Source organism: Streptococcus sp. oral taxon 061 (assembly GCF_013394695.1).
Taxonomy (GTDB): Bacteria; Bacillota; Bacilli; order Lactobacillales; family Streptococcaceae; genus Streptococcus.
The window spans coordinates 20,001-942,746 of the sequence record NZ_CP058258.1; the positions used below are offsets into that span (position 1 = coordinate 20,001).

Genomic DNA, 922,746 nt, shown 5'->3' on the forward strand with positions numbered 1-922,746 from the left:
TAATTTCATTTATTACGAACAATAATAATTAATTTATAAAAAATATTTAGATTATGCTAATTTTTTGTATTTTTAAAAATCAAAAGTTAAAGAATTCCCTAATCTTTTCTAGTGTTAATTCTTGATAAAATGGGGTTTTTTTCTTATAATAAATTGTAAGATATAATTGTGGGTGAGAGTCCCGCCACGTATATGAGAAAGGACGAGCCTTTTGGCTCAGACGAAATTTTATTATGACTTCAGTAGTTGTTGTAGGTACCCAATGGGGTGATGAAGGTAAAGGGAAAATTACAGATTTTCTTTCAGCTAATGCGGAAGTGATTGCTCGTTACCAAGGTGGTGACAATGCAGGTCACACAATTGTTATTGATGGAAAGAAATTTAAATTGCACTTGATCCCTTCAGGTATTTTCTTCCCAGAAAAAATTTCTGTAATTGGCAATGGGATGGTTGTAAACCCTAAATCTCTTGTGAAAGAATTGTCTTATCTGCATGAAGAAGGTGTTACAACAGATAATCTTCGAATTTCTGATCGTGCGCATGTTATCTTGCCTTATCACATTGAATTAGACCGTCTTCAAGAAGAAGCTAAGGGTGATAACAAGATTGGGACTACAATTAAAGGAATTGGTCCAGCCTATATGGACAAGGCAGCTCGTGTTGGAATCCGTATCGCAGATCTTTTGGATAAAGAGATTTTCCGTGAACGTTTAGAACGCAATCTTGCTGAGAAAAATCGTCAATTTGTAAAATTGTATGATAGCGAACCTATTTCATTTGATGATATTTTTGAAGAATATTATGAATATGGTCAACAAATCAAGCAATATGTAACAGATACTTCTGTTATCTTGAATGATGCACTTGATAATGGCAAACGTGTTCTCTTTGAAGGAGCTCAAGGCGTCATGTTAGATATTGACCAAGGTACTTATCCATTTGTTACTTCATCAAACCCTGTGGCTGGTGGTGTGACAATTGGTTCTGGAGTAGGTCCAAGCAAGATTGACAAGGTTGTAGGTGTTTGTAAGGCCTATACAAGTCGTGTAGGAGATGGTCCTTTCCCAACTGAGTTGTTTGATGAAGTGGGAGAACGCATTCGTGAAGTAGGTCATGAGTATGGAACAACTACTGGTCGTCCACGTCGTGTGGGCTGGTTTGACTCAGTTGTTATGCGTCATAGCCGTCGTGTTTCTGGTATCACAAATCTCTCTTTGAACTCTATCGATGTTTTGAGTGGCTTGGATACAGTAAAAATCTGTGTAGCTTATGATCTTGATGGTCAACGTATTGATTACTACCCAGCTAGTCTCGAACAATTGAAACGTTGCAAGCCAATCTATGAAGAATTGCCAGGTTGGCATGAAGATATTACTGGAGTACGTACTTTGGAAGATCTTCCTGAGAATGCACGTAACTATGTACGTCGTGTTAGCGAATTGGTGGGTGTGCGTATTTCAACATTCTCAGTAGGTCCTGGTCGTGAACAAACAAATATTTTAGAAAGTGTTTGGTCATAGGAGATTTTTTAAGATTTGTTTAAGACAGGTCGGATATACTATAGACAGTTACAAGAAGACCTCCTAACTTGTTGTAACAAATTTCCTAAACTTTTCTTTTTCATAATAATCTCCCTATAAAGTCACCGCATTCGGTGGCTTTTTTTGTCAGCTTTTAAGTCATATTTAGGTGGCTTCTTTACTTTTAAGACAAAGAAAAAAACAGTGAGACAGAAATCTTTAGACCAACTCTCGATTTGGTACACCCAGATCTGTGAGGTTTCAACATTTGGGTAAATTTGTTAAAGTTGTGAATTGAGAAAAGAAGTTTTGGTAAAAAAACTTTTTGAATTCTCAAATACCAACAAATCGTTCAATTTGCCATCACATCAAAGGCGCATAACTAAGAAAAAATGAGGTTGGGATTTCTGATCCCAGCCTCTTCAGTGAACTATTTTCTTGAGAATTTGTAAGTTAGACAAACTTGAATTTTTTCTGAATCAGCTTACTTGATTATCTGATTTATCACTTTGAAATTGCTTCATTTCGTGCATAAAAGCATCTGCTTTTAGTTTGCCTGTGATGATACTGACTCTGACTAGCTTATTTAGTTTTTTTTCATGTCCTTCTAAAAAAATAGGATTTCTAATTTTTATGCTTAACTTTACGCAATTAAAAGGACGCTTTATAATGGTTATTTGTTCGATATCTTGAAGTCCAAATTGATAATGTAATAGGCTGTGGCCTCTACTGCTATAGGTATAATACTGAACAATATTGTTTTTATAAATTTCTAATTTTACTCCATTTATGAAGAGATAATACCCCATAAACCATATAAGGAGGGGAGCATAAATCAGCGCTACTGCCATAACAATTTTGTCTGCAAAATCAGTATTGTAAGTCATCAGACGCTTTAGAATCCAGAGAATCATAACAGATATAGATATCATGGATGGTCCCCCTACTCTATTAAATGTATCTTTATATGGAAACATCAAGGTAAGTTTTGGTTCATCCTGTAAAAATTCTAATTGCATTAGTTACCCTTTCATCTTGTTTATTATTTAAATCTCAGGATAATCATCTCTTGGAGACTTATAGTTAAAAATCTTCCGACAGATCTGGACATTCTGTATCAGTTGTCTCCATTACTCTCAGTTCATGATTTCTAGTGTTTCTCTAAATTTTGCTACCATTATACTCTTTTTATAACATTATTTCTACAAACCAGAGATTGAATACTATCTAAAGTTGGTTTCTGCAAATATTATAGAGCTCTTTTTTTGTCTAGGAAAACATGCTATAATGATAGAATTGATAGCTAGGAAGAGAGAAGAGATGAATTACACGCTTGAAGAAAAAGAAGCTTTTATGAGAGAGGCCTTAAAAGAGGCAGAGATTGCTTTAGAGCATGATGAAATCCCGATTGGTTGTGTAATTGTCAAGGATGGAAAAGTCATTGGGAGAGGACACAATGCGCGAGAGGAGTTGCAACGGGCAGTCATGCATGCGGAAATTATGGCTATAGAGGATGCTAATTTGAGCGAAGAGAGTTGGCGTTTGCTCGATTGTACGCTTTTTGTGACCATTGAGCCTTGTGTTATGTGTAGTGGGGCAATTGGTCTCGCACGGATTCCAAACGTGGTCTACGGGGCTAAAAACCAGAAATTTGGCGCTGCTGGAAGTTTGTATGATATTTTGACGGATGAGCGGCTCAATCACCGTGTGGTTGTTGAAACAGGCATTTTAGAGAGTGATTGTGCAGGGATTATGCAGGACTTTTTCCGAAATCGACGTAAAAAATAATTTCTCTTTAAAAACAGAAGGGAATGTGGTATAATAACTAGTGGAGCAACAGTTCTGCGTGAAGCGGGTCAGGGGAGGAATCCAGCAGCCCTAAGCGAGTGTGAATTGTGTGCTCTTTTTTCGTGCTTTTTTCGAATAAATAAGATAAAATAGCCTAGAATAAAAGATTAAAAAGAGGAATAATATGAAAATTCGTGGTTTTGAATTAGTTTCTAGCTTTACAGATGAAAATTTGCTACCAAAGCGTGAGACAGCGCATGCAGCTGGGTACGACTTAAAGGTTGCGGTGCGTACGGTTCTCGCTCCAGGAGAGATTGTTCTCGTCCCAACGGGTGTTAAGGCTTATATGCAGCCGACTGAAGTGCTCTATCTCTATGACCGTTCATCAAATCCTCGTAAGAAGGGCTTGGTCTTGATCAACTCTGTTGGCGTTATTGATGGGGATTATTATGGAAATCCGGGAAATGAAGGCCATATCTTTGCTCAGATGAAAAATATTACCGATCAGGAAGTTGTTCTTGAAGTTGGAGAACGTGTAGTTCAGGCTGTCTTTGCTCCATTTTTAATTGCAGATGGAGATGAGGCAGACGGAGTTCGTACTGGTGGATTTGGATCGACTGGGCACTAAGATGAAGATTATTTTTGTACGTCACGGGGAGCCAGATTATCGTGTGTTAGAGGAGCATGCTTATTCCGGATTTGGAATGGATCTAGCTCCCTTATCTGAGAAGGGAAGGAAACAGGCTCAGGACCTTTGCCAAAATCCCTTGTTCCAATCAGCTGATCTGCTAGTAGCTTCTTCAGTGACACGAGCTTTAGAAACGGCTTCTTATCTTGCTAGTGCTATTGGATTTCCTTTGAGAGTGGAGCCATTATTGCATGAATGGCAAGTCTATGAAAGTGGCGTAGAGAATTTTGAAAAAGCTCGTACTCTATTTCTAGAAAATAATGGCTCCTTACCTCCTAATAGTCCTATTCAATATGAGACAGCTGAGGAAATGAGGTCTCGGTTTCTAAAATCTATGCGCAAGTATCGAGACTATCAGACAGTCGTTGTTGTCACTCATCGAATGCTCATGCGCCAGTTTGTGCCAAATGAGAAGATTGATTTTTGCCAAGTGATTGAGTGTGAGATAGAGATATAGAAAGAAGCACAATGAAATGAGTTATAAGGATTTTCAGGCTTTTAGCGCCGAGAATTGTCGAGGGTATAAGAAGATTTTTGAGATTAGTATTGGAGGGTTTCTTTACCTAGCATTTCTCCCTGATGCCTATCATAAAATTCTGTGTATTTCTTCAGACTACATGTCAATCATTGATAGCGAAAATGGGCAAGTAACACCGATAGACGGAGATTACGATGAGGTAGAGTTAGTAGCCATGTGTGAGGGATATGATTCACCTATCCCTATCGCTGGTCAATACGGTGGATATCTCCCTCTGGATAATGGCAAAGACATCAGAGTGACAATGGATAAAGACCAATCTGAAGATTATCCGATTTTAACCATTTATTGGGAAAAAGATAAGGAAGATAGAAGTCAAATCTATAAAGGTTATTTACCCTATATTTTTGGATTTAGCCCTGATGGTCAGTATTATGTCCATGCGGATGATGGCGGGCTTACTGTTTTGAAAAGAAATAGTCATTAATATAAAAATTAATAAGAGATTTTAAAATGAGAGGATTAGAATTATAGCAAAGAAAAAAGCGACATTTGTGTGTCAAAATTGTGAATATAATTCACCTAAGTATTTAGGACGTTGTCCAAACTGTGGAGCCTGGTCTTCTTTTGTAGAAGAAGTTGAGGTCGCAGAAGTCAAAAATGCGCGTGTCTCCTTGACAGGTGAGAAAACCAAGCCTATGAAATTGGCTGAAGTAACTTCTATTAATGTCAATCGAACTAAGACTGAGATGGAGGAGTTTAACCGAGTGCTTGGTGGAGGTGTGGTGCCAGGAAGTCTTGTCCTCATTGGTGGGGATCCAGGGATTGGGAAATCAACCCTTCTCTTACAAGTATCAACCCAGTTGTCTCAAGTAGGAACAGTTCTCTATGTCAGTGGGGAGGAGTCTGCTCAACAGATCAAACTTCGTGCAGAGCGCTTGGGGGATATTGATAGTGAGTTTTATCTCTATGCCGAGACCAATATGCAGAGCGTTCGTGCAGAAGTCGAACGTATCCAGCCGGATTTCCTTATCATCGATTCGATTCAGACCATTATGTCTCCTGAAATTTCAGGGGTACAAGGCTCGGTTTCCCAAGTACGTGAGGTGACAGCTGAACTCATGCAGCTGGCCAAGACTAATAACATTGCCATCTTTATCGTCGGTCATGTAACCAAGGAAGGAACCTTGGCTGGTCCTCGTATGCTGGAGCATATGGTAGATACCGTGCTTTACTTTGAAGGGGAACGCCACCATACCTTCCGTATCTTAAGAGCAGTCAAAAATCGTTTTGGCTCGACTAATGAGATTGGAATCTTTGAGATGCAGTCAGGTGGGCTAGTAGAGGTACTCAATCCAAGCGAGGTCTTTCTAGAAGAACGTTTGGATGGGGCAACTGGTTCGTCAATCGTTGTGACTATGGAAGGGACACGTCCGATTTTGGCGGAGGTGCAGGCCTTGGTGACACCGACTATGTTTGGGAATGCCAAGCGAACTACAACTGGTCTTGATTTCAATCGTGTTAGCTTGATTATGGCTGTTTTGGAGAAACGGGCAGGTTTGCTCCTCCAAAATCAGGATGCCTACCTCAAATCTGCAGGTGGCGTCAAATTGGATGAGCCTGCCATTGACCTTGCGGTAGCAGTTGCTATTGCATCAAGTTACAAGGATAAACCAACCAACCCTCAGGAATGTTTTGTGGGAGAGTTGGGCTTGACTGGAGAGATTCGGCGTGTGAATCGTATCGAACAACGAATCAACGAAGCTGCTAAGCTTGGATTTACAAAAATCTATGTACCAAAGAATTCTTTAACTGGAATCAAGCCACCTAAGGAAATTCAGGTGATTGGGGTGACGACTATTCAGGAAGTCTTGAAAAAGGTGTTCTCTTAATAGTTATGGTCAGTTTTAGATGACTAATTATTTTATTGCTAACAATTATTAAAACAAGGAGGAATTTCTGATGAAATTTTCTATGGACAGTCAAATGCAATTTCCTTTGGTAGAGTTGTCGCTCAACCAAGGAGAAACAGTCTTTATCCAGCGTGGAAGCATGGTCTACCATACACCCAATGTAAGTCTCAATACCCAGCTCAATGCTAGCGGATCTGGTTTGGGACGTTTTGTCAAAGCTGTAGGGCGTTCAATGGTTTCTGGTGAAAGTACCTTTATCACTCAAGCTGTTGCTGAGTCTGACAACGGGAATCTTGCTTTAGCACCAGATACTCCTGGTCAAGTGATTGCTCTTGAGATAGGTGAAAAGCAATATCGATTGAATGATGGAGCCTTTCTAGCTCTTGATGGTACAGCTTTCTATACAATGGAGCGCCAGTCTATTGGGAAAGCTCTGTTCGGAGGGCAAGGCGGTCTCTTTGTGATGACTACTCAAGGTCAAGGAACTCTTTTGGCCAATGCTTTTGGTTCGATTAAAAAAATTGAACTACAAAACCAAGAAGTAACGATTGATAATGCTCATGTGGTGGCTTGGAGCCAGTCTTTGGACTATGATATTCACCTAGAAAATGGTTTCTGGCAGTCTATTGGTACAGGCGAAGGAGTGGTGAATACCTTCCGAGGTAGCGGTGAGGTCTATGTACAAAGTCTCAATCTTCAAAGCTTTGCAGGCTCACTTAACAAGTATATCCAAAAAGGTTCATAATAATAAAAAAACTAGGACAGAAACCCAAGCTAGACGCTGGATGTCTCTGTCCCAGTTTTTTTATATGAAAGTTAACAGCTGACAAGACAAAGAAAAGATGGTAAGATAGGAGATAAATAATTTGGTGTTCAAATTATCTGGCAGACTAGAAAGTGAGTTGTCATGTCCTATTTTGAAAATTTTTTAAAAGCCAATCAAGCTTATGTAGAACTACATGGAGATTTGCATTTATCCATTAAACCTAAGACCAAGGTTGCAATCGTAACTTGTATGGATTCGCGTCTACACGTTGCGCCAGCTCTGGGGTTAGCTCTGGGAGATGCCCATATTTTACGGAATGCGGGTGGTCGAGTGACTGAGGATATGATTCGTTCACTTGTAATTTCTCAACAACAAATGGGGACAAGAGAAATTGTGGTTCTTCATCATACAGACTGCGGGGCTCAAACCTTCAATAACGAGGATTTTCAAGAGCACCTAAAATGTGAATTGGGAGTTGATGTATCTGGGCAGGACTTTTTACCGTTTCAAGACATCGATGAGAGTGTTCGAGAGGATATGAAATTGCTGCGAGAATGCCCCTTAATTCCAGATGATGTTATTATTTCAGGAGCTGTTTACGATGTGGATACAGGTAGTATGAGGGAGATATACTAACTTTCTAATTAAAAGTTTCTGGAGTAGCATGAAGTAGGATGAGAAGGTTGACAAGTTTCTCCTTTGATATCACTAATATAAGATAGCATAAGATAAGAGTATAAAAGTCTGCTCTTGTCTTATTTTTTATTGAAAAATCGAGAAAAAAGCGCTACAATGGTAGATGGAAAAATGTTGTGAAAAACACAAGTGATACATAAATACCGGAGGAAATCATGTCTTTTTCTGATTTAAAGCTGTTTGCCCTTTCTTCAAATAGAGAATTGGCAGAGCGTGTGGCGCAAGAGATTGGGATAGAGTTGGGAAAATCGACTGTTCGTCAATTTTCAGATGGAGAAATTCAAGTTAACATCGAAGAATCTATCCGTGGGAAACATGTCTTTATCTTACAATCAACTAGCTCACCTGTAAATGACAATCTACTAGAGATTTTGATTATGGTTGATGCTTTGAAACGTGCCAGTGCAGAATCCGTCAACGTTGTAATGCCTTACTATGGTTATGCGCGTCAGGATAGAAAGGCTAGAGCGCGTGAACCAATCACTGCAAAACTCGTGGCAAATATGCTTGAAGTAGCTGGAGTAGATCGTTTGTTGACAATTGATTTGCACGCTGCACAGATTCAAGGATTCTTTGATATTCCTGTTGATCACTTGATGGGTGCTCCTTTGATTGCGGATTACTTTGAGCGTCGTGGTATGGTTGGTTCTGACTATGTTGTTGTCAGTCCAGACCATGGTGGTGTCACTCGTGCTCGTAAATTAGCAGAATTCTTGAAAACTCCGATTGCGATTATTGATAAACGTCGTAGCGTAGACAAGATGAATACTAGTGAAGTGATGAACATCATTGGTAAGGTTGAAGGTAAAACTTGTATCTTGATTGACGATATGATTGATACAGCCGGAACCATTTGTCACGCGGCAGATGCACTTGCTGAAGCTGGAGCTGTTGAAGTTTACGCAAGCTGTACACACCCAGTTCTTTCAGGGCCAGCTATGGAGAACATCCAAAAATCAGCTATTAAAAAATTGGTTGTTTTGGATACTATCTACCTACCAGAGGAACGTTTGATTGATAAGATTGAGCAAATCTCTATCGCTCATCTTTTAGGCGATGCAATCATCCGTATCCACGAAAAACGTCCTCTTTCTCCATTGTTTAGTATTGAGAAGACTATTTAAATTTACAGTTGAGGAAATAAAAAAACGCTTATAAATTCAGAACCCTATCGCTCACAGAATTCTGTATTGTTCGGAGTTTAAATGTTTTTGTATCAATTGTTTCAAGAATATTATTTGATTTTTTAAATTAGAATGAATTTTACTTATTTTTTACCAGAAAAAAATAAATTTATTTTTAAAAAAGCTTGACAACTTAAATATATGTGATATAATCTGATTAGTGAGGTAATCCCTCATGAAATAAATTTTAAAAAAAAGAGGAGATAAAACAATGAAAAAAGTTTTATTATCATCAGTAGCAGCACTTGCTGTATTCGCATCAGCAGCGCCAGTATTTGCCGAAGACGGAGCATATGGACTTGGAGCAACTCGTTGGTCAAACGAATCAGGTGTTTGGGTTGACAACAACGATGTAGCAGCAACTCCTGACCAAATTAAAGAGTACAACGACAAAGACCTTGGTACTAAGTCTGAACAATGGACTCGCGACGCTAACAAACTTAAAAAAGGTGAACACCTTAAAGTTGACAAAGGTGACGCTGCTAAAGCTGCAGACCAAAAAGCTGCAGACCAAAAAGCTGCAGGTCAAAAAGCTCCAGCAGCTGCAGGTCAAAAAGCTCTTCCTAAAACAAGTGCAGTTAAATAATTCATTTGTTTAATGAAGTAACCAATCACTGAAACTTGGTTTCAGTGATTTTTTTGGTAAATAATGAGGGAGAAAATAATGAGTGAACATTCTAGGATAAAAAAATCACCCATTGGTAAAATAATAGCTTCCATTCTTACATTCGTTGTCATTGTTTTTGGTGGTTTCTTTGTTTATAATAGCTTCCTAGCTCCAAAACCAGATAAACAAAATAATGTTACTGATGTAAAAGTTACTCAGGAAGCTCCTAAGCAGACCTATACTGTTAGTGCAGAAGAAAAGGAATATCTCGCTAATAAATTTAAAGGCTTGCTCGCAACAAACTCTGAAACGGTTGGTTATGTATATATTCCTGGCACACAGTTAGATGAACCGGTCGTTCAAACAACGGATAACGCAACTTATCTAGATAAAACGTTTGAAGGTGTGCATCAACCTCTAATGGGAGCAGTCTTTATGGATGCTGATAACAAGAAGGATTTTAGTGATCGTTTAACATGGTTATTTGGTCACGCTAGAGGAAGTAAAGTACCTGACCATCGTATGTTTAAAGACGTAAATTACTTCAGTAGTCAAGATTATTTCGATAAACATCCTTATGTAGTCATTGAAACGCCGGAAAGAAAGTACTATTATGAAGCCATTGCAGTGGTTATAGTTCCAGAAACAACAGCGTTTTATCGTACTTCTTTTGAAGATGACGCGGATTTTGAAAAGCAATTGACAGCTATTTATGACGAGGCAAAAGTTAAGAAACCAAATGTTAAGGTGTCTCCAAAAGATAAATATATGGTTCTGTCAACTTGTCTTGAAGAAGATGATACGATTCGTACAAATATTTACCTTCGACAAATTCCTGATTCAGAGATGACTGACTTTGTCAAACAACATGGTGAAGAACTTCAGTATAAACCAACAAGATAATAAAATTAAAAAAACTATATGAATCCTCTTAAAATTAAATGAAATAGTTTAATTTTGGGAGGATTTTTTGATTTTGATTTTTATAGTAAATTTCTGCAAGCCTTTTCAAAATGTGCTATACTGATGAAAAGGAGGGTTTCTATGACTCAAGAATTTATCAATCCAAGTGATGGAGTGGTCCGTCAGTATCTAGCAACCAGTAAAACTCTAGCTGTAGTAGGCTTATCCGATCGTGAGGAAACCACTAGCAATCGAGTGACTAAAGAAATGCAGGATCGTGGCTATAAAATTATTCCAGTTAACCCTAAAGCTGCAGGTAGCGAGATTTTGGGAGAAAAGGCTTATGCCAGTCTAGCTGAAATTCCTTTCCCTGTAGATATCGTCAATGTATATCGTCGCAGTGAATTTTTACCTGATGTAGCACGAGACTTTCTCAAGGCGGATGCTAAGATTTTCTGGGCACAACTAGGACTTGAAAGTTTGGAAGCAGAAGAAATCTTGCGTGCTGGGGGATGCGATGACATCGTGATGAACCGTTGTATTAAGAGAGAACATACACGTTTAATTCTTGAACAATAAAAAGGTAGCTGATGGGCTACCTTTTATGTTGTACTCAATGAAAATCAAAGAGCAAACTAGGAAACTAGCCGCAGGCTGTACTTGAGTACGGCAAGACGACGTTGACGTGGTTTGAAGAGATTTTCGAAGAGTATTAGAAAATGCCGATGAGTGTTTGCATACCAAGACTAGTCAGGATGATGGCAATCCAGCAAAGGGCTCCAAGAAGAATGGATTTTCCACTGGATTTGATCATAGCAATGAGGTTGGTTTTGAGACCAATAGCACTCATAGCCATGATGATGAGGAATTTGGAGAGTTGTTTGAGAGGTGAAAAGAAGCTATTGCTGACACCGAAAGATGTGAGAAGAGTAGTTAGCAGAGAAGCTAGGATGAAGTAGAGAATGAAAACGGGGAAGATTTTTTTAAGCTTTACTCCTTGGTTGTTTCCTTGTTGACGGCTCTGCCAGTAGGAGAGGAAGAGAGTAATAGGGATAATAGCCAGGGTGCGTGTCAGTTTGACAATAGTAGCAGATTCGAGAGTATTGCTTTGGTAAAGACTATCCCAGGCGCTAGCTGTGGCTGTTACAGAGGATGTATCGTTGACTGCAGTACCCGCAAAGAGAGCAAAACCTTCGTTGGAAAGATGGAGCCAAGAACCTAGAGTTGGAAAGATAAGAGCTGCCAAGACATTGAAGAAAAAGATAACAGAAATGGCTTGGGCTACTTCTTTTTCCTTGGCGTGAATAACAGGAGCAGTCGCTGCAATGGCAGAACCGCCACAGATAGAAGAGCCTACCCCAACCAAAGTAGCTAGCTTTGTATCAAGGTTAAAAAAGCGTTGGAAAAAGAAAGCTATAATCAAAGCAATTGAAATAGTTGAGAGGATGACAGGAAGGGAAGATTTTCCAACTGCGAAAACTTGTGAGATATTGAGTCCAAACCCAAGCAAGATAACAGCATACTGAAGCAATTTTTTGGAGCTATAAGTCAAACCAGCATCCAGTTGTTTATAGGGAGTGAGAAAGGGGTAGAGAATCATTCCGATAAAAATGGCGAAAACAGGTGCTCCCACAACAGGCAGAAAGCCTCCTAAAACCCAAGAAATGATAGATATAATAAGACAGGCTAACAGTCCTGCCCAATTTTTTGATAGAAATGACATAAAAACCTCCGAAAATAAATACTCCTTATTATAATCTTATCTGTCAGAAAAGTAAAATAGAAAGTAGGAATAAGGTTGTAAATTAACGGAATTTTGCGGTCAGAGAGCTTTTGTAGTATAATAGATATATGTTCTTTGATCAAGGAGGATATATATGGATTTAACCAAACGCTTTAATAAACAATTAGATAAGATACAAGTTTCCTTGATTCGTCAATTTGACCAGGCTATTTCAGAGATTCCTGGTGTCTTGCGATTGACCTTGGGAGAACCAGATTTTACAACGCCAGATCATGTCAAGGAAGCTGCAAAGCGAGCCATTGACCAAGATCAATCCTACTATACAGGGATGAGCGGTTTGTTGACATTGCGTCAGGCGGCGAGTGATTTTGTAAAAGAGAAATATCAGCTAGATTATAATCCAGAGAATGAAATTTTGGTCACAATTGGTGCGACAGAGGCTCTATCAGCTACTCTGACAGCTATTTTGGAGGAAGGAGACAAGGTTCTCTTGCCAGCTCCTGCTTATCCTGGCTATGAGCCAATAGTTAATCTAGTTGGTGCAGAGATTGTCGAGATTGATACGACTGAGAATGGTTTTGTCTTAACTCCAGAAATGCTAGAAAAAGCGATTTTAGAGCAAGGTGACAAGCTCAAGGCAGTTATTCTCAACTATCCAGCTAACCCTACAGGAATTACTTATAGTCGCGAGCAATTAGAAGCCTTGGCAGCTGTTTTACGTAAGTATGAGATTTTCGTAGTCTGTGATGAAGTCTACTCAGAATTGACCTATACAGGGGGAAATCATGTATCTTTGGGGACTATGTTGAGAGATCAGGCAATTATCATTAACGGTCTTTCTAAATCCCATGCCATGACAGGTTGGCGTTTAGGTTTTATCTTTGCACCAGCAAACTTCACAGCTCAACTCATCAAGAGTCATCAGTATTTGGTAACTGCTGCAAACACCATGGCGCAACATGCTGCGGTGGAAGCATTGACAGCTGGTAAGAACGATGCAGAATCCATGAAGAAGGAATATATCCAACGTCGGGACTACATTATTGAGAAGATGACTAAGCTTGGGTTTGAAATCATCAAGCCGGACGGTGCTTTTTATATCTTTGCTAAGATTCCGGCAGGCTATAATCAAGATTCTTTTGCTTTTCTGAAGGATTTTGCCCAGAAGAAGGCTGTTGCTTTTATTCCTGGTGCTGCCTTTGGTCAGTATGGAGAGGGCTATGTTCGCCTATCTTATGCAGCTAGCATGGAAACCATCAGAGAAGCTATGAAACGACTTGAGGAGTACATGAGAGAAGCATGATTCAATCGATTACGAGTCAGGGTTTAGTACTTTACAACCGAAACTTTCGAGAGGATGATAAGCTTGTTAAAATCTTTACAGAACAGGCAGGCAAGCGCATGTTTTTTGTGAAGCATGCTGGTCAATCCAAACTAGCTCCGGTTATTCAGCCTTTAGTCTTGGCCCATTTTCTCCTAAAAGTCAATGACGATGGACTTAGTTATATAGAAGATTATCATGAGGTGAAGACTTTTCCGAAAATCAATAGTGACCTCTTTGTTATGGCTTATGCGACCTACGTTGCGGCCTTGGCAGATGCGAGTTTGCAGGATAATCAAGAAGATGCTCCCCTATTTGCTTTTTTGCAAAAGACTTTAGAGCTGATGGAAGAGGGTCTGGATTATCAAGTTTTGACCAATATTTTTGAAATTCAAATATTGACACGTTTCGGAATTAGCCTTAATTTTAACGAGTGCACTTTTTGTCATCGTGTGGGGCAAGCCTTTGACTTCTCCTTCAAATACGGGGGTTGTCTTTGTCCCGATCATTACCATGAAGATGAGAAACGATGTCATTTAAATCCCAATATTCCTTATCTGCTCAATCAATTTCAAGCCATTGATTTTGAGACCTTGGAGACTATCTCACTTAAGGCCGAAATCAAGCAGGACTTGCGCAAGTTTATGGACCAAATCTATGAGGAATATGTCGGCATTCATCTGAAATCAAAGAAATTTATTGATTCCCTAGCCGACTGGGGACAACTACTGAAAGAGGAAGACAAATGAAAAAAATCGCAGTTGATGCAATGGGTGGCGATTACGCACCACAAGCTATTGTAGAGGGAGTTAATCAAGCCCTTGCTGACTTTTCAGATATTGAAGTCCAACTTTATGGAGATGAAAGCAAAATCAAGCAATATCTAACAGCTACAGAGCGAGTTAGTATTATCCATACTGATGAAAAAATCGACTCAGAGGATGAGCCTACAAAAGCCATTCGCAAGAAGAAAAATTCCAGCATGGTATTGGCAGCTAAGGCTGTCAAAGATGGAGAGGCAGATGCAGTTCTTTCTGCAGGAAATACAGGTGCCTTGTTGGCAGCGGGATTCTTCATCGTTGGTCGTATCAAAAATATTGATCGACCTGGATTGATGTCAACATTGCCAACTATAGATGGAAAAGGCTTTGATATGCTTGACCTTGGTGCTAATGCAGAAAATACCGCCCATCACCTTCATCAATACGCTATCTTAGGTTCCTTCTATGCTAGAAATGTTCGTGGTATTGAAAAACCTCGTGTAGGTTTGCTTAATAACGGGACAGAGAGTAGCAAGGGAGATTCACTCCGCAAGGAAGCCTATGACCTATTAGCTGCTGACGAGAGTCTGAATTTCGTCGGAAATGTGGAAGCGCGTGATTTGATGGATGGTGTTGCTGATGTAGTCGTAACAGATGGTTTCACGGGAAACGCTGTGCTCAAAGCTATTGAAGGGACTGCTATGGGTATCATGGGCTTGCTCAAAAATGCTATTGTAGGTGGCGGTCTTAGAGCCAAGCTAGGTGCTTTCCTTCTTAAGGATAACCTCAGAGGTTTGAAAAAACAGCTCAACTATTCAGATGTTGGAGGTGCGGTCTTGTTTGGTGTTAAGGCGCCAGTAGTTAAGACTCATGGTTCAAGTGATGCCAAAGCTGTCTATAGCACAATACGCCAGATTCGTACCATGCTCGAGACAGATGTAGTTGCCCAAACTGCGCGTGAATTTTCAGAGGAATAAGGAGAATAATATGACAGCTCAACAAATTTTTGACCGTATCGTAACCATCATTCAAGAGCGTCAAGGAGAAGACTTTGTCGTAACCGAAAACTTGAGTTTAAAGGATGATTTGGATGCTGATTCAGTAGATTTGATGGAATTTATCCTAACCATTGAGGATGAATTTGGAATTGAGATCAGTGATGAAGAAATTGACAACCTCCAAAGTGTCGCAGACGTATTAGCCATCATTAAAAATAGAATATAAGAAAAAGCAACATGCTGGCCATGTTGCTTTTTTGATTGTGTGGAGTTTGAATGATTATGGTCTGGTTATCTAAATAGTCTGATTTGATTTTTTTCTAAACGTTTTAGAACGAAGAATACGTTTACGTTCGTAAAACATTTGATTTCTGCTTGTTTTTGTGTTAGAATGAGGCCAAGTAATACGAAAGGCGAACAAGAAAATGTCCAGTAAACTTATTTATACGGGAAAAGCTAAAGATATCTATACTACAGAAGACGAACATGTGATTAGGTCCGTTTATAAGGACCAGGCTACCATGCTGAATGGTGCTCGTAAAGAGACCATCGAAGGCAAAGGTGTGCTCAATAATCAGATTTCGTCTCTTATTTTTGAAAAATTGAATGCTGCGGGTGTGGCTACTCACTTTATCGAACGTATCTCTGATACCGAACAATTGAACAAGAAGGTTTCAATCATTCCTTTGGAGGTTGTGCTTCGTAACGTGACTGCGGGTTCTTTCTCAAAACGTTTCGGTGTTGAAGAAGGTTTGGACTTGAAAACTCCAATCGTTGAATTTTACTACAAAAATGATGAGTTGGATGATCCATTTATCAATGATGAGCATGTCAAGTTCTTGGATATTGCCAATGATGAGCAAATTGCTTATATCAAGGAAGAAACGCGTCGTATCAATGAATTGTTGAAAGATTGGTTTGCACAAATTGGTCTTCGTTTGATTGACTTCAAATTGGAATTTGGTTTTGATAAGGATGGCAAGATTATCTTGGCAGATGAATTTTCACCAGATAACTGCCGCCTTTGGGATGCTGAAGGGCACCATATGGACAAGGATGTTTTCCGTAGGGATTTGGGCAGTCTAACGGATGTTTATAAGGTTGTGTTAGAGAAGTTGCAAGACTTGAAATAAGTTGTTTGAAACGGGAAACCTTCGTCTTTCAAGTAAAAGGACTCAGGCTGAAAAGGTCTACTAGACCTTTTCACTCCGTCGTGATCTTGGTAGCTTGACAGATGTTTATGAAGTTGTATTGGAAAAATTGCAGGGCTTGAAGTAAAGTTCTGCTTGGTCGTCACTACAATCTTTAAGTAGAAATAGATAAAGGAACTAAAATGGATAAACGTATTTTCGTTGAGAAAAAAGCTGATTTTCGTGTCAAATCTGACTCTTTGGTAAAAGAATTACAGCATAATCTTCAGTTGAAAACTTTGAATGATCTTCGGATTGTTCAGGTTTATGATGTTTTTGGTTTGGCAGAGGACTTGTTTGCGCGTGCGGAAAAACATATCTTCTCTGAGCAGGTGACCGATACTGTTTTGGATGAAGCTACGGTTAAGGCTGATCTTGAGAAGTATGCTTTCTTTGCTATCGAAAGCTTGCCGGGTCAATTTGACCAACGTGCGGCATCTTCACAGGAAGCTTTGCTGTTGTTGGGTAGTTCAAATGATGTAACAGTGAACACAGCACAATTGTACTTGGTTAACAAGGATATTGATGCGAATGAGTTGGAAGCTGTCAAAAATTATCTCTTGAACCCAGTTGATTCTCGTTTCAAAGACATCACTGTTGGTATTGCCAAACAAGAATTTTCTGAGTCTGATAAGACCATTCCAAGCTTGGATTTCTTTGAAACTTATACGGCAGAAGATTTTGCACAGTATAAGGCTGAGCAAGGATTGGCAATGGAAGTGGATGACCTTCTCTTCATCCAAGATTACTTCAAATCTATTGGCCGTGTGCCAACTGAGACTGAGTTGAAGGTGTTGGATACTTACTGGTCTGACCACTGCCGTCACACAACTTTCGAGACTGAGTTGAAAAACATCGACTTCTCAGCTTCTAAATTCAAAAAACAATTGCAAGCAACTTATGACAAGTATATTGCCATGCGTGATGAGTTGGGACGTACAGAAAAACCTCAAACCTTGATGGACATGGCGACTATTTTTGGCCGTTATGAGCGTGCTAATGGTCGTTTGGATGACATGGAAGTGTCTGATGAAATCAATGCCTGCTCTGTTGAAATTGAAGTGGATGTCAATGGTGTCAAAGAACCATGGCTTCTTATGTTCAAGAATGAAACCCACAACCACCCAACTGAGATTGAACCATTTGGTGGAGCGGCTACTTGTATCGGTGGTGCCATTCGTGACCCATTGTCAGGTCGTTCATACGTTTACCAAGCTATGCGTATCTCAGGTGCTGGTGATATTACAACACCAATTGCTGAAACTCGTGCTGGTAAATTGCCACAACAAGTGATTTCTAAAACAGCGGCTCACGGTTATTCTTCATACGGTAACCAAATTGGTCTTGCAACAACTTACGTTCGTGAATACTTCCACCCAGGTTTCGTTGCTAAGCGTATGGAGCTAGGTGCAGTTGTCGGTGCGGCTCCTAAGGAAAATGTTGTCCGTGAGAAACCTGAAGCAGGTGATGTGATTATCTTGCTCGGTGGTAAGACTGGACGTGATGGTGTCGGTGGTGCGACAGGCTCTTCTAAAGTTCAAACGGTTGAATCTGTTGAAACAGCTGGTGCTGAGGTTCAAAAAGGGAATGCCATCGAAGAACGTAAGATTCAACGTCTTTTCCGTAATGGGGAAGTGACCCGTCTGATCAAGAAATCAAATGACTTTGGTGCTGGTGGTGTCTGTGTGGCTATCGGTGAATTGGCAGATGGTCTTGAAATTGATCTAGACAAAGTGCCATTGAAATACCAAGGCTTGAACGGTACAGAAATTGCTATCTCTGAATCTCAAGAGCGTATGGCCGTAGTGGTTCGTCCAGAAGATGTAGATGCTTTCGTTGCAGCATGTAATAAAGAAAATATTGATGCTGTTGTCGTTGCGACAGTGACTGAAAAACCAAATCTTGTCATGCACTGGAATGGTGAAACCATCGTTGATTTGGAACGTCGTTTCCTTGATACAAACGGTGTACGTGTGGTTGTAGATGCTAAGGTGGTTGACAAGGATGTCAAGCTTCCAGAAGAACGTCAAACATCTGCTGAAACACTTGAAGCGGATACTCTTGAAGTCTTGGCTGACCTGAACCATGCCAGTCAAAAAGGGTTACAAACCATCTTTGATAGTTCAGTTGGTCGTTCAACAGTCAATCACCCACTCGGTGGTCGCTACCAAATCACACCAACGGAAGCTTCTGTACAGAAATTGCCAGTCCAACATGGCGTGACAACAACTGCTTCTGTTATGGCGCAAGGATTCAACCCTTATGTAGCAGAATGGTCTCCATATCATGGCGCTGCCTATGCAGTAATCGAAGCAACAGCTCGTTTGGTTGCTACTGGTGCAAATTGGTCTAAGGCTCGTTTCTCTTATCAAGAATACTTCGAGCGTATGGATAAACAAGCAGAGCGTTTTGGTCAACCAGTAGCTGCTCTCCTTGGATCCATTGAAGCCCAGATTCAACTTGGTTTACCATCTATCGGTGGTAAAGACTCTATGTCTGGTACCTTTGAAGAATTGACAGTACCACCAACCTTGGTTGCTTTTGGTGTGACAACTGCAGATAGTCGTAAGGTTCTTTCTCCAGAATTTAAAGCTGCTGGTGAAAATATTTACTACATTCCTGGTCAAGCTTTGGCACAAGAAATTGACTTTGATCTTATTAAATCCAACTTCGCTCAATTTGAAGCTATCCAAGCAGAGCGTAAAGTCACATCTGCATCAGCTGTCAAATATGGTGGTGTGGTTGAAACTCTTGCCCTTGCAACATTTGGTAACCATATTGGTGCCACTGTAAGCCTTGAAAATCTTGAGACTGCCTTGACAGGTCAATTGGGTGGATTCGTCTTCACATCTCCTGAAGAGATTGCAGGTGTTGCCAAGATTGGACAAACCGCAGCTGACTTTACACTTACTGTCAACGGTGTAACGCTTGATGGGCACAAACTTGACAGTGCCTTCCAAGGTAAATTGGAAGAGGTTTACCCAACTGAATTTGTACAAGCTACTGAAATCGAAGAAGTACCTGCTGTGGCATCTGATACTGTGATCAAAGTTAAAGAAACAGTTGAGACACCAGTGGTTTACATCCCAGTATTCCCAGGTACTAACTCTGAGTACGATTCAGCTAAAGCCTTTGAAAAAGAAGGTGCAAAAGTCAACTTGGTACCATTTGTAACACTTAATGAAGAAGCAATTGTCAAGTCTGTTGACACCATGGTTGACAATATCGAAAAAGCTAACATTATCTTCTTTGCAGGTGGTTTCTCAGCAGCGGATGAACCAGATGGATCAGCTAAATTCATCGTGAACATCTTGCTCAATGAAAAAGTACATGCAGCCATTGATAGCTTCATCGAACGCGGTGGTTTGATCATCGGTATCTGTAACGGATTCCAAGCCCTTGTTAAATCAGGTCTTCTTCCATATGGTAACTTTGAAGATGCAAGTAGCACGAGTCCAACCCTCTTCTACAATGATGCCAACCAACACGTGGCCAAGATGGTGGAAACACGTATTGCCAACACGAACTCACCATGGCTTGCTGGAGTAAAAGTTGGTGACATCCATGCCATCCCAGTATCACACGGTGAAGGTAAGTTTGTCGTGACTGCTGAGGAATTTGCGGAACTTCGTGACAATGGTCAAATCTTTACCCAATACGTTGACTTTGATGGTAAACCAAGCATGGATTCTAAATACAATCCTAACGGATCTGTAAATGCGATCGAAGGTATCACAAGTAAGAACGGTCAAATTATTGGTAAGATGGGTCACTCAGAACGTTTCGAAGACGGTCTCTTCCAAAATATTCCAGGAAATAAAGACCAACACCTCTTTGCGTCAGCGGTTAAATACTTTACTGGAAAATAAAAGGTATACAAAATGACATACGAAGTAAAATCTCTTAATGAAGAATGTGGTGTTTTTGGTATCTGGGGCCACCCAGATGCTGCCAAATTAACCTATTTTGGCCTCCATAGTCTTCAGCACCGTGGTCAGGAGGGGGCAGGGATCCTCTCCAATGATCATGGACAATTGAAGCGTCATCGAGATATGGGGCTTTTATCAGAAGTCTTCAAAAATCCTGCTAATTTGGATAAATTGACAGGAACTGGAGCTATTGGACACGTGCGTTATGCGACTGCGGGAGAAGCTTCTGTAGACAATATCCAACCTTTCCTCTTCCGTTTTCACGATATGCAGTTTGGTTTGGCTCACAATGGGAATCTGACCAATGCAGAATCTCTCAAGCAAGAATTGGAACAAAGAGGGGCAATCTTCAGTTCAACCTCTGATTCAGAAATCTTGGCTCACTTGATTCGTCGTAGCCACAATCCAAACCTGATGGGCAAAATCAAGGAAGCACTCAGTCTTGTCAAAGGTGGTTTCGCTTATCTCTTGATGTTTGAAGATAAGTTAATTGCAGCGCTTGATCCAAATGGTTTCCGTCCTCTGTCAATCGGGAAAATGGCGAATGGAGCAGTTGTCGTTTCCTCTGAAACCTGTGCCTTTGAAGTCATTGGTGCTGAGTGGATTCGTGACGTGAAACCAGGCGAGATTGTCATTATTGATGATAATGGCATCCAGTATGACAGCTATACAAACGATACTCAGTTGGCAATCTGTTCCATGGAGTATATCTACTTTGCCCGTCCTGACTCGAATATCCATGGTGTCAATGTCCATACGGCTCGTAAGAGAATGGGAGCTCAATTGGCACGTGAGTTCAAGCATGAAGCCGATATCGTAGTTGGTGTTCCAAATTCCTCACTCAGCGCAGCGATGGGCTTTGCGGAAGAATCAGGGTTGCCAAATGAAATGGGTCTTATCAAGAACCAATATACGCAACGGACATTTATCCAACCAACTCAAGAATTGCGTGAGCAAGGGGTTCGAATGAAATTGTCTGCCGTTTCTGGTGTCGTGAAAGGCAAACGTGTGGTCATGATTGATGACTCGATTGTGCGAGGAACAACATCTCGTCGTATTGTCCAACTTTTGAAAGAAGCAGGAGCGTCAGAAGTACACGTTGCCATCGGTAGTCCTGCTCTTGCCTATCCATGTTTCTACGGGATTGATATCCAGACACGTCAGGAGTTGATTGCGGCCAATCATACCGTTGAGGAAACTTGCCAAATCATTGGTGCGGATAGCCTGACTTATCTTTCGATTGATGGCTTGATTGACTCTATTGGGATTGAAACAGATGCGCCAAATGGCGGTCTCTGTGTGGCTTACTTTGATGGGAAATATCCAACTCCTCTCTATGACTATGAAGAAGAATATCGTAGAAGTTTGGAAGAAAAAACGAGTTTTTACAAATAAAATTCCCCATTGAAGGAAAGGAAAAGGAATAAACAAATGACAAATAAAAATGCTTATGCGCAGTCTGGTGTGGACGTTGAAGCGGGTTATGAAGTTGTTGAACGTATCAAAAAACACGTGGCACGTACGGAGCGTGCAGGTGTTATGGGAGCTCTCGGTGGCTTCGGTGGTATGTTCGACCTTTCAAAAACAGGTGTCAAAGAGCCTGTTTTGATTTCAGGTACAGATGGTGTCGGTACTAAACTCATGCTTGCTATCAAGTACGACAAACACGATACCATCGGTCAAGACTGTGTGGCCATGTGTGTTAACGATATCATCGCTGCAGGTGCGGAGCCCCTTTACTTCCTTGACTATATCGCAACTGGTAAAAATGAACCAGCTAAATTAGAGCAAGTCGTTGCTGGTGTTGCAGAAGGTTGTGTGCAGGCTGGTGCAGCCCTTATCGGTGGCGAAACAGCTGAAATGCCTGGTATGTATGGTGAAGATGACTATGATTTGGCTGGGTTTGCTGTCGGTGTTGCAGAAAAATCTCAAATCATTGACGGTTCAAAAGTAGCTGAAGGGGATGTGATTCTTGGACTTGCTTCAAGCGGTATCCACTCAAATGGTTACTCACTTGTTCGTCGTGTCTTTGCAGATTACACAGGTGAGGAAGTTCTCCCAGAATTGGAAGGGAAGAAACTTAAAGACGTTCTTTTGGAACCAACTCGTATCTACGTCAAAGCAGCTTTGCCACTCATCAAAGAAGAATTGGTCAACGGAATTGCCCACATCACAGGTGGTGGTTTCATCGAAAATGTACCACGTATGTTCGCGGATGACTTGGCTGCTGAAATTGACGAAAGCAAAGTGCCAGTTCTTCCAATTTTCAAAGCTCTTGAAAAATATGGCCAAATCAAACACGAAGAAATGTTTGAAATCTTCAACATGGGAATTGGTCTCATGCTTGCGGTCAAACCAGAAAATGTGGAACGTGTCAAAGAACTTCTTGACGAACCTGTTTATGAAATTGGTCGGATTGTCAAGAAGACAGATGCAAGTGTGGTGATTAAATAATGACTAAAAGGCTTGCTGTTTTTGCCTCTGGTAACGGCTCAAACTTTCAGGTGATTGCAGAACAATTTCCAGTAGAATTTGTCTTTTCAGATCATCGGGATGCCTATGTACTTGAGCGTGCAGAGAATCTTGGGGTATTATCCTACGCTTTTGAACTCAAGGAGTTTGAAAACAAGGCAGACTATGAAGGAGCCATCGTCGAACTCTTGGATGAACACCAGATTGACCTCGTTTGTCTCGCAGGCTACATGAAAATCGTCGGGCCAGCCTTGTTAGCAGCTTATGAAGGTCGTATCATCAATATTCACCCGGCTTATCTCCCTGAATTTCCAGGTGCTCATGGCATTGAGGATGCTTGGAATGCAGGCGTTGCTGAGAGCGGTGTGACTATCCATTGGGTGGATTCTGGTGTTGATACTGGGAAGGTCATCAAACAAGTCCGAGTGCCCCGCCTTGAAGGGGATACCCTTGATACTTTCGAGACTCGCATCCATGAAGCGGAGTACAAGTTGTATCCAGAAGTGTTGGAACATTTGGGAGTGGAGAGGAAGAAATGATTATGGACCAATACTATATGGAGTTAAAGAATAAGTTATCTAACAGACCAATCCTACTGGATAATACAAATGATTTTCTTTTTGTTTTAGTAAATACAGTGAAAGCCATGATAGAAAATACTGATAAAAGTCAGCTTTCAGAGTTAGATAAAATTTTAGACGGTGTCACAAGTCAAGAATTAAAACTTGCCTATGATTTTTGTCAAGGGAAATTCGGTCAAGCAGGTTTTTCTTATCGTCGGCACCCGAATTATTTTTATTTGTCCAGTTTAATTGCGACTTTTCCAGAATTTGAGTTGTCTAAGGCAGACCGAGATTACCTCAAAGGAATCATAAATTTTGATAACTACCTTTTATATGAGTTAGATTAGTCTTTAATCACCTCAAAATCCTATTTATTCAAAAGGAGAAAAAATGACAAAACGAGCACTTATTTCAGTCTCAGACAAAGCGGGTATTGTTGAATTTGCCCAAGAACTAAAAAAACTCGGTTGGGACATCATCTCAACTGGTGGTACTAAAGTTGCCCTTGACAATGCTGGGGTGGAGACCATTGCTATCGATGATGTGACTGGTTTCCCGGAAATGATGGACGGTCGTGTGAAGACCCTCCACCCAAATATCCACGGAGGGCTTCTCGCTCGTCGTGACTTGGATAGCCACTTGGAAGCAGCTAAGGATAATAATATCGAACTTATCGACCTTGTTGTGGTAAACCTTTACCCATTCAAGGAAACGATTCTTAAACCAGACGTGACTTACGCTGATGCGGTTGAAAATATCGATATTGGTGGTCCGTCTATGCTTCGTTCAGCAGCTAAAAACCACGCTAGCGTAACAGTTGTGGTAGACCCTGCTGACTATGCTGTTGTTCTTGACGAATTATCAGCGAACGGCGAAACAAGCTACGAAACTCGCCAACGTTTGGCAGCGAAAGTATACCGTCACACAGCTTCATACGATGCCTTGATTGCAGAATACTTCACAGCTCAAGTGGGTGAAACAAAACCTGAAAAACTTACTTTGACTTACGACCTTAAGCAACCAATGCGTTACGGTGAAAACCCTCAACAAGACGCTGACTTCTACCAAAAAGCTTTACCAACGGATTATTCGATTGCATCAGCGAAACAACTTAACGGTAAAGAATTGTCCTTTAACAATATCCGTGATGCTGATGCCGCTATCCGTATCATCCGTGACTTCAAAGATCGTCCAACCGTGGTGGCTCTCAAACACATGAATCCATGTGGGATCGGTCAAGCTGATGATATCGAAACTGCTTGGGACTACGCTTATGAGTCTGATCCAGTGTCTATCTTTGGTGGTATTGTCGTTCTCAACCGTGAAGTAGATGCTGCGACAGCTAAAAAGATGCACGGCGTTTTCCTCGAAATCATCATTGCACCAAGCTACACAGACGAGGCGCTTGAAATTTTGACAACCAAGAAGAAAAACTTGCGCATCCTTGAGTTGCCGTTTGATGCTCAAGATGCTAGCGAAGTGGAAGCAGAATACACTGGTGTTGTTGGTGGTCTCCTCGTTCAAAACCAAGACGTTGTTAAAGAAAGTCCAGCTGACTGGCAAGTAGTGACCAAACGCCAACCAACTGAAACAGAAGCGACAGCTCTTGAGTTTGCTTGGAAAGCTATCAAGTACGTCAAATCAAATGGGATCATCGTGACCAACGACCACATGACACTTGGTGTTGGCCCAGGTCAAACCAATCGTGTGGCATCTGTCCGCATCGCTATTGACCAAGCTAAAGACCGTCTTGACGGTGCTGTTCTTGCTTCGGATGCCTTCTTCCCATTTGCGGATAACGTGGAAGAAATCGCCAAAGCAGGTATCAAGGCCATCATCCAGCCAGGGGGCTCTGTCCGTGACCAAGAATCCATCGAAGCGGCTGATAAATACGGCTTGACCATGGTCTTCACAGGCGTGAGACATTTTAGACATTAAGAAAATAAAAGGGAAGAAAACAGTTTCTTTCCTTTTTTTGCTTAAAAAGCGAAACGAAACAAGATTAAAACGAACGTTTATGGTATAATATTGGTAAATAATTCGCAAAAGAGGTTGTAAGATGAAGCTGTTAGTTGTCGGCTCAGGTGGTCGTGAACATGCCATTGCTAAGAAGTTGCTTGAGTCAAAAGACGTTGAAAAAGTCTTTGTAGCTCCTGGGAATGACGGGATGACTCTGGATGGTCTGGAATTGGTGGATATCTCTATTTCCGAACATTCTAAATTAATTGAGTTTGCAAAAGCCAACGATATTGCTTGGTCCTTCATTGGTCCAGATGACGCCCTTGCGGCTGGTATTGTGGATGATTTCAATGCGGAAGGTCTCAAAGCCTTTGGTCCGACAAGATTGGCAGCGGAGCTGGAATGGTCCAAGGATTTTGCTAAGGAAATCATGGTCAAATACGACGTTCCGACAGCAACCTATGGCACCTTTTCAGATTTCGAGGAAGCTAAGGCTTACATCGAAGAAAAAGGCGCTCCAATCGTCGTCAAGGCAGATGGGCTGGCTCTTGGGAAAGGTGTCGTCGTTGCGGAGACAGTCGAGCAAGCAGTTGAAGCCGCTCATGAGATGCTTTTGGACAATAAATTCGGTGATTCAGGCGCGCGCGTGGTTATTGAGGAATTCCTTGAAGGAGAAGAGTTCTCTCTCTTTGCCTTTGTCAATGGGGATAAGTTCTACATTATGCCAACGGCACAGGACCACAAACGTGCCTACGATGGCGACAAGGGCCCTAACACTGGTGGGATGGGTGCCTATGCGCCAGTTCCTCATTTGCCACAGAGCGTGGTTGACACAGCGGTTGACACCATTGTCAAGCCAGTCCTCGAAGGTATGATTAAAGAAGGTCGCCCTTATCTTGGTGTCCTTTACGCGGGGCTTATCCTGACAGCTGATGGCCCTAAAGTTATCGAGTTTAACGCTCGTTTCGGAGATCCTGAAACGCAAATCATCTTGCCTCGTTTGACATCTGATTTTGCACAAAATATTACTGATATTTTGGATGGCAAAGAGCCGACCATCACTTGGACGGACAAGGGTGTGACACTGGGTGTGGTTGTCGCATCAAACGGCTACCCACTCGCTTATGAGAAGGGTGTCAAGCTTCCAGCCAAGACAGAAGGCGACATCATCACTTACTATGCTGGTGCCAAATTCGCTGAAAATTGCCAAGACCTCCTCTCAAACGGCGGACGCGTCTACATGCTTGTCACAACAGCAGACACCGTCAAAGATGGCCAAAACATCATCTACAATGAACTCAACAAACAAAACACAGAAGGCCTCTTTTACCGAAAAGATATCGGTAGCAAGGCCATAAAAGATTAACAGATACTAACTTTGTCATGGCGAGCGAAAGCGAGCCAAACTAAGATAATGGTTGCCGTGGTGAAAAGACCAGAACAGCATCTGTTCTGGTCGGGGGAAACTTTGAGACCTTAGGCTCAAAGTTTAGGAATGAAACCGAAGGTTTGCTTCCGTCCCCACCACCTAAGACCATTATCAAAAAAGAAAAGGATATTATTAACTATGAAACCAGTAATTTCCATCATCATGGGCTCAAAGTCCGACTGGGCAACCATGCAAAAAGCCGCTGAAGTCCTCGACAACTTCGGTGTCGCTTACGAAAAGAAAGTTGTCTCTGCTCACCGGACACCAGACCTCATGTTCAAACATGCCGAAGAAGCACGCAGCCGTGGCATTAAGGTCATCATCGCAGGTGCGGGGGGCGCGGCTCACTTGCCAGGTATGGTAGCTGCTAAAACTACCCTTCCGGTCATTGGTGTGCCAGTCAAATCTCGTGCCCTTAGCGGGGTGGATTCTCTCTACTCTATCGTTCAGATGCCGGGAGGCGTACCTGTTGCGACAATGGCTATCGGTGAGGCTGGAGCGACTAACGCTGCCCTCTTTGCCCTCCGCCTCCTCTCAGTAGAAGACGAAACCATCGCGACTGCACTTGCTAATTTTGCTGAAGAACAAGGAAAAATTGCAGAGGAGTCTACAAATGAGCTCATCTAAAACAATCGGAATTATCGGTGGTGGTCAGCTGGGTCAGATGATGGCCATTTCTGCTATCTACATGGGGCACAAGGTTATCGCGCTGGATCCTGCGACGGATTGCCCGGCCTCTCGTGTGGCAGAAATCATCGTGGCCCCTTACAATGATGTAGACGCTCTTCGTCAGTTGGCGGACCGCTGTGATGTTCTCACTTATGAATTTGAAAATGTGGACGCCGATGGTCTTGATGCTGTTATCAATGATGGGCAACTCCCTCAAGGAACGGACTTGCTCCGCATTTCTCAAAATCGCATTTTTGAAAAGGACTTTCTCTCAAACAAGGCCAAAGTCACCGTTGCACCTTACAAGGTTGTGACCTCAAGTCAAGACTTGGCAGATATCGACCTATCGAAAAACTATGTCCTCAAGACGGCGACCGGTGGTTACGATGGCCATGGTCAGAAGGTCGTTCGTTCGGAAGCAGACTTGGAAGAAGCCTATGCACTAGCTGATTCAGCAGACTGTGTCTTGGAAGAATTTGTCAACTTTGACCTTGAGATTTCTGTCATCGTGTCAGGAAATGGCAAGGATGTGACGGTTTTCCCAGTTCAGGAAAATATCCACCGCAACAATATCCTGTCTAAAACCATTGTTCCAGCACGTATTTCAGCCAGTTTAGCAGAAAAAGCCAAAGCCATAGCAGTACGAATCGCTGAACAACTCAAGCTGTCTGGAACGCTTTGTGTAGAAATGTTTGCGACGGCTGATGATATCATTGTCAACGAAATTGCCCCACGTCCACATAACTCAGGACACTACTCGATTGAAGCCTGTGACTTCTCACAGTTTGATACCCATATTCTCGGTGTTCTAGGAGCACCATTGCCAGCTATCCACCTGCATGCCCCAGCAGTCATGCTCAATGTCCTCGGCCAGCACGTCGAGGCCGCTGAAAAATATGTCACAGAAAATCCAAGCGCTCACCTCCACTTATATGGTAAACTAGAAGCAAAGCACAACCGAAAAATGGGACATGTGACTTTGTTTAGTGATATGCCGGATAAGGTTGAGGAATTTGGGAAAGGGATTGATTTTTAAGTGAAAATAGCGATTCTAGGACTTGGAGTCATCGGGACCACTTATGCCTATGCCTTTCAAAAAGCAGGTCATCAAGTGGAACACGTACTGAGAGATAGTAAGAAAAACAATGCACCTAAGGAGTTGTCAGTTGATCTGCTAGATGGTCGTTATCATTCCAAAGGTGAGAACAAGCATGATACCTATGAGGTTCATGTGGCAGAAGCTGATTCGGAATATGATTTTATTTTTCTCAGTGTGCGTCATGGACTTGTCAAAGAAGCTGTGGAGACCTTGCGAAAAAACAATATCAAAGGCACCCTTGTTTTCTTCTGTAATTTCTGGGATACTCGAAAAGAGGTCCAAGAGTGGGCAGGGGATTACGACTATATTTTGGCCTTTCCGACAGCGGGTGGTCACATGCAGGAGAACCATTTGGATGGAGTCTTGTTTGATCATTTAATGCTAGAAGGTGAGCAAAAAGCACACATTTCTAACTATGCTGATCTGACGGCTTTACTAGTTTCTGCAGATTTGAAGTGGGAAGTGCCTCATGATATGGTCGAGTGGATTTGGATTCACATGGCGATTAACGCAGGTGTTACTTCGACAGCTGCGCGTTCGGGAAATCTGGAAAATCCAGAACAGCTGGCTTTGAACTTGATGAATAGTTCTTCGGAATTATCATTGGCCATCAAGGCCATTCGAGAGGCTTTGAAAGTCGTAGAAGCGCGTGGCGTGAATTTGAAGCTTTACAAAGCTGAACTCTTACCTTACAAAATTCCCGCTTGGATAGCCGGCAAAGCCATGAAAGTCATGTTTGCTAAAAATGAGCTGACCCGAAAAATCATGACCTTGCACAATGATAAACAGGACATTTTTTACTGCTGTCAAAGTGTTTATCAGACTGGTCAGGAGTTAGGTGTGAAAATGCCTATTCTGGAAGCAAATATGAAGGGAATTTCGATTTAGGAGGTCTTATGATTCAACTCATTGTCAACGCATTTGTTGAAAAAGAAAAGACGGGAGCAGTCGTCGAAGTCTTGTATGCTAGTAGCGATCACGAAAAAGTGAAAGCTAAGTATGAAGAGCTGACTGCTCAATATCCTGAAAACTATTTAGCTATCTATGATGTCCCGATGGATACGGATTTGAATACACTGGATCATTATCCGTCAGTGTGGATTGGGAAAGAAGAATTTGAATAAAGTGATTGCCAGTTGCTAACTGATGTGAAACATCAAAAGAAAGGAAAATTAAACATGATCGAACGTTACTCTCGCCCAGAAATGGCGAACATTTGGACTGAAGAAAATAAATACCGTGCTTGGCTTGAGGTGGAAATCTTGGCGGACGAAGCATGGGCTGAGTTGGGAGAAATCCCTAAGGAAGATGTGGCTTTAATTCGCGAAAAAGCGGACTTTGACATCGACCGTATTTTGGAAATTGAGCAGGAGACGCGCCACGATGTGGTTGCCTTTACACGTGCGGTTTCTGAGACGCTTGGTGAAGAGCGTAAGTGGGTTCACTATGGTTTGACTTCTACTGACGTGGTAGATACGGCCTATGGTTACCTCTACAAACAAGCCAACGACATCATCCGTCGTGACCTTGAAAATTTCACCAACATCATCGCTGACAAGGCGAAAGAACACAAGTTCACCATCATGATGGGTCGTACCCACGGTGTGCACGCTGAACCTACAACTTTTGGTCTAAAATTGGCGACTTGGTACAGCGAAATGAAAAGGAATATCGAGCGTTTCGAGCATGCGGCTGTTGGTTTGGAAGCTGGTAAGATTTCTGGTGCGGTTGGTAACTTTGCCAACATCCCACCATTCGTTGAAAAATACGTCTGCGACAAATTGGGTATCCGTGCTCAAGAAATCTCTACACAGGTCCTTCCTCGTGACCTTCACGCTGAGTACTTTGCAGTTCTTGCTAGCATCGCAACTTCCATCGAGCGTATGGCAACAGAGATTCGTGGACTTCAAAAATCTGAACAACGTGAAGTGGAAGAGTTCTTTGCGAAGGGTCAAAAAGGGTCTTCAGCAATGCCTCACAAACGTAACCCTATTGGTTCTGAAAACATGACAGGTCTTGCGCGTGTCATCCGTGGTCACATGGTGACAGCTTATGAAAACGTAGCCCTTTGGCACGAACGTGATATCTCTCACTCATCAGCTGAGCGTATTATCGCACCAGACACAACAATCTTGATTGACTACATGCTCAACCGTTTCGGAAACATCGTTAAGAACTTGACAGTCTTCCCAGAAAACATGATCCGCAACATGAACTCTACATTTGGTCTTATCTTCAGCCAACGTGCCATGCTTGCTTTGATTGAAAAAGGTATGACTCGTGAGCAAGCTTACGACCTTGTACAACCAAAGACTGCCCAATCATGGGATAACCAAGTAGACTTCAAACCACTTCTTGAAGCAGATCCAGAAGTAACTTCACGTCTCACTCAAGAAGAAATCGACGAGATCTTCAACCCAACATATTACACCAAACGGGTGGATGACATCTTCGAACGCATCGGTTTGGGTGACTAATTATAAAACAAAAAAGCGAGATTATATCTCGCTTTTTATTTGTGCTTAATCTTTTTTCTTGCTAAGTCCATATGCTGTGAGAGCAGCCATAAGACCTGTAGCAATCAACCATTCTGAACCTTGGCTTCCTGTCTCAGGAAGTTTATTTTCTTTTGCTACAGGAGCTGGTCCTTGAGGAAGTGCTTTGTTTTCCTTAGCAGGAACAGTTTCTGGAGCTGGTACATTTGGAATTTCTAATTTCGGTTTTTCTTCTGCAACAGGAGCTGGCACATTTGGAATCTCTAATTTTGGTTTTTCTTCTGCAATTGGAGCCGGTATATTTGGAATCTCTAGTGCTGGTTTTTCTTCCGCTACAGGAGCTAGTCCTTTTTCATCTCCCACATGCGTTACAGGAGTTCCGATTTCGATGATTTGAGCAACTGGTTCTTGAGCGACAACACTTGTAACCAATGTTTTAACTTCGCTTCCGTCAGCAGCAGTAGATACAGAATAGAAATGACTACGACGTCCCTTAACGCCTTCGGTTACTACACGAGTTTCTCCCTTAGGTAAGGAATCAGTTTCACGAGTGATAGTTGTAAACGGAATTTCTTCGTCCTCGATGACAACACGTGGTTTTGCATCTGCCACAGGAGCAACTCCTTCTTCGTCTCCGACATGAGTGACAGGAGTTCCAACTTCAACAACTTGGTTGACAGCTTCTTTTGTGACTTTTTCTTCAAGAACTGTTTCGGTTTCTTTACCATTTTCAGTAGTAACTGAGACGTAGATTGTACGTTCGCCTTTGGCACCTTCAGTGACAACTTTTTCTTGTCCTGCTGGAAGGTTAGGATTTTCCTTCTTGACAGTCTCAAATGGAATTTCTTCCGTTCTTGTGATAAGCTCTGGTCGATTTTCAACGTTGGCAGCAACTTCATTTTCGTCAAGACTTCCTGAGTGAGTTGCAGCTGGTTTGAGGCCAAGTCTTGCAGCTTTAAGGTTGGCTACAAGCGTATCCAACTCAGCTTGTTTATTACGGTTGAGATTGTAGTTCAGAGCATCTTTAGCAGCCTTGAGAGCATCGAGGCTTTCTGTGCTATATCCTTCTAAGTTTTCAGGGATTTTAGCAAGTTCCTCACGTAGAGCCTTGTAGTCAGCACGGAAGTAGTCTTTGTTGTGGTCTGCAAAGGCAGTCATGAGTTCAAAGATTTCTTCTTCCTTGTACTCAGCTTGAGGTTTGTCTGCCCAGATGGCTAGCATACTACCAGTTGTTGGAAGATTGACTTCCGGATACTTGGTTGAAGCTAGTTGCTTGAATGGTACTTTTTCAGTATTTTCAATTGCTTTTGATAGAGGGTAGGCTTCGTCATTTTTATGATTGCCTAGAACATAGTACCAGTCTCCGTTAGTGTTAAGGATTTTGTAACCCTTACTTGCTAGATATTGAGGAGATGCAAGGTTGTAACCCCACCAGCCTTTAGACCAGTAAGAGATGATGACATCTTTATCAAACTCAACATCGTCATTATCATCGTAGTAGAAGCCATCGTTAAAGGCCATTGGCTGTAAGCCTTTTTCTTTAGCCATAGCAGCTAGACTATTTGAGTACTCAGCAAATTTACCATAGAGGCCATACCACTTGAGGTAGTACCAACCTTGAGCATTGGTAGCATCATTGGCATACTCATCTGTACCATAGTTAAAGATCTTAGTCTTACCTGCAAAGAAGTCCATGTACTTGCCAATAAGGGCTTTTGTAAAGTTCATTGCTTCTTCGTTTTCAAGGTCCATGGTTGTTTTTGAAACTTTATCAAAATTAGCTTGAGGGTTTGCGATGCCTAATTTTTCCATAGCGACAAGCATAGCATCCATGTGACCTGGGCTGTTGATAGCAGGGATGAGCCCGAGACCCTTATCTTTAGCATACTGGATAAGTTCAGTAATTTCAGCTTGGCTCAGAGTAGTTCCATTTGGATCATCGTAGTAAGCTTTTGTTCCTTCAATGATGGCATTTTTTACATCGTCGCTTGCATAGGTCTTGCCGTTTGCGGTGATCGTCATGTCATCCAAAAGGAAGCGAAGTCCGTCATTTCCAAGGAGGAGATGAATGTCAGAGTAACCAAGTTCGCTAGCCTTATCTACGATACGTTTGAGTTGATCTAAAGTAAAGTATTTACGGCCAGCATCGATAGAAATGACTTTATCTTTAGCAACTTTTTCAACTTCACGTTTAGCTTCTTCTTCTTTTTGAGCTTCAGGAGTGAAGGTCAAGTTGCTAACGGCTTCTTGGAGTTTTGCAATTGCTTGGTCAATGCTATCTTGTTCAGCACGGCTAAGGTTGCTATCAAGAGAACGAATGGCTTTTTCAGCTTCTTTAACAGCTGTTACGCTTTCGGCTGTATAGCGACTAAGGTCTGTTGGAACTTCTTTAAGAGCTTGTTCAGCAGACTCGTAGTCGGCAGCGAAGTACTCAGCGTTAGAGTTTGCGAATTGACGCATAAGCTTGAATAGGCGAGATGGAGAGTAGCGTGCAGATGGAGTATCGGCCCAAGCAGCTACCATACCACCGATAATAGGAATATCCGCACCTTCAGTTTTTGGAACAGAAGTAATCGGTGTGCTCTTAATACCATTCAAACCTTGGTCCAGGTTATACCAACCTTGCCCGTCAGCATTACGTCCGAGAACATAGTACCAAGCATCATTAGTATTGAGGATTTGGTGTCCTTTTTCAGATAGAAGTTTAGATGAGGCAACATCGTAACCGCCCCAACCACCAGTCCACATAGACACGATAATGTCTTTATCAAAGGTACCGAAAGTAGTATCACTATTATAGTATATACCGTCGTTAAAGGCCATTGGTTTCAGACCATGAGATTTGACGATATGAGCTAGGTCATTAGCATAGGCGATAAATTTATCATAACCCTTATCTGGGAAGCCATCTTCTGGATACCATTTATAGGCTTGAAGCACACTCCAACCTTTGGCATCAGTAGCATCGTTAGCATACTCATCCAACCCGATATTGAAGATTTCAGACTTTCCAGCAAAGTAAGCAGCGTATTTATCAATCAAAGCTTTTGTAAAGGCAACTGCTTTTTCATTATCAAGGTCAACAGTACGTGCAGATTCTTTACCAAAGTAGTTGAAGTTAGGTTTTTCAATACCAAGTTCTTTCATGGCATTAAGGATAGCATCCATGTGACCTGGGCTATTGACTGTTGGGATAAGTCCAATTCCTTTATCCTTAGCATAACTAATCAAGTTAGTCATTTCACTTTCGGTTAAATGATTACCGTTTGGATCATTGTAGTAGGCATTTGTTCCATTTTCAATAGCACGTTTAACATCGTCGCTTGCGTATGTTTTGTCCCCTACAGTTAGAGACATATCATCAAGCATGAAGCGCAAGCCATCGTTTCCTACTAGGAGATGAAGATCAGTGTAACCATAGTGTTTGGCTTTATCGACGATTTCTTTCAGTTGTTCAGGAGAGAAGTATTTACGCCCTGCATCGATTGAAACGATTTTCTTTTTAGCCAGTTTTTCATTGACTTGAGCTGCTTTCTCTGTAGCGACTGCGGGTGCTTCGACCTTAGCAACTTCTTTGTTTTCTTCTTTTTCTTTTTCAGATTCTGTCTTTTTAGCTTCTTCAGTGATTTCTGCCTTAGCTGGAGCTACTTCTGTTGCAAGAGGCTCTTCGACGGCAGGTGCAGAAGCAACTTCAGCTTTTGGAGCTTCAGTAGTTGTTACTGGAGCGGCTGGAGACGCTTGAGCTACGTTTTCTGTTGTTGGAGTAGTCTCGAGCTTTTCTTCACTCGTTGGTGGAGTGACTTCTCCAGTAGTTTGGACAGCAGACTGATTCTCTGTTGTAGCAGGCACAACTCCGTCAGCAGCAACAGCTTGAGCCTGAAAGGCAAAGCCAATCAATACAGAAGCTGCCCCGATTGCATATTTACGAATAGAGAAGCGCTGTTTATTTTCTGGTTTCATTAAAAAACCTCCCTTTTGAATTTTTGATAGCGTTTTCACATACTAATCCTATTGTATGTTCTAACTAAAATAAAGTCAAGTTTTTGAGGAAATTACTATAAAAAATAGAATAATTTATAAATTAAGATATATTTTTCTAGTTTTGACTATTTTTTAGTAAAAAGGTTACTAATTATAGAATTACCTGAAATACTGTTCTCAAGAAAGGGAGCTAATGCTATAATGGGTATATAAAAAACCTGAGGCAACAGCCTCAGGTTTTTTAAAAATTAGTGATCACGGTCACAAGAGATGAATTTAATTTTGTAGAAATCAGAACGTTTATAAGTTTCGATGTATTCCAAAACTTGACCGGTTGCTTCAAGCTTAGTTGTCTTAGTTTGGAAGACAGTTGGAAATTTAGTGTCGATTCCTAAAATAGAAGCGGCATGTTCTGGAGTCGGAAATACAATTTCGTTAATTTCTTCAAAATGCTCGTCATTCATGTGAATGTGGTAGTCCAATTTGAAACGAGTATAGATAGAACTATAGTATTCAAGATTTGGATAGTTGGCATTGATGTATTGTTCAGGAATGTATGAACTATGATAGATATAAGTGATACCGTTTGTTTCACGAACACGTTCAATCTTGTAATAGAATTGATCGCCACGTAGGCCAAGTTTTTCTAAATATTTAAGATCGTTTCCGCGTTCGATAGAAAGAACAGTTACTTTATCATCTTTGGTTTCGAAGATTTCTACATCAGAAAATTCAACGAGTTTATGCTTGCGGGCACGAGCTACGAAAGTTCCTTTACCTTGTTGACGAACAATGTATCCGTCTTTAGCAAGGTCATTCAAGGCACGAACTACTGTGATTGAACTAACATCATACATGGAAATCAATTCTGCTTCAGTGTAGAACTTATCTCCACTAGCAAATTGACCAGAAATAATCTTATTTTTTAATTCATCTTTAATGTATTGATACTTTGGAATTGCCATAATTTCACCTCATTTTTTCCTTCTCCACATATGATTTTAACATAAAATCGGGGAAAATAGTAGAAAAGCACTTAAAAAAATTAAACTATCAGAATAAGAAATTAGAATACAAATAAATAATTCGTGTTTTGCTCCTTGTTTTAGTTAGTTATTCAGAATGCTGATTTTATGGGATTTGTGGAGATTTTTAGAAAAGATTCAGTAAAAAAATAGAAAAATTTTAAAGAAAATTTCAAAAACTATTGACATTATTCCCCGATTGGTTTATAGTTGATATAACAATAAATGAAAGCGCAAACTTTTCGCTTTTAGGGGAGGAAGAATGGCAAGATTTGAAATTAAAGATGATTTCTATCTGGATGGGAAACCATTCAAGATTTTGTCTGGGGCCATTCACTATTTTAGAGTTCCTGCGGAAGATTGGCATCATTCATTGTACAACCTCAAAGCATTAGGCTTCAATACAGTTGAGACTTACGTCGCTTGGAACATGCATGAACCTGTTGAAGGACACTTTAATTTTGAAGCTAATCTTGATTTAGAGAGATTTCTTCAAACTGCACAAGATTTGGGCTTATATGCAATTGTACGTCCTTCTCCATTTATCTGTGCAGAGTGGGAATTCGGTGGTTTACCCGCATGGCTCTTGACCAAGGAGATGAGAATTCGGTCATCTGACCCGGCTTTCATTGACATGGTTGGTCGCTACTATAATCAGTTGCTTCCGCGTCTAGTTCCGAGATTATTGGAAAACGGTGGGAACATTCTCATGATGCAAGTAGAAAATGAGTATGGTTCCTATGGCGAGGACAAGACCTACTTGAGGGGAATTCGACGTTTGATGGAAGAACGAGCAGTTACTTGTCCGCTTTTCACATCAGATGGACCATGGCGAGCAACTCTTAAGGCTGGAACCTTAATTGAGGATGATCTCTTTGTGACAGGGAACTTTGGTTCCAAGGCTACTTATAATTTCTCGCAGATGCAAGAATTCTTTGATGAGCACGGCAAGAAATGGCCACTCATGTGTATGGAATTCTGGGATGGCTGGTTCAATCGATGGAAAGAACCAATCATCAAGCGTGAACCTGAGGAATTAGCAGAAGCTGTCCACGAGGTTTTAGAGCAAGGCTCTATTAACCTTTACATGTTCCACGGTGGAACGAACTTTGGTTTTATGAATGGTTGTTCAGCTCGAGGAACCATTGATCTACCACAAGTAACATCTTATGATTATGACGCTCTTCTTGATGAATCTGGAAACCCAACTGCTAAATATTTTGCAGTGAAAGAAATGATGGCGACTTACTATCCTGAGTATCCGCAATCTGACCCGCTTTACAAAGAGAGTATGGAAGTTGAAAACATTCCACTGGTCGAGAAAGTTTCTCTTTTCGAAACCTTGGATAGCCTGACAAGTCCGATTGAAAGTCTCTACCCTAAGAAAATGGAAGAGCTGGGACAAGGTTACGGATATCTACTCTATCGTACGGAAGCAAGTTGGGATGCGGATGAAGAACGCATTCGAATCATTGACGGACGCGATAGAGCTCAACTCTTTATCGATGGTAAATGGGTGGCAACACAGTACCAAACAGAAATCGGTGAAGATATCTTTTATCAAGGTAAAAAGAAAACGCTCTCTAGATTTGACATCCTTATTGAAAATATGGGGCGTGTCAACTATGGACACAAATTCTTAGCAGATACACAGCGAAAAGGGATTCGCACAGGTGTTTGTAAAGATTTGCATTTCTTGCTCAACTGGGAACACTATCCACTTCCATTAGATAATCCTGAGAAGATTGATTTTTCTAAAGGATGGACAGAAGGGCAACCAGCCTTTTACGCCTTTGACTTTGAAGTTGAGACTCCAAAGGACACCTATTTAGATTGTTCTGAGTTTGGTAAAGGGATTGCCTTTGTCAATGGTCATCATCTAGGACGCTTCTGGAACGTTGGTCCGACCCTATCTCTTTATATTCCACATAGTTACCTCAAAGAGGGTGCCAACCGCATCATTATCTTTGAAACTGAAGGGGAGTACAAAGAGCACATACATTTAACTAGTAAACCTACATTTAAACACATAAAGGGGGAAAACTTATGACAATAGTAGGATGCCGTATCGATGGACGTTTAATCCACGGTCAAGTAGCCAATCTTTGGGCTGGGAAGCTAAATGTTTCTCGCATTATGGTTGTAGACGACGAAGTTGTTAACAACGATATTGAAAAGAGTGGTTTGAAACTTGCTACACCACCAGGTGTAAAACTTAGTATCTTGTCGGTTGAAAAAGCGGCAGCGAATCTTCTTGCTGGTAAATATGATAGCCAACGTCTCTTTATCGTGGCTCGTAAACCAGACCGTTTTCTTGGTTTGGTAGAAGCAGGTGTTCCGCTTGAAACTCTCAATGTCGGCAATATGTCGCAAACACCAGAAACACGTGCTATCACTCGTTCTATCAACGTAGTTGATAAAGACGTGGAAGATTTCCGCAAATTGGCGGAAAAAGGTGTTAAACTTACTGCTCAAATGGTTCCAAATGATCCAGTTTCAGACTTTTTGAGCTTATTAAAATAGGAAAAAATTTTTAGGAGGTCATTGTTATGATACAATGGTGGCAAATTTTACTTCTCACTTTGTACTCAGCTTATCAAATCTGTGATGAGTTGACGATCGTTTCTTCTGCAGGTTCGCCTGTATTCGCTGGTTTCATTACTGGTTTAGTCATGGGAGATTTGACAACTGGTTTGTTTATCGGTGGTAGCTTGCAGTTGTTCGTACTTGGGGTAGGTACCTTCGGTGGTGCTTCTCGTATCGACGCAACTTCTGGTGCGGTTCTTGCGACTGCTTTCTCAGTTTCACAAGGAATCGAAACAGACCTTGCGATCACTACAATCGCTGTACCAGTAGCAGCACTTTTGACTTACTTCGACGTACTTGGTCGTATGACTACAACATTCTTCGCTCACCGTATTGATGCTGCGATCGAACGCTTTGACTACAAAGGAATCGAACGTAACTATCTTCTTGGTGCAGTTCCTTGGGCTCTATCTCGTGCCCTTCCAGTATTCTTCGCCCTTGCTTTCGGTGGAGAATTCGTACAAGGTGTTGTAAACCTTGTTAAAGAATACCAATGGGTTGCAGACGGTTTGACTCTTGCAGGTCGTATGCTTCCAGGTCTTGGATTCGCTATCTTGCTTCGTTACCTTCCAGTTAAACGTAACCTTCACTACCTTGCTATGGGATTCGGTTTGACAGCTATGTTGACTGTACTTTACTCATACGTAACAGGTCTTGGTGGAGCAGTTGCTGGTATCATTGGCACTCTTCCTGCTGACGTTGCTGAAAAAATTGGCTTTGCTAACAACTTCAAAGGATTGTCTATGATCGGTATCTCTATCGTAGGTATCTTCCTTGCGGTTGTTCACTTCAAGAACAGCCAAAAAGTTGCTGTAGCAGCACCTTCTACACCATCAGAAAGTGGGGAAATTGAAGATGACGAATTCTAATTACAAATTAACAAAAGAAGATTTTAATCAAATTAACAAACGTAGCTTGTTCACTTTCCAATTGGGATGGAACTACGAACGTATGCAAGCATCAGGTTACCTTTACATGATCTTGCCACAATTGCGTAAAATGTATGGAGATGGAACTCCTGAGTTGAAAGAAATGATGAAAGTTCATACTCAATTCTTCAACACTTCACCATTCTTCCACACAATCATCGCTGGTTTTGACCTTGCCATGGAAGAAAAAGATGGCGTTGTCTCAAAAGACGCGGTTAACGGTATCAAGACAGGTTTGATGGGACCATTCGCTCCTCTTGGAGATACAATCTTTGGTTCACTTGTACCTGCTATCATGGGATCTATCGCTGCAACAATGGCTATCGCTGGTCAACCTTGGGGTATCTTCCTTTGGATCGCAGTTGCAGTAGCGTATGACATCTTCCGTTGGAAACAGTTGGAATTTGCATACAAAGAAGGGGTTAACCTTATCAACAACATGCAAAGTACTTTGACAGCTTTGATTGAAGCTGCATCTGTACTTGGTGTATTCATGATGGGTGCTCTTGTAGCAACAATGATCAACTTTGAAATTTCATACAAATTGCCAATCGGTGAAAAGATGATTGACTTCCAAGACATCTTGAACTCAATCTTCCCACGTTTGCTTCCAGCAATCTTCACTGCATTCATCTTCTGGTTGCTTGGTAAGAAAGGCATGAACTCTACAAAAGCTATCGGTATCATTATCGTGCTTGCCTTGGCTCTTTCTGCTCTTGGTAAATTTGCACTTGGAATGGGCGCATAATTTATGACTAAATCATTGATTTTAGTGAGCCACGGTCGTTTCTGTGAAGAACTTAAAGGTAGCACAGAAATGATTATGGGACCACAAGACAACATTCATGCGGTGGCTCTTCTTCCAGAAGATGGACCAGAAGAATTTACTGCTAAATTTGAAGCTGCTATTGAAGGATTGGATGATTTCCTAGTCTTTGCAGATCTTCTTGGTGGAACACCATGTAACGTGGTGAGCCGTCTGATTATGGAAGGTCGTGACATTGAACTTTATGCAGGAATGAACCTTCCAATGGTTATTGAATTTATCAATGCAAGCCTAACAGGCATTGATGCGGACTATAAGAGTCGTGCTTCAGAAAGCATTGTGAAAGTTAATGATTTATTGGCTAGCTTCGATGACGATGAAGATGAATAAGATGTCACAAACCATCTTATAAAAAATATACATGGGAATGGGAGCGACTCCCATTCCCATGTTTTCAATCATGAAACAATATTAGATTAGAGGTTTTCAATGCTAGATTATACAAAAGAAGATTTGCTTGAGTTGGGAGCAGAGATCACCACACGCGAAATTTACCAACAACCAGATGTTTGGAAGGAAGCTTTTGAATCCTATCAAGCCCGCCGTGATGAAATTGCCGCATTCTTGCAAGGGATTGCAGCTAAACATGACTACATCAAGGTTATCCTGACTGGTGCTGGAACTTCAGCTTATGTAGGCGACACCTTAGTTCCATACTTCAAGGAAGTCTATGACGAACGTAAATGGAATTTCAATGCTATTGCGACAACAGATATCGTTGCAAACCCACAAACTTATTTGAAAAAAGACGTGGCGACTGTTTTGGTATCATTTGCACGTAGTGGAAACTCACCTGAGAGTGTAGCAACAGTTGACTTGGCAAAAGCTTTAGTTGATGAGCTTTATCAAGTAACAATCACATGTGCGGCTGAAGGGGAATTGGCTCTTCAAGCACATGGAGATGATCGTAATCTATTGCTCTTGCAACCTGCAGCTTCAAATGACGCTGGATTTGCAATGACATCAAGCTTTACTTCTATGATGTTGACAGCACTTTTGGTCTTCGATCCAACTGAATTTGCTGTTAAAGCTGAACGTTTTGAAGTGCTTTCTAGTCTTGCTTGTAAAGTTCTTGACAATGTGGCAGATGTGAAAGAATTGGTTGACCTAGACTTTAATCGAGTAATTTACTTAGGTGCAGGTCCATTCTTCGGGCTTGCTCATGAGGCACAACTGAAAATTTTGGAATTGACTGCTGGTCAGGTTGCGACAATGTATGAAAGCCCAGTTGGCTTCCGTCATGGTCCAAAATCTCTTATCAATGAAGATACTGTAGTTTTAGTTTTTGGTACTACGACAGACTATACTCGTAAGTATGACTTAGACTTGGTTCGTGAAGTTGCAGGGGACCAAATCGCTCGTCGCGTTGTTCTCTTGAGTGATCAAGCCTTTGGTCTTGAAAACGTTAAGGAAGTAGCACTTGGCTGTGGTGGAGTTTTGAATGACGTTTACCGTGTATTCCCTTATATTGTTTATGGTCAATTATTTGCTCTCTTGACTTCACTTAAAGTTGGCAACAGACCTGATACACCATCACCTACAGGTACAGTAAACCGCGTCGTTCAAGGTGTCATTATTCACGAATTTAAATAATAAGGAGAGAAGGATGAAAGCATACACAGAACGTGTATTTGGGAAAGTGGATGACAAGGATGTTGTCGCTTATCGCTTTGAAACAGAAGCAGGCTACCAACTAGAAGTCATGACCTATGGTGCAACGATTCTACGCTATGTAACTCCTGATAAGGCTGGTAATTTTGCCAATGTTATCCTAGGCTTTGATGATTTTGACAGCTATGTAGGTAACAGTCCTAAACATGGAGCGAGTGTAGGACCAGTTGCAGGTCGTATCGCAGGTGCGACATTCGAATTGAATGGGAAAACCTATGAACTCGAAGTCAACAACGCTAGCAACTGTAACCACAGCGGTTCGACAGGTTGGGATTCTAGCTTGTTTGAATTGGTTGAAGTCAGCGACCATGGTTTGACTCTTTACACAGAAAGAACAGACGGTACAGGAGGTTTCCCTGGAAATCTTAATATCTGGATCAGCTACCACTTGGAAGAAAATGGTGCTTACGAAGTTAGCTATAAGGTGACGACGGACCAGGATACCTTGGTCAATCCGACCAACCATAGTTACTTTAACTTGTCTGGGGATTTCACTCAGACGGTTGATCGCCATGTTTTCCAACTGAATACAGAAGGTATTTACCCAATCGCTCCTGACGGTGTACCTGCAAAAACTCCAGATGCTAACCGAGATGTAGTCAAACATATCTACAATGGTGCCTTGTTGAAAGATATCTTTGCAGACGAAGATGAACAGATTCAACTCGTATCTGGATTGGACCATCCATTTGCTCTTCCTGCAGGACATGATAATGCTGGTTTCCTCTATGACCAAGCTTCAGGTCGCTTCCTGCTCTTCAAGACAGAAGCATCTTGCTTTGTAGTCTACACAGCTAACTTTGTGGATGAGAGTGTCATGATAGCTGGTCAACCAATGATTCAACATAATGGGATTGCTCTTGAGGCGCAAGCCTTACCAGATGCTATTCATAGTGATCTTAAAAATCAAGTTATCCTCAAAGCAGGTGAAACTTTTACCAGCAAAACTCGTTACGAAATCGTTGTTAAATAATAAAAATTCTCTGAAGTCATAGGATTTCAGAGAATTTTTTCTTATTCTTCATCTGGCGTGAGAATCATCGGAATGATGATTGGTTCACGTTCAGTGTTTTCGTAAAGGAATGGTCGAATGGCGTTTACGATAGCACCGTTGACTGATTGGACGCTAGCGTCCTTGTTTTTCAAAGCGATACGAATAGCATTGAAAAGGATGCGTTGGCTTTGACGGATCAAGTCGCCAGATTCGCGCATGTAGACGAAACCACGACTAAGGATATCTGGTCCAGAAATAATCATCTGAGACTCAAAGTCTACCGTTGCGACAGCAAGTACAACACCATCTTCGGATAGGTCTCGGCGGTCTTTTAGGACTGCAGCACCGATTTCACCAATCCGATTTCCATCGACGTAGATATCTTGAGCATTGAAATGACCAGCGATACGAGCAGAGTTTGCAGTAAGGGCAAGGACATCACCATTGCTCATGATAAAGATATTGTCCTTCTCAACTCCAGTATCTACGGCAAGTCCAGCGTGGACTTTTTGCATGCGATATTCACCGTGGACAGGCATGAAGTATTTTGGTTTGATGAGGCGGAGCATAAGTTTTTGTTCTTGCTGACCACCGTGTCCAGATGTATGGATGTTGTTAATCTTACCATGGATAACTTCAACACCAGCTTCAGAAATGATGTTAATCAGCTTGTTGACGCTAGTGGTGTTTCCTGGAATTGGGCTAGATGAGAAGATAACCGTGTCACCAGGCTGGAGTTGCACCTGACGGTGAGTTCCGTTAGCGATACGAGAGAGAGCAGCCATAGGTTCACCCTGGCTACCCGTACAGAGGATAAGAATCTCACCCGCAGGGTAATCTTTGATTTCATTTGGCTCGATGAAGGTTCCCTTAGGAGCTTTGATGTAGCCAAGCTCGATTCCGTTAACAATGGCTTTCTCCATAGAGCGTCCAAAGACAGCAATCTTACGCCCTGTTTTGACAGCAGCATCAGTCGCTTGTTGGAGACGGAAGATATTTGAGGCAAAGGATGCAAAGATGATACGTCCTTCGATACCTTGGATAATCTTCATGATAGACTGACCAACGACCTTTTCAGAGTTTGTAAAGGTTGGCACTTCAGCATTTGTCGAGTCTGAGAGTAAGCAAAGCACTCCGTCTTCACCTAGGGCTGCCATACGGTGCAAGTCTGCAGGTTCACCAACTGGTGTAAAGTCAAACTTGAAGTCACCCGTACAAACGATTTTCCCTTGAGGGGTGTGAATAACGATACCCAAAGGCTCTGGAATCGAGTGGGTTGTTCTAAAGAAGGTTGCCTTAAGATTTTTAAAGGTCAACTCAGTATTGTGGTTGATTTCGTGAAGTGTAGCGTTGCGCAAAAGTCCGTGCTCTTCGAGTTTTCCACGGATCAAAGCGAGAGCTAGTGGACCTGCATAGATAGGGATATTTGCTTGCTTGAGCAAGAACGGAATCCCACCAATATGGTCCTCGTGTCCGTGGGTAATCAAGAGAGCCTTGACGCGGTCGATATTTTCGACAATGTAAGAGTAATCAGGGATAACGTAGTCGATACCAAGAAGATCATCCTCGGGGAATTTAATCCCTGCATCAACGATGATGATTTCGTCTTGGTATTCGATTCCGTATGTATTTTTACCGATTTCTCCTAGACCACCAATGGCAAAAACGCCCACTTCTTCTGGTTTAAGAGTATAGGCCATATTAGAACTCCGTAATTTCGAATGCGCCAGTTTCTTTTTCGTAGTCTAGCAATTTGTCTGACAAGAGCTCGATATATTCAACGTTGAATTCTGGACGGTTTTTTTCAACAAGTTCACGGGCAATGATACGTCCCTCAAGTTCTGAGTTAGCATCAATGTCTAAGTAAAGTGAGCGTGTTGTTTCACGACGTGGGCTACGGTCTTTAGTTTCTTGATAAAAAACTTTGTAAATCATGTGTTTCCTTTCTGTTTTCAGGTCAGCTGTATTCAAAAAATTACCAGCTTGAAGCTGTTTGTTTCTATTTCATTTTCTGCCTGTATTGACCTTGATTCGTTACAATTATCTCAATTATAACATAAAAAGGGGAATTAGTAAAAGCAGGAAACATGAAAGTAAGGAGCTTGAAATGTGTTTCATTGTGCCCGATACAAGTATTTGAAGACTTTGGAATCAAGTGCTATAATAAAGTTAGAAAAGAGGTTTTTCCTTATGAAGGAGGGCAGGATATGTTTCAACTAGCTATTATCATTCGTCTTCTGGCCTTTGCGGTATTCGTTGCCTGTGTTTACGGAGGAAATGTTTTGTATACTCGGCTAGAGTATCGGAAAGCCAAACTCATTTGGAAGATTGGTTTCGTGACTCTGTATTCGTTTTTCCTTCTCCTGGTGACCTATGTGGTCTGGTTTGTGTTTTACTTTGGTTTGAATTCTTGAGTGCTTGTCCTGTCTATTTGGCAGGACAATTTTGTTTCAAAACAAAGAAAATTCCCATGTGTCAGCTTTTGTAGTATAATAGTAAGCAGACAAAAAGATAGGAATGTGTTATGAAAGTATTAGCTTTTGATACGTCCAGCAAGGCTCTTTCTCTAGCCATTTTAGAGGACAAGCAGCTTCTGGCCGAGACTATGATCAATATTAAGAAAAATCACAGCATTACCCTCATGCCTGTCATCGATTTTTTGATGGCCAGTCTAGATTTGACACCTAGAGATTTGGATCGAATCGTAGTAGCAGAGGGACCGGGTAGCTATACAGGTTTGCGAATTGCAGTAGCAACTGCTAAGACTTTGGCTCATACTCTAAACATTGAGTTAGTGGGGATGTCTAGCCTTTTAGCCCTGGTACCGAGCCGGCAGCAAGGTTTGGTTGTCCCTTTGATGGATGCGCGTCGCAACAATGTTTATGCAGGATTTTATGAAAATGCCCAACCAGTCTTTCCAGAAGCGCATCTATCTTTTGAAGAGGTGTTAGAAAAAGTCAAGGATGCTGAGCAGGTAACCTTTGTTGGAGAAGTTGGAGCCTTTGTGGATCAAATCCAAGAACAATTGCCACAAGCTAACTACCAAGAAACCATACCAAACGCAGCGAATCTAGCTCTTTGGGCCTGGGACAAGGAAGCAGACTCCTTGCACGACTTTGTGCCGAATTACCTCAAGCGTGTCGAAGCTGAGGAAAACTGGCTTAAGAATCATGCCGAGTCCGGCGAGTCTTACATTAAACGCCTATGGTAGGAATCAAACGAATCCAACAGCAACCTGACTTGGCTCAAGCTATCTATGCTGTTATGGTAGATGTTTACCCAGTCAGCCCTTGGACGCTGGAACAAATCCAAGCAGACCTGTCTCAAGACCAGACTTGGTATGCTCTAGCTTATGATGGGGCAGAAGTGATAGGTTTTCTAGCAATTCAGGAGAATCTTTTTGAAGCAGAAGTCCTGCAAATCGCTGTCAAGAAAGCCTATCAAGGACAGGGGGTAGCTTTAGCCTTGTTTGCAACATTGCCGACAGACAAGGAGATTTTCCTCGAAGTTAGAAAGTCAAATCACCGAGCGCAAGCATTTTACAAGAAAGAAAAAATGGCGGTCATCGCTGAGCGAAAAGCCTACTACCATGATCCAGTTGAGGATGCCATTATCATGAAGAGAGAAATAGATGAAGGATAGATATATTTTAGCATTTGAGACATCCTGTGATGAGACCAGTGTCGCCGTCCTGAAAAACGACGATGAGCTCTTGTCCAATGTCATTGCTAGTCAAATTGAGAGTCATAAACGTTTTGGTGGCGTGGTGCCAGAAGTGGCTAGCCGCCACCATGTTGAAGTCATTACAGCCTGTATCGAGGAGGCGTTAGCAGAAGCAGGAATTACTGAAAACGATGTGACAGCTGTGGCGGTTACCTACGGACCGGGCTTGGTTGGAGCTTTGCTAGTTGGCTTGTCAGCTGCCAAGGCTTTTGCTTGGGCTCATGGTCTTCCTCTGATTCCTGTGAATCACATGGCTGGTCACCTCATGGCGGCTCAAAGTGTGGAACCCTTGGAGTTTCCTTTGCTAGCCCTTCTAGTCAGTGGTGGACACACAGAGTTGGTCTATGTTTCTGAAGCTGGTGATTATAAGATTGTTGGGGAGACCCGTGATGATGCAGTTGGTGAAGCCTATGATAAGGTTGGACGTGTCATGGGCTTGACCTATCCAGCAGGTCGTGAGATTGACGAGTTGGCTCATCAAGGTCAGGATGTGTATGACTTCCCACGTGCTATGATTAAGGAAGACAATCTGGAGTTTTCATTCTCTGGTTTGAAGTCTGCCTTTATCAATCTTCACCACAATGCCGAGCAAAAGGGAGAAAGCTTGTCCAAGGAAGACCTATCTGCTTCCTTCCAAGCAGCTGTCATGGATATTCTCATGGCAAAAACCAAGAAGGCCTTGGAGAAATATCCTGTTAAAACCCTAGTCGTGGCTGGTGGTGTAGCAGCTAACAAAGGTCTTAGAGAACGCCTAGCAGCCGAAATTACCGATGTCAAAGTTATCATTCCGCCTCTGCGCCTCTGTGGAGACAATGCAGGTATGATTGCCTATGCCAGCATCAGCGAGTGGAACAAAGAAAACTTCGCAGGCCTGGACCTCAATGCCAAACCAAGTCTCGCCTTTGATACCATGGAATAAAGAGTCAGCTTGAGGCTGACTTTTTTGCTAAAATATTTTATAATATGTTAAAAAAGGAAAAGTTTTACGAATAGAATAGTAAGGGGAGTTTGGCCATGATTGAAAAAATGGAATTGGGAGAATTTTACAAGGAATTGCGTCTGGCGAGAAAACTCAAGCAGTCAGATGTTGCTTGTGATGGACTGACAGCATCCCAGCTATCCAAGTTTGAACTAGGGCACTTTTCGTCTTATGCTGTCCTTATTTCATAATTTCATAGTATAGGAGAAAATAAAATGAAAAAGATAATCTCACGCTACTACTTGTTTATAGCTATTCTACTTGTCATTGCTGACCAGTTCTTGATTCGTCTGGTTTTACACAGCGACCTTGCTGCAGGTCTATCTGACTTTGCCTATTATTTGTCAGATATGATGTTGAATTTTCTTGTGGTTTTGCTTGCTATTATTGTTATGGTTTGGTTAGGTAAATGGCAGAAAATCAGCAGCAGAAAATTTAAGGGTTCCTATCTTTTCTATTCCTTTTTAGCTCTTCTTGCTTTTGTTATTTGGAATTTCGTCACATTTTTTATTTTCCCACCTACTAAAAATGAAATTGCTTATCAACTGGATGTTCCTACTTTTACAGGAGCTACGGCATTTTTGATGTATTTTTTCTATCCTGTAATTGCAGGTCCCATTTTTGAAGAGATGATTTATCGTGGATTGGTGATGACTGCTCTGGAGAAAGGAAAGAAATGGGGACTGGATGTGCTTGGTTCGGCTGCTTTGTTTGGGATCTTGCATATTAGTAACCACGGTTGGGTTTTAACAGACTTTTTCTTCTATATGGGTGGCGGTCTCATATTTGCAGTCTTGTTTAGAGTGACAAAGTCCATTTATTGGCCTATTGGACTGCATATAGTTTACAACGGCATTGGCCAGACTCTCCCCTTGCTGTTTTAGAGTTTCTGCCAATCATAAAAACAAAAGAACTGACTAGCTAAGTATTATAAATAAGACTGGTTTTTCAGTCTTTTTTATTTTGGCTGTCTGTTACTAATTTTTGATCAATTCTTTGTTTCCTCAAAATTCAGAGAACAAATCTCAAAATGTAATCGAAAAATCCAAAGTTTGTCAGTCTGAGACTTTTTTTGTATAGTAGATATATGAAATTTACAAAAATAATCAGTGGTTTGCTTGCTCTTGGAGCTTTATTGCTTTGTATGTCAGCTTGCCAGCATATTCCAAAGACACAATTGATTCTATTTGAGTCACTGTCATTCAATATGCCCCTCAAATCTCTTGAAAAAGTGTTTGGAGAAGCTGATGAAGTGATAGAAGAAACGGAAACCGCCTATCGGGACACTTGGCATGCAAGGGATCCTTATTTCTATAAAACAGGGCGGCTTTTCTATCATTACGAAAATATTGCATTGAATGGTTATACAGGTCGAGCAGATTTCACATTTTCAAAATCACATCGCTTGGAAGAAGCGACAGTTCATATTCCTGTAGCTTCAAAAATGGAGCAACAAGTAGCGCTCTACAATTTATCCCAGACTATAAAAAAAGAAATTGAAGCTCTTCCGACTTTCAAATCCGTAACTACCGAGACAGTAGGATTATACGATGATGGCTATCGCTATAAAGTCAAATTGCAAGGCCAAAGGAGAGAGCTCTGGGTTGATGTCTACCCGATAGAAAATGAATATACTGAAAAAAATGAAGGCTATAAGTATAGAATTCGAATTGATCAATTTCTCATGTATCCATAATGAACCATACTGTTCAGGGGCTGATACTTGCTATTAGTTTCAAATTCCAGACTGTTTTCTCCTCTTTGAATGTGTTATAATAATTTTTGCTGTGACTGTCTGGAAAGTAGTTGATAAAGTAATGAATAGTGAGGAGGTTTATGAAAGAAAAAGGATTTTGGGAGGGTGTACAAGCAGCTGTGCCGACGGCTTTAGGTTATATCAGCATCGGTCTTGCTTGTGGGATTATCGGTTCTCCCTATGTAACACCTGTGGAAATGGGCTTGATGAGCCTCTTTGTCTATGCTGGGAGCGCCCAGTTTGCCATGATAGCCTTGATAGCAGTTCAAGCACCTGTGGCAGCCATTGCTATGACGGTCTTTTTGATTAATCTACGTCTCTTTTTGTTGAGTTTGCATGCTTCGACCTATTTCCGTCATACCAGTCTCTGGCATAATATCAGCATGTCTAGCCTTTTGACCGATGAAACCTATGGGGTCTTGATGGGAGAACGGGTTCATACGGATAAGGTCAACCCTATGTGGATGCATGGAAACAATCTCAATAGCTATATTTCTTGGTTTTTGGGAACAGTTGTCGGAACCGCTCTAGGTGGCCTTTTGCCAAATCCGGAAGTTTTTGGTCTAGATTTTGCCCTAGTGGGGATGTTTATCGGGATTTTCACTTCCCAGTTTCAGATTATGCAAAAACGGATTCCCTTACGGAAACTCTTCATCATTCTGGGAGTTGTTGCTGTTTCCTTTTTTGTGCTCTTGACAGTAGTGTCTCAGTCGCTAGCTGTCCTATTTGCGACCTTGTTGGGTTGTACCATGGGGGTGATTTTGGATGGTCAGTAAGTATATTTTAATGGCAATCGTCTTTTCTGGCTTGGTGACTTGGATTCCGAGAATGATTCCTTTTATCCTTGCCAAGTACAAGGGGTTGCCACCTATCGTAGAGCGCTTTTTGAAATTTCTCCCAGTCTCTGTTATCTTTGCCTTGATTCTTTCAAGTGTGGTGACAGGAAAAGCTGGAAGCTTCCCGCAGATAAAATGGCTAGACTTTCTAGCAGTCTTCCCAACAGCCTTTGTGGCCTTTCGTTACCGTAATCTGGTGGGGACGGTTCTCTTTGGAGTAGTCTTGATAGCAGTCCTACGTTTGGTCTTTTAATCAGCCATAAAGAAAACCTATCACAAATATAGAAATCATATAATGGCGCGATCTCATTTTTTCTGTTAAGATAAGAATGTATTTTATTTTGGAGGAATTATCATGAAAAAAATCGTTAAATATTCATCACTTGCTGCTCTAGGGCTTGTTGTCGCAGGTGTATTAGCAGCTTGCTCAGGTGGTGAGAAGAAAGATGCTGCAACTAGCGAAGCAACATCTGGTAAGAAAGAAATTATCGTTGCAACCAACGCTTCACCAAAACCATTTAACTATGAAGAAAATGGTGAGTTGACTGGTTACGAAATCGAAGTTGTTCGTGCTATCTTTAAAGACTCTGACAAATATGATGTCAAGTTTGAAAAGACAGAATGGTCAGGTATCTTTGCAGGTCTTGACGCAGATCGTTACCAAATGGCAGTTAACAACATCAGCTACACTAAAGAACGTGCAGAAAAATATCTTTATGCAGCACCAACTGCCCAAAACCCTAATGTCCTTGTAGTGAAGAAAGATGACAACAGCATCAAATCACTTGATGATATCGGTGGAAAATCTACTGAAGTCGTACAAGGAACAACATCAGCTAAACAGCTGGAAGAATACAACAAACAACACGCAGATAATCCAACTGTCCTTAACTATACAAAAGCTGATTTCCAACAAATCATGTCTCGCTTGAGTGACGGTCAATTTGACTACAAGATTTTTGATAAAATCGGTGTAGAAACAGTTATCAAAAACCAAGGTTTGGATAACTTGAAAGTCATCGAACTTCCAAGCGACCAACAACCTTACGTGTACCCACTTCTTGCAAAAGATCAAGATGAATTGAAATCATTTGTTGACAAACGCATCCAAGAACTATATAAAGACGGAACTCTTGAAAAATTATCTCAACAGTTCTTCGGTGGTTCTTACCTCCCAGCAGAAGCGGACATTAAATAAGCTTTTAAATCATCCATTCTCTCGTAGGTGGATGATTTTGTAACTTTTAGACATATAGTTTCAAACTATATGTCTGCCTATCTAATAACAATTTGCTAAATCAAATAAAGTATGAGATACTATTACGGTATTATTTTTAAAGGAGAAAGAATCATGAAAATCAAAAAATGGTTAAGCGTAGCAGCGATTGCTACAGTAGCAGGCCTTACACTTGCAGCTTGCGGAAATTCAGACAAGAAAGCGGACAATACAACTACAGTTAAAATTGCAACTGTTAACCGTAGCGGTTCAGAAGAAGCGCGTTGGGATAAAGTCCAAGAATTGGTTGAAAAAGACGGAATTAAATTGGAATTCACAGAGTTTACAGACTACTCACAACCAAACAAAGCAACTGCTGATGGTGAAGTAGACTTGAACGCTTTCCAACACTACAACTTCTTGAACAACTGGAACAAAGAAAACGGTAAAGACCTTGTAGCGATTGCAGATACTTATATCTCACCAATCCGCCTTTACTCAGGTAAAAACGGTGAAGAAAACAAGTATACTAAAGTGGAAGAAATCCCAAATAACGGTGAAATTGCAATTCCAAATGATGCTACTAACGAAAGCCGTGCCCTTTACCTTCTTCAATCAGCAGGTTTGATTAAATTGGATGTTTCAGGAACTGAACTTGCTACAATCGCAAACATCAAAGAAAATCCAAAGAACTTGAAAATCACTGAGTTGGACGCTAGCCAAACAGCTCGTTCATTGACTTCAGTTGATGCAGCTGTTGTAAACAACACTTTTGTTACAGAAGCAAAATTGGACTACAAGAAAGCACTCTTTAAAGAGCAAGCTGACGAAAACTCAAAACAATGGTACAACATCATCGTTGCGAAAAAAGATTGGGAATCATCACCTAAAGCTGATGCAATCAAGAAAATTATCGCAGCTTACCACACTGACGAAGTGAAAAAAGTCATCGAAGAAACTTCAGACGGCTTGGATCAACCAGTTTGGTAATAAAAACAGGGAGGTGGGAGAGATTTTTCCACCTCTTGCTTTTATATAGAGACTAAAGAAAAGGAACATCCACTTGTATTGATTCCAAAGGTACAAGTCCTAGTAGAAAGGTAGAGAGAAAATGGTTTTCCCTAGCCAAGAAGAACAAATTGAAAAGTTTGAAAAGGATCATGTAGCGCAGCATTACTTTGAAGTTTTGCGTACCTTGATTTCTAAAAAATCAGTCTTTGCCCAACAAGTTGGTCTGAAAGAGGTGGCTCGTTATCTAGGCGAAATCTTCAAGCGCGTAGGTGCAGAGGTCGAGATTGACGAGAGCTATACAGCACCTTTTGTCATGGCGCATTTCAAAAGTTCACGTCCAGATGCCAAGACTATCATTTTCTACAACCATTATGACACAGTACCAGCAGATGGTGATCAAGTTTGGACAGAGGATCCTTTTACACTCTCTGTGCGTGATGGCATTATGTATGGACGCGGGGTTGATGATGACAAGGGGCATATCACTGCTCGACTCAGTGCGCTGAGAAAATACATGCAAGATCACGATGATCTTCCAGTCAATATCAGCTTCATCATGGAAGGGGCAGAGGAATCTGCCTCTATGGACTTGGATAAATATTTAGAAAAACATGCGGACAAACTTCGTGGTGCAGATTTATTGGTCTGGGAACAAGGAACAAAGAATGCCTTGGAACAGTTAGAAATCTCTGGTGGGAACAAGGGGATTGTAACCTTTGATGCCAAGGTCAAGAGTGCCGATGTGGATATCCACTCTAGCTATGGAGGTGTTGTGGAGTCAGCGCCTTGGTATCTCATTCAAGCCTTGACCAGTTTGAGGGCTGCGGATGGGCGCATTTTAGTTGAAGGCTTGTACGAACATGTGCAGGAGCCTAATGAACGTGAGTTAGCCTTGATTGAAACCTATGCCCAACGCAATCCAGAGGAAATTAGTCAGATTTATGGCTTGGAATTGCCACTTTTACAAGAGGAACGTACAGCCTTTCTCAAACGGTTTTTCTTTGAACCAGCATTCAATATCGAAGGAATTCAGTCAGGCTATCAAGGCCAAGGGGTTAAAACGATTTTGCCAGCAGAGGCTAGTGCCAAGCTAGAAGTCCGTTTGGTTCCTGGCTTAGAACCCCATGATGTTTTGGAGAAAATCCGAAAACAACTAGACAAAAACGGTTTTGATAATGTAGAATTGTACTATACCTTGGGTGAGATGAGCTATCGAAGCGATATGAGTGCACCATCTATTCTCAATGTTATTGAGCTGGCCAAGAAATTCTATCCACAGGGCGTATCGGTCTTGCCAACAACGGCTGGGACAGGTCCTATGCATACGGTATTCGATGCCTTAGAAGTACCCATGGTTGCCTTTGGTCTAGGAAATGCTAATAGCCGAGACCATGGTGGAGATGAAAATGTGCGAATCGCCGATTATTACACCCATATTGAATTAGTAGAGGAGCTGATTAGAAGCTATGAGTAGAGATATTATCAAATTAGATCAGATCGATGTGACTTTTCACCAAAAGAAAAGAACCATCACAGCGGTCAAGGATGTGACCATTCACATCCAAGAAGGAGATATCTACGGAATTGTAGGATATTCTGGAGCAGGGAAATCAACCCTAGTTCGTGTTATTAACCTTTTGCAAAAACCATCTGCAGGTCGAATTACCATTGATGATGATGTGATCTTTGACAACAAGGTTACCTTAACTGCGGAGCAATTACGCCATAAACGTCAAGATATTGGGATGATTTTCCAACACTTTAACCTTATGAGCCAGAAAACAGCAGAGGAAAATGTAGCCTTTGCTCTCAAACACTCTGGACTCAGCAAGGAAGAAAAGAAGGCTAAAGTAGCTAAGTTGTTGGACTTGGTGGGCTTGGCTGACCGTGCCGAAAACTATCCTTCACAACTATCTGGAGGTCAAAAGCAACGTGTGGCTATTGCGCGTGCCTTGGCCAATGATCCAAAAATCTTGATTTCGGACGAGTCAACTTCAGCTCTGGATCCAAAGACAACGAAACAGATTTTGTCACTCTTGCAAGAATTGAACCGTAAACTAGGTTTGACCATTGTCCTGATTACACACGAGATGCAGATTGTCAAAGACATTGCTAACCGTGTAGCAGTCATGCAGGATGGTCGTCTGATTGAAGAGGGTAGCGTTCTTGAAATCTTCTCAGATCCTAAGCAACCATTGACCCAGGACTTTATCTCAACGGCGACAGGTATCGATGAAGCTATGGTCAAGATTGAGAAACAAGAAATCGTAGAGCACTTATCTGAAAACAGCATTTTGGTACAACTCAAGTATGCAGGCGCTTCTACAGATGAACCACTTCTGAATGAATTGTACAAGCACTACCAAGTAACAGCCAATATTCTTTATGGAAATATTGAAATTTTGGATGGCACTCCTGTTGGTGAACTTGTGGTTGTCTTGTCAGGGGAAAAAGAAGCCTTGGCAAGCGCTCAAGATGCCATCCGTCAGGCTGGTGTGCAACTAAAAGTATTGAAGGGAGGACAGTAAGATGGCAGAATTGATTAAAGCATACTTACCAAACGTCTACAAGATGGGTTGGTCTGGTCAAGCTGGCTGGGGAACAGCAATCTACTTGACCCTTTATATGACGGTTCTTTCCTTCATCATCGGAGGTTTCCTAGGGCTGGTTGCAGGGCTTTTCCTTGTCTTGACAGCTCCAGGTGGTGTCTTGGAAAATAAAGTTGTTTTCTGGATTTTGGACAAGATTACCTCTATCTTCCGTGCGGTGCCATTCATCATTCTCTTGGCTGTCTTGTCACCCTTCTCTCATCTAATCGTAGGGACAAGTATCGGGCCAAATGCGGCTATTGTACCCCTATCTTTTGCAGTCTTTGCCTTCTTTGCTCGTCAAGTACAGGTGGTATTAGCTGAGCTAGATGGTGGTGTCATCGAGGCAGCTCAAGCTAGTGGAGCTACTTTCTGGGACATCGTAGGTGTTTACCTATCAGAAGGTCTACCAGACTTGATCCGTGTGACAACTGTGACCTTGATCTCACTAGTCGGTGAAACAGCTATGGCGGGAGCGGTCGGAGCAGGTGGTATCGGTAACGTAGCTATCGCTTATGGATTTAACCGTTTCAATCATGATGTGACAGTCCTTGCGACGCTCATCATTATCCTGATTATCTTTACAATTCAGTTTTTGGGAGACTTCTTGACCAAGAAATTAAGTCATAAATAAAAAGAGCCATTCGGCTCTTTTTATTTATCTTTTATGTGTCAACTTCTTACTAAGTGCTTGTCCAATCAGGGCGCCAAGTAAAGCACCAATGAGGACACTTGCGATAAAAAGTAGGATATTACCGAGATTCGGTGAGACCATAATGCGGTCAATATAGTCCTGAGATTTCCCACGAGCTACTAGAGTTGCTATATAAGCTTGAGGGGTTATCCACATAAGTAGAATGGGACCGGTGGTGCCAAAAGCAAATACTAGGAAGGAAAGAAGGTTCTTGACCTTATCCTTGTAATGACCAAGATGGGCGATGCCATCCGCTGCAAGTCCACAGATGATTCCTGGGAGAAAGGCTCCAGCACCATGCTTGCTCCCGAGGAAAAAGAGAGAGATAACGAGCCCAATCGTTGTAATCGCTCCAAAGCGAGGCACTTTTTCTAAAAGAATCATATAGACGCTACCACCTACAAGAGCAGAAAAGGCAGGGGCATAAAACATATTTCCAGTGTGGTCGATAAGGTTTCCTAGTAGAACCCCCACTCCGATACAGAGAAAGTAGACAAGGGCAGCCACAAGAGTTGTCAAGATATTCTTTTTCATAAGTTCTCCTTCGTATATCTGATGGTTTTCATTGTATCATGCCTGGCTTAGATTGTAAATACTGGCCGATATTTGCTATTTGTCCGGAAACTAGATGAAAGAGGAATAGACTAAAGCTATTTCTTTACTCCTCTGACTGTCCCAATCCTTTCATTTATGGTAAAATAGGACTATTAAGTTATAAAGAGGATTCCCTATGAAATTACAAAAACCAAAAGGAACGCAGGATATTTTACCTGCTGAGTCTGCCAAGTGGCAGTACGTTGAAGGCTTTGCGCGTGAAATTTTCAAACGCTACAACTATGCAGAAGTGCGTACCCCTATTTTCGAGCATTATGAAGTCATCAGTCGTTCTGTTGGAGACACAACCGATATCGTAACCAAGGAAATGTATGATTTTTATGACAAGGGTGACCGCCATATCACTCTCCGTCCAGAAGGAACAGCTCCAGTCGTTCGTTCTTATGTGGAAAACAAACTCTTCGCACCAGAAGTGCAAAAACCAAGCAAGTTCTACTACATGGGGCCAATGTTCCGCTATGAGCGTCCACAAGCAGGTCGCTTGCGTCAATTCCACCAGATTGGTGTGGAGTGCTTTGGCTCTAGTAATCCAGCTACAGATGTGGAAACAATCGCTATGGCAGCCCACTTCTTGAAAGCAATCGGTGTTCAGGGTGTCAAACTGCATCTAAATACTCTTGGAAATCCTGAGAGTCGTGCGGCCTATCGTCAAGCCTTGATTGACTACTTGACACCGCTCAAAGATAGCTTGTCTAAGGATAGTCAACGTCGTTTGGAAGAAAACCCTCTCCGTGTCTTGGACTCTAAGGAAAAAGAAGACAAGGCAGCAGTGGAGAATGCACCATCTATCTTGGATTACCTCGATGAAGAAAGCCAAGCCCACTTTGATGCTGTGCGTCAGATGCTGGAAAATCTTGGAGTAGACTATATCATCGATACCAACATGGTGCGTGGTTTGGACTACTACAACCACACGATTTTTGAGTTTATCACTGAAATCGAGGGTAATGAATTAACAGTCTGCGCAGGTGGTCGCTATGATGGCTTGGTTGCTTACTTTGGTGGTCCTGAGACTGCTGGTTTTGGGTTTGGACTTGGTGTAGAACGTCTCCTTTTAGTTCTTGAAAAGCAAGGTGTAGCACTCCCAATCGAAAACGCCCTAGACGTTTATATTGCTGTTCTTGGTGAAGGAGCAAATATCAAGGCTTTAGAGTTGGTACAAGCTCTTCGTCAACAAGGCTTCAAAGCAGAGCGTGATTACCTTAACCGCAAACTCAAAGCACAGTTTAAGTCGGCTGATGTCTTTGGAGCTAAGACACTTATCACTCTAGGAGAGAGCGAAGTTGAAAGCGGTCAAGTGCAGGTCAAGAACAACCAAACTCGAGAAGAAGTAGAAGTTTCTCTTGAAGCTATTAGTAAAAATTTCTCAGAAGTATTTGAAAAATTAGGCTCTTAATAGTAAAGTAATGAACCAGGGTTTTATTCCTGGTTTTTATTTAATAAAAAATCCGACCATTGAAGACTATTTTTATATAAAAAGTTGGGAAAACTGGAATATTATTAAAAATAGCTTGTAAACGAATTCAAAAAATGCTATGATATATTTGATTAATTAAGAGGAGTCAACCATGAATTATTTTAAAAAGAACACGATGCGCGTGTTTGCATTTTTGGGTATAATCGTGTTATCTTTGACGGTACTGACAACAGTATTTGCAGCTGATGTTACAGACTATACCAATAAAACATCAATCACTGTTGATGGTCAACCATTGACATCTGACACTCAAATCGGAACAGGTAAAGTTTTGGAAGCAACCAATACCATTTCTTTCCCTGATACTCAACAAATTAAGGAAGGCGATATACTGGTACTTGACCTTCCTAAAGAATTGGGCTTGATTACTAAGCTAGAATTTCCAATTACTCATAGTAGTGGTGAAGTGATTGGGAATGCTGTGACAGATCCAAGCACTCAAAAAGTAACGATCACATTTACAGATTATTTCTCTAAGAATTACAAAGATAAGGTAATGTCTTTGAAATATTCTGTGCGTCCAAATGTAACGAACTTACCAGAATCTGGTAAATATACTTTCCAATTCGGGACAGAAAAATATACCCTCAATTACAATAAAACAGACGGTGAAGCTGGTGACTATGAAATGAAGTATGGTTACCAAGATTCAGAAAATCCTAATCGCATCAAGTGGCGTGTTGTTTTGAATGCTGTTCAAGATAAATTGAACAACATGGTCATTAAAGATGACTTTAGCGATAGTGGACAAGTCTTGGTGGAAAGCTCTTTCCGTGCGGTTCGTTATGCAACGCAACCAGAGAAGATTCCAAATGAAGCAGCACTTCTTAAACTGGAACCAATTGATAACTTTAGCAAAAAAGCTGAATTTACTCGAAATGCGGATGGTAAAATCACAGGGTTCACCATTAACTTTGGTGACAACTGGAACTGGGCAATGTACATTGAGTACACAACAGAATTAACTTCAGAACTTCCAAAAGGTACTCAAGTTGCCAATGTTTTGGAATGGTCAGCAAGTAACTTCCAAAAATCTCGTTCAGTCAGTGCATTGACCCGTTTAGAAACAGGTTCAGGTGAGGGTAGTGGAGATAAGACTACTACGACCACAACAACCACAACGACAACTTCTACAACTACAACGACAGAAGAACCAACGACAACTTCTACAACGACAACGACAGAAGAACCAACGACAACTTCTACAACGACAACGACAGAAGAACCAGCGACAACTTCTACAACGACAACGACAGAAGAACCAGCGACAACTTCTACAACTACAACGACAGAAGGTCCAGCGACAACTTCTACAACTACAACGACAGAAGAACCAACGACAACTTCTACAACGACAACGACAGAAGAACCAGCGACAACTTCTACAACGACAACGACAGAAGAACCAACGACAACTTCCACAACCACAACGACAGAAGAACCAACGACAACGACTACGACAACCTCAAAACCAGACGTTCCTGGGACAACTACTACGGAGGAGAAACCAAAACTTCCTCAAACTGGCGAATCTGTAGGAACTGGCTTGGTATTTGCCGGAATCGTCATCTTATCAGGCACAGTTGTATTGAAACGTAAATATTCTAATAAGTAATAGTTGAGTTTCTTTAGATAGGGGAGAGCATGGCTCTCTCCCTTTTTTAAAAAAGTAGATATTATGGAGTATTTAGATGAAACTATCAATTCTTATCACTCTTTTAAATGAAGAATTAGTTCTCGCTCAAACACATAAAGCCATCTCTGAGAAGTTAGAGAGTATGATTTTATCGGAAGAACTATCTGACTACGAAATTCTCTATGTGGATGACGGCAGTAGCGATAGCACACTAGAATTAATCGATGCTATTGCCAATGAAAACCCACGGGTCAAGTATATCAGCTTTAGTAGAAACTTTGGACGCGAGAGTGGAATTCTTGCTGGTTTTAAGTATGCGACTGGTGATGCAGTTATGGTGATGGATGGTGATTTGCAACATCCGCCCTACCTTATCCCTCTCTTTGTAGAAGCTTATAAAGAAGGATATGACATCGTCAGCGGTCAGAGAACTCGAGAAGGGGAGTCATTTGTAGGAAGCTTCTTTGCTCGTAGTTTTTATAAATTCTCGAACCATTCCATGGATGTCAAGTTAACAGACGGGAAATCTGAATTACGACTCCTCAGCAAGAGAGCTGTGGATGTGTTTGTTTCGCTGCCTGAGTACAACCGATTTAACAAAGGGCTTTATGAGTGGATCGGTTTTAAAGAGAAGGTTATCCCTTATAAAAACGAAGTGCGTATAGCAGGGAAAAGTAAATTCGGCTTTAAGAAGTCTATGAACTATGCTTTCCAGGGGATTATCTCATTTAATGATCGTCCTCTTAGGATTTGTATCCAATTTGGATTTGTCAGCATGGCTCTGTCTCTTCTCTACATTGTTTATGAATTTTGTAAGTTTATCTTCTCTTCCGACTATACGAGTGGCTATTTCACTACAATAGCAGCTATCATCTTGTTTAGCAGTGTTCAGCTGATCTTCATCGGTGTGCTTGGAGAGTATATCGGAAAGATTTATTACGAGGTGAAGCAACGTCCTCACTTTATCGTCGCGAAAAGCAATATTGACCATGCTGAAAAAGATAAGATTGGTTAAGAAGATATAGGAGAAAACAAACATGGATAAGTGGTTAACGCGTTGGCAAGAGTTAAAAGGGAAACACCCTAAAGCCTTGCTTTATACGATAAGTTCCTTACTACCGATGACCATCATGCTGGTTGTTTGGTTCTTCATGGGTAGCTATCCCTTTGGGAATAAAAGTCTGATGGCAGTTGACTTTGGTCAGCAGTATATCAGCTTTTTTGGCTTGCTTAAAAATGCTGTACTTACAGGCGATTTGAGTAGTCTGACTTATTCCTTTACCAAATCTCTCGGTGGAGATATGATAGGGGTTTTAGGCTATTACTTGATGAGTCCCTTTAATATTTTTTATATTATTGTTCCCTTCAAACATTATGGTTTGGCAGTCTTTCTGACCATTTGGCTCAGATACGGCGCAATCGGACTTTCTTTCTCTCATTTCCTGATTAAGCGCTATAAAGGTGCAGAATCACGTGTGTGGTTGGTGCCTTTATTTGCAACAGCCTATGCTCTTTCAGGCATGCTCGTTTCTTATCAGATGAACGTCATTTTCTATGATGCCATGATTATGCTACCGCTCGTTATCGTTTATCTGGAAGAGATCTTGGATGGAGGAAGACCCTATCGTTATGCCTTTATTTTAGGACTAACAGTCTTTCTGCAGTTCTATATGGGGTATATGATTTCGATTTTTATCGTCCTATACTCTTGTTATTATGTTTCACCACGCCTCTCTATCCAGGGAACTCTGAAGCAAAAGATGAAACACTTCTTGAGTCCTTTGGTAAAAACATTTGCCTTCTCTGTCATTGGGGTTGCTACGGCATCGGTGTTGATTGTGCCAGTTTTCTATAATCTCCTTGAGAGTAAGGGGCAAGTTGGAGATGCCATGAAGTTCTCCTTCGCCTTTCAGATCAATCCTGTGGATATCCTGTCTAAACTGGCTATCGGTGGTTTTGATACTGCCTCAGGCTGGTCAGCTGGACCTAATCTTCCAAATATCTACATAGGTGCTTTAGGATTTCTAGGTTTTATCCTCTACTTTACATCGAAGGATATAGCTAAGGAAAAACGTTGGGCTGCAGGAGCAGTCACCTTCGTCTTCTTCCTTTCCTTTGTCAATGAGTTTGTAAGTAAAATCTGGCATATGGGACAAAATCCAGCTGGATTCTTCTTCCGTTTCTCATGGTTATTCTCGTTCTTTATGCTCGTTTTAGCCTATCAGGTAGTTAAGGGACAAGTAGAAATTTCTCGCAGAGGGAAGCTGCTTTCAGCTGTGTTACTAGTTTTATCAGCAATTTATCTCTATACAAAGAAATTCACCTATCTTCCAAAAACACAGCCAGAAGCATTGACTCAATTTCTAACAAAGAATGTTATTGGATTTTGGATTTTACTATTAGCTATCACTGCAGCTTGCTCTTATCTCTATTGGAGTCGTTCTCGTAAAGATCCTAAAGTGAAAAAAATGGTGCTATTGATAGCTGGGGCTGTCGTCCTTCTTTTAGGCATTCTTCTCCAAACAGGTTATCTCTTATCTCAGGTTGTATTAACCTTGTTGGTTTACTTGGCGGTTATCTTCTTACTGCGCTCAAGAATGACAAGATTAGCCATTCTTGCCTTATCTACCCTAACAATCTTTGAGTTGGGTTACAACGCTTATCTATCTCAAGCAACCTTTGGGTATGCGGATGTAGATAAGTTTGTAGATGCAACGGTATCTGTAAAACAAGTGACAGATGATGTTCAGAAACAAGCAGACCAACCATTCTATCGAATCGCCTCCACCTTTGCCTATTCAAAAACAGTGCCATCGCTTGTTTCCTACCCAGGTTTAAGTACCTTTAGTTCTAGCTTAGAGCGTACGACCATGGATCAATTCGCCTACATGGGTGATCAAGGGATTAATGCGGCGACAGAGTATGAAAATGGGACCCTCTTAACAGATGCCCTATACGGTGTTCGCTACTATATGGATGTCAAGGATCTGGATCCTACAGAGAAAGAAGCTCATCCTGAGAGAATGTATTTCACTCGTTTTGCTAGCCGTTTTGATATGCACCGTTATTTCACGCGTAAGGTCTATGAAGATGAGCGCTATATTGTGTATGAAAATCCCAATTCGTTCCCATTAGCCTATGGAACAAATGATTTAGTAAGAAATATCAGCTTCGGTAAAAACAACGCTATTCAAAACCAAAATATCATTCTCAACTCTATGGAAGGTGCGAAAAAAGACGAAGAAAATTACCTCGATTATTTCAAGCCCCTAGCCTATGGAGATGTCGAAACAGAAAATCTTACTGAGGAAAATGTCGACAAAGAAAAAGGAACCGCAGTTTACAAGCGTGTAGATTCTTCTAAGGATGCAATTGTTCGCTACCGAATTACTCCTCGAACAGATTTAACTTATTACTTCTTCGTACCTGCAGGTCTAAATACAGAGAAAGATTACTCTGTCCTTCTGAACGGCAAGTGGTTCACTCATTCCAAGAGAAATACGCAACGTCAACTATGGCAAATCGCTGACAATGCAGAGAATCAAGAGTCTGTACTGGAGTTCCGCTTTAAAACAGACAAGGTTGACCTTTCAAACGCAGGAGTTTACCGCGCAGAAATCAGTCAAATTCAAAGTGCTTTAGAAAAAAGGAAGGCACAAGGTCTACAAGTTGAGAAATTCTCGAATACTCATATCGTCGGTTCAGTGAATATTACTGACGACAGTAAATATATGATGACTTCTATCCCTTATAGCGAGGGTTGGAAGGTGAAAGTAGATGGTAAGGATGTACCTGTGACAAAAGCATGGAACAGCTTTATTTCCTTCCCGATTACTTCTGGACAACACAAAGTAGAATTTGTCTTCTCACAAAAAGGAAGGGTTACAGGTGCTGTATTGACTCTCATCAGTCTAACAACGCTTTATATTGTCAGAAGAGATTACAAAAAGGATGATAAAAACCAGCTGAAAGAAAGTCAATACGCTCCATCAGCTGACTAAGCAATCTTTTATCAACTATAAAAAAATACGGTCAGGAATGGTATCCTGACCGTTTTCTTTTGCAAAATGACAAAAATATTAAACTTTTTGACAAATATACTTGTCAAAAATAAAAAGATGTGTTACAATGAAATCAAGATAAAGAACAAAGGAGAAAAAAGACATGCTAAAAAATCGTCTAAAAGAGCTTCGGGCTCGCGATGGCCTGAATCAAACCGAGCTGGCCAAACTAGCTGGCGTGTCCAGGCAAACCATCAGTTTGCTAGAACGGGATGAGTACACGCCATCCATCGTCATTGCCCTGAAGATTGCTCAGATATTCCATGAGCCAGTCGAGTCAGTCTTTCGCTTAGAGGAGGATGAGTGATGAACAAGTATAAAGTGATTTATTATCTATCTATAGTTGTGTTTATCGTAAATCTTTTGGCTATGATTGGAAGCCTATTTGGTTGGTTTACCATCGTAGAAGGCAAGTACCTCTTCTGGAATAATATAGTGCTACTATTAGTCTTTAGATGGGTAGAGAAAAAAATAAAGTTTAAAGAACTCGTAAAAGGAGAAAAGTTATGAAAGAGTTTTTAGCAGGTTTTCAAGTCGATACTGAGAACAAAGAACTTGCCGGTGTTTGTGCAGGTTTAGGAAACTATTTTAACATTCAAGCCAACATTGTTCGTTTGGTGACAGTCTTCTTGTTTCTCTCTTCGACGGAGATTGGGATTATAACCGTGACTCTCTATGCTTATCTAGCAGGTTGGCTTGGGAATGAGCCCTTGGGAGATGGAGCGAAGAAAGCAAGAAACCAAGCTATTCTCTTACTTGTTGTTTGTTTGCTTTTGGTGTCGCTTGGAGCAGAAGGTTTGACAGCTATTTTTGAATCGGGGAAATCCTTTGGTCAATGGTTGTCTGGCTTGTTTTAGAAAGAGGTTAAAATATGGAAAAGAATCACATAATTTTTGCACTGAAACTTTTTATTATAGGAGCTTTATTAGGAATACTTGCCGGAGCTCTTGGAGTTAAACCTTTAGGTATTAGTCAAGAGCAAGTAATCCCTGTCTTGTTCTCAATCTTTTTTGGTCTAGGGCTGATTACGGCAATCCTAACATTTTATTTCACTAGAAAAAGTCATCAGGCTTATCAGAATTATCAACGAGAAGAAGAGGATGAAGGAAATGAGCAAGACTACCTTGCTACGTATCGCTTCTTAGATTATGCTACAGTAGCTTGGAATGTTTCCCAAATTAGTATGCTATTCTGTATGCTTTTAGACTTAGGAAGATTCGGCATATCAGCAACATCCTTACTTTTGATAGTTGTAAGTATTTGGTCGGGTGTTTACTGCCTAAAAATCACTAGCAAGATTCGTAACTATAAACTTTCTGTTATGGCCACACCCAAGGAAGTTTTGGAATACCTGGACACTTATGATGAGGGAGAAAAACAGGCTGAGATGGAAGAAGCTTACTTGATCTTGTTCAAGGTCAATCAAATCCTCATTCCTGGCATCTATGTTGTCTTAGTAGTACTATCTGTAGTATTAGGACAAGTACAGTTGGTTGCTCTACTCGTAGCAGTTGTCATCCATTTGTACACGAATGTTGCACAGTTGCGCAAAACAAAACGTTATTTCAAATAGGAGAATATTATGAAAACACTTAAAAATATCGGCTGGTATAGTCTTACTTTCTTATCATTTATTATGATTTATAGTTTTATTCAGGGTGTAGGTGTGGCGGCGATGAAGTTGGGAGCACCTGACTACGTTTTTGTCCCGGTATATGTCTTATTGGCAGGAATTTTCACCTTTGTTACCTACAAGTGGTATAAGACAGGAACCGTTACGATTGAAAAAACAGCCCTCAACAAATACATCTGGTTGCCTGCCTTGGTATGGGCCCTTGTCATTGTTGCCCAATTCTTTTTGCCAAATGATCCATCAGTCAATCAACAGACGGCAGAACAATTGACTCATAATCAACCTCTCTTCGCTTTCTTCATGATAGTTGTCTTTGCGCCCCTGACAGAAGAGTTAACCTTTAGAGGTATGCTAGCTCGTTATGTCTTCCCTCAACAGGATAACATCAAGCAGACAGCTCTCTTTCTACTAGTAACAAGCATCATCTTTGCCCTCGTTCATTTCCCTGGAACTCCACAACAATTCCTAGTGTATGGTTCCCTCGGTTTGAGCTTGGGGTTGGCTTATATCAGCAAGGGTGGACTGGCTTACAGCATTGCTTTACATGCTTTAAATAATTTAATCGGATTTTTAATGATAATCATGCTATAATAGACTCAGGAGGAAGTCATGAAACGAGTGATATTATTAGCAGTGATTCAGGCAGTTGTTCTTTTCTTTATCATTGGAGTGCTTGCCTATGCTTTAAAAGGGGATTTCTTTTATAACTATTTAGCAGTAATCTTCGCACCAATCGCAGGTATTATGCGATTTGCGACGGCTTATGCAACGGAGATTGTTCTCCCTAAAAAGGCGGCAGAGATTGCGGAAAAGCGTAAAAAATAAAGAAAACCTAAATCCAGCGAATAACTTTGCTGGATTTTTTCATTTATAGCAGGATTCTTCTCAACTTTTCTGATGATTTTCATGAAGAGCCTGCGCTTTTATGGTAAAATAGTAACAGAATAAAAGAGGAGAGAAAACATGAAACGTAGTATGTATGCTGGTCGTGTTCGTGAGGAGCACATCGGACAAGAAATTACCTTGAAAGGATGGGTTGCCCGTCGTCGTGACCTTGGTGGTTTGATATTTATCGACCTTCGCGACCGTGAAGGAATCATGCAGTTGGTTATCAACCCAGAAAAAGTATCTGCAGAGGTGATGGCAACAGCTGAAAGCCTTCGTAGTGAATTTGTCATCGAGGTGACTGGTCAAGTTGCTGCACGTGAGCAAGCCAATGATAAGTTGGCGACTGGAGCAGTTGAGCTGAATGTAACAGCTCTTACTGTGCTTAACACAGCCAAAACAACACCATTCGAAATCAAGGATGGCATTGAAGCAAACGATGATACGCGTCTACGTTACCGTTACCTTGACCTTCGTCGTCCAGAAATGTTGGAAAACCTTAAACTTCGTGCCAAGGTAACTCATTCTATCCGTAACTACTTGGATGAGTTGGAATTTATCGACGTAGAAACACCATTCCTTTCTAAATCAACGCCAGAAGGGGCGCGTGACTATTTGGTACCATCTCGTGTTAATAAGGGCCATTTCTATGCCCTTCCTCAAAGTCCGCAGATTACAAAACAGTTGTTGATGAATGCTGGGTTTGATCGTTACTACCAAATTGTTAAATGTTTCCGTGACGAAGACTTGCGTGGTGACCGCCAACCAGAATTTACTCAGGTCGACTTGGAAACGTCATTCTTGACTGAGCAAGAAATTCAAGATATCACAGAAGGCTTGATTGCGCGCGTGATGAAGGAAACAAAAGGCATAGAAGTAACACTGCCATTCCCTCGAATGAAGTATGATGATGCTATGGCTCTTTATGGTTCTGACAAGCCTGATACTCGTTTTGAGATGTTGCTTCAAGACTTGACAGATCTTGTCAAAGGTGTTGATTTCAAAGTCTTCTCAGAAGCTCCTGCGGTTAAAGCCATTGTCGTCAAAGGAGCAGCAGACAACTACTCACGTAAAGACATTGACAAGATGACTGAAGTAGCCAAACAGTACGGTGCCAAAGGTCTTGCTTGGGTCAAGGTTGTTGACGGTGACTTAAACGGTCCAGTTGCGAAATTCTTGACTGGTATTCAAGGCGATTTAACAAGTGCGCTTGGTCTTGAAGATAAGGACTTAGTTCTCTTTGTAGCTGATACACTTGAAGTGGCCAATGCAACACTCGGTGCCCTTCGTGGACGTATTGCCAAAGAGCTTGGCTTGATTGATACTGACAAGTTCAACTTCCTCTGGGTTGTTGACTGGCCAATGTTTGAATGGTCTGAAGAAGAAGGTCGTTACATGAGTGCGCACCATCCATTTACTCTTCCTCAAGCAGATACTGCTCATGAACTAGAAGGTGATTTGGCTAAGGTTCGTGCCATTGCCTACGACATCGTCTTGAACGGTTATGAACTTGGTGGTGGTAGCCTTCGTATTAACCAAAAAGAACTCCAAGAACGCATGTTCAAGGCCCTTGGATTCTCAGCTGAAGAAGCCAATGACCAGTTTGGATTCCTTTTGGAAGCCATGGATTATGGATTCCCACCACACGGTGGCTTGGCTATCGGACTTGACCGCTTTGTAATGCTCTTAGCAGGCGAAGAAAATATCCGTGAAGTCATTGCCTTTCCTAAGAACAACAAAGCAACTGACCCAATGACCCAAGCACCATCAACAGTGGCTCTTAAACAATTAGAGGAACTCAATCTACAAGTAGAACAAGATGAAACAAACGAAACTAACTAAAAAGTGGTACCATTATCTGCGCCGTTTTGCTTATCGGGTGAAGATTTTACGTGTTTTGCAAAGTATCTCCCGAGAAAAATACGATGAAAAAATTTCAGCTTCTCTGGTATATGGTTTTCTATCAGCAGTAGCCGTCAATTTCTTCTTCCAACCAGGACACGTTTATTCAAGTGGAGCAACAGGTTTAGCTCAGATTATCTCAAGCCTTAGTAACTACTGGTTTAATTTCCATATTCCAATTTCTGTAGCTTTCTATTGTATCAATATACCACTCATGATTTTAGCTTGGCGCCAGATTGGGCATAAGTTCACGATATTTACCTTTATCACGGTATCCATGAGCTCGCTCTTTATCCAATTTGTGCCAGTGGTGGTCTTGACAGAGGATCCCATCATCAATGCTCTCTTTGGTGGGGTAGTCATGGGACTTGGTATCGGTTTTGCTTTACGCCATAACATTTCCAGTGGTGGAACGGATATTGTCAGTCTTACCATTCGTAAGAAGACAGGACGAAACGTCGGAAGCATCTCCTTCCTAGTGAACGGGACAATCATGCTGATTGCAGGCTTGACCTTTGGTTGGAAATATGCCCTTTATTCCATGATTACGATCTTTGTCTCAAGCCGTGTAACAGATGCAGTTTTCACCAAACAGAAACGCATGCAGGCCATGATCGTCACTAGCAATCCAGATGCAGTGATTGAGAAAATCCACAACAAATTGCACCGTGGGGCAACGATGATCCATGATGCTGAAGGAACTTATAACCATGAGCGTAAGGCAGTTTTAATTACGGTTATCACTCGTGCAGAGTTCAATGATTTTAAACAGATTATGAAACAAGTTGATCCGACAGCCTTTGTATCGGTCTCAGAGAATGTTCATATTCTTGGACGATTTGTCGAAGTTGAAAACTAGTTGTTCAGGTAAATAGAATACAAAAAAACCAACTCAAAATAGAGAGTTGGTTTTTTATTTTTCAACGATTTCGTGTGCAATCACCTGACGATAGCAGATTTGACGATTCTCTTTGACATCATTAATGATTTGCAGAATGGTTTCAAATGAAGTTCGGCCAAGAGCAAGGCTATTGATATCAACATAGGCAGCTAGATTCAATCTTGGATTCACCGAATCAAAGCTTAGAACAGGAACATCAAGCTGGTGTTCGTTGAGGTAGTTACAGACACCTTCAGCTAAGAGGCTATCTGTTGTAATAATAGCATCGGTCTGAGGGTCGTGTTTAAAGAGTTGTTTACTAAAGTTATAGCCCTTTTCTTCTAGAAACTCGTCTGCAAAGAAGGTACGTTGACTATCAAGAGGTAGATCGTGTTCTTGAAGTGCTTGCTCGTAACCTGTCAGACGATCCTGGGTAACGAAGAGCTTCTTGGTACCACCAATGAAAGCAATGCGACTGCATCCTTTTTTGATGAAATATTCGGTCGCATCAAATCCGGCTTGGATGTTATCATTATCAACAAGCGGAATAAAAGGAGAAAGTGATTTTCCAAGAATGAGGAAGGGGAATTGCTCATCGACAACTAGTTGCACCAAGGGATCATTTTCTTGAGCATACAAGAAGATAAGCCCATCCACACGCTTTCCGTAGACCATTTGTGAAATGGCGTTTAAACGCTCTTTCTCATCCTTACCAGTCGCAATCTGAATGGCATAGTGATTTTCCGAGGCAACCTGTGCAATCCCTCTAAGAACAGAAGGGAAGAAAGGGTTTTGGTAGAAAACGTCTGAGTCATCTGGAAGAACCAAACCAATGACTTGCGTATAACTGCTAACGAGACTTCGAGCATTTAGATTAGGATGATAATTGAGTTCTTTCATTGCTTTTCGAACTCGTTTTTTGGTTTCGTCACTAATGGTTGATTTGTTTTGAATAACACGGGTTACGGTTGAAGGTGAAACTCCTGCAGCCTTGGCCACGTCTTTAATCGTAACAGGCATAATAATCTCCTACTTTTGGTAGTCTGGATCACGATAATGAGTCTTATAAAAGATAGTGACCAGGTATAGAACAAATAAAATGTTTTGAACAGTAATCAAAGTTGCCATATTCTGTCCCAAAAGACCTAGAATCAAGGTAATTAAAGTTGGCAATCCTAAACAGTTCAAAATAAAATGATAGCACTCTTTATAGGTCTTAAATGAGAAGAGACGAGATTTTTTCGTAAAGTAGAGCAGAAGGCTAGCGCCTAAAGCTACAATGAAAAAATTAAGTCCAAAGAGGAAACTAGCACCTAAGACCAGGAAGAGGCTGATATAGACGCGGTTCTGTTGATACCAGTCTTTTGAAATAGCCTGAGTCAAGCTTTCCTTGCTTTGGAAACTATCAGTTGTGATAGCATGATAGCGAATGCTGGTTAGTTCTTTTCCTTGCTTACTGATGACGAGTTGCTCAGGTTCAAAATGAAGGAGCAATTCCTTAGGGAAGTTTGAACTAGAAGTATCTCCAATTTGAACAGAAGCTTGATGAGGAGTTAAACCCGTATAGCTTAGTTTACCATCTACAATCTTGGCGTTCTTAGCTAGATCCTGAACGACTCCGTCCGTCAATGGAGCATAGACATCATCGATGAACGTCTCTAAAGGATAGGTTTCCTGAGAACTGTTCTGGATAGCAATAGGCACCATGGATAAGCTAATCAAGAAAATACTGGTAAAAATCAGTTGAAACCAGTTTAGACCAAAACGATGAGAGAGGGGCTTACGAAATCCCCAAATACTATTAAAATAAGAAAACGGATATGGTAACATAAATCTCTTTCTATAGGCATTTTCTATACGAGTATTATATAGAGAAATGTTTTTTATTTCAAGCGGGGATAGTAGAATCCTTGATAAAAGTGAATGTTTGTTATGATTCATCCACTAACTAACAAGGAAATCTCAGCAAGCTCATGTTTCTCACCAGACAATCGATGTACAAGTTCAAAAATGAAAAAGGGTGGCGAGGGTATATTACCCCTTGTCGCCACCGCTTGTAAGTCCTGAAACGAAGTTCTTTTGCAAGAAGAAGAAAAGTGTACAGATTGGAAGAGCGATGAGGATGGCACCTGCTGAGAAGTAGGCAATCTTCAAGTTCTTCGCATTATTGACGAAGGTTTGTAGACCAACGGCAACTGTAAAGTATTCTTTTTCACGAAGCAAGAAACTAGAGAGGATATAGTCTCCAAAAGGTCCCATGAAAGCCCAGAGTGCTTGTACAGCCACCATTGGGCGAACAAGAGGGAGAACGATTTGCCAGAAGCGGCGGAAGTGTCCTGCACCATCTAGTTTTGCAGACTCATCAAGAGACATTGGCACGGTGTCAAAGTAACCTTTCATCAACCAAGCATTCATAGGGATACCACCACCGACGTAGAGGAAGATGAGGAACCAGCTATGGTTAAGGGCATTCAACATGAGGGCCATAACGAAGAAGGCAGTCAAAGCGGCCATTGTTGGCACCATTTGGATAATCAAGAAGAAGACCAAACTTTGCTTACGAGCCAAGAAGTTGTAACGGCTGTAGGCATAACCAGCAAGTACGATAATACTTGTCTGAACGACCATAGTGACCAAAGCGATGATCAAGGTATTAAGGTACCATGTGCCGTACAAGGTTTCTGTAAAGAGCCCTTTGAAGTTATCAAGACTAAAGTTGACATTGCCGTCGAGTTTAAAGGCCACAACGTTACCAGCCTTGAAGGCTGACATAATCGTGATTAAAAGTGGATAGATAATGACGATTGAAAGTCCAATCAAGTAGAGGTAAGTGAGGGTTTGAGTCAGTCTACGTTTGAGTTTGATTGAGTTATTCATCTTAGACGTCCTCCATATCAAATGCGTGTAGTTTCTTGAATGCAATCATAGAAATAGAGATGACAATGATTGAAATAATCAAGGTAACGGCAGCTGCCATAGAGTATTGAGGAGCTGTACCAGTTGTCAAACGGTAGATCCATGAGATCAAGATATCTGTTGAACCAGCTCCACCACCGACACTACCAGGACCACCACCATTGAAGAGGTACATGATAGAGAAGTTGTTAAAGTTGAAGGTGTATTGGCTGATCAAAGTAGGTGCCGCAACAGCCAAAATCATTGGGAAAGTAATGTTGCGGAATTTTTGCCAAGCGTTTGCACCATCGATATAAGCTGCTTCGTACAAGTCGTTTGGAATAGACTGTAGGATACCGAGAGTCAAGACATAGATATAAGGGAATCCAAGCCAACCTTGCATCATAATCAAGGCAACCTTAGTCCAAGTTGGGTTTGTCTTCCAAGGGATAAGTGCTCCATCTAGGAAAGGAAGAACCTTAGCAAAGAGAGGGATAACTTGAGTATTGATAGCTCCGACACTATCGTTGAACATGTTTGAGAATGTCAAGATAGTGATGAAGGCTGGAACAGCCCAAGGGAGAAGGAAGATAACACCAAAGATACGTTTTCCTTTGATGAATGGTTGGTTAGCAATAATAGCTGTAAAGATACCGAGTACGATTTGCAAAGTAGATGCAGATAAAGCCCAAATAATAGTCCAAGAAAGAACAGAACCGAAGGCTGAACGGAAGGTACTCAAGCTCCAGATGTTTGTGAAATTAGTCAATCCAACCCAATCCAACAATTTATTTGGTGGTAAATGTTGGAAATCATAGTTGGTAAAGGCAATCATCAAGGTTACAATAACTGGGAAGATGATAGCAAATGTCATGGCAACATAAGATGGGATGATGAGTAAGTATGGGAACCCATTTTCATAGATTCCTTTAATCATATCCTTCAATGTCAATGGGACAGGAATGCCATTATTAATACGTTTTGCAATAGTGTGAGCGTCTTTAATATTGAGAATATAAAAGGCTAGGTAAACAATTACAAAAATAGAGTGGAATGCACCACGAATCAACATGAAAAGAGAGTTGTCACGGCCAGGTTTTTCACCGAGCGTGATCAAGTTGCTCAATTCTGGTGCTGCAAGTACTATAAAATAGAGGACAAAAGCCACTGTTACAGCAAGGAAGATAAAACCTTTAGCTTTTTGTTTGTTGTAGATTTGTCCCAACCCAGGAATCAATGAAAGCAAGGCTGCTTTTTTTGGTTGTTGTTCCATGAGTGCTCCTTTCATAAGATACGAGCTCTGGGCTCGATGCTAATCAGCAAGTTTGTTGAAAACATTGTCAGTGTATCTAAAAATCAAGGGAGATGTTTAAATTATCTCCCTTGAATCAATCAATTAGTTACCAAATTTTTGTTGGATTGTTTCTTTGATCAATGTTACAGCATCATTAGCAGCTGTTTTAGCATCTTTCTTACCGCTTACAGCGTCAAAGAGCATTGTTTTAGCTGGGTCCCAAACTGTTGACATTTGAGAGATGTTTGGCATTGGTTGAGCGTTTTGGAACTGTTTGATAACAGCTGTAGTCAACTCATCGTTTTTACCTTCAGCGTAAGCGCGAGCTTCAGTATTAGCTGGGATTTCGTTAGTTGCATCGTAGAATGCTTTTTGTTGGTCAGTTGAAACAAGGAAGTCTACAAATTTTTGAGCCCCTTCAAGGTTCTTAGTGCTTGATGGGATGATCCAAGCTTTACCACCACCAAAGGCTGCGTAGTTTTTGCCGTTTGGAAGAGTTGGGATAGTTGCAACACCGTAGTTTACTTTAGCATCTTTGAATGCTTGAGCTTTCCAAGGACCATCGATGATAGCAGCTGTTTTACCTTCTTGGAATTGAGTTTGGATCAAGTTTCCAGCACCTTCAGTATCTTGCATACCTTTAGGCCATTTGTCGTACCAAGTCTTAGCGTATTCGATACCTGCGATAGCACCATCGTTAGCAAGACCGATATCTTTAGGATTTTTACCGTTGTCACCAAATACGTAAGCACCGTTACCTGCAAGAAGTCCGTATGCGTAGTAGAAGTTAGTCCAGTCAGCTAGGAAAGCAGTTGTTTTTCCGTCTTCACCAGCGAAAGCGTATTTGCTATCTTTAGCAAGGTTTTCTAAGTCAGCAAATGTTTTTGGAGCTTCTTTAATCAAATCTTTGTTGTAGTACATAACAAGTGATTCGATAACGGCTGGAGCACCGTAAACTTTTCCACCAACAGTTACAAGAGATTTAGTAGTATCGTCTGTTTTAGCACCGTCGCTCAAAGTTACTTCTGAAAGTTGTCCGTCAGTACCAAGGCTACCTACACGGTCGTATGGAGCCATCATAACATCAGGGGCTTTACCAGATTGGTTATCTAGTGAAAGGTTATCAAGCCCACCCATTTGGTCTCCTGTTTTGATGTTAACTTTTACACCAGCTTCTTTTTCGTAAGCTTTTGCAGCTGATTCAGCAAAGGCTTTGTATTGATCTTCAACGTAGAAAGTGATTTCTTGGCTTCCTGATGCAGAAGAATCAGCTGCTTTATCAGCAGTTTTGCTTCCGCAAGCTACCAAAAGCAAGCTAGCAAGAGTAGCAGTACCAAGTACAGCTGCGCTCTTCATGAATTTAGTTGACATAGTGTATTCCTCCTAAAGAATAACAAATTTTAATTTCGAGGAAACGCAAACGTTTTCCCTTATGACCCTAGTATAGCACAAACAGAAAACGGTTGCAAGCGTTTTTTATAAAAATTTTTAAAAAGCTTAAAGTTAAGAAAAACTGGAAACTGTCCCTATAATAGGAAGAAAAGATAAATAATTAAGGAAAAAATGTTCGGAAATGGATGAATGGAAACGATTGCGCAATTTTTTTGAAAAAAATATCAAGTTAAGAGAAGAGGATATAGTAAATTTCATTTTTAATTATATAAATAAATCAAAAAAAGTTTTCTAAAAACGCTTGCATTTCTTTTTGAAATGGGTTATACTTTAGTTAGCGCAAACGTTTGCGCAAAAATTGAAGTAATTAACAATATAAACACTTGAGGTGCTAATATGAAAAAACGTCAAAGCGGTGTGTTGATGCACATCTCATCACTTCCAGGAGCATACGGAATCGGATCATTTGGTCAAAGCGCCTATGATTTCGTTGACTTCTTGGTTCGCACTAAGCAACGCTACTGGCAAATCCTTCCTTTGGGAACAACTAGCTATGGAGATTCTCCATACCAATCATTCTCAGCTTTTGCTGGAAACACTCATTTTATCGATCTTGATATTTTGGTAGAGCAAGGATTGTTGGAAACAAGAGATCTTGAAGGTGTTGATTTTGGCAGCAATCCAACAGAAGTTGACTACGCTAAAATCTACTACGCACGTCGTCCACTTCTAGAGAAAGCTGTCAAACGTTTCCTTGAAGTCGGAGATGTCAAAGACTTCGAAAAATTTGCGCAAGAAAATCAATCATGGCTTGAACTATTTGCAGAGTATATGGCAATCAAAGAGTATTTTGACAACCTTGCTTGGACAGAATGGCCAGATGCAGATGCTCGTGCTCGCAAAGCTTCAACTCTTGAAAGTTACCGTGAGAAATTAGCTGACAAGCTTGTTTACCATCGCGTAACCCAATACCTTTTCTTCCAACAATGGTTGAAATTGAAAGCATACGCCAACGATAACCACATTGAAATCGTTGGAGACATGCCTATCTATGTGGCTGAGGACTCAAGCGATATGTGGGCTAATCCGCATCTCTTTAAAACAGATGAAAACGGAAAAGCGACTCACATTGCAGGATGCCCACCAGATGAGTTTTCTGCAGACGGTCAACTTTGGGGGAACCCAATCTATGACTGGGAAGCAATGGACAAAGATGGCTACAAATGGTGGATTGAACGCTTGCGTGAAAGCTTTAAAATCTACGATATCGTTCGTATCGACCACTTCCGTGGATTTGAGTCTTACTGGGAAATCCCTGCTGGTTCTAAAACAGCGGCACCTGGTAAATGGGTGAAAGGACCTGACTACAAACTCTTTGCAGCGGTTAAAGAAGAACTTGGTGACTTGAACATCATCGCAGAAGACCTTGGATTCATGACTGATGAAGTTATCGAGCTTCGTGAGCGTACTGGATTCCCAGGAATGAAAGTCCTTCAATTTGCCTTCAACCCAGAACATGAAAGTATCGACAGCCCACACTTGGCACCAGCAAACTCAGTTATGTATACAGGAACACACGATAACAACACTGTTCTTGGTTGGTACCGTGATGAGATTGACGATCCAACACGTGAGTACATGGCACGCTATACAAACCGCAAGGAATACGAAACAGTAGTACATGCTATGCTTCGTACAGCCTTTTCATCAGTAAGCTTTATGACTATCGCTACTATGCAAGATTTGCTAGAGTTGGATGGTTCAGCTCGTATGAACTTCCCATCTACTCTTGGTGGAAACTGGTCATGGCGTATGACAGAGGATCAATTGACTCCTGCTGTCGAAGAAACTTTGCTTGACTTGACTACAATTTATCGCCGAATTAATGAAAATTTGGTAGAATTAAAGAAATAAGACATTATCAGGAGACACAAAAAATGTTACCATTAAAAGAATTTGTACAAAATCGTTACAATAAATCTATCGCAGAATGTAGTAACGAAGAGCTTTACCTTGCTCTTCTTAACTACAGCAAACTTGCTAGTAGCCAAAAACCAGTCAACACTGGTAAGAAAAAAGTTTACTATATCTCAGCTGAGTTCTTGATTGGTAAACTCTTGTCAAACAACTTGATTAACCTTGGTCTTTATGACGAAGTTAAAAAAGAACTTGCTGATGCAGGTAAAGAGTTGATCGAAATCGAAGAAGTAGAATTGGAACCATCACTTGGTAATGGTGGTTTGGGACGTTTGGCAGCCTGCTTTATCGACTCAATCGCTACACTTGGTTTGAACGGTGACGGTGTTGGTTTGAACTACCACTTCGGTCTTTTCCAACAAGTTCTTAAAAACAACCAACAAGAAACAATTCCTAACGCTTGGTTGACTGACCAAAACTGGTTGGTTCGCTCAAGCCGTAGCTACCAAGTGCCATTTGCACACTTTACATTGACATCTACTCTTTACGATATCGATGTACCTGGTTACAAAACAGCTACTAAAAACCGTTTGCGTTTGTTTGACTTGGATTCAGTTGATTCTTCAATCATCAAAGATGGTATCAACTTTGACAAGACAGACATCGCTCGCAACTTGACTCTTTTCCTTTACCCAGACGATAGCGATAAACAAGGTGAATTGCTCCGTATCTTCCAACAATACTTCATGGTTTCAAACGGTGCACAATTGATCATTGATGAAGCAATCGAAAAAGGAAGCAACTTGCACGACCTTGCTGACTACGCAGTTGTACAAATCAACGATACTCACCCATCAATGGTAATCCCTGAATTGATTCGTCTTTTGACTGAACGTGGTATCGAACTTGATGAAGCAATCTCTATCGTTCGTAGCATGACTGCTTACACAAACCACACAATCCTTGCTGAAGCCCTTGAAAAATGGCCTCTTGAATTCTTGGAAGAAGTGGTTCCTCACTTGGTACCAATCATCAAAGAATTGGACCGCCGTGTTAAAGCAGAATACAAAGACCCAGCTGTTCAAATCATCGATGAGAATGATCGTGTACACATGGCGCACATGGATATTCACTACGGATACAGCGTAAACGGGGTTGCAGCTCTTCACACTGAAATCTTGAAGAACTCAGAGTTGAAAGCTTTCTACGACATCTACCCAGAAAAATTCAACAACAAAACAAACGGTATCACATTCCGTCGTTGGCTCATGCATGCTAACCCAAGCTTGTCTCACTACTTGGATGAGATTCTTGGACGCGAATGGCACCATGAAGCTTCTAAATTGGAAGACCTTCTTTCATACGAAGACAAGGCTGCTGTCAAAGAAAAATTGGAAAGCATCAAAGCTCACAACAAACGTAAATTGGCTCGTCACTTGAGAGAGCACCAAGGTGTGGAAATCAATACAAACTCTATCTTTGATATCCAAATCAAACGTCTTCACGAATACAAACGTCAACAAATGAACGCTTTGTATGTGATCCACAAATACTTGGACATCAAGGCTGGTAACATCCCTGCTCGTCCAATCACAGTATTCTTTGGTGGTAAAGCAGCTCCTGCCTACACTATCGCTCAAGACATCATCCACTTGATCCTTTGCTTGTCAGAAGTGATTGCAAACGACCCAGCAGTAGCTCCACACTTGCAAGTGGTTATGGTTGAAAACTACAACGTTACTGCAGCAAGCTTCTTGATCCCAGCATGTGACATCTCAGAACAAATATCATTGGCTTCTAAAGAAGCTTCAGGTACTGGTAACATGAAATTCATGTTGAACGGGGCTTTGACTCTTGGTACTATGGACGGGGCTAACGTGGAAATCGCTGAGTTGGTTGGCGACGAAAACATCTACATCTTCGGTGAAGATTCAGAAACTGTTATCGACCTTTACGCGAAATCAGGTTACAAATCAAGTGAATTCTACGCACGTGAAGCTATCAAACCATTGGTTGACTTCATCGTGAGTGACGCTGTTCTTGCAGTTGGTAAGAAAGAACGCTTGGAACGTCTTTACAACGAATTGATTAACAAAGACTGGTTCATGACTCTTCTTGACTTGGAAGACTACATCAAGGTTAAAGAGCAAATGCTTGCTGACTACGAAGACCGTGACGCATGGTTGGATAAAGTCATCGTCAACATTGCTAAAGCAGGATTCTTCTCATCTGACCGTACAATCGCTCAGTATAATGAAGATATCTGGCACTTGAACTAAGATTCTTTGTAACAGATTATAAAACAAAAACGCATCTTAAATAGATGCGTTTTTTTGTATTTAGACTAGTTTATAGTGCTTTCCCAACCAGAATCTCTGCTTCGATAGTAATCTCTGTCAGTTGATTCCAGTCAATCTTGCTTTGGTCAACGTGGAAGAGCAGGGGAGTCATGCTGAGTAAGGCTTGGCGTTGTTCTGCTGTAATGGGCTTGGTCAGGGAAGCGATTTGACTAGACTGGATGCTAAAATGTTCCTGGAAATGTTCTTTGATATCTTGGTTAGAATAATCTTTCTTTGTCAGTTGTTCCTGTACCATTTGGCGGATTTCCTTGAGATGGTTTTCAGTAGGAATAACCTTGATTAAGATGCCGTCCTTGGATAAGACACGATGAAATTCTCCATAGTTGGCAGGTGAAAAGATATCAAGCGAGATATCCATGCTGGAATCTTTTATAGGAAGGCGAGCTAGGTCACCGACAAACCAGTTGACTACCCAGTTGGGTTCACTCTTGGCAGCGATTTGGACTGAGTCTTTCGAGATATCAAAAGAATAGAAGGTCTTGTCAGGATGGGCTTCTTGGAGTTTACGAGAGTAGAAGCCTTCGCCACAGCCAATGTCCAAGATGGTTTTTGCGGATGGGTTAGTGGTTAGTATGCCCGAGATACCTTCTAAGATAGCCTGATAAAAGCCAGCTTCTAGGATTTGCTGGCGATTTTGAAAGTTTTCCTTGTCGTAGTTGGCGGATTGCTTGATTTGAGGAGCCAGATTGACATAGCCAAATTTTGCCAAGTCAAAAGAATGACGATTATCACACTTGAGACTGTTTTCTACCAAGGTTAGATTTTCTTGGCAGATAGGGCAGGCAAAGTCACTAGCAGAAGCAAAGCGCTGGAGTTTGGGTTTGAGGTTTGTATTCATAGTTTTAGTCTAGCAAAAAAAGAACTGGATGGCAAATGCATCCAGTTTGTTTTTTAGTATGTTAGAACAAAGTATTTCTTCTTACCACGGCGGATAACGGTGAGTTCGTCCTCTAACTTATCTGCGTCACTCAAGACATAGTCAAGGTCTTGGATGCGGTCGCCGTTGATATAGATAGCTCCATTTTGAACATCTTCACGGGCTTGACGTTTTGAGTTAACCACACCGGAAGATACGAGAAGTTCTACGATATTGTGGTTTTCGTCTGCTTGTACTTGGTAGTTTGGAACACCACGTAGTCCTTGTTTGAGTTCTTTGACAGAAAGGTTTTTGATATTTCCAGCAAAGAGTTGTTCAGTGATGTTAAGAGCTTCTTTATAAGCTTCTTCTCCGTGGACAAGTGTTACGACTTCACGAGCTAGGACTTTTTGAGCCAAACGTTCGTGTGGCGCCGCTTCAAATTGTTTGCGGATGTCTTCGATCTCGTCAAGTGACAAGAAAGTAAAGATTTTCAAGAAGCGAACAGCGTCAGCGTCCATGACATTCATCCAGAATTGGTACATTTCGTATGGAGAAGTCTTTTCAGGGTTGAGCCAAACAGCATTCCCTTCAGATTTACCAAATTTCTTACCAGTTGCGTCTGTGATGAGTGGGACAGTGATGACATGACCAGTCTTGTCAGCCTTCCGACGAAGCAATTCGGTACCAGCTGTCATATTTCCCCACTGGTCAGAACCACCGATTTGAAGGGTTACATTGTGCTCTTGATTAAGAACGAAGAAGTCATAACCTTGCATGATTTGGTAGGCAAACTCAGTGTAAGAAATCCCTGTTTCAATACGTTTCTTCACAGACTCCTTGCTCATCATGTAGTTGACAGTGAAGTATTTTCCGATATCTCGGAGGAAGTCAATGAAGCTGATGCTGCCAAACCAGTCGTAGTTGTTGACCATGACAGCTTTATTTTCACCATTTTCAAAGTCAAGAAAGCGAGAAAGTTGTCCTTGGATAGACTTGACCCAGCCATCCACTGTGTCTTTTGTTTGGAGACTACGCTCAGCATCTTTGAAGGACGGATCTCCAATGAGACCTGTAGCACCGCCAACGAGCGCATAAGGTTTGTGACCTGCTAACTGCAAACGACGACTTGTCAAGATTGCGACAAGGTGACCTAGGTGAAGGCTGTCAGCAGTTGGATCGTAGCCAGTATAATAAGAAACTTGACCTTCTTCTAGGGCTTTGCGCAAAGCTTCTTCATCAGTCGTTTGAAAAATCAAACCACGCTCTTTTAGCTCATCAAAAATGTGCATGTGTCTTTTCTCCTTTTTAAAATATTGTTTCTACCTATTTTACCACAAACTTGGCAAATAACCTAGTAAAATCGGGAAGAAAGTTGCTGCTTGGACTTTTTTGGAAACGAGTGAAATATGGTATAATAGCACTAGCATATTTTCAGAGAAATAGATAAAAATAGTTAAGAAAGGGGCTGAAAGATGTCTCATATTATTGAATTGCCAGAAGTCTTGGCCAACCAGATTGCAGCAGGAGAAGTGATCGAACGTCCTGCCAGCGTGGTTAAAGAATTGGTTGAAAATGCTATCGACGCTGGCTCAAGCCAGATTATCGTTGAGATTGAGGAAGCTGGTCTTAAGAAAATCCAAATTACCGATAATGGTCACGGGATTGCCCACGATGAAGTCGAGTTGGCTCTGCGTCGTCATGCGACCAGTAAGATTAAGAATCAAGCGGATCTCTTTCGGATTCGGACTCTTGGTTTTCGTGGTGAAGCTTTGCCTTCTATCGCATCTGTTAGTGTGCTGACTCTTTTGACAGCGGTGGATGGCGCAAGTCATGGGACCAAGTTAGTTGCTCGTGGGGGAGAAGTTGAAGAAATCATCCCTGCGACCAGTCCTGTTGGGACCAAGGTTTGTGTGGAGGATCTCTTTTTCAACACACCAGCTCGTCTCAAGTATATGAAGAGCCAGCAGGCAGAGTTATCTCATATCATCGATATCGTTAACCGTCTAGGCTTGGCCCACCCTGAGATTTCCTTTAACCTGATTAGCGATGGCAAGGAGATGACACGGACAGCTGGGACGGGTCAACTGCGCCAAGCCATTGCTGGAATCTATGGTCTGGCTAGTGCCAAAAAGATGGTTGAAATTGAGAATTCTGACCTAGACTTTGAAATTTCAGGTTTTGTCTCATTGCCTGAATTGACACGTGCTAATCGTAACTATATTAGTCTTTTTATCAATGGCCGTTATATCAAAAACTTCTTGCTCAATCGTGCTATTTTAGATGGTTATGGTAGCAAGCTCATGGTGGGGCGTTTTCCGCTAGCCGTTATTCACATTCAAATCGATCCTTATCTGGCAGATGTCAATGTGCATCCAACAAAGCAAGAGGTGCGGATTTCCAAGGAAAGAGAGCTGATGGCGCTGGTTTCCGAAGCTATCGCAAAGAGTCTCAAGGAACAGACCTTGATTCCAGATGCTTTGGAAAATCTTGCAAAATCTACCGTTCGCAATCGTGAAAAAGTTGAGCAAACGACTTTGCCACTGAGAGAAAATACGCTCTACTATGAAAAAACGGAACTCACTAGACCGACACAAGCTGAGGTGGCAGACCATCAGGTAAGCCTGACTGAAGAGAAGCAGGATTTGAACCTCTTTGCTAAGGAAGCCTTGGATCAGCTGACTAAACCAGCCAAACTGCATTTTGCAGAGAGAAAACCTGCTAGCTATGACCAACTGGACCATCCAGAGTTAGATCTAGCTAGTTTGGATAAGGCTTATGATAAGTTGGAGCGCGAAGAGTCTTCGAGCTTCCCAGAGTTGGAATTTTTCGGGCAAATGCACGGGACCTACCTCTTTGCCCAAGGTCGAGATGGACTCTACATCATAGACCAGCATGCAGCTCAGGAGCGGGTTAAGTACGAGGAGTACCGCGAGAGTATCGGCAATGTTGACCAGAGCCAACAGCAACTCCTTGTGCCCTATATCTTTGAATTTCCGGCGGATGATGTCCTTCGTCTCAAGGAAAGAATGCCTCTCTTAGAGGAAGTCGGCGTCTTTCTAGCAGAGTACGGGGAAAATCAATTCATCCTACGCGAACATCCTATTTGGATGGCAGAGGAGGAAATCGAGTCTGGAATCTATGAGATGTGTGATATGCTCCTTTTGACCAAGGAAGTTTCGATCAAGAAATACCGAGCAGAGTTGGCCATTATGATGTCCTGCAAACGCTCAATCAAAGCCAATCATCGTATCGATGACCACTCAGCCAGACAGCTTCTCTATCAGCTCTCTCAATGTGACAACCCATACAACTGTCCGCACGGACGTCCTGTTTTGGTCCATTTTACCAAGTCAGACATGGAAAAGATGTTCCGTCGCATTCAGGAAAATCATACCAGCCTACGAGAACTAGGCAAATACTAATACTCTTCGAAAATCTCTTTAAACTGCGTCAGCCTTACCTTGCCTAACTCAAGTTATGCCTAGGGTTAGCTTCCTAGTTTAGATTTGATTTTCATTGAGTATAAATTGAAGGGAAAATTATGTACGAATATCTAAAAGGTATCATTACCAAAATTACTGCTAAATACATCGTCCTAGAAGCAAACGGCATTGGCTACATCCTGCACGTGGCCAACCCCTATGCCTACTCAGGACAAGTCAATCAAGAAGCGCAAATCTATGTGCATCAAGTCGTTCGCGAAGATGCTCATCTCCTTTACGGTTTCCGTTCGGAAGACGAGAAAAAACTCTTTCTCAGTTTGATTTCTGTATCAGGCATTGGTCCTGTATCAGCTCTGGCTATTATCGCAGCGGATGACAATGCAGGACTTGTTCAAGCGATTGAGACTAAGAATATCACTTACTTGACTAAATTCCCTAAAATCGGAAAGAAAACAGCCCAACAGATGGTATTGGATCTAGAAGGTAAGGTGGTTGTGGCAGGTGATGATCTCCCTGCTAAGACTGCAGCTCCATCTAGCAGTGACAACCAAGAATTGGAAGAAGCTATGGAAGCCATGTTGGCACTGGGCTACAAGGCGACTGAGCTCAAGAAAATCAAGAAATTCTTTGAAGGAACTTCTGATACAGCTGAAAACTACATCAAATCTGCCCTTAAGATGTTGGTGAAATAGGAGATTTCTATGCCAAAACGCTGTGGCTGGGTTAAAATGAACAACCCTCTGTATGTAGCCTACCACGATGAGGAATGGGGGCGACCTCTCCATGACGACCAGGCCCTTTTTGAGTTGCTCTGTATGGAGACCTATCAGGCTGGTCTTTCTTGGGAAACGGTGCTCAATAAACGCCAAGCCTTCCGAAAAGCTTTTCATGGTTACCAAATTCAAGCGGTCGCAGAGATGTCGGATGAAGAATTGGAAGCTTTGATGGATAATCCAGCCATCATCCGCAATCGTGCCAAGATATTTGCGACGCGGGCCAACGCTCAGGCCTTTCTACAAGTTCAGGTAGAATTTGGTACCTTTGATACTTATCTTTGGTCTTTTGTAAATGGACAAACCATCGTCAATGATGTCCCGGACTACAGACAGGCGCCTGCCAAAACAGCTCTATCTGAGAAATTATCCAAAGATCTCAAAAAACGAGGCTTTAAGTTTACGGGTCCTGTTGCAGCTTTGTCATTTCTACAGGCTGCCGGTTTGGTTGATGACCATGAGAATGATTGTGAATGGAAGGGAAAGTGAAATGAAGTCTAATAAAAATAAGGGAGTTCTGATTTTTGGGCTCCTCTATACAATTCTTTTTGTGTTTGATGGTATACGAGTATTTGATTCTCCATTGCCTTCTTCTGCAGGGACTTATTTAGTCTATACCATCATGTTTGTGTATGGTTGCTTCTTATTTAAGTCACTATTGCTCCCAAAGTGGGAAGAGGTTAGAACTTCTAAAAGGAAATTTATCTTTGGGGTTTTAAAAGGCTGGGCCTTGCTTTTCATTTTAACCATTCTCTTTGGGCTCCTATCGGAAATGTTGAGACAGATGTTGGGATTAAGCGGACAGGGACTAAACGAGGCTAATATACAAACTGCCTTTAAAGAACAACCACTACTGATAGCGGTTTTTGCCTGTGTCATAGGCCCTTTAGTGGAAGAGCTCTTTTTCCGTCAAATTTTATTGAGATATTTAAGGAAAAGTCTGCCAACTTGGCTGAGTGTCTTTTTGGTCGGCCTTGCCTTTGCGCTTACTCATATGCACAGTTTGTCTTTATCAGAGTGGGTCGGTGCAGTCGGATACCTAGGTGGGGGTCTTGCTTTTTCTATTATTTATGTGAAAGAAAAGGAGAATATCTACTATCCCCTACTTGTTCACATGTTAGGCAATAGCCTAGCCTTGATCATTTTAGCTATCGGTAGTATGTGATGAAAATGCTAGTAACGATACTGAAAAAAGCTGAGAAATTCATCTCAGCTTTCTTTGTTATAGTCAAAGCGAATGACTTGATCCGTTGCGTCTACATACGCGTGGACTCCAAAGGGAACAATTGCTCTTGGTGTGGCATGACCAACGTTTAGATTATAGACAATCGGGGTATTGCTGTCAATGATATCCAATAGTGCCTCTTTATAGTCGTCATAGAAAGTTTCATCCATAGGTTTTCCGACCAAGAGTCCACTGATGACTTCAAATATCCCAGTTTCTTTTAAAGCCTGCAACATTTTTTTGAAATCATCAGGTTCAGGCTTTTCTTCACTTGTTTCTAGCAAGAGGATTTTTCCTTTCCAGTCGGATAAGTCAGGGAAGAGTCTGTACTTTTGGCAGAGTTCTGTACTGTCTACATATCGAGAGTTGTCAAAGATATCGTAGAGGGATTCGAGGCAACCACCGAGGATTTTTCCCTCGAACTGGGCAGTTCCTTGTAGCAAGTCAAAACCTGTATTTGCATGGCTGACACGAGGTATTCCCAAAGCTTTGGGACTGAAGTCAGTTCTTTCCTCATACCAAACGTCACTAGGTCGAATTTCCGAGATTCTTCCCGTCTCAATCAATTCTTTGAAGTAGTGGAGGCTGTATGGCAACATTTCTTTGTCTAACTCACAAATGTCTGCTAAAAAGGATTGACCATAAAAAGTCTTGATTCCTAGTTTATGCAACATGAGGTGGTTCATAGTTGTATCCGAGAAGCCAAGAAAAATTTTTTGTTTGATAACCTTTTGTAGTTGGTCATTTTCAAAAAGATAAGGCAATAAACGATAGGTATCGTCTCCACCGATGGCGCATAAGATCATGTCGATGCTTTCATCAGAAAATGCCTGCATCAAATCCTCCGCACGAGCTTCAGGATGTTCTTTGATAAAGTCTAAGCCTTTTAGCGAATGGGGTAAAAAGATAGGATTGAGTCCGAGGCCCTTGAGACGTTGGACACCCAAGTCCATTTCGTGTTTGACAAAGTCTTCTCCGATAATCCCACTAGATAAACTTATAATACCAATAGTAGAAGTCATATATTATCCTCCTAGAAAAAATTGATGCTATTGTATCACAAAAGATGAGGGAAAACAACAAGAATTAGAGTCAGAAGAAGGCTTTTAGATCAAGAAAGTAGTAAAAAAGCAACCGCTCGATGTGGTTGCTTTTTATAGTAGTTGCATTCTTATAGAGCAGTAAGGAAGGTCAGTCCGCCAAGGATAACCCCAGCCGAGTTTGGAATGATTAGAATCCAGTCTTTCTTAGGCTCTTTTGTCCATCCATAAATGACCCAGATTAAGCAAGAGACTGCTGCTGATAAAGGTTGGAATGGTTGAGCTTTATTTCCTTGTAAATTGGCAAAAATTTGGGGGATGTAGGCTATAAATACAATAATCCCGATAAAGGCACCAATTGAACCGACAATTTGATTAATTCTCTGTTTAGTCATATATATTTCTCCTTATTACTTTATTAGTATAACAGAAAAACAACTTGGATTCAAGGACAAAACCTCGGGATTCTAAGGAAAGACTTTACATTAGAACGTTTTTAGAAAATGTAGCTACTTTTCTTTGGAGAATAAAAAAAGCTTTGGAGCCATAATAAAAGTAGTCTGTCTGTAAAACACACTACTTTTATTGTTTATCTTAATATCTAGCAGGTCCAGCACTTGCGCTCTTGATGTTGAAACGTTTTTTGAGGTAGAAACGTAGGGCAAGGAGAGCTCCTCCGATAACCAATAAAACAAGAGGAGGTAAGCTGATATTGATGGCTTGTGGAAGGAAGTTACTCAAGAAGAGGATGAAGACCCAGGCAAACATGGTTGCTAGCATGACCAAAAGTGATTTCCAGAATGGTGGGCGTTGGCTACGGTCAGTATCTGGTCCGTAGTAGCGGTAGATGAAGTGATAGAGCAGGTAAAAGGCAACTCCACCAAAGGCCCCTACACTGATAAGTGTTACCAATCCGTAGGCTACGGGTTGGTTTGAGAAGAAGCTCATCAAGGCGCTAACCACTGCAAATAATCCTGTGATGAAAAGGGCTGAATCCAACATCATCAATTTTGGATCGTCATTTTCCTTTGGATGTTCTTTTTCGTATTGCTCTTTTTCACTAAAGCTGTGAGCCCAGTGAGTTGGTGCTCCGTAGATAGAACGAGCAGTCACTCCCTTTGGTTGCTCCTCAAGGATATGAGGAATCACTTCTTCAAGGATAGCCTTGATTTCAGCATCTGTCTTTCCGTCCTTGAGAAATTGTTGGGTTGCAATGTGGATAAATTCTTGGTTTTTCTTGGTTAATTCTTTTAAATCAATCTGTGACATAATAACTCCTGTTTAGAACCATTTTTTATGGATGAGGTAAAGAGTGAGAGAAACACTCATAGCGAAGGCGATAAAAACGATGAGCCAGAAAGCGTGCGGTTCTCCGTTTAAAGGAATTTCATTATCCTTAAAGTTCATTCCGTAAGCTGAGAAAATCATAGTCGGGATAGACATAACGATGGTCACGAGGGCCAAGGTTTTCATGATATTGTTCTGGTTGTTTGAAATGATAGAGGCAAAGGTCTCTGTCATAGAGTGAAGGACGTTTCCATAGATATCCGCCATCTCGATGGCCTGTTGCGTTTCAATCAAGGTATCTTCGAGTAAGTCTTCATCTTCAAGGTATTTCTTGATATTGCTAGTTGCGCTGGTCAATTTTTTAATCACGCGCTCGTTTGTCTTGAGAGAGGCCTTGAAGTAGACGATAGTCTTTTCCAACTCCATGAGTTCAATCAACTCTTCATTTCGAGTAGACTTGTGAAGTTGAGTTTCGATTTGCTCACTCTTACGTTCGATTGAACGGAGGGCAGTTAGGTAAATCTCCGCATTGCGATATAGTATCTGGAAGATAAAGCGAGAACGCATAAAGGTATAGAAATTCCGAAGTCTCCGATTGATAAAGACATCTAGAAGTGGGAGAGGCTCCAAACAAGTGGTAATGATAGCCTCCTCTGTGATGATAATCCCCAAGGGAATGGTCACATAGTAGGTTCGGTTATTTCTTTCCTCGGTAATGGGAACATCTACGATAATCAGAGTGTATTCATCTTCAATCGTGATACGAGACATTTCTTCGGCATCGAGTGGTGCACGGAGGTCAGCGATATCAATATCAAAAGCAGAAGCAATTTCCATCGATTCGCTCTGGGTAGGATTGACGAGATTGATCCAAGTGCCCGGCTGGAGCGTATCGATCTCTTTAAATTCAGTTGTTGTTGAGAGAAAGACTTGTTTCATATCTCCTATCCTTTCCTAATCTATTCTGTGTTTAAGTGATTTTTAGCACCGTACTATTATACTACAAAATCGGCTTTTTTGGTAATAGAATTTCACTTTTTTTGGTATAATGGAAAGCAACAATGGACTAGAAAGAAGTAACATGCAAGATAAGATTGTCATCCATGGGGCACGCGCCCATAATTTAAAAAATATTGACGTGGAAATTCCACGTGACAAGCTAGTTGTGGTGACGGGGCTGTCGGGTTCGGGCAAGTCCAGTCTTGCCTTTGATACCCTTTATGCAGAGGGGCAACGCCGCTATGTAGAGAGTTTGTCAGCCTATGCTCGTCAGTTTTTGGGCAATATGGAAAAACCAGATGTGGATTCTATCGATGGTCTCAGCCCTGCCATTTCTATTGACCAGAAAACGACTAGTAAAAACCCTCGCTCAACGGTTGGGACAACAACGGAAATCAACGACTATCTACGTCTCCTCTATGCTCGTGTAGGAACACCCTACTGTATCAATGGACATGGGGGTATCAAGGCTTCGTCTGTAGAGCAGATTGTCGACAAGGTCTTGGAATTGCCAGAGCGCCAGCGTCTGCAGATTTTGGCTCCTGTTATTCGTAAGAAAAAAGGGCAACATAAGACTCTGATTGAAAAGATTCAAAAGGATGGTTACGTCCGTGTCCGTGTCGATGGCCTTGTCTATGATGTGACCGAAGTTCCTGAACTTGAAAAGAATAAACAACATACCATCGATGTGGTGGTAGACCGTATTATCATTAAAGAAGGTATCCGTAGTCGTCTCTTTGATTCGATCGAAGCAGCCCTCCGTATCGCTGAAGGTTATGTAGTTATTGATACTATGGATGATTCGGAGTTACTCTTTTCAGAACACTACGCTTGTCCAGTTTGTGGCTTTACAGTTCCGGAACTAGAACCTCGTCTCTTCTCCTTCAATGCTCCGTTTGGTTCTTGTAGTGAGTGTGATGGTTTGGGGATCAAGCTAGAGGTTGATACGGACTTAGTCGTACCAGATGCTAGCAAGACCCTTCGTGAGGGAGCCTTAGCACCTTGGAACCCTATCTCTTCTAACTATTATCCAAATATGCTAGAACAAGCTATGACAGCCTTCGGAGTGGACATGGATACTCCTTTTGAAGCCTTGTCAGAGGAGGATAAGAATCTCATTTTCTATGGTTCAGATGGTAAAGAGTTCCATTTCCACTATGAAAATGAATTCGGCGGAGTTCGTGATATCGACATTCCTTTTGAAGGTGTTATAGGGAATATTAAGCGACGTTACCATGAAACCAATAGCGACTACACCCGCACACAGATGCGTCTTTATATGAATGAGCTAACTTGTGGCACTTGTCACGGTTATCGCCTCAATGATCAGGCCTTATCCGTTCGTGTAGGAGGAGAGGAAGGACCTAATATCGGAGAAATTTCAGACCTCTCCATCGCAGACCATTTGGAGGCTATTGATCAGTTGAGCCTATCAAAAAATGAAGCCATCATTGCTCGTCCGATTCTTAAGGAAATAAAGGACCGCTTGACCTTCCTCAATAATGTCGGTCTCAACTATCTGACCCTTTCTCGTTCGGCAGGAACCTTATCAGGTGGGGAGAGTCAACGTATTCGCTTGGCAACCCAGATTGGTTCCAATCTCTCAGGAGTCCTCTATATCTTAGATGAGCCGTCTATCGGTCTTCACCAAAGGGACAATGACCGTCTGATTGCCAGTCTGAAAAAGATGCGTGATTTGGGGAACACCTTGATCGTGGTAGAACACGATGAAGACACCATGCGAGAGGCTGATTATCTGATTGACGTTGGTCCTGGTGCAGGGGTCTTTGGTGGAGAGATTGTAGCAGCAGGAACGCCTAAGCAGGTGGCTCGCAACAGTAAATCCATTACAGGACAGTATCTATCAGGAAAACGTGCGATTCCAGTGCCGTCAGAACGCCGCGTTGGGAACGGTCGCTTTATCGAAGTGACAGGTGCGCGTGAAAACAACCTACAAAATATCACCGCTCGCTTCCCGCTAGGGAAATTCATTGCGGTGACAGGTGTCTCTGGCTCAGGGAAGTCGACACTTATTAACAGCATTCTCAAAAAAGCCATTGCTCAAAATCTCAATCGCAATTCAGACAAGCCTGGAAAGTTTAAGGCGATTACAGGAATTGAGCATATCGATCGTCTGATTGATATTGACCAGAGTCCTATTGGAAGAACACCAAGGTCCAATCCTGCAACCTATACAGGTGTCTTTGATGACATTCGAGACCTCTTCGCTCAGACAAATGAAGCCAAGATTCGTGGCTATAAGAAGGGTCGTTTTAGTTTTAATGTCAAGGGCGGTCGCTGTGAGGCCTGCTCAGGTGACGGGATTATCAAGATTGAGATGCACTTCTTGCCAGACGTATACGTAGCTTGTGAAGTCTGCCACGGAACCCGTTATAATAGTGAGACCCTAGAAGTTCACTACAAGGAAAAGAATATCTCGCAAGTCTTGGATATGACTGTCAACGATGCGGTGGAATTTTTCAAACACATTCCAAAAATTCAACGTAAACTCCAGACCATCAAGGATGTAGGTCTAGGTTATGTGACCTTGGGACAACCTGCCACAACTCTTTCTGGTGGAGAAGCGCAGCGTATGAAGCTGGCTAGTGAGCTCCATAAACGCTCGACCGGTAAATCCTTCTACATTCTAGATGAACCGACAACTGGTTTGCATACTGAGGATATCGCTCGTCTACTCACCGTTTTGTCCCGCTTTGTCGATGATGGAAATACAGTTCTTGTCATTGAGCACAATCTAGATGTGATCAAAACAGCAGACCATATTATCGACCTAGGACCAGAAGGTGGTGTTGGCGGTGGTACTATTATCGCAACAGGAACACCAGAGGAAGTAGCTGCCAATGAAGCTAGCTATACAGGACAGTATTTGAAAGGAAAGTTACATCATGAATAAACGTGTGCAAGCATTTTTAGATAAAATGCAAGAAAAAGAACTAGATGGGATCATTATCAATAACCTTAAAAATGTCTACTATTTGACAGGATTTTGGGGTTCAAATGGAACGGTCTTCATCAGTCGTGATCGTCAGGTCTTGGTGACAGATGCCCGCTATATTATCGCTGCCAAGCAAGAAGTTACTGGTTTTGAGATTTTTGCAGAGCGTGATGAGTTAGCTACTATCGTAAAGATTACAAAAGATATGGGCCTTTCTCGTATCGGATTTGAAGATGAGATTTCAGTTTCTTATTACCATCGCATGCAAACCGCTTTTGAAGGTTTAGAACTAGTTCCACAGACACAGTTTGTTGAAGCCCTTCGTATGATTAAGGATGAGACAGAAATTGCGACTATTCGTAAGGCTTGTTCCATCTCAGACCAAGCTTTCCACGATGCCCTTGACTTTATCAAGCCAGGTAAGACAGAAATTGAAATTGCCAACTTCCTCGACTTCCGTATGCGTGAATTAGGCGCTGCTGGTTTGTCTTTTGATACGATTCTAGCTAGTGGGATCAACTCTTCTAAACCCCATGCCCACCCAATGCACAAGCCAGTAGAACTAGGCGAAGCAATCACTATGGACTTTGGGTGTCTTTATGACCACTATGTCAGTGATATGACACGTACCATCTACCTAGGTCATGTCAGCGACGAACAAGCAGAAATTTACAATACTGTTTTGAAGGCTAACCAAGCTCTGATTGACCAAGCTAAGGCTGGCTTAGGTTTCCGTGATTTTGATAAAATCCCTCGTGATATTATTGTTGAAGCAGGCTATGGAGAATACTTTACTCACGGTATCGGGCACGGTATTGGACTTGATATCCACGAAGAACCTTACTTTAGCCAAACTTCCAAAGAAGTTATCAAAACTGGTATGGTCTTGACTGATGAACCTGGTATTTATATTGAAGGTAAATACGGGGTTCGTATCGAAGATGATATCTTGATTACAGATACAGGTTGTGAGTTATTAACCCTTGCTCCAAAAGAATTAATCGTAATCTAAGAAAAATGAGATAAATCGTTGACTTTTACTAGTTAAAGGTTTATACTGAAAGGCGAAAACGGTAGGTGAGGCTACCATAGGGATACGGATGACTACCGCAAAGCAGTGGAGACACTACTCGTTGGTCAACAGTCCTGGTCGCGAAGGTCAAGACTAAGCTCATTACATCGCCCTATGGAGTTAAAGCTTGAACGAAAACAGATAATCAGTTTTTTAGTCCTGCCATTTTATGGCAGGACTATCTGCTGTTTTAAAACAATGAAAGGAGAAAAACGATGCAAATTGACGATCATCCAGAACCGCACATACACAGCCAATCGCTGATTTGTGTCGTTCTGTCCCTATAAAGTGATTGGTCTCTGTGTATGATACTCTTCGAAAATCAAATTCAAACCACGTCAACGTCGCCTTGCCGTACTCAAGTACAGCCTGTGGCTAGTTTCCTAGTTTGCTCTTTGATTTCCATTGAGTATGAAATCACTATTCATACAGATAGGAGAAACCAATGAAAACTACAAAAGAAAGATTAGCAGCAGCTATTCAAACTCCATTTACAGAAAGCCTAGCTTTTTACCATACAAGTCTAAAAGGCTTAGACCAAGAACAAGTTGAAGAAAACCGTGACCTATATGGTGAAAACACCATCACTAAGGGTCAAGAGGATTCCATCTTTAAAAAGATTTATGAGTCCATTATCAATCCTTTCACAATTATTTTGCTGGTAATTGCCTTTATCTCTCTCGTTACAAACGTCTGGCTTGCAAAACCTGGTCAAGAAGATCCAACGACTTCTATCATTATCGTTGTCTTGGTTTTGATTTCAGGAGGTATCCGTTTTGTCCAAGAATTGCGGAGCGACAAGGCAACAACCAATCTTTCAAAAATGATTGTCAACACAGCAACTGTTATTCGTGATGGTCTTGAACAAGAGTTACCCATCGATGAGTTGGTTGTAGGAGATCTCGTGAAATTGAGTGCGGGAGATATGATTCCAGCAGATGTTATCTTGTTCGAATCCCGCGACTTTTTCGTTCAACAGTCAGGTTTGACTGGAGAAAGTGATGCAGTCGAAAAACTTGCTTTAAATAAAGCGACTAGCCAAAATGTAGATAGCCTTTTAGAAGAAGAATCTTTGGCATTCATGGGGACAAACGTTATCTCAGGAAGTGCTACAGCTATGGTTCTAGCAGTTGGGGATGACACCATGATGGGAGCTATTGAACAGACTCTCAACACCTACGATGAACCAACTTCTTTTGAACGTGAAATGAACAGCATTTCATGGCTCTTGATCCGTTTGATGCTTGTCATGGTTCCAATCGTGTTTCTCGCAAATGGTTTGACCGATGGAGACTGGCTAGAGGCTGGAGTATTTGCCTTGAGTGTTGGTGTCGGACTTACACCAGAAATGCTTCCGATGATTATTACAGCCAGCTTGGCCAAAGGTTCCATTATCATGGCCAAGGAAAAGGTAGTCATCAAAAAACTCAATGCTATCCAGGACTTAGGAGCAATCGATATCCTATGTACGGATAAAACTGGAACTCTTACGCAAGATGAGATTGTCTTAGAATACCCATTGGATATCCATGGCGATTTGGATATGGCAGTCTTAAGAAGAGCTTATCTAAATTCACATTTTCAAACAGGTTTGAAAAACTTGATGGACCGTGCCATCATCAGTAGAACTGAAAAAGAAGCCAAGGAACATGTTATCCTACAAAATCTAGACACTAGCTTCCAAAAAATCGACGAACTACCATTTGATTTTGAACGTAGACGCATGAGTGTTATCGTCAAAGATGATAGCAATGTTGTTAGTATGGTGACCAAAGGCGCTTTAGAAGAAATGTTGAACATTTCGACACATGTGGAATATCGTGGAGAAATAATCCCTATTACCGAAGATATTCGCCAAGAAGTACTGGCAGAAGTTGGTCAATTAAACCGTCAAGGCTTGCGTGTCTTAGGTGTTGGCTACAAATCAGGTCTACGTGAAGATTATGCCTATGCTGTGACTGATGAAAGTGATATGATCCTTACGGGTTATCTTGCCTTCTTGGATCCACCAAAACCATCTGCAGCACCAGCTATTCAAGCTTTGCTTGAACATGGTGTCAGAACAAAAATTTTAACTGGAGATAATGAAAAAGTAACCCAAGCCATCTGTGAAAAGGTTGGTTTGGATGTTGAGCAGATGCTTTTAGGAGCTGATATCGACCAAATGACAGACCAAAAATTGGCAGAAGCGGTTGAAAGTGTAACAGTCTTTGCCAAATTGTCTCCTGACCAAAAAGCTCGAATTATTCTACAATTGAAGAAAAATGGTCATGCCGTTGGTTATATGGGTGACGGTATTAATGATGCCCCGTCTATGAAGGTGGCAGATGTTGGAATTTCCGTTGATACAGCAGTAGATATCGCAAAGGAAACAGCTGATGTTATTTTGCTAGACAAGGATCTCATGGTTCTTGAAACAGGTATCGTTGAAGGCCGGAAGGTCTACGCCAACATGACCAAATATATTAAGATGACAGTTAGTTCAAACTTTGGGAATATCTTCTCACTATTGGTTGCAAGTATTTTCTTGCCATTTTTACCAATGGCTCCTGTTCATCTCATTGTCCTAAACCTAGTCTACGATTTATCTTGTGTGGCATTGCCGTTTGATAACGTGGATCAAGACTTCCTAAAACAACCCCATACATGGGAAGCAAAATCCATTACGCGATTTATGGTTTGGATGGGTCCAATCTCATCTATCTTTGACATTTTGACCTTTATTTTCCTCTACTTTATTATTGTTCCTTTGGTGACAGGCTATCATTATGTTCATGGGTCAGAATCTGCCCTTCAGTTTATTATCTTGTTCCAAACAGGATGGTTCATCGAATCTATGTGGTCTCAAACCATGGTTATCCATATGCTTCGTACGGCAAAAGTTCCTTTTGTACAAAGCAGACCAGCTTGGCTTGTAATCTTGACAACCTTGGTTGCCGCAATTTTCGTAACTAGTCTGCCTTATGGACCGCTAGTAAATATTCTTCGTTTAGCTCCATTAGGACTTCCTTATTTCTTGTTCCTAACCTGTATTATTTTCTTGTACATGTTTAGTGTCACAGTTATTAAGAAATTTTACATTAGGAAGTACAAAGAATGGTTATAGTTCGGTTTTTGTCAAGAAAAAAGTTAGAAAACTGGCGAAAAAGTTAAATTTTTTTTAAAATAGGTCGCAAGTCGGATGTTTTTTATGGTATAATAGAATAAACTGATAGTAACATGTAGCGAAAGGGGTAGGTACATGATCAAAATATATACAGTCTCAAGTTGTACTAGCTGTAAAAAAGCTAAAACCTGGCTCAATGCCCACCAGTTAAGTTATAAAGAACAAAACCTTGGAAAAGAAGGAATTTCGCGAGAAGAATTATTAGATATTCTAACAAAAACAGATAATGGAATTGCGAGCATTGTATCATCAAAGAATCGCTACGCTAAAGCTCTTGGAGTTGATATTGAAGATTTGAGTGTCAATGAAGTGCTTAATTTAATCATGGAAACACCACGCATCCTAAAAAGTCCAATTCTTGTTGACGAGAAACGTTTACAAGTTGGCTATAAAGAAGATGACATTCGTGCCTTCTTGCCACGCTCTGTCCGCAATGTAGAAAATGCAGAAGCACGTTTACGTGCAGCACTATAAAACATAAAGGCTGGGAGTGACTCCTAGCCTTATTTGATAGATAAATAAGGAAAAATAAATATGAAGAAGATAGTTATCGGTACAGTTGCGCTCCTATTTTTGCTAGCTGGCTGTGGACAGAAAAAAGAGTCTGCGGAACCTTCTAAAGATACAACGACAGAAGCTCTTCAATCAACTTTGCCAGTTCTAGAAAATGCCAATAACAATACAGTTGTAACCAAGACACTTGTCCTACCTGCTGACGAAAATGGGGTTCAACAAACCCAGACCATTACCTATAAGGGCAAACAGTTCTTGACCTTAACGATTCAGCAAAAACGACAAGTTTCAGAAGACCTCAAGAACTTTATTGCTGAGCATGGATTAGAGGAAGCAAAAAAGGCCTTGAAAGAAGGAGAAGACAAGGATGAATCGGTCCAAGAAGTACGTAAAATTCCTGGATTTAACCTTGAAACCAATCTTTTAAGTGAAACCGAGATTGAAACAAAAACAAGTTATGATTTTCAAGTTCTAGACGTTAAAAAGGCAAGCGAAAGCGAATATTTAAAAAATGTGGGATTAGAAAATCTACTAAAAAACGAACCAGAAGAATATATTGAAAATCGAGTTGCAAGTGGCGCGACTGTCCAGTAAGGAAGTCATAGAAAATCAGCAAAATCAGGCTGTGTCATTTGTAGAATGGCTGTGAATGTGCTATAATAGTACTATTCTAAGGAAAGAGGGTGTTAGAATGGGATTTACTGAAGAAACCGTACGTTTTAAATTGGATGATTCCAATAAAAAAGAAATTAGTGAAACATTGACAGAAGTCTATGCTTCATTGAATGAGAAGGGGTATAACCCTATTAACCAAATTGTGGGCTATGTTCTCAGTGGAGACCCAGCTTACGTTCCTCGTTACAATAACGCAAGAAATCAAATCCGTAAATACGAACGCGATGAGATTGTTGAAGAATTGGTCCGCTACTACCTTAAGGGACAAGGAGTCGATCTATAACCAATGAGAATTATGGGGTTGGACGTTGGTTCCAAAACAGTAGGAGTAGCGATTAGCGATCCGTTAGGGTTTACAGCACAAGGGCTCGAAATCATCCAAATCAATGAAGATCAAGGAGAGTTCGGCTTTGAACGACTCAAGGAATTGGTTGACACCTATAAGGTAGAGCGCTTTGTTGTTGGTTTACCTAAAAATATGAACAATACCAGTGGACCTCGGGTGGAAGCGAGTCAAGCCTATGGAGCAAAATTGGAAGAACTCTTTGGCTTGCCAGTGGAGTACCAGGATGAGCGCCTAACCACGGTTGCTGCTGAGCGCATGTTGATTGAGCAAGCAGATGTTAGTCGCAATAAGCGTAAAAAAGTTATTGATAAATTGGCAGCTCAGTTGATTTTGCAAAATTATTTAGATAGAAAATTTTAAGACAGAGGAGAAACTATGTCACACGATCACAACCACGATCACGAAGAACGTGAACTTATTACACTTGTAGATGAGCAAGGAAACGAAACTTTATTTGAAATCCTTTTGACTATTGACGGAAAAGAAGAATTTGGTAAAAACTATGTCCTTCTTGTACCAGTTAACGCAGAAGAAGATGAAAACGGTGAAGTTGAAATCCAAGCATACTCATTCATCGAAAATGAAGATGGAACTGAAGGTGAATTGCAACCAATCCCTGAAGATTCAGAAGATGAATGGAACATGATTGAAGAAGTCTTCAACAGCTTTATGGAGGAGTAAAAACGTCCAGTGGACGTTTTTAGCCTGACGCTAAAAATAAAAACCGTCAGTAAGTTCGGGGATGTTTTTAGCCCTGCGCTAGAAAATAGAAACGCAGGTAGTTTGGGAGACTGTATCAGCCCAGTTCCTTGAAATAAGAGAGAACTGGTAAGTCCAGTGGACGTTTTTAGCCTTAAGCTAAAAATAAAATTTAGCTAGTATCTAGCAAAATGAGTAAAAAGCGAAGAGAATCTTCGCTTTTTTGTTAAGGAGATAAGCATGATTGAAGTAGAAAAATGGCTTCATAGTCGGATTGGCTTGAATTTTAGATCAGGATTGGGACGGATGCAAAGAGCAGTAGATTTGCTGGGGAATCCTGAGCAAACCTATCCAATTATCCATGTGACAGGGACAAATGGCAAGGGGTCGACTATTGCTTTTATGAGAGAGCTTTTTGTTGCCCATGGGAAAGCGGTTGGCACCTTTACTTCGCCCCACATTGTCAGCATTCATGACCGTATCTGTATTAATGGTGAGCCTATATCGGATACAGATTTCATTCGTTTAGCCGATAAAGTTAAAGCAATGGAGCAAAGACTTTTAGAAACCCACGATCAGCTATCTTTTTTTGAGTTGCTGACCTTGATTGCTTTGCTTTATTTTAAAGAGCAAGAAGTAGATTTGGTCCTACTGGAAGTTGGGATAGGTGGACTTCTTGATACCACTAATGTGGTGACAGGAGAAATTGCAATCATCACATCAATCGGCCTCGATCACCAGGAGACCTTGGGCGATAGTTTAACAGCAATTGCAGAGCAGAAAGCAGGAATTTTTAAGCCTGGGAAATCAGCTGTGATTGCAAATTTAGCACCGGAAGCCCAACTCGTTTGTCAAAAAACTGCTACTAATTTGGATGTAAGTCTCTACCAAGCTAATAAAAATTTTTCTTTCCAAAATGGGAACTTCTCTTCTTCTCTAGCTGATTTTAACCACCTAATATTGGGATTAGAGGGAGCATATCAGGAGGAAAATGCAGCTCTTGCCTTGCAGGCTTTTCTACTATTTATGGTACAAAGAAACGAGAAAGTAGATCAAGAAGCAGTACATGCTGCCTTGCAAGCTACTAAATGGGCAGGAAGGCTAGAAGCTATCACTGAGCACATTTATCTAGATGGGGCTCACAATTTACCAGCTCTAGAGCGTTTGGTTGAGTTTATCCAAGAAAAAATCCAGCAAGGGTATCAGCCTCACATCCTATTTGGTGCCCTAAAGCGGAAAGATTATAGTGGGATGCTTACTTATTTAACAGAGCATTTACCTGATGTAGCTCTCTATGTTACGAGTTTTGACTATCAGGGTTCCTTGGAAGAGCAAGACTTTGGAGATTATACAAGCATTGCTTCATATCGAGATTTTATAGATAATTTTGAGAGTTCTGCAGGGGAGCAAGACTTGCTATTTGTGACAGGTTCTCTCTATTTTATATCTGAGGTTCGAGCTTATCTCATGGCCCTAGATTCATTTGATTGACCCTCCTGTCTTTATTTGTTATAGTAACGGTGTGGTAGCTCGGCAGGGTTATTCTGATTTTAAGCCACTAAAAGAAAGGAGACATTATGTCACTAAAAAAATTCACACTTTCTCTTGCTTCTTTGGCAAGTCTTAGTCTCTTAGTTGCATGTTCACCAAAAGATCAAGCAACTCTTTCAACTCAAGCAAGTACTAGTACGGAAGTAACGACTGCTCAGTCAGCAGAAACGACTGTTTCTAGTTCGACTGTTAGATCAGTAACCAACATTGATGGCACCTATAAAGGACAAGATGATGGAGATAGCATTACTCTCGTTGTTACTGGTAATACTGGAACATGGACGGAAGTAGAACCTGATGGTGATCAGGAAATTAAGAAGGTAACTTTTGAACCAGACAGTCAGAAAGTCATCATCGGAGATGACGTCAAGATTTATGTAGCTGAGGAGAATCAAATAATCATCGATGACATGGACCGTGTGGTTTCTGATCGTATTGTTTTAAAAAAATAGATATTTTTAAGGATTTGGATCTGGATAAAACAGATACAAATCTTTTTTAATTATTTTTTGTATGAAAAAAGTTCCATACTTTAAGGATCATTATTTTACCCAAAGTATAGAACTGATGAATTATAAGTTATACGTTAGAGGAATCGCTCTTGTAAAAAGTGAGCAACTCCATCTTCTTCATTAGTCAATGGTAATTGCTCGTCTGCGAAAGAAAGTAGAGCGGGATTAGCATTTTTCATGGCATATCCTCTACCTGCAAAGGAGAGCATTTCTTGGTCATTGTGTTCGTCACCAAAGGCAATCAGGTTCTGTCTGTCTATATTCATGACATTTAGAAGGTATTCAAGAGCAAATGCCTTGTGAACACCTTTTGGTGTACACTCGAGGATGTTCAAAGGGCCACCCCAAGTATTGATATTAAGCTGATGCTTGTAAAAGCTGGTCATCTCCTCAGCCAGTGCATATTTATCGTCTGCCCTGGTTTGTAATAAAATACAGTTTGGCCCCTTAGTCACTAAGTCAGACTTGAATTGATTTTCAGGGCGAAAGTTTTCAACACCAAACAATTTAGGGTCGGCAATTTCTTTGTCCGGGGTTGTAATGTAAAACTTTTTACGGTATTCACCTGCGATAAAGTCTGCCTCGATATCCTCTTTTCGTTTTACGATATCCAAGAGGTATTTTTTGTCCACTGTAAGGCATTTTTCATGTTTCCAAGCCTTACCAGGTAGGTGAGTGAGAGAACCGTTGAAGTTAATCATAGGAGTCTCAAGTTCAAGTTGGTCATAAAAATCTTTGGCCATACGATATGGGCGACCGGTTGCGATAACCACATGATGGCCTTTCTTAGAAATTTTTTTAATGGTTTCTTTTGTAAAGTCAGAGAGTTTGCTTTCTCCATTAAGTAAGGTGCCGTCTAAGTCCACGGCAATCATTTTTTTAGTCATAAAATCCTCCCGAATCTAGTTTCAGATAAGATGTTTCCTATTATATCAAAAAGCTGAAAGAAAAGCTGACTATAAGCAAAAATAATAAGAATAATATCCTCTAAGAATTTTTAAAAATAGGAAAAACAGCTTGAAAATGTGAATGATTGATGATATAATAGACATATTGTTCGTAAAATGACAAAGGAGATTAAAAATGGACAAACTATTTAAACTAAAAGAGCACGGGACAGACGTCCGTACAGAGGTTCTTGCTGGTTTAACAACTTTCTTTGCAATGAGTTATATTCTCTTTGTAAACCCTCAAATGCTTTCACAAACAGGAATGCCTGTTCAAGGTGTATTCTTGGCAACAATCATCGGTTCTGTTGTGGGAACTTTGATGATGGCTTTCTATGCTAACTTGCCATATGCACAAGCCCCAGGTATGGGACTAAACGCCTTCTTTACATTTACCGTCGTATTTGGGATGGGTTATAAATGGCAGGAAGCCCTTGGGATGGTCTTCATCTGTGGAGTTATTTCACTAATTATTACATTGACCAATGTTCGTAAAATGATCATTGAGTCTATTCCTACAACACTTCGCTCAGCAATTTCAGCTGGTATTGGTGTTTTCCTCGCTTACGTTGGTATTAAGAATGCTGGTCTTTTGAAATTCTCAATTGACCCAGGTACATATACTGTAGCAGGTGAAGGAGCAGATAAGGCTCAAGCGGCGATTACTGCGAATTCAGCAGCTGTTCCAGGATTGGTAGATTTCAATACTACAGCAGTTTTGGTAGCTCTTGCAGGCCTTGCTATTACTATCTTCTTTGTTGTTAAAGGTATCAAAGGTGGGATTATCCTTTCTATTTTAACAACGACTGTTCTTGCCATTGCGGTTGGTCTTGTTAATGTGTCAGGGATTGACTTCGCTAGCAACAATCTTTCATCAGCAGTTAACGACTTAGGTACTTTGTTTGGTGCTGCTCTTGGTTCAGAAGGTTTAGGATCTTTGATTTCAAATACTTCTCGTTTGCCAGAAACTTTGATGGCTATTCTTGCCTTCTCATTGACAGATATTTTTGATACTATCGGTACTCTTATTGGTACTGGTGAAAAAGTTGGTATCGTTGCGACAAGTGGTGAAAACCATGAGTCAGTTAAATTGGATAAAGCTCTTTACTCTGACTTGGTGGCAACATCAGTAGGTGCCATTGCAGGTACTTCAAACGTTACAACTTATGTTGAGTCAGCAGCAGGTATCGGTGCTGGAGGACGTACTGGATTGACAGCCTTAGTTGTTGCTATCTGTTTTGCCCTATCAAGCTTCTTTAGCCCACTTCTTGCCATTGTTCCTTCAGCTGCGACAGCACCAATTTTGATTATCGTCGGAATTATGATGCTCTCTAACTTGAAAAATATTCCTTGGGATGATATGTCAGAAGCAGTTCCTGCCTTCTTCACCTCTATCTTTATGGGATTCAGTTACTCAATCACTCAAGGGATTGCAGTTGGTTTCTTGACTTATACTTTGACAAAGGTTGTCAAAGGCCAAGTTAAAGATGTGCATGTCATGATTTGGATTTTGGATGCCTTGTTTATCTTGAACTATATCAGCATGGCTCTTAACTAATGATAAACACTAAAAAAAGAAGGAGGAATCTCCTCCTTTTTTATTACTAGAAATGTCGCAAAAGAAAACTTTTTGGTATAATATTTACATGTACACAAAAAATGAAGATGAACTCATTGCTCTTGGACAAGAGCTAGGCTCTTTACTAGAGGAAAATGATGTATTGATTTTGACCGGTGAATTAGGTGCTGGTAAAACAACGCTAACCAAAGGCCTGGCTAGAGGCCTAGGCATTCATCAAATGATTAAAAGTCCTACTTATACTATTGTTCGAGAATATGAAGGACGTCTACCCTTGTATCACTTGGATGTTTATCGTATCGAAGGAGATGCAGATTCTATCGACTTGGATGAATTTCTTTTTGGTTCAGGTGTAACGGTTATTGAGTGGGGACATCTATTGGGGGAAAATCTTCCATCAGATTATCTGGAGTTAGAAATCCTTAAAAGAGATGAGGGACGAGAAATCATCTTTCATGCTCATGGCCAAAGAGCGACAGAACTTTTGAAAGGATTGACGGATGGAGTATGATCTTTTAATCCGTGAAGCGGAAGCCCAGGATGCTTCAGCGGTCATTGCTCTCTTAGATCAAATTGGTCAAGAGTCCAGTTTTACCAGTCTGGATGAAAATGGGATTACAATGAGTGAGTCTGAAATGCAACATTTTTTGGATAAGCAGGCCCAGTCGGATAATCAAATTACCCTACTCGCTTTTTTGAATGATGAGTTAGTAGGAATCATCAATACAACAGCTGATCAACGTCCGCGAGTCCGTCATATTGGAGATGTCTTTTTAGGAATAAAAAAATCTTACTGGGGAAATGGTCTCGGTAGTATCTTGATGGAAGAAACTATTGAATGGGCCAAATCAAGCGGTAGTATTCGACGTTTACAATTGACAGTTCAAAAAAGAAATCTTGCTGCGGTGCATCTGTATGAAAAAATGGGTTTTAACATAGAAGGATTACAGGAACGTGGTGCTTGTATAGAAGGAGGAGAGTTTCTAGATGTTTACCTAATGGGTCAACTGATAGATGAATAAAAGTATGGCAAAAAAGATAATCGGAATGTTTTTAGGCTTTGTTCTTGTGACAGTACTTGGTGTGGGAGCTTATGCCTATACGATCTACCAACAGAGTACACAGACTTTGGCCAAAACCTATAAAAAAATCGGAGAAGAAACCAAGGTCATTGAAGCGACCGAACCTCTGACGATTTTGCTTATGGGAGTGGATACGGGGAATGTTGAGCGTACAGACCCATGGGAAGGTAATAGTGATTCAATGATCTTGGTGACAGTGAATCCTAAAACCAAGAAGACAGTCATGATGAGTTTGGAGCGTGATATTCTCACACAAATCAAGCAGCCGGATGGTAGTGTAACGGAGGCTAAACTCAATGCTGCCTATGCCAATGGTGGAGCAGAGTTGTCTATTTCAACGATTCAAAAAATGATGAATATCCATATTGACCGTTATGTGATGGTCAATATGCATGGACTTCAAAGAATGGTTGATGCAGTAGGTGGAATTACAGTGAACAACACTCTAGGTTTCCCAATCTCTATTCAAGACCAGGAGGCTTTTAATACGATTTCTATCGGTGTTGGTGAACAGAAGCTAAATGGTGAAGAAGCCCTTGTTTATTCACGTATGCGTTATCAGGATCCGGAAGGAGACTATGGTCGTCAAAAACGTCAGCGCGAAGTCATCCAAAAGATTGTTGAAAAAATTCTTAGTTTGAATAGTGTCAGCCACTACCAAGAAATTTTGAAGGCTCTTAGCGATAACATGCAGACAAATATCGAGATTACGACAACAACGATTCCTCAGTTGATGGGCTACCAAGATTCCTTTAAGAATATTGAGTCTCAGCAATTGCGTGGAGAGGATGCAATGATTGATGGGACATCTTACCAAATCGTGACATCTGAGCATATGTTAGAAATGCAAAATCTCTTACGTCGTTCATTGGGCAAACCAGAAGTTACCGAATTGGAGACAAATGTAGTCTTGTATGAAAATATTTATGGTCATTTGCCACAAACGGCTGGTTCCGTTGTAAATCAAGAGCAACAAATACAACCAGAACAATAAGAAATGAATACTAAAATCGTAGGAATTTTCCTGCGATTTTTTCAAAGAAATCCGAATAGATAGGTAGGAGGAAAAAATGAAAGCGGAAATCATAGCTGTTGGAACAGAGATTCTAACAGGTCAAATTGTCAATACCAATGCTCAGTTTTTATCTGAAAAGTTGGCTGAAATCGGTGTTGATGTCTACTTCCAAACGGCTGTAGGTGATAATGAGGCTCGTCTCTTATCCTTGTTGGAGATTGCTAAGAATCGTAGCAATCTGGTTATCCTAACAGGAGGATTGGGACCGACAGAGGATGATTTGACCAAACAAACCTTGGCCCATTTTCTAGGGCGTGATTTAACTTTTGATGCTCAAGCACAGGCTAAGCTAGATGAGTTTTTTGCTCATCGACCGGACTATGCCCGAACTCCAAATAATGAACGCCAAGCTCAAATCGTTGAGGGTTCGATCCCGCTACCTAATGAAACAGGACTAGCAGTCGGAGGCATGATTGAGGTAGCTGGCGTGACCTATGTCGTCCTACCAGGGCCGCCAAGTGAACTGAAACCCATGGTTTTAAATGAACTGTTGCCAAGATTGACAACTGGAGCTAAGTTGTACTCACGTGTGCTTCGTTTCTTTGGCATTGGGGAGAGCCAGCTAGTAACGATTCTATCGGATTTGATTGAAGAGCAGACAGATCCAACCTTGGCCCCTTATGCAAAAACGGGAGAAGTGACTCTGCGTTTGTCTACCAAGGCTACTAGTCAAGAAGAAGCAAGAAAATCTTTGGATCGTCTTGAGGTTCAAATTCTTGCCCGCCAGACTTTTGAAGGTGTTGCTTTAAAGGATATTTGCTATGGTTATGGTGAGGAAACGAGTCTAGCTAGTGTAGTTGTTGAGGAGTTGAAAAAGCAGCATAAAACCATAACGGCTGTGGAAAGTTTGACAGCAGGGCTTTTTCAAGCAACTCTTGCAGACTTTTCGGGAGTGTCAGCTATCTTCAAAGGTGGTTTTGTCACATATAGTCTAGAAGAAAAAGCTAAGATATTAGACATCCCTCGAGAAGAGTTGGAAGAACATGGAGTCGTGTCAGCGTATACAGCGGAAAAAATGGCAGAGCAATCACGGCTTAAAACCCAGTCGGACTTTGGAGTTAGCTTGACAGGTGTGGCTGGTCCGGATAGTCTAGAAGGGCATCCTGCAGGTACAGTTTTTATCGGTTTGTCTCAAGCATCAGGCACTGAAGTTGTTCAGGTCAATATAGCTGGAAGAAGTCGAGCAGATGTTCGTAAAATTGCAGTCATGCATGCTTTTAACTTAGTTCGCAAAGCTTTATTAAGTGACTGACTTTTGATATAATAGAAGAAGGTTCTTAGAATCATTAAAATATAGGAGAACAAAATGGCGAAAAAACCAACAAAAAAATTAGATGAAATTGGGAAAAAATTTGGAGCTGATCGTGAAAAAGCTTTGAATGATGCGCTTAAATTGATTGAAAAAGACTTCGGTAAGGGTTCAATCATGCGCTTGGGTGAACGCGCAGAGCAAAAAGTGCAAGTGATGAGTTCAGGTTCATTGGCACTTGATATTGCACTTGGTTCAGGTGGTTATCCAAAGGGACGTATCATTGAAATCTACGGTCCAGAATCATCAGGTAAGACAACAGTAGCCCTTCACGCTGTAGCACAAGCACAAAAAGAAGGCGGAATTGCAGCCTTTATCGATGCGGAACACGCGCTTGATCCAGCCTATGCAGCAGCTCTTGGTGTTAACATTGATGAATTGCTCTTGTCACAACCAGACTCAGGTGAGCAAGGTCTTGAAATTGCAGGAAAATTGATTGATTCAGGTGCGGTTGACCTTGTGGTTATCGACTCTGTTGCAGCTCTTGTACCTCGTGCAGAAATCGATGGAGATATCGGAGATAGCCACGTTGGTCTTCAAGCTCGTATGATGAGTCAGGCTATGCGTAAGCTCGGAGCTTCTATCAATAAAACAAAGACAATTGCTATTTTCATCAACCAATTGCGTGAAAAAGTAGGGGTTATGTTTGGTAATCCAGAAACAACTCCTGGTGGACGTGCCCTTAAATTCTATGCTTCTGTCCGTTTGGATGTTCGTGGAAGCACACAAATCAAGGGAACTGGTGACCAAAAAGACACTAACGTCGGTAAAGAAACTAAGATTAAAGTTGTGAAAAACAAGGTTGCTCCACCGTTCAAAGAAGCTCTTGTTGAAATCATGTACGGAGAAGGTATTTCTAGAACTGGTGAACTCTTGAAGATTGCTAGTGATTTGGATATCATTCAAAAAGCAGGTGCTTGGTACTCATACAAGGGTGAAAAAATTGGACAAGGATCTGAGAATGCGAAGAAATACTTGGCAGATCATCCAGAAATCTTTGATGAGATTGACCACCAAGTTCGTGTACAATATGGTTTGATTGAAGAGGAAGAAGGCTCTAAAGCAAGTTCAGCAGCAGAAACAAGTTCTAACCAAGAAGTGACTCTTGATTTAGGCGATGCTCTTGAAATCGAAATTGAAGAATAAAAAGAAAAAGTAGCAGAGAACTGCTACTTTTTTGTTTCGTGTTGACTAATGTTCGCTAAAACGTCGATGTTTGATACGAAAGTCGAAGTAATTCTCTTCTTGCAATTTTTGAAAGATGTTCCGATAGGCCTCTTCATCAAAGTGGTCGCCACGATAGAGAATTTCAAAACTCATTCCCTCGTATTCCAAGAAGGCGTTGGCAGTTTTAAAGCCATTTTGTAAGTAAAAGTCCATGCGGGATTTTCTTTGTTCGAGATTGTCACAGTCTTCGTCTAATCGCTCCACTTCAAGAATCATGGTACGCTGGTAAAAATCAATGAGTTTTTCAATGATTTCTCTCCCGTAGCCATGACTGCGGAGATGGGGCATAATGGCAAAAAAGCTGATGTAGAATGCTTTTTGGTTAGCGATAGCAAAAGCAAAGCCGACAAATTCTTCTTCGTTATAAAAGGCGAAAAAGTGGGCGTCATCTCTATCCTGGTAACTTAAAAATTCCTCCAAAGAGACGCGTTCTTCTTCAGGGAAGGCTTCCTTGTTTAATTGTTCCACTTTCTCAAGGTCTGGGAATACATCTGTAATTAACTGACTTGTTAAGCTCATACATACCCTCCTTTTCTGTCACGATTATACCAGATTGTTTACATATAGGCAACGCTTTCTTAAGGAAACTCCCTTGTTCCTCAACTTGAAAGCTGATATAATAGCCATATGAATAAAAAATCAACGGTGGACCTAATTCATGGTCCTATCCTTCCTTCACTGATTAGTTTTGCTTTACCGATTCTATTGTCCAACATCTTTCAGCAACTCTACAATACAGCTGATATTTTGATTGTTGGGCGTTTTTTAGGACAGAATTCCTTGGCGGCAGTCGGAGCTACGACAGCCATTTTTGATTTGATTATTGGATTTGCCCTTGGAGTTGGAAATGGGATGGGAGTTGTTATTGCCCGTCTTTACGGTGCTCGTAATTTTGCTAAGATTAAAGAAGCTGTTGCAGCAACTTGGATTTTGGGTGCCATCCTGAGTGGTCTTGTCATGCTGATGGGTTTCTTCGGCCTTTATCCGCTCTTACAATATCTCGAAACACCTGCAGAAATTCTCCCCCAATCTTATGAATATATTTCCATGATTGTTAGCTGTGTGGGAGTTAGCTTTGCTTACAATCTCTTTGCAGGATTACTACGATCGATTGGTGACAGCCTTGCAGCACTAGCTTTTCTTATCTTTTCAGCCATTATAAATGTCATTCTGGATTTATATTTTATTACACAATTGCAGTTGGGGGTTCAGTCTGCAGGTCTCGCAACCATCATCTCGCAAGGTTTGTCCGCTATTCTCTGTTATTTCTATATTCGCAAGAGTGTTCCAGAGCTTCTTCCAGGTCTCAAACATTTCAAATGGAATAAGGCTCTCTATGTTGACCTTTTGGAGCAAGGGTTAGCTATGGGCTTGATGGGTTCAATCGTCTCTATCGGAAGCGTCATTTTGCAATCCTCTGTCAATAGTTTTGGAGCAGTTATTATCAGCGCCCAAACGGCAGCACGTAGAATCATGGCCTTTGCCTTATTGCCGATGACGGCTATTTCAGCTTCCATGACAACTTTTATCTCTCAAAACTTTGGGGCAAAACGTCCCGAACGTATCGTCCAAGGACTTCGTATAGGGAGTTATTTGAGTATGTCTTGGGCAACCTTTGCCTGTGTTTTCCTATTTTTTGCAAGTCCTAGCCTAGTTTCTTTCCTGGCAAGTTCGACAGACGGCTACCTGATTGAAAACGGGACTTTATACCTGCGTATTAGTTCGGTGTTCTATCCATTTTTAAGCCTGTTATTGATCTATAGAAATAGCTTGCAGGGGTTAGGGCAAAAACTCTTGCCCCTCGTATCTAGCTTTATCGAGTTGTTTGGGAAAATTATTTTCGTGGCTTGGATCATCCCTTGGACAGGTTATACTGGAGTTATCCTATGTGAACCGCTACTCTGGGTTGTTATGACCGTTCAACTTTACTTCTCCCTCTCTCAACACCCTTGGATAAAAGAAGGTAAGAAAATCGTGGCAGTCGGTGGAAAATCTTAGCCTGGTTTACAAAAGAAAATCCATTTCCTCTAGTGAAAATCAGCTAGACTTGTGTTATAATAAGAAAGATTAAAATGTGAAAAAAGGAGATTCCTAATGGGACGTAAATGGGCCAATATCGTAGCCAAGAAAACGGCTAAAGATGGAGCTAACTCTAAAGTATATGCAAAATTTGGTGTAGAAATCTATGTAGCAGCTAAAAAAGGTGAACCAGATCCAGAATTAAACACTGCTTTGAAATTCGTTATCGATCGTGCTAAACAAGCGCAAGTGCCAAAACACGTCATTGATAAGGCTATCGATAAAGCGAAAGGAAATACAGACGAAACCTTTACAGAAGGGCGTTACGAAGGATTTGGGCCAAATGGTTCAATGTTGATCGTTGATACCTTGACTTCAAACGTTAACCGTACAGCTGCTAATGTCCGTGCTGCTTTTGGTAAAAACGGTGGAAACATGGGAGCTTCAGGTTCTGTATCTTACCTCTTTGACAACAAAGGTGTTATCGTCTTTGCTGGTGATGATGCTGATGCTATCTTTGAGCTTTTGCTTGAAGCAGATGTTGATGTAGACGATGTAGAAGCAGAAGAAGGAACAATCACTGTATACACAGCTCCAACTGACCTACACAAGGCTATCGTTGCTTTGCGTGAATCTGGTATTGAAGAATTCCAAGTAACTGAATTGGAAATGATTCCTCAATCAGAAGTTGAGTTGTCAGGTGAAGATTTGGAAACATTTGAAAAACTATACAGCGTTCTTGAAGACGACGAAGACGTACAAAAAATCTACACAAACGTAGATGGATTCTAATAAAAAAGCGAGCAGACTATTAAGTCTGTTCGCTTTTTAGTTATCTTAGACTCTTACTCCATCATCAGTTTGCTCTGTTCTGTCTAATCCTAGGGCAAATTTACGGATGAGAAGAAACTGACCATTTTCCTGTTTTACGAAAGTCAGTACAACGGTTTTAGTATTAGAACCGAGTGAGACATAGGAGATTTTTTTAATCTCATAGTCGCCTGAAGCGGATTCAATTTCAGAATCCGGCTGGCCATGCTTGCTGATAATATCTTTGTAGTTGGAACCACCTTTTCCTCTGTTTGCAGTATCACCTTCTATCAAAGCATCGAATTGTTCCTTGGTCCAAGTGAAGGAATCGGTATCTTCCGTATTTTCCTCATCATTATCCTCATCTGTGCTATTATCTGGTAGCGTTCCGAAATCGTCATCCTCTGTTAAAGAGGTTAAACTTCTGTATGGGTGACGAAAATTTCTAGCCAGGTCGGTAAAAACACCAGAAGGGAGTACTTGCGTTGTCAAAACAAGGAAAATGTATCCAATGCCTAGGGCGGTTCCAATAATCGCCAATATTTTACGGTTCTGGAGATTGAGGATGATACCAAAAACACCTAGACCTATTGCAATAATAGCAAAGAAAAAAGATAGTACGCTGATAATTGGCAACCAGGATCCGAGAAGTGCAAGGGTTCCCAAGATGATAGCAATGATTCCTAAGATTTTCTCTTCTTTTTGTTTCATTTGTGGCTTTCTCATTTCTAGTCAGGGTGGAATCTTATCCGTGTAAGATAGTGTTTATTATAGATAAAATGAGCCCTAATGTCAATTTTAAATAAAATAGTTCTCATAGGAACTTTTTTCTTGACATCCTATTTGAAAGTGATAAAATAGTTCTCATGAAAACCAATTGGTTCTCTAGAGAACTATTTATATGTAAAAAGGAGCAATCATGGATAAGCCAATGTTAGCTTTTAAACGTTTTGGTCATCAGGTTCACCTTATGGTGCAACAGGAAGCCAAGCGTTGTGGTATTGAATTTATGGGCGGACCGCAGGGCCAAGTTATACGATTTTTAGACTATCGTGAGGAGTCTGAACAGGCGGTGTTAATCAAGGATATTGAGCAGGAACTCAATATCACCAAGTCAGTCGCCAGCAATCTAGTGAAGCGTATGGTACAAAATGGTTTGGTGGAATTGGAAGTGAGTCCAAATGACAAGAGAGCCAAGTACGTTCGATTGACGGATAAATCACGCTCTCAGATGAAGCCAATCAAGTCTTTCTTTGATCGAATTGACCGTAGTCTACTTGATGGAATTTCTGAGGAAAAACTAGCTGTTTTTGAAGAAGTCATGGGTCTACTACAGGCTAATGTAGATAAAATGGGAGGTAAGAATGAAGAAACTCGCTAAACGTATCACAGGAAAAGAGTGGGGAATGATTCTCTTGACTGTCCTCTTTACCTGTTTCTCGGTCTATCTAGAGTTAGAAGTACCGACTTACATTTCAGAAATTACAGAACTACTTGGAACTCCAGGTACGCAGTTGGACGCACTTTGGTCACCAGCCATTAAGATGATAGGCTTGTCTCTACTTGCTTTTCTCTCATCCGTTACTGTTGGATTTTTTGCCGCTCGCGTTGCAGCGTCTTACACAACTCATTTACGAAGTGATATTTTTAATCGTGTTCTAGATTTCTCGCAGACAGAGATCAAACGTTTTTCAATCCCAAGTCTCTTGACTCGGACGACTAATGATATCACACAGGTTCAGATGCTTTTTACCATGGGACTCCAGGTGGTCACTCGTGGACCAATCATGGCTATCTGGGCCATTGGAAAAATCCTTGGCAAATCTGAATACTGGCTCTGGGCAGTAGTGGTTGCTGTTATCGTCAATGTTCTGATGACAACAGTTCTCATGACGCTAGCCTTTCCAAAACAATCTGTTATCCAGAAATTGACAGATAAACTCAATAGTATCACTCGTGAAAGTTTGACAGGGATTCGAGTGGTTCGTGCTTACAATGCTGAAGATTATCAAGATGAAAAATTCGAAGCAGCCAATGAGGAAGTCACTCGTCTCAATCTCTTTGTCAATCGATTGATGGCTATTATGAATCCTATTATGATGGCGATTTCGAGCGGTTTGAGTCTAGCCATTTACTGGATTGGTGCCTATATCATCAATGATGCTAGCCTGACAGACCGTCTACCACTCTTTAGTGATATGGTGGTCTTCATGTCTTATGCTATGCAGGTCGTGATGGGCTTCTTGCTTATGGGTGCTCTCTTTATCGTCCTTCCTCGTACCTTGGTTTCTGCAGGACGTATCAATCAAGTGCTAGACTTGCATTCTTCTATTGAAAATCCTAGTCAACCACAGACGGCAGATTCCTCTATTCAAGGTCAAGTAGAATTCCGTGATGTAACCTTCCGCTATTCTAAAAATTCAGAAGCAGTTGTGGAACATGTTAGCTTCAAGGCAGAAGCTGGTCAAACGGTCGCCTTTATCGGTTCAACTGGTTCTGGTAAATCTACGCTTGTGAACCTCTTGCCTCGTTTTTATGATGTATCTGATGGGGAAATCCTAGTAGACGGTGTCAATGTGCAGGATTATGATTTGGAAGATTTGCGGAATAAAGTCGGCTATATCCCACAAAAAGCAGTCCTTTTCTCTGGAGATGTCAAGGGCAATCTCGACTTTGGTAAGAGTCCAGAAACTCCGCTAAGCGAGACTGCTATGTGGCAAGCTCTGGAGTTGGCCCAGTCTAAAAGCTTCATCGAGGATAAGGAAGCAGGTCTAAATTCAGAAGTGGCTCAAGGTGGGACTAACTTCTCAGGAGGTCAAAGACAACGTTTGGCCATTGCGCGTGCCTTGGCTCGTAAGCCAGAAATTCTCATTTTTGACGATTCATTCTCGGCCTTGGACTACAAGACAGATCGTATCTTGCGCCAAGAATTAGCTGAAAAAACGCAATCTATGACTAAGTTAATCGTTGCCCAACGTATTTCAACAATTATGGATGCTGACTTGATCTTAGTATTGGATCAAGGTAAAGTCGTGGGACAAGGCACCCACAAGGAACTTCTTGCGACCAACGAAGTTTACCAAGAAATTGCCTATTCACAACTATCGAAGGAGGAATTGGAACATGGAAAATAAGAAGATGTCCTTTTGGAAACAATATAAACCTTTTCTAGCAGGTCTCCAACTTCCTCTACTAGTTGCGGTTGTGGCGGCTGTATGTTCAAGCATCATCACGGTTTATGGACCAACTAAGATTAAGGAAATCACCAACTTGATTTCAGATGGCTTGGCTACAGAAATCGATTTGGTAGCTGTGTCAAGTATCGCCAGCTTTTTAGCTATTTTGTATGTGCTTGGTGCCATTCTCAACTATACACAAGCCTATATTTTTTCAACGAGTATCCAACATTTTTCAAAACGCTTGCGGACGGCTATCGCTGAAAAGATTAATCGTTTGCCTCTTGCTTATTTTGACCGTCATTCTCAAGGGGACACTCTTTCACGTGTAACCAATGACGTTGATACAGCAGCACAGTCACTCAACCAAAGTCTAGGGACCGTTATCTCAGCTAGCTTCTTGCTAATCGCTGTTTTGATTACCATGTTTGGCATGAACTGGATTTTGGCATTGGTAACAGTTGTTTCAACCCTTGTAGGTTTTGCTGCGGTTTCAGTGATTATGGCTAAGTCACAGGGTTACTTTAAAGCCCAGCAAAACAACCTAGCAGCCGTAAACGGTTATGTAGAAGAAATGTACTCTGGCCACAATGTTGTGACCAGCTATAATGCTGTGGAACCAACTAAAGAAACATTCGCAGGATTGAATCAAAATCTACATGATAGTATCTGGAAATCTCAGTTTATTTCTGGCATCATGATGCCTGCTATGTTCTTTGTCGGAAACTTTAGTTATGTATTGGTTGTTATCGTCGGTGCTGCCTTGGCTCTTGAAGGCCATATCAGTATTGGGATTATCGTAGCCTTTATGGTTTATGTTCGTACCTTCTCTCAACCCTTATCACAGATTGCCCAAGGGATTACCAGCTTACAACAAGCCAGTGCAGCTATGACCCGTGTCTTTGAATTTCTAAGTGAAGCTGAGATGGAAGACGAATCTCATAAGGAAACACAATTGACTGATACGAAAGGTGAAGTAGTCTTTGATCAAGTTTCCTTTGGATACACACCTGAGCGAACCATCGTTCATGAATTTTCTGCGACAGCTCATGCAGGGCAAAAGATTGCCATTGTTGGACCAACCGGAGCTGGGAAGACGACCATTGTTAATCTCTTGATGAAGTTCTATGAGATTGATAAGGGAAGCATTCGCATTGATGGTGTGAATACCAAGAAGATGAAACGTTCAGAAGTGCACGATGCCTTTTCAATGGTTTTACAGGATACTTGGCTCTTTGAAGGAACCATTCGTGATAATCTCATCTACAACCAAACAGGGATTAGTGATGAACGAATGATTGAAGCAGCAAAAGCAGTCGGAATCCACCACTTTATCATGACTCTACCAGATGGCTACGATACTGTTTTAGATGATACAGTGACCTTGTCAGTCGGACAGAAACAGCTCTTAACCATTGCTCGTGCCCTTCTCAAAGATGCTCCGCTCTTGATTCTTGATGAAGCGACATCTTCAGTCGACACACGTACAGAGGAGTTGATTCAGAAAGCCATGGACCGTTTGATGGAGGGACGTACGTCCTTTGTCATTGCCCATCGCTTGTCAACTATCCGTAATGCTGATTTGATTCTTGTCATGAAAGATGGAAATATCATCGAGCAAGGCAATCATGAGGAGCTTATGGCTCAGGGTGGTTTCTATGCTGACCTCTACAATAGTCAATTTACAGAAGATGAAGTAGAAGAATAAACTAAAAGAAGGCTTGACGGCCTTCTTTTTCTACACTATACTAGAGTAGGAGAAGCTAACAGGCTTCTTGTGTAAAATCTAAAAATAACGAGAAAATATATGAAAAACTATCAAGAGTGGTATGACAAGAGGAAATCAAGTCTTCTTCGACATCCACAAGGATTACAATTGATGCGAGTCTTTAATCGCATGATGACAGTTCTGATGCCCTTGGCATACTTGACCTTACTGGGAACAAGTTTTATAAGTAAGGGATTGGGGAACGACCTTTATACTTATATCTTAGTGCCGGCTTCTGGCTTTGTCCTATTGACGCTTGTTCGTAAGTGGATCAATCAACCCCGTCCTTATGAAGCTTGGGAAATTATCCCGCTACTGGACAAGGACAGTTCTGGCAATTCAATGCCTAGTCGCCACGTCTTTTCAGCCACCATCATTTCCATGGCTTGTCTGCACACAAATCTGCCTGTGGGCTTGATTTTATTGGTATTATCAGCTCTTCTCGGTCTGGTGCGAGTTTTAGGGGGTGTTCATTATCCCAAGGATGTTTTAGTTGGCTACGCCTGTGGACTCCTCTGGGGAATTCTCTTCTTTATTTTGTAAAAAGCAAAGCAAGTGGGCTTGGGCTCGTAACCACTTACGGGTCAAAAGTGACCACTTGCTTTTTTGCCCTTGTAAAGTCTTCTGGCCTTTGGTATAGTAGATGCAGAAAGGAGATAGGATGAAGTTACGAATCGAGATTGATAGTGAATTAACTGAGACAGAGATTGTCATCAAGGCTGCAGCCCTGACAGATGAAATAGCTGATTTGCAAAGACTCTTGCAAGAAACCAAGGCTCCTAGGTTGATCTTTTATAAGGGGACGGGTGAGTACTACTTAGACTTGTCAGAAATTCTCTTTTTTGAGACAGAAGGTAGCAAGATTTACGCCCACACCCAGAAAGAAGCCTACGAGGTTCGGCTCAAGCTTTATGAGTTAGAGTCCATCCTGCCTCGCTATTTCAGTCGGGTATCCAAGTCGACCATTGCCAATCTTCGGCAGGTCTACTCGGTGGACAAGTCCTTCTCAGGGACAGGCACTATTTCCTTTTATCAGACCCACAAGGAGGTGCACGTGTCACGGCATTACCAATCCCTCCTAAAAGAAAATCTAAGAAACATGAGGTAAGAAGATGAAAAAGAAAGCATTTGGTATTGTGTTGCTAGTATTGGCAGCTTTAGTATTGTTACAGGGGAATTTTGGAATCCCTTCATTTGGAGGGCAGATTTGGCCCTTGATTGGTATTGGATTTTTTGCCTATCAATCAGTTGAGGCAATCCTTCGTCGCCACCTCACTTCAGCCTCTTTTACAGCCCTAGTGGCCCTATTGATTGCCAATCATTTTTATGACATTTTACCGATTCCCAATCAGTCACTGTTCTGGGCTGGAGTGCTAATCGTTCTCGGAGTTGGTTTGTTGACTAATTCTAACAAAACATGGAGCGGAAAGAAATGGTGGTATGACGGTGAAAAGACTATCCTTACAGAAAAGGAAGTAGCCTTTGGTAGTGGAACCTTTTACAAGCAGGACCAAGATTTGGTAGAAGACCAGTTTGAAGTTAGCTGTGGGAATGCCAAGATTTATTATGACAATGCAGAGATGTTAGGCGATAGTGCAACCTTGAAGGTAGAAGTCAATTTAGGGAATGCAGTTATCTATGTGCCCCAACACTGGAGAGTGGATCTGAAGGTGGAGACTTCTTGTGGAGTAGCCAAGGCAGATGCTCCGGTAGCTCCTACAAGTAAAACCTTGATTATCCGTGGAGAGGTAGCTTTTGGAAAATTAGAAGTTGTCTATGTTCATTAAAAAAGTCTTCCAATTCCCTTGCCAAAATGGAGAAAGTGTGATAACATAGTACGGTATGTGGTGCTAGCACATCCGCTATATTAGATCTAATAGGAGGAAAACACAATGGCTAAAGTATGTTACTTTACAGGTCGTAAGACTGTATCAGGAAACAACCGTTCACACGCGATGAACCAAACTAAACGTGCCGTAAAACCAAACCTTCAAAAAGTTACTGTTCTTATCGATGGTAAACCTAAAAAAGTTTGGGCTTCAGCTCGTGCTTTGAAATCAGGAAAAGTAGAACGAGTTTAATAAACATGAAAAGACCTACAGGGTCTTTTTCTTTTGCTCGAAAGCTGAAATCATTTGAAAAATCAAGCAAATATCCGATGATACATCATTCTGCTTTTACAGTTGGGCTGAAATATGATAAAATAGAGTATCAACTATTTGAGGTAAAAAAAATGACTGTAAAAATTAATACAAAAGATGGTCAAGTCGAACTGACAGATGATGTAATCGCTACTGTCGTAGGTGGTGCAGCAACTGAAATTTTTGGTGTAGTCGGTATGGCTAGTAAAAATGCCCTCAAAGATAATTTCCAAGCCCTTCTTGGTAAGGAAAATTATTCAAAAGGTGTAGTCGTTAAAGCAGCTGAAGACGGTAGCATTGCAGTTGATGTATATACTGTATTGAGCTACGGTACAAAAATCAGTGAAGTTTCAAAAAACATCCAAGAGCGCGTTCGCTTTAGTTTAGAGAACCAACTTGGAATCACTGCGCAAACTGTGAATGTCTACATTCAAAATATCAAAGTTGTAGGAGAATAATCGTGTCAAATATTACTACAAGCTTATTTCAAGAAATGGTACAGGCTGCTTCAACTCGTTTGAACAAGCAAGCCGAATATGTCAATTCATTGAACGTCTTCCCAGTTCCAGATGGAGATACAGGAACAAACATGGGGATGACTATCGAAAATGGTGCTAAGGAAGTCGCAGACAAACCAGCTTCAACAGTTGGTGAGGCTGCAAGTATCTTGGCTAAAGGTCTTTTGATGGGTGCGCGTGGAAACTCAGGAGTTATCACTTCTCAACTTTTCCGTGGATTCTCACAAGCTATCAAGGAAAAAGATGAACTTACAGGTCAAGATTTGGCCCTTGCCTTCCAATCTGGTGTAGAAGTAGCCTACAAGGCTGTTATGAAGCCAGTTGAAGGAACTATCTTGACTGTATCACGTGGAGCTGCCATCGGGGCTAAGAAAAAAGCAGAGCAAACAGATGACGCAGTTGAAGTTATGCGTGCGGCCTTAGAAGGAGCTAAAGCAGCTCTTGCTAAAACTCCTGAAATGCTTCCAGTCTTGAAGGAAGTTGGAGTTGTGGACTCAGGTGGTCAAGGTTTGGTCTTCATCTATGAAGGTTTCCTTTCAGCTCTTACTGGTGAATACAGCGCTTCTGAGGACTTTGTTGCTACTCCCGCAAACATGAGTGAAATGATCAATGCTGAACACCACAAGTCTGTAGCTGGACATGTGGCAACAGAAGACATTACTTTTGGTTACTGTACTGAAATCATGGTTGCCCTCAAACAAGGCCCAACTTATGCTAAAGACTTTGACTACGAAGAATTCCGTAACTACTTGAACAATCTTGGGGATTCTCTACTTGTTGTTAATGACGATGAAATCGTTAAAGTTCACGTCCATACAGAAGATCCAGGACTTGTCTTGCAAGAAGGTCTTAAATACGGTAGCTTGGTTAAGGTTAAAGTCGATAACATGCGTAACCAACACGAAGCGCAAGTAGAAAAAGAAGCAGCTCAAGTTAGCAAGCCAGCTGAAGAAAAAGAATATGCCCTTATCGCAGTAGTAGCTGGACAAGGCTTGGCAGACATCTTCCGTGCACAAGGTGTGGATTATGTCATCGAAGGTGGACAAACTATGAACCCTTCGACAGAAGACTTCGTCAAGGCTGTTGAGCAAGTTAATGCTCGCAATATCATCTTCTTGCCAAATAACAAAAATATCTTCATGGCAGCTCAATCAGCAACTGAAGTCTTAGAGCAACCAGCTGTTGTGGTAGAAGCTCGTACAATTCCTCAAGGATTGACTAGTCTTCTTGCCTTTGATCCAAGCAAATCAATCGAAGAAAATAAAGAACGCATGACTGCAGCTCTTGGCGATGTCATCAGCGGTAGTGTAACAACAGCCGTTCGTGATACAACTATCGATGGTTTGGAAATCCATGAAAATGATAATCTTGGTATGGTAGATGGTAAGATCCTCGTATCAAACCCTGACATGCACCAAACCTTGACTGAAACTTTGAAACATATGTTGGACGAAGACAGTGAAATCGTAACTTTCTATGTCGGAGAAGACGGAAGTGAAGAATTGGCAAATGAAATTGCTCAAGAAATCGCAGAAGAATTCGAAGATGTTGAAGTAGAAATTCACCAAGGTCAACAACCAGTTTACCCATATCTTTTCAGTGTGGAATAAAGATTAAATAATAGAAAAAAGAAAGTTGAGAAATCAACTTTCTTTTTTTGTGACATTTGTCATATTTCCTCATGACAGAAGCTTCTAGTGACACAACCTTCAAAGAATTATAATAGATGTATCAAATGGAGGAAGAAAAAATGAAACATAAAGTAATTGTCGCAATGAGTTTAGTAGCAGCAGGAGTCATGACTTATCTCATGTTTTCAGGATTGGACGAAGGCTTCTATCATTTTCCTTGGGAGTTATTTGCAGGATTTGGTATGATGTCTTGGTTGATTCGAGAAGGTTTGAAATTGATCTCAGATGTGAAAAAGGAGTTTGAAAAATGAAAAAAGCGATTCTCTATCTCTTTATTGCACTATCACTAGTGGTATGGTTGGTCGAAATGTTTACAGGGTGGTTTGACCAAGCCTTCCTTCACCAAGTCATTCGCGGTGCTTGGGGTCTAGGATTTATGATTTTTATCGCCTTTCCGATGGGGAAGGAGTGGCTGAAAGGAGAGTATCATGAACATGATTAAGGTAGAAGGCTTAAATAAGAACATCAAGGGCAAGGCTATTTTGAAGGATATTTCCTTTGAGGTAGCTGAAGGTGAATGTGTCGCCTTGATTGGGCCCAATGGTGCTGGAAAGACCACACTCTTAGATTGTTTACTTGGAGATAAGCTAGTTACCAGCGGTCAAGTATCCATTCAAGGCTTGCCAGTGACGAGCTCTAAGTTAGACTATATTAGAGGCTACCTCCCTCAAGAAAATGTCATCGTTCAGAAATTAAAGGTCAAAGAGTTGATTGCTTTCTTTCAAAGTATTTATCCAAATCCCTTGAACAACCAGGAGATCGATCAACTATTGCAGTTTGACAAGAAGCAAAAAGAACAATTGGCAGAAAAATTGTCAGGTGGGCAAAAGCGTCTCTTTTCATTTGTCTTGACCTTGATAGGCCGACCAAAGCTTGTCTTTTTAGATGAGCCAACTGCGGCCATGGATACCTCAACTCGTCAACGTTTTTGGGAAATTGTCCAAGACTTAAAAGCGCAGGGAGTCACCATTCTCTATTCGTCTCATTATATTGAGGAAGTAGAGCATACAGCAGACCGGATTTTGGTCTTAAATAAGGGAGAATTGATTCGTGATACGACACCACTAGCTATGCGCAGTGAAGAGATTGAAAAGCACTTTATCCTACCTCTGGCTTATAAGGAAGTCGTTGAGCAGTCAAACTTGATTGAAAACTGGTCACAAAAACAAGATGCCCTGCAAGTAGTCACACGCGAAGCGGATGCTTTTTGGCAACTGTTAGTCCAGGCAGGCTGTAGGATACAAGAAATTGAAGTCAATAACCGTAGCTTGCTAGATACAATCTTTGAAGAAACACAAAAGGGAGATGACTAAGATGAAACGATGGATCGCACTAAACAAGATAGAATTTCTATTGACCAAACGACAATTAGTCTATTATCTATTATCCGTAGGGATGCCGACGGCCTTCTATTTATTCTTTTCAGGCATGTACCAGGATACACCAGATGGGCCAGCTAATTTTATGCGCGACTACCTTATCTCTATGACGGCCTTTTCTATGATGTCGACAGCTATGTTTTCATTCCCAGCTGTTTTACATACCGATAAAATCAACAACTGGCAGAAAACATTACGCCATACTCCAGTAAATATGGTAGAATATTATCTATCAAAGATAACAAGTATGATGGTTGATTATTTGGTTTCAATCCTGGTTGTTTTCTCAGTTGGGCACTTGGTCAGAGGTGTGGATATGCCTTTAGGAAGCTGGATTGGGGCTGCGCTCTTGCTGATTGCGGGAAGTATAGCCTTTGTAGCGCTTGGTTTGATCCTGACACTCTTACCGTCTAGTCAGCTGATGTCTGTCGTGGGCAATCTTCTCTATCTAGGCTTGGCTGTTTTAGGCGGACTCTGGATGCCCATCACTTTATTTCCAGACTGGATGCAAGCAATCGGGAAGTGTCTACCAACCTATCAGTTGATGGAATTGCTCAAGACCTTCTTAAACGAGGGAGGCATCAATTTATCATCCACAGTTTATCTACTTGTTTTTTCAGCAGTTTTATTTGGTTTGACTATTTACCTTCAAGGTCATAAGGAGAATGCTTAATGCTTGAAAGACTGAAAAGCATACACTATATGTTTTGGGCCAGTTTGATTTTTATGGTTTTCCCTATCCTCTCTGCAGTAGTTGGGGAAATTCCTAGCTGGCATTTACTAGTTGATATTCTATTTGTGGTGGCTTACTTAGGCGTTTTGACAACCAAGAGTCAGCGATTATCCTGGCTCTTTTGGATTATCATGCTAGCCTATGTAGCTGGGAATACCGTCTTTATTTATGGCAACTATGTCTGGTTCTTCTTTTTCCTTGCCAATCTCTTGATTTATCATTTTAGAGTGCGTAGCTTACGTTCTCTTCATGTCTGGACTTTTCTCCTTGCTCAAGTTCTTGTTGTTGGACAACTCATGATGTTTCAGTCAGTCGAAACTGAGGCTGTAGCCTTTGAGCTTGGGATTCTTACTTTTGTCGATTTGATGACATTGGGTTTGGTTCGGATTCGCATTGTCGAGGATTTGAAAGAAGCCCAGGCCAAGCAAAATGCTCAGATAAATTTATTGCTTGCTGAAAATGAACGCAGTCGTATCGGTCAGGATTTGCATGATAGTCTGGGGCATACCTTTGCTATGCTGAGTGTCAAGACAGATTTAGCCTTGCAGTTATTTCAGATGCAGGCCTATCCACAGGTGGAGAAGGAATTAAAAGAAATTCACCAGATCAGCAAGGATTCTATGAATGAAGTACGAACCATCGTGGAAAATCTGAAATCACGGACTCTAGCATCAGAGCTTGAAACTGTCAAAAAGATGCTGGAGATTGCTGGAATTGAGGTTGAGGTTGACAATCAATTGGACAAGGCTAGCCTGACCCAGGATGTGGAGTCGACGGCTGCTATGATTTTGTTAGAACTGGCGACCAATATCATCAAACATTCCAGTGCTGAAAAAGCCTATCTAAAACTGGAACGTACAGATCAGGAATTGCTATTGACGGTCAGAGATGATGGGAAAGGTTTTGCAACTGTAAAAGGAAATGAACTCCATACAGTCCGAGATCGTGTTGCAGCCTTCTCAGGTCAAGTAGAGCTGGTCAGCTTGAAACATCCAACAGAGGTGCGCGTGCATCTGCCTTATAAGGAGAGAAAGTAGATGAAAGTATTAGTCGCAGAAGATCAAAGTATGCTTAGAGACGCCATGTGCCAGCTCTTAAGTTTTCAGCCAGATGTAGAGACTGTCTTGCAGGCGAAAAATGGAGCCGAGGCTATTGAGATTTTGGGGAAAGAAGCAGTAGATATTGCCATCCTTGACGTTGAAATGCCAGTCAAGACGGGACTCGAAGCTCTCGAGTGGATCAAACAAGAAGTACCTGAAACCAAGGTAGTTATCGTTACGACCTTTAAACGCCCAGGTTATTTTGAACGAGCGGTCAAAGCAGGAGTAGACGCCTATGTCTTGAAAGAGCGGAGCATCGCCGAGCTCATGCAAACCCTGCATACGGTGTTAGAGGGGCGCAAGGAGTATTCTCCAGAGCTGATGGAAGTCATGATGACTCATCCCAATCCCTTGACCGAGCAGGAAGTCGCTGTTTTGCATGGAGTTGCCCAAGGCCTCTCCAACCAAGAAATTGCTGACAAGCTCTACCTCTCAAACGGCACCGTCCGTAATTACATGACCAATATCCTCTCCAAACTAGGCGCCAGCAACCGAACCGAAGCAGCCAAAACTGCCGAAGAAGAAGGCTGGTTGTGAGGGGAGAGAAAGAAAAAATCTCTTAGAAATGAATCTAAGAGATTTTTTGTGTTATGTGACTCGCACCTAACGGAGCGAGACGGAGTGAAAGTCACATAAAGAAAAAGGCTGGGAAAGCCAACCTTTTCTATTTATTCAGCTAAGAGCACTTCTTTGATGGTTTGTTTTTGGAGTTTTCTGTTGGATAGATAAAAGAGGCTTTCATAAACCACAGCAAAACCGATCAAAGTCCAGAAGCAAGCATTCCCATCAAAGTGATGCTCAATCTTTTCAGGAACCGTATCTTTGATTATACCAATCAAGATTTCCATGATACCGTATTGATAAGCCGTCCCTAAAACAAATCCTAGATAAGCCCAAAAACGATAAGGAGCGAGAATATGACCTTGGCATTCACGATCGGTGTAGCCAAAAGCCTTCATAAGAGCCAAGGTTTCGCGACTTTCAGAGACCACAATCCCCAATGACAAAAAGAGTATCGAGAAAGAAAGGATCAAGCCAATCATGATCATCATGGTTTGGATGATATCATCTGTGTAATCCCTGAGGCCAAAGGACAATTGAACCATGGCCGCAAAACACATAGAGCCAAAGACTACAAAAAACAGTATAGATTTTCTCCCCCAAATCAGTGATGAGGACAGCTCTTTTAGGAAGGCCTTCTCTTTCTTAGGAGCCCTCTTTCTCCTTTGAGCCTTGATTGGTGTTGGAGATTTTTTCAATAAGCGAAGAGTCGGCGTTTGTAATTGTCTTCTAGCATAGCCAATCGCGAGAAGCATAAAAAATACCGTTGGCAGGATCACCAAAGCAAGCAAGAGCTGCCAATGAAAATGAATGGTGATTTCTGGCAGGATCCCCTTCTCATTACGAAAGTCATAAAAATGCTCCATTATAAGAAAAGAAGCTAAATAGCCAAGAAGCGCTCCAGCTCCAAAACTCAGTCCAAAGGCCCAAAATCGTTTAGCCAACTGGCCATTACTGTAGCCCAAGGCCTTTAAAATTCCTAATTGTTCCTTGTGGTCATCGACAAATTGTTTGATATAAAAACACATGAGAAGGACCGACGTCAAGGACAAGACGACCCCACTGACCATGGCCACCATCCAAGAAAGCGAAACCTGGGCATCATAGTAGGTCTGAATCATGGGATTGGTTTTCGAAATCTCTAATTGCTCGATGTCCAAGTAAAAATTTAAGAAGAGATTGGCCACAAAGACCGCACAAGCCCCAATGATGCTGACGACAACTAATTTTCGAATATCTTTTACTGAAAACATGGCTTACCATCCAATCTCATAAGCAGTCTGAGGCTGATCATTGGTCACAACTTCGGTAATCTTGCCACTATTGACTCGAATGATGGTTCTGGCCATATCCGCAATATTTTGGTTGTGCGTCACCATGATGAGGGTAAAGCCGAGCTTTTCCTTCAGTTTCCAGATATAGTCGAGAATCTTGCGCCCTGTTTCTTCATCGAGGGCTCCCGTCGGCTCATCTAAGAAAAGAATCTCTGGCTTTTTGGCCAAGGCCCGGGCAATAGAGACTCTCTGCTGTTCCCCACCCGACAATTCACTCGGATACTTGTCTAGCTTATCGCCAAGTCCCAAATCTTCTATGATCTGCAAAAAGTCATGATTGTTTGCCAGGTCTGCCCCCATCTTTACATTCTGTTTGACTGTCAGATTAGGCAATAAATAATACTGCTGGAAGATAAAGGCAATCTTCTCACGTCTAAAGGCTGTCAATTGAGCATCCGCGAGTTGTGATAAATCTTGCCCTTGAATGAGGATATGCCCCTCATCTACCTTTTCTAAGCCTGATAACACGTTTAAGAGAGTTGACTTTCCCGATCCAGAAGGGCCGAGGATAACCACATTATCCTGGTCTTGAATCTGCAAGTCAATCCCTTTTAAAACCTTGGTTTGGCCGTAACTTTTGTGAATATTTTCTAGTTGAATCATTTTTTTCCTACCATTTCTTTGATGAGCGACTGACAAACCTCTGTCATTAATCCAATTACTTCTTCCATGCTGAATTGATAAATACCAGAAGCAACCATAGAGGCCATCCCATGTGAGTAGATAAATAGATGCTGGTACAATCGACTAGCCTCCTCTACAGTCAAAGGATAGTCTGCGACAATCGAATCCAGAACCAATTGGTAACTATGATCCTTCATGGGAAGAAAATCTTGAAAGCGACGAATGGGATCTTTACTAGGATTTTGGAAAAGCAATTGAAAGAGTTGAGGCTCTTTTGAGGCGAAAAGTATATAAGCAACCCCGACAGATCGAAAAGGCTTCTCATCTTCTAAGGCCTTGCGAATATACTCCACCACGACCATTTCCGCAGCACCAATAACCTCTGCTTGTAACTCAGACATATTAGCAAATTGCCCAAAAATGACTCTCGGTGTGGCTCCTAGTTTCTCCGCTAATGCTCTAGCTGTCAAACTAGCCATTCCCTCTTCTCTCACCAATTGTAAAGCTATCCCAATCATAGCCTCTTTACTAAATTTAACCTTGGGTGGCATAAGACTCCTTTCGCGCAACATCTGTTGCGCAACACTTGTTGCATAAAAGGATACCATAAAAAAGAAATACTTGTCAAGAAAAAACTGTAAAACACAAAACAAAAAAACAGCGGACTTTTTATTTCTTTGCTATCCAGCCGATGGCATCGATTGGTGGGTTTTCGGTATCAATCCAGATGAATTCAATCTCGATTTCACCATTTTTAAACTTGGGCAATCGATTACTATTGATTTCTAGTTCGTTTAGTCGTTGACCTGTCAATACTTCTCGTTCCTTCAATTGGAAAAGTTAAAGGGAACTAATACAAATCTTCAAGACTTCTGTATTCTATAACTTCATTCTTTATGATACTCTTTTTAAATTCAAAATGATTCAATGGATTATCGATTAATACTAACTTTGAAATGTCATCTAGATTGGTAACCAAGGATAAAATAAAATCCGATTGAAACTCCTTGGTTTTTTCAAATTCTTTGGCAGTCAAACGCACACGCCCCTTAGATTTTTGCCACCAACCTTTTCGATTATGTCAAAATAAGGATCAAATAAATCCATTCTATTCTTTACAACACCAGTTGTTTCAGCAATTCCCCAAAAAACACGGCTCATCACCGTGTTTCTGTGTTTATTTCACCAACTTCTTCATCTCATCAATACGTGCGACGGTCGCGTCGTATTTGGCTTGGTAGTCGGCTTGTTTGTCGCGTTCTTTTTGGACGACTTCTGGTTTGGCATTGGCTACGAAGCGTTCGTTAGAGAGCTTCTTACCGACCATATCCAGTTCTTTTTGCCATTTAGCTAGTTCCTTATCGAGACGAGCCAATTCTTCTTCGACATTGAGGAGGTCTGCGAGTGGCAAGTAAATTTCTGCTCCTGTGATGACGCTTGACATAGCGAGTTCAGGTGCAGGGATGGTTGATGCAATTTCCAAGTGTTCTGGATTTGTGAAGCGTTTGATGTAGTTGACATTGCTGTTAAAGAAGGATTCCAAGTCGCTATCGCTTGTCTTAACAAGGATGGTGATTGGCTTGCTTGGTGCTACGTTTACTTCCGCACGCGCATTCCGAACGGCACGGATCAAGTCTTTGAGGCTTTCGACACCCGTGTGAGCTGCAAGGTCTTCAAAGGCTGGGTTAACAGTTGGGTATTCCGCTGTGACGATAGAGCCTTCTGAGATTTGTCCAAAGATTTCCTCTGTCACGAATGGCATGATTGGGTGAAGGAGACGAAGGATCTTGTCCAAAGTATAAAGGAGAACAGAACGTGTGATGACTTTCTCTCCTTCATTATCGCTATAAAGGACTTCCTTGGTCAACTCAACGTACCAGTCCGCAAATTCATCCCAAATGAAGTTGTAGAGGATGTGGCCAGCGACACCAAACTCAAACTTGTCAAAGTTTTCAGTGACTTTTCCGATCGTTTCATTGAGGTTGTGGAGAATCCAGCGGTCAGTAACGTTTCCAGCTTCCTTGTTAATAACTTTTTCCACATTGGCAGTTGCTTGCTCAAGGGTCAAGCCTTCATTGTTCATGAGGATGTAGCGAGAGATGTTCCAAATCTTGTTAATGAAGTTCCAAGAAGCATCCATTTTCTCATAAGAGAAGCGCACGTCTTGCCCTGGTGCAGAACCATTTGAAAGGAACCAACGGAGGGCATCGGCACCATATTTCTCGATAACATCCATTGGGTCAATCCCGTTACCGAGTGACTTAGACATCTTGCGTCCTTGCTCGTCGCGAATCAAACCGTGAATCAGGACGTTTTGGAATGGCTGACGACCAGTGAATTCCAAAGATTGGAAGATCATACGAGACACCCAGAAGAAGATGATATCGTAACCTGTTACCAAGGTTGACGTTGGGAAGTAACGTTTGAAGTCTTCTGAATCGACATCAGGCCAGCCCATAGTTGAGAATGGCCAAAGGGCAGAACTGAACCAAGTATCCAAGACGTCTTCGTCCTGAGTCCATCCGTCACCTTCTGGAGCTTCCTCACCAACGTACATTTCACCCTCAGCATTGTACCAAGCAGGGATTTGGTGACCCCACCAGAGCTGACGAGAGATTACCCAGTCATGGACATTTTCCATCCATTGGAGGAAGGTATCGTTGAAACGAGGGGGGTAGAATTCAACCTTATCATCTGTGTATTGGTTTGCAATGGCATTCTTAGCCAATTGGTCCATCTTGACAAACCATTGCGTAGACAAGCGTGGTTCAACCACGACACCTGTACGCTCTGAGTGACCAACACTGTGAACACGTTTTTCGATTTTAACAAGGGCACCGATTTCTTCCAACTTAGCAACGACTGCTTTACGAGCTTCAAAACGGTCCATGCCTGCAAATTCGAAGGCCAAGTCATTCATGGTTCCGTCGTCGTTCATGACGTTAACTTGTGGCAAGTTATGGCGTTGACCAACTAAGAAGTCGTTTGGATCGTGGGCAGGTGTGATTTTCACGACACCCGTACCAAACTCAGGATCTGCGTGTTCGTCCCCAACGATTGGGATGAGTTTATTAGCGATTGGAAGGACGACGTTTTTACCAATCAAGTCCTTGTAGCGTGGGTCTTCTGGATTGACCGCAACGGCAACGTCCCCAAACATAGTCTCAGGACGAGTTGTCGCAACTTCAAGGGCGCGTGAGCCGTCTTCCAGCATGTAGTTCATGTGGTAGAAGGCACCTTCCACGTCCTTGTGGATCACCTCGATATCAGAAAGGGCTGTGCGAGCTGCTGGGTCCCAGTTGATGATAAACTCACCACGATAGATCCAGCCTTTCTTGTATAGATCCACAAAGACCTTGCGCACGGCTTTTGACAAACCTTCATCAAGGGTGAAACGCTCACGAGAGTAGTCTACAGAGAGCCCCATCTTGCCCCACTGTTCCTTGATAGTAGTGGCATATTCATCTTTCCATTCCCAGACTTTCTCAAGGAATTTCTCACGACCGAGGTCGTAACGACTGATGCCCTCACCACGCAAGCGCTCCTCAACCTTAGCCTGAGTTGCAATCCCCGCGTGGTCCATACCAGGAAGCCAAAGCGTATCAAAGCCTTGCATACGTTTTTGACGGATGATGATATCCTGAAGAGTCGTATCCCAAGCGTGACCAAGGTGGAGTTTCCCAGTTACGTTTGGTGGTGGAATGACGATAGAATATGGCTTAGCCTTTTTATCGCCTGAAGGCTTGAAAACATCGGCATCAAGCCATTTTTGGTAACGACCAGCCTCAACCTCAGCTGGATTGTATTTAGGTGAAAGTTCTTTAGACATGTGTGTGTCCTTTCTAGTTATTTCTATTTTTAATGTTGACCTTGAGTTTCCCACTCACTCTTCAGCAAGCCATATATGAGACTGTCACAGCGGTTGCTCTGAGCATCTTTGCGGTCTCGGATGCGAGCTTCAAGGGTGAAACCAAGCTTCTCAGCGACTCGTTGACTTTGGACATTGTAGCCAAAGCAAGACAATTCTACCTTGTGAAGCCCCAATTCTTTAAAAGCTAAGTCAATCAAGGTACGCGCCGCTTCTGGTACATAACCTCGGCCCCAATAGTCGGGGTGCAAAGTATAGCCAATCTCCAGCACATCATCTTCGTGGCGATGGTTGAAATCAACAGAGCCGATGATTTTATCAGTCCCTTTGACCACAATTCCATAGCCTGCTGGGAGATTTTCCTTTTCATTACGATCGGGAAGGATATGCTCTAGGTAATAAATCTCATCTTTCAAGGTCTTGACAGGTGGAAAGCCTGCTGGGTAAGAAACTTCTGGGAGACTAGCGTAGGCATAAATATCCTCAGCATCCGCTACTGTACGGACTCGTAAGACCAGACGCTCCGTTTCGATTCGTTCAGGTAATGTTGCTCTTGTCATTCTTCTGCCTCGCTTTCTTGATAAAGCTCCCCATGGGATCGACTCGGTCGTCCAGATAACGATAAACGCGCTGGTGGCCGTCCCCCATAAAGTAAGTCGGCGCAAAGCGGTCATTTTTAAAATGTCCCTTGTCATCTAAGAGCTCTGGATCAGCTAGTCGCTCGAGAATTTTAGCAAAGATATGGCAGATGCCATCTTCCTCGATAATCCGTTCTACCTGGCAATCCAAAACGACTGGACAGGCCTCCAAAATCGGAGCCTGAGTTCGTTCAGAAATCTCGTAGTCAAGCCCTAGGTGTTTCAATTTCTCCCGATGGCTGATAAAGCCAGCCTGTTCCATCTCAAGCATGAGGTTTTCGTCAGGGATATTCACAGTGAACTGTTGATAATGCTTAATCTGGTCAGCCGCATTTTCCTCAGCACCAACCCCGATGACTAGCCAATCGCCAAGGCTATAAGAGGAACTGCAGGTCGTGATATTGTGCCCAAAGTTCTGGTCCTGATAGCCTAAAATGAAGATAGGAAAACCATAGTAGAGCTTACTTGTTTTAAAAGATTGTTTCATGACAACCTCCTTTGGCTAGGGGTGCAAAATAAAAATCGCCCCTGTCATCAATCTGACAGGGACGAATGTGTTTAATCCGCGGTACCACCCAATTTCGGGCAGATGCCCGCAACTCTCGTCTTTAAAACAAAAAGACATTTATATTTCATTTTTAAATTTCATCCATTAGCAACCAGTTTTGACACATTTGTGGATTTCTCAGCTCCGCCACTTTCTGTAAAATGTGGGACTCAAAACACCTCTAATGGCTATATTTTAACAAGTTTTTGACGGAAAAGCAAGGAACAAGAAAGATTACTTGAACTTAATGCCGTTTTCTTTTAATTTCTTGATAGTTGCTGGACCGATTCCTTTCAAGGCAAGGAGTTCTTTTTCTGTCCAGTTTTTGAAGTCAGCTGCAGATTTGATCCCTTCATCGTAGAAAGTTTTAGCGCGATCTACTGAAAGTCCACCTAGGTTGGCTGCGAATTCCTCTACAGAGCTTGTAACTTTTTGAGCTTGTTCTTTAGTTGCTTCTACAGTTTTTTCAACTTGCTTAGAAACAGCTTTTCCTGCTTCACTTGCTGCTTTTTCAGCGTGTTTCACAACTTTTTTTGTTTCTTCGACAACCTTGTTTACAGCGTTTGAAAGTGCGCCTGAGCGACGAAGATTGTTTCTTAATTGTTTTTTACGTTGTAGTTTTTTTGACATGATAAGATCCTTTCAATAAAAAACCCCTGTGACTGAACAAGGATAAATCTTTATGTTTTATTGTATCAACTTTCTTTGGGAAATGCAAGGCTTGTTAGTTGAGAAAGATAGGAGTCCTATGGGGAATTCCGCCTTAGAATAAGAGAATATGATAGAAGAAAAGCGAAAAATATGGTATAATGAAACGATAGATTTTTGAATAGGAATACAATCATGTTTGGATTTTTAAAAAAAGATAAAGTAACAGAAACACCAGCGATGGTACCAGCGCATATCGGAGTTATCATGGATGGCAATGGTCGTTGGGCTAAAAAACGAATGCAGCCACGTGTCTTTGGGCATAAGGCTGGGATGGATGCTCTGAGAACAGTAGCGATTGCTGCTAGTGATATGGGTGTCAAGGCTATGACAGTTTATGCCTTCTCGACTGAAAATTGGACACGTCCAGATCAGGAAGTCAAGTTTATCATGAACCTTCCGGTTGAATTTTATGATAAGTATGTTCCCGAATTGCACCAAAAGAACATGAAGATTCAAATGATTGGGGAGACTGATCGTTTGCCTAAAGAGACCTTTGATGTTTTGAAAAAAGCGGAAGAGTTGACCAAGTTAAATACAGGTTTGATTCTCAACTTTGCCCTTAATTATGGTGGACGAGCTGAGATTACACAGGCAGTCAAGTTGATTGCACAGGATGTTTTAGATGCTAAGATCAATCCCGGTGATATTACAGAAGAGTTGATTGGGGAATATCTCTTTACGGGACATTTGCCGAAAACTTTGCGCGATCCTGACTTAATCATCCGAACTAGTGGCGAGCTTCGTTTGAGTAATTTCTTGCCTTGGCAAGCAGCTTATAGTGAACTTTATTTCACAGATGTCTTGTGGCCTGACTTTGATGAGGAAGCCTTAAAGGAAGCTATTGCAGAGTTTAACCGCCGCAATCGTCGATTTGGAGGAGTATAGGAACATTATGAAAAAGGACTTAATAAAGAGGACCATATTTGCCGCTTTGGCCCTAGCTATCTTTATCCCACTCTTGATGGTTGGAGGGCTGTGGCTACAGATTGTGATGGGAATTTTAGCCATGCTTGGAGTTCGTGAGTTGCTCCAGATGAAAGGGTTAAACACCATGACCCCTGAGAGTTTGTTGACCTTGCTAGCAACTTTCGCACTGACAATCCCCCTAGAAAACTACTTGACATTTTTACCTGTAGATGGGAATGTTGTCGCATATGGTGTTGTGATTTTTATCATGTTAGGTTGCACTGTTTTTAGCAAGAATTACACCATTGAAGATGCTGTATACCCAATCGCCATGAGTTTCTATGTTGGTTTTGGATTCAACGCTTTAGTCGATGCTCGAATCGCTGGCTTGGATAAAGCGCTCTTGGCTCTCTGTATCGTGTGGGCAACAGATAGTGGTGCTTATCTCGTTGGAATGAATTTCGGCAAGAGAAGATTGGCTCCAAGAGTTTCTCCTAACAAATCAGTCGAAGGAGCTTTTGGTGGTATTATAGCTGCCATGCTTGTTACACTCATCTTTATGTTAGTGGATAGTACAGTTGCCCTTCCTTATGGTATTTACAAAATGACACTCTTTGCTATTTTCTTTAGTATTGCAGGTCAATTGGGTGACTTGATTGAAAGTGCTATGAAACGCCACTTTGGAGTCAAGGATTCAGGGGTCTTCATCCCTGGACATGGGGGGGTACTAGATCGCTTTGATTCTATGTTGGCCGTGTTCCCTATTATGCACCTATTCGGCTTATTTTAAGGAAAGGTGGACAGATATTAAATGTTAGGATTATTAACCTTTATCCTTGTTTTTGGAATTATCGTGGTGGTTCACGAGTTCGGACATTTCTACTTTGCTAAGAAGTCTGGAATTTTGGTTCGTGAATTTGCCATTGGTATGGGTCCGAAAATCTTTGCCCATATCGGGAAAGACGGGACTGCTTACACGATTCGTCTCCTACCGCTTGGTGGTTATGTCCGCATGGCAGGTTGGGGTGAAGATACCACAGAGATTAAGACAGGAACTCCTGTTAGTTTGACCTTAGCCGAAGATGGCAAGGTTAAGCGCATCAATCTTTCTGGTAAGAAGGTCGACCAAACGGCTCTTCCGATGCAAGTAACCCAGTTTGACTTTGAGGATAAACTCTTTATCACAGGTTTGGTCTTGGAAGAGGAAAAAACGTTCTCCGTAGACCATGATGCAACTATTGTGGAAGCTGATGGAACGGAAGTTCGTATCGCTCCGCTAGACGTTCAATATCAAAATGCAACTGTCTGGGGCAAATTGATTACCAACTTTGCAGGCCCCATGAATAACTTTATCCTAGGAGTTGTCGTCTTCTGGATTTTGATTTTCATGCAAGGTGGTGTTCGTGATACACAAAGTAATAACTTTAGTATCATCCCTGATAGCGCGATAGCAAAAGTCGGCCTTGAAAATACGGCCCAAATCACTAAAGTCGGTTCACACGAAATCAGTAACTGGCAAGATTTGATTCAGGCAGTGGAAGCAGAGACCAAGGATAAAACAGCACCTGTTTTAGATGTGACAGTCTCTGAAAATGGAACTGAAAAACAAGTCAGTGTGACACCTGAGGAAAGCCAAGGGCGTTATATTTTGGGTGTTCAACCGAGACTTAAATCGGATATCTGGTCTATGTTTGTAGGTGGATTCACATCTGCAGCTGACTCAGCTTTGCGCATTCTCAATGCCTTGAAAAACTTGATTTTCCAACCTGACTTGAATAAGTTAGGTGGACCTGTTGCAATCTTTAAGGCAAGTAGCGATGCTGCTAAAAATGGTCTTGAGAATGTTTTGTTCTTCTTGGCTATGATTTCTATCAATATCGGGATTTTCAACTTGATTCCTATCCCGGCACTTGATGGTGGGAAAATCGTGCTCAATATTATTGAAGCTATTCGCCGCAAACCACTGAAACAAGAAATTGAAACCTATGTTACTCTAGTTGGAGTTGTGATTATGGTTGTCTTGATGATCGCCGTTACATGGAACGACATCATGCGAACCTTCTTTTAAGAATTAGAGGAAAAATATGAAACAAAGTAAAATGCTAATCCCAACGCTTCGCGAAATGCCAAGCGATGCTCAAGTTATCAGCCACGCTCTTATGTTGCGTGCTGGTTATGTTCGTCAAGTATCAGCAGGAGTCTATTCTTACCTGCCACTTGCTAACCGTGTTATCGAAAAAGCTAAGAAGATCATGCGTCAAGAATTTGACAAGATTGGTGCTGTTGAGATGTTGGCTCCAGCCCTTCTCAGTGCTGACCTTTGGCGTGAATCTGGCCGTTATGATACTTACGGTGAAGACTTGTACAAATTGAAAAATCGTGAGAAATCAGACTTTATCTTGGGCCCGACTCACGAAGAAACCTTCACAGCGATTGTCCGTGATTCTGTCAAGTCTTACAAGCAATTGCCACTAAACTTGTACCAAATCCAGCCTAAATACCGTGATGAAAAACGTCCACGTAATGGACTTCTTCGTACGCGTGAATTCATCATGAAAGATGGTTATAGCTTCCACGCTAACTATGATAGCTTGGATGTAACCTATGATGAGTACAAGGCAGCCTATGAGCGTATCTTTACTCGTAGTGGCTTGGACTTCAAAGCCATCATCGGTGACGGTGGAGCAATGGGTGGTAAGGACAGCCAAGAATTTATGGCCATCACACCTGCTCGTACAGACCTTGACCGTTGGGTAGTGTTAGATAAATCTGTCGCATCATTTGATGAGATTCCTGTAGATGTACAGAAAGAAATCAAGGCAGAATTGCTCAAATGGATGGTTTCTGGTGAAGATACCATTGCCTATTCAAGTGAGTCAAGCTATGCAGCTAACTTGGAAATGGCAACTAACGCCTACAAACCAAGCAACCGTGTTGTGACTGAAAATGAAGTGACTCGCGTGGAAACACCAGGTGTTAAATCTATTGACGAAGTAGCAGCCTTTCTAAACGTTCCAGAAGAGCAAACTATCAAAACTCTCTTCTACATGGCAGATGGTGAGCTTGTCGCAGCCCTTCTAGTAGGAAATGACCAACTTAATGAAGTAAAATTGAAAAACCACTTGGGAGCGGATTTCTTTGACGTAGCCACTGAAGAAGAAGTCGCTGCTGTCATTCCAGCAGGATTCGGTTCTCTAGGACCAGTCGGTCTACCTGAAAATGTGAAAATCATTGCAGATCGTAAAGTTCAAGATCTTCGCAATGCTGTTGCTGGTGCCAACCAAGATGGCTACCACTTGACTGGTGTTAATCCAGGTCGTGATTTCACTGCTGAGTATGTAGATATCCGTGAAGTGCGTGAGGGCGAAATTTCACCAGATGGAAAAGGTGTTCTCAACTTTGCCCGTGGTATCGAAATTGGTCATATTTTCAAACTGGGAACTCGCTACTCAGCAAGTATGGGAGCAGATGTCTTGGATGAAAATGGTCGTGCGATCCCAATTATCATGGGATGCTACGGTATCGGTGTTAGTCGCCTCCTTTCAGCGATTATGGAGCAACACGCTCGCCTCTTTGTTAACAAAACTCCAAAAGGCGAATATCGTTACGCTTGGGGAATCAACTTCCCTAAAGAATTGGCGCCATTTGATGTGCACTTGATTCCGGTTAATGTCAAGGATGAAGACTCTCTTGCATTGACAGATCGTATCGAAGCAGCCTTGGTAAACAAAGGTTACGAAGTTTTGACGGATGACCGTAACGAACGTGTCGGTGTTAAATTCAGCGATAGCGACTTGATTGGTCTTCCAATCCGTATTACTGTTGGTAAAAAAGCAGCGGATGGTATCGTAGAAGTCAAGATTAAGGCGACAGGAGATACAATCGAAGTTCACGCAGATAACTTGCTTGAAACCCTTGAAATCCTAACAAATAAATAAAATCTATAATCAGAAGAAAAACAAGACAAAAATGTAACTAGTTTTTGCCTTGTTTTTTCTTTATAATGAGAGAAAGTAAACATTAAAAGCGTAAAAAGAGGTAGTACTATGCTAAAATTTCCAAAGGATTTTGTCTGGGGTTCCTCAACTTCTGGACCACAGACAGAAGGACGAGTACCTGGTGACGGCAAGGGAGATAATCTCTGGGATTATTGGTATCAAGTAGAGCCAAATCGCTACTACAATGGGATTGGCCCAGATAAGACATCGACCTTCTATGAAAACTGGGAAAAGGATATCGAACTATTGTTAGAAACTGGCCACACAGCCTTTCGAACTTCTATCCAGTGGTCACGTATTTTCCCACAGGGTCGTGGAGCAGTCAATCCTCAAGGTGTGGCTTTCTACCGTCAGGTCTTTGAGGCCATCAAGGCCAAGGGCATTCGTCTCTTAGTCAATCTTTATCACTTTGACCTGCCTTTCGCCCTTCAAGAAGATGGGGATGGTTGGGAAAATAAAGCAACTATTAAGGCCTATGAAGACTATGCTCGTTTCTGTTTTGAAACTTATGGAGACTTGGTTGACCAGTGGATTACCTTCAATGAGCCTATCGTTCCTGTAGAGTTTGGCTATTTCTATGATGCCCATTACCCTCATAAGGTAGATGCCAAAGCGGCAGTTAAGGTTGCCTATCATACCCAGCTAGCCAGCACTCTTGCAGTTAAGGCTTGTCATGAAGTCTTACCAGGCTCTAAGATTGGGATTGTCCTCAACTTGACACCAGCCTATCCACGTAGCCAACATCCTGCTGACGTGAAAGCTGCTCGTATTGCAGATCTCTTCCAGGCCCAATCTTTCCTAGATCCGTCTGTTTTAGGAACATATCCAGAAGAGTTAGTGGAAATTTTGTCTGAGCATGACTTGTTACCAGAATACACAACCGAAGAGTTGGAACTCATTCGTGAGAACACCGTTGACTTCCTAGGAGTCAACTACTATCAGCCTTTGCGTGTCATGGCGCCACGTTTTGCTAAGCATCCTGACAGCCCACTCTTGCCAGAGCATTTCTATGAACCTTACGTGATGCCAGGTCGCAAGATTAATCCACACCGCGGTTGGGAAATCTACGAGCAAGGAATTTATGACATTGCCCAAAACATCAAAGAAAACTATGGCAATATTGAGTGGATGCTGACTGAGAATGGGATGGGTGTTGAAGGTGAAGATAAATTCCGTGTGAATGGCATGATTCAGGACGACTATCGTATCGACTTTGTCAAAGGACATCTGCGTGAACTCCATCGTGCTATCGAAGACGGTGCCAACTGTAAAGGCTATTTGATCTGGACCTTTATTGATTGCTGGTCATGGCTCAATAGTTACAAAAATCGCTATGGTTTGGTCGAGCTAGACTTAGAAACACAAGAACGTCGCCTGAAAAAATCCGGCCACTGGTTCAAAGAGCTCAGTGACAACAATGGGTTTTAAGCAACTTTTTATATAGATTCAAAAAACCATTGGGAATCAATTCTTTACGAGTTTTTCCAATGGTTTTTCTTGTTTTATAATAATCCGATAAAAAGTAACAAAGCTGACAGAGCAATAAAGGCTAGGGTTGCTAGACCACGTTGGCCTGGGCTGTATATCTTTCTTTCGCCTCGAACTGGGAAGACGATAGCTAGTAATGCGCCACCGACAGCTCCACCTACGTGTCCAGCAAGGCTGATACCAGGCATTAAAACGCTACCTACTAGGTTGATGACTAAGAGGGAGAGGTAGGATTGCCCGAGCTGCTGGAGATAGGGATTGCGTGAAGCATAACGAAGAACGACAATAGAGGCGAACATCCCGTAGAGAGCAGTTGAAGCACCTGCAGTAATAGCATTGGGACTAAAAACTAGGACAAAGAGATTTCCCATCATACCCGAAAGAAGGTAGATAAAGAAAAACTGTTTGGAGCCAAAGATTTGTTCCATTTGCCGTCCCAAGAAGTAAAGGGAAAGCATATTAACGAGAAAATGCTGTAAGCCAATGTGGACAAAGGTTGCGGAGAATAAGCGCCAGATTTGTTCAGGCATGGCCTTGATAGCAGGGGGATACACAGCTCCGAATTTATACAAGGTGGCTGCGCTGGTATAGTTGAAACCACTGGTTAGAAACATGAGTACAAAAATCAGGGTTGTCACGAGTAGAAAGAAGCTCGTGACAGGATAACGACGATCAAAAATTTCTTTCATAGATGAGTACCTCCTCAACTGGAATATCGTGTGGATCAGGATGGAAGTCCTGAATCTGACAAGGATAAAGTGTACTGATAGTGTTGCCTGGGAAATGCTCCAAGTAGCGATCGTAATAGCCACCACCGTAGCCAATTCGATAACCAGAAGGATTGAAAGCTAAACCAGGAACATGGATCAAGTCAATCTGAGACGGCTCAAAGACAATAGTTTTCCCCTGTGGTTCAAGAAGTCCAAAAGAATTTCTTTCGAGTTTCTCTGGTTCATATAGAACAAAGTCCATTTTCCCATGTGGATAGGTTTTGGGAATGAGGATAGTCTTTCCATCTTTTTGAGCTTCTTCAATGAGTCTAGCTGTCTGAAATTCATGAGGAAAAGACAGGTAAGTGGCGATGGTTTTTGCTTCCTTGTAGAAGGAATGTAGAAGTAGTTGCTCAGTCAACCAAGCGCCCATGACTTCCTTTTCTTCTTTGGATAGAGATTTGAGTTCTTGCAAGACCTGCTTGCGTAAGGCTTTTTTCATTGTTTACTCCGCAGCTTTCTTGGCTAAAAAGCTTGATACAGCCTCAACACCGATAGCCAGAGCTTCTTCCTTAGGACTCATCTGTGGATGGTGAAGAGCATAAGGGCTGTCAATGCCAAGCCAGAACATGACACCAGGAACCTTAGAGAGAAGATAACCAAAGTCTTCTCCTGTCATGGCAGGTTCGATGTCGATTAGTTCAATGCCCTCTTTTTCATCAAAGAAAGTCATCAATTCCTGGGCTAATTTAGGGTTGTTTTCGACAGGTAGGTAACCTCCCTGCTTGAGTTCAACTTCCACATCCATATCAAAAGCAGCTGCGACACCTTCAGCGATGGCTTTGACACGTTTTTGTACCAATAGACTCATGCTATGTGTGAGAGCTCGAATGGTTCCATGTAAGAAGGCTGTATCAGCGATGACATTATTGGTTGTACCAGCTTGAAAAACACCGAAAGTGACGACAGCACCCTCGATAGGGTCGACATTACGACTGACAACCGACTGAACTTGAGTGACAAAATAGCTAGCTGCAACCAGAGCGTCGTTTGCTTGATGTGGAAAGGCAGCGTGACCGCCTTTACCCTTGAAACGAATCTTGACTTCGCAAGTTCCTGCAAAGAGTGTATGGGTATTGGTCGCAATTTGTCCAACTTTTAAGTCTGGACGGACATGGAGTCCATAGAATTGGTCAGGCAACCAGTCGCCAAAGGCATCGTCTTCATACATGAGCATGCCGCCGGCTTCGTTTTCCTCGGCAGGTTGGAAGAGAAAGAGGAGATTGTTTTTGGGTTGGTTTTCTAGAGCACGTTCGAGACTTCCAAGGGCAATGGTCATGTGAAAATCGTGTCCACAAGCATGCATGCGGTCTGGGTGTTGAGAGGCAAAAGGAAGGCCTGTTTGTTCAACGATTGGGAGTCCATCAATATCTGTTCGCCAACCAATGGTACGTTCTGGCTGACTTCCCTGCAAGTAAACTAAAATACCTGTCTGCCAGGTCCGAATCTGAACAAAATCCTTGCCAGCTGTTAATTTTTCAATGATGCTTAGTAAATAAGCTTGAGTCTTGAATTCTTCTAAACCAATCTCCGGAATTTGGTGAAGATCGCGTCGAGTTTGAATTAAATCTAACATATCTAATTTCCTTCTACTGATACGAATAAAGAGGCTGGAAACATTTCCGCCTCTGTTACTAATTACAAGGTGCGAAGCGCATCTTCTAGCGCTGTTTTTTGTTGGGTTTGGCTATCGATTTCTTTGATAACACGAGCTGGAACGCCTGCTACCACAACATTTTCTGGAACATCTTGAGTGACGATGGCACCTGCTGCAACAACAGCACCGCTACCGATTTGAACACCTTCGATAACCACAGCGTTAGCACCGATGAGGACATTGTCACCGACACGAACAGGCTCAGCGCTGGCTGGTTCGATAACACCTGCAAGAACAGCACCGGCACCGACGTGGCTATTTTTACCGACAATAGCACGTCCACCTAAAATAGCTCCCATATCAATCATAGTACCAGCTCCGATTTCTGCACCGATATTGATCACAGCTCCCATCATAATAACAGCGTTGTCGCCAATCTCAACCTGGTCACGGATGATAGCGCCTGGCTCGATACGAGCATTGATATCACGTTTATCAAGGAGAGGCACAGCAGAGTTGCGAGCGTCTTGTTCAACAACATAGTCCTTGTTTTCTGTTAGTCCATCAAGAAGTGGAGCGATATCTTTCCAGTCTCCAAAGAGAACATTCCCAAGCTTGATAACAGAGACAGGGATAGCTCCGGCAAGTTGTCCTTCAAAGGTCACTTTTATACTTGTCTTTTTCTCAGCATTTGCGATAAATTGGATAATTTCTTGGGCATTCATTTTTGTAGCAGTCATTGATGTCTCCTCACTCTTTGTAATGCTTACTATTCTACCAAAAAAGGCTTCAAAATTGAAGCCTTAAGTGTTAAAAGAAGATTCTTTCAGTTTGTCCTTTGATTCTTCGATGGATAAGAAGATCATGGGAATAATAATCAAAATCATAGCTAATAGCAAGTAGCCATCCAAGACCAGACCTAGAAATAGAACGCTTAGAATAGCAGAGGATAGAGGTTCGCTAGCACTGACGGCCGATACCACCAATGGGGATACCAGAGAGACAGCCTTCATGGATAGGAAAAAGGCAAAAGCTGTTCCCAAAAAGGCAATGGTCAAACAAATCAAGATGCTCACCCAATCCAGTTGAAAACTAATTCTATATACGGGGTAGAGAAAATTACTAAAGAGTCCAGCTAGCATCATTCCCCAGCCAACAGTTGGCACAAAACCGTATTTTCGAGCAAATGGTTGGGGTAAGATGACATTAAACATAACCCCTAGGGCACTGAGAAGTCCAGTTAGTAAGGCGATAGGAGTGATGGATAACTTAGAAAGATCGCCTTTGGTAGCCATCAAAAATACTCCAAGCATAGCAGTTAAAACATAGAAGCTTGCTTTTTTAGAAGCTTTTTTCTTGTAGATGATGCGGTTGTATATGAGAATGAAAACAGGACTGATAAATTGTAGGATAGTTGCCGTTGTTGCATTAGAGTACTCTACACAAAGATAGAAGAAATACTGAACGGAGAAGATTCCTAAGATGGCATAAGCCAGAAAAGGCAGGTAGTTTTTGCGCTTTCTCCAGATATCAAATAGCTGTGAGCGGAACTTAAAGCTAGAAAAGATAAGTACGAAACCACCTGCAAGACTTAGTCGCATAGAAGTGATCCAACCAGAGGAGACTGGATAATGCGTAAAGAAGAATTCTCCTAAAATGCCACAAATACCCCATATTAATCCAGATAGGAGGGAGTAAATGGTTCCCTTGAAAATATTTTTTTGATAGTAATTCATATAAAAGTCGAGTTAGGTGACATACTCTTGATAATAGGTATGTTAGCGTTGGGATCTATTCGAAGAAGAGCTGTTATTATTTTTATCTTTATCTTTATCCTTATCCTTATCCTTATCTTTGTCCTTGTCCTTGTCTTTATCTTTGTTGTCTTGTTTTATTAAATTTCCAACAATCGTATTCCAAGCTTTTTGGTAATCAGAGTCACTACCACCAATAGCAAATCGGTAGGTAGTAGTCGGAGCACCAGCTTGGTTAGCCCAGTAACTTGTTACCATTTCTCCAGTAACGTCAATCTCTTTGCCGTTGATAGTGACCTTACCAGGCTTCTGTCCAGTAGACTTAAGGACTTGAGAAGATGTTACACTTGAATCAAGGCTGAAACGCTCAGTTCCCCAAGCAGAAGGAGAAGCTTGTTGAATAGCGTTTACGAGGTGGGCCATATACTTAGCATTACGATAATATGCGCCTTTGGCTAACGGACTGTTATCATCATGACCAATCCAACCACCAAGAGTCAATCGAGGCGTTGAAAGCATGAGCCACATATCGCCCTCCTCGTTGGTTGTACCAGTTTTCCCAATCCAATCAGCACCTGCTAGACTGGAATTTATGCTATAAAGATCGCTTTGGAAACTTGTAGTTATCCGGGATGAAAGTACATCTCTTAGTAGACTTTGCATAATGGTTGCAGTAGCTTTTGAGTAGACTTGAACAGGTTCGTCTTTATGTTCATAGATAACTTCTCCACTGCTTTTTTCGATTTTTGAAATCATGTATTTTTTATGGTAAACACCATTGTTGGCCAAGGTTTGGTATCCGTTTGTATGTTGAGCTACAGTAACTTCAATTCCTCCTCCCATAGGAAGACTTTCAATACCGTATTCTGGGATTTCATATCCCATTTTTTCCATATAGGAGCGGACATCAACTCCTTTTTCACGAAGCATACGATAAGTCCAGTAGGCCGGGATATTCCAGGAATAATTGAGAGCTTCCTTTAGGTTTATCATAGCTGTTCCCGGACTGTTGACGTGCATGATCGGAGTTCCGTTGGCAAAGTTCGTTGGATAGTTTGATAGGATGCTAGCACTTCCCATCAAGCCTTGGTCAATAGCAATACCATAGGCTAAGATAGGTTTGGTGGTCGAAGCCGGAGATCGTTTTGTGTCAAAGGCGTGATTATTTTGATTGCTTTGGTAATCTCGTCCTCCTACAAATCCTATGATGGCTCCTGTTTTATTATCCATTAAGACATTTCCGACTTCAGGTTGACCACTACTATCATTTAGAAGGTAGCTATAGTTTGCCATTGCATTTTGCATTGCATTATGGATCGTTTTATCGATTGTAGTAGTGATACGGTAACCACCATTTTGAATTTCTTTTTCAGCCAATTCACGATAAGATTTCTGAATAGATTCATTCTTAAGCTCTTGTTCGGAAACGTTATCTTTTTTGACCAGATAATCATACATGACATTAGTCGCTTCATCAAGTGCAGTGAAGTAAAGATAACCCTTAGCTGTTAGGTTTACACTTTCTGCTGGCAAGAAGTCTTGCTTAATGTCATATGCTATATAGGTTTCGTAGTCTTCCTGACTGAGCACTCCAGTTCTATACATATTGTAAAGGACATCTTTGGAACGCTTGATTCCGAGTTCCATATCCTCTTCATTCTTCATCTCACCAGTCGCTTCATAAGGGGAGTAAGAGATAGGACTTTGTGGTAATCCTGCTATAAAGGCTGCCTGAGGGATTGTTAGCTGATTTGCATCAACCCCAAAAATACCTTTGGCTGCTTGTTGAGCCCCCGCAATATTTTGACCTTTATTGTTACGGCCAAATGGAGCGACGTTGAGATAGGTTGTCAAGATTTCATCCTTGCTCATTGCTCGCTCTAAAGCCAAGGCATCCACAATTTCACTAGCTTTACGAGCGAGTGTAGGGGCATCACCAACAACTTGTTGTTTGATGAGCTGTTGTGTCAGAGTAGATCCACCGCTCGAAGAACCAAGACCGATAAAGTTTCCTAGACTAGCACGAATAACAGCTTTAGGAACGACACCATTGTGTTCTGCAAAATGTTCATCCTCTGTTGCAACGATAGCCTGCTTGAGATTATCTGAAATAGCGTCCGACGCAACAGATGTTCGCAGAAGATCGCTCTCAATAGCACCGATCATGGATCCGTCAGCATAGTAAATCTCAGAGATGGATGAAATATCATTCACCTGTTTGATCAGATCCTCCGTCTGAGGAACGGTTACTTTGTCAAATAGAGAAACCGCATAACCGAAAACAACCCCAGTGCCCAAAAGTCCACCAAGAAAGGCGATGATAAAAAGGGTATTAAAGGTTGCCTTGATTCCCAATAAGATATTAGCAAAGATAGTCCAAATATTCGTTTTGGTTTGCTTTTTCTTTTTAGATTTTTTAGGACCACTTTTACCTAAATGTATATTTTTTAGTTTTGTTTTTAGGGACTGAAGGAAAGCCAGTCCTTTTTCTTTCATAGATAATAATTTATTCTTCATTTCTTTCCTCACTCCTTATTATTATACCATAAAAGCAATGATTGCAAGAAATTAGTCTTGGACGAGCTTTAGAGGGGGGTTAGGCAACAAAAAAACCAGGTAAATTCAACCTGGTTTTAAGGGTTTGTTATTCACCTGAAAGTTCTTTTCCAAGATCAATCAAGTAGTCTTTCAAGTGGTCTTTAACTTGAGGATGTTTGAGAGCGTATTCGATAGAAGTTTTCATAAATCCAAACTTATCTCCAACGTCATAACGTGAACCTTTAAATTCACGGGCGAATACACGTTGAGTTTTGTTGAGTGTATCGATAGCATCTGTTAGCTGGATTTCATTTCCGGCACCAGGTTTTTGATTTTCAAGAATACCGAAAATCTCAGGTGTGAGAAGGTAACGGCCGATGATGGCTAAATCACTTGGTGCGTCTTCAGGTGCTGGCTTTTCAACGAAGGTTTCAACACTGTAAAGTCCATCTTTTCCTTCGCCTTGAGGCGCGATAACACCGTAGGCAGAAACTTCTTCATGTGGGACAGGCATCACAGCGATAGTAGAAGCATGAGTTTGCTCATAGTCATTCATAAGTTGTTTGGTCAATGGAATAGCACTATCATCTGTGATATCCATGAGGTCATCTCCAAGCATGACCACAAAGGGTTCATTTCCAACGAAAGCTTTGGCTTGTAAAACGGCATCTCCGAGTCCACGTGGGTGTGTTTGACGGATGAAGTGAAGGCGCATACCAGTTGTTTCGTCAACTAGTTTCAAAAGATCGGTTTTTCCTTTTTCCTTAAGGTTGTACTCTAGTTCAAAGTTTGAATCAAAATGGTCTTCGATAGATCGTTTTGATTTCCCTGTTACTACAAGAATATCCTCAATTCCAGACTTAAGGGCTTCTTCAACGATGAATTGAATAGTTGGCTTATCCACGATTGGCAACATTTCTTTGGCCAAGGCTTTGGTTGCTGGTAGGAAACGAGTTCCAAGTCCCGCAGCAGGGATAACAGCTTTTCTAACTTTTTGCTTCATGAGCATCCTTTCTAACGGTGATTAAGACCACTCGTTCTCTGCCTTGAACTCATTATTCATGAGTTCAGAAACAGCATCTTTAATATTAACATTTTCATAAATAACCTGGTAGATAGCCTGAGTAATAGGCATATAGACTCCAAGTTCTTGCGCCAATTCATAAGCAGCTTTGGTTGTTGAAATTCCTTCGATGACCATTCCCATATTGGCTTCGATATCTGCCAAGGCTTCGCCACGCCCAAGAGCATCTCCAGCACGCCAGTTACGTGAGTGGACAGAAGTTCCTGTAACAATCAAATCACCGACACCTGAAAGTCCGCTATAAGTTAGTGGATTTGCTCCAAGTTTAACCCCCAGACGAGTGATTTCTGCAAGACCGCGCGTGATAATAGCAGCTTTAGCGTTGTCTCCAAATCCGAGTCCATGGAGGGCACCTGCACCAACAGCGATGATATTTTTAAGAGCACCAGCTGTTTCCACTCCGATCACATCTGTATTGGTATAAAGACGGAAGTAGTGGTTACTAAAGAGTGTCTGAACATACTGAGCTGTTTGTAAATCTTTAGAAGCAGCAGTGATTAAGGTGATATCGCGTACAATTGTTTCTTCTGCGTGACTAGGACCAGATACAACCACAATTTCACTGCGGAACTCTTGAGGGATTTCTTCTTCAAGAATGGTCGAAAGACGTTTGTGACTATTTGGCTCGAGACCTTTTGAAGCATGCATAATGACGACTTTATGGTCCAAAACAGCAGCTACTTGTTGAGCTACCAATCTTGTCACCTTAGTTGGAACTACGAACAAAACAGCGTCAACGCCTTTCAAGACTTCTGCTAAATCATGGTAGGCAACAATCTTTTCGTCTAAAACAGTATCCTTAAAATAGCGTTTGTTGGTATGTTGTGTATTGATTTCGTCAATTTGGTCAGGAATATTTCCCCAGATACGTACTTCATGTCCATTGTCATTTAAAACTTGTGACAGAGCAGTACCCCAAGAACCAGGCCCTAAAACAGCGATGGTTTGTTTGTTCATTTTCCCCTCCTTCTGAGAAAGCACTTTCCTATATTCTACCATAAAAAGCACTATCTTGCATCTATATTATTTATTAAGAATTAATTGAATGAAAGAGTATAAATAAAAAAACAGCCAATGAGTAATTTGGCTGTCTTTAGGAGAAAAACTAGAGGGTAATGCTATTGTTTTTAGAAATTTTCATAAATAGTAATAATGAAGTAACTGTTAAGACAGTGAGGATAGTTGACAAAGCAGCTGCCACACCATAATTTCCTCTGAGAACCTCTGTATAGATTGCTACGGTCATAGTTTTTGTTTTGGCATTATATAGCAGGATAGAAGTAGATAGTTCTGAAATCATTGTTACCCATGATAGAATAGCTCCAGAAATAATACCGGGTAACATCATTGGAACAGTGATGTTACTGAAAGTATTGAGACGGCTACTTCCTAAACTCTCAGCTGCTTCTTCAATACTAGGTGCTATTTGTTGTAAGCTAGCAACAGATGAGCGGATTGTATAAGGGAGTCTTCTTACAGATAAGGAGATAATCAAGATGAAAGCTGTTCCTGTAATCATAAGGAAGCCACTTCCGAAGATACCTGTATTGAATGAAGAGATAAAGGCAATACCGAGAACTGTTCCTGGTACGATATAAGGTACCATACTAAGGCTGTCAATTAAGTTTGTAAACAAATTTCGTTTTCTAACAGCTAGGTAGGAGATAAATGATGCAAATAAAACAACTAGAATCAAAGCAATCAAAGGAATGCGAATCGTATTAAAAATAGTAGCTCCCATGCGATTGAAGGCAATCTTGTAACTGTTTAGAGAATAGCCTTTGACAAATACCATACCTGATGTTTTTAAGAAAGAGGTATAAATCAAAAATAATTGAGGTAGAACAGAAAATAAGACAATTCCGTAAACTGTTGCATAAATTGCTGCCATTTTCCCTTTTGTAGTTTTTTTCGGCTCAATTGGATGGAGAGAATTCATGCTGAAACTATAGCGATTGGAAATATATTTTTGGATAAGAAAGATTGTTAAAGCAATGATAATCGCCATGATTGCTAAAGCAGATGCAAAAGCAGAATTTCCGCCAACCTCACTAATGAATTGATTATAAATTAAAACAGGGAAAGTTCGATATCCTTCACCAATTAACATAGGAGTTCCGAAGTCGGAGAATGCTCTCATAAATACGAGTAGGGCAGCGGCAAGTAAAGTTGGAACTAAAAGGGGCAAAATAACTGTTATCATACGTTTGAATCCAAATACCCCCATGCTTTCAGCGGCTTCAAGAAGAGAATGGTCAATTCTTTTCATGGCTCCAGCCACGTATAGAAAAACTAATGGGAATAGCTGGAGTGTAAACACAAGTACAATTCCTTTGAAGCCATAAATATCAATAGCTGGAAGATGAAGGGCATTTGTCAAAAATTTAGTGATGACACCATTTCGTCCCAACAAGAGAATCCAAGAGTATGCCCCTACGAAAGGAGCTGACATGGAAGCGATGATAATCAATATCTGTAAAAATTTCTTTCCTTTGAAGTCATATATAGAAAAGAGGTAAGCCAATAAGGTCCCTAAAACTAGGGAAGTTACAGTAGAAGTAATGGAGACGTTAAAACTGTTTACTAGTGTCTCAGAGTAATAGGATTTACTAAAGAAATCCTCAAAATTAGCTAGTGAGAATTGACCTTCATGTATGAGTGCTTGCTTGAGTACAATAATAATTGGATAAACAAGAAAAATAAGATAGGTAAGAAAGATGAAGAATGAGGAGGCTGTCCAAATATTTAGTTTTTTACCTTTCATAGCCAACTCCTGTAATAAGATTTTGAGAACCATCTGCAGAAAAGACATTTAACTTTTGAGTATTGATTCGTAGACGAATTCGATCCCCTTTTTGAAGATCTTCTTCAAAAGTTGATTCTTCGCTGACCTGTATTTTTGAAGAAAATGCAGTCTCTACAAAATATTCAGTGGTGAGTCCAAGATAAACACTATCGGAAATGATTCCTTCAATATCTCCAGATTCATCTTTGATAAACTCTTCGGGACGGATACTTACAAGAACAGCTTGTTCCTTAGCTTGATCAAGAGCTGGCATACGAAGAGAGTAGCCGTCTTCAAAGACGATGTACGCTCCATCAGCTTGCTTTTCTAAACGGGCAGGGATGATGTTTGTTCTACCAATAAAGGTTGCGACAAATTCGTTCTCTGGTTTGTGGTATAGCTCTTTTGGACGACCAATTTGTTGAATAACACCATCTTTCATAACCGCGATTTGGTCAGAAATAGCCATGGCTTCTTCTTGGTCGTGGGTCACATATACAGTTGTAATTCCCACTTCGTGTTGAATTTCTCGAATAACTTGGCGCATATCTAAGCGAAGTTTCGCATCCAGGTTACTAAGTGGCTCGTCCATGAGGAGAACACTTGGATTAACAGCTAAGGCACGTGCCAAGGCGACACGTTGTTGTTGTCCACCACTGAGTTTATCGGGCTTTCGATCTGCGTATTGATCAATTTGCATTAGTTCCAGATATTTATTAGTTTGTTGAACTAATTCATCTTTTGGAACCTTTTTTTGTTTAAGACCAAAAGCAACATTATCTCGAACAGTCAAATGTGGGAAAATAGCGTAGTTTTGGAAAACCATACCGATGTTGCGTTTGCTGGGTTCTATATTATTGATTTTAGTATCATCGAAGTAAAATTCTCCGCCTTCAATACTGTTGAAGCCTGCAATCATTCGAAGAAGAGTCGTTTTTCCACAACCTGAAGGTCCAAGAATGGTGAAAAGACTTCCTTTTGGGATCGTAACATTTAAATTCTCAATGACAGGAATGTCATGGTAGATTTTTTTTGCGTTAATAATTTTGATCTCACTCATAGTGAACCTCTTTTACTGTTTCGATTGAATATTAGTGAAAATATCATTGTACTTTTTAAGAATAGCTGATTTATTTTGGATGACGTAATCAGAATCTTCAGTGGCGATATTGATTTCGGTCATTGATTTCATATTTTTATTGGTTTTAGCATTTTTTCGAATGGGTCTAATGGTTGTTTCAGTTCCTAGTTTATCCTGAATGTCTTGAGAAAGAAGGAAATCGATAAATTTTTTAGCGTTTTCCATGTGTTTGGCATTTTTGATAATAGCTGCGTTACCAGGCAAAAAGACGGTTCCTTCTTTTGGATAAATGACTTTTACATCAACGCCATCGTTTAAGAGTTTCAATGCAGGATCTTCATAGGTGAGTCCGACAGCCATTTCTCCGTCAGCGACTGATTTGTAGACATTTGAAGAACTAGAAGCAATTTTCCCATCTACTAAGCTAAATAGATTTTTCACATATGTCCAAGCTTGCTCATTTTCATAGCCCCCCTGATCTACGAGCATGTTTGTTAATTGAGCAAAGGCGCTAGAAGAATTACTTGGATCAGCAGTTGCGATTTTTCCTTTTAATTTAGGATTGAGTAGATCATTGTAGCCTTCAATTTTAATATCTTTTGTAAGAGCTGAATTGGCAATGATGACACTGACATCAAGTGTATAAGGCGTGTAGAATCCAGTTTTATTTTGATATTCAGGGATTATCTGGTCGTTCTCTTGAGAAATATAAGGTTCAAAAAGATTTTCGTTAGAAGAGAAGAGGGCGTAGGAGCCTCCGAAAATGACATCGGCTACAGGGGATTCTTTTTCAGCCTCAGCTTTTTTGAACAATTCACCAGTGCTGGCTTGTACTAAGTCAACCTTAATACCATATTTTTCTTCGAAGGCTGGGATTGTTTCTTCGATAAGGTCTTCAGGGTTAGGCGAGTAGATAACCAAAGTGTTATCTGAATCTTTTTCAGAGCTAGTTTCCGCTTCTGTTGTTGAAGAACATCCTGATAAAGTAAGAAATATCCATCCACAAGAGAGAAAGAATAGTAGTTTTTTCATAAGAGTCTCCTTTTTTACGAACGTTTTTACTCTACGACTTGCTTAATGTTTATAATTTGCAGAGTTCTATAGGATATAATAAAAACCTTAAAGAAATCTAAAACGAGGAATATGAGTCAAAGGCGTTAGGGGAAAAAGATGGAAGAGATAAATAATCGATATAAGTTAATTTCAAGTGTTAGCTAATTTTTTATACTGCTAAATAAGCTGGATTTGCGATTCAGTCTTTCTTTCCATCCAAGCCCAAAAGAACATTTCTCGACTTTCAAATTCCCCCAAAAATGGTATAATAGTAACATCATAAAATTGGAGAAATAGCATGAGTTTTTACAATCATAAGGAAATTGAGCCTAAGTGGCAAAAATACTGGGCTGACAATCACACTTTTAAAACAGGAACAGATGCCTCAAAACCTAAGTTTTACGCATTGGACATGTTCCCTTACCCATCTGGAGCAGGTCTTCACGTAGGACACCCAGAAGGCTACACAGCAACTGATATCCTCAGCCGTTTCAAACGTGCCAAAGGTTACAATGTCCTTCACCCAATGGGATGGGATGCCTTTGGTTTGCCTGCTGAGCAATACGCTATGGATACTGGTAATGACCCAGCAGAATTCACAGCGGAAAACATTGCCAACTTCAAACGCCAAATCAATGCGCTTGGATTCTCTTACGACTGGGACCGTGAAGTCAATACTACAGATCCAAACTACTACAAGTGGACGCAATGGATTTTCACTAAGCTTTACGAAAATGGTTTGGCTTATGAAGCTGAAGTGCCAGTAAACTGGGTTGAAGAGTTGGGAACAGCTATCGCCAACGAAGAAGTACTTCCAGATGGAACATCTGAGCGTGGTGGCTATCCAGTTGTCCGCAAACCAATGCGCCAATGGATGCTTAAAATTACTGCCTATGCGGAGCGCTTGCTCAATGACTTGGATGATCTTGACTGGCCAGAGTCTATCAAAGATATGCAACGCAACTGGATTGGGAAATCAACTGGTGCCAATGTCACTTTCAAAGTAAAAGGGACTGACAAGGAATTCACTGTCTTTACGACACGTCCAGACACCCTCTTTGGTGCGACCTTCACTGTTTTGGCGCCTGAGCATGAACTAGTAGATGCCATCACAAGTCCTGAACAAGCTGAGGCTGTAGCGAACTACAAACACCAAGCTAGCTTGAAGTCAGACTTGGCTCGTACAGATCTTGCCAAGGAAAAAACAGGGGTTTGGACTGGAGCTTATGCTATTAACCCTGTTAATGGTAAGGAAATCCCAATCTGGATTGCGGATTACGTTTTGTCTAGCTATGGTACAGGTGCTGTTATGGCTGTACCTGCCCACGACCAACGTGACTGGGAATTTGCTAAACAATTCGGCCTTCCAATCGTAGAAGTCTTGGAAGGTGGAAACGTAGCAGAAGCTGCTTACACAGAGGATGGCCTTCACGTCAACTCTGACTTCTTGAACGGTCTCAACAAAGAAGAAGCGATTGCTAAAATCGTGTCTTGGCTAGAAGAAAAAGGCTTTGGTCAAGAGAAGGTGACTTACCGCCTTCGCGACTGGCTCTTTAGCCGTCAACGTTACTGGGGTGAACCAATCCCAATTATTCATTGGGAAGATGGAACTTCAACAGCTGTTCCAGAAAGTGAATTGCCACTTGTCTTGCCAGTAACCAAGGACATACGCCCTTCAGGTACTGGAGAAAGCCCATTGGCGAACTTGACAGACTGGCTTGAAGTGACTCGTGAAGATGGTGTTAAAGGTCGTCGTGAAACAAATACTATGCCACAATGGGCAGGTTCAAGCTGGTATTACCTCCGTTATATCGATCCACACAACACTGAGAAATTAGCCGATGAGGACCTCCTCAAACAATGGTTGCCAGTCGATATCTATGTGGGTGGTGCAGAACACGCTGTTCTCCACTTGCTTTACGCTCGTTTCTGGCACAAATTCCTCTATGACCTTGGTGTTGTACCGACTAAAGAGCCATTCCAAAAACTCTTTAACCAAGGAATGATCTTAGGAACAAGCTACCGTGACCACCGTGGTGCTCTTGTGGCAACTGACAAGGTTGAAAAACGTGATGGTTCCTTCTTCCATGTGGAAACAGGCGAAGAGTTGGAGCAAGCACCAGCCAAGATGTCTAAATCCCTCAAGAACGTGGTTAACCCAGACGATGTGGTGGAACAATACGGTGCGGATACCCTTCGTGTCTATGAAATGTTCATGGGACCACTAGATGCTTCTATCGCTTGGTCAGAAGAAGGTTTGGAAGGAAGCCGTAAATTCCTTGACCGTGTTTACCGTTTGATTACAAGTAAAGAAATCGTTGCGGAAAACAATGGCGCTCTTGACAAGGTTTATAACGAAACTGTTAAGGCTGTCACTGAGCAAATAGAGTCGATGAAATTCAACACAGCCATTGCTCAGCTCATGGTCTTTGTCAATGCGGCGAATAAGGAAGACAAACTCTATGTGGATTACGCCAAAGGCTTTATCCAATTGATTGCCCCATTTGCGCCTCACTTGGCAGAAGAACTCTGGCAAACAGTCGCAGCAACAGGTGAGTCTATCTCTTATGTAGCTTGGCCAACATGGGATGAAAGCAAATTGGTTGAAGACGAAATTGAAATCGTCGTCCAAATCAAAGGTAAAGTCCGTGCTAAACTCATGGTCGCTAAAGACCTATCACGAGAAGAATTGCAAGAAGTCGCTCTCGCTGACGAAAAAGTCAAAGCAGAGATCGATGGCAAGGAAATTGTGAAAGTGATTGCGGTACCGAATAAGCTCGTGAATATTGTCGTTAAATAACGAGTTTATTAGCCATATCTGCCACCTTCAATAGTCCACTGGACTATTGAAGCCAACCAAACTTGTAAATATTGTTGTGAAATAAATTTAAAAGTCCTTCAGAGCTAAGCTTTGGAGGATTTTTTAGGCTCAGCTTGACAACAAATAGTATTTTTGTTAATATCATTAACAAAAGAGGGGCGTTATGAATAAGAAAGAACTGCATAAGTTTAATAATCGTTTTAACAGCTTTGCTTTAGCTTTTGAACAGTTGAAAAAAGCTCAGCATAGGAACAGTATTGATAAATCAATCACTATTAATGAAGTCCATTTGATCGACCTGATAGGCCGCAATCAGCCTGTGAATCTAGTGAAATTATCTGAGTTACTTGAAGTATCTAGGAGTGCCATTACTCAGAGTGTTAGACGTTTAACCCAGAAAGACCTCGTTGCTTTTGAATTTGCATCGGATAATGAAAAGAATAAATATCTGATATTATCCCAAAAAGGGGTTGACGTTTTTAACATTCATAAAGAACAGCAAGAATATATAGAGACAGCCATTTTTTCAGTTTTAAATAACTATAGTGAAAAGGACCTTCAAATGATTATGAAATTGATGGATGATGTTGAAAAGGTATGGCAAGAATTACCGTGGTAAAAATCACGGTAATTTTAAAACTATATTGTTAATTATATTAACAAAAAGAGGAAGATATGAATATAAAAATTGAACTGATTTCAGAGTCTGATTTAGCAGACGAATCTTTTAATATTGTCATCGATGGCTTAAAACCAAGAGAAACATATCGAGTCGAAATGTTTCTATCCGATTATTATTGTATCAATGCTCCCATGCTATTAGCTCATGATGTCTTATGGAAATCAACAGCGACTTTTGTATCGGATATGAATGGTATTATTGATATTTCACAAACTCCATCTTGTTCTGGCTCTGATGAAGATATTGCAATAATGGGGTTATTCTTTAATGCCAAGCCCTTTACCAATAAGGAAAAGAAACTGTCAAACTCTCTTTCTAAAATTCCCTTATTAGATCATTTTTTTGTGGAAGTCAAAATTATGCAAGGAAGTACTGTCATTGCAGAGAGAACTTTCACAAGACATTACATGAGTTCGCAAATTAGTCATCAAGATATTTACGGGAAACATTTTCAAGGGAGACTCTTTTATGATCAAAAGGCAATAAAAGCACCAGCATTGATTATTGTGAGCGGTAGTGAAGGAAGGATTGAAAAGGCACAGAATATAGCTCAGCTTCTATCTTCTAGAGGTTATATTTGCCTAGCAGTTGCCTACTTTGGTTTAGAGGGGTTGCCAAAACATTTGGAACGTATTCCTTTAGAGTGCCTTGTGGAAGCAAAGGATTATCTACGTCAGCATCATCAAGTAGATAGTGAAAGAATTGGAATCTATGGACGGTCTAAGGGAGCAGAGTTAGTTTTAGCTGAGGAGAGCATTTTTAATGACGTTCAATGTTTGGTACTAAATTCACCCTCTGATGTGGTGTATGAAGGGATAAAAGGGAAATGGAACTCCCATACTTCTTCTTGGACGTATTTGCAAAGAGAACTTCCCTATCAAAAGTTTCGACTTAGAGATTATCTGTTTAGCAAACTTTTTAGAAAAAGCTTCCCTAAAGATCGTACTGCTAAGATAGATATTGGTCAAATGCATTCACCTATCTTATTGCTCGGAAGTACTGTTGATGAAATATGGGATGCCTCGTCAGCAATTGATGATATTGTCTCAGATTATAAAGGACACCACATTACATTTAAAAAATATCATGAAACAGGTCACATGTTGACAGTGGCTTATCAACCAAATCACCGTTATCGAAAAGATTGGCGTTTATTGATGAGAGAGAGTAAGGATTCTTGGCTAGCTACGATTCATTTTTTTGATAGGCATTTGAAGAAGAAATAAAAATAGATTATAAATATGCTATAATAGTTCCAACTAAGATAAAAACACAGTTCTGGTTGGTAGTCCAGACGTAGGCAAGCCTATCAGTAACCTTCCTCCTTGGTTGTCCATTCTTAGGGATAGATTTAAGGAGGTGCTGTCGTGGAAACAATTTCAATTGGATTGACAGTTTATTTTGAAGATGGATTTTGGCATGGTTTGTTCGAACAAGTGTATCGAGAAACTTATCAAGTTTGTCGTGTGACATTTGGTCAGGAGCCAAAAGATGATGAAATTCTAGAGATCTTACAGACTCAGTTTACTCAATTATCTTTTAGTCCAGAAGCTACAGTTAAGCAGCATGTAAAAATCAAGAATCCTAAACGATTACAGCGAGCTGTGAAGAAACAAGTAAAGCAGAAAGTTTCTTCCAAGTCGAAAGAATTATTGCAGTTGCAGTATGAGGAAAGGAAAAAGATTTCAAAACATCAATCTAGTGTCCAAAAACAATTGCTCAAACAAGAGAAATTCGAACGCAAACAGCAAAAACGTAGAGAGAAGCACAAGGGGCATTAACTCACTCGTTTCCATATTTGATCAATCCTCCATAAACTGGAGGATTTTTTGTAGATTACCTGTGAGATGTGATATACTATTCACATCTTTAAACTTATAAGAGTGAGACAAGGAGAAAACTATGCCTGTGAATGAATATGGTCAGATGATTGGTGAACCTGTAGACGACACACCTGGAGTTTTACCGTCACTTGTACGAATAGAAGGACAGTATACGATTATTGAAGCTCTATCAGTCGAAAAGCATGCGGAGGATTTATTGGCTGTTTATGGTCCAGATAGCCCTCGTGAAATGTGGACCTATCTCTTTCAACCACCAGTAGAAAATCTCGAAGAATTAATCGTAGCTTTGAAGCAGATGCTTGAGCGTAAGGATCGTTTCTATTATGCGATTATCGATAAAGCGACTGGAAAGGCACTGGGGACTTTTTCTCTCATGCGTATTGACCAAGCTAATCGCGTGATTGAAGTTGGTGCGGTGACCTTTTCTCCGGCTCTCAAGCACACAAGAATGGGGACAGAAGCCCAGTTTTTATTAGCCCGTTATGTCTTTGAAGAGCTTAACTATCGCCGCTATGAGTGGAAGTGCGATGCCCTCAATCTTCCATCTAGAAAAGCAGCAGAACGTTTGGGATTTGTCTATGAAGGAACCTTCCGCCAAGCTGTTATCTATAAAGGTCGCACCAGAGATACGGATTGGTTGTCCATGATTGATAAGGACTGGCCTCAAGTCAAAGCTTGCTTGGAAGCGTGGTTAAAATCTGAGAATTTTGATGAAGAAGGCCATCAGTTGAAATCTCTTAGAGATTGCTAGAAAGGTTTGCTATGATTAAGATTACAAAAGAAAGATCTGTTTCAATTGATGACGTTTTACATCTCTATCAGGCAGTTGGTTGGACAAACTATACCAATCAGCCCCAAATGTTGGCCCAGGCCTTGTCTCATTCGCTAGCGACTTATCTTGCCCGTGATGGTGAGAAAATCGTTGGTTTAGTGCGTCTGGTTGGAGACGGTTTTTCATCCGTTTTTGTCCAGGATTTGATTGTCTTGCCTACTTATCAGCGTCAAGGAATTGGTAGTAACTTGATGAAAGAAGTCTTAGCTGACTATAAGGGTGCCTACCAAGTACAACTAGCGACTGAACAGACTGAAAAAACATTGGGGTTTTACCGTTCTCTGGGGTTTGAAACCTTATCTACTTATGATTGTACAGGAATGATTTGGGTGGATCGAAAAAAATTAAAATAATTCTTTTATCTTAAGTTAACTTTAAGTTTACTCATGTATCATGTAATCATTAAGTAAAGACCTCCTAACTTTATTTAATAGAAATCCTAAACTTTTCTTTTTCATAATAATCTCCCTAAAGAAGCCACCAAATTCGGTGGCTTTTTTTTATGTTCACCTGTAGAAATTTTAAAATAAAATTGACCACATAATCATCCATTTCGACCACATAGCTCCAAAGTATATTTTTTCTTTTTCCTTTTTGTTAAACTGAGAGTGTGAAAAGGAGGAAAGAAATATGATTTTACAAGCAAAAGGTCTCACTAAGAACTATGGAGACCATATAGCAGTTAGAAATATAAATTTAGAGTTTAAAAAAGGGAGTTTTAATGCAATATTAGGACCTAACGGGGCTGGGAAATCGACAACGATTTCAATGTTAATCGGACTTAAACGAGCAACTAATGGTCAAATCATCTATGCGCCCAATACTAGGATTGGAGTTGTTTTTCAAGCAAGTGTATTGGATGAAAAGTTGACAGTCAAAGAAAACCTAACCATTCGAGCCCAGCAGTATAAGGGGATTAAAGGTGGTCGTGTGGAAGATTTAATCAATCAACTAGGGTTGACTGCTTTTCAGAAACAACTTTATGGAACTTTATCAGGAGGACAGAAACGTCGAGTTGATATTGCTCGGGCTCTCCTATCCAATCCCGATATTTTATTTCTAGATGAGCCTACGACTGGACTAGATATTCAGACCCGCAAATCCATTTGGGATTTATTGTATCGTCTACAAAGAGATGAAGGGATGACTATTATCTTAACGACTCATTATCTGGATGAAGCAGATGAGGCAGATCAACTTTATATTATAGATCATGGAAAGGTTATTGCCCAAGGTTCTGCTACTGAGATTAAAAGTGAGTACGCTTCCAATCTTTTAAAAATTTGTTTTAAAGACAAGCAAGTGGAGAAATTCTTACCTAAAAATATGCCTGTGGAAAAAGAAAATGAGTTTGAGTATAGTCTTTATCCCGAGAACCAATTGGAAGCTATTGATTATTTGACCCAAGTTCGTGAGAAGATTGCTGGCTTTGAATTTCGTCCAGGAACTATGGATGATGCCTTCATAGCCCTTACAGGAAGAGAGGTGCGCTAATGTTAGCCTTATTAAAACGTGATTTTTTGTTGTATTTTCGTAATCGTTCAGGAGTCTTTTTCTCATTACTGGGAGCTTTGATTTCCTTTCTACTCTATATCATTTTTTTGCAGAAAAATTTGATGGATGCCTGGTCCCAACTTCCTGATAATAAGAGCCTTTTAAATAACTGGCTGATGGGTGGAACTTTGGCTGTGACTGGGATTACAACCAGTTTTACAGCTTTGACCCAGATGGTACAAGACCGTGAAAATCAAGTGGATCAGGATCTCTTTTTGACAGACTTAGGGAGCTGGGGCTTGCAACTGTCTTATCTTATTAGTAGCCTTATCATTTCCTTTGTTATGCAAGCCTTTATGCTTATTGTTATGAGCCTTTATTTTCAAGAAATTCCAGCTATGAGTAAGCTATTTGAAATAAGTTTAATCATGCTACTAAGTAGTCTCCTTTCAACATTGGTAAATGCACTCTTGATTTACCATTTCCAGTCAGTAGATAGTCTGGGTAAATTGGCTACAATTGTAGGTACAGCTTCAGGATTTTTAGTAGGAACTTATGTACCAATGGGAATTCTTCCTAACTTCGCTCAAGTTCTCATGAAGTGCACACCGGCTACCTATCTTGCTTCTCTCTATAGACAGGTCTTAATGAAGGAGCAATTAGAAACTACATTTATGGGGAATAGTAGCTTATTAGAAGAGTTTCAAGAAAAATTAGGAATCCGGCTTAATTGGCAGAACCTTTTAACAAAGGAAGAAACATACTTAATAGTGGTGAGTATCTGCCTCCTAACTTTTCTGCTTTGGCTAGTAGTAGTTAAAATCTCTAGCAAAAAAATAAAATTTATAGGTTAAGTTAACTTTAAGTCTTCTACTGTATCATGTAGTTATTAAGTAAAGACCTCCTAACTTTATTTAATAGAAATCCTAAACTTTTCTTTTTCATAATAATCTCCCTAAAGAAGCCACCAAATTCGGTGGCTTTTTTGTTTGAAAAAAATTCTCCCTAGTGAGTCACTAAGGAGACATGTAGTTAGGATTCTTTTTTGAGTTGTTGGTTTCGATATTGTCTAGGAGTTAGTTGGAAGTGTTGTTTGAATTGTCGATTGAAATTTGAGAGGTTGGTAAAACCGACCTGGCTTGCTATTTCTTGAACACTTTGATTGGTCTGAACGAGCTTTTCGCAAGCTTTTTCCAGGCGCAATCGTATGAGATATTCCATACAACTTGTCCCGGTGTGTTGTTTGAAAATATTCATAAAGTGATTTTTGCTGTATCCAAATGTAGCAGCAAGCTGGTCAATTTGAATGGGTTCTGCATAGTGTCGCTCAAGATAACCTATCATTTCTTTTAATTTCTGGTATTTTTGATAGGTATCATCCGTATAGTGGCGATTGACATACCTGTACTTAAAGAGAAGATAGAGAAATTCATAGAGTTTTGCCTTTAAAAGGAGATCATAATAAATACTCTGCTCTTCAAGGATAGAAAAAAGAGATAAAAGACAATCGCGAATCAGTTCATAAGCATGATCATCTGACGAAATCCGAGGAGTGAGATAAAAATGCCCAGAGTATATAGGTTGAATATAGCGTTGGCTAAAGCTGTCAATTTGACTTCTACCTAGGAAATCGAGATGGATACGAAAAACTGTAGAAATTTGTTCTTGATTTTCAATAGGGTAGATAGCGTGAGGAGAAGTTGGCTGAATTAGAAAAATATCGCCTTCATGACTTTCAAAGCGCTCAGAGTTGATATAGAAGGTAGCAGGTCCTTTTTTGACATAGACAATCTCGAGTTCAGGATGCCAATGATAGATGGTATTAGAAGATTGCTTAGATAAGATTTGTTTTTCAAAATCATAGGGAAAATCAGATGGGTTATCTCGTAAAAGTCTTGACTGCTGAACCATGATAAAACCTCCCAATAAGCTATTTCTAGTTTTATTATACCAAAAAAAGGGCGGGGCAAAAAATCCCGACCCTACCTTAAATTAGTAATGAGTATTTGATGAGAAGTTTTTTCTCTAACCTTTCTTCTTCATGTAAAGGAGATTGAGAAGAAGCCCAACAACTGCGAGAGCGATAGCAACGTAGAATGCGGCACTGTAATTTCCATTGTTAGCTGCTGCCATTTGAACCGCAACTTTAGGTGCAAAAAATGCAGCTAAAGAATAACCTGTGAAGACGATACCGTAGTTGACTCCCTGATTAGCAGATCCGTAGTTCTCCATGACAATAGATGGGAAGACACCCATAACACCGCCGAAGCAGATGCCAAGACCGATGATTCCTAGAGTAAAGCCAAATTGACCAGGGACGATAGTTAAGGAGAAGAGCGCCAATACGATAACAGAATAGATAATCAATAAGGTCTTAGAACGACCAATTTTATCAGAGAGTGATCCCCAGATAAAGCGTCCGCTAGAGTTTGCGATTGAATAGAGAGAGACATAGAGAGCTGCTGTACCAGCAGAGAGTCCAAACATGGATTGACCAATTGGGGATGCTTGAGAGGCAATCATCAAACCAGAGAAGGCACCGACAAAGAACATGCTGATAATGATGTAAAATAGTGGACTTTGTAGCATTTCTTTCCAGTTTTTATTAGCAGGTCCTTGTTTAGTTTGTACGGGAGCTTTCCAACCTGCTGGTTGGTAGCCACTTGGTGCAGCCTTGATGAAGAAAATGGCAGCGATAATCACAACAATATAGATAAGTCCAATGGTTCGAAAAGCAAAGAAGGCATCTTGTTTTTGAATGAGACTACTTGCAACTGGTGACGCAATAACTGCGGCAAATCCCATACCTCCTGTTAGAATCCCAGAAGCTAAACCACGTTTATCTGGGAAGAGGCGAAGAGAATTTGAGAGGGCTCCTGAATAGGCAAATCCTTGACCAAGACCTGCCATCAAACCGTAGGTCAGATAGAGCATGGCTGGGGAACTTGCATAACCAGTTAGATAGAAGCCACTAGCAAATAGAAGGGCACCAAGTGCAATTGTCCATTTCACATATCCCTTGTCTACCAGGTAACCTCCAAGAATCATCGGAACCGGTCCGATAGCTGAGTTAATAGCAAATGCGAGCATAATCTCGGACATAGACCAACCTGTTGAGGAGCTTAAAGGTCCAGCAAAAACTGAAAAGGAATAGACAGCACCTGTACAGAGAAGAATAGCAGTTGACGCAGCTAGAACTTGCCAACGATTGAATGTCTCTTTCATAAGAAGACCCTCCTTTAACTTAATACATTTTTCACAAAGACTATAACATAGTTAAAAATGAGGGTCAATACTTTCTCGGAAAATATTGTTAATTTTTTCACTAAGTTATACTAAGATAAGATAAACTGATAGAATAACACAATGTTTTAGTGTCATGAATGTCGAAGATAATTTAAAGTAGTATAATGAAAGTGAATAAAACAAAAAAGGGGGTAGCAAGATGAAATTAGTTGCTATCGTTGGAACAAACTCTGACCGCTCAACCAATCGGAAACTTTTGAAATTTATGCAAAAGCATTTTTCAGATAAGGCCGATATTGAGGTGTTGGAAATCAAACACTTGCCAGCATTTAACGAACCTGAGGACAAGCTAGCGCCTGCCGAAGTTCAAGCTTTTTCAGAAAAAATCCTTGCTGCAGATGGTGTGATTATCTCAACACCTGAATATGACCATACGATACCAGCACCTTTGGCTTCAGCCTTGGAATGGATTGCCTATACTAGTCGCGCTTTGATTAACAAACCAACGATGATTGTCGGAGCTTCTCTTGGATTGCTTGGAACATCTAGAGCCCAAGCGCACTTGCGTCAGATTCTTGATGCGCCTGAGTTAAAAGCAAGAGTCATGCCAGGGACTGAATTTTTCCTAGGCCATTCTGAACAAGTATTGGACGATGACTATAATCTGAACAATCCTGAAAAAGTCGCAGAGTTGGAAGAACATTTTGCAGAATTCCAAAATTTTGTTGATATAACAAAGGCTTTGGTCAAACCAGAAGATACAAATCGTAAGAAATCTTTCATCTGGGAAGAATGGTTGAAAGCTTAAGCATCTCAAGAAAGGAGAACAATCCATGAAATTAGTAGCTATTGTTGGTACCAATGCCAAACAATCCTATAACCGTAGTTTGTTGCAATTTATGAAAAGACATTTTGCGTCAAAAGCCGACATTGAGATTTTAGAAATTACCGATGTACCGATGTTCAATGAAACCGATGATCAAACAGATACACCTGTTATTCAGAAGTTTAACAAAGCGATTTCGGAAGCTGATGGTGTCATCATCTCGACACCTGAACACAATCATACAATCCCATCAAGTTTAAATAGTTTGCTCGAATGGTTGTCTTTTAACATTCATCCACTAGATGGGAAGCCAACCATGATTGTCGGAGCTTCCTATGATGTTCAAGGTTCTTCGCGTGCCCAACTTCATCTTCGTCAGATTCTTGATGCACCTGGGGTAAATGCAACAGTTATGCCAGGAAGTGAATTTTTACTTGGTCGAGCTCATCGAGCATTCGATGCAAATGGAGATCTGATTAATGAGCGAACTGTTGATTTCTTAGATAGCTGTTTCTATCGTTTCCTTCGCTTTGTATCTGTTGCAAACCAACTAAATCTTCCTGAAGAAATTCGATTTGAACCAGGAACTTACCATGTTACAACTGAAGGTCATAATGGTAAATTACCGATGGATGTCACCGTTTCTGAAGACCGTATTGAAAAAATTGAAATCGATTCTTCTGGAGAATCTTCAGGAATTGCAGATGTTGTATTTACCCGTATTCCAGCGGAAATCATTGAGGGGCAAACCTTAAATGTTGATGCGGTGTCAGGAGCTTCTGTGACTTCAAATGGTGTCTTGGACGGAGTTGCGCGTGCGGTTAAACAAGCTGGTGCAAATCCAGATGTTTTACGTAAACGTTCAAAAGCTCCATCTGCTTTGGATAAAGAGGATAAAACTTATCAGGCAGATGTTGTCATCGTCGGAGGTGGAGGAGCTGGTTTAGCTGCAGCAGCTGCAGTCTTGCAAGCTGGTAAGAAGCCGATTGTTGTTGAGAAATTCCCAGCAATTGGAGGAAATACTGTTCGTGCAGGTGGCCCAATGAATGCGCCAGATCCAGCATGGCAAGGAACCTTCGCAGCTCATCCAGGTGAGGCACATACGCTTCAAGAATTGATTGCGACAGATGAATCAACGATTGACCCAGAATATTTAGAGGACTTTAGAGCCTTGAAGGTTGAGATTGAGCAGTATTTGCAGGATCCAAGCTATTTGTTTGACTCGACCTTACTTTACCGTATCCAAACCTATATTGGTGGAAAACGAAAAGATTTACAAGGGCATGAAATTCATGGCCAATATGATTTGGTTTCTGTATTGACTGAACGAGCCCTAGAGTCTGTTCGCTGGTTGGAAGATATCGGTGTTGAATTTGTTCGTAGTGAAGTCACAATGCCAGTTGGAGCCCTTTGGCGTCGTGGTCATAAGCCGGTTCAACCAATGGGTTATGCTTTTATCTCGGTTCTACAAAAATATGTTCTAGAAAATGGAGGCACGATTTTGACGGACTCTCCAGTCAAAGAATTGCTTGTAGAAGAAGGGGCTGTCAAGGGTGTCAGAGCAGAAGGCCGAAACGGTCAAACCATCATCGTTCATGCAGATGCCGTCGTTCTAGCTTCTGGAGGATTTGGTGCCAATACCAAGATGTTACAAAAATACAATACCTACTGGACTGAAATTGCGGATGATATTGCCACATCTAATACACCAGCCGTAACAGGGGATGGAATCGTCTTGGGTCAAAGTGTAGGTGCTGACCTAGTGGGTATGGGCTTTAGCCAAATGATGCCAGTATCCGATCCAGTGACAGGTGCTCTCTTCTCAGGACTTCAAGTTCCTCCAGCTAACTTTATCATGGTAAATACTGAAGGGAAGCGATTTGTGGATGAGTACGGTAGCCGAGATAAGTTATCTCAAGCAGCGATTGATAATGGAGGTTTGTTCTACTTGATCGCGGATGACCGCATCAAGGCAACAGCCTACAATACTAGCCAAGAAAAAATCGATGCCCAAGTCAAAGCAGGCACTCTCTACCGTGCAGATACGATAGAAGAATTGGCAGTTCAGATTGGTATGGATCCACAAGTTTTAGCGGATACAATCAAGAAGTACAACTCTTATGTTGATGCAGGATTTGACCCTGAATTTAACAAGGGTAGTTTCGATCTCAAGTGTGAGGTTGCACCGTTCTACGCAACACCAAGGAAACCCGCTGTTCACCATACAATGGGTGGACTCAAGATTGATACTTCAACACATGTTTTAAATGAAAAAGGTCAGATTATCCCTGGTTTGTATGCTGCTGGAGAAGTTGCAGGAGGACTTCATGCAGGTAACCGTCTAGGAGGAAATTCACTTACGGATATCTTTACGTTTGGACGTATTGCAGGTCAAACAGCTGTTCAAGAAAATTGTTAATAATGGATTTAAAATCTTAAGCTAATTTTAAGTATTGTCTTATATCATATAGTTATTAAGTAAAGACCTCCTAACTTTATTTAATAGAAATCCTAAACTTTTCTTTTTCATAATAATCTCCCTAAAGAAGCCACCAAATTCGGTGGCTTTTTTGTTTGTCTACTAGATTTTTGCTATAATAGGAACATGAGTAGAATTTTAGATAATGAAATCATGGGTGATGAGGAGTTGGTAGAGCGTACCCTCCGTCCCCAATATTTACGTGAATATATCGGTCAAGACAAGGTCAAGGATCAGCTTCAAATCTTTATCGAGGCGGCTAAAATGCGTGATGAAGCGCTGGACCATGTTCTTTTGTTTGGCCCTCCAGGTCTCGGGAAAACAACCATGGCTTTTGTTATTGCCAATGAACTGGGAGTCAATCTCAAACAAACGTCTGGTCCCGTTATCGAAAAAGCCGGTGATCTGGTAGCGATTTTGAATGACTTGGAGCCAGGAGATGTTCTTTTCATTGATGAGATTCATCGCTTGCCCATGTCGGTAGAAGAGGTGCTATATAGTGCCATGGAAGACTTCTACATTGACATCATGATTGGTGCGGGAGAAGCTAGCCGTAGTGTCCATCTAGACTTGCCACCTTTTACCTTGATTGGTGCGACGACACGAGCTGGGATGCTTTCAAATCCACTTCGTGCACGTTTTGGGATCACTGGTCACATGGAATACTATACCCATGATGACTTGACAGAGATTGTCGAGCGGACGGCAGATATTTTTGAGATGGAAATCACTCATGAAGCAGCTTTGGAGTTAGCTTTACGTAGCCGTGGGACTCCTCGTATCGCCAATCGTCTTCTCAAGCGCGTGCGCGACTTTGCGCAGATTATGGGCGATGGCTTGATTGATGATGTGATTACGGATAAGGCTTTGACTATGCTGGATGTAGACCATGAAGGTTTGGACTATGTGGACCAGAAAATTCTCCGCACCATGATTGAAATGTACGGTGGCGGTCCTGTCGGTCTAGGTACTCTTTCGGTTAATATCGCTGAAGAGCGTGAGACGGTAGAAGATATGTATGAACCTTACCTGATCCAGAAAGGCTTTATCATGCGAACTCGTTCAGGACGGGTCGCGACAGCCAAGGCTTATGAACATTTAGGGTATGAATATATTGAAAAATAAGGCTGAAATCGTAGAATCTTTTAGAGAAAATCCTGATATAATGGCTATTCTGACCATCATCCGTGACTTGGAGTTGAAAGATTCCTGGTTGGCGGCTGGATCGGTCCGAAATTTTATCTGGAATCTCTTGTCAGATAAGCCAGCCTTTGACCGTGAAACAGATGTGGACGTGATTTTCTTTGACCCAGATGTGAGTTACGAAGAAACGCTAGCTCTAGAAAACAAGTTGAGAGAGGACTTTCCTCAGTATCAATGGGAATTGAAAAATCAAGTCTATATGCATCAGCATAGTCCCCACACGCCTCCGTATAGAAATTCCTGCGATGCCATGAGTAAATATCCTGAACGTTGTACGGCAGTAGGACTTCGCTTGCATGCTGGCGCAACTTTAGAGCTCTTTGCGCCTTATGGTTTGGAGGATATTTTGAACTTTCAAGTTCGTCCAACTCCTCATTTTTTAGAAAATCAAGACCGAATGAAGCTCTATCAACAGCGTTTATCCAAGAAAAACTGGCGAGAAAAATGGAAAAATCTCACAATTAAAAATACTTAAGGAAACTTTAAGATAGGAGCTGTATACTTACCTCATAAGTTAAGAAGAACTTAACTTATACTCCTAAAACTTTTTCATAATAATCTCCCTATAAAAAAATTAAGTCGCCCAATCAGGCGGCTTTTTTTGTTCTTAGTTCAAGAAATTTCATGATATAATAGCCCTATGAGATTAGATAAATTTTTAGTTGCATGTGCAGTAGGAAGCCGGACGGAGGTCAAAAACTTTCTAAAGGCTGGGCGCGTGACGGTCAATGGCAAAAAGGAAAAATCTGCCAAACTGCAAATCAATGAAGACACGGACGAGATTTGTTTTGACGGGCAAAAGTTAGACTACGAGGAGTTTGTTTACTACATGATGAACAAGCCCCAGGGTGTTATTTCAGCAACTGAAGATCCCAAACACAAAACTGTACTGGATTTGTTGGATGACTTAGCTCGTTCAAAGGAAGTTTTCCCAGTAGGACGTTTGGATATCGATACGCATGGACTCTTGCTCTTGACCAATGATGGCCAGCTGGCTCATGCTCTTCTTTCACCAAAACGCCATGTGGATAAGACTTATCTGGCGCAAGTCAATGGAATCATGACGGATGAAGACATTGAGACATTTGCCAAGGGCATTCCGCTCAAGGACTTTACCTGCCAACCTGCCAAGCTGGAGCTTGTGTCTATGGATGCAGAAAAGAATCAAAGTCTGGTTCGTGTGACCATTGCAGAAGGGAAATTCCACCAGGTCAAACGCATGGTAGCCTATTGTGGCAAGGAAGTGGTAGACTTGCAACGTCTGACTATGGGAACTTTAACCTTGGATGAAAATCTGAAACCTGGGGAATGGCGTCGCCTAAGTAAGGAAGAACTAGAAGCTTTGCTTGAAAGTGTCAGCTAGTGATAGCAGCACCATGAAATATTAGGAAAATGCGAGGAAAATATCCTTGCCTTTTTCAGTTTTTGGTTGCTTCCTTTGTGAAAAGAGTTATAATAGACAGTAAGAAAAAAGGAGGATTTTATGAACGCGATTCAAGAATCATTTACAGATAAATTATTTGCCAACTATGAAGCAAATGTAAAGTACCAAGCTATCGAAAATGCTGCTAGCCACAATGGAATTTTTGCAGCCCTAGAGCGTCGCCAAAGCCATGTAGACAATACACCTGTTTTCTCGCTTGACTTGACTAAGGACAAGGTCACTAACCAGAAGGCTTCTGGTCGTTGCTGGATGTTTGCGGCTCTCAATACTTTCCGCCACAAACTCATCTCTCAATACAAACTTGAAAACTTTGAATTGTCACAAGCGCACACCTTCTTCTGGGACAAGTATGAAAAGTCTAACTGGTTCTTGGAGCAAGTGATTGCGACTGCAGATCAAGAATTGACTAGCCGCAAGGTTAGCTTCCTACTCCAAACTCCACAACAAGATGGCGGACAATGGGATATGGTAGTTTCTCTCTTTGAAAAATACGGTGTCGTACCTAAATCAGTGTATCCTGAATCTATCTCATCTAGCAGTAGCCGTGAGCTCAATGCAATCCTTAACAAATTGCTTCGTCAAGATGCTCAAATCTTGCGAGATCTATTAGCTTCAGGTGCGGATCAAGCGACTGTTCAGACTAAGAAAGAAGATCTCTTGCAAGAAATCTTTAACTTCCTTGCAATGTCACTAGGCCTCCCACCGCGTAAATTTGACTTTGCTTATCGTGATAAAGACAATAACTACCAAAGCGAAAAAGGCATCACTCCACAAGAGTTTTACAAGAAATATGTCGATCTTCCACTAGAAGACTACGTTTCTGTGATCAATGCTCCAACTGCTGATAAACCATACGGTAAATCATACACAGTTGAAATGTTGGGAAATGTCGTTGGTAGCCGTGCAGTTCGTTACATTAACGTACCGATGGAGCGCTTGAAAGAATTAGCGATTGCTCAAATGCAAACAGGTGAAACTGTTTGGTTTGGTTCAGATGTCGGTCAGCTCAGCAACCGTAAAGCAGGAATCCTTGCGACAGATGTTTATGACTTTGAATCAAGCATGGACATTAAACTCACTCAAGACAAGGCTGGACGTTTGGATTACAGCGAAAGCTTGATGACTCACGCCATGGTCTTGACAGGTGTTGATGTGGACGAAAACGGTAAATCAGTCAAGTGGAAAGTTGAAAACTCATGGGGAGACAAGGTTGGTACCGATGGTTACTTTGTTGCTTCAGATGCTTGGATGGACGAATACACTTACCAAATTGTTGTTCGTAAGGAATTACTAACAGCAGAAGAACGAGCTGCTTACGAAGCAGAACCAATCGTCCTTGCACCATGGGATCCAATGGGTGCCTTGGCAGAATAAATGAGATATAAAAAGAATGTTTCTATAATTTTTAGGGTTGGTGGAAATTTTCCACCAACCCTATTTTAGTGTATACAAAAAGGCCAACATCCATTATATTAAAAGCGCCTAAACCTAAAATAAAAGGATGATGACCATATGAACAATATACTAGAAGCTACACTACAAATCAAAGATAAAAACATTATTTGGGATGATAAAGTTCAAGAGAAGATATTTAAAAAGGGAAAATCTTTATTTTATTCAGCTACATATACGCATAAACCAGAATTTTGTACTGTTTGTGGGTGTGTTAGCCAAAATAACAATATCGTTAAAAACGGAACGAAAACTTCTCGTATCACTCTCTGTTCTGTTTCAGGCCTTCCGGCCTACTTAAATCTACGCAAGCAAAGATTTCTCTGTAGAGAATGTAGTTCTTCATTTACCGCAGATGCTAGTCGCATTGTAGAAAAACATTGTCATATTTCGAAACGATTAAAAAATGAAATTAAGGCAAAAATAAGTGAAACAGTATCTGAAATATATATCTCAAAAGAATCAAATGTTTCAGTTCATACTGTAAGACGTATCATAGATGATACAGCACGATTATTAACGATTAAACCATTACATGATTTCCCTGAACATTTGTGTTTTAATGAATTTAAATCCGTCAAAGCTTCCGATAGTAATATGAGCTTCATTATTTGTGATAGCACTACACACAAGCTGGTCGATGTTGTACGTGATAGAAAATCTTACAGTTTAAAACAATATTTTCATCGTTTTGAGACTAAGACAAGATTAAAGGTAAAAACTATCTCAATCGACATGTACTTACCGTACATTCAATTAATAAAAGAAATGTTTCCTAACGCTAAAATTATCATTGATCCTTTTCACATCGTACAAGCCTTAAATAGAGAATTAAATCGAACTCGGGTACGTGTCATGAATCAGCATCGTTATAAAAATCCTAAATTATATCGAAAGTTAAAACATTATTGGAAGTTAATTTTAAAGAACCCTAATGAACTTCAGAACTATAAATATAATCGTTATAAGCTTTTTGAAAGCTTCATAACAAGTAAAGGAATCGTAGATTATATCTTAGAAAACAATCCATCTCTAAAAAATGATTATGAGGTTGTACATTCACCTCGTGAATGTATACAGGATAGAGATTATATAGAATTCAAGGAAACGATTGAAGCAGCTACGCAATTAGACCTATCTCCTGGTTTAAAAAGAGTATTAAAGACTCTTATGACTTACTTGCCATATATTCAAAATACTTGTGAGTATCCAACTAGAACAAATGGCCCTATTGAAGGAATAAACAATAAAATAAAAGTGCTTAAAAGAAATGCCTACGGCTTTAGAAACTATTACTATTTTAGAAATAGGATTATTTTAATAACAAAAATGTTTGGCCCAAAACAAAAAGGAATTAAGCAACAATTAGTTGCTTAATCCCTTCCTAAATTTCTTCATCAACACTATTTGACAAAGAGCCCTTTTTTAGTGCTCAAAATAGCACTCAATTTTAAATGGATTTGGTGTTCAAAAAATATAATCAAATGCAACAAACTAATTTCATTTTTAATAGGCACAATTAATTTTAGAAGATAGTACGAAAAAATATTGACTGTTTTCTTTAGAATGTGTAAAATTTAGATAGATTATTTAAAGTGAGGTTTTTTTATCTTGTCTATATTAAAGAAGAAATTTAATAAGTTTAGTGTTCTATTGAATCTGGTATTAATAGCTATTATAGCTATTGGAGTGCTATTTTTCTTACCTAAGGAACATAAATCAGAAGTCAAATCGTCAATTAATATCGAAAGTATTGAAAAAGTGAATGAAGTTGTATTTTTGAATGCGGGAATTAATGAAATTATTTCTGAAACAAAAACAACTCAAGTTTTTGGGTTTGATGTGCCGTTCTCTAAAAAAGCAGCATTAGTAATTTTAAATTATAACGCTAAATTTGGAATTAAAAGTAGTGTAAAGGTTGAACAAATAAGCGAAAAAGAATATAAGGTTATTGTTCCAAAATTGGAAGTAATTGGTGTTGAACTTTCAAAAGATGATCCTTATGATTTATATGATAGTCATGGAGAGTTATTAAGTGGGACTACAGAAGATGTTGATACTGGGAAATTGGTCACAAACCAACTTTCTAGTGATAAACAAGCAGAGTATTTAGATAAATTTAAGAGTGAAATTAAAGAATCTGCAATCAATTATTATAAAACAATATTTTCTTCAATGGATTCTGAAGTAAAAGTAACTATAGAATTTACAGAATAATTTTTGAAATACAAAACCCTGACCATCTCTGGTCAGGGTTTTGTGTGGTTCTATAATTTTTAGGGTTGATGGAAATTTTCCACCAACCCTATTTTAGTGTATACAAAAAGGCCAACATCCATTATATTAAAAGCGCCTAAACCTAAAACAAAAGGATGATGACCATATGAACAATATACTAGAAGCTATACTACAAATCAAAGATGCACACAATGAAGGTGTTACATTCCATTTCTTAGAGAATATTAAAGAAGTATTGCGTGATGAGAGTGGGAAAGTAACTGGTGTAAAGGTTATTACAATGGAACTTGGTGAATCAGATGAAAGTGGAAGAAGATTAACGCATGAAGTGGCAGGTAGTGAACATATTATTCCATGTGATCTTGTCGTTGCAGCAATTGAACAAAAGTAGACTTTAGTGTTCTAGATGAAAGGTAAAAATTTGATTTTCGGTCAACATCAGAATACAATAGAAATAAATAATAACAGGTGATGCATATTTAGGTCCTCAATCTATCGCAACCGCAATTAAAGACGGGCGAGAAGTTGCGACAGAAGTACATGAATCGTTTAAAGAAAACATATAAATAACTTGTGGTGCCTTTCGTTTTTTACTGGGAAAATTAAGGAACTATAGTTATAAATACTTAAAGATATTAATATATTAACATGCGTATATTTATAGGAAGATTAAATAGAAATATTTGATATTAGCAAGAATATCTACATCTTATAACATATAGGTATTAATATATTCATAAAATATTAGGAGGAGAAATAATGAACAAGAAACTATTATCAGGCTTATGTGCAGCAATACTCTTATCAGGTTTAGTAGGCTGTGGACCTAAAGAACCAAAACAAGACACTACAACAAGTACATCTACAAACGAAACAAAGGAAACTGAAAAAAACACAACAACTACAACAAACAACTCTGAAGTAACTGAGAAGAACTTCAAAGACTTCCCAGAGACAGATGAAAAGTACTTCACATATGATGAATGGCAAGAAGGTTATGTTATCTATAGTTGTACTTCCGATGACAAGGTTGTTCGTGTACCAAAGGAAATCAAAGGTAAACCTGTTATCGCAATTGGAGAACGTGGTCTAGCAAACCTAAAGAACTGTGAGGCAATCGTTCTACCAGATACAGTACGTTATCTATCGAAAGCTGCATTTGCGATTGATGGTGCTCTAAAGTATGTATACTTAGGTAAGTCAATAGAAACAGTAGAAGATGATATCTTCAATGGATGTAGTTCTCTTGAAGAAGTAACTTTCCCAGAAGGCACAAAGAGTATTGGAACATTAGTATTCTGGGGCACAAAGTCAATTAAATCCATTACAATTCCAGCAAGTGTAACAGAAATTACAGACATATTCTATTTTGTAGATAACTGTAACCCAGATGTAGAAATTCATACACCTAAGGGATCAAAAGCAGAAGAAGTAGCTAAAACAATGGGACTTAAAGTAGTAAATGACTAAAGGGGAATAGTATGAACAAGAAACTACTATCAGGCTTAGGGACTGACCCCAAAAAGTGAGAATTTAATAAAAACACCCTAGGGCTACCGTCTTCGGTATTCAACCGGAGACAGGTAGTCCAATTTTTGTTGGATTCTTTTTTCATTAGGTTCTTCATCAACACTATTTGACAAAGAGCCAAAAGAATCAGGTGATAAACCTGATTCTTTTTTGTTTGTATATTCTCACCGAGATTACATGATACCGAAGTAACGAGCTGCGATACCAACTGCAAAGAGTGCAAGGATGATTGTGATTGGAGATACTTTTTTCTTAAGCAACCACATGCAAAGGAAAGTAAGGAGAAGTCCCATCAATCCTGGGATCAATGAGTTCAACTGACCTTGAAGCGTTTGTGGTTGAACGCTATCCAAACTCAAACCACTAAGTGCTTGACCAAGAATACCCTTCAATTCTCCACCTGTAACAGCGCCTTCTGGGAAGTTGATGTAAGCACCTTCTGCCAATTGTTTACCTGGAAGATTGACAGTGAAGTTGATAGAAACCCAACGTTGTACAAGAACGGCAAGGATGAACATACCAAGGATAGAAGCCCCTTTAGTGATGTCTTTCAAGATACCACCAGACATGTCTTTAGTGATTTCAGATCCAGCCTTGTAACCAAACTCTTGTGTGTACCATAGGAAAGACATACGAATTGCATTCCATCCAAAGAAGAAGAGAAGTGGACCAACGATGTTACCAGTTGCAGCAAGTGATGCACCAAGGGCACCAAGGATAGGACGTACTGTAAACCAGAAGACTGGGTCACCGATACCAGCAAGGGGTCCCATCATACCGATTTTAACACCTTGGATAGCAGCGTCATCGATTTCAGTACCGTTTGCACGTTCTTCTTCAAGTGCAAGAGTAACTCCCATGATTGGAGCAGCTACGTATGGGTGAGTGTTGAAGAACTCAAGGTGGCGCTCAAGAGCAGCGGCTTGGTCTTCTTTTTTAGTGTAAAGTTTCTTGATAGCTGGGATCAAAGAGTAAGCCCAACCCAAGTTTTGCATACGTTCGTAGTTCCATGAACCTTGAAGGAATTGTGAACGCCACCAAACTTTTTGGCGATCTGATTTTGATAATTGAATTTTTTCAGCCATGATTGTTCCCCTTTCTAGTAGTCTTCTAGGATATCACCGATTGGATCGTTAGAAGTTGCAGCTCCTCCGCCACCGTTTCCACCTTGTTTAGAAAGGTTGAGGTAGATGAAGGCAAGGGCAACACCGATGACACCAAGGGCAATCAAAGTCAATTGAGAGATTGCTGCAAGAGCAAAACCGATAGCGAAGAATGGCCATACTTCACGAGTAGCCATCATGTTGATAACCAAAGCGTAACCAACGGCAACGACCATGGCACCACCGACAGCCATACCACCTTTAAGCCATTCTGGCATAAGTTCCAATACTCCTTGAACTGCTTCAGTTGGCATTGCAAGCAAGAGTGCAGCTGGGATAGCAATACGTAGACCTTGAAGAGCAAGGGCAAAGTAGTGAGCGCGTTCAACAGCTGCAATGTTTCCTTCTTTAGCAGCAGCATCTGCAGTGTGAACCAAACCAACTGAGATTGTACGAACGATCATAGTCAAGAAAAGTCCAGCTACGGCAAGAGGGATTGCAGTTGCAGTTGCGACTGCGATACCTTCAGTAGTAAAGTTACCACCTTTGATCATGATAATTGCAGCAGCAACAGAAGCAAGAGCCGCGTCAGGAGCTACGGCAGCTCCGATGTTAGCCCAACCAAGGGCGATCATTTGAAGTGATCCACCAAGCATAACCCCTGCTTCGAGGTTACCAGTTACAAGACCGATAAGGGTACATGCTACGATTGGTTGATGGAATTGGAATTGGTCGAGGATACCTTCAAGACCTGCGAAGAAGGCAACAACTACAACCAAGATAGCAGAAATGATTGAAATATCTGACATGGTTTTATTCCTTTTCTATTTAATGTTAATTATTGAACGTTAGCTTTGCTAATCAAGTCAAACAAATCTTTTTTAGTGTCGTTTGGTACTTTACGTACGTCAAATTCAACACCAAGATCACGCATTTTTTCAAATGTAGCAACGTCGTCTTTGTCCATTGACAATACGTTGTTGATCATTGTTTTACCAGTTGAGTGAGCCATTGATCCAACGTTAAGAGTCTTAATTGGCACACCGCCTTCGATAGCACGAAGGGCGTCTTGAGGTGTTTCAAACAAGATAAGGGCGTGTGTGTTACCAAAACGAGGATCTTTTGCAACCTCAATCAATTTTTTGATTGGAACAACGTTAGCTTTCACTCCGTTAGGAGCAGCTTGTTTGATCAACTCTTTACGCAATTCGTCGTTTGCAACGTTATCTGAAGCAACGATGATACGGTCTGCTTTTGAATCTGGTGTCCAAGCAGTTGCAACTTGTCCGTGAAGAAGACGTGTGTCAAGACGAGCAAGATTGATTTTCAATTTACCGTCTCCGATAACTGTTCCTTCTGGGATAGCAGCTTGGGCTACAGGAGCAGCTGCAGCAGTTGCAACTTCCTCAGCTGGGTTTAGCTCTTCTGGAAGAGCCTTGATGCCATCTTTAGCTTCTTTAATGATGTTCGCAGCGACTTTATCCACTCCAGCATTCGCGTCCATAAGACGCTCTGTGTAGGCTTGGATCAACATCGGCAAGTTAAGTCCAGTGATGATGGCAAATTTACGCTCAGGATTTTCTCCCATTACGCGACTAGCTTGGTTAAATGGAGAACCACTCCAAAGGTCAGCCAAGACTAGAACCTCATCTTCTGCGTCAAATGCAGCCACAGCATTGTTGAATTTGGCGTATAAATCATCTGGACCTTCGTTTGGCATAAAGGTTACAACTTGAACCTTTTCTTGTTCACCAAAGATCATAGATCCTGACTGATGAATACCCGCGGCAAATTCACCGTGGCTCGCAATAATGATTCCGATACTCATTATTGTCATTCCTCCTTATAAAATGTTTGACTTGTAGTTTAAGAAAACTTTAAGACTCTTTAAGTATAAACCGTTTTCAGCAAAAAATCAACTACTTATAATAAATCCTAAGAATGTAAGGGGGAAGTTTGTTTTTGAAGATATTGATATATCGATACTTTTCGAGATTTCATAAAATCTTGCATGGGAAAATTAGTATAAAACTTCAAAGTAATTAACAATTTGTTGAAAGTCGTTTTTCGGTCAAGTTCTCATAGAGTTTTTTGGTATAATATAGAAAGCAATTGATGTTTCTAGTAAGAGAATTTAGAGTGAGAGGTATATATGTCCCCTTCTGTTCAGTTATTGAAAAAACGTTATTTAAAAAATATCAAAGAAAATCCAGAACTCTACATTGGTATTGAGTTGGAGTTTCCTATCGTACACACGAAAGGGAAATCCACAGATATTGAAGTCACCAAGGACTTGATGCGATTTTTAGTGGATGCTCTCAGCCTGGAAGTTGAAAAAGAGGACCAGGACGGAAATCCGATTCAACTTGTAGAACCAATGAGTCAGGATCGGATTCTATTTGAGGTTTCCTACACGACCTTGGAGTTTGCCTTTGGTAGAGCCCAGAAAATCCAAGAGGTCGAAGGACGATTTCAAGCTTATATGAAGGTCATTCAGGAAAGGCTAGGCGAAAAGGATCATGCTATTCAGGGTTGGGGGATTCATCCAAACTGGGATCAGAATGACAATCGACCGGTGGCTTATCCACGCTACCAGATGCTGATGGATTACCTACATATGGGAAGTCGCCAAGAGATAGTTAATTTGCATGACTTCCCACAATATGGAGCCTTTATCTGTGGGAGTCAAGTTCAGTTGGATGTATCGACTGCTAACTACCTACGTGTCATTAATGCTTTCACTCAGATTGAAGCAGCAAAAGCTTACTTATTTGCCAATTCTGAGTTTTCGGGAGCAGACTGGGATACTCAGATTTCACGAGATATTTTTTGGGAAGACTCTATGCATGGGATTTATCCAGAGAACGTTGGTGTCAATTCAAAACTCTTCAAAGATGAGGATGATTTCTTTGATTATCTAGACCACTCTGCGATTTTCACAGCAGAACGAGATGGAGAAACCTACTATTTTTCTCCGATTCGTGCTAGAGATTACCTAGCTACTGATGAGATTCATGCTTATACTTTAAATGGGAAAGAGACTCTGCTTGTCCCTCAAGAAAAGGATTTTCAAACGCACCGTAGTTATCAATTCCAAGACTTAACAACTCGAGGAACAGTCGAATTTCGGAGTGTTTGTACACAACCCCTAGACCGCACTTTTGCTTCGGCAGCCTTTCACTTGGGACTTTTGGTGAATTTAGACAAGCTTGAAGCTTACCTAGAAACAGCTCCTTTCTTTGAAAGTTTTGGTCGTGATTACAAGTCTTTGAGACGACAATTTTCTAAGAAGCAGCTCACAGACGAGGAAAAAGCTGGGATTGTACGTTTTTCCAAAGACTTGCTAGCGATAGCAGAGCAAGGTCTTGAGATGAGAGGTCAAAGTGAAATGACCTACTTAGAGCCTTTAAAAGAAGAAATGACTCTATAATTTTCTTATAAAGGGAGAATTTTCTGAAAAATCATGTTATAATGGATGAGACTATAGATAAAGGATAGAGATTTATGACATTAGTTTATCAATCAACGCGTGATGCGAAAAATACCGTAACAGCCAGTCAAGCAATTTTGCAAGGTTTGGCAACAGATGGAGGTTTATTTACTCCAGTTAGCTATCCAAAGGTAGATTTGGATTTTGATACATTGAAAGATGCTTCTTACCAAGAAGTGGCCAAGCTTGTCTTGTCAGCCTTCTTGGATGACTTTACAGCAGAGGAGTTGGACTACTGTATCAACAATGCCTATGACAGCAAGTTTGACACTCCAGCTATCGCTCCTCTTGTTAAACTCGATGGCCAATACAACTTGGAACTTTTCCACGGTTCAACTATTGCCTTTAAAGATATGGCCTTGTCCATCTTGCCATACTTTATGACGACAGCTGCTAAGAAACATGGCTTGGAAAACAAGATTGTCATCTTGACAGCAACATCTGGGGACACTGGGAAGGCTGCCATGGCTGGATTTGCAGATGTTCCAGGCACTGAAATCATCGTCTTTTATCCAAAAGACGGTGTCAGCAAGGTGCAAGAGTTGCAAATGACCACTCAAACTGGGGACAACACTCATGTTATCGCCATTGATGGAAACTTTGATGATGCTCAGACAAATGTGAAGCATATGTTCAACGATGTGGCCCTTCGCGAGAAATTGGCAGCAAACAAGCTCCAATTTTCATCAGCCAACTCTATGAATATTGGCCGTTTGGTACCACAAATTGTCTACTATGTTTATGCCTACGCTCAGCTTGTTAAAACTGGCGAGATTGTGGCTGGTGACAAGGTTAACTTTACCGTACCGACAGGAAACTTTGGAAATATCTTGGCTGCCTTTTACGCCAAACAAATCGGCCTACCAGTCGGCAAGCTAATCTGTGCTTCAAATGACAACAATGTCTTGACAGATTTCTTTAAAACTCGTGTTTATGACAAGAAGCGTGAATTTAAAGTGACCACTAGCCCATCTATGGATATCTTGGTGTCTTCAAACTTGGAGCGCTTGATTTTCCATCTTTTGGGAAATGATGCTGAAAAGACAGCGGAACTCATGAATGCCTTGAACACTCAAGGTCAGTATGAATTGACAGACTTTGATACAGAGATTTTGGACCTCTTTGCGGCAGAGTATGCAACAGAAGCAGAGACCGCAGCAGAAATTAAGCGTGTCTATGAGGCTGATTCTTACATTGAGGATCCTCATACAGCGGTTGCTTCAGCAGTTTATAAAAAATACCAAGCAGCGACTGGTGATGCGACCAAGACAGTGATTGCATCAACAGCTAGTCCTTACAAATTCCCAGTGGTTGCGGTGGAAGCTGTAACTGGACAATCAGGTCTTAGCGACTTTGAAGCCTTGGCTCAATTACATGAAATTTCAGGAGTAGCAGTGCCACCAGCAGTTGATGGCCTTGAAACAGCTCCAGTTCGTCACAAGACAACTGTTGCAGCAGCAGAGATGCAGACTGCAGTAGAATCTTATCTAGGACTTTAAAACAGAGGAAGTAAACTCGGTTGGGAAACTAACTGAGTTTCTTTTCATCAGGAGGAAGGATTGTTTAAGAAATATAAAGATATTCTCAACATAGCCCTGCCAGCCATGGGTGAAAATTTCTTGCAGATGCTCATGGGAATGGTGGATAGTTATCTGGTGGCCCATCTAGGTTTGATAGCCATTTCGGGTGTATCTGTAGCGAGCAATATTATCACCATTTACCAGGCAATTTTTATTGCTCTAGGAGCTGCGATTTCAAGCGTCATTTCAAAAAGTTTGGGGCAGAAGGACCAGTCTAGACTGGCCTACCATGTGACAGAAGCACTCAAAATCACCCTACTCTTGAGTTTATTTTTAGGAGCCTTGTCCATCTTTGCAGGACAAGAGATGATAGGTCTTTTGGGGACAGAAACGGCTGTAGCTGAGAGTGGTGGACTATACCTAGCTTTAGTTGGTGGGACAATTGTCCTCTTGGGCTTGATGACTAGTCTGGGTGCCTTGATTCGTGCTACCCATAATCCTCGTCTCCCCCTCTATGTGAGTCTCTTGTCCAATGCCTTGAATATTGTCTTTTCAAGTATGGCTATTTTTATCCTTGATATGGGCATTGCTGGTGTAGCTTGGGGAACCATTCTATCTCGTTTGGTCGGGGTTGTGATTTTGTGGTCACAATTAAAACTTCCATATACGAGGCCAAGGTTTGGACTGGATAAAGACTTGCTAAACTTGGCTTTACCTGCAGCGGGAGAGCGTCTCATGATGCGAGCTGGAGATGTTGTCATTATTGCCTTGGTTGTTTCCTTTGGGACAGAGGCAGTTGCGGGAAACGCGATTGGTGAAGTCTTGACTCAATTTAACTACATGCCTGCTTTTGGTGTCGCGACGGCAACAGTAATGCAGGTGGCACGAGCAGTAGGGGAGAATGATTGGGCAAGGGTGGACAAGCTCAGTAGGCAAACTTTTTGGCTATCCCTCTTTCTCATGTTGCCCTTGACGCTTAGTATCTATGCTCTCGGAACCCCACTAAGTTACCTCTACACCAGTGATCCTGTGGCTATTGAAGCCAGTGTTTTGGTGACGCTGTTCTCTCTACTAGGGACTCCAATGACGACGGGGACAGTCATTTATACAGCTATCTGGCAGGGTTTGGGAAATGCTCGCCTCCCCTTTTATGCAACAAGTATCGGGATGTGGTGTATCCGTATCGGAACAGGCTACCTGATGGGAATTGTTCTTGGTTGGGGCTTGCCTGGTATCTGGGCAGGGACGCTTTTGGATAATGGTTTCCGTTGGATGTTCCTACGCTATCGTTATCAAGTTTATATGACATCGAAAGGATAAGAAATGCAAGAAACAGCTTTTATTTGGGATTTGGATGGAACCTTACTGGATTCTTATGAAGCCATTTTAGCAGGAATTGAGGAAACCTATCGTCAGTTTTCTCTTCCTTATAATAAGAAAGAAGTTAGAGCTTTTATCTTGAAATATTCTGTCCAGGATTTATTGGAGCAAGTGGCAAAAGAGCGAGGACTAGATGTAGGGCTCCTCAATCAAGTTCGTGCTCAGAGCTTGGCTGAAAAAAATGCCCAAGTCGTCTTGATGCCAGGTGCACGTGAGGTTCTAGCTTGGGCAGATCAGCAAGGAATTCAGCAATTTGTCTATACTCATAAAGGAGACAATGCCTTTACCATTTTACGTGATCTAGGATTGGATTCTTATTTTACAGAAATTTTGACAAGCCAGAGCGGTTTTGCTCGTAAACCAAGTCCAGAAGCAGCTACCTACCTCATCGATAAATACCACTTGGATCCAGAACAGACCTATTATATAGGAGATAGAACTTTGGATATCGATTTTGCTCAAAACAGTGGCATCCAGAGTATCAATTTCCTTGCCTCTCCCGCAGCTTGTAATCAACAGATAGAGCATTTAGAAGATATTAGCTCGCTTTCTTTCTAGAGTTTTTTAGGAAGAATGTGTCAGCTTGATGACAAGAAACTAACAAACTATTTCAAGTAATTTGATTTGTTACAACGAATGTACAGTTCTGTTAAATAGCCCCAAAAGGGCTTTTTTAATTTTTTCTTTGTGTTATGATAGACAGGTACTACATTTGAAAAGGAGTTTGAATAGTATGAAGATAAGAATTATTTTAGCATCAACAGTAGCTTTATCACTTGCCCCTTCTTTGGCAGCTCAAGCAGAGGAAATTGCATGGTCGCCACGTACAGTAGAGCAAATTCAAAACGATGTTGCTAAAAGCGAAAATAAAACAAGTTATACAATTAAGTACGGAGATACCCTAAGTACAATTGCAGAAGCTTTGGGAGTAGACTTAAATGTCCTTGCTAACTTGAACAAGATCAGCAATATTGATTTGATTTTCCCTGAGACAGTTCTTACTACAACTGTTAACGAAGATGAAGAAGTAACAGAAGTTGAAGTATACACACCTCAAGAAAACAGTGGTGAAGGAACAACTGCGACAGCAGATTTGACAAACAACCAAGTCACTGTTGATGATCAAACTGTAAAAGTTGAAGATTTGACTCAACCAGTTGAAGAAACAGAGGTTGTAGCAGAAACAACAGATTCACAAGCTAGTGAGGATGCAACAACAGAAACTGCAACACCAGCAGAAGAAACAGTAGTAGATACTACTACAGAGGCTGCAGCAGAAACATCTGCCGTCGAAGAAACAGCAACTACTGTTGAGGAAACAACTACGATCGCTGAACCAACAACTACAGTTGCTGAACCAACTACAACTGTTGAAGAAACAACGACTACAGTTGAGGAGACAACTACAACAGAAGCTACTACTGAAGAAGTAACAGAAGCTCAGTCAGCTCCAGCAACTTATCAAGCTGAACCAAGTCAAGGTGCATCAGCAACTTATACAGCGCCAGCCGCTCCTGATTATGCAAGTATTGCAGCTTCAAAATCAGAAAATGCAGGTCTACAACCACAAACGGCTGCCTTTAAAGAAGAAGTAGCTAACTTGTTCGGTATCACATCATTTAGTGGTTACCGCCCAGGAGATAGTGGGGATCACGGAAAAGGTCTTGCTATTGACTTTATGGTTCCAGTAAGTTCAGCCCTAGGTGACCAAATTGCAGATTATGCTATCCAAAATATGGCTAGCCGTGGCATCAGTTACATCATCTGGAAACAACGTTTCTACGCACCATTTGATAGCAAATACGGACCAGCCTACACTTGGAATCCAATGCCAGATCGTGGAAGCGTTACAGAAAACCACTATGACCACGTACACGTATCGATGAACTAAGAATAATGAGAAGTTGGGAACTTGAGTTTCCGCTTCTTTTTTTGTTATGACACACTTTATAAGTGAAATAAAATTTAAAACACGATATAATGTAAGCGGATACAAAGCTACACTAACGATTTTAAGCATAGAGCGAAAGGATGATAAGAATGACAAACCGATTAAAACCCCCATTTGAGAAAACAAGAGATGATTTTGAACAGGAATTTTGTGGAGAAATTGTTGAGCTCTTGATTTTTACCCTCCAAAATGTAAATGGGGCTGCTTCTTTAAAAGATGGATGTCTAATGCCGTCCGTTCATTTTAAAGCTAGTGTCAATGTCGAAACTCAGGACTTTTCTGAACTTGAAGGACGTTTGGAATGGCTCCTGACTCCGGAAGAATTTAAAGAAAAGCATTGGGGCTTTAGTTTTGAACCCTACAAAATTCACCGCATTAAGTGTCAAAAACGTCCCTTCATGGAGTTAGAGCCTTATATGTCAGAAGTGGCGAACAATTGCTACCGCTTGCTGGAATACCTAGATGACCAATCTACGGATGCTAGGTTAGAGACCTTGATTGAAACCTACCAGAAACCTGTTATCATTCGAGACGCTATTGGGGAGTTCACCCTAAATAGAGCATATTCTTGGTTTGAAGGCTTCATCACCTATGAAGGCGGTAAGATTCATGCTATGTTTGATGCGGGTGCAGATGAAAGTCTTCCTCCAAGTTCTTTCGATGATTTAAAGAAATTTATGGGATCTTTCCAAGTTCAAGATGCTAAGATTAAAGACTATATCGTCAAAGAACTGTGGGAAACAGCTCAAGACTGGATTGATTCAGATGAAAATGATGTGGAGTTAACAGAAGAGTATTTTACCAACTCACTTTCCTTGAGTGAACTATCGATCAACGAAGATGGGGAATTGACTCTCTACTATGATGATAGCGAGGAAATTTTTGCAGGCCATGCTATCGAAGTTGTCATCGATAAAGAGGGAGAAATCCTTCGAGCAGATTTGGTAGGTTAGCGCTGGATTTTATCTAGGAATATAAAAAAATAGCCTTTTGGGATTGAAACCAAGAGGCTTTTTTCGGAGTGAGCAAAAGATTTGCATCGTCAATTTATTTGTAGTAGACTTGATAAGTCAATTATTGATAAATCAAATATTTACAAAAGGAGAAAATACTAAAAATGCATGAATTACTGTACCAGCTCCATTTAACAGATCAAACGATCACTCAACTTTTTGAAAAACAATTGGGAATTAGTTTGACCCGCTATCAAATCCTGCAGTTTTTACTACAAAAATCACCTTGTACACAAATTGCTGTTCAGGAGAAGTTACGGATTGACCAAGCAGCCTTGACCCGCCATTTTAAGATACTGGAGTCAGAAGGTTATGTCAGTCGTAAGCGTAATCCGATCAATCAGCGGGAAGTTTTAGTTGAATTAACCCAAGAAGCCAAGAATCAACTCTTGGTCAATCCGCCTAAACATCACTTGCGAGTGAAGGAACAGATGGAGAGCATTTTATCGACAACTGAGCAGAGAGAGCTGATAACTTTACTAACAAAACTAGTCTCAGGTTTAGAAAAAATAGAATTTTAAGGAGAAAACGATGTCAATCATTACTACTATCTTAGCAACTATCGTTGCCCTCGAGCATTTTTATATTTTTTATTTGGAAAGTATCGCAACCCAATCAGACGCAACCAGCCGTGTCTTTAATATGAACAAGGAAGAATTAGCACGACCATCTGTCACCTCACTGTTTAAAAACCAAGGAATTTATAATGCCTTGATTAGGGTGTTTCTTATTTACGGAATTTATTTCTCACATAGCTTAGAAATCGTAACAATCTTTGTTTTATTTGTCATAGGAGCAGCGACCTATGGTGCCTTAACTGCAGATAAAAAAATCATTCTCAAGCAAGGTGGTCCAGCAATCTTAACTCTTTTGAGCATCCTCTTATTAAAATAAAAATAACCAGCACTTTCTATGAAGGTGCTGGTTTTTAATAACTGATCTTAAACTTTTCTCCGCTTGATTTCAAGTAACCTTTGATAGAAGAAGATTTGGCTACTGTAGATATAAGGGAAGATAGAAATACTTGCAATTCCAAAGCTTATCCAGATAAGGAGATACCATGGAAGTAGCTGTAAATCAAGGACGAAGCGTTGAAACTTATAGCCTTTCATGAGAAAGCGGCTGGTATGTAGCACACGACTTGGTTTAGCAATCCCGATTGCAAGGGTGTCACATAAGAGCAGTTCAACTTGGGAATAGGCATAATATTGTGGCAGATAGAGAATAGTTCCTAAAATCATTACAAGGACACTACCAAAGAAGTAGAGCGCGAAAGTAAGTAGGAAGTGTTCGATATCTGGATTTGTCACGTCGACAGATGGGAATTCGGGATGAAGTTCCACAAATTTACGAGCCATAGCGCTGCTATAAAAGAGCAAGTAGACTCCAAAAAGATTAGGAATGCTCCATAAAAAGAGATAGAAACGCTTGAGCAATAGAGTTAGAAATGTCTGGGTAAAGAAGCGGTTGTCAAGCAAGGACAGGCTATCTTTAAAGGAAAGCTCTATCTCAGAAATTCTGTAAAGATTAATGGTAGTAAAGAGAGCACCAGCTAGGATAATGGAGCTTGTAAATCCAACGGCAATCGGAAAGAGAGCAGATTGGATTGTGATCCCTAGAAAACTCAAGAAGGACTGTTCAAGAATGCCCTCGTCGAGAAGGGATAAAGGTCTGATGAAGCTCGATAGAATCAAGAGAATACTTGGCAATAAAAAGACAAGCAGCAGACGTGGGTGTTCAGCTTGAAATTGTCTAGCCTGCTGGCGAACTTCTTTTAAATTAATTTTTGGGTACTTCATTCTTTCATTATACCATAGTTCGTGACAGTTCCTGTTTTTTTTGATAGAATCATACAGTATGCCCTTGGGCACAAAGTAAGAACTGGGACTGTCTTTCCCAGCTTCGGAGGTAAAAAATGTCAGATTCACCAATCAAATATCGATTGATTAAAAAAGAAAAACACACAGGAGCTCGTCTTGGGGAGATTATTACACCCCATGGAACTTTTCCAACGCCTATGTTTATGCCGGTCGGAACTCAAGCGACGGTAAAAACTCAGTCTCCTGAAGAATTGAAAGAGATGGGGTCGGGAATAATCCTGTCCAACACTTATCACTTGTGGCTTCGACCAGGTGACGAACTCATTGCCCGTGCTGGGGGGCTGCATAAGTTCATGAACTGGGATCAACCAATCTTAACAGATAGTGGTGGTTTCCAAGTGTATTCTCTAGCAGATAGCCGTAATATCACAGAAGAAGGGGTAACGTTTAAGAATTACCTCAATGGTTCTAAGATGTTCTTGTCACCAGAAAAGGCCATCTCTATCCAAAATAATTTAGGTTCAGACATCATGATGTCCTTTGATGAGTGCCCTCAATTTTATCAACCCTATGATTATGTAAAAAAATCAATCGAACGTACCAGTCGTTGGGCTGAACGTGGCTTGAAAGCTCACCGTCGTCCACATGACCAAGGTTTATTTGGGATTGTACAAGGGGCAGGATTTGAAGACCTTCGTCGTCAGTCAGCTCAAGACCTTGTCAGCATGGACTTCCCAGGCTACTCTATCGGTGGACTAGCCGTTGGAGAAACCCATGAGGAGATGAATGCAGTTTTGGACTTTACGACCCAACTTCTTCCTGAAAATAAACCTCGTTACTTGATGGGGGTAGGAGCGCCAGATAGCTTGATTGATGGGGTGATTCGTGGGGTAGATATGTTTGACTGTGTCTTGCCGACGCGTATCGCTCGTAATGGTACTTGTATGACTAGCCAAGGACGTTTGGTTGTCAAGAATGCCCAGTTTGCTGAGGACTTCACACCACTTGATCCAGAGTGTGATTGCTACACATGTAAGAACTACACCCGTGCCTATCTTCGTCACTTGCTCAAGGCTGATGAAACCTTTGGTATCCGCTTGACAAGTTACCATAACCTTTACTTCTTGCTCAACCTCATGAAGCAGGTTCGTCAGGCTATCATGGATGATAATCTTTTGGAATTCCGTGAGCATTTTGTTGAAAAATATGGCTATAACAAGTCTGGACGTAATTTCTAAATTTAACTTAATGTCAGCTAAAAATCCTAAGTTTTATCTTAGGATTTTTCTGTTTTTTTTGATAGAATAAAGGTATTATGGATTGAAAATTAGATGGCTTTTTTGCCAATCTAATGAATGGAGAATAAACTCGTATGCGTATTAAATGGTTTTCCTTAATTAGGATTACAGGTTTACTTTTGGTACTCTTGTACCATTTCTTTCAGACGCTTTTCCCAGGAGGTTTCTTTGGGGTTGACGTCTTCTTCACATTTTCAGGTTTTTTAATTACTTCACTATTATTAGAAGAATTTGGACAAAAAGGTAAGATTGATGTCCTAGGATTTTTTAGACGACGCTTCTATCGAATTTTTCCGCCAGTTGTTTTGATGGTCCTCGTTGTTATGCCTTTCACGTTTTTGGTTCGTCAGGATTATGTGGCAGGAATCGGCGGTCAAATTGCCGGTGTTCTTGGATTTATGACTAACTTCTATGAAATGTTGACAGGAGGAAGTTATGAATCTCAGTTTATCCCTCACCTCTTTGTTCACAACTGGAGCTTAGCTGTTGAAGTTCATTACTATATCTTGTGGGGCTTAGCAGTCTGGTTCTTGTCCAAACGAGCAAAAACAAGTGGACAACTACGAGGAATGATTTTCCTGCTTTCCTCAGCAACATTTATGATTAGCTTCCTTTCTATGTTTATTGGTAGCTTTATCGTTAGTTCCTACTCAACACTCTACTTCTCAACTTTGACTCATGTATTTCCGTTCTTCTTAGGTAGTGTGCTTGCTACCGTAATTGGGGTTCGTCATGCAACGCCACTTCTTAAACGTTTGAATAGAAGCTTGGATTTGAAGCAGACTTTGCTAGTCTTTGGGGCTGGTCTAGGAGTCTTGCTCTTATTGACTTTCTTTGTGAAATTCACTTATCTCTTTGCCTATTTACTTGGCTTCTTGTTAGCAAGTTTAGCTACACTTCTGATGATTGTTGCAGCACGACTTTTGCATGAGAAAACTCCGACAATCGAAGAACCAAAGATTATCGGTTTTTTAGCAGACACTAGCTATGCCGTCTATCTTTTCCACTGGCCGTTTTATATTATTTTCTCTCAATTGGTGGGAAATATACTAGCAGTGATTCTAACGATTATCTTCACTTATCTTTTCGCAACCCTTTCTTTCTATGTGATTGAACCTTTGATTGCAGGGAAGTCCAGCAAACTCTTGCGAATGGCAGAAGAAATTCCTCACATCAAGCCAATCTTTGCTGGTAGTGTTGGAGTTCTTAGTTTGATTACCTTGGTCGTGATACTGATAGCTCCACAAGTAGGTGCTTTTGAAACGGATTTGATGGTTACTGGTCTCAATCAAGCCCAAACTAATATTACTCGAACAAAAACTATGGCCGATCAAGCAGAAGCAAGTCGTTACAATATAGCTGACGGTGTATCCATCATCGGAGATTCTGTCACCTTGCGTGCTTCAGATGGACTGAAAGAAATCTTACCAGATGCTCAGATTGATGGTCAAGTCAGTCGAAATACCAAACAAGCAAATGCATTGATGCTGAATTACAGTCAGAATAAAGCCTTGCCTAAAATTGTAGTCATCGCGACTGGTGTTAATAATCCTGAAGATTATAAGGCTGATTTGGATCTACTGATAACAAATCTACCTAAGGGACATCAGCTTGTCCTTGTAACTCCATACGAGGGTGATACAACGCAGGAAACGCAACCTTACGTAGAACAGTATGCAAGCTATGCGCGTGAATTGGCACAAAAGTATCCATATATTGCACTTGCAGATTGGAATCAAGTCGCCAAAGATCATCCAGATATTTGGAAAGGGACAGACCGAGTTCACTTCGGTAGTGATACCACTAAGCAGGATGAAGGCGCTAAACTTTATGCAGAAACTATTAATAATGCCGTTAAAGCTCTGGCAGACAAACCTGTCAAATCAAAATAATCAATAAAAAGTAGAGATAGAATTGAACTGCACCCCAAAAGTTAGACAGGAAAAAATCTAACTTTTGGGGTGTTTTATTATGAAATTAACTTATGAAGATAAAGTTCGGATCTATGAACTCAAAAAGCAAGGAGAGAGCTTTAGAAAGCTTTCAAATCAATTTGGGATAAATATTTCTAATCTTCAGTACATGATTAAATTGATTGATCGTTATGGGATAAAAATCGTCAAAAAAGGAAAGAATTGTTACTATTCTCCTGAACTAAAACAAGAGATCATTGATAAAGTTCTTCTTGAAGGTCGTTCACAAATTAGGGTGTCTCTGGATTATGCTCTTCCAAGTAGTGGATTACTTTCGAATTGGCTGGCACAATACAAGAAAAACGGGTATACTATTGTTGAGAAAATAAGAGGGAGACCACCTAAAATGGGACGTAAGTCAAAGAAGAAACCTGAAGAGATGACAGAGTTAGAACGTCTTCAAGCAGAAAATGAATACCTGAGAGCGGAGAATGCTGTTCTAAAAAAGTTGAGAGAACTCCGATTGAGGGACGAAAAAGAGCAAGAAGAAAAACGGAAATTGTCCGAGGATTGGTAACAGAGTTTTCTTTAGAGATTCTTCTAAAGATTATTAAGCTTGCCCGTTCAACTTATTATTATCATTTAAAACAGCTCGATCAAAACGATAAAGATTATGATGTTAAAGTTGAAATTCAAGCTATTTTTACTGAGCATAAAGGGAATTACGGCTATCGTCGAATGACTCTTGAATTGAGGAATCGTGGTTTTGTAGTGAATCATAAGAAGGTGCAACGTCTAATGAAGGTCCTTGGTTTAAGTGCTCGAATTCGTCGTAAACGGAAGTATTCTTCATACCAAGGAGAGATTGGCAAGAAAGCAGACAATCTTATTCAACGTCAATTTGAAGCAACCAAACCAATGCAAAAGTGCTACACAGATGTGACAGAATTTACCATTCCAGCAAGCAGTCAAAAGCTTTATTTATCACCAGTTTTAGATGGCTTTAACAGCGAAATTATCTCCTACAATCTTTCTACTTCACCGAACTTAGTACAAATGAAAGCTATGCTAGAACAAGCCTTTACAGAGAACCATTACGAAAATACAATTCTCCATAGTGACCAAGGATGGCAATACCAACACGATTTCTATCATCATTTTTTAAAGAATAAGGGAATCCAACCATCTATGTCACGTAAGGGAAATAGCCCAGATAACGGTATGATGGAATCTTTCTTTGGCATTCTTAAGTCTGAAATGTTTTATGGTTATGAGAATACGTTTCAGTCACTTGAGCACTTGGAACAAGCTATTGTAGACTATATTGATTACTACAACAACAAACGAATTAAGGTAAAACTAAAAGGACTTAGTCCTGTACAATACAGAACTAAATCCTTTGGGTAAATTAATTGTCTAACTTTTTGGGGGCAGTACAAATCTCTACTTTTTTGCTTTAAACAGGATTGGGAAAAACTTGCCAAATTGTCAGAATTATGAGAAAATAGGAGCAGTCAAAAAATGGAGGGAATACAATGAGAGAAGACATCAAGATTAATGACCGTGCTCTAGCATTGGAAGACCAAATCATTGAAGTGCTCGAAAAAGTTTATGATACAGATGTAGAGCTAGATGTATACAACCTTGGATTGATTTATGAGATTCATTTAGATGAGGCTGGACTTTGTACGATTGTCATGACCTTCACTGATACTGCCTGTGATTGTGCAGAAAGTTTGCCGATTGAGATCGTAGTAGGTTTAAAACAAATTGATGGCATTGAAGATGTCAAGGTTGAAGTTACCTGGTCTCCGGCTTGGAAGATCACACGCATTAGTCGTTATGGACGCATAGCACTTGGACTGCCACCACGATAGTTATCTATTTTGAAATTACAAAAAAGCAAGCCATAAGGGCTTGCTTTTGATTTGCTTATTTTTTACCAGATTGTTCCATATTCCAGAAGTCTGTAACGGCACCACGTGATGCAGAAGATACGGTATGGGCATACTTACCGAGGACACCACGGCTATAGAGTGGTGGTAAGGTTGTTTCTGCCTTACGTTTTTTAAGTTCATCATCAGATACAGCCATGGAAATTTCTTTAGTATCTTGGTCAACAGTGACGATATCACCTGTACGGAGGTAGGCGATTGGTCCACCATCCTGTGCTTCAGGAGCGATATGTCCAACAACCAGACCATAAGTACCACCAGAGAAGCGTCCGTCTGTCAAGAGAGCAACCTTGTCTCCTTGACCTTTACCAACAATCATTGATGAAAGTGAGAGCATCTCAGGCATACCAGGACCACCCTTAGGACCAACAAAACGAACAACGACAACATCGCCATCAACGATTTCATCAGACAAGACAGCTTGGATAGCATCTTCTTCAGAATCAAATACCTTGGCTGGACCAACGTGACGACGAACTTTCACACCTGATACCTTGGCTACCGCACCGTCAGGAGCAAGATTACCGTTCAAGATGATAAGCGGACCATCTGCACGTTTAGGATTTTCAAGTGGCATAATGACTTTTTGCCCTGGTGTCAAATCTGCAAAGTCAGCTAAGTTTTCAGCAACAGTCTTACCAGTACATGTGATACGGTCTCCGTGAAGGAATCCATTTGCCAACAAGTACTTCATAACCGCTGGTACACCACCAACTTCGTAGAGGTCTTGGAAGACATACTGCCCAGAAGGTTTCAGGTCGGCCAAGTGAGGCACACGCTCTTGGATGGTATTGAAGTCCTCAAGTGACAAGTCAACATTAGCCGCATGGGCAATGGCGAGCAAGTGAAGAGTAGCATTTGTAGAACCACCGAGAGCCATAGTAACTGTAATGGCATCTTCAAAGGCTTCGCGAGTTAAGATATCAGATGGTTTGATCCCAAGTTCAAGCATTTTGACAACGGCGCGTCCAGCTGCTTCGATATCTTCTTTCTTATCAGCAGACTCTGCGGGGTGCGAAGAAGAGCCTGGCAAACTCATACCCAAAACTTCGATAGCAGTAGCCATGGTGTTGGCAGTATACATACCACCACAACCACCAGGGCCAGGGCAGGCATTACATTCGAGGCGTTTGACATCTTCAGCCGTCATATCACCGTGGTTCCATTTTCCGATTCCTTCAAATACAGAAACCAAGTCGATGTCTTTGCCATCTAGTTTTCCAGGGGCGATAGTACCACCGTAGGCGAAAATAGCTGGGATATTCATATTGGCAATGGCAATCATAGAACCAGGCATGTTCTTGTCGCAACCACCGATAGCTACAAAGGCATCTACGTTGTGGCCACCCATAGCAGCTTCGATAGAGTCCGCAATAATATCACGAGATGTCAAAGAGAAACGCATACCAGGCGTTCCCATAGCAATCCCATCAGCTACCGTAATGGTTCCAAATTGAACCGGCCAAGCACCAGCTGATTTGACACCTTCTTTTGCAAGCTTACCAAAGTCATGCAAGTGAATATTACATGGAGTGTTTTCTGCCCAGGTTGAAATGACCCCTACAATCGGTGTTTCAAAGTCTTTATCTGTCATCCCGGTTGCTCGCATCATGGCACGGTTTGGTGATTTAACCATGCTATCATAAATGCTGCTGCGGTGACGTTTATCTAATTCTGTCATTCAAGTCCCTCCTGTTTCAGTTTGTTCCATTATAGCACAATTTACGCATGAATAACAGAAGAAAATTCTTGAATTTTCAGACAATTCAATAATGAACTATAAAAAAATTAATCTTTTTTTGTCAAGTAACTTTACTTTACAAAAAAGTTTTGATATACTATTAAAGTTGATGAAAATCAAACCTAACTGAATTATATCTTAAAAGGAGAAAACAAAATGGCAGTACCTGCACGTCGCACTTCAAAAGCGAAGAAAAACAAACGTCGTACACACTACAAAGTAACAGCTCCATCTGTAAACTTTGACGAAACTACTGGAGATTACTCACGTTCTCACCGCGTATCACTTAAAGGATACTACAAAGGACGTAAGATCGCTAAAGCTGCATCAGCTGAATAATAGAAGGGAGATACCATGCGCGTAAATATTACACTTGAACACAAAGAATCTGGTGAACGCTTGTACCTTACTTCTAAAAACAAACGTAACACTCCAGACCGTCTTCAATTGAAGAAATACTCACCAAAACTTCGCAAACACGTTGTGTTTACAGAAGTGAAGTAAGCATTCAATACGAATCAATACATAAGAAAAACGCTCTAGTCCTATTGCCTGGAGCGTTTTTGTCTTGTTTTGAAATCACATATCAATTTTATCAACTTGTTATTTATTTGATCAATGTACATTTTGGCAGAAAAAAGAATACAGGACGAACAAATTCCTGTATTCTTAAAATAACTTAGAACAGATATGATAATGAAATGACTAATAAGATTATAGTGCAAATTATTTTTACGATTTTTACATGTTGTTTGAACAATTTATCAGAGAAAAGGCTCAATATAAGCACAACACAAAACAAAGTAGTTCTTAAAATAGAAATAGTCATGGCTAGTACTCCTTTCGTTATTTTATAAAGCCAATAATTGATTTGAATAGTAATTATTTAATCTGCAAAGATGTTGAACTTTTCTGAAACCCTCTTTGGTCATTAATCGGTATCTCTATCTATCTTTATTTTAGTACAAATATCATTATTAAACCAATAAATGTATTTATTTTTTACTGCTCCTATTTTTGAGAGCGCTTGAAATATGTTATAATAAAACTAGATTAATGTATAGGAGGCAAACCGTGGGAAATTTCATTGAGCTAGTCTTTCATCGTTTCTTTTTGGGGATGATTGCGACGGCTTATTTTTGGTTATTGACACTAGCAGGAGGAGTGGTCTTTGGTATAGCACCCGCTAGTGCAACTCTCATGAGTTTATATGCAGAACACGGTTATTCTTATCGTGCTTATCGTTTCAAGGAAGCATGGGCTTTATTTAAGAGCAATTTTGTAAAAAGCAATCTCAGTTTTTACACCTTTATAGGGATTGACTTCATCTTGATTTATGGCTTGTATCTGATGATTCAATTGCCAAACCAGACTATTATTCACTTGGCAGCAACCTTTCTAAATATCTTTTTAGTAGCCTTGGTATTTTTGGCCTATACGGTATCTTTAAAGTTGCAGGTTTACTTTGAATTATCCTATAAAAACACCCTAAAGCTTGCCTTTATCGGAATTTTTATGAGTTTATCAGCAGTGGCCAAGGTTCTATTTGGTAGCGTCTTGTTAGCCATTATTGGTTTCTATATGCCGGCCCTCATCGCTTTTGTAGGTATTGGGATGTGGCATTTCTTTATTAGTGATTTATTGGAGCCTGTTTATGAAAGTATTCATGAAAAATTGGCAACCAAATAAGACCAAACAGTTTCGCCTCCACTCACTCCTAAGAATTTATAGTCTGGTAATGATTATCATCATTTCCTGCTTTGCTCTCTTGATTTCTTATGCAGACTGGGATATGCGTGAAAGGGAAGCCAATCGTGTTGGCCAGCGTGTTCTCGCTCGAACAGTTGATGAGGTTGAATACTATTATCGAGAATCAACCCGCCTAGCTCAGGAATTGGTCGAGAATCAAGCCCGCATCGAAGGGATTTACAAATATTTTAGTCTCAGCACGCCGGATTATTTTTATTGGCAGTTAGAACGCAAGGCGTCGCCTTATATTTCTGTTTCCATTTATGAAAATATTGATGATATATACGTGCGAAACGATTTTGTAACGGGTGTGTCGATTGTTCTACAGGATTCAACAGATGTATTTGTTTCCAAAAGAGGAAACCGAGGTGGACAGAAGATTCCAGCTGATAGCTTTAAACCGGACGCCAATAGTTTCGCTGTTCCAGTGTCTGATCCCATATCGGACCAAGCTCTAGGGGTCATTTATATTTCCGTAGAACCAGAATTCCTCTATAAGGCGATTGACAATACTAGGGGAACAATTCCTGTAGCAGTAACTGTCATTGCACCATATGAAACAGATATGTTCTATATAGGGGCAAAAGGGACTAATGAATCTTGGTTAGTAGGAACAACAGCCCATGGTTATCAAGTTCGAGTAGCTGTACCAAAGGATTATGTTTGGAGTGGGACCTTAGCAAGTTCGACACTTATTTTAGGTTTGAGCGTCCTCTTTATCATCATTTTATATATGACCTTAAGAAGGACCTTTTCTGACTATCAAAGTCAGGTTGTGGACTTGGTGGATTCCATTCAAGCCATTACTAAGGGAGAGCAGACCAAGAGAATCGATACAGATAAAAAGGATCAGGAGTTGCTTCTAATTGCTGAGTCGACAAATGATATGTTGGATCGACTGGAAAGTAACATTCACGATATTTATCAGCTGGAACTCAATCAAAAAGATGCCAACATGCGAGCGCTACAAGCTCAGATTAATCCGCATTTCATGTATAATACTTTGGAATTTTTGCGGATGTATGCAGTTATGGAGAACCAAAATGAATTAGCAGATATCATCTATGAGTTCAGTAGTCTCCTGCGCAATAATATCTCTGACGAGCGAGAAACGACACTCAAACAAGAAGTGGAGTTTTGTCGGAAGTACAGTTATCTCTGTATGGTTCGCTATCCAAAATCCATTGCCTATGGATTTAAAATTGATCCTGAATTGGAAGAAATGCGTATTCCAAAGTTCACCCTCCAACCTTTAGTGGAAAATTATTTTGCCCATGGAGTTGATCATAAAAGAACAGATAATGTTATCAGTATCAAGGCTTTGAAACAAGATGGCTATGTCGAAATCTTGGTAACTGATAATGGCCGTGGAATGTCTGCTGAAAAACTAGCAGAAATCCAAGCTAAACTGTCTCAAAGAACCTTTGAACATACAGCAGATTATAGTAGGAAACGGCAGTCTATTGGGATTGTGAATATCCACGAACGTTTTGTGCTCTACTTTGGAGACCGCTATGATATTAGTGTTGAATCGGCTGAACAGGAAGGCGTTCACTATCGAATCACCATTCAGGACGAAGAGGAAGGATAAACATGTATAAAGTACTATTAGTTGACGATGAATACATGATTACAGAAGGACTCAAGCGTTTGATTCCTTTTGACAAGTGGGATATGGAAGTCGTTGCAACAGCCAATCATGCTGACGAGGCTTTGGACTATGTTCGAGAGCATCCTGTAGATGTCGTCATTTCTGATGTCAACATGCCCGACAAGACAGGTCTTGAAATGATTGGAGAGATGAAGGAACTCTTGCCAGATGCATATTATATCCTTCTCTCGGGTTATCAAGAATTTGACTATGTCAAAAAAGCTATGAATCTCAATGTTGTAGACTACCTTGTCAAACCAGTTGATAAGATCGAGCTGGAGCATTTACTTGAGAAAATCCTTGGTCAGCTTCGTGAGAAAGTGCATGAACCAGAAATGTTAAGTCAAAAATTAGATGAAGAAGCATTTAATGCGCATCTTTCTCAAAAAGAAAACTGGTGGATTGGTCTTTCAAAAGAAAAACAAGGGGATTTTGTTATTCCTTACTACGTTTTAGGTCAGGACTGGCAAATTGTGATTGCGGACCAGAAATTCGACGGTTTACTCGTTCTGCCTTTTGGGGCACCTTATCAGGCCAACTTTGAGAAATGGAAATTTAATGTAGAAAAAGCACTTTTCTATGGAACTGTAAACCTCGATCAGTCTGAAAGTCTCTTCTCATATTATGAACCCATCTATCGGGTGATTATCCAGGGAAATCTTCAGCAGATTATCGATGAGTTAAACCTACTCGAGAAGATTGTGCTAGAAAACACACCTAGAGTATCCATCACCAAGCAACTCTTTACTCAGTTTGTTATGGATGTCTTCCATCTCTTTGAGCATTTGAAAGCAGACGACATGACAGATATTGTCAAGAGAATTCATGCTATTACTAACTTTGAAGACTTAGTGGCTTATACAAAAGAAACCTTGACGTCCTTCTTTGGTCAATACCGCATGAATGAAAATGTCGTCAGTGTACTCGAAGTCATTGGTAGAGACTATAAAAAAGAGCTTTCTCTCAAGGATATCAGTAAGGATCTCTTTATCAATCCTGTTTACTTAGGTCAGTTAATCAAGAAGGAAACCAATTCAACTTTTGCAGAACTTCTCAATAAGCAACGGATTAAAGCAGCTCAGCAACTCTTACTATCTACAAATGATAGTATTGAGGACATTTGCTATACAGTTGGTTACAGTAATGTAGGCTATTTCTACAAGGTCTTTCGAAAACTATGTGGAAAGTCTCCTAAGGCCTACCGCAAGCAAATTGAGGTTACCCTCTAACTTTTGTCTTCCATCTTAAAATATGCTATAATAAATTCAAAAATATGAGGAGGTTGCTTTTATGAAAAAGAAACCAATCTATCTATGGGTTTTATTGGTGTTATCAGCGATTAGTTCATTCTTGGCAGTAGTTGGAATACTCACTCCAGTACCTAGTAAGGACGCCCTTCGTGCTAGCCAAGAAAATGTTGGAACACTTACTGCTCAACAAATAGAAGATGCTGTTAACTATGCCCACCAAGTGTCTGAGTCATCTCACTCTATTTTTAACACGATACTCATTATTCTATCTGCTATCCTAGTTGTAGTAGCCTTTGTTTTCTTAATTCGTAAGAACTTGCAGTTGGCAAACTACACTTATGTTGGATATGCCTTGCTAGCCATTGTTGGACTAGTCCATGACAATATGAATCTACAAGATGCTATGCAATTGATTAAAGATGACACCCTTCGTTTAGGAATGGAAGTCATGTCAAAAGTAACCACTATCATATTCATCGTCATCAATGTTATCTTTTTGGGAATCGTCTTTTATAAAATATGGCGTCAGCAAAAAGAACTAACAGAATCTCAAGAGGAAGAACTCGCCTAAGAGTTGACAAAGGATAACTATCAAGATACAATCTTGGTAGTTATTTTTTTGGATTCGAGAAAGAGGGAGGAAAAGATGAAAAAAATTTCCTTAGTTTATATCAGTCTGAGCGGGAACACGGAGAGTTTTGTGACACGTTTGAAAGCTTATTTGTTGGAGCAGTATGCGAATATTGATGTGGAAAAAATTCATATTAAAGACTTGGTCAAGGAAGGAGAAGACTTCTTTGAGATGACCAACCCATATGTAGCTTTTCTACCGACTTACCTAGAAGGTGGCAATGGCGTTGATAATGGAGATGTGGAAATCTTGACCACTCCAGTAGGTGACTTTATCGCATATGGTGATAATGCTAGCAAGTGTTTTGGTGTCGTAGGATCGGGTAACCGCAATTTCAATAACCAATACTGTTTGACCGCCAAGCAATATAGCCAGCGCTTTGGTTTTCCAGTCCTAGCTGACTTTGAGATGCGCGGAATGCTAGGAGATATCAAAAAGGTTGCAGGTATTATTGCAGAGCTTTATGAACTTGAATCCTTGTAAGAGGATAGAGTTGCTGGGCTAGATTTTTATCCCATGGATCATAGAATTATTTCAAAAGAGAACAGTTCAAATGAGTAAATTACAGAGATCATTTTTAAAGTATATAAAACGCAAACCAAGCTTCAAGGATATTATGCTATGCAGTGCTTTGTTGCTCTTGGCAATTAGTCTGATGATGTTTTCTGATAAAATTTTTGATGAAGATGCAGCACCATTTGGAACCATGGTATCCTTAGGGATTGTTATCCTGGTAGAAATCTTAGCTGTCAGAAATAAATAAAAAAGACTCGAGAAATGGTATCTCGAGTTTTTCTTATTTGCGAATTTCGTCAACGATTTCTTTTGAAATGGGAATTCCTAAACGGTAACCTTTGTTAATGTAGTCAATGACATCATTGATGTTTTCTATCGTTTGGATTTTCTCTTTGATAGTTGCACGAAAAGCTTGATCTTTCAATAGTTGGTTCTGAAGAAGTCTTTGAAGTTTCTCTTTTTCATATTTGTTGACAAGAAAGAGAAAAAGAAGACTGATAACAACTAGAATATAAGCATACTGGCTCATAAAAATTCTCCCTAAGTGATAAAGAAGTAGGTGGTAAGATAAAAGTAAAGTTTTTCACTTTTTGAGTGATGATACTGTAAAGCGCCTCTCTACTCGTTTTTGTTTAGATGAATGAGTAAGGCGTTTAGGCAAGTCGCCTTATTTACGACGTCGTGGCCCCTAAATCGATTATATTTATGTCCTAAAACTAGTGAGGCGTTTAGGCAAATCGCCCGATAGCGATTGCCGTCAAGAGACTAGGAACTTTAGTTTCAGTCTCTTGTAACGAATTACATCTTCTCTGGCGCCTCTACACCCAACAGACGAAGGGCTTCTTTAAGGACAACTGCTGTTGCATAGCTGAGAGCTAGGCGACTGTCACGTTCTGGGCTTTCATCTAAGATACGAGTGTGGGCATAGTATTTGTTAAAGGCTTGAGCTAAGCTGATTGCAAATTTAGCGATGATAGACGGCTCATAGTTATCAGCTGCACGTTTAATAATACGTGGGAAGTCTTGGATTAGCTTGATAATTTCCCAGCTTTCGGCATCGTTCAAACTATAGTTGGCACCTGCTTCAGGTTTGAAATCGGCTTTACGCAAGATTGATTGGATACGAGCGTAAGCGTATTGGACATAAGGACCAGTTTCCCCTTCAAAGGATACCATGGCTTCGAGGTCGAAGTCGTAGCCATTTGTACGGTCGGTTTTAAGGTCATAGAATTTAATGGCCCCAACTCCAACAGCATGAGCAACTTGGTCTTTGTTTTCAAGTTCAGGATTTTTTGCTTCGATCTGCGCTTTAGCACGGCTGATGGCTTCTGCGACAGTTGGCTCTAGCAAGATAACATTTCCTTTACGAGTAGAAAGTTTTTTCCCTTCCTTTGTTACTAATCCAAACGGAACATGGACAATGTCTTGGCTCCAATCATAGCCCATCTCTTGCAAGACAGCCTTGAGTTGTTTGAAGTGAGCAGATTGCTCTTGACCAACGACATAAATCGATTTAGCAAATTGATATTCGTTTTTACGGTAGAGGGCCGCAGCTAAGTCACGTGTGATGTAGAGTGTAGCACCGTCAGATTTCTTGATAAGAGCTGGGTGTTCAATTCCATATTTTTCAAGATTCACAACTTGAGCACCTTCTGATTCGACTAATAGTCCTTTTTCAGAAAGGATGTCTACAACTGCATCCATTTTATCATTGTAGAAAGCTTCTCCGTTATAGCTGTCGAATTCAACTTGTAATTCATCGTAAAGGCGGTTAAATTCTACCAAGCTTTCATCGCGGAACCATTGCCAAAGAGCAAGAGCTTCCTCATCGCCGTTTTCAAGTTTGCGGAACCATTCGCGTGCTTCTTCATCCAAACTTGGGTCGTTCTCAGCTTCAGCATTAATGCGGACATAGAGCTTAAGGAGTTCATCGATTGGATGAGCCTTAACTGCTTCTTCGTTACCCCATTTCTTGTAGGCAACAATCAACATTCCAAACTGTTTGCCCCAGTCTCCCAAGTGGTTGACCTTGACAGTTTTATAGCCGATTTTTTGGAAGATATGTGACAAGCTATCTCCGATAACTGTTGAACGAAGGTGACCGATTGAAAATGGTTTAGCAATATTAGGGCTAGACATGTCAATGACAACATTTTCTTGATTGCCAATCTCTTGGTCAGCGTAGTGCTCTTTTTCAGTAATAACGTTTTGTAGAACTTGACCAGAAATGGCAGCTTTATCAAGGAAGAAGTTTACGTAAGGACCTGTTGCTACAACCTTTTCAAAAGCTTGGCTATTGATCTTTTCAGCGATGTCAGCAGCAATCATTTGAGGAGCTTTACGTTCAACCTTTGCCAATGAGAAGGCAGGGAAGGCGACATCTCCCATATCTGAGTTTTTAGGTGTTTCTAGTAAATTTAAAATAGCCTCTTGATCCAGGCTATCAATGACGCTAGCCAACTCGCTAGCAATCAATTCTTTTGTATTCATTTAGGGCTCCTTTAGGGCTTTTCTACTATTTTAACACAATTTACTACATTTTTTTGGAAAGAAGAGAATTTTTTTGAAATATCCAGTTTTTTTGATATAATGTTCTTACTAAAAAAATGTAAAATGTTATAAATATGCACTCGAGAGGAACATATGAGAAAAAGAGAACGTCATCAGCTTATTAAGCGAATGATTACAGAAGAAAAATTAGGCACTCAAAAAGAAATCCAGGATCGATTGGAAGCTTGTAATGTCTTTGTGACACAGACGACCTTATCCCGTGATTTGCGAGAGCTTGGCTTAACCAAAGTTAAGAAAAACGATGTTGTTTACTATGTGCTAGCAAATGAGACAGAGAAGATTGATCTGGTCGAATTCCTTTCACATCACTTAGAGGGTGTTGCAAGAGCCGAATTCACCTTGGTTCTCCACACTAAACTTGGAGAAGCATCCGTTTTAGCCAATGTAGTAGATTCAAATAAAGATGAATGGATTTTAGGTACGGTTGCAGGAGCGAATACCTTGTTGGTCATCTGTAAAGATCAACATGCTGCTAAAGTGATGGAAGAACGCTTGCTAGAGCTAATGGAAGATAGATAAGGTCTTGAGAGCTTCTCTCAGGACTGTTTTTACAAGGAGAGAGTAAATGACTACTGAAAAATTATCACCTGGTATGCAACAGTATGTGGATATCAAAAAACAATATCCAGATGCTTTTTTGCTTTTTCGTATGGGTGATTTTTATGAGTTGTTTTATGAAGATGCAGTCAATGCTGCCCAGATACTAGAAATCTCACTAACCAGTCGTAATAAAAATGCTGAAAATCCTATTCCTATGGCTGGTGTTCCTTATCACTCTGCCCAACAGTATATAGATGTCCTCGTTGAGCGTGGCTACAAGGTTGCCATCGCTGAACAGATGGAAGACCCTAAACAGGCTGTGGGTGTCGTTAAGCGTGAGGTCGTCCAGGTCATTACACCAGGGACAGTGGTTGATAGTAGTAAGCCAGATAGTCAAAACAACTTTTTGGTAGCTATTGATCGTGATGGATCTCAATATGGTTTAGCCTATATGGACCTAGTGACAGGTGATTTCTATGTAACGGGATTATCAGATTTCTCTCTAGTCTGTGGTGAAATCCGTAACCTCAAGGCTAGAGAAGTGGTGATTGGTTATGACTTGCCTGAAGTAGAGGAGCAGATTCTCAGTCGTCAAATGAATCTAGTCCTTTCCTACGAACAGGAAATATATGAAGACGTTCACCTGTTGGATTCAAGATTGACAACTGTTGAAGGAGCAGCCAGTGGAAAACTTCTCCAGTATGTTCATCGGACGCAGATGAGAGAGTTGAATCACTTAAAACCTGTTATCCGTTATGAAATCAAAGATTTTTTGCAGATGGATTTTGCGACCAAGGCTAGTCTGGATTTGGTTGAAAATGCTCGCTCAGGTAAGAAACAAGGCAGCCTTTTCTGGTTGCTAGATGAGACTAAAACTGCAATGGGTATGCGACTCTTGCGTTCTTGGATCCAACGCCCTTTGATTGACAAGGACCGTATCCTTGAACGTCAGGAGGTTGTGCAAGTCTTTCTGGATTATTTCTTTGAGCGTAGTGATTTAACGGAAAGCCTCAAGGGAGTCTACGATATCGAGCGTTTGGCTAGTCGTGTTTCTTTTGGGAAAAGCAATCCCAAAGACCTCTTGCAACTAGCGACTACCTTGGGAAGTGTTCCAAGGATTCGCGCCATTTTAGAGGGAATGGAGCAACCAGCTCTAGCTTATCTGATTGAACAACTAGATGCTATTCCTGAGTTGGAAAATCTCATTAGTGCAGCTATTGCTCCGGAAGCTCCTCACGTGATTACAGAGGGTGGCATTATTCGGACTGGCTTTGACGAGACCTTGGACAAATACCGTCGTGTTCTCAGAGAGGGGACTAGTTGGATTGCTGAGATTGAAGCTAAGGAAAGAGAAAACTCTGGCATCAATACTCTCAAGATTGATTACAATAAAAAAGACGGTTACTATTTCCATGTGACCAATTCGCAGCTCGGCAATGTTCCAGCCCATTTTTTCCGCAAGGCTACTCTGAAAAACTCTGAGCGTTTTGGGACAGAGGAGTTAGCGCGTATCGAAGGTGAAATGCTAGAGGCGCGTGAGAAATCAGCAAATCTAGAGTACGAAATCTTTATGCGTATTCGTGAGGAAGTTGGCAAGTATATCCAACGCCTGCAGGCTCTAGCTCAAGGAATTGCGACTGTTGATGTCTTACAAGGCTTGGCAGTAGTTGCAGAAAAACAACACCTGATTCGACCAGAGTTTGGGCAAGAGTCTAGCATAGATATCCAAAAAGGTCGTCACGCTGTTGTTGAGAAAGTCATGGGAGCTCAGACCTATATCCCCAATAGTATCCAGATGGATGAAGATACTAGCATTCAACTAATTACAGGTCCGAACATGAGCGGGAAGTCAACCTACATGCGTCAACTAGCCATTACAGCGGTTATGGCTCAGATGGGTTCTTATGTCCCTGCAGAAAGTGCTCGACTGCCAATTTTTGATGCGATCTTCACTCGTATTGGTGCAGCTGATGACTTGGTTTCAGGCCAGTCCACCTTTATGGTAGAGATGATGGAAGCTAATAATGCTATTAGTCATGCGACCAGGAACTCTCTGATTCTCTTTGATGAACTTGGTCGGGGAACCGCAACTTATGATGGGATGGCTTTAGCCCAGTCTATCATCGAGTACATCCATGAGCATATTGGAGCCAAGACTCTCTTTGCGACCCACTACCATGAATTAACTAGTCTTGAGACTAGTCTTAAACATCTAGTAAATGTACACGTGGCTACGCTTGAGCAAAATGGTCAGGTTACCTTCCTTCATAAGATTGAACCAGGGCCAGCTGATAAATCATACGGTATTCACGTTGCTAAGATTGCAGGATTGCCAGCAGACTTGCTAAAAAGAGCGGATGCGATTCTAACTCAACTAGAGAGCCAAGGTCAGGAAAATCCAATTTCTATCAATCAAAGGAATGCTGTCAATGAGCAAATGTCTCTCTTTGATGAAAAAGAAGAAAGTCCTATCCTAGCAGAATTGGCTGAAGTAGATGTTTACAATATAACACCTATGCAAGCCATGAATCTCTTGTTAGAGCTGAAGCAAAAATTATAAGCAAAAACCCACTCCGTTTTGTGAGTGGGTTTTTAGGTATTATTTTTTATGAGCCAATAGTTGATTGATGTGTGCAACTTTTTTAGATTCTCTTTTGTAGAGAACAATCCAGATGATGAGGTAGACGATTGCAAACTCTGGGATGAGTTGAAGGATGAAAGTCCAGTGAAGCGGGAACCATCCTGCTAGGATTGCTAAAGGTACAAAACCTAGCAACATAAGGAAGAAGTGAGTGACAGTCGCACGAAGAAGGCTCCAATCTTGAGCGAATAGACGGCCACCAAAACTAAAGAGGACTCCAATCGCTGCCCAGATAAGCAGACAGTAAAGTAAGACGAGTGATCCATGCACCTGATGTTGGGTCATGAATTGACCAATCAAAGAGTTGTGGCTGAGAGGTGCGTAGTTACTTGGTGAGTGGATAAACGAAAAGATAATAGATAGGATGAGGCCGATGAGGATACCAGTTGTGGCATCGTGAAATACTTGTTTTTTCATAGTTCTAATTTCTCCTTAATAGCTTTGAGGTAACGGCGAGATGAGTAGGTGAAACTTTCGTTTTTAAGATAAATTTCAATCAAGCCGTTAGAGGTTAGTTTTAGATGACTGATAGCATCAATGTTGACAATTTCCGATTGGGAAATTTGGATAAAGGAAGCAGGTAAGATTTCAACTGCTTGGTAGAGACGAATGTCGAGAGCATAGATTCGACTGTCCGTTTCAGCCAAGACTTTACGATTCTCGATGTAAATCCGTTGAATCTTTTGAATTTCGATAAGAAAAACCTGATCTTGAAATTTTCCTTTAAGAGTTTCTTTTTGATCTAGCGATTGAACAAAGTCTTGAACTTTTTGAACTCTAGGGGACAAAGTTGGTGCTTCTATGATGATTTGTTCTTCAATATACTGCTGATCAATGTCGAGTTTGACTTTCATAATTTCTCCTTTATCTAGTTGTAATAGAGATCTCTTACTTACAAGTCTATTAAACACCATTTTTTTGACAATTACAAGAAGCTTTGTCTATGTGGTCGGTTGAAGAGTCTATCTGGTAGGTGACTGTTTTCAAAGAGATTTTAGAGTAAAGAAGTCAAAAAATAAGAAGAAATATATTGACAAAAATAGAAAAAAAGTGGTACAATGTTATACGGTACTTTTTACTTTTGGTCTCTCAAGAGTGTACAGGGACGTGCTGACAAATGTTGCAAAAGTACACACAGATGATAGCTGTCACCAAGTGTATCATCACCAAAAATAAAAAAACACAGGAGAATGTAGATGCCTACAATTAACCAATTGGTTCGCAAACCGCGTAAATCAAAAGTAGAAAAATCTAAATCACCAGCTTTGAACGTTGGTTACAACAGTCATAAAAAAGTTCAAACAAACGTTTCTTCACCACAAAAACGTGGTGTAGCAACTCGTGTTGGAACTATGACACCTAAAAAACCTAACTCTGCCCTTCGTAAATTTGCTCGTGTACGTTTGAGCAACCTTATCGAAGTTACTGCCTACATCCCAGGTATCGGACACAACTTGCAAGAGCACAGCGTGGTGCTTCTTCGCGGTGGACGTGTAAAAGACCTTCCAGGGGTACGTTACCATATCGTCCGTGGTGCACTTGATACTGCAGGTGTTAACGATCGTAAACAAGGCCGTTCTAAATACGGTACTAAACGTCCGAAAAAAGCATAAGGAAAGGGGATAAAGAGAAATGAGTCGTAAAAATAGAGCTCCAAAACGTGACGTATTGCCAGATCCGCTTTACAATTCACAACTAGTTACTCGTCTTATCAACCGCGTTATGCTTGACGGTAAACGTGGTACAGCTGCTTCAATCGTTTACGGTGCTTTTGAGCAAATCAAAGAAGCTACTGGCAACGATGCACTTGAAGTATTTGAAACAGCTATGGAAAACATCATGCCTGTACTTGAAGTACGTGCACGTCGTGTTGGTGGATCTAACTACCAAGTCCCAGTTGAAGTTCGTCCAGAACGTCGTACAACACTTGGACTTCGTTGGTTGGTAACAATCGCTCGCCTTCGTGGTGAACACACAATGCAAGACCGTCTTGCAAAAGAAATCTTGGATGCTGCTAACAACACTGGTGCAGCAGTTAAGAAACGTGAAGACACTCACCGTATGGCTGAAGCTAACCGTGCCTTCGCACACTTCCGTTGGTAAAATCATGATGCTAGGAACGGCAAGGATGCAAAGTGAAAATAGGAAACTGACGCAGTATTCGACGAATACAAGGAAGTTTATCTTTTTCACACAGCATCCCGTTCCGGCTCAAATCGGCTAACTAACTTTAGCCCGAGTTCAATTCAACTTCCCATCTCACAAGTTGAAACCAACTAAACAAGATAAACACTGAGAACGGGTAGGTCCTGCCTATCCGTTTTTATTAAATCGTGTTATAATAGAATAGAAATAAAAAATAATAGGAGAAACAAACCTCATGGCACGCGAATTTTCACTTGAAAAAACTCGTAATATCGGTATCATGGCTCACGTCGATGCTGGTAAAACAACTACAACTGAGCGTATCCTTTACTACACTGGTAAAATCCACAAAATCGGTGAAACTCACGAAGGTGCGTCACAAATGGACTGGATGGAGCAAGAGCAAGAACGTGGTATCACTATCACATCTGCTGCGACAACAGCTCAATGGAACAACCACCGTGTAAACATCATCGACACACCAGGACACGTGGACTTCACAATCGAAGTACAACGTTCTCTTCGTGTATTGGACGGTGCGGTTACAGTTCTTGACTCACAATCAGGTGTTGAGCCTCAAACTGAAACAGTTTGGCGTCAAGCAACTGAGTACGGAGTTCCACGTATCGTATTTGCCAACAAAATGGACAAAATCGGTGCTGACTTCCTTTACTCAGTAAGCACACTTCACGATCGTCTTCAAGCGAACGCACACCCAATTCAATTGCCAATCGGTTCTGAAGATGACTTCCGTGGTATCATCGACTTGATCAAGATGAAAGCTGAAATCTATACTAACGACCTTGGTACAGATATCCTTGAAGAAGATATTCCAGCTGAATACCTTGACCAAGCTCAAGAATACCGTGAAAAATTGGTTGAAGCAGTTGCTGAAACTGATGAAGAATTGATGATGAAATACCTTGAAGGTGAAGAAATCACTAACGAAGAATTGAAAGCTGGTATCCGTAAAGCAACCATCAACGTTGAATTCTTCCCAGTATTGTGTGGTTCTGCCTTCAAGAACAAAGGTGTTCAATTGATGCTTGATGCGGTTATCGACTACCTTCCAAGCCCACTTGACATCCCAGCGATCAAAGGTATCAACCCAGATACAGATGAAGAAGAAACTCGTCCTGCATCTGACGAAGAGCCATTTGCAGCTCTTGCCTTCAAGATCATGACTGACCCATTCGTAGGTCGTTTGACATTCTTCCGTGTGTACTCAGGTGTTCTTCAATCAGGTTCTTACGTATTGAACACTTCTAAAGGTAAACGTGAACGTATCGGACGTATCCTTCAAATGCACGCTAACAGCCGTCAAGAAATCGACACTGTTTACTCAGGTGATATCGCTGCTGCCGTTGGTTTGAAAGATACTACAACTGGTGACTCATTGACAGATGAAAAAGCGAAAATCATCCTTGAGTCAATCAACGTTCCAGAACCAGTTATCCAATTGATGGTTGAGCCAAAATCTAAAGCTGACCAAGACAAGATGGGTATTGCCCTTCAAAAATTGGCTGAAGAAGATCCAACATTCCGCGTTGAAACAAACGTTGAAACTGGTGAAACAGTTATCTCTGGTATGGGTGAGCTTCACCTTGACGTCCTTGTTGACCGTATGCGTCGTGAATTCAAAGTTGAAGCGAATGTAGGTGCTCCTCAAGTATCTTACCGTGAAACATTCCGCGCTTCTACTCAAGCACGTGGATTCTTCAAACGTCAGTCTGGTGGTAAAGGTCAATTCGGTGATGTATGGATTGAATTTACTCCAAATGAAGAAGGTAAAGGATTCGAATTCGAAAACGCAATCGTCGGTGGTGTGGTTCCTCGTGAATTTATCCCAGCGGTTGAAAAAGGTTTGGTAGAATCTATGGCTAACGGTGTTCTTGCTGGTTACCCAATGGTTGATGTTAAAGCTAAGCTTTACGATGGTTCATACCACGATGTCGACTCATCTGAAACTGCCTTCAAGATCGCTGCATCTCTTGCACTTAAAGAAGCTGCTAAGACTGCACAACCAGCTATCCTTGAGCCAATGATGCTTGTAACAATCACTGTTCCAGAAGAAAACCTTGGTGATGTTATGGGTCACGTAACTGCTCGTCGTGGACGTGTAGATGGTATGGAAGCACACGGTAACAGCCAAATCGTTCGTGCTTACGTTCCACTTGCTGAAATGTTCGGTTACGCAACAGTTCTTCGTTCTGCATCACAAGGACGTGGTACATTCATGATGGTATTCGACCACTACGAAGATGTGCCTAAGTCAGTACAAGAAGAAATCATTAAGAAAAACAAAGGTGAAGAATAATTCACCGTCACTTTAAAAGAAGTCACTTTGTGGCTTCTTTTTCTGTTTGGTAGAAATAGCTAAAATGGCCTCAAATATGGTAAAATAGAAGGAGTATATTGTGAGGAAAATGGATGTCAACCACTTTTGAAATTTTAATGAATCAGTTGGGAATCCCCGCTGAGATAAGAAATCATGAAGCCTTCTCCGAGGCAGAGATTGAACAAGTTATTGTACACAAACAAAGTAAAATTTGGGAGTTTCGTTTTGTATTTGAGAATATCCTCCCCTTTGAACTCTTTTTAGCGTTGAAGAAAGGGCTAAAAGAAGAATTTTCAAAAACAGGAAATCAAGCAACCTTTGAGATAAAAACTCGCCATCAAGACTTTACAAAAGAGCTTCTACAAGCCTACTATCAAGAGGCTTTTTCAGATGGACCTTGTGCTAGTCAAGGTTTTCGTTCCGTGTATCAGGGATTTCAGGTTCGAGTTGAAAATGATCAGCTGATTATTGAGGCTTCTGAAGCAGCAGATACAGAACATTTTAGAAAAAACCACCTACCAAATCTCAGTAAACAGCTGGAACTTTTTGGCTTTCCTAAATTCACTTGTGTTTTAGAGAAAAATGAAGATTTGACCAAGGAAGAACAGGACGCTTTTCATTCTGAAAATCAAATGATTGTTCAGGCTGCCAATGAAGAGACTCTTCGTGCTATGGAACAGTTGGAACAGATGGCACCGCCTCCTCCAGTTGAGGACAAACCTGTCTTTGATTTCCAAGCCAAGAAGGCAGCTGCCAAGCCAAAACTAGACAAGGCAGAAATTACTCCAATGATCGAGGTCAATACTGAGGAGAACCGTCTAGTCTTTGAAGGAGTTGTCTTTGATGTTGAGCAGAAGGTGACTCGGACAGGACGTGTTTTGATTAACTTCAAGATGACCGACTATACATCTAGCTTCTCCATGCAAAAATGGGTCAAAAATGAAGAAGAAGCTCAGAAGTTTGACATAATCAAGAAAAACTCTTGGCTTCGTGTTCGAGGAAATGTCGAGGTCAATAATTTTACACGAGATTTGACCATGAATGTTCAGGACGTGCAGGAAGTTGTTCACTATGAACGTAAGGACTTGATGCCAGAAGGTGAGCGTCGGGTTGAGTTCCATGCACATACCAATATGTCCACCATGGATGCTCTACCTGAAGTTGAAGAACTCGTTGCGAAAGCAGCCAAATGGGGACACAAGGCAGTAGCAATCACGGACCACGGTAATGTTCAATCCTTCCCTCATGGTTATAAGGCAGCCAAGAAAGCTGGTATTCAGCTCATTTATGGGATGGAAGCCAATATCGTAGAAGACCGTGTTCCTATCGTCTATAACGAAGTGGAGATGGATCTTTCTGAAGCGACCTATGTAGTCTTTGACGTGGAAACGACAGGACTTTCAGCTATCTATAATGACTTGATTCAGGTGGCGGCTTCTAAGATGTATAAGGGCAATATCGTAGCTGAATTTGATGAATTTATCAATCCTGGGCACCCCTTATCAGCCTTTACAACTGAATTGACAGGAATTACGGACGACCATGTAAAAAATGCAAAACCCTTGGTTCAAGTTCTGAAAGAGTTCCAAGAATTTTGTAAGGATACCGTTCTTGTAGCCCACAATGCGACCTTTGACGTTGGCTTTATGAATGCTAATTATGAACGTCATGGTCTTCCAAAAATCACTCAGCCTGTCATCGATACGCTAGAGTTCGCAAGAAATCTCTATCCTGAATACAAGCGCCACGGTCTAGGACCTTTGACCAAGCGTTTTGGAGTTGCCCTAGAACACCACCACATGGCCAACTATGATGCGGAAGCAACTGGCCGTCTGCTTTTTATCTTTATCAAGGAAGTGGCAGAAAAACATGGTGTGACAGATTTGGCACGATTAAACCTTGATTTAATCAGTCCGGACTCTTATAAAAAAGCTCGCGTCAAGCATGCGACTATCTATGTAAAAAATCAAGTAGGCTTGAAAAACATCTTTAAGCTGGTTTCTCTCTCAAATACCCAGTATTTTGAAGGAGTTCCAAGGATTCCACGTACAGTACTAGATGCCCATCGAGAAGGTTTAATCTTGGGATCGGCTTGTACGGAAGGAGAAGTCTTTGATGCAGTCGTATCACAGGGTGTAGATGCGGCGGTCGAAGTTGCTAAATACTATGACTTTATTGAGGTGATGCCTCCAGCTATCTATGCACCTCTGATTGCCAAAGAGCAGGTCAAGGACATGGAGGAGCTCCACACCATTATCAAGAGTTTGATAGAGGTTGGAGATCGTCTCGGCAAGCCGGTTCTTGCGACAGGAAATGTCCACTATCTCGAACCTGAGGATGAGATTTATCGTGAGATTATCGTACGAAGTCTAGGTCAGGGTGCCATGATTAACCGAACGATCGGCCATGGAGAAGCTGCCCAACCAGCTCCGCTACCCAAGGCGCATTTTAGAACAACCAATGAAATGTTGGATGAGTTTGCCTTTCTAGGAGAAGATTTGGCTCGTAAGATTGTCATTGAAAACACCAATGCCTTGGCAGAAATCTTTGAACCTGTGGAAGTTGTAAAGGGTGATTTGTACACACCTTTCATTGACAAAGCCGAAGAAACAGTTGCCGAGTTAACCTACAAAAAAGCCTTCGAAATCTATGGGAACCCACTCCCAGATATCGTTGATTTACGGATTGAAAAGGAATTGACTTCTATCTTGGGGAATGGATTTGCCGTTATTTATCTGGCTTCACAGATGCTAGTGCACCGTTCCAACGAACGAGGATATTTGGTTGGTTCACGTGGGTCTGTCGGTTCTAGTTTCGTTGCGACCATGATTGGGATTACCGAGGTTAATCCGCTATCTCCTCACTATGTCTGTGGTCAGTGTCAGTACAGTGAGTTTATCACAGATGGTTCTTACGGTTCAGGCTTTGATATGCCAGATAAAGACTGTCCAAACTGTGGCCACAAGCTCAGCAAAAATGGACAGGACATTCCTTTCGAGACTTTTCTTGGTTTTGACGGGGATAAGGTTCCCGATATCGATTTGAACTTCTCAGGGGAGGACCAGCCGAGTGCTCACTTGGATGTGCGTGATATCTTTGGTGAGGAGTATGCCTTCCGTGCAGGAACGGTTGGTACGGTGGCTGCTAAAACAGCCTATGGATTTGTCAAGGGTTACGAGCGTGACTATGGCAAGTTCTACCGTGAGGCTGAAGTAGAGCGCCTAGCCCAAGGAGCTGCGGGTGTTAAACGGACGACCGGTCAGCACCCAGGGGGAATCGTTGTTATTCCTAACTATATGGATGTCTATGACTTTACTCCAGTGCAATACCCTGCAGATGATGTAACTGCTGAATGGCAGACCACTCACTTTAACTTCCACGATATTGATGAGAACGTCCTCAAACTCGATGTTCTTGGTCATGATGATCCGACCATGATTCGAAAACTCCAGGACTTATCAGGCATTGATCCAAATGATATTCCAATGGATGATCCAGGTGTCATGGCTCTCTTCTCGGGTACAGATATCCTGGGAGTGACGCCTGAACAAATCGGGACTTCAACCGGTATGCTTGGTATTCCAGAGTTTGGGACCAATTTTGTTCGTGGAATGGTGGATGAAACCCATCCGACGACTTTTGCAGAGTTACTTCAGCTTTCTGGTCTGTCTCACGGTACCGATGTATGGTTGGGAAATGCCCAAGACTTGATCAAGGCTGGAATTGCGGACCTGTCAACCGTTATCGGATGTCGGGATGATATCATGGTTTACCTCATGCACGCTGGTCTAGATCCAAAGATGGCCTTTACTATCATGGAGCGTGTACGTAAGGGATTGTGGCTCAAAATCTCAGAAGAAGAGCGCAACGGTTATATCGAAGCCATGAAGGCCAACAATGTACCTGAGTGGTACATCGAATCTTGTGGGAAAATCAAGTATATGTTCCCTAAAGCCCATGCGGCAGCCTACGTTATGATGGCCCTTCGTGTGGCCTACTTCAAGGTTCACCATCCGATTTATTATTACTGTGCTTACTTCTCTATCCGTGCCAAGGCCTTTGATATCAAGACCATGGGTGCAGGTTTGGAAGCTATCAAACGCAAGATGCAAGAAATTGCTGAGAAGCGCAAGAACAATGAAGCTTCCAACGTAGAAATTGACCTCTATACAACGCTTGAAATCGTCAATGAGATGTGGGAACGTGGCTTCAAATTTGGGAAGTTGGACCTCTATCGCAGTGATGCGACCGAATTTATCATTGACGGAGATACCCTCATCCCACCATTTGTAGCTATGGATGGTCTAGGAGAGAACGTTGCCAAGCAATTGGTGCGAGCTCGTCAAGAAGGTGAATTCCTCTCTAAAACAGAACTTCGCAAGCGTGGTGGACTCTCATCAACCTTGGTTGAAAAGATGGATGAAATGGGTATTCTTGGCAATATGCCAGAGGACAACCAGTTGAGTTTGTTTGATGATTTGTTTTAATAGTTTGAAATGTCTTATGTAGGTTTGAGGTTAGTTAATGATGCTAAAGAAAAACAGAGCAACACCTTGGAAACCAGGGAAAGTTATTTCCATACGCTTGCGAAATGGCGTTTACGTATTAGCACAAATGGTGCGTGATCCCTATCTGGTATTTTTCAACCATTTTAACGAAGAAAATAACTGGAAGGGAGTGACCTTGAAAGAGGAGGATATCCTTTTTTGTAAAGCAGTTACTCGTCAGTTTCTACGCTATAGTTCTGTAGCGATTGTCAAAGAAGTGACCCCCCTTTTAGATTATGGACTACCCAAAGAATGGATCTATAGCCATATTGGAGGGCATCCTATTACTGTTTCGGTAAAGGGACGGGAGCGCCAAGTAGCTGGTTTTGGTCGACGCTGTTCTTTAGTTCTAGCGGATAAGGACAGTGGTCAACCGGAGGATAATCCACTTATGGGACTTTTCCAAGCTTATATCATACCAGATATCAAAGAACAAGATTGGGATCGGGTAGGTCAGGCTGAACTTATGTCTATTGAAGTATTTCCAACACTAAACGAACGTCTCTATCTTTGCTTTCTTTATGGAAAAAATATAAATCCAGAACAAGATATCTCTTTAGGAAAGCCCTTGCTTGATGACTATGAAACTTATGTAGATATCCTCACTAACAGCCCAGAGGCTCAACGTCTCTATCTAGGAGAGTACGAAGAATAAGAAAGGACATTTAATGAAACTAAGAATTTTCGCGGAAGACAAGCCAGCTGAGAAGGTGTTTGAGTATCAATTAGACCTTGCTGATCAGTCAATTCTTCTATCGACAGCGCTTTTGTCTGGTGCTATTGCTTTAGCAGGATTATTGTCTGCTTTGAAAGAAAAATAAAAATAGAAAAGAGAAACAACATGGTTTTACCAAATTTTAAAGAAAATCTAGAAAAATACGCTAAGCTTTTGGTTGCAAACGGTGTGAATGTACAACCTGGTCATACTTTGGCTCTCTCTATCGATGTGGAGCAACGCGAGTTGGCTCACTTAATCGTCAAAGAAGCTTATGCACTTGGTGCACATGAAGTTATCGTTCAATGGGCAGATGACTTTGTAAACCGTGAGAAATTCCTTCACGCGCCGATGGAGCGTTTGGACAATGTACCAGAATACAAGATTGCTGAGATGAACTACCTTCTTGAAAACAAAGCAAGTCGTCTCGGTGTCCGTTCTTCTGACCCAGGTGCCTTGAACGGAGTAGATGCAGAAAAACTTTCAGCTTCTGCTAAAGCTATGGGAATTGCTATGAAGCCAATGCGTATCGCAACTCAATCTAACAAGGTTAGCTGGACTGTAGCAGCTGCTGCTGGACTAGAGTGGGCTAAGAAAGTCTTTCCAAATGCTGCGAGTGACGAAGAAGCAGTGGACCTCCTTTGGGACCAAATCTTCAAAACTTGCCGTGTCTACGAAGAAGATCCAGTTAAGGCTTGGGAAGAGCATGCAGCTATCTTGAAGAGCAAGGCAGAAATGCTCAACAAAGAACAATTCTCAGCTCTTCACTACACAGCACCTGGAACTGATTTGACACTTGGCTTGCCTAAGAACCACGTTTGGGAATCAGCTGGAGCTATCAATGCTCAAGGCGAAGGTTTCTTGCCAAACATGCCAACAGAAGAAGTCTTTACAGCTCCTGACTTCCGTCGTGCAGATGGTTATGTTACTTCTACAAAACCACTTAGCTATAATGGAAATATCATCGAAGGTATTAAAGTAACCTTTGAAAATGGTCAAATCGTTGATATTACAGCTGAAAAAGGTGACCAGGTTATGAAGGACCTTGTCTTTAAGAATGCTGGTGCGCGTGCCTTGGGTGAATGTGCCTTGGTACCAGATCCAAGCCCAATTTCTCAGTCAGGTATTACCTTCTTTAATACTCTTTTTGATGAAAATGCTTCTAACCACTTGGCTATCGGTGCAGCCTATGCAACGAGCGTCGTTGGTGGGGCAGAGATGAGCGAAGAAGAGCTTGAAGCTGCAGGACTTAATCGTTCAGATGTTCACGTTGACTTTATGATTGGTTCTAACCAAATGGATATCGATGGTATCCGTGAGGATGGAACACGTGTACCACTCTTCCGCAATGGAGATTGGGCAATTTAAGGAGAAACTATGATTGGAAGTATGTTTGTCGGTCTTTTAATCGGACTATTAGCTGGAGCTATCACCAATCGTGGAGAACGTATGGGATGCTTCGGGAAAATGTTCCTCGGCTGGATTGGTGCCTTTCTAGGACAATTACTCTTTGGTTCTTGGGGACCAAGCCTAAGCGGTACAGCCATTATCCCATCAGTTCTCGGTGCCATGATTTTGCTAGCCATTTTCTGGGAAAGAGGAAGCTAAGTTTCGATTTGAAAGCTTATTTAACTATAAAGATAAAAAGAGGTTGGAACTGTTCCAACCTCTTTTAAGATTCACAGCGGATAATAGGACTTGCAGTGACTGGTTCTTTTTATATTGTCTCAAGTATGGTACAATAAAAGCATGAGAATTCAACAATTACACTATATTATCAAAATTGTAGAGACTGGTTCCATGAATGAGGCTGCCAAGCAACTCTTCATTACGCAACCTAGTCTGTCAAATGCAGTTCGTGACCTAGAAAATGAGATGGGGATTGAGATTTTTATCCGAAATCCTAAGGGAATCACCCTCACACGTGATGGGATGGAGTTTTTATCCTATGCCCGTCAGGTTGTCGAGCAAACTCAACTTCTAGAAGAACGTTATAAGAATCCGATCGCTCATCGTGAGCTTTTTAGTGTGTCTTCGCAGCACTATGCTTTTGTTGTCAACGCCTTTGTTTCCTTGCTTAAGAAGAGCGATATGGAAAAGTATGAGCTTTTTTTGCGTGAAACCAGAACCTGGGAAATCATCGATGACGTCAAGAACTTCCGCAGTGAAGTCGGAGTCCTCTTTTTAAATAGCTATAACCGGGATGTCCTTTCTAAGATGTTGGATGACAACCATCTAGTTGCCCACCATCTATTTACAGCACAACCTCATATCTTTGTTAGCAAGTCCAATCCACTTGCTAAGAGAGACAAGGTGCAGTTATCAGACCTGGAAGACTTCCCATACTTGAGCTATGACCAAGGGACCCATAATTCCTTCTACTTTTCAGAAGAGATCTTGTCACAGGAACACCACAAGAAATCCATCGTGGTTAGTGACCGTGCGACCTTGTTCAATCTCTTGATTGGTTTGGACGGTTATACCATCGCGACAGGTATCCTCAATAGTAATCTTAATGGGGACAATATCGTTTCGATTCCACTTGATATTGATGATCCGATTGAGTTGGTTTATATCCAGCATGAAAAGACAAGCTTGTCTAAGATGGGAGAACGCTTCATCGAGTACCTACTTGAAGAAGTTCGCTTTGACAGCTAATGAATTCTATTAGAAAAGAAAAGGAAAAATGACACCAATGAATACCAATGATTTTGATTTCCACTTGCCAGAGGAGTTGATTGCACAAACACCTCTGGAAAAGCGCGATGCCTCTAAACTCTTGATGGTCAATCGCCAGACTGGAGAATTTCAAGATCGCCATTTTCACTCTATTATTGAAATGCTAGAGCCAGGTGATGCCCTGGTTATGAATGACACCCGCGTTTTGCCAGCTCGACTTCATGGCCAAAAGGAAGAAACAGGGGGCCACGTTGAACTCTTGCTCTTGAAAAATACAGCAGGAGACGAGTGGGAAGTTTTGGCGAAACCAGCTAAACGTCTCAAGGTTGGTACCCGTGTTGTCTTTGGGGATGGTCGCCTAAGCGCAGTCGTGACCGAGGAATTAACCCATGGTGGCCGTATTGTTCTCTTTGAGTATGAGGGAATTTTCCTAGAAGTGCTTGAAAGCTTGGGAGAAATGCCTTTGCCTCCTTATATCCATGAAAAATTGGATGACCGTGAACGGTACCAGACAGTCTATGCCAAGGAGAGTGGATCAGCTGCGGCACCGACTGCAGGGCTACATTTCACCAAGGAATTACTAGAAGAAATCCAGCAAAAAGGCGTTCATCTAGTCTACCTGACCTTGCACGTTGGACTTGGGACCTTTAGACCTGTTTCAGTAGATAATCTGGATGAGCACGAGATGCACTCAGAGTTTTATCAATTGTCCGAGGAAGCCGCAGCGACTTTGCGACAGGTCAAGGAAAATGGTGGTCGTGTCATTGCGGTAGGGACAACTTCTATCCGTACGCTAGAGACCATCGGAAGCAAGTTTGATGGGCAAATCCAAGCAGATTCTGGCTGGACCAATATCTTTATCAAGCCAGGCTATGACTGGAAAGTTGTCGATGCTTTTTCTACTAATTTCCACTTGCCTAAGTCTACCTTGGTCATGCTTGTTTCTGCTTTTGCAGGACGTGAATTGGTCCTCGAAGCCTACCAGCATGCTATCGATGAAAAATACCGTTTCTTTAGCTTTGGCGATGCCATGTTTATCTACTAAAAAACGAGCAAATCAAAACTAGAAATAAAAGGGCTAATTCCTACTTGGATTAGCCTTTTTTTGATATCAGATAGCTATTGAATTAAAGCCGAATAAATGATACACTGAAGACTACGATATAGCCGTCAAATATATGCAAAATCTGACGAGCTACTTTTATCTGTATCTATTTCAAAGGAGATTTTTATGAAAAACAAAACATTGCGCTATACGAGCCTATCAGTCCTGACCTTGTTGGCTACCTTGACCTTGGCTGCCTGTGGTGGAAAGACTGACAAGAACACTTCAGCTTCAAACCAAAAGGAAACAACAAGCAAGGTGACTACAGAGTCCGCAAGTAAAACTGAAGCAGGTCAAAAAGAGGAGCAGAAGTCAGAAACAAATAGTGCGACAGAAGCTACAACCACTCAAGGAGAACAAACGGAAGATAAGCAAAAATCACAAGAGGCTTACGCTAAGTTTGCAGGGACTTGGGAAAACTACGCGGGAACAACTGCAACAGTCACAGCAGATGGGATTGTAACAATCCAAAGTGCAAATGGAACCTTTAAATACGAAATGGGTCAAGTAGAGGAAAAAGATGGCTACTACTCAACAGGTATTCATCTTGTCGGTGGTGGACAAGGGGCACGACTGATCTTTACCCCAGCTGGAGTCCAAAATGAAGTGACAGGTACAGACGGTAGCCAAGACGTCTTGTCTATCGGTCAATCTGTAAGCGACAAAGATAACCAATTTTACCGTAACTAAAAAGATCAATCAGAAGTAAGGGTGGTGAAATATCCTTGCTTTTTTAAAGTTTTCGATGTATAAATTTTTAAACATCCAAGTTTACAATACGTTTAAGTTGGATGATAAACCAGTCCATTTTAAAGCGTATGTAGTGAATCGCTAACAATACAAAAAGCCCTGATGTAGGGCTTTTTTCTTGCTAATATAAGAAATCGATTCCGTAGTTTTCTTTTAGATAGGTCGCCAACTCGGCTTTTTCTTCCTCTCTAAATCGACAGAGGCTAAGGGCGAGACGCAATTTCAGAACACTTGTATCGATGATGGCGTTTGACTTTGAAATATCTTCTAGCTGGGTCACTTCTCTCAAATCGAAGTCTAAATAGTAAGCCTTGCTGTTGACATGGTCAGGGTCACTGACATCCACTTCAACATACGATGCTCGCAACAATTCTTCTTTTGGGATAAAGATTTCTTTTGAGAAAAATAACCCAGGATAGACATAAATACCTTCAAAGGTGAATTCAAAGGAAAGCCTGCGACTAGTCAGTCTTTTGATGCCTGCAATCGCTGCATAGATAGCAGCGAAAAAGAGGATGGTTGGAACCACAGTAAGAAGACTAAGCTGAGAAAAGTCGATCAATCCATGCGCAAGAAAAAAGAAAAATTGAAAGAATACACCCGCCGCAAAGACTAGATAGCCGACACCGACAAGTTTTGAATAATAGATTTTCATAGAAACCTCCAGATATAGAATTGAACTCGCCACCGCTTTTTCAGTAGAAGGCGTATAAGTCGTGGAGAGTAAAATTTCTAGGTATTCCCATCATATCCTATGGAGCGAAGTTCTGTCAACCTTTTAGCAATCTTCCAACCTTAGTTATCTTATGAACTAGCATATGGAATGTGGTATACTAGGCTAAAGGCAATCCAAACTTTGAGAACTTATTTTCATGAATAGAAAGAGGTAAGTATGTTTTTTCTGAGACGACGTCGTGTCTTTATCGGCGAATGTGATGGACAGGCGGTCTATTATGACCAAAAGACAGGAGAGGCTTTAGCTGCTCCAAAGAGTAGGTTGCTCAATACTGAAAAAGCTGGTGACACGAATGCCTTTATTCCTGACTTGGTAATTCTCTTACTAGCAGGTGGGCCTGCAATTTCGGGCTTCTTTTCACTCAAGTTTGTTGGTGTCTACAACTGGTTCAGTCTAGCCTGTATTCTTCTCTTTTGGTTGATGCAGTTTTTCTCGTTAGTTGCTTTACTCGAACGAGCTCTCTATAAAAATGTTCGCAAAGCACAGCCGACGACAGAGAAAGTCTTTTATTATGCCGCATCTCATAATTTGCTTGTGAAAAACCAGTTTGATCCCAGACAACTGGGCACTCTAGCTTTTCGATTTGTCCGCTTTGCAGTAAATATAGTGTCCATCTATTATTTTTTGTATTTCTTGACTCTTCCTCTAAAATTTGGTCAACCAATTAATGAAGGCTATGGTTTGTGGTTTGCTGGCTTGTTATTCTTTGTAATTTTTCTTATGTATAACCAAAACAATCCAGTTCGTTTTGTGAAGATTATGAGATTATACAGTCAGGGAAAAGTACGATTTAAGGAAGAAGTGGCTAACTGAAAAACTATCTTTGGGGATAGCCCCTAAATACTTAGATAAACAAAAAAGCCTTAAAACCAAGGCTTTTTCCTGTTGTTTAGATGCCCCCTGCAGGCTCTTTGAAAGAAACTTAGAAAAATCTAAAATGAAATTATTTCAAAATGGGGTAAAAGCAAAATTTCCCTCCCTACTTTCTCAATTATTCCTAATTTTAGTTCCAAAAAGCTTCAATTCATAATCTAATTATAATATGGGTAATGGGTACTATCTTATTACATTCAGATTTTTGTTCTCTTCAAAGAGTTATGTAGGCTTTATGGTTTTAAATAGGTAAAAAGTTGAATTATAGTGAGTATTGTGTCACAATAGGTAATATATAAATAATTAATGGAATGGATATAATTCTTTCCTACCTTTACAAGAAGGATTGGTTGCACCTTTTTTATCTAGCAATTATGGTTAGCTTTCAAGTTTAGCTAGTTTTTAAAAGCTCTGATTTCGACTCAATAAAACAAATTTCAGAAGTGCAAAAGACAAGATGGTGACATTGCTACAGTCAGTCGCCATGTCTTGCTGGCACAGGCTGTTTGTGCCGTCAGCTATTTACCAGTCAATTTGATCAAAGGGCTTAATTATTATTTTTGAAAGGTCTTTTATGGAAAAAATTCTTTCTTTAGGTCTGACAGGTAAGAAATTACTTGTTCAGGGTTTCTTGTTTGTTCTGCTAGGTCTTATCTTGATGGTCACGGGAACTTGGTTGCCAGTGACGGTTATTCGACTGGTTCTGTTTTTAGCTTGGATAGCAACGGTCTTAGATTTAGTATTACGTATTTTCAAAAAAAGTCAGTCAACGGACACCTTGGGAGTTGCACTGGTTAAATTGTTAGTGATGGGATATTTGCTAGGCTCGAATCTTGCTACTGATGTGCCAATTTATATTTTGGCTCTTGTGATTGGAATTTATCAGATTTTTCATGCTAGTATCAACCTTGTCACCTATGTTCTCTACCGCAAAAACAAAATTCGACCTCGTTTTCGTTTCTTACTAGATGGTCTCGTACTAGTTTTTCTTGGTGGGACTAGTCTTTTGTCCTCTACGGGAAATTCTGTCTTTCAACTCTTTGTTTTAGGGGCTTATTTTTGCCTTTATGGTGTGTCCAATATCCGTGACGGTTTCTTATTTGAAAAGGAAATTGGGAAAAACCATCTCAAACGTCGTGTCAGAATGAGCTTACCTATTGCCCTAGCCGCTTTCATCCCTGCAAGTACTTTAGCAAAAATCAATAAATTCATGCAGGAAAATGCTGATGAGGAAGAAGATATCCATCTTGGAATAGTGAAGTCTGGTAAGACAGCAGAGCTAGAAATTTTTGTTCATACAGCTGAGACCTCCCTGTTTTCAGCTATTGGTCATGTGGATATCTGCTATCAGGGTCGTGTTATTTCTTATGGCAACTATGATCCGTCATCTGAGACCTTATTTGGTATGATAGGAGATGGTGTCTTATATTTTTGTGACCGCGATAAGTACATCGATCTATGTAAACGTGAGAGTCAAAAAACGCTTTTTGGTTACGGAATAGATTTGACACCGGAAATGGAAGAAGCGGTTCAGGAAAAATTAGCTGAATTAAAACAACTAACGATTCCTTGGGAGCCAAGCGCAGATAAAATTAAAACGGAAGATGGTAAGGAAGACTACACCTACGCTTATAAAATCAGACATGAGACGGATGGGGAACTTTATAAATTTATCAAATCTAAGTTTAAATCCTACTTTGTCTTGTCCACAAACTGTGTGCTCTTGGCTGATACCATAGTCGGTCAAGCTGGAACAGATATCCTCTCACCAAAAGGATTTATCGCACCAGGAACTTATCAAGCCTACCTTGACCGAGAGTTTGAAAAACCAAATAGTATAGTCGTATCTAAACATGTTTATTAAGGAGAATTTATGAAGTTAGTTAGAAAATACACCCCGTTAATACTTTTTATAGGGCTGGTTACTCTTGTAATTCTGAATGCATCAAGCTTTATATCAGGAGCAGTATCTCTCTTTGAAGTAACTTCTACCTTGATTTATGGTGCTGTTATTGCTTTTGTGCTCAATGTTCCCATGAAAAAAATTGAAGAATTCCTAGTTAAAATGAAGGTAAAGGCAGGGTTGCGTCGTCCGATTGCTATGGCGCTTGTTTTCCTATCTCTTATCTTAATCGTGATCTGTCTTTTGGTTTTGGTGCTTCCAACCCTTGCTCAGACTATTAGTCAGCTGGGAACAGTCCTTTCAACAGTCCTGACTCAACTTGGTAAACTACTAGATAGCTCGGAATTTGTAACCAAAGACACGCTGTCAACTATCGTATCAGGAATTCAGGGACAGTCTAGCTCTATTAGTCAAGCTTTGATAGCCTTCTTATCCGGTCTGACTAGTAATATAGGAAATATTTTTTCAAGTATGATGAATGCCTTTCTGATTATAGTCTTTACCTTTTCATTTTTATCCAGTAAGGAACATTTGGCAGCGATGACGAGCCGACTTCTGAAAGTCTTACTTTCAGAGAAGGTAGTGACAAAGTTGGCTTACATCGGACAAATAGGACTAGAAACTTATGATCAGTTTTTGATGAGTCAGCTAATTGAAGCAGTCATCATAGGAGTTATGGTAGCGGTTGGCTATAGCCTATTTGGACTACCCTATGGGGTAATGACAGGTATCTTTGCAGGAGTGCTGTCTTTCATTCCTTATGTTGGTCCTATGATTGCTTGTGTGCTAGGAGCGATTTTTATCTTTACAGTCAGTCCAAGTCAAGCTTTACTGTCTATCCTTCTTTATCAAATTATACAGCTGATTGAGGGAAACCTTATCTATCCCAAAGTTGTGGGTCAATCTATTGGCTTACCAGCCCTTTTCACGCTTGCGGCTGCTAGTATCGGAGGGAATCTTTTCGGACTACTTGGAATGATATTCTTTACCCCCGTATTTGCTGTTATCTATCGACTGGTTAAAGAATTTGTCGTCGCAAAGGAAAATCAGGTAGATTAAGAAAAACTAAATTTAATAAGATATACTGAGAAGAGAGTGAGAGATTCTCTTCTCTTTTATTTTTAAATACTTTGCTACAAAAAGCTATTGGACGTAAAAAAGCCTTGATTTCAAGGCTTTTTCCTGTTGATTTAGATGCCCCAACTGAGCTAAGGAGGCAACAAAAAAAGCTGAGAATATGATTTCCCAGCTTTTTTGAATGCGATAGAAATAGCAACTAGACTATTTACGAAAGGCCTCAATAATGTAGGTGAAGCCAGTAACTAAAAATGAAAAGGCAATGACATAAACGACAAAGACACCTGTAGCCACTGGATTGAACAGAATCACTAGACCTAGTAAAAATACAAGCAAGGCTACCCACGTGATATTGCTACCAATAATAGGGAAAATCAATCCTAGACGTTTGCCTTTAAAGAAAGCAATAATGGCTTCTACAATTAACCAAATTCCTACAATGGTCGGAATGACGACCGGCAGGGTCACAAAGCCATAAGCAACGAGGTAAAGAGCTAAGAGAAGACTAACAAACCCTTGGAAAAGATAAACAGGTGAGCGAAGCTCTTTTGGTGCAGAGAAATAGCCTAAAATAGCTGCTATAGAAGAAACCAGTAAATCAAATGCAATCCACCAGCTGTAAGCAACAAGATTAGCTACTGGGTTTGTAAATAGGAAAAGTCCTAAAAGGACAAAAACAACTCCTGCAAGGAATAGCAGTAAACGATTAGAAAATTTCATTTCAATCCCCCCTATATAGTATAGTCTGATAATAAAACTATTATATTTATTTTTATAGAAAATGTCAATAAAATAAATAAACAATTTGGAAGTTTCAGTCTGATTCATGAAAAGAAAATCAGTTTTTATCATTTTGAAAATAAAAAGAGAAGATAAAATTTGTCTTCTCTACATGAAAATATTGTATGGCATCAAAGCAAAAGTAACTGGCTTTACACTATTTGTTAAGATGTAATTTGATTCAAAAAGAAAAGATAGATTTAAAAGTGGGGCAAATCAGTTATAGACAAACAAAAAAGCCTTGTAAATCAAGGCTTTTCCTGTTGTATGTAGATGCCCCCTACAGGGCTCGAACCTGCGACCCATAGATTAAGAGTCTACTGCTCTACCAACTGAGCTAAGGAGGCAAATAAAAAGCTGTATTGGTGCCGAAACTTCACGGTTTGTATTGAACCCGCGCAACTAAGCAGGTGGGCAACTCGCTCTAACTGAAGCTGTTTCCGTGTGAGACGGCCTACATGCTGTTAGAAGTCTTTTGTTTCCCTAAAAATACAAAAAATAGTCGGTCAACACTTGAATGTGAAGTCGTACACCACAGCGTTTCTATGTTTATATGATACCACTTTTTCAAAAAAAATCAAGGGGGAAATGCAACTTTTTGAAAAGGATTTCACAAGTTTCGTAATTTATCAATGGTTTCCTTGCGTTGAGCCAGGGCCCGTTCGTATTTTCCACTATCTTCTGCAGAAAAGTAGCTATGGTCACGGATTTTTTCTGGTAGGTATTCTTGTTTGACCCAGTGACCAGGATAGTTATGAGGATAGAGGTAGTTTTGGGCGTTTCCGAGCTCCTTGCTTCCACTATAGTGACCATCTCTTAGGTGTCTTGGAATCGGCAGGTGCCCCGATGTTTTGAGGTCAGCCAGAGCCTTATCCATAGCCACATAGGCTGAGTTTGACTTGGGCGAGAGTGCCAGATCAATGACGACATTGGCAATGAGAATTCGAGCTTCTGGAAATCCAATCCTCTGTGCAGCATCCAAAGCAGTCACAGTATGGATCTGGGCATCGGGATTAGCCAAGCCAATATCCTCATAAGCAATCACAGTCAAACGACGTGCCAGGCTAGGTAGGTCACCAGCCTCTATCAGGCGAGCAGCATAGTGGAGACTAGCATCTACATCCGAACCTCGAATGGATTTCTGCAGAGCTGAGAGAACATCGTAGTGTCCGTCTCCATCCTTATCCATGGTGATGTAGCTTCTCTGCAGACTATTTTCCATGATATCGAGTGTAATATGGCGGATACCGTCATCATTTGCCGGAGTAGAAAGAACTGCCAAATCCAGCGAATTAAAGGCAGAACGAAGATCTCCATTGGTAGATGTTGCGATAAAATCAAGGGCATCATCATCTAACTCAACTGGGAAATCAAAACCTCGTTCAGGATCAGTCAGGGAGATTTGAATGGCTTCTTTGACATCTTGGTTAGACAAGGGTTCCAATTCAAAAATTTGAACCCGACTACGGATAGCTGGGGTGACAGAAAAGAAAGGATTTTCAGTAGTAGCCCCAATCATGATAACCAATCCACTTTCCAAGAGAGGAAGGAGAAAGTCTTGTTTGGTCTTGTCGAGACGATGAATCTCGTCTAGGAGTAGTACCAATCCACCTGAGAATTTGGCTTCTTCGGCGATTTCTTGGAGACGTTTTTTACTATCAACAGTGGCATTAAAGGTTCGAAAGGCATACTTGGTCGTTCCAGCGATGGCTGAAGCGATACTGGTTTTTCCGATGCCCGGAGGTCCATAGAGAATCATGGATGATAGACGGTTAGCCTCCACCATGCGACGGATGATTTTTCCTGGGCCGACCAGATGCTCCTGACCGATAACCTGGTCGATGGTTTTTGGGCGCATACGAAGTGCGAGATTGTCTGGCATAGCAGTCCTTTCTAACATGGATTTTCTGATGTATATGTGGTAATATGGTAGTATCTATTTTAGCATATTTCCGAGTATTCGGGGCGATTTAAGAGTCGTATAGAAAGAGGACAAAATGGCAACATACGGATTTTTAGATGTTTTACAAGAAGAGTTGGACAAGAACTTTCCTTTTGATTATGAGATTAGTTGGGATAAGCGCAATCATGCGGTTGAAGTGAGTTTTCTATTAGAGGCACAAAATCCTGCAGGGGTGGAGATGCTGGATGAGTACGGAGAGGTTTCGTCAGATGATATCCTTTTTGAAGAAGCAGTGCTTTTTTATAACCCTGCCAAGTCAACAGTTAATGCAGAAGACTATTTGACAGTCATCCCTTACCTGCCCAAAAAAGGTTTTTCTCGTGAATTCTTAGCTTATTTTGCACTATTTCTCAAAGATACTGCAGAGGTTGGACTAGATGCCCTCATGGACTTTTTGGAAGACCCAGAAGCAGAAGAATTTGTCATGGAATGGAACCAAGAAGTCTTTGAAGAAGGAAAAGTAGGCTTGGAAGAGGGAGAATTTTACCCTTATCCGAGATATTAGAAAAGATTCTAAGTGGACATTTTTAAATAATGAATTCAAGGAGAAGGGGGAGACTATGCTAGAAAAAGTCAAACAGTTTTTCAGGAGAAGGTCAGCTAAAACTGAGCCGTCAGTTGATATTCTTCCCCGCAATCGCTTTGCGGATCTAGATTTCGAGCGAGTATTGAAGTCAGGAACTCGTTGTTGTGTTGATGAAGATGGGCACTATGTTGAGGATGGTAAAATCACATTATTTGAATTTTCTATAGACTTTGCAGAATTTGAGTTCATAGGTGATTTCAAAATTGAGGAGGAGGATCAGTTTAAGCAACTATTAGCTCGTTTGAATAGTTTTGACAATGCCATTCAGTCCCATTTGGAAAGCGAGTTGCAACAACCTATCCCTCAGTTTGCCAAGAATCTCGGCTATACTCAGAAAAGGTGGGAGAAAACCTTTTACTTCCATCCTTGGATATTAAGTTTTGATGAAAATCCTCCTAATCTTCGCTATGTTGCAGATTATGTAAATGATGAGTTTACGGTTTATTTTGCTAAAAAACATGGCAGATGGCAGGCGTACTGGGATGCAGAGTGCCAAAAGGTGATTGAAGAAAGCTAGCTAGGGGTTTTCTATAGAGTAGTAGTTATGATAAGAAAAGGTCATCATGGAATTATTGGATAAACACTTGGATTTTACGGGCTGCAAAATTACTCTATTTTGTGGAGAAGAGTTGCTGACCATCTTGCGTGATGACAAGGAAAATATCCCTTGGCCCAATATGTGGGAGTTGCCAGGTGGAGGTCGTGAAGGGGACGAAAGCCCTTTTGAATGCGTAGCGCGTGAAGTTTATGAGGAACTGGGAATTCATTTAAATGAGGATTGTCTGCTCTGGAGCAAGGTCTATCCCAGCATGCTCTTTGAAGGTCGGCAGTCTGTCTTTATGGTCGGTCAGATAAGTCAGAATCAGTTTGACAAGATCAACTTTGGAGATGAAGGACAGGCTTACAAACTGATGAGCATTGAGGAATTTCCCAATTCTAAACAAGCAGTGCCTCAGTTACAGGGGAGATTGAGGGATTATTTGGAGGAAAGTTATTAGAGAGGGTAAAATTTAAAGATATGAATATTACTTATATAGTTGGAAATGGTTTGGACTTGCAATATGGTTTGAAAACAAGATATAAGGATTTTTATGAATTTCAAAATAAGGCTTACATAAGTAGGAAAGAGAACGAGGAAGAATATTCAAATTTAATTTATGAATCTCTATTCTCTGATAAAGAAAATAATTATGAAAATTGGTCAGATTTTGAATATTCAATAGGCCAATTAACAAAAGATCACGACTTCATCTCCTCAAGTATAGAAATGAAGGAGAAATTTATAGACGATTTTAGTGAGGTAGTCGACGATTTAAGAGAATATCTACGATTACAACAAGAGCAAAATCTTGAGGAAGGTATTGTAATTGACTTTGAAAGTACTCTAAATGATTTGAAAAATTCTCTCCCTGTATTAAATCAATCTACTATTGATAAAAAATTTAAAGAAAATCTATATCAACACGACATCGTGAATATATTAACCCTTAACTATACAAATGTGTTAGATAGATTATACGATAGATCTGGAAAATCTTTTGTAAACAAATTAAGAACTAGTGATTATAATTTTCATATTAAATCTCCGATTCATGCACATGGGACAGTAGATATCTGTACTGTTTTAGGAGTTAGCGATGAAACACAAATTTCAAATAGTTTTGAAGAAGAACAAAAAGAATCCCTCGTAAAAAACTTAGTTTTGAAGAACTATAGAGAAAATATGGATGTGAAAAATAGTGATATTATTAAAAACTCTGATATTATTATTCTTTATGGGGTTTCTTTGGGAGAGACTGATAAGTATATCTGGAGTCAGATTGCTGAAAGATCAATCAGCAGTTCTGTTCCTGTCATAATTTATCATTATGTGCCTAAGTTTGATCCCGGAAACCCCACTAAGGTGAAACGTTTATATAGAAAAGTAGAAGATAAATTCATACAGAATAGTGGTATTGATTTAGAGTTAGAGAAGAAATTAAGAGATAATCTTATTGTTGTTATTGGAAAGACTATTTTTAACCTGATGGAAAGGTAAGCACAATACAAAATGGAAACATGGCAAGAGTTAAAAGTAACAGTGAAACGTGAGGGGGAGGAATTAGTTTCCAATCTTTTGATTGAACTAGGTGCCCAAGGTGTTGCGATTGAAGACAGCATGGACTATGTGGGAAATGTGGACCGCTTCGGTGAAATTTTCCCAGAGGTCGAGCAACAAGAAGAAATTGTGGTGACCGCCTACTATCCTGATACGGTTGATGTAGCGACAGTGGAGACTGATTTGCAGGCTCGTCTGGCAGAATTGACCGACTTTATGGATCTGGGTGAGGTTAAGATTGGCACGACAGCCTTGGCTGAGGAAGACTGGGCTGACAACTGGAAGAAATACTATGAACCAGCTCGCATCACTCATGACTTGACTATCGTGCCGTCATGGACAGACTACGAGGCGACTGCTGGAGAAAAGATTATCAAACTAGATCCAGGGATGGCCTTTGGGACAGGAACTCACCCAACGACCAAGATGAGTCTTTTTGCCTTGGAGCAGGTTCTTCGCGGTGGGGAAACGGTGCTAGATGTAGGGACAGGTTCAGGCGTCCTTTCTATTGCTAGCTCGCTTCTGGGTGCCAAGGAAATCTTCGCCTATGACTTGGATGATGTGGCGGTTCGCGTCGCTCAGGAAAATATTGAGCTCAACCCGAGCATGGAAAACATCCATGTAGCCCCAGGAGATTTGCTTAAGGGTGTGGAGATTGAGGCAGATGTCATCGTTGCTAATATCTTGGCGGATATCCTCATTCATCTGACGGATGATGCCTATCGTTTGGTCAAGGACGAAGGTTACCTGATCATGAGTGGCATTATCAAGGACAAGTGGAATATGGTACGTGAATCAGCAGAAGCAGCTGGATTTTTCCTTGAAACCCACATGATTCAAGGGGAATGGAATGCCTGCGTCTTCAAGAAAACCAAAGATATCCCTGGTGTGATTGGAGGCTAACATGCAGCAGTATTTTGTAAAAGGCTTGCCTGTCTCGCCTGTCACCATTGAGGACAAAGAGACTAGCAAGCACATGTTTCAGGTCATGCGCCTGAAAGAAGACGATGAGGTGACTCTAGTCTTTGATGATGGGATTAAGCGCTTGGCGCGCGTGGTCAATGTAGAGGCACGTCAGTTGGAGCTGATTGAGGAATTAGTAGACAATGTGGAACTGCCAGTCCAAGTGACCATCGCATCAGGTTTTCCCAAGGGGGACAAGCTGGAGTTCATCACTCAAAAAGTGACAGAGCTCGGAGCTAGTCAAATCTGGGCCTTCCCTGCCGATTGGTCAGTTTCCAAATGGGATGGCAAGAAATTGGGCAAAAAGGTTGAGAAGTTAGAAAAAATCGCCCTCGGAGCAGCAGAACAAAGTAAGCGAAACCTTGTCCCAAGTATCACTCTTTTTGAAAAAAAGTCTGACTTTCTAGCCCAACTGGACCAGTTTGACCGCATTGTGGTAGCCTATGAAGAGTCAGCAAAAGAAGGAGAATCAGCTGCTCTTATCCAGGCTATTACTAGTCTTGAAAAAGGAGCTAAACTGCTCTTTATCTTTGGACCAGAAGGAGGTCTTTCACCTGCAGAAGTTGAAAGCTTCCAGGCTAAAGGAGCAGTCCTTGCAGGACTTGGGCCTCGTATTCTAAGAACAGAAACAGCACCACTTTATGCCTTGGGAGCAGTTAGTGTTATTCTAGAGTTAGTTAGAAAATGAATACTTGATAATTTTTCTATATTTCATTTCTAATTTTTAAAAAATTCATTAATAAAAATTTGGAAATATCTATAGGTAATTATGTTTAAATAACATTACTAATTAAATTTATAATTGGAGATTATTAGGAATTATGGAAGAAGTAAAAACTACAGGAATTTTTGAACAGAAATTTGACCTATGGAATAAAAAATTATTAGATTTATCAAGAAGAAATAGACTGTTAAATTATAAAGTTCGTAAAGCGGGAACATATAAACCAGACGGTGATATAGAAGAGTTATTTGATAAATTGGTAAATGGGAATGGTTTTGTTTTTAAAGATAGTAGTAATTCTCAAGAAGATGAATTTATCAGAAGTCGAAATAGGAAACTTGAATATATACGAAAACAAATTAAAGAAGCAGAAGACGAGCTTGGGTTTAATATAGGTTATGCAGCTTTCGGTATGCTAGAGTGGGGAGAGTCAAACTATTTTGATAAAAAACTAGAATCTCCTCTTGTTTTAGTTCCTATAAAGATTGTACGTGAAAACTTATCTTCTCCTATAGAGATTACCATTAAAAATGATGAAGATATTGTTGTTAATCCAGTAATAAGCAAAAAGCTTTTTGATGATTTTGGTGTAATTATTGATAGTTATTATGATTTTTCTCATATAAGAGATGCTTTAGACTATTTTAAACGACAAATTTCAGATTTCGATTGGACTATAAATGAAACTATTGTCATTGATACTTTCAATTTTCAAAATTTAGTTATTCAAAAAGATTTAGAAAGAAATAAAGATAATCTTCGTAATAATCCTTTTATAAAAGCAATATCAGGAGAACAAACTGATGAAGTTGATCAACTCTTTGAAGGTTATAACAAAGAGATTAATCTAAGAAAAGAACCTTCCATTAGTAGGTTACAGATACTGGATGCAGATTCAAGTCAACAAGAAGCAATTAGTAGGGCGAGGAGAGGAGACAGTTTTGTTCTTCAAGGACCACCAGGGACAGGGAAATCTCAAACAATAACAAATATTATTGCTGAACAACTAGGAATGGGAAGAAAGGTTCTATTTGTTTCAGAGAAGCAGGCGGCTTTAGATGTTGTATATAAGAAATTACAGCATCAAGGTCTATCAGATTTTGTACTTACTCTGCATAATACGAAACAAAAGAAGGGAGAAATAAGAAATCAGTTACAGAGTGCGTTATTACTTTCTGAAAAATCCTATAAATTTAAAGATGAAAATTTATACTTGTATTCAAGACTTGATGAAGAAGTGAGAGATTTAGACGATTACGTTGACATTTTACATGATGCTAATAATAAAACTCAATCAATTTATTATTTACAAGGCAAGCTATCATCAGTAATAACAGCAGATGATTTACTGTTTGAAGTAGATGAATCGATTCTGGATCTTAGCCATAATGAGATGGATCAGCTTTTGCAAATAATAACGAAATTTGCTAAGTCATATATCACGGATTCCACAAGATATAATAATAATTCATGGAAGAACTATGAAGGAGAGCTTTCGTTCACAAAAATTACAGAATTATCTACGTTATGTAAGGATATAATTGAATTAAGAAATCTTAGTTTAAATCTGAATCAGAGAATTTCTTGTATAGTTTCAAACTCATTTAATTCAACAGAAATGAGAGCGGGTTTTCATCTGTTGCAAAAATTAATGATTGAAAAGAATGGAAGTTTTTCATCAAGGTGGATTACATTAAATCTAGAAGATATAAGGTTAGATATTCTAGAATTAACAAAGTTATTAAATCAACAACAGAATTTGATAATATCTAAAAATGATAATGAAAATGAAATTCGAGAAATTTTTGACGAAGAATTCTTAAGAACAGAAAATATAGAACAACTTTTAAAGGTGTTTAAGTATGAGTATAATTCGCCCTTCAAGAGATTATTTTCAACAACTTACAAAGAAATTTTTAGAAAAAATAAATTATTAACTAAAGAATTAAAATTAGATTATGAACAATTAATTTATAACTTCGAAAAACTTTTAAAAATTAAATCAAGTGATATTGAATTGGATAGTTTGTATATCAAAATTAATGAAATTAAAAATAGAATTAATGAAAAATTAGGTAAATCATATAATTATACAGACGAGATGATTAATAACATTTTAAACGGAGTTTCATGGTTACTTGAAATTAAACAGGCTTTTTATAAAGATGATAAGTGGATTATAGCAGTTGAAGAACTACAGGAATTAATTGCCGGAGAAAAAGATGTTAATTGGTTAGAATTGGAAAAATTAGTTAGTTCATTTCTAGATAATGAGCATAGAATGGATGTTTCATTACAGGAGTTTTATAAATTATTTCCGTCAATCAACAGAAATATTGATGATATTATTTATTTTATACAAGATTTAGATTTTTCTAAACGAGATGAATTTTTTGCTTACAAAAAGATTAAAAACGAACTTTTGGATACATATAAATTATCAGATTTTATTTCAAAACTTGAAAGACAACCAATTTTATCACATTTGATTTATCCAATATTTTTAAAAAGATACTTAATGCTTGTTCTTGAAAAAAATCCTAATTATAAGAAAATTAGTCAGTTGTCCTCAAAAGAGATAGCTGAGCGTATTGAAAATTTTAAATCTCATGATAAATCTACTTTTTCAATGGCTAGAGATAGAATATTTAAGTATTTGGTGGATAGATTACCAAGTGTAAATGATAGTATTCGTATTTCTGGTGGTGAAATTGCAGTTTTAAAAAAAGAAATTGCTAAAAAAGTTAGATTGATGTCAACCAGAAAACTTATTCAAAGTTTACCAAATTTATTACCTAGGTTAAAGCCTTGTATTATGATGTCTCCATTGACCGTAAGTACCTACTTTTCTTCAATTGACAATTGGCAATTTGATTTAGTTATATTCGACGAAGCATCTCAAGTTAAGACAGAATATGCAGTTGCAGCTATAAGTAGAGGAAAACAAATTATTGTAGCTGGAGATAGTAAACAAATGCCGCCAACATCATTTTTTGATTCCTCTAACGACGAAGGAGATTTGAAGGATGACGAAATTGATATTGAAGATATGGAATCTATATTAGATGAACTTAGTGTAAAAATACCTGAAACATATTTAAATTGGCATTATCGTAGTAAAGATGAATCATTGATTGCTTTTTCTAATAAAAAATTTTATAACAATAGACTATATACATTTCCAACTGACAATTCTGATATTCATAGCAATGTTCAGTTTACATTTATACCAGACGGGGTATGGGAATCGAAATTTGGAAATTCTATTGAAGCAGATAAAGTTATTGAAGTAATCAAAAACATTGCAATAAATTGTCCAAATAAATCTGTAGGTGTAGTTGCCTTTGGAATGAGTCAAGCACGAGTTATAGAAGATAAGTTATTCAAATTTAGAGAGGAAAATCCAGAATTAGAAGCATTTTTTGATGAATCGAAGCATGAATCATTCTTTGTTAAGAACCTCGAGAATGTTCAAGGAGATGAAAGAGATATAGTTATTTTAAGTGTTGGATATGGTAAAAATCCAGATGGTAAACTTAGAATGAATTTTGGACCTTTGACAAAGTCTGGAGGAGAGCGAAGATTAAACGTTGCTGTATCTAGAGCTAGGGAAACTATGCATGTTATTTCTAGTATTAGAGGAGTAGATATTCCGATAGAAGAAACTACAAATGAAAATAGAATTATTTTTAGAGATTTTCTAGAATTTGCGGAGAAGGGGATCCCGGCCTTACTTGGCTATGAAGAGCATGAAGAACAAAAATCTCCAGAATTTGATTCCGATTTTGAAGAAAATGTATATAATTTTTTAGTGACTAAAGGGTATAAAGTTCACACACAAGTAGGAGCTTCAGGATATAGAATAGATATGGCTATTATACATCCTAATATACCTGGGAGATATGTATTAGCTATAGAATGTGATGGTGCAGCCTATCATTCTTCGAAAACTGCTCGGGATCGTGATCGTTTACGTCAGGAAATTTTAGAGTCTAAAGGTTGGAATTTTTATAGGATATGGTCAACTTCTTGGATTCACGATAATGTCAATGAGAAGAATAAGTTAGTAAATGCCATTGAAAAATTAATAGAAAATTATTCTATGTTGTCAGATGATGTTGTGATAGAAAATGAAGAAACAATACCTTCTAATCTCATAACTGTTACTGATTCTAAAGTTGGAAATAATCTTCCAAGATATAATGGAGATGTTTATGACTTTGAAGAAAATTTATATGAATTATCTAATATTATTATGTTAGTTGCATCTAGATTTGTTGGCTATAATGTAAAGGATTTGATGCGCTATATTAATAAAGAGGTATTTGGGAAACTTCGTCTTACTCAAGGCTATATAGATGTTTACAGTTCGGCCTTTAGATTACTAATAGCCCATGATAGAATTGTGATTAAAGGAGGAATAATAGAATCAGTTACAAGATAAGCATGGTGCTAATAACTATAATCCAGAAGGTATAGGAAGGTATAGTATTAAAGATTGTGTAGAAAGAGGAAGAGGAAGGTTATTTTAGAATGGTGCTTTTAGGATTGTTAATTATCATTATATTTGGCTTAGCTGTGGCTATTTTAAAAAATGCAGTTGAAGGTCGTGATGTTAGATTTGAACTTGCAGTAGAATTAGTATTGATAGTTATTTACTTCATTCTATATCTGATTGTATTTAATTAAGAATTCTAGGTTTAAATAGTATAAAGCCATCTTCGGATGGCTTTTTAATGTAGATAACCTGTCTGAAAGCTTGACTTTGTATCCTGGTATATTTTCCAAGCACTTTTCTTGAAACCCTTTCCTTCTTCTGATAGACTAATACATAGTTTGAAAAAAGGAGACTTAACATGAAAAAATTTGTTGCTGAATTAATCGGTACTTTTATGCTTGTGTTCATCGGAACAGGAGCTGTTGTTTTTGGAAATGGTGTTGAAGGACTTGGACACCTTGGAATTGCTCTTGCTTTTGGTTTAGCAATCGTAGTCGCAGCCTTCTCAATTGGAACTGTTTCAGGTGCTCACTTGAACCCAGCTGTTTCTATCGCTATGTTTGTTAACAAACGTTTGTCATCTTCAGAACTTGTAAACTACATCATTGGTCAAGTAGTTGGTGCTTTCCTTGCATCTGGAGCTGTATTCTTCCTCTTGGCAAATTCAGGTATGTCAACTGCAAGCCTTGGTGAAAATGCCTTGGCAAATGGAGTAACTGTATTTGGTGGTTTCTTGTTTGAAACAATCGCAACTTTCTTGTTTGTTTTGGTTATCATGACTGTGACTTCAGCAAGCAAAGGTAATGGCGCTATTGCTGGTTTGGTGATCGGTTTGTCATTGACTGCTTTGATTCTTGTTGGATTGAATATTACTGGCCTTTCAGTAAACCCAGCTCGTAGCTTGGCTCCTGCTGTATTGGTAGGTGGCGCAGCCCTTCAACAAGTTTGGATTTTCATCCTTGCACCAATCGTTGGTGGAGTTCTTGCAGCTCTTGTTGCTAAAAACTTCCTTGGAACTGAAGAATAATTGAAACTCAAAAAACCTACTCTTCATACAGGAGAGTAGGTTTTTTATATATTAAAATCCCCCACGATAAGAGGTGAGGGATTTTATAATTAACTCAATTCAGCAACGATTGCTTTGATTTGTTCTGCAGTGTGGACACCTGCAACTTGTTTGACAACTTGGCCATCTTTCTTGAAGAGTAGAGTAGGGATAGACATGATACCAAATGAACGAGCTGTATTTGGGTTTTCATCAACGTCCATTTTAACGATTTTCAAGACATCTTCTGAAAGTTCTTCAGATAATTTGTCCAAGATTGGACCTTGCATACGACATGGACCACACCAAGTTGCCCAGAAGTCTACCAAGACCAATCCGTCTTTTGTTTCTTGTTCAAATGTTGCATCTGTAATTGCTTTTGCCATAGTATTTCTCCTTTTTAGTTATATTGGCTTAAATCTTGTTTCATGAGATAGAAGAAAACATCTCCATAAGTCCCATGGTAGTCCAGAACATGGCCCTTGTAGGTTAGTTTTTGGACAGGGTAATAGTCTGCGACACCAATCAGGCAGGCATGTTGAGAACGTTCAAATTCTTCGTATGAATCGAAGGTCATTGTTCTCTCTTGCTTGCTGGCATCCAGATAAGTGATTTCAATCATAGGATTCTCCTTTGCTAAATCATGTCTTCATTTTACTCCTTGGAAAAAGAAATGTCAATAAAATTGATTGCGCACGCAAGTTTTTTTGAAAAATTTAGAACAACCAGTCTGCTTTTGTTTCAAGACTTTCTTCGACTGCTTTTTGTAGATAAGCAAGAGTCGTCTGGCCCTCACTAGTGAGGCAGATAAAACTGGCTCGCTTATCCTGGTCACAACATCTCCGACTCAGTAAAGCACAGTTTTTGGTTTCTAGGCGTGCCACCATCCGTGAGACAGCACTTGGGCTCAGATGGAGTTTGTCAGGCAGGTCGATCTGTCTCAAAGATTTTTCTTGAGCCTGATTTAAAAAGTGCAAGAGGTAGAATTCTTTGAGCGTTAGACTTTGTTCGCTTTGCTCAGCGATCGTTTGCTCTAAAATAGCTTCTAATTCTACTTGTCGGCGGTTGAAGTCAAACCACTTATCTAAGTAAGTCACATCAATCTCCTTTCCTATATAATAGTTGTAAATAGCTTTATAGATCTAAGATGCTTGCGCACGCAATTAGTATACAACTTTTTAGATGAGATAGCAAGAAGGATGTTTCTTGTGTATTTCCTTGAAATTTTCTGAAAAAGTAGTAAACTGGTATGCAGAAAGTCTATTTGTGGAGTAAACGATGAAGTTATATGTTCAGTTAATGATTCTCTTTGTCATTTCACTGATTGGTGAGGGAATCTCTATCTTTTTCCATTTGCCTATCCCTGGAAGCATTATTGGTTTGATTATTTTATTTTTAGCCTTGCAGTTCAAGTGGTTGCGGGTACGTCATGTCAACATGGTTGGGAATTTTCTCCTGGCTAATATGACTATTCTATTTTTGCCTCCTGCAGTTGGGATTATGGAGAAATTTGATGTGATTGCTCCCTATTTATTGCCCATTGTCTTGATTGTCTTTTTTGCAGCAGTTATCAATATTATCTTGATTGCGTTGGTCGTTCAGTTTATCAAAAAGCGTTATGAAGGTGATTACGAAGAAAGAGGTGCCAAATGAGCGAATTTGTATCCAATCCACTTTTTGGGATAGCCTTGTCTATCCTGGCCTATCTCGGGGGCATGATTATCTTTAGACGATATCCTCATCCTCTGACGACTCCCTTGCTGCTAGCAACCTTGTTTATCATCGCTTTTCTGAAATTGACTGGTATTTCTTACGCTGCCTATTATCAAGGTGGGGTTTATCTGAATAACTTGATTGTACCTTCGACAGTAGCACTCGGGATTCCTCTCTATAAAAGTTTTCACCTCATGAAGCACCATGTTAGAAGTATTTTACTTGGGAGTTTTTTAGCAGTCATTGTGAATACCATTTTTACAGCTTTAGTTGCAAAATTTTTCGGTATGGATTTCTTCTTGGCGATTTCGCTTTTCCCAAAGTCTGTAACGACGGCCATGGCAGTTGGAATTACGGATAAGCTACAAGGGATAGCGACAATCACTTTGGTAGTTGTGGTAGCAACTGGGATTTTGACCAGCGTTATTGGACCAACACTTTTAAAATGGCTAAAAATAGACGACCCAGTAGCTGTTGGTCTTGCTCTTGGAGGAACGGGTCACGCAGTTGGGACTGGGACAGCTTTTCGCTATGGAGCTGTTGCGGGGGCTATGGGTGGCCTGGCTATCGGTGTCACCGGTATTCTCTACGTATTTGTCAGTCCCATCGTAGCAGGTTTGATATTGAGCTAAAAAATAATAATGTTATATTTCTTTGTGTAAAAAGAAGCCCCTAGCTTTATTTGCTAGGGGATTCATTCATTATTGTAAGTTTACTTTGTTCTTTAAGATATAGTAGGTGCCGAGATAGAAGCCGACGCTAAGGATTAAGTCCTTGAAAATTTCAAAGGATAATACCCAATTGTAGTCGAAATCGATGCGAAGATTTAGAGTGATAAAACCAAGGACTATTTGGATAGCGATGTAGGCGACAACCGCAAGAGCTGTACGGTATTCATTAAAGAGTTGACCGATAGAGATAGAAAAGTAGATACAAAGGATACTTGCAAGAGTGTTAACGATATAGGAAATCAAGGCTAACCAGAAATCATCTTGATAATTTTTGAGAATAAACTCGGCAAAGTTGGATATTAAGACGTCTGGTTGAATCATGGATATGATGATGTAAAGACTAAAAAGAAAGACCAGTGTACTTGTCAAAGACCAAACAAAGGCTCCAAGGAGTTTAGAGGAAAGAATCTGGTGTTCAGATACTGGAAGGGTTAGTGTTAGATAGCCACGACGATCATATACGCTTCCTTTAAATCGTTGAATAATCAAGATCAAGGTTGAGATACCCAAAGTAATAACCAGACCCCCAAAAACCAGAGATAGAAAGACTAACATGACAACGCCCTTGTCTTGATAATAGGTGCTTGAGAGGGTACTGCCCTGAATTCCTATAATGACAGATAGGGATAGTACAGCAGCGTAGAGGGCTAAAAACCATTTGTTGACATTTTTAAATTCATAACGAACTAAATTCCAAAACATAAGAATCTCCTTTATCTAGGCTTTGAATTCGTGACGGAAGAGCTGGTCGATAGACTCTCCTGATTCGTAGCGAATATCATCCACATTTCCTTGACGGACAACTTTTCCATCCTTGAGGAAGACAATCTCATCCAATATTGGTTCGATGTCTGAAATCAAGTGAGTTGAAATCAAGACAGTCGAAGTTGGAGAGTAGTTGTTGATGATGGTGTTCAAGATATAGTCACGAGCTGCAGGATCGACTCCTCCGATAGGTTCGTCAAGGATGTATAGACGAGCATCACGACTCATGACAAGGATCAACTGAACTTTTTCTTTATTCCCTTTTGAGAGTTTCTTGAAACGGCTATTCTCATCGATACCAAGGTCACGAAGAAGACCTTGAGCACGTTCGAGATTGAAATCTTTATAGAAGGTCTTGAAAAAGGTAAGAGCTTCTTTGACTTTCATCTGTTCGTTGAGATAGGTCGTATCAGGTAGATAAGAAACGATAGCCTTAGTTGCTGGGCTTGGTTCCATATCGTTGATAAGAATGCGCCCACCATCAGGTTGTAACAAGCCATTGATTAGTTTAATCAAGGTTGTCTTTCCAGAACCGTTTGGGCCAAGGAGTCCAACAATCTTTCCGGCTGGGATTTCAAGGGAAACATTTTGAAGAGCAGGGCTTGCTCCATAGAATTTTGAAACATTTTCAAATGTTAACAAGGTCATAGTCTAAACTCCTTCAATATAATCTCTCAAAACAGTTGGTAGTTCTTCTTTTTCATAGCCAAATTCTACCATGCCTGTTACAAATTGCTGCAGTTGTTCTTCAGATAGTTGCTTACGGGATTGGAGGATTAGGTCCAAGTCCTCGGTGACAAAACGACCTGCAGTCCGCTTGGTGTATACGAAGCCTTCTCTTTCTAGATCTGATAGGGCACGTTGGATGGTATTAGGATTGACGCCAGCCTCGCTAGCCAGTTCTCTGACAGTTGGCAGTTGTTGGTTGGGTTCTAGTTTATGGGAAACGATTTGCAGTTTGATTTTATCCATTATCTGCAAATAAATGGGTTTGTTGTTATCAAATGTCCAGGACATCACAGTCTCCTTTCTACAATTTCTTTTTGTATCACTTAAATAATACAACTAAACAAAAAACTTGTCAAGCTAAAAGGAGAATTATTTTGGGAATTGCTTAAAAAATGATATAATGAAAAGAAAACGACAAGGAGGGGAAGGCATGCGTTGTCCAAAATGTGGCGCTACTAAATCAAGTGTTATCGATAGCCGTCAGGCTGAAGAAGGAAATACGATTAGAAGAAGACGTGAGTGTGAAGAATGTCAGCATCGTTTTACGACCTATGAACGTGTAGAAGAGAGAACGCTGGTTGTGGTCAAGAAGGATGGTACACGGGAGCAGTTCTCCAGAGATAAAATCTTTAACGGGATTATTCGTTCGGCTCAAAAACGTCCGGTGTCTAGTGATGAGATTGGCATGGTAGTCAATCGTATCGAACAAAAACTCCTCAGTCGCAATGATAATGAAATTCAGAGCGAAGATATTGGTTCGCTCGTCATGGAAGAGTTAGCTGAACTCGACGAAATCACATATGTTCGTTTCGCTAGTGTCTATCGTAGCTTTAAGGACGTGAGTGAGCTCGAAAATCTTCTCAAACAAATTACGCAATCTTCAAAGAAGAAAAAGGAAAAATAAATGAAGCCTAATGATCGTTTTTCTTTTCTAAAGAATAATCGGGTGTCGCAAGATCCCACAACTTTGGTGCAGTGCTACCTCCCGATTATCGGTCAGGATGCGCTGAGTCTTTACCTTTATACCTTAGCTTTTTGGGATGATGGACAAAAAGAACACCTGTTTGCAGCTATTCTCAACCATCTCAATTTTGGGATGGACAGGCTTTTAAAAGCCTTTAAAATCTTATCAGCCTTCAACCTGATTACCCTCTATCAAAAGGGTGACGTCTATGAACTTGCTATTCATCCAACGCTTTCTGGCTCAGATTTCTTGCGTCATACGGTTTATCGTACCTTATTGGAGAAAAAAATCGGTGAACCAGCAGTTTCTGATTTGCGCCAAGAGCAGGCAGATGGAGAGCCTTTGGCCGTTCCTTTGAGTCAGGCCTTTCCAGAGATAGAAGAATTGGCTAGTCATGATGAGACACCAGTAAAAGCTGATTTTAAAAATGATTTTGATTTGGAGCATTTTCGTCAGCTCATGGCGAGAGATAATCTCCGTTTCCAAGATGAACAGTCAGATGTCTTGGAGTTGTTTAAAATTGCTGATGAGAAAAAATGGACCTGGTTTGAGACTTATCAATTGGCCAAATCAACAGCAGTTTCACAAGTTGTTTCTGTCAAGCGCATGCGTGAAAAATTAGCGCAAAAACCAGTTTCGTCGGATTTTAGTCCTCAAGAAGCGACCATTATCCGAGAAGCTAAAAGTAAAACGGCCCTAGAATTTTTAGCGGGAATCAAACAAACCCGAAATGCTGGAATTATCCAAGCCGAACGCGATTTGCTAAAACAGATGGCAGACCTAGGCTTGCTTGATGAAGTTATCAATGTCGTTATACTATTGACCTTCAACAAGGTTGATTCGGCCAATCTCAATGAAAAATATGCCATGAAAGTGGCCAATGATTACTCTTATAACAAGATTCGTTCTGCTGAAGAGGCAGTACTTAGGATTCGAGAGAAAAATCAAAAAGGGCAGGCGCAGAAATCAGCTAAGACAGCTCCAGTGAAAAACAATGTCCCTAAATGGAGCAATCCAGAATATAGGAATGAGACAAGCGAAGAAACTCGTTTGGAATTAGAGCGTAAGAAAAAAGAAATGTTAGCCCGATTAGAAAAAGGAGGAGACTAGATGGAAAGTGTAGGAGACGTGCTAAAAGGTCAGCCGAGCCGTTTTCAGTATCAGGATTTAGTCCAGCAAATCGTGAAAGATCCTGACGTTGCGACTTTTATCCAGAAGAAATCCCTCAGTCAAGAGGAATTGAATCGTAGTATCTCTAAGTTCAACCAATATATCACCGAGCGTGATAAGTTCCTTCGCGGAGATACAGACTATGTGGCGCGAGGTTATAAGCCGATTCTTGTCATGAATCATGGATATGCAGATGTCGCTTATGAAGAGACTCCAGAACTAATCGCTGCAGAAAAAGAAGCTGCTATTAAAAACCGCCTAAGACTGATCAATCTACCAGCTAGTCTTAAAAAAGCTAGTTTAGCCCAAGTTGATTTGGATGATTTAGGACGTCTACCAGTCTTTGAAAAACTATTAGGTTTTGTTGAAGATTTTCCTAGCATACGAAAAGGTCTTTATCTTTATGGAGACTTTGGTGTAGGAAAGAGCTTTATGGTCGCTGCCCTAGCACATGACTTGTCAGAAAAACGTGGTGTTTCATCAACTCTTCTCCATTATCCGAGCTTTGTTATTGATGTCAAAAATGCTATTGGTGATGGAAATGTTAAGACTTTGGTGGATGAGATTAAGCAAGCTGAAGTTTTGATTTTGGATGATATTGGTGCTGAACAATCAACACCGTGGGTCCGTGATGAAATCTTGCAAGTGATTCTTCAGTATCGTATGCAGGAAGATTTACCGACCTTTTTCACTTCCAACTTCAATTTTGAAGATTTGGAAAAACATTTTGCAAAAGGCAAGAACGGAAATGATGAAACTTGGGAAGCTAGACGTGTCATGGAGCGTATCCGTTATTTAGCAGAGGAAACAAGATTAGAAGGAGAAAATCGTCGATGACAGAAACGATTAAATTAATGCAAAGCCACTCATCAGTGCGCAGATTTAAGGAGCAAGAGATTCCTCAAGAGGACTTGAATGAGATTTTAAAGGCTGCCCAAATGGCTTCAACTTGGAAAAATTTCCAATCTTATTCAGTGATTTTAGTAAGAAGTCAAGAGAAGAAAGATGCTCTGTATGAACTAGTTCCTCAGGAAGCTATTCGTCAATCAGCAGCATTCTTGCTCTTTGTTGGTGATTTAAACCGTGCAGAAAAAGGAGCTCGTCTCCATACAGATACTTTCCAACCACAAGGTGTGGAAGGTCTCTTGATTACATCTGTGGATGCTGCACTTGCTGGGCAAAATACCTTGCTGGCTGCAGAGAGTCTAGGTTACGGTGGGGTAATTATTGGATTGGTGCGTTACAAATCTGCTGAGTTAGCAGAATTGTTCAAGCTTCCTGACTATACTTATCCTGTTTTTGGGATTGCACTGGGTGTACCTAACCAAAAACATGACGTGAAACCAAGATTGCCACTCGAGCAAGTTGTTTTTGAGGAAGAATACCAAGAACAAACAGCTGAGGCTATTGAAGCTTATGACCGTGTGCAGACTGAATACGCAGGAGCGCGTGCGACTACCACTTGGAGTCAGCGTCTTGCGGAGCAATTCGGTCAGCCTGAACCAAGCTCGACTAGAGAAAATCTTGAACAAAAGAACTTATTGTAGAAAGTGAGAAAACATGGCCTTACCAACTGTTGCCATTGTAGGACGTCCCAATGTTGGGAAATCAACCCTGTTTAACCGTATTGCAGGGGAACGCATCTCAATCGTAGAAGATGTCGAAGGAGTAACACGAGACCGTATCTATGCTACTGGTGAGTGGCTCAACCGTTCTTTTAGTATGATTGATACTGGAGGGATTGACGATGTTGATGCTCCATTTATGGAACAAATCAAGCACCAGGCAGAGATTGCCATGGAAGAGGCAGACGTCATCGTCTTTGTCGTTTCTGGAAAAGAAGGAATCACAGATGCAGACGAATACGTAGCTCGTAAACTCTATAAGACTCATAAACCGGTCATCCTTGCAGTCAACAAGGTGGACAATCCAGAGATGCGAAATGATATCTATGATTTTTATGCACTAGGCTTGGGTGAACCACTGCCAATTTCATCTGTACACGGGATTGGTACAGGGGATGTATTGGACGCTATCGTCGAAAATCTCCCACACGAAGTCGAAGATGAAAATCCAGATGTCATTAAATTCAGCTTGATTGGTCGCCCAAATGTCGGAAAATCTAGCTTGATCAATGCCATTTTGGGAGAAGATCGCGTCATTGCCAGTCCCGTTGCTGGTACAACTCGTGATGCCATTGATACGCATTTTACAGATGCTGACGGCCAAGAATTTACCATGATTGATACAGCTGGTATGCGTAAGTCTGGTAAAGTCTATGAAAATACAGAGAAATACTCAGTTATGCGTGCCATGCGTGCTATTGACCGTTCAGATGTAGTTTTGATGGTGCTCAATGCCGAAGAAGGCATCCGTGAGTACGATAAGCGTATCGCAGGATTTGCCCACGAAGCTGGTAAAGGGATGATCATCGTAGTTAACAAGTGGGATACACTTGAAAAAGATAATCATACTATGAAAAACTGGGAAGAGGATATCCGTGAGCAGTTCCAATATCTGCCTTATGCACCGATTATCTTTGTTTCGGCTTTGACCAAGCAACGTCTTCACAAGTTGCCTGAAATGATCAAACAAATCAGCGAGAGTCAAAATACCCGTATCCCATCAGCAGTTTTGAATGATGTGATTATGGATGCTATTGCCATCAACCCGACACCGACAGACAAAGGGAAACGCCTCAAAATCTTCTATGCGACTCAAGTTGCAACCAAACCACCGACCTTTGTTATCTTTGTGAATGAAGAAGAACTTATGCACTTCTCTTACTTGCGTTTCTTGGAAAATCAAATCCGCAAGGCCTTTGTCTTTGAAGGAACACCAATCCATCTGATTGCAAGAAAACGGAAATAAGATGATAAAAAAGAGGGCATTTAGTCTTCTTTTTTTATCGATAAGTTCAAGATTGTAGAGCTACATTTGTCATCAAATTAACATCATTTTCCTGGTCCTTGTCACGGTTTTGTAATGGAAACGTACTTTCTTTGTAAGATTCAAAATGCTATAATGCTCTAAACAATTTTCCTTGCATAAGGAGGTTATTATGAAAAAAGATAGATTGTTAAAGAATCCATTCTTAGTGCGTCTACTTGGATTGCTGATGGCATTTTTCTTCCTATCAGCATTCACTGCACCTGAAAAACCAGACTACGGTATTTATGACCCAAATCATTATTTGACAGAGGAAGTAGTTACTCAGATTCGTGATTTGAATGAAGCCAATAGTCAAAAGGCAGAAAAGCTTCAAATAGGTGTCTATATCGTAGACAATCTGGAAGGAGAAAGCATTGAAACGGTAGCAAATGAAACCGCTAGGGCTTGGAAGATTGGCTATTCAGGCGATGATTTTGGAAGCCTCATTGTAGTAGCTGTCCAAGACCGTAAATCAAGAATTGAAACCAGTAATAACACCGCCATTAGGATAACAGATTATCAAACCAAGCAGATCTTGGCAGCCAGCCGTACAGATTTTAAAAATGGGGACTATAGTAAGGGAATTCTAGCGATTGCCAAAGGCTTGGACAATCAGTTTTATAGAGGAAGTGGAACATTTCCATCTGATGAATCCTCTGAAATCAAACGTTATTCTGATAGCATCAGTGGGAAAAAATCGAGTCGCAATAGTAGCTCGTCCAGTCGTCGTAAGAACAGTGCCCCTATGGACAATGTGTTCGGAGTCGGGATAATCATTTATTTCATTATCGTATTTATAGCCATTATTAGAGGCGGCGGAGGTGGCCGAGGAGGAGATTCCTCTGATGGAGGATGGTGGTTTAGTGACTCTTCCGACTCAGGTTCATCTTGGTCCGACTCAGGATCAGACTCCTCTAGTAGCTGGGACGGCGGAGGCTTCGATGGCGGAGGCTCATCCGATGATTGGTAATGTTCGTGTATAAATTAAGGAAATAAGTAGGTTTAGATATGAAAAATAAAGGAATTATTTATGTGTTGGGCATTTTGCTGGCTATTATCTTACTTGGCGGTTGCTCAGTAGTAGGCACTTATAACGATCTTGTCTCAGAACAAACCAAGGTCGAACAAGCACAGGCAGATGTAGCGACAGCCCTTCAACGTCGTTCAGACTTGATAGGAAATTTGGTAGAGTCTGTAAAGGGACAGATGAACCATGAGACAGAAGTCTTTACCCAAATCGCAGAAGCACGAGCAAAAATTGGCACCGGATCAGTGACTTCAAAAGAGAACCAAGAAGCTCAAGGAGAGTTGAGCTCGGCTATCTCACGTTTGATTTCGCTAACAGAAAACTATCCAGAATTGAAGAGCAATCAAAACGTTGAACAACTCATGACGGAGTTGGCTGGAAGTGAAAACCGTATCTTTGTAGCTCGCAAGGATTACAACAAAGTGGCAACAGAATACAATCAAAAATTAAGAAGCTTCCCAGCAGTTCTTTTCGCTAACATGATGAACTTTAAAGAGGCAGAAACCTTTAAAGAAAGCGAAGAAGCCAAGACAGCTCCAAAGGTTGATTTTAGCACTTCTACAACTAAAGAATAGGCTTGAAATTTCTAAAAGAAAATCAATGATTAGCAATAGTTTGAACATTTACAAAAAAAGGCTCTCAATGAGCTTTTTTAGCTTGTATAAACACGGATTCTTTCTTGAAAAAGCTGGGCAAATATGCTACAATAAAAAGAACATTCTAAAATATTCAGAATTTAAAGTAAGGAAAAAAATGGCAAATTTATTAAAAACAATCATCGAAAATGATAAAGGGGAACTCCGCCGCTTAGAAAAGATGGCTGATAAAGTCCTCAAATACGCAGATGAAATGGCTGCTTTGACAGACGAGCAGTTGCAAGCTAAGACAGAAGAATTTAAGCAACGTTATCAAAATGGTGAAACGCTTGATCAACTCTTGTACGAAGCCTTTGCGGTTGTACGTGAGGGAGCTAAGCGTGTTCTTGGACTCTTCCCATACAAGGTTCAGGTTATGGGTGGTATCGTTCTTCACCACGGTGACGTTCCAGAAATGCGTACAGGGGAAGGGAAAACCTTGACAGCGACAATGCCTGTTTACCTAAATGCTCTTTCAGGTAAAGGTGTACACGTAGTTACCGTCAACGAATACCTTACAGAACGTGACGCGACTGAGATGGGTGAGTTGTACTCATGGCTTGGTTTGTCAGTTGGGATTAACCTAGCTGCAAAATCTCCAATGGAGAAAAAAGAAGCTTATCTCTGTGACATTACGTATTCAACAAACTCAGAAATTGGTTTCGACTATCTTCGTGATAACATGGTGGTTCGTGCGGAGAACATGGTTCAACGCCCACTTAACTATGCCTTGGTCGATGAGGTTGACTCTATCTTGATCGACGAAGCTCGTACACCATTGATCGTTTCAGGAGCTAATGCAGTTGAAACAAGTCAACTCTACCACATGGCTGACCATTTTGTGAAGTCTTTGGATAAAGATGACTACATCATTGATATTCAGTCTAAGACAATCGGTTTGTCTGACTCAGGTATTGACAAGGCTGAAAGCTACTTCAAACTAGAAAACCTTTATGATATCGAAAATGTGGCTTTGACTCACTTTATCGACAACGCCCTTCGTGCCAACTACATCATGATTCTTGATATTGACTATGTGGTCAGCGAAGAACAAGAAATCTTGATTGTCGACCAATTTACAGGTCGTACCATGGAAGGTCGTCGTTACTCTGATGGTTTGCACCAAGCGATTGAAGCTAAAGAAGGTGTGCCAATCCAAGATGAAACCAAGACATCAGCATCGATTACCTACCAAAACCTTTTCCGTATGTATAAAAAATTGGCAGGTATGACTGGTACTGGTAAAACAGAAGAAGAAGAATTCCGCGAAATCTACAACATCCGTGTTATTCCAATTCCTACTAACCGTCCGATCCAACGTATCGACCATTCAGACCTTCTTTACGCTAGTCTCGATGCAAAATTCAAGGCTGTCGTTGAAGATGTTAAGGCGCGTTACCAAAAAGGTCAGCCTGTCTTGGTAGGTACTGTTGCCGTTGAAACCAGTGATTTTCTTTCTAAAAAATTGGTTGAAGCAGGCGTACCTCACGAAGTATTGAATGCTAAGAACCACTACAGAGAAGCGCAAATCATCATGAATGCTGGTCAACGTGGTGCTATCACTATCGCAACCAACATGGCCGGTCGTGGTACCGATATTAAGCTTGGTGAAGGTGTTCGTGAGCTTGGTGGACTTTGTGTTATCGGTACAGAGCGTCATGAGAGCCGTCGTATCGATAATCAGCTTCGTGGACGTTCAGGTCGTCAAGGTGACCCAGGTGAGTCACAATTCTACTTGTCGCTTGAAGATGATTTGATGAAACGTTTTGGTTCAGAACGTTTGAAAGGTGTCTTTGAACGTCTTAATATGTCTGACGAAGCCATCGAATCTCGTATGTTGACACGTCAGGTCGAAGCAGCGCAAAAACGTGTTGAAGGAAACAACTACGATACTCGTAAACAAGTCCTTCAATATGACGATGTCATGCGTGAACAACGTGAGATTATCTACGCGCAACGTTATGATGTCATCACTGCAGATCGTGACTTGGCTCCTGAGATTCATGCTATGATTCGTCGTACGATTGGACGTATTGTAGATGGCCATGCTCGTTCTAAACAAGATGAAAAACTCGAAGCAATCTTGAACTTTGCGAAGTACAATTTGCTTCCAGAAGATTCAATTTCACTTTCAGACCTAGAAGGTTTATCAGACCAAGCTATCAAGGATGAATTATACCAACGTGCATTGAAAGTCTACGATAGCCAAGTTGCTAAACTTCGTGACGAAGAAGCAGTGAAAGAATTCCAGAAAGTCTTGATTCTACGTGTTGTAGATAACAAGTGGACTGACCATATCGATGCCCTTGATCAGTTGAGAAATGCTGTTGGTCTTCGTGGTTATGCACAAAACAACCCTGTCGTGGAATATCAAGCGGAAGGCTTCCGTATGTTTAATGATATGATTGGTTCGATTGAGTTTGATGTGACTCGCTTGATGATGAAAGCACAAATTCATGAACAAGAACGACCACAAACCGAACATCATATTAGTACGACAGCAACTCGAAATATTGCTGCGCAACAAACAAGTCTTCCAGCTGATTTGGACCTCAGTCAAGTAAAACGTAATGACTTATGCCCATGTGGATCTGGTAAGAAATTTAAAAACTGTCACGGTAAACGACGTTAAGAATGACTAATTTTCAGGCGGATGCCTAGTGAAAAGTGAATTTTCGCTTGGCGTCCGTTTGCTTTATAAGGAGATGGATAATGGTATTTACAGCAAAAAGCCCTAAAATTAATATTGATGAAGTTCGTAGTTTATCTAAACTAGAAGGACAAGTACTTGCGAACAAACTCCAACGTGATCAAGAGCTTGAAGCAATTATTCGTGGGGAAGACCAACGCATCTTGTTAGTGATTGGTCCTTGCTCGTCTGACAATGAAGAGGCAGTTCTTGAGTATGCCAAGCGTTTGTCAAAACTTCAGGAAGAAGTCAAAGACCGCGTCTTTATGGTCATGCGCGTCTATACTGCTAAACCACGTACTAACGGTGACGGATATAAGGGCTTGATTCACCAACCAAATGCCAAAGAAGCACCTAGCCTCATCAATGGGATCAAGGCAGTTCGTCATTTGCACTACCGTGTTATTTCTGAAACAGGAATGACAACAGCAGATGAGATGTTGTACCCAGAGAACCTTCCTTTGGTAGATGATTTGATTTCTTACATGGCAGTTGGAGCCCGTTCGGTTGAAGACCAACAACACCGTTTTGTAGCTAGTGGAGCAGATTTTGCAACAGGTTTTAAAAATCCAACCTCTGGAAATCTCAATGTTATGTTCAACGGTATTTATGCGGCTCAAAACAAGCAGAGTTTCCTTTTCTTAGGGAAAGAAGTCGAAACTACTGGAAATCCTTTATCGCATGCTATTCTCCGTGGAGCTCTTAACGAGTACGGGAAAAACATTCCAAACTACTACTACGATAATTTGATGGATACTATTGCTCAGTATGAAAAGATGGGCCTTGAAAATCCATTCATTATTATTGATACCAACCATGATAACTCAGGTAAACAGTATATGGAGCAGATTCGTATCGTTCGTCAGACTCTGATTAACCGTGATTGGAATGAAAAGATTAAAAAATATGTCCGTGGTTTCATGGTTGAGTCTTATCTAGAAGACGGTCGTCAAAATGAACCAGAAGTCTTTGGAAAATCTATCACCGATCCATGTCTAGGATGGGAAAATACTGAAGCTCTTGTTCGCGAAATCTACCAAAGACTAGGAGACTAATATGGCATTTATCGAGAAAGGTCAAGAAATCGATATTGAAGCGATTAAGGCGGAAACACAGCTATCTGCAGAAGCATTGCAACATAAGGAAAGTCGTGACCAGGAACTAGCAGATATCATTTCAGGTAAGGATGATCGTATCCTTCTGGTCATTGGGCCTTGTTCGTCTGATAATGAAGAAGCAGTACTTGAGTATGCTCGTCGTTTGGCAGACTTGCAGAAAAAAGTGGCGGATAAGATTTTCATGGTTATGCGTGTATATACTGCAAAGCCACGTACCAATGGAGATGGCTACAAGGGCTTGGTTCATCAGCCAGATACTTCGAAGGCTCCAAGCTTGATTAATGGTTTGCAGGCTGTTCGTCAACTTCATTATCGAGTGATTACAGAAACCGGATTGACTACAGCAGATGAAATGCTGTATCCAGCCAATCTGGTCTTAGTTGATGACTTGGTGAGTTATCATGCAGTAGGTGCGCGTTCAGTAGAAGACCAAGAACACCGTTTTGTAGCTTCGGGAATTGACGCACCAGTAGGGATGAAAAACCCAACTTCTGGGAATCTATCTGTGATGTTTAATGCCGTTTATGCAGCACAAAACAAACAAACCTTTCTCTTTCATGGCCAAGAAGTTGAAACCTCAGGAAATCCCTTGGCTCACGTCATCCTTCGCGGTGCTTTGAATGAATACGGGAAAAATGAACCTAACTTCTACTACGAAACTCTTCTAGATGCTATTGGACGTTACGAGTCTATGGGGCTCGAAAATCCCTTTATCATGATTGATACCAACCATGATAATTCAGGGAAACAATATATGGAGCAAGTTCGAATTGTTCGTCAATCTTTGCTCAATCGTGACTGGAATGAAAAAATCAAGAAGACAGTTCGAGGCTTCATGATTGAATCCTACTTAGCAGATGGTCGCCAAAACCAGCCAGAAATCTTTGGACGTTCCATTACAGACCCATGTTTAGGATGGGAAAACACAGTTGCCTTGGTAGAAGAAATCTATACTACCTTAACAAAATAAGTGAAAAGGATGGAGTTGGGGGTATCTCAACTCCTTTTGATAAAAATGATAGTTGGACACGGAATTGATATTGAAGAATTAGCTTCCATACAAAATGCAGTTGAAAAAAGAAAAGGTTTTGCCCAGCGTGTCTTGACAGACAAGGAAATGGAGCGCTTTTCCAGTCTCAAAGGTCGCAGACAGGTCGAGTATTTGGCTGGTCGTTGGTCAGCTAAAGAGGCTTTCTCAAAGGCTATGGGAACGGGAATTGGGAAGTTGGGCTTTCAAGACTTGGAAATCTTGAACAATGAAAGAGGAGCTCCCTACTTCAGCAAATCCCCGTTTTCAGGAAAAGTTTGGCTATCAATCAGCCATACAGATCAGTTTGTGACAGCTAGTGTTATTTTGGAGGAGAATCATGAAAACTAGTCCACATAGACCAACTAAAGCCCTCATCGATCTGGGAGCTATCCGCTACAATATCCAACAAATGGGAGCGCACATTCCCAAAGATACCCTCAAATGGGCAGTTGTAAAAGCCAATGCCTACGGACACGGAGCGGTAGCTGTTGCAACAGCCATTCAGGATGATGTTGACGGCTTTTGCGTTTCGAATATTGATGAAGCCATCGAACTCCGTCAGGTAGGTATCGCTAAGAAGATTCTTATTTTGGGAGTATCTGAGGTTGAATCTCTTTCACTGGCTAAGGAGTATGCCATTACCTTAACAGTGGCAGGATTGGGATGGGTCCAGAAACTCATAGCTACAGAGCCAGACTTAGCTGGTTTAACCGTTCACCTTAAGATTGACTCAGGTATGGGACGAATTGGTTTTAGAAGTGCAAGCGAGGCCGCACAAGCTCAAACTTTACTCAAGGAACATGGAGCAAATGTTGAGGGAATCTTTACCCATTTTGCAACTGCAGATGAAGAGTCAGATAGCTACTTTAAACAACAGTTGGAATGTTTCAAGGGAATAATCGCAGGCTTGCAAGAAGTCCCTGAACTAGTCCATGCGAGTAACTCCGCAACTACTTTATGGCATGCGGAAACGATTTTCAATGCTGTTCGCATGGGGGACTCTATGTATGGTCTCAATCCAAGTGGACAAGTTTTAGAATTGCCTTATGAACTAAAACCAGCCCTGACTTTGGGAACAGCCATCGTTCATGTCAAAACAGTAGAGGCTGGAGCTTGTATGGGCTACGGAGCGACCTATCAGGCAGACAGTGAACAAGTTATTGCCACCTTGCCAATCGGTTATGCGGATGGTTGGACACGAGATATGCAGAATTTCTCAGTGCTGGTGGATGGACAATTGTGCCCCATTGTAGGGCGTGTATCCATGGACCAAATCACCATTCGCTTACCTAAGCTTTACCCATTGGGTACCAAGGTAACTTTAATTGGCTCAGACGGTGACAAGGAGATTACTGCAACAGATGTGGCAGTCTACCGAGGAACGATTAATTATGAGGTAGTTTGTCTCCTCAGTGATCGAGTTCCAAGAGAATATTATTAAGAAACAGAAGGAAAGGAGAGGAGCATGAATTTACATCAACCCTTGCATGTCTTGCCTGGTGTGGGACCAAAATCTGCAGAGAAATATACCAAACTAGGAATTGAAAACCTGCAAGACCTCTTGCTTTACTTTCCTTTCCGTTATGAAGATTTTAAGACCAAGCAGGTGCTAGAGCTAGAAGACGGTGAGAAGGCAGTCCTGTCTGGTCAGGTGGTGACGCCAGCTAGTGTTCAGTATTATGGTTTTAAGCGCAATCGCCTACGCTTTAGCCTCAAGCAGGGGGAGGTTGTGTTTGCCGTTAACTTCTTTAATCAACCCTACCTGGCTGATAAGATTGAGCTAGGAGCGACTCTAGCTGTCTTTGGCAAGTGGGATCGTGCTAAGGCTAGTCTAACAGGGATGAAGGTTTTAGCCCAAGTGGAGGACGACCTTCAACCAGTCTATCGTCTCGCACAAGGTATCAGTCAAGCAGGACTTGTTAAGGCCATCAAGACCGCCTTTGATCAAGGACTGGATCTCTTGATAGAGGAAAATCTCCCTCAGTCTTTGCTAGATAAATACAAACTCATGCCCCGAAGTCAGGCTGTGCGTGCCATGCATTTTCCTAAGGATTTGGCAGAATACAAGCAGGCTCTCCGTCGAATCAAGTTTGAGGAGCTCTTTTATTTCCAAATGCAATTACAGACCCTCAAGTCTGAAAATAAGGTTGATGGAAGTGGCCTGGTCTTGAATTGGTCCCAGGAAAAACTAACGGCAGTAAAAGAGAAGTTACCCTTTGCTCTGACCCAAGCCCAAGAAAAAAGCCTGCAAGAAATCCTAACAGATATGAAGTCGGACCACCACATGAATCGACTCTTACAAGGTGATGTAGGAAGCGGGAAGACAGTGGTTGCAGGTCTTGCCATGTATGCTGCTGTAACGGCTGGTTACCAGGCTGCCCTCATGGTTCCAACAGAGATTCTTGCAGAGCAGCATTTTGAAAGTCTAGAGAATCTCTTTCCTGATTTGAAATTAGCTCTCCTGACAGGTTCATTGAAAGCTGCAGAAAAACGCATGGTTTTGGAGACCATTGCCAAGGGCGGGGTAGATGTGATCATCGGTACCCATGCTCTTATACAAGACGGCGTGGACTATGCCCGACTCGGCTTGATTATCATCGACGAGCAACACCGTTTTGGAGTCGGGCAAAGGCGTATTTTACGTGAAAAAGGAGAAAATCCAGATGTCCTCATGATGACGGCAACTCCCATTCCACGAACCTTAGCCATCACAGCCTTTGGAGATATGGATGTTTCCATTATTGACCAGATGCCAGCTGGACGTAAACCGATTGTGACACGTTGGATTAAGCATGAGCAACTGCCACAGGTTTTGACTTGGATCGAGGGAGAAATTCAGAAAGGTTCTCAAGCCTATGTTATCTCTCCATTGATTGAGGAGTCTGAAGCTCTTGATCTGAAAAACGCTATTGCTTTGTCGGAGGAGTTAACAACTCATTTTGCTGGGAAAGCAAAAGTTGCGCTCTTGCATGGGAAGATGAAGAGTGATGAAAAAGACCAGATTATGCAGGATTTCAAAGAGAGAAAGACAGATATCCTGGTCTCTACAACGGTTATCGAGGTCGGGGTCAATGTTCCCAATGCGACAGTCATGATTATCATGGATGCTGACCGTTTCGGACTTAGTCAACTTCACCAGCTCAGAGGTCGTGTCGGTCGTGGGGACAAGCAGTCCTACGCAGTTCTAGTGGCCAATCCAAAAACTGATTCTGGGAAAGACCGCATGCGTATCATGACAGAAACGACCAACGGTTTTGTCCTTGCGGAGGAAGATTTGAAAATGCGAGGCTCTGGAGAAATCTTTGGGACCAAACAGTCGGGTCTACCAGAGTTTCATGTAGCTGATATCATCGAAGACTTCCCAATCCTTGAGGAAGCTAGAAAGGTAGCAAGCTATATCAGTTCTCTCCCTAACTGGCGAGAGGATCCAGAGTGGCACATGATTGCCTTACATCTAGAAAAGAAAGAATATCTGGATTAAGCATTTTCTAAGATAATATTAAGTTTGCTTTTAGGGTGAGTATCTATACTAGAGTCATCAAAAAGAAACGAGGACTCTCTCATGACAATTGAAGTAAATTACCAAAAGACATTTCAAAAGGAAATTCAACCTTCTCCTAAATACTAAGAAAAGAGCGAAATCGCTCTTTTTTATTTTTTTAAAACTACTTTCAGAGGGATTCTTGCAGGGGTCAGACATTAAATCCACTTTCCGTTTCCCTTTCTTTCTTGCATTGCTTTCCCATATGTGCTACAGTTATGATAACGGTTACAAAGTAAAGGAGGGTTTTATGAGAAATCCAGCATTAGTAGAAGAAATGAAAACATATAAAGGAAGAGATGAAGTTCCACAGGATTTTGATGCTTTTTGGGATGGTGAGATTGACAAGGTTTTGGTCTTGCCAGATTACCAACTAGAGGAACGTGATTTTCATATTCCAAATGTTAAGTGCTATGAGTTAACCTTTAAAGGTACACGTGATGGCCTTGTCTATGCGCGTGTGGTCTTACCAAAATCAGATAAGAAAGTACCAGTTATTTTCCACTTCCATGGCTATATGGGACGTTGTTGGGATTGGACAGATATGCTAGCCTTTACCGTCGCTGGTTATGGGGTTGTATCGATGGATGTTCGTGGGCAATCTGGTTACTCACAAGATGGCTTGCGTTCGCCTCTCGGAAATACAGTTAAGGGGCAAATCATCCGTGGTGCAGTAGAAGGAAAAGAGCAACTCTTCTATAAGGATGTTTATCTTGATATTTATCAATTGATTGAGATTGTAGCTAGTCTCCCGCAAGTAGATGAAGAGCAGTTGGCTAGTTACGGAGCTTCGCAAGGAGGAGCGCTGGCTTTAGTGGCTGCAGGGCTCAATCCACGTATCAAGCGAACAGTTGCCATCTATCCATTCTTGTCAGACTTTAGACGAGTGCTAGAAATTGGCAATACCAGCGAAGCCTATGATGAACTCTTCCGTTATTTTAAGTTTCATGATCCATTCCATGAAACAGAAGAGCAGATTATGGAAACACTTAGCTATATCGATGTGAAAAACCTTGCCCATCGCATTAAAGGTGAGGTGAGAATGATTACAGGGCTTGATGACGATGTCTGCTATCCAATCACCCAGTTTGCCATTTACAATCGTTTGACTTGTGAAAAGAGCTATCGTCTCATGCCAGAATATGCCCACGAAGCTATGAATGTCCATGTCAATGACCAGGTTTACAACTGGTTGTGTGGTAGTGAGATTCCCTTTGCCTATGTAGGTCATTAAAAAAAATGAAAAAGAGCCCTGCTAAAACAGGGCTTTCTTTGTTGAGGAGTAAAGAAAGTAGTTTCAAAAAGTTTGAAACATAGAAATATATCTGAAAGTAAATTCTATTATAGATTACTAAGGCTAAAACTTGGAATATTTATTATATAATAAGTGTAGTATCAATTTGAAAGGAGTAAAATTGTTGCTTGCTTTAAGATATAAAGTAGAAAAATGCAACAGAAATTCAGATGAAAAGAATGGGAAAAACCCATCAACAATACAGTTTCTTTCTTGCTCAAAGCCCTAGGGGCAAAAATTTTTAAGCAAAAAAGAAAGCGCTTTATTTTTGTGGAAAATGGAAGGAAATATATGACACAGAGAGATTTTGAACGGAAACAACGTTTTGGGATTAGAAAATTTACAGTAGGAGCTGCATCAGTAGTCATTGGAGCAGTTGTTTTTGGTGCTTCACCAGTTTTAGCTCAAGAAGCTCCAGCAACCAGTGGTGAAACAGCTGGACAAGCTTTGCCAGAATTGCCAAAAGAAGTAGAATCAGGAAATCTAGCAAATCTTGATAAGGAACTTGCTGATAAGTTGGCAAAAGCGACGGATAAAGGAACTGAAGTAAACCGTGAAGAGCTGAAAGCAAACCCAGGTTCTGAAAAACCAACAGAAACTGAAACTCCAGCAGAGACTCCAGCAGCAGAAACTGAGAATGAGGAAGTTGGTAGCGTCCCACGTGACTTCTACGCAAGAGAATTAGAAAATGCCAATGTTGTCGTTGAAAAAGAGGATGTTGAAACCAATCCTTCAAATGGTCAAATAGTTGACATGAAAGACGAGCTGGACAAGGTTAAAAAACTTCAGAATGCGACTATTCATATGGAGTTCAAACCAGATGCATCTGCACCAAATTTATACAGTCTTTTCTCAGTTTCTAGTGATACCAAAGTAGATGAATACTTCACCATGGCAATCCTTAATAACACTGCTATCGTTGAAGGTCGTGATGCCAATGGGAAACATTTCTATGGTGATTATAAAACTGCTCCTTTGAAGATTAAGCCAGGTGAGTGGAACTCTGTAACCTTTACAGTTGAAAGACCAAATGCAGACCAACCAAATGGTCAAGTTCGCGTCTATGTAAATGGTGTCTTGTCGCGAACAAGTCCTCAGTCTGGTCGTTTCATCCAAGACATGCCAGATGTCAATCGTATGCAAATTGGTACATTGAAACGTAAAGGCAAAAACCATTGGGGCGCTAATCTTAAGGTCCGTAATTTAACGATTTATGATCGTACCCTTTCTCCAGAAGAAGTGAAAAAACGTAGTCAGTTCTTTGAAAGAGGTGAATTGGAGAAGAAACTTCCTGAAGGTGCAAAAGTTACTGAAAAGTTAGATGTATTCGAAGGTGGTGTGAACCGCAAACCAAATAAAGATGGTATTGCAAGTTACCGTATTCCAGCCCTTCTTAAAACTGATAAAGGAACCTTGATTGCTGGAACGGATGAAAGACGCTTGCATCACTCTGACTGGGGTGATATTGGTATGGTTGTTCGTCGTAGTGATGACAATGGGAAGACATGGGGAGATAGAATTACCATCTCTAATCCTCGTGACAATGAGAAAGCTAAAAATCCAGAATGGCCATCACCAGTTAATATTGACATGGCTTTAGTCCAAGATCCGAAAACCAAGAGAATCTTCTCAATTTATGATATGTTCCTCGAAGGGAAGGCAGTATTCTCTCTACCAGGGAAAGCACCACAAGCCTATGAGCAAATCGGTGATAAGGTTTACCAAGTCTTGTACAAACAAGGTGATGCGGGACGTTATACTATCCGTGAAAATGGTGAAGTTTTTGACCCTGAAAATAGAAAAACAGAATACCGTGTTGTAGTTGATCCTAAACAACCAGCTTATAGCGATAAGGGTGATCTATACAAGGGTGAAGAACTAATTGGCAATGTCTATTTTGAATACAGTGACAAGAATATCTTTAGAGTTTCAAATACCAACTATCTCTGGATGTCTTATAGTGATGATGATGGGAAAACATGGTCTGCACCTAAAGATATTACATACGGTATTCGCAAGGACTGGATGCACTTCTTAGGTACTGGACCTGGTACAGGGATTGCCTTGCACTCAGGACCTCACAAAGGTCGTCTCGTTATCCCAGTCTATACTACAAATAACGTATCTTACTTGAGTGGTTCTCAGTCTTCACGTGTTATTTACTCAGATGACCATGGTGAAACTTGGCAAGCAGGTGAAGCAGTCAATGATAACCGTCCAGTAGGTAACCAAACAATTCACTCTTCAACTATGAATAATCCAGGTGCTCAAAATACTGAGTCAACTGTTGTTCAGTTGAATAATGGGGATCTCAAACTCTTCATGCGTGGATTAACAGGAGATTTGCAGGTTGCAACAAGTAAGGACGGTGGAGCAACTTGGGAAAAAGATGTAAAACGTTATGCGGATGTTAAGGACGTATACGTTCAAATGTCTGCTATTCATACTGTACAAGATGGTAAGGAATATATTATCCTCAGCAATGCAGGTGGGCCAGGACGTTACAATGGTTTGGTACACTTGGCGCGTGTGGAAGCTAATGGGGATCTGACTTGGCTTAAACATAATCCAATTCAAAGTGGTAAATTTGCCTATAACTCATTGCAAGATCTTGGGAATGGTGAATTTGGCTTACTTTATGAACACGCAGATGCCAATCAAAATGAATATACTTTGTCTTATAAGAAATTCAACTGGGATTTCTTGAGCAAGGATATGGTTGCACCAACTAAAGCAAAAGTAAAAAGTGCAGTAGATATGGGTAACAATATTGTTGCACTAGAATTTGATTCAGAAGTCTTGGTAAACCAAGCTCCTGTTCTTAAATTAGCGAATGGAAACCTAGCAACCTTCTTAACTCAGTACGATACAAAAACACTGCTATTTGTTGTCAAAAAAGAAGATATTGGCCAAGAAGTTACAGAATTAGCTGGTGGTGCAATTGAAAGTATGCATAATTTACCAGTTAGCCTTGAAGATGCAGGAATCCCTGGTGGAATTAATGGTAAAGAACCTGCCATTCATGAAGTTCCAGAGTTCACTGGAGGCGTCAATGGTGACGAAGTGGCAGTACATGAAGTTCCAGAATATAATCCAGTGGAGACCTCAAAAGGGGAACCGGCAGTACATGAAGTCCCAGAATTCGAAGGTGGCGTAAATGGCGAAGAAGCAGCTGTAACAGAGACACCTGAGTATACAGAAGCTATTGGAACAGTGGGGGACGAGCCAGCACCAATAGTAGAAATTCCGGAATCCACAGGAGGCGTAAATGGCGAAGAAGCAGCTGTAACAGAACTTCCTGAGTACACTGAAGCTATTGGAACAGTAGGTGACGAAGCAGCACCAACAGTGGAGGTTCCAGAATTCGAAGGTGGCGTGAATGGTGAGGAAGCGGCTGTAACAGAGGCACCTGAGTATACAGAAGCTATTGGAACAGCAGGTGAGGAAACAGCACCAACAATAGAGGTTCCGGAATCCACAGGAGGCGTGAATGGTGAGGAAGCGGCTGTAACAGAGGCACCTGAGTATACAGAAGCTATTGGAACAGTGGGCGACGATCCGGCACCAACAGTAGTAGTCCCAGAATTCGAAGGTGGTGTCAATGCAGTCGAAGCTGCAGTTCATGAGCTTCCAGAATTCACAGGCGGAGTAAACGCAGTTGAAGCGCTCAAGAATGAGCTTCCAGAATTTGCAGGTGGAGCAAATGCAGTTCAAGCCCTTAAGAATGAACTTCCAGAATTCACAGGCGGAGTAAATGCAGTCGAAGCAGCCAAAAACGAACTTCCGGAATATAAGGTTGAAGAAAAACCGCTTGTCACTTTAGTAGCACAGCAAGACAAGACATATCAAGCTCCAGCAGCTCAACCACAACAACCAACCCTCCCTGCAACAGGAAGTGAGGTTTCAACTCCTCTAGTATCTGTAGGAATGGTTGGAATACTCCTCGGTTTGTTTGGAATGGCTAAGAAAAAAGAAGATTAATGGCAACATTGAATCTAAAAAGTCTCTATAAAAGGGTTTAGACTTATATTAGAAGAGTCTGTAACGTTCATTCGTTACAGGCTCTTTATTTGCAGAAAGCGAAGATTCTAGTGGAAATAAGCGGATGGAAGGCGATTCAAATTCGGGTATTTTTCCCTGAAACTACTTTCAGGAGATTCTGTTTCATAAAATTGTTTTGAAACTTCAATCTATTCTAGTACAAGTTCTTGAAAGCGCTTTAAAAATGATATATAATAGGCTCATAAGAAAAAAGAAAAGGAGGAAAGTGGATGCCACAAATTAGCAAAGAAGCCTTGATTGAACAGATTAAAGATGGAATCATCGTTTCTTGTCAGGCACTTCCTCACGAACCGCTTTATACAGAAGCGGGAGGTGTAATGCCCTTGCTAGTCAAAGCGGCTGAGCAAGGTGGAGCAGTCGGTATCCGAGCAAATAGTGTTCGAGATATTAAGGAAATCAAAGAGGTCACAAATCTTCCGATTATCGGAATTATCAAACGTGATTATCCACCACAGGAACCATTCATCACAGCTACTATGAAAGAAGTTGATGAACTAGCAGCTTTAGATATTGAGGTGATTGCTCTTGATTGTACCAAGAGAGAACGCCATGATGGCTTGGAAATTCAAGAATTCATCCGTCAAATCAAAGAAAAATACCCAAATCAACTCTTGATGGCTGACACAAGTACCTTTGAAGAAGGGCTTACAGCAGTTGAAGCAGGAATTGACTTTGTTGGAACAACCTTGTCAGGCTACACATCTTATAGCCCGAAAGTGGATGGTCCAGACTTTGAATTGATTAAGAAACTTTGTGATGCAGGAGTAGACGTCATCGCAGAAGGTAAGATTCACACACCAGAACAGGCTAAGCAAATCCTCGGTTACGGAGTGCGAGGCATTGTAGTTGGTGGCGCTATTACTAGACCAAAAGAGATCACGGAACGATTTGTTGCGGGTCTCAAATAAGACAATTAAAACACGAGGAGAGTGGTTGATTAGTAAAACAAAATGTAAACGTATACAAAGTTGTCAATACTCATTATCCGTTTCGGATACGCTTATCATCATTTAGGAGAATACTAATGAAATTTAGAAAACTAGCTTGTACAGTACTTGCGGGTGCTGCTGTCCTATCTCTTGCTGCTTGTGGCAAATCAGACGCTAAAAAAGACGCTGCAAGTGATGCAGGAAAAACTGAAATCACTTGGTGGGCTTTCCCAGTCTTCACTCAAGAAAAATCTGGTGACGGTGTAGGAACTTATGAAAAATCTATCATCGAAGCTTTCGAAAAAGCAAACCCAGATATCAAAGTTAAACTAGAAACAATCGACTTCAAATCTGGTCCAGAAAAAATCACGACAGCTATTGAAGCTGGAACTGCTCCAGATGTACTTTTCGATGCACCAGGTCGTATCATTAATTACGGTAAAAATGGTAAATTAGCTGAGTTGAATGACCTCTTTACAGATGAATTTGTAAAAGATGTTAACAACGAAAACATCATTCAAGCAAGTAAAGCTGGCGATAAAGCATACATGTATCCAATCAGTTCTGCACCATTCTACATGGCTATGAACAAGAAAATGTTGGAAGATGCTGGTGTAGCTAACCTTGTTAAAGAAGGTTGGACAACAGATGATTTTGAAAAAGTCTTGAAAGCACTTAAAGACAAAGGATACACTCCAGGTTCATTGTTCAGTTCTGGTCAAGGGGGAGACCAAGGAACACGTGCCTTCATCGCTAACCTATACGGCGGTTCTGTAACAGACAAAGAAGTTACTAAATACACAACTGACGATCCTAAGTTCGTTAAAGGTCTTGAAAAAGCAACTAGCTGGATTAAAGATGGTTTGTTGAACAACGGTTCACAATTTGACGGTGGAGCAGACATCCAAAACTTTGCAAACGGTCAAACATCATACACAATTCTTTGGGCACCAGCTCAAAACGGTATCCAAGCTAAATTGTTGGAAGCAAGTAAAGTTGAAGTGGTAGAAGTTCCATTCCCATCTGATTCTGGCAAACCAGCTCTTGAATACCTTGTAAACGGATTTGCAGTATTTAACAACAAGGATGAAAAGAAAGTTGCTGCAGCTAAGAAATTCATCCAATTCATCGCAGATGATAAAGAGTGGGGTCCTAAAGACGTAGTTCGTACAGGTGCCTTCCCAGTTCGTACTTCATTTGGAAAACTTTACGACGACAAACGTATGGAAACAATCAGTGGTTGGACTCAATACTACTCTCCATACTACAACACAATCGACGGATTTGCTGAAATGAGAACTCTATGGTTCCCAATGTTGCAATCAGTGTCTAACGGTGACGAACAACCTGCTGCAGCTTTGAAGACATTCACTGAAAAAGCGAATGAAACAATCAAAAAAGCAGCTAAATAATAAGCCCTAAATAAAAAGTAAAATCACCCCCTTTTCCCTGTGCACATCTGTGTACGAAAAGGGGGAGTTTTGTTTAAAAAATGTAAGGAACTGACAGGTCAAAATTAAAATGAAGTTCTTACATAGGCTTTTCTTGGAAAAAATTTCATTTTGATTTTACATCAATGTCAGACAACAATCAAAAAAAACAAAAACTATTTGAAAGTGAGGTGCCGACTGTGAAAGTCAATAAAATTCGCATGAGAGAAACAATTGTTTCTTATGCTTTCTTAGCACCAGTATTAATCTTCTTTACCGTCTTTGTCCTAGCTCCAATGATCATGGGATTCATCACTAGTTTCTTTAACTACTCAATGACTAGCTTTGAGTTTGTAGGATTGGACAACTACATCCGCATGTTTAAAGACCCTGTCTTTACAAAATCTTTGATTAATACCGTAATCTTAGTTATCGGATCTGTACCAGTCGTTGTACTCTTCTCACTATTTGTGGCATCACAAACTTACCAACAAAATGCAGTTGCTAGATCCTTCTATCGTTTCGTATTCTTCCTTCCTGTTGTAACAGGTAGTGTTGCCGTAACGGTTGTATGGAAATGGATTTATGATCCTCTATCAGGTATTTTGAATTTCGTGCTTAAGTCAAGCCATATCATTAGCCAAAACATTTCTTGGTTGGGTGATAAAAACTGGGCTTTGATGGCGATTATGATTATTCTTTTGACAACATCAGTTGGTCAGCCAATCATCCTTTACATCGCTGCAATGGGTAATATTGATAACTCTCTTGTTGAAGCGGCGCGTGTCGACGGAGCAACTGAGTTACAAGTTTTCTGGAAGATTAAATGGCCAAGCCTCCTTCCAACAACTCTTTATATCGCAATCATTACAACAATCAACTCATTCCAGTGTTTCGCTTTGATTCAGCTTTTGACTTCAGGTGGTCCAAACTACTCAACAAGTACTCTCATGTACTACCTATACGAGAAAGCCTTCCAATTGACTGAGTATGGCTATGCCAATACTATTGGTGTATTCTTGGCAGTTATGATCGCAATTGTCAGCTTTGTTCAATTTAAAGTACTTGGAAACGACGTAGAATATTAATAGAAAGGAGACAGCTATGCAATCTACACAAAAGAAACCTTTAACAGCCTTCACTGTTATTTCAACCATCTTCTTGCTTTTATTGACTGTACTCTTTATCTTTCCATTCTACTGGATTTTGACAGGTGCATTCAAATCACAACCGGATACCATTATGATTCCACCACAATGGTTCCCTAAAGCTCCAACAATGGAGAACTTCCAACAATTGATGGTGCAAAACCCAGCCTTGCAATGGATGTGGAACTCAGTCTTCATTTCATTGGTAACTATGTTCTTGGTTTGTGCAACTTCATCCCTAGCAGGTTATGTATTGGCTAAGAAACGTTTCTACGGTCAACGCATTCTCTTTGCAATCTTCATCGCTGCCATGGCTCTTCCAAAACAAGTTGTCCTTGTGCCATTGGTACGTATCGTCAACTTCATGGGAATCCATGACACTCTTTGGGCGGTTATCTTGCCTTTGATCGGATGGCCATTTGGGGTCTTCCTCATGAAACAGTTCAGTGAAAACATTCCAACAGAATTGCTCGAATCTGCTAAAATCGATGGATGTGGTGAGATTCGTACTTTCTGGAGCGTAGCCTTCCCTATTGTGAAACCAGGATTTGCAGCTCTTGCAATCTTTACCTTCATCAATACATGGAATGACTACTTTATGCAGTTGGTTATGTTGACATCTCGTAACAACTTGACCATCTCACTTGGGGTTGCGACTATGCAGGCTGAGATGGCAACCAACTATGGTTTAATTATGGCAGGGGCTGCTCTTGCAGCTGTGCCAATCGTAACAGTCTTCCTTGTCTTCCAAAAATCCTTCACTCAAGGTATTACTATGGGAGCCGTTAAAGGTTAATACTCTGCGAAAATTGAATTCAAACCACGTCAGCGACTCCTTGCCGTAGATATTGGCACTGACTTCGTCAGTCTTATCTACAACCTCAAAACTGTGTTTTGAGCAGCCTGCGGATTGCTTCCTAGTTTGCTCTTCATTTTTAATCGAGAATAGGAAAATCTATTTATTGAAAACAATATAGTATTATAAGTGTCTACAAAATGGAGAGGAGTTGGTTACTTCAGGAAGTTTTGTTAGACACTTATAAACTTACTGGCTAGACATTTTGTGTCTGAAGATAACAATCAGGTAAAGGAAATTACTATGATTTTTGATGATTTAAAAAATATTAGCTTTTACAAGGGAATTCACCCAAATCTGGACAAGGCTATTGATTATCTCTATGAGCATCGTAAAGATACTTTTGAATTGGGTAAATACGACATTGATGGAGATAAGGTCTTCTTAGTTGTACAGGAAAATGTTCTCAACAAAGAAGAAAATGATCGCTTTGAGCATCATAAAAACTATGCAGACTTACATTTGTTAGTTGAAGGACATGAATATTCAAGTTACGGTTCTCGTGTTAAGGACGAGGCAGTAGCATTTGATGAAGCTAGTGATATTGGCTTTGTTCATTGTCACGAACAATACCCACTCTTGTTGGGATATCACAATTTCGCAGTTTTCTTTCCAGGAGAACCTCATCAGCCTAACGGTTATGCAGGTATGGAAGATAAAGTTCGCAAATATTTATTTAAAATTTTAATCGATTAGTCAGTTAGGAGGAGCAAACAATGGCACATAAAGGATCTGGATTGATAAAAGCGGCATTTGATACGGATAACTTTCTGATGCGTTTTTGTGAGAAAGTGTTAGATATCGTGACGGTTAACCTACTCTTTGTTGTGTCTTGTTTGCCTATTGTGACTATTGGAGTAGCTAAAATCAGTCTCTATCAGACAATCTTTGAAGTGAAACGCAGCCGTCGTATTCCTGTTTTCAAAATCTACATTAGAGCCTTTAAGCAAAATTTGAAATTAGGTTTTCAGTTAGGATTGCTGGAATTAGGAATCTTTTTGATCAGTGTGGTTGACTTATCACTATTTTGGAGTCAAACTGGAGTTGCCTTTCAACTCATTAAAGCTATTTGTTTGGGAATTCTGATATTTTTAACACTAGTTATGTTGGCTAGCTATCCAATTGCTGCACGCTATGAATTAACTTGGAAAGAAGTGCTCCAAAAGGGCTTACTTTTGGTCAGTTTTAACTTCGTTTGGTTCTTCTTGATGCTTGCGATTATTTTGTTAATCATTATGCTTCTCTATCTATCAGGCTTTACTCTAGTGCTTGGTGGTTCAGCATTTCTACTCTTTGGCTTTGGTCTACTTGCCTTTTGCCAAGCTGGATTAATGGAAAAATTGTTTGCTAAATATCAAGCAGATTGAAAACGATATGAAACTACTTTCAAACAAGAAAAGCTATGGGAGATGAATAGAAATTAAAATCTAAGTGGCTGAGATATATTGAAAGCGCTTTTTACAAGGTGTATACTAAAATAGTAAAAAATCATCTGCTCAGTGCAGAAAATAAGAAATCTTAGGAGAAATCTATGTCAGATTTAAAAAAATATGAAGGTGTCATTCCTGCCTTCTACGCATGTTATGATGATGCGGGTGAAGTAAGCCCAGAACGTACTCGTGCCTTGGTGCAATACTTTATTGATAAAGGTGTTCAAGGGCTTTATGTCAATGGTTCTTCAGGTGAATGTATCTACCAAAGCGTAGAAGACCGCAAATTGATCTTGGAAGAAGTGATGGCAGTTGCTAAAGGCAAGTTGACTATCATTGCTCACGTGGCATGTAACAATACTAAAGACAGTATCGAACTTGCTCGTCATGCAGAAAGCTTGGGAGTAGATGCTATTGCAACAATCCCACCAATTTACTTCCGCTTACCTGAATACTCAGTTGCAAAATACTGGAACGACATCAGTGCTGCTGCACCAAATACAGACTATGTCATCTATAACATTCCTCAATTGGCAGGTGTTGCTTTGACTCCAAGTCTTTACACAGAAATGTTGAAGAACCCACGTGTTATCGGTGTTAAAAACTCTTCAATGCCAGTTCAAGATATTCAAACATTTGTTAGCCTTGGCGGCGAAGATCATATCGTCTTTAATGGTCCAGATGAGCAGTTCCTAGGTGGTCGTCTCATGGGAGCAAAAGCTGGTATCGGTGGCACTTATGGTGCTATGCCAGAACTCTTCTTGAAACTCAACCAATTGATTGCAGATAAAGACCTAGAAACAGCGCGTGAATTGCAATACGCTATCAACGCTATTATCGGTAAATTAACTGCAGCTCATGGTAATATGTACTGTGTGATTAAAGAAGTCTTGAAAATCAATGAAGGGCTTAATATCGGATCAGTTCGTTCTCCACTTACACCAGTTACCGAAGAAGATCGTCCAGTTGTAGAAGCAGCTGCTCAATTGATTCGTGAAACTAAGGAGCGTTTCCTCTAATCAACAGGAGGCTTTATGACTAATTTCGTTGCAATTGATATTGGTGGAACTAATATCAAATACGGTTTAATTGACCAAGATGGACAACTTGTAGAGTCTAACGAAGTAGCGACTGAGGCTCATAAGGGTGGTCCCCACATCTTACAGAAAACAAAAGATATCGTAGCTAGCTATCTAGAAAAAGGACCAGTGTCAGGTGTAGCCATTTCCTCAGCGGGAATGGTTGATCCTGATAAGGGTGAAATTTTCTATGCTGGTCCACAGATTCCAAATTATGCTGGAACCCAATTTAAAAAGGAAATTGAAGAAAGCTTTAACATTCCTTGTGAAATTGAAAATGATGTTAACTGTGCAGGGCTTGCTGAAGCTGTCTCTGGTTCAGGAAAGGGTGCAAGTATTACCCTTTGCTTGACAATTGGGACTGGTATCGGTGGTTGCTTAATCATTGATGGCCAAGTTTTTCATGGCTTTAGTAATTCTGCCTGTGAGGTTGGTTATCTGCACATGCAGGATGGAGCTTTCCAGGATTTAGCGTCTACGACAGCTCTTGTTAAGTATGTTGCAGACGCACATGGAGATGAAGTGGAACAGTGGAACGGTCGTAGAATTTTCAAAGAAGCTACCGAAGGCAATAAACTCTGTATGGAGGGGATTGACCGTATGGTGGATTACCTTGGTAAGGGTCTCGCAAATATTTGTTATGTTGCCAATCCAGAAGTTGTCATCCTTGGTGGTGGCATTATGGGGCAAGAAGCAATTTTGAAACCAAAAATCCGTAAGGCTTTGAAAGATTCGCTTGTTCCAAGTTTGGCAGACAAGACTCGACTTGAATTTGCCCACCATCAGAATACTGCTGGTATGCTCGGAGCATATTATCATTTCAGAACCAAACAGTCCTAAATTGGCTTTGCCAATTTAGGTTTTTTTGGCAGGAAAAAAGTTAGGTAAAACTTTAATAAAACTTTGGAAGCCCTTGCATTTCTTGGAATAATATAGTATATTTATTATACTGAGAAATCTCGAAAAAGCGTTTGTAAAATCAAGTCATTTTTTTATTCAGAAAAAATGTAAGCGATTTCTAAAATGAATTTAAACAGAAGATAAGAGTGGGAGGAAGAAGAGTTTTAAAGTAGGTACTGAGAAATAAAATTGTCGCCAGAGAAACTGGGCTCTTGCAGTAGCTGACTGCTTTTGTTCATTAGGAGAATTTGATGAAACAGTATTTTTTTGAAAGAAGTCGTATATTTAGTATTCGTAAACTAACGGTTGGTGTAGCCTCTGTGGCAGTTGGACTGGCTTTTTTTGCATCTGGAAATGTTGCCGCTAACGAAGTTGTGACAGAGCCAAAACTGGAAGTAGAAGGTCAAGCAAAAGAAGTAATCGATGTTGATAAAGAAAAAGCGGAAGCAGTTAAGGAAACTAAAGAAGTAGTGAGTCCTGTTAAAGAAGAAGTTGCTAAACAAGCATCTCCTGCTACAGAAAAAGTAACAGAAGAGACTAAAACTACTGAAGAGGCTGGAGATTTACTTCCAGAAGAAATTCCTGACCGTGCTTATCCTGATACGCCAGTGAATAAAATTGATACTTCAGCTATTGTATCAGAAAAGGATAGCCCGAAAGTAGAAACTAAGAGTATTCTAAAAGCTGAAGAAGCAAGTGCAACTGGAGGAGAGAAAGAAAATAGAGCCATTATCAATGGTGGTCAGGATCTCAAACATATTGACTATGAAGGACAACCAGCTACATCTGCGACTATGGTTTATAGCATTTTTAGCTCTCCACTTGCAAATGGTGGGAAGCAGGATTATCTCAATTCTGGCTCTGGTATCTTTGTTGCACCAAATATTATCTTGACAGTAGCACACAACTTCTTAGTCAAGGATGCGGATACCAATGCGGGATCTATTCGTGGTGGTGATACTGCTAAATTCTACTACAATGTCGGTTCAAATAGTCCCAAGGTAAGATCTTTGCCAAACTCAGGAAAGACGGTTATTTTCAAGGAAAAGGATATCCATTTTTGGAATAAAGATAAGTTTGGTGAAGGTTACAAGAATGACCTAGCCTTGGTCGTAGCACCTGTTCCACTTCAAATCGCTAGTCCAAATAAGGCCGCAACCTTCACTCCTCTGGCAGAGCATCGGGAATACAAAGCTGGAGAACCTGTTAGTACCATTGGTTATCCTACAGATTCAAGCTCACCAGAATTGAAGGAGCCGATTGTTCCAGGACAGTTGTATAAGGCTGACGGTGTTGTTAAAGGTACTGAAAAATATGATGATAAGGGAACAGTAGGTGTTACCTATCGTTTGACTTCTGTATCAGGCCTTTCTGGTGGCGGTATTATCAACGGTGATGGCAAAGTCATCGGAATTCACCAACGTGGTACTGTTGACAATATGAACATTGCTGAAAAAGATCGTTTCGGAGGAGGTTTGGTCTTATCTCCAGAACAACTAGCTTGGGCTAAAGGCATCATTGAAAAATACGGTGTCAAAGAAGGCTGGTATCAAGGCGATAACGATAATCGCTATTACTTTGATTCAAAAGGACAATTACTCAGAAATACCACAGCTGTCATTGGTGGAAACAAGTATGCCTTTGACAATAGCGGTCTTGCTACCCTAGTTGAAGGCGTTGACTACGGCCGTGTAGTTATCGAACATGTGGACCAAAATGATAACCCAGTCAAAGAAAACGATACTTTTGTAGACAGGGCAGAAGTTGGTGCACAATTCAATTATAACTACAAATCGGAAATTGAAAAAACAGATTTCTACAAGAAGAATAAAGAAAAATATGAGATTGTTTCAATTGGTGATTCTCCAGTCAATAAACAATTGAAAGACGCTTGGAATGAGGATCATAGTGTTGTGAGCAAGGCTCCTGCAGGAACTCGTGTCATTAAAGTAGTCTATAAAGTTAACAAAGGTTCCTTTGAGGTTCACTATCGCCTGAAAGACTCTGATAAAGAGTTGACGACTGCAGATGTGGACAATAACGAAGGTAAAGAATACGATGTTTCCTTTGTTCATAAATTCCAATCTAAAGAAATTGCAGGTTATCGTGCAGTCAATGCAAGTCAAGAAGCAACTATCAAGCATAAAGGGGTGAATGAAGTTATTTTTGAATACGAAAAGATTGAAGATCCAAAACCAGCAACTCCTGTAACTCCAGTGGTTGATCCAAAAGATGAAGAAACAGAAATTGCTGCTTACGGTCCACTTCCAAGCAAGGCTCAATTGGACTACCATAAAGAAGAATTGGCTGCCTTCATCCACTATGGTATGAATACCTATACTAACTCTGAGTGGGGGAACGGTAGAGAAAATCCTCAAAACTTTAACCCGACGAACCTTGATACAGACCAGTGGATTAAGACATTGAAGGACGCTGGATTCAAACGAACAATTATGGTTGTTAAACACCATGACGGATTTGTAATCTATCCTTCTCAATATACAAAACATACCGTAGCTGCTAGTCCATGGAAAAATGGTAAGGGTGACCTTCTTGAAGAAATCTCAAAATCAGCAACTAAGTATGACATGAATATGGGTGTGTACCTATCACCATGGGATGCAAATAATCCAAACTATCACGTGAATACTGAAAAAGAGTACAACGAATACTACCTTAACCAACTCAAGGAAATCCTTGGCAATCCTAAATACGGGAATAATGGTAAATTCATCGAAGTATGGATGGACGGTGCGCGTGGTAGTGGAGCTCAAAAAGTAACCTATACCTTTGACAAGTGGTTCGAGTACATCAAGAAAGCTGAAGGGGATATCGCTATCTTCTCTGCTCAACCGACAAGCGTACGTTGGATTGGTAATGAACGTGGAATCGCTGGAGATCCAGTTTGGCATAAAGTCAAGAAAGCTAAAATCACCGACGATGTGAAGAATGATTATCTCAATCATGGGGATCCAGAAGGAGATATGTACTCAGTCGGTGAAGCAGACGTTTCTATCCGTTCAGGTTGGTTCTACCATGATAATCAACAACCAAAATCAATCAAAGATTTGATGGATATTTACTTCAAGTCTGTTGGTCGTGGAACGCCACTTCTACTCAATATTCCACCAAATAAAGAAGGTAGATTCGCAGATGCAGATGTCGCCCGCTTGAAAGAATTCCGAGCAACCCTGGATCAAATGTATGCGACAGACTTCGCTAAGGGTGCAACAGTTACTGCAAGCTCTACTCGTAAGAATCACTTGTATCAAGCAAGCCACCTAACAGATGGTAAGGATGATACGAGCTGGGCTCTAGCAAATGATGCTAAAACGGGTGAATTTACTGTCGATCTTGGTCAAAAGAGACGCTTTGACGTAGTCGAACTCAAAGAAGATATCGCTAAAGGTCAACGTATCTCTGGCTTCAAGGTTGAAGTTGAGCTCAATGGACATTGGGTACCATACGGTGAAGGCTCAACTGTTGGTTATCGTCGCCTTATCCAAGGTCAACCAGTAGAAGCACAAAAGATTCGTGTGACTATTACTGGTGCACAAGCGACTCCAATCTTGACAAACTTCTCTGTTTATAAGACACCAAGCAGTATCGAAAAAACAGATGGTTACCCTCTAGGTCTAGATTACCATTCAAATACAACAGCTGATAAAGAAAATACAACTTGGTATGACGAATCTGAAGGTATCCGCGGAACATCTATGTGGACAAACCAAAAAGATGCAAGTGTAACCTACCGCTTCACTGGAACAAAAGCATATGTAGTATCTACAGTGGATCCAAACCACGGTGAAATGTCAGTTTACGTGGATGGTCAAAAGGTTGCAGACGTGCAAACCAATAATGCAGCTCGTAAACGTAGCCAGATGGTTTATGAAACAGATGACTTGGCTCCAGGTGAACATACTATCAAACTCGTCAACAAGACTGGAAAAGCTATTGCGACTGAAGGTATCTACACGCTCAACAACGCCGGCAAGGGTATGTTTGAAATGAAAGAAACGACCTATGAAGTTCAAAAAGGCCAACCGGTTACTGTAACCATTAAGCGTGTTGGTGGTAGCAAAGGAGTAGCAACAGTTCACGTTGTAACAGAACCAGGAACAGGGGTTCATGGTAAAGTCTATAAGGACACAACAGCTGACCTAACCTTCCAAGATGGTGAAACTGAGAAAACAATCACGATTCCAACGATTGACTTTACAGAACAAGCTGATTCAATCTTTGACTTCAAAGTGAAAATGACTAGCGTTTCTGACAATGCCCTTCTTGGTTTTGCTTCAGAGGCTACGATTCGAGTGATGAAAGCTGAATTGCTCCTAAAAGACCAGAGAAGCTATGACGATCAGGCACCTCAGCTTGATTACAGTCCAGGTTGGAACCATGAAACCAATTCTTCAGGTAAATACCAAAGCACTGAGTCTTGGGCATCATTTGGTCGATTGAATGACGAGCAAAAGAAAAATGCTAGTGTAACAGCCTACTTCTACGGAACAGGTCTTGAGATTAAAGGACATGTGGATCCAGGACATGGTATCTACAGAGTAACGCTAGACGGTAGAAAAGTCGAGTATCAAGATGGTCTAGGGAATGCGTCTGAATACAACGGTAAGAAGTACTTCAGTGGTACAGCCACTACTCGTCAAGGTGGTCAGACTCTTGTTCGTTTGACTGGACTCGAAGAAGGTTGGCATGCTGTAACCTTGCAATTGGATCCAAAACGTAATGACACTACGAGAAATATTGGTATCCAAGTTGACCAGTTCATCACTCATGGTGAAGATAGTGCTCTTTATACCAAAGCAGAGTTAATCCAAGCAATGAAGAGCTGGAAGGATGAGTTGGTTAAGTTTGACCAGACAAGCTTGAAGAATACTCCAGAGGCACGTCAAGCCTTCAAGTCAAACTTGGATAAATTATCTGAGCAACTTTCAGCAAGTGATGCCAATGCACAAGAAGTTCTGAAAACAGCAACAGCTTTGCAAACGATCCTTGATAAGGAAGAAAATTATGGCACAGATGATACTCCAACACCAGAACAGCCAGAAGAACCAAACTATGACAAGGCTATGGCAAGTCTGACCGAAGCGATTGAAAGGAAAACAGCTGAGCTTGGCGATGATAAAGAAGCTAAGAAGAAACTTGTAGAACTTACAGAGCAAGCCTTGGCAGCCATCCAAGAAGCTAAGACTCAGGATGCGGTAGATAAGGCCTTGCAAGCAGCTTTGGCATCTATCAACAGTCTTCAGGCGACTCCGAAAGAGGAGCCGGCTCCAGAAGAACCAAAACAGCCAGAAGAACCAAACTATGACAAGGCTATGGCAAGTCTGACCGAAGCGATTGAAAGAAAAACAGCTGAGCTCGGTGATGACAAGGAAGCTAAGAAGAAGCTAGTTGCATTAACAGAGCAAGCCTTGGCAGCCATCCAAGAAGCGAAGACTCAGGATGCGGTAGATAAGGCCTTGCAAGCAGCTTTGGCATCTATCAATAGTCTTCAGGCGACTCCGAAAGAGGAGCCGGCTCCAGAAGAACCAAAACAGCCAGAAGAGCCAAACTATGACAAGGCTATGGCAAGTCTGACCGAAGCGATTGAAAGAAAGACAGCTGAGTTGGGTGATGACAAGGAAGCTAAGAAGAAGCTAGTCGCACTAACAGAGCAAGCCTTGGCAGCCATCCAAGAAGCCAAGACTCAGGATGCAGTAGATAAGGCCTTGCAAGTTGCTTTGGCATCTATCAATGAGCTTCAAGCGACTCCGAAAGAGGAACCAGCTCCAGAAGAGCCAAAACAGCCGGAGGAGCCAAGTAAGCCAGAAGAGTCTAAAGTTGACTACCATAAGGCAATTGCAGATTTGACTGAAGCTATCGAGAAAAAAGCAACAGAACTTGCCGATGATGTAGCTGCTCAGGAAAAACTCGTTGAACTTGGAGAACAAGCTCTTGCAACTATCCAAGAAGCTAAGACTCAAGATGCTGTTGAAAAAGCCTTGCAAGAAGCTTTGGCATCTATCAATGAGCTTCAAGCAACTCCAAAAGAGGAGCCAGCTCCAGAAAAACCAACACAACCAGAAGAGCCAGCAAAACCAGAAGAACCAACACAGCCAGAGGTACCAAGCAAACCAGAAGAGCCTAAGCTTGACTACGATAAAGCTATGGCAAGCTTGTCCGAAGCCATTAAAAGTAAAACAGCTGAGTTGGGTGATGACAAGGAAGCTAAGAAGAAACTAGTTGAACTAGCAGAACAAGCCTTAGCTGCTATTGAAGAAGCTAAGACTCAAGATGCTGTTGAAAAAGCCTTGCAAGACGCTTTGACATCTATCAATCAGCTTCAAGCGGCTCCGAAAGAGGAACCAAGCAAGCCGGAAGAACCTGCAAAACCAGAAGAACCAAGCAAACCAGAAGAGTCTAAGATTGACTACGATAAAGCTATGGCAAGTTTGTCCGAAGCTATTAAAAGTAAAACTGCTGAGTTGGGTGATAACAAGGAAGCTAAGAAAAAACTCGTTGAGCTAGCAGAACAAGCCTTAGCTGCTATTGAAGAAGCCAAAACTCAGGATGCAGTAGATAAGGCCTTGCAAGACGCTTTGGTATCCATCAATAAGCTTCAAGCAACTCCAAAAGAGGAACCAGCTCCAGAAGAGCCTGCAAGACCAGAGGAGCCAAGTAAGCCAGAAGAGCCTGCGAGACCAGAAGAACCAACACAGCCAGAAGAGGAAGTGAAACATTCAAATCTTCCAACTGAAGGTGTTAAAGAATTGAGTGTAACTCAACCAATCCTTGAAGTAACGACAGATCCGATTGCCTTCAACACTATTCGTCGTGAAAATTCTCTCTTAGCTAAAGGTAAGGAACAAGTCGTTTCTGAAGGAAAAGACGGACAAGTAACGACTTATGTAGAAGTTGACGGCAGCGATCGTAAGGTTGTTAAGGTTGAACGTGAGGAAGCTCAAGACCGCATCGTTGAAGTAGGTACTCAAGAAGGAACTGCTATGCCGACAGAAGGCGTTATGAATCTGGACTTTAACCTACCAAATCTAAAAGTAGAGAAAGAACCAATCGCCTTCAAGACTGTTCGCCGTGAGAATGCTGATTTAGCTAAAGGTAAGGAACAAGTTGTTTCTGAAGGAAAAGACGGACAAGTAACGACTTATGTAGAAGTCGATGGTGACAACCGTAAGGTTCTTAAAGTAGAACGTGAGGAAGCCCAAAATCGCATCGTCGAAGTTGGAACCAAGGAAGAAAGTCCATCAACTGATAGCACATTGAAGGTCTTGAAAGATTCTTCAACAAACTTGAAACTGATTGCTCGAGAAGGGGACCTCAATGGTGGTTCTGTTCTAGAGGTCGATAAGGTTGCTGACCAGGTCTTGGAAGGTCGCCGTTTCGATGCTTATCAAATTCAATTGAAGAATGAGAAAGGCGAACTTGTTCAATTGAAAGGTGCAGCCCTTGTTCAAGTTGCTGTGGCGTCTGATGTAGCCAATGTCTATGCTATGAATGCAAATCAAGAATTGCAGGAAGTGAAGTTTGAACAGAAAGGTTCAGCACTTGAATTTGTAGCTCCACACCTAGGTGTCTATGCGGTAGTCTACAAGGATGCAGCTCAACCAAGTGCACCAGCAAATGTAGAAACTCCTGCTCCACAACCTATGGGAGAAGATAAGCCTTTAGCAGAGGCTAAGGGCACTGTAGCAGATTCTACAAGCAAACAGTTACCAGCAACAGGAGAAGAAGTAAGTTCAGCTCTCTTGCCTGCCCTCACTCTTGTCTCAGGAATGATGCTATTCTTCTTCAAAAAAGATATGAAGGACTAGAATAGAGAACGCTAAAGGAAGTATCTTGAAACACTAAAAAAGGAGTCCCATTGTGGACTCCTTTTTGTGGGGAAAAATATTTTAAACAGAAAACCCTGAATGGTTTCCAATTTCAGGGTTTTCTATTTCTTGTGTTTCTGCGATAACCATTTAATCGATTATTTTCCCAGTAGCTATTAAAGATTTTTTCTTTACTTTCGCGATCAATTTCTAGGAAATAAGCATAGAGTAAATCAATGATAATCAGCATTGGAAGCTGAGCAGAGATTCGTTGGATATAAGAGGCCTGGCTTTGACTTGCGACTAATACTGTTTCTGTAAATGCTTGGGTATCCTTATTCGGTGCACTTGTAAATAGAACTGTCTTAGCTCCCATATCCTGGGCATCTAATAGGCTATCGATGATAGATGGTGTTGTTCCTGAGAGAGAAAAACCAAACACCAAACATTTTTCATCAATAATGCTAGTCGTCCAGGCAAAACCGTCTGGATCTGTTAAGGCTTCACAGACGACACCCAATCTCATAAAACGTAGCTTCATCTCACGTGCGACTAGACCAGAACTCCCAGTTCCGAAAAAATACACGCGTTCGGATTGGTCAATCATCTGAGCCACGCGTTCCAGCTGCTCATCGTCAATCAATCCTTGAGAAATTTCTCGCAGGTTTGCATAACTTCTAAGGACTCTCTGAGTCAAAGGATTCATATCCTGTTGAGGAGTAGAAAGAGTGTCTTTTTGTTGTTGGTATTTGAAGATGAACTCTCGATAGCCCTTAAAACCACACTTCTTGGCAAAACGAGTGAGCGCTGCCTGGGAAATATGAAGTTTTTGAGTAACTTGCTGAGAGGATAAGTCATCGTTTATGGTATCTGCCTGCAGAAAATAGCGAGCAATTTCTTGCTCTAAATCGGTCATTTCTTCAAAGTGAAGCTCAATGATTGTAGAAATATCTTGCTTATTCATGGGACTCCTTTGATAGCTATTTGCCAGAATTTATTTGATAAATCTAACAAATAAAATAGCGCTTACCTCCATTATATCATAGAAAATAATTTTTGGACCAAAAAGGGAAAGTCTTTTCTTTTTCCATAATTTTCTACCTAAATTATGGTACAATTAAGAGTGTGATTTTGATTAGAAATGAGATTGATGTGTATGAGAAAATTCAATAGCCACTCGATACCGATACGGCTTAATTTGTTATTTGCAATCGTCATTTTGCTTTTTTTAACAATTATTGGCCGTTTGCTTTATATGCAAGTTCTTCATAAGGATTTTTATGAAAATAAACTAGCTTCTGCTAGCCAAACTCGAGTAACCATGGGTTCCGCTCGTGGAGAAATTTATGATGCAACAGGAAAACCTTTAGTCCAAAACACCGTTAAACAAGTTGTTTCATTCACACGAAGTAACAAGATGACTGCGGCTGATTTGAAGGATATTTCTAAAAAATTGTTGACTTATGTCACAGTCACTTCTCCAGAGTTGACGGACCGACAAATGGCAGACTACTACTTGGCGGATGCCGAAGCTTATAAGAAAACAGTTGAAGCTCTTCCAAAAGATAAACGGTATGATTCAGATGGCAATCAACTTTCTGAATCTGAACTCTATAACAACGCTGCTAATAGTATTGCAGCTAATCAGATGGACTATTCCGAGGATGAAAAGAAGGCCATCTATCTCTTTAGCCAGCTCAATTCAGTTGGAAATTTTGCTACAGGAAATATTCAAACAGATCCTTTGAGTGATACACAGGTAGCTGTAATTGCTTCTGCTTCAAAGGAATTGCCAGGTATTTCTATCTCTACCTCATGGGATCGAAAGGTCTTAGAAACTTCTCTTTCATCTATTGTCGGAACTGTTTCTAGTGAAAAATCAGGTCTTCCAGCAGAAGAAGTAGACGCTTATTTGAAAAAAGGTTATTCGCTCAATGATCGCGTCGGGACTTCCTATCTTGAAAAACAATACGAAGAAGTCTTGCAAGGGAAACGGACCGTCAAGGAAATCCATTTGGACAAGCATGGAGACATGGAGAGCGTAGAGAATATAGAAGAAGGTAGCAAGGGAAAAAACATCAAATTAACCATTGATTTGGCCTTCCAAGATAGCGTAGACAGCCTCTTAAAGAGTTATTTTAATTCTGAACTTGCAAATGGTGGTGCTAAATACTCAGAAGGTGTTTATGCAGTAGCCCTTAATCCTAAGACAGGTGCTGTATTGGCAATGTCAGGAATTAAACACAATCTAGAAACAGGAGACTTGACACCAGACTCACTAGGAACAGTGACCAATGTTTTTGTACCAGGGTCTGTCGTTAAGGCGGCAACCATCAGTTCTGGTTGGGAAAATGGAGTCTTGTCAGGCAACCAAACCTTGACAGACCAACCAATCGTCTTCCAAGGTTCTGCCCCTATCAATTCCTGGTATACCCCTTATTACGGTTCCTTTCCGGTTACAGCCGTTGAGGCTCTAGAATATTCATCTAATGCCTACATGGTTCAAACTGCGCTAGGAATGATGGGTCAGACCTATCAACCAAATATGACAGTCAAAACCAACCAACTTGAGTCTGCCATGGGAAAACTACGCGCGACTTTTAGTGAGTATGGTTTGGGTGCTTCTACAGGTATTGACTTGCCCGAGGAATCAACAGGATTTATCCCTAAAGAATTTGATTTAGCTAATTATCTGTACAATGCATTTGGTCAGTTTGATAACTATACACCGATGCAGTTGGCTCAGTATGTGGCGACCATTGCTAATAATGGGGTTCGTCTAGCTCCACATATTGTCGAGGGAATATACGACAACAATGATAAGGGTGGCCTTGGGGAATTAATCCAAGCAATAGATACCAAGGAAATCAACAAGGTCAATATTTCTGAATCAGATATGGCAATCTTGCACCAAGGATTTTACCAAGTATCGCATGGAACTAGTCCCCTTACGACAGGACGGGCGTTTTCAGATGGCGCCACTGTTTCTATCAGTGGTAAGACCGGTACAGCTGAAAGCTATGTAGCTGGTGGTCAAGAAGCTAATAATACCAATGCCGTGGCCTATGCTCCAACAGAAAATCCTCAAATTGCAGTTGCAGTAGTCTTTCCTCATAATACCAATTTAACCAAAAATGTTGGGCCAGCAATTGCTCGCGACATTATCAATCTATACAACCAACACCATCCAATGAACTAGAAAGGAAGCCATGCTTTACCCAACACCTATAGCTAAGCTGATTGACAGTTATTCTAAACTTCCAGGTATCGGGATTAAGACAGCGACCCGACTGGCCTTTTATACCATTGGGATGCCGGATGACGATGTCAATGAATTTGCAAAAAATCTCCTTGCAGCCAAGCGAGAATTGACTTATTGCTCTATTTGTGGACGTTTGACAGACGAGGATCCTTGCTCTATCTGTACTGATCCTAGCCGAGATCAGTCAACGATTCTGGTCCTTGAGGATAGTCGCGATGTCGCTGCCATGGAAAATATCCAAGAGTACCACGGACTTTACCATGTCTTACACGGCTTGATTTCCCCTATGAATGGGATTAGCCCAGATGACATCAATCTCAAGAGTCTCATGACGCGCCTCATGGATAGCGAGGTTTCAGAGGTCATCGTAGCCACCAATGCAACTGCTGATGGTGAGGCGACTTCCATGTATATCTCTCGACTTCTCAAACCCGCAGGGATCAAGGTTACTCGTCTAGCGCGAGGTCTAGCAGTCGGAGCTGATATCGAATATGCGGACGAAGTAACGCTCTTAAGAGCTATCGAAAATCGTACAGAACTCTAGTCTGTAAGATTAATGATAGAAGCAATTAGCTAGTAGATAAGATTTTAAGAAACATAGAGACTGGATTTGTTTTTAATCTAGTCTCTTTTTTGCTATTCAAGTTTAAAAAAAGAGACAAATGTGATATACTAAAGAGCAAGTATTCTAGTAGAAATAGGACAATCATATGAAACAAACAATTATTTTATTATATGGTGGACGCAGTGCAGAACGTGAAGTGTCTGTATTGTCAGCTGAGAGTGTCATGCGTGCGGTCAACTATGATCGTTTCGCAGTCAAAACCTTCTTTATCAGCCAGTCCGGTGATTTCATCAAAACCCAAGAATTTACCCAAACTCCTGGACAAGATGAACGTCTCATGACCAATGAAACGATTGATTGGGACAAGAAAATTGCTCCAAGTGCCATCTACGAAGAAGGAGCGGTTGTTTTTCCAGTTCTTCATGGACCTATGGGGGAAGATGGTTCTGTTCAAGGTTTCTTAGAAGTCTTGAAAATGCCTTATGTCGGTTGTAACATCCTATCTTCAAGCCTTGCCATGGATAAAATCACAACTAAGCGTGTCTTGGAATCTGCTGGGATTGCCCAAGTCCCTTACGTAGCGATTGTTGAAGGGGATGACTTGACTTCTAAGATTGCAGAAGTTGAGGATAAATTAACCTACCCAGTCTTTACCAAACCATCCAATATGGGTTCTAGTGTCGGTATTTCTAAGTCTGAAAATAAAGAAGAACTCCATCAAGCTTTAGAGCTTGCCTTCAAGTACGATAGTCGTGTCTTGGTAGAGCAAGGAGTCAATGCACGTGAAATCGAGGTTGGTCTTTTAGGAAACTATGATGTCAAGAGCACGCTACCTGGTGAAGTTGTCAAGGATGTAGCTTTCTATGATTATGAAGCCAAATACATCGATAACAAGATTACGATGGATATTCCAGCCAAGATTAGTGATGATGTAGTAGCAGTCATGCGTAAAAATGCAGAAGCTGCCTTCCGTGCTATTGGTGGACTTGGTCTATCACGTTGTGACTTCTTCTACACAGATAAGGGAGAAGTTTTCCTAAACGAGCTCAACACCATGCCAGGATTCACCCAATGGTCTATGTATCCCTTGCTTTGGGACAATATGGGTCTTCCTTACCCAGAACTAATTGAGCGTTTGGTTGATCTTGCTAAGGAAAGCTTTAATAAGCGTGAAGCGCACCTATTGTAAAGACAGCTATAAGGGCGGGGCAAGACTCCCTGCCCCTTTTTAAAGGAGTAAACATGAAACTTACGATTCACGAAGTTGCGCGTGCCGTCGGTGCAAAAAATGATGTGACAAGCTATGCGGATAGCCCACTCGTCAAGGCTGAGTTTGATAGTCGCTTGATTGGATCTGGGGATTTATTTGTGCCACTAAAGGGGGCGCGTGATGGTCATGACTTTATCGAGACGGCTTTTGAAAATGGCGCAGCTTTAACCTTATCAGAGAAAGAAATAGCAGGCCATCCTTATATCTTGGTAGAAGATGTCCTAACTGCCTTTCAAGCACTTGCGGCCTATTACCTTCAAAAGACAGGAGTAGATGTCTTTGCTGTTACAGGTTCAAATGGGAAGACCACTACCAAGGATATGTTGGCCCATTTGCTTTCTACAAGCTACAAAACCTACAAAACGCAAGGGAACTACAATAACGAGATTGGCCTCCCTTATACGGCTCTTCATATGCCAGATGATACTGAAAAGTTGGTCTTGGAAATGGGACAGGATCACCTAGGAGATATCCACCTCTTGTCTGAATTAGCTCATCCAAAGACAGCTATTGTGACCTTGGTCGGAGAAGCTCATTTGGCCTTCTTTAAAGACCGTTCTGAAATTGCCAAAGGGAAATTGCAAATCGCTGATGGGATGGAAAAGGGTGCCTTGCTTTTAGCACCAGCTGATCCAATTGTTGAGGATTATCTACCTGCTGACCAAAAAGTGGTTCGTTTTGGCCCAGGTGCAGAACTCGAAATTACAGAATTGATTGAGCGTAAGGATAGCTTAACCTTCAAGGCTAATTTCTTGGAGCAAGCCCTTGATTTGCCAGTAACTGGTAAATACAATGCGACCAATGCCATGATTGCATCTTATGTAGCTCTTCAAGAAGGAGTGACTGAGGAGCAAATTGGTCAAGCCTTCCAAAATCTTGAATTGACCCGCAATCGTACCGAGTGGAAAAAAGCGGCCAACGGTGCGGATATCTTATCAGATGTCTATAATGCCAATCCAACGGCTATGAAGCTGATTTTAGAAACTTTCTCTACTATCCCAGCTAATGAAGGTGGGAAGAAAATAGCTGTCTTGGCTGATATGAAAGAGCTAGGGGATCAATCCGTTCAACTCCATAATCAAATGATTTTGAGCCTGTCACCTGATGTACTTGATACCGTTATTTTCTACGGTGAAGACATTGCGGAATTGGCCCAACTAGCCAGTCAAATGTTCCCCATCGGCCATGTTTACTACTTCAAGAAAACAGCTGAGGAAGACCAGTTTGAAGCCATGGTTAAGCAGGTCAAGGAAAGTCTTGGCGCACATGACCAGATTTTGCTTAAAGGTTCGAACTCTATGAATCTAGCCAAGCTAGTAGAAAGTTTAGAAAATGAGTGCAACTGATTTCGCCAAAGCTATTCAGAGAATGTTGGCCATTACTGATACTGGACTGACCTATACCAAGGATCCTTTTGACCGTGAACGTTATGAGGATTTACGGCAGATTTTATCAAGTGTCTTGCAGGATCAAACGGAGCTCGATCAAGAGGAATTGACTGCAATTTTAAAACCAACAGGTAGCTATGCAACTCCCTTGATGGATGTGCGTGCATGGATTGTTCAAAATCAGAAGATTTGCCTGGTTAGAGGACAAGGAGAGGATACTTGGGCATTACCTGGTGGCTTTGGCGAGGTAGGATATTCTCCCAAGGAAAATATCCGAAAAGAAGTTCAGGAAGAAACAGGATTTTCGGCAGAAGTAGGTTCTTTATTGGCGGTTTTTGATACCAACCGCTTTCAACTTCAGAACAAACAGTATGCCAAGTTCGTTTTTGACTGTCAGTTATTGGATGGACAATTTCAAGAAAATCAAGAAATTGCAGAACTTGAATTTTTTGATATCAAGAATCTCCCACCCCTATCTGAAAAACGAATAACCAAAGAACAAATGGAAATTCTATGGCAGGTCTATCAGGGTGAGCGGGAACAATATGTCGATTAGAAGCTTTGCTTTATATTAAGATCGACAGTTTCTTTTACACAAAATTATAAGAAATAAATGTAAGCTAGGCTCTATAGAGATGAGTAAGAGGCCTGCTTATATGAAAATGAGGAAAGTTACATGAATGTTTGGGATGCTTTATTTAGCACGCAGCCGACGGAGCCACCCCGATTTGATCTTCTTTGGTATGGAAGTCTATTTACTCTATTGGCATTGACTGTATTTCTTGCCTATCGCTATGGTGATAAAAAAGTTTGCCAACGATTTTTCCAGATTTTACAGGCTCTGCAGTTAATTCTGCTCTACGGTTGGTATTTGGTCAACCAGATGCCTCTAACAGAAAGTCTGCCCTTTTATCATTGCCGTTTAGCAATGTTTGTAGTGCTTTTGATTCCTGGTGTCTCTAGAGTCAAACAGTACTTTGCTGTGCTTGGGACCTTCGGGACTTTGGCGGCCTTTGTTTATCCAGTGCCAGATCCCTATCCCTTCCCCCACATCGCTATCCTGTCCTTTATTTTTGGACACCTAGCCCTCTTTGGAAATTCCTTGATTTATCTTTTGAAGGACTATGATGCTAGCTTATTGGACTTCAAACGAATCCTAATCATCACATCTTCGCTTAATGCGCTGATCTTTGTGGTTAATCTAATGACGGGTGGAGATTATGGCTTTTTGACAAAACCACCATTGGTTGGAGACCACGGTCCTTTGATCAATTATCTAGTCGTTACGCTATTCTTGACTTTCGCCATTTACATAGTCTCTAAAGCTTTTCAGACCATGCTTGAGGAGAAGGGGGAAAGAAGACTACGAATCTGGCAGAAATAAAAAAATATTTTCCCAACCGCTTGACTTTTATCTGAGAATTTTGATACAATAGTAGGCGGTATTGTTTACCCCATTTGTAAGGCCCCGGAACCTTTCAAATAACTTGCGGACCGGAACATCCGCCCTGTAAACAAAAACGACATTCATATAGGAGAAATCATGAACAAAACTACATTCATGGCTAAACCAGGCCAAGTAGAACGCAAATGGTACGTTGTTGACGCAACTGATGTACCTCTTGGACGCCTTTCAGCAGTTGTTGCTAGCGTACTTCGCGGAAAAAACAAACCAACATTCACACCACACACTGATACAGGTGACTTCGTAATCGTTATCAATGCTGAAAAAGTTAAATTGACTGGTAAAAAAGCAACTGATAAGATTTACTACACTCACTCAAACCACCCAGGTGGATTGAAATCAATCTCTGCTGGTGAACTTCGTTCTAAAAATGCAGTACGTTTGATCGAGAAATCAGTTAAAGGTATGCTTCCACACAATACTCTTGGCCGCGCTCAAGGTATGAAATTGAAAGTATTCGTTGGAGCTGAGCACACTCACGCTGCACAACAACCAGAAGTTCTTGATATTTCAGGACTTATCTAAGGAAAGGAACAATAAAGTATGTCACAAGCACAATATGCAGGTACTGGACGTCGTAAAAACGCTGTTGCACGCGTTCGCCTTGTTCCAGGAACTGGTAAAATCACTGTTAACAAAAAAGATGTTGAAGAGTACATCCCACACGCTGACCTTCGTCTTGTAATCAACCAACCATTCGCAGTTACTTCAACTGCAGGTTCATACGACGTTTTCGTTAACGTTGTAGGTGGTGGTTACGCTGGTCAAGCAGGAGCTATCCGTCACGGTATCGCTCGTGCCCTTCTTCAAGTAGACCCAGACTTCCGCGATTCATTGAAACGCGCAGGACTTCTTACACGTGACTCACGTAAAGTTGAGCGTAAGAAACCAGGTCTTAAGAAAGCTCGTAAAGCTAGCCAGTTCTCAAAACGTTAAGAACCAGCTACAATACAGCATTTACAACACTTCATGGTTCACACCATGGGGTGTTTTTTTACTGATTTTTAGCAAAATTCACACCACTTTTCACACCAAATTCACACCATTACTTTTTAAGATTGCGGTAGGCAATTTCACCAACTGCCATTGGAACAACATTTGAAGTATTGACATAGGTCTTAGTTGTAAAAGTGTCGCTATGCGTTAAAGCCTCTGAAATAGCTTCAAGTGATGTTCCTGCTTGTTTAGCTAAAGTTGCTCCGGTGTGGCGTAATTTGTGTGGTGTAGCATGTGCGAGTTCTGGATGGCGACGCTTAACAGATTTCATCTTGTTGTTAAGATAATCAGCATGGAGACAACTGTTTACATTCCCCTTTGTATCAATATATGTAAATACATACTGATCAGGAGTTTGGATAATATTGAATTTTGCCAGTTCAATTTTTTGTTGTTTTTTCCATTCCTGAAGTAAGTTAGTTAACTCACTAGGAATTCGAAAAGTTGTTTTCTTGTTTCCTTTGGTAGACTTTGTATTCTTGTATCTGTCTAAAGCTTGTACTAATTGAATTTCCTGTTCTCTTGTATTGATATGCTTCCATTGCAAAGCGTAACTCTCTGATTTTCTATCTCCCAAAAAGAAGGTAGTATAGAACAATACATAGTCTTTGAATAGAATTTTTTCAGCCTCTAGATCTTTTTCAAAAGCTGTAAACCATGCTTGGAGTTCTTCTTGAGATAGATATAAATCTTCATCTTTTTTAGATTCTTGTAGCTTGATTTTCTTAGTAGCTTTGATGCGGCTTATAGTTTTTGATAGGCGATTAGTTTCGATGTACTCTAATTCTTCTGCCCAGTCAAAGATAGAGTTAACGTAGCTCCTGATAACTTTGAAATTTGCATATTCTTCAGCCTTTTGAGTCAATAGATTTAGTACAACTTGCTTATTTTGATTAAGAAAGTCTATTGAATAATTCCCAAGTAAAGGTAAGATGTGTTTTCTAAAAGCAATTTCTGTTCCATCTATAGTTACTTGAGAAGGTGGTTTAGCAGTAGAAGTAGTCTGGCCTGCTTTGTAGGATTCCCACCAAACGTTTTTATAGAAGTCGGAAAAGAGTATAGAACCGCTATTCTCTAATGAAGCAGATCCGCCACTAAGAATTTTATCAATCTTATTTTGAAGTTCTCGTTCGTATCTTTTTGCTTCATTCCTTGATTTGAACCGTTTTTCAATCACTTTCTTATCAATACCTAGCGAAGATTTAACCTCCTCACGAATATAAACACGTAAGCGATAGGTTCCGTTTTTAGTTTTTTTAATAGACATAGTATTCTCCTTTTGAATTGAGCTAGAAAATACCATGGTTACATTATAACAAATGACCATAGAATTTCTACTGCTTTTGTAACCAGCGATTGATTTCTGTTTTGCTAAAGCGAACAGTTTTTTCCACTTTAATGCAAGGCAATCCACGCTTAATCCAGTTGTCTAAAGTATTGTTGGAAATATTCAAATATTCACAAGTTTGCTTTTTATTTAAAAATTGATTGGAATTTTCATTAATATCCAAAAATTTTTCCAGTTCTTTCTTAACAGTATCTGATAGTAGTAATTGAAATTGCCGAATCACTTCGTCTGGAATAAATAAATTCATGAATAGTACCGTTTATTTCTTTCTATTAGATTTAAATTTTATTAGTTTGGATTTTGTTTTTTAAGTCTTCAAGGGTTGAAGACTTAAAAAACAGGAAAACGTTGCTGTATTAATACTTTTTCATTTTTTTAATCAGAATTTATATTAAAAATGTAGATTTATATTAAAAATGTAGATTTATTTTCCAAAGTTTATTAAAAAAAGAATCCAGGAATGAACCTATATCTTTATCCTTGCTTTGAATAATTTCATTAAAAAATGTATCTTTTTTTTCATTTGTAAAACTAGGGATTTTAAAAGAAAGGAGTTCATTATTTTGATTATCCTTGCAGCAACCAAAATCAAGGATAGTAACAAGAGATAGAGTATTTAGCATAAAGCGAAAGAGATATAGTACTTGCCATGTAATCATAATAGAAAGATAATAACTCTCTTTCTTTATATCATTCTTTCTACTTCTTTTAATCAGATTTCTTTTAGTTCTTGCACAGTTTTTTGGCTTTATAAATTTAGATACATCAATAAATAAGAAAATAGATTCATCCAATGTTATTGGATATAAATAATTCATAGCATGATTTAGCTGAGTGTCAAAAAAAATTTTCATATATTCATCTTTACCTTTTTCTTCATACACTTCTTTTAACTTATTTTCAGTATCTCTTACTGAAGTTTGAACCAATATCTTAAAGTTGGACAATCCTTTCTCAATTACACTATATACAAATGAATAGAGCTGATCATTGTGTAGTTTATCTAAGTCAGTAGTCTGGAATTCACTTTTAATTTTTTTTTCATTCAGTGTCATTTCGTATCTATAGATGCGATATTTACGAGATGCGTTTAATTCAATCTGTTTATTATGTTCAGCTTTTGCTGTTTTATCGTAAAGGACATGCAACAAGTTTTCATTTTTTTTACTTGAAAGAATATGATGATCTTTAGAAGTTGAACATTTTGTATAAACTTTTTTATTTACTTGAGATGTATTAGATAAGCTCCTCAATAATAAATTTCTTGTTTGAAAATGAATAATCGCATCAGTAGCAAATGTAAATGCGATTTCCATTTCGTGAACCCTAATAATAGTTGGGATAATCCAAATACCAGTTTGCTGTTTGATTCCTGTTATAACGTTTATTAGTTTCTTTCGTATTGCTGAAATAGAGAGAGTTTCAAAATTTAGACCTCCATGATTCAGCTGGAGTAAGCAATAATTAACAGTATCTCCGCTTTCTTTTTTATAAATTTTTCCAATTTCAAGTTTTCCGAATTCCCTTGATTCGATAATTAAATCTTCTATCTGATTTGAATTGTGAGTAAATTTTTTAACTTCATGAGGATTCTTTTTTTTGAATTCTATCAGTTTTTCAATGTCAACAATTAGATTTTCACCTAAGTTAAAAACCATGCGATCAAACCCCCAGAAGGAATTCATAAAACTAAAACAAGATTGAATTTCTTTCTCATTTAAATGTTTCTGTTCAGTAGAAACTTTAGGCTGCCCTTTCATGATTTAACGTTTCCTTTCTACTATTATTTTTGATAGGAATTATGCTAGGAAGTATTAGAGGTTGAAAAAAAACAGTTAAATTATTTTAACCGCATTTGTAATTCAATTTACATATTCATTTTTTCGTGTATTAGAAGTATGCCATAAATCATCACAAAATCTTGTATTTTCTTAAAAAACAAATTAAAAAATGAAAAAAATTTTTAAAAATAAAAAAAACACTCAGTTTTGAGTGTTTTAAAAAACGCGTAGTGACAAGGTTTTGAAGAAAAAAGTAGGTTCTTACCTACAAAAAAAAATTTTTTTAAATTTTTTAGTTTTTGATGTTTTTTTATTTTTTATTTTTCATTTAGACTTAATATGTTGAGAAAAAGTTCAATAATTTCAGTACGATTTTTATTGAGTTGAATTTTTTCAATTAAAAGTTGAAGATTATCATCTGAAGTTTCGGAAAGTGGTCTAAAAAAATCAGAAGGATCTATATCCATGGCAGATAAAATTTTTAGTAGAGTATCGACAGATAAGTTTCTTCTATTGTTTTCAATTAGATTAATAAAAGGTAAGCTAAGATCACTTTTTTCGGCAAGCTCTTGCTGAGTTAGCTTTTTACTTAGTCGATATTCCCTGACCAATTCTCCAATCTTCATTTACAAATTCTCCTTTTAATTATTGTATATATTTTTTGTTAATATTTATATAAACAATAGTATTTGAAATATACGTTTTTATTTACAATAGTAAATAAAAATGATATAATGAGAGCGTTTGTAATATTATAAGAAGGGCTTGGATTTGGAGTGGAATACTTCAAATTTATGTGGGTAAAAATGAAATCAAGAAAAAGTAAAAATAATAAGAAAAAAATAACTCTTGCTCTAGCGGCAGGAGTTGCTTTAACAAGTTTTTCAACACTATCTGTAAAAGCAGATGAACAGGTTGATGTTAAACCGACAGACAATACAGTAGCTGAAGAAAAACATCTACAAAATTCGCCTACAACATCCATCACTCAAGTTGAGGGTGTTGAGGTTTCAAACGGAACTGCTCTTGTAACTAAGACTCCAACTCAAGAAGTTGTTGGACAAGCAAAAGAAATCAAAGACCAAGCTGACCAAGCTGTTGAAACTCAAACTCCTGTTGTTGAAAAGGCTAAAGAGCATGAAACTACAACTGGCGAGGCAGAAGCTAGTGCTAAACAAGCGTTTGAACAAGCTGAACAAAAGAAAAAGGCTGCAACTCCTGAAGCAATCGAAGGAACAAAAAATGCGATTGACGCTTCTAAGAAAGAAGTGACTACGCAAACAGAAAAGATTGATTCTTTGAAAGACCAAGAAAATCAAGTGCAAGGAAAGAAAAATGCACAAGAAACTGTTGTTAAAGATGCTACGGAAGCGACTGGCAAACAGGCTGAAAAGGTTGCTGGTGCAGAAAAGAAAGTTCAGAACGCTCAAAATGTTTTGAATGGAACTGGCGCTGACAAGGTTATCAAAGAAGAAAAGGATGCTAAGAAAGACCTAGAAGCTAAAAAAGCTATCGTGAAAGATGCGAAGAAAGCTCTTGGACAATCACAAGATGCGGATGCGAAAAAAGCTCGTAATTTAGACGATGCAAAAGAGCTTGAAGCAGGGCAAAAGAATACTTTTGACCAAGCGACTGATGTTCTTTCAAACGCAACTCAAGCTCACAATGAAGCTACATCTAAACGCAATGTTGCCAAACAAAACAAGGACAACGCCCAAGCTGTTTTGGATGGAACTGGCACAACAGCTATCCTAGATGAGCGTAAAAGTGCACAATCTGACTTAGCAACTAAAGAAGCTACTCTTAAAAATGTTACTAAAACTTTAGATGACGCTAAGAAGACTGATGCTAAAAAGGCAGAGGAAATTGCTGGGTTAGAAAAAGCGAAAACAGATGCCGAAAATCAAAGCGCTTCTACTGCGAAAACTCTTCAAGATGCGACTGATGAAGCAAATGAAACTTCTTCTAAACTTGATGTTGCTAAACAAAACAAGGATAATGCTCAAGCTGTTCTTGACGGAACTGGCACAAAAGCCATCTTTGATGAGCGTGATGATGCCGAGTCTGATTTAGCAACTAAAAAGTCAACGCTTGAAGATGCTACTACAAACTTGGAAAATGCTAAACGTGCAGATGCTAAACGTGCAGAAAAAATTGCTGGGGCAACAACTGCTTTGAATCAAGCTAATACTACCTTTGAACAAGCAGAAGGTGATTTGCTTGATGCTCAAACTGCCGCAAACCAAGCTTCTGACGAGTTGAAGAATAAGAAAAAAGCTGAAAAGACAGCTCAGGAAACTCTAAATACTTCTAAAGGAAAAGTAGCTGGAGTTACAAAAGAACGTAACGATGCCAAGTCTGACTTAGCAACCAAAGAAAATACTCTTACAAATGCTACTGCGAACTTGGAACATGCAAAAGGCAAAGATGCTCAAAAAGCAGAACAACTTCGTTTGTTGGATGAAGCTAAAACTCAAGTTGAAGATGAAGAAGCTAAAACTAAAAGAGCTGAAACAAAAGCTCAAGGTGGCGCAAACCTTGCTTCCACTAAACTTCAAGAAACTACCGCAGATGAAAAAAATGCAAAAGATAGTCTTGCTTCATCTGAGAACCGTTTGCCAAGTGTTACAGAAGAGCGTGACAATGCTAAAGCTGACTTAGCAACTAAGCAATCTAAAAAAGAGGATGCTGAACGCAAGTTAGAAGATGCGAAAAGAACAGATGCTCAAAAACGCTCTGACATCCAAGAACTACGAACTCTCAAAGGTGAACAAGAAGCTACTGTTCGTGAAACAACTCAAGAATTGCTTGATGCAACAACTGCTGCTGAAAATGCTGAAAATGCGAAGAAAGAAGCAGAAAAAGCCGTTGATACGCTTGAAAAACAAATCTCTGCTATCAAAAACTTGACCATTCCTCAATTGCCACAAAATGTCATTGTAGCATATAAGACTTACTTGAATGATGCTAGTGAAGCAAACAAACACGCTTTGAACAATGCTATCCAAGCATGGTACAAGGGTGGCAAGTATGATTTCGGAAAACCACAATTTGTTTGGAATCCAGAAACTAAGAAAAATGTCTTCACTGGTTGGGATAATAAAAACATTGTTCTTCCAATTGACGACACTCTAGTGGATTTGGATAACATCACTGACGAACAAATTAAAGCTTTGAGCCACTACTATGTGCTTATGGCAAACAACCTACAAGACCAAATCTGGGGAACACATAACTTTATCGTTACCAAAGAGTCTGTTCAAGGAATTAAAAACATTGCCAAGAATTACGCCAATGAAAATAAACCATACAACAGTGGACATAGTGATACAGCTCTGAACAACCACGGAGTAGAAGCTGTTAAGTTCAATGGCGAAGTAATGAATTACGCATGGATTTTAGCAACATCTCAAGACTTGGGTGGCGGAAATGTTAAGGAAACTCGCAAGGCTACTATGTCTCAACTCTATCGTGAGGTGTATGACTCAGTTATCGACTTTATGACCAATGACATCCATGCCAACTTTGGACACATGAAAGGAATGGTGGGACGTGTTAAGCCAACTATTCCAAGCGCAGTTGGTGGGAACATTAGTTACACTAAAGATAAAGTCGGACGTACACACTTCGTTCAATTTGCAGGAAAAAATGCTCGCATCATCATCGAACGAGACCCAGAAACAGGACGAAAAACAGAAACTTATGTGGATGAATACTACCAAAACGGTATCGCGAAACCACTCCCAACTCCATTTGACACCAGCAAAATGGAACAAGACTTGGCTCAAGCTAAGAAGACTAAAGTTTCTGCCATTGCGACTCACAACAATGCTCAAAATCGTTTGGCTTCTGCTAAAGATGCAGACGATACTGCAAAATCTAATCTTGCAACTACTACAACTCGTCTTAACACCTTGCTCAACACACAAGATTTGACACCTAATGCAGAACGTGTTCTTGATAAGGCTAAGTCAGAATTAAGCCAAGCTGAATTGCGTAATACAAACGCAAAAACTGCTTATGCAAATCTTACAAAAGAGATTAACAACAAACGTGCTACTTACAAAGAAGCAGAAAAAGCCTTGTCTAAAGCAAAAATCGCAAACAAGGTTGCGCAAGAAAGCCTTGAAAAAGCAACTACTGCACACGACAATGCGGTTAATAAGCTAAACAGCATTAAAGATGCTATCAAACGTACAAAAGCTATTAAAGACTTGACTCCTAATGCACAAGCTAAGTTTGATACTGCGCAAGCAGAACATCAAGCCGCTGAAAAACGACTTGCAAGAGCTGAAAAAGCCTTGACTGACCTTAACAACGAAATCAAGGCAAATAGCGAAGCTCTCGACACAGCTAAGTCAGAATTGCGCCAAGCCGAACAAACTAACAAGGATGCACAAGCTACTCTAAAAGAAGCAACTTCTGTTAAGAATAATGCTTCTAAAGCACTTGATAACGCAAAAGATGTTCTTTATAAAACAAATACGATTAAAGAGTTGACTCCTGAAGCTCAAACTGCATTTGACCAAGCACAACTAGCCTACAACACAGCTAAAACTCGTTTGGAAAATGCGGAAACAGCCGTCAACAACCTAAACGCTGACCTTGCAGTGAAACGCCAAGCTTTGGCAGATGCTATCGAAGCACTTAAAGATGCTGAGAAAGCTAACACTACTGCTCAAACTAAGAAAGCTAACGCAGAAAAAGCACACACTAAAGCAACAAGTACGCTTTCAAACATCCAAAACGCTCTTGCTTCACTCCTTGCGATTAAAGACTTAACTCCTGATGCAGAAGCTAAATTTGACCAAGCAACAGTAGAGTACAATGCTGCTCAAACTCGCTTGGAAAATGCGGAAACTGCCGTTAAGAACCTAAACGCAGGATTGCAAGAAAAACGTAAAGCTTTGGCAGATGCGGTTCAAACTTTGAAAGACGCTGAGACTCTTGCAAAATCTACACAAGCTGACCTTGAAGTTGCCGAGGCTACTTATCAAAAAGCTAATGATGAGCTTACAGCTACTCGCAAAGTGATTGCAGAGTTGGAAGCAACTAAGGACTTAACTCCTGATGCTCAAAAAGCTTATGACCAAGCTCTTGAAGCTGAAAAACTTGCAGAAAAACGCTTGGCAGATGCTAAAGTAGCTGTTGAGAACCTAACTGCTGATGTGAAGACTAAACAAGAAGCTTTGGAACAAGCGCAAGCTGAACTTGAACAAGAAGAGAAAGTTCTTGAAACACTCAAAGCAAAACAAGCCGAAGAGGAAAAAGTTCTAGCAACTATTCAAGCTCAACTAGATGACTTGAAAGCTCAAGAAAAAGCTGTTCGTGCAGAGATTACTAAAATCGAAGACAGCATCAAAGAGATGGAAAAACTCCTTGATAGCCTCATCCATGCTTCTGAAAACTACGAAGTCGCAAAAGATGAGTACGAAAAAGCTCTTGAGGCTCACCGCCTAGCTCTTCAAACTCTTGAAGCAGAACAAGCTAAACTTAACGTTCTCCTCCAAAACCAATTGGATGCCAAAGCTCAGTATGAGGCTGTTCTACTTGCATATCAGAAGGCGTATAATAAACCTCAAGAATCATTGAACCATAGACATGATTCTAAGGTATCAAATATAGAACATAAACTGGTAACAGATAAACTTAGAACTGCTCTAAGTAATCAAGCTTATATCTATGTTGGAAATAAACCTAAATATGGTGTCAATACGACTTTACCAAATACAGGTTCAAGTGAAAATATGTTGATGGTAGTTCTAGGAACTATACTTAGTGGAATTGGTTTAGCATTACCACTTAAGAGACGTGATTAACTAGAATATACTAAATTAGAGTTCTGTTAGAATAGTAAGTTATTTATAAGGGCAGAACGAATACAACATAAAATTTTTAGTATTTTAATTTCTATAAAAAGATTTAAAATTTTTATTCAATACATTTTAGTATTTTAGGAGGAAAAAATGATGAAAAAAATTATTGTGATAGTAGCTTCTGTACTTGTAGCACTTTTAGTGGCGGGTGGAACGTTCTTTTACCTAAATCAAAAATCTGATCCAGCAAGCCAGTTCGTTGGCTCATGGTATGATAAAGAGCATGATGTTATGATAGAATTTAAAAAAGATAACAGCCTTGAAGTGACTAATGATAAAGATGAAACTAAAGAAGGAACATGGAAAGTAGCTGGTAAATATATCAAATTTACTATCGATGGTGCATCTAGTGCAAAAGCAGAATTGCCTGAAGAAGGTGCTAAAGAAGTGAAAAAACTTGATTTTAAGTTTGATACAGCTAAAACATTACAAAGTAAGTTTCTTATAAAAGATGGGACATTTGAAAAGCAAAAATAACTAAATAGTATTAAAAAAAGGTAGTTCAAATTATGAACTGCACCCCAAAAGTTAGACAGGAAAAAATCTAACTTTTGGGGTGTTTTATTATGAAATTAACTTATGAAGATAAAGTTCGGATCTATGAACTCAAAAAGCAAGGAGAGAGCTTTAGAAAGCTTTCAAATCAATTTGGGATAAATATTTCTAATCTTCAGTACATGATTAAATTGATTGATCGTTATGGGATAAAAATCGTCAAAAAAGGAAAGAATTGTTACTATTCTCCTGAACTAAAACAAGAGATCATTGATAAAGTTCTTCTTGAAGGTCGTTCACAAATTAGGGTGTCTCTGGATTATGCTCTTCCAAGTAGTGGATTACTTTCGAATTGGCTGGCACAATACAAGAAAAACGGGTATACTATTGTTGAGAAAATAAGAGGGAGACCACCTAAAATGGGACGTAAGTCAAAGAAGAAACCTGAAGAGATGACAGAGTTAGAACGTCTTCAAGCAGAAAATGAATACCTGAGAGCGGAGAATGCTGTTCTAAAAAAGTTGAGAGAACTCCGATTGAGGGACGAAAAAGAGCAAGAAGAAAAACGGAAATTGTCCGAGGATTGGTAACAGAGTTTTCTTTAGAGATTCTTCTAAAGATTATTAAGCTTGCCCGTTCAACTTATTATTATCATTTAAAACAGCTCGATCAAAACGATAAAGATTATGATGTTAAAGTTGAAATTCAAGCTATTTTTACTGAGCATAAAGGGAATTACGGCTATCGTCGAATGACTCTTGAATTGAGGAATCGTGGTTTTGTAGTGAATCATAAGAAGGTGCAACGTCTAATGAAGGTCCTTGGTTTAAGTGCTCGAATTCGTCGTAAACGGAAGTATTCTTCATACCAAGGAGAGATTGGCAAGAAAGCAGACAATCTTATTCAACGTCAATTTGAAGCAACCAAACCAATGCAAAAGTGCTACACAGATGTGACAGAATTTACCATTCCAGCAAGCAGTCAAAAGCTTTATTTATCACCAGTTTTAGATGGCTTTAACAGCGAAATTATCTCCTACAATCTTTCTACTTCACCGAACTTAGTACAAATGAAAGCTATGCTAGAACAAGCCTTTACAGAGAACCATTACGAAAATACAATTCTCCATAGTGACCAAGGATGGCAATACCAACACGATTTCTATCATCATTTTTTAAAGAATAAGGGAATCCAACCATCTATGTCACGTAAGGGAAATAGCCCAGATAACGGTATGATGGAATCTTTCTTTGGCATTCTTAAGTCTGAAATGTTTTATGGTTATGAGAATACGTTTCAGTCACTTGAGCACTTGGAACAAGCTATTGTAGACTATATTGATTACTACAACAACAAACGAATTAAGGTAAAACTAAAAGGACTTAGTCCTGTACAATACAGAACTAAATCCTTTGGGTAAATTAATTGTCTAACTTTTTGGGGGCAGTACAATTATTGAACTACCTTTTTTATTTTAAGGAGAGATATACCATTATTTTTTAGAAGTGCTGATTAGTTTGCTTGTGCGATTAACTTATATGCATAAGACTTTTGAAACTCTTCTGGTCGATTGTGTCCGAGAGCCCGAGATACAATTAAACAAGCCTTTCGATCAAGGACAACGCCTTTTAATTCCCCTCGTAGATAAATTTTTTCCTTTTTATCCTTGATGTCTTTTGGGTCTCGTGCGACAAGAAGATAAAGGCGTTTTGCGTATTCAGCACGATATTTGTGAGGTTTTAAAGCAGATGGAACTTGAAATACACGCTTTTTACCAGCTAGCCTAAATTCTTCAACAAGCCTCTCTAATTCTTTTTTGTCTCGCGTAATAATCGGAACCCAACGATCTCGGGCTCCTTTTGATTTATGCTTTTTACCAATGATTTTAAGATAGTATCGACCATCTTCACGTTGATGTAGAGAATCACCTGTAATAGCTTTTAATTCATTTTTACGTAGCCCAGTGGCAGATACGATTGAGAACCAGCGATTATTTGTTTCTTCAGACATCCTGTCGTCATTAGACTTCAAACGATTATTCTTTTTGTCGGCTCGATATCGAATATCTGTTGCAACAAAAGCAGTAGAAGATACACCTAAGACTTTGGCTAATGCTGCTTTATAGGTTGACTGAGTTGGAGCAGAAAGCCCTAATTTCTTACAATGTTCTAAGTATTGATTTACTAAGTCAATCCATCCCTCAATATCGTTAGATTTTTCAAGAGCTTCTAGATCTTCGGCAGTAGTTATTGAGGCAACAAAGGAAGCGAATCTGCTCCAGGAACCAGCGTAATTGTGTAAGGTTCGGTCTGTATGGATTAAATGAATGTCCTCTCCCGTTTTTTTGGATTCATTTCGTTTGATACCCTTTCCTTTTTTAAAGCGCGTGACTAGATTAGTTAGTCCTTTTGATTGGACGAATTGTTTACGACCTTCGAAAGTAGTTAGAGAATCCATCTGTTCTTTCTTAGCTTTCTCTTTAGCTTTTCGTCGATCAGCACGACTACGTCTCTTATTTGCCATAGTTCTTTCCTTTCTATAGTAGATAATGTGCTTATAAAGAAGATCTTAAGAAAAATCTTAAGGTCTTTTTTATTCAAGTTGAAGTAGTGCAGTGACTTAAGCTTATATTCACTGATGTAGTATCTTCCCTTTGCTGAGGGCGCTTCTTAATTGATGGCTAAGAAGATAACCAAGTCATTTTACAACATGACAAGTTGACTCAATTCAAATAAGATGTAGAGTTCCATCCTACAGATAAAAATCTGTTGTTTTTTCTTGTTAGTCTTTTTCAGGTTTAAATGCTCTGAATTTAGCGACTGAGCTAAGCTAGTTTTTGTATTTGATTTTTAGACTTTTGTTATTTACTTTAGTTTTTATACTTTGATTTTTTACTTTGTTATGATCAAATAATTTTTTTAAACTGCTGTTGACATTACTTTTATTATCTATACATTTATTTTTTATTGGTAAATGAAATACAAAAATTGGTTCCTGTTATTTACTTTCATTCTTTACTTTGTTACGATCAAAAAATTTTTTTAAACTGCTATTGACATCTTTTTTATTATCTATACATTTATTTTTTATTAGTAAATGAAATACAAAACTGGTTCTTTCCTAACCCAGCTTAAACCTACTGTTTCCACGATAGCTACCTCCTTTCAAACATAAAAAACGTAGCTATATTAGTTACGTCTCTACTCAATCAATTATCTTGATATTATTAGTATGCCATAAATTTTAAAATAAAAAAATTAGGATAAGATTTTTTACGTTATTCACTTTTACCTAGTACTGTGTGTTTAGCGTGACTTACACATACGTTTCTGTCAACGCTAAACACACAGAAAAAATTAGAATTGCAAAAAAACTGAGGGATGAGCGGAAGAGGAAAAACTACAAAAAAATTTAATAAGCAAAACAACTTATTTATCATTTTTTCTTAATTATTTTTTTTTATTTTAAAATTTATGGCATACTTTAATTGTAAAAGCAAAGGGGATTAAATATGTATAAAACATATTCGTTTTTAAATACAGGCCTAGTATATGAACTTGGCCCTCCAGACATTGGTATCATTCAATTTATTTTTAAACTCAATAAACAACAAAAGGAGAATAAAATGAACGTTTATAAAGAGTATTTATCTAAAAAAATTTTAGAGACTGTAAATATCGAAATTGAAACAGGTGCGGATTTTGATGTCACTGTTAATTTTTGCCGTGATGAATATAATTTTTATCTAACTTTATCTCGTGAAGGAGAAGAACTAGAGTTTGATTTCATTGATGATAGGTTGAATTTGATTATTTATCACTGTTGCCATGATAAACTGTATTATAGTATTACAGAAATGAATGAGATTTTAAATTTCAAATATGCAATTGATATGTTAGTGGAGTTATTCGTAGCCAATAAATGGTATACGTTTGTACCAGATTTAACTACTCATAATCTCTGGGAATTGGTTGAACAGTACAAAACAGGTAAATTAAGAGATTATGAATAGGAAAAAATAACTTTTTGTTATCTCCCTATTAAAACTATTAAAAGGTACAGAAAAGCAGGCCCAAGCCTGCTCTGTTTTTTGATCTGTTTCTACCATATTTTATGATTTTTAAATAAGTAGAGGAAACACAACTGGGAATTAAATTGATGAGTTCAGTAAGCAAGTAAATTGCACCTGTTATAGGTGCTTTTTATTTTAATAATACTGCACTTCAATTCCATCCATAATATTTATTAAAGTGTTATCTCCAATGTTTAAAGAAATTAAATCATTGAATGACGATACCTGGTATTCCTTATCTCCAATCACCACTACAATATCATGAACAGAATTTGGTAAAATGGCACAATTTTGTCCTTTGTAGACAAAAGAGGCGTCCCAACCATTGTCATATAATGCTTGTAAATCATCTAATATCGCCATATAAATCTAAATCCTTTTCCGTAGTATTTTCTTTCAAGTAAGGCAGGCAAAAGTGCCTAGATTGTTCTAAGTGGTGATAATTTTGATTTCCTTGATAATGTTCTCAGGGTATGAGTGGTCACCTATAACGATTTCGTCAGCACCATCTAAATCATAGCCGTCAAACCAATCAACAGCCTTGCCAGTGATGGAGGTACCATCTTCTAAAACAAGGCGCACTTTTTTATCTACATATTCCCATAGTCTCAATGTGTTCCTCCTTTTCAATGTTTAGATTGTATAAACGCCTAGAATGTACTAAGCGCTATAGTTTACTAACTGTTTTGCCTTGTTGTAGTATGGCTCAAGGAACTTCCTACACAATTCTCTATTTTCTGTATCCTCTTCAACATAGAAATAATACATTGGTTCATCATTGATAAGATCAAAAAGGGGTTCATTCTCTGCTATCAATCCATCAGCAAAAGCCTCGTCTTCGCCTAATTTGGCAGTGAGTTCAAGAAAAAAGTCATAGTAATCATCAACATCACCATTTACACCTCTTTTTAGCATGTTTAAGACTTGTTGACTGTATTTCATAACACTAGACCTCTTTTCTTGAGTTCAGCCATGATATCCTCTTCATCTTCTTTTGAAAACATGGTAAACCTCAAATGTGATAGCTCTTCATCTGTCATCTCAGATAGGTTAAACTTTGGAGAACTCAACCCCATTGAGTCAATCTGAGAAAAAGCCTCTGATAAATTCATGTTAAACCTCTTTGATACTAAGAATTTCATCCTCAAAATACTCATAAAGAGTACCATCAACATCCAAGCCGATTGAGTCAATCTCCTCATCATTGTCATCTTTGTTACAGTATTCTTGGACAAAGCCTGAAATGGTTGAGCCGTCTTTAAGCACAAGTTTCACGTTTTGTCTTAAAAAGGTCCATAATTTCATAACTTGCCTCCATACGTTGGGACAATATGTGCCCCTGTCTTTCTATAATGTATCCTAAAGCTATCAGTTTCAAGTCTCCTATACCGTTCATTAGTTCCTCTGATGTGATTAGCTTGTTTTTGCTTATTGTTCAATCTTAATTTTACCACAACTCTTGTACCTTTGTTAAACCTTAGTATTTTTAAATACAAAGCCTTATACTAATCGTATACTTTTTTTACATAAGTATAAATCAATCTGCATTTTCTACAGCTGATAAGTGTTCCGTAGCCTTTTGCCTAATTAGGTATACAATTGTTCTTGATTTTCCTATCTCATCTACAATTTTATCAACTATAACATATTAGATTAAAACTTGTTACAGAAAAAATTGCTCACTGAGACGCAAACAATAGAATGAAATAAACATACTGGGATAAGTATTGTACTGATCCCAAAAGTTTGATTTTTTCTATCTAACCTTTGGGGTACAGCTCAGAATCTCAGTGTATTTTTGTAGTTATAGATATATAGAAAGCCTTTTCCTATATAGTATTTTGTGATACAATGAGATTTAATAGTAACGCTGTTAAACTAAATAATTGCGGAGTCTTAAAGGGGAAATTGTGATGTCTAGTGGAATCAAGTATAAAGAGGAGTTGTCTATAGAAGTAGACCTGATTAATCAACTTACAAGAGGCGAGAGTCAATGGGTCTATAGACCAGAATTAAATACAGAAGAACAACTATGGAATAATTTTTTTGAGAAGCTGGAAGCAAATAATGTTCGGTTTTTAAATGATGTACCTCTTACAAATTCAGAAAAAAATCAAATTAAAAATCAGCTCAATTTTATTAATTTTTACGAAGCAGCAAAGTGGATAGCTGGGGAAAATGGTATTGCTAAAGTTCAAGTTCAACGTGAGAACGCTAGCCTAGGAACAATTCGTTTAGAAGTTTTATGGAGGAATAATGTTGCAGGCGGAAAGTCTAGTTATGAAGTTGTTAATCAAATAATGACTGGAGGAGAAGACATACGTCATCGACGTGGAGACGTGACCCTGCTTATTAATGGTTTGCCTTTGATTCAAATCGAACTGAAAAGTCGTTCTCATGGCTTTATGCATGCCTTTCATCAAATTAAAAAATACGACCAAGAGGGACAATTTCGTGGAATTTTTTCAAGTTTACAAATGTTTGTAGTATCAAATATTACTGATACTCGTTATATTGCTGCAGCTAAAGCTAACAAGTTAAATGAGCGTTTTTTGACTAAGTGGGTAGATAGTGAAAATAGGCCCCAGCCTCAACTATTTGATTTTGCAGAAGCAGTATTATCAATTCCTAGAGCACATGAGATGGTGATGCAGTACTCTGTAATAGATGATGATAAAAAAGCTTTGATATTATTACGTCCTTATCAAGTACATGCTATAGAAGCGATTAGAGAAGCTAGTCGCCGGCAACAATCAGGGTATATCTGGCATACGACAGGTTCTGGGAAGACTTTGACATCTTATAAGGTTTCTAGAAACTTGCTCCAAATTCCATCGATTGAAAAGACTATTTTTGTTATCGACCGGACAGATTTGGATCAACAAACCACAAGCTCTTTCCAGTCATATGCTGAAAATGACATGATTGATATTGATGAAACAGATAACACATATGAATTGGTTAAACATCTAGCTTCTGATGAGCGTCGTGTAGTTGTAACAACTATTCAAAAACTAAATGCTATGATTCGTCAATTTGATGAAGGTCGTCACCAAAAAGTTTTCAACCGTATTAAACAATTAAAATTAGCATTTGTTGTAGATGAATGTCATCGAGCGGTAACACCAGAGCGTCAACGTTATTTACAAAATTTTTTCACGAATTCTCTTTGGTATGGCTTTACAGGCACACCTATTTTTTCAGAAAATAAACGAGAACAAAAAGGTGACTTAGCTCAGACGACCGAGGAGCAGTATGGCTCTTGCCTACATGAGTATACTGTAAAAGAAGCTATTCACGATCGTGCGGTTTTAGGATTTAATGTTGAATATCATACAACCATACCTGACTGGGCAGAGGAAGAGATTGACGATGAACTGTATGATGATGAACGTCACATGCTTGCAGTTTTGGATGCAATATTAAACCGTTCAAAAAGGAAATTAGGGTTTAAAAATGGTGTTGGAAAGACTTATGAAGCCATTTTAACTGTTAAAAGTATTTCTCGAGCTCAGGCTTATTATAATTTAATTAAGCAGGTTAAAAATGGTGAAAAATCACTAAATATTTCTGAAAGTATTAAAAAAATATTACCGGACTTTCCTAAGGTTGCAATAACCTATTCTTTAACAGAAAATGAAGTAGACTCCTATTCTAATCAAACAAATATGGCTATTAATTTACAAGATTACAATGAGATGTTTGGTACCCACTTTAATCTTGAAACTATTGCCTCTTATAATAGAGATCTAAATGACCGTCTAGCACGTAAGAAAGAACGATTTACATTTCGTGATGAACAATTGGACCTCGTTATTGTCGTAGATCGTTTGTTAACTGGTTTTGATGCACCTTGTTTATCTACTCTGTTCATGGACCGTCAGCCAATGAAACCACAGCATCTTATTCAGGCATTTTCGAGAACAAATAGGATTTTTGATGAAGAAAAAAAATATGGACAAATTGTTACATTTCAAACTCCTATCAAATTTAAAGAAAAAGTAGATGAAGCTTTAAGATTATACTCAAATGGAGGAGAAAGCAGTGTCTTGGCACCTGAATGGTCAGAGGAAAAAGCTAAATTTCTTGAAAAAGTTAATCAACTTCTGCTGATTGCTCCTAGTCCTGAACAAGTTCCAGATATTGATTCGTCGACAGATGCTGAATTAAAACGTTTTGCTAAAGCATTCCAAGAATTTGATAAGCTTTTCTCTTCAATACAAGTATATGCAGAGTATAATGAAGATGATATTCTTAAAGAAATTAGTTTGAGTATGGAAGATATTGAGAATTTTGCAGGTCAATACCAAAATGTCATCGAAGAACTTCGTAGACGTAGGAGAGAAGACCAGGAAGTTGAAGACGAAGAATTTCTAATTGATATAGAATATGAGCTCGAATCCATACGTACAGATGAGATAAACTATCAGTATATCCTTTCTCTTATTCAAGTTTTAATTGAAAATAAAGATAATACGCTAAGGAAACATGAAAAGAGTCTAGTAGATAAGTATATAGAGGATTTGGAAAAAACAAATCCTAAATTATCTAAAATTATTTCAGAACTTTGGGAAGATGTTCAGGCAGATATTGATAGTTATCAGGGTCAATCTATTGCACAAAAATTAGATGATATGATCCAACTTGCGATTAATAAGATTATTTGTCAAACAGCTGATTATTGGCAAATAGGGCGAGAGGAACTCAGATTTGTTGTTGAACATTACCGTATTGGTAGCGATAAACAAAGTGGAGAGAAAGCAATCACTGATTCTCAGAATTATGCAGCATATAGACTAATCCATGGGGAACGATCTCTACCAAAACTGAAGTATAAAAAAGCTCTTAAAGCGGACTATATGCGTATGATAACAGAAGAGATTTTGCCATTAAGAGGAAGATGATAATCTTTTGTGCAACTTATATGGAGGAAAGTTTCCGATTATTAAAATTGGAAGAATAGAAAATTAACATCAAGTACATAAAGTAAAAAGTAGAAGTAATTGAAACCACGAAAGGATTAAATATGAATAAAGTAGGTTTTTTGTTTGGAGCAGGAGCTGAAATTGCTTACGGTATGCCTACTGGAGGCAAATTTGCCTTAGACATTTTTCAAAAAAATACTACTAATGCTAAGGATATTTTTAAAAAAAATCGGGAAAGAATTAACAAAAGTTCTCAGTACGCAAGTAAATGGTTACCACAAGATTATGATTCTAAGAGGGTTGCTACATTTCGAGAGAGTATTTTTGAAAATATAATAAAAGATACTGTTGTAAATAATCGTAATTCCATCATAAATAGGATCAATAAATTAGATGACATTGCTCGTCCTTTAGTAGATTCTGTTTCTAAGTTTAAAGACACTTTATTAGAGGAATTAGAAATATCATATCAGGACATCAACATTAATCAGCAACTAAAATATAATAACTATTTCCAAGATGGAAATGATTTATTCAATAGTAAATATTTTGCGATATTATTAACATATTACAACCAATTTGAATTTGAAAAAGACATTGATAAAGAACTATTGGGTGATATTGTCAAGTCTATACTTCAAATACATATAGGCGCAATGAGTGAAAATTTATCGAGAAATATACAAGAGAATATATTTTCAACAGATGATTTGGAGTTAAGTATTTTTGATGATTTAGGAAATAATCTTTCAGTTAATTATCAATCTGCTGGTGTTAAAGGACTCGAACTTTTATATAGGAGTTCGACTAAAGAGGCTCATTATATTGTTAAGCTTGCTTTTAAAATTTTAGAACAAATTTATGCAGATATTTTGGATTATAAATCAGTAATTGATAGTAACTGGCATTATCTATATATCCCTAAAAATGAGTGGGGAAAGTTCTGTAAGATTAGTATCTTCCTGCATTCAGTACGAGAATATATTGAGGAGTGTGCTTCTGATTATAATGCGGAAAATATAGGATATTATGATGATTTAAACAGTCAAGAAAATTTTGAAATTAAAACTATAGCAACTTCAAATTATGTAAATACTTTGATCGGAGATAAATTACGTGGTAAAAACATTATATTTCTTAATGGTAGTGTTAATGACTTTTATGATCCGTATTTAAATATAATAATAAATAAAGCTGAATATGAGAATTATAAAAATTTTGCAGTTCCATTGATATTTACACAGAGTGGAACGAAGCCTATGACATCTATTGATATGTCTAAGAAATATGTGGAATATTATTCCGAATTACTACAGTCCGATTTTATTTGTTCAGTTGGCTTTGGATTTAACGAAGATGATGAGCATATAAATGGTATCATTAGGACAGCGATTGAGAGAGAACAAAAGCATCTGATTATTGTTGCTCCAGATAATGGTGAATCTATAAACATTCGAGAAGAAAAATTAGCAAGTAAATTAAAAGTAAGTAGTATAGATAAAATTCATTATGTTATTGTGGATAATGAAAGAAAAGTAAATAATGAAATCTTATGGACAGAATATATTGTATCAGATGAGTTATTAAATAAAATGGAGATTAGTTCACATGCTTAAATTACCAGATTACCGTTTTACAGGTTATACCGTTCCTTGGGAAGAAAAGAAATTGAGTGATGGGATCTCTAAAATTGGAGATGGTATTCATGGGACGCCAGTTTATTCTAAAGATGGAGATTATTATTTCATAAATGGAAATAATCTTGTCGATGGGAAAATTTTTTTGTTTCCAGAAACTAAAAAGGTTCAAAGTAACCAATTAACAGTGTCAGATACTAGTTTAAAAAAAAATACTATTTTGATGTCTATAAATGGAACAATAGGTAGTTTAGCGTGGTATAGAGATGAGAAAGTAATGTTGGGGAAAAGCGTAGCTTATTTAACAACCGAAGAATTTAATAGAAAATTTATATATAGCATTTTACAAACTCCCAAGATTGTGAAACATTTTAATAATAATTTAACTGGTACGACTATAAAAAATTTGGGTCTAAAGACTATTAGAGATACTGTCATTTCCCTCCCCTCCCTCCCCGAGCAAACTGCCATCGGTTCTTTCTTCCAAGATATTGACCAGCTCATTAACCTTCAACAGCGTAAGTTAGAGGTACTCAAAGAGCAGAAGAAAACCTACCTCAAACTCCTCTTCCCAGCCAAAGGACAAACCAAACCAGCCCTTCGCTTCGCAGGATTTGAAGATGACTGGAAGGAAGTGAAGTTGGGGGAAGTTGTTGCTTCTGAAAGAAAAGGAAAAGCAAAATCTGAGATGATTGGTAATAAGTCTGTTTATTTAGACACTATCTATCTGAATGGTGGAGAGCAAACAAGAGTTGATTGTGATTGTGATACATCCAAAGAGGATATTATCATTTTATGGGATGGTTCACAGGCTGGTGCTGTTTATTATGGTTTTGAAGGAGCTTTAGGTTCAACTTTGAAATCATATAAAATATTTGGTAGTGGAAGCTTTTATTATCAGCAAATGAAGGCTAGTCAATCACTAATATTTGAGAGATATAGAACACCCAATATACCTCATGTAATAAAAAGTTTTTTGGATGATTTTTATATTTTCACAACTTCTCTCCCTGAACAACAAGCTATCGGTTCTTTCTTCCAAGACCTAGACAAGGCTATTTCCAAGCAAGAGGAAAAAGTCAACCAGCTCAAAGAAAGCAAACAAACCCTACTCAGAAAAATGTTTATCTAAGATACCAAGACCGTTAAAAGCCCAGTAAAAATAGGAAACTGGCGCAGTCTTCGATGAAGGCCAGACAGTTTATCTTTTTTACCCAGCTTTTAGGTCGTGTTCAATCCATAAGATACCAAGACCTCAAAAAGCTACACTAAACGAATGAAAGTAGAAATTGATAGGAGACCCTATGTCACAAACAGATTTATCAAGACAGCTCTACCAATCCCTCTGGAATGCGGCAGATATCCTGCGTGGCCAGATGGAAGCCAATGAATACAAGTCCTACCTCTTGGGCTTGATTTTCTACAAGTACCTATCCGACAACATCCTCCAAGCCGTCTGTGACAACTTGGACGAGACCTTTGAGTCCTTCCAGCAAGCCCAGCTTCTCTATGAGGAAAACTTTGCGGATACAGATGTCCGTGAAGACCTCATCGAGGTCTTAAATGACGATCTGGGCTATGTGATTGAGCCTTCTCTGACCTTTACCAAGCTGGTTCAGTCTATCCACGAAGGCACCTTCCAGCTAGAATCTCTAGCTCAAAGTTTCCGTGATATCGAGCAGGCCAATGAGAAATTTGAAAATCTCTTCGAAGATATCGACCTCTATGCGAAAAAGCTAGGCAACACCCCACAAAAGCAAAACAAAACTATCTCTGAGGTCATGAAACAGCTCAACGACCTCAATGTCTCCAGTCATGCTGGTGATATCTTGGGCGATGCTTATGAATACTTGATTGGCCAGTTTGCCAGTGATTCTGGGAAAAAGGCTGGTGAGTTCTATACACCTCAAGCAGTCTCTCACCTCATGACTCAGATTGTCTTTGCAGGGCGTGAGCATCAAAAGGGCATATCAGTTTACGACCCGACCATGGGTTCTGGTTCTCTCTTGCTCAATGCCAAGCGCTATAGTAAGGAAGCTTCGACGATTTCATACTACGGTCAAGAGTTGATTACTTCGACCTTCAACCTTGCTCGCATGAATATGATGCTTCATGGGGTCGCGATTGAGAACTATCACCTCAGCAACCACGACACCCTAGACGAAGATTGGCCAACTACCGAGCCGACAGACTTTGATGGGGTTTTGATGAACCCACCCTATTCACTTAAGTGGTCAGCAGATAGCGGATTCCTGCAAGATCCTCGCTTTTCAAGTTATGGAGTTCTTGCACCTAAGTCCAAAGCAGATTTTGCCTTCCTTCTTCATGGTTTTTACCACCTCAAGCATAATGGAGTTATGGCCATCGTCCTCCCTCACGGAGTTCTCTTTCGAGGAGCAGCCGAGCAAAAGATTCGCCAGCATCTGCTAGAAGAAGGCGCTATTGATACAGTTATCGGCTTGCCAGCAAATATCTTCTACAACACCTCTATTCCGACAACCATTATTATCCTTAAAAAGAATCGCACCAATAAGGATGTCTTCTTTATCGATGCCTCAAAAGAGTTTGAAAAAGGGAAAAATCAAAACAATATGACCGAAGACCATATTGCCAAGATTTTGGAGACCTATCAAAAACGCGAGAATGTCGAGAAGTTCGCCCATCTAGCCAGCTTTGAAGAGATTGTCGAAAACGACTACAACCTTAACATTCCGCGCTATGTTGATACCTTTGAGGAAGAACTTGTTGTTCCCCTTGCCGACCTCGCAGACCAGCTCGCAGAGATTGATAAAGAGATTGGAGAGGTAGAAGCCAGACTCGCACACATGCGTAGCCAGCTAGTAGGCACAACACCAGAAGCCCAAGCAGAATTAAGCGCCTATCTTGAAAAATTGAAAGAGATTTAGATAGTAGGGAAAGAATGAAAACATCTCGTATAGATTGTACGAGGTGTTTTTTTGAAGACTTGATTTCACCTTACTAAGTTTCCGGAAAATATAAATTTTTCGGAAAGAAAATATATTATTCCTCAGTATCAATTTCTTCTTCATTCATAAAAGATTCAAAACTACCAATTGGTGCGAAGTCAATATTGATAGTAGTGTAATCACCTTTTCTCCTCCAAAGTCGAACAGAGTCGGTTCCTTTCTTTTGGAGCCATTCTCTTGTTACAACTTGTCTGTCTTTTAATCCGAGTACATCAACAAGTAACCATTGTCCAAGAGCAGACTGCCCATAATATTTCCCAGTCTTTGGGTCAATTTCAGTAGTACTACCAGATTGTAGACCTTTCATATTGCTTTGGGTAACCAAAGATGGAATCAGCTCTCCATTTGGTAGTTTAAGTTGGAATCTAACTTGGGGTTTTTCGTTTCTATTTCCTTGAAATATTTTTTGTTCTCTTTCAGCCTTAAAAATATCGGGACAAAAGAAATCAGGATATTTTTTATGAAATTCAATAGGGATTGGAATATAGATTTCATTGAGAGGTCTAAGTGTGACACTTCCTTTATTTTTAGGTGCAGCATTCCAAGAATTTAGACCTGATTTTTCTTCTACTTCTTTACTTCTGTATGAATAAAGAGGGAGATACACCTCAACAATATCATTATCATATTGGTTATCATACTTTCCAATAAAATTAAAATAAGATTGTATAAGGAAATCAAATGGGTCTTCAATGATGTTGACATCAAATTGGTTAAGAATAAGAGTGTCTTTTTTACCAGAGTCAAAGTGTTGCCAAATTTGTGAGTCACTGTATGTAAATTTATAATCTTTATGACCGTCAGACCATTGGAAAGCAGTAGAAGTTCGCATGAAATTTCTCAAGTTGTTAGTATCAACTAGAGGGTATTGCGTCTCTTGTATAACAAACTTTCCTGCATCACGAGTGATGTAATGATAAATATTATTTTTCTTAGAAAGCCCCAATCGATTGTAGTCTACTAGCATACGCTCATTTTTTATTTGGGATAATTTTAAAGCTAGTTCTTCATCAGATTTTTGGAAGAAGGGGTCAATATCTGATTTATATCTTTTTAGTTGCATTACCTTTTGATAAGATGGTTTGGAATTCATCCATGTTTTAAGTCCAATTCCTATACGTTCATCGCCAAAGACGGATAAAATATCGTGAGGAGTATTTCCGATATCAACATTCTCTGCCTTAAAAACTTTTGCATAAATTGTTTCTTGAAACTTAGAATCTAAATAAGGAATAGGATCACCGTGTTTCTGTCGGAATAGATTCGTTAAAGCACCATAGACTTGAAGAAACTTGATATATTCATCTCTTTCCTCTTTAGAATATCGCTCCCAGATTGACATAATAGTTCACCTCAATTGTTAATACTTATTTAAGTATAACAAAAGAAAGCTAGCTTAGCACTAGCTTTCCTGTTTTAAATTAAACAATACTGTAAAATTCTAACTTGCCACGTTTTTTGATTAGTCTAAAATAGTCTTCATCAGTTAAAGTCGCAAGTCCATCCTGATAGTTTTCAATGATATTTTCAGCTTCTTCATAACTCTGGGCAAAGTCTCTAACATAAGATTCCCCCTCAAACTGTCCATTCATCTCTGTATAAAGAATTGCAAACTTTCCTTCTCTATCAAACAGTGTTTTTCCATTTGAATCATTGAGAGCTTTTGCTATGTTTTCAGCAATACGTTTAATGACTGGAACAACAACACTATTCCCTGCCTGTTTATAAAGTTGAGCATTTGAAACTCCCTCTGGTAATTTGAAGTCTTTAGGATAGCCTTGGGCATTAAAAGTTTCTTTAGGAGTAAGTTTTCGTATTGTTCCACTGTTAGTAAGTATTAACGGCACGTTGTGTCCACCTGTACCCATGTTTGCTGTCAAAGTTGGAACGACTCCGTTTTTGTTTTCACGAACATACTGACGACGCCATTGATATACAGTGTCTTGACTAGTCATACTAGCTTTTAGCTCTGGATAAAATCGTTGTCTACCTTCTTCATAGTGATAGATGGAATCCTTATCCTCTGTAAAATCGATAATGTCTCGTAGTGTGGTTGTCAATTTTATTTCTTCTGGAAAACTAAAATTATCATAAGCTTCCTTATTATCAAAGCCAACAATATAAATTCTTTCTCGATTCTGAGGAATGTTACCGTAATCTTTACCGTTTAGAACTTTCCATTTAATGAAATAGTTATTTTCAGTAAGTGCTTCCCTAATAACTTTGAAAGTGTTTCCGTGGTCATGTCCGACCATGTTTTTTACATTTTCAATAAAAATTGCTTTTGGCTTTTGAGCTTCTATCATTCTCAAGAGTTCAAAGAATAGGTCTCCTCTGTCATCATCGAAACCTTTTCTATAACCTGCAATACTAAAGGCTTGACAAGGGAATCCCCCTACAATGACGTCAATATTCTCTCCAATTTCATTTGCAGGAATAGCGTGAATATCACGAGAATCTAAATGAACGTTTGGATAGTTCAATGTATAAGTCATTCTAGCGTATTTATCGAACTCATTTGCAAACACCACTCTGAACTCGTTGGTTTGTTCAAAACCTAACTCAATTCCACCAACACCGCTAAAAAAGGCAGCAATATTATACTTTTTTACAGTGGGCGAACTTACAGAATTTGACATGTTTACCCCTCCTCATATTAAGTTTGACTTTGTAATTATATCATTTTTTATATTAAAAAGCAGCATGTAGATATTCTTCTGAGAAAAATATAGTAAAATAGAATAAAATAAGTTATTTTTTATGGAGTGATTTTATGAAAATAGACAACTATAGCGATATTTCGAAGTTTGTAGAGGATAATTTAAATGATATTGATTCAAAAAAAATCTCTTTTTCTAAAAAATCACAGAAAGAGACTTTTACGAAATTGGGTAAGGATATACCTGACCACATCTATTCATTAACAGAGATAACGAAAGAAATTGACAAAGTTTTCGAAAAAATTTGGAAAGATCAAGAAACAGGTATCATAGAATTGCTTAGAAGGAATAAGTTAGACATTGAATTAACAATTAAAGAAATTCTTAAATGGGGTGTGGTTATTCCTGAAAATCGACTTAACAAAAAATTGTTAGAGGTGATTAAAACAGAGGAAATGATTGTTTTTGACTTTGAATCATTTAAAAAAGGTCAACAAGAGAAAACTATCGACAACATTGAAAAATTTGTAGAGAACAATATAGTATTATTTAATTTAGCATCAACTCTTTTTAGTAATGATAAAATACTCAATGCACTAAACAAACATCCAAACATAAACAAAGATAAAGAAAAAATCCATAATAAAACAGATATGGATGAATACCTTAATAACCGTTATACGAAACTCAGCAAATCCGATAAAGATAAGATTATAGATGAATACAAACAAAGTAATTTTGACATCAGTAAAACAGCAGAACAGATATCCAAACAGTATATTTTGAAAACAGGAGATGTTGAAGCCTATTTAAAAAAATATACTTTTGAATCTTTAGGTGAGAGCATACTAAAGGAAGATACTTTATCTGAACTTACTGAAAGTGTAGCTAGCTTATTTTTAGAGTATAATAAGGATGAGACTCAAAGTATAGTTGGCGATTTAAAGAAAATTATAAAGCGTTATGTACCTCTAATATTGTCAAATGGATTTCCTGTTAATTTAACAAATGTAAATAGTGGTGTGATGATTGCAAATGCGGGTGATTCAGCACAATTTCTATTTATTGCTAGAGCTATTTTGGCTGGATTCGATAGTTCAAATGTTGACGTTAGAAGTTCACGTTATGATTGTATTGTAAATTATAAAAACAAAATTTTTCGTGTACAGGTAAAAGGTATATCTGACAATTATGTAAGATATAAGGATAGGTCTAGAGGTGGCAGAGGTATCGACCACACGAATGAAAGAAATGTTGGCAGAAGAATAACAAGTGAGGACTGTGATATATATGCTGCCGTAGATAAGCTAACTGGAACTGTATTTCTAATTCCGATAGAGCATTTAGAGAATACAGAAAAGGATTCAGAGAACATTAGTGAATTGAAACAGTACCGTGAGAATTGGGAAATCTTTGAGGAACTATTCCAGAAGTAAGATACTTAGGAAGTTTAGACTTTGAGTTCACTTTTTGTTGGTTCAATAATGTCAGTATAAAATCTTTCAACGCTAGTAGAAAGATATCCTTGCGACGTTTTTGGTGTGTGATTAAAGAGCTCAACAAAAGATGGTAAAGCTAAAATATCAGCTGATTCAATATCAAACTGCTTATGCTTGCAAAAGTTAAACAATTCAGAACCAAAGGATTTAACTTTTTGCTGAAATTCTCCGTCAAAAATATTTTTAGTCAAACGAATCTCAAGGTTAGAAATAAAATCTTCTAAGTTATCGTAGAGTTCTTCGTAATTTATCATGATTTTTCTCCTTAAAGTCTATTTAGTTTTATTGTAACCATAGTTAATAGTGTTGTCAAAATATTACAGGTTTTAGCTAGTGTATGTTATAATGAGTCTAGAAAGTCTGAATGATGTGGTGGACCGGATCTATATAAATGTCAAGGATTTACCGTTTCAGTCCTTGGGAGCTTTAGCTAATATCCTGTCTGATGTTAAGAAGGGACTGATTCAAGACAGTCATATCTAGTCTTTCTTCCAGTCATTTTTCAAACAATATCAGTTGATAATCAGCTTAAATCAGATCTATCAGTTTGTCTATCTTTCTCTGATGGAGATCATGTCCTATCTTCACTTTGATTATTGGAAAAAACGGCTCGGTCAGGAGCTAGTATGAATAAGGAGAACAAATGAGACGTTTAAAAATGTTATGGCATATTATACAGGTTACGGGTTTTACTCGGTTTGCTCTGAGTTTTGTGACCTTTGTTTTTGGGTCAGGAGGCGTGCTTTTCCTAGTTGAACCTGCTATCACAAATTACGGAGACGGTCTTTGGTATGCTTTTGTGACTTCGACGACTGTCGGCTACGGGGATCTCCTAGCTGTGACCTTGATTGGAAGGATTACCAGTGTCTTCTTGACGATTTATGGGCTCATATTTTTTGGCTGTTTATCAGCTGTTATTATTAATTATTATACCGATTTAAATAAGGAAAGAGGAGAGGACAAATGACTGCCAATTATTCAACACGGGAATACCGTGAGAAATTATACGATGACCTTCATGTTCGATTGAGAGATACAGCGATTTTGATGTGTGCAATTTTTATTGCCTCTATCGGTCTAAATATGAATTCAACAGCTGTTATTATTGGAGCCATGTTAATTTCACCTCTCATGACACCGATTGTTGGACTGGGATTCGGTTTAGCTATTTTTGATACGCGTTTAATCAAGCAATCTCTAGAGGTTTTATTGACTCAAGTGTTGGTCAGTTTGCTTGTCTCGACTCTGTATTTCTCCCTTGTCTTATGCAAGTAGCGAGTTGATCGCACGAACCTCTCCAACCATTTGGGATGTTTTCATTGCTATTGCTGGTGGGATTGCTGGTGTGATCGGTTCAAGGAAAAAAGAAGCAAACAATATCGTGCCAGGAGTAGCCATTGCTACAGCTTTGATGCCGCCTATCTGTACTGCTGGCTATGGTTTAGCTAATGGGAATGTACGATTTTTATTGGGGGCTCTCTATCTTTTCTTGATCAACTGTGTCTTTATCATGCTAGCCAACATTGTTGGAACAAGAATTTTGATGAGAAAATCTCCTTTAACTTCATTTAAAGAGCTGAGCATTAAAATGAGAATTGGCTTGATTTCTTTGATTGTATTGTTGATTCTTCCAGCTAGCTATTCGGCAGTTACTCTGACAATAGAACAAGCGCGCAAAGAAGGGATCAAACAGTTTGTAGGAAAAGAGTTCGCCAATTATACGGTTATTAATCAAGTCTACAAGTCAAGTAACAATGAATTGGTCTTGACGGTTGTTGGAGATCCGATTTCAGAAGAAGAATTAGAAACACTCCACCAAAAACAAGCCTCTTACGGTATTCAATCTGTTCAATTGAAAGTGAATCAAGTTCAGAACTCGCCAACATTAGATAGTGAAGCGACCAAGGAATTTTATGAAAACATTGACAAGTATATTGATCAAAAACTCTCTGAAAAAGATTCACAAAACGATCTCGTAAAAGAAAATGAAGCAGACAAGGATTGAGGACAATGAACTGAATCGGTTTTTACGCCGTGTTTTTCTTGTATCTTCCTCTTTCTTACTTATAGCAGGTTGTTTTTGCTTGAATAAGAAATAAATTAGAAGTTCTATCATCTAAGAAAAATGATGAAAAAAATCATTTAACTAATGGTGTGAACGTTTAGTGTTTATCAGCTCCATTCTCTGTAATTTTGGGGGTAAAATCCACACCATTTAGATAAAATTAGTTGAATTTGATTGGAAAAACGCTTTTATAAAAGCGGAGAAAAGTCTTGATATTACGCTGTTTTTAGTCCAACTGAAATTCATACTTTCCAAACCAGGCTTGAAAAAGGCCCGTAAAGCATCACAATTTAGTAAACGTTAATTCGTTACTGGACAGCAGAATACAAACGAAAACACTTTGCATCTTGCAAGGTGTTTTTTTCTATGAGAACTGGCGGTGCGCAATTAGGATAGCTCTAGCGACTTTAGTCGCATAGAGATATGCTATGCACAGTTGCCTCAAGAAAACAATGCTTCTTGGTCCACCCTGTTAGACAAGCTTCAAAACCAAGGAATCCAACAGATTTCTCTTGTAGTTACAGATGGCTTTAAGGGGCTTGAGCAGATTATCAGTCAGGCTCACCCATTAGCTAAACAACAATGTTGCTTAATTCATATTAGTCGAAATCTAGCTAGTAAAGTGAAACGAGCAGATAGAGCGGTTATTCTGGGGCAATTTATAATGATTTATCGTGCTGAAAATTTAGAAATGGCAGGACAAGCTTTAGAGGACTTTCTCGCCGAATGGAAACCAAAGTATAGGAAAGTCATGGAAAGTCTGGAGAAGACGGATAATCTTTTAACTTTTTATCAGTTTCCCTACCAGATTTGGCACAGCATGTATTCGACAAACCTCATTGAGTCTCTTAACAAAGAAATCAAACATCAAACGAAAAAGAAGGTTCTTTTTCCTAATGAGGAGGCTCTGGAACGTTACTTAGTTACGTTGTTTGAAGATTATAATTTCAAGCAAAGTCAACGAATCCATAAAGGGTTTGGTCAATGTTCTGATACACTTGAAAGCTTATTTAATTAACACTCCGTAACTCTACTTAAGTGTTTACACATAATTATTTACAGTATCAAAAAATAAAGTATATTGTTTTCATCATAATATAATTAAATATCAGTATAGAGAATTTTATCTATATATCAGATATCAGCAATTGCTTTTGCTGTCATTTTTCGCTACAATAGTTACAAGGAGGAAATAAACATGTTAAAAGAAGTATTAAACGTCGCAAAAGTTGCGAAAAAATCATCTCTCTTCTTAGGAGGGGTAGCATTTGGGACGCTTGGCTTGAAAGTCTTAGCAAGTAAAGAAGCTAAGAAAGGCTATTCTAAGGCCTTGGCTAAAGCTTACAAATTGAAAGATGGACTGGATGCATCTGTTTCTGTTGTAAAACAACACGGTGATGATGTTTTACAAGACGCTAAATATTTATACGAACAGGAAAAGAAAGAAGAACAATTAGATAGCCTGACAGGTGAATAATATGTCTTTTAAAGTGCTACACAGAGGATATCAACATATCCGATTATCGTCCTCGTTTTCACTGACCTTGGATATTCAAGATTATCTTCGTTCCTTGGCTAAAGATGAAAAAGGGATCGACTCTATTCAGTTTTATATGGATCAGCAGCACTTTACTCTACGTATGAAAGAAGGCTTCTCTGTATTAGAAAATGCAGAGGCCTTTTTAAAAAAAATTGACAAGGGGAAAGTTTCGGACTTGATGACTCTTCCCATTCGTAGAGAAGAGAGTGCTTATTCAATTGTATCGGGTGCAGCGATTAAGCGTTTGCTGTTTCGAAGTTTTGTACCCTACCCTATTCGTTATATTTGGACTTGTTATCAGGCTTTGGGTTATGTCAAAGAAGCCTATCAAACTTTAGCGCGCAAGGAACTAACCATGGAGGTCTTGGACTGTTCGGCCATTTTGTTGTCCTTGTTTATGAACCAATCCAAGACAGCTAGCAACATCATGTTTATGCTTGATTTGGGTAATCATCTAGATCAGTGGTCTTTAAAAAAAACAGCAACAGATTTGGAACAAAGCCTTCTTGCTAAAGAAAGTGATGTTTTCTTAGTGCGGGGAGACATGGTCATCAGCATCAAGAGTTCTGATGTTCAAGTAGGTGATGTATTAGTTGTCTCCCAAGGGAATGAAATCTTGTTTGACGGCCAAGTGGTTTCAGGATTAGGCATGGTCAATGAGAGTTCCTTGACTGGAGAGAGCTTCCCTGTTGAAAAGAAAGAGGGAGATTCTGTATGTGCGAATACTGTTTTGGAAACAGGAGAGTTAAGAATTCGTGTGACTGATAATCAGATAAACAGTCGTATTTTGCAACTCATCAATCTGATGAAAAAATCTGAAGAGAGTAAGAAGACAAAACAACGTCATTTTATTAGGATGGCAGACAAGGTTGTAAAATATAACTTCTTAGGTGCTGGTTTGACTTATCTGTTAACAGGTTCGTTTTCAAAAGCCATTTCCTTTTTATTGGTGGATTTTTCATGTGCTCTAAAAATATCCACACCTGTAGCCTACCTTACGGCCATAAAGGAAGGTCTAAATCGAGAAATGGTTATTAAAGATGGTGATGTATTAGAAAAATATCTGGAAGTGGATACTTTCTTGTTTGATAAAACGGGTACCATCACGACGAGTTATCCTTTGGTTGAAAAGGTTCTTCCTTTCGGAGATTATACTGAGAAAGATATTTTAAGAATAAGTGCATGTTTGGAGGAACATATCTATCATCCTATTGCCAATGCAATTGTTAAACAAGCTGAAATTGAAGGCATTGAACACGAAGAAATGCATGGCAAGCTTCAGTATGTTGCAAGCAAAGGGATTAAATCGCAAATTGATGGTCAATCGGTTGTCATTGGAAATTATGTACTAATGCAAGACGAACAGGTAAGAATTAGTTCTGAGCAGCTGGCCTTGATTGAGCAATATAAGACTCATTACAATTTATTGTTTTTGGCTTATAAGAAAGAATTAATTGGGATGTTTTGTATCCACACTCCCTTGAGAAGCGAGGCGAAAGTTGCATTGAAAAAGCTAAAGCGCCAAGGGAAAAAACTGATTCTGGCAACTGGTGATACGTTGGCTAGAACAGAAGAGTTGGTTAAAGATCTGCCATTTGACAACGTTTATACTGATTTAAAACCAGATGGTAAGTTTCAGTTGGTTCAGGAATTACAGAAAGCTGGCCGAACTATTTTGATGGTTGGAGACGGGTTAAACGACTCTGCTGCCTTGACGCTTGCAGATATTGGGGTTGTGATGAATGAAAGTGCTGATATTTCTAAGCAGATGAGTGATATTTTATTATTAGATAATCGTTTAGATTTCTTCGAGGAATTGAATTCTTTATCTGAATCGTTGCAGAAATTAATTCAAAGAAATATTCAAGAAACAGTTGTAATAAATGGAAGTTTAATTGGATTTGGGTTGTTAAATTGGTTAAGCCCATCTAATCTTTCGATATTGCACAATCTGACTACTTTAAGAATCGTCCTTCGTAGTCTTTCTATTAAAAGTAGGTAAGAGACCGAGAAGCTGAGGTTATAAAAACTAAAAGGAGTTGTCTCATTTGAGAATAACGGCTCTTTGTCAACTGTAGTGGGTTGATGGAAAATTATACCCTGGAGAGGACCAAATTGGTTCTCTCCTTTTAAATATTGAAAAAACCATTGGCAGTGGACATACTTTAAGACTATATATTTCTGAAACTAGTTTCACAATACAAATATTGACATGCAATTATTAATTGGTGGATTTTAAGTTGACATCTACAAAGTTTAATGTTAAAATTCATTCAAAAATATATTTGAATGAGGTGTTTTATGATTCAAAATGTTGTTACTTCAATAATCCTGTATTCTGGGACAGCCGTAGACTTACTTATTATCCTAATGTTATTTTTTGCCAAAAGAAAAAGCAGAAAGGACATCATTAACATCTATTTAGGACAATTTCTAGGCTCTGTTAGTCTAATATTGATAAGTTTGCTTTTTGCATTTGTCTTAAATTATATTCCTAGTAAAGAGATTTTAGGTTTGCTCGGTTTGATTCCAATTTTCCTAGGCCTCAAAGTTTTGCTTTTAGGAGATTCTGATGGAGAAGCTATTGCAAAAGATGGTTTGCGCAAAGATGATAAAAACCTGATTTTTCTAGTCGCTATGATTACTTTTGCAAGTTGTGGTGCTGACAATATTGGTGTTTTTGTCCCATATTTTATTACCTTAAATTTAGCGAATTTGATAGTGGCTTTACTTACTTTTCTAGTCATGATTTATCTCTTGGTTTTTTCTGCCCAAAAGTTGGCACAAGTCCCTTCTGTTGGAGAAACTTTGGAAAAATATAGCAGATGGTTTATTGCCGTTGTTTATTTAGGATTGGGGATGTATATCCTGATTGAAAACAACAGCTTTGATATGCTAAGGACTGTGTTCAGCTAGGAGAAAAAATTATGAAAAAAGATAGTATCTGTCAAGTGGATGTTATAAATCAACAAAATGTTACAACCGCAACGAACTACCTTGAAAAGGAAAAAGTCCAAAAATCACTTCGCATTTTATCAAAATTTACCGATAATAAACAGATAAATATCATTTTTTATCTCCTTGCCGTCGAAGAACTCTGTGTCTGCGATATAGCCTGTTTATTAAATCTCAGTATGGCATCTGCCTCCCACCATCTTCGTAAACTAGCCAATCAAAACATCTTGGACACTAGAAGAGAGGGGAAAATTATATATTATTTTATAAAAGATGAGGAAATCAAAGACTTTTTTAATCAACTAGGATAACAACTATTTTTACTACTTTACCATGATTATATATAGGACTTATCTATGAAATTTTTTGATGAAAATTACTCACAAGAAATACCTACTCGTATCAAATGTTTAAGAAAAAAGTATAATTTAAAGCAAAGCGACCTAGGTAATGCAGGTCAAGTTAGCCAAGTTGAAAAGGGAGGAATTTGAAAGAATTTGTATCTTTTATTTTTTGTTTCATTTATGCCCTATGCTACTGGAATCGTTAGTAGTCATTTCATGAATCATACGGCACAGCTCTTTTATGGACTGATCGTTATTGTTTCAACGGTAGCAAACTGGTTTTTACATAAAGTAATTGATAAACCCAATATAGATCAGAAAGAATTACTTGAAGCTACCGCACAATATAGGAAGTTATTGATACCTGACCTAATAATTAAAGGAGTGGGATTGATTCTGTCCTTAATTCTCTATCCTCCGATTATGATGTATAGTGTTTTAATTGCGGCATTTTACATCATAACTTTAAAAACACTATCCGAAAAAAGAGTGAATAACTAAAAAACGGTGACCAAAGTTAGGTGTATTATTTTAATGCTTAGAGACCTAAACTATTCCCTATTTTAAAAATATTGATTCAGATTTTATGAAATTAAAAAGTAGATATTGTTCAGAAAATCCTTGATATTACGCTGTTTTTAGTCCAACTGAAATCCATACTTTCCAAACCAGGTCTTACGATTTGTAAGTAAAAGAACAAATAAAAAAAGAGGAGCTTCACAATAAAGCTCCTCTTCTTTTACATATCCGAATCATTATTCTTATTTCAAAAAAGGTAGTGATTCGGTTGATTTATATTGCAATGTAGTGAAATTTAGAATTTCAAGAATCGCTTAAAATCAAGGGTTCTCACATCTATTGACGTGTAGTGAATCCCTATTTCACCTCTGTAATTATCAAGTATTACAATCTATATTTCTTTTAATATTTTACCAAATAATTCTTCTAGCTTCCCTAAGTCTCCATAGACAGTTCCGTCCATATAAAGGTTGTAAACTTCATCATCTTGTTCCACTCGTATTTGTGCAGAATACCCTTTTAATAGTGCTAAGGAACGAATAACTTCTCGTTGAGTTCGTCCATTTCCTTCTCGAAAGGGATGGAAATAATTAAGATTATCAAGAATTTTTGCTAAATGTTTAATGATTTCATCTTTTGAGTTGGCAGTTTGATGATAGGAATGAATGAGATGATTTATATAAGTTTCTGCAGCATTAAACGACTGTATCGACATAAAAGGATTACCACTTTTAGAGATATTCACCTTGCGATATTGTCCTGACCAGGCATAAACGTCTTGAAACAAATAGTTATGAATGGCTAAAATATTACTCATGGAATAGACTTCAATGGCTTTCAAGCGCAAGTCTGCAAGTCTTTTAGTAACGAATAAGTGTTCATTTCGGTAGGCTTCTTCAATATTTGTAACATTTTGTTTGTTGATTAAGACTGTGGAATTTGGATAGGTATATTGGTGATTAGGGTCAATGTACTTATAGCTTTCGTATTGATTTTTAACCAATATTCAATTCCTTTCGTCTATTGACAACATAAGTTTTTAAATCAATCACATCTTGAACAGTAGGTTCATAATTTTCAATCATTGATGATCCAATAGCATACCAGACAGTATCGAAATCTGAAAAATTATCAAAAGGAATCCCTAAAATTGTTAATTCTTCTTTATTTACATCAAGAGTCATGTCACATCTCCTTATATAATGTTACCTTTATTATACCATAAAATCGGTATTTTTACCTAAAGGGATAGAGACTATAAGATATATTATGTTTAATGTAGATTTATGATAAAATAGTTTTACTATAAAAAGAAATAACAGAGGTATAGCATGGAGCCATATATTACAGAAGCTTTAGTAAGAGCAGGGATTGAGTTGGGAACTCTAACATTTAAGGGAACAACAACACTAGTGAATAGTAAAATTCAATCATTAAAGGAAGAACATAACGCCGATAAATTACGAAATACTTATGATGAAATTGTAAATGAGTTACTTTCGGAACGAGAACAGGCAATCAGAATTGCTCAGGCATATAAAGAAGAATATGAAAAAGTACATATTGATGATAAAGATATTGAGTATTTGCACAACACTTTAGAACGGGTTATTTCTCTTCTATCTTCATTTACTAATGTTGAAGATGGGAAAGAAGATTCAATGAAACAATTGGTTGCTCTGCTTAATAAGGATACTTTAAAGACTATGCAACTATTAGGATTTAATTACAAGGAGGCAATAGGAGAACCTTTAACGGAGGTTTGCTCAAATGCTATAAGAAATACATTAGGAAGTCTATCATCTAAGAAAAACGTACGTAACAAAAAATAATTGAACCAATGGTGTGAACTTTTTGGTAAAATCTAGCTTAATTTGTGTATTTTTAGGGTAAAATTCACACCATTCAACTGAAATTGATGAATGTAACGATAACAAATAAAATGTTTGATAAGGTAAAGAGATTTAATAAGCGGAGGAAAATAAATTGAAAATTTTTAAGGGAGAGTTTTATCGAATCTCTGTATTAACAGACAAGTTAGTAAGGTTAGAATACTCTCAAACTGGAAGTTTTGAGGATAGAACTACACAACTTATCTATAATAGAGATTTTGGTCAAGTTTCGTTAGATTATATCGAGACATCAAACGTACTAGATATTATGACGGACTATTTTCATCTGCACTTTAATAAAGGAGAATTTAACGCCGAAAATTTATTTATAGAATTAAAAGGAAATTTTGCCGTATATGGTAGTCGCTGGTATTTTGGTGAATCTATTGAAACGTTAAAAGGAACAGCTCGGACTCTGGATGAGGCAGATGGAGCAATCTCGTTAGAAGATGGAATTATTAGCCGAAATGGTATTGCCTTACTGGATGATTCTCAAGGATTTATTTGGGATGAACAGTCTGGTTATATTGAGAGAGAAAATCAAATTGACCTGTATTTCTTTGCCTATGGGCATGATTATAGAGGAGCAATCAGAGACTTTTACCATTTGACTGGTTCAACACCCTTGTTGCCAAGATATGCTTTAGGCAATTGGTGGAGTAGATATTGGCCTTATACGTCGGATGAATACTTGGATTTAATAGACAGATTTGAAACAGAGAAAATTCCATTATCTATCGGTGTTTTAGATATGGATTGGCATATAACTGAAATTCCAGCCCGTTTTGGAAGTGGGTGGACAGGATATAGTTGGAATAGAAACTTAATACCAAATCCAGAACAGTTATTGCAACAACTTCATGATAGAAAGTTAAAACTCTCTTTAAATGTCCATCCTGCTGATGGTATACGGGCTTATGAAGAAGCTTATCCTCGGGTCGCAAAACGATTAGGGTTAAATGTAGAATTAGAGGAACCTGCTATTTTTGATTTTTTTAATCCATCTTTTAGAGAATCCTACTTTAAAGATGTTCATTATGAGCTAGAAAAGCAGGGAGTAGATTTTTGGTGGATTGACTGGCAACAAGGGACTCAAGGTATGTTGGATCCACTGTGGCTTTTAAACCATTATCACTATCAGGATAGTTGTAAAAATGCAGAAGGTGGTTTGATTTTATCAAGATATGCAGGTCCTGGCAGTCATCGCTACCCTGTTGGTTTTTCAGGAGATACTATTATTAGTTGGAATTCGTTAAGATTTCAACCTTATTTTACAGCGACAGCATCTAATATTGGTTATAGTTGGTGGAGTCATGATATTGGTGGGCACATGCTTGGAGATTATGACGAAGAATTACAAACTAGATGGCTACAGTTTGGTGTTTTTAGTCCGATTACTCGATTACATAGTTCTAGAAGTCCCTTTAATAGTAAAGAACCTTGGTTTTTTTCAGAAACAACATCTAAGATTATGAAGAAATACCTTTGTTTGAGACATCAGATGCTTCCATATCTATATACCATGAATGTAAAGACACATGAGGAAGGTGCCCCATTAATCAGCCCAATGTATTATTTCTACCCAGAGAATGATGAGAGCTATAATGTTCCTAATCAATACTTTTTTGGAACAGAACTGATGGTGGCTCCCATTGTAGAAAAGATGGATTTGGTATTCCAATCTGCAAAAGTAGATGTATGGTTCCCTGAAGGTGAATGGTATGACTTCTTTTCAGAGAAAAAATATACAGGTGGTGTAAAGTTGAGTGTTTATAGAGATATTTCGACGATACCTGTGTTCGCAAAAAGTGGTGCAATCATTCCCTTGGTTGGTTCTGAGATAGATATGGGTGTTGATTTACCTGAAGTTGTAGATTGGTATGTATTCCCGGGCAAACAACATTCTTTTGAAATGATTGAAGATCAAAATGGTCAAAGATACAAAACAAGATTATCAATCGATTGGGAAATGGGAATGGTAGAGTTAGTATTACAAGGAGATTCTAGTATCGTTCCAAGTAATAGAAGGCATAGAATTCATTTTAAAGGAACGAATGTGTCTATAATTGAATTGCCAAATAAGAATGATACAGCTAAATTCGAATGGAAAGATAATAAAATTCCATCTCTAAATGATGAAGTTTTTAGACTACTAAAGACGGCTTCTCTACCATATGAATTAAAAGATAGATTGTTAAATCAATTCATTAATACGAAAAATTCTCATGAGTTAATGAATATCTTGCATCGTCAGGACGAGGAATTGAGAGGGCGTTTGTTAGAAATGATATTTACTAGTGAAAACTAATTGAGACATTTCATAAACAATTTCGATTCTTTAATGTGTAATAGTTTTACATCTCTATGCTTATTGGCTTGTATTTCACTAGCTACAAGCTTGGTATAGGGATTTTTTTGTTTATTGAAGAGGATAAGTACGTTTCAAAGTTTGAAAAACTACTTTAAACCAAACAAGAGTAAATTTATATATACAATGATCATTACTTTATTTTCTATCAATATGAAGAAAGATAGTAGAGGAACTTAGCAGTATGTATATCATTAGAATTATTGTGAGAGTTTTTGTAGTTTGAAAGTATTGAAAATCGTAAAGATATCATTACGAGAATACAAGAAGATGTTGTTTTATTTCCATTTAAAATTACTTCCTTCCTTAACAATAAGGAAAAAGAATGCGTTTTCATCTTTTGGTTTGAGGTTTATAATAAGAGTATCAAAGTCAGGAGGAAAAAAGATGACTACTTTTAAAGATGGATTTTTATGGGGTGGTGCTGTTGTTGCTCATCAACTTGAAGGCGGATGTCCTTGAAAAAGAAAAACCAGGAATCTTTGATGACCCATCTAAGACATTCATTGATTTGTACATGAAGTAAAGTCTCTATATTGCAGAGGGTGTTAAGCGACTATATAATAGCGAAGGCTTGAAAGATGTATTTCCGAATTCTGAAGAACGATTAAAACATATCCTAGAAAATCAAGTTTATGGATTTGCGCCTTCAGAGATTATCTATAACATCTCGACTAATTTTATTTTTAGAAATCTCTCTCAAGATATCAGTAGAAAGAACTTTGTTCTAGAAGATACTATTCCTGCTGCTAAAGAAGGTAGGATTCAGGAATTAGTAGATAATCATTTCGGATAGAATGGTTAAAATATAATAAAAGTTTCCATTCCTATAAACAATATAGGAGAACAATAACAATTTAAATGGTGTGAACTTTTAGGTAAAATCTAGCTCAATTCGTGTATTTTTAGGGTAAAATTCACACCATTCAAATGAAAGTTATTCAAATTAGATAAAATCGTTCTTTCTGAAAACGTGGGAAAACATTGATTTTAAGTCCATCTTGAAACGAATTCAAATAGAAATGTTTCCAACCAGGTCTTAAGAAAGCTCGTAAAGCATCACAATTTAGTAAACGTTAATTCGAGAGAATTACTATACTTGCAAAGAGCACCTTTCGGGGTGTTCTTTTTTTGTTAAAAAGTAAGACTTATCACAAAATTTTTCTTGAGTTATTTTTTATCGACAACTTTTCTCAAATATATGAAATTCATTTGATATAGAAAAGGGCCTATATTTACAATACTTTTCAAAAGCATCTATTAGTTTGACAGTAATCAAAGGAGTGTTATAATAGAAAAAAAGACAGAAATGAGAGATTGAGTGTGGGGAAAAAACTATTAGGTGTAGTTTCAATACTTCTACTAATGCTTTTGCTTATATTTAATGCAAGTAAAAACAACAATAATACCTATGATAATGAATTTCTAACTTCGTTAGCAAAAGGGTTAGATAAACGTTGGGAGTTTGTTGCCAAAAGGGAGTATGATAAAGAATCACTAAAAAACTATAGAATCTGTGTGGATTATGAACTAAATGAACTTAAGAAATATAAAAATCGAGAGTTCGAAAATCCTGAGTTAAAGAAACTAGCTGACACCTATATTGATGTCCTTAAGAATGAAAAGGAAACGGCAATAAATCGAAAATACTTGGATAGAATCTTTAGAAACGAGTGGAACAAACTCCAATATAAACGTTATGAATTACTTTTAGATATTAATTCAATAAGTGAAATCCCTGTTCAAGATAAAAATAGTTTAAATAATATATTGAGGTCCGGTGAAGCTGTTAAAGAATTTAATAGAGTTTACGGAATATTAGTAGATACGTTTGATGCAAAGAACTTTGTAGTTGAAGAGGTTGAAGATGGATCAGAAAAAGAGAAACGATACGTGGGGAATTTTGAAAATACTACAGGTCATCGCATCAATTACATTGATATAAATATTTCTTTTTATGATGAAAATGATAAAATTTATTCTGGTTTTAAGTTTGAAACAAGATATTTATGGGAAAATGGAACTAAAAAAAGCTTTGAATTCTCGATTCCAGATTCAGACAAGAGGTTCAAATATTTTAAGGTTAATTTGGGTGAAAACAGTTTTAGGTATGAGTAGGCTTCTTGTTTTATTAGCATAAAAATAATATATTTTCAATAGGCCTTAAGAAAGCTCGTAAAGTATCATAATTTAGTAAATGTTCTTCGAAAGAATTACGATACTTACAAAGAGCACCTTTCGGGGTGTTCTTTTTTATACTTTCTTACTAAATTGGTGCAATTGACACAGTTGTTGCGACTTTAGTCGCTTACAAATGTGGCTGCAACCTGACAAAGTCAGTTGCCTCAAAACGTTAATCAATACGATACTATCAACATTTACAGACGTTCAAGAATTTTCTTTTGGATGTCTTTTTGTTTCAAAAATACAAAATTCACCCAAATAATATATTTAAGTCCAATATTTTGTTCCTTGTATGAGTGTAGTATGATATAATTAAATAAGAATAATTTAAAGGAGTTATGAATGAAAATAGGAAAAGGCATAAATTGGCTTTTGATTTTGTTATGTTCCTTAATCCCTATAGTGCTGATAAGTTCTCTCTTCTTCTTTTTTAATCATAAGAAGCAAGATGCAGAAGTAGTGAATACTCCTACAACGGAACAGCGTTCTACTACTAGTACGACAACGACTAGTTCGACAACCACTAGTTTAACGACTACCCAAGATAGTATTACTACTACGGAGGAGGAAAGAACTTCGACACAAGAAGAGAAAACGAATGCTGAATCAAAAAAAATAGATGAGCAAGCCATTCTAAATGGAGATTTCTCTACTCTAGTTGGAACGTGGAGAAATGGACTTGGCCAAGAGTTTACATTCGATAAAAATGGATTAGTAAACAGTGGAAACATTGAGAAAGTGAGCATGGGTAACCATGGAACTATTGAATTCAGTGTTAGATCTGGTTTTACAGGGTATGGAATGAGTGTTTACCCTGCTGGACTTATTATAGATGGGTTAGATTCTGACTTAAGTAAAAACAGGCTTACTGCTGGTCAAGCTGCTCCAACTAAATCAGAACAAGTTTTTTATAAAGTAGACTAAATGATTAACCATCTCAGAATTGATGAGATGGTTTTCTTCTTTATTTGTAAGTCATTATCACTTTATGAAGATGAAGCAAGTAGGTTTAAAAATAGCTTCCATAGGTGTTTCCAGCTTGTTTAGCAAGATGTTGGAATTTATGAGGACCTTGATGGATATTATTTTTCTTCATAGTATGTTGTGTTATAATGTAGATGCGATATGAATAAATTAAGATAGCTCTGTAAATTCTGTAAATATCACTTTGTGTGAACATGACTACATTTGAATTTATAGAATGATAGGAGGTGGTTTACAATGATAAGTTTAGAGTTGATGTCTGAAGAAAATAGCATAGATGTTTATTCTTTTGAAAAAGAAAATAGAGAGTATTTTGAGCGAAGTTTACCTCCTAGACCAGCTCACTATTTTGATTCAGAAAGTTTTAAAGAAATTACAAGGGAATTGTTAAGGGAACAAGAGAATCATGATGTCTACATGCATCTTATTAGAGATACACAAGGTGTTATGGTTGGAAGAATCAATTTAAGTGTTTTAGGGAAGGATAGAAAAACAGCAGAACTTGGATATAGGATTGGAGAAAATGTTACTAATTTAGGATATGCCAGCGAAGCGGTTAAACTCGTTTTAGAAAAGGCCTTTACTACTTATGGTTTACATAAGATTATTGCGGGGACGGCAACGTACAATCTGGCTTCTCAGAGAGTGCTTTTAAAAAATGGTTTTACCTTTAGTAAAATCATAGAAAATGACTTTCAAATGAATAACGAGTGGATTAATACGGCAGTATTTGAGATAAGGAATCTATAGCATCGTCATTACCAGCCGTTTGCCAAACCTCAACATTTCTAGTAGACATTCGTCTACTTTTTTTATATAATAAAACTAAACCAAAATGGTTGAATTTTGGAAACAAAGTCAACCTACGATGAAAACATCACGCTAGGAGGTAAAACATGTACCAACCAGAAAAACTCAAAGCTCGGAGAAAAGAGTTAAAGCTAACACAGAAAGAAATTGCAGAGCAGCTTGGCATTAGTTTTCAGGCTTATTCAGCTTGGGAACGCGGAGTCAAGGAGCCTTCTAAAGAGAAGGTTGCTCAACTAGAAGATCTTTTAAAAGTACCAAAAGGCTATTTCACCCAAATCGAAATTGTCCGTCTCTATAATAGCCTCTCGAACCAAGGGAAAGAAAAGGTGGTAGTCTATGCCCGTAATTTGGCTCAAGAAGAACAAGCCAAGAAGGTGACTGCTATTTCAGAAAAACTCTACGAGTATCACGTCTATGAACGCATGTCGGCTGGTATCGGAGCTTCGGTTTATGATGATCGAAACTTCGATACGGTTTACTTCAATGAGGAATTAGCCCATGATTTTGCTTCCTGGGTGTCTGGAGATTCTATGGAACCCAAATATCAAAATGGTTCCGTGGCTCTGATTCGAGAGACAGGATTTGATTATGATGGTGCTGTCTATGCAGTGGTTTGCAATAACCAGACCTATATCAAACGGGTCTACCGTGAAGAAGATGGTCTGCGTCTGGTCTCTATCAATCCTAAATACAAGGATATTCACATTTCTTACGAAGAAGATCCGCGAATTGTGGGCATTATCGTGGGTAATTTTGTACCGATGGAGGGATAGTCTATGGGCTACTTTGATTATTCCAGAGAGCCCAAAAGTGATATTGCCTTTGTTGATATGAAGTCCTTTTATGCCAGTGTTGAGTGTGTGGAAAGAGGACTCCATCCCCTCAAAACCTCCCTTTGTGTCATGAGTCGAGCGGATAATTCTGTTGGGCTTATTCTTGCCTCCTCACCTATGTTCAAAAAGGTCTTTGGGAAAGCAAATGTCGGTCGTGCCTATGACCTGCCCTTTGATATCCAGACGCGTAAATTTTCCTACTACAATGCCAAAAAACAAGGCTTGCGGGCAGATCCAGCCTATGTGAAATTTATCGAGGATTGGGCTCGAGTGACAGTCATTGTCCCTCCTCGGATGGATAAGTATATCGCGGTCAATATGGAAATTCAGCGCATTTTCCAGAATTATGCCAGTCCAGATGATATCTATCCCTACTCTATTGACGAAGGTTTTATCGATTTGACTAGTTCGCTCAATTATTTTGTCCCAGACCAGCAGATTTCTCGCAAAGATAAGTTGGATATGCTTTCGGCTCGTATTCAGAGGGATATCTGGCGGCAGACAGGGATTTACTCGACGGTCGGCATGTCGAATGCCAATCCTCTGCTTGCTAAGTTGGCCTTGGATAATGAAGCCAAGCACACACCGACCATGCGAGCCAATTGGTCCTATCAAGATGTGGAAGATAAGGTCTGGTCTATTCCTAAAATGACTGACTTTTGGGGGATTGGGCATCGGATGGAGAAGCGCTTGAATGGTTTAGGGATTCATTCGATTAAGGAGTTAGCCAATAGCAATCCTGATGTCCTGAAGAAGGAACTTGGTCAAGCTGGACTTCGCTTGTGGTTTCATGCTAATGGGATAGATGAGAGTAATGTTCATAACCCCTATAAGCCAAAATCTCATGGCTTGGGCAATTCGCAAATTTTACCGAGAGACTATGTCAAACGGCGAGATATTGAAATTATCCTTCGAGAGATGGCTGAGCAGGTGGCTATCAGGCTTCGAAGAGCTAGTAAAAAGGCGACAGTGGTATCTATTCATCTTGGTTTTTCTAAGCAGGAACAAAAACGCTCCATCCATACTCAGATGAAGGTTGAACCAACCAATAACACCAGTATTTTGGTTGGTCATGTCCTGGAATTATTTCACAGCAAATATACTTCTGGGGCCGTTAGGAGTGTTGCCGTTAGTTATTCAGGATTTGTGGATGAATCCTTTGCGTTGATTTCCCTTTTTGATGATGTTGATAAAGTAGAAAAAGAAGAAAGGCTCCAGACAGCCATTGATTCCATTCGAGAACAATTCGGCTTTACTTCCCTTTTGAAGGCGACTGCCTTAGAGGATGCGTCGAGAAGTATTGCCAGAAGTAAGCTCATCGGAGGACATTCTGCTGGAGGATTAGATGGACTCAAATGATTGATCGTTCTTATTTACCCTTCCAATCCGCAAGGGACTATCAGGATCCAGGGATGCAGAAGTGGATGGGCTTCTTTTTATCAGAGCATACGAGCTCGCTCAGTGAAGAAAAAAATCGTGTCGATTTCTCGACAGATTTGACTCCTGTTGAGAAGTTGCTCTTGCTCTCTCAACTCTATATAAATCGACTAAAAGGCTCTTTTGTGGTCAAGGAGAATAATCATAAAAGCACGATAATCGGTGAAGTAAGAGAATTATCTCCTCAAGAAGTCTCTGTTAAAACGGATGAGGGTTATAGACTGCTAAGGGGCCAAGACATTCTCGCAATCCAACTTTGTCAGGAGGAAGTTTATGACTAGAAAAGAGCTTTATGAAAATAAATTGCAGATGGACTATTTCTCAGATGACTACATTCGTTTTGAGGAAGATTTTCAAAAATACTCTGCCATGAATGTGCCCCTGACTTTTTTGATTGACGACATCCTACGAACCATGGCTATTAACCAAAAGGACTACTTTGTCTTGAATAAGGAAAATACCAAGGACGGCAGGGAGCATCGGTTTTATTTTAGGGTGAAGATGGAAAAAGATTGTCCACGTACTCGAACCTATGCTTATCTTGGGCTGAAACAAAACTGCCTGTAGATTGCATAGGAAATACCGAAACAATAGTAAACATGGTATAATGAAGAAAATTCATGAAATATTACCTGTGAACAGGAGAAAAACTTCTAGGGGGGTAGCTTATGCTAGGAGCAGTTATTGGAGATATTATTGGTTCCCGATTTGAGGCGGATAATCATAAGAGTAAAGAGTTTGATTTGTTCACTCGTGATTCTTGCCCGACGGACGATAGTGTTATGACTTTGGCGGTTGCTAAAGCCTTATTGGCTAGTAGGGAAGACTGGAGTCAACTCTCTAAAAATGCAGTGAAATACATGCAAGAGATAGGGAGACAATATCCAGATTGTGGATATGGCGGTCATTTTTTCTACTGGATTTTTTCAGATGATCCTCAACCCTATGGGAGTTATGGGAATGGATCTGCCATGAGAATTAGCGCTGTCGGTTTTGCGGCAGATAGTATAGAGCAGGCAAAGGCTTTGTCCCAAGCAGTGACAGAAGTGAGTCATGACCATCCTGAGGGACTAAAAGGTGCAGAAGCAGTTGCAGTAGCGATCTTCTTGGCTAGAACTGGTTCTAGCCGTCATGAGATCAGAGACTACATCGATAAAAATTACTACCCGATGGACTTTACCCTAGACCAAATCCGTGAAGATTATAGCTTTGATGTAACTTGTCAAGGTTCAGTTCCTCAGGCCTTCCAAGCCTTTTTTGAGTCACAAGATTTTGAAGATGCTATCAGAAATGCTATTTCCATCGGAGGAGATAGTGATACGATCGCTGCTATCTGTGGAGGTCTTGCAGAGGCCTATTATGGAATTCCTAATCCAATCAGAGATCAAGCTATGACCTATTTGGATGATCGTTTAGTAGAGATAGTGGAAACTTTTGAAAGTACTTATCCCTTCCAATCTAATAAATAATAGGCTGCGAGGAGTGAGAACAGATAAACTGTGATGTCTGGTGTTCGATAGGGTATAGACATAAGTTGATCAGCTATATTTCTAAACCATTCAAGAGCTATTTTTTGAATGGTTTTTTGTTTGCGGTTCAAAAGTAATTGAGCTATACCAATTTTTATTCTTGACAAGCGAAAGAAACAAGTATATACTGTTTTCACTGATTCTATAAACAGAAAATCAGACTATACCAATTTCGATAAGGAGAAAGCACAGCTTGTCTGTGTCGTATATACTATGTGTGGAATTGTTGGTGTTGTTGGAAACTCAAATGCAACTGATATTTTGATTCAAGGACTTGAAAAACTCGAATACCGTGGTTATGATTCGGCTGGAATTTTTGTTCTAGGTGGTGCTGAAAGCCATCTGGTCAAGGCTGTTGGTCGTATTGCAGAATTGTCTGCCAAGACAGCAGGCGTTGAGGGGACAACTGGTATTGGACATACTCGTTGGGCCACTCACGGAAAACCAACAGAGGACAATGCTCACCCACACCGCTCTGAGACAGGACGTTTTGTCTTGGTGCACAATGGGGTGATTGAAAACTATCTTGAAATCAAGGAAGAATACCTTGCAGGTCACCACTTCAAGGGACAAACAGATACAGAAATCGCCGTTCACTTGATTGGAAAATTTGTTGAAGAAGACGGATTGTCAGTACTTGAAGCCTTCAAAAAAGCCCTTCACATCATCCGTGGTTCTTATGCCTTTGCTTTGATCGACTCTGAAAATCCAGATGTCATCTATGTGGCCAAAAACAAATCACCACTTTTGATTGGTCTTGGCGATGGCTACAACATGGTTTGCTCAGACGCCATGGCCATGATTCGTGAAACTAACCAATACATGGAAATCCATGACCAAGAGTTGGTAATTGTCAAGGCTGATAGCGTCGAAGTGCAAGACTATGATGGCAATAGTTGTGAGCGTGCTAGCTACACTGCTGAACTTGACTTGTCTGATATCGGTAAGGGAACTTATCCTTACTACATGCTCAAGGAAATCGATGAGCAACCAACGGTGATGCGTAAGCTGATCCAAGCCTACACAGATGAGGCTGGTCAAGTTGTCGTAGATCCAGCTATTATAAAGGCTGTTCAAGACGCGGACCGCATCTACATTCTTGCAGCTGGAACTTCTTACCATGCAGGATTTGCTTCTAAAAAGATGCTAGAAGAATTGACAGATACACCAGTTGAACTTGGCATCTCCTCTGAGTGGGGGTATGGGATGCCACTTCTCAGCAAGAAACCACTCTTCATCTTTATCAGTCAATCTGGTGAAACAGCTGATAGCCGTCAAGTTTTGGTCAAGGCTAATGAAATGGGCATCCCAAGCTTGACAGTGACAAATGTTCCTGGATCAACCCTTTCACGTGAAGCCAGCCATACTATGTTGCTTCACGCAGGTCCTGAAATTGCTGTAGCTTCAACCAAGGCCTATACAGCCCAAATCGCAGCCCTTGCCTTCCTTGCAAAAGCAGTTGGTGAAGCAAATGGTAACGAAAAAGCTCAAGCCTTTGACTTGGTTCACGAGTTGTCTATCGTAGCACAGTCTATCGAATCAACACTTTCAGAGAAAGAATTGATTGATGCTAAGGTTCGTGACCTTCTTGAAACAACACGCAATGCCTTTTACATCGGACGTGGTCAAGATTATTATGTAGCCATGGAAGCCAGTCTCAAGATCAAAGAGATTTCTTACATCCAATGTGAAGGTTTTGCGGCTGGGGAGCTCAAGCACGGAACCATTGCCTTGATTGAAGATGGGACACCTGTTTTGGCCCTCTTGTCAGACCCAGTCCTTGCTAACCACACTCGTGGAAATATCCAGGAAGTGGCAGCCCGTGGAGCTAAGGTCCTCACCATCGCAGAAGAAAATGTTGCCAAAGATACAGACGATATCGTTCTTACGACCGTACACCCTTACCTCTCACCAATCTCAATGGTCGTACCAACGCAACTAGTCGCTTACTTTGCAACCCTACACCGTGGACTCGATGTGGACAAACCACGTAACCTTGCTAAGTCTGTAACGGTAGAATAACAAAAAAGTCTAGTTTAACTAGACTTTTTTTATTATAAATCTTGCATGGAAATCTTATTGAGTTCGTTGACAACTTGCAGAATAGATAGTCGGCTAATGTTCATGATTCGCTTATTATCAATTTCTTTAATATCAAAATTAGTGATAATAGCGTCATAGTCACTTTGCCTAATTTCTTCGATATTTAGGGTTTCTTTATCCCAAGTTTCATACTGGATGTTATTTGCAGTATGGAATTCGTAGAGAGATATCAAGAATTCTGGATGAGCAAAGTCATACTCACTGAGAACTAAGACTTTGACTTTCTTTTTATGTTCAAATAATTGATCTGTAAGCCCCTCTGCGTGGGTAAATAGGGTGTAGATTAGGTGAGAAAGAGCAGGTATCTTCTCCTTTTGTCCCATAATATTCTTATAGCGCATCATTTCAAAGACGGTTGCTTCATAAAAATTAGGGAAGAATTTTTTAATCTTTCCAAGTGTATAGTCTTTATTTTGTGAAATGATCGATTCGGAGTTGATTTCTCTTCGCTCAAGCAAGGCAGTGTTATGCAGATTCCAAATCAAGGTATCCGTATTTGAAAATTGAACACCAAATCTTCGAGTCAAGTTGTCCAGAATGTCTCGTGCAGCATGATAGGACAAATTAACTTTTTCGTTAGATTGACGAGCAGCTAGAAAGTCTTCGACTGTGAAGAAGAGGCTAGGTTCAGCAAATGGACTGAAGATTTGATAGAGATTTTCCGGATTGATATCAATGTTAAGTCCTTGGGCCAATTCTTGTAACTGATGCTGAAAATCGGGTAGTTGGTCGAAAATAGGATTTAACCAGGAAATGTTTTGTTCTGATAACTGAACGAAATATCCTCTCTTCATTCGGTGCAAATCGACTGTAGCCTGTGTTCGGATTTGGTAAAGATTTTGATATTTTGCAGGGAATTTCGCCAAATCAATGAAGAAAGAGACAAAATTATTTATATTTTCTTCCTTAACCTCCTCAAAGGGCCAGTCCAGAAAATTATAAGCTTCGTGGAAAAATTGGGAGAAGAAAAATCTAATATCTTTTTCATCTCCAATGATAGATATTGGGGTTACCTTGAGCTTAAAGCGGTAAGTTCCATCAAGTGTCTTATTGATATCCGCAATTTTCTTTCGCAAGGAAGGGAGGGAAATATCCAAAGATTCAGCAAGATGCTCATAGGTAAAGGGGCTGTCCAAAAGGAAAAATGCTTTTAAAATTTGAAAATATTCAGACGTCTGTAAAAAATATTGGTAAATTCGCTCAATGCCATTATTTTTCGTATTCACCATCATTATCCCCGCAGTTGAGTGTCGAATATCAAAATCAGGAAAGATTTCACGTAATTCTTTGATATCACTTTTAATGATGCGAGCATTGTGTCCAATGGTTTTAGATAAATCATCTAGGTAAATCCAGTCAGGATTTTCAAACAAATATTCTAAAATCTTTAATTGCCTTTGCTCTTTTTGACTGAGTAATTCTCTCATTTTTAATAAACTCCCGAAGTAATGTTAGAATAATTAGAAAAGAAGATAGTCGGAAATCGTCAGAATCATAAAATAAAGTCACCCCTTAAGAGAGATTCGAAATCTATCGAAGAGGGGTGATACTTGATAAGAAGTTCTTACTAGTTTTCAATCTACTTACGATATAAACGGTCGTATTGGTAGTAGGGATCAAAGGTTACGTTAATTCCCAATTTACGGAGAACATTCTTATCTTCGTCCGTTAAGATGATCGTAGAATGAGCTTCGCTACCTTTGAGATTTCCGAGTTCTTTCATAGCACGGTCTGCATCAGGATTCTGCATAGCTGTAATTGCAAGAGCGATGAGAATCTCATTAGAATGAAGACGTGGATTGCGACTACCTAAGTGATTAATTTTCAAACCTTGGATTGGTTTCACCACTTCTGGTTCAATTAATTTTGTTTCGGCATCGATGTTAGCTGACTTTTTGATTGCATTGATCACAGCAGCAGCTGTTGGACCAAAGAGTTCCGAGTTCTTACCAGTGACAATTTCACCAGAAGGTAACTCAAGTGCTAGAGCGGGTCCATCTGTTTCTTCAGCTTTTTGTCGAGCAGCAACAGCTACCTTACGGTCAGCTGGTGTGATGCCGAGATCATTCATGAGAAGTTCGATTTTCTTGACAGCAGACTCAGCAACTTTTTCGGCTTTAAAGTCGAGAACTGTTTGGTAGTAGCGGCGGATAATCTCTTGTTTGGATGCTTCAATTGCAGCATCGTTATCAGTGATTGCAAAACCAACCATATTTACACCCATGTCAGTTGGAGATGCATAAGGAGATTCACCCAAGATACGTTCGAGCATACGCTTAAGAACAGGGAAAATTTCGATATCACGATTGTAGTTGACTGTAGTTTCTCCATAAGTTTGGAGATGGAATGGGTCAATCATATTGACATCGTCAAGGTCTGCAGTAGCAGCTTCATAGGCTAAATTGACTGGGTGATGCAGTGGAAGGTTCCATACTGGGAAGGTTTCAAACTTAGCATAACCAGATTTGATGCCATTCAGTTGGTCGTGGTACATGTTAGACATACAAGTTGCCAACTTACCTGAACCAGGTCCAGGAGCAGTCACGACAATTAAATTGCGACTAGTTTTGATATAGTCATTTTTCCCCATACCTTCAGGAGAGATGATATGATCCATATCTGTCGGATATCCCTTGATTGGGTAGTGGAGATACGAGTCAATCCCATTTTTTTCTAATTGATTACGGAAGGCATCAGCTGCAGGTTGACCAGCATATTGGGTAATAACCACAGAGCCAACAAAGATACCAAGTTCGTTAAATTTATCAATCAAACGAAGCACTTCTTGGTCGTAAGAGATACCCAAGTCACCACGAGCTTTTGAGTGCTCGATATTGCTAGCGTTAATGGCAATGACAACCTCGACTTGTTCTTTCAACTCTTGCAAGAGTTTGATTTTGTTATCCGGCTCATATCCAGGAAGGACACGGGCGGCGTGGAAATCTTCCAACATCTTGCCCCCAAACTCCAAGTATAGTTTGCCGTCAAATTGATGAATACGCTCCAAAATATGGTCGCGTTGTAAGTTTAGATATTTTTCAGAACTAAAAGCTTGTTTTTTCATTTTTTTACCTCTGTTTTCTATTATATAAAAAAAATAAAAGATAAGAAACTACAGAGTAATAAAAGTAAGAAAAAAGATAGAGCAAACGCTTGCACAAATGATAAAAAAAGTCTATGATGGAGTAAAGTTAAGTTAAAAGAGGTGAAAAGATGCAAGAAAAATGGTGGCATAATGCAGTTGTCTATCAAGTTTATCCAAAAAGTTTCAAGGATAGTAATGGAGATGGGTTTGGTGATTTACCCGGAATAACTAGCAAGTTAGACTATTTAGCTAAGCTTGGGATCACAGCAATTTGGCTTTCGCCTGTCTATGATAGTCCTATGGATGATAATGGTTACGATATTTCAAATTATCAAGACATCGCTTCTATCTTTGGAACCATGGAAGACATGGACCAGCTGATCGCTGAAGCCAAAAAACGAGATATTCGAATCATCATGGACTTGGTTGTCAATCATACCTCAGACGAGCATGCCTGGTTTATCGAAGCGCGTGAAAATCCTCAAAGTCCCGAACGTGACTACTATATTTGGCGAGATAAACCCAATGATTTAACCTCTACTTTTAGTGGTTCTGCTTGGGAATACGATGAAAAGTCTGGTCAATATTATCTGCACTTTTTCAGTAAGAAACAACCAGATCTCAACTGGGAAAACGAAGAGCTCCGTCATAAAATCTATGAGATGATGAATTTCTGGATTGATAAAGGGATTGGTGGATTCCGCATGGATGTAATCGATATGATTGGAAAGATTCCGGATGAGAAAGTTGTAAGTAATGGTCCTATGTTGCACCCTTATCTCAAGGAGATGAACAAGGCAACCTTTGGCGACAAAGATTTGTTGACTGTTGGTGAAGCCTGGGGAGCAAATCCAGAAGAGGCCAAGCGTTATTCAAATCCAGAAGGTCAAGAGTTATCTATGGTCTTCCAGTTTGAACATATCTGTCTTCAGTATCAAGAAGGACAACCTAAGTGGCATTACCAAAAAGAGTTAAATGTAGGGAAATTAAAAGAGATTTTCAACAAGTGGCAGACAGAATTGGGGGTTGAAGATGGTTGGAATTCCCTCTTCTGGAACAACCATGACCTTCCACGAATCGTCTCTATCTGGGGCGACGAAGACAAATACCGTGAGAAATCAGCTAAGGCTTTTGCGATTTTACTTCACTTGATGAGAGGGACGCCTTATATCTATCAAGGTGAAGAAATCGGTATGACCAATTTCCCATTTGAAAGCTTGGAGCAAGTAGAAGATATCGAATCTATCAACTATGCCAAAGAAGCGCTAGAACAAGGTGTACCGCTAGAGAAAATTATGGATAGCATTCGTGTGATTGGACGTGACAATGCGCGTACCCCAATGCAGTGGGACACGACAGATTATGCTGGTTTTTCAAGTGCAAAACCTTGGCTATCAGTCAATCCAAACTATGCGAAGATTAATGTAGAAGAGGCTTTAGCAAATCCAGATTCTATCTTCTATACCTACCAAAAACTAGTTCAGCTACGCAAGGGAAATAGCTGGTTGGTTCAAGCTGACTTTGAGTTGCTAGAAACAGCTGAGAAAGTCTTTGCCTATATCCGTAAGGACGGAGAACGTCGCTTTTTAGTAGTGGTAAACCTTTCAAGTCAAGAACAAGAGTTTCGCTTAGATGAGGTCGTCAACTCAGTCTTGGTTGCCAACACCGATGTTCCAGACAAACTCGAGCAATTAACACTAGCTCCTTGGGATGCTTTCTGCGTCGAATTAGCCAATTAAACCTAAAAACTCAAGTATCTTCGATGCTTGAGTTTTTTCTAAAATAAGTGTAAAAACTTCTTTAATAAATATTAGTTTGAATTTTCTAAAAAATTGCATGAAAACCCTTGCTTTTATAAAAAAATAGGGTATAATGGTGAAAAATAGTATTTTAAAGGAGAATACCGATGAAATCGAAAAAGTTGCTCGCAGTAGCAGGGATAACGATGAGTGCAGCTCTTCTTTTGGCAGCTTGTGGAAAGACAGAGAAAAAAGCAGATGCTCCTACAACATTTTCATACGTATATGCCATCGATCCATCAACATTGGACTATAGCGTTACTAGTAAAAGTTCAACATCGGACGTCATCGCTAACTTGGTCGACGGACTCTTGGAAAATGACAAATACGGAAACTTGATTCCATCTCTTGCTGAAGACTGGTCGGTTTCACAAGACGGTTTGACCTACACTTACAAACTACGTAAAGGTGTCAAATGGTATACTTCTGAAGGTGAGGAGTACGCTGAGGTCAAGGCTCAAGACTTTGTGACTGGTTTGAAGCATGCTGCTGATGGTAAGTCAGATGGTCTAACTCTTATCCAAGATTCTATCAAAGGTTTGGCAGAATACGTTAGCGGTGAAACGAATGACTTCTCAACAGTCGGTGTCAAAGCAGTTGATGACTATACGGTTGAGTATACCTTGAACAAACCAGAAAGCTTTTGGAATTCTAAGGTAACAACAGCGACTATGCTCCCAGTTAATGAAGAATTCCTAAACTCTCAAGGTAAAGATTATGGTGCAGCTACACCTTCAGGTATTCTCTACAACGGTCCATATATTTTGAAGAACTTCACTTCAAAATCAGTGATTGAGTACGAAAAGAATCCAAACTACTGGGACAAGGACAATGTTAAGATTGACCACGTCAAATTGACTTTCTACGACGGTTCTGACCAAGAATCATTGATCCGTAGCTTTGCATCAGGTTCCTATACAACAGCTCGCCTCTTCCCAACTAGTTCAAGTTTTGACTCAACTAAGAAAGAATACGGCGATAAGATTGTTTATAGTCCTCAAGAAGCGACAAGCTATTACTTTACTTTCAACGTAAATCGTCAGTCTTATAATAAAACAGCGAAGACAGATGAAGCACAAAAAACTTCAACTAAAGAAGCACTTCTCAATAAAAACTTCCGCCAGGCAATCAACTTTGCTCTTGACCGTCATTCTTATTCTGCTCAGATGAATGGTGAAGAAGGAGCGGACAAGATTATCCGTACCAGTCTTGTACCTTATGACTATGTTCAGGTCGGTGAAAAGACTTTCGGTGAATTGGCTCAAGAACAATTGGTAACATACGGAGACCAGTGGAAAGATGTAGCTTTGACAGATGGTAAAGACACTCTTTACAATCCAACAAAAGCAAAAGCTGCCTTTGAAAAAGCAAAATTAGAATTGCAAGCTAAAGGTGTAACCTTCCCAATCCATTTGGATATTCCAGTTGAACAGACAGATGTCATTGCTGTTCAACAAACCAATTCCCTCAAACAATCTGTCGAAGCAGCGCTTGGAACTGAAAATGTTGTCATCGATGTCCTTCAAATGACAGATAATGAGAAAATGAGTATTACATCTCAAGCTAAGGTTCCTTCTCAAAAAGACTATGACTTGAATGGAACTGGTTGGGGACCAGACTATCAAGATCCAGCTACCTATCTAAATATCTTGGATGCTAAGAAAGGTTCTGCCCTTAAACACTTGGGTATCACAAAAGGTAAAGATCCAGAAGTCATGGCTCAAGTTGGACTTGATGAGTACAAGAAACTCTTGGATGATGCAGCATCAGAAACAACCGACCTTAACAAACGCTATGAAAAATATGCTAAAGCACAGGCTTGGGTATCTGATAGTTCACTTCTCATTCCTGTAGCATCTTCAGGAGGTTCTCCTACAGTTAGTCGTACAGTACCATTTTCGAAAGCCTACTCTCAAGTTGGGATCAAGGGAGATCCGTTTGTATTTAAAGGTTTAGAGTTGCAAAATGATATTGTAACCACTAAAGAATACGAAGAAGCTCTTAAGAAATGGCAAAAAGAGAAACTTGAAACAAACGCTAAATATCAAAAAGAGTTAGCCAACCACGTTAAATAATCTTAAACAACGATGAAAGAAATCCTGATTTTATGCGGGCTTTCTTTCTTTTTTTCATATACTGACGAGAGGGCGAATAATTAAATAACTTTACTTTTGGGGCGAAATTTGATAGAATAGATACATGTCATAAAACCTAACATATAAGGAGAGAATGAATCATGAAACTCAAAAAACGACTGATTGGAGCGGGGTTGACGCTTGCCGCGGCGGTCTTATTGACAGCGTGTGGGAAGTCAGCATCAGATGCTAAAACCTACTCGTCAACATTTGGTGCCGATCCAACAACCTTCAACTACATTTTGGATTATTCTGGTGACAATACTAATGTTATTACCAACTTGGTAGATGGTTTGCTTGAAAATGACAATTATGGAAATCTCATTCCTGCTCTTGCAGAAGATTGGAGTGTTTCAAAGGATGGTTTGACTTACACTTATAAACTTCGTCAAGATGCTAAATGGTTCACGGCTGACGGGGAAGAATACGCCCCAATTAAAGCACAAGATTTCGTCACAGGTATCAAGTATGCAGCGGATAACAAGAGTCAAGCGCTTGATTTGATTCAGAACTCAATCAAGGGATTAGATGATTATGTGACAGGCGCAAATACTGACTTTTCAAATGTTGGTGTGAAAGCTGTAGATGATTACACTGTCCAATATACTTTGACACGTCCAGAACCATTCTGGAACTCTAAAACAACCAATAGTATCCTCTTTCCAGTCAATGAAGAATTCTTGACTTCTAAAGGTAAAGAATTTGGGGAATTAAAACCAGATAGCATTCTCTACAGTGGTCCTTATTTGTTAAAAGAATTCACATCAAAATCATCACTCGAGTACATGAAGAACCCTCATTACTATGACCAAGAAAAAGTGACGATTGAAAGAGTTAAGTTGGCTTATGTTGATGGTTCGGATCAAGATATGACGATTCGTAACTTTGAAAGTGGTGCTTACTCATCTGCAGGAGTCTATCCAAACAGTTCAAACTTTGCTAAGACAAAGGAAAAATACAAGGACAATATCGTCTATAGCTTACAGGATGCGACTTCTTGGTACTATAATTTTAACGTTAATCGCCAAACATACAATCATACAGCTAAGACTAGCGATGAGCAAAAACAAGCTACCCAAGCTGCGATTTTAAATAAAAATTTCCGTCAAGCAATCAACTTTGCCATTGACCGTACAGCTTATTCGGCTCAGTCTAATGGAGAAGAAGCAGCTAAAAATACTCTTCGTAACACACTTGTGCCACCAACTTTCGTGCAAGTAGGTGACAAGACTTTTGGTGAGACAGTCGCATCTAAGTTGGTAAACTATGGTACACAGTGGTCAAATATGAATCTTGAAGACGCCCAGGACGGCTACTTCAATAAAGAAAAAGCACAAGCTCAGTTTGCAGAGGCTAAAAAAGAATTAGAAGCACAAGGTGTGACCTTCCCAATTCATTTGGACTTGCCTGTAGACCAAGTTAACAAAACCTTGCTTCCAAAGATTCATTCGCTTAAACAATCTGTCGAATCAACTCTTGGGGCAGAAAATGTAGTGATTGATGTCGTTCAAATTTCAACAGAAGACTATGCCAACGCGACATTCCAAGCGCCAACCACAGCTGATCATGACTATGATTTAAACTTGGATGGTTGGTCTGCAGACTACCAAGATCCATCAACTTATCTCAATCCTTTCAATGCTGAGGATGGATTCTATCTCAAGATTTTAGGACTTGATCCAAGCAAGGATACTGATAAGATTACAAGTATCGGATTGGACCAATATACTCAAAAATTGAAAGCGGCAGATGCAGAAAATACAGACGTAGCCAAACGTTATGAAAATTATGCAGACGCACAAGCTTGGCTGATTGATAGTTCGCTATTGCTCCCTGTAAATTCAAATGGTGGTGGGGCTTCAGTAACACGTGTGACACCATTTACACGAGCTTACTCACTTGTCGGAATCAAAGGTACTGGAAGTAACTACAAGTACATGAGATTGCAAACTGAAGTAGTAACAACTGCTCAATTTGACGAAGCTAAAGCCAAATGGGAACAAGAACGTAAAAATTCTGTCGAAAAGAGTCAAAAAGAATTCGAAAGTCACGTTAAATAATAAAAAATGGAGCTTTTTAAGAGCTCTATTTTTTTATTATAGTTGTGTTTTGGGAACACAAAAAGGAGTAAAAACTATAGTAAATATAAAAAACGAAAACACTTACCAAAAGCAAGTGCTTTCTTGATTGGTGTTGATGGCCTTGAGAGGCAATTTATGATATAATTAAATTAAAATGTTTTGTAGAGGTGTTCCATGAAAAGTAGACGCATTAAAAAAGGTAAATCTAGTAAGTTTCAGCAGAGTTTAAATGTAGGTTTGTTGCTAATCTATGTTGTTCTTGCTTCTTTTTTATTGTTTCTGATTTTTAGGTATCAGATTTTAGCGGTCAGTTATTTTAATGTTATTTTGGCAATAGTTTTAGCACTTATCGCTTTATTGTCCCTGTTGTTGATAGTGAGACGAAAAGCCAAGGTTTTCACTTTGATAGTACTATTGCTCTCAGTCTTATTCAGCTCTGTAGCTTTGGTAGCTGTAAATCGATTTGTCAGTCTTGCCAATCAATTCAATGCAACGTCGAATTATTCAAGCTATTCTATGAGTGTGGCGGTACTGGCAGATAGTGAGATCAATAATGTTTCTCAATTATCCAGTGTAACTGCTCCTACAGGAACAGATGCTGAGAATATCAAAAAATTGATAGATGACATAAAAACGACTCAAAGCAAGGAATTGACAGTTGAGGAAGCTTCTTCTTACCTAGCATCCTATAAGAGTTTGATAGGTGGAGAAACCAAAGCAATTGTCTTAAACAGCGTTTTTGAAAATCTGATTGAACAGGAATATCCTGACCATGCTAAAAAGATTAAGAAAATCTATACTAAGGATTTGACAAAGAAAGTGGAAGCTCCTAAGGTTGCTACAGGGAATTCTTTCAATGTTTATGTCAGCGGGATTGATACCTATGGTCCTATCAGTTCTGTTTCGCGCTCAGATGTCAATATTATCATGACAGTTAATCAGGATACCAAGAAGATTCTCTTGACGACAACTCCACGAGATGCCTACGTTCCTATCGCGGATGGCGGGAATAACCAAAACGATAAGTTGACGCATGCGGGTATCTATGGCGTAGATGCTTCTATCCATACCTTAGAAAATCTTTATGGTATCGACTTGAACTACTATGCTCGTCTCAATTTCACCTCTTTCTTGAAGTTGATTGACCTTCTTGGAGGCGTTGATGTCTATAATGACCAAGAGTTTACTGCACATACAAATGGCAAACACTACCCGGTTGGAAATATCCATCTTGATTCAGAACTGGCTTTAGGTTTTGTTCGTGAACGCTACTCCTTGACGAACGGTGATGGGGATCGCGGTCGTAACCAACAAAAAGTCATTGCGGCGATTATTCAGAAATTAACCTCGGCGGAAGCTCTGAAAAATTACGATAGCATCATTCAAAGTTTGCAGGATTCGATCCAGACCAATATGCCACCAGAAACAATGGTTAGTCTTGTAAATACTCAATTAGCAAGCGGTGGGAAATATACCGTTACCAATCAAGATTTGAAAGGTACTGGACGTATGGGGCTTCCGTCTTACGCTATGCCAGATAGCAATCTTTACATGTTAGAAATTGATCCAACGAGCTTGGAGACTGTTAAGGCGGCCATTAAAGATACCATGGAAGGAAAATAAGATGATTGACATTCATTCGCATATTGTTTTCGATGTTGACGATGGTCCTAAAAATCGAGCTGAGAGCAAGGCTCTCCTAGAGGAAGCTTACGCACAAGGTGTTCGAACCGTTGTCTCAACCTCTCATCGTCGAAAAGGGATGTTTGAAACACCTGAGGATAAAATTGCAGCTAATTTTAGCGAAGTCAAACAGTTGGCTCGAGAAATTGCACCGGATTTGAATATCGTGTACGGAGCTGAGATTTATTTTTCTAGCGATGCTTTAGAAAAACTTGAACAAAACATCATCCCAAAACTCAATGGTACTCGTTATGCCTTGATCGAGTTTAGCATGAATACTCCCTATAGAGATATTCATAGCGCCTTGACAAAAGTTCTCATGTTAGGGATTACACCTGTGGTTGCTCATATTGAGCGTTATCACACCTTGGAAAATGATGAGAAAAAAGTAAGGGAGCTCATCAATATGGGCTGCTATATGCAGATTAATAGTTCGAGTGTATTAAAACCACGACTATTTGGAGACACCTACAAGTTTATGAAAAAACGTGCTAGGTATTTCTTGGACAAGGACTTAGTTCATGTAGTGGCTAGCGATATGCATAATCTGGGAAATCGTCCGCCTTATATGAAAGAAGCTTATGAGCTTATTGCTAAAAAATACGGAGCAGGAAAAGCTCGTGAGCTTTTTGAAACAAACCCATCAAACATTATAAATGACCAACTTATTTAGGAGAAATGATGAAAGAACAAGAAAAATTTGAAATTGATGTATTTCAATTAGTAAAAGTGCTTTGGAAACGAAAATTCCTCATCGCCTTAGTTGCGCTAGTAGCAGGTCTAGCAGCTTTTGCTTATAGCTCGTTTGTAATAAAGCCGCAGTACGCTAGTACCACACGCATCTATGTTGTCAATCGTAACCAAGCAGATAAACCAGGTTTGACTAACCAAGATTTGCAGGCAGGTTCATACTTGGTAAAAGACTACCGTGAAATCATCCTCTCACAGGATGTACTTGAAAAAGTGGTGGCTGATCAAAATTTAACCATTGATGCCAAAACTCTTGGGAAAAAAGTTTCAGTAACAGTTCCTGCAGATACTCGTATCGTATCCATTTCAGTTCGAGATGGCAAGCCTGAAGAAGCAAGTCGTATCGCCAACGCTCTACGAGAAGTAGCGGCTCAGAAGATTATTTCAGTAACACGAGTGTCAGATGTGACAACACTTGAGGAAGCAAGACCTGCAACATCTCCATCTTCACCAAATATTCGTCGAAACACAATGATGGCCACTATAGCAGGTGTAGGAATTGTTATAGTTATCGTGCTTTTAGTCGAATTATTGGATGATCGAGTGAAACGTCCAGAAGATATCGAAGAAGTTATGCACATCTCACTTTTAGGTGTTATTCCAAATCTTGAGAAATTAAAGTAAAGAGGGAAATATGGCAAAGTTAGAATTATCACAACAACGATTAAACTCTGTAAAAAAAGCTGAAGAGTATTATAACGCTCTACGTACCAATATCCAGTTGAGTGGGGATGGTCTCAAAGTGATTGCACTTTCTTCGGTTCGACCTGGAGAAGGGAAGTCTACCACTTCAACCAATATTGCCTGGGCTTTCGCGCGTGCAGGTTATAAGACGCTTCTTATTGATGCCGATATTCGTAATTCAGTCATGTCAGGTGTCTTCAAGTCTCGAGAAAAGATTACAGGTTTAACAGACTACTTATCAGGGACCAAAGATTTGTCGCACGGTTTGTGCGAAACAAATGTGGAAAACTTGTTTGTCATTCAATCAGGTGCTGTTTCACCAAATCCAACTGCCCTTCTTCAAAGTGACAAATTTGAAGCAATGATTGAGACTTTACGCAAATACTTTGACTATATCATTGTGGATACAGCCCCTGTCGGTGTTGTCATTGATGCGGCTATTATCGTACAAAAATGTGATGCCTCTATCCTGGTAACTGAAGCTTCTGCAACAAAACGGAGAGAAGTTCAAAAAGCTAAAGACCAGTTAGAGCAAACAGGAACACCATTCTTAGGAGTTATTCTGAATAAATTTAATATCCAGCTTGAAAAATATGGTTCTTACGGATTATACGGGAACTACGGTTCCTATGGGAAAAAATAAGAAAAAGTAGATTTTGAAAAGAAGATTATATGAAAAGTAGGTGAAGTTTAAGTGGAGATTAGTGAAGTCTTATACAAAAGTTTTAAGCAACTTGCAGACTTTTTGATTGGATTGGTTGGAACTGTTGTATTAGCCTTTCCAGCTTCCGTGATTATTTTCATCATATATAAAGCAAAAGGATATAAGGGTAGCATTTTCTTTACTCAATACCGAGTAGGATTGAATGGAAAAAAATTCAAAATCATTAAGTTTCGTTCAATGGTTGAGAATGCTGAAGAAATTCTCTTGGCCAATAGAGAGCTACATCAAAAATATATTGACAATAGCTACAAATTACCTCCTAACGAAGATCCGCGCTTAACGATTATTGGGAATTTTATTAGAAAAACGAGTATTGATGAATTTCCTCAGTTTATAAATGTTTTGCGAGGTGAAATGAGCTTTATAGGACCTAGACCAATCCTTGATAAGGAATTAGAAGAATATTCCCAAGAGGAACAGGAGCTTCTGCTTTCAGTCAAACCAGGGATAACAGGCATGTGGCAAGTTTCTGGGAGAAGTGAAGTCTATTATCCTGAGCGTTGCGAGATGGAGTTGTACTATCCTAGAAATCAATCTTTCAAATTAGATGTAAAGATATTTTTGCTAACCATTAAGCAAGTTTTGTCAGGAAAAGGGGCTCATTAAATAACAGATATGTTTTGTTAGGATTTTATGATCTGTTGATGAGTTTAAAATGGAATTGATACGAAATCAAATACTGGTAGTCATGTTTTAGAATATTCTTGCGAAGTTATATAATCAGAGTAGTCTATTAGAAACATGGCAAAAGAGTCAACTAGTTTCTTAGGTGAACTCTATGAAACTAGGGTGCGAGTGTTTGATTTCTTTTTTAGAGCAAACAGTTCAATCTAAATGAAGGGGGTTAAAATGACAAAGAATTATAAAATTATCGTAGCAACACACAAACAATTTACTATGCCTGCTGATACTGATCTTTACCTACCCATCCATGTCGGTAGTGAAGGAAAAGAAAAGTTAGGATACCAATGTGATAATGAAGGAGACAATATTTCAAGTTTGAACCCCTATTATTGCGAATTGACTGGACTTTATTGGGCCTGGAAAAATTTAGAATGTGACTATCTCGGCTTGGTGCACTATCGTCGCTATTTCACCGCAAAACGTCATTCTTATAGTGAAACGATTGATATGAATGATATTATCCTGTCCAAGGCAGAATTGCAAGATTTGTTAGCAGAAAATGATGTGATCGTTCCTAAAAAACGGAAATATTACATTGAAACACTATACTCACACTACGCACATACACATGATGCCATTCATTTAGACGTGACCCGCCAGATTGTTAGCGAGTTGAGACCGGATTATATCGAGGTCTTTGATCGGGTCATGAAACAGCGCAGTGGTTATATGTTCAATATGTTTATCATGTCCAAAGAAAATGTAGTAGCCTATTGTGAATGGTTGTTCCCGATTATCGATGCTCTCTATAGAAGATTAGATATTAGAGATTATTCTGCTTTTGACGCTAGATTATTTGGTCGTGTCAGCGAACGCTTGTTCAATGTTTGGTTGGCAAAGCAAGATTTGCGGGTAAAAGAGATTCCGTTTATCTATATGGAGAAAATTGACTTGATTCAAAAAGGGAAATCCTTCCTACAAGCAAAATTCTTCGGGAAAAAATATGGACAGAGTTTTTAGATAGGGATAAAAGAATAAGGATGAAATTAGTAGTAAAAATAAAATCTTTGCCAGAGCTCTTGGCTCTTGTTGCCTTAGGAATATTTTTAACGGTTTCGATATTAAATGTGACTTTTTATGCTCGATATATACCTGGAACAGTTTATAAATTAGCGATAGCTTTCTCGATTTTTCTTTTGTTCGTTAAAGAGATGTTTAAAAGAAAGTACGATTATAGAGCGCTCATTGGATTGTTTGCAACAATTTTAATTTATTTTATCGTGGGGGAAATGACTGCTCTCGGTTCAGAAGTTCCTGTAAGCATATTATTTATTTACGCTTTACGAGATGTTCCCTTTAAGAAGGTGGCGCAAACTTCATTAGTCGTTAGTACGTGTTTATTGTTCTTTATTATTGTCAGTGCAAAAGTTGGAATAATAACGAATTATATAGAAGTTTCTGAGTCTCGAGTACGAAGTTATCTAGGATTTCGTTACGCCTTATTTCCATCAATGTTACTGATGGACATAGTCGCTATTGTGTTTTATTTAAAGCAAAACAAAATCCAATATTGGAAATGGCTACTGTTATCCCTTTCTGTGTATTGGGTATATGATCAAACGGATTCTCGTTTAACATTTTTCAGTTCCTGTATATTGTTGGCATGCAGTTTGCTAATGAAATGGTTCCCTGAGCTATTATCTAAACTAGGATATGTTTTTAAAGCTTTTAAATTGACTTTTATTGTAAATGCAATCATTAGTTTTTGGGTCTCATTTACCTATCTCAATTCAGGTTATTCTTTTATTAATGACCTTCTTTTTAAAGTGAATCATATGTTAGGAGGCCGTCTATACTTAGCAAATAAATCTTTAAATCTGTATGGTTTTGGATTGCTAGGACGACCAGTTGAATGGTACGGTAACGGTCTGACTGTTGAAGGAGTTAGAAACTATCAGACCTATTATCTGTATGTAGACAATTTGTATGTCCAAGTTTTACAAAGATTTGGCTTACTCATCCTGGGATTGATGCTCTCAGTCCTAACTTTGACTTTGTCTAAAATAATTAAGAAACGCCAGTGGGTTCTTGCTCTCATTTTGATATTAATGAGTTTTCATTCCATGATTGATGATTTGAATTTCTATCTTCATAATAATATTTTTTGGATCTTGGTAGGCGCTTTAATCTACCCGGATTATCAGTTTTCTGATGAAAGCAACGAAGAACTCGGGGGACATTCGTTTGAAAAAATCGTATAGTGAAATGGTAAGAAGTATTTAACAAGAACTTAAAAGAGCATAGACTGGGAAGACGGTTTTATTTCGATTTATATAGGAGGAAAGTATGTCGGATATCAAAATCATTCAAGATAAGATTTTATCTATTTTGAAAGAGTTTATTAATATTTGCGAAGAAAATAACCTAACCTACTATGCTCTGGGTGGGACCTTGCTAGGAGCGGTACGTCATAATGGTTTCATACCTTGGGATGATGACATTGATATCGGTATGCCGAGAGAGGATTACGAAAAGTTTAAAAAAATAGCTTCAAATGTCTTGCCAGAAAACTACAAGTTTTTAAGCGAAGATACATTAGACTATAAAAAAGCATTCTCTGTGATTCGAGATGATTCTACAAAAATCATCATGAATTATAGTAAAGAAGAATTGGTAGAAAGTTTGTGGATAGACATTTTTCCGCTAGATGGTATGCCATCTAATGCTTTAAAGAAAAAAATTCATTCTTTGAGATACTTGTACACAAGGATGATGGTTCAACTCTCGCAATTCAATAGTTTGGTGAATCAGAAAAAAGAAAATCGACCATTCATTGAAAAGATAATTATTGCTTTTGCGAATGCTGTTAATATTGAGAAGATTATTTCCTTTACTTGGGCACAGAAAAAATATTTACAAACGATAAAAAAATATTCGTTTGATGAAGCTTACGCAGGAAATTTTACGGGAGCTTACAAATTAAGAGAGATAGTACCGAGCGATTACTTTGGAGAACCAGTCCTATTACAGTTTGAAGATCTTAAACTTTGTTGTCCTTACAAATACAAAGAATATCTAACAGCCATTTACGGAGCGGATTATATGCAATTGCCACCAGAAGATAAAAGGGCTCTTCACCACTACGAGATTATATCACTTGGTGAAAATGAAGGGGAAGTGTAGTTTAAAGATGAAAAAAATCGCTTTAGTGAAATGGATTTTGGATGAGTCTGGTGGTGGCGAGCGTGTGGCTGTATCCTTAGCTAACGAACTCACAAAAAAGTATGAAGTTCATTTGATTGGAATTACAACAAAACAATCAGACCTGTTTTTTAAAATCAATTCTCAAGTAAAATACTCCAATTTTTTTGACCATAGAGTACGCTTGTCCACGAATATTCTAAAAATCTCTAAAATGTTAAAAAAATATTTTAGAGATAATGAGATAGCAGTTGCCTTCGGGATAGGGATATCTGCCAATGTATTTTTATCTTTGGCAGGAAAGGGAATTTCTACTAAAGTAGTTTTGTGTGATCACACAAATTCAATTACGGATAATAGAGAATTTTCTCAGAAAGTCCAAAGATATGTCGGGGCAAAGCTTGCAGACAAGATTATCACTCTCACACAAGAAGATCGTAGAAATTATATAAAAAAATACGGAATTTCTGAGAAAAAAATTGCTTATATCTATAATTGGAAAGAAGATGGTCTTTCCAATGTGACTTATAACAATGAGTCGACTAAACTTGTTACAGTTGGTCGCTTTGATTCCCAAAAAGGATATGATTACCTTGTTCAAGTTGCCAAAAAGGTTTTGTCTGAGAAGTCTGACTGGACCTGGGAAATTTACGGTTCCGGCAATCAAGATGAAGTAGACAAAATCAAGGAACTAATCAAGGAAAATAATTTACAGGATAAGTTATTGATTAAAGGACTTGAAAAAAATCAAGATCTAATATATGGGGATAAAGGGATTTACGTCATGACTTCCCGTTACGAAGGCTTGCCTTTGGTATTGTTAGAAGCTCAGCAATACAATCTTCCTATCGTTAGTTTCTGTTGTCCGACGGGACCTAGTGAGATTGTTGAAGATGGTGTTAATGGATTTTTGGTAGATTGTTATGATACTGATAAGATGAGTGAAAAGCTTCTCAAATTAATGGAAAATGAAAGCTTGCGACATTCTTTTTCAGCACATGCTAAAGACAATATGGATAAATTTGATAAAAATAGAATACTTAATCAGTGGATTGAATTGATTGAAACGATTTAGGAGATAAAATGAAAGATTGTTTGTTAACAATTGTAATGCCCAGTTATAATATTCAGGACTACCTTTCAAAAGGGATTCAATCCTTTCAACAAGTAGACTCAAAGTACAAAGAAAAATTTGAGGTTTTAATTGTAAACGATGGTAGTACAGATGATACAGAAAAAGTAGCAGAAGAACTTTTGGGGAAAGATCCTCTACTGAATGGACGAGTAATAACGAAGGAAAATGGTGGGCATGGTTCAACCATCAATCGTGGTATCCAAGAAGCAAAAGGGAAATTTTTTAAAGTTATTGACGGGGATGATTGGGTTATTCCGTCAGAATTTGAAAGTTTTTTGGATAGTCTTGAAACTACTGATGCAGAAATGATTATTACCGATTTTACGGAACAACATGTATATAATAGTACTGCTATCCGAAATGATTTTATTGATAAATATGAAGTTGGTAATATTTATACGGGAATTCCTGATGTGCGAATTCCAATGCATTCAGTTACTTATAAAACATCTATCTTATCGAAGAATAACATTCGATTGAGTGAAAAAACTTTTTACGTTGATATGCAGTACACTCTGTTTCCTTTGGAGTATGTTCATAGTTTTGTCTACTGGAATTACGATGTTTATCAATACTATATTGGAAGGCCTGAACAGAGCATGAATATTGAGAGTATGAAGCGCAATGTCCGTCATCATTTGATTGTAACCAATTCTATCCTAGACTACTATTCTAGAATAAAAGATAATAATGTTTTAGAAAAAGTCGTTGCAGCTGTTCTAGAATATTTGATCAGCTTGCAGGTAGATTTGTCCTGGATGGTTGATGGTTCGGAGAAGCTTTCAAGAGAACTATATAGTAAAATCCAACAAAGTTCTTATGACTATATTCCTACGAAAAGATTTGATAAATTATCTTATCTAAACTATAGAACCAACTATATTCTAGGTTTTATTTTTAGTTCGATTTTGAAGAAGTACTCTAAGAAGAAAGAAAAAGAGAGAGGAATTTAGAATGTTTATCAGCATTGTTGTTCCGGTATACAACGTTGCAGATTATTTGCATTATGCGATAGATAGCCTAATGAAACAGACCTATCAAAACTTTGAAGTAATTCTTGTAAATGACGGTTCAACAGACAATTCTCCTATGTTATGCGAGGATTATGCAAATCGGTATGAAAATATCCATGTTTTTCACAAAGAAAATGGTGGTTTATCTGACGCACGTAACTTTGGAGTTTCTAAAGCGAGTTCAGATTGGATTTTCTTTTTAGATCCAGATGATTATCTTGAATACTACACGCTTGATTTAATAGTGAAAATACAGGAATTGCACCAAGCGGATTTGATTTCAACCAAGGTAAAAGCAACGTCTAAATATAATGCATATGCCTCTTATAAATTGCAAGAGTCAGACTACAAAGATTTAGTTCCATTCACAAAAGAAAAGGCTCTGGAGGCAATGTTGAATGATAAATTTGCAACGGTTTCCGCTTGTGCCAAACTCTACCATAAAAGTATCCTGGAGACAGTTCCTTTTCCAGTTGGTAAAATTTATGAAGATTTTTATGTTGTAGGGCAACACCTTGCTCTTGCAGATAAAATTGTGATTAGTCCGCTTGAAACATATAATTATTATCGAAGAGAGGGAAGTATTGTTCGTTCAACATTTACTGAAAAAAGGTACGAATTCTTCGATGCTGTTGCTAAAAATGAAGAAGTAGTTAGGAAAGAATATATTCAAAACGAAGAACTGCTCCAATCATTGCAAGCGAAAAAAATATTAGGTGGTTTTGTAGTGATTGGGGCAAAAGCTGACTCAGGCTTAAAAGATTTTTCAAAAGATAAAGAGTTGTTGAAAGTCGAAATGAGTGAGTTGCTAAAAAATAGTAAGCTATCATGGAAAGTAAAACTAAAATACCTTATTTTTATGTTTAGCCCTAAATTGTATTTGTTGCTACGATAGTATCGTGCATAAAACCAATTTAATTTGCAACAAATATCAAAAAAATTGTAGGAAAGAGGAAATATGATAGAAGCTTTTAGAATAATTGCTCATTGTAAGTCTGTTCGGTCACAATTTCTAATTTCACGGATTGATTATAAATAGGACGGATTGACATGAAAGTATTAAAAAACTACGCCTACAATCTTTCTTATCAATTGTTGGTGATTATACTCCCGATTATTACAACTCCCTATGTGACACGGGTTTTTTCTTCGGATGATTTAGGGACGTATGGTTATTTTAATTCCATTGTTACTTACTTCATCCTCTTAGCGACTCTGGGAGTTGCTAACTATGGAACCAAGGTCATTTCAGGGCATCGCAAGGAAATTGAAAAAAACTTTTGGGGAATCTACTCCCTGCAATTAGGTGCAACTCTTCTTTCTCTAACCTTGTATGGCCTTCTTTGTCTGGCTCTTCCCTTTATGCAAAATCCGGTAGCCTACATTCTAGGCTTGAGTTTAGTTTCTAAAGGTTTAGACATCTCTTGGCTCTTTCAAGGGTTGGAGGATTTTCGAAAGATTACTGTTCGAAACATCACGGTTAAAATCGTTGGGGTTACCTCTATCTTTCTCTTTGTCAAGTCTGCAAATGATCTTTACCTCTATGTTTTTTTACTAACCATATTTGAACTTTTGGGGCAACTAAGTATGTGGTTGCCTGCTCGAGAGTTTATCGGTAGACCTCATTTTGACATAGAATATGCTAGGCATCATTTGAAACCCGTCATCTTATTGTTCCTTCCGCAAGTGGCGATTTCCTTGTATGTAACGCTAGATCGTACCATGCTTGGAGCCTTAGCTTCTACAAAAGATGTAGGGATTTATGACCAGGCTCTAAAATTAGTAAATATCCTTCTGACCTTGGTAACTTCCTTGGGAAGCGTTATGTTGCCACGTGTTGCGCATTTATTAGCTACAGGTGATCATAAGGCAGTCAATAAGATGCATGAAATGTCCTTCCTCATTTATAATCTAGTCATTTTTCCAATGATGGCAGGGATCTTGATTGTCAATGATGATTTTGTTCAGTTTTTCCTTGGTCAAGATTTTCAGGATGCACGCTATGCAATTGCAATTATGATTTTCCGTATGTTCTTCATCGGTTGGACAAATATTATGGGAATTCAGATATTGATCCCTCATAACCGAAATAAAGAATTCATGATTTCAACCACGGCTCCTGCAATTATCAGTGTAGGATTGAACTTGTTATTCCTTCCTAAGCTTGGTTATATCGGAGCAGCAATTGTTTCTGTCTTAACAGAGGCGCTAGTGTGGGCAATTCAATTGTTCTTTACCCGCAGATATCTAAAAGAAGTTCCTATTATCGGATCTATGACAAAAATTGTCCTAGCATCAGCTATCATGTATGGTCTTTTGCTTGTTTCAAAAATAGTTATTCATTTTTCACCAACCCTAAATGTTCTAGTTTTTGCAGTGCTTGGTGGAATTATCTATCTTTTTGCAATTCTATCTTTGAAAGTGATAGATGTGAAAGAATTAAAACAAATCATTGGGAAAAAATAGAATGCATAAAACTCGGAATATTAATTTAGATTTAATAAAAGTGCTAGCATGTATTGGAGTTGTTTTACTTCATACAACAATGATTGGATTTAAAGACACAGGGTCTTGGAATCTTTTGGCGTATTTATATTACTTAGGCACCTACTCTATACCTCTGTTTTTTATGGTCAATGGTTATTTATTGTTAGGGAAGAGGAATATAACCTATTCCTACATACTGCAGAAAGTCAAATGGATTTTAATAATAGTATCATCATGGACTATTATCGTTTGGCTCTTTAAAAGAGACTTTGCAGTTAATCCAATAAAAAAAATTGTAGGCTCTCTATTACAAAAAGGGGATTTTTCTCAGTTTTGGTTTTTTGGCGCACTAATACTTATTTATTTATGCCTACCTATTTTGAATAAAATTCTGAATTCAAAAAGAAGATATTTACACATTCTATCTTGCCTTATCGCTATTGGTTTAATTTTTGAGTTAGCAAATATTATACTTCAAATGCCGTTACAGTCATATGTTATACAAACCTTTAGGCTGTGGACGTGGTTTTTCTACTACCTGTTAGGAGGTTTGCTAGCTCAATTTGATAAAGATTTTATAAAAAATGGGTTTAAGAGATGGATGAAAGTAGCTGCAATGCTGTCGCTGTTGATTTCACCAGTAATACTATTTTTCTTAGCAAAAACCATTTACCATAATTTTTTTGCTGAATATTTTTATGATATTCTATTTGTAAAAATTGTAAGTTTAGGAATTTTCCTGACGGTATTGACACTCTCTTTGAAAGAAAATAAAAGCAAATGGATTGTTACACTTTCTAATCAAACAATGGGAGTTTTTATAGTACATACTTATGTTATGAAAGTGTTGGAAAAACTATTTGGGTTTAGTTATACAGGTGCATATTTGCTTTTTCCAATATTCACTTTATGTATAAGTTTAATTGTTGTTAGTCTATTAATGAAAATTCCTTATTTTAATCGAATCGTTAAATTATAAGAAGGAGAATAAAATGTACGATTATCTGATCGTTGGTGCAGGCTTGTCTGGAGCAATCTTCGCACACGAAGCTACAAAACGTGGCAAAAAAGTAAAAGTGATTGACAAGCGTGATCACATCGGTGGAAATATCTATTGTGAAAATGTTGAAGGTATCAACGTTCACAAGTACGGTGCCCACATTTTCCATACTTCAAACAAAAAAGTTTGGGACTATGTCAACCAGTTTGCTGAGTTCAATAACTATATCAACTCACCAATTGCCAACTACAAGGGCAGTCTTTACAATCTTCCCTTTAATATGAATACATTCTACGCTATGTGGGGAACCAAGACTCCTCAAGAAGTTAAGGATAAGATTGCTGAGCAAACGGCTGATATGAAAGACGTTGAGCCTAAAAACTTGGAAGAACAAGCTATCAAGTTGATTGGTCCAGATATCTACGAAAAGTTGATTAAGGGCTATACCGAAAAACAATGGGGACGCTCTGCAACAGACCTTCCATCATTTATCATCAAACGTCTTCCAGTTCGTTTGACCTTTGATAATAACTACTTTAACGACCGTTATCAAGGGATTCCGATTGGTGGTTACAACGTTATCATTGAAAATATGCTTGGTGATGTGGAAGTAGAGCTTGGCGTAGATTTCTTTGCCAATCGTGAAAAGCTTGAAGCTTCAGCTGATAAAGTTGTCTTTACAGGGATGATTGACCAGTACTTTGACTACAAGCATGGGGAGTTGGAGTATCGCAGTCTTCGTTTTGAACATGAAGTTTTGGATGAAGAAAACTATCAAGGGAATGCCGTGGTTAATTACACAGAACGTGAGATTCCTTACACTCGTATAATCGAACACAAGCACTTCGAGTATGGCACCCAACCAAAGACAGTTATCACTCGTGAATACCCAGCTGATTGGAAACGTGGAGACGAACCATATTACCCAATCAACGATGAAAAGAACAACGCCATGTTTGCTAAGTACCAAAAAGAAGCAGCAAAAAATGACAAGGTTATCTTCTGTGGACGTTTGGCAGACTATAAATACTACGACATGCACGTGGTTATTGAGCGTGCACTTGAAGTTGTGGAGAAAGAATTTTCATAAAAAGAAGCTAGTTTCTAGCTTCTTTTTTTCTTTTTTTATGAGACAAAAATGGAATTAAACTTCGTGAAAAAAAGAGTATATAGTTGAGTGGGTATCGGTATTGTTTTCGCCATGAAAATGAGTAGGAAAAAATTGAAATTAAAAAAATAAACTTTGAAAAAAACGGAAATTTTCATGACTTTTTCAGCTTTTCCGACTCTTTTACACCAATTTTCGGAAAAAAAGATAAAAACAATCACTTGTAATGGAATATTAAAATAAATTTAATGAAAAACCTTCGATAAAGTCACAAAAAATTAGGCACGAATCGGATTTTTGTGATATAATATTCTGTGAATAGCTATGCCTTCTTGTAGCTGTTAAAAAATCAAAGTGTGAAACTTGGAAGATAGAGAGGACGCAATGTAATGACTAGAAATGGTTTCTTTACAGGCTTAGATATTGGAACAAGCTCAATTAAAGTGTTAGTTGCTGAGCTTGTAGATGGTGAAGTAAATGTAATCGGTGTTAGTAACGCCAAAAGTAAAGGTGTCAAGGATGGGATTATCGTTGACATCGAGGCCGCAGCGACGGCTATCAAATCTGCTATTTCTCAAGCAGAAGAAAAAGCAGGAATTTCAATCAAATCAGTAAACGTTGGACTTCCAGCAAACTTGTTGCAAGTTGAACCAACTCAAGGAATGATTCCTGTAACATCAGATACAAAAGAAATTACAGATCAAGATGTTGAGAATGTTGTCAAATCAGCTTTGACAAAGAGCATGACCCCTGATCGCGAAGTGATTACGTTTGTGCCAGAAGAATTTGTGGTGGATGGCTTCCAAGGGATTCGTGACCCTCGCGGTATGATGGGTGTTCGTTTGGAAATGCGTGGACTTCTCTATACAGGTCCAAGAACCATTCTTCACAACCTTCGTAAAACTGTAGAACGTGTTGGAGTTCAAGTCGATAACGTGATTATTTCACCACTTGCAATTGTAAACTCTGTTCTTAACGAAGGCGAACGTGAGTTTGGAGCAACAGTTATCGATATGGGTGGCGGCCAAACAAGCGTTGCTACTATCCGTAATCAAGAGCTTCAATACACAAATGTTTACCAAGAAGGTGGCGATTACGTCACTAAAGACATTTCAAAAGTTCTTAAAACTTCTAAGAAGATTGCAGAAGGTTTGAAACTGAACTACGGTGAAGCTTATCCGCAACTTGCAAGCAAAGAAACTTTCCAAGTTGAAGTTATTGGTGAAGTAGAACCTGTTGAAGTCACAGAAGAATACTTGGCTCAAATTATTTCAGCTAGATTGAAACACATCTTTGAACAAATCAAACAAGATTTGGAAAGAAGACATTTGTTGGATTTACCAGGTGGTATTGCTCTGATTGGTGGAAACGCTATTCTGCCGGGCATCGTTGAGCTTGCCCAAGAAGTACTTGGGGTTCGTGTAAAACTTTACGTTCCAAACCAAGTGGGTATCCGCAATCCTGCATTTGCTCATGTGATTAGTTTGTCTGAATTTGCTGGAAGCCTTACAGAAATTAATGTTTTAGCTCAAAGAGCTATCAGAGGAGATCAAGTTTTGCGTCAACAACCAATTGACTTCAGAACTTCAAGTCAGGAAAAACCTGTAGCTTCTCAACGTTCAGTGTTTGGTACAACTTCAACTGAATCAGCAGAACCAACTTATGCTGCTGACTCAACAACTCCAAATCAATCAGAAGAGAAACCAAAATTAACTGAGCGATTCCGTAGCTTAATCGGAAGCATGTTTGATGAATAGGATAGAGGAATAAAATATGACATTTTCATTTGATACAGCAGCAGCACAAGGTGCAGTAATTAAAGTAATTGGTGTCGGTGGTGGCGGTGGAAACGCCATTAACCGCATGGTTGACGAAGGCGTTTCAGGTGTTGAGTTCATCGCAGCCAACACAGATGTACAAGCCTTGAGCAGTACAAAAGCTGAAACAGTTATCCAACTTGGTCCAAAATTAACTCGTGGACTTGGTGCTGGAGGACAGCCTGAAGTTGGTCGTAAGGCTGCTGAAGAAAGCGAAGAAGTAATTACTGAAGCTATCAGTGGTGCAGATATGGTCTTCATCACTGCTGGTATGGGTGGTGGTTCTGGTACAGGTGCTGCACCAGTTATCGCTCGTATCGCTAAAGGTTTAGGTGCTTTGACTGTTGCTGTTGTGACACGTCCATTCGGTTTCGAAGGAAGCAAACGTGGTCAATTCGCAATCGAAGGAATCAACGAACTTCGTGAACATGTTGATACTCTCTTGATTATCTCAAACAACAACTTGTTAGAAATTGTTGACAAGAAAACGCCACTTCTTGAAGCTTTGTCTGAAGCAGATAACGTTCTTCGTCAAGGTGTTCAAGGGATTACAGATTTGATTACAAATCCTGGTTTGATCAACTTGGACTTCGCAGACGTGAAGACAGTAATGGCAAACAAAGGAAATGCCCTTATGGGTATTGGTATCGGTAGCGGAGAAGAACGCGTTATTGAAGCGGCTCGTAAAGCTATCTACTCACCACTTCTTGAAACAACTATCGATGGAGCAGAAGATGTTATCGTTAACGTAACTGGTGGTTTGGATATGACTTTGATTGAAGCAGAAGAAGCTTCTGAAATCGTCAATCAAGCTGCTGGACATGGCGTAAATATCTGGCTCGGTACTTCTATTGATGAATCAATGAAAGATGAAATCCGTGTAACTGTTGTTGCTACTGGGGTTCGTCAAGATGCAGTCGATAAAGTTGTAGCGCCGCAACCAAGACAAGCGTCGTTCCGTGAACCAGTAAAATCTGGACATACACGCACTTATGACCGTCATTTTGATTTGGCAGAAACAGCTGAGCTTCCAACTCCTTCACAACGTCAAACTGAAGCTCCTAAAGCATCAGCTTTTGGTGATTGGGACTTGAGACGTGATTCAATTGTTCGTCAAGGTGAATCAGTCGTATCACCAGTTGAGCGTTTTGAAGCTCCATCTTCTGATGAGGATGAGTTGGAAACACCACCATTCTTTAAAAACCGTTAATTGAGATGGACTTAAAAGAAAATACAAAACAGGTATTTCAACAGGTTAAAAAAGCAATTCAAGAAACCGGCCGTGAAGACGGTTCGGTTTCTGTAATTGCCGTAACAAAATATGTTGATATTGCAACTGCGGCAAATTTGATTGACCAAGGAGTCAAACACATTGGTGAAAACCGTGTCGACAAATTTCTTGAGAAGTATCATGCTTTAAGTGATAAAGATGTTACTTGGCACTTAATTGGTAGCTTACAAAGAAGAAAAGTCAAGGATGTTATTCCTTTTGTTGATTATTTTCACGCTTTAGATTCTTTGAAATTAGCTCAAGAGATTCAAAAACGAGCCGATCGAACAGTTAAATGTTTTTTGCAGGTCAATATTTCTGGAGAGGAAAGCAAGCATGGTTTTTCAAAAGAAGAACTATTGACAGTCTTGCCAGACTTGTCTAGCTTGGATAAAATCGAGTATGTTGGTCTCATGACCATGGCTCCCTTTGAGGCCCAAACAGAAGAGTTGCAAAAAATCTTTAAAGAAACGCAAGAGTTGCAACAATACATTCGTGAACAACAATTCCCCAATATGCCAATGACAGAACTAAGTATGGGAATGAGCCGTGACTATAAAGAAGCGATTCAGTGTGGCTCAACTTTTGTTCGAATTGGTACAGCATTTTTTAAATAGGAAATAATCATGTCATTAAAAGATAAATTTGATAAATTTATAGATTACTTTACAGAAGATGGAGATGAAGTTGCTTCAGAAGTTGTCGCTGCACGTTCTGAACGTTCACTAGCTTCGGTTCCTCAAAAAAGAGAATTGCCACAGCAAGCTGCTGCTCAAGAATCTTCTTCAGTCGAAGCAAAAGAGAAAAATATTACAAAACTTCATGCCCGTCAGCAACAACTAGCGATTGAAAGCCATCATAGCACAGAAAAAGTAACCATCGATGTTCGTTACCCACGCCGTTACGAAGATGCAACAGATATTGTTGACCTGTTGGCCGGAAATGAAAGTATTTTGATCGACTTCCAATATATGACAGAAGTTCAAGCTCGTCGTTGTTTGGATTACTTGGATGGAGCACGTCATGTCCTTGCTGGTGAGTTGAGGAAAGTTGCAAACACAATGTATCTTTTGACACCAGTTGGTGTTGTGGTTAACATTGAAGATATTCGTTTGCCAGAAGAAACTCAAAGCGAAGAGTATGACTTCGACATGAAGAGAAATAGAGTACGTTAATGTTTCTAATAATTCGTTTTATCCAAAATGCTACAGATATCTATTCACTGATACTTGTAGCTTTTGCGCTATTATCATGGTTTCCAAATGCCTACAATACCCAGTTGGGTAAGTTTTTAGAAACTTTGTGTAAACCAATTCTTGAACCTCTAAAACGTCTACCTCTTCAAATTGCGGGATTGGATTTCTCCGTTTGGATAGCTCTAATTCTCATCCGTGCAATCAGTCGCTATCTTATCAATTTGCTGGTTATGTTATGAGCAAAGAACTTTACCAACATTTTGCAACTGAAGATATTCCATTTATTGACAAGGGTCTAGAATGGATAAGGCAAGTAGAAGAACATTACGCACCGATTTTATCTCCTTTTATCAATCCTCACCAAGTATTTATCTTGGAGACATTGGGAAACAATAGAGGGGTAAAAACCTTTTCTAGTACTCGTTATGTCCATTCAGAGTATGCTAGGGTCATTCTAGCGCCTGATTATTTTACGCCAACCTTGGAAGATTTTGAAATGACCTTGCTTGAGATTGAGTATCCCAGCAAGTTTCAACAATTAACCCATTCAAAAATTCTGGGAACAGTTCTCAATCGGCTAGGTATTGACCGAAAGTTATTCGGAGACATTTTGGTAACAGAAGATAAAGCCCAAATTATTGTCGATCGAAGATTTACTACTCTTTTCCAGGATGGGATTCAAAAGATTTCCAAGTTGCCTGTAAGTTTAGTAGAACGTCCTTTTTCAGATAGGATAGAATCTAAAGACGAGTATCAAGAAAAAGAAGTCTTGGTTTCAAGCCTGCGACTAGATGCCTTTTTATCTAGTATATTGAAATTATCACGCTCACAAACTGTAGCTCTGGTTGAAAAGAAGCTGGTTCAGGTCAATTATCATATAGTTGAAAAGTCTGACTATCAGTTAAAATTTGGTGATTTAATCAGTGTGAGACGCTTTGGCCGAATAATCTTGCTCAAAGAAAATGGTCAAACCAAGAAAGATAAGATAAAACTAACAGTCCAACTACTTTTAAGCAAGTGAGAAAATATGTCAATTACACCACAAGATATTACTGACAAGGAATTCTCAAGAAAATTCAGAGGCTACGATCAGGAAGAGGTTGACCTATTTCTAGATAAGATTTATTTTGAATTAGAGGAATTAATCCGATACAAAGAGGAAACTGAACTCTATATCAAAAAACTAGAAGAACGTCTTTCCTATTATACGACTGATATTCCTAAAAGAACAGTAACAAACGAGCAAGAACCAGAAGCAATTAATGATTCTATTTTTTATTAAATAAGTGAGGGAAAATATGCCAATTACATCGTTAGAAATTAAGGATAAAACCTTTGGTGTTCAGTTTAGAGGTTTTAACCGTGAAGAAGTTGATGAATTTTTAGATATTGTTGTTCGGGACTATGAAGATTTAGTTCGTAGCAATCATGAAAAGGATCAACATATCAAAAATTTAGAAGAGCGTCTATCTTATTTTGACGAAATCAAAGATTCGTTGAGTCAGTCAGTTTTGATTGCCCAAGACACAGCTGAACGTGTAAAACAAGCTGCGAATGACCGTTCTAATAACATCATTAAGCAGGCTGAGCAAGATGCTCAACGTTTACTTGATGAAGCTAAGTATAAAGCCAATGAAATTTTGCGACAAGCTACAGATAATGCTAAAAAAGTTGCTGTGGAAACTGAAGAGTTGAAGAACAAGAGTCGCGTCTTCCACCAACGTTTGAAATCAACAATCGAAAGTCAGTTGGCTATTGTTGATTCATCAGATTGGGAAGAAATTTTGCGTCCGACTGCAACTTATCTTCAAACGAGTGACGAAGCTTTCAAGGAAGTTGTCCGAGAGGTTCTAGGTGAAGATGTATCGTCATACCATGAAGAAGAGCCGATTGACATGACTCGTCAATTCTCTCCAGAAGAAGTTGCAGAACTTCAAGCACGTATTGAAGCAGCTAACAAGGAATTGTTGGAAACGCAACAAACTGCTGAAGAGTCAACTGAAACTGAAGTTGAAGTTCAGCCAGTTGCTGAAACTCCTGTTGAACCATCGCATGAGGAAGGATCTCAAGACGATCCTAACACTCAACAAGAGTCAGTTCTAATTTTATAAGAATCTCATTAGAGAACAAGAATTTATCAAACACATTTCTAGCGAGTAGGAGATGGTGGAAGTCCTACAATCCCTGTTGGTAAATTTATCCTCTCAAGTTATCAAGTCTGAAGTTAGTAGGATTTGACGTTACCCACGTTACGGGAAAAGAGGGAGAAAGACTAGTTCTTTTTCCGAACAAAGGTGGTACCACGATTTTCGTCCTTTTTAGCGAGTCGTGGTTTTTATATTGTCAATTTACATTAAAGGAGTAAACATGAAACTAAAAGATACCCTAAACCTAGGAAAAACAGATTTCCCAATGCGTGCAGGCCTTCCAACCAAAGAGCCAGTTTGGCAAAAAGAATGGGAAGATGCAAAATTGTATCAACGCCGTCAAGAGTTAAATGAAGGGAAGCCTCATTTCACTCTTCATGATGGACCTCCATACGCTAACGGAAATATCCACGTAGGACATGCCATGAACAAGATTTCGAAAGATATCATTGTTCGTTCTAAGTCTATGTCAGGATTTTACGCACCATATATCCCAGGTTGGGATACACACGGTCTGCCAATCGAGCAAGTCTTGGCTAAACAAGGAGTTAAACGCAAAGAAATGGACTTGGTTGAGTACTTGAAACTTTGCCGTGAATACGCTCTTTCTCAAGTAGATAAACAACGCGAAGACTTCAAGCGCTTGGGTGTTTCTGGTGACTGGGAAAATCCATATGTAACTTTGACACCTGACTATGAAGCAGCGCAAATCCGCGTCTTCGGTGAGATGGCTAACAAGGGCTACATCTACCGCGGAGCTAAGCCAGTTTACTGGTCTTGGTCTTCTGAGTCAGCGCTTGCTGAAGCGGAAATTGAGTACCATGACTTGGTTTCAACGTCCCTTTACTATGCTAACAAGGTCAAAGATGGCAAAGGTATTCTAGACACTGATACTTATATCGTCGTTTGGACAACAACTCCATTTACCATCACAGCTTCTCGTGGTTTGACTGTTGGTGCGGATATTGATTACGTCTTGGTGCAACCAGCTGGCGAAACTCGTAAATTTGTAGTTGCTTCAGAATTATTGAATAGCTTGTCTGAGAAATTCGGTTGGGCGGATGTTCAAGTCTTGGCAACTTACCGTGGTTCAGAATTAAACCATATCGTGACTGAGCACCCATGGGATACAGCTGTAGATGAACTCGTTATCCTTGGTGATCACGTTACAACTGATTCTGGTACAGGTATCGTCCATACAGCCCCTGGTTTTGGTGAGGACGACTACAATGTCGGTGTTTCCAATGGTCTTGAAGTTGCTGTAACTGTCAACGAACGCGGTATCATGATGGCTAATGCTGGCGCTGAGTTTGAAGGTCAATTTTATGACAAGGTTGTGCCAACAGTTATTGAAAAACTTGGAAATCTTCTTCTTGCTCAAGAAGAAATCTCTCACTCCTACCCATTTGACTGGCGTACGAAAAAACCAATTATCTGGCGTGCAGTACCTCAATGGTTTGCTTCTGTATCTAAATTCCGCCAAGAAATCTTGGACGAAATTGAAAAAGTGAAGTTCCACTCAGAGTGGGGTAAAGTCCGTCTTTACAATATGATTCGTGACCGTGGTGACTGGGTTATCTCTCGCCAACGTGCTTGGGGTGTTCCTCTTCCAATCTTCTATGCAGAAGACGGAACACCAATCATGACAGCTGAAACCATCGAGCATGTAGCTCAACTCTTTGAAGAACATGGTTCAATCATCTGGTGGGAACGTGACGCTAAAGACCTCTTGCCTGAAGGATTTACCCATCCTGGTTCACCAAATGGTGAATTTAAGAAAGAAACAGACATCATGGATGTATGGTTCGACTCAGGTTCATCATGGAATGGGGTTGTAGTGAACCGTCCAGAGCTCAAATACCCAGCTGACCTCTATTTAGAAGGTTCAGACCAATACCGTGGCTGGTTCAACTCATCACTCATCACCTCTGTAGCTAACCATGGTGTCGCACCATACAAACAAATCTTGTCGCAAGGTTTTGCTTTGGATGGTAAAGGTGAGAAGATGTCTAAATCACTTGGAAATACCATTGCTCCAAGCGATGTTGAAAAACAATTCGGTGCGGAAATCTTGCGTCTCTGGGTAACAAGTGTTGATTCAAGCAACGACGTACGTATCTCTATGGATATCTTGAGCCAAGTCTCTGAGACTTACCGTAAGATTCGTAACACCCTTCGTTTCTTGATTGCTAACACTTCTGATTTTAACCCAGCTGAGGATGCAGTAGCTTACGAAGAACTTCGTTCTGTTGATAAGTACATGACTATCCGCTTTAACCAACTTGTTAAGACTATTCGTGACGCTTATGCAAACTTCGAGTTCTTGACAATCTATAAAGCCCTAGTGAACTTTATCAACGTTGATTTGTCTGCTTTCTATCTTGACTTTGCCAAAGATGTTGTCTATATCGAAGGTGCAAAATCTCTCGAACGCCGTCAGATGCAAACAGTCTTCTATGACATCCTTGTGAAAATTACAAAACTCTTGACACCTATTCTTCCACATACTGCTGAAGAAATCTGGTCATATCTCGAGTTTGAAACAGAAGACTTTGTTCAATTGTCAGAATTACCTGAAGCTCAAACTTTTGCTAACCAAAAGGAAATCTTGGATGCCTGGTCAGCCTTTATGGACTTCCGTGGACAAGCTCAAAAAGCTTTGGAAGAAGCTCGTAATGAAAAAGTGATTGGTAAATCACTTGAAGCTCACTTGACAGTTTATCCAAATGAAGTGGTGAAAACTCTTCTTGGAGCTGTTGATAGCAATGTAGCCCAACTCTTGATCGTCTCTAAATTGACCATCGCTGAAGGTCCAGCTCCAGAAGGTGCAGTTAACTTTGAAGATGTAGCCTTCACGGTTGAGCGTGCAGCTGGTGAAGTTTGTGATCGTTGCCGTCGTATCGATCCAAGCACAACAGAACGTAGCTATCATGCAACTATCTGCGATCACTGTGCAAACATCGTCGAAGAAAACTTTGCGGATGCAGTAGCAGAAGGATTTGAAGCTAAATAGTCTAACAAAAATACAGGAGAAATTCCTGTATTTTTTTAAAAAATAAAAACTTTAATAAAAATATGGTATAATATACCTTATTAGAATAAAAGGAGATATTTATGAAGACAAAAACACTAGCACAAGTAGATGGCTTTATTGGTATTATTGCAGGGGCAATTTTAGCTTTCTTACCAATTTTTATGGTATTTCTTGCAGCCATTTCTGAAGACGAAGATGCTGCAGGGCTAATTTTGGGCATTATTTTCATTGTTTTCTCTTTAGTGAAAATTGCAACCCTCATTCTTGGAATCCTCTCACTTGTCTACTATAAGGATGACAATCGTATTTCACTAGCACCATCGATTCTATTTATCGTTGGATCTGTAGTTGCCTTGATTCCTTTCCTTGGGTGGATTGGTGGAATCGTCCTTGTCATTGGTGGAGCTTTGTACCTAGCAAGCTTGAAACAATTTAGAATTGAAGAATAAATTATTTTTTAGGGAAGAGTCCATGACCTCTTCTCTTTTTCGTTGATTTTAACTAGCTTTTTTGTGAAAAATTGTGTAAAATAGAATAGATAAACGAGGGCAACCTCGAAAAATAAAAGGAGAATCCAACTAATGGTAAAATTGGTTTTCGCTCGCCACGGTGAGTCTGAATGGAACAAAGCTAACCTTTTCACAGGATGGGCTGACGTAGATCTTTCTGAAAAAGGTACTCAACAAGCTATCGATGCTGGTAAATTGATTAAAGAAGCTGGTATTGAATTTGACCAAGCTTACACTTCAGTATTGAAACGTGCAATCAAAACAACTAACCTTGCACTTGAAGCATCTGACCAACTTTGGGTTCCAGTTGAAAAATCATGGCGCTTGAACGAACGTCACTACGGTGGTTTGACTGGTAAAAACAAAGCTGAAGCTGCTGAACAATTTGGTGATGAGCAAGTTCACATCTGGCGTCGTTCATACGATGTATTGCCTCCAGCAATGGATCGTGATGATGAGCACTCAGCACATACAGACCGTCGTTACGCATCACTTGATGACTCAGTAATTCCAGATGCTGAAAACTTGAAAGTGACTTTGGAACGTGCTCTTCCATTCTGGGAAGATAAAATTGCTCCAGCACTTAAAGATGGTAAAAACGTATTCGTAGGTGCACACGGTAACTCAATCCGCGCCCTTGTAAAACACATCAAACAATTGTCAGACGACGAAATCATGGATGTGGAAATCCCTAACTTCCCACCATTGGTATTCGAATTTGACGAAAAATTGAACGTAGTTTCTGAATACTATCTTGGTAAATAATGTAAAATAGAGTCTAGGATTATTCCTAGGCTTTTTTATTTTAAAAATAGGAAAATGCAGAGTGCAATTTAACTTGTCAAAGACAAGGATTCTTGTTATAATAGATAGGATGGAGGCGCTATGGCACTTAAAAAAGCAAGTTTAGCCTGTGCGGTTTGTGGTTCAAGAAACTACTCAATTAAAATTAGTGGGAATCCAAAACCGACTCGCTTAGAAGTAAATAAATTTTGTAAACATTGTGGTAAATACACAACACATCGAGAAACGAGATAGGAGATAAGAATGGGTTTTATAAAGGATATCTTTACACTTCTTAAAGATACAACTTGGCCAACTCGAAAACAAAGTTGGGTAGATTTCAAATCTATCATGGAATACACTGCCTTCTTTGTTGTCATCATTTATATTTTTGACCAGTTAATCGTTAGCGGATTGATCCGATTCATTAACATTTTTTAAGATAATATAAATAGGCTGAAAGAAGTTTACCATTAAGAAAGGAAAAAAGATGGATAGTTTTGATAAAGGATGGTTTGTCCTACAAACATATTCTGGTTATGAAAATAAAGTAAAAGAAAATCTCTTGCAACGTGCACAAACATACAATATGTTGGATAATATCCTACGTGTGGAAATTCCAACTCAAACTGTGCAAGTTGAAAAAAATGGGAAGAAAAAAGAAGTTGAAGAAAATCGCTTCCCAGGATATGTTCTTGTGGAAATGGTTATGACTGATGAAGCTTGGTTTGTAGTTCGTAATACACCAAACGTTACGGGATTTGTCGGCTCACACGGGAACAGATCTAAACCAACTCCACTTTTGGAACAAGAAATCAGAGATATCTTGGTATCAATGGGACAAACAGTTCAAGAATTCGATATCAATGTTGAAGTTGGTCAAACAGTTCGAATCATTGATGGTGCCTTTGCTGATTACACAGGAAAAATTACTGAAATTGATAATAACAAAGTGAAAATGATTATTTCAATGTTTGGTAATGATACAGTAGCAGAAGTAAACTTGAATCAAATTGCTGAATTGTAATCTCAGTTTCTCATCTACTTGTGAATCTAGAATCCTGTCAACTAATTTTCAAAAAACTAGTTGACAAGATTCTAAAAGTAGGTATAATAGAAAGAGTTGAAAAAGCTCAGGTCCGTTGGTCAAGGGGTTAAGACACCGCCTTTTCACGGCGGTAACACGGGTTCGAATCCCGTACGGACTATGGGTGTATCGCGGTTGATGGAAATAGGATTTAAAAAAAGTTAAAAAAACCTGTTGACAGAGAAAAGTGACTGTGATATACTAATATAGTTGTCGTAAGCGCGACAAAGACCTTTGAAAACTGAACAAGACGAACCAATGTGCAGGGCACTATAACTGATGTTATAGTACTGAACAATGAAAAAACAATAAATCTGTCAGTGACAGAAATGAGTGAGAACTCAAACTTTTAATGAGAGTTTGATCCTGGCTCAGGACGAACGCTGGCGGCGTGCCTAATACATGCAAGTAGAACGCTGAAGCTTGGTGCTTGCACCGAGCGGATGAGTTGCGAACGGGTGAGTAACGCGTAGGTAACCTGCCTGGTAGCGGGGGATAACTATTGGAAACGATAGCTAATACCGCATAACAGTAGATATCGCATGATATGTGCTTGAAAGGTGCAATTGCACCACTACCAGATGGACCTGCGTTGTATTAGCTAGTTGGTGAGGTAACGGCTCACCAAGGCAACGATACATAGCCGACCTGAGAGGGTGATCGGCCACACTGGGACTGAGACACGGCCCAGACTCCTACGGGAGGCAGCAGTAGGGAATCTTCGGCAATGGACGGAAGTCTGACCGAGCAACGCCGCGTGAGTGAAGAAGGTTTTCGGATCGTAAAGCTCTGTTGTAAGAGAAGAACGAGTGTGAGAGTGGAAAGTTCACACTGTGACGGTATCTTACCAGAAAGGGACGGCTAACTACGTGCCAGCAGCCGCGGTAATACGTAGGTCCCGAGCGTTGTCCGGATTTATTGGGCGTAAAGCGAGCGCAGGCGGTTAGATAAGTCTGAAGTTAAAGGCTGTGGCTTAACCATAGTACGCTTTGGAAACTGTTTAACTTGAGTGCAAGAGGGGAGAGTGGAATTCCATGTGTAGCGGTGAAATGCGTAGATATATGGAGGAACACCGGTGGCGAAAGCGGCTCTCTGGCTTGTAACTGACGCTGAGGCTCGAAAGCGTGGGGAGCAAACAGGATTAGATACCCTGGTAGTCCACGCCGTAAACGATGAGTGCTAGGTGTTAGACCCTTTCCGGGGTTTAGTGCCGTAGCTAACGCATTAAGCACTCCGCCTGGGGAGTACGACCGCAAGGTTGAAACTCAAAGGAATTGACGGGGGCCCGCACAAGCGGTGGAGCATGTGGTTTAATTCGAAGCAACGCGAAGAACCTTACCAGGTCTTGACATCCCTCTGACCACTCTAGAGATAGAGTTTTCCTTCGGGACAGAGGTGACAGGTGGTGCATGGTTGTCGTCAGCTCGTGTCGTGAGATGTTGGGTTAAGTCCCGCAACGAGCGCAACCCCTATTGTTAGTTGCCATCATTCAGTTGGGCACTCTAGCGAGACTGCCGGTAATAAACCGGAGGAAGGTGGGGATGACGTCAAATCATCATGCCCCTTATGACCTGGGCTACACACGTGCTACAATGGCTGGTACAACGAGTCGCAAGTCGGTGACGGCAAGCTAATCTCTTAAAGCCAGTCTCAGTTCGGATTGTAGGCTGCAACTCGCCTACATGAAGTCGGAATCGCTAGTAATCGCGGATCAGCACGCCGCGGTGAATACGTTCCCGGGCCTTGTACACACCGCCCGTCACACCACGAGAGTTTGTAACACCCGAAGTCGGTGAGGTAACCATTAGGAGCCAGCCGCCTAAGGTGGGATAGATGATTGGGGTGAAGTCGTAACAAGGTAGCCGTATCGGAAGGTGCGGCTGGATCACCTCCTTTCTAAGGATAAGGAATGCACATTGGTCTTGTTTAGTCTTGAGAGGTCTTGTGGGGCCTTAGCTCAGCTGGGAGAGCGCCTGCTTTGCACGCAGGAGGTCAGCGGTTCGATCCCGCTAGGCTCCATTGGTGAGAGATCACCAAGTAATGCACATTGAAAATTGAATATCTATATCAAATAGTAACAAGAAAATAAACCGAAAACGCTGTAGTATTAATAAGAGTTTATGACTGAAAGGTCAAAAAATAAGGTTAAGTTAATAAGGGCGCACGGTGGATGCCTTGGCACTAGGAGCCGAAGAAGGACGTGACAAACGACGATATGCCTTGGGTAGCTGTAAGTAAGCGATGATCCAGGGATTTCCGAATGGGGGAACCCAACAGGTACTACCTGTTACCCATATCTGTTAAGGATATGAGGAGGAAGACGCAGTGAACTGAAACATCTAAGTAGCTGCAGGAAGAGAAAGCAAAAGCGATTGCCTTAGTAGCGGCGAGCGAAACGGCAGGAGGGCAAACCGAAGAGTTTACTCTTCGGGGTTGTAGGACTGCAATGTGGACACAAAGATTATAGAAGAATGGTTTGGGAAAATCAGCCAAAGAGAGTGAGAGCCTCGTATTTTAAATAGTCTTTGTACCTAGCAGTATCCTGAGTACGGCGGGACACGTGAAATCCCGTCGGAATCTGGGAGGACCATCTCCCAACCCTAAATACTCCCTAGTGACCGATAGTGAACCAGTACCGTGAGGGAAAGGTGAAAAGCACCCCGGGAGGGGAGTGAAATAGAACCTGAAACCGTGTGCCTACAACAAGTTCGAGCCCGTTAATGGGTGAGAGCGTGCCTTTTGTAGAATGAACCGGCGAGTTACGATATGATGCGAGGTTAAGTTGAAGAGACGGAGCCGTAGGGAAACCGAGTCTGAATAGGGCGCTTTAGTATTATGTCGTAGACCCGAAACCATGTGACCTACCCATGAGCAGGTTGAAGGTGCGGTAAGACGCACTGGAGGACCGAACCAGGGCACGTTGAAAAGTGCTTGGATGACTTGTGGGTAGCGGAGAAATTCCAAACGAACTTGGAGATAGCTGGTTCTCTCCGAAATAGCTTTAGGGCTAGCGTCGACATCAAGATTCTTGGAGGTAGAGCACTGTTTGGGTGAGGGGTCCATCCCGGATTACCAATCTCAGATAAACTCCGAATGCCAATGAATTATGGTCGGCAGTCAGACTGCGAGTGCTAAGATCCGTAGTCGAAAGGGAAACAGCCCAGACCACCAGCTAAGGTCCCAAAATAATTGTTAAGTGGAAAAGGATGTGGGGTTGCACAGACAACTAGGATGTTAGCTTAGAAGCAGCTATTCATTCAAAGAGTGCGTAATAGCTCACTAGTCGAGTGACCCTGCGCCGAAAATGTACCGGGGCTAAAACAATTTACCGAAGCTGTGGATACCTTTATAGGTATGGTAGGAGAGCGTTCTATGTGTGGCGAAGGTGTACCGTGAGGAGCGCTGGAACGCATAGAAGTGAGAATGCCGGTATGAGTAGCGAAAGACAGGTGAGAATCCTGTCCACCGTAAGACTAAGGTTTCCAGGGGAAGGCTCGTCCGCCCTGGGTTAGTCGGGACCTAAGGAGAGACCGAAAGGTGTATCCGATGGACAACAGGTTGATATTCCTGTACTAGAGTATGTAGTGATGGAGGGACGCAGTAGGCTAACTAAAGCAGACGATTGGAAGTGTCTGTCTAAGCAGTGAGGTGTGAATTGAGTTAAATGCTTAATTCTATAACATTGAGCTGTGATGGGGAGCGAAGTTTAGTAGCGAAGTTAGTGACGTCACACTGCCAAGAAAAGCTTCTAGCGTTTAAACATACTCTACCCGTACCGCAAACCGACACAGGTAGTCGAGGCGAGTAGCCTCAGGTGAGCGAGAGAACTCTCGTTAAGGAACTCGGCAAAATGACCCCGTAACTTCGGGAGAAGGGGTGCTGACTTTAGGTCAGCCGCAGTGAATAGGCCCAAGCAACTGTTTATCAAAAACACAGCTCTCTGCTAAATCGTAAGATGATGTATAGGGGGTGACGCCTGCCCGGTGCTGGAAGGTTAAGAGGAGTGCTTAGAGGTAACTCGAAGGTATGAATTGAAGCCCCAGTAAACGGCGGCCGTAACTATAACGGTCCTAAGGTAGCGAAATTCCTTGTCGGGTAAGTTCCGACCCGCACGAAAGGCGTAATGATTTGGGCACTGTCTCAACGAGAGACTCGGTGAAATTTTAGTACCTGTGAAGATGCAGGTTACCCGCGACAGGACGGAAAGACCCCATGGAGCTTTACTGCAGTTTGATATTGAGTGTCTGTACCACATGTACAGGATAGGTAGGAGTCTATGAGATCGGGACGCCAGTTTCGAAGGAGACGTTGTTGGGATACTACCCTTGTGTTATGGCCACTCTAACCCGGATAGGTGATCCCTATCGGAGACAGTGTCTGACGGGCAGTTTGACTGGGGCGGTCGCCTCCTAAAAGGTAACGGAGGCGCCCAAAGGTTCCCTCAGAATGGTTGGAAATCATTCGCAGAGTGTAAAGGTATAAGGGAGCTTGACTGCGAGAGCTACAACTCGAGCAGGGACGAAAGTCGGGCTTAGTGATCCGGTGGTTCCGTATGGAAGGGCCATCGCTCAACGGATAAAAGCTACCCTGGGGATAACAGGCTTATCTCCCCCAAGAGTTCACATCGACGGGGAGGTTTGGCACCTCGATGTCGGCTCGTCGCATCCTGGGGCTGTAGTCGGTCCCAAGGGTTGGGCTGTTCGCCCATTAAAGCGGCACGCGAGCTGGGTTCAGAACGTCGTGAGACAGTTCGGTCCCTATCCGTCGCGGGCGTAGGAAATTTGAGAGGATCTGCTCCTAGTACGAGAGGACCAGAGTGGACTTACCGCTGGTGTACCAGTTGTCTTGCCAAAGGCATCGCTGGGTAGCTATGTAGGGAAGGGATAAACGCTGAAAGCATCTAAGTGTGAAACCCACCTCAAGATGAGATTTCCCATGATTTTATATCAGTAAGAGCCCTGAGAGATGATCAGGTAGATAGGTTAGAAGTGGAAGTGTGGCGACACATGTAGCGGACTAATACTAATAGCTCGAGGACTTATCCAAAGTAACTGAGAATACGAAGTGTGAAGGTTTTCTTGGAATTTGATAGATATTCAATTTTGAGTAGGTATTACTCAGAGTTAAGTGACGATAGCCTAGGAGATACACCTGTACCCATGCCGAACACAGAAGTTAAGCCCTAGAACGCCGGAAGTAGTTGGGGGTTGCCCCCTGTGAGATATGGAAGTCGCTTAGCTCGAGGGAGTTTAGCTCAGCTGGGAGAGCATCTGCCTTACAAGCAGAGGGTCAGCGGTTCGATCCCGTTAACTCCCATAGGTCCCGTAGTGTAGCGGTTATCACGTCGCCCTGTCACGGCGAAGATCGCGGGTTCGATTCCCGTCGGGACCGTAATAACGAAAGTTATTTGACTCGTTAGCTCAGTTGGTAGAGCAATTGACTTTTAATCAATGGGTCACTGGTTCGAGCCCAGTACGGGTCATATTTGCGGGTTTGGCGGAATTGGCAGACGCACCAGATTTAGGATCTGGCGCTTAACGGCGTGGGGGTTCAAGTCCCTTAACCCGCATAATAGAAATCAGCCGGCTTAGCTCAGTTGGTAGAGCATCTGATTTGTAATCAGAGGGTCGCGTGTTCAAGTCATGTAGCCGGCATTTTTTTTAATATAAACCAGAGTCGATGCGAACGTAGTTCAGTGGTAGAACACCACCTTGCCAAGGTGGGGGTCGCGGGTTCGAATCCCGTCGTTCGCTTAGAGAGGCCGGGGTGGCGGAACTGGCAGACGCACAGGACTTAAAATCCTGCGATTGGTAACGATCGTACCGGTTCGATTCCGGTCCTCGGCATATATTGAAGAGCACCCTTAGCTCAACTGGATAGAGTACCTGACTACGAATCAGGCGGTTAGAGGTTCGACTCCTCTAGGGTGCATTAAACATTTAACTCGGGAAGTAGCTCAGCTTGGTAGAGTACTTGGTTTGGGACCAAGGTGTCGCAGGTTCGAATCCTGTCTTCCCGATTGATGGCGGTGTAGCTCAGCTGGCTAGAGCGTCCGGTTCATACCCGGGAGGTCGGGGGTTCGATCCCCTTCGCCGCTATAATGATCTTGTTGGACCTTTAGCTCAGCTGGTTAGAGCTCTCGGCTCATAACCGAGTGGTCGTAGGTTCAAGTCCTACAAGGTCCATTGAAATGTTGGAGGATTACCCAAGTCCGGCTGAAGGGAACGGTCTTGAAAACCGTCAGGCGTGTAAAAGCGTGCGTGGGTTCGAATCCCACATCCTCCTTTATTATTAACGCGGGATGGAGCAGCTCGGTAGCTCGTCGGGCTCATAACCCGAAGGTCGTAGGTTCAAATCCTGCTCCCGCAATATTGGCTCGGTAGCTCAGTTGGTAGAGCAATGGATTGAAGCTCCATGTGTCGGCGGTTCGATTCCGTCTCGCGCCATTTTTTAATATGATACTATGCGGGTGTAGTTTAGTGGTAAAACTACAGCCTTCCAAGCTGTTGTCGCGAGTTCGATTCTCGTCACCCGCTTTGAACTTTGTTCAAGTACCAAGTTTTTACTTGGGCGCGTAGCTCAGGTGGTTAGAGCGCACGCCTGATAAGCGTGAGGTCGGTGGTTCGAGTCCACTCGTGCCCATTAATAGGAGAATTACTCAAGAGGCTGAAGAGGACGGTTTGCTAAATCGTTAGGTCGGGTAACTGGCGCAAGGGTTCGAATCCCTTATTCTCCGTAATTAAAGAGCTGTTTAGCTCTTTTTTTATTGTCTTAGTCTTATATTATTCTTTTTATAACTGTTAAACATTTGATATAATGTAAGTGAAATCACTACAATAATTAGTTATCTACAAAGGAGTTCGTTATGGAATCTAAGAAGATCTTAGGAAGCTTGCTAGTTCTTTTCATAAGTCTTTTTATGTTTGGCTGTAGTAATCATAGCTCCGAAAATTCTAATCAGGGGCTTAGTTTATCAACAACTGTTAGTCAATCAAATACTAATGAACAAACTTCCGTAGAGGCTAAGAAAAATTTTAAAGAATTCTACAAGCCAGTTTTTGATAATTATCAAATAATACTTTCTACACCGAAGGATGTAAATGCAATTGCTGATCTCTATAAGAGTTTACAAGGTACTGAACGCCCTATCAATAGTTGGTCAGTTGAAAATGCGGTTTATCAAGCTGATAAGATGAGTTTTGCCTACGCGGATCTTAATAAAGATGGTGTAGAGGAATTGTTAATTGGCGTTGAGCAATCTAATGGTGGTTATTATATTTCGGGTCTTTATTATCTCGTAAATGAGAAACCGATACTTTTAGCAGAAGGCTTTGTAGCTGGTCATGGTGGAGCTAGAAATTCTATGAATATCTATAATGATGGAGATATCTTGGAATTAAGCTGGTCATCTGGTACAGGTGAAGGTAGGGGAGCACTTTATCATCTGAATTCTAGCCAGCAAGCAGCAAGTAAAGTTCAGGAACAGGACATTCGTGTACCAGGTAACAAAAGTTTGCATTCTGACTTTGGTAAAGCAGAGGCAGATTTAATGAATTTTAAGCAACTAGATTGGCAGAAATTTGAAAACTCTACTAGCACGACTATTTCGGGAGAAAAGCAAAAAGCTCCTTGGAATGCCAACAAATCTGCTAAATTAGAAGCTTTTATTAAAGACTGGGGAGAAAGACTTGGTCAACCTAATTACAAAAAAGGAATTGCTGGAGGAGATGTCGGTGCAGATAATCTCTATACCTTTGGTGATGGGCCGAGTGAAAAAATAAATGCGGAATACTCGGATAATGGGTTAGGAACTGCTAAGTATCGTATCGTAGAGCGCTATAGTAACTGGGATAAATTTCCAGATGTTCATAGCTATTACTTTGCGATAACCAATACAGGAGAAGCGATTGTCTTTCATTCACCGACAACTAATGGTGGGATTATGTACTTGAAACCAACCGAAAACACAGAAATACAAGCAGAGTTCAGACGCTTGGTTGAAGAAGACTAGAAAAATGAAGAATTTGGTCTTGGCTAAGCTCTTTTTATAAAAATCTCTTTTTTCATTTTTATATTCTTTGATTATTTAATTGTATGCTAGTGTTATATAAGAACGTAAAGCATTGTTTGATGATGACTCTATAATTCAGGGGAATAGAATATATGACAAAAATTGTGAAGTTTCATAGTATTTACTATAGATTTGTTCTTTTTATAGTTATTTTATATCTTTTGGGTGTTCATCAAATTGTTGGTCGAGGAACTCAAACAGTTAATATTTTTGATTACGCCTTCAGCTTCCATCAAACACAGTTAGGGTATTTCCTTCTTTTATTAATTCTAGTTGGCATTGGCATAAATCTTCTTTGTTCTTGGAAATTTTCTGTATCTCCAAAAGGGATTTATCTTAGAAGATTAGCTTTATTTGTTCCTTGGAGTGATATTAGTGGAGTTTCGCATGTTTGGATTAACAAGGCGAGTAATTTTAGTAGTGGGATTAATTTTTATAACAATAAATGTTTAGTTTTTTATCGTCATGATTACAAGCCAATTTGTATCTATAATATTTCTTTATTGGCTTTATTTGCTGTCAAACTCTTCAATCCTCAGATTAAGACGAATATATTATCAGCTATTTTTGCTACGGGATTTAATATTCTATTGAATGCTTTAATTTTCTTTTATCTTTATTTTTTTGAGTTAAAAACTCTTAGTTTTAGTTCTTTTTTACTTTTTTGCTTACTCTACTTTATAAAAATTTTTATCATTCCTTTATGCTTGGTTTCTAGTCAAAATTCTAAGTATGGTCCTTATCTGGGACATAGTAATTTCTTTAAGAGAAATGCTTCAGATGTGATTCATGTTTAATTTTATAAAAATGATGACTTTCTACTTTTTGGTAGGAAGTTTTTTATTATTTCTATATCGAAATAGTTGACAGATGTAATTCAGAGTGTTACTATAGTTCAAAAGGTTCGATATAGAACAAAAAGGAGACAAAATGGACAAGATGTTAGGGGGCTACCAAGCTCTACAGATTCGATTATTGAATGGACGTATCTTTCAAAAGTTGCTGAGCAAGGAACCAGATGCTCAATACCGAAGTGAACAGGGAAAAATTTTAACGATTTTGTGGAAGCAAGAGTTAGGGTGTGCTACTGCGACCGATATCGCTCTTGCGACGGGTTTAGCCAATAATACATTGACCAGTATGGTTAAGAAATTGGAAGAACAAGGTTTGGTCACGATTCAACCTTGCACGCAAGATAAAAGAAAAAAATATATCTCGTTGACAGACCTTGGTTGGGCGCAAAAAAAAATTGGAGACCGTGTTAGTCGGGAACTTGGAGAGATTTTCTACCAAGGCTTTTCAGATCAAGAAATCCGAGAATTTGAGGCCTATCAAGAGAGAATTATCTCAAATCTAAAAGCTAAAGAGAATGACATCTAGGGAAAGGAAGTAACAGTTATGATCGGAATTACAGGTGTAACAGGGAACTTAGGCTCCTATGTGGCTGATCTTATCGATAAAAAAGGAATCGCTTCCGTCCATCTAGCACGAAGCCCAGAGCGTGCAAAAGTTTACGCGTCTGCGGAAATACGTAGAATGTCGTATACAAATACTCCAAAAGTGGTTGAGGCCTTAAAGGGGATCGATATCTTGTTGATGGTTTCTGCTCGGGAAAATCCTGAGCGTGTCAAGGAGCACAAGGAGTTTTTAGATGCTGCAAAGCTAGCAGGAGTAGAGCATATCGTTTATACCTCCTTTTATGGGGCAGATGAGAAGGCGACTTTCACCTTGTCTCGAGATCATGCCCAGACTGAAGCCTATATCAAGGAATTAGGGTTCACCTACACTTTTTTGAGAGATAATTTTTACTTGGACTTCCTGATTGATATGGCGCTTGAAAATGGAGAGATTCGTGGTCCGGCCGGCAGTGGTCTTGTGTCAGCTGTTGCCCGTAAGGACACATCTAGGGTTGCAGCAGAGATTCTTTTAAATCCTAAGGAGTGGGAAAATCAAACCTTGAATCTGACAGGGCCTGAGGATCTTTCCATGGAAGAAATCGTAGCGCTTCTCTCGAAAGAGACCGGTAAGGACATCACGTATATAGATGAATCAGTAGAAGAAGCTTATGAGTCACGGAAAAAATGGCCAGCACAAACTTGGGAGTACGATGCCTGGGTCAGTACTTATACAGCGATTAAAGCTGGCGAACAGGCTGGGGTTTCAACAGATATCGAAAAAGTGCTAGGGCATCCAGCAAGCAGCCTTTTGGATATTCTTAGAGACAGAAAACTTATTGAGGAAAAACATGATTGAATACAAACACGTAGCCTTGCGCTACACGGATAAAAACATTTTAAAAGATGTCAATCTCCGAATTAAAAATGGAGAATTTATGGTGCTAGTGGGTCCTTCAGGTTCTGGAAAGACCACTATGATCAAGATGATTAACCGTCTTTTGGAGCCGACAGATGGCAATATCTATATGGATGGGAAACGCATCAAGGACTATGATGAACGGGAGTTACGTCTCAGTACCGGCTATGTCCTCCAAGCTATTGCCCTATTTCCTAACTTGACAGTTGCGGAAAATATTGCTCTGATTCCTGAGATGAAGGGCTGGAGCAAGGAGAAAATTGCCTCTAAAACCGAAGAACTCTTGAACAAGGTTGGCCTGCCTGCTGCAGACTATGCCCATCGTTTACCAAGCGAGTTATCGGGTGGGGAGCAACAGCGGATTGGCATTGTGCGGGCCATCATTGCAGAGCCAAAGATTCTATTGATGGACGAGCCTTTTTCAGCCTTGGATGCCATCTCTCGCAAGCAGTTGCAAGCTCTCACCAAAGACTTGCATAAGGAGTTTGGTATGACGACTATTTTCGTTACTCATGATACGGACGAGGCTTTAAAATTAGGTGACCGGATTGCGGTTTTGCAGGATGGGGAAATTCGCCAGGTCGCAGAACCTGAAACAATTTTACAAGCGCCTGCGACAGACTTTGTAGCAAACTTGTTTGGAGGTAAACTTCATGTCTAATTTGATTTCAACCTTTCAAGAGCGATTTAGTGAATGGGTAACAGCTCTAGGACAACACTTACAATTGTCTCTTTTGACCTTATTGGTTGCTATTTTTCTGACCATTCCGCTGGCGGTTTATCTAAATGGTCACAAAAAAGTAGCGAACTGGGTGCTACAAGTTGCGGGTATCTTCCAGACCATTCCCTCAATGGCTTTGTTGGGTCTCTTTATTCCTTTCATGGGAATTGGAACCTTACCAGCCCTCACAGCCCTTGTTATTTACGCTATTTTCCCGATTTTAGAAAATACGATTACAGCCCTGAACGGCATTGATCCTAGTCTTGAGGAGGCAGGGATTGCTTTTGGAATGACCAAGTGGGAGCGACTCAAAAAGTTTGAAATTCCACTGGCCATGCCTGTCATTGTATCGGGGGTTCGTACAGCAACCGTTATGATCATTGGGACAGCAACTCTAGCTGCTCTTGTGGGAGCTGGAGGACTAGGCTCCTTTATCCTTTTGGGAATTGATCGTCGGAATGCTAGTCTCATTTTAATCGGCGCAATCTCATCAGCCATTTTGGCCATTCTCTTTAATGTTATTCTCAAATGGTTGGAAAAGGCAAAGTTGCGTACGATTGTTGCAGCCTTTGCTGTTATGGTACTTGGTTTGGGAGCTAGTTATGCTCCAAGCATGATTCCAAATAAAGAGAAAGAAAATCTGGTTATAGCTGGGAAGTTGGGACCTGAACCTGAGATTCTCATGAATATGTATAAACTTCTCATCGAGGGAAATACGGATATGACGGTGACGGTCAAGCCTAACTTTGGGAAGACAGATTTCCTTTATCAAGCGCTGAAAAAAGGGGACATTGATATCTACCCAGAATTTTCTGGAACAGTGACAGAGAGTCTCCTCCAACCATCTCCACAAATTGGGCATGACCCAGAAAAGGTTTACGAGGTGGCTCGTGACGGCATTGCCAAACAGGATCAACTAGCCTTTCTTAAACCCATGGCTTATCAAAATACTTATGCTATAGCAGTTCCTAAAAAAATTGCGCAAGAATATGGGCTTAAGACGATTTCTGACTTGAAAAAAGTAGAAGGACAGCTCAAGGCGGGATTCACTCTGGAGTTTAATGACCGTGAGGATGGAAACAAGGGCTTGCAGTCTGTTTATGGATTGAATCTCAATGTGGCAACCATGGAACCAGCTCTTCGCTACCAAGCCATCCAGTCAGGTGATATTCAAATTACAGATGCTTACTCAACGGATGCTGAAATTGCTAGGTATGACTTGATGATTTTAGAAGATGATCAACACCTCTTCCCACCTTATCAAGGGGCTCCACTCATGAAAGCTGAGTTACTCGAAAAACATCCTGAGTTGGAAGATGTTCTTAATAAACTAGCTGGAAAAATCACCGAGAGCCAGATGAGTCAGATGAACTATCAAGTTGGTGTGGAAGGTAAATCAGCTGAAGAGGTTGCGCATGAGTTTCTCCTTCAAGAAGGAATACTTAAGCAATAATCAAAGGAGTATTAGTTTATGAGTATACAAAAAAGGATCAAAAGATCCTTTTTTATTGTACCAAGGCTAACAAGATGGTAAGCACCAGTGCAATTCCAATTCGAATCAGATGGTGGGCTGGATGGAAGTTTTCTTTTTGTTTGCCATTCCAATAGGCTCCGTAGCAAATTAATCCACAGCCAATCAGCCAAAGAGATAGTGCGATAATCGGCAAAAAGAAGTAGAGGAAGATAGATAAGGTCGCAAGGCTACTTCCGATAAGGAGAAATGTATTTCCTAGAGTGTGATTCCCTTTTTTAACTTCAGACAGAGAAGCCAATAAGTGAAGAAGAACAAAAGCAAGGGCAAAGAAGGCCGTAAAAAAGCCGAGAAGAATGGGGAAGAACATAGGGTTTCCTTTCTAAGATATGATTGCCTGAGTACTATTTTTTATGACTGATTTTATGAAGAATCATAAATGATACTACAAGATTTAAAATAATAACCAATAAGGTAAAAAGAGAGTAACCATAAAGTTTAATTGGAAATTCATTTTTGAGATTGCAAAGAGCAAACAAACTCGTTAAAATGCCCGTCAACAATCCAGGCACATATTTTCGAATAACGATTGTCTGAATCAGATGTCCTAATACATGGTAGATATAAGCGATTATGATGGTTGCGTAAATGGTATAGTTATCAAACTGGTAACTAAGATATAGCGACGTCATAAGGATGAGAAATTGCTCCAAGACAATAAAGTTGAAAGCAAAAGGAGTGTAATAAGAAAGGATTCGATTGTTTGGATACTGGATTGATATTTTTTTGACAAAGGATGGCATCCAAACGATTTCTTCGAGTTCGTGAAGCATGAATAGGGCTGGAAATACAAAATAAAATTTCACGATGGACATTGAAGACACGCCTTTCTAGTTAGTACCCACTTTTAAAATCTCCAAATAAAACTGAATCACTTCTTGTTCCGTGTAGGACTTACCTTTCTTCAACCACCAGCTCAGGGTTTCGATGAAATGGCTGACGACCAGGTGTTTGAGGTAGGAGTGAGGAATGGTTGGATGGGACTTGATAAGTTCGTCGGCTACCATTGGATAGACGTCATGCTCCAGTTCTTTTCGCAGTTGCCGTATAAAATAATCGTTTTTAGAGAGCAAGAGACTGGTCACATGGTCTTGATTTTTCTTGAAATGCTGAAAGATATGGGCCAGGTAGTCTTGTGGAGAGAGGTGTTCAGCACGCTCAAAGAGGTGATGAAAGAGCTTTTGGCAGAGTTCATCCAGTAGTAACTCCTTACTCTCGTAATGGCTGTAAAAGGTTGAGCGCCCCACATCAGCAAGGTCAATGATTTCCTGAACGGTGATGGCCTCGTAGTCTTTTTGATTGAGTAATTGTAAAAAAGCATTATAGATGGCTTTTCGAGTCTTAGTAATACGACGATCCTGTGCTGTCATATGGACACTTAGAACAAACTGTTCAGTAACGGACACCCTAAACGGTTTGCCCCTATCCTTTCTGTTGTGAATGTTAGATAATGATAATGAACATGATGTTCATGAATCTATTATAACAAAGGAAATAGGATTATGAAGACAAAACATGCGGTCTGGCTGGCTTTTTTCTTGAATTTGAGTTATGCCATTGTTGAGTTTATTGCAGGAGGGATTTTTGGATCCAGCGCTGTCCTTGCGGATTCGGTCCATGACTTGGGTGATGCGATCGCAATTGGGGTATCAGCCTTTCTTGAAACAATCTCTAATCGTGAAGAAGATAGTCATTACACCTTGGGTTACAAACGATTTAGCCTTTTGGGGGCCATGGTAACGGCTGTGATTCTGATGACAGGATCTGTTCTGGTAATCTTGGGAAATATAACGAAACTCTTTCATCCACAAGCGGTCAATGATGAAGGAATCCTCTGGTTAGGAATCATTGCTATCAGCGTTAATGTAATAGCAAGTCTAGTAGTTCGTAAGGGAAAAACCAAGAATGAGTCTATTTTGAGCCTTCATTTTCTAGAAGATACTCTGGGGTGGGTGGCTGTTATCCTGATGGCCATTGTTCTGCGATTTACCGACTGGTATATTCTGGATCCGCTCTTATCTCTTGTCATCTCTATCTTTATTCTGTCAAAAGCTATTCCACGTTTTTGGTCCACACTTAAGATTTTCTTAGATGCTGTACCGGAAGGAGTAGATATCAAGCAAGTAAAAAGCGACTTGGAGCAGTTGGACCATGTTGCTAGCCTTAATCAGCTCAATCTCTGGACCATGGATGGTTTGGAGAAAAATGCCATTGTCCATGTTTGTCTAAAAGAAATTGAACAGATGGAGCTTTGCAAGGAATCGATTCGAAGCAAACTCAAAGATTGTGGTTTTCAAAATATCACCATTGAGATTGACGCAGACCTAGCAAGTCATCAAACTCATAAGCGAAATATGGAAGAGCTAGAAGCAGTCCAAAACCATGGACATGAACATCATCATTGATGAGGCGTAGTATAAGAAAGCGAAAGCTTCATAAAAAGTGTATACTTGAAGTAAGTTAGATACAGAGAGGTAAATGTTTATGAAATCAGCAGTCTATAAAAAAGCAGGTCAGGTTGGTATTGAAGAGGTTAAACATCCAAGCATTCAAGAAGCGGATGATGTGATTATCCGTGTGGTTCGTGCTTGCGTATGTGGTTCAGACCTATGGAGTTACCGAAATCCAGATATTAAAGCGGGTCACAAAAATAGTGGACACGAAGCAATTGGAATCGTTGAAGAAACTGGAGAGGCCATTACAACAGTCAAGCCCGGTGATTTTGTGATTGTACCATTTACTCATGGCTGTGGGGAATGCGACGCTTGTCGTGCTGGATTTGATGGTTCTTGTGACAATCATATTGGAAATAATCTAGGAGGAAATTTCCAAGCTGAATATCTCCGTTTCCACTACGCTAATTGGGCACTTGTGAAAATTCCTGGTCAACCTTCAGATTATAGCGAAGGCATGCTCAAGTCACTTTTGACACTTGCTGATGTCATGCCGACCGGTTACCATGCAGCGCGTGTGGCTAATGTGCAAAAAGGCGACAAAGTTGTCGTTATTGGGGATGGGGCTGTTGGTCAATGTGCTGTCATTGCAGCTAAGATGCGTGGCGCATCCCAAATTGTCCTTATGAGTCGCCACGAAGACCGTCAACAAATGGCCTTGGAGTCAGGCGCGACAGCAGTCGTAGCTGAGCGAGGAGAAGAAGGAATTGCCAAGGTACGTGAAATTCTTGGCGGTGGAGCAGATGCAGCACTTGAGTGTGTTGGTACTGAGGCTGCTGTTGAGCAAGCACTGGGTGTCCTTCATAATGGCGGTCGCATGGGATTTGTAGGAGTTCCACATTATAAGAATCGTGCACTTGGTTCAACCTTTATGCAAAATATCTCTGTTGCAGGTGGAGCAGCTTCTGCGACAACATACGATAAACAATTCTTGCTCAAAGCTGTCCTTGACGGTGATATCAATCCAGGTCGTGTCTTTACTTCAAGTTATAAACTGGAAGATATTGACCAAGCCTATAAAGATATGGATGAGCGCAAGACTATCAAGTCTATGATTGTGATGGATTAATACTCTTCGAAAATCTCTTCAAACCACGTCAGCTTCAGCTTGTCGTAGATATAGGTAACTGACATCGTCAGTCTTATCTACAACCTCAAAGTAGTGCTTTGAGCAACCTGCGGCTAGCTTCCTAGTTTGCTCTTTGATTTTCATTGAGGATAAAAAGAAAAACCTAATAGGATTTGAGAATCTCTATTAGGTTTTTTTGTGTTTAACTATTGCGCTTAATGCGAAGTACTTTCTCTTAAAGTCAGTTTGGTTCCCAGCATAGTGAGGCTTGGGATTTTACGGCCGTGAAGGACTTCTCTGTTCAGAATATCCATTCCTGTGCGTCCCATTTCTTCGGTGTAGACTGTAATACTGGAAAGTGGTGGGAACACTTGCTTAGTCAGAATGGTATCATTAAAGGAAATAATGCTGACGCGCTCTGGTATGCTGATGCTGGCTTCTTGAAGGGCGCGAAGGGCACCAATGGCCAAGCTATCACTGGCTGCAAAAAAGGCTTGTGGAAGCTTCTCTCCTAATTTTTCGATAGCTTCTTTCATTAAATCATATCCAGATTGAGCAGTAAATAGACCTTGGAAAACGAATTTCTCGTTATAAATTCCTTTTTCTTGCGTATAAGATTTGAAGTAATCTAAACGCTTGTCTGCGATGACTTCTTCTTGGTCAGTAGTAGTTTCAAGACCGGATAAGATACCAATCTTCTTAATCCCGTGGTCTGTAAAGTAATCAACCACCTGTCTAACAGCATTATTAAAATCTGTAATGACACAGGTATGGCCCAAGGCGATGGTGTCACTATCAAGAAAAACTAGAGGTTTTTGATATTCTTCAAATGAGGCAATCTGTGCTTGGCTAAATTTTCCAATACAAAGAATTCCAATGACTTCTTCGCTAAGCGTGAAAGGTTGGTCGTTGAAATAGCGCAAGATTTCGTAATCTAATTCTTGGGCTCTATTTTCAATTCCTAGTCGAATCTGGTAGTAGTAGAGGTCTTCTAACTCTCCCTGTTCACTGACCCATTGGATGATGGCAATCTTTTGTTTGAGTTTATGAGATTCACCAGTTTTGAGATGCTTGGTGTAACCTAGTTCTTCGGCGACGGTTAAAATACGATGTCGGGTTTCTTCTGTGACAGATAGACTCTGATCGCGATTGAGGACACGGGATACAGTTGCGATTGAAACAGAGGCTAGCTGAGCGATATCTTTGAGTGTAGCCATAATTCCCCTCCTTTTTAGGTTATTATAGCATATTTTTCTTGCTTTTTACTCATAGTTTAGTAAAATATCGGTAAAATTGTTGACCAAAGCAAAACCCTTGGGTACAATAGAAGAAAACGATTACAAGGTAAATTTTTTTACCTGACAAATTGTCAAAGGAGAATTCATATGACACAACATCTTACTGCTGATGCACTTCGCAAGGACTTTCTTGCGGTTTTTGGTCAAGAAGCAGATCAAACCTTCTTCTCACCAGGCCGTATCAACTTGATTGGGGAACATACTGACTATAATGGTGGCCATGTTTTCCCAGCTGCTATTTCACTCGGAACTTATGGGGCCGCACGTAAGCGTGATGACCAAGTATTGCGTTTTTACTCAGCTAACTTTGAGGATAAAGGAATCATCGAAGTGCCTCTAGCTGACCTTAAGTTTGAGAAAGAGCACAACTGGACCAACTATCCAAAGGGTGTCCTTCATTTCTTGCAAGAAGCTGGTCATGTGATTGATAAAGGGTTTGATTTCTATGTTTTTGGGAATATACCAAATGGTGCGGGCTTGTCTTCTTCTGCATCCTTGGAGCTTTTGACAGGTGTCGTGGCAGAATACCTCTTTGACCTAAAATTGGACCGTCTAGACTTAGTTAAAATCGGAAAATTGACAGAAAATAACTTTATCGGTGTTAACTCTGGTATCATGGACCAGTTTGCCATCGGTATGGGGGCTGACCACCGTGCTATTTACCTGGATACTAACACTCTAGAATACGACTTGGTACCACTTGATTTGAAAGACAATGTCGTTGTGATTATGAATACCAATAAGCGCCGTGAACTAGCAGATTCTAAGTACAATGAACGCCGTGCTGAATGTGAAAAAGCAGTGGAAGAACTCCAAGTTGCCTTGGATATCCAGACTTTAGGTGAGTTGGATGAATGGGCTTTTGATGAATACAGCTATCTAATCAAAGACGCAAATCGTTTGAAACGTGCCCGCCATGCTGTTCTTGAAAATCAACGCACCCTTAAGGCACAAGCGGCTCTTCAAGCAGGAAATTTGGACAAGTTTGGTCGTTTGATGAATGCTTCTCATGTTTCACTTGAGCACGACTATGAAGTGACTGGTTTGGAATTGGATACCCTTGTTCATACAGCTTGGGCTCAAGAAGGTGTTCTCGGTGCTCGTATGACAGGAGCAGGCTTTGGTGGTTGCGCCATTGCCTTGGTTCAAAAAGATGCGGTTGAGGCCTTTAAAGAAGCTGTTGGCAAGCACTACGAAGAAGTAGTTGGCTATGCACCAAGCTTCTATATCGCTGAAGTTGCAGGTGGCACTCGCGTTCTTGCTTAGTCAGGAGGAGGTTTTCTAGTGACCTTAGTAGAAACATTTGTGACCAAAGTCATTGCAGAAAGCACCTTTGAAGAGTTGGACCGTATCTATCTGACCAATCGTGTTTTAGCACTGGTGGGAGATGGAGTTCTCGAAGTCAAGACTGGCCAAGATAACTTGATTGACCTCAAAGACCAGCTTGTCGAGGAAGCAGTTCGCTTGGAAACGATTGAAGATAGTCTGGCTGCGCGTGAGATTCTCGGTGCTGACCTCATGGACTTGGTAACCCCTTTTCCAAGTCAGGTCAATCGTGATTTTTGGAATACCTATGCCCAGTCACCAGAGCAGGCAATTGCAGACTTCTACCAACTCAGTCAGAAAAATGACTACATCAAACTAAAGGCTATCGCAAAGAATATTGCTTATCGTGTACCGTCTGACTACGGTGAACTGGAGATTACTATCAATCTCTCTAAACCTGAAAAGGATCCAAAGGAGATTGCGGCAGCCAAGTTAGTCAAGTCCAGTAACTATCCTCAGTGTCAGCTCTGTATGGAAAATGAAGGCTATCATGGTCGTGTCAACCATCCAGCTAGAAGCAATCATCGTATTATCCGTTTTGATATTTCTGGGCAGGAGTGGGGCTTCCAGTATTCGCCTTATGCGTACTTTAATGAGCACTGTATTTTCTTAGATAGCCAACATCGTCCCATGGCCATCAGTCGTCAAAGTTTTGAGCGTTTGTTAGCAATTGTAGAGCAGTTTCCGGGTTACTTTGCTGGTTCGAATGCTGATCTACCAATCGTGGGTGGTTCCATTCTGACGCACGATCATTATCAAGGTGGGCGACATGTATTCCCGATGGAAGTGGCGCCTTTACAAAAGAGCTTTACCTTTGAAGGTTCTGAATCTGTCAAAGCAGGAATTGTTCAGTGGCCTATGTCAGTGATTCGATTAACGTCGGATTCAAAAGACGATTTGACCAATCTTGCTGAGAAAATCTTACTGGCTTGGCGCCAATACTCAGATCCAAGTGTACAGGTCTTGGCAGAAAGTAATGGAACACCGCATCACACTATCACACCGATAGCCCGTAAGCGAGATGGGCAGTTTGAGTTGGACTTGGTTTTGAGAGACAATCAAACATCTCCAGAGCATCCAGATGGTATCTATCATCCCCACAAGGATGTCCAACATATCAAGAAGGAAAATATCGGCTTGATAGAGGTTATGGGATTGGCTATCTTGCCACCACGCTTGAAGGAAGAAGTGGAGCAAGTAGCAGCTTACCTGGTTGGAGAGGATGTTCTAGTAGCAGATTATCACCAAGAATGGGCGGATGAATTGAAAGAATCCCATCCTGGATTGACTGACAAAGACCAAGCTCTTAATATCGTCCAAGAATCTGTTGGAAAAATCTTTGCTCGAGTTTTGGAAGATGCAGGAGTTTACAAGCAAACAGAAGAAGGACAAGTTGCCTTTATGCGCTTTGTGGAGCAGGTTGGGATTTTACCTGAATAAGTGCTTCTCTCTTGCGTAGAGTCTTGAAAAGTAGTATCATAGTGTCGTTTGAAATATCAGGAGGAACGTATGAAAGATTTTCACTTTGACGCTATATCTGCCTTTGAAAACTACGAAATTGAAAAAATGAGAGATGGTCACGTGGTGGTAACAACAAAAGTAGTGGACTCGTCGCTCAACTACTATGGAAATGCCCATGGAGGCTATCTATTTACCCTTTGTGACCAAATCAGTGGTCTTGTGGTGATTTCGCTAGGATTAGACGGAGTGACACTCCAGTCTTCTATCAACTATCTGAAAGCTGGAAATCTAGGAGACGTTCTTACTATCAAAGGAGAATGTGTCCATCACGGACGCACCACTTGTGTCGTCGATGTTGACATCATCAACCAAGATGGTCGAAATGTCTGCAAAGCAACCTTCACCATGTTTGTCACAGGACAACGGTCAGAAGATAGACAGGTGAGGATATAGAAACAAAAAAAGAGGCAGATGCCTCTTTTTTTATTACTTTTTCACTCTAATGATTTATCATTCTATTCGCTAAATCTTAAAAAATAGCCATCTGGGTCTAAAACTGCAAATTCATGAGGGTAGATATATTGTTCATCAACACGAAATTCTCTTTTAGTCAAAGGACGATGAATAGGATAGTCAGACTTGATTAATTTCTGATAGAGTCGAGGGACATCCTTTATGCCAAAGGAAATGTTGACTCCACGACCAAAGGGGTAGGTCAGTTCAACTAATTCATCCTTTGTTCCCTCCTCTAACATTAGCTGGCAATCTTCAAGCGATAAGAAGAGGAAGTTTTCTTCTGGTCGCTCGTATTCGATCGTAAAACCCAGTAAATCACAGTAGAAGGAACGGGACTGTTCTATATTTGATACCATAAACTCGGGAATAACTGCATTGTAGTCCATAAAGAAACTCCTTACAATTCAATCTCCAAGACAATCGGTGTATGGTCTTGGCGAGCGCCTGAATCTATCATATCTGACTTGGTAACTTTATCTGCTACACGGTTACTTGTGAGCCAGTAGTCGATTCTCCAGCCTGTGTTGTTGATTTTTGAAGTCTTGCTGCGTTGGGCCCACCAAGTGTAGCGTTCTGGAACATCTCCGTGAACATGGCGGAAAGTGTCGGTAAATCCTTTGGCTAAAAGGTTTGTAAATCCTTCACGTTCTTCGTCTGTGAAACCTGGTGAACGACGGTTGCTTGCTGGGTTGGCAAGGTCAATTTCCTTGTGGGCAACGTTGTAGTCACCTGTAGCAAGAACTGGTTTTTTCTTGTCTAACTCAGCCAAGTATTCCGCATATTTGATGTCCCAAACTTGACGTTCTTCCAAACGTTTGAGTCCATCCCCAGCGTTAGGTGTGTAGACTTGAGTTACGAAAAATTTATCAAATTCTAGGGTAATGATGCGGCCTTCCAAGTCCATAGTAGAAGGGGCGCCAATCTCTGGGAAGCTAACAGTTGGAGTGAGTTCTTTCTTATAGAGGAACATAGTTCCAGCATAGCCTTTACGGGCAGGATCTTGAGAAGAGCGCCAAGTGTTTTCATATCCAGGGAAGAGTTCTTCCAGTACCTCAAGGTGTTTTTTTGTAGGGCCTTTAGCTGAAAGCTTGGTTTCCTGGATAGCAATGATATCAGCGTCTTCGGCTACCAAAGTTTGGAGAACGTCTTGAGACAATTTCGCACGCGCAGAGTCACTCGTCAACGCTGCATTGAGGGAATCAATGTTCCATGAGATTAGTTTCATAGTGTGTACCTTTTCATTCAGATTATAGACAATATTATACCAGAAAAAGAAGTAATTCCCCAGCGTATAGTTTGAAAAATCAAGGTCATTCCTATATAATAAAGAATGATTTATGTAAAAGATTGAAAATAAATGAAATGTTACTCCTATGAATATCTTTATCACTGAGTATGACAAAGTTCAAGTGAGTGTCGTCACCTATGAATAAGAAAAACCTGGGGTCCATGCCTCAGGTTTCCATTTGTCATTAGAAAGGAATTTTATGTCCATCATCCAAAAACTCTGGTGGTTTTTTAAATTAGAAAAACGCCGTTACCTAGTTGGAATTGTAGCTTTGGTTTTGGTTTCTGTACTAAACCTCATCCCACCTATGGTTATGGGGCGCGTGATCGATGCAATTACTTCGGGACGATTAACACAGGATGAGCTCCTGCTTCATCTCTTTTATCTCCTATTGGCAGCTTTTGGGATGTACTATCTGCGTTACGTTTGGCGCATGTATATCCTAGGAACCTCCTACCGACTGGGACAAATCATGCGTTCAAGACTATTTGAGCACTTTACAAAAATGTCGCCTGCTTTTTATCAGAATTATCGGACAGGGGATTTGATGGCTCACGCAACTAATGATATCAATGCTCTGACTCGTCTAGCAGGTGGTGGTGTTATGTCTGCGGTAGATGCTTCCATCACAGCCTTGGTGACTTTACTAACTATGCTCTTTAGCATCTCTTGGCAGATGACCTTGGTTGCTATTCTTCCCTTGCCATTTATGGCCTATGCGACTAGTCGTCTGGGGAGAAAGACCCATAAAGCTTTTGGCGAATCGCAAGCAGCCTTTTCTGAACTCAACAATAAGGTTCAGGAATATGTATCAGGAATTAAGGTAACCAAATCCTTTGGCTATCAGTCTGATGAATTGGCATCTTTTCAGGAAGTTAATGATTTGACCTTCCAAAAGAATCTGCAAACCATGAAATATGATAGTCTCTTTGACCCGATGGTTCTGCTTTTTGTTGGTTCTTCCTATGCTTTAACTCTCTTGGTCGGTGCCTTTATGGTACAAGAAGGACAGGTAACTGTTGGGAATCTGGTCACTTTTATCTCTTACTTGGATATGCTGGTCTGGCCCTTGATGGCAATTGGTTTTCTCTTTAATATTACTCAGAGAGGGAAAGTCTCTTATCAACGGATTGAGAGCCTCTTGTCTCAAGAATCACCTGTGAACGATCCGGAATCTCCTCTTGATGGGATTGAAAATGGGCGTTTGGACTATGCCATTGATCGTTTTGCATTTGAAGATGAGGAGACGTTGCGAGATATTTACTTTAGTCTTGAAAAGGGGCAAACTCTTGGCTTGGTTGGGCAAACTGGTTCAGGGAAAACTGCTTTGATTAAGTTGCTCCTACGTGAGTATGATGTTGATCACGGAGCCATTTATCTAAATGGGCATGACATTCGTGACTATCGACTAGCTGACTTGCGTAGTTTGATGGGATACGTTCCGCAGGACCAATTTCTCTTTGCCAGCTCTATCCTAGACAATATTCGATTTGGGAATCCTAACCTGCCTTTCTCAAAAGTAGAAGAAGCAACCAAGTTGGCTCAAGTCTATCAAGACATTCAAGCTATGCCCCAGGGATTTGATACGGTTATCGGCGAAAAAGGTGTCAGTCTATCTGGTGGACAAAAGCAACGTCTGGCTATGAGTCGGGCTATGATTTTAAATCCTGATATCCTGATTTTAGATGATTCCTTATCAGCTGTAGATGCTAAGACAGAGTTCGCTATTATCGATAATCTCAAGGAAACTCGCAAGGACAAGACAACCATTATCACTGCCCATCGTCTCAGTGCAGTTGTTCATGCGGATTTGATTATGGTCATGCAGAATGGTCGCATTATTGAACGAGGGACACACGAGGGCTTACTCGCCTTGGATGGTTGGTATGCCCAAACCTACCAGTCTCAGCAGTTAGAAATGAAAGGAGAAGAAGATGCGCAATAAACAAGCACAATGGGCTGTATTGAAACGCTTGATGTCCTATCTCAAGCCCTATGGTCTCCTCACCTTTTTAGCACTCGCTTTTCTCCTTACGACGACTGTTATCAAGAGTATCATCCCCTTGGTAGCTTCGCACTTTATCGACCAGTATCTACATAATCTCAACCAGCTTGCTGTTACAGTTTTGCTGGCCTACTATGGACTCTACATTCTTCAAACCATTGTCCAATATGTAGGGAACATCCTCTTTGCGCGTGTGTCCTACAGCATCGTTAGAGATATTCGACGGGATGCCTTTGCCAATATGGAGAAGCTAGGCATGTCTTACTTTGATAAAACACCTGCAGGTTCCATCGTTTCGCGTTTGACCAATGACACTGAGACTATTAGTGATATGTTCTCAGGGATCTTGTCCAGCTTTATCTCGGCAGTCTTTATCTTTGTGACAACCCTTTATACCATGCTTATTTTGGATTATCGTCTGACAGTTTTAGTCTTGCTCTTTCTACCCTTGATTTTCCTTTTGGTTAATCTCTACCGTAAAAAATCGGTCAAGGTTATCGAAAAAACTAGGAGTCTCTTGTCAGATATTAACAGTAAGCTGGCAGAAAATATCGAAGGGATTCGCATTATTCAAGCCTTTAATCAAGAAAAACGCCTGCAAGAAGAGTTTGATGAGATAAATCAGGAGCATCTAGTTTACGCTAACCGTTCAGTAGCCTTGGATTCTCTCTTTTTACGTCCAGCTTTGAGTTTGTTGAAGCTTTTAGGATATGCAGTTTTGATGGCTTACTTTGGCTATCGTGGACTTTATCTAGGAATAACGGCAGGAACTATGTATGCCTTTATCCAGTACATCAATCGTCTCTTTGATCCCCTCATCGAGGTAACGCAAAACTTTTCTACCCTTCAGACATCTATGGTGTCAGCAGGTCGCGTTTTTGCACTTATCGATGAAACCAACTATGAACCGGCCCAAGAAAATGGACAAGCGGAGATTAGAGAAGGAAATATCCGTTTTGAACATGTGTCCTTCTCTTATGATGGGAAACACCAGATTCTCGATGATATTTCCTTTACGGTTAATAAAGGTGAAACCATCGCCTTTGTCGGACATACAGGCTCTGGGAAATCTTCTATCATTAATGTTCTCATGCGCTTTTATGAATTCCAGTCTGGTCGAGTTCTCCTAGATGGTGTGGATATTCGTAAGTATAGCCAAGAGGAATTGAGAAAAAATATCGGTCTGGTCCTACAGGAACCTTTCCTCTATCATGGGACCATCAAGTCCAATATCGCTATGTACCAAGATATCAGCGATGACCAGGTTAAGGCAGCAGCAGAGTTTGTCGATGCAGATTCTTTCATTCAGGATCTTCCATTAGGCTATGATGCTCCTGTGTCTGAGCGTGGTTCGAGTTTTTCAACCGGTCAGCGTCAACTTCTTGCCTTCGCAAGAACTGTTGCCAGTCAACCTAAAATTCTGATTTTGGATGAAGCGACAGCCAATATTGATTCTGAAACAGAATCCTTGGTTCAAAATTCTCTAGCCAAGATGAGACAGGGCCGAACAACCATTGCCATTGCCCATCGTCTCTCTACTATCCAAGATGCCAACTGTATCTATGTCCTAGACAAGGGACGTATTATTGAGAGTGGAACCCATGAGGAGCTTTTGGCTTTAGGTGGAACCTATCACAAGATGTATAGTTTGCAGGCAGGGGCTCTTTCCTAGGGAAGAATTCCTTTAAAATACATATTTCTTGCACTGCCTCTTTCATTTTGTGGTATAATGTAGAATGTTAATAAAGATTACATATTAAAAGCAGAGGAGAATGTGCATGCTGAAATGGGATGAACTACCTCAAGAAATGCAATTAGATGAGGTAAAACCATACTACCAGCTTGTTTCTAAAAGAAAAGGCTCTCTGATTCTCAAGCGCTGTCTAGATTTGTTTCTAGCCTTGATCTTGTTAATCTTGACCTTACCCGTATTTCTGATTCTAAGCATTTGGATCAAGCTAGATAGCAAGGGCCCAGTCATTTACAAGCAAGTGCGGGTAACCCAGTACAACCGACATTTCAAGATTTGGAAATTCCGGACTATGGTGACGGATGCGGATAAAAAAGGAAGTCTAGTAACTTCTGCAAATGATAGCCGTATCACCAAGGTTGGAAATTTCATTCGACGTGTTCGTTTGGATGAATTGCCGCAATTGGTCAATGTCCTCAAAGGAGAGATGTCCTTTGTGGGAACTCGTCCAGAAGTGCCACGCTACACAGAGCAGTATAGTCCTGAAATGATGGCTACCTTGCTCTTGCCAGCGGGGATTACATCGCTTGCCAGCATTAACTATAAGGACGAGGATGCCATTATCAGTCAAATGACTGCAAAAGGTATGACGGTTGACCAGGCCTATGTCGAAAGAGTCCTACCAGAAAAGATGCACTATAATCTAGCCTACCTACGTGATTTTAATTTCTTCGGGGATATTAAGATCATGTTCCAGACTGTATTTGAAGTTTTAAAATAAGTAGTCGCAAGATTGAAACCAATCAAAGGAGTAAAACAATGACAAAGTATAATATTCCATTTTCACCACCTGATATTACCGAAGCTGAAATTGCTGAAGTAGCAGATACCCTCCGTTCTGGTTGGATCACAACAGGTCCAAAGACAAAAGAATTGGAGCGTCGTCTATCTGCCTATACTCAGACACCTAAGACAGTCTGCCTCAACTCTGCAACAGCAGCTCTTGAATTAATCTTGCGCGTGCTTGAAGTGGGTCCTGGCGATGAAGTTATCGTTCCAGCTATGACTTATACAGCATCATGTAGCGTTATCACTCACGTAGGTGCTACACCAGTTATGGTTGATATCCAAGATGACACCTTTGAAATGGACTATGACAAGCTTGAGCAAGCAATTACTGAGAAGACAAAGGTTATCATCCCAGTTGAACTTGCAGGGATTATCTGTGACTATGACCGTTTGTTCCAAGTTGTAGAAAAGAAACGTGACCTCTTTACAGCTACTAGCAAGTGGCAAAAGGTCTTTAACCGTATTGTTGTAGTATCTGATAGTGCCCATGCTTTGGGTTCGACCTACAAAGGACAACCAGCTGGTTCTATTGCAGACTTTACGTCCTTCTCTTTCCACGCAGTTAAGAACTTCACAACTGCTGAAGGAGGAAGTGCTACTTGGAAAGCTAATCCAGCTATTGATGATGAAGAAATGTACAAGGAATTCCAAATTCTATCTCTTCATGGTCAAACCAAAGATGCACTTGCCAAGATGCAACTAGGTTCATGGGAATATGATATCGTAACTCCTGCCTACAAGTGCAACATGACAGATATCATGGCTTCGCTTGGTCTGGTTCAGTTGGACCGTTATCCTGCTTTGCTACAACGTCGTAAGGACATCGTAGATCGCTATGACCGTGGATTTGCAGGGACTCGAATCCATCCATTGGCTCATGAGACAGATACTGTAGAATCTTGTCGTCACCTCTACATCACCCATGTAGAAGGTGCTAGTCTCGAGCAACGCAATCAAATCATCCAAGAATTGGCCAAAGCTGGAATCGCAAGTAACGTTCACTACAAACCGCTTCCTCTTTTGACAGCTTATAAGAATCTTGGTTTTGATATGGCAGATTATCCACGAGCTTATGCCTTCTTTGAAAATGAAATTACACTGCCACTTCACACGAAATTAACGGATGAAGAAGTAGACTATATCATCGAGACTTTTGTCAGAGTTTCTGAAGAAGTTCTTGCTTCTTCAAAAAACTAATAAAAAAAATTAGTAAAAAATGAATGAAAACGGTTGACAAAGAAAAAACAATAACATATAATTAACTCAACAAATCAGAAAAGTAATTATTTTTGATCTTCAGGGAGCCTGTGGTTACTGCGAACAGGTGGTTGGAACTAGTGAAATTGGGCTGATTTTAAAAGTGAATTTGAAACAATGAAAATTCGGTGCGCACACCTTACAGTGCAACTTGTTGTTAGACAAGGCAGAGATGTAAAGGGGATATTCTCTTTACAATTGAGGTGGTACCGCGTTACAAACGCCCTCACATGGAAGGAAATTCCGTGTGTGGGCTTTTTTCTATCCGTCATTTTGTTTATCTTTTATTAGGGCGTTAAGTAGCTTTGATGAACTTGAGTTCTATCTACAGCTTCTTGCCTACTACTAAAAGTAAACAAAAAGTCGGATTCATACAGAAGGAGGAAAATTTTATGACAACTAAAGGTTATTTTGGACAATTTGGTGGTAGTTTTGTACCAGAACCAATTCAGGTTTTACTCGATGAATTGGAAGTGACTTTTGAAAAATACAAGGATGATCCAGAGTTTTTAGCTGAGTTTCGCCATTACTTGAAGGATTATTCAGGTCGTGAAACACCACTCTATTTTGCTGAAAGCTTGACAGAGCACCTCGGTGGAGCTAAGATTTATCTCAAGCGTGAAGACCTTAACCACCTTGGTTCACACAAACTCAACAATGTTCTTGGACAAATCCTTCTAGCTAAACGCATGGGTAAAAAACGTGTCATTGCTGAAACAGGAGCTGGCCAGCACGGTGTTGCGACAGCTGCAGCGGCAGCCAAATTTGGTATGGCATGTGATGTCTACATGGGGGCAGAAGATGTGGAGCGTCAACGTCTCAATGTCTTCCGTATGGAGATGATGGGAGCAACTGTTCACGCAGTTGAAACTGGTACTCGTACCCTCAAAGATGCGGTTGACGCAGCCTTTGGAGCATGGATGAATGACCTTGAAGCCTTCTACGTTTTAGGTTCGGCTGTAGGTCCTCACCCTTATCCAACGATTGTTCATGAGTTCCAAAAAGTGATTAGTGAAGAATCTCGTCGTCAAATTTTGGAAAAAGAAGGACGTCTGCCAGACTACGTCATTGCCTGTGTGGGCGGTGGTTCCAATGCCATCGGAGCTTTTTCACAGTATGTAGCTGATGAAGAAGTTAAATTGGTTGGGGTAGAAGCTGCTGGTCACGGTCTAGATACCGACAAACACGCAGCAACAATGACCAAGGGTAGTGTCGGAATTGTCGATGGAATGAAGACCTATGCAGTCTTTAAGGAAGATGGAGAGCTCGCGCCAGTTTACTCTATCTCAGCAGGTTTGGACTATCCAGGGGTTGGTCCAGAACATGCCTTCTTTAAAGACTCTGGTCGTGTAGAGTATGTTGCAGCAACTGATGAAGAGGCTGTTCAAGCCTTGCTTTTACTTAGCAAGACTGAAGGAATTATCCCAGCGATCGAAAGCTCGCATGCCATCGCAGAAGCAGTCAAACGCGCACCAAAACTAAGTAAAGATGAGATTATCATCATCAATGTCTCTGGTCGTGGAGACAAGGACGTAGCTGCTATTGCAGACTACCTTGAAGCTAAAAAATAAAAGATGGAAAAATTATAGCTGTTTCTCTCACAGAGAGCTTGTGGTTGCTGAAAACAAGCAGAGAAAGCTGTAAGGTTGGGTCCGTCTGAAATGAGAGAAGAAAACATAATTCTCAAGGGAGTGCCCTTTATCGCACAACCTGTTACAGGAGCTATCTGAGACAGGAATGAGAGATAGGAGAAATCCTATAATTGAGGTGGCACCGCGAATTTCGTCCTCACGCAAGTTATTTTGCGTGGGGATTTTTTGTAGAATAAACACGGGATTTAAGAAGAACTGAAAGGGAAATTACAATGGAACGAATCATTCATGGAGATGTTTTATCACCAATCTTGGCGTATATGCGCTTAAATGGACAACACAAGGTTATACTTGAAAGTATCCCAAGAGAAAAGGAAAATGCTCGATTTTCTATCTTGGCTTATAATCCAGTTTTTGAGATTAAGTTTGAGAATGGAGTCCTATATCAAAATGGCCAAGTGATTGATCGTGACCCCTTGGATTTCCTCTATGAGGTGACTCATAAGAGCCAGCACCATTCAGACCTACCTTTTGGTGGTGGAGCGATTGGCTTTGTTGGTTATGACATGATTTCTCTTTATGAAGAAATTGGCCAGCTTCCTGAGGATACGATTGGGACGCCAGATATGCATTTCTTTGTTTACGAGAGTTATATGGTATTTGACCACAAGAAAGAAAAAATTCATATCATCGAGGATGCTCTTTACAGTGATCGAAGCAATGATGAGCTAGAAGTGGCTTTAAATCAGGTTTTAGAAGAGTTGAAGATCCCTGCTCCAAATGAATTTGAAGATTTGGACGTTTCTCCACTTCAGTTTAGACCACATATTGCACCTCAGAAATTTGAAGAGATGGTAGAAACAGCTCGCGACTTGATTCGCAATGGAGATATGTTCCAATGCGTGCTCAGTCAGCGTTTCTCCGCAGAAGTAACTGGAAATCCTTTTGACTTCTACAGAAATCTCCGAGTGACAAATCCATCAAATTACCTCTACTTTTATGACTTTGGAGATTATCAAATCATCGGTGCCAGTCCAGAGAGTTTGGTGTCCGTCAAGAATGGTATCGTGACAACCAATCCAATTGCAGGTACGCGACCTAGAGGTGCCAATGACGAGGAAGATGCAGCACTTGCAAATGATCTACTCTCTGATGAGAAGGAAACCGCAGAACACCGAATGCTAGTGGACCTAGGACGCAATGATATCGGTAGAATTGCTGAAACAGCAAGTGTCCAAGTAACCAAGTATATGGAAGTGGAACTTTTCCGCTATGTCATGCATTTGACCAGCGTGGTTAAAGGACGTTTGCTTCCAGAACTGACTGCCGTGGATGCCTTGAAAGCGACTCTTCCGGCAGGAACAGTATCAGGGGCACCAAAGATTCGGGCTATGAAACGCATCTATGAATTAGAAACAGAGAAGCGTGGTGTTTATGCCGGGGCTATCGGTTACCTTTCAGCAACTGGAGATATGGACTTTGCCATTGCAATTCGAACCATGATTCTAAAAAATAAAACAGCCTATGTACAGGCTGGGGCAGGAATTGTTTATGATTCTATCGCTCAAAACGAATACCAAGAAACCATTAATAAAGCTAAATCTATGACTAGAATGGGAGAACTAAGACCATGATTTTACTGATTGATAATTATGATTCATTTACTTATAACCTAGCTCAATATATCGGGAATTTCGCAGAAGTTCAGGTTTTGAGAAATGATGATCCAAATCTTTATGAAGAAGCTACAAAGGCAGATGGACTGGTCTTTTCTCCTGGTCCAGGTTGGCCAGCTGATGCTGGGAAGATGGAAGAAATGATTCGTGATTTTGCAGGTAAGAAACCGATTCTAGGGATTTGTTTGGGGCACCAGGCCATCGCAGAAGTCTTTGGTGGTAAGTTAGGTTTGGCTCCTAAAGTTATGCACGGTAAACAAAGCCAGATTCGTTTTGAGAATCCATCGGTTATCTATCAAGGGATTGAGGACAATCGTCCAGTCATGCGTTACCACAGTATTTTAATTGAAGAGATGCCAGAAGAGTTTGAAGTGACAGCTCGTTCGACAGATGACCAAGCTATTATGGGGATTCAACACAAAACCTTACCGATTTATGGCTTGCAGTATCATCCAGAAAGTATTGGAACGCCAGATGGCCTATCTTCTATTCAGAATTTTATCGAGAAAGTTGTAAAGTGAGGAAGACAAAATGAAAGAAATTATTGAAAAATTAGCGAACTTTGAAGATTTATCAAGTGTTGAAATGACAGATGTGATCGAACGCATCGTGACAGGGCGAGTGACAGAAGCACAAATCGCTTCACTACTTTTAGCCCTCAAGATGAAGGGAGAAACACCTGAGGAAAGAACAGCCCTCGCTCAAGTTATGAGAGGGCATGCTCAACACATTCCAACCAACATTCAAGATGCTATGGATAACTGCGGTACAGGTGGAGATAAGTCATTTAGCTTCAACATTTCTACAACTGCAGCCTTTGTCTTAGCAGGTGGAGGAATCCATATGGCTAAACATGGAAATCGCTCTATTTCTTCTAAATCTGGGTCAGCAGATGTCTTGCAAGCTTTGGGAATCAATATTGACCTTAAACCATCACAATTGGGTAAGGTATTTGACCAAACAGGAATCGTCTTTCTCTTTGCTAAAAACATGCACCCAGCCATGAAATACATTATGCCAGCTCGTTTGGAGTTGGGAATTCCAACCATCATGAATTTGACAGGTCCACTCATTCACCCAATGGTCTTGGAAACACAGCTTCTAGGAATCAGTCGTCCTGAACTTCTGGAAAGTACTGCTCAGGTTTTGAAAAACATGGGTCGCAAACGTGCTATCGTAGTAGCTGGTCCAGAAGGATTAGATGAAGCTGGTTTGAATGGTACTACCAGCATTGCCCTTCTTGAAAATGGTGAAATCACTTTGTCAACCTTTACTCCAGAAGATTTGGGAATGGAACGCATTGACATTGAGGACATTCGTGGAGGAAATGCTCATGAGAATGCAGCCATCCTTGTCAGCGTTCTTAATAATGAACCAAGTCCATTCTTGGAAACAACCGTTTTAAATGCTGGTCTAGGATTCTACGCCAATGGTAAAGCAGACAGTATCAAGGACGGAGTTGAAATGGCACGCCAAGTGATTGCTAGTGGTAAGGCCCTGGAAAAACTCAGACTATTACAGGAGTACCAAAGATGAGTCAGGAATTTTTATCACGTATCCTAGAGCAGAAGGCGCGTGAAGTTGAAAAGATGGAGCGAGAGGAACTTAAGCCCCTGCGAGCAAGCTATCGCTTAGCTGAATATTTGAAAAACCATCAAGAACGTCTGCAAATCATTGCAGAAGTCAAGAAGGCGAGTCCAAGTATGGGTGATATCAATCTGGATGTGGATATCGTTCAACAGGCCCAGACTTACGAGGCTAACGGTGCGGTTATGATTTCTGTTCTGACAGACGAGGTTTTCTTTAAAGGTCATTTGGATTATCTTCGTGAGATTTCCAGTCAGGTACAGATTCCGACTTTAAACAAGGATTTTATTATCGATGAAAAGCAAATCATCCGTGCTCGCAATGCAGGTGCGACAGTTATCTTGCTCATCGTAGCAGTCTTGTCAGAAGAACGCCTCAAGGAACTTTATGACTATGCTACAGAGCTTGGACTAGAAGTGTTGGTGGAAACTCATAATCTGGCTGAGCTAGAAGTGGCTCACCGTCTTGGCGCTCAAATTATTGGTGTCAACAATCGCAATTTAACAACCTTTGAAGTTGACTTGCAGACCAGTGTAGACTTGGCCCAATACTTTAAGGACGATTGCTTGTACATTTCTGAATCTGCTATTTTTACAGGAGCAGATGCGAAACGAGTTGCACCCTACTTTAACGGAATTTTGGTAGGAACAGCTCTCATGCAGGCAGAAGATGTCGCTCAGAGAATCAAGGAGTTGCAGATTGACAAAGGTTAAGATTTGTGGACTATCGACCAAAGGAGCGGTAGAAACAGCTGTGTCGGCTGGGGCAGACTACATCGGTTTTGTCTTTGCACCTAGCAAAAGACAGGTGACCTTGGAACAGGCAGCAGAGCTAGCTAAGATCATTCCTACAAATGTAAAAAAGGTTGGCGTATTTGTTTCACCAAGTCGGTCAGAATTACTAGAAGTGATTGAAAAGGTTGGCTTGGATTTGGTACAGGTTCACGGTCGAGTGGCAGATGATTTGTTTGATGATTTGCCTTGTGCCAGCATTCAGGCTGTGCAGGTGGATGGGAATGGACATGTACCCAATTCTCAGGCAGATTATCTCCTCTTTGATGCACCTGTGGCAGGAAGTGGCCGGACCTTTGACTGGGGGCAACTGGATACGACTGATCTATCTCAGCCTTTCTTCATCGCAGGCGGGCTCAATGAGGATAATGTAGAAGAAGCTATTCAACACTTTACTCCCTTTGCAGTAGATGTATCAAGTGGAGTAGAATCAAACGGACAAAAAGATCATGAAAAGATTAGAAGATTTATAGAGAGGGTAAAACATGGCATATCAAGAACCAAATAAAGATGGATTTTACGGGAAATTCGGTGGACGTTTTGTCCCAGAAACATTGATGACGGCAGTATTGGAGTTGGAAGAGGCTTATCGTGAAAGTCAGGCAGATCCAAGTTTCCAAGAGGAGTTAAAGCAACTTTTGCGCCAGTATGTAGGTCGCGAAACACCTCTTTACTACGCAAAAAACTTGACTCAGCATATTGGTGGAGCCAAGATTTACCTCAAACGTGAAGACCTCAACCATACAGGTGCCCACAAGATTAACAATGCCTTGGGACAAGTTCTTCTCGCTAAACGCATGGGCAAAAAGAAAATTATCGCTGAAACTGGTGCCGGTCAGCACGGTGTAGCAACTGCAACTGCTGCAGCCCTTTTCAACATGGAATGTACTATCTATATGGGTGAGGAAGATGTTAAACGCCAAGCCCTCAATGTCTTCCGTATGGAACTTTTGGGAGCCAAGGTGGAAGCTGTAACAGATGGTTCGCGCGTGCTCAAAGACGCGGTCAATGCAGCCCTTCGTTCTTGGGTAGCCAACATCGATGATACCCACTATATCCTTGGTTCTGCCTTGGGGCCTCATCCTTTTCCAGAAATTGTGCGTGATTTTCAAAGTGTTATCGGTCGAGAAGCTAAACAACAGTACCGTGACTTGACAGGGCAAGATTTGCCAGATGCCCTAGTAGCCTGTGTTGGTGGAGGTTCGAATGCTATCGGTCTCTTCCATCCATTTGTGGAAGATGAATCTGTAGCTATGTATGGAGCTGAAGCGGCAGGACTTGGTGTGGATACAGAGCATCACGCAGCTACCTTGACCAAGGGTCGCCCAGGAGTTCTTCACGGTTCTCTCATGGATGTTCTCCAAGATGCCCATGGACAAATCTTAGAAGCCTTCTCTATCTCAGCAGGTTTGGACTACCCAGGTATCGGTCCAGAACATTCTCATTACCACGATGTCAAGCGTGCGACCTATGTTCCTGTGACAGATGAGGAAGCCTTGGAAGGCTTCCAACTCTTGTCTCGTGTGGAAGGGATTATCCCAGCTTTGGAATCTAGTCACGCTATCGCCTTTGCGGTGAAATTAGCCAAAGAACTTGGTCCAGACAAGTCTATGATTGTCTGTCTATCAGGTCGCGGAGACAAGGATGTAGTTCAAGTTAAAGACCGCTTGGAAGCAGACGCAGCAAAGAAGGGAGAAGCTCATGCCTAAGACACTAACAGAAAAATTGAATGCAATTAAAGCAGCAGGAAAGGGAATTTTCGTTCCCTATATCATGGCTGGAGACCATGAAAAAGGTTTGGCTGGTCTCGGTGAAACAATTCACTTTTTAGAAGACTTGGGTGTTTCTGCCATTGAAGTGGGAGTTCCCTTTTCAGACCCTGTTGCAGATGGTCCTGTTATCGAAGAAGCAGGCTTGCGCAGTCTAGCTCGCGGAACCTCTACCCAGGCTTTGGTTGAAACTTTGAAAACCATTGAAACAGAAATTCCGCTTGTCATCATGACCTACTTTAACCCCCTCTTTCAGTATGGTGTTGAGAAATTGGTTAAAGATTTAGCAGATACAGCTGTTAAAGGTTTGATTATCCCAGACCTTCCTCATGAGCACGCTAACTTTGTAGAGCCCTTTTTGGCGGATACAGACCTTGCCTTGATTCCACTTGTCAGCTTGACGACAGGAATTGAGCGTCAAAAGGAACTCATTGAAGGGTCAGAAGGATTTGTCTATGCCGTTGCTATCAATGGGGTAACAGGGAAATCAGGAAATTACCGATCTGATTTGGACAAGCACTTGTCTCAACTTCATCAAGTGGCTGACATTCCAGTTTTGACAGGATTTGGTGTATCCACCGAGGATGATGTAGAACGATTTAATGCAGTATCAGACGGCGTCATCGTCGGTTCCAAGATTGTTAAGGCTCTGCATGAAGGACAAGTAGCAGAAATCGCTGACTTTATCCGAGAAGCAGTAGCTTCCCAAAAATAATCACACAAGTAGCAAGCAAGAGGAAGGGCACAAAAGGAAGTCTTTCCTTTTTCTTTAGTAGGAGAAAGGCTAGAATGCCAGTAGTGGAAGCAAATTGAATTAAAATTAGAAGTTCTGTAAGTGTAAATACGAGTGCACAAGAGGCCAGAAAAAGAAAATCACCTGCCCCAATGCGAATATCAATAACATGGGAAATGATTCCAAGAACTAGGAAGAAAGCCATGATTAGATTCCAACCACAGCATACCATGAGGACTAGGTGGAAAGTCAGCCAGACTAGCAAGGGATATTCTTGATGACGAAGGTCATAAATTCCTAAAGTTAAGCCAGCAGTGATTAGGATGACTTGATTCAAGGTTAGAAATTCCCAAGAAAAAGCTAAAAAGAACAGTCCCGAGCCTAACTCAAAGAAAGCATACCAGAAAGGATATCGTACCTTGCAATAGCGACAGCGAAAGCGATTGAATATCTGGGACACAATCGGAATCAAATCTAGTGGTCTCAAGCGAGTCTGACAAGAATCACAGTGACTAGCAGGAAAGACGATGGATTGTTCAGGGAAGCGATCAATGACCAAGCCTAGAAAGGAAGCAAGAATCGTTCCAACAAGAAAAAAGTAAAGATGAATCATACTTATTTATTCGTAAAAAATAAGAGAAAGAGTATAATAGTTGGATGTAGGAGAAGTTTTAGGAGCAAATATGAAAATTCACTTTGAAAAAGGACTTCAGTTAGAAAATGCCCAATTCATTTGTCAGTGGTCTAATACTTTGGGAGAAAGTTTTCAGAAGCAATGGATGGGACCAAAGATTTCTTATCCCTTGATTGTCCAATCCTTGCAAAAGATGGAAGGGATTTTTTCCATTTTTGCTGGAGAAGAGTTTGTAGGCATCATCCAGAAAATCAAACTAGAAGATAAAAATCTTCATATTGGAAGATTTCTCATAGCTCCACAGAAGCAGGGAAAAGGATTAGGTCGAAAAGCTTTCCAAGACTTCGTTCAAGAAATGTTTGAAAATGAAGAAATAGAAAGTATTTCCCTAACGGTTTTTGAGTCAAATCAAAGAGCCAAAAATCTCTACCACAAAGAGGGATTTGAAATTGTTCAAACCATTGAAATTCCAGAACGAAAATACATAATGAGAAAATCTAGGTAAGAACTAGATGACACCCAAAACTGTCCCCTTACAATTTTTAATTCTCAAACTTGTTGCAGAGAAATTTTCTTGATAAAATAGATACATGACTAGATATAAAGCTGTAATTTCCTATGATGGCTACGCTTTTGCTGGTTTTCAGCGACAACCTCACGCGCGTAGTGTCCAAGAGGAAATTGAAAAAACTTTAACCAAATTAAATAAAGGACAAGCCATTGCCATTCATGGCGCTGGGCGAACGGATAGTGGTGTTCATGCATTAGGTCAGGTCATCCACTTTGATCTTCCCTATCAGATGGATGAGGAAAAACTTCGTTTTGCTCTCGATACCCAAAGTCCTGAAGATATCGATGTGATTTCGATTGAGATTGTGGCCGATGATTTTCATTGCCGTTATGCTAAGCATAGCAAGACCTACGAGTTTATCGTGGATAGAGGACGTCCTAAAAATCCCATGCGTCGCCATTATGCGACTCATTATCCCTATCCACTCGATGTGGAGCGGATGCAAGAAGCTGTAAAAAAACTAGAGGGGACACATGACTTTACTGGTTTTACAGCATCAGGAACTAGCGTGGAGGACAAGGTAAGAACGATCACGGAAGCTAGCCTTAGGGTGGATGAAACCGGTCAGTTTTTGACCTTTACCTTCTCAGGCAATGGCTTCTTGTATAAGCAAATCCGTAATATGGTTGGAACCCTGCTGAAAATTGGCAACAATCGTATGCCTATTGAGCAGATTGACCTGATTTTGGAGAAAAAAGACAGACAGTTGGCAGGTCCAACTGCAGCACCCAATGGTTTATATTTGAAGGAGATTCGTTATGAAGAATAATCGTATTTTAGCACTTTCAGGAAATGATATTTTTAGTGGTGGGGGACTAGCCGCTGACCTTGCGACCTATACTTTGAATGGTTTGCATGGTTTTGTGGCCATGACCTGCTTGACCGCTTTGACAGAGAATGGATTTGAGGTCTTTCCGACAGATGAGACTATTTTCCAACAACAGCTAGATAGTCTCAAGAGCGTAGACTTTGGAGGGATTAAGATAGGTCTATTACCAACGGTCGGTGTTGCTGAGAAAGCCTTGAATTTTATCAAGGAACGTGAAGGAGTTCCAGTAGTCTTGGACCCTGTATTGGTTTGTAAGGAAACGCACGACGTTGCAGTCAGTGAGCTCTGTCAAGAGTTGATTCGCTTTTTCCCTTATGTATCTGTGATTACTCCGAATCTTCCTGAGGCAGAATTGCTTGCAGACCAAAAGATTGAAACTTTAGAAGATATGAAGGCTGTAGCCAAAAAACTACATGATTTGGGTGCACCAGCAGTGATTATCAAGGGTGGAAATCGCCTCAGTCAGGATAAGGCTGTGGATGTCTTTTATGATGGAGAGAATTTCACGATCCTTGAAAATCCAGTCATCCAAGGACAAAATGCTGGTGCAGGATGTACCTTTGCATCAAGTATTGCCAGCCAGTTAGTCAAGGGAGAGGAGCTCTTACCAGCAATTGAAAGTTCCAAGGCCTTTGTTTACCGAGCTATTGAACAAGCAGATCAATATGGAGTGAGACAATATGAAGCAAACCAAAACAACTAAAATCGCCCTAGTATCCGTCTTAGCAGCCAGTTCGGTTGTATTAGGTTATTTTATTAAAATTCCGACACCAACTGGAATTTTTACACTTTTGGACGTCGGTGTCTTCTTTACAGCCTTTTACTTTGGCAGTCGTGAAGGAGCCATTGTCGGAGGTTTAGCAGGATTCTTAATTGACCTCATTTCAGGTTATCCTCAGTGGATGTTCTTCAGCTTGATTTTCCATGGTTCGCAGGGATATTTGGCAGGTGTTAAAGGGAAATGGCAGTGGTTAGGATTAGTTTTTGCAACTATCATCATGGTGGCAGGTTACGCTTTTGCATCGGCTTGGATGAATGGTTGGGGAGCAGCCATACCAGAAATCATCCCAAATCTCCTGCAAAATATCGTTGGAATGACTTTAGGATTTCTTCTTTGTCATAGTGTAAAGAGATTCAGATAATCGTGAAAAAGGGAATCCTCTGCAGGAACTATTGAAAAAACTCTGATTATTTGCTAAAATGAAAGTTATGAAAACACTCTACGATGTGCAACAATTTCTCAAACAGTTCGGTATCATTGTCTACATGGGGAAACGTCTCTATGATATTGAGCTGATGAAGATTGAACTATCTCGAATCTATGATGCAGGCTTGATGGATAAGCTGGATTATTTAGAAGCAGAGGCAGTTCTTCGCAGAGAGCACAAGATAGAATTAGACTATTTAGAGAAAAATGGAGATTAAGTATTATGGTAACTTGGGTTTTGTGGGGACTTGTCGTAGCAATGTTAGCATGGATGGGATACAACTATCTTCGCATTCGTCGTGCAGCGAAAATTGTAGACAATGCAGAGTTTGAGTCTTTGATTCGTACAGGTCAGTTAATTGACTTACGTGATCCTGCTGACTTTCACAGAAAACATATCCTTGGAGCTCGTAATATCCCTTCAAATCAATTGAAGACAAGTCTTGCAGCGCTTCGTAAGGATAAACCTGTCCTTCTTTATGAGAACCAACGTGCGCAGCGTGTCACAAATGCAGCGCTTTTCTTGAAAAAACAAGGTTTCTCAGAAATCTATATTCTCTCTTATGGATTGGATTCTTGGACTGGGAAGGTGAAATCTAATTAACAATGTGAAAAAAACTTGTCACATATGTTTAATATAGAAATCCGACTTTTTATGGTATAATAGTAATATGAATTTTAAGGAGTTTTTATTATGCAAGAAAAGAAAAAAGCATCGCTTGTTTTAGGTATCCTATCTATCGTCCTTGGTTTGCTATCTCCAATCGTTGGTTTGATTTTGGGTATTATTGGTCTTGTTTTGGGTAATTCACATCAAAATCAATCTGGACTAAATTATAAAACAGAAAAAATCCTCAATATTGTAGGGATTGTCATTTCAGTCCTTAACTGGATTGCAGGAGTCATTTTGATGATGCACTAATCAGGATTCTAACAAAAAAAGCTTTATTTTTAAAGCTTTTTTGTTTTATCCACTTTTCGTTAAGTGGTTTTTAATCATCTTTAATTATTTCTGGCTCAGGGACAGGTTTTCATAGTTCTAAAACTTGTTACTAATAGATAAAGCCGGTTTTTATGATATAATGAATGTGTAAAAAATTTAAGGAGTTTATTGAAAAATGGAAGAAAAGAAGAAAAATCCACTTATAGTGGGTATCCTATCTATCATTCTTAGTTTGTTATTTCCATTGGGAGGTATTGGTTTAGGTATCGTTGGTTTTTTATTTGCTAACGAACTTCAAAAAGAATCTGGATTAGACTATAAAACAGAGAGAATTGTATCTATTGTAGGTATTGTACTTTCTGCTCTTAACTGGATAATTGGAATTTTCTTACATATGAGTTAAAGAAGATTAAAAAAGCTTTATCTTTAAAGCTTTTTTGTTTTACTCATTTTTCGTTAAGTGGTTTTTAATCATTTCTAATTCTTTCTAGCTCAGGGACAGGTTTTCAAAGTTCTAAAACGTGTTACCTAATAGATAAAGCCGGTTTGTATGGTATAATGATTGCGTAATAAGTTTAAGGAGATTTTAGAGCATGCAAGAAAAGAAAAAAGCATCACTTGTTTTGAGTATCCTATCTATCATATTTGCATTTGGATTTCCAGTTTTAAGTATTTTTTTGGGTGTTTTTGGTTTGGTCTTGGCTAATTCATATCAAAAAGAGTCTGGACTAGACTATAAGACAGAAAAAATTCTCTCTATTTTAGGGATTGTGTTAGGGATTGTGATTTCTGCACTTATCTGTATCGTACTTATCTCACAACTTTCGGGAATTCATTAAAACAAAAAAGCTTTATTTTTAAAGCTTTTTTGTTTTATTCACTTTTCTTTAAGTAGTTTTTAATGATTTTCAATTCCTCTTGATTCAAGGGCCGGCATTGACCTTCTGCTAGGTCAGGATCTAATGTAAAATCCCCGAACTGAACTCTTTTTAGGGCAGTGACCTTGACACCGACTGAGAGGAACATTTTTTTGATCTGATGAAATTTCCCTTCAGAGATGGTGATGGTGGCTCGGCTGAGACTAGGGCTTGAAGATAGAATCTCAAGCTGAGCAGGTTTACAGACAGTTCCATCAAGAAAGACAATCCCATTTTTGAACTGCTGGATGTGATCTGGTGTGAGCAAGCCGTTCACCTCAACTTGATAAGTTTTATCGACATGATATTGAGGGTGGAGAAGTTGAAAACCTAGAGGGCCATTATCTGTTAGGAGGAGCAACCCTGTCGTATCTCTATCCAATCGACCAATTGCGTAAAGCTGAGCCGACTGGAGGTGTTGAGGTAGTAAGTCCATAACCGTTGGGAGCTTCTTGTCCTTGCTTGCTGTCACGACACCATTTGGTTTGTGAAGCATGAGATAGGTGTGCTCATATCCTTGGATTTTTATACCCTGAAAAATCAACTCTTGTAATCCCGTATCAACATTCTGTGCAAGGGAAGTAGCAGGAACTCCATCTATTAAGATTTCTTTTTTGATAAGAGCCTGTTTCATGGCTTTTCGACTGATTTTTTCCTGGGCCAATAAATTATCTAAACGCATACCAGCCTATCTTATCACAAGTCAGGATTTTTGAAAAGAAAAGAGAAGGAATGAATTTTCTTTTGAAAACATTTACACTTACTTGAGTTATGCCATTTGCTTAAAATTGTGGTATAATCGTTCAGTTAGAAAATAAATTTGAAATAAATAGAGGAAATCATGACAAAATTAAGAGAAGATATCCGTAATATCGCGATTATCGCCCACGTCGACCACGGAAAAACAACCCTCGTTGACGAATTGTTGAAACAATCTGAAACTCTTGACGCACGTACAGAATTGGCTGAGCGTGCAATGGACTCAAATGATATTGAAAAAGAGCGTGGAATTACCATCCTTGCGAAGAATACAGCAGTTGCTTACAACGGAACTCGTATCAATATCATGGACACACCAGGACACGCGGACTTCGGTGGAGAAGTAGAACGTATCATGAAAATGGTTGACGGTGTTGTTTTGGTCGTAGATGCTTACGAAGGAACCATGCCACAGACTCGTTTCGTATTGAAAAAAGCCTTGGAACAAGACCTTGTGCCTATCGTTGTAGTTAACAAAATCGATAAGCCATCAGCTCGTCCAGCAGAAGTAGTGGATGAAGTTTTGGAACTTTTCATCGAACTTGGTGCAGATGATGATCAGCTTGACTTCCCAGTAGTCTATGCTTCAGCGATCAACGGAACATCTTCATTGTCAGATGATCCAGCAGACCAAGAAAAGACTATGGCGCCAATCTTCGACACCATTATCGACCACATTCCAGCTCCGGTTGATAACTCTGATGAGCCTCTTCAATTCCAAGTGTCACTTCTTGACTACAATGACTTCGTAGGACGTATTGGTATCGGACGTGTCTTCCGTGGTACAGTCAAGGTTGGGGACCAAGTTACCCTTTCTAAACTTGACGGAACAACCAAAAACTTCCGTGTTACAAAACTCTTTGGTTTCTTTGGTTTGGAACGTCGTGAAATCCAAGAAGCTAAGGCTGGTGATTTGATTGCCGTATCAGGTATGGAAGACATCTTCGTTGGGGAAACAATCACTCCAACAGATGCAGTTGAAGCTCTTCCAGTTCTTCACATCGACGAACCTACTCTTCAAATGACCTTCTTGGTTAACAACTCACCTTTTGCTGGTCGTGAAGGAAAATGGGTGACTTCTCGTAAGGTTGAAGAGCGCCTTCAAGCTGAGTTGCAAACAGACGTATCTCTTCGTGTAGACCCAACAGACTCACCAGATAAATGGACGGTTTCAGGACGTGGGGAATTGCACTTGTCAATCCTTATCGAGACTATGCGTCGTGAAGGTTATGAGCTTCAAGTGTCTCGTCCAGAAGTTATCGTCAAAGAAATTGATGGTGTGAAGTGTGAGCCATTTGAGCGCGTGCAGATCGACACACCAGAAGAATACCAAGGTTCTGTTATCCAAAGCCTTTCTGAACGTAAGGGTGAAATGTTGGATATGATTGCAACAGGTAATGGTCAAACTCGTTTGGTCTTCCTAGTTCCTGCGCGTGGTTTGATTGGATACTCAACTGAGTTCTTGTCAATGACTCGTGGTTACGGGATCATGAACCATACCTTCGACCAATACTTGCCATTGATTCCAGGGGAAATTGGTGGACGTCACCGTGGTGCTCTTGTTTCTATCGATGCTGGAAAGGCAACAACCTACTCAATCATGTCTATCGAAGAACGTGGTACTATCTTTGTTAACCCAGGTACTGAGGTTTACGAAGGAATGATCATCGGTGAAAACTCTCGTGAAAATGACTTGACTGTTAATATCACGAAAGCAAAACAAATGACTAACGTTCGTTCAGCTACCAAGGACCAAACAGCGGTTATCAAAACTCCTCGTATCTTGACACTTGAAGAATCACTTGAGTTCTTGAACGACGATGAGTACATGGAAGTAACGCCTGAATCTATCCGTTTGCGTAAGCAAATCCTCAATAAGGCAGAGCGTGAGAAAGCAAATAAAAAGAAAAAATCAGCTGAATAAAGGCTAGAAAGAGATAAAGATGGTCTACTTAATCATAGGGATACTCTTATTACTACTCTATTTATTTGCGACACCCCAAAGTATCAAGGGGACGGTCAATGTTGTAATATTAGTCTTTGGACTTGTTGCCCTCGTAATCTTGTTGCTCTTGTCTGCCCTGCAGATTTTCCAACTTCCAGCAGAAATCTATATAACATTGGGGATGCTAGCTCTTACTTACTTTAGTTTGAGAGATATTTCCTTAATATCGGTTAAAAAGAGATAGGATTTAACCTCATTCCTCTACACCATTAGAGTCAAAATGTAAAATGATTGAAGCAAAATCAGATTCATGCTGGTTTTGCTTTTTGTTTTCACGAGATAACTAGGTAAGAGGCGATTTCATTTATTTTTCATATCTTTTGAATAGAAGTAAGTTTTTTGATACAATAAAAGAAAACGGTTACAAGATTGGAGTTTGATATGAACCGACATTTATTTAAGGAAAAGCAACGTTTTTCTTTAAGAAAATATGCAATAGGAACTTGTTCTGTTTTATTAGGAACGAGTTTGTTTTTTGCGGCCTCACCGATTGAAATCGTAGGAGCTCAGGAGAGACAGCCACAATTAGTTTCTCATTATGTTGAGGATAAAGATTTACCTGAAGCAATAAAGGAAGAATTGCGGTGGTTTGAAGATAATACAATCGAGCTAGAAGAGGGTAAGGACTATTACTTCGTTTATCGTAAATCAGCTGCAAGCTTACCCAATACGGGACTCTTTTCTAATCCTTTAGTGCCAGTACTAGGAATGGGAATTCTTTTGGTTTCGTTAACGTTAATCAAGAAGAAAAAAGGTAGAAGTCTTTTTCTAGTGACAGTTTTGGCAGTTGGGGGAACAGCAGTCTCAGTCTCTGCCCTAGAAAACTTAGTAGAGCTTCGTCCAGCCCTCGTTAAAACGGTAGAAGGGGAGTTTTTGCCAAGACCTGAAAAGATTGAAGGTTATGAATTTACGGGTTACTATTTTGTAAGATGCAATGAAGAGATATCTCAAAGCCTAGTCACACCTTCAAAAACGACTCAGGGAAGTCTGCTTGAACAAGCTGTAATTCCAAGTCATCTAGGTATAATTGAAACTCCAGCAACTCCAAGCCGACCATCTTCTGAAGAGTCTACATCAATCCCTCCTCAGGGTCAACCAAGTCTAGTAGAGGTGAAACCGGAATTGGAAATTAGCAAGGAATCCATTCCTTTTGATACCATTCGTCAGGAAGATCCAAACTTGCCGAAGGGACAAACGCAAGTTATCCAAGCAGGAGTCGCAGGAGAACGTACCATCTTAACAGAGGTTACAAGGGGTAATGGTAAGGAGAGTCGTGAAGTTCGCTCAAACACTGTGACTCAAGAACCAGTTTCAGAAATTATTGCAGTCGGTACTAAGGTAGAATCCACATCAATTCCTCTAGAAGGTTCTCCAAGCTTGGTGGAAGTGAAACCAGAGCTAGAAACAAGCACAGAGTCAGTTCATTTTGATCGACTCTATCAAGAAGATCCAGATTTGCCTAAGGGTCAAACTCGAGTTATCCAGGCAGGAGTAGTAGGAGAACGTACCATCTTAACAGAAGTTACAAGGGTTGATGGTAAGGAGAGTCGTGAAGTTCGCTCAAATACTGTGACTCAAGAACCAGTTTCAGAAATTATCGCAGTTGGTAGCAAGGTGGAATCCACATCAATTCCTCTAGAAGGTAGTCCAAATTTAGTAGAAGTGAAACCTGAGTTGGAAACTAGTACAGAAGAGATACCTTATAATACTCTTCATCAAGAGGACCCAGATTTATTAAAAGGTGAAACTCGTATAATCCAAGCAGGTGTGGTTGGGCAACGTACGATTCTAACAGAAGTTACAAGGGTTGATGGTAAGGAGAGTCGTGAAGTTCGCTCAAATACTGTGACTCAAGAACCAGTTTCAGAAATTATTGCAGTTGGTAGCAAGGTGGAAGCGACAGCTATTCCGCAAGAAGGTAGTCCAAGTTTAGTAGAAGTGAAGCCAGAGTTGGAAACTAGTACAGAAGAGATACCTTATAATACTCTTCATCAAGAGGATCCGGATTTACTAAAAGGTGAGACTCGTATAATCCAAGCAGGTGTGGTTGGGCAACGTACGATTCTAACAGAAGTTACAAGGGTTGATGGTAAGGAGAGTCGTCAAGTCAAATCAAATACTGTGACTCAAGAACCAGTTTCAGAAATTATTGCAGTTGGTAGCAAGGTGGAAGCGACAGCTATTCCGCAAGAAGGTAGTCCAAGTTTAGTAGAAGTGAAACCAGAATTGGAAGTAACAACAGAGGTGGTTCCATTTAAGACCATTCGTCAAGAAGATCCGAATATGGCAGAAGACCAAGTTAAACTAATTCAAGCAGGTGTCAACGGGAAACGTACCATCCTAACCGAAGTTAGCACGCTTAATGGTCAGGAAAAACGTAAGATTATTTCGAATACTTTAACGACAGAAGCCATTCCGGAAATCATTGCTATCGGGACAAAAAAAGAGCTTCTCCCACTCCCCCAACCAAAAATTGAAACCCAAACGGTTCCTTATAAAATTATCTACCAAGCAGATGAAACTCTAGCAGTTGGGACCCGAAAAACAAAAGTTTCTGGCGTTAATGGAAAGCTAGAAACGACTACAAACTATACGAGAGATAATGTCAGCGGTGCAATCAAAGAGTCTAGTACTACAAAAACCTTGGTTGAGAAGGTAGATGAAATTATTCTTGTAGGAATAAAACCAAGTATCGAAACGAAGGTTATTGCAAATAAGACGGTTTTTGAAGCAGACTCTACACTACCTTACCAGACGCAAAAAGTGTCTGTTTCAGGGAAGGAAGGTAGTGAGAAAACGATGACTAGTTACAAAGTTGACAGTCAGTCAGGTCTTGTAACTGAAAAAGATAAACAGAAGCAAACCACGGCCCCAATTGATAAGGTTATTAAAGTTGGGAATGTCGAAAAGATTGTGACTCCAATTCCGATCAAGGAAGAACGTCGAAAGGATCCATCACTTGACAAGGATACTGAAAAAATTGAGAGCCCAGGTCAAGCAGGAGAGTTGACGGCTACTCGAGTTTATGAAGTGAACACTCACACTGGGGCATTACTGTCGTATAAAGAAACTAGTGCTGAGACGAAAGCTATGAAACCGAAGGTAATCCTGGTAGGAACCAAAGAAAATAAACCACATCTCCTCCCAGATAACAAGGATCTAGAAAATGCGATTGATACAAATCGAGTAAGCCGAGATATGAAAGGGATAGATTTATTTACTAACACATACTTAGTGAATGCTCTGAAACCAAGCATCCTTGGGCGTGACGTGATTAGTAAGAAGATTGAACTCAAAAAGACAAATCCAGCTATCACTGATGAAGAAGTCAAAGAAGTCCTGCGCAAAGAATACCTTGAAAGATTATCGATTAAAGATACTTTTGAACAAACAAAGAATAACTTAGATTCAGATCTAAAAAAGATTGCTTCTCATACCCTTAGCATACTAGGAAATACTCCAGATTCTAGGGCAAAAGTCCAAAGTGAACTAGAAGCAAATAAAGAAAAAATTCTTTTAGGTCTAACTTATATCAATCGTTTTTACAATATTGATTTTGGTAAGACCAATATTCGCGATATTCTAGCCTTTAATCCAAGCTCTTTTGGTAAAAAAGTTACTTCCTTAGATTGGTTGAAACATCTAGGTTCCATGAACTATAGTGAGATGAAGTTGGTCAATAGTCCTAATACCTATGAAAAGTATTTTGAGAAGATTACTGACAAAGGAACATTGAAAGACTTCCTTGACTACAACCGGACTACCTTTACAGATATGGATGGTGATACTTGGTTGAAGGATGCTACAAAGGCCATTGTTATAGAGAAAAAATCAAAAGAGAAGCCTGACGAAAACGTTGCTCTATATACAAAATTGACCTCTGATCCTGTCAAGTATGGGGCTGAGCCACAACAAGTTGTAAATCATAAACAGTATAATATGGCAACTCTTTTAGGTCTGGTCAATATAAAAGAACCAAGCATTTATGTTATTACAAATATGGCAACTGTTTCTTATGGAAATATCGGAACCTACATCGATTCTTCACTTGCTAAACGTAACCCTGCCCAATACAAGGCTGATTTAGAAAAGACGAGGGCTCTGGTTGAGTTAACAGCGGATCGTCAGGCAGCTTATGTTGATTCCCTGTACAGAATTACTAAAAAAGAGAACCAAACAAAACTGATAACCAACCGTTTGATTGTGGATACTATGAAAAAGTATACTAACAAGCAAAATGCAGGTATCAAGGAAACTTGGTCTAAGGAGTTTGGTCCAGAGGCTGATAAAGGAGTCAAGGACTTTATGTCTCCGTTAGGTATGTATTCTCCGTCTCAAACCGTTGGAGCTGAAGCCAATGGTTCTGGTGTGCGTTACTTTATTGATAGAGTTTTAGATGATCGTGGTTCAGCAACCTACTCTCATGAAATGACTCACTTGTTGGATCGTACAGTACTCTTTAACAACCATGGACGACGAGATGGTACGGGAGCAGAGTTCTATGCTCGTGGAATCTTTGAAAATTCTTATACACCTGAAACTGATACCTACTTTAACTTGAATTTTGTCTTTGATGAAAGTAAGAAAGATAGTTTCTACAATAAGAAACCGGACCGCTTTAAATCTGCTGCAGATTTGAAAGAATACATGCATGGTAGTTTTGATGTACTTTATAGTTTAGATTATTTGGAAGCTGAGGCTAGTCGAGGATTGTCAGCAGCTGAAAAAGCAATCTACTTCAAACAGCTCTTGCCAAGTCCAACTTCAGGTTCTAGAACTCCAGTTTCTTACGACAATCCATCTGTCCAACCGACTCATCAGAGTGAGGAAATTAAGGCTTTGACGGAGGTAGACGCAAGTAAGTTGACGGACATCAATAGTTTGATTGATAATCATATCGTGGTAAATCGCTATATTATTAAAGGGCTAACAGCAACTGGGAAAGTAGATGCCAATGGCTATTACACGGTCGATATGTTTGATACGATTTATGGTGTTAATCAAAATGATAAAGGAATGAGTGGTGATATTAGCTTTAGAAAACAAGCCTTTGAGTTAATGGCAGGACTTGGTTACTACGAAGGTTTCGTCCCTTATGTGTCGAATCAATACAAGAAAGATGCTGAGAAAGCCAATCGTCCATTGTCGGACAAATATATCTTTGATAAGATTTTATCTGGAAAAAGCTATGCTCAATTTAAGAAAGAACAAGTCAATGAACGAATCAATAACCTGAACAAGTTAAAACCGATAACGATTGACTACAAAGGCAAGAAGGAAGTGATTGCTAGCCCAGAAAGAATGAAGCAGTTAATGGCAGAAGCGGTAAAAGAAGAACTTGCTGAGATTAAAGCTGGTAACACAAGTGCGAAACAATATCGCTTTATTGAAACTCCGGTACAGAAGTTGAAAAAAGCCATTTACAAAGCTTATCTTAAGGAATCAAATGAATTTAAAGAATCGATCTATAAATCTTGATAGCTGAGATAAATTTCAACCGGATTAGAATCATTTTTCTAAGTAGTTTTGAGTACTTAATAAGACAAGAAAAACACCTTTCGGACTGCAAGTCTCTACAGTCCGAAAGGTGTTTTTTATCTGTACAATTATCTCTTTTTGTTTTTTGAATATCGCTGGTAGAAGTCGACTTTTATCTGGATAAAATGTTCTAATTCACGAAAGAGTTGTAATAGGGTTGCCCGTGTCTCAAACTCTTCTCTAGTTTTAGGGAGAGATCGATTGCGAAATACCTCTAGGTAGCTCTCAATATCATTCAATAAGTCGTAGGCTGGATTGGTTTGACTCAGTTGGCTAGCTGTTTTTGAAAAGAGCTGAGCGACAATCAAACTCTCACTAGCGGCTAATTGGCATGTGTTAATCTGTTGAGCCATATTTCTTAAGATACGCGTTTGTCTTTGCCGCATCTCGAAGTAGTGGATATGATAATCTGTCTGGTGAAAGAGATGGTCAGAGTGATCGAGGTAAACTAACTTAAGAGCATCCTCAAGTAGTTGGTCAAGTTCATTTACAAGTTGAGCCTGATTACGGCCATCCCCTCTTTTCAGATAGTAAGAAAGCCGTAGAAGAACATCTCTGAGTTTTTCTTCAACAAGAGTATGATAATGTTGAATGTCTTTTTCACGTGAAGGCATGTAGAGATTGACCAGAAGTGCAAAGCCAGTACCGATTAGGAAGAGTAAGAGCTCATTCAGTAAAAGTGTTGGTGATGTTGTTTGTTGGATTAAGAGATGGCTGACCAGGACGCTACTAGGAGTAATCCCAATTTCCCAACCGAGTTTATAGGCCAAGGGAACATAGACTGCTAAGTAGAGTCCAAAGCTCCAGATATGATAACCAGTTAGTTGAAAAGCAATAACACCGATTGTCAGAGCAAGCAAGGTTGAAAAAAGTCTATTGCGGGCTAATTTGATGGTGCTTCTACGTGTATCAGAGAGACTTAAAATAGCAATGATACCAGCTGAAATAGCTGAGGATAGATCAAAAAAGTAGGCTAGAAAACAGGCAAAGCAGGTTGCCAAAACAAGTTTTAAAGTACGTTGAGTGATAGACATAGAATATTTCCTTGAGAAAATGCTTTAAAGTTTTAGTAGTAGGTGAGGTAGAAAGGTCTATTCCAAGAGAGTTACTGAGAAAATAATTTGTTCTCCTTGTAGTGGTTTGATTATAGTATAAATATGTTTTGAAATCAAGTGAATCTAATAATAGTATAGGCAGAATGAATATTTACCAAACTGGTCCAGATATCGTTTTATGGTATAATAGTAGAAAGGAGTTTTACATGCAAGAATTTTTTAAAAGTTATTTTGATAAGCTAGATTTAACCTCAGTATTTGAGAATCTCTTGACCAAAGTGATTTCTCTTTTAATTTTATTTGTACTATTTTATATTGCTAAAAAGCTACTTCATGCGGCTGTAAAGAAAATAGTGAAACCATCGCTAAAATTTTCAAATCGGGACGCGGGAAGACAGAAGACAATTTCGCGTTTGCTTGAAAATGTCTTTAATTACATTCTCTATTTCTTCTTAGTCTACTGCATTTTATCTATCCTAGGACTGCCTGTATCCAGTTTACTAGCTGGTGCTGGGATTGCTGGGGTTGCAATTGGTATGGGGGCGCAGGGCTTCTTATCAGATGTTATCAATGGTTTCTTTATTCTCTTTGAACGCCAGTTGGATGTAGGAGATGAAGTTGTTTTGACAAACGGTCCCATTACTGTATCGGGAAAAGTAGTTAGTGTCGGCATTCGAACCACTCAACTAAGAGGTGAAGACCAGGCTCTCCACTTTGTTCCCAACCGTAATATCACTGTGGTTAGCAATTTTTCAAGAGAAGAAGAGAACTGAAATTTTACTTGATTTATGGTACAATAGAGGGAGTTTGACAGAGGAGAAATGATGGTTTTAGATAAACAATTAGGAAATGGTTGTACCTGGATAAATCTTGATATCGAAAAAATTAAAAATCTTGGAGATTTATCTGAAATCTATGGTTTGGATAAGGAAACCATCGAATATGCTCTGGATAGAAATGAACGAGCCCACATGGACTATAACCGTGAAAATGGGACTGTAACTTTTATCTACAATGTTCTGGATCTTGAGAAGGACAAGGAATACTATGAAGCCATTCCTATGACCTTTATCGTTGAAAAACAACGAATGATTACGATCAGTAACCATAAGAACGCTTATGTGATTGAACGTATGCTGACTTATCTTAAAACTCATGAAACGATTTCAATCTACAAGTTTCTCTTTGCCAGCTTAGAGCTTATCAGTAACGCTTATTATCCTGTCATCGAAGAAATGGATAAAAGTAAGGACGAAATTAGTGCCTTGCTACGTCAAACCACGACAAAGAAAAATCTCTTTGCTCTCTCTGATTTGGAGACTGGTATGGTTTACTTGACAGCTGCGGCAAAACAAAATCGACTTCTATTGGAACATATCCAAGGTCATGCTCTTTATCGGAGATTTAACGATGTCGAACGAGAGCAGTTTGATGATGCCATGATTGAAGCCCATCAGTTGGTGTCTATGACAGATTTGATTTCTCAAGTCTTACAACAACTCTCTGCTTCTTACAACAACATCCTAAACAATAACCTGAATGATAGTTTGACAATTTTGACTATTATCTCCGTCTTACTAGCAGTACTTGCGGTTATTACAGGTTTCTTCGGGATGAATGTTCCTCTACCATTTACAGAAGAGCCAAATGCTTGGATTTATATCTTAATGGCTAGCTTGATTTTATGGGCAGCCTTATCTCAATGGCTGAAGAAAATTACTAGGAAATAAAAGAGAAGGAGCCAGAATGGCGATTGAAAATTACATGCCAGACTTTGCTGTAGAAGCAGTATATGATTTGACAGTCCAAAGCCTGAAAGACCAAGGGATCAAAGCTGTTTTGGTCGATTTGGATAATACCCTCATTGCTTGGAATAACCCTGATGGGACTCCAGAAATGAAGCAGTGGTTACATGACCTTCGTGATGCTGGTATTCGTATCATCGTAGTGTCCAATAACTCTAAAAAACGCGTTCAACGGGCAGTTGAAAAATTTGGAATTGACTATGTTTATTGGGCTTTGAAGCCTTTTACTTTCGGGATTGACTGTGCCATGAAGGAATTCCACTATGAGAAAAACGAAGTAGTCATGGTTGGAGATCAGCTCATGACGGATATTCGAGCTGCCCACCGAGCAGGGATTCGTTCGATTTTGGTCAAACCCTTGGTCCAGCATGATTCTATCAAAACGCAAATCAACCGTGCTCGTGAGCGCCGTGTCATGAAACAAATCACTGAAAAGTACGGGCCTATCACATATAAAAAAGGAATCTAACTATGGAAGAAATTCTCTGTATTGGTTGTGGAGCAACCATTCAGACGGAAGATAAGACTGGTCTTGGATTTACACCTCAGTCAGCACTTGAAAAAGGTTTGGAGACTGGAGAGGTTTATTGCCAACGTTGTTTCCGTCTTCGTCATTATAATGAAATCACAGATGTGCAGCTGACGGATGATGATTTCTTAAAACTTTTGCACGAGGTGGGAGATAGTGATGCCTTGGTGGTTAACGTTATTGATATCTTTGACTTCAATGGATCAGTTATCCCAGGATTACCACGCTTTGTATCAGGTAATGATGTGCTCTTAGTCGGAAATAAAAAAGATATCCTACCTAAGTCAGTAAAGGCTGGGAAGATTTGCCAATGGCTCATGGAACGTGCCCACGAAGAAGGTCTGCGTCCTGTGGACGTTGTTCTGACTTCAGCTCAAAATAAGCATGCTATCAAGGAAGTCATTGAAAAAATCGAGCACTACCGTAAGGGGCGCGATGTCTATGTAGTTGGGGTGACTAATGTCGGTAAATCAACTCTTATCAATGCCATTATCCAGGAAATTACGGGTGACCAGAACGTCATCACAACTTCACGCTTCCCAGGGACAACTCTAGATAAGATCGAGATTCCGCTTGATGACGGTTCTTATATCTACGATACGCCGGGGATTATCCATCGTCATCAGATGGCTCACTACTTGACAGCTAAGAATCTCAAGTATGTCAGTCCTAAAAAGGAAATCAAACCTAAAACCTATCAGCTCAATCCGGAGCAAACTCTATTTTTAGGGGGCTTGGGACGCTTTGACTTCATCGCAGGAGAAAAGCAAGGTTTCACAGCTTTCTTTGACAATGAACTCAAACTTCATCGTACCAAGCTTGAAGGAGCGACTGACTTTTACGATAAGCACCTGGGAACCCTTCTTACACCACCAAATAGCAAGGAAAAAGAAGATTTTCCAAAACTGGTCCAACATGTCTTTACTATCAAGGATAAGACCGACTTAGTTATCTCAGGATTAGGCTGGATACGTGTGACAGGCACAGCTAAAGTAGCTGTCTGGGCACCAGAAGGCGTCGCGGTCGTCACACGAAAAGCAATTATTTAAACACAGAAAGGAAAGAGTTATCTTTATAAAGGTGAGCATGGCGAGCCTCTAGAAGATACTTTTCGCCGTGGTGTCAGTTGGTACAAATGATTGTACCAACTGCGGAAAATTTGAGACCTTAGGCTCAAATTTTAGTCATGAAAGTCCGAAGGACTTTGCTGACGTCCGTCACCACTTCAGAAAAGTATAAAAAACTCTTTTAAAGAAAATATGTCATTAACATCAAAACAACGTGCCTTCCTCAACAGCCAGGCACACACCCTCAAACCCATCATCCAAATAGGGAAAAATGGTCTCAACGACCAAATTAAAACTAGCGTCCGTCAAGCACTTGATGCCCGCGAATTGATTAAGGTTACTCTCTTGCAAAACACAGATGAAAACATCCACGAAGTAGCTGAAATCTTGGAAGAAGAAATCGGTGTAGACACAGTTCAAAAAATCGGACGCATCTTGATTTTGTATAAACAATCCAGCAAGAAAGAAAATCGCAAGATTTCTAAAAAAGTTAAAGAAATCTAAGCATGACGCTCCAAAAACTGTTTTTACAGAAGACTAAAGGAGATTAGCCTATGGCAATCGAACTATTAACTCCCTTTACCAAAGTGGAGTTAGAGCCAGAAATCAAGGATAAAAAACGCAAGCAAGTTGGAATCCTAGGGGGGAATTTTAACCCTGTTCACAACGCCCACCTTATCGTGGCGGACCAAGTACGCCAGCAGTTGGGATTGGATCAGGTTCTGCTCATGCCTGAGTATCAACCGCCTCACGTAGACAAAAAGGAAACCATTCCTGAGCACCATCGTCTCAAAATGCTTGAATTGGCTATCGAAGGAATCGAAGGTTTAGCTATTGAGACAATTGAGCTGGAGCGCAAGGGTATTTCCTACACCTACGACACCATGAAGCTTCTAACAGAGAAGAATCCAGACACAGATTACTATTTCATTATCGGTGCCGATATGGTAGACTATTTGCCTAAGTGGTATAGAATTGATGAGTTGGTGGAACTAGTTCAGTTTGTGGGAGTTCAGCGACCACGTTACAAAGCAGGGACTTCTTATCCAGTCATCTGGGTGGATGTGCCCCTCATGGATATTTCATCCAGTATGGTGCGTGATTTCATTGCCCAAGGACGAACACCCAACTTTCTCTTGCCTAAGCCAGTGCTAGATTACATCGAGAAAGAAGGACTTTACTGATGGCATACCAAGACTATATCAACTGTTCCCGTGAAGAATTGTTGGAAAAGATGGCGGAGCTTCTACCTGAAAAACGCCTAACCCATTGTCTGGGTGTAGAGCGTGCAGCTATTGAATTAGCTCAACGTTTCGGTATAGATGTTGAGAAGGCTGGTTTAGCTGGTCTCCTTCATGACTATGCTAAAAAACTGTCAGATCAAGAGTTTCTAGACTTGATTGATCGATATCAACTAGATCCAGACCTCAAAAACTGGGGTAATAATGTTTGGCATGGTATGGTCGGAATTTACAAGATTCAGGAAGATTTGGATTTACAAGATCCTGAAATCCTACGAGCTATTGAAATTCATACAGTAGGAGCGATTCAGATGACGAACCTTGACAAGGTTATCTACGTCGCAGACTATATCGAGCACAATCGTACCTTTCCAGGTGTGGATCAGGCGCGTGAGATTGCTGAACTATCACTAAATAAGGCGGTAGCTTACGAGACAGCTCATACCGTGGAGCATTTAGCTCATCAGGGATTTCCCATCTATCCCCAAACCCTTGAAACCTATAACGCCTATGTGCACTATTTGAAAGAGGACTAAATGAACGAAAAAGAATTACTAGAACTAGTCGTGAAAGCGGCTGATGAGAAACGTGCGGAGGATATTCTCGCACTTGACGTACAAGAATTGACCAGCGTGACAGATTACTTTGTTATCACTAGCTCTATGAATAGCCGTCAGTTGGATGCTATCGCTGAAAATATCCGTGAAAAAGTAGCGGAAGCAGGCTTTAAAGGCAGCCATGTCGAAGGTGATGCAGCTGGAGGTTGGGTGCTACTAGACCTCGGTGATGTTGTAGTGCATATCTTCTCAGAAGAAATGCGTGCCCACTATAATCTAGAAAAACTCTGGCATGAGGCGGATTCAGTAGATTTATCTGAAACTCTAGTGTAGAAGATGACTTGAACTTCGGCTGGGAATTGCTTTGAAATTCGACAATGTATTAAGATTATTCTTATTTTTGAGTGAGAAGTGAGAAATTATCGAGACTTTCCGTTGTGATAAAACTTCTTGAAACAATAATGTTTCAAGAAGTCGGGAGTTTTGAGACCTTAGGCTCAAAACTAAGTCTTGGAACTTCGAAGAAGGTCGCAGACGTCCGAAATCACCTAAGGAAAATCTTAAAAAGACTTTGTCTTCAATTGAACTCAGTTGCAGTCAACTGGGTTTTATTTGCTTATTTTAGAAAAATTGATTGAAAGGTAAGAGCGTCGTGTTTTGTTCATCTTGAAACTGAACACGAGCTAAAAGCTGCGAGAAAAAGATAAACTTTCTTTGCATCTGACGATACAGCAGAAAGTTTCCTATTTTCTCCTTGCTTTTAACGCTCTTTGTATCTTAATTATGGCTACTTATGAAACTTTTGCGGCTGTTTACGATGCAGTTATGGATGATAGTTTATATGACAAATGGACAGACTTTTCCCTCCGTCATCTGCCTAAGACTAAGGAGAGAAAGAGACTCTTGGAATTGGCTTGTGGGACAGGGATTCAGTCTGTGCGCTTTTCTCAAGCTGGTTTTGATGTGATAGGATTAGACCTGAGTGCTGATATGCTGAAAATTGCTGAGAAGAGAGCGGCTTCAGCCAAGCAAAAGATTGATTTTATTGAAGGCAATATGCTGGATTTGTCCCAGGCGGGGAAATACGATTTTGTGACTTGTTATTCGGACTCTATCTGCTACATGCAAGATGAAGTGGAGGTTGGAGACGTCTTTAAGGAGGTCTATAATGCCCTCAATGAGGACGGAGTCTTTATCTTTGATGTGCATTCGACCTACCAGACTGATGAGGTCTTCCCAGGTTATTCTTATCATGAAAATGCAGAAGATTTTGCCATGCTCTGGGATACCTATGAGGATGATGCTCCTCACTCTATCGTGCATGAGTTGACCTTCTTTATCAAGGAAGCGGACGGTTCCTTTAGTCGTCATGATGAAGTGCATGAGGAGCGCACTTATGAGGTCTTGACTTATGATATTTTACTAGAACAGGCTGGATTCAAATCCTTCAAACTCTTTGCGGACTTTGAAGACAAGGAGCCAACAGAGACTAGTACCCGTTGGTTTTTCGTCGCACAGAAGTAGGAGAATATCATGACCATTACAGGTATTATCGCGGAGTTCAATCCTTTTCATAATGGCCACAAATACCTGCTGGAACAGACAGATGGCCTGAAAATCGTTGCCATGTCTGGAAATTTCATGCAGCGTGGCGAGCCGGCTATCGTTGACAAGTGGATAAGGGCTCAAATGGCGCTGGAAAATGGTGCGGATTTGGTCGTAGAATTACCCTTTTTAGTCAGTGTACAAGCAGCGGATTTCTTTGGTCAAGGTTCAGTAGATATCTTGGCTCGTTTGGGCATTGATACCCTAGCCTTTGGGACAGAAGAAGTTCTGGATTACCAGCAAATTGCTAACCTATATACAGAACGTGGTCAAGAGATGGAACTCTTCATGGAAAACTTACCGGATTCTCTTTCCTACCCTCAGAAAACCCAAGCCATGTGGAAGGAATTTGCAGGTCTTGATTTTTCTGGTGATACGCCCAATCATGTCCTTGCACTTGCCTATGCTAAAGCGGTAGCAGGGCGAAAGATCAAGCTTCATCCAATTCAACGTCAGGGAGCAGGTTACCATTCTGTGGACAAGAATGTGGACTTTGCCTCAGCGACAGCTCTTCGTCAGCACCAATCAGACCAGAATTTTCTAGAGCGCTTTATGCCTTCTGTTGCCCTTTTTGCAAATGCTAGCAAGGTAAGCTGGGAAGATTATTACCCTTTGCTTCGCTACCAAATCTTGTCAAACCCTGACTTAACCACTATCTATCAGGTCAATCAAGAAATGGCTGTTCGTATCAAGGATGCAATCAAGACAGCTCAGTCTATGGAAGAGTTGGTCGAGGCAGTTGCGACTAAACGTTACACCAAAGCGCGTGTACGTCGCCTCTTGACTTATATCTTGGTACAAGCCAGAGAAAGTGCCTTGCCAGAAGCCATTCATATCCTTGGATTTACCGAAAAAGGTAGGCAACATCTCAAGTCTCTGAAAGAGCAGGTCCATCTAGTTAGTCGAATCGGCAAAGAGCCCTGGGATGCCATGACTCAAAAAGCAGACCAGATTTACCAACTAGGACATCCAAGTATCGCAGAACAAAATTTTGGCAGAGTGCCAATCAGAATCGAAACAAACTAAGTCTACTGAAAGGTAGGCTTTTTACTTATTTTTTTGTAAAAAATTCTATAAAAAATTGGGTTCGTTAAAGAAGCCTATTTTACTAGGGAAAATAACAATTTCAACTCAAAAAATGACCAAAATATCTTCCATTTAAGGTTTGTTAAAAATAGTTTTTTGTGGTAGAATGTATAAGAATGCATGTCATTCGGATAAACAAATAAATTGAGGTAAAAACATGGAAATTATGACAATTGTTATAGTTGTTTTTGCCGTCATCATTGGTTTAGTCATTGGATATGTCAGCATCTCAGTCAAGATGAAATCATCACAAGAGGCTGCAGAGTTGATGCTTTTAAATGCTGAACAAGAAGCAACTAATTTACGAGGACAAGCTGAACGCGAAGCGGATTTATTACTCAATGAAGCTAAAAGCGAAAGCAAATCCCTTAAAAAAGAAGCACTATTGGAGGCTAAAGAGGAAGCCAGAAAATACCGCGAAGAAGTGGACGCTGAATTTAAGTCAGAGCGTCAAGAACTCAAGCAAATCGAAAGTCGTTTGACGGAGAGAGCTACGAGCCTTGACCGTAAAGACGATAATTTGACGAACAAAGAAAAAACACTTGAACAAAAAGAACAAAGTATTTCTGATAGAGCAAAAAACCTTGATGCACGTGAAGAGCAACTAGAGGAAATTGAAAAGCAAAAGCAAGCTGAACTTGAGCGTGTCGGAAGTCTGACTCAGTCAGAGGCAAAAGACATTATCTTAGCTCAAACAGAGGAAGACTTGACCAAGGAAATTGCTAGCCGTATTCGTGAGGCTGAGCAAGAAGTTAAGGAACGTTCTGATAAACTTGCTAAGGATATTTTGTCCCAAGCCATGCAGAGAATTGCTGGTGAGTATGTAGCTGAGTCTACCAACTCAACAGTTCATCTGCCTGATGATACCATGAAAGGTCGTATCATTGGTCGTGAAGGGCGTAACATCCGTACCTTTGAAAGTTTGACAGGGGTTGATGTCATCATTGATGATACGCCAGAAGTGGTAACCTTGTCAGGTTTTGATCCTATCCGCCGTGAGATTGCCCGTATGACGATGGAAACCTTGCTCAAGGATGGACGTATTCACCCAGCTCGCATCGAAGAGTTGGTTGAGAAAAACCGTCAAGAAATTGATAACCGTATTCGTGAATATGGTGAAGCAGCAGCCTATGAAATCGGTGCACCTAACCTTCACCCAGACTTGATGAAGATCATGGGTCGCTTACAGTTCCGTACTTCGTACGGACAAAATGTCTTGCGACACTCAATCGAAGTGGCTAAGTTGGCTGGTATCATGGCTAGCGAACTTGGTGAAAATGCAGCCCTTGCCCGTCGTGCAGGATTCCTTCACGATATCGGTAAAGCCATTGACCGTGAAGTAGAAGGTAGCCACGTTGAGATTGGTACTGAATTGGCTCGCAAGTACAAAGAGCATCCAGTCGTGATTAACACAATTGCTAGTCACCACGGTGATGTAGAGCCTGAAAGTGTGATTGCAGTTCTCGTTGCTGCAGCGGACGCCTTAAGTGCAGCCCGTCCAGGAGCTCGTAGCGAATCACTTGAAAGCTACATCAAACGTCTCCATGATTTAGAAGAAATCGCTAATAGCTTTGAAGGTGTTCAAAATAGCTTTGCCCTTCAAGCCGGTCGTGAAATCCGTATCATGGTGAACCCAGGTCAAATCAAGGACGACAAGGTCACAATCTTGGCTCATAAAGTTCGTGAGAAAATTGAAAGTAATCTCGATTACCCAGGAAATATCAAGGTGACCGTGATTCGTGAACTTCGTGCAGTTGATTATGCAAAATAAATAAGAAAGAGCAGTTGAAAAATTACTGCTTTTTTGTTACACTAGATAGAAAGATTGTAGTAAGCAGAAATGGCTTTACATAGTGAATTCAGATGAATTTTCAAGTCATTTCACAAACTATCCAAAGGAGACATCATGGCAGACCGTGGCTTACTAATCGTTTTTTCAGGTCCTTCTGGAGTCGGAAAAGGAACGGTTAGACGAGAAATTTTTGAGAGTTCTGAAAATCAATTCCAATATTCTGTATCTATGACAACACGGGCTCAACGTCCAGGTGAAGTAGACGGAGTTGACTATTTCTTCCGTACGCGTGCAGAATTTGAAGAATTGATCCGTCAAGGACAGATGTTAGAGTATGCAGAGTATGTGGGCAACTACTACGGTACTCCTCTGACTTATGTCAATGAAACCCTTGATAAGGGCATTGATGTTTTCCTTGAAATCGAAGTTCAGGGAGCTCTCCAGGTCAAGAAAAAAGTTCCAGATGCTGTCTTTATATTTTTGACACCACCAGATTTGGAAGAATTGCAAGATCGTCTCGTTGGTCGTGGTACAGATAGCGCAGAAGTGATTGCACAGCGTATTGAAAAAGCCAAAGAAGAAATTGCTTTGATGCGTGAGTATGACTATGCTATTGTCAATGACCATGTTCCTCTTGCTGCAGAACGTGTCAAACGTGTGATTGAAGCTGAACATTTCCGTGTGGATCGTGTTATCGGTCACTATCAGGATATGCTACCAAAGTCTCCGACTATTCGATAAACTATAGAAAACAGGTACAAACAAATGATGCTTAAACCCTCTATTGATACCTTACTTGACAAGGTACCATCAAAATATTCACTCGTAATCTTGTTAGCAAAACGTGCTCACGAATTAGAAGCTGGAGCAACTCCAACACAAGAATTCAAATCTGAAAAATCTACACTTCGTGCTTTGGAAGAAATTGAATCAGGGAATGTAACCATCCACCCAGATCCAGAAGGAAAACGCGAAGCTGTTCGTCGTCGTATCGAAGAAGAAAGACGATTGAGAGAAGAAGAAGAAAAGAAAATCAAAGAGCAAATCGCGAAAGAAAAAGAAGAAGGTGAAAAAATTTAAGGTTGGGGGGACTCAATCTTATTTTTTCTATTGCAAGAATACTCAATCAATTGAAACGATTTAAGAAGAGAAGGAGGTGAGGATATGGCTATTGCAAAAATTATTGTCGATGTTCCTTTGATGCAGACGGACCAACCCTATAGTTACAAGATTCCTGAAGAATTTAAAGATATGTTGGAAGTCGGCATGCGAGTCCACGTTCCATTTGGAAAGGCCAATCGCTTGATTCAAGGGATAGTACTTGGAATGGAACAAGAAAATGATACGGAAGTGGCAGACGAGGACTTGAAAGAGATTGCCGAAGTGCTGGACTTTTCTCCTGTCTTAACGGAGGAACAGCTCTGGTTAGCTGAAGAACTACGTAAGTCAGTATTCTCTTATAAAATTTCCATTCTTAAAGCTATGCTTCCTGGGTTTTTGAACTCTAGCTATGATAAGATCCTCTATCCTCTGGAAGGCTTGAGTCAAGAAGACAGACATCGTTTGTTTGGTTCGCAGGACTCCTTAGCATTTTCATCTCTCGACCTAGAAAAGCAAGCTGAGATGATGAGGTTGACTCGAAAAGGGCTCTTGAAACTAGAGTATCAGGCTGTAGACCAGAAGAAGGTTAAAACGCAGTCTTGGGTTGAAGTGAATCCTGACAAATTAGAAAAATTAGAAATCTCAAATCGTGCCAAGAAGAAATTGGAACTGCGAGAATATTTATTAGCACATCCTGCAACAGTTCCTTTGGCTGATTTGTTAGAATATTACTCACGGGAACAAGTTAACTTCTTTGTGGGACGTGGTGCTGTTACCATTGTTCAAAAGGAAGTCCAACGTTCAGCTGCCTACTTTGAAGGAATTGAATCGAATCAAGCCCTAGAGTTAAATCCAGAACAAAAAGAAGCCTGTGAGGCAGTTGTTGGAGCGATTGGGAAAGAACATCCTCCATTTCTTCTACAAGGAATCACAGGAAGTGGGAAAACGGAGGTTTACTTGCAGATTATCCAAGGAGCCTTGGATATGGGGAAAACAGCTATCGTTTTAGTCCCAGAAATCTCTTTGACACCTCAAATGACAGAGCGTTTCATTGCTCGTTTTGGTGATAAAGTAGCCATTCTCCATTCAGGTTTGTCCAATGGTGAAAAGTACGACGAATGGCGCAAGGTGGAGCGAGGAGAAGCCCAGGTAGTTGTTGGTGCTAGGTCTGCCATTTTTGCACCTTTGAAAAATCTAGGGGTAATCATTATCGATGAGGAGCACGAGGCCAGCTACAAGCAAGACAGTAATCCGCGTTATCATGCTAGAGATGTGGCTCTTTTACGGGCTCAGTACAATCAAGCTGCTCTAGTCCTGGGTTCTGCAACACCGAGTCTAGAAAGCCGTGCGCGTGCTGGCAAGGGCGTCTATCAGCATCTGCGTCTAACTAAACGTGCCAATCCTTTAGCAAGTGTTCCTCAAGTCCAACTGATTGATTTCCGTGATTATATCGGACAAAATGAGGCGTCGAACTTCACACCACCTCTGATTGAGGCCATTCGAGATCGATTGGATAAAAAAGAGCAGGTGGTTCTCATGCTCAATCGCCGTGGCTATTCTAGCTTTGTCATGTGTCGGGAATGTGGTACTGTGGATACCTGTCCTAACTGCGATATTTCCTTGACGCTTCACATGGATACTAAAACGATGAACTGTCATTATTGTGGTTTTTCGAAAGAAATTCCCCATGTCTGTCCAAACTGTCAGAGTCGTAGTATTCGATACTATGGAACGGGAACTCAAAAGGCCTACGATGAGCTAGCAGAACTCTTTCCAGAGGCTTGCATTTTACGCATGGATGTAGATACAACTCGCAAAAAGGGCAGTCACCAAGCTCTACTTGAACAATTTGGCAAGGGTGAAGCGGACATATTACTAGGAACCCAGATGATTGCCAAGGGCTTGGATTTTCCAAATGTGACCTTGGTTGGTGTTCTCAATGCGGACACAGCCTTGAACCTGCCTGATTTCCGTTCTTCTGAGAGGACCTTCCAACTCTTGACCCAGGTAGCAGGTCGCGCCGGTCGTGCTGAAAAGGCAGGTCAGGTCTTGATTCAGTCCTATAATCCTCAGCATTATGCCATTCGTTTTGCCAAGGATCAGGATTACGAAGGTTTTTATGCCTATGAAATGGGCATCAGACGTCAGTTGGGTTACCCACCTTATTATTTCACTATTGGAATCACCTTATCTCATAAAAAAGAGGAAGAGGTTCTTAGACGTGCTTATCAAGTCATGGGCATTTTGCGGTCTGGTTTGTCGGATGCTAGTATCATCCTTGGACCAACGCCTAAACCGATCGCTCGTACGCATAACCTCTATCATTACCAAATTTTAATTAAATATCGTTTAGAAGATGAGTTGGCCTCGACCCTTAATCAGGTTTTGGCTCTAACTCAAGAACGTGAAAATAGCGAACTTCGTCTCAGTATTGACCACGAACCGCAACAATTTTTATAGAAGGAGAGAAGATGACAAAACTAATCTTTATGGGAACGCCCGAGTTTTCGGCAACCGTTTTGAAGGGGCTTTTGTCAGATGACCGCTACGAGATTGTAGCTGTTGTAACTCAGCCAGATCGTGCTGTCGGACGTAAAAAAGTCATCCAAGAAACCCCAGTAAAACAAGCAGCTAAAGAAGCAGGGCTTCCTATCTACCAACCAGAAAAATTATCAGGTAGTCCAGAAATGGAAGCTATCATGAACTTGGGTGCTGATGGAATTGTGACTGCAGCTTTTGGACAATTTCTCCCAAGTAAACTCCTTGATAGCATGGATTTTGCGGTCAACGTTCATGCTTCGCTTCTTCCAAAACACCGTGGTGGTGCTCCTATTCATTATGCCTTGATTCAGGGTGATGAAGAGGCAGGAGTAACCATTATGGAAATGGTCAAGGAAATGGATGCAGGAGACATGATTTCTCGTCGTAGCATTCCCATTACCGATGAGGACAATGTTGGAACATTGTTTGAAAAATTGGCCATTGTCGGCCGTGATTTGCTTTTGGATACTCTACCAGCTTATATAGCTGGTGAAATTCAGCCAGAACCACAAAATCCAAGTCAGGTTACATTCTCACCAAATATCAAACCTGAGGAAGAAAAGTTGGATTGGAACAAGACCAACCGTCAACTCTTTAACCAAATCCGTGGGATGAATCCATGGCCTGTTGCTCATACTTTCCTCAAGGGAGATCGTTTTAAGATTTATGAAGCCCTGCCAGTAGAAGGTCAAGGAAATCCGGGTGAAATTCTCTCCATCGGTAAGAAGGAGTTGATCGTTGCAACAGCAGAAGGAGCTCTATCTCTCAAACAGGTTCAACCAGCAGGAAAACCTAAGATGGACATTGCTTCCTTCCTTAACGGTGTGGGACGAACTTTAGCAGTAGGAGAACGATTTGGTGACTAAAGTAGAAACGGCTAGAAGTGTAGCCTTGAATGTACTTGAGGACGTTCTTGTCAATCAAGCATACTCCAATATCGCCTTAAATAAACACCTTAAGGGAAGTCAACTGTCAGTAGCAGATAAGGGGTTGGTGACAGAACTTGTTTATGGAACCGTAGCTCGTAAACTAACTTTAGAATGGTATTTGTCTCACTTTATTGAGGATAGAGACAAGCTAGACAGCTGGCTCTATGTTTTGCTTCTCATGAGCGTCTATCAACTCCAATACTTGGATAAGCTTCCTGATCATGCAGTGGTCAATGAAGCGGTAGAAATTGCAAAACTTCGTAAAAAGGGTAGCGAAAAACTAGTCAATGCTGTTTTGCGCCGTATTTTGCGTGAGGGTTTGCCTGATATTGACAGTATCAAGCGTAAGAACAAGCGTGATTCTATCGCCTACTCTTTGCCAGTTTGGTTGATTTCTAAGCTCAAGGAAGAGTATGGCGAAGAGCGAGCGCAAGCGATTTTTGAAAGTCTTTTACAACGTAACAAAGCCAGTATCCGTGTGACAGATTTGAGTCGCAAAGAGGAAATTAAAACTTTACTTGATGCCAGTGATTCGATTCTGTCAGCTGCTGGTTTGGTCAAGGAGCAAGGGCATTTTGCTAGTCATGATTTGTTTACTGAAGGGGCTATTACTATTCAGGATGAGTCTAGTCAGTTGGTTGCGCCAACACTAGATTTACAAGGAGATGAGCAGGTTTTAGATGCTTGTGCAGCTCCTGGCGGAAAGACAGCCCATATGGCGTCTTATCTAATGACAGGTCAGGTAACGGCTCTGGATCTCTACGACCATAAACTCACTTTGATTCAAGAAAATGCGGAGCGTTTAGGTGTAGAGGACCGTGTTCAAACGCAAAAACTGGACGCTCGAAAAGTGCATGAGTTTTTTGGCAAGGATCAATTTGATAAGATTTTAGTCGATGCCCCGTGCTCAGGGATAGGACTTTTACGTCGAAAACCAGATATCAAATACAACAAAGACACTGCTGATTTCACGTCATTACAGGAAATTCAGTTGGAAATATTAGGTAGTGTTTGTCAAACGCTACGTAAAGGTGGTATAATAACTTATAGTACCTGCACTATTGTCTCTGAAGAGAACTTTCAAGTTGTTCAAGCGTTTTTAGAAAGTCATCCAGAGTTCGAGCAGGTTAAACTAGAACACGAATGCAAGGATATCCTGAAAGATGGCTGCATCCTCATTACTCCAGAGTTGTATGGGAGTGATGGATTCTTTATCAGCCAATTTCGCAAGATATCCGATTAGGAAGGAACTGACACAATGGAGATTTCATTATTAACAGATGTTGGTCAGAAACGTACAAATAATCAAGACTATGTTAATCACTTTGTCAACCGTGCCGGTCACACAATGATTATCTTGGCTGACGGGATGGGAGGACACCGAGCTGGTAATATTGCTAGTGAGATGGCAGTAACAGATTTGGGTGTAGCCTGGGTTGATACTCACATCGATACCGTGAATGAAGTTCGTGAATGGTTTGCTGAACATCTAGAGATTGAAAATCAAAAGATTTACCAATTAGGTCGAGATGAAGCATATAAGGGGATGGGTACTACTCTAGAAGCCCTTGCAATCATTGATAATCAAGCTATCTATGCTCATATTGGCGATTCCCGTATCGGATTGGTTCGTGGTGAAGAATACCATCAATTAACGAGTGACCATTCTTTGGTGAATGAATTGCTCAAGGCAGGTCAATTAACACCTGAAGAAGCTGAAGCACATCCACAAAAGAATATCATCACCCAGTCTATCGGACAAAAAGATGAAATTCAACCTGATTTAGGAATTGTAAGCTTGGAACCAGGGGACTATATCGTTATGAACAGTGATGGTCTCACGAATATGATTTCAGGAAGTGAAATCTATGACATCGTGACAAGTGATATTTCACTTGAAGACAAGGCGGCAACCTTAGTACGTTTTGCAAACAATGCCGGAGGGCTTGATAACATTACTGTTGCCTTGATTGCGATTGAGGAGGAATCAGAATGATCCAGATCGGCAAGATATTTGCCGGACGATATCGGATTATCAAACAAATTGGCCGCGGAGGGATGGCAGATGTCTACCTGGCCAAAGATTTGATTCTGGATGGGGAAGAAGTTGCTGTAAAGGTTCTGAGAACCAACTATCAGACAGATCCTATCGCTGTTGCACGTTTTCAGCGTGAAGCGCGTGCGATGGCAGACTTAGATCATCCTCATATCGTTCGAATTACGGATATCGGTGAAGAAGACGGTCAGCAGTACCTAGCTATGGAATATGTAGCGGGTCTTGACCTCAAACGCTATATCAAAGAACACTATCCTCTCTCTAACGAGGAAGCTGTTCGTATCATGGGGCAGATTCTCTTAGCTATGCGTTTGGCACATGCAAAGGGAATTGTTCACCGTGATTTGAAACCTCAAAATATTCTCTTGACTCCTGATGGCACTGCAAAAGTTACAGACTTTGGGATTGCGGTGGCCTTTGCAGAAACAAGTTTGACACAGACCAACTCTATGTTAGGTTCTGTTCACTATCTATCACCTGAACAGGCGCGTGGTTCAAAGGCGACCATACAGAGTGATATTTATGCCATGGGGATTATTTTCTTTGAAATGTTGACAGGTCATATTCCTTATGATGGCGATAGTGCTGTTACCATTGCACTTCAGCATTTCCAAAAACCACTTCCTTCTGTCATTGCAGAAAACCCATCAGTGCCACAATCCTTGGAAAACGTGGTTATAAAAGCGACAGCTAAAAAGTTAACAGACCGTTACCAAACTGTCTCAGAGATGTATGTTGATTTATTGAGCAGTCTTTCTTATAACCGTCGCAATGAACCAAAGCTAGTATTTGAAGACACAAGTAAAGTTGATACAAAAACTTTACCGAAAATCTCACAGTCTACTTTAACAGGGATTCCTAAAGTGCAACCGAAGGAAGAGAGTCATCAGAGCCAAAAGCCGACCCAAAAGGCAACTAATAAAGAAACCGTTGCAAAACCAGTCAAGAAACGTCGTTTCAAAGCAAGATATTTTGTGCTTTTAGCTAGTTTTATACTTGTTATGGCTTCTCTATTTTGGATTGTATCGAAAACACCAGCAACTGTGGAAATTCCAAAAGTTGCAGGACAAACTGTAGCAGAAGCCAAGGAAAATCTTAAAAAAGCTAATTTTGAAATTGGCGAGGAAAAGACTGAAGCTAGTGATACTGTCGAAGAAGGTCGAGTTATCCGAACAGATCCAGATGCTGGCTCGGCACGAAAAGAAGGAACAAAAGTTAATCTTATTATCTCTTCAGGTCAGCAATCGTTTAAGATTGGAAATTATATTGGACGTAAATCTACGGACGTCATTGCAGAATTGAAAGGTAAAAAAGTTCCTGAAAATCTCATCAAGATTGTAGAAGAGGAATCAAGTGAAACAGAGGCGGGCCTTGTTATGAGACAGAGTCTGCCAGAAGGAACCACTTATGATCTTAGTAAGGCGACAGAGATTACCTTGACAGTAGCCAAGAAGGTAACTAGCGTTCCTATGCCAAGTTACATTGGATCAAGTCTTGAATTTACCAAGAATAACTTAATTCAGATAGTAGGTGTAAAAGAGGCTAATATTGAAGTGGTAGAGGTCTCTACAGCACCAGAGGGAACTGCTGAGGAAACTGTAGTCAGTCAAAGTCCAAAACCAGGTGAAGGTGTGGATCTGAATACTACTCGTATCAAGATTTCTATCTATAAACCGAAAATAACAACAACAAATCCTACAGTAAGCAATCCTAGTCGTGCAGAAACATCTCCACAGATTAGAGAACCACAGGCTAATCAAAACACTACAACGTCAGATTTGCATTGAGGGGGATAACTAGTCAATCTTTGTCGCAGTTTTTGTGACAAAGATTTTTTTTCCTTCAAATTTATGATAAAATAGTAAGGAGTTTAAAAAGGAGGGGAACATGGACGAATCAAAAAAACTGAATGCAGTCATTGATGTCATTATGTTAGCAGGAACAATTCTGCTTCGCAATGGATCAGAAATCTATCGTGTCGAAGACACCATGATTCGAATCGCTCATTCACAAGGCATCATGGATTGTAATGTTTTGGCCATGCCTGCAGCTATTTTTTTCTCCATTGAAAATACAAATATCTCTCGAATGAAACGAGTAACCTCCTCTGCTTATAATATTGAGAAGGTTTGTGATGTTAATCAGATTTCACGGCAGCTTGTATCAGGGCAGCTTGATTTGGAGACAGCCTTTATTCAACTCAAGCAATTAAATGCTAAGGCATCTCCCTACACCAATGTTCAGCTAACTGCTGCAGCGACCCTTAGTGCTCCCTTCTTCTCGATCATGTTCGGTGGGAATGCCTACGATGCCATTGGTGCAGGAGTAGCAACCATATTTGCTTTCACCTGTTCTCTTTACGTAGAAAAATTTATTCGTATTCCCTTTATGACAGCTTTTGCAGGTGCTCTTGTTTTTGGCTTGATTGCGCAATTTTGGGCGCGCTATTCTGGATTGCCTTCTACAGCTGATTTGGTCATTGCAGGTGCGGTTATGCCCTTTGTACCTGGAATTGCCCTGACTAATGCCGTTAGAGATATTATGACCAATCACATTAACTCTGGTATGAGCAAGATGTTTGAATCTTTGCTGGTTACCCTTGCCTTAGGGGCAGGCACCTCTGTCGCCCTCGTACTCATGAACTAATATGACTCTAACAACATTTTTATTGCAGGCTCTAGCTAGTCTGCTAGCAATTATCACTTTTTTAATCGTTTTAAATGTCCAGCGTTCCATGCTTATCCCTGGTGGAGTTTTGGGAATGTCAATCTGGCTCCTCTATCTAATACTCAAGGAGCCAACTAATGTCATTTTGGCAACCTTTATTGCTGCGGTGATTGGTTCTTGTGTTAGCCAGATTATGAGTATTCTCTACAAAACTCCAGCAGTGGTTTTTGCCCTAGCTATTCTGGCACCACTAGTGCCAGGTTATCTGTCCTATCGAACCACTTCCTTCTTCGTTACAGGTGACTACGGCCATGCCATTTCTAGTGCCATGTTAGTCATGATGTTGGCCCTTGTTATTTCAATAGGAATGGCAAGTGGGACAGTCATACTCAAGTTGTATTACTATCTCAAAAAGAATCGAGCTAGCTAAGACTCGATTTTTTCGTTGGTAGAGTGGCTGAAAGAACATGGATAGGAAGATGGAAATGAACTTGATTTGGGGAATCAAGTCTTTTTTCGCTCATTTGACCTCAATTATGATAAAATAGAGGTGGACGAATTTTTACAATGAATGATAAAAATAGAGGTAAATATGACAATCGGTATTGATAAGATTGGTTTTGCGACCAGTCAATACGTTTTGAAATTACAAGATTTAGCAGAAACCCGAGGAATTGATCCTGAAAAATTGAGTAAAGGACTCCTTTTAAAAGAATTGAGTATCGCTCCTTTAACAGAGGATATTGTTACCTTGGCTGCTAGTGCAGGGAATTCTATCCTGACTGAAGAAGAGAAGCAAGAGATTGATATGGTTATCGTAGCGACAGAGTCTGGGATTGACCAGAGTAAAGCTGCAGCTGTCTTTGTACACGGTTTGCTTGGAATTCAACCTTTTGCTCGTAGTTTTGAAATCAAGGAAGCTTGCTATGGTGCAACTGCGGCTCTTCACTATGCTAAGTTACATGTAGAAAATTCTCCTAAATCAAAGGTTCTGGTGCTTGCTAGTGATATTGCAAGATATGGTGTCGAAACTCCTGGAGAACCAACTCAAGGTGCAGGATGTGTTGCTATGTTAATTAGCCAAAATCCACGTGTGATGATTTTCAACAATGATAATGTTGCACAAACTCGTGATATCATGGATTTTTGGCGTCCAAACTATTCGACAACACCATTTGTAAATGGGGTTTACTCAACGCAACAATATCTTGATAGTTTAAAAACGACTTGGGAAGAGTATCAAAAGCGTTATGACTGTAATTTGAACGATTTTGAGGCTGTATGTTTCCACTTACCTTATCCGAAGCTAGCTCTCAAGGGTTTGAAGAAAATTCTCGACAAATCCTTGCCTCAAGAGAAGAAGGACTTGCTTCAAAAGCACTTTGATGAATCTATTATTTATAGCCAAAAAGTTGGGAACATTTATACAGGTTCACTCTTCTTAGGTCTCTTGTCTCTTCTTGAAAATTCTGATAGTCTTAAAGCAGGAGACAAGATTGCTCTCTATAGCTACGGAAGTGGTGCTGTATCTGAGTTCTTCAGTGTGGAATTGGTTGAAGGCTATGAAAAGCAATTGCAGAAAGGTCGTTTAGATTTGCTAGACCAACGCCAGTCTGTGAGTGTCGCTGATTATGAACGAATCTTCTTTGAGGAAGCAAACTTGGATGAGTCAGGTTCTGCAACCATGTCTGGCTATGAGGGACAGGACTATGCTCTGGTTGAGATTGTAGAACACCAACGTCGCTACAGCAAGGTTGAAAAATAATGAAAAAAAATTGGAATGGATTTGCTAAAAAATCAATTCAAGAGCGCCTTGAGTTCGTTAAGTCTCAGGCGCTTACTTCTATGGAAGCCCAAGAAAGTCTTGAGCAAAATGAAAATCTTAGTATAGCAGTTGCGAACCAACTGAGTGAAAATGTAGTGGGGACCTTCTCACTACCCTACTCAGTAGTGCCAGAAGTACTGGTAAACGGTCAAGAGTACACAGTTCCTTATGTGACCGAAGAGCCATCTGTTGTTGCTGCAGCTAGTTTTGCTAGTAAGATTATCAAACGTGCGGGTGGTTTTACTGCTCAGGTTCATCAACGCCAAATGATTGGTCAGGTAGCTCTTTATCAGGTTCCAGATAGGGATAAAGCATGTCAGGCTATTTTGAGTCAGAAAGCAGAGCTACTCGAACAAGCAAACCAAGCCTATCCATCTATTGTCAAACGTGGTGGTGGAGCCAGAGAGCTAACAGTTGAGAAAATTTCTGGTGAGGCTGACTTTTTAGTGGTTTATCTTCATGTGGATACTCAGGAAGCCATGGGAGCTAATATGCTCAATACCATGCTTGAAGCTTTAAAACCTAGCTTAGAGGCTTTAAGTCAAGGGCAAAGTTTAATGGGCATTCTATCCAACTATGCCACGGATTCTCTAGTAACTGCAACTTGTCGGATTGCCTTTCGTTATTTGAGTCGCCAGAAGGATGAAGCGCGTGAACTAGCTGAAAAAATGGTTTTAGCCAGCCAGTTTGCTCAAGCAGATCCTTATCGAGCAGCAACCCATAACAAAGGTATCTTCAACGGAATCGATGCTCTCTTGATTGCAACAGGAAATGATTGGCGTGCCATCGAAGCAGGAGCGCATGCCTATGCGAGTCATGATGGTGTTTATCGAGGTCTCAGTCGTTGGACTATGGATTTGGAAACAGAAGAGCTAATCGGAGAGATGACTATGCCGATGCCGGTTGCGACCAAAGGTGGATCAATTGGTCTTAATCCTCGTGTAGTCCTCAGCCATGAGTTGCTAGGTCATCCATCAGCTAAGGAATTGGCCCAAATTATCGTGTCAATTGGTCTTGCACAAAACTTTGCGGCTCTTAAAGCTCTTGTCAGTACAGGTATTCAGCATGGACACATGAAACTTCAGGCAAAATCGTTAGCGCTTTTAGCAGGTGCGACTGAGGCAGAAGTATCCAAGTTAGTAGAAAGCTTGATTGCTGAAAAAACTTTTAATTTAGAAAAAGCACAAACTCTTTTGAAAAACTTAAGATCATAAGAAAAACTCAGGCTAATCAAGTCTGAGTTTTTTGTTTATACTCAATGAAAATCAAAGCACAAACTAGGAAGCTAGCCGCAGGTTGCTCAAAACACTGTTTTGAGGTTGTAGATGGAAGCTGACGTGGTTTGAAGAGATTTTCGAAGAGTATTAAATACTTTTACCTGGTAAGAGACTAACTGGTAAGAAATAACCAGTCGTAGCAACTTCTTTCCCCTCAATTTTTTGAAGTAGTAAATCGACTGTCAGGCGAGCAATTTCTTCCAAGGGTTGTTTAATGGTAGTGAGGTGAGGATAGAAATTCTCGATAAAATAAGTTCCATCGTAGCCAATAACCTTAAGTTGTTCTGGAACAGAAATACCAAGTTCCTGAGCGATTTTCATCACCAAGATGGCTGTCAAATCATCCGATGCGAAAATCGCATCTGGTTTTTGTTTGGTCAGGATATTTTTAATTTCCATTTCCTTACGAAGGGGCGAAAAGTCACTGGAAACATTGATAATAGGAGCCTTGGGTAAGATAGAAGCAAAGCCTGCATGACGAAGTCCAGTTGGTGAGTTGGAGTTATCATTACCTGTAATCATAATAACAGATTTAGCTCCAGTTTTAGCCAAAGTCTGAGCGGCTAGGACACCACCAGCATAGTTGTCAGAAGAAACGACAGGGATATCTGGTGATAGGTTCCGGTCAAATGAAATGATTGGAGCGGTTACGCGATTGTAATCCTCAATCCCAAGGTTGTGACTTCCCGAAATGATACCGTCCACCTGATTGGCTTCCAACATTTCGATGTATTCACGTTCTTTTTCCGAATCGTGTTCACTATTACAAATGATTGTCTTGTAACCTTTTTTGAATAGTTCGTGTTCCAATTTGTCAATCAATTCAGCATAGAACACATGGCTGATTTTAGGGAAAATCAAACCGATTAACTTGGCTGATTTTCCTTGAAGACTTCGAGCTAAGTTATTGGGTTTATAGCCCAGCTCACGCATAGCATCATTAACCTTTTGAATGGTTTTTTCTGAAAGATAACCCTTTTTGTTGATGACACGTGAAACAGTAGTAGGGCTGACGCCAGCTAATTTTGCGACATCAGTTAGTTTTGCGACCATATTCTAATTCGTAGTATGTTCCAGTTGGGTTTCCAGATTTAATGAGAATTCCATTTTGATCTGCATGCGGGAATACACGACCAGAAAATACTTTTTCTCCTTTATTAATGAAAATTTCAAAGACTGAATTGTCGATGAAGATATTTACGGTAGTAGCTTGATTATCAATTGGACATGAGCGAGTAGTTCCAAATTCTTGAGCGTATTGCTCACCTGCCTGACTGCGGTCAATGGTTACTTGGCCATTGACAAGATCGAAATTGATAGAGAGCCCCTTGCCGTCGTTATCAGCAAGAAGGATGATTTCACTTTGGCTATTAGCCTCTAAGTTTAGTTCAAGTTCGTAGGTGTTCTTAGTTTCAGAACGATTTGAAAATTCCTCTTTTGAAGCACGGAGGTCCTTGATGGCTGCTACAGGATACTGATAGAGTTTGCCCTCTTTAATGGTTAATTCTTTGACCAATGAGAAAGTTCCTTGGTGATCAAAGCGATCAGATGGATAAGACACATCTGGTAAACCAAGCCAACTTACTGCCAGGGCACGTCCATCAGGAGTGTTAAAAGCTTGAGTAGCATAGGCTTCAAAACCATAATCAAGATTGTGAAGTTCAGAAACATCAACCATACGAGCATTTTCTGGGTCAAAGGAAGCACCGATTTTATACATATTTGGATAGATATTGTCATAGTCAAGAACCTTTTTATCCAAACCTTGTGGACAGTAGAGAAGAACTGGCTGTTCCCCAACAAAGACTAGGTTTGGGCACTCCATCATATAGGCAGTACGGTCATTGTTGAAGTTCAAATCACCCACTTCTTGCCAGTTTGTATAATCGTTATCGACCGCTTTGTAGAGACGGACAAATCCTTTTTTCTCCAAGTCCTGACCGCCGACGATAGCATAGTATTGTCCTTTAAAGTTAAAAATTTGTGGATCACGGAAGTGGTCAGTAGCATCAGCTGGTTGATCAATTAAGATTTTATCAATCTTTTCGATTTTTCCATCCTTATCCATTAAGGCACCGATTTGATAAGGGTGACGTACCCAGTTTTCGTCACGAACATTTCCTGTATAAAATAAGAACAGTTGATCGCCAAACTGCATAGCAGATCCTGAGTAAGCGCCGTGGCTATCAAGTGGAGTATCAGGTAAGATTTTAACACCAGTTTCAGTAAAGTGAACCAAATCGTCACTTTCAAGCTGAACCCAAGATTTTAAACCATGAGCTGCACCAAAGGGGAAGTTTTGGTAAAAGACAACCCACTTGCCATCAAAGTAAGAAAAACCGTTCGGGTCGTTGAGAAGACCTTGCTTGGGTTCGATGTGATAGCTTGTATGCCATGGTGACTGCGCCATCTTTTCTTGGATTTGTTTTATTTCTTCTTGTGTCCAATCTTCATAGCGTCTATAACGACGCTCGGTAGTCCATTCCATTTATATTCCCTCCATAAATTCTACTATCTTTATAGTAAACGTTTCCTTATAAAAAAGCAAGTCTTTTATCATAAAATTAAGAAAAAAATGTCAAACGATTGACAGGAAATAGAAGTTAAATTTTATGAAAATTGATGAAAATATGAAAGTTTTTGAAAACTTTTTAGCAAAAACCTTTTAATAATAGGTATTTATCGAAGAAATACTATTCAAAAATATCAAAAACAGTCAAAAAACAAAAAAACAAATAATTTTTTCTGCAAAACGCTTGACATATTTTTAAAACGTGATAGAATAATACTCGTAGGGCGAATAAATCGCTTTCAAACATTTTACAAAATTTTTTATAAGGAGATTTTTGCAAATGACGAATACAGAAATTGCAAAAAAAGTCATCGAAGCCTTAGGTGGACGTGAGAACGTTAATAGTGTAGCTCACTGTGCGACTCGTCTTCGCGTTATGGTTAAAGATGAAGCGAAAATTAACAAAGATGCTATCGAGAACTTGGAAAAAGTTCAAGGTGCTTTCTTTAACTCAGGTCAATACCAAATCATCTTTGGTACTGGTACAGTAAACAAGATGTACGATGAAGTCGTAGCTCTTGGTTTGCCAACTTCTACAAAATCTGAAATGAAAGCAGAAGCTGCAAAACAAGGAAATTGGTTCCAACGTGCTATCCGTACATTCGGTGACGTCTTCGTTCCAATCATTCCAGTTATCGTAGCAACTGGTCTCTTCATGGGTGTTCGTGGTCTCTTGACTGCTCTCGGAATGACACTTCCACAAGATGTGACAACTTACACTCAAATCTTAACTGACACAGCCTTTATCATCTTGCCAGGATTGGTTGTTTGGTCAACCTTCCGTGTATTCGGTGGTAACCCAGCCGTTGGTATCGTCCTTGGTATGATGCTCGTATCTGGCTCACTTCCAAATGCCTGGGCTGTTGCTTCTGGTGGTGAAGTAACTGCAATGCAGTTCTTCGGATTTATCCCAGTTGTAGGTTTGCAAGGTTCAGTTCTTCCAGCCTTCATCATCGGGGTTGTCGGAGCTAAATTTGAAAAAGCTGTTCGTAAAGTTGTTCCAGACGTTCTTGACCTATTGGTGACACCATTCGTAACACTTTTGGTTATGTCAATTCTTGGTTTGTTTATTATCGGACCAGTCTTCCACGTTGTTGAAAACTACATCCTCATTGGAACTAAAGCTATTCTTAACTTGCCATTCGGACTTGGTGGTTTCTTGATTGGTGGAGTTCACCAATTAATCGTCGTATCAGGTGTTCACCACATCTTCAACTTGCTTGAAGTTCAATTGCTTGCTGCTGACCATGCTAACCCATTCAACGCTATCATCACAGCTGCCATGACTGCTCAAGGTGCTGCGACAGTAGCCGTTGGTGTGAAAACTAAAAATCCTAAACTTAAAACACTTGCTTTCCCAGCTGCTCTTTCTGCCTTCCTAGGTATTACTGAGCCTGCTATCTTCGGGGTTAACTTGCGTTTCCGTAAACCATTCTTCCTTTCATTGATTGCTGGTGCAATCGGTGGTGGATTGGCATCTATCCTTGGTCTTGCCGGTACTGGTAATGGTATCACAATCATCCCTGGTACAATGCTTTACATTGGTAACGGACAACTTGCACAATACCTTCTTATGGTAGCTGTATCATTTGCACTTGGTTTTGCTCTTACTTACATGTTTGGTTACGAAGATGAAGTAGAAGAAGCTGCAGGTGCTATTACTGAAGCTGAAACAGATCGTTTGACTGAAGAAGCAGTAATTGGTACTGTGGTTTCACCAAGCGAAGGTGTTATTCAAACACCAATCGTTGGTGACGTCGTTGCTCTTTCAAATGTGAATGACCCAGTCTTCTCAAGTGGAGCTATGGGACAAGGTATCGCCGTAAAACCTAGTGAAGATGTTGTTTATGCACCAGCTGATGCTGAAGTGACAATTGCCTTCCCAACAGGACATGCTTATGGCCTAAGAACAGCTAATGGAGCTGAAATCTTGATCCACGTTGGTATCGACACTGTTTCAATGAACGGTGAAGGATTCAACCATAAAGTTGCTCAAGGTGACAAGGTTAAAGCTGGAGATGTTCTTGGAACATTTGACTCAGCTAAGATTGCTGCTGCAGGACTTGATAACACTACTATGGTTATCGTAACAAACACTGCGGACTTTGCTTCAGTAAATCCAGTTGCTTCTGGATCAGTTGCTAAGGGTGATGCAGTCATCGAAGTTAAAGCTTAATACTCTTCAAAAATCAAATTCAAACTGCGTCATACTTGCTTTGCCGTATGTATGTGTTACTGACTTCGTCAGTTCTATCTACAACCTCAAAGCTGTACTTTGAGCAACCTGCAGCTCGATTCCTAGTTTGTTCTTTGATTTTCATTGAGTATACTACTGTCGATTTAATAAATCAAAAAAACGAACAAATGTCATGTTTGTTCGTTTTTGCTTGAATGGTAAAATTTACAGAGGAAAATCTAAAATATAGAGCAACTTTCCTTCTGGAAATATGCTATAATAGAGAAAATAAAAACTAGAGGTTTATCATGACAAAACTATACGGAAGCTTGGAAGCGGGCGGTACAAAATTTGTCTGTGCTGTCGGTGATGAAAACTTTAACGTTGTAGAAAAAGTACAATTTCCAACAACAACTCCTATCGAGACAATCGATAAAACTATCGAGTTCTTTTCAAAATTTGAGAACCTTGCAGGCCTTGCCATTGGTTCATTTGGTCCTATTGATATCGATAAAAACTCAAAAACTTACGGATTTATCACAACAACTCCAAAACCTAACTGGGCAAATGTCGACTTGCTTGGTGCCCTCCGTCGCGCTCTAAACGTGCCTATGTATTTCACAACAGACGTAAACAGTTCTGCCTACGGTGAAGTGGTAGCTCGTAACAATGCCGGCGGTCGTATCGAAAACTTAGTGTACTACACAATCGGTACAGGTATCGGAGCAGGTGTTATCCAACGTGGTGAGTTTATCGGTGGTGTTGGTCACCCTGAGATGGGTCATTATTATGTGGCTAGACACCCAATGGATATTGAAAAAGAATTTAAAGGTGTTTGTCCTTTCCATAATGGATGTTTGGAAGGTTATGCAGCTGGTCCAAGTTTGGAAGCTCGTACAGGTGTTCGTGGGGAAAACATTGAACTCAACAACTCTGTCTGGGATGTTCAAGCCTACTACATTGCTCAAGCTGCAGTGAACGCAACTGTAACTTTCCGTCCAGATGTCATCGTCTTTGGTGGTGGGGTTATGGCTCAACAACACATGCTTGACCGTGTACGTGAGAAATTCACAGCCCTTCTCAATGGTTACCTACCAGTTCCAGATGTGCGTGACTATATCGTAACACCAGCTGTTGCTGGTAATGGTTCAGCGACACTCGGAAACTTTGTTCTTGCTAAGAGCGTTGCTAAATAAGAATAAAAAAGGAGGTCGGGATACATCCCGGCCTCTTTCTTTAATCTTTTTCTATTTTGGTTTCCTGATGGAAAATATTTTGCCAAGTTTCGTGACGGCGCCAGATACTGGTATGAATGGTATCACCGACTTGATAGCGGATGAGTTTAGTCTTTTGACTGATAGAAGTTAAAGGAAGCTCCTTAATAGCAGAGGTCAATTCTTTTTCAGCCTTATAGGCTCCTTTGTCTAATTCTTGTCCGTCTTGGCGGATATAAATGAAGTCTTCTGCAAGTAACTCTTCCAGTTGATTTCCTTGGTCAATCAGTTGCTCTCTCATGAGCAATTTTTTATAGACATTATCTAGGATTTCATCCTCAGGGATTGGTGCTGGTTCAATATGAATGTCAGTATCAAAGACACCAAATCGTTCTGATAACATAGATTCGACCTGATCCGCAATTTCGTGGCTCTCGAAAACAGAGAGGTCTGGGTTCATCTCAAGTGTAATGTCCAGATAAATATTGCTTCCGTAAGTACGACCGCGTTGGGACTTGACCTTGCTAATCTTAGGAATTTCCATGATTGCTTTTTGGTAATCTTCTAGCAAGTGCTCATCAAAGCCGTCCGAAAGACTGAAGGATGACTCAATAAAAATGTCATAGGCAGTCTTGAGGATAAAGAAGGTAATGATAATAGCGACCAACTTATCAACTATAGGATAGTTGAAGCTACTAGCCAGGATAGCGATAGAAGTTCCAAGAGAAGTTACAGCATCTGATAGATTGTCCTTAGCAGCCGCTTTAAGCGCCTTAGATTTAGACTGCTTGCTCAGATGGGTATTGTAGAGATAAACGGCGAACATGATGATGGCAGAGATGACTCCCAGAGTCGCACCAAGTGGGTCAATGACCGTTTGTTCTCGGCTGAGTATTTTTTGGATGGTGTCACGTAGAACATCAAAGCCAACGTAAAACATGATGATGGAAGTGATGAGACTTGCCAAGTCCTCGATTTTCCAGTGACCGAAGCGATGATCTCTATCTGCGGGTTGGCGAGCCAAACGAATCCCGATGAGAAGGGCTACATTTCCAACGATATCTGAAACGTTATTAAAACCATCAGCCACCAAACTGGATGAATGGAGGAGGTGTCCGGTCGCTAGCTTAGCTGCAGACAAGAAAAGATAAGTCAAAATGCTGATAATGGCACCACGCTCAGCCAATTTTAAGTTTGAAACCGATTGATTCATCTAACTCCCCTTCTAGCATTTTAGTATTCTTTCATTATACTGGTTTTCCAAGGAAATTTCAAATGGAGGAAGTAAGGAAATTGATAGAATAGAACATGAAATACTTTTTTAAAAAAAGAAAACATGCTAAAATGATATTCGAATATTTGTATTTTTTATATAAAATATTAGCAGATAACATTGGAAATTAGGTGAAATATTAATTATCATTCTAGCACTTAATCTTGTTGCTGAGATAGGTAACTATACAGTGTAGTTGTAATAGGTAGAATTTTTCACACTCTTATTGCTATTAATAAAGAAGTTTGATATATTAAAATGAGATAAACGATAAATCTCTATAATTTTTTTTTAACAGGAATCTGCTCACCGGTTGTAATTATTTTAGATATTATTATGCGTATATGATGATTATTACTTAGTTACTGCCCTTAATTTACATCAAAGAAAAGAAAGATTGAATAATAGAAAGGTTTTAGAATAATGACAATTTCTATAGTAATTCCTTGCTTCAATGAAGAAGAATCTGTCCCGATTTTTTTCAAAGAAGTTGAAAAAATTGCTTTGCAAATCCATGAAGATATAGAATATATTTTTGTTGATGACGGTTCAAAAGATGGAACGCTATCAGTTTTAAAAGAACTAAGTGGTGTATGTGACCGAGTCAATTATGTATCTTTTTCACGCAATTTTGGTAAAGAGGCAGCTCTATATGCTGGATTGAAGCAAGCAAAGGGAGATTATGTTGCAGTAATGGACGCGGATCTTCAGGATCCACCAGAGTTATTAGTTCAAATGAAATCTATACTAGATGAAGATGAAGATATTGACTGTGTAGGTAGCTATCGTGTTAATCGTAAGGGAGAACCATTTATCCGTTCGATTTTTGCAAAATTATTTTATCGAATCATTAATAAAATCAGTCAGTTGAATATTGTTGATGGTGCTCGTGATTTTCGCTTGATGCGTCGTCAAATGGTAGAGGCTATATTGGAGCTATCTGAATATAATCGTTTCTCTAAAGGTATCTTTGCTTGGGTTGGTTTTAGAACAAAATATATAGAATATAACAATGTTGAACGGGTGGCAGGAAATACTTCGTGGAGTTTCTGGTCTCTGTTTAAATACTCACTGGAAGGGATAATTAACTTTTCAGATGCTCCACTCAATATATCCTTTTTCATGGGTGGATTCGTGTGTTTAGTATCCTTTATCTTAATGTTTTTAATTGTAGTTAGAACTTTGATAATGGGAAATCCTACTTCAGGCTGGACCTCAATTATGACAATTATCCTTTTCTTAGGAGGACTTCAATTGCTTTCTATAGGTATTGTGGGTAAATATATTGGAAAAATATTTCTAGAGACCAAAAAAAGACCCATTTATTTGGTAAAGGAGAAAACTCATGAAAGTTTGTAGAAAGTCTTTAGTTAGTTAGTTAGTTAGTTATCTATTGGTGTGTAGCTTAATTTTTATTTTGATTTACATTCTAAATCATTTCACATTATACACTTCAGATGATTTTGTTTATAGATACATTTATAAAGATTCTCTACCGACTGGAAATGAGGAAAAAATCAAAAATATTTTTGATTTAGTTACATCTCAGGTAAATCATTGGGCAATATGGAACGGTCGCTTTACAGGGCATAGTATTGTTCAAATTTTTATGCAATTTGATAAAGTATATTTTAATATTTTTAATTCTATTGTTTTAGTATTACTTGTAGTATTAATAGAGCAGTTAAGTTCTAATTTAATTAAGGTAAATTCTAAAAATAGTTGTGTCTTTTTCCTGATTTTATTGTTTTTTATGCTTTGGTGGTTTTTACCAGAAATTGGAAAAACGATTTTGTGGATATCAGGTTCAGGAAATTATCTATGGACAGCACTCATAGATTTATTTTGGTTCTATCTATTTACAAAGAAAGATCTTCATATAAAAGTTTTACCTTTTACAGTATTGCTAGCCTTTTTCATGGGGGCAGGGAATGAAAATACTTCTCCAGCATTTATTCTCTGGGGTATACTATATTTTACATTTCATATATTGAAAGATAATTTCCCAAAGTGGGAAATCATTGAAATTGTTAGTGCTACAGTAGGTTCCTTTTTAATGATTTCTTCGCCTGGATCTCGTCATAGAGCAGGTGAGATTGCAATTTTTGATAATCTTAAAGGAAAGATATTTGAATTAGTCAAATTATCTTTTGGAAAATACGAAGTCTTATATTTAATGAATGCAATATTAGTCGGTTATTTATTGGTCAGCAAACTGATAAAAAAAGAACAATTTATCGAAGTATGTTTTGTAATGCTAGCCCATTTTGCTTGTATATATAGTCTCATTGCTAGTAATGAGAAACCAGATAGAGTTTTCTTTGGAGCAAGTATTCTTATTTGTTTAGCAGTTATTCAGCTAATAAAATTAACACTTGACAATATAAAATCATTAGAAAAACTTCTAGTTGTTTATGTAATAGTAGTAGCCATTAAATTTGGTATTTCCTATAATAATGTTGTTCGAGATAATTATGAAACGTATATTCAAGTTCAACAGCAGTATACAGAGTTAAGAAATGCTCAAAAAATGGGTCAAGACAAAGTTGTATTAAAATTTTTTAAGCAACCTAGATATTTATATAATGCCTATCTTGGGACGAACAATTTACATCCAAACAGTGATGCTTGGTTTAATCAATGGATGGCAGTCTTTTTCGGTGTTAAAAGTGTAGAAGGAGAATAATAGTTACCTAGAATTCCATTGAATTGTTTAGATTTTCTTTTATTTATTGAATAAAAGAAAAAAATTTGATATAATATTGCTACTCAAGGGAGTAGCTGGCGGGTATCCGCGATAGTGTCGTCATTACGAATTATTTCCGGCACTATATTAAACAGCGAGACTTGTTTTTTTAAAAAACAGGTCTCTTTTTTTGTAAAAAGAGGCCAAAAAGGAGGAGACTGTTTTGTCAAAAGAACAAAATAAAGATTTGTTTTACACACAAACTGCAGAAGAAGTCCTAAAGAATCTGGACTCATCTGTCGAGGGTTTGTCAACTACTCAGGCTCAAGAACGCTTAGCGACTTATGGTCGTAATGAGTTGGAAGAGGGTGAGAAACGTAGCCTACTAGCTAAATTCCTTGATCAATTTAAGGATTTGATGATTATCATCTTGCTTGCGGCAGCGGCACTTTCTGTGATTACAGAAGGAATGGACGGTCTAACGGATGCCATTATCATCTTGGCCGTTGTTGTCTTGAATGCTGCCTTTGGGGTTTACCAAGAAGGGCAAGCAGAAGCAGCCATTGAAGCTCTGAAAAATATGTCTAGCCCGATGGCTCGTGTTCGTCGTGACGGTCATGTCATTGAGATTGACTCAAAAGAATTGGTACCCGGAGATATCGTCTTGCTTGAAGCGGGAGATGTCGTGCCTGCAGATATGCGTTTGTTTGAAGCAGCTTCTCTTAAAATTGAAGAAGCAGCTCTTACAGGGGAGTCTGTGCCAGTTGAAAAAGATGTGACAGGACTTGTTGAAGCAGATGCTGGTATTGGGGACCGCGTTAATATGGGTTACCAAAACTCAAATGTAACTTATGGTCGTGGTATTGGTGTCGTAACAAACACTGGTATGTATACAGAAGTTGGTAAGATTGCAGATATGTTGGCTAATGCCGATGAGACTGAAACACCATTGAAGCAAAGCTTGGAACAATTATCTAAAGCCTTGACTTACTTAATCGTTGTGATTGCGGTTATCACTTTCTTGGTTGGTGTCTTCGTTCGTGGAGAACATCCGTTAGAAGGCTTGATGGTTGCGGTTGCTCTTGCGGTTGCTGCGATTCCAGAAGGACTCCCTGCCATTGTAACTATCGTTCTATCTTTAGGAACAACTACTCTTGCTAAACGTAATTCTATCGTTCGTAAATTACCAGCGGTTGAAACTCTTGGTTCAACAGAAATCATCGCATCTGATAAAACAGGTACTTTGACTATGAACCAAATGACTGTTGAGAAGGTCTACACCAACGGTCAATTGCAAAGCTCAGCAGCTGAGATTGCTGCTAGCAACAATACGCTTCGCATCATGAACTTTGCCAATGATACTAAGGTAGACCCATCTGGCAAATTGATTGGGGATCCAACTGAGACAGCCCTTGTACAGTTTGGTTTGGATCACAACTTTGACGTTCGTGAAGTTTTGAAGGATGAGCCACGTGTAGCAGAATTGCCATTTGACTCAGAACGTAAACTTATGTCTACGATCCATAAGGAAGCAGACGGTACTTACTTTATCGCTGTCAAGGGTGCCCCTGACCAATTGCTCAAGCGTGTGACTCGTATCGAAGTCAATGGGGAAGTTCGCCCAATCACAGAAGAAGATAAAAATGCCATCCTTGCAACCAACAAAGACTTGGCTAAACAAGCCCTTCGTGTCTTGATGATGGCTTACAAGACAAGTAACGAAATTCCAACCTTGGAATCTGAAATTGTTGAATCTGACCTTATTTTCTCTGGTTTGGTCGGCATGATTGATCCTGAGCGTCCTGAAGCAGCAGAAGCTGTACGTGTCGCTAAAGAAGCAGGTATCCGTCCGATTATGATCACTGGTGACCACCAAGATACAGCGGAAGCTATTGCCAAACGTCTTGGAATCATTGATCCAAATGATACAGAAGACCATGTCTTCACTGGAGCTGAGTTGAACGAACTCACTGATGAAGAATTCCAAAAAGTCTTCAAGCAATTCTCTGTATACGCACGTGTGTCACCTGAGCACAAGGTTCGCATCGTTAAAGCTTGGCAAAATGAAGGTAAGGTTGTCGCTATGACGGGTGATGGGGTCAACGATGCGCCTTCCCTTAAGACAGCTGACATCGGTATCGGTATGGGGATTACAGGTACAGAAGTTTCTAAGGGAGCATCTGATATGGTCCTTGCTGATGATAACTTTGCAACCATTATCGTAGCGGTAGAAGAAGGACGTAAGGTCTTCTCAAATATCCAAAAATCAATCCAATACCTCTTGTCTGCCAATATGGCTGAAGTTTTCACCATCTTCTTTGCAACCTTGTTAGGTTGGGATGTACTTCAACCAGTGCATTTGCTATGGATTAACCTGGTAACAGATACGCTACCAGCCATCGCTCTTGGGGTGGAACCAGCTGAACCAGGGGTCATGACCCACAAACCACGTGGCCGTAAGTCTAACTTCTTTGATGGTGGTGTCTTCGGAGCAATCATTTATCAAGGGATCTTCCAAACGATGCTCGTTTTAGGTGTTTATGGTTGGGCAATTCTCTTCCCAGAGCATCAAGTTCAATCTGAAATCCACGCAGATGCCCTTACCATGGCTTTTGCAACTCTCGGTTTGATCCAATTGCTCCATGCCTTTAACGTTAAGTCGGTTTACCAATCTATCTTTACAGTCGGACTCTTTACGAACAAGACATTTAACTGGTCTATCCCAGTTGCCTTCGTCCTCTTTGTGGTGACAATTTTGGTTCCTGGATTTAATAATCTCTTCCACGTTTCACATTTGAGTTTGACTCAATGGATGGTGGTCGCTGTAGGAGCGCTTATGATTGTAGTCCTTGTTGAGATTGTTAAAGCAGTCCAACGAGCACTTGGAAAAGATAAAAACGCGATTTGATCACTTATGAAAAGTCATCTTCGGATGGCTTTTTGTTTTTATATAAAGATAAACTGACAAAGATTTTATGCTATAATCAAGTAGAATGATAAAGGTGGAGGAATAGTAGTTGGAAAAGAAAATTGTAAAAGATATGATGTTTTTGTCGCAGGTATCCCAGCCTGCGAGTAAAGAGGATTTGCCTCTAGCAAAGGATTTGCAGGACACCTTACTGGCTAATCGTGAAACCTGTGTTGGACTAGCAGCTAATATGATTGGGGTGCAAAAACGTGTCATTATTTTTAATATCGGCATGATTCCTATGGTTATGTTTAATCCCGTTCTCAAGTCTTTTGAAGGGTCTTACGAGACCGAGGAAGGTTGCTTGTCTCTGACAGGAGTAAGACCAACAACCAGATATGAAAAGATTACAGTAAGCTACAGAGACATCCAATGGCAAGAGCAGACCATTACCCTGACAGGCTTTCCTGCTCAGATTTGTCAGCATGAATTGGATCATTTGGAAGGACGTATCATTTAGGCTCAAATCCTTGGTGCTCCTAGAAAAATATGCTACACTAACACTATGAAAATTTTAATCCCAACTGCAAAAGAAATGAACACTGAAATCCCTAGTTTAGAGGGAAAACCTTTGTGTCTTGAGAGTCAGGCTGTTCTGGATGAATTAGCTAGATATTCTGCCCAAGATTTAGAGATTTTTTATAAAATCTCTGCCGAAAAGGCGCAAGAGGAGTATGACCATATCCAAGCCTTGAAAAATGGAACGGCTAAAAACTATCCTGCCTTGTACCTCTTTGATGGGCTCATGTATCGCAACATCAAACGGGACAATCTAACCCAAGCGGAGCAAGCCTATCTGGAGAAACACCTCACGATAACATCAGCTCTCTATGGTGTGATCCCGGCCTTTGCACCCATTGCTCCCCACAGACTGGACTTTTTGATGAAACTCAAAGTCGCTGGGAAAAGCCTGAAAAGTCACTGGCAGTCAGCCTATGAAGAGTCGCTGAAGGGTGAAGAACTAATCTTTTCACTCTTGTCTTCTGAATTTGAAAATGTCTTTCCAAAAGAAATCCGAGAGAAGATGGTGACCTTTAAGTTTATGGAAGAGCGAGATGGTAAACTAAAAATCCATTCAACCATTTCAAAAAAAGCCAGAGGTGCTTTCTTAACAGCCTTGATGGAAGGTCAGGTCACTTCGGTTGAAGAGATTAAAAAGCTCAGCTTTGCGGATTTCAATTATCGAGAAGACTTGTCTAGTGACAAGGAATTGGCTTTTGTGAAATAGATAGAAAATAGAGTCTGTCCTAAATTGTATCAGGGCAGGCTTTTTGTAATTTGGTGCTCCTATTTTTAGTTTAGAATGGTAGGAATTTTCTCACAATTTTGGTATAATAGGACTATTAGAAAATTTCGAGGAGACAAACATGTCAGTTAAGATTGCTTTACTTGGATTTGGTACAGTAGCCAGTGGTGTACCATTCTTGCTAAAGGAAAATAGAGAAAAAATCGTTCAAGCAGCCCAGTCAGAAATTGAAGTAGCTAAAGTTTTGGTCAAAGATGATCAAGAAAAAGCACGCTTGCTTGAAGCGGGAAATGATTTTAATTTTGTAACAAATATCGATGAAATCTTGTCAGACAAAGACATCACGATCGTTGTTGAGTTGATGGGACGTATCGAGCCTGCAAAAACCTTTATCACTCGTGCGTTAGAAGCAGGGAAACACGTCGTAACAGCCAACAAGGACCTTTTGGCAGTCCATGGTGCAGAATTGCTTGAAATTGCTAAAGCTCACAATGTTGCTCTCTACTACGAAGCAGCTGTTGCAGGAGGAATTCCAATCCTTCGTACCTTGGTTAACTCACTAGCATCAGACAAAATCACTCGTGTTCTTGGTGTTGTCAATGGAACATCTAACTTCATGATGACTAAAATGGTAACCGAAGGTTGGTCTTATGAAGATGCCCTTGCTGAAGCCCAACGACTTGGCTTCGCTGAAAGCGACCCAACCAATGATGTGGACGGGATTGATGCAGCCTACAAGATGGTCATCCTTAGCCAGTTTGCTTTTGGGATGAATGTCAAGTTTGAAGATGTTGGTCACCAAGGAATTCGCAACATCACTCCAGAAGATGTAGCAGTAGCTCAAGAACTTGGTTATGTTGTGAAATTAGTTGGTTCTATCGAAGAAACAGCTTCTGGAATCGCTGCTGAGGTTACACCAACCTTCCTTCCTAAAGAACACCCACTAGCAAGTGTTAACGGTGTTATGAATGCGGTCTTTGTGGAATCAATCGGTATCGGCGAGTCTATGTACTACGGACCAGGTGCAGGTCAAAAACCAACTGCAACAAGTGTTGTGGCTGATATTGCCCGTATCGTTCGTCGTTTGAATGATGGAACAATTGGAAAAGCCTTTAATGAATACAGCCGTCCAGTGGTCTTGGCTAAGCCAGAAGATGTCAAAGCCAACTACTATTTCTCAATCTTGGCTCCAGACTCAAAAGGTCAAGTCTTGAAATTGGCTGAACTCTTTAACGCAGAAGATATTTCCTTCAAGCAAATCCTACAAGATGGTAAGCAAGAAGGTAAGGCTCGTATTGTCATCATCACTCATAAAATCAACAAGGCGCAACTTGAAAATATTACAGCAGCTTTGAAGCGTGTATCTGAGTTTGAACTTCTCAATACCTTCAAGGTTTTAGGAGACTAAGATGAAGATTATTGTACCTGCTACAAGTGCTAATGTGGGTCCAGGTTTTGACTCTGTTGGTGTAGCTGTAACTAAGTATCTAGAAATTCAGGTTTGTGAGGAACGTGAAGAATGGATGATTGAGCACCAACTAGGCAAATGGATTCCACGTGATGAACGTAATCTTTTGCTGAAGATTGCTTTACAAATTGTTCCAGACCTACAACCAAGACGTCTGAAAATGATTAGTGATATTCCACTTGCGCGTGGGCTAGGTTCATCAAGCTCGGTCATCGTTGCAGGGATTGAACTGGCCAATCAACTCGGAAACTTGAAGCTAAGCAAACATGAAAAATTACAGTTGGCGACTAAGATTGAGGGACACCCTGATAATGTTGCACCTGCTATCTATGGAAATCTCGTCATTGCAAGCTCAGTCGAAGGCCAGGTTTCAGCAGTTGTGGCGCCCTTCCCAGAGTGTGCTTTCTTAGCTTATATTCCAAACTATGAATTGCGTACTCGCGATAGTCGTGGTGTCTTGCCTAAGAAACTTTCTTACAAGGAAGCTGTTGCAGCAAGTTCTATCGCCAATGTTGCTATTGCAGCTCTACTGACTGGTGACATGGTTAAAGCAGGCCAAGCTATCGAAAGTGACCTCTTCCACGAACGTTACCGTCAAGAACTGGTGCGAGAATTTGCGACCATCAAAAAAGTTGCCAAGAAAAATGGTGCTTATGCAACCTACCTCTCTGGAGCTGGTCCGACTGTCATGGTCTTGGCTGACCCTGACAAGATGCCAAAGATTAAGGCAGAGCTTGAAAAGCAACCGTTCAAAGGCAAGCTTCATGACTTGCAAGTAGACACAGAAGGCGTTCGCGTCGAAGCAAAATAAATTTAGCAATAGGATGGGGAAACTCTCTATTAGAGGGCTTCCTGTCCTTTTTTTGAAAATGAAAGATGGGATATGAAATGTTTCCCGTGTTTAGCGACCGACAGACGGTCAAGGAGGATTTGAAATGGCAGAAATATATCTAGCAGGCGGTTGTTTTTGGGGCTTGGAAGAGTACTTTTCACGTATTTCTGGAGTGCTGCAAACAAGTGTTGGTTACGCTAATGGTCAAGTAGAAACCACCAATTATCAACTGATCAAAGAAACAGATCATGCTGAGACTGTGCAAGTTATCTATGATGAAAAGGCAGTCTCGCTCCGTGAGATTTTACTCTATTATTTCCGAGTTATCGATCCCCTTTCTGTCAACCAACAAGGGAATGATCGTGGTCGTCAATACCGCACAGGGATTTATTACAAATATGAAGAGGATTTACCGACTATCAATACAGTAGTTCGTGAACAAGAACTCCTCATCGGTCGTAAAATTGCAGTGGAAGTGGAGAAGCTTCGCCACTATATCTTAGCTGAAGACTATCACCAAGACTACCTCAAGAAAAATCCTGGTGGCTATTGCCACATTGATGTGAGGGATGCGGAGAAACCACTGATAGATGCTGCCAACTATGAAAAACCTAGTCAGGCAGTTTTACGAGAAAGTTTATCAGAAGAGTCCTACCGAGTTACCCAAGAGGCTGCGACGGAAGCTCCCTTTAGCAATGCCTATGACCAAACTTTTGAGGAAGGAATTTATGTAGATATCACGACTGGCGAGCCCCTCTTCTTTGCCAAGGATAAGTTTGCCTCAGGCTGTGGTTGGCCAAGCTTTAGCCGTCCTATTTCCAAGGAACTCATTCATTACTACCAGGACTTGAGTCATGGTATGGAGCGAATCGAAGTTCGTTCACGTTCAGGAAATGCTCACTTGGGACATGTCTTTACAGACGGACCTCAGGAACTAGGTGGTTTACGCTATTGTATTAATTCTGCATCCTTACGATTCATTGCTAAGGATGAGATGGAAGAGGCTGGCTATGGCTACCTACTTCCATATTTGAACAAGTAGAAAAGATGGTGGTTTTCCCACCTTCTTCATTTTGAAAATAGAAGGGACACATGAAACAATTACTTTCTTACTTTAAACCCTACCTGAAAGAGTCTTTCCTAGCACCCTTGTTTAAGTTGTTAGAGGCTGTCTTTGAACTTTTGGTTCCCATGGTGATAGCTGGGATTGTCGACCAATCCATCCCTCAAAAAGATCAGGGTCATCTCTGGCTGCAAATGGGTCTCCTCTTTGTTTTTGCAGTTATCGGCGTTTTGGTAGCTTTAGTAGCCCAGTTTTACTCAGCCAAGGCAGCAGTCGGCTTTACTAAGGAGTTGACCAATGACCTTTATCGTCATATTCTTTCCTTGCCTAAGGATAGTAGAGACCGTTTGACAACTTCGAGTTTGGTGACGCGCTTGACTTCAGATACCTATCAGATTCAGACAGGGATCAATCAATTTTTACGCCTCTTTTTAAGGGCGCCTATTATTGTTTTCGGTGCCATTTTCATGGCTTATCGCCTCTCGCCTGAATTGACTCTATGGTTCTTGGTCATGGTTGCCATTTTGACCTTTGTCATTGTCGTGTTATCACGCTTGGTCAATCCTCTCTACAGTAGTTTGAGAAAGAAAACTGACCAGCTAGTTCAGGAGACGCGCCAACAGATACAAGGGATGCGTGTGATTCGTGCTTTTGGCCAAGAAAAACGAGAGATTGAGAATTTCCAACGACTCAACCAAATCTATACGGCTATCCAAATGAAAACAGGCTACTGGTCTAGTCTATTGACCCCCTTGACCTATTTGATTGTCAACGGAACTTTGCTGGTGATTATCTGGAATGGTTATATTTCTATTCAGGGAGGCTGGCTCAGTCAGGGAGCCTTGATTGCCCTGATCAACTATCTCTTACAAATTTTGGTAGAGTTGATTAAACTAGCCATGCTGATTAATTCACTCAACCAGTCTTATATATCAGCTAAGCGTATTGAGGAAGTCTTCGCTGAAAAACCTGAAGATATTCATACTGAACTTAAGGCAGGAAGGGTTTCTGGAAATCAAGTTTTACACGTCCAAGACTTGACCTTTACTTATCCAGATGCAGCTCAGCCTTCGCTAAGGGATATTTCTTTTGATATGCAGCAAGGAGAAATTCTTGGGATCATCGGAGGAACTGGTTCTGGTAAGTCAACCTTGGTACAGGTTTTACTTGGTTTGTACAAACCAGATAAAGGAACAGTGGGCCTCTATCAGGCTGGACATGGCTCTCGGGATCTGGCTCAATGGCGGTCCTGGATAGCCTATGTCCCTCAAAAGGTTGAACTTTTTAAGGGAACGATTCGTTCCAATTTGACCTTGGGTATGGAAGAGCCTGTCTCTGACCAAGAACTTTGGCAGGCTTTGGAAATTGCTCAGGCCAAGGACTTTGTCAGTGAAAAGGAAGGTCAGCTGTATGCAGAAGTCCAAGCAGGCGGTCGTAATTTTTCAGGTGGACAAAAACAACGTTTGTCGATTGCCCGGGCAGTCTTGCGTCGAGCACCTTTTCTTATCTTGGATGATGCGACTTCGGCTCTTGATACCATTACTGAGTCCAATCTTCTGAAGGCTGTTCAGGAAAACTTGCCTGATACTAGCTTGATCTTGATTTCCCAACGAACTTCGACTTTGAAGATTGCTGATCAAATTCTTCTCTTGGAGAAAGGTCAGCAATTAGCGCTTGGAAATCATGAGGAATTGATGAGGACTAGTCAAGTCTATCGTGAAATCAATGCATCCCAACATGGAAAGGAGGATTAGAATGAAAGGCAAACACGCAAGTCAAACCCTCAAACGTTTGGCAAAAGATTTAGCAAGTCATCCCATCCTTCTTTTTCTAGCTTTCTTGGGAACCATTGCCCAGGTAGCCCTGTCTATTTATTTACCAATCTTGATTGGACAAGTGATCGACCAAGTCTTAGTCGATGGATCATCCCAGCTATTCTGGCAGATTTTCCTCCAGATGATCTTGGTGGTGATAGGAAATACACTGGTACAATGGGCCAATCCCCTCCTATACAACCGCCTCATTTTCTCCTATACCAGAGATTTGCGCGAAAAAATCATTGAAAAGCTCCATCGTCTTCCGATTGCCCTTGTAGATAGACAAGGTAGTGGGGAAATGGTCAGCCGTGTAACGACAGATATCGAGCAGTTGGCAGCGGGTCTGAATATGATTTTCAACCAATTTTTCATCGGAGTTTTGATGATTTTGGTCAGCATCCTTGCCATGCTCCAAATCCATCTCTTGATGACTCTCTTGGTCTTGCTCTTAACACCTCTGTCTATGGTCATTTCACGCTTTATCGCTAAGAGATCCTACCATCTCTTTCAAAAGCAGACAGAGACTAGGGGGATTCAGACTCAGTTGATAGAAGAATCGCTCACCCAACAGACCATTATCCAGTCCTTCAATGCTCAGGAAGAATTTATCGAGAGACTTCATGAGGCAAATGATAACTATGCAGGTTATTCTCAGTCAGCTATCTTTTATTCTTCGACAGTCAATCCTTCAACTCGTTTTGTCAATGCCCTCATTTATGCCCTGCTAGCTGGAGTAGGGGCCTTCCGTATCATGATGGGCTCTACTTTGACAGTTGGTCGTTTAGTGACCTTTTTGAACTATGTACAGCAGTATACCAAGCCCTTTAACGATATTTCATCTGTCTTGGCCGAGTTGCAAAGTGCCTTGGCTTGCGCAGAACGTGTTTATGCTGTTCTAGAAAGTCCTGAGGTTACAGAAACTGGTCTAGAAGAATTGAGCAGCGACCAAGTCAAAGGAGCTATTTCCTTTAAACATGTTTCTTTTGGCTATAACCCTGAAAAAATCTTAATCAAGGACTTGTCTATTGATATTCCAGCAGGTAGTAAGGTTGCTATCGTTGGACCAACGGGTGCTGGGAAATCTACACTTATCAATCTTCTCATGCGTTTTTACCCGATTAATTCAGGCGATATTTTGCTAGATGGTCGTTCGATTTATGACTATACTAGAGCATCTCTTCGACAGCAGTTTGGGATGGTGCTCCAAGAAACTTGGCTCAAGCAAGGAACCATTCATGACAATATTGCCTTTGGCAATCCTAGAGCAAGTCGAGAGCAAGTCATTGCAGCAGCTAAGGCAGCAAATGCGGACTTCTTTATCCAGCAGTTGCCACAGGGTTATGATACCAAGCTTGAAAATGCAGGGGAATCCTTATCTGTTGGTCAGGCTCAGCTCTTAACCATTGCCCGTGTCTTTCTAGCCATTCCTAAGATTCTTATCTTAGATGAAGCAACTTCATCCATCGATACCCGTACCGAGATTCTGGTTCAGGATGCCTTTGCCAAACTCATGAAAGGGCGGACAAGCTTTATCATTGCCCACCGTTTGTCGACCATTCAGGATGCTGATTTGATTCTTGTCTTGGTGGATGGTGATATTGTCGAGCACGGCAATCATCAGGAACTCATGGCGAGAAAAGGTAAATACTATCAAATGCAAAAAGCGGCAGCTTTTAGCCCAGAATAAATTGGAAACACTTATAATGCCAATAAACAACAAGAAAAGTTGCCTTCGGGTGACTTTTTTGTTACAATAGCTAGAAAAATTATCCAGTATGAATACTTATATAGAAAAGGAGCCTATGAATGAAAGTCTTTCAGCATGTAAATATTGTGACTTGTGACCAAGATTTCCACGTTTATTTAGATGGGATTTTAGCTGTTAAAGAATCCCAAATCGTCTATGTCGGTCAAGAGAAACAAGAAATCTTAGATCAAGCTGAACACCTTATAGACTATCAGGGTGCCTGGATTATGCCTGGTTTGGTTAACTGCCACACCCACTCTGCTATGACTGGCTTGAGAGGGATTCGTGATGATAGTAATCTCCACGAATGGCTAGAGGACTATATCTGGCCAGCAGAAGCAGAGTTCACACCAGAGATGACTACAAAAGCCGTCAAAGAGGCGCTGACAGAAATGCTCCAGTCAGGAACGACAACCTTCAATGACATGTATAATCCTAATGGAGTGGATATAGCTAAGATTTATGAGGTAGTCAAGGCTTCCAAGATGCGTTGCTATTTCTCTCCAACCCTCTTTTCTTCAGAACTGGAGAAGATAGATGAGACTATAGTCAGAACTCGAGCTATCATTGAGACAATCAAAGGCTACCAGGATCCCAATTTCAAGGTCATGGTGGCCCCTCACTCGCCCTACAGTTGTAGTCGAGATTTGCTGGAGGCAAGTCTTGAGCTAGCAAAAGAAGAAGACATTCCCCTTCATATCCATGTAGCTGAGACCCAGGAAGAGTCAGGCATTATCCTGAAACGTTATGGCAAAAGACCAATAGCATTTTTGGATGAACTTGGCTATTTAGACCATCAAGCTGTCTTTGCCCATGGAGTGGAGTTAAATGAAGCAGAGATTACCCGCTTGGCAGATTCGCAAGTCGCTATCGCCCACAATCCTATCAGCAACCTCAAACTAGCTTCAGGGATTGCACCAGTCGTCCAACTTCAACAAGCAGGTGTGACTGTCGGTATCGCGACAGACTCGGTTGCTTCTAATAATAATCTCGATATGTTTGAGGAAGGTCGTACGGCGGCCCTTTTACAGAAAATGAAGAGCGGTGATGCCAGCCAATTTCCAATCGAAACAGCCCTCAAAGCCCTGACTATTGAAGGAGCTAAGGTGTTGGGAATGGAAGATGAGATTGGTAGTTTAGAAGTCGGTAAGCAAGCTGATTTTCTCGTCATTCAACCTCAAGGGAAAATCCATCTTCAACCCCAAGAAAACATGCTGTCTCACCTAGTCTATGCTGTCAAATCCAGTGATGTTGCTGACGTCTATATTGCTGGTCACCAAGTCATGAAAGACGGCCAAGTGTTGACAGTTAACTTGTAAAAAGTAGTATAAATTCTCTAAATCTCATGGGAAATTTCTTGTGAGATTTTCTAGTTTTGCTTATGGAATTACTGGTTTAACCTCTTACAGAAATATACTGATAATAAATTGGAGAAACACCGATTAGATAAATAAGAAAAATTGTGGTATAATAAAACGATACAATTAAAGGAGTATGTATGGACATTTCAGAAATTCGTCAAAAAATTGACGCAAATCGTGAAAAATTAGCTTCTTTCAGGGGGTCTCTTTGACCTCGAAGGTTTAGAGGAAGAAATTGCCATTTTGGAAAACAAAATGACAGAACCTGATTTTTGGAACGATAATATTGCGGCCCAAAAAACGTCGCAAGAATTAAACGAACTCAAAAATACCTATAATACTTTCCACAAGATGGATGAGTTGCAGGATGAAGTTGAGATTTTACTGGACTTTTTGGCAGAGGATGAATCCGTTAAGGATGAGTTGGTTGAAAAACTCGATGAGTTAGATCAGATGATGACCAGCTATGAAATGACCCTTCTTTTGTCAGAGCCGTATGATCACAACAATGCTATCCTAGAAATCCATCCGGGTTCAGGGGGAACAGAGGCTCAAGACTGGGGCGATATGCTCCTTCGTATGTATACTCGCTATGGAAATGCCAAAGGCTTCAAGGTTGAGGTCTTAGACTACCAAGCAGGTGATGAAGCAGGAATCAAGTCAGTAACCTTGTCTTTTGAAGGACCAAATGCTTATGGTCTTCTCAAGTCAGAGATGGGAGTTCACCGTTTGGTCCGAATCTCACCATTTGACTCTGCTAAACGTCGCCACACCTCATTTACTTCTGTAGAAGTCATGCCAGAGTTGGATGATACCATCGAAGTTGAAATCCGTGAGGATGATATCAAGATGGATACCTTCCGTTCAGGAGGAGCAGGTGGACAAAACGTCAACAAGGTTTCAACAGGTGTCCGCTTGACTCACATTCCGACAGGTATCGTCGTCGCATCAACTGTTGACCGTACCCAGTACGGAAACCGTGACCGTGCTATGAAGATGCTTCAGGCAAAACTCTATCAGATGGAACAGGAAAAGAAAGCTGCTGAGGTAGACTCGCTCAAGGGTGAGAAAAAGGAAATTACATGGGGAAGCCAAATCCGCTCCTATGTATTTACGCCTTATACAATGGTAAAAGACCATCGTACCAACTTTGAAGTAGCGCAAGTAGATAAGGTAATGGATGGAGACCTAGATGGTTTCATCGATGCTTATCTGAAATGGCGTATCAGTTAAAAGAAAGGAAGTCACATGTCAATCATTGAAATGAGAGATGTTGTCAAAAAATATGACAACGGGACAACAGCCCTACGTGGCATCACTGTAAATATCGATGCAGGAGAATTTGCCTACATCGTAGGACCTTCAGGTGCAGGTAAATCAACCTTTATCCGTGCCTTGTATCGTGAGGTCAAAATCGACAAAGGAAGCTTGCAAGTTGCAGGTTATAACCTGGTTAAGATTAAAAAGAAAGATATTCCATTCTTGCGTAGAAACGTTGGAGTAGTCTTTCAGGATTACAAACTTTTGCCAAAGAAAACAGTTTATGAGAACATTGCCTACGCAATGGAGGTTGTCGGTGAAAGCCGTCGTAACATCAAAAAACGTGTTATGGAAGTTTTGGATCTAGTTGGATTGAAGCACAAGGTGCGTTCCTTCCCTAATGAATTATCAGGTGGTGAGCAACAACGTATCGCTATAGCGCGTGCTATCGTAAACAATCCTAAAGTATTGATTGCCGACGAACCAACAGGTAACTTGGACCCAGATAACTCATGGGAAATCATGAACCTTTTGGAACGTATCAATCTTCAAGGGACAACTGTTTTGATGGCGACCCACAACAGCCAAATCGTAAATACCTTGCGCCACCGCGTTATTGCCATCGAAAATGGTCGCGTGGTACGTGATGAAGCGAAAGGAGAGTACGGATACGATGATTAGTAGATTTTTCCGCCATCTGTTTGAAGCTTTAAAGAGTTTAAAGCGTAATGGATGGATGACCATTGCTGCTATCAGTTCAGTAATGATTACCTTGACCTTGGTTGCTATTTTTGCGTCAGTTATCTTCAATACTGCGAAATTAGCAACTGATATCGAAAACAACGTCCGCGTTATGGTTTATGTTCGTAAAGACGTTGAAGACAACAGTGAAACCATTGTAAAAGAAGGCCAGACAGTCACGAACAATGACTACCACAAGGTCTATAATGCCCTCAAAGCCTTGCCAGCTGTTAAAAATGTAACCTTCTCAAGTAAAGAAGAACAGTACCAAAAGCTGACTGAAACCATGGGTGACGAGTGGAAGGTGTTTGAAGGAGATGCAAACCCTCTTCATGATGCCTACATCGTAGATACCAATTCACCAAGTGATGTAAAACCAGTAGCTGAAGAAGCTAAGAAAATCGAAGGTGTCTCTGAAGTTCAAGACGGTGGTGCCAACACTGAACGTCTCTTCAAGTTGGCTTCCTTCATCCGTGTTTGGGGATTAGTTATCGCAGGACTCTTGATCTTCATCGCAGTCTTCTTGATTTCAAATACCATCCGTATCACTATCATTTCACGTAGTCGTGAGATTCAAATCATGCGTTTGGTTGGTGCGAAAAACGGCTATATCCGTGGCCCATTCTTGCTAGAAGGTGCCTTTATCGGATTGTTGGGAGCAGCTCTTCCATCAGTTTTGGTTTACTTTATCTATAACCGAGTATTCCAATCAGTCAACCCATCCTTGGTTGGACAAAACCTATCTTTGATTACACCAGATATCTTTATTCCAGTGATGATCGGACTCTTGTTCCTCATCGGAATCTGTATCGGTTCACTTGGTTCAGGAATCTCAATGCGTCGATTCTTGAAAATCTAAGTCAAAGAACTTGATAAAACACATAAAAAAGTGGGACGTCATCAAGACTTCACAGTTCTTGATGCCCCGCTTTTTCTTTCGGTTTTGGGGCTCAGTCGCTTGCCAATTTTGGGTAAAGAGTGTATGATAGGAAAGGACCTTTTTTACTAATATGAATAATGAATGAGGAAAAGATGAAACAATTTTTGGAAAAAGTGAGCATACTCTCCCTATCGTTAGTATTGATCACATCGTTTTCAATTTCTAGTGCCCTACCTGCCATGTTTGACTATTATCAGGGCTATTCGACTGGTCAGGTCGAGCTCTTGGTCAGCCTCCCATCCTTTGGGATTATGGCCATGCTTTTATTGAACGGAGTTTTAGAGCGTATGTTCCCTGAACGCCTCCAGTTGACCTTGGGACTTTTGATTTTATCAATCAGCGGAACAGCTCCTTTCTGGTATCAGGGCTATTACTTTGTTTTTGCGACCCGCTTGCTATTTGGGTTTGGAGTTGGGATGCTCAATGCCAAGGCTATTTCAATCATCAGTGAACGTTACCACGGTAAGACCCGTATCCAGATGCTTGGTTTTCGTGGATCAGCTGAGGTAGTAGGAGCCTCTATCTTGACGCTGGCAGTCGGTCAGCTCTTGGCCTTTGGCTGGACCGCAACCTTCTTAGCTTATGCAGCTGGTCTAGTGGTTCTTGTACTCTTCCTTCTCTTTGTCCCTTATGGAAAAGGAGAAGCTCATGAGTCCAAGCAAAAGACAGAAGAAGCAGCCAAACTAACTCGCTCCATGCTACAGCTGATTTTCTTCCTTGCCATTGTAGCTGCTGTCATCGTGTGTACAAATACTGCCATTACTTTCCGTATTCCTAGCCTCATGATTGAGGCAGGTTTTGGAGATGCTCAGTTGTCTAGTCTGGTACTCAGTGCCATGCAGTTGATCGGTATTTTAGCGGGTATCAGCTTTTCTTACCTCATCTCTGCCTTTAAGGAAAAACTTCTATTGGTAGCTGGTGTCACCTTTGGTATTGGGCAAATCATCATTGCTCTTTCCCCTTCACTCTGGGTTGTCGTCGCAGGATCGATTCTTGGAGGCTTTGCCTACAGCATTGCTCTGACGACAGTTTTTCAGTTGATATCTGAGCGAATTCCTGCAAAACTCCTCAATAAAGCAACTTCGTTTGCTGTATTGGGATGCTCTTCTGGAGCGTCATTAACACCATTTGTGCTTTCAGGGATTGGCTTGGTGACTACGAATGGTCGAATGACCTTTATCATTCTAGGAACATGGATGATTGCCACATCGGTTATTATTTCCCTTTTATTGAAAAAAGAAGCATAAAAAAGAAAAACTCAAGGATTCATCCTTGAGTTTTTTGTGTATCAGCCAACCATTTGCCAAAAGTAATCAATGATGTAGGTCAAGCCATAGGTATAAACAACCAGGGTAAAGGGCTTGGTCAGGATGATAATGATCATATAGCGTTTGAAGCTCATCTTGGTCAGAGCAGCCAACATACAGAGAAAGTCAGCCGGACTAACAGGCCAAATCATCATAAAGATAAAGAATCGATCAAAGCGATTACCCTCATCTAGCCAACCGATATACTTGTCATAGGTGCGCTTGCTGACCATAGACTGGACAAAGGGTGCTCCGTAGAGACGCACCAGGTAAAAGATAATCGCACAACCAATGACAATGCCGATATAGTTATAAATCGTTCCAATGATGTGACCGTAGATAAAGATTCCTGCAACGGATGTCAGGGCACCTGGAATGATAGGAACAACTGTCTGCAAAATCTGTAAAAAGATAAAGAGAGGTGGCCCCCAGATACCTGCCTGTTGGATAAAGGCAGAAAGGGTTTCCTTGGAGTGCAAGATACCAGCCTGATAGGCCCAGATACAGAATATTAAAGTAGCAACTCCACCGACGATGGAGGAAATATGAATAGCTTGCTGTAGAAGGGGAGAAACAGCTTTCAGTTCTTTATCGTGTGACATGTAAACTCCTCTTGTCTAGTATGATTCTACTATATCATATTTTAGGGAGAAAGACTACAAGGTTTTTCTGAGGGAAGTAGGATCATCAAGGCGCTTTCTGCCTGTAATATGATATAATGATAGGAAGAATTCAATAATTAAGGAAAGTAAAATGGCAAGTAAAGAAAATGCAGAGCGCAAGGAACTTCACCGTAAAATTTGGGCGATTGCGGACGATGTTCGTGGTGCTGTAGACGGTTGGGATTTTAAGCAATACATATTGGGAATCCTATTCTATCGCTTTATTTCAGAGCATATGGCAGACTACTTTGATCACGCTGAGCATGAAGCTGGAGATTTAGAATTCCGTTATGCCGATTTGAGTGACCAAGAAGCTGAGCGAGATTTCAAACCAGGGACAGTTGAGGATAAAGGTTTCTTTATTCTTCCTAGTCAATTGTTTGAAAATGTCGTTAAGAACGCTTCACAAAATGAAAATTTAAACGAGGAATTAGCCAATATTTTCCAAGACATTGAAAAATCGGCGATTGGATTCAAATCAGAAGACGATATCAAAGGATTATTTGATAACTTAGACACACGAAGCAACATCCTTGGTGGAACTGTTCCAGAAAAAAATAAACGTCTTTCTGATATTCTTAATGGTATCAATAGTATTAACTTCGGCAATTTTGAGGAAAATGACATTGATGCTTTTGGGGATGCCTATGAGTTCTTGATTTCCAACTATGCGAGCAATGCTGGTAAAAGCGGAGGTGAATTCTTCACTCCTCAGACAGTTTCTAAATTACTTGCTCGTTTGGTAATGGTTGGTAAGGACAAGATTAACAAGGTTTACGACCCAACATGTGGCTCGGGTTCACTCTTGCTTCAGATGAAAAAGCAATACGTAGACCATATTCTAGAAGATGGATTTTTCGGTCAAGAAATCAATATGACCAACTATAACTTGGCTCGTATGAATATGTTCTTACATAATATCAACTACAACAACTTTGATATTAAGCGAGGAGATACCCTTTTAAATCCTCAGCATTTGGATGAAAAACCTTTTGATGCTATTGTTTCTAACCCTCCATATTCAGTCAAATGGGTGGGAGATGGAGACCCAACTCTTATAAACGATGACCGTTTTGCGCCAGCTGGTAAATTAGCTCCTAAGTCAAAAGCTGACTTTGCCTTTATCATGCATAGTCTCAATCACTTATCTAACAGAGGTCGAGCAGCCATTGTTTGTTTTCCAGGTATTTTCTATCGTGGTGGTGCTGAGAAGACCATTCGTCAGTATCTAGTAGATAACAACTTTGTTGAAGCAGTGATTGCACTTCCTGAAAATCTCTTCTTTGGAACCTCTATCGCAACCACTATTTTAGTGTTGGCGAAGAATAAACTAGAAAATAAAACACTTTTTATCGATGCGAGCAAGGAGTTCAAAAAAGAGACCAATAACAATGTCTTGACGGATAGTAATATTGAGCATATCGTTGAATTATTTACTAACTACCAAAGTGTAGACTATAAAGCAGCTCTTGTTGATAATGAAGTGATTGGTTCGGAGCAGGATTACAATCTTTCTGTCTCTACCTATGTTGAACAAGAAGATACACGTGAAAAGATTGATATTGATGTTCTCAATCAAGAAATCGCTGAGACCGTCACTAAGATTGACTACTTACGTGCTGAGATAGATAAGATTGTAGAGAAACTAGGAGGTAAATGATGAATATCCTAGAAGAAATCCAAAACTGTCCCGTTGAGTGGAAAGAGTTGGGGGAAGTGACTGATACTGTTACAAGTCCAGTAAAATTAACTAAAAAGGAGTATAAAGTATCAGGGGAAATACCAATTGTTGATCAAGGGGAACAATTCATTGCAGGTTTTTCAGATTATGGAAAATATCTGAAAAAGGATGAATATATTATTTTTGGGGATCACTCAGAGCATGTAAAATATATAGATTTCGCTTTTGTTCAAGGAGCTGATGGTTTAAAAATTTTGAAACCTAAGAGTGGCATAAAAGCAAAATATATATACTATTGCTTTTGTAATTTTTATAAGAAAGAAGGAAATTATAAAAGACATTGGAGTAAAGCAAGAACTACTCTTATACCAATTCCTCAAAGTGAAGAAATTCAAGAAAAAATCGTGCAAATACTTGACAAATTTACCGATTATGTTACAGAATTGACCTCAGAATTGACCTCAGAATTGACCTCACGTAAAAAGCAATATTCTTATTATCGAGATAAACTTTTGTCCTTTGAGGATGAGGTTTATCAGGTTGAGTGGAAGATGTTAAATGAGTTTCTTAAAAAAGGGAAGGGAACTAAAATTACAGCTAGTCAGATGAAATTACTTCACAAAGAAGGTGCGCCAATCCGTATCTTTGCAGGAGGAAAGACATATGCTGATGTGAACTATGGAGATATTCCTGATAAAGATATTCATACTGAGGAAGCTATTGTTGTAAAATCTCGTGGAATTATTGATTTTGAATACTGTACAAAACCATTTAGTTTTAAAAATGAATTTTGGTCGTACAGTTCAGACAATGAGAATATCAACTTAAGATATATTTATCATTATTTAGTTCATAATAAGGAACATTTTCAAAATATTGCTAATAATATGCAAATGCCGCAAATTTCTAGTAATGATACTGAAAAATTCAAAATCCCAGTCCCATCTCTCGAAATCCAATCTCGCATTGTTCAGGTTCTAGACAACTTTGATACGGTTTGTAACGACTTAAATATCGGACTGCCCAAGGAGATAGAACTACGTCAAAAACAGTACGAATATTTTCGAGATAAACTCTTGACATTCGTCGCCGAAGGCGAGTACACTGACAGTACAGTACAGACAAGACATCATTAGGCTCTTAAACTGGGTATTTGGACCAATTCGAGTGGAGTTGGGTAGTATTTGTGAATTTGTAAGAGGAAATGGTCTTCAGAAGAAAGATTTTACCCAAGTTGGAAAATCTGTTATCCACTATGGACAAATTTACACTAAATACGATTTTACAGTAGCTCACACACTCTCCAAAACTAGTGAAATGGTATTCAAAAAGTTAAAAAAAGCCTATCCAAATGATTTGATAATGGCAACAACATCTGAAAATGTTGAAGATGTTGGGAAAGCAATCGTTTGGGAAGGAAAGGAAGAGATTGGAATTTCTGGAGATAGTTATATCATTCGTACGAATCAAAATTCGAGGTACTTGAATTATTGGTTAAGATCGATTTCGTTTCAATCTCAAAAGGAAAGAAAAGTGACTGGAACAAAAGTTGTTCGTATAAATTCTAAGGATATGGAAAAATTTCAAATTGTAGTTCCATCCATTACAGAACAAGAAAGAATTGTCTCCATTCTTGACCATTTCAACACCTTAACCAACTCTCTTTCTGAAGGCCTTCCAAAGGAAATTGAACTAAGACAGAAACAGTATGAATACTGGCGAGAACAATTATTAAACTTTACTAGATAAACTCTTTAATCATATTGAGATAGAATCTCAATTAAAACAAAAAGGAAGCATGCTATGGTTGATTATTCAAAAGTACATGAAGTAATTGCGGAAACAAATGAAGGGATTCTCTTGGCTGAGTATCAACCAGAGTATCGTACGGATAGAGAATATCAGACAGAGGCTGATTTAGAAAATCAGTTAATTTCTGATTTGGTAAATCATCTCAACTATGAACGCTTAAATATTCATACACCTGAAGAACTCTTAGCAAATGCCAAGGTGCAAATAGAAAAACTCAATAAGGTGACCTTTACGAATGCTGAGTGGGATCGCTTTGTAGTTGAGTATCTGGATTGTCCCAATGAGGGGTTAGTTGAAAAAACACGCAAGATTCAAGAAAATTATATCTATGACTTTGTCTTTGATGATGGACGAATTAAAAATATTTTCATCCTTGATAAGAAAAACATTCATAACAACAGCATGCAGGTCATTAACCAAGTGACTCAAGTAGGCAGCCATACCAATCGTTATGATGTTACTATTTTAGTGAATGGTCTGCCGTTAGTTCAGATTGAATTGAAAAGACGTGGTGTTAGTCTTAAAGAAGCTTTTGAACAAATCCATAGATATAGCAAGGAAAGCTTCAATAGTGAGAATTCCTTATACAAGTACATTCAGATCTTTGTTATTTCTAATGGGACTTATACGCGCTACTTTGCCAATACGACAGCTCAAAATAAAAATCATTATGAATTCACCTGTGAATGGGCAGACCGCAAAAATAAAACCATTCATGATTTAGAAGACTTTACCGTTACATTCCTAAGTAAACGAGTCCTCTTGGAAGTCTTGACTAAGTATTGTGTCTTTGATGCTGATAATACCTTGCTTATCATGCGCCCTTATCAGATAGCAGCAACGGAGAGTATTTTACGAAAGATACATTCCACAAATGAAATGAAGAATTTCGGTACGATCAATGCTTGTGGCTATATCTGGCACACGACTGGTTCTGGGAAAACTTTGACCAGCTTTAAGACCGCTCGTTTAGCAACAGAGTTGGACTATATTGACAAAGTGATTTTTGTGGTTGATAGGAAAGATTTAGACTATCAAACCATGAAGGAATATCAAAAATTCCAACCAAATTCAGTCAATGGTAGTAACAATACAAAAGAACTCCAACGTAGTATTGAAGAAAATGATGATCGAATTGTTGTCACAACCATTCAAAAATTAAATAAGTTTATCACTGCGAACCCAAACCATGAAATTTACAGTAAAAAATGTGTCTTGATTTTTGACGAGTGTCATCGTTCTCAGTTTGGGAAAGCGCAAAAGCGTATCAAAAAAGCTTTTAAACAGTATGCTTTATTTGGATTTACAGGGACTCCGATTTTCCCAGAAAATAGTTTAACAGGAGAAACAACTCAAGAGGTTTTTGGCGAACAACTTCATAACTACGTTATCACAGATGCTATTCGAGATAAAAAAGTGTTGAAGTTCAAAGTTGATTACAACTATATCAAGCCTGAAATCAATAAGTATAAAGAAGCAGAAAAGGCAGTCGGTCGAGAGCTCGATGAGAAGAAACTCAAAAAGATGGAGAAAGAACTTCTTTTGCATCCTGAACGGATTGCAACCATCACAGAGTACCTGTTGAGAGTCTATAACGACAAGACGCACCGAAATCAACACTATACTCATAAACAAAAACAACTGTCTGGTTTTAATGCCATGCTGGCTGTACAAAGTATTGAAGCTGCGAAATTATACTATGAAGAACTTCAGCGACAACAAGCAGCATTACCAGAAGCTAAGCGTTTGAAGGTCGCGACTATCTTTAGCTTTGCGCCTAACGAAGAACAGTCAGCTTATGGAGAGATTCAAGATGAAGAGCTAGACCCTCAAGATACAGCCATGCCTCTCTCATCTAAAGAGTTTCTAGCTAAGGCAATCTACGACTATAATCAAATGTTCAAGACCAACTTTTCGACTGATGGGAAAGAGTTTCAAAATTACTATCGTGACCTTTCTAAACGAGTTAAGTCTAAGGAAGTGGATTTGTTGATTGTAGTGGGTATGTTCTTGACAGGTTTTGATGCTCCGACTATGAATACTCTCTTTGTTGATAAAAACCTACGTTATCATGGTTTGATTCAGGCTTTTTCTAGAACCAACCGAATTTTTAACAAAGTTAAACCTTTTGGGAATATCGTATGTTTCCGTGATTTAGAAAAAGCTACTCAAGAAGCTATTAGAACCTTTGGGGATACCAATAAACTTGATATTATCTTAGAAAAAAGTTTTAGCGAATACATGGATGGTTTCGTGGATCAGGTAACTGGTATCAAGGTTAAAGGTTATACAGAAGTTTGTCAGGAAATTCTGGAAAGATTCCCGAACCCACAAGAAATAGAAACAGAACGTGATAAAAAAGAGTTTGTTAAGTTATTTGGTGAGTTTCTGAAGCTTGATAACGTTCTTCGAAATTATGATGAATTTCAGGAAATCGACAAGCCTATCTCGGAAGGTTATCTCCAAGATTTAAGAAGTTCTTATGTGGAAATTCGAGATGAATTCTTAAACCTTAAAAACTATGAAAGAACAAAAGATTTAGGTGTTGACCTTTCAGATATTGAATTTGAGATTGAGCTCTTAAAAACGGACGAGATTAATCTGGACTATATACTCGCATTAATTGTTGAAAAATCGAAGAACTCTGAGTCTAAGGAAGCAATGAAAGCTGAAGTTAGCCGTGTTATTCGGTCAAGTATTGATATTCGTGCTAAGGAAGAGTTGGTGATTAGCTTTATCAATGATACTGATTTAGCGAGTCTGAAAGACCATGATGAAATTATCAATGCATTCTATGCTTATGGTAAAGAACGTAAAGCAGTCGCTATTCGTGAATTGGCAGAGTCTGAAAATCTTGTAAAAGATTATCAATTATTCATTGATCGTTCTATTCAACGTGGTTATGCTGAGAATAGTGGAGCTGATTTGGATTCGATTATTCCACCGACTTCTCGTAGACATGGAGCTCGTGAACGTAAGAAACAAGAAGTTTTACATCAGATTCAAACATTAGTAGAGATTTATTCAGGAATTTAGTGACGTGAACTTTAGATTCAACTAAAAATCGATTAGCTCATTTTTAAAATACAACTTTGTTTCCGTATTTCCTGGGAACTAGTAGAAAGTTAGGAGAAATATGGAAAACAACAACCAACGTGCCCTTTGTCAGCAACTCTGGGCGGAAAATAAATACCTTGTTTTGAGCCATTCCAGTAATATTTACAAGGACATTCGCCAGTATCTCAAGCAAGAAGTGGTGGAGCTGAGTCAAGTTCAAGAGATGATTGATCGTGCCTGCCAGATTCCAGAGCACAGGGGTCAGGTTTGCAATGCCTTCCAGCATATTTGGGGCTATTTTAAAAAGCAAGCTAGTCTTGATGAGCGAAAAGACTATATGCTCTTACTGGATCGCTATCGCTTTGGTCAGGCTTCCAAGGAAGACTTGATTGCTAGGACTCGAGACTTGCTTGAACGTTACCCAAATGCTTATCTGCAAGATTCTACCCTGCTGAAAGGAGACTCCCATGAGACTTTGGCATGAAGATTTGATTCCACAACTTCCACGTCCTCAGCTCTTGGGGCAACATCGAGAGTGCTGCGCCCTGCGTGGCAATGGCTGGGGCAGAAAGCATGCGACGGTTGACTATGTCTTTACCCACTCGCCTTATCATCTCTATGCCTATCATCGTTTGATCATGGAGGAGATGGCTGACCGTGGCTACAATGTCAGTCCAGAGTGGCTGGACAAGAACTACCGGGGCAAGACCTGCCCTCCTTATCAAGACTTAGCAGAGGAAAAGCTGAATAGTCCTATCTATAGCGAGCATGACACAGCCTACTATGAGGAGTGTCTGGCTAATCTCCGTGAAAAAGGGATCGAGCTTGAGTGATAGCAAGGATTTGCTCCAATTCAAAACTCTTTTCGTATTTTTTCGAATAATAAAAATGAGACCTTTAGAATGATTCTAAGGTCTTCTTTTATAAGTATTTGGATTTACTTTTAATAAGTTTTGTATTCTATTTAAATTAAAGGACAAGGGCGAACGAAGTGAGCTTTTAGTGGATATTTCCCGCTATAGTGGTATTCTAGATAATAATTTATTATTAGCTAGAACGGGATTTTTGAGACACTCTGGCTCAAAAATTAGGGATGAAATTACGAAGTAATTTGCTCCCGTCCGCACTTTATCAGGGAAATATCAAATTACAAAAATAAAAATAGACCTATAGTCTTTTCTAATAGCAAGTCATAGTCAGCTATCTGTTTACTCAAGTTTGACTATGAACAGGACTATCTTGAAAATCTGTTAATCATTGTCTATCAAAGGATTTGGAGAATCTTCTCCAAATCCTTTTTTGTACTTCAAATAACGATATAGTTTCAAACTATATCAAAGCCTAATTTTTTACAATTATACAGACGCTTTCTTTTCTGTTAAGATAGTTTCAACAACAATTTTTGGAGGACAAAACATGTCAACTACTATTATCGGATTCCCACGTTTGGGTGAATTCCGCGAATTAAAATTTACAACTGAAAAATACTTTAGAAAAGAAATCACAGAAGAAGAACTCTTGGCTGCGGCTAAAGAATTGCGTGCAAAACACTGGAACATTGTCAAAGAAAAAGGCATCACTGAAATCCCATCAAATGACTTTTCTCACTATGACAACTTCCTTGATGCAGCTTTCCTCTTCAACGTAGTTCCTGCATCTGTTCAAAACTTGGACTTGTCTGATCTTGAACGTTACTTTGCTTTGGGACGTGGTTACCAAGGAGAAAAAGGGGATGTTCGTGCCCTTCCGATGAAGAAATGGTTCAACACTAACTACCACTACATCGTTCCAAAATTTGAAAAAGAAACTCAAGTAAAATTGGCTGGTCACAAGATCTTTGATGAGTTCCAAGAAGCTAAAGAATTGGGTCTTAACACTCGTCCTGTCCTTGTAGGTCCATTCACTTTCCTTCAATTGTCAGACTTTGAAGAAGGTGTGAAAGCAGAAGACTTCGTAGATAGCTTAGTAGCTGCTTACCAAGATGTTTTTGCAAAATTGGCTGAACTTGGTGCAACTCGTATCCAACTCGACGAAGCTGCTCTTGTCAAAGATTTGACAGAAGAAGAAAAAGCCCTATTCTTGAACATCTACAACAAACTCTTGGCTGACAAGAAAGGTCTTGAAGTCTTGCTTCAAACTTACTTCGGTGACGTTCGTGACGTCTACGCTGACCTTGTGAAATTACCAGTGGATGCGATTGGTCTTGATTTCGTTGAAGGTAAGAAAACTCTTGAACTCGTTAAAGGTGGCTTCCCAGCTGACAAGACTCTTTATGCAGGTATTGTCAATGGTAAGAACATCTGGCGCAACAACTACGAAAAGAGCTTGGCTGTTCTTGAGCAAATCCCAGCTGAAAATATCGTTTTGACTAGCTCATGCTCACTTCTTCATGTGCCATTTACAACAGCTAATGAAGATTTTGAACCAGCTATCTTGAACCACTTTGCATTTGCAGTAGAAAAATTGGATGAAATCCGTGATTTGGATGCTATCCGCAACGGTCAAGGTGCAGAAGCTCTTGCAGCAAACAAAGAACTCTTTGCAACTGAACGTGTTGGTGAAAATGCTGAACTTCGTGCACGTATCGCTGGATTGACTGACGCAGACTACACTCGTTTGCCAGCCTTTGCAGAACGTGAAGCAATCCAAGAAGAAGCTTTCAAACTTCCAGCTCTTCCAACAACAACGATCGGTTCATTCCCTCAAACTAAGGAAGTTCGTGCTAAACGTTTGGCCTTCCGTAAGGGTGAATTGTCACAAGAAGAATACGATGCCTTCCTTGCTGAAACGATCGACGAATGGATCAAATGGCAAGAAGAAGTTGGATTTGACGTGCTTGTACACGGTGAATTCGAGCGTAATGACATGGTTGAGTACTTCGGTCAAAACTTGTCTGGTTACCTCTTCTCTAAGAATGGTTGGGTACAATCATACGGTATGCGTGGGGTTAAACCACCAATCATCTGGGGTGATGTGACTCGTCTCAACCCTATCACTGTGAAATGGTCTAGCTATGCACAAAGCCTTACTGACAAACCTGTTAAAGGTATGTTGACTGGACCTGTTACTATCCTTAACTGGTCATTCCCACGTGAAGACATCTCTATCAAGGATTCTACTCTTCAAATCGCTCTTGCTATCAAGGATGAAGTTCTTGACCTTGAAGCTGCAGGCGTGAAAATCATCCAAATCGACGAGGCTGCTCTACGTGAGAAATTGCCACTTCGTCGTAGCGACTGGTACGAAGACTACCTTGACTGGGCTATTCCAGCCTTCCGTTTGGTACACTCAACAGTAGCACCAGACACACAAATCCACACTCACATGTGTTACTCAGAATTTACAGATATCATTCCAGCTATCGACAACTTGGATGCAGACGTTATCTCATTTGAAGCTAGCCGTTCAAACCTTGAAATCTTGGACGAACTCAAAGCGAAAAACTTCCAAACAGAAGTTGGACCTGGGGTTTACGATATCCACTCACCTCGTGTGCCTAACGAAGGCGAAATCGACCACACAATCGAAGCAATCCTTGCTAAAGTTCCAAGTAGAAAAGTTTGGATCAACCCTGACTGTGGTTTGAAAACACGTGGTATTCCAGAAACTAAAGAAAGCTTGATCCGCCTTGTAGAAGCTGCGAAAGCTGCGCGTGAGAAATTGTAAGAAAAGATATTTCTCCATACATGGTTGATCAGTAAGAAATCAACTAGAAAAGGTTCATAAATATGTCACGTCAAACACCGTCCCTCTCATTTGAAGTTTTCCCTCCAAACCCAGCAGTAGGCAATGACAAAATTATTGCGGCCCTGAAAGATATGCAGGACTTGGCGCCACACTTTATCAGTGTGACTGCCAGCAATAATAAATTTAATATCAAAGAGACGACGGTTCGTTTGGCAGACTATATCCAAAATGACTTGGAGATTCCGACCATTGCTCACTTGCCAGCTATCTATCTGACTAAGGATAAGGTGGCTGAGACTATTGCAGATTTGGATAAGGTTGGGGTTCAGAAAATCTTGGCTTTGCGTGGAGATATCATTCCTGATGTGGAGCCACAAAAAGATTTCCGTTATGCGACAGACTTGATTGAGTTTATCAATGAACAGGCACCGCACTTTGAAATTATTGGTGCTTGTTATCCAGAAGGACACCCTGATTCGCCAAACCAAATCTCAGATATTCAAAATCTCAAGAAAAAAGTAGATGCAGGCTGTTCAAGCCTTGTCACTCAGCTTTTCTTTGACAACGAGCGTTTCTACGATTTCCAAGACAAATGTACCTTGGCTGGGATTGATGTTCCCATTCATGCGGGTATCATGCCAATCCTCAATCGTAACCAAGCGCTTCGTCTCTTGAAGACTTGTGAGAATATCCATCTCCCACGTAAGTTTAAGGCTATCTTGGACAAGTATGAGAATGATCCTGAGTCACTCAGAGCAGCAGGACTTGCCTATGCTGTAGACCAAATCGTGGACTTGGTAACTCAAGACGTAGCAGGCGTGCATCTCTACACCATGAACAACGCAGACACTGCACAGTACATCCACCAAGCAACCCATGCCTTGTTCAATCACCAACCTTAAAATAATAAAAAGCAAACCATTCTTCTTTTCATAGCAGAATGGTTCCTTTTTTATAGAAAAGACCGTACTTTTTAAGAAAAATATGATAAAATAGACTCTGTACGTACTTGATACAAAGATGAGGGTATTTAGGTTATAGAAGTTATTTAAAGTTGATTATTTTTTAAATAAAATATGATAATAGGTGTCTATAAAAGATACGAACGAAGTGAGGATTAAAAGATATTTCACGCTATAGTGGTATCCTAGAGATTAACTCTGTTATTTTCTAGGACGGAATTTTTTAGACTTCTGGCTAAAAAATTAGGGATGAAATTCCAAAGGAAGTTGCTCCCGTCCGCACTATTCCAGGGAAATATCAAAAGAAGCTACTTAATTGAATTTTGGTCTCATTTCTTATGAAAAAAGATAAGCTTCCTAGCACTCATCGAGTGCGACGTCACCTTCCTATTTTTCTACAGAAATGTTCGGCAAGCCGAACCGTCCAAAATATCTTGATTTTTGTAGGCAAGGCGTATAATTTTATCAATCCAAAGGGGATTACAATGACAAAACAAGTGTTTCAAACGACTTTTGCGGGTCGTGAGTTAATCGTAGAGACTGGTCAGGTTGCTAAGCAAGCCAATGGCTCTGTTGTGGTACGTTACGGTGAGTCAACTGTCTTGACTGCTGCCGTTATGTCTAAGAAGATGGCAACTGGAGATTTCTTCCCACTTCAAGTCAACTACGAAGAAAAAATGTATGCGGCTGGGAAATTTCCTGGTGGCTTTATGAAACGTGAAGGACGTCCTTCAACAGATGCGACATTGACAGCGCGTTTGATTGACCGTCCAATCCGTCCAATGTTTGCGGAAGGTTTCCGTAACGAAGTGCAAGTCATCAATACTGTTCTTTCTTATGACGAAAATGCATCTGCACCAATGGCAGCCATGTTTGGTTCATCATTAGCACTATCTATCTCAGATATTCCATTTGACGGACCAATCGCTGGGGTTCAAGTAGGCTATGTTGATGGGGAAATCGTCATCAACCCTACTCAAGAACAAGCAGAGCAATCGCTTCTTGAATTGACAGTAGCTGGTACTAAGCATGCTATCAACATGGTAGAGTCTGGTGCCAAAGAATTGTCAGAAGAAATCATGTTGGAAGCCCTTCTTAAAGGACACGAAGCTGTTAAAGAATTGATTGCCTTCCAAGAAGAAATCGTTGCGGCAGTCGGTAAAGAAAAAGCAGAAGTAGAATTGCTTCATGTAGACGCTGAATTGCAAGCTGAAATCATCGCAGCTTACAACAGCGATCTTCAAAAAGCTGTTCAAGTTGAAGAAAAATTGGCGCGTGAAGCTGCAACTCAAGAAGTGAAAGACCAAGTTACAGCAGTTTACGAAGAAAAATATGCAGACCACGAAGAATTTGACCGCATCATGCGTGATGTGGCTGAAATCTTGGAACAAATGGAACACGCAGAAGTACGCCGTTTGATCACAGAAGACAAGGTTCGTCCGGATGGTCGTAAGGTTGATGAAATCCGTCCTTTGGATGCGGTTGTTGACTTCCTTCCTCGTGTACACGGTTCAGGTCTCTTCACTCGTGGACAAACTCAGGCTCTTTCTATCTTGACTTTGGCGCCAATGGGTGAAACGCAAATCATCGATGGTTTGGATCCAGAGTACAAGAAACGCTTTATGCACCACTATAACTTCCCACAATACTCTGTTGGTGAAACTGGTCGTTACGGTGCGCCTGGTCGTCGTGAAATTGGTCACGGTGCTCTCGGTGAGCGTGCACTTGCTCAAGTATTGCCAAGCTTAGAAGAATTCCCATATGCGATTCGTTTGGTAGCAGAAGTCTTGGAATCAAACGGTTCTTCATCTCAAGCATCTATCTGTGCAGGAACACTTGCCCTTATGGCTGGTGGTGTGCCAATCAAGGCTCCGGTAGCAGGTATTGCCATGGGTCTGATCTCAGATGGAAACAACTACACCGTATTGACAGATATCCAAGGTTTGGAAGACCACTTTGGAGATATGGACTTTAAGGTTGCAGGTACTCGTGACGGGATTACAGCTCTTCAAATGGATATCAAAATCCAAGGGATTACTGCAGAAATCTTGACTGAAGCTCTTGCCCAAGCCAAGAAAGCTCGTTTTGAAATCCTTGATGTGATCGAAGCAACGATTCCTGAAGTTCGTCCAGAATTGGCTCCAACTGCTCCGAAAATTGATACCATTAAGATTGATGTGGACAAGATTAAGATTGTCATCGGTAAAGGTGGAGAAACCATTGATAAAATCATCGCTGAAACAGGCGTTAAGATTGATATCGACGAAGAAGGAAACGTGTCTATCTACTCTAGCGATCAAGCTGCCATTAACCGCGCTAAAGAAATTATTGCTGGTTTGGTTCGTGAAGCAAAAGTGGACGAAGTCTACCATGCTAAAGTGGTTCGTATCGAGAAATTCGGAGCCTTTGTCAATCTCTTTGACAAGACTGACGCCCTCGTTCACATCTCTGAAATGGCTTGGACTCGTACTAATAATGTAGAAGATTTAGTTCAAATTGGTGATTTTGTCGATGTGAAGGTTATTAAGATCGATGAAAAAGGTCGTGTAGATGCTTCTATGAAGGCACTCTTGCCACGTCCGCCAAAACCTGAACGTTCAGAAGAAAAAGGGGATAAAGGTCATCGTCATGGCGATCGCCCTCGTCACCACCACAAGGACCACAAACCTAAGAAAGAAACTACAGAAACACCAAAAGACTCAGAATAAGAAAGGAGAAATGTATGGGATGGTGGCGTGAAACCATTGATATCGTAAAAGAAAATGATCCAGCGGCTCGCACCACTTTGGAGGTTCTTTTGACCTATCCTGGTGTGAAAGCCTTGGCTGCCCACCGTCTCTCTCATTTTCTCTGGAAGAATGGCTTTAAGCTTTTAGCTCGTATGCACAGCCAGTTTTGGCGCTTTTGGACTCAGATTGAGATCCACCCAGGAGCTCAGATTGACTCTGGTGTCTTTATCGACCACGGGGCGGGTCTGGTTATTGGGGAGACGGCCATTGTTGAGAAGGGTGTCCTTCTCTACCACGGTGTCACTCTCGGTGGTACAGGTAAGGATGTTGGCAAACGACATCCGACCGTGCGTAAGGGAGCTCTTATATCAGCCCATGCCCAGGTTATCGGTCCTGTAGAAATCGGTGAAAACGCTAAAGTCGGTGCTGCAGCAGTTGTCGTGGCAGACGTACCAAGTGACGTGACGGTTGTCGGAATTCCAGCCAAGATTGTCCGAGTGCATGGGCAAAAGGATGAACCAACCATTCACGAAGTCGAAGAAAAACGTGAATACTACGTCAATAAACTTGAGCATGCTAGAGAAGCCAGTCACAGGTCGTCTGGTTTGTAATGAGAAGTGACTCTTTAATTAGGAGGTTAGGTCGATGCTATTAGAAGAATTTGAAAATGTACCTGCTGTTATCGAGCCAACTGATCGAAGCCTCCTTAGTGGTGGAGAAGTTTGTGATACCATTATCTTGTCTTTTAATGGAGAAATCCTTGAACGAGTAAAGCAGATAGAAGGTGTCTACGAAGGTGGCTATCTTACCAATCTAAATGGCAAACTGCCATGGTATATCTATGAAAAAGATGGGAGTAAGGTAGCAGTTTCTATGGCTACTATTGGAGCTCCAATGGTTGTTGGACTCTTAGAAGAACTAAAAGCAAGAGGATTTAAGAATTTTATTGTTTTGGGATCTTGCGGAGTTCTAGACCAGTCTATTCAAGCAGATAAGATTATCCTACCAAGTTCGGCTTTACGTGATGAAGGTACTAGTTATCACTATGCTCCAGCAAGTGATGAAATAGCCTATGAGCGATCTCTACTCTTAACTATGGAAAACGCCTTGGATAAAGCTGGTGTTGAGCATATTAGAACAAAGTCTTGGACCACAGATGCCTTTTATCGTGAGACAGCTGCTAAGGTCAAACGAAGACTTGAAGCAGGAGCTAGAGTTGTAGATATGGAAGCTTCGGCTATCATGGCCTGGGCCCAATATCGACAAGCCAAGGTCTATCAATTTTTCTATACAGCTGACTATGTCGACCATCACAATCATGAGTGGGATGCCAGACGCGAAGAAAGAAAAGCAGATGCTATGACTTTCTTTGAGATAGCCTTAGTAATTGCCAGAGAGCTGGATTGAAACTACTCTTTACGATAAACAAGAAAGAGAAAGGAGTCAGTGAGTGATTAAAATCTATGACACCATGTCTCGTGATTTACGAGAATTTGTCCCAATCGAGGACGGCAAGGTCAAGATGTATGTCTGTGGGCCAACAGTTTATAACTATATCCACGTGGGGAATGCCCGCTCAACGGTAGCTTTTGATACTATTCGTCGCTATTTTGAATATCGTGGCTATGAGGTTGCCTATATTTCTAACTTCACAGATGTGGATGATAAGATTATTAACCGTGCTAAGGAAGAAGGTATCACACCTCAGGAAGTAGCGGACAAGTATATCGCTGCCTTTCGGGAAGATGTGACGGCTTTGGGTGTGAAACCTGCGACTCGCCATCCTCGTGTAGTCGAGTTTATGGCTGATATCATCCGCTTTGTAGAAGACTTGATTGAAAAAGGCTTTGCCTATGAGAGTCAAGGGGATGTCTATTTCCGTGTAGAAAAATCCCACAACTATGCTAAGTTAGCTAATAAAACCCTAGAAGACTTGGAATTAGGTGCTTCAGGTCGGACAGACGAAGAAACAGCTCGCAAGGAAAATCCTGTAGACTTTGCTCTTTGGAAAGCAGCCAAACCAGGTGAGATTTCTTGGGACAGTCCATGGGGGCCTGGTCGTCCAGGCTGGCATATCGAATGTTCGGTTATGTCAACGGAGATTTTAGGCGATACCATCGATATTCACGGTGGTGGAGCTGACCTTGAGTTTCCTCACCATACCAACGAAATTGCCCAATCTGAAGCTAAAACAGGCAAGACTTTTGCCAACTACTGGATGCACAATGGCTTTGTCAACATCGACAATGTCAAGATGTCCAAGTCTTTGGGGAACTTCATTACGGTACACGATGCCCTCAAAACTATCGACGGTCAAGTGCTTCGTTTCTTCTTTGCGACTCAGCATTACCGCAAACCTATCAACTTTACGGAAAAGGCTGTGCGCGATGCCGAGACTAATCTCAAGTATTTGAAGAACACTTACGAGCAACCATTTACTGGAGATGTAGATGCTCAAGAATTGCAAGCTTTTAAAGATAAGTTTGTAGCAGCTATGGATGAGGATTTCAATACAGCTAATGGAATCACTGTTGTCTTTGAAATGGCCAAATGGATCAACTCAGGTAACTATGATGCAAGTGTTAAGGAAACTCTTGCAGCCATGTTGGAAGTCTTTGGAGTTGTCTTTGTTGAGGAAGTTTTGGATGAAGAGATTGAAGCCTTGATTCAAAAACGCCAAGAAGCGCGTGCCAATCGTGACTTTGCGACAGCTGACCAAATCCGTGACCAACTAGCTGCTCAAGGGATTAAACTACTTGATACCAAGGATGGAGTGAGGTGGACACGTGATTGATGTCAATCTCATTAACGGGATTGCGCTAGCCTTTGAAGGAGATGCGGTTTATTCTATGTATATTCGCCGTCATCTCATTCTTAAAGGCATGACCAAGCCCAATAAACTCCATCAAGAGGCCACTAAGTATGTATCAGCCAAGGCTCAGGCACGCTTGATTTCCCTCATGTTGGAGGAGCAAGTCCTAACGGAAAAAGAAGAAGAAATCTATAAACGTGGTCGCAATACCAATAGTCACACCAAGGCAAAGAATGCAGATGTAGTGACCTACCGTATGTCTACAGGTTTTGAAGCGGTCATGGGTTATCTTCATATGACTGAAAATGTGGAGCGTCTAGAAACCTTGATTTCTTGGTGTATCCAAAAAGTGGAGGGCTAGGAAATGATTGCAAAAGAATTACTAGATTGGTTTCCACAAGCTCAAATCGTAGACCAACCAGTCGATAAGGAAGGCTATCTGACGCTTCCAGTATCCGCAAATCAGTGGGTTTTACTGGAGGAAGCTGGACTTAGTGAACGTGAGAAGCAGTTGGTGGCTCTCTTAAGCCAGCAGGAACAAACTATCTCTTTAAATCCTTGGTATAGCTATTTGATAGAGGGCAAGGGGCAAGCACCGCAGAGCTTTAAAAAGCTACAGATTGTTTATTGTCACCTTTCTTATTATCAACAGGAGAACCTGACTTCTTGGTTGGATATGATGAGAACCCTCTTTCCTAATTGCGAGACAGTGCTTCAGGTGGGAGCTCAGGATTACCTATTTGTTCTCCAACAGGACAAATACACTTCTGTTCGCTCTATCTTAACAGATACCTTGGAAGCAGTAGAATACGACTTTGGGGTTCGCCTTTCCATCATGCTTGGTCAGGTCTGGTCGCAAACAGGAAATCAGAGTTTGACAGATCTCATCAAAGCAGAACGTGACTTGTTTAAAAACTGGTGGCGTCAAGGTCATCAAGGATTCCATACTTTTTCTCAACTTTACCTTTGGAGTATGGGTGAAAAAATGGTGGATCTCAGTTTGATCAAAGATTATCTACACCAGATGATTTTGGATCAGGATCAGATTCAGGAAATCATTCTCTCATTATGGGAAAATAGTGCAGTCCTTACGAAGACAGCTCAGCAACTCTATCTACACCGCAATTCTCTCCAATACAAGATTGATAAATGGGAAGAATTAACAGGGCTACAGTTGAAAGAATTGACAGATTTGACCTTGTGTTATCAGTTGATTTTACCAGATATTATTTAAAGTTTTGTGCAAGTTGCACAGAACTTTTTTATTTTTTTGGTCACCTTGCCATAGAAATGTAAAGCGTTTTCATTTATAATAAAACTATCAAAAATAAAAGGAGTTCACCGAAATGGTAGAATTAAATCTTAAAAATATTTACAAAAAATATCCAAACAGCGAACACTACTCAGTTGAAGACTTCAACTTGGACATCAAAGACAAAGAATTTATCGTTTTCGTAGGACCTTCAGGATGTGGTAAATCAACTACTCTCCGTATGATTGCAGGTCTTGAAGACATCACAGAAGGTACTGCATCTATCGATGGCGTGGTTGTCAACGACGTAGCTCCAAAAGACCGTGACATTGCCATGGTATTCCAAAACTACGCTCTTTACCCACACATGACTGTATACGATAACATGGCTTTCGGTTTGAAATTGCGTAAATACAGCAAAGAAGACATCGACAAACGTGTACAAGAAGCAGCAGAAATTCTTGGTTTGAAAGAATTCTTGGATCGTAAACCAGCTGACCTTTCAGGTGGTCAACGTCAACGTGTTGCCATGGGTCGTGCGATCGTCCGTGATGCTAAAGTATTCTTGATGGACGAACCTTTGTCAAACTTGGATGCAAAACTTCGTGTATCAATGCGTGCTGAAATTGCTAAAATCCACCGTCGTATCGGAGCTACAACTATCTACGTAACTCACGACCAAACTGAAGCGATGACACTTGCAGACCGTATCGTTATCATGTCAGCTACTAAAAACCCTGCTGGTACTGGTACTATCGGACGTGTTGAACAAATCGGTACTCCTCAAGAAGTTTACAAAAACCCAGTTAACAAATTCGTAGCAGGATTTATCGGAAGCCCAGCTATGAACTTCATCAACGTTAAATTGAACGGTGATCACATCGTTGGTGACGGCTTCAACTTGAAAGTTCCAGAAGGTGCTTTGAAAGTTCTTCGTGAAAAAGGTTACGAAGGTAAAGAATTGATCTTCGGTATCCGTCCAGAAGACGTGAATGCAGAACCTGCTTTCCTTGAAACATTCCCAGAATCAGTTGTGAAAGCAACTATCTCTGTATCAGAATTGCTTGGTTCAGAATCTCACCTATACTGCCAAGTTGGTAAAGATGAATTCGTTGCTAAAGTTGATGCACGTGACTACTTGCAAGCTGGTGCAACGGTTGAACTTGGATTTGACTTGAACAAAGCTCACTTCTTCGACGTAGAAACTGAAAAAACAGTTTACTAAGATAGATTTTAATCAATCAACACTACTAGACTTTCTCTAGTAGTGTTTTTTAGAGTTCAGCAAAGTCTTACGGAATAGGCTTTTCTAGTTTTCATATCAACAAAAAAGTGTTAAAATGGTAGGAAGAACTGGAGAGTATGCATGCCAAAAGAAGTAATTTATTCAGGCGATGAAGTCGTCGCTTTAACGCAAAAATATTTATCGAAAGAAGATGTGGCTTTTGTACACAAGGCCTTGGTTTACGCTGTAGAATGTCATAGTGGGCAGTATCGTAAATCAGGCGAGCCCTACATTATCCACCCTATTCAGGTAGCAGGTATTTTAGCCAAGCTCAAGCTAGACGCTGTCACTGTTGCCTGTGGTTTTTTGCATGACGTGGTAGAAGACACAGATGCTACTTTGGATGACTTAGAGCGTGAGTTTGGACATGATGTTCGAGTGATTGTAGACGGTGTTACCAAACTTGGTAAGGTCGAGTATAAATCTTTTGAGGAGCAATTGGCCGAGAATCACCGCAAGATGCTCATGGCCATGTCTGAGGATATCCGTGTTATCTTGGTAAAACTCTCTGACCGCCTGCACAATATGCGCACTCTCAAGCATCTTCGTAAGGACAAGCAAGAGCGTATTTCTAGAGAAACAATGGAAATCTATGCGCCACTTGCTCATCGCTTGGGGATTTCAAGTGTGAAGTGGGAACTGGAAGATCTCTCTTTCCGCTATCTCAATCCAACTGAATTTTACAAGATTAGTCACATGATGAAGGAAAAACGTCAAGAACGTGAAGCCTTGGTCGATGAAGTTGTGACAAAACTAGAGGAATATTCATCTGAGCGCCACCTTACAGGAAAAATCTACGGTCGTCCAAAGCATATCTACTCTATCTATCGCAAGATGCAGGACAAGAAAAAACGCTTTGAAGAGATCTACGACCTGATTGCCATTCGCTGTATTCTAGACACTCAGAGTGATGTCTATGCGATGTTAGGTTACGTTCATGAGCTATGGAAACCAATGCCGGGACGTTTCAAGGACTACATTGCCAATCGTAAGGCCAATGGTTACCAATCAATCCATACGACTGTTTACGGACCAAAAGGACCTATCGAGTTCCAGATTCGTACTAAGGAGATGCACGAGGTTGCTGAGTACGGGGTTGCGGCTCACTGGGCCTACAAAAAAGGAATCAAGGGGCAAGTTAATAGCAAGGAATCTGCTATTGGAATGAACTGGATCAAGGAGATGATGGAGCTCCAAGATCAAGCAGATGATGCCAAGGAATTTGTGGATACTGTCAAGGAAAACTATCTGGCTGAGGAGATTTATGTCTTTACTCCAGATGGAGCGGTTCGTTCACTTCCAAAAGATTCAGGTCCGATTGACTTTGCTTATGAAATTCATACAAAGATTGGGGAAAAAGCGACTGGTGCCAAGGTTAATGGTCGTATGGTTCCCTTGACGACTAAGCTTAAAACGGGTGACCAGGTTGAAATCATCACCAATCCAAATTCATTTGGACCAAGTCGTGACTGGCTCAATATGGTTAAGACCAGCAAGGCCCGTAATAAAATTCGTCAGTTCTTTAAAAACCAAGATAAAGAATTGTCCATCAATAAAGGCCGTGAAATGCTGATTAGTCAGCTTCAAGAAAACGGCTATGTGGCCAATAAATTTATGGACAAGCGTCACATGGATGAAGTCCTTCAAAAAACCAGCTACAAGACTGAAGAAGCTCTCTTTGCTGCGATTGGTTTTGGAGAAATCGGAGCCATTACCGTCTTTAACCGTTTGACGGAGAAGGAACGTCGTGAAGAAGAACGTGCCAAAGCCAAGGCAGAAGCAGAAGAACTGGTCAAGGGTGGCGAAGTCAAGGTTGAAAACAAGGAAACTCTAAAGGTTAAGCATGAAGGTGGCGTTGTCATCGAGGGTGCCTCTGGTCTCTTAGTACGGATTGCCAAATGTTGTAATCCTGTTCCAGGTGATGATATCGTTGGCTATATTACCAAAGGTCGTGGTGTTGCCATCCATCGTGTGGACTGTATGAACCTTCGTTCACAGGAAAACTACGAGCAACGTCTACTCGATGTTGAGTGGGAAGACCAATTCTCAACCAAGGAATATATGGCTCATATCGACATCTATGGACTCAACCGTTCTGGTCTTTTGAATGATATCTTGCAAGTTCTATCCAATACAACTAAGAATATCTCAACAGTTAACGCCCAGCCAACCAAGGATATGAAATTTGCTAATATCCATGTATCCTTTGGAATTTCAAATCTTTCAACGTTAACTACTGTAGTTGATAAGATCAAGAGTGTACCAGAAGTCTATTCAGTCAAACGGACCAATGGTTAAGTTGGCTCGATAGATCTAGAAAGGATTTCTATGAGAATTATCGTTCAGCGCGTCAAGGAAGCTCAGGTTTCTATTGAAGGGCAGATTCATGGTCAAATCAAACAGGGGCTCCTGCTCTTAGTGGGTGTTGGACCTGAAGACCAGCAAGAAGATTTGGATTATGCAGTCAGAAAACTTGTCAATATGCGGATTTTCTCAGATGCCGAAGGCAAGATGAACCTATCTGTTAAGGACATCCAAGGAGAAATTCTCTCCATCTCTCAATTTACTCTTTTTGCCGATACTAAAAAAGGAAATCGTCCAGCCTTTACAGGTGCAGCCAAACCAGATATGGCCGAGGCCTTCTATCAAGATTTTAATCGAGAACTAGCCAAGGAAGTTCCTGTTGAGACAGGAGTCTTTGGAGCAGATATGCAGATAGAACTGGTCAATGATGGACCGGTAACTATCATCCTTGATACAAAAAATAGATAAGAAAAACCAAGCTTGTTGGCTTGGTTTTTTTGTGACGTACTTAGTTCATCTTTTCAACATAGAGCTGTTTGGCGATTTCTAGACTTACCAAGAGTTCTTCGTTCTTATGAATCAAAGTAAAGGTGTTAGAAAAATCATCAAACTGTTGAACTTGGAGTTTATCTCCGATATTGATGGCATGTTTTTCAAGATATTTGAGGAGGTCAAAGCTATCGTGAACGCGAGTCAGGAGATAGGTTCCAGCTTCTTTGGTTTCTGCTAGTGGCAAGTTATTGATTTCAACCAAAAGTTCTCCCTTAGCAGGAATGGTACCACCATGAGGGCAGGTCTTTGGAAAGCCGAGCATACTTTCTAATCTTTCCACAAAAAAGTCTGAAACGGTATGTTCTAATACCTCGGCTTCCTCATGAATCTGGTCGCTGGTATAGTCTAGATGGTGGACCAGAAAAACCTCAATCAAACGGTGTTTACGATAGAGCTCAGATACAAGTTTTAAACCAATATCAGTCAATAAGTATCCTTTTTTCTTGTCTTTTAAGATGAGATTTTCGGACTGCATGCGCTTGATCATTTCGGTTACAGCTGGAGGAGATACCTGCATTCGAGCAGCAATTTCCTTATTGGTAATCTTAGGAACATCCATGCCAATCTCATAAATACATTTTAAATAGTCTTCTTTATTTGGGGTCATTCGCATTTCCTTGTTTATTATCTCCATCTAGTATACCAAAAAAGAGGCTGGGACAAAAGTCCTAGCCTCTCAATTGTCTTTGGATTGTCGAGCAAGACGCAGTGGTTGAGTGGACTCTACTACGCTGATTTCATCAGCTTTTACAGCCCTACTCAACTGTGCGGAGGTGGGACAACGAAATCGAATTCTAACGAATTACCGATTTCTGTCCCACTCTCTATTGCTACAAGAGCTGGACTTAGTTGAGTTCTTTTGCAGCTGCAATAGCGGCTTCAAAATCTGGTTCGCTGTTGATATTGTTTACGTATTCGACATAGCGGATGGTGTTGTCGGTATCGAGGACAAAGACCGCGCGTGCAAGCAGATGCCATTCATTGATTAAGAGGGCATAATCTCGTCCAAAGGAGTGGTCGAAGTAGTCTGAGAGCATGATGGCATTTTCAATTCCCTCTGCGCCACACCAGCGTTTTTGCGCAAACGGAAGGTCCATTGATACTGTTAGTACTACAGTGTTGTCCAAGCTAGCCAGTTCTTGGTTAAAGCGACGAGTCTGAAGTGAGCAGATGCCTGTATCGATAGAAGGGATGACACTCAAGATTTTTTTCTTGCCTTCAAAGTCAGCCAGTGTTTTTTGAGAGAGGTCAGTCGTTGTGAGAGAGAAGTCAAGAGCCTTGTCACCTACTTGTAGTTGTTTTCCTGTAAAAGTTACAGGATTTCCAAGGAATGTAGTCATAAGCTACTCCAATCTTTTTTCTTTCATTCTACATTAAATGTTCAGACTCTTCCAATAATTTGACCGAAAATTGATTAGACAAAAAACGCCAATTCCGTGAGAACGACGTTTTTAAAATAATTATTTAGACAAACCTTCAGCAATCTTGTCAAGGTTATATTTCATCATGTTGTAGTAGCTGTCGCCTTCTTTACCTTCTTCAGCGATTGAGTCCGTAAAGATTTGAGCATAGATTGGGATACTTGTGTCTTTAGAAACAGTCTTCATTGGACGGTCGTCGACACTAGATTCAACAAAGAGAGATGGAACTTTCATTTGGCGAAGTTTTTCAACCAAAGTCTTGATTTGGTCAGGAGTTCCTTCTTCTTCAGTATTGATTTCCCAGATGTAAGCACTTGGTACACCGTAAGCTTTAGAGAAGTATTTGAAGCATCCTTCGCTGGTTACGATGAGTTTCTTGTCAGCAGGAATATTGTCGAATTTAGCTTTAGCTTCCTTGTCAAGTTTGTCTAGCTTATCAGTATATTCTTTGAGATTTTTTTCGTAAAATTCTTTGTTGCTAGGGTCTTTAGCGCTCAATTGTTTTGCGATGTTTTTAGCAAAGATGATCCCATTTTCAAGGTTGAGCCAAGCGTGTGGGTCTTCTTTGCCTTTTTCGTTTTGACCTTCAAGGTAGATAACATCAACGCCTTCGCTGACTGCAAAGTAGTCTTTGTTTTCAGTTTTCTTGGCATTTTCTACCAATTTTGTAAACCAGGCATTTCCACCTGTTTCAAGGTTGATACCGTTATAGAAAATCAAATCAGCTTGAGAAGTTTTCTTGACGTCTTCAGGTAGTGGTTCGTATTCGTGTGGGTCTTGACCAACAGGAACGATACTGTGAAGATCAATCTTGTCACCAGCAATATTTTTAGTAATATCAGCGATGATTGAGTTTGTGGCAACAACTTTTAGTTTTTGACCAGAAGCTGCATCTTTTTTTCCACTAGCACATGCTACAAGAGCAATGACGGAAAGAAAGAGAACGAGTAATGTACCTAATTTTTTCATTAGATCCTCCAATTTATTGGGGCTTTGCCCCTTATTTTAACAAATGTTTATTTTTCAGTTTCAAATATCGTTGTTTTGGAGCGATAAAGAAGCTAATGAGAAAGAAACTAGCAGCTGTAAGCACGATACTAGAACCTGCCGCAACGTTAAAGCTATAGCCGATAAAGAGTCCCAAAACTGAAGCTGTAGCTCCAAAGGTTGAGGAAAGGAAAATCATACTTTTCAGGCTATTAGCATACAGATAAGCAGTTGCAGCTGGGGTAATCAGCATGGCTACAATCAGGATAGTTCCGACACTTTGCATGGCTGTCACAGACACGAGAGTTAGGAGTACCATGAGTAAGTAGTGATAGAAATTGACAGGCATTCCCATGGCTTTAGCCAAGAGTTCATCAAAGGACGTTATCAAGAGTTGCTTGAAGAAAATCCAGATTAACAAGAGAATGGCTGCCCCTACACCCATAGTAATAAACATATCTGTATCTTGAACAGCAAGAATATTACCAAAAAGGATATGGAAAAGGTCAGTTGAACTTTTAGCGACACTAATCAAGATGATACCGAGGGCTAAGAAAGAAGAAAAGGTAATGCCGATGGCGGTATCGCTTTTGACAATCGAGTTTCCCTTGATGTAGGTAATGATGATAGCAGCTAGCAGTCCAAAGACAATGGCTCCGATAAAGAAGTCAATGCCCAAGATGAAGGAGAGGGCTACACCTGGTAAGACAGCATGTGAAATGGCATCTCCCATGAGTGACATCCCACGTAGAATGATGAAACATCCTACAGCTCCAGCTACGACCCCGATAACAATAGCTGTTATCAAGGCATTTTGTAAGAAATGGAATTTTTGCAATCCATCGATAAATTCTGCAATCATAGGTCACCTCCATTGAAAAAGAGTCGATTACCGTAAGCTTCTTTGAGATTGGCTTGGGTAAAGGTTTCTTTGGTCGGACCAAAAGCAATCACTTCTCGATTGACAAGCAAGACTTGATCGAAGTAGTTGGGAACCTTGCTGAGGTCGTGGTGGACGATGAGAACCGTCTTCCCAGCTTTTTTCAGATCTCTCAGCGTATTCATGATGATTTCCTCACTGACTGAGTCAATCCCAACAAAGGGTTCATCTAAGAGGATATAGTCGGCTTCCTGCACCAAACATCTGGCAATCAAGACCCGCTGGAACTGACCTCCAGACAGTTGACTGATTTGACGTTCAGCGTAGTCAGCTAGGTCGACGATTTCAAGGGCCTCTTGCACTTTCTTCCAATGTTTAGCATTTAAACTTCGAAAGAGAGGAATAGAGGGAAATAGTCCTAACGAGACGCATTCCTTGACCTTGATGGGAAAGTTGTAGTCAATATGAATTTTTTGCTCGACATAGGCAACTCGATGTAAGGATTTTTTAACTTCCTTGTCATCGAGAAATGCCTGACCTTGATGTGGGATAATTCCCAGCATACCTTTTAATAATGTTGATTTCCCAGCGCCGTTTGGACCGATGATTCCGGTAATCGTTGGTCCTTGGAGCACTAGTGAAATATCCTTTAGTGCCAACGTTTCTTTGTAGGAGACACTGAGGTTTTCGATACGTATCATACAGTTGTATTCCTCCTGGATTTTAATATACCTTAATTTTATTTTTAAGTCAAGTTAATTTTGGTAAAAATTTAAAATATTAATGATGAAATCAAATAGGAGGAGGCGGCATTTTTAATTGCATTCCCCAGGGATTTTTGCTAAGCTAAGAATAAGTGAAATTAGGAAAGTGAGAACAAGATGACACGTTATCAAGATGATTTTTATGATGCTATAAATGGTGAATGGGAAAAGACTGCAGTCATTCCAGCTGATAAATCACGAACAGGTGGTTTTATCGACCTTGACGAAGAAATTGAAGACTTAATGCTAACAACAACTGATAAGTGGTTGGCTGGAGAAAATGTTCCTGAAGATCCTATCCTAGCGAACTTTGTCAAATACCATCGTATGGTCAGAGATTTCGACAAGCGAGAAGAAGATGGGATCAAGCCAGTACTTCCTTTATTGAAGGAATACCAGAATTTAGAAAGTTTTGCGGATTTCTCAAGTAAACTAGCAGAGTTTGAATTAGCTGGCAAACCAAACTTCCTTCCATTTGGTGTATCACCTGACTTTATGGATGCTAGAACCAATGTTCTTTGGGCTAGTGCTCCAGGAACAATCTTGCCTGACACAACCTACTATGCGGAAGACCATCCACAGCGCGAGGAATTATTGAACCTTTGGAAAGAAAGTACTGCTAATCTCCTCAAAGCTTATGACTTCTCAGATGAAGAAATCGAAGATCTTTTAGAGAAACGATTGGAGTTGGACCGCCGTATCGCAGCTGTCGTACTTTCAAACGAAGAGAGTTCAGAATATGCCAAACTTTACCATCCATATTCTTATGAAGATTTCAAGAAGTTTGCGCCTGCCTTACCTCTCGATGACTTTTTCCAAGCAGTGATTGGTCAAACTCCAGATAAGGTTATCGTAGATGAAGAACGTTTCTGGCAAGCAGCAGAGCAATTCTATAGTGAAGAAGCTTGGCCTTTACTCAAGGCAAGCTTGATCTTGAGTGTGGTCAATCTTTCAACAAGCTATTTGACAGATGAGATTCGCATTTTGTCAGGTGCTTATGGCCGTGCCCTTTCAGGAGTTCCAGAAGCCCAAGACAAGCGCAAGGCTGCTTACCACTTAGCCCAGGGACCATTCAAACAAGCGCTCGGTCTTTGGTATGCACATGAAAAATTCTCTCCAGAAGCGAAAGCTGATGTAGAGAAAAAAGTGGCAACCATGATTGATGTTTATAAGGAACGTTTGGCTAAGAACGACTGGCTGACACCTGAAACACGAGACAAGGCAATCGTCAAACTAAATGTTATCAAGCCATATATTGGTTACCCAGAAGAACTACCAGCTCGCTATAAGGACAAGGTAGTGGATGAATCTGCTAGCCTCTTTGAGAATGCCCTAGCCTTTGCGCGTGTAGAAATCAAGCACAGTTGGAGCAAGTGGAATCAGCCGGTTGACTACAAGGAGTGGGGAATGCCTGCTCATATGGTCAATGCCTACTACAATCCACAAAAGAACTTGATAGTCTTCCCAGCTGCTATCTTACAGGCACCATTCTATGACTTGCATCAGTCATCTTCTGCCAACTATGGTGGTATTGGTGCGGTTATTGCCCATGAAATTTCTCACGCCTTTGATACTAATGGAGCTTCCTTTGATGAAAATGGAAGTCTCAAGGATTGGTGGACAGAGAGCGACTACGCAGCCTTTAAAGAAAAAACACAGAAGGTTATCGACCAGTTTGATGGTCAAGAATCTTACGGTGCAAAAATCAATGGGAAATTAACTGTATCCGAAAACGTTGCGGACCTTGGAGGAATTGCTGCTGCCCTAGAAGCTGCAAAGAGAGAACCGGACTTTTCAGCTGAAGAGTTCTTCCATAACTTTGCTCGTATCTGGCGTATGAAAGGGCGTCCAGAGTTGATGAAACTCATGGCTAGCGTTGATGTGCACGCGCCAGCTAAACTTCGTGTTAACGTCCAAGTGCCAAACTTTGATGACTTCTTTACAACCTATGATGTCAAAGAAGGTGATGGTATGTGGCGTTCACCAGAAGACCGTGTGATTATTTGGTAATCAAAAAACCAAGGATGATTGTCCTTGGTTTTTACGTTTTAGAAAAATGGATTAAAAGTCTTTTCATGAGCGATGGTCGTAGCAGGTCCGTGACCTGGATAGACATCGTAGTTAGGAAGGGTAAAGAGCTGGGTTTGGATACTATGGAGAAGCTGTTCCATGCTACCTGTAGGTAGATCTGTTCGGCCAATAGTTTCACGGAAAAGAGCATCACCCGTTAAGACTAGCTGGGCATCCGGAAAGACAAAGGATACTCCACCGATAGAGTGACCTGGAGTTGGGAGTACTGTAAAACGAAACTCCTCAATTTGGTATTCTTCATGAAAGACAAAGGTCTGTTCAGCTGGTCTACATACGACGTCTGCCATATCATCATGACGAGGGAGACCTGAGAGATTGTCAACAGGAGTATAGAGCCAAGATTCTTCGCTTTCTGCCACATAGACTGGAGGGTTTCCAAAAGTATCTCTGACCAAGTCCAGACTCATAATATGGTCGTAGTGAGTGTGGGTCAGGAGAATCGCACAGACTGGTTTGTTGATTTTCTCGATAGTCTTGCGAATGGCCTCCCAATGACTACCAGGATCGACTACAATCAGGTGTTGCTCCCCTTCAAGATAATAAGTATTTTCATAGGCGACAGGATTCACAGTTTTATGGATTTTCATAGGATTTCCTCTTTCATAGATTTACAGTTTCTAGTATAACACAGAAGCACAAAATAAGGAATCAATCAACAAGAAAGTCCCTCCATAAAAGAAGGGACTTTTTAATACATTAAAAATGATTTTTCCAGGCTTGGAAGCGTGCATCCAGTAGGAGTTGTGTCAGGTTTTTTAAGATTTCGACTTGCTCGGGCTCCAGTGTCTGGGCTTGAGAAACAAGTTGTCGAACATGTTCAATCGCATTTTTTGAGGATAGTTCATTAATAGAGCTAATTCCAGACTCAAGGATGGTTCCAAAGAAGAGATCAAAATAGAGTTCTAATTCCTCATCGGGAACACTTTCCACCCATTCCTTTAAAGCGTCTTTGATTTGTAGACTTTCACTACTGATGGCATCTAGTTGGACAAAGTGGTGTCCTTCAGTTAGCCAGCTGAAAGTATTGTGTTGAGCGATGCCACCGAGAGCCGTAGATTTGACGACTGTAGGAGTATCAGGAACTTCCAGCATCATGCCAATGACAGAACCTTGTGGGACGAAACGGTGAATTTTTGGAATAACATCTTGATAACCAGTGGTTTCAGTCAGATGAGCCTGCAAACCAGGAGCATCGTAGGTATAAACTGCAGATATTTTTTCTTGCAATTCAGGCTGGATTTGACTAGCAGCAAAGACGGCTAGATTCCCACCTTTAGAATGCCCAGCTACCATCACTTTTTGTTTTGGATGTTGAGCAAAGAAATCTTCCAAATACTCAAGAGCATGCTTTTGGGCAGGGATTTCCTTCATATAGGTCATATGGAAATCTTCCTTCCAGCCAATAATACTGTCGTCTGTGCCACGAAAGACAATGAGATAAGTATCTAGGTTCAGACGATAGGTCATAGCAGCGAACTGTTTCTGTTGCTCAGTGTCAATCTCGTTAACAAAGTTAGAGAGTTTGCTATTTCTAAAACGTTTGTGTTGGGCAAGCTGGTCTAAAAGTTGCAGACGTTCTTTATTGGTCAACATGGTACTTTCTCGCGGGACACGTGTTGCGACATCGCTTAAACGATTGACAGGCTGGTCCAATAAGTTATCAAAAGGAAGATAAGTCAGCTCTGTCAAAGCAAGTACATCCAGTTCGTTTAAGGGAAGATCATAAAAAGAATCGTATTGAACATCAGTTAGGTAGTCAAAAATATTGGCCATGGGAATTCCTTTCTTAACTTTTATCATATCAGATTTGCATCAATTTCGCTAGTAGTCAGAAGAATTTTGCTATAATATAGAAAAAGGAGGAGCATATGCATAAGATTTTACTAGTAGAAGATGATCCAGTAATCCGTCAACAAGTTGGGAAAATGCTCTCCGAATGGGGTTTTGAAGTAGTCATGGTAGAAGACTTTATGGAAGTTCTAACGCTATTTGTTCAATCTCAACCTCATCTGGTTCTTATGGATATTGGTCTTCCCTTGTTTAATGGCTATCATTGGTGCCAGGAAATCCGCAAGATTTCTAAAGTTCCCATTATGTTTCTGTCTTCTAGAGACCAAGCTATGGACATTGTGATGGCCATTAATATGGGAGCAGATGATTTTGTGACCAAGCCGTTTGATCAGCAGGTCCTCTTAGCTAAGGTACAGGGTTTGTTACGTCGCTCTTATGAGTTTGGGCGAGATGAGAGTCTCTTGGAGTATGCAGGCGTGATCCTCAATACTAAGTCTATGGATTTGCATGTTGAGGGGCAGGCAATCACGCTGACAAAGAATGAATTTCAAATCCTGCGTGTCTTATTTGAACATGCAGGTAATATCGTGGCGCGTGATGACCTGATGCGAGAACTCTGGAATAGTGACTTTTTCATCGATGATAACACTCTTTCTGTTAATGTTGCGCGTTTGCGTAAGAAACTGGAAGAGCAAGGTTTGGTAGGATTTATTGAGACCAAGAAAGGGATAGGATACGGGTTAAAACATGCTTAATTGGAGACAATTTTTTCTAGCCTATCTTCGCTCACGGATTCGCCTTCTAGTCTTCATTTTTTTGATTAGCTGCCTTGCCCTCGCCTTTCACATTTTATTTACAAATCTAGGTTCTTACTTTCTTTACTTCTTTCTGCTTTGTAGTTTTCTAACCCTTTTATTTTTCATCTGGGATATCCTAGTAGAAGCAGAAGTTTATCGTAAGGAAATGCTTTATTCTGAGAGAGAAGCAAAATCTCCCTTGGAATGTGCACTGGCAGAAAAATTGGAAGAACGTGAGGCTGAGCTTTATCAGAAGAAATCAGATGCTGAAAACCGCTATAATGATTTGGTGGACTACTATACACTCTGGGTTCATCAGATAAAAACCCCAATTGCAGCCAGTAAACTCCTAGTGAGAGAGGTGGCGGATCGCCAACTGAAGCAACAGCTAGAACAGGAGATTTTTAAGATTGATTCCTATACCAACCTCGTACTCCAATACCTACGCTTAGAAAGTTTCCATGATGATTTGGTTTTGAAAAAAGAAAATATAGAAGATCTGGTCAAGGAAGTCATTCGTAAATATGCCATTTTCTTTATTCAGAAAAACCTAAGTATTAATATGCATGACTTGGATAGAAGCATTGTGACGGATAAAAAATGGTTGTTGGTGGTCATTGAACAAATTCTCTCAAATAGTCTTAAATACACCAATTCAGGTGGTATTGAGATTTATATGGAAGACCAGGAACTTTGTATCAAGGATACAGGAATCGGTATTAAAAATAGTGATGTCCTTCGAGTCTTTGAACGCGGATTTTCAGGTTACAATGGTCGTATGACCCAGCAGTCATCTGGACTTGGTCTCTATTTAACCCAGAAAATTAGCCAAGAATTAGGTCATCAAATCCGTATCGAATCTGAACTTGGTCAAGGAACAACCGTGCGAATTAAGTTTGCGGAAGTGAACCTACTTATTGAGTAAAAAGAAATGCTAAGAGCTTGGAAGAAATCTTTCAAGCTCTTCTTTAGATTTCTATGTAGTGAGAAAATAGGATAGAACAAATAAAAAAGTAACTGGAATGTTTTCCGTTCACTATCTTTCAAATTGATTGAGTTCTTCAGAGAAAGACTGTAAAATTTTTGATATAATGTCAAGGATGGACTGATGGATATTTAAAGGATTATTTTCAAAAGAATGACAGGTGAGAATTAAAAATATGTAAGATTGGACAGAAATCTCTCTACCATCGTCTCTGCAGAAACAAGATTATATGAAATAAAAGGGGTAACCAATGACCGGAAACTATTCAACACGTGAATACCGTGAAAAATTATATGATGATCTTCATGTTCGATTAAGAGATACTGCAATTTTAATGTGTGCGATTTTTATTGCCTCTATAGGTCTAAATATGAATTCAACAGCTGTCATTATTGGAGCCATGCTGATTTCCCCTCTTATGACACCGATTGTTGGACTGGGATTCGGTTTAGCTATTTTTGATACGCGTTTAATCAAGCAATCTCTAGAGGTTTTATTTACTCAAGTATTGGTCAGTTTGCTTGTCTCGACTCTGTATTTCTGGATTTCTCCCTTATCTTATGCAAGTAGCGAGTTGATTGCACGAACCTCTCCAACCATTTGGGATGTTCTCATTGCTATTGCTGGTGGGATAGCAGGTGTAATTGGTTCAAGGAAAAAAGAAGCAAACAATATCGTGCCTGGCGTAGCCATTGCAACAGCTCTGATGCCACCTATCTGTACTGCAGGCTATGGTTTAGCTAATGGAAATGTGCGATTTTTATTCGGGGCTCTCTATCTTTTCTTGATTAACTGTGTCTTTATCATGCTAACCAATATTGTTGGAACAAGAATTTTAATGAGAAAATCTCCTTTAAGTTCATTTAAAGAGCTAAACATTAAAATGAGAATTGGGCTGATATCCTTGATTGTATTATTGGTTCTTCCAGCCAGCTATTCAGCAGTCACTCTGACGATGGATCAAGCACGAAAAGAAGGGATTAAACAGTTTGTAGGCAAAGAGTTCTCTAATCATACGATCATTAATCAAGTCTACAAGTCAAGTAGCAATGAATTAGTCTTGACAGTTGTTGGAGATCCGATTTCAGAAGAAGAATTAGAAACAATTCGCCAAAAGCAAGCCTCTTACGGTATTCAATCTGTTCAATTGAAAGTCAATCAAGTCCATAATTCGACAAAATTAGATAGTGAGATGACCAAGGAATTTTATGAAACCATTAACAAGTATATCGATCAAAAACTCTCTGAAAAAGATTCACAAAAAGAACTCGTAAAAGAGAATGAAGCAGACAAGGATTGAGGATATTGAACTTATCTAACTCATGGAAGTAAATCTTATAACTAAAAGTTAGTGGATAGAAAGGATCGTTGACGAGGATACTATTTGTGGTAGTTTTACCAATCACTACTAGCTCAGCTTAATCAAAATATAAAAAAGCAACAACTGAAATAGTTGTTGCTTTTTTAGGTAGCTGGAATTTTTATCCCAGGTTTTATCGTTTATTTTTCAACACGTGATTTGTTGGCAATATCTGCAAGAATCAATTCTACAAATGCATCTACCGACATAGTTTCAGTTTCTTTTTGACCATAACGGCGAACATTGACAGTTCCGTCTTCCATTTCCTTGTCACCAACTATTAATTGGTAAGGAATTTTTTGAGTTTGAGAAGCGCGAATCTTGAATTGCATTTTTTCATTACGTTCATCCACATCAGCACGGACACCACGGTCACGGAGCTTCTTAGCTACTTCCCAAGCGTAGTCCACATGTTTCTCGTTAGAAACTGGGATAAGAGTCACTTGGTGAGGTGCCAACCATGTAGGGAAAGCGCCCTTGTAGTTCTCAATCAAAATCGCTGTGAAGCGTTCCATGGTTGAGATAACCCCACGGTGAATCATAACTGGACGATGTTCTTCACCATCAGCTCCGATGTATTTGAGGTCGAAGCGTTCTGGAAGCAAGAAGTCAAGCTGGATGGTAGAAAGGGTTTCTTCTTTACCAAGAGCTGTCTTCACTTGGATATCCAATTTTGGTCCGTAGAAGGCTGCTTCCCCTTCAGCTTCAAAGTAGTCAAGTCCCATGTCATCCATAGCTGATTTCAACATACGTTGAGCATTTTCCCACATCTCATCATTATCAAAGTACTTGTGAGTATCTTGAGGGTCACGATATGATAAACGGAAACGATAGTCAGTCAAGTTGAAATCTTCGTAAACGTCGATGATTAATTGAAGGGTACGTTGGAACTCATCTTTGATTTGTTCAGGTGTTACGAAAGTGTGACCGTCATTAAGTGACATTTCTCTTACACGTTGAAGCCCTGTAAGAGCACCAGATTTTTCATAACGGTGCATCATACCGATTTCAGCAATACGGATTGGCAATTCACGATAAGAGTGAACGTGGTGCTTAAAGACTTCGATATGGTGAGGACAGTTCATTGGACGAAGAACGAATTCTTCACCATCACCCATATCCATAGTTGGGAACATATCTTCACGGTAGTGATCCCAGTGACCAGAAGTCTTGTAAAGTTCTACTGAGGCAATTGGTGGAGTGTAGACGTGTTGGTAACCAGCAGCGATTTCTTTGTCGACGATGTAGCGTTCCAATTCACGACGGATAGTCGCACCATTTGGCAACCAGAATGGAAGCCCTTGTCCAACTTCTTGAGAAATCATAAAGAGATCCAATTCTTTCCCAAGTTTACGATGGTCACGTTCTTTGGCTTCTTCACGCATTTGAAGGTAGTTCTTCAAGTCTTTCTTGTCAAACCAGGCAGTACCGTAGATTCGTTGCATCATGGCATTGTCGCTATTTCCACGCCAGTAAGCACCAGCTACATTGAGAAGGTGGAAGATTTGGATGCGACCTGTTGATGGAACGTGTGGGCCACGGCAAAGGTCTACATATTCACCTTGACGGTAGATAGTCAAACCACCTTCATCTTCAGAGTGTTCTTCAATCAATTCCAACTTGTATGGATCGTTTTTGAAAATTTCACGCGCTTCATCCTTAGTCACTTCCTCACGGATTGATGGGAAGTTTTCTTTAACGATTTTCTTCATTTCTTCTTCGATACGAGGAAGGTCTTCGTTAGAGATTTGACCAGCTTGGTTGTCTGTATCGTAGTAGAAACCATCTTCGATAGCTGGACCAACACCCAAGTGGATATCTGGGAAGAGGCGACGAGCTGCTTGAGCAAACAAGTGAGCTGCTGAGTGACGCAAGATTGGAAGAGCATCCTCGTGATCAGGTGTCACGATTTCGATGCTTCCGTCTTCAGTGATAGCACGAGTAGTGTCAATGAGTTTGCCATTGAATTTACCAGCAAGAGCTTTTTTGGCTAGGGAATTGCTGATAGATTGGGCAATTTCAAAAGTTGTAACGCCAGATTCGAATTCACGAACAGCGCCATCTGGGAAAGTAATCTTAATCATGTTTTTCTCCTTATATTTATTAGTTATCAATTATTTCTATAGCAGAAGTGTTTCCCTATTTTGCAGTCTTAAATCAAGAAAAACAAAAAGCGACCTCCTCGAAAGGACGTCGCAACGTGGTTCCACCTTCATTTATGTTCCTCAAAAAAGAGGGACACCTCTGATTGGCTCTAACGTGGCCACCGTTTTATGTTTGCATAAAAGTTAGTAGAGTAGTATCAGTTTAGACTTCCTATGCGTTCTCAGCAACCACGCACTCTCTAAAAGAAAGATTCTAAGTGACTTGTCTCTATGCATTATTATAGCATGATTGCGAGATTTTTCAAGGATTTTGTGAAAGTTTTTTGTTTTTCAGTTTTTGAACCAGATACTTGATAGTGGCACCAATAACTGTACCTAGTAGAATAAGAATTTCATAGGCTAGGAAATAAACAATGATAAATTCTCTGAATGGAATAATAGTAAAGCCATAGAGCAAGCAACTACCTAGAAGCCAATAGAGTGAAAAACCAAAACGGTAGCTATAAAGAAGTGAAACTATAAAAATTACAATGGGTGAAAGGATGAATATATTGAGAAGATAGAGACCTGTTAAATCAGGATTTGATAATAGTAGTATAAATAATCCATAAAGTGGACAATAAAAGAAAAATACGACCAGATAGTAGGGGAGATATTTAAAGAATTTACGCATGGTAATCACCTCGTTTTAAAACTATCAGCTTAGATATCCTTCCTATAACTATTATAGCACTTTTGCGGTAAGAATAGTAAATCAGTTGACAAAGAAGTTAGTTATTGGTAGAATAAGAACTGTCGTAAAGACAAATAACTTCTTCTTGGTTACAGGCATGCCAACCTGTCACTCGGATGAAGCCAAATAAAAAGGAGAAACATCATGGCAATCTCAAAAGAGAAAAAAAATGAAATTATTGCACAATATGCACGTCACGAAGGTGATACAGGTTCAGTAGAGGTTCAAGTTGCTGTTCTTACTTGGGAAATCAACCACCTTAACGAACACATCAAACAACACAAAAAAGACCACGCTACATACCGTGGATTGATGAAAAAAATCGGTCGCCGTCGTAACTTGCTTGCATACTTGCGTAAAAACGACGTTAACCGTTACCGTGAGTTAATCAACTCTCTAGGACTTCGTCGCTAATCTGCTTTATTTTCCACTTATATTGCGTTGTCACCTTACCTCTATATACTCAAGTATAATCTTCGGTTACGGTTCCTAGCACTGTAAGGTAAAATAAACCAGATCATCTCCCTTCGGGGAGATTTTTTTGTTTCATTAAAAATTTTGTACAATCTTCGACTTGCCGCCTAGTCTATAAACGTTTTATCCAGTAAGAATCATGATGCTAAGGGCGATAAAAATTAGTATGAAAATAGGGAAAGGACACAGTGTTCGATGAACACAAGGAGTTTCATCTTTTTCACTAGGATTTTAGCCCAAGCTCAAATCGGCCCTCTGAATTCGGGGGCTTTTTATTTTTTGCCAAGTGCTTAGGCCGTGTTCAATCGAGCATATCTTGAAATAAGGCTACTCGATTGGGTAGTCTTTTTGTTTTTTATGGATTTTAGCCCAAGCTCTCTGATTTCAGAGTGCTTTTTTCTATATTTTTCTAGTCTTGTTCCTTATTTGGAAATGTGGTATACTAATTATGAAAATTGTCTAAATTTTTAATATTTGATTAAGGGAGGGTTTCATGCTTTCCAAATTTTCTGGAAGCCATCAAAACCTGCGATATTTTTTTCTCCTTGCTATTTTGCTCGGAGCACTGGGAGTCTCTCTGTTTTTAGCTGTTTCGATGGGGTCAGTTCAAATTAGTTTGAGTGATACCTATCGGATAATTTTGAGTAAGATGGGAGCTCCGTTGGATATAGGAGACATTTCGAAGTCGACACTTGCTATTGTTTGGAATATGAGATTGCCACGGGTCTTTCTAGGTTTGATAGTTGGTGCGGGTCTTTCTATGTGTGGTAGTGTCATGCAGTCAACAGTCAATAATCCCATTGCTGAACCTTATGTGTTAGGGATTTCAGCTGGGGCAACCTTTGGAGCAACGCTGAGCATTATTCTTGGTTTTAAGGTCATGATTGGTGTTGGTTCTTTCCTTGGAGCGCTTTTGGCAACAGTTGCAGTCCTTCTGATTGCTTCCATGCAAGGCAGGATGACAACTTCTAGCTTAATCTTATCGGGTACGGTAGTGAATGCCCTATTTTTGGCTTTTTCAAACTTTATTATCTCTATTGGGGCCAATGCTGATAGCGTTATGACCATCAAGTTTTGGACCATGGGTTCTTTAGCGGGAACCTCTTGGGGACACTTAACCTTACCAACTATAATCGTGGGAATCGCCTTTTTATTTTTCTCTTCCCAATATCGTGTTTTCAATGCCATGATGATGGGAGATGAGGCGGCTTTGACTTTAGGGATTCCCCTACGTTTTTACTGGTATCTCTATGTAACTATTGTTGCGGTGATGACTGCAGTTTTAGTATCAACCTGTGGGATTATCGGCTTTGTCGGTTTGATTACACCACATTTGGCGAGAAGTTTGGTAGGTACAAACTACAGAAGACTTTTTCCGATTGCTACCTTACTCGGTGCCCTTTTCGTTGTTTGGGCGGATGTCCTTGCTCGTGTATTAATCCAAAATGCTGAACTACCGATTGGAATTTTCACGGCCCTAGTAGGTGCACCTTTCTTTATCTACATGGTTGCAAGTAGACGAAGGGAGGTGAGAGTCTGATATGGACTTAATGTGTCAGGATATTCACTTTGGAATCGGAGAAAAAAAGATTCTCAAAGGAGTCTCACTTAAACTTGAGGGAAACCAATTTCATACTATTTTGGGACCAAATGGAAGTGGAAAGACCAGCTTGCTGAAACTCCTCTATCGACAGGAAAAGCCTGATCAGGGCCTGATTTCCCTAAATGGGAAACCGATAGAACAAATGAGCGTTAAGGAAACGGCAAAACAGATGGCAGTCATTACGCAGTTCAATCAACTCCAGTTTGATTGTACGGTTGAGGAAATTGTTATGCTGGGTAGAACGCCCCATCTCTCTTTTTTACAAAAGGAAAAAGAAAAAGACTTTGCTTTGGTTGAGGATGCTCTGGTCAAAGTAGACATGTTCGAAAAGAGAAACCGACTCTACTCATCTCTGTCGGGAGGAGAGAAGCAGCGGGTTCTGTTAGCACGCGCCTTGGCCCAAGAGCCGACCCTCTTGCTCTTAGATGAACCGACCAATCATTTGGATATCAAGTACCAGCTAGACTTGTTAACCATTGTCAAACACCTCCATATCAATGTGTTAGCCGTCTTGCATGATATTCAGCTAGCTTGTCGCTATTCAGACTATCTCTATCTAATGAAAGAAGGGGAGATTGTTTACCAGGGTACTCCAAAAGAGACCATCACACCCGAGTCTTTGCAGGCTGTCTATGGTGTCCAAAGTAAGGTTACTTGGACAGAAGATCAGCAAGCCATGATTCACTATTTATAAAATTTAAAGGAAATTAACATGAAAAAATCACTCAGTATTTTGCTCCTAACAGTAGCTACCTTATCTTTGGCAGCTTGTGGTAACGCATCTAAAGAAACAGCAACTGCACCAGCTACAACAGAAGCTAGTCAAAAAACTACTACAGAAACAAGCTATCCTGTAACCATCAAAACATACGATGCCAAAGGAAACGAAGTCGAGCAAGTCTTTGAAAAGGCTCCTGAAAAGGTCATCACCAACAACCTTTCAACAACTGAAATTCTACTTGAACTTGGTTTGAAAGATAAAATTGCCGGCATGCTCAATCCTGATAATACCGTAACTGGTAAATACAAGGATGCCATTGAAGCTATCCCTCATATTGGGGATAAGAAATCAGTCTCACAAGAAACGGTTCTTTCTTATGAACCAGATGCCTTGATGGGACGCAATATGATGTTCTCTGAAAAGTCAATGGGAACGATTAGCGCTTGGAATGAAAATAAAATCCCAGTTTATACGCAGAAAGCTTCACTATCAACTATCCAACAAGATTTGGGAAATATCGTAGAAGATGTGAAGAATCTTGGTACCATTTTCAATGTCCAAGACAAGGCCAACCAATACGCAGAGCAATTGCAAGCTAAAATCGATGCGGTTAAAAAAGCCAACCCAGAAACACAGGGTGAAAAGAAAAAAGCTTTAATTATGGTTGCCTACAATGACGAAACCTTTGGTGCCTACAAGTCAGCCCTTCAAGAAAGCTTGCTTAACCAACTTGGTTATACCAATGTTGCAACAGGAACATCTGGTTTGACCCTGGAAAATCTAGTATCAATGGATCCAGAGTTGATTATCTATGTAACTAGCGATCGTAATCAAAAGTTGGATGAAAAAGCAGTGGATTTGATGAAGGCAAACACTGTTTTGGAAAATGTACCAGCAATCAAGAATCAAAAAATCATGACCATCTCTTATGATGAATTGATGGACTACGGTCCTGCAGTGATTGATTCACTTGAAAAAATCAATGACTTTATCAAGAAATAAGGAGTTTAACTGGGAAGGAATTCAGGTTAGGGTCAGCCTTCCTTCAAACTATGACTCTAAACAAGCCTACCCAATTGTACTTCTAAACGATGGGGAACTGGACTATTTGTCAGACCTATCTCAATCTGTGATTTTGGTGGGTTTGATTCCAGAAAGCCGTCTGAATGACTTTACACCTTGGAAAGTTAGTGCTTTAAAAGAAGGGGCTCCGGATTTTGGTGGGAAGGTAGAAGCCTATCATGAGAAGCTCTTTCAAGGAATTCTAACAACTCTAAAAAAAGACTACTTGATTGATGAAAATAGGATTGCATATGGTGGTTATTCACTGGGTGGTCTTGCTGCTATCTATAGTCTTTACAGTAATCATCTCCCCTTGGCCTGTATCTTCTCTATCTGTGGTTCCTTCTGGTATCCAGACTTTACAGACTTTTGTAGGGAACATGACCTGATACAGAGTCAAAGTCTTATTTATCTGCAAAATGGTCAAATAGAAGGTGCCAATCATTCTAATCGTCTGTCTAAGGCTCCGATGTTTGCAAGGGAACTACATAACCTGATTTCAGAAGCAGTTCCCTCAACTTATTCCACTTTTGATGCTTATGGGCATCATGAAGCTCTTAACGAACGCTATCATCAGTTTTGTGATTGGTTAAGAGAGCAGTGGGATCTCAAGTAATCTTCTAACACTCCTTGTTCATCGTAACTAGGAGTGTTTCACTTGTATGCATGTCCTTAGAATTTTCAAGCGATTACCCTTGACGGAAAACCCTCCCTGTAATAAACTAAATTATGGTATAATGAGAAGATAGATAGAATCGAGGAAATTATGTCATTTACACAATTTAAATTTAAGAAGTATATAGAAAAAGCTTTGGAAGAGTTGAAGTTTACGACGCCTACCGAAGTGCAAGAAAAGTTGATTCCTATTGTCTTGGCAGGTCGTGACTTGGTCGGTGAATCAAAAACAGGTTCAGGGAAGACTCATACTTTCTTGTTACCGATTTTCCAACAGTTGGATGAAGAGAGCGATAGTGTGCAAGCAGTTATCACAGCACCAAGTCGTGAATTAGCGACTCAGATTTATCAAGCGGCTCGTCAGATCGCATCACATTCAGATGTTGAGATTCGTGTTGCCAACTATGTTGGTGGTACAGATAAGGCTCGCCAAATTGACAAACTGGCAAGCAATCAGCCACATATTGTCATCGGAACTCCAGGTCGTATCTATGATTTGGTAAAATCAGGTGATTTGGCTATTCACAAGGCTAAGATTTTTGTTGTCGATGAAGCTGACATGACCTTGGATATGGGATTCTTGGAGACAGTCGATAAGATTGCAGGAAGCCTTCCAAAAGACTTGCAGTTTATGGTCTTTTCAGCAACCATCCCACAAAAACTGCAACCATTCTTGAAAAAATACTTGTCAAATCCTGTTATGGAGAAAATCAAAACCAAAACAGTTATCTCAGACACTATTGATAACTGGTTGATTTCGACCAAGGGACGTGACAAGAATGCCCAGATTTATGAATTGACTCAATTGATGCAACCTTATCTTGCTATGATTTTTGTCAATACAAAAACACGTGCAGATGAATTGCATGCTTACTTAACTGCACAAGGCTTAAAAGTGGCTAAGATTCATGGAGATATTGCGCCTCGTGAACGTAAACGGATCATGAATCAGGTGAAGAATCTTGATTTTGAGTACATCGTTGCGACTGACTTAGCTGCGCGTGGGATTGACATCGAAGGTGTAAGCCATGTTATCAATGATGCTATTCCACAAGACTTGTCATTCTTTGTTCATCGTGTTGGACGAACTGGACGTAATGGTTTGCCAGGTACAGCCATTACCCTCTACCAACCGAGTGATGACTCAGATATTCGTGAGTTGGAGAAATTGGGGATCAAGTTTACTCCGAAAGTCGTTAAAGATGGAGAATTCCAAGATACCTATGATCGCGATCGTCGTGCCAATCGTGAGAAGAAACAGGAAAAACTGGACATCGAAATGATTGGTTTGGTTAAAAAGAAAAAGAAAAAAGTCAAACCAGGCTATAAGAAGAAAATCCAGTGGGCTGTCGATGAAAAACGCCGTAAAACCAAGCGTGCTGAAAGTCGTGCCCGTGGACGTGCAGAGCGCAAAGCTAAACGTCAAACTTTTTAAAAATGAAACAGTAGAACCAGAAGGTTTTACTGTTTTTTTAGAATAATTTAGAAGTATTATATCAGCAGATGTGGAGGCTATGATGAATTCTTCAGTCTACTGAATGAAGTTATCCTAAAATGAAATAAACACACTGGGACGAGTATCTCAGTGTGTTTTTGTGGTAAAATATAATAGATTAATAAATGAAAAGTACATATTTTTAGAAATATCAATCAATAAGAAGAAAGGTTGCTTTATGGCGATAGATATTAGTGAAGAACAGTTGGCTATGGAGTCTGCTGACTTATTAAAAATTCTTTTAAAAGATCGAACGACAAAGAAAAATATTGTTTTATAAAGATGTTTTAAAACTATGGTGATTAAAAATGAGAAAAATAATTTTTATTGGACAAAGTGGGTGATGCTATCTCAGGTTTCGGAAAAACATTGGGGAGCGTGTTTGGTTGATGAATAATTTAATGTCATGATAAATTATCATCTTGTTTATTAAAAATGGAGGAAGCTTCCTGTTATTGAAAGGAAAATCTTAAATGGCTAAATATATTAACTTGGGCTGGCTAGCTGAGCGCGCTATTTATATAGACGGCAAGGATTACCAGTTTTATACATCTGATATTAAGAAAAATTCCAACGGTATACTTCTATTTGCTCCTGTAACAGGAACAGTATTGGGAGGGATAATTTCTGCTATTAGTTTATTACTAGGAGAAACAAGTGCTGGTTTTCGTTGGATTATCTTATTCATCTGCTGTATGACAGCCTTTATCGCTTCTATCATGGGTGTGAGATTACTATGGCGTAAGGGGAACTTATCTCCTTATCAACCGACTGCCTATCAAGTTAGAGAGTTATTGGAAAAAGGCAAACCTCAAAGAATAGGACAGCCAATCATTATAGGGATTATGACTAGCACAATTATATTCCTTTCTTTTGATTACCTTATTTCTGGAAATATTAGGCCTCTTATTATTTCTATGTTTTCACTCAGCGTAACACTTCTTGTCGTTTGGGATAATTCTCCTTTAAAACGCCGAAAAATTATCAAACAATTAGAAGAGGAGTATGCCTAATGTGTCTAAATTTACCATACTATCTAAGGTTTAGGGAAAATATTAAGGCGTGTTGTTAGATGATTTTAAAAAAGAAAGATATACTTGTACAATTAGGACAGTATCAGAAAGGCCAAATACTCTTTTATAATAAAAAGACAAAATCCTTGTTAGCCATGGATGAAAAGGCCTCTTATCGTTCGATGAGCCAATTAACTCTTGCCAATAGTTACGTGGTTGGATATGCTATTTTAGCATTTATCAGTGGACTTTTCACCCTACAAAATGTTTTTTTTAAATTGCTTCTATTGTTACTCTGTCAATGCGTCATGAGCTATTACGCTTACAAACTGCAAAACTTACAAATGAAAGAAGCTACTTTTTACGCTGTTGATATTACTAAATTTGACACTCATGCTTTTACAAAGTGGTTTGCAAAAGCAAGGCAGTTGATATTCTGGTTGCTCCTAGGCGGAGGACTGTGTTATATCTTGTCTGCAATTGCTTTTTATCTCTGGGGAGATGTTAGAATACTAGCGATTTTTGCCTGCGCTTCCTTTGTTGAGACTATTATCATTTATAATGGTATGGCAGGGAATGTTTTTCTGAAGGTTAATGATTTTTACACGAAAAAGAGAAACAACTAATAGAAAAATAAAATTTAATATAAAAAATCCCATCAGAAATATTTCTGGTGGGGTTTTTGGTGGGGAACCAATCAATTTTGAATGATTTTTAACCTTTTATAATAACAGAAATGCTGTTAAATCAAGGATTCTTAGCCTAAGCTACTCTTATATATTATTCCCACTCACTAAAAGTCAGATATTGACTATTTAGGATAGTTGATTTAATAGTGATTGATAATACAATCAATTAGTACTATTTGATATTATTTGAGTCTTTTGTTGTTAAATTGTTGTTATTTTTTTGCCAAGGCCATTTGAATTTTTTATTAGACTTTTTGAATTTGTAAAATTCGTTAATATCATCAGCAAATTCTTTTGCTTCAGCTAGTATAGTATCTAAAATTAACTCTTCGTCTTTATCAAGTTTATTCTTCTCCATAAGTATTACTTTAAGTTTTGCTGGTTCTAAAGATTCATCTAATAGTTCAAATGCTAATGTCATTTTTAAATCATAAAGTTTTTGTATATCGGACTCTTTTAGGACACTTAAATCATACTTATATTTTTTATTTAAAATTTTATCTCCAAAATTGACTTGTCTTCCCAATAGTTCGTCAGTGGTTGTATCTAGTATGTTGGCTAATTTTATAATGTTATCTAAAGTAGGTTCTGCTTTACCGCTCTCCCAATTACTATAAGATTTCTGACTTATATTTAATTTAGATGCTAATTCAGTTTGAGTTAGTTTTTTTTGTTTACGCAACTCTTTTAATACAATATTGTTTAATGCCATATAATTTACCTCAAAAAAATTAAGTTCACGGTTGACAAATATACCCAGCAGGTATATAATTAAACCATACCTAGTAGGTATATTCAAATTATATCAAACTATACAATGTTTGACAAGGAGAGAGGTGCATGACCAATGATTGTATAAAAAAGTCTTTGAAGAAAAAATCCTCAAAGACACAATAAAATAAATCTATTTAAATTATAACATAATTCAAGAAAAAGAGGTATAAGTAATGGCTAAACCAAATTGGAATAGAAGATTAGGAGAGGTTCTCCAACAAGATACAAGAAAAGTCGCCCTTATGGGGAATAAAGGTAAAGAATATCAAACAGAGGTAGTTCCTGTCTTAGAAGTTGTTTCTACTGGAAGTGTCGAAGAGGTATTCAAAGATGGTGTTAGTGATGGGTTTAAGTATGCAATAGTAGATACTGTACATCAGTTGGAATATGAAATTAAAGCACCTGTAAAATTAGAAGTGGTCTTTGGTACGGTACTTGAATTTTACAATGTAACTGGTGGACAACTTAATAACAGTTCTTTAGGTTGGTATAAGGCAGAAAATGTAAAAATTTTAAAATGACCTAGAAATATAAGTAGCTGATGACTTGCACACACTAGCTAAAAATGTAGGTGCAAAGCAGGGGGTGAAGCCGTTGGCTAGCACCATGCACCGCACCGACCGCATTTTTAGCAGGAATATAGATTGTTAGTAGCTAGTAGCTGGTAGCTAGTAGCAGTCGCAAAAGCGAAGCCAGCGACTGCGTGTACTAGCGGGTACCAGCGGGCACTAGCGCTCACTAACAATCTATATACAGTGTTATGTTTGAATTATACACTTTTTTAACTCATAAGAGTTTTTAGCGTTTTAATTTGCTCATTTGCTCAAAAGGTATGTTTTCTATGCGCGGACCATTCTAGGGCTTGTCAACAGAATGGTCTAAAAACCCTTTTAAACCGTAGGTTTGGGGTGGTTAACCCCTTTTGGTTTTATTTTGAAAAAAGTCCGAAAAAACTTGAGCAAATTAATGAGCAAATTAGTGAGCAAATTAAGAAAAAATCTTTTAATTTGCTCAAGTTTAGAGTAAGTAAATTCAAAAAAATGATTAGAAAGGGAGAAATGACAAAGAGAAAACAAACAACGACTTATATTTTTGAACAGCAATTAAAGCCTGATTTTTGGGACTGGTCAGAGGACAGTAAAAAGTTGTTTTTAAATTGGGAAAAAAATAAAATTGAAATTTTTAAGGAAATCTACGAACGAGTGAGGCTGATGACTGAATCGGAAGACTTAAAAATTGCTTTGATTATTCATGATAAAGATATTTCTTATGGTACAAAATTAGTTGAACCCCATATTCATGGGTATATAGAATTTTCTAATAAAAAGGATTTAAATGTTTTGGCTTTAAACCTTGGTATCTTGCCACAATATATTGAGTCTAGTGGACGTGGTAAGTATGGGAAGGTAAATTCAAAAGCCTATCTTATCCATGCCAAGGATAAAGATAAATATCAATATCCAGCTAGTGATGTAGAAACATTTGATTCATTCGATTATGAAGCATTTATCAATCAAAATAAAGAAGATTTTGAGAAGTATGCAGCCACAAAGAAACGTGAGAAATCAGATGAAAGTCTAGATTTGGTGTTGGCTAAAGTATATAAGGGGGAACTGACTTATTTTGATATTATGAAAGACGATAATTTGTATTATCTGATGGCAAACAATCGTCAGAAATTCCTTGAAGGACTTGATATTTTCGGTGAGCGTGAAAGTGTGCTAAGACTGGAAGCATTGCAAAATGGGGAGTATGATTTGACTGTTTTATATATTCAAGGTAAGCCTGGGATTGGTAAGTCTACACTTGCTAGAGATATTGCTTTAGAGGTTCAAGGAGCGCTTGAAAATGCAGGTTTAAGAGGTGGCTCATATTCTGCAAGTTCAAAAAATCCATTTGACAATTACTCAGGAGAGGAAATCCTTATTTTAGATGATTTGCGAGAGGATAGTCTAGCTCCTGCGGATTGGTTGAAGTTATTCGATCCAATTAACTCGGCTCGAATGTCAGCACGTTATAGAAATAAGTTAGTAGTTCCGAGATTGGTTATTATGTCCGCCTATATGTCTCCAAAACAATTTTTTGGACAAATTCAAGAAGAGGATATAAATCAGTATTTAAGACGTGTCAATTATTCTTCTGAAATTGTTAGAAAACATGGAATGGAAGAAAGATTTTATAGTGTTTCAGAAGTTCGAGAAAATAGAGAAAATGGGCATTTTCAACGTCCTGATGGCTCTAGCGTCGTTTTGAACTTTGACTATGAAGATTTGTTTTGTTCGCAAGATAAGGGCGATTTTATTCGTAAATTGCTTGAAGATTGTATCTATCCTAGAATATTACCAAAGAAAGCAAAGGATGTGACAAATGACTAAAAAAATCGTGATGTTCTTTAATAAAAGATTAGATACTGACCTTTGTGTAATACGATTTAAAAAGACTATACAGATAAGTCAAGAACTGAATAATATTTATATGTTCCTGAATGATAGGAATTTATGGAATAGATGCAAAAAAAAAGATGCGTGAAAATCAATCACACATCAAAATAAAAAACCAAGATAATTATAACATAAAGAAAGGGGAAAAAGTATGTTTGTTGTAAAAAAAGATTTAATGAAATTAGGATTTTCAAGTTGGCAAGCTATGATGTTAGTAAAACAGGCTAAAGCAAAATTAGCTAGTCAAGGCTTAACCTGGTATGAAAGTAAAGGTTTAGGACGTGTACCTCTTGAAACAGTTGAGGAAATTTTGGGAGTGAAAATAGATGAAGATAGCTTGTTAGATACGGAAATCAAGGAAAATGCCTAAAATATCTAGTATTTATCCTATGAGCAATGGCACGTATAGAGCGACTGTTTCTTTAGGTTTTGATGTTCAGACTGGTAAAAGGATACAAAAGTTTAAGAATGGCTTTAAAACGCAAAAGGAAGCTCAAGAGTGGCGCTTACGTATGCTTGCTGACTTTGGTAAAGGTTCTATAACCGTTAATAGCACAATGACTTTTAAAAAGTTTCTTGATGACTATTTTATACCAGACTATAAAAGCCAAGTAAGAAAACGTACTTTTGATATGACACAATCAAAATTTAAAAGACTGTCATATTTTGAAAACATGAAGTTATCAGATATTCAAGCACCTCATGTAAAGAAGTGGCAAAATGCAATGTTTATAGAGGGATTATCTAATAATTATATTCGTTCTGTTCATCAAATATTACAACAAGTTTTTGATTTAGCAGTTAAACTAGGTATGTTGTCAAATAATGTTGCTAAAACGGTGGGAAACGTAAAGAAAGACCGTCCTAAAGTTGATTTTTGGACGGTGGAAGAATTTCAGCTATTCATTAGTACATTTGATAAATCTAATATCTATGAATTATTGTACTTTACTACATTTTGGTTTTTCTTTATGACTGGAGTTAGGACAAGTGAATTACAAGCTATTGAATGGTCAAAAATAGATTTTGAAAAAGGTACTGTTTTAATAGACTGCTCAATGTATTATAAAAGCCAAAAAGAGTGGTATCTTACTGATACGAAATCTATATCAGGTGTAAGGCTTTTGTATCTTGATGATGATACATTAGAACATTTGAAATATTGGAAGAAAGTACAATCTCAAATAGGAGAATGTAAATTTGTATTTTCCATAGCAGATAGTCCGTTGGTAAAATCAACTCTAAAACGTGTTTTGAAAACTCACAGTGATTACGCAAAAATAAAATCAATACGGATCCACGATTTAAGGCATTCTCATGCCAGCTTTATGCTCTCTCTAGGAATGAACGATTTAGAAATGCAAAATCGTCTAGGACATGCTGATATTAAGACCACACTTGGAACGTACTCTCATTTAAGACCAAATGCAATGAAAGAAGTCGCTACTAGAATGACTGGGAAAGTAGTGGTGAGTGATAATAATATCAGAAAAAGTAAATTTAATGGCAATCAGCATACTAAAAATTTTCAATCTAAAGTTTTGTCTGACTAGCGAAGTCTGTCCGATTAAACTTTAGATTACTACGGTAAACTATTAGTGTTTACCGTATTATTAGTTATAATTCATATAATTCCAAGATTACATTTGAAATACTAGTTAGCAACTCTTGCGAGTTTTCCCTATTTATTACTCACAATATAAATTGAAAATAGGCATAAAAAAGACGATAGATTTTTTATTTCTATCGTCTTTAATACTTTACGTTCGACAAACATGAAGTTGTTTACTTACAGTACTTCTCTATTTTGTAGCTATATTCTTTTAGAAGTCCCCGTGAATAAATTTTTTTCTTTTTTGAATCTCTAACTTCTTTCCAAAGAATAGCCGCAACTTTTAACTTGTTGGAGTAATGATTGCTAAATTCATCTGCACAAAAATCTTTTAGAAATTGATTCCATTGGCAAGCTGAATTATCATACTTGGCGTAGTCTGACTCTCCATAGTATATTTTAATCATATCTTGGATTGTAAAATTTATGTTGTTGTCCCGTTTTACTTTTCGCCAAGCTGTTGCCATATCAGCATTAAATTTAAACGGATTAACACCTGTTACAGCTGAAAAATAATCTCGAAATTTCTGATTAAAGGAAAAACCACATTCAAGTAATGATGTATTTAGGGTTATTATTTCGGTTTGATTTTTGTTTCTTTTCCTCAAAAATTTTTCTACTCTATTTCCCTTAAAATATTGTTCTATAATATGATTTAATTCTTTTTTTGAACATCTGTATTCTAATCCAAGGTACTTACAAATTTGTGAAAGCTCTTCTCGATACCAGTAGTATCTGTTAAATTCTTCAAATGATTTTATATCTCTAAAATCAGGTCTATTTTCTTCCAAATTCTCACCTCTACAACTCCAAATTTATCTTATTATACCATATATACCTATTTAAAAGCAGATTAAAGATAAGTATGGTTTATAGGAAAAATAGTAGTTTTGTTGTTAAATTGTTGTTAAAATAAAGTAAAAAGCCTTAGAAAGATTGATTTCTAGGCTTTTTTTAACTAATTAACTCTATTCCCACTCAACAGTTGCAGGTGGTTTACTTGTAATATCGTAGACGATACGGTTAACGTGGTCGACTTCGTTTACGATACGTACAGAGATTTTTTGGAGAACTTCCCAAGGAATCTTAGCGAAGTCAGCTGTCATTCCATCGATAGAAGTGATGGCACGGATAGCGATTGTGTAGTCGTAAGTACGACCATCTCCCATAACACCTACTGAACGAACTCCAGTGTTGACAGTGAAGTACTGCCAGATATCGCGGTCAAGACCAGCTTTAGCGATTTCTTCACGAAGGATAGCGTCTGATTCGCGGACTGTTTCAAGTTTTTCTTCAGTGATTTCACCCATGACACGGATTGCAAGACCTGGTCCTGGGAATGGTTGGCGCCATACGATGTGGTCTGGCATACCAAGCTCTGTACCAAGGGCACGAACTTCATCCTTGTAGAGTGTGTTAAGTGGTTCGATCAGTTCAAACTGCATGTCTTCTGGAAGACCACCCACATTGTGGTGAGACTTGATGGTTTGTGCAGTATCCGTACCTGACTCGATAACGTCTGTATAAAGAGTTCCTTGAGCAAGGAATTTCACATCTTTAAGTTTGCTTGCTTCGTCATCAAAGACATAGACAAACTCGTTACCGATAATCTTACGTTTTTGTTCAGGATCAGAAACACCTGCCAATTTATCCAAGAAACGTTTGGCAGCGTCTGCTTTGACAATGTTCAAACCAAACTTACCACCAAGCATATCCATAACTTGGTCAGCTTCACCTTTACGGAGAAGACCGTGGTCTACAAAGATACAGATCAATTGATCACCGATTGCTTTTTGGAGAAGAACCCCAACAACTGAAGAGTCAACACCACCTGAAAGACCAAGGAGAACACGTTTGTCTCCAACCTTTTCACGGATTTGTTTGATTTGCATCTCGATAAAGTTATCCATGGTCCAGTCACCTTTGGCACCACAGATATTCAAGGCAAAGTTACGAAGGATATCATAGCCGTGAACTGAATGACGAACCTCTGGGTGGAATTGGATACCATAGATTTTCTTGTCCGGATTTTCGATTGATGCATAAGGACAGTCAGCTGATGTACCAGTACGAACGAAATCAGCAGGAATTTCTGTAACAGCATCCCCGTGGCTCATCAATACAAGTTGTTCTTCTGGAGTTCCAGCAAAAAGAGCAGATTCTGTGTGAGTCAATGTTGATTGACCGTATTCACGGTTACCAGCATCGCCGGCAGGAACAACCTTTCCTCCAAGTTTGTGAGTCAAAAGCTGCATACCGTAGCAGATTCCTAAAATTGGAATACCCAATTCGAAAATTTCTGGATCAATATCAAACGATCCTTCTTCGTAAACAGAGTTTGGACCACCTGAAAGTACAATCCCGATAGGATTGATAGCACGGACTTCGTCAGCCGAAATCTTGTGACTTTTTAGTTCTGAAAAGACACCAATCTCACGGATACGGCGTGAGATAAGTTGGTTATACTGGCTACCATAGTCCAGTACGATGATCTTTTCGACATCTTGCAAATCAGTTGAAATGTTGCTCATCTTTTCCCTTTCTTAAAAGAAATATCTTCTTGAATATTCTATCATAAAAGGGTTAGAATTACCAACTAAACAAGTGCGGTTTGACTTTTCCCTATGAGTTACGGTACAATGGAAAAAATAAAGAAAAGAAGTGATCAAGCATGTTACCAGCTTATATGAAAATCCACGACCAAATCAAGAAAGACATTGATGAGGGGAGTTGGAAAATTGGAGAAAGACTTCCTAGTGAACGAGATTTAGCAGAAGAATTTGCCGTTAGCCGCATGACCTTACGTCAAGCAATCTCTCTTTTAGTTGAAGAGGGGGTTTTGGAACGGCGTGTTGGTAGTGGGACCTTCGTTTCAAGTACACGAGTTCAGGAAAGAATGCGTGGAACAACTAGTTTTACGGAAATTGTTAAAGCTCAAGGGAAAACGCCATCTAGTCATCTGATTTCCTACCGTCGTACGATTCCAAATGAGCAAGAAGTTGCTAAACTAGGTATACTGCCAACTGACAATATTATTCGTATGGAACGTGTCCGTTATGCGGATAAGGTTCCTGTTGTCTATGAAGTGGCATCGATTCCTGAGAAATTTATCAAAAATTTCAAAAAAGAAGAAGTAACCAAGCACTTCTTTCAAACCTTACAAGAGCATGGTTATCGAATTGGTAAATCTCATCAGACCATCTATGCTCGACTAGCCAAAGAAAAGATAGCTCATTATTTAGAAGTTGAAAAAGGACATGCTATTTTAGGGCTGACACAGGTTTCTTACTTTGATGACGGCACTGCTTTTGAGTATGTAAAGAGCCAATATGTCGGAGAACGGTTTGAATTTTATCTAGAAAATAATTAGTTTATAACATCACTCTTAAAGTAGAAACTCATCTACTTTAAGAGTTTTTATTTGGTTAAGATTAGAAAACATTTTCCTAATAAGAAAAATAGCAATCATACGAGTATTTTTCAAAGATTCGTGTTATAATAGATAGGTTATATGGTCCCGATAAGGTGGTGGGATTGATTGTAAATACTCTTCCTACCAGTTCTTTGTAACTCTATAACGAATATTTTTTAAGGGGGGACATTTTTATGTCAGAACGTAAATTATTCACGTCTGAATCTGTATCTGAGGGGCATCCGGATAAGATTGCAGACCAAATTTCAGATGCTATCTTGGATGCTATTTTAGAGCAAGATCCAGAGGCGCACGTTGCTGCTGAAACTGCTGTTTATACAGGTTCAGTCCATGTCTTCGGTGAAATTTCAACAAATGCTTATGTCGATATTAACCGAGTGGTTCGTGATACTATTGCAGAGATTGGTTATACCAATACTGAGTATGGTTTTTCTGCGGAGACGGTGGGAGTTCACCCATCACTTGTTGAGCAGTCACCAGATATAGCCCAAGGTGTTAATGAAGCCTTGGAAGTTCGTGGAAACGCAGATCAAGATCCACTTGACTTGATTGGAGCTGGAGACCAAGGTCTCATGTTTGGTTTTGCAGTGGATGAAACAGAAGAACTCATGCCATTACCGATTTCACTTAGTCACAAACTGGTTCGTCGCTTGGCAGAGCTTCGTAAGTCTGGTGAAATCAGCTATCTTCGTCCAGATGCCAAATCACAGGTCACTGTTGAGTATGATGAAAATGACCGTCCAGTGCGCGTGGATACAGTTGTTATTTCAACCCAACATGATCCAGAAATCAGCAATGAGCAAATCCATGAAGATGTGATTAACAAGGTTATCAAAGAAGTCATTCCAGCTTCTTACCTAGATGATGATACTAAATTCTTTATCAATCCAACAGGTCGTTTCGTTATCGGAGGACCTCAAGGAGATTCAGGTTTGACTGGTCGTAAAATCATCGTGGATACCTATGGTGGTTATTCACGTCACGGTGGTGGTGCCTTCTCTGGTAAGGATGCGACTAAGGTTGACCGTTCAGCTTCTTATGCAGCTCGCTACATTGCTAAAAACATTGTTGCTGCAGGTCTTGCTAAGAAAGCTGAAGTGCAATTGGCTTACGCAATTGGGGTGGCTCATCCAGTATCTGTTCGTATCGATACCTTCGGTACGGGAACAGTCGCTGAAAGCAAATTAGAAGCAGCAGCGCGTCAAATCTTTGACCTTCGCCCAGCAGGAATCATCCAAATGCTGGATCTCAAACGTCCAATCTACCGTCAAACAGCGGCTTATGGACATATGGGGCGTACAGATATTGATCTTCCTTGGGAACGCTTGGACAAGGTAGAAGCCTTGAAAGAAGCTGTTAAGTAACATAAAAAAAGATTGGTCTAAGGACCAATCTTTTTTAGTTTATAATTACTTATCTAGTATTTTTACAAAAGCCCAGTTTCCAATTGACTTTGTTCCGTAGTCTAATATCATGGAATCCAGTAATTCATACTTGTTTTTTTCATAGAAACACACATTTTTCTCAGTGCTGGTGATTAAGCCTAGACGTTTGCAACCTTTGGCTTTAAGATAGGGTTCAACACCTTCTTGTAGGAATGCACTCCCGATTCCTTGGTTTTGGATTGAAGCGTTGACTCCTAACATCATCAAATACCAATCAAAGTTCCCAGATTTTTTCAAATGTTGTTCAGAGCGATCGACTAAATCAAGATATTTCAAGAGATTGCGTGGGCTAATAAAACGGAAAAGCTTGATAATCCCATTCAACAAATAAGATAAGATGGAAAAATCCTTTTGTTGTAGAAGTGCGATAGCCAGAATTTCCCCGTCTCGTTCAGCGACTAGACAGGTCTCTCCTTTGATGTAGAGTCTGGTTAAAAGGCTATACAGCAATTCTAAGAATGCTGGGTAATATTCTGGTTTCTTTAAATCATCTTTGATAAGAGTCATGAAAGGGTAGTTCATAAAGGCTCCAGCCAATACTTTCCCGATTTTTTGGTGTTCATCTAGCCTGGCTTCTCTATATACTATTTCTTTCATATCATACTCCTTCATTTTCTCTCTCTAACTATTATAACGAAATTTCTTTCATTTTTCGATTAAAATGTGAAATATTCACAAAAAAGCTTTAACTACAATAATTTTTTGAAGAAATAAATAAGAAAAGGGACTAAAAAACCCCGCAGTTTTATCTGTAGGGTAGATTAATTCTATTTTGTAGGAATTGAAATTTCAATCAATTTATCAGAATAGAGGGTTTTGATATTTGCTTCATCAACAGCTTGTTTATCAATTTTACGATTTAAAAAGAATTCTTGGATTTTCTCAATTTCTTTTTCACGGATTGCACGATGTTTATTGGAAATGAGGATTTCGTAATGAAGCGGAGCCTGAGTAAAAATAACATCTGTATTTCCCGCAGAATAAACCTCTACAAGCGTTGCGTCAGTGCTTTCTAGCTGACTTTTAACAAGTTGCGAGTGTGAATTTGTAGTATTGATAAGCTTCATAGGGTTTCCTCCTGTATTTCTATGTCTATTATAGCACTTTTTGAGAAATTTGGTAAAGATAGTTTAAATTTGATGTTGTTTTTTCCAAGCTTCGATTGCCCATTTGTGACTTCCACGTTTTAAGTTAGCAATAGCTTCATCGATTGGGAACCAAGCTAGATGATTGAAGTCTTCGAGAGGTTTTTGGATTTCTTGGTAAGAAGTGGCTTCGTATAGATAGGCTGGATTGTAGTAGTAGGTATCACGATGGCTGGAATAGAAATATTCATCAGCTTGCCCGTAGTAGGTGCCGATTTCAGCTGTAAATCCTAATTCTTCAATCAATTCTCGTTTGAGAGCTTCAAGGTGGTTTTCACCTTCTTCAATTTCACCTCCTGGTAAGAACCATGCACCATTTGGAGCTTGTACGAGGATAATCTTTTCGTGGTTTGCATCAGGTATGACTGCATAAACGCCATATCTATTTTTGTAGGTTACTCCCTCTTTTTTTTCTCCAAATGTTGGATTTGCCATAAATTTCTCCTTCGTGAGTGCGCTTTCTTTCTATAATAGTAAAGAATGTTCTCACTGTCAAGCAAGAACATTCTTTTGTATGTGAGGAACTAGTCGTTTGACTCGACCGTTTCCGTTTTATTTTTGGACTTAATCACGATTTTACCTTTACTTGTCATGACTGCCTTGAGGTCTTTTTCACTAGGATTTTCAAGGTAGTAGTCTGTAATGGCATCTTCGATATAGTCTTGGATGGTACGACGGAGTGGACGAGCTCCCATTTTTGGATCGTAACCAAGGTCTACAAGTTTTTCTTTAACCTTATTTGTTACATCTAAATGGATGTTATTGCTTGAGAGACGTTTATTCACATCATCCAACATAAGGTCAACGATTTGAAGGAGATTTTCCTTGCTGAGGGCCTTAAATTCGATAATACCATCAAAGCGGTTCATGAATTCTGGGCTAAAGAAGTTGCCTAATTCTCCAAGGACAGAGTTGGTACGACCTTCTCTAGCTGCACCAAATCCAACGCTTGCTTCAGCCTTTCCTGTACCTGCATTTGAGGTCATGATAATGATGGCATCCTTAAAGCTAACAGTTCGTCCTTGACCATCCGTTAAACGCCCATCATCCAAAACTTGAAGGAACATATGCATGACATCCGGATGGGCTTTTTCGACCTCATCTAAGAGGATAAGTGAGTAGGGGTTGCGACGGACTTTCTCGGTCAATTGTCCAGCCTCATCATAACCGACGTATCCTGGAGGGGCACCGACGAGTTTGGCAACACTATGTTTTTCCATGTATTCGCTCATATCAAAGCGAATCATGCTATCAGCAGAACCAAAAAGCTCAATAGCTAGTTGTTTAGAAAGTTCTGTCTTACCGACGCCAGTAGGACCAACAAAGAGGAAGCTACCGATTGGACGGTTTGGAGTACCGAGACCAACACGGTTACGACGGATAGCCTTGGCAATCTTATCAACAGCATCATCTTGGCCAATAACATGTGCCTTGAGATCATCTGCTAGGTTGATCAGTTGAGACTGTTCTTTTTCTTTAAGGTCGCCAACTGGAATATTAGTTTTTTGTTCAATGATGTGTTCAATCGTCTTTTCACTGATGATTGGAGTATCCTGATCCGTTACCTTTGTCTTTTGCATTTCCTTATATTTGGCAATCTGATCACGGAAGTAGGCGGCTTTTTCAAAATCTTCGTCACGAGTTGCTTGAGCCTTGAGATTTTCCGCTTCGATTAAGCGTTGGTCGATAACCTTTGGATCCACAAAATTCAAGGTTAAGTTCATTTTTGAACCAGCTTCATCTAAAAGGTCAATAGCCTTATCTGGCAAGAAACGATCTTGGATGTAGCGATTAGAAAGAGTAGCAGCGGCTTCGATAGCTCCGTCAGTATAATGAACGTGGTGGTAATCTTCGTATTTCTTTTGAATACCTTTAAGAATAATAATGGTCTCTTCCACAGTTGGTTCATCAACTTTGACAGGTTGCATACGGCGCTCAAGGGCAGCATCTTTTTCGATGATGCGGTATTCATTGAGGGTAGTAGCACCCACTAACTGAAGTTCGCCACGAGATAGGGCTGGTTTGAGGATATTGCCTGCATCCATATTCCCGTCTCCAGCAGAACCAGCACCGACAATTTCGTGAATTTCGTCGATAAAGAGGATGACATCTTTGCGCTCACGGATTTCTTCCATGAGTTTTTGCATGCGCTCTTCGAACTGTCCACGAATTCCTGTGCCTTGAACAAGACTCACGACATCTAGGCGGATGACTTCTTTCCCTTGAAGTTTGTGGGGAACATCACCGTCTACAATTTTCTGTGCTAAGCCTTCGACAACTGCTGTCTTACCAACACCAGGCTCCCCAATCAGTACTGGGTTGTTTTTAGTTCTGCGGTTGAGGATTTCAATGACACGGATGATTTCTTCGTCACGGCCGATAACTGGGTCGACATTTCCACGACGGGCAATCTCGGTAATATTGATACCATACTCATCCAAGAGTCCTTTTTCTTGACTAGGAGGAGGTGTTTGAGCTGGTCCACGATTTTGAGAACCATAACCCCCATTACCACCGTAACCGCCACCTGACTGGGTTGGAGGAACATTATTATTAGAAGAAGGTCTAAAGTTGTTCAGGTCGTTGAAGAAGTCTCCAAATGGATCAAAATCACGATTGTTTAAATCTGTAATGCCTTTGAACAAGCTATTGTTAGGATCTGTTTTGATAATTTTGTAGCAATTTTGGCAAAGATCGATTTGCTTTTGTTGCCCATTCAGATTAGTGTAAAGATGGATCGTTGAGTCATTGATTTTACAATTTTGACAGAGCATACCTCTACCTCGTTTCTTTCTTGGCTTTGACTAAAATAGAAAGGTCAAAAATAGTCAAAGTGCTTTAGTCTCATTATATCATGATTAAAGGGGAAAGCAAGCAAAAAGATTGCTTGTTACAATTAAACATTCCAGGCAATTCTTACTAGACTTTAGTGATAAAAATAAAAATCCCATTTGTCATGCAAAAAGGATTTTCATTGGTCAAAGCAGGAGTATTCTCCAGCCCATATTCAACTATTAGTATAAAAGTTCGTAGATTTCCATCGCAATGAGGTCGATGCTGTCAAATGTATAGGTTTCACGAGCTTCAACGTCACGAAGTGTAAAGAGTGGTCCGTTTTCTTCGTCGTAGTTAAAAGCAACCTCTGCGACAACAACTCCTTCGCGTTCAAAGTTACGTTTTAAGTTACCACCATCTTTTGTCATTGCTTCTAAGCGATTGATGATTCTAACCAAATGTGATTCCATTTTGATTCTCCTCCATTTCTTATCTTTACTATTTTACCATAAACAGACTCCACTTGACTAGAAAAAAACTAAGATTTCTCGCTATTTCTATCGTCTTTGAAAATTTATTGAAAATATTAGGAGAAAATGTTGAATTTTTATGCAAAATATGTTATCCTTATACAAGTTTTGAGTTTAAATATTAAAAATAGAAAGTAGAGTATCCATGAATTTTTCTTTTTTACCGAAATATCTACCGTATTTTAACTATGGTGCCGTTGTAACAATTATCATATCTATCTTGGTGGTCTTCTTGGGGACCATTCTAGGAGTGCTGCTGGCCTTTGCACAACGTTCGAAGATTAAACCACTTGCTTGGTTTGCTAATCTATATATCTGGGTCTTCCGTGGGACACCGATGATGGTGCAGATTATGATTGCTTTTGCCCTGATGCATATTAGTGCTCCAACGATTCAAATTGGGATTTTAGATGTTGATCTTACTCGTTTGATCCCAGGGATTATCATTATCTCTATGAATAGTGGTGCCTATGTATCAGAAACAGTTCGTGCTGGGATTAATGCAGTGCCAAAAGGACAACTAGAAGCAGCCTATTCACTAGGGATTCGCCCTAAAAATGCTATGCGCTATGTCATTTTACCACAGGCTATCAAGAATATTTTACCAGCCTTGGGGAATGAGTTTATTACCATTATCAAGGATAGCTCGCTCTTGTCAGCTATCGGGGTTATGGAGTTGTGGAATGGAGCTACTACGGTGTCAACAACCACATACTTACCTTTAACTCCACTTCTATTCGCAGCCTTTTACTACTTGATTATGACCTCTATCTTGACGCTGGCCTTGAAAGCTTTTGAAAATCGTATGGGACAAGGAGATAAAAAATAATGACTGAAACACTTATAAAAATTGAAAACCTTCATAAAAGTTTTGGAAAAAATGAAGTTTTAAAAGGGATTGATCTTGAAATTAAAAAAGGGGAAGTAGTGGTCATTATTGGACCATCTGGTAGCGGTAAGTCAACCCTCCTTCGCTCTATGAATCTCCTCGAAGAAGCGACAAAAGGCAAGGTTATTTTTGAAGGTGTTGACATTACGGATAAGAAAAACGACCTCTTTGCTATGCGTGAAAAGATGGGAATGGTTTTCCAACAATTCAATCTCTTCCCAAATATGACAGTTATGGAAAACATTACACTTTCTCCAATTAAGACTAAGGGAGAAAGTAAGGAAGTGGCTGAAAAGAGAGCGCATGAGCTCTTGGAGAAGGTTGGTTTGCCAGATAAGGCTGATGCCTATCCACAAAGTTTGTCTGGAGGTCAGCAACAACGTATTGCTATCGCGCGTGGTCTTGCCATGGAACCAGATGTCCTACTCTTTGATGAACCGACTTCTGCCCTAGACCCAGAAATGGTAGGGGAAGTACTAGCAGTTATGCAAGAACTTGCTAAGTCAGGTATGACTATGGTCATTGTAACACATGAGATGGGATTTGCGCGTGAAGTAGCAGACCGTGTTATTTTTATGGCTGACGGTGTAGTTGTCGAGGATGGAACACCTGAGCAAATTTTTGACCAAACACAAGAACAAAGAACCAAGGATTTCTTGAGTAAGGTTTTGTAAAATATCGTTTATTAGAAAAGCTCCAAGGGGGCTTTTTCTTATAGTTTCAGACTATAGGGTATCTTAGGTAAGAAGTGTTAGAAGGTCGAGCGATTTTTTGTTATAATAAAAGATATTTGTTAGAAAAGAGAAAATACATGACACAGATTATTGATGGGAAGGCTTTAGCAGCCAAGCTACAAGGACAACTGGCTGAAAAAACAGCCAAACTAAAGGAAGAGACAGGCTTGGTTCCTGGTTTGGTGGTTATTTTGGTTGGGGACAATCCTGCTAGCCAGGTTTACGTTCGTAACAAGGAACGTTCAGCTATCGCAGCGGGCTTCCAAAGTGAAGTTGTACGTGTTCCGGAGACCATTACTCAAGAGGAATTGTTGGAGTTGATTGCCAAATACAACCAAGATCCAGCATGGCATGGGATTTTGGTACAGTTGCCATTACCAAAACACATCAATGAAGAAGCTATTCTACTAGCCATTGACCCTGAAAAAGATGTGGATGGTTTTCATCCACTCAACATGGGGCGTCTTTGGTCTGGTCACCCAGTCATGATTCCTTCAACTCCAGCAGGGATTATGGAGATGTTTCATGAGTATGGGATTGACTTAGAAGGTAAAAATGCAGTCGTTATTGGTCGTTCAAATATCGTTGGTAAACCAATGGCCCAGTTGCTTTTGGCTAAAAATGCAACTGTAACCTTGACCCACTCTCGCACCCACAATCTAGCCCAAGTAGCTTCTAAAGCCGACATTCTTGTAGTAGCAATCGGCCGTGCTAAGTTCGTGACTGCTGATTTTGTCAAACCTGGAGCAGTTGTCATTGATGTGGGGATGAACCGAGATGAAAATGGCAAGCTCTGTGGAGATGTTGACTACGATGCTGTTGCATCAGTCGCTAGCCATATCACACCTGTACCTGGTGGAGTAGGACCTATGACCATTACCATGCTAATGGAGCAGACCTATCAGGCTGCTTTAAGAAGGCTGGATAAAGACTAATCTCGAGTACAATCATTAATAGGTATTTAAAGAGCAAGTTCTAAAAAGGGCTTGCTTTTTTTTGCTCGATTTCTACTAAAATTCCAGTAAAACTTCTACAAATTATTGAAAAAGTTCTACTATTTTGATATATTAAAAACATCAATATGTATATGCAAAAATAAGTAAGCGTCTAGAGGGAGGTTTATTTTTTGAAGAAAAATGTAATCGCTTACTATAACTTAGAAAGGAACCATAATGGATAAGAGATTTTTTGAAAAACGGTGTCATTTTAGTATTCGTAAGTTTGCTATTGGTGCAGCTTCAGTTATGATTGGAGCCAGTATATTTGGCCTTCAGGTAGCGCAAGCAGCTGAAGCAGAAACAGCTAGTCCTAGCGAAGAAACAGTTCATCAAGTTCAACCTTTAGATAAACTTCCAGATGATCTAGCTGCAGCCATTGCAAAAGCTGAGCAAAATGGCCCACAAGATAAGGCTACTGAAAAAGAAGAAAATGATGCGGTTGAACCCGCAAAACCAGCAACGGAAGAAAAAGAGCCTGAGGTAACAAGTCCTAAGGAAGAAAAGAAAGCGGAAGTAGTTAGTCCTAAGGAAGATAAAGCTGAAAAACCAGCTGCTGAAGTGGCTGAAAAAGCGCCTACAGTTTCAGAAGCTAGTTCTGAAAAGCCAGCAGTTTTGGAAGAACATGCTACTGAAGCTAATCAGAATAAACCAGTAACTAGTGATAAAGTTAAGGAAGAAAATACTTCTGCAACAGCATTACCTCAAGTGACTAAGGAGAAAGAAAAAGAAGACCAACTTTTACAAGAAAGAAAACAAAATTTCAACAAAGACTGGTACTTTAAATTAAATTCTCAGGGTGATTTTTCTAAGAAAGATGTAGATGTTCATGATTGGTCTAAGTTGAACCTTCCTCATGACTGGAGTATTTATTTTGACTTTGATCATAAGTCTCCTGCTCGAAATGAAGGTGGTCAATTAAACGGGGGTACTGCTTGGTATCGTAAGACTTTCACTGTAGACGAAGCTGCAAAGGATAAAGACGTCCGTATCAACTTCGATGGAGTTTACATGGACTCTAAGGTCTATGTAAATGGTAAATTTGTTGGCCATTATCCTAGTGGTTACAATCATTTTTCATACGACATCACTGAATTTTTAACTAAAGATGGTAGTGAAAATACCATTGCTGTCCAAGTTACCAATAAACAGCCAAGTAGTCGTTGGTATTCAGGAAGTGGTATCTATCGTGATGTGACGCTGAGCTATCGTGACAAGGTGCAAGTAGCTGAAAATGGAAATCATATCACAACTCCAAAATTAGCTGAACAAAAAGATGGCAATGTTGAAACACAAATCCAAAGTAAGATTAAAAATACTTCCAAGACTTTAGCCAAGGTATTTGTAGAGCAACAGATTTTTACCAAGGAAGGCAAGGCTGTTTCAGATTTAGTTCGCTCTGTAACTAAGAATTTGTCAGGAAATGAGACAGCAGACTTTAAGCAAACAATTTTGGTTAACAAGCCAACCCTCTGGACAACAAAAAGTTACCATCCTCAGCTCTATGTTTTGAAAACAAAGGTTTACAATGAAGGTCAGCTAGTTGATGTAACAGAAGATACTTTTGGTTATCGTTATTTCAACTGGACAGCCAAAGATGGATTCTCTCTAAATGGTGAGAGAATGAAATTCCATGGAGTTAGTATTCACCATGACAACGGTGCCTTGGGAGCAGAAGAAAACTATAAGGCAACCTATCGTAAATTAAAACTCCTGAAAGATATGGGAGTTAACTCTATCCGTACAACCCACAATCCAGCAAGTCCACAGTTGCTCGATGCTGCTGCAAATCTAGGACTTTTGGTGCAAGAAGAAGCCTTTGATACTTGGTATCGTGGTAAGAAAACGTATGACTATGGACGTTTCTTTGACCAAGATGCAACTCACCCAGAAGCTAAGAAGGGTGAAAAGTGGTCTGATTTTGACCTCAGAACCATGGTTGAACGAGATAAAAATAATCCATCCATCGTCATGTGGTCACTCGGTAACGAAGTGGATGAAGCAGATGGTGGTGAGCGCTCTTTAGAAACAGCTAAGCGCTTGAAAGCTGTCATCAAAGCAATTGATACAGAGCGCTATGTGACCATGGGTGAGAATAAATTTAGTAATAGGTCTACAGGAGAGTTCTTAAAATTGGCAGCAATCATGGATGCTGTCGGTATGAACTATGGGGAACGGAACTATGATGCTGTTCGTAAGGCTCATCCAGACTGGTTAATCTACGGTTCAGAAACCTCTTCAGCAACTCGAACTCGTGATTCCTACTTTGACCCTGCTCATTTACTCAGTCATGACAACCGTCGTAATCGTCATTATGAACAATCTGACTATGGAAATGACCGTGTTGGATGGGGTAGAACAGCTACTGAATCATGGACTTTTGACCGTGACCGTGCTGGCTATGCAGGTCAGTTCATCTGGACTGGTTTTGACTATATCGGTGAACCAACACCTTGGCATAACCAGGACAATACACCAGTGAAAAGCTCATTCTTCGGTATTATCGATACGGCTGGTTTGCCTAAGAATGATTTCTATCTCTACCGTAGTGAATGGTATAGTGCCAAAGAAAAACCAACAGTTCGTATCATGCCTCACTGGAATTGGACAGATGAGACACTTAGAGAACGCAATATGCTGGTCAATGGCAAGGTTCCTGTACGGACCTTCTCAAACGCTGCTAGTGTAGAATTATTGTTGAACAACCAGACTCTCGGCAAGAAAGAATTCACCAAGAAAACCACTGCGGATGGTCGACCTTATCATGAAGGTGCTAACCCTGGTGAATTGTATCTTGAGTGGTTGGTAGAATATAAACCAGGCACCTTGACTGCTATTGCTCGTGATGAAAATGGTAAAGAAATTGCGCGTGACAGTGTAACAACAGCAGGAGAACCTGCTAGAGTTCGCCTCACTAAGGAAGAACATGTTATTACTGCAGACGGTAAAGATTTGTCTTACATCCATTATGAAATTGTTGATGAAGATGGCAATGTTGTGCCAACTGCAAATAATCTTGTTCATTTCAATCTTCATGGGCAAGGGCAAATCGTTGGTGTGGACAATGGAGAACAAGCTAGTCGTGAACGCTACAAAGCTCAGAAAGATGGTACATGGCAAAGAAAAGCCTTCAATGGTAAAGGTGTTGTCATTGTAAAATCTACTGAAAAAGAAGGGAAATTCACCCTATATGCGGATTCTGCAGGTTTAGCTTCTGATCAAGCAACAGTCACAACCGTTTCAGGCAAGAAAGAAAATCGCCACTTTGTCTCTTTTGCCCCTGTAAAGGCAACTACTGATGTCAGTGAAAATCCTAAATTGCCAGAAACTGTGACAGCTATTTATAGCGATGGTAGTGTCGAAGAAAAAACAGTGACTTGGGATATTCCAGACAATCTCCGTGCAAGTGCTGGTGCGAAAAAAGTCCTAGGTAGTGTGGAAGGTATCGAATCCAAGGCTGAAGCCCTTGTTAAAGTTATTGCCCTTGATAAGTGGTTACCTAAAGTTGCAACCGTTCCTGTTGGTACAAGCGTAGAAGATTTGGATAAGACTGTTACAGCTGTTTTATCAGACGGGAACTTAGTTGATGCGGAAGTCGTTTCATGGACCTTGAAAGATCCTGATGCCTTGAAAAAAGAAGGTGGACGAACAGAAGCAACTGGTAAATTAGTAGGTAATGACTATGAGGTGACAGCAACCTTTATCGCAAGTGATCAGAAAACAGAAAATACTGTTGCTGGTCTCACTGTTGGTGACAAGACTCTCGCAGACTTTGAGACTGGAAAGACCTATTACCGAGTAACCCTTCCTTACAGTGCTGAGATTCCAAATGTCAGCGCACAAACTACTGGCTACCAAGTAACTGTTCAACAAGCTTCGGCTGCTAATGATTATCAGGCTTCTGTGTTCTTGAGTAACCAAAAGGGTGATTTGGTTCAAACATATTTGATTCAGTTTGTGAAGGAAGCCCCTGCCTTGACACGCTTGGAAGTAAGTGTAGAAGGTAAAGAAACTGCAACAGAAGATCAAGTCCTCCCTTATCATGTCATTGGACATTACGAAGATGGTTCGCAGAGTGAATTTTCAGCATCAGATATTCACTTGGAAGCTAGCTCTACTGATGGTGGGCATCTTGAAGTAAACGGACAGAACTTGCTTCTTTACAAGAAAGGTAGTGTAACCCTCACTCCTCGTATTGACAATCAATCTGATAAGACACAATCTGTAGCCACTGTAGTGGTCATCAAAGAAAATAAAGCAGAAAAGAAAATTGTTAAGCTTCATCCTGTTTCAATCTCTACAGATATCAATCAGCAACCAATATTGCCTGATCAAATCGGCGCAGAATTTGACCAAGGTTTACCTCGTAAGGTAGCCGTAACTTGGGACAAGGTAGATGCAAAAGAACTCGCTAGCTATCATAGCTTTACCCTTAAAGGGCATGTAGAAGGTACAGACATTGAAGCTACTGCAAATGTGACTGTTGAAGGTTTGCAGGTCGCAGAAGAAATCAGTCTCACTCTTCCTAAAGGTGAAACTGTTCAATTGCCAGCTAATGTACGCGCCTACCATTCTAATGGAACAACTGTTTATAAAGATGTCGTTTGGGACAAGGTTCCAGCCAACTTTAGCCAAACTGAAGGAATCTTTGAAATCAAAGGTCAATTGGTTGGAAGTCATTTGACTACCAAGGCTCATGTGCGTGTTTCCAGTCAAGTTGTTGCAGGAAATAATATTTCGAAACAATGGACAGGTTCTCAATTGCCAGCAGCTATCGTATCCAATACTGGTGGGGATGATTCGGCGAATACTTTGAACGACTTGACAGTTTCAAGAGCTAATACAGATGTCAAGAATCGATGGACTACATGGCAAACAGGCACAGATGATGATTGGGCATCTATCTTGTTTGGTAATTCAGGAGATTTAACCAAACGCTTTGTCGATAATCTCTCAGTTGATTTCTACACAGATGGTGCAATCGGACTTCCAAAAGAATATGTCATCGAATACTATGTTGGTCAAGAAATTCCAGATCTGCCAACTGATGTCAATCATGCTCAAGGAGATGCCAAGCATCCATTTAACAATGCCGCCAACTGGAAAGAAGTTGAACATCTCAAAGCACCAGGACAATTATCCGCAAGCCAAACTAACCACTTTACGTTTGACAAGGTTGAGACCTATGCAGTTCGTATTCGCATGAAGAAAGCAAATGGAACTGCCGGTGTCGGTTTGACTGAAATTACAATCCTAGGAAATAAGGTTCCAAGTGCTACAAGTTCAGACATTACGATCAAAGTAGATGGTCAAAAGCTTGAGCATTTCAATCCGTCTAAGACAGACTACCATATTGCTCAAACTAGTAAAGAAATCACTGCAACAGCTAGCAACAATGGTGTAGTAACGATTGTCCCTGCCACAAGTCCAACAGGAGCAACTCGTCTCATTTTGAAGGCAGAAGACGGAACCATCTTGAAAGAATACCGTATCTTCCGCGATGGTCAAAAAGAATCTACGCAACCAGTAGCTGCAGAAAATGGTGCTGTAACATTAAATGTTGGTGATAAGATTCAACTACCTACAGAAGTGACAGTCTATTATCCATCACAAACAGATTGGACAACAGATAAACTAGCTGTAGAATGGGATGCAGTCCCTGAACATGCGACAGACCAAGAAGGTACCTTTGAAGTGCTTGGTCATATCCTAGGAACAGACCTGACAACTAAGATGCAAGTAACCGTTCTTGCAAGAGGAAATCAAGTTATCTCAGAGAATGCAAGCAATAATGCGACTGACTCTAAAGCCTTTGCCTCTACCACAAACGATACCCAGGCTGCTTCTAATGATAGAATCTTCTATATCAACGATGGTCGATTTAATGAGGATGGACGTTGGACCAACTGGTCTCGTACTCCAAAAGACCAAGAAGTATCTGTAGGAGTACTCTTTAAGAAGAATGGTCAGATTACACCTAAATCGGTTGGAAAAGTAGCCATTCAGTTCTTCAAAGACAGTGGTACAGATGCACCAGCGACAATGGTACTCGAAAGATATGTTGGACCAGCTTATTCTGAACCAAGCACTATTTCACGTTATGAGGAAAATGCGGATCATCCGTTTAACAAGGCAGAGAATTGGCAAGAAATTCCTTATAAGGCATCTAGCGCAATCGAGGCTGGTAAACCAATCGAATTTACCTTTGATCCAATCCAGACAACCGCTATTCGAGCACGCATGACTCGCAAATCAACCACTAATGGTCTAGCGATGGTTGAGTTTAGTGCTTATTCTCCAGCTCAAGCTAGTGATTCAGAAACACCTGCAGTGACTATTTCAGTTGCTGGAAAAGTATTGGAAAACTTTGATCCTGCTGTTTCAGAATATCGATTAACCACTAATGGAGCGAAACCACAGGTGACTGTCCAAACAAGTGGTCATGCTGTAGCGACTGTAGTTGAGTCAAGTCAAGACAATCTTCCAACACTTGTTCGACTTCTTGCTAAAGATGGTAGTCTTGTGAAAGAATATCGCCTTCACTTTGAAGCTGGTTCAGAAGCTAGTCATGCAGTGGATGATCAAGCTCTTGTCCTAGACCGTCCAAGTCTCGAAGTTGAGAAAGTTGTTATTCCATTCAAGGAAATTATTCGTGAGAATAGTGAACTAGCCAAAGATGAACGTCGTATCGTCTCAGAAGGTAAAAATGGAGAAAAAGTAGACTATGTCGAAGTATTAGGAACAAGTCGTAAAATTGTTCACACTGAAACAAGTGATGCAAAAGATCAAATTGTTGAAGTAGGAGTAAAAGAACTTGTTACAAGTAGCAAGGGTGACGAGCCGGCTCCTGTTCTTGAAATTCCAGAATACACAGCCCCTATTGGAACTGTAGGTGAGGAGCCAGCCCCAGTAGTAGAAGTTCCAGAATATAGCGACTATATCGGTACTGCAGGTGACCAAGCAGCCCCAATCGTTGAAGTTCCAGAGTTCAAGGGTGGAGTTAATTGGGTCGAAGCCGCTAAAAATGAAGTTCCAGAGTTCAAGGGCGGAGTTAATTGGGTCGAAGCCGCTAAAAATGAAGTTCCAGAGTTCAAGGGCGGAGCTAATTGGGTTGAAGCTGCTAAAAATGAAGTGCCTGAATTCAAGGGTGGAGTCAATGCTGTCAAAGCAGATAAGAACGAGCTCCCAGAATACACAGGTCCTTTAGGTACCTCAGGGAATCAAGCAGCTCCAACAATCGACAAACCTGTTGCCGATATTCGAGGTTTATCTGATAAACCTTCAGAAACTCAGGCTTCTGCTAAACAGACCCAGGGTTCACAAGTCCTTGAAAATACTTCAGGGAAAGCAGACTCAGCAAGACTTCCAGAAACTGGTGAAAGTCAATCTGATACAGCAATTTTCCTAGCAGGTCTCAGTCTAGCCTTATCAGCAGCATTCCTAAATGGGAAACGCAAGGAAGAATAATGACTCATAACTCATTATTCTAAAGCTGATCATTATAAAAAAAGGAGAAGACTATATAGTCTTCTCCTTTATTAATTGGGTAGTGAGGTGTATAATGAAAGTAGGAACAAGCATGAAGGAGTAGTGTATGAAAGTCATTGATCAAGCTCTACTGAAAAAAGTAATCATCGAGCGTCCTCGTTCTAGTCATAAGGGAGACTACGGGAGTCTTCTCTTGATTGGGGGAATGTATCCTTATGGGGGAGCCATTATTATGTCTGCCTTAGGGGCTGTTAAAAGTGGCGCAGGCTTGGTGACAGTAGCAATGGATAAAGAAAATATTACAGCTCTGCATAACCATCTGCCTGAGGCTATGGCCTTTGGCCTTGATGATGAGCGATTACTTGAGCAACAGTTGCAGAAAGCTAGTATTGTCTTAGTTGGCCCTGGACTAGTGGATGATGAGCGTGGAGAAGAGCTTCTCCAAACAGTCTTTCATCATTTAACTCAAGACCAGGCACTCATACTGGATGGTGGTGCCCTATCGATTTTTGCTAAGACGGGGATGAAATTTCCTACAGCTCAGCTTGTTTTAACTCCACATCAAAGGGAATGGCAAGTCTTGTCGGGCTTAGATTTGACTTCTCAAGAAGCTGAGGAAACAGGAGAGGCTTTGAAGAGTTTTCCTTCAGGGACGATTCTAGTTCAAAAAGGTCCTGCGACTCGAATCTGGCAAGCTGGTCAAGCTGATTTTTATCAGTTAGAGGTTGGAGGTCCCTATCAGGCGACTGGGGGCATGGGGGATACTCTGGCTGGGATGATTGCTGGCTTTGCTGGACAATTCCCACAAGTTAGTCTCTATGAAAGAGTGACGGTAGCGACATATCTGCATTCAGCAATTGCCCAAGAACTAGCTGAGGACAACTTTGTAGTTCTGCCAACCACGATTAGTCAACATATTCCAGCATTCATGAAGAAAATACAAAAAGACACCTGAGTTTTTCAGGTGTCTTTTGACTATTAGAAGAGGCCTTTGACCTTATCTACAAGACTGTCAAGTCCTTCTGAGCCTGAAACCAATGCTTGCGCTTGGCTAAGGTAGTCCCCTAGTTGATCCTTGTTTTCTTCAACAAATGTTTTTGCTGCAGAAAAATCTTTGTTCTCAACGAGTTCCTTTACTTGGTTAAAGAAATCTAATGGGTTCATGAGTTCCCTCCTTTTCTAAAATTCTATTCAATCATTTTTTTCAAATCTTGCAAGAAACTTGACTCTTCAAATAAAGTTCAGGGGTGTCAAATGGTGCAAATTTTGATATAATTTTTAGTGATGAATTTTAGAAATGATCGGTACGTGGTTGTAGATTTAGAAGCTACAAGTACCGGAAGTAAGGCAAAAATCATCCAAGTGGGAATTGTAGTCATTGAAGATGGTGAGATTGTTGAGCAATATGCTACTGATGTCAATCCTCATGAACACTTGGATTCTCATATCAAAGAATTAACGGGTTTGACAGACAAGCGTTTAGCAAAGGCTCCAGAGTTTTCTCAGGTTGCTGGAAAGATTTTTGAACTGGTCAAAGACGGTATTTTTGTTGCGCACAATGTTCAGTTTGATGCCAATTTATTGGCAGAATTTCTCTTCTTTGAAGGTTATGAATTGCGCACGCCTCGTATCGATACAGTGGAGTTGGCTCAAGTATTTTATCCTCAGCTTGAGAAGTATAATCTTGGTATTCTTTGCCAAGAGTTGGGGATTCCACTTGAGCAAGCTCATACAGCCCTATCTGACGCCCAAGCGACTGCAGAACTCTTTCTTTGTATGAGACAAAAGATGTTTCAACTTCCAAAAGGTTTGTTGGAACGCTTATTGAGTTTGTCAGATAGCCTATTGTACGAATCTTACATGGTTATCGAGGAAGTTTATCAGAAACAGTCTCTCTTAGTTGAACATGACTTGGTCGAGGTGCAAGGTCTATTTTTGAGAAAAGAAAAATCAGCCCTTTGTCCACGCAAACTTTCTAAAGATTTCCAGACCAACATTGCCTTGTTGGGTTTGGAGGAAAGAAGCCGACAAGAAGAATTTGCTCAAAAGGTCCAAGAGTTTTTACAAGAGGAAACAATTTCTTTTATTCAGGCTCAAACGGGGATCGGAAAAACCTATGGCTATCTCCTGCCAGCCTTGTCTCTTGAGAATGAAAGTGGGATTCTACTTAGTGTTCCAACTAAAATCCTTCAAAATCAGGTAATGCATGAGGAGGCTAAAAAACTCGAAGAGATTTTCCATATCTCTATTCATAGTCTCAAAGGACCACAGAATTACTTGAAGTTAGATGCCTTTCATGCAGCACTAGAGGAAGAAGAGTCCAATCGTTTGTACACGCGTTTCAAGATGCAACTCCTAGTTTGGCTGACCGAGACAGATACAGGAGACTTAGACGAAATTGGTCAGCTTTATCGCTACCAGCAATTCTTACCTAACTTGGTACATGATGGAAATCTTCATAAAGACTCTCTCTTTTGGTTAGAGGATTTTTGGAGACGTGGTCAGGATAAGGCTCGTTCTTGCAAGTTGCTTGTGACCAATCATGCTTACCTCATTACTAGACTTGAAGATGATCCTAGTCTCTTAGAAGGGCGTCTCTTGATTTTAGATGAAGCTCAGAAAATCTTGTTGACCTTGGAAAATCTTTCTCGAAAATCTTATTTGCTAACGGATTTACCAGACCAACTTGACCAGGCTCTATCAAGGGAAGAAGGCATGCTTCAAAGACGCTTGCTAGAGAGTATTCGTTTTGAAGTTTCTTATCTGCTGGAGCAGTTTCTATCTGTTAAACGTAAGATGTTCCCAGCTAGTAGTATTGATAAGCTCCGACAGGATTTTTCAGAGTTGAATCTTCCAGAATTTAAAGACTATCAGAGATTTTTCTCGTCTGAAGGAGAATTTTGGTTATCAGTTTCAGAACTCTCTAGTAAAAAAATCGAGATTACTTCTAGTCGCGATCAGCGTTTGTTATTTTCTAAGATATTCCCAGAATCCTGCCAGCTTCTCGGAATCTCTGCAACCCTAGAAATTAGTAGCAGAGTTTCTTTGCCAGAATTGTTAGGATTCCCGCAAGCAAATATTTATTACCTAGATGAACAGTTTCAGGAAAATCAGGAAATTTTCTTGGTGAATGATTTTCCATTGGTGACTGAAGTTTCGCTTGAGGAGTATGCACTAGCAGTTGTGGAAGTCCTAGAAGATTTGTCCTACCTTGAAGAACCGATTTTAGTCTTATTTACTGCAAAAGATTTATTGTTGCAGGTATCTGATACTTTAAGAATTCCCCATTTAGCCCAATATAAGCATGGGGAACCAGCTCAATTGAAAAAACGCTTTGAAAAAGGAGAGCGTGAGCTCTTACTTGGAGCAGGGAGTTTCTGGGAAGGAGTCGATTTTTCCAGACATCCTCGGGTGATTGAAGTGGTTACACGTTTGCCTTTCCAAAATCCAGAGGATCCATTTACCAAAAAGATGAATCAAGAACTCCGTCTTGAAGGGAAGAACCCTTTTTATGATTACCAACTTCCTATGGCGATTATTCGTCTCAAGCAAGCGATAGGTAGGACCATGCGCCGAGTTGGTCAACGCTCCGCAGTTTTGATTTTAGATAGCCGTATGTCAAGTAAACGATATGGCAAACAAATCAGCAAGGCCTTGTCTCGCACTAGTCGAGTAAGGAACATTAGCCGAGAGCAAGTATTTGTCAACGTTCAAGATTTTTTAAAGAAACAATGAAATGAATACCAGAAAGAATGAAGGAGGCCGTTATGAAACGTTCATTCGACTCTAGGGTCGATTATAGTTTAATATTACCAGTGTTTTGTTTGTTGGTAATTGGAGTTGTAGCGATTTATATAGCAGTTAGTCATGACTACCCAAACAATGTTTGGCCTATACTTGGACAACAACTGGCATGGATAGCCCTAGGGATTATCTTCAGTTTTGTAGTCATGTTTTTTAACACAAAATTTTTATGGCAATCCACCCCCTATTTATATGGTCTTGGTCTAGCCTTGATGGTCTTACCCTTGGTTTTTTATAATCCAAGTTTAGTAGCTGCAACAGGTGCAAAAAACTGGGTATCAATCGGTGGTTATACACTTTTTCAACCGTCTGAATTCATGAAGATATCTTACATCTTGATGCTAGCTTATGTGATTGTAACTTTCACTAAAAAGTACAAGGACAAAGCACGTACCATCGGTTTAGATTTCCTTTTGATTCTTTGGATGATCGTTTTCACGATTCCGGTTCTAGTGTTACTAGCCTTACAAAGTGACCTTGGAACGGCAATGGTTTTTGTTGCGATCTTTGCAGGTCTTGTCTTGTTGTCAGGTGTTTCTTGGAAGATTATCATCCCAGTCTTTGTAACAGTTGTATCAGCCATTACAGGATTTTTAGCCATCTTCATTACAAAGGATGGGCGTGCCTTTATGCACCAACTTGGTATGCCGACTTATCAGATTAATCGTATCTTGGCTTGGCTCAATCCCTTTGATTATGCTCAAACGACTACCTATCAACAGGCTCAGGGTCAAATTGCCATTGGTAGCGGTGGAATTTTTGGTCAAGGCTTTAATGTGTCTAATCTCCTTATTCCAGTTCGCGAGAGTGATATGATTTTCACAGTAATTGCGGAAGATTTTGGATTTATTGGTTCAGTTGTTGTGGTTGCACTCTATCTACTGCTTATCTATCGCATGTTAAAAATCACCCTAAAATCCAATAATCAATTTTATACCTACATCTCAACTGGATTTATCATGATGCTCTTGTTCCATATCTTTGAAAATATAGGTGCGGTTACTGGTCTTCTGCCTCTGACAGGGATTCCTTTGCCCTTTATTTCTCAAGGGGGATCAGCTATTATCAGTAATCTTATTGGTATAGGTTTGCTTTTATCGATGAGCTACCAAACTCATTTAGCTGATGAAAAGAGTGGCCGAACAAGATTCAAACGTAAAAAAGTTGTACTGAAGAAAGTGAAATAAGGAGGTCGCTATGCCTAAAGTTGCAGTTATCCTAGCAAATGGCTTTGAAGAAATTGAAGCCTTGACTGTCGTAGACGTCTTGCGTCGCGCAAATATCACCTGCCATATGGTAGGATTTGAAGATACAGTGACAGGTTCACATGCCATTCAAGTTCAAGCTGATCGAGTGTTTGATGGTAATTTATCAGAGTATGACATGATTGTCCTTCCAGGAGGTATGCCTGGTTCTGCCCACTTGCGGGACAATGAACAATTGATCACTGAACTTCAAAAATTTGAGAAAATCGGTAAGAAGGTAGCAGCCATCTGTGCGGCTCCAATTGCATTGAATCAGGCAGGTCTACTAGAAGGTAGAAACTTCACCTGCTATGATGGAGTTCAAGAACAAATTGCTGACGGTCACTACCATAAAGAAACAGTAGTCGTAGATGGAAATATCATTACGAGCCGTGGGCCAGCAACTGCTTTAGCCTTTGCTTACTACCTGGTTGAAACACTGGGCGGAGATGCTGAGTCTCTAAGAAATGGCATGCTCTACACAGACCTATTTGAAAAATAATGAACAAACTGAGGAGAATCTTTCTTGATGGAGAAGATTCTTCTCTTTTTTAATGGCAAAAACCAGGGTAAACATCGCTTTTTTTATAAAAAAATGGTATAATGAAGGGTATGAAATATCACGATTACATCTGGGATTTAGGTGGAACCCTGCTTGATAATTATGAAACTTCTACAGCAGCTTTTGTAGAAACATTAGCAGAGTTCGGGATTGAGCAGGAACACGATAGTGTTTACGAAGCTTTGAAGGTTTCGACTGCCTTTGCTATCGAAAAGTATGCTCCAGGTATTGAAAACTTTCTTGAAAAATATAAGGAAAATGAAGCCCGAGAGCTTGAACATCCAGTTTTGTTCGATGGGATTCCTACTCTTTTAGAAAATATTTCGGACCAAGGTAGCCGTAACTTCTTGGTTTCTCATAGAAACGATCAAGTATTGGAAATTCTAGCGAAAACTGAGATAGCTCCTTACTTTACAGAAGTAGTGACGGCTAGTTCAGGTTTTAAACGCAAGCCTGATCCTGAATCGATGATTTATTTACGTGAGAAGTATCATATAACGTCAGGTCTAGTCATTGGTGACCGTGCCATTGATGTAGAAGCAGGATATGCTGCAGGCTTAGATGCCTATCTCTTTGAGAACGTTGTAGCGTTAAAACAAGCAATAGACATGTAAGAAAAAGGGGAAACATGACAGAAGATATTAAAAACCAACAGGCACAAGATTATGATGCTAGTCAAATTCAAGTTTTGGAAGGTCTGGAAGCTGTTCGTATGCGTCCAGGGATGTATATTGGTTCAACTTCGAAAGAGGGTCTTCACCACCTCGTCTGGGAAATCGTAGATAACTCTATCGACGAAGCCTTGGCAGGATTCGCTAGTCATATCGAGGTCTTTATTGAACCGGATGATTCAATTACAGTTGTCGATGATGGACGAGGAATTCCAGTTGATATCCAAGAAAAAACAGGACGTCCTGCCGTTGAAACTGTCTTTACTGTTCTTCACGCCGGAGGTAAATTCGGTGGTGGCGGATACAAGGTCTCTGGTGGACTCCATGGTGTAGGTTCATCCGTTGTAAATGCTCTTTCTACTCAGTTGGATGTTCGCGTTCATAAAAATGGAAAGATTCACTACCAAGAGTACCGTCGTGGACATGTTGTTGCAGACCTTGAGGTAATCGGGGATACAGATAAAACAGGAACAATTGTTCACTTTACTCCAGACCCAGAAATTTTTACTGAGACAACGACATTTGATTTCGACAAATTAAATAAACGTATTCAAGAGTTAGCTTTCTTGAATCGAGGCCTTCAAATCTCTATCACTGACAAACGTGAAGGACTTGAACAAACCAAGCATTATCACTACGAAGGTGGGATTGCGAGCTACGTTGAGTACATCAACGAAAACAAGGATGTTATCTTTGATACACCAATCTACACAGATGGTGAAATGGATGATATCACAGTTGAAGTCGCGATGCAGTACACAACTGGTTACCATGAAAATGTCATGAGTTTCGCTAACAATATTCATACCCATGAGGGTGGAACACATGAGCAAGGTTTCCGTACAGCCTTAACTCGTGTTATCAATGACTATGCTCGTAAAAACAAACTTCTAAAAGATAACGAAGATAACCTAACAGGTGAGGATGTCCGTGAAGGATTGACAGCCGTTATCTCTGTGAAGCATCCAAACCCTCAGTTTGAAGGACAAACTAAGACCAAACTTGGAAATAGTGAAGTTGTGAAGATTACCAATCGCCTCTTCAGTGATGCATTTTCTGACTTCCTTTTGGAAAACCCACAGATTGCTAAGCGCATCGTTGAAAAAGGAATCTTGGCTGCCAAAGCGCGTGTTGCTGCCAAGCGTGCGCGTGAAGTTACACGTAAGAAATCTGGTTTAGAAATTTCAAATCTTCCAGGAAAATTAGCGGACTGTTCATCAAACAATCCAGCTGAAACTGAACTTTTCATCGTCGAAGGAGACTCTGCAGGAGGTTCTGCAAAATCAGGACGCAATCGTGAGTTCCAAGCCATCTTACCAATTCGTGGTAAAATCCTTAACGTTGAAAAAGCGAGCATGGATAAGATTTTAGCTAATGAGGAGATTCGCAGTCTTTTCACAGCTATGGGAACAGGATTTGGCGCTGAGTTCGATGTTAGCAAAGCTCGCTATCAAAAACTGGTGATCATGACAGATGCCGATGTCGATGGAGCCCATATTCGTACTCTCTTGTTAACTCTGATTTATCGTTATATGAAACCCGTTCTAGAGGCAGGTTATGTTTATATCGCTCAGCCACCAATTTACGGTGTTAAAGTCGGTAGTGAGATTAAAGAATATATTCAACCTGGCGCAGACCAAGAAACTCGCCTACAAGAAGCTTTGGCTCGCTACAGCGAAGGTCGTTCAAAACCAACCATTCAACGTTATAAAGGTCTTGGAGAAATGGATGACCACCAACTTTGGGAAACTACGATGAATCCTGAACATCGCCTTATGGCCCGTGTATCAGTAGATGACGCTGCAGAAGCAGATAAGATTTTTGATATGCTCATGGGTGATCGAGTAGAACCACGTCGAGAATTTATCGAAGAAAACGCTGTTTACAGTACTCTTGACGTATAAAAAAATTGGGAAATAGTTCCCAAGGTTTGAAAAATATGATATAATCATTACAATTGTGTCATGTATAAAAGGAGTTTGATATGTCAAATAATCAGTTGATTATTACTTTGATTGGAATTGCAGTCCTGCTTCTTATTGCTTTTGCAGTAGCAATTTTGCTACGTAAACGAAATGAGAGTAGACTTGCAGCTTTAGAAGAAAGAAAAGAAGAACTATATAACCTTCCTGTTAATGATGAGGTAGAGGTTGTAAAAAACATGCATCTGATCGGTCAAAGTCAGATTGCTTTTAGAGAATGGAACCAAAAATGGGTAGATTTGTCTCTTAACTCTTTTGCAGATATCGAGAATAACCTCTTTGAAGCTGAAGGATACAATAACTCATTCCGTTTCTTGAAAGCTAAGCACCAGATTGATCAAATTGAAAGTCAAATCCAACTTGTTGAAGAGGATATTGCAGCAATTCGTAATGCCTTGTCTGAGTTAGAAAAACAAGAGTCAAAAAATAGTGGACGTGTTCTGCATGCCCTAGATTTATTTGAGAAACTACAAAACACTGTAGCTGAAGATCCTGAAAAATATGGTCAAGCTCTTCCAGAAATTGAAAAACAATTGGAGAACATCCAATCTGAGTTTTCTCAATTTGTAACCTTGAATTCATCGGGAGATCCGGTTGAAGCAGCAGGCATTTTAGATAACGCTGAAAATCATATTTTAGCTTTGACACATATCGTTGAAAGAATTCCAGCGATTGTCACTAAGCTTACTACTGAATTGCCAGAACAACTTGAAGATTTAGAAGCTGGTTACCGCAAACTTTTAGATGAAAACTACCATTTTGTAGAAACTGATATCGAATCTCGTCTTCAACTTCTCTATGAAGCCTTGAAGAATAATCACGAAAATATCCGTACATTGGAGTTGGATAATGCAGAGTATGAAAATACTCAAATCCAAGAAGAAATAAATGCACTTTATGATATTTTCACTCGTGAAATTGCAGCCCATAAAGCTTTTGAGAAATTGGTAACTACCCTTCCTACCTATCTTAAACACTTGAAAGAAAACAATCAGGTACTAGTTAAAGATATCGAACGTCTTGGGAAAACCTATTTGATTTCAGAAAGCGATGTGAATCGAGTTCGTCGTCTTCAAGCTGATATCTCAGCCTTGAATGCTACTATTGAAGAAATGAATAATGCAGAGTCAGAAGTTTCAGAAGCATATTCTGTCTTACAAGAACGTTTGGAAAATCTCCAATCTACATTAAAAGATATTGAAGATGACCAAATCGGTGTTAGTGAGCGTCTCGTTCAAATTGAAAAAGATGACATCAATGCTCGTCAAAAAGCAAATGTATATGTCAACCGTCTGCATACGATTAAACGCTACATGGAGAAGAGAAATCTTCCAGGAATTCCTCAAAAATTCTTGAAACTCTTCTTTGATGCAAGTCACAGTACAGAAGACTTGATGGCTGAGTTGGAACAAGCGCAAGTGAATATCGAATCTGTGAATCGCATCCTTGAGATTGCGACAAATGATATGAATATGTTGGAAGAAGAAACATACAGTATTGTTCAAAATGCAACATTGACAGAACAATTGCTTCAATATTCTAACCGTTATAGATCATTTGATGATCGTATTCAACAAGCTTTCCAAGAAGCTTTGAATATCTTTGAAACAACATTCGATTACCAAGCATCTTTCGAAAAAATCTCTCAAGCATTAGAAGTTGCTGAGCCTGGTGTTACAAATCGCTTTGTTACTTCATATGAAAAAACAAGAGAAAGTATCCGTTTCTAATTTATAAAAGAATCCTAGATTTTCCTAGGATTCTTTTACTTTTCTTTACCTATTTTAAATATTTCCATGCCATGTTTTCATTGAAATTATAGTTTATATTTGATATGATATGACTATGACAAGAAATAGAAAAAGACGTAAAACAGTTGAAGACAAGAAGCAAAGAAATTTATGGATAATAGTGGCTTTGCTTTTTTTTACAATGGTGGCTTTGCAAGGCATCATAACTTATAAGGTAACAAATAAAAAAGTTTTTGAGGAAAAAATTGAAGCACTGAAAAAGGAAAAAGATGATTCCTATTCACAAGGAAGTCAGAAAGATCATTTTCGTAAGGGGCAGGCAGAAATCATCACCTACTATCCTATGACGGGGGACAAGGTCATTACCTCTGTTCAGGATATCATTGTAAAAGATATTACGGATAAGGTAGAAGATAAAGAACATTTGATTTTTTACTACTCTGAAAAAGATTCTTCCTCTATCAAAGGTGTGGAGAGCCATCTTGTAAAAAAACAGGCCTATGATTTGAGTGATTCTACTGTTGTGGAATTAGAAAATACATCGTTAGATCAGCTTTATCTTAAGGAAGATGGGACCCTGTTTACATTAGATCAGCTCTTTACAGATGCTAGCAAAGCTAAGGAAAAGTTTCTTGAGGATATCAAGTCAACACTTCTTGATAAAAAGATTGAGCAAACACTTGTTGATCAAGTAATAGCCGATTTTACAGCTAGCGATTTATCATCTTGGAAGTTTGCATACAAAGATAGTCAATTGGTTCTTTATCCAATCAAAGCAACCAATAATGTAGAAGAAATAGCTTTGCCTATTTCAGACTTCTTTGATGTTATCCAATCGTCCTATCTAACTGAAAAGGATGCAGAACTTTATAAGAAGGCTCAGGCTGAGAAAAATAAAAAAGTAGTAGCTCTTACCTTTGACGATGGACCGGATGGAAATACAACTCCACAAACTTTAGATATTCTAGCCAAGTACAAGATAAAAGCTACCTTCTTTGTACAAGGAAAGAATATTGCAGGTAATGAGTCGATTCTTAAACGTATGCAGTCTGAAGGTCATGAAGTTGGAAACCATAGTTGGAATCACCCGGTTTTAACAAAACTGTCATTGGAAGACGCTAAGAAACAAATTACGGATACAGAATCAGCAATTACTAGTGTACTTGGAACAAGTTCAAAATTGATGCGACCTCCATATGGTGCTGTTTCAGATGATATCCGAAACAGCCTGGATTTGAGCTTTATTATGTGGGATGTTGATAGTTTGGACTGGAAGAGCAAGAATGAGGCTGCTATTTTAACTGAGATTCAACGTCAAGCGACAAATGGATCTATCATCCTCATGCATGATATCCATCAAACATCCGTTAACTCATTGCCAAAAGTTATTGAGTATCTGCAAGGACAAGGATATAGCTTTGTTACAGTATCTGAATTGCTAGGTAACCATGTGAAACCACATGAGATTTACTATTCACGGAATCAGTAGAGTCAATACCTAAGGATGTGACTTGAATCAAAATTCCATCAAGAAAAAATAAAAAAGATAAATTTTTATCTTGACAAGTAGGGGAAAACTTGATATTATATACAAGATGAGAAAAGCAGAAGTGAGAACTTCTCGCCTTGCGACTAACGTTGTCTGGCCCCTACAGATCAAGTTTCAGGAATGAAATATAATCATGTAGTGCGGATTTGCGTTAGCAAGTCCGCTCTTGTTTTTCTCTAAACTAAAAAAAGAGGTGAAAACCATAGCAAAGCAAGACTTATTCATCAATGATGAAATTCGTGTACGCGAAGTTCGCTTAATCGGTCTTGAAGGTGAGCAATTGGGTATCAAACCACTAAGCGAAGCGCAAGCACTTGCGGATGAAGCTAACGTGGACTTGGTTCTCATTCAGCCTCAAGCTAAACCTCCTGTTGCGAAAATTATGGACTACGGTAAGTTCAAATTTGAGTACCAGAAGAAACAAAAAGAACAACGCAAAAAACAAAGCGTTGTGACCGTGAAAGAAGTTCGTTTGAGCCCAGTTATCGACAAGGGTGACTTCGAAACTAAACTTCGCAATGCTCGTAAGTTCCTTGAAAAAGGAAACAAAGTAAAGGTATCTATTCGCTTTAAGGGACGTATGATTACCCATAAAGAAATTGGTGCAAAAGTTTTAGCAGACTTCGCTGAAGCAACTCAAGATATTGCTATCATCGAACAACGTGCTAAAATGGATGGTCGTCAAATGTTTATGCAGTTGGCACCAGCAACTGACAAGAAATAATCTGTCAGAAAGTTAAAAAAAGGAGAAAAAATCATGCCAAAACAAAAAACACACCGCGCATCAGCTAAACGTTTCAAACGTACAGGTTCTGGTGGACTTAAACGTTTCCGTGCTTATACATCTCACCGTTTCCACGGAAAAACTAAAAAACAACGTCGTCATCTTCGTAAAGCATCTATGGTGCATGCAGGAGATTTCAAACGTATCAAAGCAATGCTTACTCGCTTGAAATAATCGCGTATTTGTAAGTAAACAATTCTAGGAAATATTTGGAGGAAATATAAATGGCACGTGTTAAAGGTGGCGTTGTATCACGCAAACGTCGTAAACGTATTCTTAAATTAGCTAAAGGTTACTATGGAGCTAAACACATCTTGTTCCGTACTGCAAAAGAACAAGTAATGAACTCTTACTACTATGCATACCGTGACCGTCGTCAAAAGAAACGTGACTTCCGCAAATTGTGGATCACACGTATCAATGCGGCAGCTCGTATGAACGGACTTTCATACTCACAATTGATGCATGGTTTGAAATTGGCTGAGATCGAAGTTAACCGTAAAATGCTTGCTGACTTGGCTGTCAACGATGCAGCAGCTTTCACAGCTCTTGCAGATGCAGCTAAAGCAAAACTTGGTAAATAATGTTTATAAGACTGGGAAGATTTTCTCAGTCTTTTTTAAACAAAGGAGAAAAATATGGCTTCAAAAATGTTACATACTTGCTTGCGAGTAGAAAATCTTGAAAAATCAATTGCTTTTTACCAAGATGCTTTTGGATTTAAGGAATTACGTCGCAAGGATTTTCCAGACTATGCTTTTACGATTGTTTATCTAGGTCTTGACGGTGACGATTATGAATTGGAGTTGACTTACAACTATGATCATGGGCCTTATGTTGTGGGTGACGGCTTTGCTCACATCGCTCTAAGTACACCTGACCTTGAAGCTCTTCACAAAGAACATAGCGAAAAAGGTTATGAAGTAACGGAACCTAAAGGGCTTCCAGGTGCTCAACCAAACTATTACTTTATCAAAGATCCAGATGGATACAAGGTAGAAGTGATTCGTGAAAAATAATAAAAACTCCTCATTTGTCAAATTGAGTTAGACAATTTCACCTGACTCAGAAAAACTTGATACGGAGTAGTGTAGGTCATTTATGTTAGTCTCAGACAAATGTGAGCGTTTGTCTGAGACTAACATAGATGGCTTTTTTCTATCTAGCTTAATTTGATAATTTGGGATATAATAAAAATAATTAAACAAATTAGTGGGAGAAAAAGATGTCAGACCAAAATCCAAATGTAGAGCTAAACAAAGAAGAAGATAAACTAATTGTAGAAAATAATTCGGTGGAAGATATGAAGAATGGTCCAAAAGCAGTCAAGAAACCCTCGGCTCTTCTATCTTTCTCATTTTATTTGGCACTTACCTATATTCTTCTATTTTTAACTCTTGCTTTATTTACTGCTCCATGGGGAATTGTATTCTTGATTTTTCTAGGTCCTAATTTAATTGCTTACGCTGTAGCAACTGTTTTAACACAGATAGGAATCAAGAAAGTAAATAAAACTGTCTTGTATACAAGTGCAGGATTTTATTTGCTTTCAGGACTTTTAGCATTCGACCCGGATTGGCAGATTTTTAGGATTTTTCCTTTTCTCTCCCTAGCTCTAGTTTTAATCGGGATATTTTTAACGAAAGATACAAGTAACTAAGTTAAAAAAGCTAGGCGCAACTCTTCTTCGAACTTATTTCATATCATAAAACCATAGCTTTTAAGGCTGTGGTTTTTTAGTTTAATGATTAGAAAGAAATTGTGTTTCTATTTTTTAAAATGGTATAATAGAGAAAGAATAAGGGAGGTGAGAAAGAATGATTGCCCAACTGGATACCAAAACAGTCTATAGTTTCATGGAGAGCATGGTTTCGATTAAGAGATATGTCAGTCAAGGGAAGGAATATGGCTATTCATCACTTGGAATCATGGATGTTGACAATCTTTATGGAGCTTATTATTTTATCAAAGAGTGCCAAAAGCAAGGGATTCAGCCTGTATTAGGTCTTGAGATGACTGTTCATCATAAAGATGAATGGATCAATCTACGTTTTCTAGCCCTGTCAAACCGAGGTTATCAAAACCTGATGAAGCTGTCGTCTTTAAAGATGACAGGTAAAAAGGAATGGACTGATTTTTCTCCCTATCTAGAAGATATTTGTGTTATTGTTCCCTATTATTCTGCAATTGATTCCTTGGATTTAGGACATGACTACTATATCGGAGTGTATCCAGATACACCTCAGTCGAATTTTTCTCACCCCATTCTTCCACTTTATCGTGTTAATTCCTTCGAATCTGAGGATTTAGAAACGCTTCAAATGCTCAAGGCGATTAAGAAAAATGTGACCTTGCGAGAGGTTGATGTTCAATCTCAACAGGGTTTGTTTTTGCCTGCTGACCGTCTAGAACTGGTTTTTGTAGAGAAGTTTCCACAAGCACTCGAAAACCTAGCAAGATTGACCAAGGGTACTTCCTACGAGATTGATAGTAGTCTCAAACTTCCACGTTTCAATCCAGAGAGACCTGCTGTTGAAGAACTCCGGGAACGAGCTATTCAGGGTCTGAAGCAGAAAGGGTTATGGAATCAAGATTATCAGGCTCGTTTAGAAGAAGAGCTATCTGTGATTCATGATATGGGATTCGATGACTACTTCTTAGTTGTCTGGGATCTCTTACGTTTTGGTCGTTCTCAAGGATATTATATGGGTATGGGACGTGGATCTGCAGTTGGAAGTCTAGTGGCCTATACTCTAGATATCACTGGTATTGACCCTGTGGCTAAGAATCTCATCTTTGAGCGCTTTTTAAATCGTGAACGCTATACCATGCCTGATATCGATATTGATATTCCTGATATCTATCGTCCTGAATTTATCCGCTATGTTCGTGACCGTTATGGTAGTATTCACGCTGCTCAGATAGTCACCTACTCGACTTTTGGTGCCAAACAGGCTATCCGAGATGTTTTTAAACGGTATGGTGTTCCTGAGTATGAATTGACGGCCATTACGAAAAAAATAGGCTCTAAAGATACTCTTACGACAGCCTATGAAGGCAATCTAGGATTTAGACAACTGATTCAAAGTAAGATTGAGTATCAAAAAGCTTTTGAAATTGCCAAAAAGATAGAAGGCTATCCTCGACAAACTTCCATCCACGCTGCTGGAGTTGTAATCAGTGATAAAAATCTAACAGATTATATCCCTCTTAAGTATGGTGAGGACATGCTGATTACCCAGTATGATGCTCATGGAGTTGAAGGAAATGGCTTGCTCAAGATGGACTTCTTGGGACTTCGAAACCTAACCTTCGCTCAAAAAATGCAGGAGCTCTTATATGAAACTCAAGGAATTCAGCTAAGAATTGAGGATATAGACCTTGAGGATAAAGAAACTTTAACCCTCTTTGCAGCTGGCAAAACTAAGGGGATCTTTCAGTTTGAACAACCTGGTGCCATTCGCTTATTAAAGCGCGTGAAACCAGAAAGCTTTGAAGAAGTAGTGGCAACGACTTCCCTCAACAGACCGGGGGCGAGTGACTATATCGATAACTTTGTGGCTCGAAAACATGGCAAAGAAAAGGTAACAGTTCTGGACCCTATACTAGAAGATATTTTAGCTCCGACCTATGGCATCATGCTTTACCAAGAACAGGTCATGCAAGTAGCTCAACGCTATGCAGGTTTCAGTCTTGGAAAAGCCGATATCTTGCGTCGTGCCATGGGAAAAAAGAATGCTACCGAGATGCATCGAATGGAGGAGAGTTTTATCCAAGGTGCACTTGAAAATGGGCATAGCAAAGAACAGGCTCAAGAAGTTTTTGCTGTAATGGAAAAATTTGCCGGTTACGGTTTTAACCGTTCGCATGCTTATGCATATGCAGCTTTAGCTTTTCAGCTTGCCTACTTTAAAACACATTACCCTACTATCTTTTATCAGGTCATGCTCAATCATGCGAGTGGAGATTATATTCTCGATGCGCTTGAAATGGGCTTTGAACTGGTTCCTCTTTCTATCAATACAATTCCATATCAGGATAAATTAAAGGATAAGACGGTTTATTTGGGTCTTAAAAGTATTAAGGGAATACCTCGCGACTTTGCTTATTGGATAATCGAGAATCGTCCTTTTAGCAGTGTTGAAGATTTTATCACACGATTACCCAAAAATTATCAAAAGATTAGCCTCTTAACCCCTTTAGTGGAAGTAGGACTTTTTGACGGATTTGATAAAAATCGTCAAAAAATCTTAACCAATCTACCAACTCTATTTATCTTTGTAGAAGAATTAGGTAGCCTCTTTGGGGATTCTAGCTATAGTTGGACAGATACAGAGGACTTTTCAAATATTGAAAAATTCCAAAAAGAGCAAGATTGGTTAGGCGTTGGAATTAGCCAACACCCATTGCTAGTTTTAGCGAAGAATCCTTTGTATCCAATCGTGAGTTTATCTGAGCTTTTCGAGGGACAGACAGCTACAGTGCTCGTTGAGATTCAGTCTATCCGAGTGATTCGAACTAAAAAAGGTGAAAACATGGCCTTTTTGAAAGTTACTGATAGTAAAACAAGTCTTGAGATCACTGTTTTTTCTGAACAGTACCGCCAATTTAAAAATCTCTTGCACGAAGGAAGTTTCTATTACCTAAATGGGAAAGTTCAGGCTAGGGACGGACGTCTTCAATTAGTTTTAAATAATTTAAAAGAGGCAGTGAGTGAGCGTTTTTGGATTCAAGTTTCCAATCATGACCACGATGCTGAAATTTATCATATTTTAGAGCAATACAAGGGACAAATTCCTGTCGTTATTCGCTATGAGGATGAACAAAAAAATGTCCTTTTGCCAGATTATTTTGTAGCAAAAGACGCAAGCTTACAAGAATCTTTAAGTCAAATGACAATGAAAACGATTTATCGTTAAAAATTAATGAAAATAAAAGAATTTTAACTTTAAATATGGTATAATCAGTTAGAATGTTAAAAGAAAAAGGAGCAAAACCAAATGAAACGTATTGCTGTTTTGACTAGTGGTGGGGACGCCCCTGGTATGAATGCTGCCATCCGTGCAGTTGTTCGTCAAGCAATCTCAGAAGGAATGGAAGTTTTTGGTATCTATGATGGATACGCTGGTATGGTTGCTGGTGAAATTTATCCACTTGATGCTGCTTCAGTAGGAGACATCATTTCACGTGGTGGTACTTTCCTTCACTCTGCTCGTTACCCTGAGTTTGCAAAACTCGAAGGTCAACTTAAAGGGATTGAGCAATTGAAAAAACACGGTATCGAAGGTGTCGTAGTTATCGGTGGTGACGGTTCTTATCATGGAGCTATGCGCTTGACTGAGCATGGATTCCCTGCTATCGGACTTCCAGGAACAATTGATAACGATATCGTAGGTACAGACTTTACAATCGGATTTGACACTGCAGTAACAACTGCAATGGATGCAATCGATAAGATTCGTGATACATCATCAAGTCACCGTCGTACTTTCGTTGTTGAAGTAATGGGACGTAACGCTGGTGATATCGCTCTTTGGGCAGGTATTGCAACAGGTGCTGACGAAATCATCATCCCTGAAGAAGGCTTCAAATTTGAAGATATCGTAGTAAGCATCAAAGCTGGATATGAACACGGTAAGAAACACAATATTATCGTTTTGGCAGAAGGTGTCATGTCAGCAGCTGAATTTGGTCAAAAACTAAAAGAAGCTGGCGATACAAGTGACCTTCGTGTTACAGAACTTGGTCACATCCAACGTGGTGGTTCACCAACTGCTCGTGACCGTGTATTGGCATCTCGTATGGGTGCACACGCTGTTAAACTCCTTAAACAAGGAATCGGTGGTGTTGCTGTCGGTATTCGTAACGAGAAAATGGTTGAGAATCCAATCCTTGGAACAGCAGAAGAAGGAGCTTTGTTTAGCTTAACAGCTGATGGTAAGATTGTTGTCAATAACCCTCACAAAGCTGATATTGAACTTTCTGACTTGAACAAGAGCTTGTCATAATCAACTTTAACTAATCTGGTAAAATGACCATAAAAGGTCGAATTATATAAAGGAGTCACAAAATCATGAACAAACGTGTAAAAATCGTTGCAACTTTGGGTCCTGCGGTAGAAATCCGTGGTGGTAAAAAATTCGGTGATGACGGATACTGGGGTGAAAAACTTGACGTTGAAGCTTCAGCTAAAAATATTGCTCAATTGATTGAAGCAGGAGCTAACACATTCCGTTTCAACTTCTCACACGGTGACCACCAAGAACAAGGTGACCGTATGGCAACTGTTAAACTTGCAGAAAAACTTGCAGGTAAAAAAGTTGGTTTCCTTCTTGACACTAAAGGTCCAGAAATCCGTACTGAATTGTTCGAAGGTGAAGCTAAAGAGTACTCATACAAAACTGGTGAAAAAATCCGTGTTGCAACTAAACAAGGAATCAAATCAACTCGTGAAGTGATTGCATTGAACGTTGCTGGTGCTCTTGATATCTATGATGACGTTGAAGTTGGTCGTCAAGTATTGGTTGACGATGGTAAACTTGGTCTTCGCGTTGTAGAAAAAGACGATGCTACTCGTGAATTCATCGTTGAAGTTGAAAATGACGGTGTTATCGCTAAACAAAAAGGTGTTAACATCCCTAACACTAAAATTCCTTTCCCAGCTCTTGCTGAACGTGATAACGCTGATATCCGCTTCGGTCTTGAACAAGGTATCAACTTCATCGCGATTTCATTCGTACGTACTGCAAAAGACGTGAACGAAGTTCGTGCTATCTGTGAAGAAACTGGTAACGGTCATGTTCAATTGTTCGCTAAAATCGAAAACCAACAAGGTATCGATAACTTGGACGAAATCATTGAAGCTGCTGACGGTATCATGATCGCTCGTGGTGACATGGGTATCGAAGTACCATTCGAAATGGTTCCAGTTTACCAAAAAATGATCATCACTAAAGTTAACGCTGCTGGTAAAGTTGTTATCACTGCAACAAACATGCTTGAAACAATGACTGAAAAACCACGTGCGACTCGTTCAGAAGTATCAGACGTATTTAACGCTGTTATCGACGGAACTGACGCTACAATGCTTTCAGGTGAGTCTGCAAACGGTAAATACCCACTTGAGTCTGTTCGTACAATGGCTACAATCGACAAGAACGCTCAAACTCTTCTTAACGAATACGGACGTTTGAACTCAGATTCATTTGAACGTAACTCTAAGACAGAAGTTATGGCTTCAGCAGTTAAAGATGCTACAAACTCAATGGACATCAAATTGGTTGTAACTCTTACTAAGACTGGTCACACAGCACGTTTGATTTCTAAATACCGTCCAAATGCTGATATCTTGGCATTAACATTTGACGAGTTGACAGAACGTGGATTGATGTTGAACTGGGGTGTTATCCCAATGTTGACAGAAGCTCCATCATCAACTGATGACATGTTTGAAATTGCTGAACGTAAAGCAGTTGAAGCAGGTCTTGTACAATCTGGTGACGATATCGTTATCGTAGCAGGTGTGCCACTTGGTGAAGCAGTTCGTACAAACACTATGCGTATCCGCACTGTACGTTAATCAAAAAAATAAAAACCTATCACTTCAAGCGTTCGAACTTGGGTGATAGGCTTTTTTGTTGTGGAATATAAAAGAATTAAAAAAAGCTTTCTGGAAAACCAGAAAGCATGAGAGGCATCTCCATGTGAGAAACCGGTTCACACAATTTCTCAAGGTCCGCTCCTGCGTTAATGACCTCCTTTGCGCAATTGTAGCTCTCGCTACATATCGACTCATCGCAGACTATATTGTACTATAGGGTCAATACTTTGTCAAGAAAAAAACAGTCCCTAAAAAGGAACTGATGAATGATGCTAATTGCCGGGATCGAACCGGCGACCTCATCCTTACCATGGATGCGCTCTGCCTACTGAGCTAAATCAGCTTACCTAGAAAGTATACTATAAATTTAGCCTTTTGTCAATATGTGAATGAGTCTCTAAACAACTAGAAAAAGCCCAAGTTTATTGCTTGGGCTTGTGAAGATTAGACTATTGTAATTGCTCTCTCTTTTTATCTGGATTCCAAACAAAACTTGCTACGAAGGTAAAGAGAATTGTTAGAATTCCGATAACAATTGCTAGAATTAAAGCAGGGATACGGATCAGCCACCACAGTGGGTTAGGTTTTTTATTGTTGTGCCACTGTTTTGTTTCCTCATCCAAGCGTTGAAACTCAGATTGGATGCGGTCTGCAACCATCTCAATTCCCTCATCATTCATCTTTTTAATGTCCGAGATATCGATAGGATTTCCGAAGTTCATATCAATACGTTCACGGCTGATGAGTCCTTTTAGTGTCATAGGTCCAGTATAGGTAACTGGCATGATGCGAACCTTAGCCATTTTCGCAATTAGAGCAACACCGCCCTTAACATCGTTAGAATGACGGCTACCACTAGGAAACATAATCAGTGAGCGATTGCTCTTTTTAAGAACATTAATTGGATATTTGATAGCAGAAGAACCTGGGTTCTCACGGTCAATAGGGAAAGCACCACACATGCGAATCCACCAACCAAAGATGCGATTTGAAAAGAGTTCTTTTTTAGCCATAAAGACAAATTGCTTTGGTTTTGTTGCAAAAGCCATATAGACTGGATCCCACCAGGTACGATGTGGGGCAACAAGGATATAGTTTTCATCTAAACTTGGAATTTTTTCAGTATTGTGAAAGTGAGCATTTCCATTGATTGACCATAGAATCAACATAACCAGCCCACGCAGATAAGTGTAAAACATGATGTCTCCTTCAGTTTTCTTTCTTTTATTATACCTTATCATACTAGGACAGGCAAATGTTTTTTGTTTAGGCGGAATAGCTTTTTATATGAAATTAGAAATATTAAAAAAAAAATGATATGATAGAATTTATGGATAAAAATAAAATTATGGGCTTAAGCCAATCAGAAGTAAAAGAACGTCAGAAACAGGGACAGGTCAATGATTTCCAAACTTCAGCTAGTACTAGTACATGGCAGATTGTGAAGAGAAATGTCTTTACTTTATTCAATGCTCTAAACTTTGCCATCGCCTTAGCACTCGCTTTTGTTCAAGCATGGAGCAATTTGGTCTTCTTTGCGGTTATCTGTTTTAATGCTTTTTCAGGAATTGTAACTGAATTACGTGCCAAGCATATGGTTGATAAACTAAATCTCCTAAATAAAGAAAAGATAACAACTATCCGTAATGGACAAGAGATTGCTTTGGACCCTGAAGAGCTTGTTTTGGATGATGTGATTCGCTTATCAGCAGGAGATCAGATTCCAAGTGATGCGATTGTATTAGAAGGTTTTGCAGAAGTCAATGAAGCTATGTTAACGGGTGAGAGCGACTTGGTGCAAAAAGAAGTCGAAGACTTAATGTTGTCGGGTAGCTTTCTTGCCAGTGGTTCTGTCCTTGCTCAGGTACATCATGTTGGGGCGGATAACTATGCTGCTAAACTCATGCTTGAAGCCAAGACAGTGAAGCCAATTAACTCTCGTATCATGAAATCGCTAGACCAGTTAGCCGGCTTTACTGGGAAAATTATCATTCCTTTTGGTATTGCTCTCTTGCTTGAAGCCTTGATCTTAAAAGGTCTGCCACTGAAGTCTTCTGTAGTCAATTCTTCTACAGCTCTTTTGGGAATGTTGCCTAAGGGGATTGCCCTCTTGACCATTACCTCTCTTTTAACCGCTGTTATCAAGCTTGGTTTGAAAAAGGTCTTGGTGCAGGAGATGTATTCTGTTGAGACCTTGGCGCGTGTGGATATGCTCTGCTTGGATAAAACAGGAACCATCACCCAAGGAAAGATGCAGGTTGAGACAGTTCTTCCTCTGACCCAGGCTTATGATAAAGATGCCATTGCCAAAATATTAATTAGCTATATAGTACACAGTGAGGATAAAAATCCAACTGCCCAAGCTATTCGCCATCGTTTTCAAGGTAAAGTGGTTTATCCAATGATTTCTAGTCTTCCATTTTCAAGTGATCGAAAATGGGGAGCGATGGAATTGGAAGGTCTTGGAACAGTTTTCCTAGGTGCACCTGAGATGTTGTTGGATGCTGAAGTTCCTGAAGCTAGGGAAGCTCTTGAACGAGGATCTCGTGTCTTGGTTCTGGCCCTCAGTCAAGAAAAACTTGACCACCATAAACCACAGAAGCCATCGGATATTCAGGCTTTGGCTCTGCTTGAGATTTTAGATCCAATCCGAGAAGGTGCTGCTGAGACGCTAGACTATCTTCGTTCTCAGGAAGTGGGATTGAAAATTATCTCTGGTGATAATCCAGTCACTGTTTCAAGTATTGCCCAAAAAGCAGGTTTTGCAGACTATCAGAGTTATGTAGATTGTTCGAAAATTAATGATGAAGAATTGATAGCCATGGCTGAGGGAACAGCCATTTTCGGACGTGTCTCGCCTCATCAAAAGAAACTCATCATCCAAACTCTGAAAAAAGCAGGACATACTACAGCAATGACAGGGGATGGTGTCAATGATATCCTAGCTCTCCGTGAGGCAGACTGTTCCATTGTTATGGCTGAAGGAGACCCAGCAACTCGTCAGATTGCAAATCTGGTCCTCTTGAATTCAGATTTCAATGATGTTCCTGAGATTCTCTTCGAAGGTCGTCGTGTGGTCAATAATATTGCCCACATTGCTCCGATTTTCTTGATTAAGACAATCTATTCCTTCTTGCTAGCAGTTATCTGTATTGCCAGTGCTTTGTTGGGACGTACTGAATGGATTTTGATTTTCCCATTCATTCCGATTCAGATAACTATGATTGACCAGTTTGTGGAAGGATTCCCACCGTTTGTATTAACTTTTGAACGAAATATCAAACCTGTGGAACAAAACTTCCTCAGAAAATCCATGCTTCGAGCCTTACCAAGTGCCTTGATGGTAGTCTTTAGTGTTCTCTTTGTTAAAATTTTTGGAACCAGTCAAGGCTGGTCAGCCATTGAAATTTCGACACTTTTGTATTATCTATTGGCATCAATTGGTTTCATGTCTGTAGTTAGAGCTTGCTTGCCATTTAGCCTGTGGCGTGTGTTATTGATTATTTGGTCAGTTGGAGGTTTCCTTGGAACAGCTCTATTCCCAAGAATCCAAAAATTGCTTGAAATTTCAACACTTACGGGTCAAACATTGCCTATCTATGGCATTATGATGCTCGTCTTTATTGTGATTTTCATACTGACAAGTCGTTATCAAGTTAAAAGATAAAGAAAGATTGCAATCCATGATTGCGGTCTTTTTTAGGTGCAGGGTTGCCAGATAAAATATGGTATAATAAAGGGAAATAGAGTTTTTGAAAGTGAGAGAAGATGATTTCAAAGAGATTAGAAACAGTAGCTTCTTTTGTTCCCCAAGGAGCTGTTTTGCTGGACGTCGGTAGCGACCATGCTTATTTACCTATTGAATTAGTTGAAAAAGGTCATATTGAAGCTGCCATCGCGGGTGAAGTTGTAGAGGGGCCCTATCAATCTGCAGTTAGAAATGTTGAAAGTCATAGCTTGACTGAGAAAATTCAGGTTCGTTTAGCCAATGGTTTAGCAGCTTTCGAAGTAAGTGATCAGGTCTCTGTTATCACTATTGCAGGAATGGGTGGTCGTTTGATTGCTACGATATTAGAAGAGGGTTTGGACAAACTAGCCAATGTTGAGCGATTGATTCTTCAACCTAATAATCGTGAAGATGAGTTACGTAGTTGGTTACAAGAGCATGGATTTCAGATTGTAGCTGAAAGTATTTTAGAGGAAGCTGGAAAATTTTACGAGATTCTAGTAGTGGAAGCTGGGAAAATGAATTTATCAACTAGCGATATCCGTTTTGGTCCTTTTCTATCTAAAGAACTTAGCTCCGTATTTGTCCAAAAGTGGCAAAGAGAAGCAAGTAAGCTCGAATTTGCCCTTAGTCAAATCCCAGAAAAAAATCATGAAGAACGTCAAGTTTTAGTAGATAAAATTCAAGCCATCAAGGAGGTGCTCCATGAAAGCAAGTGAAGTGATTAAGCGTTATGAAACCTATTGCCCTCAAGAATTTTCTATGGAAGGCGATAATCGTGGACTGCAGATTGGTACCTTAGACAAAGAAATCCAGAAAGTCATGGTTGCCCTTGATATACGTGAAGATACAGTGGCAGAAGCTATCGAAAAGGGTGTTGATTTGATTATCGTTAAGCACGCGCCAATCTTCCGTCCGATAAAGGACTTGGTAGCTAGTCGCCCTCAAAATCAGATTTATATTGATCTTATCAAGCATGATATTGCAGTCTACGTTAGCCATACTAATATTGATATTGTTGAAAACGGACTTAATGACTGGTTCTGCCAACTATTGGATATTAATGATACAACTTATCTACAGGAGACAGGTCCTGAACGTGGTATCGGGCGTATAGGCAATATTAAACCTCAAACATTTGAAGAATTTGCTAGTCATGTTAAGGAAGTCTTTGGTCTAGATAGTCTCCGTATGGTGTATTATCATGAGAGTGATTTGCAAAAGACCATTTCAAGAGTTGCTATCTGTGGTGGCAGTGGGCAATCTTTCTATTCTGATGCTTTAGCAAAAGAAGCAGATGTCTACATCACTGGTGATATTTATTACCACACTGCCCAAGATATGCTGTCAGATGGCTTGTTGGCTCTGGATCCGGGACACTATATCGAAATGCTTTTTGTGGAAAGAATTGCAGCACTCTTGAACGAATGGAAGGAAGAAAATGTTTGGTCTCTCGAAGTTATCGCAAGTCAGGCATCAACCAATCCATTCCATCATATCTAGTTAGAAGGTAAAGACAATGAAAAAAGTTGCCATTGTAGGAGCAGGGATTGTAGGGGCAACAGCCGCCTACTATCTCTCTAAAGAAGCAGAGGTCGAAGTAACTGTCTTTGATCATGGGCACGGACAAGCGACCAAGGCAGCGGCAGGAATTATCAGTCCCTGGTTTTCTAAACGACGCAATAAGGCCTGGTACAAGATGGCGCGCCTTGGAGCTGATTTCTACGTGGATTTATTAGCTGACTTAGAAAAATCTGGTCAAAAGGTTGATTTCTACCAGAGTTCCGGTGTCTTTCTTCTTAAAAAAGATGACTCCAAACTAGAGGAACTCTATCAACTAGCCTTGCAACGTAGAGATGAATCTCCCTTAATAGGAGAATTAGCCATTTTAGACCAAGTGGCTGCAAGTAGCTTATTCCCTGGATTGGAGGGATTTGAAAGATTACTCTATGCTTCTGGTGGAGCTCGAGTAGATGGGCAACTCCTAGTGAATCGGTTACTTGAAGCCAGTCAAGTTAAGGTCGTAAAGAAAGAGGTCAGTCTAACTCCTCTAGCATCGGGTTATCAGATAGACAATCAAATGTTTGACCAAGTTATCTTGTCCACAGGAGCTTGGCTTGGTCACATATTAGAGCCTTTAGGATATGAGGTAGACGTTCGTCCTCAAAAGGGGCAACTTCGAGATTACCAAGTGGAACAAGACATGGGAGCTTATCCTGTAGTTATGCCTGAAGGGGAGTGGGATTTGATTCCATTTCCAGGTGGGAAGTTGTCTCTGGGAGCTACTCATGAAAATGATATGGGATTTGACCTAACAGTTGATGAAAATTTGCTTCAGCAAATGGCTGAGGCAGCGAGTCCATTTTATCCTAACTTAAAAGATACAATGATAAGTGGTGGGCGCGTGGGGATTCGTGCCTATACAAGTGATTTCTCTCCATTCTTTGGACAGGTTCCAAACTTATCAGGAGTCTATACAGCAAGTGGTCTAGGATCTTCAGGCTTAACGACCGGCCCTATTATAGGATATCATTTAGCTCAAATGCTTCAGGGGAGAAGTGGAGAATTAGATCCAGCAGATTATCCGACTGAAAGATATATTAAAAAGAAACAATCGTAAATCTTTTACTTAGTTTTTACGGTAGTATTAGGAAAGTAAATGACTTTCTCTATCAAAAATGGTAAAATGAAAAAAATAATCCAAGAATTGAGGAAATAAAATGCAAGAAAAAATTCTGGTAACGGGTGGAGCAGGTTTTATTGGAAGTCACACTGTCATTGAACTGGTTCAAGCCGGACATCAAGTTGTTGTCGTGGATAATTTGGTCAATAGTAGTCGTAAAAGTCTTGAAGTAGTTGAAAGAATCACAGGCATAGAAATTCCTTTCTACGAAGCTGATATTCGTGATACGGAAACTCTTCGTGATATTTTCAAACACGAAGAACCAACAGGAGTTATCCATTTTGCTGGTTTGAAGGCTGTAGGGGAATCTACACGTATCCCACTTGCCTACTATGATAACAATATTGCTGGTACAGTTAGTCTTTTAAAAGCAATGGAAGAAAACAACTGTAAAAATATTATTTTCAGCTCTTCAGCAACAGTTTATGGAGATCCTCATACTGTTCCAATCCTAGAAGATTTTCCACTTTCAGCTACTAACCCATATGGCCGTACCAAACTAATGCTTGAAGAAATCTTGACAGATATCTATAAAGCAGACTCAGAATGGAACGTTGTGTTGCTTCGTTATTTCAACCCAATCGGTGCGCATGAGAGTGGTGACCTAGGAGAAAATCCAAACGGCATTCCAAACAACCTTTTGCCGTATGTAACACAAGTCGCAGTTGGTAAGTTGGAACAAGTTCAAGTCTTTGGAGATGACTACGATACTGAAGATGGAACAGGTGTTCGTGACTATATCCACGTCGTTGACCTAGCAAAAGGACACGTTGCCGCCCTTAAGAAGCTTCAAAAAGGCTCTGGACTCAATGTGTATAACCTTGGGACTGGAAAAGGCTACTCAGTTCTTGAAATTATCCAAAATATGGAAAAAGCTGTTGGACGCCCAATTCCATACCGTATCGTTGAACGTCGCCCAGGTGATATCGCAGCTTGCTACTCAGACCCAGCAAAAGCTAAGGAAGAGCTCGGATGGGAAGCAGAACTTGGTATTACAGAGATGTGTGAAGATGCATGGCGTTGGCAGAGTCAACATCCAAACGGATTTGAAGACTAATCATTTGATTAAACAAAAAAGAGGAAGTAATTCCTCTTTTTTAATACTTTATATGTGCTTGTGTGATAGAAAAACGTCTTAAAAGAACAGTTTATTTATTATTGAAATATTGGAACAATTAAATGTAAAATTGTATAAAATTAGTCTAGCAAAAGACTATAATTTTCTAGAAAATTATGCTACACTAGAGGGAGTGGAAATTAGAAATCTATGGCCCACCAAATTTTAAGATTCATCTATGATTAGAGCACGAGTAGGGCAATTTTTAACGGCTTCTAAAGCATCGTCGCTACAAGGAATTTCTTTCTCTAATTGTTCAGGATCATCGAAAAAACGGACGATACCATTATCATGGTAATCAAATAATTCTGAATAAGTTTGGCAGAGCCCACAGGCGATGCAACGTTCGGGTATAAGTCTAATCTTCATATTTATATTGTAATAAGAAACTAAAAAAATCTCAAGGAGTAAGGTATGGAAAAGGAACCGTGGCAAGAAGATATTTATGAGGAAAACAAGGAAGAGTCGAGAAGTGAGCGCCATTCTAGAAGTGGAAAGTGGGCTTTTCTTACAGCGAATAACATTTTAACAACCCTGGCTATCATTTTCTTTATTGTTGTTATAGGTATGATTATTGTTTTAATATACTTATCTTCGGGTGGAAGTGATAGAACATCAGCTTTGAAGGATTTTTATGATTCTGCAAATCCTAAAGTTGAAGAAGTAACTACTGTAACGACAGAAACAACTACGGTAGCTACTACTGAGTCTGGCGAACAACAAAATACTACAGAGGCACATACTGATTCTGAAGGAACTATTACAGTTTTGCCAGGAGAAGGGGAAGCAGCCATTGCGGCTCGCGCTGGAATCTCTATTGCTCAACTTGAAGCCTTGAATCCTGGTCATATGTCTTCAGGAACTTGGTTTGCAAATCCTGGTGATGTCCTTAAGACAAGATAGGAGTGACAATGAAAACAATTCAGATTGCTATTGATGGGCCAGCTTCCAGTGGTAAGAGTACAGTAGCTAAGATTATTGCTAAGGACTTTGGCTATACTTATCTGGATACAGGCGCTATGTATCGTGCGGCGACTTACATCGCATTGAGAAACCAAATTAGCCCAGATGAGCCATCTCAACTTCTTGAATTATTGGAACAATATCCAATTAGCTTTGGACGCGCTGAAAATGGAGAACAACTTGTTTTTGTTGGAGATGTAGATGTAACAAATCCAATCCGAGAAAATGAAGTAACCAACGCTGTCTCTGCTTTTGCGGCGATTCCAGCTGTTCGTGAAAAATTGGTAGCCCTTCAGCAAGAAATTGCCCAACAAGGTGGTATCGTTATGGATGGCCGCGATATTGGAACAGTAGTCTTGCCTCAAGCTGAATTGAAGATTTTTCTAGTAGCATCTGTAGATGAGCGTGCGGAACGCCGTTACAAGGAAAATCTTTCAAAGGGTATCGAAACAGATTTGGAAACTTTGAAAGAAGAGATTGCTGCGCGTGATTATAAAGATAGTCATCGTGAAACTTCACCTCTCAAGCAAGCCGAGGATGCAATCTATTTGGATACGACTGGACTCTCTATTTTAGAAGTTGTTGAAAATATTAAATCAGAAGCACAAAAACATTTATAAGAACTATAAAAACGATGAACTGAATTTCGGTTTGTCGTTTTTTATCATGATTTGTCAAATAGTCTGTTTTAAGGTATAATAGTTGCTGTTAAAGAAAATTTGACATTCAAATAATCATAAATTTTTTAAGGAGATAACATGAATCATTTACCAAATTGCCCAAAATGTAATTCAGAATATGTATATGAAGATGGCGCACTTCTTGTTTGTCCAGAATGTGCTTACGAGTGGAATCCTGCTGAACAAGTTGAAGCAGAAGAAGGCCTTGTTGCTATCGATGCAAATGGAAATAAACTAGCTGATGGGGACACAGTTACCTTGATTAAAGATTTGAAGGTTAAAGGTGCTCCTAAAGACCTCAAACAAGGAACTCGTGTGAAAAACATCCGTATTGTTGAAGGTGACCACAACATTGACTGTAAGATCGATGGTTTTGGTGCTATGAAGCTTAAATCAGAATTTGTGAAGAAGATTTAATCATGATTAAAAATGAAAAAGTAATATTTTATAGTCGTATCTTTTTAATCATAGCAGCCTTTACCGGTGTATACTTGGAGATCACCAAGCGCGGTGGTTTAGGGATGTTGCTTTACTACACTGTACTTTCTAACCTTTTGGTTGTACTTTTTACAGGTTATCTTTTGTTAAAGATGCGTAGTGGAGGTGATAGTTGGCAGAGTCCTGGTATTCTACGTCTCAAAGGTGGCGTCACTATGAGTATTATGATTACTTGTGTCATCTATCATTTCATGCTAGCTCCTTTGACGACAGATTTTTACCGTTTGGAAAATTTCCTTTGCCATTATATTGTCCCTCTCTGGTTTTTAGCAGATACAGTTATTTTTGATAAGAGTCGTCAATATAAGTTAGTTGATCCCATGCTTTGGACTAGCCTTCCTTTGCTTTATATGATTTTTGCCCTCTTAAACGGTTTTGTTCTAAAGATGGATGTCCCTAATGCTAAGGATAGTCCCTTCCCTTATTTCTTTTTGAATGCTACCAAACATGGTTGGGGTTTTGTCTTTAAATGGGCAGCAACTATCTTTGTTGCCTACATGGTTTCAGGATATCTCTTTTATCTTGTAAAAAGTATAAAAAAATCTAAGAAATAAAAGTACCCAATGTGGGTGCTTTTTTGTTATAGAGATAATTGTACCCGGACAAATCGATTTATTTTATCTTGTTATGCAGTCTTAAATACCTTACAATAAAAATGTAGCTACCAATACAACTATTGAGGATGAAAAAAATGACTGAAAATCGTTATGAATTAAATAAGAATTTGGCACAGATGCTTAAAGGTGGCGTCATCATGGATGTTCAAAATCCTGAACAAGCAAGAATTGCAGAGGCTGCAGGTGCAGCAGCGGTTATGGCTTTGGAGCGAATCCCAGCTGATATTCGTGCGGCCGGTGGTGTCTCTCGAATGAGTGATCCAAAGATGATTAAGGAAATACAAGAAGCTGTCAGCATTCCAGTTATGGCTAAGGTTCGAATTGGGCATTTTGTCGAAGCTCAAATTTTAGAAGCCATCGAGATTGACTATATTGATGAGAGCGAAGTTCTATCTCCAGCTGATGATCGTTTTCATGTGGACAAGAAAGAATTTCAAGTTCCTTTTGTTTGCGGTGCTAAAGACCTAGGAGAAGCCTTGCGTCGTATCGCTGAAGGTGCTTCAATGATTCGTACCAAAGGGGAACCTGGAACAGGAGACATCGTACAGGCTGTTCGTCATATGCGCATGATGAATCAAGAAATCCGCCGCATTCAAAACCTCCGTGAGGACGAATTATATGTGGCCGCAAAAGAACTCCAAGTACCTGTAGAATTAGTTCAATATGTCCACGAACATGGAAAATTACCAGTTGTTAACTTTGCAGCTGGAGGGGTTGCAACACCAGCGGACGCTGCTCTTATGATGCAGCTAGGTGCAGAAGGTGTGTTTGTTGGCTCAGGGATTTTCAAGTCAGGTGATCCTGTTAAGCGTGCGGCTGCAATTGTCAAGGCTGTTACCAACTATCAAAATCCTCAAATTCTGGCTCAAATCTCTGAAGATCTAGGGGAAGCCATGGTTGGTATCAATGAAAATGAAATCCAAATTCTCATGGCTGAGCGAGGAAAATAGATGAAAATCGGAATATTAGCTTTGCAGGGAGCCTTTGTAGAACATGAAAAAGTGCTTACTGAACTAAGAGTTGAAAGTATTGAATTGCGAAACCTAGAAGATTTTCTGCAACACCAGAGTGACCTGTCGGGTTTGATCTTGCCAGGAGGTGAGTCAACGGCCATGGGTAAGCTCTTACGTGATCAACAAATGTTGATTCCTCTAAGAGAAGCTATACTCAATGGCTTACCAGTCTTTGGGACTTGTGCCGGTCTGATTTTGCTAGCGAGACAAATCGCTTCTCAAGAGGAAAGTCATCTGGCGACTATGGATATAGTAGTAGAGCGTAATGCCTATGGGCGTCAGCTAGGAAGCTTTTATACTGAAGCAGACTGTAAGGGTGTTGGTAAAATTCCCATGACCTTTATCCGTGGACCTATTATTAGTGAAGTTGGTGAGGATGTTGAAGTTCTAGCAATCGTCAACGGTCAAATCGTTGCTGCTCAAGAAAAGAATATGCTAGTGACTTCATTTCATCCGGAATTGACAAATGATCTTCGCTTGCACCAGTATTTTATCAATATGTGCAAATAAAAAAGAGGTTGGGATTTTCCCAACTTCTTTTTTTACATATAATAAACAATGGCAATGTATTGCAGAGTTGAGGCTGCTAGGATGAAGAGATGCCAAATCATATGAAAGTATGGTTTCTTCTTAGCGTAGAACCCAGCACCAACTGTATAGCATAGGCCTCCTGATACCATGAGACACCAGAACATTGGATTTGTTTGGCTGATAATTGCTGGTAAGATTGCTACAACTAGCCATCCCATGATGAGGTAGAGAATGAGACTAAATTTTTCATTGACTTTTTTGGCAAAGATTTTATAAAGAATACCAAAAATAGTCGTTCCCCACTGAATGGCGATAATGAGATAACCAAACCAGTTGTTCATCAAAGTTAAAACCACAGGAGTATAAGATCCAGCGATTGCCACATAAATCATGGAATGGTCAATAATCCGCAAGACATACTTATGAGTCGAACCGTAAGCCATAGAATGATAAATAGTGGATGAAAGAAACATGAGAAAAAGGCTGATGACAAAAATCGAAACACCAATGGATGATAAAAATCCATGGGCTTCATAACTATAGGTTGATGAAATTGGAAGTAAGATGAGCATGATAACTGCACCGACAGCATGGGTGACACTGTTAGCTATTTCTTCTCCAAAACTAAGTCGTTTACTAAGTTTGAAACTAGTATTCATTTGTTTCCTCCTCTTCGGTTTCTGTATAGACTAGTGCTAGTGTTTGATGATAGAGTTTGACCGTTTGGCAGCTTGCTCGGATAATAGGATTAGCTGGGTCTATGTCCTCATTCATATAGTCCACAAAAGCATTGTAAAGTTCTTCTGAATTAGTGTCTGTGTGTAGGGTATTAAGGGTTTGAGCAATTTCTTGGATAGAAAAAACAGACTTGAGAGTGGTAATAGCAATCAATCGTGCGATTTGTTTGCGTTGGTATTTTTTCTTTTCAGGTTTACTTATATATCCGTGTTTGACATAGTTGTTCACCATGGATGCTGTCAAACCTTTCTCCTTGTCAGGAGAAGCTGGAGGACAGATTTGATTGACATAGAGCAGAACCTGGTCCAGATAGAGATTGATACTTGGAATTTCTTCCCATTTTGGATAGGAAAAAGTGGTATTCATTTTCAACTCCTTTTTATCTAGTTTTAATAACTAGATTATAAAATATTAGAAATAATAAGTCAAGTTTCAAGTGCTTGTAGAAAGAAATAATTTATGCTATGATGAGAGAAAATAGTATGAAAAGAGGATAAATGATGGAGATTCGCTTAGCCTTTCCAAACGAAGTTGATGCAATTATGCAAGTGATTGAGGGAGCCAAGAAATATTTGGCAGAAGCTGGCAGCACTCAGTGGCAAAACGGCTACCCAGATGCAGATACCATTATTGAAGATATCATCTCTGGTCAAGCTTATGTAGCCCTAGACGAAGGTAACCTCTTAGCCTATGCAGCAGTGACTAAGAGCCCAGAAAAAGCTTATGAAGCAATTTATGATGGCAACTGGGAGGGAAATGAAGCAGAATACTTAGTATTTCACCGTATTGCCGTTGCTAGAGATGCGCAAGGTCAAGGTGTTGCTCAGACCTTTTTAGAAGGTTTGATTGAAGGCTTCGATTACCTAGATTTTCGTTCAGATACGCACGCTAAAAACATAGCCATGCAGCATATCTTTGAAAAACTTGGCTTCAAACAGGTTGGTAAAGTTCCAGTAGATGGGGAACGCTTGGCCTATCAAAAATTAAAATTAAATGTCTAAGAAGTATGTAAAAATGCTATACAAGTCACCGATTGGTCCCCTATCTCTGCTAGCAGATGACCACTATTTGTTTGGGATATGGATTGAAGAAGAGAGCGATTTTGAGAAGGGATTATCTGAAAATGATGTGACTGTTGTTGACAGTCATCCCATTTTAAATCAAATCACTTCCTATTTAGAGACTTATTTTAAGGGGCAAGATCAAGACTTATCTGAAATGCCTTTAGCTCCTGTCGGTAGTGACTTTGAAAAAAGAGTCTGGAACTACTTGAGAGGAATTCCTTTTGGTCAGACAGTTACTTATGGGCAAATAGCTAAGGACTTGCAGGTGGCTTCTGCTCAAGCAATCGGAGGAGCAGTAGGTCGCAATCCTTGGTCTATCCTTGTACCTTGTCACCGTGTGCTAGGTGCTGGAGGACGTCTGACAGGCTATGCTTGGGGACTCGAAAAGAAGGCTTGGCTCTTAAGGCATGAAGATGCAAGTTATCAAGAAAATAAAAAATAGAAAGAGAAGAAAATGTTAGAATTTGTCGAATATCCAAAATGTACAACTTGTAAAAAAGCTAAGAAAGAATTAGATCAACTCGGACTAGAATATAAAGACGTTCATATCGTTGAAGAGACTCCGAGTGAAAAGGTCATTTTAAACTGGCTCGAAACTTCGGGATTTGAATTGAAGCAATTTTTCAATACTAGTGGAATCAAGTATCGTGAACTCGGGTTGAAAGATAAGGTTGGAACATTGTCAAACAAAGAAGCAGCCAAACTCTTGGCCAGTGATGGTATGCTATTGAAACGTCCAATACTAGTTGAAAATGGTCTTGTAAAACAAATTGGCTATCGTAAATCATACAAGGACTTGGATTTGAATTAGTTTTTTTCTATCTCCTTGATAGATAAAATATATAACCTCCCACTTTTAAAGTATGATACACTAGAAGGTAGATGAAATCTGATATGCTCGTAGCAAATATTTTTAATTAGAGCATAAGTATGATAGAATGAATCATTATCTTGAGAGGATGTTTCTATGAATGTTACAACAATTTTAGCATCTGATTGGTATCAAAATTTGATGCAATATATCCCGGATGGCAAACTGTTTAGTTGGCGTTCGGTTTTTGATGGGATTCCAAGAATTCTACAGCAATTACCTACAACATTGATGTTAACAGTATTTGGTGCCTTTTTTGGTATCATACTAGCCCTAGTCTTTGCGATTGTGAAAATCAATCGAGTTCGATTTATATACCCAGTACAAGCATTTTTTGTTAGTTTCTTAAAAGGAACCCCAATTTTAGTTCAACTGATGTTGACTTATTACGGGATTCCATTAGCTTTGAAAGCCTTGAATCAACAATGGGGAACTTCTCTGAACATTAATGCTATTCCAGCAGCAACATTTGCGATTGTGGCTTTTGCTTTTAACGAGGCAGCCTATGCCAGCGAAACTCTTCGTGCGGCAATTCTTTCTGTAAATCCAGGTGAGATTGAAGCTGCTCGTAGTCTTGGTATGACACGTGCGCAAGTTTATCGTCGTGTGATTATTCCCAATGCAGCAGTAGTTGCAACACCAACCTTGATTAACTCCTTGATTGGCTTGACCAAGGGGACTTCCCTAGCTTTCAGTGCAGGTGTTGTAGAAGTCTTTGCCCAAGCTCAGATTTTGGGTGGTGCAGACTATCGTTACTTTGAACGTTTCATCTCAGTAGCTCTCGTCTACTGGGTGGTAAATATCGTTATTGAAAATCTTGGCCGTTTCATTGAAAGAAAAATGGCTATTACAGCACCAGATAATGTTGAGACAGATGTGAAAGGAGAGCTTCGCTAATGATTAAAATTTCAAATTTAAGCAAATCCTTTTCAGGTCAAACTGTTTTGGATCATCTGAATTTAGATATTCAAAAAGGAGAAGTTGTTGCCTTAATTGGTTCTTCAGGAGCTGGGAAATCAACTTTTCTTCGTAGCCTAAACTATCTAGAAACTCCTGATAGTGGAAGTATTCAGATTGATGATTTCAAAGTTGATTTTTCTCAAATTACGCAAGAAGAAATTCTAACTCTTCGTCGTAAATTATCGATGGTTTTCCAACAGTTTAATTTATTTGAGCGTAGAACAGCGCTAGATAATGTTAAAGAAGGCTTGGTGGTAGTTAAAAAATTATCGGACGAAGAAGCGACTGAAATTGCTAAGGAAGAACTAGCTAAGGTTGGGCTTTCTGATCGTGAACAGCATTATCCGCGTCACTTGTCTGGAGGACAAAAACAACGGGTCGCTATAGCTCGTGCTCTAGCCATGAAACCAGACGTCTTACTCTTGGATGAACCGACTTCAGCACTGGACCCAGAATTGGTTGGTGAGGTAGAAAGATCGATTGCTAATGCTGCAAAATCAGGTCAAACTATGGTTTTGGTTAGTCACGATATGTCATTTGTTGCTCAAGTAGCTGATAAGGTTTTATTCTTGGATAAAGGAAAGATTATTGAATCTGGAACACCGGATGAGATTATCAACCATCCTAAAGAAGAACGAACAAAAGAGTTCTTTGCTAGTTACAAACGGACCTATATCTGATATAATAGAAGATAAGAAAAACTCAGTTGGCTAAGCTAACTGGGTTTGCTCTTTAAAAATAATAGAAATGAGAGAGAGCATGCTAGTTCAGCTATTTGCTTTGTATTTAGAGAGTTTGGTTTTGACGATTTTACTAGTCTTGGTTGTCTTAGGGATTTGGATTGGTTTTAGAGCCCTGTCAGGTGTCGATAAAACTGCTAAGGAGCGTCAGGCTCACCTCTATGATATGATTATGATTGGAGTTCTAACAATTCCAGTATTGTCTTTTGCAACCATGAGCATCTTGTTGGTTCTCAAGGCTTAATAGTTGTAAAATGGGATTTAATTCGTTAGAATAAAAATAGTTACAACAAGAAAGAAGGAAAGAGAATGTACGATACGATTATTATCGGTGCAGGTCCTGCTGGGATGACTGCAGCCTTGTATGCAGCACGCAGCAATCTCAAAGTAGCTTTGATTGAAGGTGGTCTTCCTGGCGGTCAGATGAACAATACTTCTGACATCGAAAACTATCCAGGTTATGCTAACATTAGTGGACCTGAGTTAGCAGAAAAGATGTTTGAACCTCTTGAAAATCTAGGTGTTGAACATCTCTATGGCTTTGTAGAAAATATTGAGAACCATGGTGATGTTAAGAAAGTAATCACAGACGATGAAGAATTTGAAACTCGCACAGTTATCGTAGCGACTGGTTCTAAGCACCGTCTCCTGGGAGTTTCAGGAGAAGAAGAACTAAATAGTCGTGGAGTTTCCTACTGTGCGGTTTGTGATGGAGCCTTTTTCCGTGACCAAGATTTGTTGGTTGTAGGTGGTGGTGACTCAGCGGTTGAGGAAGCAATCTTCTTAACACAGTTTGCCAAAACTGTAACCATCGTTCACCGTCGTGATGAGCTTCGTGCTCAAAAAGTCTTGCAAGACCGCGCCTTTGCAAATGAAAAAATCAACTTCATTTGGGATTCTGTCGTAAAAGAAATCAAGGGTGAAAACCGTGTGGAGTCAGTTGTCATTGAAAATGTTAAAACAAATCAAGTGACTGAACATGCCTTTGGTGGTGTCTTTATCTATGTTGGTTTAGATCCAGTCAGCGATTTTACAAAAGATTTACAAATCCAAGATGAGTCAGGTTGGATTGTGACAGATGACCATATGAAGACAAGTGTTGCAGGTGTCTTTGCAGTTGGAGATGTTCGTCAGAAAGACCTTCGCCAAGTTACAACAGCAGTTGGAGATGGTGCTATTGCAGGTCAAGAAGCCTATAAATATATTACTGAACATAGTTAAAAAGGCGGTGGGACAGAAATCGATAGACAAAGTCTCGATTTCGTAGTCCCAGCCCTGCGAGGATGATTAGGAGCTTTTTGGAGTCTAAAAGACGAACAAAAAGTTCAATCAGCTACCGCGTCAAAGTTTGATTGCTAATAAAAAGTGAGGTCGGGATCTTTTGTCCCAACCTCACTTTTTTATAATCGATTGCGGAAGACTTCGTACATAAGAATAGCAGCAGCAACGCTTGCATTGAGACTCTGTACATGTCCATTCATTGGTATAGTGATCATCTCGTCCACTTGTTTTTTGATGTTACTTGAGATACCTTTTCCCTCATTTCCGATAATAAGAGCGACTTTGCCACTTGTGTTCCATTTATGGCAAGGAGTTCCATTCATATCGGTCCCAAAAGTCCAGAAACCTTCTTCTTTAAGTTTATCCAAGGTTTGGCTGAGATTGGTAACGCGAGCGATAGGCACATGCTCGATGGCACCCGTTGCTGTTTTTGCAACTACGGGTGTCACACCAACAGCTCGATGCTTGGGAATAATGACACCTGAAACATTGGTTGCATCGGCTGTTCTTAGGATAGAACCTAAGTTATGAGGGTCGGTTAGTCCATCGAGGATCAATAGTAGTGGGTTTTCTTCTTGGCGAGTCTGAGCAAGAATCTGCTCAAGTTCAGTATAGGCAAATTCAGAAACACGTAGGACAAAACCTTGGTGGACAGCTCCTTCAGTCATTTCGGAAAGAGATTTTTTTGAAGTCCAAGAAATGGATACTTTCTTTTCAGTTGCCAGTTCTTTGACTTTTTCTACATTCTTACCTCGTAAATCATCCTGGAGATAGAGTTTGTTTCCAGTATTTGCTAACAGTGCTTCGGTAACGGCGTGAACGCCATAGACAATATCATTTGTTTTCATGGCTCTATTATAACATAAAACCCCGTTGTCGAACGGGATTTTCTTTATTCCAGAATGAGTAAACCTTCTTTGACTGCGAAAGGATCCTTTTCATTGATACGATCATAAAACATAACACCATTTAAGTGGTCGATTTCATGTTGTACAACGATGGAGTTGTAGCCTTTTAGCTTGATGCGATGTTTTTCACCGTCCTTATCAAAGTAGTCGACAGTTACTCGAGCATGGCGGATAACATAACCTGGGACAGCACGATCGACTGATAGGCAACCTTCTCCCTCTCCTAGAGCAGCGTCTTGGACTGAGTGTGAGACAATCTTAGGATTGTACATAACAGCTTGTAAGTCATAGGCATCTTGAGGTGTTTCACCTTCCTCGGTGATATTAGGAACTAAAACAGTAATGATGCGTTTTGAGATATCTAGTTGTGGTGCAGCAAGTCCGACTCCTCCACGTAGCCCTAACTTTTCAGCCATAACTGGGTCTTGTGAATGTTTCAAAAATTGCATCATTTTCTCACCAAGGATGATATCTTGATTGCTCAATGGGAAACTGACTTCCTCGGCAACTGCACGTAGGGTTGGATTGCCCTCGCGGATAATATCTTTCATATCGATTAAATGTGAAGCTTTTGTAATACGTTCTATAGCAGACATCTTCTCTCCTTCCTTCCATTACAATTCCATGATAACACAAAATAGTTGAGAAAGAAAGTCACAGAAGTTGCTAATAAAAGGAAATACCAATTTGTCTGTGGTATAATAAAGTAAGGAGACTTGCATTAAAAAGCAAGGAGAGAAAAGATGGAAAAACGCAGTAGTAGAAATCAAAAAGATCCTGTCTTAGGACTTGTCAGAAAATTTATTCGTTTTTTTAGAAACTATCGCCAATGGAGTAATAAAACCTTTGTTGTTGTGTTGTTGATTGTTGTTGCGATTTCGATGGCTTTGACTTTATTAGCTCAAGGAATTAAGGGAGTTCCATTAGTGAATAGTAGTGTAACTACAGTGAGTCAGAGTGCTGATTCTAAGGAGAAAACTACTGTAACGGAACAGGAAACAAGTGCTCGCATCATGGCAAATGGTGATTTGCTTTACCATGACATCATCTACATTTCAGCAAAAAAGGCAGACGGTACCTACGATTTTCATGAAAACTTTGAATACGTAAAGCCTTGGCTTAAGCAAGCTGACTTGGTCATTGGTGATTTTGAAGGAACTGTAAATAAAGATCACTATCTTGCAGGTTACCCCTTATTTAATGCACCTGGTGAAGTCATGGACGCTATAAAAGATGCAGGCTATCAAGTGCTAGACTTGGCTCATAATCATATCTTGGATTCTCAAATTGAGGGAGTAGTTTCAACCGCAGATGCGATTGAAAAAGCTGGAATGACACCAATCGGAGTCTACACTCATGAACCACGAGATAAAGCACCTATTGTCATCAAGGAAGTCAATGGGATTAAAGTTGCCCTTTTAGCTTATTCCTATGGTTTTAACGGAATTGAACAAAGCATTTCTCAAGAGGATTATAATCGCTATCTTTCAGACTTAGATGAAGATAAAATGAAGGCTGAAATTGAGCGAGCAGAGAAAGAGGCAGATATTACAATTATCATGCCTCAGATGGGAGTTGAGTATCAAATTGAGCCGACTGAGGAGCAAAAGAAACTTTACCATAAAATGATTGATTGGGGTGCTGATATTATCTTTGGTGGTCATCCTCACGTTGTTGAACCAGCTGAAACGGTTGAAAAAGAAGGTGATAAAAAGCTTATCATTTACTCTATGGGGAATTTCATCTCAAATCAACGGATTGAAACCATGCAGGATGTTGAAAATGCCAAGTGGACGGAACGTGGAGTTCTCATGGATGTGACCATTAAGAAGAAATCCGGTAAAACGACTATCGAAACTGCCCAAGCCCATCCAAGCTGGGTGAGTAGGACTCCAAAGGGAGGCTATTCTCCAGAAGGATACCCACTCTATCTTTACCAAACTTATATCCTGGAAGACTTTATTGAGGGTGGGAAATACCGTAGTCAGTTAGACGAGGCTACCAAGGAACGGATTGATACAGCCTATAAAGAAATGAATGAACATGTAGGTTTGAAGTGGTAGTGATTCGAATCTCAAGGAGACAAAATGGAAATTAAGATAGTAGCAACGGATATGGATGGTACTTTGTTAGATCCAAGAGGTCAACTAGACCTTCCTCGCTTAGAGAAAATTTTAGATAAGCTGGACCACCGTGGCGTTCGGTTTGTCATTGCGACTGGAAATGAAGTTCATCGTATGCGACAATTACTGGGACATCTAGCAGAAAGAGTCGTTCTGGTAGTTGCTAATGGTGCTCGGATATTCGAAAATAATGAATTGATTCAAGCACAAACTTGGGATGATGCCATGGTTGATAGGGCTTTAGCTCATTTTAAAGGTAGAGAATGTCAGGATCAGTTTGTCGTAACTGCGATGAATGGTGGTTTTGTAAAGAAAGGTACTGTTTTTACAGAACTTGATAAATTTATGACTCCAGAGATGATTGAGAAGCTCTATCAACGAATGAACTTTGTCGATGAATTTGACTCTAATCTCTTCGGTGGTGTTCTCAAGATGAGCATGGTAGTTGGTGAAGAGCGATTGGATTCGGTTTTACAGGAAATTAATGACCTATTTGATGGGCATGTGCGAGCTGTTTCCAGCGGTTATGGCTGTATTGATATCTTACAAGATGGGATTCATAAAGCGTGGGGGCTAGTAGAATTACTCAAACGTTGGAACTTAAAACCTGAACAAATCATGGCCTTCGGTGATAGTGAAAATGACATTGAAATGTTAGAGTTGGCAGGAATTTCATACGCTATGGAAAATGCAGAAGAGGCTGTTAAGAGAGTTGCGACAAAAGTAGCTCCAGCCAACAGTCAGGCGGGTGTTTACAAAGTTTTAGAGAACTGGCTAGAAAGAGGAGAATAACTTGGCAGTACAGCTATTAGAAAATTGGCTCTTAAAAGAGCAGGAGAAAATCCAAACCAAGTATCGTGAACTCAACCAGATTTCTGTAATTGAACCAGATATCATCTTTATTGGAGATTCTATTGTTGAGTATTATCCCTTGCAAGAATTACTAGGGACAACAAAGACCATTGTAAACCGAGGTATTCGAGGCTATCAAACTGGACTTTTACTAGATAACCTTGATGCCCACCTCTATGGTGATGCAGTGGATCAAATTGTGCTTTTGATTGGGACCAATGACATCGGGAAAGATGTTCCAATGAGTCAAGCATTAAAGAATCTTGAAAGTGTAATTCAAAGTATTTCTCGTGACTATCCGCTGTCACAGATTAAGCTAGTTTCTATTCTGCCAGTTCATCAAGGGGAAGAATACAAACAGACAGTTTATATTCGCACAAATGAGAAAATCAAGGCCTGGAACCAAGCCTATCAAGAGCTAGCTTCTGCATACATGCAGGTAGAATATGTATCTGTCTTTGAGAATCTACTAGATCAGGAAGGGCAACTCAAATCAGACCATACAACAGATGGGCTTCACCTTAGCGTTTCTGGCTATCAGGCTCTATCAGAAACCTTGAAAACTAGACTTTTCTAGACATCTACTTGCATTTTTGCTTTTTTAACCTAGATAAGGTATAATATCTTTATAGTCTTTTGGGGTCGTTACGGATTCGACAGGCATTATGAGGCATATTTTGCAACCCGTGTGGCGACGTAAACGCTCAGTTAAATATAACTGCAAAAAATAATACTTCTTACGCTCTAGCTGCCTAAAAACCAGCAGGCGTGACCCGATTCGGATTGCTCGTGTCTGATGACAGGTCTTATTATTAGCGAGATACGATCAAGCTTTGTCTAGCAGTTTGGTAAGAGATTTATAGACTCGCAGTTCCTAGGCTTGAGTTATGTGTCGAGGGACTGTTAAAACAATACATAACCTATGGTTGTAGACAAATATGTTAGCAGGTGTTTGGACGTGGGTTCGACTCCCACCGGCTCCATTGATAATTTACATTGTTTTGTAAATCTTTCTAAAACGTTGTTTTTACAACGTTTTTTATTTTATTCTTTGGTATTCTTTTGCAAAAAAAGAATACAACATTTTGTTGTATCCTAAATATTAAATCAAGTCCTGAATTTTCTTAAGTTTTTATCATATTTTCTGTTATAATTAAGGTGCCTTAAGAAAAATAATGAAAAAACTAAATGTTTTTCATATAGTTTTCATTTTTTGTGTTATAATTAAGGTGCCTTAAGAAAAATATTAAGGTGCCTTAAGAAAAATATTAAGGTGCCTTAAGAAAAATAATGAAAAAACTAAATGTTTTTCATATAGTTTTCATTGTTTTAATAGTTTAAAGTCAATCTTATTTTTCTCTAATAGAAAATAATGAAAAAGTAGGTTTAGAAAGAGGTAAGTATCTATGTCTTCTCATAAAAAAATGTCACTCTCTGAGATTAATCAATCTATCGATACTCCAAATAACAATCATTTCTGGCAAAATATAAAGGCCTTTTTAGGTCCGGGTGCTCTTGTCGCAGTTGGTTATATGGATCCAGGAAACTGGATTACCAGTGTAGTCGGTGGTGCTTCCTATAAGTATAGTCTCTTGTTTGTTATCTTGATTTCATCTCTCATTGCCATGCAACTTCAGCAGATGGCAGGAAAGCTTGGTATTGTAACCCAGATGGACCTGGCTCAAGCAACGGCTCATCATTCACCTAAATGGCTTCGTTATAGTCTATGGGTGATTTTAGAATTAGCCTTGATGGCGACAGATCTGGCAGAAGTTCTAGGTTCAGCGATTGCTCTCAATCTTCTCTTTAAGATTCCGATTATGATAGCCATCCTTTTGACGGTTCTAGATGTCTTTCTCTTATTGCTTTTGATGAAATTTGGCTTTAAGAAGATTGAAGCTATTGTGACAACACTGATTTTAACGATTTTAGCAATCTTTACTTATCTGGTAGCTTTGTCACATCCAAGCTTCCAAGGAATCGTTGAGGGTTATCTACCGAATGCAACCTTATTTGAAAGTCCTTTGCCAGGGCATGAAAGTCAATTAACCTTGGCGTTAGGTATCGTGGGTGCGACAGTGATGCCCCATAACCTCTATTTGCATTCTTCCTTGTCTCAAACTCGGAAAATCAATCACAAGGACAAGAATGATGTTCGAAAAGCCGTGCGCTTTATGACCTGGGATTCAAATCTTCAACTGTCCTTGGCCTTTATCGTTAACTCCCTTCTATTAATTCTCGGGGCGGCTCTCTTTTTCGGCCATGCATCCGAGATTTCTGCCTTCTCTCAAATGTATAATGCCTTGCAGGATTCTACTATTGCAGGAGCTATAGCTAGCTCAACCTTATCAACCTTGTTTGCCTTGGCTTTATTAGCCAGTGGTCAGAATTCGACAATTACGGGTACCTTGACTGGACAAATCGTTATGGAAGGTTTCTTGCATATGAGATTGCCTCAATGGTTCATTCGTTTGGCAACTCGTCTCTTTGCCTTGTTGCCTGTCATGATTGTAGCGGTTGTGTTTGGTCATCAGGAAAAAACCTTGGATCAGTTATTGGTTTATTCGCAGGTCTTTCTTTCAATCGCTCTTCCATTTTCAATCTTCCCTTTGATTTATCTAACTTCTAAGAAATCACTGATGGGCGAATTTACCAATGCTAAATGGAATACCATCCTTGGTTATATTGTTTCCATTATCTTAACAATTCTCAATGTGAAATTGTTATTTGATATTTTCTAAGAAATTCACCCGAGTTATAAAACAAGTATATAAGAAAAAAGATACCCAAGATTTCTTGGGTATCTTTTTTGAAACTAAACGGAAGACATGGGATTCGAACCCACGCACGCTTTAACACGCCTACCGCGTTTCCAACACGGCCTCTTAAGCCTCTTGAGTAATCTTCCATTGTTTACTAACCTAGTCTACCATAAAGCCTTCTTTCTTGCAAATTTATTTAAAGTTGAGGATCCAGTGATAGAAAATGAAAGAAATTGACAAAAAATGCTTGACTTTGATATTTTTTATGATAGAATGAATAATGTAATCGTTAACAGGAGGTGGGTTCGTGCTAAAAAGCGAGAGAAAAAAGTTGATTTTAGAAGAATTGAGTAAGCATAAAATCGTCTCTCTAGAGAAATTGGTAGGCTTGCTAGATACTTCAGAATCAACAGTTAGACGTGATTTAGATGAATTGGAGTCTGAAAATAAACTTCGTCGAGTGCATGGAGGAGCAGAGTTGCCTCACTCCTTGCAAGAAGAAGAAACCATTCAAGAAAAATCTGTCAAAAACCTTCAAGAGAAAAAGTTGATTGCTCAAAAAGCAGCTTCTCTCATCAAAGAAAAAGATGTTATCTTTGTGGATGCAGGAAGTACGACAGCCTTTCTCGTTAAAGAATTGGAGCGAAAAGACATTACAGTGGTAACCAATTCCATTCACCATGCGGTTCAATTAGTGGATAAGCAAATCCCAACAGTCATTATCGGTGGTGGAGTTAAAATGACAACAGATGCCAGTATCGGAGGAGTAGCTCTCAATCAGATTAACCAACTGCACTTTGATCGTGCCTTTATTGGAATGAATGGTGTAGATGAAGGTTACTTTACAACTCCAGATATGGAGGAGGGCGCCGTCAAGCGTGCTATCTTAGAAAATGCTAAACAGACATATGTTCTAGCAGATTCATCCAAGATTGGTCAGTCTTGTTTTGCTAAGGTAGCTCCTATAAAACGTGCTATTGTCATTACAAGCAAGGGTCACGAGCTCTTGCCAGCTATCAAAGAGAAAACGGAGGTAATAGAAGTATGATTTATACAGTCACACTCAATCCATCTATAGACTACATTGTCCGTTTGGACAAAGTGGAAGTTGGTAGTGTTAATCGTATGGATAGTGATGATAAGTTTGCTGGCGGTAAAGGTATCAATGTTAGCCGTGTCTTGAAGCGTTTGGATATTCCAAATACAGCGACAGGTTTCATCGGAGGCTTTACTGGAAAATTTATCACAGATACTTTAGCTGAAGAACAAATTGAAACGCAATTTGTCCAAGTGGCAGAAGATACGCGTATCAATGTCAAGATCAAAGCAGACCAAGAAACTGAAATCAATGGGACAGGTCCTAATGTTGAGCCCGAACAACTTGAAGAGTTAAAAGCCATTCTTTCAAATCTCACAGCAGAAGATACAGTAGTATTTGCTGGATCAAGTGCTAAAAACTTAGGCAATGTCATCTATAAGGATTTGATTGCCTTGACCCGTCAGACAGGCGCACAAGTAGTCTGTGACTTTGAAGGTCAGACCTTGATTGATAGTTTGGATTATCAACCACTTTTGGTCAAACCAAATAATCATGAACTGGGAGCTATCTTTGGAGTCAAGCTTGAAAGCCTTGATGAAATAGAAAAATACGCTCGAGAATTACTGGCTAAGGGTGCTCAAAACGTGATTATCTCTATGGCTGGTGATGGTGCCCTTCTGGTAACATCAGATGGAGCATACTTTGCTAAACCGATCAAGGGAACAGTTAAAAACTCAGTTGGGGCTGGTGACTCTATGGTTGCTGGATTTACCGGTGAGTTTGTAAAATCAAAAGACGCAGTGGAAGCCTTTAAATGGGGAGTGGCTTGTGGAACAGCAACTACATTTTCAGATGATTTAGCAACTGCAGCATTTATTAAAGAAACTTATGAAAAAGTTGAGGTAGAAAAAAGATGAAAATTCAAGATTTATTGAGAAAAGATGTCATGTTGCTTGATTTGCAAGCAACTGAAAAAACAGCAGCTATCGAAGAAATGATTCATAGCTTGGTTGAACACGGATACGTGACAGATTTTGAAACCTTTAAAGAAGGAATCTTAGCGCGTGAAGCTTTGACTTCTACAGGCTTGGGCGACGGTATCGCTATGCCACACAGCAAAAATGCTGCTGTAAAGGAAGCTACTGTTCTCTTTGCTAAGTCGAACAAGGGTGTTGATTACGAAAGTTTAGACGGACAAGCAACTGACCTCTTCTTTATGATTGCTGCTCCAGAAGGTGCCAATGATACTCACTTGGCTGCCTTGGCAGAATTGTCACAATATTTGATGAAAGACGGATTTGCTGATAAACTTCGTCAAGTAACATCAGCTGATCAAGTCATTGAACTCTTTGACCAAGCATCAGAAAAACCTCAAGAACCAGTTCAAGCTCTTGCAAATGAATCTGGTGACTTTATCGTAGCAGTTACAGCTTGTACAACAGGAATTGCCCACACATACATGGCCCAAGAAGCTCTTCAAAAAGTGGCTGCGGAAATGGGTGTTGGTATCAAGGTTGAAACCAACGGTGCAAGTGGTGTTGGCAACAAATTGACAGCAGAAGATATCCGCAATGCCAAAGCTGTTATCATCGCTGCAGATAAAGCAGTTGAGATGGATCGTTTTGATGGTAAACCATTGGTGAACCGTCCGGTTGCAGATGGTATTCGTAAGACAGAAGAGTTGATCAACTTGGCTCTTTCTGGTAATGCTGAAGTCTATCGTGCTGCTAATGGAGCGCAAGCTTCAACAGCATCTAATGAAAAACAAAGTCTAGGTGGTGCCTTCTACAAACACTTGATGAGTGGTGTATCACAAATGTTGCCATTCGTTATCGGTGGAGGTATCATGATTGCACTTGCTTTCTTGATTGATGGTGCTTTGGGTGTGCCACAGGATAGTCTTGGCAATCTCGGTTCCTACCATGAGCTAGCTTCCATGTTCATGAAAATTGGTGGTTCAGCCTTCGGTTTGATGCTTCCAGTATTTGCTGGATATGTTGCTTACTCAATCGCTGAAAAACCAGGTTTGGTAGCCGGTTTCGTAGCTGGTGCTATCGCTAAAGAAGGTTATGCCTTTGGTAAAATCCCTTACGCACAAGGTGGCGAAGCAACTTCAGCCCTTGCAGGGGTATCATCAGGTTTTCTTGGAGCCCTCGTAGGTGGATTTATCGCAGGTGCCTTGGTGCTCTTGGTTAAGAAATACGTGAAGGTTCCTCGCTCACTTGAAGGTGCTAAATCAATCCTTATTTTGCCACTTTTTGGAACAATCTTGACAGGCTTTGTCATGCTAGCTGTTAATATCCCAATGGCCGCAATCAACACTGGTATGAACAACTTCCTTGGTGGTCTTGAAGGTGGATCAGCTGTCCTTCTTGGAGTCGTTCTTGGAGGAATGATGGCTGTCGATATGGGTGGACCTGTCAATAAAGCAGCCTACGTCTTTGGTACTGGTACTCTTGCAGCAACAGTGGCAACAGGTGGTTCAGTAGCCATGGCAGCAGTTATGGCTGGAGGAATGGTTCCACCGCTTGCAATCTTTGTGGCAACACTTCTCTTCAAGAATAAATTTACCAAAGAAGAACGTAACTCTGGTTTGACGAACATCGTTATGGGCTTGTCATTCATCACTGAAGGTGCGATTCCATTTGGTGCAGCAGACCCAGCTCGTGCTATCCCAAGCTTCATCCTTGGTTCAGCGGTAGCAGGTGGACTCGTTGGTCTTGCAAATATCAAACTCATGGCTCCTCACGGAGGAATCTTCGTTATCGCCCTTACTTCAAATGCTCTTCTTTACCTTGTCTTTGTCTTGGTAGGAGCAATTGTCAGTGGTGTAGTTTACGGTTACCTTCGTAAACCATTAGAAAAATAATCACAAACACATTCAAATGACTGAACACGAAAGTGGGCAGTCATTTTTTTAACCTCTCGAAAAGTTCATGAAATATGATATAATAGAAGCATGGCAAACAAGAATACAACTAAAACAAGACGAAGACCGTCTAAAGCAGAATTGGAAAGAAAACAAGCGATTCAACGAATGCTGATTTCTTTAGCTTTGGCTATCTGTTTAATTTTTGCAGCTCTCAAATGGGGAGCTGTCGGAATCACTGTTTATAACCTGATTCGCTTACTCGTGGGAAGTTTAGCTTATCTAGCTATTTTCTCTCTCCTAATCTATCTATTTTTATTTAAGTGGATTCATAAACAAGAAGGCTTGTTAGCAGGTTTCTTCTTTATTTTTGCAGGCTTGCTCCTCATCTTTCAAGCTTATCTTGTCTGGAAGCTTAGCATGGCAAATGCTGTTTTTCAAGGAACGATTGGACAAATCTTTAAAGATTTAACTAGTTTTCAAGTAACAAGTTTTGCAGGAGGAGGCTTGTTAGGGGTAGGTCTCTATATTCCGGTAGCCTTTTTGTTCTCAAATATCGGTACCTATTTCATAGGGGCAATCTTAATCCTAATCGAGCTCTTTTAATGAGTCCATGGTCTATCTATGATATTGCTGATTTTCTTTCAGCTCGATTTGCTATCTGGATGGAGCGCCGTGAACAGAAAAAACAAGAGCGCTTTATCAAGCGTGAGGAAGAAAAAGGCACGAAGAGAAGCAGAAGAGCAAGCAAGACTTGAAAAAGAAAGAGAAGAGCAGGCTTTGCTTGACATGCAGCCTGTAGATATGGAAACTGGAGAAATCTTATCAGACCAACCACTGCAAGAATTTCCTCCACTTCCAGAGGAGGAATGGGTAGAACCTGAGATTATTCTCCCGCAAGCTGATTTTGATTACCCTGAAGAAGGAGACTATCCAGAGGAAGAAGTTTTCTCTGAAGAAGATGATGATGACGAAGAGGTAGAAGTAGATTTTTTCTGCTAAAAAGGCATTGGAGTATAAGCTCCCAAGCTTGCAACTCTTTGCGCCAGATAAACCAAAAGATCAGTCAAAAGAAAAGAAAATTGTTCGAGAAAATATCAAAATTTTGGAAGAGACCTTCGCAAGTTTTGGTATTAAGGTAACAGTTGAGCGTGCTGAAATTGGTCCGTCGGTGACCAAGTATGAGGTTAAACCTGCAGTTGGTGTCCGTGTCAACCGTATTTCAAACCTAGCAGACGATTTAGCTTTGGCCTTGGCTGCTAAGGATGTCCGTATCGAAGCACCGATTCCTGGGAAATCCTTGGTAGGTATCGAAGTTCCTAACTCGGAAATTGCAACTGTATCCTTCCGTGAGCTTTGGGAACAATCTCAAACAAAACCTGAAAATCTTTTAGAAATTCCTCTTGGAAAGCAGTCAATGGTACGGCTCGTAGTTTTGATTTGGCTAAAATGCCTCACTTGCTAGTTGCCGGTTCTACGGGTTCTGGTAAATCTGTTGCAGTTAATGGTATTATCGCTAGCATTCTCATGAAGGCTCGTCAATCCATGATTGCGGTCTTTTTTAGGTGCAGGGTTGCCAGATAAAATATGGTATAATAAAGGGAAATAGAGTTTTTGAAAGTGAGAGAAGATGATTTCAAAGAGATTAGAAACAGTAGCTTCTTTTGTTCCCCAAGGAGCTGTTTTGCTGGACGTCGGTAGCGACCATGCTTATTTACCTATTGAATTAGTTGAAAAAGGTCATATTGAAGCTGCCATCGCGGGTGAAGTTGTAGAGGGGCCCTATCAATCTGCAGTTAGAAATGTTGAAAGTCATAGCTTGACTGAGAAAATTCAGGTTCGTTTAGCCAATGGTTTAGCAGCTTTCGAAGTAAGTGATCAGGTCTCTGTTATCACTATTGCAGGAATGGGTGGTCGTTTGATTGCTACGATATTAGAAGAGGGTTTGGACAAACTAGCCAATGTTGAGCGATTGATTCTTCAACCTAATAATCGTGAAGATGAGTTACGTAGTTGGTTACAAGAGCATGGATTTCAGATTGTAGCTGAAAGTATTTTAGAGGAAGCTGGAAAATTTTACGAGATTCTAGTAGTGGAAGCTGGGAAAATGAATTTATCAACTAGCGATATCCGTTTTGGTCCTTTTCTATCTAAAGAACTTAGCTCCGTATTTGTCCAAAAGTGGCAAAGAGAAGCAAGTAAGCTCGAATTTGCCCTTAGTCAAATCCCAGAAAAAAATCATGAAGAACGTCAAGTTTTAGTAGATAAAATTCAAGCCATCAAGGAGGTGCTCCATGAAAGCAAGTGAAGTGATTAAGCGTTATGAAACCTATTGCCCTCAAGAATTTTCTATGGAAGGCGATAATCGTGGACTGCAGATTGGTACCTTAGACAAAGAAATCCAGAAAGTCATGGTTGCCCTTGATATACGTGAAGATACAGGGCAGAAGCTATCGAAAAGGGTGTTGATTTGATTATCGTTAAGCACGCGCCAATCTTCCGTCCGATAAAGGACTTGGTAGCTAGTCGCCCTCAAAATCAGATTTATATTGATCTTATCAAGCATGATATTGCAGTCTACGTTAGCCATACTAATATTGATATTGTTGAAAACGGACTTAATGACTGGTTCTGCCAACTATTGGATATTAATGATACAACTTATCTACAGGAGACAGGTCCTGAACGTGGTATCGGCGTATAGGCAATATTAAACCTCAAACATTTGAAGAATTTGCTAGTCATGTTAAGGAAGTCTTTGGTCTAGATAGTCTCCGTATGGTGTATTATCATGAGAGTGATTTGCAAAAGACCATTTCAAGAGTTGCTATCTGTGGTGGCAGTGGGCAATCTTTCTATTCTGATGCTTTAGCAAAAGAAGCAGATGTCTACATCACTGGTGATATTTATTACCACCACTGCCCAAGATATGCTGTCAGATGGCTTGTTGGCTCTGGATCCGGGACCACTATATCGAAATGCTTTTTGTGGAAAGAATTGCAGCACTCTTGAACGAATGGAAGGAAGAAAATGTTTGGTCTCTCGAAGTTATCGCAAGTCAGGCATCAACCAATCCATTCCATCATATCTAGTTAGAAGGTAAAGACAATGAAAAAAGTTGCCATTGTAGGAGCAGGGATTGTAGGGGCAACAGCCGCCTACTATCTCTCTAAGAAGCAGAGGTCGAAGTAACTGTCTTTGATCATGGGCACGGACAAGCGACCAAGGCAGCGGCAGGAATTATCAGTCCCTGGTTTTCTAAACGACGCCAATAAGGCCTGGTACAAGATGGCGCGCCTTGGAGCTGATTTCTACGTGGATTTATTAGCTGACTTAGAAAAATCTGGTCAAAAGTTGATTTCTACCAGAGTTCCGGTGTCTTTCTGCTTAAAAAAGATGACTCCAAACTAGAGGAACTCTATCAACTAGCCTTGCAACGTAGAGATGAATCTCCCTTAATAGGAGAATTAGCCATTTTAGACCAAGTGGCTGCAAGTAGCTTATTCCCTGGATTGGAGGGATTTGAAAGATTACTCTATGCTTCTGGTGGAGCTCGAGTAGATGGGCAACTCCTAGTGAATCGGTTACTTGAAGCCAGTCAAGTTAAGGTCGTAAAGAAAGAGGTCAGTCTAACTCCTCTAGCATCGGGTTATCAGATAGACAATCAAATGTTTGACCAAGTTATCTTGTCCACAGAGCTTGGGCTTGGTCACATATTAGAGCCTTTAGGATATGAGGTAGACGTTCGTCCTCAAAAGGGGCAACTTCGAGATTACCAAGTGGAACAAGACATGGGAGCTTATCCTGTAGTTATGCCTGAAGGGGAGTGGGATTTGATTCCATTTCCAGGTGGGAAGTTGTCTCTGGGAGCTACTCATGAAAATGATATGGGATTTGACCTAACAGTTGATGAAAATTTGCTTCAGCAAATGGCTGAGGCAGCGAGTCCATTTTATCCTAACTTAAAAGATACAATGATAAGTGGTGGGCGCGTGGGGATTCGTGCCTATACAAGTGATTTCTCTCCATTCTTTGGACAGGTTCCAAACTTATCAGGAGTCTATACAGCAAGTGGTCTAGGATCTTCAGGCTTAACGACCGGCCCTATTATAGGATATCATTTAGCTCAAATGCTTCAGGGGAGAAGTGGAGAATTAGATCCAGCAGATTATCCGACTGAAAGATATATTAAAAAGAAACAATCGTAAATCTTTTACTTAGTTTTTACGGTAGTATTAGGAAAGTAAATGACTTTCTCTATCAAAAATGGTAAAATGAAAAAAATAATCCAAGAATTGAGGAAATAAAATGCAAGAAAAAATTCTGGTAACGGGTGGAGCAGGTTTTATTGGAAGTCACACTGTCATTGAACTGGTTCAAGCCGGACATCAAGTTGTTGTCGTGGATAATTTGGTCAATAGTAGTCGTAAAAGTCTTGAAGTAGTTGAAAGAATCACAGGCATAGAAATTCCTTTCTACGAAGCTGATATTCGTGATACGGAAACTCTTCGTGATATTTTCAAACACGAAGAACCAACAGGAGTTATCCATTTTGCTGGTTTGAAGGCTGTAGGGGAATCTACACGTATCCCACTTGCCTACTATGATAACAATATTGCTGGTACAGTTAGTCTTTTAAAAGCAATGGAAGAAAACAACTGTAAAAATATTATTTTCAGCTCTTCAGCAACAGTTTATGGAGATCCTCATACTGTTCCAATCCTAGAAGATTTTCCACTTTCAGCTACTAACCCATATGGCCGTACCAAACTAATGCTTGAAGAAATCTTGACAGATATCTATAAAGCAGACTCAGAATGGAACGTTGTGTTGCTTCGTTATTTCAACCCAATCGGTGCGCATGAGAGTGGTGACCTAGGAGAAAATCCAAACGGCATTCCAAACAACCTTTTGCCGTATGTAACACAAGTCGCAGTTGGTAAGTTGGAACAAGTTCAAGTCTTTGGAGATGACTACGATACTGAAGATGGAACAGGTGTTCGTGACTATATCCACGTCGTTGACCTAGCAAAAGGACACGTTGCCGCCCTTAAGAAGCTTCAAAAAGGCTCTGGACTCAATGTGTATAACCTTGGGACTGGAAAAGGCTACTCAGTTCTTGAAATTATCCAAAATATGGAAAAAGCTGTTGGACGCCCAATTCCATACCGTATCGTTGAACGTCGCCCAGGTGATATCGCAGCTTGCTACTCAGACCCAGCAAAAGCTAAGGAAGAGCTCGGATGGGAAGCAGAACTTGGTATTACAGAGATGTGTGAAGATGCATGGCGTTGGCAGAGTCAACATCCAAACGGATTTGAAGACTAATCATTTGATTAAACAAAAAAGAGGAAGTAATTCCTCTTTTTTAATACTTTATATGTGCTTGTGTGATAGAAAAACGTCTTAAAAGAACAGTTTATTTATTATTGAAATATTGGAACAATTAAATGTAAAATTGTATAAAATTAGTCTAGCAAAAGACTATAATTTTCTAGAAAATTATGCTACACTAGAGGGAGTGGAAATTAGAAATCTATGGCCCACCAAATTTTAAGATTCATCTATGATTAGAGCACGAGTAGGGCAATTTTTAACGGCTTCTAAAGCATCGTCGCTACAAGGAATTTCTTTCTCTAATTGTTCAGGATCATCGAAAAAACGGACGATACCATTATCATGGTAATCAAATAATTCTGAATAAGTTTGGCAGAGCCCACAGGCGATGCAACGTTCGGGTATAAGTCTAATCTTCATATTTATATTGTAATAAGAAACTAAAAAAATCTCAAGGAGTAAGGTATGGAAAAGGAACCGTGGCAAGAAGATATTTATGAGGAAAACAAGGAAGAGTCGAGAAGTGAGCGCCATTCTAGAAGTGGAAAGTGGGCTTTTCTTACAGCGAATAACATTTTAACAACCCTGGCTATCATTTTCTTTATTGTTGTTATAGGTATGATTATTGTTTTAATATACTTATCTTCGGGTGGAAGTGATAGAACATCAGCTTTGAAGGATTTTTATGATTCTGCAAATCCTAAAGTTGAAGAAGTAACTACTGTAACGACAGAAACAACTACGGTAGCTACTACTGAGTCTGGCGAACAACAAAATACTACAGAGGCACATACTGATTCTGAAGGAACTATTACAGTTTTGCCAGGAGAAGGGGAAGCAGCCATTGCGGCTCGCGCTGGAATCTCTATTGCTCAACTTGAAGCCTTGAATCCTGGTCATATGTCTTCAGGAACTTGGTTTGCAAATCCTGGTGATGTCCTTAAGACAAGATAGGAGTGACAATGAAAACAATTCAGATTGCTATTGATGGGCCAGCTTCCAGTGGTAAGAGTACAGTAGCTAAGATTATTGCTAAGGACTTTGGCTATACTTATCTGGATACAGGCGCTATGTATCGTGCGGCGACTTACATCGCATTGAGAAACCAAATTAGCCCAGATGAGCCATCTCAACTTCTTGAATTATTGGAACAATATCCAATTAGCTTTGGACGCGCTGAAAATGGAGAACAACTTGTTTTTGTTGGAGATGTAGATGTAACAAATCCAATCCGAGAAAATGAAGTAACCAACGCTGTCTCTGCTTTTGCGGCGATTCCAGCTGTTCGTGAAAAATTGGTAGCCCTTCAGCAAGAAATTGCCCAACAAGGTGGTATCGTTATGGATGGCCGCGATATTGGAACAGTAGTCTTGCCTCAAGCTGAATTGAAGATTTTTCTAGTAGCATCTGTAGATGAGCGTGCGGAACGCCGTTACAAGGAAAATCTTTCAAAGGGTATCGAAACAGATTTGGAAACTTTGAAAGAAGAGATTGCTGCGCGTGATTATAAAGATAGTCATCGTGAAACTTCACCTCTCAAGCAAGCCGAGGATGCAATCTATTTGGATACGACTGGACTCTCTATTTTAGAAGTTGTTGAAAATATTAAATCAGAAGCACAAAAACATTTATAAGAACTATAAAAACGATGAACTGAATTTCGGTTTGTCGTTTTTTATCATGATTTGTCAAATAGTCTGTTTTAAGGTATAATAGTTGCTGTTAAAGAAAATTTGACATTCAAATAATCATAAATTTTTTAAGGAGATAACATGAATCATTTACCAAATTGCCCAAAATGTAATTCAGAATATGTATATGAAGATGGCGCACTTCTTGTTTGTCCAGAATGTGCTTACGAGTGGAATCCTGCTGAACAAGTTGAAGCAGAAGAAGGCCTTGTTGCTATCGATGCAAATGGAAATAAACTAGCTGATGGGGACACAGTTACCTTGATTAAAGATTTGAAGGTTAAAGGTGCTCCTAAAGACCTCAAACAAGGAACTCGTGTGAAAAACATCCGTATTGTTGAAGGTGACCACAACATTGACTGTAAGATCGATGGTTTTGGTGCTATGAAGCTTAAATCAGAATTTGTGAAGAAGATTTAATCATGATTAAAAATGAAAAAGTAATATTTTATAGTCGTATCTTTTTAATCATAGCAGCCTTTACCGGTGTATACTTGGAGATCACCAAGCGCGGTGGTTTAGGGATGTTGCTTTACTACACTGTACTTTCTAACCTTTTGGTTGTACTTTTTACAGGTTATCTTTTGTTAAAGATGCGTAGTGGAGGTGATAGTTGGCAGAGTCCTGGTATTCTACGTCTCAAAGGTGGCGTCACTATGAGTATTATGATTACTTGTGTCATCTATCATTTCATGCTAGCTCCTTTGACGACAGATTTTTACCGTTTGGAAAATTTCCTTTGCCATTATATTGTCCCTCTCTGGTTTTTAGCAGATACAGTTATTTTTGATAAGAGTCGTCAATATAAGTTAGTTGATCCCATGCTTTGGACTAGCCTTCCTTTGCTTTATATGATTTTTGCCCTCTTAAACGGTTTTGTTCTAAAGATGGATGTCCCTAATGCTAAGGATAGTCCCTTCCCTTATTTCTTTTTGAATGCTACCAAACATGGTTGGGGTTTTGTCTTTAAATGGGCAGCAACTATCTTTGTTGCCTACATGGTTTCAGGATATCTCTTTTATCTTGTAAAAAGTATAAAAAAATCTAAGAAATAAAAGTACCCAATGTGGGTGCTTTTTTGTTATAGAGATAATTGTACCCGGACAAATCGATTTATTTTATCTTGTTATGCAGTCTTAAATACCTTACAATAAAAATGTAGCTACCAATACAACTATTGAGGATGAAAAAAATGACTGAAAATCGTTATGAATTAAATAAGAATTTGGCACAGATGCTTAAAGGTGGCGTCATCATGGATGTTCAAAATCCTGAACAAGCAAGAATTGCAGAGGCTGCAGGTGCAGCAGCGGTTATGGCTTTGGAGCGAATCCCAGCTGATATTCGTGCGGCCGGTGGTGTCTCTCGAATGAGTGATCCAAAGATGATTAAGGAAATACAAGAAGCTGTCAGCATTCCAGTTATGGCTAAGGTTCGAATTGGGCATTTTGTCGAAGCTCAAATTTTAGAAGCCATCGAGATTGACTATATTGATGAGAGCGAAGTTCTATCTCCAGCTGATGATCGTTTTCATGTGGACAAGAAAGAATTTCAAGTTCCTTTTGTTTGCGGTGCTAAAGACCTAGGAGAAGCCTTGCGTCGTATCGCTGAAGGTGCTTCAATGATTCGTACCAAAGGGGAACCTGGAACAGGAGACATCGTACAGGCTGTTCGTCATATGCGCATGATGAATCAAGAAATCCGCCGCATTCAAAACCTCCGTGAGGACGAATTATATGTGGCCGCAAAAGAACTCCAAGTACCTGTAGAATTAGTTCAATATGTCCACGAACATGGAAAATTACCAGTTGTTAACTTTGCAGCTGGAGGGGTTGCAACACCAGCGGACGCTGCTCTTATGATGCAGCTAGGTGCAGAAGGTGTGTTTGTTGGCTCAGGGATTTTCAAGTCAGGTGATCCTGTTAAGCGTGCGGCTGCAATTGTCAAGGCTGTTACCAACTATCAAAATCCTCAAATTCTGGCTCAAATCTCTGAAGATCTAGGGGAAGCCATGGTTGGTATCAATGAAAATGAAATCCAAATTCTCATGGCTGAGCGAGGAAAATAGATGAAAATCGGAATATTAGCTTTGCAGGGAGCCTTTGTAGAACATGAAAAAGTGCTTACTGAACTAAGAGTTGAAAGTATTGAATTGCGAAACCTAGAAGATTTTCTGCAACACCAGAGTGACCTGTCGGGTTTGATCTTGCCAGGAGGTGAGTCAACGGCCATGGGTAAGCTCTTACGTGATCAACAAATGTTGATTCCTCTAAGAGAAGCTATACTCAATGGCTTACCAGTCTTTGGGACTTGTGCCGGTCTGATTTTGCTAGCGAGACAAATCGCTTCTCAAGAGGAAAGTCATCTGGCGACTATGGATATAGTAGTAGAGCGTAATGCCTATGGGCGTCAGCTAGGAAGCTTTTATACTGAAGCAGACTGTAAGGGTGTTGGTAAAATTCCCATGACCTTTATCCGTGGACCTATTATTAGTGAAGTTGGTGAGGATGTTGAAGTTCTAGCAATCGTCAACGGTCAAATCGTTGCTGCTCAAGAAAAGAATATGCTAGTGACTTCATTTCATCCGGAATTGACAAATGATCTTCGCTTGCACCAGTATTTTATCAATATGTGCAAATAAAAAAGAGGTTGGGATTTTCCCAACTTCTTTTTTTACATATAATAAACAATGGCAATGTATTGCAGAGTTGAGGCTGCTAGGATGAAGAGATGCCAAATCATATGAAAGTATGGTTTCTTCTTAGCGTAGAACCCAGCACCAACTGTATAGCATAGGCCTCCTGATACCATGAGACACCAGAACATTGGATTTGTTTGGCTGATAATTGCTGGTAAGATTGCTACAACTAGCCATCCCATGATGAGGTAGAGAATGAGACTAAATTTTTCATTGACTTTTTTGGCAAAGATTTTATAAAGAATACCAAAAATAGTCGTTCCCCACTGAATGGCGATAATGAGATAACCAAACCAGTTGTTCATCAAAGTTAAAACCACAGGAGTATAAGATCCAGCGATTGCCACATAAATCATGGAATGGTCAATAATCCGCAAGACATACTTATGAGTCGAACCGTAAGCCATAGAATGATAAATAGTGGATGAAAGAAACATGAGAAAAAGGCTGATGACAAAAATCGAAACACCAATGGATGATAAAAATCCATGGGCTTCATAACTATAGGTTGATGAAATTGGAAGTAAGATGAGCATGATAACTGCACCGACAGCATGGGTGACACTGTTAGCTATTTCTTCTCCAAAACTAAGTCGTTTACTAAGTTTGAAACTAGTATTCATTTGTTTCCTCCTCTTCGGTTTCTGTATAGACTAGTGCTAGTGTTTGATGATAGAGTTTGACCGTTTGGCAGCTTGCTCGGATAATAGGATTAGCTGGGTCTATGTCCTCATTCATATAGTCCACAAAAGCATTGTAAAGTTCTTCTGAATTAGTGTCTGTGTGTAGGGTATTAAGGGTTTGAGCAATTTCTTGGATAGAAAAAACAGACTTGAGAGTGGTAATAGCAATCAATCGTGCGATTTGTTTGCGTTGGTATTTTTTCTTTTCAGGTTTACTTATATATCCGTGTTTGACATAGTTGTTCACCATGGATGCTGTCAAACCTTTCTCCTTGTCAGGAGAAGCTGGAGGACAGATTTGATTGACATAGAGCAGAACCTGGTCCAGATAGAGATTGATACTTGGAATTTCTTCCCATTTTGGATAGGAAAAAGTGGTATTCATTTTCAACTCCTTTTTATCTAGTTTTAATAACTAGATTATAAAATATTAGAAATAATAAGTCAAGTTTCAAGTGCTTGTAGAAAGAAATAATTTATGCTATGATGAGAGAAAATAGTATGAAAAGAGGATAAATGATGGAGATTCGCTTAGCCTTTCCAAACGAAGTTGATGCAATTATGCAAGTGATTGAGGGAGCCAAGAAATATTTGGCAGAAGCTGGCAGCACTCAGTGGCAAAACGGCTACCCAGATGCAGATACCATTATTGAAGATATCATCTCTGGTCAAGCTTATGTAGCCCTAGACGAAGGTAACCTCTTAGCCTATGCAGCAGTGACTAAGAGCCCAGAAAAAGCTTATGAAGCAATTTATGATGGCAACTGGGAGGGAAATGAAGCAGAATACTTAGTATTTCACCGTATTGCCGTTGCTAGAGATGCGCAAGGTCAAGGTGTTGCTCAGACCTTTTTAGAAGGTTTGATTGAAGGCTTCGATTACCTAGATTTTCGTTCAGATACGCACGCTAAAAACATAGCCATGCAGCATATCTTTGAAAAACTTGGCTTCAAACAGGTTGGTAAAGTTCCAGTAGATGGGGAACGCTTGGCCTATCAAAAATTAAAATTAAATGTCTAAGAAGTATGTAAAAATGCTATACAAGTCACCGATTGGTCCCCTATCTCTGCTAGCAGATGACCACTATTTGTTTGGGATATGGATTGAAGAAGAGAGCGATTTTGAGAAGGGATTATCTGAAAATGATGTGACTGTTGTTGACAGTCATCCCATTTTAAATCAAATCACTTCCTATTTAGAGACTTATTTTAAGGGGCAAGATCAAGACTTATCTGAAATGCCTTTAGCTCCTGTCGGTAGTGACTTTGAAAAAAGAGTCTGGAACTACTTGAGAGGAATTCCTTTTGGTCAGACAGTTACTTATGGGCAAATAGCTAAGGACTTGCAGGTGGCTTCTGCTCAAGCAATCGGAGGAGCAGTAGGTCGCAATCCTTGGTCTATCCTTGTACCTTGTCACCGTGTGCTAGGTGCTGGAGGACGTCTGACAGGCTATGCTTGGGGACTCGAAAAGAAGGCTTGGCTCTTAAGGCATGAAGATGCAAGTTATCAAGAAAATAAAAAATAGAAAGAGAAGAAAATGTTAGAATTTGTCGAATATCCAAAATGTACAACTTGTAAAAAAGCTAAGAAAGAATTAGATCAACTCGGACTAGAATATAAAGACGTTCATATCGTTGAAGAGACTCCGAGTGAAAAGGTCATTTTAAACTGGCTCGAAACTTCGGGATTTGAATTGAAGCAATTTTTCAATACTAGTGGAATCAAGTATCGTGAACTCGGGTTGAAAGATAAGGTTGGAACATTGTCAAACAAAGAAGCAGCCAAACTCTTGGCCAGTGATGGTATGCTATTGAAACGTCCAATACTAGTTGAAAATGGTCTTGTAAAACAAATTGGCTATCGTAAATCATACAAGGACTTGGATTTGAATTAGTTTTTTTCTATCTCCTTGATAGATAAAATATATAACCTCCCACTTTTAAAGTATGATACACTAGAAGGTAGATGAAATCTGATATGCTCGTAGCAAATATTTTTAATTAGAGCATAAGTATGATAGAATGAATCATTATCTTGAGAGGATGTTTCTATGAATGTTACAACAATTTTAGCATCTGATTGGTATCAAAATTTGATGCAATATATCCCGGATGGCAAACTGTTTAGTTGGCGTTCGGTTTTTGATGGGATTCCAAGAATTCTACAGCAATTACCTACAACATTGATGTTAACAGTATTTGGTGCCTTTTTTGGTATCATACTAGCCCTAGTCTTTGCGATTGTGAAAATCAATCGAGTTCGATTTATATACCCAGTACAAGCATTTTTTGTTAGTTTCTTAAAAGGAACCCCAATTTTAGTTCAACTGATGTTGACTTATTACGGGATTCCATTAGCTTTGAAAGCCTTGAATCAACAATGGGGAACTTCTCTGAACATTAATGCTATTCCAGCAGCAACATTTGCGATTGTGGCTTTTGCTTTTAACGAGGCAGCCTATGCCAGCGAAACTCTTCGTGCGGCAATTCTTTCTGTAAATCCAGGTGAGATTGAAGCTGCTCGTAGTCTTGGTATGACACGTGCGCAAGTTTATCGTCGTGTGATTATTCCCAATGCAGCAGTAGTTGCAACACCAACCTTGATTAACTCCTTGATTGGCTTGACCAAGGGGACTTCCCTAGCTTTCAGTGCAGGTGTTGTAGAAGTCTTTGCCCAAGCTCAGATTTTGGGTGGTGCAGACTATCGTTACTTTGAACGTTTCATCTCAGTAGCTCTCGTCTACTGGGTGGTAAATATCGTTATTGAAAATCTTGGCCGTTTCATTGAAAGAAAAATGGCTATTACAGCACCAGATAATGTTGAGACAGATGTGAAAGGAGAGCTTCGCTAATGATTAAAATTTCAAATTTAAGCAAATCCTTTTCAGGTCAAACTGTTTTGGATCATCTGAATTTAGATATTCAAAAAGGAGAAGTTGTTGCCTTAATTGGTTCTTCAGGAGCTGGGAAATCAACTTTTCTTCGTAGCCTAAACTATCTAGAAACTCCTGATAGTGGAAGTATTCAGATTGATGATTTCAAAGTTGATTTTTCTCAAATTACGCAAGAAGAAATTCTAACTCTTCGTCGTAAATTATCGATGGTTTTCCAACAGTTTAATTTATTTGAGCGTAGAACAGCGCTAGATAATGTTAAAGAAGGCTTGGTGGTAGTTAAAAAATTATCGGACGAAGAAGCGACTGAAATTGCTAAGGAAGAACTAGCTAAGGTTGGGCTTTCTGATCGTGAACAGCATTATCCGCGTCACTTGTCTGGAGGACAAAAACAACGGGTCGCTATAGCTCGTGCTCTAGCCATGAAACCAGACGTCTTACTCTTGGATGAACCGACTTCAGCACTGGACCCAGAATTGGTTGGTGAGGTAGAAAGATCGATTGCTAATGCTGCAAAATCAGGTCAAACTATGGTTTTGGTTAGTCACGATATGTCATTTGTTGCTCAAGTAGCTGATAAGGTTTTATTCTTGGATAAAGGAAAGATTATTGAATCTGGAACACCGGATGAGATTATCAACCATCCTAAAGAAGAACGAACAAAAGAGTTCTTTGCTAGTTACAAACGGACCTATATCTGATATAATAGAAGATAAGAAAAACTCAGTTGGCTAAGCTAACTGGGTTTGCTCTTTAAAAATAATAGAAATGAGAGAGAGCATGCTAGTTCAGCTATTTGCTTTGTATTTAGAGAGTTTGGTTTTGACGATTTTACTAGTCTTGGTTGTCTTAGGGATTTGGATTGGTTTTAGAGCCCTGTCAGGTGTCGATAAAACTGCTAAGGAGCGTCAGGCTCACCTCTATGATATGATTATGATTGGAGTTCTAACAATTCCAGTATTGTCTTTTGCAACCATGAGCATCTTGTTGGTTCTCAAGGCTTAATAGTTGTAAAATGGGATTTAATTCGTTAGAATAAAAATAGTTACAACAAGAAAGAAGGAAAGAGAATGTACGATACGATTATTATCGGTGCAGGTCCTGCTGGGATGACTGCAGCCTTGTATGCAGCACGCAGCAATCTCAAAGTAGCTTTGATTGAAGGTGGTCTTCCTGGCGGTCAGATGAACAATACTTCTGACATCGAAAACTATCCAGGTTATGCTAACATTAGTGGACCTGAGTTAGCAGAAAAGATGTTTGAACCTCTTGAAAATCTAGGTGTTGAACATCTCTATGGCTTTGTAGAAAATATTGAGAACCATGGTGATGTTAAGAAAGTAATCACAGACGATGAAGAATTTGAAACTCGCACAGTTATCGTAGCGACTGGTTCTAAGCACCGTCTCCTGGGAGTTTCAGGAGAAGAAGAACTAAATAGTCGTGGAGTTTCCTACTGTGCGGTTTGTGATGGAGCCTTTTTCCGTGACCAAGATTTGTTGGTTGTAGGTGGTGGTGACTCAGCGGTTGAGGAAGCAATCTTCTTAACACAGTTTGCCAAAACTGTAACCATCGTTCACCGTCGTGATGAGCTTCGTGCTCAAAAAGTCTTGCAAGACCGCGCCTTTGCAAATGAAAAAATCAACTTCATTTGGGATTCTGTCGTAAAAGAAATCAAGGGTGAAAACCGTGTGGAGTCAGTTGTCATTGAAAATGTTAAAACAAATCAAGTGACTGAACATGCCTTTGGTGGTGTCTTTATCTATGTTGGTTTAGATCCAGTCAGCGATTTTACAAAAGATTTACAAATCCAAGATGAGTCAGGTTGGATTGTGACAGATGACCATATGAAGACAAGTGTTGCAGGTGTCTTTGCAGTTGGAGATGTTCGTCAGAAAGACCTTCGCCAAGTTACAACAGCAGTTGGAGATGGTGCTATTGCAGGTCAAGAAGCCTATAAATATATTACTGAACATAGTTAAAAAGGCGGTGGGACAGAAATCGATAGACAAAGTCTCGATTTCGTAGTCCCAGCCCTGCGAGGATGATTAGGAGCTTTTTGGAGTCTAAAAGACGAACAAAAAGTTCAATCAGCTACCGCGTCAAAGTTTGATTGCTAATAAAAAGTGAGGTCGGGATCTTTTGTCCCAACCTCACTTTTTTATAATCGATTGCGGAAGACTTCGTACATAAGAATAGCAGCAGCAACGCTTGCATTGAGACTCTGTACATGTCCATTCATTGGTATAGTGATCATCTCGTCCACTTGTTTTTTGATGTTACTTGAGATACCTTTTCCCTCATTTCCGATAATAAGAGCGACTTTGCCACTTGTGTTCCATTTATGGCAAGGAGTTCCATTCATATCGGTCCCAAAAGTCCAGAAACCTTCTTCTTTAAGTTTATCCAAGGTTTGGCTGAGATTGGTAACGCGAGCGATAGGCACATGCTCGATGGCACCCGTTGCTGTTTTTGCAACTACGGGTGTCACACCAACAGCTCGATGCTTGGGAATAATGACACCTGAAACATTGGTTGCATCGGCTGTTCTTAGGATAGAACCTAAGTTATGAGGGTCGGTTAGTCCATCGAGGATCAATAGTAGTGGGTTTTCTTCTTGGCGAGTCTGAGCAAGAATCTGCTCAAGTTCAGTATAGGCAAATTCAGAAACACGTAGGACAAAACCTTGGTGGACAGCTCCTTCAGTCATTTCGGAAAGAGATTTTTTTGAAGTCCAAGAAATGGATACTTTCTTTTCAGTTGCCAGTTCTTTGACTTTTTCTACATTCTTACCTCGTAAATCATCCTGGAGATAGAGTTTGTTTCCAGTATTTGCTAACAGTGCTTCGGTAACGGCGTGAACGCCATAGACAATATCATTTGTTTTCATGGCTCTATTATAACATAAAACCCCGTTGTCGAACGGGATTTTCTTTATTCCAGAATGAGTAAACCTTCTTTGACTGCGAAAGGATCCTTTTCATTGATACGATCATAAAACATAACACCATTTAAGTGGTCGATTTCATGTTGTACAACGATGGAGTTGTAGCCTTTTAGCTTGATGCGATGTTTTTCACCGTCCTTATCAAAGTAGTCGACAGTTACTCGAGCATGGCGGATAACATAACCTGGGACAGCACGATCGACTGATAGGCAACCTTCTCCCTCTCCTAGAGCAGCGTCTTGGACTGAGTGTGAGACAATCTTAGGATTGTACATAACAGCTTGTAAGTCATAGGCATCTTGAGGTGTTTCACCTTCCTCGGTGATATTAGGAACTAAAACAGTAATGATGCGTTTTGAGATATCTAGTTGTGGTGCAGCAAGTCCGACTCCTCCACGTAGCCCTAACTTTTCAGCCATAACTGGGTCTTGTGAATGTTTCAAAAATTGCATCATTTTCTCACCAAGGATGATATCTTGATTGCTCAATGGGAAACTGACTTCCTCGGCAACTGCACGTAGGGTTGGATTGCCCTCGCGGATAATATCTTTCATATCGATTAAATGTGAAGCTTTTGTAATACGTTCTATAGCAGACATCTTCTCTCCTTCCTTCCATTACAATTCCATGATAACACAAAATAGTTGAGAAAGAAAGTCACAGAAGTTGCTAATAAAAGGAAATACCAATTTGTCTGTGGTATAATAAAGTAAGGAGACTTGCATTAAAAAGCAAGGAGAGAAAAGATGGAAAAACGCAGTAGTAGAAATCAAAAAGATCCTGTCTTAGGACTTGTCAGAAAATTTATTCGTTTTTTTAGAAACTATCGCCAATGGAGTAATAAAACCTTTGTTGTTGTGTTGTTGATTGTTGTTGCGATTTCGATGGCTTTGACTTTATTAGCTCAAGGAATTAAGGGAGTTCCATTAGTGAATAGTAGTGTAACTACAGTGAGTCAGAGTGCTGATTCTAAGGAGAAAACTACTGTAACGGAACAGGAAACAAGTGCTCGCATCATGGCAAATGGTGATTTGCTTTACCATGACATCATCTACATTTCAGCAAAAAAGGCAGACGGTACCTACGATTTTCATGAAAACTTTGAATACGTAAAGCCTTGGCTTAAGCAAGCTGACTTGGTCATTGGTGATTTTGAAGGAACTGTAAATAAAGATCACTATCTTGCAGGTTACCCCTTATTTAATGCACCTGGTGAAGTCATGGACGCTATAAAAGATGCAGGCTATCAAGTGCTAGACTTGGCTCATAATCATATCTTGGATTCTCAAATTGAGGGAGTAGTTTCAACCGCAGATGCGATTGAAAAAGCTGGAATGACACCAATCGGAGTCTACACTCATGAACCACGAGATAAAGCACCTATTGTCATCAAGGAAGTCAATGGGATTAAAGTTGCCCTTTTAGCTTATTCCTATGGTTTTAACGGAATTGAACAAAGCATTTCTCAAGAGGATTATAATCGCTATCTTTCAGACTTAGATGAAGATAAAATGAAGGCTGAAATTGAGCGAGCAGAGAAAGAGGCAGATATTACAATTATCATGCCTCAGATGGGAGTTGAGTATCAAATTGAGCCGACTGAGGAGCAAAAGAAACTTTACCATAAAATGATTGATTGGGGTGCTGATATTATCTTTGGTGGTCATCCTCACGTTGTTGAACCAGCTGAAACGGTTGAAAAAGAAGGTGATAAAAAGCTTATCATTTACTCTATGGGGAATTTCATCTCAAATCAACGGATTGAAACCATGCAGGATGTTGAAAATGCCAAGTGGACGGAACGTGGAGTTCTCATGGATGTGACCATTAAGAAGAAATCCGGTAAAACGACTATCGAAACTGCCCAAGCCCATCCAAGCTGGGTGAGTAGGACTCCAAAGGGAGGCTATTCTCCAGAAGGATACCCACTCTATCTTTACCAAACTTATATCCTGGAAGACTTTATTGAGGGTGGGAAATACCGTAGTCAGTTAGACGAGGCTACCAAGGAACGGATTGATACAGCCTATAAAGAAATGAATGAACATGTAGGTTTGAAGTGGTAGTGATTCGAATCTCAAGGAGACAAAATGGAAATTAAGATAGTAGCAACGGATATGGATGGTACTTTGTTAGATCCAAGAGGTCAACTAGACCTTCCTCGCTTAGAGAAAATTTTAGATAAGCTGGACCACCGTGGCGTTCGGTTTGTCATTGCGACTGGAAATGAAGTTCATCGTATGCGACAATTACTGGGACATCTAGCAGAAAGAGTCGTTCTGGTAGTTGCTAATGGTGCTCGGATATTCGAAAATAATGAATTGATTCAAGCACAAACTTGGGATGATGCCATGGTTGATAGGGCTTTAGCTCATTTTAAAGGTAGAGAATGTCAGGATCAGTTTGTCGTAACTGCGATGAATGGTGGTTTTGTAAAGAAAGGTACTGTTTTTACAGAACTTGATAAATTTATGACTCCAGAGATGATTGAGAAGCTCTATCAACGAATGAACTTTGTCGATGAATTTGACTCTAATCTCTTCGGTGGTGTTCTCAAGATGAGCATGGTAGTTGGTGAAGAGCGATTGGATTCGGTTTTACAGGAAATTAATGACCTATTTGATGGGCATGTGCGAGCTGTTTCCAGCGGTTATGGCTGTATTGATATCTTACAAGATGGGATTCATAAAGCGTGGGGGCTAGTAGAATTACTCAAACGTTGGAACTTAAAACCTGAACAAATCATGGCCTTCGGTGATAGTGAAAATGACATTGAAATGTTAGAGTTGGCAGGAATTTCATACGCTATGGAAAATGCAGAAGAGGCTGTTAAGAGAGTTGCGACAAAAGTAGCTCCAGCCAACAGTCAGGCGGGTGTTTACAAAGTTTTAGAGAACTGGCTAGAAAGAGGAGAATAACTTGGCAGTACAGCTATTAGAAAATTGGCTCTTAAAAGAGCAGGAGAAAATCCAAACCAAGTATCGTGAACTCAACCAGATTTCTGTAATTGAACCAGATATCATCTTTATTGGAGATTCTATTGTTGAGTATTATCCCTTGCAAGAATTACTAGGGACAACAAAGACCATTGTAAACCGAGGTATTCGAGGCTATCAAACTGGACTTTTACTAGATAACCTTGATGCCCACCTCTATGGTGATGCAGTGGATCAAATTGTGCTTTTGATTGGGACCAATGACATCGGGAAAGATGTTCCAATGAGTCAAGCATTAAAGAATCTTGAAAGTGTAATTCAAAGTATTTCTCGTGACTATCCGCTGTCACAGATTAAGCTAGTTTCTATTCTGCCAGTTCATCAAGGGGAAGAATACAAACAGACAGTTTATATTCGCACAAATGAGAAAATCAAGGCCTGGAACCAAGCCTATCAAGAGCTAGCTTCTGCATACATGCAGGTAGAATATGTATCTGTCTTTGAGAATCTACTAGATCAGGAAGGGCAACTCAAATCAGACCATACAACAGATGGGCTTCACCTTAGCGTTTCTGGCTATCAGGCTCTATCAGAAACCTTGAAAACTAGACTTTTCTAGACATCTACTTGCATTTTTGCTTTTTTAACCTAGATAAGGTATAATATCTTTATAGTCTTTTGGGGTCGTTACGGATTCGACAGGCATTATGAGGCATATTTTGCAACCCGTGTGGCGACGTAAACGCTCAGTTAAATATAACTGCAAAAAATAATACTTCTTACGCTCTAGCTGCCTAAAAACCAGCAGGCGTGACCCGATTCGGATTGCTCGTGTCTGATGACAGGTCTTATTATTAGCGAGATACGATCAAGCTTTGTCTAGCAGTTTGGTAAGAGATTTATAGACTCGCAGTTCCTAGGCTTGAGTTATGTGTCGAGGGACTGTTAAAACAATACATAACCTATGGTTGTAGACAAATATGTTAGCAGGTGTTTGGACGTGGGTTCGACTCCCACCGGCTCCATTGATAATTTACATTGTTTTGTAAATCTTTCTAAAACGTTGTTTTTACAACGTTTTTTATTTTATTCTTTGGTATTCTTTTGCAAAAAAAGAATACAACATTTTGTTGTATCCTAAATATTAAATCAAGTCCTGAATTTTCTTAAGTTTTTATCATATTTTCTGTTATAATTAAGGTGCCTTAAGAAAAATAATGAAAAAACTAAATGTTTTTCATATAGTTTTCATTTTTTGTGTTATAATTAAGGTGCCTTAAGAAAAATATTAAGGTGCCTTAAGAAAAATATTAAGGTGCCTTAAGAAAAATAATGAAAAAACTAAATGTTTTTCATATAGTTTTCATTGTTTTAATAGTTTAAAGTCAATCTTATTTTTCTCTAATAGAAAATAATGAAAAAGTAGGTTTAGAAAGAGGTAAGTATCTATGTCTTCTCATAAAAAAATGTCACTCTCTGAGATTAATCAATCTATCGATACTCCAAATAACAATCATTTCTGGCAAAATATAAAGGCCTTTTTAGGTCCGGGTGCTCTTGTCGCAGTTGGTTATATGGATCCAGGAAACTGGATTACCAGTGTAGTCGGTGGTGCTTCCTATAAGTATAGTCTCTTGTTTGTTATCTTGATTTCATCTCTCATTGCCATGCAACTTCAGCAGATGGCAGGAAAGCTTGGTATTGTAACCCAGATGGACCTGGCTCAAGCAACGGCTCATCATTCACCTAAATGGCTTCGTTATAGTCTATGGGTGATTTTAGAATTAGCCTTGATGGCGACAGATCTGGCAGAAGTTCTAGGTTCAGCGATTGCTCTCAATCTTCTCTTTAAGATTCCGATTATGATAGCCATCCTTTTGACGGTTCTAGATGTCTTTCTCTTATTGCTTTTGATGAAATTTGGCTTTAAGAAGATTGAAGCTATTGTGACAACACTGATTTTAACGATTTTAGCAATCTTTACTTATCTGGTAGCTTTGTCACATCCAAGCTTCCAAGGAATCGTTGAGGGTTATCTACCGAATGCAACCTTATTTGAAAGTCCTTTGCCAGGGCATGAAAGTCAATTAACCTTGGCGTTAGGTATCGTGGGTGCGACAGTGATGCCCCATAACCTCTATTTGCATTCTTCCTTGTCTCAAACTCGGAAAATCAATCACAAGGACAAGAATGATGTTCGAAAAGCCGTGCGCTTTATGACCTGGGATTCAAATCTTCAACTGTCCTTGGCCTTTATCGTTAACTCCCTTCTATTAATTCTCGGGGCGGCTCTCTTTTTCGGCCATGCATCCGAGATTTCTGCCTTCTCTCAAATGTATAATGCCTTGCAGGATTCTACTATTGCAGGAGCTATAGCTAGCTCAACCTTATCAACCTTGTTTGCCTTGGCTTTATTAGCCAGTGGTCAGAATTCGACAATTACGGGTACCTTGACTGGACAAATCGTTATGGAAGGTTTCTTGCATATGAGATTGCCTCAATGGTTCATTCGTTTGGCAACTCGTCTCTTTGCCTTGTTGCCTGTCATGATTGTAGCGGTTGTGTTTGGTCATCAGGAAAAAACCTTGGATCAGTTATTGGTTTATTCGCAGGTCTTTCTTTCAATCGCTCTTCCATTTTCAATCTTCCCTTTGATTTATCTAACTTCTAAGAAATCACTGATGGGCGAATTTACCAATGCTAAATGGAATACCATCCTTGGTTATATTGTTTCCATTATCTTAACAATTCTCAATGTGAAATTGTTATTTGATATTTTCTAAGAAATTCACCCGAGTTATAAAACAAGTATATAAGAAAAAAGATACCCAAGATTTCTTGGGTATCTTTTTTGAAACTAAACGGAAGACATGGGATTCGAACCCACGCACGCTTTAACACGCCTACCGCGTTTCCAACACGGCCTCTTAAGCCTCTTGAGTAATCTTCCATTGTTTACTAACCTAGTCTACCATAAAGCCTTCTTTCTTGCAAATTTATTTAAAGTTGAGGATCCAGTGATAGAAAATGAAAGAAATTGACAAAAAATGCTTGACTTTGATATTTTTTATGATAGAATGAATAATGTAATCGTTAACAGGAGGTGGGTTCGTGCTAAAAAGCGAGAGAAAAAAGTTGATTTTAGAAGAATTGAGTAAGCATAAAATCGTCTCTCTAGAGAAATTGGTAGGCTTGCTAGATACTTCAGAATCAACAGTTAGACGTGATTTAGATGAATTGGAGTCTGAAAATAAACTTCGTCGAGTGCATGGAGGAGCAGAGTTGCCTCACTCCTTGCAAGAAGAAGAAACCATTCAAGAAAAATCTGTCAAAAACCTTCAAGAGAAAAAGTTGATTGCTCAAAAAGCAGCTTCTCTCATCAAAGAAAAAGATGTTATCTTTGTGGATGCAGGAAGTACGACAGCCTTTCTCGTTAAAGAATTGGAGCGAAAAGACATTACAGTGGTAACCAATTCCATTCACCATGCGGTTCAATTAGTGGATAAGCAAATCCCAACAGTCATTATCGGTGGTGGAGTTAAAATGACAACAGATGCCAGTATCGGAGGAGTAGCTCTCAATCAGATTAACCAACTGCACTTTGATCGTGCCTTTATTGGAATGAATGGTGTAGATGAAGGTTACTTTACAACTCCAGATATGGAGGAGGGCGCCGTCAAGCGTGCTATCTTAGAAAATGCTAAACAGACATATGTTCTAGCAGATTCATCCAAGATTGGTCAGTCTTGTTTTGCTAAGGTAGCTCCTATAAAACGTGCTATTGTCATTACAAGCAAGGGTCACGAGCTCTTGCCAGCTATCAAAGAGAAAACGGAGGTAATAGAAGTATGATTTATACAGTCACACTCAATCCATCTATAGACTACATTGTCCGTTTGGACAAAGTGGAAGTTGGTAGTGTTAATCGTATGGATAGTGATGATAAGTTTGCTGGCGGTAAAGGTATCAATGTTAGCCGTGTCTTGAAGCGTTTGGATATTCCAAATACAGCGACAGGTTTCATCGGAGGCTTTACTGGAAAATTTATCACAGATACTTTAGCTGAAGAACAAATTGAAACGCAATTTGTCCAAGTGGCAGAAGATACGCGTATCAATGTCAAGATCAAAGCAGACCAAGAAACTGAAATCAATGGGACAGGTCCTAATGTTGAGCCCGAACAACTTGAAGAGTTAAAAGCCATTCTTTCAAATCTCACAGCAGAAGATACAGTAGTATTTGCTGGATCAAGTGCTAAAAACTTAGGCAATGTCATCTATAAGGATTTGATTGCCTTGACCCGTCAGACAGGCGCACAAGTAGTCTGTGACTTTGAAGGTCAGACCTTGATTGATAGTTTGGATTATCAACCACTTTTGGTCAAACCAAATAATCATGAACTGGGAGCTATCTTTGGAGTCAAGCTTGAAAGCCTTGATGAAATAGAAAAATACGCTCGAGAATTACTGGCTAAGGGTGCTCAAAACGTGATTATCTCTATGGCTGGTGATGGTGCCCTTCTGGTAACATCAGATGGAGCATACTTTGCTAAACCGATCAAGGGAACAGTTAAAAACTCAGTTGGGGCTGGTGACTCTATGGTTGCTGGATTTACCGGTGAGTTTGTAAAATCAAAAGACGCAGTGGAAGCCTTTAAATGGGGAGTGGCTTGTGGAACAGCAACTACATTTTCAGATGATTTAGCAACTGCAGCATTTATTAAAGAAACTTATGAAAAAGTTGAGGTAGAAAAAAGATGAAAATTCAAGATTTATTGAGAAAAGATGTCATGTTGCTTGATTTGCAAGCAACTGAAAAAACAGCAGCTATCGAAGAAATGATTCATAGCTTGGTTGAACACGGATACGTGACAGATTTTGAAACCTTTAAAGAAGGAATCTTAGCGCGTGAAGCTTTGACTTCTACAGGCTTGGGCGACGGTATCGCTATGCCACACAGCAAAAATGCTGCTGTAAAGGAAGCTACTGTTCTCTTTGCTAAGTCGAACAAGGGTGTTGATTACGAAAGTTTAGACGGACAAGCAACTGACCTCTTCTTTATGATTGCTGCTCCAGAAGGTGCCAATGATACTCACTTGGCTGCCTTGGCAGAATTGTCACAATATTTGATGAAAGACGGATTTGCTGATAAACTTCGTCAAGTAACATCAGCTGATCAAGTCATTGAACTCTTTGACCAAGCATCAGAAAAACCTCAAGAACCAGTTCAAGCTCTTGCAAATGAATCTGGTGACTTTATCGTAGCAGTTACAGCTTGTACAACAGGAATTGCCCACACATACATGGCCCAAGAAGCTCTTCAAAAAGTGGCTGCGGAAATGGGTGTTGGTATCAAGGTTGAAACCAACGGTGCAAGTGGTGTTGGCAACAAATTGACAGCAGAAGATATCCGCAATGCCAAAGCTGTTATCATCGCTGCAGATAAAGCAGTTGAGATGGATCGTTTTGATGGTAAACCATTGGTGAACCGTCCGGTTGCAGATGGTATTCGTAAGACAGAAGAGTTGATCAACTTGGCTCTTTCTGGTAATGCTGAAGTCTATCGTGCTGCTAATGGAGCGCAAGCTTCAACAGCATCTAATGAAAAACAAAGTCTAGGTGGTGCCTTCTACAAACACTTGATGAGTGGTGTATCACAAATGTTGCCATTCGTTATCGGTGGAGGTATCATGATTGCACTTGCTTTCTTGATTGATGGTGCTTTGGGTGTGCCACAGGATAGTCTTGGCAATCTCGGTTCCTACCATGAGCTAGCTTCCATGTTCATGAAAATTGGTGGTTCAGCCTTCGGTTTGATGCTTCCAGTATTTGCTGGATATGTTGCTTACTCAATCGCTGAAAAACCAGGTTTGGTAGCCGGTTTCGTAGCTGGTGCTATCGCTAAAGAAGGTTATGCCTTTGGTAAAATCCCTTACGCACAAGGTGGCGAAGCAACTTCAGCCCTTGCAGGGGTATCATCAGGTTTTCTTGGAGCCCTCGTAGGTGGATTTATCGCAGGTGCCTTGGTGCTCTTGGTTAAGAAATACGTGAAGGTTCCTCGCTCACTTGAAGGTGCTAAATCAATCCTTATTTTGCCACTTTTTGGAACAATCTTGACAGGCTTTGTCATGCTAGCTGTTAATATCCCAATGGCCGCAATCAACACTGGTATGAACAACTTCCTTGGTGGTCTTGAAGGTGGATCAGCTGTCCTTCTTGGAGTCGTTCTTGGAGGAATGATGGCTGTCGATATGGGTGGACCTGTCAATAAAGCAGCCTACGTCTTTGGTACTGGTACTCTTGCAGCAACAGTGGCAACAGGTGGTTCAGTAGCCATGGCAGCAGTTATGGCTGGAGGAATGGTTCCACCGCTTGCAATCTTTGTGGCAACACTTCTCTTCAAGAATAAATTTACCAAAGAAGAACGTAACTCTGGTTTGACGAACATCGTTATGGGCTTGTCATTCATCACTGAAGGTGCGATTCCATTTGGTGCAGCAGACCCAGCTCGTGCTATCCCAAGCTTCATCCTTGGTTCAGCGGTAGCAGGTGGACTCGTTGGTCTTGCAAATATCAAACTCATGGCTCCTCACGGAGGAATCTTCGTTATCGCCCTTACTTCAAATGCTCTTCTTTACCTTGTCTTTGTCTTGGTAGGAGCAATTGTCAGTGGTGTAGTTTACGGTTACCTTCGTAAACCATTAGAAAAATAATCACAAACACATTCAAATGACTGAACACGAAAGTGGGCAGTCATTTTTTTAACCTCTCGAAAAGTTCATGAAATATGATATAATAGAAGCATGGCAAACAAGAATACAACTAAAACAAGACGAAGACCGTCTAAAGCAGAATTGGAAAGAAAACAAGCGATTCAACGAATGCTGATTTCTTTAGCTTTGGCTATCTGTTTAATTTTTGCAGCTCTCAAATGGGGAGCTGTCGGAATCACTGTTTATAACCTGATTCGCTTACTCGTGGGAAGTTTAGCTTATCTAGCTATTTTCTCTCTCCTAATCTATCTATTTTTATTTAAGTGGATTCATAAACAAGAAGGCTTGTTAGCAGGTTTCTTCTTTATTTTTGCAGGCTTGCTCCTCATCTTTCAAGCTTATCTTGTCTGGAAGCTTAGCATGGCAAATGCTGTTTTTCAAGGAACGATTGGACAAATCTTTAAAGATTTAACTAGTTTTCAAGTAACAAGTTTTGCAGGAGGAGGCTTGTTAGGGGTAGGTCTCTATATTCCGGTAGCCTTTTTGTTCTCAAATATCGGTACCTATTTCATAGGGGCAATCTTAATCCTAATCGGAGCTCTTTTAATGAGTCCATGGTCTATCTATGATATTGCTGATTTTCTTTCAGCTCGATTTGCTATCTGGATGGAGCGCCGTGAACAGAAAAAACAAGAGCGCTTTATCAAGCGTGAGGAAGAAAAGGCACGAAGAGAAGCAGAAGAGCAAGCAAGACTTGAAAAAGAAAGAGAAGAGCAGGCTTTGCTTGACATGCAGCCTGTAGATATGGAAACTGGAGAAATCTTATCAGACCAACCACTGCAAGAATTTCCTCCACTTCCAGAGGAGGAATGGGTAGAACCTGAGATTATTCTCCCGCAAGCTGATTTTGATTACCCTGAAGAAGGAGACTATCCAGAGGAAGAAGTTTTCTCTGAAGAAGATGATGATGACGAAGAGGTAGAAGTAGATTTTTCTGCTAAAAAGGCATTGGAGTATAAGCTCCCAAGCTTGCAACTCTTTGCGCCAGATAAACCAAAAGATCAGTCAAAAGAAAAGAAAATTGTTCGAGAAAATATCAAAATTTTGGAAGAGACCTTCGCAAGTTTTGGTATTAAGGTAACAGTTGAGCGTGCTGAAATTGGTCCGTCGGTGACCAAGTATGAGGTTAAACCTGCAGTTGGTGTCCGTGTCAACCGTATTTCAAACCTAGCAGACGATTTAGCTTTGGCCTTGGCTGCTAAGGATGTCCGTATCGAAGCACCGATTCCTGGGAAATCCTTGGTAGGTATCGAAGTTCCTAACTCGGAAATTGCAACTGTATCCTTCCGTGAGCTTTGGGAACAATCTCAAACAAAACCTGAAAATCTTTTAGAAATTCCTCTTGGGAAAGCAGTCAATGGTACGGCTCGTAGTTTTGATTTGGCTAAAATGCCTCACTTGCTAGTTGCCGGTTCTACGGGTTCTGGTAAATCTGTTGCAGTTAATGGTATTATCGCTAGCATTCTCATGAAGGCTCGTCCAGATCAAGTCAAATTTATGATGGTTGATCCTAAAATGGTTGAGCTTTCAGTTTACAACGATATCCCTCATCTCTTGATTCCAGTTGTGACCAATCCTCGTAAGGCCAGCAAGGCCCTTCAAAAAGTCGTTGATGAGATGGAAAATCGCTATGAGCTTTTCGCCAAAATTGGAGTTCGAAATATTGCTGGTTTTAATGCTAAGGTTGAGGAATTTAATGCTCAGTCCGAATACAAACAAGTACCTCTACCTTTAATCGTCGTAATTGTGGATGAGTTGGCTGACCTCATGATGGTTGCCAGCAAGGAAGTAGAAGATGCTATTATCCGTCTCGGACAGAAGGCGCGTGCGGCTGGTATTCATATGATCCTTGCAACTCAGCGTCCTTCGGTTGATGTTATCTCTGGTTTGATTAAGGCAAATGTGCCGTCTCGTGTGGCTTTTGCAGTTTCTTCGGGAACAGATTCACGTACGATATTGGATGAAAATGGTGCTGAGAAATTACTCGGCCGAGGCGATATGCTCTTTAAGCCAATTGATGAAAACCATCCTGTTCGTCTCCAAGGTTCCTTTATTTCAGATGATGATGTTGAACGTATCGTAAACTTCATCAAGGCTCAAGCTGATGCTGATTATGATGAAAGCTTTGATCCGGGAGAAGTATCTGAGACAGAAGGTGATTTTGGTTCTAGCGATGATGCTGGAGATCCTCTCTTTGAAGAAGCAAAAGCTCTTGTCATCGAGACACAAAAAGCAAGTGCATCCATGATTCAACGCCGTCTTTCAGTTGGATTTAACCGTGCAACTCGATTGATGGAAGAGTTAGAGTTAGCAGGTGTTATTGGACCTGCTGAAGGAACAAAACCTCGAAAAGTATTGCAACAATAAATTGTTTGAAAATAGAATAAAAATTCAAGAAATTACCTTTCTAAAATCGGGAAAATCTACTCTAATTTTTCGAAGGTGATTTCTTTTTTTATGCCTATGATTATAGGTGTTCTTGTAGTAAAAAAACTTTCAGGTTGGTCCGAAAATAAGATTTTACTTTTACTAATTTTAACTAATATAGTATTGATTTTTAAACTAGTTTTTGATATATTAAAATGGCATAAGAAATATTTATATGTTTAAAAAATAAGCGAAAAAAATGAAGGGAGTTATTTTTTTAAAATAAATTGCAAACGCTTACTTTTTAAGCAGGAAGGAATAAAAAATAATGGATAAAAGGTTATTTGAAAAACGTTGTAAATATAGTATTCGGAAATTTTCATTAGGTGTTGCTTCTGTTATCATTGGTGCTACATTCTTCGGAACAAGTACCGTTTTAGCTGATACAGCACAGACTGGTTCTACCGCAAATATGCCAGCTGATTTAGCAGCAGCCCTAGCAAATGCAAAAGATGATAATGGGCATGACTTTGAAGCGCCGAAACCTGGAGAGGACCAAGGTTCTCCAGAAGTTACCGAAGGACCAAAGACTGAAGAAGAAATACTTGCGAAAGAAAAAGAAGCAGTAGTACCATCTGCAACTGAAACAACCGAAAGTGAACTCCCTAAAGATCTACGCGAAAAGTTGGATAAGGCTGAAGATAGTGGACATTCTGCTTCAAAAGATGATTTAGCAAAAGAAGATAAAAGTTTAGTTCCAGAAGATGTCGCTAAAACAAAAAACGGTGAATTGAATTACGGTGCGACTGTTGAAATTAAGAGCGATGCTGGGACTGGTAGTGGGATTGTTATCGGAGAAAATCTTGTTTTATCAGTATCTCATAACTTTATCAAGGATGTTCCGGATGGCAACAATCGTAAGGTAGCAGACAATATCGAAAGCGATAAAGATGTATATACAGTTTCTTATGAAGGTGCACCAGACGTTAAGTTTAGTAAAAATGATGTAAAACACTGGGATCGTGAAGGCTTCCTAAAAGGTTATAAGAATGACTTAGCCATTGTCAAACTTCGCAAACCTCTTGCAAATGCTCCAGTTGAAGTTTTAGATAAACCATCTACCATTAAGGTAGGAGATAAGGTACACGTCTTTGGTTATCCAAAAGGAAAGCTCGATCCAATCCTTAATACCACTGTCGAAGCTATTAACAATCATGGCGAAGGCGTTCGTGGAATTAGCTACCAAGGAAGTGAACCTGGTGCCAGTGGTGGCGGAATCTTCGATGAAAATGGGAAATTAATTGGTATTCACCAAAATGGTGTATCTGGTAAACGTAGTGGTGGTATCCTCTTCTCACCTGCACAGTTAGAGTGGATTCAAAACTATATCAAAGGTATTGAAACAACTAAACCAGCTGGTCTAGATGCACTTGATAAACAAGTTGAAGATAAAGAAGAAAAACCAAAAGAGGATAAACCTCAAGAAGAAAAACCAGCTGACAATAAGCCGGCAGAAAACAAACCAGCTGAGAACAAACCAGCTGAGAACAAACCAGCGGAAAACAAACCGGCTGAAACAAAAGAAGTTAAACCAGAATGGAAAACTGTTGATAAGAAGGAACAACAAGGAACAGTAGCAATTCGTGAAGAAAAAGGTGTTCGATACAATCAACTAGCTTCAACAGCTCAAAATGATAACGGCAAAAATCCAGCCTTGTTTGAAAAAGAAGGTTTGACAGTTGACGCTAATGGGAATGCTACAGTTGATTTGACCTTCAAAGAAGAGTCTGAAACAGGCAAGTCTCGCTTTGGTGTCTTCATGAAATTTAAAGACACAGATAATAACGTTTTTGTAGGGTATGACCAAGGCGGATGGTTCTGGGAATACAAGACAAATGGTAGCGGACTTTGGTATCAAGGCGAACGTGTCGCAGCACCAGTAAATGGTTCTGTTAACCATTTGACGATCAGTCTCAAATCGGACGGACAACTGAACGCAACCAACAATGATGTCAAGTTATTCGATACTCTTACCTTACCTTCTGCAGTTAATGACAAATTAAAAGATGAGAAGAAGATTGTTCTTAAAGCTGGAACATACAATAGTAGCGAAAGAACAATTGTAAACATTAAAACAGATGACCAAGAAGGCGTTAAAGCAGACAAAGAAGTTGCTGAAAAAGAAAAAGGCGATGAAGTTGATGATCGTAATGTGAAATACGATACAATTGAGTCTACTGTTTTGAAAGCAGTCATTGACCAAGCCTTCCCTCGTATTAAAGAATATGTCCTTAATGGCAACAAGCTTCCAGGTCAACTTCAACCAATTAATCAAGTTGTTATCAATAAGCATGCCGTAACTCCTGAAGTTACCTATAAAAAAGTAAATGCAACAACTGCTGAGTATGAAATGAAACTCCGTGATGAGGAAAATCTCATTAATGCAGATATGACTGTTCGTTTACAAGTAGTGGGCAATCAACTTCACTTTGATGTGACTAAGATTGTCAACCATAACCAAGTAACACCAGGACAGAAGATTGATGATGAACGTAAATTACTTTCTTCTATCAGCTTCTTAGGCAATGCCTTGGTATCTGTTTCAAGTGACCAACCTGGAGCTAAGTTTGATGGGGCAACCATGTCAAACAATACTCACGTAAGTGGTGACGACCATATCGAAGTAACCAATCCAATGAAAGAATTGGCCAAAGGTTACATGTATGGATTTGTTTCAACAGATAAACTTGCTGCTGGTGTATGGAGCAACTCACAAAACAGTTACGGTGGTGGTTCTTATGACTGGACACGTTTGACAGCCTACAAGAACACTATTGGTAATGCTAACTACGTTGAAATCCATAGTTCTGAATGGCAATGGGAAAAAGCACACAATGGTATTGTCTTCCCAGCATATACTAAGGAACTTCCAAGTGCTAAAGTTGTCATCACAGAAGATGCCAATGCTGATAATAAAGTAGACTGGCAAGATGGTGCGATTGCATACCGTAGCATCATGAACAACCCTCAAGGTTGGGAAAAAGTAAAAAATATCACTGCATACCGTATCGCTATGAACTTTGGTTCACAAGCACAGAACCCATTCCTGATGACCTTGGATGGTATCAAGAAGATTAACCTCCATACAGATGGTCTTGGGCAAGGTGTCCTCCTTAAAGGTTACGGTAGTGAAGGACATGACTCAGGTCACTTAAACTACGCGGATATCGGTAAACGTATCGGTGGTACGGAAGACTTTAAAGCTCTTATTGAAAAAGCTAAGAAATATGGTGCCCACCTAGGTATCCACGTTAACGCTTCAGAAACCTATCCTGAATCAAAATACTTCAATGAAAATATCCTTCGTAAAAATGCTGACGGTAGCTATAGCTATGGTTGGAACTGGCTTGACCAAGGTATCAATATTGATGCAGCCTATGATTTGGCTCATGGACGTATAGCGCGTTGGGAAGAGTTGAAGAAAGAGTTGGGTGAAGGCCTAGACTTCATCTATGTCGACGTTTGGGGTAACGGTCAATCAGGAGACAACGGTGCTTGGGCAACTCACGTTCTTGCAAAAGAAATCAACCAACAGGGTTGGCGTTTTGCAATTGAGTGGGGCCATGGTGGTGAGTATGACTCTACCTTCCATCACTGGGCTGCAGACTTGACTTATGGTGGCTATACCAATAAAGGTATTAACAGTGCCATTACTCGCTTTATCCGTAACCACCAAAAAGATGCTTGGGTTGGTGATTACAGAAGCTATGGAGGTGCGGCTAACTACCCACTTCTAGGTGGATATAGCATGAAAGACTTCGAAGGCTGGCAAGGTCGTAGTGACTACAATGGTTATGTAACCAACTTGTTTGCCCACGATGTTATGACTAAATACTTCCAACACTTCACTGTTAGCAAATGGGAAAATGGTAAACCAGTAACCATGACTGACAATGGTGGCACTTACAAGTGGACACCTGAGATGAAGGTTGAATTGGTCGATGAGGAAAACAACAAGGTAGTTGTTACTCGTAAATCTAATGATGTCAATAGCCCACAATACCGTGAACGAATTGTAACACTTAACGATCGTGTCATTCAAGATGGTTCAGCCTACTTGACTCCTTGGAACTGGGATGCCAATGGTAACAAGCTTACTGGTGACAAGGAAAAAATGTACTACTTCAATACTGAAAAAGGTGCAACAACTTGGACACTTCCTAGCGACTGGGCAAATGGTAAAGTTTACCTTTACAAACTAACAGACCAAGGTAAGACTGAAGAACAAGAAGTAGCTGTCAAAGATGGTAAGATTACACTCGATCTTCTAGCAAATCAACCTTATGTTCTTTATCGTTCTAAACAAACTAATCCTGAAATGTCATGGAGTGAAGGAATGCATATCTATGACCAAGGATTTAACAGTGAATCTTTAGACCATTGGAAGATTGAAGGTGACGCTTCTAAAGCAACAGTTGTCAAATCTCAAGGTGCAAACCAAATGCTCCGCATCCAAGGCAATAAAGAAAAAGTTAGTCTCACTCAAAAATTGACTGGCTTGAAGCCAAATACAAAATATGCAGTTTATGTCGGTGTTGATAATCGTAGTGATGCTAAAGCAAGCATTACTGTTAACACTGGTGAGAAAGAAGTGACAAACTACACGAACAAGTCACTTGCTCTTAACTATGTTAAAGCATACGCTCATAACACTCGTACTGACAATGCAACAGTTAATGATAGAAGTTACTTCCAAAACATGTATGCCTTCTTCACAACAGGTTCAGATGTATCAAATGTAACCTTGACCTTGAGTCGTGAAGCAGGAGATGAAGCAACTTACTTCGATGAAATCCGTACTTTCGAAAATGATTCAAACATGTACGGTGATGGTCATGATACTGCAAAAGGCGTCTTCAAACAAGACTTTGAAAATGTCGGACAAGGTATCTTCCCATTTGTCATCGGTGGAATCGAAGGTGTTGAAGATAACCGTACTCACTTGTCTGAAAAACATGGTCCATACACACAACGTGATTGGAATGGCAAGAAAGTTGACGACGTTATTGAAGGAAATTGGTCACTCAAGACAAACGGTCTTGTTAGCCGTCGTAACTTGGTTTACCAAACAATCCCACAAAACTTCCGCTTTGAAGCAGGTAAGACCTACCGTATCACATTTGACTACGAAGCTGGATCAGATAATACTTACGCATTTGTTGTAGGTAAGGGAGAATTCCAATCTGGTCGTCGTGGTAGCCAAGCAAGCGACCTCGAAATGCATGAATTACCAAACTCATGGACTGATTCTCAAAAAGCGAAACGTGCAACCTTCCTTGTGACAGGTGCTGAAACTGGCGATACTTGGGTAGGTATCTACTCTACAGGTAACGCAAGTAATACTCGTGGAGATTCTGGTGGTAATGCTAACTTCCGTGGTTACAATGATTTCATCATGGATAAACTTCAAATTGAAGAGATTGTCTTGACAGGTAAGATGATGATAGAAAATGCTGTCAAGAATTATCTTCCAACTGTAGCCATGACTAACTACACCAAAGAAAGTATGGATGCTTTAAAAGAAGCAGTCTTCAACCTCAGTCAAGCCGATGATGACATTAGTCTGGAAGAAGCTAAAGCAGAAATCGATAAGGTCAATGCTCTTAAAGATGCTTTAGTAATGAAGAAAGTAGCTCTTGTGGCAGATGACTTTGCAAGTCTTTCAGCTCCTGCTCAGGCTGGTGAAGGTCTTGAAAATGCCTTTGATGGCAACTTGTCTAGTCTATGGCATACATCATGGGGCGGAGGCGATGTTGGTAAACCAGCAACCATGGTCTTGAAAGAACCAACTGAAATTACAGGCTTCCGTTATGTTCCACGCGGTTCAGGTTCAAATGGTAACTTGAGAGATGTGACTCTTGTTGTTACTGATGAAACAGGTAAGGAGCATACCTTCAATGCAACTAATTGGGCTGATAATAACAAACCAAAAGATATCGACTTTGGTAAGACTATCAAAGCTAAGAAGATTGTCCTAACTGGAACAAGAACTTATGGAGATGGTGGTAATCAATATCAATCAGCTGCAGAATTGATCTTTGCTCGTCCTCAAGTTGCTGAAGCAGATCTTGACACAAGTGCATATGAAGCAGCCTTGGCTAAAGCTCAAAAATTGACTGATAAGAGCAATCAAGAAGAAGTGGCAAGTGTAGTTGCAAGCATGAAGTATGCAACAGATAACCACCTCTTAACAGATCGAATGGTGACATTCTTTGCAGAATATTTGGATCAGTTGAAGGATTCAACACCAACCCCAGATCCAGAACCAACTCCAGATCCGAAACCAACCCCAGATCCAGAACCAACTCCGGATCCAAAACCAACTCCAGATCCAGAACCAACTCCAGATCCAGAGCCAACTCCAGATCCAAAACCAACCCCAGATCCAGAGCCAACTCCAGATCCGAAACCAACTCCAGATCCAGAGCCAACTCCAGATCCGAAGCCAACCCCAGATCCAGAACCAACTCCAGATCCAGAACCAACTCCAGATCCAGAGCCAACCCCAACTCCAAAACCAACTCCAGAACCTGAAGTACTAACAAGTAAAGGAAATCAAGAACCACCAGTAGTTGAAATTCCTGAATTTACAGGTGGCGTTAATGCTGCAGAAGCAGCTGTTCATGAAATTCCAGAGTTCAAGGGCGGCGTTAATTGGGTTGAAGCGGACAAGAATGAGCTCCCAGAGTTCAAGGGCGGCGTTAATTGGGTTGAAGCGGACAAGAATGAGCTTCCAGAATTCAAGGGTGGAGCTAATTGGGTTGAAGCGGCTAAGAATGATGTTCCTGAGTATAAAGAGACATTAGCTGCAGGAGACAATCAGACAAGTCCAGTTGCAGAAAAACTTGATCAGAAACCAGCTCTTACACCAACACCTGCTATGCAAGCAACACAAAAAGAAGCAGATCAGCCTAAACTTCCTGAAACTGGTGAAGGCACAACTGAACACCTCTTCCTAGCTGGTCTTACATTAGCAATGTCTGCTCTATTTCTTCAAAAAAGAAAAGAAGATTAAAATATAATAGAGTTTTATACTATGAAAACTCAAACTCCTAACTTATTGTAATGGAGAAAACCAAACACCTAGAGAGGACCTCTTGGTCCTCCCTTTTTAAAAGGGGAATGATAACGCTTACCCAATTTAAGCGTGGGAAAGGAAATAAAGAAAATGGGAAAACATTTTTTTGAGAGACGGTGTCATTACAGTATACGTAAGTTTGCAATGGGCGCTGCTTCTGTCATGATTGGTGCAAGCATTTTTGGTGCTGGTATGGTTCAAGCAGCAGAAACAGAAGGGCCTGCAGAGACAGAAGGTACGGTGACACAGGTTCAGCCCCTGGATAAGTTACCAGCGGATATAGCAGCAGCTATTGAAAAAGCTGAATCAGCAAAACCAACTGATCCTACTGAAACGAATCCGACTGATGCGGAAGCTCAGCCTGAAAATACTGGAGAAGTATCTCCAAAACCAGCTGAAACTCCAGTTCCTAAGGAAGAAGCAACACCAAAACCAGCTGAAACTCCAAAAGAAGAAGCAGCACCAGTAGCTAAACCAGCAGAAAAACCAGTTACTAAAGATTTGGTTGAAACTCCAGATGTCAATCATCTAGAAAAAGCTACTGCAACAGCTTCAAACCATGAAGCCAACACACCATTTACAGCTGAGAAGGCAATTGATGGAAATCCAGATACTCGTTGGGCAACTGACCGTGATGTTGTGAAACCAACAATCGAATTTAAGCTTGAAAAGACAACCTTAATCAAGCATGTGGAAATCGATTGGGATCGTCGTGTTCGTGGCGAGCAAAATGATCCAAACATCAAATCTTGGAATCTCTATTATGCAGGTCAAGACGAGGTCAATGGATCAGGTCCTGGAGAATGGAAGTTGGCTCATCAACGAACAGGAACTCCGGTTCTAGATGAAAAAGTTGACTTAAAAGAAGCCGTTCAAGCTAAGTATCTTAAACTTGAAATTACAGATTATCAAGCCGGTACTATGCAATGGAAAAATGTGGGTATTCAAGAAATTCGTGCCTACTCAAATATTCCAGACACCAGCAAACCAACAGATATTCGTCAAGTTACAGAAATAGCGGTTGCTGAAGACGGAAAATCACTTGTATTACCTAAATTACCTGGTCAAGTTAGCTTGATTGGAAGCAATAAGCAAGGTGTTATCGACCTAAATAATAAAATCTACACACCGCTGACAGAACAACATGTCAAAGTGATGGTTCAACAAACGAATGATAACCATACCTTCACAAAAGAATTTGAAGTTGTCATTAAAGGCTTGCATGCGGATGAAGGTGTTGGAACCAAACCTGCAGTTGCCCCAGCAGTTCAACAATGGTACGGCACTGAAGGTAAAACTTCTATTACTTCTGAAACTGTCATTTCAGTAGGAGATTCAGGATTTGACAAGGAAGCTAAGTTCTACCAAACTGACCTTGAAAATCGTGGTTTGGAAGTCGCAACCGGTGATCAATCAGCTCAAAACCGAATTGAATTTAAAAAGGTTGAAGACAAGGGCTATGGTAAAGAAGGTTATGGTATCACCATTAAAGATGGAGTTATCACAGTAGAAGCAGCGACTAATGCAGGTGCATTTTACGCAACTCGTACTCTTCTTCAAATGGGAGAAAATGACCTACAGAACGGTGAAATCCGTGACTTCCCAAGCTTTAGCCACCGTGGTTTTATGCTAGACACAGGTCGTAAGTTTATTCCTTATGACACGCTTGTAGATATCATGCTAAATATGGCTTACTACAAGATGAATGACTTGCAGTTGCACCTTAATGATAACTATATCTTCCTAGAAAAACACTTGGAAGGAAAACATCTTAGTCAACAAGAGGAACTGGATTATGTTCTAAAAAATGCCAAGACAGGTTTCCGTGTGGAAACTGATGTTGTCGGAGAAAATGGTGAAAAATTAACATCAGACGAGCATTATACTAAGGAAGAAATGCAACAGATCATCAAATTGGCTAAAGCTTTGCATATCAACCTTGTTCCTGAGATTGACACACCAGGTCACGCTTTGTCCTTTGTTAAAGTTCGTCCAGACCTTATGTATAAAGGTAGTCTGAGCGATTATAGAGGTAAGCACAATGTAGAACGTGTTGCTATGTTGGACTTGGATAATAAGTACGAAGAAACTCTTGCTTTTGTTAAATCAGTCTATGATAAATTGCTCGATGGAGAAAATGCACCACTTCATGGTGTCTCAACAGTTCATATCGGAACTGATGAGTACTACGGCAGTAGAGAAAGCTATCGTCGCTACGTCAACGATATGATTCAGTACATCAAAGGAAAAGGTTATACACCTCGTATTTGGGGCTCACTTAGTGCTAAGCCTGGTACAACGCCAGTTGATTGGAATGGAGTAGAAGTTGATATCTGGAGTATTGGTTGGCAACGTCCAGCGGCTGCAATTGCTCAGGGTGCCAAGATTATCAATATCACAGATATTCCAACCTATAGTGTCCCAAGCGGAAGCAACAGTCAAGGTGGTTATGGCGATTATGCTAACTACGAAACTCAATACAATCGCTGGACACCAAATGACTTCTCAACAGGTGGAGGACCACGCTTAGAAGCATCTAATCCAAATATCATCGGTGGTGGTCATGCAGTTTGGAATGACAACATTGACCTCCATGAAACTGGTTTAACTTCATATGATATTTTTAAACGCTTCTTCAAGAGTATGCAATCAACTGCAGAACGCACTTGGGGTTCAGATCGTGCAGCTAAGACCTATGCAGACCGTATCCAACCAACAAGTGTTTATGCACCACGTTCAAATCCTGAAAAAACAATAGAAGATAGTGACCTATTCACAATTAAACCAGAAACTATCAAGGAATATCTTGCTAAGAATGTGAAGAAAACAGAAGCAGGTTTGAACTTCGAAAAAGATTCTAGCATCGAAGGCTTAGTAGGTGATGTTGGTCCTAGTCACGTTTTGAAATTGGATGTAACTGTTACAGGCGAAGGAGAACAAGTCTTCTCTACAAGTGGGGACAACCAACTTTATCTTGCGGACAAGGATGGCTATCTTGCTTATAAATTTGAACAATTCCATATTCAATTTGACAAGAAGCTAGAGAAGAATAAACGTTATCAAATCTCTGTTGTTACGAAACCACAAAAAACAGAAGTTTATGTAAACGGTGAAAAGGTTGAGCGTATTGCAAATCCAGCTCACCCTCGCTTGGCTCACAATAGCTTGGTACTTCCACTTGAAACAATCGGTGGTTTCCAAGGAATCTTGCATAGTGCAGAGTTGTCAAATGAAGCATTTGTAAACCCACGTTTGATTCCAACAGATCACTTCACAGTTTCTGCAACCAGTCAAGAAACTCCAGGAACGGATACAGAAGGCCCAGTTGAAAAAGCTTTCGACAATGATCCAAACACCTTCTGGCATTCTAAATGGACTGGACATCAAGCTCCATATACCGTTGCCATGAATTTGAACGCTCCTGAAAAAGTCAATGGTTTGACTTATCTTCCACGTCCAGGTGGTGGTAACGGAGTCGTGACCTCTTATGAAATCTATGCTCAAAAAGATGGTCAAATGGTTAAGGTTGCTTCAGGAACTTGGGAAAATAATACTAAAGAAAAAACTGTTAATTTTGCAGCAGTTGAAACTAATAAGGTAGAATTTAAAGTTCTGTCAGGTGTCGCAGGATTTGGTAGTGCCGCAGAAATTCAACTACTCAAGCCACTTTCTGATAGTGAATCAGAAGAGCCAGTTGCTCCAGAAAAACCAGTAACTCCTGAGAAACCAGTGACCCCAGAAAAACCAAAAGTTGAAGAAGTAAGTGATGGTACAACTGAACTTGCGGATAGCTTTGTAGCTACAAAACCAGCCAGTGATGATGCGATTGCTGCTGCAGCACAAAGTCAAGACTATCTCAAGAAAGAATACAAGGTATTCCCAACACCACAAAAAGTTACTTACGGTGAAGGTGTCACTAAACTTCAAAAACAAGTCAATCTTGTTATGGGAGACCATCTAGATATTTACACTCGCAACCGCTTGAAGAGTGTACTACAAGATCATCAAATCTCTTATACAAGTAGTCAAGCTGCAGTAGCAGGTGCTACAAATATCTATCTTGGTGTTCATGGTCAACATTCACAGGCTGAAAAAGAAATATCTGGTATTTCTCAAGGACTCTTTGATAAGATTGATGCTTATGCTTTGTCAATCAAGAACAATACAATCTCAATCGTCGGTAAAGATACAGATGCTGTCTTCTATGGATTGACGACTCTTAAACACATGCTTAATGAAAGTGAAGCTCCAGTTTTACGTAATGTAACTGTTGAAGACTACGCTGAAATTAAGAATCGTGGTTTTATCGAAGGTTACTATGGAAATCCATGGAGCAATGCTGATCGTGCTGAATTGATGCGCTATGGTGGTGACTTGAAGTTGACTCAATACTTCTTTGCTCCAAAAGACGATCCATACCACAACAAGAAATGGCGTGAACTTTATCCAGAAGAAAAATTAGCTGAAATCCGTGAATTGGCGCGTGTCGGAAACCAAAACAAGACTCGTTATGTTTGGACCATCCACCCATTCATGAACAACCGTATCCGTTTTGGTAACGATGCTGACTACCAAAAAGACCTTGAAACTATTAAGGCTAAATTCACTCAGTTGATGGATGTCGGTGTTCGTGAGTTCGGTATTTTGGCAGATGATGCTCCAAGTCCAGTTGGTGGCTACAATAGCTACAACCGCTTGATGAAGGACATGACAGACTGGTTGACTGAAAAACAAGCAACTTATGTTGGCCTTCGTAAGGAAATGATCTTCGTTCCAGGTCAATATTGGGGTAATGGTCGTGAAGATGAGTTGAAATCTCTAAATGAAAACCTTCCAACTTCAACTTCTATGACACTTACTGGTGGTAAGATTTGGGGTGAAGTATCAGAAAACTTCCTATCTAACCTTAAGAACAATCTGACTGCAGGTGGTAAGACCTACCGTCCAGTATCCCTATGGATTAACTGGCCATGTACAGATAACTCTAAACAACACTTAATCTTGGGTGGCGGTGAGAAATTCCTTCATCCAAATGTGGATCCTAGTCTCCTTTCAGGTATCATGTTGAACCCAATGCAACAATCTGAGCCTTCGAAGATTGCCCTCTTCTCTGCAGCTCAGTACGCATGGAAACAATGGAAATCTGAAGACGAGGCTAAGAAAGTAAATGATATTGCCTTCAACTTTGTTGAAACTGGTAAATTTACTGATAGTGAAACATCTGTTGCCTTCCGTGAACTTGGTAAACACATGATTAACCAAAATATGGATGGTCGTGTTGTGAAGTTAGAAGAGTCTGTTGAACTTGCACCGAAATTGGATGCCTTTATGGCTAAGCTAAAAGCAGGTCAGGATGTTAGCGCAGAGCGTGCAGAATTGCGTGCAGAATTTGCAAAACTGAAAGCAGCAGCTCAACTTTATAAAGCGTCTGGTGACGAAAAGATGCGTTCTCAAATCCATTACTGGTTGGATAACACTATTGACCAAATGGATGCTTTGAGTGCTTTCCTAGATGGATCAGAAGCTATTGAAAACAATGATTCTGCTAGACTTTGGGATAGCTACTACAAGGGCTTGAAGCTTTATGAACAGTCTCAAACTTATACTTTCCATTATGTAGACCATGATGAAAAAGCTGAGTTGGGTGTACAACATATCCGACCATTCTTGCTTGGCCTTCGTGAAGTATTGGCAACTGAAGTTCAAAAAGCCCTACACCCAGACCAAGTAATCAGCACCTTTATCACAAACCGTACAGGTGTAGAAGGTGGACTTGCTGAAGTCACTGATGGAGATTTAGGAACACATGCCCTTATCAAATCACCAAACAGTATCCAAACTGGTGATTACATTGGTTTGAAATTTAACAAGGCTGTTCCAATCCAAAACTTAACATTTGCAATGGGAACTCAAGCAAATCCACGCGATACCTTTAACAATGCTAAGGTTGAGTACCTCAATGAAAATGATGAGTGGGTAACACTTTCAGAACCAAGCTACACTGGTAATGAGCCTCTTCTTAAATTTGAAAACCTCAATATCAATGCTAAAGCTGTTCGCATGATTGCTACTTCAGATCGTGATAATACTTGGTTTGCTGTACGAGAAATTGCTGTTAACCGACCTGTTGAAGTAAGTCGTCCTAAACAGGCAACTACAGTGACTATCAGTCCAAATCTCATGTACAAGTACAATACGACAGTTGCTCAGATTACAGATGGTCGTGACAATACTGAAGCAATGCTTGCAAATGCTGATCGAACTGATACAACTCCAGTCGATGGTTGGGTTCAACTAGACTTGGGTGGAGTCAAACCTGTAACTAAGGTTCGCCTCGTTCAAGGTTCAGGAGATAAATTAGCAGAAGGTGTTCTTGAGTATTCTACAGATGGAAATTCATGGCAAGAATTGGATCGTTTGACTGGTGAACAAACCAAAGAAATTGAAACTCCAATTTCAGCTCGCTACATCCGTGTTCGTAACACCAAGAATATCAATCTATGGTGGCGTATCGCTGACTTCTCAGTTGAGACACGTGCTAGTAATAGCGAGATGACAGACACCAATGTTGAAAGTTTGAAATCAACTCCAGTATATGACAGTCTCGGTCGTTATGACATGCAAATTCCAAGTGGAACTAAGCTTCCAGCTCATAGCTACTTGGGTATGAAGCTAGACCGCCTACACCAAGCTGAAAGCATTCAGGCTATTGGTATTGGAAATCCAGCCCTTGACTTGGAATACTCTCCAAATGCACAAGAATGGTATCCAGCTAGCCAAGTAACTGATAAGTCCTTGGTACGTTATGCTCGTTTGGTCAATAAGACCGACCAAGAACAAGCAGTGACAGCGACATCTCTATTGGTTAAGACAAAAGAAGTCCAACCAACTAAACTGGATTCTACATCTATGGGAATCGATGCCCATTATGGTGCAAATGATGTTCGCAAGATCAAGAATTTGGATCAGTTGTTTGATGGTGTTTACAATAATTTTGTAGAGTTCTCTGACTATGCACGTAAAGATGGTCACATTACCTTGAAACTTGGTAGTGAACGTGAAATCAAGAAGATTAGAGCCTACATCCAAGACGGTACGAAGAACTATCTTCGCGATGGTAAGATTCAAGTAAGTCAAGATGGTAAGACATGGACAGATGTTGTGACAGTAGGTGATGGTGTTGCTAATGAAATGCGTGATGATTCATTGACAGATGGTTGGACACATGATTCTAAGATGCCTGGAAATCGCTACATCGAGGGTGAACTTGCAAGCCCAGTTAAAGCCAATTATCTACGTGTTCTCTTCACTGCTAATTACGATGCTCGTTTTGTTGGATTTACTGAGTTGGTTATCAATGATGGCGAATTTGTGAAACCTATCAACGACCCAACTGTTCAAGGAAATGGTGGGGAAAGTCGAGGAAATCTTTACACAAATCTTGTAGATGGCAAAGTCTTGACAAGCTATAAGGCTGAGAAAGACCAAGGTGAGCTGGTTTACCACTTGTCAGAACCAACAGATGCTAACCACATCCGACTTGTTTCTAGTCTGCCTCAAGGAGTAGCAGCGCGTCTACTTGCTCGCACTCTGAAAACAGACAGAGACGGTGCTTGGACAGATTTGGGAGCAATTACTTCAAGCTTCCAAACATTTGCGGTGAGAGATAAGGCTCCGTTACTTGATGTCAAACTCATTTGGGAAGGTGGCAAACCAGAGTTTTATGAAATGACGACATATTATCAAGAACTTTCAGAAGAACCTGAGCAACCAACTCCAAATCCAGAGCCAACTCCAGATCCAGAGCCAACTCCAGATCCAGAGCCAACTCCGAATCCAGAGCCAACTCCAGATCCAGAACCAACTCCAGATCCAAAACCAACCCCAGATCCAGAACCAACTCCAGATCCAAAACCAATCCCAGATCCAGAGCCAACTCCAGATCCAGAGCCAACTCCAAATCCAGAGCCAACTCCAGATCCAACCCCAACTCCAGATCCAGATCCAACCCCAGATCCAGAGCCAACTCCAGATCCAAAACCAACCCCAGATCCAGAGCCAACTCCAGATCCAAAACCAACTCCAGATCCAGAGCCAACTCCAGATCCAAAACCAACCCCAACTCCAGAACCTGAAGTACTAACAAGTAAGGGAGATCAAGAACCACCAGTAGTTGAAATTCCTGAATTTACAGGTGGCGTTAATGCTGCAGAAGCGGCTGTTCATGAAATCCCAGAGTTCAAGGGTGGCGTTAATTGGGTTGAAGCGGACAAGAATGAGCTCCCAGAATTCAAGGGTGGCGTTAACGCAGTTGAAGCTGCTAAGAATGAGGTTCCAGAATACAAAGAACCTGCTTCAAATCCAGCTACACCACTTGCGGATCACAAGCCAGCTCAAATTTCAACAAACCAAAAACAAGAACAACCACAGGCACCAGCAACTGAAGCAAAAGCTCAGCTTCCAGCAACTGGTGAGCAAGATTCAGTAGGTTTAGCTTTCCTAGCTAGTCTTGGATTGGTTCTTTCTGCAACCTTTATCAAAAAGGGGAAAGAAGACTAAGTACGAATCTTAATTCGATGCAGAATAACTTGTTTTAAAAAGAAAAACCAGGGACACTAGTTCCTGGTTTTTTGTGATTCGAAAGCATAGAAAACTGCAAATAAAAAACCAACGAAGTAACCGTTGGTATTGAAAAATGCTTAAGATGCTCCGTTATTAGCGCTAACTCCTGCTTCAGTAGTTGGAGTGTTTGAAGAAGAATCAGATTGCTCATTTTTTTGAGAATTGTTATCTGATTTTGTATCCTCCTTCTTGCTAGGAGTTTGAACCTCTTCTTTTTGAGTTGTTTCTTGATTGTTAGTTTGATTTTGTGCAGGGGTATTGGATTCAGAGGGAGCTTCCTTTTGAACTTCCTTGATAATAGTTGTTTGCGGATTTGTATCTTTTTTATCTTTTTCCTTATCAAAGGCATTCATAATCGTGATGCTAGCCGTAATCAAACCTAGAATACTAGCAATCGTCGCGATTGTTTTTTGAAAAACAGTGAATCCTTTTTTGATGTGTTCGGTCTTAGGCTTTGAACTTCTACGATAGTTAGACATAATTTCTCTCCTTTGTCATGATTCATTATACTCAAAATCTTTAAAAAAAACTTAAATGAACCTGAATTGCCTTTCTTGTCGCCTGAACTGTTTCGTGTTACAATAGAAGGAGTGATTTTAGAAAGCGTGAGAAACCATGATTTACTTTGATAATTCGGCTACGACCAAGCCCTATCCAGAAGCACTTGAAACCTATATGCAGGTGTCTGCAAAAATTATTGGAAATCCTTCTAGTCTTCATCGTTTAGGAGACCAGTCTACCAGAATTTTAGATGCATCTCGTCAGCAGATTGCAGATTTGATTGGCAAAAATAGTGAAGAAATCTTCTTTACATCTGGTGGTACTGAAGGGGATAACTGGGTTATCAAAGGAGTTGCATTTGAAAAAGCGCAATTTGGTAAACACATCATCGTGTCAGACATTGAGCACCCTGCAGTCAAGGAGTCAGCTCTCTGGCTTAAAACTCAAGGGTTTGAAGTGGATTTTGCACCTGTAGATGAAAAGGGATTTGTAGATGTAGCCGCTTTGGCAAATCTACTTCGTCCTGATACGACCTTGGTTTCCGTCATGGCAGTTAACAATGAAATAGGCTCTATCCAGCCTATTCAAGCTATCTCAGAACTATTAGCGGATAAGCCAACTGTCTCTTTCCACGTTGATGCGGTTCAGGCCTTGGCTAAGATTCCGACAGAAAAGTATTTGACAGACCGAGTGGATTTTGCGACCTTCTCTAGTCATAAATTCCACGGCGTTCGTGGTGTTGGCTTTGTCTATATCAAGTCTGGCAAGAAAATCACCCCCCTATTAACTGGTGGTGGCCAAGAGCGTGACTATCGTTCAACTACTGAGAATGTAGCAGGTATTGCAGCGACAGCCAAGGCCCTACGTTTGGCTATGGAAAATTTGGATTTGTTTACGAGCAAAACGAGTCAGATGAAGGCAGTCATCCGTCAAGCTCTACTCGAATATCCAGATATTTTTGTTTTCTCAGGTGAGGATGACTTTGCTCCTCATATTCTGACCTTTGGGATTAAGGGTGTCCGTGGTGAAGTCATTGTTCATGCATTTGAAGACTATGATATTTTCATTTCCACAACCTCTGCTTGCTCGTCCAAGGCAGGAAAACCTGCTGGTACCTTGATTGCTATGGGGGTTGAAAAAGATAAGGCCCAGTCAGCAGTCCGCCTCAGCCTAGACCTAGAAAATGACATGAGTCAAGTGGAGCAATTTTTGACTAAACTAAAATTAATTTACAATCAAACTAGAAAAGTAAGATAGGAGTATTCATGCAGTATTCAGAAATTATGATTCGCTACGGGGAACTGTCAACCAAAGGTAAAAACCGTATGCGTTTCATCAATAAACTACGTAATAATATCTCAGATGTTTTATCTATCTATCCTCAAGTCAAGGTAACTGCTGATCGCGACCGTGCCCATGCTTATCTTAATGGAGCCGACTATGCAACAGTAGCTGAGTCTCTCAAACAGGTTTTCGGGATTCAAAACTTTTCTCCAGTATATAAGGTTGAAAAGTCTGTCGAGGTTCTTAAATCTGCTGTCCAAGAGATTATGCAGGACATCTATAAGGAAGGCATGACCTTTAAGATCTCTAGCAAACGTAGTGATCACAACTTTGAACTGGATAGTCGTGAACTCAACCAAGTTCTTGGTGGTGCTGTTTTTGATGCCATTCCAAATGTACAAGCTCAGATGAAAAATCCTGACATTAACCTTCAAGTGGAAATTCGTGAGGAAGCAGCTTATCTTTCTTATGAGACCATTCGAGGAGCAGGTGGCTTGCCAGTTGGAACTTCTGGTAAAGGAATGCTCATGTTGTCAGGTGGGATTGACTCACCTGTTGCTGGATATCTAGCTCTAAAACGTGGAGTAGATATCGAGGCTGTTCACTTTGCGAGCCCACCGTACACCAGTCCAGGCGCCCTCAAGAAAGCGCAGGATTTGACCCGTAAATTGACTAAGTTCGGTGGAAATATCCAGTTTATCGAAGTGCCTTTCACTGAAATCCAAGAAGAGATTAAAGCTAAGGCCCCAGAAGCTTACCTCATGACTCTGACTCGCCGCTTTATGATGCGGATTACCGATCGTATCCGTGAAGTGCGAAATGGTTTGGTCATCATCAATGGTGAAAGTCTTGGTCAGGTAGCTAGCCAAACCCTCGAAAGCATGCAGGCTATCAATGCTGTGACCAATACACCAATTATCCGTCCAGTTGTGACCATGGATAAGTTGGAAATCATAGATATTGCTCAGGAAATTGATACCTTTGAAATTTCTATCCAACCTTTTGAAGACTGCTGTACGATTTTTGCGCCTGATCGTCCCAAAACAAATCCTAAAATTAAGAATGCTGAACAGTATGAAACACGTATGGATGTTGAAGGATTGGTTGAGCGAGCAGTGGCAGGAATTATGATTACTGAAATTACCCCTCAAGCTGAGAAAGATGCGGTTGATGAGTTAATTGATGACCTCCTTTAATCAGAAAAACCAGAGGAAAAAATAAAATAAGTAAAAAAAGTTAGTTTATTGTCCTAAATTTGGACGGAAACTGACTTTTTTTCTATTTTTATGATATAATTAGGTAAAATTTTGAATATAGAGAGTTTTCTGACAATGAATCAATCCTACTTTTACCTGAAAATGCGAGAGCATAAACTCAAGGTTCCATACACAGGCAAGGAGCGCCGTGTACGTGTTCTCCTCCCGAAAAACTACGAGAAAGACACGGATCGAACTTATCCGGTTGTCTATTTCCATGATGGTCAAAATGTCTTTTACAGTAAAGAATCCTATGTCGGTCATTCATGGAAGATCATTCCTACCATTAAACGTAATCCAGATATCAGCCGTATGATTGTAGTAGCTATTGACAATGATGGCCTAGGCCGTATGAACGAGTATGCGGCATGGAAATTCCAAGAGTCTAATATTCCCGGTCAACAGTTTGGTGGTAAGGGAGTCGAGTACGCTGAGTTTGTCATGGAAGTGGTCAAACCCTTTATCGATGAAAACTATCGTACAAAGTCTGATCGCAAGCACACTGCTATGGTTGGATCTTCTCTAGGTGGCAATATTACACAGTTTATTGGCTTGGAGTATCAAGACCAGATTGGCTGCTTGGGAGTGTTCTCATCAGCCAACTGGCTTCACCAAGAGGCCTTTGATCGCTATATGGAGCGAAAAAAACTATTACCTGATCAACGAGTCTTTATCTATGTCGGGACGGAAGAAGCAGATGACACGGATAAGACCCTTATGGCTGGTAATATTAAGCAGGCCTATATTGACTCTTCTCTTCGCTATTATCATGATTTGATAGCAGGAGGAGTTGAGTTGGAAAATCTCTCACTCAAGGTTCAAGCCGGGGCTATCCACCATGAAATTCCATGGGCAGAAAATCTTCCAGCTTGCTTACGCTTTTTTGCAGAAAATTGGTAAATAGTATAAAGGAGACAGGATATGCATATTGAACATCTTAGCCACTGGAGTGGTCATCTTAACCGTGAAATGTATGTCAATCGATACGGACATGGAGGCATCCCAGTTGTTGTCTTTGCTTCTTCAGGTGGTAGCCACAATGAATACTATGATTTTGGCATGATTAATGCTTGTGCATCCTTTATTGAAGAAGGTCGCGTGCAGTTCTTTACACTTTCAAGTGTAGATAGTGAGAGCTGGCTTGCGACTTGGAAAAATAGTCATGATCAAGCTGAGATGCACCGTGCCTATGAACGATATGTGATTGAAGAAGCTATTCCTTTTATCAAGCACAAGACAGGCTGGTTTGACGGTATGATGACAACAGGTTGCTCTATGGGAGCTTATCATGCACTTAACTTTTTCCTGCAGCATCCAGATGTCTTTACCAAGGTTATCGCCCTCAGTGGTGTCTATGATGCTCGTTTCTTTGTTGGAGATTACTACAACGATGATGCTATCTATCAAAATTCACCAGTAGACTATATCTGGAATCAAAATGATGGTTGGTTTATCGATCGTTACCGTCAGGCTGAGATTATTGTTTGTACTGGTCTAGGTGCTTGGGAACAGGATGGCCTGCCTTCTTACTACAAGTTAAAAGAAGCTTTTGACCAAAAACAAATTCCTGCCTGGTTTGCAGAATGGGGGCACGATGTTGCCCATGACTGGGAATGGTGGCGCAAACAAATGCCTTATTTCCTCGGTCATATGAGTCTATAAAAGGAGTTGCTTATGAATTATCTTGTAATTTCACCCTATTACCCACAAAATTTTCAGCAATTTAGTATTGAGCTAGCCAATAAAGGAATCACAGTTCTAGGGATTGGGCAAGAACCCTACGAACAACTAGATGAACCATTACGCAATAGCTTGACGGAGTACTTCCGAGTTGATAATCTTGAAAATATCGATGAGGTTAAACGAGCAGTTGCCTTTCTTTTCTATAAGCATGGTCCAATTGACCGCATTGAATCACACAATGAATACTGGCTAGAGTTGGATGCTGCCCTTCGTGAACAGTTCAATGTTTTTGGTGCCAAACCAGAAGATCTCAAGAAGACCAAGTTCAAGTCTGAGATGAAAAAACTCTTCCAAAAAGCTGGGGTACCAGTTGTTCCAGGTGCTGTCATTGAAACAGAAGCAGATGTTGATAAAGCTGTGAAAGAAATCGGACTTCCAATGATTGCCAAACCTGACAATGGAGTGGGAGCAGCTGCAACATTCAAGCTTGAAACAGCAGATGATGTCAATCACTTTAAGGCTGAATGGGACCACTCCACCGTTTATTTCTTTGAAAAATTTGTCACCTCTAGTGAGATCTGTACCTTCGATGGTTTGGTAGATAGAGATGGAAATATTGTTTTTTCTACGACCTTTGACTATGCGCATACACCTCTCGATCTCATGATCTATAAGATGGACAATTCCTACTATGTTCTCAAAGATATGGATCCAAAATTGCGTAATTATGGTGAGGCAATTGTCAAGGAATTTGGTATGAAGGAACGTTTCTTCCATATTGAGTTCTTCCGTGAGGGTGATGACTATATCGCTATTGAATACAATAACCGTCCAGCGGGTGGCTTCACAATTGATGTCTATAACTATGCCCATTCTTTTGACTTGTGTAAGGGCTATGCAGCGATCGTAGCAGGTGAACCATTCCCAGCTTCTCAATTCGAGCCCCTATACTGTTTGGCGACATCACGCCGTGCCAATGCAAATTATGTTTATTCAGAAGAAGATTTGCTGGCTAAATATGGAAACCAGTTCAAGGTCAAGAAAATTATGCCAGCAGCCTTTGCTGAATTGCAAGGAGACTATCTCTATATGCTTACGACACCAAGTCGTGAGGAAATGGAGCAGATGATTAAGGACTTTGGTCAGCGTCAGTAATAGGATATGAAGAGGCTGGGACAGAAATCGTAGCCTCTCAATTGTCTTTGGATTGTCGAGCAAGACGCAGTGGTTGAGTGGGCTCTACTACGCTGATTTCATCAGCTTTTACAGCCCTACTCAACTGTGCGGAGGTGGGACAACGAAATCGAATTCTAACGAATTACCGATTTCTGTCCCACTCTCTTTTTTAAAGCCCTAAATAAAAGCGTTTCCATAGGATTCTTTTAGAAAATCTGTTGCTAAAAGCCTTAAAAATTGATAGAATAGGGATTGTCAAAAAAATATTAAGGAGAATCTATCAATGGATTTCACATGGGCAGTCAAATATGCCACTGAATTTTTGGGAACAGCCATCTTGATTATCTTAGGTAATGGTGCAGTTGCCAACGTTGAACTTAAAGGTACGAAAGGTCACCAAAGTGGCTGGCTCGTTATCGCTGTTGGTTACGGTATGGGGGTTATGATCCCAGCTTTGATGTTTGGTAACGTTTCTGGTAACCACATCAACCCAGCCTTCACCCTTGGACTTGCAGTTAGCGGTCTCTTCCCTTGGTCACAAGTAGCCCAATACATCATCGCTCAAGTATTAGGAGCAATCTTTGGTCAAGCCTTGGTCGTTGCGACTCACCGTCCATACTACTTGAAGACAGAAAACCCAAACAACATCTTGGGTACTTTCTCAACAATTTCTAGTATCGACCACGGAACAAAAGAATCACGTTATGCAGCAACAGTTAACGGTTTTATCAACGAGTTCGTTGGTTCATTCGTTCTCTTCTTTGCAGCACTTGGTATGACAAAGAACTTCTTTGGTGCTGAGTTAGTTACAAAAGCTCAAGCATTGATTAATGAACAAGTGGCACAAGCGACTGCTCAAGGTCAAACAATTCCTCAAGAACAAGTGGCTACATATCTTGAACAAGCAAAAACTCAAGTGGCTCCATTCTTGTCACCGGGTCTTGGTATCGCGCACTTGGCACTTGGTTTCCTAGTAATGGCTTTGGTTACTTCACTTGGAGGACCTTCAGGACCTGGTTTGAACCCAGCTCGTGACTTTGGACCACGTCTTCTTCACGCAGTACTTCCTAAATCAATCCTTGGTGAACACAAGGGTGATTCAAAATGGTGGTATGCTTGGGTACCAGTAGTTGCACCGATTGCTGCTGGTATTGCAGCAGTAGCACTCTTCAAATTACTTTACATGTAATCATAAAAAAACTGGGAAACCCCCAGTTTTTTCTTTTTCTATAAACTTGGAACAAGATTTAGCAAATCAATGCTTAAATCGTCAGACTTTTTTCATTTTAAATCAAAAGATGTAAATATGGCAAAAATATGGTAAAATAGAGTATTAAGTAAACGTTAAAAAGGAATATTATGCGTAAAGAAATTGCACCTGAATTATACAATTACAATAAATTCCCTGGTCCTGAATTTCATCTATCTGGAGAAAAAGTTGAGGCTGAAGGTTTTTCCTTTAATTTGGTTGAAAATAGTAAGGACGCTTTTGATGCAACAGCTTTTACTCAACGCTTTTCGGAAGTTCTAAACAAGTATGATTATATTGTAGGAGACTGTAGCAATGAGCAGTTGCGCTTGCGAGGATTCTACAAGAATGAGCGAGCTGAAGAATCTTTGGAGAAAATCAGTCGTTTACAAGATTACCTACTTGAGTATTGTAGCTATGGATGTGCCTACTTTGTCTTAGAAAATGAGATTCCTAAACGAGCACCATTTGACCAAAAAATGCGCAAGAGAGAAGAAGAGAAAGACAACCGTAAAGGGAAGAAGTCTTCTCAAAATAGGAAAAGAAATCATACGGACAAGAGAAATAGACGTCGTCGTAAAGAACAGAAATCCCAGAATGAAGAAAAGGGACAACGTCATTTCGTTATCCGTCAGAAAGATTAGAGAATAAGGAGAAAAGATGAAACCGTCGATTTATAGTTTAACACGCCAAGGTATGCAAGAATGGGTCTTGGAACAGGGCGAAAAGAAATTCCGTGCCGACCAAATTTGGGAATGGCTTTACCGTAAACGTGTTCAGACATTTGAAGAAATGACCAACTTATCAAAGGATTTAATTGCCAAGCTCAATGATCAATTTGTAGTCAATCCTTTGAAACAACGCATCGTTCAAGAGTCAGCTGACGGGACAGTTAAATATCTCTTTGAATTGCCAGATGGGATGCTGATTGAGACAGTTCTAATGCGTCAACATTATGGTTTGTCAGTCTGTGTAACAACTCAAGTAGGATGCAATATCGGTTGTACCTTCTGTGCATCAGGTTTGATCAAGAAGCAACGTGACCTCAATAACGGGGAAATCGTTGCCCAGATTATGTTGGTTCAAAAATATTTTGACGAACGTGGACAAGATGAACGTGTTAGCCATATCGTTGTTATGGGGATTGGAGAACCATTTGACAACTACAATAACGTTTTGAACTTTATCCGTACCATCAATGACGATAAGGGGATGGCTATCGGTGCTCGCCATATTACTGTATCAACTTCAGGTTTGGCTCACAAAATCCGTGAGTTTGCTAATGAAGGTGTGCAGGTCAACCTTGCTGTTTCTCTTCATGCACCAAACAATGAACTTCGTTCAAGTATTATGAAGATTAACCGTGCCTTTCCAATCGAAAAACTCTTTGCTGCTATCGAGTATTATATTGAAACAACTAACCGTCGCGTAACTTTTGAATATATCATGCTAAATGAAGTGAATGATGGAGTTGAACAAGCACTTGAGTTGGCTGAATTGCTGAAAAATATCAAGAAATTGTCTTATGTCAACTTGATTCCTTACAACCCAGTTAGTGAGCATGATCAATATAGTCGTAGTCCCAAAGAGCGCGTGATGGCTTTCTATGATACCCTTAAGAAAAAAGGCATCAACTGTGTTGTTCGTCAGGAACACGGTACTGATATCGATGCAGCATGTGGACAATTGCGTTCAAATACCATGAAACGTGATCGCCAAAAAGCAGTAGCTGAAGTAAATCCATAAGATGAAACGAAAAAAATTATTAAGCTTGGGAGTCGTACTATACAGTCTTTGTATCGTCTGTTTTTGCTTTACTCCCCAGCCTCAACTTCCTACAGGAGTGGAAACTCCAGGTATTCAAACTTTTGGACGCCTGGTTTTTCTTTTGACCCCTTTTAACTCCCTTTGGAATCTGGGAGAAGTAACCAGCTTTTTACAGCTGTTTTGGATATTTTTACAAAATGCCTTAAATATCCTCTTGCTTTTCCCATTAATTTTCCAGCTTCTCTATCTTATACCTGCTCTAAGAAAAACGAAGAAAGTAATTTTGTTTAGCTTTTTATTGAGCTTGAGCATCGAGTGTACACAACTAGTTTTAGACTTTTTCTTTGATTTTAACCGGGTATTTGAGATTGATGATTTATGGACCAATACTTTGGGTGGCTACCTGGCTTGGGTCCTTTATAAACTACTACATAGAAACAAGATAAGGAATAAGAATGAGTATCTTAGAAGTTAAGAATTTGAGTCACGGTTTTGGAGACCGTGCGATTTTTGAAGACGTGTCTTTCCGTCTCCTCAAGGGTGAACACATCGGCTTAGTCGGTGCCAATGGTGAGGGGAAATCAACCTTTATGAGCATCGTGACTGGTAAAATGCTACCTGATGAAGGTAAGGTGGAATGGTCTAAATACGTGACAGCAGGTTACCTGGACCAGCATGCTGTGCTCAAAGAAGGTCAAACCGTACGTGATGTTCTTCGTACTGCCTTTGACGAATTATTCAAAGCCGAAGCTCGCATCAATGACCTTTACATGGAAATGGCAGAAGAAGGTGCAGATATCGAAGCTCTGATGGAAGAAGTTGGCGAACTTCAGGACCGTTTGGAAAGCCGTGACTTTTACACCTTGGATGCTAAGATTGACGAAGTCGCGCGTGCTCTTGGTGTCATGGATTATGGTATGGATACGGACGTAACCGCCTTGTCAGGTGGACAAAGAACCAAGGTTCTCTTAGCCAAACTCCTTCTTGAAAAGCCAGATATCTTGCTGCTTGACGAGCCTACTAACTATCTCGATGCCGAACATATTGACTGGCTCAAGCGCTATCTCCAAAACTATGAGAATGCCTTTGTTCTTATTTCGCATGATATTCCTTTCCTAAATGATGTGATCAATATCGTCTATCATGTAGAAAATCAACAGTTGACACGCTATTCAGGCGATTACTACCAGTTCCAAGAAGTCTATGCCATGAAGAAATCGCAACTGGAAGCAGCCTATGAGCGTCAACAGAAAGAAATTGCGGATCTCAAGGACTTTGTGGCTCGAAACAAAGCACGTGTTGCAACTCGTAACATGGCCATGTCTCGTCAGAAAAAATTGGACAAGATGGATATCATCGAACTTCAAAGTGAGAAACCAAAGCCATCCTTTGAATTCAAAACGGCTCGTACACCTGGACGCTTTATCTTCCAAGCCAAGGACTTGCAGATTGGGTATGACCGTCCCCTTACTAAACCATTAAATCTTACCTTTGAGCGCAATCAAAAGGTTGCCATCATTGGTGCTAACGGTATCGGGAAAACAACCCTCTTGAAGTCTCTTTTGGGGATTATTCCTCCAATTGCTGGGGAGGTTGAACGTGGGGACTATCTAGAACTCGGCTACTTTGAGCAAGAAGTGGAAGGTGGAAATCGCCAGACACCACTGGAAGCAGTTTGGAATGCCTTTCCGGCGCTCAATCAAGCAGAAGTCCGTGCAGCTCTTGCCCGCTGTGGTTTGACGACTAAACACATTGAAAGTCAGATTCAAGTCTTGTCAGGTGGAGAGCAAGCCAAGGTGCGTTTCTGTCTCTTGATGAACCGTGAGAACAATGTCCTTGTTCTTGACGAGCCAACCAACCACTTGGATGTGGATGCCAAGGACGAGCTCAAACGTGCTTTGAAAGAATACAAGGGTTCTATCCTCATGGTTTGTCACGAACCTGATTTTTATGAAGGCTGGATGGATCAAATCTGGGATTTCAATGAACTAACATAAATAGCCAAAAAAAGCCAAGTCTATGTGACTTGGTTTTTTACGAGGATTGCAACTAGTAGAAGTCATACTGCTATCTCCTAGTTTTTGTATCAAAAATAACTAATTGGTTTGATTTCCCACGATTTCATCCTCTTCAAAGTGTCCCACACCATCTTCAACAACAAATGGGCAAGTAACTTTCTTTTTTATTCCATTTTCATCATAGGAACAAGTGATGTTATAGATTCCATCGGAAAATGAATTTTTTGGTAAAGATAAGATTTTTTCCTTAAAGGCATCCACAGGACTAGCATTTTCTGCCTTTATATTCGAAAGGTCACAATCAATATCGAGAGTAAGACCCTTGTTTTTCATGAGATCTTTTGTTGTAATATTATAAAAGCCAGCTGCGTCAGAATCTCCTTTTTCCCGATTGCTGACAGCCTGCGCCATAATTGCCACATAGTAGTTTTCGATAGGATATTTTCCAAATTTAAAACTAGAAGTTATTGGTGTCGCAAAGAGTTTATCTATTTTTTCAGCAGTAGCATTTTTGATACTGTCTTCTTCTTGTTGGAAATTTGGCCTTTCTTTGTATACATCTAGTAAGAAACTGAATTCATCTTGTTTGACAGTAGTAAATAGTGCCTTTTCTTTGTCGTTAAGAAGTGTTTCAAGATCTGTTCCTGAAAGAAGAAAGAAATTTGATAAATGTTTTCCGCTCGTTCCATGAATTTGTGCAGTAGTAGTTTCTTTTAAAATAGTTCCATCTGATAATTTTTCTGTATATGTCAGCTTGTAGGCTGTTCCATAAAATGCTTCAATCTCTCTGTGTTTATCAACTACTTCAACCTTTCCTTTAAGCCCAAGTGATTGAAATTCTTCAGCGAAAGAAGGAGTAGTGTGTTTAGTAGTGTGTTTAATTGATGGAGAAGTGATTATAACTAGTGCTATGATAGTGAGAAAAATGATCATCCCCCCAAAGATAAAGCCAGCTATGGTAGCATTATCTTTTTCTTGCCCTAGCTTTATTGTCTGATAAATAGCAATCATGATAATGATAGAGTATACAATACTTGCGCAAACCAGTACGGGATAATTATCAATGTAATTAAGTGGAGCTCCCTTGAAACCTATTATTTGCATGAAAAATCCAATTGTAGCTAGGACTAACTGTATTGTAGAAGATTTTTGAATAAACGCATTATCTTCAAAGGAGGCTTTTAATTTTGAAATATCTCTAAACATAAAAATATTTCCTAGCACAATTGCCCCATATGAAAAGATAAGTTCTTTCCCCATGGATATAAAAGCAAAACCTCCGGAATCATAAGTAATCGAATAAGCATAATTAAAGATAAAGTATCCTATCATGATAAGACTGAGCCGAGCTACACTAATTTTATATGGTTTCATAGGAGAACCTCCTCGTTACTATTGACCAAATTATATCATATTTGAAACAAAAAAGAGAACGTTTACATAAAAGTGTAAATAAAAAAAGATAGGCCGAATGACCTATCTTTTTTTAATAGTTTAGATATTGTTCAATTTCGGATTTTTGGATTTCTTTACCGTAGTGACAAATCGGACAAGAAACGAAATAAGTTTTACCATAAGGAAAGAGTGGAATCCAATAAAGTGTAAACTTACGTCCATATTCCGTAATTTCCCAAGTATCAACATTGTTACAATGGCCACATTCGATAGTAGTCTGTGTATGTCCCAACACTTTTTGGTAACCTTTTGACCCCCAAAATAGAATCATTTTTACATCTCCTTATAATTAATGATGTTATTGTTTACTGAAATCGTAGTCTTTAACAATTTCGATACTATCGATAGTGATAGCAGTAGTTGGTTTGTCTTTTTCGTCTTTTTCAGCCTTGGCGATTTTATCGACTACGTCCATCCCATCGATCACTTGTCCAAAGACGGGGTGTTTCCCATCAAGAGTTGGATTTCCACCTTCTTTGTAGGCTTCGATAATTTTCTTAGGATAGCTACTTGTAGGAAGTTTAGATGAATAGTCTGTTGTACTTTGGTTAATGAAGAATTGGCTACCATTTGAATTTGGTTGACCAGTATTGGCCATAGATAGAGAACCACGGATATTATAGAGATATGGAGAAATTTCGTTTTTGAAACCTGTTCCCTTGTCCTTGGTTTTATCCTTATCATGCCAGATAGATTCACCACCTGTTCCATCTCCCTTAGGATCCCCAGTTTGTACCATAAAGCCGTCAATTACACGGTGGAAAGTCACACCATTGTAGTAACCTTCTTTAGCATGAGTAAGGAAGTTTTCGACCGCAAGTGGAGCTAACTTAGGAAAGAGTTTGATACGAATATCACCTTGACTTGTGTGAAGGATAGCTTCAGCCTCATCTTCAGCTACTTCCTTAGAAAGTTGAGGGAAGTTAGCATTTTCGTTTGTTAAGGCGTCTTTCAAATCTTTTTCTGCTTGGGCAGCAGCTTTCGAACTCTCTTCAGCAGCAATTTTAGAATCCACGTAATCATCACCACGAAGTGCACGTTGGATGCTTGTGCATCCACCAAGAGCAAAAGTTGAAATGAGTAGTAGTGTAGCTAATTTTTTCATATTAGTCCTTTCAAAAATCATTTTTACTATTGTACCGTAAAAGAAAGGGGATTTCAAATTTTCAATTAAGAATATTTATCTAACACATGTAACTTTATAGCTTTACTTACTCCATTTTGTTCATTAGAGTCAGTAACTGCTTTTGCACAAGTTTTGACATCTCTAGGAGCATTCCCCATGGCTATACCTAGCCCTGCGGTTTCAATCATGGGAATATCATTATAATTGTCACCGAGAGTCATAATTGAGGTAAGGGGAAGTTGATAGTAATTTGCTAATTCTAACAGAGCTTGTTTTTTGGATACTTGATTATGTGTAACTTCTAGATAGTTATCTTTAGAGAGATAGAAGTCGGTTTGAGGGAAATCTATTGAGGATAAGGTTTTTTGAAGTTTCTGTATGGTATCCGTATTATCTATCAGCAAAAGTTTATGAACAAGAGTTTTCTCGTCTCTTATAAAATCTGCTAAAGATGTAACTTTTGGACTTTCTCCAGTAATAGTTGCTTCGATTTCTACCCATTCATCAATAGTATTCACAAGCCAATCTTTTCCAGAATAAACATTTATAGAAACTGTCGGGAATTCTTTTTTCAAAAAGTCATGAAGTAAGAGCAATTCGCTTTTATCAATAGAATACTGACTTAGGATTTTATCTCCTAAACTGATGAGTGCTCCATTATAGCAGGCAATAGGAAAGTCGGTGATGCCAAGTTCTTTAGAAATTGGAGCTATACCGAGAGGAGATCTAGCAGAAGCTAGAACAAAAGGAATATTACATTGTTTTAAAAGTGGCATCAGTTCTATCAAATGAGAATCTAATTGGTGATTTTTATCCAGAATAGTGCCGTCAATATCACTCATAATTAATTTAATTCTTGACATATTTTGCTCCTTTTTAAAAGAGGATCGTTGTTCTACCATCTAAAGATTCTTGTATTTCTACATCAGGCTCTTTATCTGTAATCCAGTAATCAAAATCAGCTAGTTCAGAAAGTATAAAATGAGAGTGTTTGTTTATCTTTCCTGTTTCAGCTAGCAAAACACGAATAGCACTTGTTTTAAATGCTCTTTTTTTCATGAGAACATCTTCTTGATCCTCAAAGCTAACTTGCCCGTCTGAAAGACTAGCAGCGCCAAAAAATGCTACATCAAATCTAATTCCCTCTAAAGTATTGGATTCTTCTAGTGAATAATAAAAACGATTCTGTCTATGAAATTTTCCACCGAGAATATGAAAATCGACATTTTCATTATTTCCTAAGATAAGTGCGTTATCTAATGAATGACTGAAAATAGTAACTTTTTTATCTATAATTTTTGCTAACTCAAGTATAGTGGTTGAAACATCAAAGAATATCAGTTGTGAATCGGAAATGAGTTGGGTAGCTAAATGAGCAATTTTCGCTTTTTCTTTAGAAGACTGTTCTGCTCGACCTTGAAAACCAAGAATTACTTGTTTTTTTATTGGCAACAAACCTCCGTGAGTTCGTTGCGCTCGCTTTTCCTTTGCAAGAATGGAAAAATCTCTCCGGATAGTATCCTTGGATACTTGGAAATAGTCAACCATTTCTCTTGCCGATAGACTTCCTCTATCTTCTAAAAGTTTTATGATTTCTTCTAATCTTTGTGCTTGGTACATAGGAATTCCTCCTTTTTTTAATACTATACTCTTTTTATAAGTATTTGTCAATAATTGTAATGATTTGTAAGTATTTTAAAAAATTACAAAAAAATCAACCAGTATTGGTTGATTAAAGATTCTTTTTAGGATGGCGGTCAATGATTACTTGATGATCCTTGAGTGCCTGTTCTCCTTTGGGAGTTAGTTTATAGCAACGGATAGAGAAGCGGTTAGCTAATTCTTCTTCTGAAAAATGATCATGAAGTGCTTGATTCAATTCGGTGGCCTTCATCTTGGAGAGTCCAGTAACACCCTTCTTTTTAAGGATACTCTTTTTCATAGTAGCATTTAGATGGTAAAGCGAGTCAAAGGCGGTTTCGATAATAGCATATTCTTTTTCAACAAGCGTATCTAAATGTTTTGGGATATCAATGCCATAAGAATTACTATATTTTAAAAGAGTATATTTTCTAAGGATTTTTCTTTCGGCTTCAATTCCTAATGAATCAATGAATTTAATACTAGGTCTCGAAAAGAATTATGCTTCCTCTTTCTGTCTGAGTTCAAAGAGGTCTTCTACTTTCAGATTAAAAACTTGAGCAATTTTAAGAGCCATTTCCAGTGAAGGATTGTAACGGTTATTTTCCAAGTGCAGAATTGTCTCGCGTCGCATGCCGATAAGGTCGGCTAACTCCTGCTGGGTCATGCCTGTGGACTCACGAATTGATTTGAGATTAGTAATAATATTGCTTTCTTTGGCCATGCTTATCCTCTACGTTCTAAGATAACATAGACAACCGCAAAGATGCAAATTAAGGCAGCTATGCTAATAAATATTTGGCCCATGTAAAGAGTGAGAGACCCCATATACCCAATGATAACTGCTAGGATCATCAGTGCGCCTAGTATAAAAACAAACATCAAGCTAGCTGCCTTGGCTAAATTAGCATAAAAGCGTTCGTCCGGAGTTTCCTTGACATTTTTCAAACAGAAAAAACCAAATACAATCACTTCAATAACGAGGCCAATTCCCAAAATCCATTCTTTAATACCAGAACTTACGCTTGGGGTCGCAAGCCAAATCCCTACTGTATAAAAAATGCTAGCTGCAAAAATAAGTATCGAGTAAAGCTTTGCAGACAAGTCAAAAATAATCTTCCCCTTATCTTTCTGACTCTTATGAGGCCGTGGTTTCATATGTAGCCAGCTCCAAATAGCTATAATTTGACCTGACACTGAAATACCAACAATAACTAACTTGGGTTCCCAATTAAGATTAGAACCAAATAAAACAATAAAATCAATAAAGAGAGCTACGGCAATCATTGCAATGAGGCCACGCATTTTTTGACTTTTTTTCATGATAGACTCCTTTTTTTGTGTTATAAATATATAACATTTAAATGTTATGTTATAAATATATCACACTTAAATTTAGAAAGCAAGAATTTTATGTGTCAATGTGGCAATTATTTGAAAAAATTTTTTAATTAAAGACCTTGCTAGTCAAACAACTAAAGAATTCTTTGAAACAATGCATCGGATTTGGTTTGGATAGTTTTGTTAATAATATTTGATGATAAAGAATATTTGGAAAATCTAGATACTGTATGAAACTCTACTTTTTTATTAGGCTGTTATAAAGTCTATCAGAAAAAGCTTTGTAGGTGTAGAAGTTAATTTTTTCTTTCTAATTTATCCCTATTAGTCTAAAAAATTTAAAAATATTTAAAGTCTGTCAAGTTTTTTTCTTGACACCTCTCAGAAATCTGTTATAATAGAACATGTGCTAAATAGCTTAGCTATTTCACCGAAATAAAAAATAAAAGAAAAGAGATATTAAAAATGGCAGTAAAAATCCGTTTGACTCGTATGGGTTCTAAGAAAAAACCTTTCTACCGTATTAACGTAGCAGATTCACGTTCACCACGTGACGGACGTTTCATCGAAACAGTTGGAACTTACAACCCACTTGTTGAAGAAAATCAAGTAACTTTGAAAGAAGACCGTATTTTGGCATGGTTGGCTGACGGAGCTCAACCTTCAGATACAGTTCGCAACATCCTTTCAAAAGAAGGTGTATTGAAGAAATTCCACGATTCTAAATTCTCAAAATAAGTTTAAAGTAGGTTGACAGATGGATACGATTGAAAATCTCATTATTGCAATTGTGAAACCCTTGATTTCACAACCAGATGCCTTAACTATCAAGATTGAAGATACACCAGAATTTTTGGAATATCATTTGGATCTTGACCAGAGCGATGTGGGTCGTGTAATCGGTCGTAAGGGTCGCACTATTTCTGCGATAAGAACGATTGTCTACTCTGTCCCAACTGAAGACAAAAAAGTAAGAATCGTTATTGACGAAAAATAAGAAAAGCGGGACATAGTCTCGCTTTTTTTGCAAGGAGAAGGAATGAGAGATTTAACAGTTAGACAACTAGAGGAATACTTACTTGACCATTATCAACAATCTAGGACAGAAGAAGGACTCTTTATAAAACTAGTTGAAGAAGTTGGAGAAGTCGCTGAGGTTTTAAATGGACGTTCCGGTAGAAAAGAGGGTGTCCAAGATTCAAACGAGGAATTGGCAAAGGAGTTGGCAGATATCATTCACTATACAGTGGCAATTGCAGCTATCAACGATATTGACCTAACGAAGACCATTTTTGAAAAAGACAAGAAGGCAGCCATCAAGTATCAGCATGAACAAGATTTGGAAGGCTTTTTAGCAAGAAACCATCCATAGTTGCTCTTTTCTCCAACTTGTGAAAATCCCTATAACATGATAAAATAAAGGGAGAAACAGATACAGGAGATCAGATGAACTACTTTAATGTTGGGAAAATTGTCAATACCCAAGGCTTGCAAGGTGAGATGCGAGTCTTGTCTGTGACGGATTTTGCTGAAGAACGCTTTAAAAAAGGGGCAGAGCTTGCCTTATTTGATGAAAAAGATCAATTTGTGCGAACAGTGGTCATTGCAAGCCACCGTAAACATAAAAACTTCGATATCATCAAGTTTAAAGATATGTACCATATCAATGATATCGAAAAATATAAGGGGCACAGTCTGAAGGTTGCTGAGGAGAATCTCAATGACCTCGATGAAGGTGAGTTTTACTACCACGAGATTATCGGTTTAGAAGTCTATGAGGGAGATAACTTGATTGGAACCATCAAGGAAATCCTTCAGCCAGGCGCCAATGATGTCTGGGTAGTCAAACGAAAAGGCAAACGAGACTTACTCTTACCTTATATCCCGCCTGTAGTTCTCAATATAGATATTCCTAATAACCGTGTGGATGTTGAACTCTTAGAAGGGTTAGACGATGAAGATTGATATTTTAACTCTCTTTCCAGAAATGTTCACACCCTTAGAACATTCCATCGTTGGCAAGGCTCGTGAAAAAGGACTCTTAGATATCCACTATCATAATTTTCGTGACTACGCTGAAAAGGCCCGTCATGTGGATGATGAACCTTACGGAGGTGGTCAAGGGATGCTCCTTAGAGCCCAACCCATCTTTGACGCCTTTGATGCCATTGAAAAAAAGAACCCGCGCGTGATTCTCTTAGACCCTGCTGGGAAACAGTTCGATCAGGCTTACGCTGAGGATTTGGCGCAAGAAGAAGAGCTTATCTTCATCTGTGGTCACTACGAAGGCTATGATGAGCGTATTAAGACCTTGGTAACCGATGAGATATCTCTTGGAGATTATGTCTTGACTGGTGGAGAACTAGCAGCGATGACCATGATTGATGCGACTGTTCGCTTGATTCCAGAAGTTATTGGGAAGGAAGCAAGTCACCAAGATGATAGCTTTTCATCAGGACTCTTGGAATATCCTCAGTACACAAGACCTTACGATTATCGTGGAATGCTAGTTCCAGATGTTCTTATGAGTGGACACCATGAAAACATACGTCAGTGGCGACTCTATGAGAGCCTCAAGAAAACCTACCAACGTAGACCTGATTTGCTGGACAACTATGAATTGACAGCAGAAGAAGAAAAAATGTTAGCAGAAATTAAAGAAAATAACAATTAAAAGGAGAAAACTATGCAAGTAATCAAACGTGATGGACAAGTCGCTGATTTTGATCCAGATAAAATCTACCAAGCTATCCTTAAGGCAGCTCAAACAGTCTATGTATTGACTGACGATTTGCGCCAAAACCTAGCCCAAGTCACTAAAAAGGTTGTATTGGATTTGGAAGAAGCAAAAGTAGAACGTGCAACTATCAGTATGATTCAATCAATGGTTGAGCATCGCTTACTAGGTGCAGGGTATATCACTATTGCAGAACACTATATCTCTTACCGTTTGCAACGTGATTTGGAGAGAAGTGGTTACGGCGACCACATTGCTGTTCACCTTCATTTTGAACAAATTCGCTAAGATAAAAAGAGTGAGATGATAGAAGCATCTCACTCTTTCTTAAATCTTCTTTTTTGAGCAGTTTGGATAGTAGAGGGAACGAAAGTTACTCTTCGAATATCCGACACTCGAATAATACGGCTAACGTTTTTTGCGAAATTTTTAACGATAATTTGTTGGCGCTCAGTATCATACTTGATAATATCGCCTGTAAAACTCGTTTCCGCAAAGATGATATGTACAGCCTTTTTTTGGGCTTGGGCTTCTTCAAGTCTAGCAATTAGGGGATCGCTTTTTTCAGGAATGGAATCTTCATGTCCATTGACAAAATCATGGACTTTTTGTACAGCCTGTTTTAATAAATCTTTCATTCCGGCCTCCCTTCTTTACATCATTATATAAAAATTTTATGAAATCTACAAGATTTTTCGAATAATCAATTGAGAACAAAAAGGAGAAGAACATGGCAGAATTTACATTTGAAATCGAAGAACACTTACTCACTCTATCTGAAAACGAAAAAGGATGGACCAAAGAAATCAATCGTGTCAGCTTTAATGGTGCACCAGCAAAGTTTGACATTCGAAGCTGGAGTCCCGACCACACCAAGATGGGGAAAGGAATTACCCTCTCAAATGAAGAATTTCAAATCATGGTGGATGCTTTTAAGAATCAATAAACTTTCATCTAAGATTCATTAAAAAGAGGCTAGGGAAATTCCCGGCCTCTTTTATTTGCTTGAAAAATAAGCTTGTGTACGAAGACGTTGGAGTAGTGGTCGGCTGATGAAGCTAATGGCTACAATTTTGGCAAGATCAGGTATGATAAAGGGAATAACACCGACAGCCAGTGCTTTATCAAAAGGCATTCCAGCTAAGAAGTGAAGACTGAGAATACCGCCGACAAAAACAAGTGAATCTCCCAAGAGATTTGCAAAGAAAATACGTAGGACACCACTATTGGTGTGAATGAGATAGGAAGCAAGCCCTGCATAGACAAGGTCGAACCAAAGATAACCAGCGCTTGGTCCAACTAAAACATGAAATCCAGCTCCACCGTTAGCAAAGACCGGAAGGCCAATAGCACCAAGTAAGAGATAGAGTCCGACAGAGAGAACAGCTTCCCTTGGTCTAAAAACAGTAGCGATGAGTCCAATAGCAAAGTTTTGCAGAGTGAAAGGAACTGGACCAATCGGCATACTAATTTGTGCTAATACTGCAATCAGTGCAGCCCCGATAGCTGGGATAGCGTAAATGTGTGCTTTTTTCAAAATAGTTAACCTCTTCTATAAATTATAGTAACTATTATACTGGATGAGACAAAATTGTCAACCTATTTTAAAATAAAAGGTTACAAATTTGTAACGGCCGATTTAAACAAAAAAGAGACCAAGAGGTCTCTTTGGGGGATTAACGCATAGTCACAAACTCTTCTGAACCAGTTGGATGGATAGCGACGGTTGCATCAAAGTCTGCTTTTGTAGCTCCCATCTTGATAGCAACTGCGAAACCTTGAATCATTTCATCGACGCCATAGCCGATACCATGAAGACCAACAACCTTTTCGTCTGCACCAGCTGTTACGAGCTTGAAGCGAGCTTCTTGACGGTGACTAGTAACTGCAGAATACATAGATGCAAATTTTGAAGTGTAGACTTTAACGTTTTCTTGGCCGTACTCTTTGATAGCTTCTTCCTCAGTCAGACCGACTGTTCCGATTGCTGGGTGTGAGAAAACTACAGTTGGAATAGTCGTGTAGTCCATTTTAGCATTGGTTTTACCGTTGAAAAGTCTTTCGGATAGGGTACGACCAGCCTTGATAGCAACGGGAGTTAGTTCCTTTTCACCTGTGACATCTCCAAGAGCGTAGATTCCGTCAACGACTGTGTTCTGGTATTCATCAACCTGGATAAAGCCGCGTTCATTGAGGGTGACACCAGCTTTTTCGAGTTGAAGTCCTTCAACATTTGGACGGCGACCAGTTGCCCAGATAACTTGACTGGCAGTATGAGTGCTGCCATCTTCGAAATGAATGGTAATACCTTGTTCAGTTTCTTCAAGTTTAGCTGGAACCTTATGGGTGTGGAGGTTTAATCCAGTATTTTCCATTTCTTGAACTAGACTCTCAACGATATAGCTATCAAATCCACGTAGTGGACGTTCACGACGTACAAAAAGGTCAGTCTTTACTCCAAGTGTATGGAGTACACCAGCTAGTTCGACGGCAATGTAACCAGCACCTAGAATAGCTACCGATTCAGGCAACTCTTCCCAGGCGAAGACATCATCTGAGCTACCACCTAGTTCAGCACCAGGAATAGCAGGGATATGAGGATGAGCTCCAGTCGCAATCACAATATGCTTAGCGCTGATCAATTCGCCATTAACACTGACAGTATGAGCATCAACGAACTCAGCACGTCCTTCAATTAAATCAACTCCGTTACGCTTAAAGCTTCCATCGTAAGACGAGCGAGCACGGTCAATGTAGGCTTCGCGATTCTTACGAAGTGTTGCAAAATTAAATTCGTTATTAGTGCTTGTGAAACCATAGTCAGGTCCATATTTGTGGATACTCTCTGCAATTTGGGCTCCATACCACATGATTTTTTTAGGGACACAGCCGAGGTTGACACAAGTGCCACCTAATTTCTTTTCCTCAATAACTGCAGCTTTAGCACCATGTTCGCCAGCACGATTCATGGTAGCAATTCCCCCGCTACCTCCACCAATGGCAATAATGTCATATTCTCTCATAAGAAAGCTCCTTTAGTTGTTTTCTAGTCATATTCTATCTTTTTTTGAAAGTCAATGCAAAAATCTGCTACGCTTAAATTTCTTAAGAAAATGCTTGCAAAAATAAAAAAGAAGTTGTATTATATAACTAACACAACAATAAAAGATTTGGCAATTATTTTTGGATGGTCGGAAAGCAATTGTCCATTTTTAGGACTTGTGCTATAATTTTAATATATGTTTATAAAAGAGGTATGGATATGAAAAAGAAGTCAAAAGCCAAGAAATGGCCTTTATTTACAGCTATCGGTGTTGCATCAGTTCTGGTAGTGGGAGCAGCTGCTGTTCTTCTATTGAGACAACCTAATCAAGCTGCAACACAAGACGAAACTGCAAAAGTCGTTCTTGCCAAAGAGGGATCAGTGGCTTCATCAGTTCTCTTATCTGGTACCGTAACAGCTCAAAAAGAACAATATGTTTATTATGATGCTAGTAAAGGTGACTTGGATGAGGTTTTGGTCTCTGTCGGAGATAAGGTAAGTGAAGGCCAAGCCCTTGTTAAGTATAGTAGTACAGAAGCTCAGGCTGCCTATGATGCTGCCAGTCGCGCAGTTGCGAAAGCTGATCGTCATATCAATGAATTGAATGAGGCACGAAATACTGCTGCAGCAACACCTGTACTCCCACAAGCAGGGATTGAAGGCGCTACGGACCAAACCCAAGCGCAATCATCTACATCAGCTACAGCTTCTATTGATTCACAAATCAGTGATGCCCGTGATGTTCGTGCAGACGCAGTGGCACAACTTGAAAAAGCCCAGGCTCAGTTGGATGCCTCTACAGTTTTGAGTACGGTAGAAGGTACAGTTGTTGAAGTCAATCGCAATGTTTCAAAATCTCCAACAGGAAATAGCCAAGTATTGGTGCATATCGTTAGTAACGACAACTTGCAGGTTAAGGGAGAACTTTCTGAGTATAACCTTGCCAATCTATCTGTAGGCCAAGAAGTTACCTTTACTTCAAAGGTTTACCCAGATAAAACTTGGAATGGTAAGATTAGCTATATTTCAAATTATCCAAAGAACAGTAGTGAAGCAAGCAGTAGCTTAGCTGGTTCAAACACAGGTTCTAAATACCCATATACGGTCGATGTAACTAGTGAAATTGGTGATCTGAAACAAGGTTTTACTGTCAGTGTTGAAGTGAAAAGCATGAGTAAAGCATTGCTTGTTCCTATTACAAGTATCGTCATGGAAGAAGATAAAAACTATGTTTGGATTCTTGATGAAAATCAAAAGGCCAAAAAAGTTGAAGTTGGATTGGGCAATGCAGATGCAGAAAATCAAGAAATCACATCTGGTCTGACAGATGGAGCAAAAGTCATCAGTAATCCGACAGCTTCCTTGCAAGAAGGAAAAGAGGTGAAGACTGATGAAGCAACTAATTAGCCTCAAAAATATCTGCCGAAGCTATCGAAATGGTGATCAAGAACTTCAAGTCCTTAAAGACATTAACCTAGAAGTCCATGAGGGAGAATTTGTGGCTATTATGGGACCATCTGGTTCTGGTAAGTCTACCCTCATGAATACAATTGGTATGTTAGATACACCTACAAGTGGTCAGTATTTTCTAGACGGAAAAGAAGTAGCTGGTTTGGGTGAAAAACAATTAGCCAAGGTTCGAAATCAAGAAATCGGCTTCGTCTTTCAACAATTCTTTCTCTTGTCCAAAATGAATGCTCTACAAAATGTAGAACTTCCCTTGATTTATGCAGGAGTTTCAGCTTCTAAACGTCGCAAACTAGCAGAAGAATATCTGGAAAAGGTTGAACTGACCGAGCGTAGCCATCACTTACCATCAGAATTATCGGGTGGTCAGAAGCAGAGAGTAGCCATAGCGCGTGCTCTCGTTAACAATCCTTCGATTATTTTGGCAGATGAACCAACTGGAGCTCTTGATACTAAAACTGGAAATCAAATCATGCAACTCTTGGTTGAATTAAACAAAGAAGGAAAAACCATCATTATGGTTACGCATGAGCCTGAAATTGCTGCCTATGCGAAACGTCAAATCGTCATCCGAGATGGTGTCATTTCGTCTGATAGTGGTATCGTAGAAAAGGAGGAAAACTAAGATGCAGAATCTGAAATTTGCCTTTTCATCTATCATGGCTCACAAGATGCGGTCCTTCCTGACCATGATTGGTATCATCATCGGTGTTTCCTCAGTTGTCGTTATCATGGCCTTGGGAGATTCCATGTCTCGTCAGGTCAATAAAAATTTGACCAAATCCCAGAAAAATATTCATGTCTTTTTCTCACCTACCAAGAGTACAGATGGTTCCTTCACCCAAAAACAATCTGCCCTGACCTTGTCTGGCGGACAAGAAGAAAATATTGTTGAACCACCAAAACCTCAAGAAGCTTGGGTCAAGGAAGCTGCTAAGCTCAAGGGAGTGGATAGCTACTATGTGACCAACTCAGCCAATGTGACCTTGACTTATAAGGATAAAAAGGTCGAACACGCTAACATGACCGGTGGGAATGTCACTTATATGGATGCGGTCGAAAATGAAATTATTGCAGGTCGTGGACTTAGAGCGCAAGATTATAAGGATTTCGCAAGTGTGATTATCCTAGATGAAGAACTAGCCAATAGCCTTTTTGGTTCAGCAAAAGATGCCCTCAACCAGATTGTTGAAGTAAATGAAATCAGTTACCGTGTTATTGGTGTTTATGCAAGTAAAGAAGCTAAGGCTGCAAAAACCTTTGGCGTTGGAGGGCTCCCGATTACGACTAATACATCTCTAGCGGTCAATTTTAACACAGATGAGATTTCAAATATTGTCTTTCGTGTCAATGATACTAGCTTGACCCAGACTTTAGGACCAGAGCTGGCTAGAAAAATGACAGAGATTGCAGGCCTCCAACAAGGGGAGTATCAGGTTGCCGATGCAACGGAAGCCTTCAACGAAGTTCAACAACTCTTTGGCTTCATAACAACGATTATTAGTGCTATTGCGGGGATTTCCCTTTTTGTCGGTGGTACTGGTGTTATGAACATTATGCTCGTCTCAGTGACAGAGCGTACCCGTGAGATTGGTCTACGTAAAGCGCTAGGAGCAACACGTGGGAATATTCTAGTTCAGTTCTTGATTGAATCTATGATTTTAACCATGTTAGGTGGCTTCATCGGTCTTCTGCTCGCTGCAGGGGTGACTATGCTTGCAGGTATTCTACTTCAAAACATGATTGCAGGAATCGAAGTTGGCGTATCCATTCCAATCGCCCTCTTTAGTCTAGCGGTCTCAGCTAGTATCGGTATGATCTTCGGTGTTCTACCAGCCAATAAAGCCTCTAAGCTGGATCCGATCGAAGCACTTCGCTATGAATAAGACAATCAACAGGAAAAACGAGATGGACGCTTGTCTATCTTGTTTTTTGTATGGATTTCTCTATCGAAAATCACTAAAAATGTGGTATAATGAAGTGTTAGAAAAACAGGTTTCATTAGCCTGGAAAGGAAATATTATGTCTGAAAAGAATTTTTATATTACAACACCGATTTACTATCCATCTGGTAAACTTCATATCGGTTCTGCCTACACAACTATCGCATGTGATGTCTTAGCTCGTTACAAACGTCTCATGGGCTACGATGTCTTTTATCTGACTGGTCTTGATGAGCATGGCCAGAAAATCCAACAGAAAGCTGAAGAAGCTGGGATTACACCTCAAGCCTATGTTGACGGTATGGCAGTTGGAGTTAAAGAACTCTGGAAATTATTGGATATCTCATATGATAAATTCATCCGTACAACTGATGACTACCATGAAAAAGTAGTAGCACAAGTCTTTGAACGCTTACTTGCTCAAGATGATATCTACTTGGGTGAATACTCTGGTTGGTATTCAGTTTCAGATGAAGAATTCTTTACAGAAAGTCAGCTTGCGGAAGTTTTCCGTGATGAGGCTGGAAATGTAACGGGCGGTATCGCTCCATCAGGACACGAAGTGGAATGGGTTTCAGAAGAGTCTTACTTCCTTCGCCTCAGCAAGTACCAAGATCGTTTGGTCGAATTTTTCAAATCACATCCTGACTTCATCACTCCTGATGGTCGTCTCAATGAAATGTTGCGTAACTTTATTGAGCCAGGTTTGGAAGATTTAGCAGTATCTCGTACAACCTTTACCTGGGGTGTACCAGTCCCATCAAATCCAAAACACGTTGTTTACGTTTGGTTTGATGCCCTTCTAAATTATGTGACAGCTCTTGGCTACGATCAAGAAGAACATGGCAACTTTGACAAGTTCTGGAATGGAACAGTCTTCCATATGGTCGGAAAAGACATCCTTCGTTTCCACTCAATTTACTGGCCAATCCTTCTCATGATGTTGGATATCAAATTGCCAGAACGTTTGATTGGGCACGGATGGTTTGTCATGAAAGACGGCAAGATGTCTAAGTCTAAAGGGAACGTTGTCTATCCTGAAATGTTGATAGAGCGTTTTGGTCTCGATCCACTTCGTTACTACCTCATGCGTAGCCTTCCAGTCGGTTCAGACGGAACCTTCACTCCAGAAGATTATGTAGGCCGTATCAACTATGAATTGGCAAACGACCTTGGAAACCTCCTCAACCGTACGGTTTCTATGATTAACAAGTACTTTGATGGACAAATCCCTGCCTATGTAGAAGGTGTAACTGAGTTTGACAATGCTCTTGCTCAAGTAGCAGAACAATCAATCGCTGACTACCATACCTACATGGAAGCAGTTGACTATCCACGTGCACTTGAAGCAGTCTGGACTCTTATCTCACGTACTAACAAATACATCGACGAGACAGCACCTTGGGTCTTAGCTAAGGATGAAGCGTACCGTGACCAATTGGCAAGTGTGATGAGCCACTTGGCAGCCAGCCTTCGTGTCGTAGCTCACTTGATTGAGCCATTTATGATGGAAACTAGTCGTGCAGTTTTGACTCAACTTGGTTTAGCAGAAGTTTCTAGCCTTGAAAACTTGAGCTTGGCTGATTTCCCTGCTGGTGTGACTGTTGTTGCCAAAGGAACACCAATCTTCCCACGTCTCGATATGGAAGAAGAAATCGCCTATATCAAGGAACAAATGGAAGGCAACAAACCAGCAGCCGAAAAAGAATGGAATCCAGATGAAGTCGAACTCAAGCTAAACAAGGATGAAATCAAGTTTGAAGACTTCGATAAGGTTGAAATTCGTGTTGCTGAAGTCAAAGAAGTTTCTAAAGTGGAAGGTTCTGACAAATTGCTTCAATTCCGCCTAGATGCTGGAGATGGTGAAGACCGTCAAATCCTCTCAGGAATTGCTAAGTACTATCCAAACGAACAAGAATTGGTCGGCAAGAAAGTCCAAATCGTTGCCAACCTCAAACCACGTAAAATGATGAAAAAATATGTTAGCCAAGGCATGATCCTCTCAGCTGAACATGATGGCAAATTAACCCTTCTCACAGTTGATCCAGCTGTACCAAACGGAAGTGTGATTGGATAAGATTTAAAAGGACCAGTTTGAACTGGTTCTTTTCTTTTGTATGACGATAGTTGATAAAAGAGTCATTCTCCTTTATAATGAAGAAAAGCGGAGGAAATTGCCATGAAATACATTCCATTTGGTCAAGAGAAAAAAGAACTATCCGAAATCGTCCTAGGCATGATGCGAATCAGTGACAAGTCGGTTAAGGAGGTTGAGGAGTTGGTTGAAACAGCCTTATCTGTCGGAATCAATGCCTTTGACTTGGCAGATATCTATGGTCGTGGACGTTGCGAAGAATTACTGGGTCAAGTGTTAAACAATCGTCCTGACTTGAGAGAAAAGATGTGGATTCAGTCTAAATGTGGCATTCGCATAGAAGAATTTACCTATTTTGATTTTTCAAAAGATTATATTTTAGAGTCAGTTAATGGGATTCTACAACGATTGCAGGTTGATTATCTAGATAGCTTGCTTCTCCATCGTCCAGATGCCTTGATGAAAGCTGACCAAGTGGCAGAAGCTTTTGATATTCTACAAAAATCAGGTAAAGTTCGAGACTTCGGTGTTTCCAACCAAAATCCCATGATGATGGAATTATTGAAGAAAGAGGTCAAACAACCTTTATCGATCAATCAATTACAGCTAAGCGCGGCTTTCACGCCAGGATTTGAATCAGGTTTCCATGTCAATATGGAAGGTGACAAGGCAGCTTTGCGTGATGGTAGCGTCTTTGAATACTGCAAACTAAACGACATGGTTATTCAGGCTTGGTCAGTCTTGCAGTTTGGCTATTTCAAGGGTAATTTTGTTGGAAAAGAGCAATTTCATAATCTAAATGAAGTTCTAAATCGACTAGCCTTAAAATACGGTGTAAGCCCATCGGCTATTGCTATCGCTTGGGTGTTACGCTATCCAGCTAAGATGCAGGCAGTAGTGGGAACAACTAACCCTAAACATTTGATAGAAGCCAGCCAAGCAAGTAATGTTAATCTAACTCGAAAAGAATGGTATGAGATATACCTAGCAGCAGGAAATGATTTGCCATAGAAATTAAAACGTAATCCATTCAAGAGCGAGGTTCTATCTCTCTCTTTTTGTTTTAAAAATTTATATAATTGTTTGAAAATACAAACTATAAATGATAAAATGGTATAAAATAACAATATAATAAATATTTTAATAAAATAGGAGCGTTAAAAATGAAAAAAATAGTTTTGACTTCTGTTGTTTTTCTCTCGTTGCTGACATCAGTTGGTTGCTCGAAACATAAGGAAGATGCAAAAATAACTGAACCTGTAACGACTGAACAGACCACGCAGGATAATACAAAATTGTACAAGGAAGCTGGTTTACTTACTTTTAGAAACGAAAAGCAGCTGGAACTTGGGGAACTCGATTCCAAATCTCGTGCAACCTATGCTCATATTCAATTGAAAGATAGTGATGAACCTAAAGAAAAGAGAGAAGCTAAATTAACCTTTGATCCAGTTGGATGGCATAACTATAAATTTTACTATGGTGATGGTACAAAAGAAGCTTGGCTGATGAATCGAGGTCATTTAGTTGGTTATCAATTTAGTGGACTTAATGATGAAGGTCGCAATTTAGTCCCTATGACAGCCTGGTTAAATACAGGTGCTTTTACTGGAACGGATGACAAAAATCAAAGTAGCATGCTCTATTATGAAAATGGACTTGATTCATGGCTTGCAAATCATCCAAACTATTACCTTGACTATAAGGTAACAGCTGTCTATAAGGATAATGAATTGATTCCGAGACAAATTATCTTACAGTACGTAGGAATTGATCAGGATGGTAAGTTACTTGAGATTAAATTAGGTAGCAGTAAGGAAAAAATTGATAAGTATTCCGTAACCCATGTTGCCTTAGATAATGTTTCAGAAAATGCTGAAATAAATTATGCGGATGGTACTGCAAAAAATACAGTTAAGTCAGCTGAAGAACGTGCAGCTGAACTTAAAGCAGCCGAGGAAAAAGCCAAGAAAGAAGCTGAAGAAAAAGAAGCACAAGAAAAAGCTAAAAAAGAAGCAGAAGAGAAGGCTAAAGAAGAACAGAAACAGCAGGAAACTCAAGCACCGGCACCAGCAGAAGAAGAATCACAAAATAGTAATACAGGTGGTTACTTTAGAGATAGAAAAGGAAGATGGCACCGACCAAATGGGAAATATGCCTCTAAAAAGGAAATCAGAGAAGCTGGTTTGCAGTGGTAATCTACTAAGACTTAAGAAATCATGAAAAATAATTGTCAAAAAACCGTTGAAAAACGGTTTTTTGTTATAATAAAACAAGAGAACTATTAAGGAGAAAAATATGACATTTGAAGAAATTTTACCAGGCTTAAAGGCAAAAAAGAAATATGTGCGTACTGGTTGGGGTGGAGCTGAGAACTATGTCCAGCTTTTTGATACCATCGAACAAAATGGAGTTGCTCTTGAAGTGACACCTTATTTCCTCATCAACGTTTCTGGTGAAGGGGAAGGTTTCTCTATGTGGAGTCCAACTCCTTGTGATGTCTTAGCGACAGACTGGGTGGAAGTTCATGACTAAACGCGTCTTAGTTACAGGTGTTAGCTCAGGGATTGGCCTGGCGCAAGCACGTCTCTTTTTAGAAAATGGTTATCAAGTTTACGGTGTGGATCAGGTTGAAAAACCTGACTTGCAAGGTAACTTTCACTTTTTACAACGTGATTTAACACTAGATTTAGAGCCTATTTTTGACTGGTGTCCTCAAGTTGATATTCTGTGTAATACTGCCGGAATTTTGGATGACTACAAACCCTTACTAGAACAAACAGCCCAAGAAATCCAAGAGATTTTTGAAATCAACTATGTAACACCTGTGGAGTTAACCCGCCATTATTTAACGCAAATGGTGGAGAATAAAAAAGGAATCATTATCAATATGTGCTCCATTGCTTCAAGTCTAGCAGGCGGTGGTGGGCATGCCTATACCTCGTCTAAACACGCCTTAGGTGGCTTTACCAAACAATTAGCTCTGGACTATGCTGAAGCTGGGATTCAGGTCTTTGGCATTGCTCCTGGTGCAGTTAAGACTGGTATGACAGCAGCTGACTTTGAGCCAGGTGGTCTGGCAGACTGGGTAGCCAGTGAAACACCTATCAAACGCTGGATTGAGCCAAGTGAAATAGCTGAAGTTAGCCTCTTCCTAGCAAGTGGGAAAGCAATCGCCATGCAAGGACAGATTCTGACTATTGATGGTGGTTGGTCTTTGAAGTAATATAGTTGATACTCAGTGAATATGTGGAGGTGAACTATGAAAAGAGATGAGTTTGGATTTGTCTTGCCCAATCTCTACTATCAGTTTTTATCAGAGTGGGAAGAGATTGACCCCTATGAAATTGGAGATACAGGTATCTGTTTGTATGCCAAGGAGGATCTAGAAGAGCGAAATGAGACTTATCAGATTGAGGAAGTAGAGCCAGATTACTTTATGATTGGACAGGAAGGAGATTTGGCTTACTTTATCAAGAAAAATTCTGATGATTGCATTTATGAAAATGATTTGGGAGCTTTAGGTTCCTTAGAAATGCAAAAAGTTGCTAAAAACGTCAATGACTTTATTGACAAGCTCTTGGAATAATGGCTGTAAAAAAGGAAGAGATTAATCATGTTTAGAGTGCTAGATTCAGATTCACCGATTTCAAAAGAAGACCTTTTGCAATTTGAGGAGATTATTGGGAAGAAATTGCCAAAAACTATGTTGGACTTTTATCTCAAGCACAATGGTGGTCAGCCCCAAGTAAGTGGTGTCCACGATGAACATCACCTCTTTCCCTTCAATTCCTTTAATTCACTTGAGGAAATGTGCCAATCTCTTACATGGTATGACGATGAGGCTGTGCCTGCAGGATTTAGGGCTACAGACCTTCTCCATTTCGCCTATGATCCTGGTTCTGGCAACTATGCACTTTCTCTAAGGTCAGAGGATTATGGCAAGGTGTATTTCTATGTTTTAGAAGAAAAAGCTGAGATCTATGGTCAATGGGCTTCTTTTGAGGAATTTTTGAACTCTTTTGTTGAAGAGTGAGATTAAAAAGGAGACGGGATGCGAAAACACCAAGAACTTTCACTAGAGCAGATAATCGAGCAGATGCGCGTGAACGAGTTGGCATCAGATGATTTTTGCCTCTATGGCAAGGAAGATGGAGAACTGGCACTGGAAAAGCTCTATTGGGTAGCAGATTATCCGGATGTAGTGGACGACTCTGATGTCTACCCAGCTGATGCATCGGAGCAACATCTCCAGCTAGTCTATTATGGAGAACAGTTTCTTGATGTTCTCACGGTTGCACTTGAAGAAAAACCAGAGGCTAGTCACCAAGACTTGGTTGATGCTTTAAATCATTACAATCGGTACGATAGCTTTATGACCTTTGAAAGCTAGTAAGCATACTAGATTTATGCAGTTTCATTGATAATTAACAAATACAACAAGGAGTTAAGAAATGATAGATTACGAAAACATAAATGAAAAAATTGCCCCTTTTAGCTTGCTTGTATATGATGAGGATCCTAAAAATGTTCGAGGGTCGCTCATTTATTACCCTGATGGAGAATACAGACAGGAAGTGTTTGACACTCGAGAAGAGGAGGGATTTGAAGGAAATGGCTACGATTGGGCATCCCTAGCTTTGGTATTTTTGGAGGAAAAAATGCCTGAATTAAGCGATGCTATAGACTTTGATCCTGAAGGAAGTATGTTTTGCGCCTATTCTTCCAAGGTGGACGCCTTGGCTAGATTTGCTCTTGGATTGAAAGAGTTTTGTGATGATATCGACACTATGAAAGACTTGTTTAGTCGAGCGGAGCTGGATTAATCTAACCTCCAAAAAAGTTTAGGAGTTAAAATAGAGACAGTTGATTAAATAGAACAATTAAAAGATGGAGCAGGACATGGTTGGGAAAGATGGGATTATCATAAAGGATGGCCAGATCATCCTAAACAGCGGTGAGAAGCTATCGATTGAAAATCTGATAGAGGAAGCAAGCAGGATTCGTTTTATTAGTAATCAGCACTTTAAGGATACAAGCATCGGAATATTAGAGAGTTCACGAGTCATATTTGAAAACTGTATCTTTGAGAATGTCGTTTTTGAAAACTGCGATTTAAGGGACATCGGCTTTAAAAATCATACAGTTATTCGAAACTGTACTTTCAAAAGCTGCAATTTAAAGGGAACATTATTTTATGACAGTCACATAATATCGTCTACCTTCCTTTCTTGTCAGATGAAGCGTCCTCTTTTAGAGAATGTCAGCGAGATGAGAGATTGTCTCTTTAAAAAGTGTAGGATGAACGATATTTTCTTTCCTCTACCAGAATTTCAGCAGAATAAAATTGTTGGAAAACTGTCTGAATGTACCTTTGGGTCGAAAACAAAGAAAGTAGAAAAGTTATATGCAGATCTATCAGAGGCTCATCTCAGTTTTGTCGAGTTTACAAGGTGTGATTTGACAGAGACCATTTGTCCCTCGGATCCAGATATTCTCTATATAAAAAACCTGAGTGAACGGTCAAAGAAGGCTCAGGAAAAAATAGCAACAATCCAAGATGATAGAAAAAGGCGAGCTCTTTCTATCTATACAGAGAGTTGGATGAATGAAAAGTATGTGGATTATTTGATGAGTTGCAAAGATTACAAATGGGCCTGGGATGATTATTTTGAGGATGTGTCTAGGTGTTTGGGACTTGAATGGAAGTAACTAGCTCTTGTTTGAAAAATGACTGAGATAGTTGCCAATAGGTAAGCAAGAAAAGGGAGATCGGATAGAGAAATGACAGTCAATATCGATGAATTAGTGAAGGAGCAAGGTTTTTGTGTGGTGCCTACAGATGAGAAACAATTTAGTCTGGATGAGGCCCGTTTTAACCTTTTGGCATATTTAGAGGATTATTCTAAAATGGGATTTTCTTTTGTCAAAGCAGGTAACGAACTAATCGAACTCAGGAGAGAGCAAGAGAGCTATAGACTTTTTGGTCAGTGTTTTTTAGGTGTAGTCGATAACAAGAGAAGCACTAAAAGATGGAGCAGGATATGGTTGAGAAAGAATGGCGTTTTTATTCATCAGAGGATGATAGGGATTGGGTGATTTTATCAGATCGTGATAGGGCTGAAACAAAAGAGGATATCCACTCTGTCAATCAGAAAGAAGCCGTTATGCGAATGTATCGAAGACCGGGGGACTTTATCTCAGTGTCTTTGTTATCCGCTTCTTATGAAATAGACGATGTAACAGGGAAACTTGGACATGAGCGCGATTTCTATTTAAAAATTGAATGCCTGCAAGATGGATGGGCCAGTGTCAGCTCTCAGGTCTATAAAAAAGAGGAAGCAGTAACCTTAGCAAGCCTCTTTATGGGACTCAGAAAAGATGCGGCTATCAAGCTTTGGAAGTTAAAAAAATTGGGTGAAAAGAACCTAGGAGATCGGATAGAGAAATGACAGTTACTATCGATGAATTGGTGAAGGAGAACGGTTTTTGTGTGGTGCCTACAGAGGAGAAACCATTTAGTCTGGATGAGGCCCGTTTTAACCTTTTGGCATATTTAGAGGATTATTCTAAAATGGGATTTTCTTTTGTCAAAGCAGGCGACGAACTAGTCGAACTAAGGAAAAATCAGGAGAGCTATAGACTTTTTGGTCAGTGTTTTTTAGGTGCCTTTGTAATTGGAGAAGAGAAGCAAGTCTTCTTACTTTTCAATCAAGAAGGAAGGGAAGTTTTTCAAGAATCGAAGGTTTATGTCAATTCTTCCTTGCATACTTTTGTTTCCTCTTATTCGCTCTTTCTATCAAGCATCTTCCTTTTGAAAGCAAAGTTTTATGAGATTGAGCAAGATGAAGCCGAAGAAATTGCAGCAAACTTGAAGAACCAAGTACTTGCCTTGGAAAAGCCCCTTGAACAAGAATTGCCTTTCTGGGAGCACATGGCTTATTTGATAGAAGACGATGGAATTGTTCTAAGAGATGATCTATGTCATATCTTAAATAAAGAGCAGTAGGAATAGAATTAAATTAATGATGGAGAAAAAATTGTCCCAGATAAAGATTCGTGAGTGGAATGAAAAGCCAAGAACAAAACTTCGATTTATTAAAATTGGTGATATTTTTTGCTATCAATTTTCGTAGGAAATGTTTGTATTTGGTCAAATCCTTGGAAAAGTGAAGGTTGGTCATGTCATTCAATTTTTCGATATCTTTCAAGCAAGTCCTATTATAACAGTTGAGGAGCTAAGTCGTGCTCAATTTATGGGTAAGCCCATCATTGTAGATTCCTACACCTTGTTTGATCGAAGTACAGTATGGTCTTGGCAGATAATTGGTCATCAAGCGGATTTTGATCCAAGCCATTTTAAGGATTTAGCCTTTAAGTGGGGAGATCCAAATGGTCTTCACTTTGGGAAGGTCTGGCTAGATGGTAGGCGGGAACCTAAGATTTTTTCTAGGGAAGAAGTTGAGGAGCTGGACTGGGAAGCCTGTGTCGGAAGTATAGTTTATAACAGAATATTGGAAGAAGAACTGGCAAGCAGATGAAATAAAGGAGTTTGAGATGGACTATATAGATGAATTAACTTCAGGACGTACGCCCTTGGTAAAAAAGGCAGCGAAAAAAATTTTAAAGGACAGACTAAAAGGATATGGACCATTCTTGCATCAGGCCTTGGAAGGGGAGATGGAAAAGCCTAAATCATGGGAATCACAAATGTACTTGCTCTACGCCATGGCCGCAACGGATTGCACAGAAGAAATCCCCTATCTCAAGTCATTGCTGCTGAGAGATATTCCAACCCCTGTAACCTATCGCTCTTTAGCAGTAGCGATTGCTTATCTAGAAAATTTAGAAACAGAGAACTTGTCTTTTGTTTATGAGTCCTTGGAATCGAATAATTTATTGCAAGCTGCAGGTGCTTGTGCAGCACTCTATCTTAGAAAGATTGTGCTGAAAGATGACGATTTTGAGAAGGTCATAACCTTTATCACCAAGGATGTTTATTTGGAAAATATAAGAGGAACAATCGCTCCGTTTATGTTCATTTTGGCTGCATCTTATCTATATCCAGAACAGAATCGCCAGAAAATTGTAGACTTTTCCCGTCAATTTAATGAAGTACATATAAATACGATCATTGAGGATGTATCCAAAGGAAAGGACGGCAGGAGGATTAGGCTATTCTAAGACCTACTTAAAGAGAGAAACAATAACTCTTAAAAAGAAGACTTATATTCATTTTTAAAAAGGAGTTCATACTGTGAAATGGTTTGAAAAAGCAGTGGGCAGAGAAAAGATTATTCATCTGTTTGATGGTGATTTGGACTTGAATAATGTATTTCTTGATACTGTGTTATTTTACGATTACAAATTAGATCTTGTCCTTTATTTATTTGATTTGCCAACTAATTTCCCTGAAAAGTGGCAGAAAAGTGCATTCAATGCCATAAAAATTAATTTAGAGTTTTTTAATTTAGATGAAATCCATTTTTATTCCAAGGGGATTCATAAGGTGAATGGACAACTGGAGTTGCTCTTTTTAGAGAATAAGGTTGAATTCAATTTTATAAACCAATATGATGTGATGTTATCGGGATCTTCTGATCTTGTTAGAATTGCTGAGATTACTCCTGTAAAGATTGATACTTAAAGATGTATTCCTAGCTTATTTGCAGAGATTCTGGATGATCAAACAATCCTCCATTACTTGGAGGGACACCGCGACTATGGGAAAAAGTGAAGAAAGACCACAAACATTAGACCTTGACCTAAGGCTAAATCTTTCTACAACAAAAAAACTACGAGACCACGAATATGAAGTTAGAGTATTTTGAATTAGATAAGCCCTATGTGGAAAATCAACAGAGGATTGAGGAGCTGATGGAGTCAGCTGGGCTAACTTATGAGGAAGCTAGAATTGAGGACTACCGACAGAATTGGAAAGGTCAGCGAAGAGCGTTCGTATATGAATCTAAATGTATGATCTCTATGGTAGAACGGCTTTTCAAACCAGTTATAACCCAGGATTGTTGGAAAATCATCGTAGAATGTGTAGATACGATTAGCAATCCAGCTATCATGAACCTCCTTGGCGTCTATACTGTTCAGGTCTTATTTGATTTTTCTAGCTATGAAAGCTCGAATCCATTGGAACAGAAAAAAATGCTCTTAGATGCCTTTCTAAAAGGGGTAAAGCGCGTGTTTCAGGAACTCTCTATTCCATGCTCCTTGATAGAGGATGTAGTCAATGAAATAGAGAAAAACAATTACGAAAATAGCTGGGAGTGGAAAATGAAGAAGGTCCAATCCACGACCTATTCCATTCAAGTGGAGCATCAGCTGGATAAAGTGGATTTGTTTTGGAAGATAGAGCACAAGGATAAAAGCATCCGCCAGTTGATTCAATCCTGCCCTACTCATGAGATGGACTATGGGGCTAAGCTTGGTAGACTGGAAACAAAAGGTAACTTCCTATATCTGCTGGATAAAGAGAATGAGGTTGTGAGCAAAATTTCTGTTTCAGAATGGTGGAGCAAGAACAATGAGTGACTTAAAAAAGAAATTATCTTTATTAAAAGTAGAAAAACGAATTAATCGGTTGAAGGGTATTAAGAATGTTCATTTTCTGACCGATAAACCTAAAGAAATTGCTTGGTATGCTGGGGAGTTGAATCCTATAGACTCTCCGATTCCTTGCCTTTATGAGTTTCCTATCGATCTTACTACTAAAGATCTAAGTAGGTTAATTCAAAGTCTTGGTGGCAATAGCAGTCGGTTTATCCTAGTTTTTTGGGAATTTTCACCGATTTATGTCTTGTTTCAAATGGAGTCTCTGGATGACTTTTTGCCCTCTTATTTTACTGAATTTTCTACTAAGGACCTGACGCTTTTCTTTCGAGACCAGGAAAAAGTACTGGATCTCCATTTAGCGGAGTATAAAGTAGAAGTGAGAGTCTTGGAGAATAAGGCTAAGAACCCGTAGATTCTATAATGTGAAAGCTTAACATTGAATTAGTTGATGAAAGCACCAAAGAGGAAAGAATGCCATTCTTGGAGAGACAAATGGTAAAGGAAGATTCTAATGTGTGAAAAAGAATATTATTATTATGGCAATAGCGAGTTTATGTCAGGCCTAGGAGTTATTTATACAGAGTTTACTGGTCAGCGTGCAAGTCGACAAATTAACGTTTTGAATGGGCACTCTTATGCTTCTTCTTGTCTACAGGATTATGTTCCAGAAGTAGGGTTTTTACTCTATGATGGTCGAAAAGATGAGTTGGATTTATCTGACTCCATCAAGATTAGTCAAGAGGAATTTGAACGAATTTGGGCTCAGGCTGTCGCTAGCGATCAGAATGATACGTAATCATCAGTTGAAAATAGCCAAATATAATCCCAAAAATGTGAGAGGAGTCTAATAATGATGTTCAATTTGTTGAAGGAATTTGTAGAAGTCTATCATAGAAACAAGGGCTTAGGAGAGCTTGTATTTACTAGTGACTGTCTCCATGTCGAAAAGCCAGATTTGTCTGGTCAATTGAAAGAGTTCTACCAACATTTGAGCTTTGAGGAAGAAGCTTATTTTAGAGGAGCTCCCTATGATCTTGCTCTAATTCCTCTCCCTCTATGTGAAGCTGCATCAGAAGGATGGCAGGATACTAGCTGGAAAGAGAGTTATGTGGTTTTTGCTCACATGATGGGGGATGAGCCAATTTTTTGTGATCTAACTAGCGAGCTTAGTCCTGTATTTGGCAAGATTCCTGGGAATTCCAAGCTCTATTGCTTAAGCCCCTCTTTATCTACTTTCTTGTCTACTTATAGTCAGATGAAAAAGCTAGAAATCACCAAGTTTGAGAATGACATCTACATTGATGAGGACTTGTCGGACTATAAAGAAGGTTTTCTAACAGGAATCATGGCTATTATCGAGGAGCAACTTCCTGAAGCCTATCGAAAAGACTTTATTGAATTTATGCTTGGCTAAAGCCAAAGATGAAGAGATGAGAAGCAAATGAAAATGAAGAATTTTTTAAAATGTTGTGAGGATCTGGTCATACAAGAAAGTGGGGCCTCAGCTTTTGAACTAGAAAAACTCAAAGCCAGACAGTTTCCTCAAGCTCACCTGGATTTGCTCTCCATGACCAATGGCTTGGAGTTTTATGGTGGCTATTATCGCTTGTTTGGGACGGATTCTACTCAAGCTATTACGCTAGATTCCTGGAATTCGGATGAGGTATGGAAAGACGTCTGGAGAGATTATGTATCAGACTACTATTTTTTTGGTATGTCTGCTATTGGAGATCAATTCGCTTATAGATTGAAGGATGGGAACATTCAAAGTCATCAAGTTTATTATTTAGATGGGATTACTATGGATGTTATCGAGATCTACGACAGTTTTGAAGCGTTTTTTGAGAGGGAATTTGTTCTGAAAGCCCAAGGTGGGATGGAATCTATTTTTGTGTCTGCTAGGGAGCGATTTGGAAATCTAGACCTCTCCAGAAGCTGTATTTATTCCCCTTCCTTAATGATTGTGAATGATCCAAGCGTTGAGAATCTCATGCTTTTACCGACAAAGGATGTCATGACTATCAATGGGGATTTGCTTGTTCAATTGTCTGATTCAGAGGAGTCTATTACGAAACTAGAGCAATATCTAGACGCTTCGGGTAGAGCCAGAGTCAAGGTCATTTTTGATCGAGATTGAGCAAGCAGGATATAGTTTATTTAGAAAAAATACTCTGAAGATTCGTGATTTTAACCTTTTGGCGACAAGCGATGATTTATTCTTCTAGTCAGGGTGTCATTGTAAAATGATTTAGGTTGAAAATAGAAAACGAAGCATGATATTCATAAAAAGAGGTGAATAATGACCAGTTTAGATAAATATTTAGAGATCATTAAAAAAGGATTTTCTGAAAGAGAGAATCTAATGGCAATGGAGCCTCTGCATTCTATTGAAGAGATTGCACCATTATTGGATGAAAAATTGACTTATAATGAGTTCATCGATATCAATCGCTTATTAAGACAAAAGTACATTGTCGAAAACCCAGAGGATATGCTGAAAGATGTAGATTTTAACCAGCTTACTTTACCTAGTAATACGAGGGTGATTTACTTGATGGGAAGTAAATCTGATGTGCTAGACTTTTCAAAATATGAACAAGTAGAAAAGATTTTATTAGTTGGGGCTAGAAAAGTAAGAAAGATCATCTTACCCCAGAATGATTGTGTGAAAGCTCTAGGGATATCTTCCATGACAAATTTGGAAACGATAGAGAACATTTCTTTTCATAAAGGCATGCGTTATCTGCACGTTGATTATGGTGTAAAGTTGCCAAACTTTTCTTTTATTAGAGATTTAAATCAGTTACTCTATCTTTCATTTACGGCAAATAAAAAATTACCAGAATTGGATTTTATCCAGCCCTCTAGTGAGCTTCGTTTTTTGGATTTTGTCGATACGTCTATTTTTAACTACGCAACAACAGTTAGCTACCTGAAGAGTCTGAAACATCTCCGATTTTTAACAACGGGAAGAACAAATCAAAAGCAAAGGGAACTTCTTAGAAGAGAGTTACCACATGTTTGCATGCGTGAGGGGTAAAAAATGCCTTTAATCCAGCTTTTTATGACCGATGTCTTCATAATAAACGAACCTTTAGTCCCGTTGTTTAAGCAGGAGGAAATATGAGCCATACGAATCTAGCAAAAGAAACCTTCCTCCAGTTTATGCAGGCCATGTATTCTTGGGAGAGAAAAGCCACTAGGAGCTTAAAAAACAAAGCTGATAAAGAGATGTTGAAGGATGAATTAGCTGCTATATTTGATCAGTTTTGTAGATCTAAAAAAACACTCAGAGCAAGGGAAGTGACTTTATCTGTCCGATTTCCATTTGAGTATAAATTAGAAACGCATCCCATCGTCGATGAAGAGTATGACGGGAATCAAACTTATTTGTATATTAAGGAGAATCGATCTGGTTTAGAAACTCTCTATCGTTTTCGAATGGTATTTCAAAAGGGGAAATGGTGGATTGATAAGAAAGAATGGCTTGATGATGGGAAGTGGATCAATTCTTCCTTGTGATATACTGAAGAATGTAGGAAGACAGGAAGAAATGTGTTTCAAAAGACAGTGGTAGTTTAAGTGTAAGTAATGAAATGTTAGAGGTCAATATGAATAAAACACTTTCAACTCAAAAAAGAAAAATAACAACCATTAGAAATCAAATACTGAAGGCGAGAGATTTTCACTTAGAAGCAGAAAACCTATCTAATACTGAAGCCATTTTAACAGCTCTAAAATCTGATAAGAAAAGCGTTAAAGTTAACTACGAAGAAAATGGTGAGGTAAGATCATACCTGTATGATCACTTAGATATGATTGATTCTATAAGTCCTTATCCTCTAGTCTCTAATTTTATAGAAAACAAGACATCTGAAACCTATCAATCTTTGCTAAATGGCTGTTTTTGTTCTGTAATGGCCGATATGGCTTCTGCTAAATACTTGGCTAAAGGGGGCTCAAACTTTGATACAGATATTTGTTTAAATATCTTATTTGCCCTTGCCTATTTGGATGATACTTATGTAGAGTTTTTAATTGATAAATTAGCCTATTTTAAAGAAGCCCAAGTTGAAAAAGGGAAAAAAATTATTTTCTTTTCAGCCAAGAGTTTATTGCCTTTAGTCGTTTTTCTTTATGGAAATGGTGAGGGTGCTCGACTTGCTAACCTACTGGAGAATGCTTGTGATGCCAAATATCAACCCTTGGACAAGAATCCTTATCAGAATGTGAATGATGCCTATAAACAGGTTATGGAAACTATTTTTTCAGAGGATGTGGCTATTTTTAGAGAAACAATTTTATCCATGTGTGATTATCATTTAGCGAACACCAAAGATAGTCATTTAGTAGATTTCAATACCTTACTTTGGCAATATTTCCCAATTGAAATCTTAGTTTTACTAAAAGAACGTCAGAAAAGAGGCCTCCCAATCGACGGGCTTAGCCATCCCTTGCTTGATGACTTTTTACCCTATTTCATGGATAACTTTCAGCTATCCGAGCAAAACAAGATGATTCTAGGAACGATCTTAGACTAGTTGTGTAGAATAGATGGAGACCGTCAATAACCCATGCAATCACAAGGAATTGTAGGAATCACCTATATCCATTTAGATTCCTAGGAAAATGCAATGAGGAACTCCCCACATTCTGTTAGAAATAGAGGTAATGAAATGAAAGAGGCCAAAGAACTCTTCGTAAAAAATGGCTTTTCGCGACTAAAGCGGACCCATAACTATTATAAAATTGATCATGATTTTTACACGGTCATCTATTTTCAACGAAAATCAGATGGTAGTGCCTATTTTGTGAATGTTGGGCTTCACCCCCTCTTTCTGGACGCGGGACTGTTAGAAGAAGTGGATTGTGCTTTACGGACGAGATTAGGTTCTATCGATTATAGAAATGGCATGGATCAAGCTGAATTGGAAAAGGCTGTCCAAGAGGCCATCGATTTTACTGCTCAGTATTCATCGTATTCAACCGTATTTTCAAGCATAGATCCCGAGAAGGATCTTGAGAAGGATTGGTTGTTAAAACAATTCTCTATCACCAAAGTGAACTTATGCAGATTGTATGTTGAGTATTATGATTCGATCGATTCTAAGAAGTTGGCTTTAGATTTTGCAAACTATGGCTTATCCATTACACCTAAGATTGCCTCTGTTCCTAAAAACTTCTTTAAAACCTATATTCGTTCGGGAGAAATAATCAAAACTACTTATTAGGGTGGAATGAAAGTGCGGATTTACTTCTCAATATCCTGACGAAAGAAACCGGTAGGAGAAAAGAAATGAAAAACTATTTACTGGACGAAGGGATATTTCAGTTTCAGTATCCTGAATCGTTTAAAAAAATGATTGAACTCAATTTAGTTGATTTTGATTGTTGGTATCTATTGGATTCAGAATGGGCGCTATCTCTGTACAAGGGATTGCAGGAAAGGTACCCAAGCAGAAAGTTGATTCCATTTGCTAAAAGAGGAGATTGTGATGATACAGCTTGTTTTGAAATAGGAAAGAGCAATAAGGTCCAACTCATTCATGATTTTGCTACCGAAGGATGGGAGCAACGGAAAGAGTTTAACGATTTTTTGGGAATGGGTAGAATATGCGGTAAAATGCATGATAGAGTATAACAAAGAGGATGGGATTGAATAATCACCAGCTCTTTTCTAGGGACGAAGGAACTCGTCCCTAATGATCTACAAGGTAAGGAGAACAAATGGAAACGATCACCCAATTATTAAATGAGATTGAAAAAAGTCTCCAACAGCTAGATCATCCTTGTGTAGATCATCTAAATCCGGGACTATCTTCTCTAAAAATCCAAGAATTGTTTGAGGAAATCCCATTGCAACCAAACCAAGACTTGCATGCCCTTTATGCTTGGAGAAACGGATCAAAAGATAGTGACGGAATCACACTCGGTGAGCTGGCATTTTTTCCTGGTTTCTATTTGATGTCTCTGGAAGAAAGTATCCAGACCTACTTGGAACTAAAAGAAACGGATGATTGGGAGAAGTCTTGGTTCCCAATTTTTGCTAGCGGAGGAGGAGATTTTTATGCCATGATCCTGGCTCCAGAAGCTCAGGGGAAAATACTTGGTTTTTATGTATTTGAAGAGGAGGCTCAGGTCGAATACCTGTCATTGAAATCTATGCTTGCAACCCTTAAAACGTGTTATGAGCAAGGTATCATTTTCCGGAATGAACAAGGCTACTTGGATATGGATTATAGAAAGCATGCTGAGGTAGCTCATGAGATAAATCCAGATGTGAAAGAACTAATCGAAGAGGTTGAAAATAATCTTGAGTTAGCAACCTACATCGGTCTTGTACCAAAAAAGAATAAGAAAACTCAAGCTAGCTATCTCGAATCGCTAAATCATCTGGCCTATTTACTTTATCTGGATGGTCAAGAGGAAATGGCTAAGAAATTATTAGATAGGATCATACAAGTTCCATTTGAAGGAAATTATAACACTTGGACTTTTGTTGATAGCGCTCTGGTTTTATTGGCCTATCTGGAAAGAGAAAAAGAAAATCAGGTACTCGTCTATAAAAAACTCCTTTTGTCTCCGTTAGAACAAGGGGAGGAATCCACTCAAAACATAAGAAGGAGAGTTCATCAGAGATTTTTGAATGGTGATAGCTTGGAGCAAAAGCTTGCAAAAATCGAGCAAGCTTCAAGTCCTGAATCGGAAATGGAACGCCGTCTACTATACTTGACAGATCTATTGAAGATTCATCTTTTTATTGTTGAGTCAACTTGTGAAGAGACAGATATTCAGGCAAAAATCGAAGAGAATATGGAGATACTGAAGAAGTATATCAAAGAGTATGAAATCTATAGCCTCTTTCCTTTTAAGGGATAAGGTGAGATAACAATCTTGGAGATTAAGAAAGAATAGAATATGGAAATCAAAAATCACTTTGGTGTATATGGAATCTGTCTTCAAGACGGGAAATTGCTTTGCATTGAGAAAACGAGAGGACCTTATCAGCATCGTTTTGATTTACCGGGTGGTAGTCAAGAACCAGGTGAGGGGCTGACAGAAACCCTCAAGAGAGAGGTTCTGGAGGAGACAGGCTATACGCTTAGCCGTTATTCAAATCCTAGGATGTATGATGTGCTGGTTCAAGAAGAAGGGCAAGACTTGGCAGTACATCATATCATGGCCTTTTATGATATCGTACTCGATTTCGAGAGCTCTCAACAATCCCTTCCTCAGGAGGTTCTTGATGGAAGAAATGATTCAGCAAATGCAATTTGGGTCCCTATTGAGCAGATGACCCAAGAAAATGCCTCGCCCATAGTGTTGAAGGTGAAGGCAGAGTTACGAGGATTTCCAGAATTAGAACTGACAAGCTATAAAAATTGGAAGGTAAAACATGCAAAATCAACTGGCTCTTAGTGGCGAAAAAATTGTTGAAAAAGTTTATCCCCATTTATTGCACCACGTCGGCTTGATTCGTGGGGAATACTTGTTGAGAGAACTAAACCAAAACATACTATTACCAAATTGTCAGCAATTTGTGAAAGATTATCTAGACACTATTTGCCATTTATACTCAGATGAAGAAGTCTGGTATCGCTTTTCAGAGTTAACAAATGCAGAAGCAAATAGTCTAGACGGGACAAAAGAGTATTTCGATGAACGCCACCCCTTATTTGGATATAGAGGGACTAGGCGTTTGTTGGCGTGTCCAGATGAATTTCAGGCTGAGACAAATGTTGTTACAGAAGTTTTTCAAACCAATCCCAATCTGTCTGTTATTTTTCCTTTTGTCAATGATGCCGAACAATTAAAACAAGCTATTACAGTATTGCGTCAGTATGGTTTTACCGGGAAAGTCGGCTCGATGATTGAATTACCATCAGCTTATTTCGACTTGGACAGGATATTGGAAACTGGTATTTCAAAGATTGTAGTGGGAATGAATGATTTGACTTCTTTTGTTTTTGCGACTGTGAGGAACAGTCAATGGCATGATATGGAAAGTCCCATTATGTTAGAAATGCTGAGACAGATGCAGGATAAAGCAAGGACGAAAAAGATAGATTTCGCCGTAGCAGGATATCTGAATGCTTTTTTCATACAAAAAATGAATCAAATGGATATCAAGTGCATTCTCCATTACAGCTCTATTCCAGAGATTTTTGATTTAGAAATTGACCATCCAGACCATCTTAAAAATATAAAAGAAGAAAGTAAAAAATTACAAAGGAGCAACCCATGACACCGAAAGAAATGTGGAATGCCTACAAGCAAATCAACCCCTCTATTGGAGATGAAATAGACGCCTGGGCCTTTGGAGTGGCCCCAGATCTTTTAGCGGAACTGGTCTTTACAGGCGAAAAAACAGCAACAGCCTCAGCTTACGACCTCTACGCACTAGAGGACGAACCTCTTCCCCAAGAAGGTACCTTTGACGTCATTTTAGACAGTCAAAATCAAGCTGTTTGCATCGTCGAAATTACAAAGGTTTCCGTTCAGCCTTTCCATCAGGTTTCAGCCGACCATGCCTATAAGGAAGGTGAAGGAGACAAATCCTTAGCTTATTGGCGTCAGGTTCATGAGGAGTTTTTCACGGAGTGGCTGGAGGAAGCAGGTCTGACGTTTACACCTGACAGCAAGGTGGTTTTAGAAGAATTTCGCAAGGTCTACCCTCTGTAGACTACTAGAAGGAAGAAAGTTTTGGAAATCACTGTCCAAAGCTTTTTTCTGACTTAAAATATGATAAAATAGGTATGTTTGAACTAGAGCATTCGCTCAGAAATTTAGAATAGGAGAATATGATGCAAGCAGTAGAACATTATATCGAAAAATTTGTTCCTGAACATTATGATTTGTTTTTAGACTTGAGTCGTGAGACCAAGACGTTTTCAGGAAAAGTAACCATTACTGGTCAAGCTAAAAGTGACCGTATTTCCCTTCACCAAAAAGACTTGGAAATTGCTTCAGTTGAAGTAGCAGGACAAGCTCGTCCATTTACAGTAGATAACGAAAACGAAGCCCTTCATATCGAACTTGCGCAAGCAGGTTCAGTTGAATTGGTTATCGCTTTTTCAGGTAAAATCACAGATAACATGACAGGAATCTACCCATCATACTATACAGTTGATGGTGTTAAGAAGGAAGTTTTGTCAACTCAGTTTGAAAGTCACTTTGCTCGTGAAGCCTTCCCATGTGTGGATGAGCCAGAAGCTAAAGCAACCTTTGACCTAGCACTTCGTTTTGACCAAGCAGAAGGTGAACTGGCCTTGTCAAACATGCCAGAAATCGATGTTGAAAACCGCAAAGAAACTGGCATCTGGAAGTTTGAGACAACACCTCGCATGTCTTCTTACTTGTTAGCTTTTGTGGCTGGTGATTTGCAAGGAATTACTGCTACAACTAAAAACGGTACTCTCGTTGGTGTCTACTCAACAAAAGCACACCCACTTTCGAATCTTGAGTTTTCACTAGATATCGCTGTTCGTTCTATCGAATTTTACGAAGATTACTACGGAGTCAAGTACCCAATCCCTCAATCTCTTCATATCGCCCTTCCTGACTTTTCAGCAGGTGCTATGGAAAACTGGGGTCTCGTAACCTACCGTGAAGTCTACTTGGTTGTGGATGAGAACTCAACCTTTGCTAGCCGTCAACAAGTAGCCCTCGTCATTGCCCATGAGCTCGCTCACCAATGGTTTGGTAATCTTGTAACTATGAAATGGTGGGATGACCTCTGGCTCAACGAAAGCTTCGCGAACATGATGGAATACGTCTGTGTGGATGCTATCGAGCCAAGCTGGAATATTTTTGAAGATTTCCAAACAAGTGGAGTGCCAGCCGCTCTTAAACGTGATGCGACAGATGGTGTTCAGTCTGTTCACGTCGAAGTCAAACACCCAGATGAAATCAATACGCTCTTTGATGGTGCTATCGTTTATGCCAAAGGAAGCCGTCTCATGCACATGCTTCGTCGTTGGTTAGGAGATGCTGATTTTGCTAAAGGCTTGCACGCTTACTTCGAAAAACACCAATACGGAAACACTATTGGTCGTGACCTTTGGAATGCTCTTGGTCAAGCATCAGGACGTGATGTAGCAGCCTTTATGGATTCTTGGTTGGAGCAACCTGGTTATCCAGTTTTGACTGTGAAGGTTGAAAATGATGTCTTGAAGATTTCACAAAAACAATTCTTCATCGGTGAGCACGAAGACAAGAACCGTCTCTGGGTAGTGCCACTGAACAGTAACTGGAAAGGATTACCAGATACTCTGGAAACTGAAAGTATCGAAATTCCTGGTTATGCTGCGCTTCTTGCTGAAAACAAAACAGCTCTTCGTCTTAACACAGAAAATACAGCTCACTACATTACAGACTATCAAGGTCAATTGCTGGATGCTATCCTTTCAGAATTAGTAGAACTTGATAATACAAGCAAACTTCAAATCGTTCAAGAACGTCGTTTGCTTGCTGAAGCTGGTCACATTTCATTTGCGGACTTACTTCCAGTTGTAGATCAATTGGCACAAGAAGAATCTTACCTAGTTGTTGCAGCAGTTTCTCAAGTTATTTCAGCTCTTGAACGCTTTATCGATGAAGGAACAGAAGCTGAGAAAGCCTTTAACAAGCTGGTTGCTAAATTGGCTCGTCACAACTATGACCGTCTTGGTTTCGAAGCTAAAGATGGAGAATCAGACGAGGATGAATTGGTTCGTCAATTAACCATTTCTATGATGATTCGTTCAAATGATGAAGAAGCTAGTCAAGTAGCAAGTCAAATCTTTGCAGCTCATAAAGAAAATCTTGCAGGACTTCCAGCAGCTATTCGCTCTCAAGTCCTCATCAATGAGATCAAACATCATGAGACTAAGTACTTGGTAGCAACTTATCTGGAACTATACACTCATGCAACAGATGCAGTTTTCAAACGTCAATTAGCAGCTTCGCTTGCTTATTCTACAGATGCAGAAAACATTCAAACTCTTCTTGCAACTTGGAAGGACAAATTTATCGTGAAACCACAAGACCTTTCAGCATGGTACCTCCAATTCCTTGGACACCAAGCTACCCAAGAAACTGTTTGGGTTTGGGCTCGTGAAAACTGGGATTGGATCAAGGCGGCCCTTGGTGGAGATATGAGTTTTGACAGCTTTGTCATCTTCCCATCACACATCTTTAAAACAGAACAACGTTTGGCAGAGTATAAGGCCTTCTTTGAACCACAACTTTCTGACCTCGCTCTTAGCCGTAACATCCGTATGGGTATCAAGGATATCGCGGCTCGCGTTGAATTGATTAAACGTGAGAAAGCAGCAGTTGAAGTAGTTGTTTCACAATATGGCAAGGCTTAAAATATTTAATTTTAAATAAATTATAAAAACTCAACTTTTTCCTAGAAAAACAAGGAAAGTTGAGTTTTTTTTAAGATATTTTTGTTATAATAAGCTTAATAAGGAGGAATTTTTGATGATCAAAATTCTATTAGTGGAAGATGACCTAGGCCTGTCAAATTCAGTCTTTGATTTTTTGGATGATTTTGCTGATGTCATGCAAGTTTTTGATGGAGAAGAAGGTCTTTATGAGGCTGAAAGTGGCGTATATGATTTGATTCTATTGGACTTGATGTTGCCTGAAAAAAATGGATTCCAAGTTTTAAAAGAATTGCGTGAAAAAGGTATTTCGACTCCTGTTCTGATCATGACAGCCAAGGAAAGTCTCGATGACAAAGGACATGGATTTGAACTTGGGGCAGACGATTATCTAACAAAACCCTTCTATTTGGAAGAGCTCAAAATGCGTATCCAAGCGCTTCTTAAACGTTCTGGCAAATTTAACGAAAATACTCTTTCTTATGGAGACTTGACGGTTAACCTCTCTACAAATGAGGTTAAGGTTCACGATACTTCTGTTGAGTTACTTGGTAAAGAATTTGAACTCTTGGTCTATTTCCTCCAAAACCAAAATGTTATCTTACCTAAGACACAGATTTTTGACCGTTTATGGGGATTTGATAGTGATACAACTATTTCCGTTGTAGAAGTTTATGTATCAAAAGTTCGTAAGAAATTAAAGGGAACAGCCTTTGCTGAAAATCTCCAAACCTTACGCAGTGTTGGGTATATTTTAAAACATGTTTAATAAATTTAAAAAGAATTGGTACGCAGAAGATTTCAGCTACTTTATCCGTAACTTTGGAGTATTTACTCTGATTTTCTCTGCTATGACCTTGATTATCTTGCAGGTTATGCACTCCAGCCTCTATACATCTGTAGATGAGAAACTTTTAGCGCTTAGCAATAATCCTCAGGATATCATTCAATTAGCGGTCAATCGTGCAACAGAAGATGTTAAGGATATAGATGGTGGAAATGTTACCTCAAATCCGGATAAAAGAGTCACAATTAGCTCCAATACGGAAGTTATTTTGCTGGATTCTAACCTCAATCAGTTAGTAACTGGCAATCGCTTCTTAGGTTTGGATAGAATAACCTTCAATAAAAAGGATTTAAACCATATTCGTCAGCTTCATATTGTCAATAGCTATGGTCAGGATGAGGTTTATCGTGTCGTCTTGACAGAAATGAAAATTGATTCTGTCTCAAGTAACATTAAGTATGCTGCTGTCCTAATCAATACCAGCCAGCTAGAACAAATCAGTCAAAATCACGAACAGTTAATCGTAGTGGTGATGGCAAGTTTTTGGATTCTATCTATCTTGGCTAGTCTCTACCTTGCTCGTGTCAGTGTTAAGCCCCTACTCGAAAGTATGCAAAAGCAGCAGAGCTTTGTGGAGAATGCTAGTCATGAATTACGGACTCCTTTAGCTGTTCTCCAAAATCGTTTGGAAACACTTTTTAGAAAACCAGAAGCGACTATTATGGAGTCTAGTGAGAGCATTGCTTCGAGTTTGGAAGAAGTTCGAAACATGAGATTCCTAACGACGAATTTGCTCAATTTAGCGCGTAGAGATGACGGGATTAAGCCGGAGCTTGGAGAAGTAGAGCCCGACTTCTTTAATACGATCTTTACCAACTATGAAATGATTGCATCTGAGAATGATCGTGTCTTTCGTTTCGAAAACCGTGTGCATCGAACCATTATTACAGATAAACTTCTCCTCAAGCAGTTGATGACCATTCTGTTTGACAATGCTGTCAAGTATACGGAAGAAGAAGGAGATATTTATTTTGAGATTTCAACGACAGAACGCAGTCTATATTTAACAGTAGCAGATAATGGAATCGGTATCTCTGCAGCAGATAAAAAGAAAATCTTTGACCGATTTTATCGTGTTGATAAGGCACGTACACGTCAAAAGGGAGGTTTTGGTCTTGGTTTGTCATTAGCCAAGCAAATCGTTGATGCCCTTAAGGGAAGCATCAGTGTGAAAGATAACAAACCTAATGGAACAGTTTTTGAAGTCAAAATAGCTATCTCAACGCCATCAAAACGAAAGAATAAATAAAAAAACCTTCGATTCATCGAAGGTTTTTATTTGAATTTTTTCTTAATAAAAGTACGCTGGAATTGCAATGCTACAAGACTAAGACCGATAGACAAAGCAAATGATAAGACAGTGTTTACTTTTAGTGATAAGAACAAAAAGCTAAAAATCGCTAAAAAGACGCAGAAGCAAGCGATGTTTACAAAAAATAGAACTTCCTTTACACTAGCGACAGAAGCATTTTCTGGAACATAATCTTGAAACTGAGCAGTTTTTATACTTTCTTGTTCAAACTCATACGGGTGCAATTTTCTAGCGGGCATATTTCTCTCCTTAACAGTACATTACTATTTTATCATTTTTTTAAGAGAGAATTATTACAGGATTGTTACAAATTACATAAAATCTGTTTTCAAGGACAAAGTCGGTTTTCTTGACATGCCTTAGGGAAAATGATAGGATGGGTGAACCGTTTAAACTTTATTATTTTTCTCTTATTTTAAACGAGGGGAAGTTTGATGGTTAAAACGAATAAAAATCATACACAGATGCAAATAAATTCAATTTTGAAGTAAGGACAGGATTCTTTTAAATTGATTCTAGTTGTTCATGACGAGATAGTTTTCTATCTTTAGTGCTATGGTGAAGAGGAGATTTGTTCCCTCGACAACAGAATACTTAAAGGAGATTGGCATGTATCTTGCTATCAAAGAAATTTTACAGAATAAACTGCGATACAGTTTAATTCTGACTACCATTTTTCTCATTGCTTTTATGGTCTTTTTTATGACTAGTTTGGCTTTAGGACTCGTTCGAAATAATAGGGCTGCTATCGATAATTGGCAAGCAACAGGAGTTGTGCTATCCGATTATGCAAATGACAATTTGACTGCATCCTTTATACCTGAAAAAGACTACAAGGATAAGGTTTCTGAGGATGCTGTTCCCCTAAGCTATATGTTTGCTGTAACAAACCTTGTTGATAGTAGTGACAAGATTAATGTCTCTATTTTCGGTCAAGAGTGGGACAGTTTTATATCTCCGGCCTTGATTGAAGGTCATTACCCAGAAAATGACCAAGAAGTTGTAGTGGATCAGTCTTTTGAAAATTATGGCATCAAACTTGGGGACGCAATTCAACTCAACGGGAGTGAAACAAGTTTTAAGATTGTAGGTTTGACCAAAGGAAATAAATTTTTCACAGAACCTGTTGTCTTTACGAGCTTAACAACGTATTGGAATTTACAAGGAACGACAAAAGCCAATCGTTCTATCTCTGCATTGGTATTGCAAAATGATGTAGAAGTGACTGGTGATGGCTTGAAGCAGATTTCTATTCAAAAAATGATTTCAAAAATTCCTGGTTATACCCCTCAGGTCAATGTATTCTCAGGAATGATTCTAGCAATGATCGTTATAACGGGTCTGATTGTAGGGATTTTTATTTATATCATTACCATTCAAAAATTAGGTCTCTATGGTATTATGCGAGCACAAGGGATTCAGATAAAATCTATCGTTTGGTCCCTTTTCTGTCAGATTTTTCTTTTATCTGCTTTGGGTATCGGATTGGCCTTAGTAGCCATTTGGGCTGTCATCTTAGTCTTACCTGCAACCTTCTTTTTCTACCCTAGTTGGTTGGCATACTTTGTGTTAAGCCTGGTCATCTGCTTGATGGCTCTTCTAGGTGGCGTCATTTCGCTTCCTCGTCTGCTAAAAGTAGATCCAATTACAGCCATTGCAGAATGATAAGGAGAATGATATGACGACATTAATTGAAATGATTCAAGTGACAAAAACATATGGCGAAGGCAATATGAAAGTTACAGCTCTCCATGAGACCAATTTTCAGCTAAACGCTGGTGAGTTTGTAGCCATTGTGGGGCCTTCTGGGTCGGGCAAAACAACCTTTTTAACGACTCTAGGCCAACTACAGGAAGCTTCAAGTGGCAAGATTCTGGTAAAGGGAAAAGAGACTGGAAACCTAACCGAAAAAGAAAAAACAGATTTGCGCTTTAGTGAATTTGGCTTTATCCTCCAGGCTTCAAATCTGATTCCCTTTTTAACGGTTAAGGAACAATTAGATTTAATTGACCGTTTGGATAAAAAGAAATCTATAAAAAGTAACCGACAAGAGTTGTTCAGTTTATTGGATTTGGAAAAGGTTCAAAATCACTATCCCAAAGCTCTCTCTGGTGGAGAACGCCAACGAGCTGCAATTGCTAGAGCCCTTTATAATAATCCTAGTATCGTGCTTGCAGATGAGCCGACAGCTAGCTTGGATACACAACGTGCTTATCAAGTGACGGATATGTTGGCTTCAATTGCTCATGAGCAAGGCAGGGGAGTTGTCATGATTACGCACGATACTCGCTTGCTAGATAAGGTTGACCGTATTTATGTTATGAATGACGGACGACTAGTTGAAAAGACACAAGCATAAAACGAAAAAGTGAACTGTTATTGATACGGTTCACTTTTTTTAAAATTTCGCATCATAATACACACTTTTCTATATAGCTGATTTTTTGGAAATGTGGTATAATTTTCTCTATGGAAAAGATTATCATTACAGCAACTGCTGAAAGTATTGAACAAGTAAAACAGCTACTTGAAGCTGGTGTCGACCGCATTTATGTCGGTGAGAAAGATTTTGGTCTTCGTTTGCCAACTACCTTTAGTCATGAAGAATTGCGCGAAATCGCAAAAATCGTTCATGATGCAGGTAAGGAATTAATCGTTGCGGTTAATGCTCTTATGCACCAAGACATGATGGACCGTATCAAGCCATTCTTGGACTTTTTAGAAGAAATCAAAACGGACTATATAACTGTTGGAGACGCAGGTGTCTTTTACGTTGTCAACCGTGACGGCTATTCTTTCAAAACCATTTATGATGCGTCAACCATGGTCACTAGCAGTCGTCAGATTAATTTCTGGGGACAAAAAGCAGGAGCGTCAGAAGCAGTTTTGGCGCGTGAAATCCCATCTGCAGAACTTTTCAAAATGCCTGAAATTTTAGAAATTCCTGCTGAAGTCTTGGTATACGGTGCTAGTGTTATCCACCATTCGAAGCGTCCGCTCTTGCAAAACTACTACAATTTCACACAGATTGATGATGAAAAATCTCGTCAACGTGACTTGTTCTTGGCTGAGCCAAGTGACCCAGAGAGCCATTATTCTATTTTTGAAGACAATCATGGAACTCATATCTTTGCGAATAATGACCTTGATTTGATGACCAAGTTGACTGAGTTGGTAGAACATGGCTTCACTCATTGGAAGCTTGAAGGTCTTTATACACCTGGCCAAAATTTTGTAGAAATTGCCAAACTCTTTGTCCAAGCGCGTAACTTGATTCAAGATGGCAAGTTTACACATGACCAAGCCTTCTTGCTCGATGAAGAAGTTCGTAAGCTTCATCCTAAAAATCGTTTCCTTGATACTGGATTTTACGACTACGACCCTGATATGGTTAAATAAGCATCAAAAACCCGAAATAAAATGTTCGGGTTTTTCTAATATTTGGATGAATTTGAAGCCTATTCATGATATAATAGAAGTAGCTCTATTTGGAGGTATATAAGTGGAAAATCTGAAAAAAATGGCAGGGATTAAGGCTGCTGAGTTCGTCAAAGATGGTATGGTTGTCGGACTTGGAACAGGCTCAACTGCCTACTATTTCGTAGAAGAGATAGGTCGTCGGATCAAGGAAGAAGGCTTGCAGATTACAGCTGTAACGACTTCTAGTGTGACCAGCAAGCAGGCAGAAGGACTCAATATTCCTCTTAAGTCTATTGACCAAGTGGACTTTGTTGACCTGACAGTCGATGGTGCGGATGAAGTAGATAGTCAGTTTAATGGCATCAAAGGTGGTGGAGGTGCGCTTCTAATGGAAAAGGTCGTCGCAACTCCATCCAAAGAATATATCTGGGTTGTTGATGAGAGCAAACTAGTTGAGAAACTCGGAGCCTTTAAACTTCCAGTAGAGGTAGTTCAATACGGTGCCGAACAAGTCTTTCGTCGATTTGAGCGAGCTGGCTATAAACCTAGCTTCCGTGAAAAGGATGGCCAACGTTTTGTGACGGATATGCAGAACTTTATCATTGATTTAGACTTGAAAGTGATTGAAGATCCAATTGCTCTTGGGCAAGAATTGGACCACGTCGTTGGTGTCGTTGAGCACGGTTTGTTCAACCAGATGGTTGATAAGGTCATCGTGGCTGGACAAAATGGCCTTCAGATTTTAACTTCAACAAAAGCAAAATAATTAAAACAATAAGGAGACACACTATGCCAAAATTTAATCGTATTCATTTGGTAGTATTAGATTCTGTAGGAATCGGTGCAGCACCAGATGCTAATAACTTTGTCAATGCTGGTGTTCCTGATGGTGCATCAGACACGCTTGGACACATTTCAAAATCAGTAGGTTTAAATGTACCAAATATGGCAAAACTTGGTCTTGGGAACATTCCTCGCGAGACACCATTGAAGACAGTTCCAGCTGAGAGCAATCCAACTGGTTACGCGACTAAGTTAGAAGAAGTTTCTCTCGGGAAAGATACCATGACCGGTCACTGGGAAATCATGGGGCTTAATATCACTGAACCTTTTGATACTTTCTGGAATGGATTCCCTGAAGAAATTATTACAAAGATTGAAGAATTTTCAGGACGTAAGGTTATTCGTGAAGCCAACAAACCATACTCAGGAACAGCTGTCATCGATGACTTTGGACCACGCCAAATGGAAACTGGCGAGTTGATTATCTATACATCAGCTGACCCAGTTCTTCAAATCGCAGCCCACGAAGACATTATTCCTTTGGATGAACTCTACCGTATCTGTGAATACGCTCGTTCCATTACGTTGGAACGTCCAGCTCTTCTTGGACGTATTATCGCTCGTCCATATGTTGGGGAGCCAGGAAACTTCACACGTACATCTAACCGTCGTGATTTGGCTGTTTCACCATTTGCGCCAACTGTTTTGGACAAATTGAATGAAGCTGGTATTGATACTTATGCGGTTGGTAAGATTAACGATATCTTTAACGGTGCTGGTATCAACAATGATATGGGCCATAATAAATCAAACAGCCATGGTATTGATAATTTGATTAAAGCAATGAAATCTGAAGATTTCAAAGAAGGCTTCTCATTCACAAACTTGGTAGACTTCGATGCTCTTTATGGACACCGTCGTGATCCACACGGCTATCGTGATTGCTTGCATGAGTTTGATGAGCGCTTGCCAGAAATCATGGCAGCAATGAGAGAAGATGATCTTCTTTTGATTACTGCTGACCATGGGAACGATCCAACCTATGCTGGTACAGACCATACTCGTGAATACATCCCACTTTTGGCATACAGTCCAGCCTTCAAAGGAAATGGTTTACTTCCAGTTGGACACTTCGCCGATATATCAGCAACAATTGCGGATAACTTTGGCGTTGAAACTGCCATGATTGGTGAAAGTTTCTTAGATAAATTAGTTTAAGATGATTCGTTACGCTCTACTTGTTAGAGGCATTAATGTCGGTGGAAAGAACAAGGTGGTCATGGCTCAGCTGCGTCAAGAATTGACGGAGTTGGGATTAGAGAGTGTTGAAAGCTACATCAATAGTGGCAATATTTTCTTTGATAGCAGTAAGGCTAGAACTCTCTTAGTTGAGAGTCTGCAGGGCTTCTTCGGAGTGCATTATCCATTTATCCAAAATTTTTCCTTATTGTCTCAAAAAGACTATGAAGAGGAATTTAGAAATCTTCCTGATTGGTGGTTCCAAGAAATGGCTCGAAAGGATGTACTCTTTTACACTGAGGGCTTGGATAGGAAATTTGTAGAAGAGAAGTTGCTCGAGTTGAAGCTAGGAGAAGAAGTTCTCCATTTTGGGAAACTAGGAATCTTTTGGGGCAAATTGTCAGAAGAAACCTACTCTAAAACAGCCTATCACAAACAACTACTGAAGTTGCCTTTCTATGGCAATATTACCATTCGTAACGCTAATACCTTTGACAAAATTGGTCATTTTTTAAAACAATAAGAAGGAGATAGATAATGACATTATTAGCAAAAATCAATGAAACAGCTGCTTTCTTGAAAGAAAAGGGAGTTGAAGCACCTGAGTTTGGTTTAATCCTTGGATCAGGACTTGGAGAACTGGCAGAAGAAATCGAAAATCCAGTTGTTGTAGACTACGCTGAAATTCCAAACTGGGGTCGTTCAACAGTTGTTGGACACGCTGGAAAATTGGTGTACGGTGAACTTGCTGGACGTAAGGTTTTGGCTCTTCAAGGACGTTTCCACTTCTACGAAGGAAATCCTCTTGAGGTCGTTACCTTCCCAGTTCGTGTTATGAAAGTCTTGGGATGTGAAGGTGTGATTGTAACCAACGCTGCCGGTGGTATCGGATTTGGTCCAGGTACTTTGATGGCTATCACTGACCACATCAACATGACTGGTCAAAACCCATTGATTGGTGAAAACTTGGATGACTTCGGTCCACGTTTCCCTGATATGTCAAAAGCTTACACTCCAGAATATCGTGCTACAGCACATGCAGTTGCTGAAAAACTTGGTGTTAAACTTGACGATGGTGTTTATATCGGTGTAACAGGTCCAACTTACGAAACTCCAGCTGAAATTCGTGCGTATAAGACACTTGGTGCAGATGCTGTCGGGATGTCAACAGTTCCTGAAGTCATCATTGCAGCTCACTCTGGCCTAAAAGTCCTTGGTATCTCATGCATTACTAACTTTGCTGCAGGTTTCCAAGAAGAACTCAACCACGAAGAAGTCGTAGAAGTGACAGAACGAGTTAAGGGCGACTTCAAAGGCTTGCTTAAAGCTATTCTTGCTGAATTGTAATCAACATTAATAAAAGAAAGGTAGGGCGTGTGTTCAGATTTGAACACGAGCGGAAAGCTTTTCTACAAACAAAAAATGAAAGGATGGGTAAGCCGTATTCGCTGAACTAAATACTGTTTACTCTCCTCTAAATCATAAAAATTAAGAAAGAAAGGAATTGAACCCACCCTAAAAGCAGTGGGAAAAAGATAGTTGGTCTAGCGAGCATCGCTCACTGCGCCCAACTCCTATTTTCCCTTCGCTTTTTGACGGGTTTGGTATCTTATATTATGTCTATCCATATTGCTGCTAAGCAGGGTGAAATTGCTGATAAAATTCTTCTTCCAGGAGATCCTCTTCGTGCCAAGTTTATTGCTGAGAATTTTCTTGAAGATGCTGTTTGCTTTAACGAAGTCCGTAACATGTTTGGTTACACTGGAACTTACAAGGGCCATCGTGTATCTGTCATGGGAACAGGGATGGGAATGCCATCAATCTCCATCTATGCGCGTGAGTTAATTGTTGACTACGGTGTGAAGAAATTGATCCGTGTGGGAACGGCTGGATCTTTGAATGAGGATGTTCACGTCCGTGAATTGGTCTTGGCTCAAGCAGCTGCAACTAACTCAAACATCATCCGCAACGATTGGCCTCAATACGATTTCCCACAAATTGCAAGTTTTGACTTGCTAGATAAGGCTTACCATATTGCTAAAGACCTTGGCATGACTACACATGTCGGCAATGTCTTGTCATCAGATGTTTTCTACTCAAACTACTTTGAAAAGAACATCGAGCTTGGAAAATGGGGAGTCAAGGCTGTGGAAATGGAAGCAGCAGCTCTTTACTATTTGGCAGCTCAACACCATGTTGATGCTCTTGCCATTATGACGATTTCTGACAGCTTGGTTAACCCAGAAGAAGACACTACAGCTGAAGAACGCCAAAACACCTTCACTGATATGATGAAGGTTGGTCTAGAGACTTTAATTGCAGAATAAAAGAAAACACAAAAAAGGAAGATTTTCATCCAGAAAATCTTCCTTTTTTAGTCATTCAGTCCATACTATGACCTAAATGAATGTTGCTCTATCGTCTATTTTTTAAGAGATTGTAAGAAATAATCAATCTCTGCTTGAGAATGGAGAATATGCATCTTTTCAGGGTAGGTATCACTTAATTTTTGGTATCTTACCTTAGCATTTTTTGTTCGTCCATCCCAGAGAATCCAGCGGATAAATTCCCAGTTAAACTGTTCAGGACAACCGTCTGCCATACTTTCTCTAACTTTTCCTCTGTATTGTAGATAGCGTTTTAAGGCTCTTGCTAAACAATTCCAAGCTGAAAAGTTTAGAAAGATAATCTGGTCAGCTTGCTCCATTCTTTCCTCATAGCAACACCAGCTATAGTTACCGTCAATAACCCAATCCTCATTTTCAGTAAGGAATGTCGCCATCTCCTTTAACATCCAATCGCGATCACTGTCTACCCAACCAGGCTGAAATTGCAATCGGTCCATATGAAGTTTGGGAATGGAGTAGTGGCTGGAAAGTTTTTCAGCCAAAGTAGATTTACCTGATCCTGAATATCCTATAATAGCAATTTTCATGATAACCTCCAGAAAAATGTGTACAAAAAAAGCTCCGAAGAGCTCATTTTGTATGCAGTTAAAGATTAACCAAGTTTAGCTGCAAGACGTGCTTTATCACGGTTAGCTTTATTCTTGTGGATCAAACCTTTAGTTTCTGCTTTATCGATGGCTGAGCTAGCAGCACGGTAAAGTTCTTCAGATGGGTTTGCTTCAAAAGCTTTGATAGCAGTACGCATAGCTGATTTTTGAGCTGAGTTCTTTTCGTTTTGTTTAACGTTCAATTCAGCGCGTTTGATAGCTGATTTAATGTTTGCCAATGTTCTTACCTCCATATTTACTAACTATACCATTATATCTGAAAACTATTATTTTGACAAGGGGAAATCACTTTTTTAAATAAATTTCATCAATTTCATGATTTTTAGATTTATGAAGAATGACTTCAGCCCGATTTCTAGTCGGTTCAATATAGTTTTGTAGATTGGTTAAATTAATACTAGTCCAAACCTGATGAGCAAAATCTTTGACTTCACTGATTGGTTGTTGGGTGAAGCGATAGTAATAGTTGCTTGGATCATCTTGTGCAAAACTGAGGAGTTTTAAGAAACGGTCCAAATACCAACTCTCGATATCCTCAACTGCAGCATCTACGTAGATTGAAAAATCAAAGAAGTCTGTAATATAAAGACGGCTGTTATGAGGGGTTTGAAAGACGTTGATACCCTCTACGATTACAAAATCCGCTGCTTGAACTCTTTGTGTTTTATCAGGTACGATATCATAGATTTCGTGAGAATAAACAGGAATGTCAACATCTTGCCCGTTTTTAAGTTGGTCAAGAAAATTAAGTAGAGCTTCCATATCATAGCTCTCGGGGAAACCTTTTCTATTTAGAATGTTGCGCTCGTTTAAGATGCTATTAGGATAGAGAAAACCATCAGTCGTAACTAATTCAACACTTGCTTCTGGGAAAATACGAGAAAGCAGAATTTGTAAGAGTCGACTAGTAGTTGACTTTCCGACTGCTACACTACCTGAAATCCCGATAATGAATGGCTGATTTTTACTCTCCCTTTGGAGAAAAATCCCTTTTGAAAAGGCTAGATCTTCTTTGGATCGTTTGTAGATTTGAATAAGGTGAGCCAGCGGTAGATAAATATCTGTTACATCTTGGAGACTGATCTGGTCATTGAAACTCTTAATAGAATCTAATTCCTCCTCGGTTAAAGGAGGTGTTGTCTTACGATGTAATGATTGCCAAGTTCCTCGGCTGATTTTTTCATAATGTAAAAATTCGTTGGTCATAAAATTTCCTCGTTTGATATCTCAGTATACCATAATTTACAGAGAAAGACATCTGAATCATTTGAGAAAAAGCGCTTTCTTTGTTAAAATATAAGTAGTATAGCAATCAAAAGAGGTGATGTTATGAGACTAGTAGTGAGTGATAAATTTATAAAACTGACTAGCTTACTGGTTGTGATTCTGTGGTTATCTCCGACTTTGATTGAGTTTACTGTGAGTTTAGGAAGTCAAACCTATAGTTGGTCTGCCTTTGTCTTGTTATTCTTGCTACCAATTATTGGTTTTATTTACTTGATTCTCGCCATTTTAACAAGAAAATGGTGGCTTTTCTTGTTTGGTCTAGCCTGTATTTTTTCCTTTGCTATCACTATGGCATTGGGTTCTTACTTGCTTGGCCCCTAAGGGATTAGGCAACTTATACTATTTTTTAATAAATCGATGCCAAAGAAAAGCCTTTGTTGTCATGTGAACGATTTACAATTAACTTATTTATGTGGTAAAATGAAACTATGAGTAAAATGTATTATGCAGAAAATCCAGATGCGGCCCATGATGTTCATGAGCTAAGAGTGGAACTACTTGGAGAAAAGATGACTTTTTTGACGGATGCAGGTGTCTTTAGCAAAAAAATGATTGATTTTGGAAGTCAGTTATTGCTAAGATGTCTCGATGTTGAAAAAGGTGAAAAAATTCTGGATGTTGGTTGTGGCTATGGTCCTATTGGCTTGTCTTTAGTCAAGGCATATGGTGTACAAGCGACTATGGTGGATATCAATAATCGTGCCCTAGATTTAGCCCAGCAAAATGCAGTAAAAAACAATGTTCAAGCGACGATCTTCCAGTCCAATATTTATGAGCAAGTAGAAGGACAATTTGACCATGTTATTTCGAATCCGCCCATTCGTGCTGGTAAGCAAGTAGTCCACGAAATTATCGAGAAGAGTATTGACTATCTCGTAGATGGTGGTGATCTGACCATCGTTATTCAAAAAAAACAAGGAGCTCCCAGTGCCAAAAACAAGATGGAAGAAGTATTTGGCAACTGCGAGGTTGTAAAAAAAGATAAGGGATATTATATCCTTAGAAGTGTGAAAGAATGAGAGCAGTAGATCTAATCCAGAAAAAAAGAGACGGCCAAGAACTCAGCTCTAGTGAAATCCAATGGCTGATTGAAGGCTATGTTGCAGGAACAGTTCCTGACTACCAGATGTCTGCCTTTGCTATGGCTGTTTATTTTAAAGGCATGACCACTAGAGAGATTTCTGACTTGACCATGAATATGGTGAAGACAGGTCAGGAATTTGACTTATCTGCTATTCAAGGTATCAAGGTTGATAAACATTCTACAGGCGGAGTCGGTGACAAGGTTACCTTGATTTTAGCTCCCTTAGTCGCTAGTTTTGGTGTTCCAGTAGCTAAAATGAGTGGTCGAGGTCTGGGGCACACCGGAGGGACTATCGATAAATTAGAATCTATCAAAGGGTTTCAAGTAGAGCGAAGTCAGGATGATTTTATCAAACAGGTTCAGGATATCGGGGTTTCAGTTATTGGTCAATCTGACCAACTAGTCAAAGCGGATAAGTTACTCTATGCACTGCGAGATGTGACTGCGACAGTTGATACGATTCCCTTGATTGCTAGTTCTGTCATGAGTAAAAAAATTGCAGCTGGAGCCGATGCTATTTTGCTGGATGTTACTGTCGGTGAAGGTGCCTTTATGAAGACAGTTGATGAGGCGCGTGAATTGGCTCAAACCATGGTGAACCTTGGTAAGGCTGTTGGCCGTAAGACAGTAGCAGTCATTACGGATATGAGTCAACCTTTGGGACGTGCCATTGGGAACCGCTTGGAAATTCTAGAAGCACTAGAAATTCTTCAAGGTAAAGGACGCGAGGATATCAGCCACTTTATCTGTGAGTTAGCCCAGATTATGCTATCTTTGGCAAATGTTGAAAAAACAGTCGAGGAAGTAAGGCAACATCTTGAAAATGGTCAGGCACTTAAGAAGTTTGAAGAGATGGTCCTCGCTCAAGGTGGAGATTTAGAAAATCTTTATCGACCTGTAACAGTTGATTATACAGTTGATATTCCTGCTCAAGAGGATGGTATTATCGTAGAACTTCCAGCCATGGAGTTTGGTCTTTTCGCCATGAGATTAGGTGCTGGTCGTGCGATTAAATCAGACCAACTTGACTATGAAACAGGGATTGTTTTCGAGAAGAAAGTTGGAGATTCGGTCAAAAAAGGTGAAATTGTCGCAAAAGTATATGCAAATGGCAAAATTTCTCCGGAACTAGTTACAGATTTCCAAAAATATGTTAAAATTAAAATAAGTGATGAAGCGATAAAAACGCGTGAAATCATTGAAATTATCTCCTGATTTAAGGAAAATCCGAAATGAAATTAAATAAATACATTGATCATACACTTTTGAAGCAAGATGCGACCGAGCAACAAATCGATCGTTTGCTATCTGAAGCAAGAGAGTACGATTTTGCCAGTGTTTGTGTGAATCCTTGCTGGGTTTCTCATGCAAAAGCTGGTCTAACAGATACTGATGTCAAGGTTTGTACAGTTGTAGGTTTTCCTCTTGGAGCTACAACTTCAGCTGTCAAAGCCTATGAAACCAAAGAAGCCATCCAAAATGGTGCTGACGAAATTGATATGGTTATCAATGTTGGCGCACTTAAATCAGGAAATGCTGCATTAGTTGAAGAGGATATTTGTGCTGTTGTTGAAGCAAGCGGAGACAAACTCGTTAAGGTTATTATTGAAGCTTGTTTGTTAACGGATGAAGAAAAAGTTCTGGCTTGCCAACTTGCTCAAAAAGCTGGTGCAGACTTTGTTAAGACTTCTACAGGCTTCTCAACAGGTGGGGCGACTTTGCTAGATGTTCAGTTAATGCGTCAGACAGTTGGACCTTATATGGGTGTTAAGGCTGCTGGTGGAGCTCGTTCTTATGCAGATGCAGTTGCCTTTGTTGAAGCGGGGGCTACACGTATCGGGACATCTTCTGGTGTAGCAATCTTAAAAGGAGAGTTAGCTGATGGCGACTACTGAGTTGATTGATTTAGCGATTGAAACTAGTAAGAAAGCTTATGTTCCCTACTCACATTTTCCGATTGGCGCTGTTTTGGTAGCCAAGGACGGAAGTATCTATACAGGGGTTAACATTGAAAATGCTAGCTACCCCTTGACCAACTGTGGCGAAAGAACTGCAATCTTTAAGGCGGTTTCTGAAGGACAACGAGACTTTTCAGAATTGATTGTTTATGGTCAAACTGAAAAACCAATTTCGCCTTGCGGTGCTTGTCGCCAAGTCATGGTCGAATTTTTTAAACCAGATCTAAAGGTGACTCTAGTCGCCAAAGATAAAACGACGGTCGAGATGACGGTCGGGGAATTACTTCCATATTCTTTTACAGACTTGCATTAGTCTGTGTCACTCATTCAGTGACAAGGGTCCTAGTGACCTATTTATCTATACTTGCAACTTAGTTGCGCATCTTATTTAGGAGGTTCAGTAATGAACAAGAAACAATGGCTAGGCCTTGGTCTAGTTGCGGTAGCAGCATTTGGACTTGCTGCATGTGCTAATCGCTCTTCTCGTAACGCGGCTTCATCTTCTTCTGATGTGAAGACTAAAGCAGCTATCGTTACAGATACTGGTGGTGTTGATGATAAATCATTTAACCAATCAGCTTGGGAAGGTCTTCAAGCTTGGGGTAAAGAACACAACCTTTCAAAAGACAATGGTTACACTTACTTCCAATCAACAAGTGAAGCTGACTACGCAAACAACTTGCAACAAGCAGCTGGAAACTACAACTTAATTTATGGTATTGGTTTTGCGCTTAAAAATGCAGTTGCTGATGCTGCTAAAGAACATACAGACTTAAACTATGTTCTGATTGATGATGTCATTAAAGATCAAAAAAATGTTGTAAGTGCTACTTTTGCTGACAATGAAGCAGCTTACCTTGCAGGTGTTGCCGCAGCTAAAACTACTAAGACAAAACAAGTTGGTTTTGTAGGTGGTATGGAATCTGAAGTTATTTCTCGTTTCGCAGCTGGTTTCAAAGCTGGTGTTGAGTCAGTTGACCCATCTATCAAAGTTCAAGTAGACTACGCTGGTTCATTTGGTGATGCTGCTAAAGGTAAAACAATCGCTGCAGCTCAATACGCTGCAGGTGCAGACGTTATCTACCAAGCAGCTGGTGGTACTGGTGCAGGTGTTTTCTCAGAAGCTAAATCTTTGAATGAAAGCAAAAATGAAGACGAAAAAGTTTGGGTTATCGGTGTAGACCGTGACCAAGTAGATGAAGGTAAATATACTTCTAAAGATGGTAAAGAAGCTAACTTTGTACTTGCTTCTACTTTGAAACAAGTTGGTACAGCTGTAAAAGACCTTGCCAACAAAGCTGAAAAAGGGGAATTCCCTGGTGGTCAAGTTATCGTTTACTCATTGAAGGATAAAGGTGTGGACTTGGCAGTGACAAACCTTTCTGAAGAAGGTAAAAAAGCTGTTGAAGATGCAAAAGCTAAAATCCTTGATGGTAGCGTAAAAGTTCCTGAAAAATAATTGAAGGAAGTCATTTCTTAGGAAGCGGCCTTGGGCCGCTTCTTTAAGAATTGAGACAAATGGTTTTGTCTCAATAGAGCTTGCTAAGTTTCTTTAGCAGGTTTTATTGAAACAAAATAAAACTCTGAAAGGAAGAGCGCATGGCACACGAAAATGTCATTGAGATGCGTGAAATTACCAAGGTTTTTGGCGAATTTGTCGCTAACGACAAGATTAACCTCGAACTGCGCAAAGGTGAAATTCATGCACTTTTAGGAGAAAATGGAGCTGGGAAGTCCACTCTTATGAATATGCTGGCAGGGCTTCTAGAACCAACTAGTGGTGAAATTGTGGTCAACGGTCAAGCTGTGAAACTAGACTCGCCATCAAAAGCCGCTAGCCTAGGAATTGGAATGGTTCACCAGCACTTTATGTTGGTAGAGGCATTTACAGTCGCTGAAAATATCATTTTGGGAAGTGAAATGACCAAAAATGGTGTTCTAGATATTGCTCGAGCAACCCGAGAAATTAATGAATTATCTGAACGCTATGGATTAGCGGTAGATCCGTCTGCCAAAGTAGCAGATATCTCTGTCGGTGCTCAACAACGTGTTGAAATCCTGAAGACACTTTATCGTGGTGCTGATATTCTCATCTTTGACGAACCTACTGCCGTATTAACGCCGTCAGAAATTGATGAGTTGATGGCTATCATGAAAAACTTGGTCAAAGAAGGCAAATCCATTATCTTGATTACCCACAAGTTGGATGAAATTCGTGCGGTATCTGACCGTGTTACTGTTATCCGTCGTGGGAAATCTATTGAAACAGTTGAGATTGCTGGTGCAACCAATGCTGATCTTGCTGAGATGATGGTGGGACGTTCTGTTTCCTTCAAAACTGCTAAAGAAGCATCACATCCAAAAGAAGTTGTTCTTTCTATTAAAGACTTGGTTGTAAATGAAAACCGTGGTGTTCCTGCTGTTAAAAATCTTTCACTCGATGTTCGAGCTGGTGAGATTGTCGGAATTGCAGGGATTGATGGCAATGGTCAGTCAGAATTAATCCAAGCAATCACAGGTCTTCGTAAAATTGAATCAGGTAGTGTGGAATTGAAAGGTCAATCCATCGTAGGTTTACACCCTCGCCAAATCACAGAAATGAGTGTTGGTCACGTTCCTGAAGACCGTCACCGTGATGGTTTGGTCTTGGAAATGATGATTTCTGAGAACATTGCTCTTCAAACCTACTATAAGGAACCTCTTAGCAAGAAGGGAATCTTAAACTATTCCAACATCATTAACTATGCGAAAAGACTAATGCAGGAGTTCGATGTGCGTGCTGCTAGTGAAATTGTTCCAGCCTCAGCTCTTTCTGGAGGAAATCAACAAAAAGCAATTATCGCTCGTGAAGTTGATCGAAATCCTGATCTCCTCATCGTCAGCCAACCAACTCGTGGTTTGGACGTCGGTGCCATTGAGTACATTCACAAACGCTTGATTCAAGAACGTGATAATGGAAAAGCTGTCCTTGTAGTCAGCTTTGAACTAGATGAGATTCTAAATGTCTCTGATAGAATTGCTGTTATCCATGATGGTAAGATTCAAGGGATTGTAACGCCAGAAACAACCAACAAGCAAGAGCTTGGAGTCTTGATGGCTGGTGGTGAATTGGAAAAGGAGAAGAGTGATGTCTAAAAAGTTACAACAAATTTCGGTTCCCTTGATTTCTGTTATTTTAGGAATTCTACTCGGAGCCATCGTCATGTGGATTTTCGGTTACGATGCAATCTGGGGCTATGAAGAATTATTCTACACAGCCTTTGGTAGTGTTCGTGGAATCGGTGAAATCTTCCGTGCCATGGGACCTTTAATTCTGATTGCCCTTGGATTTGCAGTTGCAAGTCGTGCTGGTTTCTTTAACGTCGGACTTCCAGGACAAGCTCTCGCAGGCTGGGTTATGAGTGGCTGGTTCGCTCTTTCTTTCCCGGATTTACCACGACCATTGATGATTCTGGCAACGATTGTAATCGCCTTAGTTGCGGGAGGAATCGTTGGTGCCATTCCAGGTATTTTAAGAGCCTACCTTGGGACATCTGAGGTTATCGTAACCATTATGATGAACTACATAGTTCTTTATGTGGGAAATGCCTTTATTCACCACTTCCCTAAAGAAATTATGCAAAGTACAGACTCATCTATCCGAGTAAGTGCAAACGCAACTTATCAAACACCATGGCTTGCTGAGTTAACAGGAAACTCTCGTATGAATATTGGGATTTTCTTTGCTATCATAGCAGTTGCAGTTATTTGGTTCTTGCTTAAGAAGACAACTCTTGGTTTTGAAATCCGTGCAGTTGGTCTCAATCCAAATGCTTCTGAATATGCAGGTATTTCAGCCAAACGCACCATTATTCTATCAATGATTATTTCTGGAGCCCTTGCAGGACTTGGTGGAGCAGTAGAAGGACTTGGTACCTTCCAAAACGTATACGTTCAAGGTTCATCATTGGCAGTTGGATTTAATGGTATGGCGGTAAGTCTGCTTGCTTCAAACTCACCAGTTGGAATTCTATTTGCAGCCTTCCTTTTCAGTGTTCTTCAAGTAGGTGCTCCGGGTATGAATGCTGCACAAGTACCATCTGAGCTTGTAAGTATCGTTACAGCCTCAATTATCTTCTTTGTCAGCGTTCACTATATCATCGAACGCTTTGTCAAACCAAGAAAACAACTTAAAGGAGGTAAATAAGGATGTCGATTACAACAATGTTAACCCTTATGGTTTCTTCAATGTTGATTTACTCAGCACCACTTATTTTCACAAGTATCGGAGGAGTATTCTCCGAACGTGGTGGGGTTGTTAACGTTGGTCTTGAAGGAATCATGGTCATGGGTGCCTTTTCTGGAGTTGTTTTTAACCTTGAATTTGCACAAGATTTGGGAGCATTAACTCCTTGGTTGGCTCTTCTAGTTGGTGGATTGGTTGGAGCAATCTTCTCGCTCATTCACGCGGTGGCTACAGTTCATTTCCGTGCTGACCATGTTGTCAGTGGTACCGTACTTAATTTGATGGCTCCAGCCTTGGCAGTCTTCTTGGTGAAGGTGCTTTATAATAAGGGACAAACGGATAACTTAACGCAAACTTTTGGGCGTTTTGACTTCCCGGTATTGGCTAATATCCCAGTTATCGGAGATATCTTCTTTAAGTCAACAAGTTTACTTGGTTATCTAGCAATTGCCTTCTCATTCTTAGCATGGTTTATCCTCTTTAAGACTCGCTTTGGACTTCGTCTTCGTTCAGTTGGTGAACACCCACAAGCAGCAGATACTTTGGGGATTAATGTCTACAAGATGAGATATCTGGGAGTTGTGATTTCAGGCTTCCTTGGAGGAATCGGTGGAGCTATTTACGCTCAGTCAATCTCCGTCAACTTCTCAGTTACAACTATCGTAGGACCTGGATTTATCGCTCTTGCAGCCATGATCTTTGGTAAATGGAATCCTGTTGGTGCTATGCTTTCAAGTCTTTTCTTTGGGCTATCACAAAGTTTGGCAGTTATCGGTTCTCAACTTCCTTTCTTACAAGGAGTTCCAGCCGTTTACTTACAAATCGCACCATATCTTTTGACCATTGTCGTCCTCGCTGCCTTCTTTGGTAAAGCTGTTGCACCGAAGGCAGATGGTATCAACTATATCAAATCTAAATAAACAAAAAAGCGTCAGTTGAAACTGACGTTTTATTTTTTTGGTTCTTGGTGTGTTATGTTAAGTCCCCAAGGAATGAGATTTTCTGTTTTATTTTGGATCCGTTTGATATTGTCCTTGTGTCGCACAATCACTAGACTGGCAAGACCAATAATAATTAAAGTAAAAAGTAGGTCATAACTACTCAAGATAAATCCAAAGAGAGGAAATAGAAGGACTCCAATAATCGCAGCAATAGCAGCTGAAATACTCGAGAGAGAAATCATACTTCCAAGATAAAGGATTCCAAAGAAAATGACTGCAAGGTAGAGGCAAAAGAGAGGAGCAAATCCAAAAATAACTCCTGCGCTGGTAGCGACAGCCTTGCCACCCTTGAATTTGGCAAAGATTGGGAAGGTGTGGCCAATGACTGCTAAAAGCCCAAAGACGATTGGTGAAACTCCCTGCACATGGAAGATTAGTGGAAGTAGAGTGGATAGAGTACCTTTAAAGAAATCAATTACAAAGGTTGCCATTCCAGCTTTTTTGCCTAAGATTCGGAAGGTATTGGTCGTCCCAGTATTACCAGACCCATGTTCTCTTAGATTGATGTTAAAGAAGACTTGTCCAATCCACAGTCCTGAAGGGATTGAACCTAATAAATAAGCTAAAATTAATAATACTATTGTCATCATGTATCTATTATACCATGAAATAGGAGAGAAACGAAACTGAATCTGTTTACTAGCTGTGACATCTGATACTTTATCAAAGTTGATAAGTTTATCATGAGTACCATTTTTATTCAAAAATAAAGGTTAAAGTTTTAAAAATTCATGAAAATTTCTGAAAAACTTGATTTTGTGTTTATTTATGCTATAATAGGAACAATTATTTTTAGGAGGTGGAATATGTCTTACTTATTTGAGATATTGCCAAGTTTATTGAGCGGTGCAACAATGACTCTACAAGTTTTTGCACTGGTCTTACTTTTTTCAATCCCTTTAGGCATTTTGGTTGCTTTTTGCTTACAGGTGCATTGGAAACCCCTCCATTACATGATTGACATCTATATCTGGGTGATGCGTGGAACACCCTTGCTCTTGCAGTTAGTCTTTATCTACTATGTTCTGCCAAGTATCGGAATTCGACTAGATCGTGTGCCAGCAGCAATTATTGCCTTCACGCTTAATTATGCAGCCTATTTTGCAGAAATATTCCGTGGAGGGATTGCAACGATTCCTCAGGGGCAATATGAAGCAGCTAAGGTTTTGAAATTCAAACCTATCGATACTGTCCGCTATATCATTTTGCCACAGGTGACCAAGATTGTCTTACCAAGTGTATTTAACGAAGTAATGAGTTTGGTTAAGGATACTTCTTTGGTTTATGCACTCGGTATTTCAGATTTAATCCTAGCCAGTCGAACTGCGGCCAATCGAGATGCTAGCTTGATTCCGATGTTTTTAGCAGGTGCTATCTATCTTCTGATGATTGGTATCGTTACAATCCTAGCTAAAAAACTTGAGAAGAAGTTCAGCTACTATAGATAGGAGGTTAACCATGTTAGAGTTAAGAAATATCAGCAAAAAATTTGGAAAAAAAGAAATTTTATCCAATTTTAGTTTAACAATTCCTGAAAAGCAGATTTTGGCCATCGTTGGACCTTCTGGTGGTGGGAAGACTACCTTGCTTAGAATGTTGGCTGGACTTGAGACCATTGATTCAGGTGAGATTTTTTATAATGGAGAATCCCTACCTTTGGATGAACTTGAAAAGTGTCACTTGTTAGGTTTTGTTTTTCAAGATTTTCAGCTGTTTCCGCACCTTTCCGTTATGGAGAACTTGATTTTGTCGCCAATAAAGACTATGGGTATGTCTGAATCAGATGCTAAGAAGAAGGCGGTAGAATTACTAACTCGTCTAGGTCTTGAAGCACACGCTGATGCTTATCCATACTCCTTATCTGGTGGTCAGAAGCAACGTGTTGCCTTAGCACGTGCAATGATGATAGATCCAGAAGTGATTGGGTATGACGAACCAACTTCGGCTCTTGATCCAGAGTTGCGTCTCGAAGTTGAAAAACTGATTTTACAAAATCGAGAATTAGGCATGACTCAAATTGTCGTAACCCACGATCTCCAGTTTGCAGAGAATATTGCTGATCAGATTCTCAAAGTAGAGCCTAAGTAGGAGGTGTCTATGAATCGAAAGAAAATCAGCCTTGTTTTAGTATTCTTTCTGGTTTTTTTCCTGGTAGGATGCACACAAAAAGTTAGTGATCCCAAAGTCGATAATTGGGATAAATACCAACAACAAGGAACAATAACCATCGGATTTGACAATACCTTTGTTCCTATGGGGTTTGAAGAAAAGAATGGGCAATATGCTGGATTTGATATTGATTTAGCCCAAGCCGTTTCTGAGAAACTTGGGTTCAAGGTCCAGTTTCAACCCATCGATTGGGATATGAAGGAAACCGAACTTCAAAATGGCACCATTGATGCGATCTGGAATGGATATTCAGCGACTGATGAACGCCGTGAAAAGGTAGCTTTTACCATTCCTTACATGGAAAATCAGCAAGTTCTCGTCTCTAAAAAATCGCAAAATATCCAATCAGTGTCTGATATGGCAGGTAAGATTTTGGGTGCTCAGGCAGGTTCTTCGGGTTATCTGTACTTTGAAGCGCAACCTGACCTTTTGAAAAATATCGTAAAAGATCAAAAAGCCAACCAATATCAAAGTTTTAATGAAGCCTTGATTGACTTGCAAAATGATCGGATTGATGCCCTTCTAATTGACCGTGTTTATGCCAACTATTATCTTAAAACTGAAGGAATTTTAGACCAGTATGAGATTTTCCCAGCTGGTTTTGAGAGTGAATCCTTTGCAGTTGGAGTAAGACCAGCTGATAAGACCTTGTTAGCAAATTTGAATAAAGCTTTTGTCGAGCTCTATCAAGAAGGAAAATTCCAAGAAATCAGCCAGAAATGGTTTGGCGAAGATGTGGCTACAAGCCAAATTAAAGGAAAAGAAAACTAAGATGTATATCTTAGTTTCTTTTTTAGTAGAGACAGGTGATGATTTTGCTAAAAAGTACTTGGGAATAGGCTTTTTAGCTAGAAAAACTTTGCAAAATCCTTAGAAAACCTGTAAAATAGAAAAGATGAACAAATAGGAGGTTCCTTGTGTCAAAAAAGGAAATCAATATTAACAATTATAATGATGACGCCATCCAGGTGCTAGAAGGGTTGGATGCGGTCCGTAAACGTCCAGGGATGTATATCGGATCGACAGACGGTGCTGGACTCCATCACCTAGTCTGGGAAATCGTGGATAATGCGGTTGACGAAGCCTTGTCTGGATTTGGTGATCGCATTGATGTAACCATTAATAAGGATGGGAGTTTAACGGTTCAAGACCACGGACGTGGGATGCCAACGGGAATGCACGCTATGGGGATTCCAACAGTAGAGGTGATTTTTACCATCCTTCATGCCGGAGGAAAATTCGGTCAGGGAGGATACAAGACTTCTGGTGGTCTTCACGGAGTTGGTTCTTCTGTTGTCAATGCCCTCTCTAGCTGGCTTGAAGTAGAAATTACACGTGATGGTGCTGTTTATAAACAACGCTTTGAAAATGGTGGGAAGCCCGTAACAACTCTTGAAAAGGTTGGGACAGCACCAAAATCTAAGACAGGTACCAAAGTGACCTTTATGCCGGATGCTAGTATCTTTTCTACGACTGACTTTAAATACAATACCATTTCAGAGCGTCTCAATGAGTCAGCCTTTCTCTTAAAAAATGTAACCTTGTCATTTACAGACAAGCGAACAGACGAAGCGATCGAGTTCCATTATGAGAACGGGGTGCAGGACTTTGTTTCCTACCTCAACGAAGATAAGGAAACCTTGACGCCTGTCCTATACTTTGAAGGCGAAGACAATGGTTTCCAAGTAGAAGTAGCCCTCCAGTATAATGATGGATTTTCAGATAACATCTTGTCCTTTGTTAATAATGTCCGTACCAAAGACGGTGGAACGCATGAGACAGGACTTAAGTCAGCCATTACCAAGGTTATGAATGACTATGCCCGTAAGACAGGGCTTCTCAAAGAAAAAGATAAAAATCTTGAAGGGTCAGACTATCGTGAGGGGCTAGCGGCTGTTCTTTCTATCCTAGTTCCTGAAGAACATTTGCAGTTTGAGGGTCAGACTAAGGACAAACTAGGTAGTCCCCTTGCTCGTCCTGTTGTAGATGGAATTGTGGCTGATAAGTTGACCTTCTTCCTCATGGAAAATGGAGAATTAGCTTCAAATCTGATTCGTAAAGCTATCAAGGCTCGTGATGCCCGAGAAGCAGCACGTAAGGCGCGTGATGAGAGCCGAAATGGCAAGAAGAATAAGAAAGACAAGGGCTTGCTTTCAGGTAAATTAACGCCAGCCCAGTCTAAGAATCCAGCTAAGAACGAACTTTATCTGGTCGAGGGGGACTCTGCCGGTGGTTCTGCCAAACAAGGTCGTGACCGCAAGTTCCAGGCTATCTTGCCTCTTCGTGGTAAGGTGATCAATACAGCCAAGGCTAAGATGGCAGATATCCTCAAAAATGAAGAAATCAACACCATGATTTATACCATTGGTGCTGGTGTGGGGGCAGACTTCTCTCTTGAAGATGCCAACTATGATAAGATCATTATCATGACCGATGCGGATACCGACGGTGCCCACATTCAAACTCTTCTCTTAACCTTCTTTTATCGCTATATGCGTCCACTAGTCGAAGCTGGACATGTCTATATCGCCCTTCCTCCACTTTACAAGATGTCTAAAGGTAAAGGCAAGAAAGAAGAAGTGGCCTATGCTTGGACGGATGGTGAACTAGAGGAACTACGTAAGGAGTTCGGTAAAGGTGCTACTCTTCAACGCTATAAAGGTCTTGGTGAAATGAATGCAGACCAACTCTGGGAAACAACCATGAACCCAGAAACTCGTACCCTCATCCGTGTTACGATTGAAGACCTAGCCCGCGCTGAACGTCGCGTCAATGTCCTCATGGGTGACAAGGTTGAACCACGGCGTAAGTGGATTGAAGACAATGTCAAGTTTACGCTGGAAGAAGCGACTGTGTTTTAAAAACTGTCAAGAAATACAAATGGAGGACAAGATATGTCTGAAAATCTAAGTGAAGAGCAAGTTAAAGAAACTCTTGAAAGTGGCTATGCGCAATCTGAGGTCCTATTAAACGATAAAGATGAATTAGATGATTTTTTGTACCGTTTGGAGCAAAAAATTAAAGAGATGCCATTGGTTGGTAAGAAATTTACAATGATCCCAGTCATGATTTCTTTAGTGAAAAATTATGTTCAAGGAAAATATACCACGGTTCCTTATGGGACTATTTTAGCTGTTTTAAGCGCACTTCTTTATTTCCTTTCCCCAATTGACATTATTCCAGATTTTATTCCGTTAGCAGGCTACTTGGATGATATGGCTGTTGTAGGACTTTGTATGAATATGGTCAAAATAGACATTGAAACCTATGATAAATGGCGTCAGTCTCAAGGATTGATCTGAAAAATCGTCTATATTTCTTAATTTTAGCTCTCTAAAAGAGGTATACATCATGATAAGTTTATTCTATCATACTCCTTTTCTTGCGATAGTTTTAGCTATAGGTGCAGTTATGTTTATAACAGCTAAACAAGGAAAACCTGAGAAAATTCGCTTTCTTGAATTTTTACTATTAACCATAGTAACCGCCTGTGTCTTTTTATTTGATAATCCTTTTAGATCCAATCCTTATGCAGGTTTGCTATTCTATACTTTTGACATTTTTATTTTCACACCAGCTAGCTTAGCTTTTGGATTCACAGCTATTTATAAGAGCAATAAACATCTCAAACATTATCCTAGTAGTTACTCAAAACTTCTTAGGCTAAATGCCTGGTTTTTAGAAATATTTTCAGTTATTAATTTCCTATTTTTAATGCTGACGGAAGAAATGGGAATTATGTTGCTGCTACCTTTTTTTGGATTTAGTTCTATCATTCAATTTATAGTCGGAGAGCTTGAAAGAAAAAGAGTTCAGAAGCTTCTTCAGCAAAGAAATGAAGATGCTGTTATTCAGAACCTAGAGACCACTGAGGAAGAACCACATGAGAACTGACCAGGAAATACTTGAACTAATTTTAGAAACAGCTAAAAAGTTACAGGTTGATGCTGTGGCGCTATCTGGTTCACGTACTGATACAAAAGCACCAAAAGATGAGTTTCAGGATTACGACGTAGTCTATGTTGTGGACGACTTAGATAATCTGACAAATGACCTTTCTTGGTTGGACCAGTTTGGCAAGCGCATCATTGAGCAGCATAACGTACTTGACCATCGCCATCTGTATCTCATGCTTTTCGAAGATGGTAATCGCATTGATCTAACCCTCTGTCCTAAAGAATACATTCAAGAGTGGGTATCTAGCGAAGCTGATTATACAGTTTTAGTAGACGAGAAGGGCTTGTTCGAGTCCTATTCTCCCAGTCCTCAGCGTTTCTGGACAAGCCCAGCTAGTGAGACGGATTATGAAAAAACTTGTAATGAATTTTGGTGGGTGTCAGCCTACGTGGTCAAAGGAATTTGTCGTAAGCAAGTCAGTTATGCAACTGACCATCTCTACGGTATTTGTCAACAAGAACTCTTGAAAATCTTAGCTTGGCAGGTGGCAAGTGATAGAGAAGCAGTCGACATCGGTAAAATCTACAAGTATCTCTTTAACTACTTGACTACTGAGAAGGAGAAGGAATTCTCTGCTCTTCTTGATTTCTCAAGTTTAGACAAAATCACTCAGTCTTTATTTGCTACCATGCAACTTTTCCATCAAGAAGCTCAAAGTCTTGCTCAAAAGATGGGATTTAAGTATGAAAAAGAAGTGGCTGATAAGATGATTGAGTATGCTGAGGAAAAACTTCTAAATCACTAAGAAAATAAAGAACACAATTCAACACTTTAAACTACAGAGAGGATAGTTTGGTTATATAAAGTAACTGAAATCCCTTTCTATAAAATCTACTCTACATTCTTTGAAAGGAGTTGAACACGCCCTAAATGCTGTGTGAAAAAGATAAATTCTCTTGAGAGCATCGCTCCCTGCAAGAATTTCCTATTTTCACTTTGCATTTTACGGGCTTTGTATCCTATATGAGTAATATCCAAAACATGTCCTTGGAGGACATCATGGGAGAGCGCTTTGGTCGCTACTCCAAATACATCATTCAAGACCGGGCTTTGCCAGACATTAGGGATGGATTGAAGCCGGTTCAACGCCGTATTCTTTATTCGATGAATAAGGATGGCAATACTTTTGATAAGAGCTACCGTAAGTCGGCCAAGTCAGTCGGGAACATCATGGGTAATTTCCACCCACACGGGGATTCTTCTATCTATGATGCCATGGTCCGTATGTCTCAGGACTGGAAAAACCGTGAGATTCTAGTTGAAATGCACGGGAATAACGGTTCTATGGACGGAGATCCACCTGCGGCTATGCGTTATACGGAAGCTCGTTTATCAGAGATTGCAGGCTACCTTCTTCAAGATATCGAGAAAAAGACAGTTCCTTTTGCTTGGAACTTTGATGATACTGAAAAAGAGCCAACAGTCTTGCCAGCGGCTTTTCCAAACCTTTTAGTCAATGGTTCAACTGGAATTTCGGCTGGTTATGCCACAGATATTCCACCGCATAATTTGGCCGAAGTTATTGAAGCTACGGTTTATATGATTGATCACCCGACTGCTAAGGTTGAAAAGCTCATGGAATTCTTGCCTGGGCCAGATTTCCCTACTGGTGCCATTATCCAAGGTCGTGATGAAATCAAAAAGGCCTATGAAACTGGTAAAGGGCGCGTGGTTGTTCGTTCTAAGACAGAAATTGAGAAGCTTAAAGGTGGTAAGGAACAAATCGTTATCACTGAGATTCCTTATGAAATCAATAAAGCTAACTTGGTCAAGAAAATCGATGAAGTTCGTGTCAATAACAAGGTAGCAGGTATCGCTGAGGTTCGTGATGAGTCTGACCGTGACGGTCTTCGTATTGCTATTGAACTTAAGAAAGATGCGAACACGGAACTTGTTCTCAACTACCTTTTCAAGTATACTGACTTACAAATCAACTACAACTTCAACATGGTTGCGATTGACAATTTCACCCCTCGTCAGGTTGGAATTGTGCCAATATTGTCTAGCTATATTGCTCACCGTCGTGAAGTTATCTTGGCGCGTTCTCGCTTTGACAAGGAAAAGGCTGAAAAACGTCTCCATATCGTGGAAGGTTTGATTCGCGTTATCTCGATTTTGGATGAAGTTATTGCCCTTATCCGTGCTTCTGAGAATAAGGCTGATGCCAAGGAAAACCTCAAGGTCAGCTATGAATTTACCGAAGAACAGGCTGAAGCTATCGTTACCTTGCAACTTTATCGTTTAACGAATACTGACGTGGTTGTCTTGCAAGAAGAAGAAGCAGAACTTCGTGAGAAGATTGCTATGCTTGCGGCTATCATCGGTGACGAACGAACTATGTACAATCTCATGAAGAAAGAACTTCGTGAGGTCAAGAAGAAATTTGCGACTCCACGTTTGAGTACTTTAGAAGATACAGCAAAAGTCATCGAGATTGATACAGCTAGTCTAATCGCTGAAGAAGATACTTACGTCAGCGTGACTAGGGCAGGTTACATCAAGCGTACTAGTCCTCGTTCTTTCGCAGCTTCGACCTTAGAAGAAATTGGCAAACGGGATGATGACCGATTGCTATTCGTCCAATCTGTCAAAACAACTCAACATCTCTTGATATTTACAACCCTAGGAAATGTCATCTACCGCCCTATCCATGAATTAGCAGATATTCGTTGGAAGGATATCGGGGAACACTTGAGCCAAACAATTACAAACTTTGAAACCAATGAAGAAGTGCTCTATGTTGAAGTTGTGGATCAGTTTGAGGATGCGACAACCTACTTTGCAGCGACTCGCCTTGGACAAATCAAACGTGTAGAACGTAAAGAATTCTCTCCATGGAGAACCTACCGTTCTAAATCTGTTAAGTTCGCTAAGTTGAAAGACGATAGTGACCAAATTGTAGCTGTTGCACCAATCAAGCTTGATGATGTTTTATTGATTAGTAAAAATGGTTATGCCCTTAGATTTAATATCGAAGAGGTTCCAGTTGTTGGAGCCAAGGCTGCAGGTGTTAAAGCTATGAATCTGAAAGCAGATGATGAGCTTCAATCTGCCTTTATCTGCAATACTTCATCCTTCTATCTGTTAACGCAACGTGGAAGTTTGAAACGTGTTTCAACAGAGGAAATTCCAGCAACCAGTCGTGCTAAGCGTGGTCTTCAGGTTCTGAGAGAATTGAAGAACAAGCCACATCGTGTCTTCTTGGCTGGAGCGGTTTCAGAACAAGGATTTATCGGAGATCTCTTTAGTACAGAAGTAGAAGATGGCGAACAAACTCTTGTCATTCAATCAAATAATGGAACGATTTACGAAGCAATCCTACAAGATTTGAATCTATCAGAGCGTACAAGTAATGGAAGCTTTATCTCAGATACTATTTCTGATGAAGAAGTTTACGATGCTTATCTCAAAGAAGTCTTTAAAGAAGATAAAGAAAATTAAAAATCAGTCCTAGTGACTGATTTTTTATAAGCAAAATTTTCAGAAAATTACAAATAATACTTGAATTTTTAGGAGAATAGTGTAGAATAGAACACAAAGCTTGATTAGAATAAAGGAGAAATGGATGACAGTTACAATCGATTGGGAAAATCTCGGTTTTTCCTATATGAAACTACCTTATCGTTATATCGCTTATTTTAAAGATGGACAATGGACACAAGGAGAATTAACCGAGGACTCAACTCTTCACATTTCAGAATCATCTCCAAGTCTTCACTATGGACAACAAGCATTTGAAGGATTAAAAGCTTATCGTACCAAGGATGGCAGTATTCAACTCTTTCGTCCAGATGAAAATGCCAAACGTCTGCAACGCACCTGTGATCGTCTCTTGATGCCACAAGTTCCAACAGAAATGTTTGTAGAAGCATGTAAAGCAGTTGTTCGTGCCAATGAGGAATACGTACCACCTTATGGAACTGGTGGAACTCTCTACCTCCGTCCACTTTTGATTGGTGTTGGAGATATCATTGGGGTAAAACCAGCTGAGGAGTATATTTTTACGATCTTTGCCATGCCAGTTGGAAATTACTTTAAAGGTGGTTTGATTCCAACAAACTTCTTGATTCAAGACGAGTATGACCGTGCTGCACCAAATGGGACAGGAGCTGCCAAGGTCGGTGGGAACTATGCAGCTAGTCTTTTGCCAGGAAAAGTGGCTAAATCCCGTCATTTCTCAGATGTTATTTATCTTGACCCATCAACCCACACCAAGATTGAAGAAGTAGGCTCGGCTAACTTCTTTGGGATTACAGCTGATAATGAGTTTGTAACGCCATTGAGTCCATCAATCTTGCCATCGATTACCAAGTACTCATTACTTTACTTGGCAGAGCATCGATTGGGCTTGAAACCTGTTGAGGGAGATGTACCAATTGATAGTCTGGATCGATTTGTAGAAGCAGGTGCCTGTGGTACTGCAGCCGTAATTTCACCTATTGGGGGAATCCAACACGGTGATGACTTCCATGTTTTCTACAGTGAAACAGAGGTTGGTCCAGTGACTCGTAAACTATACGATGAATTGACAGGTATCCAATTTGGTGACATTGAAGCACCAGAAGGCTGGATTGTAAAAGTAGATTAAAAATTATTAAAGGAGATCTTTATGAAAACGAAAAAGTGGATGTTAACAGCAGGAGTTGTCCTGAGTACAGCAGTTCTTCTTGTGGCTTGTGGTAAAGCTGACAAGGAAGCAGACGCACCTACAACCTTCTCTTATGTCTATGGTGTAGACCCATCATCTTTGGACTACAGTATCGCAACTCGTACTTCAACAACAGATATCATTGGTAACGTTGTTGATGGTTTGTTGGAAAATGACGAATACGGAAATTTGGTTCCATCTCTAGCTGAGGATTGGAGCGTCTCACAAGACGGTTTGACTTATACTTATAAACTTCGAAAAGGGGTTAAATGGTATACTTCAGAGGGTGAAGAATACGCTGAAGTAACTGCACATGACTTTGTTACTGGGTTGAAACACGTAGCAGATGGCAAATCAGACGGTGTCACTCTTATTCAAAACTCCATCAAGGGCTTGAATGAATATATGACTGGTGAGACTAACGACTTCTCAACAGTTGGGGTTAAGGCGTTGGACGATTACACAGTCCAGTATACTCTTAATGCACCTGAAAGTTTCTGGAATTCAAAAGTAACTTCAGCAACTATGTTGCCGGTAAACGAGGAATTCCTCAAAGCTTCTGGTAAGAACTACGGAGCAGTAAGTCCATCTGGTATTCTTTATAACGGTCCATATATCTTGAAGACATTGACTTCAAAATCGTTAATCGAATACGAAAAGAATCCAAATTATTGGGATAAAGAAAAGGTTAAAATTGAGAAAGTAAAATTGACCTATTATGATGGTTCTGACCAAGAATCATTGATCCGTAGCTTCTCTTCAGGTGTTTATACAACAGCTCGTATCTTCCCAAGTAGTTCAAACTTTGCTTCTACTTTAGAGCAATACGGAGATAAAATCACATACAGTCCACAGGATTCAACTAGTTACTACTTTACCTTTAACGTAAACCGTCAATCTTATAATAAGACTGCGAAGACAAGTGAAGAACAGAAAACTTCTACAAAAGAAGCAATGTTGAACAAGGACTTCCGTCAAGCAATCAACTTTGCCTTCAACCGTCATTCATATGCTGCACAGCTTAACGGTGAAGATGGTGCGGATAAGATTATTCGTAACAGCCTAGTTCCAGATAACTTTGTACAATCTGGTGGTAAAAACTTTGGTGATATTGCTCAAGCAGAATTGGTCAACTATGGAGACCAATGGAAAGGTGTTGAACTTGTAGACGGAAAAGATACTATCTATAATCCTGATAAAGCCAAAGCTTCATTTGAAAAAGCTAAGAAAGAATTGGAAGCAAAAGGTGTAACCTTCCCAATTCACTTGGATGTTCCAGTTGAGCAAACAGATACAATTGCAGTTCAACAAAGCAATTCCTTTAAACAATCAATTGAGTCAACTCTTGGTTCTGAAAATGTCGTGATTGACGTCCTTCAGATGACTGACAATGAAAAGGAAAGTATTACATCACAAGCACGTGTTCCTGCTCAGAAAGACTATGACTTGAATAGTACTGGTTGGGCTCCAAGCTATCAAGACCCAGCAAGTTATCTAAATATCATGGATCCTAAGACTGGTTCTGCTATGAAACACCTTGGTATTACGAAAGGTAAAGACAAGGAAGTAGTAGCTCAACTTGGTCTGTACGAATACAAGAAACTCTTGGATGATGCGGTTTCTGAGACAAATGACTTGGACAAGAGATATGAAAAATATGCCAAAGCGCAAGCATGGCTCACTGATAGTTCTCTCTTGATGCCAACAGCTTCATCAGGTGGTTCACCAGTTGTTAGCAACATCGTTCCTTTCTCTAAACCATACTCACAAGTAGGTATTAAGGGTGACCCATATATCTTCAAGGGTATGAAATTGCAAAAAGAGATTGTATCTGCTAAAGAATATCAAGCAGCTCTTGAAAAATGGCAAAAAGAAAAATTGGAATCAAATAATAAATACCAAAAAGAATTAGAAAGTCATGTCAAATAAAACAGACTAGTACTTTGGGGATAAAGGGGCCTATATGGAATGGATTAAACTAATAGGGATAGTTATCATTGTGATTGGTTTTATCTATAAATTAGATACCATAGCAACGGTAGTCTTAGCTAGTTTAGTTACAGCTCTAGTTTCTGGAGTTTCTCTTGTTGAGTTCTTGGAAATTTTGGGAAAAGAATTTAGTAATCAACGAGTTCTTACGATTTTTATGGTGACTTTGCCACTGGTAGGTTTATCTGAAATTTTTGGCCTCAAGCAACGTTCGATTGACTTGATTCAAAGGATAAAGGGGCTGACCGTAGGAAGTTTTTATACCGTTTATTTCTTTTTTCGGGAACTTGACAGCTTCTTTGCCATTCGTATCGGAGGACATCCGCAGTTTGTAAGACCCTTGGTTCAACCCATGGGACAGGCAGCAGCAGAGTCACAATTAGGTAGAAAATTAACAGAGCAGGAAAGCGAAGCGCTAAAAGCGCGTGCAGCAGCAAATGATAATTTTGCAAATTTCTTTGCTCAGAATACTTTCGTTGGTGCAGGTGGTGTCCTCTTAGTTGGGGGCACTCTGGACCAATTGGGTTATGAAAGTAATTATGCAGGGATCGCTTCGGCTTCTTTTATTGTTGCAGGAGTTGCCTTGCTTGTGGTAGGGCTGTACAATTACTTATTTGATAGAAAATTGCTAGCGAATAAGCTTAGTAAAGGAAAAGAAGAATGACCGAACTAGCAAGACAGTTATTAGAGTTAACCTATATTGTGATTGGTTGTCAATTTCTTCATACGGCCTATTGTAGCTATAAAGACAAAACAAACCCAGTTCGATATGGAACAGCTGGGTTTTGGGCTTTATTGGGAATCAGTTTTATTGGTGGTTCCTATTTACCATCGTTCTTGATTGGTGTTATTGTAGTGTTATTGGCCCTACTAACTCTCTTTAAAAAGGTTCGTATCGGAACCTTACCGACTCTGGATGAAGTCAAGGCAAATATTGAAGCTAAACGGTTGAAGAATAAAATTTTTATTCCGGTCATGCTGATGGCTTTGATCGCTTTGGTATTAGCAAAAATAATTCCTGAATTTAGTAAGATTGCTATCAGCCTTGCAGCATTTTTCGCAACCCTGTCTCTCCTTTTGATTACTAAGAGTTCTCCTAAGAGCTTGTTAGTAGAAAACAATCGTATGGTTCAGCAAGTCTCAACTAGTGGGATTGTTCCTCAACTTTTAGGAGCTTTAGGGGCTATTTTTACTGTAGCTGGAGTTGGAGACTTGATTTCTCACTTGATAAGTGGTCTAGTACCTTCGGGTAGTCGTTTTATGGGAGTAGTAGCTTATGTCATTGGGATGGTTCTATTCTCCATGATAATGGGTAATGTCTTTGCTGCTTTCACTGTTATTACTGTCGGGATTGGTGTTCCCTTTGTATTTTCCTTGGGAGCTGATCCAATTGTAGCAGCTGCTCTAGCAATGACGGCAGGGTGCTGTGGAACCTTATTGTCTCCTATGGCATCTAACTTCAATGCATTACCGGCAGCACTTTTGGAGATGAAAGATCCAAATGGTGTCATCAAAGCGCAAGTAGGAGTTGCTATTATCATGATTATCATCCACGTATTTTTGATGTACTATTTGGCGTTTTAGCAAAGGAAATAAAATGAAAATATTAGTTACAGGTTTTGATCCTTTCGGTGGTGAAAAGGTCAATCCAGCTCTGGAGGCAGTTAAATCATTACCGTCTGTAATTCATGGAGCGGAGATACGCTGGGTAGAGATTCCAACAGTCTTTTATAAATCAGCAGAGGTTTTAGAAGCAGAAATTGTCCGTTATCAACCAGATGTGGTACTCTGCATCGGACAAGCAGGAGGTAGAGCTAGTTTAACTCCTGAACGAGTTGCCATCAATCAAGATGATGCAAGGATTCCAGATAACCAAGGAAATCAACCGATTGATACACCTATTCGCCTAGATGGAGAAGCTGCTTATTTTAGTACACTCCCTATCAAAGCAATGGTACAAGCCATAAAAGAGGAAGGACTACCAGCTTCAGTATCCAATTCAGCAGGAACCTTTGTTTGCAACCATTTGATGTATCAGGTTCTCTATTTAGCGGATAAGAAATTTCCCAATATGAGAGCAGGTTTTATGCATATTCCCTATATGACCGAACAAGTGGTAAATAAGCCTAATACTGCATCCATGTGCTTAAGAGATATTGTCCGAGGTATCGAAGCTGCGATTGCTGCTATCGTAGACCATAAAGATAAAGATTTGAAGTTGGTCGGAGGGGCGACTCATTAATGATTCAATTTTCAAATTAAAAAATTTTCTATTTTATTCATTGAACTCTCTATCAAGATAAGCTTTATAGAGAGTTTTTTCTTGCTAGATTAGGGAATTTCTTGTAAAATAGAAAAAGTGAAAAGAGGTATGGTATGAGTAAAAAAGATAAAAAAATTGAGATTCAATTGTCAGATGCTAAAGTAGCAGTTGGAAAAGATAACTACGATGGTTATACCTTAATGATTGGTAAAAAGTTAATCGGTGAAATTGCCGAACTAGACAACCAATTTGCAATCATAAAGAATGGAAATGTCGATAGTTTTTACAAGAATCTTGAAAAAGCTGTGGAAATATTGATTGAGAACTATAATTTAGCAAAATAATGCTTGTTTTTTGCAAATTTTCATGATATAATAGTTTTCGTTGATTATTGGAGAGATAGCGAAGAGGCTAAACGCGGCGGACTGTAAATCCGCTCCTTCGGGTTCGGGGGTTCGAATCCCTCTCTCTCCATATCACCATTGGGGTATAGCCAAGCGGTAAGGCAAGGGACTTTGACTCCCTCATGCGTTGGTTCGAATCCAGCTACCCCAGTTCTTAGGTAATAAATTCAAGATAAAAAGAAAAATATCTTAGGGTATTTTATTTTTATAATTGAAGGACGTTCGAGATGTTCTTGTCGTTGCGGGTGCTTAGGAAAAAAATTATAAGTATGTCAAGTTAAAAAACTTGATTGTTGGAGGATTTTTTAGATGAATGAATTTGAAGATTTGCTAAATAGCGTTAGCCAAGTTGAACCTGGTGATGTTGTTAGTGCTGAAGTATTGACAGTTGATGCTAATCAAGCTAACGTTGCAATCTCAGGAACTGGTGTTGAAGGTGTCTTGACTCTTCGCGAATTGACAAACGATCGCGATGCAGATATCAATGACTTTGTAAAAGTAGGTGAAGTATTTGACGTTCTTGTACTTCGTCAAGTAGTTGGTAAAGATACTGATACAGTAACATACCTTGTATCTAAAAAACGCCTTGAAGCTCGCAAAGCATGGGACAAACTTGTAGGTCGCGAAGAAGAAGTTGTTACAGTTAAAGGAACTCGCGCTGTTAAAGGTGGACTTTCTGTAGAATTTGAAGGTTTGCGTGGATTTATCCCAGCTTCAATGTTGGATACTCGTTTCGTACGTAACACTGAGCGTTTTGTAGGTCAAGAATTTGAAGCTAAAATCAAAGAAGTTGACCCTAAAGAAAACCGCTTTATCCTTTCACGTCGTGAAGTTGTAGAAGCAGCTACTGCAGCAGCTCGTGCTGAAGTATTCGGTAAATTGGCTGCTGGTGATGTAGTAACTGGTAAAGTTGCTCGTATCACAAGCTTCGGTGCTTTCATCGACCTTGGTGGTGTTGATGGATTGGTTCACTTGACTGAATTGTCACACGAACGTAACGTTTCACCTAAATCAGTTGTAACTGTTGGTGAAGAAGTTGAAGTGAAAATCCTTGATCTTAACGAAGAAGAAGGACGTGTATCACTTTCACTTAAAGCAACAACACCTGGACCATGGGATGGCGTTGAGCAAAAATTGGCTAAAGGTGACGTTGTAGAAGGAACAGTTAAACGTTTGACTGACTTCGGTGCATTTGTTGAAGTATTGCCAGGTATCGATGGACTTGTTCACGTATCACAAATTTCACACAAACGTATTGAAAATCCAAAAGAAGCTCTTACAGTTGGTCAAGAAGTTACTGTTAAAGTTCTTGATGTTAACGCTGACGCAGAACGCGTTTCACTTTCTATCAAGGCTCTTGAAGAGCGTCCAGCTCAAGAAGAAGGACAAAACGAAGAAAAACGTGCTCCACGTCCACGTCGTCCAAAACGTCAAGAAAAACGTGACTTTGAACTTCCAGAAACACAAACTGGATTCTCAATGGCTGACTTGTTCGGAGACATCGAACTTTAATCAATCAGATTTAATTACAAATCCTTTGTTGTTAAAACAAGGGATTTTTCTTTTTTCAACTAGTATTTTTTGATATAATGGATTTATGTTATATTCCGAAAAAGAATCAATTTATCAAATGGTCAATGCTCAGCTCACGGCACTTTTAGAAGGTGAGACCAATGTGTTGGCTAATCTATCAAATGCCAGTGCTCTCTTAAAAATGAACTTTCCTCGTACTGTCTTTGCAGGTTTCTATTTATATGACGGAAATGAGCTTATTTTAGGGCCTTTTCAAGGTGGAGTTTCATGTGTTAGAATCCCACTTGGAAAAGGAGTTTGTGGAGAGTCTGCGGCTAGCCGTCAAACGGTTATCGTTGGTGATGTGAAGACCTATCCCAACTATATTTCTTGTGATAGTAGTGCTCGTAGTGAGATTGTTCTTCCAATGGTAAAAGATGGACAGCTTCTCGGAGTATTAGACTTAGATTCATCTTATGTAGATGATTATAATCACATTGATCAACAGTATTTAGAAGAGTTTGTTACCATTTTGTTAGAAAAAACAGAATGGACATTTTCAATGTTTGAGGAGAAAGCATAATGTATCAGGCGCTTTATCGAAAGTATAGAAGTCAAAATTTTTCACAGCTAGTGGGCCAGGAAGTTATTGCTCGAACCCTTAAACAGGCTGTGGAACAAGATAAAATCAGTCATGCCTACCTATTTTCAGGTCCTCGTGGAACAGGTAAAACCAGTGTAGCCAAAATATTTGCCAAGGCTATGAACTGCCCTAATCAAGTAGGGGGAGAACCTTGTAATAACTGTTATATCTGTCAAGCGGTAACGGAAGGAAGTTTAGAAGATGTAATCGAAATGGACGCGGCTTCTAACAATGGGGTTGATGAAATTCGTGATATTCGTGACAAGTCAACTTACGCTCCAAGTATAGCTCAGTATAAGGTCTATATCATTGACGAGGTTCATATGCTTTCAACAGGTGCCTTTAACGCACTTTTGAAAACACTGGAAGAACCTACTCCCAATGTCGTTTTTATTCTGGCAACGACAGAACTTCATAAAATTCCTGCAACTATCTTGTCTCGTGTTCAACGCTTCGAGTTTAAGTCTATTAAGACGCAGGATATTCGTGATCATATCTTCCAGATTTTGGAGAAGGAAGGGATTGATTACGAAACAGAAGCTGTTGAAATTATTGCTCGACGAGCTGAAGGTGGTATGCGGGACGCCTTATCTATCTTAGACCAGGCATTAAGCTTAACACAGGAAACTACTCTTACTACAGCAGTTTCTGAGGAAATCACTGGGACCATTAGTTTAAGTGCTTTAGACGATTATGTTGCTTCTTTAGCACAAAAGAATGTAACAGCTGCCTTAGAAAATCTGGACTTAATCTTTGAGAATGGGAAGAGCATGACACGTTTTGTAGTCGATTTACTACAATACCTACGTGATATCTTAATTGTTCAAGCAGGTGGAGAAAATACTCACCATAGTGATGTATTTGAGAGAAACTTAGAACTTCCGCAGGATGTCTTGTTTGAGATGATTAGTCTTGCTACTAAAAGTCTAGCTGATATTAAGGCTAGCCTACAGCCTAAAATTTATGCCGAAATGATGACTATTCGTTTAGCAGAAATTGATTCTCAACCAGAACTTTCAGGTGAAGTGGCTGAGGAATTGTCTTCTCTTCGAGAAGAAGTTGCACGATTGAAACAAGCTCTTGCCAATGTTGGTTCTAATCCTAAACAAACTGCTTCTATACCAAGTCGTCCGACTAACAGTAATTCAATCTATCGTGTAGATAGAAACAAGGTGCAGTCTATTCTTCAAGAAGCAGTAGAAAATCCAGACTTAGCTCGTCAAAATCTAATTCGTCTTCAGAATGCTTGGGGTGAAGTTATTGAGAGCTTATCTGGACCAGACAAGGCACTTTTAGCTGGTTCCCAACCAGTTGCAGCAAATGAACATCATGCGATTTTAGCTTTTGAGTCTAACTTCAATGCTGGTCAAACTATGAAACGAGACAATCTCAACACCATGTTTGGCAATATTCTTAGTCGAGCAGCAGGATTTTCACCAGAGATTCTCGCTATTTCTATGGAAGAGTGGAAGGAAGTTCGAGCTGCATTTTCAAGCAGAGCTAAAGGTACTCAAGAACAAGTCAATAAGGAAGAAACTGAAGAGTCCGTACTTCCTCAAGGTTTTGAATTTTTAGCAGATAAAGTGACCATAGCAGAAGACTAAAAGGAAATTGTGGTAAAAGACTATGAACAGACAACAATTCATTGTCATGGCCTTATTTACTGCTGCTGAGACTTATTTCTTTAATGAATCCATCATGGAGCAACGGTATATCGTGGCCTTGCTTTGGGCTATTTTGATCCTGAGAAATTTTCGCGTGAGTTATATCATGGGTAAAATTGTGAGCGCTATAGATGATCATTTTCAAGGGAAGAAGTAGCTCCTAGCTTCTGGACAAAATCAAAGCCTTTTAGGCTTTTTTTTGTTATACTATTAAGGTATATTTATTGACATTTTACCGTGTTTTTCTAGGGATTTAAAAAGGTTAAATTTCAGGTAAATACAGTAAAAAGGATGAAAAGAAAGGAACAATCATGTCAGTATTAGAGATCAAAGATCTTCATGTCGAAATTGAAGGAAAAGAAATTTTAAAAGGGGTCAATCTGACTATTAAAACAGGAGAAATTGCAGCTATCATGGGACCAAATGGTACCGGTAAGTCGACTCTTTCAGCTGCTATTATGGGGAATCCAAACTATGAAGTCACTAAAGGTGAAGTCTTGTTTGACGGTGTAAATATCCTTGAATTGGAAGTGGACGAGCGTGCTCGCATGGGACTCTTCCTTGCCATGCAATACCCATCAGAAATTCCTGGGATTACCAATGCTGAGTTTCTTCGTGCAGCCATGAATGCTGGTAAAGAAGATGACGAAAAAATTTCAGTTCGCGAGTTCATCACTAAATTGGATGAAAAAATGGAATTGCTCAACATGAAAGAAGAAATGGCTGAGCGTTACCTTAACGAAGGATTCTCTGGTGGTGAGAAAAAACGTAATGAAATTCTACAACTCTTGATGTTGGAACCAACTTTTGCCCTCTTAGATGAGATCGACTCTGGTCTTGATATTGATGCCCTTAAAGTTGTCTCTAAAGGTGTGAATGCTATGCGTGGTGAAAGTTTTGGTGCTATGATCATTACTCACTACCAACGTCTTTTGAACTATATCACACCAGATGTGGTACACGTTATGATGGAAGGTCGTGTTGTTCTTTCTGGTGGTCCAGAATTAGCTGCGCGCTTGGAACGTGAAGGATACGCGAAACTAGCTGAAGAACTTGGCTATGACTACAAGGAAGAATTGTAAATCCCTCGTATCTTTTAGGAGAAGTAAATGACTAAAGAAACTATTAAACTTTTTTCAGAAATGCACGCTGAACCAAGCTGGTTGTCAGACCTCCGTCAAAAAGCTTTTGATAAGATCGAGAGTTTGGAATTGCCAGTCATCGAGCGTGTAAAATTTCACCGTTGGAATCTTGGTGATGGAATTATTACAGAAAGTGAACCGTCAGCAAATATCCCTGATTTCACTGCTTTAGATAATCACTTGAAATTGGTGCAGGTTGGAACTCAAACTGTTTTCGAACAAATTCCAGTTGAGTTGGCTGAACAAGGAGTGGTCTTCACAGACTTCCATTCAGCTTTAGAAGAAATTCCAGAACTCGTAGAAGAATTTTTCATGTCATCTGTTAAGTACGACGATGACAAATTGGCAGCCTACCACACAGCTTACTTTAATAGTGGCGCTGTTCTCTACATCCCTGATAATGTTGAGATTGCTGAACCAATCGAAGGGATTTTCTATCAAGATAGCGATAGCGATGTACCATTTAACAAGCACATCCTCATTATCGCTGGTAAGAACAGTAAGATTAGCTACCTTGAGCGTCTGGAGTCACGTGGAGAAGGTAGTGCTAAGGCAACTGCCAATATCACAGTAGAAGTCATTGCACGTTCAGGCGCACAAGTGAAGTTTGCAGCGATTGACCGTCTAGGCGAAAATGTTACAGCCTACATTAGCCGCCGTGGGAAATTGGGCAACGATGCAAGTATTGACTGGGCTATCGGTGTCATGAACGAAGGAAATGTTGTTGCAGACTTTGATAGTGACTTGATTGGAAATGGTAGCCATGCAGACCTTAAGGTTGTTGCTCTTTCAAGTGGCCGTCAGGTTCAAGGGATTGATACTCGAGTGACTAACTATGGTTGCAACTCTATCGGTAATATCCTGCAACATGGGGTTATCCTTGAAAAAGCAACCTTGACATTTAACGGTATCGGACACATCATTAAGGGTGCCAAGGGAGCAGATGCCCAACAAGAAAGCCGTGTTCTCATGCTTTCGGACCAAGCTCGTTCAGATGCTAACCCAATTCTTTTGATTGACGAAAATGATGTTACTGCAGGACACGCAGCTTCTATCGGTCAAGTTGATCCAGAAGACATGTACTACCTCATGAGTCGTGGATTGGACAAGGCGACTGCGGAACGCTTGGTTGTACGTGGTTTCCTTGGATCCGTTATCGTTGAGATCCCTGTCAAGGAAGTTCGTGATGAAATGATTGCGACGATCGAAGAAAAATTGTCAAAACGCTAAGGGGAAGCCTATGTTAGATGCAGAAGTGATTCGCAAGGATTTTCCGATTTTAGACCAGATTGTCAATGACGAACCTCTGGTTTATCTGGATAATGCCGCGACGACACAAAAACCACTAGCAGTTCTGGAAGCCATTAACCGCTACTATAAGCAGGATAATGCCAATGTTCATCGTGGGGTTCATACTTTGGCAGAGCGGGCGACAGCATCTTATGAAGCTGCTCGTGAAACTATTCGCAAGTTCATTAATGCTAAGTCGACAAAAGAAGTGCTCTTTACCAGAGGAACGACAACTAGTCTCAACTGGGTGGCACGCTTCGCTGAGGAAGTCTTGACTGAGGGAGACCAGGTCTTGATTTCAGTCATGGAACACCATTCCAATATTATTCCATGGCAGGAAGCTTGCCGAAAGACTGGGGCAGAGCTTGTTTATGTCTATCTCAAAGATGGAGCTCTAGATATGGATGACTTGCGTTCTAAATTGACTGACAAAGTTAAATTTGTTTCACTAGCTCACGCATCAAACGTTCTTGGAGTGGTCAATCCTATCAAAGAAATCACGCAAATGGCTCATAAAGTTGGAGCTATTATGGTTGTAGATGGTGCTCAGTCTACACCTCATATGAAGATTGATGTTCAGGACTTGGATGTAGACTTCTTTGCATTTTCAGGTCACAAGATGGCTGGTCCGACTGGTATTGGTGTTCTTTACGGTAAAGAAAAATATCTGGAACAAATGTCACCAGTTGAATTTGGTGGTGAGATGATTGATTTTGTCTATGAGCAATCTGCTAGTTGGAAGGAATTGCCTTGGAAATTCGAGGCTGGAACTCCTAATATGGCAGGTGCTATTGGACTTGCTGCAGCAGTTGATTATCTCGAAAATATCGGTATGGATGCGATTGAAGCCCATGAACAGGAATTGATTTCATACGTCTTTCCAAAATTGCAGGCAATTGAAGGTTTGACTATCTATGGTTCGCAAGATTTGGCTCAGCGTTCAGGTGTTATTGCCTTTAACCTAGGTGACCTTCATCCTCACGACCTCGCGACTGCTCTGGATTATGAAGGAGTAGCGGTTCGTGCCGGTCATCATTGCGCTCAACCTTTGCTCCAGTATTTAGAAGTTCCAGCAACAGCTCGTGCAAGTTTTTATATCTACAATACCAAGGCAGATTGCGACAAGTTAGTCGATGCTTTACAAAAGACAAAGGAGTTTTTCAATGGCACTTTCTAAACTAGATAGCCTTTATATGGCAGTGGTAGCGGATCATTCGAAAAATCCCCATCACCAAGGTAGGTTGGAAGATGCTGAACAAATCAGTCTTAACAATCCAACCTGTGGTGATGTCATTAATCTCTCTGTCAAGTTTGATGCAGATGATTGTTTGGAAGATATCGCTTTTCTAAACTCTGGTTGTACGATTTCAACTGCCTCTGCTAGTATGATGACAGATGCAGTCTTAGGAAAGACCAAGCAAGAAATCTTAGAGCTTGCAACCATCTTTTCTGAAATGGTTCAAGGTCAAAAGGATGAGCGTCAAGATCAACTTGGAGATGCAGCTTTCTTATCAGGAGTTGCTAAATTCCCTCAACGAATTAAATGCGCAACCCTAGCTTGGAATGCCCTTAAAAAAACAATTGAAGACCAAGAAAACAAATAAGACAAGCTTTCTTTGTCTTATAAATCACTAGAAATAAAGAATGAAAGAAAGGATATTATGGCTGAAGAAAGAGTAGAACCAAAACCAATTGATCTTGGTGAATATAAATTTGGTTTCCATGACGATGTAGAGCCTGTCCTATCGACAGGAAAAGGATTGAATGAAGATGTCATTCGTGAACTATCAGCTGCTAAGGGTGAGCCTGAGTGGATGTTAGAATTTCGATTGAAATCTTACGAAACCTTTAAAAAAATGCCTATGCAAACTTGGGGAGCAGACTTGTCAGAAATTGACTTTGATGACTTGATCTACTACCAAAAACCATCTGATAAACCAGCCCGTTCTTGGGATGACGTTCCTGAAAAGATTAAGGAAACCTTTGAACGTATCGGGATCCCAGAAGCTGAACGTGCTTATCTAGCTGGAGCTTCTGCCCAGTATGAGTCAGAAGTAGTTTACCATAACATGAAGGAAGAATTTGAGAAGTTAGGCATTATCTTTACAGATACAGATTCTGCCCTCAAGGAATACCCAGACTTGTTTAAACAATACTTCGCTAAGTTAGTCCCTCCAACAGATAACAAGTTGGCAGCCCTTAACTCAGCAGTATGGTCAGGAGGAACCTTTATTTATGTTCCTAAAGGTGTGAAAGTTGATATTCCCCTTCAAACCTACTTCCGTATCAACAACGAAAATACTGGTCAGTTTGAACGTACCTTGATTATCGTTGATGAAGGAGCAAGTGTCCACTATGTAGAAGGGTGTACAGCGCCAACTTATTCAAGTAACAGTTTGCATGCTGCCATTGTAGAAATCTTTGCCTTGGACGGAGCTTACATGCGTTATACAACCATCCAAAACTGGTCTGATAACGTCTATAACTTGGTTACAAAACGCGCTAAGGCTCAAAAAGATGCGACTGTTGAGTGGATTGATGGAAACTTAGGGGCCAAAACAACCATGAAATACCCATCTGTTTACCTTGATGGAGAAGGAGCACGTGGTACCATGCTTTCGATTGCCTTTGCCAATGCTGGTCAACACCAGGATACTGGTGCCAAGATGATCCACAATGCACCACATACAAGTTCATCAATCGTGTCTAAATCCATCGCCAAAGGCGGAGGGAAGGTTGACTATCGTGGACAAGTAACCTTTAACAAGAACTCTAAGAAATCTGTTTCTCACATCGAGTGTGATACCATTATCATGGATGATTTGTCAGCGTCAGATACCATTCCATTTAACGAAATTCATAACTCACAAGTTGCTTTGGAGCACGAAGCCAAAGTTTCTAAGATTTCAGAAGAACAACTCTATTACCTTATGAGTCGTGGCTTGTCAGAGACTGAAGCAACTGAGATGATTGTCATGGGATTTGTAGAGCCCTTCACCAAAGAACTTCCAATGGAGTATGCAGTTGAGCTTAACCGCTTGATTAGCTATGAAATGGAAGGGTCAGTTGGATAAAACCCAAAAGGAGAAGCAAATGGGATTCTTAAAGCGATTGTTTGGAACGATTGAAAAAGTGAATAAGGGAGAAGCACCGATTGAAGAGTTGGATCAGGCATTTGTTTTTGATCTTGAAGCAGAAGCTGATGATTATTGGAGACAAATGGAAGAAAATCTCCTTATAAACGCTGTCAAGGCTGTTGGTGGTCCAGAGGCAGTAGAACGTGCTTTTGTTCTTACCAATTTTAAGAAAAATCAAGAAACCTTTGAGCTCTTTTATCAGGTAGATGGTCAATTACTTTCATGGAGAGAGATGGACGCAAGTATTGTCGATAAAATCAACAATCAACTTCTTCCACAAGCATCAGAAGTTGCCCAAGCAGTAAATGAGAATTATGAAGAGGCAAATGTACCGGTAATCGACTACGCTATGCTTCAATTTGAAACTGCAACCATGGCTTGGTTTGGACGGAAACTTACAACAGCTTCTCCTGAAGCCAAATTGACTTTTGAAGAATTGGTATCTGGTTGGCGCGCTATTTTGGAACAAGAAATTCCAAATCGTCCATTAGATAGTGACCGTCCGTTTCCATACTACGAAGTATAATAACTGTTGAATTTTAACTATAAGTAAAAACTGAACAAATATTAGATTTGTTCAGTTTTTTTATGATAGTATCTTATAAATATTCACAAATTCCATTTTTTATGGTAAAATAAAACAATTATTGTTAGTGGAGATGAATTATGAATATTTTTAGAACCAAAGACGTAAGTCTAGGTAAAACAGAGATGCATCGTCATCTGAAATTATGGGATTTAATTCTCTTGGGGATTGGTGCCATGGTGGGAACAGGTATCTTTACCATTACAGGAACAGCCGCAGCTACATTAGCAGGTCCAGCCCTTGTTGTTTCTATCGTTATCTCAGCTATCTGTGTTTCCTTATCAGCGCTCTTTTTTGCGGAATTTGCTTCTCGTGTACCAGCAACTGGTGGGGTGTATAGTTATTTATATGTGGTTTTGGGAGAATTTCCAGCTTGGATAGCTGGTTGGCTAACCATTATGGAATTTATGACAGCAGTCTCTGGTGTAGCTTCAGGTTGGGCTGCCTATTTTAAAGGTTTGCTTAGTCATTACGGAATTTCCTTGCCACAAGCCTTGAATGGAACTTTTAATCCTGAGCATAGTACTTATATTGATCTTTTGCCAATTTTAGTGATTATGCTTGTTACTGCAGTCGTCCTCATGAATTCGAAAACTGCTCTTCGTTTTAATTCGATTCTTGTTGTTTTAAAATTTTCTGCTCTTGCCTTATTTATCTTAGTTGGAATTTGGTATATCAAACCTGAGAACTGGTCCAATTTTGTTCCATTTGGTTTTGGTCAGATTTATGGTGGAAGCACAGGGATTATGGCAGGTGCTTCGCTCATGTTCTTTGGATTCTTAGGTTTTGAGTCCATTTCTATGGCAGTTGATGAAATTCAAAGTCCACAAAAGAATATTCCACGTGGGATTGTTTTATCCTTGATGATCGTAACCATCCTTTATGCCATGGTTACCTTGATATTAACTGGTATCGTTCACTATAGTAAGCTCAATGTTGATGATGCAGTGGCTTTTGCTCTGAGAAGTATCGGTATTGGTTGGGCAGCTAATTATGTTTCACTCGTTGCGATTTTTACCTTGATTACGGTATGTATTTCAATGACCTATGCCTTGTCACGAATGATTTATAGCTTGGCTCGTGATGGCCTCTTGCCTCAGAGTTTCAAACAAGTAACCAAGACCAGTCGAGTACCTAAGAATGCGACCATTTTAACAGGTCTTGTTTCAGCGATTGCAGCGGGAATTTTCCCACTGGCAAGTATCGCAGCCTTTCTCAATATCTGTACCTTGGCTTATCTTATTTTATTAGCCTATGGGATTATCAAGCTAAGAAAAGACAAGGGAGAACCTAAAGAGAGAGAATTTAAAACGCCTTTGGTTCCTTTTCTACCAATCTTATCGATTCTGATTTGTCTATCATTCATGCTTCAGTATTCCCTTGAAACATGGATGGCATTTGGCCTTGCTTTATTAATAGGAGTTATTATTTACTTTGTTTATGGATATAATCATTCGACTGTAGCTGAAAATGAATAGAGAAAAAATCGCGAGAAATCGCGATTTTTTTATAATTTTTCATTTACAAATCGAACGAAACGATTCCACCATACTTTTAAGAAAAAGGCTTTTTCAACATTTTTTTCAGCAACCATATCAAAGGTTGGATTATCAGTAGTAATATAACCTTGACCAACTAAGTCTTTGTCTTCATAAGTCAGATGACCAACCACTGTACCTGCCTCAAGTGGTGCAGCATGCTCAGTTCTATCAGGTGTGTAAGTAATAGATGACTGTGCGCGACTACCGAGACGTTGGACAATTTTTATATCTTCTTTAGCGACTGCTGTAACAGTATCTTGCTTTCCGTCATAAATTGGAGATTTACTATCTTGATAGCTTTCTCCTTGGTTGACGATTGTTTGAAGAGCAAAATTGGATGAGATATAATCTAAAAGAGCTGAAGTTGCTGTGAAACGAGCGTAAGGGTTGGTATCTTGGTTGTCAGCGTTAAGGACAACAGTAATGATACGCATGCCTTTTTCAACAGTTGTACCGACAAAGGATGCTCCTGCTTTATCAGTTGTTCCAGTCTTAAGACCATCAATACCACCACGATAAGCAGGCATTCCTTCTAACATATAGTTAGTAGAAGTAATGGTCATTCCTGCGAAAGTAGATGAAGGTTTCTTGGTAATTTCTAGGACCTGAGGATATTTGAGAATCAGATTACGAGCTACAACAGCAACATCGTAAGCACTCAATTTGTTTTCATCGTCTTTCTTAGAACCTGGATAGATATTATCTCCAAGAGTTTCATTATTTAGACCAGTTGAATTGACGACGGTAGCATCTTGAATTCCCCATTCAAGAAGTTTGGCTTTCATCATATCTACAAAGTCTTTTTCCGATCCAGCAACCTTTTCTGCTAACGCGATAGCTGCACTATTGGCACTAGTTACCAATGTTGCTTCTAACAACTCTTCAACAGTATAGTTACGAGCTTCCATAGGAACGTTACTTGCCGCAGAATTGGTTGTCAACTGGTAGGGATAATCTGAAATTTCTACCGGAGTAGAAAGAGTGATTTTACCTTGTTCTAGGGCCTCATAGACCAAGTAAACAGTTAGCAACTTACTGATAGAGGCAATTTCTACAGGTTGAGTAGCATCTTTTTCATATAAAATCTTACCAGTATTAGCTTCAACAGCGATGGCGTGTTTTGCAGCAACATCAAAATCCTTAGCAAAAACAGTAGTAGCCGAACCAAATGAAATAAGTGTTAGGAATGTTAAAAATAATTTCTTCATAGTAATTGTATTCTATCATAAAGACAAAAAATATTCTTGTTTTTATAATGTAGGTTATCAATCTTTTTCGAAATATGGTAAAATAGGAAAAAGAGGAGGTGGCTTATGTTTCGGAGAAATAAATTATTCTTCTGGACCACTGAGATATTATTAATAACCCTTATTTTCTACCTATGGAGAGAAATGGGTGCCATTATTACACCATTTGTAAGTGTCATAAATACAATCATGATTCCCTTCTTATTAGGAGGATTTCTGTATTACCTAACCAACCCAATTGTTATCTTTTTAGAGAAAGAGTGTAAAATCAACCGAATTATCGGGATTTTGTTGACACTTTTTGTTCTCTTTGGTTCTCTGGTGATAGGTGTAGTATATCTCTTACCGATTTTGATTAATCAGTTGAGTAGTTTGATTAATTCTAGCCAAGGTATTTATGGTCGACTCCAAGATTTAGTAATAGAATTATCAAAATATCCTGCTTTCCAAGAGCTAGATATTCAACAAACAATCCGACAATTAAATCTTTCTTACATCGATATTTTACAGAATATCTTAAATAGTGTAACAAACAGTGTTGGAAGTGTTCTTTCAGCTTTGGTTAGCACTGTTTTAATTATTATTATGACACCGGTTTTCTTGATTTATTTCCTTTTAGATGGTCATAAATTCTTACCGATGCTAGAGAGAACGATTTTAAAACGAGACAAACTTAATATATCTGGTTTAATAACAAACTTGAATGCGACGATTTCCCGTTACATAAGTGGAGTATCAATCGATGCATTCATTATCGGGTGTTTGGCTTTTATCGGTTATAGTGTGATTGGCTTAAAATATGCATTAGTTTTTGCTATTTTCTCAGGTTTAGCGAATCTGATTCCTTATGTTGGACCAAGTATTGGATTAATCCCGATGATTATTTCAAATCTGTTTACGGATCCTCAAAAGATGATAATAGCAGTTATCTATATGCTGATTATCCAACAAGTAGATGGGAATATCCTATACCCTCGAATTGTGGGTGGTGTCATGAAGGTTCATCCGATTACAATTCTCGTCCTATTATTGTTGTCAAGTAATATCTACGGTGTCGTTGGTATGATTGTTGCCGTTCCTACCTACTCGATTCTCAAAGAAATATCCAAATTCCTAGTTCGACTTTATGAAAAACATAAAGAAGTACAAGAAAAATAAAGATTTTCAAAAAGAAACAGATTCATCTGTTTCTTTTTTTATCTTTTATCAATAAATCGAGTACCGAGAAGAAGAATAAGAATAATTCACAAAATCTTTGTAAAACACTTGCAATTTAGCTAAAATTTGATAAAATAGTAAGGAAAGTTAGACTGTATTGCCTACTGTCTATCTATAAAATATATTTTATTGGAGGCTTTTACTCAAATGGCAAAAGAAAAATACGATCGTAGTAAACCACACGTTAACATTGGTACTATCGGACACGTTGACCACGGTAAAACTACCCTAACTGCAGCTATCACAACTGTTTTGGCACGTCGCTTGCCTTCAGCAGTTAACCAACCTAAAGACTATGCGTCTATCGATGCTGCTCCAGAAGAACGCGAACGCGGTATCACTATCAACACTGCGCACGTTGAGTACGAAACTGAAAAACGTCACTACGCTCACATCGACGCTCCAGGACACGCGGACTACGTTAAAAACATGATCACTGGTGCCGCTCAAATGGACGGAGCTATCCTTGTAGTAGCTTCAACTGACGGACCAATGCCACAAACTCGTGAGCACATCCTTCTTTCACGTCAGGTTGGTGTTAAACACCTTATCGTCTTCATGAACAAGATCGACTTGGTTGACGACGAAGAATTGCTTGAATTGGTTGAAATGGAAATCCGTGACCTTCTTTCAGAATACGACTTCCCAGGTGACGATCTTCCAGTTATCCAAGGTTCAGCTCTTAAAGCTCTTGAAGGTGACTCTAAATACGAAGACATCATCATGGAATTGATGAACACTGTTGATGAGTACATTCCAGAACCAGAACGTGACACTGACAAACCATTGCTTCTTCCAGTCGAAGACGTATTCTCAATCACTGGACGTGGTACAGTTGCTTCAGGACGTATCGACCGTGGTACTGTTCGTGTCAACGACGAAATCGAAATCGTTGGTATCAAAGAAGAAACTTCAAAAGCAGTTGTTACTGGTGTTGAAATGTTCCGTAAACAACTTGACGAAGGTCTTGCAGGAGATAACGTAGGTGTCCTTCTTCGTGGTGTTCAACGTGACGAAATCGAACGTGGACAAGTTATCGCTAAACCAGGTTCAATCAACCCACACACTAAATTCAAAGGTGAAGTTTACATCCTTACTAAAGAAGAAGGTGGACGTCACACTCCATTCTTCAACAACTACCGCCCACAATTCTACTTCCGTACTACTGACGTTACAGGTTCAATCGAACTTCCAGCAGGTACTGAAATGGTAATGCCAGGTGATAACGTGACAATCGACGTTGAGTTGATCCACCCAATCGCCGTAGAACAAGGTACTACATTCTCTATCCGTGAGGGTGGACGTACTGTTGGTTCAGGTATGGTTACAGAAATCGAAGCTTAATTCGATTTAGTTCCCAGAAGAACAATTATTTAAGTCAGACATTAAAAGAATCTTGCTATGCAAGGTTCTTTTTTTCTAGCTATACGAAGGCAAAATAAGACAGTATGGTAGTTGATTACGAATATAGAAACTTAATTAAATAATTATCTACTTTATTAACGAATGTATATCCTAGTTTTTCAGAATAAATTTTTATTAGGTTAAAAAGCTTTTCACAAATGCCTCTTTTTTTGATAAAATAGAAGGAAGAAAAAAAGAAATGAGTTCGTCATGTCAAAAGGATTTTTAGTCTCTCTAGAGGGGCCAGAGGGAGCTGGGAAAACGAGTGTGCTTGAAGCTATCCTTCCTGTGTTAGAAGAAAAAAATATTGAGGTTTTAACAACACGTGAACCAGGTGGAGTATTGATTGGTGAGAAGATTCGAGAAGTTATTTTAGATCCTAGTCATACTCAAATGGATGCCAAGACAGAGCTTCTACTCTATATTGCTAGTCGTAGACAACACCTAGTGGAAAAGGTCTTACCAGCACTTGCAGCAGGGAAACTGGTCATCATGGATCGTTTTATTGATAGTTCCGTTGCTTATCAAGGTTTTGGTCGTGGTTTAGATATTGAAGCTATTGATTGGCTCAATCAATTTGCTACTGATGGTCTTAAACCAGATTTGACACTTTATTTTGATATTGAAGTGGAGAAGGGGCTTGAACGAATCGCGGCAAACAGTGATCGTGAAGTCAACCGTTTGGACTTGGAAGGCTTAGACTTGCACAGAAAAGTTCGTCAAGGATATCTTTCCCTTCTTGAAAAAGAAGGTGAACGCATTGCTAAAATCGATGCCAGTTTACCACTAGATCAAGTGATTGAGAATACTAAGAAAGTCTTATTTGACAGAATGGGGCTGCAAGAATGAATCAAGAGCAATTAAAGGCTTGTCAACCACAACAATTTGAACGTTTTGTTCATATCTTAGAACAAAAACAGCTCAATCATGCCTATCTCTTTTCAGGTTTTTTTGGAAGTATGGAGATGGCTTTATTTCTGTCTAAGAGTTTGTTTTGTACTGAAAAACAGGGGGTCTTACCCTGCGAGTCTTGTCGAAATTGTAAGTTGATTGATCAAGACGAATTTCCCGATGTCACAGTTATTCGTCCGATTAATCAGATTATAAAAACGGAGAGAATTAGAGAACTAGTTAGTCAGTTTTCGCAATCAGGGATTGAAAATCAACGTCAGGTTTTTATCATTGAACAAGCTGAAAAAATGCATGTTAACGCAGCTAATTCACTACTTAAGGTTATTGAGGAACCTCAGAGTGAAATCTATATTTTCTTTTTAACCAATGATCAAGAGCAGATTTTACAAACTATCCGAAGTCGGACACAAATTTTCCAATTTAAGAAGCATGTTGAAAGCCTTAGGAATCAACTTGAACAAGCAGGATTGGTCAAAAATAAAGCAAGGCTTTTAGCTGAGTTTAGCCAATCGCAAGCAGAAGCTGAAAAACTGACAAATCAAACAAGTTTTTGGACTCTAGTTGAAGAAAGTGAACGATTTTATTCTTGGTTAGATGCTGGGAAAAAGGAATCTTATTTACAGGTCGCAAAATTAGCTAGTTTAGCAGATGACAAAGAAAAACAAGACCAAGTCTTTAGAATTTTAGAAGTATTAGCAGGTCAAGAGATTCAAAAAAATGCAGCACGTACAATCTTGCAAAACCTTCTCGAAGCTAGAAAAATGTGGAAGGCAAATGTGTCTTTCCAGAATTCTTTGGAATACCTAGTTTTACAATAAAATGAACATGAAAACAGAAAAAGAAAGGGCTGTTCATGAACAAGAAAGAATTATTTGATGCCTTAGATGATTTTTCTCAACAGTTGTTGGCAACCTTGGCAGATGTCGAAGCTATCAAAAAAGATCTCAAGAGTGTTGTAGAAGAGAATACAGCTCTTCGTTTAGAGAACGATAAATTGAGAGAGCGCTTGAATGAGGAAGAAGAAACAGCTCCAACTAAGACCAAGCATGTTAGAGAAAACGTGAGCCGAATCTATGACGACGGTTTTCATGTGTGTCGCGATTTTTACGGTCAACGTCGTGAACAAGATGCAGAATGTATGTTTTGTGATGAATTGTTGTTTAGGGAGTAAGCATGCAGATTCAAAAAAGTTTTAAAGGTCAGTCACCTTATGGTAAGTTATATCTTGTCGCAACTCCAATTGGAAATTTAGAGGATATGACCTTTCGTGCTATTCAAACTTTAAAAGAAGTGGACTGGATTGCTGCTGAGGATACTCGTAATACTGGTCTATTGCTTAAGCATTTCGATATTTCAACCAAACAAATCAGTTTTCATGAGCACAATGCCAAGGAAAAGATTCCTGATTTGATTGATTTGTTGAAACAAGGACAAAATATCGCTCAGGTATCGGATGCAGGTCTACCTAGCATTTCTGACCCAGGTCATGATTTGGTCAAGGCGGCAATTGAAGAGGATATTGCGGTTGTCACAGTTCCAGGTGCTAGCGCAGGAATTTCTGCCTTGATTGCCAGTGGTTTAGCACCCCAACCTCATATTTTTTATGGATTTTTACCTCGAAAATCGGGACAACAAAAGCAATTTTTCGAATCAAAAAAAGATTATCCAGAAACCCAGATTTTCTATGAATCGCCTCACCGTGTGTCTGATACGTTGGAAAATTTGTTAGCAGTTTATGGTAATCGTTCAGTGGTTCTAGTTCGAGAATTGACTAAGATTTATGAAGAATACCAACGGGGGAAAATCACTGAGTTGCTTGAAAGTATCTCTGAAACACCGCTCAAGGGTGAGTGCCTTCTCATCGTAGAAGGTGCTAGTCAAGAAGTAGAAGATAAGGATGAAGAAGATTTATTCTCTGAAATACAAAATCGTATCCAACAAGGTGTTAAGAAAAATCAAGCCATTAAGGAAGTCGCTAAAATTTATCAGTGGAATAAAAGCCAGCTCTACGCAGCATATCATGAATGGGAAGAGAATCAATCGGATGACTAAACAGGGAAGTTTGCCTTCTTCCCTTTTTTTGTTATACTAGTAAAAGAAAAATTAGAAAGATTTGTGGGTGTCAAACAGTCAAGTAGCTTGTTTTGATATGAACTTAGGTTCCACCCAAAGAGGTATTAGTGTCATGTCTCAATCTTATATCAATGTTATCGGTGCTGGTTTAGCAGGTTCTGAAGCAGCTTACCAAATCGCAGAGCGTGGTATTCCGGTTAAACTCTATGAAATGCGTGGTGTCAAATCAACACCTCAGCATAAAACAGATAATTTTGCAGAATTAGTGTGTTCCAACTCATTACGAGGGGATGCTCTTACAAATGCTGTTGGGCTCCTCAAGGAAGAAATGCGTCGCCTAGGTTCTATTATCTTGGAATCAGCAGAAGCAACCCGTGTTCCTGCAGGTGGAGCGCTTGCGGTTGATCGTGATGGTTTCTCTCAAATGGTCACTGAAAAAATTGCTAATCATCCATTGATTGAAGTGGTACGCGATGAAATTACAGAATTGCCAACAGATGCTATTACAGTTGTAGCAACTGGTCCCTTGACTAGTGATGCCCTTGCTGAGAAAATTCATGCACTCAATGGAGGAGATGGTTTTTATTTCTACGATGCTGCAGCGCCCATTGTGGATGTCAATACAATCGATATGAACAAGGTTTATCTCAAATCTCGATATGATAAGGGAGAAGCGGCCTACCTTAATGCTCCAATGACCAAACAAGAGTTTATGGATTTCCATGAAGCCTTAGTTAATGCAGAAGAAGCTCCGTTGAATTCTTTTGAAAAAGAAAAATATTTTGAAGGGTGTATGCCCATTGAAGTCATGGCCAAACGTGGCATCAAAACTATGCTCTATGGTCCTATGAAACCAGTTGGTCTAGAATATCCAGAAGATTACAAGGGACCTCGTGATGGAGACTTTAAAACTCCTTATGCAGTCGTTCAGCTTCGTCAGGATAATGCGGCTGGAAGTCTCTACAATATCGTGGGATTCCAGACTCACCTCAAATGGGGAGAGCAGAAGCGTGTCTTCCAAATGATTCCAGGTCTTGAAAACGCCGAGTTTGTCCGTTATGGCGTTATGCACCGCAATTCCTACATGGACTCTCCAAATCTCCTTGAGCAGACTTATCGTTCTAAGAAACAGCCAAATCTTTTCTTCGCTGGGCAAATGACAGGTGTGGAAGGATATGTTGAATCAGCAGCTTCAGGGTTAGTAGCAGGTATTAACGCAGCTCGTCTTTTCAAGGGAGAAAGCGAAGCTATTTTCCCAGAGACAACTGCAATCGGAAGTTTAGCTCATTATATCACCCATGCTGATAGCAAACACTTCCAACCTATGAATGTCAACTTCGGTATTATCAAGGAATTAGAAGGTGAACGAATCCGTGATAAAAAGACTCGTTATGAGAAAATCGCGGAACGTGCCTTGTCTGATTTAGAGAAATTTTTATCTGTCTAATTTTTTTGAAAGAATCGCTCATGATACTATAAAAATCTTTCAAATTGTGATAAAATAGGTAGGATGAAAAAAGGAGAGAGAAAATGGTAGAACCTAAGTATAAACGTATCTTAATCAAGCTATCTGGTGAAGCCCTTGCTGGCGAACGTGGTGTCGGGATTGATATCAAAACTGTTCAAAGTATGGCCCAAGAAATCAAGGAAGTTCACGAGCTAGGAATTGAAATTGCCTTGGTTATCGGTGGTGGAAACCTTTGGCGTGGAGAACCTGCAGCAGAAGCTGGTATGGATCGTGTTCAAGCGGATTACACTGGAATGCTTGGGACAGTCATGAATGCTCTTGTGATGGCAGATTCATTGCAACAAGTAGGGGTTGATACTCGCGTACAAACAGCTATTGCCATGCAACAAGTAGCGGAGCCTTATATTCGTGGACGTGCCCTTCGCCACCTTGAAAAAGGACGTATCGTTATCTTTGGTGCAGGAATTGGTTCACCTTACTTCTCTACAGATACAACAGCAGCTCTTCGTGCAGCTGAAATTGAAGCAGACGCTATTTTGATGGCTAAGAATGGTGTAGACGGTGTCTACAATGCTGATCCTAAGAAAGATAAAACTGCTGTTAAATTTGAAGAATTGACTCACCGTGATGTCATTAATAAAGGACTCCGTATCATGGATTCAACAGCTTCAACTCTATCTATGGATAACGATATTGACTTGGTAGTCTTTAATATGAACCAACCTGGTAATATCAAACGTGTTGTATTTGGTGAAAATATCGGAACAACTGTTTCAAATAATATCGAAGAAAAGGAATAAGAAAAATTATGGCTAACGCAATTGTAGAAAAAGCTAAAGAGAGAATGACTCAATCTCACCACTCACTTGCTCGTGAATTTGGTGGTATCCGTGCAGGTCGTGCTAACGCTAGCTTGCTTGACCGTATTACTGTTGAATACTATGGTGTCGAAACACCTCTTAACCAAATCGCTTCTATCACAATTCCTGAAGCGCGTGTTTTGTTGGTAACACCATTTGATAAATCTTCATTGAAGGATATCGAGCGTGCTTTGAACGCTTCAGACCTTGGTATTACACCAGCTAACGATGGTTCTGTTATTCGCTTGGTTATCCCAGCTCTTACAGAAGAAACTCGTCGCGATCTCGCTAAAGAAGTGAAAAAAGTTGGTGAAAATGCTAAAGTAGCTATCCGTAATATCCGTCGTGATGCTATGGATGAAGCTAAGAAACAAGAAAAAGCTAAAGAAATCACTGAAGATGAATTGAAGACTCTTGAAAAAGATATTCAAAAAGCGACAGACGATGCTGTTAAACACATCGACGAGATGACTGCCAATAAAGAAAAAGAAATCTTGGAAGTCTAAGAAATAAACAGAAAAACTCAGTTGGCATTGCTGGCTGAGTTTTATTCGAAAGAAGGAAACATGAATACAAATCTTGCAAGTTTTATCGTTGGACTTATCATCGATGAAAATGACCGTTTTTACTTTGTTCAAAAGGATGGTCAAACATACGCTCTTGCTAAGGAAGAAGGTCAGCATGCGGTTGGTGATACGGTCAAAGGTTTTGCTTACACAGATATGAAGCAAAAATTACGCTTGACAACTCAAGAAGTGACTGCAACTCAGGATCAATTTGGCTGGGGTACAGTAACAGAGGTTCGTAAGGATTTGGGTGTTTTTGTTGATACAGGACTTCCTGACAAGGAAATCGTTGTGTCACTTGATATCCTGCCTGAACTGAAAGAGCTCTGGCCTAAGAAGGGCGATAAACTTTATGTTCGTCTAGAAGTAGACAAGAAAGACCGTATCTGGGGAGTTTTGGCTTATCAGGAAGACTTCCAACGTTTAGCACGTCCAGCATACAACAACATGCAAAATCAGAACTGGCCAGCAATCGTTTATCGTCTTAAGTTATCAGGAACTTTTGTCTACCTACCAGAAAACAACATGCTTGGATTTATCCATCCAAGTGAGCGCTATGCAGAGCCACGTTTGGGGCAAGTGTTAGATGCGCGTGTCATTGGTTTCCGTGAAGTTGACCGAACTCTTAATCTGTCACTAAAACCTCGCTCTTTTGAAATGTTAGAAAATGATGCACAAATGATTCTGACATATTTGGAAAGCAATGGTGGATTTATGACCTTAAATGACAAATCATCACCAGATGACATTAAAGCAACATTTGGTATTTCGAAAGGTCAATTTAAAAAAGCACTTGGTGGTTTGATGAAGGCTGGTAAAATTAAACAAGACCAGTTTGGTACCGAATTAATTTAGGGAGGCTTATGAGAAAATCATTTTATACTTGGCTCATGACAGAACGAAATCCTAAAAGTAATAGTCCCAAAGCGATTTTAGCGGATCTTGCCTTTGAGGAGTCAGCCTTCCCAAAACATACGGATGATTTCGATCAGGTGAGTCGATTTTTAGAAGAACATGCCAGTTTTTCCTTTAATATGGGAGACTTCGATCGCATCTGGCAGGAATATTTAGAACATTAAAAAGGGTTAAGGTGTTAAGGATAGCAATTTCTAAATGCCTTTGCTATAATAAAAAGAAATTAAAGAGTTAGAGAGGTTCTTTATTTGAAGGAACATTCAATAGACATTCAGTTAAGTCATCCAGATGACCTGTTTCATCTTTTTGGTTCCAATGAACGCCATCTTCGCTTGATGGAAGATGAGTTAGATGTTATCATCCATGCTCGTACAGAGATTGTACAAGTCTTGGGAGAGGAGTCTTCTTGTGAAGAAGCACGGCAAGTAATTCAAGCCTTGATGGTCTTGGTTAATCGTGGCATGACTGTCGGAACTCCGGATGTGGTGACAGCCATCAATATGGTTAGAAACAATGAAATCGATAAGTTTGTTGCCCTCTATGAAGAAGAGATTATCAAAGACAATACTGGTAAGCCGATTCGGGTCAAGACACTGGGACAAAAACTTTATGTTGATAGTGTTAAGAATCATGATGTTACCTTTGGGATTGGGCCAGCTGGTACGGGTAAAACATTCCTAGCAGTGACCTTGGCTGTTACAGCTCTTAAACGTGGTCAAGTCAAGCGTATTATCCTGACTCGTCCAGCGGTAGAAGCTGGAGAAAGCCTAGGATTTCTACCTGGTGATTTGAAAGAAAAGGTGGATCCTTATCTTCGACCAGTCTATGATGCTTTATATCAGATCTTAGGGAAAGACCAAACAACTCGTCTCATGGAGAGAGAAATTATTGAGATTGCGCCTTTGGCCTACATGCGTGGACGTACTCTGGATGATGCCTTTGTCATTTTGGATGAAGCGCAAAATACAACCATCATGCAGATGAAGATGTTTTTGACTCGTCTTGGATTTAATTCAAAAATGATTGTCAATGGCGATATTAGCCAGATTGACCTACCTCGGAACGTCAAGTCAGGTCTGATTGATGCCCAGGAAAAACTTAAGAACATTCACCAGATTGACTTCGTTCATTTTTCAGCCAAGGATGTGGTTCGCCATCCAGTCGTTGCTCAGATTATTAGAGCCTATGAACCTCGACCTGCCAAAGCTGAAGAAAATCAAGAAGAAACAGAATAAAGAAAAAGAGCAGTTGAAAAACTGCTCTTATTTTTTTTGAATTTCTTATTAAACAAGCTCACTAATAGGTGTATAGTCACGTTCTAAACCTTCAGCAACTGGTTGACTAGTCAATTGACCTTGGTAAGTTGTAACCCCTTCACGCAAACCAGCATCTTCAAGGATTGCTTTCTTAAATCCTTTTCCTGCCAAGGCTTCGATATATGGAAGAGTCACATTTGTAAGGGCGATAGTAGAAGTACGAGCAACTGCTCCAGGAATGTTGGCAACCGCATAGTGAAGGACACCGTGTTTTTCATAGACAGGCTCATCATGGGTTGTCACACGGTCAGCTGTTGCAATAACACCACCTTGGTCTACAGCAACGTCCACGATAACAGAACCAGGACGCATTTGTTGAACCATGTCATCTGTCACTAATTTTGGAGCTTTAGCACCAGGAATCAATACTGCACCGATAACAACGTCTGCTTCACGCACACTTACTTCAATATTAAATGGGTTAGACATCAAAGTTTGGATTTGGTGACCAAAGACATCTTCAAGTACAGAAAGGCGCTTAGCGCTGATATCAAGAATAGTTACTTGAGCTCCCAAACCAAGAGCGATACGAGCTGCGTGTGTACCAACGACACCACCACCGATAATGGTTACTTTTCCTTTTGGTACACCTGGGACACCACCCAATAGAACTCCAGAACCACCAGCTTGTTTCGTCAAGAAGTGAGCTCCGATTTGGACAGCCATTCGACCTGCAACCTCACTCATTGGAACCAATAGAGGAAGTTGACCTTCAGTATCGCGTACAGTTTCATAAGCAACACCAGTTGTTTTAGCTGCAAGCATAGCATCAGCTAATTCTGGAGCAGCTGCCATATGCAAGTAGGTGAAAAGAAGTAAGTCTTCACGCAAGAATTGATATTCACTAGCAAGTGGCTCTTTTACTTTAACAACTAACTCTGCAGCCCAAGCTTCAGCAGCTGTTGCTACAATCTCAGCTCCTTGCTTTTCATAGTCCGCATCAGCAAAACCAGATCCAAGTCCCGCATTTGTTTCGATGAGGACACGGTGACCACGACCAACAAGACTCTGTACACCAGCAGGTGTCAAAGCCACACGATTTTCATTATTTTTAATTTCCTTTGGAATTCCAATTAACATAAAGATAACTCACTTTCTATCAGACAGTTTCAGTTTTATATCACATTTTTTGAGTTTTTTGTGATGATTTTATTGTATATGAAACCGTTTTAAATTGCAAGAAAAATTTGTAAACTTATTTCTTTTATGTTATTCTTTTACCAACCTATTTTAGGAGGTACAATCATGGAATCACTATTTATCAAACTAGCGAAGTATCCAATTATCGAAACAGAACGTTTAGTACTTAGACCAGTAACACTTGATGATGCAGAAGCTATGTTTGAGTATGCTTCAAATAAAGAAAATACACGCTATACTTTTCCAACCAATCAAAGTTTAGAGGAAACCAAGAATAATATTGCCCAGTTTTATCTAGCCAATCCCTTGGGGCGATGGGGAATTGAACTAAAAAGTACTGGAGAGTTTATCGGAACCATTGACCTGCACAAGATGGACACTGTTCTTAAGAAGGCAGCCATTGGTTATATTATCCATCAAAAATATTGGAATCAAGGTTTAACAACGGAAGCCAATCGTGCCGTGATTGAACTGGCTTTTGAAAAGATTGGAATGAATAAGTTGACCGCCCTTCATGATAAGGACAATCCTGCGTCAGGAAAGGTCATGGAGAAATCAGGCATGCGCTTTTCTCACGAAGAACCATATGCTCGTATGGACCAGCATGAAAAAGGTCGTATCGTGACGAGAGTGCATTATATCTTAACCAAGGAAGATTATTTTGCAAATAAGTAAGCAGTTGAAAAGATTTTTCAGCTGTTTTTTCTTTCTCTTACGAATAAGCTAAGAGAGGAGAAAATATGGAAGAACTTATTGAGAAAATCAAAGAATACAAAATCATTGTCATCTGCGCTAGTTTGGGTTTGGTCTTAGGTGGATTTTTCCTCCTAAAACCAGTCGCTCAAACGCCTGCTAAGGAGAGTAATTTGCAGACTGAAGTTACAATTGTTTCAAAGGATTCGACGGATGAAAATGAAGATAAAAATCAGAAAGAAGAAGTGGTAGAGCAAGATCTAATTACTGTCGATGTCAAAGGGGCTGTTAAATCGCCAGGGATTTACGATTTGCCAGTTGGAAGTCGTATCAATGATGCTGTTCAAAAAGCTGGTGGACTGACAGATAATGCTGATAGTAAGTCTATCAATCTTGCCCAGAGAATTAGTGACGAAGCACTGGTCTATGTTCCGACCAAGGAAGAAGCTACCAGTCAAGAATCACAATCAAATACCTCTAACAACAAGGAAAGTAAGAAAGTCAATCTCAATAAAGCCAGTGTAGAGGAACTTAAACAAGTCAAAGGTTTAGGTGCGAAACGTGCGCAAGATATTATTGACCATCGTGAGTCTAACGGTAAGTTCAAGTCAGTTGATGATCTCAAAAAGGTTTCTGGTATTGGTGCAAAAACGATAGAAAAGTTAAAAGAGTATGTCACAGTGGATTAATCGTTTTCCCATCCCAAAAATCTATCTTAGTTTTCTTTTGCTATGGCTCTACTATGCAATTTTTTCAGCAAGTGTATTAGCACTTTTGGGATTTGTCTTTTTACTGATCTGCCTGTTTTTTCAATTTCCATGGAAGACTGTAGTCAAAGTCCTATTGGTTTGCAGCCTATTTGGGAGTTGGTTTGTATTTCAAAAATGGCAGCAAGAAGAAGCGAGTCAACATCTAGTCAACACGGTTGATACAGTTCGAATCTTGCCTGATACCATCAAGGTTAATGGTGATAGCTTGACTTTTCGTGGCAAGGCTGATGGTAGACTCTTTCAGATCTATTATAAACTCCAGTCGGAAGCTGAAAAGGAAAAATTTCAAGAGTTGTCTGAACTACATGAAATGGTTGTGAAAGGCAAGCTAGCTAGTCCTCAAGGTGCCAGTAATTTTGCTGGTTTTGATTATCGAAACTATCTCAAAACGCAAGGAATTTATCAGACCTTAACTATATCCGAAATTGTTGAGCTAAAGCAAACAAGTAGTTGGGATATCGGAGAAAATCTATCAAGCTTGAGGAGAAAATCAGTTGTCTGGATAAAAAGGAAATTTCCCGATCCCATGCGCAACTACATGACCGGTCTATTATTGGGGCATTTGGACACAGATTTTGAGGAAATGAATGAACTTTATTCCAGCCTAGGGATTATTCATCTTTTTGCTTTGTCTGGAATGCAGGTAGGCTTTTTCATGGATGCTTTCAAGAAGTTACTTCTGCGTTTGGGTTTGACGCAAGAGAAGTTCAAATGGTTAGCCTATCCATTGTCATTGGTCTATGCAGGTTTGACAGGATTTTCAGCTTCAGTTATTCGTAGTCTTCTACAAAAGCTATTGGCTCAGCATGGCTTTAAGTCACTAGATAATTTTGCTTTGACGATTCTTATTCTATTTCTTATCATGCCGAACTTTTTCTTAACAGCTGGAGGGGTTCTATCCTGTGCCTATGCTTTTATACTGACCATGACAGGTGAAGAAATAGAAGGAATAAGAGGGTTGGTTAGAGAGAGTTGCATTATTTCCTTGGGAATTCTGCCAATTTTATCATTTTATTTTTCAGAATTTCAACCGTGGTCCATTCTCTTGACATTTGTCTTTTCATTCTTATTTGATATGGTCCTGTTACCGCTCTTATCGATTCTCTTCTGTCTGTCATTTATATATCCCATCACCCAGTTCAACTATCTCTTTGAATGGCTTGAAAACATCATTCGCTATATTTCTCAGCTATCTACGAGGCCTCTTGTTTTCGGTCAGCCGAGTCTTTGGATTTTAATCCTTCTTTTGATTACTTTAGCTCTCATCTACGATTATCGAAAGAATTTGAAAAAAATATCTATGCTTGTCATAGTTGCTATCTCACTCTTTTTAGTAACCAAACATCCACTGGAGAATGAAATCACAGTCCTAGATATGGAACAGGGGAGGAGCATTTTCCTAAGAGACATGACAGGAAAGACCATACTACTGGATGTCGGAGAAAAATCTGAACGTGACAAGAAAGAAGCCTGGCAGGAGAGGATTTCCTCTAGCAATGCCGAACGGAGTTTAATCCCTTATCTAAAAAGTCGAGGAGTTGCAAAGATTGATCAGCTTGTGCTAACGACTAGTGATACTAAGCAGTTAGATCATGTGTTAGAAATCAGTAAAGCCTTCGAGCTTGAAGAGATTCTAGTAAGTGAAGAAACTTTATCTAAAAGAGAATTTATGGATAAATTAAAGGAAAGTAACTTGAAAGTACGTCCTATTAAAACAGGAGAGCAGTTGTTTATTTTTGGGAGTGGTTTGGAAGTAATCACTAGCCAAAATAGCGATAAAAAGGATTCAATGGTCTTGTATGGAAAGCTACTAAATCAAACTTTTCTAGTCACTGGAAATATAGAGGAGAAGCTCTTAACCAAGTCCTATCCAAAACTCCAAGCAGATGTAGTGATAACTCATCAGGAAACAGCTAAGAAAAAGAATAATGTTGAAGTCTTCAAAAACTTACAACCTAAAATTACGGTCATTTCGGTAGGCAAGAAGAAAACATACAAAGAAAAATATGGAGATAGTAACCAAGAACTTGGGGATTCGATTTACAAAACGGACCAAAAGGGAGGCATTCGTTTTAAAGGGTGGAGTACTTGGCAAATAGAAACAGTTCGCTGAACTTAGCTTTTTAAGAAAATTAAAATTGTCTAAACAATCAATCAAAACTTGATTTTAGAACCTTTTTGCTATAAAATGGTAAAGATTAGTGTCAAACTTTTATATTGCAAATAGGAGAAAACATGACAAAAACTTTGAAACGTCCTGAGGTTTTATCACCTGCAGGAACACTTGAAAAACTAAAAGTAGCTGTCCAATACGGAGCGGATGCTGTCTTTATCGGTGGTCAGGCCTATGGTCTTCGTAGCCGTGCAGGGAACTTTACTTTCGAACAAATGGAAGAAGGAGTACAGTTCGCAGCTAAATATGGTGCTAAGGTTTATGTAGCTGCTAATATGGTTATGCACGAAGGAAATGAAGAAGGCGCTGGTGAGTGGTTCCGTAAGCTACGTGACATTGGTATTGCAGCGGTTATCGTGTCTGATCCAGCCTTGATCATGATTGCAGCAACAGAAGCACCAGGACTTGAAATCCACCTTTCAACACAAGCAAGTGCGACCAACTATGAAACTCTAGAATTCTGGAAAGAACTTGGATTGACTCGTGTCGTGTTGGCGCGTGAGGTTTCTATGGAAGAATTGGCAAAAATCCGCAAACGTACAGACGTTGAGATTGAAGCTTTTGTACATGGAGCTATGTGTATCTCATATTCTGGCCGTTGTACCCTTTCTAACCACATGAGTATGCGTGATGCCAACCGTGGTGGATGTTCACAATCTTGCCGTTGGAAATATGACCTTTACGATATGCCCTTCGGTAAGGAACGTAAGAGTCTTAAGGGAGAAATTCCTGAAGAATTCTCCATGTCAGCCGTTGATATGTCTATGATTGACCATATCCCTGATATGATTGAAAATGGTGTGGATAGTTTGAAGATTGAGGGCCGTATGAAGTCCATCCACTATGTTTCAACAGTAACAAACTGCTACAAGGCTGCTGTTGATGCCTATCTTGAGAGTCCTGAAAAGTTTGAAGCTATTAAGCAAGACTTGATTGATGAAATGTGGAAGGTTGCCCAACGTGAGTTGGCTACAGGTTTCTACTACGGAACACCATCTGAAAATGAGCAACTTTTCGGAGCTCGTCGTAAGATTCCAGAATACAAGTTTGTTGCTGAAGTAGTGGCTTATGATGATGCTACACAAACAGCAACTATTCGTCAACGGAATGTTATCAATGAAGGTGACCAAGTTGAATTCTATGGTCCAGGTTTCCGTCATTTTGAAACTTATATTGAAGACCTTCATGATGCTAAAGGAAATAAAATCGACCGTGCACCAAACCCAATGGAACTTTTGACCATCAAGGTTCCTCAACCAGTACAAGCTGGCGATATGGTCCGTGCTTTGAAAGAAGGTCTGATTAATCTATACAAAGAAGATGGAACAAGCGTCACAGTTCGTGCCTAGATAAGGAAAAAGAATGGTTCAAGCTCAGGGCTTACTAGTAGATCATGAAAGCAGATGTGTTCATTACCATAGTGATAAGGATATCGTAGCCTTACAGTGCTATGAGTGTAAGAAATACTATGCCTGTTATCAGTGTCATAATGAACTGGAGTCGCACATATTTTCTCCCTATCCTTTAAATCTGAAAAAGGATAGACCTATCTTATGTGGATCCTGTGGGGAAACACTAACGTATGAGGAGTATACAGAGACGGGCACTTGTCCATACTGTGAAGCTCTCTTTAATCCAGCTTGTCAAAATCATCACTCATATTATTTTAAATAAGAAATAGCAAATCCGAGTTGTAAAACTCGGATTTTTGTTTTCAGAAAACATAGAAAGATAGTGAGAGGTTCGTGAAAGGTTCGTGAAAAGGGAATAAAATTTTCTATATAATTGTCTTGAAAATCGTAAAATTGGAAATAAATGATTCAAAACGCTTCCATTCCTAGTAAAAAGTTGACAAAAGCAAATTTTAGGACTAAACTAGGGAGGTAAATTTAATTTAAAAAAGGAGAATTCGTCATGAATTTAACATTTTTCGGACTTTGTCTTGCCTGTATGGGTGTATCTCTTGCAGAAGGATTTTTGATGAACGGTTTGTTCAAATCTGCAGCACGCCAACCAGATATCATCCCACAATTGCGTAGTTTGATGATCATGGGGATTGCCTTTATCGAAGGAACATTCTTTGTAACCTTGGCGATGTCATTTGTCATTAAATAGACAACTCTATTTAGAAATGGAGGTGTCAAACCATGGAAGAAAGTTTGAATCCAACCGTTAATATTGGACCAATATCCTTTGATTTGACCCTGCTTGCCATGTCTCTTGTAACTGTTTTGATGGTTTTTGCCTTTGTCTACTGGGCAAGTCGTGAAATGACCATCCGTCCCAAGGGCAAACAAAATGCTCTTGAGATGATTTATGACTTTGTGATTGGTTTTACCAAACCAAACATTGGAGAATCATACATTAAGGATTATTCCTTGTTTCTGTTTTCTCTATTTCTGTTTATCTTGGTTGCCAACAATATTGGCTTAATGGCAAAAGTACAAACAACGAACGGTTATAACTTGTGGACTTCCCCAACAGCTAACCTTGGATACGATTTATCCCTCTCATTATTGATCACTTTGATCGCCCATGTAGAAGGAGTTCGTCGTAGAGGCGTTAAAGAATATTTGAGAGCATTTGTTACACCTGGCTTTATGACTCCGATGAACATTTTAGAAGAGTTCACCAATTTTGCTTCCTTGGCGATTCGGATCTACGGAAATATTTTTGCCGGTGAGGTCTTAGCTGGATTGCTATTGACCTTGTCACAAAATGCTTTGTATTGGTATCCTTTTGCCTTTATCGCAAACATGTTATGGACAGCTTTTTCAATTTTCATTTCATGTATTCAGGCTTATGTATTTACCATGTTGTCATCAATGTACATTGGTAAAAAAATAAATGAAGGGGAAGAGTAAGTAGAGGAGGATTAGAAGATGGATTTAACTATTAGTACCATTATCGGTGACTTTATTCTGATCGCTGGTTCCTTCCTTTTATTGATCTTTTTAGTGAAGAAATATGCTTGGGGAAATATTACCAGTGTCTTAGATGAACGTGCTGAAAAGATTTCTTCAGATATTGATGGTGCCGAGGGAGCCCGTAAAAAGGCTGAGGAACTTGCTAGCAAACGCGAAGCTGAGTTAGCAGGAAGCCGTACCGAAGCTAAAACTATTATCGAGAATGCAAAGGAAACAGCTGAGAAAAGTAAAGCTGATATTTTGGCCGAAGCTAAACTTGAAGCAGGGCGCTTAAAAGAAAAAGCCAACCAAGAAATTGCTCAAAATAAAGCTGAAGCTTTACAAAGCGTTAAGGGAGATGTAGCTGATTTAACAATTAGTCTAGCTGGAAAAATCATCTCTCAAAACCTTGACAGTCAGGCCCATAAAGAACTCATTGATCAGTATATCGATCAGCTAGGAGAAGCTTAATGGACAAAAAGACTCTAAAGGTAATTGAAAAATACAGCATGCCTTTTGTCCAATTAGTGATTGAAAAAGGAGAAGAAGATTCTATTTTTTCAGACTTGTCTCAAATCAAGCAAGTAGCTGAAGAAACAGGCTTACCTTCTTTTTTAGCTCAGGTGGCAGTAGATGAGTCGGATAAAGAAAAAACGGTTCGTTTTTTCCAGGACTCTGTGTCACCTTTAGTACAAAACTTTATCGAGGTTCTACTTTACAATCACAGATCAAACCTGTTTTATGATGTGATTGTAGATTGCTTGAATCGTCTTGAAAAAGAAACCAATCGTTTTGAAGTGACTATTTTGTCTGCACATACTTTGACTGATGAACAGAAAGAACGACTAGTTCCTCTAATCGAGAAAAAGATGTCTCTAAAAGTTCGTAGCATTAAGGAAAAAATCGACGATAGTTTAATCGGTGGTTTTGTTATTTTTGCCAATCACAAGACAATTGATGTGAGTATTAAGCAACAACTTAAAGTTGTTAAGGAAAATTTGAAATAGAAAGTGGTGTTCTTTTGGCAATTAACGCACAAGAAATCAGCGCTTTAATTAAGCAACAAATTGAAAATTTCAAACCCAATTTTGATGTGACTGAAACAGGTGTTGTAACCTACATCGGTGACGGGATTGCGCGTGCACATGGACTCGAAAACGCCATGAGCGGTGAGCTGTTGATTTTTGAAAATGGCTCTTATGGTATGGCGCAAAACTTGGAATCAACAGACGTCGGTATTATCATCCTTGGGGACTTTACAGATATTCGTGAAGGCGATACAATTCGTCGTACAGGGAAAATCATGGAAGTTCCAGTTGGTGATAGCTTGATTGGACGTGTTGTCGATCCACTTGGTCGTCCTGTAGACGGACTTGGTCCAATCAACACAGATAAAACTCGTCCAGTTGAAGCACCAGCTCCTGGTGTTATGCAACGTAAGTCTGTATCAGAACCATTGCAAACTGGTTTGAAAGCTATTGACGCCCTTGTTCCAATCGGTCGTGGCCAACGTGAGTTGATCATCGGTGACCGTCAAACAGGGAAAACAACTATCGCTATTGACGCTATCTTGAACCAAAAAGGTCAAGATATGATCTGTATCTATGTAGCGATTGGACAAAAAGAATCAACAGTTCGTACACAAGTAGAAACACTTCGTCAGTACGGTGCCTTGGATTACACAATCGTTGTGACAGCCTCAGCTTCACAACCTTCACCATTGCTTTTCCTTGCACCTTATGCAGGGGTTGCTATGGCGGAAGAGTTCATGTACCAAGGGAAGCATGTGTTGATCGTTTATGATGACTTATCTAAACAAGCGGTAGCTTATCGTGAACTTTCTCTCTTGCTTCGTCGTCCTCCAGGTCGTGAAGCCTTCCCAGGGGATGTCTTCTACCTTCATAGCCGTCTACTTGAGCGTTCTGCTAAGGTTTCAGATGAGCTTGGTGGTGGATCTATCACGGCTCTTCCATTTATCGAGACCCAAGCTGGAGATATCTCAGCTTATATCGCCACAAACGTAATCTCTATTACGGATGGACAAATCTTCCTAAGTGATAGTCTCTTTAATGCGGGTATTCGTCCGGCTATTGATGCAGGTTCTTCTGTATCTCGTGTTGGTGGTTCTGCTCAGATTAAAGCCATGAAGAAGGTTGCTGGTACTCTTCGTATCGACCTTGCTTCATACCGAGAGTTGGAAGCCTTCACCAAATTTGGTTCAGACTTGGATGCAGCTACACAGGCTAAATTGAACCGTGGTCGTCGTACTGTAGAAGTATTGAAACAACCAGTTCATAAACCATTACCTGTTGAGAAACAAGTAACCATTCTGTATGCCTTGACTCATGGATTCTTGGATACAATATCAGTTGATGATATTGTTCGTTTCGAGGAAGAGTTTCATGCCTTCTTTGATGCCCAACATCCTGAGATTTTGGCAACTATTCGTGAAACAAAAGACTTGCCAGAAGAAGTAGTCTTGGATGCTGCGATTACCGAGTTTCTCAATCAATCCAGCTTCCAATAAGAATAGAGGTGTCAGATGGCAGTATCTCTAAATGATATTAAAACAAAAATCGCCTCAACGAAAAATACTAGTCAAATTACTAACGCCATGCAGATGGTTTCTGCAGCTAAGTTAGGTCGTTCTGAAGAAGCTGCACGCAACTTCCAGATTTATGCTCAAAAAGTCCGTAAACTCCTTACAGATATCCTTCACGGTGATGGTGCTGGCGGATCAACGAATCCAATGTTGATTAGTCGCCCTGTCAAAAAAACAGGCTATATCGTCATTACATCTGACCGTGGTCTTGTTGGAGGATATAACTCTTCAATCTTGAAGGCTGTCATGGAACTGCAACAAGAATACCATCCTTCAGGTGATGATTTTGAAGTCATCTGTATCGGTGGTATGGGAGCAGACTTCTTTAAAGCTCGTGGTATTCAGCCAATTTATGAATTGCGTGGTCTAGCCAGTCAACCAAGCTTCGATGAAGTTCATAAGATTATTTCAAAAACCATTGAAATGTATCAAAATGAACTTTTCGATGAGCTCTATGTTTGTTACAACCACCACGTGAATACACTGACAAGTCAAATGCGTGTTGAGCAGATGCTTCCAATTGTCGACTTGGACCCAAATGAAGCAGATGATAACTACAGCTTGACTTTTGAGCTTGAGACAAGTCGTGAAGAAATCTTGGATCAACTATTGCCACAGTTTGCAGAAAGTATGATTTACGGTGCTATTATTGATGCCAAAACAGCAGAAAATGCTGCTGGGATGACAGCTATGCAGACAGCAACAGATAATGCTAAAAAAGTTATCAATGATTTGACTATCCAGTATAACCGTGCCAGACAGGCGGCGATTACACAAGAAATTACAGAAATCGTAGCAGGAGCTAGTGCTTTGGAATAGAGCATCTTGCTCAGAGAAATGAACTTAGGACCTAGTCATACTAGGAACCGATAGTATCTTATACAGAATAGGAGAAGTAGATGAGTTCAGGTAAAATTGCTCAGGTTATCGGTCCCGTTGTAGACGTCATGTTTGCAGCAGGTGAGGAACTACCAGAGATTAATAATGCACTTGTCGTCTACAAAAATGACGAAAGAAAAACAAAAATCGTCCTTGAAGTAGCCTTAGAGTTGGGAGATGGTATGGTTCGTACCATCGCTATGGAATCAACTGATGGCTTGACCCGTGGTTTGGAAGTATTGGACACAGGTCGTCCAATCTCAGTACCAGTTGGGAAAGAAACTCTAGGACGTGTCTTCAACGTTTTGGGAGATACCATTGACTTGGAAGCTCCTTTTGGTGAAGATGCAGAGCGTCAGCCAATTCATAAAAAAGCACCAACTTTTGATGAATTGTCAACCTCTTCAGAAATTCTAGAAACAGGGATCAAGGTTATCGACCTTCTTGCCCCTTACCTTAAAGGTGGTAAGGTCGGGCTCTTCGGTGGTGCCGGAGTTGGTAAAACCGTATTGATCCAAGAATTGATTCACAACATTGCCCAAGAACACGGTGGGATCTCAGTATTTACTGGTGTTGGGGAACGTACTCGTGAAGGGAACGACCTCTACTGGGAAATGAAAGAATCAGGCGTTATCGAAAAAACAGCCATGGTATTTGGTCAGATGAATGAGCCACCAGGAGCACGTATGCGTGTTGCCCTTACTGGTTTGACAATCGCTGAATACTTCCGTGATGTAGAAGGTCAAGACGTTCTTCTCTTCATTGACAATATTTTCCGTTTCACACAAGCTGGTTCAGAAGTATCTGCCCTTTTGGGTCGTATGCCATCAGCCGTTGGTTATCAGCCAACCCTTGCAACAGAAATGGGTCAATTGCAAGAACGTATCACTTCAACTAAGAAGGGTTCTGTAACCTCTATCCAGGCCATCTATGTGCCAGCGGATGACTATACTGACCCAGCGCCAGCAACAGCTTTTGCTCACTTGGATTCAACAACCAACTTGGAGCGTAAATTGGTACAATTGGGTATCTACCCTGCCGTTGACCCTCTTGCTTCAAGTTCACGTGCTTTGGCACCTGAAATCGTTGGAGAAGAGCACTATGCAGTAGCTGCAGAAGTGAAACGTGTGCTTCAACGTTACCATGAGTTGCAAGATATCATCGCTATCCTTGGTATGGATGAACTTTCTGATGAAGAAAAGACTTTGGTTGCTCGTGCACGCCGTATTCAGTTCTTCTTGTCACAAAACTTCAACGTTGCGGAACAGTTTACTGGTCAACCAGGATCTTATGTTCCAGTAGCTGAAACAGTTCGTGGCTTCAAGGAAATTCTTGACGGTAAACACGATCACCTTCCAGAAGATGCCTTCCGTGGAGTAGGTTCAATCGAAGATGTTATTGCTAAGGCTGAAAAAATGGGATTTTAAGAGGTGATCTATGGCACATTTAACTGTCCAGATCGTGACACCAGATGGCCTCGTCTATGATCACCATGCCAGCTTTGTATCGGTACGAACTCTGGATGGTGAGATGGGGATCTTGCCACGACATGAAAATATGATTGCGGTTCTAGCAGTTGATGAAGTAAAGGTTAAACGCATCGATGATGATACTCATGTGAACTGGATTGCAGTAAACGGAGGAATCATTGAGATTGCTAATAATGTCATTACCATTATTGCTGACTCAGCTGAACGTGCGCGCGATATTGATGTTAGTCGTGCAGAACGTGCTAAACTTCGTGCAGAACGTGAAATCGAAGAAGCACAAGACAAACACTTAATCGACCAAGAGCGCCGTGCTAAAATTGCATTGCAACGTGCTATTAACCGTATTAATGTCGGAAATAAATTATAAAATATAAAAGAACTTGATCTTTATTCAAGTTCTTTTTTTTATTAGTTATGAAAACTAATGCAGACCGCTTCAGGTACATGAAATTCATTAGAAAGTTCAGCCAGTCTACCAGTTTCAGGATTGCGCTTAAAGACTGTCGCATTATCAGAATCCTGGTGAACAGCGATGAGGAACTCCTGGTCAGGTGATAAATCAAAATCACGTGGATTTTTCCCATGCGTTGGAACAATCTCTAATAACTCCAAGCTACCATCTGCTAAAACGCTATAGACAGCAATAGAATCATGTCCTCGGTTAGAAGCGTAGAGGAATTTACCATCTTTTGAGAGACGAATAGCGGCAGTTCCATTGAAACCATCATAGTCATCTGGTAAGGTTGAAATGACCTGCATTTGTTCAAATTCTCCGACACCATCGTAAATCAATACTTCAATCGTACTATTGAGTTCACAAATGAGATAAGCAATCTTGTAGTGGTGGTGGAAAACAAGGTGGCGAGCTCCAGCACCAGGATTAGAATTGTAGCTTGCTAATTTCTTTAATTGTCCTTCTGGACTGACATCGTAGGTAGTAACTTGGTCAGTACCTAAGTCACAAGTTACTAAATATTGGTCTGGTGTTAAATCTGTGTAGTGTACGTGAGGAGAAGTTTGGTTTTCATGTGGACCATGGCCGGTATGTTGGTCAATATCAGCTAATTCAAGACTGCCATCTTCTTTTCGTTTATAGACTAGCACTTGTCCTTTATGGTAGTTTGCGCCATAGACTAGACTACGCTTCTCATCAACTGCAACGTAACAGTGAGGAGCACCTTCTTCAACGACATGATTAAGGAGACTACCATCAGTCTTGTATGCTGCGATACCACCTTTACCATCATGGCTTCCTACAGTGTATAAATGTTGGTCTTGATCAAAGGCCAAATAGGTTGGACTTGGTTCTGCTGCAAAGAGTTTTAAATTTGCTAGCTTGCCTGTCTCAGTATCAAAATCTGCCTTGTAAATCCCTTGGGAAATACGGCGTGTATAAGTTCCAAAATAGACTGTTTCTTTCATATTCATACCTCTAAAAAAATATACTTCAATTATAACATAAAAAGGTCTACTAGATGAAAATTCTAATTCATAAAACGGTCCTGGACTCTTGCCAAAAAGCTAAATTTATCCTTTTTTAAAACACTATAAAAACCCCTTATTTTTCTTAAAACATGGTATAATGTTAGGACAAAGGAAAGGAAGAAAAAATGGAACAAAAAGAGAAACACTTTACCTTATCTTGGTTTTTTAAATGGTTTTTAGATAATAAGGCTGTTACTGTATTTTTGGTGGCCTTGTTACTAGGTCTGAATATTTTTATTCTCAGTAAAATCAGCTTTTTATTTATCCCTGTTATAGACTTTTTATCAGTAGTCATGTTGCCGGTTATTTTATCGGGACTACTTTTCTACCTCTTGAATCCACTAGTAGATCTGATGGAGAAGTACAAGATTAACCGCGTCTTAGCCATTAGTATTATCTTCGTCATTATTGCCGTACTCTTGATTATTGGTCTAGCTGTTGCAATTCCAAACCTTCAACGTCAAGTAGTAATTTTTGCGCAAAATGTCCCAAGTTATCTCGAAGATGCTGATAGAGTTATTGATGACCTTGTAACCAAGCGTTTGCCAGATGACTTTAGACCTCAACTGGAACAGGTTTTAGCGCAATTTTCAACTCAGGCAACTGCATGGGCAAGTAATATTTCTTCTAAAGCTGTCAACTGGGTGAGTGCTCTTATTAGTGGAACGTCACAAGTGATTGTTGCTCTAATTATCATGCCATTTATGCTCTTTTACCTCCTTCGAGACGGTAAAGGGCTAAGAGACTATATCACTCAGTTTTTACCAAATAAATTAAGAGAACCAGTAGGTAAGGTTCTATCAGATGTGAACCAACAACTTGCTAATTACGTTAGAGGACAAATTACAGTCGCTGTAATCGTAGCTATCATGTTTATTATCTTCTTTAAGATAATTGGGCTTCGATATGCAGTAGCGCTCGGTGTTACTGCAGGTGTATTGAACCTTGTGCCTTATCTTGGAAGCTTCCTTGCTATGCTTCCAGCCCTTGTGTTGGGTCTCATTGCAGGTCCTGTCATGCTCTTAAAAGTTATTATCGTCTTTATTGTTGAGCAAACCATTGAAGGACGCTTTGTATCACCATTGATTTTAGGAAGCCAATTGAATATTCACCCAATCACAATTCTTTTTGTTCTATTAACTTCAGGATCCATGTTTGGTATTTGGGGTGTATTGCTAGGTATTCCAATCTACGCTTCTGCAAAAGTAGTGATCTCAGCTATTTTTGATTGGTACAAAGAAATTAGTGGACTTTATGAACCAGTAGAGGAGACTAATCGTGAACAATAGTCAACAAATGCTCGAGGCTTTAGAACAACAAGATTTGCCCAAAGCAGATTCCTATTTTCAAAAAGCAATAGAGGAAGATTCAGATGAAGTTCTTCTTGAACTTGCTGCATATCTCGAAGGGATTGGTTTCTATCCACAGGCAGCACAAATCTATGAGAAACTAGCACCGAAATTTCCAGAAGTCTACATCAATCTAGCTGCAATTGCTGGTGAGGATGGATTGATTGAGGAAGCCTTTGATTATTTAGAGAATATTGGTCCTGAAAGCGAATGGTATGTATCAGCTCTTGCCTTAAAAGCTGATTTATATCAGATGGAAGGACTGACTGATGTTGCGCGTGAGAAGCTCTTAGAAGCTCGTAGCTACTCTAATGATCCTCTCTTGATATTTGGACTAGCAGAATTAGATAGCGAGTTAGGAAACGATTTAGAGGCTATTCAGGGCTATGCCCAATTAGATAATCGTGCTATCTATGATCAAACTGGAATTTCGACTTATCAGAGAATTGGTCTTGCTTATGCAAGACTTGGAAAGTTCGAATCTGCTATTGAGTTTCTAGAAAAAGCCTTAGAGTTAGAATATGATGACCAAACAGCCTATGAACTTGCCAGTCTCTATTTTGATCAAGAGGACTACCAAAAAGCAGTCTTATACTTTAAACAAATAGACACCATTTCCCCAGATTTTGAAGGATATGAGTACGGCTATAGCCAAGCCCTTCATAAAGAACACCAGACAGAAGAAGCTCTGAAAATAGCGCAACAAGGATTATCAAAAAATCCTTTTGAAACCCGTCTCTTACTCCTTGCATCTCAGTTATCTTACGAGTTACACCAACCTGAACAAGCAGAAGCTTATCTACTACAAGCTCAAGAGAATGCTGATGACCAGGAAGAAATTTTATTGCGCTTAGCGACTATGTATCAGGAACAAGAAAGATACGAGGATATTCTCGCTTTAGCAGTCCATGAGCCTGAGAATCTCTTGACTAAATGGATGATTGCGAGAAGTTACCAAGAGACTGAGAAATTGGATGCAGCCTATGAACTCTATAAGGACCTTGCAACAGAACTCAAGGACAATCCTGAGTTTTTGGAGCAGTATATTTATTTATTAAGAGAACTAGGTAAGTTAGAAGAGGCAAAAACATATATACTAGCTTATCTTCACTTAGTACCAGACGATATGCAGATGCAGGAATTATATAATCATTTAATGTAAGATATCCATAATAATCGCCTGAAAAGGGGCGGTTATTTTTTATAAACTTTTTTAAAAATAATTAGGGAATAAGCCCTTAAAATAAATAGATATTGTATGAATTTTTGATAATTTTTTGATATAATTGATATAGTTAAGTTGAATAATTAAAATTCATGAAATAGAAAGATTTGAAATATGACAAAAGTAAAAATTGTAACGGACTCTTCTGTTACTATTGAACCAGAAGTAGTCAAAGAATTCGATATTACTGTCGTTCCACTATCAGTAATGATTGATAGTGTCCTTTATTCGGATGCAGATCTTGAAGAAGGAGAATTTCTTCGCTTGATGAAAGCTAGTAAAAATCTTCCTAAGACTAGTCAACCACCAGTTGGACTCTTTGCAGAGATTTTTGAAGACTTGGGCAAGGATGGTAGTCAGATTTTGGCAATCCATATGTCTCACGCTTTATCAGGAACAGTAGAAGCGGCTCGTCAAGGTGCAAGTCTATCAACAGCAGATGTCACTGTTATAGATAGTTCATTTACGGATCAGGCCTTGAAGTTCCAAGTTGTAGAAGCTGCTAAACTAGCTCAAGAAGGGAAAGACCTTGAAACTATTCTAGCCCATGTAGAGGACGTAAAAAAGAACACAGAACTCTACATCGGTGTGTCTACTTTGGAAAATCTTGTAAAAGGTGGTCGCATTGGTCGTGTTACAGGTTTACTGAGCTCCCTTCTTAATATTCGAGTTGTTATGCAAATGAAGGACCATGAACTTCAACCGATTGTGAAGGGACGTGGTGCCAAAACCTTTAAGAAATGGTTGGATGAGTTAGTAGCCACTCTAGCAGATAGATCAGTAGCTGAGATTGGTATTTCTTATGCAGGTACAAATGAATGGGCAAATGAGATGAAAGCTGTTCTACAACCTTATGTTGAGAAGCCGATTTCAGTCCTTGAAACGGGCTCAATTATCCAAACTCACACCGGAGAAAACGCCTGGGCAATCTTAATTCGATATAATTCCTAAAAAAATTGAGAAAAATCAATAAAAACGTGTTTTTGACTTGACCTAAAAGGAAATTTAGGTTATGATTATAAGTGTTAATTAGAAATAATTTTGGAGGATTCATTAACATGGCAAACAAACAAGATTTGATCGCTAAAGTAGCAGAAGCTACAGAATTGACTAAGAAAGATTCAGCAGCAGCAGTTGACGCTGTATTCGCAGCTGTAACTGAATTCCTTTCAGCTGGTGAAAAAGTTCAATTGATCGGTTTTGGTAACTTCGAAGTTCGTAAACGTGCAGCTCGTAAAGGTCGCAACCCACAAACTGGTAAAGAAATCAAAATCAAAGCTTCTAAAGTTCCAGCATTCAAAGCTGGTAAAGCTCTTAAAGAAGCAGTTAAATAATGATTTTATAAAAAGCCCGTCATATCAAGCATTTGAGCTTGCGTGACAGGCTTTTTTTGTGTATAAAGAAAAAAAGTAGCAGGAGATATTAGAATTGAACGTTTAGTAGCTTGTATTAAAAAATTTTCAATGATTACTAGAAGTGAAAGAAAGAAAAAAACAACTCCGAATCGGAGTTGTTTTCGTTCAACCTTATGCAAGTGATGCGGTTGATTATTTGAGACCGTATTTTTTGTTGAAACGATCCACGCGTCCATCTGCTTGAGTGAACTTTTGACGTCCAGTGTAGAATGGGTGTGAGTCTGATGAAATTTCCACACGGATCAATGGGTAAGTTTCGCCTTCGAACTCAACTGTTTCGCTAGAGCGTTTTGTTGAACCGCTAAGGAATTTGTAACCAGTAGTTGTGTCCATGAAGACAACTGGGCGATATTCTGGATGGATATCTTTTTTCATTTTGCAATATTTCCTTTCTGCCATGGTCTCTTTGCGAGCCATAGATTGTTACCATACTAGTCTATCAGATTATCAGAAGTTTGGCAAGACTTTTTATCTATTTTTCAGTAAGTTTTTCAATTTTTGGTAGATGAGCTCATTCTCTTCTAAACTATAAGAATTTGCTCCGCTAGCAAGAGGGTGCCCACCGCCATCATGTTCTTTTGCAACACCATTGATAGGGACAAATTTACTACGTAGACGTACACGATAGTGACCGTCTGCTTGTTCCACAAAGATTCCCCAAAGGCTAACAGTATCGATACGACCTGGAGCCCCAACGATAGCAGCTGTTTCAGCATCAGTAACGTCGTATTTCTTCAAGATTTCTTGAGTAAGAATGACACGAGCAGCTCCATTTTCATCAACCTCTAAGTGATCATAGACATAACCTTGGAGTTTGGCGATTTTAAAGCTCATAGTATCCATTTTACGTGTCAATTCGGCGTAGTCAAAGTTGTGTTCTCTGAGTTGACTTGCTACTCGAAGTGTTCGTACAGAAGTAGACGGATAAAGGAAACGGCCTGTGTCGCCAATAATTCCAGCACAGAGCATTTTTGCAGCATAGTCGGATAATTCAAGATTAGTCGCTTCAGCAAAGAGCGCAATCATCTCACTGGCACTGCTAGAGTTGGTATCTACCCAAACAAGATCTCCATAGACTTCGTCATTTGGATGGTGGTCAATCTTAATAATAGTCTCAGCCTTAGTGTATCGTTTATCATCAATACGTGCAGTGTTTGCTGTGTCACAGATAATCGCAAGTGCACCTTGATAGTCTGTGTCATCTACTTGATCCATTTCAGCTAACCAAGTTAAGGTTGGTTCGTTAAAACCCACGGCTTTGATAGTTTTTTCAGGAAAATGATGCTCAAGCAATGCTTTTAATCCTACCTGGCTTCCTAAGGCGTCTGGATCTGGTTTCATATGACGGTGAATAATAATAGTATCGTATGCTTTAATTTTTTCTAAAATTTGGTGACAAATTTCCATAATGAACCTCAATTCTTTCTCATTTCATTGTAGCACAAGAATTTTTATTTTTAAAATGAAAAATCTGTGATATAATGGAGGAAGATTAATTGAGGAGGACCTTATGGCATTAGCAAAAATTGTATTTGCCAGTATGACCGGTAATACTGAAGAAATCGCAGATATTGTAGCAGATAAATTAAGAGAATGTGGTTTAGATGTCGATGTTGATGAGTGTACAACAGTTGATGCTTCTGACTTTTTAGAAGCAGACATCGCCATTGTGGCAACTTATACTTATGGTGATGGAGAATTACCAGACGAAATGATGGACTTCTACGAAGACCTAGCAGACCTCAACTTGAGCGGTAAAATCTATGGTGTAGTCGGATCAGGTGATACTTTCTACGATGAATTCTGTAAAGCTGTTGATGACTTCGACCGAGTATTTATCGCTACTGGAGCTGAAAAGGGTTCAGAGTGCGTCAAAGTAGACCTATCTGCAGAAGAAGAAGATATTGAACGTTTGGAGCAATTCGCAGAAGAATTAGCTGCTAAAGTTGGATAATATAATGTTGCACTGATTGGGTAAGTCAGTGCAGTTTTTATTAACCAGGATTAGGATTTTACTAGCCTATTTAGTGCTTTTTTGGTACAATAATTCAAATAAAAAGGAGACTCAATGGATTTAGATATTATTAGACAAGAAATTGATCAAATTGATGACCAAATCGTAAGACTCTTAGAAGAAAGAATGCATCTAGTTGAGGGTGTAGTTGCTTATAAAAAGTCTACAGGAAAACCAATCTTGGATACTAAAAGAGAAGAAGCCATTTTTGAGAAAGTCAGAAATCGCGTCAGCAATAAAAAATACGAAGAAACGATTGTTGTAACTTTTTCAGACATTCTCAAACGTTCACGTGATTATCAGGATAAAACAATCAAATGAAAAAAGAAAAATTTTACCCTTTAGGAATCTTTCTAGCTGGTATGCTGGGAGGAATTATGCGTTTTCAGATTTCGAGATGGTTGCCATCTAGTCCAGACTTCCCTTGGGGAACACTAGTAGTCAACTATTTTGGGATTTTCTGCTTAGTCTATCTTGTGAAAGGTTATCTGGTTTCTAAAGGAAGTAGTAAAGGTGTCGTTCTAGCGCTTGGAACTGGGTTCTGTGGTGGATTAACGACATTTTCTAGTCTTATACTAGACGCTGTGAAAATGCTGGACACAGGACGATACATTAGCTTGCTTGTGTACCTAGTTTTAAGTGTCGGCGGAGGACTTTTATTGGCCTATTGTCTAGGGAGGAAGAAATGGTAGTATTTTATCTAGCACTTGCTTGTGGACTAGGTGCCCTTGTGCGTTATTTCTTTTCTCGCTATAATCAAAGGTCAATAATGCCACTAGGAACTCTTATTGCCAATCTAATCGGTTGTTTTTTGATCGGTTTATTCTACAATCATGTGGAGTCTAAAGAAGTCTATCTTATTCTTGCAACTGGTTTTTGTGGTGGCTTGACCACGTTTTCAACCTTGAATGATGAACTCCAAAGACTGCTCAATGACAAGAAGACATTTTATAGTTATTTACTTGTGACTTACTTGGGTGGTTTGCTTGCGATTTTTTTGGGAATTTTGCTTTAAATTTCTTTACTTTTTCTAGGAAATTTGATAAACTGTATCTTGTGTGTAATGGACGCACAAAAATACAGTTTATCCGCTGAGGAAGTTTCCTCAAGATTGACAAAGATAGGAGAATAAAATGAATCCATTAATCCAAAGCTTGACTGAAGGTCAACTTCGTACAGATATCCCTTCATTCCGTCCTGGTGACACTGTTCGTGTACACGCGAAAGTTGTCGAAGGTAACCGTGAACGTATCCAGATTTTTGAAGGTGTTGTTATTGCACGTAAAGGTGCTGGCATCTCAGAAAACTACACAGTTCGTAAAATCTCTAACGGTGTAGGTGTTGAACGTATCTTCCCAATCCACACTCCACGTGTTGAAAAGATCGAAGTTGTTCGTTACGGTAAAGTACGTCGTGCGAAATTGTACTACTTGCGTGCTCTTCAAGGTAAGGCAGCTCGTATCAAAGAAATCCGTCGTTAATTCGATGAACAAAAACTCTGCTCATACGGCAGGGTTTTTCTCTAGCTCCCTTAGTTCAATGGATATAACAACTCCCTCCTAAGGAGTAGTTGCAGGTTCGATTCCTGTAGGGGGCAGAACTAGAAATAAAAACACTGGATAACCAGTGTTTTTTTGTTTGAGATGATGAAGAAATATCGTCAATTGGGGCTAGTAAAAAATAGTAAAATATTCCAGATTTAGCATATAATGGTTTGATTTTTTAGGAGCGAAGGAGTAAAATATAGTTAATATAATGAATGGTTAGGAGTTTTATTATGAATGGTTTAGTTTTAGGATTGGATATTGGTATTGCTTCAGTAGGTGTAGGTATTCTAAAAAAAGAAACTGGTGAGATTGTACATTCGAATTCTCGACTTTTTCCAGCTGCAACAGCTGACAATAATGTTGAAAGAAGGGGCTTTAGAGGTGGGAGAAGATTAACTCGTCGAAAAAAACATCGTAGTGTTCGGCTTCATGATTTATTTGAAGACTTTGGTTTGTTAACTGATTTTTCTAAGGTGTCCATTAATCTAAATCCTTATCAATTTCGTGTACAAGGGTTGGATAATCAATTAACTAATGAAGAGTTGTTTATTGCTTTAAAGAATATTGTTAAGAGACGTGGCATTAGCTATTTGGATGATGCTTCTGAGGATGGCGGTACAGTATCGTCTGATTACGGTAAGGCAGTTGAAGAAAATAGAAAATTACTTGCTGAACAAACCCCTGGTCAAATCCAACTAAATCGCTTCGAAAAATATGGTCAGGTTAGAGGGGATTTCACTGTTATGGAAAATGGTGAAAAACGCCGTTTGATAAATGTGTTTTCAACTTCTGCTTATAGAATAGAAGCTGAAAGAATTCTTAGAAAACAGCAAGAATTCAATAAAAAGATTACAGATGGGTTTATAGAGGATTATCTAACAATTCTCACGGGAAAGAGAAAATACTACCATGGGCCGGGTAATGAAAAGTCACGGACCGATTATGGACGTTTTAGAGCAGATGGAACTACCCTAGATAATATTTTTGGTGTTTTAATTGGTAAATGCACATTTTATCCTGATGAATATCGTGCTTCAAAAGCTTCCTATACTGCTCAAGAGTTTAACTTACTAAATGATTTAAATAATTTAACAGTTCCAACAGAAACCAAAAAATTGAATGAGGAACAAAAGAAGATAATTGTCGAGTATGCGAAGACAGCTAAAACATTAGGAGCTTCAACACTATTGAAGTACATCGCTAAATTAATTGGTGCTTCAGTTGATCAGATACATGGATATCGCATTGATTCTAATAAAAAACCTGAGATGCATATTTTTGAAACCTATCGGAAAATGCAATCATTAGAAACAATCAGGGTGGAAGAATTACATAGAAAGGTCTTAGATGAGCTTGCCCATATTCTAACTTTGAATACTGAGAGGGAGGGGATAGAAGAAGCAATTAACGCGAATCTAAAAGATACATTTAGTCAGGATCAAGTACTTGAATTGGTTCAATTTAGAAAAAATAATAGCAGTCTATTTAGTAAGGGATGGCATAATTTTTCTCTAAAACTCATGATGGAGTTGATTCCAGAATTGTATGAGACTTCGGAAGAACAAATGACAATTCTTACTCGATTAGGAAAACAAAAATCTAAAGAGACATCAAAACGAACCAAGTATATTGATGAAAAAGAATTAACAGAAGAAATCTATAACCCTGTCGTAGCAAAATCTGTCAGACAAGCTATAAAGATTATCAATGAAGCAACTAAAAAATATGGTATCTTTGATAATATCGTTATTGAAATGGCACGTGAAAATAATGAAGAAGATGCAAAGAAAGAGTATATCAAACGTCAAAAAGCAAATATAGACGAGAAGAATGCAGCTATGGAAAAAGCGGCTTTCCAATACAATGGGAAAAAAGAATTACCAGATGACGTTTTTCATGGACATAAGGAATTGGCTACTAAGATTCGTTTATGGCACCAACAGGGTGAAAAGTGTCTTTATACTGGGAAGAATATTCCAATTGCAGATTTAATTCAAAATCAATATAAGTACGAAATCGATCATATTTTACCTTTGTCTCTTTCTTTTGATGATAGTTTATCTAATAAAGTCTTGGTACTAGCTACATCAAACCAAGAAAAAGGACAACGTACACCGTTTCAGGCTTTAGATAGTATGGATGATGCATGGTCATACAGAGAGTTCAAAACATATGTAAAAGATTTAAAATTACTGAACAATAAGAAGAAAGATTATCTTTTAACGGAAGAAGACATTAGTAAGATTGAGGTGAAACAGAAGTTTATCGAACGAAATTTAGTAGATACTCGGTATTCTTCTCGAGTTGTTCTAAATGCACTGCAGGATTTTTATAAGGAGCATCAATTCGATACAACTATTTCAGTGGTACGTGGACAATTTACTTCACAGCTTAGAAGAAAGTGGGGACTTGAAAAATCTCGTGATACCTATCACCATCATGCTGTAGATGCTTTGATTATCGCTGCATCTAGCCAATTAAGATTATGGAAAAAGCTTAATAATTCTTTGATCTCTTATAAGGAAGAACAATTCGTGGACTTAGAAACAGGAGAAATTATTGCATTAAGTGATGATGAATACAAAGAGTTAGTATTCAAAGCTCCATATGATCATTTTGTTGATACATTGAAGTCCAAGAAATTTGAAGATACCATACTATTCTCATATCAAGTAGATTCAAAATATAACCGCAAAATTTCAGATGCAACCATTTATGCAACAAGAAAAGCGAAATTAGATAATGATAAATCTGAAGAAACTTATGTTCTAGGTAAGATTAAAGATATATATAGTCAATCGGGATATGATGTATTCATTAAAATTTACAACAAAGATAAAAGTAGATTCTTAATGTATCACAAAGATCCACAAACATTTGAGAAGGTAATTGAAGAGATTTTAAGAACCTATCCTTCTAAAGAATTGAACGATAAGAATAAAGAAGTTCCTTGCAATCCTTTTGAGAAATATAGACAAGAAAATGGACCAATCAGAAAATATAGTAGAAAAGGTAATGGTCCGGAAATTAAAAGTCTGAAATATTATGATAAGAATATTCCAGAATCATTTATTAATATAACTCCTTCTAATAGTAAAAATAAAGTAATCCTACGTCAATTAAATCCTTGGCGAACAGATGTCTATTTTAATCATCAGACGGAGAAGTATGAGTTACTTGGATTAAAATATGCAGATCTACAATTTGAAAAGAAGACTGGTAATTATTCTATAACTATTGATAAATATAATGAAATTAAAGAAAAAGAAGGAGTTAGCAAGCAATCAGAATTTAAATTTACATTATATAAAAATGACTTACTTTTGATTAAAGATACCAAAAATAATGAGAAACAAATTTTTAGGTTTTTATCGAGAACAATGCCTAATCAAAAAAACTATGTAGAATTGAAGCCTTACGATAAAGCTAAATTTGATGGAAATCAAGAGTTGATGACAATTTTTGGGAATGTTGCTAAAGGGGGACAATGTATGAAAGGATTGAACAAGTCAGATATTTCCATTTTTAAAGTTAAAACAGATGTTTTGGGGAATAAACATTTCATCAAAAAAGAGGGTGAAGAACCAAAACTCAAATTTTAAAAAAATATTTTTAAAAAAAGAGTTGCAAACGCTTTTACAATGTATTATAATAGTAACTGTAAGGGACGCCTTACACAGTTACTTAAATCTTGCAGAAGCTACAAAGATAAGGCTTCATGCCGAATTCAACACCCTGTCATTTATGGCGGGGTGTTTTCGTTTTGTAAAGAGGATATAAATAATGACTTGGAGAATTGTACATGTTTGTCAGAGCGAGAAAATGCAATTAAAATTAGATAATCTTTTAATAAAGAAAATGGGTCAAGACTATGTTATCCCACTGAGTGATATTTCTATTATTGTAGCAGAGGGAGGAGAAACAGTTGTAACTCTAAGGTTGTTAAGTGCCTTAAGTAAGTATAATATTGCTTTAATTGTCTGTGATAATGAGCATTTACCAACAGGGATTTACCATTCACAAAATGGCCATTTTAGAGCCTATAAAAAGTTACAGGAACAATTATTGTGGACGCAGGAGCAAAAAGATAAATTATGGCAAATAGTGACCTACTTCAAAATAAATAATCAGCAAGATGTTCTCTCGATGTTTGAGAAAAATATTGATTGTATTCAGCTATTGGCAGATTATAAAGATCATATTGAATTTGGAGATAAAACCAATCGCGAAGGACACGCTGCAAAAGTTTATTTCAATGAATTATTTGGAAAGAAATTCGTTCGTCTTACCCAACAGGAAACTGATGTTATTAATGCAGGCCTAAATTATGGCTATGCGATTATGAGAGCGCAGATGGCGCGTATTATTTCTGGGTATGGGCTAAATCCCTTAATCGGAATTTTTCATAAAAACGAATATAATCAATTTAATTTAGTAGACGATTTAATGGAACCTTTTAGGCAGATTATTGATGTTTGGGTTTACCAAAATCTACGGGATGAAGAATATTTAAAATATGAGTTCAGATTAGCCTTAACTGATACACTGAATGCAAAAATTCGTTATGGAAAAGAAACTTGTTCTGTAACGGTAGCAATGGATAAATATGTTAAGGGGTTTTTAAAATGTATTTCGGATAAGGATACGAGTAAATTCTACTGTCCGATCGTTTCTAGTGTAGAATGGAGCTGAAGTAATGAGGTATGAAGCATTGAGGTTATTGTGTTTTTTTGATCTTCCTATGGATACGAATCAAGAAAAAAGAATCTATCGTAATTTTCGGAAAGATTTAATTGCTAATGGTTTTGAAATGTTGCAGTTTTCAGTTTATTATAGAACATGTCCAAATCGAAGTTTTGCTAGTAAATTCTATAAAAAATTAAGCCAAAGTAATTTACCTAGTGGGAATGTCCGTTTATTAGCAGTAACTGAGAAACAATTCTCTGAAATGATTTTGATCATTGGTGGGAAAACAAAACAAGAAGAAGTGGTCAGCGATAATAAGTTGGTAGTTATATGAAAATGAATATCAGTCATCCATACAAGGACAATATTACATTGAGTTTTGGACAATTTACTCAAGTTGTTGGCCAAGATCAACAATTAAAGTACTATATTTGGCAAATCCTGTTATGGTATTTTGGAGGAAAAAAATATAGTGAAGAAGACTTAGTCCTATTCGAACAAAATGAACCTAAAATCTTAATAGACGATACGGTGGTTTCCCGTTCGGAATTCAGGGTGATCCAACTATCGAATATTAATGATCTAATCGAGCAGATGGAGTATAAAAAAGGAACGATAGCTTATGATTATCTAAAGAAAAAGATTAATACAGTGGAGATGATGGAGCAAATTGAAAATATCAATGATCATCTAGATAGGATTTCCTTGCTGTTGAATCAGAATTTGAATCTACAACTAGATGGTATTAATTATCATACAGAAGCGAAATATTTTAATGCAGACCAATTGATCCAAAAAAATTTTCTACCCTATTTTGGACAGAACGATAAAAATATATCCTTTGAATTTGTTGATAATAAGACAAAGTTTTTATTATTTCTTTCGATGTTGCAAGTAGTGATTACTGATCAATCTGAAAAGGTATTGCTTGTTCTCCGAAATATGGATGATTATTTATCTTATAAGGAATTTGTTGGGTGTTGCGAACAATTAGAACGATTAACCAATAATCATAGCAACCTGTTGTACACAATCTCTTTTCCTTCAAATGAAGGTTATCTTCATGTCACGAAAGAAGTACTGGAGGAGATTAATATTGTTTCAGATTTCGTTGAACATTTTTATTCGTTAGAATTTATGTACGAACGTTTTACTAATAAATATCCAATAAATCAAATACCTAATAAACAAGAGTTTTTATCATCTTTAAGGAAGATTGGACCTTATTTATTTAGTTCTGACATTCTTCATATGAGTTTATCAATTGAGGATCAAGTAGCATTGAGATTATTAAACAATTTGTACCAGTATGAAATGAAAATAAAATTCCGTATTGAACCAGTCAACACAATGTTATTGAAGTATTTAGAAGAATAGTATTGACTAGTTAAGTCTAAGACTTTATAATGGTTTTGAGCTACAAAAACCAAAATTGACGAATTTGAGGTTTTTGTACTCTCAAGATTTAAGTAACTGTACAACTACAAATTCCATATTCTACCTCCTTTCCCAGTTTTTGTACTCTCAAGATTTAAGTAACTGTACAACCGCAATTGGACAAGTATCTCTTATCCGTGGGTTTTTGTACTCTCAAGATTTAAGTAACTGTACAACTACCGCAGATTTAGCACGAGTAAGCGCACCGTTTTTGTACTCTCAAGATTTAAGTAACTGTACAACCTGAAATGAGTACAGGCTTAGAATTTTTTATGTTTTTGTACTCTCAAGATTTAAGTAACTGTACAACCTTATTGATTACAACAGACGAGCGTTTCACGTTTTTGTACTCTCAAGATTTAAGTAACTGTACAACTGAAGAGGAGTCAAGTGTTTATACTAGCAAGTTTTTGTACTCTCAAGATTTAAGTAACTGTACAACTGTCTTGCTGGGCCAGAGTATCTAGCAATAGTTTTTGTACTCTCAAGATTTAAGTAACTGTACAACCATTGACTACTTGGAACGCTCTTACACCGTGTTTTTGTACTCTCAAGATTTAAGTAACTGTACAACTTATTATCATTTGTAGTCCATGCACGCATGTTTTTGTACTCTCAAGATTTAAGTAACTGTACAACCTGAAGCACCAGAAGAAATAGTTGCAATCGTTTTTGTACTCTCAAGATTTAAGTAACTGTACAACCTTATTATGAAGTGTCCGATTCCCTGTATAGTTTTTGTACTCTCAAGATTTAAGTAACTGTACAACACTGCTGTATTATCTAACGGTCTGCAAATAGTTTTTGTACTCTCAAGATTTAAGTAACTGTACAACGACTTCTATCTTGAGATTTGAAATAGCAGCGTTTTTGTACTCTCAAGATTTAAGTAACTGTACAACAAAGTCAGTCGTAAAAATCATTAGAGATTTGTTTTTGTACTCTCAAGATTTAAGTAACTGTACAACTCTTATCAGTCCAACAGCACAGATTATGATGTTTTTGTACTCTCAAGATTTAAGTAACTGTACAACAAATGGGATTAAACCTATATAAAATTGACGGTTTTTGTACTCTCAAGATTTAAGTAACTGTACAACAAATACTTGAAATTGAGTTTTAACATTGTAAAAACCGCTCAGTAGAGCGGTTTTTATGTAATCGTATTTTTTACAAGACCCAAGTACGGATAGCATGGGCTACACCAGATTCATCATTTGATTTAGTGATGTATTTGGCGATTTTTTTGAGTTCGGGGTTTCCGTTTTCCATAACAACGGGGTTACCAACGACTTCTAGCATAGCACGGTCATTTTCTTCATCCCCGATAGCCATAGTCTCATCTTTTGTTAATCCTAGTTTTTCAGCCAGATGTGTAATAGCTGAGCCTTTGTCTACACCTTTTTTGAGAAGTTCTAGGTAGAAAGGGGCAGATTTGTTGATAGAGTAGCGCTCGTAAAATTCTGCTGGAATCTTTTCAATAGCAGCATCGAGAATTTCTGGTTCGTCGATAAACATACATTTGACGATTTCTTTATCAGCCATCTCTTCAGGTGTACGATAAAAAATTGGCATGCTGACGAGGGTTGATTCGTGTACGGTGTATTTTCCGATATCACGATTGGCTGTATAGATACCATCCTTGGTAATAGCATGCATGTGGACTCCCAGTTTACGACTGAGAAATTCCATATCTAGATAGTCCTCGTAAGTTAAGGATTCGCTGATAATCTCATGGCCATTAGCAGTTTCTTGGACAAGGGCACCGTTGAAGGTCACAACATAGTCCCCTTCGTCTCTCAATTGCAATTCGTTAAGAAGTTTAGCAACACCTGCAATAGGGCGTCCTGTTGCAATGACAACCTTGACTCCAGCTGCTTTGGCATCTTGGATAGCTTCAAAAACTTCGGGAGTAATCTCTTTTTTGCTATTAACTAGGGTACCATCGATATCGACGGCGATTAGTTTTATACTCATAAATTTCCTCTATTATTTCTTATCTGGGGTAAAATGATCATTCTCAATCAAATGTGAAAATTGTTGAATGATAGTAGTGAAAATACTGTTTTGCTTAAGCATTTCTTTAGGGAAGTAGAAGCGGTTGTCACCATGACGGCTTCCTGCAAGAGATTGAACGATAGGAGATAGGCTAGAAAGCTCAGCCAGCTCACCATTCTTTTGGACAATCTCAATTTGTGTTCTAGGATTTTCAGACTCTGGTCGATAAATATCGTAAGGAAGGTCAAAATTCTTGTGGATAGCAGTATAGTAGTTGGGGTCAAAACCAATTTCTTCTACGAAATTCCGCATGATTTCAAGCTGATCTTGGTTGTTCTCAGAAAAAGTAATAGATTTAAAGACCTTACGGTTGATAAAACGTTGCGAAAGATCGGCTAGAATTTTATCTGTACTAGTCATCCAGAGTTGGAAATAGGTATTCATAACCCCGTCGTCAAGTGCAAGATAGTCAGACAAGCTAACGTTTTTCTCAAAAAATGGTAGTAGATGGGGTGATGTAAGGGCAAAGAAGTCCTTATTTTCAGGATAGAGCTCCTTGGCACGTTTCAAAAGATTTTGCAGAAGAACCTCCATAGCTCGTGTGGCTGGGTGGAAATATACCTGCATATACATCTGGTAACGACTGAGGACATAATCCTCGATAGCGTGCATCCCATTACGCTGAAAGGCGATTCCATTTTCAACAGGACGAATAACACGAAGGATACGAGTCAGATCAAACTGGCCATAAAAAGCACCGGTAAAGTAGGAGTCGCGAAGGAGATAGTCCATGCGGTCCGCATCAATCTGACTAGAAATCAGTTGAACGACCTGTTTGTTGGGATAAGTGTGGTCGATAACACTGGCTACCTTCTTAGGAAAGTCAGGAGCGACCTGCAAAAGAACCTGGTGAATCTCTGTTTCAGGGTTTTGGATTATTTCCTGAGTAATTGCCTCATGGTCAGTATCAAAAAGATTTTCAAAAGTATGCGAATAGGCACCATGTCCAAGGTCATGTAGAAGGGCTGCAGTCATGGTTAAGAGGGATTCATTCGAATTCCACTCCTCAGGATATTTCTCCTCAAATATCTCAGTGATTTGACGGGCAATTTCGTAGACACCCAAACAGTGAGAAAAACGACTATGCTCTCCACCATGGAAAGTATAGCTAGATGTCCCTAACTGTTTGATGCGACGAAGTCGTTGAAATTCTTTGGTATTGATCAAGTCGTAAATGACCTGATTGTTAACGTGGATATAGTTGTGAACAGGGTCACGAAATACTTTTTCATTCATAAGACCATTATAGCAAATTCCGTGGCTTTTTGGTAAAATAGTAGGGATAAGTGAGAAGAAAGAGGAACTCTTGTGAAGATTAGAATGAGAAATACTATCCAGTTCGATGAACAATTGGAAGTAATCGACCAACTTTATGATGTAGAACTACGTGAAAAGGGAGATTTTTCTTATCTCCTTTTCTACAATGAAGAGCAAGAAAAAGTTGTGATTAAGTTTCAAGAAGAAGAGCTCGTCATGACGCGCTTCTCAAATCCCAAGACTATCATGCGTTTTCTGAAGGATTCCGATAGTTTAGCCTATATTCCAACACCTATGGGTATGCAGGAGTTTATCATTCAAACCAGCCACTATGAAGTTGGTGAAGAGAAGATTGAACTAGCCTATAAATTGCAAAACAAAGAAGGAGTTCCATTTGCGGACTACCGTTTAGAAATTACTTGGGGATAAGAATAAGGTTGGCGAAAGCCAACCTTATTTGATATAGAGTTCTTGATTTTTTAAGACGATCTCCCGTACACTTGCAAATTTCTTCAGCTTTTTGAGGTCTTCTGGATGTGTCACGAGGGTAATAACATAGCCTTCTTTGCCCATACGTCCAGTACGTCCAGCGCGGTGAGTGTAAGTTTCCATATCTCTAGGGATATCAAAGTTAACCACACATTCCAAGCTATCGATGTCGATACCACGAGCTAGAAGGTCTGTCGCAAGAAGTAGAGTCAGTTGATTATCTTTGAACTTTTCTAAGATAACTTTTCTAAATTTAACGTTGACATCGCTCGCAAGCGAAACAGCTAAAATATCACGATACTGCAATTTTTCCTCAGCGCTTCCAAGGTCTGACAAACTGTTAAAGAAGACGAGTCCACGGAAGTCATCGACATGTGCTAGTTTCCGAAGCATATCTACTCGGTGACGTTGGTCTACTTGCATGTAAAAGTGTTGGATGTTGTCCAACTTTTGATCAGAGAGGTCAATGGTGCGCGTGTTAGCTGCAATCTTATCTTGGTCAAACTTTGTAGTCGCACTCATATAGATGAGTTGGTGGTCACGAGGAGCGTAGTGGGTAATCTTTTCGACAAAATGGATCTGAGAATCGTCTAGCAACTGGTCAAATTCATCAAGAATAATAGTCTCCACATTCATCATCTTGATTTTTTTCAATTTGATGAGTTCAAAGATACGCCCAGGTGTTCCAATTAAAATTTCCGGCCCTTTTTTCAGGCGTTCAATCTGACGTTTTTGGCTCGAACCTGATAGAAATAGCTGAGCCGTTAGACCAATGGCCTCACCCCACGTTTTAGTGACATCGAAAATTTGTCCAGCAAGTTCGGTATTAGGTGCCAAAATTAATAGTTGTTGGGATTTTTTCTTTTGGAGTTTAAGTAAACTAGGTAGGAGATAGGCTAAAGTCTTTCCTGTTCCGGTTGGACTAACTCCGAGGAGTGATTCTCCTTCTAGAATAGGATTAAACAGTTGTTCTTGAATGGGAGTGAATTCTTGGAAACCTAGTTGGTCAATCAATTTTTGCCATTCGTTTGGTAGTTTCGTTTTCATTTTTCTGCCTCAAATCTAATGCCAGCATCTTGTCGCATGGTATAAAGTACTTGATGAACATCTGTTGCATCGGTAAGCCATCGCTGATAGAGAGTCTGGTCTGGTTGGTTAATCATATGTGCAAAAGCAGCGACTTCCTCTGTCATAGTGTGAGGTGCCTGCTGGATAGGAAGTTGAAGTTCATTTCCTTGATGGTCTATAAAAACAGCTGATTGGATATGCTCGATTGTATTAAGTGTCAAGGTTCCATCAGTAGTATAAATCTCACAAGGAAGATTAGAAGTGATATTCTTTCCTGCTTTGATATGCACTTGATAGTCAGGATAGGAGAGGATACCGTCTCCGTTTAGATCAATACTGTTGTCTAGTTGCTGAGCTTGATAGGTTGCACGATTTGGCTTTCCAAATAAGCGAATAGCAGCGTAAAGCGGATAAATTCCTAAATCCATAAGCGCACCACCAGCAAAACGATCTGAGAAAACATTTGGTGTCTGTCCAGCAAGGAGATCAGGCATTTTTGAAGAGTACTTTGCGTAATTGAGGTCGGCCCCTAAAATATGTTTGTCTGCAAGAAAGTCTTTAATTGTGGCAAAAGCATCTTCATGGTAGTTACGTGCCGCTTCAAAGATAAAACATTGATGCTCCTTGGCTGTTTGAACTAAATCCTGCCATTCATGTGGTTGGGTAACAGCTGGTTTTTCAAGGATGACATGTTTTCCAGCAGATAAAACCATCTTTGCCTGACTATAATGCAATGAGTTCGGACTAGCGATATAAACCACTTCGAATGAATCATTAAAGAAATCATTTAGCTGATCAAATAGCTTAACGCCTTGATACTGTTCAACAAACTTTTCTGCGGTTTCTATTTTTCTAGAATAGACTGCACTCAGTTGAAATTTCCCGCTAGTATGGGCAGCCTCTAGAAAATGATGGCTGATTGAACTAGTTCCTATGATACCAAGTTTTAGCATAGTTACTCCTTTTCCACAAGTAATGATTGATTTCATTATATCATAGAAAGAGCCAACTCGTTACCTTGAGATAATTCTTTTGCTTTGATACTTCGAAATTTCTAGAAAAAATGGTACAATAGTTACAGTAAATTTAGGAGTTTAGTATGAGATTATTACCTATGAGAAAAATTTCTCGTCATTCAAAAAGATTGGCGCTTTTTTTGACTTTTTGTGCAGGCTATGTAGATGCCTATACATTTATTGTAAGAGGGAATACCTTAGTCGCTGGGCAAACGGGGAATGTTGTATTTCTATCAGTCGGAATCGTTCAGAGAAATTTGGCTGATGCTGAAATAAAGATATTGACACTTTTATCTTTCATGTTAGGCGTTTTTTTGCTTACGATTTACAAGGAAAAACTTCGCATTGTTAAAAAACCCATTCTATCACTTGTTCCATTAGCTATTTTATCATTGATAATCGGCTTTATTCCATTGAGTGTTGATAATTTGTTTATTGTTCCTCCTCTGGCTTTTTGTATGGGTCTCGTTACAACAGCTTTTGGAGAGGTTTCTGGAATTGCCTATAACAATGCCTTTATGACGGGAAATATTAAGCGAACTATGTTGGCTTTTGGTGAATACTTCCGGACCAAGCATACAGCCTTTTTGATGGAAGGATTGATTTTTGTGAGCCTACTTGTTAGTTTCATTCTAGGAGTAGTATTTTCAGCTTACTTAACGATTATCTTCAACGAAAAAACAATTTTAGGTGTCCCTATCATGATGAGTATTTTTTATCTAAGTATGGTTTTATCTTCTTTGCAAAAAAAAGTCTAATAAAAGGCTGAATTTTGAGTGAAAATACTTGTCAAAAAATCGGAATCATGCTATACTTGTAGAGTTGACTATGCACATTCCTGTGCAACCGCACGAACATCGTCGCTTGATATTCAAGTATAAGTGGTTCGTCCCACGATGCTAGGCGAGTCTTCACAAAAATTCGGGGAAACCCCAAAAAATCATAGGAGGTGCATGATGAGCACATACGCAATTATCAAAACTGGCGGAAAACAAGTTAAAGTTGAAGTTGGTCAAGCAGTTTACGTTGAAAAATTGAACGTTGAAGCTGGTCAAGAAGTTACTTTTAACGAAGTTGTTCTTGTTGGTGGTGAAAACACTGTTGTCGGAACTCCACTTGTTGCTGGAGCTACTGTTGTTGGAACTGTTGAAAAACAAGGAAAACAAAAGAAAGTTGTTACTTACAAGTACAAACCTAAAAAAGGTAGCCACCGTAAACAAGGTCACCGTCAACCATATACTAAAGTTGTCATCAACGCAATCAACGCTTAATTTTAAGGAGAACACATGATACAAGCAGTCTTTGAGAGAGCCGAAGATGGCGAGCTGAGGAGTGCGGAGATTACTGGACACGCCGAGAGTGGCGAATACGGCCTAGATGTCGTGTGTGCATCGGTTTCTACGCTTGCCATTAACTTTATCAATTCCATTGAGAAATTTGCAGGCTATGAACCAATCTTAGAATTAAACGAAGATGAAGGTGGCTATCTGATGGTTGAAATTCCAAAAGATCTTCCTTCTCACCAGAGAGAAATGACACAATTATTCTTTGAATCATTTTTCTTAGGTATGGCAAACTTGTCGGAGAACTCTTCTGAGTTCGTCCAAACCAGAGTTATCACAGAAAACTAACACGGAGGAAAACATTATGTTAAAAATGACTCTTAACAACTTGCAACTTTTCGCCCACAAAAAAGGTGGAGGTTCTACATCAAACGGACGTGATTCACAAGCGAAACGTCTTGGAGCTAAAGCAGCTGATGGACAAACTGTAACAGGTGGATCAATCCTTTACCGTCAACGTGGTACACACATCTATCCAGGTGTAAACGTTGGACGTGGTGGAGACGATACTTTGTTCGCTAAAGTTGAAGGCGTAGTACGTTTCGAACGTAAAGGTCGCGATAAGAAACAAGTTTCTGTTTACCCAATCGCAAAATAAAAAGGTCTAGTGAACCTTTTTATCCCGAGCCTTGAAATAAAAAGGCGAGGTTGCTAAATAAGCATTAAATAAGGCTTTCCGAGTTTTCGGGAAGCTTTTTTTATAAATAAAAAGCAGTGATAGACGAACTGATAAAATTTAACCTAAAACTAGTAGAAATTACTTGAGAGATTAGCAATATATTTCATTTATACTGATAGATAATAAGAAAGAAATATGGTATAATATAGGGTAAGACCTTATGAATAAATAGTGAAAGAGTATATAGTAACTAATGAAAAAAATTGTCATTAACGGTGGACGCCCATTAAAGGGTGAGATTACCATTAGCGGAGCAAAAAATAGTGTAGTAGCTCTGATTCCAGCTATTATTTTGTCAGATGATGTAGTTATTTTGGATTGTGTTCCAGATATCTCTGATGTCGCTAGTTTGGTTGATATTATGGAAATTATGGGTGCTAGTGTTAAGCGCTATGATGACGTTTTAGAAATTGATCCTCGTGGTGTTCAGAATAAACCAATGCCATATGGTAAGATCAATAGTCTTCGAGCATCCTATTATTTCTACGGTAGTCTTCTTGGTCGTTTCGGTGAAGCAACAGTTGGTTTACCTGGTGGATGTGACTTGGGTCCTCGTCCGATTGATTTGCACTTAAAAGCCTTTGAAGCTATGGGAGCAAAGACAACATACGAGGGAGATAATATGAATCTCTCAACTAATGGTTCAAAGTTACAAGGCGCAAGTATTTATATGGATACTGTCAGTGTCGGAGCAACTATTAATACGATGCTTGCAGCAGTAAAAGCTAAAGGACGTACAGTCATTGAAAATGCTGCTCGAGAGCCTGAAATTATTGATGTAGCTACTTTGTTAAATAATATGGGAGCTCATATTCGTGGTGCAGGTACGGATATGATTACTATTGATGGTGTTGAGTCCCTACATGGCACGCGCCATCAAGTTATTCCAGACCGTATCGAAGCTGGTACTTATATTTCTTTGGCGGCTGCGGTAGGTAAAGGGATTCGTATCAATAATGTACTTTACGAGCATCTTGAAGGCTTTATTGCTAAGCTTGAAGAGATGGGAGTTCACATGACTGTTTCTGAAGATAGTATCTTTGTTGAAGAGCAAAAAAATCTAAAAGCTGTTAATATCAAGACTGCTCCATATCCAGGATTTGCTACAGACCTTCAACAACCGATTACCCCTCTTTTGTTGAAAGCTGAAGGACGAGGAACACTGATTGATACCATTTATGAAAAACGTGTCAACCACGTCTTCGAATTAGCTAAAATGAATGCAGATATTAGTACCACGAATGATCACATTATCTATAAAGGTGGGAATCCTCTACATGGTGCAAGCGTAAGAGCTACAGACTTACGTGCAGGTGCAGCTTTGGTTATTGCTGGTCTAATGGCTGAAGGTAGAACAGAGATTACCAGTGTTGAGTTTATTTTACGAGGATACTCAAATATCATTGAGAAATTACGTAAGCTTGGAGCAGATATTGAGCTAATCGAAGATTAGCAATTCGAGGATAACAATGAATATCTGGACAAAATTAGCAATGTATTCTTTCTATGAGACGGAACGTTTGTATTTCCGTCCATTCTTTTTTACAGATGTAGATGACTTTCATCAGTTAGCATCAGACCCTGAAAATCTTCAATTTATTTTTCCTACGCAAGCTAGTATTGAAGAAAGTCAATATGCTCTTGCTAACTACTTTATGAAATCACCTTTGGGTATTTGGGCCATTTGTGATAAAAAAACAGAAAAAATGATTGGAGCAATTAAGTTTGAAAAACTGGACGAAATTAGAAAAGAAGCAGAGATTGGCTATTTTTTGAGGAAAGATTTTTGGTCTCAGGGATATATGACTGAAGCTGTTAGCAAATTGCGGGATTTATCCATGACAGAATTTGACTTAAAGCAACTATTTATTGTAACGCATCTGGAAAATAGCGCCAGTCAAAAAGTTGCGCAAAAATCAGGCTTTGTTCTATCTCGTCGTTTTAAAGGTAGTGACCGCTATACTCGTAAGATGCGGGATTATCTAGAATTTCGCTATACAAAAGGAGAGCTAAATGAGTAAACACCAAGAGATTTTAGCTTATTTAGAAGAATTACCAGTCGGAAAACGGGTTAGCGTTCGGAGTATTTCCAATCGCTTGGGAGTTAGTGATGGTACGGCTTATCGTGCTATCAAAGAGGCTGAAAATAGAGGTTTAGTTGAAACACGTCCTAGAAGTGGGACTGTTCGAGTAAAGTCAAAAAAAGTTGCTATTGAAAGATTGACCTTTGCAGAAATCGCAGAGGTCACTGGTTCGGAAGTTTTAGCTGGTCAAGCTGGTTTAGATAGAGAATTCAGTAAATTCTCCATTGGAGCCATGACAGAAAAGAATATTCTTTCTTATCTTCATGATGGCGGTCTACTTATTGTCGGTGACAGAACACGGATTCAATTATTGGCACTTGAAAATGAAAATGCAGTCCTGGTAACCGGTGGATTTGAAGTTCATAAAGATGTTTTGAATGCTGCTGATAAGAAAAATATTCCAGTATTACGTAGTAAACATGATACATTTACCATTGCAACCATGATTAACCGAGCTTTGTCAAATGTTCAAATCAAAACCGATATTTTAACAGTTGAAAAGATTTATCGTACTAGTCATGAATATGGTTTTTTACAGGAAACAGATACTGTAAAGGATTATTTAGACTTGGTTCGAAAAAATAGATATAGTCGTTTCCCTGTTATCAATCAGCATAAGGTTGTTGTGGGCGTTGTAACCATGCGAGATGCTGGAGATAAATCACCAGGTACAACCATTGATAAGGTTATGACAAGAACAGTCTATATGACAGGCTTAGCAACAAATATTGCTAACGTGAGCCAGAGAATGATTGCAGAAGATTTTGAAATGGTACCCGTTGTGAGGAGCAATCAAACCTTGCTAGGTGTCATTACTAGACGGGATGTCATGGAAAAAATGAGTCGTTCTCAGGTTTCAGCACTCCCAACATTTTCAGAGCAGATTGGCCAGAAATTATCTTATCATCATGATGAGGTTGTCATTACAGTTGAACCGTTTATGCTTGAGAAAAATGGTGTCCTTGCAAATGGTGTCCTTGCAGAAATCTTAACCCATATGACTCAGGACTTGGTCGTTAATAGTGGGCGTAACCTGATCATTGAACAGATGTTGATTTACTTTTTACAGGCTGTTCAGATCGATGATATCTTGCGAATTCAGGCTAGAATTATTCATCATACGAGAAGGTCAGCCATTATTGACTATGACATTTATATCAATCATCAAATCGTATCAAAAGCAAATGTTACTGTAAAAATTAATTAAAACTAGGAGAAAACATGATTACATTAAAATCAGCTAGAGAAATCGAAGCAATGGATAAGGCTGGCGATTTTCTTGCCAGTATTCACATCGGTTTGCGTGACATCATCAAACCAGGCGTAGATATGTGGGAAGTAGAAGAATATGTGCGTCGTCGTTGTAAAGAAGAAAATTTCCTTCCACTACAAATCGGTGTTGATGGGGCAATAATGGATTATCCTTATGCCACTTGCTGTTCACTCAATGACGAAGTAGCCCATGCTTTTCCACGCCACTATATTTTGAAGGAAGGCGATTTGCTGAAGGTTGATATGGTCCTTGGTGGGCCAATCGCTAAGTCTGACCTCAATGTTTCTAAACTCAATTTTAACAAGGTTGAGCAGATGAAAAAATATACTCAAAACTTTACGGGCGGCTTGGCTGATTCTTGTTGGGCATACGCTGTTGGCAAACCGTCAGAAGAAGTTAAAAACTTAATGGACGTGACCAAAGAAGCTATGTACATCGGTATTGAAAAAGCTGTTGTAGGGAACCGTATTGGTGATATTGGAGCTGCCATTCAGGAATATGCTGAAAGTCGTGGTTATGGTGTTGTACGTGATCTTGTAGGACACGGTGTTGGGCCAACCATGCATGAAGAACCAATGGTTCCTAATTATGGTGTAGCTGGTCGTGGTCTCCGTCTTCGTGAAGGTATGGTTTTGACAATCGAACCTATGATTAATACAGGTGATTGGGAAATCGATACAGATATGAAAACAGGATGGGCTCACAAAACTATCGATGGTGGACTATCATGTCAGTACGAGCATCAGTTTGTTATTACTAAAGATGGACCTGTAATCTTGACAAGTCAAGGTGAAGAAGGAACTTATTAAACAAAAAAGGGAGCTGAGCTCCTTTTTTAATTCGTTAAAGTTGAAATTAAATTTGCGTAGCAGATATCTTACAAACGTTTTCTTTTATAGTAAAATAAAAGATGACTATATGAAAGAAGGTTCTTAATTGGAAAGTATTATATTTTTTATCTCTGTGTTTTTAGCTGGTGTCTTGTCATTCTTTTCGCCCTGCATTTTTCCCTTGTTACCAGTCTATGCAGGTGTTTTATTAGATGATCAAGAACAGTCAAAAACATTTCGTTTTTTAGGTAAAGAGGTTGCCTGGTCAGGATTAATTCGGACACTCTGTTTTATCGCAGGTATCTCTCTGATTTTCTTTATTCTAGGGTTTGGAGCAGGATTTCTCGGAAACTTACTCTATGCTGATTGGTTCCGTTATGTTATGGGTGGTATTATTATCATACTAGGCTTACATCAGATGGAAATCCTTCATTTACGAAAACTAGAGTTCCAAAAAACAGTAACATTTAATCAAAAACAGTCTAGTAAATATCTATCAGCCTTTTTATTAGGTATCAGCTTTAGCTTTGGTTGGACTCCATGTATTGGTCCAGTTTTAAGTTCTGTTTTAGCACTGGCTGCCTCGGGAGGAAATGGAGCTCTTCAGGGGGCCTTATTAACCCTTATCTATACTCTCGGAATGGCGCTTCCATTTTTAGTATTGGCCTTAGCATCAGGTCTTATTATGCCCTATTTTAGTAAAATCAAATCTCACCTCCTCTTATTGAAGAGAATTGGTGGTTTACTGATTATCCTCATGGGAATTTTATTAATGTTGGGACAGTTAAATGTCTTATCAGGAATATTAGGATAAAAGGAGTTATCTATGAAAAAAATAATCTATTTTGGACTTAGTTTCTTATCTATCTTTCTTTTGATTGCTTGTGGTAAGCAAGGGAAGGAATCAAGTCAGCAAACTCAAACGAGTCAAACACAACAGCAAGCAACTGTTAAACAGGTGGCTGTAGGAGCCGAAGCACCGGATTTTACGCTACAATCTATGGATGGAAAAGAAGTCAAGCTATCTGATTTTAAAGGTAAAAAAGTTTATCTAAAATTCTGGGCCTCTTGGTGCGGACCTTGTAAAAAGAGTATGCCTGAACTAATGGAACTAGCTGCAAAAGAAGATCGTGATTTTGAAATTTTATCTGTTATTGCACCAGGTCTTCAAGGCGAAAAAACCATAGACCAATTTCCAAAATGGTTTGAGGAGCAGGGCTATAAGGATATACCAGTCTTATATGACACTAAGGGAACAACCTTCCAAGCCTATCAGATTCGAAGTATCCCAACTGAATACCTAATTGATTCAAATGGTAAAATTGCTAAGATTCAATTAGGTGCAATTAGTAATGCAGATGCGGAAGCAGCTTTTGCTCAGATGGATTAACGAAATAAAAAATGTCTAGACTTAACTGTCTAGACATTTTTTTAAAAATCTAATTTAATTAGTTTTTAGAAGCAGCTTGGAATTCAGGGTTTTTCCATGCTTCGTCAATAATTTCTTGCAATTCACGAGCAGAAGCTTGCATTTTTTGTGTTTCAGCGTCGTTCAATGGGATGTTAACTGGGCGAACGATACCATGTGCACCAACGATAGCTGGTTGACCGATAAAGACGTTTTCAACTCCGTATTGTCCTTCTTGGAAGACTGAAAGTGGAAGTACGGCATTTTCATCATCAAGGATAGCTTTTGTGATACGAGCAAGAGCAACTGCGATACCGTAGTATGTAGCACCTTTTTTGTTGATGATTGAGTAAGCAGCGTCACGAACTGAGATGAAGAGTTCAACAAGGTCAGCTTCATTTAAGTCGCGGTTAGCTTGCAACCATTGCTCCAATTTAACACCGGCAACGTTAGCGTGTGACCAAACGGCAAATTCTGAGTCACCGTGCTCACCCATGATGTAGGCGTGAACTGAACGAGCATCAACGCCAATAGTTTCAGCAAGCGCTTGACGGAAACGAGCTGAGTCAAGTGAAGTACCTGAACCGATAACACGTTCTTTAGGGAATCCTGAGAATTTCCAAGTTGAGTAAGTCAAAATGTCAACTGGGTTAGCAGCAACAAGGAAGATACCGTCAAAACCAGACGCAACAACTTGTTCAACGATTGATTTGTTGATAGCAAGGTTTTTACCAACAAGGTCAAGACGAGTTTCACCTGGTTTTTGTGGAGCACCAGCAGTGATAACTACAAGGTCCGCATCCGCACAGTCTTCATACTTAGCAGCATAAATTTTCTTAGGCGAAGTAAAAGCAAGCGCGTGGCTAAGGTCTTCAGCATCACCAACTGCTTTTTCAAACAATTGAGGAATTTCAATGATACCAAGTTCTTGAGCAATACCTTGGTTAACAAGAGCGAAAGCGTAAGAAGAACCTACGGCACCGTCACCAACGAGGATAACTTTTTTGTGTTGTTTAGTAACTGTCATTTGTCTAAACATCTCCTTTGTTTTATTCAGGGGGATTCCCCATTTGATTTCATTCTATCACTTTTGCTAAGCTTTGTCACGGATATACCTTCGGGATAAATATGTAAACGTTTTACACGTGTTGTTAGACTGTAAAATAGTCCAAACTATGGTATAATATATCTAGTTACTAATAGTGAAATGAGGCATTTTTTAATGCAAGATAAAAATCTAGTGAATGTCAATCTGACAAAGGAGATGAAGACTAGCTTTATCGACTACGCCATGAGTGTAATCGTATCGCGTGCTCTTCCTGATGTTCGTGATGGGTTGAAACCTGTTCATCGTCGTATTTTGTACGGAATGAATGAATTAGGAGTTACGCCTGATAAACCTCATAAGAAATCTGCCCGTATTACAGGGGACGTAATGGGTAAATACCACCCACACGGGGATTCATCTATCTATGAAGCTATGGTTCGTATGGCTCAATGGTGGAGCTACCGCTACATGCTTGTAGATGGGCACGGTAACTTTGGTTCTATGGACGGTGATGGCGCTGCCGCGCAACGTTATACTGAAGCACGTATGAGTAAGATTGCTCTTGAAATGCTTCGCGATATCAATAAAAATACCGTTGACTTTGTTGATAACTATGATGCCAATGAACGAGAACCTGTTGTTTTACCAGCTCGTTTTCCAAATCTTTTGGTCAATGGTGCCACAGGTATTGCCGTTGGTATGGCGACCAATATTCCACCTCATAATTTGGGTGAAACCATTGATGCTGTTAAACTCGTCATGGATAATCCTGAAGTTACAACTAAAGATTTGATGGAAGTTTTGCCTGGTCCAGACTTCCCAACTGGTGCCCTAGTTATGGGGAAATCAGGTATTCATAAGGCTTACGAGACTGGTAAAGGATCTATTGTTCTACGTTCTCGTACGGAAATTGAAGAAACTAAAACAGGTCGCGAACGTATCGTTGTTACTGAATTCCCATATATGGTCAACAAAACCAAAGTACATGAACATATTGTGCGTCTGGTTCAAGAGAAACGTATCGATGGAATTACTGCTGTTCGTGATGAATCTAACCGTGAAGGTGTTCGCTTTGTTATTGAAGTTAGACGCGACGCATCAGCTAATGTTATTTTGAACAACTTATTCAAGATGACTCAGATGCAGACTAGCTTTGGTTTTAACATGCTTGCTATCCAAAATGGTGTTCCAAAGATTTTATCGCTTCGCCAAATCTTGGATGCATACATTGAGCACCAAAAAGAAGTTGTGACTCGTCGTACTCAATTTGATAAAGAGAAAGCCGAAGCACGCGCACATATCTTGGAAGGTTTGCTGATTGCACTAGACCACATCGACGAAGTTATTCGTATTATCCGTGCCAGTGAAACTGATGAAGAGGCTCAAGCAGAATTGATGAGCAAGTTCAAGCTTTCTGAACGTCAAAGTCAAGCAATCCTAGACATGCGTCTCCGTCGTTTGACAGGTTTGGAACGTGATAAGATTCAGTCAGAGTATGACGAATTGATTGCTTTGATTGCTGATTTAACTGATATTCTTGCAAAACCAGAACGCGTAGCACAAATCATCAAAGAAGAATTGGATGAAGTCAAACGGAAGTTTGGAGATAAACGCCGTACTGAGTTGATGGTTGGTGAAGTCTTGACACTTGAAGATGAAGACTTGATTGAAGAGTCTGATGTTCTCATCACTTTATCAAATAAAGGCTACATTAAACGTTTGGACCAAGACGAGTTTACTGCCCAAAAACGTGGTGGACGTGGTGTTCAAGGTACTGGTGTTAAGGATGATGACTTTGTCAGGGAGTTGGTTTCTACCAGCACCCATGATCACTTGCTCTTCTTTACCAACAAAGGTCGTGTCTATCGTTTGAAAGGTTATGAAATCCCAGAATATGGTCGTACAGCCAAGGGATTACCTGTAGTGAACCTCTTGAAACTGGATGAGGGAGAAAGTATCCAAACCATTATTAACGTCGAATCAGAACGAAGTGATGATGCATACATCTTCTTTACGACTCGAGCAGGTATTGTTAAGAGAACTAGCGTAAAAGAATTTGCTAACATTCGTCAAAATGGTCTAAAAGCCTTGAATTTGAAAGATGAGGACGAATTGATTAATGTTCTTCTGACTCAAGAAGATACTGATATCATCATTGGTACTAAATTGGGATATGCAGTTCGTTTCAATCAATCATCCGTTCGTAGCATGAGTCGTAGTGCTACAGGTGTTAAAGGAGTAAATCTTCGTGAAGGTGATGCTGTAGTTGGTGCTAGAGTGATTACCGATCAAGATGAAGTTCTTATCATTACTGAAAAAGGATACGGTAAGCGTACAGTTGCCACTGAATATCCAACTAAAGGTCGTGCTGGTAAAGGTATGAAGACTGCTAATATTACAGATAAGAATGGTCATCTTGCTGGTCTTCTAACAGTAAAAGGCGACGAAGATTTGATGGTTATCACAGATACCGGTGTCATGATTCGTACAAATGTTGCCAATATTTCTAAGACTGGACGTTCAACTATGGGAGTTAAGGTTATGCGTCTAGATGAGAACGCTAAGATTGTAACCTTTACAACAGTTGCGGCAGCTGAGAAAGAAGAAGTTGGGGCAGAAAACGAAACAGAAAGTGAAGAATAATGTCTCAAAAAAGAACTAAGAGTAAAAAAAATAAACGTAAGAATCTGCTGATTAATATTTTAGCTGGCTTTCTAATCCTTTTGTCTCTAGCATTGATTTTTAACTCGAAGATACGTGATGTAATTATGATTTGGAATACCAATAAATATCAAGTAAGTCAGGTTTCAAAAGAGGAAATTGAGGAAAATAAAACTGCTACTGGAAATTTTGATTTTGACTCTGTAAAATCCTTATCTTCAGAGGCAGTACTTTCTGCTCAATGGAGTTCCCAGCAACTTCCAGTAATTGGTGGTATTTCTATCCCAGAACTTGAAATGAACTTGCCTATTTTTAAGGGGCTGGATAATGTGAACCTTTTCTATGGTGCTGGAACCATGAAAGCTGATCAGGTTATGGGACAGGGAAATTATTCGTTAGCAAGTCACCGTATTTTCACTGGTAAAGATGCAGATCAGAAGCTATTTTCACCCTTAGCACGAGCTACTAATGGAATGTTCATTTATCTAACTGATAAAGAAAAGGTTTATAAATATGAAATTGTAGAAGTTAATAAGGTGACTCCAGATCGAATCGATGTTATAGAAGACCGAGATGGGGTTGACGAGTTGACTTTAGTAACCTGTGAAGATGCTAATGCTACAGAACGGATTATTGTTAAAGCAAATTTGAAAGAAGTTAAAAACTATTTAGAAGCTTCCCCAGAAATATTGCAATCATTTAATAAACCATATAAACAATTTTATGAATAGTAGAAGAGGTTGGGACAAAAGAGCCCGACCTCATTTTTTATTAGCAATCAAACTTTGACGCGGTAGCTGATTGAACTTTTTGTTCGTCTTTTAGACTCCAAAAAACTCCTAATCATCCTCGCGGGGCTGGGACTACGAAATCGAGACTTTGTCTATCGATTTCTGTCCCACCGCCTTTTCTTGTCAATTTCAGAAAATAGATTAGGTAAAGACTTTTCAATTCTTTTAAAAAGTAGTATAATGTTTCTATTATAGAAATTTTTAGAAAATTCAAAAAGAGGTTTGTTATGGGATACACAGTTGCTGTTGTCGGCGCTACAGGTGCCGTTGGTGCTCAAATGATCAAAATGTTGGAAGAATCAACCCTTCCAATTGATAAGATTCGTTACCTTGCGTCTGCACGTTCTGCAGGAAAGGTCTTGCAATTCAAAGGTCAAGATGTGACCATTGAAGAAACAACAGAAGATGCATTTGAAGGGGTTGATATTGCGCTCTTCTCAGCTGGTGGTTCAACTTCTGCAAAATACGCACCTTATGCTGTTAAAGCAGGTGCTGTCGTTGTAGATAACACTTCTTACTTCCGTCAAAATCCTGATGTACCTTTGGTAGTACCTGAAGTGAACGCCCACGCTCTTGATGCTCACAACGGAATCATCTCTTGTCCAAACTGTTCAACTATTCAAATGATGGTTGCTCTTGAGCCTGTTCGTCAAAAATGGGGTTTGGACCGTATCATTGTATCAACTTATCAAGCAGTTTCAGGTGCTGGTATGGGAGCTATTCTTGAAACCCAACGTGAGCTTCGTGAAGTCTTAAATGATGGAGTTAACCCACGTGATGTTAAAGCAGAAATCTTACCTTCAGGTGGAGATAAGAAACACTATCCAATCGCCTTCAACGCTCTTCCGCAAATTGATGTCTTCACAGATAATGACTACACATACGAAGAAATGAAGATGACAAACGAGACTAAGAAAATTATGGAAGACGATAGCATTGCTGTTTCAGCAACTTGTGTGCGGATTCCAGTCTTGTCAGCTCACTCAGAGTCAGTCTACATTGAAACAAAAGAAGTGGCTCCAATCGATGAAGTCAAGGCTGCGATTGCTGCCTTTCCAGGTGCAGTTCTTGAAGACGATGTGGCTCACCAAATCTATCCTCAAGCAGTCAATGCTGTCGGTTCACGTGATACATTTGTCGGACGTATCCGTAAAGACTTGGATGCTGAAAAAGGGATCCATATGTGGGTTGTTTCCGATAACCTTCTCAAGGGTGCTGCTTGGAACTCGGTTCAAATTGCAGAAACCCTTCATGAACGTGGTTTAGTACACCCAACAGCTGAGTTGAAGTTTGAATTGAAATAGGGAGCAAAACAGAAATCAGTAACTCGAAGAGTTTGATTTCTTCCTCTTATTTTACGAACAGAACAGGAGGCAAAGGCAAGTATGCCCCAGCCTCTTTCTTATATAGAGAAAGGTTTTTTCTATGTCTTATCAAGATTTAAAAGATTGTAAAATTATCACTGCTTTTATTACTCCTTTTCATGAAGATGGCTCTATCAATTTCGATGCGATTCCAAAATTAATTGAACATTTGTTGGCACATCATACAGATGGTATTCTCCTAGCAGGAACAACTGCTGAGAGTCCGACTCTTACTCACGATGAGGAGTTGCAGTTGTTTGCAGCTGTTCAGAAGGTTGTTAATGGACGTGTTCCTTTAATCGCTGGTGTTGGTACTAATGATACACGAGACTCTATTGAGTTTGTCAAAGAAGTAGCAGAATTTGGAGGCTTTGCGGCTGGCCTCGCAATTGTTCCCTACTACAATAAACCATCTCAAGAAGGAATGTATCAACACTTTAAAGCTATTGCAGACGCCTCTAATTTACCCATTATTATCTATAATATTCCAGGTCGTGTAGTAGTTGAATTGACTCCGGAAACCATGCTTCGCTTAGCGGAACATCCAAATATCATCGGAGTTAAAGAATGTACCAGCCTTGCAAATATGGCCTATTTGATTGAGCACAAACCAGAAGAATTCTTGATATATACTGGAGAAGACGGAGACGCCTTCCATGCTATGAACTTGGGTGCTGACGGGGTTATCTCTGTTGCTTCTCATACCAATGGTGATGAAATGTATGAAATGTTCACTGCGATTGAAGAAAGTGATATGAAGAAAGCGGCAGCTATTCAACGTAAATTTATTCCCAAGGTTAATGCTCTCTTCTCATACCCAAGTCCTGCACCTGTTAAGGCAGTCCTCAACTATATGGGATTTGAAGCTGGTCCAACGCGCCTCCCATTGGTTCCTGCGCCTGAAGAGGATGCTAAACGCATTATCAAGGTTGTTATTGACGGAGACTACGAAGCAACTAAAGCGACTGTCACTGGAGTTCTTCGACCTGATTACTAATATAACTAAGATAAATAGAAACTTCCTAACAAGTAAAATTGTTGGGAGTTTTTTTCTTTTTCTACGAATAGATAAATAGAGAGAGAAAAAGGAGTCGATCATGAAAATTAAGATTGATAATTTCGAGATTTATAAGTTAAAGCAAGCAGGTTTAAGTAATCAGCAGGTTCTGAAAGTACTTCAATACGGAGAAATTTATGATCAGGAATTGAGTTTAGAGACAATTGCTGAAGCCTCAGAGTGTCGTAATCCAGTAGTTTTTATGGAGCGATATCATAAACTGACTTTTGAAAGCATGGAACGATTAAAGAAAGATTTTGAAAAGTTCCCATCATTTTCGATTCTGGATGATGTTTATCCCATTTCGCTTAGTGAAATTTACGATGCACCTGTATTGCTTTTTTATAAAGGAGATTTAAATCTCTTAAAATTACCAAAGATAGCAGTTGTAGGGAGTCGCTCTTGTAGTCAAACCGGAACCAAATCAGTCCGGAAAGTCATCGAAGAACTGGAGAATGAATTAGTTGTGGTGAGCGGACTTGCTAGAGGAATTGACACAGCAGCCCATATGTCAATTCTTCAAACTGGTGGCAAAACGATTGCAGTGATTGGTACTGGTTTAGACGTCTATTATCCTCGTTCAAATAAACGTCTTCAAGAATACATTGGAGACAATCATTTAATACTAAGTGAGTACGGACCAGGGGAAGAACCCTTGAAATTTCATTTTCCTGCCAGAAATCGCATTATTGCAGGATTGTGTCGAGGAGTTATCGTTGCAGAAGCTAAAATGAGATCTGGTAGCTTAATCACTTGTGAGCGTGCTATGGAGGAAGGTAGAGATGTCTTTTCGATTCCAGGTTCCATTTTAGATGGACGCTCAGACGGCTGTCATCATTTGATCCAAGAAGGAGCAAAACTAGCAACATGTGGGCAGGATATTCTCGCTGAGTTTGAGTTTTAGACATAGAATCATTTCATTTAGCAAACTTTTCTTCTATTGTATGGGTGTTAAGTCTTGACAGGTTTTTAAAAATGGTTTACACTTTATAAAGTTTAATTACTTTGAAAAGGTGTGATACTGTGGCTACGGCAACAAAGAAGAAAAAATCAACAGTTAAAAAAAATCTAGTAATCGTGGAGTCGCCTGCAAAGGCTAAAACGATTGAAAAATATCTGGGTAGAAATTATAAGGTTTTAGCCAGTGTTGGTCATATTCGTGATTTGAAAAAATCCAGTATGTCAGTCGATGTGGAAAATAATTACGAACCTCAATACATCAATATTCGTGGGAAAGGTCCTCTGATCAATGACTTGAAAAAAGAAGCTAAGAAAGCCGATAAAGTCTTTCTTGCAAGTGACCCGGACCGTGAAGGAGAAGCTATTTCTTGGCATTTAGCGCATATTTTAAATCTTGACGAGAATGATACCAACCGTGTTGTTTTCAACGAGATTACCAAAGATGCAGTGAAAAATGCCTTTAAAGAACCTCGTAAAATCAATATGGATTTGGTCGATGCCCAACAAGCCCGTCGTGTTTTGGACCGTTTAGTAGGGTATTCAATTTCTCCAATCTTGTGGAAAAAAGTAAAAAAAGGTTTATCGGCAGGACGTGTGCAGTCTGTCGCTTTAAAGCTAATCATTGATCGCGAAGATGAAATCAATGCCTTCCAACCAGAAGAATATTGGACGATTGATGGTGTCTTTAAAAAAGGTACCAAGCAATTCCAAGCTTCTTTTTATGGAATGAATGGCAAGAAGATGAAGTTGACTACTAATGATGAAGTCAAAAAAGTTTTATCTCATTTGAACAGCAAGGATTTTACAGTTGATCAAGTAGATAAAAAGGAAAGAAAGCGCAATGCTCCTCTTCCATATACAACGTCTTCTATGCAGATGGATGCTGCTAACAAGATAAATTTCCGTACTCGCAAGACTATGATGGTTGCTCAGCAACTCTATGAAGGAATCAATATTGGTACAGGTGTCCAAGGTCTGATTACCTATATGCGTACGGATTCTACTCGTATCAGTCCAGTTGCTCAGAATGAAGCTGCTAGCTACATCAATGAACGTTTTGGTAGTAAGTATTCTAAACATGGTAGCAAGGTGAAAAATGCCTCTGGCGCTCAAGACGCCCACGAAGCTATTCGTCCTTCAAGTGTCTTTAATACTCCTGAAAAAATTGCTAAGTATTTGGATAAAGACCAGCTTAAACTTTATACCCTTATCTGGAACCGTTTTGTAGCGAGTCAAATGACGGGTGCTATCTTTGATACCATGGCTGTTAAACTTTCGCAAAATGGTGTTCAATTTGCAGCAAATGGTAGTCAGGTTAAGTTTGATGGTTATTTAGCCATTTACAACGATTCTGATAAGAATAAGATGCTACCAGATATGGAAGTAGGAGATGTGGTCAAACAGGTCAATAGCAAACCTGAACAACATTTCACACAACCGCCTGCACGATATTCAGAAGCAACACTGATTAAAACCTTGGAAGAAAACGGAGTTGGACGTCCATCTACCTATGCTCCAACCATTGAAACAATCCAAAAACGTTACTATGTAAGACTTGCATCTAAACGCTTTGAACCAACTGATCTAGGTCAAGTTGTTAACAAGCTGATTGTCGAATACTTCCCTGACATTGTAAATGTGAAATTTACCGCTGAAATGGAAGGTAAACTGGACGATGTTGAGGTCGGAAAAGAAGAGTGGCAACGGGTTATTGATGAATTTTACAAACCATTCTCTAAAGAGGTTGCAAAAGCTGAAGCAGAGATGGAAAAAATTCAAATCAAGGATGAGCCAGCTGGATTTGACTGTGAAGTTTGTGGCAGTCCTATGGTGATTAAGATTGGACGCTTCGGTAAGTTTTACGCATGTAGCAATTTCCCTGATTGCCGACATACACAAGCCATTGTAAAAGAAGTTGGTGTTAAATGTCCAAATTGTCATCAAGGGCAAATCATCGAACGCAAAACCAAACGTAATCGTATTTTCTATGGATGCAATCGTTATCCAGAATGTGAGTTTACCTCTTGGGATAAACCTGTTGGACGTGATTGTCCTAAATGTGGTCACTTCCTCATGGAGAAAAAAATCCGTGGTGGAGGGAAACAGATCGTATGTAGCAATGGTGACTACGAAGAAGAAAAGATTAAATAAAAATAATTAGGGCTGAAATGATAATTTCAGCTCTTTTTAATTTAAACTTGACAGATTTTATCTTTTTATGCTTAACTAGAAGAAGATTATTCTTACTTAGGAGTAGATATGCGCATTATTTATCTTAGCATTGGATTCATTTCATTAGCTTTGGCTATCGTTGGAGTTGCCTTGCCACTATTACCGACAACACCCTTTCTCTTGTTGTCAATAGCTTGTTTTTCAAAATCTTCTAAACGTTTTGAAGATTGGCTCTATCATACCAAGCTTTATCAAACCTATGTTGCGGACTTTAGAGAAACCAAGTCCATTGCGCGTGAACGCAAGAAAAAAATCATTGTTTCGATTTATATCTTAATGGGAATTTCGATTTATTTCGCTCCGCTTCTGCCAGTAAAAATTGCTTTAGGATGTTTAACAATATTTATAACCTATTATCTCTTTAAGGTGATTCCAGATAAAGAATAGCTAAAAAAGTAATGATTTTCCTTGATAAAAAGTAGGGGTTACTTAAAACAATATGATATAATAATATCAAATAAATCGTCAAGGAGAATCAAATGATTTACGAATTTTGTGCTGAAAATGTAACCTTGCTTGAAAAAGCTATGCAGGCAGGAGCTCGCCGTATCGAGCTCTGTGACAATCTAGCAGTTGGTGGAACAACTCCAAGCTACGGAGTGACCAAGGCAGCTGTGGAACTGGCTGCCGACTACGATACGACCATTATGACTATGATTCGACCACGTGGTGGTGATTTTGTCTACAATGACCTCGAGATTGCTATTATGCTCGAGGATATTCGTCTAACTGCTCAGGCAGGAAGCCAAGGCGTTGTCTTTGGTGCATTGACTGCTGATAAGAAGTTGGACAAGGCCAATCTTGAAAAATTGATTGCTGCATCTAAAGGTATGGAAATTGTTTTCCATATGGCTTTTGATGAATTGAGCGACCAAGATCAGTTGGAAGCCATTGATTGGCTAAGCCAAGCTGGAGTGACACGCATCCTGACTCGTGCTGGTGTATCTGGCGACTCGTTAGAGAAACGCTTTGCTCACTATCACAAAATTTTAGAACACGCTGCAGGAAAGATTGAAATTTTACCTGGTGGAGGGATTGACATGGACAACCGTCAAATCTTTATTGACCAACTGGGCGTGACACAATTACATGGAACTAAGGTTGTCTTTTAAAAAATAGAAAGGAACTGCTAGCTTTTGGTAGCAGTTTTCGCTTATGTTTGAAATTTTTAAAGCCTATCAATTTAATAGTAAAAAGTCTAAAGAGTATGGATTTATAGAAAATCAAGGTGTATGGACTTATAGTTCGACTATCTTGCAGGGAGATTTTCTCATGATGGTTACAGTTGAGGATGGGGACTTAAGTTTTCAAGTTTATGACCAAGAAACTGGTGACCTCTATCCTCAAGTTCATATGGAAAGTATGAGAGGTACTTTTGTCGGAAGCATTCGAGAGGCTTGTTTAGAAGTTCTTTATGGCATTCGAAAGGCTTGTTTTGAGGTACAGGAATTTCTCTGTCCTCAGACAAAAAGAATCTTGACTCGTGTTCAAGAAAAGTATGAGAATCAATTAGAATACTTATGGGAAAAATCACCTGATACGGCGGTTTTGCGTCATGAAGATAATCAGAAGTGGTATGCGGTTCTAATGAAGATTTCCTGGGAAAAACTAGATAAAACTCAAGAAGGGCTAGTAGAAGTCGTTAATCTTAAGCATGATCAAGTAGCTGATTTATTAGTAGAAAAAGGCATTTACCCAGCTTTTCATATGAATAAGCGCTATTGGATAAGTCTTCCACTTGATGATACTCTAACTGACGAAAAGGTGCATGAATTATTTGATAGAAGTTACTTTTTGACTTCTAAGAAATGAAGGTAGCTATTTGATTTTTTAAATACGTTCAATTCGCAAAATATTCTTTATTGAAGAAATTTTCAGAAAATATTGGATTTTTTCTTGACAAGTAATTTTTCCTATGCTAGAATACTAAACAAGACATCAAACAAAGGAGAAAGCCAAACATGAAAACAGCTAAGTTTAATCAATTTGCTTTGTTGTTGAGGTACTCGGACTAGTGCAATAGCATTAGTCCTGTTTGGCTTACCAAGCGGGAGTAAATCAACATCTCGCTTGGAACTCCGAGCGAGATGTTTTTTCTATATCGAAAATGTGAAGGGAGAATTCTCATGCGTGTAGTTGAGTTTTTAGATACCAGTCTCCGAGATGGTGAGCAGACACCAGGTGTCAATTATTCTATTAAGGAAAAGGTTGCTATAGCAAAACAGCTTGAAAAATGGGGAATTTCAGCAATCGAAGCTGGTTTTCCAGCAGCTAGTCCAGATTCATTCACAGCTGTCCAAGAGATTGCCAAAGCCATGAAAACAACAGCAGTGACAGGGTTAGCTCGTTCTGTTAAATCTGATATTGATGCTTGTTATGAAGCTCTCAAGGATGCCAAGTATCCACAAATCCATGTTTTTATCGCTACTAGTCCTATTCATCGTGAATTTAAGTTGAATAAAAGCAAAGAGGAAATATTGGAAGCTATTAAAGAGCATGTTTCCTATGCACGTAGTAAATTTGAAGTGGTAGAATTCTCTCCTGAAGATGCGACTAGAACTGAGCTGGATTTCCTCTTACAAGTCGTTCAAACAGCGGTAGACGCAGGTGCGACTTATATCAATATTCCTGACACGGTTGGTTTTACCACACCAGAGGAATATGGGAATATCTTCAAGTATCTGATTGACAATGTTAAAACTGATCGTCAGATTATCTATTCGCCTCACTGTCATGATGATTTAGGTATGGCAGTGGCTAATAGCCTTGCAGCTGTAAAGAATGGAGCAGGACGTGTCGAAGGAACCATTAACGGAATCGGAGAAAGAGCTGGGAATGCTGCTTTAGAAGAGATAGCAGTAGCCCTCAATATTCGACAAGATTATTATCAAGCAGAGACAAGTATTGTTCTAAACGAAACGATTAATACGTCCGAAATGGTCTCTCGCTTCTCAGGAATTCCAGTTTCAAAAAATAAGGCAGTTGTCGGTGGAAATGCCTTCTCTCACGAATCAGGTATTCACCAAGATGGTGTTCTTAAAAACCCTCTTACCTATGAAATTATCACACCTGAACTGGTGGGTGTCAAGAGCAACAGTCTTCCGCTTGGGAAATTGTCTGGTCGCCATGCTTTTGTTGAGAAACTAAGAGATTTGGCCCTAGATTTTACAGACGAGGACATCAAACCACTTTTTGCTAAGTTCAAGGCCTTAGCAGATAAGAAGCAAGAAATCACAGATGCTGATATTCGAGCTCTGGTAGCTGGCACCATGGTTGAAAATCCAGAGGGCTTCCACTTTGATGATCTACAACTCCAAACTCATGCGGAAAATGATATTGAAGCGACTGTTAGCTTGGCTAATTTGGATGGTGAAAAGGTTGAATTTAATGCAACAGGACAAGGTTCGGTTGAGGCCATCTTTAACGCTATCGACAAATTCTTTAATCAATCTGTTCGCTTGGTATCCTACACGATTGATGCAGTAACAGACGGGATTGATGCTCAGGCACGTGTCTTAGTTACTGTTGAAAACAGAGATACTGAAACAATCTTTAACGCAGCAGGTCTTGATTTTGATGTGCTAAAAGCATCAGCTATTGCCTATATCAATGCCAATACCTTTGTTCAAAAAGAGAATACTGGCGAGATCGGTCCAAATGTTTCCTACCGCGATATGCCTAGTCTTTAAAGGAGAATACCATGACAAAGAAAATAGTTGCCCTAGCAGGGGATGGGATTGGACCAGAAATCATGGAAGCTGGTTTAGAAGTTCTTGCATCGATAGCTGAAAAAACAGGATTTGACTTTGAGATAGACAGACGCCCTTTTGGAGGTGCTGGTATTGATGCTACAGGATATCCCTTACCAGATGAAACACTCAAGGCATGTAGAGAAGCAGACGCTATTCTCCTAGCAGCTATCGGTAGTCCCCAGTATGATAATGCCGCAGTTCGACCTGAACAAGGCTTGCTGGCTCTTCGTAAGGAACTCAATCTCTATGCTAATATTCGTCCGGTTAAAATCTTTGATAGTCTCAAGCATTTATCACCTCTTAAGCCCGAACGAATTGCTGGTGTTGACTTTGTTGTAGTGCGTGAGTTGACAGGTGGGATTTACTTTGGTGAACATATCCTTGAAGAGAAATCGGCACGTGATATCAACGATTATAGCTATGAGGAAGTAGAGCGGATTATACGCAAGGCCTTCGAAATTGCAAAAGGTCGAAATAAAGTTGTTACTAGTATCGATAAGCAAAATGTATTAGCAACTTCAAAACTCTGGAGGAAAGTAGCTGAAGAAGTCGTAAAAGATTTTCCGGATGTAACCTTGGAACACCAGCTAGTCGACTCGGCTGCCATGCTCATGATTACAAATCCAGCCAAGTTTGATGTTATCGTGACAGAGAATCTTTTCGGAGACATCCTCTCGGATGAGTCAAGTGTCCTATCTGGTACACTTGGAGTCATGCCATCGGCTAGTCACTCTGAAAATGGACCGAGCCTTTATGAACCCATTCATGGTTCAGCACCTGATATAGCTGGTCAAGGCATTGCCAACCCCATTTCCATGATTTTATCAGTCGCTATGATGTTGCGTGATAGTTTTGGACGTTATGAGGATGCGGAGCGTATCGAGCATGCTGTTGAAGAAACTTTAGCAGCAGGAATTTTAACGAGAGATATAGGAGGACAGGCTTCAACCAGGGAAATAACAGAAGCCATCATTGAAAGACTATGAAGATAAATCAAGGAATTACTTTTGCTCTCTTAATTTGGAACCTTTTGATTTTTGTCATCTATGGCATTGACAAATCCAAAGCCAAAAGAGGTGCTTGGCGCATCCCTGAAAAATATTTATTATCATTTGCATTCTTTTGTGGTGGTTTTGGTGCCTGGTTGGCAGGAATCACCTTTCACCACAAGACCAGAAAATGGTATTTTAAAACAGTTTGGTTCCTAGGAATAGTGACTACACTAGTAGCTTTGTATTTGATATGGAGGTAATGAATGACAGGAAAATCGATTTTTGATAAATTATGGGACCTCCATGTAATCACAGGAGAAGAGGGACAACCGCAACTCATGTATGTGGATCAGCACTACATCCATGAGGTGACCAGTCCTCAAGCTTTTCAAGGATTACGAGATGCAGGGCGTAGATTGAGAAGACCGGATTTAACATTTGGCACCTTTGACCACAATGTCCCGACGGTCAATATATATGATATTCGAGATGTAATCTCCAAAGCACAGATTGATAAGTTAGCTGAAAATGTTGAGGAGTTCGGGATTGAACATGCTGCCCACGGTTCTGAAAAACAAGGCATCGTTCACATGGTTGGTCCAGAAACAGGACGAACACAACCAGGAAAATTTATCGTCTGTGGAGATAGCCATACGGCGACCCATGGAGCTTTTGGAGCCATTGCCTTTGGAATTGGGACCAGTGAGGTCGAGCATGTCTTTGCTACTCAAACTATTTGGCAGGTTAAACCCAAGAAAATGTTGGTGGAATTCACAGGAGTTCCTCAAAAGGGAGTCTATTCCAAGGATTTCATCCTAGCCTTGATTGCCAAGTACGGCGTTGCCTGTGGTGTAGGCTACGTGGTGGAGTATCGAGGTCAGGCCGTTGATGCACTTAGTATGGAAGAGAGAATGACTATCTGCAATATGTCCATAGAATTTGGATCCAAGATGGGAATTATGAATCCAGATCAGAAGACTTATGATTATCTCAAGGGACGAGAGTGTATTCCAAAAGATTTTGATACAGCAGTAGCTGATTGGGAAAGGCTGGTTAGTGATGACGATGCTTTCTATGACAAGGTTATCCGTATGGATGTTTCTGAATTAGCACCTATGGTGACTTGGGGAACTAATCCTGCCATGGGAGTTGACTTTGAAACTAGCTTTCCAGAAATAAAAGATATGAATGATGAACGTGCTTATCATTACATGGATTTACAGCCAGGTCAGAAACCAGCAGATATCGAACTTGGCTATGTCTTTATCGGTTCTTGTACCAACGCTCGGCTCAGCGATTTACAACTAGCAGCTCGGTTTGTAGAAGGGAAGAAAATCGCTCCCAACTTGACGGCTATCGTGGTACCCGGTTCTCGACCAGTCAAGCGAGCTGCTGAAAAGCTGGGCTTGGATAAGATTTTCCAAGATGCTGGCTTTGAGTGGAGAGATCCAGGTTGCTCTATGTGTCTAGGGATGAATCCCGACAAGGTTCCTGATGGTGTTCACTGCGCCTCAACTAGCAATCGTAACTTTGAAGATAGGCAGGGATTTGGAGCGAAGACTCATCTTTGTAGTCCAGCAATGGCAGCTGCCGCAGCTATCGCAGGACGTTTCGTAGACGTTCGGCAAATGCCAGAGGCCCAGTAAGGAGTGGATATGGAAAAATTTACAGTTTATACAGGAACAACGGTTCCTCTTATGAATGATAATATCGATACCGACCAAATCCTACCCAAACAGTTTCTGAAGTTGATTGATAAGAAAGGTTTTGGAAAATACCTCATGTATGCTTGGCGTTATGTGGATGATCAGTATACTGAGGATCCAGACTTTGTCTTTAACCGACCTGAATATCGCAAAGCTAGTATTCTCATCACAGGAGATAATTTTGGGGCTGGTTCTTCGAGGGAACACGCCGCTTGGGCATTAGCGGACTACGGTTTTAAGGTCGTGATTGCCGGCTCTTTTGGAGATATTCATTACAATAATGAACTCAATAATGGTATGTTGCCTATTGTTCAGCCTAGGGAGGTTAGAGAAAAGCTAGCCCAACTTAAACCGACTGACCAGGTAACTGTGGACTTGGAACAACAAACAATCATCACACCAGTTGGAGAATTCACTTTCGAAATTGATAGTGAGTGGAAACACAAGCTCTTAAATGGTTTAGATGATATCGGTATTACCTTGCAGTATGAAGACTTGATTGCTGCTTATGAAAAACAACGACCAGCCTACTGGCAAGAATAAAAAATAGAAAAGGAAATAGAACTATGACAAAACACATTCAATGGACGGGAACACTTTCACAAGAAGGTTATGACATTTTAAAAGGTGAGGGTGGATGTATCGTTTGTCCTACTAAAGTTGGTTACATTATCATGACTAGCGACAAGGCAGGACTTGAGCGCAAGTTTGAAGCTAAAGAACGTAATCGTAATAAACCAGGTGTTGTCCTCTGCGGCAGCATGGATGAGCTTCGCGCTTTAGCACAACTCAATCCAGAAATTGAAGCCTTCTATCAAAAACATTGGAATGAAGACATTCTTCTTGGTTGTATCCTTCCATGGAAACCAGAAGCCTTTGAGAAATTGAAAGCATACGGTGATGGACGTGAAGAACTCATGACCGATGTGCGTGGAACGAGCTGTTTCGTTATCAAGTTTGGGAAAGCTGGTGAACAATTGGCAGCTAAACTTTGGGAAGAAGGCAAAATGGTATATGCTTCATCTGCAAACCCTTCTGGAAAAGGAAACCGAGGTAAGGTTGAAGGAATCGGTGAACGTATCGAAGGAGCAGTGGATCTTGTCATCGAAGCAGACGACTATGTTGCATCTATCCAACCAGACAAAACAGTTGAAACACGATACGAACAAGGTGTGATGGTGTCTATGGTTGATAAGGATGGCAAACTCATACCAGAACAAGGTGGAGCACGTTCAATCTCACCAGCTCCAGTTGTGATCCGTAAAGGACTTGATATTGATAAAATCATGATGCACTTATCAGATACCTTTAATTCATGGGATTACCGTCAAGGTGAGTATTATTAAGACAGTAAAAAATAGAGAGCTCATAATCTCTTTATTTTTTATGAAATCACAAGTAAAATCCGAACATAATAATTTTAATGTTTCATAATGTTTGACAAAAACTTTACCTTAGTTTATAATCGTTAGAGGAAACGTCGGAAAAGACGTAGCGATGCGAAAGCATAGGTAGGTCATTATAAAAGAAACGAGACATCGAAATGTTAAACGAATTTCCGATCTTTGACTATGAAGATATTCAGCTAATCCCTAACAAATGTGTCCTTAAAAGTCGTGCAGAAGCTGACACACAAGTGACACTTGGGAAGCACACCTTTAAGTTACCAGTTGTTCCTTCAAATATGCAAACTATCTTGGATGAAGATGTTGCAGAACAACTTGCAAAAGGTGGTTATTTCTATATTATGCATCGCTTCGATGAAGCTGGGCGCATTCCTTTTGTGAAACGCATGCATGAAAAAGGTTTGATTGCTTCTATCTCTGTTGGTGTTAAAGAATACGAATATGATTTTGTTAGTCAATTAAAGGAAGATGCGCCAGAGTATATCACTATTGATATCGCTCATGGACATGCCGACAGTGTGATTTCAATGATTCAGCACATCAAAAAAGAATTGCCAGATACGTTTGTCATCGCTGGTAACGTTGGTACTCCCGAGGCAGTTCGTGAACTTGAAAATGCTGGAGCAGACGCTACTAAGGTCGGAATCGGTCCAGGTAAAGTATGTATTACTAAGGTTAAAACAGGCTTTGGTACAGGTGGTTGGCAACTAGCAGCTCTTCGCTGGTGTGCTAAAGCTGCGCGTAAACCGATTATTGCCGATGGTGGTATCCGTACACACGGAGATATTGCTAAGTCAATTCGCTTTGGTGCTAGTATGGTTATGATTGGCTCACTATTTGCAGGCCATATCGAAAGCCCTGGTAAAACTGTCGAAGTCGATGGTAAACAATTTAAAGAATACTATGGTTCTGCTTCAGAATACCAAAAAGGTGCCTATAAGAATGTCGAAGGTAAGAAAATTCTTCTTCCTGCCAAAGGACATTTACAAGATACCCTAACTGAGATGGAACAAGATTTGCAAAGTTCGATTTCTTATGCTGGAGGTCGAAAGGTAGCTGATCTTAGACATGTAGATTATGTGATTGTGAAGAACTCTATCTGGAATGGAGATGCTCACTAAAAATATCATTACTTATTTATGCCGCGAATTGGCGTGTCGTTTCTACAAGGTACCGTAAATACCTAACAATGAGTAAGTCAAGAGAGATAAAAGAAGCAGAGATATCTGTTTCAATCTTTCTAAGGGGCTTACTTTGTAAGTCCCTTTTTATTTCGGAGGTTAATGTGAAATTACTAGAGGAACGTATTTTAAAAGATGGGAATATTCTAGGTGAGAATATTCTTAAGGTGGATTCCTTCTTGACCCACCAAGTTGACTATTCCTTGCTGCGTGAGATTGGTCGTACTTTTGCAGAGCATTTTAAAAATGCTGGCATTACAAAAGTTGTAACCATTGAAGCATCTGGAATTGCTCCAGCTCTATATGTTGCAGAACAATTAGATGTACCTATGATTTTTGCTAAGAAGGCAAAAAATATTACCATGAATGAAGGAATTTTAACTGCAGAAGTATTTTCTTTCACGAAACAAGTTACTAGCACTGTATCTATTGCAGGGAAGTTCTTATCTCCAGGAGATAAAGTATTAATTATTGATGATTTCTTGGCTAATGGTCAAGCAGCTAAAGGTTTGATTCAGATTATCGAGCAAGCTGGTGCTACAGTTGAGGCCGTCGGAATTGTGATTGAAAAATCCTTCCAAGATGGTCGTGAGCTGTTAGAAAAATCAGGTCATCAGGTAGTATCACTTGCTCGTTTAGAGCGTTTTGAAAATGGAAGAGTTATCTTCAAGGAGGCAGACATCTAATGAAACAACAGGAAAAACACTCACAGGCAGCCGTTCTTGGTTTGCAACACTTACTTGCTATGTACTCAGGTTCAATCCTAGTACCCATCATGATTGCAAGTGCTTTGGGGTATTCAGCTCAACAGTTGACATACCTTATCTCTACAGATATCTTTATGTGTGGGGTTGCAACTCTCCTACAATTGCAACTCAATAAACACTTCGGTGTTGGTTTGCCTATTGTTCTTGGGGTAGCCTTCCAGTCTGTTGCTCCACTTATTATGATTGGACAAAGTCATGGTAGTGGTGCCATGTTTGGTGCCTTGATTGCTTCAGGGATTTATGTTATCCTGATTTCAGGTATCTTCTCTAAGGTTGCCAATCTTTTCCCTGCAATCGTAACTGGTTCTGTTATCACAACTATCGGATTGACCTTGATTCCAGTTGCTATCGGAAATATGGGAAATAACGTTGAAAAACCAACTGGACAAAGTCTAGCCTTGGCAATGATTACTGTTCTCATTATTCTTTTGGTCAATATCTTTACAAAAGGATTTATCAAATCTATTTCGATTTTGATTGGTTTGATTGTCGGTACGATTATTGCAGCGACTATGGGCTTGGTTGATTTTTCTCCAGTAGCAGAAGCTCCACTGGTTCATATCCCAACTCCATTCTACTTTGGCGCTCCACAATTTGAGATTTCATCTATTGTCATGATGTGTATCATCGCTACTGTATCCATGGTAGAATCAACTGGGGTTTATCTTGCCCTTTCTGATATTACTAAAGATCCAATTGATAGCACTCGTCTCCGTAATGGTTATCGTGCTGAAGGTCTCGCTGTTTTACTTGGTGGACTTTTCAATACCTTCCCTTATACAGGATTTTCACAAAACGTAGGTTTGGTGAAACTTTCAGGTATTCGTACTCGTTTGCCAATCTACTACGCAGCTGGTTTCCTTATCTTACTCGGTCTTTTGCCTAAGTTTGGTGCCTTGGCTCAGATTATTCCTAGCCCTGTTCTTGGTGGAGCAATGCTCGTCATGTTCGGTTTTGTGTCTCTCCAAGGGATGCAAATCTTGGCTCGTGTAGACTTTGAGCACAATGAACACAACTTCCTCATTGCAGCAGTGTCTATTTCTGCTGGGGTTGGATTGAACGGAAGCAATCTCTTCAATACTTTACCGACTGAACTGCAAATGTTCTTCTCAAATGGTATCGTCATTGCGAGTGCTGTAGCCATTATCTTGAATGCTATTTTGAATCGTAAAAAATAAAAATAAATGAGAAGTGATAGAAATATCCTTCTCATTTTCTTTTTTAGAGCTTGAATATTGTTTCTATAGTCCTTTTTATGGTAAAATGGTTTTATGAATGAAAGAATGAAAGAGCTCGTTGAGTTGCTCAATCGCTATGCGACAGAGTATTATACAAGTGATAACCCATCTGTATCTGATAGTGAGTATGATCGTCTTTATCGTGAACTGGTAGAGTTAGAAAATGCTCACCCTGATCAAGTTTTACCAGAAAGTCCGACCCATCGCGTCGGAGGTAAGATTCTAGATGGATTTGAAAAATATAGTCATCAGTATCCTCTCTATAGTTTGCAGGATGCTTTTTCACGTGAAGAACTCGATGCCTTTGATGCGCGTGTTCGTAAAGAATTGGATGATGTTACTTATATCTGTGAGTTGAAGATTGATGGTTTATCGATTTCCTTGACTTATGAGCAGGGAATTTTTGTTGCTGGAGCAACTCGTGGTGATGGTTCAATTGGTGAAAACATCACGGAAAATCTCAAACGTGTCAAGGACATTCCTTTATCCTTACCAGAGAAATTAGATATCACTGTTCGTGGTGAATGTTATATGCCAAGAGCTTCTTTCAATCAAGTCAATCTTGCTCGTCAAGAAAACGGCGAGCCTGAATTCGCCAATCCACGAAATGCTGCTGCAGGAACACTTCGCCAATTAGATACAGCAGTAGTAGCCAAACGTAATCTTGCAACCTTCCTCTATCAAGAAGCAAGCCCTTCAACTCGGGATAGCCAAGAGAAGGTTTTGGAACATTTAGAACAATTGGGTTTTGTTGTTAATCCAAGACGCCTATTAGCACACAGCATGGATGAAGTTTGGAAGTTTATCCAAGAAGTAGGTCAAGAAAGAGACCAATTGCCTTATGATATCGACGGTGTCGTAATTAAGGTCAACGACCTAGCTGGTCAAGAGCAACTTGGATTTACAGTTAAAGCGCCTAAGTGGGCAGTCGCTTATAAGTTCCCTGCAGAAGAAAAAGAAGCAAAACTGCTTTCTGTTGACTGGACAGTAGGACGAACTGGTGTCGTAACTCCGACTGCCAATCTTACTCCGGTGCAATTGGCAGGTACAACAGTTAGTCGTGCAACGCTTCATAATGTTGACTATATCGCTGAAAAGGATATCCGCAAGGATGATACAGTCATTGTTTACAAAGCGGGTGATATCATACCAGCCGTTCTACGAGTGGTGGAGTCTAAACGTGTGTCGGAGGAAAAACTAGATATCCCAACAAACTGTCCAAGTTGTGAGAGCAAGCTGTTACACTTTGAAGATGAGGTGGCTCTTCGTTGTATAAACCCACGTTGTCCAGCTCAAATCAAGGAAGGTCTAATTCACTTCGCATCTCGTGACGCCATGAATATCTCTGGCCTTGGCCCATCAATCGTGGAGAAATTATTTGCTGCTAATTTGGTTAAGGATGTTGCAGATATTTATAGCTTGACTGTGGAAGATTTTCTCTTATTAGATGGTATCAAGGAGAAATCAGCTCAAAAACTTTATCAGGCTATTCAAACTTCTAAAGAAAATTCTGCTGAAAGACTTTTGTTTGGTTTGGGGATTCGTCATGTAGGAAGTAAGGCAAGTCAGTTGCTTTTACAAAACTTCCACTCAATCGAATCGCTAGCACAAGCCAGTCCTGAAGAAGTTGCAGGCATTGAAAGTTTGGGAAGTGTCATTGCTCAAAGTCTCCAATCTTATTTTGAGACTGAGGGCGCTAAAATCCTTTTAAGAGAATTGAAAGAATTAAATGTTAATCTAGATTATAAAGGACAGGTCGTTGTAGCAGATGCTGCCTTATCAGGTCTAACAGTCGTATTGACAGGAAAACTTGAACGTCTTACTCGCTCGGAAGCTAAAAGTAAACTCGAAAATCTTGGAGCCAAGGTAACGGGTAGTGTATCGAAGAAGACGGACCTTGTGGTAGCAGGAGCAGATGCAGGTAGCAAACTCCAAAAAGCACAAGAACTTGGAATTGAGATTCGAGATGAAGCTTGGTTGGAGAGTTTATAATCATTACACACTAAAGAATGACTATCTTAGATTTCTTGCTCCAATTCGAAAATTTAAACAAGAAATTATTTTTTTAAAATTTAACAATTAGAAATTAGGGAGAACTATGTACAATTATCCTGTACTTATTCATTATCATCGTAAGGATGAGGCTTATAAAGATTGTAGTTTTAGTAAAAAGCCTCTTGATACAGTTGAGTTAGTAAAAGAAGAAGAGTATTTTGGAGAAAAATTTTCTTTAACTCAAACTAGCGAAAAAGCTATCGAAACGATGACTTTTGTAATTACAAAAGACGGTGTTTCAAAAGAGTATCCAATTCGTTTCAATTATTATCCACTTCTAACGGAAGTTTGGATTTTAGATGGAGATGACACTGTTTATTATTCTGAAAATCCAGCTATTGCAAGTCCACACTATAAAGATCAAAATCCATTTGCTTTTGATAAAGCGATTAACAGTGCCAGTTTTGATCACCATTGGGGTTACCAAGGAGAGTTGGGATACCAGGTTTCCGAAGAAGAAACAAGCTTTAAACTTTGGTCGCCAACAGCAACAACTGTACAAGTTGTAGTCTATGAATCAGCTAGCAATGACGCTCCTATCCTAAAAACGTATGAGATGAAGCGTGGAAATAGTTATTCTTATAGTCACAAATATAATACAATAGGAGTTTGGGATTTGACAGTTCCTGAAAGTCTTGCAGGTCGTGCCTATCAATATCTGATTGATTTTCCACATCATCAATCATTGACACGTGATCCATATACCATCGCGACAAGTCCAGATGGCAAACGTTCAGCGATTCTTTCAAAAAAAGAACATCAAGTTGAAGGTTTTGAAGTTAAGAATGGAACGGAAGCAACTTGGCGATTAGAAAATCCTTGTCAAGCGGTTATTTACGAAATGCATATTCGTGACTTGACCAAGTCTGAAACTTCTGGTGTTTCTCCAGAATTAAGAGGAACATTCTTGGGTGCTGCCCAAACTGGAACAGTCAATCACTTCGGTCAGTCTACTGCATTTGACTACATCAAAGAACTTGGTGTGAACTATGTTCAACTGCAACCAATTGCTGATCGTCACAAAGAGTATGATGCAGATGGAAATGTGACCTACAACTGGGGTTACGATCCACAAAACTACAATGCACCAGAAACCAGCATGTCTACGAATCCAAATGATCCAGGTCAAGTCATCCGCGATTTGAAGACGATGATTCAAGCTTATCATGATGCTGGAATTGGCGTCATTATGGATGTGGTGTACAACCATACGTTTTCAACTGTTGATGCCCCATTCCAAACAACGGTTCCAGACTATTATTACCGAATGAACCGCGATGGAAGTTATCAAAATGGTACTGGTGTAGGAAACGAGACTGCTAGTGAACATGAAATGTTCCGTAAGTACATGATTGATTCACTTCTTTATTGGGTGAATGAGTTTAATATTGATGGTTTCCGCTTTGACTTGATGGGAATCCATGACATTAAAACCATGCAGATGATCCGTTGGGCAATGGATGAAGTCGATCCTAAAATCATCCTTTATGGAGAAGGTTGGGATATGGGTACTGGTCTAGCACCTTACGATAAGGCTAAGAAAGACAATGCTTATCAGTTACCTAATATTGGATTTTTCAATGATGATCAACGTAATGCGGTTAAGGGTGCTGAAGTTTATGGTGATATCAAATCAGGCTTCGTAAGTGGTGCTGCCACTGAACCAATTGTTGCCAAAGCTATCCTTGGTAGTCGTGAACTGGGCTCTTATTTAAGCCCTAATCAGGTTGTCAACTATGTAGAAGCCCATGACAACTATAACTTGCATGATTTATTAGCGACACTTCATCCAACAGAAGACCAAGCAAGTATCATGAAAAAGGTAGAAACAGCAACTGCCATGAATCTACTCATGCAAGGTATCTCCTTTATGGAACTTGGTCAAGAGTTTGGACGTACCAAACTGGTTCCTACAGGTGAAAACGGTGAGTTGACTCATGATGATCGCGAACGTGCCATGAACAGTTACAATGCTCCAGACGCTGTTAACCAGGTGGACTGGGACTTAATCAATGAGCGTCAGGATAGTATTGAATTTATTCGTCAGATTATAGGTCTTAAAACAAAGAGTAGTGCCTTTTCATACCCTACATACGAGGAAGTATACCGTCACGTCTTTGTTCACACAGCTATTGAAAATAGTGGCTGGATTGTCTATGAAATTCAGGAAGATGACGAGCATTACTTAGTGGTCTTTAATGCTAAAGGAGAATCCCACTATTATGAAAATGCGGGAAACCTTGAAATGCGAATCACTAATAGTCGTTCAAACCAAGAAAACACTATTGATAATGTGAGCGTTGCAGTTATGAATGTTTTAGTTTAAAAAAATAAAACTCAAGATTAATCTTGAGTTTTTTATATATAAATTTGTCCTAATAAAAAATATGGAAATATTACTAAAAATAGTTGAAAATTTCAGAAAATTTGATAAAATTGTACTTAAGATACTTTATCCGAACAAAAATATTAATTTATGAAAATAATGTTAAGTTTTTGTGGTGTCTATTTTGCAAAATTAGGATTGAAAAAAATATTGTAAGCAATTTAATGCTACAAGAACTGAAATCAAGGTAGAATATCATTAAATACTGAAAATATAAGAAATGTCAAGATAATTATTTGAAGATTTTCTAAAAAATATTTATGATAATTCGGAAATTGGTTGAAAGTTTTCTTAAAAGATAGTATAATAGAAATATAGAAAACGCTTACAATATAAAGGGGGATTTATGGATACATTAGAAGCTTTAAGAACTTTTACAACAGGCGAAAATTTCCATCTTCAGCACTATTTGGGCGCACATCGTGAGGAGAAAGACGGGGAATGGGGTTACACATTCCGAGTTTGGGCTCCAAATGCGCAGGCTGTTCATCTAGTCGGTGATTTCACGAATTGGGTTGAAAATCAAATCCCTATGGTTCGGAATGAATCTGGAGTTTGGGAAGTTTTTACAACTTTTGCCCAAGAAGGTCAGATTTATAAATATCATATCACACGGGCTAACGGTCATCAGCTTATGAAGATTGATCCTTTAGCTGTTCGCTATGAAGCACGTCCAGGAACAGGGGCTGTTCTAACAGAAATTCCAGAAAAGAAATGGAAGGATGGACTTTGGTTAGCTCGTAGAAAACGTTTGGGATTCTTCGAAAGACCAGTTAATATTTACGAAGCACACGCTGGTTCGTGGAAACGAAATCCAGATGGAACTCCATATAGTTTTGCTCAATTAAAAGAAGAGTTGATTCCTTACTTAGTTGAAATGAACTACACTCATATTGAGTTTATGCCTTTGATGGCTCACCCGCTAGGTTTGAGTTGGGGCTATCAACTGATGGGATATTTCGGTTTAGAGCATTCTTACGGAAGACCAGAAGAGTTTCAGGACTTTGTCGAGGAGTGTCACTTAAACAATATCGGTGTTATAGTGGACTGGGTTCCAGGTCACTTCACAATCAATGATGATGCCTTAGCCTACTATGATGGAACTCCGACATTTGAATATCAAGACCATAACAAAGCTCATAACTATGGTTGGGGGGCATTAAACTTCGACTTAGGGAAAAACGAAGTACAATCTTTCCTAATTTCTAGCATTAAGTTCTGGATTGATTTTTATCATTTAGATGGTATCCGTGTAGATGCCGTAAGTAATATCCTTTATCTTGATTATGATAATGCACCTTGGACACCAAATAAAGACGGTGGCAATCTTAACTACGAAGGTTATTATTTCCTTCAGCGTTTAAATACTGTTATTAAGCTAGCTCACCCTGATGTCATGATGATTGCAGAAGAATCTTCTTCTGGTACTAAGATTACTGGGATGAAGGAGATGGGCGGTCTTGGTTTTGACTACAAGTGGAACATGGGATGGATGAATGATATCTTACGTTTCTACGAGGAAGATCCAATTTACCGCAAGTATGACTTTAACCTTGTTACCTTCAGCTTTATGTACATCTTTAATGAAAATTACCTCTTGCCATTCTCACACGATGAAGTTGTCCATGGTAAGAAGAGTATGATGCATAAGATGTGGGGAGACCGTTACAATCAATTTGCTGGCCTGAGAAATCTCTACACTTATCAAATCTGTCACCCTGGTAAGAAATTACTATTTATGGGTAGTGAATTTGGTCAATTCTTAGAGTGGAAATCAGAAGAGCAATTAGAATGGTCAAATCTCGAAGATCCAATGAATGCCAAGATGAAATACTTCACATCTCAGTTGAATCAGCTTTATAAAGATCACCGTTGTCTTTGGGAAATTGATACAAGTTATGATGGAATTGAAATCATCGATGCTGATAATAGAGATCAAAGTGTTCTATCCTTTATTCGTAAGGGTAAAAAAGGCGAGATGCTAGTCTGTGTCTTTAACATGGCACCGGTTGAACGTCCTGATTTTACAATTGGATTACCAGTTGCAGGTATTTACGAAGAAATCTGGAATACAGAGTTGGAACAATGGGGAGGTGTTTGGAAAGAACACAACCAAACTGTTCAAACTCAAGAAGGGTTATGGAAGGATTATGAACAGACTTTGACCTTTACTTTGCCAGCTATGGGGGCAAGTATCTGGAAAATCAAACGTCGCTTGAAACCCGCTAAAAAAGAATCAAATAAATCTCAAAAAGGAGTAGAAAATGAAGAATGAAATGCTAGCTTTAATCCTTGCCGGTGGGCAAGGAACTCGACTCGGTAAACTCACTCAAAGCATTGCAAAACCTGCTGTGCAATTTGGTGGGCGCTATCGTATCATTGACTTTGCTCTTTCTAACTGTGCCAACTCTGGTATCCACAATGTTGGTGTTATCACACAGTATCAACCTCTTGCTCTTAACAATCACATCGGAAACGGTTCTAGTTGGGGTCTTGATGTAATTGATTCAGGTGTTTCTATCCTTCAACCTTACTCTGCAAGTGAAGGAAATCGTTGGTTCGAAGGTACAAGTCATGCCATTTACCAAAATATTGACTATATCGATAGTATTAATCCTGAGTATGTTTTGATTCTTTCAGGAGACCATATCTACAAGATGGACTATGATGATATGCTCCAATCACACAAGGATAACAATGCCAGCTTGACAGTTGCTGTTTTGGATGTACCACTAAAAGAAGCTAGTCGTTTCGGTATCATGAATACAGATGCTAATAATCGCATTGTTGAATTCGAAGAAAAACCTGCCCAACCAAAATCAACCAAGGCATCAATGGGTATTTATATTTTCGATTGGAAACGTCTACGCAATATGCTAGTTGCAGCTGAAAAGAATAATATTGACATGTCAGACTTTGGAAAGAATGTTATTCCAAATTATCTTGAAACTGGTGAAAGTGTCTATGCTTATGAGTTCAATGGATACTGGAAGGATGTTGGTACCATAGAATCACTCTGGGAAGCAAATATGGAATATATTTCTCCAGAAAACGCTCTAGATAGCCGTAATCGTCAATGGAAAATCTATTCTCGTAACCTTATCGCTCCACCAAACTTCCTTGGAGAATTTGCTCAAGTAGAAGACTCTCTAGTAGTAGATGGATGTTACGTGAATGGTACTGTAAAACATTCCATTCTTTCTACAGCTGCTCAAGTTCGTAAGGGAGCAGAAGTTGTTGATTCTGTCATCATGAGTGGAGCAGTTATCGGTAGAGGTGCTAAAATTACACGTGCAATCATCGGTGAAGGTGCAATTATTGCCGATGGTGTTGAAATTGATGGTACAGAAGAAGTACAAGTAGTCGGATATAACGAAGTAGTGGGGGTAGCAACAGATGAAGATTGATAAATATTCAGCGATTTTAGGAAATACCGTTGGTTTCCATGATATGTCAACCTTGACAAGTAACCGTCCTGTGGCGAGTTTGCCATTCGGAGGAAAGTATCGTTTGATTGACTTCCCACTCTCAAGTTTAGCAAATGCTGGTGTTCGAAGTGTCTTTGGAATCTTCCAACAAGATAACATCAGCTCTGTATTTGACCACATTCGTTCAGGACGTGAATGGGGCTTGAATACCCTTCTTAGCCACTACTATCTTGGAATCTACAATACTCGTGTGGAAAGTAGTACTGTTGGTAAAGAGTATTATCAACAACTCTTGACTTATTTAAAACGTTCTGGATCTAACCAAACGGTTTCCTTGAACTGTGACGTTTTGGTAAATATTGATCTTACTCAGGTTTTCCATTTGCATAATACTACAAAATCTCCTATCACAGTCGTTTATAAGAAACTACCTAAAAAGGATATTTCAGAAGTAAATGCTATCCTAGATATTGATGAAACTGACCACGTGCTCTCTCACAAACTCTTCGATAAAAAAGCTGAACAAGAATACTACAACATGTCAACGGATATCTTTGTTGTAGATACTCAATGGTTGATTGAACGTCTGGAAGAAGAAGCTCAGAAAGAACACCCAGAAAAACTACGTTATGTTCTACGTGACTTAGCAGCGGAATCAGGCGCTTTTGCATACGAGTATACTGGTTATTTAGCAAATATTCATTCTGTAGAAACATACTACCAAGCCAATATTGATATGCTTGATCAGCATAAATTCTACTCTTTATTCTCTCCAAATCAAAAAATTCATACAAAGGTGAAAAACGAAGAACCAACTTATTATGCACCTGGTTGTGAAGTAAATACTTCGCAGTTTGCTTCTGGTAGTATTGTCGAAGGTAAGGTTGTTCGTTCAGTTGTTTCGCGTAATGTTCAAATTCATAAAGATAGCTTAGTTAAAGAATCTATTGTTTTCCCTCGTGTTATCATTGGTGAAGGCGCTCAAGTTGAGTATGCAATTATTGATAAGGGTGCTGAAGTAGCTGATGGAGTTGTTATTCGTGGTACAGCAGAAAATCCTGTTGTCATCAAAAAAGGTGAAAAAGTAACAGAGGACATTCTTTCATGAAAATTTTATTTGTAGCAGCCGAAGGAGCCCCTTTCTCTAAAACAGGTGGCTTGGGAGATGTTATCGGGGCTCTTCCAAAATCATTAGTTAAAGCTGGTCATGAAGTTGCTGTTATCTTGCCATACTATGACATGGTGGAAGCCAAGTTTGGTGATCAAATTGAAGATGTTCTTCAATTTGAAGTATACGTTGGTTGGCGTAGACAATTTTGTGGTATTAAGAAGACTGTTTTAAACGGTGTTACTTTCTACTTTATTGACAATCAATATTATTTCTTCCGTGGTCACGTTTACGGTGATTTCGATGATGGTGAGCGCTTTGCCTTCTTCCAACTTGCAGCCCTAGAAGCTATGGAGCGAATTGGATTCATCCCTGACGTTCTCCATGCTCATGATTACCATACAGCAATGATTCCTTTCTTGTTGAAGGAAAAATACAGATGGATTCAAGCTTACCAGAATATTAAAACCATCTTAACCATCCATAATTTGGAATTCCAAGGTCAGTTCTCCGAGGGTATGCTTTGGGATTTGTTCCGAGTTGGTTTTGAGCGTTATGCGGATGGTACAGTTCGTTGGAATGATTGCCTTAACTGGATGAAGGCTGGTATCCTCTATGCAGATCGTGTATCTACTGTATCACCAAGTTATGCTCATGAAATTATGACACCAGAGTTTGGCTGTGGTTTGGATCAAATTCTTCGAATGGAGTCTGGTAAGGTTTCTGGTATTGTAAATGGAATCGATACAGATCTATATAATCCAGAAACGGATCCACTGTTGGATTATCATTTTAATAAATCAGACCTATCAGGAAAAGCTCAGAATAAAGCTAAACTTCAAGAAAAAGTTGGTCTTCCAGTTCGTCCCGATGTTCCAATGATTGGTATTGTGTCGCGTTTGACAAGACAGAAAGGTTTTGATGTCGTCGTTGAAGGTTTGCATCGCATGCTTCAAGAAGATGTTCAAATCGTTCTCTTGGGTACAGGTGATCCTGGTTTTGAACAAGCCTTCTCATGGTTTGGTCAAGTATTCCCAGATAAACTATCTGCCAATATTACCTTTGATGTCAAGCTAGCACAAGAAATTTATGCAGCCTGTGATATTTTCCTCATGCCAAGTCGTTTTGAACCTTGTGGACTTTCTCAAATGATGGCTATGCGTTATGGAACATTACCACTTGTTCATGAGGTGGGCGGGTTGAGAGATACTGTCCAACCGTTTAATCCAATTGAAGGAACGGGTACAGGATTTAGTTTTGACAACTTGACGTCATACTGGCTTAACTGGGCTCTTCAAACTGCTTTGGATGTTTACTATAATCATCCTGACGTTTGGAAGAGACTTCAAGTCCAAGCTATGGAATGTGACTTTTCTTGGGATACAGCTTGTCAGTCTTATCTTGATTTGTATCACAGCTTAGCAAATTAAATAAATAAAATCGTATGATGGTTTCATACGATTTTTTGAGATGATGAAAGTATGGGGAATAAATGAATAAAGCTAGAGGACTCTGTGTGCTCGATGTAGATGGAACTCTGATAGAAGAAGAGGTTATTGATTTATTAGGGAAAGAGGCAGAATGCGAAAAAGAAGTTGCCCTGCTAACAGCTCAAGCTATGAGAGGAGAATTAGACTTCGAAGCAAGTTTAAAAAGACGTGTTTCTCTTCTTAAAGGTCTCTCTATCAATGTTTTTGATAAGATTTATCATGAGCTTCATCTTAGTAAGAACGCTGCCCAGTTTATTAAAGTTCTTCAAGAAAATCAGATAGAAGTCGGTTTAGTATCAGGTGGATTTACCACTATCGTGGATAGATTAGCAAAAGATTTGGGGATTTCATTATATACTGCAAATCAGCTAGAAATCAGAGATGATCATTTAACTGGAAATCTTATTGACCCTATTATAAGTAGAGAAGTTAAAGAAAAAACATTGCTCAGTTGGGCTCAAGAGTTAGAGGTACCTTTCGAGAGGACAATAGCTATCGGTGATGGAGCAAATGACTTAAAAATGCTTAAAAGTGCAGGACTTGGTATAGCCTTTTGTGCCAAGGATATTGTGAAAAAAGAAATAAATCTTCAGGTAGATGAGAGAGATTTTGGGAAAGTTTTGGAAATGATAGACTTCCTTTAGATAGAAAGAGGAATCAAAATGAAAATTGTTATAGCACCTGACTCCTTCAAGGAGAGTCTTCCTGCAATACAAGTGGCAGAAGCTATAAAAAGAGGATTCGAAAAGGCTATACCAAACGTGGAATGTTTACTTTTACCTGTTGGTGATGGAGGTGAAGGAACAGTAGACGCCATTAAAAGTTCTCTAGGTTTGGAAGAAAAAAGAGTCCAGGTAACTGGACCTTTTGGTGATGAGGTTTTGATGTCCTACTTTCAAAAAGAGAAACTAGCTCTATTTGAAGTTGCAGATTTAATAGGTCTTGCTAAAATTCCTTTTGAAAAACGTAATCCTCTAGAGATTCAAACAAAGGGAATTGGTCAACTGATTCTCCATTTGATATACCAAGGGATTAAAGATATCTACGTTGGTGTCGGTGGTACGGCTAGTAATGATGGTGGAATTGGCATTGCTTCAGGACTTGGTTATCAGTTTTATGACAAAAACGGAATTGTACTTCAAGCAAATGGTCAATCTCTATTTGATATCAGGAAAATTTCGAAGGAGGGTGTGCTTCAAATTCCTTCTGACGTACATATAAAAATACTTGCAGATGTGACCAATCCGCTTTGTGGACCTCATGGTGCTACCTTCACATTTGGAAAACAAAAGGGATTGGATCCATCTAAATTTCAAGAAGTTGATGCTGCTATTAAAGACTTCTATAGTAAAATTGGACCTGAAATATTAAAATTAGATGGTGCAGGAGCTGGTGGTGGTATTGCAGCTGGCTTGTGTGCCTTCGCTGAAGCAGAGATTGTATCTGGTATTCAAACTTGTTTGGATTTGATAAACTTCGATCAAAAAGTTGTAAATGCTGACCTAGTGATTGTTGGCGAAGGTAGACTGGACTCGCAAAGTCTAGCTGGAAAGGCGCCAATTGGAGTAGCAAAAAGAACACCTAGGGGTGTTCCAGTTCTTGCTATTTGTGGTAGTTTATCAGAGGATTTACCACCTTTACCATTTGAGAATATAGTCGCAGCTTTTTCCATACTTGAAAAAAGTGAACCGTTAGCAGATAGTTTAAAAAAAGCAGCTGTTTATTTAGAAAATACAGCTGCAAGTATTGCTCGGATCATGTCTTTGAGATAGAGTTAACCAAACCATTTTTTCCAAAAAGAAGTAGGAGCTTTCGTCTCTTTCTCTTGCCATAAGTCAGAAAAGGCCTTTTTAAGGTCTTTTTCTTGGGTTTGAACAGGACTATCACTGTGTATGACCATGCCGAAAGGAGAAGAGTTATGATCTTCAGAAACGATAGTTGCTTGGCAATTGTCATCTTTGGCATGTTTTAGATAAAAGACTTGTTTGTCAAATTCAACTTGAGGAGAAATTTTGACAAATAGAGGTTCAGTTTCTTTCTTTAGGGTCTCTAGTATTGTTAAAAATGCCTTTTGAAATTTGTCATCATTCGCAGTAGCGAGTTCAGCGTAGCCAAGAACACGTTCTTCAAAGGTACCAAGAAAACGTCTTTGTTCGTCTGGATTTAACTTAAGTCCACCATTGGCTTTTTCTAATATTTTTTTTGATACATCAGTCATAAATATAGTATATCATAAAAGTCTATAGATAAGGCGGAAAAGAAAGCGATTACTTAATGAACTTAAGGAAAATTTGCACAAAGATAACGTTTTTTCTTGAAAAAGGTATCTTTTTGATGTATCATAGAGGTGTAAAATAATTTAACTCAAAGGAGAGTAAAAAATGTCAATTATTACTGATGTTTACGCTCGCGAAGTCCTAGACTCACGCGGTAACCCAACACTTGAAGTAGAAGTTTACACTGAATCAGGTGCTTTCGGACGTGGTATGGTTCCATCAGGAGCTTCTACTGGTGAACACGAAGCAGTTGAACTTCGCGACGGTGACAAATCTCGTTACGGTGGTCTTGGTACACAAAAAGCTGTTGACAACGTAAATAACATCATTGCTGAAGCTATTATCGGCTACGATGTACGTGACCAACAAGCTATCGACCGTGCTATGATCGCTCTTGACGGTACTCCTAATAAAGGTAAATTGGGTGCAAACGCAATCCTTGGTGTGTCTATCGCTGTAGCTCGCGCTGCTGCTGACTACCTTGAAATCCCACTTTACAGCTACCTTGGTGGATTCAACACTAAAGTTCTTCCAACTCCAATGATGAACATCATCAACGGTGGTTCTCACTCAGATGCTCCAATCGCTTTCCAAGAATTCATGATCGTACCTGCTGGTGCACCTACATTCAAAGAAGCTCTTCGTTGGGGTGCTGAAATCTTCCACGCTCTTAAGAAAATCCTTAAATCTCGTGGTCTTGAAACAGCTGTAGGTGACGAAGGTGGATTTGCTCCTCGTTTCGAAGGAACTGAAGATGGTGTTGAAACTATCCTTGCTGCTATCGAAGCTGCTGGTTATGTTCCAGGTAAAGACGTATTTATCGGATTTGACTGTGCTTCATCAGAATTCTACGATAAAGAACGTCAAGTATACGACTACACTAAATTCGAAGGTGAAGGAGCTGCTGTACGTACTGCTGCAGAACAAATCGACTACCTTGAAGAATTGGTAAACAAATACCCAATCATCACTATCGAAGATGGTATGGACGAAAACGACTGGGACGGTTGGAAAGCTCTTACTGAACGTCTTGGTGGTAAAGTTCAATTGGTTGGTGACGACTTCTTCGTAACAAACACTTCATACCTTGAAAAAGGTATCGCAGAAGGTGCTGCTAACTCAATCCTTATCAAAGTTAACCAAATCGGTACTCTTACTGAAACATTCGACGCTATCGAAATGGCGAAAGAAGCTGGTTACACTGCTGTTGTATCACACCGTTCAGGTGAAACTGAAGATTCAACAATCGCTGACATCGCAGTTGCAACAAACGCAGGACAAATCAAGACTGGTTCACTTTCACGTACTGACCGTATCGCTAAATACAACCAATTGCTTCGTATCGAAGATCAACTTGGTGAAGTAGCTGAATATCGTGGATTGAAATCATTCTACAACTTGAAAAAATAAAATAGTTCAGTGAACTAATTAAAGCCCTTGGATTTTTCCAAGGGCTTTTGTATCTTATAAGACAAGGTCATAGAAATCCAGTCTTGTTTTCGTATTCTAGAGGTGAAAAAAGAGATTTTTAAACGTTTTTTTGGTATAATAATACCCAGGAAAAACTAGAGAAAGAAGGAGGTTGAGATGGGAAAGTATTTATCGGTAACAACTTTGACCAAGTATTTGAAAATGAAATTCGATAAAGACCCATACTTGGAGAGGGTCTATTTAACTGGTCAGGTTTCTAACTTTCGAAAGCGTCCAACTCACCAATACTTTTCTCTAAAAGATGATCGAGCTGTTATCCAAGCAACCATATGGTCTGGTATCTATCAGAAACTTGGGTTCGACTTGGAAGAAGGCATGAAGATTAATGTTATCGGCCGAGTTCAAGTCTATGAACCAAGTGGGAGTTATTCAATTATTATTGAAAAGGCAGAGCCTGATGGTGTAGGGGCTCTTGCGATTCAGTTCGAACAATTAAAAAAGAAATTATCAGAAGAAGGCCTTTTTCAAGAACGCTTTAAACAAGCAATCCCTCAGTTTGCAAAACGCATCGGGGTTGTGACTAGTCGTAGTGGTGCTGTTATACAGGATATTATTACTACCGTTAGCAGACGTTTTCCAGGGGTAAAGATTGTTTTATATCCTACCAAGGTTCAAGGCGAAGGGGCAGCAGAGGAGATTGCCCGTAACATTGCTAGAGCTAATGAACGAGAAGACTTGGATGTTCTTATCATTGGTCGAGGTGGTGGATCAATTGAAGATCTTTGGGCTTTTAACGAAGAGATTGTAGTGCGTTCTATCTTTGAATCGCGTCTTCCTATTATTTCAAGTGTTGGCCACGAAACAGATGTAACCTTATCAGACTTTGTGGCTGATAAGAGAGCCGCAACACCAACTGCAGCAGCAGAGTTAGCTACACCTGTGACTAAGTTAGATCTACTGACCTACCTTAAAAATCAAGAGAAACGAATGGCTACTGCTGTACAAAATACTTTATCAAAGAAAAAAGAAGCCTTGAGAACGCTTAGTCAATCAGTCATCTTCAGGCAACCAGAGCGTTTATATGATGGATATCTGCAACGCTTGGATCAGTTGCAATTACGTCTCAAACAAAGTATTAATACAGAACTTGTCAGACAACAACAAAAAGTCTTGGAACAAGTTCATCATCTAGAACAGTTATCACCAAATGTCAAGATTCAGCGTTACCAGGACCGCCTGCTACAACTGGAAAAGTTACTTCGTAGTCAAATGGCGGTAGTTTATGATGCCAAGGTTGCTGAGGTGAAACGCTTGTCAGAAGCGCTACTCATGTTAGATACTAGTCGTATCGTAGCCAGAGGTTATGCGATTGTGAAAAAAGGGGATGCCGTAGTATCGTCAGCAAAAGATTTGAAAAAAACTGATCAAGTAACGTTAATGATGCGAGATGGTCAGGTAGAATTAGAGGTTAAAGATGTCAAAACAGAAGAAATTTGAGGAAAATTTAGCTGAACTTGAGACTATTGTTCAGAGCTTAGAAAATGGTGAAATTGCTTTAGAAGATGCTATTACTGCATTTCAAAAAGGAATGGTCCTTTCAAAAGAATTGCAAGCTACGCTTGATAAAGCTGAAAAGACTTTGGTTAAAGTCATGCAAGAAGATGGAACAGAAAGCGAACTTCTATGAACAAGCAAGAAAAACTAGCCTTAGTTGAATCAGCCTTAGAGGAGTTTTATGGTGACCAGCAATTTGCGTCAAATTTAAGAGAAGCAGTTCTTTATTCCATACATGCTGGAGGTAAACGAATTCGTCCTTATTTACTTTTAGAAGTTTTGGATTCTTTGCAGGTGCCAATCACTCTAGCTCATGCTCAGGTTGCAGCAGCGCTTGAGATGATTCACACAGGTAGTTTAATTCATGATGATTTACCTGCTATGGATAATGACGATTATCGTCGAGGACGTTTGACCAATCATAAAGTCTTTGGAGAGGATTTAGCTATCTTGGCAGGTGATGCCCTCTTTTTAGATCCTTATGCTTTGATAGCGCAAGCAGACTTGCCAAACGAAATTAAGGTAGATTTAATAGCTTCTTTGTCCCTTTCTTCTGGAAGTATGGGGATGGTCGCTGGCCAAGTTTTGGATATGGTAGGCGAAGGAAAACACTTAAACTTAGAAGAACTTCAGACCATCCATGCTAATAAGACTGGTAAACTCTTAGCCTTCCCTTTTCAAGCTGCAGGAATTATTGCAGGATTGGATGAAAATCTTCAAAAACAGCTGAAAACAGTTGGGGAGCTGATTGGGCTTGCTTTTCAAGTGAGGGATGATATCCTTGATGTTACTGCTAGTTTTGAGGAAATTGGTAAAACACCACAAAAAGATTTGCAAGCTGAGAAATCAACCTATCCTGCCTTGTTAGGATTAGATGAGGCAAAAGTTTTTTGTAACCGAACTTTGGATCAGGCTAATGAAAAATTAGACGTGATTAGCCAATTAGTCGACTTTGATAAAGAACCAATTGTAAAAATAGTAGAAAGTTTGAGAATCAATGCCTAAGGAAAGAGTAGATGTACTTGCCTACAAACAAGGTTTATTTGAAACAAGAGAACAGGCTAAACGGGGCGTAATGGCTGGTTTGGTTGTTGCGGTTCTAAATGGTGAACGTTTCGATAAGCCAGGAGAAAAAATCCCTGATGATACTGAATTAAAACTCAAGGGTGAGAAGCTTAAGTATGTGAGCCGAGGAGGTTTGAAACTTGAGAAAGCCTTGGAAAACTTTGACATATCAGTTGAAGGCAAAACGACCATTGATATTGGAGCTTCAACAGGAGGATTTACTGATGTCATGCTTCAAAATGGTGCCAGATTAGTTTTCGCAGTTGATGTTGGTACCAATCAGCTTGCCTGGAAATTGCGTCAGGATTCTCGTGTTGTCAGCATGGAGCAGTTTAACTTCCGCTATGCTGAAAAAAATGATTTTAAACAAGTACCTAGCTTTGCAAGTATCGATGTAAGTTTTATATCATTGAGTCTCATCCTTCCAGCTCTACATAGAGTCTTAGCTGATCAAGGACAAGTTGTTGCCCTCATAAAACCACAGTTCGAAGCCGGTCGAGAACAAATTGGGAAAAATGGGATTATTAGAGATGCTAAGGTTCACAAAAATGTTTTAGAAACGGTAACAGAAATGGCGGTCACAGAAGGATTTTCCGTTTTAGGATTGGATTTTTCACCTATACAAGGCGGCCACGGTAATATTGAGTTTCTTGCTTATTTACGTAAGGAAGAACACGCAAGTAATCAGGTGGTTTCTGAAATAGAACCACTAGTAGAAAAAGCACATAGAGAGTTTAAAGATGAATAAAAAAGAGAGACTAGAGAAGATTAGAAGATTTGTGACTGATTATCAAATCGGTACTCAGGAAGAAATCGTTGAACATTTAAAAGAAGCAGGTATCTCCGCTACTCAAGCAACTGTATCTCGAGATATCAAAGAACTAGGAATTGTAAAAATTCCTTTGAAAGACAATACTTATGTCTATGAATTACCAAAGTCAGTAGTCAAAAGTTTACAGTTGGCTGAGAACAATATTGAAAGTTTTGAACGAATGGGAAATCTCATCAATTTGGATGTCATTCCTGGAAATTCAATTTTTGTTAAAAGTCAATTAACTCAATCATTTTCAGATAAGATTTTTAGCTGTTTAGCAGATGATAATTCAATTTTAATTGTAGCGCGAACTGAAGAAGCAGCTGTAGAAATTGTAGAGCAAGTTAAAAAGTGGTAGGAACTTATGTTACTTGAAATTTCAATTAAAAACTTTGCCATCATTGAGGCTATTTCACTTAATTTTGAGAAAGGAATGACAGTTCTGACTGGGGAAACTGGTGCCGGGAAGTCTATCATCATCGATGCTATGAACATGATGCTGGGAGCCAGAGCTGCAACGGACGTTATCCGTCATGGCGCATCCAAAGCAGAAATTGAAGGTCTTTTCTCGGTTGAAAACAGTCATGCTTTGCAAATGATTTTTGATGAGCAAGGAATCGAGTTAGGCGATGAAATCATCATCCGTCGTGAAATTTTACAAAACGGGCGTAGTGTTAGTCGTGTCAATGGACAGATGGTTAATCTATCTGTTCTTCGCTCAATTGGACAGTATCTTGTTGATATCCATGGCCAACATGATCAAGAAGAGTTAATGCGTCCCCAATTGCACATTCAGATGCTTGATGGGTTTGGTGATGCAGATTTTCTGGAACTGAAGCAAGCCTATCAGACAAACTTTGATGCTTATCGTAAAATGCGCAGGCAACTTCTTGAGATTAAGAAAAATCAAGAAGAGCACAAGGCTCGTATTGAAATGTTGGAATTTCAGATGGCTGAAATTGAATCTGCGTCCTTACAGCCAGGCGAAGACTTCAAACTAAACCAAGAACGAGATAAACTTCTAAATCATAAAAATATTGCTGATACGCTAACTAACGCTTATACTATGCTAGATAATGAAGAATTTTCAAGTCTAGCTAACGTGCGTTCAGCTATGAATGATATGGAAAGTTTAGAAGAGTATGATGTAGAATATCGTGAAATTTCTACTTCCTTATCTGAATCTTATTATGTTCTAGAAGATGTTACCAAACGTTTAGAAGATATTATTGAAGATCTTGATTTCGATGGGAATCATCTAATGCAGATTGAAAGCCGTTTGGATCTCATTCACGCCATCACACGTAAGTATGGTGGTAATGTTGACGATGTTTTGTTGTACTTTGCTAAAATCACAGAAGAATACAATCTTCTGACTGGTAATAATTTATCTTCAGATGATATGGAAGCAGAACTCAAAAAGTTGGAAGTAAGTCTAGTTGACTTAGCAACAAAGCTTGCATCTGCTCGACATAACTTAGCTCAACAATTAGAAATTGAGATTCAGCAAGAACTCAAAGACCTTTATATGGATAAGGCTCGATTTCAGGTTCAATTTACTAAAGGTAAGTTTACTCGTGAAGGAAATGAAAGTGTTGAATTTTACATCTCAACCAACCCTGGAGAAGACTTTAAACCTTTGGTCAAAGTAGCGTCTGGTGGAGAGTTATCTCGTTTGATGTTGGCTATTAAGTCTGCCTTTTCTCGTAAGGAAGGTAAGACTAGCATTGTATTTGATGAAGTGGATACAGGAGTTTCAGGCCGTGTGGCTCAAGCCATCGCGCAAAAGATTCATAAAATTGGTCAGAATGGTCAAGTATTAGCTATATCTCATCTTCCTCAAGTCATTGCGATCGCAGATTATCAGTTCTTTATCGAAAAGATTAGTAATGACCATTCAACTGTTTCAACAGTTCGTTTGTTGACAGTTGAAGAAAGAGTGGAAGAAGTTGCTAAAATGTTGGCTGGTGAGAATGTAACTGAAGCAGCACTTAGTCAAGCGAGAGAATTGTTGCAAAGTAAGGAGAAATAAATGACAGACTATTATGTTATTGGAGATGTCCATGGGAAAGCAGGAATGCTCGAGGACCTCCTAAAAACATGGGATGGTAAGACTCAATTACTCTTTCTTGGAGATTTGATTGATAGAGGTGAAGATAGTCGCCGAGTTCTAGAAATGGTCAAAGACTTAGTCGACAATCAGGGAGCTATTTGCTTGTCAGGGAACCATGAGTATATGTTTTTAACTTGGTTGGATAACCCTGAAGAAAGCTATGACCACTATCGTCGTAATGGTGGGGATACAACTATTAATTCTATTCTAGGCCGCCCATTGGATGCACCAGTAGATGGTGTAGCAGATGCTAAGCGTGTTGAAACTGAAGCAGCTGACTTAGTGGAGTTTATCCGTCAGATGCCTTTTGTGATTGAAACAGATAAGTATATATTCGTTCATGCTGGTATTGATTTGACTTTGGATGACTGGCATGATACTACAGATTACAAGAAAGTTTGGCTCAGAAAACCATTCCACGAAGCAGCTAATCATACTGGTAAAACGATTGTCTTTGGACATACACCAGTCTATGGTTTACTGAATCAAGAACGCGGTACAGCGGAACTTTGGATTACAGAAGACGGTAAGATTGGAATGGATGGAGGAGCTGTTTACGGCGGTGTCCTTCACGGTATTGTCTTTACTGACCAAGGTATGACTGAACGCTATTTCATCGAAAATGACGGCTTTGTCGCCGAAGATTAGTACTCCTAGCAGGGTATGGTCTTGTCAAAATATTAAAAACATTTTATAATTAATAGATACCCTGAAAGGAAGAGAATCATGAACGTAGAAGAATTGAAAAAACGACAGGAGAAGATTCGTAACTTCTCTATTATTGCCCATATTGACCACGGGAAATCAACGCTAGCAGACCGTATTTTAGAGAAGACAGAAACAGTTTCTAGCCGTGAAATGCAGGCCCAACTATTAGATAGTATGGACCTTGAACGTGAACGTGGGATTACTATCAAGCTTAATGCCATTGAGCTTAATTATACTGCAAAAGATGGCGAGACTTATATTTTCCACTTGATTGACACACCAGGACACGTGGACTTTACCTATGAAGTTTCACGTTCCCTTGCTGCCTGTGAGGGTGCTATCTTGGTAGTCGATGCTGCACAAGGGATTGAGGCTCAAACACTAGCTAACGTTTACCTTGCCTTGGATAATGATTTGGAAATTCTTCCAGTTATCAATAAGATTGATTTGCCTGCAGCAGATCCGGAGCGCGTGCGTACAGAAATCGAAGATGTCATTGGTCTAGACGCTAGTGAAGCGGTATTGGCTTCAGCCAAAGCTGGTATCGGTATCGAAAAAATTCTCGAGCAAATTGTCGAAAAAGTCCCTGCTCCAACAGGAGACGTATCAGCACCATTAAAAGCCTTGATTTTCGACTCAGTATACGATGCTTATCGTGGAGTTATCCTCCAGGTTCGTGTTATGGATGGGGTTGTCAAACCAGGCGATAAGATTCAGCTCATGAGTAATGGAAAAACCTTTGATGTTACCGAAGTGGGAATCTTCACACCTAAAGCAGTGGGACGTGATTTCCTTGCGACAGGTGACGTTGGATATATTGCAGCATCTATCAAGACTGTTCAGGACACCCGTGTTGGTGATACAGTAACCTTGGCAACAAATCCTGCTTCAGAGCCACTATCTGGATACAAGCAGATGAATCCGATGGTTTTCGCAGGTCTCTATCCAATTGAGTCAAATAAATATAACGATCTTCGTGAAGCCCTTGAAAAATTACAACTAAATGATGCTAGTTTGCAGTTTGAACCTGAAACTTCTCAAGCGCTCGGATTTGGTTTCCGTTGTGGTTTCCTTGGCCTTCTTCATATGGATGTTATTCAGGAACGTTTGGAACGTGAGTTTAACATCGACCTTATCATGACTGCACCATCCGTTATCTACAAGGTTAATCAGACAGATGGTGAATCTATGGATGTATCGAACCCATCTGAGTTTCCTGATCCTACAAAGATTGCGACCATTGAAGAACCGTATGTAAAGGCACAAATCATGGTACCACAAGAATTCGTTGGAGCAGTAATGGAACTAGCTCAACGCAAACGTGGTGATTTTGTGACGATGGATTATATTGATGATAATCGTGTCAATGTCATCTATCAAATTCCTCTTGCTGAGATTGTCTTTGACTTCTTTGATAAACTTAAGTCTTCGACACGTGGTTATGCAAGCTTTGACTACGAATTGTCAGAGTACCGCCCATCTAAACTGGTCAAAATGGATATCCTTCTCAACGGAGACAAGGTCGATGCCCTCAGCTTTATCGTTCACAAAGATTTTGCTTATGAACGTGGGAAACTTATCGTAGATAAACTTAAGAAAATCATTCCTCGTCAACAATTTGAAGTGCCCATTCAAGCTGCAATTGGACACAAGATTGTGGCTCGTACTGATATCAAAGCCCTTCGTAAGAATGTGCTTGCCAAGTGCTACGGTGGTGACGTTTCACGTAAGCGTAAACTCCTCGAAAAACAAAAAGCTGGTAAGAAACGGATGAAAGCTATTGGTTCAGTAGAAGTCCCACAAGAAGCTTTCCTCAGCGTCTTGAGCATGGATGAAGAATAATTAATTTCTATTATTCTTTAGAATGAATCACAGTTATCTTTTGACACTTTTATTTACATACATTAAAATAGGGGTGAAAGGAGAAGGATTATGAAAAAAATCATCAGCTTATCTACGCTTTTAGTGTGTTGCTTAACTCTTGTTGCTTGTAATACTTCAAAAGCTAAGAAAGAAGCAACCTCAGATACAATAACAGTCCAGGAAACTACCACAGCACAAGAAACAACAACTGTAGCCGAATCAACGATTAAGGATACACAGGTAATCGGGTCAGATGCTTATGGCTACGTAAAAGTGCCAAAATCATGGATACATTTTACAGAAGTTGAGGGTGGTGATGATATTCAGTACTGTGATGGAACGGACATCAACATCGTTACCCTAAATACTTTTAAACCAGAGCACCTTGGTGTTAGTGAAAGTGAATATGCTGCTCTTGATGCTGTTCAAGTTTCTACTAGCGTTTATCAAACTAAACAACAAAGCAAGGATTTCTCTAAAGTTTGGGGATCTAAGTCAAAAATTGGTGGTTATGACGCCTATGTCGTAAACTGTATTGCTAAAAATGGTAAATATCTAGTGATCTGGGTCTTTAAATCAGACGATGGTAAGTTTAGATACGTTTCTCTAGAAGGAACACCTGAAGTGTTAAAGGATATGCTTCCATTGATTGAACAAAGTTGGACTACGAAAAAAGATTAATAAATAAGAAAACAGGATGTATATCCTGTTTTTTTCTATCTTTTTCTATCTTTTTCCAAAACTATTTGAAATTATTTGTTGTTTAAAATCAAACAAAAAAAATAAAAATCAAACAAAATACAACAAAAAACATTGACAACGGTTTCATATAGTGTTATACTTGTATCATAAAAGTTAAATATGAAGGGAGAAGGTCATGGGATTAGATCATTTCTTCAGCAAAGACTTAGTTTTTTGTCTAGAAGCAGATAATCAAGAGCAACTATTTGATCAAGTTGCAACCCTATTGGAAGAAAAGAAAGTTGTTACGGATACCTATCGATCGGCATTGATTGAACGTGAAAAAATATTTCCAACCGGTTTAGATATGGAATTTCTAGGGAAGGACTTGCCAAATGTAGCAATCCCTCACACTGATACGATTCATAATTTAACTGAAAATGTTGTTGTGGTTCGCTTAGCAAAACCAGTAACATTCCACAATATGATTGCTCCTGACAAGAAAGTAGAAGTATCATTACTCTTCTTTATCATCAATAATTCAAGTTCAAGTCAAACAAACATTCTTGCTCAATTGATGGACTTCTTTACAGGTAATGGTCATCTAGAAGCACTTTCTAAGATTACAGAACCAGAAGCCTTGTTCCAGTATATCTCAGAAGCAACTGCTTAAATTCATTAATAAATAGTAAATATAAAACGGAGGAAATCCAAATGATTAAAATTCTTGCTGCTTGTGGTGCAGGTGTTAACTCAAGCCACCAAATTAAAAGTGCTCTTGAAGAAGAGCTTTCAAGTCGTGGATACGATGTACAGTGTGACGCAGTTATGGTAAAAGATGTCAATGAAGACTTGATTAAAAGTTATGATATCTTCACACCAATCGCTGCAACTGACTTAGGTTTTGACCCTGGTATCCCAGTAGTTGAAGCTGGACCAATCTTGTTCCGTATTCCAGCAATGAGCGCTCCAGTTTATGACAATATTGAAGCAGCAATCAAAGAACACGGATTAAGTTAATTATTATTTTGTAATTTTCCATAAAAATAAAGGGAGGAAAAATTATGGATTTCATTATCAATTTAGCCAACGATATCTTTAAACCTATCTTGGCTATGGGTGGCCCTATCATCATGCTGATCATTTTGACAGTATTGGCCTTGCTTTTCGGAGTTAAATTCTCCAAAGCACTTGAAGGTGGTATCAAACTTGCCATCGCACTTACTGGTATCGGTGCTATCATCGGAATGCTTAACGGAGCTTTCTCAGCTTCTCTTGCAAAATTCGTTGAAAATACTGGTATTCAATTGAACATCACCGACGTTGGTTGGGCACCACTTGCTACAATCACTTGGGGTTCTGCTTGGACACTTTACTTCTTGCTCATCATGTTGATTGTCAACGTTGTGATGCTTGCAATGAAGAAAACTGATACACTTGACGTTGATATCTTCGATATCTGGCACTTGTCTATCACAGGTCTTTTGATTAAATGGTATGCAGACAACAATGGAGTTAGCCAAGGAGTTTCACTCTTCATCGCGACTGCAGCAGTTGTACTTGTTGGAGTTCTTAAAATCATCAACTCTGACTTGATGAAACCAACATTTGATGACCTTCTTAATGCACCAAGTTCATCACCAATGACTTCAACTCACATGAACTACATGATGAACCCAGTTATCATGGTTTTGGATAAGATTTTTGATAAATTCTTCCCAGGTCTTGATAAATATGACTTTGACGCTGCGAAATTGAACAAACGAATCGGTTTCTGGGGATCTAAATTCTTCATCGGTTTCATTCTTGGTATCGTTATCGGTTTGATGGGAACTCCACATCCAGTTGCTGGAGTAGAAGATGCATCTTCATGGGAACTTGTTATTAAAGGCTGGTTGTCACTTGGTTTGACTGCCGGTGTCTGCTTGGAGCTCTTCTCACTTATCGGTTCATGGTTCATCGCAGCCGTAGAACCACTTTCACAAGGTATTACAAACGTTGCTACTAAACGTCTTCAAGGACGTAAATTCAACATCGGTCTTGACTGGCCATTTATCGCTGGTCGTGCTGAAATCTGGGCTTGTGCTAACGTACTTGCACCAATCATGTTGGTTGAAGCTGTGCTTCTTTCAAAAGTCGGAAATGGTATCTTGCCACTTGCTGGTATCATCGCTATGGGTGTGACTCCAGCTCTCTTGGTAGTTACTCGTGGTAAATTGCTCCGTATGATTATCTTCGGAACTCTCTTGTTGCCACTCTTCCTTCTTTCAGGTACACTTATCGCACCATTCGCAACTGAACTTGCTAAAGGTGTAGGTGCCTTCCCAGAAGGTGTGAGCCAAACTCAATTGATTACTCACTCAACTCTTGAAGGACCAATTGAAAAACTATTTGGTTGGGCAATTGGTAACGCTACAACTGGTGATATCAAAGCTATCCTTGGAGCAGTAGTATTCCTTGTATTCTACGTTGGTATCTTTGCATGGTACAGAAAACAAATGATTAAACGTAACGAAGAATACGCAGCAAACGCAAAATAATTTGCTCCTAAAAATGTAAATTGTAAAAACTAGGTTGTCAGTTTCCACTATGGAGCAGTCAGCCTAGTTTTTTTGAAAAAATGGAGGTATAAGTTGTGATTGAATTAAAATCAGATTATTTACAAGTAGAGTTTCAGAGTTTAGGAGGAGCGCTATCTTCTATAAAAGATAAAGATGGTGTAGAGTATTTATGGCAAGGAGATCCAGCTTATTGGAGTGGTCAAGCGCCTGTTTTATTTCCAATTTGTGGATCAGTTAGAAATGATAGCGTAGTCTATGATAAAGAAGATGGTAGTCAAAAAGAAGGAAAAATTCCTCGACATGGCTTGGTAAGGAAAAAAGAATTTACATTAGTAGAACAAACAGAACATTCTGTGACTTTTGCTATTGAAGATGACGAAGAAATGTATGCAAATTACCCTTATCATTTTCGTTTAGAAATTATTTATACAGTGACTGGGAAAACCGTACGTACACAGTATAAAATATATAATAAAGAAGCTGAAAAATCGATGCCATACTTTATTGGTGGGCATCCTGGTTTTAACTGTCCCTTATTAGATGACGAGACATATGAAGACTACTATTTGGAATTTGAAAAGCCAGAGACTTGTTCAGTTCCAAAACCATTCCCAGAAACAGGAATGTTAGATTTCAAAGATAGAAGTCCTTGGTTAAATAATCAAAAAGAATTAGATTTAAATTATGACTTCTTTAGCTACGATGCTGTGACATTAGATGAGTTGGAATCTCGCAGTGTAGCTTTGCGTTCACGAAAACATGATAAAGGTTTGAAACTTCACTTTGAAGAATTTTCTAACTTAATCGTATGGTCAACTCTTAATAAAGGGCCTTTTATTGCCTTGGAACCATGGTCAGGTTTGTCTACTTCAATAGAAGAAGGAGATAGACTGGAAGATAAGAAAGATGTTAAAATTTTGAAACCTGGTCGTTTTGAACAACTTGGTTTCGATATCGAGATTTTATGAAAAAATAAACAAAAACAAACATAAATTGTTGACTTTTCCAACTAATAGTAGTATATTATGTTTATAAAGAACAATTTGTGTTTATTTTAACAAGATTAATGTTCTGGCTTTTCTCTGAAGAAAGCTTATTAAGAAACGAATAAGATATTTGTTCTTAATTTAAATTATTGTCAACAAAACTACTAGTAACTATTTGAGAAAGGTCTATTTTAGGCTAAAATCAGAAAGTTTTACTGGTCTATTATAAAAAAAGGAGTATACAATATGTCTATTGTTATTGGTGCAGATGCTGCAGGTTTAAGATTGAAAGAAGTTGTAAAAGACTTCTTGGAAAAAGAAAACTTCCACGTAGTGGATGTTACAGCAGAAGGTCAAGACTTTGTTGATGTAACTCTAGCAGTTGCGGAAGAAGTTAAGAAAGAAGAACAAAACCTTGGTATCGTCATTGATGCTTATGGTGCAGGTCCATTTATGGTTGCTACTAAAATCAAAGGAATGGTTGCTGCAGAAGTTTCTGATGAACGTTCAGCTTATATGACTCGCGGTCACAACAACTCACGTATGATTACGATGGGTGCTCAACTTGTTGGTGATGAATTGGCTAAAAACATTGCTAAAGGCTTTGTAAATGGTAAATACGACGGCGGTCGTCACCAAATCCGTGTCGACATGTTGAACAAAATGTGCTAATTTTTATATTGAAAGAAAGGTAAGATAAAATGAGAATTGCAATCGGATGTGACCACATCGTAACAAATGAAAAAATGGCTGTTTCAGAATTTTTGAAATCAAAAGGACATGAAGTTATCGACTTTGGTACTTATGATCACGCTCGTACCCACTATCCAATCTTTGGTAAAAAAGTTGGTGAAGCAGTAGTTAGTGGCCAAGCTGATCTTGGTGTATGTATTTGTGGTACTGGTGTAGGTATTAATAATGCTGTTAACAAGGTTCCTGGTGTTCGTTCTGCTTTGGTTCGCGATATGACAACAGCTCTATATGCAAAAGAACAATTGAATGCCAACGTAATTGGATTTGGTGGTAAAATCACTGGTGAATTGCTCATGTGTGATATCATTGAAGCTTTCATCAATGCTGAATACAAACCATCAGAAGAAAACAAAAAATTGATCGCTAAAATCCAACACGTTGAAACTCATAACGATCATCAAACTGATGCCAACTTCTTTACAGAGTTCCTTGAAAAATGGGATCGTGGTGAATACCACGACTAAGAGGTGACTTATGATTTTAACAGTCACAATGAACCCATCCATTGATATTTCCTATCCTTTGGATGAATTGAAAATTGACACTGTCAACCGTGTGGTGGATGTCACTAAAACGGCTGGTGGTAAAGGTCTTAACGTTACTCGTGTACTATCAGAATTTGGTGACTCCGTAGTCGCAACAGGACTAGTGGGTGGTAAACTGGGTGATTTCCTAGTTGAAAATATTGACGATAAAGTCACCAAGCGTTTCTTCTCTATCCAAGGTGAAACACGTAACTGTATCGCTATTCTTCACGGTGATAACCAAACTGAAATTCTTGAAAAAGGTCCTGAGGTTCAAGAAAAAGAAGGACAAGATTTCTTGGCTTACTTCAAAGAACTTCTTAATACTGTAGAAGTAGTAGCTATTTCAGGTAGTCTACCAGCTGGACTCCCAGTTGATTATTATGCTAGTTTAGTGGAACTTGCTAACCTAGCCGGAAAACCTGTTGTATTGGACTGTTCAGGCGCTGTACTTCAGGCAGTTCTTGATTCTCCACACAAACCAACAGTCATCAAACCAAATAATGAAGAATTATCTCAACTTTTAGGAAGAGAGATTTCTAAAGATTTGGATGAATTAAAAGAAGTTCTTCAAGATCCTTTATTTGATGGAATTGAGTGGATTATCGTTTCTCTAGGTGCTAACGGTGCCTTTGCAAAACACGGGGATACTTTCTATAAAGTAGATATTCCAAAAATTCAAGTAGTAAATCCAGTTGGTTCTGGTGATTCTACTGTAGCAGGTATTGCATCAGGTCTTTTCCATAAAGAATCTGATCAAGAATTGTTGACAAAGGCGAATGTCCTTGGTATGCTAAATGCTCAAGAAAAAATGACCGGTCATGTCAATATGGCTAACTATCAAAATTTATTTGACCAATTAATTGTGAAAGAGGTATAAAATGACTTTAACAGAAAATAAACGTGCTTGTTTGAAAAAACTCTCAGATGAAAATGGAATCATCTCAGCTCTTGCATTTGACCAACGTGGTGCTTTGAAACGCCTTATGGCTCAATACCAAACTGAAGAACCAACAGTAGCTCAAATGGAAGAACTCAAAGTTTTGGTAGCAGATGAATTGACTAAATATGCTTCATCTATGCTACTTGACCCTGAGTACGGACTTCCAGCTACAAAAGCTCTTGATCCAAATGCAGGTCTTCTCCTTGCTTATGAAAAAACAGGATACGATACAACAAGCACAAAACGCTTGCCAGACTGCTTGGATGTTTGGTCTGCAAAACGTATCAAAGAACAAGGTGCAGATGCTGTTAAGTTCTTGCTTTATTACGACGTAGATAGCTCTGACGAACTCAACCAACAAAAACAAGCCTATATCGAGCGTATTGGTTCTGAGTGTGTGGCAGAAGATATTCCATTCTTCCTTGAAATCTTGGCTTACGATGAAAAAATTGCTGATGCAGGTTCTGCTGAATACGCTAAAGTAAAACCTCACAAAGTTATTGGTGCTATGAAAGTCTTCTCAGATCCACGCTTTAACATTGATGTTTTGAAAGTAGAAGTTCCAGTTAACGTTAAATACGTTGAAGGCTTTGCTGAAGGTGAAGTTGTTCACACTCGTGAAGAAGCAGCAGCATTCTTCAAAGCACAAGACGAAGCTACAAATCTTCCATACATCTACTTGAGTGCGGGTGTATCCGCTAAACTCTTCCAAGAAACACTTGTATTTGCGCACGAATCAGGTGCAAACTTCAATGGTGTTCTTTGTGGACGTGCAACATGGGCTGGATCAGTTGAAGCTTACATCAAAGATGGTGAAGCAGCGGCACGCGAATGGCTTCGTACAACTGGTTTTGAAAACATTGATGAACTCAATAAAGTACTTCAAAAAACAGCTACTTCATGGACTGAACGCGTGTAAATCCGAGTAAAAAATATAATAAAAAAAGTCTCACCATTGGTGAGACTTTTTAAGGTGTCGACTTAATAATTTTTGTTTGTTTAGACAAAGTTTTTAGGGTTTCTTGGCTAAGTTTTGAGTCTGAAATAATTGTATCAATATCAGCGATATTATAGAAAGTATAAAAATCAAACTTATTAAATTTACTGTGGTCCGCAAGAAGAATCTTTTTATTAGCATTATTTAATGCTAACTTTTGGACTTCGCCTTCATCTTCGCTAAAAGTAGCGATAGCTTGATCTTTTATACCATTGCAACTAACAAAAGCTTTAGAGAATTGAAGGCTTTCGATATCTTGGAGCGTTAAGGTTCCGACAAAGGCACCAGTGATTTCTCGATAATTTCCACCAATCAAAATTAAATCAGTCAGTTTTCTTTCATTCAAGATAATGAAAACAGGTAAGCTATTTGTCACTACACGTATGTTATAAATTGGAAGTTCACGAGCAAAGAACTCAAGAGTAGTACCTGGACCGATAAAAATCGTTTCTCTTTCTTCGACTAAATGACCAGCAAATTTTGCGATTTCTTGTTTTTCAGCGATTTGTAAACCTTGTTTTTCAATGTTTGAACGTTCGTTTGCTAATAGAGAACCAGAACGAAGTTTTTCAGCACCTCCATGTACTCGAACAAGTAAATCCTTGTCAGCCAACTCTTGTAGATAACGTCGAGCAGTCATATCAGAAATATCTAAACGATTCATTATTTCTTTGACAGTGATGGTTCCTCTTGTATTGACAATATCTAAAATCATATCTAGTTTTTCTTGCTTGAGCATTGAATCACCCCCTGTATCTAATATCATTTTATCATATTTTAAACACTGAAGCAACTTAAAGGAAACAAAAATAAACAAAAACAAAAGAACATCTTAGTCCAAAACAAACAGAGATGTTCTTTTGTTGTTTAAATTAATCTAATCCGTAGTTATAATCATCGTCTTGCATGGCTTCAACTTCACCAAGTAGATATCCGTTACCAACTTGAGAGAAGAAGTCGTGGTTAGACGTACCGGTTGAAATCCCGTTCATAACGATAGGGTTGACATCATCAGCTGAATCAGGGAAGAGAGGGTCTTGCCCTAGATTCATAAGAGCTTTGTTGGCGTTGTAACGTAGGAAGGTTTTAACTTCTTCTGTCCATCCAACACCATCATAAAGGCTTTCGGTATAACCTTCTTCATTTTCATAAAGTGTGTAGAGAAGGTCGTACATCCAATCTTTTAATTTTTCTTGCTCTTCTTCAGGTAACTCATTAAAACCAAGTTGGAATTTATAACCAATATAAGTACCGTGAACAGACTCATCACGAATGATCAACTTAATGATTTCAGCAACGTTAGCCAATTTGTTATTTCCAAGATAGTAGAGTGGTGTAAAGAAACCAGAATAGAAGAGGAAGGTTTCAAGGAATACACTGGCTACTTTCTTTTCAAGAGGAGTACCATTGAGGTAAATTTCATTGATGATTTGTGCTTTTTTCTGAAGATATGGATTCGTATCAGTCCACTCAAAAATTTCTTCAATTTCAGATTTGGTATTTAAAGTTGAAAAGATTGAAGAATAAGACTTAGCGTGAACAGATTCCATAAATTGGATATTGTTAAAAACAGCTTCTTCGTGAGGAGTACGGATATCAGCACGGAGCGCATTTACCCCAGTTTCAGACTGCATGGTATCCAAAAGTGTCAAACCACCAAAGACTTTTCCTACCAAGTCTTTTTCCTGATTTGATAACTTTCTCCAGTCATCTAAGTCATTAGATAAAGGAATACGAGTATCTAACCAAAATTGTTCAGTTAGTTTTTCCCATGTTGATTTATCAATGACATCTTCGATGGCATTCCAGTTAATGGCTTTGTAGTAAGTTTCCATTACAAATCTCTTTCTTTAATGTTAATCAATAAAATAATAATGAATCCCAGTAATCACGGTTTAGTGGGGGGTTAAATCACGCAGCTTTCACATTGGTTAGCACCAACTTCACCGCCGTCATCTGTATAGGTACGAACGTAGTAGATAGACTTGATTCCCTTGTTAAAGGCGTAGTTACGAAGGATAGACAAGTCACGTGTTGTTTGTTTGTTCTCTTTCTTCCATTCATAAAGACCTGTTGGGATATCACTACGCATGAAGAGAGTAAGTGAAAGCCCTTGGTCTACGTGCTCAGTAGCCGCAGCATAAACATCAATGACTTTACGCATATCCATGTCATAGGCAGAAGTGTAGTAAGGAATCGTTTCAGTTGACAATCCTGCAGCAGGATAGTAAATCTTACCAATTTTCTTCTCTTGGCGTTCTTCAATACGTTGAGTGATTGGGTGGATAGAAGCAGAAACATCGTTGATGTAACTGATAGAACCATTTGGTGCTACTGCAAGGCGGTTTTGGTGGTAAAGTCCATCTGCCTTAACTTTATCACGAAGTTCAGCCCAGTCAGCAGCGGTTGGGATAAAGATACCTTCAAAAAGTTCTTTAACACGATCAGATTTTGGTACAAACTCACCACTTGTGTACTTATCAAAGTAGCTTCCGTTTGCGTAGTCTGATTTTTCAAAGTTGTGGAAGGTAACACCACGTTCACGCGCAATGTTGTTTGATTCTACCAAAGTCCAGTAGTTCAAAAGCATGAAGTAGATGCTGGTGAATTCGACAGATTCAGGTGATCCGTATTCAATCAATTGTTGGGCAAGATAGCTGTGAAGCCCCATTGCTCCAAGTCCAAATGTATGAGCTTGGCTATTTCCGTGGTCGATAGTTGGAACAGCAACGATGTGTGAGCTATCTGTTACAAAGGTTAAAGCACGTACCATTGCACGGATCGAACGTCCAAAGTCAGGTGAAGTCATCATGTTGACCACGTTTGTTGAACCAAGGTTACATGAAACGTCAGTACCCATTTTAAGGAATTCTTGTGCGTCATTAATCAAGCTTGGTTCTTGGATTTGGAGAATTTCTGAACACAAGTTACTCATGATAATCTTACCATCGACAGGATTTGCGCGGTTAGCAGTATCGATGTTGACAATATAAGGATAACCAGATTCTTGTTGCAATTTAGAAATTTCAGTTTCCAAATCACGAGCCTTGATTTTTGTCTTGCGGATGTTTGGATTTGCAACCAATTCATCGTATTTTTCTGTGATATCGATGTAGTTAAAAGGTACGCCATACTCTTTTTCTACAGAGTATGGGCTAAAAAGATACATTTCTTCATTCTTACGAGCCAATTCGTAGAATTTATCAGGTACCACAACACCAAGCGAAAGTGTCTTCACACGAACTTTTTCATCAGCATTTTCTTTCTTAGTAGAAAGGAAAGCGATAATGTCTGGGTGGAAGACGTTAAGGTAAACAACCCCAGCACCTTGACGTTGACCAAGTTGGTTTGAGTAAGAGAAGCTGTCTTCAAAAAGTTTCATAACTGGTACGACTCCAGAAGCAGCACCTTCATACCCCTTGATAGGTGCTCCAGCTTCACGAAGGTTGCTGAGGGAAATTCCCACACCACCACCGATACGTGAAAGTTGAAGAGCTGAGTTGATAGAACGTCCGATAGAGTTCATATCATCTGTTACCTGAATCAAGAAACATGATACCAATTCACCACGACGTGCACGACCTGCATTCAAGAATGAAGGTGTAGCAGGCTGGTAGCGCTGGTGGATGATTTCATTGGCAATATCAATTGCGATAGCTTCATCACCATCAGCAAAGTAAAGAGCGTTAAAGAAGACACGGTCTTCCATGCTCTCAAGATAGTACTCTCCATCGTTAGTTTTCAAGGCGTATTGATTGTAAAACTTGTATGCAGCCATGAAAGACTTAAACTGGAAGTTTTGATCCTTAATAAATTGATAAAGCTCTTCTAAGAATTCAGGACGATATTTTTTGATAAACGCTGTTTCGATATAGTCTTGTTTAATAAGGTAATCAATTTTATCAGTGATAGAATCAAAAACCATAGAATTTGGTACAACGTTTTCTTTAAAGAAAGCGTCCAAGGCTTCTTTATCTTTGTGGAGCATGATTTGTCCATTAACAGGACGGTTGATTTCATTATTTAGACGGAAGTAAGTTACATCCTCAAGTTGTTTTAATCCCATAAAATTTCCTTTATTTCATTACAAAAGAAAGGCTTCTAAGATTTACATAGAAGCTTTTAATCCTGATACTTAAGCAAGTTTTTTTAGTTTTGCTGGTTGGAAACCAGAGAAAACTTCAGTTGGTGTTTGAATGATAGGAGCAGCGCTAAAGCCTAGCTCTTTAACTTGTTCAATAAATTCAGGTTGTTCGTCAAGATTGATTTCGCGATAAGCAATGTTGTTACTATCTAAGAAACGTTTGGTCATTTTACATTGAACACAATTATTTTTAGAATAAACGGTTACCATTCTGTAACTCCTCTTTCAAAAATTTAATTACTTCTTAAGTATATCAGAAAAAAAATCTTTGTCAACGAAGAAAAACTAAATATTGTAGAATTTTTTTCGATGATAGATGTCAAAACACAATATGTAGTAATTACAAAAAATAAACCCCATAAATAACAGCGTTTTCTAAATGTTAAAACTATAAAAAACTACATGATGTATTTTGATACATAAAATAGAAGATTTTCAGCAAGTTATCTGAAAGGAAAAAGAAGAAATCCCATAAAATACTTGAAAAAAATCCTAGAAGGTGATATAATATCAAATTGTAAGGGTTATCAGATATAACTCAAAAAGAAAACATTTAAAGGAGAGTCAAATTATGGCTTCTAAAGATTTCCACGTAGTGGCAGAAACAGGTATTCACGCACGTCCAGCAACATTGTTGGTACAAACTGCTAGCAAATTTGCTTCAGATATTACTCTTGAGTACAAAGGTAAATCAGTTAACCTTAAATCTATCATGGGTGTTATGAGCCTTGGTGTTGGTCAAGGTGCTGACGTTACAATTACTGCTGAAGGTGCAGACGCTGATGACGCTATTGCTGCTATCTCAGAAACAATGGAAAAAGAAGGATTGGCATAAGAAAATGACAGAAATGCTTAAAGGAATTGCAGCATCTGATGGTGTTGCCGTTGCCAAAGCATATCTACTCGTTCAACCGGATTTATCTTTCGAAACTATTACTGTCGAAGATACAAATGCAGAAGAGGCTCGTTTGGATGTTGCTCTTGAAGCTTCTCAAAACGAGCTTTCTCTTATCCGCGAGAAGGCTGTAGGTACGCTTGGTGAAGAAGCGGCGCAAGTATTTGACGCTCACTTGATGGTTCTAGCTGACCCTGAATTGATCGGTCAGATTAAAGAAACGATTCGTGCTAAGAAAGTAAATGCAGAAGCAGGTCTGAAAGAAGTTACAGACATGTTTATCACAATCTTTGAAGGCATGGAAGACAACCCATACATGCAGGAACGTGCAGCAGATATCCGCGACGTTACCAAACGTGTATTGGCAAATCTTCTTGGTAAGAAATTGCCAAACCCAGCTTCTATTAACGAAGAAGTAATCGTGATTGCACATGACTTGACTCCATCTGATACTGCTCAATTGGACAAAAACTTTGTAAAAGCTTTTGTAACAAACATTGGTGGACGTACAAGTCACTCAGCTATCATGGCTCGTACACTTGAAATTGCAGCTGTATTGGGTACAAACAACATCACTGAACTTGTAAAAGATGGCGACATTTTGGCTGTTTCAGGTATCTCAGGTGAAGTTGTAATCAACCCAACTGAAGAACAAATTGCAGAATTCAAAGCAGCTGGTGAAGCTTACGCTAAACAAAAAGCTGAATGGGCTCTTTTGAAGGATGCTAAAACTGTTACTGCAGATGGTAAACACTTTGAGTTGGCAGCTAACATCGGTACACCTAAAGACGTTGAAGGTGTGAATGATAACGGTGCAGAAGCTGTCGGTCTTTACCGTACAGAATTCTTGTACATGGATTCTCAAGACTTCCCTACAGAAGACGATCAATATGAAGCCTACAAAGCAGTTCTTGAAGGTATGAACGGTAAACCTGTTGTCGTTCGTACAATGGATATCGGTGGGGATAAAGAACTTCCTTACTTCGATCTTCCTAAAGAAATGAACCCATTCTTGGGTTACCGTGCTTTGCGTATCTCTATTTCTGAAACTGGTAACCAAATGTTCCGTACACAATTGCGTGCCTTGCTTCGTGCATCTGTTCACGGTAAATTGCGTATCATGTTCCCAATGGTTGCTTTGTTGAAAGAATTCCGTACTGCTAAAGCTATTCTTGAAGAAGAAAAAGCAAAATTAGTTGCTGAAGGTGTTGCAGTTGCGGATGATATCCAAGTTGGTATCATGATTGAAATCCCAGCCGCAGCTATGCTTGCAGATCAATTTGCTAAAGAAGTTGATTTCTTCTCAATTGGTACAAACGACCTTATCCAATACACTATGGCTGCTGACCGTATGAACGAACAAGTTTCATACCTTTACCAACCATATAACCCATCAATCCTTCGCTTGATTAACAACGTTATCAAAGCAGCTCACGCTGAAGGTAAATGGGCTGGTATGTGTGGTGAGATGGCTGGTGACCAAACAGCTGTTCCACTTCTTGTTGGAGTGGGCTTGGATGAGTTCTCTATGTCAGCTACATCTGTACTTCGTACACGTAGCTTGATGAAGAAACTTGACACAGCTAAGATGCAAGAATATGCAAATCGTGCTCTTACTGAATGTTCAACAATGGAAGAAGTTCTTGAGCTTTCAAAAGAATACGTTAACTTTGATTAAAAACATTAAAACCTTGTAGAGCTAAATTACAAGGTTTTTTTGTAGTCTAATTTAAAAAGTCAACCTGTAAAATTTTCTAAAAATATGGTAAAATAGACAAAGGAAAAATACGGAGGCAACTATGCAAAAGAGACCAATCATTATCGGAGTTACAGGGGGATCTGGTGGAGGAAAAACCAGTGTTTCTAAAGCAATCTTATCCCATTTCCCAAATGAAAAAATTGCTATGATTGAGCATGATTCCTACTATAAAGATCAATCACATTTAACCTTTGAAGAACGAATCAAAACTAATTATGACCATCCTTTTGCTTTTGATACTGACTTGATGATTGAGCAAATTAAGGAATTGTTGGCGGGGCGTCCTGTTGATATTCCTACCTATGATTATGCTGCCCATACAAGAAGCTCGAAAACCTATCGTCAAGAACCTCAAGATGTCTTTATTGTAGAAGGAATCTTGGTTTTGGAAGACAAACGTCTTCGTGATTTGATGGATATAAAGATTTTTGTGGACACTGATGATGATGTTCGTATCATCCGTCGTATTAAACGCGATATGGAAGAACGTGGTCGTAGTTTGGATAGCGTTATTGATCAGTACCTCGGAGTCGTAAAACCTATGTATCATCAATTCATTGAACCTACAAAACGTTACGCTGATATTGTAATTCCTGAAGGAGTAACCAATACTGTAGCGATTGACTTGTTGACTACTAAGATTGAAAAGATTTTAGAAGAAGCTCGTTTAGCCCAGTAATAAATAAAAAAAGACTGTATCTATTGATACAGTTTTTATTGTTTAATTTTTTCAAGTTTTGGAACAATAGCGAGAGTTAAAATAGCTGAGATAATTAATTCTGCTATCGAATTTGTAGAGATAACAGTCGCTAATAGTTTTTGAATATTTCCATCAAAAACATTACCAAAGAGGAAGAAGATACCACCTAAGACAAATACTGTATTAGTCAGTGAGCCAAGTGCACCTGCGAAGATGAGTCCGGCTTTTCCCTTTAGCAGTTTATAAACGAAATAAGGTGTCAAACCGATCAAGATACGTGGGACAATTGCAATCACAACTGAATATAGGTTACCATTAGGTACAAAAGGTGAGAAGAGATAGCTGGTTGGAAGAATTGTGAGAGTATTTACAGTCAAGCTAATCATTCCCATTAAGAAACCTAATGTTGCGCCAATTCTTGGTCCATAGATAATACTTGCAATAATTACTGGAATGTGGACGATAGTTGGTTTAATAGGAAAGGGCAGCACGTTAAATAGGATTGAGCTCAGTAAATGAATAACAATCATACTGGCAAAAAAGATAGCGATTGGTGCAATATTAGAGCGTTTGTTCATGAAGTTTATCCTTTATTTGTTGTAAAATTCTTTCAAGATCAGCGAGAGCGCCACGACCGATATCACCACAAGCTAGTAGCGAATCTTTAGGAGAAATAATTGTATAACCATAATCTTCTAAAGTTTTAAGATTAGCTTGGGTCGCAGGGTGGTCATACATCTTTGTGTTCATAGCTGGAGCCAATAGTTTGGGTACAAAGTGTGGCAAAGCAAGAGCAGTAGCAGTCACCATATTGTCAGCAAAACCGTGAGCTAATTTAGCGATTGTATTGGCTGTCGCAGGAACTACGATAAATAAATCTGTTTCTTTTCCTATTTGAATGTGATTCACTTGATTTGGAAAAGGTTCCTGCATGACATCGAGATGTACTATATTTTGAGAGAGTACTTGTAAGGTTAATGGCTGAATGAATGCAGTTGCTGCCTGAGTCATAAGAACAGTAACAGAATGCCCCTGTTTTTTCAAAGAACTAACTAGGTCAACTGTCTTATATGCGGCAATAGATCCAGTAATAGCGAGTGTAATACGGGCCATAATATTCCTTTCTTTTAGTCATAGCTTTTGATTTTCTCGAGAAGTAAATCAGCAATTTCTTGTTTACTCATAGCAGTTTGGAAAGAATTTTTTTCAACTAAGTAAGCCTTATGTTGGTCGCTACTAATCTGAGTAAGGTCGTTTGCGACAATTAAATCAGCTTGGTTCTTTTCAAGACTTTCCTGAGCAACTTGAATCAGATGTTCCTGACTGACATCAACCAGTAATTTAAATCCTATCAGGTGAATCTTAGGATTCCATTCTTTAACAAGAGATATGATTTTTGGATTCTTCTTGAGAAATAGAACCTGGACGTCTTCCTTAGATGAGATTTTGGTTTCCTGATTTTTCTTATCTAAAAACTCTGTTAAATCTTGACTAGCTTTAACCTCACCAAATCCAGTCATATAGACAGGAGTGTAATCTGATACAGCCATAGAATGGATTAATACCTGGTAATCCATTACCTTATCTTTCATGACTTGTAGCAAATCAACTGTATTTTTAATTTCGATGATGGTTAAGTTTGGATGACTAACTGGCTTAACTGCCTGAAGAGTGGTAATCAAACAAACTTCATAACCAGCCTCTAGAAGAGTTTCGGTGATAATCTTACCTAGTCTACCAGAAGAGTGGTTGGTTATTGAACGAACACTATCAATTGCTTCGCTAGTACCACCAGAAGTAACTAAAATTTTCATAGAACTATTGTACAAAAAAATTATCATTAAGTAAAATGAAAGTGATATAACAAGGGTCGGAAATAGGATGTTAATCCATAGTTAAAATCTATAAAGGCATATAAAAATTTAGATAGAGATAAAGAAAGTCTGTTATTTAGCGATATTCACGAACGTTACTAATCATAATGACTGTTAAAAATCTTGTTTTATGATATAATGAATTAACACATTAGAGGCTATAGGAGTTTTTTATGAAAACAGATATTGAAATTGCACAGAGTATTGAGTTAAAACCGATCGTTGATGTTGTTGAGAAACTCGGTATTTCATACGATGATTTGGAGTTGTATGGAAAGTACAAGGCTAAACTAAGCTTTAATAAGATTCGTGAGGTTGAGGCAAATCCAGTTGGTAAGTTAATTTTGGTTACAGCTATCAACCCAACTCCAGCAGGTGAAGGGAAATCAACCATTACCATTGGTCTTGCTGATGCTTTGAATAAGATTGGTAAGAAAACTATGATTGCCATCCGCGAACCTTCTCTTGGTCCTGTCATGGGGATTAAAGGTGGTGCAGCTGGTGGTGGTTATGCCCAAGTGTTACCAATGGAAGACATCAACCTGCACTTTACTGGAGATATGCATGCTATTACAACAGCAAACAATGCTCTCTCTGCCTTGATTGACAATCATTTGCACCAAGGAAATGAGCTAGGAATCGATCAACGTCGTATTCTCTGGAAACGTGTTGTAGACTTGAACGACCGAGCTCTTCGTTACGTAACTGTTGGACTTGGTGGACCTCTTAATGGTATTCCTCGCGAAGACGGATTTGATATCACAGTTGCTTCAGAAATCATGGCTATTCTTTGCTTGGCAACGGATATTGAAGATTTGAAACGTCGTTTGGCTAATATCGTCATCGGCTACCGTTATGACCGCACACCAGTTTCAGTAGGTGATTTGCAGGTTGAGGGTGCTTTAGCATTGATTTTGAAAGATGCTATTAAGCCAAACTTGGTTCAGACAATCTATGGTACACCTGCCTTTGTACATGGTGGCCCATTTGCCAATATTGCCCATGGTTGTAACTCTGTATTGGCAACGAAAACAGCTCTTCGTTTAGCTGATTACACAGTAACCGAAGCAGGCTTTGGTGCAGACCTTGGTGCTGAAAAGTTCCTGGATATCAAGACACCAAACTTGCCAACAGCTCCAAGTGCAGTAGTCATTGTAGCGACTCTTCGTGCCCTTAAAATGAATGGTGGAGTTGCTAAGGATGCATTGACAGAAGAGAATGTAGAAGCAGTTCGTGCAGGATTTGCAAACTTGAAACGTCACGTTGAGAATATCCGTAAGTTTGGTATTCCAGCGGTTGTTGCTATTAACGAATTTGTATCTGATACAGAAGCAGAAATCGCAGCTTTGAAAGAACTTTGCGCTTCAATCGATGTTCCAGTCGAATTAGCTAGCGTATGGGCTGATGGAGCTGAAGGTGGCGTTGCTCTAGCTGAAACTCTCGTAAAAACAATCGACGAAAACCCAGCAAACTACACACGTCTTTATGACAACGACCTTTCTATTCAAGAAAAGATTGAAAAGATTGTGACGGAAATTTACCGTGGAAGCAAAGTAAACTTCGAGAAGAAAGCTCAAACTCAAATCGCTCAAATCGTTCAAAACGGATGGGACAAATTGCCAATCTGTATGGCCAAAACTCAATACAGTTTCTCAGATAATCCAAATGCTCTAGGTGCACCTGAAAACTTTGAAATTACTATTCGTGAATTGGTACCAAAACTGGGTGCAGGCTTTATCGTTGCACTTACTGGTGACGTTATGACTATGCCTGGACTTCCAAAACGACCAGCTGCTCTCAACATGGATGTTGAAAGCGATGGAACTGTTCTTGGATTATTCTAATCGAACAACAAAAGACAACCTTATAAATGAGGTTGTCTTTTTTACTAGAAAAAACTCCTAGAAACCTTCTAGGAGTTTAATTTTTATTTCATAGTTGGGAAAAGAAGTACGTCACGGATAGTAGTAGTATCTGTGAGGAGCATGCAGAGACGGTCAATACCGATTCCCAAACCACCTGTTGGTGGCATACCATATTCAAGGGCTTCAATGTAGTCGTAGTCAATGCCTGTTGCTTCATCATCACCAAGTTCTTTTGCTTTGGCTTGAGCTTCAAATCGGCTAAGCTGATCGATTGGATCGTTCAATTCTGTGAAGGCATTTCCGTATTCTTTAGTCATGATGAAGAGCTCGAAACGGTCAGTGAAGCGCTCGTCTTCAGGATTTTTCTTAGCAAGTGGAGATACAGCTACTGGGTGACCATAAACAAAGGTAGGTTGAATCAAAGTTTCTTCGACAAATTCTTCAAAGAAGGCATTGATGATGTGACCAACTTCTGTGTAGTGTTTTTCAACTGGAACTTTCTTCTCAGCTGCGATAGCTTTAGCTTCTTCGAAAGTCATATCTTTCCAGAAATCAACACCTGTAATTTCCTTGATTGCATCAACCATGTGAACACGTTTAAATGGTTCGTTTATCTTGATTTCAGTTCCTTGATAGATAACTGGACTGTCGCCTTTAACGGCTCTAGTAACGTGTTGGATAATACCTTCAGTCAAGTCCATGATGTCCTGGAAGTCTGCATAAGCTTGGTAAACCTCGATAGAAGTGAACTCAGGATTGTGTGTAGCGTCCATTCCTTCGTTACGGAAGATACGTCCGATTTCGTAAACACGTTCCATACCACCAACGATAAGGCGTTTTAAGTGAAGCTCAGTCGCGATACGAAGTACCATATCAATGTTCTGTGCATTGTGGTGAGTGATAAACGGACGGGCAGCAGCACCTCCAGCTTCGTTGTGAAGAACTGGAGTTTCAACTTCAAGGAATCCTTGAGCATCAAGGTAACGACGGATTTCAGAGATGATTTTTGAACGGGTAACAAAGCGTTCAAAGCTTTCACGGTTAGAAATCAAATCAAGGTAACGTTTACGGTAAATAGTTTCAACGTCTGTTAAACCGTGGAATTTTTCTGGAAGCGGACGTAGGGCTTTAGACAAGTGTGTGATATGAGTAGCTTTGATAGAGAGTTCTCCCATATCTGTACGCATAACTTCACCTTCGACCCCAAGGAAGTCTCCAAGGTCAGCTTTTTTAAAGATTTCGTAGTTTTCTTCACCAACTTCATCTTTACGAACGTAGATTTGGATTTGACCTTCGCGATCTTGAAGGTGAGCAAAACCAACCTTACCCTTACCTCGTTTTGTCACTAAACGTCCAGCGATAGTAGCAGTTTCGTTTAATTCGTGTAGTTGTTCTTTATCAAGGTCAGCAAATTTATCTTTTAGTTCTTGAGAGTTTGCAGTACGTTCAAAACGTTTACCGAAAGGATCAATTCCTTGTTCACGGAGCGCAGCCATTTTTTCACGGCGAACGATCTGCTGGTCATTCAATTCTTCCATATGTTCTGTTGACATTGGTTCCTCCTAATTTTTAATCAAATTTTGAAATAATAAATTAATTTTCACGATACTCCCATTTTATCATAAATAGTCAAGAAATTCACGGATATTCTATAAAAACTAAAAAGAACTTGATGCTATCCATCAAGTTCTATCATTTTCTTTGATAAGAAATATCGTTCCATGCTTTTAGAGTGAATTTTTTAAAGTCTTCAGTTTCTATAATTGTCAGACTAGCATTGGCCAAACTGCCATCTTTGCGGAGAAGAGCTTCATTGTAGCCTAAAAGAGTACGAAGACTTGCAGTAAGGTTAGCTCCATGACCAACCAGTAAGAGTTGTTCAGCCTTAGAATCCTTTAAAGATTTAATAAATTGAATAGTACGTTGAGTTGTGCTATAGAGTGATTCAGCTTCAAACATACTCGTATCAAACTTGGCTAAGTTTGTTTTAAAGGCTTGAATTTGCTGCGGATAGATTGCATTTAAAGTAGCAATTTTTAACCCTTCTAGTTTTCCAAGGTGCCATTCTCTTAGTTCAGGTACACTTTCCAAAGGACATGGATTTGTCAATTGACTCTGGATAATTTCAGCAGATTTTACAGCCCTTGGTAAATCACTCGAATAAATCTTGTCAAAAGGGATATCTTTAAGATACTGGCCCAGGTCTTTTAAAGTTTCAATAGATTCAGGGAGAAGAGGGGAATCTCCACCAGCGCCTTGAAAGCGACCTTCTAGATTCCAGACTGTTCGACCGTGACGGACAAAGTAAAGTTTCATCAGTTTATCTCCTCTAAGATATCTACAAAGCTGGCTTTTACAAAGTTTGCCAGATCTTGTGGCGCAATGATGATACTGTGTCCGACTTCTCCAGCAGAGACAATCATTTTTTCCAATTCTAAAGCTGTTTCATCAATGTAAATAGGGTAGTTGTGCTTTTGTCGGATACCGACTGGATTATTAGCTCCATGGATATATCCAGTTGTTTTTTCTAAATCCTTTTGAGGAATCATGGCCACTTTTTTATTACCTGAAATCTTTGCTAATTTCTTTTCAGAAAGGTGTTCAGTGATGGGAACAATTCCAATAACTGGACCAGTCTTGTCACCCAATAACGCTAAGGTCTTAAAGATATGATTTCTATCATAACCAGAAGGAAGTTCTCCTTCTAAAGCATTGATTTGAATACCTTGATGGTCAACACCTGCCTTAGTCAAAATTTGCTCTACTAAGGTTTTTTTTACTTTAACTTTTTTAGCCATTATTTGTATTTATCCTCCAACTGACTCATCCAAATACCTAACCAAATGCCAAGAGCAAAAAAGAAGGCGATGATGACATAGGAAACAAGTGATAAACCACTGTAGTTAATGCTTTCAGCATTACCCGCATTTGGAATCAATATCAAGAGTGTACTTGAAAGAACGATAGCAATAATGAAGTGATAAACACGAGAGTGATAAACTCGAAGAGCGTAGTCCATCAATTTTGAAAAAATAATAAGAGTGGCAGCAGCCCCAATTCCTATTGGAAGGAAGGTACCAAATAAATCAAAAGTTTTAAATCCAGTTAACATTGGGGTATAAAGACCTAAAATCAAGAGAAGATTTGAGGGGCTTAATCCAGGAACCAAGATACCTAGAGCAAGCAGAGCACCAGCTAGGATAAAACTTGTGAAACTTGCGCTGAGTGAACCAACAACAAAGTTTAAAGCGTAAAGACCAATTCCAGAAACGATAAAGGTAACCCAAAACCAAATTAAATCGACTTTGTCTCTTTCAGAATCTTGAGTAGCTTCCTTTACAAGACTTGGGACTGTACCAATAATAGCACCCGCAAAACTCCATAAAACATAAACTTGATAATGCTCAAGGAGGTACTCAATTGGATAAGAAAATAACCCTATACCTAGTAACATCCCAATAGCAACAGGCAAGAAATAAAGAATATCTTCTTTTAGGTTTTTGAATGGATGGGCAAGAAATCGAATCATTCTTTCGTAAATCCCTAAAATAGCTGCCAGAACACCACCAGATATACCAGGTAATATAAATCCTAGGGCAATAACAATTCCTTTAATCATTTTTGAAATCCAAGATAACATAAACTCTCTCCATATTTATTCTCTAAAATTCTCTTCTAGTATTATATCACAAAGTAAGAGAAATAAAAAAAGCAAGCAGAAGTAATATCTGGCTTGCTAAATAAATTTAAGGTTTTAAGAATAATTTTCTAAACGTCTCTTCCTTATCTTTTGATAAAGAAATAAGATTTAAGTCAAGATGATGTTCAAATCCAACCAGTTTACCCTTTGAGGTGTATTGATGGAGATCAAAGTCAAGGTCTGTATTTGGTGAACTTTCAAAGTAGCCTGAGTCAAGTCCGTAGGATGGAATCCAAATAGCAGAAAACTTATCTGTACTGATGCTATGTTCTTCCATGAAATAAACACCGATGTAGATACCAATATTCTTAGCTCCAAGTGATTCTAACTTAGCACGAAATGCCTCTACTCCTTGGTTCATATCTGACATTGTTTTTTCTTCAACATCTAACCAATAGTAACTTGGATTGTATGGCGAAGCTGAATTATAAAATGATTCCGCCGCTTTTTCCATATCCTCTATACTTTTACCAGATACATAGGCATATACAGCAACTGGAACATTTCTCTTTTGAAACTCCGCGATATGACTTTTATAAGCTTTATCAATACCGTTTGTATAAGATGCATCGTTCTCAGTGGTGATCTGATTTCCTCCGTGGACTCGAACAATAGCACCAGAGATGTTTTTAGATAAAATATCATAGTTGATCTCTGACGGTCTTTGCCAACCAGAGATATCGATGATAGGCTTATCCAAGTTATGTAGAGCTTGTGTTTCTATTTGAACTGGATTTTGTTTGGTTTTTACAGGATGTTCTTCGAATCGTGGACGATTGAGAATCAAGAGTCCTATAAAAGCAGCAAATATAATAACTATAAAAGCTGGATGAATTTTTTTTCTCATACCTCTATAGTTTATCGTAAATAATGAAAAAAATCAAAATATTTACTCAAAATTGAGTAATGACAGTCTTTTGAGTGGTATTGAGTTCATCAAATTTGTGTATCGTGAACTAAAATGTGGTATAATAATAAAGAATTTCTATAGAAAAGAGAAAAATATGGCAAATTATGCAATTATTTTAGCAGCGGGTAAGGGTACCCGTATGAAATCAGATTTACCGAAGGTTATGCACAAGGTTGCGGGAATTTCAATGCTTGAGCATGTTTTTCGTAGTGTAGGTGCAATTAACCCAAAAAAAACTGTTACAGTTGTTGGGCATAAGGCAGAGCTAGTTGAACAAGTTTTAGCCGGACAAACTGATTTTGTGAGACAGTCTGAGCAATTGGGAACTGGTCATGCAGTAATGATGGCTGAGCCAATTCTTGAAGGTCTTTCTGGACAAACATTGGTTATAGCTGGAGATACACCTTTAATCACTGGTGAAAGCTTAAAGAACTTGATTGATTTCCATGTAAACCACAAGAATGTAGCTACAATCTTAACTGCAGAAGCTGATGACCCATTTGGTTATGGACGTATTGTTCGTAATGACAACGCTGAAGTGCTCCGTATTGTTGAACAAAAAGACGCGACTGACTTTGAGAAACAAATCAAAGAAATTAATACAGGAACTTATGTTTTTGATAATGCTCGTCTTTTTGAGGCACTTAAGAATATCAATACCAACAACGCTCAAGGTGAATACTATATCACAGATGTGATTGGTATTTTCCGTGAAGCTGGTGAGAAAGTTGGAGCTTATACTTTGAAAGACTTTGATGAAAGTCTCGGTGTAAATGACCGTGTCGCACTTGCTACAGCAGAAGCTGTAATGCGTCGTCGTATTAATCAAGCCCACATGGTCAATGGTGTTAGTTTTGTGAATCCAGATGCGACTTATATTGATGTGGATGTTGAGATTGCTCCAGATGTTCAAATTGAAGCGAATGTAACCCTCAAAGGTTCTAGTAAGATTGGTTCAGAGACTATTTTGACGAATGGAACTTATATCGTTGATAGTACGGTAGGTTCTGGTGCTGTAATTACCAATTCTATGATTGAAGAAAGCACAGTAGCAGATGGAGTTACAGTTGGACCTTACGCTCATATTCGTCCAGGTTCTAGCTTGGCAAAAGATGTTCATATCGGAAACTTTGTCGAAGTAAAAGGTTCTTCAATTGGTGAAAATACTAAAGCGGGTCATTTGACTTACATTGGAAATTGTGAAGTTGGAAGTGACGTCAACTTTGGTGCAGGAACCATCACTGTAAATTACGATGGTCAACACAAGTTTAAAACAACTATTGGTAACAATGTCTTTGTCGGATCTAATTCAACGATCATCGCTCCGGTAGAACTAGGGGATAACTCTCTTGTTGGTGCAGGTTCAACAATTACTAAAGATGTGCCTGCTGATGCAATTGCTATCGGGCGAGGTCGTCAAGTTAATAAGGACGAATATGCAACTCGTCTCCCTCACCATCCTAAAAACAAATAGGAGATAACCATGGAATTTGAAGAGAAGACGATTAGTCGAAAAGAAATCTATAAAGGTCCTATTTTCCAATTAGTTCAAGACCAGGTTGAACTTCCTTCAGGAAAAGGGACGGCTCAACGCGATTTGATTTTCCATAACGGTGCAGTATGTGTTCTTGCAGTTACTCAAGAAAACAAGATTGTCTTAGTGAAGCAATATCGCAAGGCGATTGAAAAAGTTTCTTACGAAATTCCTGCTGGAAAATTAGAAGTCGGCGAAAATGCAGATCCAGAAGCAGCAGCTCTTCGTGAATTAGAAGAAGAAGCTGCCTACACTGGAAAACTGACTCTTTTGTATGATTTCTATTCTGCTATTGGTTTCTGTAATGAGCGATTAAAACTTTATTCGGCAAGTGATTTGACAAAGGTTAATAATCCACGTCCACAGGATGAAGATGAAACTTTAGAATTACTTGAAGTTAGTCTTGAAGAAGCTAAACAACTGATCCAGTCTGGTGATATCTGTGATGCCAAGACTATCATGGCTATCCAGTACTGGGAATTACAAGAAAAATAGGGGAGGAACCCATGGGAAAACCTTTATTAACAGACGAAATTATTGAACGCGCTAATCGTGGTGAAGACATCTCTGGTCCCACTTTAGTAGATGATCAAGAGACAAAGATACTATCTACTTCATCTCAACATTATAGAGCTTCACGTTCAAGTGACCATGGATTTAGTCAGGATACTTTAACGATTGAGGTTGAACCTCAAATCCATAAGAGTCGTCGAATCGAAAATACCAAGAGAAATGTCTTTAACTCTAAATTGAATAAGATTCTATTTGCTGTTATTCTTCTCTTGATTCTGCTAGTTTTAGCAATGAGATTTATTTAATGGGGGATGTCATGAAAATTGGTATTATTGCAGCGATGCCAGAAGAACTTGCCTACCTGATTCAACACTTGGAGAATGCTAGTGAAGAAATGGTATTGGGTAATACTTATCACACTGGAAAGATTGGAGCTGTTGAGCTTGTATTAGTGGAGAGTGGTATTGGAAAAGTCATGGCTGCCATGAGTGTCGCAATCTTAGCTGATCACTTTAGAGTTGATGCTGTCATCAATACAGGTTCGGCCGGTGCTCTTGCTGAAGGTATCTCAGTAGGAGATGTCGTGATTGCTGAAAAACTAGCCTACCACGATGTTGATGTGACAGCTTTTGGTTATGAATACGGTCAAATGGCCCAACAACCACTTTACTTTGAATCAGACAAAGAGTTTGTTACTTTGATTCAAGAGAGCTTATCTAAACTTGATCAAAATTGGCATTTAGGTTTGATTGCGACTGGAGATAGTTTTGTAGCTGGTGATGATAAGATCAAGGCTATTAAAGAACATTTTCCTCAGGTTCTCGCGGTTGAGATGGAAGGTGCAGCTATTGCTCAGGCAGCAAATGCCTTGGAACTACCATTCTTGGTTGTTCGTGCTATGAGTGATAATGCTAACCACGAAGCTTCTATTTCTTTTGATGAATTTATCGTAGAAGCAGGTCGTCGCTCTGCGCAAGCACTCTTGACACTCTTGGAATCAATTCATGATTAAAACAAAAAGAACACTTGCTGGTGTTCTTTTTTTGTAAAATAAGCTTGTCGAAGTTCGAGTTATTTTCCGTCTTTTTTGATATAATAGAAACATTGATTTGAAGAATAGGAAGAGAAAATGAACCCTTTATTAAACGGTATGAATGACCGCCAAGCAGAAGCGGTACAGACTACAGAAGGTCCCTTGCTTATTATGGCGGGGGCTGGTTCCGGTAAGACACGAGTTTTGACCCATCGTATTGCTTACTTGATTGATGAAAAGATGGTTAATCCATGGAATATTTTAGCTATTACCTTTACTAATAAAGCAGCACGCGAGATGAAGGAGCGTGCCTATGGGCTCAATCCAGCTACTCAGGATTGTTTGATAGCGACCTTTCACTCTATGTGTGTTCGTATCTTACGTCGTGATGCAGACCATATTGGCTACAATCGTAATTTTACTATCATCGATCCAGGTGAGCAGCGAACATTGATGAAACGCATTCTCAAGCAGTTAAACTTGGATCCTAAAAAATGGAATGAACGCTCTATTTTGGGGACCATTTCTAATGCTAAGAATGATTTGATAGATGATGAGGCATACGCTTCTCAAGCAGGAGACTTGTATACAGATATTGTAGCTAAGTGTTATACTGCCTATCAGAAAGAACTTCGTCAGTCAGAATCGGTTGACTTTGATGATTTGATTATGTTGACTTTGCGTCTCTTTGATCAAAATCCTGATGTCTTGACCTATTACCAGCAAAAGTTCCAATATATCCATGTCGATGAGTACCAAGATACCAACCATGCCCAGTACCAACTGGTCAAACTGTTGGCTTCTCGCTTCAAAAATATCTGTGTAGTTGGGGATGCTGACCAGTCTATTTACGGATGGCGTGGGGCTGATATGCAGAATATCCTCGATTTTGAAAAGGATTATCCTGATGCTAAGGTGGTTTTACTAGAAGAAAATTACCGTTCAACTAAGACAATTCTTCAAGCAGCTAATGATGTTATTAAAAACAATAACAATCGTCGTCCGAAAAATCTCTGGACCCAAAATGCTGATGGAGAACAGATTATTTACTATCGTGCTAATGATGAACAGGATGAAGCTGTCTTTGTAGCTAAAACCATCGATGAACTTGGTCGTAGCCACAACTTCCTCCACAAGGATTTTGCAGTTCTTTATCGAACTAATGCGCAATCCCGTACTATTGAGGAAGCCCTGCTCAAGTCCAATATTCCTTATACCATGGTTGGAGGGACCAAGTTCTACAGCCGTAAGGAAATCCGTGATATCATTGCTTACCTCAATCTTATTGCCAACCTAAGTGATAATATCAGTTTTGAGCGTATCATCAATGAACCCAAGCGTGGAATTGGCCCAGGTACTGTTGAGAAGATTCGTGATTTTGCTAATTCGCAAGAAATGACCATGCTAGATGCTTCAGCAAATATCATGTTATCAGGAATCAAAGGAAAAGCAGCTCAGTCTATTTGGGACTTTGCAAATATGATACTCGATTTGAGGGAACAACTTGATCGACTTTCAATCACTGAGTTGGTAGAAGCAGTATTAGAAAAAACAGGCTATGTTGATATTCTGAATGCCCAAGCAACCTTGGAGAGCAAGGCCCGGGTTGAAAATATCGAGGAGTTCCTCTCTGTCACAAAAAACTTCGATGATAATCCTGAAAGTGACGAAGAGGAAACAGGACTAGATAAACTTAGTCGATTCCTGAACGACTTGGCTTTGATAGCAGATACGGACTCAGGTAGTCAGGAGACATCTGAAGTAACCTTGATGACTCTTCACGCTGCCAAAGGGCTTGAGTTTCCTGTTGTCTTTATCATCGGGATGGAGGAGAATGTCTTTCCGCTTAGTCGTGCCTCTGAAGATCCAGATGAATTAGAAGAAGAACGTCGTCTCGCCTATGTAGGAATCACGCGCGCCGAGAAAATTCTTTATCTGACTAATGCTAACTCACGTTTGCTTTTTGGGCGTACTAGTTATAATCGTCCAACCCGTTTTATCAACGAGATTAGTTCAGATTTGTTGACCTATCAAGGATTAGCACGTCCGGCTAATACAAGTTTTAAAGCGTCTTATAGTAGTGGAGGAACAGCATTTGGTAAGGGAATGAGTCTAGCTCAGGCTCTTCAAGAACGAAAACGGAATGCTTCTCCTACATCGATCCAATCAAGTGGTTTACCATTTGGACAATTTGTGGCTGGGAATAAGCAAGATTCTAGTGATACAATCTGGTCTGTTGGGGATATTGCCCTTCATAAAAAATGGGGCGAAGGAACTGTTCTGGAAGTTTCAGGCAGTGGATCAACACAGGAACTGAAAATCAATTTTCCAGAGGTTGGTCTCAAAAAACTCTTAGCCAGCGTAGCACCGATTGAGAAAAAAGCTTAAGTCAAATATGTTAAAAAGATATAGTTAGACAGAAAAAGGAGAATAAATGTCTGAAAAACAAATGAAAATCGTTGGTTGGATTGCAACTTTTATGTCCATTATGATGTATGTTTCTTATATTCCACAAATTTTAGATAATCTAGCAGGTCATAAGGGGAATTTTATCCAACCAGCAGTTGCAGCTTTAAACTGTTGCCTCTGGTGTTACTATGGCTTCTTTAAGGAAGAGAGAGATATCCCTATTGTTGCAGCAAATATCCCTGGGATAATTTTAGGGACTATAACTGCATTGACTGCTTTGTTCTAAAAATAAAAAGCAATTAGCAGAATGTTCAGCTAGTTGCTTTTATTTATTTACAAAATATATTTCTCAATAGCGCGTGCAACGCCCTCTTCTTCATTGCTACTTGTTACATCATCAGCGATAGATTTGACGTAATCACTGGCATTTCCCATAGCAATCCCAAGACCAGCAAACTCCAACATTTCAATGTCGTTATTAGCATCACCCATGGCCATGATTTCAGAAGGTTTGATATCCAAAATCTCAGCCAAACGAGAAAGAGCAGAAGCCTTAGTTGTACTGAGTGGCATTGCCTCATAAATCACTGGTTGTGAACGAACACCGCTAAATTTTTGACAAAGTTCTTCAGCGAAACGTTGTTCAAAGTCATCCGTTTGTTCTTTTGTACCTAAGAACATACCCTGAAACATACGGTACTTACCGCTAGTAGCTTCTTCCAGTGAGATTTCAGTCAGGTCAGCAAAGACAAGTGTAGCATCATATTGAACGATAGGATTTGGTTTGCCTCCGAGAACGAAGTAGTGTTGCTCGTCAAAGAGAGTCAACTGGACCTCACTCTTTTCAGCAAGTTCATTCAGGTATTCGATGTCAGATTTGCTAAGTTCCCGCCAGTCAACAAGGCCCCAGTCACTGGTTTGGTGGGTAGAACATCCATTATTGACGATGACGTATTCATTCTGCAAATCAAGACCTAGTTTTTTATAGTAGGGAAGAACTCCAAAGAGAGGACGACCAGTACATAGAACCAGTTTAACACCTTTTTCGATAGCCTTATGAATAGCATCAATATGAGCCTGAGGAATTTCCTTGGCTTCGTTGAGAAGAGTACCATCCATATCTAGGGCAAGTAATTTAATCATAGTATTTCCTTTTTACGTGTTTTGCCTATATTATAGCATATTTTGAGGCAAATAAGTCTAAAGCTAAGTGAAATGCCATTTCTTTTTAGGATTTTTACTAGATAGATAACAAAAATATGATATACTAAATTTGCGAGCGTTTAATATTATAGAGTAAAGTATAAAAAAGCAGAGGTCTTATCATGAAAAGAAGAACAGTACAGATTTTACTAGCCTTGTTTCTAATCATTTATAGGAAGACTTGGTTTTGGTGGATTTTTAATCACTTTACAGCTAGATTTGTAGCTGCTAGTCGAGAATTTTTCAAATTCTTGCTTTTTTAGAGTTTATCGTTATTCTTCTAGCTATGCTATATTTACTAGTATTCGAAGGTAGAAAAATGCTTGAGTTGAAGTGGAAATGGAGATATCCAGTTTATTTGCTTCTTGCTTATGGAGTCAGTTATCTTTCAGATATTGTGTTTTCTTTTTTAACCCCAGCAACGTTCAATCAAATCGCTTTAAATGAATTGACTGAGATGACAGGGCGACAAGAGTTACCTTATCTTTTACTTATTGTTTGTCTGCTAGGACCAATTACAGAAGAATTGGTATATCGAGGAGTTCTGATGAATACATTTTTGAAAGATTCACCTTGGTATGGAGATGTTTTACTATCAGCCTGTGTCTTTGGCTATGTGCATGTTTCTGATGGTATAACACCACTTGCCTTTTTCACCTATGCAAGCGGAGGAGCGATTGTAGCATTCCTCTACCGAAAAACTCACTCTCTCTATTATCCCATTTTGCTCCATATCATGATTAATATTGCTGCATTTTGGGAATTATGGGTACTCTTGTTTTCTGGTAGGTAAATACTAAAAAGTCGGAGTTTATTCCGACTTTTTTGATATGGGACAGGTTAAAATTAGGGCTTTATATCAATCTGTTTTGACTTAAAAAATGATATAATAAAAGGTAATGACAAAAACAAATGAGGCAGAGATGAAACTACTTTATACCGATACTCGGACTTCTTTGACAGAAATCCTAACCAAGGAGGCTCAAGGACTAGTTGACCAAGGCAAACGAGTCTTTTATATCGCCCCTAACTCTCTTTCTTTTGAAAAGGAACGCGCCGTGCTAGAGTGCTTGAGTCAGCAGGCTTCTTTTGCGATCACAGTCACGCGCTTTGCTCAAATGGCTCGTTATTTGGTTTTAAACGATATACCCGCGAAGTCAAATCTCGATGATATTGGTCTGGGTATGGCTTTCTATAAATGTTTGTCTGAGATAGACGCTAAGGATTTGCGTGTTTACGGGGCTATTAAGCAAGATCCGCAATTCATCGAACAACTGATTGAGATTTATCATGAAATGACAACTGCGAAGATGAGCTTTTTGGATTTAGAAAGTCTATCTGACGCTGATAAACGTTTTGATTTACTCTTGATTTTTGAAAAGGTAGCAGCTTATCTCAATCAATGTCAAGTTTCGCAAGGGAGTCCATTAACCTATCTGATCAATGCTATCGAAGAAAATAAAGTAAGCAGTGATTTTAGTCAGATTGCCTTAGTCATTGATGGTTTTACTCGTTTTTCTGCGGAAGAGGAACACCTAGTGGATCTACTTTATCGTAAGGGTGTTGAGATTGTTATTGGTGTTTATGCGACTAAAAAAGCTTATACAAGTCCTTTTATTGAAGGCAACCTCTATCAAGCCAGTGTTGAGTTTTTACGTCAGTTAGCTTTTAAATATCAGACCAAGGCAGAAGACGCATGTCAAGAACATAAAAATGTTGATGCTTTTGCCAAGGCTTCAAAATTACTGGAAAGTGCTTATGATTATTCTGAAATCAGTTTGGAAGTGGATGCTAAGGATAGAGAAGACTTGCAAATCTGGTCTTGTCTGACACAAAAAGAAGAGCTGGAGCTAGTTGCTCGCAGCATTCGCCAGAAATTGCACCAAGAACCAGAACTGAGTTATAAGAATTTTCGTATTCTACTAGGAGATGTAGAGTCCTATAAACTGTCCTTGCAGACAATTTTTAATCAATATCAGATTCCCTTCTATTTGGGTAAGAGTGAGTCTATGGCTCATCATCCTTTGTCTCAATTCGTAGAATCCATCGGACGTCTCAAACGTTACTATTTCCGTCAGGAAGATTTGATTAATCTCTTACGAACCGGCTTATATACCGACCTTAGTCAAGAGGAAATCGATAGTTTTGAGCAATATCTTCGTTATCTAGGCATTGATGGTCTCTCTAGTTTTAAACAAGAGTTTACAAAAAATCATCGTGAAAAATTTGATTTGGTCAAATTAAATGAGCTTCGTGTTCGCATTGTAAGCCCACTAGAAACTCTATTATCCAGTCGTAAACAAAAGTCTGAAAATATCCTTGCAAAATGGAAGAACTTTTTGAAGGATTCCTTTGTGACTAAGCAACTGCAAATCTTCTCTGCAACAATGGAAGTGGCGGAACAAGAAAGACAAGAGGAGGTCTGGAAGGCTTTTTGTCATGTCATGGAGCAATTTGCAACTGTATTTGAAAGTTCTCAGGTCACTTTGGATGATTTCTTGGCTCTTCTTCATTCAGGAATGTCCTTATCAAATTATCGTACGATCCCAGCAACGGTAGATACTGTTCTGGTGCAAAGTTATGATTTGATTGCGCCTTTGACAGCTGATTACATCTATGCACTTGGCTTAACTCAAGATCACTTGCCTAAAATTGCTCAAAACACTAGTTTATTGAGCGATGAAGAAAGGGAAGTGCTGAACCGAGCAACCCAAGAAGGTTCTCAATTACTGATTGCAAGTCAAGAAAACCTCAAGAAAAATCGCTACACCATGCTTTCTTTGGTCAACTCTGCTAAGAAGCAATTAGTCTTATCAGCGCCAAGTTTACTCAATGAAAATGAGAGTAAAGAGTCGGTTTATCTGAAAGAATTACAGGATTTTGGTTTTAGCAAGATTGAAAAGAGAATTGATCGAAAAAACCTATCAAAGGATGATATTGGTTCTTATCACAGTCTTTTGTCTAGTCTTGTTGCCTATCATCAGCAAGGTGAGATGGAGACAAGTGAACAAGACTTAACCTTTGTTAAAGTTTTAGCTCGTGTTATGGGGAGAAAGTTGGAAGACCAAGGTTTAGAAAATCCAGTCCTGCCTACAAGTCCACGAAGTAAGACTTTAGCAGCAGATACTTTAGATGCCTTGTATCCTCAAAACCAAGATTTTTATCTATCAACTTCGGGATTAACGGAGTTTTATCGAAATGAATATAGTTATTACCTTCGTTATGTCTTAGGCTTGCAGGAAGAATTGCGTCTCCGTCCTGATGCACGAAGTCACGGGAATTTCTTGCATCGTATTTTTGAACGAGCAATGAAACTTCCAACTAATGAATCTTTTGACCGACGTTTAGAACAAGCCATTTCTGAAACTAGTCAGGAAAGAGAGTTTCAAGCTATTTATCAAGAAAGTTTAGAAGCTCAATTCACCAAGGAAGTTCTTTTGGATGTTGCGCGTGCAACAGGTCGCATCCTTCGTCACAATTCTGAGATTGAAACGATTCAAGAAGAGGCAGTCTTTGGTGGCAAGGAACAAGCCTTTGTTCAGTTAGATAACGGCAGAAATGTCTATGTCCGTGGGAAAGTTGACCGTATCGATCGATTAAAGACCAGTGAAGCTATTGGTGTTGTAGACTACAAATCTTCTCTAACTCAATTTAACTTTCCTCTCTTTTTTAACGGTCTAAACTCACAATTGCCAACATACTTGGCTGCTCTTAAGAAAGAAGGAAATAAAGATTTCTTTGGAGCTATGTATTTAGTGATGGCTGAACCGATTCAGTCCTTACAAGCCAATAAAACTCTTTCAAAGGCTTTAGCAGAAACGACTAAGAGTATGAAATATCAAGGGCTATTTCTCGAAAAAGAGATAACGAACCTTGGGGAACTTTACAATAAAAACAAGACCTATCAGTTGTCTGATGAGGAATTCCAGTTATTACTGGACTACAACGCCCTTATCTACAAAAAGGCAGCAGAGAAGATTTTATCTGGCCAATTTGCTATCAATCCATACACAGAAGACGGAAGAAGTATTACCCCATATGTTCAACAATATCAAGCTATTACAGGATTTGAAGCCAATTACCATCTAGGTCAAGCTAGATTCTTAGATAAGGTTGCTAAGAGTAATGACAAGGAAGCTTGGTTTAATAAAATTAGAGAGGAGTTGGAACGATGAAATTTTTATCCCAAGAAGAGGTTGAAGAGTTGCAAGTAGCAGAAGCTCATTCTGACAAGAAACCAAAGAAAACCGCTGAGCAAATTCAAGCTATCTACAGTTCTGGTAAAAACATTCTGGTTTCAGCATCAGCTGGCTCAGGAAAAACCTTTGTCATGGCTGAACGAATTCTTGATCAACTAGCGCGTGGAGTAGAAATTCGCCAACTCTTTATTTCAACCTTTACGGTAAAGGCAGCCACCGAGTTAAAAGAACGCTTGGAAAAGAAAATCAGCCAACAAATCCAAGAGACTCAAAATTTGGAGCTAAAAAAACATCTTGGAAGACAATTAGCTGATTTACCAAACGCTGCCATCGGAACTATGGACTCTTTTACTCAGAAGTTCCTGGCTAAACATGGTTATCTGATTGACCTCGCCCCAAACTTTCGGATTCTTGAGAATGAAAGTGAACAACTTCTCTTAAAAAATGAGGTTTTTCGACAAGTTTTTGAAAGTCATTACCAAGACAAGGAGAAAGATGATTTTAGTCGATTGGTCAAGAACTTTGCTGGTAGGAGTAAAGATGCGCGTGGACTACGTAAACAGGTCTATATGATTTATGATTTTTTGCAATCTACTAGCAATCCTCAGGCTTGGCTAGAGGAATCTTTCCTAAAAGGTTTTGAAAAGGCTGATTTTACAGTTGCTAAAGAAAACCTTGTAGACGATATAAAGGAGAAACTCTGGAATTTAGAAAGCTTTTTCCGTTACCATTTGGATAATGATGCCAAGGAATTTGGTAAAGCAGCTTATTTAGAATCTGTTCAACAAGTTCTTGATGAAATCGGAGCTTTAACCAACGAATCAACTTTTAATCAATACCAAGAAGTTTTAGAACGAGTTGTTAGTATCTCTAAGGATAAGGGAGGTCGTGCTCTTACAAATGCTAGTCGTAAGGCCGAACTGCAAGACTTGAAAGAAACCTACAACCAAGAGAGAAAAGCAAAATTTGAGAAGCTGATTGCACTCAATGATCAAATCACTTTACTAAAATTCCAGGAAGAGTATCATCAAGAGTCCTGGGACTTGGCAAAGACATTCCAAGTGTTCATGAGAGATTTTGTTGATGCCTATCGACAACGAAAACGCGAAGAAAATGCCTTCGAATTTGCTGATATTAGCCACTATACCATTGAGATTTTGGAAAACTTCCCACAGGTTCGTCAAGAGTATCAGGAACGCTTCCATGAAGTCATGGTTGATGAGTACCAAGATACCAACCATATCCAGGAAAGAATGCTAGAACTCCTCTCAAACGGTCATAATCGTTTTATGGTGGGTGACATTAAGCAGTCTATTTATCGTTTTAGACAGGCAGATCCCCAAATCTTCAATGAAAAATTCCACAGCTTTGCTCAGGATGGCAAAGAAGGTCAGTTAATACTGCTCAAGGAAAACTTCCGTAGTAGTTCTGAAGTTCTTGATGCTACGAACGATGTCTTTAAGCATCTCATGGATGAGGAAGTTGGAGAGATATCTTATGACGGCATGCATCAACTTGTTTTCGGATATACTGATTTACAGCCAGATTCAGAAAACAAGGCAGAAGTCCTCTTGTATGATAAGGATGTTGACAGTGATTCTAAGGATGAGGAAGAGTTTTCGACCAACAAACTGACTGGTGAAATGCGAATGGTCATTAAGGAGATATTGCATCTTCATAATGATAAAGGGGTTCCTTTCAATGACATGGCTCTCTTAACTGCCAGCAGAAGTCGGAATGACCAGGTATTACTTGCCTTGTCTGAGTATGGGATTCCAGTCAAGACAGATGGCGCTCAAGCAAACTATTTGCAATCCCTAGAAGTCCAGGTGATGTTGGATACTCTTCGTGTCATCCACAACCCTCTTCAAGACTTTGCTTTGGTTGCTCTAATGAAATCTCCGATGTTTAGCTTCGATGAGGATGAATTGGCTCGTCTAGCTCTTCAAAATTCTGAGGATAAGGTTCAAGAGAACTTTTATGAAAAACTAGTCAATGCTCAAGCAAAAACTAGTATCCAAAAGGATTTAATAAAATCTGAACTCCATAAAAAGCTTAACCTTTTCTTGGAAACTGTTAATTCTTGGCGTTTGTTCTCAAAAACTCATTCGCTTTATGACCTTATTTGGAAAATCTATAGTGAACGTTTCTATTATGATTATGTTGGTGCTTTGCCAAATGGTCAGGCTAGACAGGCCAACCTTTATGCCCTAGCCCTACGAGCTGACCAGTTTGAAAAGAGTAATTTTAAAGGCTTATCACGTTTCATAACTATGATTGATCAAGTCTTGGAAGCCAAGCATGACCTTGCCAGCGTCACTGTAGCTCCACCTAAGGATGCTGTGGAGCTTATGAGTATTCATAAGAGTAAGGGACTTGAGTTCCCTTATGTCTTTATTCTCAATATTGATCAGCAATTTAACAAGCAAGATTCCATGTCTGAAGTCATCCTAAGTCGAAAAAATGGCCTAGGTCTTAAGTATGTGGCTAGAGTAGCTACAAATGCAAAAGAGGAATATCTTCCATCATCGATTAAGTTATCTATCCCAAGCTTGACTTATACTCAAAATGAGGAAGAGCTGCAATTAGCAAGCTATTCTGAGTTGATGCGTTTACTTTATGTAGCCATGACTCGTGCTGAGAAAAAACTCTATCTAGTCGGAAAGGGATCAAGGGAAAAGTTGGAGTCTAAAGAATACCTGACAAATGGGCAAGGTCTCCTAACACGTCAAACCAGGTTAGATGCTCAAAATTTCCAGGACTGGATTTGGGCAATCTATCAAGCTTTTTCTAAAGAGGACTTACACTTTAGTGTTCGTTTCGAGGGTGAAGAACAACTGACAGAAGAAGCTATCGGTAAATTGGAAACTAAAAGCCAGCTCCAAGATCTTTCTCAGACAAGTAACCGTCAGTCTGATACCATTAAGGAAGCTTTAGAAATGCTGAAAGAAGTGGAAGTGTATAATGAAATCCATCGTGCAGCAATCAATCTCCCAAGTGTTCAGACCCCAAGCCAGATTAAGAAGTTTTATGAACCAGTCATGGATATGGAAGGTGTAGTAGTAGCTGGTCAAAGTAAACCAAAAGAAAATACTATTCAGTTTGAACTCCCAGACTTCTCCAAGACAGAAAAAGTCACTAGAGCTGAAATTGGTAGTGCTACCCATGAACTCATGCAGCGAATCAATCTTGATAAGGAACCTAAATTAGAAACTTTAACGGTGGCTTTAGAGCAAGTGCAAGCAAGCCCTGCTGTTAAAGATAAAGTTAATCTTAATAAAATCTTGTCTTTCTTTGATACAGCTCTTGGTCAAGAGATTCTTAAAAATCAAGATAAACTTTATCGAGAACAACCCTTCTCTATGTTAAAAAGAGATGCTAAGAGTCAGGAAGACTTTGTTGTCCGTGGAATTTTAGATGGTTATCTAGTTTATGAGGATAAAATTGTTCTTTTTGACTACAAGACAGATCATTATGAATATCCAAGTCAACTGATTGAACGTTATAGAGGTCAATTATCTCTATATGCAGAAGCCTTATCCCGTTCTTATCAAATAGACAAGGTTGAAAAATATCTGATTTTGCTTGGCAAAGATATGGTTGAAGTGGTCGAGGTGAACTAATCTTGTAAAAACTATTGTCATACTTGACAGTAGTTTTTATTTATTTTCAGTTATGGTATACTAGTTGCAGAAAAGGATGTAAAAGAATCTATGTCAAAAGAAATCGATATTGAATATTATCATCAATTAGCGCTACAAAAACAAAAGGAACACAGAAAATTTCTAGGAAACCTAAAGAAGAAAGCTCCTAAAAATTTGGATAAGATTGCACTTGAGATTCACCAAGAGGTTTTTGAGGAAATTGATTGTACAGCCTGTGCCAATTGTTGTAAAACTCTTGGTCCTGACTTTAAAGAAGCTGATATAACTCGCATTGCCAAGTACTTTAAAATGAAATTACCAGCCTTCGAAGACGAATTTCTCCAAGTTGATGAAGACGGTGATAAGGTCTTTAAGTCAATGCCATGTCCATTTCTAGGTGACGATAATCTATGTTCTATATATGATGTTCGTCCTAAGGCTTGTAGAGAATTTCCACATACCGACCGAAAAAAGATTTATCAAATCAATAATCTGACTATCAAAAACACTTTAACCTGTCCTGCGGCCTATCTCTTCGTTGAGAAATTAAGAGAAAAAACCGAATGAAGGAGTCTTTATTAGGTAATTGTTTGTCAATTAAGCGTTTACATGGTATAATGTATGTGAAAAAATTATCAATCTATCGGATTTTGCTTATGCATGATCCCTTTCATATAAGGAGAAAAAGTGAATGAAAAAACTCACTAAATTTGGCATTATCACAATGTCTGTTTTTGTTCTAAATCTGGTATCACAGTCAGTGGTTCAAGCTGATGAAACTAATAGCGAACCAGCAAATGTTTCAGTGACACCAGGTATTACTAATTCAACTGATGCTGAGAACACTTCTTCAGCAGACAATAAGGTTGCACCAGACCCTACTAGTGACACATCACTAAAATCAGACGAAGAGGGTGCCAATGCTTCCTCACCAAAAACTATGGTTGCACCAGACCCTACTAGTGACACCTCACTGAAATCAGACGAAGAGGGTGCCAATGCTTCCTCACCAAAAACTGAAGAAATCTCAACTAATAGCGAAGCTACAACTGGCGGGAAAGAAGATTCAACCTCTCCTTCTGGGACTTCAACAGGCTCTGTCCCAGGCGCTAGTTGGGAACCAGATGGTAGCAATATCATTGATGAAGGTGGTTACGTCAATGTTGAAGGACTTCCAGCACATTTTAGTGAAGATGGTAAAAGTGTAGTCTACAATTACACTGTATCCTTCAAAGGAATGCACTCAAGTGATCGTGGCCAAACAGTCCGTGACATTCGTGTTCGTATTCCTAAAATTGCAGGTGCAAAGGCTGATTTCACTTTGATTGGAACACGTGATGCTAATGAAAATCCTGTAGATGTCAATGTTCCAATGAAAGAGCTTAAGTATGATGAATATGATGCGTATTCTGATTGGGATGCGATTGTTCCAACTGCTGAGGAACTAGCAGCGGGTAAGAAACCATCTATTGTAGATATGCAAGATTATGATTTCGGTGATGGAACTGTTAATTTATATGCTGTCAGTTCAAAAACATTGAGATCAACTGCTCTTCGAGTATCTGTAACCGTACCCTTGGAGGAAGCTAAGAAGATCAAGTACTTACCAATCGACGCGAGATTTGCTTGGAAATGTTCTCAAGAAGGTGGGGTTGGTTCATTTGAAGAAGGTTGCCAAAGTCTAGAAGAATATCATCGAATTCAACCATATTATCCAGATAGCAATGGGAAAATGACTTATGGCGCCCTAGCTAATCCAAGCTTAGTAGATGATACTTATGTTCAGAATGACCATCTAGTTAGGTCAGTTTCAAACCCAACTACTCATATCACACCAAATAACGGTGACTGGAAAACTATTCCTCATGATGTTAATATTAATCCTGAGACCTTCTTTAATTATGTTAAAACTTTTACTTTGAAATACAATCCTGCTGTTAAATACTATGCTTCAGAATTTGAAGATATGGCTGACCAGGATGTTTCTACGCTTCACTATGGAGATGTAGTGGTGGATTATGTTATCAAAGGAACAAATCAATCTATCAAGGAAACATATAAAGACACACCATTAACTTCTATTTATGGATCTGATGGAAATCTTGTGACCTACAATGCTGCTGAAAACGCAGATGAGCGTCCGTCTTCTATCACTGTAGATGGTAAAAAATACAATCTAGTTGGTGTTTCTTCAACATCTGCACCTGAAACAGGTCAGTTAAAAGAAGGTACAACTCATGTTATTTATGAGTATGAGAAGGAGCCAGATCCAGAACCAACTCCAGATCCTAAACCAACCCCAGATCCAGAGCCAACTCCAGATCCTAAACCAACCCCAGATCCAGAGCCAACTCCAGATCCAGAGCCAACTCCAGATCCGAAACCAACCCCAGATCCAGAGCCAACTCCAGATCCAGAGCCAACTCCAGATCCAGAGCCAACTCCAGATCCAGAGCCAATTCCAAATCCAGAGCCAACTCCAGATCCGAAACCAACCCCAGATCCAGAGCCAACTCCAGATCCGAAACCAACTCCAGATCCAGAGCCAACTCCAGATCCAGAGCCAACTCCAGATCCGAAACCAACTCCAGATCCAGAACCAACTCCAGATCCAGAGCCAACTCCAAATCCAGAGCCAACTCCAGATCCGAAACCAACCCCAGATCCAGAGCCAACTCCAGATCCGAAACCAACCCCAGATCCAGAACCAACCCCAGATCCGAAACCAACTCCAGATCCAGAGCCAACCCCAGATCCAAAACCGACTCCAGATCCAGAGCCAACTCCAGATCCAGAGCCAACTCCAGATCCGAAACCAACCCCAGATCCAGAGCCAACTCCAGATCCAGAGCCAACTCCAAATCCAGAGCCAACTCCAGATCCTAAACCAACCCCAGATCCAGAGCCAACTCCAGATCCGAAACCAACCCCAAATCCAGAGCCAACTCCAGATCCGAAACCAACCCCAAATCCAGAGCCAACTCCAGATCCAGGAAGCAAATCAGAAGAAACACCGAAACCTATTCAACAAGATAAAGTTCAATCTTCTGAGCAAAAAGTAGCTCATGAAAAAGCTCAGTTACCAAATACAGGTACTTCTGATTCGCCATTAATTATGAATCTTCTTGCTATTATAGCTGGAATATTTGGTATTTCACTTTTCAAAAAAAGTAAAAAAAACAAAGAATTAAGTGAATAGTTCTATAAAAAGCCATCTAAATTGGATGGCTTTTTAACATAGTCTACTATTTTTCTATAGTTAAAGTCTGTATTTAACAGGCTTTAATTTTTGTATATTTATCAATCTTATCTAATCAAAAATCATCTACTTGTCTTAAAGTTTCTTTAACTTTTTCTTAAAGAAAACTGATATAAGGTATTTTTAAGCGATGTTCTGTATAGTTATTCCATCATCAAAGAAGGAGGTATCGATATGAACTATATAGTCATTCCAGCTTATCAACCAGATAATAAACTTATCAAACTTATCGAAAAAATTCATGAAAAGAGTAATTTTCATATCCTTGTCATTGACGATGGAAGTTCATCAAAGTGCCAAAAAATCTTTGATAAAGCCGAGCAATATGCTACGGTACTCCGTCACGAAGTGAATCAAGGTAAAGGGCAGGCGCTTAAAACAGCCTTTTCTTATATCCAAGACCAAAACATTTATGGAACAGTAGTCACAGCAGACGCGGATGGGCAACACAAAATTTGGGATATTTTCCGTGCGGCTAACAAAGCTTCTGAAAATCCTAACAAGCTAATCTTGGGTGTGCGTGCCTTTACAGGTAAGGTTCCACTCCGTAGTCGTTTTGGGAATAGCTTGACAAAAGTACTCTTTAAATTACAAACAGGAGTAGGAGTAACAGATACTCAGACAGGCCTTCGCGCCTTTACAACAAATCTCATTCCTTTTATGCTAAAGATCGAAGGTCAACGTTATGAATACGAAATGAACATGCTTCTGGAAGCAAGCAAAGAATATGAAATCATACGGTGTAAAAACGGTCTACAACCTTGATGGTGGTGGATCATCTACGCTTTACTTCAACGGTCAGGTTATTAACAAGCCAACGACTGGAGGAAACAAAATTTCAGAAAGGGCGGTGAGTGATATTGTCTACATCGGTTATTAATCCTAACAAAAAACGTTTTAAAAAAACTGTCATCTCTTATACACTAATTACGATTTTCTTCTTTGCCTTCTCTAGAATTTATGAAGCATTCAGTTTTGGAGAGACATCAGTTCATATGCATTACTTGTTCGCTGTACCTCTGGTGGGTGGGATAATACTAGCAATCTTGCTCAAAGCCCCTCCGTATTTGTCCAGAATTAGCCTTAATTTATGGAATTCGGCAGTAGCTATTGTTACAACAGGGACACTATTCCGAGGTATTGTCAATCTATCTGGTCGTTCAACCACACTTGATGCACCATATTGGTATGTAGGTATTAGTTTTGCAATCTTAGCTATTCTATCTACATTTATAAATCCTCTTCTAACTTATAAACGTACCAAAGTAATAGAAGGTTAATTATTAGAATAAAATAAGTAGTCGTTCAGATATTGTTCGACTACTTTTTGTTGACTTTTATTTCTAAATTGTTTTAACAATATTACAACTTTCTTTCTTTTTAAAGATGTTACTTTTATATTTGAAATTATAATGTATAATAAAATAGAGATTGTTGTCTTTAAAACGATAAGTAAGAAGTAAAAAATATAGGGAATATAAAATTGAAAGGATAAAATAATGAAAAAGATATTACTAGCAAGTACAGTTGTTCTTTCCATAGCAGGGATTTCAAAAAACAACGTCCTGGCTGAAGAAAACCAAGCTACAAACAAAGTGCAAAGTTCAGAAAAAACTGTAGCAAATGAAATAAGTAAAGAAGCTAAAGAGAAAAAGCAAGCTCAAGGTCAAGAGCAGAACGATAAGCAGAATCAGAACGAAACACAAAACAAGGTAGAAAAAGATTCTTCCCAATCTACACAGAAACAAGAAACAGCCCTTACCAAGGATAACTCTTCAACAGAAGAAATTACTGAAGAGGTCAACAAAGAAGGTTGGCAAAAAGAGAATGGTCAATGGCGTTATTATGAAAATAAAAAGGCTGTTACGAATTGGAAAAAAATAGCTGGTCACTGGTATTATTTTAACCAAGACGGTACCATGCTTAGCAATACAGTTTATGATGACTATCTCTTTAACAAAAGCGGTGCTATGGTTGAAACTTCTTGGGTAAAAATTGATGAAAAGTGGTATTATGCCACAGAATCAGGAAAGATTATCCGCAACAAATGGGAAAAAATCAACGGTTTTTGGTATCGTTTTGATGAAACTGGTATCATGTTAAGCAAAACCATTTATAATGACTATCTTATTCAGACTAGCGGTGCTATGGCTGAAAAGAACTGGGTAAAAATGAATGAAAAGTGGTACTATGCTACTGATTCAGGAAAAGTCGTTCGTAATAAGTGGGAAAAGATTAATAGCTCTTGGTACCTATTTGATAAAGACGGGGTTATGTTGAGTAGTCAATGGAAAGATAAATACTACCTAAAAGATAGTGGCGCCATGGCTCAAAACGAATGGTTCTTTGATAAAAAATACAATAGTTGGTTCTACTTAAAATCAGATGGTTCTTATGCTGAAAACCAATGGCAAGGGTCCTACTATCTCAAATCATACGGTTATATGGCCAAGAATGAGTGGATCTTTGATAAGAGTTACAATGCTTGGTATTATCTAAAAGATGATGGACTATATGCTACTGGAACACTCAAAATCAATGGTAAAAATTATAGCTTTGAAAATAACGGGAAGTGGATCTCTAATCCATCTAGTTATTATAAAGTAAAACCAATAACAGCCTATGTTTATAGTGCTTCTGGAGATAGACTTAGCTATATTTCTCAAGGTACTATAGTTGCTGTTTCTGACACAGAGTCTCAAGGTGACAGACTCCCAGTCCAAATTTCTGGACTTTCAGGCTTTATGAATAAGGGTGACCTTGTAGCTGTTAACACTAATAATGAGTTTATCCCTCATTACACAAGCGATGGTCGTTACGTTTATCACGAGTTATCACCTTATACAAGTATTCGTGTAGCACCTCATAGTTCATCGATGGCTATTGGTACAAAATACTATTCAGCAGATGGCGTTAACTTTGATAACTTTAAAGTTGAGAACCCATTCCTCTATAGAGATCTAAGAAAGCCAACAAATTATACAGCAGCTGAACTCGATAAAGTTTATTCTCTTATGAATATTCAGGGGAGTCGACTTGCAGGAAAAGGAGAGGTCTTCAAAGAAGCGGAGAAACGCTATCAGGTGAATGCACTCTATCTAATGGCGCACAGTGCTCTAGAAAGCGCATGGGGACGTAGTCAGATTGCAAAAGATAAGAATAACTTCTTTGGTATTGCTGCCTATGATACCACTCCATATGATTCTGCAAAGAGTTTCGACAATGTTGATAAGGGAATCCTAGGTGCAGCTAAATGGATTCGAGAAAATTATATTGATGAAGGTAGAACCTATCTTGGTAACAAATCATCTGGTATGAACGTTCTTTACGCTTCCGATCCATATTGGGGTGAAAAGATTGCTAGCATTATGATGACAATCAATAGTAAACTTGGTGAAAAAGATTAAAATATTTTAAAATCGATAACTTTAAAATGGTTATCGATTTTCTCTATTATAAATCATAAAAAATAAAGGGTTTACTTTTTTAGTAAACCCTTTTTTGGTTGTGAACTTAAATCATATAAAATTAGACCACTTTAATTGTGTTCATTAAAATTAGTTATTTTTAGATTTAAGTGAGTTTCTAACAACTAGAATTGATGAAACAAGGATGATAGTACCAAGAATTGTTACAAATGTTCCTTTTCTTTCACCAGTTTTTGGAAGCCCTGGCTTATCTTCAGTTGTAGTTGTTGTAGTTGAAGTAGCCTTAGGTTCTACAGTTGTAGTTGTTGTAGTTGAAGTAGTCTTAGGTTCTACAGTTGTAGTTGTAGGCTCTTCAGTTGTAGTTGTAGTTGAAGTAGTCTTAGGCTCTTCAGTTGTAGTTGTTGTGCTTGAAGTAGTCTTAGGCTCTTCAGTTGTAGTTGTAGTTGAAGTAGTCTTAGGCTCTTCAGTTGTAGTTGTAGTTGAAGTAGTCTTAGGCTCTTCAGTTGTAGTTGTAGTTGAAGTAGTCTTAGGCTCTTCAGTTGTAGTTGTAGTTGAAGTAGTCTTAGGCTCTTCAGTTGTAGTTGTTGTGCTTGAAGTAGTCTTAGGCTCTTCAGTTGTAGTTGTTGTGCTTGAAGTAGTCTTAGGCTCTTCAGTTGTTGTTGTAGTTGAAGTAGTTGTAGGCTCTTCAGTTGTTGTTGTAGTTGAAGTAGTCTTAGGCTCTTCAGTTGTTGTTGTAGTTGAAGTAGTTGTAGACTCTTCAGTTGTTGTTGTAGTTGAAGTAGTTGTAGGCTCTTCAGTTGTTGTTGTAGTTGAAGTAGTTGTAGGCTCTTCAGTTGTTGTTGTAGTTGAAGTAGTTGTAGGCTCTTCAGTCGTAGTTGTAGTTGAAGTAGTTGTAGGCTCTTCAGTTGTTGTTGTAGTTGTTGAAGTAGTTGTAGGCTCTTCAGTCGTAGTTGTAGTTGAAGTAGTTGTAGGCTCTTCAGTTGTAGTTGTAGTTGAAGTAGTTGTAGGCTCTTCAGTTGTAGTTGTGGTTGTAGTTGTAGTTGTGGTTGTAGTAGTTGAAGTTTGATCGCCATCCACACCACCGTTTGCATTGATGTTTGCCACAGATGCGTTTACTTCTTTGGCCACAACCGCAGTTTCACCTTTGACTTGGTACCAAACTTTTGTGTTGTTCTTGAAGTCTTTTTGCTTTTCATTTTCTAATTTTGTACGATAGAAAATTAGAACGCCAGTCTTGTTGATCAAGTCTTTTGGAATTGTAACAGTGATTTTTCCAGAAGCATCAATTGTGAATGTTGATCCAGGAAAGGCCGCTAAGAAATCGTCGATAGCAGTTGCACCACCGTAATATCCAGGTTTATTACCTGTTGTAGTAATACTGAAGCTATCTTTTACAAGTGAATGACCACCTTGGATTTCATCTTCCACACGAACGTCGCCGTCCACTTCTAAGTTCATTGCGTTGATTGTCAATGTCCAAAGAATGTGTTCAGGATCATTAGCGTGCATATCCCCAGCTTTTAAGTAGAATGGAGCGTGGTTTTCGCCAGTCGCCTCTTTCTTAACGCTTAGATCTACTGTCTTATCTCCACTGATGATAGTAAATTTACCAACATGTTCTTTATCAGTTGCTGTATCATTATGAACTTCAATCTCAAATTCACCCCAACCACGGATGTTTTGAAGGTTTTTGATAGCTTCGTTAAAAGTAACAGTAGCAGAGCCATCAGTAATGACCATGTCTCCAACGTAAGTTCCGTCGATGTTTAGAGGAATAGTCTTTTTAAAACCTACCCCATAGACTGTACCAGAACTAGTCCAATTAACTTTTAATGTATCACCTGGTTGGATTTTTTGTGCGTGCTCGTCAAATGTAAACTTAACAGTTGTTTGTCCACCATTTGTGAGTTCATTTGATGAAACAGTCAGTGAGCTAATATTATTACTGACATCTCCAGCTTTTACCACATCAGACTGCGAAAATACTATGAACAATAAGGGTAAAAATACAAGAAAGAAGACTTTTGCAAGTCTACTTAGATTATTTTTTTTCATTTCCTTCTCCTATTTGTCTCCAAATTTTTACACTTATTTGTATGTTGAAAATAAAACCTACAAATATATGCATAATTATATAGGTTACTTTTTCAAGACAACACTACTAAAAATGCACCTCCTACTAGTCAATTATCAAAAAAATATCCTATAAAGTGAATTATAGCACAAATAAATAAAAATTCAAGTATTTAACTGTTTTAATTATAAAATTATATTAAACTCTCTGAAAAAATTTAAACATTTACTTTGAACAATGTTTGTAAGCAATGATTCGTTCATCGAGGAAATGAAAAGGACTATTTTTGAAATAGTCCTTTATATAGTTAATCAATCTTTAACCTTATTCTTTTTCATTTTTACGTAAGAATGCAATGGCACCGATTGATGAAATGAGAGTTACAAAACCAACGATAGTAACTAACGTTCCTTTGCCTTCACCAGTATTAGGAAGTCCCGGTTTGTCGTTTGTTGTTGTTACTGTAGATTTAGGTTCTTCACCAGTAGTTGTTGTAGTTGAAGTAGTCTTAGGCTCTTCAGTTGTAGTTGTTGTAGTTGTAGTCTTAGGCTCTTCAGTTGTAGTTGTTGTAGTTGTAGTCTTAGGCTCTTCAGTTGTAGTTGTTGTAGTTGAAGTAGTCTTAGGTTCTTCAGTTGTAGTTGTTGTGCTTGAAGTAGTCTTAGGCTCTTCAGTTGTAGTAGTTGTAGTTGAAGTAGTCTTAGGTTCTTCAGTTGTAGTTGTTGTTGTAGTTGAAGTAGTCTTAGGTTCTTCAGTTGTAGTTGTTGTAGTTGAAGTAGTCTTAGGTTCTTCAGTTGTAGTTGTTGTAGTTGAAGTAGTCTTAGGTTCTTCAGTTGTAGTTGTTGTAGTTGAAGTAGTCTTAGGCTCTTCAGTTGTAGTAGTTGTAGTTGAAGTAGTCTTAGGTTCTTCAGTTGTAGTTGAAGTAGTCTTAGGCTCTTCAGTTGTAGTTGTTGTAGTTGAAGTAGTCTTAGGCTCTTCAGTTGTAGTTGTTGTAGTTGAAGTAGTCTTAGGCTCTTCAGTTGTAGTTGTTGTGCTTGAAGTAGTCTTAGGCTCTTCAGTTGTAGTTGTTGTAGTTGAAGTAGTCTTAGGTTCTTCAGTTGTAGTTGTTGTGCTTGAAGTAGTCTTAGGCTCTTCAGTAGTAGTTGTTGTAGTTGAAGTAGTCTTAGGCTCTTCAGTTGTAGTTGTAGTTGAAGTAGTTGTAGGCTCTTCAGTCGTAGTTGTAGTTGAAGTAGTTGTAGGCTCTTCAGTCGTTGTTGTAGTTGAAGTAGTTGTAGGCTCTTCAGTCGTAGTTGTAGTTGTTGTAGTAGTAGTTGTTGTTTCTTCTTTTGGATTTACGATTGTTTTAGTCACAGTTTGATCTGTACCAAAATCTTCCGCATTAACTTCTGTATCTGCAACTTTGATGACATAACCTGATGGTGCTTCAACTTCAGTGATGATATATTTGTCTTTTAACAGTTTGTTAACAGCAATATTACCATTATCATCTGATACGAACTCACCAATAACTTGATTGTTAGCTTGACGAACTACTTTAAATTTAGCACCCTTAAGTGGTTGGTTAGCCTCATCTACTTTATGGATATTGATTGAGTAAACATAACCAACACCAGCACCACCAGCAATTTGAACTGCAGCAGCATTAGTTACGCTGGTACTTTCAATACCAACACCTTTAAGGGTTGCTTCATTTCTCAAGACCTCACCATCTACAGGATCATAATTTAAACGAACCTTATAAGAAATACGATACTGGTCTTCTTCTGTAATGTCCCCTAGTTCAATAACGAAGGATTGACCGTCTTCACTAACGGTAATCTTGTGTTGATCAGTTACGTCAACACTATTCGAGAATACCCAATCACCAGTTTCGAAAGAGAATTTACCTTTGGAAACTTTAATACTATCTTTTACATAGCTAGCATTTGTAAATTTCAAGTGATCCTCAATCGTCACCCCTTTGATATTTTGTTTTGTACGATTGACTGAAATAGTATATTGGACCTCTCTTGGGTCACCAACGTTAACCCAACTAGTCTTTGTTAAAACTTGAGGATTTCCGTCTCCGATACCTTTAAATGTAATCTTCCCGGCAGGTTTTGATTCTTTGTTTATCGTAATCTCAATTGGAATTTCTCCTTGTTGAGGATGTTTTTTGAAATCGACACGAGCATAGAAGAAGAAAGATCCGTGAGTATTTGAGTGTTTTTCAACATAATCCGTATAAGTTAAAGAAATGGACTTATTATCCGCACTTACTTTAGCGTGCGCGATAATCTCATTTGTATTGATATCTTTAATTTCGAATGATTGTGAAGTAATCATCAAAGCGTCTGGTACAGTCATAACAGTAGTATCCCCTGCTTTGACATCTTTTTTTCCAGTTAAATCATACTTTGCATCGATACGGAATGTAGCCCATTGCTCTAAATCCCAAGTTAGATCTCCACCTTCATTATTTACAACTTTGACATCTGTAATTGCATCTACAAATTTTCCAGTTACTGAAATCTCAGGAGTTTCAGCAAATGTTTTATTCAAACTAAATACAAAGACAGTTGTCAATAAGCAAATAATAAAAGAAAAGATTCCCAATTTCTTTTTGTTATTCATTATTTTCCTTCCCTTTTGTTAGATTGGTATTCTTAAGATACAAAAAAATATTGTACTTTAAGTAATACTCCCTGAATCATTTTTTTATATAGGATGATTTTATAGACACCCTTATTGTTGCCCTCCTCCTAGTCTATTACTAAAACTATCCTATAGGTGAATTATATCACATTATAATGTCTACATCAATAATATATATGTGGAATTTGCTATAAATTAAAATATTTACAAAAACTTAGAATTTATCTGTCTCTTAAGAATAAAAAAAAATAGAAAAACGTTTACATTCTTTGTTTTATCACGTTTAAACTTTTTAGTGTTTTATCTGATGATAATAAAAATCATTTCAACAATTTACAAAAATCTGAGAATTATCTATTTTTGAATACTAGAAATTTTATATTAAATTTTATTATTTATTATATTTTTAAAATTACTTATTTGAAAATCAATCGTGTGAGGATTTATTATTCTATCTGTTTGTGCTATACTTTGAAGTATATTAAGACTATTGAATACAGGACAATAAATTAATGACTTATAAATTTTTACTCTTTGACCTCGATCATACTTTACTTGATTTTGATGCTGCTGAGGATGTAGCCTTATCGCACCTCCTAAAAGAAGAAGGAGTAGAGGATATCCAAGCGTACAAAAATTATTATGTGCCAATGAACAAAACACTTTGGAAGGATTTGGAGCAGAAAAAGATTACAAAACAAGAACTAGTCAATACACGTTTTGCAAAATTGTTTGCTCATTTTGACATTGAAAAAGATGGTGCCTACTTAGCAGAGCGTTACCAGTTTTTCCTGTCTAAACAGGGACAGATTTTCCCAGGTGTGGAAGATTTATTAAAAAAATTGATACATCAGGGATTTGAACTCTATGCTGCGACAAATGGAATTACCTATATTCAGACAGGTCGTTTGGAGCAATCTGGGATTTCACCCTACTTCAAGGAGATTTTCATTTCTGAGCAACTCCATACCCAAAAACCAGATGCAGCATTTTATGAGAAAATTGGAGCTCGTATCCCTAATTTTGATAAAAATCAGACCCTTATGATTGGTGATTCTTTATCAGCTGATATTCAAGGTGGAAATAATGCTGGTATTGATACTATCTGGTACAATCCGCATCATCTGGAAAATAAGACGCTAGCAAAGCCGACTTATGAAGTTGATTCTTATCAGGCTCTGCTAGAAATCTTAGATAAACTGTAAAAAGTGGTTTCAATAGCCACTTTTTGCTATAATAGAGGCAGTAAAAATAAAGGAATGGTAAACGATGTCAAGACCAGAACTTTCTCTTTATGAACCATTGTATACACTAAAGGAAGTTGATCAAAATATCTGGATAGCAGATGGTGACTTGATACAAATGGACTTGAAGGTCTTCAAACTTCCTTTTCAGACACGTATGACAGTGATAAAGTTAAACGATGGAAAACTCTGGATTCATTCTCCTATTGCGCCAAATGAGGAGCTCTTTACTGAACTGGACGCTTTGGGCAAAGTCGCTTACCTAATTTCACCCAATAAGATTCACTACGCCTATATTTCCGATTGGAGAAAAAGATATCCTCATGCGCAAGCGTGGTCTAGTCCAGGAGTTGAAGAGAGAGCGAAAAGTCAGAATGTCAAGGTAGAATTTGATGCTCCTTTAACAGATATGGCTCCTGACCTATGGTCTGATGAGATTGAACAGCTTGTTTTTAAGGGAAGTTCTGTCATCGAAGAGGTGGTGTTTTTTCATAAATCAACTAAAACACTTATTTTAACAGACCTTATAGAGAATTTTGAACCTGAAAATATAGCTAGTCCAATTCGCAGAAGATTCTATCGTTTAGCTCGTGTAACAGCTCCTGATGGTCAAACTCCTATTGACTATCGGATGACTTTTATAGGAAGGCAAAGGGAAGCAAAGGTTTCCTTTGCCCGTATGTTAAACTGGAAACCGGATAAGATCATTCTTGCACATGGTTTATGCTTTTTTAAAAATGGTACGGATGAATTAAGACGTGCCTTTAGATGGATACGATAAAGGAGTTGGCTATGCAACACTCATCTTGGCATGCTTTGATTAAGGAGCAATTACCTGAAGGTTATTTTGGGAAAATCAATCATTTTATGGAACAGATCTATGCTCAGGGAACTGTTTATCCTCCTAAGGAAAAGGTTTTTCAGGCTCTTTTGATGACTCCTCTGGAAGAGGTTAAGGTAGTGATTCTGGGGCAGGATCCCTATCACGGACCTGGTCAAGCTCAGGGATTAAGTTTTTCAGTTCCTGATTCGATTCCAGCACCGCCTTCGCTTCAAAATATTTTAAAAGAACTTGCGGATGATATTGGGGTAAAACCGTCACATGACTTGACCTCTTGGGGCGAGCAGGGAGTCTTACTTCTTAATGCTTGTTTGACAGTTCCAGCTGGTCAAGCAAATGGTCATGCTGGTCAGATATGGGAGCCATTCACGGATGCAGTGATTAAGGTTGTCAATAAACTTGATAGACCAGTGGTTTTTGTACTCTGGGGTGCTTATGCACGGAAGAAGAAGTTCTTGGTTAAAAATCCTCAGCACTTAATTATCGAATCAGCCCACCCAAGTCCTCTTTCTGTTTACAGAGGATTTTGGGGTTCCAAGCCTTTTTCCAAGGCCAATGCATTCTTAAAAGAAACAGGACAAGAGCCAATCGATTGGCTTAGATAAGGAGAGAATATGCCTCAGTTAGCGACAATTTGCTACATTGATAATGGAAAAGAATTGCTCATGCTTCATCGCAATAAAAAGCCTAATGATGTCCATGAAGGAAAATGGATCGGTGTAGGTGGCAAGTTAGAGCGTGGAGAAACTCCACAAGAATGTGCTGCTCGTGAGATTTTAGAAGAAACTGGTCTAAAAGCAAAACCAGTATTAAAGGGAGTTATCACCTTTCCTGAGTTTACACCAGACCTGGACTGGTACACCTATGTATTTAAGGTGACTGAGTTTGAGGGGGAATTGATTGATTGTAATGAAGGGACTTTAGAATGGGTTCCTTATGACGAGGTTTTAAGCAAACCAACCTGGGAAGGAGACCACACCTTCGTAGAGTGGCTTTTAGAAGATAAACCATTCTTTTCAGCCAAGTTTGTTTATGATGGTGATAAGTTATTGGATACCCAAGTGGATTTCTACGAATAAAGGAGAAAGCAGATGTTACTAATTAAAAATGGTCGAGTAATGGATCCTAAGTCTGGTTTGGATCGAGTGTGTGATGTTTTGGTTGAAGACGGTAAAATTGTTCAAATTGCTTCTGAAATCCAGGAAGAAGGCGCTCAAGTAATAGATGCTACTGGTCTTGTAGTTGCACCCGGTTTAGTGGATATCCACGTTCATTTTCGTGAACCTGGTCAAACTCATAAAGAAGACATTCATACAGGTGCTTTAGCAGCTGCAGCTGGTGGTTTTACGACAGTTGTCATGATGGCTAATACCAATCCAACCATTTCAGATGTTGAGACTTTGCAGGAAGTTCTTCAGTCTGCCGCTAAGGAAAAAATTAATGTTAAGTCTGTAGCAACGATTACCAAGAACTTTAATGGCCAAGACTTGACTGGCTTTAAGGCGCTTTTAGAAGCTGGAGCCGTTGGTTTTTCAGATGATGGTATTCCTCTTGAAAGTAGTAAAGTAGTTAAAGAAGCTATGGAAGAGGCTAAAAAACTCAACACTTTTATCAGTCTGCACGAAGAAGATCCTGGCTTGAATGGTACACTTGGTTTTAACGAGAATATCGCTAAAGAGTACTTTCATATCTGCGGTGCTACTGGGGTTGCAGAGTACGCTATGATTGCACGTGATGTTATGATCGCCTATGCAACAAAAGCCCATGTTCATATTCAGCATTTGTCTAAGGAAGAAAGTGTCAAGGTTGTGGAGTTTGCTCGAGGTTTAGGAGCAAATGTAACAGCCGAAGTTGCACCGCAACATTTCTCTAAGACTGAAGCGCTTCTCTTGACTAAGGGAAGCAATGCTAAGATGAATCCACCACTTCGCTTGGAGTCTGATCGCCGTGCAGTTATCGAAGGACTCAAGTCAGGTGTCATTTCAGTAATTGCGACAGATCACGCGCCGCACCATGCTGATGAAAAGAACGTCGAAGATATTACCAAGGCACCCTCAGGTATGACCGGTTTAGAAACTTCTTTGTCGCTTGGTTTAACCTACTTAGTCGAAGCTGGTGAGCTGAGCTTGATGGAATTATTAGAAAAAATGTCCTATAACCCAGCTAAACTTTATAACTTTGAAGCAGGTTATCTATCTGAAAACGGTCCAGCTGATATTACAATTTTTGATGATAAAGCGGACCGAATCGTGGATAGTCATTTTGCTTCTAAAGCAGCGAATTCACCATTTATCGGTGAATCTTTGAAAGGGCAGGTCAAATACACCATCTGTAATGGACAGATTGTCTATAAGAACTAGGTGAAATCTGCTCTTTCGAATCATTAATTAGAGAGAGACGATATGTATCCAACCCATCATTTTAAAGACAAGTTCATTTTATTTCTTAAGATTTTCTTCCCTATTTTGGTTTATCAATTCGCAAATTATTCGGCTTCTTTTGTTGATACGACAATGACTGGCCAGTATAATACGATAGATTTAGCTGGCGTATCAATGGCGACTAGTTTGTGGAATCCTTTCTTTACTTTTTTAACTGGGATTGTTTCGGCTTTAATTCCAATAATTGGACATCATTTAGGACGAGGGAAGAAAAATGAAGTAGCTTCTGATTTTTATCAATTTCTTTATCTTTCGCTTGGCTTATCCATCTTTCTATTTGTTTTAGTTTTTCTTGCTGCTCCTCTAGTTCTAAATAATATGGGGCTAGAAGCAGCAGTAGCAGATATAGCAATTCGTTATCTATGGCTTTTAGCTATTGGAATTATTCCTCTATTACTCTTTAGTGTTATTCGTTCATTACTTGATGCACTGGGATTAACTAAGCTATCCATGTATTTAATGCTTTTATTGCTACCTCTCAATAGTGGTTTTAACTACCTCTTAATCTACGGAGCTTTTGGCTTCCCTGAGTTAGGAGGTGCAGGAGCAGGTCTGGGTACATCTTTAGCTTATTGGGCCTTGTTGGGGATTTCCATACTAGTCCTTCTTAAACAGGAAAAATTGAAAGAACTGCATTTAGAGAAACGATTACCTTTAGATAAAAATAAAATAAAAGAAGCGATTAGCTTAGGATTACCAATAGGTGGAACTGTATTTGCAGAAGTTGCTATTTTTTCAGCTGTTGGCTTGATTATGGCGAAGTTTTCATCATTGATAATCGCTAGTCATCAGTCTGCTATGAACTTTTCATCTCTCATGTACGCCTTTCCAATGAGTATTTCAACAGCAATGGCTATTGTTGTTTCTTACGAAGTTGGTGCTAAACGTCTAGAGGATGCTAAGAAATACATAAAAATCGGACGACTATCAGCTATGGCATTCGCAATTTTAACGCTTTCCTTTCTATATGTTTTTAGAGAAAATGTTGCCAGTCTCTATGGTCATGATCCAGAGTTCATTCAATTAACCGCAAGTTTTATGACCTATAGCTTATTTTTCCAGTTAGCTGACACATTTGCGGCACCATTACAAGGGATTTTACGAGGCTACAAAGATACTGTTATACCTTTCTACCTTGGTATCCTTGGATACTGGGGAGTTGCTATACCTCTCGGTGTGTTTCTAGATTATTCAACAAATCTCGATGCTTATTCATATTGGATAGGTCTTATCGTAAGTTTAGTTGTCAGTGGATTACTCTATCAGTGGCGTTTACAAGTTATTATGAAAAGATTCAAATAATTTGATGAAAATATCCTTAAAAATTAGTTTGTGAAATAGTTGTTTTATGTAAAGAAAAGTCTTGATTTCATTGACTTTTCTTTTTTTATATTGTGAAAAAATAGCAAGCATATTCTTTGACTCTCATTAATCTATAAGTTAGAATAGAACTATAAGAAATTAAACTTAGAAAGGCAAGATTATGTCAACTCTAGATAAAAATCTTTTGCTTGAGATGTTCCGTAAGATGGAAGAAATTCGTCGTATGGATTTAAAAATTGCTCAATTAGTAAAAAAAGGTAAAGTGCCCGGTATGACGCACTTTTCTGTTGGTGAGGAGGCTGCTAACGTTGGGGCTATGTTAGCTCTTAATGAAGATGACCTTATCACATCAAACCACCGTGGTCACGGTCAAGCCATTGCTAAAGGTATTGACCTCAATGGAATGATGGCTGAAATCCTTGGTAAATATACAGGGACTTGTAAGGGTAAAGGTGGATCAATGCACATCGCCGACCTTGATGCAGGTAACCTTGGTGCTAACGGTATCGTAGGTGGTGGCATGGGGATTGCAGTAGGTGCAGCTCTTACTCAACAAATGAAAAACACTGGTAAAATCGTTGTCTGCTTCTTTGGTGATGGAGCGACTAACGAAGGTGTCTTCCACGAAGCTGTTAACATGGCTTCAATTTGGAATCTTCCAGTTATTTTCTACTGTATTAATAACGGTTATGGAATCTCTGCTGATATTAAGAAAATGACTAATGTGGAGCATATTTATGAGCGTAGCGCTGCTTACGGCATTCCTGGAATGTTTATTCCTGATGGAAACAATGTAATTGATGTATACGAAGGATTTAAGAAAGCAGTTGACCATGTTCGTTCTGGCAAAGGCCCTGTCTTAATCGAAAGTGTAACTTACCGTTGGCTTGGTCACTCATCATCAGACCCTGGTAAATATCGTACACGTGAAGAAGTCGATGAGTGGAAGGAAAAAGATCCAATCGAAAACCTCCGCAAGTACCTTGTTGAAAACAAGATTGCTAGTGCAGAAGAACTTGAAGAAATTCAGGCTCAAGTCAAGGAAGCAGTGGAAGCATCTGTTAAGTTTGCAGAAGAAAGTCCATTCCCTCCGCTAGAATCAGCTTTTGAAGATATTTACGCAGACTAAGGAGAAGTAGAGAAATATGGAAACAAAATTAATGTCTTTCCGCGATACCATTATCCTTGCAATGTCTGAGGAAATGCGTCGTGATGAAAATGTACTCTTGATGGGTGAAGATGTCGGAGTTTTCGGTGGAGACTTCGGAACTTCTGTAGGTATGTTAGAGGAGTTTGGGCCAGAACGTGTACGTGACTGTCCAATCTCTGAAGCTGCAATTTCTGGTGCAGCAGCAGGTGCTGCTATGACAGGACTTCGTCCAATCGTTGATATGACCTTCATGGATTTCTCTGTTATTGCCATGGATAATATTGTCAACCAAGCAGCTAAAACTCGTTACATGTTTGGTGGAAAAGGGCAAGTACCAATGACAATCCGCTGTGCCGCTGGTAATGGGGTAGGTTCTGCAGCTCAGCACTCACAATCATTGGAATCTTGGTTTACTCATATCCCAGGATTGAAGGTTGTAGCTCCAGGTACACCTGCTGATATGAAGGGCCTTCTTAAGTCTTCAATCCGAGACAACAATCCTGTTATTATTCTTGAATACAAATCAGAATTTAACCAAAAAGGTGAAGTACCTGTTGATCCAGACTATACTATCCCACTTGGTGTTGGAGAAATCAAACGCGAAGGAACTGATGTAACAGTAGTAACATACGGTAAGATTCTTCGTCGTGTCATGCAAGCAGCTGAAGAATTGGCTGAAGAAGGCATCTCAGTCGAAGTAGTAGACCCACGTACTTTGGTTCCACTTGATAAAGACATCATCATTAATTCAGTTAAGAAGACTGGAAAAGTAGTTCTTGTCAACGATGCCCACAAGACAAGTGGTTTTATCGGTGAAATCTCAGCTATTATCTCAGAATCAGAAGCATTTGATTACTTGGATGCACCAATCCGTCGCTGTGCAGGTGAGGATGTACCAATGCCTTACGCACAAAACCTTGAAAATGCAATGATCCCGACAGTTGAAAGCATCAAAGATGCAATCCGTAAAACTCACAACAAACAATAATACATAACATAAATTATGTAATGTTTGTTAAATTAGACGAGGAAACTTTGTATATAGTGATGCAAAGTTCTCTGCGTCCTTGATATCTTAGATTAGAGCACGGGCTAAAAGCTCGGAAAAAAGATAAATCTCCTTGACTTCATCGAAGTCTGCGTTGATTTCCTATTTTTCGGTCGCTTTTAAACGCCCTTTGCATCATAAATAGAATAGGAGAGGTCATGGCTGATGATAAGCTAAGAGCGACTCCTGCAGCTAGAAAATTAGCGGATGATTTAGGAATTAACCTCTATGATATTTCTGGCTCAGGCGCAAACGGTCGTGTCCACAAAGAAGACGTGGAAACATATAAAGACACTAACGTGGTTCGCATTTCACCACTCGCAAAACGAATTGCATTAGAACATAATATTGCTTGGCAAGAAATCCAAGGAACAGGTCATCGTGGTAAAATCATGAAGAAGGACGTTTTGGCCTATCTTCCTGAAAATATCGAAAATGACACCATTAAATCACCTGCTCAAATTGAGAAAGTGGAAGAAGTTCCAGACAACGTAACGCCTTATGGAGAAATCGAACGCATTCCGATGACTCCTATGCGTAAGGTTATTGCGCAACGTATGGTTGAGTCATACTTAACTGCTCCAACCTTTACACTTAACTACGATGTTGATATGTCTGAAATGTTAGCACTTCGTAAGAAAGTTCTTGATCCAATTATGGAAGCAACTGGTAAGAAAATCACTGTTACAGACTTGCTTTCTCTAGCGGTTGTTAAGACTCTTATGAAACACCCATACATCAACGCTTCACTGACAGAAGATGGTAAGACAATTATTACTCACAACTATGTAAATCTTGCAATGGCAGTTGGTATGGATAACGGTCTTATGACACCAGTTGTCTACAACGCTGAAAAACTCAGCTTGTCTGAATTGGTTGTTGCATTTAAAGATGTCATCGGACGTACTTTGGATGGTAAACTATCTCCTAGCGAATTGCAAAATTCAACCTTCACCATCAGTAACTTGGGAATGTTTGGGGTTCAATCATTTGGTCCTATCATCAACCAACCGAACTCAGCCATCCTCGGTGTTAGCTCAACAGTTGAGAAACCGGTTGTAGTAAATGGTGAAATCGTGATTCGTCCAATTATGAGTCTTGGATTGACAATTGACCACCGTGTCGTAGATGGTATGGCTGGTGCTAAGTTTATGAAAGACTTGAAAGCTTTGATTGAAAACCCAATCTCAATGTTGGTTTAAAATATTTGTTTTAGAAATATAGATAAAGGAAGTAAGATATGGCCTTAGAAGTAATTATGCCAAAAGCCGGCGTGGATATGACAGAAGGACAAATCGTCCAATGGAATAAAAAAGTCGGAGAATTTGTAAAAGAAGGAGAAATCCTTTTGGAAATCATGACTGACAAAGTCAGCATGGAATTGGAAGCAGAAGAAGATGGTTATTTGATCGCTATCCTGAAAGGTGACGGCGAAACTGTTCCTGTTACTGAAGTTATCGGTTATCTTGGTGAAGAAGGGGAAAATATCCCAACTGCTGGATCAGCACCAGAAGCTAGTCCAGCACCTGCTGTAGCTAGCGCTTCAAACGATGATGGTAAGAGTGATGATGCTTATGATATCGTTGTTATCGGTGGTGGACCTGCTGGTTATGTTTCTGCTATTAAAGCAGCTCAATTAGGTGGTAAGGTTGCTCTTGTTGAGAAATCTGAACTTGGTGGAACTTGCTTGAACCGCGGATGTATCCCAACTAAGACTTACCTTCACAATGCTGAAATTATTGAAAATATCGGTCACGCTGCAAATCGTGGTATCGTGATTGAAAATCCTAACTTCACAGTTGATATGGACAAACTTTTAGAAACAAAATCTAAAGTTGTCAATACACTTGTAGGTGGTGTTGCAGGACTTCTTCGTAGCTATGGAGTTGATGTTCATAAAGGTATCGGTACTATTACTAAAGATAAGAATGTCTTGGTAAATGGTTCTGAATTGCTTGAAACTAAGAAAATCATCCTTGCTGGTGGTTCTAAAGTCAGCAAGATTAATGTTCCGGGTATGGAATCACCACTTGTGATGACGAGTGACGACATCCTTGAAATGAACGAAGTACCAGAAAGCCTTGTGATCATCGGTGGTGGAGTTGTCGGTATCGAACTTGGACAAGCATTCATGACATTCGGATCAAAAGTAACTGTTATCGAAATGATGGATCGTATCGTTCCAGCTATGGATGCAGAAGTATCTAAGAACCTTCGTTTAATCCTTGAACGTAAAGGTATGACGATCTTGACAGGTACTAAACTGCAAGAAATCATTGAAGAGGATGGCAAACTTCGTATCAAAGTTGAAGGAAAAGATGATGTCATCGCAAACAAAGCTCTTCTTTCAATTGGTCGTGTTCCAGATCTTGAAGGTATCGGAGATGTTGAGTTTGAATTAGACCGTGGTCGTATCAAGGTTAATGAATACATGGAAACTTCTGTTCCAGGTATCTATGCACCAGGTGATATCAACCGTACTAAGATGTTGGCTCACGCTGCCTTCCGTATGGGTGAAGTAGCAGCTGAAAATGCTCTTAAAGGAAACCACGTTGTTGCTAAATTGAACTTGACTCCTGCAGCTATCTACACACTTCCAGAAGTAGCAGCAGTTGGTTTAACAGAAGAACAAGCTCGTGAGAAATACGATGTCCAAATCGGTAAATTCAACTTTGCTGCAAACGGACGTGCCATTGCATCTGATGCAGCTCAAGGTTTCGTTAAGGTTATTGCCGATAAGAAATATGGTGAAATCCTTGGAGTCCACATCATTGGTCCTGCAGCAGCAGAATTGATTAATGAAGCATCAAGCATCATCGAAATGGAAATCACTGTTGAAGAAATGCTTAAAACAATCCACGGACACCCAACATACTCTGAAGTTATGTACGAAGCGTTTGCAGATGTTCTTGGAATGGCTATCCATTCACCTAAGAAAAATAAATAAGTCTTTTAATAAAATTTTCTTAAAGTAGTACGGACGGCAGCGACCTCTATTAGAGTTCCGTGCCTTAAAATTGAGTCTCTTGTCTCAATTTAACCGAGAAATGTAACGATAAGACGTTACATTTCTTTTTACTACTTTTTGAAAATTGGATTGCTATGAATAAAAGTTAATTTTTTGGAAATACTATGAAATACATTATCAATCATTCAAATGACACTGCCTTTAATATTGCATTGGAAGAATATGCCTTTAAACACCTTTTGGACGAGGATCAAATTTTCCTGCTTTGGATTAACAAACCATCTATCATTGTAGGACGTCACCAAAATACCATTGAAGAGATCAACAGAGACTACGTTCGTGAACACGGAATTGAAGTAGTACGTCGTATCAGTGGTGGTGGAGCAGTTTACCATGATTTGAACAACCTCAACTATACTATCATTTCAAAAGAAGATGAAAACAAGGCTTTTGACTTCAAGAGCTTCTCTACTCCAGTTATCAATACTTTATCTGAACTTGGTGTTAAAGCTGAATTTACAGGCCGTAACGACTTAGAAATCGACGGTAAGAAATTCTGTGGAAATGCACAAGCCTATATCAATGGCCGTATCATGCACCATGGTTGTCTTCTCTTTGACGTGGATTTGTCAGTCCTAGCTAACGCACTTAAGGTTTCTAAAGATAAGTTCGAATCAAAAGGTGTTAAATCAGTTCGTGCACGAGTAACCAATATCGTAGATGAACTGCCTGAAAAAATCACTGTAGAAGAATTCCGTGACCTACTTTTGGAATACATGAAAAAAGAATACCCTGAAATGACAGAGTATGTCTTCTCAGATGAGGAATTGGCTGAAATCAATCGTATCAAGGAAACCAAGTTCGGTACCTGGGATTGGAATTATGGGAAATCACCTGAATACAATGTCCGTCGTGGAACTAAATTCCCAAGCGGTAAGGTTGAAATCTTCGCTAACGTCATTGAATCAAAAATCCAAGACATCAAGATATACGGTGACTTCTTCGGTATCGAAGATGTTGCAGCAGTAGAAGATGTCCTTCGTGGTGTCAAATACGAACGTGAAGATGTCCTCAAAGCCCTTCAAACCATTAACCTAGGTCGTTATTTCGCAGGAATCACTGCAGAAGAAATTGCTGAGGCAGTTGTAGAATAAAATCAAAAGAGATCCATGTAATATGGATTTCTTTTTTGTTTAAACTTGATATTAAAATTTGATGGGGGTATAATATAGTGGAAATTTAAAATAAAAGAGGCCTAACATCAATGATAAAGATTCCAATTGAAAATCTCGGACTATTTGAACAGTTAGATCGTACTGTGGTAGCTTTTTTTAAAAACCAAGAATCTACAAATCCTTACGATTTGAATATTAGTATCACACAAGAACATTTCGATAAGAAAAGACAAGAGTTAGAACCATTAGGTTTGCAAGCTGTCCAAATCCCACTGGGAATGGCTTTAGACAATGTTATTCAGCAAGCACATTTTAAAGCCCTAATTATTGGTGGTCTTGCTCCTGAGGAAATCATCGTTAGCAAAGATGAGTTAATGCCAATGAAAGATATTGTTGATAGTTTTTGTATTATGTACGCTGCAGCTAATAACCGCCTTGAAAATAGTAAAGCTTATGAATTAATGAAAGATAAAACGGTCTACTTTATTGGAAAACTGCTTACTGACATTCCTCAAAAAGGTGATGAAATTGCTTATATGGGCATTGATCGTACAGCTAGTGACGGTACGCCATATGAAGCTGTTAAATGTTTTTTAACGAAAGAAAGTGCTGAGAAGTACAATGAAGAAAAAAGACCCGTAACCTCTGCGAATCTGGCTTATCTAAAGTCATTTTTGGGAAAGCCAGTTATAATTGAGCCACACAGAAATTATTGGATTGAATTTTTATAGAATAATAAAAGAGCGATAGATTTTTATTATCTATCGCTCTATTTTAAACATTACATAAATTATATTATGTATCATTATAAACTATCCAAGGCATTTTTCTGCTCATCATTAACGATATGGGTATACAAGTCGGTAACTTGTGTGCTAGCATGTCCTAGCTGGTGACTGACCAGAACCTGTGATTTGGTCGCATCATAGAGACGAGTTGCTAGTGTATGACGCAGTTTATGGGGTGTTACGCGTACTTTGAAGTCTTCTGAATACTTGGCTACCATCTTTTCGACACTAGAAGCGTCAATACGGTTTGGAACACCTCTATATAATGTTAGAAAGAGAGCTGTATCAGTCTTTTCTGTCTTATAACGTTTGTCTCGAATAGCGAGATATTGCTCCAGATAAGGCTTAGCAAAGGCAGCAACATTGACCGAGTCTCGTTTTCCACCTTTTCGAGTAACATCAATCACCATCATTTTGAGATTGAGATCTCGAAGGTCAAGGTTAACGGCTTCAGAGAGACGGACGCCAGAGGCGAGAAGAAGGGCTATAATCGCTAAATCTCGCTCTTTATTCTTATTAAAGGAGGATAGGGCACGATTTGAGAGAGTTTTGGGGTATTCCTCATCGATATAATTCAAAAAACCCTCTGTTTCATCGCCTAAAAAAAGCTTTTGCTTGATATTTTCGGCTCGAGCAGCCAAAGTTTCTTTCTTTTTCTTGGTAGCAACTTTCTTCATAACATTGCGATAGAAATAAGGTTCCCCTTGTTCATTTTCAACTTCCTCAGTCAAGTACTTATAAAGACTAGAAAGCGCTGATAAAGTACGGTTGATGGTTGTTTGGGAGACACCATTCTTTGTCGTATTAGCATTAAGCAAAGGACGTTCACGTAAGTAAAGAATAAAAGATTCCATGTCTTTCTTTGTCATATTCTCAAGTACATCTAAAGGTATATTTGCCATGGTGTCAGCATTCGATATACCAGATTCTAAAACCCAGCTGAAAAATCGATCGTATTCCTTTAAATATTCGTACAAGGTCGTAAAACTGTAGGGAACAGCCAATTTTGATTGATAGTATTCCAGAACATACCAGGGCATGACTTGTTTAAGTTTATCAATACGTTCTAACAAAATCTCACGTTTCATTTTTTCTCCAAATCTTTCTATACTAGTAGTATAGCATAGCTAGATATATTTTTCAAGAAAATTATAGTTTTTCGGAAAGATGTTATAGGGGATATATGCAATATCTAAATCTTTGCTAGTATAACCAAAAATTTTTTTAGAGCTAATTATTCTTAATTATGTACTTTATTTAAGTGAACACTGAAAATTTTGACTACTCTCAATTCAGACGAAAATGTACTTTATTTAAGTGAACACTGAAAATTTTGACTACTCTCAATTCAGACGAAAATGTACTTTATTTAAGTGAAAACTAAAAATTTTTAAAATGTACATTTTGACAACAAAAAACACTCTATAATCAATTTAATGAACTTTAGAGCGTTTTTACTTTGTTTTATTTTAGTATTCTCTAGTATATCTTTAATCTAACAAAATGCTCCTGTTTTCTTCTTAAACCTTTGCAAATTGGGCAACTTATTAATGAGCGCTTTTTATACTTAATTTTTTCATTAATTTTAAGTTTGTATCGATGATTTGAGTTTTCTTTACATATCCACCATACATTAGTATTACTTAATTCAGTTATTTCAGTTGGATTTGCTATTAGGAGGTTATTTAAATAATCCCACTCATGCATTAGAGTTTGTTGTGTCGTTGCTAAGTCGTTAAATCCGTTTAAAACTTTTTGATTCGTGCACAAGTATGTAAATATTGTAAAACAATTTCAAAATGTGGTAGACTAGATATGAATTTTGATGAACGATAATTAGGTCAGAGAAAAGGTTACAGATGGAAAGATTAGTTTTTATTGGGTTGCTAGTGTTCTTGGCAGTTGTGTTTATTGGAATATTGTTTTGGCTGCGTTTTAGAATGAAGAACACCTTTGAGAACGGTGTTCCAGTGTACGATGCCCCAGCAAATAATCAGACTAGGACGAGTAAGCTAAGCGTAGGAGAGTATGCAGTGCACATAGTTTTAATACTAATTAGCGCTGTAATTGCCTTTAAGGTCATGGGCATGTTCCGTCATGGGGCGGCGCCAATTGGTGCTGCTATAATCACGCCTTCTATAATGGCGCTTTTCAATGCACGAAAGAGAACCGGGAAATCTTGGATAGGTATCGTTGCAGTTCTTATGATATTCGTGTTTTTGATGTTTGTATATATAATTATAGGTCTACCTGATAACGCACCTCCACTTAAAATTGACAGAACTGAAATTCATCTTACAGAGACTAAGATTTCGGATTTGATAGACCAGGGGTTTGAAATCTATGTGTCAAATGGTAGACATGATTATCCTAATTATAATGAGCTTTTGACATCGGGAAGCTATTATAAATACCAAGGTTCCGGTGTAACAGTGCCAAGCGGATTTAAGTCATATGACTCTGCAGTCACACGATCGACTTATCTTCTTGTAAAGAAGAATGTAGTAGTTGGCTGCATAGGTGTTTACGGGCATAAAAAGAGGTATGAGGAACTGAAGGACTGTGTAGTTACGCAGGTTTGCTTCGATTCTGAATGCACAGCTGCTGCTAAAGAATATGGAATCTCATATAATATAGATGGTATAGATTTGCTAGAGAAGCTTGATGAAAATAAGTTTAAGGAAGTATTTGGTAAAAAAATATGGCTGACTCCAAGCAATCCGAGAGGTGAATATTTGGGACATTACGGTGTGCAGTGGGGAGCAGGTAACAATGAATTCTTTTGGAATCATTATTTTATGAATTTAGACCTTGATTCGAATAATAATATAGTTAATTTTAGTTTTAAAGTTCATATTGCAGGTGAACGAGAGAATAATTAGCAAGGATAGTTAGATAAAATGAAAAAGAAAAAAATACTGAGCAAGACAAAGTATGCTATTTATCTTCTAGTGGTCCACCTTATATGCATACTTTTCACTATAAGCAAAATAATGATACCTTCATGGGGGCACTGGTTAGAGACGACACGCTTTCTTTGGACAAGCTTTCCTACCTATGTATGCGTGTTAATAGCCGTTTTCCCAATGATATGCTTTTGGCCATATTTGATTAGTGCAGATTTTAAGCCGGGTACAGCAAATACCTTGCTTGCGACTTTTGGTCTAATAGTAGGTAACGTGACTCTGATTTTGATATATACGACTATTTTGCACAAGGTATTATAGGTATAAAAAAATCCCTTTATAGGGATTTTTTGATTGCTTCAACTAGCTCGTCATATTCTTCAAATGCTGGAACCTCTGGGTGATCCTTCTTGATTGATTCGATGCTTCTAAACAAGAATCCTTGTGGGTGTCTCCTTGAAAGAAGTCGGTTTAATCGACGGTCAAGGCAGTTGATGACTTACTAGAAAATTGTTCTCAACCCTATGTTTTAGCTGATTTAGCTTATCTTAGCTATGAACTCAGAGAACAGTTGAAACAGAAAGGTTACCATCTTTGGACGCCTTTACGTCAAAATATGGCAAGAGCTAAACAACATAATCATTGGAAACTAATGGCTATGAGACGGATTATTGAAACTCGATTTTCAGAACTTTGTGCTTTTTTTGATGTCGAACAAACACTAGCTAGAGGCTTTACAGGATTGCAGTTGAGAATGGAGCAAATTGTACTGACTTATAATCTGAGATACTTTGAGATTAACTAGCACCACGAGTAAAAATCTATATCTTACTATCAATAAGTCCTTAAATGAGTAGCCAAAAATGTACAATTGAACCACTACTTCTTCTGCACCTATTAGAGTAAAAATGTACAAATCAATTCCTTAAATCAGATGATGTTATGAACTAGAAAATATACAAAATAACACTTCAAAATAATGTACAAAATAAAAATAAAGTACACTCCTTAAAGAATGTACTTTATGCTTCTAATTCAGTTGTATCAATAGTTTAGCTCACGTTAAGCCAATTGTACATAAACTTTTAGTTTTGCTAGTGTATAGTTTGTAACCAAAATTTTTTAGTTTTTCTTTTAATTAATTTATTATGATTAAAATTTTTTATACTTTTTGCTAAATGCTCCTCCGTCGATCTTCAACTCTAGTAAATGTAATTCAAGTAAAATTTGATTCTTATTATCATAAAAACCAAATCATATTTGATTTGGTTTTGGAGTTTTATATTTCATTTTATTAAGATGAAAGTTTACTAATACAATCAGTTACGACTATACTCTTCTTTTTTATTCATTACCATATAGCACGAAACTAAGATGACGAAGATTTTTATCAAGTAAGTTTCGTATTGATTAGTATCTATGGTTAGTTGAGACAAGACATTAATAATTGAATGAGTCATTACACAAATCCAGAGATTGTTTGTTTTAATATATAGTGCTGATAGTATGAAAGAATTTGTCAGTAATCCAATTAAAAACGGCGTCAATTGTAATATTGCCAGAGAACCATCTATGTAAAAGTACAACAGATGCCAAATAGCCCAACTAAAAAAGGTTAAGATTGTTGAGAGGAAATACGGCAAATTTTCTTGTAAAATTGGTTGAAATACATATCGCCATCCAATCTCTTCTATTCCTCCAAATAAAATAAATTTGAAGAACATCAAAAAAGGGAGATACCAGTTAAATTCTAACATTTTCCCACCAAACAATATGAAAGAAAAATCAAATATAATTAGGAAGAAAGATAATAAATAGTGTTTATAACTAGTATGAATGTTAAAAAAATCTTTTAAAATCTTCTTAAAATGAATATGAAAATATCGATTAGCAACAATTATTCCCCAAAGAGCTGAAGAAATTCCACCTAGAATGATTCCTGAAATAGTTAATACATTAGACTGAACAGAATAACGATTCAATAGAAAGAAAACTAGACAAACTGATACTAATTGGATAAATGTTCCTAGCAAATATACCAAAATTGCCTTATTTTTTTTCATAGAGAAACCTTTCAAAATATATTATAACTTTTCGTAATAAAAATTATGTAAATCAACACTTCTATAAAAGCAAATCTTTTACTTTTCCAATTTCACTTTTTGGAATCACGAGATGAATCATATCACCTAGATACATCCTTGTGGATCCATTAACTGTTTTACTTTTACCGTTATGTACTTGGGTTGTGATGAGGACATTATGAGGTAAATTGAGTTCATGTACCTGCTTACCAGCTATCTTATCAGAAACCGGGATTTCTATCAGTGTAACTTCTCCATCATCAGTTGCTGATTCAGGTAGCATTTTTTCTAGCATGGCTTCGTAAACAGGTGCTCCTTTGAGCATATCCATGACAATATAGGCAACTAGGGTCACCATGCCTAAAGGCATGAGATTTCGGATGTCACCAACCATTTCAGTCACAAGTATCATAGCTGTCAAAGGTGCTTTTGAGATAGCCCCAAAATAACCGCTCATTCCAAGAATTACAAATATAGGAAATTGCTGTTGGGTAACAAGGCCAAGATTGACACAAATAACGCCTACTAGGGCACCAAGTAAGGATCCTAAAGCTAAAATCGGTAAGAAAATACCACCTGGCAGTCCACTTCCGTAACTGATCATGCTCCAGATAAAGCGAATGATAAAGTAAATTAAGAGAATTTGAAAACTATAATCTTGTTCTGTTAAGGATAAGACAACCTGATTGCCCCCACCAAGTATTTGTGGTAGAAATATTCCTACTGGAATGATTAGGATAAAAGCAAAAATTGGATGATAAGCTTTATTAATGTGAACCTTTTGGCCAATCCAATCATAGACTTTTCCGACATTCAGAACGGCTTTTTCATAAAGGAAACCTGAGAGTCCAAGAAAAATCCCCATAACAAGATAAATCCAATATTGACTCAAACTCATGAGAGGGATGTCATCCGGCATATCCAAAACAGGTGTTAAGCCAAAGATGAGAAGGGAAACGAAGTTTGCTACTAGACTAGCAGCCAAGGTAGAAACCCAGAAGAATCGTGAAAAATGGTGATACACTTCTTCTACTACAAATAATAACCCCGCAATCGGTGCATTAAAGGCTGCAGCAAGACCAGCCGCAGCTCCGCTAGCAATCAAAGAACGCTCCTCAACAGGGCTAGACTTGAGCCATTTGGCAATTCCTTTTCCTCCAGCGGCACCTAGCTGAATACTGGGACCTTCACGCCCTAACATGAGTCCACTAGCAATTGCTAAAATACCAAGAATATATTTCTTCCAGAGGACACTCCACCAGTTGAGAGACATGAGACCTTTTAACTCGGCTTCAACTTGAGGAATACCAGAACCTTTGATATCTTTTTCTGAACGTGTTAATTTGGCACTAAGTAAGCAAATGAGGATATAAAACAATAAAATAATCAATAGATTCCGTATCAGATTCACTTGGTCTTGATAAAATCCTTGAACGATATGAAAGCCTTTTTCGATCAAAAATCGAAATGATCCGACAATAATTCCTACGACTAATCCGACAATAATACCTCGCCCTACTTGAGCTAAGATCGTACTGGACGCGAAGGCAAATTCTTTCTTGGAACTAAGTATTTCCGATTGTTCCTCCATAATTCTCTCCTTTAATTATCTTTTACTAGTTTCTGAAACGATCGTTTTAATCGGTTCAAAACTGGTGCGATGAATAGGTGTGACACCGTGCTTTTCAATTCCTACGAGATGCTTAGCAGTTCCATAGCCAGCATTTTGAGCAAAATCATAGCCTGGAAATTCTTCGTCATAGTTAGCCATGATCTTATCTCTGGTAACTTTAGCTATAATCGATGCTGCTGCAATAGATAAGGAATTCGCATCTCCTTTGATGATGGATGTCTGAGAAATCGGCAAGTCCAACTTCATAGCATCAATCAAGAGGTGCTCTGGTTGAGGTTCAAGTTGAGAGATAGCTTCCTTCATGGCTAGTTTCGTCGCTTCGTAGATATTGACTTGATCAATGACTTGATTGTCCATAATTCCAATACCGATTGCTAGTGCATTGTCCTTAACGGCCTGAAAAATCTCTTCATGTTTTTTCTTGGGAATCTTTTTACTGTCATTCAAGCCTTTAATTTTACAATTTTGAGGTAAAATCACTGCAGCAGCCACCACTGGACCAGCTAGCGGACCACGTCCAACCTCATCTACACCTGCAATTAGAGATATCCCTTTACTATATAGATCTTTTTCATAGCGAAGCATGGCTTCTAAGCGAAGATTTTCATCAATTTCTGCTTGAAGGGCTTTTTTCCGCTTTTCAATTTCTTTTTGGACACCTGAACGAGAATCTTTTTCAAATTCCTTAAACAAAGGACTTTCAAGATCAGTTATCTTTGCTAATTCTTCTTTGATTTCTTTAATCGTTGCCATTAAGATCATCCAATGTATCTAAGGTATAGTTACCAAGTTTTCCATCACGAACTTCTTTGACAAAGAGGTTGTAAAAACGGTCGTAATCATCACGAAAACCAAGGATACGCGTCATATCCATAATAATTTCAGGAGCTTCATCGTCCAGATTCATTTGTTTGAAACGTTCTTGAAGCTTTTCAGGATAATGCGTTTTAAAGTAATTGAGACCGAAAATCGTTACCTCATCCATTGGAAGTAACTGATCCTTGATTGCTCCCGTAAGCGCAAGTTTGAGTGCTACGGTTTCATCTTCAAATTTTGGCCATAGAATCCCTGGAGTATCCAAGATTTCCAAATCTTTATTTGTTTTGAGCCATTGTTGGCCTTTTGTCACACCAGGTTTATTACCAACTACAGCAATTTTCTTACCTGCCAAACGGTTCATCAGCGTTGATTTACCAGCGTTTGGAATCCCGATAATCATGGTGCGTAAGGTTTCAATTTGAATCCCACGTTCCTTTTGACGAGCTATCTTATCTGCCATAAGTTTCTTGGCGGCATCCGTTACGACTTTTACAGTAATTTGTTCTTTAGAATTAATGGCCAGTGTTTGAATGCCTTGTGATTCAAAATGTTGACGCCATTCTTTTGTTAATACTGGATCTGCAAGGTCTGCCTTGTTCAAAATTAATAGTCTTGGCTTATCTCCGATGATTTTAGTCAGCATCGGATTTTGACTAGACAAGGGCAAACGTGCATCAACTAAAACCGTCACAAAATCAACAAATTTTAAATTTTCCTGAACTTGACGACGCGCCTTAGACATATGTCCAGGAAACCATTGAATAGTTGCCATTTTATTTCCTTTTCTTCATACAAACTTATTCTATAAAACAAAGATGATTACTGACTATTTTACCATATTTTGGCTATTTTTGCAGTTGAATGATATCTCAATAAAAGGGAAATCCCCCTTTACCAAGAGGAAAAGAGGGATAAAATTCTTATTGATGAACAGCTTGAGCTGCTGTGATTAGAGTTAGTTTATAAACATCGTCAGAGTTACATCCGCGAGAAAGGTCATTTACAGGTTTGTTAAGTCCTTGCAATACAGGTCCAACTGCAGCAAATCCGCCAAGACGCTCTGCCATCTTGTAACCAATGTTACCAGCTTCAATACCTGGGAAGATAAAGACATTAGCTTGTCCAGCTACATTACTTCCTGGTGCTTTAAGAGCTGCAGTTTCTGGAACGAAGGCAGCATCAAATTGCAATTCCCCATCAATTTCAAGGTCTGGACGAAGCTCATGAGCGATTTTTGTTGCTTCAACAACCTTATCAACACTTTCACCAAAACCTGAACCTTTAGTTGAATAGCTAAGCATAGCAATTTTAGGTTCGATACCAAACATCTTAGCTGTGATAGCTGAGTTAATCGCAATTTCAGCTAGAGCATCAGCATCTGGGTTGATGTTGATAGCACAGTCACCGAAAAGGTATCGTTCTGTTCCACGAACCATAAGGAAGGCACCTGATGTACGGCTAACATTTGGACGAGTCTTGATAATTTGAAGAGCTGGACGAACTGTTGAAGCTGTAGAGTGAATAGCACCTGAAACCATACCATCAACCAAGCCCATATAAACTAACATAACACCAAAATAGTTTACATCGTTGCTGAGCACTTCTCTCGCTTCTTCTTCAGTCATTTTTCCTTTACGACGTTCAACGAGTGAAGCGACCATATCTTCAAATTGTGGGTAATGTTCTGGATCGATGACTTCGTAACCTTCTGTAATTCCTTCGATTTCGAGATAGATTTTAATCTTGTCAGGGTTTCCTAGAAGAACTGGGATAACTTCTGTTTCTTTAACCAAACGCTTCGTTGCTTGTAGGATACGTGGTTCTTCACCTTCAGGTAGAACGATGCGAGCATTTTTACCAACTAGGTTGGCTTTCAAACTTTCAAAAACTTCCATGAGTTTTGACTCCTTTTAAGATAAATTATTATTTGATAACTGTGTAATAAGTGTTTCGAAATCATCCGGCAGCGGGCATTCTAGCACTAACTGTTCTTCTAAGAATGGATGATAGAACGATAAGTAATGACAATGAAGCGCTTGACGCTCTATGCCGTGGTCTAAACTTCCACCATAAAGGTCATCTCCGAGCAATGGAAATCCAATATGAGAGAAATGAACCCGAATCTGGTGAGTTCTCCCAGTATGGAGACGAATATCAACTAAGTGAATATTCCCATAAGATGCCACGATTTGATAGGACGTATGGGCATATTTCCCACCCTTTGCTACTCGTCGAGTGATGATAGAATCTTCATCTCGGGCTATCGGAGCGATGATTTCTTCCTGAGGTTCCAGATGACCATCTCCCTTGACTAGGGCGTAATACCGCTTTTCAATAGCCTTTCTTTGCAATTGCTTGTCTAACCTAGCATGCGCATAGCCGTGTTTAGCAAAAAGCATCAAACCTGATGTATCTCTATCAAGCCTCGTCACAATGTGGACCTGCTGATTCTCATAGTTTTGTTTTACATAATAACCTTTGATAAAGTTGGCAATGGTATTGGAATGATTGACACTAGGGATTGAAGCGACTCCAGAGGGTTTGTTAATAATCAAGAAATGATCATCTTCGAATAGAATATCTAGAGGATAATCAATTGCTTCAAGTGTCTCGAATCCTTCCTCTGGCGGAATATCAATGACGACCTCATCTCCGATATCTAAGAGATAGGTTGCATTCTGCGGATGCCCGTTGACTCGAATATCACCACCTCGAAACTTAATCTTGGCAAGTAACCCTTTTGAAACTTCATGTTTTTTCAGAAAGGTTTTGACCTTGACATGTTCGTCGGCAATAAACTGAAACCTCATTCGTCCACCTCGCCAATAAAGGCATCTTTAACACGATTCCAAAAACTGGTGTGGCTTGGTGTGGCTACAAAATGAATCTTGTGGTGATCAATCTGATACTCTATTTTCTCAATATTTCGGAAAGAATAGATACTATTATCGATTGAGATTGTGTGATAGTCATTTCGAGTTGGTATCAATTCAATCTTGTCTTTTTTAGGAACAATAATTGATGAACCAAGTGTTCGGTAGATTCGATTGTTCAAACTGGCGATTTCAGCTAATTGAAGGGCTTCTATGGTAGGATGCAGTACTGCTCCACCAAGTGATTTATTATAAGCTGTACTTCCAGTCGGCGTTGAAACTGTTAGGCCGTCACCACGGAAACGTTCGAAGGGAACATGGTTAATAATGACATCAGCAACCATAGTTCGATCCGCTCGACGAATGCTAGCTTCGTTTAGTGCTCGGAAAGACTTGACTTCACCGTTTTCAAGAAAGATTTTAACACTTAGGAGTGGATAAGAAACTTGAGCTCCATTATCCAACTGTAAATTTGTAACCAATTGGTCCAACTCAAAATCACGATAATCCGTATAAAAACCTAAATGTCCCGTATGAACCCCAACAAAACGAACCTTATCCAGTTGGTTTTCATACTTATGAAAAGCAGATAACAACATGCCATCACCACCAATAGAGACGACGATATCTGGATTTTTATCGTTCAGAATAAAATTATTCTTTTTTAATCGTTCTTTTAACTCGAATAGAACTTTCTGACTCTGAGGCTTACGGTTGGCAATTAGGTCAATTCGTTTACCTGTATTCTTCATCGGTATCGTCACTGTTTCCTACCCCGTCATTTAACTTTCTGTGCAAAGGATCAAAGAGCGCTTGTGCTTCCTGGATATCAGCACGTATTTTACTCATTTCTTCATCAAGCTGATGTGAAATTCTGGCTGTAATCTCAAGTCGTTCCTTGATTTCTTCTGGGAAATCTCCTTGATATTTATAATTGAGAGAATGCTCGATTGTAGCCCAAAAGTTCATAGCCAAGGTACGAATTTGAATCTCAACTAGAATAGTTTTCGCACCGTAAATCGTATCAACCGTATACTCAATAATCACATGGTAAGAACGATAACCCGATGCCTTTCGATGAGTAATATAATCTCGTTCTTGAACAACTCTCATATCCTGTCTTTTACGAAGGATAGAAACAACCTCGTTTACGTCGTCTACGAATTGAACCATGACACGTAAACCTGCAATGTCTTGCAAATCCTGTTCAAGTGTGTCATAGCCAATACCCCGGCGTGCCATTTTTTCTTTGATACTTTCAATCGGTTTAACCCGACCCGTGACAAACTCAATAGGAGAATGTTTATTTTGTTTTCGATATTGTTTTCGGATACCTCGGAGTTTAATTTTCAATTCTCCGACAGCTTGAATGTAAGGATCTAAAAATTCTTCCCATTCTGTAATCATATAACTCTTACGTCCAATTCTCTATGCAGTTTAATTTATCTAATTTTTGATTTTCTCATGAAAATCATATACAATAAATACAATGCTTATTATACCATAAATCGCTTTCAAATATAAAGAAAAGGTTGTAAAAATGAAACATTTAGAAATTGAAATGAAAACACTTCTCAGTGAAGAAGAATATGACCGTTTGCTAGCTCAGTTTTCAGAAGTCACTCCTATTACACAAAAAAATTACTACCTCGATACGCCTGATTTTTACCTTCGACAGCATAAAATCGCTATTCGCATTCGTACATTTGAAAATAGTGCCGAATTGACCATAAAAATCCCACAAACAGTTGGAAATATGGAATACAATCAAGCTCTCACTCTAGAAGAGGCAAAGAAATGTTTAGAAGAATGTAAACTTCCTCAGGGAATGATTTTAGAAGAACTTTCAAATCGTGGTGTTTCACCAAGTGGCTGGGTTGTCTTAGGTTGTTTAACTACTGTTCGTTATGAGAAAGAGACGTCTATCGGACTGATGGCACTTGATCAAAGTAGCTACTTCGATGTTGTTGATTATGAACTAGAGTTGGAAGTCGAAAATGGAGACCAGGGAAGTCTTGATTTTCAGGAGTTTTTACAGGCAAATGATATCGAATATAAGAAAGCACCTTCAAAATTAGTTCGATTTATAGAAAATATGAAAAATAACTGAAATAATCAACTTTTTTTGATAAAATATAAGAGATAAAAAATAATAGAATCTGTAATGGACTACAGTTGTTAATAAAATGTTTCCTTTTACTGATTCACATAGTTTATAGAGGACGGTTTATCAATGTCAGATACAAAGAATATGAAGCTTTTTTCACTTTCATCAAATCATGAAATTGCTCAAAAAATTGCGGATGCTGCAGGTGTTCCGCTTGGAAAATTATCATCACGTCAATTTTCAGATGGTGAAATCCAAGTTAACATCGAAGAAAGTGTTCGTGGCTATGATGTTTATATCATCCAGTCTACTTCTTATCCTGTTAGCAATCATTTGATGGAACTTTTAATCACTGTTGATGCCTGTGTTCGTGCTAGTGCAAATACAATCAATGTTGTCATGCCTTATTTCGGTTATGCTCGTCAAGACCGTATCGCTTCATCTCGCGAACCTCTTACGGCTAAACTTGTTGCAAATATGTTGGTTAAAGCTGGAGTTAGTCGTGTATTGACACTTGATCTTCACGCTGTTCAGGTTCAAGGTTTCTTTGATATTCCTGTTGACAACCTCTACACAATTCCTCTTTTTGCAAAACATTATTGTGATAAAGGTTTGACAGGTTCGGATGTGGTTGTTGTTAGCCCTAAAAATTCAGGTGTAAAACGTGCTCGTAGCCTAGCTGAGTACCTTGATGCACCGATTGCTATCATCGACTATGCTCAAGATGATTCTGAACGTAGCCAAGGATACATTATTGGTGAAGTTGAAGGTAAGAAAGCAATCTTGATTGATGATATTCTAAATACAGGTCGTACTTTCTCTGAAGCTGCTAAAATCCTAGAACGCGATGGAGCGACTGAAATCTATGCAGTTTCAAGTCATGGACTTTTCGTTGACGGCGCTGCAGAATTGCTTGATGCAGCTAATATCAAAGAAATCTTGGTTACAGATTCTGTTGTAACAGAAAGTAAAAAACCTAAAAACGTACAATACATTACTGCAAGCGAATTAATTGGTGATGCCATGGTTCGTATTCATGAAAGAAAACCAGTTAGTCCACTATTTAAGTTTAAATAGAAATTAGGTGAGTTTTTGATATATTTAGATAATGCTGCTACGACTCCAATGTCACCTGCAGCTATCTCAGCGATGACTCAAGTCATGCAAGAAACATATGGGAACCCTTCTAGTATTCATAGTCATGGACGCCAAGCAGGTAAATTATTACGAGAAGCGCGTCAAGAGTTAGCGAGTTTACTAGGAACAAAGCCACAGCATGTTTTCTTCACCTCTGGTGGTACAGAAAGTAATAATACTGCAATTATCGGCTACTGCCTTCGCCACCAATGGCGTGGGAAACACATCATTACTACTGCTATTGAGCATCACGCAGTTCTTGAACCAATTGAATATTTGGTTGAAAATTTCGGGTTTGAAGTAACTGTTTTGAAACCTGTAAATCAAGAAATCACAGCAGACCAAGTCAAAAATGCTCTTCGTGAAGATACCATTCTAGTTTCAACTATGTTTGCAAACAATGAAACAGGAACTCTATTACCGATTGCTGAAATTGGTGAGGTTTTAAAAAATCATCCAGCTTCTTATCATGTTGATGCAGTTCAGGCGGTTGGTAAAGTAGAGATTCTTCCCGAAGAATTGGGAATTGATTTTCTTAGCGCTTCTGCACATAAATTCTATGGTCCCAAAGGCGTAGGTTTCCTATACGCTTCTTCTACAGATTTTGATTCTTATCTACACGGTGGAGATCAAGAACAGAAAAAAAGAGCAGGAACAGAAAATCTTCCTGCAATTATAGGGATGGTCGCGGCACTTAAGGATGATCTTGAACATTTAGAAAGTAATTTTGAAAAAGTTCAAAAGTTACAAGAAACATTTCTAACTGAAATGGATGGATTAAACTACTATCTAAACCAAAGTAAAGAGCAACTTCCCTATGTCCTCAACATTGGTTTCCCAGGACAACGAAATGATCTGCTACTACTTCGCCTGGATCTAGAAGGCATTTCTATTTCAACAGGTTCAGCATGTACCGCTGGTATTGTTCAGGTTAGTCATGTTCTTCAGGCTTTTTATGGAGAAGACTCGCCTCGCTTACACGAGTCTGTTCGCGTCAGCATTTCACCTCAAAATACAGAACAAGAAATGATAACTCTTGCTAAAACTCTTAAAAATATCATCGGAGGATAACTCAATGGCATTCGAACAAACGATTAAACTAAAAAATTGTCGTTACGATTATACACTTAGCCCAACTGTAAAGAAATTTACGCTTAAAGATAATACGTTTTTTGAAACTAAAGTTGGTAACTATGAATTAACACGTCTTCTTGAAAAAGTTCCAAATAGTGGAGAAGGATTCCAACTTAAGATTATTATCAACAAAGACTTAACAGGTGCAAAAATCAACATCACTGATAAATTTGGTCTACGTTTAGTTGATATCTTCAAATCAGAAGAAACTCATATCCACCAAGAGAAATTCTACTTCTTGATGGATAGTCTTGTTGAGCGTGGCGTATTTACAAAAAGTGAAAGATAAAAGGTCGTTATGTTTCGATTAACTTACAAGGACTCCTATCAAGTAGAGCGTGTGCAAGAATATGAAGACTATGAAGCTCTTATGCTCTCTCTATCGGGTTGTGTAACCCTTCCTGATACTACTCTTATTACTTCATTAACATGATGGGGTTGAAATCTATCAGGGGCTTCTAGGTAATCTCTACCGCTTTTTATGGACTTACCACGAAACTAAGATAAACTAAGATTTTTTCTTAGTTTTTTTTCGTTATTGTTGCAATTTTCACAAACTTTCTATAAAATAGTAAATAGAAAGGTTGTGATTTTGTGAAAGAAAAACAGTCTGCTATTCCTAAAGCAACAGCAAAGAGACTTTCTCTCTATTACCGTATTTTTAAAAGATTTAATGCCGAAAAAATTGAAAGAGCTAATTCCAAACAAATTGCAGAAGCGATTGGAATTGATTCTGCCACTGTTCGTCGTGACTTCTCTTACTTTGGCGAACTTGGACGTCGTGGATTTGGCTATGATGTCAAAAAGCTCATGAACTTTTTCGCTGATCTTTTAAATGATAATTCTATTACCAATGTTATGCTGGTAGGTATCGGAAATATGGGGCATGCCCTCCTACACTACCGCTTTCATGAGCGTAACAAGATGAAAATCATCATGGCTTTTGACCTAGATGATCATCCTGAGGTTGGTACCCAAACTCCTGATGGTGTTCCAATCTATGGAATCTCTCAAATAAAGGACAAAATTAAGGATAGTGATGTTAAAACTGCTATTCTTACTGTTCCTAGTATTAAATCTCAAGAAGTTGCAGAACTATTAGTCGACGCCGGTATCAAAGGTATTCTTAGTTTTTCTCCTGTTCACCTACATCTTCCTAAAGACGTAGTTGTTCAGTATGTCGATCTTACAAGCGAACTTCAAACCCTCCTCTATTTCATGCGTAAAGAGGATTAGAAAGTGTAAATATTTATGAATAAACCAGTTATTGGGATTACAGGAAATGAAACCCCGCATCCAGATGATGATCTTATGATGAGTTATGCTGCCAAAGGCTTTGTTGAAGGAGTTAAGGAAGCTGGAGGTATCCCCATTATCCTACCAATTGGTGATGAAGAAATGGCCGGTTACTACATTAGTTTAATTGATAAACTTATTCTAACTGGTGGACAAAACGTAGACCCTAAATACTATGGTGAGCCAAAAGTTATTGATAGTGACGATTACCACCTTCAACGTGATATTTTTGAGTTAGCACTCATTAAAGAAGCAATCAAGCAAAATAAGCCAATTTTTTCTGTCTGTCGTGGTACTCAACTTTTTAACGTAGCCATGGGCGGGTCTCTTTATCAAGATATTGAAGATCATTGGCAAGATACTTCCGCTGAATACACCACTCAGCGGCTTGTTACCGAACCAGATACTATTCTTCGAGAAATTTATGGAGAAATCTCTCATATAAATTCTTTCCACCATCAGAGCATCAAAGATTTAGCTCCTAATCTTCAGGTTGTAGCACATGATCCTAAAGATGGTATTATCGAGGCTGTAACAAGTACAGATGGTTTCCCTTATCTCGGTGTTCAATGGCATCCAGAATTTCTCTTTGAAAATCGCCCCAAAGATAAAACGCTTTTTGACTATGTTGTCAATGAATTGTAAAACCTGTATATGATGCAGGTTTTTTTATATCATATCCGTCTTCTCACGGTAACTAAAATAATCTGAATGCGAGACAATTAGATGGTCCAATAAGACCAATCCCATTATCTCGCAGGCTTCTTTAACAAGCTTGGTAACATGGTCGTCATTGGGGCTAGGAACTACTGGACCTGATGGATGATTGTGAACCAGAATCACAGATGTTGCCATGTGCTTTAGGGCATAGTGGAGAATTTCTCTCGGTTCAGCAATGCTTCTTGTGGCAGACCCTATAAAAATAGTCTGCTGGTGAATGATTTGATTTTGTGTATTCAGATAAAGCGCCACTAGGTGCTCTTGTTTTTTATCTCCAAGCTCAGCTTGCATCTTTTTAGCTAATTTACGACTGCTAAGAATGCTCTCCATTTCCACTGTTTCCCTTTTATGGATACGGCAGCCTAATTCGATAACAGCTTGTAATTCGATAGCCTTAACACGTCCGATACCCGATAGAGTCTGCAATTCCTGTAGGCTCATTCTTTTTAGGTCGGTTAAACATGTTAGCTGATTTAAGACCTTCTGTGCTATTTCAAAAACATTGGCCTGTTTCGTTCCTGTCCTTAGTAATATTGCCAGTAATTCTTGATTGCTGAGTGCTTCTACTCCCTCTCTTACTAATCTTTCTCTTGGTAAGAGCGAATCTTCTTGAAATGAAATACTATACATAAAAAATCCTCCTCACTTAATTATTCGTGAGAAGGATTCTTAATTCGATAAAAACTAGTTATTTTTAGATTTTTTCAAGAGCTAGTCGCAAATCTTCAATCAAATCATCGACATTTTCAAGACCGATTGAGAGACGGATTTGATTTTTGGTTACTCCTGCTGCTTCTAGATCAGAGTCTGACAACTGAGCATGTGTTGTAGTTGCGGGATGAACCACCAATGATTTAGCATCTGCAACATTGGCTAGGTTTGAAAAGATTTCTAAGCTATCAATCACTTTACGTGCTTCTGCTTCTCCACCTTTAACGTGGAAAGTAAAGATTGAGCCAACACCTTTTGGTAAGTATTTTTCAGCCAAGGCATGGTATGGACTATCTGGAAGTTTTGGATAGTTGACCTTTTCAACTTTTGGATGGTTCACAAGGAAATCAACGATTTTCTCAGCATTTTGAACATGGCGTTCAACTCGAAGAGAAAGTGTTTCAAGACCTTGTAAGAGTAAGAATGAGTTAAACGGTGAAAGGGCAGCTCCCATATCACGAAGCAATTGCACGCGAGCAGCCACGATAAAGGCTGCAGCACCAACATCACGAGTATAACTGATATTGTGGTAGCTTGGGTCCTCATCGACCAATTGAGGGAATTTCCCTGAAGCAGCCCAGTCAAACTTACCACTGTCAACAATGACACCACCAATAGTTGTACCGTGACCACCGATAAACTTAGTTGCAGAGTGAACTGCGATATCTACACCGTGAGAAAAGACATTGATAAGATAAGGTGTTGCGAAGGTATTGTCAGCAACCAAAGGAATCTGGTGTTTGTGAGCAATTTCAGCGATTTTTTCGATATCTGGAATATTGATAACTGGATTTCCCAAAGTTTCAATCAAGACAAGCTTGGTATTATCTTTAATCGCTGCTTCTACTTCTTCTAGATTATCAATATCAACAAAAGTTGTGGTGATTCCATAACGAGGAAGTGTTTCTTTCAAGAGGTTAAAGGTACCACCATAGATGGTTGATGCTGCAACGACGTGGTCTCCTGCGTGGGCTAGAGCTAAAATTGTGTAGGTAATAGCAGCCATACCTGATGCAGTTGCAAGTGCACCTACACCACCTTCAAGAGCTGCGATACGCTCTTCAAAGGCTGATGTTGTTGGGTTAGTGATACGAGTATAGATATTACCAGCCTTTTGAAGGGCAAAAAGTTCAGCTCCTTCTTGGGTATCTTCAAATACAAAAGATGTTGTTTGGTAAATAGGAACAGCACGAGATTTTGTAGTCGCGTCTACTACTTGACCAGCATGCAATTGAAGTGTTTCAAATTTAAATTCACGAGTCATTGTGAGTCCTCCAAAGATTTCATTAGGTTCATTGTATCACCTAATTCGTTCAGTTACAAATACAACTTTGTTATATATTGGCATAAGAAATAGCTATTGCTATTATTAGAATTGTAGAACTTTTTTCAGATAGTTTAAAATGTTTGTCTTCACTGCTCATATACTTTATAATGTTTAGAAAGGAGAAAACTATGTCAGAAATTACTCATGAAATTGATGCAAACTTTGCTGGTCGTTTAAATATCTTGCGTGCTGGTGTACTGGGAGCAAATGATGGAATCATCTCTATCGCTGGAGTTGTTATCGGGGTAGCCAGTGCTACAACGAATATCTGGATCATCTTCCTCTCAGGATTGGCTGCTATTCTTGCTGGTGCCTTTTCTATGGCTGGAGGCGAGTATGTATCTGTATCTACTCAGAAAGACACGGAGGAAGCTGCTGTAGCTCGTGAACAACTACTTTTGGATAAAGATATGGAGGCTGCTAAAAAATCACTCTACGCATCCTATCTTCAAAATGGTGAGTGTGAAACTTCAGCTCAACTATTAGTTAACAAAGCTTTTTTGAAAAATCCACTAAAAGCCTTAGTCGAGGAAAAATATGGTATCGAGTATGAAGAATTCACCAATCCATGGCATGCTGCAGCATCTAGCTTTATTTCCTTTGTCCTCGGAAGTCTCCCGCCAATGCTTTCAATAACCATCTTTCCAAGTGACTATCGAATCCCTGCTACTGTTATCATTGTAGCAATTTCACTTCTAGTCACTGGATATACAAGTGCCAAACTTGGAAAAGCCCCAACCAAAACAGCTATGATTCGTAACCTTTGCATCGGCCTTTTGACCATGGGTGTTACTTATCTATTTGGACAATTGTTTAGCATTTAAATCATAAAAACACCTCGAAAATATCGAGGTATTTTTTATTATAGCTGGATAATTTTGCGATAACTTCTTGAAGTAATCATAAAGATTAGTACGTAGATAAGGGCAAAGATACCACAAATAGAAAGTGTTACACTTAACATCATAGCTGTATCTACTACCCCAATGACCTTAAGAATCAAACTCAACATATGATAGGCAAATGCTAAGTGAAGAAAGGCGAAGATTACTGGAAGGAAGAAAACAGTCAAGACTTGCTTGTTAATGGTTTGCTTGATTTGTTTTTGGTCCAAGCCAACTTTTTGCAGGATGACAAAGCGTTCACGATCCTCATAACCTTCTGAGATTTGTTTATAGTAGATAACAAGTACTGTTCCCATCATAAAGATGATAGAGAGGAAAATACCAATAAAGAGAACTCCTCCAAAGAGAGCATTCATTTGTGCAATTGCATCACTTGCAGTGTCTCCACCATAAACCATACCGTCTTTATTTTTGAGATTATGACTAAAATTATTTGCAAACTCCTCAAAATCATCAGATAGCTTTAACTGTTCCTCTAGACTAGCTGTTACATCCATACCACCGTAGAGCTGTGTGTATATAGCTGAATCCTGGTACTGTTCCAAAAAGCTTTGAATATCAGCTACTACAAGATAGTTATAATCTGACACCAATAGTACATAAGGATTGGAAACATGATTAGCAATAAAATCCTGCTGGATTGCTTCCTTGATCGTATAGTTCTGATTGTTTAGACTAAATGCTCTCTGTCCTTTAAGTTGGTCATTTCGAGCCCAAAGCCCTACTTCATCTCCAGTGAGATTTAATTTCTGACCAGTCATCTTTTCGTAATCTTTTTGGTCGAAAACTAAGAAGACAGTCTTGGGCATAACACTATTTTGCCCTTTTTCAAAGATGGTTAATTTGGTCCCATCTTGACTAGAAAGGCCGAAGCTAGCATAGCTGAGTACATCTTTGTTACTAATCGTTAAGCTCTTTTCACTTGCATACTGAGTCAAAAGTTTGTCTAAATCCTCAACTTCTACATTTTGCCCCTTGACATCAAAATCGTGAGGATATAGGAGTTTTTTCATATTTTCAGAACCGTTGTAGATGCTGGTTGCTGCTGACATGGTGATTAAAACCATGGTTGAAAGGATAGCAATGGTTGCTAATCCGACAGCATTTTTTTTCATACGGAAGATGAGGTTAGAAACAGAGATGAGGTTGTTGGGTTGGTAGTAATATCTCTTGTTTTTCTTGAGCAACTGTAAGAAGACTGTAATACCAGCATTGAATAAGAGATAGGTTCCTACAATAACTAACATGACCGCAATAAAGAAAGTAGCGACAGCTTTAAATGCATCTGTTACGCTTAGTGCTAAGTAGTAGCCACCACCTAGTGCAATGAGCCCTACTAAAGTTTGAAGAACTAGGAAACGCCCCTTCTTCTCACCTTTTGCTTTCTCACGAGAGAGTTGGAGAGCATCCATACGGATGATACGTATAGCGTTTAAGAAAACGATAACTAAAAAGATAAAACCGAATACCAGAAGGATTGAAAGCACTACGGACCATTGGAAAGTTGCAACTAACTCTACCTTCATCTTCGCAAGTTTAAGCAATAATGCAAAGATGAGATTATCAAAGAGGGCGCCTATCCCAATACCGGCAGTGACTGTTACTAGCCCAAAAATCAAGAGTTCCTTGAAGGTCATACCAATCAAATGGCGTTTTTCTAAGCCCAACATGCCATATACACCCAGTTCTTTGGAACGGTTTTTCATGACAAAACTGTTGGCATAAAGCACGATAATGGCAGATGCAAGTGTCACTACGACAAGCCCTAGTTGTAGGGTAAATTGTATAGCAGATGCACCACGCAAATCCACAATTTTTGGATTAAAAGCTAGGGAGTAAAAGAGATAGCTAATCGTGACTGCCAAAATGACAGACAAAGCAAAAGGGTAATAGAGTTTGCGGTTTTTGATTAAGTTGGATATGGCCAACTTATTGGTTAATCGAAACATACTAGTTCACCTCACTTGCCATAACAGTTAAGGTGTCAGAGATTTCTTGGAACATCTGACGATCAGTTTTTTCACCACGGTAGATTTGGTTATAGAGAATGCCATCCTTGATGAAAAGGACACGTTTTGCACGGCTAGCTGCTGCTGTTGAGTGGGTTACCATGAGAATGGTTTGCCCTTGCTCGTTGATCTGATCAAAGATATCAAGGAGAGCTGCAGACGATTTAGAGTCTAGGGCACCTGTTGGCTCGTCCGCAAGGAGAATTTCTGGGTCTGTGATGATAGCCCGTGCAACTGCAACCCGTTGTTTTTGCCCTCCAGAGATTTCATAAGGGTACTTCTCCTGCAATTGATTGATGCCAAGATTTTCAGCCGTCACCACCAATTTTTTCATCATTTCTGTAATAGGCTTTCTAGACAATACCAAAGGGAGTAAGATATTGTCTTTAACAGAAAGCGTATCTAACAAATTAAAGTCTTGGAAGACAAAGCCTAACTTTTCACGACGGAAACTTGATGCTTCAGAATTTTTAATGGTAGCTGTGTCTGTTCCGTTAAGGAAAACCTGGCCACGAGTTGGCTTGTCTAGCATGGCGAGAATATTGAGTAAAGTAGATTTCCCAGAACCAGATTCACCCATGATAGCAACGTAATCGCCTTTTTCTACAGTAAAGTGAATATCTTTCAAGGCTTCTACTTGGTTGCCTTGAAAGCGAGTTTTATAAATCTTTTGAACGTGTTTTACATCTAATAGCGTCATTTTAACATCTCCTTTTTAATATCCCATTAATTGAAACTGAGCCTGCATAATAGCGCAACCGAGCTGAACTCGCTCGATATCCTTTGGACTCGGCTTACTTGTATGTTTCTTCTGTAAAATATTTTTCATAGTTTTGCTCCTTTATCTTTATGATATAAGTGTACTCTAAAGAAAGAGTTGGTTCCATAACATAACCTTACAAATGGAGCTTTAATCTTACATTTTTGTAAGATAGAGATATTTTTTGAAATCAACTACTATTAGTTTACCACAAATTTTCAAGCAAAAGAAAAACCCTTGTAATTACAAGGGTTTAATACTTCAAATGAATGGTAAGATGGTTACCAAAACCAACCTTTGTCATCATCGATTGGCTCAGCTTCTTTCATTTTGCGTGGGCCTGTTCCGTACATGTCAGCTTCGATATCTTCCTTAGTTGGTAGGATATAAGCTAGGATAATGTAGATGATGATTCCGAGTCCAAAATTTGCGATTGTAAAGATAGCAAAAATAAAGCGCACGAGTGTCACATCAAGATCCCATCTATCAGATAGTCCAGCAAGAACTCCTGATATCATCCGATTTCGTCTCATTTTGTAAAATTTTCTATTCATGATTTGTACCTCTTTCGGTATTCTTGAAACAAGTATAACATGAACTTAAACACCCTGCATCAGTCCTTAGGCGGATTTTGTAGGATAAGTTTTCCATGACATAGACCACAACGATAACGTTTGGTGTCGATTTGTCGTTTTCTTTGATAGGGTTGGCCACAAGAGTAACATTTATAAACCAAAGCTGGTTTTTGACGAACGCTTGATAAGGGAGGAACAAAGCGGAGCCCATCTACTTCTTTTAACAGTTCTTTAAAAGCTATATCTTTATGCTTATAACCCTTACCTTCATAGTATAGATGGTAATGACAGAGTTCGTGACGGACAATCTTCCGAAAAACTTCTACCCCTAGCTCTTGATAGACTTTTGGATTAAAATCCAAATGCCCATCCTTAGGGAAAAATCGTCCACCTGTCGACCGCAGACGAGTATTCCATTGAGCTTGGTGTTTGAAAGGTTTTCCGAAGTCTTCTAAAGAGACTTGTTTAACGTAATCAGTTAGATTCATCTGGTGCAAGGAGCGACAGATTTACTTTTTCACGTTGGACATCGATTGTCTTCACCCATACAGTTACCAAATCCCCAACGGATACGACTTGACTTGGATGCTTGATAAATTTCTTACTCATGTGAGAAATATGAATGAGACCATCCTCATGGATACCAATGTCAACAAAGGCACCAAAGTCTACAACGTTCCGAACGACCCCTTCAAGCTTTTGACCGACTTTTAAGTCCTTGATATCCAAGACATCCTGACGAAGAACTGGAGCATCAAAAGAATCACGGAAATCACGACCTGGTTTGAGAAGATCAGCAATAATATCTTTAAGTGTTTCTTGACCAAGGTCTAGCTCTTGAGCCATTTCTTTGATTGATACAGACTTGAGCTTAGCTTGTGCTTCTTCGTTTACGTCCTTAATGTCCAAACGTTTGAAGAGTTCTTTGACAGCACCATAGTTTTCCGGGTGAACACCTGTGTTGTCAAGGATATTGCTACTTTCAGGGATACGGAGGAAACCGGCAGCCTGTTCAAACGCTTTAGCACCTAAACGAGGAACTTTCTTGATTTGGGCCCGTGAAGTGATTTTACCTTCTTCTTCACGATACTTCACGATATTTTCAGATATCGTTTTGTTAAGTCCTGCGACATGTGAAAGTAAGGCTGGACTAGCTGTGTTGACATTGACACCGACTTGGTTAACGACTGTATCTACGACAAAGTCCAGACTTTCAGACAATTTCTTTTGACTAACATCGTGCTGGTATTGACCAACACCGATAGATTTGGGATCAATTTTAACCAATTCTGCAAGTGGGTCTTGCAAACGACGAGCGATAGAAATGGCTGAACGTTTTTCAACGGTTAAGTCAGGAAACTCTTGACGAGCAAGTTCACTAGCTGAGTAGACAGACGCACCGCTCTCATTAACGATGACATAACTAACTTCTGGAAAATCCTTAAGCACTTCAGCAACAAAAGCTTCGCTCTCACGACTGGCAGTACCATTTCCGATAGCAATAATTTCAACACCGTATTGGCCAATCAAATCAGCCAAATCACGCTTGGCTTCCTCAATCTGACGAGCTGAAGCTGGTTTGACTGGATAAATGACCTGCGTTGTCAACATCTTCCCAGTTGCATCAACGACTGCAAGCTTTGCACCTGTACGAAAGGCAGGGTCAAATCCAAGTACCACGCGCCCTTTAAGAGGAGCAACAAGGAGAAGATTGCGAAGGTTTTCTGAGAAGAGTTGGATAGCTCCTTCTTCTGCCTTTTCTGTTAATTCTGTACGAATACGACGCTCAATAGCTGGTAATACTTTTTTCTTAACAGATTGCTGAATAACTTCGTCAATATAAGCATTCTTAACCTTGAAACGAGCAGCAAAGAATGCTTGGATACGATCAACTGCATGCTCAAATCCAATCTTCAAAATGCCTAGCTTTTCACCACGATTAAGGGCAAGCGTACGGTAACCTTGCATGTTTGCAACTGTTTCTGAGAAATCGTAATAAATCTGAAAGACTTGTTTTTCATCAAGACTCTCATCTTTGACTTGAGAAGTAATCTTAGAGCGTCTATGTACCTCTTGATATGTCATTGAACGCAAATGAACATCCTCGGATAGTGCTTCAACCAAGATGTCTACAGCCCCAGCCAAAGCTTCTTGAGGAGTTTCGAAACCTTCGCAGACAAATGCTTCTGCTTCTTTTTCTAGGTTAGAAACATTTTGTAAAATTAAACGAGCAAGTGGAAAAAGTCCAGCCTCACGCGCAATCGTTGCCTTGGTCCGACGTTTCTCCTTATAGGGAAGATAGAGTTCTTCTACATCTGCGAGTTTTTCAGCTGCTAAAATAGCTTCTTCCAATTCCTTTGTTAGCTTACCTTGCTCTTTGATTTTTGCTAAGACCGCTTCCTTACGATCATTTAGAGCAGTTAAACTCTTATCGAGGTCGATAATAGCCTTAATGGCTACTTCATCTAGACTTCCGGTCATATCTTTCCGATAACGGGCGATAAAGGGGATAGTTGCTCCTTCTGCTGTCAAAGACAAGACAGTATCAATCTGCTTTAAAGTTACACCCAAATCTTGGGAAATTTTTTCATATTTTTTATCCATGAAACTATTATACCATAAGCAGGAAAGCTTGTTTTCATTAATTTGTTGCTTTATTTCAACTTTATAAAGATAAAAGCTATGTTTATTTTAAAATCCAACTATTTCTTAGAAATAATAGTATAATAGTGATAACTAAAAGAATCGAGGTATGCCTTATGGCTGTTAAATTTACAAAAACTGATGACTTAGATAAGATGTTCGAAGAATTCGCTAAACTACCTGATTTAAAGCAAGTAACATTTCCAGATGACAAAGAAAAGAAAGAAAAAGCAGAAAAGAAAAAATAGATGGATCTCTTTCAAAACCTACCTTCAAGTGTTTTACAAGCTGGTGCCATTTTTCTATCAATCATTATTGAAGCCCTACCCTTTGTCTTAATTGGTAGCATCATCTCTGGTGCTATTGAAGTCTACATCACTCCTGAGAAGGTTTATACATTTCTCCCTAAAAATCGCTTGGGGAGAATCTTTTTTGGTACCTTCATTGGTTTTCTCTTTCCCTCTTGTGAGTGTGGGATTGTCCCTATCATCAATCGTTTCTTGGAGAAGAAGGTTCCAAGCTATACAGCTGTTCCCTTTCTAGTAACGGCTCCAATCATTAATCCCATCGTACTTTTTGCGACCTATTCAGCTTTTGGTAATTCATTTAAAATGGTCTTACTCCGCGCTTTAGGTTCGATTCTTGTTGCTACTATTTTGGGTATCTTTCTTGGATTTTTCTGGGAGGGACCTATTCAAAAGGAATATAGATTGGCTTGTCATGAGCATGATTTTTCTCACTTGAGTAAAGGTCAAAAAATCCTTCAGGTCTTTATCCAAGCTATTGATGAATTCTTCGATATGGGGCGTTACTTGGTCTTTGGCTGTCTTTTTGCAAGTCTAGTTCAAGTCTATGTACCAACTCGAATCTTGACATCTATCAGCTCTTCCCCACTGCTTGCTATTGTTCTATTGATGCTCTTATCCTTCCTACTATCACTCTGTAGTGAGGCGGATGCTTTTATCGGCTCTTCGCTTCTCTCCAGTTTTGGCTTTGCTCCAGTTCTTGCCTTTCTGGTTATAGGTCCTATACTTGATGTTAAGAACTTACTCATGATGAAAAATTATCTCAAAACTCGCTTTATTTGGCAGTTTATGACTATTGTAACTCTCGTTGTACTTATTTATGCTTATCTAGTCGGGGTGATGCTATGATACGATTTCTTATTTTGATGAGTTATTTTTTCTTAACCCTTTATCTACATCTATCAGGTAAGCTCAATCAATATCTAAATCTCCACTACTCTTATCTGGCTTATATCACCATGGTTTTATCTTTGATACTAGCCATCGTTCAAGCCTATATTTGTTTCAAACGTTCGAAAGAACATAGTCACTTACAGAGTTTTTCAGCCAAACTTGCTAGTTTTGTCCTCTTAAGTTTGCCTTTGTTAGTTGGATTCACTTTTCCAACAGTTACTCTGGATTCACAAACAGTATCGGCAAAAGGATATTATTTCCCTTTGTCGGAAGGAACTGACAAGGCAATCCAAGCAAGTGAAGGTACTAGCAGTCAGTATCTCAAGCCGGATACCAGTCGGTTTTATTCAAAGACAGCTTATGAAAAAATTGTTAGGAAATCTGCTGATAAATACTTAGCTCAATCTAGTATTGTCATCACCGATGATAATTACTTAGAAGTCATGGAAGCTATTTATGACTATCAAAATGAGTTTGAAGGTAAGGAAATCGAGTTCACAGGCTTTATTTACAATGATCCCAGTCACAGCGATAGTCAATTTGTTTTTCGCTTTGGTATTATGCACTGTATAGCTGATTCAGGGGTTTTTGGGCTATTGACCATAGGAAATACCAATCATTATGACAATAACACCTGGGTGAGAGTTAAAGGAAAGATTAGCAATCGCTACCACAAGGAACTTAACCAAGTCCTTCCAACAATCGAAGTCCAGTCTTTCATAAAAGTGGACAAACCAGAGAATCCTTATGTTTATAAAGAATTTTAAAAAAGTAGCCTGAGCTGGCTACTTTTTGTTATTATCTGACAATATCTTTATACATATCTGGTCTTCTATCTCTAAACAAGCCCCAGTTTAGGCGTTCATTTGCTCCCTTGTCAAGGTCATAAGTTATTAACAAGATAGCTTCGCCTTGTCGTTCTGCTTTGGTCAAGATAGCTCCTGTTTCATCGGTCATAAAGGATGAACCATAGAAGTTAAGGCTAGAACTTTGTCCCCCATTTTCCTCGCAAGGTTGGACTTCTTCCAAGCCATAACGATTAGCAGCAATAACTGGCACAATATTTGCTGCTGCGTGCCCTTGCATCGTACGTTGCCAATGTCCACAACTATCTGTATCCAAAATTGGTTCCGAACCAATGGCTGTTGGATAAAAGAGAAATTCTGCACCATTTAAGGCAAGGCAACGGGCTGTTTCAGGGAACCACTGATCCCAACAGATCCCAATACCGATTTTCGCATAGCGAGTATCCCAAACTTTGAATCCTGTGTTGCCAGGCGTGAAATAAAACTTTTCTTGATAATAATGGTCATCTGGTATGTGTGTCTTCCGATAAACGCCTAGCACTTCTCCATCTGCATCAATGACAGCTATCGAATTATATAAGACATTACCATCTTTTTCATAGAAACTGATTGGTAAAACGACCTTTAATTCCTTGGCAATCACTTTGAAATGCTGAATTGCCGTATTTTCTGACACCGACTGGGCATACTGGTAGTAGTCATATTGACGTTCCTGACAGAAATAGGGACGTTCAAACAACTCAGGTAAGAGAATAATTTGCGCACCTTGATCTGTAGCTTGACGGACCAAACGTTCAGCTGTTTGGATATTCGTTTCCACATCCTTAGCGCATTGCATCTGAATAGCTGCAACCTTTACATTTCTCATCTTTTTCTCCTATTCTGGAATTTGTTGGGTAATACAGTGGATATTTCCACCACCTAAAAGAATATCTCTTGCAGGGATTCCGACAACTTCACGGTCTGGGAAACACTTACTCAGGATATCCAAGGCCACTTGGTCGTTTTCATCCTGAAATTGTGGCACCAAGACAGACTTATTAGCAATATAGAAGTTCACATAGGATGCTGCTAAACGCTCACCAGCATAGCGTTCCTCTTCGCCTTCTTCATAAGTATAGCCCGGCAAATCTTCTTCCGTCACTACTTGATGGATAGCTGGAATCGGAAGTTTATGAATGGTAAAGGAACGCCCCTTTGCATCTGTTTCCGTCTCTAAAAGAGCTAAATCGGCCGCAGACATGGCATACTGGGGATCGTCTTGGTCGTCCGTCCAAGCTAAGACAATCTCTGCTGGGCCAACAAAAGCTGCTACATTGTCGACGTGTTCATTGGTTTCGTCCTGATAAATACCGTAAGGTAGCCAGATGACTTTTTCAGCTCCAAGGCTCTCTAGTAAGGTATTTTCAATCTCTTCTTTAGTCATATGAGGATTGCGACCCGGACTGAGCAAGCAGCTTTCTGTGACAAGTATGGTTCCTTGACCGTCACTGTGTATAGCTCCACCTTCTAGTACAAATGGTTTTGCATCGTAAACAGGTACCTCTAAGAATTCTGCAAAACGACTGGCCACTTGGTCATCTGCTTCATAGTCTTGATAGAGTCCATCCACAGAACCTCCCCAAGCATTGAAAGACCAATCTACCGCTAATTTTTCCCTTTTATCATTAAGGAGAATGGTCGGACCTGTATCACGAGCCCAGGCATCATTTGTTGGGATATCTAGATAGACGACCTTGTCTCCAAGATAGGATTGGGCTTCAGATAGATAGTCCTCCTCCACCAAAAGGTAGACTGTTTCCCCTTGAGCAATGGTTTTAATAATCTGACTAAAAGCTGTTTTTGCAGCCTTGCCTTGAAAAGGCCAAGACCCTGGTCGAGTAGGCCATATCATGAGAGTCCCATGATGGGGTTCATACTCTGCAGGCATACGATAACCTAATTTCTTTGGGCTGTCCATCATGATAATCTCTCCTTAAAGTCTTGGTAGCCAAATGATTTGACTAGACTGCACTCACCCTCTTTATCCATGAGATATAAACTGGGAAGTCCAATCCCGTTAAAAGTATTATTTTTGACAAAGGAGTAGATTGCCATGTCTTCAAAATAGAGGCGATCGCCGATTTCAATCGGTTTTTCAAAGCTGTAATCCCCAATGATATCACCTGTTAGGCAAGTATTTGAAGAGAGTCTATAAGTATAAGGTTTTTCTTGCGGTTCAAAACCATCTCTCAATGGAGGACGATAGGGCATCTCAAGGACATCTGGCATATGACAACTTGCTGAAGCGTCTAGCACTAAGGTCTCAATCCCATTTTCAACGATGTCTAAGACTTCAGTAGCTAGATAGCCCGCATTAAGAGCAATCGCTTCTCCGGGTTCGATATAGACGTCAAGGTTATAAGTTTCTCGAATTTGCTTAATCTCAGAAATCAGTAAGTCCACATCATAGTCGTCTCGGGTAATGTGGTGTCCGCCGCCCATATTGAGCCATTTGACCTCATGCAAATAAGGCCCAAACTGCTCTTCTACTGCTTTCAAGGTTGTCGCTAAATCATCTGCCCCTTGCTCACAAAGAGTATGAAAATGAAGCCCATCCACCAAGTCCAGCAAATCACTTGGTATCTTATCTGAAGTCACTCCAAAACGGGATCCAGGAGCGCAAGGGTCATAGAGCGCGTGATCTCCCTGAGTAGAATACTGAGGATTGAGGCGTAGACCAACACTGATACCAGCTTCACGACAAGTTTCACCGTATTTTCGTAATTGTCTCTCTGAGTTAAAAACAATATGATTAGATATTTGAAGCAACTCTTCCATATCTGCTTCCTTAAAAGCAGGCGCAAATACATGGACTTCCCCCGGAAATTCTTCCCTAGCCAGCTTCGCTTCATAGAGTCCACTAGCTGTCGTACCAGAAAGATACTGGCTAATTAAAGGATAGGTTTTATAGAGGGAATAAGCCTTTTGGGCAAGCAAAACCTTGCAACCAGCTTCTTCTTGAACATACTGTAGAATACGGCAGTTGGCTTCTAACTTTCCCAAGTCAATGATATAAGAAGGTGTTGGTACTTGTTCTAACTTCATTAGTCCACCATTTGTGGATTTTCAACCACAACCCATGGCAAACCGTATTTATTTAAAGCTTCCATGAATGGGTCAGGATCCAACTCTTCAAGGTTATAAACTCCAGGCTGTTTCCATGTACCATCCATCACTAATTTTGTCCCAATCATAGCAGGAACACCTGTTGTATAAGAAATTGCTTGTGATCCTACTTCTGCGTAGCATTCCTGATGGTCGCAAACATTGTAGATGTAGATGGTCTTTTCAACTCCATCTTTGACACCAGTAAAGATACAACCGATATTGGTTTTTCCAACAGTGCGTGGTCCAAGGCTTGCAGGATCGGGAAGCAAAGCTTTCAAGAATTGGATAGGAACAATTTCTTGTCCATTAAAATTAATGGCATCTGTACGAAGAAGCCCGACGTTTTCCAAGCATTTCATGTGCGTTAGATAAGATTGGCCAAAAGTCATAAAGAAACGAATGCGTTTAACACCTGGAATATTCTTTGCTAATGATTCGATTTCTTCATGGTGGAGGAGGTACATGTCTTTTTGACCAACTTGAGGGAAATCATACTCACGTTTGATAGACATAGCTTCGACCTCAACCCATTTTCCATCTTCCCAGTATGAACCTGGTGCAGAAACCTCACGTAGATTGATTTCTGGGTTAAAGTTTGTCGCAAATGGATAACCGTGGTCACCACCATTACAGTCTAAAATGTCGATATAGTGGATTTCATCAAAATAGTGTTTCAAAGCATAAGCTGAAAAGACACTGGTTACACCTGGGTAAAAACCAGAACCAAGAAGAGCTGTCAAACCTGCTTCCTTGAATTTTTCTTGGTAAGCCCATTGCCATGAGTAATCAAAGTAGGCTGTAAAACCAAGTTCCTTGCAACGTTTCTCATAAATAGCACGCCATTCAGGGTCTTCTGTATCTTCAGCCTCATAGTTGGCTGTGTCGATATAGTGAACTCCCGTTGCCAAACATGCATCCATAATGGTCAAATCTTGGTATGGTAAAGCTACGTTCAAAACGGCTTCTGGTTTGTAGCTTTCAATCAAGGCAATCACTTCTTCTACCTTGTCTGCATCAAGAGCAGCTGTCTCAATCTTAGTATTTGTTTTGCCTTCTAATTTAGCCTTCAAGTCATCACATTTTGACTTGGTACGGCTAGCAATCATAATTTCTTTAAAAGTATCGCTATCTTGGCAAATCTTTGATATAGCAACTTGGGCGACTCCCCCACATCCAATAACTAATAAACGACTCATTTTTTTCCTTCCTCTTCTTCTAAAATGTCTTCTACATACTTAGGCAACATAAAGGCACCCACATGTAAGTTTGCAGTGTAGTATTCTGTGAAAAGCTGGCGTTTTTTCCAGCCTTCCTTATCAAAATCTTTGACAGGGTGATATTTTTTCGAAGCAAATCCAAACAACCAATAACCAGCAGGACTAGTTGGGATATGTGCCTGGTAAACCCGGCTGATTGGAAAGGCTTGATTGACCTTGCGGTGCATGCTTCGGCAAGCCGACTCATCTTCGTCAAAGAAGGGACTACCATGCTGGTAAATCATAATACCGTCTTCTTTCAGAGCACGGTAACTATTGCCGTAAAATTCCTTGGTAAAAAGACCTTCTGTATGTCCAAATGGATCTGTCGCATCATTGATGATAATGTCATAATCATCTTCACAATTTCTCAAAAAACGAAGTCCATTTTGATAATAAATGGTAACACGAGGATCATCTAGCCCTGCAGCAAAGTCTGGAAAATACTCACGACAGACCTCAACTAACATCTCATCCGGTTCCACGATATCAATTTGCTCCAGCTCTGGATATAGAGTTAATACCTGGGCAACACCTCCGTCACCACCCCCGATAACCAAGACTTTCTTTGGATTAGGATGGACAGCCATGGGCACATGAACTGTCATTTCATTGTAGACAAAGTCATCTGCATCTGAAAATAGGACATGCCCATTTAAAATCAATATCTTCCCAAAAGCTGGTGTATCTAATACTTCAATATCCTGCCATTCACTTTGACCAGAATACAGTTGCTTGGCTGTTCTCAAGGACAATTTCACATCTGGAGTATGAACTTCAGAAAACCATAAATCCATTTAGTTCTCCTTTCTCTCAATAACATTGATGTGATTGACCTCTGGATCTTCCGTTCCTTGGAGGGAACAACCACGTTCTTTGGCAAATTGGATATAATCAACAATTTCGCGTGTGATCCGTTCACCTGGCGCTAGAATTGGAATACCTGGAGGATAGCACATGACAAATTCCCCACAGACTTGCCCCACAGACTCGTCCAAGGTTAAGCTTCTTCTCTCTGAATAAAAGGCTTCCTGAGGAGACAGCACCAGCTCAGGCTGAATATATTCTCCAGCAATCAAGTCCTTCCCATCTCGTGAGTAGAGTCTCTTGATATCAGCTAGAGCACCGACCAAGCGTTCAATGTCTTGGATACGGTCACCAATCGAAATATAAGCTAAGATATTGCCAATATCACCAAACTCGATCTGAATATCATATTCATCCCGTAAGAGATCATAAACTTCAATACCTGTTAGGCCAATACCTTGGGTGTAAACTGACAGCTTGGTCACGTCAAAATCGCAAACGGACACACCGTCTACTAACTCTTTTGAGTAGGCATAGTAACCACCGATAGCATTGATTTCACGACGAGCGTACTCAGATAGCTCAATGACCTTCTCAAAGGACTCTTTCCCACGAAGGGCTAAGTTTCTACGAGAAACATCCAGACTAGCCATTAACAGGTAAGATGCAGATGTTGACTGGGTTAGGTTAATAATTTGACGAACGTACTCAGGATTCATCTGATCCCCAACTAAAAGAAGTGAACTTTGTGTCAAGCTGCCACCAGACTTATGCATGGATACAGCTGACATATCAGCTCCTGCGTCCATAGCAGATAGGGGAAGTTTATCTGTAAAATGTAGATGGGCCCCGTGCGCTTCATCTACTAAAACTTTCATTCCTGCAGCGTGAGCCATCTCTGTTAGCCCCTTAAGGTCTGAACAAATCCCATAATAGGTTGGATTGTTGATTAGGATTGCCTTGGCATCTGGATGTTCTTGAATAGCATGTGCTACACGCTCATTTTCAAGCCCCAAAGCAATACCGATTTTTGGATCTACACTCATCTCGATATAGATGGGAATAGCGCCACACAAAACGAGTGCATTAATGGCTGACTTATGAACATTTCGAGGAAGAATGATTTTATCACCTGCTTTACAGGTGGAGAGAATCATGGTTTGTACTGATGATGTTGTTCCCCCAATCATTAAAAAAGCATGAGCCGCTCCAAAAGCTTCTGCAGCCAGTTCCTCAGCTTCTCGGATAATCGAAATGGGATGTCCCAAATTGTCCAAGGGCTTCATAGAGTTAACATCTATACCTACACATTTTTCCCCTAAAAGTTCAACCAACTCTGGGTTACCGCGGCCACGCTTGTGACCAGGTACGTCAAATGGTACAATTCTTTTCTTTCGTAACTTGACCAACCCCTCATAGATGGGAGCTTGGTTTTGATTTAACATTATAAAGACATACTCCTTTATCATATTTTTTACACCTTAACCATGTAAGGCTCTAAAGGATACTTATGAAAAAAGAGCAGGTTGGCACCTGCTCTACAATCTACTGACGTGTTTATGTTTGTTTCTTTTGAGTATGTCTGTTCCTGATGTTTCCTAACTCTCTAGTAGCAAATATTACGTACTTTATTGATCGTTTCACAAGATGACGTGTGCTTTCACCACACTAACAAATCTATACGAATTAGAACTAATGTCCTAACATCAACTTATAAAAGTAGGCTTTTAACCCTATCAATAATGTGGCTTTTCAACCACGCTTCGGCATTCAACCCTGCCTGTCCGTAGGCATTTTTTACTCGGGTTTATATTTGCTAGAAAACATCATCTCATTTTCTAAGCTTAATTACTATATCATGTTTTCGTATTCTTGTAAAGTATTTTTAGAAACTTTTTTAAATAAATTCATTTTTTTGTTCGTGAAATTTATTTAACTTAAAAATGGAAATCGTTTTAAATTTAAATCAAAAAACAAAAAAGAAACTAAATAGATTAGTTTCTTTAATGAATCATAAGAATAATCAACTATTCAAAATCCTATCTAGTCATCTCGTGCTACTTGAACAGCTAGCTCAAAATCAGTCATCAAGTAATTTTCATCCAGACGGATAAGACTGTAATACTCATTCCAAAATAGAGAGTCACTGTTACTTGACCACTGTAATCCATACCACAATTGAGTGACATCACTTGTATGTGATGGGGGGATTGACCATAGATGCTTTTTGAAAGTTTCTTGAACAAGCGGGATATCAAGTCTAGTAGTCAAGTCAAGTTCATCTAATTTCAAAGTGATAGAATGTTTTTTTGCCGCCTCAATACTTTCCTTGTTAAATCGAACCTGAATAATCTTAGAATCTTCTAAAGCCACATTCTGGTCCTCAGCACCGTAAAAGGAAATACTACCCAGTACTATGCCATCTTTTGCAAGAAGATAGGGAGCGTAAGGGATCGCATTGCTATCAAGTCTGAAACCTTTTTCGATAGTGACTGATTTATCTCCTGAATACTTTTGGAAATTGCCATCTGTCAGGAGGTCTTCGTAGTCGCTAGCACCATCCCCCTGTCTTACATAGATATCAAATCCAGCTTCCATCAGATCACTTGCTTTGGTTTCTACTAAAATGATTTTACTTTCATTAATTTGCAAAATTGGTGCTTGAGGTGGCAAACCAATCGTGAGATTAAACATGACTCCTACTAAAAAGACCATAAAGGTTATAAGGAGGGCAAGCATAGACTTCCCAGTTCGTTTTCTTGCATTGAAAAGAGCCATTAGTGCAGGTAAGAGAATCATTTTGGCTAAAATAGAATTCCCAACACCACCTCTATTTAAGGTCTGAAAAGCAAAGATCCCCGCGATGGCAATCAGGGACAGGTAGACTAAAATCTCGCCTAGACCCAGTTTTTCTGTTCGAGTTTGTTGATTTACAGGGGTTTCGTACAATGACTGCCCATTCTCTTTCCTCTTTTTTAGAAAGAGATAAAACCCCAGACCAAGTAGCAGATTAAAGATTGCAAAAACTATTAAAGTACCTATTATCGCCGTTCTAGCCATGGCTCTCTACTCCTTTATGTTCTCTCTCAAACCTTATCTTTCTCTTTAGTACCCAATTCCCAATCAATAAAACCAGCAAGAAGAAGGGGCCACCTTCTATCAGCACAATCGGTAAAGCCAGTAGAGCAATCATCAAAAAACTAGCTTTCTTTTGACGCCAACTACCACCCCATTCTCCGTTTATCAGTACCCCCAAATAGTCGATGTAGTCAGTAAACCAAGTCACTAAGGGATTTTGAAAATCATTGAGCCTAAGGTAAATGAACATAGCAGAATTAAGCAAAACATAAAGAATTCCTAAGACTAGAATAATCTTTTGACTAGTTCGAGTAGCCTCTAGAACGATTTTTTCTCTCTTCTCTGACTCTATTTCCTTGAGACTTGGATTCTTACAAGAGAGTTTTTCAAATCTATAGACCAGAAAACGGTAGAGATAATACTTTTTTATATCAGGATTCATAAAACCTCCAATCTAGGTAGGACACTTATTTATAAATCATGGTCTAAACATCTAATTTCAAGGAATTACCTTCCAAATAGACGGCTTTTGACTCAGTGATTTTGATTTTTTGATCTTCTGAAAAACCAATGGTTTCACCGTCCTTTAAGGTGACATCACTGCCTAAAACATACTGAAGAATAGACAAGAGAAAATAATATAAGTCATCGCTATCCATAGGGGAGTCGATAATTTCAATCTCAGTTTTTCCAAACTCTTTTAAACCATAAGTGTAAATGCTAGTTTTATCTCCTTGGTTGATAATCCCCATATAGATCCAGAGTTGAAGGGGAAGCATTTCTGCTTTCAAAAGGTCAGCTAGGTCTAGATAAAGATCTTTGGGCAAGAGCAAGGTGGTAGAACCCTGATAAATACCAATAGCTGATGGACTTGTTTTTAGGATAGAGGCATTGACTTTAGTCAATAAGGAATAAGTCTCTACTGGCGAAAGATTGTCAGACAAAATAGAAACAATGGCGTGTTGTGTGTGCTCCTGCGTTTCCTTCTCAACATCCTGCCAGAGGTAAGAATAGGCATACAATTCTTCAAATTCTTGACTTGGGATAGGAAGATCCATCAATGCTAAAGCAACGAGAGCACCATCAATCACAAAGGTTGCACTAGAATCATCCCCAGAAACTTCAGAAATTTCAAGCCCCCAGTGAGATTTTAAATCCTGAACGACCTGGTCTAAAGAATAAGCCTGCTTGCCTTTGAAGAGGGGCATGGACAAGATAAGTTGTTTTTTCTTCTCTGACTTTTCTTTCTTACTAGCAAATAGATTTTTCAAAAATTTCATAGGACTTCTCCTTTTTTCATATCAGTTGGGAAGCATAGCTATCTTGGTCAAATTGAGTCGAGATACCAAGTTTCTTCATCCTCAAAACCGTAGAATTTCTGGTCAAGCAACCAATTTCCATCCACCAATCTAAGTACAAACTGATGCTTCATTTCTAAAGCTTCTTGAAAATGGGTGATAATTCTTGCTTCTTCAGCTTTTGTCATGATGAAATCTACAGAAAAATCATTCCTTTTAACATAGTTATACTCACTTGGGGAGCCATAAGAATTTCGAACTCCTCCTTCCAAGCATTTTTGAGTCACTCGTCCAGTTAGAAGTTGCATTTGCCTCTGAAAATAGTCATCCATAAGTTCATTCCACATAGGATGAAGCTGATTTGCTGGGATGCCAAGGCCTTCTTTTTTCTTATCCAGTGCTCTGTTACGATCAAAAATTTCCTCTTCTAACATGGTTAAACTTTTGAGTAAATCAAGCAAGGGTGGGATGATAATTTCTGCAAGAGTTTGATATTTTTCAGGGGTATTTTTATAGTTCACTCTCATGATTACTCTCTTAACTCTCCTGGATTAATTGCTTTAATTCTAAGTCTGAAAGTTGTCCTTCCATGTAGAGTTTCCTAAGTAAATCTTTATCTACGGTAATTTCATAATAGTCAGTCACAAACTCATGAAATCTCTCAAAGCTATCAAAAAGGTATGAAAGCAACCATTCTCCGCCATCCTGGTCTTGGTAAGTCTGTTGATGTGCGTGACCGTCATACCAGATAAAGAAGGTTGTTTCATCTTTTTGGTCTTCGGAATAAAGCGAGATATACTTCTCATCCAGTCCTTTATAAAAACCATCAATGACGTCTTGATTCCACTCGTCAGCAGCAAACTGGCTTAAACTACTTTCATGATCAAAGCCTTTTATAAGAATCATTTTATCAGTCAAAATCACATCTAGAGAATCACCAGAGCCATTGTCAATAAGGTAGCGGAGTCCATAGTCTTCCTCAGTCTTAATCACGAGTCTGAGCCAATCCTCACTCGGATCTGTCAAATACTCATCAATGACCAGCAAGGCATCTAAGCGAGTTTTTATCTTGTCCCAATCAATCTTTCTCATCCTAAAAACCTCCTTCTTATTCTCGCAATTTATCAAGTTCACAAGCCCTATAACGAGCTGTTAAATAGCCTGAAAAGCTAATCTGAGGGATATTCCACTCATTAGGTAAATAAATTGAACAATCTACCTGATCACCTAGAGAGGAACTTGCTGAAAAGACATATCTTCCCAAATCCTCATTATTAGGATTTCTTTCAACCAGACTCAATCTGCTAGCATTGAACCAGTCTTTAAACAGTAACCAGATTTGCTCGGCATCTTCGTTTAATAGGGATACTTTCAAGTTGTAGCTGATTCCGACCCTACATCTTTTTTTGAATCCTGACTCATCAGCCCTACAAACTTTTATCAATCCCTTATCATACTGCCAGTTATCACTATCTAATAAGGGAAATTGAACAGATAGATTGTCTTTAAATCCCTGCATAGTATCAAATAAATCTTTGGAGGCAGCTTCGAATAATTCTAGTTCTTCCATAGTCTTCTCTTTAATTTTCATAGCGAATCAAATTTCGATTTAATCTGCATCAACCCAGATCTGGTATTTTTGACAATGGAGACATCTGAAAAGGTAACCACAGATAGGCCCGTCTTTGACCAAGTAGTCTTCTACCTCTTGATATTCTTCACGCGCTTCATAGTCTGCCAAGACTTGCTCAGCGATTCCCATATCCTTCAATTCTCGAGTTCCAACTGTACCCAGGTAAGCACAATAATCTTGGCAACAAGAAAGCCAATATTCTCCCTGCCAACTAGAGTAGCCTGGGGTCTGACAAAAAAGCAGCTGATTCTTTTCTGGATCCAATTCACCCTGCCACTCGGCATCTTGGATAAATTCTGCATCGAATTTTTTGGCTGCTTGACCGTTTGCAATACAAAATGGACAAAGGTATTCTATATCCTCTATACTATAAGGTATAAGGGCATAATAAACATTGCTTTCTTTCCCACAAGATGGACAAACCTTAGCTTCTCCTTCAACAAATGAACCTGTAGCCAAGGGATCTGGATGATAGAGAAAATGAGGCAAATTTTTTAACAAGTCCTGTCTTTGCTTCTTCTCTTCTTTTCTTAGAGGACGAGGAAGGGCAAAACGATTGCCATGACTCTGACTCATTTCTTGTAAACGGCTCAGTTTCTTTATCTGTTTTCGATCAGGTTTGTCTAAAATTTCAGTAAATAAGCTATAGGCACTAGTGTAGAGACCCAATTGTTCATAGAGGTCAACTAAGACTTTCTTAGCTTCTAAATCATCAGATTTAGCTAATTCATCAGCCAAATCATAGAGAGCCGCAACACTTGAAGGCTTTCCATCTTGGTCCAGATATTGCTTTTTTAAAGTGATATACTTTTGTAGAAATGGATTCATGGAACTACCTTTCTAATGGATGACATAAAATCTTAACAAATGGTAACAAGGACATTTCCATTGAGCTCCAAAATCTTTTTGTAAAACTCTTTCATATTTACAAAGCAGGTTAAAATGTCATCCTTGATTTCTTCCTCTTCCTCAAGATAATCCCAAATATCAGGATACAAGTCGGCTTTCTTACAGGCTTCCATACTAAAGTCAGTCATAGCCCTATCCATGTCAAAACTTTCTAAAGCTTCTACAATCTCGGCTATCCTGTTTTTTTCAGTATAGGCGATATATTCAGATACATCCTCTAGAGGAGTCACCCCTAAAACAGCCTCTCTCAAGGGATTATCATCCAAAAATTCTGAACTACTAAAACCTGTCAAGACAAAGACCAAGGCATCCCACATTTTGTCGATATCTATTAAGATATCATGACTATCAGAGGAATCCTCAGCAAAATCTAACGAGTCATCTTCTTGATTGGAAAGACCTTTTAATTGTTTAAATTCATCGTCTGGTAAATATTGATAATTGGCAATCATTCCCATGATTTTACTCCTTTTAATCAGTTAGTATCATACGGATATTTTTAGCTCTATTTCCCTAGAAAATGCTATAATGGAGCTAAGAAATTGTTTTATTGAATGTTAATAGGGGGAAGTAGTCATGTTCACTAGTATTGTTTTAGGTTTTTATGCTCTTTTCTTTCTATCCTTGTCCTTTAGCATCTATCTCTATATTAGACTTGTAGTTGCGGTTAAAAAAGGCAAAGACATTCCCAAATGGATTTATAAACTTGGCCAAGCTGTTCAAGGAAGAATTCACGTCGACTATGAAGAAATCACTGATGCTAATGCCCTTAAAGAGATTCATTGGTTCTTGCTGATC

The 922,746-nt window shown here is 39.6% G+C and carries 863 protein-coding genes, 26 tRNA genes, 3 rRNA genes, 4 other RNA genes, 16 pseudogenes, 1 CRISPR repeat array, 2 riboswitches and 3 other annotated features (1 of these 918 cut by a window edge); of the genes and pseudogenes, 709 read left to right on the forward strand and 203 right to left on the reverse strand.

Translation table 11 applies throughout. The features are described 5' to 3' along the window. The first annotated feature begins 233 nt into the window (after positions 1-233). Positions 234-1,520 (forward strand): adenylosuccinate synthase, encoded by a 1,287-nt coding sequence (locus HW271_RS00095; RefSeq protein WP_178894388.1) that lies wholly within the window; start codon positions 234-236, stop codon positions 1,518-1,520. 479 nt (positions 1,521-1,999) lie between these two features. Here the strand turns inward: HW271_RS00095 and HW271_RS00100 are convergent, their stop codons facing one another. Further along, positions 2,000-2,539, reverse strand: coding sequence for a hypothetical protein (locus tag HW271_RS00100; RefSeq protein WP_178894389.1), 540 nt, complete (start codon positions 2,537-2,539; stop codon positions 2,000-2,002). Positions 2,540-2,840: 301 nt separating this feature from the next. Between HW271_RS00100 and tadA the strand changes: the two genes are divergently transcribed. From tadA to HW271_RS00160, 12 genes are all read left to right on the forward strand, one after another. Continuing rightward, positions 2,841-3,308 carry a tRNA adenosine(34) deaminase TadA gene (tadA, locus tag HW271_RS00105; RefSeq protein ID WP_178894390.1) on the forward strand — a complete coding sequence of 156 codons (468 nt, stop codon included), beginning with the start codon at positions 2,841-2,843 and terminating at the stop codon, positions 3,306-3,308. Positions 3,309-3,340: 32 nt separating this feature from the next. After that, an RNA gene (gene ffs / locus HW271_RS00110) (signal recognition particle sRNA small type) lies at positions 3,341-3,439 on the forward strand. A 53-nt stretch (positions 3,440-3,492) separates the two neighbouring features. Continuing rightward, positions 3,493-3,936: a dUTP diphosphatase gene (locus tag HW271_RS00115; RefSeq protein WP_006149117.1), complete on the forward strand. Its 444-nt coding sequence runs from the start codon at positions 3,493-3,495 to the stop codon at positions 3,934-3,936. After that, positions 3,887-4,453: a histidine phosphatase family protein gene (locus HW271_RS00120; RefSeq protein WP_178894391.1), complete on the forward strand. Its 567-nt coding sequence runs from the start codon at positions 3,887-3,889 to the stop codon at positions 4,451-4,453. Before HW271_RS00115 ends, HW271_RS00120 begins: the two co-directional genes overlap by 50 nt. 16 nt (positions 4,454-4,469) lie before the next feature. Continuing rightward, on the forward strand, positions 4,470-4,961 hold the full coding sequence (locus HW271_RS00125; protein WP_178894392.1) for a hypothetical protein: 492 nt from the start codon (positions 4,470-4,472) through the stop codon (positions 4,959-4,961). 67 nt (positions 4,962-5,028) lie between these two features. Further along, positions 5,029-6,366, forward strand: a complete 1,338-nt coding sequence (gene radA, locus HW271_RS00130) for a DNA repair protein RadA (RefSeq protein ID WP_254730712.1) — start codon at positions 5,029-5,031, stop codon at positions 6,364-6,366. A 70-nt stretch (positions 6,367-6,436) separates the two neighbouring features. Next, a complete protein-coding gene (locus tag HW271_RS00135) occupies positions 6,437-7,132 on the forward strand; it encodes a TIGR00266 family protein (RefSeq protein WP_178894393.1) in 696 nt (231 codons plus the stop codon). A gap of 162 nt (positions 7,133-7,294) precedes the next feature. Then, on the forward strand, positions 7,295-7,789 hold the full coding sequence (locus HW271_RS00140; RefSeq protein WP_004250355.1) for a carbonic anhydrase: 495 nt from the start codon (positions 7,295-7,297) through the stop codon (positions 7,787-7,789). 215 nt (positions 7,790-8,004) lie between these two features. Continuing rightward, entirely contained in the window at positions 8,005-8,973 is a 969-nt protein-coding gene (locus HW271_RS00145; protein WP_178894394.1) for a ribose-phosphate diphosphokinase, read from the forward strand. A gap of 271 nt (positions 8,974-9,244) precedes the next feature. Then, the gene (locus tag HW271_RS00150; protein WP_178894395.1) at positions 9,245-9,619 is read left to right on the forward strand and encodes an LPKTxAVK-anchored surface protein; all 375 of its coding nucleotides are present in this window, start codon (positions 9,245-9,247) and stop codon (positions 9,617-9,619) included. A gap of 78 nt (positions 9,620-9,697) precedes the next feature. After that, positions 9,698-10,543, forward strand: a complete 846-nt coding sequence (srtB, locus tag HW271_RS00155) for a class B sortase, LPKTxAVK-specific (protein WP_178894396.1) — start codon at positions 9,698-9,700, stop codon at positions 10,541-10,543. Between the two features lie 141 nt (positions 10,544-10,684). Continuing rightward, on the forward strand, positions 10,685-11,122 hold the full coding sequence (locus HW271_RS00160) for a CoA-binding protein (protein WP_178894397.1): 438 nt from the start codon (positions 10,685-10,687) through the stop codon (positions 11,120-11,122). Between the two features lie 133 nt (positions 11,123-11,255). On the opposite strand, the gene HW271_RS00165 is transcribed toward HW271_RS00160, so the two are convergent. Then, positions 11,256-12,266 carry a YeiH family protein gene (locus HW271_RS00165; RefSeq protein WP_178894398.1) on the reverse strand — a complete coding sequence of 337 codons (1,011 nt, stop codon included), beginning with the start codon at positions 12,264-12,266 and terminating at the stop codon, positions 11,256-11,258. Positions 12,267-12,420: 154 nt separating this feature from the next. On the opposite strand from HW271_RS00165, the gene HW271_RS00170 reads away from it, so the two are divergent. From HW271_RS00170 to purB, 17 genes are all read left to right on the forward strand, one after another. After that, positions 12,421-13,590, forward strand: coding sequence for a pyridoxal phosphate-dependent aminotransferase (locus HW271_RS00170; RefSeq protein ID WP_178894399.1), 1,170 nt, complete (start codon positions 12,421-12,423; stop codon positions 13,588-13,590). After that, a complete protein-coding gene (recO, locus tag HW271_RS00175) occupies positions 13,587-14,357 on the forward strand; it encodes a DNA repair protein RecO (RefSeq protein ID WP_006150509.1) in 771 nt (256 codons plus the stop codon). Before HW271_RS00170 ends, recO begins: the two co-directional genes overlap by 4 nt. After that, positions 14,354-15,346, forward strand: a complete 993-nt coding sequence (gene plsX, locus HW271_RS00180) for a phosphate acyltransferase PlsX (RefSeq protein ID WP_178894400.1) — start codon at positions 14,354-14,356, stop codon at positions 15,344-15,346. The genes recO and plsX overlap by 4 nt, the downstream gene beginning before the upstream one ends. 10 nt (positions 15,347-15,356) lie before the next feature. Further along, positions 15,357-15,593 carry an acyl carrier protein gene (locus tag HW271_RS00185; RefSeq protein WP_178894401.1) on the forward strand — a complete coding sequence of 79 codons (237 nt, stop codon included), beginning with the start codon at positions 15,357-15,359 and terminating at the stop codon, positions 15,591-15,593. 199 nt (positions 15,594-15,792) lie between these two features. Then, on the forward strand, positions 15,793-16,500 hold the full coding sequence (gene purC / locus HW271_RS00190) for a phosphoribosylaminoimidazolesuccinocarboxamide synthase (protein ID WP_178894402.1): 708 nt from the start codon (positions 15,793-15,795) through the stop codon (positions 16,498-16,500). 200 nt (positions 16,501-16,700) lie between these two features. Then, positions 16,701-20,426 (forward strand): phosphoribosylformylglycinamidine synthase, encoded by a 3,726-nt coding sequence (locus HW271_RS00195; protein ID WP_178894403.1) that lies wholly within the window; start codon positions 16,701-16,703, stop codon positions 20,424-20,426. Between the two features lie 12 nt (positions 20,427-20,438). Next, positions 20,439-21,881: an amidophosphoribosyltransferase gene (purF, locus tag HW271_RS00200; protein ID WP_045613307.1), complete on the forward strand. Its 1,443-nt coding sequence runs from the start codon at positions 20,439-20,441 to the stop codon at positions 21,879-21,881. A gap of 36 nt (positions 21,882-21,917) precedes the next feature. Next, on the forward strand, positions 21,918-22,940 hold the full coding sequence (purM, locus tag HW271_RS00205) for a phosphoribosylformylglycinamidine cyclo-ligase (protein ID WP_045762506.1): 1,023 nt from the start codon (positions 21,918-21,920) through the stop codon (positions 22,938-22,940). Continuing rightward, positions 22,940-23,497: a phosphoribosylglycinamide formyltransferase gene (gene purN, locus HW271_RS00210; RefSeq protein WP_178894404.1), complete on the forward strand. Its 558-nt coding sequence runs from the start codon at positions 22,940-22,942 to the stop codon at positions 23,495-23,497. The genes purM and purN overlap by 1 nt, the downstream gene beginning before the upstream one ends. 2 nt (positions 23,498-23,499) lie before the next feature. Further along, positions 23,500-23,868 (forward strand): hypothetical protein, encoded by a 369-nt coding sequence (locus tag HW271_RS00215; protein ID WP_002224354.1) that lies wholly within the window; start codon positions 23,500-23,502, stop codon positions 23,866-23,868. 43 nt (positions 23,869-23,911) lie between these two features. Continuing rightward, positions 23,912-25,459, forward strand: coding sequence for a bifunctional phosphoribosylaminoimidazolecarboxamide formyltransferase/IMP cyclohydrolase (gene purH / locus HW271_RS00220; RefSeq protein WP_178894405.1), 1,548 nt, complete (start codon positions 23,912-23,914; stop codon positions 25,457-25,459). Between the two features lie 121 nt (positions 25,460-25,580). Beyond that, positions 25,581-26,846, forward strand: a complete 1,266-nt coding sequence (gene purD, locus HW271_RS00225) for a phosphoribosylamine--glycine ligase (protein WP_178894406.1) — start codon at positions 25,581-25,583, stop codon at positions 26,844-26,846. Between the two features lie 201 nt (positions 26,847-27,047). Beyond that, the gene (gene purE, locus HW271_RS00230) at positions 27,048-27,536 is read left to right on the forward strand and encodes a 5-(carboxyamino)imidazole ribonucleotide mutase (RefSeq protein ID WP_178894407.1); all 489 of its coding nucleotides are present in this window, start codon (positions 27,048-27,050) and stop codon (positions 27,534-27,536) included. Further along, positions 27,523-28,614, forward strand: a complete 1,092-nt coding sequence (gene purK / locus HW271_RS00235) for a 5-(carboxyamino)imidazole ribonucleotide synthase (protein WP_178894408.1) — start codon at positions 27,523-27,525, stop codon at positions 28,612-28,614. Before purE ends, purK begins: the two co-directional genes overlap by 14 nt. Beyond that, complete coding sequence (locus HW271_RS00240; protein WP_178894409.1) at positions 28,615-29,565, forward strand: ketopantoate reductase family protein; 951 nt, start codon at positions 28,615-28,617, stop codon at positions 29,563-29,565. It begins immediately after the preceding gene. Between the two features lie 8 nt (positions 29,566-29,573). Next, a complete protein-coding gene (locus tag HW271_RS00245) occupies positions 29,574-29,801 on the forward strand; it encodes a hypothetical protein (RefSeq protein ID WP_013904397.1) in 228 nt (75 codons plus the stop codon). Between the two features lie 54 nt (positions 29,802-29,855). Continuing rightward, a complete protein-coding gene (gene purB, locus HW271_RS00250; protein ID WP_178894410.1) occupies positions 29,856-31,154 on the forward strand; it encodes an adenylosuccinate lyase in 1,299 nt (432 codons plus the stop codon). A gap of 45 nt (positions 31,155-31,199) precedes the next feature. On the opposite strand, the gene strH is transcribed toward purB, so the two are convergent. Together strH and HW271_RS00260 are read right to left on the reverse strand one after the other, a co-directional pair. Further along, positions 31,200-35,132 (reverse strand): LPXTG-anchored beta-N-acetylhexosaminidase StrH, encoded by a 3,933-nt coding sequence (strH, locus tag HW271_RS00255; RefSeq protein WP_178894411.1) that lies wholly within the window; start codon positions 35,130-35,132, stop codon positions 31,200-31,202. Positions 35,133-35,401: 269 nt separating this feature from the next. After that, a complete protein-coding gene (locus tag HW271_RS00260; RefSeq protein ID WP_178894412.1) occupies positions 35,402-36,118 on the reverse strand; it encodes a GntR family transcriptional regulator in 717 nt (238 codons plus the stop codon). Positions 36,119-36,440: 322 nt separating this feature from the next. Here HW271_RS00260 and HW271_RS00265 point away from each other — a divergent pair, with 322 nt between their 5' ends. The 7 genes from HW271_RS00265 (at position 36,441) to HW271_RS00295 (ending at position 43,163) form a co-directional block, all read left to right on the forward strand. Then, a complete protein-coding gene (locus HW271_RS00265) occupies positions 36,441-38,228 on the forward strand; it encodes a beta-galactosidase family protein (RefSeq protein ID WP_178894413.1) in 1,788 nt (595 codons plus the stop codon). Continuing rightward, positions 38,225-38,701: a PTS system mannose/fructose/N-acetylgalactosamine-transporter subunit IIB gene (locus tag HW271_RS00270; RefSeq protein WP_178894414.1), complete on the forward strand. Its 477-nt coding sequence runs from the start codon at positions 38,225-38,227 to the stop codon at positions 38,699-38,701. The genes HW271_RS00265 and HW271_RS00270 overlap by 4 nt, the downstream gene beginning before the upstream one ends. A gap of 26 nt (positions 38,702-38,727) precedes the next feature. Continuing rightward, positions 38,728-39,633 carry a PTS mannose/fructose/sorbose/N-acetylgalactosamine transporter subunit IIC gene (locus HW271_RS00275; protein ID WP_178894415.1) on the forward strand — a complete coding sequence of 302 codons (906 nt, stop codon included), beginning with the start codon at positions 38,728-38,730 and terminating at the stop codon, positions 39,631-39,633. Beyond that, positions 39,620-40,441: a PTS system mannose/fructose/sorbose family transporter subunit IID gene (locus HW271_RS00280; RefSeq protein WP_178894416.1), complete on the forward strand. Its 822-nt coding sequence runs from the start codon at positions 39,620-39,622 to the stop codon at positions 40,439-40,441. Before HW271_RS00275 ends, HW271_RS00280 begins: the two co-directional genes overlap by 14 nt. Before the next feature lie 3 nt (positions 40,442-40,444). Then, complete coding sequence (locus HW271_RS00285) at positions 40,445-40,849, forward strand: PTS sugar transporter subunit IIA (RefSeq protein WP_006149628.1); 405 nt, start codon at positions 40,445-40,447, stop codon at positions 40,847-40,849. A gap of 99 nt (positions 40,850-40,948) precedes the next feature. Then, on the forward strand, positions 40,949-42,112 hold the full coding sequence (locus HW271_RS00290) for an SIS domain-containing protein (RefSeq protein WP_178894417.1): 1,164 nt from the start codon (positions 40,949-40,951) through the stop codon (positions 42,110-42,112). A 13-nt stretch (positions 42,113-42,125) separates the two neighbouring features. Then, positions 42,126-43,163 (forward strand): aldose epimerase family protein, encoded by a 1,038-nt coding sequence (locus HW271_RS00295; protein WP_178894418.1) that lies wholly within the window; start codon positions 42,126-42,128, stop codon positions 43,161-43,163. 41 nt (positions 43,164-43,204) lie between these two features. On the opposite strand, the gene rnjA is transcribed toward HW271_RS00295, so the two are convergent. Both rnjA and HW271_RS00305 read right to left on the reverse strand, forming a co-directional pair. Further along, complete coding sequence (rnjA, locus tag HW271_RS00300; RefSeq protein WP_004250408.1) at positions 43,205-44,884, reverse strand: ribonuclease J1; 1,680 nt, start codon at positions 44,882-44,884, stop codon at positions 43,205-43,207. A gap of 1 nt (position 44,885) precedes the next feature. Then, on the reverse strand, positions 44,886-45,119 hold the full coding sequence (locus HW271_RS00305) for a DNA-dependent RNA polymerase subunit epsilon (protein ID WP_049496700.1): 234 nt from the start codon (positions 45,117-45,119) through the stop codon (positions 44,886-44,888). 272 nt (positions 45,120-45,391) lie between these two features. On the opposite strand from HW271_RS00305, the gene HW271_RS00310 reads away from it, so the two are divergent. The 14 genes and pseudogenes from HW271_RS00310 (at position 45,392) to HW271_RS00375 (ending at position 55,927) form a co-directional block, all read left to right on the forward strand. Next, on the forward strand, positions 45,392-45,598 hold the full coding sequence (locus HW271_RS00310; RefSeq protein ID WP_178894419.1) for a hypothetical protein: 207 nt from the start codon (positions 45,392-45,394) through the stop codon (positions 45,596-45,598). Between the two features lie 110 nt (positions 45,599-45,708). Further along, positions 45,709-46,395 carry a tRNA (adenosine(37)-N6)-threonylcarbamoyltransferase complex dimerization subunit type 1 TsaB gene (gene tsaB, locus HW271_RS00315; RefSeq protein WP_178894420.1) on the forward strand — a complete coding sequence of 229 codons (687 nt, stop codon included), beginning with the start codon at positions 45,709-45,711 and terminating at the stop codon, positions 46,393-46,395. Next, on the forward strand, positions 46,389-46,826 hold the full coding sequence (gene rimI / locus HW271_RS00320) for a ribosomal protein S18-alanine N-acetyltransferase (protein WP_178894421.1): 438 nt from the start codon (positions 46,389-46,391) through the stop codon (positions 46,824-46,826). Before tsaB ends, rimI begins: the two co-directional genes overlap by 7 nt. After that, positions 46,816-47,826: a tRNA (adenosine(37)-N6)-threonylcarbamoyltransferase complex transferase subunit TsaD gene (gene tsaD / locus HW271_RS00325; protein WP_178894422.1), complete on the forward strand. Its 1,011-nt coding sequence runs from the start codon at positions 46,816-46,818 to the stop codon at positions 47,824-47,826. The genes rimI and tsaD overlap by 11 nt, the downstream gene beginning before the upstream one ends. A gap of 95 nt (positions 47,827-47,921) precedes the next feature. Then, positions 47,922-48,044, forward strand: a pseudogene (locus HW271_RS00330) (MutR family transcriptional regulator); the annotation flags it as partial. A 57-nt stretch (positions 48,045-48,101) separates the two neighbouring features. After that, a complete protein-coding gene (locus tag HW271_RS00335; protein ID WP_178894424.1) occupies positions 48,102-48,770 on the forward strand; it encodes a CPBP family intramembrane glutamic endopeptidase in 669 nt (222 codons plus the stop codon). Between the two features lie 203 nt (positions 48,771-48,973). Then, on the forward strand, positions 48,974-49,582 hold the full coding sequence (locus HW271_RS00340; protein ID WP_178894425.1) for a hypothetical protein: 609 nt from the start codon (positions 48,974-48,976) through the stop codon (positions 49,580-49,582). Between the two features lie 140 nt (positions 49,583-49,722). Then, a complete protein-coding gene (locus tag HW271_RS00345) occupies positions 49,723-50,418 on the forward strand; it encodes an AzlC family ABC transporter permease (protein WP_178894426.1) in 696 nt (231 codons plus the stop codon). Then, complete coding sequence (locus tag HW271_RS00350; RefSeq protein WP_178894427.1) at positions 50,408-50,731, forward strand: AzlD domain-containing protein; 324 nt, start codon at positions 50,408-50,410, stop codon at positions 50,729-50,731. Before HW271_RS00345 ends, HW271_RS00350 begins: the two co-directional genes overlap by 11 nt. Positions 50,732-50,833: 102 nt before the next feature. Next, entirely contained in the window at positions 50,834-51,676 is an 843-nt protein-coding gene (locus HW271_RS00355) for an amino acid ABC transporter substrate-binding protein (protein ID WP_178894428.1), read from the forward strand. A gap of 153 nt (positions 51,677-51,829) precedes the next feature. After that, positions 51,830-52,684: a MetQ/NlpA family ABC transporter substrate-binding protein gene (locus tag HW271_RS00360; protein ID WP_016466399.1), complete on the forward strand. Its 855-nt coding sequence runs from the start codon at positions 51,830-51,832 to the stop codon at positions 52,682-52,684. A gap of 121 nt (positions 52,685-52,805) precedes the next feature. Beyond that, positions 52,806-54,179, forward strand: coding sequence for a M20/M25/M40 family metallo-hydrolase (locus tag HW271_RS00365; RefSeq protein WP_178894429.1), 1,374 nt, complete (start codon positions 52,806-52,808; stop codon positions 54,177-54,179). After that, the gene (locus HW271_RS00370) at positions 54,172-55,233 is read left to right on the forward strand and encodes a methionine ABC transporter ATP-binding protein (RefSeq protein WP_178894430.1); all 1,062 of its coding nucleotides are present in this window, start codon (positions 54,172-54,174) and stop codon (positions 55,231-55,233) included. Before HW271_RS00365 ends, HW271_RS00370 begins: the two co-directional genes overlap by 8 nt. A 1-nt stretch (position 55,234) precedes the next feature. Next, the gene (locus HW271_RS00375) at positions 55,235-55,927 is read left to right on the forward strand and encodes a methionine ABC transporter permease (RefSeq protein ID WP_004250431.1); all 693 of its coding nucleotides are present in this window, start codon (positions 55,235-55,237) and stop codon (positions 55,925-55,927) included. A gap of 24 nt (positions 55,928-55,951) precedes the next feature. Here HW271_RS00375 and HW271_RS00380 read toward each other — a convergent pair whose 3' ends face one another. After that, positions 55,952-56,521, reverse strand: a complete 570-nt coding sequence (locus HW271_RS00380) for an MptD family putative ECF transporter S component (protein WP_178894431.1) — start codon at positions 56,519-56,521, stop codon at positions 55,952-55,954. A 196-nt stretch (positions 56,522-56,717) separates the two neighbouring features. Between HW271_RS00380 and hisS the strand changes: the two genes are divergently transcribed. From hisS to HW271_RS00440, 12 genes are all read left to right on the forward strand, one after another. Further along, positions 56,718-57,998, forward strand: coding sequence for a histidine--tRNA ligase (gene hisS / locus HW271_RS00385; RefSeq protein WP_178894432.1), 1,281 nt, complete (start codon positions 56,718-56,720; stop codon positions 57,996-57,998). 172 nt (positions 57,999-58,170) lie between these two features. Beyond that, positions 58,171-59,694, forward strand: a complete 1,524-nt coding sequence (locus HW271_RS00390; RefSeq protein ID WP_178894433.1) for an LPXTG cell wall anchor domain-containing protein — start codon at positions 58,171-58,173, stop codon at positions 59,692-59,694. A 76-nt stretch (positions 59,695-59,770) separates the two neighbouring features. Next, entirely contained in the window at positions 59,771-60,730 is a 960-nt protein-coding gene (gene pgfS, locus HW271_RS00395) for a glycosyltransferase PgfS (RefSeq protein ID WP_178894434.1), read from the forward strand. A gap of 22 nt (positions 60,731-60,752) precedes the next feature. Next, the gene (gene pgfM1 / locus HW271_RS00400) at positions 60,753-63,716 is read left to right on the forward strand and encodes a glycosyltransferase PgfM1 (RefSeq protein ID WP_178894435.1); all 2,964 of its coding nucleotides are present in this window, start codon (positions 60,753-60,755) and stop codon (positions 63,714-63,716) included. Positions 63,717-63,879: 163 nt separating this feature from the next. Further along, a complete protein-coding gene (locus tag HW271_RS00405; RefSeq protein WP_000916944.1) occupies positions 63,880-64,083 on the forward strand; it encodes a helix-turn-helix transcriptional regulator in 204 nt (67 codons plus the stop codon). Further along, a complete protein-coding gene (locus HW271_RS00410; RefSeq protein WP_006149605.1) occupies positions 64,083-64,286 on the forward strand; it encodes a hypothetical protein in 204 nt (67 codons plus the stop codon). The genes HW271_RS00405 and HW271_RS00410 overlap by 1 nt, the downstream gene beginning before the upstream one ends. Continuing rightward, a complete protein-coding gene (locus HW271_RS00415; protein ID WP_045613903.1) occupies positions 64,283-64,633 on the forward strand; it encodes a PspC domain-containing protein in 351 nt (116 codons plus the stop codon). The genes HW271_RS00410 and HW271_RS00415 overlap by 4 nt, the downstream gene beginning before the upstream one ends. A gap of 14 nt (positions 64,634-64,647) precedes the next feature. Beyond that, positions 64,648-65,349 carry a DUF3169 family protein gene (locus HW271_RS00420; RefSeq protein WP_178894436.1) on the forward strand — a complete coding sequence of 234 codons (702 nt, stop codon included), beginning with the start codon at positions 64,648-64,650 and terminating at the stop codon, positions 65,347-65,349. Between the two features lie 9 nt (positions 65,350-65,358). After that, complete coding sequence (locus HW271_RS00425; protein WP_178894437.1) at positions 65,359-66,000, forward strand: CPBP family intramembrane glutamic endopeptidase; 642 nt, start codon at positions 65,359-65,361, stop codon at positions 65,998-66,000. Positions 66,001-66,018: 18 nt separating this feature from the next. Next, positions 66,019-66,234: a hypothetical protein gene (locus HW271_RS00430; protein WP_016466386.1), complete on the forward strand. Its 216-nt coding sequence runs from the start codon at positions 66,019-66,021 to the stop codon at positions 66,232-66,234. A gap of 138 nt (positions 66,235-66,372) precedes the next feature. After that, positions 66,373-68,136, forward strand: a complete 1,764-nt coding sequence (gene aspS, locus HW271_RS00435) for an aspartate--tRNA ligase (protein ID WP_178894438.1) — start codon at positions 66,373-66,375, stop codon at positions 68,134-68,136. Further along, positions 68,114-69,055, forward strand: a complete 942-nt coding sequence (locus tag HW271_RS00440) for a YitT family protein (protein ID WP_178894439.1) — start codon at positions 68,114-68,116, stop codon at positions 69,053-69,055. The genes aspS and HW271_RS00440 overlap by 23 nt, the downstream gene beginning before the upstream one ends. A gap of 54 nt (positions 69,056-69,109) precedes the next feature. Here the strand turns inward: HW271_RS00440 and HW271_RS00445 are convergent, their stop codons facing one another. From HW271_RS00445 to HW271_RS00465, 5 genes are all read right to left on the reverse strand, one after another. Then, a complete protein-coding gene (locus HW271_RS00445) occupies positions 69,110-70,096 on the reverse strand; it encodes a LacI family DNA-binding transcriptional regulator (RefSeq protein ID WP_178894440.1) in 987 nt (328 codons plus the stop codon). Positions 70,097-70,105: 9 nt separating this feature from the next. Beyond that, positions 70,106-70,906, reverse strand: coding sequence for a DUF1189 family protein (locus HW271_RS00450; RefSeq protein ID WP_178894441.1), 801 nt, complete (start codon positions 70,904-70,906; stop codon positions 70,106-70,108). A gap of 204 nt (positions 70,907-71,110) precedes the next feature. Then, entirely contained in the window at positions 71,111-71,953 is an 843-nt protein-coding gene (locus HW271_RS00455) for a sugar ABC transporter permease (protein WP_178894442.1), read from the reverse strand. A 1-nt stretch (position 71,954) separates the two neighbouring features. Then, a complete protein-coding gene (locus HW271_RS00460) occupies positions 71,955-73,244 on the reverse strand; it encodes a carbohydrate ABC transporter permease (RefSeq protein ID WP_302851376.1) in 1,290 nt (429 codons plus the stop codon). A 123-nt stretch (positions 73,245-73,367) separates the two neighbouring features. Continuing rightward, complete coding sequence (locus tag HW271_RS00465; RefSeq protein ID WP_178894444.1) at positions 73,368-74,636, reverse strand: extracellular solute-binding protein; 1,269 nt, start codon at positions 74,634-74,636, stop codon at positions 73,368-73,370. Between the two features lie 417 nt (positions 74,637-75,053). Here HW271_RS00465 and malQ point away from each other — a divergent pair, with 417 nt between their 5' ends. After that, positions 75,054-76,571, forward strand: a complete 1,518-nt coding sequence (gene malQ / locus HW271_RS00470) for a 4-alpha-glucanotransferase (RefSeq protein ID WP_178894445.1) — start codon at positions 75,054-75,056, stop codon at positions 76,569-76,571. Positions 76,572-76,594: 23 nt separating this feature from the next. After that, positions 76,595-78,853 (forward strand): glycogen/starch/alpha-glucan family phosphorylase, encoded by a 2,259-nt coding sequence (gene glgP / locus HW271_RS00475; protein ID WP_178894446.1) that lies wholly within the window; start codon positions 76,595-76,597, stop codon positions 78,851-78,853. Positions 78,854-78,923: 70 nt separating this feature from the next. Here glgP and HW271_RS00480 read toward each other — a convergent pair whose 3' ends face one another. After that, positions 78,924-79,772 (reverse strand): putative RNA methyltransferase, encoded by an 849-nt coding sequence (locus HW271_RS00480; RefSeq protein ID WP_178894447.1) that lies wholly within the window; start codon positions 79,770-79,772, stop codon positions 78,924-78,926. 53 nt (positions 79,773-79,825) lie between these two features. Further along, complete coding sequence (gene tyrS, locus HW271_RS00485) at positions 79,826-81,082, reverse strand: tyrosine--tRNA ligase (protein WP_178894448.1); 1,257 nt, start codon at positions 81,080-81,082, stop codon at positions 79,826-79,828. Between the two features lie 183 nt (positions 81,083-81,265). Between tyrS and mutL the strand changes: the two genes are divergently transcribed. The 4 genes from mutL (at position 81,266) to HW271_RS00505 (ending at position 85,174) form a co-directional block, all read left to right on the forward strand. Next, the gene (gene mutL, locus HW271_RS00490) at positions 81,266-83,215 is read left to right on the forward strand and encodes a DNA mismatch repair endonuclease MutL (RefSeq protein ID WP_178894449.1); all 1,950 of its coding nucleotides are present in this window, start codon (positions 81,266-81,268) and stop codon (positions 83,213-83,215) included. Between the two features lie 119 nt (positions 83,216-83,334). Next, positions 83,335-83,928: a Holliday junction branch migration protein RuvA gene (gene ruvA, locus HW271_RS00495; protein WP_006149208.1), complete on the forward strand. Its 594-nt coding sequence runs from the start codon at positions 83,335-83,337 to the stop codon at positions 83,926-83,928. A gap of 9 nt (positions 83,929-83,937) precedes the next feature. Beyond that, positions 83,938-84,498 carry a DNA-3-methyladenine glycosylase I gene (locus tag HW271_RS00500; RefSeq protein WP_178894450.1) on the forward strand — a complete coding sequence of 187 codons (561 nt, stop codon included), beginning with the start codon at positions 83,938-83,940 and terminating at the stop codon, positions 84,496-84,498. 1 nt (position 84,499) lies between these two features. Further along, positions 84,500-85,174 carry a CPBP family intramembrane glutamic endopeptidase gene (locus tag HW271_RS00505; RefSeq protein ID WP_049508952.1) on the forward strand — a complete coding sequence of 225 codons (675 nt, stop codon included), beginning with the start codon at positions 84,500-84,502 and terminating at the stop codon, positions 85,172-85,174. Positions 85,175-85,218: 44 nt separating this feature from the next. Here HW271_RS00505 and HW271_RS00510 read toward each other — a convergent pair whose 3' ends face one another. The 4 genes from HW271_RS00510 to HW271_RS00525 form a co-directional block, all read right to left on the reverse strand. Then, entirely contained in the window at positions 85,219-86,256 is a 1,038-nt protein-coding gene (locus HW271_RS00510) for a S66 peptidase family protein (protein ID WP_178894451.1), read from the reverse strand. 149 nt (positions 86,257-86,405) lie between these two features. Then, positions 86,406-86,669, reverse strand: a complete 264-nt coding sequence (locus HW271_RS00515) for a SemiSWEET family transporter (protein WP_004250486.1) — start codon at positions 86,667-86,669, stop codon at positions 86,406-86,408. 199 nt (positions 86,670-86,868) lie between these two features. After that, complete coding sequence (locus HW271_RS00520) at positions 86,869-87,543, reverse strand: DUF1129 domain-containing protein (protein WP_006146142.1); 675 nt, start codon at positions 87,541-87,543, stop codon at positions 86,869-86,871. Positions 87,544-87,555: 12 nt separating this feature from the next. Next, on the reverse strand, positions 87,556-88,500 hold the full coding sequence (locus HW271_RS00525; protein WP_004250490.1) for a magnesium transporter CorA family protein: 945 nt from the start codon (positions 88,498-88,500) through the stop codon (positions 87,556-87,558). Positions 88,501-88,642: 142 nt separating this feature from the next. On the opposite strand from HW271_RS00525, the gene uvrA reads away from it, so the two are divergent. The 10 genes from uvrA to HW271_RS00575 all read left to right on the forward strand — a co-directional run bounded on the left by uvrA (position 88,643) and on the right by HW271_RS00575 (position 99,990). Beyond that, the gene (gene uvrA, locus HW271_RS00530) at positions 88,643-91,474 is read left to right on the forward strand and encodes an excinuclease ABC subunit UvrA (protein ID WP_178894452.1); all 2,832 of its coding nucleotides are present in this window, start codon (positions 88,643-88,645) and stop codon (positions 91,472-91,474) included. Then, positions 91,467-92,528: a Xaa-Pro peptidase family protein gene (locus HW271_RS00535; protein ID WP_178894453.1), complete on the forward strand. Its 1,062-nt coding sequence runs from the start codon at positions 91,467-91,469 to the stop codon at positions 92,526-92,528. Before uvrA ends, HW271_RS00535 begins: the two co-directional genes overlap by 8 nt. A gap of 53 nt (positions 92,529-92,581) precedes the next feature. Continuing rightward, positions 92,582-92,735: riboswitch (M-box (ykoK) riboswitch) on the forward strand. A gap of 298 nt (positions 92,736-93,033) precedes the next feature. Next, positions 93,034-95,694 (forward strand): magnesium-translocating P-type ATPase, encoded by a 2,661-nt coding sequence (gene mgtA / locus HW271_RS00540; protein ID WP_178894454.1) that lies wholly within the window; start codon positions 93,034-93,036, stop codon positions 95,692-95,694. Positions 95,695-95,829: 135 nt separating this feature from the next. Next, entirely contained in the window at positions 95,830-96,228 is a 399-nt protein-coding gene (gene spx, locus HW271_RS00545; protein WP_000591164.1) for a transcriptional regulator Spx, read from the forward strand. A gap of 60 nt (positions 96,229-96,288) precedes the next feature. Next, positions 96,289-96,861, forward strand: coding sequence for an SP0191 family lipoprotein (locus HW271_RS00550; protein WP_178894455.1), 573 nt, complete (start codon positions 96,289-96,291; stop codon positions 96,859-96,861). 97 nt (positions 96,862-96,958) lie between these two features. After that, on the forward strand, positions 96,959-97,225 hold the full coding sequence (locus HW271_RS00555) for an IreB family regulatory phosphoprotein (protein WP_004250500.1): 267 nt from the start codon (positions 96,959-96,961) through the stop codon (positions 97,223-97,225). A gap of 3 nt (positions 97,226-97,228) precedes the next feature. Further along, positions 97,229-97,648, forward strand: a complete 420-nt coding sequence (gene ruvX, locus HW271_RS00560; protein WP_070678388.1) for a Holliday junction resolvase RuvX — start codon at positions 97,229-97,231, stop codon at positions 97,646-97,648. 15 nt (positions 97,649-97,663) lie between these two features. Beyond that, entirely contained in the window at positions 97,664-97,969 is a 306-nt protein-coding gene (locus HW271_RS00565; RefSeq protein ID WP_000017624.1) for a DUF1292 domain-containing protein, read from the forward strand. A 258-nt stretch (positions 97,970-98,227) separates the two neighbouring features. Then, complete coding sequence (locus tag HW271_RS00570) at positions 98,228-99,478, forward strand: folylpolyglutamate synthase/dihydrofolate synthase family protein (protein WP_178894456.1); 1,251 nt, start codon at positions 98,228-98,230, stop codon at positions 99,476-99,478. An 86-nt stretch (positions 99,479-99,564) separates the two neighbouring features. After that, entirely contained in the window at positions 99,565-99,990 is a 426-nt protein-coding gene (locus HW271_RS00575) for an SP_0198 family lipoprotein (RefSeq protein WP_178894457.1), read from the forward strand. A 134-nt stretch (positions 99,991-100,124) separates the two neighbouring features. Here the strand turns inward: HW271_RS00575 and HW271_RS00580 are convergent, their stop codons facing one another. After that, positions 100,125-100,937: a Cof-type HAD-IIB family hydrolase gene (locus HW271_RS00580; protein WP_178894458.1), complete on the reverse strand. Its 813-nt coding sequence runs from the start codon at positions 100,935-100,937 to the stop codon at positions 100,125-100,127. 196 nt (positions 100,938-101,133) lie between these two features. On the opposite strand from HW271_RS00580, the gene HW271_RS00585 reads away from it, so the two are divergent. The 6 genes from HW271_RS00585 to recA all read left to right on the forward strand — a co-directional run bounded on the left by HW271_RS00585 (position 101,134) and on the right by recA (position 107,188). After that, positions 101,134-102,555, forward strand: a complete 1,422-nt coding sequence (locus HW271_RS00585) for an NCS2 family permease (protein ID WP_178894459.1) — start codon at positions 101,134-101,136, stop codon at positions 102,553-102,555. Between the two features lie 88 nt (positions 102,556-102,643). Next, complete coding sequence (gene tsaE, locus HW271_RS00590) at positions 102,644-103,087, forward strand: tRNA (adenosine(37)-N6)-threonylcarbamoyltransferase complex ATPase subunit type 1 TsaE (protein WP_178894460.1); 444 nt, start codon at positions 102,644-102,646, stop codon at positions 103,085-103,087. Then, a complete protein-coding gene (locus HW271_RS00595) occupies positions 103,077-103,598 on the forward strand; it encodes a GNAT family N-acetyltransferase (RefSeq protein ID WP_178894461.1) in 522 nt (173 codons plus the stop codon). The genes tsaE and HW271_RS00595 overlap by 11 nt, the downstream gene beginning before the upstream one ends. A gap of 4 nt (positions 103,599-103,602) precedes the next feature. After that, positions 103,603-104,652: a biofilm formation/cell division transcriptional regulator BrpA gene (gene brpA, locus HW271_RS00600; RefSeq protein ID WP_254730020.1), complete on the forward strand. Its 1,050-nt coding sequence runs from the start codon at positions 103,603-103,605 to the stop codon at positions 104,650-104,652. 76 nt (positions 104,653-104,728) lie between these two features. After that, entirely contained in the window at positions 104,729-105,985 is a 1,257-nt protein-coding gene (locus HW271_RS00605; protein WP_178894463.1) for a competence/damage-inducible protein A, read from the forward strand. A gap of 54 nt (positions 105,986-106,039) precedes the next feature. Beyond that, positions 106,040-107,188 (forward strand): recombinase RecA, encoded by a 1,149-nt coding sequence (recA, locus tag HW271_RS00610; RefSeq protein ID WP_178894464.1) that lies wholly within the window; start codon positions 106,040-106,042, stop codon positions 107,186-107,188. 45 nt (positions 107,189-107,233) lie between these two features. Here recA and HW271_RS00615 read toward each other — a convergent pair whose 3' ends face one another. After that, positions 107,234-107,788 carry a GNAT family N-acetyltransferase gene (locus HW271_RS00615; protein ID WP_178894465.1) on the reverse strand — a complete coding sequence of 185 codons (555 nt, stop codon included), beginning with the start codon at positions 107,786-107,788 and terminating at the stop codon, positions 107,234-107,236. 108 nt (positions 107,789-107,896) lie between these two features. Here HW271_RS00615 and HW271_RS00620 point away from each other — a divergent pair, with 108 nt between their 5' ends. Both HW271_RS00620 and HW271_RS00625 read left to right on the forward strand, forming a co-directional pair. Then, complete coding sequence (locus HW271_RS00620; RefSeq protein WP_178894466.1) at positions 107,897-109,267, forward strand: MATE family efflux transporter; 1,371 nt, start codon at positions 107,897-107,899, stop codon at positions 109,265-109,267. Between the two features lie 96 nt (positions 109,268-109,363). Continuing rightward, positions 109,364-110,080, forward strand: a complete 717-nt coding sequence (locus tag HW271_RS00625; protein ID WP_006146163.1) for a YebC/PmpR family DNA-binding transcriptional regulator — start codon at positions 109,364-109,366, stop codon at positions 110,078-110,080. Between the two features lie 45 nt (positions 110,081-110,125). Here HW271_RS00625 and HW271_RS00630 read toward each other — a convergent pair whose 3' ends face one another. Beyond that, a complete protein-coding gene (locus HW271_RS00630; RefSeq protein ID WP_178894467.1) occupies positions 110,126-110,809 on the reverse strand; it encodes a hypothetical protein in 684 nt (227 codons plus the stop codon). Positions 110,810-111,017: 208 nt separating this feature from the next. Here HW271_RS00630 and HW271_RS00635 point away from each other — a divergent pair, with 208 nt between their 5' ends. The 15 genes from HW271_RS00635 (at position 111,018) to HW271_RS00705 (ending at position 123,141) form a co-directional block, all read left to right on the forward strand. After that, positions 111,018-111,479 (forward strand): MarR family winged helix-turn-helix transcriptional regulator, encoded by a 462-nt coding sequence (locus HW271_RS00635; protein ID WP_004250536.1) that lies wholly within the window; start codon positions 111,018-111,020, stop codon positions 111,477-111,479. Next, positions 111,463-113,232 carry an ABC transporter ATP-binding protein gene (locus HW271_RS00640; RefSeq protein WP_178894468.1) on the forward strand — a complete coding sequence of 590 codons (1,770 nt, stop codon included), beginning with the start codon at positions 111,463-111,465 and terminating at the stop codon, positions 113,230-113,232. The genes HW271_RS00635 and HW271_RS00640 overlap by 17 nt, the downstream gene beginning before the upstream one ends. Further along, complete coding sequence (locus tag HW271_RS00645; protein WP_178894469.1) at positions 113,222-114,982, forward strand: ABC transporter ATP-binding protein; 1,761 nt, start codon at positions 113,222-113,224, stop codon at positions 114,980-114,982. The genes HW271_RS00640 and HW271_RS00645 overlap by 11 nt, the downstream gene beginning before the upstream one ends. Positions 114,983-115,081: 99 nt before the next feature. Beyond that, the gene (locus tag HW271_RS00650) at positions 115,082-115,585 is read left to right on the forward strand and encodes a phosphatase PAP2 family protein (protein ID WP_016466338.1); all 504 of its coding nucleotides are present in this window, start codon (positions 115,082-115,084) and stop codon (positions 115,583-115,585) included. A 118-nt stretch (positions 115,586-115,703) separates the two neighbouring features. After that, positions 115,704-116,150: a LytTR family DNA-binding domain-containing protein gene (locus HW271_RS00655; RefSeq protein ID WP_016466337.1), complete on the forward strand. Its 447-nt coding sequence runs from the start codon at positions 115,704-115,706 to the stop codon at positions 116,148-116,150. Positions 116,151-116,154: 4 nt separating this feature from the next. Continuing rightward, a complete protein-coding gene (locus HW271_RS00660; protein WP_178894470.1) occupies positions 116,155-116,829 on the forward strand; it encodes a LiaF transmembrane domain-containing protein in 675 nt (224 codons plus the stop codon). Positions 116,830-116,934: 105 nt separating this feature from the next. Beyond that, on the forward strand, positions 116,935-117,123 hold the full coding sequence (gene rpmB / locus HW271_RS00665; protein WP_001140948.1) for a 50S ribosomal protein L28: 189 nt from the start codon (positions 116,935-116,937) through the stop codon (positions 117,121-117,123). 152 nt (positions 117,124-117,275) lie between these two features. Next, positions 117,276-117,641, forward strand: coding sequence for an Asp23/Gls24 family envelope stress response protein (locus HW271_RS00670; RefSeq protein ID WP_000216443.1), 366 nt, complete (start codon positions 117,276-117,278; stop codon positions 117,639-117,641). A 2-nt stretch (positions 117,642-117,643) separates the two neighbouring features. Further along, the gene (locus HW271_RS00675; RefSeq protein WP_006151349.1) at positions 117,644-119,311 is read left to right on the forward strand and encodes a DAK2 domain-containing protein; all 1,668 of its coding nucleotides are present in this window, start codon (positions 117,644-117,646) and stop codon (positions 119,309-119,311) included. Positions 119,312-119,436: 125 nt separating this feature from the next. Further along, the gene (locus HW271_RS00680) at positions 119,437-119,643 is read left to right on the forward strand and encodes a hypothetical protein (RefSeq protein ID WP_178894471.1); all 207 of its coding nucleotides are present in this window, start codon (positions 119,437-119,439) and stop codon (positions 119,641-119,643) included. Beyond that, the gene (locus HW271_RS00685; protein WP_000709296.1) at positions 119,640-119,834 is read left to right on the forward strand and encodes a hypothetical protein; all 195 of its coding nucleotides are present in this window, start codon (positions 119,640-119,642) and stop codon (positions 119,832-119,834) included. Before HW271_RS00680 ends, HW271_RS00685 begins: the two co-directional genes overlap by 4 nt. Continuing rightward, positions 119,821-120,705 carry an ABC transporter ATP-binding protein gene (locus HW271_RS00690; RefSeq protein ID WP_178894472.1) on the forward strand — a complete coding sequence of 295 codons (885 nt, stop codon included), beginning with the start codon at positions 119,821-119,823 and terminating at the stop codon, positions 120,703-120,705. Before HW271_RS00685 ends, HW271_RS00690 begins: the two co-directional genes overlap by 14 nt. A 1-nt stretch (position 120,706) precedes the next feature. After that, positions 120,707-121,444 (forward strand): ABC transporter permease, encoded by a 738-nt coding sequence (locus tag HW271_RS00695; protein WP_006151291.1) that lies wholly within the window; start codon positions 120,707-120,709, stop codon positions 121,442-121,444. Beyond that, entirely contained in the window at positions 121,444-122,541 is a 1,098-nt protein-coding gene (locus HW271_RS00700; protein ID WP_178894473.1) for a sensor histidine kinase, read from the forward strand. Before HW271_RS00695 ends, HW271_RS00700 begins: the two co-directional genes overlap by 1 nt. Next, on the forward strand, positions 122,542-123,141 hold the full coding sequence (locus HW271_RS00705) for a response regulator transcription factor (protein WP_006151288.1): 600 nt from the start codon (positions 122,542-122,544) through the stop codon (positions 123,139-123,141). A 131-nt stretch (positions 123,142-123,272) separates the two neighbouring features. Here the strand turns inward: HW271_RS00705 and HW271_RS00710 are convergent, their stop codons facing one another. The 9 genes and pseudogenes from HW271_RS00710 to HW271_RS00750 form a co-directional block, all read right to left on the reverse strand. Then, entirely contained in the window at positions 123,273-124,418 is a 1,146-nt protein-coding gene (locus HW271_RS00710; RefSeq protein ID WP_178894474.1) for an FtsX-like permease family protein, read from the reverse strand. A gap of 3 nt (positions 124,419-124,421) precedes the next feature. Further along, positions 124,422-125,102 carry an ABC transporter ATP-binding protein gene (locus HW271_RS00715; RefSeq protein ID WP_178894475.1) on the reverse strand — a complete coding sequence of 227 codons (681 nt, stop codon included), beginning with the start codon at positions 125,100-125,102 and terminating at the stop codon, positions 124,422-124,424. Then, positions 125,099-125,674 carry a TetR/AcrR family transcriptional regulator gene (locus HW271_RS00720; RefSeq protein WP_178895639.1) on the reverse strand — a complete coding sequence of 192 codons (576 nt, stop codon included), beginning with the start codon at positions 125,672-125,674 and terminating at the stop codon, positions 125,099-125,101. Before HW271_RS00720 ends, HW271_RS00715 begins: the two co-directional genes overlap by 4 nt. A 118-nt stretch (positions 125,675-125,792) precedes the next feature. Beyond that, the gene (locus HW271_RS00725; protein ID WP_178894476.1) at positions 125,793-125,954 is read right to left on the reverse strand and encodes a hypothetical protein; all 162 of its coding nucleotides are present in this window, start codon (positions 125,952-125,954) and stop codon (positions 125,793-125,795) included. Between the two features lie 19 nt (positions 125,955-125,973). Beyond that, positions 125,974-126,266: pseudogene (locus tag HW271_RS00730) on the reverse strand (hypothetical protein); the annotation flags it as partial. Between the two features lie 34 nt (positions 126,267-126,300). Next, a complete protein-coding gene (locus tag HW271_RS00735) occupies positions 126,301-128,952 on the reverse strand; it encodes a valine--tRNA ligase (protein WP_178894477.1) in 2,652 nt (883 codons plus the stop codon). Between the two features lie 29 nt (positions 128,953-128,981). Continuing rightward, positions 128,982-129,551 carry a GNAT family N-acetyltransferase gene (locus tag HW271_RS00740; RefSeq protein ID WP_178894478.1) on the reverse strand — a complete coding sequence of 190 codons (570 nt, stop codon included), beginning with the start codon at positions 129,549-129,551 and terminating at the stop codon, positions 128,982-128,984. Then, a complete protein-coding gene (locus tag HW271_RS00745; RefSeq protein ID WP_178894479.1) occupies positions 129,529-130,116 on the reverse strand; it encodes a flavin reductase family protein in 588 nt (195 codons plus the stop codon). The genes HW271_RS00740 and HW271_RS00745 overlap by 23 nt, the downstream gene beginning before the upstream one ends. Before the next feature lie 294 nt (positions 130,117-130,410). Continuing rightward, positions 130,411-130,806, reverse strand: coding sequence for a helix-hairpin-helix domain-containing protein (locus HW271_RS00750; RefSeq protein ID WP_178894480.1), 396 nt, complete (start codon positions 130,804-130,806; stop codon positions 130,411-130,413). Positions 130,807-131,019: 213 nt separating this feature from the next. Between HW271_RS00750 and HW271_RS00755 the strand changes: the two genes are divergently transcribed. From HW271_RS00755 to HW271_RS00775, 5 genes are all read left to right on the forward strand, one after another. Further along, positions 131,020-131,772, forward strand: a complete 753-nt coding sequence (locus HW271_RS00755) for an isoprenyl transferase (RefSeq protein ID WP_178894481.1) — start codon at positions 131,020-131,022, stop codon at positions 131,770-131,772. A 7-nt stretch (positions 131,773-131,779) separates the two neighbouring features. Further along, on the forward strand, positions 131,780-132,583 hold the full coding sequence (locus tag HW271_RS00760) for a phosphatidate cytidylyltransferase (RefSeq protein ID WP_178894482.1): 804 nt from the start codon (positions 131,780-131,782) through the stop codon (positions 132,581-132,583). Positions 132,584-132,604: 21 nt separating this feature from the next. Further along, entirely contained in the window at positions 132,605-133,861 is a 1,257-nt protein-coding gene (rseP, locus tag HW271_RS00765; RefSeq protein WP_178894483.1) for an RIP metalloprotease RseP, read from the forward strand. A 16-nt stretch (positions 133,862-133,877) separates the two neighbouring features. Next, positions 133,878-135,731 (forward strand): proline--tRNA ligase, encoded by a 1,854-nt coding sequence (locus HW271_RS00770; RefSeq protein WP_178894484.1) that lies wholly within the window; start codon positions 133,878-133,880, stop codon positions 135,729-135,731. Between the two features lie 108 nt (positions 135,732-135,839). Then, positions 135,840-137,219, forward strand: coding sequence for a glycoside hydrolase family 1 protein (locus HW271_RS00775; RefSeq protein WP_178894485.1), 1,380 nt, complete (start codon positions 135,840-135,842; stop codon positions 137,217-137,219). Positions 137,220-137,293: 74 nt separating this feature from the next. Here HW271_RS00775 and HW271_RS00780 read toward each other — a convergent pair whose 3' ends face one another. The 11 genes from HW271_RS00780 to HW271_RS00830 form a co-directional block, all read right to left on the reverse strand. Beyond that, a complete protein-coding gene (locus tag HW271_RS00780; RefSeq protein WP_075227066.1) occupies positions 137,294-137,968 on the reverse strand; it encodes a rhomboid family intramembrane serine protease in 675 nt (224 codons plus the stop codon). After that, positions 137,952-138,491 carry a 5-formyltetrahydrofolate cyclo-ligase gene (locus HW271_RS00785; protein ID WP_178894486.1) on the reverse strand — a complete coding sequence of 180 codons (540 nt, stop codon included), beginning with the start codon at positions 138,489-138,491 and terminating at the stop codon, positions 137,952-137,954. Before HW271_RS00785 ends, HW271_RS00780 begins: the two co-directional genes overlap by 17 nt. Positions 138,492-138,494: 3 nt before the next feature. After that, a complete protein-coding gene (locus tag HW271_RS00790) occupies positions 138,495-139,625 on the reverse strand; it encodes an N-acetyldiaminopimelate deacetylase (protein ID WP_178894487.1) in 1,131 nt (376 codons plus the stop codon). Positions 139,626-139,687: 62 nt separating this feature from the next. After that, positions 139,688-140,386 (reverse strand): 2,3,4,5-tetrahydropyridine-2,6-dicarboxylate N-acetyltransferase, encoded by a 699-nt coding sequence (dapD, locus tag HW271_RS00795; RefSeq protein WP_178894488.1) that lies wholly within the window; start codon positions 140,384-140,386, stop codon positions 139,688-139,690. A 63-nt stretch (positions 140,387-140,449) separates the two neighbouring features. Continuing rightward, positions 140,450-141,382 (reverse strand): DMT family transporter, encoded by a 933-nt coding sequence (locus tag HW271_RS00800; RefSeq protein WP_178894489.1) that lies wholly within the window; start codon positions 141,380-141,382, stop codon positions 140,450-140,452. A gap of 42 nt (positions 141,383-141,424) precedes the next feature. Beyond that, positions 141,425-143,917: a penicillin-binding protein PBP1B gene (pbp1b, locus tag HW271_RS00805; protein ID WP_178894490.1), complete on the reverse strand. Its 2,493-nt coding sequence runs from the start codon at positions 143,915-143,917 to the stop codon at positions 141,425-141,427. A gap of 127 nt (positions 143,918-144,044) precedes the next feature. Next, positions 144,045-144,941: a UTP--glucose-1-phosphate uridylyltransferase GalU gene (gene galU, locus HW271_RS00810; RefSeq protein WP_178894491.1), complete on the reverse strand. Its 897-nt coding sequence runs from the start codon at positions 144,939-144,941 to the stop codon at positions 144,045-144,047. A 21-nt stretch (positions 144,942-144,962) separates the two neighbouring features. After that, positions 144,963-145,979 carry an NAD(P)H-dependent glycerol-3-phosphate dehydrogenase gene (locus HW271_RS00815; RefSeq protein WP_178894492.1) on the reverse strand — a complete coding sequence of 339 codons (1,017 nt, stop codon included), beginning with the start codon at positions 145,977-145,979 and terminating at the stop codon, positions 144,963-144,965. Positions 145,980-146,127: 148 nt separating this feature from the next. Continuing rightward, a complete protein-coding gene (locus tag HW271_RS00820) occupies positions 146,128-147,786 on the reverse strand; it encodes an iron ABC transporter permease (protein ID WP_178894493.1) in 1,659 nt (552 codons plus the stop codon). After that, complete coding sequence (locus HW271_RS00825) at positions 147,776-148,867, reverse strand: ABC transporter ATP-binding protein (RefSeq protein WP_178894494.1); 1,092 nt, start codon at positions 148,865-148,867, stop codon at positions 147,776-147,778. Before HW271_RS00825 ends, HW271_RS00820 begins: the two co-directional genes overlap by 11 nt. A 12-nt stretch (positions 148,868-148,879) precedes the next feature. Further along, positions 148,880-149,920 (reverse strand): ABC transporter substrate-binding protein, encoded by a 1,041-nt coding sequence (locus HW271_RS00830; protein WP_178894495.1) that lies wholly within the window; start codon positions 149,918-149,920, stop codon positions 148,880-148,882. A 319-nt stretch (positions 149,921-150,239) separates the two neighbouring features. On the opposite strand from HW271_RS00830, the gene leuS reads away from it, so the two are divergent. The 8 genes from leuS to HW271_RS00870 all read left to right on the forward strand — a co-directional run bounded on the left by leuS (position 150,240) and on the right by HW271_RS00870 (position 158,468). Continuing rightward, entirely contained in the window at positions 150,240-152,741 is a 2,502-nt protein-coding gene (leuS, locus tag HW271_RS00835; RefSeq protein WP_178894496.1) for a leucine--tRNA ligase, read from the forward strand. A gap of 184 nt (positions 152,742-152,925) precedes the next feature. Continuing rightward, positions 152,926-153,381 (forward strand): MarR family winged helix-turn-helix transcriptional regulator, encoded by a 456-nt coding sequence (locus HW271_RS00840; protein ID WP_178894497.1) that lies wholly within the window; start codon positions 152,926-152,928, stop codon positions 153,379-153,381. 56 nt (positions 153,382-153,437) lie between these two features. Further along, a complete protein-coding gene (locus HW271_RS00845) occupies positions 153,438-154,670 on the forward strand; it encodes an acyl-CoA thioesterase/BAAT N-terminal domain-containing protein (protein ID WP_178894498.1) in 1,233 nt (410 codons plus the stop codon). Between the two features lie 141 nt (positions 154,671-154,811). After that, entirely contained in the window at positions 154,812-155,225 is a 414-nt protein-coding gene (locus HW271_RS00850; RefSeq protein ID WP_178894499.1) for a YjdF family protein, read from the forward strand. A gap of 121 nt (positions 155,226-155,346) precedes the next feature. Next, the gene (locus HW271_RS00855; RefSeq protein WP_178894500.1) at positions 155,347-156,039 is read left to right on the forward strand and encodes a GNAT family N-acetyltransferase; all 693 of its coding nucleotides are present in this window, start codon (positions 155,347-155,349) and stop codon (positions 156,037-156,039) included. Between the two features lie 11 nt (positions 156,040-156,050). Further along, on the forward strand, positions 156,051-156,473 hold the full coding sequence (locus tag HW271_RS00860; protein ID WP_178894501.1) for a GNAT family N-acetyltransferase: 423 nt from the start codon (positions 156,051-156,053) through the stop codon (positions 156,471-156,473). A gap of 277 nt (positions 156,474-156,750) precedes the next feature. Continuing rightward, positions 156,751-157,614 carry an ABC transporter ATP-binding protein gene (locus HW271_RS00865; RefSeq protein WP_178894502.1) on the forward strand — a complete coding sequence of 288 codons (864 nt, stop codon included), beginning with the start codon at positions 156,751-156,753 and terminating at the stop codon, positions 157,612-157,614. Beyond that, entirely contained in the window at positions 157,614-158,468 is an 855-nt protein-coding gene (locus tag HW271_RS00870) for an ABC transporter permease (RefSeq protein WP_006153138.1), read from the forward strand. Before HW271_RS00865 ends, HW271_RS00870 begins: the two co-directional genes overlap by 1 nt. A 178-nt stretch (positions 158,469-158,646) precedes the next feature. On the opposite strand, the gene HW271_RS00875 is transcribed toward HW271_RS00870, so the two are convergent. Next, positions 158,647-159,525 carry an AraC family transcriptional regulator gene (locus tag HW271_RS00875; RefSeq protein ID WP_178894503.1) on the reverse strand — a complete coding sequence of 293 codons (879 nt, stop codon included), beginning with the start codon at positions 159,523-159,525 and terminating at the stop codon, positions 158,647-158,649. A gap of 114 nt (positions 159,526-159,639) precedes the next feature. Next, positions 159,640-160,839 carry an OFA family MFS transporter gene (locus tag HW271_RS00880; protein ID WP_178894504.1) on the reverse strand — a complete coding sequence of 400 codons (1,200 nt, stop codon included), beginning with the start codon at positions 160,837-160,839 and terminating at the stop codon, positions 159,640-159,642. Positions 160,840-161,059: 220 nt separating this feature from the next. Between HW271_RS00880 and HW271_RS00885 the strand changes: the two genes are divergently transcribed. The 10 genes from HW271_RS00885 to HW271_RS00930 all read left to right on the forward strand — a co-directional run bounded on the left by HW271_RS00885 (position 161,060) and on the right by HW271_RS00930 (position 171,972). After that, positions 161,060-161,668, forward strand: a complete 609-nt coding sequence (locus HW271_RS00885) for an NADPH-dependent FMN reductase (protein ID WP_178894505.1) — start codon at positions 161,060-161,062, stop codon at positions 161,666-161,668. Between the two features lie 25 nt (positions 161,669-161,693). Continuing rightward, on the forward strand, positions 161,694-164,105 hold the full coding sequence (locus HW271_RS00890) for a flavocytochrome c (RefSeq protein WP_178894506.1): 2,412 nt from the start codon (positions 161,694-161,696) through the stop codon (positions 164,103-164,105). A 186-nt stretch (positions 164,106-164,291) separates the two neighbouring features. Next, positions 164,292-165,290: a Holliday junction branch migration DNA helicase RuvB gene (gene ruvB / locus HW271_RS00895; RefSeq protein WP_302851378.1), complete on the forward strand. Its 999-nt coding sequence runs from the start codon at positions 164,292-164,294 to the stop codon at positions 165,288-165,290. Next, entirely contained in the window at positions 165,271-165,843 is a 573-nt protein-coding gene (locus HW271_RS00900) for a nucleotidyltransferase family protein (RefSeq protein WP_178894507.1), read from the forward strand. The genes ruvB and HW271_RS00900 overlap by 20 nt, the downstream gene beginning before the upstream one ends. 165 nt (positions 165,844-166,008) lie before the next feature. Beyond that, positions 166,009-166,731 (forward strand): pseudouridine synthase, encoded by a 723-nt coding sequence (locus tag HW271_RS00905; RefSeq protein ID WP_178894508.1) that lies wholly within the window; start codon positions 166,009-166,011, stop codon positions 166,729-166,731. Positions 166,732-166,851: 120 nt separating this feature from the next. Beyond that, complete coding sequence (pepC, locus tag HW271_RS00910; protein ID WP_178894509.1) at positions 166,852-168,186, forward strand: aminopeptidase C; 1,335 nt, start codon at positions 166,852-166,854, stop codon at positions 168,184-168,186. A 138-nt stretch (positions 168,187-168,324) separates the two neighbouring features. Further along, a complete protein-coding gene (locus HW271_RS00915) occupies positions 168,325-169,641 on the forward strand; it encodes an ISL3 family transposase (protein WP_006151344.1) in 1,317 nt (438 codons plus the stop codon). Positions 169,642-169,917: 276 nt separating this feature from the next. After that, positions 169,918-170,481 carry a DUF4230 domain-containing protein gene (locus HW271_RS00920; protein WP_006151309.1) on the forward strand — a complete coding sequence of 188 codons (564 nt, stop codon included), beginning with the start codon at positions 169,918-169,920 and terminating at the stop codon, positions 170,479-170,481. Positions 170,482-170,647: 166 nt separating this feature from the next. Continuing rightward, positions 170,648-170,893, forward strand: coding sequence for a hypothetical protein (locus tag HW271_RS00925; protein ID WP_004250643.1), 246 nt, complete (start codon positions 170,648-170,650; stop codon positions 170,891-170,893). Between the two features lie 368 nt (positions 170,894-171,261). Further along, a complete protein-coding gene (locus HW271_RS00930) occupies positions 171,262-171,972 on the forward strand; it encodes a leucine-rich repeat domain-containing protein (protein ID WP_178894510.1) in 711 nt (236 codons plus the stop codon). Positions 171,973-172,055: 83 nt separating this feature from the next. Here HW271_RS00930 and HW271_RS08840 read toward each other — a convergent pair whose 3' ends face one another. The 4 genes from HW271_RS08840 to HW271_RS00945 are packed head-to-tail and all read right to left on the reverse strand — an operon-like array spanning position 172,056 to position 174,963. Next, entirely contained in the window at positions 172,056-172,145 is a 90-nt protein-coding gene (locus HW271_RS08840; protein WP_367400507.1) for an IS3 family transposase, read from the reverse strand. A 60-nt stretch (positions 172,146-172,205) separates the two neighbouring features. Then, a complete protein-coding gene (locus HW271_RS00935) occupies positions 172,206-173,117 on the reverse strand; it encodes a PTS system mannose/fructose/sorbose family transporter subunit IID (RefSeq protein ID WP_178894511.1) in 912 nt (303 codons plus the stop codon). Positions 173,118-173,131: 14 nt separating this feature from the next. Next, positions 173,132-173,944 (reverse strand): PTS mannose/fructose/sorbose transporter subunit IIC, encoded by an 813-nt coding sequence (locus HW271_RS00940; RefSeq protein ID WP_006151319.1) that lies wholly within the window; start codon positions 173,942-173,944, stop codon positions 173,132-173,134. A 29-nt stretch (positions 173,945-173,973) separates the two neighbouring features. Further along, the gene (locus HW271_RS00945; protein ID WP_178894512.1) at positions 173,974-174,963 is read right to left on the reverse strand and encodes a PTS sugar transporter subunit IIB; all 990 of its coding nucleotides are present in this window, start codon (positions 174,961-174,963) and stop codon (positions 173,974-173,976) included. A gap of 324 nt (positions 174,964-175,287) precedes the next feature. Between HW271_RS00945 and HW271_RS00950 the strand changes: the two genes are divergently transcribed. The 8 genes from HW271_RS00950 to HW271_RS00985 all read left to right on the forward strand — a co-directional run bounded on the left by HW271_RS00950 (position 175,288) and on the right by HW271_RS00985 (position 183,383). Further along, entirely contained in the window at positions 175,288-176,565 is a 1,278-nt protein-coding gene (locus HW271_RS00950) for a gamma-glutamylcysteine synthetase (RefSeq protein ID WP_178894513.1), read from the forward strand. A gap of 74 nt (positions 176,566-176,639) precedes the next feature. Further along, positions 176,640-178,124, forward strand: coding sequence for a threonine synthase (gene thrC / locus HW271_RS00955; RefSeq protein ID WP_178894514.1), 1,485 nt, complete (start codon positions 176,640-176,642; stop codon positions 178,122-178,124). A gap of 60 nt (positions 178,125-178,184) precedes the next feature. Beyond that, positions 178,185-179,465, forward strand: a complete 1,281-nt coding sequence (locus tag HW271_RS00960) for an MATE family efflux transporter (protein ID WP_178894515.1) — start codon at positions 178,185-178,187, stop codon at positions 179,463-179,465. Positions 179,466-179,468: 3 nt separating this feature from the next. After that, positions 179,469-180,083, forward strand: coding sequence for an HAD family hydrolase (locus tag HW271_RS00965; RefSeq protein ID WP_178894516.1), 615 nt, complete (start codon positions 179,469-179,471; stop codon positions 180,081-180,083). 175 nt (positions 180,084-180,258) lie between these two features. After that, positions 180,259-181,416, forward strand: coding sequence for a LysM domain-containing protein (locus HW271_RS00970; protein WP_178894517.1), 1,158 nt, complete (start codon positions 180,259-180,261; stop codon positions 181,414-181,416). A 149-nt stretch (positions 181,417-181,565) separates the two neighbouring features. After that, positions 181,566-182,429 (forward strand): DUF2262 domain-containing protein, encoded by an 864-nt coding sequence (locus HW271_RS00975; protein ID WP_178894518.1) that lies wholly within the window; start codon positions 181,566-181,568, stop codon positions 182,427-182,429. Between the two features lie 164 nt (positions 182,430-182,593). Continuing rightward, positions 182,594-183,010, forward strand: a complete 417-nt coding sequence (locus HW271_RS00980; protein WP_398588023.1) for a MarR family winged helix-turn-helix transcriptional regulator — start codon at positions 182,594-182,596, stop codon at positions 183,008-183,010. 10 nt (positions 183,011-183,020) lie between these two features. Then, a complete protein-coding gene (locus tag HW271_RS00985; RefSeq protein ID WP_178894519.1) occupies positions 183,021-183,383 on the forward strand; it encodes a DUF1304 domain-containing protein in 363 nt (120 codons plus the stop codon). A 47-nt stretch (positions 183,384-183,430) separates the two neighbouring features. Here HW271_RS00985 and HW271_RS00990 read toward each other — a convergent pair whose 3' ends face one another. Beyond that, the gene (locus HW271_RS00990) at positions 183,431-184,288 is read right to left on the reverse strand and encodes a DUF975 family protein (protein WP_178894520.1); all 858 of its coding nucleotides are present in this window, start codon (positions 184,286-184,288) and stop codon (positions 183,431-183,433) included. A 116-nt stretch (positions 184,289-184,404) separates the two neighbouring features. On the opposite strand from HW271_RS00990, the gene tgt reads away from it, so the two are divergent. From tgt to HW271_RS01010, 4 genes are all read left to right on the forward strand, one after another. Beyond that, the gene (gene tgt, locus HW271_RS00995) at positions 184,405-185,547 is read left to right on the forward strand and encodes a tRNA guanosine(34) transglycosylase Tgt (RefSeq protein WP_178894521.1); all 1,143 of its coding nucleotides are present in this window, start codon (positions 184,405-184,407) and stop codon (positions 185,545-185,547) included. A gap of 134 nt (positions 185,548-185,681) precedes the next feature. After that, entirely contained in the window at positions 185,682-187,499 is a 1,818-nt protein-coding gene (locus tag HW271_RS01000) for an acyltransferase family protein (protein ID WP_178894522.1), read from the forward strand. A 79-nt stretch (positions 187,500-187,578) separates the two neighbouring features. After that, positions 187,579-188,927 (forward strand): IS3 family transposase gene (locus HW271_RS01005; protein ID WP_178894523.1). Its coding sequence is split into 2 segments (ribosomal slippage): positions 187,579-188,020 and positions 188,020-188,927, totalling 1,350 coding nucleotides; the frame shifts between segments, so codons are not numbered across the junction. A 128-nt stretch (positions 188,928-189,055) separates the two neighbouring features. Beyond that, positions 189,056-189,397 (forward strand): metal-sulfur cluster assembly factor, encoded by a 342-nt coding sequence (locus HW271_RS01010; protein ID WP_178894524.1) that lies wholly within the window; start codon positions 189,056-189,058, stop codon positions 189,395-189,397. 55 nt (positions 189,398-189,452) lie between these two features. Here the strand turns inward: HW271_RS01010 and ilvD are convergent, their stop codons facing one another. Further along, positions 189,453-191,156: a dihydroxy-acid dehydratase gene (gene ilvD, locus HW271_RS01015; protein WP_178894525.1), complete on the reverse strand. Its 1,704-nt coding sequence runs from the start codon at positions 191,154-191,156 to the stop codon at positions 189,453-189,455. A 216-nt stretch (positions 191,157-191,372) separates the two neighbouring features. Between ilvD and rpmF the strand changes: the two genes are divergently transcribed. The 8 genes from rpmF to HW271_RS01055 all read left to right on the forward strand — a co-directional run bounded on the left by rpmF (position 191,373) and on the right by HW271_RS01055 (position 197,260). Beyond that, positions 191,373-191,555, forward strand: coding sequence for a 50S ribosomal protein L32 (gene rpmF, locus HW271_RS01020; RefSeq protein WP_000290417.1), 183 nt, complete (start codon positions 191,373-191,375; stop codon positions 191,553-191,555). Between the two features lie 15 nt (positions 191,556-191,570). Beyond that, positions 191,571-191,720, forward strand: a complete 150-nt coding sequence (gene rpmG / locus HW271_RS01025; RefSeq protein ID WP_001265622.1) for a 50S ribosomal protein L33 — start codon at positions 191,571-191,573, stop codon at positions 191,718-191,720. Between the two features lie 552 nt (positions 191,721-192,272). Continuing rightward, positions 192,273-192,905 carry a YesL family protein gene (locus HW271_RS01030; protein WP_302851380.1) on the forward strand — a complete coding sequence of 211 codons (633 nt, stop codon included), beginning with the start codon at positions 192,273-192,275 and terminating at the stop codon, positions 192,903-192,905. Further along, entirely contained in the window at positions 192,883-194,556 is a 1,674-nt protein-coding gene (locus HW271_RS01035; RefSeq protein WP_178894527.1) for a sensor histidine kinase, read from the forward strand. The genes HW271_RS01030 and HW271_RS01035 overlap by 23 nt, the downstream gene beginning before the upstream one ends. A 2-nt stretch (positions 194,557-194,558) precedes the next feature. Next, positions 194,559-195,845 carry a response regulator transcription factor gene (locus tag HW271_RS01040; RefSeq protein WP_178894528.1) on the forward strand — a complete coding sequence of 429 codons (1,287 nt, stop codon included), beginning with the start codon at positions 194,559-194,561 and terminating at the stop codon, positions 195,843-195,845. A gap of 61 nt (positions 195,846-195,906) precedes the next feature. Next, complete coding sequence (locus HW271_RS01045; protein WP_178894529.1) at positions 195,907-196,437, forward strand: ABC transporter permease; 531 nt, start codon at positions 195,907-195,909, stop codon at positions 196,435-196,437. A gap of 75 nt (positions 196,438-196,512) precedes the next feature. Beyond that, positions 196,513-196,980: a class Ib ribonucleoside-diphosphate reductase assembly flavoprotein NrdI gene (gene nrdI / locus HW271_RS01050; protein ID WP_070678690.1), complete on the forward strand. Its 468-nt coding sequence runs from the start codon at positions 196,513-196,515 to the stop codon at positions 196,978-196,980. Positions 196,981-197,050: 70 nt separating this feature from the next. Further along, complete coding sequence (locus HW271_RS01055; RefSeq protein WP_178894530.1) at positions 197,051-197,260, forward strand: hypothetical protein; 210 nt, start codon at positions 197,051-197,053, stop codon at positions 197,258-197,260. Positions 197,261-197,293: 33 nt separating this feature from the next. Here the strand turns inward: HW271_RS01055 and HW271_RS01060 are convergent, their stop codons facing one another. Continuing rightward, entirely contained in the window at positions 197,294-197,542 is a 249-nt protein-coding gene (locus tag HW271_RS01060; protein WP_178894531.1) for a MarR family transcriptional regulator, read from the reverse strand. Positions 197,543-197,811: 269 nt separating this feature from the next. Further along, positions 197,812-199,503, reverse strand: a complete 1,692-nt coding sequence (argS, locus tag HW271_RS01065; protein WP_178894532.1) for an arginine--tRNA ligase — start codon at positions 199,501-199,503, stop codon at positions 197,812-197,814. A 153-nt stretch (positions 199,504-199,656) separates the two neighbouring features. On the opposite strand from argS, the gene argR reads away from it, so the two are divergent. Both argR and mutS read left to right on the forward strand, forming a co-directional pair. Continuing rightward, positions 199,657-200,103, forward strand: coding sequence for an arginine repressor (gene argR, locus HW271_RS01070; RefSeq protein ID WP_178894533.1), 447 nt, complete (start codon positions 199,657-199,659; stop codon positions 200,101-200,103). A gap of 46 nt (positions 200,104-200,149) precedes the next feature. After that, entirely contained in the window at positions 200,150-202,684 is a 2,535-nt protein-coding gene (gene mutS / locus HW271_RS01075) for a DNA mismatch repair protein MutS (RefSeq protein ID WP_178894534.1), read from the forward strand. A gap of 39 nt (positions 202,685-202,723) precedes the next feature. Here the strand turns inward: mutS and HW271_RS01080 are convergent, their stop codons facing one another. Together HW271_RS01080 and HW271_RS01085 are read right to left on the reverse strand one after the other, a co-directional pair. Beyond that, positions 202,724-203,182 carry a DUF3021 domain-containing protein gene (locus tag HW271_RS01080; protein ID WP_178894535.1) on the reverse strand — a complete coding sequence of 153 codons (459 nt, stop codon included), beginning with the start codon at positions 203,180-203,182 and terminating at the stop codon, positions 202,724-202,726. Further along, positions 203,179-203,619, reverse strand: a complete 441-nt coding sequence (locus tag HW271_RS01085) for a LytTR family DNA-binding domain-containing protein (RefSeq protein WP_178894536.1) — start codon at positions 203,617-203,619, stop codon at positions 203,179-203,181. Before HW271_RS01085 ends, HW271_RS01080 begins: the two co-directional genes overlap by 4 nt. A 342-nt stretch (positions 203,620-203,961) precedes the next feature. Here HW271_RS01085 and rpsL point away from each other — a divergent pair, with 342 nt between their 5' ends. The 11 genes from rpsL to HW271_RS01140 all read left to right on the forward strand — a co-directional run bounded on the left by rpsL (position 203,962) and on the right by HW271_RS01140 (position 216,984). Further along, on the forward strand, positions 203,962-204,378 hold the full coding sequence (gene rpsL, locus HW271_RS01090; RefSeq protein WP_001142333.1) for a 30S ribosomal protein S12: 417 nt from the start codon (positions 203,962-203,964) through the stop codon (positions 204,376-204,378). A 19-nt stretch (positions 204,379-204,397) separates the two neighbouring features. Next, entirely contained in the window at positions 204,398-204,868 is a 471-nt protein-coding gene (gene rpsG / locus HW271_RS01095; protein WP_000087873.1) for a 30S ribosomal protein S7, read from the forward strand. Between the two features lie 277 nt (positions 204,869-205,145). After that, positions 205,146-207,227 carry an elongation factor G gene (gene fusA / locus HW271_RS01100; protein ID WP_178894537.1) on the forward strand — a complete coding sequence of 694 codons (2,082 nt, stop codon included), beginning with the start codon at positions 205,146-205,148 and terminating at the stop codon, positions 207,225-207,227. A gap of 113 nt (positions 207,228-207,340) precedes the next feature. Beyond that, the gene (locus HW271_RS01105; RefSeq protein WP_178894538.1) at positions 207,341-211,735 is read left to right on the forward strand and encodes a PolC-type DNA polymerase III; all 4,395 of its coding nucleotides are present in this window, start codon (positions 207,341-207,343) and stop codon (positions 211,733-211,735) included. A gap of 37 nt (positions 211,736-211,772) precedes the next feature. After that, the gene (locus HW271_RS01110) at positions 211,773-212,450 is read left to right on the forward strand and encodes a hypothetical protein (RefSeq protein ID WP_178894539.1); all 678 of its coding nucleotides are present in this window, start codon (positions 211,773-211,775) and stop codon (positions 212,448-212,450) included. 13 nt (positions 212,451-212,463) lie between these two features. Beyond that, positions 212,464-212,616 carry a hypothetical protein gene (locus tag HW271_RS01115; protein WP_178894540.1) on the forward strand — a complete coding sequence of 51 codons (153 nt, stop codon included), beginning with the start codon at positions 212,464-212,466 and terminating at the stop codon, positions 212,614-212,616. Between the two features lie 20 nt (positions 212,617-212,636). Continuing rightward, complete coding sequence (locus tag HW271_RS01120) at positions 212,637-213,878, forward strand: aminopeptidase (RefSeq protein ID WP_016466266.1); 1,242 nt, start codon at positions 212,637-212,639, stop codon at positions 213,876-213,878. Positions 213,879-213,887: 9 nt separating this feature from the next. Further along, positions 213,888-214,118, forward strand: a complete 231-nt coding sequence (locus HW271_RS01125) for a GlsB/YeaQ/YmgE family stress response membrane protein (protein ID WP_178894541.1) — start codon at positions 213,888-213,890, stop codon at positions 214,116-214,118. A 141-nt stretch (positions 214,119-214,259) separates the two neighbouring features. Next, the gene (locus HW271_RS01130; protein WP_178894542.1) at positions 214,260-215,168 is read left to right on the forward strand and encodes a LysR family transcriptional regulator; all 909 of its coding nucleotides are present in this window, start codon (positions 214,260-214,262) and stop codon (positions 215,166-215,168) included. 37 nt (positions 215,169-215,205) lie between these two features. Continuing rightward, positions 215,206-216,234 carry a tRNA preQ1(34) S-adenosylmethionine ribosyltransferase-isomerase QueA gene (gene queA / locus HW271_RS01135; protein WP_178895642.1) on the forward strand — a complete coding sequence of 343 codons (1,029 nt, stop codon included), beginning with the start codon at positions 215,206-215,208 and terminating at the stop codon, positions 216,232-216,234. Positions 216,235-216,420: 186 nt separating this feature from the next. Further along, positions 216,421-216,984, forward strand: a complete 564-nt coding sequence (locus HW271_RS01140) for an ABC transporter substrate-binding protein (RefSeq protein ID WP_178894543.1) — start codon at positions 216,421-216,423, stop codon at positions 216,982-216,984. A 181-nt stretch (positions 216,985-217,165) separates the two neighbouring features. On the opposite strand, the gene HW271_RS01145 is transcribed toward HW271_RS01140, so the two are convergent. Then, complete coding sequence (locus tag HW271_RS01145) at positions 217,166-217,699, reverse strand: hypothetical protein (RefSeq protein WP_178894544.1); 534 nt, start codon at positions 217,697-217,699, stop codon at positions 217,166-217,168. Between the two features lie 237 nt (positions 217,700-217,936). Here HW271_RS01145 and HW271_RS01150 point away from each other — a divergent pair, with 237 nt between their 5' ends. The 3 genes from HW271_RS01150 (at position 217,937) to HW271_RS01160 (ending at position 221,615) form a co-directional block, all read left to right on the forward strand. Further along, positions 217,937-218,593: a hypothetical protein gene (locus HW271_RS01150; RefSeq protein ID WP_178894545.1), complete on the forward strand. Its 657-nt coding sequence runs from the start codon at positions 217,937-217,939 to the stop codon at positions 218,591-218,593. A 634-nt stretch (positions 218,594-219,227) separates the two neighbouring features. Beyond that, on the forward strand, positions 219,228-220,517 hold the full coding sequence (locus tag HW271_RS01155) for a DUF308 domain-containing protein (RefSeq protein WP_178894546.1): 1,290 nt from the start codon (positions 219,228-219,230) through the stop codon (positions 220,515-220,517). Positions 220,518-220,526: 9 nt separating this feature from the next. Then, complete coding sequence (locus HW271_RS01160) at positions 220,527-221,615, forward strand: AI-2E family transporter (RefSeq protein ID WP_178894547.1); 1,089 nt, start codon at positions 220,527-220,529, stop codon at positions 221,613-221,615. A 222-nt stretch (positions 221,616-221,837) separates the two neighbouring features. Here the strand turns inward: HW271_RS01160 and HW271_RS01165 are convergent, their stop codons facing one another. The 4 genes from HW271_RS01165 to HW271_RS01180 form a co-directional block, all read right to left on the reverse strand. Then, a complete protein-coding gene (locus HW271_RS01165; protein WP_037611159.1) occupies positions 221,838-222,353 on the reverse strand; it encodes a DUF308 domain-containing protein in 516 nt (171 codons plus the stop codon). A 334-nt stretch (positions 222,354-222,687) separates the two neighbouring features. Beyond that, positions 222,688-222,760: transfer RNA gene (locus tag HW271_RS01170), tRNA-Lys, on the reverse strand. A gap of 3 nt (positions 222,761-222,763) precedes the next feature. Continuing rightward, positions 222,764-222,957: non-coding RNA, 6S RNA (gene ssrS / locus HW271_RS01175), on the reverse strand. A gap of 66 nt (positions 222,958-223,023) precedes the next feature. After that, on the reverse strand, positions 223,024-224,295 hold the full coding sequence (locus HW271_RS01180) for a replication-associated recombination protein A (RefSeq protein WP_178894548.1): 1,272 nt from the start codon (positions 224,293-224,295) through the stop codon (positions 223,024-223,026). Positions 224,296-224,410: 115 nt separating this feature from the next. Here HW271_RS01180 and HW271_RS01185 point away from each other — a divergent pair, with 115 nt between their 5' ends. The 8 genes from HW271_RS01185 (at position 224,411) to HW271_RS01220 (ending at position 234,272) form a co-directional block, all read left to right on the forward strand. Then, positions 224,411-224,881, forward strand: a complete 471-nt coding sequence (locus tag HW271_RS01185; protein WP_178894549.1) for a DUF3013 family protein — start codon at positions 224,411-224,413, stop codon at positions 224,879-224,881. Between the two features lie 55 nt (positions 224,882-224,936). Next, positions 224,937-225,479, forward strand: coding sequence for a hypothetical protein (locus tag HW271_RS01190; protein WP_045613455.1), 543 nt, complete (start codon positions 224,937-224,939; stop codon positions 225,477-225,479). A gap of 46 nt (positions 225,480-225,525) precedes the next feature. Further along, a complete protein-coding gene (locus HW271_RS01195) occupies positions 225,526-225,960 on the forward strand; it encodes an NUDIX hydrolase (RefSeq protein ID WP_178894550.1) in 435 nt (144 codons plus the stop codon). Positions 225,961-225,980: 20 nt separating this feature from the next. After that, positions 225,981-227,000, forward strand: a complete 1,020-nt coding sequence (locus tag HW271_RS01200) for an AbiH family protein (RefSeq protein WP_178894551.1) — start codon at positions 225,981-225,983, stop codon at positions 226,998-227,000. 12 nt (positions 227,001-227,012) lie between these two features. Beyond that, positions 227,013-227,963, forward strand: a complete 951-nt coding sequence (prmA, locus tag HW271_RS01205) for a 50S ribosomal protein L11 methyltransferase (protein WP_178894552.1) — start codon at positions 227,013-227,015, stop codon at positions 227,961-227,963. Position 227,964: 1 nt separating this feature from the next. After that, positions 227,965-228,711: a 16S rRNA (uracil(1498)-N(3))-methyltransferase gene (locus HW271_RS01210; RefSeq protein WP_178894553.1), complete on the forward strand. Its 747-nt coding sequence runs from the start codon at positions 227,965-227,967 to the stop codon at positions 228,709-228,711. Between the two features lie 133 nt (positions 228,712-228,844). Next, positions 228,845-233,191, forward strand: a complete 4,347-nt coding sequence (locus HW271_RS01215; protein ID WP_178894554.1) for a DUF4011 domain-containing protein — start codon at positions 228,845-228,847, stop codon at positions 233,189-233,191. A 412-nt stretch (positions 233,192-233,603) separates the two neighbouring features. Then, positions 233,604-234,272, forward strand: coding sequence for an MIP/aquaporin family protein (locus HW271_RS01220; protein ID WP_178894555.1), 669 nt, complete (start codon positions 233,604-233,606; stop codon positions 234,270-234,272). An 89-nt stretch (positions 234,273-234,361) separates the two neighbouring features. On the opposite strand, the gene trxA is transcribed toward HW271_RS01220, so the two are convergent. The 3 genes from trxA to HW271_RS01235 form a co-directional block, all read right to left on the reverse strand. Next, on the reverse strand, positions 234,362-234,676 hold the full coding sequence (trxA, locus tag HW271_RS01225; protein WP_001029584.1) for a thioredoxin: 315 nt from the start codon (positions 234,674-234,676) through the stop codon (positions 234,362-234,364). 14 nt (positions 234,677-234,690) lie between these two features. Next, positions 234,691-234,912 carry a DUF4649 family protein gene (locus HW271_RS01230; RefSeq protein ID WP_178894556.1) on the reverse strand — a complete coding sequence of 74 codons (222 nt, stop codon included), beginning with the start codon at positions 234,910-234,912 and terminating at the stop codon, positions 234,691-234,693. 94 nt (positions 234,913-235,006) lie between these two features. Beyond that, complete coding sequence (locus HW271_RS01235) at positions 235,007-235,387, reverse strand: MarR family winged helix-turn-helix transcriptional regulator (protein ID WP_178894557.1); 381 nt, start codon at positions 235,385-235,387, stop codon at positions 235,007-235,009. A gap of 181 nt (positions 235,388-235,568) precedes the next feature. Between HW271_RS01235 and HW271_RS01240 the strand changes: the two genes are divergently transcribed. Next, positions 235,569-235,943 carry a CidA/LrgA family protein gene (locus HW271_RS01240; protein WP_178894558.1) on the forward strand — a complete coding sequence of 125 codons (375 nt, stop codon included), beginning with the start codon at positions 235,569-235,571 and terminating at the stop codon, positions 235,941-235,943. Beyond that, complete coding sequence (locus HW271_RS01245; RefSeq protein ID WP_178894559.1) at positions 235,940-236,635, forward strand: LrgB family protein; 696 nt, start codon at positions 235,940-235,942, stop codon at positions 236,633-236,635. Before HW271_RS01240 ends, HW271_RS01245 begins: the two co-directional genes overlap by 4 nt. 69 nt (positions 236,636-236,704) lie before the next feature. On the opposite strand, the gene HW271_RS01250 is transcribed toward HW271_RS01245, so the two are convergent. From HW271_RS01250 to HW271_RS01260, 3 genes are read right to left on the reverse strand one after another with little or no spacing between them, the layout of a single operon-like run. Next, positions 236,705-237,436: a hypothetical protein gene (locus tag HW271_RS01250; protein WP_178894560.1), complete on the reverse strand. Its 732-nt coding sequence runs from the start codon at positions 237,434-237,436 to the stop codon at positions 236,705-236,707. Between the two features lie 15 nt (positions 237,437-237,451). Next, positions 237,452-238,147, reverse strand: a complete 696-nt coding sequence (locus tag HW271_RS01255) for an ABC transporter ATP-binding protein (protein ID WP_178894561.1) — start codon at positions 238,145-238,147, stop codon at positions 237,452-237,454. A gap of 3 nt (positions 238,148-238,150) precedes the next feature. Beyond that, positions 238,151-238,516: a GntR family transcriptional regulator gene (locus HW271_RS01260; protein WP_006149409.1), complete on the reverse strand. Its 366-nt coding sequence runs from the start codon at positions 238,514-238,516 to the stop codon at positions 238,151-238,153. A gap of 142 nt (positions 238,517-238,658) precedes the next feature. On the opposite strand from HW271_RS01260, the gene nrdR reads away from it, so the two are divergent. The 24 genes from nrdR to HW271_RS01380 all read left to right on the forward strand — a co-directional run bounded on the left by nrdR (position 238,659) and on the right by HW271_RS01380 (position 274,287). Beyond that, positions 238,659-239,132 (forward strand): transcriptional regulator NrdR, encoded by a 474-nt coding sequence (gene nrdR, locus HW271_RS01265; protein ID WP_004250782.1) that lies wholly within the window; start codon positions 238,659-238,661, stop codon positions 239,130-239,132. Next, positions 239,133-240,302: a DNA helicase gene (locus tag HW271_RS01270; RefSeq protein ID WP_178894562.1), complete on the forward strand. Its 1,170-nt coding sequence runs from the start codon at positions 239,133-239,135 to the stop codon at positions 240,300-240,302. After that, positions 240,303-241,199 (forward strand): primosomal protein DnaI, encoded by an 897-nt coding sequence (dnaI, locus tag HW271_RS01275; RefSeq protein WP_178894563.1) that lies wholly within the window; start codon positions 240,303-240,305, stop codon positions 241,197-241,199. It begins immediately after the preceding gene. After that, complete coding sequence (locus tag HW271_RS01280) at positions 241,196-241,909, forward strand: NADPH-dependent oxidoreductase (protein ID WP_178894564.1); 714 nt, start codon at positions 241,196-241,198, stop codon at positions 241,907-241,909. The genes dnaI and HW271_RS01280 overlap by 4 nt, the downstream gene beginning before the upstream one ends. Before the next feature lie 13 nt (positions 241,910-241,922). Beyond that, a complete protein-coding gene (gene der, locus HW271_RS01285; protein ID WP_004250788.1) occupies positions 241,923-243,233 on the forward strand; it encodes a ribosome biogenesis GTPase Der in 1,311 nt (436 codons plus the stop codon). Between the two features lie 190 nt (positions 243,234-243,423). After that, positions 243,424-244,263 (forward strand): YgcG family protein, encoded by an 840-nt coding sequence (locus HW271_RS01290; RefSeq protein WP_178894565.1) that lies wholly within the window; start codon positions 243,424-243,426, stop codon positions 244,261-244,263. Positions 244,264-244,301: 38 nt separating this feature from the next. Then, a complete protein-coding gene (locus HW271_RS01295; RefSeq protein ID WP_178894566.1) occupies positions 244,302-244,895 on the forward strand; it encodes a LemA family protein in 594 nt (197 codons plus the stop codon). A 178-nt stretch (positions 244,896-245,073) separates the two neighbouring features. Beyond that, a complete protein-coding gene (gene secA, locus HW271_RS01300; RefSeq protein ID WP_178894567.1) occupies positions 245,074-247,587 on the forward strand; it encodes a preprotein translocase subunit SecA in 2,514 nt (837 codons plus the stop codon). 80 nt (positions 247,588-247,667) lie between these two features. Beyond that, on the forward strand, positions 247,668-248,699 hold the full coding sequence (locus HW271_RS01305) for a 3-deoxy-7-phosphoheptulonate synthase (protein WP_178894568.1): 1,032 nt from the start codon (positions 247,668-247,670) through the stop codon (positions 248,697-248,699). A gap of 1 nt (position 248,700) precedes the next feature. After that, a complete protein-coding gene (locus HW271_RS01310) occupies positions 248,701-249,732 on the forward strand; it encodes a 3-deoxy-7-phosphoheptulonate synthase (RefSeq protein WP_178894569.1) in 1,032 nt (343 codons plus the stop codon). 45 nt (positions 249,733-249,777) lie between these two features. Next, a complete protein-coding gene (gene acpS, locus HW271_RS01315; protein WP_025173302.1) occupies positions 249,778-250,140 on the forward strand; it encodes a holo-ACP synthase in 363 nt (120 codons plus the stop codon). Continuing rightward, entirely contained in the window at positions 250,130-251,233 is a 1,104-nt protein-coding gene (gene alr / locus HW271_RS01320) for an alanine racemase (RefSeq protein WP_178894570.1), read from the forward strand. Before acpS ends, alr begins: the two co-directional genes overlap by 11 nt. A gap of 24 nt (positions 251,234-251,257) precedes the next feature. Next, positions 251,258-253,273 carry an ATP-dependent DNA helicase RecG gene (recG, locus tag HW271_RS01325; RefSeq protein ID WP_178894571.1) on the forward strand — a complete coding sequence of 672 codons (2,016 nt, stop codon included), beginning with the start codon at positions 251,258-251,260 and terminating at the stop codon, positions 253,271-253,273. Positions 253,274-253,583: 310 nt separating this feature from the next. Next, positions 253,584-254,567: an acetylxylan esterase gene (locus HW271_RS01330; protein WP_178894572.1), complete on the forward strand. Its 984-nt coding sequence runs from the start codon at positions 253,584-253,586 to the stop codon at positions 254,565-254,567. Between the two features lie 351 nt (positions 254,568-254,918). Beyond that, the gene (locus HW271_RS01335) at positions 254,919-258,608 is read left to right on the forward strand and encodes an SIALI-17 repeat-containing surface protein (protein ID WP_178894573.1); all 3,690 of its coding nucleotides are present in this window, start codon (positions 254,919-254,921) and stop codon (positions 258,606-258,608) included. A 290-nt stretch (positions 258,609-258,898) separates the two neighbouring features. Further along, positions 258,899-259,597 carry an N-acetylmannosamine-6-phosphate 2-epimerase gene (locus HW271_RS01340; protein ID WP_006152943.1) on the forward strand — a complete coding sequence of 233 codons (699 nt, stop codon included), beginning with the start codon at positions 258,899-258,901 and terminating at the stop codon, positions 259,595-259,597. A gap of 116 nt (positions 259,598-259,713) precedes the next feature. Further along, a complete protein-coding gene (locus HW271_RS01345) occupies positions 259,714-261,030 on the forward strand; it encodes an ABC transporter substrate-binding protein (RefSeq protein ID WP_049494260.1) in 1,317 nt (438 codons plus the stop codon). 239 nt (positions 261,031-261,269) lie between these two features. Next, positions 261,270-262,136, forward strand: a complete 867-nt coding sequence (locus HW271_RS01350) for a carbohydrate ABC transporter permease (RefSeq protein WP_053092415.1) — start codon at positions 261,270-261,272, stop codon at positions 262,134-262,136. A gap of 16 nt (positions 262,137-262,152) precedes the next feature. Further along, the gene (locus HW271_RS01355; protein ID WP_004250812.1) at positions 262,153-262,992 is read left to right on the forward strand and encodes a carbohydrate ABC transporter permease; all 840 of its coding nucleotides are present in this window, start codon (positions 262,153-262,155) and stop codon (positions 262,990-262,992) included. Between the two features lie 303 nt (positions 262,993-263,295). After that, the gene (locus HW271_RS01360; RefSeq protein ID WP_049494261.1) at positions 263,296-263,748 is read left to right on the forward strand and encodes a YhcH/YjgK/YiaL family protein; all 453 of its coding nucleotides are present in this window, start codon (positions 263,296-263,298) and stop codon (positions 263,746-263,748) included. Positions 263,749-263,768: 20 nt separating this feature from the next. Next, positions 263,769-264,419: a YesL family protein gene (locus HW271_RS01365; protein ID WP_004250816.1), complete on the forward strand. Its 651-nt coding sequence runs from the start codon at positions 263,769-263,771 to the stop codon at positions 264,417-264,419. A 164-nt stretch (positions 264,420-264,583) separates the two neighbouring features. Continuing rightward, positions 264,584-265,501: a dihydrodipicolinate synthase family protein gene (locus tag HW271_RS01370; RefSeq protein WP_178894574.1), complete on the forward strand. Its 918-nt coding sequence runs from the start codon at positions 264,584-264,586 to the stop codon at positions 265,499-265,501. Positions 265,502-265,516: 15 nt separating this feature from the next. Beyond that, a complete protein-coding gene (locus tag HW271_RS01375; RefSeq protein WP_178894575.1) occupies positions 265,517-266,401 on the forward strand; it encodes an ROK family protein in 885 nt (294 codons plus the stop codon). Between the two features lie 311 nt (positions 266,402-266,712). Then, positions 266,713-274,287 carry an alpha-L-fucosidase gene (locus tag HW271_RS01380; protein WP_259274718.1) on the forward strand — a complete coding sequence of 2,525 codons (7,575 nt, stop codon included), beginning with the start codon at positions 266,713-266,715 and terminating at the stop codon, positions 274,285-274,287. A gap of 112 nt (positions 274,288-274,399) precedes the next feature. Here HW271_RS01380 and HW271_RS01390 read toward each other — a convergent pair whose 3' ends face one another. Further along, complete coding sequence (locus HW271_RS01390) at positions 274,400-275,251, reverse strand: MurR/RpiR family transcriptional regulator (protein ID WP_178894576.1); 852 nt, start codon at positions 275,249-275,251, stop codon at positions 274,400-274,402. A 192-nt stretch (positions 275,252-275,443) separates the two neighbouring features. Between HW271_RS01390 and pbp2b the strand changes: the two genes are divergently transcribed. From pbp2b to rpsI, 8 genes are all read left to right on the forward strand, one after another. Beyond that, on the forward strand, positions 275,444-277,486 hold the full coding sequence (pbp2b, locus tag HW271_RS01395) for a penicillin-binding protein PBP2B (RefSeq protein WP_310437575.1): 2,043 nt from the start codon (positions 275,444-275,446) through the stop codon (positions 277,484-277,486). Between the two features lie 10 nt (positions 277,487-277,496). After that, positions 277,497-278,093, forward strand: coding sequence for a recombination mediator RecR (gene recR, locus HW271_RS01400; RefSeq protein WP_000966738.1), 597 nt, complete (start codon positions 277,497-277,499; stop codon positions 278,091-278,093). A 166-nt stretch (positions 278,094-278,259) separates the two neighbouring features. Beyond that, complete coding sequence (locus HW271_RS01405; protein ID WP_178894578.1) at positions 278,260-279,303, forward strand: D-alanine--D-alanine ligase; 1,044 nt, start codon at positions 278,260-278,262, stop codon at positions 279,301-279,303. Between the two features lie 53 nt (positions 279,304-279,356). Then, positions 279,357-280,730 (forward strand): UDP-N-acetylmuramoyl-tripeptide--D-alanyl-D-alanine ligase, encoded by a 1,374-nt coding sequence (gene murF, locus HW271_RS01410; protein ID WP_178894579.1) that lies wholly within the window; start codon positions 279,357-279,359, stop codon positions 280,728-280,730. After that, positions 280,717-281,328, forward strand: coding sequence for an NUDIX hydrolase N-terminal domain-containing protein (locus HW271_RS01415; RefSeq protein WP_178894580.1), 612 nt, complete (start codon positions 280,717-280,719; stop codon positions 281,326-281,328). The genes murF and HW271_RS01415 overlap by 14 nt, the downstream gene beginning before the upstream one ends. A 120-nt stretch (positions 281,329-281,448) precedes the next feature. Further along, positions 281,449-282,156 carry a TIGR02206 family membrane protein gene (locus HW271_RS01420; protein ID WP_178894581.1) on the forward strand — a complete coding sequence of 236 codons (708 nt, stop codon included), beginning with the start codon at positions 281,449-281,451 and terminating at the stop codon, positions 282,154-282,156. Positions 282,157-282,315: 159 nt separating this feature from the next. Continuing rightward, positions 282,316-282,762 (forward strand): 50S ribosomal protein L13, encoded by a 447-nt coding sequence (gene rplM, locus HW271_RS01425; RefSeq protein ID WP_002876943.1) that lies wholly within the window; start codon positions 282,316-282,318, stop codon positions 282,760-282,762. 18 nt (positions 282,763-282,780) lie between these two features. Further along, positions 282,781-283,173 (forward strand): 30S ribosomal protein S9, encoded by a 393-nt coding sequence (gene rpsI / locus HW271_RS01430; RefSeq protein WP_002893764.1) that lies wholly within the window; start codon positions 282,781-282,783, stop codon positions 283,171-283,173. 109 nt (positions 283,174-283,282) lie between these two features. On the opposite strand, the gene HW271_RS01435 is transcribed toward rpsI, so the two are convergent. From HW271_RS01435 to HW271_RS01450, 4 genes are all read right to left on the reverse strand, one after another. Beyond that, on the reverse strand, positions 283,283-284,500 hold the full coding sequence (locus HW271_RS01435) for a tyrosine-type recombinase/integrase (protein ID WP_178894582.1): 1,218 nt from the start codon (positions 284,498-284,500) through the stop codon (positions 283,283-283,285). 67 nt (positions 284,501-284,567) lie between these two features. Then, on the reverse strand, positions 284,568-284,828 hold the full coding sequence (locus tag HW271_RS01440; RefSeq protein ID WP_178894583.1) for a helix-turn-helix domain-containing protein: 261 nt from the start codon (positions 284,826-284,828) through the stop codon (positions 284,568-284,570). Positions 284,829-284,991: 163 nt separating this feature from the next. Next, positions 284,992-286,341, reverse strand: coding sequence for a hypothetical protein (locus HW271_RS01445; protein ID WP_070678966.1), 1,350 nt, complete (start codon positions 286,339-286,341; stop codon positions 284,992-284,994). A gap of 338 nt (positions 286,342-286,679) precedes the next feature. After that, on the reverse strand, positions 286,680-286,988 hold the full coding sequence (locus HW271_RS01450) for a helix-turn-helix domain-containing protein (protein WP_178894584.1): 309 nt from the start codon (positions 286,986-286,988) through the stop codon (positions 286,680-286,682). Between the two features lie 180 nt (positions 286,989-287,168). Between HW271_RS01450 and HW271_RS01455 the strand changes: the two genes are divergently transcribed. The 3 genes from HW271_RS01455 to HW271_RS01465 all read left to right on the forward strand — a co-directional run bounded on the left by HW271_RS01455 (position 287,169) and on the right by HW271_RS01465 (position 294,153). After that, positions 287,169-292,181 carry an SEC10/PgrA surface exclusion domain-containing protein gene (locus HW271_RS01455; RefSeq protein WP_178894585.1) on the forward strand — a complete coding sequence of 1,671 codons (5,013 nt, stop codon included), beginning with the start codon at positions 287,169-287,171 and terminating at the stop codon, positions 292,179-292,181. Positions 292,182-292,328: 147 nt separating this feature from the next. Further along, a complete protein-coding gene (locus HW271_RS01460) occupies positions 292,329-292,715 on the forward strand; it encodes a hypothetical protein (RefSeq protein WP_229102044.1) in 387 nt (128 codons plus the stop codon). 89 nt (positions 292,716-292,804) lie between these two features. Then, positions 292,805-294,153, forward strand: a protein-coding gene (locus tag HW271_RS01465; RefSeq protein WP_178894523.1) for an IS3 family transposase whose coding sequence is annotated in 2 segments (ribosomal slippage) — positions 292,805-293,246 and positions 293,246-294,153 — 1,350 coding nt in all. Because the reading frame shifts where the segments join, the coding sequence is not laid out codon by codon here. Between the two features lie 92 nt (positions 294,154-294,245). On the opposite strand, the gene HW271_RS01470 is transcribed toward HW271_RS01465, so the two are convergent. Further along, complete coding sequence (locus tag HW271_RS01470) at positions 294,246-295,256, reverse strand: site-specific integrase (RefSeq protein WP_178894586.1); 1,011 nt, start codon at positions 295,254-295,256, stop codon at positions 294,246-294,248. A 988-nt stretch (positions 295,257-296,244) separates the two neighbouring features. On the opposite strand from HW271_RS01470, the gene HW271_RS01475 reads away from it, so the two are divergent. After that, entirely contained in the window at positions 296,245-296,745 is a 501-nt protein-coding gene (locus HW271_RS01475) for a hypothetical protein (protein WP_259274719.1), read from the forward strand. 195 nt (positions 296,746-296,940) lie between these two features. Here HW271_RS01475 and HW271_RS01480 read toward each other — a convergent pair whose 3' ends face one another. The 6 genes from HW271_RS01480 to HW271_RS08845 all read right to left on the reverse strand — a co-directional run bounded on the left by HW271_RS01480 (position 296,941) and on the right by HW271_RS08845 (position 298,259). Then, on the reverse strand, positions 296,941-297,168 hold the full coding sequence (locus HW271_RS01480) for a 16S rRNA processing protein RimM (protein ID WP_178894587.1): 228 nt from the start codon (positions 297,166-297,168) through the stop codon (positions 296,941-296,943). 66 nt (positions 297,169-297,234) lie between these two features. Further along, positions 297,235-297,417 carry a 4-hydroxy-3-methylbut-2-enyl diphosphate reductase gene (locus HW271_RS01485; RefSeq protein ID WP_178894588.1) on the reverse strand — a complete coding sequence of 61 codons (183 nt, stop codon included), beginning with the start codon at positions 297,415-297,417 and terminating at the stop codon, positions 297,235-297,237. Positions 297,418-297,465: 48 nt separating this feature from the next. Next, the gene (locus HW271_RS01490) at positions 297,466-297,747 is read right to left on the reverse strand and encodes a hypothetical protein (protein ID WP_178894589.1); all 282 of its coding nucleotides are present in this window, start codon (positions 297,745-297,747) and stop codon (positions 297,466-297,468) included. Then, positions 297,744-297,917: a hypothetical protein gene (locus tag HW271_RS01495; protein WP_178894590.1), complete on the reverse strand. Its 174-nt coding sequence runs from the start codon at positions 297,915-297,917 to the stop codon at positions 297,744-297,746. Before HW271_RS01495 ends, HW271_RS01490 begins: the two co-directional genes overlap by 4 nt. A 1-nt stretch (position 297,918) precedes the next feature. Then, positions 297,919-298,110, reverse strand: a complete 192-nt coding sequence (locus HW271_RS01500) for a hypothetical protein (protein WP_178894591.1) — start codon at positions 298,108-298,110, stop codon at positions 297,919-297,921. Further along, positions 298,107-298,259, reverse strand: coding sequence for a polymorphic toxin type 50 domain-containing protein (locus HW271_RS08845; protein ID WP_398588055.1), 153 nt, complete (start codon positions 298,257-298,259; stop codon positions 298,107-298,109). Before HW271_RS08845 ends, HW271_RS01500 begins: the two co-directional genes overlap by 4 nt. Before the next feature lie 459 nt (positions 298,260-298,718). Between HW271_RS08845 and HW271_RS01510 the strand changes: the two genes are divergently transcribed. The 4 genes from HW271_RS01510 (at position 298,719) to HW271_RS01525 (ending at position 306,273) form a co-directional block, all read left to right on the forward strand. Next, positions 298,719-301,709 (forward strand): type I restriction endonuclease subunit R, encoded by a 2,991-nt coding sequence (locus HW271_RS01510; RefSeq protein WP_178894592.1) that lies wholly within the window; start codon positions 298,719-298,721, stop codon positions 301,707-301,709. Positions 301,710-301,831: 122 nt separating this feature from the next. Further along, positions 301,832-303,346, forward strand: a complete 1,515-nt coding sequence (locus tag HW271_RS08755) for a hypothetical protein (protein ID WP_259274720.1) — start codon at positions 301,832-301,834, stop codon at positions 303,344-303,346. Further along, positions 303,339-304,499, forward strand: coding sequence for a restriction endonuclease subunit S (locus HW271_RS01520; RefSeq protein WP_178894593.1), 1,161 nt, complete (start codon positions 303,339-303,341; stop codon positions 304,497-304,499). The genes HW271_RS08755 and HW271_RS01520 overlap by 8 nt, the downstream gene beginning before the upstream one ends. A 172-nt stretch (positions 304,500-304,671) precedes the next feature. Then, the gene (locus tag HW271_RS01525) at positions 304,672-306,273 is read left to right on the forward strand and encodes a type I restriction-modification system subunit M (RefSeq protein WP_178894594.1); all 1,602 of its coding nucleotides are present in this window, start codon (positions 304,672-304,674) and stop codon (positions 306,271-306,273) included. 115 nt (positions 306,274-306,388) lie between these two features. On the opposite strand, the gene HW271_RS01530 is transcribed toward HW271_RS01525, so the two are convergent. Then, the gene (locus HW271_RS01530; protein ID WP_036755026.1) at positions 306,389-307,696 is read right to left on the reverse strand and encodes a hypothetical protein; all 1,308 of its coding nucleotides are present in this window, start codon (positions 307,694-307,696) and stop codon (positions 306,389-306,391) included. A gap of 79 nt (positions 307,697-307,775) precedes the next feature. Then, positions 307,776-308,993: a DNA cytosine methyltransferase gene (locus HW271_RS01535; RefSeq protein ID WP_036755025.1), complete on the reverse strand. Its 1,218-nt coding sequence runs from the start codon at positions 308,991-308,993 to the stop codon at positions 307,776-307,778. A 134-nt stretch (positions 308,994-309,127) separates the two neighbouring features. On the opposite strand from HW271_RS01535, the gene HW271_RS01540 reads away from it, so the two are divergent. Further along, positions 309,128-310,450, forward strand: coding sequence for a hypothetical protein (locus HW271_RS01540; RefSeq protein WP_052063267.1), 1,323 nt, complete (start codon positions 309,128-309,130; stop codon positions 310,448-310,450). A gap of 14 nt (positions 310,451-310,464) precedes the next feature. Here the strand turns inward: HW271_RS01540 and HW271_RS01545 are convergent, their stop codons facing one another. Next, positions 310,465-310,767 carry a hypothetical protein gene (locus HW271_RS01545; RefSeq protein WP_036755024.1) on the reverse strand — a complete coding sequence of 101 codons (303 nt, stop codon included), beginning with the start codon at positions 310,765-310,767 and terminating at the stop codon, positions 310,465-310,467. Positions 310,768-310,858: 91 nt separating this feature from the next. Here HW271_RS01545 and HW271_RS08760 point away from each other — a divergent pair, with 91 nt between their 5' ends. From HW271_RS08760 to HW271_RS01590, 10 genes and pseudogenes are all read left to right on the forward strand, one after another. Continuing rightward, complete coding sequence (locus HW271_RS08760) at positions 310,859-310,996, forward strand: hypothetical protein (RefSeq protein ID WP_259274721.1); 138 nt, start codon at positions 310,859-310,861, stop codon at positions 310,994-310,996. A 160-nt stretch (positions 310,997-311,156) separates the two neighbouring features. Next, positions 311,157-311,480 carry a potassium channel family protein gene (locus tag HW271_RS01555; protein ID WP_001253404.1) on the forward strand — a complete coding sequence of 108 codons (324 nt, stop codon included), beginning with the start codon at positions 311,157-311,159 and terminating at the stop codon, positions 311,478-311,480. Continuing rightward, a pseudogene (locus tag HW271_RS01560) lies at positions 311,477-312,518 on the forward strand (DUF389 domain-containing protein). The gene HW271_RS01555 and the pseudogene HW271_RS01560 overlap by 4 nt, the downstream one beginning before the upstream one ends. A gap of 487 nt (positions 312,519-313,005) precedes the next feature. Next, positions 313,006-313,596 (forward strand): annotated as a pseudogene (locus HW271_RS01565) (transposase); the annotation flags it as partial. Positions 313,597-313,776: 180 nt separating this feature from the next. Next, a complete protein-coding gene (locus HW271_RS01570) occupies positions 313,777-314,055 on the forward strand; it encodes a DUF6110 family protein (RefSeq protein WP_002893755.1) in 279 nt (92 codons plus the stop codon). A 1-nt stretch (position 314,056) separates the two neighbouring features. Then, positions 314,057-316,120, forward strand: a complete 2,064-nt coding sequence (locus HW271_RS01575; protein ID WP_002893754.1) for a heavy metal translocating P-type ATPase — start codon at positions 314,057-314,059, stop codon at positions 316,118-316,120. 299 nt (positions 316,121-316,419) lie between these two features. Beyond that, entirely contained in the window at positions 316,420-317,034 is a 615-nt protein-coding gene (locus HW271_RS01580) for a CadD family cadmium resistance transporter (protein ID WP_310437576.1), read from the forward strand. 11 nt (positions 317,035-317,045) lie between these two features. Beyond that, positions 317,046-317,384, forward strand: coding sequence for a Cd(II)/Zn(II)-sensing metalloregulatory transcriptional regulator CadX (cadX, locus tag HW271_RS01585; protein ID WP_002889640.1), 339 nt, complete (start codon positions 317,046-317,048; stop codon positions 317,382-317,384). A 45-nt stretch (positions 317,385-317,429) separates the two neighbouring features. Continuing rightward, positions 317,430-317,564 (forward strand): hypothetical protein, encoded by a 135-nt coding sequence (locus HW271_RS08765; RefSeq protein ID WP_002889641.1) that lies wholly within the window; start codon positions 317,430-317,432, stop codon positions 317,562-317,564. Between the two features lie 33 nt (positions 317,565-317,597). Beyond that, complete coding sequence (locus tag HW271_RS01590) at positions 317,598-317,918, forward strand: hypothetical protein (RefSeq protein ID WP_002893753.1); 321 nt, start codon at positions 317,598-317,600, stop codon at positions 317,916-317,918. Between the two features lie 409 nt (positions 317,919-318,327). Here HW271_RS01590 and HW271_RS01595 read toward each other — a convergent pair whose 3' ends face one another. Both HW271_RS01595 and HW271_RS01600 read right to left on the reverse strand, forming a co-directional pair. Then, positions 318,328-318,939: a Fic family protein gene (locus HW271_RS01595; RefSeq protein WP_178894596.1), complete on the reverse strand. Its 612-nt coding sequence runs from the start codon at positions 318,937-318,939 to the stop codon at positions 318,328-318,330. Continuing rightward, positions 318,932-319,120, reverse strand: coding sequence for a hypothetical protein (locus tag HW271_RS01600; RefSeq protein WP_000171300.1), 189 nt, complete (start codon positions 319,118-319,120; stop codon positions 318,932-318,934). Before HW271_RS01600 ends, HW271_RS01595 begins: the two co-directional genes overlap by 8 nt. Before the next feature lie 147 nt (positions 319,121-319,267). Here HW271_RS01600 and HW271_RS01605 point away from each other — a divergent pair, with 147 nt between their 5' ends. The 12 genes and pseudogenes from HW271_RS01605 to glmS all read left to right on the forward strand — a co-directional run bounded on the left by HW271_RS01605 (position 319,268) and on the right by glmS (position 331,995). Next, positions 319,268-319,768 carry a hypothetical protein gene (locus HW271_RS01605; RefSeq protein ID WP_178894597.1) on the forward strand — a complete coding sequence of 167 codons (501 nt, stop codon included), beginning with the start codon at positions 319,268-319,270 and terminating at the stop codon, positions 319,766-319,768. 154 nt (positions 319,769-319,922) lie between these two features. Then, complete coding sequence (locus HW271_RS01610; protein WP_178894598.1) at positions 319,923-322,136, forward strand: glycoside hydrolase family 31 protein; 2,214 nt, start codon at positions 319,923-319,925, stop codon at positions 322,134-322,136. Between the two features lie 511 nt (positions 322,137-322,647). Continuing rightward, positions 322,648-322,992: pseudogene (locus tag HW271_RS01615) on the forward strand (restriction endonuclease); the annotation flags it as partial. A gap of 527 nt (positions 322,993-323,519) precedes the next feature. Next, positions 323,520-324,314: an FxLYD domain-containing protein gene (locus tag HW271_RS01620; RefSeq protein ID WP_178894599.1), complete on the forward strand. Its 795-nt coding sequence runs from the start codon at positions 323,520-323,522 to the stop codon at positions 324,312-324,314. Positions 324,315-324,722: 408 nt separating this feature from the next. Then, positions 324,723-325,304: a DUF6287 domain-containing protein gene (locus HW271_RS01625; protein ID WP_178894600.1), complete on the forward strand. Its 582-nt coding sequence runs from the start codon at positions 324,723-324,725 to the stop codon at positions 325,302-325,304. A gap of 297 nt (positions 325,305-325,601) precedes the next feature. Further along, positions 325,602-326,114: a GNAT family N-acetyltransferase gene (locus HW271_RS01630; protein WP_178894601.1), complete on the forward strand. Its 513-nt coding sequence runs from the start codon at positions 325,602-325,604 to the stop codon at positions 326,112-326,114. Positions 326,115-326,260: 146 nt separating this feature from the next. Then, complete coding sequence (locus HW271_RS01635) at positions 326,261-326,947, forward strand: XRE family transcriptional regulator (protein ID WP_178894602.1); 687 nt, start codon at positions 326,261-326,263, stop codon at positions 326,945-326,947. 3 nt (positions 326,948-326,950) lie between these two features. Continuing rightward, complete coding sequence (locus HW271_RS01640; RefSeq protein WP_178894603.1) at positions 326,951-328,366, forward strand: Y-family DNA polymerase; 1,416 nt, start codon at positions 326,951-326,953, stop codon at positions 328,364-328,366. After that, entirely contained in the window at positions 328,363-328,725 is a 363-nt protein-coding gene (locus tag HW271_RS01645) for a hypothetical protein (RefSeq protein WP_178894604.1), read from the forward strand. Before HW271_RS01640 ends, HW271_RS01645 begins: the two co-directional genes overlap by 4 nt. Beyond that, positions 328,718-329,011 carry a DUF5960 family protein gene (locus tag HW271_RS01650; RefSeq protein ID WP_178894605.1) on the forward strand — a complete coding sequence of 98 codons (294 nt, stop codon included), beginning with the start codon at positions 328,718-328,720 and terminating at the stop codon, positions 329,009-329,011. The genes HW271_RS01645 and HW271_RS01650 overlap by 8 nt, the downstream gene beginning before the upstream one ends. A 101-nt stretch (positions 329,012-329,112) precedes the next feature. Next, positions 329,113-329,913 (forward strand): ADP-ribosylglycohydrolase family protein, encoded by an 801-nt coding sequence (locus HW271_RS01655; RefSeq protein WP_178894606.1) that lies wholly within the window; start codon positions 329,113-329,115, stop codon positions 329,911-329,913. 273 nt (positions 329,914-330,186) lie between these two features. Next, entirely contained in the window at positions 330,187-331,995 is a 1,809-nt protein-coding gene (glmS, locus tag HW271_RS01660; RefSeq protein WP_178894607.1) for a glutamine--fructose-6-phosphate transaminase (isomerizing), read from the forward strand. Positions 331,996-332,027: 32 nt separating this feature from the next. Here glmS and HW271_RS01665 read toward each other — a convergent pair whose 3' ends face one another. Together HW271_RS01665 and HW271_RS01670 are read right to left on the reverse strand one after the other, a co-directional pair. After that, positions 332,028-333,503 carry a M protein trans-acting positive regulator PRD domain-containing protein gene (locus HW271_RS01665; protein ID WP_178894608.1) on the reverse strand — a complete coding sequence of 492 codons (1,476 nt, stop codon included), beginning with the start codon at positions 333,501-333,503 and terminating at the stop codon, positions 332,028-332,030. Between the two features lie 152 nt (positions 333,504-333,655). Then, a complete protein-coding gene (locus HW271_RS01670; protein WP_178894609.1) occupies positions 333,656-335,140 on the reverse strand; it encodes a DUF1846 domain-containing protein in 1,485 nt (494 codons plus the stop codon). 149 nt (positions 335,141-335,289) lie between these two features. Here HW271_RS01670 and HW271_RS01675 point away from each other — a divergent pair, with 149 nt between their 5' ends. From HW271_RS01675 to HW271_RS01965, 60 genes and pseudogenes are all read left to right on the forward strand, one after another. Further along, positions 335,290-336,900, forward strand: a complete 1,611-nt coding sequence (locus HW271_RS01675) for an alpha-glucosidase (protein ID WP_178894610.1) — start codon at positions 335,290-335,292, stop codon at positions 336,898-336,900. Positions 336,901-337,067: 167 nt separating this feature from the next. Continuing rightward, the gene (locus HW271_RS01680; protein ID WP_178894611.1) at positions 337,068-339,035 is read left to right on the forward strand and encodes a peptide ABC transporter substrate-binding protein; all 1,968 of its coding nucleotides are present in this window, start codon (positions 337,068-337,070) and stop codon (positions 339,033-339,035) included. 161 nt (positions 339,036-339,196) lie between these two features. Then, positions 339,197-341,155 carry a peptide ABC transporter substrate-binding protein gene (locus tag HW271_RS01685; protein WP_178894612.1) on the forward strand — a complete coding sequence of 653 codons (1,959 nt, stop codon included), beginning with the start codon at positions 339,197-339,199 and terminating at the stop codon, positions 341,153-341,155. 195 nt (positions 341,156-341,350) lie between these two features. Continuing rightward, positions 341,351-342,799 carry an LCP family protein gene (locus HW271_RS01690; protein ID WP_178894613.1) on the forward strand — a complete coding sequence of 483 codons (1,449 nt, stop codon included), beginning with the start codon at positions 341,351-341,353 and terminating at the stop codon, positions 342,797-342,799. Between the two features lies 1 nt (position 342,800). Beyond that, positions 342,801-343,532, forward strand: coding sequence for a capsular polysaccharide biosynthesis protein Cps4B (gene cps4B, locus HW271_RS01695; protein ID WP_178894614.1), 732 nt, complete (start codon positions 342,801-342,803; stop codon positions 343,530-343,532). A gap of 8 nt (positions 343,533-343,540) precedes the next feature. Next, positions 343,541-344,233 (forward strand): capsular polysaccharide biosynthesis protein, encoded by a 693-nt coding sequence (locus HW271_RS01700; RefSeq protein WP_178894615.1) that lies wholly within the window; start codon positions 343,541-343,543, stop codon positions 344,231-344,233. A 10-nt stretch (positions 344,234-344,243) separates the two neighbouring features. Continuing rightward, positions 344,244-344,936 (forward strand): tyrosine-protein kinase, encoded by a 693-nt coding sequence (locus tag HW271_RS01705; RefSeq protein ID WP_178894616.1) that lies wholly within the window; start codon positions 344,244-344,246, stop codon positions 344,934-344,936. 51 nt (positions 344,937-344,987) lie between these two features. Beyond that, on the forward strand, positions 344,988-345,623 hold the full coding sequence (locus HW271_RS01710) for a sugar transferase (RefSeq protein ID WP_178894617.1): 636 nt from the start codon (positions 344,988-344,990) through the stop codon (positions 345,621-345,623). A gap of 243 nt (positions 345,624-345,866) precedes the next feature. Further along, on the forward strand, positions 345,867-346,661 hold the full coding sequence (locus HW271_RS01715; RefSeq protein ID WP_178894618.1) for a DUF4422 domain-containing protein: 795 nt from the start codon (positions 345,867-345,869) through the stop codon (positions 346,659-346,661). 20 nt (positions 346,662-346,681) lie between these two features. After that, the gene (locus HW271_RS01720) at positions 346,682-347,902 is read left to right on the forward strand and encodes a polymerase (protein WP_178894619.1); all 1,221 of its coding nucleotides are present in this window, start codon (positions 346,682-346,684) and stop codon (positions 347,900-347,902) included. An 85-nt stretch (positions 347,903-347,987) separates the two neighbouring features. After that, complete coding sequence (locus HW271_RS01725) at positions 347,988-348,824, forward strand: phosphorylcholine transferase LicD (protein ID WP_178894620.1); 837 nt, start codon at positions 347,988-347,990, stop codon at positions 348,822-348,824. 7 nt (positions 348,825-348,831) lie between these two features. Then, complete coding sequence (locus tag HW271_RS01730) at positions 348,832-349,917, forward strand: glycosyltransferase family 4 protein (protein ID WP_178894621.1); 1,086 nt, start codon at positions 348,832-348,834, stop codon at positions 349,915-349,917. 8 nt (positions 349,918-349,925) lie between these two features. After that, a complete protein-coding gene (locus HW271_RS01735) occupies positions 349,926-350,930 on the forward strand; it encodes a glycosyltransferase family 2 protein (protein WP_178894622.1) in 1,005 nt (334 codons plus the stop codon). Between the two features lies 1 nt (position 350,931). Beyond that, on the forward strand, positions 350,932-351,885 hold the full coding sequence (locus HW271_RS01740; RefSeq protein WP_178894623.1) for a glycosyltransferase family 2 protein: 954 nt from the start codon (positions 350,932-350,934) through the stop codon (positions 351,883-351,885). Between the two features lie 155 nt (positions 351,886-352,040). Next, entirely contained in the window at positions 352,041-353,456 is a 1,416-nt protein-coding gene (locus HW271_RS01745) for a flippase (RefSeq protein WP_178894624.1), read from the forward strand. Between the two features lies 1 nt (position 353,457). Continuing rightward, positions 353,458-354,456, forward strand: a complete 999-nt coding sequence (locus tag HW271_RS01750; protein WP_178894625.1) for an acyltransferase — start codon at positions 353,458-353,460, stop codon at positions 354,454-354,456. A 13-nt stretch (positions 354,457-354,469) separates the two neighbouring features. After that, positions 354,470-355,567 (forward strand): UDP-galactopyranose mutase, encoded by a 1,098-nt coding sequence (gene glf / locus HW271_RS01755; RefSeq protein WP_178894626.1) that lies wholly within the window; start codon positions 354,470-354,472, stop codon positions 355,565-355,567. Between the two features lie 407 nt (positions 355,568-355,974). Continuing rightward, positions 355,975-357,166 (forward strand): annotated as a pseudogene (ftsA, locus tag HW271_RS01760) (cell division protein FtsA); the annotation flags it as partial. Continuing rightward, the gene (locus HW271_RS08850; protein ID WP_398588209.1) at positions 357,142-357,342 is read left to right on the forward strand and encodes a cell division protein FtsA C-terminal domain-containing protein; all 201 of its coding nucleotides are present in this window, start codon (positions 357,142-357,144) and stop codon (positions 357,340-357,342) included. The pseudogene ftsA and the gene HW271_RS08850, both read left to right, overlap by 25 nt. 16 nt (positions 357,343-357,358) lie before the next feature. Continuing rightward, a complete protein-coding gene (ftsZ, locus tag HW271_RS01765) occupies positions 357,359-358,612 on the forward strand; it encodes a cell division protein FtsZ (protein ID WP_178894628.1) in 1,254 nt (417 codons plus the stop codon). Positions 358,613-358,617: 5 nt separating this feature from the next. Then, on the forward strand, positions 358,618-359,289 hold the full coding sequence (locus HW271_RS01770; RefSeq protein WP_178894629.1) for a YggS family pyridoxal phosphate-dependent enzyme: 672 nt from the start codon (positions 358,618-358,620) through the stop codon (positions 359,287-359,289). A 9-nt stretch (positions 359,290-359,298) separates the two neighbouring features. After that, a complete protein-coding gene (locus HW271_RS01775) occupies positions 359,299-359,847 on the forward strand; it encodes a cell division protein SepF (RefSeq protein WP_178894630.1) in 549 nt (182 codons plus the stop codon). Next, complete coding sequence (locus HW271_RS01780; RefSeq protein WP_178894631.1) at positions 359,847-360,107, forward strand: YggT family protein; 261 nt, start codon at positions 359,847-359,849, stop codon at positions 360,105-360,107. Before HW271_RS01775 ends, HW271_RS01780 begins: the two co-directional genes overlap by 1 nt. Next, complete coding sequence (locus tag HW271_RS01785; RefSeq protein WP_178894632.1) at positions 360,104-360,889, forward strand: RNA-binding protein; 786 nt, start codon at positions 360,104-360,106, stop codon at positions 360,887-360,889. Before HW271_RS01780 ends, HW271_RS01785 begins: the two co-directional genes overlap by 4 nt. Before the next feature lie 6 nt (positions 360,890-360,895). Continuing rightward, positions 360,896-361,150 carry a DivIVA domain-containing protein gene (locus HW271_RS01790; protein ID WP_178894633.1) on the forward strand — a complete coding sequence of 85 codons (255 nt, stop codon included), beginning with the start codon at positions 360,896-360,898 and terminating at the stop codon, positions 361,148-361,150. A 16-nt stretch (positions 361,151-361,166) separates the two neighbouring features. After that, entirely contained in the window at positions 361,167-361,979 is an 813-nt protein-coding gene (locus tag HW271_RS01795; RefSeq protein ID WP_178894634.1) for a DivIVA domain-containing protein, read from the forward strand. Between the two features lie 256 nt (positions 361,980-362,235). Continuing rightward, positions 362,236-365,028: an isoleucine--tRNA ligase gene (gene ileS / locus HW271_RS01800; RefSeq protein WP_178894635.1), complete on the forward strand. Its 2,793-nt coding sequence runs from the start codon at positions 362,236-362,238 to the stop codon at positions 365,026-365,028. A gap of 101 nt (positions 365,029-365,129) precedes the next feature. After that, the gene (locus tag HW271_RS01805; RefSeq protein WP_004254107.1) at positions 365,130-365,498 is read left to right on the forward strand and encodes a hypothetical protein; all 369 of its coding nucleotides are present in this window, start codon (positions 365,130-365,132) and stop codon (positions 365,496-365,498) included. A 132-nt stretch (positions 365,499-365,630) separates the two neighbouring features. Next, positions 365,631-366,323, forward strand: a complete 693-nt coding sequence (locus tag HW271_RS01810) for a phosphoglycerate mutase (protein WP_000240128.1) — start codon at positions 365,631-365,633, stop codon at positions 366,321-366,323. A 120-nt stretch (positions 366,324-366,443) separates the two neighbouring features. Beyond that, complete coding sequence (gene rpmG / locus HW271_RS01815) at positions 366,444-366,596, forward strand: 50S ribosomal protein L33 (protein ID WP_001809375.1); 153 nt, start codon at positions 366,444-366,446, stop codon at positions 366,594-366,596. Between the two features lie 9 nt (positions 366,597-366,605). Further along, the gene (secE, locus tag HW271_RS01820; RefSeq protein WP_004254104.1) at positions 366,606-366,782 is read left to right on the forward strand and encodes a preprotein translocase subunit SecE; all 177 of its coding nucleotides are present in this window, start codon (positions 366,606-366,608) and stop codon (positions 366,780-366,782) included. Positions 366,783-366,831: 49 nt separating this feature from the next. Next, on the forward strand, positions 366,832-367,368 hold the full coding sequence (gene nusG / locus HW271_RS01825) for a transcription termination/antitermination protein NusG (RefSeq protein WP_004254102.1): 537 nt from the start codon (positions 366,832-366,834) through the stop codon (positions 367,366-367,368). A 109-nt stretch (positions 367,369-367,477) separates the two neighbouring features. Then, positions 367,478-367,549 (forward strand) — tRNA-Glu (locus HW271_RS01830). Between the two features lie 227 nt (positions 367,550-367,776). Then, positions 367,777-369,324, forward strand: a 16S ribosomal RNA gene (locus tag HW271_RS01835). Between the two features lie 50 nt (positions 369,325-369,374). After that, a tRNA-Ala gene (locus tag HW271_RS01840) sits at positions 369,375-369,447 on the forward strand. A gap of 124 nt (positions 369,448-369,571) precedes the next feature. After that, a 23S ribosomal RNA gene (locus HW271_RS01845) occupies positions 369,572-372,474 on the forward strand. 77 nt (positions 372,475-372,551) lie between these two features. Beyond that, a 5S ribosomal RNA gene (gene rrf, locus HW271_RS01850) occupies positions 372,552-372,667 on the forward strand. The 16S, 23S and 5S rRNA genes sit together here with 19 tRNA genes alongside, the layout of an rRNA operon. 4 nt (positions 372,668-372,671) lie before the next feature. Continuing rightward, a tRNA-Val gene (locus tag HW271_RS01855) sits at positions 372,672-372,744 on the forward strand. 2 nt (positions 372,745-372,746) lie between these two features. Next, positions 372,747-372,819 (forward strand) — tRNA-Asp (locus HW271_RS01860). Between the two features lie 18 nt (positions 372,820-372,837). Further along, positions 372,838-372,910, forward strand: a tRNA-Lys gene (locus tag HW271_RS01865). Between the two features lie 5 nt (positions 372,911-372,915). Beyond that, a tRNA-Leu gene (locus HW271_RS01870) sits at positions 372,916-372,997 on the forward strand. Positions 372,998-373,009: 12 nt separating this feature from the next. Then, a tRNA-Thr gene (locus tag HW271_RS01875) sits at positions 373,010-373,082 on the forward strand. A gap of 27 nt (positions 373,083-373,109) precedes the next feature. Further along, a tRNA-Gly gene (locus HW271_RS01880) sits at positions 373,110-373,181 on the forward strand. A 7-nt stretch (positions 373,182-373,188) separates the two neighbouring features. Continuing rightward, a tRNA-Leu gene (locus HW271_RS01885) sits at positions 373,189-373,274 on the forward strand. An 11-nt stretch (positions 373,275-373,285) separates the two neighbouring features. Continuing rightward, a tRNA-Arg gene (locus HW271_RS01890) sits at positions 373,286-373,359 on the forward strand. 14 nt (positions 373,360-373,373) lie between these two features. Further along, a tRNA-Pro gene (locus HW271_RS01895) sits at positions 373,374-373,447 on the forward strand. 5 nt (positions 373,448-373,452) lie between these two features. Then, a tRNA-Met gene (locus HW271_RS01900) sits at positions 373,453-373,526 on the forward strand. A gap of 13 nt (positions 373,527-373,539) precedes the next feature. Then, positions 373,540-373,613: transfer RNA gene (locus HW271_RS01905), tRNA-Ile, on the forward strand. Between the two features lie 10 nt (positions 373,614-373,623). Beyond that, a tRNA-Ser gene (locus HW271_RS01910) sits at positions 373,624-373,713 on the forward strand. Positions 373,714-373,723: 10 nt separating this feature from the next. After that, positions 373,724-373,797, forward strand: a tRNA-Met gene (locus HW271_RS01915). A 4-nt stretch (positions 373,798-373,801) separates the two neighbouring features. Continuing rightward, positions 373,802-373,874: transfer RNA gene (locus HW271_RS01920), tRNA-Phe, on the forward strand. Between the two features lie 19 nt (positions 373,875-373,893). Further along, positions 373,894-373,964 (forward strand) — tRNA-Gly (locus HW271_RS01925). 32 nt (positions 373,965-373,996) lie between these two features. Continuing rightward, a tRNA-Ile gene (locus tag HW271_RS01930) sits at positions 373,997-374,070 on the forward strand. A 6-nt stretch (positions 374,071-374,076) separates the two neighbouring features. Further along, positions 374,077-374,164, forward strand: a tRNA-Ser gene (locus HW271_RS01935). 129 nt (positions 374,165-374,293) lie between these two features. Next, complete coding sequence (locus HW271_RS01940) at positions 374,294-375,439, forward strand: DUF4767 domain-containing protein (protein ID WP_178894636.1); 1,146 nt, start codon at positions 374,294-374,296, stop codon at positions 375,437-375,439. A gap of 152 nt (positions 375,440-375,591) precedes the next feature. Then, positions 375,592-376,296, forward strand: a complete 705-nt coding sequence (locus HW271_RS01945) for a hypothetical protein (RefSeq protein ID WP_178894637.1) — start codon at positions 375,592-375,594, stop codon at positions 376,294-376,296. Between the two features lie 133 nt (positions 376,297-376,429). Continuing rightward, positions 376,430-376,879 carry a MarR family winged helix-turn-helix transcriptional regulator gene (locus HW271_RS01950; protein ID WP_178894638.1) on the forward strand — a complete coding sequence of 150 codons (450 nt, stop codon included), beginning with the start codon at positions 376,430-376,432 and terminating at the stop codon, positions 376,877-376,879. Between the two features lie 18 nt (positions 376,880-376,897). After that, positions 376,898-377,752 carry an SDR family oxidoreductase gene (locus tag HW271_RS01955; protein ID WP_178894639.1) on the forward strand — a complete coding sequence of 285 codons (855 nt, stop codon included), beginning with the start codon at positions 376,898-376,900 and terminating at the stop codon, positions 377,750-377,752. Further along, a complete protein-coding gene (locus HW271_RS01960) occupies positions 377,745-378,473 on the forward strand; it encodes an ABC transporter ATP-binding protein (protein WP_178894640.1) in 729 nt (242 codons plus the stop codon). The genes HW271_RS01955 and HW271_RS01960 overlap by 8 nt, the downstream gene beginning before the upstream one ends. Then, the gene (locus tag HW271_RS01965; protein ID WP_178894641.1) at positions 378,466-379,986 is read left to right on the forward strand and encodes an ABC transporter permease/substrate-binding protein; all 1,521 of its coding nucleotides are present in this window, start codon (positions 378,466-378,468) and stop codon (positions 379,984-379,986) included. Before HW271_RS01960 ends, HW271_RS01965 begins: the two co-directional genes overlap by 8 nt. Positions 379,987-380,038: 52 nt before the next feature. Here HW271_RS01965 and HW271_RS01970 read toward each other — a convergent pair whose 3' ends face one another. From HW271_RS01970 to HW271_RS01980, 3 genes are read right to left on the reverse strand one after another with little or no spacing between them, the layout of a single operon-like run. Beyond that, on the reverse strand, positions 380,039-380,374 hold the full coding sequence (locus HW271_RS01970) for a hypothetical protein (protein WP_045615243.1): 336 nt from the start codon (positions 380,372-380,374) through the stop codon (positions 380,039-380,041). A gap of 34 nt (positions 380,375-380,408) precedes the next feature. After that, the gene (locus HW271_RS01975) at positions 380,409-380,879 is read right to left on the reverse strand and encodes an HXXEE domain-containing protein (protein WP_178894642.1); all 471 of its coding nucleotides are present in this window, start codon (positions 380,877-380,879) and stop codon (positions 380,409-380,411) included. Positions 380,880-380,894: 15 nt separating this feature from the next. Further along, positions 380,895-381,434 carry a TetR/AcrR family transcriptional regulator gene (locus tag HW271_RS01980; RefSeq protein ID WP_247922251.1) on the reverse strand — a complete coding sequence of 180 codons (540 nt, stop codon included), beginning with the start codon at positions 381,432-381,434 and terminating at the stop codon, positions 380,895-380,897. Positions 381,435-381,566: 132 nt separating this feature from the next. Between HW271_RS01980 and HW271_RS01985 the strand changes: the two genes are divergently transcribed. Both HW271_RS01985 and HW271_RS01990 read left to right on the forward strand, forming a co-directional pair. Continuing rightward, a complete protein-coding gene (locus tag HW271_RS01985) occupies positions 381,567-382,469 on the forward strand; it encodes a cation diffusion facilitator family transporter (RefSeq protein ID WP_178894644.1) in 903 nt (300 codons plus the stop codon). Positions 382,470-382,548: 79 nt separating this feature from the next. Then, positions 382,549-383,586 carry a zinc-binding dehydrogenase gene (locus HW271_RS01990; RefSeq protein ID WP_178895646.1) on the forward strand — a complete coding sequence of 346 codons (1,038 nt, stop codon included), beginning with the start codon at positions 382,549-382,551 and terminating at the stop codon, positions 383,584-383,586. Between the two features lie 215 nt (positions 383,587-383,801). Here HW271_RS01990 and HW271_RS01995 read toward each other — a convergent pair whose 3' ends face one another. Then, on the reverse strand, positions 383,802-384,803 hold the full coding sequence (locus HW271_RS01995) for a LacI family DNA-binding transcriptional regulator (protein ID WP_178894645.1): 1,002 nt from the start codon (positions 384,801-384,803) through the stop codon (positions 383,802-383,804). A gap of 168 nt (positions 384,804-384,971) precedes the next feature. On the opposite strand from HW271_RS01995, the gene HW271_RS02000 reads away from it, so the two are divergent. The 3 genes from HW271_RS02000 to HW271_RS02010 all read left to right on the forward strand — a co-directional run bounded on the left by HW271_RS02000 (position 384,972) and on the right by HW271_RS02010 (position 388,124). After that, on the forward strand, positions 384,972-386,150 hold the full coding sequence (locus tag HW271_RS02000; RefSeq protein ID WP_178894646.1) for a galactokinase: 1,179 nt from the start codon (positions 384,972-384,974) through the stop codon (positions 386,148-386,150). Between the two features lie 18 nt (positions 386,151-386,168). Next, positions 386,169-387,650: a UDP-glucose--hexose-1-phosphate uridylyltransferase gene (locus tag HW271_RS02005; RefSeq protein ID WP_178894647.1), complete on the forward strand. Its 1,482-nt coding sequence runs from the start codon at positions 386,169-386,171 to the stop codon at positions 387,648-387,650. A 69-nt stretch (positions 387,651-387,719) separates the two neighbouring features. Beyond that, on the forward strand, positions 387,720-388,124 hold the full coding sequence (locus tag HW271_RS02010; RefSeq protein WP_178894648.1) for a PaaI family thioesterase: 405 nt from the start codon (positions 387,720-387,722) through the stop codon (positions 388,122-388,124). A gap of 62 nt (positions 388,125-388,186) precedes the next feature. Here the strand turns inward: HW271_RS02010 and HW271_RS02015 are convergent, their stop codons facing one another. Both HW271_RS02015 and HW271_RS02020 read right to left on the reverse strand, forming a co-directional pair. Next, positions 388,187-388,573, reverse strand: a complete 387-nt coding sequence (locus tag HW271_RS02015; protein WP_178894649.1) for a VOC family protein — start codon at positions 388,571-388,573, stop codon at positions 388,187-388,189. 11 nt (positions 388,574-388,584) lie between these two features. Further along, positions 388,585-389,412 carry an exodeoxyribonuclease III gene (locus HW271_RS02020; RefSeq protein WP_178894650.1) on the reverse strand — a complete coding sequence of 276 codons (828 nt, stop codon included), beginning with the start codon at positions 389,410-389,412 and terminating at the stop codon, positions 388,585-388,587. A 262-nt stretch (positions 389,413-389,674) separates the two neighbouring features. Between HW271_RS02020 and HW271_RS02025 the strand changes: the two genes are divergently transcribed. The 12 genes from HW271_RS02025 (at position 389,675) to trpA (ending at position 403,406) form a co-directional block, all read left to right on the forward strand. Beyond that, positions 389,675-391,420 carry an ABC transporter ATP-binding protein gene (locus HW271_RS02025; RefSeq protein WP_178894651.1) on the forward strand — a complete coding sequence of 582 codons (1,746 nt, stop codon included), beginning with the start codon at positions 389,675-389,677 and terminating at the stop codon, positions 391,418-391,420. Beyond that, positions 391,410-393,152: an ABC transporter ATP-binding protein gene (locus HW271_RS02030; RefSeq protein WP_178894652.1), complete on the forward strand. Its 1,743-nt coding sequence runs from the start codon at positions 391,410-391,412 to the stop codon at positions 393,150-393,152. Before HW271_RS02025 ends, HW271_RS02030 begins: the two co-directional genes overlap by 11 nt. Before the next feature lie 106 nt (positions 393,153-393,258). Beyond that, a complete protein-coding gene (locus HW271_RS02035) occupies positions 393,259-393,951 on the forward strand; it encodes a sugar transferase (RefSeq protein ID WP_178894653.1) in 693 nt (230 codons plus the stop codon). 38 nt (positions 393,952-393,989) lie between these two features. Then, positions 393,990-395,216 carry a DegT/DnrJ/EryC1/StrS aminotransferase family protein gene (locus HW271_RS02040; protein ID WP_178894654.1) on the forward strand — a complete coding sequence of 409 codons (1,227 nt, stop codon included), beginning with the start codon at positions 393,990-393,992 and terminating at the stop codon, positions 395,214-395,216. A gap of 60 nt (positions 395,217-395,276) precedes the next feature. Further along, positions 395,277-395,507: a binding site (T-box leader), on the forward strand. A gap of 161 nt (positions 395,508-395,668) precedes the next feature. Next, positions 395,669-396,847, forward strand: coding sequence for a tryptophan synthase subunit beta (gene trpB, locus HW271_RS02045; RefSeq protein WP_004251478.1), 1,179 nt, complete (start codon positions 395,669-395,671; stop codon positions 396,845-396,847). 293 nt (positions 396,848-397,140) lie between these two features. After that, positions 397,141-398,502 carry an anthranilate synthase component I gene (gene trpE, locus HW271_RS02050; protein WP_178894655.1) on the forward strand — a complete coding sequence of 454 codons (1,362 nt, stop codon included), beginning with the start codon at positions 397,141-397,143 and terminating at the stop codon, positions 398,500-398,502. Continuing rightward, positions 398,499-399,065 (forward strand): aminodeoxychorismate/anthranilate synthase component II, encoded by a 567-nt coding sequence (locus HW271_RS02055; RefSeq protein WP_178894656.1) that lies wholly within the window; start codon positions 398,499-398,501, stop codon positions 399,063-399,065. Before trpE ends, HW271_RS02055 begins: the two co-directional genes overlap by 4 nt. A gap of 10 nt (positions 399,066-399,075) precedes the next feature. Then, positions 399,076-400,080 carry an anthranilate phosphoribosyltransferase gene (trpD, locus tag HW271_RS02060; protein ID WP_178894657.1) on the forward strand — a complete coding sequence of 335 codons (1,005 nt, stop codon included), beginning with the start codon at positions 399,076-399,078 and terminating at the stop codon, positions 400,078-400,080. Further along, entirely contained in the window at positions 400,077-400,844 is a 768-nt protein-coding gene (gene trpC / locus HW271_RS02065; protein ID WP_178894658.1) for an indole-3-glycerol phosphate synthase TrpC, read from the forward strand. Before trpD ends, trpC begins: the two co-directional genes overlap by 4 nt. Next, positions 400,831-401,430 carry a phosphoribosylanthranilate isomerase gene (locus HW271_RS02070; protein ID WP_178894659.1) on the forward strand — a complete coding sequence of 200 codons (600 nt, stop codon included), beginning with the start codon at positions 400,831-400,833 and terminating at the stop codon, positions 401,428-401,430. Before trpC ends, HW271_RS02070 begins: the two co-directional genes overlap by 14 nt. Continuing rightward, complete coding sequence (gene trpB / locus HW271_RS02075) at positions 401,408-402,631, forward strand: tryptophan synthase subunit beta (RefSeq protein WP_178894660.1); 1,224 nt, start codon at positions 401,408-401,410, stop codon at positions 402,629-402,631. Before HW271_RS02070 ends, trpB (HW271_RS02075) begins: the two co-directional genes overlap by 23 nt. Continuing rightward, the gene (trpA, locus tag HW271_RS02080; protein WP_178894661.1) at positions 402,624-403,406 is read left to right on the forward strand and encodes a tryptophan synthase subunit alpha; all 783 of its coding nucleotides are present in this window, start codon (positions 402,624-402,626) and stop codon (positions 403,404-403,406) included. Before trpB (HW271_RS02075) ends, trpA begins: the two co-directional genes overlap by 8 nt. On the opposite strand, the gene HW271_RS02085 is transcribed toward trpA, so the two are convergent. Then, on the reverse strand, positions 403,375-404,037 hold the full coding sequence (locus HW271_RS02085) for an A24 family peptidase (protein WP_178894662.1): 663 nt from the start codon (positions 404,035-404,037) through the stop codon (positions 403,375-403,377). The two genes, trpA and HW271_RS02085, sit on opposite strands and share 32 nt — an antisense overlap. Positions 404,038-404,107: 70 nt before the next feature. Between HW271_RS02085 and HW271_RS02090 the strand changes: the two genes are divergently transcribed. The 9 genes from HW271_RS02090 (at position 404,108) to HW271_RS02130 (ending at position 408,447) form a co-directional block, all read left to right on the forward strand. Then, positions 404,108-404,563, forward strand: coding sequence for an N-acetyltransferase (locus HW271_RS02090; protein WP_178894663.1), 456 nt, complete (start codon positions 404,108-404,110; stop codon positions 404,561-404,563). A gap of 85 nt (positions 404,564-404,648) precedes the next feature. Next, positions 404,649-405,398 (forward strand): tRNA pseudouridine(38-40) synthase TruA, encoded by a 750-nt coding sequence (gene truA / locus HW271_RS02095; protein WP_178894664.1) that lies wholly within the window; start codon positions 404,649-404,651, stop codon positions 405,396-405,398. Continuing rightward, on the forward strand, positions 405,388-406,161 hold the full coding sequence (locus HW271_RS02100) for a bifunctional hydroxymethylpyrimidine kinase/phosphomethylpyrimidine kinase (protein WP_178894665.1): 774 nt from the start codon (positions 405,388-405,390) through the stop codon (positions 406,159-406,161). The genes truA and HW271_RS02100 overlap by 11 nt, the downstream gene beginning before the upstream one ends. Next, positions 406,139-406,600, forward strand: coding sequence for an ECF transporter S component (locus HW271_RS02105; RefSeq protein WP_178894666.1), 462 nt, complete (start codon positions 406,139-406,141; stop codon positions 406,598-406,600). The genes HW271_RS02100 and HW271_RS02105 overlap by 23 nt, the downstream gene beginning before the upstream one ends. Before the next feature lie 58 nt (positions 406,601-406,658). Further along, complete coding sequence (locus tag HW271_RS02110; RefSeq protein ID WP_178894667.1) at positions 406,659-406,883, forward strand: YqgQ family protein; 225 nt, start codon at positions 406,659-406,661, stop codon at positions 406,881-406,883. A gap of 5 nt (positions 406,884-406,888) precedes the next feature. Next, a complete protein-coding gene (locus HW271_RS02115) occupies positions 406,889-407,269 on the forward strand; it encodes a rhodanese-like domain-containing protein (RefSeq protein WP_006149793.1) in 381 nt (126 codons plus the stop codon). Between the two features lie 90 nt (positions 407,270-407,359). Then, positions 407,360-407,587: a hypothetical protein gene (locus HW271_RS02120; RefSeq protein WP_006149827.1), complete on the forward strand. Its 228-nt coding sequence runs from the start codon at positions 407,360-407,362 to the stop codon at positions 407,585-407,587. 196 nt (positions 407,588-407,783) lie between these two features. Then, a complete protein-coding gene (locus tag HW271_RS02125) occupies positions 407,784-408,011 on the forward strand; it encodes a DUF4190 domain-containing protein (RefSeq protein WP_178894668.1) in 228 nt (75 codons plus the stop codon). 190 nt (positions 408,012-408,201) lie between these two features. Further along, positions 408,202-408,447, forward strand: a complete 246-nt coding sequence (locus HW271_RS02130; protein WP_178894669.1) for a hypothetical protein — start codon at positions 408,202-408,204, stop codon at positions 408,445-408,447. A gap of 34 nt (positions 408,448-408,481) precedes the next feature. Here HW271_RS02130 and HW271_RS02135 read toward each other — a convergent pair whose 3' ends face one another. After that, a complete protein-coding gene (locus tag HW271_RS02135; protein ID WP_178894670.1) occupies positions 408,482-409,207 on the reverse strand; it encodes a 16S rRNA pseudouridine(516) synthase in 726 nt (241 codons plus the stop codon). Between the two features lie 159 nt (positions 409,208-409,366). Here HW271_RS02135 and typA point away from each other — a divergent pair, with 159 nt between their 5' ends. The 3 genes from typA (at position 409,367) to HW271_RS02150 (ending at position 416,767) form a co-directional block, all read left to right on the forward strand. Beyond that, positions 409,367-411,208: a translational GTPase TypA gene (typA, locus tag HW271_RS02140; RefSeq protein WP_178894671.1), complete on the forward strand. Its 1,842-nt coding sequence runs from the start codon at positions 409,367-409,369 to the stop codon at positions 411,206-411,208. Between the two features lie 19 nt (positions 411,209-411,227). After that, the gene (locus HW271_RS02145) at positions 411,228-411,473 is read left to right on the forward strand and encodes a DUF3165 family protein (RefSeq protein ID WP_178894672.1); all 246 of its coding nucleotides are present in this window, start codon (positions 411,228-411,230) and stop codon (positions 411,471-411,473) included. A gap of 197 nt (positions 411,474-411,670) precedes the next feature. After that, positions 411,671-416,767 carry a G5 domain-containing protein gene (locus tag HW271_RS02150; protein ID WP_178894673.1) on the forward strand — a complete coding sequence of 1,699 codons (5,097 nt, stop codon included), beginning with the start codon at positions 411,671-411,673 and terminating at the stop codon, positions 416,765-416,767. 128 nt (positions 416,768-416,895) lie between these two features. Here the strand turns inward: HW271_RS02150 and HW271_RS02155 are convergent, their stop codons facing one another. Next, the gene (locus HW271_RS02155; RefSeq protein WP_178894674.1) at positions 416,896-417,861 is read right to left on the reverse strand and encodes an aromatic acid exporter family protein; all 966 of its coding nucleotides are present in this window, start codon (positions 417,859-417,861) and stop codon (positions 416,896-416,898) included. Between the two features lie 227 nt (positions 417,862-418,088). Between HW271_RS02155 and HW271_RS02160 the strand changes: the two genes are divergently transcribed. From HW271_RS02160 to HW271_RS02265, 22 genes are all read left to right on the forward strand, one after another. Beyond that, a complete protein-coding gene (locus HW271_RS02160) occupies positions 418,089-418,655 on the forward strand; it encodes a mechanosensitive ion channel family protein (RefSeq protein WP_045615293.1) in 567 nt (188 codons plus the stop codon). Positions 418,656-418,706: 51 nt separating this feature from the next. Then, positions 418,707-419,612 (forward strand): magnesium transporter CorA family protein, encoded by a 906-nt coding sequence (locus HW271_RS02165; RefSeq protein WP_045615295.1) that lies wholly within the window; start codon positions 418,707-418,709, stop codon positions 419,610-419,612. A 16-nt stretch (positions 419,613-419,628) separates the two neighbouring features. Further along, positions 419,629-420,156: a YqeG family HAD IIIA-type phosphatase gene (locus HW271_RS02170; RefSeq protein WP_178894675.1), complete on the forward strand. Its 528-nt coding sequence runs from the start codon at positions 419,629-419,631 to the stop codon at positions 420,154-420,156. 2 nt (positions 420,157-420,158) lie between these two features. Next, entirely contained in the window at positions 420,159-421,265 is a 1,107-nt protein-coding gene (gene yqeH / locus HW271_RS02175) for a ribosome biogenesis GTPase YqeH (protein WP_178894676.1), read from the forward strand. A 210-nt stretch (positions 421,266-421,475) separates the two neighbouring features. Continuing rightward, positions 421,476-421,787 (forward strand): ribosome assembly RNA-binding protein YhbY, encoded by a 312-nt coding sequence (gene yhbY / locus HW271_RS02180; protein WP_000060171.1) that lies wholly within the window; start codon positions 421,476-421,478, stop codon positions 421,785-421,787. A gap of 50 nt (positions 421,788-421,837) precedes the next feature. After that, positions 421,838-422,467 (forward strand): nicotinate-nucleotide adenylyltransferase, encoded by a 630-nt coding sequence (locus tag HW271_RS02185; RefSeq protein WP_178894677.1) that lies wholly within the window; start codon positions 421,838-421,840, stop codon positions 422,465-422,467. After that, positions 422,467-423,060 carry a bis(5'-nucleosyl)-tetraphosphatase (symmetrical) YqeK gene (gene yqeK / locus HW271_RS02190; protein ID WP_178894678.1) on the forward strand — a complete coding sequence of 198 codons (594 nt, stop codon included), beginning with the start codon at positions 422,467-422,469 and terminating at the stop codon, positions 423,058-423,060. The genes HW271_RS02185 and yqeK overlap by 1 nt, the downstream gene beginning before the upstream one ends. Beyond that, complete coding sequence (gene rsfS / locus HW271_RS02195; RefSeq protein ID WP_178894679.1) at positions 423,061-423,414, forward strand: ribosome silencing factor; 354 nt, start codon at positions 423,061-423,063, stop codon at positions 423,412-423,414. Between the two features lie 450 nt (positions 423,415-423,864). Next, entirely contained in the window at positions 423,865-424,605 is a 741-nt protein-coding gene (locus tag HW271_RS02200; protein ID WP_178894680.1) for a class I SAM-dependent methyltransferase, read from the forward strand. A 9-nt stretch (positions 424,606-424,614) separates the two neighbouring features. After that, positions 424,615-425,712 (forward strand): nucleotidyltransferase, encoded by a 1,098-nt coding sequence (locus tag HW271_RS02205; RefSeq protein ID WP_006149921.1) that lies wholly within the window; start codon positions 424,615-424,617, stop codon positions 425,710-425,712. A gap of 217 nt (positions 425,713-425,929) precedes the next feature. Then, entirely contained in the window at positions 425,930-427,543 is a 1,614-nt protein-coding gene (locus tag HW271_RS02210) for a ribonuclease Y (RefSeq protein ID WP_004251393.1), read from the forward strand. A 135-nt stretch (positions 427,544-427,678) separates the two neighbouring features. Then, on the forward strand, positions 427,679-428,305 hold the full coding sequence (gmk, locus tag HW271_RS02215) for a guanylate kinase (RefSeq protein WP_006149834.1): 627 nt from the start codon (positions 427,679-427,681) through the stop codon (positions 428,303-428,305). A gap of 24 nt (positions 428,306-428,329) precedes the next feature. Then, the gene (gene rpoZ, locus HW271_RS02220; protein WP_006149960.1) at positions 428,330-428,644 is read left to right on the forward strand and encodes a DNA-directed RNA polymerase subunit omega; all 315 of its coding nucleotides are present in this window, start codon (positions 428,330-428,332) and stop codon (positions 428,642-428,644) included. Between the two features lie 84 nt (positions 428,645-428,728). Continuing rightward, positions 428,729-431,125, forward strand: coding sequence for a primosomal protein N' (locus HW271_RS02225; protein WP_178894681.1), 2,397 nt, complete (start codon positions 428,729-428,731; stop codon positions 431,123-431,125). An 11-nt stretch (positions 431,126-431,136) separates the two neighbouring features. Continuing rightward, positions 431,137-432,072 (forward strand): methionyl-tRNA formyltransferase, encoded by a 936-nt coding sequence (gene fmt, locus HW271_RS02230; RefSeq protein WP_178894682.1) that lies wholly within the window; start codon positions 431,137-431,139, stop codon positions 432,070-432,072. Continuing rightward, positions 432,065-433,378 (forward strand): 16S rRNA (cytosine(967)-C(5))-methyltransferase RsmB, encoded by a 1,314-nt coding sequence (gene rsmB, locus HW271_RS02235; RefSeq protein ID WP_178894683.1) that lies wholly within the window; start codon positions 432,065-432,067, stop codon positions 433,376-433,378. Before fmt ends, rsmB begins: the two co-directional genes overlap by 8 nt. A gap of 15 nt (positions 433,379-433,393) precedes the next feature. Beyond that, positions 433,394-434,131 carry a Stp1/IreP family PP2C-type Ser/Thr phosphatase gene (locus tag HW271_RS02240; protein ID WP_178894684.1) on the forward strand — a complete coding sequence of 246 codons (738 nt, stop codon included), beginning with the start codon at positions 433,394-433,396 and terminating at the stop codon, positions 434,129-434,131. Further along, complete coding sequence (gene pknB / locus HW271_RS02245; protein WP_178894685.1) at positions 434,128-435,978, forward strand: Stk1 family PASTA domain-containing Ser/Thr kinase; 1,851 nt, start codon at positions 434,128-434,130, stop codon at positions 435,976-435,978. Before HW271_RS02240 ends, pknB begins: the two co-directional genes overlap by 4 nt. Before the next feature lie 100 nt (positions 435,979-436,078). Next, positions 436,079-436,837 carry a threonine/serine exporter family protein gene (locus tag HW271_RS02250; RefSeq protein ID WP_178894686.1) on the forward strand — a complete coding sequence of 253 codons (759 nt, stop codon included), beginning with the start codon at positions 436,079-436,081 and terminating at the stop codon, positions 436,835-436,837. A gap of 1 nt (position 436,838) precedes the next feature. Beyond that, a complete protein-coding gene (locus HW271_RS02255) occupies positions 436,839-437,288 on the forward strand; it encodes a threonine/serine exporter family protein (protein WP_178894687.1) in 450 nt (149 codons plus the stop codon). A 162-nt stretch (positions 437,289-437,450) separates the two neighbouring features. Then, entirely contained in the window at positions 437,451-438,623 is a 1,173-nt protein-coding gene (locus HW271_RS02260; RefSeq protein WP_178894688.1) for a hydroxymethylglutaryl-CoA synthase, read from the forward strand. Next, positions 438,623-439,897 carry a hydroxymethylglutaryl-CoA reductase, degradative gene (locus tag HW271_RS02265; RefSeq protein WP_178894689.1) on the forward strand — a complete coding sequence of 425 codons (1,275 nt, stop codon included), beginning with the start codon at positions 438,623-438,625 and terminating at the stop codon, positions 439,895-439,897. Before HW271_RS02260 ends, HW271_RS02265 begins: the two co-directional genes overlap by 1 nt. 150 nt (positions 439,898-440,047) lie before the next feature. On the opposite strand, the gene HW271_RS02270 is transcribed toward HW271_RS02265, so the two are convergent. Together HW271_RS02270 and HW271_RS02275 are read right to left on the reverse strand one after the other, a co-directional pair. Next, positions 440,048-441,013 (reverse strand): LacI family DNA-binding transcriptional regulator, encoded by a 966-nt coding sequence (locus HW271_RS02270; RefSeq protein ID WP_178894690.1) that lies wholly within the window; start codon positions 441,011-441,013, stop codon positions 440,048-440,050. After that, positions 440,994-442,448 (reverse strand): sucrose-6-phosphate hydrolase, encoded by a 1,455-nt coding sequence (locus HW271_RS02275; protein ID WP_178894691.1) that lies wholly within the window; start codon positions 442,446-442,448, stop codon positions 440,994-440,996. Before HW271_RS02275 ends, HW271_RS02270 begins: the two co-directional genes overlap by 20 nt. A gap of 364 nt (positions 442,449-442,812) precedes the next feature. Here HW271_RS02275 and HW271_RS02280 point away from each other — a divergent pair, with 364 nt between their 5' ends. Then, a complete protein-coding gene (locus HW271_RS02280) occupies positions 442,813-444,708 on the forward strand; it encodes a sucrose-specific PTS transporter subunit IIBC (protein WP_178894692.1) in 1,896 nt (631 codons plus the stop codon). A 308-nt stretch (positions 444,709-445,016) separates the two neighbouring features. Further along, entirely contained in the window at positions 445,017-445,904 is an 888-nt protein-coding gene (scrK, locus tag HW271_RS02285; RefSeq protein ID WP_178894693.1) for a fructokinase ScrK, read from the forward strand. A 40-nt stretch (positions 445,905-445,944) separates the two neighbouring features. Here scrK and HW271_RS02290 read toward each other — a convergent pair whose 3' ends face one another. Further along, positions 445,945-447,135, reverse strand: coding sequence for a cation diffusion facilitator family transporter (locus HW271_RS02290; protein ID WP_178894694.1), 1,191 nt, complete (start codon positions 447,133-447,135; stop codon positions 445,945-445,947). Between the two features lie 483 nt (positions 447,136-447,618). Here HW271_RS02290 and HW271_RS02295 point away from each other — a divergent pair, with 483 nt between their 5' ends. The 15 genes from HW271_RS02295 to HW271_RS02365 all read left to right on the forward strand — a co-directional run bounded on the left by HW271_RS02295 (position 447,619) and on the right by HW271_RS02365 (position 466,571). Further along, positions 447,619-448,554 (forward strand): glycosyltransferase family 2 protein, encoded by a 936-nt coding sequence (locus tag HW271_RS02295; protein WP_178894695.1) that lies wholly within the window; start codon positions 447,619-447,621, stop codon positions 448,552-448,554. Between the two features lie 58 nt (positions 448,555-448,612). Continuing rightward, entirely contained in the window at positions 448,613-449,881 is a 1,269-nt protein-coding gene (locus HW271_RS02300) for a DUF6056 family protein (protein WP_259274722.1), read from the forward strand. Positions 449,882-450,104: 223 nt separating this feature from the next. Beyond that, positions 450,105-452,789, forward strand: a complete 2,685-nt coding sequence (locus HW271_RS02305) for a cation-translocating P-type ATPase (RefSeq protein ID WP_178894697.1) — start codon at positions 450,105-450,107, stop codon at positions 452,787-452,789. A gap of 109 nt (positions 452,790-452,898) precedes the next feature. After that, entirely contained in the window at positions 452,899-453,309 is a 411-nt protein-coding gene (locus HW271_RS02310; protein ID WP_178894698.1) for a peptide deformylase, read from the forward strand. Positions 453,310-453,354: 45 nt separating this feature from the next. After that, positions 453,355-454,077, forward strand: coding sequence for a peroxide stress protein YaaA (gene yaaA, locus HW271_RS02315; protein ID WP_178894699.1), 723 nt, complete (start codon positions 453,355-453,357; stop codon positions 454,075-454,077). 139 nt (positions 454,078-454,216) lie between these two features. Then, positions 454,217-455,503, forward strand: a complete 1,287-nt coding sequence (locus tag HW271_RS02320; protein WP_178894700.1) for a homoserine dehydrogenase — start codon at positions 454,217-454,219, stop codon at positions 455,501-455,503. Between the two features lies 1 nt (position 455,504). Further along, positions 455,505-456,374 (forward strand): homoserine kinase, encoded by an 870-nt coding sequence (gene thrB, locus HW271_RS02325; protein ID WP_178894701.1) that lies wholly within the window; start codon positions 455,505-455,507, stop codon positions 456,372-456,374. A gap of 124 nt (positions 456,375-456,498) precedes the next feature. Then, a complete protein-coding gene (msrB, locus tag HW271_RS02330; RefSeq protein WP_178894702.1) occupies positions 456,499-457,437 on the forward strand; it encodes a peptide-methionine (R)-S-oxide reductase MsrB in 939 nt (312 codons plus the stop codon). 50 nt (positions 457,438-457,487) lie between these two features. Beyond that, positions 457,488-459,212 (forward strand): ABC transporter ATP-binding protein, encoded by a 1,725-nt coding sequence (locus tag HW271_RS02335; protein WP_178894703.1) that lies wholly within the window; start codon positions 457,488-457,490, stop codon positions 459,210-459,212. Position 459,213: 1 nt separating this feature from the next. Then, positions 459,214-460,962, forward strand: a complete 1,749-nt coding sequence (locus HW271_RS02340; protein WP_178894704.1) for an ABC transporter ATP-binding protein — start codon at positions 459,214-459,216, stop codon at positions 460,960-460,962. A 119-nt stretch (positions 460,963-461,081) separates the two neighbouring features. Further along, entirely contained in the window at positions 461,082-462,341 is a 1,260-nt protein-coding gene (locus tag HW271_RS02345) for a TRZ/ATZ family protein (RefSeq protein ID WP_178894705.1), read from the forward strand. Positions 462,342-462,520: 179 nt separating this feature from the next. Continuing rightward, positions 462,521-463,616 (forward strand): peptide chain release factor 2 gene (prfB, locus tag HW271_RS02350; RefSeq protein ID WP_100069481.1). Its coding sequence is split into 2 segments (ribosomal slippage): positions 462,521-462,592 and positions 462,594-463,616, totalling 1,095 coding nucleotides; the frame shifts between segments, so codons are not numbered across the junction. Between the two features lie 15 nt (positions 463,617-463,631). Next, positions 463,632-464,324, forward strand: a complete 693-nt coding sequence (ftsE, locus tag HW271_RS02355; RefSeq protein ID WP_004251332.1) for a cell division ATP-binding protein FtsE — start codon at positions 463,632-463,634, stop codon at positions 464,322-464,324. Further along, positions 464,317-465,243, forward strand: a complete 927-nt coding sequence (gene ftsX / locus HW271_RS02360; RefSeq protein WP_045615357.1) for a permease-like cell division protein FtsX — start codon at positions 464,317-464,319, stop codon at positions 465,241-465,243. The genes ftsE and ftsX overlap by 8 nt, the downstream gene beginning before the upstream one ends. Positions 465,244-465,416: 173 nt before the next feature. Next, on the forward strand, positions 465,417-466,571 hold the full coding sequence (locus HW271_RS02365; RefSeq protein ID WP_178894706.1) for an MFS transporter: 1,155 nt from the start codon (positions 465,417-465,419) through the stop codon (positions 466,569-466,571). A 41-nt stretch (positions 466,572-466,612) separates the two neighbouring features. On the opposite strand, the gene HW271_RS02370 is transcribed toward HW271_RS02365, so the two are convergent. Then, complete coding sequence (locus HW271_RS02370; protein WP_178894707.1) at positions 466,613-467,233, reverse strand: TVP38/TMEM64 family protein; 621 nt, start codon at positions 467,231-467,233, stop codon at positions 466,613-466,615. A 151-nt stretch (positions 467,234-467,384) separates the two neighbouring features. Here HW271_RS02370 and HW271_RS02375 point away from each other — a divergent pair, with 151 nt between their 5' ends. The 17 genes from HW271_RS02375 (at position 467,385) to dtd (ending at position 489,342) form a co-directional block, all read left to right on the forward strand. Beyond that, positions 467,385-468,953, forward strand: a complete 1,569-nt coding sequence (locus HW271_RS02375; protein WP_178894708.1) for a type I restriction-modification system subunit M — start codon at positions 467,385-467,387, stop codon at positions 468,951-468,953. Next, on the forward strand, positions 468,953-470,110 hold the full coding sequence (locus HW271_RS02380) for a restriction endonuclease subunit S (RefSeq protein ID WP_178894709.1): 1,158 nt from the start codon (positions 468,953-468,955) through the stop codon (positions 470,108-470,110). The genes HW271_RS02375 and HW271_RS02380 overlap by 1 nt, the downstream gene beginning before the upstream one ends. A 31-nt stretch (positions 470,111-470,141) precedes the next feature. Continuing rightward, positions 470,142-470,723, forward strand: a complete 582-nt coding sequence (locus HW271_RS02385; RefSeq protein ID WP_178894710.1) for a restriction endonuclease subunit S — start codon at positions 470,142-470,144, stop codon at positions 470,721-470,723. A 54-nt stretch (positions 470,724-470,777) separates the two neighbouring features. Continuing rightward, positions 470,778-473,822: a type I restriction endonuclease subunit R gene (locus tag HW271_RS02390; protein ID WP_178894711.1), complete on the forward strand. Its 3,045-nt coding sequence runs from the start codon at positions 470,778-470,780 to the stop codon at positions 473,820-473,822. Between the two features lie 100 nt (positions 473,823-473,922). Continuing rightward, positions 473,923-474,327 (forward strand): YbgA family protein, encoded by a 405-nt coding sequence (locus HW271_RS02395; RefSeq protein WP_178894712.1) that lies wholly within the window; start codon positions 473,923-473,925, stop codon positions 474,325-474,327. Then, positions 474,311-474,676, forward strand: coding sequence for a TIGR02328 family protein (locus HW271_RS02400; RefSeq protein WP_178894713.1), 366 nt, complete (start codon positions 474,311-474,313; stop codon positions 474,674-474,676). Before HW271_RS02395 ends, HW271_RS02400 begins: the two co-directional genes overlap by 17 nt. A 583-nt stretch (positions 474,677-475,259) precedes the next feature. Next, positions 475,260-477,509, forward strand: coding sequence for a 5-methyltetrahydropteroyltriglutamate--homocysteine S-methyltransferase (gene metE / locus HW271_RS02405; protein WP_178894714.1), 2,250 nt, complete (start codon positions 475,260-475,262; stop codon positions 477,507-477,509). Between the two features lie 62 nt (positions 477,510-477,571). Beyond that, a complete protein-coding gene (metF, locus tag HW271_RS02410; RefSeq protein ID WP_178894715.1) occupies positions 477,572-478,432 on the forward strand; it encodes a methylenetetrahydrofolate reductase [NAD(P)H] in 861 nt (286 codons plus the stop codon). Between the two features lie 545 nt (positions 478,433-478,977). Beyond that, positions 478,978-481,200 (forward strand): polyribonucleotide nucleotidyltransferase, encoded by a 2,223-nt coding sequence (gene pnp, locus HW271_RS02415; protein ID WP_178894716.1) that lies wholly within the window; start codon positions 478,978-478,980, stop codon positions 481,198-481,200. 14 nt (positions 481,201-481,214) lie between these two features. Next, entirely contained in the window at positions 481,215-481,832 is a 618-nt protein-coding gene (gene cysE / locus HW271_RS02420) for a serine O-acetyltransferase (protein WP_178894717.1), read from the forward strand. A gap of 34 nt (positions 481,833-481,866) precedes the next feature. Continuing rightward, positions 481,867-482,628, forward strand: coding sequence for a nucleoside phosphorylase (locus tag HW271_RS02425; RefSeq protein ID WP_178894718.1), 762 nt, complete (start codon positions 481,867-481,869; stop codon positions 482,626-482,628). Between the two features lie 43 nt (positions 482,629-482,671). Beyond that, a complete protein-coding gene (gene cysS / locus HW271_RS02430) occupies positions 482,672-484,015 on the forward strand; it encodes a cysteine--tRNA ligase (RefSeq protein WP_178894719.1) in 1,344 nt (447 codons plus the stop codon). Beyond that, entirely contained in the window at positions 484,008-484,394 is a 387-nt protein-coding gene (locus HW271_RS02435) for a Mini-ribonuclease 3 (protein WP_178894720.1), read from the forward strand. The genes cysS and HW271_RS02435 overlap by 8 nt, the downstream gene beginning before the upstream one ends. 3 nt (positions 484,395-484,397) lie before the next feature. Further along, the gene (locus HW271_RS02440) at positions 484,398-485,267 is read left to right on the forward strand and encodes a helix-turn-helix domain-containing protein (protein WP_178894721.1); all 870 of its coding nucleotides are present in this window, start codon (positions 484,398-484,400) and stop codon (positions 485,265-485,267) included. A 112-nt stretch (positions 485,268-485,379) separates the two neighbouring features. Next, on the forward strand, positions 485,380-486,510 hold the full coding sequence (locus HW271_RS02445; RefSeq protein WP_178894722.1) for an ABC transporter ATP-binding protein: 1,131 nt from the start codon (positions 485,380-485,382) through the stop codon (positions 486,508-486,510). Between the two features lie 141 nt (positions 486,511-486,651). Next, positions 486,652-488,868 carry a bifunctional (p)ppGpp synthetase/guanosine-3',5'-bis(diphosphate) 3'-pyrophosphohydrolase gene (locus HW271_RS02450; protein WP_178894723.1) on the forward strand — a complete coding sequence of 739 codons (2,217 nt, stop codon included), beginning with the start codon at positions 486,652-486,654 and terminating at the stop codon, positions 488,866-488,868. A gap of 30 nt (positions 488,869-488,898) precedes the next feature. Further along, entirely contained in the window at positions 488,899-489,342 is a 444-nt protein-coding gene (gene dtd / locus HW271_RS02455; RefSeq protein WP_178894724.1) for a D-aminoacyl-tRNA deacylase, read from the forward strand. A 40-nt stretch (positions 489,343-489,382) separates the two neighbouring features. On the opposite strand, the gene HW271_RS02460 is transcribed toward dtd, so the two are convergent. The 5 genes from HW271_RS02460 to HW271_RS02480 all read right to left on the reverse strand — a co-directional run bounded on the left by HW271_RS02460 (position 489,383) and on the right by HW271_RS02480 (position 493,415). Further along, positions 489,383-490,033 (reverse strand): metal-dependent transcriptional regulator, encoded by a 651-nt coding sequence (locus HW271_RS02460; protein ID WP_178894725.1) that lies wholly within the window; start codon positions 490,031-490,033, stop codon positions 489,383-489,385. A gap of 238 nt (positions 490,034-490,271) precedes the next feature. Further along, positions 490,272-490,766, reverse strand: a complete 495-nt coding sequence (tpx, locus tag HW271_RS02465; protein WP_178894726.1) for a thiol peroxidase — start codon at positions 490,764-490,766, stop codon at positions 490,272-490,274. 120 nt (positions 490,767-490,886) lie between these two features. Beyond that, positions 490,887-491,816 carry a metal ABC transporter substrate-binding protein gene (locus HW271_RS02470; protein ID WP_178894727.1) on the reverse strand — a complete coding sequence of 310 codons (930 nt, stop codon included), beginning with the start codon at positions 491,814-491,816 and terminating at the stop codon, positions 490,887-490,889. A 31-nt stretch (positions 491,817-491,847) separates the two neighbouring features. Then, positions 491,848-492,696, reverse strand: coding sequence for a metal ABC transporter permease (locus tag HW271_RS02475; RefSeq protein ID WP_006148893.1), 849 nt, complete (start codon positions 492,694-492,696; stop codon positions 491,848-491,850). Then, positions 492,693-493,415, reverse strand: coding sequence for a metal ABC transporter ATP-binding protein (locus HW271_RS02480; RefSeq protein ID WP_006148892.1), 723 nt, complete (start codon positions 493,413-493,415; stop codon positions 492,693-492,695). The genes HW271_RS02475 and HW271_RS02480 overlap by 4 nt, the downstream gene beginning before the upstream one ends. Positions 493,416-493,595: 180 nt before the next feature. Here HW271_RS02480 and HW271_RS02485 point away from each other — a divergent pair, with 180 nt between their 5' ends. Further along, complete coding sequence (locus tag HW271_RS02485) at positions 493,596-495,488, forward strand: M13 family metallopeptidase (protein ID WP_178894728.1); 1,893 nt, start codon at positions 493,596-493,598, stop codon at positions 495,486-495,488. A gap of 38 nt (positions 495,489-495,526) precedes the next feature. On the opposite strand, the gene HW271_RS02490 is transcribed toward HW271_RS02485, so the two are convergent. Beyond that, the gene (locus HW271_RS02490) at positions 495,527-496,156 is read right to left on the reverse strand and encodes an MBL fold metallo-hydrolase (RefSeq protein WP_178894729.1); all 630 of its coding nucleotides are present in this window, start codon (positions 496,154-496,156) and stop codon (positions 495,527-495,529) included. A 109-nt stretch (positions 496,157-496,265) separates the two neighbouring features. Beyond that, on the reverse strand, positions 496,266-497,342 hold the full coding sequence (locus tag HW271_RS02495) for a DUF2974 domain-containing protein (RefSeq protein ID WP_178894730.1): 1,077 nt from the start codon (positions 497,340-497,342) through the stop codon (positions 496,266-496,268). A 95-nt stretch (positions 497,343-497,437) separates the two neighbouring features. Here HW271_RS02495 and HW271_RS02500 point away from each other — a divergent pair, with 95 nt between their 5' ends. The 3 genes from HW271_RS02500 to HW271_RS02510 all read left to right on the forward strand — a co-directional run bounded on the left by HW271_RS02500 (position 497,438) and on the right by HW271_RS02510 (position 500,442). Continuing rightward, on the forward strand, positions 497,438-498,115 hold the full coding sequence (locus tag HW271_RS02500) for a response regulator transcription factor (protein ID WP_178894731.1): 678 nt from the start codon (positions 497,438-497,440) through the stop codon (positions 498,113-498,115). After that, positions 498,108-499,082, forward strand: coding sequence for a sensor histidine kinase (locus HW271_RS02505; RefSeq protein ID WP_178894732.1), 975 nt, complete (start codon positions 498,108-498,110; stop codon positions 499,080-499,082). Before HW271_RS02500 ends, HW271_RS02505 begins: the two co-directional genes overlap by 8 nt. Positions 499,083-499,392: 310 nt before the next feature. Continuing rightward, positions 499,393-500,442 (forward strand): DUF389 domain-containing protein, encoded by a 1,050-nt coding sequence (locus tag HW271_RS02510; RefSeq protein ID WP_178894733.1) that lies wholly within the window; start codon positions 499,393-499,395, stop codon positions 500,440-500,442. A 200-nt stretch (positions 500,443-500,642) separates the two neighbouring features. Here the strand turns inward: HW271_RS02510 and thrS are convergent, their stop codons facing one another. The 3 genes and pseudogenes from thrS to HW271_RS02520 all read right to left on the reverse strand — a co-directional run bounded on the left by thrS (position 500,643) and on the right by HW271_RS02520 (position 503,280). Further along, on the reverse strand, positions 500,643-502,586 hold the full coding sequence (gene thrS / locus HW271_RS02515; protein ID WP_178894734.1) for a threonine--tRNA ligase: 1,944 nt from the start codon (positions 502,584-502,586) through the stop codon (positions 500,643-500,645). Between the two features lie 73 nt (positions 502,587-502,659). Further along, positions 502,660-502,787: pseudogene (locus HW271_RS08855) on the reverse strand (AAA family ATPase); the annotation flags it as partial. A 121-nt stretch (positions 502,788-502,908) separates the two neighbouring features. After that, the gene (locus tag HW271_RS02520) at positions 502,909-503,280 is read right to left on the reverse strand and encodes a hypothetical protein (RefSeq protein WP_178894735.1); all 372 of its coding nucleotides are present in this window, start codon (positions 503,278-503,280) and stop codon (positions 502,909-502,911) included. A gap of 204 nt (positions 503,281-503,484) precedes the next feature. On the opposite strand from HW271_RS02520, the gene rpsO reads away from it, so the two are divergent. The 8 genes from rpsO to HW271_RS02560 all read left to right on the forward strand — a co-directional run bounded on the left by rpsO (position 503,485) and on the right by HW271_RS02560 (position 511,009). Next, positions 503,485-503,754, forward strand: coding sequence for a 30S ribosomal protein S15 (rpsO, locus tag HW271_RS02525; protein ID WP_001018251.1), 270 nt, complete (start codon positions 503,485-503,487; stop codon positions 503,752-503,754). Positions 503,755-504,307: 553 nt separating this feature from the next. After that, positions 504,308-505,354 carry an iron ABC transporter permease gene (locus HW271_RS02530; RefSeq protein ID WP_178894736.1) on the forward strand — a complete coding sequence of 349 codons (1,047 nt, stop codon included), beginning with the start codon at positions 504,308-504,310 and terminating at the stop codon, positions 505,352-505,354. Position 505,355: 1 nt separating this feature from the next. Then, positions 505,356-506,111, forward strand: a complete 756-nt coding sequence (locus HW271_RS02535) for an ABC transporter ATP-binding protein (protein WP_178894737.1) — start codon at positions 505,356-505,358, stop codon at positions 506,109-506,111. 18 nt (positions 506,112-506,129) lie between these two features. After that, complete coding sequence (locus HW271_RS02540) at positions 506,130-507,140, forward strand: ABC transporter substrate-binding protein (protein WP_178894738.1); 1,011 nt, start codon at positions 506,130-506,132, stop codon at positions 507,138-507,140. After that, positions 507,121-507,816 (forward strand): alpha/beta hydrolase-fold protein, encoded by a 696-nt coding sequence (locus HW271_RS02545; RefSeq protein ID WP_178894739.1) that lies wholly within the window; start codon positions 507,121-507,123, stop codon positions 507,814-507,816. The genes HW271_RS02540 and HW271_RS02545 overlap by 20 nt, the downstream gene beginning before the upstream one ends. Positions 507,817-507,966: 150 nt before the next feature. Continuing rightward, complete coding sequence (locus tag HW271_RS02550) at positions 507,967-509,310, forward strand: DEAD/DEAH box helicase (protein WP_178894740.1); 1,344 nt, start codon at positions 507,967-507,969, stop codon at positions 509,308-509,310. Positions 509,311-509,843: 533 nt separating this feature from the next. Continuing rightward, positions 509,844-510,383 (forward strand): hypothetical protein, encoded by a 540-nt coding sequence (locus tag HW271_RS02555; protein WP_016465564.1) that lies wholly within the window; start codon positions 509,844-509,846, stop codon positions 510,381-510,383. A 59-nt stretch (positions 510,384-510,442) separates the two neighbouring features. Then, positions 510,443-511,009 (forward strand): hypothetical protein, encoded by a 567-nt coding sequence (locus tag HW271_RS02560; protein WP_016465565.1) that lies wholly within the window; start codon positions 510,443-510,445, stop codon positions 511,007-511,009. A 235-nt stretch (positions 511,010-511,244) separates the two neighbouring features. Here the strand turns inward: HW271_RS02560 and HW271_RS02565 are convergent, their stop codons facing one another. Further along, positions 511,245-511,784 (reverse strand): helix-turn-helix domain-containing protein, encoded by a 540-nt coding sequence (locus HW271_RS02565; protein WP_178894741.1) that lies wholly within the window; start codon positions 511,782-511,784, stop codon positions 511,245-511,247. 235 nt (positions 511,785-512,019) lie between these two features. Between HW271_RS02565 and HW271_RS02570 the strand changes: the two genes are divergently transcribed. From HW271_RS02570 to HW271_RS02585, 4 genes are all read left to right on the forward strand, one after another. Then, on the forward strand, positions 512,020-512,367 hold the full coding sequence (locus HW271_RS02570) for a hypothetical protein (RefSeq protein WP_178894742.1): 348 nt from the start codon (positions 512,020-512,022) through the stop codon (positions 512,365-512,367). Positions 512,368-512,904: 537 nt separating this feature from the next. Next, entirely contained in the window at positions 512,905-514,221 is a 1,317-nt protein-coding gene (locus tag HW271_RS02575; RefSeq protein ID WP_178895647.1) for a Rep family protein, read from the forward strand. Between the two features lie 217 nt (positions 514,222-514,438). Next, positions 514,439-514,657: a DUF3173 family protein gene (locus tag HW271_RS02580; protein ID WP_178894743.1), complete on the forward strand. Its 219-nt coding sequence runs from the start codon at positions 514,439-514,441 to the stop codon at positions 514,655-514,657. After that, positions 514,650-515,840 (forward strand): tyrosine-type recombinase/integrase, encoded by a 1,191-nt coding sequence (locus HW271_RS02585; protein ID WP_178894744.1) that lies wholly within the window; start codon positions 514,650-514,652, stop codon positions 515,838-515,840. Before HW271_RS02580 ends, HW271_RS02585 begins: the two co-directional genes overlap by 8 nt. 232 nt (positions 515,841-516,072) lie before the next feature. Here HW271_RS02585 and HW271_RS02590 read toward each other — a convergent pair whose 3' ends face one another. Then, positions 516,073-516,690, reverse strand: a complete 618-nt coding sequence (locus tag HW271_RS02590) for an SAP domain-containing protein (protein ID WP_178894745.1) — start codon at positions 516,688-516,690, stop codon at positions 516,073-516,075. Between the two features lie 177 nt (positions 516,691-516,867). Continuing rightward, on the reverse strand, positions 516,868-518,430 hold the full coding sequence (guaA, locus tag HW271_RS02595) for a glutamine-hydrolyzing GMP synthase (protein ID WP_178894746.1): 1,563 nt from the start codon (positions 518,428-518,430) through the stop codon (positions 516,868-516,870). A 140-nt stretch (positions 518,431-518,570) separates the two neighbouring features. On the opposite strand from guaA, the gene HW271_RS02600 reads away from it, so the two are divergent. Continuing rightward, positions 518,571-519,269: a GntR family transcriptional regulator gene (locus HW271_RS02600; protein ID WP_178894747.1), complete on the forward strand. Its 699-nt coding sequence runs from the start codon at positions 518,571-518,573 to the stop codon at positions 519,267-519,269. Between the two features lie 236 nt (positions 519,270-519,505). After that, positions 519,506-520,696 carry a methionine adenosyltransferase gene (metK, locus tag HW271_RS02605; RefSeq protein WP_178894748.1) on the forward strand — a complete coding sequence of 397 codons (1,191 nt, stop codon included), beginning with the start codon at positions 519,506-519,508 and terminating at the stop codon, positions 520,694-520,696. A gap of 45 nt (positions 520,697-520,741) precedes the next feature. Here the strand turns inward: metK and HW271_RS02610 are convergent, their stop codons facing one another. The 5 genes from HW271_RS02610 to HW271_RS02630 form a co-directional block, all read right to left on the reverse strand. Next, positions 520,742-521,374, reverse strand: coding sequence for a GNAT family N-acetyltransferase (locus HW271_RS02610; RefSeq protein WP_178894749.1), 633 nt, complete (start codon positions 521,372-521,374; stop codon positions 520,742-520,744). A 170-nt stretch (positions 521,375-521,544) separates the two neighbouring features. Continuing rightward, positions 521,545-521,844, reverse strand: coding sequence for a DUF1827 family protein (locus tag HW271_RS02615; RefSeq protein WP_178894750.1), 300 nt, complete (start codon positions 521,842-521,844; stop codon positions 521,545-521,547). A gap of 63 nt (positions 521,845-521,907) precedes the next feature. After that, positions 521,908-522,357, reverse strand: a complete 450-nt coding sequence (locus tag HW271_RS02620; protein ID WP_178894751.1) for an NUDIX hydrolase — start codon at positions 522,355-522,357, stop codon at positions 521,908-521,910. Between the two features lie 89 nt (positions 522,358-522,446). Continuing rightward, positions 522,447-524,696: an ATP-dependent Clp protease ATP-binding subunit gene (locus HW271_RS02625; RefSeq protein ID WP_178894752.1), complete on the reverse strand. Its 2,250-nt coding sequence runs from the start codon at positions 524,694-524,696 to the stop codon at positions 522,447-522,449. Between the two features lie 240 nt (positions 524,697-524,936). Beyond that, positions 524,937-525,167 (reverse strand): DUF1797 family protein, encoded by a 231-nt coding sequence (locus HW271_RS02630; RefSeq protein WP_178894753.1) that lies wholly within the window; start codon positions 525,165-525,167, stop codon positions 524,937-524,939. 205 nt (positions 525,168-525,372) lie between these two features. Between HW271_RS02630 and HW271_RS02635 the strand changes: the two genes are divergently transcribed. From HW271_RS02635 to HW271_RS02655, 5 genes are all read left to right on the forward strand, one after another. Then, positions 525,373-526,056, forward strand: coding sequence for an amino acid ABC transporter permease (locus HW271_RS02635; protein ID WP_178894754.1), 684 nt, complete (start codon positions 525,373-525,375; stop codon positions 526,054-526,056). Then, the gene (locus HW271_RS02640; protein ID WP_178894755.1) at positions 526,056-526,790 is read left to right on the forward strand and encodes an amino acid ABC transporter ATP-binding protein; all 735 of its coding nucleotides are present in this window, start codon (positions 526,056-526,058) and stop codon (positions 526,788-526,790) included. The genes HW271_RS02635 and HW271_RS02640 overlap by 1 nt, the downstream gene beginning before the upstream one ends. Before the next feature lie 137 nt (positions 526,791-526,927). Beyond that, positions 526,928-527,785: a bifunctional methylenetetrahydrofolate dehydrogenase/methenyltetrahydrofolate cyclohydrolase gene (locus HW271_RS02645; protein WP_310437578.1), complete on the forward strand. Its 858-nt coding sequence runs from the start codon at positions 526,928-526,930 to the stop codon at positions 527,783-527,785. Between the two features lie 237 nt (positions 527,786-528,022). Then, positions 528,023-535,312 (forward strand): SIALI-17 repeat-containing surface protein, encoded by a 7,290-nt coding sequence (locus HW271_RS02650; RefSeq protein WP_178894757.1) that lies wholly within the window; start codon positions 528,023-528,025, stop codon positions 535,310-535,312. Positions 535,313-535,439: 127 nt separating this feature from the next. Then, complete coding sequence (locus HW271_RS02655; protein WP_178894758.1) at positions 535,440-536,288, forward strand: NAD(P)H-hydrate dehydratase; 849 nt, start codon at positions 535,440-535,442, stop codon at positions 536,286-536,288. Between the two features lie 23 nt (positions 536,289-536,311). Here the strand turns inward: HW271_RS02655 and HW271_RS02660 are convergent, their stop codons facing one another. After that, entirely contained in the window at positions 536,312-536,497 is a 186-nt protein-coding gene (locus HW271_RS02660) for a hypothetical protein (protein WP_178894759.1), read from the reverse strand. A gap of 120 nt (positions 536,498-536,617) precedes the next feature. Here HW271_RS02660 and HW271_RS02665 point away from each other — a divergent pair, with 120 nt between their 5' ends. From HW271_RS02665 to pyk, 15 genes are all read left to right on the forward strand, one after another. Beyond that, positions 536,618-539,068, forward strand: coding sequence for a bifunctional DnaQ family exonuclease/ATP-dependent helicase (locus HW271_RS02665; protein ID WP_178894760.1), 2,451 nt, complete (start codon positions 536,618-536,620; stop codon positions 539,066-539,068). Between the two features lie 32 nt (positions 539,069-539,100). Then, a complete protein-coding gene (locus tag HW271_RS02670; RefSeq protein ID WP_178894761.1) occupies positions 539,101-540,324 on the forward strand; it encodes an FtsW/RodA/SpoVE family cell cycle protein in 1,224 nt (407 codons plus the stop codon). Positions 540,325-540,334: 10 nt separating this feature from the next. Beyond that, positions 540,335-540,883, forward strand: a complete 549-nt coding sequence (locus tag HW271_RS02675) for a DJ-1 family glyoxalase III (protein WP_178894762.1) — start codon at positions 540,335-540,337, stop codon at positions 540,881-540,883. A 110-nt stretch (positions 540,884-540,993) separates the two neighbouring features. After that, a complete protein-coding gene (locus HW271_RS02680; RefSeq protein ID WP_310437579.1) occupies positions 540,994-541,557 on the forward strand; it encodes an HAD-IA family hydrolase in 564 nt (187 codons plus the stop codon). A gap of 14 nt (positions 541,558-541,571) precedes the next feature. Continuing rightward, complete coding sequence (gene gyrB / locus HW271_RS02685; RefSeq protein ID WP_178894764.1) at positions 541,572-543,518, forward strand: DNA topoisomerase (ATP-hydrolyzing) subunit B; 1,947 nt, start codon at positions 541,572-541,574, stop codon at positions 543,516-543,518. An 80-nt stretch (positions 543,519-543,598) separates the two neighbouring features. After that, entirely contained in the window at positions 543,599-545,326 is a 1,728-nt protein-coding gene (gene ezrA, locus HW271_RS02690) for a septation ring formation regulator EzrA (RefSeq protein ID WP_178894765.1), read from the forward strand. Between the two features lie 115 nt (positions 545,327-545,441). Then, positions 545,442-546,836, forward strand: a complete 1,395-nt coding sequence (gene pgdA, locus HW271_RS02695; protein ID WP_178894766.1) for a peptidoglycan-N-acetylglucosamine deacetylase PgdA — start codon at positions 545,442-545,444, stop codon at positions 546,834-546,836. Positions 546,837-546,943: 107 nt separating this feature from the next. After that, positions 546,944-547,074: a sequence feature (ribosomal protein L20 leader region), on the forward strand. A 15-nt stretch (positions 547,075-547,089) separates the two neighbouring features. Continuing rightward, positions 547,090-547,620 carry a translation initiation factor IF-3 gene (gene infC / locus HW271_RS02700; RefSeq protein WP_006149857.1) on the forward strand — a complete coding sequence of 177 codons (531 nt, stop codon included), beginning with the start codon at positions 547,090-547,092 and terminating at the stop codon, positions 547,618-547,620. A gap of 33 nt (positions 547,621-547,653) precedes the next feature. Beyond that, a complete protein-coding gene (gene rpmI, locus HW271_RS02705) occupies positions 547,654-547,854 on the forward strand; it encodes a 50S ribosomal protein L35 (RefSeq protein WP_003003453.1) in 201 nt (66 codons plus the stop codon). 50 nt (positions 547,855-547,904) lie between these two features. Next, positions 547,905-548,264: a 50S ribosomal protein L20 gene (rplT, locus tag HW271_RS02710; RefSeq protein WP_000124834.1), complete on the forward strand. Its 360-nt coding sequence runs from the start codon at positions 547,905-547,907 to the stop codon at positions 548,262-548,264. Positions 548,265-548,318: 54 nt separating this feature from the next. Continuing rightward, the gene (locus tag HW271_RS02715; protein ID WP_178894767.1) at positions 548,319-548,699 is read left to right on the forward strand and encodes a VOC family protein; all 381 of its coding nucleotides are present in this window, start codon (positions 548,319-548,321) and stop codon (positions 548,697-548,699) included. 206 nt (positions 548,700-548,905) lie between these two features. After that, positions 548,906-549,340 carry a hypothetical protein gene (locus HW271_RS02720; protein ID WP_178894768.1) on the forward strand — a complete coding sequence of 145 codons (435 nt, stop codon included), beginning with the start codon at positions 548,906-548,908 and terminating at the stop codon, positions 549,338-549,340. Positions 549,341-549,497: 157 nt separating this feature from the next. Beyond that, on the forward strand, positions 549,498-552,599 hold the full coding sequence (locus HW271_RS02725; protein ID WP_178894769.1) for a DNA polymerase III subunit alpha: 3,102 nt from the start codon (positions 549,498-549,500) through the stop codon (positions 552,597-552,599). Positions 552,600-552,680: 81 nt separating this feature from the next. Then, positions 552,681-553,688, forward strand: coding sequence for a 6-phosphofructokinase (pfkA, locus tag HW271_RS02730; protein ID WP_178894770.1), 1,008 nt, complete (start codon positions 552,681-552,683; stop codon positions 553,686-553,688). Positions 553,689-553,753: 65 nt separating this feature from the next. Next, entirely contained in the window at positions 553,754-555,259 is a 1,506-nt protein-coding gene (pyk, locus tag HW271_RS02735) for a pyruvate kinase (protein WP_178894771.1), read from the forward strand. 291 nt (positions 555,260-555,550) lie between these two features. Here pyk and HW271_RS02740 read toward each other — a convergent pair. Continuing rightward, a tRNA-Thr gene (locus HW271_RS02740) sits at positions 555,551-555,623 on the reverse strand. A gap of 106 nt (positions 555,624-555,729) precedes the next feature. Beyond that, positions 555,730-556,479 carry a 1-acyl-sn-glycerol-3-phosphate acyltransferase gene (locus tag HW271_RS02745; RefSeq protein WP_178894772.1) on the reverse strand — a complete coding sequence of 250 codons (750 nt, stop codon included), beginning with the start codon at positions 556,477-556,479 and terminating at the stop codon, positions 555,730-555,732. A gap of 131 nt (positions 556,480-556,610) precedes the next feature. On the opposite strand from HW271_RS02745, the gene HW271_RS02750 reads away from it, so the two are divergent. The 5 genes from HW271_RS02750 to galE (HW271_RS02770) all read left to right on the forward strand — a co-directional run bounded on the left by HW271_RS02750 (position 556,611) and on the right by galE (HW271_RS02770) (position 562,747). Next, the gene (locus tag HW271_RS02750; protein ID WP_178894773.1) at positions 556,611-558,947 is read left to right on the forward strand and encodes a cation-translocating P-type ATPase; all 2,337 of its coding nucleotides are present in this window, start codon (positions 556,611-556,613) and stop codon (positions 558,945-558,947) included. Between the two features lie 101 nt (positions 558,948-559,048). Continuing rightward, positions 559,049-559,726, forward strand: coding sequence for a tRNA (adenine(22)-N(1))-methyltransferase TrmK (locus tag HW271_RS02755; RefSeq protein WP_178894774.1), 678 nt, complete (start codon positions 559,049-559,051; stop codon positions 559,724-559,726). After that, entirely contained in the window at positions 559,713-560,510 is a 798-nt protein-coding gene (locus HW271_RS02760) for a Nif3-like dinuclear metal center hexameric protein (protein ID WP_178894775.1), read from the forward strand. The genes HW271_RS02755 and HW271_RS02760 overlap by 14 nt, the downstream gene beginning before the upstream one ends. 16 nt (positions 560,511-560,526) lie before the next feature. Beyond that, positions 560,527-561,627 carry an FAD-binding oxidoreductase gene (locus HW271_RS02765; RefSeq protein ID WP_178894776.1) on the forward strand — a complete coding sequence of 367 codons (1,101 nt, stop codon included), beginning with the start codon at positions 560,527-560,529 and terminating at the stop codon, positions 561,625-561,627. A gap of 100 nt (positions 561,628-561,727) precedes the next feature. Next, a complete protein-coding gene (gene galE / locus HW271_RS02770) occupies positions 561,728-562,747 on the forward strand; it encodes a UDP-glucose 4-epimerase GalE (protein ID WP_178894777.1) in 1,020 nt (339 codons plus the stop codon). 225 nt (positions 562,748-562,972) lie between these two features. Here galE (HW271_RS02770) and HW271_RS02775 read toward each other — a convergent pair whose 3' ends face one another. Beyond that, positions 562,973-563,176 (reverse strand): ferredoxin, encoded by a 204-nt coding sequence (locus tag HW271_RS02775; protein WP_178894778.1) that lies wholly within the window; start codon positions 563,174-563,176, stop codon positions 562,973-562,975. A 45-nt stretch (positions 563,177-563,221) separates the two neighbouring features. On the opposite strand from HW271_RS02775, the gene HW271_RS02780 reads away from it, so the two are divergent. The 6 genes from HW271_RS02780 (at position 563,222) to pdxT (HW271_RS02805) (ending at position 567,088) form a co-directional block, all read left to right on the forward strand. Further along, a complete protein-coding gene (locus HW271_RS02780) occupies positions 563,222-563,710 on the forward strand; it encodes an SAG1386/EF1546 family surface-associated protein (RefSeq protein ID WP_178894779.1) in 489 nt (162 codons plus the stop codon). A gap of 8 nt (positions 563,711-563,718) precedes the next feature. Next, positions 563,719-564,390 (forward strand): (d)CMP kinase, encoded by a 672-nt coding sequence (cmk, locus tag HW271_RS02785; RefSeq protein ID WP_178894780.1) that lies wholly within the window; start codon positions 563,719-563,721, stop codon positions 564,388-564,390. A 138-nt stretch (positions 564,391-564,528) separates the two neighbouring features. After that, positions 564,529-564,867 carry a zinc ribbon domain-containing protein YjdM gene (locus HW271_RS02790; protein WP_178894781.1) on the forward strand — a complete coding sequence of 113 codons (339 nt, stop codon included), beginning with the start codon at positions 564,529-564,531 and terminating at the stop codon, positions 564,865-564,867. Positions 564,868-564,869: 2 nt separating this feature from the next. Further along, entirely contained in the window at positions 564,870-565,502 is a 633-nt protein-coding gene (locus HW271_RS02795) for a Pr6Pr family membrane protein (protein WP_178894782.1), read from the forward strand. A gap of 137 nt (positions 565,503-565,639) precedes the next feature. Further along, on the forward strand, positions 565,640-566,515 hold the full coding sequence (gene pdxS / locus HW271_RS02800; protein ID WP_006153788.1) for a pyridoxal 5'-phosphate synthase lyase subunit PdxS: 876 nt from the start codon (positions 565,640-565,642) through the stop codon (positions 566,513-566,515). Next, positions 566,516-567,088: a pyridoxal 5'-phosphate synthase glutaminase subunit PdxT gene (pdxT, locus tag HW271_RS02805; protein WP_178894783.1), complete on the forward strand. Its 573-nt coding sequence runs from the start codon at positions 566,516-566,518 to the stop codon at positions 567,086-567,088. 32 nt (positions 567,089-567,120) lie between these two features. Here the strand turns inward: pdxT (HW271_RS02805) and HW271_RS02810 are convergent, their stop codons facing one another. Continuing rightward, a complete protein-coding gene (locus tag HW271_RS02810; RefSeq protein WP_178894784.1) occupies positions 567,121-567,768 on the reverse strand; it encodes a hemolysin III family protein in 648 nt (215 codons plus the stop codon). Beyond that, positions 567,758-568,213 carry a DUF1836 domain-containing protein gene (locus HW271_RS02815; protein WP_178894785.1) on the reverse strand — a complete coding sequence of 152 codons (456 nt, stop codon included), beginning with the start codon at positions 568,211-568,213 and terminating at the stop codon, positions 567,758-567,760. Before HW271_RS02815 ends, HW271_RS02810 begins: the two co-directional genes overlap by 11 nt. Positions 568,214-568,347: 134 nt before the next feature. Here HW271_RS02815 and HW271_RS02820 point away from each other — a divergent pair, with 134 nt between their 5' ends. The 7 genes from HW271_RS02820 to trxB (HW271_RS02850) all read left to right on the forward strand — a co-directional run bounded on the left by HW271_RS02820 (position 568,348) and on the right by trxB (HW271_RS02850) (position 572,703). Beyond that, entirely contained in the window at positions 568,348-568,848 is a 501-nt protein-coding gene (locus tag HW271_RS02820) for a GNAT family N-acetyltransferase (RefSeq protein ID WP_178895648.1), read from the forward strand. Continuing rightward, a complete protein-coding gene (locus HW271_RS02825) occupies positions 568,841-569,353 on the forward strand; it encodes a methylated-DNA--[protein]-cysteine S-methyltransferase (RefSeq protein WP_259274723.1) in 513 nt (170 codons plus the stop codon). Before HW271_RS02820 ends, HW271_RS02825 begins: the two co-directional genes overlap by 8 nt. A gap of 12 nt (positions 569,354-569,365) precedes the next feature. Further along, positions 569,366-569,722: a Spx/MgsR family RNA polymerase-binding regulatory protein gene (locus HW271_RS02830; protein WP_178894786.1), complete on the forward strand. Its 357-nt coding sequence runs from the start codon at positions 569,366-569,368 to the stop codon at positions 569,720-569,722. A 156-nt stretch (positions 569,723-569,878) separates the two neighbouring features. After that, positions 569,879-570,679: an amino acid ABC transporter permease gene (locus tag HW271_RS02835; protein WP_178894787.1), complete on the forward strand. Its 801-nt coding sequence runs from the start codon at positions 569,879-569,881 to the stop codon at positions 570,677-570,679. Further along, positions 570,679-571,422, forward strand: coding sequence for an amino acid ABC transporter ATP-binding protein (locus tag HW271_RS02840; RefSeq protein WP_004253930.1), 744 nt, complete (start codon positions 570,679-570,681; stop codon positions 571,420-571,422). Before HW271_RS02835 ends, HW271_RS02840 begins: the two co-directional genes overlap by 1 nt. Before the next feature lie 79 nt (positions 571,423-571,501). Then, positions 571,502-571,726 (forward strand): DUF4059 family protein, encoded by a 225-nt coding sequence (locus HW271_RS02845; protein WP_004253933.1) that lies wholly within the window; start codon positions 571,502-571,504, stop codon positions 571,724-571,726. 65 nt (positions 571,727-571,791) lie between these two features. Further along, positions 571,792-572,703 (forward strand): thioredoxin-disulfide reductase, encoded by a 912-nt coding sequence (gene trxB / locus HW271_RS02850; RefSeq protein ID WP_178894788.1) that lies wholly within the window; start codon positions 571,792-571,794, stop codon positions 572,701-572,703. A 179-nt stretch (positions 572,704-572,882) separates the two neighbouring features. On the opposite strand, the gene rlmB (HW271_RS02855) is transcribed toward trxB (HW271_RS02850), so the two are convergent. Both rlmB (HW271_RS02855) and def (HW271_RS02860) read right to left on the reverse strand, forming a co-directional pair. Next, positions 572,883-573,611 (reverse strand): 23S rRNA (guanosine(2251)-2'-O)-methyltransferase RlmB, encoded by a 729-nt coding sequence (rlmB, locus tag HW271_RS02855; protein ID WP_006148811.1) that lies wholly within the window; start codon positions 573,609-573,611, stop codon positions 572,883-572,885. Between the two features lie 44 nt (positions 573,612-573,655). Continuing rightward, positions 573,656-574,267 (reverse strand): peptide deformylase, encoded by a 612-nt coding sequence (def, locus tag HW271_RS02860; protein ID WP_178894789.1) that lies wholly within the window; start codon positions 574,265-574,267, stop codon positions 573,656-573,658. A 147-nt stretch (positions 574,268-574,414) separates the two neighbouring features. On the opposite strand from def (HW271_RS02860), the gene HW271_RS02865 reads away from it, so the two are divergent. The 5 genes from HW271_RS02865 to HW271_RS02885 all read left to right on the forward strand — a co-directional run bounded on the left by HW271_RS02865 (position 574,415) and on the right by HW271_RS02885 (position 579,387). Further along, a complete protein-coding gene (locus tag HW271_RS02865; RefSeq protein WP_178894790.1) occupies positions 574,415-575,734 on the forward strand; it encodes a CapA family protein in 1,320 nt (439 codons plus the stop codon). 24 nt (positions 575,735-575,758) lie between these two features. Continuing rightward, positions 575,759-576,586 (forward strand): HAD family hydrolase, encoded by an 828-nt coding sequence (locus tag HW271_RS02870; RefSeq protein ID WP_178894791.1) that lies wholly within the window; start codon positions 575,759-575,761, stop codon positions 576,584-576,586. Position 576,587: 1 nt separating this feature from the next. Further along, on the forward strand, positions 576,588-577,223 hold the full coding sequence (locus HW271_RS02875) for an SGNH/GDSL hydrolase family protein (protein ID WP_178894792.1): 636 nt from the start codon (positions 576,588-576,590) through the stop codon (positions 577,221-577,223). A gap of 61 nt (positions 577,224-577,284) precedes the next feature. Further along, positions 577,285-577,632: a transfer-messenger RNA gene (ssrA, locus tag HW271_RS02880) on the forward strand. A 420-nt stretch (positions 577,633-578,052) separates the two neighbouring features. Next, entirely contained in the window at positions 578,053-579,387 is a 1,335-nt protein-coding gene (locus HW271_RS02885; protein ID WP_178894793.1) for an Nramp family divalent metal transporter, read from the forward strand. A 79-nt stretch (positions 579,388-579,466) separates the two neighbouring features. Here the strand turns inward: HW271_RS02885 and HW271_RS02890 are convergent. Further along, positions 579,467-579,554: transfer RNA gene (locus tag HW271_RS02890), tRNA-Ser, on the reverse strand. 161 nt (positions 579,555-579,715) lie between these two features. Between HW271_RS02890 and HW271_RS02895 the strand changes: the two genes are divergently transcribed. The 8 genes and pseudogenes from HW271_RS02895 (at position 579,716) to galE (HW271_RS02930) (ending at position 588,644) form a co-directional block, all read left to right on the forward strand. Continuing rightward, positions 579,716-580,456 (forward strand): DeoR/GlpR family DNA-binding transcription regulator, encoded by a 741-nt coding sequence (locus HW271_RS02895; RefSeq protein WP_178894794.1) that lies wholly within the window; start codon positions 579,716-579,718, stop codon positions 580,454-580,456. Next, positions 580,453-581,364: a 1-phosphofructokinase gene (gene pfkB / locus HW271_RS02900; protein ID WP_178894795.1), complete on the forward strand. Its 912-nt coding sequence runs from the start codon at positions 580,453-580,455 to the stop codon at positions 581,362-581,364. The genes HW271_RS02895 and pfkB (HW271_RS02900) overlap by 4 nt, the downstream gene beginning before the upstream one ends. Further along, positions 581,361-583,316: a fructose-specific PTS transporter subunit EIIC gene (locus HW271_RS02905; RefSeq protein WP_178894796.1), complete on the forward strand. Its 1,956-nt coding sequence runs from the start codon at positions 581,361-581,363 to the stop codon at positions 583,314-583,316. The genes pfkB (HW271_RS02900) and HW271_RS02905 overlap by 4 nt, the downstream gene beginning before the upstream one ends. Positions 583,317-583,457: 141 nt before the next feature. Then, positions 583,458-584,867, forward strand: a pseudogene (locus tag HW271_RS02910) (DNA translocase FtsK); the annotation flags it as partial. 79 nt (positions 584,868-584,946) lie between these two features. Next, positions 584,947-585,624 (forward strand): tRNA (adenine(22)-N(1))-methyltransferase TrmK, encoded by a 678-nt coding sequence (locus HW271_RS02915; protein WP_178894774.1) that lies wholly within the window; start codon positions 584,947-584,949, stop codon positions 585,622-585,624. Beyond that, positions 585,611-586,408 (forward strand): annotated as a pseudogene (locus tag HW271_RS02920) (Nif3-like dinuclear metal center hexameric protein). The gene HW271_RS02915 and the pseudogene HW271_RS02920 overlap by 14 nt, the downstream one beginning before the upstream one ends. A 16-nt stretch (positions 586,409-586,424) precedes the next feature. Then, positions 586,425-587,524: pseudogene (locus HW271_RS02925) on the forward strand (NAD(P)/FAD-dependent oxidoreductase). Positions 587,525-587,624: 100 nt separating this feature from the next. Next, positions 587,625-588,644, forward strand: coding sequence for a UDP-glucose 4-epimerase GalE (galE, locus tag HW271_RS02930; RefSeq protein ID WP_178894777.1), 1,020 nt, complete (start codon positions 587,625-587,627; stop codon positions 588,642-588,644). A gap of 225 nt (positions 588,645-588,869) precedes the next feature. Here galE (HW271_RS02930) and HW271_RS02935 read toward each other — a convergent pair whose 3' ends face one another. Further along, positions 588,870-589,073, reverse strand: a complete 204-nt coding sequence (locus tag HW271_RS02935; RefSeq protein WP_178894778.1) for a ferredoxin — start codon at positions 589,071-589,073, stop codon at positions 588,870-588,872. A 45-nt stretch (positions 589,074-589,118) separates the two neighbouring features. Here HW271_RS02935 and HW271_RS02940 point away from each other — a divergent pair, with 45 nt between their 5' ends. The 6 genes from HW271_RS02940 to pdxT (HW271_RS02965) all read left to right on the forward strand — a co-directional run bounded on the left by HW271_RS02940 (position 589,119) and on the right by pdxT (HW271_RS02965) (position 592,985). Further along, the gene (locus tag HW271_RS02940; protein WP_178894779.1) at positions 589,119-589,607 is read left to right on the forward strand and encodes an SAG1386/EF1546 family surface-associated protein; all 489 of its coding nucleotides are present in this window, start codon (positions 589,119-589,121) and stop codon (positions 589,605-589,607) included. A gap of 8 nt (positions 589,608-589,615) precedes the next feature. After that, positions 589,616-590,287, forward strand: coding sequence for a (d)CMP kinase (cmk, locus tag HW271_RS02945; protein ID WP_178894780.1), 672 nt, complete (start codon positions 589,616-589,618; stop codon positions 590,285-590,287). 138 nt (positions 590,288-590,425) lie between these two features. Then, a complete protein-coding gene (locus tag HW271_RS02950; protein WP_178894781.1) occupies positions 590,426-590,764 on the forward strand; it encodes a zinc ribbon domain-containing protein YjdM in 339 nt (112 codons plus the stop codon). A gap of 2 nt (positions 590,765-590,766) precedes the next feature. Continuing rightward, on the forward strand, positions 590,767-591,399 hold the full coding sequence (locus HW271_RS02955) for a Pr6Pr family membrane protein (protein ID WP_178894782.1): 633 nt from the start codon (positions 590,767-590,769) through the stop codon (positions 591,397-591,399). A 137-nt stretch (positions 591,400-591,536) separates the two neighbouring features. Further along, on the forward strand, positions 591,537-592,412 hold the full coding sequence (pdxS, locus tag HW271_RS02960) for a pyridoxal 5'-phosphate synthase lyase subunit PdxS (RefSeq protein WP_006153788.1): 876 nt from the start codon (positions 591,537-591,539) through the stop codon (positions 592,410-592,412). Then, on the forward strand, positions 592,413-592,985 hold the full coding sequence (gene pdxT, locus HW271_RS02965; protein ID WP_178894783.1) for a pyridoxal 5'-phosphate synthase glutaminase subunit PdxT: 573 nt from the start codon (positions 592,413-592,415) through the stop codon (positions 592,983-592,985). Between the two features lie 32 nt (positions 592,986-593,017). On the opposite strand, the gene HW271_RS02970 is transcribed toward pdxT (HW271_RS02965), so the two are convergent. Together HW271_RS02970 and HW271_RS02975 are read right to left on the reverse strand one after the other, a co-directional pair. Next, positions 593,018-593,665: a hemolysin III family protein gene (locus tag HW271_RS02970; RefSeq protein WP_178894784.1), complete on the reverse strand. Its 648-nt coding sequence runs from the start codon at positions 593,663-593,665 to the stop codon at positions 593,018-593,020. Further along, positions 593,655-594,110, reverse strand: a complete 456-nt coding sequence (locus tag HW271_RS02975) for a DUF1836 domain-containing protein (protein ID WP_178894785.1) — start codon at positions 594,108-594,110, stop codon at positions 593,655-593,657. The genes HW271_RS02970 and HW271_RS02975 overlap by 11 nt, the downstream gene beginning before the upstream one ends. Before the next feature lie 134 nt (positions 594,111-594,244). Here HW271_RS02975 and HW271_RS02980 point away from each other — a divergent pair, with 134 nt between their 5' ends. The 7 genes from HW271_RS02980 to trxB (HW271_RS03010) all read left to right on the forward strand — a co-directional run bounded on the left by HW271_RS02980 (position 594,245) and on the right by trxB (HW271_RS03010) (position 598,600). Then, positions 594,245-594,745: a GNAT family N-acetyltransferase gene (locus HW271_RS02980; protein ID WP_178895648.1), complete on the forward strand. Its 501-nt coding sequence runs from the start codon at positions 594,245-594,247 to the stop codon at positions 594,743-594,745. Then, a complete protein-coding gene (locus HW271_RS02985; protein WP_259274723.1) occupies positions 594,738-595,250 on the forward strand; it encodes a methylated-DNA--[protein]-cysteine S-methyltransferase in 513 nt (170 codons plus the stop codon). The genes HW271_RS02980 and HW271_RS02985 overlap by 8 nt, the downstream gene beginning before the upstream one ends. Positions 595,251-595,262: 12 nt before the next feature. Continuing rightward, positions 595,263-595,619, forward strand: coding sequence for a Spx/MgsR family RNA polymerase-binding regulatory protein (locus HW271_RS02990; RefSeq protein WP_178894786.1), 357 nt, complete (start codon positions 595,263-595,265; stop codon positions 595,617-595,619). A gap of 156 nt (positions 595,620-595,775) precedes the next feature. Next, positions 595,776-596,576 carry an amino acid ABC transporter permease gene (locus HW271_RS02995; protein WP_178894787.1) on the forward strand — a complete coding sequence of 267 codons (801 nt, stop codon included), beginning with the start codon at positions 595,776-595,778 and terminating at the stop codon, positions 596,574-596,576. Then, positions 596,576-597,319, forward strand: a complete 744-nt coding sequence (locus tag HW271_RS03000; protein ID WP_004253930.1) for an amino acid ABC transporter ATP-binding protein — start codon at positions 596,576-596,578, stop codon at positions 597,317-597,319. The genes HW271_RS02995 and HW271_RS03000 overlap by 1 nt, the downstream gene beginning before the upstream one ends. A 79-nt stretch (positions 597,320-597,398) precedes the next feature. Continuing rightward, a complete protein-coding gene (locus HW271_RS03005; protein ID WP_004253933.1) occupies positions 597,399-597,623 on the forward strand; it encodes a DUF4059 family protein in 225 nt (74 codons plus the stop codon). 65 nt (positions 597,624-597,688) lie between these two features. Next, complete coding sequence (trxB, locus tag HW271_RS03010) at positions 597,689-598,600, forward strand: thioredoxin-disulfide reductase (protein WP_178894788.1); 912 nt, start codon at positions 597,689-597,691, stop codon at positions 598,598-598,600. Between the two features lie 179 nt (positions 598,601-598,779). Here trxB (HW271_RS03010) and rlmB (HW271_RS03015) read toward each other — a convergent pair whose 3' ends face one another. Both rlmB (HW271_RS03015) and def (HW271_RS03020) read right to left on the reverse strand, forming a co-directional pair. Then, complete coding sequence (gene rlmB / locus HW271_RS03015) at positions 598,780-599,508, reverse strand: 23S rRNA (guanosine(2251)-2'-O)-methyltransferase RlmB (protein WP_006148811.1); 729 nt, start codon at positions 599,506-599,508, stop codon at positions 598,780-598,782. A 44-nt stretch (positions 599,509-599,552) separates the two neighbouring features. Continuing rightward, a complete protein-coding gene (def, locus tag HW271_RS03020; RefSeq protein WP_178894789.1) occupies positions 599,553-600,164 on the reverse strand; it encodes a peptide deformylase in 612 nt (203 codons plus the stop codon). A gap of 147 nt (positions 600,165-600,311) precedes the next feature. Between def (HW271_RS03020) and HW271_RS03025 the strand changes: the two genes are divergently transcribed. The 5 genes from HW271_RS03025 to HW271_RS03045 all read left to right on the forward strand — a co-directional run bounded on the left by HW271_RS03025 (position 600,312) and on the right by HW271_RS03045 (position 605,284). Then, complete coding sequence (locus HW271_RS03025; protein WP_178894790.1) at positions 600,312-601,631, forward strand: CapA family protein; 1,320 nt, start codon at positions 600,312-600,314, stop codon at positions 601,629-601,631. A gap of 24 nt (positions 601,632-601,655) precedes the next feature. Beyond that, on the forward strand, positions 601,656-602,483 hold the full coding sequence (locus HW271_RS03030) for an HAD family hydrolase (RefSeq protein WP_178894791.1): 828 nt from the start codon (positions 601,656-601,658) through the stop codon (positions 602,481-602,483). Position 602,484: 1 nt separating this feature from the next. Then, positions 602,485-603,120, forward strand: coding sequence for an SGNH/GDSL hydrolase family protein (locus tag HW271_RS03035; protein WP_178894792.1), 636 nt, complete (start codon positions 602,485-602,487; stop codon positions 603,118-603,120). Positions 603,121-603,181: 61 nt separating this feature from the next. Further along, positions 603,182-603,529, forward strand: a transfer-messenger RNA (tmRNA) gene (gene ssrA / locus HW271_RS03040). Between the two features lie 420 nt (positions 603,530-603,949). Beyond that, positions 603,950-605,284: an Nramp family divalent metal transporter gene (locus HW271_RS03045; RefSeq protein WP_178894793.1), complete on the forward strand. Its 1,335-nt coding sequence runs from the start codon at positions 603,950-603,952 to the stop codon at positions 605,282-605,284. Between the two features lie 79 nt (positions 605,285-605,363). Here HW271_RS03045 and HW271_RS03050 read toward each other — a convergent pair. Then, positions 605,364-605,451, reverse strand: a tRNA-Ser gene (locus HW271_RS03050). Between the two features lie 161 nt (positions 605,452-605,612). Here HW271_RS03050 and HW271_RS03055 point away from each other — a divergent pair. From HW271_RS03055 to HW271_RS03080, 6 genes are all read left to right on the forward strand, one after another. Further along, positions 605,613-606,353, forward strand: coding sequence for a DeoR/GlpR family DNA-binding transcription regulator (locus HW271_RS03055; protein ID WP_178894794.1), 741 nt, complete (start codon positions 605,613-605,615; stop codon positions 606,351-606,353). Continuing rightward, on the forward strand, positions 606,350-607,261 hold the full coding sequence (pfkB, locus tag HW271_RS03060; RefSeq protein ID WP_178894795.1) for a 1-phosphofructokinase: 912 nt from the start codon (positions 606,350-606,352) through the stop codon (positions 607,259-607,261). Before HW271_RS03055 ends, pfkB (HW271_RS03060) begins: the two co-directional genes overlap by 4 nt. Next, the gene (locus HW271_RS03065; RefSeq protein ID WP_178894796.1) at positions 607,258-609,213 is read left to right on the forward strand and encodes a fructose-specific PTS transporter subunit EIIC; all 1,956 of its coding nucleotides are present in this window, start codon (positions 607,258-607,260) and stop codon (positions 609,211-609,213) included. Before pfkB (HW271_RS03060) ends, HW271_RS03065 begins: the two co-directional genes overlap by 4 nt. 141 nt (positions 609,214-609,354) lie before the next feature. Further along, on the forward strand, positions 609,355-611,640 hold the full coding sequence (locus HW271_RS03070; RefSeq protein ID WP_398588213.1) for a DNA translocase FtsK: 2,286 nt from the start codon (positions 609,355-609,357) through the stop codon (positions 611,638-611,640). Positions 611,641-611,968: 328 nt separating this feature from the next. Beyond that, entirely contained in the window at positions 611,969-618,715 is a 6,747-nt protein-coding gene (locus HW271_RS03075) for a SpGH101 family endo-alpha-N-acetylgalactosaminidase (protein ID WP_178894798.1), read from the forward strand. A gap of 153 nt (positions 618,716-618,868) precedes the next feature. After that, the gene (locus tag HW271_RS03080; protein ID WP_178894799.1) at positions 618,869-627,337 is read left to right on the forward strand and encodes an SIALI-17 repeat-containing surface protein; all 8,469 of its coding nucleotides are present in this window, start codon (positions 618,869-618,871) and stop codon (positions 627,335-627,337) included. Positions 627,338-627,477: 140 nt separating this feature from the next. Here the strand turns inward: HW271_RS03080 and HW271_RS03085 are convergent, their stop codons facing one another. Next, on the reverse strand, positions 627,478-627,879 hold the full coding sequence (locus HW271_RS03085; RefSeq protein WP_178894800.1) for a DUF6556 family protein: 402 nt from the start codon (positions 627,877-627,879) through the stop codon (positions 627,478-627,480). A gap of 136 nt (positions 627,880-628,015) precedes the next feature. Between HW271_RS03085 and HW271_RS03090 the strand changes: the two genes are divergently transcribed. From HW271_RS03090 to HW271_RS03135, 10 genes are all read left to right on the forward strand, one after another. Beyond that, the gene (locus HW271_RS03090) at positions 628,016-629,158 is read left to right on the forward strand and encodes a cysteine desulfurase family protein (protein ID WP_178894801.1); all 1,143 of its coding nucleotides are present in this window, start codon (positions 628,016-628,018) and stop codon (positions 629,156-629,158) included. A gap of 8 nt (positions 629,159-629,166) precedes the next feature. Beyond that, positions 629,167-630,381, forward strand: a complete 1,215-nt coding sequence (gene thiI / locus HW271_RS03095; protein WP_178894802.1) for a tRNA uracil 4-sulfurtransferase ThiI — start codon at positions 629,167-629,169, stop codon at positions 630,379-630,381. A gap of 135 nt (positions 630,382-630,516) precedes the next feature. Beyond that, positions 630,517-631,341, forward strand: a complete 825-nt coding sequence (locus HW271_RS03100; protein ID WP_178894803.1) for an alpha/beta hydrolase — start codon at positions 630,517-630,519, stop codon at positions 631,339-631,341. 21 nt (positions 631,342-631,362) lie between these two features. Next, entirely contained in the window at positions 631,363-632,103 is a 741-nt protein-coding gene (locus tag HW271_RS03105) for an esterase family protein (RefSeq protein ID WP_178894804.1), read from the forward strand. A gap of 12 nt (positions 632,104-632,115) precedes the next feature. After that, entirely contained in the window at positions 632,116-633,279 is a 1,164-nt protein-coding gene (locus HW271_RS03110) for an acetyl-CoA carboxylase biotin carboxylase subunit family protein (RefSeq protein WP_178894805.1), read from the forward strand. 304 nt (positions 633,280-633,583) lie between these two features. Continuing rightward, entirely contained in the window at positions 633,584-634,489 is a 906-nt protein-coding gene (gla, locus tag HW271_RS03115; protein ID WP_178894806.1) for an aquaglyceroporin Gla, read from the forward strand. A gap of 170 nt (positions 634,490-634,659) precedes the next feature. Then, positions 634,660-635,193, forward strand: a complete 534-nt coding sequence (locus tag HW271_RS03120; protein WP_178894807.1) for a YutD family protein — start codon at positions 634,660-634,662, stop codon at positions 635,191-635,193. Between the two features lie 16 nt (positions 635,194-635,209). Then, a complete protein-coding gene (gene rlmN / locus HW271_RS03125) occupies positions 635,210-636,295 on the forward strand; it encodes a 23S rRNA (adenine(2503)-C(2))-methyltransferase RlmN (protein WP_000804756.1) in 1,086 nt (361 codons plus the stop codon). 1 nt (position 636,296) lies between these two features. Beyond that, positions 636,297-636,791 carry a VanZ family protein gene (locus tag HW271_RS03130; RefSeq protein WP_178894808.1) on the forward strand — a complete coding sequence of 165 codons (495 nt, stop codon included), beginning with the start codon at positions 636,297-636,299 and terminating at the stop codon, positions 636,789-636,791. After that, positions 636,772-638,313 (forward strand): ABC-F family ATP-binding cassette domain-containing protein, encoded by a 1,542-nt coding sequence (locus HW271_RS03135; RefSeq protein WP_178894809.1) that lies wholly within the window; start codon positions 636,772-636,774, stop codon positions 638,311-638,313. The genes HW271_RS03130 and HW271_RS03135 overlap by 20 nt, the downstream gene beginning before the upstream one ends. A gap of 99 nt (positions 638,314-638,412) precedes the next feature. On the opposite strand, the gene HW271_RS03140 is transcribed toward HW271_RS03135, so the two are convergent. The 8 genes from HW271_RS03140 to HW271_RS03175 form a co-directional block, all read right to left on the reverse strand. Next, on the reverse strand, positions 638,413-639,708 hold the full coding sequence (locus tag HW271_RS03140; RefSeq protein ID WP_178894810.1) for a hypothetical protein: 1,296 nt from the start codon (positions 639,706-639,708) through the stop codon (positions 638,413-638,415). A 112-nt stretch (positions 639,709-639,820) separates the two neighbouring features. Continuing rightward, on the reverse strand, positions 639,821-640,060 hold the full coding sequence (locus HW271_RS03145; protein WP_004253050.1) for a zinc-ribbon domain-containing protein: 240 nt from the start codon (positions 640,058-640,060) through the stop codon (positions 639,821-639,823). Between the two features lie 27 nt (positions 640,061-640,087). Then, positions 640,088-640,894 (reverse strand): peptidylprolyl isomerase, encoded by an 807-nt coding sequence (locus HW271_RS03150; RefSeq protein WP_004253053.1) that lies wholly within the window; start codon positions 640,892-640,894, stop codon positions 640,088-640,090. 65 nt (positions 640,895-640,959) lie between these two features. Then, positions 640,960-641,778: an HAD family hydrolase gene (locus tag HW271_RS03155; protein ID WP_178894811.1), complete on the reverse strand. Its 819-nt coding sequence runs from the start codon at positions 641,776-641,778 to the stop codon at positions 640,960-640,962. Between the two features lie 13 nt (positions 641,779-641,791). Next, positions 641,792-642,535: a DeoR/GlpR family DNA-binding transcription regulator gene (locus HW271_RS03160; RefSeq protein ID WP_049494601.1), complete on the reverse strand. Its 744-nt coding sequence runs from the start codon at positions 642,533-642,535 to the stop codon at positions 641,792-641,794. 112 nt (positions 642,536-642,647) lie between these two features. Then, positions 642,648-642,857, reverse strand: a complete 210-nt coding sequence (locus HW271_RS03165) for a hypothetical protein (protein ID WP_259274724.1) — start codon at positions 642,855-642,857, stop codon at positions 642,648-642,650. A 198-nt stretch (positions 642,858-643,055) separates the two neighbouring features. After that, positions 643,056-643,280, reverse strand: a complete 225-nt coding sequence (locus tag HW271_RS03170; protein ID WP_178894812.1) for a helix-turn-helix transcriptional regulator — start codon at positions 643,278-643,280, stop codon at positions 643,056-643,058. Between the two features lie 2 nt (positions 643,281-643,282). Further along, positions 643,283-643,879 (reverse strand): DUF3796 domain-containing protein, encoded by a 597-nt coding sequence (locus tag HW271_RS03175; protein ID WP_178894813.1) that lies wholly within the window; start codon positions 643,877-643,879, stop codon positions 643,283-643,285. Between the two features lie 483 nt (positions 643,880-644,362). Between HW271_RS03175 and rpsP the strand changes: the two genes are divergently transcribed. From rpsP to HW271_RS03205, 6 genes are all read left to right on the forward strand, one after another. Then, a complete protein-coding gene (gene rpsP / locus HW271_RS03180) occupies positions 644,363-644,635 on the forward strand; it encodes a 30S ribosomal protein S16 (RefSeq protein ID WP_004253064.1) in 273 nt (90 codons plus the stop codon). Positions 644,636-644,654: 19 nt separating this feature from the next. After that, positions 644,655-644,894 (forward strand): RNA-binding protein KphA, encoded by a 240-nt coding sequence (gene kphA, locus HW271_RS03185; protein WP_000379617.1) that lies wholly within the window; start codon positions 644,655-644,657, stop codon positions 644,892-644,894. 42 nt (positions 644,895-644,936) lie between these two features. After that, a complete protein-coding gene (locus tag HW271_RS03190; protein ID WP_178894814.1) occupies positions 644,937-645,269 on the forward strand; it encodes a MazG nucleotide pyrophosphohydrolase domain-containing protein in 333 nt (110 codons plus the stop codon). 74 nt (positions 645,270-645,343) lie between these two features. Then, on the forward strand, positions 645,344-645,862 hold the full coding sequence (gene rimM / locus HW271_RS03195) for a ribosome maturation factor RimM (RefSeq protein ID WP_178894815.1): 519 nt from the start codon (positions 645,344-645,346) through the stop codon (positions 645,860-645,862). Beyond that, the gene (gene trmD, locus HW271_RS03200; protein WP_178894816.1) at positions 645,852-646,571 is read left to right on the forward strand and encodes a tRNA (guanosine(37)-N1)-methyltransferase TrmD; all 720 of its coding nucleotides are present in this window, start codon (positions 645,852-645,854) and stop codon (positions 646,569-646,571) included. Before rimM ends, trmD begins: the two co-directional genes overlap by 11 nt. Before the next feature lie 12 nt (positions 646,572-646,583). Then, the gene (locus HW271_RS03205; protein ID WP_004253071.1) at positions 646,584-646,922 is read left to right on the forward strand and encodes an ATP cone domain-containing protein; all 339 of its coding nucleotides are present in this window, start codon (positions 646,584-646,586) and stop codon (positions 646,920-646,922) included. A gap of 29 nt (positions 646,923-646,951) precedes the next feature. Here HW271_RS03205 and HW271_RS03210 read toward each other — a convergent pair whose 3' ends face one another. Continuing rightward, positions 646,952-647,272: a hypothetical protein gene (locus HW271_RS03210; RefSeq protein ID WP_178894817.1), complete on the reverse strand. Its 321-nt coding sequence runs from the start codon at positions 647,270-647,272 to the stop codon at positions 646,952-646,954. A gap of 92 nt (positions 647,273-647,364) precedes the next feature. On the opposite strand from HW271_RS03210, the gene HW271_RS03215 reads away from it, so the two are divergent. After that, entirely contained in the window at positions 647,365-647,580 is a 216-nt protein-coding gene (locus HW271_RS03215; RefSeq protein ID WP_004253080.1) for a YdbC family protein, read from the forward strand. A 51-nt stretch (positions 647,581-647,631) separates the two neighbouring features. Here the strand turns inward: HW271_RS03215 and HW271_RS03220 are convergent, their stop codons facing one another. Both HW271_RS03220 and gor read right to left on the reverse strand, forming a co-directional pair. Next, positions 647,632-648,171: a biotin transporter BioY gene (locus tag HW271_RS03220; RefSeq protein ID WP_004253081.1), complete on the reverse strand. Its 540-nt coding sequence runs from the start codon at positions 648,169-648,171 to the stop codon at positions 647,632-647,634. Between the two features lie 139 nt (positions 648,172-648,310). Then, positions 648,311-649,657: a glutathione-disulfide reductase gene (gor, locus tag HW271_RS03225; RefSeq protein ID WP_178894818.1), complete on the reverse strand. Its 1,347-nt coding sequence runs from the start codon at positions 649,655-649,657 to the stop codon at positions 648,311-648,313. A 239-nt stretch (positions 649,658-649,896) separates the two neighbouring features. On the opposite strand from gor, the gene HW271_RS03230 reads away from it, so the two are divergent. The 37 genes and pseudogenes from HW271_RS03230 to HW271_RS03405 all read left to right on the forward strand — a co-directional run bounded on the left by HW271_RS03230 (position 649,897) and on the right by HW271_RS03405 (position 678,214). Then, positions 649,897-651,084 (forward strand): efflux RND transporter periplasmic adaptor subunit, encoded by a 1,188-nt coding sequence (locus tag HW271_RS03230; protein WP_178894819.1) that lies wholly within the window; start codon positions 649,897-649,899, stop codon positions 651,082-651,084. After that, a complete protein-coding gene (locus tag HW271_RS03235; protein WP_049494612.1) occupies positions 651,068-651,769 on the forward strand; it encodes an ABC transporter ATP-binding protein in 702 nt (233 codons plus the stop codon). Before HW271_RS03230 ends, HW271_RS03235 begins: the two co-directional genes overlap by 17 nt. Before the next feature lies 1 nt (position 651,770). Beyond that, positions 651,771-653,030, forward strand: coding sequence for an ABC transporter permease (locus HW271_RS03240; protein WP_178894820.1), 1,260 nt, complete (start codon positions 651,771-651,773; stop codon positions 653,028-653,030). A 136-nt stretch (positions 653,031-653,166) separates the two neighbouring features. Next, complete coding sequence (gene metG / locus HW271_RS03245; protein ID WP_178894821.1) at positions 653,167-655,164, forward strand: methionine--tRNA ligase; 1,998 nt, start codon at positions 653,167-653,169, stop codon at positions 655,162-655,164. 102 nt (positions 655,165-655,266) lie between these two features. Then, positions 655,267-656,193 (forward strand): aldo/keto reductase family oxidoreductase, encoded by a 927-nt coding sequence (locus tag HW271_RS03250; RefSeq protein ID WP_178894822.1) that lies wholly within the window; start codon positions 655,267-655,269, stop codon positions 656,191-656,193. 152 nt (positions 656,194-656,345) lie between these two features. Next, positions 656,346-657,380 (forward strand): DNA/RNA non-specific endonuclease, encoded by a 1,035-nt coding sequence (locus HW271_RS03255; RefSeq protein WP_178894823.1) that lies wholly within the window; start codon positions 656,346-656,348, stop codon positions 657,378-657,380. A gap of 100 nt (positions 657,381-657,480) precedes the next feature. Then, positions 657,481-657,717, forward strand: a complete 237-nt coding sequence (locus HW271_RS03260) for a DUF2829 domain-containing protein (RefSeq protein ID WP_000141913.1) — start codon at positions 657,481-657,483, stop codon at positions 657,715-657,717. Next, positions 657,710-658,408, forward strand: coding sequence for a 3-oxoacyl-ACP reductase (locus HW271_RS03265; protein WP_178894824.1), 699 nt, complete (start codon positions 657,710-657,712; stop codon positions 658,406-658,408). The genes HW271_RS03260 and HW271_RS03265 overlap by 8 nt, the downstream gene beginning before the upstream one ends. Before the next feature lie 36 nt (positions 658,409-658,444). Then, on the forward strand, positions 658,445-658,771 hold the full coding sequence (locus HW271_RS03270; RefSeq protein WP_178894825.1) for a hypothetical protein: 327 nt from the start codon (positions 658,445-658,447) through the stop codon (positions 658,769-658,771). 27 nt (positions 658,772-658,798) lie between these two features. After that, a complete protein-coding gene (locus tag HW271_RS03275) occupies positions 658,799-659,218 on the forward strand; it encodes an SMI1/KNR4 family protein (RefSeq protein WP_178894826.1) in 420 nt (139 codons plus the stop codon). 18 nt (positions 659,219-659,236) lie between these two features. Beyond that, entirely contained in the window at positions 659,237-659,575 is a 339-nt protein-coding gene (locus HW271_RS03280) for a hypothetical protein (protein ID WP_178894827.1), read from the forward strand. 61 nt (positions 659,576-659,636) lie between these two features. Continuing rightward, positions 659,637-660,008, forward strand: coding sequence for an Imm51 family immunity protein (locus HW271_RS03285; protein WP_178894828.1), 372 nt, complete (start codon positions 659,637-659,639; stop codon positions 660,006-660,008). A 76-nt stretch (positions 660,009-660,084) separates the two neighbouring features. Beyond that, on the forward strand, positions 660,085-660,894 hold the full coding sequence (locus tag HW271_RS03290) for a pentapeptide repeat-containing protein (protein ID WP_178894829.1): 810 nt from the start codon (positions 660,085-660,087) through the stop codon (positions 660,892-660,894). A 72-nt stretch (positions 660,895-660,966) separates the two neighbouring features. After that, positions 660,967-661,281: a hypothetical protein gene (locus HW271_RS03295; RefSeq protein WP_259274725.1), complete on the forward strand. Its 315-nt coding sequence runs from the start codon at positions 660,967-660,969 to the stop codon at positions 661,279-661,281. Beyond that, entirely contained in the window at positions 661,227-661,634 is a 408-nt protein-coding gene (locus HW271_RS03300; RefSeq protein ID WP_178894830.1) for a hypothetical protein, read from the forward strand. Before HW271_RS03295 ends, HW271_RS03300 begins: the two co-directional genes overlap by 55 nt. Beyond that, positions 661,631-662,191 (forward strand): immunity protein, encoded by a 561-nt coding sequence (locus HW271_RS03305; protein WP_178894831.1) that lies wholly within the window; start codon positions 661,631-661,633, stop codon positions 662,189-662,191. The genes HW271_RS03300 and HW271_RS03305 overlap by 4 nt, the downstream gene beginning before the upstream one ends. 130 nt (positions 662,192-662,321) lie before the next feature. Then, the gene (locus tag HW271_RS03310; protein WP_259274726.1) at positions 662,322-662,723 is read left to right on the forward strand and encodes an immunity 26/phosphotriesterase HocA family protein; all 402 of its coding nucleotides are present in this window, start codon (positions 662,322-662,324) and stop codon (positions 662,721-662,723) included. A gap of 16 nt (positions 662,724-662,739) precedes the next feature. Continuing rightward, positions 662,740-663,366 carry a hypothetical protein gene (locus HW271_RS03315; protein WP_178894832.1) on the forward strand — a complete coding sequence of 209 codons (627 nt, stop codon included), beginning with the start codon at positions 662,740-662,742 and terminating at the stop codon, positions 663,364-663,366. 73 nt (positions 663,367-663,439) lie between these two features. Then, positions 663,440-663,829, forward strand: a complete 390-nt coding sequence (locus HW271_RS03320; RefSeq protein ID WP_178894833.1) for an Imm50 family immunity protein — start codon at positions 663,440-663,442, stop codon at positions 663,827-663,829. A 164-nt stretch (positions 663,830-663,993) separates the two neighbouring features. Beyond that, entirely contained in the window at positions 663,994-664,728 is a 735-nt protein-coding gene (locus tag HW271_RS03325) for a hypothetical protein (RefSeq protein WP_178894834.1), read from the forward strand. Then, the gene (locus tag HW271_RS03330; RefSeq protein ID WP_178894835.1) at positions 664,721-665,161 is read left to right on the forward strand and encodes a hypothetical protein; all 441 of its coding nucleotides are present in this window, start codon (positions 664,721-664,723) and stop codon (positions 665,159-665,161) included. The genes HW271_RS03325 and HW271_RS03330 overlap by 8 nt, the downstream gene beginning before the upstream one ends. 99 nt (positions 665,162-665,260) lie before the next feature. After that, positions 665,261-665,545, forward strand: coding sequence for a hypothetical protein (locus HW271_RS03335; RefSeq protein ID WP_178894836.1), 285 nt, complete (start codon positions 665,261-665,263; stop codon positions 665,543-665,545). 54 nt (positions 665,546-665,599) lie between these two features. After that, positions 665,600-666,163, forward strand: a complete 564-nt coding sequence (locus HW271_RS03340; RefSeq protein ID WP_049514868.1) for a hypothetical protein — start codon at positions 665,600-665,602, stop codon at positions 666,161-666,163. A 27-nt stretch (positions 666,164-666,190) separates the two neighbouring features. After that, positions 666,191-666,886 (forward strand): SMI1/KNR4 family protein, encoded by a 696-nt coding sequence (locus tag HW271_RS03345; RefSeq protein WP_178894837.1) that lies wholly within the window; start codon positions 666,191-666,193, stop codon positions 666,884-666,886. A 162-nt stretch (positions 666,887-667,048) separates the two neighbouring features. Continuing rightward, entirely contained in the window at positions 667,049-667,789 is a 741-nt protein-coding gene (locus tag HW271_RS03350) for a hypothetical protein (protein WP_178894838.1), read from the forward strand. Positions 667,790-667,872: 83 nt separating this feature from the next. Continuing rightward, a complete protein-coding gene (locus HW271_RS03355; RefSeq protein WP_178894839.1) occupies positions 667,873-668,271 on the forward strand; it encodes an NTF2 fold immunity protein in 399 nt (132 codons plus the stop codon). Positions 668,272-668,360: 89 nt separating this feature from the next. Then, positions 668,361-669,290, forward strand: coding sequence for a hypothetical protein (locus HW271_RS03360; RefSeq protein ID WP_178894840.1), 930 nt, complete (start codon positions 668,361-668,363; stop codon positions 669,288-669,290). Between the two features lie 135 nt (positions 669,291-669,425). Continuing rightward, positions 669,426-669,980 (forward strand): DUF4304 domain-containing protein, encoded by a 555-nt coding sequence (locus tag HW271_RS03365; RefSeq protein WP_178894841.1) that lies wholly within the window; start codon positions 669,426-669,428, stop codon positions 669,978-669,980. A gap of 65 nt (positions 669,981-670,045) precedes the next feature. Then, positions 670,046-670,390 (forward strand): hypothetical protein, encoded by a 345-nt coding sequence (locus HW271_RS03370; RefSeq protein WP_259274727.1) that lies wholly within the window; start codon positions 670,046-670,048, stop codon positions 670,388-670,390. 86 nt (positions 670,391-670,476) lie between these two features. After that, positions 670,477-670,842: pseudogene (locus HW271_RS08860) on the forward strand (SMI1/KNR4 family protein); the annotation flags it as partial. 138 nt (positions 670,843-670,980) lie between these two features. After that, positions 670,981-671,628 carry a DUF6707 family protein gene (locus tag HW271_RS08820; RefSeq protein ID WP_181952695.1) on the forward strand — a complete coding sequence of 216 codons (648 nt, stop codon included), beginning with the start codon at positions 670,981-670,983 and terminating at the stop codon, positions 671,626-671,628. Positions 671,629-671,667: 39 nt separating this feature from the next. Next, positions 671,668-672,168, forward strand: a complete 501-nt coding sequence (locus HW271_RS03380) for an NUDIX hydrolase (protein ID WP_178894842.1) — start codon at positions 671,668-671,670, stop codon at positions 672,166-672,168. Continuing rightward, positions 672,146-672,994 (forward strand): putative PEP-binding protein, encoded by an 849-nt coding sequence (locus HW271_RS03385; protein WP_178894843.1) that lies wholly within the window; start codon positions 672,146-672,148, stop codon positions 672,992-672,994. The genes HW271_RS03380 and HW271_RS03385 overlap by 23 nt, the downstream gene beginning before the upstream one ends. Continuing rightward, positions 672,991-673,431, forward strand: coding sequence for an ASCH domain-containing protein (locus HW271_RS03390; protein ID WP_178894844.1), 441 nt, complete (start codon positions 672,991-672,993; stop codon positions 673,429-673,431). The genes HW271_RS03385 and HW271_RS03390 overlap by 4 nt, the downstream gene beginning before the upstream one ends. A 122-nt stretch (positions 673,432-673,553) precedes the next feature. Further along, complete coding sequence (locus HW271_RS03395; protein WP_178894845.1) at positions 673,554-676,100, forward strand: M1 family metallopeptidase; 2,547 nt, start codon at positions 673,554-673,556, stop codon at positions 676,098-676,100. Between the two features lie 115 nt (positions 676,101-676,215). Next, on the forward strand, positions 676,216-676,887 hold the full coding sequence (ciaR, locus tag HW271_RS03400; RefSeq protein WP_016465655.1) for a two-component system response regulator CiaR: 672 nt from the start codon (positions 676,216-676,218) through the stop codon (positions 676,885-676,887). Beyond that, positions 676,880-678,214 carry a cell wall metabolism sensor histidine kinase WalK gene (locus tag HW271_RS03405; protein ID WP_178894846.1) on the forward strand — a complete coding sequence of 445 codons (1,335 nt, stop codon included), beginning with the start codon at positions 676,880-676,882 and terminating at the stop codon, positions 678,212-678,214. The genes ciaR and HW271_RS03405 overlap by 8 nt, the downstream gene beginning before the upstream one ends. A 26-nt stretch (positions 678,215-678,240) precedes the next feature. On the opposite strand, the gene HW271_RS03410 is transcribed toward HW271_RS03405, so the two are convergent. Further along, the gene (locus HW271_RS03410) at positions 678,241-678,516 is read right to left on the reverse strand and encodes a DUF3270 family protein (RefSeq protein ID WP_178894847.1); all 276 of its coding nucleotides are present in this window, start codon (positions 678,514-678,516) and stop codon (positions 678,241-678,243) included. Between the two features lie 370 nt (positions 678,517-678,886). Between HW271_RS03410 and HW271_RS03415 the strand changes: the two genes are divergently transcribed. From HW271_RS03415 to deoD, 8 genes are all read left to right on the forward strand, one after another. Continuing rightward, positions 678,887-679,942: an ABC transporter permease gene (locus HW271_RS03415; RefSeq protein WP_178894848.1), complete on the forward strand. Its 1,056-nt coding sequence runs from the start codon at positions 678,887-678,889 to the stop codon at positions 679,940-679,942. A gap of 13 nt (positions 679,943-679,955) precedes the next feature. Beyond that, positions 679,956-680,636, forward strand: a complete 681-nt coding sequence (locus HW271_RS03420) for an ABC transporter ATP-binding protein (RefSeq protein ID WP_006154146.1) — start codon at positions 679,956-679,958, stop codon at positions 680,634-680,636. A gap of 110 nt (positions 680,637-680,746) precedes the next feature. Beyond that, positions 680,747-681,676, forward strand: coding sequence for a peptidase U32 family protein (locus HW271_RS03425; protein WP_178894849.1), 930 nt, complete (start codon positions 680,747-680,749; stop codon positions 681,674-681,676). A 103-nt stretch (positions 681,677-681,779) separates the two neighbouring features. After that, entirely contained in the window at positions 681,780-682,463 is a 684-nt protein-coding gene (gene rpiA / locus HW271_RS03430; RefSeq protein ID WP_178894850.1) for a ribose-5-phosphate isomerase RpiA, read from the forward strand. Between the two features lie 23 nt (positions 682,464-682,486). Beyond that, on the forward strand, positions 682,487-683,698 hold the full coding sequence (locus HW271_RS03435; RefSeq protein WP_178894851.1) for a phosphopentomutase: 1,212 nt from the start codon (positions 682,487-682,489) through the stop codon (positions 683,696-683,698). Position 683,699: 1 nt separating this feature from the next. Next, complete coding sequence (locus tag HW271_RS03440) at positions 683,700-684,242, forward strand: DUF1697 domain-containing protein (protein WP_178894852.1); 543 nt, start codon at positions 683,700-683,702, stop codon at positions 684,240-684,242. A gap of 14 nt (positions 684,243-684,256) precedes the next feature. Then, positions 684,257-685,066: a purine-nucleoside phosphorylase gene (locus tag HW271_RS03445; protein ID WP_178894853.1), complete on the forward strand. Its 810-nt coding sequence runs from the start codon at positions 684,257-684,259 to the stop codon at positions 685,064-685,066. Between the two features lie 269 nt (positions 685,067-685,335). After that, on the forward strand, positions 685,336-686,046 hold the full coding sequence (gene deoD, locus HW271_RS03450; RefSeq protein WP_178894854.1) for a purine-nucleoside phosphorylase: 711 nt from the start codon (positions 685,336-685,338) through the stop codon (positions 686,044-686,046). 95 nt (positions 686,047-686,141) lie between these two features. Here the strand turns inward: deoD and HW271_RS03455 are convergent, their stop codons facing one another. The 3 genes from HW271_RS03455 to coaA all read right to left on the reverse strand — a co-directional run bounded on the left by HW271_RS03455 (position 686,142) and on the right by coaA (position 687,941). Beyond that, the gene (locus HW271_RS03455) at positions 686,142-686,654 is read right to left on the reverse strand and encodes a DNA topology modulation protein (RefSeq protein ID WP_178894855.1); all 513 of its coding nucleotides are present in this window, start codon (positions 686,652-686,654) and stop codon (positions 686,142-686,144) included. A gap of 65 nt (positions 686,655-686,719) precedes the next feature. Then, positions 686,720-686,968 (reverse strand): 30S ribosomal protein S20, encoded by a 249-nt coding sequence (gene rpsT, locus HW271_RS03460; protein WP_029689886.1) that lies wholly within the window; start codon positions 686,966-686,968, stop codon positions 686,720-686,722. A gap of 52 nt (positions 686,969-687,020) precedes the next feature. Continuing rightward, positions 687,021-687,941, reverse strand: a complete 921-nt coding sequence (gene coaA / locus HW271_RS03465) for a type I pantothenate kinase (RefSeq protein WP_045615125.1) — start codon at positions 687,939-687,941, stop codon at positions 687,021-687,023. Between the two features lie 123 nt (positions 687,942-688,064). Here coaA and HW271_RS03470 point away from each other — a divergent pair, with 123 nt between their 5' ends. The 9 genes from HW271_RS03470 to HW271_RS03510 all read left to right on the forward strand — a co-directional run bounded on the left by HW271_RS03470 (position 688,065) and on the right by HW271_RS03510 (position 696,209). After that, on the forward strand, positions 688,065-688,343 hold the full coding sequence (locus HW271_RS03470) for a 1,4-dihydroxy-2-naphthoate prenyltransferase (protein ID WP_178894856.1): 279 nt from the start codon (positions 688,065-688,067) through the stop codon (positions 688,341-688,343). Positions 688,344-688,450: 107 nt separating this feature from the next. Beyond that, positions 688,451-689,041 (forward strand): class I SAM-dependent methyltransferase, encoded by a 591-nt coding sequence (locus HW271_RS03475; RefSeq protein ID WP_310437580.1) that lies wholly within the window; start codon positions 688,451-688,453, stop codon positions 689,039-689,041. Next, positions 689,038-690,321 carry a pyrimidine-nucleoside phosphorylase gene (locus tag HW271_RS03480; protein WP_178894857.1) on the forward strand — a complete coding sequence of 428 codons (1,284 nt, stop codon included), beginning with the start codon at positions 689,038-689,040 and terminating at the stop codon, positions 690,319-690,321. Before HW271_RS03475 ends, HW271_RS03480 begins: the two co-directional genes overlap by 4 nt. Before the next feature lie 17 nt (positions 690,322-690,338). Next, complete coding sequence (deoC, locus tag HW271_RS03485) at positions 690,339-691,001, forward strand: deoxyribose-phosphate aldolase (protein ID WP_178894858.1); 663 nt, start codon at positions 690,339-690,341, stop codon at positions 690,999-691,001. Beyond that, a complete protein-coding gene (locus HW271_RS03490; RefSeq protein WP_178894859.1) occupies positions 690,988-691,377 on the forward strand; it encodes a cytidine deaminase in 390 nt (129 codons plus the stop codon). Before deoC ends, HW271_RS03490 begins: the two co-directional genes overlap by 14 nt. A 90-nt stretch (positions 691,378-691,467) precedes the next feature. Then, complete coding sequence (locus HW271_RS03495; RefSeq protein ID WP_178894860.1) at positions 691,468-692,523, forward strand: BMP family protein; 1,056 nt, start codon at positions 691,468-691,470, stop codon at positions 692,521-692,523. A gap of 140 nt (positions 692,524-692,663) precedes the next feature. After that, entirely contained in the window at positions 692,664-694,199 is a 1,536-nt protein-coding gene (locus tag HW271_RS03500; RefSeq protein WP_178894861.1) for an ABC transporter ATP-binding protein, read from the forward strand. Next, complete coding sequence (locus tag HW271_RS03505) at positions 694,192-695,250, forward strand: ABC transporter permease (RefSeq protein WP_178894862.1); 1,059 nt, start codon at positions 694,192-694,194, stop codon at positions 695,248-695,250. Before HW271_RS03500 ends, HW271_RS03505 begins: the two co-directional genes overlap by 8 nt. A 2-nt stretch (positions 695,251-695,252) precedes the next feature. Next, a complete protein-coding gene (locus HW271_RS03510) occupies positions 695,253-696,209 on the forward strand; it encodes an ABC transporter permease (RefSeq protein WP_006151243.1) in 957 nt (318 codons plus the stop codon). A gap of 29 nt (positions 696,210-696,238) precedes the next feature. On the opposite strand, the gene plsY is transcribed toward HW271_RS03510, so the two are convergent. Further along, a complete protein-coding gene (plsY, locus tag HW271_RS03515; RefSeq protein ID WP_178894863.1) occupies positions 696,239-696,880 on the reverse strand; it encodes a glycerol-3-phosphate 1-O-acyltransferase PlsY in 642 nt (213 codons plus the stop codon). Between the two features lie 216 nt (positions 696,881-697,096). On the opposite strand from plsY, the gene HW271_RS03520 reads away from it, so the two are divergent. The 27 genes from HW271_RS03520 (at position 697,097) to HW271_RS03650 (ending at position 723,172) form a co-directional block, all read left to right on the forward strand. After that, positions 697,097-697,738, forward strand: a complete 642-nt coding sequence (locus tag HW271_RS03520) for an amino acid ABC transporter permease (RefSeq protein WP_178894864.1) — start codon at positions 697,097-697,099, stop codon at positions 697,736-697,738. A 10-nt stretch (positions 697,739-697,748) separates the two neighbouring features. Beyond that, the gene (locus tag HW271_RS03525; RefSeq protein ID WP_178894865.1) at positions 697,749-698,378 is read left to right on the forward strand and encodes an amino acid ABC transporter ATP-binding protein; all 630 of its coding nucleotides are present in this window, start codon (positions 697,749-697,751) and stop codon (positions 698,376-698,378) included. A 9-nt stretch (positions 698,379-698,387) separates the two neighbouring features. Continuing rightward, positions 698,388-699,230 (forward strand): amino acid ABC transporter substrate-binding protein, encoded by an 843-nt coding sequence (locus HW271_RS03530; protein ID WP_178894866.1) that lies wholly within the window; start codon positions 698,388-698,390, stop codon positions 699,228-699,230. Positions 699,231-699,376: 146 nt separating this feature from the next. Further along, the gene (gene parE, locus HW271_RS03535; protein WP_178894867.1) at positions 699,377-701,320 is read left to right on the forward strand and encodes a DNA topoisomerase IV subunit B; all 1,944 of its coding nucleotides are present in this window, start codon (positions 699,377-699,379) and stop codon (positions 701,318-701,320) included. A gap of 33 nt (positions 701,321-701,353) precedes the next feature. Then, the gene (locus tag HW271_RS08865; RefSeq protein WP_178894868.1) at positions 701,354-701,761 is read left to right on the forward strand and encodes a YkvA family protein; all 408 of its coding nucleotides are present in this window, start codon (positions 701,354-701,356) and stop codon (positions 701,759-701,761) included. Positions 701,762-701,810: 49 nt separating this feature from the next. Then, positions 701,811-702,353: a hypothetical protein gene (locus tag HW271_RS03545; RefSeq protein WP_259274729.1), complete on the forward strand. Its 543-nt coding sequence runs from the start codon at positions 701,811-701,813 to the stop codon at positions 702,351-702,353. Beyond that, complete coding sequence (locus tag HW271_RS03550; protein WP_178894869.1) at positions 702,343-703,161, forward strand: aminoglycoside 6-adenylyltransferase; 819 nt, start codon at positions 702,343-702,345, stop codon at positions 703,159-703,161. Before HW271_RS03545 ends, HW271_RS03550 begins: the two co-directional genes overlap by 11 nt. A gap of 218 nt (positions 703,162-703,379) precedes the next feature. Next, positions 703,380-705,857 carry a DNA topoisomerase IV subunit A gene (gene parC / locus HW271_RS03555; protein ID WP_178894870.1) on the forward strand — a complete coding sequence of 826 codons (2,478 nt, stop codon included), beginning with the start codon at positions 703,380-703,382 and terminating at the stop codon, positions 705,855-705,857. A gap of 124 nt (positions 705,858-705,981) precedes the next feature. Further along, on the forward strand, positions 705,982-707,004 hold the full coding sequence (locus HW271_RS03560; protein ID WP_178894871.1) for a branched-chain amino acid aminotransferase: 1,023 nt from the start codon (positions 705,982-705,984) through the stop codon (positions 707,002-707,004). A gap of 21 nt (positions 707,005-707,025) precedes the next feature. After that, complete coding sequence (locus HW271_RS03565) at positions 707,026-708,993, forward strand: peptide ABC transporter substrate-binding protein (RefSeq protein WP_178894872.1); 1,968 nt, start codon at positions 707,026-707,028, stop codon at positions 708,991-708,993. Positions 708,994-709,027: 34 nt separating this feature from the next. Next, positions 709,028-709,717 carry a 5-oxoproline transporter, DUF969 family subunit gene (locus tag HW271_RS03570; protein WP_178894873.1) on the forward strand — a complete coding sequence of 230 codons (690 nt, stop codon included), beginning with the start codon at positions 709,028-709,030 and terminating at the stop codon, positions 709,715-709,717. Then, on the forward strand, positions 709,714-710,637 hold the full coding sequence (locus HW271_RS03575; protein ID WP_178894874.1) for a DUF979 domain-containing protein: 924 nt from the start codon (positions 709,714-709,716) through the stop codon (positions 710,635-710,637). Before HW271_RS03570 ends, HW271_RS03575 begins: the two co-directional genes overlap by 4 nt. Positions 710,638-710,650: 13 nt before the next feature. Beyond that, a complete protein-coding gene (gene pcp / locus HW271_RS03580) occupies positions 710,651-711,295 on the forward strand; it encodes a pyroglutamyl-peptidase I (protein ID WP_178894875.1) in 645 nt (214 codons plus the stop codon). A 134-nt stretch (positions 711,296-711,429) separates the two neighbouring features. Next, on the forward strand, positions 711,430-711,660 hold the full coding sequence (locus HW271_RS03585; protein ID WP_178894876.1) for a DUF2969 domain-containing protein: 231 nt from the start codon (positions 711,430-711,432) through the stop codon (positions 711,658-711,660). A gap of 49 nt (positions 711,661-711,709) precedes the next feature. Further along, positions 711,710-711,790, forward strand: a tRNA-Tyr gene (locus HW271_RS03590). Between the two features lie 9 nt (positions 711,791-711,799). Continuing rightward, positions 711,800-711,871: transfer RNA gene (locus HW271_RS03595), tRNA-Gln, on the forward strand. Between the two features lie 158 nt (positions 711,872-712,029). After that, on the forward strand, positions 712,030-713,232 hold the full coding sequence (rpsA, locus tag HW271_RS03600) for a 30S ribosomal protein S1 (protein ID WP_004253232.1): 1,203 nt from the start codon (positions 712,030-712,032) through the stop codon (positions 713,230-713,232). 85 nt (positions 713,233-713,317) lie between these two features. Beyond that, positions 713,318-713,815 (forward strand): GAF domain-containing protein, encoded by a 498-nt coding sequence (locus HW271_RS03605; RefSeq protein ID WP_178894877.1) that lies wholly within the window; start codon positions 713,318-713,320, stop codon positions 713,813-713,815. After that, a complete protein-coding gene (dnaX, locus tag HW271_RS03610; RefSeq protein ID WP_178894878.1) occupies positions 713,815-715,479 on the forward strand; it encodes a DNA polymerase III subunit gamma/tau in 1,665 nt (554 codons plus the stop codon). The genes HW271_RS03605 and dnaX overlap by 1 nt, the downstream gene beginning before the upstream one ends. A 22-nt stretch (positions 715,480-715,501) precedes the next feature. After that, on the forward strand, positions 715,502-715,696 hold the full coding sequence (locus tag HW271_RS03615; protein ID WP_178894879.1) for a DUF3272 family protein: 195 nt from the start codon (positions 715,502-715,504) through the stop codon (positions 715,694-715,696). A gap of 154 nt (positions 715,697-715,850) precedes the next feature. Beyond that, positions 715,851-716,621 (forward strand): Fe-S cluster assembly ATPase SufC, encoded by a 771-nt coding sequence (gene sufC, locus HW271_RS03620; RefSeq protein ID WP_178894880.1) that lies wholly within the window; start codon positions 715,851-715,853, stop codon positions 716,619-716,621. Between the two features lie 27 nt (positions 716,622-716,648). Next, complete coding sequence (sufD, locus tag HW271_RS03625; protein WP_178894881.1) at positions 716,649-717,911, forward strand: Fe-S cluster assembly protein SufD; 1,263 nt, start codon at positions 716,649-716,651, stop codon at positions 717,909-717,911. Positions 717,912-717,921: 10 nt separating this feature from the next. After that, entirely contained in the window at positions 717,922-719,148 is a 1,227-nt protein-coding gene (locus HW271_RS03630; RefSeq protein WP_178894882.1) for a cysteine desulfurase, read from the forward strand. After that, positions 719,135-719,575, forward strand: a complete 441-nt coding sequence (sufU, locus tag HW271_RS03635; RefSeq protein WP_178894883.1) for a Fe-S cluster assembly sulfur transfer protein SufU — start codon at positions 719,135-719,137, stop codon at positions 719,573-719,575. Before HW271_RS03630 ends, sufU begins: the two co-directional genes overlap by 14 nt. Positions 719,576-719,632: 57 nt before the next feature. After that, the gene (gene sufB / locus HW271_RS03640) at positions 719,633-721,045 is read left to right on the forward strand and encodes a Fe-S cluster assembly protein SufB (protein ID WP_117304758.1); all 1,413 of its coding nucleotides are present in this window, start codon (positions 719,633-719,635) and stop codon (positions 721,043-721,045) included. 19 nt (positions 721,046-721,064) lie between these two features. Next, positions 721,065-721,634, forward strand: a complete 570-nt coding sequence (locus HW271_RS03645) for a hypothetical protein (protein WP_178894884.1) — start codon at positions 721,065-721,067, stop codon at positions 721,632-721,634. 140 nt (positions 721,635-721,774) lie between these two features. Then, positions 721,775-723,172: an APC family permease gene (locus HW271_RS03650; protein ID WP_178894885.1), complete on the forward strand. Its 1,398-nt coding sequence runs from the start codon at positions 721,775-721,777 to the stop codon at positions 723,170-723,172. A gap of 29 nt (positions 723,173-723,201) precedes the next feature. Here HW271_RS03650 and pbp3 read toward each other — a convergent pair whose 3' ends face one another. Continuing rightward, the gene (gene pbp3, locus HW271_RS03655) at positions 723,202-724,443 is read right to left on the reverse strand and encodes a D-alanyl-D-alanine carboxypeptidase PBP3 (protein ID WP_178894886.1); all 1,242 of its coding nucleotides are present in this window, start codon (positions 724,441-724,443) and stop codon (positions 723,202-723,204) included. 105 nt (positions 724,444-724,548) lie between these two features. Between pbp3 and HW271_RS03660 the strand changes: the two genes are divergently transcribed. From HW271_RS03660 to HW271_RS03715, 12 genes are all read left to right on the forward strand, one after another. Beyond that, positions 724,549-725,640, forward strand: a complete 1,092-nt coding sequence (locus HW271_RS03660) for an AI-2E family transporter (protein ID WP_178894887.1) — start codon at positions 724,549-724,551, stop codon at positions 725,638-725,640. Between the two features lie 207 nt (positions 725,641-725,847). After that, complete coding sequence (gene tuf / locus HW271_RS03665; protein ID WP_004253262.1) at positions 725,848-727,044, forward strand: elongation factor Tu; 1,197 nt, start codon at positions 725,848-725,850, stop codon at positions 727,042-727,044. A 270-nt stretch (positions 727,045-727,314) separates the two neighbouring features. Beyond that, positions 727,315-727,953 carry a dTMP kinase gene (gene tmk / locus HW271_RS03670; protein WP_178894888.1) on the forward strand — a complete coding sequence of 213 codons (639 nt, stop codon included), beginning with the start codon at positions 727,315-727,317 and terminating at the stop codon, positions 727,951-727,953. Then, a complete protein-coding gene (locus HW271_RS03675) occupies positions 727,950-728,834 on the forward strand; it encodes a DNA polymerase III subunit delta' (RefSeq protein ID WP_178894889.1) in 885 nt (294 codons plus the stop codon). The genes tmk and HW271_RS03675 overlap by 4 nt, the downstream gene beginning before the upstream one ends. A gap of 35 nt (positions 728,835-728,869) precedes the next feature. Next, entirely contained in the window at positions 728,870-729,187 is a 318-nt protein-coding gene (yabA, locus tag HW271_RS03680) for a DNA replication initiation control protein YabA (RefSeq protein WP_178894890.1), read from the forward strand. Between the two features lie 2 nt (positions 729,188-729,189). Continuing rightward, entirely contained in the window at positions 729,190-730,068 is an 879-nt protein-coding gene (gene rsmI, locus HW271_RS03685; RefSeq protein ID WP_178894891.1) for a 16S rRNA (cytidine(1402)-2'-O)-methyltransferase, read from the forward strand. A 133-nt stretch (positions 730,069-730,201) separates the two neighbouring features. After that, positions 730,202-731,536 carry a methylenetetrahydrofolate--tRNA-(uracil(54)-C(5))-methyltransferase (FADH(2)-oxidizing) TrmFO gene (gene trmFO / locus HW271_RS03690; protein WP_178894892.1) on the forward strand — a complete coding sequence of 445 codons (1,335 nt, stop codon included), beginning with the start codon at positions 730,202-730,204 and terminating at the stop codon, positions 731,534-731,536. A gap of 83 nt (positions 731,537-731,619) precedes the next feature. After that, positions 731,620-732,357 (forward strand): UMP kinase, encoded by a 738-nt coding sequence (gene pyrH / locus HW271_RS03695; protein ID WP_006145718.1) that lies wholly within the window; start codon positions 731,620-731,622, stop codon positions 732,355-732,357. An 8-nt stretch (positions 732,358-732,365) separates the two neighbouring features. Beyond that, on the forward strand, positions 732,366-732,923 hold the full coding sequence (gene frr, locus HW271_RS03700; RefSeq protein WP_178894893.1) for a ribosome recycling factor: 558 nt from the start codon (positions 732,366-732,368) through the stop codon (positions 732,921-732,923). Positions 732,924-732,983: 60 nt separating this feature from the next. Further along, on the forward strand, positions 732,984-733,838 hold the full coding sequence (gene cvfB / locus HW271_RS03705; protein WP_178894894.1) for an RNA-binding virulence regulatory protein CvfB: 855 nt from the start codon (positions 732,984-732,986) through the stop codon (positions 733,836-733,838). An 8-nt stretch (positions 733,839-733,846) separates the two neighbouring features. Next, positions 733,847-734,062: a YozE family protein gene (locus HW271_RS03710; RefSeq protein WP_001232087.1), complete on the forward strand. Its 216-nt coding sequence runs from the start codon at positions 733,847-733,849 to the stop codon at positions 734,060-734,062. An 84-nt stretch (positions 734,063-734,146) separates the two neighbouring features. After that, entirely contained in the window at positions 734,147-735,133 is a 987-nt protein-coding gene (locus HW271_RS03715) for a PhoH family protein (protein WP_178894895.1), read from the forward strand. Positions 735,134-735,181: 48 nt separating this feature from the next. Here the strand turns inward: HW271_RS03715 and ald are convergent, their stop codons facing one another. Then, positions 735,182-736,294, reverse strand: a complete 1,113-nt coding sequence (ald, locus tag HW271_RS03720; protein ID WP_178894896.1) for an alanine dehydrogenase — start codon at positions 736,292-736,294, stop codon at positions 735,182-735,184. Positions 736,295-736,459: 165 nt separating this feature from the next. On the opposite strand from ald, the gene HW271_RS03725 reads away from it, so the two are divergent. The 13 genes from HW271_RS03725 to HW271_RS03785 all read left to right on the forward strand — a co-directional run bounded on the left by HW271_RS03725 (position 736,460) and on the right by HW271_RS03785 (position 748,234). Next, positions 736,460-737,029: a GNAT family N-acetyltransferase gene (locus tag HW271_RS03725; RefSeq protein ID WP_178894897.1), complete on the forward strand. Its 570-nt coding sequence runs from the start codon at positions 736,460-736,462 to the stop codon at positions 737,027-737,029. 65 nt (positions 737,030-737,094) lie between these two features. Next, a complete protein-coding gene (locus HW271_RS03730) occupies positions 737,095-737,736 on the forward strand; it encodes a helix-hairpin-helix domain-containing protein (RefSeq protein WP_178894898.1) in 642 nt (213 codons plus the stop codon). Then, positions 737,720-739,930 carry a ComEC/Rec2 family competence protein gene (locus HW271_RS03735; RefSeq protein ID WP_178894899.1) on the forward strand — a complete coding sequence of 737 codons (2,211 nt, stop codon included), beginning with the start codon at positions 737,720-737,722 and terminating at the stop codon, positions 739,928-739,930. The genes HW271_RS03730 and HW271_RS03735 overlap by 17 nt, the downstream gene beginning before the upstream one ends. Positions 739,931-740,052: 122 nt before the next feature. Continuing rightward, complete coding sequence (locus HW271_RS03740) at positions 740,053-741,339, forward strand: U32 family peptidase (protein WP_178894900.1); 1,287 nt, start codon at positions 740,053-740,055, stop codon at positions 741,337-741,339. 13 nt (positions 741,340-741,352) lie between these two features. Further along, positions 741,353-741,664 carry a CHY zinc finger protein gene (locus HW271_RS03745; protein ID WP_178894901.1) on the forward strand — a complete coding sequence of 104 codons (312 nt, stop codon included), beginning with the start codon at positions 741,353-741,355 and terminating at the stop codon, positions 741,662-741,664. 240 nt (positions 741,665-741,904) lie between these two features. Then, positions 741,905-742,105 carry a F0F1 ATP synthase subunit C gene (locus HW271_RS03750; RefSeq protein ID WP_001054551.1) on the forward strand — a complete coding sequence of 67 codons (201 nt, stop codon included), beginning with the start codon at positions 741,905-741,907 and terminating at the stop codon, positions 742,103-742,105. A 32-nt stretch (positions 742,106-742,137) separates the two neighbouring features. Further along, positions 742,138-742,854 (forward strand): F0F1 ATP synthase subunit A, encoded by a 717-nt coding sequence (atpB, locus tag HW271_RS03755; protein WP_178894902.1) that lies wholly within the window; start codon positions 742,138-742,140, stop codon positions 742,852-742,854. An 18-nt stretch (positions 742,855-742,872) separates the two neighbouring features. After that, positions 742,873-743,367, forward strand: a complete 495-nt coding sequence (atpF, locus tag HW271_RS03760) for a F0F1 ATP synthase subunit B (protein WP_178894903.1) — start codon at positions 742,873-742,875, stop codon at positions 743,365-743,367. Then, a complete protein-coding gene (locus HW271_RS03765; RefSeq protein ID WP_178894904.1) occupies positions 743,367-743,903 on the forward strand; it encodes a F0F1 ATP synthase subunit delta in 537 nt (178 codons plus the stop codon). Before atpF ends, HW271_RS03765 begins: the two co-directional genes overlap by 1 nt. 14 nt (positions 743,904-743,917) lie before the next feature. Beyond that, positions 743,918-745,423 carry a F0F1 ATP synthase subunit alpha gene (gene atpA, locus HW271_RS03770; protein WP_178894905.1) on the forward strand — a complete coding sequence of 502 codons (1,506 nt, stop codon included), beginning with the start codon at positions 743,918-743,920 and terminating at the stop codon, positions 745,421-745,423. A gap of 15 nt (positions 745,424-745,438) precedes the next feature. After that, the gene (locus HW271_RS03775; protein ID WP_178894906.1) at positions 745,439-746,317 is read left to right on the forward strand and encodes a F0F1 ATP synthase subunit gamma; all 879 of its coding nucleotides are present in this window, start codon (positions 745,439-745,441) and stop codon (positions 746,315-746,317) included. Between the two features lie 80 nt (positions 746,318-746,397). After that, positions 746,398-747,804: a F0F1 ATP synthase subunit beta gene (gene atpD / locus HW271_RS03780; protein ID WP_178894907.1), complete on the forward strand. Its 1,407-nt coding sequence runs from the start codon at positions 746,398-746,400 to the stop codon at positions 747,802-747,804. 10 nt (positions 747,805-747,814) lie between these two features. After that, a complete protein-coding gene (locus HW271_RS03785; protein WP_006148659.1) occupies positions 747,815-748,234 on the forward strand; it encodes a F0F1 ATP synthase subunit epsilon in 420 nt (139 codons plus the stop codon). Between the two features lie 41 nt (positions 748,235-748,275). Here the strand turns inward: HW271_RS03785 and HW271_RS03790 are convergent, their stop codons facing one another. After that, complete coding sequence (locus tag HW271_RS03790) at positions 748,276-749,289, reverse strand: lactonase family protein (RefSeq protein WP_178894908.1); 1,014 nt, start codon at positions 749,287-749,289, stop codon at positions 748,276-748,278. A 188-nt stretch (positions 749,290-749,477) separates the two neighbouring features. Between HW271_RS03790 and HW271_RS03795 the strand changes: the two genes are divergently transcribed. The 4 genes from HW271_RS03795 to HW271_RS03810 all read left to right on the forward strand — a co-directional run bounded on the left by HW271_RS03795 (position 749,478) and on the right by HW271_RS03810 (position 753,260). Beyond that, the gene (locus HW271_RS03795; RefSeq protein ID WP_178894909.1) at positions 749,478-750,641 is read left to right on the forward strand and encodes an AI-2E family transporter; all 1,164 of its coding nucleotides are present in this window, start codon (positions 749,478-749,480) and stop codon (positions 750,639-750,641) included. Next, positions 750,631-751,863 (forward strand): lipopolysaccharide assembly protein LapB, encoded by a 1,233-nt coding sequence (locus HW271_RS03800; RefSeq protein WP_178894910.1) that lies wholly within the window; start codon positions 750,631-750,633, stop codon positions 751,861-751,863. The genes HW271_RS03795 and HW271_RS03800 overlap by 11 nt, the downstream gene beginning before the upstream one ends. Before the next feature lie 177 nt (positions 751,864-752,040). Continuing rightward, the gene (locus HW271_RS03805; RefSeq protein ID WP_178894911.1) at positions 752,041-752,877 is read left to right on the forward strand and encodes a DegV family protein; all 837 of its coding nucleotides are present in this window, start codon (positions 752,041-752,043) and stop codon (positions 752,875-752,877) included. 107 nt (positions 752,878-752,984) lie between these two features. Further along, on the forward strand, positions 752,985-753,260 hold the full coding sequence (locus HW271_RS03810) for an HU family DNA-binding protein (protein ID WP_004253345.1): 276 nt from the start codon (positions 752,985-752,987) through the stop codon (positions 753,258-753,260). 213 nt (positions 753,261-753,473) lie between these two features. On the opposite strand, the gene HW271_RS03815 is transcribed toward HW271_RS03810, so the two are convergent. Then, positions 753,474-753,716: a type B 50S ribosomal protein L31 gene (locus HW271_RS03815; RefSeq protein WP_004253349.1), complete on the reverse strand. Its 243-nt coding sequence runs from the start codon at positions 753,714-753,716 to the stop codon at positions 753,474-753,476. A gap of 93 nt (positions 753,717-753,809) precedes the next feature. Continuing rightward, the gene (locus HW271_RS03820; protein WP_178894912.1) at positions 753,810-754,748 is read right to left on the reverse strand and encodes a bifunctional oligoribonuclease/PAP phosphatase NrnA; all 939 of its coding nucleotides are present in this window, start codon (positions 754,746-754,748) and stop codon (positions 753,810-753,812) included. Positions 754,749-754,851: 103 nt separating this feature from the next. Between HW271_RS03820 and HW271_RS03825 the strand changes: the two genes are divergently transcribed. The 10 genes from HW271_RS03825 (at position 754,852) to csn2-St (ending at position 762,965) form a co-directional block, all read left to right on the forward strand. Then, the gene (locus HW271_RS03825) at positions 754,852-755,295 is read left to right on the forward strand and encodes a flavodoxin (protein WP_006148652.1); all 444 of its coding nucleotides are present in this window, start codon (positions 754,852-754,854) and stop codon (positions 755,293-755,295) included. Between the two features lie 114 nt (positions 755,296-755,409). Next, entirely contained in the window at positions 755,410-755,676 is a 267-nt protein-coding gene (locus HW271_RS03830; RefSeq protein ID WP_178894913.1) for a chorismate mutase, read from the forward strand. Next, positions 755,673-756,047, forward strand: coding sequence for a fluoride efflux transporter CrcB (crcB, locus tag HW271_RS03835; protein WP_178894914.1), 375 nt, complete (start codon positions 755,673-755,675; stop codon positions 756,045-756,047). The genes HW271_RS03830 and crcB (HW271_RS03835) overlap by 4 nt, the downstream gene beginning before the upstream one ends. Continuing rightward, positions 756,041-756,370: a fluoride efflux transporter CrcB gene (gene crcB, locus HW271_RS03840; RefSeq protein ID WP_178894915.1), complete on the forward strand. Its 330-nt coding sequence runs from the start codon at positions 756,041-756,043 to the stop codon at positions 756,368-756,370. Before crcB (HW271_RS03835) ends, crcB (HW271_RS03840) begins: the two co-directional genes overlap by 7 nt. A gap of 118 nt (positions 756,371-756,488) precedes the next feature. Then, on the forward strand, positions 756,489-756,836 hold the full coding sequence (gene rplS / locus HW271_RS03845; protein WP_001068669.1) for a 50S ribosomal protein L19: 348 nt from the start codon (positions 756,489-756,491) through the stop codon (positions 756,834-756,836). 44 nt (positions 756,837-756,880) lie between these two features. Continuing rightward, a tRNA-Arg gene (locus HW271_RS03850) sits at positions 756,881-756,952 on the forward strand. Positions 756,953-757,132: 180 nt separating this feature from the next. After that, the gene (cas9, locus tag HW271_RS03855) at positions 757,133-760,504 is read left to right on the forward strand and encodes a type II CRISPR RNA-guided endonuclease Cas9 (protein ID WP_178894916.1); all 3,372 of its coding nucleotides are present in this window, start codon (positions 757,133-757,135) and stop codon (positions 760,502-760,504) included. 181 nt (positions 760,505-760,685) lie between these two features. Beyond that, entirely contained in the window at positions 760,686-761,594 is a 909-nt protein-coding gene (cas1, locus tag HW271_RS03860) for a type II CRISPR-associated endonuclease Cas1 (RefSeq protein WP_178894917.1), read from the forward strand. A gap of 4 nt (positions 761,595-761,598) precedes the next feature. Beyond that, positions 761,599-761,922 (forward strand): CRISPR-associated endonuclease Cas2, encoded by a 324-nt coding sequence (gene cas2 / locus HW271_RS03865; RefSeq protein WP_178894918.1) that lies wholly within the window; start codon positions 761,599-761,601, stop codon positions 761,920-761,922. Continuing rightward, positions 761,919-762,965, forward strand: a complete 1,047-nt coding sequence (gene csn2-St / locus HW271_RS03870) for a CRISPR-associated protein Csn2-St (RefSeq protein WP_178894919.1) — start codon at positions 761,919-761,921, stop codon at positions 762,963-762,965. Before cas2 ends, csn2-St begins: the two co-directional genes overlap by 4 nt. 69 nt (positions 762,966-763,034) lie before the next feature. Continuing rightward, positions 763,035-764,125: direct repeats of the CRISPR family, unit length 36 nt; unit sequence GTTTTTGTACTCTCAAGATTTAAGTAACTGTACAAC. A 70-nt stretch (positions 764,126-764,195) separates the two neighbouring features. Here the strand turns inward: csn2-St and yidA are convergent. Together yidA and HW271_RS03880 are read right to left on the reverse strand one after the other, a co-directional pair. Then, positions 764,196-765,002 (reverse strand): sugar-phosphatase, encoded by an 807-nt coding sequence (yidA, locus tag HW271_RS03875; RefSeq protein WP_178894920.1) that lies wholly within the window; start codon positions 765,000-765,002, stop codon positions 764,196-764,198. Between the two features lie 12 nt (positions 765,003-765,014). After that, positions 765,015-766,319, reverse strand: a complete 1,305-nt coding sequence (locus HW271_RS03880; RefSeq protein ID WP_178894921.1) for an HD domain-containing protein — start codon at positions 766,317-766,319, stop codon at positions 765,015-765,017. Positions 766,320-766,391: 72 nt separating this feature from the next. Between HW271_RS03880 and HW271_RS03885 the strand changes: the two genes are divergently transcribed. Then, a complete protein-coding gene (locus HW271_RS03885; protein ID WP_178894922.1) occupies positions 766,392-766,769 on the forward strand; it encodes a DUF1934 domain-containing protein in 378 nt (125 codons plus the stop codon). 24 nt (positions 766,770-766,793) lie between these two features. Here HW271_RS03885 and HW271_RS03890 read toward each other — a convergent pair whose 3' ends face one another. Continuing rightward, complete coding sequence (locus HW271_RS03890; RefSeq protein WP_178894923.1) at positions 766,794-767,876, reverse strand: DEAD/DEAH box helicase; 1,083 nt, start codon at positions 767,874-767,876, stop codon at positions 766,794-766,796. Continuing rightward, positions 767,873-768,850: a Gfo/Idh/MocA family protein gene (locus HW271_RS03895; RefSeq protein ID WP_178894924.1), complete on the reverse strand. Its 978-nt coding sequence runs from the start codon at positions 768,848-768,850 to the stop codon at positions 767,873-767,875. Before HW271_RS03895 ends, HW271_RS03890 begins: the two co-directional genes overlap by 4 nt. Positions 768,851-768,996: 146 nt before the next feature. Between HW271_RS03895 and HW271_RS03900 the strand changes: the two genes are divergently transcribed. The 10 genes from HW271_RS03900 (at position 768,997) to sdbB (ending at position 776,512) form a co-directional block, all read left to right on the forward strand. Next, on the forward strand, positions 768,997-769,671 hold the full coding sequence (locus HW271_RS03900; RefSeq protein ID WP_178894925.1) for a YoaK family protein: 675 nt from the start codon (positions 768,997-768,999) through the stop codon (positions 769,669-769,671). 76 nt (positions 769,672-769,747) lie between these two features. Then, positions 769,748-769,834: a sequence feature (ribosomal protein L21 leader region), on the forward strand. 35 nt (positions 769,835-769,869) lie between these two features. Next, positions 769,870-770,184 carry a 50S ribosomal protein L21 gene (gene rplU, locus HW271_RS03905; RefSeq protein WP_000109141.1) on the forward strand — a complete coding sequence of 105 codons (315 nt, stop codon included), beginning with the start codon at positions 769,870-769,872 and terminating at the stop codon, positions 770,182-770,184. 15 nt (positions 770,185-770,199) lie between these two features. Then, positions 770,200-770,544 carry a ribosomal-processing cysteine protease Prp gene (locus HW271_RS03910; RefSeq protein WP_000613699.1) on the forward strand — a complete coding sequence of 115 codons (345 nt, stop codon included), beginning with the start codon at positions 770,200-770,202 and terminating at the stop codon, positions 770,542-770,544. Positions 770,545-770,560: 16 nt separating this feature from the next. Further along, positions 770,561-770,854, forward strand: coding sequence for a 50S ribosomal protein L27 (gene rpmA, locus HW271_RS03915; protein ID WP_000916509.1), 294 nt, complete (start codon positions 770,561-770,563; stop codon positions 770,852-770,854). A 274-nt stretch (positions 770,855-771,128) separates the two neighbouring features. After that, complete coding sequence (locus tag HW271_RS03920; RefSeq protein ID WP_178894926.1) at positions 771,129-772,388, forward strand: UDP-N-acetylglucosamine 1-carboxyvinyltransferase; 1,260 nt, start codon at positions 771,129-771,131, stop codon at positions 772,386-772,388. A gap of 16 nt (positions 772,389-772,404) precedes the next feature. Then, positions 772,405-772,956 (forward strand): GNAT family N-acetyltransferase, encoded by a 552-nt coding sequence (locus tag HW271_RS03925; RefSeq protein WP_178894927.1) that lies wholly within the window; start codon positions 772,405-772,407, stop codon positions 772,954-772,956. Beyond that, on the forward strand, positions 772,949-774,226 hold the full coding sequence (gene spxR, locus HW271_RS03930) for a CBS-HotDog domain-containing transcription factor SpxR (RefSeq protein WP_178894928.1): 1,278 nt from the start codon (positions 772,949-772,951) through the stop codon (positions 774,224-774,226). Before HW271_RS03925 ends, spxR begins: the two co-directional genes overlap by 8 nt. Positions 774,227-774,240: 14 nt before the next feature. Further along, on the forward strand, positions 774,241-775,101 hold the full coding sequence (locus HW271_RS03935; protein WP_178894929.1) for a methionyl aminopeptidase: 861 nt from the start codon (positions 774,241-774,243) through the stop codon (positions 775,099-775,101). Positions 775,102-775,228: 127 nt separating this feature from the next. Then, positions 775,229-775,936 (forward strand): thiol-disulfide oxidoreductase-associated membrane protein CcdA2, encoded by a 708-nt coding sequence (gene ccdA2, locus HW271_RS03940; RefSeq protein ID WP_178894930.1) that lies wholly within the window; start codon positions 775,229-775,231, stop codon positions 775,934-775,936. 12 nt (positions 775,937-775,948) lie between these two features. Then, on the forward strand, positions 775,949-776,512 hold the full coding sequence (gene sdbB, locus HW271_RS03945; protein WP_178894931.1) for a thiol-disulfide oxidoreductase-associated lipoprotein SdbB: 564 nt from the start codon (positions 775,949-775,951) through the stop codon (positions 776,510-776,512). 58 nt (positions 776,513-776,570) lie between these two features. Here the strand turns inward: sdbB and HW271_RS03950 are convergent, their stop codons facing one another. Further along, positions 776,571-777,557: an L-lactate dehydrogenase gene (locus HW271_RS03950; protein ID WP_045614994.1), complete on the reverse strand. Its 987-nt coding sequence runs from the start codon at positions 777,555-777,557 to the stop codon at positions 776,571-776,573. Positions 777,558-777,752: 195 nt separating this feature from the next. Here HW271_RS03950 and gyrA point away from each other — a divergent pair, with 195 nt between their 5' ends. The 26 genes from gyrA to HW271_RS04080 all read left to right on the forward strand — a co-directional run bounded on the left by gyrA (position 777,753) and on the right by HW271_RS04080 (position 809,924). Next, positions 777,753-780,221, forward strand: a complete 2,469-nt coding sequence (gene gyrA, locus HW271_RS03955; protein WP_178894932.1) for a DNA gyrase subunit A — start codon at positions 777,753-777,755, stop codon at positions 780,219-780,221. After that, the gene (locus tag HW271_RS03960) at positions 780,221-780,970 is read left to right on the forward strand and encodes a class A sortase (RefSeq protein WP_178894933.1); all 750 of its coding nucleotides are present in this window, start codon (positions 780,221-780,223) and stop codon (positions 780,968-780,970) included. The genes gyrA and HW271_RS03960 overlap by 1 nt, the downstream gene beginning before the upstream one ends. Positions 780,971-781,257: 287 nt before the next feature. Beyond that, the gene (locus HW271_RS03965) at positions 781,258-782,334 is read left to right on the forward strand and encodes an aspartate-semialdehyde dehydrogenase (protein WP_178894934.1); all 1,077 of its coding nucleotides are present in this window, start codon (positions 781,258-781,260) and stop codon (positions 782,332-782,334) included. A gap of 121 nt (positions 782,335-782,455) precedes the next feature. Then, positions 782,456-783,391: a 4-hydroxy-tetrahydrodipicolinate synthase gene (gene dapA / locus HW271_RS03970; RefSeq protein WP_178894935.1), complete on the forward strand. Its 936-nt coding sequence runs from the start codon at positions 782,456-782,458 to the stop codon at positions 783,389-783,391. A 106-nt stretch (positions 783,392-783,497) separates the two neighbouring features. Continuing rightward, positions 783,498-784,355: a DNA-processing protein DprA gene (gene dprA / locus HW271_RS03975; RefSeq protein WP_398588216.1), complete on the forward strand. Its 858-nt coding sequence runs from the start codon at positions 783,498-783,500 to the stop codon at positions 784,353-784,355. Positions 784,356-784,474: 119 nt separating this feature from the next. Then, positions 784,475-786,562 carry a type I DNA topoisomerase gene (gene topA / locus HW271_RS03980; protein ID WP_178894937.1) on the forward strand — a complete coding sequence of 696 codons (2,088 nt, stop codon included), beginning with the start codon at positions 784,475-784,477 and terminating at the stop codon, positions 786,560-786,562. A gap of 108 nt (positions 786,563-786,670) precedes the next feature. After that, complete coding sequence (locus tag HW271_RS03985; protein ID WP_045614983.1) at positions 786,671-787,030, forward strand: YbaN family protein; 360 nt, start codon at positions 786,671-786,673, stop codon at positions 787,028-787,030. A 92-nt stretch (positions 787,031-787,122) separates the two neighbouring features. Beyond that, on the forward strand, positions 787,123-787,755 hold the full coding sequence (locus HW271_RS03990) for a copper homeostasis protein CutC (protein WP_178894938.1): 633 nt from the start codon (positions 787,123-787,125) through the stop codon (positions 787,753-787,755). Between the two features lie 43 nt (positions 787,756-787,798). Continuing rightward, entirely contained in the window at positions 787,799-788,455 is a 657-nt protein-coding gene (locus tag HW271_RS03995) for an MmcQ/YjbR family DNA-binding protein (RefSeq protein WP_178894939.1), read from the forward strand. 314 nt (positions 788,456-788,769) lie between these two features. Next, positions 788,770-790,332 (forward strand): 2-isopropylmalate synthase, encoded by a 1,563-nt coding sequence (locus tag HW271_RS04000; RefSeq protein WP_178894940.1) that lies wholly within the window; start codon positions 788,770-788,772, stop codon positions 790,330-790,332. An 11-nt stretch (positions 790,333-790,343) separates the two neighbouring features. Continuing rightward, positions 790,344-791,381 (forward strand): 3-isopropylmalate dehydrogenase, encoded by a 1,038-nt coding sequence (leuB, locus tag HW271_RS04005; RefSeq protein WP_178894941.1) that lies wholly within the window; start codon positions 790,344-790,346, stop codon positions 791,379-791,381. Next, on the forward strand, positions 791,378-791,647 hold the full coding sequence (locus tag HW271_RS04010; RefSeq protein ID WP_178894942.1) for a DUF1294 domain-containing protein: 270 nt from the start codon (positions 791,378-791,380) through the stop codon (positions 791,645-791,647). The genes leuB and HW271_RS04010 overlap by 4 nt, the downstream gene beginning before the upstream one ends. Before the next feature lie 3 nt (positions 791,648-791,650). After that, positions 791,651-793,033, forward strand: coding sequence for a 3-isopropylmalate dehydratase large subunit (gene leuC / locus HW271_RS04015; protein WP_178894943.1), 1,383 nt, complete (start codon positions 791,651-791,653; stop codon positions 793,031-793,033). Positions 793,034-793,042: 9 nt separating this feature from the next. Beyond that, positions 793,043-793,636, forward strand: coding sequence for a 3-isopropylmalate dehydratase small subunit (leuD, locus tag HW271_RS04020; protein ID WP_178894944.1), 594 nt, complete (start codon positions 793,043-793,045; stop codon positions 793,634-793,636). A 23-nt stretch (positions 793,637-793,659) separates the two neighbouring features. Further along, on the forward strand, positions 793,660-794,439 hold the full coding sequence (locus HW271_RS04025) for an L-threonylcarbamoyladenylate synthase (protein ID WP_178894945.1): 780 nt from the start codon (positions 793,660-793,662) through the stop codon (positions 794,437-794,439). Positions 794,440-794,636: 197 nt separating this feature from the next. Beyond that, the gene (gene guaC, locus HW271_RS04030) at positions 794,637-795,620 is read left to right on the forward strand and encodes a GMP reductase (protein WP_178894946.1); all 984 of its coding nucleotides are present in this window, start codon (positions 794,637-794,639) and stop codon (positions 795,618-795,620) included. Next, positions 795,613-795,709, forward strand: a riboswitch (purine riboswitch). (Overlaps the previous gene by 8 nt.) Positions 795,710-795,784: 75 nt before the next feature. Then, positions 795,785-796,366, forward strand: coding sequence for a xanthine phosphoribosyltransferase (locus HW271_RS04035; protein WP_178894947.1), 582 nt, complete (start codon positions 795,785-795,787; stop codon positions 796,364-796,366). Further along, positions 796,366-797,625 carry a nucleobase:cation symporter-2 family protein gene (locus tag HW271_RS04040; protein ID WP_178894948.1) on the forward strand — a complete coding sequence of 420 codons (1,260 nt, stop codon included), beginning with the start codon at positions 796,366-796,368 and terminating at the stop codon, positions 797,623-797,625. The genes HW271_RS04035 and HW271_RS04040 overlap by 1 nt, the downstream gene beginning before the upstream one ends. A gap of 93 nt (positions 797,626-797,718) precedes the next feature. Then, positions 797,719-799,677 (forward strand): NAD-dependent DNA ligase LigA, encoded by a 1,959-nt coding sequence (ligA, locus tag HW271_RS04045; protein ID WP_178894949.1) that lies wholly within the window; start codon positions 797,719-797,721, stop codon positions 799,675-799,677. 106 nt (positions 799,678-799,783) lie between these two features. Continuing rightward, positions 799,784-802,066, forward strand: a complete 2,283-nt coding sequence (pulA, locus tag HW271_RS04050) for a type I pullulanase (RefSeq protein WP_178894950.1) — start codon at positions 799,784-799,786, stop codon at positions 802,064-802,066. A 406-nt stretch (positions 802,067-802,472) separates the two neighbouring features. After that, entirely contained in the window at positions 802,473-804,401 is a 1,929-nt protein-coding gene (glgB, locus tag HW271_RS04055; RefSeq protein ID WP_178894951.1) for a 1,4-alpha-glucan branching protein GlgB, read from the forward strand. After that, positions 804,391-805,533, forward strand: a complete 1,143-nt coding sequence (locus HW271_RS04060) for a glucose-1-phosphate adenylyltransferase (protein ID WP_049496442.1) — start codon at positions 804,391-804,393, stop codon at positions 805,531-805,533. The genes glgB and HW271_RS04060 overlap by 11 nt, the downstream gene beginning before the upstream one ends. After that, a complete protein-coding gene (glgD, locus tag HW271_RS04065; RefSeq protein ID WP_178894952.1) occupies positions 805,523-806,662 on the forward strand; it encodes a glucose-1-phosphate adenylyltransferase subunit GlgD in 1,140 nt (379 codons plus the stop codon). The genes HW271_RS04060 and glgD overlap by 11 nt, the downstream gene beginning before the upstream one ends. Further along, positions 806,659-808,092, forward strand: coding sequence for a glycogen synthase GlgA (glgA, locus tag HW271_RS04070; protein WP_178894953.1), 1,434 nt, complete (start codon positions 806,659-806,661; stop codon positions 808,090-808,092). Before glgD ends, glgA begins: the two co-directional genes overlap by 4 nt. A gap of 62 nt (positions 808,093-808,154) precedes the next feature. Continuing rightward, positions 808,155-808,796 (forward strand): phosphoserine phosphatase SerB, encoded by a 642-nt coding sequence (serB, locus tag HW271_RS04075; protein ID WP_178894954.1) that lies wholly within the window; start codon positions 808,155-808,157, stop codon positions 808,794-808,796. An 18-nt stretch (positions 808,797-808,814) separates the two neighbouring features. Then, entirely contained in the window at positions 808,815-809,924 is a 1,110-nt protein-coding gene (locus HW271_RS04080) for a glycerate kinase (protein ID WP_178894955.1), read from the forward strand. A gap of 2 nt (positions 809,925-809,926) precedes the next feature. Here the strand turns inward: HW271_RS04080 and HW271_RS04085 are convergent, their stop codons facing one another. Then, positions 809,927-810,370 (reverse strand): DUF1694 domain-containing protein, encoded by a 444-nt coding sequence (locus HW271_RS04085; RefSeq protein WP_178894956.1) that lies wholly within the window; start codon positions 810,368-810,370, stop codon positions 809,927-809,929. A 163-nt stretch (positions 810,371-810,533) separates the two neighbouring features. On the opposite strand from HW271_RS04085, the gene eno reads away from it, so the two are divergent. The 18 genes from eno (at position 810,534) to lacD (ending at position 827,343) form a co-directional block, all read left to right on the forward strand. Next, positions 810,534-811,838 (forward strand): surface-displayed alpha-enolase, encoded by a 1,305-nt coding sequence (eno, locus tag HW271_RS04090; protein WP_006151137.1) that lies wholly within the window; start codon positions 810,534-810,536, stop codon positions 811,836-811,838. 177 nt (positions 811,839-812,015) lie between these two features. Continuing rightward, entirely contained in the window at positions 812,016-813,356 is a 1,341-nt protein-coding gene (gene xseA / locus HW271_RS04095; RefSeq protein WP_178894957.1) for an exodeoxyribonuclease VII large subunit, read from the forward strand. Beyond that, positions 813,334-813,546, forward strand: coding sequence for an exodeoxyribonuclease VII small subunit (locus tag HW271_RS04100; RefSeq protein ID WP_178894958.1), 213 nt, complete (start codon positions 813,334-813,336; stop codon positions 813,544-813,546). Before xseA ends, HW271_RS04100 begins: the two co-directional genes overlap by 23 nt. After that, positions 813,543-814,418, forward strand: coding sequence for a polyprenyl synthetase family protein (locus tag HW271_RS04105; protein ID WP_178894959.1), 876 nt, complete (start codon positions 813,543-813,545; stop codon positions 814,416-814,418). The genes HW271_RS04100 and HW271_RS04105 overlap by 4 nt, the downstream gene beginning before the upstream one ends. Further along, positions 814,411-815,226 carry a TlyA family RNA methyltransferase gene (locus tag HW271_RS04110; protein ID WP_178894960.1) on the forward strand — a complete coding sequence of 272 codons (816 nt, stop codon included), beginning with the start codon at positions 814,411-814,413 and terminating at the stop codon, positions 815,224-815,226. The genes HW271_RS04105 and HW271_RS04110 overlap by 8 nt, the downstream gene beginning before the upstream one ends. Continuing rightward, positions 815,219-815,650 (forward strand): arginine repressor, encoded by a 432-nt coding sequence (locus HW271_RS04115; protein ID WP_178894961.1) that lies wholly within the window; start codon positions 815,219-815,221, stop codon positions 815,648-815,650. The genes HW271_RS04110 and HW271_RS04115 overlap by 8 nt, the downstream gene beginning before the upstream one ends. A gap of 6 nt (positions 815,651-815,656) precedes the next feature. After that, positions 815,657-817,324 carry a DNA repair protein RecN gene (recN, locus tag HW271_RS04120; RefSeq protein WP_178894962.1) on the forward strand — a complete coding sequence of 556 codons (1,668 nt, stop codon included), beginning with the start codon at positions 815,657-815,659 and terminating at the stop codon, positions 817,322-817,324. Further along, the gene (locus tag HW271_RS04125) at positions 817,325-818,053 is read left to right on the forward strand and encodes a metallophosphoesterase family protein (protein ID WP_178894963.1); all 729 of its coding nucleotides are present in this window, start codon (positions 817,325-817,327) and stop codon (positions 818,051-818,053) included. It abuts the gene before it with no gap. A gap of 78 nt (positions 818,054-818,131) precedes the next feature. Continuing rightward, the gene (gene lepA / locus HW271_RS04130) at positions 818,132-819,955 is read left to right on the forward strand and encodes a translation elongation factor 4 (protein WP_178894964.1); all 1,824 of its coding nucleotides are present in this window, start codon (positions 818,132-818,134) and stop codon (positions 819,953-819,955) included. Positions 819,956-820,045: 90 nt separating this feature from the next. Beyond that, on the forward strand, positions 820,046-820,657 hold the full coding sequence (locus HW271_RS04135) for a hypothetical protein (RefSeq protein ID WP_178894965.1): 612 nt from the start codon (positions 820,046-820,048) through the stop codon (positions 820,655-820,657). 196 nt (positions 820,658-820,853) lie between these two features. Further along, positions 820,854-821,330, forward strand: coding sequence for a PTS sugar transporter subunit IIA (locus HW271_RS04140; RefSeq protein WP_178894966.1), 477 nt, complete (start codon positions 820,854-820,856; stop codon positions 821,328-821,330). A gap of 41 nt (positions 821,331-821,371) precedes the next feature. After that, positions 821,372-821,677 carry a PTS sugar transporter subunit IIB gene (locus tag HW271_RS04145; protein ID WP_178894967.1) on the forward strand — a complete coding sequence of 102 codons (306 nt, stop codon included), beginning with the start codon at positions 821,372-821,374 and terminating at the stop codon, positions 821,675-821,677. Between the two features lie 44 nt (positions 821,678-821,721). After that, on the forward strand, positions 821,722-823,197 hold the full coding sequence (locus tag HW271_RS04150) for a PTS galactitol transporter subunit IIC (RefSeq protein ID WP_178894968.1): 1,476 nt from the start codon (positions 821,722-821,724) through the stop codon (positions 823,195-823,197). Between the two features lie 95 nt (positions 823,198-823,292). Further along, positions 823,293-824,186, forward strand: coding sequence for an aldose 1-epimerase family protein (locus tag HW271_RS04155; protein ID WP_178894969.1), 894 nt, complete (start codon positions 823,293-823,295; stop codon positions 824,184-824,186). Positions 824,187-824,450: 264 nt separating this feature from the next. After that, positions 824,451-824,876, forward strand: coding sequence for a galactose-6-phosphate isomerase subunit LacA (gene lacA / locus HW271_RS04160; RefSeq protein ID WP_000029280.1), 426 nt, complete (start codon positions 824,451-824,453; stop codon positions 824,874-824,876). A 29-nt stretch (positions 824,877-824,905) separates the two neighbouring features. After that, entirely contained in the window at positions 824,906-825,421 is a 516-nt protein-coding gene (gene lacB / locus HW271_RS04165) for a galactose-6-phosphate isomerase subunit LacB (RefSeq protein ID WP_001216925.1), read from the forward strand. Positions 825,422-825,431: 10 nt separating this feature from the next. Continuing rightward, the gene (locus HW271_RS04170; RefSeq protein WP_178894970.1) at positions 825,432-826,361 is read left to right on the forward strand and encodes a tagatose-6-phosphate kinase; all 930 of its coding nucleotides are present in this window, start codon (positions 825,432-825,434) and stop codon (positions 826,359-826,361) included. A 1-nt stretch (position 826,362) separates the two neighbouring features. Further along, on the forward strand, positions 826,363-827,343 hold the full coding sequence (gene lacD, locus HW271_RS04175) for a tagatose-bisphosphate aldolase (RefSeq protein WP_178894971.1): 981 nt from the start codon (positions 826,363-826,365) through the stop codon (positions 827,341-827,343). A 49-nt stretch (positions 827,344-827,392) separates the two neighbouring features. Here the strand turns inward: lacD and HW271_RS04180 are convergent, their stop codons facing one another. The 4 genes from HW271_RS04180 to nrdH form a co-directional block, all read right to left on the reverse strand. Beyond that, entirely contained in the window at positions 827,393-828,160 is a 768-nt protein-coding gene (locus tag HW271_RS04180; protein WP_178894972.1) for a DeoR/GlpR family DNA-binding transcription regulator, read from the reverse strand. A 133-nt stretch (positions 828,161-828,293) separates the two neighbouring features. Beyond that, a complete protein-coding gene (nrdF, locus tag HW271_RS04185) occupies positions 828,294-829,256 on the reverse strand; it encodes a class 1b ribonucleoside-diphosphate reductase subunit beta (protein WP_006151169.1) in 963 nt (320 codons plus the stop codon). A 71-nt stretch (positions 829,257-829,327) separates the two neighbouring features. Continuing rightward, a complete protein-coding gene (gene nrdE / locus HW271_RS04190) occupies positions 829,328-831,487 on the reverse strand; it encodes a class 1b ribonucleoside-diphosphate reductase subunit alpha (RefSeq protein WP_178894973.1) in 2,160 nt (719 codons plus the stop codon). A gap of 69 nt (positions 831,488-831,556) precedes the next feature. Continuing rightward, positions 831,557-831,775, reverse strand: a complete 219-nt coding sequence (nrdH, locus tag HW271_RS04195) for a glutaredoxin-like protein NrdH (protein WP_006145603.1) — start codon at positions 831,773-831,775, stop codon at positions 831,557-831,559. A 361-nt stretch (positions 831,776-832,136) separates the two neighbouring features. Here nrdH and HW271_RS04200 point away from each other — a divergent pair, with 361 nt between their 5' ends. The 3 genes from HW271_RS04200 to udk all read left to right on the forward strand — a co-directional run bounded on the left by HW271_RS04200 (position 832,137) and on the right by udk (position 834,898). Then, positions 832,137-832,400 carry a phosphocarrier protein HPr gene (locus tag HW271_RS04200; RefSeq protein ID WP_000146952.1) on the forward strand — a complete coding sequence of 88 codons (264 nt, stop codon included), beginning with the start codon at positions 832,137-832,139 and terminating at the stop codon, positions 832,398-832,400. Between the two features lie 4 nt (positions 832,401-832,404). Beyond that, entirely contained in the window at positions 832,405-834,138 is a 1,734-nt protein-coding gene (gene ptsP, locus HW271_RS04205; protein ID WP_178894974.1) for a phosphoenolpyruvate--protein phosphotransferase, read from the forward strand. Between the two features lie 121 nt (positions 834,139-834,259). After that, positions 834,260-834,898 (forward strand): uridine kinase, encoded by a 639-nt coding sequence (udk, locus tag HW271_RS04210; RefSeq protein ID WP_178894975.1) that lies wholly within the window; start codon positions 834,260-834,262, stop codon positions 834,896-834,898. A gap of 35 nt (positions 834,899-834,933) precedes the next feature. On the opposite strand, the gene HW271_RS04215 is transcribed toward udk, so the two are convergent. The 3 genes from HW271_RS04215 to coaB are packed head-to-tail and all read right to left on the reverse strand — an operon-like array spanning position 834,934 to position 836,733. After that, positions 834,934-835,497, reverse strand: coding sequence for an ECF transporter S component (locus HW271_RS04215; protein WP_178894976.1), 564 nt, complete (start codon positions 835,495-835,497; stop codon positions 834,934-834,936). Then, entirely contained in the window at positions 835,481-836,032 is a 552-nt protein-coding gene (gene coaC, locus HW271_RS04220) for a phosphopantothenoylcysteine decarboxylase (protein ID WP_178894977.1), read from the reverse strand. Before coaC ends, HW271_RS04215 begins: the two co-directional genes overlap by 17 nt. A 14-nt stretch (positions 836,033-836,046) precedes the next feature. Further along, positions 836,047-836,733 carry a phosphopantothenate--cysteine ligase gene (coaB, locus tag HW271_RS04225; protein WP_178894978.1) on the reverse strand — a complete coding sequence of 229 codons (687 nt, stop codon included), beginning with the start codon at positions 836,731-836,733 and terminating at the stop codon, positions 836,047-836,049. Positions 836,734-836,966: 233 nt separating this feature from the next. Here coaB and HW271_RS04230 point away from each other — a divergent pair, with 233 nt between their 5' ends. Then, positions 836,967-838,637, forward strand: coding sequence for a formate--tetrahydrofolate ligase (locus HW271_RS04230; RefSeq protein WP_178894979.1), 1,671 nt, complete (start codon positions 836,967-836,969; stop codon positions 838,635-838,637). An 83-nt stretch (positions 838,638-838,720) separates the two neighbouring features. Here HW271_RS04230 and lysS read toward each other — a convergent pair whose 3' ends face one another. The 5 genes from lysS to HW271_RS04255 all read right to left on the reverse strand — a co-directional run bounded on the left by lysS (position 838,721) and on the right by HW271_RS04255 (position 843,205). Then, positions 838,721-840,211 (reverse strand): lysine--tRNA ligase, encoded by a 1,491-nt coding sequence (gene lysS, locus HW271_RS04235; protein ID WP_178894980.1) that lies wholly within the window; start codon positions 840,209-840,211, stop codon positions 838,721-838,723. A 139-nt stretch (positions 840,212-840,350) separates the two neighbouring features. Continuing rightward, positions 840,351-840,974 carry a histidine phosphatase family protein gene (locus HW271_RS04240; RefSeq protein ID WP_178894981.1) on the reverse strand — a complete coding sequence of 208 codons (624 nt, stop codon included), beginning with the start codon at positions 840,972-840,974 and terminating at the stop codon, positions 840,351-840,353. Continuing rightward, positions 840,974-841,456 (reverse strand): aminoacyl-tRNA deacylase, encoded by a 483-nt coding sequence (locus HW271_RS04245; RefSeq protein ID WP_178894982.1) that lies wholly within the window; start codon positions 841,454-841,456, stop codon positions 840,974-840,976. Before HW271_RS04245 ends, HW271_RS04240 begins: the two co-directional genes overlap by 1 nt. Continuing rightward, on the reverse strand, positions 841,456-842,298 hold the full coding sequence (locus tag HW271_RS04250) for a DUF368 domain-containing protein (RefSeq protein WP_178894983.1): 843 nt from the start codon (positions 842,296-842,298) through the stop codon (positions 841,456-841,458). The genes HW271_RS04245 and HW271_RS04250 overlap by 1 nt, the downstream gene beginning before the upstream one ends. A 106-nt stretch (positions 842,299-842,404) precedes the next feature. Continuing rightward, entirely contained in the window at positions 842,405-843,205 is an 801-nt protein-coding gene (locus HW271_RS04255) for a glycoside hydrolase family 25 protein (protein ID WP_178894984.1), read from the reverse strand. A 157-nt stretch (positions 843,206-843,362) separates the two neighbouring features. Here HW271_RS04255 and glmU point away from each other — a divergent pair, with 157 nt between their 5' ends. The 6 genes from glmU to HW271_RS04285 all read left to right on the forward strand — a co-directional run bounded on the left by glmU (position 843,363) and on the right by HW271_RS04285 (position 849,043). Further along, complete coding sequence (gene glmU / locus HW271_RS04260) at positions 843,363-844,742, forward strand: bifunctional UDP-N-acetylglucosamine diphosphorylase/glucosamine-1-phosphate N-acetyltransferase GlmU (protein WP_178894985.1); 1,380 nt, start codon at positions 843,363-843,365, stop codon at positions 844,740-844,742. Positions 844,743-844,751: 9 nt separating this feature from the next. Then, positions 844,752-845,297, forward strand: coding sequence for an NUDIX hydrolase (locus HW271_RS04265; RefSeq protein WP_178894986.1), 546 nt, complete (start codon positions 844,752-844,754; stop codon positions 845,295-845,297). Positions 845,298-845,308: 11 nt separating this feature from the next. Next, positions 845,309-845,620 carry a cell wall synthase accessory phosphoprotein MacP gene (gene macP, locus HW271_RS04270; protein WP_016465808.1) on the forward strand — a complete coding sequence of 104 codons (312 nt, stop codon included), beginning with the start codon at positions 845,309-845,311 and terminating at the stop codon, positions 845,618-845,620. Positions 845,621-845,631: 11 nt separating this feature from the next. Beyond that, the gene (locus HW271_RS04275; RefSeq protein ID WP_178894987.1) at positions 845,632-846,327 is read left to right on the forward strand and encodes a 5'-methylthioadenosine/adenosylhomocysteine nucleosidase; all 696 of its coding nucleotides are present in this window, start codon (positions 845,632-845,634) and stop codon (positions 846,325-846,327) included. Positions 846,328-846,444: 117 nt separating this feature from the next. Continuing rightward, positions 846,445-848,736, forward strand: coding sequence for a DNA helicase PcrA (gene pcrA, locus HW271_RS04280; protein ID WP_178894988.1), 2,292 nt, complete (start codon positions 846,445-846,447; stop codon positions 848,734-848,736). Positions 848,737-848,782: 46 nt separating this feature from the next. Then, entirely contained in the window at positions 848,783-849,043 is a 261-nt protein-coding gene (locus HW271_RS04285) for a SemiSWEET family transporter (RefSeq protein WP_178894989.1), read from the forward strand. A gap of 47 nt (positions 849,044-849,090) precedes the next feature. Here the strand turns inward: HW271_RS04285 and HW271_RS04290 are convergent, their stop codons facing one another. Further along, entirely contained in the window at positions 849,091-849,900 is an 810-nt protein-coding gene (locus HW271_RS04290) for a Cof-type HAD-IIB family hydrolase (RefSeq protein WP_178894990.1), read from the reverse strand. A 182-nt stretch (positions 849,901-850,082) separates the two neighbouring features. Here HW271_RS04290 and HW271_RS04295 point away from each other — a divergent pair. The 9 genes and pseudogenes from HW271_RS04295 to HW271_RS04340 all read left to right on the forward strand — a co-directional run bounded on the left by HW271_RS04295 (position 850,083) and on the right by HW271_RS04340 (position 864,469). After that, positions 850,083-850,753, forward strand: a pseudogene (locus HW271_RS04295) (lysostaphin resistance A-like protein). Between the two features lie 130 nt (positions 850,754-850,883). Further along, positions 850,884-854,135, forward strand: coding sequence for an ATP-dependent nuclease subunit B (gene rexB, locus HW271_RS04300; RefSeq protein ID WP_178895652.1), 3,252 nt, complete (start codon positions 850,884-850,886; stop codon positions 854,133-854,135). Continuing rightward, positions 854,132-857,782 (forward strand): helicase-exonuclease AddAB subunit AddA, encoded by a 3,651-nt coding sequence (addA, locus tag HW271_RS04305; RefSeq protein ID WP_178894991.1) that lies wholly within the window; start codon positions 854,132-854,134, stop codon positions 857,780-857,782. Before rexB ends, addA begins: the two co-directional genes overlap by 4 nt. 90 nt (positions 857,783-857,872) lie before the next feature. Beyond that, positions 857,873-858,370: a YkgJ family cysteine cluster protein gene (locus HW271_RS04310; protein ID WP_178894992.1), complete on the forward strand. Its 498-nt coding sequence runs from the start codon at positions 857,873-857,875 to the stop codon at positions 858,368-858,370. Between the two features lie 124 nt (positions 858,371-858,494). Further along, positions 858,495-861,002, forward strand: a complete 2,508-nt coding sequence (locus HW271_RS04315; RefSeq protein ID WP_259274748.1) for an LPXTG cell wall anchor domain-containing protein — start codon at positions 858,495-858,497, stop codon at positions 861,000-861,002. Positions 861,003-861,230: 228 nt separating this feature from the next. Beyond that, positions 861,231-861,800 (forward strand): annotated as a pseudogene (locus HW271_RS04325) (glycosyltransferase family 2 protein); the annotation flags it as partial. Continuing rightward, positions 861,781-861,942, forward strand: a pseudogene (locus tag HW271_RS04330) (phosphodiester glycosidase family protein); the annotation flags it as partial. The pseudogenes HW271_RS04325 and HW271_RS04330, both read left to right, overlap by 20 nt. Next, positions 861,917-862,342 carry a hypothetical protein gene (locus HW271_RS04335; protein ID WP_178894994.1) on the forward strand — a complete coding sequence of 142 codons (426 nt, stop codon included), beginning with the start codon at positions 861,917-861,919 and terminating at the stop codon, positions 862,340-862,342. The pseudogene HW271_RS04330 and the gene HW271_RS04335, both read left to right, overlap by 26 nt. 219 nt (positions 862,343-862,561) lie before the next feature. Further along, positions 862,562-864,469, forward strand: coding sequence for a glucosaminidase domain-containing protein (locus HW271_RS04340; protein WP_178894995.1), 1,908 nt, complete (start codon positions 862,562-862,564; stop codon positions 864,467-864,469). A gap of 150 nt (positions 864,470-864,619) precedes the next feature. Here the strand turns inward: HW271_RS04340 and HW271_RS04345 are convergent, their stop codons facing one another. Together HW271_RS04345 and HW271_RS04350 are read right to left on the reverse strand one after the other, a co-directional pair. Beyond that, the gene (locus HW271_RS04345; RefSeq protein ID WP_178894996.1) at positions 864,620-866,545 is read right to left on the reverse strand and encodes an LPXTG cell wall anchor domain-containing protein; all 1,926 of its coding nucleotides are present in this window, start codon (positions 866,543-866,545) and stop codon (positions 864,620-864,622) included. 343 nt (positions 866,546-866,888) lie between these two features. Further along, a complete protein-coding gene (locus tag HW271_RS04350) occupies positions 866,889-869,174 on the reverse strand; it encodes an Ig-like domain-containing protein (RefSeq protein WP_178894997.1) in 2,286 nt (761 codons plus the stop codon). A 533-nt stretch (positions 869,175-869,707) separates the two neighbouring features. Here HW271_RS04350 and HW271_RS04355 point away from each other — a divergent pair. The 12 genes from HW271_RS04355 (at position 869,708) to HW271_RS04410 (ending at position 882,116) form a co-directional block, all read left to right on the forward strand. Next, positions 869,708-870,400, forward strand: a complete 693-nt coding sequence (locus HW271_RS04355; protein ID WP_178894998.1) for a YjjG family noncanonical pyrimidine nucleotidase — start codon at positions 869,708-869,710, stop codon at positions 870,398-870,400. Positions 870,401-870,464: 64 nt separating this feature from the next. Further along, complete coding sequence (locus HW271_RS04360) at positions 870,465-871,220, forward strand: DUF4336 domain-containing protein (RefSeq protein ID WP_178894999.1); 756 nt, start codon at positions 870,465-870,467, stop codon at positions 871,218-871,220. Between the two features lie 11 nt (positions 871,221-871,231). Further along, entirely contained in the window at positions 871,232-871,885 is a 654-nt protein-coding gene (locus tag HW271_RS04365) for a uracil-DNA glycosylase (protein WP_178895653.1), read from the forward strand. 9 nt (positions 871,886-871,894) lie between these two features. Then, a complete protein-coding gene (locus HW271_RS04370; RefSeq protein WP_001135775.1) occupies positions 871,895-872,359 on the forward strand; it encodes an 8-oxo-dGTP diphosphatase in 465 nt (154 codons plus the stop codon). A 12-nt stretch (positions 872,360-872,371) separates the two neighbouring features. Continuing rightward, positions 872,372-873,640 (forward strand): dihydroorotase, encoded by a 1,269-nt coding sequence (locus tag HW271_RS04375; RefSeq protein ID WP_178895000.1) that lies wholly within the window; start codon positions 872,372-872,374, stop codon positions 873,638-873,640. Positions 873,641-873,682: 42 nt separating this feature from the next. After that, positions 873,683-875,023 (forward strand): MATE family efflux transporter, encoded by a 1,341-nt coding sequence (locus HW271_RS04380; protein ID WP_178895001.1) that lies wholly within the window; start codon positions 873,683-873,685, stop codon positions 875,021-875,023. A 181-nt stretch (positions 875,024-875,204) separates the two neighbouring features. After that, positions 875,205-876,173, forward strand: coding sequence for a thiamine pyrophosphate-dependent dehydrogenase E1 component subunit alpha (locus HW271_RS04385; RefSeq protein ID WP_178895002.1), 969 nt, complete (start codon positions 875,205-875,207; stop codon positions 876,171-876,173). A gap of 16 nt (positions 876,174-876,189) precedes the next feature. After that, positions 876,190-877,182 (forward strand): alpha-ketoacid dehydrogenase subunit beta, encoded by a 993-nt coding sequence (locus HW271_RS04390; RefSeq protein ID WP_178895003.1) that lies wholly within the window; start codon positions 876,190-876,192, stop codon positions 877,180-877,182. Between the two features lie 218 nt (positions 877,183-877,400). Then, positions 877,401-878,444 (forward strand): dihydrolipoamide acetyltransferase, encoded by a 1,044-nt coding sequence (locus HW271_RS04395; protein WP_178895004.1) that lies wholly within the window; start codon positions 877,401-877,403, stop codon positions 878,442-878,444. A gap of 38 nt (positions 878,445-878,482) precedes the next feature. Further along, entirely contained in the window at positions 878,483-880,189 is a 1,707-nt protein-coding gene (lpdA, locus tag HW271_RS04400; protein WP_178895005.1) for a dihydrolipoyl dehydrogenase, read from the forward strand. 185 nt (positions 880,190-880,374) lie between these two features. Then, positions 880,375-881,364 carry a lipoate--protein ligase gene (locus tag HW271_RS04405; RefSeq protein WP_178895006.1) on the forward strand — a complete coding sequence of 330 codons (990 nt, stop codon included), beginning with the start codon at positions 880,375-880,377 and terminating at the stop codon, positions 881,362-881,364. A gap of 110 nt (positions 881,365-881,474) precedes the next feature. After that, positions 881,475-882,116: a hypothetical protein gene (locus tag HW271_RS04410; RefSeq protein ID WP_178895007.1), complete on the forward strand. Its 642-nt coding sequence runs from the start codon at positions 881,475-881,477 to the stop codon at positions 882,114-882,116. A gap of 74 nt (positions 882,117-882,190) precedes the next feature. On the opposite strand, the gene xerS is transcribed toward HW271_RS04410, so the two are convergent. Both xerS and HW271_RS04420 read right to left on the reverse strand, forming a co-directional pair. Continuing rightward, on the reverse strand, positions 882,191-883,261 hold the full coding sequence (gene xerS, locus HW271_RS04415; RefSeq protein WP_178895008.1) for a tyrosine recombinase XerS: 1,071 nt from the start codon (positions 883,259-883,261) through the stop codon (positions 882,191-882,193). A gap of 391 nt (positions 883,262-883,652) precedes the next feature. Then, on the reverse strand, positions 883,653-883,880 hold the full coding sequence (locus HW271_RS04420) for a zinc-ribbon domain-containing protein (RefSeq protein ID WP_178895009.1): 228 nt from the start codon (positions 883,878-883,880) through the stop codon (positions 883,653-883,655). Positions 883,881-884,032: 152 nt separating this feature from the next. On the opposite strand from HW271_RS04420, the gene HW271_RS04425 reads away from it, so the two are divergent. Together HW271_RS04425 and HW271_RS04430 are read left to right on the forward strand one after the other, a co-directional pair. Then, on the forward strand, positions 884,033-885,055 hold the full coding sequence (locus HW271_RS04425; protein ID WP_178895010.1) for a hypothetical protein: 1,023 nt from the start codon (positions 884,033-884,035) through the stop codon (positions 885,053-885,055). A gap of 505 nt (positions 885,056-885,560) precedes the next feature. Beyond that, positions 885,561-885,884, forward strand: a pseudogene (locus HW271_RS04430) (transposase); the annotation flags it as partial. A 514-nt stretch (positions 885,885-886,398) separates the two neighbouring features. On the opposite strand, the gene HW271_RS04435 reads toward HW271_RS04430, so the two are convergent. From HW271_RS04435 to HW271_RS04470, 8 genes are all read right to left on the reverse strand, one after another. Then, positions 886,399-887,142 carry a CPBP family intramembrane glutamic endopeptidase gene (locus HW271_RS04435; RefSeq protein WP_178895011.1) on the reverse strand — a complete coding sequence of 248 codons (744 nt, stop codon included), beginning with the start codon at positions 887,140-887,142 and terminating at the stop codon, positions 886,399-886,401. A 61-nt stretch (positions 887,143-887,203) separates the two neighbouring features. Next, on the reverse strand, positions 887,204-888,754 hold the full coding sequence (locus HW271_RS04440; RefSeq protein ID WP_178895012.1) for a ClC family H(+)/Cl(-) exchange transporter: 1,551 nt from the start codon (positions 888,752-888,754) through the stop codon (positions 887,204-887,206). 15 nt (positions 888,755-888,769) lie between these two features. Then, positions 888,770-889,549: a ribonuclease HII gene (locus HW271_RS04445; RefSeq protein WP_178895013.1), complete on the reverse strand. Its 780-nt coding sequence runs from the start codon at positions 889,547-889,549 to the stop codon at positions 888,770-888,772. Beyond that, positions 889,536-890,387, reverse strand: coding sequence for a ribosome biogenesis GTPase YlqF (ylqF, locus tag HW271_RS04450; RefSeq protein ID WP_036754008.1), 852 nt, complete (start codon positions 890,385-890,387; stop codon positions 889,536-889,538). The genes HW271_RS04445 and ylqF overlap by 14 nt, the downstream gene beginning before the upstream one ends. Before the next feature lie 148 nt (positions 890,388-890,535). Then, positions 890,536-891,510, reverse strand: a complete 975-nt coding sequence (pta, locus tag HW271_RS04455; RefSeq protein ID WP_178895014.1) for a phosphate acetyltransferase — start codon at positions 891,508-891,510, stop codon at positions 890,536-890,538. 15 nt (positions 891,511-891,525) lie between these two features. Beyond that, complete coding sequence (locus HW271_RS04460; protein ID WP_178895015.1) at positions 891,526-892,425, reverse strand: RluA family pseudouridine synthase; 900 nt, start codon at positions 892,423-892,425, stop codon at positions 891,526-891,528. Then, the gene (locus HW271_RS04465; RefSeq protein WP_004252947.1) at positions 892,422-893,240 is read right to left on the reverse strand and encodes an NAD kinase; all 819 of its coding nucleotides are present in this window, start codon (positions 893,238-893,240) and stop codon (positions 892,422-892,424) included. The genes HW271_RS04460 and HW271_RS04465 overlap by 4 nt, the downstream gene beginning before the upstream one ends. After that, complete coding sequence (locus HW271_RS04470; protein ID WP_178895016.1) at positions 893,224-893,895, reverse strand: GTP pyrophosphokinase family protein; 672 nt, start codon at positions 893,893-893,895, stop codon at positions 893,224-893,226. Before HW271_RS04470 ends, HW271_RS04465 begins: the two co-directional genes overlap by 17 nt. Before the next feature lie 133 nt (positions 893,896-894,028). Here HW271_RS04470 and HW271_RS04475 point away from each other — a divergent pair, with 133 nt between their 5' ends. From HW271_RS04475 to HW271_RS04505, 7 genes and pseudogenes are all read left to right on the forward strand, one after another. Then, positions 894,029-894,598 (forward strand): CYTH domain-containing protein, encoded by a 570-nt coding sequence (locus tag HW271_RS04475; protein ID WP_178895017.1) that lies wholly within the window; start codon positions 894,029-894,031, stop codon positions 894,596-894,598. Positions 894,599-894,721: 123 nt separating this feature from the next. Next, complete coding sequence (locus HW271_RS04480; protein WP_016465844.1) at positions 894,722-895,672, forward strand: ribose-phosphate diphosphokinase; 951 nt, start codon at positions 894,722-894,724, stop codon at positions 895,670-895,672. A gap of 15 nt (positions 895,673-895,687) precedes the next feature. Continuing rightward, on the forward strand, positions 895,688-896,803 hold the full coding sequence (locus HW271_RS04485) for a cysteine desulfurase family protein (RefSeq protein ID WP_178895018.1): 1,116 nt from the start codon (positions 895,688-895,690) through the stop codon (positions 896,801-896,803). 4 nt (positions 896,804-896,807) lie between these two features. Further along, positions 896,808-897,155: a DUF1831 domain-containing protein gene (locus tag HW271_RS04490; protein WP_016465846.1), complete on the forward strand. Its 348-nt coding sequence runs from the start codon at positions 896,808-896,810 to the stop codon at positions 897,153-897,155. A gap of 9 nt (positions 897,156-897,164) precedes the next feature. Beyond that, positions 897,165-897,378, forward strand: a pseudogene (locus tag HW271_RS04495) (DUF4649 family protein). Positions 897,379-897,460: 82 nt separating this feature from the next. Next, positions 897,461-898,102, forward strand: coding sequence for a redox-sensing transcriptional repressor Rex (locus HW271_RS04500; RefSeq protein ID WP_178895019.1), 642 nt, complete (start codon positions 897,461-897,463; stop codon positions 898,100-898,102). A 15-nt stretch (positions 898,103-898,117) separates the two neighbouring features. After that, positions 898,118-898,807, forward strand: a complete 690-nt coding sequence (locus HW271_RS04505) for a gamma-glutamyl-gamma-aminobutyrate hydrolase family protein (RefSeq protein ID WP_178895020.1) — start codon at positions 898,118-898,120, stop codon at positions 898,805-898,807. Positions 898,808-898,831: 24 nt separating this feature from the next. On the opposite strand, the gene radC is transcribed toward HW271_RS04505, so the two are convergent. Beyond that, positions 898,832-899,512: a DNA repair protein RadC gene (radC, locus tag HW271_RS04510; RefSeq protein WP_178895021.1), complete on the reverse strand. Its 681-nt coding sequence runs from the start codon at positions 899,510-899,512 to the stop codon at positions 898,832-898,834. 64 nt (positions 899,513-899,576) lie between these two features. After that, complete coding sequence (locus tag HW271_RS04515) at positions 899,577-900,857, reverse strand: O-acetylhomoserine aminocarboxypropyltransferase/cysteine synthase family protein (RefSeq protein ID WP_178895022.1); 1,281 nt, start codon at positions 900,855-900,857, stop codon at positions 899,577-899,579. A 191-nt stretch (positions 900,858-901,048) separates the two neighbouring features. Here HW271_RS04515 and HW271_RS04520 point away from each other — a divergent pair, with 191 nt between their 5' ends. Continuing rightward, entirely contained in the window at positions 901,049-901,744 is a 696-nt protein-coding gene (locus tag HW271_RS04520; RefSeq protein ID WP_178895023.1) for a VIT family protein, read from the forward strand. Positions 901,745-901,782: 38 nt separating this feature from the next. Here HW271_RS04520 and HW271_RS04525 read toward each other — a convergent pair whose 3' ends face one another. The 5 genes from HW271_RS04525 to HW271_RS04545 form a co-directional block, all read right to left on the reverse strand. Beyond that, a complete protein-coding gene (locus HW271_RS04525; protein WP_178895024.1) occupies positions 901,783-903,774 on the reverse strand; it encodes an ABC transporter permease in 1,992 nt (663 codons plus the stop codon). 1 nt (position 903,775) lies between these two features. Next, complete coding sequence (locus HW271_RS04530) at positions 903,776-904,534, reverse strand: ABC transporter ATP-binding protein (RefSeq protein WP_006145535.1); 759 nt, start codon at positions 904,532-904,534, stop codon at positions 903,776-903,778. 341 nt (positions 904,535-904,875) lie between these two features. Then, complete coding sequence (locus HW271_RS04535; RefSeq protein WP_178895025.1) at positions 904,876-905,148, reverse strand: PspC domain-containing protein; 273 nt, start codon at positions 905,146-905,148, stop codon at positions 904,876-904,878. 59 nt (positions 905,149-905,207) lie between these two features. After that, positions 905,208-905,657: a SprT family protein gene (locus HW271_RS04540; protein ID WP_178895026.1), complete on the reverse strand. Its 450-nt coding sequence runs from the start codon at positions 905,655-905,657 to the stop codon at positions 905,208-905,210. Next, complete coding sequence (locus tag HW271_RS04545; protein WP_178895027.1) at positions 905,644-907,773, reverse strand: Tex family protein; 2,130 nt, start codon at positions 907,771-907,773, stop codon at positions 905,644-905,646. Before HW271_RS04545 ends, HW271_RS04540 begins: the two co-directional genes overlap by 14 nt. A 155-nt stretch (positions 907,774-907,928) precedes the next feature. Between HW271_RS04545 and HW271_RS08780 the strand changes: the two genes are divergently transcribed. From HW271_RS08780 to HW271_RS04555, 3 genes are read left to right on the forward strand one after another with little or no spacing between them, the layout of a single operon-like run. Continuing rightward, entirely contained in the window at positions 907,929-908,060 is a 132-nt protein-coding gene (locus HW271_RS08780) for an SPJ_0845 family protein (protein ID WP_148131582.1), read from the forward strand. Continuing rightward, on the forward strand, positions 908,061-908,966 hold the full coding sequence (locus HW271_RS04550) for a permease (RefSeq protein WP_178895028.1): 906 nt from the start codon (positions 908,061-908,063) through the stop codon (positions 908,964-908,966). Next, positions 908,963-909,778: a TIGR03943 family putative permease subunit gene (locus HW271_RS04555; RefSeq protein WP_178895029.1), complete on the forward strand. Its 816-nt coding sequence runs from the start codon at positions 908,963-908,965 to the stop codon at positions 909,776-909,778. Before HW271_RS04550 ends, HW271_RS04555 begins: the two co-directional genes overlap by 4 nt. Before the next feature lie 31 nt (positions 909,779-909,809). Here HW271_RS04555 and aguB read toward each other — a convergent pair whose 3' ends face one another. From aguB to HW271_RS04625, 14 genes are all read right to left on the reverse strand, one after another. Continuing rightward, complete coding sequence (aguB, locus tag HW271_RS04560; RefSeq protein ID WP_178895030.1) at positions 909,810-910,685, reverse strand: N-carbamoylputrescine amidase; 876 nt, start codon at positions 910,683-910,685, stop codon at positions 909,810-909,812. Positions 910,686-910,694: 9 nt separating this feature from the next. Then, on the reverse strand, positions 910,695-911,780 hold the full coding sequence (gene aguA, locus HW271_RS04565; protein ID WP_178895031.1) for an agmatine deiminase: 1,086 nt from the start codon (positions 911,778-911,780) through the stop codon (positions 910,695-910,697). Continuing rightward, positions 911,777-912,904, reverse strand: a complete 1,128-nt coding sequence (gene nspC, locus HW271_RS04570; RefSeq protein WP_178895032.1) for a carboxynorspermidine decarboxylase — start codon at positions 912,902-912,904, stop codon at positions 911,777-911,779. Before nspC ends, aguA begins: the two co-directional genes overlap by 4 nt. Continuing rightward, positions 912,904-914,163: a saccharopine dehydrogenase family protein gene (locus HW271_RS04575; protein WP_178895033.1), complete on the reverse strand. Its 1,260-nt coding sequence runs from the start codon at positions 914,161-914,163 to the stop codon at positions 912,904-912,906. The genes nspC and HW271_RS04575 overlap by 1 nt, the downstream gene beginning before the upstream one ends. After that, positions 914,160-915,020: a polyamine aminopropyltransferase gene (speE, locus tag HW271_RS04580; RefSeq protein WP_178895034.1), complete on the reverse strand. Its 861-nt coding sequence runs from the start codon at positions 915,018-915,020 to the stop codon at positions 914,160-914,162. The genes HW271_RS04575 and speE overlap by 4 nt, the downstream gene beginning before the upstream one ends. Further along, on the reverse strand, positions 915,021-916,475 hold the full coding sequence (locus tag HW271_RS04585; protein ID WP_178895035.1) for an aminotransferase class I/II-fold pyridoxal phosphate-dependent enzyme: 1,455 nt from the start codon (positions 916,473-916,475) through the stop codon (positions 915,021-915,023). 598 nt (positions 916,476-917,073) lie between these two features. Next, complete coding sequence (locus tag HW271_RS04590; RefSeq protein ID WP_178895036.1) at positions 917,074-918,090, reverse strand: hypothetical protein; 1,017 nt, start codon at positions 918,088-918,090, stop codon at positions 917,074-917,076. Next, positions 918,083-918,550 carry a hypothetical protein gene (locus HW271_RS04595; RefSeq protein WP_178895037.1) on the reverse strand — a complete coding sequence of 156 codons (468 nt, stop codon included), beginning with the start codon at positions 918,548-918,550 and terminating at the stop codon, positions 918,083-918,085. Before HW271_RS04595 ends, HW271_RS04590 begins: the two co-directional genes overlap by 8 nt. A 43-nt stretch (positions 918,551-918,593) precedes the next feature. Further along, the gene (locus tag HW271_RS04600) at positions 918,594-919,388 is read right to left on the reverse strand and encodes a DUF4261 domain-containing protein (RefSeq protein ID WP_178895038.1); all 795 of its coding nucleotides are present in this window, start codon (positions 919,386-919,388) and stop codon (positions 918,594-918,596) included. A 47-nt stretch (positions 919,389-919,435) separates the two neighbouring features. Next, a complete protein-coding gene (locus tag HW271_RS04605) occupies positions 919,436-919,933 on the reverse strand; it encodes a hypothetical protein (protein ID WP_178895039.1) in 498 nt (165 codons plus the stop codon). A gap of 10 nt (positions 919,934-919,943) precedes the next feature. Continuing rightward, on the reverse strand, positions 919,944-920,498 hold the full coding sequence (locus tag HW271_RS04610) for a hypothetical protein (protein ID WP_178895040.1): 555 nt from the start codon (positions 920,496-920,498) through the stop codon (positions 919,944-919,946). A 16-nt stretch (positions 920,499-920,514) separates the two neighbouring features. After that, a complete protein-coding gene (locus HW271_RS04615; protein WP_178895041.1) occupies positions 920,515-920,997 on the reverse strand; it encodes a hypothetical protein in 483 nt (160 codons plus the stop codon). An 18-nt stretch (positions 920,998-921,015) separates the two neighbouring features. Next, entirely contained in the window at positions 921,016-921,867 is an 852-nt protein-coding gene (locus tag HW271_RS04620; protein WP_178895042.1) for a CbrC family protein, read from the reverse strand. 32 nt (positions 921,868-921,899) lie between these two features. Next, the gene (locus tag HW271_RS04625) at positions 921,900-922,406 is read right to left on the reverse strand and encodes a YfbM family protein (protein ID WP_178895043.1); all 507 of its coding nucleotides are present in this window, start codon (positions 922,404-922,406) and stop codon (positions 921,900-921,902) included. Positions 922,407-922,524: 118 nt separating this feature from the next. Here HW271_RS04625 and HW271_RS04630 point away from each other — a divergent pair, with 118 nt between their 5' ends. After that, positions 922,525-922,746: the start of a hypothetical protein gene (locus tag HW271_RS04630; RefSeq protein ID WP_178895044.1), read on the forward strand. The gene runs 798 nt beyond the window's last position; only the first 222 of its 1,020 coding nucleotides appear in the window; its start codon is at positions 922,525-922,527; its stop codon lies off the right edge, out of view.

Bases quoted from the DNA above. Each gene is read 5' to 3' on its own strand.
- HW271_RS00095 (WP_178894388.1), top strand. From the start codon at position 234: ATGACTTCAGTAGTTGTTGTAGGTACCCAATGGGGTGATGAAGGTAAA.
- HW271_RS00100 (WP_178894389.1), bottom strand. From the start codon at position 2,539: ATGCAATTAGAATTTTTACAGGATGAACCAAAACTTACCTTGATGTTT.
- tadA (WP_178894390.1), top strand. From the start codon at position 2,841: ATGAATTACACGCTTGAAGAAAAAGAAGCTTTTATGAGAGAGGCCTTA.
- HW271_RS00115 (WP_006149117.1), top strand. From the start codon at position 3,493: ATGAAAATTCGTGGTTTTGAATTAGTTTCTAGCTTTACAGATGAAAAT.
- HW271_RS00120 (WP_178894391.1), top strand. From the start codon at position 3,887: ATGAGGCAGACGGAGTTCGTACTGGTGGATTTGGATCGACTGGGCACT.
- HW271_RS00125 (WP_178894392.1), top strand. From the start codon at position 4,470: ATGAGTTATAAGGATTTTCAGGCTTTTAGCGCCGAGAATTGTCGAGGG.
- HW271_RS00135 (WP_178894393.1), top strand. From the start codon at position 6,437: ATGAAATTTTCTATGGACAGTCAAATGCAATTTCCTTTGGTAGAGTTG.
- HW271_RS00140 (WP_004250355.1), top strand. From the start codon at position 7,295: ATGTCCTATTTTGAAAATTTTTTAAAAGCCAATCAAGCTTATGTAGAA.
- HW271_RS00145 (WP_178894394.1), top strand. From the start codon at position 8,005: ATGTCTTTTTCTGATTTAAAGCTGTTTGCCCTTTCTTCAAATAGAGAA.
- HW271_RS00150 (WP_178894395.1), top strand. From the start codon at position 9,245: ATGAAAAAAGTTTTATTATCATCAGTAGCAGCACTTGCTGTATTCGCA.
- srtB (WP_178894396.1), top strand. From the start codon at position 9,698: ATGAGTGAACATTCTAGGATAAAAAAATCACCCATTGGTAAAATAATA.
- HW271_RS00160 (WP_178894397.1), top strand. From the start codon at position 10,685: ATGACTCAAGAATTTATCAATCCAAGTGATGGAGTGGTCCGTCAGTAT.
- HW271_RS00165 (WP_178894398.1), bottom strand. From the start codon at position 12,266: ATGTCATTTCTATCAAAAAATTGGGCAGGACTGTTAGCCTGTCTTATT.
- HW271_RS00170 (WP_178894399.1), top strand. From the start codon at position 12,421: ATGGATTTAACCAAACGCTTTAATAAACAATTAGATAAGATACAAGTT.
- recO (WP_006150509.1), top strand. From the start codon at position 13,587: ATGATTCAATCGATTACGAGTCAGGGTTTAGTACTTTACAACCGAAAC.
- plsX (WP_178894400.1), top strand. From the start codon at position 14,354: ATGAAAAAAATCGCAGTTGATGCAATGGGTGGCGATTACGCACCACAA.
- HW271_RS00185 (WP_178894401.1), top strand. From the start codon at position 15,357: ATGACAGCTCAACAAATTTTTGACCGTATCGTAACCATCATTCAAGAG.
- purC (WP_178894402.1), top strand. From the start codon at position 15,793: ATGTCCAGTAAACTTATTTATACGGGAAAAGCTAAAGATATCTATACT.
- HW271_RS00195 (WP_178894403.1), top strand. From the start codon at position 16,701: ATGGATAAACGTATTTTCGTTGAGAAAAAAGCTGATTTTCGTGTCAAA.
- purF (WP_045613307.1), top strand. From the start codon at position 20,439: ATGACATACGAAGTAAAATCTCTTAATGAAGAATGTGGTGTTTTTGGT.
- purM (WP_045762506.1), top strand. From the start codon at position 21,918: ATGACAAATAAAAATGCTTATGCGCAGTCTGGTGTGGACGTTGAAGCG.
- purN (WP_178894404.1), top strand. From the start codon at position 22,940: ATGACTAAAAGGCTTGCTGTTTTTGCCTCTGGTAACGGCTCAAACTTT.
- HW271_RS00215 (WP_002224354.1), top strand. From the start codon at position 23,500: ATGGACCAATACTATATGGAGTTAAAGAATAAGTTATCTAACAGACCA.
- purH (WP_178894405.1), top strand. From the start codon at position 23,912: ATGACAAAACGAGCACTTATTTCAGTCTCAGACAAAGCGGGTATTGTT.
- purD (WP_178894406.1), top strand. From the start codon at position 25,581: ATGAAGCTGTTAGTTGTCGGCTCAGGTGGTCGTGAACATGCCATTGCT.
- purE (WP_178894407.1), top strand. From the start codon at position 27,048: ATGAAACCAGTAATTTCCATCATCATGGGCTCAAAGTCCGACTGGGCA.
- purK (WP_178894408.1), top strand. From the start codon at position 27,523: ATGAGCTCATCTAAAACAATCGGAATTATCGGTGGTGGTCAGCTGGGT.
- HW271_RS00245 (WP_013904397.1), top strand. From the start codon at position 29,574: ATGATTCAACTCATTGTCAACGCATTTGTTGAAAAAGAAAAGACGGGA.
- purB (WP_178894410.1), top strand. From the start codon at position 29,856: ATGATCGAACGTTACTCTCGCCCAGAAATGGCGAACATTTGGACTGAA.
- strH (WP_178894411.1), bottom strand. From the start codon at position 35,132: ATGAAACCAGAAAATAAACAGCGCTTCTCTATTCGTAAATATGCAATC.
- HW271_RS00260 (WP_178894412.1), bottom strand. From the start codon at position 36,118: ATGGCAATTCCAAAGTATCAATACATTAAAGATGAATTAAAAAATAAG.
- HW271_RS00265 (WP_178894413.1), top strand. From the start codon at position 36,441: ATGGCAAGATTTGAAATTAAAGATGATTTCTATCTGGATGGGAAACCA.
- HW271_RS00270 (WP_178894414.1), top strand. From the start codon at position 38,225: ATGACAATAGTAGGATGCCGTATCGATGGACGTTTAATCCACGGTCAA.
- HW271_RS00275 (WP_178894415.1), top strand. From the start codon at position 38,728: ATGATACAATGGTGGCAAATTTTACTTCTCACTTTGTACTCAGCTTAT.
- HW271_RS00280 (WP_178894416.1), top strand. From the start codon at position 39,620: ATGACGAATTCTAATTACAAATTAACAAAAGAAGATTTTAATCAAATT.
- HW271_RS00285 (WP_006149628.1), top strand. From the start codon at position 40,445: ATGACTAAATCATTGATTTTAGTGAGCCACGGTCGTTTCTGTGAAGAA.
- HW271_RS00290 (WP_178894417.1), top strand. From the start codon at position 40,949: ATGCTAGATTATACAAAAGAAGATTTGCTTGAGTTGGGAGCAGAGATC.
- HW271_RS00295 (WP_178894418.1), top strand. From the start codon at position 42,126: ATGAAAGCATACACAGAACGTGTATTTGGGAAAGTGGATGACAAGGAT.
- rnjA (WP_004250408.1), bottom strand. From the start codon at position 44,884: ATGGCCTATACTCTTAAACCAGAAGAAGTGGGCGTTTTTGCCATTGGT.
- HW271_RS00305 (WP_049496700.1), bottom strand. From the start codon at position 45,119: ATGATTTACAAAGTTTTTTATCAAGAAACTAAAGACCGTAGCCCACGT.
- HW271_RS00310 (WP_178894419.1), top strand. From the start codon at position 45,392: ATGTTTCAACTAGCTATTATCATTCGTCTTCTGGCCTTTGCGGTATTC.
- tsaB (WP_178894420.1), top strand. From the start codon at position 45,709: ATGAAAGTATTAGCTTTTGATACGTCCAGCAAGGCTCTTTCTCTAGCC.
- rimI (WP_178894421.1), top strand. From the start codon at position 46,389: ATGGTAGGAATCAAACGAATCCAACAGCAACCTGACTTGGCTCAAGCT.
- tsaD (WP_178894422.1), top strand. From the start codon at position 46,816: ATGAAGGATAGATATATTTTAGCATTTGAGACATCCTGTGATGAGACC.
- HW271_RS00335 (WP_178894424.1), top strand. From the start codon at position 48,102: ATGAAAAAGATAATCTCACGCTACTACTTGTTTATAGCTATTCTACTT.
- HW271_RS00340 (WP_178894425.1), top strand. From the start codon at position 48,974: ATGAAATTTACAAAAATAATCAGTGGTTTGCTTGCTCTTGGAGCTTTA.
- HW271_RS00345 (WP_178894426.1), top strand. From the start codon at position 49,723: ATGAAAGAAAAAGGATTTTGGGAGGGTGTACAAGCAGCTGTGCCGACG.
- HW271_RS00350 (WP_178894427.1), top strand. From the start codon at position 50,408: ATGGTCAGTAAGTATATTTTAATGGCAATCGTCTTTTCTGGCTTGGTG.
- HW271_RS00355 (WP_178894428.1), top strand. From the start codon at position 50,834: ATGAAAAAAATCGTTAAATATTCATCACTTGCTGCTCTAGGGCTTGTT.
- HW271_RS00360 (WP_016466399.1), top strand. From the start codon at position 51,830: ATGAAAATCAAAAAATGGTTAAGCGTAGCAGCGATTGCTACAGTAGCA.
- HW271_RS00365 (WP_178894429.1), top strand. From the start codon at position 52,806: ATGGTTTTCCCTAGCCAAGAAGAACAAATTGAAAAGTTTGAAAAGGAT.
- HW271_RS00370 (WP_178894430.1), top strand. From the start codon at position 54,172: ATGAGTAGAGATATTATCAAATTAGATCAGATCGATGTGACTTTTCAC.
- HW271_RS00375 (WP_004250431.1), top strand. From the start codon at position 55,235: ATGGCAGAATTGATTAAAGCATACTTACCAAACGTCTACAAGATGGGT.
- HW271_RS00380 (WP_178894431.1), bottom strand. From the start codon at position 56,521: ATGAAAAAGAATATCTTGACAACTCTTGTGGCTGCCCTTGTCTACTTT.
- hisS (WP_178894432.1), top strand. From the start codon at position 56,718: ATGAAATTACAAAAACCAAAAGGAACGCAGGATATTTTACCTGCTGAG.
- HW271_RS00390 (WP_178894433.1), top strand. From the start codon at position 58,171: ATGAATTATTTTAAAAAGAACACGATGCGCGTGTTTGCATTTTTGGGT.
- pgfS (WP_178894434.1), top strand. From the start codon at position 59,771: ATGAAACTATCAATTCTTATCACTCTTTTAAATGAAGAATTAGTTCTC.
- pgfM1 (WP_178894435.1), top strand. From the start codon at position 60,753: ATGGATAAGTGGTTAACGCGTTGGCAAGAGTTAAAAGGGAAACACCCT.
- HW271_RS00405 (WP_000916944.1), top strand. From the start codon at position 63,880: ATGCTAAAAAATCGTCTAAAAGAGCTTCGGGCTCGCGATGGCCTGAAT.
- HW271_RS00410 (WP_006149605.1), top strand. From the start codon at position 64,083: ATGAACAAGTATAAAGTGATTTATTATCTATCTATAGTTGTGTTTATC.
- HW271_RS00415 (WP_045613903.1), top strand. From the start codon at position 64,283: ATGAAAGAGTTTTTAGCAGGTTTTCAAGTCGATACTGAGAACAAAGAA.
- HW271_RS00420 (WP_178894436.1), top strand. From the start codon at position 64,648: ATGGAAAAGAATCACATAATTTTTGCACTGAAACTTTTTATTATAGGA.
- HW271_RS00425 (WP_178894437.1), top strand. From the start codon at position 65,359: ATGAAAACACTTAAAAATATCGGCTGGTATAGTCTTACTTTCTTATCA.
- HW271_RS00430 (WP_016466386.1), top strand. From the start codon at position 66,019: ATGAAACGAGTGATATTATTAGCAGTGATTCAGGCAGTTGTTCTTTTC.
- aspS (WP_178894438.1), top strand. From the start codon at position 66,373: ATGAAACGTAGTATGTATGCTGGTCGTGTTCGTGAGGAGCACATCGGA.
- HW271_RS00440 (WP_178894439.1), top strand. From the start codon at position 68,114: ATGAAACAAACGAAACTAACTAAAAAGTGGTACCATTATCTGCGCCGT.
- HW271_RS00445 (WP_178894440.1), bottom strand. From the start codon at position 70,096: ATGCCTGTTACGATTAAAGACGTGGCCAAGGCTGCAGGAGTTTCACCT.
- HW271_RS00450 (WP_178894441.1), bottom strand. From the start codon at position 70,906: ATGTTACCATATCCGTTTTCTTATTTTAATAGTATTTGGGGATTTCGT.
- HW271_RS00455 (WP_178894442.1), bottom strand. From the start codon at position 71,953: ATGAATAACTCAATCAAACTCAAACGTAGACTGACTCAAACCCTCACT.
- HW271_RS00460 (WP_302851376.1), bottom strand. From the start codon at position 73,244: ATGGAACAACAACCAAAAAAAGCAGCCTTGCTTTCATTGATTCCTGGG.
- HW271_RS00465 (WP_178894444.1), bottom strand. From the start codon at position 74,636: ATGTCAACTAAATTCATGAAGAGCGCAGCTGTACTTGGTACTGCTACT.
- malQ (WP_178894445.1), top strand. From the start codon at position 75,054: ATGAAAAAACGTCAAAGCGGTGTGTTGATGCACATCTCATCACTTCCA.
- glgP (WP_178894446.1), top strand. From the start codon at position 76,595: ATGTTACCATTAAAAGAATTTGTACAAAATCGTTACAATAAATCTATC.
- HW271_RS00480 (WP_178894447.1), bottom strand. From the start codon at position 79,772: ATGAATACAAACCTCAAACCCAAACTCCAGCGCTTTGCTTCTGCTAGT.
- tyrS (WP_178894448.1), bottom strand. From the start codon at position 81,082: ATGCACATTTTTGATGAGCTAAAAGAGCGTGGTTTGATTTTTCAAACG.
- mutL (WP_178894449.1), top strand. From the start codon at position 81,266: ATGTCTCATATTATTGAATTGCCAGAAGTCTTGGCCAACCAGATTGCA.
- ruvA (WP_006149208.1), top strand. From the start codon at position 83,335: ATGTACGAATATCTAAAAGGTATCATTACCAAAATTACTGCTAAATAC.
- HW271_RS00500 (WP_178894450.1), top strand. From the start codon at position 83,938: ATGCCAAAACGCTGTGGCTGGGTTAAAATGAACAACCCTCTGTATGTA.
- HW271_RS00505 (WP_049508952.1), top strand. From the start codon at position 84,500: ATGAAGTCTAATAAAAATAAGGGAGTTCTGATTTTTGGGCTCCTCTAT.
- HW271_RS00510 (WP_178894451.1), bottom strand. From the start codon at position 86,256: ATGACTTCTACTATTGGTATTATAAGTTTATCTAGTGGGATTATCGGA.
- HW271_RS00515 (WP_004250486.1), bottom strand. From the start codon at position 86,669: ATGACTAAACAGAGAATTAATCAAATTGTCGGTTCAATTGGTGCCTTT.
- HW271_RS00520 (WP_006146142.1), bottom strand. From the start codon at position 87,543: ATGTCACAGATTGATTTAAAAGAATTAACCAAGAAAAACCAAGAATTT.
- HW271_RS00525 (WP_004250490.1), bottom strand. From the start codon at position 88,500: ATGAAACAAGTCTTTCTCTCAACAACAACTGAATTTAAAGAGATCGAT.
- uvrA (WP_178894452.1), top strand. From the start codon at position 88,643: ATGCAAGATAAGATTGTCATCCATGGGGCACGCGCCCATAATTTAAAA.
- HW271_RS00535 (WP_178894453.1), top strand. From the start codon at position 91,467: ATGAATAAACGTGTGCAAGCATTTTTAGATAAAATGCAAGAAAAAGAA.
- mgtA (WP_178894454.1), top strand. From the start codon at position 93,034: ATGAAAACTACAAAAGAAAGATTAGCAGCAGCTATTCAAACTCCATTT.
- spx (WP_000591164.1), top strand. From the start codon at position 95,830: ATGATCAAAATATATACAGTCTCAAGTTGTACTAGCTGTAAAAAAGCT.
- HW271_RS00550 (WP_178894455.1), top strand. From the start codon at position 96,289: ATGAAGAAGATAGTTATCGGTACAGTTGCGCTCCTATTTTTGCTAGCT.
- HW271_RS00555 (WP_004250500.1), top strand. From the start codon at position 96,959: ATGGGATTTACTGAAGAAACCGTACGTTTTAAATTGGATGATTCCAAT.
- ruvX (WP_070678388.1), top strand. From the start codon at position 97,229: ATGAGAATTATGGGGTTGGACGTTGGTTCCAAAACAGTAGGAGTAGCG.
- HW271_RS00565 (WP_000017624.1), top strand. From the start codon at position 97,664: ATGTCACACGATCACAACCACGATCACGAAGAACGTGAACTTATTACA.
- HW271_RS00570 (WP_178894456.1), top strand. From the start codon at position 98,228: ATGATTGAAGTAGAAAAATGGCTTCATAGTCGGATTGGCTTGAATTTT.
- HW271_RS00575 (WP_178894457.1), top strand. From the start codon at position 99,565: ATGTCACTAAAAAAATTCACACTTTCTCTTGCTTCTTTGGCAAGTCTT.
- HW271_RS00580 (WP_178894458.1), bottom strand. From the start codon at position 100,937: ATGACTAAAAAAATGATTGCCGTGGACTTAGACGGCACCTTACTTAAT.
- HW271_RS00585 (WP_178894459.1), top strand. From the start codon at position 101,134: ATGGACAAACTATTTAAACTAAAAGAGCACGGGACAGACGTCCGTACA.
- tsaE (WP_178894460.1), top strand. From the start codon at position 102,644: ATGTACACAAAAAATGAAGATGAACTCATTGCTCTTGGACAAGAGCTA.
- HW271_RS00595 (WP_178894461.1), top strand. From the start codon at position 103,077: ATGGAGTATGATCTTTTAATCCGTGAAGCGGAAGCCCAGGATGCTTCA.
- brpA (WP_254730020.1), top strand. From the start codon at position 103,603: ATGGCAAAAAAGATAATCGGAATGTTTTTAGGCTTTGTTCTTGTGACA.
- HW271_RS00605 (WP_178894463.1), top strand. From the start codon at position 104,729: ATGAAAGCGGAAATCATAGCTGTTGGAACAGAGATTCTAACAGGTCAA.
- recA (WP_178894464.1), top strand. From the start codon at position 106,040: ATGGCGAAAAAACCAACAAAAAAATTAGATGAAATTGGGAAAAAATTT.
- HW271_RS00615 (WP_178894465.1), bottom strand. From the start codon at position 107,788: ATGAGCTTAACAAGTCAGTTAATTACAGATGTATTCCCAGACCTTGAG.
- HW271_RS00620 (WP_178894466.1), top strand. From the start codon at position 107,897: ATGAATAAAAAATCAACGGTGGACCTAATTCATGGTCCTATCCTTCCT.
- HW271_RS00625 (WP_006146163.1), top strand. From the start codon at position 109,364: ATGGGACGTAAATGGGCCAATATCGTAGCCAAGAAAACGGCTAAAGAT.
- HW271_RS00630 (WP_178894467.1), bottom strand. From the start codon at position 110,809: ATGAAACAAAAAGAAGAGAAAATCTTAGGAATCATTGCTATCATCTTG.
- HW271_RS00635 (WP_004250536.1), top strand. From the start codon at position 111,018: ATGGATAAGCCAATGTTAGCTTTTAAACGTTTTGGTCATCAGGTTCAC.
- HW271_RS00640 (WP_178894468.1), top strand. From the start codon at position 111,463: ATGAAGAAACTCGCTAAACGTATCACAGGAAAAGAGTGGGGAATGATT.
- HW271_RS00645 (WP_178894469.1), top strand. From the start codon at position 113,222: ATGGAAAATAAGAAGATGTCCTTTTGGAAACAATATAAACCTTTTCTA.
- HW271_RS00650 (WP_016466338.1), top strand. From the start codon at position 115,082: ATGAAAAACTATCAAGAGTGGTATGACAAGAGGAAATCAAGTCTTCTT.
- HW271_RS00655 (WP_016466337.1), top strand. From the start codon at position 115,704: ATGAAGTTACGAATCGAGATTGATAGTGAATTAACTGAGACAGAGATT.
- HW271_RS00660 (WP_178894470.1), top strand. From the start codon at position 116,155: ATGAAAAAGAAAGCATTTGGTATTGTGTTGCTAGTATTGGCAGCTTTA.
- rpmB (WP_001140948.1), top strand. From the start codon at position 116,935: ATGGCTAAAGTATGTTACTTTACAGGTCGTAAGACTGTATCAGGAAAC.
- HW271_RS00670 (WP_000216443.1), top strand. From the start codon at position 117,276: ATGACTGTAAAAATTAATACAAAAGATGGTCAAGTCGAACTGACAGAT.
- HW271_RS00680 (WP_178894471.1), top strand. From the start codon at position 119,437: ATGGAGGAAGAAAAAATGAAACATAAAGTAATTGTCGCAATGAGTTTA.
- HW271_RS00685 (WP_000709296.1), top strand. From the start codon at position 119,640: ATGAAAAAAGCGATTCTCTATCTCTTTATTGCACTATCACTAGTGGTA.
- HW271_RS00690 (WP_178894472.1), top strand. From the start codon at position 119,821: ATGAACATGATTAAGGTAGAAGGCTTAAATAAGAACATCAAGGGCAAG.
- HW271_RS00695 (WP_006151291.1), top strand. From the start codon at position 120,707: ATGAAACGATGGATCGCACTAAACAAGATAGAATTTCTATTGACCAAA.
- HW271_RS00700 (WP_178894473.1), top strand. From the start codon at position 121,444: ATGCTTGAAAGACTGAAAAGCATACACTATATGTTTTGGGCCAGTTTG.
- HW271_RS00705 (WP_006151288.1), top strand. From the start codon at position 122,542: ATGAAAGTATTAGTCGCAGAAGATCAAAGTATGCTTAGAGACGCCATG.
- HW271_RS00710 (WP_178894474.1), bottom strand. From the start codon at position 124,418: ATGTTTTCAGTAAAAGATATTCGAAAATTAGTTGTCGTCAGCATCATT.
- HW271_RS00715 (WP_178894475.1), bottom strand. From the start codon at position 125,102: ATGATTCAACTAGAAAATATTCACAAAAGTTACGGCCAAACCAAGGTT.
- HW271_RS00720 (WP_178895639.1), bottom strand. From the start codon at position 125,674: ATGCCACCCAAGGTTAAATTTAGTAAAGAGGCTATGATTGGGATAGCT.
- HW271_RS00735 (WP_178894477.1), bottom strand. From the start codon at position 128,952: ATGTCTAAAGAACTTTCACCTAAATACAATCCAGCTGAGGTTGAGGCT.
- HW271_RS00740 (WP_178894478.1), bottom strand. From the start codon at position 129,551: ATGACAAGAGCAACATTACCTGAACGAATCGAAACGGAGCGTCTGGTC.
- HW271_RS00745 (WP_178894479.1), bottom strand. From the start codon at position 130,116: ATGAAACAATCTTTTAAAACAAGTAAGCTCTACTATGGTTTTCCTATC.
- HW271_RS00750 (WP_178894480.1), bottom strand. From the start codon at position 130,806: ATGTCAAAAAAACTACAACGTAAAAAACAATTAAGAAACAATCTTCGT.
- HW271_RS00755 (WP_178894481.1), top strand. From the start codon at position 131,020: ATGTTTGGATTTTTAAAAAAAGATAAAGTAACAGAAACACCAGCGATG.
- HW271_RS00760 (WP_178894482.1), top strand. From the start codon at position 131,780: ATGAAAAAGGACTTAATAAAGAGGACCATATTTGCCGCTTTGGCCCTA.
- rseP (WP_178894483.1), top strand. From the start codon at position 132,605: ATGTTAGGATTATTAACCTTTATCCTTGTTTTTGGAATTATCGTGGTG.
- HW271_RS00770 (WP_178894484.1), top strand. From the start codon at position 133,878: ATGAAACAAAGTAAAATGCTAATCCCAACGCTTCGCGAAATGCCAAGC.
- HW271_RS00775 (WP_178894485.1), top strand. From the start codon at position 135,840: ATGCTAAAATTTCCAAAGGATTTTGTCTGGGGTTCCTCAACTTCTGGA.
- HW271_RS00780 (WP_075227066.1), bottom strand. From the start codon at position 137,968: ATGAAAGAAATTTTTGATCGTCGTTATCCTGTCACGAGCTTCTTTCTA.
- HW271_RS00785 (WP_178894486.1), bottom strand. From the start codon at position 138,491: ATGAAAAAAGCCTTACGCAAGCAGGTCTTGCAAGAACTCAAATCTCTA.
- HW271_RS00790 (WP_178894487.1), bottom strand. From the start codon at position 139,625: ATGTTAGATTTAATTCAAACTCGACGCGATCTTCACCAAATTCCGGAG.
- dapD (WP_178894488.1), bottom strand. From the start codon at position 140,386: ATGACTGCTACAAAAATGAATGCCCAAGAAATTATCCAATTTATCGCA.
- HW271_RS00800 (WP_178894489.1), bottom strand. From the start codon at position 141,382: ATGAATTACTATCAAAAAAATATTTTCAAGGGAACCATTTACTCCCTC.
- pbp1b (WP_178894490.1), bottom strand. From the start codon at position 143,917: ATGAAGAATAAATTATTATCTATGAAAGAAAAAGGACTGGCTTTCCTT.
- galU (WP_178894491.1), bottom strand. From the start codon at position 144,941: ATGAAGCAAAAAGTTAGAAAAGCTGTTATCCCTGCTGCGGGACTTGGA.
- HW271_RS00815 (WP_178894492.1), bottom strand. From the start codon at position 145,979: ATGAACAAACAAACCATCGCTGTTTTAGGGCCTGGTTCTTGGGGTACT.
- HW271_RS00820 (WP_178894493.1), bottom strand. From the start codon at position 147,786: ATGAAAGGTAAAAAACTAAATATTTGGACAGCCTCCTCATTCTTCATC.
- HW271_RS00825 (WP_178894494.1), bottom strand. From the start codon at position 148,867: ATGAGTGAGATCAAAATTATTAACGCAAAAAAAATCTACCATGACATT.
- HW271_RS00830 (WP_178894495.1), bottom strand. From the start codon at position 149,920: ATGAAAAAACTACTATTCTTTCTCTCTTGTGGATGGATATTTCTTACT.
- leuS (WP_178894496.1), top strand. From the start codon at position 150,240: ATGAGTTTTTACAATCATAAGGAAATTGAGCCTAAGTGGCAAAAATAC.
- HW271_RS00840 (WP_178894497.1), top strand. From the start codon at position 152,926: ATGAATAAGAAAGAACTGCATAAGTTTAATAATCGTTTTAACAGCTTT.
- HW271_RS00845 (WP_178894498.1), top strand. From the start codon at position 153,438: ATGAATATAAAAATTGAACTGATTTCAGAGTCTGATTTAGCAGACGAA.
- HW271_RS00855 (WP_178894500.1), top strand. From the start codon at position 155,347: ATGCCTGTGAATGAATATGGTCAGATGATTGGTGAACCTGTAGACGAC.
- HW271_RS00860 (WP_178894501.1), top strand. From the start codon at position 156,051: ATGATTAAGATTACAAAAGAAAGATCTGTTTCAATTGATGACGTTTTA.
- HW271_RS00865 (WP_178894502.1), top strand. From the start codon at position 156,751: ATGATTTTACAAGCAAAAGGTCTCACTAAGAACTATGGAGACCATATA.
- HW271_RS00870 (WP_006153138.1), top strand. From the start codon at position 157,614: ATGTTAGCCTTATTAAAACGTGATTTTTTGTTGTATTTTCGTAATCGT.
- HW271_RS00875 (WP_178894503.1), bottom strand. From the start codon at position 159,525: ATGGTTCAGCAGTCAAGACTTTTACGAGATAACCCATCTGATTTTCCC.
- HW271_RS00880 (WP_178894504.1), bottom strand. From the start codon at position 160,839: ATGAAAGAGACATTCAATCGTTGGCAAGTTCTAGCTGCGTCAACTGCT.
- HW271_RS00885 (WP_178894505.1), top strand. From the start codon at position 161,060: ATGAAATTAGTTGCTATCGTTGGAACAAACTCTGACCGCTCAACCAAT.
- HW271_RS00890 (WP_178894506.1), top strand. From the start codon at position 161,694: ATGAAATTAGTAGCTATTGTTGGTACCAATGCCAAACAATCCTATAAC.
- ruvB (WP_302851378.1), top strand. From the start codon at position 164,292: ATGAGTAGAATTTTAGATAATGAAATCATGGGTGATGAGGAGTTGGTA.
- HW271_RS00900 (WP_178894507.1), top strand. From the start codon at position 165,271: ATGAATATATTGAAAAATAAGGCTGAAATCGTAGAATCTTTTAGAGAA.
- HW271_RS00905 (WP_178894508.1), top strand. From the start codon at position 166,009: ATGAGATTAGATAAATTTTTAGTTGCATGTGCAGTAGGAAGCCGGACG.
- pepC (WP_178894509.1), top strand. From the start codon at position 166,852: ATGAACGCGATTCAAGAATCATTTACAGATAAATTATTTGCCAACTAT.
- HW271_RS00915 (WP_006151344.1), top strand. From the start codon at position 168,325: ATGAACAATATACTAGAAGCTACACTACAAATCAAAGATAAAAACATT.
- HW271_RS00925 (WP_004250643.1), top strand. From the start codon at position 170,648: ATGAACAATATACTAGAAGCTATACTACAAATCAAAGATGCACACAAT.
- HW271_RS00930 (WP_178894510.1), top strand. From the start codon at position 171,262: ATGAACAAGAAACTATTATCAGGCTTATGTGCAGCAATACTCTTATCA.
- HW271_RS00935 (WP_178894511.1), bottom strand. From the start codon at position 173,117: ATGGCTGAAAAAATTCAATTATCAAAATCAGATCGCCAAAAAGTTTGG.
- HW271_RS00940 (WP_006151319.1), bottom strand. From the start codon at position 173,944: ATGTCAGATATTTCAATCATTTCTGCTATCTTGGTTGTAGTTGTTGCC.
- HW271_RS00945 (WP_178894512.1), bottom strand. From the start codon at position 174,963: ATGAGTATCGGAATCATTATTGCGAGCCACGGTGAATTTGCCGCGGGT.
- HW271_RS00950 (WP_178894513.1), top strand. From the start codon at position 175,288: ATGTCCCCTTCTGTTCAGTTATTGAAAAAACGTTATTTAAAAAATATC.
- thrC (WP_178894514.1), top strand. From the start codon at position 176,640: ATGACATTAGTTTATCAATCAACGCGTGATGCGAAAAATACCGTAACA.
- HW271_RS00965 (WP_178894516.1), top strand. From the start codon at position 179,469: ATGCAAGAAACAGCTTTTATTTGGGATTTGGATGGAACCTTACTGGAT.
- HW271_RS00970 (WP_178894517.1), top strand. From the start codon at position 180,259: ATGAAGATAAGAATTATTTTAGCATCAACAGTAGCTTTATCACTTGCC.
- HW271_RS00975 (WP_178894518.1), top strand. From the start codon at position 181,566: ATGACAAACCGATTAAAACCCCCATTTGAGAAAACAAGAGATGATTTT.
- HW271_RS00980 (WP_398588023.1), top strand. From the start codon at position 182,594: ATGCATGAATTACTGTACCAGCTCCATTTAACAGATCAAACGATCACT.
- HW271_RS00985 (WP_178894519.1), top strand. From the start codon at position 183,021: ATGTCAATCATTACTACTATCTTAGCAACTATCGTTGCCCTCGAGCAT.
- HW271_RS00990 (WP_178894520.1), bottom strand. From the start codon at position 184,288: ATGAAGTACCCAAAAATTAATTTAAAAGAAGTTCGCCAGCAGGCTAGA.
- tgt (WP_178894521.1), top strand. From the start codon at position 184,405: ATGTCAGATTCACCAATCAAATATCGATTGATTAAAAAAGAAAAACAC.
- HW271_RS01000 (WP_178894522.1), top strand. From the start codon at position 185,682: ATGCGTATTAAATGGTTTTCCTTAATTAGGATTACAGGTTTACTTTTG.
- HW271_RS01010 (WP_178894524.1), top strand. From the start codon at position 189,056: ATGAGAGAAGACATCAAGATTAATGACCGTGCTCTAGCATTGGAAGAC.
- ilvD (WP_178894525.1), bottom strand. From the start codon at position 191,156: ATGACAGAATTAGATAAACGTCACCGCAGCAGCATTTATGATAGCATG.
- rpmF (WP_000290417.1), top strand. From the start codon at position 191,373: ATGGCAGTACCTGCACGTCGCACTTCAAAAGCGAAGAAAAACAAACGT.
- rpmG (WP_001265622.1), top strand. From the start codon at position 191,571: ATGCGCGTAAATATTACACTTGAACACAAAGAATCTGGTGAACGCTTG.
- HW271_RS01030 (WP_302851380.1), top strand. From the start codon at position 192,273: ATGTATAGGAGGCAAACCGTGGGAAATTTCATTGAGCTAGTCTTTCAT.
- HW271_RS01035 (WP_178894527.1), top strand. From the start codon at position 192,883: ATGAAAAATTGGCAACCAAATAAGACCAAACAGTTTCGCCTCCACTCA.
- HW271_RS01040 (WP_178894528.1), top strand. From the start codon at position 194,559: ATGTATAAAGTACTATTAGTTGACGATGAATACATGATTACAGAAGGA.
- HW271_RS01045 (WP_178894529.1), top strand. From the start codon at position 195,907: ATGAAAAAGAAACCAATCTATCTATGGGTTTTATTGGTGTTATCAGCG.
- nrdI (WP_070678690.1), top strand. From the start codon at position 196,513: ATGAAAAAAATTTCCTTAGTTTATATCAGTCTGAGCGGGAACACGGAG.
- HW271_RS01055 (WP_178894530.1), top strand. From the start codon at position 197,051: ATGAGTAAATTACAGAGATCATTTTTAAAGTATATAAAACGCAAACCA.
- HW271_RS01060 (WP_178894531.1), bottom strand. From the start codon at position 197,542: ATGAGCCAGTATGCTTATATTCTAGTTGTTATCAGTCTTCTTTTTCTC.
- argS (WP_178894532.1), bottom strand. From the start codon at position 199,503: ATGAATACAAAAGAATTGATTGCTAGCGAGTTGGCTAGCGTCATTGAT.
- argR (WP_178894533.1), top strand. From the start codon at position 199,657: ATGAGAAAAAGAGAACGTCATCAGCTTATTAAGCGAATGATTACAGAA.
- mutS (WP_178894534.1), top strand. From the start codon at position 200,150: ATGACTACTGAAAAATTATCACCTGGTATGCAACAGTATGTGGATATC.
- HW271_RS01080 (WP_178894535.1), bottom strand. From the start codon at position 203,182: ATGAAAAAACAAGTATTTCACGATGCCACAACTGGTATCCTCATCGGC.
- HW271_RS01085 (WP_178894536.1), bottom strand. From the start codon at position 203,619: ATGAAAGTCAAACTCGACATTGATCAGCAGTATATTGAAGAACAAATC.
- rpsL (WP_001142333.1), top strand. From the start codon at position 203,962: ATGCCTACAATTAACCAATTGGTTCGCAAACCGCGTAAATCAAAAGTA.
- rpsG (WP_000087873.1), top strand. From the start codon at position 204,398: ATGAGTCGTAAAAATAGAGCTCCAAAACGTGACGTATTGCCAGATCCG.
- fusA (WP_178894537.1), top strand. From the start codon at position 205,146: ATGGCACGCGAATTTTCACTTGAAAAAACTCGTAATATCGGTATCATG.
- HW271_RS01105 (WP_178894538.1), top strand. From the start codon at position 207,341: ATGTCAACCACTTTTGAAATTTTAATGAATCAGTTGGGAATCCCCGCT.
- HW271_RS01110 (WP_178894539.1), top strand. From the start codon at position 211,773: ATGATGCTAAAGAAAAACAGAGCAACACCTTGGAAACCAGGGAAAGTT.
- HW271_RS01115 (WP_178894540.1), top strand. From the start codon at position 212,464: ATGAAACTAAGAATTTTCGCGGAAGACAAGCCAGCTGAGAAGGTGTTT.
- HW271_RS01120 (WP_016466266.1), top strand. From the start codon at position 212,637: ATGGTTTTACCAAATTTTAAAGAAAATCTAGAAAAATACGCTAAGCTT.
- HW271_RS01125 (WP_178894541.1), top strand. From the start codon at position 213,888: ATGATTGGAAGTATGTTTGTCGGTCTTTTAATCGGACTATTAGCTGGA.
- HW271_RS01130 (WP_178894542.1), top strand. From the start codon at position 214,260: ATGAGAATTCAACAATTACACTATATTATCAAAATTGTAGAGACTGGT.
- queA (WP_178895642.1), top strand. From the start codon at position 215,206: ATGAATACCAATGATTTTGATTTCCACTTGCCAGAGGAGTTGATTGCA.
- HW271_RS01140 (WP_178894543.1), top strand. From the start codon at position 216,421: ATGAAAAACAAAACATTGCGCTATACGAGCCTATCAGTCCTGACCTTG.
- HW271_RS01145 (WP_178894544.1), bottom strand. From the start codon at position 217,699: ATGAAAATCTATTATTCAAAACTTGTCGGTGTCGGCTATCTAGTCTTT.
- HW271_RS01150 (WP_178894545.1), top strand. From the start codon at position 217,937: ATGTTTTTTCTGAGACGACGTCGTGTCTTTATCGGCGAATGTGATGGA.
- HW271_RS01155 (WP_178894546.1), top strand. From the start codon at position 219,228: ATGGAAAAAATTCTTTCTTTAGGTCTGACAGGTAAGAAATTACTTGTT.
- HW271_RS01160 (WP_178894547.1), top strand. From the start codon at position 220,527: ATGAAGTTAGTTAGAAAATACACCCCGTTAATACTTTTTATAGGGCTG.
- HW271_RS01165 (WP_037611159.1), bottom strand. From the start codon at position 222,353: ATGAAATTTTCTAATCGTTTACTGCTATTCCTTGCAGGAGTTGTTTTT.
- HW271_RS01180 (WP_178894548.1), bottom strand. From the start codon at position 224,295: ATGCCAGACAATCTCGCACTTCGTATGCGCCCAAAAACCATCGACCAG.
- HW271_RS01185 (WP_178894549.1), top strand. From the start codon at position 224,411: ATGGCAACATACGGATTTTTAGATGTTTTACAAGAAGAGTTGGACAAG.
- HW271_RS01190 (WP_045613455.1), top strand. From the start codon at position 224,937: ATGCTAGAAAAAGTCAAACAGTTTTTCAGGAGAAGGTCAGCTAAAACT.
- HW271_RS01195 (WP_178894550.1), top strand. From the start codon at position 225,526: ATGGAATTATTGGATAAACACTTGGATTTTACGGGCTGCAAAATTACT.
- HW271_RS01200 (WP_178894551.1), top strand. From the start codon at position 225,981: ATGAATATTACTTATATAGTTGGAAATGGTTTGGACTTGCAATATGGT.
- prmA (WP_178894552.1), top strand. From the start codon at position 227,013: ATGGAAACATGGCAAGAGTTAAAAGTAACAGTGAAACGTGAGGGGGAG.
- HW271_RS01210 (WP_178894553.1), top strand. From the start codon at position 227,965: ATGCAGCAGTATTTTGTAAAAGGCTTGCCTGTCTCGCCTGTCACCATT.
- HW271_RS01215 (WP_178894554.1), top strand. From the start codon at position 228,845: ATGGAAGAAGTAAAAACTACAGGAATTTTTGAACAGAAATTTGACCTA.
- HW271_RS01220 (WP_178894555.1), top strand. From the start codon at position 233,604: ATGAAAAAATTTGTTGCTGAATTAATCGGTACTTTTATGCTTGTGTTC.
- trxA (WP_001029584.1), bottom strand. From the start codon at position 234,676: ATGGCAAAAGCAATTACAGATGCAACATTTGAACAAGAAACAAAAGAC.
- HW271_RS01230 (WP_178894556.1), bottom strand. From the start codon at position 234,912: ATGATTGAAATCACTTATCTGGATGCCAGCAAGCAAGAGAGAACAATG.
- HW271_RS01240 (WP_178894558.1), top strand. From the start codon at position 235,569: ATGAAGTTATATGTTCAGTTAATGATTCTCTTTGTCATTTCACTGATT.
- HW271_RS01245 (WP_178894559.1), top strand. From the start codon at position 235,940: ATGAGCGAATTTGTATCCAATCCACTTTTTGGGATAGCCTTGTCTATC.
- HW271_RS01250 (WP_178894560.1), bottom strand. From the start codon at position 237,436: ATGTTTTGGAATTTAGTTCGTTATGAATTTAAAAATGTCAACAAATGG.
- HW271_RS01255 (WP_178894561.1), bottom strand. From the start codon at position 238,147: ATGACCTTGTTAACATTTGAAAATGTTTCAAAATTCTATGGAGCAAGC.
- HW271_RS01260 (WP_006149409.1), bottom strand. From the start codon at position 238,516: ATGTCCTGGACATTTGATAACAACAAACCCATTTATTTGCAGATAATG.
- nrdR (WP_004250782.1), top strand. From the start codon at position 238,659: ATGCGTTGTCCAAAATGTGGCGCTACTAAATCAAGTGTTATCGATAGC.
- HW271_RS01270 (WP_178894562.1), top strand. From the start codon at position 239,133: ATGAAGCCTAATGATCGTTTTTCTTTTCTAAAGAATAATCGGGTGTCG.
- dnaI (WP_178894563.1), top strand. From the start codon at position 240,303: ATGGAAAGTGTAGGAGACGTGCTAAAAGGTCAGCCGAGCCGTTTTCAG.
- HW271_RS01280 (WP_178894564.1), top strand. From the start codon at position 241,196: ATGACAGAAACGATTAAATTAATGCAAAGCCACTCATCAGTGCGCAGA.
- der (WP_004250788.1), top strand. From the start codon at position 241,923: ATGGCCTTACCAACTGTTGCCATTGTAGGACGTCCCAATGTTGGGAAA.
- HW271_RS01290 (WP_178894565.1), top strand. From the start codon at position 243,424: ATGAAAAAAGATAGATTGTTAAAGAATCCATTCTTAGTGCGTCTACTT.
- HW271_RS01295 (WP_178894566.1), top strand. From the start codon at position 244,302: ATGAAAAATAAAGGAATTATTTATGTGTTGGGCATTTTGCTGGCTATT.
- secA (WP_178894567.1), top strand. From the start codon at position 245,074: ATGGCAAATTTATTAAAAACAATCATCGAAAATGATAAAGGGGAACTC.
- HW271_RS01305 (WP_178894568.1), top strand. From the start codon at position 247,668: ATGGTATTTACAGCAAAAAGCCCTAAAATTAATATTGATGAAGTTCGT.
- HW271_RS01310 (WP_178894569.1), top strand. From the start codon at position 248,701: ATGGCATTTATCGAGAAAGGTCAAGAAATCGATATTGAAGCGATTAAG.
- acpS (WP_025173302.1), top strand. From the start codon at position 249,778: ATGATAGTTGGACACGGAATTGATATTGAAGAATTAGCTTCCATACAA.
- alr (WP_178894570.1), top strand. From the start codon at position 250,130: ATGAAAACTAGTCCACATAGACCAACTAAAGCCCTCATCGATCTGGGA.
- recG (WP_178894571.1), top strand. From the start codon at position 251,258: ATGAATTTACATCAACCCTTGCATGTCTTGCCTGGTGTGGGACCAAAA.
- HW271_RS01330 (WP_178894572.1), top strand. From the start codon at position 253,584: ATGAGAAATCCAGCATTAGTAGAAGAAATGAAAACATATAAAGGAAGA.
- HW271_RS01335 (WP_178894573.1), top strand. From the start codon at position 254,919: ATGACACAGAGAGATTTTGAACGGAAACAACGTTTTGGGATTAGAAAA.
- HW271_RS01340 (WP_006152943.1), top strand. From the start codon at position 258,899: ATGCCACAAATTAGCAAAGAAGCCTTGATTGAACAGATTAAAGATGGA.
- HW271_RS01345 (WP_049494260.1), top strand. From the start codon at position 259,714: ATGAAATTTAGAAAACTAGCTTGTACAGTACTTGCGGGTGCTGCTGTC.
- HW271_RS01350 (WP_053092415.1), top strand. From the start codon at position 261,270: ATGAGAGAAACAATTGTTTCTTATGCTTTCTTAGCACCAGTATTAATC.
- HW271_RS01355 (WP_004250812.1), top strand. From the start codon at position 262,153: ATGCAATCTACACAAAAGAAACCTTTAACAGCCTTCACTGTTATTTCA.
- HW271_RS01360 (WP_049494261.1), top strand. From the start codon at position 263,296: ATGATTTTTGATGATTTAAAAAATATTAGCTTTTACAAGGGAATTCAC.
- HW271_RS01365 (WP_004250816.1), top strand. From the start codon at position 263,769: ATGGCACATAAAGGATCTGGATTGATAAAAGCGGCATTTGATACGGAT.
- HW271_RS01370 (WP_178894574.1), top strand. From the start codon at position 264,584: ATGTCAGATTTAAAAAAATATGAAGGTGTCATTCCTGCCTTCTACGCA.
- HW271_RS01375 (WP_178894575.1), top strand. From the start codon at position 265,517: ATGACTAATTTCGTTGCAATTGATATTGGTGGAACTAATATCAAATAC.
- HW271_RS01380 (WP_259274718.1), top strand. From the start codon at position 266,713: ATGAAACAGTATTTTTTTGAAAGAAGTCGTATATTTAGTATTCGTAAA.
- HW271_RS01390 (WP_178894576.1), bottom strand. From the start codon at position 275,251: ATGAATAAGCAAGATATTTCTACAATCATTGAGCTTCACTTTGAAGAA.
- pbp2b (WP_310437575.1), top strand. From the start codon at position 275,444: ATGAGAAAATTCAATAGCCACTCGATACCGATACGGCTTAATTTGTTA.
- recR (WP_000966738.1), top strand. From the start codon at position 277,497: ATGCTTTACCCAACACCTATAGCTAAGCTGATTGACAGTTATTCTAAA.
- HW271_RS01405 (WP_178894578.1), top strand. From the start codon at position 278,260: ATGAAACAAACAATTATTTTATTATATGGTGGACGCAGTGCAGAACGT.
- murF (WP_178894579.1), top strand. From the start codon at position 279,357: ATGAAACTTACGATTCACGAAGTTGCGCGTGCCGTCGGTGCAAAAAAT.
- HW271_RS01415 (WP_178894580.1), top strand. From the start codon at position 280,717: ATGAGTGCAACTGATTTCGCCAAAGCTATTCAGAGAATGTTGGCCATT.
- HW271_RS01420 (WP_178894581.1), top strand. From the start codon at position 281,449: ATGAATGTTTGGGATGCTTTATTTAGCACGCAGCCGACGGAGCCACCC.
- rplM (WP_002876943.1), top strand. From the start codon at position 282,316: ATGAACAAAACTACATTCATGGCTAAACCAGGCCAAGTAGAACGCAAA.
- rpsI (WP_002893764.1), top strand. From the start codon at position 282,781: ATGTCACAAGCACAATATGCAGGTACTGGACGTCGTAAAAACGCTGTT.
- HW271_RS01435 (WP_178894582.1), bottom strand. From the start codon at position 284,500: ATGTCTATTAAAAAAACTAAAAACGGAACCTATCGCTTACGTGTTTAT.
- HW271_RS01440 (WP_178894583.1), bottom strand. From the start codon at position 284,828: ATGAATTTATTTATTCCAGACGAAGTGATTCGGCAATTTCAATTACTA.
- HW271_RS01445 (WP_070678966.1), bottom strand. From the start codon at position 286,341: ATGAAAGGGCAGCCTAAAGTTTCTACTGAACAGAAACATTTAAATGAG.
- HW271_RS01450 (WP_178894584.1), bottom strand. From the start codon at position 286,988: ATGAAGATTGGAGAATTGGTCAGGGAATATCGACTAAGTAAAAAGCTA.
- HW271_RS01455 (WP_178894585.1), top strand. From the start codon at position 287,169: ATGAAATCAAGAAAAAGTAAAAATAATAAGAAAAAAATAACTCTTGCT.
- HW271_RS01460 (WP_229102044.1), top strand. From the start codon at position 292,329: ATGATGAAAAAAATTATTGTGATAGTAGCTTCTGTACTTGTAGCACTT.
- HW271_RS01470 (WP_178894586.1), bottom strand. From the start codon at position 295,256: ATGGCAAATAAGAGACGTAGTCGTGCTGATCGACGAAAAGCTAAAGAG.
- HW271_RS01475 (WP_259274719.1), top strand. From the start codon at position 296,245: ATGTATAAAACATATTCGTTTTTAAATACAGGCCTAGTATATGAACTT.
- HW271_RS01480 (WP_178894587.1), bottom strand. From the start codon at position 297,168: ATGGCGATATTAGATGATTTACAAGCATTATATGACAATGGTTGGGAC.
- HW271_RS01490 (WP_178894589.1), bottom strand. From the start codon at position 297,747: ATGAAATACAGTCAACAAGTCTTAAACATGCTAAAAAGAGGTGTAAAT.
- HW271_RS01495 (WP_178894590.1), bottom strand. From the start codon at position 297,917: ATGAATTTATCAGAGGCTTTTTCTCAGATTGACTCAATGGGGTTGAGT.
- HW271_RS01500 (WP_178894591.1), bottom strand. From the start codon at position 298,110: ATGAAATTATGGACCTTTTTAAGACAAAACGTGAAACTTGTGCTTAAA.
- HW271_RS01510 (WP_178894592.1), top strand. From the start codon at position 298,719: ATGTCTAGTGGAATCAAGTATAAAGAGGAGTTGTCTATAGAAGTAGAC.
- HW271_RS08755 (WP_259274720.1), top strand. From the start codon at position 301,832: ATGAATAAAGTAGGTTTTTTGTTTGGAGCAGGAGCTGAAATTGCTTAC.
- HW271_RS01520 (WP_178894593.1), top strand. From the start codon at position 303,339: ATGCTTAAATTACCAGATTACCGTTTTACAGGTTATACCGTTCCTTGG.
- HW271_RS01525 (WP_178894594.1), top strand. From the start codon at position 304,672: ATGTCACAAACAGATTTATCAAGACAGCTCTACCAATCCCTCTGGAAT.
- HW271_RS01530 (WP_036755026.1), bottom strand. From the start codon at position 307,696: ATGTCAATCTGGGAGCGATATTCTAAAGAGGAAAGAGATGAATATATC.
- HW271_RS01535 (WP_036755025.1), bottom strand. From the start codon at position 308,993: ATGTCAAATTCTGTAAGTTCGCCCACTGTAAAAAAGTATAATATTGCT.
- HW271_RS01540 (WP_052063267.1), top strand. From the start codon at position 309,128: ATGAAAATAGACAACTATAGCGATATTTCGAAGTTTGTAGAGGATAAT.
- HW271_RS01545 (WP_036755024.1), bottom strand. From the start codon at position 310,767: ATGATAAATTACGAAGAACTCTACGATAACTTAGAAGATTTTATTTCT.
- HW271_RS08760 (WP_259274721.1), top strand. From the start codon at position 310,859: ATGAGTCTAGAAAGTCTGAATGATGTGGTGGACCGGATCTATATAAAT.
- HW271_RS01555 (WP_001253404.1), top strand. From the start codon at position 311,157: ATGAGACGTTTAAAAATGTTATGGCATATTATACAGGTTACGGGTTTT.
- HW271_RS01570 (WP_002893755.1), top strand. From the start codon at position 313,777: ATGTTAAAAGAAGTATTAAACGTCGCAAAAGTTGCGAAAAAATCATCT.
- HW271_RS01575 (WP_002893754.1), top strand. From the start codon at position 314,057: ATGTCTTTTAAAGTGCTACACAGAGGATATCAACATATCCGATTATCG.
- HW271_RS01580 (WP_310437576.1), top strand. From the start codon at position 316,420: ATGATTCAAAATGTTGTTACTTCAATAATCCTGTATTCTGGGACAGCC.
- cadX (WP_002889640.1), top strand. From the start codon at position 317,046: ATGAAAAAAGATAGTATCTGTCAAGTGGATGTTATAAATCAACAAAAT.
- HW271_RS08765 (WP_002889641.1), top strand. From the start codon at position 317,430: ATGAAATTTTTTGATGAAAATTACTCACAAGAAATACCTACTCGTATC.
- HW271_RS01590 (WP_002893753.1), top strand. From the start codon at position 317,598: ATGCCCTATGCTACTGGAATCGTTAGTAGTCATTTCATGAATCATACG.
- HW271_RS01600 (WP_000171300.1), bottom strand. From the start codon at position 319,120: ATGACTCTTGATGTAAATAAAGAAGAATTAACAATTTTAGGGATTCCT.
- HW271_RS01605 (WP_178894597.1), top strand. From the start codon at position 319,268: ATGGAGCCATATATTACAGAAGCTTTAGTAAGAGCAGGGATTGAGTTG.
- HW271_RS01625 (WP_178894600.1), top strand. From the start codon at position 324,723: ATGAAAATAGGAAAAGGCATAAATTGGCTTTTGATTTTGTTATGTTCC.
- HW271_RS01630 (WP_178894601.1), top strand. From the start codon at position 325,602: ATGATAAGTTTAGAGTTGATGTCTGAAGAAAATAGCATAGATGTTTAT.
- HW271_RS01635 (WP_178894602.1), top strand. From the start codon at position 326,261: ATGTACCAACCAGAAAAACTCAAAGCTCGGAGAAAAGAGTTAAAGCTA.
- HW271_RS01640 (WP_178894603.1), top strand. From the start codon at position 326,951: ATGGGCTACTTTGATTATTCCAGAGAGCCCAAAAGTGATATTGCCTTT.
- HW271_RS01645 (WP_178894604.1), top strand. From the start codon at position 328,363: ATGATTGATCGTTCTTATTTACCCTTCCAATCCGCAAGGGACTATCAG.
- HW271_RS01650 (WP_178894605.1), top strand. From the start codon at position 328,718: ATGACTAGAAAAGAGCTTTATGAAAATAAATTGCAGATGGACTATTTC.
- HW271_RS01655 (WP_178894606.1), top strand. From the start codon at position 329,113: ATGCTAGGAGCAGTTATTGGAGATATTATTGGTTCCCGATTTGAGGCG.
- glmS (WP_178894607.1), top strand. From the start codon at position 330,187: ATGTGTGGAATTGTTGGTGTTGTTGGAAACTCAAATGCAACTGATATT.
- HW271_RS01665 (WP_178894608.1), bottom strand. From the start codon at position 333,503: ATGAGAGAATTACTCAGTCAAAAAGAGCAAAGGCAATTAAAGATTTTA.
- HW271_RS01670 (WP_178894609.1), bottom strand. From the start codon at position 335,140: ATGAAAAAACAAGCTTTTAGTTCTGAAAAATATCTAAACTTACAACGC.
- HW271_RS01675 (WP_178894610.1), top strand. From the start codon at position 335,290: ATGCAAGAAAAATGGTGGCATAATGCAGTTGTCTATCAAGTTTATCCA.
- HW271_RS01680 (WP_178894611.1), top strand. From the start codon at position 337,068: ATGAAATCGAAAAAGTTGCTCGCAGTAGCAGGGATAACGATGAGTGCA.
- HW271_RS01685 (WP_178894612.1), top strand. From the start codon at position 339,197: ATGAAACTCAAAAAACGACTGATTGGAGCGGGGTTGACGCTTGCCGCG.
- HW271_RS01690 (WP_178894613.1), top strand. From the start codon at position 341,351: ATGAAAAGTAGACGCATTAAAAAAGGTAAATCTAGTAAGTTTCAGCAG.
- cps4B (WP_178894614.1), top strand. From the start codon at position 342,801: ATGATTGACATTCATTCGCATATTGTTTTCGATGTTGACGATGGTCCT.
- HW271_RS01700 (WP_178894615.1), top strand. From the start codon at position 343,541: ATGAAAGAACAAGAAAAATTTGAAATTGATGTATTTCAATTAGTAAAA.
- HW271_RS01705 (WP_178894616.1), top strand. From the start codon at position 344,244: ATGGCAAAGTTAGAATTATCACAACAACGATTAAACTCTGTAAAAAAA.
- HW271_RS01715 (WP_178894618.1), top strand. From the start codon at position 345,867: ATGACAAAGAATTATAAAATTATCGTAGCAACACACAAACAATTTACT.
- HW271_RS01720 (WP_178894619.1), top strand. From the start codon at position 346,682: ATGAAATTAGTAGTAAAAATAAAATCTTTGCCAGAGCTCTTGGCTCTT.
- HW271_RS01725 (WP_178894620.1), top strand. From the start codon at position 347,988: ATGTCGGATATCAAAATCATTCAAGATAAGATTTTATCTATTTTGAAA.
- HW271_RS01730 (WP_178894621.1), top strand. From the start codon at position 348,832: ATGAAAAAAATCGCTTTAGTGAAATGGATTTTGGATGAGTCTGGTGGT.
- HW271_RS01735 (WP_178894622.1), top strand. From the start codon at position 349,926: ATGAAAGATTGTTTGTTAACAATTGTAATGCCCAGTTATAATATTCAG.
- HW271_RS01740 (WP_178894623.1), top strand. From the start codon at position 350,932: ATGTTTATCAGCATTGTTGTTCCGGTATACAACGTTGCAGATTATTTG.
- HW271_RS01745 (WP_178894624.1), top strand. From the start codon at position 352,041: ATGAAAGTATTAAAAAACTACGCCTACAATCTTTCTTATCAATTGTTG.
- HW271_RS01750 (WP_178894625.1), top strand. From the start codon at position 353,458: ATGCATAAAACTCGGAATATTAATTTAGATTTAATAAAAGTGCTAGCA.
- glf (WP_178894626.1), top strand. From the start codon at position 354,470: ATGTACGATTATCTGATCGTTGGTGCAGGCTTGTCTGGAGCAATCTTC.
- ftsZ (WP_178894628.1), top strand. From the start codon at position 357,359: ATGACATTTTCATTTGATACAGCAGCAGCACAAGGTGCAGTAATTAAA.
- HW271_RS01770 (WP_178894629.1), top strand. From the start codon at position 358,618: ATGGACTTAAAAGAAAATACAAAACAGGTATTTCAACAGGTTAAAAAA.
- HW271_RS01775 (WP_178894630.1), top strand. From the start codon at position 359,299: ATGTCATTAAAAGATAAATTTGATAAATTTATAGATTACTTTACAGAA.
- HW271_RS01780 (WP_178894631.1), top strand. From the start codon at position 359,847: ATGTTTCTAATAATTCGTTTTATCCAAAATGCTACAGATATCTATTCA.
- HW271_RS01785 (WP_178894632.1), top strand. From the start codon at position 360,104: ATGAGCAAAGAACTTTACCAACATTTTGCAACTGAAGATATTCCATTT.
- HW271_RS01790 (WP_178894633.1), top strand. From the start codon at position 360,896: ATGTCAATTACACCACAAGATATTACTGACAAGGAATTCTCAAGAAAA.
- HW271_RS01795 (WP_178894634.1), top strand. From the start codon at position 361,167: ATGCCAATTACATCGTTAGAAATTAAGGATAAAACCTTTGGTGTTCAG.
- ileS (WP_178894635.1), top strand. From the start codon at position 362,236: ATGAAACTAAAAGATACCCTAAACCTAGGAAAAACAGATTTCCCAATG.
- HW271_RS01805 (WP_004254107.1), top strand. From the start codon at position 365,130: ATGAAGACAAAAACACTAGCACAAGTAGATGGCTTTATTGGTATTATT.
- HW271_RS01810 (WP_000240128.1), top strand. From the start codon at position 365,631: ATGGTAAAATTGGTTTTCGCTCGCCACGGTGAGTCTGAATGGAACAAA.
- rpmG (WP_001809375.1), top strand. From the start codon at position 366,444: ATGGCACTTAAAAAAGCAAGTTTAGCCTGTGCGGTTTGTGGTTCAAGA.
- secE (WP_004254104.1), top strand. From the start codon at position 366,606: ATGGGTTTTATAAAGGATATCTTTACACTTCTTAAAGATACAACTTGG.
- nusG (WP_004254102.1), top strand. From the start codon at position 366,832: ATGGATAGTTTTGATAAAGGATGGTTTGTCCTACAAACATATTCTGGT.
- HW271_RS01940 (WP_178894636.1), top strand. From the start codon at position 374,294: ATGGAATCTAAGAAGATCTTAGGAAGCTTGCTAGTTCTTTTCATAAGT.
- HW271_RS01945 (WP_178894637.1), top strand. From the start codon at position 375,592: ATGACAAAAATTGTGAAGTTTCATAGTATTTACTATAGATTTGTTCTT.
- HW271_RS01950 (WP_178894638.1), top strand. From the start codon at position 376,430: ATGGACAAGATGTTAGGGGGCTACCAAGCTCTACAGATTCGATTATTG.
- HW271_RS01955 (WP_178894639.1), top strand. From the start codon at position 376,898: ATGATCGGAATTACAGGTGTAACAGGGAACTTAGGCTCCTATGTGGCT.
- HW271_RS01960 (WP_178894640.1), top strand. From the start codon at position 377,745: ATGATTGAATACAAACACGTAGCCTTGCGCTACACGGATAAAAACATT.
- HW271_RS01965 (WP_178894641.1), top strand. From the start codon at position 378,466: ATGTCTAATTTGATTTCAACCTTTCAAGAGCGATTTAGTGAATGGGTA.
- HW271_RS01970 (WP_045615243.1), bottom strand. From the start codon at position 380,374: ATGTTCTTCCCCATTCTTCTCGGCTTTTTTACGGCCTTCTTTGCCCTT.
- HW271_RS01975 (WP_178894642.1), bottom strand. From the start codon at position 380,879: ATGTCCATCGTGAAATTTTATTTTGTATTTCCAGCCCTATTCATGCTT.
- HW271_RS01980 (WP_247922251.1), bottom strand. From the start codon at position 381,434: ATGACAGCACAGGATCGTCGTATTACTAAGACTCGAAAAGCCATCTAT.
- HW271_RS01985 (WP_178894644.1), top strand. From the start codon at position 381,567: ATGAAGACAAAACATGCGGTCTGGCTGGCTTTTTTCTTGAATTTGAGT.
- HW271_RS01990 (WP_178895646.1), top strand. From the start codon at position 382,549: ATGAAATCAGCAGTCTATAAAAAAGCAGGTCAGGTTGGTATTGAAGAG.
- HW271_RS01995 (WP_178894645.1), bottom strand. From the start codon at position 384,803: ATGGCTACACTCAAAGATATCGCTCAGCTAGCCTCTGTTTCAATCGCA.
- HW271_RS02000 (WP_178894646.1), top strand. From the start codon at position 384,972: ATGACACAACATCTTACTGCTGATGCACTTCGCAAGGACTTTCTTGCG.
- HW271_RS02010 (WP_178894648.1), top strand. From the start codon at position 387,720: ATGAAAGATTTTCACTTTGACGCTATATCTGCCTTTGAAAACTACGAA.
- HW271_RS02015 (WP_178894649.1), bottom strand. From the start codon at position 388,573: ATGGACTACAATGCAGTTATTCCCGAGTTTATGGTATCAAATATAGAA.
- HW271_RS02020 (WP_178894650.1), bottom strand. From the start codon at position 389,412: ATGAAACTAATCTCATGGAACATTGATTCCCTCAATGCAGCGTTGACG.
- HW271_RS02025 (WP_178894651.1), top strand. From the start codon at position 389,675: ATGTCCATCATCCAAAAACTCTGGTGGTTTTTTAAATTAGAAAAACGC.
- HW271_RS02030 (WP_178894652.1), top strand. From the start codon at position 391,410: ATGCGCAATAAACAAGCACAATGGGCTGTATTGAAACGCTTGATGTCC.
- HW271_RS02035 (WP_178894653.1), top strand. From the start codon at position 393,259: ATGCTGAAATGGGATGAACTACCTCAAGAAATGCAATTAGATGAGGTA.
- HW271_RS02040 (WP_178894654.1), top strand. From the start codon at position 393,990: ATGACAAAGTATAATATTCCATTTTCACCACCTGATATTACCGAAGCT.
- trpB (WP_004251478.1), top strand. From the start codon at position 395,669: ATGACAACTAAAGGTTATTTTGGACAATTTGGTGGTAGTTTTGTACCA.
- trpE (WP_178894655.1), top strand. From the start codon at position 397,141: ATGGAACGAATCATTCATGGAGATGTTTTATCACCAATCTTGGCGTAT.
- HW271_RS02055 (WP_178894656.1), top strand. From the start codon at position 398,499: ATGATTTTACTGATTGATAATTATGATTCATTTACTTATAACCTAGCT.
- trpD (WP_178894657.1), top strand. From the start codon at position 399,076: ATGAAAGAAATTATTGAAAAATTAGCGAACTTTGAAGATTTATCAAGT.
- trpC (WP_178894658.1), top strand. From the start codon at position 400,077: ATGAGTCAGGAATTTTTATCACGTATCCTAGAGCAGAAGGCGCGTGAA.
- trpB (WP_178894660.1), top strand. From the start codon at position 401,408: ATGGCATATCAAGAACCAAATAAAGATGGATTTTACGGGAAATTCGGT.
- trpA (WP_178894661.1), top strand. From the start codon at position 402,624: ATGCCTAAGACACTAACAGAAAAATTGAATGCAATTAAAGCAGCAGGA.
- HW271_RS02085 (WP_178894662.1), bottom strand. From the start codon at position 404,037: ATGATTCATCTTTACTTTTTTCTTGTTGGAACGATTCTTGCTTCCTTT.
- HW271_RS02090 (WP_178894663.1), top strand. From the start codon at position 404,108: ATGAAAATTCACTTTGAAAAAGGACTTCAGTTAGAAAATGCCCAATTC.
- truA (WP_178894664.1), top strand. From the start codon at position 404,649: ATGACTAGATATAAAGCTGTAATTTCCTATGATGGCTACGCTTTTGCT.
- HW271_RS02100 (WP_178894665.1), top strand. From the start codon at position 405,388: ATGAAGAATAATCGTATTTTAGCACTTTCAGGAAATGATATTTTTAGT.
- HW271_RS02105 (WP_178894666.1), top strand. From the start codon at position 406,139: ATGAAGCAAACCAAAACAACTAAAATCGCCCTAGTATCCGTCTTAGCA.
- HW271_RS02110 (WP_178894667.1), top strand. From the start codon at position 406,659: ATGAAAGTTATGAAAACACTCTACGATGTGCAACAATTTCTCAAACAG.
- HW271_RS02115 (WP_006149793.1), top strand. From the start codon at position 406,889: ATGGTAACTTGGGTTTTGTGGGGACTTGTCGTAGCAATGTTAGCATGG.
- HW271_RS02120 (WP_006149827.1), top strand. From the start codon at position 407,360: ATGCAAGAAAAGAAAAAAGCATCGCTTGTTTTAGGTATCCTATCTATC.
- HW271_RS02125 (WP_178894668.1), top strand. From the start codon at position 407,784: ATGGAAGAAAAGAAGAAAAATCCACTTATAGTGGGTATCCTATCTATC.
- HW271_RS02130 (WP_178894669.1), top strand. From the start codon at position 408,202: ATGCAAGAAAAGAAAAAAGCATCACTTGTTTTGAGTATCCTATCTATC.
- HW271_RS02135 (WP_178894670.1), bottom strand. From the start codon at position 409,207: ATGCGTTTAGATAATTTATTGGCCCAGGAAAAAATCAGTCGAAAAGCC.
- typA (WP_178894671.1), top strand. From the start codon at position 409,367: ATGACAAAATTAAGAGAAGATATCCGTAATATCGCGATTATCGCCCAC.
- HW271_RS02145 (WP_178894672.1), top strand. From the start codon at position 411,228: ATGGTCTACTTAATCATAGGGATACTCTTATTACTACTCTATTTATTT.
- HW271_RS02150 (WP_178894673.1), top strand. From the start codon at position 411,671: ATGAACCGACATTTATTTAAGGAAAAGCAACGTTTTTCTTTAAGAAAA.
- HW271_RS02155 (WP_178894674.1), bottom strand. From the start codon at position 417,861: ATGTCTATCACTCAACGTACTTTAAAACTTGTTTTGGCAACCTGCTTT.
- HW271_RS02160 (WP_045615293.1), top strand. From the start codon at position 418,089: ATGCAAGAATTTTTTAAAAGTTATTTTGATAAGCTAGATTTAACCTCA.
- HW271_RS02165 (WP_045615295.1), top strand. From the start codon at position 418,707: ATGGTTTTAGATAAACAATTAGGAAATGGTTGTACCTGGATAAATCTT.
- HW271_RS02170 (WP_178894675.1), top strand. From the start codon at position 419,629: ATGGCGATTGAAAATTACATGCCAGACTTTGCTGTAGAAGCAGTATAT.
- yqeH (WP_178894676.1), top strand. From the start codon at position 420,159: ATGGAAGAAATTCTCTGTATTGGTTGTGGAGCAACCATTCAGACGGAA.
- yhbY (WP_000060171.1), top strand. From the start codon at position 421,476: ATGTCATTAACATCAAAACAACGTGCCTTCCTCAACAGCCAGGCACAC.
- HW271_RS02185 (WP_178894677.1), top strand. From the start codon at position 421,838: ATGGCAATCGAACTATTAACTCCCTTTACCAAAGTGGAGTTAGAGCCA.
- yqeK (WP_178894678.1), top strand. From the start codon at position 422,467: ATGGCATACCAAGACTATATCAACTGTTCCCGTGAAGAATTGTTGGAA.
- rsfS (WP_178894679.1), top strand. From the start codon at position 423,061: ATGAACGAAAAAGAATTACTAGAACTAGTCGTGAAAGCGGCTGATGAG.
- HW271_RS02200 (WP_178894680.1), top strand. From the start codon at position 423,865: ATGGCTACTTATGAAACTTTTGCGGCTGTTTACGATGCAGTTATGGAT.
- HW271_RS02205 (WP_006149921.1), top strand. From the start codon at position 424,615: ATGACCATTACAGGTATTATCGCGGAGTTCAATCCTTTTCATAATGGC.
- HW271_RS02210 (WP_004251393.1), top strand. From the start codon at position 425,930: ATGGAAATTATGACAATTGTTATAGTTGTTTTTGCCGTCATCATTGGT.
- gmk (WP_006149834.1), top strand. From the start codon at position 427,679: ATGGCAGACCGTGGCTTACTAATCGTTTTTTCAGGTCCTTCTGGAGTC.
- rpoZ (WP_006149960.1), top strand. From the start codon at position 428,330: ATGATGCTTAAACCCTCTATTGATACCTTACTTGACAAGGTACCATCA.
- HW271_RS02225 (WP_178894681.1), top strand. From the start codon at position 428,729: ATGGCTATTGCAAAAATTATTGTCGATGTTCCTTTGATGCAGACGGAC.
- fmt (WP_178894682.1), top strand. From the start codon at position 431,137: ATGACAAAACTAATCTTTATGGGAACGCCCGAGTTTTCGGCAACCGTT.
- HW271_RS02240 (WP_178894684.1), top strand. From the start codon at position 433,394: ATGGAGATTTCATTATTAACAGATGTTGGTCAGAAACGTACAAATAAT.
- pknB (WP_178894685.1), top strand. From the start codon at position 434,128: ATGATCCAGATCGGCAAGATATTTGCCGGACGATATCGGATTATCAAA.
- HW271_RS02250 (WP_178894686.1), top strand. From the start codon at position 436,079: ATGGACGAATCAAAAAAACTGAATGCAGTCATTGATGTCATTATGTTA.
- HW271_RS02255 (WP_178894687.1), top strand. From the start codon at position 436,839: ATGACTCTAACAACATTTTTATTGCAGGCTCTAGCTAGTCTGCTAGCA.
- HW271_RS02260 (WP_178894688.1), top strand. From the start codon at position 437,451: ATGACAATCGGTATTGATAAGATTGGTTTTGCGACCAGTCAATACGTT.
- HW271_RS02265 (WP_178894689.1), top strand. From the start codon at position 438,623: ATGAAAAAAAATTGGAATGGATTTGCTAAAAAATCAATTCAAGAGCGC.
- HW271_RS02270 (WP_178894690.1), bottom strand. From the start codon at position 441,013: ATGGTCGCAAAACTAACTGATGTCGCAAAATTAGCTGGCGTCAGCCCT.
- HW271_RS02275 (WP_178894691.1), bottom strand. From the start codon at position 442,448: ATGGAATGGACTACCGAGCGTCGTTATAGACGCTATGAAGATTGGACA.
- HW271_RS02280 (WP_178894692.1), top strand. From the start codon at position 442,813: ATGACGAATACAGAAATTGCAAAAAAAGTCATCGAAGCCTTAGGTGGA.
- scrK (WP_178894693.1), top strand. From the start codon at position 445,017: ATGACAAAACTATACGGAAGCTTGGAAGCGGGCGGTACAAAATTTGTC.
- HW271_RS02290 (WP_178894694.1), bottom strand. From the start codon at position 447,135: ATGAATCAATCGGTTTCAAACTTAAAATTGGCTGAGCGTGGTGCCATT.
- HW271_RS02295 (WP_178894695.1), top strand. From the start codon at position 447,619: ATGACAATTTCTATAGTAATTCCTTGCTTCAATGAAGAAGAATCTGTC.
- yaaA (WP_178894699.1), top strand. From the start codon at position 453,355: ATGAAAATTTTAATCCCAACTGCAAAAGAAATGAACACTGAAATCCCT.
- HW271_RS02320 (WP_178894700.1), top strand. From the start codon at position 454,217: ATGTCAGTTAAGATTGCTTTACTTGGATTTGGTACAGTAGCCAGTGGT.
- thrB (WP_178894701.1), top strand. From the start codon at position 455,505: ATGAAGATTATTGTACCTGCTACAAGTGCTAATGTGGGTCCAGGTTTT.
- msrB (WP_178894702.1), top strand. From the start codon at position 456,499: ATGGCAGAAATATATCTAGCAGGCGGTTGTTTTTGGGGCTTGGAAGAG.
- HW271_RS02335 (WP_178894703.1), top strand. From the start codon at position 457,488: ATGAAACAATTACTTTCTTACTTTAAACCCTACCTGAAAGAGTCTTTC.
- HW271_RS02340 (WP_178894704.1), top strand. From the start codon at position 459,214: ATGAAAGGCAAACACGCAAGTCAAACCCTCAAACGTTTGGCAAAAGAT.
- HW271_RS02345 (WP_178894705.1), top strand. From the start codon at position 461,082: ATGAAAGTCTTTCAGCATGTAAATATTGTGACTTGTGACCAAGATTTC.
- ftsE (WP_004251332.1), top strand. From the start codon at position 463,632: ATGTCAATCATTGAAATGAGAGATGTTGTCAAAAAATATGACAACGGG.
- ftsX (WP_045615357.1), top strand. From the start codon at position 464,317: ATGATTAGTAGATTTTTCCGCCATCTGTTTGAAGCTTTAAAGAGTTTA.
- HW271_RS02365 (WP_178894706.1), top strand. From the start codon at position 465,417: ATGAAACAATTTTTGGAAAAAGTGAGCATACTCTCCCTATCGTTAGTA.
- HW271_RS02370 (WP_178894707.1), bottom strand. From the start codon at position 467,233: ATGTCACACGATAAAGAACTGAAAGCTGTTTCTCCCCTTCTACAGCAA.
- HW271_RS02375 (WP_178894708.1), top strand. From the start codon at position 467,385: ATGGCAAGTAAAGAAAATGCAGAGCGCAAGGAACTTCACCGTAAAATT.
- HW271_RS02380 (WP_178894709.1), top strand. From the start codon at position 468,953: ATGAATATCCTAGAAGAAATCCAAAACTGTCCCGTTGAGTGGAAAGAG.
- HW271_RS02390 (WP_178894711.1), top strand. From the start codon at position 470,778: ATGGTTGATTATTCAAAAGTACATGAAGTAATTGCGGAAACAAATGAA.
- HW271_RS02395 (WP_178894712.1), top strand. From the start codon at position 473,923: ATGGAAAACAACAACCAACGTGCCCTTTGTCAGCAACTCTGGGCGGAA.
- HW271_RS02400 (WP_178894713.1), top strand. From the start codon at position 474,311: ATGAGACTTTGGCATGAAGATTTGATTCCACAACTTCCACGTCCTCAG.
- metE (WP_178894714.1), top strand. From the start codon at position 475,260: ATGTCAACTACTATTATCGGATTCCCACGTTTGGGTGAATTCCGCGAA.
- metF (WP_178894715.1), top strand. From the start codon at position 477,572: ATGTCACGTCAAACACCGTCCCTCTCATTTGAAGTTTTCCCTCCAAAC.
- pnp (WP_178894716.1), top strand. From the start codon at position 478,978: ATGACAAAACAAGTGTTTCAAACGACTTTTGCGGGTCGTGAGTTAATC.
- cysE (WP_178894717.1), top strand. From the start codon at position 481,215: ATGGGATGGTGGCGTGAAACCATTGATATCGTAAAAGAAAATGATCCA.
- HW271_RS02425 (WP_178894718.1), top strand. From the start codon at position 481,867: ATGCTATTAGAAGAATTTGAAAATGTACCTGCTGTTATCGAGCCAACT.
- HW271_RS02440 (WP_178894721.1), top strand. From the start codon at position 484,398: ATGATTGCAAAAGAATTACTAGATTGGTTTCCACAAGCTCAAATCGTA.
- HW271_RS02445 (WP_178894722.1), top strand. From the start codon at position 485,380: ATGGTAGAATTAAATCTTAAAAATATTTACAAAAAATATCCAAACAGC.
- HW271_RS02450 (WP_178894723.1), top strand. From the start codon at position 486,652: ATGCCAAAAGAAGTAATTTATTCAGGCGATGAAGTCGTCGCTTTAACG.
- dtd (WP_178894724.1), top strand. From the start codon at position 488,899: ATGAGAATTATCGTTCAGCGCGTCAAGGAAGCTCAGGTTTCTATTGAA.
- HW271_RS02460 (WP_178894725.1), bottom strand. From the start codon at position 490,033: ATGACCCCAAATAAAGAAGACTATTTAAAATGTATTTATGAGATTGGC.
- tpx (WP_178894726.1), bottom strand. From the start codon at position 490,766: ATGACTACATTCCTTGGAAATCCTGTAACTTTTACAGGAAAACAACTA.
- HW271_RS02470 (WP_178894727.1), bottom strand. From the start codon at position 491,816: ATGAAAAAATTAGGTACATTACTCGTTCTCTTTCTTTCCGTCATTGCT.
- HW271_RS02475 (WP_006148893.1), bottom strand. From the start codon at position 492,696: ATGATTGCAGAATTTATCGATGGATTGCAAAAATTCCATTTCTTACAA.
- HW271_RS02480 (WP_006148892.1), bottom strand. From the start codon at position 493,415: ATGATACGTATCGAAAACCTCAGTGTCTCCTACAAAGAAACGTTGGCA.
- HW271_RS02485 (WP_178894728.1), top strand. From the start codon at position 493,596: ATGACACGTTATCAAGATGATTTTTATGATGCTATAAATGGTGAATGG.
- HW271_RS02490 (WP_178894729.1), bottom strand. From the start codon at position 496,156: ATGAAAATCCATAAAACTGTGAATCCTGTCGCCTATGAAAATACTTAT.
- HW271_RS02495 (WP_178894730.1), bottom strand. From the start codon at position 497,342: ATGGCCAATATTTTTGACTACCTAACTGATGTTCAATACGATTCTTTT.
- HW271_RS02500 (WP_178894731.1), top strand. From the start codon at position 497,438: ATGCATAAGATTTTACTAGTAGAAGATGATCCAGTAATCCGTCAACAA.
- HW271_RS02505 (WP_178894732.1), top strand. From the start codon at position 498,108: ATGCTTAATTGGAGACAATTTTTTCTAGCCTATCTTCGCTCACGGATT.
- HW271_RS02510 (WP_178894733.1), top strand. From the start codon at position 499,393: ATGACCGGAAACTATTCAACACGTGAATACCGTGAAAAATTATATGAT.
- thrS (WP_178894734.1), bottom strand. From the start codon at position 502,586: ATGATTAAGATTACTTTCCCAGATGGCGCTGTTCGTGAATTCGAATCT.
- HW271_RS02520 (WP_178894735.1), bottom strand. From the start codon at position 503,280: ATGCGTAAATTCTTTAAATATCTCCCCTACTATCTGGTCGTATTTTTC.
- rpsO (WP_001018251.1), top strand. From the start codon at position 503,485: ATGGCAATCTCAAAAGAGAAAAAAAATGAAATTATTGCACAATATGCA.
- HW271_RS02530 (WP_178894736.1), top strand. From the start codon at position 504,308: ATGCTTTCCAAATTTTCTGGAAGCCATCAAAACCTGCGATATTTTTTT.
- HW271_RS02535 (WP_178894737.1), top strand. From the start codon at position 505,356: ATGGACTTAATGTGTCAGGATATTCACTTTGGAATCGGAGAAAAAAAG.
- HW271_RS02540 (WP_178894738.1), top strand. From the start codon at position 506,130: ATGAAAAAATCACTCAGTATTTTGCTCCTAACAGTAGCTACCTTATCT.
- HW271_RS02545 (WP_178894739.1), top strand. From the start codon at position 507,121: ATGACTTTATCAAGAAATAAGGAGTTTAACTGGGAAGGAATTCAGGTT.
- HW271_RS02550 (WP_178894740.1), top strand. From the start codon at position 507,967: ATGTCATTTACACAATTTAAATTTAAGAAGTATATAGAAAAAGCTTTG.
- HW271_RS02555 (WP_016465564.1), top strand. From the start codon at position 509,844: ATGGCTAAATATATTAACTTGGGCTGGCTAGCTGAGCGCGCTATTTAT.
- HW271_RS02560 (WP_016465565.1), top strand. From the start codon at position 510,443: ATGATTTTAAAAAAGAAAGATATACTTGTACAATTAGGACAGTATCAG.
- HW271_RS02565 (WP_178894741.1), bottom strand. From the start codon at position 511,784: ATGGCATTAAACAATATTGTATTAAAAGAGTTGCGTAAACAAAAAAAA.
- HW271_RS02570 (WP_178894742.1), top strand. From the start codon at position 512,020: ATGGCTAAACCAAATTGGAATAGAAGATTAGGAGAGGTTCTCCAACAA.
- HW271_RS02575 (WP_178895647.1), top strand. From the start codon at position 512,905: ATGACAAAGAGAAAACAAACAACGACTTATATTTTTGAACAGCAATTA.
- HW271_RS02580 (WP_178894743.1), top strand. From the start codon at position 514,439: ATGTTTGTTGTAAAAAAAGATTTAATGAAATTAGGATTTTCAAGTTGG.
- HW271_RS02585 (WP_178894744.1), top strand. From the start codon at position 514,650: ATGCCTAAAATATCTAGTATTTATCCTATGAGCAATGGCACGTATAGA.
- guaA (WP_178894746.1), bottom strand. From the start codon at position 518,430: ATGAGCAACATTTCAACTGATTTGCAAGATGTCGAAAAGATCATCGTA.
- HW271_RS02600 (WP_178894747.1), top strand. From the start codon at position 518,571: ATGTTACCAGCTTATATGAAAATCCACGACCAAATCAAGAAAGACATT.
- metK (WP_178894748.1), top strand. From the start codon at position 519,506: ATGTCAGAACGTAAATTATTCACGTCTGAATCTGTATCTGAGGGGCAT.
- HW271_RS02610 (WP_178894749.1), bottom strand. From the start codon at position 521,374: ATGAAAGAAATAGTATATAGAGAAGCCAGGCTAGATGAACACCAAAAA.
- HW271_RS02615 (WP_178894750.1), bottom strand. From the start codon at position 521,844: ATGAAGCTTATCAATACTACAAATTCACACTCGCAACTTGTTAAAAGT.
- HW271_RS02620 (WP_178894751.1), bottom strand. From the start codon at position 522,357: ATGGCAAATCCAACATTTGGAGAAAAAAAAGAGGGAGTAACCTACAAA.
- HW271_RS02625 (WP_178894752.1), bottom strand. From the start codon at position 524,696: ATGCTCTGTCAAAATTGTAAAATCAATGACTCAACGATCCATCTTTAC.
- HW271_RS02630 (WP_178894753.1), bottom strand. From the start codon at position 525,167: ATGGAATCACATTTGGTTAGAATCATCAATCGCTTAGAAGCAATGACA.
- HW271_RS02635 (WP_178894754.1), top strand. From the start codon at position 525,373: ATGAATTTTTCTTTTTTACCGAAATATCTACCGTATTTTAACTATGGT.
- HW271_RS02640 (WP_178894755.1), top strand. From the start codon at position 526,056: ATGACTGAAACACTTATAAAAATTGAAAACCTTCATAAAAGTTTTGGA.
- HW271_RS02645 (WP_310437578.1), top strand. From the start codon at position 526,928: ATGACACAGATTATTGATGGGAAGGCTTTAGCAGCCAAGCTACAAGGA.
- HW271_RS02650 (WP_178894757.1), top strand. From the start codon at position 528,023: ATGGATAAGAGATTTTTTGAAAAACGGTGTCATTTTAGTATTCGTAAG.
- HW271_RS02655 (WP_178894758.1), top strand. From the start codon at position 535,440: ATGAAAGTCATTGATCAAGCTCTACTGAAAAAAGTAATCATCGAGCGT.
- HW271_RS02660 (WP_178894759.1), bottom strand. From the start codon at position 536,497: ATGAACCCATTAGATTTCTTTAACCAAGTAAAGGAACTCGTTGAGAAC.
- HW271_RS02665 (WP_178894760.1), top strand. From the start codon at position 536,618: ATGAATTTTAGAAATGATCGGTACGTGGTTGTAGATTTAGAAGCTACA.
- HW271_RS02670 (WP_178894761.1), top strand. From the start codon at position 539,101: ATGAAACGTTCATTCGACTCTAGGGTCGATTATAGTTTAATATTACCA.
- HW271_RS02675 (WP_178894762.1), top strand. From the start codon at position 540,335: ATGCCTAAAGTTGCAGTTATCCTAGCAAATGGCTTTGAAGAAATTGAA.
- HW271_RS02680 (WP_310437579.1), top strand. From the start codon at position 540,994: ATGAAATATCACGATTACATCTGGGATTTAGGTGGAACCCTGCTTGAT.
- gyrB (WP_178894764.1), top strand. From the start codon at position 541,572: ATGACAGAAGATATTAAAAACCAACAGGCACAAGATTATGATGCTAGT.
- ezrA (WP_178894765.1), top strand. From the start codon at position 543,599: ATGTCAAATAATCAGTTGATTATTACTTTGATTGGAATTGCAGTCCTG.
- pgdA (WP_178894766.1), top strand. From the start codon at position 545,442: ATGACAAGAAATAGAAAAAGACGTAAAACAGTTGAAGACAAGAAGCAA.
- rpmI (WP_003003453.1), top strand. From the start codon at position 547,654: ATGCCAAAACAAAAAACACACCGCGCATCAGCTAAACGTTTCAAACGT.
- rplT (WP_000124834.1), top strand. From the start codon at position 547,905: ATGGCACGTGTTAAAGGTGGCGTTGTATCACGCAAACGTCGTAAACGT.
- HW271_RS02715 (WP_178894767.1), top strand. From the start codon at position 548,319: ATGGCTTCAAAAATGTTACATACTTGCTTGCGAGTAGAAAATCTTGAA.
- HW271_RS02720 (WP_178894768.1), top strand. From the start codon at position 548,906: ATGTCAGACCAAAATCCAAATGTAGAGCTAAACAAAGAAGAAGATAAA.
- HW271_RS02725 (WP_178894769.1), top strand. From the start codon at position 549,498: ATGATTGCCCAACTGGATACCAAAACAGTCTATAGTTTCATGGAGAGC.
- pfkA (WP_178894770.1), top strand. From the start codon at position 552,681: ATGAAACGTATTGCTGTTTTGACTAGTGGTGGGGACGCCCCTGGTATG.
- pyk (WP_178894771.1), top strand. From the start codon at position 553,754: ATGAACAAACGTGTAAAAATCGTTGCAACTTTGGGTCCTGCGGTAGAA.
- HW271_RS02745 (WP_178894772.1), bottom strand. From the start codon at position 556,479: ATGTTTTACACTTATCTGCGTGGGCTGGTTATGTTGATTCTATGGTCA.
- HW271_RS02750 (WP_178894773.1), top strand. From the start codon at position 556,611: ATGGATAAAAATAAAATTATGGGCTTAAGCCAATCAGAAGTAAAAGAA.
- HW271_RS02755 (WP_178894774.1), top strand. From the start codon at position 559,049: ATGATTTCAAAGAGATTAGAAACAGTAGCTTCTTTTGTTCCCCAAGGA.
- HW271_RS02760 (WP_178894775.1), top strand. From the start codon at position 559,713: ATGAAAGCAAGTGAAGTGATTAAGCGTTATGAAACCTATTGCCCTCAA.
- HW271_RS02765 (WP_178894776.1), top strand. From the start codon at position 560,527: ATGAAAAAAGTTGCCATTGTAGGAGCAGGGATTGTAGGGGCAACAGCC.
- galE (WP_178894777.1), top strand. From the start codon at position 561,728: ATGCAAGAAAAAATTCTGGTAACGGGTGGAGCAGGTTTTATTGGAAGT.
- HW271_RS02775 (WP_178894778.1), bottom strand. From the start codon at position 563,176: ATGAAGATTAGACTTATACCCGAACGTTGCATCGCCTGTGGGCTCTGC.
- HW271_RS02780 (WP_178894779.1), top strand. From the start codon at position 563,222: ATGGAAAAGGAACCGTGGCAAGAAGATATTTATGAGGAAAACAAGGAA.
- cmk (WP_178894780.1), top strand. From the start codon at position 563,719: ATGAAAACAATTCAGATTGCTATTGATGGGCCAGCTTCCAGTGGTAAG.
- HW271_RS02790 (WP_178894781.1), top strand. From the start codon at position 564,529: ATGAATCATTTACCAAATTGCCCAAAATGTAATTCAGAATATGTATAT.
- HW271_RS02795 (WP_178894782.1), top strand. From the start codon at position 564,870: ATGATTAAAAATGAAAAAGTAATATTTTATAGTCGTATCTTTTTAATC.
- pdxS (WP_006153788.1), top strand. From the start codon at position 565,640: ATGACTGAAAATCGTTATGAATTAAATAAGAATTTGGCACAGATGCTT.
- pdxT (WP_178894783.1), top strand. From the start codon at position 566,516: ATGAAAATCGGAATATTAGCTTTGCAGGGAGCCTTTGTAGAACATGAA.
- HW271_RS02810 (WP_178894784.1), bottom strand. From the start codon at position 567,768: ATGAATACTAGTTTCAAACTTAGTAAACGACTTAGTTTTGGAGAAGAA.
- HW271_RS02815 (WP_178894785.1), bottom strand. From the start codon at position 568,213: ATGAATACCACTTTTTCCTATCCAAAATGGGAAGAAATTCCAAGTATC.
- HW271_RS02820 (WP_178895648.1), top strand. From the start codon at position 568,348: ATGGAGATTCGCTTAGCCTTTCCAAACGAAGTTGATGCAATTATGCAA.
- HW271_RS02825 (WP_259274723.1), top strand. From the start codon at position 568,841: ATGTCTAAGAAGTATGTAAAAATGCTATACAAGTCACCGATTGGTCCC.
- HW271_RS02830 (WP_178894786.1), top strand. From the start codon at position 569,366: ATGTTAGAATTTGTCGAATATCCAAAATGTACAACTTGTAAAAAAGCT.
- HW271_RS02835 (WP_178894787.1), top strand. From the start codon at position 569,879: ATGAATGTTACAACAATTTTAGCATCTGATTGGTATCAAAATTTGATG.
- HW271_RS02840 (WP_004253930.1), top strand. From the start codon at position 570,679: ATGATTAAAATTTCAAATTTAAGCAAATCCTTTTCAGGTCAAACTGTT.
- HW271_RS02845 (WP_004253933.1), top strand. From the start codon at position 571,502: ATGCTAGTTCAGCTATTTGCTTTGTATTTAGAGAGTTTGGTTTTGACG.
- trxB (WP_178894788.1), top strand. From the start codon at position 571,792: ATGTACGATACGATTATTATCGGTGCAGGTCCTGCTGGGATGACTGCA.
- rlmB (WP_006148811.1), bottom strand. From the start codon at position 573,611: ATGAAAACAAATGATATTGTCTATGGCGTTCACGCCGTTACCGAAGCA.
- def (WP_178894789.1), bottom strand. From the start codon at position 574,267: ATGTCTGCTATAGAACGTATTACAAAAGCTTCACATTTAATCGATATG.
- HW271_RS02865 (WP_178894790.1), top strand. From the start codon at position 574,415: ATGGAAAAACGCAGTAGTAGAAATCAAAAAGATCCTGTCTTAGGACTT.
- HW271_RS02870 (WP_178894791.1), top strand. From the start codon at position 575,759: ATGGAAATTAAGATAGTAGCAACGGATATGGATGGTACTTTGTTAGAT.
- HW271_RS02885 (WP_178894793.1), top strand. From the start codon at position 578,053: ATGTCTTCTCATAAAAAAATGTCACTCTCTGAGATTAATCAATCTATC.
- pfkB (WP_178894795.1), top strand. From the start codon at position 580,453: ATGATTTATACAGTCACACTCAATCCATCTATAGACTACATTGTCCGT.
- HW271_RS02905 (WP_178894796.1), top strand. From the start codon at position 581,361: ATGAAAATTCAAGATTTATTGAGAAAAGATGTCATGTTGCTTGATTTG.
- HW271_RS02915 (WP_178894774.1), top strand. From the start codon at position 584,947: ATGATTTCAAAGAGATTAGAAACAGTAGCTTCTTTTGTTCCCCAAGGA.
- galE (WP_178894777.1), top strand. From the start codon at position 587,625: ATGCAAGAAAAAATTCTGGTAACGGGTGGAGCAGGTTTTATTGGAAGT.
- HW271_RS02935 (WP_178894778.1), bottom strand. From the start codon at position 589,073: ATGAAGATTAGACTTATACCCGAACGTTGCATCGCCTGTGGGCTCTGC.
- HW271_RS02940 (WP_178894779.1), top strand. From the start codon at position 589,119: ATGGAAAAGGAACCGTGGCAAGAAGATATTTATGAGGAAAACAAGGAA.
- cmk (WP_178894780.1), top strand. From the start codon at position 589,616: ATGAAAACAATTCAGATTGCTATTGATGGGCCAGCTTCCAGTGGTAAG.
- HW271_RS02950 (WP_178894781.1), top strand. From the start codon at position 590,426: ATGAATCATTTACCAAATTGCCCAAAATGTAATTCAGAATATGTATAT.
- HW271_RS02955 (WP_178894782.1), top strand. From the start codon at position 590,767: ATGATTAAAAATGAAAAAGTAATATTTTATAGTCGTATCTTTTTAATC.
- pdxS (WP_006153788.1), top strand. From the start codon at position 591,537: ATGACTGAAAATCGTTATGAATTAAATAAGAATTTGGCACAGATGCTT.
- pdxT (WP_178894783.1), top strand. From the start codon at position 592,413: ATGAAAATCGGAATATTAGCTTTGCAGGGAGCCTTTGTAGAACATGAA.
- HW271_RS02970 (WP_178894784.1), bottom strand. From the start codon at position 593,665: ATGAATACTAGTTTCAAACTTAGTAAACGACTTAGTTTTGGAGAAGAA.
- HW271_RS02975 (WP_178894785.1), bottom strand. From the start codon at position 594,110: ATGAATACCACTTTTTCCTATCCAAAATGGGAAGAAATTCCAAGTATC.
- HW271_RS02980 (WP_178895648.1), top strand. From the start codon at position 594,245: ATGGAGATTCGCTTAGCCTTTCCAAACGAAGTTGATGCAATTATGCAA.
- HW271_RS02985 (WP_259274723.1), top strand. From the start codon at position 594,738: ATGTCTAAGAAGTATGTAAAAATGCTATACAAGTCACCGATTGGTCCC.
- HW271_RS02990 (WP_178894786.1), top strand. From the start codon at position 595,263: ATGTTAGAATTTGTCGAATATCCAAAATGTACAACTTGTAAAAAAGCT.
- HW271_RS02995 (WP_178894787.1), top strand. From the start codon at position 595,776: ATGAATGTTACAACAATTTTAGCATCTGATTGGTATCAAAATTTGATG.
- HW271_RS03000 (WP_004253930.1), top strand. From the start codon at position 596,576: ATGATTAAAATTTCAAATTTAAGCAAATCCTTTTCAGGTCAAACTGTT.
- HW271_RS03005 (WP_004253933.1), top strand. From the start codon at position 597,399: ATGCTAGTTCAGCTATTTGCTTTGTATTTAGAGAGTTTGGTTTTGACG.
- trxB (WP_178894788.1), top strand. From the start codon at position 597,689: ATGTACGATACGATTATTATCGGTGCAGGTCCTGCTGGGATGACTGCA.
- rlmB (WP_006148811.1), bottom strand. From the start codon at position 599,508: ATGAAAACAAATGATATTGTCTATGGCGTTCACGCCGTTACCGAAGCA.
- def (WP_178894789.1), bottom strand. From the start codon at position 600,164: ATGTCTGCTATAGAACGTATTACAAAAGCTTCACATTTAATCGATATG.
- HW271_RS03025 (WP_178894790.1), top strand. From the start codon at position 600,312: ATGGAAAAACGCAGTAGTAGAAATCAAAAAGATCCTGTCTTAGGACTT.
- HW271_RS03030 (WP_178894791.1), top strand. From the start codon at position 601,656: ATGGAAATTAAGATAGTAGCAACGGATATGGATGGTACTTTGTTAGAT.
- HW271_RS03045 (WP_178894793.1), top strand. From the start codon at position 603,950: ATGTCTTCTCATAAAAAAATGTCACTCTCTGAGATTAATCAATCTATC.
- pfkB (WP_178894795.1), top strand. From the start codon at position 606,350: ATGATTTATACAGTCACACTCAATCCATCTATAGACTACATTGTCCGT.
- HW271_RS03065 (WP_178894796.1), top strand. From the start codon at position 607,258: ATGAAAATTCAAGATTTATTGAGAAAAGATGTCATGTTGCTTGATTTG.
- HW271_RS03075 (WP_178894798.1), top strand. From the start codon at position 611,969: ATGGATAAAAGGTTATTTGAAAAACGTTGTAAATATAGTATTCGGAAA.
- HW271_RS03080 (WP_178894799.1), top strand. From the start codon at position 618,869: ATGGGAAAACATTTTTTTGAGAGACGGTGTCATTACAGTATACGTAAG.
- HW271_RS03085 (WP_178894800.1), bottom strand. From the start codon at position 627,879: ATGTCTAACTATCGTAGAAGTTCAAAGCCTAAGACCGAACACATCAAA.
- HW271_RS03090 (WP_178894801.1), top strand. From the start codon at position 628,016: ATGATTTACTTTGATAATTCGGCTACGACCAAGCCCTATCCAGAAGCA.
- thiI (WP_178894802.1), top strand. From the start codon at position 629,167: ATGCAGTATTCAGAAATTATGATTCGCTACGGGGAACTGTCAACCAAA.
- HW271_RS03100 (WP_178894803.1), top strand. From the start codon at position 630,517: ATGAATCAATCCTACTTTTACCTGAAAATGCGAGAGCATAAACTCAAG.
- HW271_RS03105 (WP_178894804.1), top strand. From the start codon at position 631,363: ATGCATATTGAACATCTTAGCCACTGGAGTGGTCATCTTAACCGTGAA.
- HW271_RS03110 (WP_178894805.1), top strand. From the start codon at position 632,116: ATGAATTATCTTGTAATTTCACCCTATTACCCACAAAATTTTCAGCAA.
- gla (WP_178894806.1), top strand. From the start codon at position 633,584: ATGGATTTCACATGGGCAGTCAAATATGCCACTGAATTTTTGGGAACA.
- HW271_RS03120 (WP_178894807.1), top strand. From the start codon at position 634,660: ATGCGTAAAGAAATTGCACCTGAATTATACAATTACAATAAATTCCCT.
- rlmN (WP_000804756.1), top strand. From the start codon at position 635,210: ATGAAACCGTCGATTTATAGTTTAACACGCCAAGGTATGCAAGAATGG.
- HW271_RS03130 (WP_178894808.1), top strand. From the start codon at position 636,297: ATGAAACGAAAAAAATTATTAAGCTTGGGAGTCGTACTATACAGTCTT.
- HW271_RS03135 (WP_178894809.1), top strand. From the start codon at position 636,772: ATGAGTATCTTAGAAGTTAAGAATTTGAGTCACGGTTTTGGAGACCGT.
- HW271_RS03140 (WP_178894810.1), bottom strand. From the start codon at position 639,708: ATGAAACCATATAAAATTAGTGTAGCTCGGCTCAGTCTTATCATGATA.
- HW271_RS03145 (WP_004253050.1), bottom strand. From the start codon at position 640,060: ATGATTCTATTTTGGGGGTCAAAAGGTTACCAAAAAGTGTTGGGACAT.
- HW271_RS03150 (WP_004253053.1), bottom strand. From the start codon at position 640,894: ATGAAAAAATTAGCTACACTACTACTCATTTCAACTTTTGCTCTTGGT.
- HW271_RS03155 (WP_178894811.1), bottom strand. From the start codon at position 641,778: ATGTCAAGAATTAAATTAATTATGAGTGATATTGACGGCACTATTCTG.
- HW271_RS03160 (WP_049494601.1), bottom strand. From the start codon at position 642,535: ATGTACCAAGCACAAAGATTAGAAGAAATCATAAAACTTTTAGAAGAT.
- HW271_RS03165 (WP_259274724.1), bottom strand. From the start codon at position 642,857: ATGAAAAAGAGTATCCTTAAAAAGAAGGGTGTTACTGGACTCTCCAAG.
- HW271_RS03170 (WP_178894812.1), bottom strand. From the start codon at position 643,280: ATGGCCAAAGAAAGCAATATTATTACTAATCTCAAATCAATTCGTGAG.
- HW271_RS03175 (WP_178894813.1), bottom strand. From the start codon at position 643,879: ATGAAAAAAAGTCAAAAAATGCGTGGCCTCATTGCAATGATTGCCGTA.
- rpsP (WP_004253064.1), top strand. From the start codon at position 644,363: ATGGCAGTAAAAATCCGTTTGACTCGTATGGGTTCTAAGAAAAAACCT.
- kphA (WP_000379617.1), top strand. From the start codon at position 644,655: ATGGATACGATTGAAAATCTCATTATTGCAATTGTGAAACCCTTGATT.
- HW271_RS03190 (WP_178894814.1), top strand. From the start codon at position 644,937: ATGAGAGATTTAACAGTTAGACAACTAGAGGAATACTTACTTGACCAT.
- rimM (WP_178894815.1), top strand. From the start codon at position 645,344: ATGAACTACTTTAATGTTGGGAAAATTGTCAATACCCAAGGCTTGCAA.
- trmD (WP_178894816.1), top strand. From the start codon at position 645,852: ATGAAGATTGATATTTTAACTCTCTTTCCAGAAATGTTCACACCCTTA.
- HW271_RS03205 (WP_004253071.1), top strand. From the start codon at position 646,584: ATGCAAGTAATCAAACGTGATGGACAAGTCGCTGATTTTGATCCAGAT.
- HW271_RS03210 (WP_178894817.1), bottom strand. From the start codon at position 647,272: ATGAAAGATTTATTAAAACAGGCTGTACAAAAAGTCCATGATTTTGTC.
- HW271_RS03215 (WP_004253080.1), top strand. From the start codon at position 647,365: ATGGCAGAATTTACATTTGAAATCGAAGAACACTTACTCACTCTATCT.
- gor (WP_178894818.1), bottom strand. From the start codon at position 649,657: ATGAGAGAATATGACATTATTGCCATTGGTGGAGGTAGCGGGGGAATT.
- HW271_RS03230 (WP_178894819.1), top strand. From the start codon at position 649,897: ATGAAAAAGAAGTCAAAAGCCAAGAAATGGCCTTTATTTACAGCTATC.
- HW271_RS03235 (WP_049494612.1), top strand. From the start codon at position 651,068: ATGAAGCAACTAATTAGCCTCAAAAATATCTGCCGAAGCTATCGAAAT.
- HW271_RS03240 (WP_178894820.1), top strand. From the start codon at position 651,771: ATGCAGAATCTGAAATTTGCCTTTTCATCTATCATGGCTCACAAGATG.
- metG (WP_178894821.1), top strand. From the start codon at position 653,167: ATGTCTGAAAAGAATTTTTATATTACAACACCGATTTACTATCCATCT.
- HW271_RS03250 (WP_178894822.1), top strand. From the start codon at position 655,267: ATGAAATACATTCCATTTGGTCAAGAGAAAAAAGAACTATCCGAAATC.
- HW271_RS03255 (WP_178894823.1), top strand. From the start codon at position 656,346: ATGAAAAAAATAGTTTTGACTTCTGTTGTTTTTCTCTCGTTGCTGACA.
- HW271_RS03260 (WP_000141913.1), top strand. From the start codon at position 657,481: ATGACATTTGAAGAAATTTTACCAGGCTTAAAGGCAAAAAAGAAATAT.
- HW271_RS03265 (WP_178894824.1), top strand. From the start codon at position 657,710: ATGACTAAACGCGTCTTAGTTACAGGTGTTAGCTCAGGGATTGGCCTG.
- HW271_RS03270 (WP_178894825.1), top strand. From the start codon at position 658,445: ATGAAAAGAGATGAGTTTGGATTTGTCTTGCCCAATCTCTACTATCAG.
- HW271_RS03275 (WP_178894826.1), top strand. From the start codon at position 658,799: ATGTTTAGAGTGCTAGATTCAGATTCACCGATTTCAAAAGAAGACCTT.
- HW271_RS03280 (WP_178894827.1), top strand. From the start codon at position 659,237: ATGCGAAAACACCAAGAACTTTCACTAGAGCAGATAATCGAGCAGATG.
- HW271_RS03285 (WP_178894828.1), top strand. From the start codon at position 659,637: ATGATAGATTACGAAAACATAAATGAAAAAATTGCCCCTTTTAGCTTG.
- HW271_RS03290 (WP_178894829.1), top strand. From the start codon at position 660,085: ATGGTTGGGAAAGATGGGATTATCATAAAGGATGGCCAGATCATCCTA.
- HW271_RS03295 (WP_259274725.1), top strand. From the start codon at position 660,967: ATGACAGTCAATATCGATGAATTAGTGAAGGAGCAAGGTTTTTGTGTG.
- HW271_RS03300 (WP_178894830.1), top strand. From the start codon at position 661,227: ATGGTTGAGAAAGAATGGCGTTTTTATTCATCAGAGGATGATAGGGAT.
- HW271_RS03305 (WP_178894831.1), top strand. From the start codon at position 661,631: ATGACAGTTACTATCGATGAATTGGTGAAGGAGAACGGTTTTTGTGTG.
- HW271_RS03310 (WP_259274726.1), top strand. From the start codon at position 662,322: ATGTTTGTATTTGGTCAAATCCTTGGAAAAGTGAAGGTTGGTCATGTC.
- HW271_RS03315 (WP_178894832.1), top strand. From the start codon at position 662,740: ATGGACTATATAGATGAATTAACTTCAGGACGTACGCCCTTGGTAAAA.
- HW271_RS03325 (WP_178894834.1), top strand. From the start codon at position 663,994: ATGAAGTTAGAGTATTTTGAATTAGATAAGCCCTATGTGGAAAATCAA.
- HW271_RS03330 (WP_178894835.1), top strand. From the start codon at position 664,721: ATGAGTGACTTAAAAAAGAAATTATCTTTATTAAAAGTAGAAAAACGA.
- HW271_RS03335 (WP_178894836.1), top strand. From the start codon at position 665,261: ATGTGTGAAAAAGAATATTATTATTATGGCAATAGCGAGTTTATGTCA.
- HW271_RS03340 (WP_049514868.1), top strand. From the start codon at position 665,600: ATGATGTTCAATTTGTTGAAGGAATTTGTAGAAGTCTATCATAGAAAC.
- HW271_RS03345 (WP_178894837.1), top strand. From the start codon at position 666,191: ATGAAAATGAAGAATTTTTTAAAATGTTGTGAGGATCTGGTCATACAA.
- HW271_RS03350 (WP_178894838.1), top strand. From the start codon at position 667,049: ATGACCAGTTTAGATAAATATTTAGAGATCATTAAAAAAGGATTTTCT.
- HW271_RS03355 (WP_178894839.1), top strand. From the start codon at position 667,873: ATGAGCCATACGAATCTAGCAAAAGAAACCTTCCTCCAGTTTATGCAG.
- HW271_RS03360 (WP_178894840.1), top strand. From the start codon at position 668,361: ATGAATAAAACACTTTCAACTCAAAAAAGAAAAATAACAACCATTAGA.
- HW271_RS03365 (WP_178894841.1), top strand. From the start codon at position 669,426: ATGAAAGAGGCCAAAGAACTCTTCGTAAAAAATGGCTTTTCGCGACTA.
- HW271_RS03370 (WP_259274727.1), top strand. From the start codon at position 670,046: ATGAAAAACTATTTACTGGACGAAGGGATATTTCAGTTTCAGTATCCT.
- HW271_RS08820 (WP_181952695.1), top strand. From the start codon at position 670,981: ATGGATTATAGAAAGCATGCTGAGGTAGCTCATGAGATAAATCCAGAT.
- HW271_RS03380 (WP_178894842.1), top strand. From the start codon at position 671,668: ATGGAAATCAAAAATCACTTTGGTGTATATGGAATCTGTCTTCAAGAC.
- HW271_RS03385 (WP_178894843.1), top strand. From the start codon at position 672,146: ATGCAAAATCAACTGGCTCTTAGTGGCGAAAAAATTGTTGAAAAAGTT.
- HW271_RS03390 (WP_178894844.1), top strand. From the start codon at position 672,991: ATGACACCGAAAGAAATGTGGAATGCCTACAAGCAAATCAACCCCTCT.
- HW271_RS03395 (WP_178894845.1), top strand. From the start codon at position 673,554: ATGCAAGCAGTAGAACATTATATCGAAAAATTTGTTCCTGAACATTAT.
- ciaR (WP_016465655.1), top strand. From the start codon at position 676,216: ATGATCAAAATTCTATTAGTGGAAGATGACCTAGGCCTGTCAAATTCA.
- HW271_RS03405 (WP_178894846.1), top strand. From the start codon at position 676,880: ATGTTTAATAAATTTAAAAAGAATTGGTACGCAGAAGATTTCAGCTAC.
- HW271_RS03410 (WP_178894847.1), bottom strand. From the start codon at position 678,516: ATGCCCGCTAGAAAATTGCACCCGTATGAGTTTGAACAAGAAAGTATA.
- HW271_RS03415 (WP_178894848.1), top strand. From the start codon at position 678,887: ATGTATCTTGCTATCAAAGAAATTTTACAGAATAAACTGCGATACAGT.
- HW271_RS03420 (WP_006154146.1), top strand. From the start codon at position 679,956: ATGACGACATTAATTGAAATGATTCAAGTGACAAAAACATATGGCGAA.
- HW271_RS03425 (WP_178894849.1), top strand. From the start codon at position 680,747: ATGGAAAAGATTATCATTACAGCAACTGCTGAAAGTATTGAACAAGTA.
- HW271_RS03435 (WP_178894851.1), top strand. From the start codon at position 682,487: ATGCCAAAATTTAATCGTATTCATTTGGTAGTATTAGATTCTGTAGGA.
- HW271_RS03440 (WP_178894852.1), top strand. From the start codon at position 683,700: ATGATTCGTTACGCTCTACTTGTTAGAGGCATTAATGTCGGTGGAAAG.
- HW271_RS03445 (WP_178894853.1), top strand. From the start codon at position 684,257: ATGACATTATTAGCAAAAATCAATGAAACAGCTGCTTTCTTGAAAGAA.
- deoD (WP_178894854.1), top strand. From the start codon at position 685,336: ATGTCTATCCATATTGCTGCTAAGCAGGGTGAAATTGCTGATAAAATT.
- HW271_RS03455 (WP_178894855.1), bottom strand. From the start codon at position 686,654: ATGAAAATTGCTATTATAGGATATTCAGGATCAGGTAAATCTACTTTG.
- rpsT (WP_029689886.1), bottom strand. From the start codon at position 686,968: ATGGAGGTAAGAACATTGGCAAACATTAAATCAGCTATCAAACGCGCT.
- coaA (WP_045615125.1), bottom strand. From the start codon at position 687,941: ATGACCAACGAATTTTTACATTATGAAAAAATCAGCCGAGGAACTTGG.
- HW271_RS03470 (WP_178894856.1), top strand. From the start codon at position 688,065: ATGAGACTAGTAGTGAGTGATAAATTTATAAAACTGACTAGCTTACTG.
- HW271_RS03475 (WP_310437580.1), top strand. From the start codon at position 688,451: ATGAGTAAAATGTATTATGCAGAAAATCCAGATGCGGCCCATGATGTT.
- HW271_RS03480 (WP_178894857.1), top strand. From the start codon at position 689,038: ATGAGAGCAGTAGATCTAATCCAGAAAAAAAGAGACGGCCAAGAACTC.
- deoC (WP_178894858.1), top strand. From the start codon at position 690,339: ATGAAATTAAATAAATACATTGATCATACACTTTTGAAGCAAGATGCG.
- HW271_RS03490 (WP_178894859.1), top strand. From the start codon at position 690,988: ATGGCGACTACTGAGTTGATTGATTTAGCGATTGAAACTAGTAAGAAA.
- HW271_RS03495 (WP_178894860.1), top strand. From the start codon at position 691,468: ATGAACAAGAAACAATGGCTAGGCCTTGGTCTAGTTGCGGTAGCAGCA.
- HW271_RS03500 (WP_178894861.1), top strand. From the start codon at position 692,664: ATGGCACACGAAAATGTCATTGAGATGCGTGAAATTACCAAGGTTTTT.
- HW271_RS03505 (WP_178894862.1), top strand. From the start codon at position 694,192: ATGTCTAAAAAGTTACAACAAATTTCGGTTCCCTTGATTTCTGTTATT.
- HW271_RS03510 (WP_006151243.1), top strand. From the start codon at position 695,253: ATGTCGATTACAACAATGTTAACCCTTATGGTTTCTTCAATGTTGATT.
- plsY (WP_178894863.1), bottom strand. From the start codon at position 696,880: ATGATGACAATAGTATTATTAATTTTAGCTTATTTATTAGGTTCAATC.
- HW271_RS03520 (WP_178894864.1), top strand. From the start codon at position 697,097: ATGTCTTACTTATTTGAGATATTGCCAAGTTTATTGAGCGGTGCAACA.
- HW271_RS03525 (WP_178894865.1), top strand. From the start codon at position 697,749: ATGTTAGAGTTAAGAAATATCAGCAAAAAATTTGGAAAAAAAGAAATT.
- HW271_RS03530 (WP_178894866.1), top strand. From the start codon at position 698,388: ATGAATCGAAAGAAAATCAGCCTTGTTTTAGTATTCTTTCTGGTTTTT.
- HW271_RS08865 (WP_178894868.1), top strand. From the start codon at position 701,354: ATGTCTGAAAATCTAAGTGAAGAGCAAGTTAAAGAAACTCTTGAAAGT.
- HW271_RS03545 (WP_259274729.1), top strand. From the start codon at position 701,811: ATGATAAGTTTATTCTATCATACTCCTTTTCTTGCGATAGTTTTAGCT.
- HW271_RS03550 (WP_178894869.1), top strand. From the start codon at position 702,343: ATGAGAACTGACCAGGAAATACTTGAACTAATTTTAGAAACAGCTAAA.
- parC (WP_178894870.1), top strand. From the start codon at position 703,380: ATGAGTAATATCCAAAACATGTCCTTGGAGGACATCATGGGAGAGCGC.
- HW271_RS03560 (WP_178894871.1), top strand. From the start codon at position 705,982: ATGACAGTTACAATCGATTGGGAAAATCTCGGTTTTTCCTATATGAAA.
- HW271_RS03565 (WP_178894872.1), top strand. From the start codon at position 707,026: ATGAAAACGAAAAAGTGGATGTTAACAGCAGGAGTTGTCCTGAGTACA.
- HW271_RS03570 (WP_178894873.1), top strand. From the start codon at position 709,028: ATGGAATGGATTAAACTAATAGGGATAGTTATCATTGTGATTGGTTTT.
- HW271_RS03575 (WP_178894874.1), top strand. From the start codon at position 709,714: ATGACCGAACTAGCAAGACAGTTATTAGAGTTAACCTATATTGTGATT.
- pcp (WP_178894875.1), top strand. From the start codon at position 710,651: ATGAAAATATTAGTTACAGGTTTTGATCCTTTCGGTGGTGAAAAGGTC.
- HW271_RS03585 (WP_178894876.1), top strand. From the start codon at position 711,430: ATGAGTAAAAAAGATAAAAAAATTGAGATTCAATTGTCAGATGCTAAA.
- rpsA (WP_004253232.1), top strand. From the start codon at position 712,030: ATGAATGAATTTGAAGATTTGCTAAATAGCGTTAGCCAAGTTGAACCT.
- HW271_RS03605 (WP_178894877.1), top strand. From the start codon at position 713,318: ATGTTATATTCCGAAAAAGAATCAATTTATCAAATGGTCAATGCTCAG.
- dnaX (WP_178894878.1), top strand. From the start codon at position 713,815: ATGTATCAGGCGCTTTATCGAAAGTATAGAAGTCAAAATTTTTCACAG.
- HW271_RS03615 (WP_178894879.1), top strand. From the start codon at position 715,502: ATGAACAGACAACAATTCATTGTCATGGCCTTATTTACTGCTGCTGAG.
- sufC (WP_178894880.1), top strand. From the start codon at position 715,851: ATGTCAGTATTAGAGATCAAAGATCTTCATGTCGAAATTGAAGGAAAA.
- sufD (WP_178894881.1), top strand. From the start codon at position 716,649: ATGACTAAAGAAACTATTAAACTTTTTTCAGAAATGCACGCTGAACCA.
- HW271_RS03630 (WP_178894882.1), top strand. From the start codon at position 717,922: ATGTTAGATGCAGAAGTGATTCGCAAGGATTTTCCGATTTTAGACCAG.
- sufU (WP_178894883.1), top strand. From the start codon at position 719,135: ATGGCACTTTCTAAACTAGATAGCCTTTATATGGCAGTGGTAGCGGAT.
- sufB (WP_117304758.1), top strand. From the start codon at position 719,633: ATGGCTGAAGAAAGAGTAGAACCAAAACCAATTGATCTTGGTGAATAT.
- HW271_RS03645 (WP_178894884.1), top strand. From the start codon at position 721,065: ATGGGATTCTTAAAGCGATTGTTTGGAACGATTGAAAAAGTGAATAAG.
- HW271_RS03650 (WP_178894885.1), top strand. From the start codon at position 721,775: ATGAATATTTTTAGAACCAAAGACGTAAGTCTAGGTAAAACAGAGATG.
- pbp3 (WP_178894886.1), bottom strand. From the start codon at position 724,443: ATGAAGAAATTATTTTTAACATTCCTAACACTTATTTCATTTGGTTCG.
- HW271_RS03660 (WP_178894887.1), top strand. From the start codon at position 724,549: ATGTTTCGGAGAAATAAATTATTCTTCTGGACCACTGAGATATTATTA.
- tuf (WP_004253262.1), top strand. From the start codon at position 725,848: ATGGCAAAAGAAAAATACGATCGTAGTAAACCACACGTTAACATTGGT.
- tmk (WP_178894888.1), top strand. From the start codon at position 727,315: ATGTCAAAAGGATTTTTAGTCTCTCTAGAGGGGCCAGAGGGAGCTGGG.
- HW271_RS03675 (WP_178894889.1), top strand. From the start codon at position 727,950: ATGAATCAAGAGCAATTAAAGGCTTGTCAACCACAACAATTTGAACGT.
- yabA (WP_178894890.1), top strand. From the start codon at position 728,870: ATGAACAAGAAAGAATTATTTGATGCCTTAGATGATTTTTCTCAACAG.
- rsmI (WP_178894891.1), top strand. From the start codon at position 729,190: ATGCAGATTCAAAAAAGTTTTAAAGGTCAGTCACCTTATGGTAAGTTA.
- trmFO (WP_178894892.1), top strand. From the start codon at position 730,202: ATGTCTCAATCTTATATCAATGTTATCGGTGCTGGTTTAGCAGGTTCT.
- pyrH (WP_006145718.1), top strand. From the start codon at position 731,620: ATGGTAGAACCTAAGTATAAACGTATCTTAATCAAGCTATCTGGTGAA.
- frr (WP_178894893.1), top strand. From the start codon at position 732,366: ATGGCTAACGCAATTGTAGAAAAAGCTAAAGAGAGAATGACTCAATCT.
- cvfB (WP_178894894.1), top strand. From the start codon at position 732,984: ATGAATACAAATCTTGCAAGTTTTATCGTTGGACTTATCATCGATGAA.
- HW271_RS03710 (WP_001232087.1), top strand. From the start codon at position 733,847: ATGAGAAAATCATTTTATACTTGGCTCATGACAGAACGAAATCCTAAA.
- ald (WP_178894896.1), bottom strand. From the start codon at position 736,294: ATGTTAATTGGAATTCCAAAGGAAATTAAAAATAATGAAAATCGTGTG.
- HW271_RS03725 (WP_178894897.1), top strand. From the start codon at position 736,460: ATGGAATCACTATTTATCAAACTAGCGAAGTATCCAATTATCGAAACA.
- HW271_RS03730 (WP_178894898.1), top strand. From the start codon at position 737,095: ATGGAAGAACTTATTGAGAAAATCAAAGAATACAAAATCATTGTCATC.
- HW271_RS03735 (WP_178894899.1), top strand. From the start codon at position 737,720: ATGTCACAGTGGATTAATCGTTTTCCCATCCCAAAAATCTATCTTAGT.
- HW271_RS03740 (WP_178894900.1), top strand. From the start codon at position 740,053: ATGACAAAAACTTTGAAACGTCCTGAGGTTTTATCACCTGCAGGAACA.
- HW271_RS03745 (WP_178894901.1), top strand. From the start codon at position 741,353: ATGGTTCAAGCTCAGGGCTTACTAGTAGATCATGAAAGCAGATGTGTT.
- HW271_RS03750 (WP_001054551.1), top strand. From the start codon at position 741,905: ATGAATTTAACATTTTTCGGACTTTGTCTTGCCTGTATGGGTGTATCT.
- atpB (WP_178894902.1), top strand. From the start codon at position 742,138: ATGGAAGAAAGTTTGAATCCAACCGTTAATATTGGACCAATATCCTTT.
- atpF (WP_178894903.1), top strand. From the start codon at position 742,873: ATGGATTTAACTATTAGTACCATTATCGGTGACTTTATTCTGATCGCT.
- HW271_RS03765 (WP_178894904.1), top strand. From the start codon at position 743,367: ATGGACAAAAAGACTCTAAAGGTAATTGAAAAATACAGCATGCCTTTT.
- HW271_RS03775 (WP_178894906.1), top strand. From the start codon at position 745,439: ATGGCAGTATCTCTAAATGATATTAAAACAAAAATCGCCTCAACGAAA.
- atpD (WP_178894907.1), top strand. From the start codon at position 746,398: ATGAGTTCAGGTAAAATTGCTCAGGTTATCGGTCCCGTTGTAGACGTC.
- HW271_RS03785 (WP_006148659.1), top strand. From the start codon at position 747,815: ATGGCACATTTAACTGTCCAGATCGTGACACCAGATGGCCTCGTCTAT.
- HW271_RS03790 (WP_178894908.1), bottom strand. From the start codon at position 749,289: ATGAAAGAAACAGTCTATTTTGGAACTTATACACGCCGTATTTCCCAA.
- HW271_RS03795 (WP_178894909.1), top strand. From the start codon at position 749,478: ATGGAACAAAAAGAGAAACACTTTACCTTATCTTGGTTTTTTAAATGG.
- HW271_RS03805 (WP_178894911.1), top strand. From the start codon at position 752,041: ATGACAAAAGTAAAAATTGTAACGGACTCTTCTGTTACTATTGAACCA.
- HW271_RS03810 (WP_004253345.1), top strand. From the start codon at position 752,985: ATGGCAAACAAACAAGATTTGATCGCTAAAGTAGCAGAAGCTACAGAA.
- HW271_RS03815 (WP_004253349.1), bottom strand. From the start codon at position 753,716: ATGAAAAAAGATATCCATCCAGAATATCGCCCAGTTGTCTTCATGGAC.
- HW271_RS03820 (WP_178894912.1), bottom strand. From the start codon at position 754,748: ATGGAAATTTGTCACCAAATTTTAGAAAAAATTAAAGCATACGATACT.
- HW271_RS03825 (WP_006148652.1), top strand. From the start codon at position 754,852: ATGGCATTAGCAAAAATTGTATTTGCCAGTATGACCGGTAATACTGAA.
- HW271_RS03830 (WP_178894913.1), top strand. From the start codon at position 755,410: ATGGATTTAGATATTATTAGACAAGAAATTGATCAAATTGATGACCAA.
- crcB (WP_178894914.1), top strand. From the start codon at position 755,673: ATGAAAAAAGAAAAATTTTACCCTTTAGGAATCTTTCTAGCTGGTATG.
- crcB (WP_178894915.1), top strand. From the start codon at position 756,041: ATGGTAGTATTTTATCTAGCACTTGCTTGTGGACTAGGTGCCCTTGTG.
- rplS (WP_001068669.1), top strand. From the start codon at position 756,489: ATGAATCCATTAATCCAAAGCTTGACTGAAGGTCAACTTCGTACAGAT.
- cas9 (WP_178894916.1), top strand. From the start codon at position 757,133: ATGAATGGTTTAGTTTTAGGATTGGATATTGGTATTGCTTCAGTAGGT.
- cas1 (WP_178894917.1), top strand. From the start codon at position 760,686: ATGACTTGGAGAATTGTACATGTTTGTCAGAGCGAGAAAATGCAATTA.
- cas2 (WP_178894918.1), top strand. From the start codon at position 761,599: ATGAGGTATGAAGCATTGAGGTTATTGTGTTTTTTTGATCTTCCTATG.
- csn2-St (WP_178894919.1), top strand. From the start codon at position 761,919: ATGAAAATGAATATCAGTCATCCATACAAGGACAATATTACATTGAGT.
- yidA (WP_178894920.1), bottom strand. From the start codon at position 765,002: ATGAGTATAAAACTAATCGCCGTCGATATCGATGGTACCCTAGTTAAT.
- HW271_RS03880 (WP_178894921.1), bottom strand. From the start codon at position 766,319: ATGAATGAAAAAGTATTTCGTGACCCTGTTCACAACTATATCCACGTT.
- HW271_RS03890 (WP_178894923.1), bottom strand. From the start codon at position 767,876: ATGAAAACGAAACTACCAAACGAATGGCAAAAATTGATTGACCAACTA.
- HW271_RS03895 (WP_178894924.1), bottom strand. From the start codon at position 768,850: ATGCTAAAACTTGGTATCATAGGAACTAGTTCAATCAGCCATCATTTT.
- HW271_RS03900 (WP_178894925.1), top strand. From the start codon at position 768,997: ATGAGATTATTACCTATGAGAAAAATTTCTCGTCATTCAAAAAGATTG.
- rplU (WP_000109141.1), top strand. From the start codon at position 769,870: ATGAGCACATACGCAATTATCAAAACTGGCGGAAAACAAGTTAAAGTT.
- HW271_RS03910 (WP_000613699.1), top strand. From the start codon at position 770,200: ATGATACAAGCAGTCTTTGAGAGAGCCGAAGATGGCGAGCTGAGGAGT.
- rpmA (WP_000916509.1), top strand. From the start codon at position 770,561: ATGTTAAAAATGACTCTTAACAACTTGCAACTTTTCGCCCACAAAAAA.
- HW271_RS03920 (WP_178894926.1), top strand. From the start codon at position 771,129: ATGAAAAAAATTGTCATTAACGGTGGACGCCCATTAAAGGGTGAGATT.
- HW271_RS03925 (WP_178894927.1), top strand. From the start codon at position 772,405: ATGAATATCTGGACAAAATTAGCAATGTATTCTTTCTATGAGACGGAA.
- spxR (WP_178894928.1), top strand. From the start codon at position 772,949: ATGAGTAAACACCAAGAGATTTTAGCTTATTTAGAAGAATTACCAGTC.
- HW271_RS03935 (WP_178894929.1), top strand. From the start codon at position 774,241: ATGATTACATTAAAATCAGCTAGAGAAATCGAAGCAATGGATAAGGCT.
- sdbB (WP_178894931.1), top strand. From the start codon at position 775,949: ATGAAAAAAATAATCTATTTTGGACTTAGTTTCTTATCTATCTTTCTT.
- HW271_RS03950 (WP_045614994.1), bottom strand. From the start codon at position 777,557: ATGACAGTTACTAAACAACACAAAAAAGTTATCCTCGTTGGTGACGGT.
- gyrA (WP_178894932.1), top strand. From the start codon at position 777,753: ATGCAAGATAAAAATCTAGTGAATGTCAATCTGACAAAGGAGATGAAG.
- HW271_RS03960 (WP_178894933.1), top strand. From the start codon at position 780,221: ATGTCTCAAAAAAGAACTAAGAGTAAAAAAAATAAACGTAAGAATCTG.
- HW271_RS03965 (WP_178894934.1), top strand. From the start codon at position 781,258: ATGGGATACACAGTTGCTGTTGTCGGCGCTACAGGTGCCGTTGGTGCT.
- dapA (WP_178894935.1), top strand. From the start codon at position 782,456: ATGTCTTATCAAGATTTAAAAGATTGTAAAATTATCACTGCTTTTATT.
- HW271_RS03985 (WP_045614983.1), top strand. From the start codon at position 786,671: ATGCGCATTATTTATCTTAGCATTGGATTCATTTCATTAGCTTTGGCT.
- HW271_RS03990 (WP_178894938.1), top strand. From the start codon at position 787,123: ATGATTTACGAATTTTGTGCTGAAAATGTAACCTTGCTTGAAAAAGCT.
- HW271_RS03995 (WP_178894939.1), top strand. From the start codon at position 787,799: ATGTTTGAAATTTTTAAAGCCTATCAATTTAATAGTAAAAAGTCTAAA.
- HW271_RS04000 (WP_178894940.1), top strand. From the start codon at position 788,770: ATGCGTGTAGTTGAGTTTTTAGATACCAGTCTCCGAGATGGTGAGCAG.
- leuB (WP_178894941.1), top strand. From the start codon at position 790,344: ATGACAAAGAAAATAGTTGCCCTAGCAGGGGATGGGATTGGACCAGAA.
- HW271_RS04010 (WP_178894942.1), top strand. From the start codon at position 791,378: ATGAAGATAAATCAAGGAATTACTTTTGCTCTCTTAATTTGGAACCTT.
- leuC (WP_178894943.1), top strand. From the start codon at position 791,651: ATGACAGGAAAATCGATTTTTGATAAATTATGGGACCTCCATGTAATC.
- leuD (WP_178894944.1), top strand. From the start codon at position 793,043: ATGGAAAAATTTACAGTTTATACAGGAACAACGGTTCCTCTTATGAAT.
- HW271_RS04025 (WP_178894945.1), top strand. From the start codon at position 793,660: ATGACAAAACACATTCAATGGACGGGAACACTTTCACAAGAAGGTTAT.
- guaC (WP_178894946.1), top strand. From the start codon at position 794,637: ATGTTAAACGAATTTCCGATCTTTGACTATGAAGATATTCAGCTAATC.
- HW271_RS04040 (WP_178894948.1), top strand. From the start codon at position 796,366: ATGAAACAACAGGAAAAACACTCACAGGCAGCCGTTCTTGGTTTGCAA.
- ligA (WP_178894949.1), top strand. From the start codon at position 797,719: ATGAATGAAAGAATGAAAGAGCTCGTTGAGTTGCTCAATCGCTATGCG.
- pulA (WP_178894950.1), top strand. From the start codon at position 799,784: ATGTACAATTATCCTGTACTTATTCATTATCATCGTAAGGATGAGGCT.
- glgB (WP_178894951.1), top strand. From the start codon at position 802,473: ATGGATACATTAGAAGCTTTAAGAACTTTTACAACAGGCGAAAATTTC.
- HW271_RS04060 (WP_049496442.1), top strand. From the start codon at position 804,391: ATGAAGAATGAAATGCTAGCTTTAATCCTTGCCGGTGGGCAAGGAACT.
- glgD (WP_178894952.1), top strand. From the start codon at position 805,523: ATGAAGATTGATAAATATTCAGCGATTTTAGGAAATACCGTTGGTTTC.
- glgA (WP_178894953.1), top strand. From the start codon at position 806,659: ATGAAAATTTTATTTGTAGCAGCCGAAGGAGCCCCTTTCTCTAAAACA.
- serB (WP_178894954.1), top strand. From the start codon at position 808,155: ATGAATAAAGCTAGAGGACTCTGTGTGCTCGATGTAGATGGAACTCTG.
- HW271_RS04080 (WP_178894955.1), top strand. From the start codon at position 808,815: ATGAAAATTGTTATAGCACCTGACTCCTTCAAGGAGAGTCTTCCTGCA.
- HW271_RS04085 (WP_178894956.1), bottom strand. From the start codon at position 810,370: ATGACTGATGTATCAAAAAAAATATTAGAAAAAGCCAATGGTGGACTT.
- eno (WP_006151137.1), top strand. From the start codon at position 810,534: ATGTCAATTATTACTGATGTTTACGCTCGCGAAGTCCTAGACTCACGC.
- xseA (WP_178894957.1), top strand. From the start codon at position 812,016: ATGGGAAAGTATTTATCGGTAACAACTTTGACCAAGTATTTGAAAATG.
- HW271_RS04100 (WP_178894958.1), top strand. From the start codon at position 813,334: ATGTCAAAACAGAAGAAATTTGAGGAAAATTTAGCTGAACTTGAGACT.
- HW271_RS04105 (WP_178894959.1), top strand. From the start codon at position 813,543: ATGAACAAGCAAGAAAAACTAGCCTTAGTTGAATCAGCCTTAGAGGAG.
- HW271_RS04110 (WP_178894960.1), top strand. From the start codon at position 814,411: ATGCCTAAGGAAAGAGTAGATGTACTTGCCTACAAACAAGGTTTATTT.
- HW271_RS04115 (WP_178894961.1), top strand. From the start codon at position 815,219: ATGAATAAAAAAGAGAGACTAGAGAAGATTAGAAGATTTGTGACTGAT.
- recN (WP_178894962.1), top strand. From the start codon at position 815,657: ATGTTACTTGAAATTTCAATTAAAAACTTTGCCATCATTGAGGCTATT.
- HW271_RS04125 (WP_178894963.1), top strand. From the start codon at position 817,325: ATGACAGACTATTATGTTATTGGAGATGTCCATGGGAAAGCAGGAATG.
- lepA (WP_178894964.1), top strand. From the start codon at position 818,132: ATGAACGTAGAAGAATTGAAAAAACGACAGGAGAAGATTCGTAACTTC.
- HW271_RS04135 (WP_178894965.1), top strand. From the start codon at position 820,046: ATGAAAAAAATCATCAGCTTATCTACGCTTTTAGTGTGTTGCTTAACT.
- HW271_RS04140 (WP_178894966.1), top strand. From the start codon at position 820,854: ATGGGATTAGATCATTTCTTCAGCAAAGACTTAGTTTTTTGTCTAGAA.
- HW271_RS04145 (WP_178894967.1), top strand. From the start codon at position 821,372: ATGATTAAAATTCTTGCTGCTTGTGGTGCAGGTGTTAACTCAAGCCAC.
- HW271_RS04150 (WP_178894968.1), top strand. From the start codon at position 821,722: ATGGATTTCATTATCAATTTAGCCAACGATATCTTTAAACCTATCTTG.
- lacA (WP_000029280.1), top strand. From the start codon at position 824,451: ATGTCTATTGTTATTGGTGCAGATGCTGCAGGTTTAAGATTGAAAGAA.
- lacB (WP_001216925.1), top strand. From the start codon at position 824,906: ATGAGAATTGCAATCGGATGTGACCACATCGTAACAAATGAAAAAATG.
- HW271_RS04170 (WP_178894970.1), top strand. From the start codon at position 825,432: ATGATTTTAACAGTCACAATGAACCCATCCATTGATATTTCCTATCCT.
- lacD (WP_178894971.1), top strand. From the start codon at position 826,363: ATGACTTTAACAGAAAATAAACGTGCTTGTTTGAAAAAACTCTCAGAT.
- HW271_RS04180 (WP_178894972.1), bottom strand. From the start codon at position 828,160: ATGCTCAAGCAAGAAAAACTAGATATGATTTTAGATATTGTCAATACA.
- nrdF (WP_006151169.1), bottom strand. From the start codon at position 829,256: ATGGAAACTTACTACAAAGCCATTAACTGGAATGCCATCGAAGATGTC.
- nrdE (WP_178894973.1), bottom strand. From the start codon at position 831,487: ATGGGATTAAAACAACTTGAGGATGTAACTTACTTCCGTCTAAATAAT.
- nrdH (WP_006145603.1), bottom strand. From the start codon at position 831,775: ATGGTAACCGTTTATTCTAAAAATAATTGTGTTCAATGTAAAATGACC.
- HW271_RS04200 (WP_000146952.1), top strand. From the start codon at position 832,137: ATGGCTTCTAAAGATTTCCACGTAGTGGCAGAAACAGGTATTCACGCA.
- ptsP (WP_178894974.1), top strand. From the start codon at position 832,405: ATGACAGAAATGCTTAAAGGAATTGCAGCATCTGATGGTGTTGCCGTT.
- udk (WP_178894975.1), top strand. From the start codon at position 834,260: ATGCAAAAGAGACCAATCATTATCGGAGTTACAGGGGGATCTGGTGGA.
- HW271_RS04215 (WP_178894976.1), bottom strand. From the start codon at position 835,497: ATGAACAAACGCTCTAATATTGCACCAATCGCTATCTTTTTTGCCAGT.
- coaC (WP_178894977.1), bottom strand. From the start codon at position 836,032: ATGGCCCGTATTACACTCGCTATTACTGGATCTATTGCCGCATATAAG.
- coaB (WP_178894978.1), bottom strand. From the start codon at position 836,733: ATGAAAATTTTAGTTACTTCTGGTGGTACTAGCGAAGCAATTGATAGT.
- HW271_RS04230 (WP_178894979.1), top strand. From the start codon at position 836,967: ATGAAAACAGATATTGAAATTGCACAGAGTATTGAGTTAAAACCGATC.
- lysS (WP_178894980.1), bottom strand. From the start codon at position 840,211: ATGTCAACAGAACATATGGAAGAATTGAATGACCAGCAGATCGTTCGC.
- HW271_RS04240 (WP_178894981.1), bottom strand. From the start codon at position 840,974: ATGAAACTTTACTTTGTCCGTCACGGTCGAACAGTCTGGAATCTAGAA.
- HW271_RS04245 (WP_178894982.1), bottom strand. From the start codon at position 841,456: ATGGCTAAAAAAGTTAAAGTAAAAAAAACCTTAGTAGAGCAAATTTTG.
- HW271_RS04250 (WP_178894983.1), bottom strand. From the start codon at position 842,298: ATGTTATCTTGGATTTCAAAAATGATTAAAGGAATTGTTATTGCCCTA.
- HW271_RS04255 (WP_178894984.1), bottom strand. From the start codon at position 843,205: ATGAGAAAAAAAATTCATCCAGCTTTTATAGTTATTATATTTGCTGCT.
- glmU (WP_178894985.1), top strand. From the start codon at position 843,363: ATGGCAAATTATGCAATTATTTTAGCAGCGGGTAAGGGTACCCGTATG.
- HW271_RS04265 (WP_178894986.1), top strand. From the start codon at position 844,752: ATGGAATTTGAAGAGAAGACGATTAGTCGAAAAGAAATCTATAAAGGT.
- macP (WP_016465808.1), top strand. From the start codon at position 845,309: ATGGGAAAACCTTTATTAACAGACGAAATTATTGAACGCGCTAATCGT.
- HW271_RS04275 (WP_178894987.1), top strand. From the start codon at position 845,632: ATGAAAATTGGTATTATTGCAGCGATGCCAGAAGAACTTGCCTACCTG.
- pcrA (WP_178894988.1), top strand. From the start codon at position 846,445: ATGAACCCTTTATTAAACGGTATGAATGACCGCCAAGCAGAAGCGGTA.
- HW271_RS04285 (WP_178894989.1), top strand. From the start codon at position 848,783: ATGTCTGAAAAACAAATGAAAATCGTTGGTTGGATTGCAACTTTTATG.
- HW271_RS04290 (WP_178894990.1), bottom strand. From the start codon at position 849,900: ATGATTAAATTACTTGCCCTAGATATGGATGGTACTCTTCTCAACGAA.
- rexB (WP_178895652.1), top strand. From the start codon at position 850,884: ATGAAACTACTTTATACCGATACTCGGACTTCTTTGACAGAAATCCTA.
- addA (WP_178894991.1), top strand. From the start codon at position 854,132: ATGAAATTTTTATCCCAAGAAGAGGTTGAAGAGTTGCAAGTAGCAGAA.
- HW271_RS04310 (WP_178894992.1), top strand. From the start codon at position 857,873: ATGTCAAAAGAAATCGATATTGAATATTATCATCAATTAGCGCTACAA.
- HW271_RS04315 (WP_259274748.1), top strand. From the start codon at position 858,495: ATGAAAAAACTCACTAAATTTGGCATTATCACAATGTCTGTTTTTGTT.
- HW271_RS04340 (WP_178894995.1), top strand. From the start codon at position 862,562: ATGAAAAAGATATTACTAGCAAGTACAGTTGTTCTTTCCATAGCAGGG.
- HW271_RS04345 (WP_178894996.1), bottom strand. From the start codon at position 866,545: ATGAAAAAAAATAATCTAAGTAGACTTGCAAAAGTCTTCTTTCTTGTA.
- HW271_RS04350 (WP_178894997.1), bottom strand. From the start codon at position 869,174: ATGAATAACAAAAAGAAATTGGGAATCTTTTCTTTTATTATTTGCTTA.
- HW271_RS04355 (WP_178894998.1), top strand. From the start codon at position 869,708: ATGACTTATAAATTTTTACTCTTTGACCTCGATCATACTTTACTTGAT.
- HW271_RS04360 (WP_178894999.1), top strand. From the start codon at position 870,465: ATGTCAAGACCAGAACTTTCTCTTTATGAACCATTGTATACACTAAAG.
- HW271_RS04365 (WP_178895653.1), top strand. From the start codon at position 871,232: ATGCAACACTCATCTTGGCATGCTTTGATTAAGGAGCAATTACCTGAA.
- HW271_RS04370 (WP_001135775.1), top strand. From the start codon at position 871,895: ATGCCTCAGTTAGCGACAATTTGCTACATTGATAATGGAAAAGAATTG.
- HW271_RS04375 (WP_178895000.1), top strand. From the start codon at position 872,372: ATGTTACTAATTAAAAATGGTCGAGTAATGGATCCTAAGTCTGGTTTG.
- HW271_RS04380 (WP_178895001.1), top strand. From the start codon at position 873,683: ATGTATCCAACCCATCATTTTAAAGACAAGTTCATTTTATTTCTTAAG.
- HW271_RS04385 (WP_178895002.1), top strand. From the start codon at position 875,205: ATGTCAACTCTAGATAAAAATCTTTTGCTTGAGATGTTCCGTAAGATG.
- HW271_RS04390 (WP_178895003.1), top strand. From the start codon at position 876,190: ATGGAAACAAAATTAATGTCTTTCCGCGATACCATTATCCTTGCAATG.
- HW271_RS04395 (WP_178895004.1), top strand. From the start codon at position 877,401: ATGGCTGATGATAAGCTAAGAGCGACTCCTGCAGCTAGAAAATTAGCG.
- lpdA (WP_178895005.1), top strand. From the start codon at position 878,483: ATGGCCTTAGAAGTAATTATGCCAAAAGCCGGCGTGGATATGACAGAA.
- HW271_RS04405 (WP_178895006.1), top strand. From the start codon at position 880,375: ATGAAATACATTATCAATCATTCAAATGACACTGCCTTTAATATTGCA.
- HW271_RS04410 (WP_178895007.1), top strand. From the start codon at position 881,475: ATGATAAAGATTCCAATTGAAAATCTCGGACTATTTGAACAGTTAGAT.
- xerS (WP_178895008.1), bottom strand. From the start codon at position 883,261: ATGAAACGTGAGATTTTGTTAGAACGTATTGATAAACTTAAACAAGTC.
- HW271_RS04420 (WP_178895009.1), bottom strand. From the start codon at position 883,880: ATGCATGAGTGGGATTATTTAAATAACCTCCTAATAGCAAATCCAACT.
- HW271_RS04425 (WP_178895010.1), top strand. From the start codon at position 884,033: ATGGAAAGATTAGTTTTTATTGGGTTGCTAGTGTTCTTGGCAGTTGTG.
- HW271_RS04435 (WP_178895011.1), bottom strand. From the start codon at position 887,142: ATGAAAAAAAATAAGGCAATTTTGGTATATTTGCTAGGAACATTTATC.
- HW271_RS04440 (WP_178895012.1), bottom strand. From the start codon at position 888,754: ATGGAGGAACAATCGGAAATACTTAGTTCCAAGAAAGAATTTGCCTTC.
- HW271_RS04445 (WP_178895013.1), bottom strand. From the start codon at position 889,549: ATGGCAACGATTAAAGAAATCAAAGAAGAATTAGCAAAGATAACTGAT.
- ylqF (WP_036754008.1), bottom strand. From the start codon at position 890,387: ATGGCAACTATTCAATGGTTTCCTGGACATATGTCTAAGGCGCGTCGT.
- pta (WP_178895014.1), bottom strand. From the start codon at position 891,510: ATGGAAGTTTTTGAAAGTTTGAAAGCCAACCTAGTTGGTAAAAATGCT.
- HW271_RS04460 (WP_178895015.1), bottom strand. From the start codon at position 892,425: ATGAGGTTTCAGTTTATTGCCGACGAACATGTCAAGGTCAAAACCTTT.
- HW271_RS04465 (WP_004252947.1), bottom strand. From the start codon at position 893,240: ATGAAGAATACAGGTAAACGAATTGACCTAATTGCCAACCGTAAGCCT.
- HW271_RS04470 (WP_178895016.1), bottom strand. From the start codon at position 893,895: ATGATTACAGAATGGGAAGAATTTTTAGATCCTTACATTCAAGCTGTC.
- HW271_RS04475 (WP_178895017.1), top strand. From the start codon at position 894,029: ATGAAACATTTAGAAATTGAAATGAAAACACTTCTCAGTGAAGAAGAA.
- HW271_RS04480 (WP_016465844.1), top strand. From the start codon at position 894,722: ATGTCAGATACAAAGAATATGAAGCTTTTTTCACTTTCATCAAATCAT.
- HW271_RS04490 (WP_016465846.1), top strand. From the start codon at position 896,808: ATGGCATTCGAACAAACGATTAAACTAAAAAATTGTCGTTACGATTAT.
- HW271_RS04505 (WP_178895020.1), top strand. From the start codon at position 898,118: ATGAATAAACCAGTTATTGGGATTACAGGAAATGAAACCCCGCATCCA.
- radC (WP_178895021.1), bottom strand. From the start codon at position 899,512: ATGTATAGTATTTCATTTCAAGAAGATTCGCTCTTACCAAGAGAAAGA.
- HW271_RS04515 (WP_178895022.1), bottom strand. From the start codon at position 900,857: ATGACTCGTGAATTTAAATTTGAAACACTTCAATTGCATGCTGGTCAA.
- HW271_RS04520 (WP_178895023.1), top strand. From the start codon at position 901,049: ATGTCAGAAATTACTCATGAAATTGATGCAAACTTTGCTGGTCGTTTA.
- HW271_RS04525 (WP_178895024.1), bottom strand. From the start codon at position 903,774: ATGTTTCGATTAACCAATAAGTTGGCCATATCCAACTTAATCAAAAAC.
- HW271_RS04530 (WP_006145535.1), bottom strand. From the start codon at position 904,534: ATGACGCTATTAGATGTAAAACACGTTCAAAAGATTTATAAAACTCGC.
- HW271_RS04535 (WP_178895025.1), bottom strand. From the start codon at position 905,148: ATGAATAGAAAATTTTACAAAATGAGACGAAATCGGATGATATCAGGA.
- HW271_RS04540 (WP_178895026.1), bottom strand. From the start codon at position 905,657: ATGAATCTAACTGATTACGTTAAACAAGTCTCTTTAGAAGACTTCGGA.
- HW271_RS04545 (WP_178895027.1), bottom strand. From the start codon at position 907,773: ATGGATAAAAAATATGAAAAAATTTCCCAAGATTTGGGTGTAACTTTA.
- HW271_RS08780 (WP_148131582.1), top strand. From the start codon at position 907,929: ATGGCTGTTAAATTTACAAAAACTGATGACTTAGATAAGATGTTCGAA.
- HW271_RS04550 (WP_178895028.1), top strand. From the start codon at position 908,061: ATGGATCTCTTTCAAAACCTACCTTCAAGTGTTTTACAAGCTGGTGCC.
- HW271_RS04555 (WP_178895029.1), top strand. From the start codon at position 908,963: ATGATACGATTTCTTATTTTGATGAGTTATTTTTTCTTAACCCTTTAT.
- aguB (WP_178895030.1), bottom strand. From the start codon at position 910,685: ATGAGAAATGTAAAGGTTGCAGCTATTCAGATGCAATGCGCTAAGGAT.
- aguA (WP_178895031.1), bottom strand. From the start codon at position 911,780: ATGATGGACAGCCCAAAGAAATTAGGTTATCGTATGCCTGCAGAGTAT.
- nspC (WP_178895032.1), bottom strand. From the start codon at position 912,904: ATGAAGTTAGAACAAGTACCAACACCTTCTTATATCATTGACTTGGGA.
- HW271_RS04575 (WP_178895033.1), bottom strand. From the start codon at position 914,163: ATGAGTCGTTTATTAGTTATTGGATGTGGGGGAGTCGCCCAAGTTGCT.
- speE (WP_178895034.1), bottom strand. From the start codon at position 915,020: ATGGATTTATGGTTTTCTGAAGTTCATACTCCAGATGTGAAATTGTCC.
- HW271_RS04585 (WP_178895035.1), bottom strand. From the start codon at position 916,475: ATGTTAAATCAAAACCAAGCTCCCATCTATGAGGGGTTGGTCAAGTTA.
- HW271_RS04590 (WP_178895036.1), bottom strand. From the start codon at position 918,090: ATGGCTAGAACGGCGATAATAGGTACTTTAATAGTTTTTGCAATCTTT.
- HW271_RS04595 (WP_178895037.1), bottom strand. From the start codon at position 918,550: ATGAATCCTGATATAAAAAAGTATTATCTCTACCGTTTTCTGGTCTAT.
- HW271_RS04600 (WP_178895038.1), bottom strand. From the start codon at position 919,388: ATGAAATTTTTGAAAAATCTATTTGCTAGTAAGAAAGAAAAGTCAGAG.
- HW271_RS04605 (WP_178895039.1), bottom strand. From the start codon at position 919,933: ATGAGAGTGAACTATAAAAATACCCCTGAAAAATATCAAACTCTTGCA.
- HW271_RS04610 (WP_178895040.1), bottom strand. From the start codon at position 920,498: ATGAGAAAGATTGATTGGGACAAGATAAAAACTCGCTTAGATGCCTTG.
- HW271_RS04615 (WP_178895041.1), bottom strand. From the start codon at position 920,997: ATGAAAATTAAAGAGAAGACTATGGAAGAACTAGAATTATTCGAAGCT.
- HW271_RS04620 (WP_178895042.1), bottom strand. From the start codon at position 921,867: ATGAATCCATTTCTACAAAAGTATATCACTTTAAAAAAGCAATATCTG.
- HW271_RS04625 (WP_178895043.1), bottom strand. From the start codon at position 922,406: ATGGGAATGATTGCCAATTATCAATATTTACCAGACGATGAATTTAAA.